Annotated in this window: 725 protein-coding genes, 9 tRNA genes, 10 pseudogenes, 1 CRISPR repeat array and 1 riboswitch (1 of these 746 running past the window's edge); of the genes and pseudogenes, 356 read left to right on the forward strand and 388 right to left on the reverse strand. The window is 67.4% G+C overall.

Features of this window, described 5'->3' with window-relative positions:
* Positions 1-107: 107 nt before the first annotated feature.
* Complete coding sequence (locus tag PW843_04655; GenBank protein MDE1145898.1) at positions 108-1157, forward strand: AraC family transcriptional regulator; 1050 nt, start codon at positions 108-110, stop codon at positions 1155-1157.
* A 152-nt stretch (positions 1158-1309) separates the two neighbouring features.
* Here the strand turns inward: PW843_04655 and PW843_04660 are convergent, their stop codons facing one another.
* The 5 genes from PW843_04660 to PW843_04680 all read right to left on the reverse strand — a co-directional run bounded on the left by PW843_04660 (position 1310) and on the right by PW843_04680 (position 6406).
* Positions 1310-2062: an SDR family oxidoreductase gene (locus tag PW843_04660; GenBank protein MDE1145899.1), complete on the reverse strand. Its 753-nt coding sequence runs from the start codon at positions 2060-2062 to the stop codon at positions 1310-1312.
* Between the two features lie 197 nt (positions 2063-2259).
* Positions 2260-3213, reverse strand: a complete 954-nt coding sequence (locus PW843_04665) for a PDR/VanB family oxidoreductase (GenBank protein MDE1145900.1) — start codon at positions 3211-3213, stop codon at positions 2260-2262.
* 13 nt (positions 3214-3226) lie between these two features.
* A complete protein-coding gene (gene ygiD / locus PW843_04670) occupies positions 3227-4024 on the reverse strand; it encodes a 4,5-DOPA dioxygenase extradiol (protein ID MDE1145901.1) in 798 nt (265 codons plus the stop codon).
* A 28-nt stretch (positions 4025-4052) separates the two neighbouring features.
* Positions 4053-5243 carry an aromatic ring-hydroxylating dioxygenase subunit alpha gene (locus PW843_04675; GenBank protein ID MDE1145902.1) on the reverse strand — a complete coding sequence of 397 codons (1191 nt, stop codon included), beginning with the start codon at positions 5241-5243 and terminating at the stop codon, positions 4053-4055.
* Positions 5244-5329: 86 nt separating this feature from the next.
* Positions 5330-6406 carry an acetamidase/formamidase family protein gene (locus PW843_04680; GenBank protein MDE1145903.1) on the reverse strand — a complete coding sequence of 359 codons (1077 nt, stop codon included), beginning with the start codon at positions 6404-6406 and terminating at the stop codon, positions 5330-5332.
* 243 nt (positions 6407-6649) lie between these two features.
* Here PW843_04680 and PW843_04685 point away from each other — a divergent pair, with 243 nt between their 5' ends.
* From PW843_04685 to PW843_04715, 7 genes are all read left to right on the forward strand, one after another.
* Complete coding sequence (locus PW843_04685) at positions 6650-7942, forward strand: peptidase M20 (protein ID MDE1145904.1); 1293 nt, start codon at positions 6650-6652, stop codon at positions 7940-7942.
* Entirely contained in the window at positions 7942-9321 is a 1380-nt protein-coding gene (locus PW843_04690) for an amidohydrolase family protein (GenBank protein MDE1145905.1), read from the forward strand. Before PW843_04685 ends, PW843_04690 begins: the two co-directional genes overlap by 1 nt.
* A gap of 231 nt (positions 9322-9552) precedes the next feature.
* Positions 9553-10824: an MFS transporter gene (locus PW843_04695; GenBank protein MDE1145906.1), complete on the forward strand. Its 1272-nt coding sequence runs from the start codon at positions 9553-9555 to the stop codon at positions 10822-10824.
* 251 nt (positions 10825-11075) lie between these two features.
* Complete coding sequence (locus PW843_04700; GenBank protein MDE1145907.1) at positions 11076-13385, forward strand: TonB-dependent receptor; 2310 nt, start codon at positions 11076-11078, stop codon at positions 13383-13385.
* Positions 13386-13401: 16 nt separating this feature from the next.
* Positions 13402-14517 carry an LLM class flavin-dependent oxidoreductase gene (locus PW843_04705; protein MDE1145908.1) on the forward strand — a complete coding sequence of 372 codons (1116 nt, stop codon included), beginning with the start codon at positions 13402-13404 and terminating at the stop codon, positions 14515-14517.
* Between the two features lie 5 nt (positions 14518-14522).
* Positions 14523-15353, forward strand: a complete 831-nt coding sequence (locus PW843_04710) for a TauD/TfdA family dioxygenase (GenBank protein ID MDE1145909.1) — start codon at positions 14523-14525, stop codon at positions 15351-15353.
* Complete coding sequence (locus PW843_04715) at positions 15353-16066, forward strand: cysteine hydrolase (protein MDE1145910.1); 714 nt, start codon at positions 15353-15355, stop codon at positions 16064-16066. Before PW843_04710 ends, PW843_04715 begins: the two co-directional genes overlap by 1 nt.
* On the opposite strand, the gene PW843_04720 is transcribed toward PW843_04715, so the two are convergent.
* The 6 genes from PW843_04720 to PW843_04745 all read right to left on the reverse strand — a co-directional run bounded on the left by PW843_04720 (position 16046) and on the right by PW843_04745 (position 20330).
* Positions 16046-16264, reverse strand: coding sequence for a hypothetical protein (locus tag PW843_04720; protein MDE1145911.1), 219 nt, complete (start codon positions 16262-16264; stop codon positions 16046-16048). The two genes, PW843_04715 and PW843_04720, sit on opposite strands and share 21 nt — an antisense overlap.
* Positions 16265-16455: 191 nt before the next feature.
* On the reverse strand, positions 16456-17211 hold the full coding sequence (locus tag PW843_04725; GenBank protein MDE1145912.1) for a hypothetical protein: 756 nt from the start codon (positions 17209-17211) through the stop codon (positions 16456-16458).
* A gap of 16 nt (positions 17212-17227) precedes the next feature.
* Positions 17228-17986, reverse strand: coding sequence for a hypothetical protein (locus PW843_04730; GenBank protein MDE1145913.1), 759 nt, complete (start codon positions 17984-17986; stop codon positions 17228-17230).
* Positions 17979-18317 carry a PadR family transcriptional regulator gene (locus PW843_04735; protein MDE1145914.1) on the reverse strand — a complete coding sequence of 113 codons (339 nt, stop codon included), beginning with the start codon at positions 18315-18317 and terminating at the stop codon, positions 17979-17981. Before PW843_04735 ends, PW843_04730 begins: the two co-directional genes overlap by 8 nt.
* Before the next feature lie 63 nt (positions 18318-18380).
* Positions 18381-19241 carry an oxidoreductase gene (locus PW843_04740; GenBank protein ID MDE1145915.1) on the reverse strand — a complete coding sequence of 287 codons (861 nt, stop codon included), beginning with the start codon at positions 19239-19241 and terminating at the stop codon, positions 18381-18383.
* Positions 19242-19472: 231 nt separating this feature from the next.
* Entirely contained in the window at positions 19473-20330 is an 858-nt protein-coding gene (locus tag PW843_04745; GenBank protein ID MDE1145916.1) for a TauD/TfdA family dioxygenase, read from the reverse strand.
* Between the two features lie 246 nt (positions 20331-20576).
* Between PW843_04745 and wrbA the strand changes: the two genes are divergently transcribed.
* Positions 20577-21179: an NAD(P)H:quinone oxidoreductase gene (wrbA, locus tag PW843_04750; GenBank protein MDE1145917.1), complete on the forward strand. Its 603-nt coding sequence runs from the start codon at positions 20577-20579 to the stop codon at positions 21177-21179.
* Positions 21180-21342: 163 nt separating this feature from the next.
* On the opposite strand, the gene PW843_04755 is transcribed toward wrbA, so the two are convergent.
* Positions 21343-22632 carry an MFS transporter gene (locus PW843_04755; GenBank protein MDE1145918.1) on the reverse strand — a complete coding sequence of 430 codons (1290 nt, stop codon included), beginning with the start codon at positions 22630-22632 and terminating at the stop codon, positions 21343-21345.
* 351 nt (positions 22633-22983) lie between these two features.
* Between PW843_04755 and PW843_04760 the strand changes: the two genes are divergently transcribed.
* The 5 genes from PW843_04760 to PW843_04780 all read left to right on the forward strand — a co-directional run bounded on the left by PW843_04760 (position 22984) and on the right by PW843_04780 (position 32487).
* Positions 22984-24555 (forward strand): aldehyde dehydrogenase (NADP(+)), encoded by a 1572-nt coding sequence (locus PW843_04760; GenBank protein ID MDE1145919.1) that lies wholly within the window; start codon positions 22984-22986, stop codon positions 24553-24555.
* A 68-nt stretch (positions 24556-24623) separates the two neighbouring features.
* On the forward strand, positions 24624-25550 hold the full coding sequence (locus PW843_04765) for a Gfo/Idh/MocA family oxidoreductase (protein MDE1145920.1): 927 nt from the start codon (positions 24624-24626) through the stop codon (positions 25548-25550).
* A gap of 444 nt (positions 25551-25994) precedes the next feature.
* Complete coding sequence (locus PW843_04770) at positions 25995-29267, forward strand: TonB-dependent receptor (protein MDE1145921.1); 3273 nt, start codon at positions 25995-25997, stop codon at positions 29265-29267.
* 176 nt (positions 29268-29443) lie between these two features.
* Positions 29444-30967: a tryptophan 7-halogenase gene (locus tag PW843_04775; protein MDE1145922.1), complete on the forward strand. Its 1524-nt coding sequence runs from the start codon at positions 29444-29446 to the stop codon at positions 30965-30967.
* The gene (locus PW843_04780) at positions 30964-32487 is read left to right on the forward strand and encodes a tryptophan 7-halogenase (GenBank protein ID MDE1145923.1); all 1524 of its coding nucleotides are present in this window, start codon (positions 30964-30966) and stop codon (positions 32485-32487) included. The genes PW843_04775 and PW843_04780 overlap by 4 nt, the downstream gene beginning before the upstream one ends.
* Before the next feature lie 161 nt (positions 32488-32648).
* Here the strand turns inward: PW843_04780 and PW843_04785 are convergent, their stop codons facing one another.
* Positions 32649-34448: a dihydroxy-acid dehydratase family protein gene (locus tag PW843_04785; GenBank protein ID MDE1145924.1), complete on the reverse strand. Its 1800-nt coding sequence runs from the start codon at positions 34446-34448 to the stop codon at positions 32649-32651.
* Positions 34449-34506: 58 nt separating this feature from the next.
* A complete protein-coding gene (locus tag PW843_04790) occupies positions 34507-35220 on the reverse strand; it encodes a FadR/GntR family transcriptional regulator (protein MDE1145925.1) in 714 nt (237 codons plus the stop codon).
* A 494-nt stretch (positions 35221-35714) separates the two neighbouring features.
* On the opposite strand from PW843_04790, the gene PW843_04795 reads away from it, so the two are divergent.
* Together PW843_04795 and PW843_04800 are read left to right on the forward strand one after the other, a co-directional pair.
* Complete coding sequence (locus PW843_04795; protein MDE1145926.1) at positions 35715-38654, forward strand: TonB-dependent receptor; 2940 nt, start codon at positions 35715-35717, stop codon at positions 38652-38654.
* Between the two features lie 240 nt (positions 38655-38894).
* The gene (locus tag PW843_04800) at positions 38895-40310 is read left to right on the forward strand and encodes an amino acid permease (protein MDE1145927.1); all 1416 of its coding nucleotides are present in this window, start codon (positions 38895-38897) and stop codon (positions 40308-40310) included.
* Between the two features lie 67 nt (positions 40311-40377).
* On the opposite strand, the gene PW843_04805 is transcribed toward PW843_04800, so the two are convergent.
* Positions 40378-42138 carry a hypothetical protein gene (locus PW843_04805; protein MDE1145928.1) on the reverse strand — a complete coding sequence of 587 codons (1761 nt, stop codon included), beginning with the start codon at positions 42136-42138 and terminating at the stop codon, positions 40378-40380.
* Positions 42139-42347: 209 nt separating this feature from the next.
* Between PW843_04805 and PW843_04810 the strand changes: the two genes are divergently transcribed.
* The 4 genes from PW843_04810 to PW843_04825 all read left to right on the forward strand — a co-directional run bounded on the left by PW843_04810 (position 42348) and on the right by PW843_04825 (position 46018).
* Complete coding sequence (locus PW843_04810) at positions 42348-43814, forward strand: glycoside hydrolase family 27 protein (protein MDE1145929.1); 1467 nt, start codon at positions 42348-42350, stop codon at positions 43812-43814.
* A 104-nt stretch (positions 43815-43918) separates the two neighbouring features.
* Complete coding sequence (locus PW843_04815; GenBank protein MDE1145930.1) at positions 43919-44560, forward strand: GntR family transcriptional regulator; 642 nt, start codon at positions 43919-43921, stop codon at positions 44558-44560.
* A gap of 17 nt (positions 44561-44577) precedes the next feature.
* On the forward strand, positions 44578-45675 hold the full coding sequence (locus PW843_04820) for a PepSY-associated TM helix domain-containing protein (protein ID MDE1145931.1): 1098 nt from the start codon (positions 44578-44580) through the stop codon (positions 45673-45675).
* Between the two features lie 13 nt (positions 45676-45688).
* A complete protein-coding gene (locus tag PW843_04825; GenBank protein ID MDE1145932.1) occupies positions 45689-46018 on the forward strand; it encodes a YnfA family protein in 330 nt (109 codons plus the stop codon).
* A gap of 6 nt (positions 46019-46024) precedes the next feature.
* Here PW843_04825 and PW843_04830 read toward each other — a convergent pair whose 3' ends face one another.
* Genes PW843_04830 through PW843_04865 form a run of 8 tightly spaced genes read right to left on the reverse strand, consistent with a single transcriptional unit; the run spans position 46025 to position 55846 of the window.
* Complete coding sequence (locus PW843_04830) at positions 46025-46459, reverse strand: SgcJ/EcaC family oxidoreductase (GenBank protein MDE1145933.1); 435 nt, start codon at positions 46457-46459, stop codon at positions 46025-46027.
* A 41-nt stretch (positions 46460-46500) separates the two neighbouring features.
* A complete protein-coding gene (locus tag PW843_04835; GenBank protein ID MDE1145934.1) occupies positions 46501-47289 on the reverse strand; it encodes a hypothetical protein in 789 nt (262 codons plus the stop codon).
* 40 nt (positions 47290-47329) lie between these two features.
* Entirely contained in the window at positions 47330-48307 is a 978-nt protein-coding gene (locus PW843_04840) for a glycosyl transferase family protein (GenBank protein ID MDE1145935.1), read from the reverse strand.
* A 19-nt stretch (positions 48308-48326) separates the two neighbouring features.
* Positions 48327-49118, reverse strand: a complete 792-nt coding sequence (cobA, locus tag PW843_04845; GenBank protein ID MDE1145936.1) for a uroporphyrinogen-III C-methyltransferase — start codon at positions 49116-49118, stop codon at positions 48327-48329.
* Positions 49099-51792: a molybdopterin-dependent oxidoreductase gene (locus PW843_04850; protein ID MDE1145937.1), complete on the reverse strand. Its 2694-nt coding sequence runs from the start codon at positions 51790-51792 to the stop codon at positions 49099-49101. Before PW843_04850 ends, cobA begins: the two co-directional genes overlap by 20 nt.
* Entirely contained in the window at positions 51792-52124 is a 333-nt protein-coding gene (gene nirD, locus PW843_04855; GenBank protein MDE1145938.1) for a nitrite reductase small subunit NirD, read from the reverse strand. The genes PW843_04850 and nirD overlap by 1 nt, the downstream gene beginning before the upstream one ends.
* Positions 52125-52129: 5 nt before the next feature.
* Entirely contained in the window at positions 52130-54604 is a 2475-nt protein-coding gene (gene nirB / locus PW843_04860) for a nitrite reductase large subunit NirB (GenBank protein MDE1145939.1), read from the reverse strand.
* A gap of 30 nt (positions 54605-54634) precedes the next feature.
* Entirely contained in the window at positions 54635-55846 is a 1212-nt protein-coding gene (locus PW843_04865) for a NarK/NasA family nitrate transporter (GenBank protein ID MDE1145940.1), read from the reverse strand.
* 436 nt (positions 55847-56282) lie between these two features.
* On the opposite strand from PW843_04865, the gene PW843_04870 reads away from it, so the two are divergent.
* The 3 genes from PW843_04870 to PW843_04880 all read left to right on the forward strand — a co-directional run bounded on the left by PW843_04870 (position 56283) and on the right by PW843_04880 (position 59103).
* Positions 56283-57983, forward strand: a complete 1701-nt coding sequence (locus tag PW843_04870; GenBank protein MDE1145941.1) for a protein phosphatase 2C domain-containing protein — start codon at positions 56283-56285, stop codon at positions 57981-57983.
* Positions 57984-58151: 168 nt separating this feature from the next.
* Entirely contained in the window at positions 58152-58574 is a 423-nt protein-coding gene (locus PW843_04875) for a DUF1842 domain-containing protein (protein ID MDE1145942.1), read from the forward strand.
* Positions 58575-58644: 70 nt separating this feature from the next.
* Positions 58645-59103, forward strand: coding sequence for a DUF1842 domain-containing protein (locus PW843_04880; GenBank protein ID MDE1145943.1), 459 nt, complete (start codon positions 58645-58647; stop codon positions 59101-59103).
* A gap of 115 nt (positions 59104-59218) precedes the next feature.
* Here PW843_04880 and PW843_04885 read toward each other — a convergent pair whose 3' ends face one another.
* From PW843_04885 to PW843_04925, 9 genes are all read right to left on the reverse strand, one after another.
* Positions 59219-59521 carry a CcdB family protein gene (locus PW843_04885; protein ID MDE1145944.1) on the reverse strand — a complete coding sequence of 101 codons (303 nt, stop codon included), beginning with the start codon at positions 59519-59521 and terminating at the stop codon, positions 59219-59221.
* On the reverse strand, positions 59521-59721 hold the full coding sequence (locus PW843_04890) for a type II toxin-antitoxin system CcdA family antitoxin (GenBank protein ID MDE1145945.1): 201 nt from the start codon (positions 59719-59721) through the stop codon (positions 59521-59523). Before PW843_04890 ends, PW843_04885 begins: the two co-directional genes overlap by 1 nt.
* 169 nt (positions 59722-59890) lie before the next feature.
* Positions 59891-60931, reverse strand: a complete 1041-nt coding sequence (locus PW843_04895; protein ID MDE1145946.1) for an ABC transporter substrate-binding protein — start codon at positions 60929-60931, stop codon at positions 59891-59893.
* Positions 60928-61518 carry an ANTAR domain-containing protein gene (locus PW843_04900; GenBank protein ID MDE1145947.1) on the reverse strand — a complete coding sequence of 197 codons (591 nt, stop codon included), beginning with the start codon at positions 61516-61518 and terminating at the stop codon, positions 60928-60930. Before PW843_04900 ends, PW843_04895 begins: the two co-directional genes overlap by 4 nt.
* 73 nt (positions 61519-61591) lie before the next feature.
* Complete coding sequence (locus tag PW843_04905) at positions 61592-61882, reverse strand: 4a-hydroxytetrahydrobiopterin dehydratase (protein ID MDE1145948.1); 291 nt, start codon at positions 61880-61882, stop codon at positions 61592-61594.
* Between the two features lie 12 nt (positions 61883-61894).
* A complete protein-coding gene (locus PW843_04910; protein MDE1145949.1) occupies positions 61895-62578 on the reverse strand; it encodes an SDR family NAD(P)-dependent oxidoreductase in 684 nt (227 codons plus the stop codon).
* 13 nt (positions 62579-62591) lie between these two features.
* The gene (gene fahA / locus PW843_04915; GenBank protein ID MDE1145950.1) at positions 62592-63905 is read right to left on the reverse strand and encodes a fumarylacetoacetase; all 1314 of its coding nucleotides are present in this window, start codon (positions 63903-63905) and stop codon (positions 62592-62594) included.
* A 12-nt stretch (positions 63906-63917) separates the two neighbouring features.
* A complete protein-coding gene (hmgA, locus tag PW843_04920; GenBank protein ID MDE1145951.1) occupies positions 63918-65237 on the reverse strand; it encodes a homogentisate 1,2-dioxygenase in 1320 nt (439 codons plus the stop codon).
* A 199-nt stretch (positions 65238-65436) separates the two neighbouring features.
* A complete protein-coding gene (locus PW843_04925) occupies positions 65437-65907 on the reverse strand; it encodes an Lrp/AsnC family transcriptional regulator (protein ID MDE1145952.1) in 471 nt (156 codons plus the stop codon).
* A 147-nt stretch (positions 65908-66054) separates the two neighbouring features.
* Between PW843_04925 and PW843_04930 the strand changes: the two genes are divergently transcribed.
* Both PW843_04930 and PW843_04935 read left to right on the forward strand, forming a co-directional pair.
* On the forward strand, positions 66055-67233 hold the full coding sequence (locus tag PW843_04930; protein MDE1145953.1) for an aspartate/tyrosine/aromatic aminotransferase: 1179 nt from the start codon (positions 66055-66057) through the stop codon (positions 67231-67233).
* On the forward strand, positions 67233-67643 hold the full coding sequence (locus PW843_04935; protein ID MDE1145954.1) for a Rieske (2Fe-2S) protein: 411 nt from the start codon (positions 67233-67235) through the stop codon (positions 67641-67643). Before PW843_04930 ends, PW843_04935 begins: the two co-directional genes overlap by 1 nt.
* A gap of 176 nt (positions 67644-67819) precedes the next feature.
* Here PW843_04935 and galE read toward each other — a convergent pair whose 3' ends face one another.
* On the reverse strand, positions 67820-68851 hold the full coding sequence (galE, locus tag PW843_04940; protein ID MDE1145955.1) for a UDP-glucose 4-epimerase GalE: 1032 nt from the start codon (positions 68849-68851) through the stop codon (positions 67820-67822).
* Between the two features lie 27 nt (positions 68852-68878).
* Positions 68879-70192 carry a hypothetical protein gene (locus PW843_04945; GenBank protein ID MDE1145956.1) on the reverse strand — a complete coding sequence of 438 codons (1314 nt, stop codon included), beginning with the start codon at positions 70190-70192 and terminating at the stop codon, positions 68879-68881.
* A 349-nt stretch (positions 70193-70541) separates the two neighbouring features.
* Between PW843_04945 and PW843_04950 the strand changes: the two genes are divergently transcribed.
* The 5 genes from PW843_04950 to PW843_04970 all read left to right on the forward strand — a co-directional run bounded on the left by PW843_04950 (position 70542) and on the right by PW843_04970 (position 76559).
* Positions 70542-71831 carry a glycosyltransferase family 4 protein gene (locus PW843_04950; protein ID MDE1145957.1) on the forward strand — a complete coding sequence of 430 codons (1290 nt, stop codon included), beginning with the start codon at positions 70542-70544 and terminating at the stop codon, positions 71829-71831.
* 130 nt (positions 71832-71961) lie between these two features.
* The gene (gene gmd, locus PW843_04955) at positions 71962-73065 is read left to right on the forward strand and encodes a GDP-mannose 4,6-dehydratase (GenBank protein ID MDE1145958.1); all 1104 of its coding nucleotides are present in this window, start codon (positions 71962-71964) and stop codon (positions 73063-73065) included.
* Positions 73034-74005, forward strand: a complete 972-nt coding sequence (locus PW843_04960) for a GDP-L-fucose synthase (GenBank protein ID MDE1145959.1) — start codon at positions 73034-73036, stop codon at positions 74003-74005. Before gmd ends, PW843_04960 begins: the two co-directional genes overlap by 32 nt.
* A gap of 188 nt (positions 74006-74193) precedes the next feature.
* Complete coding sequence (locus tag PW843_04965; protein MDE1145960.1) at positions 74194-75729, forward strand: lipopolysaccharide biosynthesis protein; 1536 nt, start codon at positions 74194-74196, stop codon at positions 75727-75729.
* Positions 75730-75788: 59 nt separating this feature from the next.
* Entirely contained in the window at positions 75789-76559 is a 771-nt protein-coding gene (locus tag PW843_04970) for an FkbM family methyltransferase (GenBank protein MDE1145961.1), read from the forward strand.
* 172 nt (positions 76560-76731) lie between these two features.
* On the opposite strand, the gene PW843_04975 is transcribed toward PW843_04970, so the two are convergent.
* The 14 genes from PW843_04975 to PW843_05040 form a co-directional block, all read right to left on the reverse strand.
* A complete protein-coding gene (locus PW843_04975; protein ID MDE1145962.1) occupies positions 76732-78141 on the reverse strand; it encodes a hypothetical protein in 1410 nt (469 codons plus the stop codon).
* Positions 78142-78204: 63 nt separating this feature from the next.
* A complete protein-coding gene (locus tag PW843_04980) occupies positions 78205-79620 on the reverse strand; it encodes a hypothetical protein (protein ID MDE1145963.1) in 1416 nt (471 codons plus the stop codon).
* Entirely contained in the window at positions 79617-80816 is a 1200-nt protein-coding gene (locus PW843_04985; protein ID MDE1145964.1) for a glycosyltransferase, read from the reverse strand. Before PW843_04985 ends, PW843_04980 begins: the two co-directional genes overlap by 4 nt.
* Before the next feature lie 188 nt (positions 80817-81004).
* Positions 81005-82471, reverse strand: a complete 1467-nt coding sequence (locus PW843_04990) for an undecaprenyl-phosphate glucose phosphotransferase (protein MDE1145965.1) — start codon at positions 82469-82471, stop codon at positions 81005-81007.
* 230 nt (positions 82472-82701) lie between these two features.
* Positions 82702-83847: a glycosyltransferase gene (locus PW843_04995; protein MDE1145966.1), complete on the reverse strand. Its 1146-nt coding sequence runs from the start codon at positions 83845-83847 to the stop codon at positions 82702-82704.
* Between the two features lie 100 nt (positions 83848-83947).
* Positions 83948-85252: a glycosyltransferase gene (locus PW843_05000; GenBank protein ID MDE1145967.1), complete on the reverse strand. Its 1305-nt coding sequence runs from the start codon at positions 85250-85252 to the stop codon at positions 83948-83950.
* Between the two features lie 10 nt (positions 85253-85262).
* Complete coding sequence (locus tag PW843_05005; protein ID MDE1145968.1) at positions 85263-87554, reverse strand: polysaccharide biosynthesis tyrosine autokinase; 2292 nt, start codon at positions 87552-87554, stop codon at positions 85263-85265.
* Positions 87554-88213: a polysaccharide export protein gene (locus PW843_05010; protein ID MDE1145969.1), complete on the reverse strand. Its 660-nt coding sequence runs from the start codon at positions 88211-88213 to the stop codon at positions 87554-87556. Before PW843_05010 ends, PW843_05005 begins: the two co-directional genes overlap by 1 nt.
* A gap of 195 nt (positions 88214-88408) precedes the next feature.
* A complete protein-coding gene (locus PW843_05015) occupies positions 88409-89647 on the reverse strand; it encodes an outer membrane beta-barrel protein (GenBank protein ID MDE1145970.1) in 1239 nt (412 codons plus the stop codon).
* A 252-nt stretch (positions 89648-89899) separates the two neighbouring features.
* Positions 89900-91363, reverse strand: a complete 1464-nt coding sequence (locus PW843_05020) for a mannose-1-phosphate guanylyltransferase/mannose-6-phosphate isomerase (protein MDE1145971.1) — start codon at positions 91361-91363, stop codon at positions 89900-89902.
* 274 nt (positions 91364-91637) lie between these two features.
* On the reverse strand, positions 91638-93629 hold the full coding sequence (locus PW843_05025; protein MDE1145972.1) for a sulfatase-like hydrolase/transferase: 1992 nt from the start codon (positions 93627-93629) through the stop codon (positions 91638-91640).
* Between the two features lie 142 nt (positions 93630-93771).
* Positions 93772-95286 carry a HAMP domain-containing sensor histidine kinase gene (locus tag PW843_05030; GenBank protein ID MDE1145973.1) on the reverse strand — a complete coding sequence of 505 codons (1515 nt, stop codon included), beginning with the start codon at positions 95284-95286 and terminating at the stop codon, positions 93772-93774.
* Positions 95243-96139: a response regulator transcription factor gene (locus PW843_05035; GenBank protein ID MDE1145974.1), complete on the reverse strand. Its 897-nt coding sequence runs from the start codon at positions 96137-96139 to the stop codon at positions 95243-95245. The genes PW843_05030 and PW843_05035 overlap by 44 nt, the downstream gene beginning before the upstream one ends.
* Entirely contained in the window at positions 96075-96620 is a 546-nt protein-coding gene (locus tag PW843_05040) for a hypothetical protein (protein ID MDE1145975.1), read from the reverse strand. Before PW843_05040 ends, PW843_05035 begins: the two co-directional genes overlap by 65 nt.
* Positions 96621-97362: 742 nt before the next feature.
* Here PW843_05040 and PW843_05045 point away from each other — a divergent pair.
* Positions 97363-98586 (forward strand): glycosyl hydrolase family 28-related protein, encoded by a 1224-nt coding sequence (locus PW843_05045; protein MDE1145976.1) that lies wholly within the window; start codon positions 97363-97365, stop codon positions 98584-98586.
* Positions 98587-98654: 68 nt separating this feature from the next.
* Here the strand turns inward: PW843_05045 and PW843_05050 are convergent.
* From PW843_05050 to PW843_05060, 3 genes and pseudogenes are all read right to left on the reverse strand, one after another.
* A pseudogene (locus PW843_05050) lies at positions 98655-99487 on the reverse strand (alpha/beta hydrolase).
* A gap of 382 nt (positions 99488-99869) precedes the next feature.
* Complete coding sequence (locus PW843_05055; protein ID MDE1145977.1) at positions 99870-100331, reverse strand: DNA starvation/stationary phase protection protein; 462 nt, start codon at positions 100329-100331, stop codon at positions 99870-99872.
* A 254-nt stretch (positions 100332-100585) separates the two neighbouring features.
* Positions 100586-101284 (reverse strand): pirin family protein, encoded by a 699-nt coding sequence (locus PW843_05060; protein ID MDE1145978.1) that lies wholly within the window; start codon positions 101282-101284, stop codon positions 100586-100588.
* 154 nt (positions 101285-101438) lie between these two features.
* On the opposite strand from PW843_05060, the gene PW843_05065 reads away from it, so the two are divergent.
* Complete coding sequence (locus PW843_05065) at positions 101439-102371, forward strand: LysR family transcriptional regulator (GenBank protein ID MDE1145979.1); 933 nt, start codon at positions 101439-101441, stop codon at positions 102369-102371.
* A gap of 75 nt (positions 102372-102446) precedes the next feature.
* On the forward strand, positions 102447-105353 hold the full coding sequence (locus tag PW843_05070) for a winged helix-turn-helix domain-containing protein (protein MDE1145980.1): 2907 nt from the start codon (positions 102447-102449) through the stop codon (positions 105351-105353).
* Between the two features lie 157 nt (positions 105354-105510).
* Here PW843_05070 and PW843_05075 read toward each other — a convergent pair whose 3' ends face one another.
* The 6 genes from PW843_05075 to cyoA (PW843_05100) form a co-directional block, all read right to left on the reverse strand.
* Positions 105511-106071 (reverse strand): response regulator transcription factor, encoded by a 561-nt coding sequence (locus tag PW843_05075; GenBank protein MDE1145981.1) that lies wholly within the window; start codon positions 106069-106071, stop codon positions 105511-105513.
* Positions 106064-107383 carry an ATP-binding protein gene (locus PW843_05080; protein MDE1145982.1) on the reverse strand — a complete coding sequence of 440 codons (1320 nt, stop codon included), beginning with the start codon at positions 107381-107383 and terminating at the stop codon, positions 106064-106066. The genes PW843_05075 and PW843_05080 overlap by 8 nt, the downstream gene beginning before the upstream one ends.
* Before the next feature lie 228 nt (positions 107384-107611).
* Positions 107612-107989 carry a cytochrome o ubiquinol oxidase subunit IV gene (gene cyoD, locus PW843_05085; protein ID MDE1145983.1) on the reverse strand — a complete coding sequence of 126 codons (378 nt, stop codon included), beginning with the start codon at positions 107987-107989 and terminating at the stop codon, positions 107612-107614.
* Positions 107989-108624 carry a cytochrome o ubiquinol oxidase subunit III gene (gene cyoC, locus PW843_05090; protein MDE1145984.1) on the reverse strand — a complete coding sequence of 212 codons (636 nt, stop codon included), beginning with the start codon at positions 108622-108624 and terminating at the stop codon, positions 107989-107991. Before cyoC ends, cyoD (PW843_05085) begins: the two co-directional genes overlap by 1 nt.
* 1 nt (position 108625) lies before the next feature.
* Complete coding sequence (gene cyoB / locus PW843_05095; GenBank protein MDE1145985.1) at positions 108626-110605, reverse strand: cytochrome o ubiquinol oxidase subunit I; 1980 nt, start codon at positions 110603-110605, stop codon at positions 108626-108628.
* Between the two features lie 3 nt (positions 110606-110608).
* Positions 110609-111571, reverse strand: coding sequence for a ubiquinol oxidase subunit II (cyoA, locus tag PW843_05100; protein MDE1145986.1), 963 nt, complete (start codon positions 111569-111571; stop codon positions 110609-110611).
* An 851-nt stretch (positions 111572-112422) separates the two neighbouring features.
* On the opposite strand from cyoA (PW843_05100), the gene PW843_05105 reads away from it, so the two are divergent.
* Genes PW843_05105 through PW843_05115 form a run of 3 tightly spaced genes read left to right on the forward strand, consistent with a single transcriptional unit; the run spans position 112423 to position 117207 of the window.
* Positions 112423-113229, forward strand: coding sequence for an SDR family oxidoreductase (locus PW843_05105; protein MDE1145987.1), 807 nt, complete (start codon positions 112423-112425; stop codon positions 113227-113229).
* Between the two features lie 25 nt (positions 113230-113254).
* Complete coding sequence (locus PW843_05110; GenBank protein MDE1145988.1) at positions 113255-115084, forward strand: acyl-CoA dehydrogenase; 1830 nt, start codon at positions 113255-113257, stop codon at positions 115082-115084.
* A gap of 38 nt (positions 115085-115122) precedes the next feature.
* Positions 115123-117207 (forward strand): 3-hydroxyacyl-CoA dehydrogenase NAD-binding domain-containing protein, encoded by a 2085-nt coding sequence (locus PW843_05115; protein MDE1145989.1) that lies wholly within the window; start codon positions 115123-115125, stop codon positions 117205-117207.
* A gap of 3 nt (positions 117208-117210) precedes the next feature.
* On the opposite strand, the gene PW843_05120 is transcribed toward PW843_05115, so the two are convergent.
* Complete coding sequence (locus tag PW843_05120) at positions 117211-118464, reverse strand: sulfotransferase (protein MDE1145990.1); 1254 nt, start codon at positions 118462-118464, stop codon at positions 117211-117213.
* A gap of 577 nt (positions 118465-119041) precedes the next feature.
* Between PW843_05120 and urtA the strand changes: the two genes are divergently transcribed.
* The 6 genes from urtA (at position 119042) to PW843_05150 (ending at position 124426) form a co-directional block, all read left to right on the forward strand.
* The gene (gene urtA / locus PW843_05125) at positions 119042-120241 is read left to right on the forward strand and encodes an urea ABC transporter substrate-binding protein (GenBank protein MDE1145991.1); all 1200 of its coding nucleotides are present in this window, start codon (positions 119042-119044) and stop codon (positions 120239-120241) included.
* A 141-nt stretch (positions 120242-120382) separates the two neighbouring features.
* Entirely contained in the window at positions 120383-121291 is a 909-nt protein-coding gene (gene urtB, locus PW843_05130; GenBank protein ID MDE1145992.1) for an urea ABC transporter permease subunit UrtB, read from the forward strand.
* A 31-nt stretch (positions 121292-121322) separates the two neighbouring features.
* Positions 121323-122411, forward strand: coding sequence for an urea ABC transporter permease subunit UrtC (gene urtC / locus PW843_05135; protein ID MDE1145993.1), 1089 nt, complete (start codon positions 121323-121325; stop codon positions 122409-122411).
* The gene (gene urtD / locus PW843_05140) at positions 122408-123211 is read left to right on the forward strand and encodes an urea ABC transporter ATP-binding protein UrtD (protein MDE1145994.1); all 804 of its coding nucleotides are present in this window, start codon (positions 122408-122410) and stop codon (positions 123209-123211) included. The genes urtC and urtD overlap by 4 nt, the downstream gene beginning before the upstream one ends.
* Entirely contained in the window at positions 123204-123932 is a 729-nt protein-coding gene (urtE, locus tag PW843_05145) for an urea ABC transporter ATP-binding subunit UrtE (protein MDE1145995.1), read from the forward strand. Before urtD ends, urtE begins: the two co-directional genes overlap by 8 nt.
* Positions 123933-124009: 77 nt before the next feature.
* Positions 124010-124426, forward strand: coding sequence for a D-Ala-D-Ala carboxypeptidase family metallohydrolase (locus PW843_05150; protein ID MDE1145996.1), 417 nt, complete (start codon positions 124010-124012; stop codon positions 124424-124426).
* Here the strand turns inward: PW843_05150 and PW843_05155 are convergent.
* The 4 genes from PW843_05155 to PW843_05170 all read right to left on the reverse strand — a co-directional run bounded on the left by PW843_05155 (position 124423) and on the right by PW843_05170 (position 130628).
* The gene (locus PW843_05155) at positions 124423-124737 is read right to left on the reverse strand and encodes a hypothetical protein (GenBank protein MDE1145997.1); all 315 of its coding nucleotides are present in this window, start codon (positions 124735-124737) and stop codon (positions 124423-124425) included. The genes PW843_05150 and PW843_05155 overlap by 4 nt on opposite strands.
* 120 nt (positions 124738-124857) lie before the next feature.
* Positions 124858-125796, reverse strand: a complete 939-nt coding sequence (locus tag PW843_05160) for a response regulator transcription factor (GenBank protein MDE1145998.1) — start codon at positions 125794-125796, stop codon at positions 124858-124860.
* Positions 125789-129256 (reverse strand): ATP-binding protein, encoded by a 3468-nt coding sequence (locus tag PW843_05165; protein ID MDE1145999.1) that lies wholly within the window; start codon positions 129254-129256, stop codon positions 125789-125791. Before PW843_05165 ends, PW843_05160 begins: the two co-directional genes overlap by 8 nt.
* 211 nt (positions 129257-129467) lie before the next feature.
* Positions 129468-130628, reverse strand: a complete 1161-nt coding sequence (locus PW843_05170; GenBank protein MDE1146000.1) for a porin — start codon at positions 130626-130628, stop codon at positions 129468-129470.
* 351 nt (positions 130629-130979) lie between these two features.
* On the opposite strand from PW843_05170, the gene PW843_05175 reads away from it, so the two are divergent.
* The 3 genes from PW843_05175 (at position 130980) to PW843_05185 (ending at position 132890) form a co-directional block, all read left to right on the forward strand.
* A complete protein-coding gene (locus tag PW843_05175) occupies positions 130980-131186 on the forward strand; it encodes an antitoxin (GenBank protein MDE1146001.1) in 207 nt (68 codons plus the stop codon).
* 9 nt (positions 131187-131195) lie between these two features.
* Positions 131196-131471: a type II toxin-antitoxin system RelE/ParE family toxin gene (locus PW843_05180; protein ID MDE1146002.1), complete on the forward strand. Its 276-nt coding sequence runs from the start codon at positions 131196-131198 to the stop codon at positions 131469-131471.
* A 123-nt stretch (positions 131472-131594) separates the two neighbouring features.
* Positions 131595-132890, forward strand: coding sequence for an MFS transporter (locus PW843_05185; protein ID MDE1146003.1), 1296 nt, complete (start codon positions 131595-131597; stop codon positions 132888-132890).
* A 9-nt stretch (positions 132891-132899) separates the two neighbouring features.
* Here the strand turns inward: PW843_05185 and PW843_05190 are convergent, their stop codons facing one another.
* Positions 132900-133535 (reverse strand): YbhB/YbcL family Raf kinase inhibitor-like protein, encoded by a 636-nt coding sequence (locus tag PW843_05190; protein ID MDE1146004.1) that lies wholly within the window; start codon positions 133533-133535, stop codon positions 132900-132902.
* 342 nt (positions 133536-133877) lie between these two features.
* Here PW843_05190 and PW843_05195 point away from each other — a divergent pair, with 342 nt between their 5' ends.
* Entirely contained in the window at positions 133878-134843 is a 966-nt protein-coding gene (locus tag PW843_05195; protein MDE1146005.1) for a GlxA family transcriptional regulator, read from the forward strand.
* Positions 134844-134848: 5 nt separating this feature from the next.
* Here PW843_05195 and PW843_05200 read toward each other — a convergent pair whose 3' ends face one another.
* Entirely contained in the window at positions 134849-135502 is a 654-nt protein-coding gene (locus PW843_05200) for an AraC family transcriptional regulator (protein MDE1146006.1), read from the reverse strand.
* Between the two features lie 379 nt (positions 135503-135881).
* Here PW843_05200 and PW843_05205 point away from each other — a divergent pair, with 379 nt between their 5' ends.
* Positions 135882-139007, forward strand: a complete 3126-nt coding sequence (locus PW843_05205; GenBank protein ID MDE1146007.1) for a winged helix-turn-helix domain-containing protein — start codon at positions 135882-135884, stop codon at positions 139005-139007.
* Here the strand turns inward: PW843_05205 and PW843_05210 are convergent.
* Positions 138899-139648, reverse strand: a complete 750-nt coding sequence (locus PW843_05210) for an SDR family oxidoreductase (GenBank protein ID MDE1146008.1) — start codon at positions 139646-139648, stop codon at positions 138899-138901. The genes PW843_05205 and PW843_05210 overlap by 109 nt on opposite strands.
* A 273-nt stretch (positions 139649-139921) precedes the next feature.
* Between PW843_05210 and PW843_05215 the strand changes: the two genes are divergently transcribed.
* On the forward strand, positions 139922-140845 hold the full coding sequence (locus PW843_05215) for a Gfo/Idh/MocA family oxidoreductase (GenBank protein ID MDE1146009.1): 924 nt from the start codon (positions 139922-139924) through the stop codon (positions 140843-140845).
* Here the strand turns inward: PW843_05215 and PW843_05220 are convergent.
* From PW843_05220 to PW843_05235, 4 genes are all read right to left on the reverse strand, one after another.
* Positions 140842-142245 (reverse strand): MFS transporter, encoded by a 1404-nt coding sequence (locus tag PW843_05220; protein ID MDE1146010.1) that lies wholly within the window; start codon positions 142243-142245, stop codon positions 140842-140844. The two genes, PW843_05215 and PW843_05220, sit on opposite strands and share 4 nt — an antisense overlap.
* A complete protein-coding gene (locus PW843_05225; protein MDE1146011.1) occupies positions 142245-142871 on the reverse strand; it encodes a glutathione S-transferase family protein in 627 nt (208 codons plus the stop codon). The genes PW843_05220 and PW843_05225 overlap by 1 nt, the downstream gene beginning before the upstream one ends.
* An 11-nt stretch (positions 142872-142882) precedes the next feature.
* Positions 142883-143320: a 6,7-dimethyl-8-ribityllumazine synthase gene (locus tag PW843_05230; GenBank protein MDE1146012.1), complete on the reverse strand. Its 438-nt coding sequence runs from the start codon at positions 143318-143320 to the stop codon at positions 142883-142885.
* A 105-nt stretch (positions 143321-143425) separates the two neighbouring features.
* Positions 143426-143893: a MaoC family dehydratase gene (locus tag PW843_05235; GenBank protein MDE1146013.1), complete on the reverse strand. Its 468-nt coding sequence runs from the start codon at positions 143891-143893 to the stop codon at positions 143426-143428.
* Between the two features lie 109 nt (positions 143894-144002).
* Here PW843_05235 and PW843_05240 point away from each other — a divergent pair, with 109 nt between their 5' ends.
* Genes PW843_05240 through PW843_05250 form a run of 3 tightly spaced genes read left to right on the forward strand, consistent with a single transcriptional unit; the run spans position 144003 to position 147267 of the window.
* The gene (locus PW843_05240) at positions 144003-144548 is read left to right on the forward strand and encodes a helix-turn-helix domain-containing protein (protein ID MDE1146014.1); all 546 of its coding nucleotides are present in this window, start codon (positions 144003-144005) and stop codon (positions 144546-144548) included.
* Positions 144549-144562: 14 nt separating this feature from the next.
* Complete coding sequence (locus PW843_05245) at positions 144563-145672, forward strand: HlyD family secretion protein (GenBank protein ID MDE1146015.1); 1110 nt, start codon at positions 144563-144565, stop codon at positions 145670-145672.
* Complete coding sequence (locus PW843_05250; protein ID MDE1146016.1) at positions 145669-147267, forward strand: DHA2 family efflux MFS transporter permease subunit; 1599 nt, start codon at positions 145669-145671, stop codon at positions 147265-147267. The genes PW843_05245 and PW843_05250 overlap by 4 nt, the downstream gene beginning before the upstream one ends.
* A gap of 5 nt (positions 147268-147272) precedes the next feature.
* On the opposite strand, the gene PW843_05255 is transcribed toward PW843_05250, so the two are convergent.
* The 3 genes from PW843_05255 to PW843_05265 all read right to left on the reverse strand — a co-directional run bounded on the left by PW843_05255 (position 147273) and on the right by PW843_05265 (position 152106).
* Positions 147273-147593: a catalase-related domain-containing protein gene (locus PW843_05255; protein MDE1146017.1), complete on the reverse strand. Its 321-nt coding sequence runs from the start codon at positions 147591-147593 to the stop codon at positions 147273-147275.
* Between the two features lie 152 nt (positions 147594-147745).
* Positions 147746-148894, reverse strand: coding sequence for an efflux RND transporter periplasmic adaptor subunit (locus PW843_05260; GenBank protein ID MDE1146018.1), 1149 nt, complete (start codon positions 148892-148894; stop codon positions 147746-147748).
* Positions 148891-152106, reverse strand: coding sequence for an efflux RND transporter permease subunit (locus PW843_05265; GenBank protein MDE1146019.1), 3216 nt, complete (start codon positions 152104-152106; stop codon positions 148891-148893). Before PW843_05265 ends, PW843_05260 begins: the two co-directional genes overlap by 4 nt.
* Positions 152107-152273: 167 nt before the next feature.
* Between PW843_05265 and PW843_05270 the strand changes: the two genes are divergently transcribed.
* Together PW843_05270 and PW843_05275 are read left to right on the forward strand one after the other, a co-directional pair.
* On the forward strand, positions 152274-152948 hold the full coding sequence (locus tag PW843_05270; protein ID MDE1146020.1) for a heavy metal response regulator transcription factor: 675 nt from the start codon (positions 152274-152276) through the stop codon (positions 152946-152948).
* Positions 152948-154345, forward strand: coding sequence for a heavy metal sensor histidine kinase (locus tag PW843_05275; GenBank protein MDE1146021.1), 1398 nt, complete (start codon positions 152948-152950; stop codon positions 154343-154345). The genes PW843_05270 and PW843_05275 overlap by 1 nt, the downstream gene beginning before the upstream one ends.
* 39 nt (positions 154346-154384) lie before the next feature.
* Here PW843_05275 and PW843_05280 read toward each other — a convergent pair whose 3' ends face one another.
* Complete coding sequence (locus PW843_05280; GenBank protein ID MDE1146022.1) at positions 154385-155683, reverse strand: cytochrome c peroxidase; 1299 nt, start codon at positions 155681-155683, stop codon at positions 154385-154387.
* A gap of 46 nt (positions 155684-155729) precedes the next feature.
* Between PW843_05280 and PW843_05285 the strand changes: the two genes are divergently transcribed.
* Positions 155730-157238, forward strand: coding sequence for an acid phosphatase (locus PW843_05285; protein ID MDE1146023.1), 1509 nt, complete (start codon positions 155730-155732; stop codon positions 157236-157238).
* A 135-nt stretch (positions 157239-157373) separates the two neighbouring features.
* The gene (locus PW843_05290) at positions 157374-157904 is read left to right on the forward strand and encodes a hypothetical protein (protein ID MDE1146024.1); all 531 of its coding nucleotides are present in this window, start codon (positions 157374-157376) and stop codon (positions 157902-157904) included.
* Between the two features lie 154 nt (positions 157905-158058).
* Here PW843_05290 and PW843_05295 read toward each other — a convergent pair whose 3' ends face one another.
* Entirely contained in the window at positions 158059-158736 is a 678-nt protein-coding gene (locus PW843_05295; protein ID MDE1146025.1) for a hypothetical protein, read from the reverse strand.
* A 317-nt stretch (positions 158737-159053) separates the two neighbouring features.
* Between PW843_05295 and PW843_05300 the strand changes: the two genes are divergently transcribed.
* Positions 159054-159785 (forward strand): 4'-phosphopantetheinyl transferase superfamily protein, encoded by a 732-nt coding sequence (locus PW843_05300; GenBank protein MDE1146026.1) that lies wholly within the window; start codon positions 159054-159056, stop codon positions 159783-159785.
* 4 nt (positions 159786-159789) lie between these two features.
* On the opposite strand, the gene PW843_05305 is transcribed toward PW843_05300, so the two are convergent.
* On the reverse strand, positions 159790-161883 hold the full coding sequence (locus PW843_05305; GenBank protein MDE1146027.1) for a TonB-dependent receptor: 2094 nt from the start codon (positions 161881-161883) through the stop codon (positions 159790-159792).
* 133 nt (positions 161884-162016) lie between these two features.
* Positions 162017-162267, reverse strand: a riboswitch (cobalamin riboswitch).
* A 399-nt stretch (positions 162268-162666) separates the two neighbouring features.
* Between PW843_05305 and PW843_05310 the strand changes: the two genes are divergently transcribed.
* From PW843_05310 to PW843_05320, 3 genes are all read left to right on the forward strand, one after another.
* Complete coding sequence (locus tag PW843_05310; GenBank protein ID MDE1146028.1) at positions 162667-164307, forward strand: DEAD/DEAH box helicase; 1641 nt, start codon at positions 162667-162669, stop codon at positions 164305-164307.
* 61 nt (positions 164308-164368) lie between these two features.
* Entirely contained in the window at positions 164369-164608 is a 240-nt protein-coding gene (locus PW843_05315) for a hypothetical protein (GenBank protein MDE1146029.1), read from the forward strand.
* 129 nt (positions 164609-164737) lie between these two features.
* Positions 164738-165169 (forward strand): DUF2177 family protein, encoded by a 432-nt coding sequence (locus PW843_05320; GenBank protein MDE1146030.1) that lies wholly within the window; start codon positions 164738-164740, stop codon positions 165167-165169.
* A 155-nt stretch (positions 165170-165324) separates the two neighbouring features.
* Here the strand turns inward: PW843_05320 and PW843_05325 are convergent, their stop codons facing one another.
* From PW843_05325 to PW843_05340, 4 genes are all read right to left on the reverse strand, one after another.
* Complete coding sequence (locus PW843_05325; protein MDE1146031.1) at positions 165325-165810, reverse strand: hypothetical protein; 486 nt, start codon at positions 165808-165810, stop codon at positions 165325-165327.
* Positions 165811-165895: 85 nt separating this feature from the next.
* Complete coding sequence (locus PW843_05330; protein ID MDE1146032.1) at positions 165896-166702, reverse strand: DUF1295 domain-containing protein; 807 nt, start codon at positions 166700-166702, stop codon at positions 165896-165898.
* Between the two features lie 4 nt (positions 166703-166706).
* Complete coding sequence (locus tag PW843_05335; GenBank protein ID MDE1146033.1) at positions 166707-167354, reverse strand: ChrR family anti-sigma-E factor; 648 nt, start codon at positions 167352-167354, stop codon at positions 166707-166709.
* A 1-nt stretch (position 167355) separates the two neighbouring features.
* Positions 167356-167898: a sigma-70 family RNA polymerase sigma factor gene (locus tag PW843_05340; protein ID MDE1146034.1), complete on the reverse strand. Its 543-nt coding sequence runs from the start codon at positions 167896-167898 to the stop codon at positions 167356-167358.
* 268 nt (positions 167899-168166) lie between these two features.
* Between PW843_05340 and PW843_05345 the strand changes: the two genes are divergently transcribed.
* The 3 genes from PW843_05345 to PW843_05355 all read left to right on the forward strand — a co-directional run bounded on the left by PW843_05345 (position 168167) and on the right by PW843_05355 (position 171121).
* On the forward strand, positions 168167-169030 hold the full coding sequence (locus PW843_05345; protein MDE1146035.1) for a DUF1365 family protein: 864 nt from the start codon (positions 168167-168169) through the stop codon (positions 169028-169030).
* A 15-nt stretch (positions 169031-169045) separates the two neighbouring features.
* Positions 169046-170263 carry a cyclopropane-fatty-acyl-phospholipid synthase gene (locus PW843_05350; GenBank protein ID MDE1146036.1) on the forward strand — a complete coding sequence of 406 codons (1218 nt, stop codon included), beginning with the start codon at positions 169046-169048 and terminating at the stop codon, positions 170261-170263.
* Between the two features lie 87 nt (positions 170264-170350).
* Positions 170351-171121: a sulfite exporter TauE/SafE family protein gene (locus tag PW843_05355; protein ID MDE1146037.1), complete on the forward strand. Its 771-nt coding sequence runs from the start codon at positions 170351-170353 to the stop codon at positions 171119-171121.
* A gap of 1 nt (position 171122) precedes the next feature.
* Here the strand turns inward: PW843_05355 and PW843_05360 are convergent, their stop codons facing one another.
* The 9 genes from PW843_05360 to PW843_05400 form a co-directional block, all read right to left on the reverse strand.
* Positions 171123-171542: an alpha/beta hydrolase gene (locus PW843_05360; protein MDE1146038.1), complete on the reverse strand. Its 420-nt coding sequence runs from the start codon at positions 171540-171542 to the stop codon at positions 171123-171125.
* Between the two features lie 318 nt (positions 171543-171860).
* Positions 171861-173072 (reverse strand): GNAT family N-acetyltransferase, encoded by a 1212-nt coding sequence (locus PW843_05365; protein MDE1146039.1) that lies wholly within the window; start codon positions 173070-173072, stop codon positions 171861-171863.
* A gap of 264 nt (positions 173073-173336) precedes the next feature.
* Positions 173337-173804 carry a RidA family protein gene (locus PW843_05370; protein ID MDE1146040.1) on the reverse strand — a complete coding sequence of 156 codons (468 nt, stop codon included), beginning with the start codon at positions 173802-173804 and terminating at the stop codon, positions 173337-173339.
* Between the two features lie 25 nt (positions 173805-173829).
* Entirely contained in the window at positions 173830-174504 is a 675-nt protein-coding gene (locus PW843_05375) for a phosphatase PAP2 family protein (GenBank protein MDE1146041.1), read from the reverse strand.
* Positions 174501-176312, reverse strand: coding sequence for a glycosyltransferase family 39 protein (locus PW843_05380; GenBank protein MDE1146042.1), 1812 nt, complete (start codon positions 176310-176312; stop codon positions 174501-174503). Before PW843_05380 ends, PW843_05375 begins: the two co-directional genes overlap by 4 nt.
* Positions 176313-176364: 52 nt before the next feature.
* Positions 176365-176700, reverse strand: coding sequence for a lipid-A-disaccharide synthase N-terminal domain-containing protein (locus PW843_05385; protein MDE1146043.1), 336 nt, complete (start codon positions 176698-176700; stop codon positions 176365-176367).
* Positions 176701-176703: 3 nt separating this feature from the next.
* Positions 176704-176928 carry a hypothetical protein gene (locus PW843_05390; GenBank protein ID MDE1146044.1) on the reverse strand — a complete coding sequence of 75 codons (225 nt, stop codon included), beginning with the start codon at positions 176926-176928 and terminating at the stop codon, positions 176704-176706.
* A 793-nt stretch (positions 176929-177721) separates the two neighbouring features.
* Positions 177722-178357 carry a bifunctional nicotinamidase/pyrazinamidase gene (gene pncA, locus PW843_05395; GenBank protein ID MDE1146045.1) on the reverse strand — a complete coding sequence of 212 codons (636 nt, stop codon included), beginning with the start codon at positions 178355-178357 and terminating at the stop codon, positions 177722-177724.
* Between the two features lie 140 nt (positions 178358-178497).
* Positions 178498-181605: an Rne/Rng family ribonuclease gene (locus tag PW843_05400; protein MDE1146046.1), complete on the reverse strand. Its 3108-nt coding sequence runs from the start codon at positions 181603-181605 to the stop codon at positions 178498-178500.
* A gap of 724 nt (positions 181606-182329) precedes the next feature.
* On the opposite strand from PW843_05400, the gene PW843_05405 reads away from it, so the two are divergent.
* Positions 182330-183652: an N-acetylmuramoyl-L-alanine amidase gene (locus tag PW843_05405; protein ID MDE1146047.1), complete on the forward strand. Its 1323-nt coding sequence runs from the start codon at positions 182330-182332 to the stop codon at positions 183650-183652.
* 131 nt (positions 183653-183783) lie between these two features.
* On the forward strand, positions 183784-186234 hold the full coding sequence (locus PW843_05410) for a penicillin-binding protein 1A (GenBank protein MDE1146048.1): 2451 nt from the start codon (positions 183784-183786) through the stop codon (positions 186232-186234).
* A gap of 51 nt (positions 186235-186285) precedes the next feature.
* Here the strand turns inward: PW843_05410 and PW843_05415 are convergent, their stop codons facing one another.
* Entirely contained in the window at positions 186286-187089 is an 804-nt protein-coding gene (locus PW843_05415) for an SDR family oxidoreductase (protein MDE1146049.1), read from the reverse strand.
* Between the two features lie 133 nt (positions 187090-187222).
* Here PW843_05415 and PW843_05420 point away from each other — a divergent pair, with 133 nt between their 5' ends.
* Complete coding sequence (locus PW843_05420; GenBank protein ID MDE1146050.1) at positions 187223-188167, forward strand: GlxA family transcriptional regulator; 945 nt, start codon at positions 187223-187225, stop codon at positions 188165-188167.
* 79 nt (positions 188168-188246) lie between these two features.
* Here the strand turns inward: PW843_05420 and PW843_05425 are convergent, their stop codons facing one another.
* Together PW843_05425 and PW843_05430 are read right to left on the reverse strand one after the other, a co-directional pair.
* Positions 188247-189260, reverse strand: a complete 1014-nt coding sequence (locus PW843_05425; GenBank protein MDE1146051.1) for a hypothetical protein — start codon at positions 189258-189260, stop codon at positions 188247-188249.
* Positions 189261-189283: 23 nt separating this feature from the next.
* Positions 189284-189730, reverse strand: a complete 447-nt coding sequence (locus PW843_05430) for a MarR family transcriptional regulator (GenBank protein ID MDE1146052.1) — start codon at positions 189728-189730, stop codon at positions 189284-189286.
* A gap of 96 nt (positions 189731-189826) precedes the next feature.
* On the opposite strand from PW843_05430, the gene PW843_05435 reads away from it, so the two are divergent.
* Positions 189827-191236, forward strand: coding sequence for an MATE family efflux transporter (locus PW843_05435; GenBank protein ID MDE1146053.1), 1410 nt, complete (start codon positions 189827-189829; stop codon positions 191234-191236).
* Positions 191237-191251: 15 nt separating this feature from the next.
* Here the strand turns inward: PW843_05435 and gmk are convergent, their stop codons facing one another.
* Positions 191252-191935, reverse strand: a complete 684-nt coding sequence (gene gmk / locus PW843_05440) for a guanylate kinase (protein MDE1146054.1) — start codon at positions 191933-191935, stop codon at positions 191252-191254.
* Positions 191932-192801 (reverse strand): YicC family protein, encoded by an 870-nt coding sequence (locus PW843_05445; GenBank protein ID MDE1146055.1) that lies wholly within the window; start codon positions 192799-192801, stop codon positions 191932-191934. Before PW843_05445 ends, gmk begins: the two co-directional genes overlap by 4 nt.
* A 223-nt stretch (positions 192802-193024) precedes the next feature.
* On the opposite strand from PW843_05445, the gene PW843_05450 reads away from it, so the two are divergent.
* Together PW843_05450 and PW843_05455 are read left to right on the forward strand one after the other, a co-directional pair.
* Positions 193025-193786, forward strand: coding sequence for an SDR family NAD(P)-dependent oxidoreductase (locus PW843_05450; GenBank protein ID MDE1146056.1), 762 nt, complete (start codon positions 193025-193027; stop codon positions 193784-193786).
* Positions 193787-193805: 19 nt separating this feature from the next.
* Positions 193806-194519, forward strand: a complete 714-nt coding sequence (locus PW843_05455; protein MDE1146057.1) for a hypothetical protein — start codon at positions 193806-193808, stop codon at positions 194517-194519.
* Positions 194520-194528: 9 nt separating this feature from the next.
* On the opposite strand, the gene PW843_05460 is transcribed toward PW843_05455, so the two are convergent.
* Both PW843_05460 and PW843_05465 read right to left on the reverse strand, forming a co-directional pair.
* The gene (locus PW843_05460; protein MDE1146058.1) at positions 194529-195728 is read right to left on the reverse strand and encodes an aminotransferase class V-fold PLP-dependent enzyme; all 1200 of its coding nucleotides are present in this window, start codon (positions 195726-195728) and stop codon (positions 194529-194531) included.
* A 114-nt stretch (positions 195729-195842) separates the two neighbouring features.
* On the reverse strand, positions 195843-196805 hold the full coding sequence (locus PW843_05465) for a LysR family transcriptional regulator (protein ID MDE1146059.1): 963 nt from the start codon (positions 196803-196805) through the stop codon (positions 195843-195845).
* 230 nt (positions 196806-197035) lie between these two features.
* On the opposite strand from PW843_05465, the gene PW843_05470 reads away from it, so the two are divergent.
* From PW843_05470 to PW843_05490, 5 genes are read left to right on the forward strand one after another with little or no spacing between them, the layout of a single operon-like run.
* Positions 197036-199981 (forward strand): TonB-dependent receptor, encoded by a 2946-nt coding sequence (locus PW843_05470; protein ID MDE1146060.1) that lies wholly within the window; start codon positions 197036-197038, stop codon positions 199979-199981.
* 26 nt (positions 199982-200007) lie between these two features.
* Positions 200008-201093 carry a nucleoside hydrolase gene (locus tag PW843_05475; protein ID MDE1146061.1) on the forward strand — a complete coding sequence of 362 codons (1086 nt, stop codon included), beginning with the start codon at positions 200008-200010 and terminating at the stop codon, positions 201091-201093.
* Entirely contained in the window at positions 201090-202409 is a 1320-nt protein-coding gene (locus PW843_05480) for an NCS2 family permease (protein MDE1146062.1), read from the forward strand. Before PW843_05475 ends, PW843_05480 begins: the two co-directional genes overlap by 4 nt.
* 30 nt (positions 202410-202439) lie before the next feature.
* The gene (locus PW843_05485; protein ID MDE1146063.1) at positions 202440-203564 is read left to right on the forward strand and encodes an adenosine deaminase; all 1125 of its coding nucleotides are present in this window, start codon (positions 202440-202442) and stop codon (positions 203562-203564) included.
* On the forward strand, positions 203561-204877 hold the full coding sequence (locus PW843_05490; protein ID MDE1146064.1) for an MmgE/PrpD family protein: 1317 nt from the start codon (positions 203561-203563) through the stop codon (positions 204875-204877). The genes PW843_05485 and PW843_05490 overlap by 4 nt, the downstream gene beginning before the upstream one ends.
* A gap of 21 nt (positions 204878-204898) precedes the next feature.
* Here the strand turns inward: PW843_05490 and PW843_05495 are convergent, their stop codons facing one another.
* Both PW843_05495 and PW843_05500 read right to left on the reverse strand, forming a co-directional pair.
* Positions 204899-205570 (reverse strand): phospholipid methyltransferase, encoded by a 672-nt coding sequence (locus tag PW843_05495; GenBank protein MDE1146065.1) that lies wholly within the window; start codon positions 205568-205570, stop codon positions 204899-204901.
* A 383-nt stretch (positions 205571-205953) separates the two neighbouring features.
* Positions 205954-207837 (reverse strand): ABC-F family ATP-binding cassette domain-containing protein, encoded by a 1884-nt coding sequence (locus PW843_05500; protein MDE1146066.1) that lies wholly within the window; start codon positions 207835-207837, stop codon positions 205954-205956.
* A gap of 169 nt (positions 207838-208006) precedes the next feature.
* Between PW843_05500 and PW843_05505 the strand changes: the two genes are divergently transcribed.
* The 12 genes from PW843_05505 (at position 208007) to PW843_05560 (ending at position 220234) form a co-directional block, all read left to right on the forward strand.
* Positions 208007-208324: a nucleotidyltransferase domain-containing protein gene (locus PW843_05505; protein ID MDE1146067.1), complete on the forward strand. Its 318-nt coding sequence runs from the start codon at positions 208007-208009 to the stop codon at positions 208322-208324.
* Between the two features lie 78 nt (positions 208325-208402).
* Entirely contained in the window at positions 208403-208768 is a 366-nt protein-coding gene (locus tag PW843_05510; GenBank protein ID MDE1146068.1) for a hypothetical protein, read from the forward strand.
* 266 nt (positions 208769-209034) lie between these two features.
* Positions 209035-209457 (forward strand): nucleoside-diphosphate kinase, encoded by a 423-nt coding sequence (gene ndk / locus PW843_05515; protein MDE1146069.1) that lies wholly within the window; start codon positions 209035-209037, stop codon positions 209455-209457.
* Positions 209458-209860: 403 nt separating this feature from the next.
* Positions 209861-211156 (forward strand): aspartate aminotransferase family protein, encoded by a 1296-nt coding sequence (locus tag PW843_05520; GenBank protein MDE1146070.1) that lies wholly within the window; start codon positions 209861-209863, stop codon positions 211154-211156.
* A gap of 134 nt (positions 211157-211290) precedes the next feature.
* Complete coding sequence (locus PW843_05525; protein MDE1146071.1) at positions 211291-212595, forward strand: NAD(P)-dependent oxidoreductase; 1305 nt, start codon at positions 211291-211293, stop codon at positions 212593-212595.
* Positions 212596-212612: 17 nt separating this feature from the next.
* Positions 212613-213899 (forward strand): NAD-dependent dihydropyrimidine dehydrogenase subunit PreA, encoded by a 1287-nt coding sequence (gene preA / locus PW843_05530; GenBank protein ID MDE1146072.1) that lies wholly within the window; start codon positions 212613-212615, stop codon positions 213897-213899.
* 15 nt (positions 213900-213914) lie between these two features.
* On the forward strand, positions 213915-215171 hold the full coding sequence (locus tag PW843_05535; protein ID MDE1146073.1) for a Zn-dependent hydrolase: 1257 nt from the start codon (positions 213915-213917) through the stop codon (positions 215169-215171).
* Between the two features lie 42 nt (positions 215172-215213).
* Complete coding sequence (locus PW843_05540) at positions 215214-215909, forward strand: TetR/AcrR family transcriptional regulator (protein MDE1146074.1); 696 nt, start codon at positions 215214-215216, stop codon at positions 215907-215909.
* 34 nt (positions 215910-215943) lie between these two features.
* Positions 215944-217404 (forward strand): dihydropyrimidinase, encoded by a 1461-nt coding sequence (hydA, locus tag PW843_05545; GenBank protein ID MDE1146075.1) that lies wholly within the window; start codon positions 215944-215946, stop codon positions 217402-217404.
* Between the two features lie 117 nt (positions 217405-217521).
* Entirely contained in the window at positions 217522-219000 is a 1479-nt protein-coding gene (locus tag PW843_05550) for an NCS1 family nucleobase:cation symporter-1 (GenBank protein ID MDE1146076.1), read from the forward strand.
* A 105-nt stretch (positions 219001-219105) separates the two neighbouring features.
* Positions 219106-219450: a tRNA-binding protein gene (locus tag PW843_05555; GenBank protein MDE1146077.1), complete on the forward strand. Its 345-nt coding sequence runs from the start codon at positions 219106-219108 to the stop codon at positions 219448-219450.
* 106 nt (positions 219451-219556) lie between these two features.
* Complete coding sequence (locus PW843_05560) at positions 219557-220234, forward strand: CatB-related O-acetyltransferase (GenBank protein ID MDE1146078.1); 678 nt, start codon at positions 219557-219559, stop codon at positions 220232-220234.
* A gap of 105 nt (positions 220235-220339) precedes the next feature.
* Here PW843_05560 and PW843_05565 read toward each other — a convergent pair whose 3' ends face one another.
* A complete protein-coding gene (locus tag PW843_05565; protein ID MDE1146079.1) occupies positions 220340-220564 on the reverse strand; it encodes a hypothetical protein in 225 nt (74 codons plus the stop codon).
* Between the two features lie 99 nt (positions 220565-220663).
* The gene (locus PW843_05570; GenBank protein MDE1146080.1) at positions 220664-222184 is read right to left on the reverse strand and encodes an FAD-dependent monooxygenase; all 1521 of its coding nucleotides are present in this window, start codon (positions 222182-222184) and stop codon (positions 220664-220666) included.
* A 92-nt stretch (positions 222185-222276) separates the two neighbouring features.
* Between PW843_05570 and PW843_05575 the strand changes: the two genes are divergently transcribed.
* Positions 222277-222738: a MarR family winged helix-turn-helix transcriptional regulator gene (locus tag PW843_05575; GenBank protein MDE1146081.1), complete on the forward strand. Its 462-nt coding sequence runs from the start codon at positions 222277-222279 to the stop codon at positions 222736-222738.
* Here PW843_05575 and purN read toward each other — a convergent pair.
* A complete protein-coding gene (purN, locus tag PW843_05580) occupies positions 222735-223412 on the reverse strand; it encodes a phosphoribosylglycinamide formyltransferase (protein ID MDE1146082.1) in 678 nt (225 codons plus the stop codon). The two genes, PW843_05575 and purN, sit on opposite strands and share 4 nt — an antisense overlap.
* The gene (gene purM, locus PW843_05585; GenBank protein ID MDE1146083.1) at positions 223400-224467 is read right to left on the reverse strand and encodes a phosphoribosylformylglycinamidine cyclo-ligase; all 1068 of its coding nucleotides are present in this window, start codon (positions 224465-224467) and stop codon (positions 223400-223402) included. Before purM ends, purN begins: the two co-directional genes overlap by 13 nt.
* 141 nt (positions 224468-224608) lie before the next feature.
* Here purM and PW843_05590 point away from each other — a divergent pair, with 141 nt between their 5' ends.
* The 3 genes from PW843_05590 to PW843_05600 all read left to right on the forward strand — a co-directional run bounded on the left by PW843_05590 (position 224609) and on the right by PW843_05600 (position 227843).
* Complete coding sequence (locus PW843_05590; protein MDE1146084.1) at positions 224609-225835, forward strand: DUF2066 domain-containing protein; 1227 nt, start codon at positions 224609-224611, stop codon at positions 225833-225835.
* An 83-nt stretch (positions 225836-225918) separates the two neighbouring features.
* Entirely contained in the window at positions 225919-227079 is a 1161-nt protein-coding gene (locus PW843_05595) for an AI-2E family transporter (protein MDE1146085.1), read from the forward strand.
* A gap of 65 nt (positions 227080-227144) precedes the next feature.
* Entirely contained in the window at positions 227145-227843 is a 699-nt protein-coding gene (locus PW843_05600; protein ID MDE1146086.1) for a DNA replication protein, read from the forward strand.
* 1 nt (position 227844) lies between these two features.
* Here the strand turns inward: PW843_05600 and PW843_05605 are convergent, their stop codons facing one another.
* From PW843_05605 to PW843_05615, 3 genes are read right to left on the reverse strand one after another with little or no spacing between them, the layout of a single operon-like run.
* Positions 227845-228114: a type II toxin-antitoxin system RelE/ParE family toxin gene (locus PW843_05605; protein MDE1146087.1), complete on the reverse strand. Its 270-nt coding sequence runs from the start codon at positions 228112-228114 to the stop codon at positions 227845-227847.
* Positions 228114-228296 carry a CopG family transcriptional regulator gene (locus tag PW843_05610; protein ID MDE1146088.1) on the reverse strand — a complete coding sequence of 61 codons (183 nt, stop codon included), beginning with the start codon at positions 228294-228296 and terminating at the stop codon, positions 228114-228116. The genes PW843_05605 and PW843_05610 overlap by 1 nt, the downstream gene beginning before the upstream one ends.
* A 36-nt stretch (positions 228297-228332) precedes the next feature.
* Entirely contained in the window at positions 228333-230126 is a 1794-nt protein-coding gene (locus PW843_05615; GenBank protein MDE1146089.1) for a CYTH domain-containing protein, read from the reverse strand.
* A 328-nt stretch (positions 230127-230454) separates the two neighbouring features.
* Between PW843_05615 and PW843_05620 the strand changes: the two genes are divergently transcribed.
* From PW843_05620 to PW843_05630, 3 genes are all read left to right on the forward strand, one after another.
* Positions 230455-233619 (forward strand): phosphoenolpyruvate carboxylase, encoded by a 3165-nt coding sequence (locus tag PW843_05620; protein ID MDE1146090.1) that lies wholly within the window; start codon positions 230455-230457, stop codon positions 233617-233619.
* An 82-nt stretch (positions 233620-233701) separates the two neighbouring features.
* Complete coding sequence (locus tag PW843_05625) at positions 233702-233965, forward strand: type II toxin-antitoxin system Phd/YefM family antitoxin (protein ID MDE1146091.1); 264 nt, start codon at positions 233702-233704, stop codon at positions 233963-233965.
* Positions 233962-234231, forward strand: coding sequence for a Txe/YoeB family addiction module toxin (locus PW843_05630; protein MDE1146092.1), 270 nt, complete (start codon positions 233962-233964; stop codon positions 234229-234231). The genes PW843_05625 and PW843_05630 overlap by 4 nt, the downstream gene beginning before the upstream one ends.
* A gap of 16 nt (positions 234232-234247) precedes the next feature.
* Here PW843_05630 and PW843_05635 read toward each other — a convergent pair whose 3' ends face one another.
* The 6 genes from PW843_05635 to PW843_05660 form a co-directional block, all read right to left on the reverse strand.
* A complete protein-coding gene (locus tag PW843_05635; GenBank protein MDE1146093.1) occupies positions 234248-234931 on the reverse strand; it encodes a Fe2+-dependent dioxygenase in 684 nt (227 codons plus the stop codon).
* An 11-nt stretch (positions 234932-234942) separates the two neighbouring features.
* Positions 234943-237537 (reverse strand): TonB-dependent siderophore receptor, encoded by a 2595-nt coding sequence (locus PW843_05640; protein MDE1146094.1) that lies wholly within the window; start codon positions 237535-237537, stop codon positions 234943-234945.
* 220 nt (positions 237538-237757) lie between these two features.
* Positions 237758-238747 carry a FecR domain-containing protein gene (locus PW843_05645; GenBank protein ID MDE1146095.1) on the reverse strand — a complete coding sequence of 330 codons (990 nt, stop codon included), beginning with the start codon at positions 238745-238747 and terminating at the stop codon, positions 237758-237760.
* 141 nt (positions 238748-238888) lie between these two features.
* Complete coding sequence (locus PW843_05650) at positions 238889-239401, reverse strand: sigma-70 family RNA polymerase sigma factor (GenBank protein MDE1146096.1); 513 nt, start codon at positions 239399-239401, stop codon at positions 238889-238891.
* A 227-nt stretch (positions 239402-239628) separates the two neighbouring features.
* Positions 239629-240708, reverse strand: a complete 1080-nt coding sequence (locus PW843_05655; protein MDE1146097.1) for a methyl-accepting chemotaxis protein — start codon at positions 240706-240708, stop codon at positions 239629-239631.
* Positions 240709-241106: 398 nt separating this feature from the next.
* A complete protein-coding gene (locus tag PW843_05660; protein MDE1146098.1) occupies positions 241107-241490 on the reverse strand; it encodes a histidine phosphatase family protein in 384 nt (127 codons plus the stop codon).
* A gap of 330 nt (positions 241491-241820) precedes the next feature.
* Between PW843_05660 and PW843_05665 the strand changes: the two genes are divergently transcribed.
* The 3 genes from PW843_05665 (at position 241821) to PW843_05675 (ending at position 246323) form a co-directional block, all read left to right on the forward strand.
* On the forward strand, positions 241821-244004 hold the full coding sequence (locus PW843_05665) for an RNA degradosome polyphosphate kinase (protein ID MDE1146099.1): 2184 nt from the start codon (positions 241821-241823) through the stop codon (positions 244002-244004).
* A gap of 30 nt (positions 244005-244034) precedes the next feature.
* Positions 244035-245564, forward strand: coding sequence for a Ppx/GppA family phosphatase (locus PW843_05670; protein MDE1146100.1), 1530 nt, complete (start codon positions 244035-244037; stop codon positions 245562-245564).
* Between the two features lie 120 nt (positions 245565-245684).
* Entirely contained in the window at positions 245685-246323 is a 639-nt protein-coding gene (locus PW843_05675; protein MDE1146101.1) for a hypothetical protein, read from the forward strand.
* Positions 246324-246374: 51 nt separating this feature from the next.
* Here the strand turns inward: PW843_05675 and PW843_05680 are convergent, their stop codons facing one another.
* Complete coding sequence (locus PW843_05680) at positions 246375-246821, reverse strand: hypothetical protein (protein ID MDE1146102.1); 447 nt, start codon at positions 246819-246821, stop codon at positions 246375-246377.
* 584 nt (positions 246822-247405) lie between these two features.
* Between PW843_05680 and PW843_05685 the strand changes: the two genes are divergently transcribed.
* A complete protein-coding gene (locus PW843_05685) occupies positions 247406-247900 on the forward strand; it encodes a hypothetical protein (GenBank protein ID MDE1146103.1) in 495 nt (164 codons plus the stop codon).
* Positions 247901-248001: 101 nt separating this feature from the next.
* On the opposite strand, the gene purF is transcribed toward PW843_05685, so the two are convergent.
* The 3 genes from purF to radA form a co-directional block, all read right to left on the reverse strand.
* Complete coding sequence (gene purF / locus PW843_05690; GenBank protein MDE1146104.1) at positions 248002-249456, reverse strand: amidophosphoribosyltransferase; 1455 nt, start codon at positions 249454-249456, stop codon at positions 248002-248004.
* A 66-nt stretch (positions 249457-249522) separates the two neighbouring features.
* Positions 249523-250221, reverse strand: a complete 699-nt coding sequence (locus tag PW843_05695; GenBank protein MDE1146105.1) for a CvpA family protein — start codon at positions 250219-250221, stop codon at positions 249523-249525.
* Between the two features lie 6 nt (positions 250222-250227).
* Positions 250228-251634 (reverse strand): DNA repair protein RadA, encoded by a 1407-nt coding sequence (gene radA, locus PW843_05700; protein MDE1146106.1) that lies wholly within the window; start codon positions 251632-251634, stop codon positions 250228-250230.
* 226 nt (positions 251635-251860) lie between these two features.
* Here radA and PW843_05705 point away from each other — a divergent pair, with 226 nt between their 5' ends.
* Complete coding sequence (locus PW843_05705) at positions 251861-253246, forward strand: amidohydrolase family protein (protein ID MDE1146107.1); 1386 nt, start codon at positions 251861-251863, stop codon at positions 253244-253246.
* 179 nt (positions 253247-253425) lie between these two features.
* Complete coding sequence (locus tag PW843_05710; protein MDE1146108.1) at positions 253426-253881, forward strand: hypothetical protein; 456 nt, start codon at positions 253426-253428, stop codon at positions 253879-253881.
* 15 nt (positions 253882-253896) lie between these two features.
* Here PW843_05710 and PW843_05715 read toward each other — a convergent pair whose 3' ends face one another.
* The 6 genes from PW843_05715 to cysQ form a co-directional block, all read right to left on the reverse strand.
* Complete coding sequence (locus tag PW843_05715; GenBank protein MDE1146109.1) at positions 253897-254676, reverse strand: ATP-binding cassette domain-containing protein; 780 nt, start codon at positions 254674-254676, stop codon at positions 253897-253899.
* Positions 254673-255443, reverse strand: coding sequence for an ABC transporter permease (locus PW843_05720; protein ID MDE1146110.1), 771 nt, complete (start codon positions 255441-255443; stop codon positions 254673-254675). Before PW843_05720 ends, PW843_05715 begins: the two co-directional genes overlap by 4 nt.
* Before the next feature lie 80 nt (positions 255444-255523).
* Complete coding sequence (alr, locus tag PW843_05725; protein ID MDE1146111.1) at positions 255524-256648, reverse strand: alanine racemase; 1125 nt, start codon at positions 256646-256648, stop codon at positions 255524-255526.
* Positions 256649-256658: 10 nt separating this feature from the next.
* Entirely contained in the window at positions 256659-258164 is a 1506-nt protein-coding gene (locus tag PW843_05730; GenBank protein MDE1146112.1) for a replicative DNA helicase, read from the reverse strand.
* A 155-nt stretch (positions 258165-258319) separates the two neighbouring features.
* Complete coding sequence (locus PW843_05735) at positions 258320-259624, reverse strand: cyclopropane-fatty-acyl-phospholipid synthase (protein ID MDE1146113.1); 1305 nt, start codon at positions 259622-259624, stop codon at positions 258320-258322.
* 127 nt (positions 259625-259751) lie between these two features.
* Complete coding sequence (gene cysQ, locus PW843_05740; GenBank protein ID MDE1146114.1) at positions 259752-260552, reverse strand: 3'(2'),5'-bisphosphate nucleotidase CysQ; 801 nt, start codon at positions 260550-260552, stop codon at positions 259752-259754.
* A 245-nt stretch (positions 260553-260797) separates the two neighbouring features.
* Here cysQ and PW843_05745 point away from each other — a divergent pair, with 245 nt between their 5' ends.
* The 5 genes from PW843_05745 to yacG all read left to right on the forward strand — a co-directional run bounded on the left by PW843_05745 (position 260798) and on the right by yacG (position 263954).
* Positions 260798-261352, forward strand: coding sequence for a thermonuclease family protein (locus tag PW843_05745; GenBank protein MDE1146115.1), 555 nt, complete (start codon positions 260798-260800; stop codon positions 261350-261352).
* 211 nt (positions 261353-261563) lie between these two features.
* Positions 261564-261782, forward strand: a complete 219-nt coding sequence (infA, locus tag PW843_05750) for a translation initiation factor IF-1 (GenBank protein ID MDE1146116.1) — start codon at positions 261564-261566, stop codon at positions 261780-261782.
* An 11-nt stretch (positions 261783-261793) separates the two neighbouring features.
* Positions 261794-262432 (forward strand): Maf family protein, encoded by a 639-nt coding sequence (locus tag PW843_05755; GenBank protein MDE1146117.1) that lies wholly within the window; start codon positions 261794-261796, stop codon positions 262430-262432.
* A 9-nt stretch (positions 262433-262441) separates the two neighbouring features.
* Positions 262442-263725, forward strand: coding sequence for a ribonuclease E/G (locus PW843_05760; protein MDE1146118.1), 1284 nt, complete (start codon positions 262442-262444; stop codon positions 263723-263725).
* A gap of 16 nt (positions 263726-263741) precedes the next feature.
* A complete protein-coding gene (gene yacG / locus PW843_05765) occupies positions 263742-263954 on the forward strand; it encodes a DNA gyrase inhibitor YacG (GenBank protein MDE1146119.1) in 213 nt (70 codons plus the stop codon).
* A gap of 200 nt (positions 263955-264154) precedes the next feature.
* Here the strand turns inward: yacG and PW843_05770 are convergent.
* From PW843_05770 to PW843_05805, 8 genes are all read right to left on the reverse strand, one after another.
* Positions 264155-264230 (reverse strand) — tRNA-Phe (locus PW843_05770).
* A 201-nt stretch (positions 264231-264431) separates the two neighbouring features.
* Complete coding sequence (locus PW843_05775) at positions 264432-265415, reverse strand: oxidoreductase (GenBank protein MDE1146120.1); 984 nt, start codon at positions 265413-265415, stop codon at positions 264432-264434.
* A 51-nt stretch (positions 265416-265466) separates the two neighbouring features.
* Positions 265467-266099 carry a TetR/AcrR family transcriptional regulator gene (locus PW843_05780; protein MDE1146121.1) on the reverse strand — a complete coding sequence of 211 codons (633 nt, stop codon included), beginning with the start codon at positions 266097-266099 and terminating at the stop codon, positions 265467-265469.
* A 135-nt stretch (positions 266100-266234) separates the two neighbouring features.
* A complete protein-coding gene (locus PW843_05785; GenBank protein MDE1146122.1) occupies positions 266235-267914 on the reverse strand; it encodes an MCP four helix bundle domain-containing protein in 1680 nt (559 codons plus the stop codon).
* A gap of 114 nt (positions 267915-268028) precedes the next feature.
* Complete coding sequence (locus PW843_05790; protein MDE1146123.1) at positions 268029-268688, reverse strand: PqiC family protein; 660 nt, start codon at positions 268686-268688, stop codon at positions 268029-268031.
* 7 nt (positions 268689-268695) lie between these two features.
* A complete protein-coding gene (locus PW843_05795; protein MDE1146124.1) occupies positions 268696-270333 on the reverse strand; it encodes an MlaD family protein in 1638 nt (545 codons plus the stop codon).
* Positions 270326-271039: a paraquat-inducible protein A gene (locus PW843_05800; GenBank protein ID MDE1146125.1), complete on the reverse strand. Its 714-nt coding sequence runs from the start codon at positions 271037-271039 to the stop codon at positions 270326-270328. Before PW843_05800 ends, PW843_05795 begins: the two co-directional genes overlap by 8 nt.
* The gene (locus PW843_05805) at positions 271036-271665 is read right to left on the reverse strand and encodes a paraquat-inducible protein A (GenBank protein MDE1146126.1); all 630 of its coding nucleotides are present in this window, start codon (positions 271663-271665) and stop codon (positions 271036-271038) included. The genes PW843_05800 and PW843_05805 overlap by 4 nt, the downstream gene beginning before the upstream one ends.
* 344 nt (positions 271666-272009) lie before the next feature.
* Between PW843_05805 and PW843_05810 the strand changes: the two genes are divergently transcribed.
* The 8 genes from PW843_05810 to PW843_05845 all read left to right on the forward strand — a co-directional run bounded on the left by PW843_05810 (position 272010) and on the right by PW843_05845 (position 284785).
* Positions 272010-274808, forward strand: a complete 2799-nt coding sequence (locus tag PW843_05810; protein ID MDE1146127.1) for a pitrilysin family protein — start codon at positions 272010-272012, stop codon at positions 274806-274808.
* Between the two features lie 268 nt (positions 274809-275076).
* Positions 275077-277323 (forward strand): ATP-binding protein, encoded by a 2247-nt coding sequence (locus tag PW843_05815; GenBank protein MDE1146128.1) that lies wholly within the window; start codon positions 275077-275079, stop codon positions 277321-277323.
* 153 nt (positions 277324-277476) lie between these two features.
* Positions 277477-278784: a pentapeptide repeat-containing protein gene (locus tag PW843_05820; protein ID MDE1146129.1), complete on the forward strand. Its 1308-nt coding sequence runs from the start codon at positions 277477-277479 to the stop codon at positions 278782-278784.
* A gap of 165 nt (positions 278785-278949) precedes the next feature.
* A complete protein-coding gene (locus PW843_05825) occupies positions 278950-279189 on the forward strand; it encodes a hypothetical protein (GenBank protein ID MDE1146130.1) in 240 nt (79 codons plus the stop codon).
* Positions 279190-279468: 279 nt separating this feature from the next.
* A complete protein-coding gene (locus tag PW843_05830; GenBank protein ID MDE1146131.1) occupies positions 279469-281847 on the forward strand; it encodes a response regulator in 2379 nt (792 codons plus the stop codon).
* 104 nt (positions 281848-281951) lie between these two features.
* Positions 281952-282434, forward strand: coding sequence for a response regulator (locus PW843_05835; protein MDE1146132.1), 483 nt, complete (start codon positions 281952-281954; stop codon positions 282432-282434).
* A gap of 106 nt (positions 282435-282540) precedes the next feature.
* Positions 282541-282939, forward strand: coding sequence for a hypothetical protein (locus tag PW843_05840; GenBank protein ID MDE1146133.1), 399 nt, complete (start codon positions 282541-282543; stop codon positions 282937-282939).
* A 1-nt stretch (position 282940) separates the two neighbouring features.
* Positions 282941-284785: an EAL domain-containing protein gene (locus PW843_05845; GenBank protein MDE1146134.1), complete on the forward strand. Its 1845-nt coding sequence runs from the start codon at positions 282941-282943 to the stop codon at positions 284783-284785.
* 1 nt (position 284786) lies between these two features.
* Here the strand turns inward: PW843_05845 and PW843_05850 are convergent, their stop codons facing one another.
* Positions 284787-285122: a cupin domain-containing protein gene (locus tag PW843_05850; protein MDE1146135.1), complete on the reverse strand. Its 336-nt coding sequence runs from the start codon at positions 285120-285122 to the stop codon at positions 284787-284789.
* A gap of 224 nt (positions 285123-285346) precedes the next feature.
* Between PW843_05850 and PW843_05855 the strand changes: the two genes are divergently transcribed.
* Positions 285347-286624, forward strand: a complete 1278-nt coding sequence (locus PW843_05855; protein ID MDE1146136.1) for a hypothetical protein — start codon at positions 285347-285349, stop codon at positions 286622-286624.
* Positions 286625-286700: 76 nt separating this feature from the next.
* Here the strand turns inward: PW843_05855 and ald are convergent, their stop codons facing one another.
* Positions 286701-287816: an alanine dehydrogenase gene (gene ald / locus PW843_05860; GenBank protein ID MDE1146137.1), complete on the reverse strand. Its 1116-nt coding sequence runs from the start codon at positions 287814-287816 to the stop codon at positions 286701-286703.
* A 173-nt stretch (positions 287817-287989) separates the two neighbouring features.
* On the opposite strand from ald, the gene PW843_05865 reads away from it, so the two are divergent.
* The 3 genes from PW843_05865 (at position 287990) to PW843_05875 (ending at position 292184) form a co-directional block, all read left to right on the forward strand.
* Positions 287990-288496 (forward strand): Lrp/AsnC family transcriptional regulator, encoded by a 507-nt coding sequence (locus tag PW843_05865; protein ID MDE1146138.1) that lies wholly within the window; start codon positions 287990-287992, stop codon positions 288494-288496.
* 109 nt (positions 288497-288605) lie between these two features.
* Positions 288606-289328, forward strand: a complete 723-nt coding sequence (locus tag PW843_05870) for an SDR family NAD(P)-dependent oxidoreductase (protein MDE1146139.1) — start codon at positions 288606-288608, stop codon at positions 289326-289328.
* Between the two features lie 543 nt (positions 289329-289871).
* Entirely contained in the window at positions 289872-292184 is a 2313-nt protein-coding gene (locus PW843_05875; GenBank protein ID MDE1146140.1) for a hypothetical protein, read from the forward strand.
* 157 nt (positions 292185-292341) lie between these two features.
* On the opposite strand, the gene PW843_05880 is transcribed toward PW843_05875, so the two are convergent.
* A complete protein-coding gene (locus PW843_05880) occupies positions 292342-293193 on the reverse strand; it encodes a dienelactone hydrolase family protein (protein MDE1146141.1) in 852 nt (283 codons plus the stop codon).
* A 225-nt stretch (positions 293194-293418) separates the two neighbouring features.
* Between PW843_05880 and PW843_05885 the strand changes: the two genes are divergently transcribed.
* The 3 genes from PW843_05885 (at position 293419) to PW843_05895 (ending at position 295548) form a co-directional block, all read left to right on the forward strand.
* Complete coding sequence (locus tag PW843_05885; GenBank protein MDE1146142.1) at positions 293419-293838, forward strand: acyl-CoA thioesterase; 420 nt, start codon at positions 293419-293421, stop codon at positions 293836-293838.
* A gap of 87 nt (positions 293839-293925) precedes the next feature.
* Positions 293926-294240, forward strand: a complete 315-nt coding sequence (locus PW843_05890) for a hypothetical protein (GenBank protein MDE1146143.1) — start codon at positions 293926-293928, stop codon at positions 294238-294240.
* 216 nt (positions 294241-294456) lie between these two features.
* Positions 294457-295548: a GGDEF domain-containing protein gene (locus PW843_05895; GenBank protein ID MDE1146144.1), complete on the forward strand. Its 1092-nt coding sequence runs from the start codon at positions 294457-294459 to the stop codon at positions 295546-295548.
* An 11-nt stretch (positions 295549-295559) separates the two neighbouring features.
* Here PW843_05895 and PW843_05900 read toward each other — a convergent pair whose 3' ends face one another.
* The 3 genes from PW843_05900 to PW843_05910 all read right to left on the reverse strand — a co-directional run bounded on the left by PW843_05900 (position 295560) and on the right by PW843_05910 (position 301271).
* Complete coding sequence (locus PW843_05900; protein ID MDE1146145.1) at positions 295560-296222, reverse strand: TetR/AcrR family transcriptional regulator C-terminal ligand-binding domain-containing protein; 663 nt, start codon at positions 296220-296222, stop codon at positions 295560-295562.
* Between the two features lie 270 nt (positions 296223-296492).
* Positions 296493-300866 carry a response regulator gene (locus PW843_05905; GenBank protein MDE1146146.1) on the reverse strand — a complete coding sequence of 1458 codons (4374 nt, stop codon included), beginning with the start codon at positions 300864-300866 and terminating at the stop codon, positions 296493-296495.
* A 252-nt stretch (positions 300867-301118) separates the two neighbouring features.
* Positions 301119-301271, reverse strand: coding sequence for a DUF3309 family protein (locus PW843_05910; GenBank protein MDE1146147.1), 153 nt, complete (start codon positions 301269-301271; stop codon positions 301119-301121).
* Between the two features lie 474 nt (positions 301272-301745).
* Here PW843_05910 and PW843_05915 point away from each other — a divergent pair, with 474 nt between their 5' ends.
* The 6 genes from PW843_05915 to PW843_05940 all read left to right on the forward strand — a co-directional run bounded on the left by PW843_05915 (position 301746) and on the right by PW843_05940 (position 304848).
* Entirely contained in the window at positions 301746-301949 is a 204-nt protein-coding gene (locus tag PW843_05915) for a CsbD family protein (GenBank protein MDE1146148.1), read from the forward strand.
* A 7-nt stretch (positions 301950-301956) separates the two neighbouring features.
* The gene (locus tag PW843_05920) at positions 301957-302928 is read left to right on the forward strand and encodes a lipid-binding SYLF domain-containing protein (GenBank protein ID MDE1146149.1); all 972 of its coding nucleotides are present in this window, start codon (positions 301957-301959) and stop codon (positions 302926-302928) included.
* Between the two features lie 315 nt (positions 302929-303243).
* Positions 303244-303726, forward strand: coding sequence for a PA2169 family four-helix-bundle protein (locus tag PW843_05925; GenBank protein MDE1146150.1), 483 nt, complete (start codon positions 303244-303246; stop codon positions 303724-303726).
* A 140-nt stretch (positions 303727-303866) separates the two neighbouring features.
* Complete coding sequence (locus PW843_05930) at positions 303867-304112, forward strand: hypothetical protein (GenBank protein ID MDE1146151.1); 246 nt, start codon at positions 303867-303869, stop codon at positions 304110-304112.
* A gap of 60 nt (positions 304113-304172) precedes the next feature.
* Entirely contained in the window at positions 304173-304637 is a 465-nt protein-coding gene (locus tag PW843_05935) for a hypothetical protein (protein MDE1146152.1), read from the forward strand.
* Between the two features lie 61 nt (positions 304638-304698).
* Positions 304699-304848, forward strand: a complete 150-nt coding sequence (locus PW843_05940) for an entericidin A/B family lipoprotein (protein ID MDE1146153.1) — start codon at positions 304699-304701, stop codon at positions 304846-304848.
* 84 nt (positions 304849-304932) lie between these two features.
* Here the strand turns inward: PW843_05940 and PW843_05945 are convergent, their stop codons facing one another.
* Positions 304933-306207 carry an Hsp70 family protein gene (locus tag PW843_05945; GenBank protein MDE1146154.1) on the reverse strand — a complete coding sequence of 425 codons (1275 nt, stop codon included), beginning with the start codon at positions 306205-306207 and terminating at the stop codon, positions 304933-304935.
* Positions 306208-306745: 538 nt separating this feature from the next.
* Between PW843_05945 and PW843_05950 the strand changes: the two genes are divergently transcribed.
* The 4 genes from PW843_05950 to PW843_05965 all read left to right on the forward strand — a co-directional run bounded on the left by PW843_05950 (position 306746) and on the right by PW843_05965 (position 312934).
* Positions 306746-309574: a TonB-dependent receptor gene (locus PW843_05950; GenBank protein ID MDE1146155.1), complete on the forward strand. Its 2829-nt coding sequence runs from the start codon at positions 306746-306748 to the stop codon at positions 309572-309574.
* A 79-nt stretch (positions 309575-309653) separates the two neighbouring features.
* A complete protein-coding gene (locus PW843_05955) occupies positions 309654-311198 on the forward strand; it encodes a tryptophan 7-halogenase (protein ID MDE1146156.1) in 1545 nt (514 codons plus the stop codon).
* 15 nt (positions 311199-311213) lie between these two features.
* Entirely contained in the window at positions 311214-311918 is a 705-nt protein-coding gene (locus PW843_05960; GenBank protein ID MDE1146157.1) for a SapC family protein, read from the forward strand.
* Between the two features lie 5 nt (positions 311919-311923).
* Positions 311924-312934, forward strand: coding sequence for a cupin-like domain-containing protein (locus PW843_05965; GenBank protein MDE1146158.1), 1011 nt, complete (start codon positions 311924-311926; stop codon positions 312932-312934).
* On the opposite strand, the gene PW843_05970 is transcribed toward PW843_05965, so the two are convergent.
* On the reverse strand, positions 312911-313930 hold the full coding sequence (locus PW843_05970; protein ID MDE1146159.1) for a LacI family DNA-binding transcriptional regulator: 1020 nt from the start codon (positions 313928-313930) through the stop codon (positions 312911-312913). The two genes, PW843_05965 and PW843_05970, sit on opposite strands and share 24 nt — an antisense overlap.
* A gap of 437 nt (positions 313931-314367) precedes the next feature.
* Here PW843_05970 and PW843_05975 point away from each other — a divergent pair, with 437 nt between their 5' ends.
* The 3 genes from PW843_05975 to PW843_05985 all read left to right on the forward strand — a co-directional run bounded on the left by PW843_05975 (position 314368) and on the right by PW843_05985 (position 319741).
* Positions 314368-316593: a glycoside hydrolase family 3 C-terminal domain-containing protein gene (locus tag PW843_05975; protein ID MDE1146160.1), complete on the forward strand. Its 2226-nt coding sequence runs from the start codon at positions 314368-314370 to the stop codon at positions 316591-316593.
* A 79-nt stretch (positions 316594-316672) separates the two neighbouring features.
* Positions 316673-318283: a carboxylesterase family protein gene (locus tag PW843_05980; protein MDE1146161.1), complete on the forward strand. Its 1611-nt coding sequence runs from the start codon at positions 316673-316675 to the stop codon at positions 318281-318283.
* 165 nt (positions 318284-318448) lie between these two features.
* Complete coding sequence (locus tag PW843_05985) at positions 318449-319741, forward strand: sugar MFS transporter (protein MDE1146162.1); 1293 nt, start codon at positions 318449-318451, stop codon at positions 319739-319741.
* Between the two features lie 149 nt (positions 319742-319890).
* Here the strand turns inward: PW843_05985 and ruvX are convergent, their stop codons facing one another.
* Positions 319891-320439, reverse strand: a complete 549-nt coding sequence (gene ruvX, locus PW843_05990) for a Holliday junction resolvase RuvX (GenBank protein MDE1146163.1) — start codon at positions 320437-320439, stop codon at positions 319891-319893.
* 101 nt (positions 320440-320540) lie between these two features.
* Between ruvX and gatC the strand changes: the two genes are divergently transcribed.
* Entirely contained in the window at positions 320541-320828 is a 288-nt protein-coding gene (gene gatC / locus PW843_05995) for an Asp-tRNA(Asn)/Glu-tRNA(Gln) amidotransferase subunit GatC (GenBank protein MDE1146164.1), read from the forward strand.
* Entirely contained in the window at positions 320828-322312 is a 1485-nt protein-coding gene (gene gatA / locus PW843_06000; GenBank protein MDE1146165.1) for an Asp-tRNA(Asn)/Glu-tRNA(Gln) amidotransferase subunit GatA, read from the forward strand. Before gatC ends, gatA begins: the two co-directional genes overlap by 1 nt.
* 85 nt (positions 322313-322397) lie before the next feature.
* Here the strand turns inward: gatA and PW843_06005 are convergent, their stop codons facing one another.
* The 4 genes from PW843_06005 to PW843_06020 form a co-directional block, all read right to left on the reverse strand.
* A complete protein-coding gene (locus PW843_06005; protein ID MDE1146166.1) occupies positions 322398-323297 on the reverse strand; it encodes a retroviral-like aspartic protease family protein in 900 nt (299 codons plus the stop codon).
* 141 nt (positions 323298-323438) lie between these two features.
* Positions 323439-324224 carry a hypothetical protein gene (locus PW843_06010; protein ID MDE1146167.1) on the reverse strand — a complete coding sequence of 262 codons (786 nt, stop codon included), beginning with the start codon at positions 324222-324224 and terminating at the stop codon, positions 323439-323441.
* 119 nt (positions 324225-324343) lie between these two features.
* On the reverse strand, positions 324344-324529 hold the full coding sequence (locus PW843_06015) for a hypothetical protein (protein MDE1146168.1): 186 nt from the start codon (positions 324527-324529) through the stop codon (positions 324344-324346).
* A gap of 30 nt (positions 324530-324559) precedes the next feature.
* Positions 324560-324811 (reverse strand): hypothetical protein, encoded by a 252-nt coding sequence (locus PW843_06020; protein MDE1146169.1) that lies wholly within the window; start codon positions 324809-324811, stop codon positions 324560-324562.
* A gap of 553 nt (positions 324812-325364) precedes the next feature.
* On the opposite strand from PW843_06020, the gene PW843_06025 reads away from it, so the two are divergent.
* The 5 genes from PW843_06025 (at position 325365) to PW843_06045 (ending at position 334026) form a co-directional block, all read left to right on the forward strand.
* Positions 325365-326603 (forward strand): efflux RND transporter periplasmic adaptor subunit, encoded by a 1239-nt coding sequence (locus PW843_06025; GenBank protein ID MDE1146170.1) that lies wholly within the window; start codon positions 325365-325367, stop codon positions 326601-326603.
* A gap of 11 nt (positions 326604-326614) precedes the next feature.
* Complete coding sequence (locus PW843_06030) at positions 326615-329773, forward strand: CusA/CzcA family heavy metal efflux RND transporter (protein ID MDE1146171.1); 3159 nt, start codon at positions 326615-326617, stop codon at positions 329771-329773.
* Positions 329774-329967: 194 nt separating this feature from the next.
* Complete coding sequence (locus PW843_06035; protein ID MDE1146172.1) at positions 329968-331416, forward strand: efflux transporter outer membrane subunit; 1449 nt, start codon at positions 329968-329970, stop codon at positions 331414-331416.
* Positions 331417-331516: 100 nt separating this feature from the next.
* On the forward strand, positions 331517-332344 hold the full coding sequence (locus PW843_06040) for a transporter (protein MDE1146173.1): 828 nt from the start codon (positions 331517-331519) through the stop codon (positions 332342-332344).
* Between the two features lie 14 nt (positions 332345-332358).
* On the forward strand, positions 332359-334026 hold the full coding sequence (locus tag PW843_06045; GenBank protein ID MDE1146174.1) for a HAMP domain-containing methyl-accepting chemotaxis protein: 1668 nt from the start codon (positions 332359-332361) through the stop codon (positions 334024-334026).
* Between the two features lie 4 nt (positions 334027-334030).
* Here the strand turns inward: PW843_06045 and PW843_06050 are convergent, their stop codons facing one another.
* Entirely contained in the window at positions 334031-336439 is a 2409-nt protein-coding gene (locus PW843_06050; protein MDE1146175.1) for a glycoside hydrolase family 95 protein, read from the reverse strand.
* 356 nt (positions 336440-336795) lie between these two features.
* Between PW843_06050 and PW843_06055 the strand changes: the two genes are divergently transcribed.
* Both PW843_06055 and PW843_06060 read left to right on the forward strand, forming a co-directional pair.
* Positions 336796-339351, forward strand: a complete 2556-nt coding sequence (locus PW843_06055; GenBank protein ID MDE1146176.1) for an exo 1,3/1,4-beta-D-glucan glucohydrolase — start codon at positions 336796-336798, stop codon at positions 339349-339351.
* A 39-nt stretch (positions 339352-339390) separates the two neighbouring features.
* On the forward strand, positions 339391-340161 hold the full coding sequence (locus tag PW843_06060) for an SGNH/GDSL hydrolase family protein (GenBank protein MDE1146177.1): 771 nt from the start codon (positions 339391-339393) through the stop codon (positions 340159-340161).
* 57 nt (positions 340162-340218) lie between these two features.
* Here the strand turns inward: PW843_06060 and PW843_06065 are convergent, their stop codons facing one another.
* From PW843_06065 to PW843_06090, 6 genes are all read right to left on the reverse strand, one after another.
* Positions 340219-341445 carry a DUF418 domain-containing protein gene (locus PW843_06065; GenBank protein MDE1146178.1) on the reverse strand — a complete coding sequence of 409 codons (1227 nt, stop codon included), beginning with the start codon at positions 341443-341445 and terminating at the stop codon, positions 340219-340221.
* 38 nt (positions 341446-341483) lie between these two features.
* Positions 341484-343007 (reverse strand): tryptophan 7-halogenase, encoded by a 1524-nt coding sequence (locus tag PW843_06070; protein MDE1146179.1) that lies wholly within the window; start codon positions 343005-343007, stop codon positions 341484-341486.
* 205 nt (positions 343008-343212) lie between these two features.
* Entirely contained in the window at positions 343213-346137 is a 2925-nt protein-coding gene (locus PW843_06075) for a TonB-dependent receptor (protein MDE1146180.1), read from the reverse strand.
* A gap of 417 nt (positions 346138-346554) precedes the next feature.
* Positions 346555-348186, reverse strand: coding sequence for a tryptophan 7-halogenase (locus tag PW843_06080; protein ID MDE1146181.1), 1632 nt, complete (start codon positions 348184-348186; stop codon positions 346555-346557).
* 120 nt (positions 348187-348306) lie between these two features.
* On the reverse strand, positions 348307-351144 hold the full coding sequence (locus PW843_06085) for a TonB-dependent receptor (protein ID MDE1146182.1): 2838 nt from the start codon (positions 351142-351144) through the stop codon (positions 348307-348309).
* Between the two features lie 835 nt (positions 351145-351979).
* Complete coding sequence (locus tag PW843_06090; protein ID MDE1146183.1) at positions 351980-352513, reverse strand: isochorismatase family protein; 534 nt, start codon at positions 352511-352513, stop codon at positions 351980-351982.
* 333 nt (positions 352514-352846) lie between these two features.
* Here PW843_06090 and PW843_06095 point away from each other — a divergent pair, with 333 nt between their 5' ends.
* From PW843_06095 to PW843_06160, 14 genes are all read left to right on the forward strand, one after another.
* Positions 352847-354496 carry a DUF5597 domain-containing protein gene (locus PW843_06095; GenBank protein ID MDE1146184.1) on the forward strand — a complete coding sequence of 550 codons (1650 nt, stop codon included), beginning with the start codon at positions 352847-352849 and terminating at the stop codon, positions 354494-354496.
* 78 nt (positions 354497-354574) lie between these two features.
* The gene (locus PW843_06100; GenBank protein MDE1146185.1) at positions 354575-357487 is read left to right on the forward strand and encodes a glycoside hydrolase family 31 protein; all 2913 of its coding nucleotides are present in this window, start codon (positions 354575-354577) and stop codon (positions 357485-357487) included.
* Positions 357488-357648: 161 nt separating this feature from the next.
* Positions 357649-358713 carry a LacI family DNA-binding transcriptional regulator gene (locus tag PW843_06105; GenBank protein ID MDE1146186.1) on the forward strand — a complete coding sequence of 355 codons (1065 nt, stop codon included), beginning with the start codon at positions 357649-357651 and terminating at the stop codon, positions 358711-358713.
* An 82-nt stretch (positions 358714-358795) separates the two neighbouring features.
* The gene (locus tag PW843_06110; GenBank protein ID MDE1146187.1) at positions 358796-359758 is read left to right on the forward strand and encodes a metallophosphoesterase; all 963 of its coding nucleotides are present in this window, start codon (positions 358796-358798) and stop codon (positions 359756-359758) included.
* 12 nt (positions 359759-359770) lie between these two features.
* The gene (locus tag PW843_06115; GenBank protein ID MDE1146188.1) at positions 359771-360121 is read left to right on the forward strand and encodes a cupredoxin family copper-binding protein; all 351 of its coding nucleotides are present in this window, start codon (positions 359771-359773) and stop codon (positions 360119-360121) included.
* Between the two features lie 21 nt (positions 360122-360142).
* A complete protein-coding gene (locus PW843_06120) occupies positions 360143-360685 on the forward strand; it encodes a sigma-70 family RNA polymerase sigma factor (GenBank protein MDE1146189.1) in 543 nt (180 codons plus the stop codon).
* A complete protein-coding gene (locus PW843_06125) occupies positions 360682-361443 on the forward strand; it encodes an anti-sigma factor (protein ID MDE1146190.1) in 762 nt (253 codons plus the stop codon). Before PW843_06120 ends, PW843_06125 begins: the two co-directional genes overlap by 4 nt.
* A gap of 151 nt (positions 361444-361594) precedes the next feature.
* Positions 361595-362773 carry a fumarylacetoacetate hydrolase family protein gene (locus tag PW843_06130; GenBank protein ID MDE1146191.1) on the forward strand — a complete coding sequence of 393 codons (1179 nt, stop codon included), beginning with the start codon at positions 361595-361597 and terminating at the stop codon, positions 362771-362773.
* Positions 362774-362830: 57 nt separating this feature from the next.
* The gene (locus PW843_06135; protein MDE1146192.1) at positions 362831-363589 is read left to right on the forward strand and encodes an SDR family NAD(P)-dependent oxidoreductase; all 759 of its coding nucleotides are present in this window, start codon (positions 362831-362833) and stop codon (positions 363587-363589) included.
* Positions 363590-363613: 24 nt separating this feature from the next.
* Complete coding sequence (locus tag PW843_06140) at positions 363614-364483, forward strand: SMP-30/gluconolactonase/LRE family protein (GenBank protein ID MDE1146193.1); 870 nt, start codon at positions 363614-363616, stop codon at positions 364481-364483.
* Entirely contained in the window at positions 364476-366254 is a 1779-nt protein-coding gene (locus PW843_06145) for a dihydroxy-acid dehydratase family protein (protein MDE1146194.1), read from the forward strand. Before PW843_06140 ends, PW843_06145 begins: the two co-directional genes overlap by 8 nt.
* Before the next feature lie 186 nt (positions 366255-366440).
* Positions 366441-367901, forward strand: a complete 1461-nt coding sequence (gene xylE, locus PW843_06150; protein MDE1146195.1) for a D-xylose transporter XylE — start codon at positions 366441-366443, stop codon at positions 367899-367901.
* A complete protein-coding gene (locus PW843_06155) occupies positions 367898-368929 on the forward strand; it encodes a galactose mutarotase (GenBank protein ID MDE1146196.1) in 1032 nt (343 codons plus the stop codon). Before xylE ends, PW843_06155 begins: the two co-directional genes overlap by 4 nt.
* Positions 368930-369168: 239 nt before the next feature.
* Positions 369169-371109 carry a tetratricopeptide repeat protein gene (locus PW843_06160; GenBank protein ID MDE1146197.1) on the forward strand — a complete coding sequence of 647 codons (1941 nt, stop codon included), beginning with the start codon at positions 369169-369171 and terminating at the stop codon, positions 371107-371109.
* On the opposite strand, the gene PW843_06165 is transcribed toward PW843_06160, so the two are convergent.
* Genes PW843_06165 through PW843_06175 form a run of 3 tightly spaced genes read right to left on the reverse strand, consistent with a single transcriptional unit; the run spans position 371106 to position 373745 of the window.
* Positions 371106-372854 carry a tetratricopeptide repeat protein gene (locus PW843_06165; GenBank protein MDE1146198.1) on the reverse strand — a complete coding sequence of 583 codons (1749 nt, stop codon included), beginning with the start codon at positions 372852-372854 and terminating at the stop codon, positions 371106-371108. The genes PW843_06160 and PW843_06165 overlap by 4 nt on opposite strands.
* On the reverse strand, positions 372847-373116 hold the full coding sequence (locus PW843_06170) for a tetratricopeptide repeat protein (GenBank protein MDE1146199.1): 270 nt from the start codon (positions 373114-373116) through the stop codon (positions 372847-372849). Before PW843_06170 ends, PW843_06165 begins: the two co-directional genes overlap by 8 nt.
* The gene (locus tag PW843_06175; protein ID MDE1146200.1) at positions 373113-373745 is read right to left on the reverse strand and encodes a hypothetical protein; all 633 of its coding nucleotides are present in this window, start codon (positions 373743-373745) and stop codon (positions 373113-373115) included. The genes PW843_06170 and PW843_06175 overlap by 4 nt, the downstream gene beginning before the upstream one ends.
* Before the next feature lie 163 nt (positions 373746-373908).
* Between PW843_06175 and torT the strand changes: the two genes are divergently transcribed.
* On the forward strand, positions 373909-375069 hold the full coding sequence (gene torT, locus PW843_06180) for a TMAO reductase system periplasmic protein TorT (protein ID MDE1146201.1): 1161 nt from the start codon (positions 373909-373911) through the stop codon (positions 375067-375069).
* A gap of 83 nt (positions 375070-375152) precedes the next feature.
* Here torT and PW843_06185 read toward each other — a convergent pair whose 3' ends face one another.
* Together PW843_06185 and PW843_06190 are read right to left on the reverse strand one after the other, a co-directional pair.
* A complete protein-coding gene (locus PW843_06185) occupies positions 375153-375629 on the reverse strand; it encodes a MucR family transcriptional regulator (protein ID MDE1146202.1) in 477 nt (158 codons plus the stop codon).
* A gap of 329 nt (positions 375630-375958) precedes the next feature.
* Positions 375959-376834 carry an ATP-binding protein gene (locus PW843_06190; protein ID MDE1146203.1) on the reverse strand — a complete coding sequence of 292 codons (876 nt, stop codon included), beginning with the start codon at positions 376832-376834 and terminating at the stop codon, positions 375959-375961.
* Between the two features lie 235 nt (positions 376835-377069).
* On the opposite strand from PW843_06190, the gene yajC reads away from it, so the two are divergent.
* Positions 377070-377414, forward strand: coding sequence for a preprotein translocase subunit YajC (yajC, locus tag PW843_06195; GenBank protein MDE1146204.1), 345 nt, complete (start codon positions 377070-377072; stop codon positions 377412-377414).
* A 124-nt stretch (positions 377415-377538) separates the two neighbouring features.
* Complete coding sequence (locus PW843_06200) at positions 377539-377910, forward strand: Mth938-like domain-containing protein (protein MDE1146205.1); 372 nt, start codon at positions 377539-377541, stop codon at positions 377908-377910.
* Positions 377911-378009: 99 nt separating this feature from the next.
* Here the strand turns inward: PW843_06200 and PW843_06205 are convergent, their stop codons facing one another.
* Together PW843_06205 and PW843_06210 are read right to left on the reverse strand one after the other, a co-directional pair.
* Positions 378010-378606, reverse strand: coding sequence for a superoxide dismutase (locus tag PW843_06205; protein ID MDE1146206.1), 597 nt, complete (start codon positions 378604-378606; stop codon positions 378010-378012).
* Positions 378607-378849: 243 nt separating this feature from the next.
* The gene (locus PW843_06210) at positions 378850-379845 is read right to left on the reverse strand and encodes a squalene/phytoene synthase family protein (protein ID MDE1146207.1); all 996 of its coding nucleotides are present in this window, start codon (positions 379843-379845) and stop codon (positions 378850-378852) included.
* A gap of 192 nt (positions 379846-380037) precedes the next feature.
* On the opposite strand from PW843_06210, the gene PW843_06215 reads away from it, so the two are divergent.
* Complete coding sequence (locus PW843_06215; protein ID MDE1146208.1) at positions 380038-380901, forward strand: squalene/phytoene synthase family protein; 864 nt, start codon at positions 380038-380040, stop codon at positions 380899-380901.
* On the opposite strand, the gene PW843_06220 is transcribed toward PW843_06215, so the two are convergent.
* Positions 380885-381796: a LysR family transcriptional regulator gene (locus PW843_06220; GenBank protein ID MDE1146209.1), complete on the reverse strand. Its 912-nt coding sequence runs from the start codon at positions 381794-381796 to the stop codon at positions 380885-380887. The genes PW843_06215 and PW843_06220 overlap by 17 nt on opposite strands.
* Positions 381797-381908: 112 nt before the next feature.
* On the opposite strand from PW843_06220, the gene PW843_06225 reads away from it, so the two are divergent.
* Entirely contained in the window at positions 381909-383327 is a 1419-nt protein-coding gene (locus tag PW843_06225; GenBank protein MDE1146210.1) for a coniferyl aldehyde dehydrogenase, read from the forward strand.
* A 13-nt stretch (positions 383328-383340) separates the two neighbouring features.
* Here the strand turns inward: PW843_06225 and trmFO are convergent.
* Positions 383341-384730 (reverse strand): annotated as a pseudogene (gene trmFO, locus PW843_06230) (methylenetetrahydrofolate--tRNA-(uracil(54)-C(5))-methyltransferase (FADH(2)-oxidizing) TrmFO).
* 236 nt (positions 384731-384966) lie between these two features.
* On the opposite strand from trmFO, the gene PW843_06235 reads away from it, so the two are divergent.
* The 12 genes and pseudogenes from PW843_06235 (at position 384967) to PW843_06290 (ending at position 399178) form a co-directional block, all read left to right on the forward strand.
* Positions 384967-385197 (forward strand): Sec-independent protein translocase subunit TatA, encoded by a 231-nt coding sequence (locus PW843_06235; protein ID MDE1146211.1) that lies wholly within the window; start codon positions 384967-384969, stop codon positions 385195-385197.
* A 142-nt stretch (positions 385198-385339) separates the two neighbouring features.
* On the forward strand, positions 385340-385873 hold the full coding sequence (gene tatB / locus PW843_06240) for a Sec-independent protein translocase protein TatB (GenBank protein ID MDE1146212.1): 534 nt from the start codon (positions 385340-385342) through the stop codon (positions 385871-385873).
* 57 nt (positions 385874-385930) lie between these two features.
* On the forward strand, positions 385931-386761 hold the full coding sequence (gene tatC / locus PW843_06245) for a twin-arginine translocase subunit TatC (GenBank protein MDE1146213.1): 831 nt from the start codon (positions 385931-385933) through the stop codon (positions 386759-386761).
* Positions 386762-386846: 85 nt separating this feature from the next.
* A complete protein-coding gene (gene serS / locus PW843_06250; protein ID MDE1146214.1) occupies positions 386847-388118 on the forward strand; it encodes a serine--tRNA ligase in 1272 nt (423 codons plus the stop codon).
* Between the two features lies 1 nt (position 388119).
* A complete protein-coding gene (gene surE, locus PW843_06255; protein MDE1146215.1) occupies positions 388120-388908 on the forward strand; it encodes a 5'/3'-nucleotidase SurE in 789 nt (262 codons plus the stop codon).
* Positions 388905-389537: pseudogene (locus tag PW843_06260) on the forward strand (protein-L-isoaspartate(D-aspartate) O-methyltransferase). Before surE ends, PW843_06260 begins: the two are co-directional and overlap by 4 nt.
* A 131-nt stretch (positions 389538-389668) precedes the next feature.
* Entirely contained in the window at positions 389669-390982 is a 1314-nt protein-coding gene (locus PW843_06265) for a LysM peptidoglycan-binding domain-containing M23 family metallopeptidase (protein MDE1146216.1), read from the forward strand.
* A 211-nt stretch (positions 390983-391193) separates the two neighbouring features.
* Complete coding sequence (gene flgK / locus PW843_06270) at positions 391194-392600, forward strand: flagellar hook-associated protein FlgK (protein MDE1146217.1); 1407 nt, start codon at positions 391194-391196, stop codon at positions 392598-392600.
* On the forward strand, positions 392597-394750 hold the full coding sequence (locus PW843_06275; GenBank protein ID MDE1146218.1) for a hypothetical protein: 2154 nt from the start codon (positions 392597-392599) through the stop codon (positions 394748-394750). The genes flgK and PW843_06275 overlap by 4 nt, the downstream gene beginning before the upstream one ends.
* 11 nt (positions 394751-394761) lie before the next feature.
* Entirely contained in the window at positions 394762-395058 is a 297-nt protein-coding gene (locus PW843_06280; GenBank protein ID MDE1146219.1) for a hypothetical protein, read from the forward strand.
* 458 nt (positions 395059-395516) lie between these two features.
* Positions 395517-398237: a flagellar hook-basal body complex protein gene (locus PW843_06285; GenBank protein MDE1146220.1), complete on the forward strand. Its 2721-nt coding sequence runs from the start codon at positions 395517-395519 to the stop codon at positions 398235-398237.
* Positions 398238-398425: 188 nt separating this feature from the next.
* On the forward strand, positions 398426-399178 hold the full coding sequence (locus PW843_06290; protein MDE1146221.1) for a putative metalloprotease CJM1_0395 family protein: 753 nt from the start codon (positions 398426-398428) through the stop codon (positions 399176-399178).
* A gap of 88 nt (positions 399179-399266) precedes the next feature.
* On the opposite strand, the gene PW843_06295 is transcribed toward PW843_06290, so the two are convergent.
* The 13 genes from PW843_06295 to PW843_06355 form a co-directional block, all read right to left on the reverse strand.
* The gene (locus tag PW843_06295) at positions 399267-399617 is read right to left on the reverse strand and encodes a hypothetical protein (protein MDE1146222.1); all 351 of its coding nucleotides are present in this window, start codon (positions 399615-399617) and stop codon (positions 399267-399269) included.
* Positions 399618-399681: 64 nt separating this feature from the next.
* Positions 399682-399852: a hypothetical protein gene (locus PW843_06300; GenBank protein ID MDE1146223.1), complete on the reverse strand. Its 171-nt coding sequence runs from the start codon at positions 399850-399852 to the stop codon at positions 399682-399684.
* 263 nt (positions 399853-400115) lie between these two features.
* Positions 400116-400457, reverse strand: coding sequence for a hypothetical protein (locus tag PW843_06305; GenBank protein ID MDE1146224.1), 342 nt, complete (start codon positions 400455-400457; stop codon positions 400116-400118).
* Positions 400458-400673: 216 nt separating this feature from the next.
* Positions 400674-401414, reverse strand: coding sequence for a hypothetical protein (locus PW843_06310; GenBank protein MDE1146225.1), 741 nt, complete (start codon positions 401412-401414; stop codon positions 400674-400676).
* A 226-nt stretch (positions 401415-401640) separates the two neighbouring features.
* A complete protein-coding gene (flaF, locus tag PW843_06315; protein MDE1146226.1) occupies positions 401641-402159 on the reverse strand; it encodes a flagellar biosynthesis regulator FlaF in 519 nt (172 codons plus the stop codon).
* A 524-nt stretch (positions 402160-402683) separates the two neighbouring features.
* Positions 402684-403895: an ABC transporter permease gene (locus tag PW843_06320; protein MDE1146227.1), complete on the reverse strand. Its 1212-nt coding sequence runs from the start codon at positions 403893-403895 to the stop codon at positions 402684-402686.
* A gap of 16 nt (positions 403896-403911) precedes the next feature.
* Complete coding sequence (locus PW843_06325) at positions 403912-405075, reverse strand: ABC transporter permease (protein MDE1146228.1); 1164 nt, start codon at positions 405073-405075, stop codon at positions 403912-403914.
* Positions 405072-405767, reverse strand: a complete 696-nt coding sequence (locus PW843_06330; GenBank protein MDE1146229.1) for an ABC transporter ATP-binding protein — start codon at positions 405765-405767, stop codon at positions 405072-405074. Before PW843_06330 ends, PW843_06325 begins: the two co-directional genes overlap by 4 nt.
* A gap of 55 nt (positions 405768-405822) precedes the next feature.
* A complete protein-coding gene (locus PW843_06335) occupies positions 405823-406842 on the reverse strand; it encodes an efflux RND transporter periplasmic adaptor subunit (GenBank protein ID MDE1146230.1) in 1020 nt (339 codons plus the stop codon).
* A gap of 403 nt (positions 406843-407245) precedes the next feature.
* The gene (gene cysN, locus PW843_06340; protein MDE1146231.1) at positions 407246-409180 is read right to left on the reverse strand and encodes a sulfate adenylyltransferase subunit CysN; all 1935 of its coding nucleotides are present in this window, start codon (positions 409178-409180) and stop codon (positions 407246-407248) included.
* On the reverse strand, positions 409180-410097 hold the full coding sequence (cysD, locus tag PW843_06345; protein MDE1146232.1) for a sulfate adenylyltransferase subunit CysD: 918 nt from the start codon (positions 410095-410097) through the stop codon (positions 409180-409182). The genes cysN and cysD overlap by 1 nt, the downstream gene beginning before the upstream one ends.
* Positions 410098-410468: 371 nt before the next feature.
* Positions 410469-414896: a CHASE domain-containing protein gene (locus tag PW843_06350; GenBank protein MDE1146233.1), complete on the reverse strand. Its 4428-nt coding sequence runs from the start codon at positions 414894-414896 to the stop codon at positions 410469-410471.
* Positions 414897-415003: 107 nt separating this feature from the next.
* Positions 415004-416956, reverse strand: a complete 1953-nt coding sequence (locus PW843_06355) for a CocE/NonD family hydrolase (GenBank protein ID MDE1146234.1) — start codon at positions 416954-416956, stop codon at positions 415004-415006.
* A 239-nt stretch (positions 416957-417195) separates the two neighbouring features.
* Between PW843_06355 and PW843_06360 the strand changes: the two genes are divergently transcribed.
* Positions 417196-417606 carry a spore germination protein GerW family protein gene (locus PW843_06360; GenBank protein MDE1146235.1) on the forward strand — a complete coding sequence of 137 codons (411 nt, stop codon included), beginning with the start codon at positions 417196-417198 and terminating at the stop codon, positions 417604-417606.
* Here PW843_06360 and PW843_06365 read toward each other — a convergent pair.
* Complete coding sequence (locus tag PW843_06365; GenBank protein MDE1146236.1) at positions 417603-418319, reverse strand: sulfotransferase domain-containing protein; 717 nt, start codon at positions 418317-418319, stop codon at positions 417603-417605. The two genes, PW843_06360 and PW843_06365, sit on opposite strands and share 4 nt — an antisense overlap.
* Positions 418320-418697: 378 nt before the next feature.
* Here PW843_06365 and PW843_06370 point away from each other — a divergent pair, with 378 nt between their 5' ends.
* Positions 418698-419762 carry an NAD(P)-dependent alcohol dehydrogenase gene (locus tag PW843_06370; protein ID MDE1146237.1) on the forward strand — a complete coding sequence of 355 codons (1065 nt, stop codon included), beginning with the start codon at positions 418698-418700 and terminating at the stop codon, positions 419760-419762.
* 157 nt (positions 419763-419919) lie between these two features.
* On the opposite strand, the gene PW843_06375 is transcribed toward PW843_06370, so the two are convergent.
* The 4 genes from PW843_06375 to PW843_06390 form a co-directional block, all read right to left on the reverse strand.
* The gene (locus PW843_06375) at positions 419920-421197 is read right to left on the reverse strand and encodes a DUF3422 domain-containing protein (GenBank protein MDE1146238.1); all 1278 of its coding nucleotides are present in this window, start codon (positions 421195-421197) and stop codon (positions 419920-419922) included.
* A 129-nt stretch (positions 421198-421326) separates the two neighbouring features.
* A complete protein-coding gene (scpA, locus tag PW843_06380) occupies positions 421327-423477 on the reverse strand; it encodes a methylmalonyl-CoA mutase (GenBank protein ID MDE1146239.1) in 2151 nt (716 codons plus the stop codon).
* Between the two features lie 5 nt (positions 423478-423482).
* On the reverse strand, positions 423483-425495 hold the full coding sequence (locus tag PW843_06385) for an acetyl/propionyl/methylcrotonyl-CoA carboxylase subunit alpha (GenBank protein MDE1146240.1): 2013 nt from the start codon (positions 425493-425495) through the stop codon (positions 423483-423485).
* An 11-nt stretch (positions 425496-425506) separates the two neighbouring features.
* Positions 425507-427042, reverse strand: a complete 1536-nt coding sequence (locus tag PW843_06390) for an acyl-CoA carboxylase subunit beta (protein MDE1146241.1) — start codon at positions 427040-427042, stop codon at positions 425507-425509.
* Positions 427043-427235: 193 nt separating this feature from the next.
* Between PW843_06390 and PW843_06395 the strand changes: the two genes are divergently transcribed.
* Entirely contained in the window at positions 427236-428669 is a 1434-nt protein-coding gene (locus tag PW843_06395; protein ID MDE1146242.1) for a short-chain fatty acyl-CoA regulator family protein, read from the forward strand.
* Positions 428670-428797: 128 nt separating this feature from the next.
* Here the strand turns inward: PW843_06395 and PW843_06400 are convergent, their stop codons facing one another.
* Complete coding sequence (locus tag PW843_06400; protein ID MDE1146243.1) at positions 428798-429511, reverse strand: MgtC/SapB family protein; 714 nt, start codon at positions 429509-429511, stop codon at positions 428798-428800.
* A 178-nt stretch (positions 429512-429689) separates the two neighbouring features.
* On the opposite strand from PW843_06400, the gene msrB reads away from it, so the two are divergent.
* Positions 429690-430088, forward strand: coding sequence for a peptide-methionine (R)-S-oxide reductase MsrB (gene msrB, locus PW843_06405; protein ID MDE1146244.1), 399 nt, complete (start codon positions 429690-429692; stop codon positions 430086-430088).
* Positions 430089-430266: 178 nt separating this feature from the next.
* On the opposite strand, the gene PW843_06410 is transcribed toward msrB, so the two are convergent.
* Positions 430267-430692: a hypothetical protein gene (locus PW843_06410; protein ID MDE1146245.1), complete on the reverse strand. Its 426-nt coding sequence runs from the start codon at positions 430690-430692 to the stop codon at positions 430267-430269.
* A 274-nt stretch (positions 430693-430966) separates the two neighbouring features.
* Between PW843_06410 and PW843_06415 the strand changes: the two genes are divergently transcribed.
* The 9 genes from PW843_06415 to PW843_06455 all read left to right on the forward strand — a co-directional run bounded on the left by PW843_06415 (position 430967) and on the right by PW843_06455 (position 442681).
* A complete protein-coding gene (locus PW843_06415; GenBank protein MDE1146246.1) occupies positions 430967-432928 on the forward strand; it encodes a methyl-accepting chemotaxis protein in 1962 nt (653 codons plus the stop codon).
* Positions 432928-434427 (forward strand): chemotaxis protein CheW, encoded by a 1500-nt coding sequence (locus PW843_06420; GenBank protein ID MDE1146247.1) that lies wholly within the window; start codon positions 432928-432930, stop codon positions 434425-434427. The genes PW843_06415 and PW843_06420 overlap by 1 nt, the downstream gene beginning before the upstream one ends.
* A complete protein-coding gene (cheB, locus tag PW843_06425) occupies positions 434424-435530 on the forward strand; it encodes a chemotaxis-specific protein-glutamate methyltransferase CheB (GenBank protein ID MDE1146248.1) in 1107 nt (368 codons plus the stop codon). The genes PW843_06420 and cheB (PW843_06425) overlap by 4 nt, the downstream gene beginning before the upstream one ends.
* A 44-nt stretch (positions 435531-435574) precedes the next feature.
* Positions 435575-436429, forward strand: a complete 855-nt coding sequence (locus PW843_06430; protein MDE1146249.1) for a protein-glutamate O-methyltransferase CheR — start codon at positions 435575-435577, stop codon at positions 436427-436429.
* Positions 436429-438435, forward strand: a complete 2007-nt coding sequence (locus PW843_06435) for a chemotaxis protein CheA (protein MDE1146250.1) — start codon at positions 436429-436431, stop codon at positions 438433-438435. Before PW843_06430 ends, PW843_06435 begins: the two co-directional genes overlap by 1 nt.
* Complete coding sequence (locus PW843_06440; protein ID MDE1146251.1) at positions 438432-438698, forward strand: hypothetical protein; 267 nt, start codon at positions 438432-438434, stop codon at positions 438696-438698. The genes PW843_06435 and PW843_06440 overlap by 4 nt, the downstream gene beginning before the upstream one ends.
* Before the next feature lie 100 nt (positions 438699-438798).
* On the forward strand, positions 438799-439182 hold the full coding sequence (locus PW843_06445; GenBank protein MDE1146252.1) for a response regulator: 384 nt from the start codon (positions 438799-438801) through the stop codon (positions 439180-439182).
* Entirely contained in the window at positions 439179-439826 is a 648-nt protein-coding gene (locus tag PW843_06450; GenBank protein MDE1146253.1) for a chemotaxis protein CheX, read from the forward strand. Before PW843_06445 ends, PW843_06450 begins: the two co-directional genes overlap by 4 nt.
* A 65-nt stretch (positions 439827-439891) precedes the next feature.
* Complete coding sequence (locus PW843_06455) at positions 439892-442681, forward strand: PAS domain-containing protein (GenBank protein ID MDE1146254.1); 2790 nt, start codon at positions 439892-439894, stop codon at positions 442679-442681.
* 108 nt (positions 442682-442789) lie between these two features.
* Here PW843_06455 and PW843_06460 read toward each other — a convergent pair whose 3' ends face one another.
* Together PW843_06460 and PW843_06465 are read right to left on the reverse strand one after the other, a co-directional pair.
* Entirely contained in the window at positions 442790-443113 is a 324-nt protein-coding gene (locus PW843_06460; GenBank protein MDE1146255.1) for an STAS domain-containing protein, read from the reverse strand.
* A gap of 53 nt (positions 443114-443166) precedes the next feature.
* On the reverse strand, positions 443167-443583 hold the full coding sequence (locus PW843_06465; GenBank protein ID MDE1146256.1) for an ATP-binding protein: 417 nt from the start codon (positions 443581-443583) through the stop codon (positions 443167-443169).
* Between the two features lie 320 nt (positions 443584-443903).
* Between PW843_06465 and PW843_06470 the strand changes: the two genes are divergently transcribed.
* On the forward strand, positions 443904-444707 hold the full coding sequence (locus tag PW843_06470) for a hypothetical protein (protein MDE1146257.1): 804 nt from the start codon (positions 443904-443906) through the stop codon (positions 444705-444707).
* A 159-nt stretch (positions 444708-444866) separates the two neighbouring features.
* Here the strand turns inward: PW843_06470 and PW843_06475 are convergent.
* A pseudogene (locus PW843_06475) lies at positions 444867-445087 on the reverse strand (integrase core domain-containing protein).
* Positions 445088-445295: 208 nt separating this feature from the next.
* On the opposite strand from PW843_06475, the gene PW843_06480 reads away from it, so the two are divergent.
* Positions 445296-446210 carry a cation transporter gene (locus PW843_06480; protein MDE1146258.1) on the forward strand — a complete coding sequence of 305 codons (915 nt, stop codon included), beginning with the start codon at positions 445296-445298 and terminating at the stop codon, positions 446208-446210.
* A 200-nt stretch (positions 446211-446410) separates the two neighbouring features.
* Here PW843_06480 and PW843_06485 read toward each other — a convergent pair whose 3' ends face one another.
* The 3 genes from PW843_06485 to PW843_06495 form a co-directional block, all read right to left on the reverse strand.
* On the reverse strand, positions 446411-447616 hold the full coding sequence (locus PW843_06485; protein MDE1146259.1) for a methyl-accepting chemotaxis protein: 1206 nt from the start codon (positions 447614-447616) through the stop codon (positions 446411-446413).
* Positions 447617-447899: 283 nt separating this feature from the next.
* Complete coding sequence (locus tag PW843_06490; protein ID MDE1146260.1) at positions 447900-449141, reverse strand: SpoIIE family protein phosphatase; 1242 nt, start codon at positions 449139-449141, stop codon at positions 447900-447902.
* 138 nt (positions 449142-449279) lie between these two features.
* Positions 449280-450200 (reverse strand): EamA family transporter, encoded by a 921-nt coding sequence (locus tag PW843_06495; GenBank protein MDE1146261.1) that lies wholly within the window; start codon positions 450198-450200, stop codon positions 449280-449282.
* A 151-nt stretch (positions 450201-450351) separates the two neighbouring features.
* On the opposite strand from PW843_06495, the gene PW843_06500 reads away from it, so the two are divergent.
* From PW843_06500 to PW843_06510, 3 genes are all read left to right on the forward strand, one after another.
* Positions 450352-450864, forward strand: a complete 513-nt coding sequence (locus PW843_06500) for an Lrp/AsnC family transcriptional regulator (protein MDE1146262.1) — start codon at positions 450352-450354, stop codon at positions 450862-450864.
* Positions 450865-450998: 134 nt separating this feature from the next.
* Positions 450999-451355: a cupin domain-containing protein gene (locus tag PW843_06505; GenBank protein MDE1146263.1), complete on the forward strand. Its 357-nt coding sequence runs from the start codon at positions 450999-451001 to the stop codon at positions 451353-451355.
* A gap of 122 nt (positions 451356-451477) precedes the next feature.
* Positions 451478-453100, forward strand: a complete 1623-nt coding sequence (locus PW843_06510; GenBank protein MDE1146264.1) for a family 43 glycosylhydrolase — start codon at positions 451478-451480, stop codon at positions 453098-453100.
* A 165-nt stretch (positions 453101-453265) separates the two neighbouring features.
* Here PW843_06510 and PW843_06515 read toward each other — a convergent pair whose 3' ends face one another.
* The 3 genes from PW843_06515 to PW843_06525 form a co-directional block, all read right to left on the reverse strand.
* Entirely contained in the window at positions 453266-453415 is a 150-nt protein-coding gene (locus PW843_06515) for a hypothetical protein (protein MDE1146265.1), read from the reverse strand.
* The gene (locus PW843_06520) at positions 453405-454757 is read right to left on the reverse strand and encodes a divalent metal cation transporter (GenBank protein MDE1146266.1); all 1353 of its coding nucleotides are present in this window, start codon (positions 454755-454757) and stop codon (positions 453405-453407) included. The genes PW843_06515 and PW843_06520 overlap by 11 nt, the downstream gene beginning before the upstream one ends.
* Before the next feature lie 77 nt (positions 454758-454834).
* Complete coding sequence (locus PW843_06525) at positions 454835-456091, reverse strand: cupin domain-containing protein (GenBank protein ID MDE1146267.1); 1257 nt, start codon at positions 456089-456091, stop codon at positions 454835-454837.
* 212 nt (positions 456092-456303) lie between these two features.
* Here PW843_06525 and PW843_06530 point away from each other — a divergent pair, with 212 nt between their 5' ends.
* The gene (locus PW843_06530) at positions 456304-457203 is read left to right on the forward strand and encodes a LysR family transcriptional regulator (protein MDE1146268.1); all 900 of its coding nucleotides are present in this window, start codon (positions 456304-456306) and stop codon (positions 457201-457203) included.
* On the opposite strand, the gene PW843_06535 is transcribed toward PW843_06530, so the two are convergent.
* From PW843_06535 to PW843_06545, 3 genes are all read right to left on the reverse strand, one after another.
* Positions 457171-457845: an HAD-IA family hydrolase gene (locus PW843_06535; GenBank protein MDE1146269.1), complete on the reverse strand. Its 675-nt coding sequence runs from the start codon at positions 457843-457845 to the stop codon at positions 457171-457173. The two genes, PW843_06530 and PW843_06535, sit on opposite strands and share 33 nt — an antisense overlap.
* A gap of 73 nt (positions 457846-457918) precedes the next feature.
* A complete protein-coding gene (locus tag PW843_06540; GenBank protein MDE1146270.1) occupies positions 457919-458920 on the reverse strand; it encodes a glutathione S-transferase family protein in 1002 nt (333 codons plus the stop codon).
* Positions 458921-459038: 118 nt separating this feature from the next.
* A complete protein-coding gene (locus tag PW843_06545; GenBank protein MDE1146271.1) occupies positions 459039-460694 on the reverse strand; it encodes a diguanylate cyclase in 1656 nt (551 codons plus the stop codon).
* 211 nt (positions 460695-460905) lie between these two features.
* Here PW843_06545 and PW843_06550 point away from each other — a divergent pair, with 211 nt between their 5' ends.
* Positions 460906-462330, forward strand: a complete 1425-nt coding sequence (locus tag PW843_06550; GenBank protein ID MDE1146272.1) for a mannose-1-phosphate guanylyltransferase/mannose-6-phosphate isomerase — start codon at positions 460906-460908, stop codon at positions 462328-462330.
* Here the strand turns inward: PW843_06550 and PW843_06555 are convergent.
* On the reverse strand, positions 462315-463268 hold the full coding sequence (locus PW843_06555; protein ID MDE1146273.1) for a hypothetical protein: 954 nt from the start codon (positions 463266-463268) through the stop codon (positions 462315-462317). The genes PW843_06550 and PW843_06555 overlap by 16 nt on opposite strands.
* A gap of 118 nt (positions 463269-463386) precedes the next feature.
* Here PW843_06555 and PW843_06560 point away from each other — a divergent pair, with 118 nt between their 5' ends.
* Genes PW843_06560 through PW843_06580 form a run of 5 tightly spaced genes read left to right on the forward strand, consistent with a single transcriptional unit; the run spans position 463387 to position 470809 of the window.
* Complete coding sequence (locus PW843_06560; protein ID MDE1146274.1) at positions 463387-465573, forward strand: cellulose biosynthesis cyclic di-GMP-binding regulatory protein BcsB; 2187 nt, start codon at positions 463387-463389, stop codon at positions 465571-465573.
* 43 nt (positions 465574-465616) lie between these two features.
* Positions 465617-467491 carry a glycosyltransferase family 2 protein gene (locus PW843_06565; GenBank protein ID MDE1146275.1) on the forward strand — a complete coding sequence of 625 codons (1875 nt, stop codon included), beginning with the start codon at positions 465617-465619 and terminating at the stop codon, positions 467489-467491.
* Complete coding sequence (locus PW843_06570; protein MDE1146276.1) at positions 467488-469029, forward strand: hypothetical protein; 1542 nt, start codon at positions 467488-467490, stop codon at positions 469027-469029. Before PW843_06565 ends, PW843_06570 begins: the two co-directional genes overlap by 4 nt.
* On the forward strand, positions 469026-469982 hold the full coding sequence (locus PW843_06575) for a response regulator (protein ID MDE1146277.1): 957 nt from the start codon (positions 469026-469028) through the stop codon (positions 469980-469982). Before PW843_06570 ends, PW843_06575 begins: the two co-directional genes overlap by 4 nt.
* Before the next feature lie 11 nt (positions 469983-469993).
* The gene (locus PW843_06580; protein MDE1146278.1) at positions 469994-470809 is read left to right on the forward strand and encodes a transporter; all 816 of its coding nucleotides are present in this window, start codon (positions 469994-469996) and stop codon (positions 470807-470809) included.
* Positions 470810-470855: 46 nt separating this feature from the next.
* Here PW843_06580 and PW843_06585 read toward each other — a convergent pair whose 3' ends face one another.
* Together PW843_06585 and PW843_06590 are read right to left on the reverse strand one after the other, a co-directional pair.
* Positions 470856-472349, reverse strand: coding sequence for a hypothetical protein (locus PW843_06585; protein ID MDE1146279.1), 1494 nt, complete (start codon positions 472347-472349; stop codon positions 470856-470858).
* A gap of 331 nt (positions 472350-472680) precedes the next feature.
* The gene (locus tag PW843_06590) at positions 472681-474645 is read right to left on the reverse strand and encodes an SPFH domain-containing protein (protein ID MDE1146280.1); all 1965 of its coding nucleotides are present in this window, start codon (positions 474643-474645) and stop codon (positions 472681-472683) included.
* Between the two features lie 651 nt (positions 474646-475296).
* On the opposite strand from PW843_06590, the gene PW843_06595 reads away from it, so the two are divergent.
* The 5 genes from PW843_06595 to PW843_06615 all read left to right on the forward strand — a co-directional run bounded on the left by PW843_06595 (position 475297) and on the right by PW843_06615 (position 479962).
* The gene (locus tag PW843_06595; protein MDE1146281.1) at positions 475297-476946 is read left to right on the forward strand and encodes a porin; all 1650 of its coding nucleotides are present in this window, start codon (positions 475297-475299) and stop codon (positions 476944-476946) included.
* 526 nt (positions 476947-477472) lie between these two features.
* Positions 477473-478090: a DUF2589 domain-containing protein gene (locus PW843_06600; GenBank protein MDE1146282.1), complete on the forward strand. Its 618-nt coding sequence runs from the start codon at positions 477473-477475 to the stop codon at positions 478088-478090.
* Positions 478091-478123: 33 nt separating this feature from the next.
* Positions 478124-478804: a DUF2589 domain-containing protein gene (locus PW843_06605; protein MDE1146283.1), complete on the forward strand. Its 681-nt coding sequence runs from the start codon at positions 478124-478126 to the stop codon at positions 478802-478804.
* 2 nt (positions 478805-478806) lie between these two features.
* Positions 478807-479013 carry a hypothetical protein gene (locus tag PW843_06610; GenBank protein ID MDE1146284.1) on the forward strand — a complete coding sequence of 69 codons (207 nt, stop codon included), beginning with the start codon at positions 478807-478809 and terminating at the stop codon, positions 479011-479013.
* 247 nt (positions 479014-479260) lie between these two features.
* A complete protein-coding gene (locus tag PW843_06615; GenBank protein MDE1146285.1) occupies positions 479261-479962 on the forward strand; it encodes a hypothetical protein in 702 nt (233 codons plus the stop codon).
* A 12-nt stretch (positions 479963-479974) separates the two neighbouring features.
* Here PW843_06615 and PW843_06620 read toward each other — a convergent pair whose 3' ends face one another.
* From PW843_06620 to PW843_06660, 9 genes are all read right to left on the reverse strand, one after another.
* Positions 479975-480754: an MBL fold metallo-hydrolase gene (locus tag PW843_06620; protein MDE1146286.1), complete on the reverse strand. Its 780-nt coding sequence runs from the start codon at positions 480752-480754 to the stop codon at positions 479975-479977.
* Positions 480751-481596, reverse strand: a complete 846-nt coding sequence (locus PW843_06625; protein MDE1146287.1) for a TatD family hydrolase — start codon at positions 481594-481596, stop codon at positions 480751-480753. The genes PW843_06620 and PW843_06625 overlap by 4 nt, the downstream gene beginning before the upstream one ends.
* Positions 481596-483152 carry a methionine--tRNA ligase gene (metG, locus tag PW843_06630; protein ID MDE1146288.1) on the reverse strand — a complete coding sequence of 519 codons (1557 nt, stop codon included), beginning with the start codon at positions 483150-483152 and terminating at the stop codon, positions 481596-481598. The genes PW843_06625 and metG overlap by 1 nt, the downstream gene beginning before the upstream one ends.
* 64 nt (positions 483153-483216) lie before the next feature.
* The gene (locus PW843_06635) at positions 483217-484335 is read right to left on the reverse strand and encodes a DNA polymerase III subunit delta' (protein ID MDE1146289.1); all 1119 of its coding nucleotides are present in this window, start codon (positions 484333-484335) and stop codon (positions 483217-483219) included.
* Positions 484335-484973 (reverse strand): dTMP kinase, encoded by a 639-nt coding sequence (gene tmk, locus PW843_06640; protein ID MDE1146290.1) that lies wholly within the window; start codon positions 484971-484973, stop codon positions 484335-484337. The genes PW843_06635 and tmk overlap by 1 nt, the downstream gene beginning before the upstream one ends.
* A 4-nt stretch (positions 484974-484977) precedes the next feature.
* Positions 484978-486165 (reverse strand): D-alanyl-D-alanine carboxypeptidase, encoded by a 1188-nt coding sequence (locus PW843_06645; protein ID MDE1146291.1) that lies wholly within the window; start codon positions 486163-486165, stop codon positions 484978-484980.
* Between the two features lie 204 nt (positions 486166-486369).
* The gene (locus PW843_06650) at positions 486370-487392 is read right to left on the reverse strand and encodes a septal ring lytic transglycosylase RlpA family protein (protein ID MDE1146292.1); all 1023 of its coding nucleotides are present in this window, start codon (positions 487390-487392) and stop codon (positions 486370-486372) included.
* Positions 487393-487489: 97 nt separating this feature from the next.
* Positions 487490-488596 (reverse strand): lytic murein transglycosylase, encoded by a 1107-nt coding sequence (locus tag PW843_06655; GenBank protein MDE1146293.1) that lies wholly within the window; start codon positions 488594-488596, stop codon positions 487490-487492.
* A gap of 55 nt (positions 488597-488651) precedes the next feature.
* On the reverse strand, positions 488652-489458 hold the full coding sequence (locus PW843_06660; GenBank protein MDE1146294.1) for a YdcF family protein: 807 nt from the start codon (positions 489456-489458) through the stop codon (positions 488652-488654).
* A 211-nt stretch (positions 489459-489669) separates the two neighbouring features.
* Here PW843_06660 and PW843_06665 point away from each other — a divergent pair, with 211 nt between their 5' ends.
* Positions 489670-490977: a GGDEF domain-containing phosphodiesterase gene (locus PW843_06665; protein MDE1146295.1), complete on the forward strand. Its 1308-nt coding sequence runs from the start codon at positions 489670-489672 to the stop codon at positions 490975-490977.
* A gap of 12 nt (positions 490978-490989) precedes the next feature.
* On the opposite strand, the gene PW843_06670 is transcribed toward PW843_06665, so the two are convergent.
* From PW843_06670 to PW843_06685, 4 genes are all read right to left on the reverse strand, one after another.
* Positions 490990-491370: a PilZ domain-containing protein gene (locus PW843_06670; GenBank protein ID MDE1146296.1), complete on the reverse strand. Its 381-nt coding sequence runs from the start codon at positions 491368-491370 to the stop codon at positions 490990-490992.
* A 196-nt stretch (positions 491371-491566) separates the two neighbouring features.
* Entirely contained in the window at positions 491567-491875 is a 309-nt protein-coding gene (locus tag PW843_06675) for a hypothetical protein (protein MDE1146297.1), read from the reverse strand.
* A 186-nt stretch (positions 491876-492061) separates the two neighbouring features.
* On the reverse strand, positions 492062-492838 hold the full coding sequence (locus PW843_06680) for a phosphatase PAP2 family protein (protein ID MDE1146298.1): 777 nt from the start codon (positions 492836-492838) through the stop codon (positions 492062-492064).
* Between the two features lie 315 nt (positions 492839-493153).
* Positions 493154-493585: an NUDIX domain-containing protein gene (locus PW843_06685; protein MDE1146299.1), complete on the reverse strand. Its 432-nt coding sequence runs from the start codon at positions 493583-493585 to the stop codon at positions 493154-493156.
* A 108-nt stretch (positions 493586-493693) separates the two neighbouring features.
* Here PW843_06685 and PW843_06690 point away from each other — a divergent pair, with 108 nt between their 5' ends.
* Entirely contained in the window at positions 493694-494386 is a 693-nt protein-coding gene (locus tag PW843_06690) for an SOS response-associated peptidase (protein MDE1146300.1), read from the forward strand.
* 7 nt (positions 494387-494393) lie between these two features.
* Here PW843_06690 and PW843_06695 read toward each other — a convergent pair whose 3' ends face one another.
* From PW843_06695 to gyrA, 6 genes are all read right to left on the reverse strand, one after another.
* On the reverse strand, positions 494394-495173 hold the full coding sequence (locus tag PW843_06695; protein MDE1146301.1) for a transporter: 780 nt from the start codon (positions 495171-495173) through the stop codon (positions 494394-494396).
* Between the two features lie 246 nt (positions 495174-495419).
* Positions 495420-495992, reverse strand: a complete 573-nt coding sequence (locus PW843_06700; protein MDE1146302.1) for a hypothetical protein — start codon at positions 495990-495992, stop codon at positions 495420-495422.
* Positions 495993-496181, reverse strand: a complete 189-nt coding sequence (locus PW843_06705) for a hypothetical protein (GenBank protein MDE1146303.1) — start codon at positions 496179-496181, stop codon at positions 495993-495995.
* Positions 496182-496282: 101 nt separating this feature from the next.
* Positions 496283-496358: transfer RNA gene (locus PW843_06710), tRNA-Lys, on the reverse strand.
* Between the two features lie 178 nt (positions 496359-496536).
* Complete coding sequence (gene coaD / locus PW843_06715; GenBank protein MDE1146304.1) at positions 496537-497094, reverse strand: pantetheine-phosphate adenylyltransferase; 558 nt, start codon at positions 497092-497094, stop codon at positions 496537-496539.
* 107 nt (positions 497095-497201) lie between these two features.
* Positions 497202-500024 carry a DNA gyrase subunit A gene (gyrA, locus tag PW843_06720; protein MDE1146305.1) on the reverse strand — a complete coding sequence of 941 codons (2823 nt, stop codon included), beginning with the start codon at positions 500022-500024 and terminating at the stop codon, positions 497202-497204.
* A 200-nt stretch (positions 500025-500224) separates the two neighbouring features.
* On the opposite strand from gyrA, the gene PW843_06725 reads away from it, so the two are divergent.
* The 5 genes from PW843_06725 to PW843_06745 all read left to right on the forward strand — a co-directional run bounded on the left by PW843_06725 (position 500225) and on the right by PW843_06745 (position 503831).
* A complete protein-coding gene (locus PW843_06725; GenBank protein MDE1146306.1) occupies positions 500225-500656 on the forward strand; it encodes a VOC family protein in 432 nt (143 codons plus the stop codon).
* A gap of 70 nt (positions 500657-500726) precedes the next feature.
* A complete protein-coding gene (locus PW843_06730) occupies positions 500727-501935 on the forward strand; it encodes a hypothetical protein (protein MDE1146307.1) in 1209 nt (402 codons plus the stop codon).
* Positions 501932-502516 (forward strand): HupE/UreJ family protein, encoded by a 585-nt coding sequence (locus tag PW843_06735; protein ID MDE1146308.1) that lies wholly within the window; start codon positions 501932-501934, stop codon positions 502514-502516. The genes PW843_06730 and PW843_06735 overlap by 4 nt, the downstream gene beginning before the upstream one ends.
* Positions 502513-502989: a hypothetical protein gene (locus PW843_06740; GenBank protein MDE1146309.1), complete on the forward strand. Its 477-nt coding sequence runs from the start codon at positions 502513-502515 to the stop codon at positions 502987-502989. The genes PW843_06735 and PW843_06740 overlap by 4 nt, the downstream gene beginning before the upstream one ends.
* An 11-nt stretch (positions 502990-503000) precedes the next feature.
* A complete protein-coding gene (locus tag PW843_06745; GenBank protein ID MDE1146310.1) occupies positions 503001-503831 on the forward strand; it encodes a DUF4198 domain-containing protein in 831 nt (276 codons plus the stop codon).
* A gap of 212 nt (positions 503832-504043) precedes the next feature.
* On the opposite strand, the gene PW843_06750 is transcribed toward PW843_06745, so the two are convergent.
* The 9 genes from PW843_06750 to nadE form a co-directional block, all read right to left on the reverse strand.
* Positions 504044-504193 (reverse strand): hypothetical protein, encoded by a 150-nt coding sequence (locus PW843_06750; GenBank protein MDE1146311.1) that lies wholly within the window; start codon positions 504191-504193, stop codon positions 504044-504046.
* Between the two features lie 94 nt (positions 504194-504287).
* Positions 504288-505118 (reverse strand): AraC family transcriptional regulator, encoded by an 831-nt coding sequence (locus PW843_06755; GenBank protein MDE1146312.1) that lies wholly within the window; start codon positions 505116-505118, stop codon positions 504288-504290.
* Between the two features lie 49 nt (positions 505119-505167).
* Positions 505168-506604: an MATE family efflux transporter gene (locus tag PW843_06760; protein ID MDE1146313.1), complete on the reverse strand. Its 1437-nt coding sequence runs from the start codon at positions 506602-506604 to the stop codon at positions 505168-505170.
* Positions 506605-506830: 226 nt separating this feature from the next.
* Positions 506831-507940 carry a hypothetical protein gene (locus PW843_06765; GenBank protein ID MDE1146314.1) on the reverse strand — a complete coding sequence of 370 codons (1110 nt, stop codon included), beginning with the start codon at positions 507938-507940 and terminating at the stop codon, positions 506831-506833.
* The gene (locus PW843_06770) at positions 507846-510410 is read right to left on the reverse strand and encodes a GLUG motif-containing protein (protein MDE1146315.1); all 2565 of its coding nucleotides are present in this window, start codon (positions 510408-510410) and stop codon (positions 507846-507848) included. The genes PW843_06765 and PW843_06770 overlap by 95 nt, the downstream gene beginning before the upstream one ends.
* Complete coding sequence (locus PW843_06775) at positions 510337-510690, reverse strand: hypothetical protein (GenBank protein ID MDE1146316.1); 354 nt, start codon at positions 510688-510690, stop codon at positions 510337-510339. Before PW843_06775 ends, PW843_06770 begins: the two co-directional genes overlap by 74 nt.
* 142 nt (positions 510691-510832) lie before the next feature.
* Positions 510833-514327, reverse strand: coding sequence for a filamentous hemagglutinin N-terminal domain-containing protein (locus tag PW843_06780; GenBank protein ID MDE1146317.1), 3495 nt, complete (start codon positions 514325-514327; stop codon positions 510833-510835).
* A gap of 32 nt (positions 514328-514359) precedes the next feature.
* Complete coding sequence (locus tag PW843_06785; protein MDE1146318.1) at positions 514360-516051, reverse strand: ShlB/FhaC/HecB family hemolysin secretion/activation protein; 1692 nt, start codon at positions 516049-516051, stop codon at positions 514360-514362.
* A gap of 169 nt (positions 516052-516220) precedes the next feature.
* Positions 516221-517981 carry an NAD(+) synthase gene (nadE, locus tag PW843_06790; protein ID MDE1146319.1) on the reverse strand — a complete coding sequence of 587 codons (1761 nt, stop codon included), beginning with the start codon at positions 517979-517981 and terminating at the stop codon, positions 516221-516223.
* 125 nt (positions 517982-518106) lie between these two features.
* Here nadE and PW843_06795 point away from each other — a divergent pair, with 125 nt between their 5' ends.
* Entirely contained in the window at positions 518107-518592 is a 486-nt protein-coding gene (locus PW843_06795) for an N-acetyltransferase (GenBank protein ID MDE1146320.1), read from the forward strand.
* 1 nt (position 518593) lies between these two features.
* On the opposite strand, the gene PW843_06800 is transcribed toward PW843_06795, so the two are convergent.
* From PW843_06800 to ssb, 3 genes are all read right to left on the reverse strand, one after another.
* Positions 518594-518857 carry a hypothetical protein gene (locus tag PW843_06800; protein MDE1146321.1) on the reverse strand — a complete coding sequence of 88 codons (264 nt, stop codon included), beginning with the start codon at positions 518855-518857 and terminating at the stop codon, positions 518594-518596.
* Positions 518796-520469: an alkaline phosphatase family protein gene (locus PW843_06805; protein ID MDE1146322.1), complete on the reverse strand. Its 1674-nt coding sequence runs from the start codon at positions 520467-520469 to the stop codon at positions 518796-518798. Before PW843_06805 ends, PW843_06800 begins: the two co-directional genes overlap by 62 nt.
* Positions 520470-520620: 151 nt before the next feature.
* Positions 520621-521184 carry a single-stranded DNA-binding protein gene (gene ssb, locus PW843_06810; protein ID MDE1146323.1) on the reverse strand — a complete coding sequence of 188 codons (564 nt, stop codon included), beginning with the start codon at positions 521182-521184 and terminating at the stop codon, positions 520621-520623.
* Positions 521185-521524: 340 nt separating this feature from the next.
* Here ssb and uvrA point away from each other — a divergent pair, with 340 nt between their 5' ends.
* The 3 genes and pseudogenes from uvrA (at position 521525) to PW843_06825 (ending at position 525118) form a co-directional block, all read left to right on the forward strand.
* Complete coding sequence (gene uvrA, locus PW843_06815; GenBank protein MDE1146324.1) at positions 521525-524407, forward strand: excinuclease ABC subunit UvrA; 2883 nt, start codon at positions 521525-521527, stop codon at positions 524405-524407.
* 137 nt (positions 524408-524544) lie between these two features.
* Positions 524545-524991: an alpha/beta hydrolase gene (locus tag PW843_06820; GenBank protein MDE1146325.1), complete on the forward strand. Its 447-nt coding sequence runs from the start codon at positions 524545-524547 to the stop codon at positions 524989-524991.
* Positions 524936-525118 (forward strand): annotated as a pseudogene (locus tag PW843_06825) (alpha/beta fold hydrolase). Before PW843_06820 ends, PW843_06825 begins: the two are co-directional and overlap by 56 nt.
* Before the next feature lie 72 nt (positions 525119-525190).
* Here the strand turns inward: PW843_06825 and PW843_06830 are convergent.
* From PW843_06830 to PW843_06840, 3 genes are all read right to left on the reverse strand, one after another.
* Positions 525191-526177, reverse strand: a complete 987-nt coding sequence (locus PW843_06830; GenBank protein MDE1146326.1) for a tetratricopeptide repeat protein — start codon at positions 526175-526177, stop codon at positions 525191-525193.
* Between the two features lie 157 nt (positions 526178-526334).
* Entirely contained in the window at positions 526335-526976 is a 642-nt protein-coding gene (locus PW843_06835; protein MDE1146327.1) for an NrsF family protein, read from the reverse strand.
* On the reverse strand, positions 526973-527572 hold the full coding sequence (locus tag PW843_06840; protein MDE1146328.1) for a sigma-70 family RNA polymerase sigma factor: 600 nt from the start codon (positions 527570-527572) through the stop codon (positions 526973-526975). Before PW843_06840 ends, PW843_06835 begins: the two co-directional genes overlap by 4 nt.
* Before the next feature lie 137 nt (positions 527573-527709).
* On the opposite strand from PW843_06840, the gene PW843_06845 reads away from it, so the two are divergent.
* On the forward strand, positions 527710-528471 hold the full coding sequence (locus PW843_06845) for an alpha/beta hydrolase (protein MDE1146329.1): 762 nt from the start codon (positions 527710-527712) through the stop codon (positions 528469-528471).
* Between the two features lie 50 nt (positions 528472-528521).
* Here the strand turns inward: PW843_06845 and PW843_06850 are convergent, their stop codons facing one another.
* Together PW843_06850 and PW843_06855 are read right to left on the reverse strand one after the other, a co-directional pair.
* Complete coding sequence (locus PW843_06850; protein ID MDE1146330.1) at positions 528522-529736, reverse strand: LysR family transcriptional regulator; 1215 nt, start codon at positions 529734-529736, stop codon at positions 528522-528524.
* Between the two features lie 133 nt (positions 529737-529869).
* Positions 529870-530049, reverse strand: a complete 180-nt coding sequence (locus PW843_06855; protein ID MDE1146331.1) for a hypothetical protein — start codon at positions 530047-530049, stop codon at positions 529870-529872.
* Between PW843_06855 and PW843_06860 the strand changes: the two genes are divergently transcribed.
* The 3 genes from PW843_06860 to PW843_06870 all read left to right on the forward strand — a co-directional run bounded on the left by PW843_06860 (position 530048) and on the right by PW843_06870 (position 534375).
* On the forward strand, positions 530048-531313 hold the full coding sequence (locus PW843_06860; protein MDE1146332.1) for a gallate dioxygenase: 1266 nt from the start codon (positions 530048-530050) through the stop codon (positions 531311-531313). The genes PW843_06855 and PW843_06860 overlap by 2 nt on opposite strands.
* Before the next feature lie 122 nt (positions 531314-531435).
* Positions 531436-532743: an MFS transporter gene (locus tag PW843_06865; GenBank protein MDE1146333.1), complete on the forward strand. Its 1308-nt coding sequence runs from the start codon at positions 531436-531438 to the stop codon at positions 532741-532743.
* 90 nt (positions 532744-532833) lie between these two features.
* Complete coding sequence (locus PW843_06870) at positions 532834-534375, forward strand: alginate export family protein (GenBank protein ID MDE1146334.1); 1542 nt, start codon at positions 532834-532836, stop codon at positions 534373-534375.
* A 31-nt stretch (positions 534376-534406) separates the two neighbouring features.
* On the opposite strand, the gene PW843_06875 is transcribed toward PW843_06870, so the two are convergent.
* Positions 534407-535546 carry an NAD(P)/FAD-dependent oxidoreductase gene (locus PW843_06875; protein MDE1146335.1) on the reverse strand — a complete coding sequence of 380 codons (1140 nt, stop codon included), beginning with the start codon at positions 535544-535546 and terminating at the stop codon, positions 534407-534409.
* Positions 535547-535648: 102 nt separating this feature from the next.
* Here PW843_06875 and PW843_06880 point away from each other — a divergent pair, with 102 nt between their 5' ends.
* Complete coding sequence (locus tag PW843_06880) at positions 535649-536320, forward strand: TetR family transcriptional regulator (GenBank protein MDE1146336.1); 672 nt, start codon at positions 535649-535651, stop codon at positions 536318-536320.
* 137 nt (positions 536321-536457) lie between these two features.
* Here the strand turns inward: PW843_06880 and PW843_06885 are convergent, their stop codons facing one another.
* The 4 genes from PW843_06885 to PW843_06900 all read right to left on the reverse strand — a co-directional run bounded on the left by PW843_06885 (position 536458) and on the right by PW843_06900 (position 539725).
* Positions 536458-536688 carry a hypothetical protein gene (locus PW843_06885; GenBank protein MDE1146337.1) on the reverse strand — a complete coding sequence of 77 codons (231 nt, stop codon included), beginning with the start codon at positions 536686-536688 and terminating at the stop codon, positions 536458-536460.
* A 72-nt stretch (positions 536689-536760) separates the two neighbouring features.
* Positions 536761-537411, reverse strand: coding sequence for a glycerol-3-phosphate 1-O-acyltransferase PlsY (gene plsY, locus PW843_06890; GenBank protein MDE1146338.1), 651 nt, complete (start codon positions 537409-537411; stop codon positions 536761-536763).
* Between the two features lie 5 nt (positions 537412-537416).
* Positions 537417-538718: a dihydroorotase gene (gene pyrC, locus PW843_06895; GenBank protein ID MDE1146339.1), complete on the reverse strand. Its 1302-nt coding sequence runs from the start codon at positions 538716-538718 to the stop codon at positions 537417-537419.
* A gap of 68 nt (positions 538719-538786) precedes the next feature.
* The gene (locus PW843_06900; protein ID MDE1146340.1) at positions 538787-539725 is read right to left on the reverse strand and encodes an aspartate carbamoyltransferase catalytic subunit; all 939 of its coding nucleotides are present in this window, start codon (positions 539723-539725) and stop codon (positions 538787-538789) included.
* A 488-nt stretch (positions 539726-540213) separates the two neighbouring features.
* Here PW843_06900 and PW843_06905 point away from each other — a divergent pair, with 488 nt between their 5' ends.
* Complete coding sequence (locus tag PW843_06905) at positions 540214-541332, forward strand: hypothetical protein (protein MDE1146341.1); 1119 nt, start codon at positions 540214-540216, stop codon at positions 541330-541332.
* 143 nt (positions 541333-541475) lie between these two features.
* On the opposite strand, the gene gor is transcribed toward PW843_06905, so the two are convergent.
* Both gor and modA read right to left on the reverse strand, forming a co-directional pair.
* On the reverse strand, positions 541476-542840 hold the full coding sequence (gene gor, locus PW843_06910; GenBank protein ID MDE1146342.1) for a glutathione-disulfide reductase: 1365 nt from the start codon (positions 542838-542840) through the stop codon (positions 541476-541478).
* A 62-nt stretch (positions 542841-542902) separates the two neighbouring features.
* Complete coding sequence (modA, locus tag PW843_06915; protein MDE1146343.1) at positions 542903-543724, reverse strand: molybdate ABC transporter substrate-binding protein; 822 nt, start codon at positions 543722-543724, stop codon at positions 542903-542905.
* Between the two features lie 219 nt (positions 543725-543943).
* Between modA and PW843_06920 the strand changes: the two genes are divergently transcribed.
* Together PW843_06920 and PW843_06925 are read left to right on the forward strand one after the other, a co-directional pair.
* Positions 543944-545041 carry a branched-chain amino acid ABC transporter substrate-binding protein gene (locus PW843_06920; protein ID MDE1146344.1) on the forward strand — a complete coding sequence of 366 codons (1098 nt, stop codon included), beginning with the start codon at positions 543944-543946 and terminating at the stop codon, positions 545039-545041.
* Between the two features lie 39 nt (positions 545042-545080).
* Complete coding sequence (locus PW843_06925) at positions 545081-546193, forward strand: branched-chain amino acid ABC transporter substrate-binding protein (GenBank protein ID MDE1146345.1); 1113 nt, start codon at positions 545081-545083, stop codon at positions 546191-546193.
* A 152-nt stretch (positions 546194-546345) separates the two neighbouring features.
* Here PW843_06925 and PW843_06930 read toward each other — a convergent pair whose 3' ends face one another.
* Positions 546346-546873 carry an SCO family protein gene (locus tag PW843_06930; GenBank protein ID MDE1146346.1) on the reverse strand — a complete coding sequence of 176 codons (528 nt, stop codon included), beginning with the start codon at positions 546871-546873 and terminating at the stop codon, positions 546346-546348.
* 284 nt (positions 546874-547157) lie between these two features.
* On the opposite strand from PW843_06930, the gene PW843_06935 reads away from it, so the two are divergent.
* Positions 547158-547613, forward strand: coding sequence for a hypothetical protein (locus tag PW843_06935; GenBank protein MDE1146347.1), 456 nt, complete (start codon positions 547158-547160; stop codon positions 547611-547613).
* Between the two features lie 180 nt (positions 547614-547793).
* Here the strand turns inward: PW843_06935 and scpB are convergent, their stop codons facing one another.
* The 8 genes from scpB to dgt form a co-directional block, all read right to left on the reverse strand.
* The gene (gene scpB / locus PW843_06940; protein MDE1146348.1) at positions 547794-548423 is read right to left on the reverse strand and encodes an SMC-Scp complex subunit ScpB; all 630 of its coding nucleotides are present in this window, start codon (positions 548421-548423) and stop codon (positions 547794-547796) included.
* Between the two features lie 23 nt (positions 548424-548446).
* The gene (locus PW843_06945; GenBank protein MDE1146349.1) at positions 548447-549295 is read right to left on the reverse strand and encodes a ScpA family protein; all 849 of its coding nucleotides are present in this window, start codon (positions 549293-549295) and stop codon (positions 548447-548449) included.
* Positions 549295-549990, reverse strand: a complete 696-nt coding sequence (locus PW843_06950) for a site-2 protease family protein (GenBank protein MDE1146350.1) — start codon at positions 549988-549990, stop codon at positions 549295-549297. Before PW843_06950 ends, PW843_06945 begins: the two co-directional genes overlap by 1 nt.
* 5 nt (positions 549991-549995) lie before the next feature.
* Positions 549996-551045, reverse strand: a complete 1050-nt coding sequence (nagZ, locus tag PW843_06955) for a beta-N-acetylhexosaminidase (protein MDE1146351.1) — start codon at positions 551043-551045, stop codon at positions 549996-549998.
* A gap of 13 nt (positions 551046-551058) precedes the next feature.
* On the reverse strand, positions 551059-552015 hold the full coding sequence (locus PW843_06960; GenBank protein MDE1146352.1) for an SPOR domain-containing protein: 957 nt from the start codon (positions 552013-552015) through the stop codon (positions 551059-551061).
* Between the two features lie 3 nt (positions 552016-552018).
* Positions 552019-553773: an arginine--tRNA ligase gene (argS, locus tag PW843_06965; GenBank protein ID MDE1146353.1), complete on the reverse strand. Its 1755-nt coding sequence runs from the start codon at positions 553771-553773 to the stop codon at positions 552019-552021.
* Positions 553774-553948: 175 nt separating this feature from the next.
* Positions 553949-554470 carry a DUF805 domain-containing protein gene (locus PW843_06970; GenBank protein MDE1146354.1) on the reverse strand — a complete coding sequence of 174 codons (522 nt, stop codon included), beginning with the start codon at positions 554468-554470 and terminating at the stop codon, positions 553949-553951.
* 130 nt (positions 554471-554600) lie between these two features.
* Positions 554601-555938 (reverse strand): dNTP triphosphohydrolase, encoded by a 1338-nt coding sequence (gene dgt, locus PW843_06975; GenBank protein MDE1146355.1) that lies wholly within the window; start codon positions 555936-555938, stop codon positions 554601-554603.
* 177 nt (positions 555939-556115) lie between these two features.
* On the opposite strand from dgt, the gene erpA reads away from it, so the two are divergent.
* Complete coding sequence (gene erpA / locus PW843_06980) at positions 556116-556490, forward strand: iron-sulfur cluster insertion protein ErpA (protein MDE1146356.1); 375 nt, start codon at positions 556116-556118, stop codon at positions 556488-556490.
* Positions 556491-556689: 199 nt separating this feature from the next.
* Complete coding sequence (gene xth, locus PW843_06985; GenBank protein ID MDE1146357.1) at positions 556690-557463, forward strand: exodeoxyribonuclease III; 774 nt, start codon at positions 556690-556692, stop codon at positions 557461-557463.
* Between the two features lie 14 nt (positions 557464-557477).
* Here xth and PW843_06990 read toward each other — a convergent pair whose 3' ends face one another.
* From PW843_06990 to lptF, 9 genes and pseudogenes are all read right to left on the reverse strand, one after another.
* Positions 557478-557735, reverse strand: coding sequence for a toxin-antitoxin system HicB family antitoxin (locus tag PW843_06990; protein ID MDE1146358.1), 258 nt, complete (start codon positions 557733-557735; stop codon positions 557478-557480).
* Complete coding sequence (locus PW843_06995; GenBank protein MDE1146359.1) at positions 557732-558154, reverse strand: putative toxin-antitoxin system toxin component, PIN family; 423 nt, start codon at positions 558152-558154, stop codon at positions 557732-557734. Before PW843_06995 ends, PW843_06990 begins: the two co-directional genes overlap by 4 nt.
* Before the next feature lie 76 nt (positions 558155-558230).
* Positions 558231-559388 carry a sterol desaturase family protein gene (locus PW843_07000; protein ID MDE1146360.1) on the reverse strand — a complete coding sequence of 386 codons (1158 nt, stop codon included), beginning with the start codon at positions 559386-559388 and terminating at the stop codon, positions 558231-558233.
* 118 nt (positions 559389-559506) lie between these two features.
* Entirely contained in the window at positions 559507-559779 is a 273-nt protein-coding gene (locus PW843_07005; protein ID MDE1146361.1) for a hypothetical protein, read from the reverse strand.
* Positions 559780-559975: 196 nt separating this feature from the next.
* Complete coding sequence (gene rsmA / locus PW843_07010; GenBank protein ID MDE1146362.1) at positions 559976-560818, reverse strand: 16S rRNA (adenine(1518)-N(6)/adenine(1519)-N(6))-dimethyltransferase RsmA; 843 nt, start codon at positions 560816-560818, stop codon at positions 559976-559978.
* A gap of 25 nt (positions 560819-560843) precedes the next feature.
* Positions 560844-561876 (reverse strand): annotated as a pseudogene (gene pdxA / locus PW843_07015) (4-hydroxythreonine-4-phosphate dehydrogenase PdxA).
* 32 nt (positions 561877-561908) lie between these two features.
* A complete protein-coding gene (locus tag PW843_07020) occupies positions 561909-563258 on the reverse strand; it encodes a peptidylprolyl isomerase (protein MDE1146363.1) in 1350 nt (449 codons plus the stop codon).
* A gap of 104 nt (positions 563259-563362) precedes the next feature.
* Entirely contained in the window at positions 563363-564472 is a 1110-nt protein-coding gene (lptG, locus tag PW843_07025; protein MDE1146364.1) for an LPS export ABC transporter permease LptG, read from the reverse strand.
* A gap of 4 nt (positions 564473-564476) precedes the next feature.
* A complete protein-coding gene (gene lptF, locus PW843_07030) occupies positions 564477-565625 on the reverse strand; it encodes an LPS export ABC transporter permease LptF (protein MDE1146365.1) in 1149 nt (382 codons plus the stop codon).
* Positions 565626-566019: 394 nt separating this feature from the next.
* On the opposite strand from lptF, the gene PW843_07035 reads away from it, so the two are divergent.
* The 4 genes from PW843_07035 to PW843_07050 all read left to right on the forward strand — a co-directional run bounded on the left by PW843_07035 (position 566020) and on the right by PW843_07050 (position 570693).
* Entirely contained in the window at positions 566020-567513 is a 1494-nt protein-coding gene (locus tag PW843_07035; protein MDE1146366.1) for a leucyl aminopeptidase, read from the forward strand.
* A 79-nt stretch (positions 567514-567592) separates the two neighbouring features.
* Positions 567593-568039 (forward strand): DNA polymerase III subunit chi, encoded by a 447-nt coding sequence (locus PW843_07040; GenBank protein ID MDE1146367.1) that lies wholly within the window; start codon positions 567593-567595, stop codon positions 568037-568039.
* A 125-nt stretch (positions 568040-568164) separates the two neighbouring features.
* The gene (locus tag PW843_07045; GenBank protein MDE1146368.1) at positions 568165-569280 is read left to right on the forward strand and encodes an alpha/beta hydrolase fold domain-containing protein; all 1116 of its coding nucleotides are present in this window, start codon (positions 568165-568167) and stop codon (positions 569278-569280) included.
* 138 nt (positions 569281-569418) lie between these two features.
* The gene (locus PW843_07050) at positions 569419-570693 is read left to right on the forward strand and encodes a hypothetical protein (protein MDE1146369.1); all 1275 of its coding nucleotides are present in this window, start codon (positions 569419-569421) and stop codon (positions 570691-570693) included.
* 7 nt (positions 570694-570700) lie between these two features.
* On the opposite strand, the gene PW843_07055 is transcribed toward PW843_07050, so the two are convergent.
* Positions 570701-571075: a type II toxin-antitoxin system VapC family toxin gene (locus PW843_07055; GenBank protein ID MDE1146370.1), complete on the reverse strand. Its 375-nt coding sequence runs from the start codon at positions 571073-571075 to the stop codon at positions 570701-570703.
* Positions 571072-571308: a type II toxin-antitoxin system prevent-host-death family antitoxin gene (locus PW843_07060; protein MDE1146371.1), complete on the reverse strand. Its 237-nt coding sequence runs from the start codon at positions 571306-571308 to the stop codon at positions 571072-571074. The genes PW843_07055 and PW843_07060 overlap by 4 nt, the downstream gene beginning before the upstream one ends.
* A gap of 143 nt (positions 571309-571451) precedes the next feature.
* Between PW843_07060 and PW843_07065 the strand changes: the two genes are divergently transcribed.
* The 6 genes from PW843_07065 (at position 571452) to PW843_07090 (ending at position 577617) form a co-directional block, all read left to right on the forward strand.
* Entirely contained in the window at positions 571452-572183 is a 732-nt protein-coding gene (locus tag PW843_07065) for a response regulator transcription factor (GenBank protein MDE1146372.1), read from the forward strand.
* On the forward strand, positions 572180-573553 hold the full coding sequence (locus PW843_07070) for an ATP-binding protein (protein MDE1146373.1): 1374 nt from the start codon (positions 572180-572182) through the stop codon (positions 573551-573553). The genes PW843_07065 and PW843_07070 overlap by 4 nt, the downstream gene beginning before the upstream one ends.
* 87 nt (positions 573554-573640) lie before the next feature.
* On the forward strand, positions 573641-574381 hold the full coding sequence (locus tag PW843_07075) for a carbonic anhydrase (GenBank protein MDE1146374.1): 741 nt from the start codon (positions 573641-573643) through the stop codon (positions 574379-574381).
* A 10-nt stretch (positions 574382-574391) separates the two neighbouring features.
* The gene (locus PW843_07080) at positions 574392-575927 is read left to right on the forward strand and encodes a SulP family inorganic anion transporter (GenBank protein MDE1146375.1); all 1536 of its coding nucleotides are present in this window, start codon (positions 574392-574394) and stop codon (positions 575925-575927) included.
* 33 nt (positions 575928-575960) lie between these two features.
* A complete protein-coding gene (locus tag PW843_07085) occupies positions 575961-576314 on the forward strand; it encodes a hypothetical protein (GenBank protein MDE1146376.1) in 354 nt (117 codons plus the stop codon).
* A gap of 250 nt (positions 576315-576564) precedes the next feature.
* Complete coding sequence (locus PW843_07090) at positions 576565-577617, forward strand: HPP family protein (GenBank protein ID MDE1146377.1); 1053 nt, start codon at positions 576565-576567, stop codon at positions 577615-577617.
* Between the two features lies 1 nt (position 577618).
* Here the strand turns inward: PW843_07090 and mltG are convergent, their stop codons facing one another.
* The 6 genes and pseudogenes from mltG to PW843_07120 all read right to left on the reverse strand — a co-directional run bounded on the left by mltG (position 577619) and on the right by PW843_07120 (position 583386).
* Positions 577619-578650: an endolytic transglycosylase MltG gene (gene mltG, locus PW843_07095; GenBank protein MDE1146378.1), complete on the reverse strand. Its 1032-nt coding sequence runs from the start codon at positions 578648-578650 to the stop codon at positions 577619-577621.
* Complete coding sequence (gene fabF / locus PW843_07100) at positions 578647-579918, reverse strand: beta-ketoacyl-ACP synthase II (GenBank protein MDE1146379.1); 1272 nt, start codon at positions 579916-579918, stop codon at positions 578647-578649. Before fabF ends, mltG begins: the two co-directional genes overlap by 4 nt.
* Before the next feature lie 150 nt (positions 579919-580068).
* Complete coding sequence (locus tag PW843_07105; protein ID MDE1146380.1) at positions 580069-580305, reverse strand: acyl carrier protein; 237 nt, start codon at positions 580303-580305, stop codon at positions 580069-580071.
* A gap of 192 nt (positions 580306-580497) precedes the next feature.
* Entirely contained in the window at positions 580498-581235 is a 738-nt protein-coding gene (gene fabG / locus PW843_07110) for a 3-oxoacyl-[acyl-carrier-protein] reductase (GenBank protein ID MDE1146381.1), read from the reverse strand.
* Positions 581236-581260: 25 nt separating this feature from the next.
* Positions 581261-582200 (reverse strand): annotated as a pseudogene (fabD, locus tag PW843_07115) (ACP S-malonyltransferase).
* A gap of 205 nt (positions 582201-582405) precedes the next feature.
* Positions 582406-583386 carry a LysR family transcriptional regulator gene (locus tag PW843_07120; protein MDE1146382.1) on the reverse strand — a complete coding sequence of 327 codons (981 nt, stop codon included), beginning with the start codon at positions 583384-583386 and terminating at the stop codon, positions 582406-582408.
* A 109-nt stretch (positions 583387-583495) separates the two neighbouring features.
* Between PW843_07120 and PW843_07125 the strand changes: the two genes are divergently transcribed.
* Positions 583496-584431, forward strand: a complete 936-nt coding sequence (locus tag PW843_07125) for a DMT family transporter (protein MDE1146383.1) — start codon at positions 583496-583498, stop codon at positions 584429-584431.
* 5 nt (positions 584432-584436) lie between these two features.
* On the opposite strand, the gene PW843_07130 is transcribed toward PW843_07125, so the two are convergent.
* The gene (locus tag PW843_07130; protein ID MDE1146384.1) at positions 584437-586356 is read right to left on the reverse strand and encodes a phospholipase D-like domain-containing protein; all 1920 of its coding nucleotides are present in this window, start codon (positions 586354-586356) and stop codon (positions 584437-584439) included.
* A 248-nt stretch (positions 586357-586604) separates the two neighbouring features.
* Here PW843_07130 and PW843_07135 point away from each other — a divergent pair, with 248 nt between their 5' ends.
* The 5 genes from PW843_07135 (at position 586605) to PW843_07155 (ending at position 590651) form a co-directional block, all read left to right on the forward strand.
* Positions 586605-588695, forward strand: a complete 2091-nt coding sequence (locus PW843_07135) for a tetratricopeptide repeat protein (GenBank protein ID MDE1146385.1) — start codon at positions 586605-586607, stop codon at positions 588693-588695.
* 146 nt (positions 588696-588841) lie between these two features.
* Entirely contained in the window at positions 588842-589300 is a 459-nt protein-coding gene (rpsF, locus tag PW843_07140; protein MDE1146386.1) for a 30S ribosomal protein S6, read from the forward strand.
* Positions 589297-589590, forward strand: coding sequence for a 30S ribosomal protein S18 (gene rpsR / locus PW843_07145; protein MDE1146387.1), 294 nt, complete (start codon positions 589297-589299; stop codon positions 589588-589590). The genes rpsF and rpsR overlap by 4 nt, the downstream gene beginning before the upstream one ends.
* Positions 589591-589602: 12 nt before the next feature.
* Complete coding sequence (rplI, locus tag PW843_07150; protein MDE1146388.1) at positions 589603-590166, forward strand: 50S ribosomal protein L9; 564 nt, start codon at positions 589603-589605, stop codon at positions 590164-590166.
* Positions 590167-590297: 131 nt separating this feature from the next.
* A complete protein-coding gene (locus PW843_07155) occupies positions 590298-590651 on the forward strand; it encodes a hypothetical protein (protein ID MDE1146389.1) in 354 nt (117 codons plus the stop codon).
* Between the two features lie 25 nt (positions 590652-590676).
* On the opposite strand, the gene PW843_07160 is transcribed toward PW843_07155, so the two are convergent.
* Entirely contained in the window at positions 590677-590979 is a 303-nt protein-coding gene (locus PW843_07160; protein ID MDE1146390.1) for a hypothetical protein, read from the reverse strand.
* A gap of 236 nt (positions 590980-591215) precedes the next feature.
* On the opposite strand from PW843_07160, the gene PW843_07165 reads away from it, so the two are divergent.
* Positions 591216-592490: a hypothetical protein gene (locus PW843_07165; GenBank protein MDE1146391.1), complete on the forward strand. Its 1275-nt coding sequence runs from the start codon at positions 591216-591218 to the stop codon at positions 592488-592490.
* On the opposite strand, the gene PW843_07170 is transcribed toward PW843_07165, so the two are convergent.
* Complete coding sequence (locus PW843_07170; GenBank protein ID MDE1146392.1) at positions 592487-594562, reverse strand: methyl-accepting chemotaxis protein; 2076 nt, start codon at positions 594560-594562, stop codon at positions 592487-592489. The genes PW843_07165 and PW843_07170 overlap by 4 nt on opposite strands.
* Positions 594563-594695: 133 nt before the next feature.
* Positions 594696-595160, reverse strand: coding sequence for a MarR family transcriptional regulator (locus PW843_07175; protein ID MDE1146393.1), 465 nt, complete (start codon positions 595158-595160; stop codon positions 594696-594698).
* A gap of 275 nt (positions 595161-595435) precedes the next feature.
* Here PW843_07175 and PW843_07180 point away from each other — a divergent pair, with 275 nt between their 5' ends.
* A complete protein-coding gene (locus PW843_07180) occupies positions 595436-597079 on the forward strand; it encodes a chloride channel protein (protein MDE1146394.1) in 1644 nt (547 codons plus the stop codon).
* A gap of 7 nt (positions 597080-597086) precedes the next feature.
* Here the strand turns inward: PW843_07180 and PW843_07185 are convergent, their stop codons facing one another.
* Entirely contained in the window at positions 597087-597587 is a 501-nt protein-coding gene (locus PW843_07185) for a hypothetical protein (protein MDE1146395.1), read from the reverse strand.
* 483 nt (positions 597588-598070) lie between these two features.
* Between PW843_07185 and PW843_07190 the strand changes: the two genes are divergently transcribed.
* The 4 genes from PW843_07190 (at position 598071) to PW843_07205 (ending at position 603079) form a co-directional block, all read left to right on the forward strand.
* Positions 598071-599111 (forward strand): SRPBCC domain-containing protein, encoded by a 1041-nt coding sequence (locus PW843_07190; GenBank protein ID MDE1146396.1) that lies wholly within the window; start codon positions 598071-598073, stop codon positions 599109-599111.
* Between the two features lie 286 nt (positions 599112-599397).
* Complete coding sequence (locus PW843_07195) at positions 599398-600120, forward strand: FAD binding domain-containing protein (protein ID MDE1146397.1); 723 nt, start codon at positions 599398-599400, stop codon at positions 600118-600120.
* 153 nt (positions 600121-600273) lie between these two features.
* Positions 600274-601437, forward strand: coding sequence for an XdhC family protein (locus tag PW843_07200; GenBank protein ID MDE1146398.1), 1164 nt, complete (start codon positions 600274-600276; stop codon positions 601435-601437).
* A 7-nt stretch (positions 601438-601444) separates the two neighbouring features.
* On the forward strand, positions 601445-603079 hold the full coding sequence (locus tag PW843_07205) for a molybdopterin-binding/glycosyltransferase family 2 protein (GenBank protein MDE1146399.1): 1635 nt from the start codon (positions 601445-601447) through the stop codon (positions 603077-603079).
* A 16-nt stretch (positions 603080-603095) separates the two neighbouring features.
* Here the strand turns inward: PW843_07205 and PW843_07210 are convergent, their stop codons facing one another.
* Positions 603096-604310: a hypothetical protein gene (locus PW843_07210; protein MDE1146400.1), complete on the reverse strand. Its 1215-nt coding sequence runs from the start codon at positions 604308-604310 to the stop codon at positions 603096-603098.
* Positions 604311-604445: 135 nt separating this feature from the next.
* On the opposite strand from PW843_07210, the gene PW843_07215 reads away from it, so the two are divergent.
* A tRNA-Val gene (locus PW843_07215) sits at positions 604446-604520 on the forward strand.
* Between the two features lie 71 nt (positions 604521-604591).
* Positions 604592-604666, forward strand: a tRNA-Val gene (locus PW843_07220).
* Between the two features lie 58 nt (positions 604667-604724).
* Here PW843_07220 and PW843_07225 read toward each other — a convergent pair.
* A complete protein-coding gene (locus tag PW843_07225; protein ID MDE1146401.1) occupies positions 604725-605477 on the reverse strand; it encodes an SDR family oxidoreductase in 753 nt (250 codons plus the stop codon).
* A gap of 284 nt (positions 605478-605761) precedes the next feature.
* Between PW843_07225 and PW843_07230 the strand changes: the two genes are divergently transcribed.
* Entirely contained in the window at positions 605762-606769 is a 1008-nt protein-coding gene (locus PW843_07230) for an ABC transporter substrate-binding protein (protein ID MDE1146402.1), read from the forward strand.
* 219 nt (positions 606770-606988) lie between these two features.
* Here the strand turns inward: PW843_07230 and PW843_07235 are convergent, their stop codons facing one another.
* Positions 606989-609025, reverse strand: a complete 2037-nt coding sequence (locus PW843_07235) for an EAL domain-containing protein (GenBank protein ID MDE1146403.1) — start codon at positions 609023-609025, stop codon at positions 606989-606991.
* Positions 609026-609526: 501 nt separating this feature from the next.
* On the opposite strand from PW843_07235, the gene PW843_07240 reads away from it, so the two are divergent.
* Positions 609527-611551 carry a serine/threonine protein kinase gene (locus PW843_07240; protein MDE1146404.1) on the forward strand — a complete coding sequence of 675 codons (2025 nt, stop codon included), beginning with the start codon at positions 609527-609529 and terminating at the stop codon, positions 611549-611551.
* Between the two features lie 46 nt (positions 611552-611597).
* Here PW843_07240 and PW843_07245 read toward each other — a convergent pair whose 3' ends face one another.
* A complete protein-coding gene (locus PW843_07245; GenBank protein MDE1146405.1) occupies positions 611598-611903 on the reverse strand; it encodes a hypothetical protein in 306 nt (101 codons plus the stop codon).
* A 56-nt stretch (positions 611904-611959) separates the two neighbouring features.
* Here PW843_07245 and PW843_07250 point away from each other — a divergent pair, with 56 nt between their 5' ends.
* Together PW843_07250 and PW843_07255 are read left to right on the forward strand one after the other, a co-directional pair.
* On the forward strand, positions 611960-612118 hold the full coding sequence (locus tag PW843_07250) for a hypothetical protein (protein MDE1146406.1): 159 nt from the start codon (positions 611960-611962) through the stop codon (positions 612116-612118).
* Between the two features lie 224 nt (positions 612119-612342).
* Positions 612343-613134 carry a glutaminyl-peptide cyclotransferase gene (locus PW843_07255; protein ID MDE1146407.1) on the forward strand — a complete coding sequence of 264 codons (792 nt, stop codon included), beginning with the start codon at positions 612343-612345 and terminating at the stop codon, positions 613132-613134.
* Between the two features lie 167 nt (positions 613135-613301).
* On the opposite strand, the gene PW843_07260 is transcribed toward PW843_07255, so the two are convergent.
* Both PW843_07260 and PW843_07265 read right to left on the reverse strand, forming a co-directional pair.
* Positions 613302-613787 carry a MarR family transcriptional regulator gene (locus PW843_07260; protein MDE1146408.1) on the reverse strand — a complete coding sequence of 162 codons (486 nt, stop codon included), beginning with the start codon at positions 613785-613787 and terminating at the stop codon, positions 613302-613304.
* Between the two features lie 93 nt (positions 613788-613880).
* Complete coding sequence (locus PW843_07265) at positions 613881-614930, reverse strand: hypothetical protein (protein ID MDE1146409.1); 1050 nt, start codon at positions 614928-614930, stop codon at positions 613881-613883.
* 541 nt (positions 614931-615471) lie between these two features.
* Here PW843_07265 and PW843_07270 point away from each other — a divergent pair.
* Positions 615472-616767, forward strand: coding sequence for an amino acid permease (locus PW843_07270; GenBank protein ID MDE1146410.1), 1296 nt, complete (start codon positions 615472-615474; stop codon positions 616765-616767).
* 56 nt (positions 616768-616823) lie between these two features.
* On the opposite strand, the gene PW843_07275 is transcribed toward PW843_07270, so the two are convergent.
* A complete protein-coding gene (locus tag PW843_07275; protein MDE1146411.1) occupies positions 616824-617189 on the reverse strand; it encodes a MerR family transcriptional regulator in 366 nt (121 codons plus the stop codon).
* Positions 617190-617265: 76 nt separating this feature from the next.
* Between PW843_07275 and PW843_07280 the strand changes: the two genes are divergently transcribed.
* On the forward strand, positions 617266-618294 hold the full coding sequence (locus PW843_07280; GenBank protein ID MDE1146412.1) for an aldehyde reductase: 1029 nt from the start codon (positions 617266-617268) through the stop codon (positions 618292-618294).
* Between the two features lie 9 nt (positions 618295-618303).
* Here the strand turns inward: PW843_07280 and PW843_07285 are convergent, their stop codons facing one another.
* From PW843_07285 to PW843_07305, 5 genes are all read right to left on the reverse strand, one after another.
* A complete protein-coding gene (locus PW843_07285) occupies positions 618304-619950 on the reverse strand; it encodes an enoyl-CoA hydratase-related protein (protein ID MDE1146413.1) in 1647 nt (548 codons plus the stop codon).
* Positions 619919-620041 (reverse strand): hypothetical protein, encoded by a 123-nt coding sequence (locus tag PW843_07290; protein MDE1146414.1) that lies wholly within the window; start codon positions 620039-620041, stop codon positions 619919-619921. Before PW843_07290 ends, PW843_07285 begins: the two co-directional genes overlap by 32 nt.
* A 270-nt stretch (positions 620042-620311) precedes the next feature.
* Complete coding sequence (locus PW843_07295; GenBank protein MDE1146415.1) at positions 620312-623248, reverse strand: TonB-dependent receptor; 2937 nt, start codon at positions 623246-623248, stop codon at positions 620312-620314.
* A gap of 187 nt (positions 623249-623435) precedes the next feature.
* Positions 623436-624491, reverse strand: coding sequence for a FecR domain-containing protein (locus PW843_07300; GenBank protein MDE1146416.1), 1056 nt, complete (start codon positions 624489-624491; stop codon positions 623436-623438).
* On the reverse strand, positions 624457-625071 hold the full coding sequence (locus PW843_07305; protein ID MDE1146417.1) for an RNA polymerase sigma factor: 615 nt from the start codon (positions 625069-625071) through the stop codon (positions 624457-624459). Before PW843_07305 ends, PW843_07300 begins: the two co-directional genes overlap by 35 nt.
* 147 nt (positions 625072-625218) lie before the next feature.
* On the opposite strand from PW843_07305, the gene PW843_07310 reads away from it, so the two are divergent.
* The 3 genes from PW843_07310 (at position 625219) to PW843_07320 (ending at position 627327) form a co-directional block, all read left to right on the forward strand.
* Positions 625219-626109: a LysR family transcriptional regulator gene (locus PW843_07310; protein MDE1146418.1), complete on the forward strand. Its 891-nt coding sequence runs from the start codon at positions 625219-625221 to the stop codon at positions 626107-626109.
* Positions 626110-626238: 129 nt separating this feature from the next.
* The gene (locus tag PW843_07315; GenBank protein ID MDE1146419.1) at positions 626239-626718 is read left to right on the forward strand and encodes a nuclear transport factor 2 family protein; all 480 of its coding nucleotides are present in this window, start codon (positions 626239-626241) and stop codon (positions 626716-626718) included.
* 18 nt (positions 626719-626736) lie between these two features.
* Complete coding sequence (locus PW843_07320; protein ID MDE1146420.1) at positions 626737-627327, forward strand: VOC family protein; 591 nt, start codon at positions 626737-626739, stop codon at positions 627325-627327.
* A gap of 242 nt (positions 627328-627569) precedes the next feature.
* Here the strand turns inward: PW843_07320 and PW843_07325 are convergent, their stop codons facing one another.
* The 5 genes from PW843_07325 to glmU all read right to left on the reverse strand — a co-directional run bounded on the left by PW843_07325 (position 627570) and on the right by glmU (position 635017).
* Positions 627570-628214 (reverse strand): bifunctional 4-hydroxy-2-oxoglutarate aldolase/2-dehydro-3-deoxy-phosphogluconate aldolase, encoded by a 645-nt coding sequence (locus tag PW843_07325; protein MDE1146421.1) that lies wholly within the window; start codon positions 628212-628214, stop codon positions 627570-627572.
* Positions 628211-630049 (reverse strand): phosphogluconate dehydratase, encoded by a 1839-nt coding sequence (gene edd, locus PW843_07330; protein ID MDE1146422.1) that lies wholly within the window; start codon positions 630047-630049, stop codon positions 628211-628213. Before edd ends, PW843_07325 begins: the two co-directional genes overlap by 4 nt.
* A gap of 104 nt (positions 630050-630153) precedes the next feature.
* A complete protein-coding gene (gene zwf / locus PW843_07335; protein ID MDE1146423.1) occupies positions 630154-631626 on the reverse strand; it encodes a glucose-6-phosphate dehydrogenase in 1473 nt (490 codons plus the stop codon).
* A 204-nt stretch (positions 631627-631830) separates the two neighbouring features.
* Positions 631831-633345, reverse strand: coding sequence for an NAD-dependent succinate-semialdehyde dehydrogenase (locus tag PW843_07340; GenBank protein MDE1146424.1), 1515 nt, complete (start codon positions 633343-633345; stop codon positions 631831-631833).
* Positions 633346-633643: 298 nt separating this feature from the next.
* Positions 633644-635017 carry a bifunctional UDP-N-acetylglucosamine diphosphorylase/glucosamine-1-phosphate N-acetyltransferase GlmU gene (glmU, locus tag PW843_07345; protein MDE1146425.1) on the reverse strand — a complete coding sequence of 458 codons (1374 nt, stop codon included), beginning with the start codon at positions 635015-635017 and terminating at the stop codon, positions 633644-633646.
* A 137-nt stretch (positions 635018-635154) separates the two neighbouring features.
* On the opposite strand from glmU, the gene gph reads away from it, so the two are divergent.
* On the forward strand, positions 635155-635838 hold the full coding sequence (gene gph, locus PW843_07350) for a phosphoglycolate phosphatase (protein ID MDE1146426.1): 684 nt from the start codon (positions 635155-635157) through the stop codon (positions 635836-635838).
* 84 nt (positions 635839-635922) lie between these two features.
* On the forward strand, positions 635923-636978 hold the full coding sequence (locus PW843_07355) for a hypothetical protein (protein ID MDE1146427.1): 1056 nt from the start codon (positions 635923-635925) through the stop codon (positions 636976-636978).
* A 12-nt stretch (positions 636979-636990) separates the two neighbouring features.
* On the opposite strand, the gene PW843_07360 is transcribed toward PW843_07355, so the two are convergent.
* The 6 genes from PW843_07360 to PW843_07385 all read right to left on the reverse strand — a co-directional run bounded on the left by PW843_07360 (position 636991) and on the right by PW843_07385 (position 643717).
* On the reverse strand, positions 636991-637281 hold the full coding sequence (locus PW843_07360; GenBank protein MDE1146428.1) for a BrnA antitoxin family protein: 291 nt from the start codon (positions 637279-637281) through the stop codon (positions 636991-636993).
* Positions 637268-637549: a BrnT family toxin gene (locus tag PW843_07365; GenBank protein MDE1146429.1), complete on the reverse strand. Its 282-nt coding sequence runs from the start codon at positions 637547-637549 to the stop codon at positions 637268-637270. The genes PW843_07360 and PW843_07365 overlap by 14 nt, the downstream gene beginning before the upstream one ends.
* Before the next feature lie 129 nt (positions 637550-637678).
* Complete coding sequence (locus PW843_07370; GenBank protein ID MDE1146430.1) at positions 637679-640333, reverse strand: valine--tRNA ligase; 2655 nt, start codon at positions 640331-640333, stop codon at positions 637679-637681.
* Between the two features lie 104 nt (positions 640334-640437).
* Complete coding sequence (locus tag PW843_07375) at positions 640438-640869, reverse strand: DUF2497 domain-containing protein (GenBank protein MDE1146431.1); 432 nt, start codon at positions 640867-640869, stop codon at positions 640438-640440.
* A gap of 424 nt (positions 640870-641293) precedes the next feature.
* Positions 641294-642751: a TolC family outer membrane protein gene (locus tag PW843_07380; protein ID MDE1146432.1), complete on the reverse strand. Its 1458-nt coding sequence runs from the start codon at positions 642749-642751 to the stop codon at positions 641294-641296.
* A 312-nt stretch (positions 642752-643063) separates the two neighbouring features.
* Positions 643064-643717 carry a protein-L-isoaspartate O-methyltransferase gene (locus PW843_07385; GenBank protein MDE1146433.1) on the reverse strand — a complete coding sequence of 218 codons (654 nt, stop codon included), beginning with the start codon at positions 643715-643717 and terminating at the stop codon, positions 643064-643066.
* Between the two features lie 283 nt (positions 643718-644000).
* On the opposite strand from PW843_07385, the gene PW843_07390 reads away from it, so the two are divergent.
* A tRNA-Cys gene (locus PW843_07390) sits at positions 644001-644074 on the forward strand.
* A 78-nt stretch (positions 644075-644152) separates the two neighbouring features.
* Here the strand turns inward: PW843_07390 and PW843_07395 are convergent.
* Positions 644153-645157, reverse strand: coding sequence for an exonuclease domain-containing protein (locus PW843_07395; protein ID MDE1146434.1), 1005 nt, complete (start codon positions 645155-645157; stop codon positions 644153-644155).
* Positions 645158-645194: 37 nt separating this feature from the next.
* Positions 645195-645827, reverse strand: coding sequence for an NUDIX hydrolase (locus PW843_07400; protein ID MDE1146435.1), 633 nt, complete (start codon positions 645825-645827; stop codon positions 645195-645197).
* A gap of 253 nt (positions 645828-646080) precedes the next feature.
* On the opposite strand from PW843_07400, the gene PW843_07405 reads away from it, so the two are divergent.
* From PW843_07405 to PW843_07415, 3 genes are all read left to right on the forward strand, one after another.
* Positions 646081-646156 (forward strand) — tRNA-Asn (locus PW843_07405).
* A 223-nt stretch (positions 646157-646379) separates the two neighbouring features.
* Positions 646380-647720, forward strand: a complete 1341-nt coding sequence (locus tag PW843_07410) for an alpha/beta hydrolase (GenBank protein MDE1146436.1) — start codon at positions 646380-646382, stop codon at positions 647718-647720.
* The gene (locus PW843_07415; GenBank protein ID MDE1146437.1) at positions 647717-648343 is read left to right on the forward strand and encodes a TetR/AcrR family transcriptional regulator; all 627 of its coding nucleotides are present in this window, start codon (positions 647717-647719) and stop codon (positions 648341-648343) included. Before PW843_07410 ends, PW843_07415 begins: the two co-directional genes overlap by 4 nt.
* Here the strand turns inward: PW843_07415 and PW843_07420 are convergent.
* Together PW843_07420 and PW843_07425 are read right to left on the reverse strand one after the other, a co-directional pair.
* Positions 648322-649500, reverse strand: a complete 1179-nt coding sequence (locus PW843_07420) for a PHB depolymerase family esterase (protein ID MDE1146438.1) — start codon at positions 649498-649500, stop codon at positions 648322-648324. The genes PW843_07415 and PW843_07420 overlap by 22 nt on opposite strands.
* Positions 649501-649551: 51 nt before the next feature.
* Positions 649552-649971: a CopG family transcriptional regulator gene (locus PW843_07425; GenBank protein MDE1146439.1), complete on the reverse strand. Its 420-nt coding sequence runs from the start codon at positions 649969-649971 to the stop codon at positions 649552-649554.
* 706 nt (positions 649972-650677) lie between these two features.
* On the opposite strand from PW843_07425, the gene PW843_07430 reads away from it, so the two are divergent.
* Positions 650678-676156, forward strand: a complete 25479-nt coding sequence (locus PW843_07430) for a hypothetical protein (protein ID MDE1146440.1) — start codon at positions 650678-650680, stop codon at positions 676154-676156.
* 5204 nt (positions 676157-681360) lie between these two features.
* Here the strand turns inward: PW843_07430 and PW843_07435 are convergent.
* Complete coding sequence (locus tag PW843_07435) at positions 681361-681711, reverse strand: hypothetical protein (GenBank protein ID MDE1146441.1); 351 nt, start codon at positions 681709-681711, stop codon at positions 681361-681363.
* Between the two features lie 358 nt (positions 681712-682069).
* The gene (locus tag PW843_07440) at positions 682070-682831 is read right to left on the reverse strand and encodes a TonB family protein (GenBank protein MDE1146442.1); all 762 of its coding nucleotides are present in this window, start codon (positions 682829-682831) and stop codon (positions 682070-682072) included.
* 346 nt (positions 682832-683177) lie between these two features.
* Between PW843_07440 and PW843_07445 the strand changes: the two genes are divergently transcribed.
* The 4 genes from PW843_07445 to PW843_07460 all read left to right on the forward strand — a co-directional run bounded on the left by PW843_07445 (position 683178) and on the right by PW843_07460 (position 688650).
* Complete coding sequence (locus PW843_07445) at positions 683178-683687, forward strand: RNA polymerase sigma factor (GenBank protein MDE1146443.1); 510 nt, start codon at positions 683178-683180, stop codon at positions 683685-683687.
* 106 nt (positions 683688-683793) lie between these two features.
* Complete coding sequence (locus tag PW843_07450) at positions 683794-684771, forward strand: FecR domain-containing protein (GenBank protein MDE1146444.1); 978 nt, start codon at positions 683794-683796, stop codon at positions 684769-684771.
* Positions 684772-684953: 182 nt separating this feature from the next.
* Positions 684954-687440: a TonB-dependent siderophore receptor gene (locus PW843_07455; GenBank protein ID MDE1146445.1), complete on the forward strand. Its 2487-nt coding sequence runs from the start codon at positions 684954-684956 to the stop codon at positions 687438-687440.
* A 22-nt stretch (positions 687441-687462) separates the two neighbouring features.
* Complete coding sequence (locus tag PW843_07460; protein MDE1146446.1) at positions 687463-688650, forward strand: PepSY-associated TM helix domain-containing protein; 1188 nt, start codon at positions 687463-687465, stop codon at positions 688648-688650.
* Between the two features lie 28 nt (positions 688651-688678).
* Here PW843_07460 and PW843_07465 read toward each other — a convergent pair whose 3' ends face one another.
* Entirely contained in the window at positions 688679-688915 is a 237-nt protein-coding gene (locus PW843_07465; protein ID MDE1146447.1) for a hypothetical protein, read from the reverse strand.
* 342 nt (positions 688916-689257) lie between these two features.
* Here PW843_07465 and PW843_07470 point away from each other — a divergent pair, with 342 nt between their 5' ends.
* Both PW843_07470 and PW843_07475 read left to right on the forward strand, forming a co-directional pair.
* A complete protein-coding gene (locus PW843_07470) occupies positions 689258-689893 on the forward strand; it encodes a transposase (protein MDE1146448.1) in 636 nt (211 codons plus the stop codon).
* 271 nt (positions 689894-690164) lie between these two features.
* Positions 690165-692303, forward strand: a complete 2139-nt coding sequence (locus tag PW843_07475; GenBank protein ID MDE1146449.1) for a hypothetical protein — start codon at positions 690165-690167, stop codon at positions 692301-692303.
* On the opposite strand, the pseudogene PW843_07480 reads toward PW843_07475, so the two are convergent.
* The 4 genes and pseudogenes from PW843_07480 to PW843_07495 form a co-directional block, all read right to left on the reverse strand.
* Positions 692292-692800 (reverse strand): annotated as a pseudogene (locus PW843_07480) (transposase). The gene PW843_07475 and the pseudogene PW843_07480 overlap by 12 nt on opposite strands.
* A 63-nt stretch (positions 692801-692863) precedes the next feature.
* Positions 692864-693760, reverse strand: a complete 897-nt coding sequence (locus PW843_07485; protein ID MDE1146450.1) for a LysR family transcriptional regulator — start codon at positions 693758-693760, stop codon at positions 692864-692866.
* A 261-nt stretch (positions 693761-694021) separates the two neighbouring features.
* Positions 694022-694873 (reverse strand): formyltetrahydrofolate deformylase, encoded by an 852-nt coding sequence (gene purU / locus PW843_07490; GenBank protein ID MDE1146451.1) that lies wholly within the window; start codon positions 694871-694873, stop codon positions 694022-694024.
* A gap of 12 nt (positions 694874-694885) precedes the next feature.
* Complete coding sequence (locus PW843_07495; protein ID MDE1146452.1) at positions 694886-695752, reverse strand: methylenetetrahydrofolate reductase; 867 nt, start codon at positions 695750-695752, stop codon at positions 694886-694888.
* 441 nt (positions 695753-696193) lie between these two features.
* On the opposite strand from PW843_07495, the gene PW843_07500 reads away from it, so the two are divergent.
* On the forward strand, positions 696194-697537 hold the full coding sequence (locus tag PW843_07500; GenBank protein ID MDE1146453.1) for a hypothetical protein: 1344 nt from the start codon (positions 696194-696196) through the stop codon (positions 697535-697537).
* A 173-nt stretch (positions 697538-697710) separates the two neighbouring features.
* Positions 697711-698922: a patatin-like phospholipase family protein gene (locus tag PW843_07505; protein MDE1146454.1), complete on the forward strand. Its 1212-nt coding sequence runs from the start codon at positions 697711-697713 to the stop codon at positions 698920-698922.
* A 158-nt stretch (positions 698923-699080) separates the two neighbouring features.
* Here the strand turns inward: PW843_07505 and PW843_07510 are convergent, their stop codons facing one another.
* The 6 genes from PW843_07510 to PW843_07535 form a co-directional block, all read right to left on the reverse strand.
* Positions 699081-701924, reverse strand: coding sequence for a TonB-dependent receptor (locus PW843_07510; protein ID MDE1146455.1), 2844 nt, complete (start codon positions 701922-701924; stop codon positions 699081-699083).
* Positions 701925-702020: 96 nt separating this feature from the next.
* On the reverse strand, positions 702021-703655 hold the full coding sequence (locus PW843_07515; GenBank protein MDE1146456.1) for a DUF5597 domain-containing protein: 1635 nt from the start codon (positions 703653-703655) through the stop codon (positions 702021-702023).
* 417 nt (positions 703656-704072) lie between these two features.
* Positions 704073-705401, reverse strand: coding sequence for an MFS transporter (locus PW843_07520; protein MDE1146457.1), 1329 nt, complete (start codon positions 705399-705401; stop codon positions 704073-704075).
* A 74-nt stretch (positions 705402-705475) separates the two neighbouring features.
* Positions 705476-706681, reverse strand: a complete 1206-nt coding sequence (locus tag PW843_07525; GenBank protein ID MDE1146458.1) for a D-galactonate dehydratase family protein — start codon at positions 706679-706681, stop codon at positions 705476-705478.
* A 424-nt stretch (positions 706682-707105) separates the two neighbouring features.
* On the reverse strand, positions 707106-707441 hold the full coding sequence (locus PW843_07530) for a substrate-binding domain-containing protein (protein MDE1146459.1): 336 nt from the start codon (positions 707439-707441) through the stop codon (positions 707106-707108).
* Positions 707381-708289, reverse strand: coding sequence for a LacI family DNA-binding transcriptional regulator (locus PW843_07535; protein MDE1146460.1), 909 nt, complete (start codon positions 708287-708289; stop codon positions 707381-707383). The genes PW843_07530 and PW843_07535 overlap by 61 nt, the downstream gene beginning before the upstream one ends.
* Before the next feature lie 195 nt (positions 708290-708484).
* On the opposite strand from PW843_07535, the gene PW843_07540 reads away from it, so the two are divergent.
* The 6 genes from PW843_07540 to PW843_07565 all read left to right on the forward strand — a co-directional run bounded on the left by PW843_07540 (position 708485) and on the right by PW843_07565 (position 717184).
* Positions 708485-709204, forward strand: a complete 720-nt coding sequence (locus PW843_07540; GenBank protein MDE1146461.1) for a GntR family transcriptional regulator — start codon at positions 708485-708487, stop codon at positions 709202-709204.
* Between the two features lie 232 nt (positions 709205-709436).
* Positions 709437-711809 (forward strand): glycoside hydrolase family 3 N-terminal domain-containing protein, encoded by a 2373-nt coding sequence (locus PW843_07545; GenBank protein MDE1146462.1) that lies wholly within the window; start codon positions 709437-709439, stop codon positions 711807-711809.
* 5 nt (positions 711810-711814) lie between these two features.
* A complete protein-coding gene (locus PW843_07550) occupies positions 711815-714685 on the forward strand; it encodes a glycosyl hydrolase 115 family protein (GenBank protein MDE1146463.1) in 2871 nt (956 codons plus the stop codon).
* A gap of 20 nt (positions 714686-714705) precedes the next feature.
* Entirely contained in the window at positions 714706-715608 is a 903-nt protein-coding gene (locus PW843_07555; protein MDE1146464.1) for a polysaccharide deacetylase family protein, read from the forward strand.
* A 12-nt stretch (positions 715609-715620) separates the two neighbouring features.
* Complete coding sequence (locus tag PW843_07560) at positions 715621-716850, forward strand: SGNH/GDSL hydrolase family protein (protein ID MDE1146465.1); 1230 nt, start codon at positions 715621-715623, stop codon at positions 716848-716850.
* 46 nt (positions 716851-716896) lie between these two features.
* On the forward strand, positions 716897-717184 hold the full coding sequence (locus PW843_07565) for a DUF1330 domain-containing protein (GenBank protein MDE1146466.1): 288 nt from the start codon (positions 716897-716899) through the stop codon (positions 717182-717184).
* A 24-nt stretch (positions 717185-717208) separates the two neighbouring features.
* On the opposite strand, the gene PW843_07570 is transcribed toward PW843_07565, so the two are convergent.
* From PW843_07570 to PW843_07580, 3 genes are all read right to left on the reverse strand, one after another.
* Positions 717209-717421, reverse strand: coding sequence for a hypothetical protein (locus PW843_07570; protein ID MDE1146467.1), 213 nt, complete (start codon positions 717419-717421; stop codon positions 717209-717211).
* Positions 717422-717430: 9 nt separating this feature from the next.
* Positions 717431-717952 (reverse strand): response regulator transcription factor, encoded by a 522-nt coding sequence (locus PW843_07575; GenBank protein ID MDE1146468.1) that lies wholly within the window; start codon positions 717950-717952, stop codon positions 717431-717433.
* A 111-nt stretch (positions 717953-718063) separates the two neighbouring features.
* The gene (locus tag PW843_07580; GenBank protein MDE1146469.1) at positions 718064-721168 is read right to left on the reverse strand and encodes a two-component regulator propeller domain-containing protein; all 3105 of its coding nucleotides are present in this window, start codon (positions 721166-721168) and stop codon (positions 718064-718066) included.
* 288 nt (positions 721169-721456) lie between these two features.
* Here PW843_07580 and PW843_07585 point away from each other — a divergent pair, with 288 nt between their 5' ends.
* Positions 721457-721945, forward strand: a complete 489-nt coding sequence (locus PW843_07585) for a helix-turn-helix transcriptional regulator (GenBank protein MDE1146470.1) — start codon at positions 721457-721459, stop codon at positions 721943-721945.
* On the opposite strand, the gene PW843_07590 is transcribed toward PW843_07585, so the two are convergent.
* Together PW843_07590 and PW843_07595 are read right to left on the reverse strand one after the other, a co-directional pair.
* The gene (locus PW843_07590) at positions 721919-723118 is read right to left on the reverse strand and encodes a CaiB/BaiF CoA-transferase family protein (protein ID MDE1146471.1); all 1200 of its coding nucleotides are present in this window, start codon (positions 723116-723118) and stop codon (positions 721919-721921) included. The genes PW843_07585 and PW843_07590 overlap by 27 nt on opposite strands.
* A gap of 4 nt (positions 723119-723122) precedes the next feature.
* Positions 723123-724313, reverse strand: coding sequence for an acyl-CoA dehydrogenase (locus tag PW843_07595; protein MDE1146472.1), 1191 nt, complete (start codon positions 724311-724313; stop codon positions 723123-723125).
* A gap of 152 nt (positions 724314-724465) precedes the next feature.
* Here PW843_07595 and PW843_07600 point away from each other — a divergent pair, with 152 nt between their 5' ends.
* The 6 genes from PW843_07600 to PW843_07625 all read left to right on the forward strand — a co-directional run bounded on the left by PW843_07600 (position 724466) and on the right by PW843_07625 (position 733434).
* Positions 724466-725368 carry a LysR family transcriptional regulator gene (locus PW843_07600; protein MDE1146473.1) on the forward strand — a complete coding sequence of 301 codons (903 nt, stop codon included), beginning with the start codon at positions 724466-724468 and terminating at the stop codon, positions 725366-725368.
* 138 nt (positions 725369-725506) lie between these two features.
* Positions 725507-726946, forward strand: a complete 1440-nt coding sequence (locus PW843_07605; GenBank protein ID MDE1146474.1) for a P1 family peptidase — start codon at positions 725507-725509, stop codon at positions 726944-726946.
* 3 nt (positions 726947-726949) lie between these two features.
* Positions 726950-728155 (forward strand): serine hydrolase, encoded by a 1206-nt coding sequence (locus tag PW843_07610; GenBank protein ID MDE1146475.1) that lies wholly within the window; start codon positions 726950-726952, stop codon positions 728153-728155.
* The gene (locus PW843_07615; GenBank protein ID MDE1146476.1) at positions 728156-729499 is read left to right on the forward strand and encodes a peptide MFS transporter; all 1344 of its coding nucleotides are present in this window, start codon (positions 728156-728158) and stop codon (positions 729497-729499) included.
* Positions 729500-729528: 29 nt separating this feature from the next.
* Positions 729529-730917, forward strand: a complete 1389-nt coding sequence (locus PW843_07620; protein MDE1146477.1) for an aminotransferase — start codon at positions 729529-729531, stop codon at positions 730915-730917.
* Between the two features lie 222 nt (positions 730918-731139).
* Positions 731140-733434, forward strand: coding sequence for a TonB-dependent receptor (locus tag PW843_07625; protein MDE1146478.1), 2295 nt, complete (start codon positions 731140-731142; stop codon positions 733432-733434).
* A gap of 244 nt (positions 733435-733678) precedes the next feature.
* On the opposite strand, the gene PW843_07630 is transcribed toward PW843_07625, so the two are convergent.
* The 5 genes from PW843_07630 to gabT form a co-directional block, all read right to left on the reverse strand.
* Positions 733679-735325, reverse strand: coding sequence for an EAL domain-containing protein (locus tag PW843_07630; protein ID MDE1146479.1), 1647 nt, complete (start codon positions 735323-735325; stop codon positions 733679-733681).
* A gap of 164 nt (positions 735326-735489) precedes the next feature.
* Positions 735490-736095, reverse strand: coding sequence for an FMN-binding negative transcriptional regulator (locus tag PW843_07635; protein ID MDE1146480.1), 606 nt, complete (start codon positions 736093-736095; stop codon positions 735490-735492).
* Between the two features lie 14 nt (positions 736096-736109).
* Positions 736110-737594, reverse strand: a complete 1485-nt coding sequence (locus PW843_07640) for an NAD-dependent succinate-semialdehyde dehydrogenase (GenBank protein ID MDE1146481.1) — start codon at positions 737592-737594, stop codon at positions 736110-736112.
* 121 nt (positions 737595-737715) lie between these two features.
* Positions 737716-738681: a LysR substrate-binding domain-containing protein gene (locus PW843_07645; protein ID MDE1146482.1), complete on the reverse strand. Its 966-nt coding sequence runs from the start codon at positions 738679-738681 to the stop codon at positions 737716-737718.
* 175 nt (positions 738682-738856) lie between these two features.
* Positions 738857-740146, reverse strand: coding sequence for a 4-aminobutyrate--2-oxoglutarate transaminase (gabT, locus tag PW843_07650; protein ID MDE1146483.1), 1290 nt, complete (start codon positions 740144-740146; stop codon positions 738857-738859).
* Between the two features lie 376 nt (positions 740147-740522).
* Between gabT and PW843_07655 the strand changes: the two genes are divergently transcribed.
* The 5 genes from PW843_07655 to PW843_07675 all read left to right on the forward strand — a co-directional run bounded on the left by PW843_07655 (position 740523) and on the right by PW843_07675 (position 749110).
* A complete protein-coding gene (locus tag PW843_07655; protein ID MDE1146484.1) occupies positions 740523-744524 on the forward strand; it encodes a CHASE domain-containing protein in 4002 nt (1333 codons plus the stop codon).
* 59 nt (positions 744525-744583) lie between these two features.
* On the forward strand, positions 744584-745552 hold the full coding sequence (locus PW843_07660) for a diguanylate cyclase (protein MDE1146485.1): 969 nt from the start codon (positions 744584-744586) through the stop codon (positions 745550-745552).
* Between the two features lie 117 nt (positions 745553-745669).
* A complete protein-coding gene (selA, locus tag PW843_07665; GenBank protein ID MDE1146486.1) occupies positions 745670-747049 on the forward strand; it encodes an L-seryl-tRNA(Sec) selenium transferase in 1380 nt (459 codons plus the stop codon).
* Positions 747046-749013: a selenocysteine-specific translation elongation factor gene (selB, locus tag PW843_07670; protein MDE1146487.1), complete on the forward strand. Its 1968-nt coding sequence runs from the start codon at positions 747046-747048 to the stop codon at positions 749011-749013. Before selA ends, selB begins: the two co-directional genes overlap by 4 nt.
* A 1-nt stretch (position 749014) precedes the next feature.
* Positions 749015-749110, forward strand: a tRNA-Sec gene (locus PW843_07675).
* Positions 749111-749323: 213 nt separating this feature from the next.
* Here the strand turns inward: PW843_07675 and PW843_07680 are convergent.
* From PW843_07680 to selD, 4 genes are all read right to left on the reverse strand, one after another.
* Positions 749324-750415 carry a hypothetical protein gene (locus tag PW843_07680; protein ID MDE1146488.1) on the reverse strand — a complete coding sequence of 364 codons (1092 nt, stop codon included), beginning with the start codon at positions 750413-750415 and terminating at the stop codon, positions 749324-749326.
* Between the two features lie 72 nt (positions 750416-750487).
* Positions 750488-750739 carry an acyl carrier protein gene (locus PW843_07685; GenBank protein MDE1146489.1) on the reverse strand — a complete coding sequence of 84 codons (252 nt, stop codon included), beginning with the start codon at positions 750737-750739 and terminating at the stop codon, positions 750488-750490.
* A 3-nt stretch (positions 750740-750742) separates the two neighbouring features.
* Positions 750743-752617 (reverse strand): HAD-IIIC family phosphatase, encoded by a 1875-nt coding sequence (locus tag PW843_07690; protein ID MDE1146490.1) that lies wholly within the window; start codon positions 752615-752617, stop codon positions 750743-750745.
* 313 nt (positions 752618-752930) lie between these two features.
* On the reverse strand, positions 752931-753977 hold the full coding sequence (gene selD, locus PW843_07695; GenBank protein ID MDE1146491.1) for a selenide, water dikinase SelD: 1047 nt from the start codon (positions 753975-753977) through the stop codon (positions 752931-752933).
* 273 nt (positions 753978-754250) lie between these two features.
* Here selD and PW843_07700 point away from each other — a divergent pair, with 273 nt between their 5' ends.
* On the forward strand, positions 754251-755297 hold the full coding sequence (locus PW843_07700; GenBank protein MDE1146492.1) for a permease: 1047 nt from the start codon (positions 754251-754253) through the stop codon (positions 755295-755297).
* A 157-nt stretch (positions 755298-755454) separates the two neighbouring features.
* Here PW843_07700 and PW843_07705 read toward each other — a convergent pair whose 3' ends face one another.
* On the reverse strand, positions 755455-756354 hold the full coding sequence (locus PW843_07705) for a CPBP family intramembrane metalloprotease (protein ID MDE1146493.1): 900 nt from the start codon (positions 756352-756354) through the stop codon (positions 755455-755457).
* A gap of 210 nt (positions 756355-756564) precedes the next feature.
* On the opposite strand from PW843_07705, the gene PW843_07710 reads away from it, so the two are divergent.
* Complete coding sequence (locus tag PW843_07710) at positions 756565-757557, forward strand: zinc-dependent alcohol dehydrogenase family protein (GenBank protein MDE1146494.1); 993 nt, start codon at positions 756565-756567, stop codon at positions 757555-757557.
* A 155-nt stretch (positions 757558-757712) separates the two neighbouring features.
* Here PW843_07710 and fdhE read toward each other — a convergent pair whose 3' ends face one another.
* The 4 genes from fdhE to fdnG all read right to left on the reverse strand — a co-directional run bounded on the left by fdhE (position 757713) and on the right by fdnG (position 763417).
* Positions 757713-758639, reverse strand: coding sequence for a formate dehydrogenase accessory protein FdhE (gene fdhE, locus PW843_07715; protein MDE1146495.1), 927 nt, complete (start codon positions 758637-758639; stop codon positions 757713-757715).
* A gap of 76 nt (positions 758640-758715) precedes the next feature.
* Complete coding sequence (locus PW843_07720; protein ID MDE1146496.1) at positions 758716-759390, reverse strand: formate dehydrogenase subunit gamma; 675 nt, start codon at positions 759388-759390, stop codon at positions 758716-758718.
* Positions 759387-760301, reverse strand: a complete 915-nt coding sequence (gene fdxH, locus PW843_07725; GenBank protein ID MDE1146497.1) for a formate dehydrogenase subunit beta — start codon at positions 760299-760301, stop codon at positions 759387-759389. The genes PW843_07720 and fdxH overlap by 4 nt, the downstream gene beginning before the upstream one ends.
* On the reverse strand, positions 760301-763417 hold the full coding sequence (gene fdnG, locus PW843_07730) for a formate dehydrogenase-N subunit alpha (GenBank protein ID MDE1146498.1): 3117 nt from the start codon (positions 763415-763417) through the stop codon (positions 760301-760303). Before fdnG ends, fdxH begins: the two co-directional genes overlap by 1 nt.
* Before the next feature lie 438 nt (positions 763418-763855).
* Here fdnG and PW843_07735 point away from each other — a divergent pair, with 438 nt between their 5' ends.
* Positions 763856-764392 (forward strand): methylated-DNA--[protein]-cysteine S-methyltransferase, encoded by a 537-nt coding sequence (locus PW843_07735; GenBank protein ID MDE1146499.1) that lies wholly within the window; start codon positions 763856-763858, stop codon positions 764390-764392.
* Positions 764393-764397: 5 nt separating this feature from the next.
* Here PW843_07735 and PW843_07740 read toward each other — a convergent pair whose 3' ends face one another.
* The 3 genes from PW843_07740 to PW843_07750 are packed head-to-tail and all read right to left on the reverse strand — an operon-like array spanning position 764398 to position 770197.
* Entirely contained in the window at positions 764398-765825 is a 1428-nt protein-coding gene (locus PW843_07740; GenBank protein MDE1146500.1) for an efflux transporter outer membrane subunit, read from the reverse strand.
* A 13-nt stretch (positions 765826-765838) separates the two neighbouring features.
* Positions 765839-769018, reverse strand: a complete 3180-nt coding sequence (locus PW843_07745) for a multidrug efflux RND transporter permease subunit (protein ID MDE1146501.1) — start codon at positions 769016-769018, stop codon at positions 765839-765841.
* Between the two features lie 12 nt (positions 769019-769030).
* Complete coding sequence (locus PW843_07750; GenBank protein MDE1146502.1) at positions 769031-770197, reverse strand: efflux RND transporter periplasmic adaptor subunit; 1167 nt, start codon at positions 770195-770197, stop codon at positions 769031-769033.
* 261 nt (positions 770198-770458) lie between these two features.
* On the opposite strand from PW843_07750, the gene cyoA (PW843_07755) reads away from it, so the two are divergent.
* Genes cyoA (PW843_07755) through cyoD (PW843_07770) form a run of 4 tightly spaced genes read left to right on the forward strand, consistent with a single transcriptional unit; the run spans position 770459 to position 774369 of the window.
* Entirely contained in the window at positions 770459-771307 is an 849-nt protein-coding gene (gene cyoA / locus PW843_07755) for a ubiquinol oxidase subunit II (GenBank protein ID MDE1146503.1), read from the forward strand.
* 2 nt (positions 771308-771309) lie between these two features.
* A complete protein-coding gene (gene cyoB / locus PW843_07760; GenBank protein MDE1146504.1) occupies positions 771310-773304 on the forward strand; it encodes a cytochrome o ubiquinol oxidase subunit I in 1995 nt (664 codons plus the stop codon).
* The gene (locus tag PW843_07765) at positions 773301-773948 is read left to right on the forward strand and encodes a cytochrome (ubi)quinol oxidase subunit III (GenBank protein MDE1146505.1); all 648 of its coding nucleotides are present in this window, start codon (positions 773301-773303) and stop codon (positions 773946-773948) included. Before cyoB (PW843_07760) ends, PW843_07765 begins: the two co-directional genes overlap by 4 nt.
* 1 nt (position 773949) lies before the next feature.
* Positions 773950-774369 (forward strand): cytochrome o ubiquinol oxidase subunit IV, encoded by a 420-nt coding sequence (cyoD, locus tag PW843_07770; GenBank protein MDE1146506.1) that lies wholly within the window; start codon positions 773950-773952, stop codon positions 774367-774369.
* 12 nt (positions 774370-774381) lie between these two features.
* Here cyoD (PW843_07770) and PW843_07775 read toward each other — a convergent pair whose 3' ends face one another.
* The 5 genes from PW843_07775 to PW843_07795 form a co-directional block, all read right to left on the reverse strand.
* On the reverse strand, positions 774382-774639 hold the full coding sequence (locus PW843_07775; protein MDE1146507.1) for a GlsB/YeaQ/YmgE family stress response membrane protein: 258 nt from the start codon (positions 774637-774639) through the stop codon (positions 774382-774384).
* Positions 774640-774710: 71 nt separating this feature from the next.
* Positions 774711-775127, reverse strand: a complete 417-nt coding sequence (mce, locus tag PW843_07780) for a methylmalonyl-CoA epimerase (GenBank protein ID MDE1146508.1) — start codon at positions 775125-775127, stop codon at positions 774711-774713.
* A gap of 151 nt (positions 775128-775278) precedes the next feature.
* Positions 775279-777502: direct repeats of the CRISPR family, unit length 29 nt; unit sequence CGGTTCAGCCCCGCGCCTGCGGGGAACAC.
* A gap of 327 nt (positions 777503-777829) precedes the next feature.
* Positions 777830-778753, reverse strand: coding sequence for an FAD-binding protein (locus tag PW843_07785; GenBank protein MDE1146509.1), 924 nt, complete (start codon positions 778751-778753; stop codon positions 777830-777832).
* Between the two features lie 2 nt (positions 778754-778755).
* The gene (locus tag PW843_07790; GenBank protein MDE1146510.1) at positions 778756-779505 is read right to left on the reverse strand and encodes an electron transfer flavoprotein subunit beta/FixA family protein; all 750 of its coding nucleotides are present in this window, start codon (positions 779503-779505) and stop codon (positions 778756-778758) included.
* A gap of 17 nt (positions 779506-779522) precedes the next feature.
* Positions 779523-780650, reverse strand: a complete 1128-nt coding sequence (locus PW843_07795) for an acyl-CoA dehydrogenase family protein (protein ID MDE1146511.1) — start codon at positions 780648-780650, stop codon at positions 779523-779525.
* A gap of 136 nt (positions 780651-780786) precedes the next feature.
* On the opposite strand from PW843_07795, the gene PW843_07800 reads away from it, so the two are divergent.
* The 3 genes from PW843_07800 to PW843_07810 are packed head-to-tail and all read left to right on the forward strand — an operon-like array spanning position 780787 to position 782636.
* Positions 780787-781788, forward strand: coding sequence for an AraC family transcriptional regulator (locus PW843_07800; protein MDE1146512.1), 1002 nt, complete (start codon positions 780787-780789; stop codon positions 781786-781788).
* Between the two features lie 52 nt (positions 781789-781840).
* A complete protein-coding gene (locus PW843_07805) occupies positions 781841-782182 on the forward strand; it encodes a metalloregulator ArsR/SmtB family transcription factor (protein ID MDE1146513.1) in 342 nt (113 codons plus the stop codon).
* Positions 782169-782636 (forward strand): SRPBCC family protein, encoded by a 468-nt coding sequence (locus PW843_07810; protein MDE1146514.1) that lies wholly within the window; start codon positions 782169-782171, stop codon positions 782634-782636. The genes PW843_07805 and PW843_07810 overlap by 14 nt, the downstream gene beginning before the upstream one ends.
* Positions 782637-782638: 2 nt before the next feature.
* Here PW843_07810 and PW843_07815 read toward each other — a convergent pair whose 3' ends face one another.
* The 9 genes from PW843_07815 to PW843_07855 form a co-directional block, all read right to left on the reverse strand.
* On the reverse strand, positions 782639-785203 hold the full coding sequence (locus PW843_07815) for an EAL domain-containing protein (protein MDE1146515.1): 2565 nt from the start codon (positions 785201-785203) through the stop codon (positions 782639-782641).
* Between the two features lie 3 nt (positions 785204-785206).
* A complete protein-coding gene (gene cheB / locus PW843_07820; protein ID MDE1146516.1) occupies positions 785207-786268 on the reverse strand; it encodes a chemotaxis-specific protein-glutamate methyltransferase CheB in 1062 nt (353 codons plus the stop codon).
* A gap of 12 nt (positions 786269-786280) precedes the next feature.
* Positions 786281-788560, reverse strand: coding sequence for a response regulator (locus PW843_07825; protein ID MDE1146517.1), 2280 nt, complete (start codon positions 788558-788560; stop codon positions 786281-786283).
* A 10-nt stretch (positions 788561-788570) separates the two neighbouring features.
* Complete coding sequence (locus PW843_07830) at positions 788571-790169, reverse strand: CHASE3 domain-containing protein (protein ID MDE1146518.1); 1599 nt, start codon at positions 790167-790169, stop codon at positions 788571-788573.
* 88 nt (positions 790170-790257) lie between these two features.
* Positions 790258-790902, reverse strand: coding sequence for a chemotaxis protein CheW (locus tag PW843_07835; GenBank protein MDE1146519.1), 645 nt, complete (start codon positions 790900-790902; stop codon positions 790258-790260).
* Between the two features lie 3 nt (positions 790903-790905).
* Entirely contained in the window at positions 790906-792411 is a 1506-nt protein-coding gene (locus PW843_07840) for a tetratricopeptide repeat protein (GenBank protein ID MDE1146520.1), read from the reverse strand.
* Positions 792392-792961 carry a chemotaxis protein CheW gene (locus PW843_07845; protein ID MDE1146521.1) on the reverse strand — a complete coding sequence of 190 codons (570 nt, stop codon included), beginning with the start codon at positions 792959-792961 and terminating at the stop codon, positions 792392-792394. The genes PW843_07840 and PW843_07845 overlap by 20 nt, the downstream gene beginning before the upstream one ends.
* Positions 792954-795017: a response regulator gene (locus tag PW843_07850; GenBank protein ID MDE1146522.1), complete on the reverse strand. Its 2064-nt coding sequence runs from the start codon at positions 795015-795017 to the stop codon at positions 792954-792956. Before PW843_07850 ends, PW843_07845 begins: the two co-directional genes overlap by 8 nt.
* A complete protein-coding gene (locus PW843_07855) occupies positions 795017-796780 on the reverse strand; it encodes a response regulator (protein ID MDE1146523.1) in 1764 nt (587 codons plus the stop codon). The genes PW843_07850 and PW843_07855 overlap by 1 nt, the downstream gene beginning before the upstream one ends.
* Positions 796781-797372: 592 nt before the next feature.
* Here PW843_07855 and PW843_07860 point away from each other — a divergent pair.
* The gene (locus tag PW843_07860; protein ID MDE1146524.1) at positions 797373-799430 is read left to right on the forward strand and encodes a M3 family metallopeptidase; all 2058 of its coding nucleotides are present in this window, start codon (positions 797373-797375) and stop codon (positions 799428-799430) included.
* Positions 799431-799567: 137 nt separating this feature from the next.
* On the opposite strand, the gene PW843_07865 is transcribed toward PW843_07860, so the two are convergent.
* The 6 genes from PW843_07865 to PW843_07890 all read right to left on the reverse strand — a co-directional run bounded on the left by PW843_07865 (position 799568) and on the right by PW843_07890 (position 804317).
* A complete protein-coding gene (locus PW843_07865) occupies positions 799568-800869 on the reverse strand; it encodes a gluconate:H+ symporter (protein MDE1146525.1) in 1302 nt (433 codons plus the stop codon).
* 127 nt (positions 800870-800996) lie between these two features.
* Positions 800997-801968 (reverse strand): L-histidine N(alpha)-methyltransferase, encoded by a 972-nt coding sequence (egtD, locus tag PW843_07870; GenBank protein MDE1146526.1) that lies wholly within the window; start codon positions 801966-801968, stop codon positions 800997-800999.
* Positions 801965-803263, reverse strand: a complete 1299-nt coding sequence (gene egtB / locus PW843_07875) for an ergothioneine biosynthesis protein EgtB (GenBank protein ID MDE1146527.1) — start codon at positions 803261-803263, stop codon at positions 801965-801967. The genes egtD and egtB overlap by 4 nt, the downstream gene beginning before the upstream one ends.
* A 159-nt stretch (positions 803264-803422) precedes the next feature.
* A complete protein-coding gene (locus tag PW843_07880; GenBank protein MDE1146528.1) occupies positions 803423-803680 on the reverse strand; it encodes a hypothetical protein in 258 nt (85 codons plus the stop codon).
* A 105-nt stretch (positions 803681-803785) separates the two neighbouring features.
* Positions 803786-804064: a hypothetical protein gene (locus PW843_07885; GenBank protein ID MDE1146529.1), complete on the reverse strand. Its 279-nt coding sequence runs from the start codon at positions 804062-804064 to the stop codon at positions 803786-803788.
* A gap of 97 nt (positions 804065-804161) precedes the next feature.
* Complete coding sequence (locus PW843_07890; GenBank protein MDE1146530.1) at positions 804162-804317, reverse strand: DUF3309 family protein; 156 nt, start codon at positions 804315-804317, stop codon at positions 804162-804164.
* A 306-nt stretch (positions 804318-804623) separates the two neighbouring features.
* Here PW843_07890 and PW843_07895 point away from each other — a divergent pair, with 306 nt between their 5' ends.
* The 7 genes from PW843_07895 to PW843_07925 all read left to right on the forward strand — a co-directional run bounded on the left by PW843_07895 (position 804624) and on the right by PW843_07925 (position 811011).
* On the forward strand, positions 804624-805070 hold the full coding sequence (locus PW843_07895) for a hypothetical protein (protein MDE1146531.1): 447 nt from the start codon (positions 804624-804626) through the stop codon (positions 805068-805070).
* A 29-nt stretch (positions 805071-805099) separates the two neighbouring features.
* A complete protein-coding gene (locus tag PW843_07900) occupies positions 805100-805294 on the forward strand; it encodes a DUF3008 family protein (GenBank protein MDE1146532.1) in 195 nt (64 codons plus the stop codon).
* A gap of 111 nt (positions 805295-805405) precedes the next feature.
* A complete protein-coding gene (locus PW843_07905; GenBank protein MDE1146533.1) occupies positions 805406-805786 on the forward strand; it encodes a hypothetical protein in 381 nt (126 codons plus the stop codon).
* 66 nt (positions 805787-805852) lie between these two features.
* Positions 805853-807247 (forward strand): TolC family protein, encoded by a 1395-nt coding sequence (locus PW843_07910; GenBank protein MDE1146534.1) that lies wholly within the window; start codon positions 805853-805855, stop codon positions 807245-807247.
* A complete protein-coding gene (locus PW843_07915; protein ID MDE1146535.1) occupies positions 807244-808623 on the forward strand; it encodes a copper oxidase in 1380 nt (459 codons plus the stop codon). Before PW843_07910 ends, PW843_07915 begins: the two co-directional genes overlap by 4 nt.
* A gap of 120 nt (positions 808624-808743) precedes the next feature.
* Complete coding sequence (locus tag PW843_07920) at positions 808744-810177, forward strand: MFS transporter (protein MDE1146536.1); 1434 nt, start codon at positions 808744-808746, stop codon at positions 810175-810177.
* Between the two features lie 255 nt (positions 810178-810432).
* Positions 810433-811011 carry a helix-turn-helix domain containing protein gene (locus PW843_07925; GenBank protein MDE1146537.1) on the forward strand — a complete coding sequence of 193 codons (579 nt, stop codon included), beginning with the start codon at positions 810433-810435 and terminating at the stop codon, positions 811009-811011.
* Here the strand turns inward: PW843_07925 and alkB are convergent, their stop codons facing one another.
* From alkB to PW843_07945, 4 genes are all read right to left on the reverse strand, one after another.
* Positions 811012-811662 (reverse strand): DNA oxidative demethylase AlkB, encoded by a 651-nt coding sequence (alkB, locus tag PW843_07930; protein MDE1146538.1) that lies wholly within the window; start codon positions 811660-811662, stop codon positions 811012-811014.
* Complete coding sequence (locus PW843_07935) at positions 811662-812411, reverse strand: DUF72 domain-containing protein (GenBank protein MDE1146539.1); 750 nt, start codon at positions 812409-812411, stop codon at positions 811662-811664. The genes alkB and PW843_07935 overlap by 1 nt, the downstream gene beginning before the upstream one ends.
* Before the next feature lie 78 nt (positions 812412-812489).
* A complete protein-coding gene (fghA, locus tag PW843_07940) occupies positions 812490-813329 on the reverse strand; it encodes an S-formylglutathione hydrolase (GenBank protein MDE1146540.1) in 840 nt (279 codons plus the stop codon).
* A 169-nt stretch (positions 813330-813498) separates the two neighbouring features.
* Entirely contained in the window at positions 813499-814608 is a 1110-nt protein-coding gene (locus PW843_07945) for an S-(hydroxymethyl)glutathione dehydrogenase/class III alcohol dehydrogenase (protein ID MDE1146541.1), read from the reverse strand.
* Positions 814609-814786: 178 nt separating this feature from the next.
* On the opposite strand from PW843_07945, the gene PW843_07950 reads away from it, so the two are divergent.
* Both PW843_07950 and PW843_07955 read left to right on the forward strand, forming a co-directional pair.
* Positions 814787-815719, forward strand: a complete 933-nt coding sequence (locus PW843_07950) for a LysR substrate-binding domain-containing protein (protein MDE1146542.1) — start codon at positions 814787-814789, stop codon at positions 815717-815719.
* 149 nt (positions 815720-815868) lie between these two features.
* Positions 815869-817221, forward strand: a complete 1353-nt coding sequence (locus PW843_07955; GenBank protein MDE1146543.1) for a hypothetical protein — start codon at positions 815869-815871, stop codon at positions 817219-817221.
* On the opposite strand, the gene PW843_07960 is transcribed toward PW843_07955, so the two are convergent.
* A protein-coding gene (locus PW843_07960) for an IS630 family transposase (protein ID MDE1146544.1) occupies positions 817193-818136 on the reverse strand; the annotation gives its coding sequence in 2 pieces (ribosomal slippage) (positions 817193-817798 and positions 817801-818136; 942 coding nt in all). The genes PW843_07955 and PW843_07960 overlap by 29 nt on opposite strands.
* 5332 nt (positions 818137-823468) lie before the next feature.
* On the opposite strand from PW843_07960, the gene PW843_07965 reads away from it, so the two are divergent.
* Genes PW843_07965 through PW843_07975 form a run of 3 tightly spaced genes read left to right on the forward strand, consistent with a single transcriptional unit; the run spans position 823469 to position 833503 of the window.
* Complete coding sequence (locus PW843_07965) at positions 823469-831217, forward strand: hypothetical protein (GenBank protein ID MDE1146545.1); 7749 nt, start codon at positions 823469-823471, stop codon at positions 831215-831217.
* Positions 831218-831275: 58 nt separating this feature from the next.
* On the forward strand, positions 831276-832571 hold the full coding sequence (locus PW843_07970) for a bifunctional folylpolyglutamate synthase/dihydrofolate synthase (protein MDE1146546.1): 1296 nt from the start codon (positions 831276-831278) through the stop codon (positions 832569-832571).
* Positions 832565-833503 carry a LysR family transcriptional regulator gene (locus PW843_07975; GenBank protein ID MDE1146547.1) on the forward strand — a complete coding sequence of 313 codons (939 nt, stop codon included), beginning with the start codon at positions 832565-832567 and terminating at the stop codon, positions 833501-833503. The genes PW843_07970 and PW843_07975 overlap by 7 nt, the downstream gene beginning before the upstream one ends.
* On the opposite strand, the gene PW843_07980 is transcribed toward PW843_07975, so the two are convergent.
* Positions 833489-834409: a LysR family transcriptional regulator gene (locus tag PW843_07980; protein MDE1146548.1), complete on the reverse strand. Its 921-nt coding sequence runs from the start codon at positions 834407-834409 to the stop codon at positions 833489-833491. The two genes, PW843_07975 and PW843_07980, sit on opposite strands and share 15 nt — an antisense overlap.
* Positions 834410-834507: 98 nt before the next feature.
* On the opposite strand from PW843_07980, the gene PW843_07985 reads away from it, so the two are divergent.
* Together PW843_07985 and PW843_07990 are read left to right on the forward strand one after the other, a co-directional pair.
* Positions 834508-834975: an ester cyclase gene (locus PW843_07985; GenBank protein MDE1146549.1), complete on the forward strand. Its 468-nt coding sequence runs from the start codon at positions 834508-834510 to the stop codon at positions 834973-834975.
* Positions 834972-835895, forward strand: coding sequence for an NADP-dependent oxidoreductase (locus PW843_07990; GenBank protein ID MDE1146550.1), 924 nt, complete (start codon positions 834972-834974; stop codon positions 835893-835895). Before PW843_07985 ends, PW843_07990 begins: the two co-directional genes overlap by 4 nt.
* Positions 835896-836075: 180 nt before the next feature.
* Here PW843_07990 and PW843_07995 read toward each other — a convergent pair whose 3' ends face one another.
* The 6 genes from PW843_07995 to PW843_08020 form a co-directional block, all read right to left on the reverse strand.
* The gene (locus PW843_07995) at positions 836076-837164 is read right to left on the reverse strand and encodes an ATP-binding protein (protein MDE1146551.1); all 1089 of its coding nucleotides are present in this window, start codon (positions 837162-837164) and stop codon (positions 836076-836078) included.
* Positions 837165-837180: 16 nt separating this feature from the next.
* Positions 837181-837873 carry a response regulator gene (locus PW843_08000; GenBank protein MDE1146552.1) on the reverse strand — a complete coding sequence of 231 codons (693 nt, stop codon included), beginning with the start codon at positions 837871-837873 and terminating at the stop codon, positions 837181-837183.
* Between the two features lie 16 nt (positions 837874-837889).
* The gene (locus tag PW843_08005) at positions 837890-839320 is read right to left on the reverse strand and encodes an efflux transporter outer membrane subunit (protein ID MDE1146553.1); all 1431 of its coding nucleotides are present in this window, start codon (positions 839318-839320) and stop codon (positions 837890-837892) included.
* The gene (locus PW843_08010; protein MDE1146554.1) at positions 839320-842469 is read right to left on the reverse strand and encodes an efflux RND transporter permease subunit; all 3150 of its coding nucleotides are present in this window, start codon (positions 842467-842469) and stop codon (positions 839320-839322) included. Before PW843_08010 ends, PW843_08005 begins: the two co-directional genes overlap by 1 nt.
* A gap of 6 nt (positions 842470-842475) precedes the next feature.
* On the reverse strand, positions 842476-843675 hold the full coding sequence (locus PW843_08015; protein MDE1146555.1) for an efflux RND transporter periplasmic adaptor subunit: 1200 nt from the start codon (positions 843673-843675) through the stop codon (positions 842476-842478).
* 195 nt (positions 843676-843870) lie between these two features.
* Positions 843871-845043, reverse strand: coding sequence for an MFS transporter (locus PW843_08020; GenBank protein MDE1146556.1), 1173 nt, complete (start codon positions 845041-845043; stop codon positions 843871-843873).
* Positions 845044-845270: 227 nt separating this feature from the next.
* Between PW843_08020 and PW843_08025 the strand changes: the two genes are divergently transcribed.
* From PW843_08025 to PW843_08035, 3 genes are read left to right on the forward strand one after another with little or no spacing between them, the layout of a single operon-like run.
* Positions 845271-845996 (forward strand): SDR family oxidoreductase, encoded by a 726-nt coding sequence (locus tag PW843_08025; GenBank protein ID MDE1146557.1) that lies wholly within the window; start codon positions 845271-845273, stop codon positions 845994-845996.
* 38 nt (positions 845997-846034) lie between these two features.
* Positions 846035-846826, forward strand: coding sequence for an SDR family NAD(P)-dependent oxidoreductase (locus PW843_08030; protein MDE1146558.1), 792 nt, complete (start codon positions 846035-846037; stop codon positions 846824-846826).
* A 33-nt stretch (positions 846827-846859) separates the two neighbouring features.
* A complete protein-coding gene (locus PW843_08035) occupies positions 846860-847876 on the forward strand; it encodes an alpha/beta fold hydrolase (GenBank protein MDE1146559.1) in 1017 nt (338 codons plus the stop codon).
* Here PW843_08035 and PW843_08040 read toward each other — a convergent pair whose 3' ends face one another.
* Positions 847877-848221 (reverse strand): hypothetical protein, encoded by a 345-nt coding sequence (locus tag PW843_08040; GenBank protein ID MDE1146560.1) that lies wholly within the window; start codon positions 848219-848221, stop codon positions 847877-847879. It abuts the gene before it with no gap.
* 367 nt (positions 848222-848588) lie between these two features.
* Here PW843_08040 and PW843_08045 point away from each other — a divergent pair, with 367 nt between their 5' ends.
* From PW843_08045 to PW843_08065, 5 genes are all read left to right on the forward strand, one after another.
* Positions 848589-849749, forward strand: coding sequence for an MFS transporter (locus PW843_08045; protein MDE1146561.1), 1161 nt, complete (start codon positions 848589-848591; stop codon positions 849747-849749).
* Positions 849750-849903: 154 nt separating this feature from the next.
* The gene (locus PW843_08050) at positions 849904-850902 is read left to right on the forward strand and encodes a cysteine synthase A (GenBank protein MDE1146562.1); all 999 of its coding nucleotides are present in this window, start codon (positions 849904-849906) and stop codon (positions 850900-850902) included.
* A gap of 14 nt (positions 850903-850916) precedes the next feature.
* Positions 850917-851768, forward strand: a complete 852-nt coding sequence (gene sseA, locus PW843_08055) for a 3-mercaptopyruvate sulfurtransferase (GenBank protein ID MDE1146563.1) — start codon at positions 850917-850919, stop codon at positions 851766-851768.
* Positions 851765-852394 carry a GNAT family N-acetyltransferase gene (locus PW843_08060; GenBank protein MDE1146564.1) on the forward strand — a complete coding sequence of 210 codons (630 nt, stop codon included), beginning with the start codon at positions 851765-851767 and terminating at the stop codon, positions 852392-852394. The genes sseA and PW843_08060 overlap by 4 nt, the downstream gene beginning before the upstream one ends.
* On the forward strand, positions 852391-853518 hold the full coding sequence (locus PW843_08065; protein MDE1146565.1) for an FUSC family protein: 1128 nt from the start codon (positions 852391-852393) through the stop codon (positions 853516-853518). The genes PW843_08060 and PW843_08065 overlap by 4 nt, the downstream gene beginning before the upstream one ends.
* Before the next feature lie 24 nt (positions 853519-853542).
* On the opposite strand, the gene PW843_08070 is transcribed toward PW843_08065, so the two are convergent.
* Together PW843_08070 and PW843_08075 are read right to left on the reverse strand one after the other, a co-directional pair.
* Entirely contained in the window at positions 853543-853923 is a 381-nt protein-coding gene (locus tag PW843_08070; GenBank protein MDE1146566.1) for a hypothetical protein, read from the reverse strand.
* Between the two features lie 525 nt (positions 853924-854448).
* A complete protein-coding gene (locus PW843_08075; protein MDE1146567.1) occupies positions 854449-854748 on the reverse strand; it encodes a hypothetical protein in 300 nt (99 codons plus the stop codon).
* Between the two features lie 205 nt (positions 854749-854953).
* On the opposite strand from PW843_08075, the gene PW843_08080 reads away from it, so the two are divergent.
* The 4 genes from PW843_08080 to PW843_08095 all read left to right on the forward strand — a co-directional run bounded on the left by PW843_08080 (position 854954) and on the right by PW843_08095 (position 861193).
* Positions 854954-856156: an amidohydrolase gene (locus PW843_08080; protein ID MDE1146568.1), complete on the forward strand. Its 1203-nt coding sequence runs from the start codon at positions 854954-854956 to the stop codon at positions 856154-856156.
* A 307-nt stretch (positions 856157-856463) separates the two neighbouring features.
* The gene (gene metC / locus PW843_08085; protein ID MDE1146569.1) at positions 856464-857642 is read left to right on the forward strand and encodes a cystathionine beta-lyase; all 1179 of its coding nucleotides are present in this window, start codon (positions 856464-856466) and stop codon (positions 857640-857642) included.
* Positions 857639-858109, forward strand: a complete 471-nt coding sequence (gene hisI / locus PW843_08090) for a phosphoribosyl-AMP cyclohydrolase (GenBank protein ID MDE1146570.1) — start codon at positions 857639-857641, stop codon at positions 858107-858109. Before metC ends, hisI begins: the two co-directional genes overlap by 4 nt.
* A 186-nt stretch (positions 858110-858295) precedes the next feature.
* Positions 858296-861193 (forward strand): response regulator, encoded by a 2898-nt coding sequence (locus tag PW843_08095; protein ID MDE1146571.1) that lies wholly within the window; start codon positions 858296-858298, stop codon positions 861191-861193.
* Between the two features lie 72 nt (positions 861194-861265).
* On the opposite strand, the gene PW843_08100 is transcribed toward PW843_08095, so the two are convergent.
* On the reverse strand, positions 861266-864259 hold the full coding sequence (locus PW843_08100; protein ID MDE1146572.1) for an autotransporter domain-containing protein: 2994 nt from the start codon (positions 864257-864259) through the stop codon (positions 861266-861268).
* 481 nt (positions 864260-864740) lie between these two features.
* Here PW843_08100 and PW843_08105 point away from each other — a divergent pair, with 481 nt between their 5' ends.
* A complete protein-coding gene (locus PW843_08105) occupies positions 864741-865094 on the forward strand; it encodes a hypothetical protein (GenBank protein ID MDE1146573.1) in 354 nt (117 codons plus the stop codon).
* Positions 865095-865209: 115 nt separating this feature from the next.
* Here PW843_08105 and PW843_08110 read toward each other — a convergent pair whose 3' ends face one another.
* The 3 genes from PW843_08110 to PW843_08120 form a co-directional block, all read right to left on the reverse strand.
* Complete coding sequence (locus PW843_08110; GenBank protein MDE1146574.1) at positions 865210-867060, reverse strand: flagellin; 1851 nt, start codon at positions 867058-867060, stop codon at positions 865210-865212.
* A 489-nt stretch (positions 867061-867549) separates the two neighbouring features.
* Positions 867550-868218: an aspartyl/asparaginyl beta-hydroxylase domain-containing protein gene (locus PW843_08115; GenBank protein ID MDE1146575.1), complete on the reverse strand. Its 669-nt coding sequence runs from the start codon at positions 868216-868218 to the stop codon at positions 867550-867552.
* Positions 868219-868369: 151 nt separating this feature from the next.
* Positions 868370-870376, reverse strand: coding sequence for a glycosyl hydrolase family 28-related protein (locus PW843_08120; GenBank protein MDE1146576.1), 2007 nt, complete (start codon positions 870374-870376; stop codon positions 868370-868372).
* 451 nt (positions 870377-870827) lie between these two features.
* Between PW843_08120 and PW843_08125 the strand changes: the two genes are divergently transcribed.
* The 3 genes from PW843_08125 to PW843_08135 all read left to right on the forward strand — a co-directional run bounded on the left by PW843_08125 (position 870828) and on the right by PW843_08135 (position 871471).
* Positions 870828-870904, forward strand: a tRNA-Pro gene (locus tag PW843_08125).
* Positions 870905-871037: 133 nt separating this feature from the next.
* On the forward strand, positions 871038-871343 hold the full coding sequence (locus PW843_08130) for an ETC complex I subunit (GenBank protein MDE1146577.1): 306 nt from the start codon (positions 871038-871040) through the stop codon (positions 871341-871343).
* A 51-nt stretch (positions 871344-871394) separates the two neighbouring features.
* Positions 871395-871471: transfer RNA gene (locus PW843_08135), tRNA-Arg, on the forward strand.
* 5 nt (positions 871472-871476) lie between these two features.
* On the opposite strand, the gene PW843_08140 is transcribed toward PW843_08135, so the two are convergent.
* Positions 871477-872400: a LysR family transcriptional regulator gene (locus PW843_08140; GenBank protein MDE1146578.1), complete on the reverse strand. Its 924-nt coding sequence runs from the start codon at positions 872398-872400 to the stop codon at positions 871477-871479.
* A 202-nt stretch (positions 872401-872602) separates the two neighbouring features.
* On the opposite strand from PW843_08140, the gene PW843_08145 reads away from it, so the two are divergent.
* The 5 genes from PW843_08145 to PW843_08165 all read left to right on the forward strand — a co-directional run bounded on the left by PW843_08145 (position 872603) and on the right by PW843_08165 (position 875525).
* Entirely contained in the window at positions 872603-873025 is a 423-nt protein-coding gene (locus tag PW843_08145; protein ID MDE1146579.1) for a cupin domain-containing protein, read from the forward strand.
* Positions 873026-873028: 3 nt separating this feature from the next.
* Complete coding sequence (locus PW843_08150; GenBank protein MDE1146580.1) at positions 873029-873793, forward strand: SDR family oxidoreductase; 765 nt, start codon at positions 873029-873031, stop codon at positions 873791-873793.
* Positions 873794-873811: 18 nt separating this feature from the next.
* Positions 873812-874618 carry a carboxymuconolactone decarboxylase family protein gene (locus tag PW843_08155; GenBank protein MDE1146581.1) on the forward strand — a complete coding sequence of 269 codons (807 nt, stop codon included), beginning with the start codon at positions 873812-873814 and terminating at the stop codon, positions 874616-874618.
* Positions 874619-874683: 65 nt separating this feature from the next.
* Positions 874684-875079 carry a cupin domain-containing protein gene (locus PW843_08160; GenBank protein MDE1146582.1) on the forward strand — a complete coding sequence of 132 codons (396 nt, stop codon included), beginning with the start codon at positions 874684-874686 and terminating at the stop codon, positions 875077-875079.
* Positions 875080-875165: 86 nt separating this feature from the next.
* Complete coding sequence (locus PW843_08165) at positions 875166-875525, forward strand: putative quinol monooxygenase (protein MDE1146583.1); 360 nt, start codon at positions 875166-875168, stop codon at positions 875523-875525.
* Between the two features lie 98 nt (positions 875526-875623).
* Here PW843_08165 and PW843_08170 read toward each other — a convergent pair whose 3' ends face one another.
* The 4 genes from PW843_08170 to PW843_08185 all read right to left on the reverse strand — a co-directional run bounded on the left by PW843_08170 (position 875624) and on the right by PW843_08185 (position 881638).
* Positions 875624-878029 (reverse strand): TonB-dependent siderophore receptor, encoded by a 2406-nt coding sequence (locus tag PW843_08170; protein MDE1146584.1) that lies wholly within the window; start codon positions 878027-878029, stop codon positions 875624-875626.
* A gap of 109 nt (positions 878030-878138) precedes the next feature.
* Positions 878139-879083 carry a FecR domain-containing protein gene (locus PW843_08175; GenBank protein ID MDE1146585.1) on the reverse strand — a complete coding sequence of 315 codons (945 nt, stop codon included), beginning with the start codon at positions 879081-879083 and terminating at the stop codon, positions 878139-878141.
* Between the two features lie 98 nt (positions 879084-879181).
* Complete coding sequence (locus tag PW843_08180; protein ID MDE1146586.1) at positions 879182-879694, reverse strand: sigma-70 family RNA polymerase sigma factor; 513 nt, start codon at positions 879692-879694, stop codon at positions 879182-879184.
* 225 nt (positions 879695-879919) lie between these two features.
* Positions 879920-881638, reverse strand: coding sequence for a DUF885 family protein (locus tag PW843_08185; protein ID MDE1146587.1), 1719 nt, complete (start codon positions 881636-881638; stop codon positions 879920-879922).
* Between the two features lie 257 nt (positions 881639-881895).
* Between PW843_08185 and PW843_08190 the strand changes: the two genes are divergently transcribed.
* Together PW843_08190 and PW843_08195 are read left to right on the forward strand one after the other, a co-directional pair.
* Positions 881896-882411: a nuclear transport factor 2 family protein gene (locus PW843_08190; protein ID MDE1146588.1), complete on the forward strand. Its 516-nt coding sequence runs from the start codon at positions 881896-881898 to the stop codon at positions 882409-882411.
* 43 nt (positions 882412-882454) lie between these two features.
* Positions 882455-883282 carry a class I SAM-dependent methyltransferase gene (locus tag PW843_08195; protein MDE1146589.1) on the forward strand — a complete coding sequence of 276 codons (828 nt, stop codon included), beginning with the start codon at positions 882455-882457 and terminating at the stop codon, positions 883280-883282.
* Here PW843_08195 and PW843_08200 read toward each other — a convergent pair.
* Entirely contained in the window at positions 883269-884183 is a 915-nt protein-coding gene (locus tag PW843_08200; protein ID MDE1146590.1) for an EamA family transporter, read from the reverse strand. The genes PW843_08195 and PW843_08200 overlap by 14 nt on opposite strands.
* Positions 884184-884353: 170 nt before the next feature.
* On the opposite strand from PW843_08200, the gene PW843_08205 reads away from it, so the two are divergent.
* Positions 884354-884935 carry a flavin reductase family protein gene (locus PW843_08205; GenBank protein MDE1146591.1) on the forward strand — a complete coding sequence of 194 codons (582 nt, stop codon included), beginning with the start codon at positions 884354-884356 and terminating at the stop codon, positions 884933-884935.
* A gap of 160 nt (positions 884936-885095) precedes the next feature.
* On the forward strand, positions 885096-885302 hold the full coding sequence (locus PW843_08210; GenBank protein ID MDE1146592.1) for a hypothetical protein: 207 nt from the start codon (positions 885096-885098) through the stop codon (positions 885300-885302).
* A gap of 12 nt (positions 885303-885314) precedes the next feature.
* On the opposite strand, the gene PW843_08215 is transcribed toward PW843_08210, so the two are convergent.
* Positions 885315-887309: a TonB-dependent receptor gene (locus tag PW843_08215; protein MDE1146593.1), complete on the reverse strand. Its 1995-nt coding sequence runs from the start codon at positions 887307-887309 to the stop codon at positions 885315-885317.
* A gap of 200 nt (positions 887310-887509) precedes the next feature.
* Here PW843_08215 and PW843_08220 point away from each other — a divergent pair, with 200 nt between their 5' ends.
* The 3 genes from PW843_08220 (at position 887510) to PW843_08230 (ending at position 891205) form a co-directional block, all read left to right on the forward strand.
* Entirely contained in the window at positions 887510-888355 is an 846-nt protein-coding gene (locus PW843_08220) for a ferritin-like domain-containing protein (protein ID MDE1146594.1), read from the forward strand.
* Positions 888356-888533: 178 nt separating this feature from the next.
* Positions 888534-890384: a DUF885 domain-containing protein gene (locus tag PW843_08225; protein ID MDE1146595.1), complete on the forward strand. Its 1851-nt coding sequence runs from the start codon at positions 888534-888536 to the stop codon at positions 890382-890384.
* Positions 890385-890629: 245 nt separating this feature from the next.
* A complete protein-coding gene (locus PW843_08230; protein ID MDE1146596.1) occupies positions 890630-891205 on the forward strand; it encodes a GNAT family N-acetyltransferase in 576 nt (191 codons plus the stop codon).
* On the opposite strand, the gene PW843_08235 is transcribed toward PW843_08230, so the two are convergent.
* Together PW843_08235 and PW843_08240 are read right to left on the reverse strand one after the other, a co-directional pair.
* Positions 891176-892090: a pyridoxamine 5'-phosphate oxidase family protein gene (locus PW843_08235; GenBank protein MDE1146597.1), complete on the reverse strand. Its 915-nt coding sequence runs from the start codon at positions 892088-892090 to the stop codon at positions 891176-891178. The two genes, PW843_08230 and PW843_08235, sit on opposite strands and share 30 nt — an antisense overlap.
* Before the next feature lie 11 nt (positions 892091-892101).
* Entirely contained in the window at positions 892102-892740 is a 639-nt protein-coding gene (locus PW843_08240) for a glutathione S-transferase N-terminal domain-containing protein (protein ID MDE1146598.1), read from the reverse strand.
* 116 nt (positions 892741-892856) lie between these two features.
* On the opposite strand from PW843_08240, the gene PW843_08245 reads away from it, so the two are divergent.
* Together PW843_08245 and PW843_08250 are read left to right on the forward strand one after the other, a co-directional pair.
* Positions 892857-893807, forward strand: coding sequence for a LysR family transcriptional regulator (locus PW843_08245; protein MDE1146599.1), 951 nt, complete (start codon positions 892857-892859; stop codon positions 893805-893807).
* A 54-nt stretch (positions 893808-893861) separates the two neighbouring features.
* Positions 893862-894593: an SGNH/GDSL hydrolase family protein gene (locus tag PW843_08250; protein ID MDE1146600.1), complete on the forward strand. Its 732-nt coding sequence runs from the start codon at positions 893862-893864 to the stop codon at positions 894591-894593.
* A gap of 100 nt (positions 894594-894693) precedes the next feature.
* On the opposite strand, the gene prfB is transcribed toward PW843_08250, so the two are convergent.
* The 5 genes and pseudogenes from prfB to PW843_08275 form a co-directional block, all read right to left on the reverse strand.
* Positions 894694-895816 (reverse strand): peptide chain release factor 2 gene (gene prfB / locus PW843_08255; protein MDE1146601.1). Its coding sequence is split into 2 segments (ribosomal slippage): positions 894694-895746 and positions 895748-895816, totalling 1122 coding nucleotides; the frame shifts between segments, so codons are not numbered across the junction.
* Between the two features lie 330 nt (positions 895817-896146).
* Positions 896147-896692, reverse strand: a complete 546-nt coding sequence (locus tag PW843_08260) for a methyl-accepting chemotaxis protein (GenBank protein ID MDE1146602.1) — start codon at positions 896690-896692, stop codon at positions 896147-896149.
* 207 nt (positions 896693-896899) lie between these two features.
* Positions 896900-897637 (reverse strand): annotated as a pseudogene (locus PW843_08265) (PAS domain-containing protein).
* A gap of 309 nt (positions 897638-897946) precedes the next feature.
* On the reverse strand, positions 897947-898597 hold the full coding sequence (locus PW843_08270; protein ID MDE1146603.1) for an outer membrane beta-barrel protein: 651 nt from the start codon (positions 898595-898597) through the stop codon (positions 897947-897949).
* Between the two features lie 113 nt (positions 898598-898710).
* Positions 898711-899205: a hypothetical protein gene (locus PW843_08275; GenBank protein ID MDE1146604.1), complete on the reverse strand. Its 495-nt coding sequence runs from the start codon at positions 899203-899205 to the stop codon at positions 898711-898713.
* Positions 899206-899353: 148 nt separating this feature from the next.
* Between PW843_08275 and PW843_08280 the strand changes: the two genes are divergently transcribed.
* The gene (locus PW843_08280) at positions 899354-899746 is read left to right on the forward strand and encodes a hypothetical protein (protein ID MDE1146605.1); all 393 of its coding nucleotides are present in this window, start codon (positions 899354-899356) and stop codon (positions 899744-899746) included.
* A 12-nt stretch (positions 899747-899758) separates the two neighbouring features.
* Here the strand turns inward: PW843_08280 and PW843_08285 are convergent, their stop codons facing one another.
* Both PW843_08285 and PW843_08290 read right to left on the reverse strand, forming a co-directional pair.
* Positions 899759-900454 carry a YafY family protein gene (locus tag PW843_08285; protein ID MDE1146606.1) on the reverse strand — a complete coding sequence of 232 codons (696 nt, stop codon included), beginning with the start codon at positions 900452-900454 and terminating at the stop codon, positions 899759-899761.
* Between the two features lie 54 nt (positions 900455-900508).
* A complete protein-coding gene (locus PW843_08290; GenBank protein MDE1146607.1) occupies positions 900509-900994 on the reverse strand; it encodes an OsmC family protein in 486 nt (161 codons plus the stop codon).
* Between the two features lie 148 nt (positions 900995-901142).
* Here PW843_08290 and PW843_08295 point away from each other — a divergent pair, with 148 nt between their 5' ends.
* Both PW843_08295 and PW843_08300 read left to right on the forward strand, forming a co-directional pair.
* The gene (locus PW843_08295) at positions 901143-902567 is read left to right on the forward strand and encodes a sigma-54 dependent transcriptional regulator (GenBank protein ID MDE1146608.1); all 1425 of its coding nucleotides are present in this window, start codon (positions 901143-901145) and stop codon (positions 902565-902567) included.
* Positions 902557-903936 carry an ATP-binding protein gene (locus PW843_08300; GenBank protein ID MDE1146609.1) on the forward strand — a complete coding sequence of 460 codons (1380 nt, stop codon included), beginning with the start codon at positions 902557-902559 and terminating at the stop codon, positions 903934-903936. The genes PW843_08295 and PW843_08300 overlap by 11 nt, the downstream gene beginning before the upstream one ends.
* Here the strand turns inward: PW843_08300 and PW843_08305 are convergent.
* Positions 903920-905176, reverse strand: a complete 1257-nt coding sequence (locus PW843_08305; protein MDE1146610.1) for an MFS transporter — start codon at positions 905174-905176, stop codon at positions 903920-903922. The genes PW843_08300 and PW843_08305 overlap by 17 nt on opposite strands.
* 390 nt (positions 905177-905566) lie before the next feature.
* Here PW843_08305 and PW843_08310 point away from each other — a divergent pair, with 390 nt between their 5' ends.
* The 9 genes and pseudogenes from PW843_08310 (at position 905567) to rpmG (ending at position 916385) form a co-directional block, all read left to right on the forward strand.
* The gene (locus PW843_08310) at positions 905567-906016 is read left to right on the forward strand and encodes a GFA family protein (GenBank protein MDE1146611.1); all 450 of its coding nucleotides are present in this window, start codon (positions 905567-905569) and stop codon (positions 906014-906016) included.
* A gap of 480 nt (positions 906017-906496) precedes the next feature.
* Positions 906497-906982, forward strand: coding sequence for a hypothetical protein (locus tag PW843_08315; protein MDE1146612.1), 486 nt, complete (start codon positions 906497-906499; stop codon positions 906980-906982).
* A complete protein-coding gene (gene dprA / locus PW843_08320; protein ID MDE1146613.1) occupies positions 906979-908097 on the forward strand; it encodes a DNA-processing protein DprA in 1119 nt (372 codons plus the stop codon). Before PW843_08315 ends, dprA begins: the two co-directional genes overlap by 4 nt.
* 62 nt (positions 908098-908159) lie before the next feature.
* Positions 908160-910854, forward strand: a pseudogene (topA, locus tag PW843_08325) (type I DNA topoisomerase).
* 29 nt (positions 910855-910883) lie between these two features.
* Positions 910884-913214 (forward strand): ribonuclease R, encoded by a 2331-nt coding sequence (rnr, locus tag PW843_08330; GenBank protein ID MDE1146614.1) that lies wholly within the window; start codon positions 910884-910886, stop codon positions 913212-913214.
* A 5-nt stretch (positions 913215-913219) separates the two neighbouring features.
* A complete protein-coding gene (locus PW843_08335; protein ID MDE1146615.1) occupies positions 913220-913501 on the forward strand; it encodes a VOC family protein in 282 nt (93 codons plus the stop codon).
* 230 nt (positions 913502-913731) lie between these two features.
* Positions 913732-914211, forward strand: coding sequence for a DUF983 domain-containing protein (locus PW843_08340; GenBank protein MDE1146616.1), 480 nt, complete (start codon positions 913732-913734; stop codon positions 914209-914211).
* 62 nt (positions 914212-914273) lie between these two features.
* Positions 914274-915950, forward strand: coding sequence for a S41 family peptidase (locus PW843_08345; protein MDE1146617.1), 1677 nt, complete (start codon positions 914274-914276; stop codon positions 915948-915950).
* Between the two features lie 267 nt (positions 915951-916217).
* Entirely contained in the window at positions 916218-916385 is a 168-nt protein-coding gene (rpmG, locus tag PW843_08350) for a 50S ribosomal protein L33 (protein MDE1146618.1), read from the forward strand.
* A gap of 246 nt (positions 916386-916631) precedes the next feature.
* Here rpmG and PW843_08355 read toward each other — a convergent pair whose 3' ends face one another.
* The 4 genes from PW843_08355 to PW843_08370 form a co-directional block, all read right to left on the reverse strand.
* The gene (locus PW843_08355) at positions 916632-919142 is read right to left on the reverse strand and encodes a glycosyltransferase family 2 protein (GenBank protein MDE1146619.1); all 2511 of its coding nucleotides are present in this window, start codon (positions 919140-919142) and stop codon (positions 916632-916634) included.
* 181 nt (positions 919143-919323) lie between these two features.
* A complete protein-coding gene (locus PW843_08360) occupies positions 919324-920766 on the reverse strand; it encodes a PleD family two-component system response regulator (protein MDE1146620.1) in 1443 nt (480 codons plus the stop codon).
* Positions 920767-920829: 63 nt separating this feature from the next.
* Positions 920830-921213: a response regulator gene (locus PW843_08365; GenBank protein ID MDE1146621.1), complete on the reverse strand. Its 384-nt coding sequence runs from the start codon at positions 921211-921213 to the stop codon at positions 920830-920832.
* Positions 921214-921483: 270 nt separating this feature from the next.
* Positions 921484-922746 carry the 3' portion of an FUSC family protein gene (locus PW843_08370; GenBank protein ID MDE1146622.1) on the reverse strand. The gene runs 744 nt beyond the window's last position, so the window shows 1263 of its 2007 coding nt (coding positions 745-2007); the start codon falls outside the window, past its right edge; the stop codon is at positions 921484-921486.

Consider the following 922746-nt stretch of genomic DNA (forward strand, 5'->3'; position numbering starts at 1 on the left):
AATGATTTTGATTCTTAACGGTATGGTTGTTGCGCTTATCACGGTAGTCATGGGCCGCCGGCTAAGGTGGCCTGTCGCCTGGCAATCTGGGGGGCGCGAGGGTTCCGATGACAGCATGGCACGTGATCACCGATCAGTTCCCTGTCGAGCAACGCCGTGACGTGTGGCGGGGCGCGCTGGAAAAACTGAAGCTTCCGCTGGACCATCTGCCGGAAGATGACGATTTCTTTGCGAAATTATTCTGCCTCAAGTCTCCCTTGGGCATAGAATTCGCCCGCATCACGTCGTCGCCGCAAGAAATCTCCGGGCGATTGATGCAGAAGCTGGACGCGGTCTGGTTGATCGTCCTGATCGAGGGCAGCGCCACCCTGACCCATCCCGGCGGCACGCTGGAGTTGGGGCCCCAGGACATCATTTATGGACAGACCGGCATCCCGGCATCGCTGTCCTTCAGCACCAAGTTTCAGCTACTTTATTGTTTAATTCCAAAGTCGGCCGTCAATCCCCGGTTGATCACGCCGCTGTCCTTCGGCGTTCTGCATTTGCCGGGGCGGTCAGGAATTGGGCATGTGCTTTCGGGAATGCTCAAGGCTTTGGCAGAAACATTCGGCACCCTGACCGAGGGGCCGTTGCGGCCCATCGACATGGCGCTGTCGGAATTCCTGATGACCGCCCTGGCCGACAATCCGGCGGTGCAGACGGCGCGGGGGGCGGCGGGTATCCGCTCCATGGCCTTGCAGCGCATCTGCCAGATCATCGAGACGCGGCTGACCGATCCGGACCTGACCTTGGAGGACGTGGCCAACGAATACGGCGGCTCCGCCCGATACCTGCAGAAGCTGTTCAAGGAGGTCGACCAGACCTTCAGCGGTTATGTCCGCAACCGCCGGCTGGAACGCTGCCGCCACGATCTGATCAACCCCACCTTCGCGCACCTGGGCATTTCCCAGATCTGCTTCCGCTGGGGCTTCAACGAGGCCGCGCACTTCAGCCGCGCCTTCCGCGACCGCTACGGCACCACGCCGCGCGCCTATCGTCAATCGGCCGGCGTGATGGATACCCATCTGGCGGACAACGATGGCGAGGGCGCGGATTTCATGACACCCGCCGGCGCCTTGGCCGCCGACCCGGTCGATGCCTTGCAGTTCGCGGAATAAGGCCAGACCGGCGGCATGAGGTTCAACCTCATGCCGCCGTAGGACGCGACCGCGTCCGCCGGAAGTTTCCGGGGAGCGGAGCGGACTGGAAACTGAGGATCAGCCAAGCCGGCGGATGCCGGCGCCCGGCGTCTGAGGGGATATTCAAATAATCAGAACTGCACGCCGCGCGTCAGCCCGCCGTCGACCAGCAGGTCGGTGCCGGTGGTGAAGCTGGCGGCGCGGCTGGCCAGGAAGACCACGGCGTTCGCCACCTCATCCGGGCGGGCCATGCGGCCCAACGGGTTCTGCGCCAGGCACTGGGCGAAGGTCTCGGGCGTCTCACGCTCGATCTTGCCCCAGACACCGTCGGGGAAATAGACGTTGCCGGGGGATACGGTGTTGACGCGGATGCCGTCCGGCGCGTGGCGCACCGACAGCGTCTTGCCGTAGTGGATCAAGGCCGCCTTCAGCACGCCGTAGGGCTCGGCGAACATGTCGACCTCGCGGCCCGACACGCTGGAGATCAGCACGACCGACGCGGCGTCGGATTGCTTCAGGAAGGGCAAGGCCGCGGTCACCATCGACACGCTGCCCAGCAGGTCGGTTTCAAACGCCCGGCGCCAGGTGGCCAGATCGCCGCCGCCGGCCAATGCGCTGACGTTGGGCACGACGATGTCGATGCCGCCCAGGCGTTGGCCCGCCTGGTCCACCCAGGCCGTCATGGCGTCAGCGTCGGTCACGTCGACCACCGCGCCGAACACCTTGTCACCCAACGCCTGTTCCGCCGCCGCGATGTCGCCGGCGTTGCGGGCGCAGAACGCGACCTGTGCGCCCTCGGCCACGAAGCATTCCATGATGGCCCGGCCAATGCCGCGCGACCCGCCGCTGACGATGACCTTGCTGCCGTTCAATCCAAGATCCATGGGGTGCTCTCCCAGTGAAATGAAGGGGAGTGCACAGCCTTTAGTGCCGTGAATGTCGGCATCAATAAACCAATGGATTTATTGTGGGATGATTGAAGCTATTCCGTGGAAATTCAATCGAATAGGCCGTGCACACATGTCCCGCGACAATAGGTCCATCCGGGTTGTGGCATCAACCTAAAACGACTGGCGGCGATCTACAGGTCCAGCACCAGCATCCCGCCGCGGCTGCGGGAACAGCAGGGGGTGAACAGCCGGTTGGCCGCATGCTCAGCATCGGTCAGAACACAGTCGCGATGTTCCGGCGTGCCGTCCAGCACGCCGGTGATGCAGGCGCCGCACACCCCCTCGGCACAGGAAATGGGCAGTTCCACGTTGGCGGCGGCCAGGGCCTCGGCCGCCGTCTGGTCGGCCGCCACCGGGATGACGGCACCGGTGGAGCGCAGGCGCAGCAGGAAGGGTTGGTTGGCCTCGACTGAGGCGGCCGGGTCGGCGGCGAAGCGCTCCAGGTGGATATGGCCGGCGGGCCAGCCCAGCCCTTCGGCCGTGGCGACGGCGGCGTCCAGCAGTGCTGCGGGGCCGCAGAGATAGAGATGGCGCCCCGGGGCTGGCGGGCCGATCAGGGCGCCCAAGTCGGGCCGCCCGGTCTCCCCCGTCACGTGCAGATGCAGGCGGCCCGATCCCACCGCCCGGGTGGAGGCGTCCAGCAGGGCGGCGCGTGTCCGATCGCGCACCAGGTAATGCAGGGTGGTGGCGCCCCCGCATCCCAGATGGGATGCCATGGACAGCAGCGGCGTGATGCCGATGCCGCCGGCCAGCATGACGTGGTCGGTGCCGCCCTCGGCCACGGTGAACAGGGCGCGGGGCGGGCGGATGCGCACGGTATCGCCGGCATGGATGCTGTCGCACAGGGCCTTGGACCCGCCCCGGCCGTCCGCTTCCCGCTGCACGGCGATGCGGTAGTGCCCCCGGTCGGCCGGTGTGCCGTACAGTGAGTACTGGCGCGTCAGGTCGCCGACCTGGATGTCGATGTGGGCGCCGGGTTGGAAGGCGGGCAGGGGCCGGCCCTCCACGTCGCTGAGCGCGAACAGGAAGATGCCGTCACCATCCTGTTCCTTGGTGGCCACCCGCGCCTCAAACCAATCCTCCATGGCGCCCACCCCGTCAGGCCGCCAGATCGCCAAAGGCGATCGTCAGCATGCTGAGGGAACCGTGCTCCACCCGGTCATTGACCAGGGTGACGGCATCGTCCGGCTGGCGGGTGCCCAGCACGTACAGCAGCGGCAGGTAATGGTCGGGCGAGGGGATGGAGGCGCGGGCGTCGTCGCCCCCCTGCTGGAAATCGATCAGCGGCTGGGGCGTATCGGCCGCCACGCAGCGCTTCACCAGGTCGTTGAAGCGCGCGGCCCAGGGATAGGGCGGCGTGGTCGGGTCCCAGTTCATGCGGCCCAGATTGTGGACCACGTTGCCGGTGCCGACGATCAGCACGCCCTCGTCCCGCAGGGCCGCCAGCCGCCGGCCGACCTCGTAATGGTGGGCGGCGGGCTTGGTGCCGTCCATGCTCAGTTGCACCACCGGGATGTCGGCCTTGGGGAAGGCCTTGACCAGTACCGACCAGGTGCCGTGGTCCAGACCCCAGTTCTGGTCCTGGATCACCGCGGCCGGCGCCACCACCGGTGCCAGCAGCTCCGCTACCCGCTGGGCCAGTTCCGGGCTGCCGGGGGCGGGGTAGCGCACATCGAACAGCGCCTGGGGAAAGGCACCGAAGTCATGGATGGTGCGGGGGGCGGTCATGGCCGTCACCGCCGTGCCCCGGGTGTACCAGTGGGCGGACACCACCAGGATGGCCTTGGGCGCGCCCAGCCGGGTGCCCATCCGGGTCCATTCACGGGTGCAGACATTATCTTCCAGGGCGTTCATGGGGCTGCCATGGCCGAAGAAGATGGTGGGCAGGCGTGTCATCGTGTCTCTGTCCTTTGAACTTGGGGCGTCAGGCTTTGGCGGGCTTGATGCGGTCCCAGGTGCCCTTATAGCGGCGCACCAGCCAGTCGTTGAACTCGCGCTGCGCCTGTTCCTGCCAGGAATAGCGGCCGCGGATGGCGTGGCGGGAGCGCAGGCCGACCTGCACCAGTTCGTCCACGTGCAGATCCTGGGCGATGATGGCGGCGGTGGAATGCTTGTTCATCGCCAGCTTGTCGTCGAACAGCGGGTCGTCCAGGGCGCCCGGCGCCACCAGGTAGCCCTGGTCCATCAGATGCGTCTCCGCCCCGTCGGCGCGCAGGATCAGGTAGATGATCATGTCGCTGGTGATGACCAGCGACAGCGTGGGCGGCACGTTGACGAACAGCATGCGGTTGCGTTCGGTGTCGCCCAGCGCGGGGAACACCGGCAGGATGGCTTTCTGCGTGGGGTTGAAGCTGGCGTCGGCATGCAGCGTCCCGTTGGTGCGATAGTAGCCGGCGGTGTCCCCCGGCAGGTCGTCGGGGAAGGCCGCCAGGCGTGACGGCACGAAGTCGTGCAGCGCGCCGCCGTGCAGGCGGTTGGCGTGATAGCCGTCGTTGTTGTTCTCGAACATCACCTTCCAGTTCCAGGGGAACTTGATGTCCCGGTCCGGTGCCGGGCCGTTCAGCGTTTCCATGGAATAGGGGGCCATCACCGCCTCCAGCGCCGCCAGGCGCGGGGCCAGGGGGGCGGCGTCCATGTCAAAGTTCACGAAGACGAAGCCGTGCCAGATCTCCACCTTGAACTGCGGCAGCTTCACGTCCTTCTTGTCGAACTTGCAGGTCTTCTCCATGGCCGGCGCGCCGATCAACTGTCCGTCCAGGCCGTAGGACCAATGGTGGTAGGGGCACAGGAAGGCGCGGGTGTTGCCCTGGCCCTCCGCCACCAGCATGGCGCGGTGCTGGCACACGCTGGACATGGCACGGACCACGCCGTCGCGGCCACGCGCCACCACGACGGGTTCGTCGATGATGCTGGTGGTGAAATAGTCGCCGGTCTCCTTCACCCAGGATTCCCGGCCCACGCACAGCCATTCGTGATTGAACAGCGCCTCTTTCTCGAACTCATAGAAATCGCGGTCGGTGTAGCACAGCGGCGGCAAGGTCTCCGCCTCGTCCACGCCCAGGGCGGAACTGTCCAGGCCCTGGAAGAATGCGTCATTCAGGAAAGAGTGCTTCATGGTTTGAACCCCCACGCCCATGCCCCTCGGCGTCCCGGGCTCACCCGGGCGCCATCGTCTTGGTTTCTTGTCCGGTGATCCGGCGATCAGTCCTCACGCGGCGGGAAGACGCCGCGGGGGATGCGCACGTGGATGCCCTGCGTGCCGTCCACCACCTGGGTGACGCCGAAATCCGCCGCGACGCTCATCAGCGAATAGGCGTCGTCGCGGCTCAAGCTCTGCTGCTCGGTCAGCAGCTTCAGCATGTCGATCGAGGCGTTGCGCATGGCGACGTTCAGGTCCGGATCGAAGCCGTGGACGATCCAGCAATCCGGCGCCTCCAGCAGGGGCGAGGGGAACTGGAAATCCTTGCGCAGGAACACCTGGAACATGACGTTCAGCGATGCCTCGATGGCCGTGCCGCTCAGCTCCCCGTCCCCTTGCGAGACGTGGGGGTCGCCGATGGAAAACAGGGCGCCGTCCACCTGGACCGGATAGTACATCGTGGCCCCGGCGCCGATGCGCCAGTTGTCGATGTTGCCGCCGTGCAGGCCGGGCGGAATGGTGCTGATGCGGCCCGTCACGTCGGGCGCCACGCCGGCGGTGCCCAGGTGCGGGCGCACCGGCACCCGCACGCCGGCCAGCGCCGGCTGGCGGTCGCATTCCGGGCAGTTGGTGATCTTGCCCGGCACGTCGTACAGGCCGGGGAAGTCGTAGGCGTAGAGCGCGTGGGCCTGCTGGCTCATGGCGTCCAGCTCATAGATGGTCACCCGCTCCTTCCCCATCTCCTTGTACAGATGGCCCCAGTTGGCCGCCAGGTTGGAGCCATAGCGGGTGCGCGGCGTCATCTTCAGGTAGTGGACCTCCAGCATGTCGCCGGGCTTGGCGCCCTCGACGAAGATGGGCCCGGTCATGATGTGGACGCCGGGGTTGCGGTCGGCCTCGGGGATTTCCTTGAAAATCCGGGCGACCGCCTCGTCCATCATCAGGTCGGGTGCGTCGCCGGCGTGGTGGGTGATGGCCTCCGCCTGGATGATGTCCCCGCTCTTGACCGTCAGGACCGGCGCCTGGGTGGCATTGAAATAGCCCCAATGCACGGTGCGCGGCGTGGCCGGCAGCATGTGCAGCGTCGGCCTGATCTTGTGCCGTTCCGCCGCGGCGGCGCGATCCAGTTGAACGGTCATTGTTCCCCCTTGGTTGGAACGTGTCCTCTTAGGCGCCCCTCGTGGCGCCCAGTGGGGAAAGCTTAGGACCAGACCGGTGCGCCGATCTTGCCTGCACGCGCATGGCCGCTTTCGCATTTCCCTTGGCCGGGCGCCGTTGTTCCGTCCGGGCAAGCTTTCATGCGTTAATCGGCAAGAATGGGTGGGAAACCCCCGCCTATGATCCTCATCAGAAACAAGCCGAACAATTGGGGCAGGGCAATCATGACGACACAGGCGCTCAAGGTTTCCGATGCGGAGGCCGCGGCCATCACCCAGGCCATCGACCGGGATGAACTGGTCAAGCTGGTGCTGGACCTGTGCGGCATCCCCTCGCCCATGCGCCAGGAACGCCGGGTGGGGGAGTTCGTCTTCGACTGGATGGCGGGTAACGGTTTCGCCCCGCGCAAGGCCGGCCTGGTGGAACACCGCTTCAACGTCATCGGCAGTTATGGCGGCAAGGGCGACGGCCCCAACCTGCTGTTCACCAGCCACCTGGACACCGAAAGCCCGTTTTATGATGAGACGGACCAGTTCACCTACCGTCCGGAAACGGTGGCCGACCCGCAATGGCTGGGCGCCTGGCTGGAGGGGGAGACGTTCTTCGGCCACGCCGTGGGCAACGACCGGGGGCCTATGGCCTGTTTCCTGATGGCGGCCAAGGCCCTGCGCAAGGCCGGCATCGACCTCAGCGGCCTGATGTACCTGACGGCCTGCCCGGGGGAGATCGGGCCCGAACCGGCGGAGGACAAGGCCGGTGTCGATTATTTGGGCAAGGAACTGGGCGCCTGTTACCTGATGTCCCACGGCGGGGTGGCGCCGGATTACGTGATCTCGGCCGAGGGTACGGACTTCGGCATCAACTGGACGGCCTGCGGCTATGCCGATTTCCGCGTCACGATATACGGCCAGGGTGTGTTCACGCCCCTGCTGACCCATCCGGAGGCGCTGGCCGACCATCCCAGCCCGCTGGTCAAGGTGGCGCCGGCCATCGAGATCATCCAGCGTTGGGCGCGGGAATATGAGGTCAAGCACCGGTATGAGGGACCCGGCGGCACGGCCGTGCCCAAGGTGCAGATCGGCGCCATCCGGGGCGGCACGCCCCAGGCCATGGGTGCCGCCAGCGAGGTGTGCAACCTCTACGTCCAGGTGGCGCTGACCCCGGTGCAGACCATCGCCGCCGTGGACCGCGACCTGAAGCGCGCCTTCCGCGATGCCGGCTTCGGTGATGTGAAGATCCAGCCCTACACCGTGCGCCACGGCTTCACCGCCGACCCCACGGCGGTCAAGCCTCTGCAATCGGCCCTGGGCCATGCGCATGAGCGGGTGAAGGGCGGGCCGCAGCCCATCAGCAATCCCATCTATTCCAGCATGTGGCGCGACCATAACGTCTTCAACATGAACCGCATTCCGTCGGTGACCATGGGGCCGCGCCGCTGGCGGCCCAGCATCGACGATCTGGTGGATTGCACGCGGCTGTACGCCATGGCGGCGCTGGCCCTCTGCGGTCGCGCTTGATGACCGGCGACATCGCCCCCGATCTTCTGGTCCTGGGTGGCGACGTCGTCACCATGGACGCCCGGCGCACGGTGTGGTCCGACGGTGGTGTGGCCATCGCCGACGGCGCCATCATCGCGGTGGACAAGGCGGCAACCTTGCGCGCCCGCTGGCCTACGGCGCCGGTGCTGGATGCGGGCGAAGGCCTGATCACCCCCGGCCTGATCAACGCGCACCAGCATCTGACGGGCGACCCGCTGGTGCGCAGCCTGATCCCGGATTTGCAGAAGTCGGAGGTGTCGATCTTCGACTGGGCGGTGCCCGTCCACGGCGCCCACAGTGCCGATGATGATGAGCTGTCGGCCACGCTCAGCGCCGTGGAATCGCTGAAATACGGCACCACCACTTTGGTTGAGGCCGGCACCGTGGCCCATCCGTTCCGCGTGGCGGCCGGCCTGGCCAAGGCCGGCATCCGGGCAGCGGTCGGCTGCTGGGGCTGGGACATCGCGGACGCGCCCCACGCCGCCCCGGCGGATGAGGTGCTGGCCCGCCAGGCCGCCGTGCTGGACGGCCTGCCTAAAGGCGGATTGGTCGAGGGCTGGGTCACCCTGGTGGGGCATGACCTGGCCAGCGACGCCCTGCTGGCCGGGGCCGCCGATCTGGCGCGGGCGCGCGGCGTGGGTATGACCATGCACATCTCGCCCACCGAGGCGGACGTGACGGCTTATTTGCGCCGGTCAGGCCGGCGGCCCTTGCTGCATCTGGCCGATCTCGGCGTGCTGGGCCCCCACCTGCTGCTGGCCCATGCCGTCTGGCTGGACGATGCGGAGGTGGATGCGTTGCTGGCCAGCGACACGGCCGTCGCCTATTGCCCCTGGGCCTATCTGCGCCTGGCCCAGGGCGTCACGCGCGCCGGCCGCCATGCCGAGATGGTGGAACGCGGTGGCCGCGTGGCGTTGGGCTGCGACGCGCCCAACGCCGCCGACCTGCCCGACATCCACCGGGCGGCCGCGCTGGCGGCGGGCCTGGCGCGCGACATGCGGCTGGATGAACGTTTCGGGGCCGATACGGCCTTCGGCCTGGCCACCGTCGAGGGGGCGCGGGCCATCGGCATGGCCGCCCGCATCGGTTCGCTGGAGGTGGGCAAGCGCGCCGATCTGGTGGTGCATGATCTCAAATCCGCCCCCTGGATGGTGCCGGGCGATCCGGCGCTGCACCTGGTGTGGGGCACCGATGGGCGGTCGGTGCGCGACGTGGTGGTGGACGGCCGCGTCGTGGTGCGCGATGGCCGGTGCCTGATGGTGGATGAGGATGCCCTGCGCACCCAGGCGCGCGCGGCCCGGGGCGACCTGCTGCGGCGGGCCGGCATCACCCCGCGCAGCCGCTGGCCGGTCCGCTGATTGCCCATTCCATGGGCAATTCCAATGGCGCCGTTTTTTTAGGCGATTGAACCATTTAGTGTGCCTATGATCACAGTGGGCGGGCGTTTTCCGCATAAGTTTGTTCGCCTGTTGGTAAGCGCGGCGACCGGTTCGGCTGATAGCGTTTCGTTGATGAATAAATGATGAAGCCGGCCACGGTTCCGCTTGAGAACTGGGCCGGCTTTGGACCCAAAGCCCGGGGGTATCCTGATGCGGCGAGAATGGTTGGTCCTGGCGGCGGTGTCGTTGAGCTTCTTCTTCCTCAACGCCGCGACGTTCGCCTCGCTGGGCGTGGTGCTCTACACCATGGTCGGCGAATTGCACTGGTCCTTCAAGGCGGCCGGTTTCTGCTTCTCCCTGCTGGGCATCGCCTGCGGCCTGTCCAGCGTCTTCCCCACAGCACTGATGAAGCGGTTCGGCCCGCGTGCCACGATGGTGCTGGGCGGGCTGGTGCTGGTGGCGGCCTACGCGCTGGCCTCATTCACCCATGGCCTGATGACCTTCTACGCGGCCATGCTGCTGCTGGGCCTTGGGTATTCGCTGTCCGGCAACGTGCCGGCCATCTACGCCATCGCCTGCTGGTTCCCGCGCCGGGCGCCGCGCATGATGGGCATCTACCTGATGATCGGTGCCTTCGGCGGTGTGGTCGGCCCGCCCATGGCCCGCGCCCTGGTGTCCATCACCAGCGACTGGCGCGCCTATTGGATGGAAATGGCGGGTGTCGCCGTGGCCGTCACCCTGGTCAACCTGCTGTGCATCCGTGACAAGGCCATCGAGACGGATGAAGCGGCGGCGATGGTGGTGGACACAGGCCCCAAGCCAACCCCCGTCGCGGCCACCGGCTGGACCTACCGCACCGCCATCATGACGCCGCAGTTCCTGGCGGTGGCGGGCGCCATGACCATGAACATGGCCTGCGTCACCACCATCAACAGCGTGGCGCTGAACCATCTGGGCATCCTGGGCGTGTCGCCGGACATGGCGGCTTTCGCCCTGGCGGCCATGGCCCTGGTCATGACCGTGGCCAAGGGTGTGGCCGGCCCCTTGTGCGAACATGTCTCCACCCGCCTGCTGCTGGTCATCGGCATGGCCTTGCAGGTGGTGGGCATCGCCCTGTTCGCGCGGGCCGGCACGCCGCTGGGCATCGGCGTCTTCGCCCTGACCTTCGGCGTCGGCTGGGGCATCGCCTACCTGGCGGCCAGCGTCCTCCTGCTGGAATATTTCGGCAAGGACATAGGGTCCCAGGTGCTGGGCATGGTCTGGACCATCACCACGGTGGCGGCCGCCGGCCCGGTGGCGGCGGGTGCCATCGCCGACCAGATGGGCACCTTCGCGCCCATCTTCTATTTCTACGCCGTGTTGATGGTCGGCACCGTCGTGCCGCTGATGATGCTGGGGCGCCCGGTGCCGGCGGCCCGCCCTTTCGCCCGGCCGTCCGCTGAAAACGCGGACGGGGCGGCGGTTACGGTTCAGGCCGGCTAAGGGCTGGCCCAACAATAAAACAGAGTTTCGGTGTCACAGGCGCCATCCGCGGTAACATCTGCGGGTGGCGCTTCGTGTCATATCCGCATCACAATAAAAAATGATGGGTGGCAGGGACTTATGGGGACTTTGGGCAACGGTAAATTCAGGCAACTTCTCGGGCGCCGTACAACAAGAATACTTTCAGTGATGCCCCCATGCTTGGTCCCAAGGCGATGGCTTTCGCCAACTACCAAGAATGGGGGTCGGGCATGTTGAGAGAGTTGAAGCAGCGTTGTTTGCTGGGTGCTGCGGCGGTGGCGATGCTGGCGGGTGGGTCCGCCTACGCCCAGACCACGCAGGCGCCCGCACCGGCCAACCCCAATGACGCGCCGGTCCAGGGGCCGGCCGCCGATGAACTGGAACCCATCATCGTCACCGCCGAGAAGCGGCAGGTCGATCTTCAGCACGCCCCCATCTCGGTCACGGCCGTTTCCGCCGATACGCTGGAAAAGGGCAATGTCACCGGCCCGCTGGGCCTGAACGGCTACGTCCCCGGCCTGCAGATCAACCCCAGCGGCGGGTCGGAGGTCATGGTCTCCATCCGTGGTGTCGGTTCGCAGACGCCGGAGAATTTCTTCACCCAGCCGGGCGTGTCCTTCCACATCGACAACGTCTATATCCCCAACAATATCGCCCTCAACCTGGGCTTCCTGGACGTCGACCATGTCGAGGTGCTGCGCGGGCCGCAGGGCACGGTGTTCGGCCAAAGCTCCACCGGCGGCGCCATCAACGTCATCAGCAAGCAGCCGCAGCTGGGCAAGCTCAGCGGCGACGCCACCGCCACCTTCGGCAACTACAGTTACGCCATGGGCAAGGCCGACCTGAACGTGCCCATCGGCGATACGGCCGCCATCCGCGCCGTGGTGCAGAAGACCAGCCACGACGGCTATGCCACCGCCACCGGCATTCCGGGCGGCTACGACCTGGATGACGCCAACAATGTGAACTACAAGCTGGCCGGCCTGTGGCAGCCGACCGACAATCTGTCCATCACCCTGACGGGCCAGCATTTCGAGGATGACCACCACGGCAGCGCGCTGAAGTCCATCGACGATCCCAACCCCGATCCGCGGGAGGTGACGCAGGACTTCCCGGCCAAGTTCAAGCTGTCCATGGACGTGGACACGCTGAACATCAACTACTCCCTGCCGTTCGGGAACCTGAAGTCCATCAGCAGCTATCAGTACATGGACGCCAAGCAGTCGTTCGATAGCGACCGCAGCACAGAGGCGCTGTTCGGCGGCTACGATACCGTGGCCGCCTGGAACACCAAGAGCCGCGCCATCATGGAGGAGGTGACCCTCAGCTCCAACCCGGGCACCGACCTGGATTGGATTGCCGGTGTCTTCTACATGCACTCCCACAGCAGCCAGTACGTGGTGGAATACAAGGGCACCGACACCAGCGACCCGACGCCGGTGCTGCCCACCAGCACGTCGGCCAGCGCCATCCCGGCCAACCTCAGCTATGAGAACCTGTCGTCGGTGGACCGTGACTCGGTCGCACCTTTCCTTCAGGGGACCTACCATTTGACCGACCGCTGGCGCCTGACCGGCGGCGTCCGCTACAACGTCGATCTCTACAACGGCTGGGGCTCCGACTATTACGGCGCGCCGTCGCCACGCACCACCCAGGTGTACGCGCTCACCGGCAAGGCCGAGACCGACTTCGACCTGACCAGCGACAACATGATCTACGCCAGCTGGTCGCGCGGCTATAAGCCGGGCGGCATCAACACCGGCACCAACAGTGCGGAGGTTGTGTCCAACACCTATTCCAAGGAAACGGTGGACAGCTTCGAGGTTGGGTCCAAGAACCGCTTCCTGAACAACCACCTGAACGTCAACGTCTCCGCCTTCTACTCCAAGTACAACAACATGCAGTACATTGAGGAGGATCCGGTGCCCTACAGCGGTGGCATCGGCAACATCCCGCAGGTGAACATGTGGGGTGCGGAGATCGAGGCCAAGTACCGTCTGCTGGACAACCGGCTGGAACTGGGCGGCAACCTGACCTTGATGGACGGGGAGATCCCCGACAGCTATCTGGCGCTGGACCGGCGCCTGGCCGATGCCGCCGCCGCCAAGGCCGTGGCCGCCGGCGTGACATATCCCTACAGCGCGCAGTGGTTCGCCATCCGCGCGGCCCAGTCCATCAACGTGAAGGGCAACACCCCGCCCGACATGCCGGGTGCCGCCGGCGGCGTCAACGCCAGCTGGCTGCAGACCCTGGGCAACTATGGCAGCCTGACCTCGCGCATCGAACTGCTGTTCCGCAGCGATTATGAGGCGCGGGTGTTCAACGAGAGCGTGGATCACGTACCCTCATACAGCCAGATCAACCTGTTCTTCGAATATTTGCCGGAGTCCGGTCCGTGGCGTGCGACCTTCACGGTCACCAACCTGCTGGACCGCTCGGGCATCGCCGGTCGCTACACCGACCCGTACGGCAGCGGCGTGGTCAGCAACCAGTACATCCCGCCGCGCCAGATGCTGGCCAGCGTCAGCTACTCGTTCTAAGGGGGCCTGATTTCAAATGACGCAACCGAAAACGACCGAGCTGAAGCGCGCGGCCCTGCCCTCCGATACGGGGGGGAAGGATCTGGGCATCTTCCTGCCCATCGCCAACGGCGGCTGGATCCTGTCGTCCTCCGCCCCGCCCATTGATGGTTCCTACGCCTACAACCGCCAGGTGGCGCAACTGGCCGATGGTGCCGGCTATGACTTCATCATGGCGATGGCCAAGTGGCGCGGCTATGGCGGCACCACCGACCATTGGCGCTACGCCATGGAAAGCCAGATGATGATGGCCGGCCTGGCGGAGGTGACGAAGGAGGTCAAGGTGTGGGCCACGGTCCACACCCTGCTGCAGAACCCGGCCGTGACCGCCAAGATGATCATGACCCTGGACCACATCAGCCACGGCCGCGCCGGCCTGAACGTGGTCAACGGCTCGTTCAAGGGCGAGTTCGAGCAGATGGGCGCCTGGCGGGATGAGTTGGACCATGACGAGCGCTACACCTTCGCCGAGGAATGGGTGCACGCCATCAAGCGGCTGTGGACCGAGGACACGGTCGATTACCAGGGCAAGTACGTGAAGCTGACGGATTGCCAGTCCGATCCCAAGCCCTTCTCCCGCCCCTTCCTGGTCTGCGCCGGCTCCTCCAAACGGGGCATGGCCTTCACCATCAATGAGATGGACGCCATCTTCCTCTCGGGCACGACCAAGGAGGAACTCGCCAAGAACAGCGGCATGGCCAAGACCATGGCGAAGGAGGCCGGGCGCACCATCAAGACCTATTCCATGATGACCCTGCTGCCCGCCGACACGGATGCGGAGGCCGAGGCCCTGGCCGCCCAATACGTCGAGGGCTTCGACGAGGGCGCCTGGCGCGGCATGATGAAGGCCTACGGCTTCCTGGATGTGGAGATCGGGCGCCAGAACGACTTCACCACCAAGGCCCGGTCGGGCTTCATGTCCAGCCACCTGGTGGGCTCGCCCAAGACCCTGGCCGACAAGCTGATCGACATGCTGGGCGGCTGCGACCTGGACGGCATGATGCTGATCTTCCCCGACTACATCACCGGCGTGCCGCGCTTCGCCAACGAGGTGCTGCCCGCCATCCGCAAGGCCTTCCCGGGCAAGGTGTGACCGCCATGGACAACGGCATCCGCGCGTATCAGAGCTTCCAGGTGAAACCCAGCGCCGTGGCGCTGGGGGCGGAACTGCTGGGGATCGACCTGTCGCAGCCGCTGACGGAGTTGCAGGTGGCGGAGGTCAAGGACGCCTTCGCCCGTTACCAGGTCATCTTCTTCCGCGACCAGGCCAAGCTGACGCATGAGGCGCACAAGGATTTCGGCCGCCATTTCGGCAAGCTGGCCATCCATTCCGCCGTGGCTGGCATCGACGGCCATCCGGAGATCGTGGCCATCCACGCCGACGCCAATTCCAAGTATGTGGCGGGGGAGAACTGGCACAGCGACCTCAGCTGTGATGCCGAGCCGCCGCTGGGCAGCATCCTCCACATCCACACCCTGCCGCCGGTGGGGGGCGACACCTGCTTTTCCAGCATGTACGCCGCCTATGACGCGCTGTCGGACCGCATGAAGGCCTATCTGGACGGCCTGACGGCGGAGCATGACGCCAACCACGTCTACCACGCGCTGTTCAAGGACTACGACAAGCGCTACCCCTGCAACAGCCACCCGGTGGTGCGCACCCATCCGGTGACGGGGCGCAAAAGCCTGTTCGTGAACTCCTCCTACACCACCCGCATCAACGAGGTGCCGGAGGAGGAGAGCCGGGCCGTGCTGGCCATGCTGTACGACCATGTGAAGAACCCCAACTTCCAGATCCGCTTCCGGTGGGAGCCTCATTCGGTGGCGTTCTGGGATAACCGCGCCGTGCAGCACCTGGCCGTCTGGGATTATTTCCCCAACGTCCGCTCCGGCTTCCGCGTCACCGTTGCCGGGGACAAGCCCTACTGATGCCGACAATCGCGAAAGAGGGGGCGGTCCCCGTCGAACTGACGCTGGACCCGCCGGTGCCGGCGGCGGCGCTGCCACCCATGATCGATCCCAAACGCACCGCCCTGCTGATCATCGACCCGCAGGTGGACTTTATCGCGCCCGAGGGCGCCATCGGCCAGGCCGGGGTGGATCTGGGCGTGGTGGAGCCGACCCTGGCCCGCATCCGCCCGCTGATCGACGCCGCCCGCGCCGCCGGCGTGCCGCCGGTCTTCATCCGTGTCATCACCCGGCCGGAGACGGATGGGACGGCGCTGAAGGCCCTGTATGAACGCCGCGGCTGGCCGGCCGAATCCCTGGCCATCTGCCGCGCCGGCACCCCCGGCGCCGGCTATTACGGCGTGGCGCCCGAACCCGGCGATATGGAGGTGGAGAAGGTCCTGTTCTCCGCCTTCGCCGGCACGGATTTCGAGGCACGGCTGAGGGAACGGGGCATCGATACCCTGGTGGTCTGCGGCTTCACCACCGAATGCTGTGTCGATTGCACCGTGCGCGACGCCTTCCATCGCGACTTCCATGTCTTCGTGGTGGCGGACGCGTGTGCCGCGTATGAGCCGGCGCTGCACCTGGGCGCGCTCTACGCCCTGTCCAAGAACTGCGCCCTGCTGGTGGAGACGGACGCGGTGGTGGGGGCCTTGAGGGCGCCGTCGTCTTCAGCCGCCGCCGTAGGCTGACCGGCATTCCCCGATGTTGGCGCAGTTGATGGACTTGGGGCCCGCGACGGTGCCGCTGTTCAGGTCCTTGGGCCGGCTCAGCACGTCGGCGCGTGAGACCACGGGCGGGTCGGGGGCGTAGATGCCCTTCAGCCGGCCGTATTCCTCATCATGGAAGGCTTTCACTTCCTCCGGCGTCGGCAGGAAGCTGGGCGTCACGATGATTTCGCCGATGATGGGTGCTTGGGCATTGGGCTGCGGCTGGCTGGTGGCCGCAGGCGCCGGCGCGGCGGCGGCCGCCTGGGCCTGGGCCCTTGGTGCTGACAGCGACAGCAGGGCGGCGGCCAGGAGGGGCAGGCGCGCGCGGTGGAGGAAAGCGGTGCATAACGGTCCCCGTGGCTGGCCGGTTCTTAGGTTCCAATCAGGCCGCCCTGGCCCAGGCTGTCGAAGCGTTGCTGGTGCCGGGTCACGGCCTGGCGCCAGATGTGCCAGGCGACATAGGGCGCCAGGGTCAGCAGCAGGTTGATGGCGATGTGGCGCAGGTCCGTGATGGCGGCGGCCACGTTCATGAAGACGGCGCCCACCCGTATCTCCACGATGGCCTGCGGATCGGCCGGCACCACGATGTTCAGTTCAAAGAGGCCGCTCAGCACGCTGATCAGCAGCAATCCCACCACCGGCCAGAAGGCCGGCATGCGCTGGCGGGTGGCGGTGATGGCCAGCAGGCCGCCCACGCCCAGGGGCAGCAGGATTCCGTAGGAATAATTCAGGACCCAGGCCACCTCGCCGAACCAGGCGGGCGGGATGGGGTGCAGGCCGGGACCCGGCCGCAAGGGTTCCAGGATGGACGCCACGATGGCGACGGCCAGGGCGATGCCGCCGACCACCGCCATGATGGGGGCGGCGCCGTAGACGGCCCAGGGCGCCCTGGCGCTCCACGACCGGAAGTGGCCGCGCGCGATCAGGCTTTGGGCCAGATCGTCCGGGTCGCCCAGGCGGGCCAGGGCCCGCGCTTCCGCGATCCGGTCGTCGTGGCCGGCGGCGATTTCCTCCGCCACCAGATCGTCGGCATGATCGTGCAGTTCGGCGACATAGCGCCGGGCGTGGCGGGGCGCTATGCCGGCTTCCAGCAGACGTTCGCGCAAACGGTTGAACAGGTCATGCATCGCGACCCCAGAAGGTTCAGGTTCCGATCAGGTGCACGTCGTCGGGGGGACGGGCGTCCGCCGCGTACCGGGCCACCGCCTTCTGCCAGACATGCCAGGCGAGATAGGGCGCCAGGGTCAGCAGCAGGTTGATGGCCATGTGGCGGATGGAGGTTTCCAGGCTGGGAAAAGGCGGGATCAACCCGAAGGACAGGCCCAGCGCCAGGCTGCCGGCCTGGCCGTTGCCGGGGTCGAAGGACCAGGTGCCGGTGGCCCCCACGATGCCGATGATCAGCAGGGCCACGCTGGGCCACAGCGCCGTCATGCGCTGGCGTGTCGCCATGACGGCGTAGACGGCCCCTAGGGCCAGGGGCAGCAGCAGGCTGGTGCCGTAGCTGACGCCCTCGAAGGCGGTCTCGAACCAGGTGGGCAGCACGGGGTGGATGTCGGGCGCCGGCTGATGCGCCTCGATGATGCCCGCCAGGGCGAACACGCCCAGCACATAGGGGATCAGCAGGCCCAGCACCGCCCCCAGGCCGTAGACCGCCCAGGGGGCCCGTGCCCCCCAGGACCGGAACTCGCGCCGGGCCGCCATGGCGTGGGTCAGGTCGGTCAGGGTGCCCAGGCGGGCCACGGCCCGCGCCTCGGCCTGATCCTGCGACCAGCCCCGCGCCATTTCTGCCGTCGCCAGGTCGGCGGCATGGTCCTGTAACTCGGTGATGTAACGACGGACGTGGCGCGGGGCGACGCCGGCGGCCAGCAGGCGTTCCCGCAAGGGGGCGAGCAATTCATGCATGCTGCGGCCCCGCCAGGATGGACTGGATGGCGTCGGTCAGGCGCGACCAGTTGCCGGACAGGTCGTCCAGGCGTTTGGTGCCGGCGGGGGTCAGGACGTAATAGACCCGGCTGCGCCCGTTCACCGTCTTGCGTGAGGACGACAGGGCGCCGTCGCGCTCCAGCGCATGCAGCACCGGATAGATGACGCCTTCGCCCAGGGCGATGGCCTCATTGGTGCGCTCGCGGATGGCCTGCACCAGTTCGTACCCGTACATCTCCTTCTCCCGCACCAGGCGCAGGATCAGCAGTTCGGGCACGCCGCTCATGAAGTTGGAGTTGTTTTCGGCCATGGTCCGATACCTTGTGACGCGAGGCATGATGCCTTGCGCCACAAGGTATGGCAAGAGGCCAAGTTAGGAGAGGAAGTCGGTATCCACCGACACGGCCCGCCAGGCCTCGATCTCCGCCAGTTGGCGGGCGAATTTGTCGGTGGCGTAGCCCACCGCATCCTCGCCCAGCAGCAGGCGCAGCGGTGGCGTTTCCGCGTCCACCGCCTTCAGAATGGCCAGGGCGGCGCGGGCGGGGTCGCCGCGCTCGTGCCCCGCATGGCCGGCCAGGATGCGTTTGCACTTACCCACCGTGGCATCATAATCGGCGGCCAAGTCGGTCGGAATCGCCGCCGGCTCGCCGCGCTTGCGTGAGCGGCCGGCGAAGTCGGTGCGGAAGCCGCCCGGCTCCACCATCGTCACCTTGATGCCCAGGTGGGCCACTTCCTGGGCCAGGGTCTCGGTGATGCCTTCCAGGGCGAACTTGCTGCCGGAATAAAGGCCCAGGCTGGGCCAGCCCACCAATCCTGAGACGGAGGTGACGTTGACGATGTGGCCCGCGCGACGGCGCCGCATGGCGGGCAGGGCCGCCTGCATGACGCCCAAGGCGCCGAAGACGTTGACCTCGAACTGGGCACGGGCGTCCGCCAGGCTGGTTTCCTCCACGCCGCCCACCAGGCCGTAGCCGGCGTTGTTGACCAGCACGTCGATGCCGTCGCTGGCCGTTTCCACCGCCGCCACGCCGGCCCGCACTGCGGCCTCGTCGGCCACGTCCATCACGAACGCGTGGGCCAGGTCGGGTGCCAGCAGGCGGAAGGCCTCGGCATCGGCGGCGTTGCGCACGCTGCCCCACACCCGCTCGCCCCGCGCCAGCACCGCCACGGCCAGGGCGCGGCCGAAACCGGAACTGACGCCGGTGATCAGCCAGGTACGCTTCTTTTCAGTCATGACACAGTCCCTCGGGAAAAAGGCCGTGGGCAGGTTCGCCGCCCACGGCCAGTCATTCTCTCGGAGAAATGGGGGAATCGGACTAAAACTTGCCAGTGGCATGAGGTTCTGCCTCATGCCGCTGTAGGCCGCGACCGCGGCCGCCGGAGCTTTCCGGGGAGCGGTAGCGGACTGGAAAGCGAGGACGAGGCCAAGCCGGCGGATGCCGGCGCCCGCCGCCTGAGGGGGCAACTAAAAAGGTTTATCGCCCTTCACCCACATGCGGTGCATCAGGCGGGTGTACTTCTTGTCGTCGTACAGGGTGCCGGTGTGCAGGGTGCAGCGGTTGTCCCAGATCAGGATGTCGCCCACCTGCCACTTGTGGGCATGGACGAAGCGGTCCTGGGTCACGAACTCCACCAACTCGTCCAGCAGTTCCAGCCCGTCGGGGTTGGGCATGCCCACCACTTCCTTCACCGTGCCGGTGCTGACCCACAGCGCCTTGCGGCCGTCCGCCGGGTGGGTGCGGACCAGGGGATGGAAGACGTCGGGGTTCTGGGCCTTCAACTCGGGGCTCAGCTTGTCCACCCGTAGGAACTGGCGGCTGGTCATGAAGTATTCGTAGCTGTGGTGCAGTTGCAGCCCGTCCAGCTGTGCCCGCTTTTCTTCCGGCAGGGCGTCATAGGCGGCGCACAGATCGGCCAGCAGGGTGTCGGAGCCCTCGTCCGGCACCTCCACCGCGTACAGCATGGTGCACATCACCGGTTCGGCCTTGTAGGAATAGTCGGTGTGCCAGCCCACGCCGTCGTTGTGGGCGCCGATGGGCTTACCGTCCACCACCTTGTTGGACAGGATGTAGACCTCGGGGTGGCCGGGCAGGGTGAACTTAGTCTGGGTGTGGCCCTCCAGGGGTCCGAAACGGCCCAGGAAGGCCTTCAGGCCGGCGGGGTCCAGATCCTGGCCGCGCAACAGGATGGCGCCAAAGCGGTGGAAGGCGTCCACCACCTGGCCCACTTCGGCGGGACCGGCCGTCTTCAGGTCAACGTCCAGGATTTCCGCGCCGAACCCGGGCTTCAGGGCGCGCGTGCGCAAGGCTTCGAGGGCTTCCACTGACTGTTCTCCTAAGTCTCCTCGGCCGTGCGGACCGTCCGATGGGGGTGTCGGGCACCCACGCACCAGGTCCGTCATCCACAGACTAGGAAAGGCATCAGGGCCCGTCTTGTCCAGATCTGCCCGGTGACTTGTCTGGCGGGGACCCGGCCTTGCCCACCGCCGGGGGCTATGGACAATGCCGCTGCCGACCGTTCGTGATCCGCGGGCGTCGGCCCCAAACCCGGAACCGCCTGGAGACTGACGATGGCCAAGATTCTTGTTCTTTATTATTCCACCTGGGGCCACATCGAAAAGATGGCCTATGCCGTGGCCGAGGGTGCCAAGTCCGTCGCCGGCACCGAGGTGGTGGTGAAGCGGGTGCCCGAACTGATGCCCCGCGACGTGGCCGAGAAGGCCTACGCCAAGCTGGACCAGGAGGCACCGATCGCCACCCCGGACGAATTGGCCGACTATGACGCCATCATTTTCGGCACGCCCACCCGGTTCGGCATGATGGCGGCGCAGATGCGCAACTTCCTGGACCAGACGGGCGCGCTGTGGGCCCAGGGCAAGCTGATCGGCAAGATCGGCAGCGTCTTCGCCTCCACCGCCACCCAGCACGGTGGCCAGGAAAGCACCATCCTGTCCTTCCACACCAGCCTGTTGCACCACGGCATGGTGGTGGTGGGCGTGCCCTATTCCGAACCCCGCCTGGGTGAGCTGGGCGCGGTGCAGGGCGGCACGCCGTACGGTGCCACCACCCTGTCGGCCAGCGACGGCTCGCGCCAGCCGTCCGAGGCCGAACTGGGCATCGCCACCTTCCAGGGCGCCCACGTCGCCAAGCTGACGGCCAAGCTGGCTGGCTGATAGCGGTGTTCGCGAATACCAGCGGCATGAGGTTCAGCCTCATGCCGCTGTAGGACGCGACGGCGTCCGCCGGAGATTTTCGGGAAGCGGTCGCGGACTGAAAATCGAGGACAAGGCAAGGCCCCGGATGGGGCCGCCCGCCGCCTGAGGGAACCGCTAAGACTCAGCCCCGTAAGGGGTGATCATGGGCGGGCAGGAACAGGAAGGCGATGGTGGAGAGCAGCAGCAGGCCCTCGATGATGTGCAGGGCCGGGTCGTAGGAGCGGAAGGCGTCGAAGATGCCGTTCATGGCGAAGGGGATCATCCCCATGCCCACGGCGATGCCGCCGTACAGCACGCCAGCGATGGCACCGAAATGGCGGAAGCCAAAGTAGCGCGACAGCAGGAAGGGCAGGGCGCTGTACTCCGCCCCCAGCCCCAGGCCCATCAGCACGCCCGCCGCCACCAGCCACGGCATGGTGGGCCCGAACTGCAGCAGCAGCAATCCCACCAGCCCCAGGACATAGAAGGGTACCAGCACCAGCGGTCGGGCGAAGCGGTCCAGCAGCGTGCCCATCAGCCATTGCCACACGGCGCAGACCAGGGCGAAGGTGGTCACCACCGTGACCCCCTGGGCCAAGCTGAACCCCCGTTCCATCAGCACCGGCACCACGTTGGTGAACATCGCCGTCATGCAGGCGGCACACAGGCCGATGGCCAGCGCCGTGATCCAGAAGGCCCGCGTGGTCACGGCCTGACGCAAGGTCAGGTCGGTGGCGGATTTACGGGCCATGGCCGTTTCCGTTGCCGGCACGGCGTCACGGAAGCCGCCCGGCGGCGGGTCGCGCAGGAAACGCCACAGGATGGGAAAGCCGATGGCCCCCACCATCAGCGCCATGCCCTGGTAGGTGACGCGCCAGCCGAAATGCGACAGCAGCACGCCGCCGACGATGGGGATGATTGTGGCGCCGACGCCGTTGCCGACACCGCCGGCGAAACCCAGCGCCGCCCCCCGCATGCGGTCGAACCAACCGGACACCGCCTTGCTGTACACCATGGGCGAGGCGAAGGCGGCGGCGATGTCGGCCAGCAGGAACAGGCCGTAGAACGGCAGCACCCGGCCCGGCGCCAGGGAGAACAGGGCCAGCGCCACGGCGAACGACAGGCTGCCGAACAGGATGAGGCGGCGGGGGCCGAAACGGTCGACCAGCGGCCCGGTGACGAAGGCCATCAACGCCGCGAAGATGGCGGCCAGGCCCAGCACGCCCGACACCTGCGCCCGGGGCCAGTTGAATTCGGTGGAGATGGGGACCAGCACCATGCCGAACACGGTGTACAGCACCGGCGTGGCGCTCATGAAATTGCCCATGGTGGCGGCGAACAGCACGCCGCGCTGGGCCGGGCTCATGCCGATGGCCGGGATGGGCGCTTTGGCGTCCGTGAAATCGGGAGATGTCGTGGCGGGAACCGTCATGGCGTTATTCCCTTGTATTTCGCGTGGGGCCGCGGCCGGCCGCGTCAGCGGCGGAAGCCAGGACCCAACTGCCCGTGATGGCGCATTCTTCAATCCGGCCCTGTGCCCGGCGGGATGCGCGTTGCGATGCAGCATAACAAAACCGTCCTGGGGGTCTTGATCGCAGGCGCCCCGCAACTTGCCAGACGCGATCCCAGCGGCATTGCATGTTACCGGTATCAGACCTACATTCCGGAGGTCCCCGCGGCCCCGATGGCAGACCCGCCGGGCGGGCTGTGGATTTGTCGTACTAATTAGGTTAACAAGGGCGGCGACCCGATCTCGGGCCACCCAGAGGGATAGGAACACCAGATGTCTTTGCACGGTAAGCTGCTGATCGGCAGCGCCCGCGTCGCCACCGACGCCACCTTCACCGCCATCAATCCCGCCACCGATGGGGCTCTGGACACCGCCTTCTACCAGGGTGGGGCGGAGCACGTCGCCCAGGCCTGCGCCCTTGCCGCCGCGGCCTTCGACACCTTCCGCGAGACCAGCCTGGAGCTGCGCGCCAGCCTGCTGGAGAAGATCGCCGACAACATCCTGGCCCTGGGCGACGAGCTGCTGGACCGCGCCGGCGCCGAAAGCGGCCTGCCGCGTGGCCGCCTGGAAGGCGAACGTGGCCGCACCATGGGCCAGCTGCGCCTGTTCGCCAGCGTCATCCGCCAGGGCGACTGGCTGGGCGTGCGCATCGACCCGGCCCAGCCGGAGCGCAAGCCGCTGCCGCGCGCCGACCTGCGCCTGCGCCACATCCCTGTCGGCCCGGTGGCCGTGTTCGGTGCCAGCAACTTCCCGCTGGCCTTCTCCGTCGCCGGTGGCGACACCGCCTCGGCCCTGGCCGCCGGTTGCCCCGTCGTGGTGAAGGGCCATCCCGCCCACCCCGGCACCGGTGAACTGGTGGGTGAGGCCATCGCCGCCGCTGTCAAGGAACTGGGCCTGCCCGAGGGCGTGTTCAGCCTGCTGGGCGGCACCACCAATGAGCTGGGCGGCGCCCTGGTGGCCGACCCGCGCATCAAGGCCGTGGGCTTCACCGGTTCGCGTGCCGGCGGCCTGGCCCTGGTCCGTATCGCGCAGAGCCGTGCGGAGCCGATCCCGGTGTATGCGGAGATGAGCAGCATCAACCCCGTCGTGCTGCTGCCCGCCGCCCTGGAGGCCAAGGCCGAGGCGCTGGGCCAGGCCTTCGTCGGTTCGCTGACCATGGGCGCCGGCCAGTTCTGCACCAACCCCGGCCTGATCCTGGCCGTGGACGGCCCGGACCTGGAGCGGTTCACCGCCGCCGCCACCGAAGCCCTGGGCAAGACCACGCCGCTGGTCATGCTGACCCCCGGCATCGCCAAGGCCTACAAGCAGGGCGTCAAGGCCCTGGCCGACAAGGACAGCGTCACCATCCTGGCCCAGGCGGAACAGGGTGCGGGCAACACCTGTGCGGCCGTTCTGTTCAGCGTGTCGGCCGCCGAGTTCCTGGCCGACCCGGCGCTGAACCATGAGGTGTTCGGTTCCTCCTCCGTCATCGTCCGTTGCCCGGATCTGGCGGCGGTGAAGGCGGTGCTGGAAGGCCTGGAAGGCCAGCTGACCGCCACCCTGCACCTGGAAGAGGCCGACCACGACGCGGCCGCCGGCCTGCTGCCCACGCTGGAACGCCGCGTGGGCCGTATCCTGGCCAATGGCTGGCCGACGGGTGTCGAGGTCTGCCACGCCATGGTCCACGGCGGCCCGTTCCCGTCCACCTCCGACGGGCGTACCACCTCGGTCGGCACCCTGGCCATCGACCGCTTCCTGCGGCCGGTCAGCTACCAGGATCTGCCGGACGCGTTGCTGCCGGCGGCGGTGAAGCACGCCAACCCGCTGGGCCTGAACCGCCGGATCGACGGCGTGGTGCAGAAGTAAGGTACTGAAAGGGCGGGCCCATCGTGGCCCGCCCTTTTCATAATAAAACTGGGGAGCCCCGAGAGCGCATGTCATCGATCAAGATCGGCCTGGTGGGCGTGGGCAAGATCGCCCGCGACCAGCACCTGCCCGTCATCGCCGCCAATCCGGATTTCAACCTGGTGGGTGTCGCCAGCCGCAACGCGACGGTTGAAGGCGTGGAAAGCCATGCCAGCCTGGACGCCCTGCTGGATGCCCGACCGGAGATCGAGGCCGTCGCCCTCTGCACCCCGCCGCAGGGACGGCATGCCCTGGCCCGCCACGCGCTGGAACGCGGCCGCCACGTCCTGCTGGAAAAGCCGCCGGGCGCCACCCTGGCGGAGGTGCACGACCTGGTGGCCCTGGCCAAGGACAAGGGCGTCGCCCTGCTGGCCACCTGGCATTCCCGCTACGCCCCGGCGGTGGAACCGGCCCGTGCCTGGCTGGCCGGCCGCACCATCACGTCGGTCGCGGTGTCGTGGAAGGAAGACGTGCGCCATTGGCACCCGGGTCAGGAATGGATCTGGCAGCCCGGCGGCCTGGGCGTGTTCGACCCGGGCATCAACGCGTTGTCCATCATCACCCATATCCTGCCGCGTCCCCTGGTGCTGAAGGCCGCGACCCTGGAATTCCCGGCCAACCGCCAGGCGCCCATCGCCGCCCGGCTGGACATGCGGGACAATGCCGGTGTGCCGGTGACGGCGGAGTTCGACTGGCGCCAGACCGGCCCGCAAAGCTGGGACATCGTGGTGGAAACCACCGATGGCACCCTGGCGCTGAACCGCGGCGGTGCGGCCATGAGCATTGATGGCACGGCCCACCTGGAAGAGCCGGAGGCGGAGTACGCCAACCTCTACGCCCTGTTCAGCGGCCTGGTGCGCGACCGCGCGGTCGACGTGGACCTGGCGCCGCTGAATCTGGTGGCTGACGCCTTCCTGTGTGGCCATCGCGTGCTGGTGGAAGACTTCCACGACTGAAGGACCGCACGGTTCGCATGAAAGCCGGCGGGGGCGACCTCGCCGGCTTTTTTGTTGTCTGGATCAATGGATTGGCGGTGACCGGGCGGCGATTCGCGGTGAGGGGGATAAGCGGCCTCGCCATGGGGGAAGGTCTATCCAGACAAGGTTGGATGACACATCAACCTTCAACTGCATGATTTGTATTATTTTTGCAGTGCGGCGTAATTTTGCATCCAATCTTGTCAGTTGCCGTAGTGTGATCTTTCCTTGACTGCGCTGTCATACACGACCAAAGATGGCAGCCTTGTTAGCCCGCGCCTTGGGGGGTGCGGGAATAAGAAAGCCGGGGAGGCACCTTTTACGACGTCATTGCCGAAGTTGTGATGCGCCTTGGCCGCCAAGCCGGCCGATCGCGCGCTTTTGCGTGCGATTGAATAAATAAATTAAATTGGGAGAGGAAACATGCGTACTGGCACAAAGGCCATCGCACTGCTGTCTGTTTCGGGATTGGCGCTCGCCTGGGCCGGCCTGGCCCACGCGCAATCCGCCGCTTCGACACCTGCGCCGGCCGATCAGGCGGCCGCGCCGCCGGCGGATGCCCCGATTGACGAAATCGTCGTCACGGGTATGCGCAAGGCACTGCAGAACGCCCAGGAAATCAAAAGGAATTCCGAAGAGATCGTGGATTCCATCTCCGCGGTCGATATCGGCGCCCTGCCGGACCGCTCGGTGACCGAGGCGCTGCAGCGTATTCCGGGCATCAGCATCGGACGCACGGATGAGCCCCGCGACATCGACCGCCTGAACGTCGAAGGTTCCGGCGTCCAGATCCGCGGCCTGACCTGGGTGCGTTCCGAAATCAATGGCCGTGACAGCTTCGGCGCCAAGAACGGGCGCGCGCTGGGTTGGGACGATGTGACGCCTGAACTGGCGGCCGGCGTCGACGTTTACAAGAACCCCTCGGCCGATATCGTCGAAGGCGGTCTGGGCGGCACCATCAACCTGCGCACCCGCATGCCGTTCGATGCCGATGGCCAGGTTATCGGCCTGTCCGCCGACGGCACCTGGGGCGATCTGCGCCATAAGGTGACGCCCTCGGCCTCCGGCCTTTATTCCAACCGCTGGGATACCAAGATCGGTGAGATCGGCATCCTGGTGGACGTGGCCCATTCCGAATTGTCCAGCCGCCTGAACGCCGTCGAGGTCGATCCCTACGACGCGCATTCCCTCAACACCCAGTCCTCGTATGACGGCGGCACGACGTTCAATTTCAACGGCTCCAACGCCATCGCCGGCCAGCCGTTGTCGACGGTGATGGTGCCCACCGGCGTGGAATACCGGCTGGAGGATCGTGACCGCACCCGTGACGGCCAGTACGCCGCCCTGCAATGGAAGCCGACCGACGAGCTGGAAATCTACGGCACCTATTTCCGCTCCACGTCCAAACTGGTCAGCACCGACCATTTCGCCCAGACCTCGGCCTGCTGTTCGGCGACCAACAATTCCAGCTTCATGAACCAGCCGGCGGATGGCACCAGCTTCACCTATGACGCCAACGGCAACTTCCTGACCGGCACCATCGTGGATGGCGGTGGTGGCGGCAACGGTGTGGCCAACAGCTTCCTACTGAACCTGGGCACCCGCTACGCCGAGGAAAATGACGAAACGTGGGACGCGTCGGGCGGCGTGAAGTGGAATCACGGCCGCTGGCATGTCAACGCCGACTTCCAACGCATTTTCTCCCGCCGCGATGATTATGACATGACGGTCTACAACACCGTCACGGCCACGGGCGGTGTCGGCTTGGATGTGCGGGGTGACCTGCCGGTCATCACCATGCAGAACCTGACCGCCACGCCCAACGTGTTCAATCTCTATGCGGCCATGGACCACAGCGAGATCGACAAGGCGGATGAGACGGCGGCGAAGCTGGACACCACCTACGATATCGATGGCGATTTCCTGCAGTCGTTGAAGTTCGGTTTCCGGGCGACCGACCGGCACTCCATCCAGCGTGACAGCGGCTATAACTGGCAGTTGATCACGGCGCCGTGGGCCTTCGCCCAGACCGCGACCGTGGGTCAATTCCCCGAGCACCAGGAAATCGTCAACTTCAACAACTTCCTCGGCGGTTCCCTGCCGTCGCTGTGGATGCCCAGCGTGGATCTGGCCAAGAACAAGAACCTGCTGGCCAGCTACATCCAGAAGCTGCTGTACACGCCCAACCTGGGCACCAACCTACCGGCGGTTCCGGCCGGTTATTATGGCGCCACCGCCAACAGCCCATTCCCGGCCGGCAGCCTGGCCAGCTATCTGCCCACCTGGGCGGCGGCGAACGTGGACGCGAACGGAAAGCTGATCAACCCGGCCCAGCCGGTGAACGGCATCACCTTCTGGACACCGTTCAACGGCAACTACGACTACGCGCCGACCTCCACGTCCGGCATGGGCACCAACGACCAGACGGAACGCACCAGGGCCCTCTACGCCACCCTGCGGTTCAGCCACGACAACCTGTTCGGCTGGAACCTGCCCTGGGACGGGAACATCGGCGTCCGCGTCGTACGCACCGAAACCGGCTCCATCGGCCTGGGCCATGTCGCCTCGCTGGTCCAGTCGGGCGATCTGTCGTCCTACTCGGCCGACGCGTTGCAGGCCCTGACCTTCGCCGATGGTTCCAACAACATCGCGTCCTTCAGCAACCAGTACACCGACGTCCTGCCCAGCCTGAACCTGCGGTTCAAGCCGACGGATGACTCGGCGATCCGCTTCGCGGCCTCGACCTCCATCGTGCGGCCGGACTTCTACCAGCTGACCCCGTCCTTCACCATGAGCGGCACTTATCAGACCCGCCTGGCGACGGTGGCGGACAAGGTGATCAACAGCGCCACCAACCTGCCGTACACCCAGGCCGAATTGAACACGGCGGTCACCAACGGCGCGCCGGTTATGTACAACACGGGCGTCTCCTTCTCCTTCAACACCGGCAATCCGAAGCTGAAGCCCATGCGGGCCCAGTCCTTCGACCTGGCTTACGAGTGGTATGTGAAGCCGGGCTCCATGTTCGCCCTGGGGGTCTTCGACAAGGAAATCTACGACTACATCCAGAGCGACCAGACGGTGATGCAGGTGACCAACAACGGTGTCACCGAAACCATCGTCGGCACCGTTCCCCAGAACCATGGCCACGGCCGCATCGTGGGCATCGAAGGCCAGGCCACATACTTCTACGACTTCCTGCCCGGCCCGCTCAGCGGCCTGGGCACGGATTTCAACTTCACCATCCTGCACAGCAGCGGCACGCAGAACACCTCGGGCAGCGTGTTCGACGGCAGCCAGATCGGGGCCAGCAAGCTGACCCTGCCGCTGGAACAGTTGTCGACCTACACCCTGAACGCCGCCCTGCTGTACGCCAAGTATGGCTTCGACGCCCGCCTGGCCTACAATTGGCGCTCGCGCTATCTGATGGCGGCCTCCGCCTCCAACGTCCAGGCGCCGGCCTACATGGAGGATTACGGCCAGTTGGACGCGTCGGTGCTGTACTCCATCACCGACAACGTCAAGGTCGGCATCCAGGCGTCCAACCTGCTGGCCACAAAGAACATCATTTCGATCGACGAGCGTGACAACTGGTACTACGGCACCCAGGGCAACATGAGCAAAAGCCTGATCTACAAGCATAACTACACGGTCGCCGACCGTCGCTTCTCCCTGGTCATGCGCGCCCAGTTCTAAGCATCCAGGGTTTGTGAATAAGTACAGGCGGCGCCGATATCAGCATCGGTGCCGCCTGATTTGCGTTAGAACAAGGAAGATGGCAGGGGTGCGTGCCATGGTGCGCATCCGATCATCTTATAAAAACTGTCGAACCGGCCACACTATCGGCCGGGATTGATATGGGGGGAACATATATGTCCGAATCCGCGTCACCGATTTCACGCCTGGTCATTGTCGGCGGCGGCACCGCCGGCTGGATGGCCGCCGCCTTCCTGTCCACCGTGTTCCGCCAATCCCGGCTGTCGCTGACGGTGGTGGAATCGGCGGAGATCGGCACGGTCGGGGTGGGTGAGGCCACCATTCCCCCCATCCAGTTCTTCAACAAGACCGTCGGCATCGATGAAGCGGAGTTCATGCGGGCGACCGAGGGCACCTTCAAGCTGGGGATCGAGTTCGTGGACTGGGTCCGGCCCGGCCAGCGCTACATGCACCCCTTCGGCCAGCCGGGGCAGCCCCTTCAGGGTTCGTCCTTCCATGCCTGGTGGCTGCGCCTGAAGGCGGCGGGTTATCCGCACCCGTTGTCCGATTTCTGGATGAGCGAGGTGCTGGCCTACAAGAACCGCTTCGACTTCCCCACCACCGATACGCGGTCGCCCAAGTCCAGCCTGTCCTACGCCTATCATTTCGACGCCGGCCTTTATGCCCAGTTCCTGCGGCGCATCGCCGAAGGCAGGGGCGTGCAGCGCATCGAGGGCACCGTCCGCCATGTGGCGCTGGATGGCGCCGACGGCACGGTGCAGCACCTGGATCTGAGTGACGGCCGCCGGGTGGAGGGCGACTTCTTCATCGACTGCACCGGCTTCCGCGGCCTGCTGATCGGCGACGCCCTGGGCCGGGAATATGAGGACTGGTCGCATTATCTGCCGGCCAACCGGGCGGTGGCGGTGCCGTCCGCCCGCGTGTCGGATCCGCTGCCCTACACCCGCGCCACCGCGAGGGCGGCGGGCTGGCAATGGCGCATCAACCTGCGCCACCGTACCGGCAACGGTTATGTCTATGTCGCCGACCACATCAGCGATGATGAGGCGGCGCGGACCCTGCTGGCCAACCTGGAAGGCGAGGCGCTGGCCGACCCGCGCTTCCTGCGCTTCACCACCGGCCGGCGCCGGCAGTCGCGGCACAAGAATGTGCTGGCGGTGGGGCTCAGCTCCGGCTTCCTGGAGCCCTTGGAATCCACCAGCATCCATTTCATCCAGCACGCGCTGATCAAGTTCGCCGCGACCTTCCCCCTGGCCAAGGATGATCCGGTGTCGGCCGGCCTTTACAACCGCATCATGGCGGATGAGCTGGAACAGGTGCGCGACTTCCTGATCTTCCACTACCACGCCAACCAGCGCGTGGGTGAGCCGCTGTGGGACCAGGTGCGCACCATGCCCATCCCCGATAGCCTGGCGGAGAAGATGGATCTGTTTCGTCACCGCGGCTGCGCCATCTTCCCCAACCAGACACTCTTCCAGGAACCGAACTGGCTGGCCGTCCTGCTGGGCCAGGAATTGACGCCCCAGGGGTATGACCCGCTGGTCGACAATGCCCCCCTGGATGAGATCCGTGCCGGTTTCGACGGCATGCGCCGCGCCATCCAGCAGGTGGCGGAATCCTGCCGCCCGCATGAGGCTTTCCTGGGCGGGACGCCGGCCGCGGCGAAGGCGCGGGCATGACGCTACCCGATGGCAACCCACTACGTCGCATCCTCATCGTCGGTGGCGGCACCGCCGGCTGGATGGCGGCCTGCGCCCTGAACCAGGCGGTGCGCGTCGCCGGCACCCAGGTCCATGTCGTGGAATCGGACGCCATCGGCACCGTGGGGGTGGGGGAGGCGACGCTGCCCGGCATCCGCCAGTTCAACCAGGACATCGGCCTGGATGAGGCGGCCTTCCTGAAGGCGACGCAGGGCACCTACAAGCTGGGGATCCAGTTCCCGGATTGGCGCGCCAAGGACACGCGCTTCTTCCACGGCTTCGGTGATTTCATCGTCAACACCGGTCCCTTTTCCACCCTGAACCATTGGCTGGTGGCCCGCGACCTGGCGGGGGAGGCGGCGGTCGGCAGCCTGGACGCCTATCATATGGCGGCGGTGATGGCGGAGGCCGGGCGTTTCACCACGCCGGAGGACGACCCCCGCTCCCCCTACCATTACTTCAGTTACGCCTATCATTTCGACGCCACCCTCTACGCCCGCCTGCTGCGCGCCAAGGCGGAAGGCGAGGGGGTGACGCGGCATGAGGGGCGCATCGTCGGCACCGACCGGGATCCGGAGACGGGGTTCATCCAGGCCGTGCGACTGGACGATGGCCGGGAACTGACGGCCGACCTGTTCATCGACTGCTCCGGCTTCGTCTCGCTGCTGGCCGGCCAGGCGCTGGCGGAACCCTTCGTCGACTACGGCCATTGGCTGCCGGTGGACCGCGCCTGGGCCGTGCCCTGCGCCAGCCATGGGCCCTTGCTGCCCTATACCCGGGCCACGGCGCTGGAGGGCGGCTGGCGCTGGCGCATCCCGTTGCAGCACCGCACCGGCAACGGCTATGTCTTCTCCAGCGCGCATGTGTCGGAGGAGGAGGCGCGTCAGCGTCTGCTGGACGGCCTGGATGGCGAGGTGCTGGCCGAACCTCGGCTGTTGCGATTCCGGACCGGTCGGCGTGCCCGCTGCTGGGTGGGGAATTGCGTGGCCATCGGTCTGGCCTCCGGCTTTGTCGAACCCCTGGAGTCCACGGCCATATCCCTGATCCAGGGTGGCATCACCCGGCTGATCGGCCTGTTGCCGGATCTGTCCTTCAACCCCGCGCTGGCGGTGGAGTACAACCGCGTCCAGGCGCTGGAGTTCGACCGCATCCGCGACTTCATCATCCTGCACTATGCCCTGACCCAGCGCGACGACACGCCCTTCTGGCGGGAACGGCGCGAGATGGCCCTGCCGGATAGCCTGGCCAGCCGTATCGAAACCTTCCGCGAGACGGGCCACGTGGTGCTGCTGAACGAGGAGAGTTTCCTCACGCCCAGCTGGCAGGCCCTGTTCATCGGTCTGGGCCTGATCCCCAGGCGCCGCGATCCGCTGATGGCCGCACAGAAACGGGTGGACGTCGTGGAATCCCTGCGCCTGCGCCGCACCAGCCTGGCCAACGCCGCCGCCCGCCTGCCCACCCAGGCGGAATTCCTGGCCCGGCGACCGGAACGGCCGTAGGACGCGCCCCTCGTCCGCCGGAGATTTCTGGGGAGCGTCAGCGGACTGGAAATCGAGGAAGCCAAGCCGGCGGATGCCGGCGCCCGGCATTTGAGGGGACACCACAAAAAGAAAAGGCGGCGGAGCCTCTCGCTTCCGCCGCCTTGCTCTTGTCCCCGACGTCAGTGGTTATCGCGCGGGATGCCGTAAGTCTGGGCCACGCGCTGGTACTTCACCGCCGGCTCCAGCACCGCGCCCTCGCCCAGCTGGCCGACCATGCTGCGCTGGATTTCCTGCCAGGGCGTCTGGCTGTCCGGGTACTTGTAGCCGCCGGCGGCCGCCAGGGCCCGGCGGCGCTCGGCCAGTTCTTCATCGCTGATCAGGATGTTGGCGGCACCGGTATTCAGGTCGATGCGCACCCGGTCACCCGTCTTCAACAGGGCGATGCCGCCGCCCGCCGCCGCCTCCGGCGACGCGTTCAGGATGGAGGGGGAACCGGAGGTGCCGGACTGCCGGCCGTCGCCGATGCAGGGTAGGGCCGTGATGCCCTTCTTGATCAGGTAGGCGGGCGGACGCATGTTCACGACCTCGGCCGCACCCGGATAACCGATGGGGCCGGCGCCGCGCATGAACAGCAGCGTGTTCTCATCGATGCCCAGGGCGGGGTCGTCGATGCGATGGTGATAATCCTCCGGACCGTCGAACACCACGGCCGGGCCCTCGAAGGCTTCCGGATCGTTGGGGTTGGACAGGTAGCGGTCGCGGAATTCCGGTGAGATGACGCTGGTCTTCATGATGGCGCTGTCGAACAGGTTGCCGCGCAGCACGAGGAAGCCCGCATCCTTCTTCAGCGGGTTGTCGTAGGGGCGGATGACCTCCGGCAGTTCGATGGTGGCCTCGCGGCAGTTCTCACCGATGGTCCGGCCGTTGACGGTCAGCGCCTTCTCATGGATCAGGCCCTGCTTCATCAGTTCGCCCACCACGGCGGGCACGCCGCCGGCATGGTGGAAGTCCTCACCCAGGTACTCACCGGCCGGCTGCAGGTTGACCATCAGCGGCACCTTGTGGCCGTGGGTCTGCCAATCCTGCAGTTCCAGCTCCGCACCCACATGGCGGGCGATGGCGGCCAGGTGGATGGGGGCGTTGGTCGATCCGCCGATGGCGCTGTTCACGACGATGGCGTTCAGGAAGGCCTCGCGCGTCAGGATGTCCGACGGCTTCAGGTCCTCATGCACCATGTCCACGATGCGCTTGCCGGTCGTATAGGCGATCTGCTGGCGTTCGCGATAAGGCGCCGGGATGGCGGCCGAGCCCGGCAGCTGCATGCCCAGCGCCTCGGCCAGGCTGTTCATGGTGGTGGCGGTGCCCATGGTGTTGCAGTAACCGGTGGACGGGGCCGAACTGGCCACCAGCTCGATGAACTTGCGCTGGTCGATCTCACCGGCCGCCAGCATTTGGCGCGCCTTCCACACGATGGTGCCGGAGCCCGTGCGCTCCCCCTTGTGCCAGCCATTCAGCATGGGGCCGACCGACAGGGCGATGGCGGGGATGTTGACGGTGGCGGCGGCCATCAGGCAGGCCGGCGTGGTCTTGTCGCAGCCGATGGTCAGCACGACGCCGTCGATGGGGTAGCCGTGCAGCAGCTCCACCAGGCCCAGATAGGCCAGGTTGCGGTCCAGGCCTGCGGTCGGGCGCTTGCCGGTTTCCTGGATGGGGTGCACCGGGAATTCGATGGCGATGCCGCCGGCCTGGCGGATGCCCTCGCGCAGGCGTTCGGCCAGCACCAGATGGTGGCGGTTGCAGGGGCTGAGGTCCGAGCCCGTCTGGGCGATGCCGATGATGGGCATGTCGGACTGCAGCTCATCCAGCGTCAGGCCGTAGTTCAGGTAGCGTTCCAGGTACAGCGCCGTCATGTCCGGGTTGTCCGGGTTGTCGAACCAGGCGCGGGACCGCAGTTTGGGCTTGTTGGACGGGGCAGTCATTTGGATGGAAGCTTTCTTGATGAGAAGGCGATCATGGGTTTGCAAGGATACCGGCGCCTCAGGGGGCGTCGGGGTCGGGCAGGGCCAGGCGGCCGAACCCTGATTCGATGACGGCGGTCATGGCATGCGCGGCCCGCAGGGCGTCGCCGGCCTCTATGGCGTCGACGATGGCGGCGTGGCTATCCACCACCGCCTGCTGCAAGGTCGCTTCATCCACTGGCGACGATAGTGAGAATGAGGCCAGCAATGCCGCCTCGATGACGCCGGCCAGCGACCGCATCATCGGGTTGCCGGACGCGGCGCTGACCGCGACATGGAATGCCAGGTCGGCCTCGGCGAAGCTGCGGCGGTCGTGCCCGGCCTGCGCCATTCGGGCCAGGGTGGTGCGCAGGAGGGCCAACTGACCGGCCGTGCGCCGGCGGGCGGCCAGGGCGGCGGCCCGCGGTTCCACAGCACTGCGCATTTCATAAAGGTGGCGGCGCATGGCGTCGTCCAGGCCCAGGCTGACACGCCAGGACAAAAGGTCGGCGTCGAAGAAGTTCCAATGCGTGGGGTCCTGCACCTTGGTGCCCACCCGCGTCTTGGAGATGACCAGCCCCTTGGCGGCCAGGGTCTTCATCACCTCGCGCAGGACGGTGCGCGAAATCTGGAAACGGATCAGCAGTTCTGGTTCCGGCGGCAGGTTCATGCCCACGGCCAGGGCCCCGCTCAGGATGTCCATGCCCAGGGTGCGCACGATCTGTTCGTGGTGGGAAAGGGGGCGTTCGGACAAGGCGGACAGACTCATAAGGTAGGGGCCTCGCGGGGGAGACGGTGGACCGGCACCGGGCAGGATGCCGGACGCGGTGCTGGGATGGATAATAAATAATATTATTAAATGAGCACGTCCAGTTCCGTGACGGAGTCGTGACCACGAACGGCGCCACTGTAGCGAAAACCGCACACGGCTGAATCAGCCTTTGGTCATCGCCTGGGCCTGGGATCACCGCGCCTTCGCCTGGGGCCACGATATCAGGCGGGCGTGCATTCCCTGACGATTTTGTCACCGTTCAGCCCCACCCATAGGGATGAGGCTGGCTGCGTGCCGGTCGCCGACCGCAATAAAGCCCCGAAAATAAACAAAAATGTCGGCCAGTGATGCGTCCGCACCACACAGGGCGGATAAATCATACGATATACGATATAAGATATTTGACATAAACGTGTCGTTCGCCGAACGTGGGGATGTCGCGCACTAACGGGGGTGCGCGGGTCTGGGAGATAAGAATGGCAAAGAGAGATCCGAACGCCGCCTCAGGGACGGCGCGGTGGGCTGCGCTTGCGGCGGGTACCGCCATGGTGGCCCTGATGGGGGCTGGTCCGGCACTGGCGCAGTCGGCATCGGACGCTGATGACCTGCAGGAAATCGTCGTCACCGGTTCGCGCATTAAGCAGGCCAGCCAAATGACGGCCAGCCCGCTGACGACGGTGGGCGCGCAGGAACTGGCCTACCAGGGCACGACGAATATCGAGAACGCGCTGAATCGTCTGTCGCAGGTGACTGCCGACGCGAACCAGAACGTTTCAAACGGTTCGGACGGCACGGCGCGCGTCAACTTGCGCAACCTGGGTTCCAACCGTAACCTGATACTGGTCGACGGCCAGCGCATGCTGCCGACGGAAAGCGCCGACCTGAACTTCATCCCGTCCTTCATGGTCGAACGGGTGGACGTGGTCTCGGGCGGCGCCTCGGCGGTCTACGGTTCCGATGCCGTGTCGGGTGTCGTGAACTTCATCATGCGCAAGGATCTGGATGGCGTTCGTGCCGACGTCCAGTACACCATTGCCAACCACGACAACGGCAACACCGGCCTGCGGTCGCTGAGCGATGCCAAGGGTTACTCCACGGCCCCGAACGATGTGTGGGACGGCATCCAGAAGGATATCAACGTCGCCGTCGGCAAGAACTTCGATAACAAGAAGGGCAATGTCACGCTGTACGCCGGCTATCACTACATGATGCCGGTGACGCAGGATAAGCGCGACTATTCCAACTGCGACCTGAACCTGGCCGACGCCAACACCTTCACCTGCGGCGGGTCCAGCAACACCGGCTACGGCGTGTTCGTGCCGCAGGACGCGATCGCCGGCGGCTACGGCAACACGCTGGTCAACAGCAAGGACGGCAGCAAGACCTGGGTCCCCTACACCAGCGCCTACGCCTACAACTACACGCCCAGCAACTACATCCAGCGTACAGACAAGCGTGAGACCGCCGGCCTGCAGGCGCACTACGATTTCGCCAACGAAATCCAGGCCTACGGCAGCTTCATGTACATGAACGACCACAGCTTGTCGCAGGTGGCGCCGTCAGCCCTGTTCCTGGGCACGAACTTCACCATCAACTGCGACAACCCGCTGATGTCGTCCTCGCAGGCGACGGCGCTGTGCGGCACCAATGCCGGCAGCTCCAACGATGCCAACACCCTGATCGGCTACCGCCTGACGGGTGGTGCGCCGCGTATCGACGACCTGCGTCACATCGATTATCGCGTCAACTTCGGTCTGAAGGGCGATATCGGGGATGGCTGGAGCTACGACGCCAGCTTCCTCTATTCCAAGACCGTCTTTAACGAGCACTACCAGAACAACGTCGACAACACGAAGGCGCAGCGCGCGCTTGAGGTGGTCAACGTCAATGGGGTGCCGACCTGCAAGTCCGTCATCGACGGCACCGACCCCAGCTGCGTTCCCATCAACGTCTTCCAGTACAACGGCATCAGCCAGGCCGGGTACAGCTACCTCTATTCCGACAGTCACACCCATGAGGATGACACGGAAAAGGTGGCCAACCTGTCCATCAGCGGCGACCTGGGCCGTTACGGGTTCCAGAGCCCGTGGGCGAAGCACGGCGCGGCCCTCGCCTTCGGTTACGAGCATCGCTCGGAATCCATGGTGTACGAGGCCGATGCCATCGCGCAGCAGAACGGCACCCTGCCGTCGTCCGGCAGCATCAGCGTCAACGAAGGTTATGCCGAGCTTCAGGTTCCGCTGATCCAGGACAAGCCCTTCATCCAGGACCTGCTGTTCAACGCCGGCTACCGTTATTCCAAGTATGACTACCTGGATGGCGGCGTCAGTACCTATAAGGCGGAACTGCAGTACGCCCCGGTCACGGACATCCGCTTCCGCGGCAGCTACAACCGCGCCGTCCGCGCCGCCAGCATTTCCGAGCTGTTCTCGCCGGTGACGCTGGGCAACGTTGCGGCCCAGGATCCCTGCGCCGGCGCCAGCCCCACGGCCACCTTGGCGCAGTGTGAGAAGACCGGTGTCTCCGCCGCCCAGTACGGCCACATCACGGAATGCCCGTCCGACGTCTGCGTGACCCAGGGCGGCGGCAACACGGCCCTGAAGCCGGAAACCGCCGACACCTTCACCGCCGGTTTCGTGCTGACCCCGACCTTCGCGCCGAGCCTGACGGCCACCGTCGACTACTTCAACATCTACGTTGAGAACTACATCTCGGCCTTGGATGCGCAGACGGTGATCAACCAGTGCGTCCAGACCGGCAACCCCTACTACTGCGGCCTGTTCCACCGCGCGTCCGGCTCCGGCATCCTGTTCGGTACCGACGGCTACATCGTGGCGGGCAATGAGAACACCGGCCACCTGCAGACCTCGGGCTTCGACATCTCCATCGACTACAAGCTGGCGATCGAGGACGTGATCGACCGCAACTGGGGTGACCTGGACTTCAGCCTGAACGGCACCGCGCTGTTGAGCCTGGAGACGGAGCCCCTGCCGGGCCTGGGTACCTATGACTGCACGGGCCTGTTCGGTCCGACCTGCGGCCAGCCCAGCCCGCGGTGGCGCCACCAGTTCCGCACCACCTGGACGCCGCCCAACATGGAAGGCACCAGCCTGTCGCTGAACTGGCGCTTCATCGGCCCGACGGCGCTGTCCAGCAACACCAGCAACGCCTTCCTGGCCTCTGACTACACCGGCATCAACGCCCGCATCCCGTCCTACAGCTACTTCGACCTGGCGGCCACCTACAAGATGACCGACTACCTGTCCCTGCGGGCGGGTGTGAATAACATCTTCGACCGTGACCCGCCGGCCATCGCTTCCAGCCTGCTGGGTGCCTTCGGCAACGGCAACACCTACCCCGGCGTCTACGACCCGCTGGGCCGGGTGATCTTCGTCGGTGCCACGGCGGAGTTCTAAGCCCAAGCTTCAAACGAAGAAATCCCCGCCCGGAGCGATCCGGGCGGGGTTTTTTCTTGGAAACCCGTGGCCTTGCGCCACAAAATGTCGTTTAAAAAGGTGAAGGCAGTTAAGATATTGACGGCTGCGCCGATCAATGTCCAAACAGCCATGAAGCCGGAACATCATCCCCACGGGCATGGGGGAAGAACGCTTCGGCGGCGGGGCTACCAAAACACGTTTCATGATGGGGACTGCTTTATGACGTTCTGGACGCGCCGTAAGGCGTTGGACGCTTTCGCGCACGTGGACCAAAGCCGTCAGCTGAAAAAGACGCTCAGCTGGCCGCACCTGGTGGCGCTGGGTATCGGTGGCATCATCGGTACCGGCATCTACACGCTGACCGGCATCGGGGCGGAGCGTGCCGGCCCCGCCGTCATTCTGGCGTTCGCCGCCTGCGGCGTGCTGTGCGCCTTCGCGGCCCTGACCTACGCCGAAATGGCCACCTTGATGCCGGCCGCCGGCAGCGCCTACACCTACACCTATTCGGTGCTGGGCGAGGGGCTGGCCTGGATCGTCGGCTGGTCACTGGTGCTGGAGTACGCGGTGACCTGTAGCGCGGTGGCGGTGGGCTGGTCAGGTTATATGGTCGGCCTGCTGAACAGCATGGGCATACATTTGCCGCCTTCCCTGATCGCGGGGCCGGCGGCCGGCGGCCTGGTCAACCTGCCCGCCGTGGTCATCACCCTGCTGGTGACGGCCCTGTTGTCCAAGGGCGCGAAGGAAAGCGCCACGGTCAACATCGCCCTGGTGGCCATCAAGATCATCGCGCTGGCGGTGTTCGTCGGCCTGACGGTGTTCAGCCTGGTGCCTGAGAACTTCCACCCTTTCATGCCTTACGGCTTCGTCAGCCACATGGATGGTGAAGGCCATGTGCGTGGCGTCATGGCGGCGGCGGCCATCGTCTTCTTCGCCTTCTTCGGTTTCGACGCCGTGTCGACCTCGGCGGAGGAGGTGAAGAACCCCGGCCGCGACCTGACCATCGGCATCTTGGGCTCCATGGTTGTTTCCACCATCATCTACATGGTGGTTGCGGCCTGCGCCGTGGGCGCCTGGCCTTTCGCGGAATTCGCCGCCAGCGGTGAGCCGTTGGCCTTCATCCTGCGCAGCCTGGGGCATCCCGGTGCCGCCTGGGGCATCGGTGCCGCCGCCATCATCGCCCTGCCCAGCGTCATCCTGGTCATGATGTTCGGCCAGACCCGCGTGTTCTTCGTCATGTCGCGCGACGGCCTGCTGCCGCGCTCGCTCAGCGACCTGGGCGCCAGCCGCCAGTCGCCGGTGAAGGTGACCATTCTGGTCGGACTGTTCGTGGCGCTGTTCGGCGGCTTCCTGCCGCTGGCCACCATCGCGGAGCTGTCGAACGCCGGCACGCTGGCGGCCTTCATCTCCGTGTCCGTCTGCGTCATGGTCCTGCGCGTCCGCCAGCCCGACATGCCCCGCCTGTTCCGCTGCCCGGCGGTATGGGTGGTGGCGCCGCTGGCGGTGATCGGCTGCCTCTACTTCCTCTATTCCCTGCCCGGCACCACGCTGCGCAACTTCGCCATCTGGCACGTCATCGGCATGGTGGTCTACCTGGCCTACAGCCGCCGCAACAGCCTGCTGAACAAGGCGGTGTGATCACGGATCCAAGAAAAAGGCCGCCGCCCCAGCCCGGGACGGCGGCCTTTTTTCGCTCGGGTTTTGCTTATCCCCGCCGTGCTTCACCCCAGGCCTTGGCCTGGCGGATGTAGTCGGCCATGGCGGCGCGCTCCTTGGTGAAGGTGTCGTCCACCACGGTGATGGTGGGGATGGCGCGCTGGTGGGGCGGGATCTCGGGCTTGTAATTGCCGAAGCCCGCCTCGTGCACGCCGGTGCTGCCGCGGCCGGGGGCCGGGCGGCTCAAATGCTCATAACTGCGCACGTGGCCGTCGTGGGCCGACGGATACAGCTTGTAGCGCGTCACGTGGCACATCGGGATGAAGGCCATCTGCGCGTCGTACAGCATCTCCCCCACCGGGGGGATGCCGGGGTGGCGGGCGGCCAGGTCCTGCACAAGTTGGCGGGTACCTTCATGCATGTCGGCCTTGGTGTTGTTGAGGGCGGCACCGGCGATGTCCAGGAAATAGCCGTCCACCCCGAACTGCTGGATGGTGGCGGAGATGCGGCCCCCCAGCCAGCGGCGCCAGGACGCCACGCCCAGATTCATGAAGGGCATCCAGCCGTCGCCCGTGCGGTCGTTGTCCCAATCCACCCAGTTCAGGTCGAAGGCGTCGCCATCGATGCGGTCGGTGGTGGCGTCAGCGAACAGCTTGAACTCCTCCCACACCTTGTTGGCGGAGTTGGTGCCGAACATGGGCACGATACGGAAGCCCAGCTTCTGCGCCTGGGTCACCAGGCGCTTGAAGCCCTCCGCCCCGCCCATGCGCGGGTCGGGCTGATACAGCGGATAGTTCCAGTAATACCGCCCGTCCCAGGCCGGCAGGAAGACCATGACCCGCTTCGGGTCGATCTGGCCGGCCGTCCAGCGCAGGGTGTCCAGGGTGCGGGCGTAGTCGTTGAAGATATAGCCGGTCCAGTGCGCGCCGTGGATGGACAGCACCAGGTCCACGTCGTGCATCCATTTGGGCATGTCGGGCCGGGTGGCCAGCGGCGGGATGCCGTAGGTCTTCTCCACGTGGGTGAAGTGGGGGGTGGCCGCCGCCGCGTAGTCCGCCGCCGGGCCCACCCGCCAGGGCGGGGTGGTCAGGCTGTTGGCCTTGGCCCAGCCCTCACCCTCATGGATCAGTTCCACGCGGTAGCCGTCCGGCCCCGGCTGGAAGAAGAAGCGGCAGGTGCGCACCGCACTCTGGCGCGCGGACAGGGCGTACAGCTTGCCATCGGCGGCCTTCAGCACGGCCAGCGGTGTCGCCATGCCCTGGAAGAAGTTGGGATATTCCCAGACCTTCTCATCATCCTTCAGGTCGGTGAAGTCCTGGCCGGAGATGGAGATCTCGCCGCGCGGCAGGCCCCGCACCACGGTGGTGATGGACTTCACCGGATGCTGCGCCTCGGCCTTCGCGGTCCATTCCACCGTGCCGTCGGCCTCGATCGTGAAGTCGGCCACCAGCTTGCCCGGCGCCTTTTCCTGCCCGCCGGCCCAGGTCAGGCCGTCGCAGGCCACCGTCACCCGGTTGCCGTCGCGCACCACCCGCGTCACCGTGGGATCGATGGCGTAGGCGTTCTCGTATGTCTGCACGCGGAATCCCACCAGCAGCGGGCCGATCTGCACCGACGCCTCGGGGAAGTCGAAGCTGAACTGCAGCACGGCGTCCCCCTTGGCCGGGGTGTAGACGCCGCTGCGCGATGTCAGCAGCTGCAGCTCGGGGCTGGTGGCCGGGGCCGCCGCCGCGCCGGCGAGGGGGGCTGCCAAGGCGGCGGTGCCGGCGCTGGCGGCCAGGAAGGTTCGGCGGGAAACGCTGTCAGGCAAGGTGGTCGCTCCTGTTCCGTTGTTTGTTCTTAAAATCCGCGTCGGCGGCGGTATCGTATATTGGATACAATATCGACGCCGGTATGATAAGCTCCATCCGGTGATCATCGTATAATATGACTTAAAAGGGGGCGAGGGGCATGGGAATGAAGACGCTGGCGCGGTGGGCCGCGGCGCTTTTCGTGACATGCGCGGTGGCGGGTCCGGCGATGGCCGCCGATCTCACCGGTGGCGATCTGGCGGGGGACTGGGTGTTCGGGCAGACCAAGGCCTTCCCCATCTTCACCCGCGTGGCCGTGCACCCCGGGCCGGGTGGCGCGCTCACCGGCACCATCACCTCCGATTGGTATGGCGACCTGCCCATGCTGGGCCTGCGGGTGGAGGGCGACCATCTCGTCTTCCACATCGACAATGGCAACCCGCGCCTGACCCAATACGACCTGACCCTGCAACCGGAAGGGCAGGGCCTGCGCCTGACCGGCCGGGTGTGGGATGAGCAGGAGAACCTGGCCGCCCATCGTGCCCAGCCGGGTGAGATGGCGGCCCTGGACTTTCCCACCTACCCTCTGCCGGCGCCGGCCCACGTGCCGAATAACGGCCTGGCCCGCACCCCGCCCATGGGGTGGAGCAGCTGGAACAAGTTCGCCGACGGCATCGACGACAAGACGGTGCGCGAGGTTGCTGACGCCCTGGTGCGCACCGGCCTGCGCGACGCCGGCTACATGTACGTCAACATCGATGACGGCTGGCAGGGGGAACGGGGGGCGGACGGCGTCCTGCATCCCAACGCCAAGTTCCCGGACATGAAGGCCCTGGCCGACTATGTCCACGCGCGCGGGCTGAAGCTGGGCATCTACAGCTCCCCCGGTCCGAAGTCCTGCGCCGGTTACGCCGGCAGTTACGGCCATGTGGAACAGGACGCCAGGACCTGGGCGGACTGGGGCATCGATTACCTGAAGTACGACCTGTGCTCGGGCGAGGCCTTCTACCATACCGCCGAGACGGTGCAGGCGGTCTACCAGCAGATGGGGGCGGCCCTGGCCGCCACCGGTCGTTCCATCCTGTACAGCCTGTGCGAATACGGCCGCTTCGACGTCGGCGCCTGGGGCCGGGACGTGGGCGGCAATTTGTGGCGCACCACCGGCGATATCGAGGACACGTATGCCAGCATGGCCGGCATCGGCTTCGACAAGAACGGCGTGCCCCGCCACACCGGCCCCGGCGGCTGGAACGACCCCGACATGCTGGAGGTCGGCAACGGCGGCATGAATGTGGAGGAATACCGCACCCATATCAGCCTGTGGGCGATGATGGCGGCCCCGTTGCTGCTGGGCAACGACGTGCGGTCCATGACCGCCGAGACGCGGGCCCTGCTGACCAATGCGGCGGTCATCGCCGTGGACCAGGACCCCCTGGGCCGCCAGGGGCTGCCCGTCAAGCGCGCGGACGGGACGGAGGTGTGGACCCGGCCGCTGGCCGACGGCTCCGTCGCCGTGGGCCTGTTCAACCGCACCGACCGGCCGGTGGCGATGACGGCCGACTGGCCGGCCCTGGGCCTGGGCGACCATCCCACCGTGCGCGACCTGTGGGCGGGCAAGGCCGTCGGCCCGACGGCGCCGCAGACGGTACCCGCCTATGGCGTGGTGTTGTTGAGGGCGGCGCGGCCTGGTGTCTGAGGGTGTGTGGAGCGTGACAACAACACCATGGATCATATGTAACGCGACGTGTTTCTGTCGAAAGTGGTAGGGTGCGCTAGCGATCGCTGTTACCGGTTCCCTTGATGAACATCATTGTCCGTAGCCTGCCCGACCAAGCCTATGAAATCGTGCGTGAGCACATCCTGCTCGGCACCATGGCCCCGGGCACGGCGGTGCAGCAGGGGGCCATCGCCAGCCAGCTGGGCATCAGCAAGATCCCCCTGCGTGAGGCCTTGAGCCGGTTGGAGCACGACGGGCTGGTCACTTCCTTCCCCAACCGGGGTTACGTCGTGCGCGACCTGACGGCGGAGGAGGCGACGGAGGTGTTCGCCCTGCGCCAGAAGCTGGAACCGGGCGCCACCGCCGACGGCGCCCGCCGCGCCACCCCGGGTGATCGCGACCTGGTGCGCGGCGAGCTGCTGGCGCTGGAACGGGAGCAGGAGACGGACGGCACCCACCACGTCACCCGCAACCGCGCCTTCCACATGGCCATGATCCGCCCCGCCGGCGGCATCACCGGCCAGTTGATGGAGCGCCTGCACATCCTGTCCGAGCGCTATGTGCGGGTGCATCTGGAACCGCAGGGCCGCACGGGCCGCGCCCGGGGCGAGCACCGCGCCATCTTCGATGCCTGGATGGTGGGCGACGCCGCGGCGGTGGAGGCCCTGGTGGACGACCACATCCGCGGCACGCTGGCGGATTTGCAGCGCGAACTGCTGGCCTGACCGGACGGGCGGATGCCATGGGAACCCGCGCGATCAAGGCCTGGACCCTGGTCCACAAATGGACCAGCCTGGTCTGCACCCTGTTCCTGTTCGTGCTGTGCCTGACCGGCCTGCCCTTGGTCTTCCATGAGGAGATCGACGGTTGGACCAACCCGCACGCCCTGCCGGATGTGCCCCCCGGCACGGGCATGAAAACCCTGGATCAGGCCCTGGCCACGGCATTGGCCAAATATCCCCAGGAAATTCCGCTTTATTTCAGTTTTGACGACGACCGGCCGGTGGTGAACGTCACCACCGGGCCCGATGTCGATGCCGGCCGCGCGCAGATGCACTTCCAGTCCATCGACCTGCGCACGGCCCAGCCGGTGCCCACCCCGCCGGAGGGTGGGGTCATGGCCGTCATCCTGCGCCTGCACGTGGACATGTTCGCCGGATTGCCCGGGGAGCTGTTCCTGGGCTTCATGGGCTTTCTGTTCGTGCTGTCCATCGTGTCCGGCGTGGTGGTCTACGCCCCCTTCATGCGCAAGCTGGCCTTCGGCACCGTGCGCACCGCCCGCAGCGCACGGGTCAAGTGGCTGGATTGGCACAACCTTCTGGGCATCGTCACCCTGATGTGGGCGGCGGTGGTGGGCCTCACCGGTGTCATCAACACCCTGTCCACGCCCCTGGTGGACATCTGGCGGGCGGACCAGCTGGCCGCCCTGATCGCCCCTTACCAGGGCCAGCCGGTGCCGACCGACTATGTGTCGCTGCAGACGGCGGTGGACACCGCCATGACCGCCGCGCCCGGAACCCGGCCGCAGTTCGTGGCCTTCCCCGGCGTGCGCTTCAGCAGCCCGCACCACTATGCCGTCTGGCTGCGCGGCGCCACCCCCGCCACCCGCCAGTTGCTGACCCCCGCCCTGGTGGAGGCGGAGACGGGTCACCTCACCGTCATGGCCCGCATGCCCTGGTACATGCTGGCGCTGCGCCTGTCCCAGCCGCTGCACTTCGGCGACTACGGCGGCCTGCCGCTGAAGGTGTTGTGGGCCCTGCTGGACCTGGCCGCGCTGGTCATCCTGGGCAGCGGGCTTTACCTGTGGCTGGGCAAGCGCCGGGGAACGGCCACAGCTTAAGGGGCGGAAACGCATGGGAACCATCCCCACCTACATCCTGGCGGCGTTCGCGGAGATCGGCGGCTGTTTTGCCTTTTGGGCTTGGGCGCGCCTGGGCCGGTCGCCGCTGTGGCTGCTGCCCGGTATGGTCAGCCTGGTCCTGTTCGCCTGGGTGCTGACCCGCATCGACGCCGACTTCGCCGGCCGCGCCTATGCGGCCTACGGTGGCATCTACATCCTGGCGTCGCTGATCTGGATGTGGTCGGTCGAGGGCACCCGCCCTGATCGCTGGGACGCCATCGGGGCCGCCATCTGCCTCACCGGCGCGATGGTCATCCTGTTCGCGCCGCGCGGCGGGCATTGAGGGAATTCAGGCGCCCGGTTCCCGGCTCAACCGTCCCATCAGGCTCTCCGGCATGATGGGCACGGATGTGTGCTCCTGCGCGATGCGCCAGCCGCCGCCCTGGCGGACCAGCATCCAGCTCAACCGGTTCTGCATGGACCGCAGCTTGGCCCCCTCGGGCGACTTCGCGGTATAGGTCAGGACGGCGCTGAGACCGGCCGTATCGCCATCTCCACCGACAACGCGCACCTCCTCGGCGGCGACCGCCACCCGCTCGTCGCCCAGCGATCCCAGCCAGGCCTCGACTGAGGTGCGCCAAGCCGACCGATCCGGATAGGACCAGACATCCCAGGTGTCGAACACCACCACGTCATCGGCATAAAGCGCCAGCAGGGCGGCCGCGTCCTGGTCCCACACCGCCTGGCGATAGGCGTCCAGCACGGTCTTCACGTCCGGTTCCATATCGCACTTCCCAAGGGTTCACCTGCCATTGCGGGCCCGGTTCAATCCTGTCCGGTCAGGTCGAGATCATGAATGAAGGCCAGGGTGGCGAGGTCACGCGCCATGTGACCCAATGCGGTTGGCAGACTGGCCCCCTGCTGGAATTCGATGAGGGCCTGGCTGAAGGAAGCGGTGAGCTGCGGGTGCCGCATCAGGTATGACCGACCGACCGCTTCCGCCGCTTCCCGGCCCAGGGTTGCCATCGCGTATTCCAGCGGCTTTAGGCTGACCAGTTGGCGGGCGGCGATATCTGCCATGTTGCCGGCCGGATCCCCGAACAGTGCGAAGAACGATAGGGCCAACGTTTCGATGGATGTCACGGCGTCATCAATGACGTCCTGGCGTGTCACCGCATCGGCGAAGTTCCATTCCATCCAACCAGGAGGGGACGTCAAATTTCCAATTTGACCACCGGCAACAATGGTCGGGCCGGAAGGTCTTGGGTCATGATTCCATGGTTTCGGGTGCCGCTTGTCCCACTCCGCAAGCTTTCGCGAGAGTACCATCGCGTGGATCCAGACAGCGGCCCGTTTTCCAGCGACATTGTTGTGGTCGGACTGGAATTGGATCGTGAAGGTGAGATCGTCGTCTGTTCGCTTCAGCGTGGGGCCGCTCTTGAGGAAGACGAACCCCTTTGATGCCAGGCGTTCCCCGATCTGCGCGCATGCGGCCAGGATGACATCCTTGGGTTTTTCGGCGGAATGGTCCGGTTGTGCCCGCGCCTTGGCGGCATCGGCCTTGTGCCGTGCCGTCGCATGGAGGGCTTCAAGGTGAGACTGCGACTTGGCCATATGGGACGACGCTCATGTCGGGGGGATTATGGCGGTGGGATCAGCCGTTGATGGATTTGCGTCCCGCCCAAACCTCCGCCGCCACCCGGTCCGCCGTCGCCGCGTCCTCCGCCAGCCCTAGCGCCAGCACGCCCAGGGTGATGGTGGCGACCACGGTGGCGGTCTCGGCCTCCAGGCCGGGCTCGCCACGCCAGACCTTGAGCAGGCCCTGCGACGTCGCCTTGGTGTCGGTCAGGGCAGGCAGGGGCAGTTCGCGGGCGGCGGCGCCCACCTGGACGTAGGCCGTGGTGGGTTTGGCGGGGTTGCGCTCCACTTCGCCGCCGCCGCCCTTGACCACCACAAGGCGGGGGCGGCCCATGCGCTGGGCCACGTTCAGGTGCAGGTCGATGTAGGGCGGGTGGAAGACGCCGTCCACGGCGGCCGGTGTGTCGAACGGGTCCAGCAGGCGGCAGACGGTGTTGATGGGGCTGCGCAGGCCCAGCAGGTGGCGCAGGTTCAGCAGGCGGTCCAACGCCGGGCTCATGGCCGACAGCGGCAGGTAGGCGAAGCCGGTCTCCGCCAGCAAGCCTTGCGCATCGGTGCGGCTGGTGGCCGGGCGCAGGCCCAGTTCGGCCAGGGCGTCGGGCACGTCGCGGCCCTGGGTGAAGGCGTTGCTGCCGTGCATGATCACCCGGTGCCCCGCTTGCGCCAGCGCCAGGGCCGACAGCAGGAACCAGGGCTCATCCCGGGTGCGGCCGGCGCCATAGGACGGCCAGTCCAGGTCGGCCATGCCTTTGACCGCGCCGTCATCCAGGCCGGCGGCCGCGCGCGCGGCCTCCACCAAGCCTGCGATCTCATCCGGGTCCTCACCGCGATAGCGCAGCAGCATGAGGAAGGCACCCACCTGGTGGGGGTCGGCCTCGCCGTTCAGCACCATGCCCAGGGCCGTCCGCGCCTCCTCCCGTGTCAGGGAGCGGGAACGGCCGGGGCCGCGCCCCAAGGTGCGGACATATTGGGCGAAGATGTGTTCGTCAGGCATGGGCCTCAGGCTCAACTCGTCATGCGGCGCGGGTGCGCAATTCGATCAGCGCCAACTCTACCGCCTCCCGCCGCCGCAACGCCACTACCCGTCCCACCAGTACCAGGGTGGGGCCGGTGACATTCGCCGCCGTCACCACCGCCGCGATGTCGGCCAGGGTGCCGGGCAGGCGGCGTTCGGTCGCCAGCGTGGCGTTCTCCACCGCGATGGCGGGGGTGGCGGGGCTCACTCCGGCGGCCAGCAATTGCCGTGTCACAGCGGCCAGCGTGCGGCTGCCCATATAGATGGCGATGGTGCCGTCGCAGGCGGCCAGGGCGTTCCAGTCGTGGGGGGGCAGGACCTCATCCGCGCCATGCCCGGTGATGAAGTGCAGGCTGCAGCTGTAACCGCGCTGGGTCAGCGGCATGGCCATGCTGGCGGCGGCGGCACAGGCGACGGTGATGCCGGGCACCACCTCCGCCGGGACGCCGGCGGCCTCCAGTGCGGCCAGTTCCTCGCCGGCGCGGCCGAACACCATGGGGTCGCCGCCCTTCAGGCGCACGACGTGCGATCCCGCCTGGGCATGGCTGACGATCAGGCGGTTGATGGCCGCCTGGCTCATCGCGTGCTGGCCGCAACGCTTGCCCACGTCGATGCGCCGGGCATGGGCCGGCGCCAGGTCCAGGATGCGCGGGTCCACCAGCTTGTCGTATAGCACCACGTCGGCGGCCTCTATCCGGCGCAGGGCCTTGAGGGTCAGCAATTCCGGATCGCCGGGGCCGGCACCCACCAGGCTGGCACGGCCGGTGGTGTCACGCGTTGGCATGGACATCGCGCAGGATCTCCTTCAGTTCCGGGATGCAGGATCCGCAGTTGGTGCCGGCCTTGAGACAAGCGCCGATTTCCTCCACCGTCGTCAGGCGTCGGGTGACGATGGCGTCGCGGATGGTGGTCAGGCCGACGGAGAAGCAGGCGCAGACGGTGCGGCCGGTGGCGGCGACGCCGGGCGCGGGGCGGCCGGACAGCAGGCTGGGGCGGGCGGTGTCGGTCACCACCTCGCCCAACAGGGCGGCCACCACCTCGCGCGCCGGCAGGCTGGCCGCCGGGCTGGTGGCCAGGAACAGGCAGGCCTCCAGCCGGCCATCCACCAGGATGGCGACACGCAGGGTGCCGCGCCCGGCATCGGTCAATTGCAGCCACTCCGCCCCGCGCGGCGGGTGCAGCAACCCCTCCACCAGCGGCGTCAGGGCGGCCCCGTCGGGCAGGGGATCGCTGCCCACCAATTCGAAGGCGTGGCCGTTGGACAACGGCACGCGCGCCCAATAGCCCACACCCTGCGGCCGCACGGATTGGCGGTGCAGCAGCAGGCCGCGCCAGGCGATTGGTACGGCGGTCGCCCGCACCGCCGTCAGCTTCAGTTCCGGCTGGCCGGAGACGGGGTCCAGGGCAGCGTTGACCAAGCGCCCGGTGGGGCCGGCGGAGCAGAACTCATCCGTCCAATGCATGGGCAGGAACAGTTCGCCCACCCGCTGGCCGGCATCCAGGGTGGCGCGGACCGTGGTGGCGGCATGGACGCTTTCGATGCGCACCAGGTCGCCGTCGGCCACGCCCAGCCGGGCGGCGTCGGCGGGGGAAAGGGCCACGCGCGGCTCCCCCGTATGGGCCAGCAGGCGGGGCACCCGGCCGGTGCGGGTCATGGTGTGCCACTGGTCGCGGATGCGGCCGGTGTTCAGCAGCAGGGGATAGGCCGGATCGGTACGGGTGGCGGGCTCACGGAAGGGTGTGGGCACGAGGCGGCCCCGGCCGGTGGGCGTGGTGAAACCGCCCTGGCCGAACAGACGCCCGCCCTCATCCCCGGCCCAGCGCACGGGCCAGCGCACCGGCGCCAATGCGTCGTATTGCCCGTCGGTCAGCATGGCCAGGCCGCTGATGTCGAACGGGCGGCTGCCGTTGTTCTCGAACCCCGACAGGGCCGCATGCTCGCGGAACACCGCCGCTGGTGTGGCCCAGGAGAACGCCTGCTTCCAGCCCATGCGCTGACCGACGGCGGCCAGCACGCGCCAGTCGGCCCGCGCTTCGCCCGGGGCGGTGCGGAAGGGGCGCTGACGGCTGATGACCCGTTCGGAATTGGTGACGGTGCCGTCACGCTCCCCCCAGCCGGCGGCCGGCAGCACCACGTCGGCCAGGGCGGTGGTGTCGGTGGGCCAGCAGTCGGAGACGACGACGAAGGGGCAGGTGCGCAACGCCTCGCGCACGCGGTCGGCCCGGGGCAGGCTGTCGGCCGGGTTGGTGGCCATGATCCAGACGGCCTTCACCCGCCCGTCCAGGATGGCGTCGAACAGCTCCACCGCCTTCAGGCCCGGCTTGGTCGCCAGGTTGGGCGCCCCCCAGAAGCGGCGCACGCGGTCGATGGCATCCGGCTGGTCGAAACGCATATGGGCGGCCAGCTGGTTGGCCAGGCCGCCGACCTCGCGCCCGCCCATGGCGTTGGGCTGGCCGGTGATGGAAAACGGGCCGCAGCCGGGCTTGCCGATGCGGCCCGTCGCCAGGTGGCAGTTGATGATGGCATTGACCTTGTCGGTGCCCGCCGATGACTGGTTGACCCCCTGGGAATAGACCGTGACGACGCGCGGCGTGGCGGCGAACCAGTCGTAGAACCGGGCCAGGTCGGCCGGGTCCAGACCGGTGACTTCCGCCGTGTGCTCCGCCCCCTCGCGCGCGGCGGTCAGGGCGGCGTCGAAGCCTTCGGTGTGCGCGGCCAGCCAGGTCTGGTCCAGCCGGTCCTTTTCCGCCAGATGGGCCAGCAGGCCGTTGAACAGGGCGACGTCCGTGCCGGGCCGCACCGCCAGGTGCAAATCGGCATCCTCGCAGGTGGCGGTGCGGCGGGGGTCGATGGCGACGATGCGGATGGGGCGCTTGGCCTTGGCGGCCAGCAGGCGCTGGTGCAGCACCGGGTGGCACCAGGCGGAATTGCTGCCCACCAGCACCACCAGATCCGCCTGTTCCAGATCTTCGTACGTGCCCGGCACCACGTCGGCACCGAAGGCGCGGATGTGACCGGCGACGGAGGAGGCCATGCACAGCCGGGAATTGGTGTCGATGTTGGCGCTGCCGATGAAGCCCTTCATCAGCTTGTTGGCGACGTAATAATCCTCCGTCAGGCATTGGCCGCTGACATAGAAGGCGACGCTGTCGGGGCCATGTTCGGCGATGGTGGCCCGGAAGCGGTTCGCCACCAGATCCAACGCCTGGCCCCAGTCGGCGGGCCGCCCGTCGACCAGGGGGCGGGTCAGGCGCTCCCCATCCTTCAGGGTTTCGGCCAGGGCCGATCCTTTGGAACAGAGGCGCCCGCGGTTGGCCGGGTGCAGCAGGTCGCCGGCCACCGTGCCGTCCGACCGGGCGACCACGCCGCAACCCACGCCGCAATAGGGGCAGGTGGAACGGACGCCGCCCGGCGGTGGCCCTCGATCGGCCGGCGCCCTGTCGTGGACCGCGCCCTCCGGCATCACGCCACCATCTGGATCAGGATGTGGCTGTCCTGCACCCGCACGGGGACGCGGTTGGCACAGCCCTCATCCGGTTCGCGGGCCCGGCCGCTGTCCAAATCGATCACCCAGTTGTGCAGGGGGCAGGTGACGGCATGGCCGTGCACCGTGCCCTGCGACAGCGGCCCGCCCTTGTGCGGGCAACGGTCGTACAGGGCGAAGACGGCGTCGTCCAGGGTGCGGAAGATGGCGATGTCGCCCCGGGGGGTGGCGACCACGCGCGCGCCCTGGCGCGGGATGTCCGCCACCACGCCCACGTCCACCCAGCGGTTTTCGATACCAACGCTGTCCATCATCGTCACTCCACCGTGGCCAGGGTGCGGAAGGGGGCGGCGGCATCGGCGCCCGGCGCCCGCTCGGCCCAGGGGTCGTTCTGGCTGAATGTCTGGGCATGCAGGAACTTGGCGTGCAGGGCTCGGCGTCCCGCCTCATCCTCCACGACACGGGCCTTCACATGGGCCAGGCCCACGCGTTCCAGCCAGGGGGCGGTGCGTTCCAGATAGCGCGCCTCCTCCCGGTACAGCTGAAGGTAGGCGCCGCAGTACTCCAGCACCTCCTCCTCCGTCGTGACCTTGCACAACAGGTCGGTGGCGCGGACATGGATGCCGCCGTTCCCGCCGACATGCAGTTCCCAACCGCTGTCCACCGCCACCACGCCGAAGTCCTTGATGGTCGCCTCCGCACAGTTGCGGGGGCAGCCGGACACGGCCAGCTTCACCTTGTGCGCGTGCCAGGACCCCCAGGTCATGCGCTCCAGCTTCACGCCCATGCCGGTGCTGTCCTGCGTGCCGAAGCGGCACCACTCGGAACCCACACAGGTCTTCACCGTACGCAGCGCCTTGCCGTAGGCGTGGCCGGAGACCATGCCGGCGTCGTTCAGATCCTTCCACACATGGGGCAGTTGCTCGCGCTTCACGCCCAGCAGGTCGATGCGCTGGCCGCCCGTCACTTTCACCGTGGGGATGGCGTACTTGTCCACCACGTCGGCGATGGCGCGCAGCTCATCCGCCGTGGTCAGCCCACCCCACATGCGTGGAATGACGGAATAGGTGCCGTCCTTCTGGATGTTGGCGTGCATGCGCTCATTCACGAAGCGCGATTGCTGGTCGTCCACGTACTCACCCGGCCAGGCCACCAGCAGGTAGAAGTTCAGCGCCGGGCGGCAGACATGGCAGCCGTCGGGCGTGGTCCAGCCCAGGGCGCCCATCACCTCGGGCATGGTGCGCAACGCCTGGCCAGTGATGGCCCGGCGCACCTGGTCATGGCTGTGGCTGGTGCACTTGCACATCGGCTTTTCCCCCGCCGGCTTGGCGGCATAGCCGTCACCCAGCGCCAGGGTCAGCAGCTGTTCCACCTGGGGCGTGCAACTGCCGCAGGAGGCGGACGCCTTGGTCCGTGCCCGCACGCCCTCCGGCGTGGTCAGGCCGTGTTCGGCGATGGCGCCCAGGATCTTGCCCTTGCACACGCCGTTGCAGCCGCAGATTTCCGCCGCATCCGGCAATGCCGCCACGGCGACGGTGGGATCGGCGGTGGGTGCCCCGGCCGCCAGGTTGCCGAAGGCCTGGCCGAAGATCACCGTGTCGCGCAAGCTCCCCAGCGGCTTGCCCTCGCGCAGCAGCTGGAAGTACCAGCCGCCGTCCTGGGCATCGCCGTACAGCACGGCACCCACCAGCGTGTCGTCACGCAGCACCAGGCGCTTGTAGGTGTTGCGCGCGGCGTCGCGGAACACCACCTCCTCCGTCGTCTCGTCACCGATGAAGTCGCCGGCGGAGAACAAATCGATGCCCGTGACCTTCAGGCGGGTGGCCATGGCGGCGGGGACGTAATCGCTGACGGCATCTTCCCGCGCCAGATGATCGGCGCAGACCTTGGCCATGTCCCACAAGGGGGCCACCAGGCCGTAGGTCTTGCCGCGATGTTCCACACACTCGCCCACCGCGAAGATTTCAGGCACGGAGGTGCGCATGTCGTCGCCCACCTCGACACCGCGGTTGATGGCCAGGCCGGCGGCCTTGGCCAAATCCACGTTGGGGCGGATGCCGATGGCCAGCACCACCAGGTCACCAGGGATCTCCCGTCCGTCGGCCAGGCGCACGCCCTGCACCCGGCCATCGCCGAAGATCGCCTCGGTCTGGCCATTGGTGAAGAAGTTCATGCCGCGCTCATCCAGCTCGCGCTGCAACAGCTCGGCCGCCGCCTTGTCCAGCTGGCGTTCCATCAGCGTGCCCATCAGGTGCACGACGGCCACCTGCATGCCCCGGCGCAGCAGGCCGTTGGCCGCCTCCAGCCCCAGCAGGCCGCCACCGATGACGATGGCTCGGCTGTGCTGTTCCGACGCCTGGATCATGGTGTTGACGTCGGCGATGTCGCGGAAGGCGCAGACGCCGGGCAGGTCCAGGCCCGGCACCGGCGGGGCGATGGGGCGCGACCCCGTGGCCAGCAGCAGCTTGTCGTATGCCACCACCCGGCCGGCGGCGGAGGTGACGGTGCGGGCGGCGGTGTCAATGGCCACCACCGCATCGCCGACGATCAGGTCGATGCCGTTTTCATCGTACCAGGACCGGGGATTGATGACGATCTGTTCCAGATCCTTCTCTCCGGCCAGCACGGACGACAGCATGATGCGGTCGTAGTTCACGTGCGGTTCGGCGCCGAACACGGTGATGTCGTACTTCAGCGGGGCGCGCTTCAGCAGTTCGTCGACCGTCCGCATTCCGGCCATGCCGTTGCCGACGACCACCAGTTTCTGGCGCGGGGGCATATGGGTATCCATGGGTCCCATCCTTCTTTCAGGTGATCGGGATCAGACGCGGGCGGTGCTGAGGGACGCGGCCCCCCAGGTGGTGCGCCACCGCCGCTTCACGCCGCTGATGCCGGCCAGCGCCGCCAAGGCCAGCAGGGCGAACACCAGGAAACCCGCCTGGTAACCGCCCGTCAGCTGCTTGGAATAGCCAAGGCTGGAGGCGAGGTAGAAACCGCCGACGCCGCCCATCATGCCGACCAGGCCGGTCATGACGCCGATCTCCCGGCGGAAGCGCTGTGGCACCAGCTGGAAGACCGCACCATTGCCCATGCCCAGCGCCAGCATGGCGACGACGAAGACGACCAGCGCCATCCAGGCCTGGGGCAGGGCGAAGCTGACGACGATCAGGGCCAGCGCCGCGATGGCGTACATGACGGTCAGCGAGCGCACGCCGCCGATACGGTCGGCCACCGCCCCGCCGATTGGGCGCACCAGGGAACCGGCGAAGACGCAGGCCGCCGTGAAGTACCCGGCCACCACCGGGCTCAGGCCATACTGGTCGTTGAAGTAGATGGTGAGGGAGGAGGCAAGGCCGACGAAACCGCCGAAGGTGACGCTGTAGAAGAACATGAACCACCAGGCGTCGCCGATCTTCAGCACCGCCAGATATTCGGCCAGCGACTTGGCTGGCGGGCATTCCGGGCTGTCCTTGGCCAGCACAGTGTAGGCCACCAGCGTGATCGCCAGCGGAATGGCCAGCAGGCCCAGCACGTTGTTCCAGCCATAGGCCACCGCCAGGGCGGGGGCGAACAGGCTGGCGAACACGGTGCCGGAATTGCCGGCCCCCGCCAGGCCCAGGGCCGTGCCCTGGTGTTCCGGCGGATACCAGCGTGAGGCCAGCGGCAGGGCGACCGCGAAGCTGGCACCGGCCACGCCCAGTACCGCACCGGTCAGCAGCGTGCCGTTGAAGCTGTGGATGCCGAACCACCACACCGCGATCAGCCCGGCGATCACCACCAGCTGCGCCAGGATACCGGTCAGCTTGGGCTTCAGGTGATCCACCAGGATGCCGTTGATCACCCGGAAGAAGGCGCCGGCCAGCACCGGCACCGCCACCATCAGGCCCTTCTGCGCCGGCGATAGGCCCAAATCCCTGGCGATCTGCACGCCCAACGGTCCCAGGATGACCCAGGCCATGAAGCTCATGTCGAAGTACAGGAACGCCGCGAACAGGGTGGGCAGGTGTCCGGCCTTCAGGAAACTCTTGTTCATCGGTGCCTCCGGGCAGCAGCGCTGCGGACCTTGGCCGGTGGGGGCTGCCATGCGGGGCGCCGCCTGTCACCGGTCAGGGCGTGGTGGATCGGGGTCGGGCGGACCATCGCTGGCCGCCGATGCGGGTGGGGGTAGGGTCCGCTGCCGGACGCTGACAAGCCGCCGTTGGCCCGCCGATCAATCCCGAGGGGACGCGCGCCATTGCGCATCCGGAGGCGGGCGGGCCCCGCCGTTGGGGCCGACCCGGGCACAGGACCGCCGCCGCGGGCGTCCTGGCCATGGCTTCCCTCTTCGCAACCGCCGTGCCAAGCTCGCAGGCGCGGAAAACCTGGGGTTTCAATATCGCGCCGCATTCGGTAACTGCCTAATTTATGGGCAAGGGAGCGGCGGTGCGCACAAATGATCAAATAATAAGCATATTTGAGGGGCTGGGCTGATGGCGACGCGCCAGATCGAGGTGCGGGTGGGTTGGTGCAGTGAAACCGGCCGCCGCAGCCGGAATGAGGATTACGTGGGCGCCTGCCTTGGTACCGCCGCGCAACGGCAGGGCCAAGGGGTTGTGGCCGCCATCGCCGACGGTGTGTCGGGCGCGCCGGCCGGCCGGGTGGCCGCGGAACTGGCGGTGCGTGGCTTTATCGATTTCTACCTGGGTGAACGCCAGACATTGGGCGTGCGTCGGGCGGCGGCGCACGCGGCGGAGGCCATCAACCGCTGGGTCCATGGCCAGGGCCGCGCCGACCCGGAACGCCAGGGCATGGCCACCACCCTGACCGCCGTGATCCTGCGCGGCCGTGTCGCCCATATCCTGCATGTCGGGGACACCCGCCTGTATCGCCTGCGCGACGGCCGGCTGAGTCAATTGACCGAGGACCACGTTCATCCCGGCCCGGATCAGCGCCACATCCTGCGCCGTGCCGTGGGGCTGGAGGATGCGTTGCGCGCCGACTATGCCGCCGAACCCTTGCGTGAGGGTGACCGCCTGGTCCTGACCACCGACGGGGTGCACGGCGCGCTGTCGGCGCGGGATCTGGTGCGCCTGGCGGCCCGCGAGCCCACGCCCGAGGGGGCCAGCCGGGCACTGGTCGATGCCGCGCTTGCGGCCGGTAGCCAGGACAACGCCACCGCCCTGGTCATCGACGTGATGGCCCTGCCGCCGGCGGATCACGGCGAATTGGCGTCCCTGTCCGCCGACCTGCCCATCTTGGCCCTACCCAGGCCAGGCGATGTCGTGGACGGCTACCGCATCGGCCACCACCTGTCCGACGGCCGCTACAGCGCCGTGTTCCTGACGGCGCCGGCGGCGGGTGAGGCGCCCCTGGTGTTGAAGTTTCCCAAGCCCAGCGTCACGGGCGACGCCAGCCATCGCCTGGCCTTCGTGCGCGAAGGCTGGGTGGCCGCCCGCGTGCGGTCCCCCTGGCTGGGCGAGGCGATGGCGGTGCCGCCCGGCCGGCAGACCCGGCTGTACACACTCATGCCCTACTATCCCGGCCAGACCTTGGCCGGGCGGCTGAAGAACCCGCCCCGGATCGGTGTGGCGGAGGGGGTGGGCCTGGTGGTGAAGTTGGCCAAGGCGGTGGCGGCCCTGCACCGTGCCGGTATCATTCATCGCGACATCAAGCCGGACAACGCCATCATCGATGGCAAGGGCGGCCTGCGCCTGATCGATCTGGGCGTGGTGCGCCTGCCCGGCCTGGAAGAGCCGGCGGCGGAACAGGCCCCCGGCACGCCCAGCTATATGGCGCCGGAACTGCTGGCCGGTGGCATGGGCGACGAACGCGCGGACCTCTATGCCCTGGGCGTCACCGCCTATCACCTGTTCACCAGCGCTTACCCGTATGGCGAGATCGAGCCTTTCCAGCATCCCCGCTTCGGCCAGCCCACGCCCTTGCAGCAGCGCCGCCCCGACCTGCCCACCTGGCTGGACCTGGCGGTGATGAAGGCGGTGAGCGCCGATCCCGTCGACCGGCAGGGCGACGTGCTGGAATTCGCCCTGGAACTTGAGGCCGGTGCCGCCAACCCCGCACCCCGTCCGGCCCGCCGCCGCCCGCTTTACGAGCGGGACCCGCTGCGCTTCTGGAAGGTGACGGCGCTGGTTCTCCTGGTCTTGCTGGTCCTGTCGCTGCTGCGCGGCGGCTGAAGTCGCACCTATCCAGTGGGGGTAACTTATGAGATTTGCAACTTAAACGCATCACCGTAACTCGATTGAAACTTCCGTATGTGCATATCATAGGTTGTGGGCCGCTGGCGCGGGAGGCGCAACAGCGGCCCATCAATTCCGCCAAGCACACTCGGAAGGAAAGCAACCATGAGCACCGCTGAAGCCCCGGCGCTGGCCGGCCTTTTCCCCTTGCATCTTCGTTCCGGTGGCGCCCCCGGCGCCCCGACGGATACCCTGAACCTGACGGTCTACACGCCCAAGGGCGAGGTCACCGGTCATTCGCTGATCGGCCAGGCCACCAACCCACCGTTGCATGTGGCCTCGCACGTCACGGGCACCGTGATCCATGAGGCCGTGATCGGCCCCGGCTCCAAGGTTCGCATCGACCTGAACGGCTGGCCGGAAATCAATTGGCCGCCGCAGGCCGGCATCGGCCCCGTCATTCCGCAGAACTACAAGGCCATCCTGGTGCTGGAGCCCAACTACGCGTCGGGTGTCATCCGCTACGAATATCGCACCGACCTGACCGGTCCGTGGCGCGTGGTGGAGCAGCCGGTTCACGCCGTCTGAGGTCCCGCCCCAGTCCCGAAAATCAGCGCCGCTTTCAGCCAGGCGCGACCTTTCCCGAAGGAATCCCACCATGAGCACCTCTGAACTTTCCGCCCCCGGCCCGGCCGGCCTGTTCCATCTGCTGGTTCATTCCACCGGTCCCCTGGGCGCCCCCCGGAATACGCTGAACCTGACGGTCTATACGCCCAAGGGGGAAGTGACCGGCCATTCCCAGGTGACCCAGGCCGTCAGCCCGCCGGTGCGGGTGGATTCCCACGTCACCGGTACCTGGAATTATGAGATCGTGGGCGGCAAGCTGCCCGGTACCGTCCGCATCGACCTGAACGGCTGGCCGGAGATCCATTGGCCGCCGCGCGCCGGCATCGGCCCGGTCATCCCGCAGAACTACAAGTCGACCCTGCTGCTGCGGGCCGGCTCCACCTCGGGTGTGATCCGCTACGAGTATCGCACCGACCTTGTCGGTGCCTGGCACGTGGTGGCGGAGCAGCCCGTGGAAGTCACCGTGGAGCCGCAAGTCGGCGCCGCCTGACGCGTTCCAAGCCCAGATGGAAAGGCCGCGACATCGCCCGGTCGCGGCCTTTCTTCTATCAAAAGGCTATTATTGGTGAGAAAGGATTCCCCGGGAAAGGGTTTCTCAGCATCGGTTAAGAGCCGGAAATGAGCATATCCAAGGCGTTTATGATGTCGAAGTAATAAGCGCGACTTAGAGAACCTACAATTGGCCCTAATTCTTTCCTAGGAATGGTGGCAATGAATTGGGTCACCATCACATGATCGTCGCCATCAATCACAAAAATGGGATTTAATCGGTCCAGCGCTCTGGGGCTGATTTTCCGGGGCCACAATGGAACCACTGCAGCTGTTGCGAGGCCTTTTAAGAGGTCGGCCTGAACTTCGAGCGCATATCCAGGTTCTCCGGCAACCCGATAAAGGTCCAGCTGGGCCATCAGAATTGCCGGAAGCGCGCATATGGAACACCGTTTTCTTCAACGAAGCTATTCCATTCGCCAATCCCGGCTTGGTTTCGCTCCAGCCAAAGGGCCGCTTTCTTTTCGGAAATCTCTACTGCCAACCCGCGCTCACAGGCCCGTGAGAGGCTAATGCCCAATGTCTTGGCTTCCGCAACCATGTCCTCAGGAAGCGACACGTTTGTGTTCTTGCGGGCTGCTGGAACTTGCCGAGATGACCCACCGTGCATGACCATGCTCCGAAGTTATGCGCATAACCATGCGCGTCCTTTGGAACGTAATATGTGCGCCTTTTTGGGCGCGATCAATGAGGCATGGATTGCCCCGCAGTTCGCCGCTTGGGCGATGTCACTTCGCGCTTTCCTGGTTTGTCGCCCCATCATACAGATCCGGCCGATAGATCCGGGCGGCCAGGGCGGTGGCCTCAGGCCCGCTTATCGGCAGGTCGCGCCAGCGCGCCATCTGGTCCAGGAACCAGTGCGCCTGGTCCAGGGTGGGGCGGGTGGCCTGGGGGGGCGTGAAGACGCAGACGTCGGTATCCTGGCCGGTGCCGGTGCGCGCACCGCCGGGCAGGCTGGCGGCGATCAGGTCGGGCGGCAGGTTCAGGAAGGCGGGCTGCGCCAGGGTGGCGGCGACGTCGGGCGTGTTGGCCGGGTCGGCGCAATGGGCGGCGGCGGCGGTCAGGGCGCGCAGCAGGCCTTGCAGGGCGGCGGGGTTCGCCTCGGCCCAGGCCTCGCGCACGGCGAGGCACTTTTCCGGATGGCCCGGCATGATCTCGGACGACAGCGCCACGGTGCGGCCGACGCCGGCGGACGCGGCCACCGCCCCCCAGGGCGCGCCGGCGCAAAAGCCGTCGATGCGGCCGGACTCAATGGCGGCGGCGGTATCGGCCGGGGGCACGATGGTCCAGTCCACGTCGGCCTGCGGGTCGATGCCGGCCGCACTCAGCCAGGTCTTGAACAACAGGGCATGGGCCGACCAGGCGTGCACCACGGCCAGCGTCACGCGCGGGCGACCGCGCAGCAGGGCGGCCAGGCGGCGGCCGGCCTCCGCTGCCGGGGGCCGTTCGCCGCCCGCCAGGATGGGATCGGCCAGGCGGTTCGACAGCGTCACCGCGTCGCCATGCTGGCTGAGGCCCATGGGGATGATCAACGGGCTTGCCGCCGGCCGCAGGCCCAGCGCCATGGCCAGCACCAGGGGGGGCAGCAGGATGGCCGCGTCCAGCAGGCCATAGGACAGCTTGTCCGCCAGATTGGCCCAGCTGGGTTCCACCGACAGTTCCACGGCCAGCCCTTCGGTCGCGAACAGGCCGGCGGTCTGGGCATGGATGACCGGGGCGCTGTCGGTCAGGCGCAGCAGGCCGATCCGGACGGGATGCGGGATGCTCATGGCCTTTTCCCCTTGTTCTTGTCGGCCGCCACCACGTCCGCGGCCACGGCGGCCAGCTTGCGGCTTTGCTCCATGGCCTGGCGGCGCAGCCAGCGATAGGCCTCGGGCTCGCCGATGCCGCGCTGGCGGATCAGGATGGCCTTGGCCCGGTCGATCAGGTCGCGTTCGCGCAAACTGGTCTCGGCCTTGTGCAGGCTGGATTCCACCTGGCGGTAACGGCGGAACATGGCGACCGCCGCCTGCACCACCGGCTTGATGGCGGGCAGGGAGGCGCCGACGACATTGTAGGAACTGACGCCAGCCTCGATCGCCGCCTCCATGAAGGCGGGGTCGTCATGGTCGACGAACATGACGATGGGACGCGGATCGTGCCGGGCGATGTGGCGGATGTCTTCCAGGCCGTCGCGGTCGGGGCGGGCCATGTCCACGATCACCAGGTCCGGCGCCTCGCGCAGCACGGCATCGGCCAGCAATTCCCCCGCTGCCAGGCGCACGATCACCGTGGCACCGGCCGCCGTCAGGTCGGCCTCCACGATGCGGCCCGGCTCGGCGGCGGTATGAATGGTGTCGGCGATAAGGACTTTCACCGGCGGCCCATCGGGTTGGCTGGTTAGCGGCCTATCAGCTTTAATCGCCAACCAGCCCCTGGTGCAAGGCCGCTTAGGCCAGCAGCCCCTCGATGGCGCGGGCCAAATCCACGTCGCGCTGGGACAGGCCCTGGGCGTCGTGGGTCGTCAGGCGGATTTCCACGCGGTTGTAGACGTTGAACCATTCCGGATGGTGGTCCGCCTTTTCCGCCAGCAGGGCCACGCGGGTCATGAAGCCGAAGGCGGTGACGAAATCCTTGAAGGTGAAGGTCTTGGTGATGGCCTCGCCGTCATCCGCCAGGGCCCAGCCCGTCAGGGTGGGCAGGTCGGCGGCGCGTTGGGCCTCGCTCAGGCGTGCAACCATGGAGGGCTCCTCTCAGTCGGCGGTGGGGGCGGTTACCGGCACCAGGGCGCCGTTGATGGCCCGGGCCTGGTGGCTGGCCAGGAAGACGATGGCGTCGGCCACGGCCGCCGTGGTGGTCCAGCTCTTGGGATCCACGTCGGGCATGTCGGCCCGGTTCTGCGGCGTGTCCATCACCAGGGGCAGCACGGCGTTAACCCGGATGCGGCCGCCCAGTTCCGCCGCCAGGCTTTCCGTCAGGCGGGCGACGGCCGCCTTGGACGCGGCATAGGCGCCCATGCCGGCCCCAGCCTTTTCCGCCGCCGCGGCACCCACGTTCACAATGGCGCCGCCATCGGCCAGGCCGTCGGCGCCGATGGCCGCCCGGCTCATGTTCAAACAGGTGCGGGCGTTGATGGCGAACAGTTTGTCCCACGCGGCCGGATCGCCGTCCGCCACCGTCTGCCAACGAAAGCCGCCGGCCACGTTGACCAGCACGTCGGCCCCACCCAGGCCGGCCTTGGCCTGGGCGAAGGCGGCCAGGGCGGCGGCGGCGTCCGTCAGGTCCACGCCGCCGACGTGCACCAGGCCGTCGGTGGCACCCACCGGTGCCGGGGCATGATCGACAACGGCGACGCCATGGCCCGCCGCCTTGAACGCAGCGGCGACGGCCTTGCCCAGCACGCCGGCGCCGCCGGTGATGATGACCTTCTGGCTCATGTTCCTGTTTTCCTTATGACAGGGCGATGGCGGGCGTGATCACGCCGGCGCAAGGCCCGAAACCGATGGCGGTGTATCCGTCGGCCGAGGCGCGGGCCGCAAGGATCAGTTCGTCGCCGTCCACCAGGAAGGCACGGGTCTCGCCATTCGGCAAGGTGATGGGCGCCTTTCCGCCGCGCGACAGTTCCAGCAGGCTGCCCACGCCGCTGTCGTCGGGGGTGGAGATGGTGCCGGTGCCCAGCAGGTCGCCGGGGTTCAGGTCACAGCCGTTGCTGGTGTGGTGGGCCACCAACTGCGCCACGGTCCAGTACATGTTGGTGGCCGGGCCGGTGCCTAAACGGTGCGGCGCCTCGCCCGCCGCGCGCATTTTGTCGGTGCGGATCAGCACCGACAGGTCCACGGCATAGGCGCCGCGTTCCTGGTCGCCCTCATCCCACAGATAGGGCAGGGGCTTAGGCTCGCCCTGATCCCGTGCCGGCTGCCGGGTGCGGAACGGGGCCAGGGCTTCGGCCGTGACGATCCAGGGTGACACGGTGGTCATGAAGTTCTTGGCCAGGAAGGGGCCCAACGGCTGGTATTCCCAGGCCTGCAGGTCGCGGGCCGACCAGTCGTTCAGCAGGCACAGGCCGGCCACGTGGGCGTCGGCCTGGCCGATGGCGATGGGCGTGCCCAGTTCGTTACCCGGCCCGATCCAGATGCCCAGTTCCAATTCCAGGTCCAGGCGCTGGCTGGGGCCGTAGGTCGGCGCCTCCGCATCCGGGGCCTTGCGCTGGCCGTTGGGGCGGCGCACGTCCGTGCCCGAGACACGGACGGAAGAGGCGCGGCCATGATAGCCGATGGGCACATGCTTGTAGTTGGGCAGCAAGGGATTGTCGGGGCGGAACTGTCGTCCGACGTTCAGGGCGTGGTGGATGCCGGCGTAAAAGTCGGTGTAGTCGCCGATGGATGCCGGCAGGTGAAGGGTGCAGTCAGCCACATTGTAAAGTAGGCCTTCCACCGTGGCCCGGTGCTCCGCGTCATTCGCCAGCAATTCCGACAGCCGGCGGCGCAGGGCGCGGCGCGGGCCGGCGCCCAGGGCCAGCAGCGGGTTCAGCGTCGGGCCGCTGGCGGCGATAGCGGCGTCCAGCGCGTCACCGGTCAGCAGGCCGGACCGGCCGGCCTTGGCCAGGTCCAGGATGCGGTCGCCGATGGCGACACCGCCGCGCGGCACCTCCCCTTTCGTGCTGAACACGCCCAGGGGCAGATTCTGGATGGGGAAGTCGGCATGGCCGTTGGCGCTGGCGACCCAGCTGGTCAGGGCCGGGTTATGGGTCTCATCAATCATCATCAGGTCCATGGGTCAGGGCAACTGGGCCTTGGCGAAACCGGCCCAGCAATCGTCGTAGTCCAGCTGCATCAGTGGGGTTTCAGTGGCGAAGCGGGTGGGGCGGATGACCCAGCGGCTTTCGAACATGAAGGCCATGGTGTTCTCGATCTTGTGCGGCTTCAGGTCGGCGGTCACCGCGCGTTCATAGCTGGTGCGGTCGGGGCCGTGGCCGCTCATGCAATTGTGCAGGGAGGCGCCACCGGGTGCGAAGCCGCCGGCCTTGGCGTCATAGGCGCCATGGATCAGGCCCATGAATTCATTCATGACGTTGCGGTGGAACCACGGCGGCCGGAAGGTATCCTCCGCCACCATCCAGCGCGGCGGGAAGATGACGAAGTCGCAATTGGCGGTGCCGGCGATTTCCGACGGTGCGGTCAGCACGGTGAAGATCGACGGGTCGGGATGGTCGTAGGACACGGTGTTGATGGTATTGAACCGCGCCAGGTCATACTTGTAGGGCGCCAGGTTGCCGTGCCAGGCCACCACGTCCAGGGGGCTGTGGTCCAGGGTCGTGGTCCACAGGCGGCCCTGGTACTTCTGCACCACCTCCGTCGCTTCGTCCAAATCCTCGAACCAGGCGACGGGGGACAGGAAGTCGCGCGGGTTGGCCAGGCCGTTGGCGCCGATGGGCCCCAGGTCTGGCAGCTTGAAGGGCGCGCCGTAGTTCTCGCAGACATAGCCGCGGGCGGTGCCGTCGGTCAGCGTCACGCGGAAACGCACACCACGCGGCACCACGGCGATCTCACCCGGCGCCACATCCAGCAGGCCCATCTCCGTCGCCAGGCGCAAGCGGCCCTGTTGTGGGACGATCAGCAATTCACCGTCGGCGTTGTAGAACACCCGTGACGCCATGGGCTGGTTGGCGGCGTAGAGGTGGATGGCGATGCCGTTGTTGGTGCCGGCATCACCGTTGCCGCCATAGGTCACCAGCCCGTCCACGAAATCCGTGGGCGCGTCGGGCAGGGGCAGCGGGTCCCAGCGCAGGCGATTGGGATTGGGCGGCACCTCATCGAACGGTCCGCTGCGCAGCAGGCCGGCGCGCCCATAGGGCTTGAAGGGCGCGTGGCTGGCGGTGGGACGCAGGCGGTACAGCCAGGACCGGCGGTTTTCCGCGCGCGGTGCGGTGAAGGCGCTGCCCGACAGCTGTTCGGCGAACAGGCCGAAGGGCACCTGCTGCGGCGAATTGCGGCCTACCGGCAGGGCGCCCGCCACCGCCTCGGTCGCGAAGCTGTTGGCGAAGCCGCTCATGGTTTCAAGCGGGGTGTTGTGCCCGGGGATGGGGTGCTGGGTCATGGCTGGCCTTTGCCCAAGTCGTTTCATTTGAAACGATATAGAGGGCGTGCCAGGGTGGATGTCAAACGGTTAAATGCCGCCCTGGCCGCGTCGGCTTCAGGATACGACGCGCGGGCCGCAAAAACCTTTCAAAGGGCGCGCCAAACGGTGCGCCGCTGAAACGATTTCGCGCTTGAATGGCCTTGGGTGGATGAAAACCTCAGATCGGCAGGGCCGTCGTATATTTCACCTGGCTCAGCGCGAAATGGGACGCGGCGGCGGCCACGGCCGGGTGGCTCAGCAGTTCGCGCATCAGGAATCGCTCATAACTCGCCACGTCGGACACGACGACGCGCAGCAGATAGTCCCATTCCCCGGACATGCTGTGGCAGTCCATCACCTCGCCCCGGGTCTGGACGAAGGCCTCGAACTCCTGCCGGTCCTTGGTGGCGTGGGTTTTCATGCGCAGTTGGCACATGACGCTGACGCCCCGTCCCACTTTGGCCGCATTGACCAGGCGCACGGCAGGTCCCAGGATGCCGGCGTTTTCCAGCGCGCGGATGCGCCGCCAGCAGGAAGCGGGGGAGGCGCCGACCTCTTCCGCCAGGGCCGCGTGGCTCAGGCTGGCGTCGCGTTGCAGGGCGCGCAGGATGCGGTGATCGATCTCATCGAATTGATCAAGGTCTTTCATTTTTTGACGCCCTGTGGAATGTGCTTCCCAGAATTGCCCCCACTGCCGTGCCAATGAAAGGACATTGTCACGGTATTCGCATAAAATCATTCACCAGCCTAGCCGGGTGCCGGAACGGCGCCCCTGAACCCCCCGGGAGTTTTCACGATGTCCGCCGCCCTTTTCGATGCGCTGAAGCCGCAGCCCGCCGACGCGCTGCTGTCCCTGATCGCGCTGTATCGCGACGATCCGCGCGCGCAGAAGCTGGACCTGGGCGTGGGCGTCTATCGCGATGAGACCGGCGCCACCCCGGTGCTGCGCGCCGTGAAGGCGGCTGAGGCCCGGCTGCTGGAAACCCAGACCAGCAAGAGCTACCTGGGCCCGGAAGGCGACATCCGCTACACCGAACTGCTGCAGCCCATCGTCTTCGGGCGCGGCCTGTCGTCGGATGAGGTCGCGGCCGTGCAGACCCCCGGCGGCACCGGCGCCCTGCGCCTGGCGGCCGAACTGATCGCCAAGGCGAAGCCGGGCGCCAAGGTCTGGCTGGGTACGCCGACCTGGCCCAATCACGCCCCCATCATGAACAGCGCCGGGCTGACGGTCGCCACCTATCGCTATTACGACCAGGCCACCCAGGTGGTGCTGTTCGATGAGATGATGGCGGCGCTGAACGGCGCGGACGCCGGCGACATCGTGCTGCTGCACGGCTGCTGCCACAACCCCGCCGGCGCCGACCTGGACGCCGCCCAGTGGAAGGCCGTGGCCGAGCTGGTGGCCGCGCGCGGCCTGGTGCCGCTGATCGACCTGGCCTACCAGGGCCTGGGCGATGGGCTGGAGCAGGACGCCGCCGGCGCCCGCCAGGTGCTGGCCGCCGTGCCCGACGCCCTGCTGGCCTATTCCTGTGACAAGAACTTCGGCCTCTACCGTGAGCGTGTGGGCGCCTTGTACGTGAAGGCCGCCACCGCCGCCCGCACGGAACTGATCCGCACCAACATCCTGTCGCTGGCGCGGGCCAACTGGTCCATGCCGCCGGACCATGGCGCTGCCCTGGTGCGTGTCATCCTGGATGATGCCGGCCTGACGGAAAGCTGGCGGACGGAAGTGGATGAGATGCGCACCCGCATCAACCAGGTGCGCCAGGCCCTGGCCACCGGTGACGACCGCCTGGCCTTCCTGGCCCGGCAGCGGGGCATGTTCTCCCTGTTGCCGCTGTCGGCGGAGCAGGTGGGCGTGCTACGCCGCGACCACGCCGTCTACATGGCGGGTTCGGGCCGCATCAACCTGGCCGGCCTGACGGTCGCCACGGTGCCGCAGTTCATCGGCGCCTTGCGGGCGGTCTGGGGCTGATGGGAACGGGCGCCCCGGAGGATGAGGCGAACAGCCGGGGCGGCATCCGCCCCCGGCTGACCAAAACGCCGGCCGGCGTGCGGCTGTGCGCGCTGGACGACCTCGCCGAGCCGGGTGCCCGCAACTTCGTGCTGGAGGTCAAGGGCGACCGTTTCCACGGTTTCGTCGTGCGCCAAGGGAATGCGATCATCGGTTATGTCGATCGCTGTCCCCACGCCGGCGTGCCCTTGGCCTTCAAGCTGGACGATTACCTGGGGCAGGACCTCACCGGCCGTGACGTCATCCGCTGCGGCTGGCACGGCGCCCTGTTCGACATCGCCGACGGTCGCTGCGTCGCCGGCCCATGCCCCGGCCAGGGGCTGATCCCCTGGCCGGTGGCGGTGCGCGACGGCTTTATCGAGACGATCTAATCCGCGCGGCCTTTGATCGTAAACGATCAAAGGCCCCCTCAGACGCCGGGCGCCAGCATCCGCTGGCTTGGCTTCCTCGCCTTTCAGTCCGCCTTCGGCTCCCCAAAAGGCTCCGGCGGACGCGGTCGCGTCCTACCGCGGCACGAGTTCAGATCTCGTGCCGCTGGTATGGAGCCTCAGGCGGTTCGACGCGTGGTTCCGGTGGCGGTCTCCACCTCTTCCGCCGGCACGTAGAGATCCAGCAGGCGACGGCGCCAGGCGTCGGTGATCTGCACCTCCAGGGCGTCGCGGCTGGGGGTCCAGCCCAGGATGCGGCGGGCCAGGGTGGCGTCGCCCACCAGGGCCGGCGGGTCGCCCGGACGGCGGGGGCCCAACTGCCAGGGGATGGGCAGGCCGGTCACCTTTTCCGCCGCCTCCAGCACCTCCCGCACCGAATAGCCGCTGCCGTTGCCCAGGTTCAGGGCCACGGACGGCCCCTCGCGCATCAGATGCTTCAGCGCCAGCACATGGGCGTCGGCCAGGTCGCTGACATGGATGTAGTCGCGGATGCAGGTGCCGTCCGGCGTGGGGTAGTCATCGCCGTTGATGGTCAGCCCGTCCTTGCGGCCCAGGGCGGCGTCCAGGACGTTGGGGATCAGGTGCGGCTCGGGGTCGTGATTCTCCCCTAGATCACCGTCCGGGTCGGCGCCGGCGGCGTTGAAGTACCGCAGGATGGCGGAGCGCAGGCCCCAGGCCGGCCCGCAATCCTCGATGATGCGTTCCATCATCTGCTTGCTGGCGCCATAGGGGTTGATGGGCGCCTGGGGATGATCCTCGGTAATGGGCACCTGTTTGGGCACGCCGTAGACGGCGCAGGTGCTGGAGAACACCAGGTTGGACACGCCGGCCTCGCGCATCGCCTCCAACAGGGTGATCGATCCGGCCACATTGTTGCGGTAGTACAGCAACGGCTCCGCCACCGATTCACCGACATGGGCGTAGGCGGCGAAGTGCATGACGGCGCAGGGTTGGTAATCGCGCAGCACGGCGGTCAGCCGGGCCTGGTCGGCGATGTCGCCCACCTCCAGCGGGCCGAACATCACCGCCTCACGCGGGCCGCGGCTGAGGTTGTCATAGGTCACGGGGCTGAAGCCCGCCTGGGCCAGCGCCTTGCAGGCATGGCTGCCGATGAAACCGGCGCCGCCGGTCACCACCACGGTATCGCTCATCGCCTTGTTCCCTTCAGCGCGTGTTCATCAGGAGGCCGGATGCGGATGCATCCGTTCCTCAAACGGCGGTTTCTCAAGGGGCGGTGCCGCCCGCCGGGCGAAAAAACGGCAGAGCGCCCGTATCTCTTCACCCGCCACGAAGGTCTCTTCCGGCAGGGACAGCAGGCGGCGGCGCTTGGCGTCGTATTCGTCGCGCGTCAGGTTCCGGAAGAAATTGACCATGCTGTCCTCCAGCGGCGGCTGGAAGCCCCAGCCCACATCGTGGCGGCGGACCAGGCGGTCGACCTCGAAGCCCTCCACGCTCAGGCAGGGCACGCCGAAATACCCCGCCTCGTAAAAGCGGTTGGGCAGCAGCCAGCGTGAGTTGTGCTCGGTGTTCTCCAGGTCCAGCGCCCAGGCGAAATCGACGCCGGCGTACATCTCCGCCAGTTCGGTCGGGTGGTCGTAACGGCCGCCGTAGACGATGTTGGGACAGGCCTCCAGCGTCTTGAAGAAGTTCTTCTCGTCCACCGTGGTCAGCACGCCGCGGAACTTGATCTGCAAACGGTCGGGCAGGCGCTGCGCCAGGCGGCGCATCAGGTCCACCGTCTGCTCCCCCCGGATCAGGCCGAAATAGCCGATGACCCAGGGCCGTTCCGGGGTGGCTTCGGACGCCGCTTGCGGCATGGGGGCCGCCGCACTGGCCACCACGCTTGCCGCCTGCGGCCGCTCGGGCAGGCCGGGGCGCGGCATCTTGTTTTCCACCAGCAGCCAGGGTCCGCGGAATTTCTGCAACGGCGCGAAGTAGTGGCGGTGGAACCCGGGGGAGGACAGCACCAGCAGCTTCACCTGGGTCAGGCACAGCTTCTCCACCAGGCGCAGCATGATGGAACGCAGGCCGTGGGCGACGAACATGGGCTGGATGTCCAGCACCTCATACACCAGTTCCGCCCGCCGGCTGATGAACAGCCGCATGACCAGTGCCAGCAGCAATTGGTCGATGTTGCGGGCATACAGCACGGTGGCGTCGGTCAGGCGCCGGCGTTCGCGGAAGATGACCTTCAGCGCGCCCAGCAGCGCTTGCGCGCGATGGATGTACTTGCCGTCCACCGTCCGGCCCAGCAGCACGTGCCGCCAGGGCGGGCGATAGCCGCTGTTGTACCGCTCGCGTTCAAAGCCCAGGACCAATACGGGCAGGCCGTTGTCCAGGAACTCGCGCACGCGCTTGATGGTGCTGACGTCGGTGATGTCCTGAGTCAGGAAAATCAGGCCGTCCCCATCCGGCGTGGCGCCGGGAACCGAGCCGACGCGCTGGCTTATCCAGTCGCCGACGGATGCCCCGGCGGGCGGTTCCGGGTTCATGGTGGAGGTCACAGTGTTATCGATAACTGCTGCGGCGTCGGGAATTCTTGCAGACACGGGGTGTCCCCATCGGCGGCCACTAGGAAGTAATGGATCATGGACCGTGGCAGAATTTCTGTGCTGTGACAAAACAGGGTTGTGACATTCATTAAAGGGCGTATGTCTTTTTTCCCAACCCCCGTTCCTGTGACTGAATTAGGGCAGATAAACCCGGCCCGGTCACAGGTTGGTCACTGGCGCTGTTGACACCAGTCTTGCTTGAATTCCATCACGTTATCCAGCGGGTTGCGACCCGGGCCGTTCCACCCCTCGGGGTATGAGCAGCCTCCCCGCCGGATCAGTCCCCATCGTGACGGGAGAGATCAAGGCCGTGACCGCCCCATCCCCCATGTCCCAGCCCGCCACGGGCGCCTTCGTTCCACCGGGTTTCGGCGCCTTTGCCGGCGACGGGCCCGTCGAACTGCCCGAGATGGAGCCCGCCTTGGGTGAGCGCCGCTTCGACCGTGTGGCCATCACCTCGGTCTTCGGCGATCCGTCCCATCCCCGTACCTGGTCCGGCGCTCCGCGCAATCTGGGTGTGGCCCTGCAGAAACTGGGTGTGACGGTGGAGGGTTTCCATCCGCACCTGTCCACCCCCTGGAAGGTGGGCCTGGCGGCGCGCCATGTCATGGCCGGCTATGGCCGCCTGATGACGGCGGAACAGCTGTATCGTGCCGCCCCCGCCCGCCGTCACCTGGCCCGCCAGCTGGCGGCCGAGGCGGCGAAGCGCGGCACCCGCCACATCATCCACACTGGTGCGCTTGACCTGCCGGTGGTGGAGGCGGAAGCGACGGCCGATCCCATGTTCGACCGGGCGTCCCGCGTTCACCATTACCTCTATTGCGACCACACCTGGGCGCTGGCGGCCGAACATCGCCCCGACATCGCCGGCTACAGCCCCCGGGCCTTGGCGGCGTATGAGGATCTGGAACGCAGCGCCCTGAACAGCGTGGACCACATCTTCACCTTCGGCCGCTTCGTCCGCGATCACATCGTCGATCACTACGGTGTGCCGGCGGCGCGGGTGACGGCGGTGGGCTCCGGCATGGGCGACATCAAGCCCTATATGGGCCCCAAGGATTACGTCCAGCCCAACCTGCTGTTCGTCTGCAAGCACCTGTTCCGCGAGAAGGGCGGCGAACTGGTGATCGAGGCGTTCCAGCAGGCGGTGGGCCGCCGGCCGGACCTGACCCTGACCATCGTCGCCGACGCCTCGGTCCGCGACCGGGTGCCCCAGCATCCCAACATCGATTTCCGGTCCAGCCTGCCCTGGGCCGAGTTGCAGGAGTTGTACCGCCGGGCCAGCCTGCTGGTGCAGCCCATGCTGAACGATCCCTGGGGCCAGGTGTACCTGGAAGGCCTGATCTCACGGACGCCGGTCCTGGGCCTGGCCCGCAACGGCCTGCCGGAAATCACCGGCGACGGCCGCTATGGCTTCCTGGCGCCCCAGGCCGATCCGCTGGTTCTGGCCGATCTCATCATCCAGGCCGTGTCCGATCCCCAGCGCCTGGCCGTCATGGGCGCCCGGGGGCAGAGCCACGTCATGGAAACCTATACCTGGGACCGGGTCGCCCGGGCCGTCCTGTACCCCGACCATTGAGCGTCGGGGCGGCGGCACCGGGTCCCGGCAGGGACGGGCGGAGGGGCGCCCTCAAGACCAAGAACCCCTGAAACAAGCCCCCCCAAGTTTGCTGCGAATGCTTCCCACCTTTTGATGAACGGAGCAATTTATGTCGAATAAAACCGCGTTGATCACGGGTGTCACCGGACAGGACGGGTCGTACCTTGCCTCGTTCCTTCTGGCGCGGGGTTATGTGGTCCACGGCCTCAAGCGCCGTTCGTCGTCCATCAACACCAACCGCCTGGATCACCTGTACCGCGACCGCCATGAAGGCGGTTTTGAGATGAGCCTGCACTACGGCGACATGACGGACAGCCTGGCGCTGACCCGGTTGATCGCCGAGACGCGGCCGACCGAAATCTACAACCTGGCGGCCATGAGCCATGTGGCCGTCAGCTTCGAGATGCCGGAATACACCGCCAACGTCGATGCCACCGGCACCCTGCGCCTGCTGGAAGCCGTGCGGTCGCTGAAGATGCAGGACGATGTCCGCTTCTACCAGGCGTCCACTTCGGAACTCTACGGTGGGATCAGCAGCGAGCCGCTGTCCGAGACCACGCCCTTCCATCCGCGCAGCCCCTACGCGGTGGCCAAGATGTACGGCTACTGGATCACGGTGAACTACCGTGAGGCGTACAACATGCATGCCTCCAACGGCATCCTGTTCAACCATGAATCGCCGGAGCGGGGTGAGACCTTCGTCACCCGCAAGATCTCCCGCGCCGTCGCCTCCATCGAACGCGGCCTGCAGAACTGCCTGTACCTGGGCAACCTGGAGGCCCGCCGCGACTGGGGCCACGCCCGCGACTACGTCGAAGGCATGTGGCTGATGACGCAGCAGGACAAGCCCGACGACTACGTCCTGGCCACCGGCGAGGCGCATTCGGTGCGCGAGTTCGTGGAGCTGGCCTTCCACTGCATCGGCCGTCCGCTGGTGTGGCGGGGCGAAGGCCTCAACGAACGCGGCTATTGCCGCCGCACGGGCAAGGTCCTGGTCGCCGTCGACCCGGCCTACTACCGCCCGTCCGAGGTGGACTTCCTGCTGGGCGATCCGACCAAGGCCAAGACCGTCCTGGGCTGGCAGCACCGGATCGCCTTCGAGGAACTGGTGTTCGAAATGGTGAACGCCGACCGCGCCCTCCTGGATCACACCCCCGTCAAGCAGTGGGAAGGACAGCATGATGCACAAGCCCCCTTACGAGCTGCGCAATAAACGCGTCTGGGTGGCCGGCCACCGCGGCCTGGTCGGCCGCGCCCTGGTTCGCCGGCTGGAGCAGGAGGGGTGCGACATCCTGACGGTGTCGCGCCACCACTGCGACCTGCGGTCGTCCACCCAGGTGGACCGGTGGATGAAGGACTTGCGTCCGGACGCCGTCTTCCTGGCGGCGGCCCACGTCGGCGGCATCCACGCCAACAACAGCCGCCCGGCCGAGTTCATCTACGACAACCTGATGATCGAGGCCAATATCATCGACAGCGCCCACCGCTCGGGCGTGGAGAAGCTGCTGTTCCTGGGGTCGTCCTGCATCTATCCCCGCATGGCGCCCCAGCCGATCCCGGAGAACGCGCTGTTGACCGGGGCGCTGGAACCGACCAACGAGTGGTACGCCATCGCCAAGATCGCGGGCATCAAGCTGTGCCAGGCGTATCGTCGGCAATATGGCTGTGACTTCATTTCGGTGATGCCGACCAACTTGTACGGTCCCGGCGACAACTTCGACCTGATGGCCAGCCACGTGGCGCCGGCCCTGATGGTGAAGGCCCACCAGGCCAAGCTGGACGGCGCCAAGTCCCTGGAAATCTGGGGCAGCGGCACGCCCTTGCGTGAGCTTCTGTTCGTGGACGACGCCGCCGACGGCATGGTCTTCGTCATGAAGCACTATTCGGAGGAGGAACCCCTGAACCTGGGCAGCAGCCAGGAGGTTTCCATCGCCGAATTGGCGGAACGGATCTGCCGCGTGGTGGGTTTCAAGGGCAGCATCCATCACGACCGCAGCAAGCCCGATGGCACGCCGCGCAAGATCATGGACAACAGCCGCCTTGAAGCCCTGGGCTGGCGGGCGCCGACATCGATCGATGACGGCCTGGCCCAGACCTACCGCTGGTATGTGGACAACATCAGCACTGTCCGCGGCGCACCGGTCCATGCCTGAGGCTGGCCTCGCCTGATACCGGTCACATCGCCCATCCGGGGGCCCCAACACCCTGGATGCGGCGAGGGACCGCCGCCAATGCCCGGTTCCCGGTGATTGCCCTCATCGGGACCGGGCATTGGTTTTTCTTCTCCCTGGCAACGGCTGTTCCATCCGGATGCGGGAGGAACAACCGGTGAGAGGTGTTGATGCGTGATCGGAACGTCGATCTGAATACGGCCCACCTTGTCGGTGACATCGGCCGTCGGGCGACCCGCGGGGGCACCGTCATGCTGGGCGCCCAGCTGGTCAAGCTGGTGGCGCAGTTCGGCTCCGTCATCGTCCTGGCGCGTGTGCTGGCACCGGCTGAATTCGGCCTTATCGCCATGGTCGGCGCCCTGACAGCCCTGTTTGAAATCGTAAAGGAACTCGGTCTGTCGGCTGCGACCATGCAGCGGACGGACATCACCCACGAACAGGTCAGCGCCCTGTTCTGGATCAATACGGGGGCCGGATGCCTGATCGCCGGCTGCCTGGCCCTGGGTGCGCCGGTCATCGCCGGCTTCTACGGCCAGCCCGACCTGGTGCCCATCACCCGCTGGCTGGCGCTGGGTTTCGTCATGAGTGGCGCCACGGTCCAGCATTGGGCCCTGCTGCGCCGGCAAATGCGATTTTCCGCCATCGCCGTGGCCGAGACGGGCAGCGAGCTGATCGCCTTCGTCGTGGCGGTGGGCCTGGCCTTCGCCGGCTTCGGCCATTGGGCCCTGGTGGCCCAGCGCCTGGCCGCCCCCTTCCTGGTGATGACCGGTTGCTGGACCCTGTGCCGCTGGCGGCCGTCGCCGCCGCGCCGCACCGCTGGCATTCCCGACCTGCTGGGCTTCGGCCTGTCGGTTTCCGGCTGCGGCATCCTGTCGACCCTGGGCCGCAGCATCGACCAGATCCTGGTGGGCCGCATGTTCGGGGCCGCCACCCTGGGCCTGTATGAACGTGCCGCCCGCCTGGTGCTGGTCCCCATCAACAGCATCAACGCGCCGCTCTATTCCGTGGCCATGCCGGCCTTGAGCCGCCTGGTCGATGAACCCCAGCGCTTCCGCCGTGCCTTCGGCGTGCTGATCGAGCGCGTGTCCATGGTCACCATGCCTGCCTTCGTCGGGGCGGCGGTGGCGTCGGATTGGGTGACCAACCTGCTGTTCGGGCCGAAATGGGACGCCATGTCCCCGCTGGTCGCCTGTTTCGCCATCGTCGCGGCGGTACAGCCGGTGCTGATGACCGCGGGCCTGATCTACCTGCCCCAGGGGCGGCCGCGCGACCTGTTGCGCTCCACCGCCATCGACGTGGGGCTGGGGGTTGCGTCCTTCGTCGCCGGCCTGCCTTTCGGCGCGGTGGGCGTCGCGGCCTCCTACGCGGTGGTGGGGCTTATGGTGCGTCTGCCTGTTTGCTTCCTGCTGGCGTCTGGACAAGGTCCGGTAACGCAGCGTGATCTTTATAAAAGCATCCTGCCGTCGCTCTGGGCCTCGCTGGCGGTCGCCGGCGTCGTTTGGGCACTGCGGCGCTTTGTGATGCCTGCGAGCCTGCTGGATGCGCCGGTCCTGGCGCTGGCGGTGGCCGCGGCGGCCGGCATGGCCACCGCCGGCGTGAGTTTCTTGGCGATGCGGCAGAGCCGGGACGCCGTGCTTGGTGTTTTCCAAGCCTTGTGGTCCCGGCCCCAGCCGACAGCGTCCTTCGCGAAGGAGGTGGCCGAATGATCCCGGGTGCGCTGAGACGCAGTGCGAAGTCTATCGTTCGCACCGTTTGTCCCACGCCGATGATGCTGTGGCTTGAACATAAGTACTTCGAGCATTTCGGCGAATCCGAAATCCGTCTGGTGCGCCATCTGTGCGAACCCGGGCGCGATGCCATCGACGTGGGCGCCAACGAAGGCTGCTATATCCACTTCATGCGGCCCCATGCCCGGCGCGTCTACGCGTTCGAGCCGGTGCCCTGGCTGGCGGCCCGCCTGGCGGCCAAGTTCGGCGACGATGTCGTGGTCTATCCCACGGCCCTGTCGCAGGACTCCGGCATGGCCCGCCTGCACATCCCCATGGTGGCCGGCCAGCCCGACACGGGCCTGTCCACCCTGTCGCCCACCGCCCTGGCGGACAAGCCGGCCCAGCGTGAGCTGAAGGTGACGGCATCGCCCCTGGACGCCGTCTATTCCGGCGATGTCGCCTTCATCAAGATCGACGTTGAGGGGCATGAGGAGGCGGTGCTGGAAGGCAGCCGCCTGACCATCGCCCGCTCCCGCCCCCGTATCCTGGTGGAGATTGAGGAGCGGCATTCCCGCGGGTCCATCGACCGCATCGCCCGCTTCTTCGACGCCATCGATTACCAGGGATACTTCCTGCATCACGGCAAGCTGCGCACGCTGGATCATTTCGATGTCGCAACCATGCAGCGGCGCGAGGACATCGAAGGTTATCGGCCAGGCATGCCGCGCAGCCAGTTCGGCGACTATGTGAACAACTTCCTGTTCCTGCCCCGCCAGGAATCCCCCGGTACGCTGGCCAACATCACGGCGGAACTGGCGCAGGAATAAGCGGCAGCCGTCCTACGGCCCGACAACGACCAAGCCCGGCCCGATCCTGACTGATCGGGCCGGGTTCTTTATTCGGCGCTGCCGGTGGTATCGGGCAGACGCTGGGGGAAACAAAAAGGGCCGGGCCGGACGTCGGTCCGGGCCCGGCCCCACATGGTCGGTAAGTGCCGGATCAGGTCACCAGGGAAGCCGGCACCGTGCCCGGGGCTGGCTCGCCCACGGGTTCCGGCGGTGCGGGCAGTGGCGCCGGTGTGCGCTGCCGCGCCCGGCTGTGCAGCACGCTGGCGGCGCCGATCAGGAACAGCACGGTCCAGGTCTTGGGGCTGACATAGGCGCCGGACGCCTGGCCCAGGACGGCCCAGGACAGCCAGCACATCGCCAGCGCCTTCACGCCTAAGCTGCGCAGCCAGCCGCTCATGGCGATGATCATGATGATGCCGCCGCAGATACCCAGATAGACCCAGTGCAGGAAGAAATAGTTGATCAGCACCTCGTTGGGCTCCGGGATGTTCCACAGGGGTGAGAACGCGCCGGACCGCAGGAACACGTCGGCGATGTTGTCGCTGACCAGCTGCTCGCCCGTCAGGCCCACGCCCAGGATGGGGTGGTGCTTCACCACATCGACCGCCACCAGGAAGGGGCCGATGACGCGGTAGAAGAAGCTTTCGTCGTTGCCGGACGCGATCTCATGCAGGCGGTTGGCGTACACGGTGCTGCCGACGACGGCGAAGGCCACCAGCGCCAGCATGCCGACGGCCCCCAGCTTGATGATGCGGCCGGCGGCGGAGGACTGGGTGTCGTCATCGGGGGGCACCATCTCGTGCAGGCCCAACAGCAGCACCATCAGCAGCAGCGTGGGCCCGGGCATGGCCACCATGGCGGCGGCCATCATGGCGACGTACCCCAGGCGCTTGTGCCGCCAGCCGGTGGTCAGCAGCCAGCAGAAGCTGAACAGGGTGTAGGCGAAGGTGACGGCCGAAGGTTCGGACGTGAACAGCTTGGGCCGCACCCGGCCATACAGCAGTTCGTCGCGGATGTCGGATTCGTAGATGCCCTGATGATAGATCGCCAGGCGCACCGCGTCGCTGATCCGGTTCAGGCCGGCGTAGCTTTCCAGCAGGGTGCCGATGACGATGGTGACGATGAAGACCAGCATCAGGCGGGAAAAGGCGGCGGCCCCCGCCTCGACCACCGTCAGGAACAGGGCGTAGGAGATGACCAGCGAATAGATCATCTGCAGCAGGCCGGTGGTGCGCTTGGACAACAGGTCCAGGCCTGGCGCGTACAGGATGGACGCCAGCAGCAACAGGATCACGCCCAGGAAGGATGCCAGCCCGGCGGGCGAGATGGCATGCCGGCGGCGCCACAGCAGCACCACGCCCGCCATGCCGGAAATGGCGGCGGGGAAGGGGACGGTTGCCGTGATCTGGATGGAAAAGCCCGTGTAGATGCCCAGCAGGAAGACGACCAGCAGTACCCAGTCCGTCCGGGCCATGCCGGTTTGCGGAACGCTGGTCTCCCACGGCCGCTGCGGCGTCCATTCTGCGATTTCGGGGGCCGTCCACTGGGTCGCAAGGGTCATCGCACTGCCTCGGGGCTCTGGGGGCGTTCGGTTTTGTTGTTGTCCGTCGGATGCCCGGCGTTTCTACGGCCGGTGTCGTGGCCGGCCGTTGCCGCCGATGGCGACCAGCGTGCCGGCGGGATAGGGGCGCGGCGCGGGCGGTGGGGCGGGAAGCGGGGCCGCCGTTTTCTTCCGATGCGCCTGGGCGTGCAGGATGCTGCAGGCCGCGATCAGCATCAGCACGGTCCAGGTCTTGGGGCTGACATAGGCGCCGGACGCCTGGCCCAGGATTGCCCAGCCCAGCCAGCACAGCGCCAGGGCGCGGACGCCCAGGCTGCGCAGCCAGCCGGTGATGGCCAGCATCAGCACGATGCCGCCGCAGAGGCCCAGATAGACCCAGTGCAGCCAGAAGTAATTGGTCATCACCTCGTTCGGCTCCGGGATGTTCCACAGAGGGGAGAAGGAGCCGGAGCGCAGGAACACGGTGGCGATGGTGTCGGCGATCATCTGTTCGCCCGTCAGGCCGATGCCCAGGATGGGGTGGTTCTTCACCACCTCCACCGTCACCAGGAAGGGACCGATGACGCGGTAGAAAAAGCTCTCGTCATCGCCGTTGGCGATGTTGTCCAGGCGGGCGGAATAGACGGAACTGGCGATGACGGCGAAGGCGATCAGGGCCAGCGCGGCCACGGTGCCGATCTTGATCAGGCGCACGCTGAGCAGGGTGGGGGCCTCATCGCCGCCTTTCGGCACCATCTCGTGCAGGCCCAGCAGCAACAGCATCAACAACAGGGTGGGGCCGGGCATGGCCACCATGGCGGCGGCCATCATGAACAGATAACCGACGCGCTTGTAACGCCAGGTGCTGGTCAGCAGCCAGCAGAAGCTGAACAGGGTGTAGGAGAAGGTGACGGCCGAGGGTTCGGACGTGAACAGCTTGGGCCGCACCTTGCCGTACAGCAGTTCATCCCGGATATCGGCGTCATAGACGCCGGACGTGTAGATCTTCTGGCGCACGGCGTCGCTGATGGCGCCCAGGCCGGCGTAGGTCTCCAGCACCGTGCCGACGATGATGGTCAGGATGAAGACCAGCATCAGCCGGCAAAAGGCCGCCGGCCCGGCCTCCACCACCGTCAGGAACAGGGCGTACGAGATGACCAGCGAATAGATCATCTGCAGCAGGCCGGTGGTGCGTTTGGACAGCAGGTCCAGGCCCGGGGCGTACAGGATGGACGCCAGCAGCAGCAGGGTCACGCCCAGGAAGGCGGCCAGGCCGCCGGGTGAGATGCGATGCCGCCGGCGCCACAGCAGGACGACGCCGGTGACACCGGAAATGGCGGCGGGGAAGGGGACGTTGGGCGTGATCTGGATGGCGAAGCCGGTATAGATGCCCAGCAGGAACCCGACCAGCAGCACCCAGTCGAAAACCGTCAGCGTCCCCTGGTGGGCGGCGCTTTCCCGTGAGACGGCGTAGCCCGCCCATTCCGTCCAGGTCGTCATGCGGCACTGATGGCCGACAGCAGCTGCGGCCCCCTGCTGGTCCAGTGGAAACTGTCGCGGCAGGCCTTGTAGGCCGCGTCCTGAAGGTTGTTCAGCCGGTCCAGATCGTCGATGGACTGCACCACGCCCATGGCCAGGTCCTCATGCCCCGGATACAGCAGGATGCTTTCCTCCTGCTCCAGCGGCACGCCGGCGACCGAGCCCTTCAGGGCCAGGATGGGCAGGCGGTTGAAGACATAGTCCAGGACCTTCAGCTTGAAGCCGCCGCCGTTGCGTTCCGGCACCAGGGCGATGCGGGCCTCATCCATATGGCGGCGCACGTCGTCCACCGTGCCGGTGAAGCGGGTGGCCAGCACCCGCTTGCGCATGCTGGCCAGGAACGTGGCATCACCGCTGCCCACCACCTCCAGCTCCACGCCGTTGGCGGCGAAGATGGCGTCGGCCACGCTGATGAACTCTTCCAGGTTCATGCGCTTGGCGATCCAGTCGAAGCTGCCGACGATGACGGCGCGGCGCGGCAGGTCGCGGCTGATGGGCTGCTTGTGGCGCTCGACCGCGCGGTAGCCGGGGGTGACGACCGCCATGCTTTTCTCGGGAAAGCGCTCGCGGTACAGGTCGGCATCGTCGGGGGTGATGGCGGTGATCAGGTCGGCCTGGCCGACCAGTGCCCGTTCCAGCCGCGTCACCTTGGCCGAATCAAACCGCATGGCCTGTTGTTTCAACGGGTTGGATTGATTATGCGCCAACTGTGACCGCAGCGATTCCTCGTGGTTGTGGGAAACGTAGACCAGTTTGGGCCGTTGGCGCCGATTGGGGAACTGGCGCACGATATCGGCCAGCGCCCAACCGGACCCGATGCCATCCACCACCACGGTGTCCCAGCGGCCGGTTGCCAACAGGTGGCGCAGCCGGGCATGCATGTCGGGCGTGCCGCAGCGGTGGGCGATGTTGGGCAGGGGGGAACGCAGGCTGCTCCACCGCGACCGGGGCTTGTGCTCGGCCAGGTGCCAGGCGATGGCGCCATCGCCGGCATCCTCACGGTCGCCGTCGCTGCGCTTCCCGTCCGGGCGGCTGAGGCCCAGCACCGCCATGTCGGCGCCCGCTTGCGCCAAACTGCCGATCAGCCCGCCGGAATAGATGAACTGTCCGTTGTGGGGCGGATCGGGGTCGGCCAGCGTGATCCAGAGGCAGCGCATGGGCATCATCCCTTCATGTAATACGGCGGCACGAGGCAATGATTCGTGCCGCTAGAGGCCGGCGACGGCCGGCCCGGAGTGAGCACCGCAGGGCGGAACGAGGAAGCCAAGCTGCCGGATGGCAGCGCCCGGCGATTGAGGGGGCCTTTGGCCGGTTATGGTCAAAGGCCAGTGGTACCAGGTCAAAATCAGTAGGCGTTCTTGGTGAAAATGCTGCTGGTGATGGTGCGGGCGATGATTTTCAGGTCGCCCAGTACCGTCCAGGTCTCGATGTAGCGGAGGTCGTGTTCCACCCGCTTCACGATGTGCTCCACCGTGGAGGTCTCACCGCGCCAGCCGCTGACCTGGGCCAGGCCGGTGATGCCGGGCTTCATGCGGTGGCGGCTGTCGTAGCGTTCCACCGCGTCGCGGTACAGCAGGCCGCCGGCCTTGGCCGACTGGGCGTGCGGGCGGGGGCCGACGATGGACATCTCGCCCCGCAGCACGTTGATGAACTGGGGCAGCTCATCCAGGCTGGTGCGGCGCAGGATGCGGCCCAGGCGGGTGATGCGGGGATCGTTGCGCTGGGCCAGCTTCTCGGCGTTGGCATCGGCCATGTGGTGGTACATGGACCGGAACTTGTACACTTCGATCAACTGGTTATTGTAGCCGTGGCGCTTCTGCTTGAAGAAGACCGGGCCCCTGCTCTCCAGCTTGATGGCGATCGCGACGGCCAGCATGATGGGGGAGATCATGGCCAGAATGATGGCGGCCAGCACGCGGTCCTCCACCGTCTTGGCCACGGCCCGCCAGCCGGTCAACGGGTGGCGCAGCAGGTCCAGCACCGGCGGCTCGTCGCCCGCCCCTTCGGTCCAGCCCGCCCCCTGGCGGTGGATGTCCACCTGGTCCAGGCACAGGCTCACGTCCACCGGCGCCAGGCTCAGCGTGTCCAAGGCGGTGGCCAGGGCGTGGTTTTCGTCCGACAGCGGCATGGCCAGGATGACGCGGTCCACCCGGCCCTCGCGAATTTCCGTCAGCAGGTCGTCCAGGCCGCCGCGGATGGGATACCCCACGCAGAAGCGGGCATGCGGATGGCGGTTGTCGTCATAGACGCCCAGCACGTTGCGCTGGTCGCTGGGGGTGGCGCGGTAGTGGCGCAGAAGGCGCTGGCCTTCCGGCCCGCTGCCGACGATGGCGACGTTCTGGGTCAGGCGGCCGGCGCGCTGCCAGGCGCCCGAGGCCAGGCACACGCCCAGGCGCACGGTGGTCAGGGCGGCCAGGGCCAGCAGGGACCAGATGGCCAGCCAGCTGGTCATGGGCGCATCAAAGGCGCCCAGCAGGTTCAGCACCACCACCAGCCCGCCGGCGGTGGCGGCCCAGGCCAGCGACAGGGGCATCAGGCTGTCGGCCGCCTTGCACAGGTGGTCGAAGCGGTAGGCGCCGGTCAGGCGCAGGGCGTGCATGCCGACGAACAGTCCGACGATCAGGGCCAGGCCGAACAGCGGCCGGGCGACGGTGCCGTCGGCCAGGGCGGCCGCGACCAGGCCGGTCGCGGCGATGGCCACGGCGTCGCCGGCCGCCACCACGCCGGTGACGACGGAGGGCGCCAGGGGGCGGCCGTGGCGGGCGGGACAACGGCTGGGCCGTCGCCGCCGGGGTGTCGGGCAGGGTGACAAGGGGGGTGGAGAGGGCGTCTGACAGGGCTGGGGGCATGGGTTGGGTTCCTGAGATGCGGCTACCGGTGGCGCCCGGCTTTCCCGCGGCAACGCGGGGTGCGGGGGGCCAAGGGGCGGCTGATCAACAGCCAACGGGGTCGCCTAAATCAGGCCATGCCTATGATGAGAAGTCCTGTGACCAAGTTGAGGCTTGGTGGTGCGGCGCAACAAAATCTAAAAGACATACCCCGTCAGGGGGCGCCGATAAGACTCGAGAATATTTCTGACGCGAAGTTATGGGGGCTTTGGTATTGAATATACTTCGCGGCCGACTCCTGATCGAAATAACTCTTCTCTTCGCTTTCCGATATATATTCTATGCCTTTGGAGAGAGTGTCGGCATTGGTCGTATCCAGCGCGAGACCTAACCGATGGGTGCGCGCCAGATAGCCCAGCAGGCCCAAATCCTGGGTCAGGACCGGCTTGCCGGCGCGCGCCGCCCACAGCAGCACGCCGCTGGACCCGACGAAGCGCTGGTAGGGGGCCAGGATGATGTTGGATTCCTTGATCAGGGCGTTGATCTCACCGCTGGCCAGCCGCCTGTCCTCCAGATGAATCCAAAGGCGCGGCTGGTCCTGGGCCAGCCGGTCCAGGCCGGCATGGACCTGGTCGCGCAAGGCCGGATCGACCTTGCCGGCGATCATGACGCCGATCCGGCCGGCGGCCTCGGCCGGCAGCCGGTGCAGGGCGTCCAGCAGGGCCAGGATGCCCTTGCGCTCCGTCAGGAAACCGAACAGCAGCAGGGTCACCCGGCCCGCCGGCAACTGGTCGGCCAGCTTGCGGTCCTCGGGCTGTTCATTGACGAAGGGATGCACGGGGTCGACCACCGTGCGCACCTTTTCGCCGCGCGTGTAGCGCGTCTGGGCGTAGGTGGGGAAATAGGGGTCCAGGGTCAGCACGCGGTGCAGTGACCGGTTGCGCAGCATCAGGGGGTACAGTACCGCCTTGCGCGCGTCGCGCAGCCATTCCCGCCCGGTGGGTTCGTAATTGCCCAGGGCGCGGTAATGGACGGACGGACGGAACAGGATGCCGCACAGCCGGCGGCCGCCGGCGCCCAGCGACAGGGCCAGGGGCAGGGTCAGATGGTCCAGCGACAGGAAGTGCCCGGCCTCCGACTGGGTGCGCTGAAGATAGCGGCGCATGACCCACCAGCGGGCGAAGCCACGCACCGGCAGGACGGGGTGGCGGCACATCGCCTGTTCCGACGGCTCCAGCGGCAGCACGCGCACCCGGTCCTGCCGGCTGGCGGCGCCGTCGGCGGCCAACTCATCGTAAAGCTCGCGCGCCACGACGAAGGAGACGTGGTAGTCGCGCTCGTCGACGGCGGCGAAATGCATCAGGTGCTTCAGCCACTCACACGGATGGCCTTCGGCGTCAGGCTCGAAAATGACGAAGGACCGGGGTGAGGAAGGGGGGCGAGCCCCCGCCGTGGGACGCTTATTTGGCATAGAGGGCATCCAGCCGGCGGGTGAATCCGCCCAGCACATGGGAACGGGAATAATGCTGCTCCACGAAGCGCCGGCCACGGTCGCCCAATTCGCGTCGCAGGGCGGTGTCGCGGACCAGGCGCATCACGGCCTGGGTGAAGGCTTCGGTATCGTGCGGCGGCACGCAGAGGAAGGCGCCGCTGCGCTCCTGGATGTGCCACAGGGGGCTGTGCGGCTTGGCCGTGGCCACGAAGGGCCGGCCCACCGCCATGATGTTGAAAATCTTGGACGGGATGGCGAAGGCGGCGGCGTCGGGCTCCTGCGGCACCAGATGGATGTCGCCTTCCGTCAGGCCGCGGCGCAGTTCATCCGCCGGCAGCAGGCCGGTCACCCGCACCCGGCGCAGGGCACGGGTCGCGATCTCTTCCTCGATGGCGGGGCGCATGCTGCCGCTGCCGCGCAGGATGATCTCCACGTCGTCGGCCTGGCGCTGCAAATCCTCCGCCATCGACAGCACCTGGCCCAGGCCCTGCTTCAGGCCGAAGTTGCCGCTGTACAGCAGGCGGGCGGCCAGGGACAGGCTCTGGCTGTCGTTCGCCGGGGTATGGGGGACGGGGGCTTCGGGATACAGGCGGTCGGTGTCGACCCAGATGGGAAAGACCTCGATATCCTTGGTCACGCCCAGTTCGCGCAACTGGTCGGCCATGTGCTCGGTCAACACCACGATCAGGTCCACGCGGTTCAGCACCGTGCGCTCGCACCAGCGCATGGCCTTCACCAGCCCGCCGCTGGACACCATGTTCAGGCCCTTGGCCATGCCGGACTGGATGTCGTGGATGAAGGCGACGTGGCGGCCGTCGCGCTGGCGGACCAGGCAGCCCAGGGCCACGGTCAGGATGGACGGGCAGAGCGAAATCACCAGGGGCCGGGGCTTCAGCCGGCCCGACGCCCGGGCCCACAGCCCCGCCAGCAGGAAGCTGGCCTCGGCCATGATGCGGGCCTTGGCCGAGCCGCGACGCGGGATCATGGTGCGCACGCGTTCCACGCGCACACCGTTCATGATCTCATGACCGCCCTTGAAGTCCTTGTACTGGGCGAAGACTTCGGTGCCCGGATAATAGGGCATGCCGGTGAACACCGTGGTCTCGCATCCCAGTCGCGTCAGCCATTCCGCCAGATCGGCGCATTGCGGCGCCGAGCCGATCAGTTCCGGCGGATAGGCACGGGTCAAAAGAGCCGCGTGGGTGGAGGGGACGGAGGAAGGAGAGTACCCCATCCCCTCCAGCGGCAAGTCGCGCAAGGCCTCGCGGTCCATGGGGGTATCCTCAACCGAAATGGTCGGCCAGGGGGCGGGCGTAATCGTAGTTCAGCGGGCCGTAGCCGTACTGGCGGTAGCGGCGCGGATCGACACGGGACATGATCACCCCGGTCAGGTCGCACTGCACCTCCACCAACTGGCGCAGGGCCTGCAGCGCCGCGTTGCGCCGCGTGTGGTCCCAGCGCACGGTGAACAGCACCTTGTCCACCATCCGGGACATGGACAGCACTTCCGCCCCCACCAGCACCGGGGCCGTGTCGATCAGCACCAGGTCGTAGTTCTTGGCGAAGGTCTGCAACATGGACCGCATGCGGTCCGAGGTCAGCATGCGGGTGTCCTTGGACGTCCAGTGACCGGCGGTGATCAGTTCCAGCCCCGACAGGGTGTCGTGGTGGATGCAGTCGTCCAGGACGACGCTGTCGTCGGTCAGCAGCGAGGCCAGGCCGTGCTTGTTGGACACGTTGAACAGCTTGTGCTGGGACGGTGAGCGCCAGTCGCAGTCGATGATCAGCACCCGCCGGCCATGGCTGGCCAGCAGCCGGCCCAATGCGGCGATGATCACGCTCTTGCCTTCGCCGGGCGCGGCGGAGGACAGCAGCACCGTACGGGGGCTGTACTCCAGCTCCGACAGTTCCAGCGCCACGTGTATCTTGCGCAGGGTTTCGGCGAAGGGCGACACGGGCTCGCGCAGCACCTGGGCGGTGGGCGACTTGCCCTTCACCTCCGGCACCAGGGCGATGACCGGGATGCCGGTCGCGGATTCGATCTGGCTGCTCTGGCGGAAGGTCTGGTCGGCCTCCTCCATCAGCAGGGCGATCAGCATGCCGGCCACGGCACCCACCAGCGTGCCCAGCAGCAGGATCAGGGCCTTGGGCGGATAGCTGGCGGCGGCCGGCGGCGTGGCCACGGAGATGACGCGGGCGTCCGGCGATTCCAGCTGCTGGCGGCCCATCAGGCGCTTTTCTTCCGTCAGCATGGTTTCCAGCAGGTGGCGGTTGACGGCGGCGTCGCGCTCCATCGCCTCCAGGTGGATGGTGTTCTGGTTGTCGGCGCCCAGCGAGCCCTTGGCCTCGTTGAAGTCGTGCAGCACGGCCTGGTAGCGGGCGTTGGCCGTGCGGGACACGTTCTGCAGGCCGGTGATGATGCCCTGCATCTCCGCCTTGATCTTGCGCTGCGCGTCGGCGATCTGGGCCTTGGCGTCGGTCACCTGCGGATGCTTGTCGCCGTAGGTGGCCGACAGCTGGGCCAGGCGCTGCTCGGCGGCGGCCTGCTGCTGCTTCAGCGATTGGATCAGGGGATTGTTCAGGACTTCCGGCACGCTTTCGCCGTTGAGGCCCTGGCGGGCCAGGTTCTGCGCGTCGGCCAGGTGGGCGTCGGCGTCGGCCTTGGCCGTCTGCGCGGTGATGAGCTGGGTGTTCAGCTCCGTCAGCCGCTGGCCCATGATGCCGGTGCCGTTCTGCTGGTCATACAGACCGTACTGCCGGCGGTAATCCTCGATCGCCTTCTCCGAATCCTCCACCTGGTGGCGCAGGTCGGCGATGCGGCCCTCCATATATTCTTCCACCTTGCTGGACGCGCCGATCTTCACATCGCGCTGTTCGTCCAGGTAGGCGTCGGCCACCGCGTTGGCCAGCAGGGCCGAGGTATCGGGATCGCGGGTGGTGGCCTGGATCCTGAGGACGTCCGTCCGCCCCACGGTGGCGATGTCCAGCTTGGACATCACGATATCGACTGTGCGGTTCTCGATCTGGGCCTGCTGGCGGGCCTGGTTTTCCGGTGCTGCCGGGGCGGTGGCCTTGGGCTTGGACAGCCAGTCGGCCAAGGCGCCGGGCAGCAGGTGCGTCCAGCCGGGCTGCGCCGGTGCGGCCGTCTTGGCGTCCGGGTTGAACTCCGGATCGTCCATCAGGTGCAGCTTGGCGATGACCTTCTTGGTCAGCTCTCGCGACTGGGCGACCAGCCCCTCGCTCTGCACCCGTTCGGCGTTGAGGGTGACCGAGGCCATGGTGGCGCCGATGCCCTCCAGCGCCGGCTGGGGCACCCCCACCAGCACGCGGGATTCCGCCGAATAGCGGGACGGCATGCTGTAGGCCACGACGCCGGCCAGCAAGGCCGCACCGACGGTGCAGGCCAGGACTAGGCGGCGGTGGGCCCAAATCTTGCGGTAGGTGTCCAGCATGTCGCGCGGCTGCTGTTGCGGCGGCGGCATATAGACGGGGCGGGGGGCCGGCGGAGCGGCCATGAGGCGCCGTGGGAGGATGGGACCACCACCAAGGGCGCGGGGCTGTTCGGGCAAAGTCATCAGAAGTAACGCTCCCGGACTGTGATGACGTCGCCGGGTTGAACCGGCGTGGTGGGGTCTGCGTCGACCTGGGTCTTCTTGCCGTCCTTGCCCGTTCGGGTCAGGCGGAAGTCGTCGTCGCGGGCGCGGTAGGTGAAGCCGCCGGCCAGGGCCACGGCATTCAGGACCGACATGCCGGAAACGTAGGCGTAGCTGCCGGGGGTCTTGACCTCACCCAGGATGTAGAAGGGGCGATAGCTCAGGACCTCGACGCTGACGCGGGGGTTCTTCAGGTAGTTGGGCGACAGGCTGGACTCCAGCGTGTGGCCCAGCTGGCCGGCGGTCAGCGACCCGGCATGCACCTGCCCTACCAGGGGGAAGGACAGGATGCCGGTGCCGTCGACGGCGTATTCGCCCGACAGGTCGGCCTGGCCGAATACCGTGATGCGCACCCGGTCGCCCGGGCCCAGCTGGTAATCGTTGGCGGCGACGCCGGGGCTGACCGCCGTGTCGTTGTTGGCGACGACAGCGCCCCCGGGGGCGCCTGCGGTGTTGGGGGCGGGCGGCGCCCCGTTGTTCTGGGCGCCGGCGGGCAGGATGGGAAGGAGGATGGCACCCGCCGCGACCGCCAGGGCGGCCAGTCGGGGCAGGGACTTAACGGGGCGGCGGGAAGGCAGCATTCCGGCACCTTCTGCTTGATCGGAGGCACGCCGGCGGGGTCGCTGCCGGGGGCTCGCTTGGGGGGTCGCGGGTGGCGGCCCGTATTGCACGGGCCCACCCTTTCGGTTTTATCAAAAGTGGGGGGCGGCGGTTGTGATCAAACGGGGGCCGCCCCCTTATGGCCTGTGATCGTGGCAAATCAGGCCAGTATTACCTTACAGATGAAGGGTTAAGCCGACCAATATGTTGTGGTCGGCATAGCCGGTCCCTTCGCGATTAGATGACCGGATTTGGTAGTTGTAGCGCACATTGATCGCCGTCATTTGGCTCATCATGTACTTTGCGCCCAGACCAACGCCATACACGTCATCTGAACGGCCTATATTTTGAAAGTCGTCAGACTCATGGCTTAGCTGCAAGTGAAGTTGCACGTTGCGCAAAAGCTCGTGGTCCGCTGCCAGTGTTTCCTTGCTGGCGAAGTAGCCGGCGGAGCCGACGACGATGGTTTCCTGGATGTCGCGGGTGTATTCGCCCGTGACCGTGGTCAGCGCCGTGGCGTTCCAGGTGATCTTGGCGCCACCGGTGGGGGCGGAGAAGTTGCCCAGGCGCGGATCGTCATAATCCTGCGAGCGGTAGCCGGCGAAGACATCCAGCGCCGTGACGCCAGTCAGGTTGTACTTGGCGCCGACCACCATGGTGTAGCCGTTGGAATTGCGGTCATAGCCGCTCATGTCCGACGCGCTGTCGTAGTTGCGCGTGTTGTAGGCGCCCCTCACGTACAGTTCATACAGATCCTCGATGCGATAGCCGGCGCGGACGCTGACCTCGTTCTCATCGTGGTTCTGGCGTTCCCACAGGATGGTGCGACCGTCGAAGGTGGCGGCGTTCTGGAAGTCGTAGCGGTTGTAGCTGTCGCCCAACTCCACGAACAGATTGCCGAAATCCTTGTGGCCGACCACGTTGGCGGAGGTCTGGTTGTATTCGGTGGGATCGGCCTGGCCGACGATGTTGTTGGGCGAGGTGCGCGGCAGATGCCACAGGCTGTAGTCCGCCCCGCCCGCGATCCAGGCGTCGTGGTAGATCTCCAGCCGCCCGTCGGCGCCCAGATCATAGTTGCTGTAGTTCTCGCGGCTATGGTCGGCGTACCAGTTCAGGTCGCCGCTGGCATGGAAGTTCAGCTGGTGGACGTTCCAGTTCGACTTCAGCTCCAGCTTGGGCTGCAGCACCGTGATCAGGTCGCCGGTGTCCCCACCCTGGGTCGCGTAGATGTTGCTGTCGTAGACCTCATCCAGCGTCAGGCTGGGGTAGAGGATGAAGCCGCCCACGCGGACGCCGACAGGGTCGTAGTCGGGGTGCTGGCGCGTGGCGACGGTGTCGCCGGCCGACGTTTCCGTCTGCGCGTTGGCCGGAATGGCCATACTGCCGGCCACCGTCAGGCCGGTGGCCGCCAGCATCAGCCGCTGTTTCAGACGCCCGGGTTTCGGCGCCGCGTGTAGGGGCGCGTCCGGATAAAGCCGGGCGAGGGGGCGCTCATACGCCACCCCCCCGGTGAAGAAGGGGTGACGGTGACGATTTGCAGGCATCGGATTTGACCTCGGGCTTGACGCGTTTGCCCTTGCGGGTCCGCGTCTTGGTTTAAAAACGGGTTGCCCCCCGTCCCCGCCCGTCTGGATCTCAATGGCGCTCCCTTTCCAGGTGCGCCGCGCTTACGCGCGGCCGTAGCTGTCGGACAGACGCACGATGTCGTCTTCGCCCAGATAGGCGCCCGATTGTACTTCGATGAGATGCAAGGGCAGTTTGCCGGGGTTTTCCAGGCGGTGTTCCGTGCCGATGGGGATGTGAACGCTCTCGTTCTCCCGCACCAGCCGGTCTTCGCCGTCGCGCTGCACCAAGGCGGTGCCCTGCACGACGATCCAGTGTTCCGCGCGGTGGTGGTGCTTCTGCAGGCTGAGGCGCGCACCCGGCTTCACCATGATGCGCTTGACCTGGAAGCGGTAGCCGATGTCCACCGCGCGGTAATAACCCCACGGCCGGTAGACCGTGGTGTGATGGGTCTCTTCCGACCGGTTGCGCCGGCGCAGTTGCTCGACCACCTTGCCCACATGCTTGGCATGGGCGGCATCGGCCACCAGCACGGCGTCGTCGGTGGCGACGATCACCAGATCCTCCACCCCGATGGCGGCGACCAGGCGGCCGTCGGAATGGACGTAGGAATTCTTCACGTCCTGCAGGATGACGTCGCCCTGCTCGACATTGCCGGCCTCGTCCTTGTGGCTGACGCCCCACAGCGATTGCCAGGAACCGACGTCGCACCAGGCCATCTCCACCGGGATGACGGCGGCCTTTTCCGTGTGCTCCATCACCGCGTGGTCGATGGACAGGGATGCGGCGGCGGAGAAGGCGGCCTCATCCAGGCGGAAGAAGCCGTTATCCTCCTTGCCGGCGGCGATGGCCTCGCGCACGGCGGTCAGCATGTCGGGCTGCAGGCGTTCCAGCTCGGCCACGTACTGCTTGGCCGACATCAGGAAGATGCCGCTGTTCCACAGGTAGTTGCCGCTGGCGACATACCGCTCCGCCGTCGCCGTGTCCGGCTTTTCGGCGAAGTGCTCGACCGCCCGCACGCCGTCGGCGGCACCCAGCGGGGCGCCGACGCGGATGTAGCCATAGCCGGTTTCCGGCTTGTCGGGGACGACGCCGAAGGTGACCAAATGGCCGGCCTGCGCCGCCGGCACGCCCTTGGCCACGGCCAGGTAGAAGTCGGGCAGGGCGCCGATCAGGTGGTCGCAAGGCTGGGCCAGCATCAGGGCGTCCGGATCGCGGTCCAGCAGCCACAGGGCCACCGCCGCGATGGCCGGCGCGGTGTTGCGGGCGGCACTCTCCAGAATGATGCTTTGCGGTTCGATGCCGATCCCGTGCAGTTGCTCGTGAATCATGAACCGGTGTTCTTCATTGCAGATCACGATGGGGTCGGCGAAGCCGGCATCCCCCAGGGCGCGTGACGCCGTCTCCTGCAACAGGGTCCGGTCCGAGGTCAGCGCCAGGAACTGCTTGGGATAGATCGCCCGGGACAGGGGCCACAACCGGGTGCCGGCGCCGCCGGACAAGAGCACCGGATGGATTTGCGTGGTCCGCAAGGCCCGGGTGGGCACGCGCTCCGTCACGTCATGCATTTTATGACCGCTCCGCTTCAGGGTTGGTATCCGTTGCAAAGCACGCTAAGGGGCGGGTGTCTGCGGGGCCAGTGACCAAGCCGTGTCAGGAAAGGTGTGGGGGAACAGCGCACAAAGGGACGTATGGCGCATGCGCCTGTACGCTCAGAAAGGGTAGGACGGGCCCTTCCCCTTTCAAGGGCGGGCAAAACGGCGGGGTTGAAATGATAAAAACCCCGGCGGGAGTGCCGCCGGGGTGCGCGTCTTCAGCGAGAATCCTGGGAACGAGGGGCGTTCAGGGAACGGGCGGCAAGTCCCGCGACTCCAGGGTCGCCAGCAGGACGGCCAACTCATCCGCCCGCGCCTGCACCTCAACACGGGTGGTCCAGATAGGCAGTCCGGCGCGCGCCGTGGGGGGCGAGGCCTGCACCTGGACCAGGTTCACCACCTCATTCGGGTCGTGGCGCAGGTCGTACATTTCCCATTCCTGCGGCACATGCTGCCCTGGATCTTCCCCCTCGCGGACGGGGTCGCAATAGCGGGCCAGCTTGTAATGGGCGGTGCGCACGCAGCGGACATGATTGGGCTGGCGCACCGGCCCGGGTGCCAGGCGGGGCACGGGGCCCTTGCCATAGGCGCCATCACGCACGGCCGCCACCGTCGCGTCGAACACGGCGAATTGTTCCAGGGAGTTGGCTTCGTGCGGGTCGCCGATCAGGGGCAGCGGCTCCGTGATCTCATCGTCGGTGATGAACAGCACGCCCTGGCGGGGCTGGCCGTCCGGATCCCGCACGATGTCGGTTTCACCGCGGATCAGCGGGGCCAGGTCGGCGCCCGGCAGCGGCGGCACCGGCCGGCCGGTGGCCTTCAGCCGGGACTCGGCGGTGGCCTGGTCGGCCCGCGCCAGGCCCAGGATGGTGGGCAGCATGTCGATGTGGCTGGTGACCTGGTCCAACTGCCGCAGGCCGCCCGCTACCGGGTGCGACGGCGGGAATTGAACCACCACCGGCACGTGCAGCGCCTCCTGATAGGCGGTGTGCCACTTCTCGATCATCATGCCGTGGGCGGCCGCATACTCGCCATGGTCGGCCAGGAAGACGACGATGGTGTTTTCCGCCAGGCCCGATTCCTCCAGCGTGCGCAGGACCCGGTCGATGTGCGTATCCACCACCGCGTGCAGGTAGGCGTAAAGCTGGATGAAGTCGCGGGCCGAGGCGGCGGGATGGTCCGCCAGCTGGAACGGGATGCAGCTTTTCAGGGTGGCTTCCACGGCGGCGTCCAGGTCATGGCCGGCCGGCAGGGCGCTGCCGATGGCATGGCCGGTCTTGGACGACAGTGCCAGGCCCATCTTGTAGGCGTAATCGAACTGGCAGCTGGGCTTGGCCAGCAAATCCTCATCCAGCGTGGGCGGGTTGCGGGCGCTGTCCTGCGGAAACCCTAGGGGGTTCAGTGGGACTTGCAGGGTGCCGGCGGTGGGCGGTGGCGTGCGGTCGCCCTGCAAGGGCACGGTCAGCGGCCCGAAGACGGACTGGGTGGCGCCGGGGCCGCCGGTGTCCGAGGGCAGGGCCTTGGCGATCACCGCCGGGTAGGTCGCGATGTCATGCGGGTTGGCGAAGGAGGCGACGGCGAACCAGGGCCGTGCCTTGGAAGCATCCGGCGCCGCGCTATCGGGGATGTCCGCGCTTTTGGTGGCGGCGGCACGGTCATAGTCCAGGCCCAGGGCCTTGCGCTTCAGGAAGGTGCAGACGGAATCGGCGAAGCCGATGTCGCGGTAGGTGCCCAGGTTGTTGGCGGATGAACCGTGGGGTTCCGGATACGACTCCTCCCAATCGTCGAAGCCATAGGCCTGCAGGCTATGGTCCGGCGGATTGCTGACGTGCCATTTGCCGAAATAGTGCGTGCTGTAGCCCGATGCGCGCATCCAGCTGCCCAGCGTGGGGATGCCATCCGCCGCCAGCCAGGGGAAGTTGGCGGCGTCGCCATTCTTGAACAGCCCATCGGTCTGGGTGACGCCGGTGCGCGTGCCATATTGGCCGGTGTAGATGGTGGTGCGGCTGGGCGTGCAGGCGCTGGCGGCGATGGTGTGGTTGCGCAGCACCACGGCGTTGCGGCGCAGGCGCAGCAGGCCGGGAAAGAAGGCGGCATAGGGGTTGGTTTCGTCCACCGCGCCCTGGAAGCCCAGGATCTGCTTCAGCGCTTCGTCGAAGCCACCCTCCGGCCCGTAGGAGAAGCGGGGGAAACGGTACTGGTCGGTGGTGATCAGCAGGATGTTGGGGGGCGTGCTCATGGCGGCGGTTTCCTCCTGGCCGTCGCCCATCCCCCGCGCTGTTCACGTTCACGTCGGCAGTCACTGGAAGGGGAAGGGCGGGTGCCGCCATTATAGATGCACGGGCGTGTCGCGCAATGAAATATCCCTTATAAGTTGTAAGTCAGTTGACGGATGGCAAAACGATGTGGACGCGCAGGCCGCCGCCGATGCGGTTGCTGGCGGCGACCGTGCCGCCCAGGGCCTCCACATTGCGTTTCACGATCCACAGGCCCAGGCCGGCGTGGCCGGGGGCCTTTTCCGTGGCATGGCGGCGGGCATGGTCGGGTGGGCGCAGCGAGAAATAGCGGTCGAAGATGTTGTGGATTTTGTCGGCGTCGATGCCGGGACCGCTATCCTCGATATCCAGATTGATGGTCCCGTCCTCTTCCACCAGCCGCACGGTGATGGCGCCGCCGTCGCTGGAAAAGCTGACGGCGTTATCCAGGATGTTTTCCACCACGACGGCCAAGGCGACCTTGCCGGCGCGAACGTGCACGTCGGGCTGCAGATGGCGGCTGAGGCGGATTTGCCGTGCCACCACCACCTCGCGATAGCTTTTCAGGATGTCGGCCACGATCTGGGTCAGGTCCACGCTTTCGCGCGGCGATTCGATCATGTCGGCCATGGTGTTATCCAGGCATTGTGATGCCGAGATCAGGGCCTTCAGCCGGTCCAGCGACAGTTCGATCAGTTCGGCGGCGCGTTTGCCGCGGGGGTGATCCGCCGGCACCAGGCGTTTCAGCGGTTCCAGGCAGGCCTGGATGGTGGCGACGGGCCCCTTGAAGGAATGGGCATTGTCCTCCGCCGTCTGGCGGATGATTCCGGCCACGTGGTGCAGATCGTGCACCAGGCCGTCGAAGTCCTGCGCCACGCTGTCCAGTTCGGGAATGGCGTTGCGGCTGGCGAAGGTGTTACCGGCCACGCGGCCCTGGCGGATTTCGCGGGCGACATGGCGGAAATGGCGGATGTGGCGGCGCACGGACAGGGCCGTGAGCAGGGCCACCACCACCACCGCCAGGTACAGCATCAGCGCCAGGCGCACCTGCGGCGTTTGCCAATAGGGGCGGCCGATGGCCGTGGCCAGCAGTTCCGACGTGACGTGGGAGGAGACGAGGACCCAGCAGCCCCAGCGGCTCTGGATGGGCACGACGGAGGTCAGGATCTCCTCATGGCCCGTGGGTTGGACATAACGGATGTCCACCGGCTTGTCCCAACTGCAGCTTTCCGCCACCTGCGAGACGATGCCGTGGCTTTGAAGACTGTCCAGGGTGGCGCCCAGGTCGGCCATGCCGACCTTGGGTGCCGACGCCAAAAAGTAGAAGCCGCCGTCCTTGCCGGCGGCCCCACCCTTGGGTTGGAACATGAGTTTCAGATTGGTGCCGTCGCCATCGTACTTGGCCAACTCATCATTCAGGGTGGCCGTGGGGGGGCCACCCTCCCGGTCCAGCAGCGGCTTCAGGCCTTGCGCGATCAGCCAGCTGCTGTACCGGAGGTTCTTGGTGACAATGTCCCTTTCCTTGCGGTCCGCCGATTCGAACTGTCCGTACAGGATGAACGGCAGGACCGCGAAGATGGTAAGCAGGAACCCCAGTCTAACCGTGAGTGATCCGGATATCCGCCGTGCGGCCCAGCTCATCCTCCGCACCGGCAGGTGCTGCAGGGTCACGCCATCTGTAGCCGAAGGCCGCGAAATTCTCAATTTCCGCAAAGCCACGATCGACAGCATTGAATTTGCTCCGGATCCGCTTGATCGATGAGCGCACGTTGGTCCGATACCCATCCTCGCCGCTGCCGGCAACGAAACCGCTCCAATGCACGCGGTCATAGATGGCCCGGTAGGTGACGTGCTCGCCCAGATGGGTCACCATGAATTCCACGATACTAAATTCGGTGACGGTAAGCATCACGTCCCGGCCATTCCAAAAGGCTCGGTTGACCTTGGGCTTAAGGGTAAGGCTGCCGCAAACGATCTCATCCCCGACCTGGCCTTTGGTGATGGTGGGCTGGTTCTGGGCGGTGGGCGGCTGCACGATCAGGCGGATGCGGCGGGCCAGGACGGAGATGCCGCGCGTCTTGTCGATGAAATCGACGGCACCGCGGTCCAGGGCTAGGGTTTCATTGGCGGGCATGGACATGCCGGTCAGGAAGATGGCCGGGATGCGGCACCCGCGCCGGCGCAGGTCAGGCAGCAGGTCAATGCCCAGCGTCCGTTCCAGGCACCAGTCGATGATCAGGATGTCGGCGGCGCCGTCATTCAGGCCGCGGCCATCGTCGTCGTCGCTGGACAGGAAGCCGAGCAGCGCCTTGGCGTCGGGGAAACCCGTGACGGCGAAACCCTGGTCTTCCAACTCACCCATCGCCGCCTCGCGGAAGGCGTCGTCGTCGTCGACCAACGCCACGCGGATCGGTGTGGTGGGCAGGATGTCATTTGGCTTGAGCCACGGCCCGGATGTCGGCCAGGCAGTAGCGTTTGCGGTCGCCGGTGTCATTGTCACTTGTCACCTCATAGCTTAGGACGCGGTATGCCTGCGTCTTGATGTCGGGGTACAGTGTCAGATCGACGGTGCAGGCCCCGTGCCGATACAGCCATTCCTTCCCTGGGGCCAAATCCTGCTGGGAAGACGGCGGCCCCATCAGGGCCTGAAGCTGGGATTCGTCCAAACCCACCAATTCCACGTCGGTGGGCACCGTCAGCGCCGCGTTGTTCGTTCCCACCGCCGGGGTTGGCGCGGCGGGGGAGGCGGGCACGCGGCGGGCCGCAGCGACGCGGCCGGTGGTGCCACCGGAATTGGTGGAACTGTCGCTCGCTGGAGGGGGAACCTGGGCCTTAGCCCGGCTGGGTGCCGGACGTGCGACCGCGATCTTCTGCGGCGCGGGCTTGGCCTGCTCCCACGGGGGCAGCCAGGCGGCACATCCCGACAGCAGCATCAGCCCAGCCAGGCCTGCCCGTTGCCAAAATTTTCCGCGCACCACAGATAACCTCCATAAGGGACGACCTCCGTCGGCCCAGTCCCGGGCGGTGCCCGGGGCCGGTCTTGCACATCAATGGGGTGGTCCCTCCCGGGGAGCCTGCCTTCAAAGCCTTTGCGGTTCCCGGTGGGCTGGGGCCGCGGCCATTTTATGGTTAAGAAATCGTCCGGCCCTTATTTTCCACCCGATCATGGCATCACCATGGCGCGTGGCCCGGCCCAACGGTCCTACCCTTTTTAGATGATCAGTTTGGTTCGACTGGTGCTGCAAGTGCGAGATGGGTTGAGCAACTAACAGTTACGTACAATTTTTCATAAACGCGATTCAACGAACAAAACGATGGCGTTTGCAAGAGAGTCAACAATGCCTTGCAATGGCGCGTATCCGCCATTGGGCATTCGGCGAACACAGTTTCGTCACATGGCGCGTGCGACATATGTCGAACGCGAGGGGATATAGGGCGACAACCTGGAATGGAGTGTTCGAATAGCCGCTTGGGGCAAGAATACGGCGATCTATTTGCTGTCCGGGGTATGTCCTATGCCACAACTTTGACAGACGTTTTGCACTTGCACAGTCATTCAGGTAGGCCAATTCTGGTGAGGGGGCGTGGGAAACCACCCCCAAATATCCCCAAAATCATCGGCCTCACGCGCCCGGGCCGGAACTTCCACGGCCTGGGAATATTCAGCCTTAGCAGGGGCAGCGGCGGGGTTCTACTGACCTTTGAGCGAGGTTAATCATGGATCGCCGACATTTGATCGCGGCAGGTGCCGCGTTGCCCTTCGGCTTGTCTGCGGCGGGGGTCGGACGCGCGTCTGCCGCCGTGGCCGGGGGGGACGACCAGGTGGCGCAGGTTGCCGCCACCACCACCGCCAAGGCCACCCCCACCGTCTACGACTATGGTGCCGTGGGTGATGGCGTTACCGACGACAGCGCCGCTTTCGCCAAGGCCCTGGCCGCCGCCGCGACCAACGGCCTGCTGGTCATCGTTCCGGCCGGCACCTATGCCATCAAGAAGACCATCTCCTTCGTGTCCACAGCCGACGTGGGCAAGCCCTGGGGGCTGCTGGCGCAAGGGGCGACCCTGGTGTCATCCATCACCAACGGCACCGACATCATGAGCCTGCAGGCGGTCAACACCGTCCGCTATTTCCGCATCCTGGGCGGGTTCAAAATCCAGGGGACGGGGACGGATGGCAACGGCCTGCGCATCATCGCCTACGGCAGTTCCTATTTCTTTTACAACGTGACGCTGGACGGGGTCTGTATCGAAGGGGCGGGCCTGAATGGCCTGCTGTTCGAGGGCAACGTCTTTGAAAGCGTGCTGATCGGTTGCTTCTTCCAGGACTGCAAGCAGAACGGCGCCGTCTTCGCGCAGTCCCAGGGGGGGGTCTGTTCGGCCATCACCATTCTTGGCTGCTTCTTCGCCCAGAACACCAAATGCGGCATGATGGCCACCAACTTCGACGCCACCTACGGCGGCACGACCGACGTGCGCATCTATGGCGGTTATTGCCGCGACAACGGCAGTTACGGCTTCTACTACAACAACGGCACCTCCAGCGGTGCCGCGATCGAGCAGGTGGGGTTCGAGAACAACTGCCGCGCGTTATCGCCCGGCGACACCACGGGCGCGCATGTCTATGGCCTGGTGCAAATCCGCATGCGCAGTTGCACGGGTTATAACGAGGGCGGCGGGGCCACCTACATGCTGCGTGGATGGTTCAGCACGCTGGCCTCGATGGACAATTGCGACCAGTCGGCCGGCGGTGCCATGGCGACGACGGGCAAGTCGCGGCTGGTGCAGGTGAACGGCAGCGCCGCCGGCCATGTGCTGATGAGCGCGTCGGGCGGTGGGCTGGACGTGGTCAGCGGTACCGGCTGCACCTGGACGGCGGAGAACTGTTCCGGCACGTCGCCGGCCGGCACCCTCAGCCTGAAAACCACCACGACATCAAATTAGCTGGAAATAAGATAACGGGATGCGGAGTCGCCTCCGCATCCCGTTTGACTTTAAGTCGCTCGGGCTTGTCAGCCTTTGATGAAGGCCAGCAGGTCGGCGTTGATGACGTCGGCGTGGGTGGTGGCCATGCCGTGGGGGAAGCCCTTGTAGACCTTCAGCGTGCCGTTCTTGACCAGCTTGGCCGACAGCGGGGCGGAATCCGCGAACGGTACGATCTGGTCGTCATCGCCGTGCATGATCAGGACCGGCACGTCGATCTTCTTCAGATCCTCGGTGAAGTCGGTCTCGGAGAAGGCCTTGATGCAGTCGTAGTGGGCCTTGATGCCGCCGGCCATACCCTGCCGCCACCAATTGTCGATCACGCCCTCGGACACCTTGGCGCCCGGACGGTTGAAGCCGTAGAACGGGCCGGCCGGAATGTCGCGGTAGAACTGGGCCCGGTTGGCCGCCAGATTGGCGCGGAAGCCGTCGAACACCTCAATGGGCAGGCCGCCGGGGTTCTTGTCGGACTTGACCATGATGGGCGGCACGGCACCGATCAGCACGGCCTTGGACACCCGGCCCTTTTCGGCACGGGCGACATAGTGCGCCACCTCGCCGCCGCCGGTGGAATGGCCGATGTGGACGGCACCCTTCAGATCCAGGGCGGCGGCCAGCGCCACCACGTCGGCGGCATAGGTGTCCATCTCATTGCCGGTATCGGTCTGGGTGGACCGGCCGTGGCCGCGCCGGTCATGGGCGATGACGCGATAGCCATGGCCCAGGAAGAACATCATCTGGTTGTCCCAGTCGTCCGCGCTCAGCGGCCAGCCGTGATGGAAGACGATGGGCTGGGCGGACTCTTGGGGCCCCAGTCCTTGTAGAAAATCTCAACGCCGTCCTTGGTGGTGATCGTGCTCATCGTCTGATTTCCTTTGCCGGCCGGGTGGCCATGGTCATGGGGATGGGGTTCAGGGACGGCCAGGGCCGTCGTCGCGCTCAAGGGCAGGGCCGCCAGAGCGGCCAAGGCGCCGGCACCCGCCAACATTGTCCGGCGGGTGGCTTCATGTCCGGATTGGGCTGGCATCATGGTGTCCAGTGTCGGACCGGCCGTCGGCGTTGGATCGTTCTTTGTCATGGTCCCTGGCGTCCCCTATCAGGTCGGTGCGCGGGGGACCGGATCCGGCCCCCCGCGGTTGCCCAGGGTAGGGCGGCGGGGGGCCGGCGGCTTGCAGGCTTGGGCGCGATTTGACTATTCGTGCGCCGAAATCATTCGCTGGGCGAAGTGAAATCCCGCTGATGGATCAGTCTTTGGCGATGGTCTGGTTCAGGAACCAGGCGCGTTCCTCGGCCTCGTCGATCCAGTTTTCCAGCAGGCTGGCGGAGGCGACGTCGCCGGCTTCGTCACAGACCTCATGCGCCTCGCGCAGGATGGCGGCCAGGGTGACGTTGTCCTCATGCAGTTCCTTCAGCATGTCCAGCGCCTTGATGCCGTCCGCGTCGCTGTCCTTGATGCGTTGCAGCTTGGCGATCTGGCCGATGGACTTCAGCGTGGTGCCGCCCACCTTGCGCACGCGCTCGGCGATGGCGTCGGTGGTGGCGAAGATCTGCGCCGACTGCGCGTCCAGCAGCAGATGATATTCCCGGAAATGCGGGCCGGAAATGTGCCAGTGGAAGTTCTTGGTCTTGAGGTAAAGGGCGAACATATCGGCCAGCAGGGGCGTCAACGCGCCGGGGACGCCCTGGAAGTTCGGCTTCGTGCTCATTCTGTCAATTCTCCCGTCTGGTTCATGGTACTGGGGCAGGTATGCCACGCGGATGCACGCGTGGACTGGCTAGCAGCCGGCCTCGGCCCCGTCTTGTAGGGTTGCACTTAAATCGTGACGCCTGTACCCCAAGCGCCTTCAAAGATTTAGGAAGCCGAACGGCCATTCCAAGCCGGCGAAATGGCCTCATTCGAATGGCAATCCCGGGGAATGGGCGCGCCCACGGGAAAAGGCGCGCCCAGAACGACCCCAAATCAGGCGGCATCGACCAGTACGATCTCCGCATCCTCGACGCCGACCAGTTCGACCGTCGACTGTTCGGTGATGGCGGCACCATCGCGGGCCTCGATCCGCACGCCATCGATCTCGACCACACCCTTGGCCGGCACCAGATAGGCGTGGCGGCTGGGGTCCAGGGTGAGGCTGACGCGCTCGCCCGCCTTGACCGTGGCCCCCATGACGCGGGCCTTGGCGCGGATGGGCAGGGCGCCCTCATCCCCGTCGAAGCCGCTGGCCAGGGTCACGAACTTGCCGGAGCGGTCGGCCTTGGGGAAAGGCTTGGCGCCCCAGGACGGCGTGCCGCCCCGCGTTTCCGGCTGGATCCAGATCTGGAAGATGCGGGTGGTCTCATCCTCCAGATTGTATTCGGAGTGGCGGATGCCGGAACCGGCCGACATCACCTGCACGTCGCCGGCCTCGGTCCGGCCTTCGTTGCCCTGGCTGTCCTGGTGGGTGATGGCGCCGTCGCGGACATAGGTGATGATCTCCATGTCGGCATGCGGGTGCGGCGGGAAGCCGGACTTGGGCGCGATCTCGTCATCGTTCCAGACCCGCAGGTTGCCCCAGTGCATGCGGCTGGGGTCATAGTAGCTGGCGAACGAGAAGTGGTGCTTGGCCTTCAGCCAGCCATGGTTGGCACCACCCAGCTTGGCATAGGGACGACGTTCGATCATGACAAAGCTCCTTGGCTCTTCGATTTCCGGGCGGCGCCGTCGGATGGTTCCGTTGGTCGCCGCCGCTGTCATGGCTAAAGATGGCCCTGGACGCGGCTGCGGAAAATAGAAACTATGGAACTTCATCGTTTCCATTTATGTGGTCTTCATTCCCATGTCCCTTCCTGATCTCGAGGCCTGGGCCATCTTCGCCAAGGTGGCGGAAACCGGGTCCTTCGCCGGCGCTGCCCAGGAATTGAACCTGTCCAACGCCACCGTGTCCAAGGCCATGAGCCGGTTGGAGGCGCGGCTGGGTGAGCGGCTGATCCACCGCACCTCCCGCCGCTTCTCGCTGACCGAGACGGGGCGGGTGCTGGCGGTGCGCGCCGCGCAAATCCTGGCGGAGGGGGAGGCGGTGGAGGCGGAGGCCCAGGCCAAGTCCAGCCAGCCCCGGGGGCGGGTGCGGCTGGCCGCGCCGATGTCCTTCGGCGTGCGGCATGTGGCCCCGGCCATGCCGGAATTCCTGGCGGCCTACCCCGACGTGACGGTGGATTTGCAGCTGGATGACCGGCAGGTCGATCTGGTGGCGGGCGGTGTCGATGTGGCCCTGCGCATCGCCGACCTGGCGGATTCCAGCCTGATGACGCGGCGCCTGTGCCCCGTGCGCCGCTGGGTGGTGGGGGCGCCCACCTACTTCCGGCGCCATGGCCGGCCGGCGCGGCCGCGCGACCTGAAGGATCACGCCTGCCTGGTGTACAGCTACCTCGCCACCGGCGACACCTGGCGCTTCACCCACCTGGACGGGACGGAGGAGGCGGTGCGGGTCAAGGGTCCCTTGAGCGCGACCAACGCCGACGCGCTGCAGGACGCGCTGGAGGCCGGGCTGGGCGTGGCCTTGCAGCCCGATTTCCTGGCGTGGGACGCCGTGCAGGCCGGCCGGCTGGAGGTGGCGTTCCTGGATTGGGCGCCGCCCGCCCTGGCCATCAACCTGATCACCCCCGCCGGCGGGCCGCGCGCCGCGCGGGTGGCGGTGCTGCTGGACTTCCTGGCCCATCGTTTTACCGCCGGGTCGGCGCCGTGGACGCGGGAACTGCCCGCCGCCGGCTGAGAGGGTTGCGGCCGGCGGCCCATTGCTGGGATAATTTGCCACCGCTTACCCGCCATCCTCCAACCGTCTGAGCTCATGCCCGACACTGCCTCCGAAGTGGTCTACCGCTTCGGCCCCTTCAGCCTCTATCCGTCCCGCCATCTGCTGACCGCCGGCCGGCCGGTTGCCCTGGGGGGCAGGGCAATGGGGCTGTTGGTGGCGCTGGTCGAGCGCGCGGGGCAGGAGGTGGGGCGGGATGAGCTGATGGCCCTGGCCTGGCCGTCCACCCATGTGGCCGATAACAATTTGCGGGTCCAGATGACCAAGCTGCGCGACGCCCTGAACCGGGGCGACGACAGCCAGGCCTACATCGCCACCAACCCCGGCCGGGGGTATCGCTTCATCGCCCCCGTCCTGCGCGAAATGGTGGGCATCACGGCCGGAACCACCGCGTCGCCCCTGTCGCCTGCGGTTGCGGCATCCCCCGGCCGGACACCCGTCGGCCGGGCAGAGGTCATCGTGGCGCTGGCGGCCAAGCTGGAACGCCATCGGCTGGTCAGCATCGTGGGGCCGGGCGGCATGGGCAAGACCACCGTGGCCCTGGCGGTGGCGGCGTCCGTGGCGGGCCGCTATCCCGACGGCGTCGGGCTCATTGACCTGGCGGCGGTCAGGGACGGGACCTTGGTGCCGGGGCTGGCCGCCGCCCGGCTGGCGCCGCACATCCATGCCGACGACCCTCTGCCGGCCCTGACGGCTTTCCTCAAGACCCGGCGCATGCTGGTGGTGCTGGACAGCTGCGAACCGGTGACGATGGCCGCCGCGGGGCTGGCGGAGGCGCTGCTGGCCGGCGCACCCGGCCTGGACATCCTGGTCACCAGCCGTGAGCCGTTGCGGGCGGAGGGGGAACAGGTGCACCGCCTGGGGCCGCTGGCGGTGCCGGACCGGGCCGATGGGCTGACGGCGGCCCGCGCCCTGGAGCATGCCGCCGTCCGTCTGTTCGTGGACCGGATGGCCGCCAGCCTGGGCGGCTTTGACCTGCGCGATGAGGATGCGTCCCTGGTGGCGGAGATTTGCCGGCGCCTGGACGGCATTCCCCTGGCGTTGGAACTGGCGGCGGGGCCCGTCGAGGTCTATGGCATCGCCGGCGTGGTGGCCCGCCTGGACGATCGTTTCGCCCTGCTGGTCCGGGGACGCCGTACGGCGGCGGACCGTCACCAGACCCTGCGCGCCGCCGTGGACTGGAGCTACAACCTGCTGTCGTCGCCCGAACGGCATGTGCTGGACCGGCTGTCGGTGTTCGACGGCGGCTTCGGCCTCACGGCCCTGCCGGCCGTGGCGGGGATGATGGCGGAGGCCATGGTGGCCGACCTGGTGGCCAAGTCCCTGGTGGTTGCCGACCTGAACCCGGCGGGGGCGCCGGCGGGCGAGGTGCGCTATCGCCTGCTGGACACCATCCGCGCTTATGCCGGCGAGCGGCTGGCGGCGGCCGGCGGCCATGCGGCGGCGGCCCAGGCGCATGCCCGCCATTATCTGGGATTGCTGCAAGGCGCCTTGCCGAACTGGGATGTGCAGCCGGTGCGGGACATGCTGGTCCGCTACGGCCCTGAGGTCGACAACATCCGCCAGGCGCTGGACTGGTGCCTGGCGACCGAGGGGCAGGAGGACGCGTTTCGGGCCCTGACCTTGGCGGCGGCACCCTTGTGGATGCGGCTGTCGTTGTGGAAGGACTGCCGGCAGCGTGCGGGCCAGGCCCTGGCGCTGGCCGTCCCCTTCGCCGATGAACGCCAGCACCTGCACCTGACGGCGCTGCGGGGCATGGCCCTGACCATGACCAATGCCATCGACGACCACACGGTCGCGACCTGGGACGCCGTGCGGACGATGGCGGCGCGCCTGGGCGACCCGGGCAGCGACCTGCAAGCCCTGTTGGGACTATGGGTCATCCATTTCAACCGGGGCCATCTGCGCCATACCCTGGCCCTGGCGCATGATTTCCAGGCCGCCGCCGCCCGCAACCCCGACCGGGTGGCGCCCGCCTTGGCGGAGCGCATGATCGGTGCTTCCCTGCACATCCTGGGCGACCATGAGGGCGGGCGCATCCGTACCGAGCGGGCCCTGGAACTGGCGGAGATGGCGGCCCCGCCGGGGCAGAGCATCCGCTTCCACCTGGATCAGCGCATCCTGGCCCAGAGCACGCTGGCCGGCATTCTTTGGCTTCAGGGCGCCGTCGATCACGGCCAGGACCATCTGCGCCAGAGCTTGCAGGCCGCCGACGTCCTGGGGCATGCCGCCACCACCTGCACTGTGCTGGGCCAGTCGGCCTGTGCCATGGCGCTGCTGACCGGTGACTTGACGGCGGCACAGCGTTATTGCCGCCTGCTGCTGTCCCTGGCGGAGCGGCATGGCTTGCAGCTGTGGCACCAGTGGGGGCTGTGCTTCGACCTGATCCTGAAGGTGAAGATCGCCGGCGCCCACGCGGATACGGACGCCATGCTGCGCCGCCTGGCCGACATCCCCGACCTGTCACATCCCCGCTACATGGCCCTGGTGCGGGAATCCGCCCTGGCCCTGGGGCGGGCTGGCGATCCCACCACCGCCCTGGGCCTGATCGACACGGCGTTCGAACGGTCACGGCGCAATGAGGAAGGCTGGTGCTTGCCGGAACTGATGCGCCTGCGGGGCGAGCTGCTGTTCCAGCGCGGCGACGGGGTGGAGCCCGAGGCGCTTTACCGCCGGGCCTTGGCCCTGGCGGCGGAGCAGGGTGCCCTGTCCTGGCAACTGCGTGCGGTGGTCAGCCTGGCGCGGCTGCAGATCAGGCTGGACCGGGTGGGTGACGCGCCGGCGCTGCTGGCCGACCTATACGCCCGCTTCAGCGAGGGGCGGGACACGTCGGACCTCAAGGCGGCGGAAACCCTGCTGCTGCATTTCAGCGGCGGCCGCGCCTCGGGCCGCGTCCTGGATGGTCCGGCCCGGTCGGCCGAGGGCGGCCTGCTGACGGCGTGATCAGCGGCATTCATGCCGCTGTAGGCTGCGACCGCAGCCGCCGGAGATTGCCGGGGAGCCGGAGGCGGACTGGAAATCGAGGAAGCCCGAGCCAGCGGATGCTGGCGCCCGGCGCCTGAGGGGGCCTTTGGTCGGTTCCGATCAAAGGCCGTGCGTATCAATTCACCCGTTGTTTTGCCAGCTTGCGTGCCAGGGTCCGGCGGTGCATGCCCAGGCGGCGGGCGGCTTCGGAAACGTTGAAGTCGGTATCGGCCAGTGTCTCGTGGATGCGTTCCCACTCCAGCGTCTTGATGGAGGTGGCGCGGTTGCTCAGCCCGATGTTGCTGTCGCCCTCGACCCGGCCGAAGGCGGCCTCGATGTCGTCGGTGTTGGACGGCTTGGCCAGGTAGTGGCAGGCGCCCAGCTTGATGGCCTCGACCGCGGTGGCGATGCTGGCGAAACCGGTCAGCACCACGATCTTCATTTCCGGGTTGTGGGCGTGCAGGATCTTCACGCACTCCAGGCCCGAGGCCCCGGCCAGCTTTAGATCCACCACGGCGAATTCCGGATCGGTCTGCGCCAGGATTTCCGGCAGGGCTTCTGCCCGGTCGCATTGCAGCACGTGATAGTCGCGCCGCTCGAACGACCGCTTCAGCGCCCGCCCGAAGGAGGGGTCGTCCTCCACGATCAGCAGGGTGGGGCCCCCTTCGGGGGATGCGGCGGCGTTTTCGTCAGTCATCCGAATCCTCGATCACCAGCGAACTTGTCGGCAGGCGCAATTCCACGGTGGCGCCACCGGCGGGGTTGTTGACGGCAGTTACCCGCCCACCCAGTTTGCGCGCCACATTAACAACAAGGAAGAGGCCCAGGCCGCGCCCTGGCTTGTTCTTGGTGGACTGGTAAGGCTTGCCGAATCGCGCCAGGATGTCCGGCGCGAAGCCGGGCCCGCGATCCTGCACCGTGACGATCAGCAGGCCGTCATGGCAGGCGACGTCGATGCCGACCCAGCCGGGCGATGCCTCCAGCGCGTTGTCGAACACGTTGAACAGGCTCTGCTTGATGGCGGTGTCGGAGGCGATCACCACGTCGTCGGCGATGTGGTTGGTGTAATCGATGGCGCGCTCCGCATGGGCGGACCGCCAATCCTCCACCACGTCGTCCATGAAGGTGACCAGGGTGGTGCGCTCCGCCCCCTCGGCCCGCGCCTCGCCGGCCGTCAGCAGGACGCGGGAGACGATCTCCTTGCAGCGGGCCAGTGCCGCCTGCATCTCATCCAACTCATCCACCATGTCGGGCGGAAAATCGGCCTTCGCACCCTTGGCGGCCATGCGGCGCCAGTCGCTGAGGATGACCGACAGGGTGGCCAAGGGCGTGCCCAGCTCGTGGGCCGCCCCCGAGGCCAGCAGGCCCATGCGGACGATGTGGTCCTCCTCCACCGATTTCTGGCGCAGGTCGGACAGGCGGGCATCGCGCAGGCGCAGATTGCCGTTGATGCGGGTGACGAAACTAACGGCCAGAACGGCGGCCAGCAGGAAACAGATGAAGGTGCCGGCCAGGTACAGGTCGAACACCCGGGGCCAGGCGCCGCCCGACGATGCCAGCCCCTGGGAGAACAGGGCGATGTCCCGGTGATAGGCGGTCAGGCCGACGAAGCAGGCGCAGGTCACCCCCACCAGGGTCCAGGTCAGGGGGGACCGCAGCAGGACGGCGCCCAGGATGACTTGCAACAGGAACAGCGAGATGAAGGGGTTGCTGGCCCCGCCGCTGAGGTACAGCTGAACCGTCAGTCCCGCCACGTCCAGCAGCAGGCCCAGGAACAGTTCGGTGTTGGTGATGATCGCGCGGCTGCGGGTGCGGTACAGGCTGACCAGGTTCAGCAGCACCAGGAACAGGATGACGGTGCCCATGGGCAGCAGGGGAAGCTCGATATCGAACCAGGCGTGGGCCATGGCGATGGTGACGATCTGGCCGCCCACGGCCAGCCACCGCAGGGTGACCAGCAGCAACAGGTTCTTCTGGTTGGTGGTATCCTGGATCGAAATGTCTTCCATCCTGTCCCTAGCGCCTCCCTGGACGGATGTCTGTGTCAGGCAGGACTAGCGTTCGAACGTAGGCTTATCAACGACTAAGGCGATCACGGGGCCACCCGCGGGACGATCCGCCGCGGATGGCCCCGTGATCGCCCTGGTGGCCGCGTCACGGGTAATCATTAAGGGACGAAACGATCCCAGGGGAAGGGGAGGGGGCTTAAAAGCCCAACCCTTCCCCTGGGGGGACGCTTACTCCATCGGCATCGCGCCGGGCATCATGTTGGCGTTCAGGTGGAGCATGACCCACCAGGAACCCACCACCACGATGGCGACGATCAGCAGCGTGAAGATGAAGGCGGCCATGTTCCAGGACCGGCTGGAGGCCGCGTTCATGTGCAGGAAGTAGACCAGGTGCACGACGATCTGGACGATGCCCAGGCCGAAGCAAACCGGGACGGCGGTCTCGGCCGGCAGGGCGCCGGACATGACCAGGGCGAAGGGAATGGCGGTCAGGATGACCGACAGGATGAAGCCGATGATGTACGACTTCACGCTGCCATGCGCACTGTCGCCATGATGGCCGTGATCATGCCCATGGGCAGCGGTAGCGGAATGCGAAGCGCCCATTATGCGGCCACTCCCGTGAGATAGACGATGGTGAACACACCGATCCACACGATGTCCAGGAAGTGCCAGAACAGGCTCAGGCACGTCAGGCGGACGATGTTGGTGTGGGTCAGGCCGCGGCGCAGCACGTGGGCCATCATGACCACCATCCAGACCATGCCGGACAGGACGTGCAGGCCGTGGGTGCCAACCAGGGTGAAGAAGGACGACAGGAAGGCCGAACGGTCGGGGCCCGCACCTTCGCCGATCAGCTCGGCGAATTCATGCAGTTCCATGAACATGAAGCCCAGGCCCAGCAGCAGCGTCAGGGCCAGCCACACCAGGGTGGCGGACTGCTTCTGCCGCTCGGCCATGATCATGGCCATGCCGTAGGTGAAGCTGGACACCAGCAGGCAGGCGGTTTCGCCGGCCACGTAGGGCAGGCTGAACAGCTCCTTGGCGTCCGGCCCACCGGCCGTCTGTCCGCGCAGCACCGCGAACGCGGCGAACACCGCCGCGAACAGGATGCAGTCGCTCATCAGGTAGATCCAGAAACCAAGCGTGGTCTTGGACCCGTCGTCGTGGTGTTCCTCGTGAACATCCACGTGGGTGAGGAGGGCCGCGTCACCGGCCAGAAGATGGGTATTGCTCGTCATCTCAGACCTGCGACGTCAGTTGCTTGAAGTACTTGCCTTCAGTATCGGCCACCGTCTCGGAGGGGACGTAGTAGTCCCGGTTCTCGTTGAAGGTGTGCGCGATGCCGATGGCGACCGCACCGGCGAAGGCCGCGACGACCAGCCACCAGATGTGCCAGATCAGCGCGAAGCCCAGGACGGCGATGAAGCCGCCGAGGATGGGACCCGTGCCCGTGTTGTGGGGCATGTGGATCCGGCCGTAGGCGGGCAGGGGCTGCAGGCCGGCGCCGCTGTTCTGCTTCTGCTCCCAGAAGGCATCGCGGCCGTGGACGACCGGGGTGGCCGGGAAGTTGTAGAACGCCGGCGGGGAGGACGTGGCCCACTCCAGCGTACGGCCGTTCCACGGATCGCCGGTCAGGTCGCGCAGCGACTTGCGGTTCAGCACGCTGACCAGGATCTGCAGGACGAAGGCGCCGATGCCGCAGGCGATGACCGCCGCACCCAGCGCCGCCACCAGCAGGTAGTTGTGCCAGACGACGTTGTCGACGTGGTTCATGCGACGGGTCATGCCCATCAGGCCCAGGGCGTACAGGGGCATGAAGGCCAGGTAGAAGCCGACCAGCCAGCACCAGAACGACACCTTGCCCAGACCCTCATGCAGCTTGAAGCCGAAGGCCTTGGGGAACCAGTAGGTGAAGCCGGCCAGGTAGCCGAACAGCACGCCGCCGATGATGACGTTGTGGAAGTGGGCGATCAGGAACAGGCTGTTGTGCAGCACGAAGTCGGCCGCGGGCACCGCCATCAGAACGCCGGTCATGCCGCCGATGACGAAGGTGACCATGAAGCCCAGGGTCCACAGCACCGGAACGGTGAACTGCAGGCGGCCCCGGTACATGGTGAACAGCCAGTTGAAGATCTTGGCGCCGGTCGGGATGGAAATGATCATCGTGGTGATGCCGAAGAAGGCGTTCACGTTGGCACCCGCACCCATGGTGAAGAAGTGGTGCAGCCACACGATGAAGGACAGGATGGTGATGCAGACCGTGGCATAGACCATGGAGGTGTAGCCGAACAGCCGCTTGGACGAGAAGGTGGAGATGACTTCGGAGAAGATGCCGAAGGCCGGCAGGACCAGGATGTACACCTCAGGATGGCCCCAGGCCCAGATGAGGTTCACGTACATCATGGCGTTGCCGCCACCGTCGTTGGTGAAGAAGTGCATGCCCAGGTAACGGTCCAGGGACAGCATGGCCAGCGTCGCGGTCAGGATGGGGAAGGCCGCCACGATCAGCATGTTGGAGCACAGGGTGGTCCAGGTGAAGACCGGCAGGCGCATCATGGTCATGCCCGGCGCCCGCATCTTCAGGATGGTCGTGATCATGTTCACGCCCGCCAGAAGGGTGCCGATACCTGAGATCTGCAAGGCCCACAGATAATAGTCCACGCCGACGCCGGGGCTGTACTGCAACTCCGACAGGGGCGGGTAGGCCAGCCAGCCGGTGCGGGCGAACTCACCCACCGCCAGCGAGATGTTGATCAGCAGCGCGCCCGCGGCCGTCAGCCAGAAGCTGAGGTTGTTCAGGTAGGGGAACGCCACGTCGCGCGCGCCGATCTGCAGCGGCACGACGATGTTCATCAGGCCGACCATGAAGGGCATCGCCATGAAGAAGATCATGATGACGCCGTGGGCGGTGAACACCTGGTCGAAGTGCTCTGGCGGCAGCGGGCCGGCGGCGCCGGTCGACGCCATCGCCTGCTGGGTACGCATCATCACGGCGTCGGCGAAGCCGCGCAGCAGCATCACCAGCGCCAGGATGATGTACATGATGCCGATGTTCTTGTGGTCGACCGAGGTCAGCCACTTGGACCACAGGGGGCCCCACAGCTTGAAGAAGGTGAGGGCGGCGAAGGCCGCCACACCACCCAGGACCATCATCGCCACGGCCACCATGATGATGGGCTCGTGGTAGGGAATGGCCTCTAGAGTCAGTTTACCAAACATAAATCACAACCCTCTCGGATTGGCGGGATTGCACAGCTGGACATCGCCGCCAACCGCCTCTTTCGCCATGGCGAGGCTCACGGCGGCGTCCATGCAGGTGGAACCGTCGGAGCACTTGTTCAGGATGTCGTGGTAGAGCGTCGGCTCGACCTCGGCATAGGAGCTGACCGGGTCCTTCTCGCTGGGCTTGGCCAGCTCGCGGTACGTGGCCATGGTCAGTTTCTTGTCACCGGCGCGGACGTTCTCGACCCAATGGGCGAAATCGTCGTCGCTCATGGCGTGCGCCACGAAATGCATGTCGGAGAAGCCGCCGCCGCTGTAGTTGGCGGACAGGCCGTCATAATCACCGACGGCACTGGCCAGCAGGTTCAGCTTCGTTTCCATGCCGGGCATGGTGTAGATCTGGCTGCCCAGGCGCGGGATGAAGAAGGAGTTCATCACCGTTGCGGAGGTCAGCTTGAAGTGGACGGGCGTGTCGGCCGGGAAGGCCAGCTCGTTCACCGAGGCGATCTGCAGGTCGGGGTAGATGAACAGCCACTTCCAGTCCATGGAGACGACCTCGACCTCAATGGTCTTCTTGTCGCTCACCAGTGCCTTGCTGGGCTCCAGCGTGTGGGACGACACCCACGTCACGTAGGCCAGGATCGCAATGATGATGCAGGGGACGCCCCACACGAACAGTTCGATCTTGGTGGAGTGTTCCCAGTCGGGCGTGAAGGTCGCCGCCTTGTTCGAGGCGCGGTAGCGCCAGGCGAAGAACAGCACCATCGCGATGACCGGAACGATGACGATAAGCATCAGGCACGTGGCCAGGATGATGATCGACTTTTCCTCGGCACCGATGGGACCCATGGGGTCCAGCAGCGCCATGTCGCAGCCGCTGAGCAGCGGGGCCAAAGCCGCCAGCGCCGCCAGGGATTTTGTGCGGCCGCGCAGGTGCCGCAAAAGTCTTAGGGTCGGGGTCATTCTGTCCACGCAAAGCCGTGATTGATCGTAAACGTCGTGCTTTCTAATCTTTATGGCCGGCAAGCCGGCGGCGCGTTGGGGTTGTGAGGTTCTGCCCCCAAATGGGGCCAGGGCCTGACCGCCCGCCAAGCGCCCGGGGATGAAACATCCCCGCGCATCGCTTGAGGTTTCGCACTGCACAAGAACTAGACCTCCACCACCCCATTTATCGAGTTCATTATGCAGACGGGATTGGACAATTGGTCCAAGGGCGCTTGGCCGGAACACGTGTACGCGTGCGCGCGAGCGCCGCGCAGACGGCCTAATTCACTGATTTGAAACGTATATTTTTGATGTGCCGAATGAACTGTCCATTTGGCTAATCTGTGACATGCATCACGCGTAGACCTGCCGCGCCCAGGGGGCAAACGCGGCTCTTGGTTAAAGGCTGCCCTTTCGGTCATCCGTGTGTCGAAACCGCCCTCCGATTCGGAATCTGCCAACACCACCAATGGTTTATGGTTAGGGATTCGTTAACGGCCGTCCTGTCGCCCACAGGAGCGTTTCGGCAGTGCGGAATGCCTTTCCGGCCAGCATCCTTTTATAGTGTGCATGGGGTGTTGGACCCACCGTTGGGTGGTCGAGAAATTCTTGGAAGGTCGGCATTCCCGAAAAACCCAGCAGCAGCCCACTGCGGCCGCCCGTGGCCGGCAAGATAGGTAAATAATCCTGTCTTTTCAGCGGGATATTTCTATTTCTCCCGACTGCTGGCGTTGGCATACAGTGCCAGCTGCGGCATTCCGTGCCGCCCATAAGACATCGGGCCCGGCAGCGCATCCGGCATCCCCGATAACGAGGAGGAAAACGCCGTCATGTCAGACACCCCGGCCGGGACCAGGACCAGCGTCCTGCACAACCTGTTCGACCTCAGCGGCCAGGTGGCCCTGATCACCGGTGGCTCACGCGGCTTGGGCCTGCAGATCGCGGAGGCGCTGGGCGAGTTCGGTGCCCATCCCGTGCTGGTGGCCCGCAAGACCGACGAACTGGATGCCGCCGTGGCCCATTTGGCGGCGCAGGGCATCGCCGCCAGTGCCATCCCCGCCGATCTCGGCCGGCAGGATGCCATGGCTCCGCTGGTGGAGCGGGTGATGGCCGCCCATGGCCGCATCGACGTGCTGGTCAACAACGCCGGCACCACCTGGGGGGCGCCGGCCCAGGACCACACGCCCGAGCAGTGGGCCAAGGTGGTGGATCTGAACCTGAACGGCGTTTTCTTCCTGACCCAGGCGGTGGCGCGGGCCGCCATGCTGCCCCTGAAGCGCGGGCGCATCGTCAACGTGGCCTCCGTCGCCGGCCTTCAGGGTCACCATCCCAGCATGATGGGCACGGTGGCGTATGGCACCACCAAGGGCGCCGTCGTCAACCTGACCCGCGTGCTGGCGGCGGAGTGGGGACCGCACGGCATCGCCGTGAACGCCCTGGCGCCCGGCTTTTTCCCATCCAAGATGACGCGCGGCACCCTGGCCCGGCATGAGGAGGCGCTGGTGACCGGCACGCCCCTGGGAAAACTGGGCAACGATAACGATCTGAAGGGGGCGGCCCTGCTGCTGGCGTCGGCCGCCGGCGGCCACATCACCGGCCAAATCCTGGCGGTGGACGGCGGCGCCGGAATCATCTGACCCCCGAACCGGAGAGGACGTTTCCATGAGCACGCCGCCGGTTCGCGCCTGTGACCTGAGTTTCCTGCTGCACGACTGGCTGGACCTGGCCGGCGTGCTGGCCTGGCCCCACTTCGCCGACCATAGTGTGGAGACGGTGGACGCGATGCTGGACGTCGCCGGCCATGTGGCGGCCGACACCTTCCTGCCCCATTACAAGGCGGCGGATCAAAGGGAACCGCAGTTGGTGGACGGCCAGGTGCGTATCCTGCCCGAGTTTCATCAGGCGCTGGCAGCCTTCGCCGAGGTCGGCATGTTCGCCGCCCCCTTCGACGCGGATGTGGGCGGCCTGCAACTGCCGCAGCTGGCCTACAGTGCCGCCATGGCCCAGTTCATGGCCGCCAACGTGGCGGCCGCGGCCTATCCCATGCTGACCGCCGGCAATGCCCGTCTGCTGGTCCACCATGCCAACGAGGCCCTGGTGCGGGCTTGCGCCCTGCCGCAGGTGGAGGGGCGTTTCTTCGGCACCATGTGCCTGTCGGAGCCGCAGGCCGGGTCGTCGCTGGCGGATGTCGCCACCCGGGCGGCACCAGACGGGGCGGATGGGCTGGGCGACCGCTATCGCCTGTTCGGCAACAAGATGTGGATATCGGGCGGCGATCAGGACGCCAGCGCCAACATCATCCATCTGGTGCTGGCCAAGGTGCCGGGACCGGACGGCAAGCTGGTGGCCGGCACCCAGGGCATCTCCCTGTTCGCCGTGCCCAAGGTGCTGGTCGATGGGTCTGATTTCGCAGGCCAGCGCAACGACGTGGTCGTGGCCGGCCTGAACCACAAGATGGGTTATCGCGGCACCGCCAACTGCCTGCTGAACTTCGGGGAGGGGGCCGCCCATCGGCCGGGCGGGCAGGCCGGGGCGGTGGGGTATCGTGTGGGCGGGGTGGGCCAGGGCCTGCCCATCATGTTTCAGATGATGAATGAGGCGCGGGTGTCCGTCGGCCTGGGGGCCGCCATGTTGGGCTATCGCGGCTACCGCCTGGCGGTGGACTATGCCCGCGACCGCCGGCAGGGTCGCCCGCCGGGGGCCCGGGGCGGCGCCCCCGTTCCCATCATCGACCATGCCGACGTGCGCCGCCTGCTGCTGGCGCAGAAGGCCTACGCCGAGGGCGCCCTGGCCCTGGTGCTCTATTGCGCTAGGCTGGTGGATGAGGAACGGCACGGGCCCGAGGCGGACCGTGCCGAAGCCGGCGGCCTGCTGGGCCTGCTGACACCCGTGGCCAAGACCTGGCCGTCGGAATGGGGCTTGGCCGCCAACGACCTGGCCATCCAGGTGCACGGTGGCTACGGCTATACCCGGGATTTCGATGTGGAGCAGTTGTACCGCGACAACCGCCTGAACCCCATCCATGAAGGCACCACCGGCATCCAGGGACTGGACCTGATGGGCCGCAAGACCCTGCGCGACGATGGCGCCTCGCTGGCCACCCTGCGCCACCGGGTGGATGCCACGGTGCATCGGGCGCGGGAACTGCCGGCGCTGGCCGACTTCGCCCACGGCCTGGACGTGGCCTGGGCCCGCATTGGCGCCCTGGTGGACCATCTGAAGGTCGCCGGCAATGATGCCGCCAGCCTGGCGCAGGCCACCCCCTTCCTGTCCGCTTTCGGCCACGCCGTGGTGGCCTGGCTATGGCTGGATCAGGCTGTGGTGGCCGCCGGTCCAGGAGGCGAGGATGTGGATGAGCCCGCCTTCCGCGCCGGCAAGCTGGCCGCATGCCGTTTCTTCTTCGAGAATGAGGTGCCGCGCGTCGATGTCTGGCTGGACATCGTCGGCCGGCGCAGCAACCAGACCCTGACCCTCGACACCGCCTGTTTCTGACCCTTCCCCGCCCGTTTTGAACCAAAGGAGCGTTCCCGATGCCGGTGCAATTCGAGCTGCGGGGTGGCGTCGCCGTCCTGACCCTGGACCGCCCGCCGGTCAACAGCTTCGATCTCGCCTTGCGCCAGGACCTGCGCGCGGCGCTGGCCCGGGCCATGGCCGATCCGGCGGTGCGGGCCGTGGTGTTGACCGGCGGCCCGCGCCATTTCTCCGCCGGCGCGGATATCGAGGAGTTCGCGTCCGCCACCCGGGGCGGCGCCATGGCGGCACCGACCTTGCCCGACGTGATCGCCGATCTGGAGGGGGCGGCCAAGCCCGTGGTGGCCGCCATCGCCGGCACCTGCCTGGGCGGTGGGCTGGAGGTGGCGTTGGGCTGCCACCACCGTGTGGCGGCGGCCAACGCCAGCCTGGGCCTGCCCGAGGTGAAGCTGGGCATCCTGCCCGGTGCCGGCGGCACCCAGCGCTTGCCCCGCGCCATCGGGGTGAAGGCGGCACTGGACATGATCCTGTCGGGCACGCCGGTTTCGGCCGCCAAGGCCGCCCAGCTCAGCTTGGTCACCCTTGCCGCCGGCGACCTGCTGGACGATGCCGTGGCCGTGGCGGCGCAGGCGGCCAAGGACGATGCCCGTCCCCGCCTGTCCATGCGGCATGCGGTCTTGGCGGAGGACACCAGCGCCGACTGGTTCCAGCGTCAGGCGGATGGGCTGAAGCGCCAGCTGCCGGCACCATTGGCCTGCATCGACGCGGTGCGGGCGGCGGTGGAGCGCCCCTTCGGCGAGGGCCTGCTGAAGGAATTCGCCCTGTTCCGCGAGCTGATGGCGACACCGGAGTCCAAGGCCCTGCAATACGCCTTCTTCGCGGAACGACGCGCCGCCCGCATCGAGGGCCTGGGCGCGGACGTGAAGCCGCGCGACATCCGGCGCGTGGCGGTCATCGGCGCCGGCACCATGGGCCACGGCATCGCCACCGTGGCGGCCAATGCCGGGCTGGAGGTCATCCTGCTGGACCGCGACCAGGCGGCGGTGGACAAGGGCCTGGCCGCCATCACCAAGGGTTATGACGCCGCGGTATCCAAGGGCCGCATGGATGGGGCGGAGCGCGACCGCCGCCTGGGCCGCCTGCACACCGCCACCGACCTGGCGGCCACCGCTGCCGTGGATCTGGTGATCGAGGCGGTGTTCGAGAACATGGCCGTGAAGCAGGACATCTTCCGCACCCTGGACGATGTGTGCGAGCCGGACACCATCCTGGCCAGCAACACCTCCACCCTGGATCTGGACGCCATTGCCGCCGTCACCCGCCGGCCGGAAAGCGTGGTGGGACTGCACTTTTTCAGCCCGGCGCCGGTGATGCGCCTGCTGGAGGTGGTGCGGGGCGCCAAGACCGATCCGGCGGTGCTGGCCACCGCCATGGCGCTGTCCCGCCGCCTGGGCAAGGTCGGGGTGGTGGCCGGGGTCTGCAACGGTTTCATCGGCAACCGCATGATCGAGGAGTATCTGCGCCAGGCCTATTTCCTGGTGGATGAGGGCCTGCTGCCCTGGCAGGTGGATGGCGCCCTGGAACGCTGGGGCATGGCCATGGGGCCCTTCGCCATGATGGATCTGGCGGGCAACGACATCGGCCGGGCCATCCGCGCCGGCCGGGCGGCCGCCGGCGACGCCCGGCCCTATTCCGCCTTCGCCGACAGGATCTGCGACCTGGGCCGCTTCGGCCAGAAAACGGGCAAGGGGTTCTACCAGTATGATCCGGCAACCCGGGCGCGGGAGACCGATCCGGAGGTCGACGAACTGGCCCGTGTCCATGCCAAGGGGATCGGCCTGCCGCCGCGCGTCATCGGCGATGACGAGGTGGTGGCCCGCTGCATCCTGGCGCTGGCCAATGAGGGCGCGGCGCTGCTGGGCGAGGGCATCGCCCAGCGCGCGTCCGACATCGATGTCGTCTATCTCAACGGCTATGGCTTCCCGGCGCACCGGGGTGGGCCGATGTTCTACGCCGACAGCCTGGGGCTGGAGACGGCGCTGCGCCTGATGGAAGGTTTCCTGGGCGGCTACCAGGGCCAGTTCTGGACGCCTGCCCGCCTGCTGTGGGAAAAGGCCAGCGGCGGCGGCCGCCTGACGGCATGAGCATCAGCCCAGCATGCGCAGGGTCAGCACGGAGAGGGCGAGGTGCACGGCCCGCCGCGCCATGGGCCAGGATTGGAAGAAGGCGCGCAGCGGCCGGGTGATGCGCCAGGATGTGCTGTTCTCCATGGCGGCCAGCCTGGCCTTCAACCGGCGGGCGTTCACCAGGCCCTGGCGCAACTGTGGCGTGGCGGCTGGTGCGGCACGTACCTCCGGACCGGCCGGGGCCTCGGTCAGCACGTCGTTCAGGATGCGGACCTCATGGACCAGCATCTGCGCCCGGGCGTCGATGGTCGACAGACTCTGGGTCAGGGTGGCGATCTGATGCGCCTGTTCCTCCACCTGATGGTTCAGGATGCCCAGCGCCCTGTCCATGCGGCCCATGTAGGTGAAGGCGGGGCGCAGGCGGTCGAAAGCCTGGGTCAGGCTGGCCAGGGTGGCGATGGCGGCCGGTGCTTCCGGTGAAAGCTCGTCCTGCGCCAAGCGATGCAGCAGGGTGTGGGCAACCGTCACCTCCTGCGGGACCGACCGTTCCAGCCGCAGATCCTCGGCATCGAAGGTGCTGTGGCGCAGTTCTTCCGTCAGAAAGTCGCGGGCGTAGCGTTCAGCCTCTTCCACATTCAGGGGTAGGCCCAGGCCATCGGCCAGGCGCCGCAGTTGCGGCAGCGGGTCGGCCATCAGGGTGTCGTATTCGACGATGACGCGGGCGTGGCCGGCGCTGTGGTGCAGGGCCGCCAGCATGTGGCCCTGCCACAGATAATGGCTCTTCTCCGCCGGGAAGCTGTCGCGCCGGCGCAGCGACGCCGCCACGCTGACGGGGTTGCGCACCGCGATGACATAGGCGGCGTCCAGGCACAGATGCGCGAAGACGGCCTTCCAGAAGGGCAGCAGCCGCGCCATGCGCGGATCCTTCATGGCGAAGACGCGGCCCTCCTTCAGCTTGCGTCGCAACAGAGTGGCCGCTTCCAGCATCAGGTCGGCGGTAGCCTCGCCGGTCAGTTGTTCATCGGGGATGCTGGTGATGGTGTGCCAACTATGGCCGAAGCGGGCCAGCAACTGGTCGTTCAGCGCCACCACCTCCGTATCTTCCCAGTAGCCACGCCGGTTGCCCTCGTTCGGTGGCATCAAGCTGTCGCCCAGATCCACGCCCAAGGTCAAAAGTCCGCGCGTGAGCGCGCTGGTGCCGCAGCGGTGCATGCCTAGCAGGACGACGATGCGGCGGGATTCGGAAGCGGGGATGGGGGGCTGCTGTCCGGTCATGAAAGGGTTCCACAGGTCTCGGGCACCACCGGACGGGCTGAAACTTTCCCGGGTGTGGGCGGGCGACGGGGTGGCAGGTGGTTGAGGTTGCATTTCAGGATGGGAAACATGGACCAGCTCAATCGCCCGTGGGACAGGCTGTATGCGTTCAGAATCCCGGTAATGCTGTTAAGAACACATTCAGGGCCGATCATGATCCCACCCTTTCCGACATATGGTGTTGGTGCCTCCTTTGATCCTACTGACACGGCGATGGAGAGTTTTTCCTGTCTCCGGCATTTGGCATAGTCTGGATTTCCGATCATTGGCCTGGTTGGTCGGGTTGGAAACGGGCCTATATTTATGCAACCAACTCACCGTCACGTGACTGACACGTAAAGGGGATATCGGGCCTTGCGGCCGCCGTTGCCAGCGTGGCGTTTTAACGCGGTCCGGCGGTTGCCGCCTCCACCCTACGTCAAACGCCCCATACCCCGTTGTGGGGCCCGTCCTTAGCCTGAGGCCTGTAAACGCCGCCCCCGCCAAAAGGGCGGTGTCCAGGGAACAAACGGCACAATCAGACGGGAAGGGGATGGTGATGAGGGGGATGTACAAGCCGGCCGGCCTTGCGGCCCTGTTGCTGGCGGCGACCAGCCTGGCGCCGGTGGCGAACGCCGCCGACACCGTGAAGGTGGGCGTGCTGCAATCGCTGACCGGCACCATGGCCATCAGCGAGGTGACGGTGAAGAACGCCGAAATCCTGGCGATTGAGGAGATCAACGCCGCCGGTGGCGTGCTGGGGAAGAAGATCGAGCCGGTGGTGGAGGATGGCGCCTCCGACCCCGCGATCTTCGCGCAGAAGGCCACCAAGCTGGTGCAGGACGGCGGTGTGGTCACCGTGTTCGGCGGGTGGACGTCGGCCAGCCGCAAGGCCATGCTGCCGGTGTTCCAGAAGCTGAAAAGCCTGCTGTGGTACCCGGTCCAGTTCGAGGGCAACGAATGTTCGCCCAACATCCTGTATTCCGGCGCCCAGCCCAACCAGCAGATCCTGCCCGCCCTGCAATGGGCGGTGGAGAAGGGCTACAAAAGCTATTTCCTGATCGGTTCGGACTACGTTTTCCCACGCACCGCCAACCTGATCCTGAAGAAGCATATCGAGAACGATAAGCTGAAGGTGGCGGGTGAGGAATACGTGCCCCTGGGCGGCACCGACTTCAGCGCCGTCATCGCCAAGGTGCAGGCTGCCAAGCCCGACATCATCTTCAGCACGCTCAATGGCGACAGCAACGTCAGCTTCTTCAAGCAGATGGCCGCCGCCGGCCTGCCCTCCGCCAAGCTGCCCGTCATGTCGTTCAGCATTGGTGAGCAGGAGGCCGTGGCCATGGGCCCCAGCCTGGTGGAAGGCAGCTTTGCGGCCTGGAACTATTTCCAGAGCCTGGACACCCCCGCCAACAAGAAGTTCGTGGCAGCCTACCAGGCCAAGTTCGGCGTCGGTGCCGCCGTCACCGACCCCATGGTCCATGGCTATGTCGATGTCTATGCCTGGAAGGCGGCGGTGGAGAAGGCCGGCAGCTTCGACCCCGACAAGGTTCGGGCGGCGGCCGTGTCCTTGGACTATCTGGACACCGCCATGGGCAAGGTGAAGTTCGCCGCCAACCAGAGCCTGGTGCAGACCGGCTATATCGGCCAACTGGACCCGACCGGCCAGTTCAAGATCATCTGGCAGTCCAAGGGCGACATCGCCCCCGACCCCTACGACCCCCTGGTCTTCCCGGGCAAGAAGTGTCCGGCGTCCTGATCCGGAATGCCAACGAGGTGAGGATCTGCCTCACCTCGTTGTAGGACGCGACCGCGTCCGCCGGAGCGAGCACCGCAGGGCGCAGTGAGGATAGCCAAGGCCACGGATGTGGCCGCCCGGCGCTTGAGGGAGCAAGACATCATGAGCGAATGGCCCCTGATAGCAGGGCAGGTCTTCAACGGCTTCAGCGTCGCCTCGCTCTACGTCCTGGCGGCGATGGGCCTGGCGCTCAGCTTCGGCTTGATGCGGGTCATCAACATGGCCCATGGCGAGATGCTGATGCTGGGCGGCTATCTGGCTTACCTGACCTTGCAGGTGGTGCCGGGGCCGCTGGGCATCATCGTCGCCATGCCGGTGGCGTTCCTGGGGGCCGCCGCCGTGGGGGCGGTGCTGGAATCCACCCTGATCCGGCGGCTGTCCACGCGGCCGCTGGACACGCTGCTGGCCACCTGGGGCGTCAGCCTGATCCTGCAGCAGGCGGCGCGGAACATCTTCGGCGCCATCGGTGTGGACGTGCGGGCGCCGGAATGGCTGAACCATGCCTGGACCGTGCCTTCCGGCCTGTTCGAAGGGCTGACCATTCCGGCCACCCGCCTGTTCATCCTGATTGTGGCCTTCGCCGTCATGGGCGCGCTCAGCCTGTTCCTGGCGCGCAGCCGCATCGGCCTGCTGGTGCGGGCGGTGAATCAGGACCGGGGCATGGCGGCGGCCACCGGCATCAATGTGCGGGCGGTGGACCTGTCGGTGTTCTGCCTGGGCACGGGCATCGCCGGCTTGGCCGGTGTGGTGCTGGCCCTGCTGGGCCCCGTCACCCCCAATGTCGGGCAAAGTTATGTGGTGCCGGCCTTCCTGGTGGTGGTGCTGGGCGGCCTGGGCAGCCTGAAGGGCACGGCCATCGCCTCGCTGATCGTGGGGCTGTTCTCCGCCCTTGTCCAAATCCTGGTGGATGTCAGCCTGGCCCAGGTGCTGCTGCTGCTGTTCGTCATCGGGTTCATCCAGTTCCGTCCCCAGGGCGTCGTGGCCGTGCGCAGCCGCGCCCTGGACAACTGAGGGTGCGGTCTTGAAGGGGGATGGGATGGACATGAGTTTACGCAAGACGACGCTCTTGGCCGGCCTGACGATCAGCCGGCAGATGGTCTTGACCTTGGGCGTGATGGTGCTGGCTGCCCTGGCGCCCTGGCTGGTCTCGGCCTATGAGCTGAACCTGCTGGCCCGTTTCCTGGCCATGGGGCTGCTGGCCATGGGCCTGGTGCTGGTGTGGGGGCAGGGCGGTATCCTCAGCCTGGGGCAGGGGGTGTTCTTTGGCCTGGGGGGCTATGCCATCGCCCTGCACATGAAGCTGGCGGCCCTGGGCGATGGCGAATTGCCGGACTTCATGGTGTGGAGCGGCCTGGACGCCCTGCCCTGGTGGTGGGTGCCCTTCCGCAATCCCCTGGTGGCGCTGGCCGGCGTGGTGCTGGTGCCTGGTGTGGTGGCCGCGGCTTTTTCCTGGTCGGTGTTCCGTCGGCGGGTGGGCGGCGTCTATTTCGCGCTGATCACCCAGGCGCTGGCCCTGGCCTTCGCCACCCTGCTGATCAGCCAGCAGCCGTCCACCGGCGGCTTCAACGGCCTGACGGATTTCCAGACTCTGTTCGGCGTCGATCTGGGCGATGCCGCGCACGGCCTCTATTGGCTGACCCTGGCCCTGGTGGCGGGGGTGTTCCTGGCCCTGCGTGCCCTGATGGCGTCCCGCTACGGCATGCTGCTGCGCGCCATCCGGGATGGGGAGAACCGCATCCGCTTCCTGGGCTACGATCCCACGCCATTCAAGGTGGTGGCTTTCACCATCGGTGCCGTGCTGGCGGGCCTGGCCGGCGCCTTGTTCACCCTGCATGCCGGCGTGGTGTCGCCGGCCCTGGTGGGGGTGGTGCCGTCGATCGAGATGGTGATCTGGGTGGCGGTGGGCGGGCGCAACAGCCTGGCTGGCGCTGTCGCCGGCACCCTGCTGATCAACCTGGCCAAGGATGGGGTCAGCAGCGCCTTCCCCGACCTGTGGCTCTATGCCCTGGGCCTGGTGTTCGTGCTGGTGGTCACGCTGCTGCCCGGCGGTTTGGCCGGGCTGGTCACTGATGCGGGCGCCAGTGTCTGGGGCCGCCGCCTGAAATCCATCATCGTTGGGGATACGAAATGACTGTGTCGGCCGCGCCGCGCATCGGCACCGTGGAGCCCGCCAGCAACCTGCTGTTGGCGGTGGATGGGGTGACGGTGGATTTCGACGGGTTCAAGGCCCTGAACGGCTTCAGCCTGACCCTGGACCGGGGAAGCTTGCGGGTGCTGATCGGCCCCAATGGCGCGGGCAAGTCCACCCTGTGCGACACCATCATCGGCCGGGTGCGGGCCACCAGCGGCCGGGTGATCTTCAAGGGCCAGGACATCACCCATCTGCCGGAGCATGAGATCGTGCGCCGCGGCATCTGCCGCAAGTTCCAGACGCCGGGCGTGCTGTCCGGCCTGTCGGTGCTGGACAATTTGATGATCGCCGCCCGGCGCGACCGGCGCTGGTGGCGGTCGTTCCAGTCCGGCGCCGCCGCCGTTGAGAAGGCCACGGTGGCCGACATCCTGGAAACCATCGGCCTGGCCGACCGCGCCGCCGTCCCCGCCGGCCAGTTGGCGCATGGCGAGAAGCAGTGGCTGGAGATCGGCATGGTGGTGGCCACCGGCGCCGACCTGCTGTTGCTGGATGAGCCCACCGCCGGCATGGGGCCGGCCGAAACCAGCCAGACGGCGGCCCTGATCCGCCGCCTGGTGGGACGGCATACCGTGCTGGTCATCGACCACGACATGAGTTTCCTGGAACAGCTGGACGCCCGCGTCACCGTCATGCACCAGGGCCAGTTCCTGAAGGAGGGCAGCGTGGCCGCCATCCGTGCCGACGCCGACGTGGCCGCCGTCTATCTGGGCCGCGCGAAGGAGGACACCCACCATGGCTGACCCCCTGCTGAAACTGGCCGGCGTCGCCACCACGTATGGGCAGAGCCAGGTGCTGTGGGACATCGACCTGGACGTCGCGGCCGGCAGTGCCGTGGCCCTGATCGGCCGCAACGGCGTGGGCAAGACCACGCTGCTGAAGACCATCATCGGCGCCCAGCGCCTGACGGCCGGCCGCATGATGTTCCAGGGCCGCGACGTCAGCGCGCTGGGTCCCCACCAGCGCGCCCGCGCCGGCATCGGCTACGTCCCCCAGGGCCGCCACATTTTCCCCCACCTGACGGTACGCGAGAATCTGGAGACCGGGCTGTCCGCCCTGGCCGGCCGCGCTGGCGGGGCCGGGGCGATCAAGGCCGGCATCCCCAACCACATCTTCGACCTGTTCCCCAAGCTGGCGCAGATCATCAACCGCAAGGGCGGCGTGCTCAGCGGCGGCGAGCAGCAGCAACTGGCCATCGGTCGCGCCCTGGCGGGCCAGCCCAGCCTGCTGCTGCTGGATGAACCGACGGAAGGTATCCAACCGTCGGTCGTCCAGCAGATCGAGGATGCGCTACGCCGCGTCCGCACCGACCTGGGCGTCACCGTCCTGATCGTGGAGCAGTATTTGGACTTCGCCTGGTCCTTCGCCGACAGCTACCGCGTCATGCAACGCGGCCGCGTCATCCGCGCCGGCAGCACGCGGGATGAGACGGCGGCGGAGGTGGCGCACCTGGTGAATATTTGAGGCAAAAAGGTTGCGCCATGGGTTGCCTGTTCTACCTCAGTGATCGTGTGTGATCGCTTGGTTCCAGGGAGACCCCCATGCCCGACGTGCTTTATGGTACGCATCCGGTCAGCGATGCGGCGCTCCGCGATCTATTGCAGAAAATCGCAGATATCTTGAACTGCCAAGTTATCGTGACCAGCGGGGATCGCATGTCGGTTCCTAAAGGTGGGGCTAAAAACAGCCTTCACTTGATGGGCCGCGCTGCCGACATTCATGTGCAGGGCATGAGTGATTCAGAGCTTTTCTTGAAATTGAGGTCGAAGCGCGCGGAAATCTTCGGAGCCTCGTTGGGAACGCCGATGGCATGGCAGATTTTGCTACATGGCAAATATACCAGGACTGAGGCTCCGCACTTGCACATCGGGGACCCTACGGCTCAATCAACGGCTTTCCGGGGTTTTGTTGAAGAGGGGACGGTTCCTGGTCAGGCCTATTTCGTGGTCGAACATTAGCCGTCACCCAGCACCGGACCCCATACCGTTATCGGTTTGCCGGTGCTATTCTTTATCTTCCAACGCGATATATTTTTGCTGGAGAAGTCATTCCATTCGAGGATGGAGGCTTGCCAGTCTTTATCCAGGCGCCAGCATTTCCCTGATGAGATCAGTTTTTGCTGATCAGCGTCCTTCTTGTTCAAGGACACGAAGTCGGCTTTGGTGCGGCAAACCAAGGGAGGGGCGCCAGCGTAGACATCAGCGTAGGCGGCCTTGAGAGACAAAAAAGCTGGGAATAAGGCCAAAATAGCGTATGGCGCGCGGCTCATCGTCCTCTCCGCCCTGAAACCTGGATCCAGGATGGGATCCCATCGTGAAGAGAGCTAGATCCTCTTGGGATCATATCAATGGCGCAATAAGCGTTTGTCTTTCCATCTTTGGGTAGTGGATCACCCCGCCATCACCCGCACCGCCACGGCCGCCGCCGACGCCCGGTTCTCCACGCCCAGTTTCACGAAGATCTGTTCCAGGTGTTTGTTCACCGTGCGGGGGCTGATGCCCAGGATGTCGCTGATGTCGCGATTGGATTTGCCGTGGGCGATCCAGACCAGCACCTCGGCCTCGCGCGCGGTCAGGTTCAGGGCCTGTTGCAGGGCGTGCTCATCACGGCCGGCGCCGGTTTCGCTGATGCGGAACAGGAATTCGTCGGGTTCGGTCTGGCTGAGGTAGGCGACCTCCAGCCGGCGGCTGTCGTCGCCGTTGATGATGATGGGCTGGCCGCCGTCTTGCGCCAGGCGGGCCAGGCGGTCCACCACCTCCGCCGGCAGGGCGCCGGCGTCGTTGGCGGCCAGGGGAAAGAATTCAGCCAGCAGGCGCTGCGCCTGGGGCGTGCACCAGCGCAAAAGCCCCCGGCCGTCGGCGGCCAGCAGATAGCGGCCGGTGGTGTCCAGCGCCACCTGGGCGCCGTGGGCCACGCGGGCGTTGGCCAGGTGCACGCGGATGCGGGCCATCAGCTCGTCCACCACGATGGGCTTGGTGACGTAATCGACGCCGCCGGCCTGCAGGCCCTGCACCACGTGTTCGGTCTCGCTCAGGCCGGTCATGAAGATGACCGGCAGGTGGGCCAGGGCCTTTTCCCGCTTCAGCCGGCGACAGGTCTCAAACCCGTCCAGCCCGGGCATGACCGCGTCCATCAGCACCAGGTCGGGGGTCACCGCGCTGAGCAGGGACAGGGCGCTTTCGCCGTCCGTCGCCACCAGCACGGTCAGGCCCGCCAGGTCCAGTGCGTCGGTCAGGAATCCTAAGGTTTCCGGGGTGTCGTCCACCACCAGCACGGTATCGCGCCGGCCGGGATTGGCGCCCGTGGAGGCCTTCGCCGCGTCAATCATCGGCGTCCCCCAGGACGGGGTTCGTGCGGGCATCGTCATGCTTCTCTCCCGTATCGGGGGGACGGTCGGCGGCAACGCGGGCGCTTTCCAGGATGGCCATGTAACGCTTCATATCGAAGGCGCGCACCAGGGTGCGCAGGTGGGCGGCGAAGGCGGCGGTGGTCGCATCCTCCCCCTCCAACTCGCGCAGCTTGGCCTCGATGCCGCGCACATGGCCGATGCGGCCCAATTGCCACAGGGCGTCCAGGTGGGGCAGGGCGGCGTCGGGCACACTCTCCGGTGCCGCGGGGAGCGATGGTGTGGCCGGCACCTCATACACCCATTCCAGGCCCAGCAGGCCGCCGATGCGGTCCAGCAGGGCGTCCACGTCCACCGGCTTGATGATGAAGGCGTCGTGGTCGGCCGGCACGCCCTCCTCCCCGCCGGCGGCGGCGCGGCCGGGGGTGTAGTCGTGGGCGTTGGCCGACACCATCATGATCTTCAGGCGCGGCAGATCCAACTGGCGCAGGGCTGCCGCCGCCGCCCACCCCGTCATGTGGGGCATGGAGATGTCCAGCAGGGCCAGGTCCGGACGGCATTCCCGGGCCAGGTCCACGCATTCCCGCCCATCGCGGGCGGTGAACAGCAGGAAGTCCAGCGGGCGCAGCAGGTTCTGGATCAGGCCAAGATGGTCGGCATCGTCATCGGCCACCAGCACGCGCTGGCGCGGGCCGGCATAGCCGTGGATGCGGCGGGCCGCCGGTGGGTCATCGGGACCCGACTGCGCCTCAGACAGCAGCAGGCGCACGGTGAAGGTGCTGCCCTGGCCGGGCGTGCTGGCCACCGAGATCTCACCCCCCATGATGCGGGTCAGCAGCCGGGTGATGGTCAGGCCCAGGCCGGTGCCGGGCACGGCGCGGGCGCTGGCGTTATGCCCGCGCTCGAACGGTTCGAAGATGCGTTCCATATCCTCGGGCAGGATGCCGAAGCCGGTGTCCGACACCTCGAACTCCGCCACCTGGCTGCGATAGCGCACGCGCAGGGTGGCGTGGCCGGCGCTGGTGTATTTCAGGGCGTTGGACAGCAGGTTGATCAGGATCTGGCGCAGGCGCTTCTGGTCGGTGTGGACGAAGGCCGGCAGATAAGCCGGGCGCTCGTAATGGAAGCGAATGCCCTTGGCGGCGGCCTGCAGGCGGAACATGTCCACGATCTGGTCCAGGAATTCCACCAGCCGCACCTTGTCCCGGTTCAGACGCAGCAGGCCGCTTTCGATCTTGCTGATGTCCAGCAGGCCGTCCACCAGGTTGGACAGGTGCTCCGCACTGCGGCGGATGACGCGCACGCCATCGGGGTTGCGGATGCTGGTGTCGCGTTCCAGCAACTGGGCATACCCGAAGATGGCGTTCAGCGGCGTGCGGATCTCATGGCTGATGCCGATGATATAGCGGCTTTTGGCCACGTTGGCGGCCTCCGCCACCTCCTTGGCCTTTTGCAGCGCGGCGTCGGTGCGCTCATGCGCCTCGATCTCCTCCATCAGCATGCCGGTCTGGCGGGCGGTCTCCTCTTCCGCCACCCGGCGGCTTTCCAGCGCCAGGACCAGCAGCCAGGCGGCGACGCCCGAGACGATCAGCACGGCGAAGAAAACGATCCACAGCGTGGTTTCCACCACGGCTCGCGCGTCCGGCACCGCGGCACCGTACTGCGTGCCGATGAAGGACAGCACGCCGCCGTTCACCAGGGTGAAGATGGCCATGACACCGATGAAGCGCGCGGTGCGGGTGCGGGCGCCGCCGGCCATGCGGGCGGGCAGCAGGCGTTCCATCACGCGGGCCAACTGGTCGGTGAGGCGGCCTTGCGGCTTGCACAGGTCGTGGCAGCGGGAATCCAGGGTGCAGCACAGCGAACAGATAGGGCCGGCGTAGGCGGGGCAATGGGCCATGTCCTGCCGCTCGAACACGTTCTCGCAGATGACGCAGCGCACCTCGGCGGCGTTGGCGGGCAGGCCGGTATCGCGTCGCGCCAGGTAGAAGCGGCCCCGGGTCGCCTTGGCGATGATGGGCGCGGCCACGAAGGCGGTGGCCAGGCCGATGAAGGGCCCCATGGCCTGGGGCAGGGGGCCCAGCAGCGGCCCGAAGGCACCCAGGGAGGCGAGGGTGGAGGCCACGACCGACAGGCCCATGGCGCCCACGCCCACCGGGTTGATGTCGTACAGATGGGCGCGCTTGAACTCGATGCCCGGCGGGCTGAGGCCCAGGGGCTTGTTGATGACCAGGTCGGCCGTCAGCGCGCCGATCCAGCCGGCGGCGAAATTGGCGTACAGGCCCAGGATGCCGCCGATCACGCGGAAGATGCCCAGCTCCATCAGCAGCAGGGCCAGCACCACGTTGAACACCAGCCACACCACCCGGCCCGGATGGCTGTGCGTCAGGCGCGAGAAGAAGTTGGACCAGGCGATGGATCCGGCATAGGCGTTGGTGACATTGATCTTCAGCTGGCAGGTGACGACGAACAGGCCGGTCACCACCAGCGCCGTGGTGGGGGAGGACAGCATCTCCTGAAAGGCGATGTAGAACACCTCCGTCGGCTGGGTCGCCTGTTCCGAAGACAGGCCATGGCGCAAGGCCACCACCGCCAGGAAGGATCCGGCCAGCAGCTTCAGGCTACCCATGGCGACCCAGCCCGGTCCCGTGGCGATCAGGGCCGACCACCAGGCCCAGCGCCCGGTTTTGCGCAAGGTGGGCAGGAAACGCAGGTAATCCGCCTGCTCCCCGATCTGGGGCAGCAGGGACAGCAGCATGCTGGCCGCCATGCTGAACAGCAGCGGATCGATATGACCGTCGGCATGGCCCAGCGTTCCCGGGAATTGCCGCCAGGCCGCCAGGTCGGCACGGTGGTTCAGTGCCAGGTAGGCCAGTGGTGCCAGTTGCAGCACCAGCCAGATGGGCTGGGTCAGCAACTGCATGCGGCTGATCAGGCGGATGCCGTAGACGGCGATGGGGATGACCACCAGCGAACTGATGATGTGGGCCAGCCACAGCGGGATGCCCAGCGCCATTTGCAGGGCCGCGGACATGATGCTGGCCTCGATGGAGAACAGCAGGAAGGTGAAGCTGGCGTAGATGAGCGAGGTGACGGTGGATCCCAGGTAACCGAAGCCCGCCCCCCGGGTCAGCAGGTCGATGTCCACGCCATAGCGCGCGGCGTAATAGGTGATGGGCAGGCCCACCAGGAACATCAGCAACGCCACGGCCAGGATGGCGGCGGTGGCGTTGGTGTAGCCGTAGGTCAGGGTGGCGCTGCCGCCGATGGCCTCGCACGCCAGGAAGCTGATGGCGCCGAAGGCGGTGTTGGCGACACGGAAGGATGACCAGCGCCGCGCCCGCGTGGCGGTGAAGCGCAGGGCGTAGTCCTCCAGCGTCTGGCTGGCGGCCAGCTGGTTGTATTGGCGCCGTTCCCTGACGATACGCTGCCGCGCGCTCATGCCCCCGCCCCCACTGCCATCGCCCCCATGCCCTGTTTGTCCAAAAGGGACGCCCCGCGACCGACTTTAACGGTCGCGGGGCCGCAAGGAAGCCCCCCGGGCATGCCCTGATGCGGAAATGCCGGGATTGGATGGGCAAGGGTGGCCGTGGCCGCCGGCAGGATAAGGCCGGCGGGCGCGCCGCCCCATGGGGCGTTTGACGTATGGGGTGTCAGAACTGCAACTGCACGCCCAGGACGACGGAATTGCCATCCGGCTTGCCGGTGGTGCTGGTCATGACATAGTCGGCGCTGATGCGGGCGTTGTGGCCGTCGATGATGTAGTTCAGGCCCAGGTCGGTCTGGCTGGTGGAAATGCCGGTCAGGTCGGCGTCGAAATGCTGGTAACGGGCCACCGGCTGGAACTGGCCCCAGCCGATCTTGGCTGGAAGCAAGAAGGCGCCGCCGATTAGGTAGGCGGTACCCTGGGTCAGGCCGCCAACATTCGCGGTGGAGCCGGCGCCGCCGAAACTGGTGGGCACGTCGGCCACGCCGCCGGTATCGTACTGGTAATAGGCGCCCTCCAGGGTCACGACGCCGATGCCCTCCAGCTTTTTCTCGAACAGGCCGTCCACGTTCCAGGCGGCATAGTCGCCATGGCGGCCGATGGTGCCCACGCCATCCGCCTGGTACTGCCCGGCGAAGGCCAGGGTCAGCACATCGACGGCGCCGTAATAGGTGCTGCTGGTGTAGTAGGCGGGGTCGGGTTCGGGATCGAGGAAGTTATAGGCGACGCGGCCGGCGTACAGCAGGTTGTCGGACTGGTTGCTGGCGCCGCTGATGCGGTTATGTCCCTCGAACGCGCCCACGGAATAGACCAGCTTCTTGTCGAACAGCTTGCCCCACACGGTGGCGCCGTCGTCGCGGCCGTCGAACTTGGACGGGTATTGCGAGACCGTGCCGGGATAGTTCCAAGTGTTCAGGAAATAGGGGCCGTCCAGGTTGGCGCGGTCACTGGGCGGCAGCATGCGGCCGGCCCAGACGTTGATGCCGTCTGCCGGCTCGAACTGGGCGTAGCCGTCCAGCACCTTGATGTCACCATCGCCGTCACGCTCGGTGTTGAAGGTGGCCTTGATCGTGGGCGTCAACTGGCCGCTGATGTACAGACGCACGCTGTCCAGGTTGAAGTCGGCGGAGCGCGACTTGCCGTCCGGCGCCCCGTCCTCCGTGCTGGTGAAGCTGGCGCGCAGGCCCAGGCCGATGGTGATGGACTTGTCGCCGTCGGAAATGGTCTCGCCAGCGTGCGCCACGCCCGACAGGGCGGGCAGGGCGATCGCCGTGGTCAGGAGGCCCGTGCGCAGGCGGCGCCGGGCCGCGGTGATGATACCCGTCATGATGTTGCTCCCCCGTCCTTGCTGTCCCGTTGCCGTTATCGGTGCCAGGTCACATGCCCGGCGTCGGCTTCGGAGGGAGGATGGAAGCGGAGGAGCCAAATCCTAATACGTCAAACTGCGTATGTTTTGTTTGCTGGCTGGGTTGTAGAAAAGCATTCATGGATTCAGGATTATGGGCGTGGCAATAGACGATGGTGGCGCGGGCGAATCTGTGGTCATTTCTCTTTGCGCCGGGTGCCGCCGTCTTGCCGCCTCTCCCTGCTGCCAGCCTCATTGGCAGCAGGGCGGTCTTGAAAGCGCTGAATCAAAGACCACCTGCTGTCCGTCGCCAAAGTCTGTTATGGTGGGCTCATGAGCGCTTTATCTCCCATCGTTTCGGAACATGAGTCCGAAGAGGCGGCGGTCCATTATGATCGCTGGTTCCGGGAGAAAGTGCGCGCCAGCCAGGAAGATGACCGCCCCCTTATCCCCCATGATGCTGTCATGGCGGAGATGGACGACATTATTCGGGCTGCGGAGGAACGGGCGCTCAGACGCAATTCCACTTCGTCGAAGTGAGCGTGCCATATGTTGATCATTTCCTGGCGTGATTCAGCCCGGAATGACTTGGCGCGTATTATCCAATTCATCGCTGAGCGAAATCCCCCTGCCGCCCGTCGTATGCGGCACGTGATCGAGGGGGCCGTCCTTCCCACGGCCGAACACCCGTATTTGTTTCGTCCTGGTCGGGTTCCTGGGACGCGCGAGGTCGTGGCCCATCCGAACTACGTCGTGGTCTATCAAGTAACGGAGACCCAAGTGGAGGTACTGGCCGTTTTGCACACGCGCCAGGATTATCCCTGAACAGTGGTGGTGGAGCAGCATCTGGCCGATGCCGCCGGCGTAGAGTGTCCTTGACCGCGAACGGTTCACCCGCCATACCCATGGATCAGATTGATGCGCCTGGGGAATGGGGGCGGAAAGAATATGTCCAAAGCAGCGGTGGGCGGGCCTTCGGCGGCGCGCGTCCTGATGGCCAGCCTGGTGGGTACGGCCGTTGAGTTCTACGACTTCTACATCTATGCCACCGCCGCCTCCCTGGTGTTCGGGCCGCTGTTCTTTTCGGCGGCGTCCCCCTCGGTCCAGTTGCTGGCCGCTTACGCCAGCTTCGGCGTCGCCTTCGTGGCGCGGCCGCTGGGGTCCATCGTCTTCGGCCATTTCGGTGACCGCATCGGGCGCAAGTCCACGCTGGTGGCGTCGCTGCTGCTGATGGGGGGATCGACGGTGGCCATCGGCTTCCTGCCCACCTACGACAGCATCGGCTGGGTGGCGCCCTTGCTGCTGTGCACGCTGCGCTTCGGCCAGGGTTTCGGCCTGGGCGGGGAATGGGGTGGTGCCGTGCTGCTGGCAGTGGAGAACGCGCCCGCCAGCCACCGTGCCCGCTACGGCATGTTCCCGCAGATCGGCGCGCCGGTGGGCTTCATCGCCGCCAACGGCCTGTTCCTGCTGCTGGGTGAATTCCTGACACCGGCGCAGTTCCATGACTGGGGCTGGCGCCTGCCGTTCCTGGGCAGCGCCGTCCTGGTCCTGTTGGGCCTGTGGGTGCGGTTGAAGCTGACGGAGACCGCCGCCTTCGCCAAGGCGCTGGAGGAGGGGCCGCCGCCCACCGTGCCGCTGGCGGAGGTGGTGCGCGGCTTCCCGCGACAGATGCTGGGCGGCACCTTCGCCGCCATCGCCTGCTTCGCCCTGTTCTATCTGGCGACGGCCTTCGCGCTGGGTTACGGCACCACGACGCTGGGCTACAGCCGCACCACCTTCCTGGGCGTGCAGCTGGGGGCCATCCTGTTCCTGGCCGCTGGCATCGTCACGGCGGGTTATTGGTCGGACATGGCCTCGCCTCGCCGGGTGCTGATGGCCGGTTGCGCCCTGACGGTGGTGGTGGGCTTTGCCCTGGCGCCCATGATGGGCAGCGGCTCGCTGGCCCTGGTCGCCCTGTTCCTGTGCCTGGCGCTGTTCGTCATGGGCTTCGTCTACGGTCCCTTGGGCGCCTGGCTGCCTGGCCTGTTCCCGGCGCGGGTGCGTTACACCGGCGCCTCCATGACCTTCAACCTGGGCGGCATCCTGGGCGGCGGCCTGACGCCGGTACTGGCGGCGGACCTGGCCCAGCGGGGCGGCCTGGCCTATGTGGGTTTCTACCTGGCCGTCGCGGCGCTGATCAGCCTGGCCGCCCTGTACCCCTTGCGGGCGCCCGTGCCGGAAGCCGTGACCGCCGGCGCGGATTGACGACGCCCCTCACGTGCCCAGAAGGGCCGGGTTCAGGGAATAACCCGCCACCATGCTGGCCCGCTCCAGCACATGGCCCGTCATGGCCAGCAGCGTGGCGGTGGCGGTGATGGGCCCCATCAGCGGCAACCTTGGGATATCCAGGGCGTGGATGGTGAAGATGTACCGGTGGAAGATGCTGTCGTTCCACGGTGGGTTGGGGCCGTCATACCCGTAATAGTCGCCGTTGCGGGCCCAATCCTCCTGCAGCAGCACGGTGAGGTCGTTCAGGCCATGCCGCAGGCCGGCCTCCGGGGCGGCCGGTCCCGGTTTGCCCCGGTTGACGATTCCGGCGCTATGGCGGCCTTCCTTGATCTCCCGCACGCGAAGCGGAATATCCAGCAGGATCCAGTGGTGGAAGGGCACGCGGGGAAGGTCGGGTGACAGGGTCCGCCCCTCCCGGTTGGCATCCTGCCACAGGCTGGGCGCGTCCGGACTGTGCATGGTCAGCACGAAGGACCGCGTACCGGCGGGCGGATCGCTCCAGGCGATATGGGGATTGCGGTTCGGGCCCGGGCGAACCCGACCGAAAGGCGATGTCACGGCGAAGGCATGGGCGTCGGGAAGGCGGCCGCCGTCACTGAAGCTGTTGCTGCTGATCTGCATAGGGCTCCTTTTTCACACCAACATTGGTGGCGAGAAAAAGAGCAATACTCAAGTGAATTTCAATTTGATGGTCTAAGGGCTAAGGCCCGTTCGGGGTGCACCGGCGTCCAACGCACCCCTTTCGATACGCGGAGTAGCGCGCCGCGTTACGCCATGGAGTGTACACATGCGACAAATTGGCGCATGTTCTGGCACTGTCGGTATCGCGGTGGCCGCTGTTCCAGCATGCCTCAGATCCCGTTGCGGCGGGTGGGAAACGGTCGCCAATAAGCACTTCCCGATGCCATACAGAAGGGGCGGCGCCTGTCGCCGACTGTAACGGCAGCCCGGATCCAGTTCCTCATGCGCAGTATCGCCATCGTCATCTTCCCCGGTGTCCAGGCACTGGACGTGGCGGGCCCTCTGGATGTTTTTGCCGAAGCCAACGGCTTCCTGCCGCCGGAAGACCACTACGGCATCACCGTGCTGGGGACGGAGGCGGGACCCTTCCGCGCCTCCAACGGCATGCGCATGGTGCCGGACCGGGTGATCGATCCGGCCGCCGACCGCTTCGACACGGTGTTGGTCGCCGGCGGGCCGGGCCTGCCGGCGGCGCCGATCGATGCCCGGCTGGTGGATTGGCTGCGGGATGTCACCCCACGTTGCCGGCTTTATGGATCGATTTGCACAGGTGCTTTCGCGCTGGGGGCCGCCGGCCTGCTGGACGGGCGCCGGGTGACCACCCACTGGCAGAACGCGCCGGCATTGGCCGAGCGTTTCCCGCAGGCCCGGGTGGAACTCGACCGCATCCACCTGCGTGACGGGGCGCTTGTCACCTCCGCCGGGGTGACGGCCGGCATCGATCTGTGCCTGGCGCTGGTGGCGCAGGATCATGGGCCGGCGCTGTCGCTGGCCACGGCCAAGCGGCTGGTGGTGGTGGCGCAGCGCCAGGGCGGCCAGTCGCAGTTCAGCCCTTATCTGGCCCTGCCGGCGGATGAGGAATCCCCCGTCGCGCGGGTTCAGGCCCACATCATGCGGGACGTGGCGGCGGACTACACGGTGGAGGCCATGGCGCGCATCGCGGGCATGAGCGCCCGCAACTTCGCCCGCATTTTCGCCCAGACCACCAAGGTCACGCCGGCGGAATTCGTTGAGCGGGCGCGGATCGACAGCGCCCGGAATCTGCTGGAGGGTGGCGGTCTGCCGATGAAGGCCGTGGCGCACCACAGCGGTTTCGGCAGTCCCGACCGCATGCGTGTCGTGTTCGTGAGGCGGCTGGGCATGACGCCGGGCCAGTACCGGTCCAGCTTCCGGTCCGTGCCGGCCTGAACCGTTCACGCCATGGCGGCTGATTCCTCGTGCCTCGGTTCTTCCCGCCACTGCCGGCGCCAGGTGCTGGGGCTGATGCCCACGATGCGGCGGAACAGCTTTGAGAAATGCGCCTGGTCGCACAGGCCGCAGGCCAGCGCGATCTGGCACAGCGGCTCCGCCGTGGTCAGCATCATGTGCTGGGCCTGCTGGATACGCCGCTGCACGACATAGGCATGTGGCGGCACGCCGAAGCTGCTCTTGAACGCGCGGGAGAAGTAACGGGTGCTGAGGCGGGCGACGTCGGCGCAATCGTCCATGCGGATGGTGCCGCCCAGGTTGGCGTCGATGTGGCCGACCACCCGGCGCATCTGCCAGGGGGCCAGGCCGCCCCGCGCCGGGGCGGGTGGGTCCCCGGCGGCGGCGACGCCCCGTGCCGGTGCGGGGGAAATGTCGGTGGCCCGGATAACGCGGGGCCGGACGCTCCGCCCATCACGCAAACCCTCCTGGCGCAGGAAAGCCACAGCCTGGGCGATGCGGGCGCGGGCCGCATCGCGGTCGCGGTCCAGGATGTCGCCGGCATCGTCCAGCAGCTTGACGACGATCGCCGCCACCCAGCTGTTATCCATGGTTGCGGGCGGATTGGTCGCAAACTCCGCCGTCGTGAATGTCCCCGTCATGCCCCAACCCTCCATCCCCCGGTTTCTGCCGCCCCCGATTGTGCAGGGGGTGTGGGGCGCAAGCGAATTAAGTCCTGTAATTTGTTGTAAGCCGGCTGCGAAGGCTGCGAAAATGGTGTGTCATCGGATCGAAATATTGATCGGATGGGGATGGTTTAGGCGAAAACTGCGCATTTTTTTCAAATCTGGTTGCCATGAGGTGATATCGCCTTCCTGGCCGATTGCCGGATTCTGCATCCTGGGTCAGCATCACTTTGCAGCCGTTGGCGACAGCCCGCGGCCATTGCCGATTTGATTCATATCGTTTGGGCCATACCGTTTTGGTGGGCTGTTTTGGCAGGTGTTTTTTGCAGGGGGTGGGAACCGTGGGGGGCGTGGCATGACCGATCAGGAAGGTTCGGGTTCCGAACGGATACTGGCGTTCGGCCCATTCCGCCTCGTCCCGTCCCGCAAGGTCTTGCTGGAGGGCGAGGCCCCCTTGCGCCTGGGCAGCAGGGCGCTGGACATCCTGGTGGTGCTGGCGGATCGCGCGGGCCAGGTGGTGGCCAAGGACGATCTGGTCGCCAACGTCTGGCCGGACACCTTCGTCGATGACGCCAACCTGCGGGTCAATATCGCCGCCCTGCGCAAGGCCCTGGGCGAGGGGCGCGACGGCGCCCGCTACATCACCAACGTGCCCGGCCGGGGCTATTGCTTCGTGGCCCCCGTCGTTCGGGTGGAGGGCATCCGCTTGGACGGGCAGGTGCTCGGCCCGGCGGTCCTGGGCACCGGTGTCGATCTGGTCCCCCACGGCGTTCCAACGCACAACCTTCCGGTCCGCCTGACGCGCATCGTCGGGCGTGCCGCCGTCATCCAGGCACTGGGCGCGCAACTGCCGGCCCGCCGTTTCGTCACCGTGGTGGGGCCGGGCGGCATCGGCAAGACGACGGTGGCGCTGGCGCTGGCGGAGACGTTGGCCCCGGCTTATGAGCATGGCGTGCGTTTCATCGACTTCGCCCCGCTGACCGACGCGGCGCTGGTGTCCAGCGCGCTGGCCGGCGCGCTGGGCGCGTCGGTGGTGTCGGACGACCCCATTCCCGACCTGGCGGCCTTCCTGCAGGACAAGCGCCTGCTGCTGGTCCTGGACAATTGCGAACATGTGGTGGGTACCGCCGCCATTCTGGCGGAAACGGTGCTGCGCACCGCACCCGGCGTCCACATCCTGGCCACCAGCCGGGAACCGCTACGGGCCGAGGGGGAATGGGTGCAGCGCCTGGCCTCGCTGGAAATCCCGCCGGTGACGGCGGCGCTGGATGTGGCCCAGGCCCTGAGCTACTCCGCCGTCCAGCTGTTCGTGGAGCGGGCCACGGCCAGCGTCGATACCTTCAGCTTCGGTGAGGATGAGGTGCCGCTGGTCATCGAGATCTGCCGGGGCCTGGACGGCATTCCGCTGGCCATCGAACTGGCGGCGGCACGGCTTGACCTGTTCGGCTTGCGGGGGCTGGCCTGCCGCCTGAACGACCGGTTCGCGCTGTTGGTGCGGGGGCGGCGCACCGCATTGCCCCGCCATCAGACCCTGCGCGCCATGCTGGACTGGAGTTACGAGTTGCTGCCGGCGACGGAGCGATTGGTGCTGCATCGCCTGTCCGTCTTCGCGGGCGGGTTCACGGTGGACAGTGCGGCGGTCGTGGCCGGTGACACGCAGCTGGGCCCGGGCGACGTCCTGGGGGCGCTGTCGAACCTGGTGGCGAAATCCCTTTTGTCCGCGGATGTTAGCGGTATCCACGTCCACTACAAGCTGCTGGAGATGACCAAGGCCTACGCCTTGGAGAAGCTGGTCGAAAGCGGTGAGCGCGACCGTGTGGTCCGGCGCCATGCCGAATGCCACCGCGACCTGATGGTGCGGGCGGAGGCCGAATGGGATAGCCGTCCCACCGCCGGCTGGCTGGAGGTCCACGGGCCCCAGATCGACAATGTGCGCGTGGCGCTGGCCTGGGCCCTCGGACCCGACGGGGACGCCGACATCGGCATCGCCCTGACGGCGGCGGCCGTGCCGTTGTGGATGCAGCTGTCGCTGATGAACGAATGCCGTGAAGGCGTGCGCCGGGCGCTGGACCAGGTGCGGCCGGGAGTGGTGCCGGAGGGGGACGCGGCCCTGGATCCCGCGGTCTCACGGGACGCGGCGCTGGTCCTGCGTCTGCAGTCGGCCTTGGGCACATCATTGATCTACACCAAGGGGCCGGGGGCGGAGGTTCATCAGGCACTGGCCCGCAGCCTGGCGCTGGCCGAACGGCTGGATGACATCGACTACCAGCTTCGTGCCCACTGGGGCCTGTTCGTCGAGGTCTTCAATGAGGCGCGTTATGCCCAGGCCCTGGCCATCACGGACCGGCTGCGGGCACTGGCCCTGCGCTCGGCCGATCCGGTGGACCTGATGATGGCCGACCGCCTGCGGGGCTTCGCGCTGCACCTGATGGGCGACCACGCCGCCGGGCGGTCGTATATCGAGGACTGCCTGCGCCGTTATGTGCGGCCGGCGCACCGCGGCCATCTGGTCCGGTATCAGTACGACCAGCGCATCGCGGCCTTCGTGCCGCTATCGGTAATCCTCTGGATCCAGGGGTTTCCGGACCAGGCCCACGCCATGGTCGAAACGGCGGTGGCGGAAGGGCAGGCCATCAACCATGCCCTGTCGCTGGGCTATATCCTGGCCACCGCCGCCTGCCAGGTGGCCTGCTTCACGGGGGATTTGGCGACGGCCGATCGTTTCACCGCCCTGTTGCAGGAACAGGCGGTGCAGCATGGCCTGGGGCCGTGGAGCCTGCTGGGGCAGTACTTCAAGCACCGGCTGCAGATCTGGCGGGGGGAAGTCGCCGGTGGCTTGGCCGGCATGCGCACCGCCTTGGCGCAGTTGGACGCCATGGGTTTCGCCCTGCGCGTCGTCGCCTATCACGGCGACCTGGCGGAGGCGCTGGGCCAGGCCGGCCGTTGGCAAGAAGGGCTGGAGGTCATCGACCAGGCCCTGCGCCGGGCCGAGGCCAACGGGGCGCGGTGGTGCGGCAGCGAACTTCTGCGCATCAAGGGCGAACTCTTGTTGCAGGAGGGTGGCGCCGGCTGCCTGCAAGCGGCGGAGGCGTTTTTCTGCCAGGCGCAGGAAATGGCCGCCGGCCAGGGTGCCCTATCCTGGGAATTGCGCGCCGTCATCAGCCTGGCCCGCCTGTGGCAGTTGACCGGACGGGCGACGGATGCCCATGCCCTGCTGTCTGAAACCCTGGGCCGTTTCACCGAGGGGTTCGCGACGGCGGACCTGATGCGCGCGCAGCGGTTGCTGTCGGCGCTGGCGCCGGATGGGGCGGTACCCCTCCAGTTCCATGTGGCCGAGTGCGGGGCCGGGGCGGTTACGGCCGGGGGCAACCCTCAGGCGCCGTACCCCCCGTCGATCGCCAGCACGGCACCGGTGACGAAAGACGCATCGGGGCTCGCCAGGAACAAGATGCCGGCAGCCACCTCTTCCGGCCGGCCATAGCGGCCGAAGGCGTTGGCGGCGGCCTGCACCGGGGCGAAGGGACCGTTGGCGGGGTTCAGGTCGGTATCGATGGATCCGGGCTGCACCACGTTGACGGTGATGCCCCGCCGGGCCAGGTCACGGGCGGCACCCCGGCAATAACCGGCGACGGCGGCCTTGGCGGCGGTGTAGTCGGCCAGGCCGGGGGAGCCCGCACGGTCCACCACGCAGGCGCCCACCGTGATGATACGCCCGTCGTCGGCCAGCACGCGCGACGCCGCCCGGATGGCGGTGACGACGCCGGTGAGGTTCACGGCGTACTGGTGGGTGATCGCCTCCTCATCCAGGTCGGGGTCATCGACCTCGCCGGTGGCGAAGGTGCCGGCATTGTTGACCAGGATGTCCAACCGGCCGAACCGGGCGAAGACCGCGCGCACCAGCTTTTCAACCGCGCCCGGATCGGCCTGGTCGGCCTGGAAGGCGGCGGCCTGGGCACCCCGCGCCTGGATGTCCTGCACCACGGCGGCGGCCTGGGCGTCGGACGCCACGTAGCTGATGGCCACGGCGGCGCCGGCGTGGGCCAGGGCGCGTGCCGTCGCGGCGCCGATGCCGCGTGAGCCGCCGGTGACCAGGGCCACCTTGCCCGCCAATTTCTTCGTCATACTTACCCGTGTCCTGGCCCATGTCTGGCCCGTGTCTTGGCGCCGTGTCCTGGCCCCCGTGCCCGTTCCCGTATCCGGGGCCTGTCATTGGCCGCGACGGGGCGCCGCATCGGGGCCATTTTGTCGCAAGGGTGACGCCGATCCCCCGTCATCGCTTGTATGTTTCGCGCCCATTTTGGCACCGCATGCGATATCGGGATGTGCCGGCCCTGGTTTTCGCCTTCGCACCGGTGGTAAGCAGGGCCCGATTGTTTTGGAACCGGGAGATGTGCCATGCGGGTGGCGATGATCGGGCTGGGGGATATCGCCCGCAAGGCCTACCTGCCCGTCCTTGGGGCCCGTCGCGACATCAGCCTGTGCCTGATGTCGCGGGATTCCGCCAAGGTGTCCACCATCGCCGCCGACTGGCGCATCCCCCATGCTTATGATGACCTGGACGTCCTGCTGGCCGATGGGCTGGATGCCGCCTTCGTCCATGCCGCGACATCGGCGCATGAGGAATTGGTGGGCCGGTTGCTGACGGCCGGCATTCCGACATATGTGGACAAGCCCTTGGCTGACTCAGGCGCCGCGTCGGAACGCCTGGTGGAACTGGCGGAGGCGCGCGGCGTCAGCCTGATGGTGGGGTTCAACCGGCGTTACGCCCCGGCCTACGCCGCGCTGGCCGGGGTCCCGCGCGACCTGGTGCTGATGCAGAAGCACCGCGTGGATCTGGCGGACGACCCGCGCACGGTGGTGTTCGACGATTTCATCCATGTGGTCGACACCCTGCGTTTCCTGCTGCCGGCGCCGGTGCGCGACCTGCGGGTCGATGCCCGTGTGCGCGACGGCCTGCTGCATCATGTGGTGCTGACCCTGTCCGGCGGAACGGGGGCCACCGCCTGCACCGCCATCGGCACCATGAACCGCGTGGCCGGCGTGAATGAAGAGGTGGTGGAGGTATCGGGCATGGGCCATGACGGCCAGGCCGTGCGCCACCGGGTGGTGGACATGGCCGACATCCAGGTGGCCGAGGCGGGGGTACGCACCGGCACCCGCCGGGGCGACTGGACGCCGGTGGCCGATCAGCGCGGCATCCGCCAGGCCGTGGACCATTTCCTGGGCGCGGTCAGCGCCGGCCGCGTGCTGGGCGCCCGCGACGCCCTGGAAACCCACCGCCTGTGTGAAGAGGTGGTGGCCCGGGTCGCCGTCGCTTAAGCCGCCACCTTCACCGTCAGGCGTAGGAAACTGGCGATGCTGGCCGCGCCGGCGGACAGGGCACCCAGCCATAAGGCCAGATAGGCGCCGTGCGTCAGGTCGTGGTTGGCCAGGATGCCGAAACAGGCGGCCGTCAGCGCCGCCCCCGTGGCCTGGCCCACCAGGCGCGCCGTGGCGACGATGCCGCTGGCCCCGCCGCTGCGGTGCAGGGGCGCGCTGCTCATGATGGCCTTCAGGTTGGGGGACTGGAAAAAGCCGAAACCGGCGCCGCAGACGCCCAGGCGCCAGGCGAAGTCCAGGGTGCTGGGCGCCAGGGGCAGCAGCGCCAGCAGCACCATGCCCAGGCTCAGGATCGCCAGGCCCAGTCCGCCCAGGGCGCCGGCCGGATAGCGGTCCGACAGCTTGCCGGCGATGGGCGCCATGATGGCCACGACCACCGACCAGGGCGTGATCAGGAAACCCGTCTCCACCGCCGTCCGGCCCATGACCGACTGGAACAGGAAGGGCAAGGCGACGAAGGCCAGCCCTTGCGTGATGAAGGTGCAGACCGAGGTCACCGCCGACAGGGCGAAGACCGGGTGGCGGAACAGGTCCACCGCCAGCATCGGGGCCGGATGCCCCCGCTGGCGGCGCAGCAGCAGGGCGCCGCAGAGGACGGTTCCGGCGATTTCGGCCGCCAGCTGCGGCCACCCGGCACCGTGCGCCGCCTCGCCCATCGCCAGCACCAGCAGCGAGAACAAGCCGGCCGTCAGGGCGGCCGCCACCCAGTCGAAGCGGTGGCCCGCCGGTGCGATGGCCGGCACGAAGCGGCTGGCCAAGGCCAACGCAGCCAGGCTGAGGGGCACGTTCACCAGGAACAGCCAATGCCAGGTCGCAACCGACAGGATGGCGGACGCTACAGTAGGCCCGGCGGCGAAGGAGACCGCCACCGCCAGGGCGTTGCGGCCGAAGCCACGCCCCATGATGCGGGCGGGATAGACGTGGCGGATCAGGGCGATGCTGACGCTGACCGTGGCCGCCGCCCCCAGCCCCTGCACCACGCGCGCCAGCGCCAGCAGCGGCAGGGTGGGCGCCAGTCCGCAGGCCAGCGATGAGATGGCGAACAGGATCAGGCCGGCTAGGTAGACGCGCTTTTGCCCCAGGATATCGGCCAATGAGGCCAGGGGCAGCACGGTGGCCGCCACCGCCAGCTGATAGGCGTTCACCACCCAGACGGACGCCGACGCCGTGGCGCCCAGGTCGATGGCGATGCTGGGCAGCGCGGTGTTGGCGATGGCGGTGTCCAGTGTCGCCATGGCGACACCGGTCAGGATGGCGGCCATGGCCCACAGCCGGGGCCGGTCGGGCAGGCCGTCGGTGGGGGCCGACGGCGCCGCGGCGGTGGTGATGGCGGCGGTCATCAGGCGGGCGGGGTGAAGGGCTGGACGATGTCCCGGAAGGCGGGCAGGGCCTCGCATCGGTCGGCGTGGCTTGCCAGGGCTGGCCAGCGGACGGTGTCGAACAGGCCGGGGTGCGCCTCACGCGTGAAGCGCAGGGCGCATGCGACCATGATGTCGGCATGGCCGGGCGCGTCGCCGAACCAGAACGGTGCCGCCACCGCCGCCCGGGCGGCATCCAGCGCGTCCAGCACCCCTTCCACCTGCGTCCGGCAACGGTCGGTCCATAAGGCCGAGGTCTGATCGTGCAGGACACGTTCATAGATCAGGGCCACGGCCTTGTCGGCCAGGCCCGATCCCAGGGCGCAGATCTTGAGGTCGCGGCGGCGGCCGGGGCCACCATCGGCGATCAGGGCGCGGGCGACGCCCGCCGTCTCATCCAGATGGTCCAGGATGGCGCCGCTTTCGATCAGCACCTCGCCATCCGGCAGGACCAGGGTGGGGACGCGGCGCAGCGGGTTGTAGGCCGCCAGCCGCTCCGCATCCCCGAAGGTGGACCAAGGGCGATGCTCAAAGGCCAGGCCATAAATGGTCAGCGCGATGCCGACCCGCCGCGTGAAGGGCGAGTCATACTGGCCGATGAGGATCATGGGGACAGGCCTCAGGCGATGTCGTCGTAGGGGGATTCTTCGGCGGCCAGCATCACCTGTACGGCGGCGACGGCGGCGACGGCGTGGCCCACCAGGCGCGGCTGGATCTGGGTGGGGAAGACTTCCGGCCCGATGATGCCGACACCGATGGGCTTCATGAATTCCAGCTGCATGTTGACCAGGGCGTCGCTGACTGACTGGCCCATGACGCGGCCGTGGGCGGTTTCGCCATGCTCGATGATGCCCAGCACCACCACCGCATCCACGTCGCCGCGCAGCAGCAGGCGCTTGGTCGCCAGCGGCTTTTCATAGGAACCCGGCACGCGGACCACGGCGCGCAGTTCCATGCCGCGTTCCTTGATGGCGCCGGCGGCCGCGGCCAGCATCGTCTCGCATTCGTTCTTATGGAAGGAGCCGACGACGATGGCGACTCCGCTTTTCTTGGACACGGATGCAACTCCCGAAATGATTGGCCTGAAATGGCAGGCGACAGTATGGCGGAAAGGCTGGGGGCGGGTCCACGTACGCCAACGCCCGGCCGCCTTGCATCCCCGTTAGTTCTCCACTGGCCGGCGGAACACCACGATCTTGGCGGTGAAGACCTGTAGCACCTCGTCCCGCTGGTTCCGCGTTTCGCTGCGCATGGTGACCATGCCACGGTCGGGGCGGGAGCGTGAGGGCTTCACCTCCAGGATCTCGCAATGGACCTGCAGGGTGTCGCCTGGCCGGGTGGGGGCGGGCCAGCTGATCTCACCCCCCGCACCCACCACGCCGCCGGCGATGGGCAGGCCGTCCACCATCAGCCGCATGGTCAGGGCCGCCGTGTGCCAGCCGCTGGCCGCCAGTCCGCCGAACAGGGTTTGCGCCGCGGCATCCTCATCCAGATGGAAGGGCTGCGGGTCGTAGGCGGCGGCGAACGCCTTTATCTGGTCGGCGTCCAGCGTGTGCGTGCCGGTGACGTGCCGCTGCCCGGGGTGCAGGTCGTCCAGGTACAGCTTCGGCGCGGGCGTGCTTTCGGGCATGGGTGGTTTGCTCCCTTCGCTGGTGGATTGTTACTTGCATAATAAAAGTTACTAGCGCTATATGGCGCCATGTGGCTTTCAATATGATAGTAACATGAGGGTGGCCGTCATGCAGCATAAGCCTATGGACGACACGCAATGCCCCGTGGCCCGCAGCCTGGAACGGGTGGGGGAGTGGTGGAGCATCCTGATTTTGCGGGAAGCCTTCCTGGGTGCCACCCGTTTCGATCAGTTCCAGAAAAGCCTGGGCATCGCGCCCAACATGCTGACCCGCCGCCTGACCACGCTGGTGGAGGTTGGTTTGCTGGAAAGGCGGCAGTACAGCGCCCGCCCGCCGCGCCATGAGTATGTGCTGACCGCCGCCGGCCAGGATTTCCGCCCGGTGCTGTGGGCCATCATGGCCTGGGGCAACCGTCATTTCGCGCCTGAGGGGCCGGCCATCCAGATCGTCGACAGCGCCACGGGCGTGCCGGCCGATCCCGTGCTGACGGACCGGGCCAGCGGCCGTGCCGTCGTCTGGCCGGATTTCCGCGTCGTGGCGGGCCCCGCCGCCACCGCCCGCACCCGCCGCCGCTATCCCGTCTGGCCCGCCACGGCCCCTGAGACCACCGACGAACCCGACACCCCGGCCGCCGCGAACGGCGCCGCAGCTTGAAGGATGCCCCGACCATGACCAGTCAAGCGTATGCGCGCCAGGACGGCGAAATCCTGGGCGGTGCCGTTGCCGCCAAGCCCCGGCGCCTGGGCCGGGCCATCATCGCCCCCGCCGTGATCCTCGCCATCGGCACCGCCGCCGCCGTCTACGGCTATGACTGGTGGACCAGCGGCCGTTTCATCGAAAGCACGGACGACGCCTATGTCGGCGGCGACGTGACGGTGATCGCACCCAAGGTCTCGGGCTTCATCGGCCAGGTGGCGGTGACCGACAACCAGGTAGTCCATGCCGGCGACCTGCTGCTGAAGCTGGACGACCGCGACTACCGCGCCGCCCTGGCCCGCGCCACCGCGGCGGTTGAGGCGCAGGAGGCCACGCTGGCCAATTTGGATGCCCAGCGCCGCTTGCAGGAGGCGGTGATCAATCAGGCCGCCGCCGGTGTGGCCGCCGCCAAGGCGGAGACCGACCGCACCCGGTCGGACCAGGACCGCTATCGCGCCCTGTCGGCCACGGCCGCCGCCTCGGTGCAGGCGTTCGAGCGGGCCGACGCCGCCTACAAGCAGGCGGTGGCCGAGGGGGCCAAGGCCGGCGCCACGCTTCAGGCGGCCCAGCGCCAGATCGACGTCATCGACACCCAGAAGCGCCAGACGCAGGCGGCCTTGGCCGGCGCCATCGCCGACCGCGACACGGCGCAGTTGAACCTCAGCTATACGGAGCTGCGGGCCCCCATCGACGGCACCGTCGGCAACCGCAGCGCCCGGCCCGGCGCCTATGCCACCGTGGGCGCGCAACTGATCGCCATCGTGCCGGCGCAGGGGCTGTGGGTGGACGCCAACTTCAAGGAAAACCAGATCGCGGGCCTGAAGGCCGGCCAGCCGGTGACTGTGGAGGCCGACGTGCTGCCCGGCCGCACCTTCCATGGCCGGGTGGTCAGCATGGCGCCCGCCACCGGCGCGCAGTTCAGCGTGCTGCCGCCGGAGAACGCCACCGGCAACTTCACCAAGATCGTGCAGCGCGTGCCGGTGCGGGTGATGCTGGACGGCGACGGCGCCACCCTGGGCAGCCTGCGTCCGGGCCTGTCGGTGGTCGCCTCCATTGACACCAAGGGCAAGGTGGCGCCATGACCGCCGCCGCCCTATCGGCCGGTGCCGCCCCGACCAAGCCCCGGGAGTTGTCGCCCCGGGGCAAGATATTCGCCTTCGCCGTCATGTGCGTGGGCATGTTCATCGCCCTGCTGGACATCCAGATCGTCTCCGCCTCGCTGCGCGATATCGGCGGCGGGCTGTCGGCCGGCACGGATGAGACGGCCTGGGTCCAGACCAGCTATCTGATCGCGGAGATCATCGTCATCCCGCTGTCCGGCTGGCTGGCGCGGGTCATGTCCACCCGCTGGCTGTTCGCCGTGTCGGCCGCCGGCTTCACCCTGACCAGCCTGATGTGCGGCTGGGCCTGGGACATCCAGAGCATGATCGCCTTCCGGGCGCTTCAGGGTTTCCTGGGCGGGTCCATGATCCCCATGGTCTTCACCTCCGCCTTCGCCTTCTTCGCGGGCCCGCGTGTCGTGGTGGCCGCCGCCACGGTGGGGGCGCTGTCGTCGCTGGCGCCCACCCTGGGGCCGACCATCGGCGGCTGGATCACCGACCATTATTCCTGGCACTGGCTGTTTTTCATCAACCTGGTGCCGGGCCTGTTCGTCACCATCGTCGTGCCCATGCTGGTGCGGATTGATGAACCTGACTGGTCGCTGGTCAAGGGCGCCGATTACGCCGGCATGCTGCTGATGGCGATCTTCCTGGGCTGCCTGGAATACACGCTGGAGGAAGGGCCGCGCTGGGATTGGTTCAGCGACGACACCATCCGCCTGACCGCCTGGATCTCCGGCCTGGCCGGTGTCGCTTTCGTCTGGCGCAGCCTGACCTTCGCGCGGCCGGTGGTGGACCTGACGGCCTTGAAAAGCCGCAACTTTGCCCTGGGCTGCCTGTTCTCCTTCATCACCGGCATCGGCATCTTCGCCACCATCTACCTGACGCCCCTGTTCCTGGGGCGGGTGCGGGGCTTCAGCGCGCTGCAGATCGGGCTCAGCATCTTTTCCACCGGCCTGTTCCAGGTCAGCGCCATCCCCTTCTATACCTTCCTGGCGCGGCGGGTGGATTTGCGCTGGCTGATGATGTTCGGCATGGCCTGCTTCGCTGCCAGCATGTGGAACTTCACCCCCATCACCCACGACTGGGGCTGGCGCGAATTGCTGGTGCCCCAGGCGTTGCGCGGTTTCGCCCAGCAGTTCGCGGTGGCGCCCACCGTGACGCTGACCTTGGGCGGCCTGGCGCCAACCCGGCTGAAGCTGGCGTCCGGCCTGTTCAATCTGATGCGCAACCTGGGTGGGGCCATCGGTATCGCCGTCTGCGGCACCATCCTGAACGACCGCACCAATCAGCATTTCCTGCACCTGGCCGAACGCCTGACGCCCGCCAACGACGCCATGCGTGAGTTGATCCGCAAGGTCGGCGCGTCGGACGTGGCGACCTTGGGCGGCGACGTGCTGCACGGCAATGCCGCGGCGCTGAAACAGCTGTGGAGCCTGGCTTATCGTGAGGCGCAGACCATGGCCTATGCCGATGCCTTCCTGGCCATCTTCGCCTGTTTCGTCTTCGCCACCCTGATGGTGCCGGCCATGAAGAAGGTGGCCCCGCCCAAAGGGCCGTCGGCCGACGCGCACTGAGGGTTTCAGCCGACCTTTTCCGCGATGCCAGGGGCTGGCAGGCCCAAGCGGGCGGCCAGCCCCGCCCCGTAGGCGGGGTCGGTGCGGCCGAAATGGTCCACCTGGCGCTGCTGCATCGCCGGGGGCAGGCCGTGCATGGCGGCGGCGACGTTGTCCATCAGGATGGCCTGCTGCGCCGGGCTCAACAGTTGGAACAGGGCGTTCATGGCGGCCATGGTGCGCGCCTCCTCATTAACGGGCTTTGGCAGGCCGAGGCTTGCCGGGCGGCCCGGCACGGACTCGATACGGCCGCAGGTCAGGCAGAACAGGGCGGGAAAGCGGGCCATTGGTCATGATCTCCCAAGCCGGTTCGCCGAACGCGGAACCGGCACCAGCATGATCGCCGCCGCCCGTCCTGGCTTGTACGGGCTTGCGCGCTTTTGTCCGTCTGTGTGACGGCTGTCACGCCTGTTGGGAAGATCCGCTTACAGTGACAAGGTCAGGGCCGGCTGCTGGCGGCGGGGACGACCCTGACCTCCTGGCCCGGGTACAGGGAATCGCCGGGGTTGGCGATCACGCGCTCATTGCCGACCAGGCCGGTCACGACCTCCACGCTGGTGCCGAAGTCGCGCCCGATGCGCACCGTCTTCAGCACCACCTTGCCGTCGTCGCCGACCACGGCGGCGGTGGGGCCGGCGGGGCGGAACAGCAGGGCGCTGACCGGCAGCTCGATGCCGGGGCCGGATGCCTTGATCGCCAGGTGCACCTGGACGAAGGCGCCGGGCAGCAGGGCGCCGTCGGCATTGTCGACGTCGCCCTCCACCCTCAAGGTGTGGCTCACGGGGTCGATGGCGCCGGCTGTCCGCGCGACGGTGCCGGTGAAGCGGCGATCGGGATAGGCCTGGGTTTGAAGGTAGACGGCGGTGTTGCCGCCAATCGCGGGGGCGTTCTCCTCCGGCACGTCGACGAAGACGCGCAGCTTGTCCGTCTCCGCCAGGTGGAACAGGGCGTTGCCGCCATCGGCGGTGACCAGTGTGCCCACATCGACCGCCCGGGCGGTGACCAGGCCCGCGAAGGGTGCAACGATCTTCTCGAACGATTGCAACTGTCCCAGGCGGTTGGCGTTGGCCTGGGCGGAGGCCAGCATGGCCTGCTTGGCCTTCTGATCGCTGTTTTTCTGGTCGGCCGCCTGTTGCGAGACGGACTCGGAACGGACCAGTTTTTCCCACCGCGCCGCGGTCAGGTCGGCCAGGCCCGCATTGGCCTGCGCCGTGGCGGCGTCCGCCTTGGCCTGGGCCAACTGGGCGTCCACCTCCGGGGCGGCGATGGTGGCCAGCACCGCCCCGGAGGCCACGTGGCTGCCGATGTCGGCGGACCAATGGGCGACATAGCCGCTGACACGGGCATGCAGGTCGGCCTCGGCATAGGGCATCGCCTGTCCCGGCAGGACCAGATCCTGCGTGGCGGGCGCCCGGCCGGGCTGGATGACGTTGACCGCCATCGCGGTCTGCGCCTCGGCTTTGGCCTGGGCCGACGCGTGCAGGCGGGGGATGATCCCCAGCGCCAGCAGGGCGCCCGCCACCAGGGCAGGAACGATGAGAAGAAAGGGGCGGCGGGCGGGGGGCTTGTTCATGGCGGACGGGCTCATGATTGGGGGTTTTCCTGGAAGGGGGGCAGGGCATGGGTAGGGCCAGGGCGGGCGGCGCGGCGGGCCAGCCAGCCGTGCAGGGCGGCGAAGGCGACGGGCACGAAGACCAGGGTGGCGACGGTGGCCGCCGCCAGGCCGCCGATGACGGCGCGTCCCAGCGGGGCGTTCTGCTCACCCCCATCCCCCAGCCCCAGGGCCATGGGCACCATGCCGATCAGCATGGCCAGCGCCGTCATCACCACGGGGCGGAAGCGGCCGACGCCGGCGGTCAGTGCCGCGTCCAGCGGTGCCGCCCCGTCCGCCTGGGCGTGCCGGGCGGCGTTGACCACCAGGATGCTGTTGGCGGTGGCGATGCCGATGCACAGGATGGTGCCGGTCAAGGCCGGGACGCTCAGGGTCGTCTGCGTGCTGAACAGCATCCAGGCGATGCCGGCGAACAGGGCCGGCAGGCCGCTGATGATGACCAGCGGGTCCAGCCACGACTGGAAGGTCACCACCATCAGCAGGTAGACCAGCACCATGGCCAGGACCAGGCCCGACGCCAGGCCGGTGAAGGACTGGCTCATCGCCTGCACCTGGCCGCGCACCACCAGCGTGGACCCCGGGGCAAGGTGGGGCCGGGCGGCGGCGACCAGCTTTTCCACGTCGGCCGCCGTGGCGCCCAGGTCGCGGCCCTGGACCGAGGCGAAGATGTCGATCACCGGCTGGACGTTGTAGTGGGAGACCACGGCCTGCTGCTGTGACCGCGACAGCGACCCCAGCGTGCCTAGGCGGTTGGCCGCCGGCGGCGCGCCCGGCGCCGTGGCCGTGGTGGCGGGCGTGGTGACGGGGATGTTGGCCAGCGCCTGAAGGCTGTCCACATCGTACTGCGGCACCTCGGCCATCAGCGGATAGCTGACGCCGTTGCGCGGGTTCAGCCAGAAATTGGGCGTGGTCTGCGAACTGCCGGACAGCGCGATCAGCAGGTTCTGGGCCACGTCGCGCTGTTGCAGGCCCGATTGCAGCGCTTTGGTCCGGTCCACGGTCACGTCGATGGATGGCAGGTCGTCGGGCTGCTGGATGCGGGCATCGACCAAGCCATGCACACCGCGCAACTGGTCCAGCAGGGTGCGCGCCACCGCGCGGTTGGCATCCAGATCCTTGCCCACGATCTGGATGTCGATGGGGGCGGGCAGGCCGAAGCTCAGGATCTGGCTGGTGATGTCGGCCGGCAGGAAGGCGAAGGTGATGGACGGGAACGCCTGGGTCAGCGCCTGGCGCAACTGCGTGACATAGCCGGCGGTGGGGTGATGATTGGCACCCAGCGTCACCAGGATGTCGGCGTCGGCGCTGCCGATGGGGGCGGCGCTGTTGTAGGTCAGGTTGATGCCGCTGACGGGCAGGCCGATGTTGTCCAGCACGCTGGCCAGTTCGGCCGCCGGAATGGTCTGGCGGATGCGGGTCTCCACCTCATCGGCGATGCGGGCGGTCTCCTCAATCCGGGTGCCGGTGGCGGCCCGCATGTGCAGGCGGATTTCGCCGGAGTCCACCGCCGGGAAAAAGTCGCGCCCGACGAAGGCCAGCAGCACGGTGGACGCCAGGCACAACACCAGGAAGGCGGCGATGGTCCGGCGGGGTGCGGCCAGCGCGCCTTCCAGCAGGTGGCGGTAACGGTCGCGCAGCCGTTCGAACCCGCGCTCGAACCCGGCCTGCATCGCCGACAGACGTCCGGCCAGGCCGGTGGGGGACGTCTTCCCCGTCCGCAGCAGCATCATGGCCAGCGTCGGCACCAGCGTGCGGGACAGGAAGTAGGAGGCGGCCATGGCGAACATCACCGCCTCCGCCATCGGCACGAACAGATAGCGGGCCACACCCGACAACAGGAACATCGGCAGGAAGACGATGCAGATGCACAGGGTGGAAACCAGGGTGGGCATCGCGATCTCACCCGACCCGTCCAGGATGGCGGTGTGCAGCGGCTTGCCCATTTCCAGGTGATGGGTGACGTTCTCGATCGCCACCGTGGCGTCGTCCACCAGGATGCCCACGGCCAGCGCCAGGCCGCCCAGGGTCATGGTGTTGATGGTCTGCCCCAGGGCGCTCAGGGCCACCAGCGAGGCCAGGATGGACAGCGGGATGGACACCGCGATGATCAGCGTCGACCGCCAGCTGCCCAGGAACAGCAGGATCATGGCGCCGGTCAGGCCGGCGGCGATCATGCCTTCGCGCACCACGCCCTGGACGGCGCTCTGCACGAAGACCGACTGGTCCGACACCGTCTGGATGGCCAGGGCCTTGGGCAGGCCGGCCACGATGGTCGGCAGCATCGCCTTGACCTGGTTGATGATGTCCAGGGTCGAGGCGCTGCCGCTTTTCTCCACCTGCAACAGGGCGGACCGCTTGCCGTCATGGCGCACGATGTTGGCCTGGGGGGCGTAGCCGTCGCGGACGTGGCCGACATCGCGCAGATAGACGACGCTGTCGCCGACGGTCTTGATGGGCAGGTCGTTCAGGGAGTCGACCGTGGGCGTGCTGCCGTTCATCTGCACATTGTATTCGCGGGCGCCGATCTTGGCCGTGCCGCCCGGCAGGGTCAGGTTCTGGGCATTCACGGCGTTGACCACGTCCAGCGGCGCCAGGCCCTTGGCCTGTAACGCCTGGGGATTCAGGTCGATCATGATCTGGCGCACCTTGCCGCCATAGGGCAGGGGCACAGACGCGCCCTGGACGGTGGCCAGCTGGGTGCGGATGAAGTTGTTGCCCAGGTCGTACAACTGCTGTTCGGGCAGGCTGTCGCTGGCCAGGGCCAATTGCAGGATGGGCACGGTGGAGGCGTTGTAGGCCATCACCATGGGCGGCAGCGTGCCCGACGGCATGTTGCGCAGGATGGACTGCGCGTTGGACGAAGCCTCGGCTATGGCGCGGTTGATGTCGGCGCCCGGATGGAAGAAGACCTTCACCACCGCGACGCCGTTCAGGGATTGTGACTCGATATGCTCGATATCATCCACGTCCGAGGTCAGGGCGCGTTCGTATCCCGACGTGATGCGGTTGGCCATGTCCTCCGCCGACAGGCCGTTATAGCTCCAGACGATGCTGAGCACCGGGATGTCGATATTGGGGAAGATGTCCGTCGGCATGCGCAGCAGCACCAGCGGCCCGACGATCAACAACAGCAGCGCCAGCACGATGAACGTGTGTGGCCGCTGCAAGGCAAGCCGGACGATCCACATGTAATAACCCCTGGAACACCAAAACGTCGGCCAGTGAAGGCCACGGTGTCACCTTAGGCAGGGCGTCTGTCCCGGCCCTGACGCCCGGATTACGATTCCGTAATCTGTGGACTTGGGCACGGCCCTGCCGTCAAATCGGCGTGTTTCCGTCCACCTTGGGGACAGCCATGCGCCTGCTTGTCGTCGAAGATGAACGCAAGACCGCCGATTATTTGAAGAAGGGTCTGGAGGAGTCCGGCTATGTCGTCGATGTGGCGTCGGACGGGCTGGACGGCCTGCACCTGGCGACGGAGGAGGAGTACGACGTCATCATCCTGGACGTCATGCTGCCGCGCCTGGACGGCTGGACCGTGCTGAAGCGCCTGCGCGACAGCCGGGCCACGCCCGTGCTGTTCCTGACCGCCCGGGACGAGGTGGAGGACAGGGTGCGCGGCCTGGAACTGGGCGCCGACGATTACCTGGTGAAGCCCTTCGCCTTCGTGGAACTGCTGGCGCGCGTGCGCACCCTGGGGCGGCGGGGACCGCCGCGCGAGGGGGCGGAACTGGCGGTGGGCGACTTGCAGATCGATGCCGTTCGCCGCCGGGTTCGGCGGGGCGACACCCGCATCGACCTGACGCCGCGCGAATTCGCCCTGCTGCACCTGCTGGTCCGGCGGCGGGGGGAGGTGTTGAGCCGCACCCAGATCGCCTCCTTCGTCTGGGACATGAACTTCGACAGCGACACCAACGTCGTCGACGTGGCGGTGCGCCGCCTGCGCGCCAAGATCGACGACGATTACGGCGTGAAGCTGATCCACACCGTGCGTGGCGTCGGGTACGTGCTGGACCTGAAGGACGATTGATGCGCCGCCTTTCGCTGACGGCCACCCTGGTTATCGCCTTCGCCGTCCTGATCACCGCCGTGCTGGGCGGTGCGGGCGTGGTGCTGTACGGCGCCCTGGCGCGGCAGACCCAGGCGACGGCGGATGAGGACGTGGTGCTGACCGCCCGGCACCTGCGCCGGCTGATCGTGGAGGTCGGCAGCGTCGGCGGCATCCGGGAACATGAGGGGCGGTTGACGGCCCTGGTGCTGGGCGATGACGCGCGGCTGTTGCAGGTGCGCGACGCCGACGGCGCGTTGCTGATCGACCGTAATCCCGGGCGCACGCCGGTGGCGCCGCTGGTGCCCGTGCCCTCCGCCCACCGCATCACCGATGCCGACGTCAGCGAATGGCCGGATGCGGGGGGTGCGCCGGTGCGCGGGCTGGCGGTGGCGGTGACCTTGCCGGATGGGGCGACGGTCCAGGTGGTGGTCGCCCGCGACATGGCGGACCGGGCCGGCCTGATGGCGTGGTATCGCCGCACCATTATCCTGACCATGGCGGCAAGCCTGGCGGTGGCGCTGGCGCTGGGCTATGGCCTGGTGCGCATCGCGCTGCGGCCACTGCAACACATCGCGCGCACGGTGGCGGAGGTGACGGCCCAGCGCCTGGACCACCGCATCGACCAGGCGGCCCTGCCGGTGGAATTCGACGGATTAGCACGGTCGCTGAACGCCATGCTGCAACGGTTGGAAACCGGGTTCGACCGGATGTCGCAGTTCACCGCCGACTTGGCGCACGATTTGCGCACGCCGGTGTCCAACATGCGGGGGGCGGGGGAGGTGGCGCTGTCCCGGCCCCGCACGGCGGACGAATACCAGGGGCTGATCGTTTCCAACCTTGAGGAATGCGAGCGGCTGTCGCGCATGATCGAAAGCGTGCTGTTCCTGGCACGGGCCGAACACCCCCAGTTCGCCGCCGCGCTGACGGTGTTCAACCTCTCCGACGAATTGGCCCGCATCGCCGATTATTTCGAAGGCATCGCCGATGAGGCCGGGGTGGCGGTGCGGGTAACGGCGTCCGGGACGCTTCGCGCCGACGCCGACCTGTTCCGGCGGGCGGTCAGCAACCTGCTGGCCAATGCGCTACGCTACACCGCGGCGGGCGGCACCGTCACCATCAGCGCCGGGGTGGAGGCGGACGGCACGCGCCGGATCACGGTCGCCAATCCCGGCGCGCCCATCCCGCCCCAGCATCTGGACCGGCTGTTCGACCGTTTCTACCGCGTGGATCCGTCGCGAACCGGTGCCACGGGATCGACCGGCCTGGGCCTGGCTATCGTGCGCACCATCATGGATTTGCACGGCGGCATCGCCACTGTCGCCAGCGATGGCGGGGGAACGCGCTTCGACCTTCGTTTCCCGCCTCACCCGGCGTAAGTGCCGCCGCCACTGTCATCATCCTGAGATGCGCGTGAACTATGGTCCCGCCGTCTTCGTGGCCGACCAGCCGTCCGTCAGGGTTCCCAGAAAGGCGATGATGTCGTGAATCTCGTCCTTGTTCAGCGCCGCCGGGTCGCCCGGCTGTCGGCCGAAGGGCGGTTCCATGTTCACGGCGTCCTGCCGGCCCTGCGGCAAATCGTCGAACTTCATGACGCTGCCGTGGGTGTCGCGGCCGTACCATTTGGCCGGGTCGCTGTCCCGCTCCGCATAGAATTCCATCACCTGTTGCAGGGTGTGGAAGGCGCCGTTGTGCATGAACACGCTCCGCAGGGCGACGTTGCGCAGGGTGGGCGTGCGGAAGCGGCCGCAATAGTCGGTGACGTTGGTGAAGTCGGTGCGCAAGGGCCCGCACAGCCCCATGTCGAAATAGGCGGCGTCGGCGTTGGCCGGTATCGCGCGGTTGCGGGGCACGCCGATGGCGATCATGCCGTAGTCGGTGAAGTGCGGCGGGGTGCCGTCGCGCCCGCGCTGGCTGATGTGGCAGCTGGCGCAGTTGCCCCGCGCCGGATCCTCGAACGCCGCCAGGCCGCGCGCCTCCTCGGCCGTCAGCGTGGCCTTGCCCGCCAGATAGGCGTCGTATTTGCTGGTGTAGGGATGGAAGGTGGCGCCGTCCTGCTGGAAGGCCGCCAGGGCGCGCAGGGCCAGTTCCACCGTCTGCGCCGGCGTGGCGTCCTTGGCGGCTACGGTGGCCCGCAACCGGGCGCCGTAGCCCCCTTGCTCCAGTCGTCTCCCCAAGTCGGCAGGGTCGGTATTGCCCATCTCGAACGGGCTGAACAGCGGCACGCGGGCCTGTTCCCGCTGTCCGTCCACCCGGCCGTCCCAGGTCAGGCCGCCGGTGGGGCCGTTGTCGATGCTCTCATCCCCCTCATCCTCCGGCGTGAAGTAATGCTCGGTGAAGGCCGGGACGTCCTGCAAATACATCAGCGACGGCACCGCCCGCACGCCGGGTGTTTTGCCGTCGGCGCCGCCCAGGCGCACCGCCAAGCCGTCCGGCGGGCCGAAAGCGTGCGCCGGGTCATGGCAGCTGGCGCACGCCAGGGTGCCGGAGGCCGACAGGCTGGGATCGAAGAACAACTGCCGGCCCACCTCTGCCAGGGCGGCGGCCTGGCGGTAGACTTCCGCCCGGCTCAGGGCCTGGGCATGCGCCTGCGGGGTGCCGGTGGCGCACAGCGCCGCAAGGGCGATGAAGGGGATGCGTTTTTTTATGCGCGCGTATAAGACCGAAGAAACCGAAAAGGAAAACATGATGCGGTTGGCGAAGAAATTGATGGGCATGGGCTGGCGCGGGCTTCCAGTGGTGATGACGCTGACCGCCGGCATCATGACAGGCTTTGGTGACCGGGCGATGGCGGCGGAACAGCATGTCGCCGCCGGCAAGGACCTGGACCAGATCCAGACCGTGGTGGTGATTTACGCGGAAAACCGCAGCTTCGACAATCTGTACGGCGACTTCCCCGGCGCCAACGGCCTGGCCAATGCCGCCGCCGCGGCACCACAGCGCGACCGCGACGGATCGCCGCTGAAGGAACTGCCCCCCATCTGGGGCGGCCTGACGGCGCGCGGGGTGATGCCGGAGGTGACGCAAGCGCAGACCGAACATCTGCCCAACCAGCCCTTCGCCGTGGACGACCCCAAGAGCTTCAACCAGCCCATGGGCGTCATCACCCGCGACCTGGTGCATCGCTTCTACCAGAACCAGATGCAGATCGATGGCGGCAAGAATGACCTGTTCGCGGCCTATGGCGATTCCGGCGGCATGGTCATGGCCCATTACGACGGGTCCAAGCAGGCGATGTGGAAGCTGGCGCGGGACTACACCCTGGCCGACAACTTCTTCATGGGTGGCTTCGGCAGTTCCTTCTTCAACCATTTCATCCTGGTCTGCTCCTGCGCGCCGCAGTACCCGCACGCGGACCAGAGCCCGGCCAAGGGCCTGGTCGCGGTGACCAACCCGGACGGCGTCAGCCTGAAGCTGGCCGATAACAGCCCCAAGTCGGCGCTGGAGGGCGTGCCCAAATTCTTCAAGGACGGCACGATCACGCCGGACTTCTACGCCGTGAACACCATGCAGCCGGCCTACCAGCCCAGCGAGAACAAGCCGGCGCCGGGCGGCGATCCGCGGCTCGCGGATCCGGCGAACCCCACGACCCTGCCGCCGCAGACCATGACCAATATCGGCGACCTGCTGAGCCAGAAGAAGGTCAGCTGGGCCTGGTACGGCGGCGCCTGGCAGGCGACGCTGGACGGGCACAACACCTCGCCCGTGCCCAATTTCCAGTTCCACCATCAGCCCTTCAACTTCTTCGCCAATTACGCCCCCGGCACCAAGGCCCGGGCGGAGCATCTGCGCGACGGCGGGCTGGAGGGCCGGGCCTTCATCCGGGACATCGACGCCGGCAAGCTGCCGACCGTCACCTTCTACAAGCCGCAGGGCAACCTGACCCAGCATTCCGGCTATGCCGACGTGGAATCGGGCGACAACCACATCGCCACCCTGGTGCAGCACCTGCAGGCGTCGCCGCAGTGGAAGCATATGCTGGTGGTGGTGACCTATGACGAGAACGGCGGCTATTGGGACCATGTGGCCCCGCCCAAGGGCGACCGCTGGGGCCCCGGCACCCGCATCCCGGCCGTCATCATCTCGCCCTACGCCAAGAAGGGCTATGTCGACCACAGCTTCTACGACACCACGTCCATCCTGCGCTTCATCACCCGCCGCTTTGACCTGCCCAAGCTGGAAGGCATCAAGCAGCGCGACGCCGCCCTGGCCGCCAACGGCAGCCCGGCGCTGGGTGACCTGACGGGGGCGCTGGACTTCGGCGCGAAGTGAGATTTCAAAAGGACAGAAAAACGGGCGCCCAGGTCGGCGCCCGTCACATTTTGACGGGGGGCTCGAGGTCGCCCTTGTCAGATTTGAGTGCGCGCTATACAACTGACGGGTGATGTTAGTTGTTGGCACTAGAGAATGAATGCGGAAAACCCTTCCTCCTCGCTACAATTGAGTAATACTCAGGCTCGATATTGGTTGGAGGTTGTTCAGGTCAGAAGGAATGTATCTTACATCTCTTTGCATTGCAGAAGATCTGAGGCCATCGATAGAAGGTTGGATATATTTGCTGCTGTTTGTGGATCTGGAAGCATAGGTGGCTGGGCGATATGGAGCCAATATCATGTTTTTTGGGCTGTCATTATCGCCCTTTCTCAGGTTTTAACCGCGATTAAGCCGCATCTTCCATATAAAAAGAGAATAAAGTCCCTGTATAAATTGATGTATGATTTGGAAGTGATAGCTCTCAAGGCGGAGGATAGATGGTATGAAATAACAGAGGGGCGAGTTTCTCAGGATTCCATACACAAATACTATATCGATATGAAAAATGATATTAAGGTTTCTGTTAATTCATCATTTGGTGAAAATACTCTTCCCGAAATAAAAGCACTCATTAACAAATCTGATCAAATGGCAACTGAGTATTTTCAATCTAGATGGGGATGATGATGGCGATTGACAAGAAAGTAATCGTGGATCGGCCCGATGTTCGGGGCTCTGTTTTGCCGAGCACCACGTTAAAGATTCCGACTCCCCCTGTGAAACCTCCAGCGGCTCCTAAGAGTGATAAGTCCAGCAGGTAGCGCGTCAAAAGACTCGTTCAGAACGCATACTTCAGCGTGACGCCCACCACGGGGTACCAGCTGTAGTCTTTCACGTCGTCGCGCAATTCCTGGCGTTCATCCTCCAGCTGCTGGTTGAAGCTGGGGGTGGAGGTCACGGGGCCGGTGGCGTCGAGGGAGACGCGGGGTGTGCCGTGGTACATGGCGCCCAGGTCGAAGCCCAGGCGCCAATGGTCGCTGACCGCCCCCTCGTAACCGACGCCGATATAGGGGGAGAAACGGTTGAAGGCGATCTTGCCGTTCAACTGGCCCACCTCGGTCGCGGTGTAGGTGGTGCCGTGGATGGTGTAGGTGCTGTTGGTGGGCGTGCCCTTCAGGTCGACCTCGTTCAGGTTCAGGCGCATGCCGGCGCTGAGGCGCCAGCCATCGCGGAAGGGATGCAGGTCGACCAGCGCGCCGAAGGATTCCAGCGTGGCGTCGCCGTCGTAATGCACGTTGCGCACATCGCGGTTGGCGGAAAATGAGAAACCGTTGCCGTTGATGCGCAGGCCGAACAGGTCATCCAGCCGCGCGCCCGCCTCAAGGCCCAGGCCCAGCGTGCTGATCACCGGGCCCACGCTGTATTCGGGGGTGAATTCATTGGCGGCGATTGCCGGAAGGGCGGCCGAGACGGCGGCCAGAGATATCAGAATGGGCATGAAACGACGGCTGCGCATGGCGTTCTCCCAAAACAGACAATGCAACCTCCGCCTGTGCCGAATAATGCCGGGCCCTGCCCGCCATCATCTGGTGATCAGGCGCTATCCTGTATCGAAGTGGACCAATGGTGACGCAGGTCAACGGGGTAATTCTTCTTCTCAATCTTAGGGTTGCATGCTTCCATTTTGGGATGGCGCCCCAGACATTTGGCTGGGGTGGTCTAGACAACCACGGATTATTGCCGGATTGGGCCTAGTGCCTTGGTCGGCCGACCCGCTTGACAGGCGGCCTTCAAGGCTTTGATCTGACACGCATTCGCTTGAGGACATGTCGAATGCGCGAAGTATCACCCTTGGTCTTGCGGACCCTCTCCCTGGCTGAGGTGGATGCCACCGTTTATGATCGGCTGTGGCGGCTGCTGAATGGGGAGGAGCAGGCCCGGGCCGAGCGGTTCGTATTCGAACGCAACCGCCGGGAGTTCGTGGCGGCGCACGGCCTGACCCGCCTGCTGCTGGGCCGGCTGGCCGGCCGCGACCCGGCCGCCCTGTCGTTCGCGCCCATCACCCCGCAGGGCAAGCCTGGACTGGTCGATGCCCCGCCCGCGCTGGACTTCAACCTGTCGCATACCGATGGCCTGGTGGCCTGTGCCGTCACCCTGGCGCCGGGCGCCCGCGTGGGCCTGGATGTGGAGGATGGCGCCCGCGACGTAGGCGCGGACATTGCCACCCACATGTTTTCGGCCGATGAACTGGCCTGGCTGGATGGGCGGCCTGGCGGCCGCGACGGCCCCGACCTGATGACCTTCTGGACCTTGAAGGAGGCTTACATCAAGGCGCTGGGCATGGGCCTGTCGCTGCCGACCGACAGCTTCAGCATCCTGCCGGCCGCCGCGTCGGGGGACTGGACGCTGGTGCGGCACGACGGGTCGCTGGCGGTGGGGCAGGGGTGCCGCTTCTGGTGCCGCGACCTGCCCAGTGGGCACAAGCTGGCGCTGGCCGTCGTGGCGCCGGAAGACCAGCTCCCCGCCGATCCGGTAATGGGTGAGGGGCTGGCCGACCTGTGGTGAACGGTCAGAACGTCTGGGCGATGGTGAAGCGGAACGAGCGCGGTTCCAGTGGGTGGATGTGCACGTCGGTGACACCATCGGCCGGTTCGCCCTTGAGCCGGTCGGTGTAATAATAATCGGCGGCGTCATCCTTGCTGTCGAACAGGTTGTAGACGCCGACGCCCAAGCGCAGGCCATTGGTAAGCCCGTAATCCAGCGTCAGGTTCCACTCATGATAGCCGGAGGACTGGACGCTGTTGTCCTCGATCAGCGGGTGGGCGCCCAGGTAGCGGAACTCCAGCCCGCCGGACAGGCGGCCTTCCGCCCAGGTGCCGGCCGCCCAGGGCTCGGACCCGCCCCATGAACCCAGATCCTTGAGGTACACGGCCAGCGAGCCGATGAACTTGGGCGCGTCGGGGATGAAGTCGCCGGCCGGGTCGCTGTCGGTATAGCGGGCGTGGCTGAAGGCGACGCTGCCGTAGAACTCCAGCCAGGACCAGGGGGCGTAGGTCGTGTTCAGTTCCAGCCCCCGCCGCCGGCTGGGCCGGCCGGCCTCGGTCTGGCCCACGTCGGCGTCGTAGGTCAGTTCCGAGACGAAATCCATCTGGAAGGCGGTCAGGGTGGCCGTCAGGTTGGGCAGGATGGTGCTGCGGATGCCCACCTCCTCCCCATTGGCCTTGGCGATCAGGGGGGCCGCACCCTGGGTGGCGCCGCGCGCGTCATCACTGTGGAAGCCACGGCCGGCGCTGACGTAGAACTCCGTCCCGTCCCACAGGGTGGCGATGGCGCTGCCCTTGGGCTGGAACAGGCTGGCGGCCACGACGCCGGCATTGGTGCCGTGGACGGTGGCGGTCAGGTAATCCTCGCGCACGCCCACGACGGTGCGCAGCCAGGATGTCCAGCGGCTGGTGTCCTGAAGATAGGCGCCGCCGCCGGCCTCCCGCACATTGTCATTGGTCAGCATGGCCCATGCGATGCGCGCCCTGGTGGCCTGCAGGTCGACATGGACGTCGTCATAGCGGACGTCCATGCCGGTCGTCAGTTCGTGGTCGATGCCCAGGACGGTCAAGGGCAGGGTGTAGGCGACGCCGCTGCCGGTCAGCATGCGGTTTTCGTTCTGGGCGTGCTGGTCACCCATCACCGGGCTGTCGAGGTAATGGGTGAAGTCGTTCCACAGCGTCAGCTGGTTGTTCACCACATAGGCGTTGGCGGTCACCTCGCCGCCGGCCAGCCAGCCCTTCTCCACCGGGGTGGCGAAGGTGCCGGACAGGCCGATGCGCTGGGCGCTACCGCCGTCGGTGGGGTCCAGGGTGCCGTACCGGCCGATCAGGCCTTCCGCGATGGCGCGTTCGGGCTGGTCCGTCGTGGCGTTCCAGGTGGCGCGGTAATACATGGCGGTGACGGTGAAGCCGTCGTCCTTCCCCCCTTGGCTGTAGCGCAATACGGCGTTGCCCTTCTTCAGGTCGTCGGGATGCGTCCAGGGGCCGTCGTAGTGCACCAGCTCACCCCCCGCCATCAGTTGGCCGGCGCCCAGGTCGGTGGTGCCGGCGCTGAAGATCCGCCCATATCCCATGGTGCCCACGGTCAGGGCGGTCTGGGTTGCGACCTCGTTGGCGTAGCCCATCTGGATCGATCCCACGGCGGAGAAATCGCCCTGCGCCGCGAAGTAGGGTCCCTTGGTGTAGCCCAGGCCGCTGGCCAGTTCCGGGATGATGAAATTCATGTCGGTGTAGCCCTGACCGTGGGCATGGGTGCGCATGTTCACCGGCATGCCGTCCACCGACAGGGCCATGTCGGTGCCATGGTCCAGGTTGAAGCCGCGCAGCAGGTACTGGTTGGCCTTGCCCTCGCCGCTGTGGCTGGTGACCACCAGGCCGGGCACGGTCTCCAGGATCTGGCCGACGCGGTAGGCCGGCAGCAGGTCCAGCTCATCCTTCGCCACCACGCCCTGGCTGGAGGTGGTGGCCGTGCCGATCAGGTCGCGCCGGGCGGCGGTGACCACCACTTCATCGCCCGTGGACGCGGCATCGGCGTCGGGCGTGCCGGCATAGGCGGCGGGTGTCAGGGTGATCAGCAGGAAAAGGGATGTGGTTATTCTTTCGGGAACGAAACGACCCATCTTGGTTGGCCTCTTGGCAACGTGACACGTCACCACGGACCAAAGAACGGACATCTCGGCCGACAGCCTGGTTTCCCCAAAGGCCGATGGCGGGTGTCATTCCCCATTGGTGCACCCCGCCCAATGTGCCCGTGCGTGACCACGACGTGACGGCAGGTCTCCTGGCTCACGGGTCACGGCCCTGGGGACACCGCCTTCCCGGAAACCAGCGTGCTGGCCGTCCAGTGGCTTTACCCCGGGCCTTGGAAGGGCGGGGGTGGTGTCGGGCTCACCGTTCACAGTTGCGGGGGCAGCCGCGGCTTTGCGGGGTTTGAGCGCCCCATTACCGCGTTCCCTTTTCATCCCGCCCTTTCGGGTTGGGAAACCGTCGCGCACCCTTCTACGGGGGATTGCGCCACTTGGCAAATGGGGTGTTCGCCCTATTGGGGGAAAGCACGATGGCGCAAGACCTTGTCGATTGCGTGACAACGCCCCTGATCGCGCGGGCATGGCAGCAATACGGGGCCCTTTAAGCGATTTCCCTTGTGCCTGTGACCGCTAGCATCCACTTATGCAGCCTTAAGGAATGGACGATACCGTCCGTTTCCGTGCCGGGCCGCTGGGCCTGGCGGTATCCCTGTGGGTGGCGCGTAGCGGTGGCGGCTTTTTTCTGTCCGTCCCTGTAGCACCCCTGGGCATGCTTCTCCCTTTGGACCACGCCTGCCGGCACGCGCCCGGGCAAGGGCACACCGCGAACCGCGGCCGCAAAAGAGACGGCTGGCGCGACGCCCTAGGATTCCTGTTTTGAGCACTTTCGACACGCTTTCGCTCCGGCCTGAGATTCAGGCCGCTCTGGCCCAATTGGGCCATCACACCGCCACCCCCATCCAGGCCCGTGCCATTCCGCACGCGCTGGAGGGCCGCGACGTCCTGGGCATCGCCCAGACCGGCACCGGCAAGACGGCGGCCTTCACCCTGCCCATCCTGCAGCGCCTGGGGGCCGCGCCGTCGGCCCTGCCGCTGCGCATGCCCCGCGCCCTGATCCTGACCCCGACCCGTGAGTTGGCGGTGCAGATCGGCGAGAGCATCACCAGCTACGGCGTCGGGCTGAAGCTGGCCCACACCGTCATCCTGGGCGGCGTCGGCCAGGGCAGCCAGGTGCGGGCCCTGACCAACGGCGTCGATATCATCGTCGCCACCCCCGGCCGCCTGCTGGACCTGATGACCCAGGGCCATTTGCGCCTGGACAAGGTCGAGGTCCTCGTGCTGGACGAAGCCGACCGCATGCTGGACATGGGCTTCATCCACAGCCTGAAGAAGATCATGGCCAAGCTGCCGGCGGCCCGGCAGACGCTGTTCTTCTCCGCCACCATGCCGGCCGACGTGTCGGAACTGGCCAACAAGATGCTGCGCAACCCCCTGCGGGTGGAGGTGACGCCCGTCTCCACCACCGCCGAGCGGATTGAGCAGAAGGTCATCTTCGTGCCGGCCACGGAAAAGCGCCATGTGCTGGTCGACCTGATCCGCGGCGACACCGGCATGCAGCGCAGCATCGTCTTCACCCGCACCAAGCACGGCGCCAACCGCGTCTCGGCCCAGCTGGAGCAGGCGGGCATCGAGGCAGCGGCCATCCATGGCAACAAGTCACAGAACGCGCGGCAGAAGGCGCTGGACGGTTTCCGCGCCGGCAGCGTGCGGGTGCTGGTCGCGACCGACATCGCGGCGCGCGGCATCGACGTGGACGGCGTCACCCACGTGGTGAACTTCGACCTGCCGAACGAGCCTGAGACCTATGTCCACCGCATCGGCCGCACGGCCCGCGCCGGCGCCTCCGGCGTTGCCGTGTCGCTGTGCGCGGATGGCGAGGAAAAGGGCTTCCTGAAGGACATCGAGAAGCTGATCCGCAAGGCCATCCCGGTGGGTGAGCGTCCGGCCGCCACGCCGCAGGCCGCCGCCGCCCCGGTGTCCCGCCCGCCGTTGGCTGCCGGTGCCCGTCCGTCCCGTGGCGGCAATGGTGGCCAGGCCCAGGGCCGTGGTGGCCGTGGCCAGCCCCGCGCCCAGCAGGCCCGCCCCGCCGGTGACGGCCAGGCGGCGGATGCCCGGCCGCAGGGCCAGCGTCCGGCGCGGACCGAAGGCAACCGCCCGCAAGGGCAGGGTCAGGGCCGTCCCCAGGGGCAGCAGCAGGCGCGTCCGCAGGGGCCGCGTCCCCAGGGTCCCCGCCCGGCTCAGGGGGAGCGTCCCCAGGGCGACCGTCCTCAGGCGCCGCGCCCCCAGGCCCCGCGTCCGCAGGGGCCCCGGCCCGAAGGCCAGCGCAGCGATGCGCCGCGCCCGGTGCGGGATGCCCGCTCCGCGCCGTTCTCGGACTTCGTCGCGGCCCTGAATGCCAACGATGACCAGCAGCCGCAGCAGCGCGAGGGCCGCAACGGCCCGCGCCGTCGCCGCTGAGCCGCCTCGGTCGTTTCCAGTTTTCCAGTTGTGATGGTTCTTAAGGAAAGAGGAGGTCCCCATGGGCCGCAGCAGCAGCAAGCCGAAATCCAAGTCCGTCAACGAATTCGTCCTGTTCGACGTCCTGTATGATGACGGCAGCCGGTCGTCCAACCGCCGGGTGCCCTCGACCGAACTGGGTGGCCTGGATGGCGACGAACCCGCCCGCGCCATCATCGAGGCGCAGGATCGTGAGATCGCCGCCATGTCCGGCAACCCGCGCGGCCGCATCAAGACCCTGACCCGGTCGCCGATCCGCTGACGGCCGGTGCTGATCCGTCCGGATCGATTGCCCGTATTGACGAACGCCCCGTGGTTCCGGCCCCGGGGCGTTTTGTTTTTGACGGGACGCCTGGGGGCGGCCCACCCTGGTCGGGCGGAAGGAGAGCACATGGCATCCCTGACACGGCCCCTGGCCACCAACATCGCGGCCTACGCCACCAGTCTGGTGGTGTTCCTGGGCCTGGATGCGGTGTGGCTGACCCTGACGGCCGACATCTATCGCGGCACCCTGGGCGACATGGTGGCGGGGCAGGCGCGGCTGGTGCCGGCGGTGCTGTTCTATCTGCTGGACGTGGCCGGCATCGTCTTCTTCTGCATCCGGCCCGCCCTGGCGCAGGCATCCGGACGGGTGCGACCGGCGCTGGTGAAGGGCGCGTTGTTCGGTTTCTTCACCTATGCCACCTACGATTTGACCAACTATGCCACCCTGCGCATCTGGACGGCCGGCATCACCGCGCTGGACATGGCCTGGGGCACGGCGCTGACCGCCGTCGCGGCGGGGGCGGGCTATCTGGCCGCGCGCCATATACGCGGCATTTGAACGGGGCCGTTCAAATGCGCCCTCAGGCGCCGGGCGCCAGCATCCGCTGGCTTGGCTGATCCTCGCTTTCCAGTCCGCCTCTGGCTCCCCGGAATGCTCCGGCGGACGCCGTCGCGTCCTACAGCGACACGAATCAAAACTTCGGGCCGCTGGATCTATTTCAGCAGGAAGCTGTAGGGCCGGCCGTTGGATGTGCGGTTGACGATCTGGCCCGGGGTATATTCGAAGGTGTCGTCCAGCAGGACGCGGGTGTAGACGGGCTTGCCCACCATGGCCAGCGGCGCCACGTCCGCCAGTTCGTAATGCAGGTGCACCTTGTTGCCGTCCATGACGGTGACCACGGTGACATCGCCGCCGAAGCAAACCTGGCCGTTGAACTTGGCGCGGACGTAATAGGTGTCGCGTCCGTCCATCAGCACGGATGATTCAATCCGGCGGATTTCCACCGGCGTCAGCGGTACCTCAAGCCGGTACATGGAAATGAGGTCGGTGCCGGTGGGGCGGCTGGTGTGCAGGGTCAGCGCGCAGGCCGCCTGCAACAGCTTCTGATCGGGGCCGGGGCCCGTCTCATCCCCGCCGCCGCAGCCGGCCAGGGCCAGGCCTGCCAGCAGCGCCATGCCCGCACTTTTCAGATACCGCATCCTGTCATCCCCCGCGCCATCGTCCACCCCAGCTATCGAATGGCCGCCGGCGCCGGTCAAGGACCATTGTGCTGGCCTTGGGAAGCTAACCCTTTGGCGGCAGGGGGAAGAAGGCGCTGGTCCGCCGTTGATAGTCGGCGAAGGCCGCCCCCCGGGACCGCGCCATGTGCGCCTCCAGATGCGGGATGCCGGAGACATGGACCAGCAGCCAATACATGATCGCCGGCCCGCCGAACGCCAGCCAGCCCCAGGGCCACACGCCGTCAGGACCCGGCGCCAGGGCGAAGCAGGGATAGGCCAGCCACCCCAGCCATTCGAAGAAATAGTTGGGATGGCGCGACCAGCGCCATAGGCCGGTGTCGCAGACCTTGCCATGGCCGCCCGTGCGGCGGAACCGCGCCAGTTGCGCATCCGCCAGCCCTTCGCCCAGCACGGCGGCCAGCAGGACCAGCGTGCCCAGGACATCCGGGATGCCCAGGCCGGGCGCCGGGTTGCGGGCGGCGAGATAGAGGGGGACCATCAGCAGGGCCGCCGCCACGGCTTGGGCTTGCAGAAACCAGAACATGCGGCGGGGGGCCGCGGCACCCCAGTCCTGGGTCAACTGCGCATAGCGGGGATCATCGCCGGCGCCCCGTGTGCGCAAGGCGATGTGCGTTCCCAGCCGCGCCGACCACAGGAAGATCAGCGTGCCCACCAGCACCTGGCGCGGGCTGGCGGCATCCTGTCCATTCAGCGGGACCAGGGCCACCGCCACCCCGCCCAACCCCATGGCGAAGGACCAGCAGGTGTCCACCCAGCCCGATGCCCGTGTCGCCTGTTGCAGGCCCCAGGCCAGCGCCATGGCGGCGCTCAAGGCCGCCGCGACGATGATGCCCAGCGCCGCGATGCCCATGGCGCTACAACCCGACCAGGGGCTGGACCAGGCGGCCCAGCAGGCCGTGGATGCGCAGGCGGCCGCGCACGGCGATCAGGCAGAGGCAGTCGCCGTCCTGCCGGCCGACGGTGGGTTCATGGTCCACGCCCGCGTCCAGCTCCACCATGTCGCCGGGACCGAAGCGGCCCAGGCTGTCGCTGAAGGCGCCCTGGATGACACAGGTGTATTCCAACCCGCGATGGCCGTGCAGGGGGATGGCCATGCCCGGTTTCACCCGGAACAGCATGACCTTGTAGCCCTGGCGGGGGTCCACCCGCACGGCGCGGCCCCGGATGCCGGGCGCCACCAGGCGCCAGGGGCCCAGGTGCCGATGGCGCAGGGTGGCGGGAAGCGTGGGGTCGGCATCCGGGACGGACGCGGTGCCGGTTTCCCCCGCCAGCTTCTCCAGTGTGCGCTCCAGCGCGTCCGGCGCCATGGCGGCGGGGGGCAGGGTGTCCAGCAGGGCGCCGCCCAGCGCCTCCAGCCCTTGCGCCCGGCGGCGGCATAGGGGGCAGAAGTCCAGGTGCGTGGCCACGACCAGGGCAGGGCCGTCGTCCAGCGTGCCGGCGGCATGGCGCGCCAGCAGGTCGCCGCCGGGATGATGGGTGGGCAATTGATGGATGGGGCTCATGTCAGACATCGTCGATCAGCCCGCGCAGACGGTTCATGGCCAGGCGTAGGCGCGACTTCACGGTGCCGAGCGGAATGCCCAGGCGCTGGGCGATATCGGGATGGGGCGCATCCTCGAAGAAGGACAGGCGCACCACCGCCAACTGGTCTGGCGGCAGGCTGTCCAGGGTGGCGCGCAGACGCCCCGCCAGTTCGGCCGCACCGACGATGGTGTCGGCCTGTTCCGGTTCCGGGGGAAGCAGCGGTTCCTGCGCCACCGCCTTGTCGCCGGCCCGATCGCGGCGCAGGGCATCGACACGCAGGTTGCGGGCGATGGTGAAGATCCAGGTGCTGGCGGCGGCGCGGGCCGGGTCGAAGAAGGCGGCCTTGCGCCAGACGGTCAGCATCGCCTCCTGCGCCAGTTCCTCCGCCACCATCGGCGGCACGCCGCTGCCGGCCAGATAGCTTTTGATGCGGGGGGCGAAATGCCGGAACAGGGCGGCGAAGGCGGCGCGGTCACCCTGGGTGGCGATGGCCAGCAGGTGCCGGGCGTGTATGTCCGTCACCCCCAATCGCGCCGCCGGCCCAGGTTCCGTGCCCTCAACCGTCACTGACGCGGCCCCGACAACCGTTCCGACAAGAGACCATGCACCACCCGGCGCGCCCGGCGTGCGGGCGCCGGCGTGGCGTCTGTCAAAGGGGCGTGGGCGAAGGGTGTCATGCATGCCATCCTATACGAACCACGGCTGGATCGGATCACCCGTCCCGCGTGACTGATCCGATATTCACCTTGGGTCGTATAGGGGTCGAAAGCGTCAACGGGACGGCAGGGCCATGAAAATTCCCCGTGGGGACAGGGCTGGGCGGGACGATACGGCCGACGGCTTGCGCAGCGCCATCTACCGGGGGGCGGTCGTCCACCATCGCACCTGGCCGCGCCGCCACCATCTGCGTTATCGCCTGTGGACGCTGCTGCTGGACCTGGATGAGGTGCCGGCGCTGCATCGGCACCTGCGCTGCTTCTCCCATAACCGTTTCAACCTGCTGTCCTTTCATGATGCCGACCATGGCGACGGATCGGGGCGGCCGCTGGGTGACCAGGTCGCGCGGCTGCTGGCCGATGCCCGGGTCGACTATGACGGCGGCTCCATCCGGTTGTGGTGCATGCCCCGGGTGCTGGGGCACGTGTTCAACCCGCTGAGCGTCTATTTCTGCCACCGCCGCGACGGCATGCTGTGCGCCCTGGTGCATGAGGTGAACAACACCTTCGGTCAGCGCCACAGCTATGTGGTGCCGGTGCCGGACGGCACGCCGCCGGACGCGGTGCTGCGCCAGCACTGCGCCAAGCGGTTCCATGTCTCCCCCTTCCTCGACATGGACATGAGTTACGATTTTCGCGTGGCGCCGCCAGGGGATGGCATGACCGTCGCCATCCAGGCGCGGGCGCCGGACCGGGCGGCGGCGGTGCTGTCCGCCAGCTTCATCGGCCGCCGCCACGCCCTGACGGATACGGAACTGGTGTCCGCCTGGATGGCGCACCCCCTGCTGACGCTGAAGGTCGTGGCCGCCATCCATTGGGAGGCCCTGCGGCTGTTGCTGAAGGGCGTCGGCTTCCGCCGTAGCCCACCGCCGCCGGCCAGGGCCTACACCCTGGGTGACCCGGTGCCGGGCTCCGCTCCCGCCGAAACCCGCCTTTAAGGAATCCGCACCGCCATGCCCCTCGACGCGCCCGCCCTTGAGCCGCAGCCCCGCCCCGCCACCGGTTTGGCCGGCGCCTTGCTGTCGCGTCTGATGGCGGCGCTGGCGGTGGGCCGGGTGACGGTGATCCTGCCGGACGGCCGCACCCTGTCGCACCAGGCGGCGCAACCGGGGCCGGCGGGCACGCTGGTGCTGCACCGCTGGCGGGCGCTGGGCCGCATGGTGACCGGCGGCGACATCGCCTTCGCGGAGGCCTACGCCGATGGCGACTGGTCCAGCCCCGACCTGCCGGCCCTGCTGGAACTGGCGGCCCGCAACATCGCCGCGTTGGACGACGCCATGGCCGGCCTGGCGCCGGCCCGTCTGCTCAACCGCCTGTTCCACTGGCGGCGGCCCAATTCCCGGGGCGGCAGCCGGCGCAACATCATGGCGCACTACGATCTGGGCAACGCCTTCTACGCCCGCTGGCTGGACCGGGGCATGAGTTATTCCTCCGCCCTTTACACCGGTGCCGACCAGACGCTGGAGGCGGCGCAGGAGGCCAAGCTGGACCGTGTCGTAGACCTGCTGGACCTGGCCGGCGCCGACCGGGTGCTGGAGATCGGCTGCGGCTGGGGCGCGTTGGCGGAGCGCATGGCGCGCCAAGGCTGCCACGTCACCGGCCTGACCTTGTCGCCGGCCCAACTGGCGGCGGCGCAGGATCGGCTGATCGACGCCGACCTGGGCGGTCGGGCCGATTTACGATTGCAGGATTATCGCGATATCACAGGCACTTACGACCGCATCGTCTCCATCGAGATGCTGGAGGCGGTGGGCGAGCGTTACTGGCCCGCCTATTTCCGCACCCTGCGCGGGCGCCTGGCCCACGACGGCGTCGCCGTGCTGCAGGTCATCACCATCGACGAGGCGCGCTTCGACCGGTATCGGCGCGAGGTGGACTTCATCCAGCGCCATGTCTTTCCCGGCGGCATGCTGCCGTCGCCCACGCGCCTGGCGCAGGAGGCTGCGGCCGCCGGCCTGCGGGTGCAGTCGGCGATGACCTTCGGCGACAGCTACGCCCGCACCCTGGCGGAATGGCGCCGTCGCTTCCACGACGCCTGGGACGACATCCAGGCCATGGGATTTCCGCCCCGTTTTCGGCAATTATGGGACTATTATCTGGCGTATTGCGAAGCGGGCTTCCGCGCCGGCCTGATCGACGTCGGCCTCTATCGCCTGGTGCCCGCCGTTTAGCTAATTCGGACGGAACTGATCCGGATCAAGTGATGCGGCCGGCACATCGTTTATGGATGGGGCGTGAACGCAGCCGGACATCGCGCCATGCATGACCACCTGACCCTGATGCAATCCTCCCCCCTCAGCCTGCCGGCCTTGATGGCGGCGCTGTTCATGGCCGGGCTGACGGGCGGCTTCGGCCATTGCGTGGGCATGTGCGGCCCCTTCGTGCTGGCCCAGGTCGGCGCGGGCAAGGACGGGGGACCGTCCCTGGTGCGGGCCGGCGGCGCCCTGCTGCTGCCCTATCATCTGGGCCGGCTGACGACCTATTCAGCACTGGGCGCGGTGGCCGGCGGGCTGTCGGGCCTGATGGTGCAGGTGCCGGCCTACCGCTGGCTGCTGGCGGCCTTCCTGGCCATCGCGGCCTTGCTGTTCCTGCGCCAGGGGTTGGCGGGGCTGGGGCGCATGGCGCCGCGCCTGGTGCACTGGCTGCCCAGCGGCCGGTTCAGCCTGGCCACCCGGGGGGCGGCGCGGCTGATGGGGGCGCTGTCCCGGCCCCTGCGCCCCCTGTTCGCCAATCCGCGCGGTCTCAACGGTTATTTCCTGGGCGTGCTGCTGGGCTTCATCCCCTGCGGCATGGTCTACGCCGCCCTGGCGGGGGCGGTGGGCAGCGGCTCGGCCCCGGCGGGCGCCCTGGCGCTGGTGGCCTTCGGACTGGGCACCGTGCCCAGCCTGCTGACGGTGGCCGTGGCCGGCCGGGCGGTGGGGCGGCAGTTCGCGGACCTTGCCGCCTGGGTGACGCCGCCCCTGATGCTGATCAACGCGGCCCTGTTGCTCAGCCTGGCCTTCGGCGTGCTGGACAAGACACCGGTCTAACTCACGCGCTGCACAGCGCGCGGGCGCGGTCGATGGCCGCCAGCACCGCCTTGCGTTGAGTCCAGGGCAGGAAGTGGCCGGCCCCCGCCAGCGTCCGCACCTCCACCGTGGCGCCGGTCAAATGGCGGCGCAGGTAATCGACGTTGCCATAGGGCGATTCCCGGTCGGCGGTGCCGTGCAGGATGACGACGGGGCAGCGCAGCTGGGGCAGGTCGCGGGCAAGCGCGCGCAACTCCGGCGCTATGGTCAGCAGTTCGCGGTTGGCGTTGCGCAAGGGGCGGGGCAACAGGCGGCGCCAGGGCTCCCGGTCCGCCCAGGGCTGCAAGGGGTGCTGGTGTTCCAGGCCCGGATCGAAGGACGTCGCCACCAGCACCAGGGCCGCCACCCGCGCCGGCTGGTCCAGCGCCAGGCGCGCCACCACCGGGGCCGCCCATGGAATGGCCCACCAGGATGGCCGGCGGGTTGGCGGGGTTCAGCGACAGCAGCGGTGCCAGGCGCCCGGCCTGGGCCCTCAACCCCACCAGCGCCTCGGCCGGCGGGCTGTGACCGAAGCCCGGCCGGTCGGGCGACAGCAGCGACAGCCCAGGCGGGCCGTGGCGCAGGAACCAGCGCCAGCCCTTGGCGCTGCCCGGCGTGCCGTGCACCATGATCACCGGCCGTGCCGCCTGTTCCACCGGGTCGGGACCTGCGGCCAGCACGCTGAGGCCGTGGCCTCCCACCGTCAGGCGGCGCACGCCATTCATGCGGGGTCGTTTTCGGTGGAGCGATAGGGGCTCTCGGCCGTCAGCGCTTCGATATCCGCGGCCACGCCCTCGCGTTCCCGGTCCACGAAGTCGGCCACGGCGCGGCGCAGGCCCGGGTCGGCGATGTAATGGGCGCTGTAGGTGGTGACGGGCAGATAGCCGCGCTGCACCTTGTGTTCGCCCTGCGCTCCCGCCTCCACCCGCTTCAGCCCCCGTTGGATGGCGAAGTCGATGGCGCGGTAATAGCACGCCTCGAAATGCAGGAAGGGATAGTCGCCGGCCGACCCCCAGTTGCGGCCATAGAGGGTGTCGCCGCCGAACAGGTTCAGGGCGCCGCCCACCCAGGTGGGGCGGCCCCGGGCGTCGGGCCGCGCCGGGTCGCGCGCCAGGATCAGCAGCACGCTGTCCGCCATCTCCGCCCCCAGCCGATGGAAGAAATCTTCCGTCAGGTAGGCCCATCCCCATTTGCGGTCGCTGGTGGCGTTGTACAGGTGGAAGAAGGCGTCCCAATGTTCCGGCAAGATGTCGGCGCCGGTCAGGGCCAGTATCTCCACCCCGCTATCGGCCACCGCCTGGCGTTCCTTGCGTACCGCCTTGCGCTTGCGGCTGCTGAAGGCGGCCAGGAAATCGTCGAAATCGCGATAGCCCCGGTTTTCCCAATGGTACTGGATGCCGTGGCGGTCCAGCCAGCCGGCCCCGGTCAGGGCGGCGCGGTCGGTCCCGTCGGGGAAGGTGACGTGGGCGGAGGACAGCTTGTTGTCCTGCACGGCGCGGCGCAGGGCCGCGACCAGATGGCGGCGCACGGCATCCGGATCAGGGCAGTTGGGATCGGCCAACAGGCGCGGGCCGGTCACCGGCGTGAAGGGGACGGAAACCTGGAGCTTGGGGTAATACTCCCCGCCCGCCTTTTCATAGGCGTTGGCCCAGCCCTGGTCGAAGACGTATTCGCCATAGGAATGGGATTTCAGGTACATCGGCGCCGCCCCCACCAGGCGGCCCTGGGCGTCGCGGATGGTCAGGTGCTGCGGCAGCCAGCCGGCCTTGCGCCCGACGGAACCGCTGTCCTCGAGTATCCTCAGGAAGGCGTGCCGGGTGAAGGGATGGTCGGTACCGGCCAACCGGTCCCAATCCTCGGCAATCAGCGCATCGATACGCGGCGCCACGCCCACCTTCAGGCCAGCGGCCCAGTCGTTATCACCATCTGCCATCACGCTGCCCATTCCGGTCGGCACCCAGGCTAATAGTCGGGTGCCGGCCGGTGTTTAACAAGGGGTGTGGCCAAAGGGGGCCGCTGTCGCGACCTTATACGCGCGGCCTTTGATCGTGACCGACCAAAGGCCCCCTCAGGCGCCGGGCGCCAGCATCCGCTGGCTTGGCTATCCTCGTTCTGCCCTGCGGTGCTCACTCCGGGGCTGGCGGTCGCCAGCCTCCAGCGACACGAGTCAACGTTTCGTGCCGCTGGTATTAAGCCCTTACACCACTTCCAGAATGGCCTCGACCTCAACGGCCACGCCCAGCGGCAATGCTGCGGCGCTGACGGCGGAGCGGGCGTGGCGGCCGGCGTCGCCGAACACCTGGACGAAGGTTTCGGACGCGCCGTTGATCACCTTGGGCTGGTCGGTGAAGTCGCCGGTGGAATTGACGAAGCCCACCAGCTTGACCACGCGCACCACGCGGTCCAGGTCGCCGCCCAGGGCCGCCTTGGCCTGGGCGATCAGGTTCAGGGCGCACAGGCGGGCCGCTTCCACGCCCTGTTCCACCGTGAAGGTGTCGCCCAGCTTGCCGACGCAGCGCAGCTCACCATTCCAGAACGGCACCTGGCCGGACAGGAACAGGGTGTTGCCGGTCTGCACGGCCGGGACGTAGGCCGCCACCGGGATGGCCGGGGTCGGCAGCTCGATGGCGAGTTCTTTCAGACGGGCGTCGATACGGCCGGCCATGGTTTCCTCCTGGGTTGGGTCAATGTCACTGACGTGATTTCCGGACGGCGACCATAGCGCCATCGGGCGCCGGCAGCCAGCCGCGCCGTGTGAAGCTATCGCGCAAAAGCCCCGTGATCACCACCGCCACGGCCGCCCCCGCCAGCACGTCGGACGGGTAATGCGCCCCCACCCACAGCCGGGTGGTGGCCAGCGCCAGGGCCAGGGCCAGCAGCGGTGCCTTGGCGCGCGGCCACAGCATGCCCACCGACAGGGCCAATGACACCAGCGTGTCGGCATGGCCCGAGGGGAAGGAATAATAACGGAAGCCCATGTGGAAGGGCTGGGGCAGGAAGATGCCCTGGCTCAGGAACAGCACCGGGCGCGGGCGACCCACCACCGCCTTGATGGCATCAACCATCAGGCCGGACAGCGCCACCGCCAGGAAGACGAAAGCCGCCATGGCCAGCCACTGGCCCAGCCGCTGCCGCTGCGTTCCTTCCGCCTGGGCACGGGCGGTCGCCAGGGCGATGACCGCCAGGCCCAGGGGCACCAGGCTGTAAAGGCTGTCGCCGGCCACGGTCAGGCGGTGGCTGAGCGCCTTGACCTCGGCCGGCAGGGTGGCGGCCCACAGGGTGAAGGGCCGATCCAGCCACAGCATGAGGGCGGCCTCCAGCACCAGGAAACCGCCCCAGGCCAGGATCAGGGCCGGCCGCCTCACGGCTGCGGCGTAGCCGCTGGCTGTTCGGCTGCGGGCGGCTGGGCCGTTGGCTCGGCCGCCGGGGCGTTGACCGGTGCGCCGGCGCGGTACAGCGCCAGGTTGGCCCAGTTGCCGCGGGAATAGTTGAAGCCCCGGAAGTGCTTGATCAGTTCCGGCGACAGGCCGCGCGCCGCCAGGGCGGCGGTGAAGGCCGGTTCTTCCTTGTCGCGCACCAGGGCCAGGCCGCAGCTTGGGTCATCGGCCAGGTGGTTGGCCACCATGTCCGGCTCACCCAGCATGGTCTTGGTGCCCACCAGGAACACCATGCTGGGTTCGGTATAGCCGGCGGCGGCCAGCACGGTGGTGGGGCACAGGCGGTTGTCGGCCACCACCTGGGCGATGGCGGGGCTCAGCCACATGGCCTTCAGCGTGGGCATGACCAGGCCCAGGATGGTGACCATGCTGAGGGCCCCGCCGGCGGCGATGCCCAGGGTCAGCCGCTTCAGGCAGCCGATGCGTTCCAGCACCACGAAGGCGATGCCGGTGGCCAGCACCAGGGCGCAGGCGACAGCACCCGCCGGCAGGTTGGTCCCCTCCAGCCGCAGGGGCGCGCCGATGGCAATGACGGCCAGGGCGGCGGTGATGATCAGGTACAGGGCGATCACGCCCCAGCGGCCGACCGCCGCCGCGATTGAGGGACGGCCCCGTTCCTCCGGCGGCAGGTTGCGGTTGGCGGCCTTGCCCTCCGCCGTCTTGGCGTCGATGCGCGACAGCAGGGCCGCCATGCCGAGGAAGGCCAGGGCGGGGAAGGTGGGCAGGACGTAGTGGGGCAGCTTGGTCGCCACCGCCTCGAAGATCAGCCAGGTGGGCACGATCCAGGCCAGGCAGAAACGCACGGCGTCGTCATGGCGGCGGCGCCAGGCCCAGGCGGCGCCTAAGCCCACCAGCAGGCTGCCCGGCCAGAAGCTGAGCCAGAAGGTGATCAGGTAATAACCCGGTGGGCCGGCGTGCTTTTCCTGGCCCGAACCGACCTTGCCCAGGAACTCATGGCCGATGGAGTCCGCGAAGAACTGGCCCTTGGTGGCGATGGTGATGGCGATCAGCCAGGGCAGCACCATGGCCAGCACGATGGCGATGCCGGGCAGGGGGCGCAGGCCCTTCAGCCAGCGCCAGTCACGGTCGGCGAAGCCCAGGGTGATGATGGACCCCAGCACCGGCAGCAGGATGACCGGCCCCTTGACCAGGATGCTGACGCCCATGGCGATCCAGAAGGTCAGCACCAGGCCCCAGGTGGGGGGGATGGGCTTGCGCCGGTCCAGGTAGATGCGGCCCAACGCGCCCATGGCCGCCACCACGGTGGCCAGTAGCACGGCGTCCGTCTTGGCCATGCGCGCCTCGACGCTCAGCAGCACGCTGACGGCCATCAGCAGGGCCGCACCAAAACCGGTGGTGGCGCCGAACAGCAGCTGCCCCGCCCAGGCGGTCAGCAGCACGGCGATGACGGCGCCGACCAGCGAGGGCAGTCGATAGGCCCAGATGGGCGTATCCTCGGCATTATGGTCGCCGGTGATGGCCTGGACGGCGGTCACCGTGGCGCTCTGCAGCCAATAGATGCCCACCGGCTTCTTGTTGCGCGCCTCATCCTGGAAACGGATGGAGACGAAGTCCTTGGTTTCCAGCATCTGCCGCGTCGCCTGGGCGAAGCGGCTTTCGTCGCGGTCGAACGGCGGGATGGTGGTGAAGCCGGGCAGGAAGGCGGCGAGCGCCAGCAGGGCCAGGATCACATAATGCACGGGCCGCAGGACGGCGGGACGATAGGGGTCGTTCATCGGCGGGCGTGTTCCAGCGGCTTCTGAAGAAAGGACGGCGACGGCAACGGCGTCAGGTGGCTTCGGCGGCTTCCGCGCGCTTGTGCTTGTGGATCAGGTGCAGGTTGCGGGCATAGACCACCAGGCCCGGCATCTGGCCGGCGATGATCACCAGGTCGGGCTTCAGCAAACCATACAGCAGCACCAGGCTGCCGCCGGCCAGGCTGAAATACCAGAAGGCGACGGGCACGACGCTGCGGCCCGCGCGCTCGCTGGAAATCCACTGGACGATGAAGCGGGACATGAACATGGCCTGGCCGAACAGGCCGAAGGCCGCGATCCAGCCATTGTTGCCCAGGGCCTGATGCCACCAGTGCAGCAGGAACTGCGCGACGTGATCCCAGACCATGGATCAGACCTCCTGCGCCGTGCCGGGCATGGTGTTCCGGCGCAGCATCCACAGCATGCCCAGCAGGTCGAAGAAGCCGACAGCGGCCCGGCCCAGGTTGGTGTACTTGGACCGGCCGGCGTGGCGGGCGCGGTCGTTGATGGGCACGTTGGCCATCTTCCAGCCGCTGTATGTGGCGACCGTGGGGATGAAGCGGTGGATGGCGTCGAACTGCGGCAGTTCCAGCAATGGCGGCGCGGTGCACCAGCTTGAAGCCGCAGCCGGTGTCGGGGCAGCCGTCGCGCAGCAGGGACCGGCGGATGCCGTTGCCCAGGCGCGAGGTGATTTTCTTGGCCAGGGTGTCGTCGCGCCGGCGGCGGATGCCGCACACCACCTTCACCTCCGGATCGCGTTCCACCGCCGCCAGCATGGGCGCGATGTCGCGGGGGTCGTTCTGCATGTCGCCGTCGACCATCATGATCCAGTCGGTCCTGGCGGCATGGCAGCCGGTGCGGATGGCGCGGCTTTTCCCGGCGCGGCGGCCGTGGCGGATGACCCGCACGAAGGGGTACTTGGCCTTGGCTTGTTGCAGGTCGGCGGGTGTGCCGTCCGTGCTGCCGTCATCGACGAACAGGACCTCATAGTCCCCGGGGTAGGGGGCGACGGCTTGCAGCTCTTCCAGCAGCGGCAGGATGTTTCCCTGCTCGTTCAGGACGGAAATCAGGATGGTGTAGCGCAAACCCATCACCTCGGGGCACGGAAGGGCGAACAAGCCAAACCGGGGCAAACGCCTCGGCAAAGGCGTCCCCGGATCGTTTGGGGCAGAAAGCTACAGTTTGCCGCCAGCGTCAACAAGGGCGGGCGTCATGGTGCGACCTCAGGGGGCAAGGGTGCCCTGCGGTGGGGCGTCTTGAACGGCCGCTGTCCCATGCCGTTCAGGCCCCGACCGGGGCCGCCGAAGATTTACGGGGAGCCGAAGGCGGACTGGAAATCGAGGACAAGGCAAGGGCCCGGATGGGCCCGCCCGCCGTTTGAGGGAACACTAAAATGCCAGAACGTCCGCCAGGCTGATGCCTTTGACACCCGCGGCCGTCCAGTCGCGGCGGGCGGCGGCCAGTGAACCGTGCAGGTCGATGGCGCGGCAGGCCTCTTCCACAATGAACGCCTCGAACCCCAGCCGGGCGGCGTCGGTGGCGGAATAGGCGACGCAATAGTCGGTGGCGAGGCCAGCCAGGAACACGCGCCGCACCCCCCGCTCGCGCAAGGCCCCGGCCAGACCGGTGGCCGTCACCTTGTCGTTCTCAAAAAAAGCGGAATAGCTGTCGATGGCGGGGCGGAAGCCCTTGCGGATCACCAGTTGCGCGCTTTGCAGCGCCGGCGCCAGGCCGGCATGGAACGCGGCGCCGGCCGTTCCCTGAACGCAATGATCCGGCCACAGCACCTGCGGGCCGTAGGGCATCTGTGTCATGTCGAAGGGCAGTTTGCCCGCGTGCGCGCTGGCGAAGGAGGTATGGCCGGCCGGATGCCAGTCCTGCGTCAGGACGACGGTGCCGAATTGGGGCGCCAGCGCGTTGGCGGGCGCCACCACCGCGTCGCCATCGGCCACGGCAAGGGCGCCGCCCGGACAGAAGTCGTTCTGGATGTCGATCAGGATCAGGGCATCGGTATCGGCGGGCATGGCAACCTTTGGGCGCGGCAGGGTATCGTGAACACCATATATGAAAAAGCCCTCCCAGGCCGAGGGGCCGGGAGGGCTGATTCGTTTAGGCTGTGGGCGCTAGGCCGTCAGCCTTGGCGGTTGAACCCACCCTGAAGGCCTTACTTCAGGATGCGGTTCCACCAGCCCTTCTTGGGCTGTTCCACCGACGGGTTCAACTCCACCGAGGGATGCTCGGCCGGTGCCGCGTCCTCGGCGGCCACCTCGACGGCGGCCGGGGCTTCCGCAACGGGGGCCTCGACAGCCGGGGCCGGTTCGGCGGCGGCTTCGGTCACCACCGGCGTTTCCTCGGCGGCGGGGACGGCCTTCTTGCGGCTGCGGGTGGCGCGCTTGGGCTTGGCCGGGGCCTCTTCCGCCGGGACTTCCGCGATGGGCGTCTCGACGGCGGGGGCCTCGACAGCCGGGGCCGGTTCGGCGGCGGCTTCGGTCACCACCGGCGCTTCCTCGGCGGCGGGGGCGGCCTTCTTGCGGCTGCGGGTGGCGCGCTTGGGCTTGGCCGGGGCCTCTTCCGCCGGGACTTCCGTCACGGGGGTGGGGGCTTCGGCGGCGGCTTCGACCACCGGCTCGGCAGCCGGCGCTTCGTGCGCCGGTTCCACCGGGGTCGGTTCCACCGCGGCGTCGGGCGTCACGGCGTCGGCCGCGATGGGCTCGGCCGCTTCACCATCCGCCGCGTCGGCGACATCGCCGTCCTCACCCGTGGTGCCGTCCTCGGCGCCATGGCGGCCACGACGGCGGCCACCGCGCTTGCCACGGCGACGCTTCTTGCGCTCCCCGTTGGCTTCGCCGTCGGCGTCCGTCTCACCGTCCACGCCTTCGGCGCTTTCGCCTTCACCTTCACCGTCGGCATCGGCCTCGACAGGCTCAAGGGCGGCAGCGTCGGCCACGGCCTCGGTCGTCTCGGTTTCCTGCTCCGTCGTCTCGGCGCGGTCCTGACCGCCACGGCGGCGGCGGCGGCGGCGGCGACGCTCCTGGGACGCTGCGTCGGACGCCTGGGCCTCGGTCGTGGTCTCCTCGACCTCATCCTCGACCACGTCTTCCTCAACGGCTACGTCCTGATGTTCCAGGGCGCGGTCGGTCTCGGCGTAGATACGCTCGGCGCTGACGGCGGCGGCGGGCTGGTCATCGGCCGCCGTACGGGCGCGGATGCGCTCCAGACGGTGATCCGGCGGCACCAGACTGTCGTCGGCCGACAGGAAGACGCGGAAACCGTAACGACGCTCAATGGTCGTCAGGGCATCGCGCTTCTGGTTCAGGATGTACAGGGTCACCGCACTGGCGGCCGTCACCGTGATCTCGGTGGAGCGGCGGCGGATGCCTTCGTCCTCGATGGCGCGCAGCACGGCCAGGGCCGCACTTTCCAGCGAACGCACCATACCGGTGCCTTCGCAATGCGGGCAACGCTCGAAGTTGATTTCCTGCAGGCTGGGGCGCAGGCGCTGACGCGACAGTTCCATCAGGCCGAAGGGCGAGATGCGGCCCAGCTGGATGCGTGCCCGGTCGGCCTTCATGGCCTCCTTCAGGCGCTTTTCGACCGCGGCGTTGTTGCGGCCGTCTTCCATGTCGATGAAGTCGATGACGACCAGGCCGGCCAGGTCACGCAGGCGCAACTGGCGGGCCACCTCTTCGGCGGCCTCCAGGTTGGTGCGCACCGCCGTCTCCTCGATGTTCCGCTCCTTGGTGGCGCGGCCGGAGTTGACGTCGATGGCGACCAGCGCTTCCGTCTGGTTGATGACGATGTAGCCGCCGGAGCGCAACTGCACCACCGGGTTGAACATCAGGTCGATCTGGCTGTCCACCTGGAAGCGGTGGAACAGCGGAATGTCGTCCGTGTACTGCTGGATCTTCTTGGCGTGGCTGGGCATCAGCATGCGCATGAAGTCCTTGGCGGTGCGGTAGCCCGCCTCGCCTTCCACATGCACCTCGTCCACGTCGCTGGCGTACAGGTCGCGGATCGACCGCTTGATGAGGTTCGCTTCCTCGTAGATCAGCGCCGGGGCCACCGCCTGCATCGTCTGCTCGCGGATGTTGTCCCAGAGGCGCATCAGGTACTCGAGGTCGCGCTTGATCTCCTGCTTGGACCGTTCCATGCCCGCGGTGCGCAGGATGACGGCCATGCCTTTCGGAATGTCCAGCTCCTCCAGCAACTCCTTCAGGCGCTTGCGATCCTGCGGGTTGGTGATCTTGCGGGAAATGCCACCGCCCCGGGGGGTGTTGGGCATCAGCACGCAGTAGCGGCCGGGCAGGGACAGGTAGGTGGTCAGCGCCGCACCCTTGGTGCCGCGCTCTTCCTTGGTGACCTGGACCAGCAGGATCTGGCGGCGGCGGATGACTTCCTGAATCTTGTAGGATCGCAGCGAACGGGGGCGGCGACGCTCCTCCTCCTCGCCATCGGCGTGGGCGGCCTCGGCGTGGCCGCTTTCCTGCGGGGCGCGGTCGTTGCGGTCGCGGCCACGGCGGCCACGACGGCCCCGATGGCGGCGACGGTCGGCGTTCTGGCGGGCGGTCTCGCCTTCGGCGGTTTCGCCCTCGCCACCTTCCTCGCCTTCACCTTCACCGGCGTCCTCGCCGTAGGCGTCGTCTTCGCCCTCGGTGAACTCGCCCTCGGCGTAGGGGGCTTCGCTGAACTCGGCGGTCTCGCCATCGGCGTCGCCGGCCGACAGTTCCTCGCTGATGTAGGGCTGATCGATGATCAGGGGCTGGGCCGCCGGCACATAGGCGTCGTCGGCATGGCCTTCGGGCACCACCAGATCGGTGGCCACGGTTTCGTGGGCGCCGACCTCATCGGCCACGGCCGCGATCGCCGCCGGGGCGGCCGCGTCGTCATAGGGGGCGGATGAGGCGCCGGCCTCCAGCAGGGGCGGATGCGCCGCCGTCTGCAGGGCCTCTTCCTCTTCGTGCTCCTGCGCTTCGCGTTCGCGCTCCAGCTCTTCCTGCTCGCGGATCAGCGCTTCGCGGTCGGCGACCGGGATGCGGTAATAGTCCGGATGGATTTCGGAGAAGGCGAGGAAGCCGTGGCGGTTGCCGCCGTATTCCACGAAGGCCGCCTGTAGCGACGGCTCCACCCGGATCACCTTGGCAAGATAGATATTGCCCTTCAGCTGCTTCCGGCTGGCGATTTCGAAATCAAGCTCATCAAGCTTGTTACCATTGACCACAACGACCCGGGTCTGCTCCGGATGCGTGGCGTCGACAAGCATACGCTTGGCCATTTTTTATCCTCATGGCACAGGGACGGTGGGGTCCGCGCGACGGACGAACCCACCGGTGTGCCACTGTTTGTCGCCGAAGCATCGGGCCCCAGTCGCCGCCTTGTAGCACCCCGAAACGGCGCTTCCAGGAAGCGGCCAGCGGGGGGGCGGGCGACCGGAACCTGGCGCTGACCCAATGGAAAATGGGGGCCGGCGCCGGCTTCGTGGTTTCACAGGACCGCGCATCCATCAAGGCGTCCCACCCACGGATCGCATCGCAGCGGACTTGGCTGGCTGCGGTACGGGAACCGGGGGCGACGCCCCCACCCCGGGAGAGGGGCGGGACGAGGATGCTGGTTGTCGCGAAATTGAAGATAAACACGGGCGCCCCATACTACAATGAAAGAATCATGACTTTGTCGGTCCTATTTCAACCGGCGGGGGGCGGTGGGGGCCGGCAGGGCGCCCACCCGAGTCGAAATGCGGCGGGTTTCTTAGACGCCGTCTCATGATCCCGCTTGAAGCAATTGATTCAAGAAGGGTATAAGGCGCACTGGTAAGGCCTGTCTCGATTGGTTTCGGGGGATGCGCAGTGTCCGCCTTTGGGCGTCGACCTCACCGGATCTGTAGGCGCCAGGTGTCGCGGGGGGCGATCCTGGCTTGGGTGACGCCTGTCCTGATGTTCGCCCTGCTTACGTTTGTGCCGGCTCGCGCGCGGGACATGGCGTCCGTCCGGGGGACGGAGATGGCGCAGGCCACGCAGGTGCTGCGCCTGCCGTCGTCCAAGCGCACCAGCGTCCTGGCCGTGCGCCTGGGCCTGCAGGGGGAAATGACCCGCTTCGTCCTGGAGATGAGTGAGCGCACGGACTATCGCGTCACCACCGCCATCAACCCCGGCCGGGTGGTGATCGATTTGCCGTCGGTCGCCTGGCAGGCGGCCCTGCCCGGGGCCGGGCGCGGCCTGGTCAAAGACGTGCGCATGACCAGCAGCCTGTCCGGTGCCGCCCAGGTGGTGCTGATGACCGAAGGGCCGGTGCGCGTCGCCAATGCCGATTTCCTGCCCGCGCGCGACGGCCATCCGCCGCGCCTGGTGCTGGACCTGGCCCACGGCGACCTGGGCAGCCTGATGGCCGCACTGGTCCCGACAGCGCCGCCGTCCCCACCGCCGCCACCGGTGGAGGACAGAAGCGTGGCCGTCCTGCCGGAGGCGCCGGGCACCGGCATGCCGCCGGTGGGTGCCGCCATGGTGCCGGCCGCCAGCCGGGCCGGCATGCTGCCGACCCTGCCGCCCGATCCGTCGCCGCCGCCCAAGGCGGCCCCTTCATCCATCATGGTGCCGCCGGCGCCCACGGAAAAACCAACCCTGCGCGACCGCCTGCCGCTGATCGTGCTGGACCCCGGCCACGGCGGTGATGACCCCGGCGCCACCAGCGTCAACGGCGATCATGAGAAGGACATCACCCTGGCCATGGCGCGCGTGGTCGCCCGCGCGCTGGAGGCGACGGGCCGCTACCGCGTGGCGCTGACCCGCGACAGCGACATCTTCATCCCCCTGCGCGATCGGCCCGCCAAGGCCCGCGCCCTGGGGGCCGACCTGTTCATCTCGCTGCACGCCGACATCGTGGTGGGCCGGCCGGTGCGCGGCCTGTCCGTCTACACCCTGTCGGACAAGGCGACGGACCGTGAGGCCGACATGCTGGCCCAGCGCGAGAACCGGTCCGACGCCATCGTCGGCATGGACCTGGCCGGGCAGAACGAACAGGTGGTGGGCATCCTGATCGACCTGGCGCAGCGCGACACCCGCAACCAGTCGCGCCGTCTGGCCAACCTGGTGGTGGACACGGTCGGGCACGACATCACCCTGCTGAACTCGCCTTTGCGGTCGGCCGGTTTCGCCGTGCTGACGGCCCCCGACGTGCCGGCCATTCTGGTGGAGATGGGCTATCTGTCGCATCCGGTGGATGCCCGCCTGCTGGTGACCGACAGCCACCGCCGGCGCTTCGCTACCGACATGGTGCGCGCCATCGACACCTTCTTCGGGCCCCGCCGCAAGCCAACCCGTAAATAAGCCACGATCGCGGCGCCAGTCGTGCGCCTGAGGCATGCGCGCCGCTGCCGGGCGGGGCGCGACAGGCCGGGCGCTTCCTGTTAGGGTGCCGGCCTCTTTCGGCAACATACCCGCGGGTGTTGGTCCTTCCCATGCGCATTATCGTCAAGCTGTTGGTCGTGTTGTTGATTCTGGCGGGGGCGGGTTGCGTCGGCCTGTACCTGGGCTACCGCCATTACGCGGCGGACCTGCCGGACTATCACCAGCTGGTGGACTATCAGCCGCCGACGGCGACGCGGGTGCAGGCGGGCGACGGCCATTTGATCGCGGAGTTCGCGGCGGAGCGGCGGGTGTTCGTGCCCATCAGCCTGATCCCCAAGCGCGTGCGTCAGGCCTTCGTCTCCGCCGAGGACCAGAACTTCTACCAGCATGGCGGCGTCGACTGGCTGGCCATCGCCCGCGCCATGGCCACCAACGTGGAACGGCTGGGCCAGGACCGCCGCCCCATCGGCGCCAGCACCATCACCCAGCAGGTGACGCGCCTGTTCCTGCTGAACAATGAGGTCAGCTACGTCCGCAAGATCAAGGAGGCCATCCTCTCCTACCGGATCGAGGAGGCCCTGTCCAAGGACCGCATCCTTGAGCTGTACCTGAACGAGATTTACTTAGGGAACCGGTCCTTCGGCGTGGCCGCCGCCGCGCTGAACTACTTCAACAAGTCGCTGGATGAGCTGACGGTGGATGAGGCGGCCTTCCTCGCCTCCCTGCCCAAGGCGCCGGACCGCTATTTCCGCGACCGCTTCCATGATGCCGCCATCGCGCGCCGCAACTATGTGCTGGGCCGCATGGCGGAGGACGGCTATATCACCGCCGCCGAGGCCAAGGACGCGCAAACCCGGCAGCTGACCTTCCGCGACCGCCACGCCGGTGAGCAGGTGGACGCCGACTACTTCGTGGAGGAGGTGCGGCGCGAGCTGCTGTCGGTCTACGGCGAGTCCAAGCTGTATGAGGGCGGGCTTTCCATCCGCACCACCCTGGACCCCAAGCTGCAGCAGGCGGCGGTGGAGGCCCTGCGCCACGGGCTTGAGGCCTTTGACCGGCGCAAGGGCTGGCGCGGCGCCGTCGGCCGCCTGGACAGCCTGGCCAACTGGCAGGACCAGCTGGCCAAGGCGGCCGTGCCCGCTGGCGGGGAGCGCTGGCAGCTGGCGGTGGTGCTGAAGGCCGAGGGGGATGAGGCCGCCATCGGCCTGAAAGAGGGCGAGGGCAAGCTGCGGCCGGAGGATGTGAAGTGGGCCCGGCGCCAGGCGCTGACCGCCGGCGATGTCATCATGGTCGAACCCGTCATGGCGGAGCCGGCCAAGGGGGCGGACAAGGACGCGGCGCCGGCGCCCGTGCCCGGTCTCTACACCCTGCGCCAGATTCCTGAGTTGCAGGGGGCGGTGGTCGCCATGGACCCGCGCACTGGCCGCGTCTTGGCCATGAGCGGCGGCTTCAGCGCCCGCATCAGTTCCTTCAACCGCGCCACGCAGGCCAACCGCCAGCCGGGTTCGTCCTTCAAGCCCTTCGTCTATCTGGCGGCGCTGGACCGGGGCTTCACCCCGTCCAGCCTGGTGCTGGACGCGCCCTTCTCGCTGGAGCAGGGGGCGGGACAGGAGAAGTGGCGGCCCAGCAACTACACCGACCAGTTCTATGGCCCGACGCCGCTGCGCGTGGGCATCGAGAAGTCGCGCAACGTCATGACCGTGCGCCTGGCGCAGAACATCGGCATGCCGGCGGTGGTGAACGAGGCCAAGCTGTTCGGCATCAGCGACCATCTGGCGCCGGAACTGTCCATGGCGCTGGGGGCGGGCGAGACCACGGTGCTGAAGCTGACCACCGCCTACGCCATGCTGGACAACGGTGGCAAGCGCATCACCCCCACCTTCGTGGACCGGGTGCAGGACGCGGCCGGCAAGACCATCTACCGGCACGACCAGCGCGCCTGCGACGGCTGCCAGGTGGCGCCGGCCGCGCCGGAGGCCGCCTCCAATGCCGAGGTCGGCGCCGTTCCCGACGTGCCCGACACGCGCGAACAGATCGAGGACCCCCGCACCGTCTACCAGATCGTCAACATCCTGCAGGGGGTGGTGGACCGCGGCACGGCGGCGCGCCTGCGCGTGCTGGGCAAGACGCTGGCCGGCAAGACCGGCACCACCAACGACAGCCAGGACGCCTGGTTCGTGGGCTTCAGCCCCGACCTGGTGTTCGGCGTCTTCACCGGCTACGACCAGCCGCGCTCCCTGGGCGATCATGAGACCGGCGCCTCCGTCGCCGTGCCCATCTTCGAGGAGTTCATGAAGACCGCCCTGGCGGACAAGCCCTCGCTGCCCTTCCGGGTGCCACCGGGCGTGCGCCTGGTGCGGGTCAATCCCGAAACCGGCCGCCTGGCCGAACCGGGCGACCGCAAGGCCATCTGGGAAGCCTTCATCCCGGGCACCGAGCCCAAGGGCAACGAAGGCGTGCTGGACGGCGGCGACGGCGGCAGCGTCTGGGTCCAGGCGGCACCGGGCGCCGCCCAGCAGCAGAACACCCAGATGGGCACCGGCACCGGCACGGTCTACTGACGGCACGGGCCACCCTGGCGACGGGGCGGCCCGTTATGTCAGGTGGGCGCCTTACGCCGCCGGCTTCAGCCGGGCGGCCGCCGTGCTGTGCGACAGGTTGGGCTTCAGGCCCTGCCGCGCCGCCTCATAGGCCCGCCAGTCCGCCACGTCGGGCAGGGCGGGGATGGTGATCAGTTCACCCTGGTCCAGGGCGGCCAATGAGGCGTCCACCATCTCGTCCGCCGGCATCACCCATTCCTGCGGCAGGTTGTCGACCGGCACACCGGCGACATCCCAGAACTCCGTCCGCGTGGCGCCGGGCAGCACGGCCTGCACCCGCAGGCCCTTGCCGGCCAACTCATGGTACAGCGACTGGGTGAAGGCGATGACGAAGGCCTTGGTTCCGCCGTAGGTGCCGTTCAGCAGCTCCGGCGCGATGCCGACGATGGACGCGATGTTGATCACCAGCCCGCCGCCCCGCCGCACCATGCCGGGCACGGCGGCATGGGTCAGGCGGGTCAGCGCTGTCACGTTCAGCTGGATCATGGCGTCCATCGCGTCGACATCGGCCTCCAGCAAGGGGGTGGCGGAACCCACGCCGGCATTGTTGACCAGGGCGGTGATGCCAGCGTCCTCCCGCAAGCGGGCCTCCACGGCGCGCAGGTCGGCGGGTTTGGTCAGGTCGGCGGCCAGCACCTCGACCTTGCGGCCGGTTTCGGCGGCCAGGCGCTGGGCGCGCTCCTGCAGGCGGGCGACGTTGCGCGCCACCAGGATCAGGTCATACCCGCGCCGGGCCAGGCGGTCGGCATAGATGGCGCCGATGCCGGAAGACGCGCCGGTGACGACCGCCGTGCCCTTGGAAGAAGTGATGCTCATGATCCGGTTTCCTTTCGATCCCTGCCGGCGGGGCGCCGGGGGTGATGGGGGAAAGATAGGGGCATCGGCGCTTGACCTGAATGTCATTGACGCCACATTTTAGGACATCAGGTTCTTGGGCGTTGAGGGTGGCATCATGAGACGGGTCGGCATCGTCGTGTTTCCCGACTTTCAGATCCTGGACCTGGTGGTCGTCACCGTGTTCGAGGTCGCCAACGTTGTGGCCGGCCGGCCGCTGTATGACGTGCACCTGGTGTCGCCTTCAGGCGGGCGGGTGGCCAGTTCCGCCGGCGTGGTGGTGGAAACCCAGGCGCCGGGCGATCTGGCTTACGACACCGTGGTGGTGGCGGGGCGGATGGATGTGGCCGAAATGGGGGACGACCTGCTGGACCTTGTCCGCGCCGCCGCTAGGCAATCGCGCCGCACCGCCAGCGTCTGCACCGGTGCCTTCATCCTGGCCCAGGCGGGCCTGCTGGATGATCGGCGGGCCACCACCCACTGGATCCACGCCCGGGCCATGCAACGCGAATTCCCCCGCGTACGCATGGAGGAAGACCGCATCTTCGTCCAGGACGGTCCCATCTGGACTTCCGCCGGCATGACCGCCGCCATCGACCTGTCGCTGGCCTTGGTGGAGGCGGATGTCGGCAGCGACATCTCCCGCGCCGTGGCGCGCAAGATGGTGGTCTATCACCGCCGGCCGGGCGGACAGTCGCAATTCTCCGCCCTGCTGGAACTGGAACCCCGGTCGGACCGCATCCATTCGGCGCTGCGCTATGCGCGTGAGAACCTGAAGGCCGACCTGTCGGTGGAACGCCTGGCGGAGGTGGCGCACCTCAGCCCCCGGCAATTCAGCCGCGCCTTCCAGGCGGAAACCGGCCAGTCACCGGCCAAGGCGGTGGAGAATTTGCGGGTGGAGGCGGCACGGGTACTGATGGAGGAGGGGCGCCACCCCATCGAGATCATCGTGCGCGAGACCGGATTCGGCGACCGGGAACGCATGCGCCGCGCCTTCCTGCGCGCCTACGGCCAACCGCCGCAGGCCGTCCAGCGGGCGATGCGGTCGGCCGCCGCCTAGATAGATCGGGGCTCTCCGTATGGTTGATCGCTCGAATTATGCGGCCAATAAGAAATTAATATGCCGATTTGTTTAGTTGCTAATCGGTAGGGGTGAGGTGAATCGTATTTTCTCGTATCGTCTGGAGTGTTGCCTCAAGTGCTTTGTAATCGTCGCCTATTTGTACGCTGTTCATTAAAGCGCAAGCCTGCTCAATGCATGAAGAGAGCCAATTGTATTCAATAGGAAGCTCTAGATTCAGCACGCGCGACCGGAAGCGTTGTAACTGATTTAGGACTGCATCTTTGCCTTGATCTACTGTTGTGAGCATGGACGCTGACCAGATAGTCTTGAGCGTCGCGCTGAGCGGCCGTGAGATCACCTTGTCGGTGAGGTCATTCGCGTCCGCATAGCTCGAAGCTTCGACATGGTCTTTCATTGCAGTGAAGCGCTTGTGGTCGATATGTTTCCCCACCAATCCGTAATTATTAGTTTGGTATCGGAAGTGAAAATCTTGGCGCCTACCCAGCAATAAACTGGTATCACATCCTTTGCGAACAAAAGTAAATAGATCGCTATCGAGGCGTATAAGTGGAGATACGAGCGCGTCAAAATCAGAGAAATTCACAGATGAAACAATATTTGATAATTCTGTATCAAATATATCGTCATCATCATGAAAATATATGATTGAATCTAGTAATAAATCTGAAGCCATACTGTAATCAGTATAACTAATATGACTGACTCCATTAGCAGATCGATTGTTTACTGACGCAATATCTTTGAGAATGGCGCGGCATGTAAAATAATCTAAAGTGAAAGTATCATTCCATACCTGAATCAAACGAGGAATTTCGGCTGGAAATCCGGGAACGGGCATTGGAGGCAGGTAGTGGGCGGGATCTATCGAAAGGCCGTTCCGCTGTGACCGCGCGAGTTCTGCCCACGCGGGCGACTGCCGCTGTACGAGAAAAACTCTATCGACCATCAAATTCTCCGTGATGTGGGGCGTATTGAGATTCACCGGGAATGAATAACGGCGGCGACAAGATGGGTCATGAAGCGTTCCATCCGCAGCTTGAATCACGCTCTCGCAACGGATGGAAGCCAAATCTCAGTTGGCCCTGGGTTGGGTCAGAAAACCAGCCCGGCCAGGGTGTTGCGCAACGCCGCCGCCTGGGGGGGGCCGTTCGCGGCTTCGAACTCCCGCTGTGCCTCGCGCCAGAGGATGGAGGCCTCGCGCAATGCCGCCCGGCCCTGGTCGGTCAGGGTGATCTCATGGCTGCGCCGGTCCTGGGGCGCGGGGGCGACGCGCAGCAGGCCGTCGCGCTCCAGCGGGCGCAGGTTCTTGCCGGTGGTGGTGCGGTCCAGATCCAGGCGCGCCGCCATCTCGTTCACCGACAGCGTCCCGGCCTCATAGACCAGCGCCAGCAGGCAGAACTGGGTCATGCGCAGGCCGGTGGGCGCCAGCTTGGCGTCATAGGCGTTGGTGATGCGCCGCGCCGCGCGCCGCAGCGCCGCACAGTTGCACGCGGCGACGCCGTCGCCCGGACCCATTTTCCCACCGTGCGTCATGTCCATCTCCTTCTTTTCCGTTTTTAGCAAAGCGATGGCGCTTGCGCCAGGTAAGAGTATATGCTCCTAAATGAGGGCATATGCTCCTATCTGGAAATCGCCATGACCACCGACATCACCGCGGCGCTGCCCGAAGCGGATGAGGCACCGGCCCCGCCGGCCGTGCCACCCGCCCGTCATGCCCTGCTGCATGGCCCCATCGTGCCCACCATGCTGCGCCTGGCCTTGCCCACCGTCGTGGTGCTGGTGATCCAGACCCTGGTCAGCGTGGCGGAGACCTATTACGTCAGCGCGCTGGGCACCGACGCGCTGGTGGGGGCGGCCCTGGTGCTGCCCGTGTCCATGCTGATGACCATGGTAGCGGCCGGCGGCATCGGCGGCGGCGTGGCGGCGGCAGTGTCGCGCGCCATGGGGGCGGGGCGGCAGCGGGATGCGGGCGCCCTGGTGTTCCACGCCCTGGTGCTGGCCGTCGGCTTCGGCTTGGCTTTCACCCTGGGTCTGCGCTTCGGCGGTCCCGTCCTCTACCGCCTGCTGGGGGCGCGGGACGGGGCCCTGGACGCGGCGCTGACCTATTCCAACTGGCTGTTCGCCGGTGCGGTGCCGCTGTGGATCATCAACCTGATGTCGGCGGTGCTGCGCGGCATCGGCAATGTGCGGGTGCCGGCGCTGGTCAGCTTCGTCGGCGCGCTGGTGATGATCCCGCTGTCGCCCTTCCTGATCTTCGGCATTGGCCCCGTTCAAGGGTTCGGCATCGCCGGTGCCGGCATGGCGGTCAGCGGCTATTACACCGTCGCCGCCCTGGCCCTGCTGGCCTACATGCTGCGTGGCCGCGCCGGCCTGGTGCTGCGCCGCGTGGCGCTGGAGGGGCGGCTGTTCCGCGACATCCTGGGCGTGGGCAGCATCTCCGCCCTCAGCGCCATCCAGTTGAACCTCATCACCATCCTGGTCACCGGCGCCGTGGGCCGTTTCGGCACCGATGCCCTGGCCGGGTTCGGCATGGGCTCGCGCCTCGATTACCTGCTGATCCCCATGCTGTTCGGCCTGGGCACGGCGGTGCTGACCCTGGTGGGGACCGCCATGGGGGCGGGCAACCAGGCCCGCGCCCGCCGCGTCGCCTGGATCGGCGCCTTCATGGGCGCCGGCGTGACGGAACTGATTGGCCTGATCGTTGCCCTGTGGCCGTCGGCCTGGGTGGATTTGTTCAGTCATGAGCCGGCGGTGCTGGCCCATGGCGCCCACTACCTGCGCACTGTCGGCCCCGTCTATGGCGCCGTGGGCCTGACCTTCATCCTGGGCTTCGCCTCGCAAGGCGGCGGCCGGCCGCTATGGGCTTTCCTGGCCGGCACCGCGCGCCTGGGCGTGGCGGGCGGCTTGGGCTGGCTGGCGGTGGCGGCCTTGGATGCGGGCATCGGCACGCTGTTCGCCCTGGTGGCGGCCGCCAGCGTCACCTCGGCGGTGTTGTGCGCGGCCGCCACGGTCAGTGGCGCCATCTGGCGGCCGGGGCGGGAGTGAACCGCCCCGACAACCTCACAGCCCCGCCTGCAGGCCCTTCACGAATTCCGACAGGCCCACCTGGCGGCGGCGCACCTGGCGTTCGGCCGTCAGGATGGCGTGGGCCTTGGCGACGGAACTTTCCACGTCGTTGTTGATGATGACGTAGTCGTACTCCGCCCAATGGCTCATCTCATTGGACGCCTTGCTCATGCGCTTGGCGATTTCCGCCTGGCTGTCCTGGGCGCGGCTGGTCAGGCGGCGTTCCAGTTCGCGGGCCGACGGCGGCAGGATGAAGATGCTGACCAGGTCGTCGCGCGCCTTTTCCTTCAGCTGCTGCGTGCCCTGCCAGTCGATGTCGAACAGCACGTCGCGGCCGCCGGCCAGCGCCTGTTCCACCGGCTCACGCGGGGTGCCGTAGTAGTTGTCGAAGACCTTGGCGTATTCCAGCAGCTTGCCCTGATTGATCATCAGGTCGAACTCTGTCCGGTCGGTGAAGTGATAGTCCACGCCCGCGACCTCGCCCGGCCGCTTGGACCGGGTGGTGGCGGAGACCGACATGGTCAGTTCGGTGTCCTGCGCCAGCAGGCGGCGGGCGATGGTGGTCTTGCCGGCACCGGAGGGGGAGGACAGCACCAGCATCAGGCCGCGGCGGCGCATGTACGGGTTCAGCGGGTTCGGACTCTCGATGGTGTCGTTGCTCATGGCGGGCGTGCTCATTCGATATTCTGGACCTGTTCGCGGAACTGCTCGATCGTCGCCTTCAGCGACAGACCGATGCGGGTCAGTTCCACGTCGGCGGATTTGGAACAGAGGGTGTTGGCCTCGCGGTTGAATTCCTGGCACAGGAAGTCCAGCCGCCGGCCCACGGCGGTGCCTTCGGCCAGCAGGTCGCGGGCCTGGGCGATGTGGGCGCGCAGGCGGTCCAGTTCTTCCCGCACGTCGGCCTTGGCGATCAGCAGGGCGGCTTCCTGCGCCAGCCGTTCCTCCGGCAGCGCCGGCAAGGCCTCCAGCAGGGCCTGCACCTGGGTCTTCAGCTTGTCGCGCAGGGCCTCAGGTTGCAGGGTGGCGGTGCCGGCCGCCGCTTCGGTCAGGGTGGTGATCTCATCCAGATGGCCGGTCAGCACGGTGGCCAGGCGGGCGCCCTCGGCCCCCCGGGCGGCGGCCAGGGCCGTGATGGCCTGGGTCACCGTCTTGCCGATGGCGGCCTCAAGCGTGGCGCGGTCTTCCGGCTGTTCCGCTTCCTCGCCCGTGTCGATGACACCGCGCACGGCCAGCAGGGCGTCCAGGCGCGGCGGGGCGGCGCCCGCCCCCTCGATCTCGCGCGCCAGTTCCAGCACCTGGGCCAGGAACTCGCGGTTCAGGCGCAGGGGGGCGGTGGTGGCGCTGCGGTTCACCGTCAGGTTCAGCGTGACGTTACCGCGCCGGATCAGGCGGTTGACTTCCCCGCGCGCCAGGGCCTCGACCGCGTCGAAGCCGGACGGCTGGCGGGTGCGCAGGTCCAGGGCGCGGCCGTTGACGCTTTTCACCTCGACGATCCACGAGGTGGCGTCCAACGCGCCTTCCGCCCGGGCGAAGCCGGTCATGCTGGCGAGGGGGGAAGGTTTGGTCAAAGGGCGGTCCCCGGATTGAGGTTGATGGTGTAGGGGACGCATCGGGCCCCGCGCTGCCGGCTGGACCGGTGGCGAGACATGTTGCATCGTCTGTGCGGGGTTATAGCCCGCGGGGGCGGCGACAAACAAGCAAGCGCCTGTTGTCCCAGCCGTTCGGGGGCCGAAAGTTCATGCGCATCGAAGGGGGAACAAGGTCTTGCACGCGCCCAACAGCATTCTGATCACCGGGGCCTCCAGCGGCATCGGTGAGGCCTTGGCCCTAGCCTATGCGGCGCCGGGGCGGCAGCTGTGGCTGACGGGGCGGGACCGGGACCGGCTGGACGCGGTGGCGGAGGCGGCCCGCGCCAAGGGCGCCCGGGTCACGGCGGCGGCGCTGGACGTCATGGACCGCCAGGCCCTGGCCGACTGGATCCTGGCGGCCGACTCCGGCGTGCCCATCGACCTTGCCATCGCCAATGCCGGCATCTCCGGCGGCACCGGGGCGGCCGGCGAGACGGAGGAGCAGGCCCGCCGCATCCTGGCGGTGAACATCGAAGGGGTGCTGAACACCATCCATCCGCTGATCCCCCGCATGGTGGAACGCAAGCGCGGGCAACTGGCGCTGATGTCCTCGCTGGCGGCCTTTCGCGGCATGCCCGGCGCCCCCGCCTATTGCGCGTCCAAGGCGGCGGTGCGGTCCTATGGCGAGGGCTTGCGCGGCGACCTGCTGGGCAAGGGGGTGGAGGTCACGGTCATCTGCCCCGGCTTCGTGCGCAGCCGCATGACGGCCGTGAACAGCTTCCCCATGCCCTTCCTGATGGATGCCGACCGGGCGGCCCGTATCATCATCCGGGGGCTGGTGGCCAACCGCGCCCGCGTGGCTTTCCCCTGGCCCACCTATGCCGTGTCCTGGCTGCTGGGCGTGCTGCCGCCCGGCTGGACCGATGCCTTGCTGGCGCAGGCGCCCCGAAAGGGCTGATCCGGAAGGAATAAGGCATATGGCCGTCTTTAATGGATTCTGGCACGGGGAGACGATGCCGCCCCATGTGCGGACGTGCATCTCATCCTTCATCGACCATGGGCACGCCTACCATCTTTATTGCTACCGGCAATATGACGCGATCGACGGCGTCCGGTTCGAGGATGCCAACGAGATTTATCCCGAAGATGAGATTTTCTATTACAGGAATGAGGATGGCAGCCGGGGCAGCATCGCCGCCTTCTCCAACCTGTTCCGCTACAAGCTGCTGTCGATGAAGGGCGATTGGTGGGTCGACACCGATGTGTATTGCCTGAGCGATGTGGTGCCGCCGGGGGAGACGTTCTTCGGGTGGGAAGACAAGAACAAGATATGCACCGCCATCCTGAAGTTTCCCGCCGGCCACCCCATCCTGGGCGACCTGCTTGAACAAAGCCTGGCGGCGGGCAGGGACCTGTACTGGGGGCAAACGGGGCCATCCCTGCTGACGAAAATCATTCAGGAACGGTCGGTGACCCATCTTTCCTACCCGCCGCACTATGCCTATCCCGTGGATTGGCGGGACTACCGGCGCCTGGTGCGCCAGGACGACTGCGCCGAGATCGAGACGCGGGTGGCGGGCCTGCCCTTCCTCCACCTCTGGAATGAGATGTTCAGGCGCGACCCGGCCAACGACCTGGACGCGCCCGAAGCGGGCTCCTTCTGGGACAAGCGGCTGAAACGGCGGGAATGACGGCGAGACTTAGGCGCGGAGGGCGGCCACCGCTTTGAGCAAGCGGTCCAGTTCCGCATCGGTGGTGAGATAGCTGACGGAGGCTCGGGCGATTTCCGTCAGGCCTCGTGCCGTCATGTCCAGCGGCGTGTAGGGGATGCCATTGGCGCCGATGGTGATGCCATGGTCCAGCAGCCGTGCCCGCACCGCCGACCCCGTCCAGCCGTCGACGGTGAAGGAAACCAGGCCGCTGCGCGTGTCCGGCGCGCCGATGTCGCGCACGGCGACGCCGGGGATGGCGCTCAGCTGGGTGCGCAGGTCGTCCGCCACGGCCTGGATGCGGCCACGGATGGCCGGAATGCCCACGCTCAGCGCCAGGTCCAGCGCCTGGCCCAGACCCAGCAGCAGGGCCACCGACGCCTCCGCCGGTTCCAGCACACGGGCATCGTCACGCGGCGCCCCACTGCCGGCATGGGATGCCCAGGGGGCCGACTGCACGTCCAGGAAGGCGGGCGCCAGGCGGGCCAGGAAACCGCGTCGGACGTGCAGCAGGGCGGTGCCACGGGGCCCGCGCAAATGCTTGCGCCCGGGCGCCTTCAGCATGTCGCAGCCCAGCGCCGCCACATCGACCGGGATCTGGCCCACCACCTGGGCGGCGTCGATGACATAGGGGATGCTGGCGGCCCGTGCCACGCGGCCCACGGCGGCGGCGTCGTTCACCAGGCCGCCGTTGGCCGCCCCCCAGGTCAGGTTGATCAGCTTCACCCGGTCATCGATCAGGGACCCGAGCGCGTCGGCGTCGACGCGGCCGTCATCCAGGGTCGGGATGACCTCCACCGTGGCGCCGGCCCGGGCGGCCTTGTCGCGCAGGGTGGTCAGGTTGCCGCCCCATTCCTGGCGCCCGACCAGGATGCGGTCGCCCGCCGCCAGCGGCGGCAGGGCGGCGATGGCCAGGCCCCAGGCACTGGACCCACCGGTGGAGAAGGCGATCTCGTCCGCGCCGGCGCCCAACAGCGACGCGGCGGCGGCCCGGGTGCGCTGCACGGCCTCGGCGGCCTGCGCCCCCGCTTCCATGGGGCCGACCCTGGCCTCCAGTTCCAGATGCCCCACGATGGCCCGCGTCACGGCGGCGGGGGGCAACGAGGCGCCGGCATGGTTGAAATAGGCATGGTCGGGGCGGCAGCCCGGTGTGTCGGCGCGCAACAGATCGACTTGAGTATCGGTCAGCATGGTCGGCGGCGATCCCTGGTTGGGTTCGTTTGTCTGATTTGTCGTTGACCCAGCATGCCCGCCCGTCACGCCTCCGGCCAATTGAAAGTGCGTCAACTCAATGATTGATCCGGCTCATGTCTTGAGCGGCGCCTGGCCTTGGGACGCGCCCAGTTTCGCCCGCAGCTTGGCGGTCAGCCGTTCCGCGAACTCGGTGCCGCGCGGATGTTCCTCGCGCAACTGTGGGCGGTGCAGCAGGCGCAGTTGCCGGCGCACGGTGGGACCGTCCAGGCGGATCAGGCGCAGGCGATCCTCCGGGAAACCCCGGGTGTACAGCCAGGGCATGACGCCGATGGCCAGGCCGCTCAGCACCAGCCCGTAGAGGGAGTTGATCTGGTCCACGCGATAGCGCGCCGACGGGGCCAGGTCGTTCTGCTGCAAGGCGGCGGAGGTCAGCTCACCAATGCTGCCGCCGGCGAAATGGACGATCTCCTGTCCGGCCAATGCTCGCCACGGCAGGCGGTCGTGGATGGCCAGCGGGTGGTCGGCGCGGGCCACCAGCAGCATCTCATCCTCGAACAGGGGCACGCCCTCAAGGTCGGGGTCGGGGGTGGCCTGTACCGTCACCACCAGGTCGTAGGTGCCGCCGCGCAGACCCCGGATCAGTTGGTCGGCGCGCCCGTCGTGCAGGTGGGGAACGACCCCCGGCATGTCGCCCGCCAGTTCCACCAGGGACATGGCCACCGCCTCCATCGCCGTGGGGATGGCGCCGATGCGCACCGTGGCGATCTCCCGCCCCGCCACCTCATGCATGTCGCTGAAGGCGTTGGCGGCCGTCGTCAGCAGGCGTCGCGCGTGCGGCAGCAGCGAGATGCCGGCGTCGGTCAGCGTCACCTTGTGGGTCGTGCGGTCGAACAGCCGGATGCCCAGGTGCGCTTCGATCTGGCGGATGCCGGCGCTGATCGCCGGCTGGGACACCGCCATCTCCTCCGCCGTGCGGCAGAAGTTCCCCGTCCGCGCCAATTCCACGAAAAAGCGGAGCTGGCGCAGCGAGATGGGATTCTTCCAGGCGTCAAGGGCGTCGGTGCTGCGGGGCATGGTTTTGCTAATAAGGCAAATTTATAAAAACATAAATGTAAAAACTTTCCCCTCTGAATTCGACCTCGTCATACTGCGTTCACATTCCAGACCGGGCGGGGTGCGGTGGCGGGCAGCCACCAGACGCGGGGTCGGAATGGAACGGCGACGGGCGACAAGCCTCGCGCCACCTCGGGGGAGGAGCCGCCGACCGGGCAAGTGTCGGGCGCAAAAAAAGCATCGGGGGCTCCATGTCAATCAAAGGGAAGGCGCGCAACCGCGCCGGGCGTATCACCGCGACCATCGTCGCCATCACCGCAGGGCCGCTGGCCATCGGATCGGCTGCGGCGCAGACCGCTTCCGGCGACGGGGCGCTGACTGAGATCATCGTCACCGGCTCGCGCATCAAGAGCCCCGACGCCACCAGCGTCAGCCCGGTCAGCACGATCAATGGCCAGGAGCTGCAGCAGCGCGGCGTGACGCGGGTGGAAGACCTGATCAACACCCTGCCGCAGGCCTATGCCGACCAGGGTGCCGGCAACCGCGGCGGCACGGTGGGCGCCAGCGGCACCTCCACCATCAACCTGCGCAACCTGGGCAATCAGCGCACCCTGGTGCTGATCGACGGCCGCCGCCTGATGCAGGGCGATCCGGACCGCACCTCGGCCCAGGCGCCCGACATCAACAACATCCCCGCCGCCCTGGTGGAACGTGTCGATGTGGTCACCGGCGGCGCCTCCGCCGTCTATGGCTCCGACGCCCTGGCGGGCGTGGTGAACTTCATCCTCAAGAAGGATTTCGACGGCGTCCAGGTCGACACCACCAACGGCTTCTACAATCACGCCAACAACAACGCCATCCGCTCCGTCGCGGCGGCCGCCAAGCAGCCTTATGCCAGCGGCGCCAACTTTGACGGCCCGCAGGACGATTTCTCCATCACCGCCGGCAAGAACTTCGCCAGCGGCCGGGGCAACATCACCGGCTTCTTCAGCTACCGCCGCGCCTCGGGCGTGGGCACGTCGGACCGCGACTTCTCGACCTGCGGCCTGTCGGCCAGCGCCAGCGGGTACGGCTGCTCGCTGTCCAGCGCGACATATCCGGCGCAGTTCCAGCCGCTGAACCCCACCACCGGGGCGGCGCGCGGCACCTACACGCTGGATGCCGCCACCGGCAACACGCTGCGGACCTATAAGACGTCCGACGGCTTCAACAACGGCAACACCTACGACCTGCAGTCGCCGGACCAGCGCTACAACGCCGACGTCTTCGCGCATTACGAATACGCCCCGAACCAGCAGGTCTATGGCGAGTTCATGTTCATGCGCGACAAGGCGGACATCCGCCTGTCGCCCACCGCCGTGTTCAGCGTGGCGGAGACGGTGAACTGCGACAACCCCTACCTGTCGGCGCAGGAGGTCAACGTCCTCTGCACCTCCGCCGGGTTGAAGGCCAACCAGAACGCCTCGGTCGTGGTGTCGGAACGTGATGTCCAGGCGGGTTCCCGCCACGACTACACCACCCACACCTCCTACCGTGGCGTGCTGGGCGCCAAGGGCGACATCAGCCCGGATTGGCAGTACGACGTCTATGCCCAGTACGGACGCACCCAGTATGACTCGCGCCTGACCGGCGACATCTCGCTGGCGAACTTCGCCAATTCCCTCCAGGCCGTGACCAATTCCAGCGGCCAGATCGTCTGCAAGAACGCCACCGCCGGCTGCGTGCCGCTGAACATCTTCAGCATCGGCGGCATCACGTCCGACGCACTGAACTACGTGCAGCAGGACTTCTACCGCACCGGCTTCACCGAGGAACTGGTGGCCAGCGGTTCCGTCACCGGCCAGGTGACGGCGATCAGCAGCCCCTTCGCCAAGAACCCGCTGGGGGTGGCGTTCGGCACGGAGTACCGCCGGGAGTCCATCGGCCTGACCCCGGACAGCCACTATTCCTCCAAGGACGTGGCGGGCAATTCGGGTGGTGAGTACCCCATCTCCGGCGCCTTCGATGTGAAGGAACTGTTCGCCGAGATGACGGCGCCGCTGGTGGAGGATCGTCCCTTCTTCCACAGCCTGTCGCTGAACGCCGGCGCCCGGTATTCCGACTACAGCACGGCGGGTGACACCACCGCCTACAAGTTCGGCGGCGAATGGTCGCCGGAGTCCAGCGTCCGCTTCCGCGGCAGCTTCCAGCGGGCGGTGCGGGCACCCAACCTGGTGGAACTGTACGGGGCGCAGCAGATCACCACCGCCAACCTGACCGACCCGTGCGAGGGCACGCACCCCACCGCCAGCCTGGCCTCGTGCATGGCCTCCGGCGTCACCGCCGCCCAGTACGGCAACATCACCCCGGCGGCGGGCCAGAAGTCCGGCGCCATGATCGGCGGCAACCCCGACCTGAAGCCGGAAGAATCCAACACCGTGTCGTTCGGGGCCCAGTTCACCCCGACCTTCCTGCCGGGCGTGACGGTCAGCGCCGATTATTTCGATATCGATGTGAAAAAGCTGATCTCCACCGTCCCGGCGACGATCGAGCTCAGCCAGTGCATCGCCACCGGCACTTTCTGCAACCTGATCTCCCGCAACACCACCACCGGTTCGCTGGTCACCCGCGGCTATGTCGTCACCACCTACATCAACGCCGGCTACCTCGACACCTCGGGCGTCGATTTCTCGCTGTCGGCCAAGTACGACGTGGTGGACCTGATCGGTGTGGAAGGTTGGGGCAAGGTCAGCCTGAACTTCTCCGGCACCTTCACCGACAAGTATGAGATCCAGGTGCTGCCCAACACGCCGGCCTACAGCTGCGACGGCTATTTCGGCGTCACCTGCGGCATGCCCATCCCGAAATGGCGCCACCGCATGGTGGTGGATTGGGGTCTGCCCAACGGCATGGACCTGATGGCCACCTGGCGCTACATCGGCGGTACCCGCAACGACAAGACCAGCAGCGCCACCTACCTGACCGGCACCTACTACGCCTATGACTCGCGCCTGCCCAGCGTCAGCTATCTGGATCTGGGCGTGTCGATGCCGCTGGCCGACGACCTGAGCCTGCGGGTGGGCGTCAACAACGTATTCGACAAGGACCCGCCCCTGACCGCCAGCACCGGTGGACAGGTTTCCAATGGCGCTTTCTACAGCGGCATCTACGATGCCCTGGGGCGCTACGTCTTCACCAACGTGAGCATGCGCTTCTGATGCGGTTGGGTGGGGAGAAAGCACCGATGAACGTCGCCCGTGTCGCCTTGGCCGCCGCACTCGCCTGTTGGCTGGGGGCGGCGGCGCCCGCCACCGCTGCGGAACCGGCTTCGGAAAAGGTCCGCGTCTATTTCGACAACGATTTCCTGGGGCCGGGCCAAAGCAACATCCAGGCGATGATTCCCCTGCTGCGCGACCCCCGGGTCGAGCTGCTGGGGGTGGGCGTGGTCACCGGTGACGCCTGGATGCAGGAGGAAACGCAGCACCTGCTGCGTTTCCTGGAGATCGTCGGGCGGCCGGAGGTTCCGGTCGCCAAGGGGGCGGAGATGCCCCTGATCCGCACCCAAGGTGAGATGCGGGCGTGGGAACAGCGCTATGGTGCGGTTCCCTGGAAGGGCGCCTGGAACCCGGTGCGTCCCGGCCGCACCTACCACCCCGATGATCCAGCACTGGTACCGCCGATGCCGGAGGGAGAGCCGCGCATCACGGCGGTGGCGGAGGATGCGGCCCACCTGCTGATCCGGCTGGTGCGCGCCCATCCGGGGGAAATCACGGTCATCACCGCCGGCCCCCTGACCAACATCGCCCTGGCCGTGCGCCTGGCGCCCGACCTGCCGTCCCTGGCCAAGGAGATCGTGATTGAGGGCGGCGGGCTGGACATGGCGGTGGCCCGCGTCACCGGCAACACCGACTACGCCACCGACTTCAACTTCCTGTTCGATCCGGAGGCGGCGCACATCGTGCTGACCGCGCCCTGGAAGCGCATCACCCTGCTGGGCAACGTCACCGGCAGCGTGAAGGTGACGCCGGAGTTGGTGGCCCAGGTCGCCAGTGCCGGTACGCCCCTGGCCCGCTATTTCCATGACTACGCCAAGGTCGGCCAGCCCCTGTGGGATGAGATGACCACCGCCGTCGCCATCGACCGGTCGCTGGCGACCGAGGAACTGGTGGCGCGCATGGATGTCGACCTGCTGCCGGGGCCGGACTACGGCAACGCCCAGATCTGGAAGGACGAGTTCGCGCCCCACCAGGGAGAGCAGACCGTGCACGTGGTGCAGAAGGTGGACATTCCCCGCTTCCTGGCGACCTTCACGGCGGAGGCCCGCAAATGAAGGCGCTGCTCGACCGCCGTTTTCGCCTGGCGGAGCGCGGCACCAGCGTGGGGCGCGAGGGCGTGGCCGGCCTGACCTCCTTCATGGCGGCGGCCTACCTGATCGTGGTGATCCCGGCCCTGCTGTCCAGCGGCGGCATGGATCGCGGGGCCGCCACCGCCGCCGCCATCGTCATCATGGCGGTGGGCAGCCTGTTCATGGGCCTTTACGGCAACCTGCCTTTCATCGTCGGGCCAGGCCTCGGCGGTTCCGCCATCCTGGGCGTCACCCTGGCGCAGACGGAGCATATCCCCTGGCCGGTGGGGCTGGGCATCGCCCTGCTGTCGGGCGTGCTGTTCCTGGTGCTGACCGTCACGGGTGCCCGCAGCCTGGTGATGCGGCTGGTGCCCCCGCCCATTAAGCTGGGGCTGGGCGCCTCATTGGGCCTGTTCATCGCCCTGCTGGGCTGTCGTGATGCCGGCATGGTGGCGCTGAACACCAGAAGCGTCTCACTGGCCTTGGGCGATTTCAGCCAGCCCGGCCCCATCGTCACCCTGATCGGCCTGGGCGTGGCGGTGGCCTTGCAGGCGCGCAAGGTACCGGGCGCCATGCTGGCCGGCATCGCGGTGGCGACGCTGGCGGGCATCCCGCTGGGCCTGACCGTGCTGCCGTCGTCCCTCTTTTCATTGCCGCATTCGGTCCAGCCCATCTCCTTCCAGGTGGATCTGGCCGGCGCCTTCTCGTTGGCCGCCTTGCCTTATCTGTTCGCCTTTTTCGCGGGGGAGTTCTTTTCCACCCTGGGCACCACGCTGGCCGTGGGCGCCAAGGCCTCGCTGACGGATGAGCACGGCAATCTGCCGGGCATCGAACGGCCCTTCCTGGTGGATTCGGTGATGGCCACCATTGGGCCGCTGATCGGCATCCCATCCGGCACGGCGCTGGTGGAATCCGCCGCCGGGGTGGAGGCGGGCGGGCGCACCGGCCTGACCGCGTCGGCCGCCGCCCTGTGCTTCCTGGCCACCTTGCTGATCACGCCGCTGGTGATGGCCGTACCCCGGCAGGCGACGGCGCCGGCGCTGATCCTGACCGGCCTATCCATGTTCAGCACCATCCGCCACCTGGTGGCGGAGGAGGTGGCCGACCTGCTGCCGACCCTGGTGATGGTGCTGGTCACCCTGGTGGCCAACAATTTCGGCACCGGCATCGCCGCCGGCATCCTGGCCTATGTGCTGGTCCAGCTTCTCGCCGGACGGATACGCCGGGTCCCTGTCGGCCTTCTCATCCTGTCCATACCGCTCGGCTACTACTTCTATGTCGCCGCCACACGGCCGCACTAAGCCGCCGTCGCCGCTGATCACAGGCCTTTGATGATGATTCCCATTGCAGACACGCTTGCGACGGTGCCGCCGTCGCAAACCGGACGGACCGTCACCCGGGCGCAGCGTGCCTTCTTCCGCGCCATGCCCAAGGTGGAATTGCACTGCCACCTGCTGGGGGCGGTGCGGCCGCAGACCTTCGCCGACCTGGCGGCCAAACACGGCGCGCCGGTGACCGGGGCGGAGATCGACGGGTTCTACCGGCGCGGCGCCAAGCCGGTGGGGGTGCTGCACGTGCTGCGCGCCCTGGAAAGCCACCTGCTGCTGGAACCTGACGATTTCCGCCGCATCGCCTATGAATACCTGGCGGACGCGGCGGCGGAGAACGTGCGCCATGCGGAGTTCTTCTGGAACCCCACGGCCACCCTGCGCGACACGGACCTGCGCTACCCCGACATCCAGGTGGCCCTGGTGGCCGGCATTGAGCAGGCGGCCGCCGACCACGGCATCAGCGGCCTGCTGATCCCCTCCATCGACCGGGAGGCCGATCCGAGGGCGGCGGTGGAGATGGTGGAGTTGATGGCCGCCAGCCGCCACCCCCTGGTCCCCGGCATCGGCATCGACTATCGCGAGACCGAACGCCCGCCGGAGATGTTCGCCGACGCCTACGCCCTGGCCCGCCGGCATGGCCTGCGCCTGACCGCGCACGCCGGCGAATTCGGCACGTCCTGGCGCAATGTGGAAACCGTGGTGGAGCGCCTGGGCGTGGACCGGGTGGACCATGGCTACAGCATCGTCGACAACCCCGACCGCCTGCGCGACTACGCGGCGCGCGGCCTGGTGTTCACCGTGGTGCCGACCAATTCCTATTACCTGCGCACCTTGCCGCCGGAGCGCTGGGCGGCCGACCACCCCATCCGCCGCATGGCCGCACTGGGCCTGGCCATCCACCCCAACACCGACGATCCCACCCTGCACCGGGTCAGCCCGGCCGGCGCCTGGGAACTGATGTACAGCCATCTGGGCTTCGACATCGCCGACCTGCGCGCCATGATGTTGGCCGGCATCGACGGCAGTTGGGCGGGTGCCGAACAGCAGGCCGCCTGGCGCGCGGAATGGCCGGCGATCTTCGATACCCTGTCCGCCGGCCTGGGGTGGGAGCCCTCGGCCCTATGAGCGCCACCGCCGACGTCATCCGCCTTAGCCGCGCGGCGGCGGCCAACATCCCGGCGGAAACCGCGGCCATGGTCCGGCGCTGCGTCCTGGACTGGTTTGGTCTCGCCATCGCCGGTGCCGATGAGCCGGTGTGCCGCCTGCTTCGCCCCCTGGCCCTGGCGGAGGGCGCCCGCCCGGTGGCAACCCTGATCGGCACGGGTGAGGGCGTCAGCGCCCGCCAGGCTGCCTTCCTGAACGCCGTGGTCGGCCATGCGCTGGACTACGACGACGTGGCGCTGGTCATGCACGTCCATCCCACCACCGTGATCCTGCCGCCGCTGCTGGCCCTGGCGGAGGAACGGGGCCTGGGCGGCCGGGCGGTGATCGCGGCCTTCGTCGCGGGGTATGAGGCCGCCGGCATGATCGGCCGCTGGCTGGGCGCCGGGCCCTATGACCGGGGTTTCCACATGACCGGCACCCTGGGCGCGCTTGGCGCCGCCGCCGCCTGCGCCCACCTGCTGGGCTTGGATGAGGAGGCGACGGCGCGTGCCTACGGCCTGGCGGCGTCGCAGGCGGCCGGGCTGAAGGCGCAGTTCGGCACCATGGCCAAGCCCGTCCATGCCGGCCGCGCGGCGGAGGCGGGGCTGACCGCCGCCCTATGGGCGGAAGCCGGCGTCACCAGCCGCACCGATATCCTGGAGGCCCGCCAGGGCTACGCCGCCACCCAATCGGCCATCCCCACCGGCCCCATTCTCTGGGACGGCCATGAGGTGGACCGCAATTCCTTCAAGTACCACGCTTCCTGTTTCGGGACCCATGGCGCCATCGAGGCGATCCGGACCTTGCGGGCCGGCGGGGTGGAACCGGGGATGGTCACGCACCTGGATGTGATCGTGGATGCCGGCGCCGACCGGATGTGCAACATCGCCGCTCCCCGCACGGGCACGGAGGCGAAGTTCAGCCTGCGGTTCGTCGCGGCCCTGGCCCTGTCGGGGGCCGACACCGCCATGCCCGGGCTGTACACCGACGCGGCGACGGCCCGGCCGGACCTGGTCGCCCTGCGCGACCGGGTGGCGGTCGGTTTCGGCCCGGCGGATTGGCCGCCCGACCTGACGGAGGTGGCGGTGACCTTGGCCGACGGATCGCGGCGGTCCGCCCGGTGTGACACCAGCCTGATCCAGGCCGACGATGCCCGGCTGCGGGCCAAGTTCCATCACCTGGCGGCCCTGCTATCGGGGGACGGCGCGCGCCATCTCGCCGGGCGTGTCGATCAATTTGAAGCCGAAGACGATATCGGCGCGCTGTGCCGCCTGGCCGTGGCGGTGCGGGGCTGAACCCCCGCACCGGACGGCACGTCAGTCCCGCGTATAACCCCACACCGCCGCCGGCGGGATGTTGGACACTGCCCAGCCCAGGCGCTTGCCGGCCAGTTGCAGGGCCTGGCGGCGCAGGGGGGAGCGCAAGGAATAGGTGAAGGCCAGGAACTGCCTGCCTTCCGGCATGACGGCGTAGGCCTCATCCATGATCAGGCGCTGGGCCTCCATCGGGATCAGGATCATGGGGATGCCGCAGACGATGGTGCCCACCTTGCCCACCCATTGCGGCGGCAGCAGGGTGCGCACGTCCTTCACGTCGCCGCGCAGGACGGTGACGCCGGGGAACTTGGCCGTCATGTAGGCGTGCAGTTCCCGGTCCCGCTCGATCACGAACAGGCGCGACGCCGGGATGCCGGATTCCAGCAGGGCGCGGGTGATGGCGCCGGTGCCGCCGCCGTATTCCACGACGATCTCATCCGCCTCGCGCCGCACGTGGCGGCCCATCAGCCGGCCCAGCGCCGGGCCGGACGGGGTGATGGAGGCGATGGAGACGGGGTTGGCGGCCCAGCGGCGGAAGAACAGCCAGGCAGGATTCTCGTTCGCCGGGCTGTGCGGCCGGGGGCCGTGTCCGCGGGGATGGTTTCCCTTGGCGGTTCCCTTGCCGGCGAAGTCCTTGCCGTTCAGGGTCGTCTCGGCGCGATCAATGGGCATAGGTCAGGCGTTCCCCAGCATCGGCATTCCAGCAATGGCCGGCCCGCGTACGGGCGTGCGGCGCATCAGGTCGGTGACTAAGGGGCATCGGGCCCCCGAAACACTAAGGGTGCGGGCACGGAACATAGGGGCAGAGATGGCATGGGCCGTCCGGATTTGCAATGACGGCTGTGTTACATCCCCGTTTCGCTTAGGCAATTTCGGATTAGTCAGTGCGACGAAGAGTGTCACCCTGGGGTTCATCCGCCCTCAGTCGCCGGGCGCCGACATCCGTCGGCTTTGCTCATCCTCGCTTTCCAGTCCGCTACACTCCCCGGAAAGCTCCGGCGGCCCCGTCGGGGCCTACGGCGGCACGAGACAGGGTCTCGCGCCGTCGGCATTCCTTAATCGGCGGACGTCGCCTGTTCCAAGGCTTCCGACGCGGCCAGCCATTCCTCCTCGACCGTATCCAGCGTCTTCTGCACCTGGCCCATTTCCATCTGCAATTGGGTCACGGCGTCCGCCGGCCCCTGGTACAGGGCGGGATCGGCCAACTTCACGTCCAGCTTGGCCTTCTTGGCGTTCAGTTGCGCCAGGCGCTTTTCCGCATCCTCCACCTTGCGGCGCAGGGGGGCCAACTGCTGGCGCGTCTCGGCGGCGGCGCGGCGGCCGCCCTTGCGGTCGCGGTTGCCGCCACCGCCGGAGTCCCGGCCGCCGCTTTCGGCGCGGCGCTGGTCCATCAGTAGGGCGCGGTATTCATCCAGGTCGCCGTCGTAGGATTTGCAGGTGCCGTTGGCGACCAGCCACAACCGGTCGGCCGTCAGTTCCACCAGGTGGGGATCATGGCTGATCAGGATGACGGCGCCCTGGTAGCCGTTGATGGCCTCCACCAGCGCCTCGCGGCTGTCGATATCCAGATGGTTGGTCGGTTCGTCCAGCAGCAGGATGCTGGGGGCCTCCCGGCTCATCAGCGAGAACAGCAGGCGCGCCTTCTCACCGCCTGACAGGTCCTTGATCTGGGTTTCGGCCTTCAGCTTGGGGAAGCCGAAGCGGCCCAGATGGTTGCGCACCATCTGTTCCGTCGCGTTCTTCATGGCCGCCTGCATCTGCTGGATGGGCGTCCAGGTCATGGTCAGCTCTTCCGCCTGGTGCTGGGCGAAATAGCCGACCTTCAGCTTGGACGACCGCCGCATCTCCCCGCCCATGGCTTCCAGCCGGCCGGCCAGCAGCTTCACCAGCGTGGACTTGCCGTTGCCGTTGGCGCCCAGCAGGGCGATGCGGTCCTCAGGATCGATGCGCAGGTTCAGGTTGCGCAGGATGGGCTTGTCGCCATACCCCACCGTCACCTCGTCCATGTTGATCAGGGGCGGGGGCATGGGCTCGGGCGAGGGGAAGTCGAAGCGGGTGCGCTGGTCCTCCAGCACGGTGATGGCCGGGCCCAGCTTTTCCAGCGCCTTCAGGCGGCTCTGCGCCTGCTTGGCCTTGCTGGCCTTGGCGCGGAAGCGGTCCACGAAGTCCTGCATGTGCTTGCGCTGGGCTTCCTGCTTGACCGACTGGGCCTTCAGGTTCTCCATCTTGGCGGCGCGCACCCGCACGAACTGGTCATACCCACCGGCGTAGGAGGTCAGCTTCTGCTGGTCCAGGTGGATGGTGGTGGTGGGTACCTTGTTCAGCAGCTCACGATCATGGCTGATCAGCAGGATGGTGTGGGGATAGTTCTTGAGGTAGGCCTCAAGCCAGACCGTCGCTTCCAGGTCCAGATGGTTGGTCGGCTCATCCAGCAGCAGCAGGTCGGGCTGGGTGAACAGCACACCCGCCAGGGCTACGCGCATGCGCCAGCCGCCGGAGAAGTCGGAACAGGGCCGCTGTTGCGCCGCCGCGTCGAAGCCCAGGCCGGACAGGATCTGTGCCGCCCGTGCCTCGGCCGTGTGCGCCTCGATATCCGCCAGACGGGTATAGATTTCGGCGATGCGGTCCGGGTCGGTGGCGGTCTCCGCCTCCGCCATCAGGGACGTGCGCTCCGTATCCGCCGCCATCACCGTGTCCAGCAGGCTGGTCGCCCCGGCCGGCACCTCCTGCCGCACCATGCCCATACGCATGGTGCTGGGCCAGGTGATCTCCCCGCCATCGGGGTGCAACTCGCCCGCGATCAGCTTGAACAGGGTCGACTTGCCCGTGCCGTTGCGGCCGACCAGCGCCACCTTGTGCCCCTTGGGAATGGAGACGGTGGCTTGGTCCAGCAGGGTACGGCCGGCGATGCGGTAGGTGAGGTCATTGATGGTCAGCATGGCCGCCCTCATAGCATGAGGCGCGTCGGAAGGCACTGGGATGATACGCCGGGGGCGGTTGCGTATCTGGCAGCGCGATTCCCGCCGGATGACGGCCGGGTATTCGCCGCTCGGTCGTGGTATGGTCGGGGCGATATGATTACGCGATAAGGTGATAAGGTCGTTCGCGATGTTGCCGGCAGAGGATCCCGTCCTGGCCCGTTTCCGCACCGCCATCGATGAGATGTATGGCGACCGGATCGCTCGCGTCGTGCTTTTCGGTTCCCGTGCCCGCGGCGACGCCCGTACCGATTCCGACTATGACGTGGCGGTTTTCCTGAAGTCCCTCCCGGATCGTTGGACGGAACTGGACCGGTTGGCCGCCCTGCGGGTACGGATGATCGATACGACGGGTGCGTTCTTCGACGCCAAGCCCTATCCGGCGGCGGCCTATGAGGAGCGTACGCCGCTGATGCATGAAATCCGCCAGGATGGGATCACCTTATGACGCCGGAAGCTGGGCTGTTCCTGGCGAAGGCGCGTTCGATAGTGATCTGCGCGTGATGCGCGCGTGCGAAACGGAGCCATGACCATGTCGGGGAAACGATCCAGTCTTGAAGACTTGTCCCGGTGCAATAGCACCCAGGTGTGCAGCCGCTGGGTTGATATTGCACGGGAGGTCCAGGCCAAGGGCGGCGTGGCTATTATCCAGGGAGATCGGGTGGAGATGGTGCTGCTGTCGGCGGATGAATATAACCGACTGACCATGAGGGCCGACTTGAGGACCAGGGTCGATGTGACGGCCCAGCGGGCTATTCTGGACCGGCTGACTGCGCAATTCGATGCTGAATTGGCGGCTTTGCAGGAGCCAGGGGCGGCGGATCGGCTCGACGATATGTTGGCCTCCAAAGGCCAAGGCAGTGTGCGGGCGAAAGCGGGCCCGTCGTATTAAGCGCGGGGGAGCTCTTCTCGCCTGGACGTGCGCGACCGTGAAATTTTTGTGCCAGCGGCTGGTGATACGGCCGCCCTGGCGGCCATGCCCGATTGGGCCAAGCCCATTTATCAAGCGGCGCGCACGCTGGCGGGGCCTGCCGGAACGGTTTGACAGCCTTGCGGTTGTGGCGGGACAGCTCTAGCGAAGGGCGTTGCGGGCCTGCGTGCGCCCGTATATAACGCCGCCACTTTAGAGATTCCTTCCAAATCCCAGGAGATCCGGCCATGGCCGTCGAACAGACCTTCTCGATCATTAAGCCCGACGCCACCCGTCGCAACCTGACCGGCAAGATCAACGCCAAGTTCGAGGAAGCCGGCCTGCGCATCGTCGCGCAGAAGCGCGTCCAGCTGTCCAAGCAGCAGGCGGAGAAGTTCTACGAAGTGCACGCCGCCCGTCCGTTCTACGGCGAGCTGGTGGCCTTCATGATCTCCGGCCCGGTCGTGCTGCAGGTCCTGGAAGGTGAGAACGCCGTTCTCGCCAACCGTGAGATCATGGGCGCCACCAACCCGGCGAACGCCGCCGAGGGCACCATCCGCAAGGAATTCGCGGAATCGATCGAAGCCAACTCCGTCCACGGCTCCGACAGCCTGGAGAACGCCAAGATCGAGATCGGCTACTTCTTCTCCGGTTCCGAGATCGTCGGCTGATCGGCGGCTTATCGGTGACGATGTAAAAGCGGCCCGGGGGCGACCTCGGGCCGCTTTTGTTTTGCGCGCGCGCCGGGGCTGGGAACGGCCGGCGGCAGGTGCGGACGGGGGCTTGAGAGGGCTGGAAAGACTGTGGTTTTGCCGCTAAATTGGGCAGGTCGATGGCCTGGCGCCTAATTGCGCATTTTTCTGACCATTTGGTCAAAAAAATCCTGACCAAACGGACAAATCATGTCACTCTCCATCCCATAAGTTTCGGGCCCATGCGTATTGGGGTGCCCGGCGGCAACGCGCCGGGCCTGATGGGAGAGCGGCTTTGGCACAGCGTCATGACGGTTTCGGCGTCATTCCCTCCACGACTTTCGCGCCGGCCGATGGCCGCGGCAGCGGCGTCCCGAACAACATGGATGCCTTCTGGATGCCGTTCACGGCGAACCGCCAGTTCAAGAAGGCGCCGCGCCTGCTGGTGTCCGCCAAGGACATGCACTACACCACCGACGAGGGACGCCAGATCCTGGACGGCACCGCCGGCCTGTGGTGCGTGAACGCCGGCCATTGCCGGCCTGAAATCGTGAAGGCGGTGCAGGCCCAGGTGGCGGAGATGGACTACGCCCCCGCCTTCCAGATGGGACATCCCGGCGCGTTCGAGCTGGCCGCCCAGTTGGCCGCCATGCTGCCCACCGGCATGGACAAGGTATTCTTCACCAACTCCGGCTCCGAATCCGTGGACACGGCGCTGAAGGTGGCGCTGGCCTACCACCGCGCTCGGGGGGAGGGGACGCGCACCCGCTTCATCGGCCGCGAACGTGGTTATCATGGCGTGGGTTTCGGTGGCATCTCCGTCGGCGGCATCCCCACCAACCGCAAGTTCTTCGGCCCCATGCTGGCCGGCGTCGATCATCTGCCGCACACCCATGACAAGGCGCAGCAGGCCTTCACCAAGGGGCAGCCGGAGTGGGGCGCCCATCTGGCCGACGATCTGGAACGCATCGTCGCCTTGCACGACGCCTCCACCATCGCCGCCGTGATCGTGGAGCCGCTGGCGGGTTCGACCGGCGTGCTGGTGCCGCCCAAGGGCTATCTGGAAAAGCTGCGGGCCATCTGCGACCGCCACGGCATCCTGCTGATCTTCGATGAGGTCATCACCGGGTTCGGCCGCCTGGGCGCGCCCTTCGCCACCGACTTCTTCGGCGTGGTGCCGGACATCATCACGGCGGCCAAGGGCCTGACCAACGCCACCGTCCCTATGGGCGCGGTGTTCTTCAAGAACGACATCTACGACGCCTTCATGGGCGGGCCGGAGAACGCGATCGAGCTGTTCCACGGCTACACCTATTCCGGCCATCCGCTGGCCACCGCCGCCGGCCTGGCCACCTTGCAGGTCTACCGTGACGAGGGTCTGCTGACCCGCGGTGCGGAACTGGCGTCGTACTGGGAGGACGCGGTGCACAGCCTGCGCGGCCTGCCGCACGTCATCGACCTGCGCAATCTGGGCCTGATCGCCGGCATCGAGCTGGAACCCATCGCGGGCAAGCCGACGGCGCGGGCGTTCGACGCCTTCCTGCGCGCCTTCGAGAAGGGACTGCTGATCCGCACCACCGGCGACATCATCGCGCTGTCGCCGCCGCTGATCATCGAGAAAAGCCACATTGACCAGATCTTCGGAACCCTGGCCGACGTGCTGCGCGAACTGCCGTGACGACCCACCACCCACGGGCATGGGTGGTGGCAAGATTGCAAAAATAAAATCAACAGCCTAAGTACGCCTACCGCTAGGAACAGGACCGCCGGGGTGCACGACCACCCCGGCGGTGGCAAAGACGGGAGCAGTAGATGAGTGCCGTTCATGGCGCGGTCCTTGGCCTGGACCGGGACCTGGTTGCGCCGTTCACCGCCTTGCAGGCGATGGCCGAGAGCAGCCGTTGCCTTTATTGTTACGAGGCCGCCTGCGTGACGGCCTGTCCCACGTCCATCGACATTCCGGGCTTCATCCGCAAGATCGGCACCGGCAATGTGAAGGGGGCGGCGCGCACCATCCTGGATGCCAACATCATGGGCGGCACCTGCGCCCGCGCCTGCCCGACGGAGGTGCTGTGCGAACAGGCCTGCGTGCGCAACAAGGCGGAGGCCGAGCCGGTGCTGATCGGCCGGCTGCAGCGCTACGCCACCGACGTGCTGTTCAAGGCGGGCGTCCAGCCCTTCGCCCGCCAAGCGCCCACCGGCAAGCGGGTGGGCGTCGTCGGCGCCGGCCCGGCGGGCCTGGCCTGCGCCCATCGCCTGGCCATGCTGGGCCATGAGGTCACGGTGCTGGAGGCCCGCGCCAAGGCCGGCGGCCTGAACGAATACGGCCTGGCCGCCTACAAGATGGTGGACGATTTCGCCCAGCGCGAGATCGACTTCATCCTGTCCGTCGGTGGCATCACGGTGAAGACCGGCGTGGCGCTCGGCCGCGACGTGACCCTGGCGGAACTGCGCCAGGACTATGACGCCGTGTTCCTGGGGGTGGGCCTGGCTGGCACCAACACTCTGGCGGTTGCCGGTGAGGAGTTTGCCGGCGTGGCCGATGCGGTGGATGTGATTGCGGCCCTGCGCCAGAAAGAGGCGCCATCGGTGCCCTTGGCCGGCCGGCGCGTGGTGGTCATCGGTGGCGGTAACACCGCCATCGACGCTGCCATCCAATCGCTGTGCGCCGGGGCGTCCGAGGTCACCCTGGCCTACCGTCGCGGCACGGCCGAGATGGGCGCCACCGGGCATGAGCAGGACCTGGCCCGCACCCAGGGCGTGGTGTTGCGCACCTGGCTGGCCCCGCGCGAAATCCTGGGCGAGGGCGGTGCCGTCACCGGCATCGCCCTGGAGCGCATGGCGCTGACGGCTGGCCGGCTCACCGGCACCGGCGAGACGATGACCATCCCCTGCGACGTGGTGCTGAAGGCCGTGGGCCAGAAGCTGGCGCCCGGCGGCCTGGACGGGCTGACCCTGGTGGGCGGGCGCATCCAGGTGGATGAGAGCCTGGCCACGGGCCTGCCCGGCGTTTATGCCGGCGGCGACTGCATCAAGAGCGGCGAGGATCTGACCGTGCAGTCCGTGGCGGACGGCAAGGCCGCGGCCTTCGCCATCGACGCCTACCTCAAGTCCTGAACGGGGAGGGACGACCCATGGCCGATCTCAGCACCACCATCGCCGGCATCAAATCCCCCAACCCGTTCTGGCTGGCCTCCGCCCCGCCGACGGACAAGGAATACAACGTCGTCCGGGCCTTCAAGGCCGGCTGGGGCGGCGTGGTGTGGAAGACCCTGGGCGAGGATCCGCCCGTGGTCAACGTCTCCAGCCGCTATGGCGCCCTGCTGGATGCCAACCGCACCATGATCGGCTTCAACAATATCGAGCTGATCACCGACCGCCCGCTGGAGGTCAACCTGCGGGAGATCGCTGCCGTGAAGAAGGCGTGGCCCGACCGGGCCGTCGTCGTCTCCCTCATGGCGGTGATGACCGAGGAGGCGTGGGCCGGCCTGGCCCGGCGCATCGCGCCCACCGGTGCCGACGGCATCGAGCTGAACTTCGGCTGTCCCCACGGCATGTGCGAACGCGGCATGGGCTCCGCCATCGGCCAGGTGCCGGAAATGGTGGAGCAGGTGACCCGCTGGGTGAAGAACGCCACCCGCCTGCCGGTGATCGTGAAGCTGACGCCCAACATCACCAACGTGCTGTGGTCGGCGGAGGCCGCCAAGCGCGGTGGGGCTGACGCCGTGTCGCTGATCAACACCATCAATTCCATCGCGTCGGTGGATCTGGACGCCATGGCGCCCACGCCCACCGTGGGCGGCAAGGGCACGCACGGCGGCTATTGCGGCCCGGCGGTGAAGCCCATCGCCCTGAACATGGTGGCGGAGATCGCGCGCAACGCCGACACCCACGGCCTGCCCATCTCCGGCATCGGCGGCATCGGCAATTGGCGGGACGCGGCGGAGTTCATCGCGCTGGGCTGCGGCAGCGTTCAGGTGTGCACCGCCGCCATGGTCTACGGCTTCCGCGTCGTGGAGGACATGATCGACGGCCTCTCCTCCTGGATGGATGAGAAGGGCTACCGCACCGTGGAGGATTTCCGGGGGCGCGCCGTGGGCAACGTCGTCAACTGGAACGACCTGAACATGAACTTCGTCACCAAGGCGAAGATCGACAAGGAACTCTGCATCGATTGCGGCCGCTGCCACATCGCGTGCGAGGACACCTCCCACCAGGCCATCCGCATCTTGGCGGGCGTAGGCAAGCGCCTGTTCGAGGTGGTGGATGAGGAATGCGTGGGCTGCAACCTGTGCGCCCATGTCTGCCCGGTGCCGGACTGCATCACCATGCATGAGCAGGCCAACAACCTGCCCTATATGACCTGGCCGGAACACCCGCAAAACCCCGCCCGTATCCTGCCGCCCAAAGCCGCCGAATAAGCCGGAGCGTTCGACATGAGCACGGAAACGAAGTTCGGAACCAACGTCGCCATCAACGGCAGCCGCCTGTGGGACAGCCTGATGGAAATGGCGCAGATCGGCGCCACGCCCAAGGGCGGCGTCTGCCGCCTGGCCCTGACCGACCTGGACAAGCAAAGCCGCGACCTGTTCGTGAAGTGGTGTGAGGATGCCGGCTGCACCGTCACGGTGGACGCCATCGGCAATATCTTCGCCCGCCGTCCCGGCCGCGACAACGCCCTGCCGCCCATCCTGATGGGCAGCCACCTGGACAGCCAGCCCACCGGCGGCAAGTTCGACGGCGTCTATGGCGTGCTGGCGGGGGTGGAGGTGCTGCGCACCCTGAACGATTTGAACTACCAGACCGAGGCGCCGATCGAGGTGGTGGCCTGGACCAATGAGGAAGGGTCCCGCTTCGCCCCGGCCATGGTGGCGTCGGGCGTGTTCGCCGGCGTGTTCGACCTGGAATACGGCCTGTCGCGCAAGGATCTGGACGGCAAGACCATGGGGGAGGAGTTGGCCCGCATCGGCTACGCCGGCCCCACGCCCATCCGCGGCCGGGATCTCGGCGCCTATTTCGAGGCGCACATCGAACAGGGCCCCATCCTGGAGGCGGAGGACAAGACCATCGGCGTGGTCACCGACTGTCAGGGCCAGCGCTGGTATGAGATCACCTTCACGGGCCAGGAGGCGCACGCCGGCCCCACGCCCATGACCCGCCGGCGTGATGCCCTGGTGGGGGCGGCCCGCATTGTCGAGGCGGTGAACCGCATCGGTCTGGAGCACGCGCCGTACGCCTGCGCCACCGTGGGCCTGATGCAGATCCATCCCAATTCGCGCAACGTCATCCCCGGCCGCGTCTTCTTCACCGTGGACTTCCGCCATCCGGACGACGCCGTGCTGGCGGAAATGGACGGGAAGCTGCGCGCCGCCGTGGCGCGAGTCGCCGAAGAAATCGGCCTCGAAACGGAATTCGAGCAAATCTGGTACTACGCCCCCATCAAGTTCGACGCCGGCTGTGTCGAGGCGGTGCGTGGTGCGGTGGCCGAATTGGGTTATACCAACCGCGATATGGTGTCGGGTGCCGGGCATGACGCCTGCTATCTGGCTGGTGTGACCCCGACATCGATGATCTTCATTCCTTGTGTCGACGGCATCAGCCATAACGAGATTGAGCACGCGCATCCCGACTGGTGTGAGGCCGGGTGCAATGTGCTGCTGCGGGCCGTGGTGGCGAAGGCCGACGCCGCCTGACCCGCGTTCCGATCAACGACGGTACCGGGCTGGAAAATACATATGGCGCAAGGTGCAGGGGGCGTTCCCCGCAAGGTGAAGGCGGCAAGTTCGGCCAAGGTTGAGGCGACGACCCCACCCGAGGGGGGCATCCGGCGGGAGAATTTGCGGCGCATCCTGACGGCGGCGGAGCAGATCTTCGCCGAGCAGGGCTACGGCGGCGCCACCACGGCCGCCATCGCGTTGCGCGCCGGCCTGCCCAAGGCCAACGTGCATTATTATTTCAGCACCAAGCGCGACCTCTACCGTGCCGTGCTGGCCGACATTCTGAAGCAGTGGCTGGATCCGCTGGCCCATGTGACGCCGGACAGCGATCCGGCCCAGGCGCTGGCGGGCTACATTCGCGCCAAGATGCGGGCGACCCGCGACCGGCCGGTGGTCTCCAAGGTCTTCGCCGGCGAGATCATCCATGGTGCGGAGGAGATCTGGGGCTTCCTGACCGCCGACCTGAAAAGCCTGGTGGATGAGAAGGCGGCCGTGCTGGACGGGTGGATCGCGGAGGGCCGCATGGCTCCGGTGGACACCAAGCATTTCTTCTTTTTCATCTGGGCGGTGACGCAGCATTACGCCGACTTCGACGCCCAGGTGCGCGCCGTGCTGGGGCGCAAGAAACTGACCCGCCGCGACTTCGACGCCATCACGATCGAGGTCGTGCGCTTTATCCTGCGGGGGGCGGGGCTCTCTTTACCGAACCCCTGACCGACAGCCGACGCCTTAAGAACGGGAGACGACCATGGGCATCACCAGCGACGCGCGCACCTTCATCCGGGGCGGTACCGTGGTCACCGCCGACCGGACCTTCCGCGCCGACGTCTATGCCGAGGGTGGGGTGATCAAGGCGGTGGGGGAGGGGCTGGAGGTGCCGGCGGGCGCCACATTGGTGGATGCCGGCGGCTGCTACGTCATGCCGGGCGGCATCGACCCGCACACCCACATGCAGTTGCCCTTCATGGGCACGGTGGCCAGCGACGATTTCTATACCGGTACCGCGGCGGGCCTGGCCGGCGGCACCACCATGATCATCGATTTCGTCATCCCCAATCCGAAGCAGAACGTGATGGAGGCCTACCGCACCTGGCGCGGCTGGGCGGAAAAGGCGGCGGCCGACTATTCCTTCCATGTCGCCATCACCTGGTGGGACGAAAGCGTGCGCGCCGACATGGGCACCCTGGTGCGCGACCATGGCGTCAATAGCTTCAAGCACTTCATGGCCTACAAGGGCGCCATCATGTGCGATGACGAGGTGCTGGTGAACAGTTTCACCCGCGCCCTGGAACTGGGCGCCATGCCCACCGTCCATGCCGAGAACGGCGAACTGGTGTTCCAGCTGCAAAAGCAGCTGCTGGCCCAGGGCCTGACCGGCCCCGAGGCCCACCCCCTGTCCCGCCCCACGGCGGTGGAGGGGGAGGCGGCGAACCGCGCCATCCAGATCGCCAAGGTGCTGGGCGTGCCGCTCTACATCGTGCACGTCAGTTGCCGGGAGGCGCTGGAGGCGATTTCGCGCGGCCGGCTGGACGGCCACCGCGTCTATGGCGAGGTGCTGGCCGGCCATCTGCTGGTGGACGACAGCGTCTATCGCCATCCCGATTTCGATGTGGCCGCCGCCCATGTCATGAGCCCGCCCTTCCGGCCCAAGGAACATCAGTCGGCCCTGTGGCACGGCCTGCAGTCCGGCACCCTGCACACCACCGCCACCGACCATTGCTGCTTCTGCGCGCCGCAGAAGGCGGCCGGGCGCAACGACTTCTCCAAAATTCCCAACGGCACCGGCGGGGTGGAGGATCGCATGGCGGTGCTGTGGCACCACGGGGTGAACAGCGGCCGGCTGACCATGAACGAATTCGTGAAGGTCACCTCGACCAACGCCGCCCAAATCTTCAACATCTATCCGCGCAAGGGATCGGTGGCGGTGGGGGCCGACGCCGACCTGGTGGTGTGGGATCCGGCGGCCACCAAGACCATCTCCGCCAAGACCCACCACCAGAACGTGGACTACAACATCTTCGAAGGCATGGCGGTGCGGGGCCTGCCGCGCGTGACCCTGACCGCCGGCCATGTCGCCTGGCAGGACGGCGACTTGCGCGCCGTGCGGGGTGCTGGCCGTTATGTCGACCGCCCGGCCTTCGCGCCCGGGTTCGATGCCGCCGCCAAGCGGCGTGACGCGCTGAAGCCGGTGGGTGTCGATCGCGGCTGATACCGGTATCCGCACCGCGGACGGGCATCCGTGGTGGGGCGAGACAAAACGAAAAAGAAAACGCAGGGTGGAATCCAGCCTAGGGGGCGAAGAAACGAATAAACGGGGATAACGGGCATGGTCACGGCAACGGACGTGAGCGCCGCCGGCATCGATACGGCGTCGGACATCTGGAATGAGGATCTGGCGCCGGTGGATTCCAGCCACCGTACCTGGCGCTGGGTGCATTTCGCCGCCCTGTGGGTGGGCATGGTGATGGGCATCCCGGCCTACATGTTGGCGTCGGGTTTGATCGAACAGGGCATGTCGGCCTACCAGGCGGTGGGGGCCGTGCTGCTGGGCAATCTGATCGTGCTGGTGCCCATGCTGCTGGTCGGCCATTCGGGCGCCAAGTACGGCGTGCCCTTCGCCGTCATCATCCGGGCATCGTTCGGGGTGCAGGGCAACAAGCTGCCGGCGCTGTTGCGCGCGCTGATCGCCTGCGGCTGGTTCGGAATCCAGTGCTGGGTGGGCGGCAACGCCATCTACGCCGTGGGCAACATCCTGACGCGCGGCGCGCTTGAGGGGCCGGTGCTGGGCTGGGTCGGCATCAATGCCGGGCACCTGGCCTGCTTCTTCATTTTCTGGTCGCTGCACCTCTATTTCATCGCCAAGGGTCCGGAATCGGTCCGCTGGGTGGAAACGGTGACGGCGCCGCTGAAGATCCTGATCGTGCTGGGCCTGCTGTGGTGGGCGTACGACAAGGCCGGCGGTTTCGGCAGCCTGCTGTCCGCCCCATCGCAGTTCGTCGCCGGCGCGCCCAAGGAAGGGCGGTTCTGGGTGGTGTTCCTGCCCAGCCTGACGGCCATGGCCGGTTACTGGTCCACCCTGGCCATCAACATCCCGGATTTCACCCGTTTCGCCCGCAGCCAGAAGGACCAGTATGTCGGCCAGGCCATCGGCCTGCCGCTGCCCATGGCGGGGTTGGCCTATATTGGCGTGGCGGTCACCTCGGCCACGGTCATCGTCTACGGCAAGGCCATCTGGGACCCGGTGGACCTGGCCGGCCGGATGGAGGGCATCGCCGTCGCCATTGGTCTCGCCATCATCGTCATCGACACGCTGTGCGTGAACCTGGCGGCCAATGTCGTGGGGCCGGCCTATGACTTCGCCGCCATCTTCCCCCGCCATGTGAATTTCGCCCGGGGCGGCTACATCACCGCCGCCATCGGCGTCATCATGATGCCGTGGAAGCTGATCGAATCCACCCAAGGCTACATCTTCACCTGGCTGCTGGGCTACGGCGCCCTGCTGGGGCCGCTGCTGGGTATCATGCTGGCCGATTACTGGCTGGTGCGCCGGGCGCGGCTGTCGCTGGAAGGGTTGTTCGATATGGACGGGCCCTACGCCTACAAGGGCGGCTGGAACATGGCGGCGCTGGCCGCCCTGGCCCTGTCCGTCCTGCCCAACGTGCCCGGCTTCCTGCACGCGGCCTTCCCCAGCCTGTTCGGCGGCGTGCCAATGGTCTTCCAGGAAATCTATAACTATGCCTGGTTCATCGGCATGTTCATCAGCACGGTGGTCTACACCCTGCTGATGCGCCGCACGGCCGCATGAGGCTGTGACCAACCCAAGGCTTGGCCCAGGAAACGGATGCCTGGGTCAAGCCCACCGCGCATACTGCCCGGCGACGATCAGAACAGCGCAGGGTGGATGATGGCCGTGGACCCGTTGAAGCCGCAGACTGACGTGGCGAATTTCCTGAACCTGGACATCCGCGTGGGACGGGTGGTCGAGGTGCAGCCGTTTCCCAAGGCCCGCAACCCGTCCTACAAGGTGGCGGTGGATCTGGGCGACCTGGGCGTCAAATGGTCCAGCGCCCAGATCACCCACTACGCGCCCGATGACTTGGTGGGCGCCCAGGTGGTGTGCGTCTGCAATTTCCCCGCCCGCAACATCGCCGGCTTCCAGTCCGAAGTCCTGATCCTGGGCGCCCGCAATGCCGAGGGCAACGTCATCGTGCTGACGCCGTGGTCGGCGGTGCCGCCGGGGGAGACGGTTTATTGAAGCCGTTGCGCCCGATCTTATGCTCAAAAGGCGCTGGGTGCCGCGGCGGAAAGATGATAATCGACGCTCTCAAATCGAGGGTGGCCGATAGTAGGCGTTGGAATTTATGGACAATTTACATCCGTCGCAAAAACCGAATCGGTTCTGGGGGAAGTTGACCGTCGAATGTCCCAGCGCGATTTCCGCGGGTGATTTCCGTGGCGAGAACGTCGTTGGTGCTTTCAGCTATTTCAATGAAGGGACGATCGTGTGGAATACGACCGTCGGCCGATTTTGTTCAATCGCGCATCGGGTGGTCATCGGCGCCCCGGAGCATCCGGTCGATTGGCTGAGTTCGCATCTGTTTGTGTTCGGTGACGCGGGCGGCCCCTTTGGCCATGGCGCCCAGCAGTTGAAGGATATCCTGGGCGCCGAGTCCTTTGAAAAGGACAAGCTGCGGACGACCATTGGAAACGACGTTTGGATCGGCCTTGGCGCCTTTATCCGGAAAGGACTGACGATCGGCAACGGCGCGATCGTCGCGGCGAACGCAACGGTCGTCCGGGACGTCGAGCCGTATTCCATCGTTGGCGGAAATCCGGCACGCGTCATCAGGAAGCGATTTGCCGACGATATTTGTGAGCGAATAGAAAAAATAGGCTGGTGGGACTATTTCCTGCACAAGGACAAGCTGAAGGGCATTCGCTATTCCGATCCGTCCGCCGCGCTGGATGTCATTGAGCGCGCGATAGAGGATGCCAGGATTGAGCGGTTGTCCCCCGAGGTATTGGAATTCAAGAAATAGACAGGGGCTGATTTGAACTGGTCACCGTCATCGACCGCGACCAGTTCAATCAGACAGGACGGATGGTCGGCTCCGTCAAGGGGGACCGAGCCCACGGAGGTAGGCCTAGACCTTGCCCAGGATCACGGCGATGGCCAGGATGATGTCGCCGACGATCATCAGGAACATGGAGAAGCCCCAGCCCAGGGCGAAGTGGGCCAGGAACATCAGGAGAAGCAAGACGACGGCGATGATGTTCGCCTTCACGAAGCGGGTGAACTGGTTCCAGCCCTCGGCATGTTCCTTGACGACGGCGTCGCTTACCGCGACGGCACCCTGCGCACCGGCCATGTCTTGCCCTCCCTTTATCGAGATCAAACCCGTTCCCTTTGGTTTATGCACAAACCATGCGGCTGGCAAGGGGTTAGGGTGTCCTGAAAAAGGCGTAGATCACGCCTGGGTTGCGGCCGCCAGCCACTGGCTAAGCCAGTCCCGAATGACCTGCGGCCGGTCAGCCAAGGCGGCGATGTGGCCGTCGGGCCGTACCAGCACCAGGGCGCCGGGGGTAAGATCATAACCACCACGGATGTGCCCGGCCTGGTCGGACAGGTCGAAGCCGTTGGTAGCCTGGCCCTGTGGCGCCACCGACAGCGCCTTGACGGTGGCGGTCAGGCCCGGAGGCACGATATCCGAAACATCGGCGCCGTAGCCCAGCAGGGTGAAATGCGGCCCCTGGAACATTGTGAACAGGCGGGTCTCCGTTCCCGCACCGGCGCGGCAGGGCGCGTCCGGCGCGCGGTCGCCGGCCTGCACGCGGGCCGCACCGGCGGCCGGCGCCAGGGGGCCGCCACGGTAGGTCAGGTCCAACTCCCGGGTCTCGCGCCCCCGGCGCATGCCCTCGGGCTTGCCCATCTGGGCCAGCATGCGGGCGCTGAGGTGCAGCACTTCGGCGGCGATGGGGCGCCGTTCGGCCTCGTAGCTGTCCAGCAGGCTGTCGGGCGCGCCCTTCAGCACGGCGGCCAGTTTCCACCCCAGATTATAGGCGTCCTGCACGCTGGTGTTCAGGCCTTGGCCGCCGGTCGGCGGGTGCACATGGGCGGCGTCGCCGGCGATGAGGATGCGGCCCACGCGGTAACGGTCGGCCAGGCGCAGGTTGGCCCGCATGGTGGACAGCCAGGTGGGCGCCCCCACCACCAGGTCGTCGCGCCCGGTGTGCTGGCGGATCAGCGTGCGGACCAGGTCGGCGGTGGGCGTCACCTCCTCCGCCACCTGGATGATCGCCTGGAACAGGTTGGTGCCGGCCAGCGGGCATAGGGCCAGCTGGGTTTGCGGCGTGTACCATCGGTGCCAGAGGTCGAAGGACAGCCCCGCGATGGGCATGTCGCCGACGATGGCGTGGAAGGGCAGGGTCTCGCCGGGGAAGCCGATGTCCAGCGCATGGCGGACGAAGCTGCGCCCCCCGTCGGTGCCCACCAGGTAACGGGCGCGCACCGTCCGTTCGCCCCCGCCGGTGCGCAGGGTGGCGGTGACGCCCTCGGCGTCCTGGGTGAAGCCCGTTAGTTCGGTGCCGAAAGCCGGGGCGTGGCCATGGCTGGCCAGGTGGCGGCGCAGCACCGCCTCCGTCTGGAACTGCGGCACCATCAGCACGTCGCCATGGGGTTCCGCCGGGTTGGGGATGTGGGGCGCGTGCAGCTCGTTGCGGTTGGTCCGGCCATCCGGGTGATAGGTGACCATGGGCGGATAAGCGCCGCCCACCGCCCGCAGATCGTCCAGCACGCCCAGATCCTCGAACACCTCAAGGCTGCGCGGCTGGATGCCCTTGCCGCGTGACCCGGCAAAGGGTGTCGTGTTCCTTTCGATCAGCATCAGGTCCACGCCCCGGTGGGCCAGGTCCAACGCCAGTGTCAGGCCGGCGGCGCCAGCGCCCACGATCAGGATATCGGTATCAAAGTCGGTCATCATGGTCTCCATATATGTGCGTTATACACATATAGATGTATGTGTGCATAGTGCACATATTCTGAGTCTCGACGGCTGCCCTGATAAATGTGCATAGTGCACATATGAAGAACGAACTGCATGAAGCGCTGATGGACCTGGCCGGCGTGCTGAACCGCCCGCAGCCGGACCAGCATCTATTGAACCTGGCCGGCGTGAACCTGGACCGGGCGCTGTTCCCCCTGCTGGTGCGCATCGGCTTGCGCGGGCCCATCGGTGTGGTGGAACTGGCGGAATTGGCCGGTCGTGATCACTCCACGGTCAGCCGGCAGGTGGCGAAGCTGGAAAGCCTGGGGCTGGTGGACCGCCGGGCCGGCGCCAGCGATGCGCGGGTGCGCGAGGCGGTGGTGACCCCCGCCGGCCAGGCCATGGTCGATACCATCGGCCAGGCGCGCAACCGCCTGTACACGGCGGCCCTGGCGGACTGGACGGAAGAAGAGAAGGTCACCTTGACCCGGTTGCTGCGCCGTCTGGCCGACCGGGCCAAGGCCTGGTCGGAGAATGGGGGCGGGGACCCTGAGGCTTAGACGGCGGGATTTAGCGCGGTGGCTGGGCTACCCAGTGGGCCGCTCAGCACGGCGCGATCACCCGCCACCGTCACCCGGCCCTCCGCGATCAGGCGCACGGCCAGTGGGTAAAGCTGATGTTCCGCCGCCAGCACGCGGGCGGCCAGCACATCGGCATCGTCGCCGGCCAGCACGGGTACGGCGGCCTGGGCCACGATGGGGCCGCTGTCCACCTCGCTGCGGACATAATGCACGGTGCAGCCATGGAAGCGCACACCGGCATCCAGGGCGCGGGCATGCGTGTCGATGCCGGGGAAGGCCGGCAGCAGCGATGGGTGGATGTTGATCAGCCGGTCACGCCAATGGTCCACAAACCAGGGCGACAGCAGGCGCATGAAACCCGCCAGGCACACCAGTTCCACGCCCGCCTCATCCAGTGCGCGGGTCATGGCCTGTTCGAAGGCGGGCTTGTCGGCATAGTCCTTGTGTGGCAGGGCCAGCGCCGGGACGCCGGCGCCGCGCGCCCGTTCCAACCCGGCGGCATCCGCCTTGTTGGACAGAACCAAAGCCACCGCCGCCGGAAAGTCCGGATCGGCGGCGGCGTTCAGCAGGGCCTGCAGGTTGCTGCCCCGGCCGGAAAGCAGGACGCCCAGCTTCAGCCTGCCGGGCGTCCCACCAATGTTCAGGCGTGCCATGCCTTGTCCGTGCCGGTCACCGTGACGCGATGGGCGGCGTCCGCCGCCGCCGGCACGACGGTGCCGATGCGGGTCACCGTCTCACCGCCCTTGGTCAGGACGGCGATGGCCTCATCCGCCTTGTCGGCGGTGACCACCACGACCATGCCGACGCCGCAGTTGAAGGTGCGGGCCAGTTCCAGGTCGGCGATGTTGCCCACGCCGGCCAGCCAGCGGAACACCGGCGGCAGGGTCCAGGCGCCGGCGTCCAGGGTGACGCCCAGGCCGTCGGGCAGCACGCGCGGAATGTTCTCGATCAGGCCGCCGCCGGTGATGTGGGCCATGGCCTTCACCAGGCCGGCGCGCACCGCGGCCAGTGTGCTCTTCACGTAAATCCGGGTGGGGGTCAGCAGCGCTTCGCCCAGGGTCTTGCCCGGGGCGAAGGGGGCCGCGTCCTCGTACGACAGGCCGGAGACGGACACCAGCTTGCGCACCAGCGAATAACCGTTGGAGTGCACGCCGCTGGACGCCAGGCCCAGCACGACGTCGCCAGCGGCGACACCGGCACCGGTCAGCACCTGGGTGCGCTCCACCGCGCCGACAGAGAAGCCGGCCAGGTCATAGTCGCCGTCGGCGTACATGCCCGGCATCTCGGCCGTCTCACCGCCCACCAGGGCGCAACCCGCCTGGCGACAGCCTTCGGCGATGCCGGCGACGATGGCGCGGCCGGCGGCCACGTCCAACTTTCCGGTCGCGAAATAATCCAGGAACAGCAACGGTTCCGCACCCTGGACCACCAGGTCGTTGACGCACATGGCGACCAGGTCGATGCCGACCGTGTCATGGCGCTTGGCGTCGATGGCGACCTTCAGCTTGGTGCCGACGCCATCGGTGGTGGAGACCAGCAGCGGGTCGGTGAAACCGGCGGCGCGCAGGTCGAACAGGGCGCCGAAGCCGCCCAGGCCGGCGTCGGAACCGGTGCGCGCGGTGGACTTGGCCAGGGGCTTGATGGCCTCGACCAGGGCGTTGCCCGCGTCGATATCGACACCGGCGTCCTTGTACGAATAGGTGCTTATGGCGTCCTCGCAGGGCCTGGGCTAAGAAGGGGCGTCCGCTCGGGTGCCGGTGTTAACCGCCGCCTGCGACCGCCCATCAGGACGGGGCCATGACCCGCCCGGGTTTCGGCGCCGAACATAGCAATATCGGAAGGCTTTGCAATGCCGCACCGCTGCATCCCCCTCTTGCGCCGGATCACCGCCAGGCCTGTCCAGGCGGGCGCTTTTTCCCTGATCCTGGCTGCGGGCCTTGCCGCCGGAACCGCGCGGGCCGAGGCGGGGAAAGGCCCGGCGGCGGCCGACACCGCCTTCGTTGAACAGCATGTGGACGTTGACGTCACCGCCGGCAACGCCAACCAGGCGCGCGACCAGGCCATCCAGCAGGCCCAGCGCGAGGCTTTGGCCCGCCTGTTCCGCAAGCTGACGCCGGCCGCCGACGGCCGCCAGCCCCCGTCCGTCAGCCAGGGCGATCTTGAAGGCCTGGTGGCGGGTTTCGAGCTGGAGCAGGAGCGCGCCTCCTCCGTCCGGTATGTCGGCCGCTTCACCGTGCGTTTCCGCCCCGCCGCCGTGCGCCAGCTGTTGCAGCAGAACGGCGTGCGCTATGCCGAGATGGTGGGCAAGCCGGCCCTGGTGCTGCCCCTGGACGCCACCGCGACGGAACCGGCGCTGTGGACCGACAGCCCGTGGCGCCAGGCCTGGGTGCAGATGGGCCCGGTGGACGGCCTGATGCCGGTGTCCCTGCTGGCGCCCGACACCAACGACCAGAACGACCTGCCGGCCAAGGCGGCCCTGGCGCCCGACCCCGCCGTGCTGGCCCGCATCGCCGCCCGCCATGGCGCCGGCCTGTTGCTGGTGGCCCGCCTGGATGGCGATGCCGCCAAGGGGTATCAGCTGAGCCTGACGAGCTATATCCCGGGGGAGGGGGCGTCACCGGTGGAGACCGTGCCCCAAGGGGGCTTCACCACCCGCGTCGTGCCCGCCGATGCGCCCCTGGCGGTCCCGGGTGCCGCCTCCAACCCCCCGCCGGTGCCGCCGGTGCTGGCCCAGGCCGTCGCCACGGCGGTGGACCGGGTGGAGGAGGCGTGGAAGCGCCGCGTGGTGGTGGATGCGCACCAGGAAAGCCAGGTGGCGGTGCGTGTGCCCCTGACCGACCTGTCCACCCTGGTGGAGGTGCGCCGCCGCCTGTCCGGCGTGCCCATGGTCACCCAGGTGAACACCAGCGCCCTGAAGACCACCCAGGCGCTGCTGACCCTGACCGTGCTGGGTGACGTGGCCCATTTGAAGACGGCGCTGGCCCAGCGCGACCTGGTGTTGTCCGACATCGACGCCGGGGCGACGCCGGCCGGGTCCGACGCCCATTACCAGATCGGCCTGGCGCCGGCCGGCTGATCCCGAAAGTGGTCCCGGATTCCAGGGCCTTATCTGCTACAGTTCCCAAACGATGAGATCGCGGGGACCTTTTCGAGGGAACGATGGCTGAGACGTACGCGGGGCGGCAGATACGATTCTGGCTGATCAGCCTGCTGGTGGGGGTGGCGCTGGTCTGGCTGCTGCGGGGCATGCTGCTGCCCTTCGTCGCCGGCATGGCCATCGCCTATCTGCTGGATCCGGTGGCCGACCGGCTGGAGGGGTTCGGCCTGCCGCGCCTGGCGGCCACCTGCGCCGTGCTGCTGTCCTTCACCGTGGTGGTGGCGCTGGCCATCCTGCTGCTGGTGCCGCTGATCCAGCAGCAGGTGTCGCAACTGATCGAAAGCCTGCCGGCCATCATCACCTGGGCGCGGGACGAATCCATGCAGCGCATCCGCACGCTGATGGCGGCCCTGCCGCCGGATGACGTGGAACGGCTGCGCAGCGCCGCCAGCGAATATGTCGGGACCCTGGTGGGCTGGGGCGCGGATTTCCTGAAGAACCTGTTCACCGGCGGTGCCGCCCTGTTCGGCGTGGTGTCGTTGCTGTTCATCACGCCGGTGGTGGCCTTCTACCTGCTGCGCGACTGGGACCGCATGGTGGCGACCCTGGACGGCTGGCTGCCCCGCGAACATGCCGAGGTGGTGCGGGAGCAGTTGCGCGCCGTGGACCATACGCTGGCCGGATTCGTCCGCGGCCAGGCGTCCGTCTGCCTGGCGCTGGGCGCCTTCTACGCCGTCACCATGACGGCGGTGGGCCTGAATTTCGGCCTGGTCATCGGCCTGATCGCCGGCATCCTGTCCTTCATTCCTTATGTCGGCACGGTGGTGGGGTTTGGCGCCAGCGTCGGCGTGGCCCTGTTCCAGTTCCACGACGTTTTCCGCGAAGGCCTGGTGGTTGGCCTCTACGTCCTGGGCCACGTGCTGGAAAGTTATGTGCTGACGCCCAAGCTGGTGGGCGACAAGGTGGGGCTGCACCCGGTGTGGGTGATGTTCGCCCTGCTGGCGGGCGGCAGCCTGTTCGGCTTCACCGGCGTGCTGCTGGCGGTGCCGGTGGCGGCCGTCATCGGCGTGCTGGTGCGCTTCGCGTTGCGTCAGTACCTCGCCAGCAGCTATTACACCGGCATGCCTCCGGAAGAGGTGCTGTGCGAGGATCTGGTCCAGGAGGGATTGATCCCGCCGGGGGCCGGGCCGGGGCGTGAGGCGGAAGCGCCACCCGTTCCCTGACGCGGCCCTTTCCCCTACCATCGCTTTCACGCCTGACGCGCCCGTTGCCGGTAAGACCCTGACCCATGGCCGATTTGAGACAATTGCCCTTAGACCTGGGGCACCGTTCCGCCATGGGGGAGGCCGACTTCCTGGTGGCGCCCGGCAATGCCGACGCGGTCGCCTGGCTGGACGCCTGGCCGGAATGGCCGGCGCCGGCGCTGGTGCTGTACGGCCCGCCCGGCTGCGGCAAAAGCCACCTGGCCCAGGTGTGGCGCGCCCGCTCGCGCGCGCCGCTGTTCGGGCCGGAGGATCTGGTGCCCGCCGACGTGCCCCACCTGCTGGGCCCCACCCGCACCGCCGTGATCGACCGGGCGCACGAGGTCTCAGGTGACGCGGGGCGGGAACGCGCGCTGCTGCACCTCTACAACCTGACGAAGGAGGCGGGCGGCCAACTGCTGCTGCTGGCCCACTACGCCCCCATCAACTGGATCCTGCGCCTGCCCGACCTGCGCTCCCGCCTGGTGGCGGCCCCGGCCGTGGGCATGGCGGCCCCCGACGACGCCCTGCTGATGGCCGTGCTGGTCAAGCTGTTCGATGATCGCCAGGTGCGGGTGGGGGAGGAGGTCATCACTTGGCTGATGACCCACACCGAACGCTCCTTCGACGGCGCGCGGCGCACCGTGGCGCTGCTGGACCGCGCGGCGCTGGCGGCGAAGAAGCCCATCACCGTGGCCTTCTGCCGTCAGGTGCTGGAGCCGAAGGACAGGCCGGCGGAGGGGTGAGTCAGCGTTCCTGCGCGCCGTGCCATACGCGCAGAATGGTCAGCTGTTCATCTTCAATTTTATAAACGATTATATACGGATAGATGACGGTAAGTTCTCGCGTGCCGGGCTTCGACCCAGGGCGGCCGCGCTGGGGAAATGTCGTCAGATTGTCCCCCGCTGCGGCCAAGCGTCGTGTGATGTCGATGGCGGCCATGGGATTGTATTGGGCGATGTAGGCGCGATGGCCTGCCACGTCCCGAAGCGCTGGGATAGACCAGATGACCCGCATCAAGCGTCTTTTGTAGGGACGGGTATCGGCAGATCCTCACCGGCGGCCAGCCGCAGGAGCCATTCACGAACAATCTCGTGATCGACATATTCGCCGCGAGCGACCGCTTCCAGCGCTTCATCGATTGCTCGATGTTTCGCGCCGTTATCATCAATATCGAAGATGGAGGCGGGCTTGCTCATGGTGCTTACGATAACACGGCTTCCATTGAAGCCCAACTACCGTCCCACCATCCAGAACATGCGCCGCCGGGCGTAGCCGCGCCAGGTGGCCGGCAGCTTGGTCAGGGCCAGCGCCTCTTCCTGCGCCAGACGCGACAGCAGTCGGGTGCTGCGTGGCTTGGGGCCGCTACCTTTGGCCAGGGTGGTCACCAGGCGCGTGGCCTGGCGGGCGGACAGCGGCGCCAAGGCGGCGGCGTGCAGGCGGGTGAGGGGGGCCAGGGCGTCGGCGGGCGGGCGCTTCGCCGTCTTGGCCTTGGACGGCGCCGTCCTTGGTTGATAAAGGCCGCGGCAGGCCTCCGCCGCCTCATGCAGGCGCTGTATCCGGCGGCGCAGGCGTTCCAGCGCGTCGGTCGGGGGCGGGGCCTTGGGCGCCGGTGCCATGGGTTTGACGCCCGGCGATTTGATGCCGGCCTGGATTGGATCGGGCAGATCCAGCCGGGCGACGGCCTTGGCGACCTTGTCCTGCAACTCCGCCATCAGGCGCGGCGCGATGGTCTTGAACGGCAGATCCAGGGCCGGGCTGGTCCAGCCGCCGCCTTCGATCCAGGCGGCCAGATCCAGGATGAAGGCGGTGTGGCCGGCGCCGCGCAGGCGCTTGGCGACATCGCGATGGGCCCGGGCGGCGGCGTTGGCCAGGCCCAGATGCTGGCGGCGGCTGAGCCCGGCGGCGCCCTTGCGGTCGGGCAGCAGGGCGATGCGCTCCGCCAGCCGGTCCCAGCCGCGTGCGGCCTCCAGCGCCGCGCGCAGGGGCGCCAGCCGGCGGCGCAGGGCGTCGGCGGCCTGCACGTGCGGGTTTGGGGCTTGTGCTACGGGCGTTGGCTTGTCGGCGGGGGGCAACGTTGTCGCCGGCAGGGTCATGGCCAGCCGCAACAGGCGCAGGGCCGTGTCCAGCCGCCGGCTGGCCGCCGCCATCTGGCGCAGGGCCAGCGGGCCTTCCGGCGTGGCGCCCGCTTCCAGCAGCACGGTGGCGTTGTCCAGCAGGTGGCTCAGCGCCTGGCGTGCCGCGTGGCGGAAGCCTTCCGCCACCGTGGTGACCGGCGTCAGGGTGACGGGCTGGGCGGGTACGGCCGTTGCCGGCTTGCCGGTCAGCAGGCGCAGGCCCGCGTCCGCCTTGCTGCCGGTGGTCAGGCGCAGGGGCACGTGGTGGTGCAGCAGGGCCGCCACCTCGAACAGGGCGGCGACGCGGCCGTCCTTCAGTTCCAGTTCCACCTCGGCCACCGGCCAGACCGTGTCGCCGTCCCCGGTATCGCCCGCCAGGCGCACCTGGCCGCGGTCCAGCGCCAGTTCGATGGTGGTGCGCGTGTCGGGATGCAGCAGCAGGGCGGTGCGCTCGATATCGGTGGTGAAGCGCGGCGCCACCGTCGTCCAGGCCGCCGCCGGCAACAACCCCGCCAGCGTCGGCGGCAACAGGGTGAGGTCGGGGCCGTCGCCCTCCGGCGCCAGTTCCCATTCCCACTCGCGCCGGCCGGCGGCGGCGGCCGTGCCGGCGTCGGACCGCCAGGTCTTCATCGCCTGGATGCGCCGGCCGCCCTGCACCCGCACCCGCAGGGCCATGCCCTGGGCGGCCAGGGCCAGGTCGGGGGTGTCGTGATATGTGGTGACCTGGTGGCGGGTGCGGGCCCCGCCCTCCGATATCTTGGCCAATTGGGGCAGGGCGGCCAGCTTGGCCAGGGCCGCCGGCGTGGCCGCCAGCTTCACCTCCACCTCCCGGACGGCGGCCACCCGCTTGGGCGGGGAACCGGCCGGGGGTGCGGGGCGTTCAGGGTGCGGGCGGGCGATGCCTTTTGTCATGCCTGAATGCATAACCCAAGACGGCGCGTCCGTTAAGATCGTGTTGCGGAATTACATCCCTTTCACGCATTTCGCAAATTTCATTCCGTTTTGTTGCCTTGCAGCGCACAGTTGAGATAGTCTCAAGCCATCGTTGCGTCACAATAAATCGCCACCCCGCCACGCCCTTTGATGCCCTTGCTCTCGGCCGGTTTTTTGCCATTGCGAGGTAGGATAATGACTCAACCTCACCGGGTCATGCCCTTTGCATCCTTAACAAGCGCGTCGGCGTGGGACAGGTGGTCCGGCGCAGCAGGGATGAGCAACCAAAATTGGGCACGAAACCATCATGAAGTCATCGCTGGCACCATCGCGGTCCGCTGAGAAGGCCGCAGAAAAGTCCACCGACTCCGGGCACACCCCGGAAAAGGCCGCGGCGCCGGCGAAGACCCCCAAAACGACAAGCGCCACCGCCACGCCGGGCACGGATGTGAAGGCCGCCGATGCCGCCACGCTGGCGGCCCTGGCCAAGTCCGGCGCCTTGCTGGCCTACCCCATCGCCAAATTCTCCGGCACCGCCGCCATCGACGCGCCGGCCCTGACCGCCGACCTGGTGACGCGGCTGGCGCGGTACACCGAACTGGCAGATGCCGATCCCTTCGCCAACCCCGTCTCCCTGCTGGCGCTGGACGTTTCCCGCCGCCTGCATGCCGGTGAGCTGGACCTGGCGGCGGTGGAACAGGCCATCCAGTTCTTGGGCGCCGAAGGTTTCCTGGCCCGCGCCCGCCGCCTGGGCGCCTATCTGGGGGAGGCTGATCCGGAGGCCAACGCCGCCCGCATCCGTACCCTGATCGAGGGGTTGGCCGTGGGGGCCGACGGCAAGGCGGCGCCGTTCGAGGCCTTCCGCGCCCAGGTCGAGAAAGAGATTTTCGGCATCGTCATCACCGCCCACCCGACCTTCAACCTGACGGGTGAGCTGATGGACGCGCTGGCCCAATTGGCCACCGGGCGGGACCACGCCGGCGTGCCGCTGACCGCCGCCGCCCGCAAGGCCCTGATCACCGGCATGGCCGGGGTGGAACTGCGCCCGGGTGAGCTGTCGCTGGCCGATGAGCATCGCCTGTCGCTGGCGGCCATCACCAACATCCAGGCGGCACTGCGCATCGTCTACGACATCGTGCTGTCGGTGGCGCGGGCCCATTATCCGGACCAGTGGGCGGAACTGACGCCCAAGCTGCTGACCGTGGCCAGCTGGGTGGGCTACGACCTGGACGGGCGGTCGGACATCCGCTGGTCCGACACCCTGCACAAGCGCCTGGTGGTGCAGGTGGGGCAGTTGCGCCACTACCTGGCCGAGGTGCAGGCCATCCGCAAGGCCGCCCCGGCGCAGGAGGATCTGCGCAACACCCTGGACCTGCTGGAATCGCGCCTGGCCCTGGCCATCGCCCAGGTGACGGATGAGATCGCCGCCTTCGGGAGTGAAGCCGCCCAGAAGGATATCGAGCATATCGCCCGGCGCATGCATGAGGGCCTGTCCCTGCGCCTGGTGGAGGCTGCACACGCCATCGAGCAGGTGGAGCGCGCCATCCGGCTGGCGTCCGCTGCCACCAAGGGCGCCAAGGGCGGGGACGACGTCATCCGCCGCCTGGCCATCCTGAAGGCGGAACTGGCCAACTATGGCCTGGGCCAAGCCCACACCCACGTGCGCATCAACGCCACCCAGTTGCACAACGCCGTTCGCAAGACCGTGGGCATGGAAACGGCGCCGGACGACCCGCGCTATCGCCAGTCCTACCTTAACGCGCTGACGGGCTTGCTGGATGAGGTGCGGCCGGCCCGCATCAACTTCGGCAGCATCATGGCGGAGCGCACTTCGGCCAAGCGGCTGTTCATGGTCGTGGCCCAGATGCTGAAGTACGCCGACGCGTCGGTGCCGGTGCGTTTCCTGATCGCGGAATCGGAATCGGCCTTCACCGTGCTGACGGCGCTTTATTACGCCCGGCTGTTCGGCGTGGCCGACAAGGTGGACATCAGCCCCCTGTTCGAGACGGAAAAGGCGCTGGAGGTCGGCAGCCGGGTGATCGAACAACTGCTGGAGAACCCGCATTACCGGGAGTATGTGAAGCGTCGCGGCCGCCTGTGCATCCAGACCGGCTTCTCCGACGCCGGCCGCTATCTGGGCCAGACCCCGGCGTCCGCCAGCATCGAGCGTCTACGCCTGCGCATCGCCCGCCTGTTCACCCGCCACCGCTTGGACGGCGTGCAACTGGTGATCTTCGACACCCACGGCGAATCCATCGGCCGCGGCGCCCATCCGGCGGGTTTCCCAGAGCGGCTGGGGTATGTCGCGACCCCCGCCACCCTGTCCTTCCTGGCCCACCAGAAGATCGCCTTCAAGCAGGAGGTCAGCTTCCAGGGGGGCGACGGCTATCTCTACTTCGTCACCCAGCCGGGCGCCCTGGCGGTGGTCACCCGCATCCTGGAGCACATGCTGGGGGCCAGGCACACCACCCTGGACGATGATCCGTTCTATGGCGACGCCGACTACATCCGCGAATTCTTCACGACGGTGAAGCAGTTCCAGGTGTCGTTGGTGGACGACCCCAACTACGGCGCCTTGCTGTCGGCCCTGGGCACCAACCTGCTGTATCCGTCGGGCAGCCGGGCCATCAAGCGGCAGTATGACGGCACGGCGGATGATATCGACCAGACCCGCGCCTCACAGTTCCGCGCCATCCCGCACAACGCCATCCTGCAGCAGATGGGCCTGCCCGCGAACACCATCAGCGGCGTGGGCGAGGCCATCGACAAGGATCCGGAGCATTTCGCCGAGCTCTACCGTGCCTCGCCGCGCTTCCGCCAACTGCTGGGCATGGTGGAATACGGTGTCGCCATCGCCAGCCCGGATGCGCTGAAGGCCTATATCGACACCCTGGATCCGGCCTTCTGGCTGTTGCGCGCGGCCCACACCGCCGATCCCGCGCGGGTGGAGGAGATGCGGCGCCTGGCGGCCATGCTGGAGGACAACCCCCTGCACAGCCGCCTGATCCGTATCTTCCGCAAGCTCTACCGCGACTTCGACATCCTGGAGGAAGGGCTGGCGCGGGTGGAGCACCAGCCGCTGCCTGGGCAGGTGCCGCCGCCCGATGAGGCGCTGAGCAATGGCTTGCTGGTGCTGCACGCGTTGCGCATCGCCCTGATCCAGGAGGTGTTCCTGCGGGCGACGCACGTTCCGCAATTCTCCAGCCAGCACAACATCACCCACCGCCGGCTGATGAACCGCCTGCTGCAACTGGATGTGCCCTGGGCGCTGGACCTGCTGTCCCGCATCTTCCCCGTGACGGGCGACGCCGCCGGCGACGGCGACTTCGGCGAGACGGCGACCTACGTCAGCGACGACAGCCAGAACTACGGCCAGGAGAACGAGCGCATCTTCAAGCCGCTGGCCAACCTCTACGACCTGGTGCGCCGCGTCGGCAACGGCATCACCCAGCGCATCGGCTTCTTTGGGTAGGGATGAGGGCGTACGCCGTCGGCGTTGACCGCCGGCGGCGTGCCCATCATATAATGATCAGACCACGTTAGCGGAGGGCGGTATGGGACACGTGCCGTTCAAGGATTTCCAGGCGGATCTCGCTGCCAACATCGACCAGGTGCGGGCCGGTGGGGGGCCGCTGGTCGTCGCCATGGATGATCACCGCGACGTCGTCCTGATGCAGGAGGTGGAGTACCGCAGCATCATGGAAACCCTGCATCTGCTGGGCAATCCCGCCAATGCCGCGCGGCTGCATCAGGCCATCGCCGCTGTGGAGGCTGGGGACACGGTCGATTTCGATCAGGCGATCGCCAGCCGGAAATGAACGTCGAGTTCGCGCCGCAAGCCTGGCAGGACTTTGTCCATTGGCAAGAGGCAGATCCCAAGGTTGTTCAGAAGATCATCGAACTGATTGAGCAGGTGCGGCGCACGCCTTTCACCGGCCTGGGCAAGCCCGAGCCTTTGAAAGGGCCGCTGAAAGGGTATTGGTCCCGACGCATCACATCGGAACACAGGCTGGTCTATGGCGTGGTTGGCACCGGGGATGCCCAGAAGGTTCGCGTCCTGCAATGCCGTTGGCACTATGAGTAAGGGTGCCCGACGCGCACTACAGCTCTGCCCAATAGCGAATCAGGTTGTGATAAATATTCGTCAGTTTCCGCACCTCGGGATCGTTGCGCCCAAGGCGTGTGACCAGTTCCTGAAGGGCGTTGTCCATATCGAAGGTCAGGCGCCGCGCCAGCGGGTCCTTGATCATGCTTTGCAGCCAGAAGAATGACGCGACGCGGGCGCCGCGCGTCACCGGCGTGACGCTGTGCAGGCTGGTCGACGGATAAAGCACGGCGTGCCCCGCCGGCAGCTTGACCCGGTGGGACCCGTAGTAATCCTCGACGATCAGCTCACCGCCGTCATACTCGTCCGGTTCCGACAGGAACAGGGTGACCGACAGGTCGGTGCGGATGCGCAGGCCGGTCAGGTGGTCGCCCCGGATGCAATTGTCCACATGCTCCCCGAAGAACTGCCCCGGCCCGTACCGGTTGAACAGGGGCGGGAAGATGTGCAGGGGTACGGCCGCGGAAATGAACAGCAGATTGGAGGTGAGCGCGCGGATCACGCGCTCACCCAGTTTGCGGGCCACCTGCCCATCGGGGGGCAGTTGCTCGTTCTTCTTCACTTCGGCTGATTGCGCACCGGCGGTGGAGCGGCCGTCCTCCCAGCCGCTGGCGTCCATGATGTGGCGGAAGTCCGCCACATCCTGCTTGCTCAGAACATCCGGTATGCAGATCAGCATTTGGGGAACCCTCAGAACTTGATCGACGCGGTCAGGGAGACGCTGCGGCCCGGCGCGATCTCGATGAAGGGCTGGGCGCTTTGGTAGAAGGCGTCATAGTAGGTCTTGTCGAAGATGTTCTGCACATAGAGCTTCATGCTCAGATGTTCATTGATCTTCGTTTCGGCGAAGGCGTCGAAGCGCCAATGGGCCGGCAGGATGGTGGGGTTGGGCGGGTTGGGATAGGCCACGCCGCCGTTGGCCGCCAGCAGCGAGCCGCCCCTGATTTCCGATGTGTAGATGGACTGGCCGCCCAGTTCCAGCCAATCGGTCACCTGGTACTTGCTCAACATGTTGAAGGATTCGTTGGCGATGTTGGCAAGTCCCAGCCCGACGTTGGTGGGAACGATGGAATGGGTGATGTCGGTCTTCATGACCACCAGGCCACCCATGACGCTCCATTTGTCGGTGATGTTGCCCGCCGCCTCGAAGTCCAGCCCCTGGACGCGGTAGGAGGCACCGGCGACGATCTGCCCGCTGGTGTAGCCCGGCAGGTTGGCGGGTGCCGTCTCCCGTGCGTTCGACACGTCGGTCTCGAAGGCCGCGGCGCTGGCCAGCAGGTGGCGGTCGAACAGTTCCCACTTGGTGCCGACCTCATAGGACTGGCTGCGCTGCGGTCCATAGATCTGCGTGGCGTTCTGGGTCGCGGCGAAGCCGCCATAGGAACTGGACGTCGCGTCCAGTTCGTCACCCACGGGATTGGCCGCCGTGGCGTAGGCGAAGTACACGCTGGCGATGTCCATCGGCTTGACGACGATGCCGGCGTTATAGCTGGTGATGCCGGAATCGTCGGTCCGGGAACTGGTGTTGTTGGACGCCTTGATGTTGTAGTCGTCGTACCGGATGCCGCCGTTCACGATGATGAAGTCGTGGTAATTGGCGGTGTCCATCAAGTAACCGGCATTGGTGTCCACATTGTATTTCAATGGGTTGCCGGTCAGCTTGGCCGTTCCTGCGCCATACAGGTAATGGGTGGGGTTGTAGGCGCTGACGATGGGCGCGCCGCTGGAGGTGAAGGCCACGGGGCCGGTGGTCAGTTCGGAGGTGAAGCCGGTGTAGCTGTCGATGCTGATCTTCTCGTTGGAGAATTCGCCGCCGGCGACCAGCGTGTGCTTCAGCGGCCCCGTGTCGAACTTGACCGTCGCCTGCGGCTGGTCGGCCAGGACGTCCGCCGTCTCGTACCGGCTTTGCGCGTTGAGCTGCACGTAGCCGGAGAAATGGGTGGCGTTTGAGGAATAGGGGGCCGTCACGCCGGTGGCGCTGGGGTTCTCAGGAATCGTGCCGATGTAGTCCAGCAGGGAATGGCTGCCCCGGAACTTGTTCTCAAGCGTCAGCCAGTCGTTGACGTCCCATTCCGCGTTCAGGGTGCCCATGTCCTGGGTGGAATTGGTGAAGTCGCGGTTGACGATGCCGTAATAGGTATCGCGGGAAATGCCATCCTCGGTGGCCGGGCGGTGTGTCGCCTGGTCGTACGGCACACCGAAATCGGGCAGGCCCCAGAGGCGGGTGTGCGAATAGTCGGCGTTCACCGTGAAATTGTCGGTGGGCTTCAGCGTCACCGCCCCGGCGACGCCCCAGCGGTTGTCGGTGGTGTAGTCGCGGCCGGCGACGTCGGAATACTGGATCATGCCGTTCAGGCGGACATCCACCATCGGGCTGATCGCCTGATTGACGTCGAAGGTCCCGCGCTTCTCCGCATCGCTGAAGCCGCCCGTACCTTCGGCCTTGTAGAAGTCGGTGTCCTGCGCCGCCTTGGTCACGATGTTGATGGCGCCGCCGGTGGTGCCGCGGCCGGCGAAGGAGGAGGCGGGACCGCGCAATATCTCGACCTGTTCGGTGTTGAAGTTCTCGCGGATGCTGACGCCCGGGTCACGGACGCCATCGACGAAGATGTCGTTGCGGGCATCGAAGCCCCGGATGAAGAAGCGGTCGCCGAACGCGTTGCCGCCTTCGCCGGAGCCCAAGGTGACACCGGCCGTTGAACGCCCGATTTCCCGCAGCGTCGTCGCCTCCTTGTCCTCCAGCACCTCCTTGGTCAGCACGGTCACGGTGCGCGGCGTGTCGAGCACGGGTTCGGTGAACTTGGAAGAGGACAGGCGGTCCACCTTGTAGGGCGCGCTGGGGTCGGCATAGGGGTTGGCATCGGGCGCGCCGCCCTGGCTCTCGATACGGACGGCACCCAGCTGAAGGGCCTTGCCGCTACCCGCCTGCGGTGCTGCCGCCTGAACCGTGAAGGTGCCGGTGCTGCCGACGCCGTAGGTGAGCCCGGTTCCGGCCAGAAGCCGTTGCAGCGCCGTCGCCGGCGCCATGCGGCCCTGCGCCCCCGGCGTCGATATGTTCTTCACCAGGTCGCCATCGGTCGAGACCTGGATGCCGGATTGCTGGCCGAACAGGGCCAGGGCCGTGCTCAGCGACTGTGCCGGGATATTGAAATCCCGTTCAGCGGCCTGTGCCGTGGTCGGCGATGCCTGGGCATGCGCCGAGGATGTGGCCATGATGTCCGCCAGCGCCGTCGTCATCATCAGGCTGGCGCCTAGCCGCCGCGCCCATTTGCCCCCGCTCGTCATCTTCAATCCCTTCGTTGGTGCGTTATCCAGCGGGGCGGCGGACGGGTTGTTTCCCGTCGCACACGTATACGAATGCAACGCATTCGCGGGCCCCTATTGACGCAACGACGGTGAAAGCGGGGTTTCTAACAAAATCTTCAAATATAACGATTTCTTTAATAAAGCATTGGTCGGGGAATTCATGCCGGCGGCCTTTGACCTTGAGCGGTCAAAGGCCCTCTCAGTTGCCGGAGACCAGCAAAAGCCAGGGCGTGATTTGGTGGACGGTCGCGCCATGTGCCTGGGCGACACCGCGCAACGCGTCGATGGGATCGGCCAGGTTATAGACGCCTGTGACCGGCCGGCCCGCCAGGTGCTGGTTCGTCAGCAGGATGGTGCCGCGATAATAGGGGCGGATCTGGTCCACGATCTCCCGCATCGGCTGGTCCTGGGCGATGATCTGGCCCTGGCGCCAGGCGGCCACCTGCGTCGGCGGCGCCGTTTCGCGTTGCGCGCTGCCAGGGGTGATGCGCAGCGATTGGCCCGCCGTGAGCGTTTCGGAAACCTGGCCCGTGGTTGCGGCGTCATCGACGCGGACGCTGCCTTGCCGCACGGCGATCGTGGCGCCGGCGGCGGTGCGGCGAATGTCGAAGGCGGTACCAATGTCGATCGCCTCGACGCCGCCGACCGTGACGCGGAACGGGCGGTCGGGGTTGTGATTGACGGTGAAGAAGGCCTCCCCGGCCAGCAAGTCGACCCGCCGTTCCCCCATGCCATAGGTGACCGAAATGGCGCTTTCCGGTGCCAGGGCGACTGAACTGCCATCCGCTAGGGTGATCGTGCGCGTCTGCCCGGTGCCGGTGATGTAGTCAGCCCGAAGGTGGAGCATCGCCGTCGGGCCGGCCAGGAAGGCAAGGCAGGCGGCGGCGGCCAGGGCGATGCCGGCCTGCCAGGCTTTCGGAGGCGGACGCGGACGTCGGGTCGGCGGTGTCGCGCGCATCGCCGCGACGAAGGGCGCCCACCGGTCGTCATGGGAGGGCGGCACGGTGGAGAGCATGTGGGAGGTGCGCTGGGTTGTGGCCCAAGCGGCCGCGTGGGCCGGCGAGGCCGCCAGCCAGGCCTCGAACCGGCGGCGCAAGGCGGGATTGTCGGGATCGTCCTGCAACCGGATCAGCCAGTCCGTCGCCGCCTGCGACGCGTCGATTGGTGCTGTCCCCGATCCTGCGATCATGCCTTTTCTTCGGTCCGCGGTGGTGTGGGGTCAAGTTGATCGCGGCGCGCCCGCATTTGGCCCCTATTCATTAAACGTATCCGGTTTGCTGTTTTCTAAGCCGGTTTCACGTTCTTGGGGAAGGAAATCGGCGACTCGCCCCTATCGCCGGCCCAGGCGCCGTTTGCAGTGCTGGACGCCGTTGGACACCAGGACATGCGCCATGGGCAGGGAGATGCCGAGGAAGGCCGCGATTTCCTTCAGGGTGCATTCGCCGAAGCGGTGCATTTCCAGGGCGATGCGGGTGCGCTCCGGCAGTTCCGCCATCGCCGCCTTCAGCAGGTCGAATTCGTCCTTGTGCAGGGCGACGGCTTCCGGGGATGGAAAATCGTCGGGGGAGATCTCGGCGGCGGCATCCAGGCTGCCGTCGCCCAGGATTTCGTGTTCACGCCGCATCCGCCGACGGCCGTCGAACGCCAGATTGCGCACGATGCGGTAGAGGTAGCCCAGCGGTTCGTCGAGGAAACTGCCGTGGGATGCCTTGTCGAAACGCAGCCAGGCCTCCTGGACCAAGTCTTCGGCATGGGCGCGGTTGCCCACGATCCCGCTGGCGTAATCGACCAGGGCGCCGCGGTTGTCCATGAACAGGCTGACGGGGTTTCGACGCAAAGCCAGGCTTCCAACGCGAGTGCGACTGCCGCTTATCCTGCGACCTCGCCGAGGGGAACGCGCAGTAAGGCGAACGAATGCCAAAGTGCGAACAATTCTTAATTTTTCTTACTGATATTCGTATTGACGCGCAACCTTTCTGTGCCGCGTCAACTTGACCACACAGGTGGAGGCGAATGAGCCGGCCCGGATGGGCCGACTCATGGCTTACCCTGACCGCGCCGCGGCCCGGCTTAACCCTGGCCGGGCGGGTTGTGCACCAGGACGCCGTACCAGCCCAGCCCGCGATAGGTCTCATACCCCGGCGTGCGGGCGAAGCCGATCAGGCGGCCGTGGCGGTCGATGTAATGGCCCATGGGCTGGTCGCGGTTGGCCAGATGGAAGTTTTCCGTCAGTTCACCCCGGCCATCGCTGGACGCGATGATGCGGCCGGCGGCGTCCAGCAGCAGGCAGCGGGTATTGGCCCGTTCCGAGGTTTCCAGCCGCACGCCGGTGACCACCGCGTGGGCCTGCGGCGCCCAGTCGAAGAAGATGCCCAAGGCACCCAGCACCTCGCCATCCTGCGTGCCGTCCCGGCGCACAGCGGTGGAGTACGTGGCCACCGTCCGGTTCTCAAGCATAGGTTTCTGGCTGACATCCTCCACCGCGAAGTCGCCGCCGTCGCGGGTGCGCAGCGCGTCGATGAACCAGGGCTCGTTGGCGACGTTGGTGCCGATGGCATGGGGGAAGCGATCAGGGCGGCCGGTTGCAATGACGCGGCCGGTGCGGTCGGCCACCCACAGGTCCAGGTAGACGGTATAGCTCTGCAGGATGACGTTCAGCCGTTCGCCCGCATGGCGGTTGGCGTCGGGGGAGGGGGCCTGCAGGCAATTGACCACGGCGCTGTCGGTGGCCCACCAGCGCACATCGCACGACCGCTCATAAAGGTTGCGGTCGATGATATCGATGCTGTTCAGCGCCAGGTCGGCCAGGCGCTGGCCCCGGAAGCGGATCATCAAATCCTCGCCCACCGTGGTCATGCGATCGACCAGTTGCCCGATCTCGTTCCGCAATTCCCCCGCCACGACGCTGACGCGCTGGGAGATGGAATTGACCTCGTTGGCGACGACGGCGAAGCCGCGGCCGGCGTCGCCGGCGCGCCCGGCCTCGATCAGGGCGTTGAAGGCCAGCATCTTGGTGGTGCGGTTGATGTCCTCAATCACGGACACCTTCTGGCTGGCCACGTCCAGGACGTTCTTCGTCAGGTCGATCAGGCTGTTGTCCATTCGGCTCCCCCACCTCTTGTTTGGCTTTTGTGCAGTGCGGCGAGCCACCCTGCATTGTTTCGCTCTCGCAAAAGGTGTGCCGAGTGATCGAACCTTTGTAAGGGGTATTAATAAATTGTTAATTTCCAATGACCTGCCGTTATTGGCCTGCCCCTTATGACAACGCTGACGCTAATCGAAAGGCGTAGCACTGGCGAAATCTCAGGCATCGACGTGCACAGGCAATGTGCAACCTATGGATTGTATAAAATGATGGAATCGGTTTCCTTACCCTGGACTGCCGGAAAGGCTAAAATGCCAGGTATTTCCAGGGTGCAGTGATCGCCATCTACTTTTTTGACGCGGGCTCTCTTTAAAGTTCGCGCCTTTTTGTGGCGAGGGCTGTTTCTTAATTTATACAACTTTAGCGAAAACGATTTTTGCCTGTTTGAGAAGTCTGGTCCCGATCAGGACGCGCCCAGGTCGCGCGGTGTGGTGAACTCCGCCAGATGGCCGGTGCCGGCGGCCAGGTCGACCCACGGTTCACCGGTGAAGTCCAGCCGGACCAGGGCGCCCGTGGGGTATTTGTCCATGACGCGTGCGCGAAGGGCGGTGTCCTCGGGACCGGCCAGATGCAGGGCCAAATCCTCCAGCCCGGGATTGTGGCCGATCAGCAGGACGGTGCCCACGGTGTCGGGCAGGCCGCGCAGGCGGGCCATCAACTGGGGCGCCCCGGCCATATAAAAGGCGCGATCGACGCTCATGGGTGGGGGCTCCCGCCATAGGGGCAGCAGGCCCGCCAGCGTCGCCCGGGTCCGGGCGGCCGTTGAGCACAGGATCAGGTCGGGCATCAACTGTCCCCCGGGCGCTCCACCCTTGCGACGGGCCAAATAGTCCGCCATGGTCGCAAGCGAGCGTTCACCCCGCGCCGACAGCGGGCGCTCATGGTCGGGGACCGTATCGTCGTCCCAGGAGGATTTCATATGACGGAGCAGGAACAGGGTTTTCACGAGACATCCCCCGGGATGGAACGCGGCCCGTCCCCCGCTTCAAGTGCCCCCACCGCGTCGGGTGACGCGGGAAAGGCGGGGGATACGGAACGGATGATCGCCAAACCTGAAACCGTAACGTTGGCGGCGTATGCTGATCGGCCCGACCCTAATGCTGTGAAAGAGGCCACCATGTCCACGGCGCTGGAAGCCCCCGTCCACGATATCGAGACCGCGCCCATCGATATGACCTCGCCGGACCGGTTCATCAACCGCGAACTGTCGTGGCTGGCCTTTAACCGGCGCGTGGTGGAGGAGACGTACAACACCCAGCACCCGCTGCTGGAGCGTCTGCGCTTCCTGTCCATCTCCGCCAACAACCTGGATGAGTTCTATACCGTCCGCGTCGCCGGCCTGAAGGCGCAGGTGGCCGCAGGCGTGGCGACGGCGTCGGACGACAATCTGACCCCGGCGCAGCAGCTGGCCGCCATCAACGCCCGCGCGGCCGACCTGATGCGGGAACAGCAGGCCTGCTGGCTGATGATGCGCGCGGATCTGGCCAAGGCCGGTATCGCCGCCATCGATCCGGAGGAGCTGACCCCGTCGGAGACCGACTGGCTGGAAGCGAAGTTCCTGGACGACATCTTCCCGGTGCTGACGCCCATCGCCGTCGACCCGGCCCATCCGTTCCCCTTCATCGCCAACTCCGGCTACTCCCTGGCCGTCCAACTGTTCGATCCGGAGCGCAACACCCACCTGGATGCCCTGGTGCTGCTGCCGGCGCAGCTGGACCGCTTCGTGCGCCTGCCCGGCAACGATGTGCGCTTCATCCTGCTGGAAGAGCTGGTGTTGCTGTTCATCGACCGGTTGTTCCCGCCCTTCGCCCTGAAGGGCCACGGCTTCTTCCGCGTGCTGCGCGACAGCGACATCGAAATCGAGGAAGAATCCGAAGATCTGGTCCGCACCTTCGAATCCGCGCTGAAGCGCCGCCGCCGGGGCAGCGTCATCCAGTTGTGCGTCAACGCCGGCATGTCGCGTGAACTGCGCGACTTCCTGGCGGGCCAACTGCACGTGCCCACCGACGACGTCTTCGTGCTGGACGGCCTGATCGGCCTGGCGGAAGTCAAACAGCTGATCATCGACGAACGGCCCGACCTGCTGTTCCAGCCCTACAACGCCCGTTTCCCGGAACGCATCCGTGATTTCGGTGGCGATTGCTTCGCCGCCATCCGCCACAAGGACATCATCGTCCACCACCCGTTCGAAAGCTTCGACGTGGTGGTGCAGTTCCTGCGCCAGGCGGCGCTGGACCCGGCGGTCCTGGCCATCAAGCAGACGCTGTACCGCACCTCGAAGAACTCCCCCATCGTCGCGGCCTTGATCGAGGCGGCGGAGGCGGGCAAGAGCGTCACCGCCATGGTGGAACTGAAGGCCCGCTTCGATGAGGAGGCCAACATCCGCTGGGCGCGCGACCTGGAGCGCGCGGGCGTGCAGGTGGTCTACGGCTTCGTCGACCTCAAGACCCACGCCAAGGTGTCGCTGGTGGTGCGGCGGGAGCAGAAGGGCCTGCGGTCCTACGTGCATTTCGGCACGGGCAACTACCACCCCATCACCGCCAAGATTTACACCGACCTCAGCTTCTTCACCTGCGACCCGGCGCTGGTCCACGACGCCGCGCACATGTTCAACTACATGACCGGCTATGCCACGCCCAAGGCGCTGGAGAAGATCGCCATCGCCCCTATCGGCCTGCGCGACCGGCTGGTCAGCCTGATCGATGCGGAGATCGCGCACGCCCATGCCGGCCGCCCGGCCCAGATCTGGGTAAAGCTGAATTCCCTGGTCGATGCCCGCATCATCGACAAGCTGTATGAGGCGTCGCAGCAGGGGGTGAGCATTGACATGATCATCCGCGGCATCTGCTGCCTGCGGCCGGGGGTCAAGGGCCTGTCGGAAAACATCCGGGTGAAAAGCATCGTCGGCCGCTTCCTGGAGCATGGCCGCGTCATCTGTTTTGGCAACGGCGTGGGCCTGCCGCATCCGGGCGCCAAGGTGTTCATCTCCTCCGCCGACTGGATGCCCCGCAACCTGGACCGCCGCATCGAAACGCTGGTGCCGATCGAGACGCCGTCCTGCCACCGCCAGGTGATGGACCAGATCATGGTCGCCAACCTGAAGGATGAGGCGCAAAGCTGGCGACTGAGCCCCGATGGCGAGTATCATCGTGTCGAGGCCCCGCTGGGCGCGTTCAACGCCCACACCTTCTTCATGACCAACCCCAGCCTGTCGGGCCGGGGCAGCAGTGCCGTGACTGATGCCAAGGGGCCGGCAAAGCTGTTACTGAAGGCCGCCAAGGCGGCCAAGCGCGCCGACTGATCCTTTTTAGTCTACCGACACCGGATGCCCATGCCCGTCAAGTTCGACCGACCCGCGCCCGACCGCCACATCGGCCCCGACCGGCTGGCGGTCATCGACATCGGTTCCAACTCCATGCGGGTGGTGGTCTATGATCGCCTGGAACGCTCGCCCATCGCCGTCTTCAATGAGAAGGTGATGTGCGGCCTGGGCCGGTCGGTGGAGAAGACGGGCAAGCTGCATGCCGAGGGCGTGAAGCTGGCCCTGTCCAACCTGGCCCGCTTCGGTCGCTTGATCGAAGGCATGCAGGTGGGCCGGGTGGACATCCTGGCCACCGCCGCCGTGCGCGACGCCAAGGACGGTGCCAAGTTCGTGGCGGATGTCGAGGCGCTGACCGGCTTCCCCGTCACCGTCCTGGCGGGGGAGGAGGAGGCGCGGCTGTCCGCCATGGGCGTGCTGTCGGGCACCCCCGGCGCCGACGGCCTGATGGGTGATTTGGGCGGCGGCAGTCTGGAACTGGTGACCCTGGACCACGGTGTCATTGGCCGTCAGGCCACCCTGCCGTTGGGCCCGCTGCGCCTGATGGAGGCGACGGACGGCAAGCCTGGCGCCGTCGCCAAGCTGATCGACACCCAACTGGCCAAGCTGCCCTGGGCCATGGCCGGCAAGGGCCGGGACTTCCATCCCGTGGGCGGCGGCTGGCGCGCCCTGGCCAAGATGCATATGGAGCAGACGGGCCACCCGCTGCACATCATCCACCACTACGTGGTCGATGCCCGCGCCATGGCCGATTTCGCCGGCCTGGTGGCGCGGCAGAGCAAGGCGTCGCTGGAAAAGATGCCCGGCGTGTCCCGTCGCCGGCTGGACACCTTGCCCCTGGGCGCCCTGGTGATGGAACGCCTGCTGCGCACGGTGCAGCCGTCCAACGTGGTGTTCTCCGCCTACGGCCTGCGTGAGGGCTTCCTGTTCGACCGCCTGTCGGCGGAAGAACGGCGGCGCGACCCGCTGATCGACAGCTGTGCCCAGGTGGCGGAACGGCTGGGCCGCTTCGGTGAGGCCGAGACCTTGACGCAGTGGACGGCGCCCCTGTTCGCCGGTGAGGACGATGCCGCCGGCCGCCTGCGGACGGCCGCCTGCCTGCTGTCCGACCTGGGCTGGTCGGAACATCCCGATTACCGGGCGGAGCATGCCTACCTGCGTGTGCTGCGCATGCCCTTCGCCGGCGCCGACCACGCGGAACGCACCTTCCTGGCGCTGGCCTCCTACGTGCGGTATTCCGGCACGATGGAGGGGCAGCCCCTGGGCCTGACCCGCACCCTGCTGTCGGAGGCGCAGTTGAGCCGCGCCCTGATCGTGGGCCTGGCGCTGCGGCTGGCCCACACCCTGACCGGTGGGGCCGCCACCCTGCTGCAACGCACGGCCCTGCGCCTGACGGCCGACAGCCTGACCCTGCTGCTGCCCCGCGATGCCGCGATGCTGGACGGGGACGCCGTGCAACGGCGCCTGGACAGCCTGGCCAAGGCGTTGGGCCGCAAGGGGGCCGTGGTGGTGCAGTCGGGCCCCGCGCTGGCCGGCGCCTGATCGCACGTGTGAGGTACGTTCCCCGCACTTGGAGGGGAAGGGCGGTGCTTGGGCGTTGGAAACAAGCGCGCCGGTCCCATATAAGTTCGATTCCGTTCCCGCTGCCTGGACGTTCCCGCGATGGCCTTCTTCTCCCGTTTCGCCCCCCTCCTGGGCCTGCTGCTGGCGTTGGCGTCGGCCCCGGCCGCGCGTGCCGATTTCCTGCCGCCCGCCCGCCCGGGGGAGACGGACCCGGTGATCCAGCAGGTGCTGAATTGCTGGAGTTATGGCCACAAGCCCGGCGGCAAGGGCGCCGGCGTCGGGGTGGGCGGCGACAAGCTGGTTTGCGCCCATGGCGATGCCAAGACCAGCATGCTGAAGGATGCCATGGCCCGCATCGACGCCGTGGATGCCCGGACTTTCGTGGTGTGGTCCCGCGGCGGCAGCGATGTGCAGGCGGCGGCCGACCTGACCCAGACCATCATGGACCATGGGATGACCGTCATCATCGACGGCCCGTGCGCCGGCCCCTGCATCTGGTGGCTGGCGGCCGCACCTAAGCGGCTGGTGACGCCGGAGGCGCAGTTCGACTTCAGCGCCGGCCCCGAGGCCCCGCCCGAGGTGGTGGAGCGGGTGCGCCAGGCCACTGGGATCGACCTGAACCAGTTGCGCCAGACCGGTGGGCCCAACAAGCCGCGGGACGAGGCGGCGCTGCGCATACTGGGCCTGGGGGTGACGGCCCTGCCGCCCATCGTCGCGGTCAAGCCGACGCCCACCTGATGTTGCCGGCAGCGGCATGAGGCCAAGCCCCACGCCGCCGGTATTCTCCTTTCAGGTATGCGGGGCGGCCTTGCCGTCCTGGTGCCGCATCTCCTCCTGCATCTCATCCAGGGCATAGCGCAGGGCGCCGCGGCGTTCGCGGTCATCCTGGATGGCGACCAGCCGCTCATAGATGCGGCTGATGATCATCCCCTGGCCGGGTGGCGTTCCGTCGGCCTGGTGCAGGGGCAGCACGCCGTCGATGATCTGACCCAGCAGCGTGGCGTCCACGGTGGCCCGCATGCCGCCCAGGCGCATGTCGCCCTGGCCGGTCAGCAGCCAATCCACCGAGATATCCAGTTCCAGCAGCCGCGCCAGGGTCTCCCCTTTGGGCAGCTTGCCCAAACGCTCATAACCCTGCCATGTGTTCACACCAAGGGCGAAGCGGGCGGACATGCTTTTCTGGGTTTCCCCAAGGTATTCACGGACCCGGCGCAGCCTATCCTTCAGTCCGGTCATGGCAGGCTGTGCATCCCGGTCACGGGATGGGGCCCGGACATTGCACCTAAGGACAGGCGCAAACCGGCAAAGCGAGAAATACGGGTGCACGGTATTTTATGCTTCAATGGCACGAAAAAAAGTGCCATGTTCAATCTCGCGTTCAGTCGGAACACTCCTTGACCACTCCTAACCGTCATGGGGCACGCGGGGGATGCCAGTGTCCGGACGTCGTGGGGATGACGTCCTGGGGCGCTATGTGCACGTTTTATGGAACCGTCGCCGGGGCGGCTAACTGACATCGCTGCGACCATGCGCCCGGTGAGCACGGCGGCGCCGCCGCTTTTGCCCTTGGGATTTCCCGTTGGGCTTGAGGGGCGTACCGACGATGGTCCACGGGCCCCAGGGTTCGCCAAACGCGATGGGGCGGGCCTAAAATCCCCTGCGAGCGGGCACACGAAAAAACAACGCCTGAAGCGGTACGCCCGCTCAGGTAAAAGTTTCATTAAGAACCGATAGAGAATAGGGCTCCGTGGACTGATCGCAACGTCCAACCTGCTTTAGACAGGATGCCGGGGCCCACGCCTATCCCGGCAGGAAGTACGATGCATAGGGCTGATTACCGGCTTTTTCCTGATTCGCGATTGATCTGCATTATCTATAGTGGGGATATAGACGGCAATGAAATAGCGGATCATCTCAGGAAAGTCATTATCAGTACTGAAAACATCCAGTCGTGGAATTTCCTGATCGATCTTCGATCTTTCATTGGAAACATCCACCACTCAGCATTGGAACGTCTCGCCCGCCTGACCAATGAGAAAAGCGGCAAGGGTCCGCTAGAGCGGACCTTGGAAAAGAGGGCTGGTCGGGTGGCAGTCGTCAGCTACAACGCGGGCCAGCAATTCATGGTCAATTTGGCCCGTGTTTACATCCGGGGATATGACCTACGTTATTTTTCGGACATGCGCCAAGGCTACGCTTGGGCGGCCGGCCGGGATGCCTTGCCGGCGGACATGAGGTCTTTGGACTGGCACCTGGGCAAAGGCCTGCCGCGCCGTCCGGCGGACCCGCCCATAAGCCCGGTGACGGACGATTAAGGCGGCTTGCGGCGGGGCCGTGGCGGAGGATGGCGGGAATCGAAACGCCCCCGGGAATGGCTTCCCGGGGGCGTTCGATTTTGCAGGCTATGTGCCGAGGCTCAGGCGCGGCGTTCGGCCAGGAAGGCCACTTCGCCGCCGGGGGCGCCGTCATAGTCGGTCAGGGCGATGGGGTAGTCGCCGGTGAAGCAGGCGTCGCAGTACTGCGGATTGGCCGTATCGCGGCCGGCATGGCCCAGCGCCTTGTACAGGCCGTCGTTGGAGATGAAGGCCAGGCTGTCGGAACCGATGTAGCGGTTCATATCCTCGACCGTCAGCTTGTGCGCCAGCAGCTTTTCCTTCTCCGGCGTGTCGATGCCGTAGAAGCAGGAATGGCGGGTCGGCGGGCTGGAGATGCGCATGTGCACCTCCTTGGCGCCGGCGGCGCGCATCATTTCCACGATCTTCACCGAGGTGGTGCCGCGCACGATGCTGTCATCCACCAGGATGACGCGCTTGCCCTCGATGTAGTGGCGGTTGGCGTTGTGCTTCAACTTCACGCCCAGATGGCGGATCTTGTCCGTCGGCTGGATGAAGGTGCGGCCGACATAGTGGTTGCGGATGATGCCCAGCTCGAACGGGATCTTGCTGCGCTCTGCATAGCCCAGGGCCGCCGGCACGCCGCTGTCCGGCACCGGGATGATCAGGTCGGCATCGACATGGCTTTCGATGGCCAGCTGCTCACCGATGGCCTTGCGCACCTTGTAGACGCTGGAACCCTCGACCAGGCTGTCGGGGCGGGCGAAGTAGATGTACTCGAAGATGCAGAAGCGGCTCTTTTCCGGCTGGAAGGGGCGCAGGCTCTGCACGCCCGAGGACGTCAGCACCACCATCTCACCCGGTTCGATGTCACGCACGAACTCGGCGCCGATGATGTCCAGGGCGCAGGTCTCGGACGCCAGCACGGGCGCGTCGCCCAGCATGCCCAGCACCAGCGGGCGGACGCCGCGCGGGTCGCGCACGCCGATGATCTGGTCCTTGGCCATGGCGACCAGGGAGTAGGCACCCTCCACCTGGCGCAGGGCTTCCACCATGCGGTCGATGACGCTGCCGCCACGGGCGATCGCCATCAGGTGGACGATGACCTCGGTATCGGTGGTGGACTGGAACAGGCAGCCGCGGCGCACCAACTGGCGGCGCAGCGTCATGGCGTTGGTCAGGTTGCCGTTGTGCGCCAGGCCGAAGCCGCCGAATTCAAAGTCGGCGAACAGCGGCTGCACGTTGCGCAGGGCGGTGTCGCCGGTGGTGGCGTAGCGGACGTGGCCGATGGCGGCGTTGCCCTTCAGGGGGCGCATCACCGCTTCGGAATTGAAGTTGTCGCCGACGTTGCCCAACGCGCGGTGCACGGCGAAATGTTCACCGTCGAAAGAGACGATGCCGGCCGATTCCTGGCCGCGGTGTTGCAATGCATGCAGGCCCAGGGCGACCAGGGCTGCCGCGTCCACAGGCCCGAGAATGCCAAAGACGCCGCATTCCTCGCGCAACTTGTCGTCGTCGAAGGGGTTCGTGGTCAGCATGAAGGTCACCGGGCGCCTTTCGCGCGAGGTTGTAACGTTGCGGTCCGTTTTTCGAGGGGCCGGCTGTTACTCCGGCTTCCTCTTGTCCACGGTGTTCTCGATCAGTTGATCGAGGCCCGTGCGTTCGCGGTCGTTATAGCCCTGTTCACCCGGCTTCGCACCCGCGTTCACCGCAGGGGTGATCGCCGGGGTCTGAAGCCTGTCCAAATCCTGTTTGGCGGCCAGGGCACGCTCGGCTTCCTGCCGGGCTGCGTCAATATGTCCTTCACCTTGCTGGCGCAAATCGGCCGGGGCCAACCCGCGCAGCATGTCGGCACCGGCCTCCAGACCCGGCCGGGTGCGCGCGTCGCGCAGCCAGTCGGGTTTGTTGTCCGGCCAGATGTAGCCCATCAGCATGTAGGCCAGGCTGACGAGAACGGCACCCCGCACCACCCCGAAGCCGAAGCCCAGCGACCGGTCGATGGCCGACAGGGCGCTGTCGCTGACGCGGCCGGCCAAGCTGTGGCAGACCATCTGCAACACCAGCAGGGCCACGACGAACAGGGCGATGATGGCGACACCGTCGGCGATCATCTGCCGCTCGATATGGGCGCGCACGAAGGGTTTGACCAGGGGGAAGGCATACAGCGTGACCAGGGCGGCCCCGACCCAGGCGCCGATCGACAGCACCTCGCGCACGAAGCCGCGCGCGAAGGCCAGCAGGGCCGACAGCACGATGATGACGACGACGCCGATGTCCAGGGGGTTCAGACCGTTGATGTCCATGGTGGATCAGCCCCGCCCGCCGCTGGCGGCCTTGGGTTTGCCCGGCTGGGCCTGCGCCGGCTGGAACAGGGGCAGCAGGTCGGACAGGTGCTGCAGCTCGATCCGGCGCAACGTGTCCTCGCCGCCGGCCTTGCGCCGGCTGGGCACCAGGGCGGTGCCGAAGCCCAGCTTCGCCGCCTCCTTCAGCCGCGTCTCACTCTGGCTCACCGCCCGGATCTCCCCCGACAACCCGATCTCCCCGTAAACCACGGCGTCGGACGGCACCGGTTCCCCCGTGAGGGAGGAGACGAGTGCCGCCGCCACCGCCAAATCCGCCGCCGGCTCCGTCACCTTCAGGCCGCCAGCGACGTTCAGATACACGTCGTTGGCCCCGATGGCGAGGCCGCAGCGCGCCTCTAGCACCGCCATCACCATGGCCAGGCGCGCCGTGTCCCATCCCACCACGGCCCGGCGCGGTGTTCCCAGCGGCGACGGGGCCACCAGGGCCTGCACCTCCATCAGCACGGGGCGGGTACCTTCCATGCCGGCGAAGACGGCCGTGCCGGTGGTGTCGCCCCGGCGCTCCGCCAGGAAAATCTCCGACGGGTTGGCGACCTCGCGCAGGCCGTCCTCCCCCATTTCGAACACGCCGATCTCATCGGTGGCGCCGAAGCGGTTCTTCACCGCGCGCAGGATGCGGAACTGGTGCCCGCGCTCGCCTTCGAAATACAGCACCGTGTCCACCATGTGCTCCAGCACGCGGGGGCCGGCGATCTGGCCGTCCTTGGTGACATGGCCCACGATCAGCAGGGTGACGCCCCGACGCTTGGCCACGCGGATCAGTTCGGAGGCGGAGGCGCGCACCTGGGCCACCGTGCCCGGCGCGCTGTCCAGCGTGTCCACGAACATGGTCTGGATACTATCGATCACCGCCACGCGCGGGCCGTCGGTCGTGTCCAGCGAGGCCACGATGTCGCGCACGTTGGTGGCGGCCGCCAGATCCACCGGCGCGTCGGCCAGGCCCAGGCGCAGGGCCCGCATGCGCACCTGGTCCACCGCCTCTTCACCGGAGATGTAGGCGCAGGGGGTGTCCTGGGCCAGGCGGCAGATGACCTGCAGCAGCAGGGTGGATTTGCCGATGCCGGGATCGCCGCCCACCAGCAGGGCCGAGCCATGGACCAGGCCGCCGCCGCACACCCGGTCGAATTCCTGGATGCGGGTCATGCGGCGCGGCGCCTGTTCCGACACGCCGGACAACTGCACGAACTCCAGCCGGCGGCCCTGGACCTTGTTGCCCAGGCCCTTAGGCGCCGCTTCCGGTGCCATCTCCTCGACCAGCGTGTTCCAGGCGCCGCAGCCCTCACAGCGGCCGTTCCACTTGGGGTGGGCGGTGCCGCAGCTCTGGCAGACGTAACGGTTGGTATTGCGGGCCAAGGGGCTATTCCTGAGGGGACAAGGGCAGGATGCCACCATAGCAGTTTCGCCCGCCGAACCGCCACCCCGGCACCGGGATAGTACCCACTAGATTTAGGGGGTAGGGGCGTGCCGGATGCACGACAGGGTGTTGCCGTGACCACCACAGGTGGAACCTCAAATTGACAGCGCCGGAGCGCCCCCGCACAGTCATTGGAACCGATCCCACCAACCGGATGCCACCGCCTTGATCCTGACCGTTCTTTGCCGCTGGGCCGCCCGCCTGTTGTCCTCTGCCGCCATCCTCACGTGCCTGGCCGGCGCTCACGCCGGGGCGGAGGAGGCGAAGGCGCCCCCGGTGGTGATCTACCGTGGCGCCACGCTGATCGACGGCACGGGGGCGGCCCCCCGGTCCGGCATGGCGGTGGTGACCCGGGGGGCGGACATCGTGCTGGTGGCGCCCGTGGGTCAGGTGCCGGCGGATTTGGCCAAGGGGGCGGCCGTGGTGGACACGGGCGGCCTTTACGTCCTGCCGGGCCTGATCGACACCCACGTCCACCTGGCGACCCAGCCCAACCGGCGGGCGGAGGAGGCCTTGCTGCGCCGTGCCGTCTTCAGCGGGGTGACGGTCGAACGCGACATGGCGGGCGATACCCGGGCATTGGCCGACCTGTCGCGCGCCGCCCTGCTGGGCGACATTCCCGCACCCGATATCTATTACGCGGCGCTGATGGCGGGACCCAGCTTCTTCCAGGACCCGCGCACCCAGGCATCGGCCCAAGGGGCGGTGGCGGGGCAGGTGCCGTGGATGCAGGCCATCAGTCCTGAAACCGACCTGAAGGTGGCCGTGGCGTTGGCACGCGGCACCGGGGCCAGCGGCATCAAGATCTACGCCAACCTGCCGGCCGACCTGGTCACCGGCATCATGCGGGAGGCGCACGCCCAGGGCTTCCGCGTCTGGGCCCATGCCATGGTCTTCCCCGCCACCCCGGCGGAGGAGATCGAGGCCGGTGTCGACGTGCTGTCCCACGCCTGCATGCTGGCCTACCAGGCGCTGCCGGTGAAGCCGCAGCAGTATCATCACCGGGCACCGGTCGAATCAGCCCGCATCGGCGACCATGACCCGGTGCTGTCTGGCCTGTTCGATGCCATGAAGCGCCATGGCACTGTGCTGGACGCCACCGTGCGCGTCTATGTGGAGGGCGACAAGGAATGGGCCGGCAAACCCAACCCGCCAGGCTCCTACTGCCCGGGCGAACTGGCCGCGCGCATCACGCGCCAGGCGCATGCGGCCGGCATTGCCATCAGTGCCGGCACGGATGGGGAGACGCCGGCCGCCGATGGTTATCCCGCCCTGCATGAGGAACTGGAGCTGCTGGTGCGCGACGCCGGCTTCACGCCGCTGGCCGCCATCCAGGCCGGGACGCAGATGGGCGCTCGCGCCCTGAACCTGGAATCCCGCATGGGTACGGTGGCGGCGGGCAAGCTGGCCAACCTGGTGTTCGTGGCCAAGGATCCGTCGACGGACGTTGCCAACCTGCGCAGCGTGGTCTTCACCGTAAAACGCGGACAGAGGTACAACCGTGCAGATTTTCGCGCCATTTCCCCGGATGAAGCCGCCGACGTCGATTGACAAGTGAACGGTTCCGCCTCTGATCCGGGGCGATGCCCACAGTATTGATGGGGCATTCCCGCTACTCCGGTACGCGGGCGTGCCGGTTTTTGAAATTGTGACCGGTAAAATCGGCATGCCTATAAAGAAATGGGCATGATATCCCTGCCACCGTCGTCGTTTCCGGTGGCAGAGCGGAAATGTTTAAAATTCAATATAAATTGATTCCTTCGGCAAGAATGGTTTGTGTTCTTGTCGTCGACGACGTGTCCGGCGAAACCATTGCCGATTACGTCGAGGAAGTGCTGGCGTGGAATGCCGATATCGTCACCTGGAACAGCGTGACGGACTTGCGGCTGCATGTCGGCAACATCGGTCCGGATGCCATTCGCCGTATGGGGCACACGCTGGAGCGCGCGCTGTGCGGCCGTCGCGGCGGCCGCGCGGCTGTGGTCAGCCATAATACCGGTCTGCGTTTCTTGCTGAACCTGGCGCGGCTGTTCATCCCCGGCCATGAACTGCGGGCGTTTTCCGACATGGAAACGGCCTATGCCTGGGCCGTGGGCCAGGACGCGGTGTCGGATGATGATCCGGAATACCGTGAACTGCCGTCGCACATGGTGCCGGCAGGATGGGGGCGGCCGGTCGCGGCCTGAACCCCCGCTAACCCATCACCCCAGCTTCACCTGCATCTGGATGGGGCCTTCGGCCCGGCCGTGAATGAACTGGTCGACGTAAGGGTTGCCGCTGGTGTCGATGGTGTCGGTCGGGCCCTGCCAGATCAGCCGGCCCTCGTACAGCATGCCGATGCGGTCGGAGATCTTGCGGGCGCTGGCCATGTCGTGGGTGATGGTCAGCGCGGTGGCGCCCAGGTCGCGCACGCACTTCACGATCAGGTCGTTGATGACGTCGGCCATGATCGGGTCCAGGCCGGTGGTCGGCTCATCGAAGAAGATGATTTCCGGCGTGGTGGCGATGGCGCGGGCCAGGCCCACGCGCTTCTGCATGCCGCCGGACAGTTCGGCCGGCGACAGGTTGGCGACGTCGGGGCCGAGGCCAACGGCGGCCAGCTTCTCGATGGCGATCTCACGGGCCTGCGCCCGCTTCATGCCCTGGCCCTGGATCAGGCCGAAGGCCACGTTCTGCCAGACGGGCAGGCTGTCGAACAATGCTGCCCCCTGGAACAGCATGCCGAACTTGCTCATCACCCGCTCGCGCGCGCGGCCGCCGATGTGGGTGGTCTCCTCGCCGTCCACCTTGATGGTGCCCGCATCGGGGCGCAGCAGGCCCAGGATGGATTTCAGCATCACCGACTTGCCGGTGCCCGAGCCGCCGATGATCACCACCGACTCGCCCTTGGCGACCGTCAGGTCCAGGCCGTCCAGCACCTTCTTGGAACCGAAGGCCTTCTTGACGCCGATGAGTTCGATCTTGGGGGTTTCAGTGCTCATGAGAAGAACAGCCCCGTCAGCAGGTAGTTGATCATCAGGATCATGATGGAGGCGGAGACGACGGCGTGCGTCGTGGCCGCACCCACGCCCTGGGCGCCGCCCTTGGAGTGATAGCCGTTGTAGCAGCCCATCAGCGAGATGATGAAGCCGAAGGCCGCCGCCTTCACCAGGCCCGAGACCACGTCGATGGTCTGCAGGTACTGCACCGTGCTGCTGAGGTAGGAGGACGGGTTGAAGCCCAGGCGGTAGATGCTGACGACATAACCGCCGAAGACGCCGATGATGTCGGCCACCAGCACCAGGCAGGGCAGCATCAGGGTGCCGGCCAGGATGCGCGGCGCCACCAGGTATTTGTAAGGGTTGGTGGACAGGGTGCTCAGCGCGTCCACCTGTTCCGTCACCCGCATGGTGCCGATCTCGGCCGCCATGGCGGCACCCACGCGGCCCGCCACCATCAGGCCCGCCATGACGGGGCCCAACTCACGGGTGATGGACAGGACCACCACCGTGGCGATGGCGCTGGACGCGTTGAAGCGCGCGAAGCCGTTATAGCTTTGCAGCGCCAGCACCATGCCGGTGAACAGCGCCGTCAGGCCGACCACGGGCAGGGAATTGTAGCCGATCTCCCGCATCTGGCGCAGGATCAGGCGGGGATAGTAGGGCGGGCGCACGCAATGCGACAGGCCGCGCGCCGTGAACAGGGCCAACCGCCCGGTGGCGGCCAGGAACACCAAGGTGGCCCGGCCGATCCCGCTCAAGAACCCCATCCGCTCCGCTCCTCAATCATGCCAAACATCCTGGGCCTTGTACGCCCCGGCGCCGCGCATCTGTTTGCGGCGCACCCAAATCATGACCCCTGATACACGCGGTGATACCGGCGGCCAAGCCCTGTTAATATTTCATAGCCTATGGTGCCGGCATCCGCCGCCAGATCATCCAGGGGGCGGCCGGGGCCGATCAGCTCCGCGAACGTCTCGCCCTCCAGGGCGGCCGGCGGCACGCGGCTGACATCCACGGTCAGCAGATCCATGGAAATGCGGCCCACCACCGGGGCGCGCACGCCGGCGATGACGACATGACCGGAACTGCCCAGGGCCCAGGGATAGCCGTCGGCGTAGCCCGCGGCGATGGTGGCCAGGCGGGCCGCATGCGGCGTGTGGTAGGTGGCGCCGTAGCCGACGCTGGCCCCGGCCGCCACGTCGCGCACCTGCAATACCCGGCCCAGCAGGCGCACCACCGGCGCCATGGGGTTGTCGGCTTCCGGCGTCGGGTTGATGCCGTACAGCGCCGCGCCCGGCCGCACCATGTCGTGCAGCAACCGGTCGTCGCGGAAAATACCGGAGGAGGCAGCCAGGCTGACCGGCGCCCGGGGCAGGCGGGCCAAATGGCCGCGCAGCCGCGCATCCTGTTCCAGCGCGAAGCCGTCGCCGGCCACGTCGGCGCTGGCCAGGTGGCTCATCCATCCCTGGATGTCCAAGCCGTCCAGCAGCGATGGCGCGGCGGCCAGGGCATCGACGTCCCGCACCTCCAGGCCCAGGCGGTTCATGCCGGTGTCGATGTGGACCAGGGCGGGCAGGGGCCGCCCCAGCGCGGCTGCATATGACCCCCAGCGGGCGATGTCGCCCGGCGTGTTCAGGACCGGCGTCAGGCCGTGGGCGGCCAGGTCGCGCTCCGTGCCCGGCAGGGCGCCATGCAGCACCAGGATGCGTTGGTCGGGCAGGGCCTGGCGCAAGACCACCGCCTCGTCCAGGTTGGCGACGAAGAAGCTGGTGCAGCCCGCCTGCGCCAGGGCCTGGGCCACCGGCACGGCGCCCAGGCCATAGCCATCGGCCTTGACGGCGGCGGCGCACGCCACGGCATGGCCGGCCCGTTGGGCATGGTCGCGCAGCCGCCGCCAGTTGCCGGCGATGGCGTCCAGGTCGATGGCCAGGACGGCGCCGGCCCCGGCGGGGGCCACGCTTGGCATGCGCATCACCCGGTCCTCAATAGTCGTCGCCACCCGCGCCGGCGAGAGCATGATGGGTGTCGAGGTCGGAGAAGCGGGTGAATTCGCCGTGGAAGTGCAGGCGAACGGTGCCCACGGGGCCGTGACGCTGCTTGGCGATGATGGCCTCCGCCGTGTCGTGCACCTCTTCCAGCCGTTGCTGCCAGCGCTGGTAGCGGTCGTTGAACTTGTCCTCCGCCTCTTCCGGCCGGCGGGCGGGTTCAGCGCGCTCCAGATAGTACTGCTCACGATAGACGAACATGACGACGTCGGCGTCCTGCTCGATGGAGCCCGATTCGCGCAGGTCCGACAGCTGCGGCCGTTTGTCCTCGCGGTTTTCCACCTGACGCGACAGCTGCGACAGGGCGATCACCGGCAGGTCCAGCTCCTTGGCGATGGCCTTCAGGCCCCGGGTGATCTCGGAGATTTCCTGCACGCGGTTGTCGGCCTTGTTGATCCCGCCGCCGCGCAGCAGCTGAAGGTAGTCGACCACGATCATGCCCAGGCCGTGGGTGCGCTTCAGCCGGCGGGCGCGGGTGCGCACGGCGGTGATGGACAATGCCGGCGTGTCGTCCACGAAGAACGGCACCTTGGAGATATAGTTGCTGGCCTCGATGAAGCGGGGGAAGTCGCTGCCGTGGATCTCGCCACGGCGGATCTTGTCGCCGCTGACCTCGGCCTCGTCGGCCAGGATACGGGTGGCCAGCTGCTCGGCCGACATTTCCAGCGAGAAGAAGCCGACGGGGGCGCCTTCCTTGCCGGTGGATTTCATGTGGGCGCGGGCGGCGTTGAAGGCGATGTTGGTGGCCAGCGCCGTCTTACCCATGGAGGGGCGGCCGGCCAGGATGATGAGGTCCGAGGGGTGCAGGCCGCCCAGCTTGCCGTCCAGGTCGCGTAAGCCGGTGGTGACGCCGGTGACGTGGCTGGACCGCTTGTAGGCCGCCTCCGCCATCTCGATCGCCGCCTTCAGCGAGCGCTCGAACGGCACGAAGCCGCCCTGCGCGTCACCGGTGGAGGCCAGGTCGAACAGCTTCTTTTCCGCCTCTTCGATCTGGTCGTTGGCGCCGATGTCCAAATCGTGCTTGTAGGCGGCGTTGACCATGTCTTCGCCCACGTCGATCAACTGCCGGCGCAGGTAACCGTCATGGATGATGCGACCGTAATCCTCGGCATTGGTCACGGTGACGATGCCGGCGGCCAGGCGGGCCAGATAGCCGGTGCCGCCGATTTCCTTCAGGTCGGCGTCCTGCTCGAAATAGGCCTTCAGGGTCAGCGGGTTGGCGATCTGCCCGCGTTCCACCATCTTCATGACGGCGGCGAAGACGCGGCCGTTGGCGGGGTCGAAGAAATGCTCCGGCCGCAGGAATTCCGCGACCTTTTCCAGGGCCTTGTTGTTGACCAGGGCCGCACCCAGCAGCGCCTGCTCCGCCTCCAGGTTATGGGGCGGCGTGCGGTAGGGCAGCCCACCGTTGGGGGTGGCCGGTTCGGTCAACTTGGTATCCATGGGGCTCAGTTTAGCAGCGGGGGCGCGGAGCAATAACGGGTGGGTGGCCGCGCCGCAAGTGCAACATGCGGATGGATTCTATCCACAGGGGGATAATCGTGGGGATAAGGGTGGGTGCCGCCCCGACACCCACGCCCTAAGTTCCTGATTCTTCGTTATTCCGCCACCATGGACGGGGCCTGGACGCGGGGCGCCATGACCTCTTCCGCCTTGTGGATATAATCGCGCGTTTGCGGCACGGCGGTCAGGGAGTTCGACAGCTGGATCTGGAACACCATGTGCCCCTGGTAGCGGAAGGCGCATTCCGACCCCGCCAGGTAGAATTCCCACATGCGCACGAAGCGCTCATCGTATAGCGCCGCCGCCTCGTCCGCCTTGGTCAGGAAGCGATGGCGCCAGGCGCGCAGCGTCTCGGCATAATGCAGGCGCAGGATTTCGATGTCGGTGGTGACGATGCCGGTCTTCTCCACCACCGGCATCACCTCCGACAGGGCCGGGACGTAGCCGCCGGGGAAGATGTACTTGCGGATCCAGGGGTTGGTGGTGCCGGGCCCGTCCAGCCGGCCGATGGAATGGATCAGGGCCACGCCCTCGGGTGTCATCAGGTCACGCACGGTGCTGAAATATTCGGCGTAGTGGGGCAGGCCCACATGCTCGAACATGCCGACGGAGACGATGCGGTCGAAATGGCCGCCGTAGCCCTGGCCCTTCAGGTGGCGATAGTCCACCAGCTCGAACTTGACGCGGTGGCCCAGGCCGGCCTCTTCCGCCCGGGCGCGGGCCACGGCCAGCTGCTCCTGCGACAGGGTGATGCCCATGATCTGGGCGTCGGGCACCTGCCGGGCGATCTCCAGCGCCATGCCGCCCCAGCCGCAGCCGATGTCCAGCACCCGCATGCCGGGTTCCAGCAGCAGCTTGGCGATGATGTGCCGCTTCTTCAGGCTCTGCGCCTCCTCCAGCGTCGTTTCCGGCGTGGGGAAGTAGGCGCAGGAATATTGGCGGTCGCTGTCCAGGAACAGGGAATAGAGTTTGCCGGACAGGTCGTAATGATGGGCGACATTGTCCTTGGCGCGCTGCGCCGGGTTGAACTGCTGGGCGTATCGGGCCAGCGCTTCGATGGGCCCCACGAGCTTGTCGGCCCAGCTGATGTGCTGCCAGCCGCTGTTGCGGGTGACCAGGGCCAGCAGGTCGTAGATGCTGCCCTCCTCCATCACCAGGGTGCCGTCCATATAGGCCTCCCCGGCGTAGAGGCGGGGGGCCAGGGCGATCTGCCAATGCAGGGCCGGGTCGGTCAGGCGGATGGTGATGGGGCCGTAGCTGGCGGGCCCGCCATCGGCGGTGCTGCCTGCCGTCAGGCCGGTTGGATCCGGCCGGCCGAATTCATACCGGCGGCCGTGGGCATCGATAAGTGTCATGTGCCCGGTCTTGATGAGGGACCGGAACAGGTTGGCCAAGAGCATGGGCGAAGGCTCCCTCGTCTAAATCCACCTGCATATCAACAAGATGTAGGTAGTCTGCGAGGGGCCGGCCAGGGGGTCTATTAGCTCTAAGGTTTACTCAAAAGGGCAGGGTGGGAAGAGACCCGGCTCACTTCCCGTGGGCGATGAAGGCGCCGTTGCGGAAACCCGCCTTGCCATAGCGGAAGGGGTCGCCTTCCGGGGTGGTCATGCCACCGCCCGCGGCCAGCAGAACGGCGTGGCCCGCCGCCGTATCCCACTCACAGGTCGGTCCGAAGCGAGGGTACAGGTCGGCCGTCCCCTCGGCGATGCGGCAGAATTTCACCGAGCTGCCGCAGGCCAGCGTGGACGCCACGGAATAGGGCTTTAGATAGTCCGCCAGCGCCGTGTCGTTGGCGTGCGAGCGGGAGGAGACGACGGTGATGCCCTCGCGCGGCTGCGGGCGGCAGGTGATGGAGTCGCGGGGGCCTTGGCCGCGCTGGCGCCAGGCCAGGGGCTTGGGCGCCAGGGTGCCGGCGAACAGTTCCTGGCTGGCGGGGGCGTAGACCACGCCCAGCAGGGGTTGCCCCTGGTCCACCAGGGCGATGTTCACCGTGAACTCGCCATTGCGCTTGATGAATTCCTTGGTGCCGTCCAGCGGGTCGACCAGCCAGAAGGGCTGGCGGGCGGCCACCGCCGGAATCTCACCCCGTTCCGCCGCCTCTTCCGAGACGGCCGGGATGGTCGGCGTCAGGCGGGCCAGGCCGGGCAGGATGATGGCCTCGGCCGCGTGGTCGGCCAGGGTGACGGGGCTGCCGTCGGCCTTGGTCGTGGCGCCGTTGTCACCTTCATAGAAGGGCAAAGTGGCGAAACCCGCCTCCACCGCCAGGGCCGCGATGTCATCCAGCAGGGTGACCAGGTCCAATCGGGCGAGCGTGGGGGAAGGGGTCATGGGAACGTGCCTAACGATAAGAGGTGGAGCGGGGGCAGGGGATAGTCCATCCGGCCCCGGCACGGCAACAGCCGCGACCGGGACGATCCCATGCGTGACGCATGTCTGTGCCAAAAAAGGGGCGATGATGGGCGGCGGCGGGCTTTCCCGCAACCCATCCATCAGGGGGCTGCGCACCTGTCGGTCAGGTAGGCGCGTGGGGGCGAGGCTGCTACACTGGCGGCATGAGATGGCACCCATTCCTCATGGCGATCATCGCCGGCCTGCTGGCCCTGCCGGCGCAGCACACCCTTGCGGCGGCCCCCCCGCCCGTCGGCGGCGGCGGCGATGTCATCGAAGGCCATGCCGAGGCGACGGAGGGCGACACGCTGGTGGTCAATGGCGGCGAGGTGAAGCTCTACGCCATCGACGCGCCCGATCCCGGCCAGACCTGCAAGAATCGCCGCGGCACGGAATACGACTGTTTCGCCCAGGCCACCAAGGAATTGCAGGCCCTGGTGAAGGACCAGATCGTCCATTGCACCACCAAGGAAAGTCCGGCCAAGCAGAAGCGCCTGGCGGTGTGCAAGCTGGATGACGGCCGCGACGTGGCCGCCGTCATGGTGCGGGTCGGCTGGGCCCTGGCCTATGAGGAGTTGTCGGTCGATTATTACCGCCTTCAGATCCGGGCCATGAGTTACCGGACGGGCATGTGGGGCGGCCGGGTGGAACCGCCCTGGCTGTGGCGTGATCGCCAGGTGGCGGATCAGGCCAAGGCGATGGACCAGCCCAAGAAGAAACCGCCGTCGCCCGGCGGCTGATGGCGGCCGGTTGTCTTAGCCCCGATGCCGCGTGCAAGCCCGGGCGTCCATACCCACTTTTAAGGTGTGGGAAGGCCACAGTGCGGGGAAACCGGCCGCTGCAGCCCTGGTTCCGCCTGGAAAACACTTGACCAGGACGATCCGGGCCATCACCTATGTCGCCGAAATTGTCCATCCCGCGAGTCCACCTGTTTTTTCCTGAAAGGAAGTTATGGCCAAGGAGGATCTGATCGAGTTCTCCGGCACGGTCACTGAACTGCTGCCGAACGCGATGTTCCGCGTTAAGCTCGATAACGAACACGAAGTGCTGGCTCACACCTCCGGCAAGATGCGCAAGAACCGCATCCGCGTGCTGGCCGGTGACCGGGTCAACGTCGAAATGACGCCTTACGACCTGACCAAGGGTCGCATCACCTTCCGCTTCAAGTAAGTGGAACGGTGATGGTGAACGTGCAGGCGGCAGGGATCGAGCAGACGCCGCGACAGGTCCCGCCGCTGGTGCTGGCGTCCAGTTCGCCGCGACGCCGGGAACTGCTGGCCCAGATCGGGCTGACGCCGACCGGCATTGATCCAGCCGACATCGACGAAACGCCGCTGGCTGATGAACTGCCGGCCCATCACGCGTTGCGCCTGGCCCGGGCCAAGGCGGAGGTAGTGGCCGCGCGCAGTCCCGGCGCCATCGTGCTGGCCGCCGACACGGTGGTGGGTTGCGGCCGCCGCATCCTGCCCAAGGCCGAAAGTGCGGACGATGTGCGCCATTGCCTGGACCTGCTGTCCGGCCGGCGCCACCGCGTTTTTGGCGGGCTGTGCGTCATCGACGCCAAGGGCAAGGCCCGCACCCGCGTGGTGCAGACCGCCGTGGTCTTCAAGAAACTGAGCCGGGTCGAGATCGACGCCTACATCGCCCTGGGCGAAGGCGTGGGCAAGGCCGGCGGCTATGCCATCCAGGGCCGCGCCGCCCTGTTCGCACGCGGGCTGGTCGGCTCGCACAGCAACGTCGTGGGCCTGTCCCTGTTCGACACCGCCGCCCTGTTGCGGGCGGCGGGGCTGGATCCCCTGGCGGCGCCGGCCGTGGCCTGAGGGCCCGCCATGGCCCGCGAACTCCACATCGACATCACCGCGTCCGTTGCCGGCCCGGCCCTGCGCCGGGCGGCGGTGGTGACGGACGGCGTGCTGACCGACCTTTATATCGACCGGCTGGACCGGCCGGCCTTGGCCGGCGCCGTCATCCGGGGCCGTGTCGCCCGCATCGTTGCCGGCATGAACGCCGCCTTCATCGACATCGGCACGGGCCGTCCCGGGCTGCTGCCGGCCGCCGACGTGCGTGTGCCGCAGAAGGGTAAGGGCGGTGAGGCGAAGGGCCGCCCGGCCGGGCGCATCGAGGGCCCCATCGGTGCCGCGCTGAAGGCCGGCCAGACCGTCCTGGTCCAGGTGAAGGCCGATCCGGTGGGGGCCAAGGGCGCGCTCTTGTCCATGGACATCGCCCTGCCTGGGCGTTTCCTGGTGCACACGCCGCTGGCCGCCGGCATCCATGTGTCCAAGCGCCTGGGCCTGGGGGCCGATGCGGCGGCCGAGCGCGCGCGCCTGACCACCGTGGTGCGCGACGCCGTGCCGTCAGGCAACGGCTGGCCCGGTGGCTGGATCGTGCGGGCGGCGGCATCCGGTGTGCCGGCCGACCGGCTGGCGCTGGAGGCAGAGGCCCTGGCGCTGGACTGGCGCCAGGTGATGAAGGCCGGTGACGGGCCGCCGGCCGTGCTGCTGCCGGCACCCCACGCGGCCGTGCGCGCGCTGCTGGAACAGACCGGGCAGCCGGTGGGCGCCATCCGGGTGGATGACCGCGCCGAACCGGGCCAGGACCTTTATGCCGACCTGCGCCGCTGGGCCGACGACCGCGCGCCCGACCTGTTGCCGCAACTGGCCCGCGCCGCCACCGGCCTGCCCCTGTTCGACGGGGGCGACCTGGATGGCGCCATCGCGCGCCTGACGCGACCGCGCGTGCCGCTGCCGGGCGCCAATGGCGGCAGCCTGGTGATCGAACGGACGGAGGCGCTGACCGTCATCGACGTCAACGGTGGCGAACGCGGTGATCCCCTGGCGGTGAACCTGGCGGCGGTGCCGGAAATCGCGCGGCAATTGCGCCTGCGCAATGTCGGCGGTGTGGTGGTGGTGGACTTGATCACCCTGTCGCGGCCGTCCGACCGCGAACGCCTGATCCTGGCCTTGACCGGGGCGGTGGCGGATGACCCCGGCAATACCCAGGTATATGGCATGTCGCGCCTGGGCCTTGTGGAACTGACCCGCCAGCGGCGTGGCCCCTCGCTGCTGGACCTGGTGACGCCCGACGCGCCATCGGTCGATGACGACACCTTTTGATAGAGACCGCCTCACCATGACCGACCAGCCCATCCCCCTGAAGCCCCGCAAGTCCCGCGCGGCCTGCCCCGTCTGCGGCCGTCCGCCGGTGCCGGAGAAGAAGCCCTTCTGCTCGCAGCGCTGCGCCGACGTGGATCTGGGCCGCTGGCTGAACGAAAGCTATCGCGTGCCCGTGACCGAGGATACGGACGAGGACGGCGAGACGGCATCGGGACCGGAGCGGGACTGAACGAGGGGAGGGCGCGTCAGCGGGCGGCTGGCGCACCGTTTATGCCATCTGAACGGCATGGATGCGCGCGGGTATGAACACTCACAGAACCATGCGCGGACATGACCTGTAAAACCGACTGTAAAACTGCCCCAAGACGTGGGCAATTTTCAGGTCAGTTCTAAGTGAGATAAGTTGTTGATTTTAAAGGGAAATTAAAATGGTGCCCAGGGACGGAATCGAACCGCCGACACGGGGATTTTCAATCCCCTGCTCTACCAACTGAGCTACCTGGGCATCCAGGGGTACAGAGCGGACGCTATGTACCTGATCTCGCGTGGGTTTTTGAAACCCGTCGCCGCAGTTTGGTGTCTGCGGCGCGTCGAGGTGGGTGTATGTAGACAAGTCCGGCGGGCTTGTCCAGCCTCTTCATTCGGCCTTTTTCATATTTTTTGTAGGGCGTTGTTTCTCAAGGGAAAGATCGGCATTTGCCGGTGCTCAGCGGTTGACGTCCACCACCAGCCGGCCGCGTATTTTGCCGTCCAGCAGGTCCGGCGCGATGGCGATGGCCTCCGACAGGGCGATCTCGCGGGTCGCCAGCGCCAGCTTCTCCGGCGCCAGGTCGGTGGCCAGGCGTTGCCAGGCGGCGGTGCGCTGGGGCAGGGGGCAGGTCACGCTGTTGATGCCCACCAGGCTGACGCCGCGCAGGATGAAGGGCGCCACGGTGGCGGGGAAATCCATGCCGGCGGCCAGGCCGCAGGCGGTGACCACGCCGTTGTCGCGGGTGGCGGCGCAGATGTTGGCCAGGATGTGGCTGCCCACCGTGTCGACGGCGCCGGCCCAGCGCGCCTTGGCCAGGGGCTTGCCCGGGGCAGCCAGGGTGTCGCGGTCGATGATCTCGGCGGCCCCCAGCCGGGTCAGGTAGTCATGCTCCGCCGGCCGGCCGGTCACGGCGGCCACACGGTAGCCCAGCGTGGACAGCAGGGCCACGGCGACGCTGCCCACGCCGCCGGCCGCACCGCTGACCACGATGGCACCCTGGTCCGGCGTCACCCCCCATTTCTCCAGCGCCAGCACGCACAGCATGGCGGTGTAGCCCGCCGTGCCGATGGCCATGGCCCGGCGGGTGTCGATGCCGGCGGGCAGGGGCACCAGCCAGTCGCCGGGCACGCGCGCCCGCGTGGCCAGGCCGCCCCAGCGATCCTCCCCCACGCCCCAGCCGTTCAGCACCACCGCCTGGCCGGGCGCGAAGCCGGGGTGGGACGACTGTTCCACCGTGCCGGCGAAGTCCACGCCCGGCACCAGGGGAAAGCGGCGGATGATGGGCCCCCGGCCGGTGATGGCCAGCGCGTCCTTATAGTTCAGGGTGGAATAATCCACCCGCACCAGCACGTCGCCCGGCGGCAGGTCGCCTTCATCCAGCGGCCGCACCGAGGCGCGATAGGCGCCATCCATGTTCTCAACCAGCAATCCTGTGAACATATGTGCCTCCAGTAATTAGACCAATCGTCTAGGAAATGGCAAAAAAAGGGATCAGCACCCCAGCAGCCTGAAGAAGTGCTGGGCGAACCGGTCCAGCGGCTCGACCCGGCGTTCCAGCTTGGCGCGCAGCACCGCGCCTTCCCAACCCGTCCAGAAGAATTCGGCCAGGGCGTCGCAGTCGGCGGTGGGGGGGATCTGGCCGTCATCCCGGGCGGCGCGCAGGCAGGCGGCGGTACGGGCTTGCCAGTCGGCGAAGACGTCCAGCAGCCGCTGGCGATAGGCCTCCGGCAAGGCTGCCATCTCCTGCCCCAGATTGCCGATCAGGCAGCCGCGGCGGAAATCGTGCCGGGCCATGCCGGCCCGGGCGTCGTCGATGAACCGGCAGAAGCGGTCCAGGGGCGGGACCGTCTCCTCCCGGAAATGGCGGTCCAGCTTGGTCGCGAAATAGGCGGCATAGGCATCGATCAGCGCGGCGCCGAACGCCTCCTTGCTGTCGAAGTAATGATAGAAGGACCCCTTGGGCACGGCCGCCGCCGTCAGCACCTCATCCAGGCCGGTGGCGGCGAAGCCCTTCTCGGTTAGGGCGGCCACGCCAGCGCGCACCAGGGCGGCCCGGGTCTGGCTGGTGCCGGCCTGGTCTTTCGGCGGGCGTCCGCGACGGCGGAGGGGAACGGCGACGGTCATGGAATTTAATTAGACTGATCGTCTCTAAAATTCAACATGTCTGTTGGGGGCCGCCGCCGGAGGACGTGCTCCGGAAATTGAAAGGGCCGAGCTCCCCGCAAGGGAACCCGGCCCATTTGGCAGAAGGGGAACGCGTCAGGCAGCGCGCAGCTTGGCGAAGAAATCGGCCACGGCCTCCTGCAGGCGCGCGGATTCCTTGGCCAGGCTTTGCGAGGCGCCCAGCACCTGGGCCGAGGCGGCGGCCGTTTCCTCCGCCCCGTCGGCCACGGCGCCGATGTTGTTGGACACCAGCAGGGTGCCGCGTGAGGCCTCGGTCACGTTGCGGGTGATCTCCTGCGTGGCGGCGCCCTGTTCCTCCACCGCGGCGGCGATGACGGAGGTGCCGGCGCCGATGTCGCGGATGGTGGACTGGATCTGGCGGATGGCGTTGACCGCGTCCATCGTCTCCTGCTGGATGGCGGCCACCTGGACGCCGATGTCCTCTGTGGCCTTGGACGTCTGGTTGGCCAGGGCCTTCACCTCCGTCGCCACCACGGCGAAGCCCTTGCCGGCCTCACCGGCGCGGGCGGCCTCGATGGTGGCGTTCAGGGCCAGCAGGTTGGTCTGGCTGGCGATCTCCCGGATCAGGCCGATCACCGCCTCGATGCGTTGGGCGCCTTCGGCCAGGCCGTTGACGGTGCTGTCGGTGCGGGCAGCCTGCTGCACGGCGTCATCGGCCACGCCGGCGGATTGCAAGGCCTGGCGGCTGATCTCGCCGATGCTGGCCGTCAATTCCTCGGTCGCGGCAGCGACGGTCTGGACGTTGACCGAGGCCTCTTCCGCCCCTTGCGCCACCGCCTGCACCTGGCGGCGGTTGCCATCGACGATGCTGGTCAGGCGGGTGGCGGTCTGGCCCAGTTCCTCCGCCGCATGGGCGACGATATTCACCAGCTCGGACGAGATCCTGTCGAATTCCTCAATGTATTGTTCGCGCAGGCGGACGCGGGATTCGCGCCGCGCATCCTCCTGGCGTGCCTGTTCCGCCAGGTCGTCGGCACGGATCATGCTGTCGCGGAAGACGGCCACGGCCGCGGCCATGTGGCCGATCTCATCCCGCCGGTCGGCGCCGCTGATCACCACCTTCAAGTCGTGGTCGGCCAGGCGGCTCATGGTGTGGGTCATCTGGTTCAGCGGGTTCGACACCAGACGGATCAGGGCGTAGCCGGCCAGGCAACCCAGCAAGGCCCCCAGCAGCGAGGCGCCGATGACCACCGCCTTGGTGGCGGCATAGCTGCTGCGGCTGGCTTCCGCCGCCATGTCGGCACCGCGCACGTTCAGCTCGGCATCCTTCTGCAGCGCCTGGCGCAGCTTGGTGAAGGTTTCCAGCGTGTCCTTGCGGAAGAAGGTGACGGCCTCATCCATCTGGCCGGCGCGCGCCGTGGCCAGCAACTTCTCGTGCAGGGCCAGGTAGGCGGCCCAGTTGGCGCTGATGCTGTCGGCGATCGTGCGCTCCTCACCCGCGCCGATCAGCGGCTGATACTCCTGCCAGAATTTGTCATAGTCGGCCAGGGTGGCGCCGAAGCGCTTCTCCACTTCGTCGCGCATCGCCGGTTCCTTGACCAGCAGGTAGGATCCTTCCAACGAGCGGAAGCGCTCCGCCGCCTGTGTCAGCTTGCCGATCGATCGGGTGGAGGGCAGCCAGTTGTCGCGGATGTCCATCGCGGCGGTGTTCATGCGCGCCGCCTGCAACAGGGCGACCAGACCCAGCAGGACGGTCACGCCCAGCACCGCGCCGAACGCCAGGATGACCTTGTGACGGATGGACAGATTCTTCATGGCCCGGAAGGCTCCCCGCAGGCAGGCGTGGGACTATCCCCACTCCGCCTCAGGGTCTGTCAGTCGCATTAATGAAGCGTAAATAACACCTGTATCCTGAGGGTTAGGGCCGCATCAGGAGCCGTCGGTTGCACAGGGCGCCGGCGTGGTGCCCGGCGGCGCCTGGTCCAGGCGGGCCAGGCTGTCGGCCACGGCGCCGGCCAGCTTGGTGGCGCCGTCCGACAAGGCGGCGGCGGCCGCGTCCGGTGTGGCACCACCCACTGGCAGGCTGAAGCCGGTGCGGCAAGTTGCCGCAGTCCCCTGGGGCAGGCGGCGGACCGTCCAGGTGCCGTCCACCACGGCGGTGCCACCGGGCGTGGCGTCGAACCGTTCCAGCCGCAGGGCCAGGCGGTATTGCGGCGGCCCGTTGGGGGCGGGGGTGACGGGCGCCTGATAGGTATCGACCGCATGCAGCCCCTGCCACAGGGCGTTGGCCAGGGCCAGGCGCATCTCGTCCGCCACCGGGGCGGCCCAGCGGTCGTCGTCGCGCACGTCCAGCCGGCCGCCGGCGTCGGTCAGCACCATCTGTGCCCGGTTCAGGCGTTCCGGCACCGCCACGGGCAGGATTTCCACCAATACCCGGGCGCTGCCGGTGGCGGGCGGGCCGGACGGGGCGGCGGCCAGGGCGTGGTAATGAATGGGGGTGGACCCGCCGCAGCCGGCCAATGCCAGGGTTCCGGCCATGGCGGCGAGGATGAACGGGGTGCGTGGCATCTTGGTCAATGGGGCGATCATGGGGGAATTAGTCCTTTCTGCCGCGCACCAGGGATTCCGGTTCGCGTTCAAGGCTGTCGGTCAGGGCCTTCAGGGATCGGGTGGCGTCCATCACGCCTTTCAGCGCCTGGCGCGCGTCCTGCTGCAGCGGGGCGTCGGGCGCCACGCTGGCCTGGGTGGAGGCCAGGGTCTGCTGCATCTCCTTCAGGCTGTCGCGGATTTCGGGCAGCACGTCGTGGTCGGCGTGCTGCACCAGGTCGTCGATGTGCTTGGTCGCCGTGTCCAGGCTGGCCAGGGCCTTGCGCGCGTTCTCACCGATGGCGTCGAACGGGATCTTGTTCAGCTTGGCCACGATCTGCTGCACCTGGTCGTACAGGGCCTCAAGGTCGCCGGGCACGGTGGGCAGTTCGATGGGGTCGGTGGCGGGGTTGAACTGCACCGGCTGGGGGTTCTTCACGAAGTCCAGCGACACGTACAACTGCCCGGTCAATATGCTGCCGGTCTTCAGCTGGGCGCGCAGGCCGTGCGCCACCAGTTGCGACAGGCGTTCCAGGCGGGCGGCGCGGTCGCTTTCCGGCGGCAGGCTGCGTTCGAACGATTGCAGGCGGTCGGGGAAGATGTTGACCATCACGCGGGAGGTGAAGTCCTGCGTCGCCGGATCGTAGTCGATGCCCAGCGAGGTGACGTTGCCGATCTCCACCCCACGGAAATCCACCGGCGCGCCCACCAACAACCCGCGGATGGATTGGTGGAAGCGCATCACCACGGCCACGTGATACCCCTCCGGCGCCTTCATGGCGTCGATGTGGTTGGCGGCCAGCGCGAATTCGCTGCCGGCGGGAGCCGGGGTCATCGGGGTTTCGGGCGGATCCTCGAAGGCGATACCGCCCATCAGGATGGTGGCCAGCGATTCCGTGTCCACCTTCAGGCCGGACCCATCGATGCGCACGTCCACGCCGCTGGCGTGCCAGAATTTGGAGTCCTTGGTGATGAAGTGGTCGTAGGGCGCCTTGATGAAGATGCGCAGGGTGATGCGCCGGCCGTCCTCATCCAGGGTGTAGCGTTCCACATGGCCGACGGGGATGCGCTTGTAGAAGACGGGCGATCCTGCGGCCAGGGAACCGATGTCATCGGTGTGCAGGACGTAGCGCTGCCCCGGCACGTCGGACGCCACCACCGGCGGATCCTCAAGCCCCGTGAACTCCTTGCGCTGACTGTCGGAATGGCCGGCATCCACCCCGATGTAGGACCCCGACAGCAGGGTGTTCAGGCCGGACACGCCGGTTTCGGCGAAGCGCGGCCGCACCACCCAGAAGCGGCTGTCGTCCACCGCGAAGTCCTTGGCGTCCTTGGTCAGTTCCACCGACACCAGCACGCGGGAATGGTCGTCGGTCAGGCTGACGCCCTTCACCTCGCCGATGTCCACGTCCTTGTACTTGACCTTGGTCTTGTTGGGTTCGATGCCGTCGGCGGTGACGAAGCTGATGGTGATGCTGGGACCGCGCATCCATATCGTCTTCACCACCAGCGAAATGCCGATCACGGCCGCCAGCAGCGGGATCAGCCACACCAGCGAGGGGACCCAGCGGCGGCCATGGTCCACCACGGGCTCCGGCATGGCGCCCTGGTTGGGCGAGGCGTTCTTGTCCGGGGGCGTATCAGCCATGGCGGTTTCCCGTCGGGGTTTGTTTGGTGGCGGGCGGGCCGGCACTGGCCCGGTCCCAGATCATGCGCGGGTCGAAACTGTGGGCGGCCAGCATGGTCAGCACCACGACGGCGCCGAAGGCGGCCGCACCCGGGCCGGCCTGGATGACGGCCAGGCCCTGGAAATGCACCAGTCCCACCATCAGCGCCACCACGAACACGTCCAGCATGGACCAGCGGCCCACCGTCTCCACGATGCGGAACAGATGGGCGCGGGGCCGTGTGCCGGTGGTGGCGCTGCGATGGATGGAAACGGCCAGGAAGCTGAGCGTCACCAGCTTCAGCAGGGGGATGACGATGCTGACGCTGAAGATCAGCACCGCCAGCTCGGGCGAGCCGCTGGTCCAGAAATAGATGATGCCGGACAGGATGGTGTCGTTCTGGGTGCTGAGCAGCGTGGATGTCCGCATCACCGGAAAGGCGTTGGCCGGGATGTACAGGATGGCGGCGGCGATCAGCAGCGCCCAGGTGCGGGACAGGCTGGCCACCTTGCGCGGATGCAGGCGCCCGTCGCAGCGCGGGCAGCGCAGCCGGTCACGCAAGGCCGGGTCATCGCCGGCGGCATCGCGGCACAGCAGATGGCAATGGGGGCAGGCGACCAGGCCGGCCTCCGCTGCGGTGGTGACGGCCGGAACGGCATCGGCCGACAGGGTGTGGGGCGCGGTCATGGCTGGGGGACGGCCGCCGGCCGCTTGATGGCGTTCTCGCCCACGTCCCACAGATTGTGCAGATCCATGGACAGGATGACGGCCAGCAGCACGGTCAGCGTGCCGAAGGCCCACAGGGCGATGCCGGGCAGAACCTGCGCCATGTTCGACAGTTTCACCAGCGACACGACGATGCCCAGCATGAACACCTCGATCATGCCCCACGGGCGCAGCGCCTGCAGGAAACGCAGCAACGGGGAGAAGGCCGCCGCCGGCCGGCCGCGGCGGATCAGCAGCAGCAGGACCAGCAGGGCGCCCAGATCGATCAAGGGGAACAGCAGCGTGGTGACGAAGACCAGGACGGCCACGCTCTCCCGCCCCTCCTGCCATAGCGACAGGACGCTACCGGCCAGGGTAGCGCTGTTCAGGCGGCCCTGGATGCGCAGATCCACGATGGGATAACAGTTGGCGATCATGTAGGTCAGGATCGCCGCCGTCACCAAGGCCAGCTGGTGGTCCAGGTCCAGATAGGAACGGCGATACAGCACGGCCCGGCAGCGCACGCAGCGCGCCTTGGTGCCGGGCGCCAGGGCACGCCGCCGGTGCAGCGCATCGCATTCAGGACAGGCGACCAGTGGTTCGGTCAAGGAAGTGGTGAACCCGTCTTGGTGGAGCGGCCGTCCGCATGGGGCACGGCCGCGTTGTCATCGCCATGGTGGCCCGGCTTGGGGTTCTCAAGAAAGCCCAGCTTCCTGAATAGCACCAAGGTTGGGGGCAAGGCCAACGCTGGAACGGGTGGGGGAGGCCGCATGGCATATTATACGGCCGGTGGGGCCCGTTCCTGGCGGCTGCCGGCTTTCGGGCCTTTCGGGGTGCGTTAAAGATACCCCTGCCCAAGGGGGGCCTTCGTCATGCAGATTGTGCGGCAACGCCGTGGGCGACCCCGTTGGCTGGGGCGGTTCGCGGACAGATGGGAAAAGAGGAAACGATTTTGGCTTCACGCAAGATCCTGCTGGCCACCGTGCTGGCCTCCAGCTGCGCCCTTTCCGCGATCCAGGCGCCGGCGCTGGCCGCTGCACAGCCGGTGAAGTCCGCGCCGGCCGCCGTCTCCGCTCCCGCCGTCAAGGGCTTGCCCGCCGGCGTGCAGCCGGTTGCCAGCGTCGAAGGCATCAGCGAATACCGTCTGGCCAACGGCCTGCGCGTCCTGCTGTTTCCCAGCGATGCCAAGTCCACCATCACGGTCAACGTCGTCTACCGCGTCGGGTCGCGCATGGAAAGTTACGGCGAGACCGGCATGGCCCACCTGCTGGAACATTTGATGTTCAAGGGCACGCCCAACCACCAGGGCATCCCCCAGGAAACGCAGAAGCGCGGTTTCCAGAACAACGCCACCACGGCGGAGGATCGGACCACCTATTACGAGACCTTCGACGCGCGGCAGGATTATCTGGACTGGGCCCTGAATCTCGAAGCCGACCGCATGGTCAACTCCTTCATCGCGCGCAAGGATCTCGACAGCGAGATGACGGTGGTGCGCAATGAGATGGAGATGCGGGAGAACAGCCCCGTCGGCATCCTGATGGAGCGCATGCACTCCACCGCCTATCTCTGGCACCACTACGGCCATTCCACCATCGGCGCGCGCTCGGATGTGGAGAACGTGGACATCGGCCATTTGCAGGCCTTCTATCACCGGTATTACCGCCCGGATAACGCCACGCTGGTGATCGCCGGCAAGTTCGACCCGGCCAGAACTCTGGCCGCCGTGAACGCCAGCTTCGGCAAGGTCAGGAACCCGGCCGCCGCCCTGCCGATGGAATACACGGTGGAACCGGCCCAGGACGGCGAGCGCGCGGTGACCCTGCGCCGCGTGGGCGACACCGCCTATGAGGGCCTGGCCTATCACATCCCGGCGGCCACCCATGCCGACAGCGCCGCCCTGTCGGTCTGGTCCTTCATCCTCAGCAATGCCCCCGCCGGGCGCCTGCACAAGGCGCTGGTGGAACAGAAGCTGGCGACGGGTGTGTCGGCCTCTGCCGAGAAGCGCCTGGATCCCGGTCTGGCCATCACGCTGGCGGAGGTGCCCAAGGGCGGCGACGCGGCCAAGGTCATGGACATCATGACCGACGTGGTGGAGGGCGCCCACGACCACCCCGTCACCGATGAGGAGGTGGAGCGGGCGAAGACCCGCATGATGAAGAACTATGACCAGCTCATGGACAATCCCAACAGCGTGGCGCTGTCCCTGACGGACAGCATCGCCCAGGGCGACTGGCGCCTGCTGTTCGTCAACCGCGACCGCATCGCCGCCGTCACCACCGCCGACGTGCAGCGGGTGGCGGAAACCTATTATCGCCAGGCCAACCGCACGGCGGGCCATTACGTGCCGACCGCCCAGCCCGACCGGGTGGACATTCCGGCCGCCCCCAGTGCGGCCAGCCTGGTGGCGGGCTACAAGGGGCGGGCGGCGGCGGCGGCCGATGTCGTCTTCGACACCTCGCCCGCCAGCGTCGATGCCCATACCCAGCATGTGGTCCTGGCCGATGGCGGCAAGCTGGAACTGCTGACCAAGCCTGCACGCGGGCAGGCGGTGAACCTGCTGGTACGGCTGCGCTTCGGCGACGCCGCCAGCCTGACGGGCAAGGACGCGGCCGGGGAGGCGGTGGCCAACCTGTTGACCAAGGGCACGGCCAAGCACAGCCGCCAGCAAATCTCCGACCTGCTGGACCAGATGAAGGCCAATCTGGGGGTCAGTTCCGGGACCCAGGCTGCGACCGTGGCGGTGCGGACCGACCGCGCCCACCTGGCCGACGTCATCGCCCTGGTGGGCGAGATCCTGCGGGAACCGGCCTTTCCCGGCGATGAGTTCGAACAGTGGCGCGCCGGCACCATCGCCGACCTGGAATCGTCCAAGACCGATCCGCAAGCCCTGGCCAGCAACGCTTTTGATCGGGCCTTCGACACCACGCCGCCCGACTTCCCCGGCCATATCGACACGGTCGACGACTGGATCGCCAAGATCAAGGCCTTGCGCCTGGACGATGTGAAGGCCTTCCATCACGCCTTCTATGGTGCCCAGTCCGCCCAGGTGGCGGTGGTGGGTGATTTCGATCCCGAGGCCGTGATCCGGCAGGTGCAGGAAGCGCTGGGCGGTTTCAAGACGACCCAGGCCTTCACCCGCATTCCCGATACCGCGGCCACCGTGACGGGCCTGGACCAGGTGATCGAGACGCCGGACAAGGCCAACGCCATCATCCTGGCGGGCGAGCCGCTGCCCATCAACGATGAGGATCCGGACTATGCGGCGCTTCTGATCGCCAACCGTATCCTGGGCGGCAGTCCGTTGCATTCCCGCCTGGGCGACCGCATCCGCCAGAAGGAGGGGTTGTCCTACGGCAGTGGCTCCGGCCTGTCGGTCGGTGCCATCGACAAGGCGGGCCACCTGACCCTGCAGGCCATCGCGGCGCCGCAGAACGTGGCCAAGGTCAAGACCGCCTTCGGCGAGGAACTGGCCCGCCTGGTCCATGACGGCGTGACGGAGCAGGAGGTGGCCGAGGCCAAGAGCGGCTTCCTGGACCAGCTGCGCATGCGCCGCACGGATGACGGCGCGTTGGCCGGCCAATTGGCCAGTAACGCCTATCTGGGCCGCACCATGGCCTGGAGCGCCGACATCGAGGCCAAGGTCGCGGCGGTGACGCCGGAACAGGTGGCGGAGGCGGTGCACCGCCATTTCGACACGGCCAAGCTGTCCTACTTCCGTGCCGGTGATTTCGCCAAGGTCACCAACTGAGCGGGCGTTCCACCGTGACAGGTGTTTCGCCGGCGGCCCGTATGAACCCCTGTGCCCCCCTGCATGAACCCAGGTGTAGCCAGGGGGGGCGGGGCGGGATAGCGTGTCCCCCCTTTGGGGTTGGCATACGCCTTTAGGGCTGGGATGCGGAAGGGGGCGGCGGTATTGCGCCGTCCCCTGGGCTTGAGGGGACGGCGACGTGGCGGATGGCGAGAACCTGGGGGACACGGGCGGCCCGGTCGGGGCCCGAGCGGTATCCTCTCCGCCGATGGGGCCGGGCAAACCGGTCCTGGCGGCGTCCTCCAACTCCCTAGGCGTGCGTGCCCGCCTGCTGCTGGCGGCGGTCGCCCTGCTGCTGCCGCCGCTGCTGGGCGGTGCCGTGCTGTTGGGCGGCGCCTATGAGCGCGAGCGGCGGGTGGCGGAGCGTCACCTGGATGAGACCGCCCACATGCTGGCGCTGTCGGTGGAACAGCGGCTGGGCCAGAGCCAGGCCTACCTGAAGGCGCTGGCCGTCTCCCCGGCGCTGGAACGGGGGGACATACCGTCGCTGGAGGCCCAGGCCCGGGCCATCGACCTGCCCAAGGGCTATTGGTTCCGGCTGGCGTCGGCCACCGACGGCCGCGTGTTGATGAACACGTCGTTGCCCTCAGGCACGCCGCTCACCGGCGGACAATTGGGCCCCAACATCAAGGCGGCGCTCGAGGCGGGGCACGGCCGGGTCGGCACCCTGTTCAACGACGCCGTCATCAACCAGCAGGCCATCGCCCTGCATGAGCCGGTGTTCCGCGATGGGGCGGCGGTCTACATCCTGTCGCTGATCATTCCGTCGACGGAGTTCACCCAGTTGCTGACCGACCAGCAACTCCGGGCGGGGTGGATCGGCGCCATCGTTGATCGGTCCGGTGTCGTCATCGCCCGCACCCGTGACCCCGAACGGTATGTCGGGCAGAAGGTGCGCCCGGAATTCCTGGAGGCCTTCGCCCAGTCCACGTCCGGGCGCAGGCCGGGTACGTCGTTTGAAGGCATGCCCACCATGGTGTCCTTCCGCCGCACGCCCAGCCAGGATCTGGTGGTGGCGGTGGCAGCCCCGCGCGATGAATTGGGGCGGGAGGCGTGGCATGGCCTGCTGATGGCGCTGGGCGGCGCCGTCGCCTTGTTCGCCGTGACCATGGCCCTGGCGTCGCGGCTGGCACGGGGCATCACCCATCCGGTGCAGCAGTTGGCCGCCCGGGCGGCGGCGCTGGGCCGGGGGGAGCCGCCGCCGGCCGACAGCCTGGGTTTGACGGAGGCCGATGCCGTGGCCGTGGTGCTGGCCGACGCCGGCCGGCGCCTGGCGCGATCCAACGCCGACATGGAAGAGAAGGTGCGCGCCGCGGTGGCGGAGGCGGAAAGCGCCAATACCGCCCTGTTCCAGGCCCACCGCATGGAGGCGGTGGGGCGCCTGACCGGCGGCATCGCCCACGATTTCAACAATCTGCTGCAGGCGGTTTCCGGCTGCCTGGACATGCTGCTGCGCCGCGCCGCCGATGACCGCAGCCGCGACCTGATCCGTGCCGGCATGCAGGCCATCGACCGGGGCGCCGGCCTGACCCGCCAGTTGATGGCCTTCGCCCGCCGGCAGGCCCTGCGGCCTGAATCGGTGGATCTGGCGGAACTGGTGCGGGGCATGCGGCAATTGCTGATGCACGCGCTGCGCGCCGACATCGGGCTGGAGATGGCCTTGCCGGAGGGGCTGTGGCCGGTCATGGCCGATCCGGCGCAGCTGGAACTGGCCCTGCTGAACGTGGCGGTGAACGCCCGGGACGCCATGCCCCAGGGCGGTGTCCTGCGCTTCGTGGCGGAAAACGTGAAGCTGACCGCCGACCGGAATGAGGAGGCGCTGAGCGGCCATTTCCTGCGCCTGGCCGTGACCGACACCGGCTCCGGCATCGACCCCGCCGTGCTGCCCCATGTGTTCGAGCCGTTCTTCACGACGAAAGAGGTGGGCAAGGGCTCCGGCCTGGGGCTGTCCCAGGTCTACGGCTTCGCCCGGCAGTCCGGCGGCACCGTGCACCTGGACAGCGTGCCCGGCGTGGGCACGACCGTCACACTGTTCCTGCCCCGGGCGACGACGCAGCCGCGCCGGGCCGGTGCCACCGGCGATGTCCGCGCGCGCGACCGGGCGGAGGAAAACCGGACCGTTCTGGTGGTGGAGGATGACGCGACGGTGGCCGCGACCGTGTCGGCCAGCCTGACGGAACGGGGCTTCGCCGTGCTGCAGGCCTCACGCGCCGACCAGGCCTTGGCGCTGCTGCAGGATGGCGACGCCATCGACATCCTGTTTTCCGACATCGTCATGCCCGGTGGCATGAACGGCGTGGAATTGGCCAAGGTGGCGCGTCTGCTGCGGCCGGACCTGGCGGTGCTGCTGACCACCGGTTACGCGGAAAACCTGCCACCGTTGGAGGGCATGCGCCTGTTGCCCAAGCCCTATCGCATGGACCAGCTGCTGGACGTGCTGGACGCCGTCGTCTGAAGCCCGTCGGCCGGTCCGGGCGGGTGATTTCCGTATTTCCAGCCGCCGCCTTCAGCTTCCATTAACCCGCGCCCGGCCATACTCGATGGTGGCGGGCGCGACCCCCGCCGTTTCGCTGATGCCTGTCGTATGTGGTCGCGATCGGATGGTTTTATGGTTGCCGACCCGTTGTCCCAAATCCTGGAAGATCACGCCCGCTGGCTGGCGAGATCGCCTGGGGGGCGGCGTGCCAATTTCGCCATGCAGGCCCTGCGCGGCGCTGATCTGTCCAACCGCGATCTCAGCCAGGCACTGCTGGCGGGGGCGGACCTTACGGGCGCGCGGCTGCGCGGCATCCGGCTGGAAGCGGCCGATCTCTACGGCGCCGATCTTTCCAACGCCGATTTGACCCAGGCCTGCCTGGTGGGTGCCGACCTGCGGGGCGTCACCCTGCGGGGGGCCGTGCTGGATGGCACCGACCTGCGCGGCGCGGACCTGCGGTCCAATGACATGCTGATCGCCGTGCCCCCCTCCGCGCCGGCGGCCTCGGTGCAACCGGCGCCCACGGGCCAGGGCATCGTTTTCAGGCAGGCCCGGCTGGGCCGGGCCATGCTGGTGGGCGCCCGCCTGTCCGGTGTGGTGATGGTGGAATGCGACCTGACAGGGGCCGTGCTGCGGGGGGCCGATCTGCGGGGGGCGGACCTTCGTGGATCAGCGCTTCGCAATGTCGACCTGACGGGCGCCGACCTGCGTGAGGCCGACCTGACGGCCGCCCGCCTGGGTGGCGCCCAGCTGATCGGAACCCGCCTCAATGGCGCCCGGTTCAACGGCGCCGACATGGTGGGTGTCGAACTGGATCACTGTGACTTGACGGGGGCGGCGCTGGAGGACGCGCGGTTCTCGCGGCCGCTCGATTCGCTGGCCTTGGACATGCGCCATCGCATCCATGAGCACGAACGTTGGATCGATAGCGGCGGCAGCCGCGGCAGCCGGGCGGAACTGGATGGGGCCAATCTTGAGGCCGCCGACCTGCGCGGCGTGCGCCTGTCGGGTGCCACCTTGCGCGGCGCCCGCCTGGCTGGCGCCTTGCTGGCCGGGGCGGATCTGACCTTGGCCGACCTGTCGGGCGCCGACCTGACGGAAGCCAGCCTGCGCGGCACCATCCTGCGCGGCGCGTCCATGGGGCATTGCCGCCTTTCCGGCGCCGACTTGGCCGATGCACAGCTGAACCCCGCCGATATCCTGGAAGCCGATGGTCATCCCAGCGGCCGGTCGTGGCCCGCCGACCTGGTGGGCGCCGACCTGACGCGCGCCAGCCTGTGGCGTGCCCACCTGCAATACGCGAACTTCACGGGCGCCACTCTGGCCGGCGCCGACCTGGGGCAGGCGGACACCACAGGTGTGCGTTTCGCCAATGCCCGGATGGACGGCGTGGTGGGTTTCGACCGCCCGGCCACGACCCCGGCGGCACGTGTCGGGTGACCCAGCATTCCCGCGTAAGTCATAGTCGCATTCAGCCATTGGCCAATATACCGGCCAATAATGCCCACCAAACCGCATAGACCGAATTAATGGGCGCTAAATGAGGCATCTTTGATTACGGTCCCATTTACCAAGATATCCATGGGAACCGGGTGGGAGTGCTAGATGAACGATCGACTGAAGCCGGAATTGCGGGAACTGGCGGTCAAGATCGCGACATCCTATGCCCGATCGAACCCCGTTAGTGTCGAGGCACTGCCATCGGTCATCGTGATGGCCTACCAGGGGCTGGAGGCTTGCATCGCGCCCCCGCCGCCCCCGCCGCCGGAACCCCCTAAGCGTGGGCGCCGCGGCAAGGCGGCCAAGACCCCAGCCCGTGGCCGGGGCAAGGCCGCCGCGCGCTGACTTCCCGATGCTCGATTCCGGGCGGGCGGGGACATTCCCGCCTCGAATCGACCGTTGGAAACCGCGCGGCTGGATTGGGCGCCGCCCCTCATGTACCCTGACCGACGCGCGCTTGCGAAGCGGGCGCGCATGACGGTTTCCGTGACGTTCCTTTAGGGACCGCGCGGTTGGTCATGGGGTATTCCAAGGGCGCCGGCGAACCGAATCCATGATGGGCATCTGCCGTTTCCTTCCATCGCAGGCCGTAACCGTCAGCCGCCGTGGAGTCGGGGTGCCGTGATGTCCGATCTCGATTCTATCTTCATGGCTGAGGACGCGCTGGCCGACGCCGCGCCGGACCTGCCGCCCTGGCCCATCCTGGTCGTCGATGACGATGAGGAGGTCCACATCATGACCCGGCTGGTCCTCAGCCGGCTGACCTACAAGGGCCGCCCCCTGGAATTGCTGACCGCCCGGTCGGCGGCGGAGGCGGCGGTCATCCTGACCCACCGCGACGATATCGCCGTCGCCCTGCTGGACATCGTGATGGAAACGGACGACGCCGGCCTGGTGCTGGCGCGCCGCATCCGTGAGGAATTCGACAACCACGACGTCCGCATCGTGCTGCGCACCGGCCAGCCGGGGCAGGCGCCGGTGCGTGACGTCATCGTCAATTACGACATCAACGACTACAAGGCGAAGACGGAACTCACCTCCGAAAAGCTGTTCATCACCATCGTCACGGCGCTGCGGTCCTACGACAACATCCGCACCGCGCGGGAGGCGCAGAGCGCCAGCCGGCTGAAGTCCAGCTTCCTGGCGACCATGAGCCATGAGATCCGCACGCCCATGAACGCCGTGCTGGGCATGCTGGAACTGCTGTCCCACACCGGCCTGGACGATGATCAGAAGGAGATGCTGTTCACCGCCCGCGATGCCGCCGGCACCCTGCTGCGCATCATCGACGACATCCTCGACTTCTCGAAGATCGAGGCCGGGCGCATGGATATCGAGACCCACCCCATGGCCCTGGGGCCGTTGGTGGAGGGGGTGGCCGACATGCTGGCGGCCCAGGCGCGCAAGAAGTCGCTGGACCTGCATGTCCATATCGATCCCGCCGTTCCCGAACTGCTGATGGGCGACCCGCTGCGCCTGCGCCAGGTGCTGTACAACCTGACCGGCAACGCCATCAAGTTCACCGAGATGGGCGGCGTCACCCTGTCGGTACGGTGTGTGCCGGGGCCTGCGGGCACTGTGGCGGCGGGCCATTCCCGGGTGCGCATCGCTGTGCGGGACACAGGAATCGGCATCGCCGAGGATGTGCAGAAGCAGTTGTTCCAGCCTTTCACCCAGGCCGAGAGTTCCACCAGCCGCCGCTTCGGCGGCACCGGCCTGGGGTTATCCATCAGCCGCCGCCTGATCGACCTGATGCATGGCACCATCGGCCTGGACAGCACCCTCGGGCAGGGCGCCACCTTCTGGTTCGAGGTGGAGCTGCCGGTGGCGGCCGAGCAGCCGGTGGCCGCCCCGCAACCGGCGCTGCCGTCATTGGCCGGCCTGACGGTGCTGGTCCTGGCGGAGACCCCGGCCCTGCGCGACACCGTCGCCTGTTATATCCAGGCCGCCGGCGGCCGGGTGGCGGAGGGGGACGCGCCCTGGAACGTGGCCGTCATCATTCCCCGCCCGGGCGATGTCTGGCCCGACCTGCCGGTCGGCCGTCCCGCCGTCCTGGTGGCCGCGGCGGATTCGGTGCGGCCCGCCGGCCTGCCCACCGGCACGGTGCAGATCGGCCGCCCGGTACGGCGCGTGCCTTTGATTCGGGCGGTGGCCACCGCCGCCGGGCAGGAAACCGCGACACGGGCCGCGGCCTCCCCCCTGCGCCAGGGGCGGGGGGAGCCGCCGCCGGTGGATGTCGCCATCGCCCAGGGGCGCCTGGTCCTGGTGGCGGAAGACCAGCCGGTGAACCAGATGGTCATCAGCCGCCAATTGTCCCTGCTGGGCATCGCCGCCGAGATCGTGGAGGACGGGCGCAAGGGGCTGACGGCCTGGCGATCCGGCCGCTTCGGCCTGGTGCTGACCGACTGCAACATGCCCGAGATGGACGGGTTCGAACTGACCGCCGCCATTCGTGAGGCGGAGCGGGGGGCCGGAACCCGCACGCCCATCATCGCGCTGACCGCCAACGCCATGGCCGGCGAATCCCAACGCTGCCTGGCCGCCGGCATGGACGGTTTCCTGGCAAAGCCCCTGGAACTGGACCGGCTGGACCGTTGCCTGGCCCAGTGGCTGCCGCCGTTGCCCGGTCCGGTGGCGGTTGCCGTTCCGGCGGCCGTGGTCACGTCGACGGCCGCCGCGATCCTGACGCCGAGCCGCGCCCTGGAATTGTTCGGCGAGATGGGGGAGGAGGCCCGGGCCTTCTTCCGTGAGTTCCTGGCCGCCGCGGTCCCGTTGGCTGACGGTGTGGCCGCGGCTTTCGCCATCGATGACGTGGTTCTTGCACGACGCGAGGCGCATGCCCTGGCGGGGGTCGCCAAGAGTGCTGGGGCGGATGCGCTGGGGCAGCTGGCCGACCGAGTGGAAGAGGCCTTGTTGCAAGGGAACGTTGCGGCGGCCCGCGTTGCCGCAAAGGCACTACCGTCCATGATGGGGCAGGTGGCGGACGCCATTATCGCTTTATAAGAAGACGATTCCCAAAATATCGCGCTATATTACAAGTGTATTCCGGGCTGCGGGGGCGTGGTGCCGGGATCGCGGGGCTTATTCATCCCACGTTAAAGTTTAAGTTGTCCGAAGATGCCGGCCGGCCCTTGCCAAGGTTCCGGGGGCGTCGGACGGTCGGATGGGCGGAGTCGCAGGCGCAAGGACGGCACATGGGTCTGATTTCCTTCAGTTTCCGTAGCGCCCTGGTCGTTGAGGACCAAAGTTTCATCCGCGGCGTGGTGGTGCGCATGCTGCGGCAATTGGATTTCGGCGTGGTGATCGAGGCGGAGGACGGTGCGTCCGGCCTGAACATCGCGCTGGAACGCAGGCCCGACGTCATCGTCGCCGACATCGACATGGCGCCGGTGGATGGCCTGAAGTTCCTGCAGCACCTGCGCGCCAACGAGCCGCGGGATTATCATATCCCGGTGATTTTTTTGACGAACCGCACGGATAAATCCACAGTTCTGGCGGCGCGTGATTTGGGTGTCGATGCGTTTATCGCCAAGCCCGTGACGCTGACCAGCCTGCGTGAGAAGCTGCAGATCGTCATGGGGCGGCGCTGAGGGGCGGGTGAATTCTGGACGGGATGATGAGGACGCACGGTTGGGAAGCGGCAAACGGGTGGATGCCGGTGGCAAGGCCGGCGGTGATCGCGGCGAAGGATACGCTGTGACCAAATCCGCGACCCTGTCCACGCGGTGGGCGGCCCGTTTCCTGGGGGGCATCCTGCCGCGCCCGCTGTCGGTCCGCTGGGCCCGGCATGTCCGCTGGCGCGAGGCGATGCGCCGGCACCGGATGACCGTGGCCTTCTGGCGGTCCCTGGCCGTGCGCCAGGCGGCACTGGCCTTGTTGTCCGCCGTGGTCATCGGCGCCGTGTTCTCCGTCATCCAGGGCATGGGGGAGGCGGAACGCGAGCGGGCCAAGTTCGCCAATGCCGGCCGCGTCATCATGGACCTGGCGGAAAACACCGCCAGCGCCGCCGTCTGGAACCTGGACCCCGATCTGGCCGCCGGCCTGGTACGCTCGATCCTGGCCATCGACGGCGTGCGGTCGGTGCGTTTTGCTTGAGGTGCCGGACCGGACCCTGGCCGGTGGCAGCAACCCCGCGCCGCCAGCGGGCGAGGATCGTCCGTTCTGGTCCGGCTGGCTGTCCGGCGCGCGCTTCAACCCCATTTTCAGCGACCTGGCCCGGACGCAGCGCCTGTTGTACCGCCCCTCCGGCCCGGCGCGCACGGGCCCCATTATCGGCCGGCTGGAATTGGAGATGGATACCAGCCGGGCGGCGACCGACTATGCCGCCTTCATCCGCGCCACCGTCCTGGGTGGCCTGCTGCGCGATCTGGCACTGGGCGTGGTGCTGGCGCTGCTGCTGCATACTTTCCTGACGCGGCCGTTGCGCGCCGTGGGATTGGCCGTGGCGCGCATGGACCCCGGCCGCGCCGGCGCCGCCCACCTGCCCGACTTCCCCCGCCAGGCCGACAACGAGTTGGGCTACCTGGTCCGTCGCTTCAATGAGGTGTTGCACCTGCTGGACCGCAGCCGGTCGGACATGGAGCAACTGGCCACCCACGACACGCTGACCGGGCTGCCCAACCGCCTGCTGCTGCAACGGCGGCTGGACACGGTGCTGAAACGCCGCGAGCGCCGGGCCTACAACCCGGAGCAGGGGGACCGGCAGGGCCGGGCCGCCGGCCGGGGCGGCATCGCACTGTTCTTCATGGATCTGGACCGCTTCAAGCACATCAACGACAGCCTGGGCCATGACGTGGGCGATCGCCTGTTGCAGGCGGTGGCGGGGCGCCTGAGGGACTGCCTGGGCGCCGACGACATGCTGGGTCGGCTGGGTGGCGACGAATTCCTGGTAGTGACGGAAACCGCGTTCGAGCCGGTGGACGCCGCCGTGCTGGCCGAACGGTTGCTGAAGGCGCTGGAGGCGCCGCTGATGGTGGAGGGTGGGCACCTGCTGCATGCCGGCGTCTCCATCGGCGTGGCGCTGGCCGCCGACGGGGCGGAGAACGCCAGCACCATGTTGCGCCAGGCCGATACCGCGCTGTACGCCGCGAAGTCCGCCGGGCGGGGGCAGTACCGCTTCTTCTCCCGCGAGATGAGCGAGCGGGCGGAAAACCGCCTGAGCACGGAATCCAACCTGCGCCAGGCGCTGGGCACCGGCTCGTTCGAACTGTTCTACCAGCCCAAGGTGCGTGCCGCCGACCGTGCCCTGGTGGGGGCCGAGGCGCTGGTGCGTTGGAAGCACGACGGCAAGCTGGTACAGCCCGGCGCCTTCATGACGGTGGCGGAGGACAGTGGCCTGATCATGGAACTGGGCAGTTGGGTGCTGGAGCAGGCCATCCGCGAGGCCACGCACTGGACCAAGCTGCTGCCCGGCTTCCACATCGCCGTCAATGTCTCCGCCCGCCAGATCATAGCACCCGGTTTTGTGGAGCGGGTGCGCGACTGCCTGTCGCGCAACGGCGTGGCGGGTGATCGTATCGAGATCGAGGTGACGGAAAGCGTCATGGTGGACAGCACCCGCTCGCTGGAGGTGCTGTGGCGCCTGAAGCGGCTGGGGGTGCGCATCGCTGTCGATGATTTCGGCACCGGCTTCTCTTCGCTGTCCTATCTGCGGCAGATGCCCATCGACACCCTGAAGATCGACCGCACCTTCGTGCAGGACCTGCCGCGCGACAGCGCCATCGCGGCCATGATCCTGACCCTGGGTGCCCGCCTGGGTCTGGAGGTGGTGGCCGAGGGCGTGGAGCGGGAGGAACAGCTGATGTGGCTGGTGGCCGAAGGTTGCCCCGTCGTCCAGGGTTTCTTCATCGCCGAGCCCATGCCCGCCCGCCAACTGGAGACCCGCTTCCTCCACCCCGTGCTGATGGCGCAGGAGGAAGAGCGGACGGGGCGCAGCGCGTAGCTTATTCGCCGCCCTTCGGTCCCCAGAACAGCGCCCAGGTGGCGAAGTCGTCGCTGAAATCTTCAAAGCGATGTTCCGTGCCGGCCTCCACAAACAACAGGTCGTGCGGCTGGAAGGGGCGGCGCTCGCCGTTCTTCATGAAAATGCCCGTGCCGCTGATCACCACATAGATTTCATCGCGCGCGTGGGGGCCTTGCGGGTCATGGCCGCGCGGGCTGTACATGCCCACCTTCATGGTGCCGTGCTCCAGCAAATACTGGAACCGCTCCCCCACCGGCACGTCGGGCAGGGTGGCCAGGGCTTGGGCGGCGCTGAGGTGCCAGGGTTGGTCAGACATGGGGGATGGCCTCCAGCTCAAGGCGAGGAAAATCGGCAACCAAGAGAAGCATTAACTATTGTGTAAGATTCGATAAGATCTTGAGAATGGGATTCTATCACTTAATAGTGTATAAATTTATTTTAGAACATCTTATGAGGGTGTTCCATCGGCGATAATTGGGTAGGCACCCATGCCCGGCGCCTGGGACGTGGCGGGCAATAGCTTAAGGGAGGTTCAGGATCATGGCACTTGACCCGTGGCAGACCGTTTTCCAATGCTCGATGCTGTCCAACACCGCTGGCATGAAATACTACACGCAGCCGAAGAGTAATCCGTCGGCGTTACAGGATGCCGAGACGGCGATGCTGGCGGACATTAACGCGGCCATCGCGGCGGGCATCCCCAGCGGCTGGACGGTGGCGTGGGGGCCTGCGGTTTATTGTGTTGGTTCCATCCCGTGGAAAGATAAGGACGGCACGCTGTATTTCACGCCGACCAACGCCGTCGTGATCTTCTCCACCACCGATTCAGCCGGCGCCACGACCTATGTGGTGGCCTTGGCGGCGACCAACGGCCTGTCGGTGGTTGACTGGCTGAAGGAGGATTTCAACGTCGGAACCATGGTGGACTGGGCGACGGCGATGAAGGGATGGGGGGCGAACTACACCGCGACCACAGCCGCCCATATTTCGACGGCGACGAACACCGGCATCACCAATGTGCTGACGCAGCTTCAGTCCGGCGGCCAGAATATCATCCAGTTCCTGAACAGCGTCACCACCACGAACAACACCCTTATCTTCACCGGCCACTCCCTCGCGGGCGCGCTCTCGCCCACGCTGACGGCGGCTTGCTTCGATGCCGTGGCCCCGCTGGTCACCAACAAGAACTTCGCCGTCGGATCCACCATGGTCTATCCGACCGCCGGTGCCACGCCGGGGGATGGCGCCTTCTCCCAACAGTTCGCGGCATTGGGATTGGGCGGCGAGGACGGTTCAGAGTATTGGCAGAAGTGGAACAAGGACCTGTGGAACGTCCTGGACGTTGTTCCTCATGCCTGGCAGACCGTGGTCAAGGTGGGGGAACTCGTCATCCACCAGCCGCAATCGCCTTATGTGCAGGAGATCGAGGCCACCTATACGGCATCGAATGCGTACACCAGCACCGCCGACAAGGTCGCCATCACCGCCTTGATCGGGACAGCGGCATTGAATTCCATCAATGGTTCCATTTCGGGCAAGTCCTGGTACACGGCCCTGCCCAACGCGCCGCTGACCAACGCCTTCTATTACGGTTATCCGGGTGACGGCGGGGTGACCAATGTCGTGACCCAGGCCCAGGCCCAGGCGCTGGGCTACACAGGCACGGGCACCTTGGTGCCCTGGGACATGCAGTTCCTGTATCAGCACGTGCAGGCTTATGGGCAGATGATCCTGGGGAACGCCCCGCCCATCGTCGTCCAGCCCAAGAAACTGAAAACGGCGGAGGAGCCGGCGGCCGCGGACCTGGCGCTGGTCTGAGACGTGCCGTACAGCGAAAAGGCCGCCGGGAATGTCCCGGCGGCCTTTTTTCTGTCGACGTGCTGAACCCGCGGGATCAGGCGATGGCCTTCTCCGCCGGCAGATAGCGGGCGTCGCCCTCTTCCACCAGGGCGGGATGGGTCAGCTTGCCACGGAACACGTTCAGGCCGTTGCGCAGGTGCACGTCGTCGGCCAGCGCCTGGTTCCAACCCTTGTCGGCCAGGGCCAGGACGAAGGGGGCGGTCGCGTTGTTCAGCGCGAAGGTGGACGTGCGGGCCACGGCGCCCGGCATGTTGGCCACGCAATAGTGGATGACGCCGTCGACCACGTAGGTGGGATCGGCGTGCGTGGTGGCGTGCGAGGTCTCAAAGCAGCCGCCCTGGTCGATGGACACGTCCACCAGCACGCTGCCGTGGCGCATCTTGGCCACCATTTCCTTGGTGACGACCTTGGGCGCGTTGGCGCCCGGCACCAGCACGGCGCCGATCACCAGGTCGGCGTCCAGCACGCTCTTCTCGATGGTGTCGAGGTTGGCGTACAGGGTGTTGACGCGGCGGCCGTACTGTTGGTCGATCTGGCGCAGCCGGTCCAGCGACTTGTCCAGCACGGTCACTTCCGCCTCCAGGCCCACGGCCATGCGGGCGGCGTTGATGCCGACCACGCCGCCGCCGATCACCACCACCTTGGCGGCCGGGGTGCCGGGCACGCCGCCCAGCAGGATGCCGTTGCCGCCGTAGCTCTTCTCCAGGCACTTCGCGCCGGCCTGGATGGACATGCGGCCGGCGACCTCGCTCATCGGCGCCAGCAGGGGCAGGCCGCCGCGCACGTCGGTCACGGTCTCATAGGCGATGCAGATGGCGCCGGAGGCCAGCAGCAGCTCGGTCTGTTCCGGATCGGGCGCCAGGTGCAGATAGGTGAACAGCACCTGGCCGGGGCGCAGCATGCGGCACTCATGTGGCTGCGGCTCCTTCACCTTCACGATCATGTCGGCCTTGGCGAAGATTTCTTCCGCTGTGTCGGCCAGGGTGGCGCCGGCCGCCAGGTACTGGTCGTCGGTCAGGCCGATGGCCGCACCGGCGTTCTTCTGCACCACGACGCTGTGGCCGTGGACCACCAGCTGGCGCACGTTGGCCGGGATGAGACCGACGCGGTATTCGTGGTTTTTGATTTCCTTGGGAACGCCGACCAGCATGATTTTTCTCCTGGTGCCTCTGGGTGCCAGAGGGGTTGGGCGCCGCCTGTCCGGTCGCGCAACCGTTGCCTCGATTTCGGGAAAGAGGATACGGCGGATGGCCGGCGCATGTCCTTGCGTTCAAGGGCATGCGGTGCGCACAATGCACAAGGAACCATCGTCTGGAACTTAATATGCGGCAGACTCTGCGAACATCCGTCCTGGATAGGATTGATCGTGCCATCCTGGCCCGTTTGCAGGAACAGGGCCGCACGCCGAATTCGGAGCTGGCGGGCCATGTCAACCTGTCGGAAAGCGCCTGCCTGCGCCGGGTCAAGGCGATGGAGGAGGCAGGCATCATCAGCGGCTACACCGCCATCCTGGACCCGGCCTCCTGCGGCCGGCCGGAAAGCGTGTTCGTGCAGGTGACGCTGGAAAAACAGACGGAGCCCTACCTGCGCGCCTTTGAGGAGGCGCTGGCCACCTGCCCGCAGGTGATGGAGTGTTACCTGATGTCCGGCGACAGCGATTACCTGCTGCGCGTGGTGGTGGCGGGTGCCGCCGATTATGAGGCGCTGCACAACCGCATCCTGACCCGCCTGCCGGGCGTGGCCCGCGTCCATTCCAGCTTCACCCTGCGCACCGTCATGAAACGCACGGCCCTGCCGCTGGCCGATATCGTCACTGTCGGCGGCGATTGACGGGCGTCATGGCGTGGCCTAAACCGCGAACCTAACCGTTGTGAACGGTTGCGGGTCCTGCCCGCAACCCGTGTTCTTTCCAACCATTCTCCGAAGAAAGCATCCACGCATGACCCAGCCTTCCGCCCCCCGCTTTGCCGGCCGCGTGGCCGTGGTCACCGGTGCCTCGCGCGGGCTGGGGGCGGCCGTCGCCAAGGGGCTGGCGGCCGAGGGCGCGCACGTCGTGCTGATCGCCCGCACCGTCGGCGGGCTGGAGGAGGTGGACGACGCCATCCGTGCCGCCGGCGGCACCGCCACGCTGATCCCCCAGGACATGGCGGCGGATCCGGCGCAGCTGGACGTGCTGGGCCCGGCGCTGCTGGACCGCTTTGGCCGGGCGGACATCCTGGTGGCCAATGCCGGCATGCTGGGCGCCATCGGCCCCATGGCGCACGCAAACGTGAAGGAATGGGACAAGGTGCTGGCCCTGACCCTGACGGCCAACATGCGCCTGATCCGCACGCTGGACCCTTTGCTGCGCGGTTCCGACGCAGGCCGCGCCGTCTTCCTCACCGACCGTTATGGTCATGAGCCGGTGGCCTATTGGAACGCCTATGCCGTCGCCAAGGCGGGGTTGGAGATGATGGCCCTGACTTATGCGCGGGAGGTGCTGCAAAGCCCGCTGAAGGTCAACCTGCTGGATCCCGGGCCCATGCCCACCAAGGTCCGCGCCCAGGCGTTCCCTGGCGAAAAGCCCGATACCCAGCCGCCGGTCACCCGCGTCGTGCCCACCATCCTGGACCTGGTGGCGCCGGCCAACGCCCGGCATGGCGAGCGCATCGCCCTTTATTGATGTGATTGATTTGGGTGGGGCGGGAGGGCCGGCGGTTCAAGGCCGGCTCATGCATGGCTGGGCACCCTTACGCTCCGCAGCGTAGTGATAATGGTCACAGCCCGATGGGTTCGGCGGGCCTACCTTTCTCCTTGTGCCGGGGATGGCCCCAACCTGAACCGGCACCGAGACGGTGACCCAGCGTCCCGTTTCTGCTTCCCCGTCCGGCTGGGTTGCTCCCCGCGCCCAACCGGCATCTATAAAGGCCCGCCGCTCCCCCGCAGGCGGGCCTTTTCTTTTTCAACCCCTTGGCAGATGGGCGGTTTGCGCCGCGGAGATCTACCCTCTGCGGAGTGGATGCGGTATATATTTACCCCCGTAAGTTGTTTGGGGGCGATCATGTACGCACAGCAAGCCAAAGCATCGATCCGGTCGGCCACTGCCCCCTGCTGCTGCCAAGGATCCCCGGATGCCGAGAGGCCGGGGGCGCCGACACTGCGGCAAAGGGGCGCGCAACTCAACCAAAGTCCGCGTGTCCAGGCCTTGGAGGCCATGGGGCAGGCCATGCAGCGGCGCCCGGCGGTCATCCAACGCCGTGTGGATGCCGGTCAGGGAGTGCCGGGAATGGCCGTGCGCGTGATCGGCAGCGGGGAAGAGGGTGTCATCTCAGGGGCCTGGATCGCGGGAGAAGCGCAGATCGGCTTCCGCGTCCGCACCCAACCTGATGTGGAAGCGGACCATACCTTCGACGAGTTGGACGCCGTCGTTGCCTCCTCTTCCTCCCAGATCGACCCCAATCAGGTCAGGGGGCAGGGGGAGGGCGTTCAGTTCCTGATGCCTGATATATTGACAAGCCCGCCCGCATGGTCGGACGGCTACTGCATCGGGTTTGATGGGGAACAATGCATCGTCTACATCGACGGCAAAATGATCAGGGATCATTTCAACTCGAGCACCATAAAACTGGATCGTAACCAGGTAAGAACCAGCGCAGAAACGCAAGAAAGACTTGGGAAAAAGAAATCACGATCGGCCAAGCGCGATCCGTCGGCCGTCGGCTTGGCGACAAAGGCCGAAGTTGATGAGGTTGAAGGGGCCAGTAGTGAGATCTCCTCCCTGCTGAGCCGCCATCCCGTGGAGTTCGGGCAGATCATGCGGACCGGCGGCCAAACCGGCATCGACGAATTCCAGAAGGTCGCCCGCAAGAAGCGCTACCGCGTGACGTTTCCCAAGGGCACGCGCGGGCGATCGAAGAACCAGACGGTGGGTAATGCCATCGTGGCGAAGGACACCTATTCCTTGCTGGCGACCCGTTTAGATGATGGCCCGGCAAAAAGGGGCCGCTGGATCGTTCATGGCCGCGAGACCGATAAGAAAACGGGAACTCCCGTTCAGTGGCAGCAACCTGATTCCGGTGACGAGCAGGAGCAAGACTTTAATATCGCGGAATTCCGGCGAAAATACATCTTCCAGCAAGGCGGGCACCTGAACGAGCAGTTGCATCTGCCCGAGGGGGACAAGCGCAAGAAGCTGCATGCGGAGGCGAAGGTGGTGCGCAGTCTGGCATGGCGGCAGGTGCTTGAAGAGACCGCCCGGGAGTTCTCCTTGGGCGGATCGTTGTTGAAGAAACGCGCCCCACCGCAGCGGCGTAAGGTCATCAGCCTGGCCATCAACCGCAGTTCCTGCGGCAGCAAGAAAGATAGCGGCCATAGCGGTGGCTGTGCCGGCGAATTGGCCGTGACGATTGAGGCGTTCTGGGAGGATCTCGGTAAGATACTCGGTTCCGATTACGTGCAGACCTTGCGTAAGGAAGGGGCCATCAAGTTGGAAGTGTCGGTCGGGGGCGAATATGAAAAGCCCGGCAAGATCGAACCCATCCTCCGGGCAGGCGCGACCCTGGGCGTCCATGCCACCTATGATTTTGAAAGCGACGGGGTGGAACAGATCACCAAACGGAAGTTCGCTTATATGCAAACCTTGTTGGCCGCCCGACAATCGGCGGTGGGCGGACAAAAGGCCGGGGATCTGGTGGATGATGGGTCCGACCATGACCATGATGAGGATTTATCGCACCAAGACCACACAAGCCAGTTCCTTGGCGAAACATCGGACAATGAAGGGCTCGTGTCGGATGACGAGCCGGAAATGATGAACCCATTCCGGGAGCAGCCCGTCCGGGACGTCGGGACTGATGTCGGGCAAGCGTCGGTTTACGGGGAACAACATCCGCAAGACAGTGGCCAGATCGCCTGCACCAGCATCGCCGCCTGCGCCCTGCAATCCTTGCTGGGAAATCCGGATATGGAGGTCAATTCCGATACTCTGCTGGGGTTCATGCAGCAGGGCACGGATGTGGATCGGGGGCTACGGAACGCTCTCATCCAGAACGAGATGGAGGGCGAGGGGGATCATACCGAGGCGGTGGCGGACATAGAACAGCGATATTTCGAGCCGGAGGAGGTCATGGGGCGTTTCCCGGGGCTTACCCCGGTGCCGCAGGCCGATGGGGACGAGGCCCTGAACGAATATGCCGGGGCACGGGGGGATTATCAGCGCGTTGCCATACGGCTGACGCAACTGGGATCCGGCCACGGCCTGATGCTGGTCATCGGCGGGGCGACGGTGGCCGTGGCCAACATTGGTACGGCGGGTGCGCCCACCTTCGCCTTGTTCGATTCCCATGGGCGTGCCCTCTATCAGACTTATCACACCCAGGATGGTTTGGTGGGCGCATTGGATGCGCTGTATCCGGCCCTGCCGGGTGCGTCCGTCGCGGAGAACAGTTGGTCGGCGACCCCCTACCGGCTCACCGCTGGGCACCAGCTCCCAAACACAATCGATGCGGGCGCATCCGGTGCGGACATGGAAAATCTTTAGAGCGGAACGCGATCAGGTGGAATCACCTGATCGTGTAAATCCGCTCTATCATGAACAGCTTTAGAGCAAGATGCGATCACGGGTGATCGCATCTTGCTCTAAACGGCCGTTCCATCCGTACCTAAGGGGGGATGGAACGGTCGTTCGGATCAAGGCGTCAGCCCACGCCGTTCTTCTTGAACCATTCCAGCATCTTGCCCCAGGCGGCCTTGGCGTCGGTGGGGTTGTAGCTGGGGCGGTAGTCGGCGTTGAAGCCGTGGCCGGCGTCGGGGAAGACGGTGATCTCGCTCTTGGTCTTGCCGGCCTTGGCCAGGGCGGCACGCATCTGCTCCACGCTGTCCTGGGTGATGCCCTGGTCCAGGCCGCCGTACAGGCCCAGCACCGGGGCGTGCAGGCTGTCCACCAGGTCGATGGGGTTCTTGGGCTGCAACTCGTTGGTGTTGCCCACCAGCCGGCCGTACCAGGCGGCCCCGGCCTTCAGATCCGGGTTGTGGGCGGCGTACAGCCACACGACACGCCCGCCCCAGCAGAAGCCGGTGATGGCCAGGCGCTTGGTGTCGCCCTGGCCGGTGCCGTGGACATAGGCCACGGTGGCGTCCACGTCGGACAGCACCTGGTCATCCGGCACCTTGGACACGATGTCCTTCATCAGGGTGGGGATATCCTGCACCTTGGTGGCGTCGCCCTGGCGGAAATAGAGATCCGGCGCCACGGCGTAATAGCCCTGCTTGGCCAGGCGGCGGCACAGGTCGCGGATGTGTTCGTGCACGCCGAAGATTTCCTGGATGACCAGCACCACGGGATAGGCGGTGCCGGACCCGTCGCGCTTGGGCAGGGCACGGTAGGCGCCCATGGTCCCGTCTTTCACGGGCACGTTGACCATGCCGGCCACGATGCCGTCGTCATCGGTGATGATGGTCTGGGCGCTGACCGGGCGTACCGCCAGGGCGAAACCGGTGGCCAGTGCGCTGGCGGCGAAACCGCGGCGGTTCAGGATGATGTCGTCCATGGGGCGTCGTCCTTTTGTTGTTCTGGCCTGATCCTACCGGTTGCATTCCGTCGCGCCTACCCTCGCGCGGGCGTACCCCATAGGCCGCGTTGCCGCAGGCCCTGGATGGCATAAGCGCCGGAATAACAAAGGGAGATGGCGGCCCGGCGTACCGTCGGGCTTCCCCTGGCGGGCGTTTCACGCTCTCATGGCGCAATTGTTCATTCGCCGACCGGAGCCGCCGCCATGCGTGAGAAGACCGCCAAGATGCCAAACGAGGTGCCCGTCATCCGCACCATCGCCATGCCGGCGGACACCAACCCGGCGGGCGACATCTTCGGCGGCTGGCTGATGTCGCAGATGGACCTGGCGGCGGGTAACGTGGCGGCCCGCACCGCCCGCGGCCGCGCCGCCACCGTGGCGGTGGACGCCATCGCCTTCCTGGGCCCCGTTTTCGTGGGCGATGAGGTCAGCCTGTTCGGGCGGCTGGTGTCGCGCGGCCGCACCTCCATGCGCATCGAGGTGGAGGCCTGGCGCCGCAGCCGCGACGCCGATGACACCAACAAGGTGACGGAGGCCGTGTTCACCTTCGTCGCCATCGATGAGAACCGCCGGTCCCGGCCGCTGCCGCCCCCCCTGCCGCCGGAAGAAGACGACACTATATGAGGGGAGGGGCGCCGAAGCCCATCGACAGGAGGCCGGTTCGCCGCGCATCCTGGCCCCGTCTTGATACCAGGGAAGCGATTCCGATCCATGGCCGATCCCCGTGATGAACTGCTGCGCCAAATCCGGGCCATCCGCCGGCGGATCGACCCCGATGTGCTGGAACGCGCGGCGGCCGCCGCGGCCGAACGCATGCAGGGCCCCCCGCCATCGGCGCCGGAGCCGGCCGACATCCCGGTGGACCGGGAGGCAGTGCGCGATGTGGTGATGAATTTCCTCCAGACCCGCCACGATGGCGGCCGCTTCGCCATGAAGCTGATGGAGGAGATGAAAAAGCCGGACGCGGCCGCCAAGGCCTATGGCGGCGCCACCAGCCGGGTGCCGGGGACTCCGCGCAAGGGCTGAGGGGTAATTTCAGTAAATATCCCGGGAAATAAAAATCCCCACCAAGGGGATAGGCCGGCGGGGGCGATCCTTTTTCCACCTTTCCTTCCCCATTTTAATTCAATTACAAACAGGGCGCGGATCGCCGGCGCGCCGACGCCTGGCCCTAGTCTTGTCCGCGAAGCTTGATTGACGGTGCCGCCTTTGGGCACCCGCCAACGACGTCAGGAATCCCCGGTGGGTCATCACATCTTGCAGGTCGTCCGGCCGGATCGGGCCTACGTCGATTACAAGTTCGACCATCACCGCCTGTTCAGCACCATCATGACCGTGGCCACCGCCCTGACGGTCACCGGTCTGTGGGGCTGGGATTATGTCATCGACCCGGTGGGCGCCCTCCACACCATCAGCCTGCGCGTGATGATGTCGGTCATCATCGTGCTGCACGCCCTGCTGCTGCACTTCCGCGTGCCGCAGCGGCTGACCACGGCTTATGCCTTCATCGGTGCCGTCACCTGCCAGATGCTGTTCATCGAGGCGCTGAACCGCCTGGACCACGGCATGGCGGCGCAGTTCGCCGGTTTCCTGTTCTTCACCTTCCTGCCGTTACTGGTGATGCAGTATGTGCCGTTCCTCACCGGCGCCCTGTTCATGGTGCTGATCATCTCGCTGCCGCCGGTGGCCGGGGTGGCGGGGTTCGCGCATGACTTCGAATATGCCAAATATTCCCTGCTGCTGGGTCCCGTGGGCGCCATGTTCATCTGCGTGCTGTTCGCGTTTGAGCAGATCAACCACGGCAGTTACGACAGCCAGCGGCTGCTGAAGTTGATCGCCACCACGGATTCCCTGACCGGTGCCGGCACGCGCCGCTATGTCACCGATACCGCCACGCGGGAAATGGCGCGGACCCGCCGCTATGGCGGGGCCCTGTCCGCCCTGATGCTGGACATCGACCATTTCAAGCAGGTCAACGACACCTGGGGGCACCAGGCGGGCGACCGGGCCATTTGCGGCGTGGTCGATCTCTGCCGTGCCGCCATGCGCGATGCCGATGTCATCGGCCGCTTCGGCGGTGAGGAGTTCGTGATCCTGCTGCCGGAAACGGAACTGGATGAGGCCGCGGGCGTGGCCGACCGCCTGCGCCGTGCCATCGAGGACACCCCGATTGCCGTGGCGGACGGGGTGAGCGTGCGCATGACCTGCAGCCTGGGTGTCACCACCCTGCTGGCGGGTGACCGGACGGTGGACGCTTTCCTGGGGCGGGCGGACAAGGCGCTGTACCAGGCCAAGAACGCCGGCCGCAACCGCGTGGCCATGCTCGCCGGCTGAAGGCCCCGGCGTCAAGCCGGATACAGCGCGTCGCTGTGGATGCGGGGGCGGGTGGGCGCCGGGGCCGGCCGCACGGGGCCCAGCGCCACCGCCACCAGGCGGCGGGTCCAGCCGGGTTCATCCAGCAACTGGCGGCGCACCAGCAGGCGGCTGTAGATCGAATCGTACAGCACGTCGATCACCATGCCCTCATCCAGGTCCGACGACAGTTCGCCGGCGCGCATGCCCTGGCGCAGGATGTCGCGGATGCGCTCCCGCCGGGGCAGCAGCACCTCGCGGTAATAGGTTTCCAGGACGTCCGGGTTGCTCTGTCCCTCGACGATGATGCCGGCGACGACACGGCCCATGGGGCCCGCCATGTTGCCGGCCATCACCTCCAGCAGGCCTTCCAGGTCGCGCCGGGCGGAGCCGGTGGCGCGGATCGGCGCGGCTTCCTCCACCACGTCCAGCAAGGCCGCGATGGCCAGCGCGCCCTTGGTCGGCCACCAGCGATAGATGGTCGTCTTGGCACAGCCCGACCGTGCGGCCACCGCCTCGATGGTGAAGCCCGCCAGCCCGTCCTGAACCAGCAGGTCGTAGGCGCTGCTGAGGATGGCGTGGCGCGACTTGTCGCAACGCGGACGACCGCGCAGGGAGCGCTGGGGGGCATCGGGGGTGAGGACGGAAGCGGTCATGGGGCTGTCGTCACGGCTCATATGTCTCACGGGAAGGGCTCGGGGGAACAGCCGGCGCCGGGCGGAACTTGGGCGGTGGATGCCACCATGGCCTTGCGTTTAAGCCTTGTGTTTCGTGGGGTTGGTCAACGCCCTGTCCCATTGACCAACAAATCCCATGAGCCCTCATATCCCATCAAATCGCAACAAACAAGACGTCCAGGGGCAATAATCGGATATATTATTCGGGGTGTGGCCGATGGCCCACGCCCTGTCCCGGTCGACCCCGCCCTATTGATGGGCGGCTGGCTCGGTCTTGGCCGGCACGACCTCGCCGATGAAGCGCTGACGGAGCGCCGCCCAGGCCGGCGGCCCCTCGCGGACGATGCGCTCGATGGTGGAGCGCGCGGTGTCGGCGTCCCCATCGACGCAGGCCTGGTGCAGGTCCCGCCCCAGGCGTTGCAGGCGGCGCAGGCCGACATTGCCGGCGGTGGACACCAAATCGTGCGCCTCGCCCTGGATGGTGCCCAGTTCGGTGCGGGCGTCCAGTGATTTCAGGCGGTTGATGCGGGCCATGCCGTTGTCGGCGAAGCCGCGCACCAGGCTCTGGAACGCGGCGGCCGGTACGGCGGAGCCCAGGCCCGCCAGCACGCCGGGGTCGAACGTGGGTTCCTGCTGCCGCTCCGCCGGTTCCGGTGCCGCCTCCGACGCCGCCTGGCCGGTGGCGGCCGCCGGCGGGGGTGGGGCGGCCAGGCCGGCCCAGTGTTCCACCTTGTGCAGGAACTGCTCCTGGTCGAAGGGTTTGGAGACGTAGTCGTTCATGCCGGCCGCCAGGTATTCCTCACGCATGCCCACCATGGCATTGGCCGTCATGGCGATGATGGGCACCTGGGCGCACGGACCCTCCGTCCGGATGGCGCGGGTCGCGGCGACGCCGTCCAACACCGGCATCTGCACGTCCATCAGGATCAGGTCGTAGCCTTTGGCCGTGCAGTGGTCCACCGCCTGCTGGCCGTCCACCGCCTCATCCACCGCATATCCTTCGCGTTCCAGCATGATGCGGGCGATGGCGCGATTGGTCTCGTTGTCATCGACCAGTAGCACGGCATGGCCCTCGCCGGGATGGGCGGCGGCGGCGGGCCGCGCCTTGCGGGCGGTGGCGCCGCGGGCCTTGGCGTGGGTCTTGGTCTCCGCCTGGCCGCGATCCCGCAGCATGCGGGTCAGCAGTTCCTTCAGGGTGGACAGGCGCACGGGCTTGGTCAGCACCCCGTCGAACAGGCCCTTCATCTCCCCCAGGTCGCCGCCGACGGAGGTGACCAGCGCGATCCTCACGGCGGCGTAGGCGGGTTCCTGGCGGATTTGGGCTGCGAAGGCCAGGCCGTCCATCACCGGCATGGCCTGGTCGACGAAGATGACGTCGAACGTCCGGCCGGCCTGCGTCGCCAGTTCCAACTGGCGCAGGGCGGAGTTGCCGCCCGAGGTGGTGACGCAGTCCACGCCCAGGCGGTTCAGATGGCTTTCCATCACCGCCAGGTTCAGCGGCAGATCGTCGATCACCAGGGCGGTACGGCCCTTCAGCACGGTGGCGTCCGCCTGCCGCGCCTTGGCCGCCACCATCTCCAGCGGGATGGCGAAGCTGAAGGCGGCGCCCTGGCCCGGGGTGCTGGTCACCATGATGTCGCCGCCCATCAGCCGCACCAGCTGCTGGGAAATGGCCAGGCCCAGGCCGGTGCCGCCGAACTTTCGGTTGATGGAGGTGTCGGCCTGGCTGAACTTCTCGAACAGGCGGGCCTGCTGCTCCGGCGTCAGGCCGGGACCGGTGTCGCTGACGGTGAATTCCAGCAGGCGGTTCTTCTTCTCCCGCGCCGTCAGCGCCACCGATATGGCCACTCGGCCGGCGGCGGTGAACTTCACCGCGTTGCCCGCCAGGTTCAACAGGATCTGGCGCAGGCGGGTGGGATCGCCCAGGTAGACGCCGGCCGCCTTGGCATCCACCAGGCCCGTCAGGTCCAGCTTCTTCTCCAGCGCACGGGTGGCCAGGATGGCGACGACGCCGTCCACCACGTCGCCCACGTCGAACTCCATCAGTTCCAGCTCGACCTTGCCGGCCTCCAGCTTGGAGATGTCGAGGATGTTGTTGATGATGTTCAGCAGCGCCTCGGCGCTGTCATAGATGGTTTCGGCATAGGTGCGCTGGTCGAAGTCCAGTTCCGTTTCCAGCATGATCTGCGTCATGCCCATGACGCCGTTCATGGGCGTGCGGATCTCGTGGCTCATGTTGGCCAGGAATTCCGACTTGGCCTGGTTGGCGGCCTCCGCCGCGTGGCGCGACCGGTCCAGATCGTCGGCCAGCGCCACCAGTTCCGCCGCCTGCGCCTCCAGCCGGCTGTTGATCTCCGTCATCGTCTCCAGGTGCTGGCGCCGCTCCGTCACATCGCGGGAGGAGGCGACGAAGCGCTGGCCCTCGACCGGGTCGGTCACTAGCCGCGCCACCGTTTCCAGCCAGATGGTGGCGCCGGAGGCGGCGACCACCCGGAACTGATAGGTGAGGGGGGCGCCGTCCGGGGCGGCCAGCAGCCGCCGCTGCGCGTCGACCAGGATGGGAATGTCCGATGGCTCGGTGAACTCGATGGTGCGCCGGCCCAGCACCTGGTCCAGGCGCCAGCCCAGCACGCGCTCCACCGACGGCGACATGTAGAGGCAGCGGCCGTCGATGGCGTGCAGGGCCACGATGTCGGTGGCGTTGTCGGCCAGCAGGCGGAAGCGTTGTTCGCTTTCCGCCAAGGCGGCGGAGCGCAGCTTTTCCTCCGTGATGTCGGTCAGGGTGATGGATAGGCCCCGTTCCCAGGGGACGGCCGTGATGTGCAGCCAGATGCCCTGTTCGGGGTTGGCTTCGGTTCCGCCCTCGGCGGCATCCTCCGGCGTGTACAGATATTCGAACGCGTCCGCGGCGCGTTTCTCCACCACCGCCACATAGCGGTCGAACAGGTCGCGCCCCAGCCGGCCGGGCAATTCCTCCAATAGCCGCCGCCCCACCAGGTGGGCGGCCGGCTGGCCGATCAGGCGCTCCGCCGCGCTGTTGACCAGGGCGAAGCGGAAATCGACCACGGCCCCGCCCCGCTCGCGCACGGCGGCCAGCGCCAGCACACTGTCCAGCGAGCTGTTCATGACACTGTCCAGCAGGGCGCGCTGGGCCTGCAGGTCCACCCGCGTGCCTTCCAGTTCCACCACCTTCGCGGCCAGGGCCTTGGAGGCCTCCACCTCCGCCGTGCGGTCGCGGCCCGAGCCACGGAAGCCCAGGAAGGTACCGCCCTCGTCGAAGCGCGGGTTGCCACTGATGGTGATGTGGCGGGGGCGGCCCTGGCGGTCCATGGCCGTGTAGGTCAGTTCGCGGAAGGGCTGGCGGGCGGTGACGAAGGCCTCATACCGGGCGACGGTGGGGTCGTTCTGGTCGGACGACAGTTCCCGCCGCGTGCGGCCCAGCATGTCCGATGGTTCCAGCCCCATGGTGGTGACACCTTGGGAGACGGCGGAAAAGCGCCCTTCGGCGTCCGTTTCCCAGAACCAGTCGCTGGAGATCTCCGTCAGGTCGCGGAACTGGGCCTCACGCGCCAGCAATTCCCGGTCCTGCCAGTTGATGGCCTCCGCCATGACGTTGAAGGCCCCGGCCAGCCGGCCCAGCTCGGCCGCGCCCTGGGGCACCTCCGCGCGCGCGGTCTTGTCGCCGGCGCCCAGCCGGTCCACAGCCTCCTGCAGGATGGACAGCCAGCGCAGCACCGTGGCGCTGAGCGTCGTCCACGCCAGCGCCATGGTGATCAGGGTGACGGCCACCACCAGCAGCGCCATGCGCCGGAAATCGCTGTTGACTTTGGCCAGCACCGCCTGCTGGTCGAAGGTGATCAGCACGTGCATGCCGGTGGCGGGCAGGGCGGCGGCGGCGATCAGCTGTTGCCGGCCGTCCAGGCCGATGGCGCTGCCGGTCCCTTCGGCCGTGTCCAGGGCGAAACGCACCGACGGCGCGTCGCGCAAATCATGGCCCACCAGGTCGGGATGCGCCGGCAGGCTGGCCAGCAGCGTGCCCTCCCTGTCCACCATCAGGAAGGTGGTGTGTTCCTCCAGGATCACGCGGCTGTTGTTTTCCAGCCAGTCCAGGCTGAGGGCCGCCATCACCACGCGGTCCACGGTGCCGTCGGGTTTCAGGATGGGATAGGCCAGGCCGACCACTGGTTTCTTCGTGGCGCGACCCAGCAGGAAGTTGCTGATGGTCGGCTTGGCCGTACGCACCGCGTCTTGCAGGTAAGTGCGGTCAGCGTAGCTGGGCCATGGACGATTGAGGGAGGAGCAGACCAGCTGGCCATCGGGCGTGGCCACATGCAGATTGGCCAGCCAGGGCTGGGCATCCTTCATGATGGCGGCGTCTTCGTTGCAATCGTCCACCGACAACTGCGCCGAATGCCGGGCGAAGCTGGCCATCAGATCCTGCACCTGTCCCAGCAGTTGCTGCTGGTTGACGGCGGCCAGGCGCGCGAAGGACAGGGCGGTCGTCTGGACGTTGGCGATGGCCTCGTCCCGGCGTTGCTGCATAGCCCACGCCAGCAGGACGATGAAGGGCAAGGCCGACAACAGCAAAAACAGCAGCAGACGGTGCCGCAGGCCGAATTGCATGCACTTCCCCCGCATGGGAACACCACCACGCCGCCCCCGGGGGGCGGCCGAGCCATGGCCTCATCCTAATGGAAGGCGGCTGGCCCCGGCACCATGAAACAACCAAACGATCAGAAAGGCAGGGGAAATTGTGGGTAATCCTGAACGCCGGCCGGGCGATCGGCGCCCTGTGGCCCCCAAAAACATTGACCCCGGCGGGGGTGTGCCGGGGTCAATGAAGCGAAGGGATAGGTTCCTGGTTCAGGCCGGATGTCAAAGCCTGCCGATGATGATCAGGACCAAAACGATGACGATCACCGTGCCCAGGCCGCCCGCCGGGTAATAACCCCAGTTGACGCTGTGCGGCCAGGTCGGCAGGGCGCCGATCAGGAACAGTATTAGGATAATAAGGAGAATGGTTCCGATATTCATGACGACATCTCCTCAGAAAAACGATGATCGAGGGATGATGAAAATTCTTTATGACCAAAACATGTTCTTGACTGTGTGGGGTCATGAAAAACCGCAAAATCCATAAAGAAAAGCAGCCTAGGCCGCCGCTTCCTAAGTGCCTAAGCGCCAGGGTGTATTCCCTGCCGGTGGCCATGGGGCTGAGTAAATTTAACGTCATAGACGATAGGTCATACGCCGGCCATCATGGCGATGACGAAATAAATAATGTTATTTGAAGGCGGCGCTCTATTTCATTCTTTATCGATGATTGCCGCAGTGTCCGCCCGATTGCGCCACATTCCCGCCATAAGGCATTACCAACATTGATTGGTGCTCAGGCGGACGAACTCTTTAAGAGAGGTGCCGCTCGTCTCGGAAGAAAAGCGCGGGTCGCCCGTATCGGGACTGAAAGCAAGCCCATCCTAACCCCAAGCGAGGAATACGACCATGAACAAGAATGAGATCGCCGGTAACGCCAAGATCGCCACCGGTTCCGTGAAGGAAGCCGCCGGCAAGATCGTGGGTGACGACAAGCTGGTGGCCGAAGGCAAGGCCAAGAAGGTCGAAGGTCACGCCCAGAACGCGGCGGGCAAGATTCAGGAGGCCGGCAAGGCCCTGAAGGATACCGCCAAGAAGGCCTTTGATAAGTAACGGCGCGATGATCTGCCGTTGTGCCCGCCGCTGGTCCGGTGACGGTGTGGACGCCGCCACGGTTTCCAACGGAACTGTCCGTAAGACGGCGGGTGCCCTGACCATTCTGGACACGGCCTTCGACCACCGGGGGCGGGGCTCAAAGCCCTTCCCCTCAACCATCCCCGCCGGCTGGACCCTCAGCGGCGACGGCTTGGCCGGCGCCCCCGGCCTGACCAGCAACGGAGTGCTCATGATGCCCGTTTCGATTTCGCCCACGGCCACCAAACCGTCCCTGCAATCCCGCGTCATTCCCGCCGCCCTGTCGGCGATCATGCTGTTCGGCACCATGACGGCGACCGCACCGCACGCCCTGGCCGCCGCCACCGCCCACGGCACCGACCAGAGCAACCTGGTGGAGCGGGCGCGGGTGACCGTCGATGATCTGCGCAAGGACAAGGAATTCGGCAACGCCCGCGAATTGATGAAGCATGCCAAGGGCGTGCTGATCGTGCCGCAGCTGATCAAGGGCGGCTTTTTCGTGGGTGGCGAGGGCGGCGACGCCGTGCTGCTGACCCGCGGGCCCAGCGGCGAGTTCAGCTACCCCGCCTTCTACACCCTGGGTTCGGCCTCCTTCGGCCTGCAGATCGGTGTGGAACAGGCGGAACTGGTCCTGTTCATCATGAGCGACAAGGCCCTGTCCTCTGTCCTGCAGGATGAATTCAAGATCGGCGCCCAGGCGGGCCTGGCCGTGGTGACCCTGGGTTCCACCGCCGAGGCCGCCACCGGCACGTCCATGACCGGCGACATCATCGTCTGGTCCTCGGCCAGCGGCGCCTATGCGGGCCTGACGCTCAACGGCTCGGTCCTGAAGCCGCGCGACAGCTGGAACGAAGCCTATTACGGCAAGCCGGAGCCGGTGTCGGCCATCGTGTCGAAGCGCAGCGCCACCAATTCCGATGCGGACGGTCTGCGCAAGAACCTGGCGACCATCCGCTAAGGCCGACGGGAACGATGGGGAAGGGTGGCCCGGCCGCCTTTCCCCATGCTTCAAGACTGATTGCGCTAACAGGGTAGTCCACAGGATTTATCGCCAATTTTTCGGTCCTGATCGGCGTAGGCGGAAAGTTGTCGAATATTTGATCAGTCCAGTTTGTCATACGGAACATTTCAAGATCAGACCTTTTGACCGATTTTACTGAGAAGGTCATAGCAAATAATTCCTGCGAAATGCCACTTACGCAGACTTTGTTTATTTGGAAGTCGGGACAAATAATAGATCTCGACATGGCAATCATTCCAGGAGGAGCAGACCATGATCCCGCCGACAATTCCACCCACCGCCGTCCCGGCCGCCGCCGAACAGTCCGTGAAGGTGCTGAACGGCCTGATCGAGAAGACCCTGGACAGCGCGCTCGGCTACAAGGATGCCGCCGAGGAGGCGACCAACGACAGCTTCAAGACGCTGTTCTCCACCCGTGCGCGCCAGCGCCGCCAGCTGACCACCGCCCTGCAGGCCGAAGTCATCAGCCTGGGCGGCCAGCCGGAAACCGATGGCACGGTGCTGGGTGCGGCCCGTCGCATGTTCGTCAACCTCAAGAACGCCGTCACCGGCAACGACCAGAGCGTGGTCTCGGCGGTCGAGGCGGGCGAGGACGACATCAAGTCCAGCTTTGAGCAGGCCTTGCAGGGCGACCTGCCCATGCCGGCCCGTGAGGTGGTGGCCACCTGTTATGACAGCATCAAGGCCGACCACGACCAGATGAGCACGCTGAAGCACGCGCTGGAACGTCGTTAAGACGGGTCAGGGCCGCTTCAGGCTGAGGGGTGCGCCGGGGATAAGCCCTTGTGTGGGATTGTCCCCGGCGCCACCATTCCAACAGGAACCGCCGCCGCTTAATCCAAAGACGGCCCCCTTATTTGAGAAGGAGAAGGACGATGAAGAGCGAAACCGTCGATGCCGCCACCACCGCCGCCCGCAAGGTGGGACAGGCCGCGCGTGAAGACGCTGACACGCTGACCACGCATCTGAAGGCCGAAGCCAACGACATCTACAAGGTCCTGGCGGCCAAGGGCGAAGCCGCGGCCAAGGCCGTGGGCACGCAGGTGGAGGCGCAGCCCATCACCAGCCTGCTGCTGGCCTTCTCCGCCGGTTTCATCGCCAGCCGGCTGCTGTCGCGCTGATTGGGGTATGCGTTTGGTTTTGGGGCCTAGCGTACAAGTGATCGCAATGGGGGATTGGTGATGGAAGGCTGGACCAAGCTGGCCGTGATGGCCTTGTCGCAACTGGGGGTCATCCCCTTCGGTCCGGTGCAGCGATCCTCACCAGCCCCTCTGCTGGACGGCCTGCTGGGTGCGGCGGTGGCCTGCGTGCTGGCGCTGCTGGCGGTATTGGCCGCCGTCGGCTGCCTGTGCGCCGGCCTTTGGGCCCATCTGCTGCCGCAGGTGGGGCCCGTCTGGACGCCCGTCCTGGTGGCGGTCGCCCTGTTGGTCCTGTGTCTGGTGCTGCTGCTGGTTGCCCGTTCGCTGATCAAGCGGCGCGAGCCGCCCCCTGCGCCGCCGTCGGCCCTGCCGGCACTGGATCCGGAAGTGCTGCTGGCCGAGGTGCAGACCCTGGTGGCCAAGCACAAGGTGCCGGCCCTGCTGGCCGCCATCATCGCCGGCATGGTTGTGGGAACCACCGGCACGCACACGGGTTCCAAGAAGTAGGACGCCTTCCCACCAACGCATCCGACCCGGCATTGCCGGTCGTGAAGAGGAGGATCACAGAATGTCGACCAAACTTCGCGCGCTTGTGCTGTTGTCCATGCTGGGCATGGGGGCGCTGGTCAGCGCCTGCCACACCACCGAGGGCGCCGGCGAGGATATCTCCGCCAGCGGCCACGCCATTTCCAAGGAAGCGCGCAAGGACACGCCGTAAGGCGCAGCTTGATCGCCGAAACGAAAACGCCCGCCGGTGTCTCGCCGGCGGGCGTTTTCATATGTGGGATTTCGTGCCCGTGCGTCAGCGGTAGCGGCGCACCGCTTCCAGGGTCAGGCCCAGGCCGACGGAGCCGAACTTGTCGCCCTCCACCGGGCGGGCATCGGGCAGTTCCGCCAGGATGGAGCGCCGCACATTGGGCAGCAGGGTGGAACCGCCGGTCAGGAACACGGCGTCGATCTTGTCCTTGGTCAGCCCGGAATCAGTGAGGCAGCGGCGGATCATGCCGGCGATCCCGTCGGTCAGGCCTGCCGTGGCGGTATCGAATCCCGGCACGGTGAAGGGCGCCACCAGCCCACGCTCGATCCAATCCAGCGGCACCTCGACCACCGGGGGTTCACCCGGGAACTCCGCTGCCGTGGCGCTCAGGCGGATCTTGGTGCGCTCCACCGTCATGGCGACGCGGTGGCCCAGATGCTCCTCCACCACGTGGATCAGGCGGCCGATCAGGTCGGGCCGCGCGGTTTCGCGCAACACCTGGCGCAGTTCGGCCAGCACCTTGGGCGCATAGAGGAAGTTGATCTTGGACCAGGTCGACAGGTCGTTGAAATAGCTGTTGGGCGCCAGCAGGCCCTTGCGCTGCATGGGCGACTGATAACCCAGGTGGGGCATGGCGCCATGCAAGGACAGCAGGCGGTCGAAATCGACGCCGCCGATGCGGATGCCGGTGCTGGCCAGGATGTCCTGGCCGCGGTCGGCCTTGTCGCGCCGGTCCGGCCCGATGCGCACGATGGAAAAGTCCGACGTGCCGCCGCCGATGTCGGCGATCAGCGCGATCTGTTCCTCATTCACCTGGCGCTCGTAATCCAGCGCGGCGGCGATGGGTTCGAACTGGAAGGACACGTCGCGGAAGCCGATGGCGTGCGCGATCTCCGTCAGGGCGGTTTCGGCCCGGTGGTCGGCCGCGTCGTCGCCATCGACGAAGTGCACCGGGCGGCCGTGCACCACCTGGTCCAGCGGACGTCCGGCCTTTTCCTCCGCCCGGCGCTTGATCTCCGCCAGCAGGTGTTTCAGCACGTCGCGGAACTTGATGCGGCGCCGGTCCAACTGGGTTTCCATGTCGATCAGGTCGGTGCCCAGCACCGACTTCAGCGACCGCATCAGGCGGCCGTCCGCACCCTCGGCATAAATCTGGATGGCGGCCCGGCCGAACTCTTCCCGCTTGGCGGCGAAGTCGAAGAAGATGGCGCTGGGCAGGGTGGTCTCATCCCCTTCCAGCGGCAGCAGGTGGGCGTGGCCGTCCGTGACGACGCCAAGGGTGCTGTTCGACGTTCCGAAGTCCAGGCCGCAATAGCCCATGATGCGCGCTCCACCGACGGCCGATAAGGACGGGTTTTCGAAAAGGGGGCGCGGTTTTTAGCGGAATTGGGCGAACGGTTCCAGGAAAAAGCTGATGCCTGCGGCAATCGGGCGGGGGTACCGACGGTGGTGGGCGCCAGGGTGGACACCCTTAGGATATTTTCAAACGTGTGACGTTCAATTTTTTGTCGAACATGTCTGCACCCTGTGGTAGCGTTACCATTGCATAGAGTTGGAATGCCATAAAACCGGCATTCCGAGAATTGCTCTAGCAAACGGGAGGGAGAAAAGACGGGCCGGCAAATCATGCCGCTTGCCTGCCGGCCGGGATACACGGGCGGGTTTTTGCATATAAATATGATAACGCTAACAAAGTGCTTATGCGCTGCTGAGTACCTGTGCCTGCACCTCATAAACAAAACAAGCTGGCATCAATACCTTGGGAGGTAACAAAATCGTGAGAACTTATGGGAGGAATCCGGGATTCCGGTCCCTGGCGGCCGATTTCCGCAACACCGTTCTGGCCGGGGTTTCGCTGATGACGATCAGCGTCATCGCGTCGCCCGCCCTGGCGCAGCAGACCGACCCGAACGCGAAGGGCACCGACCCTGACGAGATCAGCGAGATTGTCGTCACCGGCATCATCGGGTCCCTGCAACGTAACATGGATATCAAGCGCGAGGCCGAGGGGCTGGTCGACGCCATCTCGGCGGAGGATATCGGCAAGTTCCCCGATTCCAACGTGGCCGCGTCCATGCAGCGCATCCCCGGCGTGTCCATCAGCCGCGGCACCAGCAGCATGGGCGGCGTGCCCACCTCCACCGGTGACGCGACCGCCATCACGGTGCGTGGCTTCGGTCCCAGCTTCAATGAGACGCTGTTCGACGGCCGCGTCTCCGCCTCGGCCGCCAGTTCGGGGCGCGGGTTCGACTTCAGTTCGGTCAGTTCCGACTTTGTGGGCCAGATCGACGTGCTGAAATCGCCGGACGCCACGTTGTCGGCCGGTGCTATCGGCGCCACGGTGAACATCAAGTTTCCCAAGCCGCTGGATCATTCCGGCCTGAAGATCGCGGGCTCGGTCTCCGGCTCCTACGGTACCGACGCGGATGGGGCGTCGCCCAATGGCGCCCTGCTGGTCAGCGACACCTTCGCCCATGACACCTTCGGCATCCTGGTGGCCGCCGGTTACAATGAGACCCAGACCCTGGGCAATCATGTGAACACGCAAGGCTGGATCGGCACCACCGCCGGCCAGTTCGCCAGCGCGCCGGGCGTCAATCCCAACACGCCGGCCTGGTTCATCCAGGACTACGGCATCTACCAGGAACACAGCGACACCACGCGCAAATCCGCCCGTCTGGCCCTGCAATGGCAGCCGTCCGACAAGCTGGAGGTCACGCTGAACGACGACTTCCAGCGGGAGGACAGCCACCAGAACCAGTACGGCTACAGCATCTGGTTCAACGCCGGCTCGCTGAACGATGTGAAGCTGAACCAGAACGGCTCCGTCACCAGCTTCGTGCAGAACAACACGCCGACCGATTTCCAGGCCCAGTACAATGCTGAGGTGTTGCAGAACAACCTGTACGGCCTCAACGTCAAATGGACGCCGACCGACACCATCAAGGTCACCATTGACGGCGCCCGGTCCGAGGCCTGGCAGAACCCGGGCGGCCAACTGACCAGCCTGGACGCCGACGTGGGTTATGGTTCCTGCGCCAGCGGCACCTGCATCAACACCAACAATGTGGGCATCATCGGCATCGCCCCCGGTTCCCTGCCGTACCCCACCGTCTGGGGACCCGGCGGCAACACGGCGCAATTCACCAACGGGTTCATCGGCTCGCACGTCCTGCCCATGACCTCGACCCAGAACTACAACGTCATCGACCAGGCCAAGGTGGAGGGGGAGTGGCACAGCGGCGACGTTTCCATCCGCTTCGGCACCCAATACATCGACAACAAGGAAGACCTGAGTTCCTACACCAGCTTCGCCAACAACGACTGGCAGGCCTACAGCGGTTATGGCCCGGCGTCGGGGTCGACCAGCGGCGTGGCGCTGCCGCAAAGCTGGTTTTCCAAGACCTTCAGCACCGCCAACTTCATCCCCGGCTTCGCCAACAACGGCAACCTGCCGCCGCAGATCCTGCAGTTCAACCCCTACCAGGTGCTGAACTATCTGCAATCGCTGGGCAATCCGCAGACCAAGACCATCGCCGGCGCCAACACCACCTGCTGCACGCCGGCCTTCGACGGCATCTACCGCATGATCCTGGACCCCGGTTCCAAGCGCGATATCGAGGAAGAGACCGTGGCCCCCTATCTGGCGGCGACGGTGAAGACCAAGATCGCGGACATGCCCCTGCGGATCAATTTGGGCGTCCGTGAGGAGATCACCCATGTGACCTCCGCCGGGTTGGGCCAGACACCCACCGCCTTCACCGTCAGCCCGGGCGACAAGACGGCGTTTACGGTGGCCTACGGCCCGGTCGCCGCCGTCAGCGGCACCAACAACTACCAGTATCTGCTGCCCAACCTGGACCTGACCCTGGGCGTCACCGATGATTTGCAGGTCCGGTTCAACGCCTCACGCACGCTGACCCGGCCGCCGTTGAACGACATGACGCCGGTCTACAGCCTGACGACGCAACGGGTGGGCACGGTGTCGGCCTCGGGCGGCAATCCCAGCCTGCTGCCCTATCTGTCCGACAATCTGGATTTGAGTGCCGAGTATTATTACCAGCGCAACTCATACGTATCGCTGGACGGCTTCGTGAAAAGCGTCAGCAACTTCGTCGTCGGCGGCACGTCGCAGAAGACCTTCGCCGGTGTCACCGACCCCACCACCGGGTCGGACGTGCAGTACAGCTACAGCACCTACGTCAATGGGCCGACGGCGCAAATCTACGGCCTGGAAATGGCGATCCAGCATGTGTTCGATGACAGCGGTTTCGGCTTCCAGGCCAACGCCACCATCGTCGGCACCAACAAGCCCTACAATCCCAACGACCTGTCGGTCAGCGGCTTCGCCGTGACCGGCCTTGCCAACTCCGCCAACTTCGTCGGTTTCTATGACAAGTACGGTTTCCAGGCGCGGGTTTCCGTCAACTGGCGGGATGAGTACCTGGACCATTTCGGCCAGCAGCAGGGCGGTTCGATCTACGGGTCGGAACCCACCTTCGTCGACCCGGCGTGGGAGGTGGACTTCAGCACCAGCTACGACGTCGACGAACATTTCAGCGTTTATTTCGAAGCCTTGAACCTGACCAACGAGACGTACTCAACCCACGGCCGGTACAAGGAACAGTTGCTGGACGCGGTCGCCTATGGGCAGCGTTACACCCTGGGCTTCCACTTCAAACTGTAAGCTCTTCCCTTGACTGGGGGCCGCCGTCCGGCGTCCGGGCGGCGGCCCCGCCTTTTCTTTCGTTCCAGGGGCATGAAGCATGGACCGTTCCATCCAGCACATCGTGATCGTCGGCGGCGGCACGGCCGGCTGGCTGACCGCCAGCATCATCGCCGCCCGGCACAAGGCGCGCATGGCCGCCGGCTTCCGCGTGACCTTGGTGGAATCGCCCAACGTCTCCATCATCGGCGTGGGGGAGGGCACCTGGCCCACCCTGCGCGGCACCCTGGAAAAGATGGGGGTGTCCGAAACCGATTTCTTCCGCCACTGCGACGGGGCCTTCAAGCAGGGCGGCAAGTTCGTGGGCTGGACGACGGGGCAGCCCGGCGACGCCTATTACCACCCGCTGATGCTGCCGCAGGGGTTCGGCCAGTTGAACCTGGCGCCCCATTGGCTGGGCGATCCGCACGGGCAGACCTTTTCCGCCGCCGTCTGCCCGCAGGAGGCGATCTGCGAGGATGGGCTGGCGCCCAAGACCATCACCACGCCGGAATACCGCGGCCAGGCCAACTATGCCTATCACCTGGACGCCGGCAAGTTCGCGGCCTTCCTGCAACGCCACTGCACGGAAAAGCTGGGGGTGCGCCACGTTCTGGCCGACGTGACGTCCGTGACCCAGGATGAGGCGGGCGACATCGAAAGCCTGGTGACCGATCAGGCCGGCACCATCACCGGCGACCTGTTCGTGGACTGCACCGGTTTCACCGCCCTGCTGATCGGCAAGACCCTGGGCGTCGGTTTCCGGGAATGCCGCGACATCCTGTTCTGCGATACCGCCCTGGCGGTGCAGGTCCCGCATGACCGGGACGACGCGCCCATGGCGTCGCAGACCATCGCCACCGCGCAATCGGCGGGCTGGGTGTGGGATATCGCCCTGCCGACCCGCCGGGGCATCGGCTACGTCTATTCCAGCCGCCACATTGACGAGGGGGCCGCGCGGGCCGAACTGGCCCGGTACGCGGGCGGGCGGGTGAAGCCGGAGGACGCCCGCAAGATCGCCATCCGCGCCGGCCATCGCGAAACCTTCTGGAAGAACAACTGCGTTGCAGTCGGGCTGGCGGCGGGTTTCCTGGAACCGCTGGAGGCGTCGGCGATCATGCTGATCGAGCTGTCGGCCAAGATCATCGCGGAACAGATGCCGGCACGGCGCAGCGTGATGGACATCGTGGCCCGGCGCTTCAATGAGGTGACGCACTACCGCTGGGGCCGCATCATCGATTTCCTGAAGCTGCACTACGCCCTGACGCGCCGCACCGATACCCCGTTCTGGACCGACAACACCGATCCGGAAACGGTGCCGGCCCGCCTGCGGGATCTGCTGCATCTATGGCAATACCGCGCGCCCTGGTTCTTCGATGAATTCGACCGCCTGGAAGAGGTGTTCCCGGCGGCCAGTTATCAATACGTGCTGTACGGCATGGGGTTCCGCACCGAGGTCGATCCGCTGGACAACGGTGCGACCGCCGCCCTGGCGGCCCGCCTGCGGGAGGAGAACATGGCCCAGACCCGCAAGCTGCTGTCGCAATTGCCGCGCAACCGCGACCTGATCCGCAAGATCCACGACCACGGCCTGCAAGCCATCTGATCCGGGACAAAGCGAATGCCGAACATCGTCATCGTCAACGACCACGCCCATCGGGCCCTGCTGGTGAAGGCCCGCCCCGATCCGGCGTTCGACGCCAGGCATTTCGTGGCGGTGATCGTGGGTGAGTTTCCGCTGCTGGCGGTGCAGTGCCCCATCCTGCTGTCCAAGGACGCGGACACCGGCGCCTTCCTGTGCGGCGCCGTCCTGGGGTTCGAAGCGGGCGAGAACCTGTTCCTGACGGCCGACGGCTGGCGTGGCCATCGCCCGCTGAGCTTGCAGCGCGGGCCGTTCTATACGGTGGGCGACGATCTGGCGATCGACCTGGACGATGCCCGGGTCGGTCCTGGGGCGGGGGAGGCGCTGTTCTCCCCGCAAGGGGAGGCGACCCCCTATCTGCGCAGCATCGTGGCCTTGATGCAGGATCTGCGCCCGGGCCTGGAACGCACCAAGCGTTTCATCGAGACGTTGCTGGCGCTGAAACTGGTGGAGCCCATCGACGTCAGCCTCAGTTTCGACGATGGCACCCGGCGGGAACTCACCGACCTCTACACCATCGACCGCCAGGTGTTGCAGGATCTGCCCGATGCCGTGGTAGTGGACCTGTTCCGGCGCGGCTACCTGCAACTGATCCACCTGATGATCGCGTCGCTGAGGAACATCCCCCTGATGGCGGAGCGCAAGAACCGGCAGCTTGCGGGGGACGGCCCCGCCTGGGGCTGACGCGCATGGTCGGCACGATCACCGAGATCGACGGGCGGCACATTTCCACGCCCGAGCCGTTCCAGCGGGAGGTGGTGGCGCAATGCCGGCCTGTGGTGCTGCGGGGGCTGGTGGCGCATTGGCCGGTGGTGGAGGCCGCCGCCACGCCTGCGGGTTTCCGTGACCATCTCGGCCGGTTCGGCGGCGGCGGCACCATGGAGGCCTTCGTCGGCCCGCCGGGGATCGCGGGCAAATACTTCTACGGCGCCGACCTGAAAGGATTCAATTTCGAGCGCCGGATCCTGCGCTTCGCCGAGGCGCTGGACCTGATCGTCGAGGGCGTCGGTGACGTGGAAGCGTCAACGCTGTATGTCGGGTCGCTGGCGCTGGATGACCACCTTCCCGGATTCGCGGGCGAGAATCCCATGCCCCTGCTGCCGGCCGGGGTGGGGGGACGCATCTGGGTGGGGCACGCTTCTACTGCCGCTGCGCACTACGACGCGTTTGAGAACCTGGCCTGCGTCATCGCCGGCGCGCGGCGCTTCACCCTGTATCCGCCGGCGGCCGTCGCCGACCTGTATGTCGGCCCCATCGACAACACCCTGTCCGGCCAGCCGGTCAGCCTGGCGGTGCCGGACGATCCGGCCTACCCGCGTTTCCGGGCGGCAAGGGATCAGGCGCTGGTCGCGGAACTGCGGCCCGGCGACGCGCTGTTTTTGCCCAAGCTGTGGTGGCACCAGGTGGAGGCCACGGCGCCCTTCAACGCCATGGTCAATTATTGGTGGGACGCCTTCGCCGCCGGCCCCGACGCGCCCTATACCAGCCTGCTGCTGGCGATGATCACCATGGCGGAGCGGCCCTTGGCCGAACGCCTGGCCTGGCGCGCCTTTTTCGACCACTACGTCTTCCGGCTGGAAGGCCATCCCCTGGCCCATCTGCCGGCCAGCCAGCATGGCGTGCTGGGGCCGTTGAAGCCGACGAATTATGGTCGTATCCGGGCGCGGATCATGCAGCTACTGAGGGGCGGCGGCGGTTGATTCCCGTACCACCAGGCTGTGCCCGAACACCTGCTTCAGGTGGTTGCCCGCCTGGCCGGCCGTGCGGTTGATGATGAAGCGGGCCGCCGCCGCCCCCATCTCCGCCACCGGCTGGCGCACGGTGGTCAGGGGCGGGCACACCACGCCGGCCGCCGGCAGGTCATCGATGCCCGCCACCGACAGGGCGGTGGGAACGGGGATGCCCATCTTGTAGGCGACCGACAGCACGGCCATGGCCATGCTGTCGTTGGCGGCGAAGATGGCGGTGGGGCGCCGTTCCTGTTCCAGCAGGGCGCGGGCGGCGGGCAGCCCCGATTCAAACGTGAACTGCCCCGGTTGCAGCAGCCGGTCCGGGATGGGGCCGCCATCGAACAGGGCGTCGCGATAGCCCGCCAGGCGGCCGGCGGCGGTGGCATGCTGCGGATGGCCCTGGATGAAGGCGATGTCGCGGTGGCCCAGATCCATCAGGTGGCGGGTGACCTCGAACGCGGCCTTATGGTTGTCGATGTCCAGGCCCCATCCCCAGCCTTCATCCAGGGCGGGGGAGACGCGCACGCAGGTGACGTTGCGCTGGGCCAGCATGTCCAGCAGCCTGGCGTCGTCGCACAAGGGCGGCACCAGGATGACGCCATCGACGCTGAGCGTGGACAGCAGCGTGTCGGCCAGGGCGTCGCGGTCGGGCCCCTCGATGAACTCAGTCACCAGGTGATAACCGCCGGCGCGGCAGGCCCGGATGGCGCCCATCTGCAGTTCCGTCATGTACAGCATGGCGTTGTCGGAGATGCCGCCGATGGACACCAGCGCGATCAGGAAACTGCGCGACCCCGACAGGCTGCGCGCCGACTGGCTGGGGGCATAGTTCAGGCTGCGCGCCGCCTCCATCACCCGGGCGCGGGTGGCGGGGCTGGCCTTGGGCTCACCATTGAGGACGCGGGAAACGGTCTTGATGGAGACGTTGGCCACGCGGGCGACATCATAGATCGTGGCTTTGGCCAATACCGTTTCTCTCCCCCTTGGGGCCGGGCCGCATTCGGGCATGGTCCCCATTCGGGCGCGATCATAACACCGGCCCCGATGGGCAACGCCAGCGGAAAGCCCGAAGGGGCGACCGACAGGTGGGCAACGGCCGGCCGGCGCGTGACGCGGCGGTGTTTCGCCGGGATGCTGTCCCCGGTGCCGTTAGGTTACACCAAATCCCTTTGCGCGGGATTGCCGCCGGTGATAACCAAATCGCACCGCCATCGGCCCCTTGGGTTCCCAAGGGGCCTTGTCTTGGGCTTTTGGGGACAGCGCTGTCCCTGATGGCTCCGGACAAGGGATCGGCGTCCAAGAACGATAGGGAGAAACCACCCGTGAAGCCTTGCCGAGACCGCCTTCGGGACGCCGCCCGCCGCCTGAGTTCCCACCCCTCACGACCGACGGAACCGCATCCCATGACCCTACGCACCCGCGCCCTGTTCCTTGGAACCGCCCTGACGCTCAGCCTGGGCGCCCTGACCCCGGCCATCGCCGCGGACGCGCCCAAGCCCTGGATGGACACCAAGCTGTCGCCGGATGAGCGCGCGGCCCTGCTGGAAAAAGAGCTGACGGTCGATGAGCGCATCGGCCTGGTGCACGGTCCGATGGCCATGCCCTTCATGGGCCAGACCAAGCCCGAGGGCGCCATCGGTTCCGCCGGCTATATCCCCGGCGTGCCCCGCCTGGGCATCCCCGCCTTGCAGGAGACCGATGCCAGCCTGGGCATCGCCAATCCCGGCAACGTGCGGCCGGGGGATGTGTCCACCGCCCTGCCGTCCAGCCTGTCGCTGGCCGCCAGCTGGAACCCGGAGGTCGCCTACAAGGGCGGCGCCATGATCGGGCAGGAGGCCCACGCCAAGGGCTTCAACGTCCTGCTGGCCGGCGGCGTCAACCTGGCGCGCGACCCGCGCAATGGCCGCAATTTCGAATATCTGGGGGAGGATCCGCTGCTGTCCGGCACGCTGGGGGGCGAATCCATCCGTGGCATCCAGGACCAGCACGTCGTCTCCACCGTGAAGCACTTCGCCGTGAACGACCAGGAAACCCAGCGCATGACCCTGGACGTCAAGATCGGCGAGGCGGCGGCCCGCGAAAGCGACCTGTTGGCCTTCCAGTTCGCCATCGAGAAGGGCAAGCCCGGCTCCGTCATGTGCGGCTACAACAAGGTCAACGGCGCCTATGACTGTGAGAACGATTTCCTGCTGAACAAGGTGCTGAAGGGCGACTGGGCCTATCCCGGCTGGGTCATGTCCGACTGGGGTGCCGTGCACAGCATGGAGTCGGCCCTTAAGGGCCTGGACCAGGAATCGGGGGAACAGATCGACACCCTGCTGGGCAAGGGCGGCAAGGTCTGGTTCGGGGAGCCGCTGAAGGCCGCTGTGGCCGACAAGACCGTGCCGGCGGAGCGCCTGTCCGACATGACGCGGCGCATCCTGCGCTCCATGTTCGCGGTGGGCCTGTTCGACCATCCGCCGGTGCAGGCGCCCATCGACTTCGCCGCCAACGGGGCGGTGGCCAAGGCTGCCGGCACCGAGGGCATCGTGCTGCTGAAGAACAAGGCCGACCTGCTGCCCCTGCCGCTGAAGGGCAAGACCATCGCCGTCATCGGCGGCATGGCCAATGTCGGCGTGCTGTCGGGCGGCGGCTCATCCCAGGTGATCGCGGAGGGCGGGAACAACGTCCGCATCCCGCTGGGTGGTGACGGCCTGATGGGCAGCTTCCGCACCATGACCTTCCACCCGTCGTCCCCCCTGAAGGCCATCCGCGCCAAGACGGATGCCAAGGCGGTGCGCTTCGTCGACGGCACCTATCCGTCCGAGGCCGCGGCCCTGGCCAAGTCGGCCGATGTCGCCATCGTCTTCGCCACGCAATGGATGTGCGAGGGCGGGGACGCCGCCGACCTGTCGCTGCCTAGCGGCCAGGACGCGCTGATCGCCGCCGTGGCCGCCGCCAACCCCAACACCATCGTGGTGCTGGAGACGGGCGGCCCCGTCCACATGCCGTGGCTGGACAAGGTGGCGGGTGTGGTCGAGGCCTGGTACCCCGGCAGCCGGGGTGGGGAGGCCATCGCCGACGTGCTGTTTGGCGACGCCAACCCGGCGGGCCATCTGCCCATCACCTTCCCGGCGGACGACAAGCAGCTGGTGCATCGTGACATTCCGGGCATCGGCCAGCCGGAATTCACGCCGGCGGAGATCACCTATACCGAGGGGGCGGACATCGGTTACCGCCATTACGCCAAGGTGGGGGCCAAGCCGCTGTTCCCCTTCGGTTTCGGCCTCAGCTACACCCGTTTCGCCTACAGCGACGTGAAGGTCACGGGCGGCGCCACCCTGACGGTGGACTTCGACGTGACCAACACCGGCAAGCGCGCCGGCCAGGACGTGCCCCAGGTCTATCTGACCGACGCCGCCGGCACCAAGACCCAACGCCTGATCGGCTGGTCCAAGGTGACCCTGGCGCCGGGCGGGAAGACCCATGTGACCGTCACCGCCGACCCGCGCCTGCTGGGTAATTTCAATGAGGCGGCGCACGCCTGGAAGGTCGCCGCCGGCGATTACCAGGTGGCGGTGGGCGCTTCGGCCACCGACCTGACGCTGAAGGGGAAGGCGGCGCTGGCCGCATCCACCCGCCAGCCGTAAGCGTTCAATACGGGCGGCCCGGGAATGTCCCCGGGCCGCCAATGGCTTCGGCAGTTGAAAACAAATGGGGAGAGGCGTGTTGGCTCAAGTTGGAAAACGGTCCCGCCGCGGGGTCGCCGGCATCGTGGCGATGATGATGGCCGGCACGATGGCGTTGCCGTCGATGGCGGCCAGTGGCCCGGTGGCGCAGGTGGAGCAGGGGCGGCTGTCCGGCGTGGTGGACGGCCCGGTCACCGCGTTCAAGGGCATCCCCTTCGCGGCCCCGCCGGTGGCGGCCCTGCGCTGGCGCCCGCCGCAGCCGGCGGCGCGTTGGGCGGGCGTGCGCTCCGCCGCCGATTACGGCGCCGACTGCATGCAGAAACCCTTCCCCGGCGACGCGGCACCTTTGGGCGTGCCGCCGGCGGAGGACTGCCTCTACCTGAACGTCTGGACGCCCTCCGGCGCGAAGCGCGGCGCCAAGCTGCCGGTGATGGTGTGGATATACGGCGGCGGCTTCGTCAACGGCGGCAGTTCGCCCTCCGTCTATGACGGCACGCCCTTCGCCCGCGACGGTGTGGTGCTGGTCAGCTTCAACTATCGCCTGGGCCGCTTCGGCTTCTTCGCCCATCCGGCCCTGACGCATGAGGCCGCCGGCGCCCCCACCGGCAACTTCGGCTACCTGGACCAGTTGGCGGCCCTGGCCTGGGTGAAGCGCAACGTCGCGGCTTTCGGCGGCGATGCCGACAACGTCACCGTCTTCGGGGAATCGGCCGGCGGCATGTCGGTGCACATGCTGCTGACCTCTCCCCTGGCCAAGGGGCTGTTCAACCGCGCCATCATCGAATCCGGCGGCGGCCGTAGCCGCTTGCTGCCGTCCATGCCGTTGCACACGGACGGTGGCGCGCCGTCGGCGGAGAAGGCGGGCCTGGCCTATGCCACCCAGCATGGCGTCACCGACACCGGGGCCGCCGGCCTGGAGGCCCTGCGCCGGCTGCCGGCCGAGGCGGTGGTGGACGACATGAACATGATGACCATGACCACGCCCACATATTCCGGGCCCATGATCGACGGCCAGGTGCTGCCGCAGGAACCGCCGGTGGCCTATGCGCAAGGCGGCGGTGCCGACGTGCCGGTGATGGTGGGCGCCAACAGCGCCGACGGCTTCTTCATGGGCGGAACCCTGGACCAGGTTCTGGGCCGCTTCGGCGCCGACCGCGACCTGGCGAAAAAGCTCTATGACCCTGACAACACCAATGACGTGAAACTGGTGGGGCAGCGTGCCGCGGCGGATGCCATGTTCGTCGAACCCGCTCGTTATGTCGCCCGCCTGCTGTCGGCCCACGGCGCGCCGGTCTACCTGTTCCGCTACGGCTATGTCGCGGAGAGCAAACGGACGGAATGGTGGGGCGCCCCGCATGCCACCGAGATTCCCTTCGTCTTCGATACGGTGAAAGCGCGCTACGGCGCCGACCTGACGGCGGCGGATGCGGCGGCGGCCAAGACGGCGCACGCCTATTGGGTGGCCTTCGCCAAGACCGGCAAGGCGGCGCCCGCCGGCCTGCCGGCCTGGCTGCCCTTCAAGGCCGGTGCGGATGAACGCCTGATGGACTTCACCTTCACCGGTCCGGTGTTCCAGGCCGACCCGTTGAAGGATCGCCTTGATCTGGCGGAGAAATTGGCCAGTCAAACGGTGCCGTCGGCATCCCATTGATCATGGTGCGGCGCAATAAATCTTATGATGCGCCGCAATAAAAATAACAAAGCGTCGGAATATCCGTTGATACCGGGCCCGTCGGATGTCAAACCCCTCGGGCCCGGATTCACCATATCGACTGGACGAGCATCGATGTCGACCGCTTCCGCCCATAACAAGTCCATGACTTCGCTTGCCCCGATCGTTGTCATGCTGTTCTTCGCCTGGGGCTTCGCCACCTCCATCGTGGACGCCGTTATTCCCAAGCTGAAGGAACAGTTCTCGCTGAACTACACCGAGGCGATGCTGGTCCAGTTCGCTTTCTTCCTGGCCTATTTCGTGGTGTCGGTCCCGGCGGGCGCCCTGCTGGCGCGCCTGGGTTATCTGCGCGGCATCGTCGCCGGCCTCAGCATCATGACGCTGGGTTGCCTGCTGTTCGTGCCGGCCTCCGGCATGGGCGTGTTCGTGGCCTTCCTGGTGGCGCTGTTTGTCATGGCGGGCGGCATCACCGTGCTGCAGGTGGCGGCCAACCCGCTGATGTCGCTGCTGGGCAGCCCGGAGACGGCGTCCAGCCGCCTGAGCCTGGCCCAGGCCTTCAACTCGCTGGGCACCACCCTGGGGCCCATCCTGGGCTCCGTCTTCATCCTGTCCAAGGCGGACGGCGAGGGCGGCAGCCGGGGCGTGCATGTGCCCTTCCTGATGATCGCCGCCTTGCTGGTGGTCTTGGCCGCGCTGTTCTGGTTCCTGCGGGGCCGTGAGGGTGCGGCCGCTGATCAGCAATCGGGTACCGGCGGCCTCAGCCTGAAGGTGCTGCGCCACAGCCAGTTGGCCCTGGGCGTCGTTTCGATCTTCGTTTATGTCGGTGCCGAGGTGTCCATCGGCAGCGCCATGGTCAACTACCTGATCATGGACCGCACCCGCGACGCCGCCTCCGCCCTGGGCACGTCGGTCGCTGGCCTGTTCCACCTGCACGATGTGCTGAACACGCCGGAGGCCAAGGCCGCCGTGCTGGTCAGCCTGTACTGGGGTGGCGCCATGATCGGCCGCTTCATCGGATCCTACGTCCTGCGCTTCGCCCGGCCCGGCATCGTGCTGATGGCCTGCGCCCTGGCGGCGGCCTTCCTGGCCAGCCTGTCCATGGCCAGCACGGGCGAGGTCGCCATGTTCACCATCCTGGCGGTGGGCCTGTGCAATTCCATCATGTTCCCCACCATCTTCACCCTGGCCATCGACGGCCTGGATGAGGAGACGCCGCAGGGCGCCGGCATGCTGTGCCTGGCCATCTTCGGCGGTGCGGTGGTGCCGATGATCACCGGCAAGGTCGCGGACATGGTGGGCTTGGAACTGGCCTTTATCGTTCCGGTGGTCTGCTATCTGCTGATCGCCGGCTACGGCCTGCTGACCGGCCTGCACCTGCTGTCGGGCAAGCCGATGGCGAAGGGTGGGACCGCCCCGCGCGCGGTCACGATGCACTGATTGTTCAGACAATGACGCCGGCCCCGTTGCCAAGACGGGGCCGGTTTTTTTTGTTCGCCTCAGGCGCCGGCGGGGCATCCGCCCCTTGGCTATCCTCGTTTTCCGGTCCACTTCGTTCCCCGGAAAATTCCGGCGGCCCCAGTCGGGGCCTACTCGCTTCGCTCGCCCTGATCCTCTTCCGCCTCGGCGGCATCCCGCGCCGCCAGCGCCTCGCGCGCGGCCTGGGCCGACAGATAGTCCAGGGCGCCTTGCAGGATGTAGGCGGCGGCCATGCGGTCCACCACCTCGTCCCGGCGTTTGCGGGTCATGTCCCATTCCACCATCATGCGGCTGACGGCCGAGGTGGACAGGCGTTCGTCCCAGAAGGCGATCTCCGCCGGCTGGCCCAGCAGGTCGGGGCGTTCGATCAGGTTCTGGGCGAACTGGCGGGCGGATTGGGCCGATGGCCCCTCGCTGCCGTCCATGTTCATGGGCAGGCCGATGACGAAACCGGCGACACCCCGGCCGCGCAGTTCGCGGGCCATGTCCTGGACGTCGGTCGTGAACTTGCGCCGCATGATGGTGCCGACGGGCGAGGCGACGCTGAGGCCGGGATCGGAGATCGCCATGCCGATGGTCTTTGAGCCCAAATCCAGGCCCATCAGCCGCCCGCCGCGGGGTAGCTGGGCCTTCAGTTCCGTGAGGTTGCGGATCGCCATACCGGGTGTTACCTTCCGCGCCGCCCGGGGACCGGCGGCATTCGACACGCCGCCTGGACATTTCCCCGCGGCTCCTTATTCCGAAGGAGAGACTTAGCACCATGTCCCTCGACAAGGCCACCGTGGCGAAGATCGCGCATCTCGCCCGCATCAAGGTCCCGGACTCCGATCTGGAGCAACTGGCCGGCGAAATCAGCACCATCATGACGTGGGTGGAAATGCTGGGCGAGGTGGATACCCAAGGCATCGAGCCGATGACCAGCGTGGTCGCGGCCAACCTGCGCCGGCGCCCCGACGCGGTGACCGATGGCGGTTACGCGGAAAAGGTGGTCGCCAACGCCACCGACGCCACCGAGAACTTCTTTTCCGTGCCCAAGGTTGTCGAGTGATGACGAAGCTGACCCATCTGACGATGGCCGATGCCCTGACGGGCCTGGCCGCCAAGGACTTCACCGCCACGGAACTGACCCAGGCGCATTTGGACGCCATGGCGGCCACGCGTGAGTTGAACGCCTTCATCGTCGAGACGCCGGACGTGGCGCTGAAGCAGGCGGCCGCCTCCGACGCGCGCTACGCCAAGGGCGAGCAGCAGCCTCTGGACGGACTGCCCCTGGGCATCAAGGATCTGTTCTGCACCGAGGGTGTGCAGACCACGGCCGCCAGCCACATCCTGGACGGCTTCGTGCCGCCCTATGAAAGCACGGTCACCAGCCAGCTGTTCCGCGACGGCGCCGTCATGCTGGGCAAGCTGAACCTGGACGAATTCGCCATGGGGTCGGCCAACATCACCAGCCATTACGGCCCGGTGATCAGCCCGTGGTCGCCCAAGGATGCCGCCGGCAACTTCACGCGCAAGCTGGTGCCCGGCGGTTCGTCCGGCGGTTCGGCCGCTGCCGTGGCCGCGCGCATCGCCATGGGCGCCACCGGCACCGACACCGGCGGCTCCATCCGCCAGCCGGCCAGCTTCGTCGGCATCGTCGGCATCAAGCCGACCTACGGCCGCTGCTCGCGCTGGGGCGTCGTCGCCTTCGCCTCGTCCCTGGACCAGGCGGGCCCCATGACCCGCACGGTGAAGGACGCGGCCATCATGCTGCGCTCCATGGCCGGCTACGACCCCAAGGACAGCACCTCGATCGACGTGCCGGTGCCGGACTACGCCGCGGCGCTGACCGGTGACATCCGCGGCCTGCGCGTGGGCATTCCCAAGGAATACCGCGTCGACGGCATGCCGGCGGAGATCGAGCGCCTGTGGCAGCAGGGCATCGAATGGCTGAAGGCCGCCGGCGCCACGCCGGTGGAGATCAGCCTGCCCCACACCAAGTACGCCCTGCCGGCCTATTACATCGTGGCCCCGGCCGAAGCCTCCTCCAACCTGGCCCGCTACGACGGCGTGCGCTTCGGCCTGCGCGTCGAGGGCAAGGACCTGAAGGAGATGTATGAGAACACCCGCGCCGAAGGTTTCGGGGCCGAGGTGAAGCGCCGCATCATGATCGGCACCTATGTGCTGTCGGCCGGCTATTACGACGCCTATTACCTGAAGGCGCAGAAGGTGCGTGCCCGCATCGCCGAGGACTTCACCAAGGCGTATGAGCAGTGCGACGTCATCCTGACGCCCACCTGCCCGTCGGCCGCCTTCGGCATCGGCGAGAAGATGGACGATCCCATCGCCATGTACCTGAACGACGTCTTCACCGTGCCCGCCAACCTGGCGGGCCTGCCGGGCCTGTCCGTGCCGGCGGGCCTCAGCGGTGACGGCCTGCCCCTGGGCCTCCAGGTCCTGGGCCGTCCGTTCGATGAGGCGACGGTGCTGAAGGTCGGCCACGTCATCGAACAGGCGGCCGGTGCCCAGCCGCTGCCGCCCATCGTCGGATAAGGGCGCGGCGTAAGGCTTGTTCCGATAGCGTAAAGAAAAAGGCGGCGCCCTTCGCGGGGCGCCGCCTTTTTTTCTACCGCCTCGCCTATGGTGCAGACGGGCTTTCGGCCGGCTGAGACGGCCTCGTCACGCCGAAGAACGCCTTGCCGTCACCGATATAGCTGAAGTAGAGGCGATGCTGGCTGTGGGAAATCAGCAGCCGGTGCACCCGCAGAAAGTCGATACCCAGCAACATGTCGAACTGGGGCAGCCGGTAATCATAGCCGGAACCGCGCACGAGCTTCGGATCCCACTTGTGCATGTCGATGAATTCCAGCTTGGCGTGCTTGATGGTCTCGCCGCCGATGGCGAAGCTGTCCAGCGTGCCGACATAGGTGTGCATGGCATGTGCCCCCAGGCCACCGGTTGGCCCGGTCATGTTCACGCCAGTGTCGCCGATATGCAGGCCGGCCCGTTGCGCCCCTTCAAAGCTGAGCGCGGAGGTGGAGGCGCCCGTATCAAGCATCGCCTGGATCAGTAGGCCGTTGACCTTGACGTCCACCACCACCCGTTCGTTCCAGGCGGGGGACCGGTCCAGCGGCACGTCCACCGCATCCTTGTCCCAATAGGCTAGCCAAGTCTCATCGTCGCAATTGACGGCTTTCAGCAGGATTACTTGGCTATGGGCGTAATCCAGTTCGACGTCGAAGTCGCTGAAGAACGGTTCGCCCAGCAGTCCGATGACGTCCTTGCGGCCCAGGTCATGGGCATTGGCCACCATGACGGCGGTATCGTCGCGGCTCCATGAGCCCAGGGTCAGGTGGCGCAGTGTGGTTTGCCCCACCCGGATGCCGTCGCCACCAATACCGGAGAATTCGACGTCGCCCGACATGCCCTGAATGTCCAGGCCCAGGCGTTCGGCCGCCGGCCGGACGATGAAACTGGCGGTGGAACCGGTGTCCATCAGCCAATAGACCGGCTGGCCGTTGACTGTACCGGCCAGCAAAGGCTGGTTTCCGTTCATGACGACAGGCAGGACGGCGACGCGCGCCAACTGGCATTTGGGCTTGGCCGCGTCCCCGGCCCATGCGGAATTCGCCGCCAGGGATAGGAACGCGAGACCCAGGGCCCAGCGGCCCATGGCGCATCACTTGAACGCCGCCAACTTCAGCGTCTCATCCGGGTTGCCCTTGTCGCAACGGCCGGGCTGGTCGCCTTCCGCCGGTGCCAGATGGGCGGCGTCCAGCGCCGTGGCGCCGTCGTCGCCGGCCTTCAACGTGAAGGTGATCTGGGTCAGGAAGGCGGCCTTGCCGGTGCCCAGCACGGCGGACTGGCGCGCGGCCTCCCCGAAATCGGCGGCCAGGGCGTCGCACAGGGCCTTGCGGGTGAAGTTCTTGCCGGTGGCATTGGCCAGCAGGGTGCCGCCGGAACTGGCCGCCAGCTTCTTCACCAGTTCCCCCGCCTGGGCGTAGTACTGGTCGGCGGACAGGCCGCTGCAATAGCCGTGCTTTTGCCACTCATGCAGCGCCAGGCCGGAGGCTATGCCCGGCATCACTTCGGCCAGGGTGCTGGAGACGGCGGGCGCCAGGGGCGGCAGCACCCGGTCCTTCCAGGTGGGGTCGTTGTCCTTGGCGGAGAGGGAGCAGGCGCTGCTCCACTGCGGCCACAGGCCGTGCAGGGTGGGGTGGGTGGCGCCGAAGCTGGTGGCCCGGTCGCCGGCGGCGCATTCGGGGTGCTTGTTGTCCTGTTCGGAGTTCCTGTTGCTTTGCAGGAAGCAGAACTCCGGCTCCCAACTCAGCACGAACAGATAGGTGTGGTGGCCGGCCGGCTGTTTGTCGGCGGGAGTGGCGGCGTCGGCCGCCAGGGCGGGGGCGACGGCCAGCGTCCAGGCCAGGGTGAGCGCGGCGGCGACGCCCAGCAAGCTTTTACCCATTCCGTGTGTCTCCCTTTGTCGGTGCCCTTATTGAGTGTGGGAAGGGCGCCCGCCCGTCAAGTGGAAAACGGGTCCAAAAGGAGAACAAATTGTTGCGGCGTGATCCGCGCCTGGCCGCGCTACGGCGCGCGTCTGAACAATCCGGCCAGGAATTGCAGGATGAACAGGAACACGCCGATGCCGACGATGATGCGCAGCGCCTCGGCCAGCACCGGGGGCAGCAGGGTCACCGCCAAGTCCACCAGCATGATGATCAGCAGCAGGCTGAGGATGGCGTAGAGAAGATTGCGCAAGGAACCGTTCATGGTGCGTCTCGTCAGGCTTGGGGGATGGGGTCAGCGGCGGCGCCGGAGAACGGCGGCCGTCACCTGGCCCAGGAAGGCGATGAGCGCCAGGCCCACCAGCAAGGGGGGCAGGGCACCGACCACCGGGGGCAGCACCTGCATGGCCAGATCCGTCAGCGGGACCAGCAGCAGCAAGACGACGGTCACGGACAGCAGGTTGTGCAGGGAGTTCAACATGGCGGCCTCGGTGCCGGTTCCCGGTAGGGGCGGTGGCTTAACGATGATCCAGTCGAAAGGCGTCAACCCTTCCTGGGAACGAGAGGGGAATTAGGGTCCCCCACAGGCACGTCAACGGACGGCGGGCCAAAGCGCTAGGGACGGCAACGGAGGGCGTAGTCCGCCGCCGCGTGCGGGGGTGGGGGGTCGCGGGGGCAGGGATAGGCGGGGTCGTTATGGACATGACCAAAGGCGGCGATGCCGAGCGGCGGAGCCATGACCCCGCCGTTGGTATTATGGCCCCTGCGTCAAAAGGCGCGGCCAAGGGGCGGAGGGCGGTGGTACCCCGGCGGCGCTGGGGGAAGAAGTATCCGGGGGTACGGAAACCTCAAGGAAAGCGCGGCATGCCATCCGTTTCATTGGGGGCCTGGTAATCAAAGTGAAATCTGGAACGGTTTTGTCGCCGACACCTGTCGCGGTGCGACAATAAAACCGACGACGCCCTGCGCTGAAATGCCCATTGTTCCGCAAAATCAAAGATGCGATCCCGCTGTTCCTTTGAATTGCGTCGGTACGTCCGTCATGGACCGGCTGGCGGGGTTTCTTTTGCCTTTTTCTGCGTAGCATGGAGTGGCCGCGGGTGCGTTCTTTCGGTTTTGAACAGGGTACCGGCCCGCGCCGGTTGGTGTGGGTGGGCGGCGCCCTGATGCTGGCGCTGGGCGTTGGCGCCGTGGCCTTGCGCCCAGGCGTGGCGGCCCCGGCAGCCCCGGTCGAGGCCCTTCCCCCCGGTCAGTTCCAGGTGACGTCGGCGCAGTGGACGGCCCTGGGGGTGCAACCGGTGGCCACCCACCCCTTCCGGACGCACTATGACACCGACGGCAAGATCGCGCTGAACGACGACACCACCACGCCCGTCTATTCCCCCGTTTCCGGCCGGGTGGTCCAGGTGGTGGCGCGGCTGGGCGATACGGTGGCGCGCGACGCCGTGCTGATGACCGTGGACGCCAGCGAGGTGGCGCAAGGTCGCAGCGATTTGGCCGCCGCCGTCGCGGCGCTTCAGGCGGCCCAGGCCCAGGCCGCCCAGGCGCGCACCATCGAACACCGCCAGGAGCAGTTGTTCCACGCCGAAGGCGGTGCCCTGAAGGACTGGCAGCAGGCGCAGATGGATTTGGTGACGGCCGAGACGGCGGAGAGGACGGCGCAAGCCGCCTTGGCCGCCGTGCACGACCGCCTGCGCATCCTCGGCCGTACGGACAAGGAAATCGCGGCCCTGGCCGCCGCCCCCGCAGGCTTCCTGGCCGCCACGCCGGTGCGCAGCCCCATCGCCGGCACGGTGATGCAGCGCCAGGTGGGCCCCGGCCAATACGTCAACGGGGCCGCCAGCAGCGGTGCCGTCGCCTTCACCGTCGCCGATCTTTCCACCGTCTGGCTGATGGCCGGCGTGCGCGAGGCCGACGTCCCCGGCGTCACCCCCGGCCAGCCGGTGGAGGTGCGGGTGCTGGCCTATCCTGACCGGGTGTTCACTGGCCATGTGGACGCCGTGGCGCCCGCCATCGATCCCGCCACCCGGCGCCTGTCGGTGCGGGTGACGGTGGACAATCCCGACCACGCCCTGAGGCCGGAGATGTTCGCGCGCTTCCGCCTGCTGTCCGGCGATGCCCGCCTTTCCCCGGCGGTGCCCGAACGCGCCGTGATCCGTGAGGGCGAGGGTGCGCGCGTCTGGGTGGCCGACGCCGCCCACCATGCCCTGGCGTTGCGCCCCGTCACCCTGGGCCGCGACGATGACGGCCTGGTGGAGGTGGTGGACGGCTTGAAGCCGGGCGAGAGCGTGGTGACCAGCGGGGCGCTGTTCATCGACCGCGCCGCGCAGGGCGACTGAGGCCGCATGCCATGAACAAGGTCGTCGTTTTCGCGCTGCGCCAGCGCATGCTCATGCTGGGCCTGCTGGCCGTCCTGCTGGTGGTGGGCGTCGCTGCCTTCCTGCGCCTGAACATCGAGGCGTATCCCGACCCGGTCCCGCCCATGGTGGAGATCGTCACCCAGAACAGCGGCCAGTCGGCGGAGGAGATGGAACGGTACATCACCGTGCCCATCGAGGTGCAGATGGCCGGCATCCCCCATGTCACCGCCATCCGCTCCGTCAGCCTGTTCGGCCTGTCGGACATCAAGATCCAGTTCACCTACGACTTCACCTATGACGAGGCGGTGCAGCGCGTCACCAACCAGCTGTCGCAGCTGTCCGGCCTGCCCAGCGGCGCGCAGCCCGAAATCTCCCCCGAAAGCCCGATCGGCGAGATCCTGCGCTATCAGGTGGTGGGGCCGCCGGGCTATTCCGTCACTGACCTCAAGACCCTTCAGGACTGGGTGCTGCAACGCCGCTTCAAGGCGGTGCCGGGCGTCATCGACGTGTCGGGCTGGGGCGGCAAGACCAAGGCCTATGAGGTGACGGTCGACCAGCGCAAGCTGACGGCCTATGGGCTGACCATCCCCGGCGTGCTGCAATCGCTGAACAACGCCAACATCAATGTCGGCGGGCAGACGGTGAACATCGGCGACCAGGCCATGGTGGTGCGCGGTGTCGGCCTGATCCATTCCATCGACGATATCCGCAACACCATGCTGTCGTCCGCCAACGGCACAGCCGTCATGGTGGGCGACGTCGCCACCGTCACCGTGGGCAACCAGCCGCGCCTGGGCATCGCCGGCCGCGACGACCAGGACGACATCGTCCAGGGCATCGTGCTGATGCGGCGCGGGTCGGAAAGCAAGCCCACCATCCTGGCCGCCAAGGCGGAGATGGAGAAGATCAACACTTCCGGCATCCTGCCGCCGGGCGTGTACCTGAAGACCATCTACGACCGGTCGGACCTGATCGACCTCACCACCCACACCGTGCTGCACAACATGATCGAGGGCATCATCCTCATCTTCATCGTGCAGTGGGTGTTTCTGGGCGACCTGCGCAGCGCCATCATTGTGGCGGCCACGGTACCCTTCGCCCTGTTCTTCGCCATTCTGATCATGACCATGCGCGGGGAGTCCGCCAACCTGCTGTCGGTCGGCGCCATCGACTTCGGCCTGATCGTGGATGCCACGGTGATCATGGTGGAGAACATCTTCCGCCACCTGGCGCAGCCACCCAAGGAACGCTTCGCCAAATCCTCCATCCTACACAGCGTGCGGCAGGACGTGATCCTGAAGGGGCGCTTCGGCGTCATCGCCAACTCGGCGGTGGAGGTCAACCGGGCCATCTTCTTCTCCGCCGCCATCATCATCGCCGGCTTCGTGCCCTTGTTCACCCTGTCGGGGGTGGAGGGCCACATCTTCGGCCCCATGGCCAAGACCTACGCCTACGCCATCGCCGGCGGCCTGATCGCCACCTTCACCATCTCCCCGGCCTTGAGCGCCATCCTGCTGCCGGAGCAGGTGCGGGAGCACGACACCATCGTCGTGCGCATCCTGCACCGCTTCTATCCGCCCTTGCTGCGCCTGGCGCTGGGCCGCCGGCGCACGGTACTGGCGGTGGCGGGCGCCCTGCTTCTGCTGGCCCTGGTCTGCACCCGTTTCATGGGCATGGAATTCCTGCCGCACCTGGAGGAAGGCAACCTCTGGATCCGCGCCAACCTGCCCCTGTCCATCTCGCTGGAGGCGGGGACGACGGCGGTGGACGGCATCCGCCGCATCATCAAGGACTATCCCGAGGTCGACACCGTTATCTCCCAGCACGGCCGGCCGGACGACGGCACCGACGCCACCGGCTTCTTCAACGCCGAGTTCTTCGTGCCGCTGAAGCCCTTCGACCAATGGCCGTCCGGCTGGGACAAGGAACGCCTGACCCGCGATATCGAGGCCAAGTTGAGCGAGCGCTATCCCGGCATCGAGTTCAACTTCTCCCAATACATCGAAGACAACGTCGAGGAGGCGGCCAGCGGCGTGAAGGGCGAGAACTCGGTCAAGCTGTTCGGCAACGACCTGGAAACCCTGGAAAAGACCGCCAACCGCATCAAACAGGTGATGGAAACAGTCCCCGGCGTCACCGACCTGGGCGTGTTCAAGTCGCTGGGCCAGCCCACGGTCAAGATCACGGTGGACCGGGTGAAGGCCGCGCGCTACGGCCTGGCGCCGGGCGACGTCAACGCCGTGGTGCAGGCGGCCATCGGTGGCCAGGCGGCCGGCAATTTGTATGAGGATGGCAGCGACCGCAACTTCCCCATCGTCGTTCGGCTGGCGCCGGAATATCGCGGCGACCTGGACGCCATCCGCCACATCACCGTCAGCACCTCGGCACTCGGGTCCGCCCCCGCCGCCATTCCCCTGATGGACGTGGCCGACATCCGCATGGTCTCCGGTGCCTCCTTCATCTATCGCGAGGGGCAGGAACGCTACATTCCCATCAAGTTCAGCGTGCGCGGTCGCGACCTGGGCGGTGCCGTGCTGGAGGCGCAGCGCAAGGTGGCCGAACAGGTGGCCCTGCCCGGCGGCTATCGCCTGGAATGGGTGGGGGAGTTCGGCAATTTGCAGGACGCGGTGCGCCGCCTGGCGGTGGCGGTGCCCGTCAGCCTGGCGCTGATCTGCGTGCTGCTGTACCTGAACTTCGCGTCCATGACCGACACCCTGCTGGCGGCCAGCGTCATGCCCATGGCGCTGGTGGGCGGCATCTTCATCCTGGCGGTCACCGGCACGCCCTTTTCCATCTCCGCCGCCATCGGCTTCATCGGCCTGTTCGGCATCTCGGTGATGGAGGGCATCATCGTCATCGCCTATTTCAACCAGCTGGTCCATGCCGGGCTGGAACGGCCCCTGGCCCTGGTGAAGGCGGCGGAAACGCGGCTCAGGCCCGTGATGATGACCTGCATCGCCGCCTGCGTCGGCCTGCTGCCGGCGGCGCTGTCGCACGGCATCGGGTCGCAGGTGCAGCGGCCGCTGGCCCTGGTGGTGGTGGGCGGCATCCTGCTGGCCCCCATCCTGATCCTGGTGGTGCTGCCGGTGCTGATCAGCCTGTTCTCGAACCGTCAGGCCTTGCCCGTCACGGAAGGGGGGGCCGAATGATGCGGGGTACCGTTCGCGTGGCATTTGATCGTGACCGCTCAAATGCCCCCTCAGACGCCGGGCGGCCACATCCGTGGCCTTGGCTTATCCTCGCTGCGCCCTACGGTGCTCGCTCCGGCGGCCCCGGTCGGGGCCTACACCGGCACGAGTCAAAAGCTCGTGCCGCTGGCGTCTTCCTTCTCACCGCCAGCCTGCTGCTGTCGGCCTGCGCCGTCGGGCCGGACTATTCCCAGCCCGCCGCCCCCGCGGCTGACGCGTTGGGCAAGCCGCCGGTCCTGCCGGCGGACCAGGCCTTGGTCGCCGGCATGGACATTCCCGGCCGTTGGTGGACCCTGTTCAAGTCGCCGGCCCTGGATGGCCTGATCCGTGCCGCCATGGCCAACAATCCCGACCTGGCGGCGGCGCAAGCCGCCCTGCGCGTGGCGCGCGAGGATGCGCTGGCCAACGAGGGCAGCTTCCTGCCGTCGATCAGCGGCAGCTTCCAGGCCACCCGGCAAAAGGACCCCACCGGCACGGTGGCCCCCACGGCTGCCAACAACGCGCCGCAGCTGAACCTGTTCACGCCCCAGCTGGCGGTGTCCTACAGCCCCGACCTGTGGGGGCTGAACCGCCGGGGCCAGGAATCGCTGGAGGCGGCGGCGGAGGCCCAGCGCTTCCAGGTGGGGGCGACCTACCAGACCCTGGCCGCCAACGTCGTGGTGGCGGCGGTGACGGAGGCGAGCCTGCGCGGCCAGATCGCCGCCACGCGCGACATCATCGCCTCGGATGCCAAGGTGCTGGACGTGCTGCGCCGCCAACGTGACCTGGGCCAGGTCTCGACCGCCGACGTGGCGGTGGCGGAGGCGACACTGGCCCAGGCGGAACAGGCATTGCCGCCGCTGGAAAAACAGCTGGAACAGCAGCGCCACCAGCTGAACGCCCTGTTGGGCCGCCTGCCGGGCGACGCCACGCCGGAGACGTTCCAGTTGGCCGACCTGACCCTGCCGGCGGAGGTGCCCTACAGCTTGCCGGTGCGGCTGGTGGAACAGCGGCCGGACATCCGCCAGGCGGCGGCCGACCTGCATGCGGCCAGCGCCCAGGTGGGCGTGGCCATCGCCAACCGTTTGCCCAACCTGACGCTCAGCGGCGCCACCGGGTCCAGCTCATCGGCCCTGAACACCCTGTTCTCGCCGGGCAATGGCTTCTGGAACTTCGGCGCCACCCTGACCCAGCCCCTCTTCGATGGCTTCGCCCTGGCGCACCAGGAGAAGGCGGCGCGGGCGGCGCTGGACCAGGCGGCGGCGCAGTACCGCTCCACCGTCGTGCTGGCCTTCCAGAACGTGGCCGATGCCCTGTCGGCGCTGAAGGCTGACGGCGACGCCTTGGCCGCCGCCCAGCGGGCGGATGACGCGGCGTCCCGCGCCCTGACCATCGCGCGCAAACAGCTGGAACTGGGGTCAGTGGCGCCCAGCACCGTGCTGGCGGCGCAGCAGGCGGCATCGCAGGCGCGCCTGTCACTGGTGCAGGCGCAGGCCGCCCGCCTGGCCGATACCGCGGCCCTGTTCCAGGCGTTGGGGGGCGGCTGGTGGAACGTGCCGCCGGCGGACAAGGACGGCCAGCCCGGTTGGGCCGAGGCGCCGCAAGGGGGTCTGATCAGCCGCTGACCATTATTGGTTGAGGGGGTTTCCCGGTTAACGACCTGGAAACCCATTTGGGCCACCATGCTGTCGCAGGGACATTTTGTCACAGGCGGCGGGGCCCATCTTGGCGATCACATCACTTCGGGTTCTGGCGTGGCCCCTGCTGGCGGCCGGCCTTTGCGCGTTCCCGGCGTTCGCGCAGGAAGAGGGGGCTCTGCGGGAATTCTCGCCCGACCGCCCGGACAAGACGGACGGCCCCTACACCCTGGATGTGGGCCATGTCCAGGTCGAGGCCGACCTGATCAGCCACAACCGCGACTTCTACAACGACGACGGCACGCGCAGGCACGAGTCCATCTTCATGGCGCCCAATATCCGGGTGGGCGTTTGGGACGATGCCGAGATCGATCTGATTACCCCCGCCTATACCGTCATGGCCCTGTCGGAGCGGGGCGGCGGCCACACCCGCGTCCATGGCTGGTCGGACATGACCGTGCGGTCCAAGATCAATTTGTGGGGCAATGATGGTGAGGGCACCACCGCCCTGGGCCTGATCCCCTTCCTAAAAATCCCCACGGCCGGCGCCGCCTTCGGCAACGGCGCGTTCGAGGGCGGCATCGGTCTGCCCTTCGCCATCAAGCTGGGCGGGGATTGGAACCTGGGCACCCAGACCACGCTGGCGCTGAACCGCAATGTGGTGGGGGACGGCTACGATCCGGACATCGCCTTTTCCGTCAGCCTCAGCCACCCGCTGGGCCAGGTGCTGGACGGTTATGTCGAGCTTTACGGCGAGCGCCAGACGGGTGCCGATGCGCAAACCGTGGCCTCGCTGGACATGGGCGTGACCTGGCAGCTTACCGCCAACTTCTCCCTGGATGCCGGCGTCAACATCGGCCTCAGCAAGGCGGCCGACGACCTCAATCCCTTCCTGGGCTTCACCGTCCGTTTCTGAGTGGAGGAAACCGAATGAAACTGGCCAAGAAGCTGACCCTGTCATCGGCCATGAACGTGCTGATGATCCTGATCATCGCCGGCGTCTTCACCGTGACGCTGGGCTGGCTGTCGGATGCCAAGAAGGCGCTGATCGACTGCGCCGACGTGGCCGCCAAGTCGGTACGCGCCGTATCCGTCGGCAATGACCTTTACGCCATCGTCGCGGACGCGGAGATCAACCACAATCTGGACGAGACGCGGAAGGATTGGGCCGCCAAGAAGACCGCCATCCAGGCCATGTTCAAGGATCTGCGCGGGGCCGCCGACCTGCCGGAGGAGAAAGCCGCCCTGGATGGGGCGGAGGCCGGCCTGCAGGTCTATGTGGCGGTGTTCGAGCAAGAGATGCTGCCGGCGCTAGAGAAAAGCGACGTGCTGACCCCTGCCATCCGTGATCTGGATGGCAAGGTGGACGCGGCCCGCAACCAGATGACCGAGAACCTGGAAAAGATGGCCGCGTTGAACCTGGTCCAGTCCAAGGAGGCGGAGCAGGCGTTCGATGCCGCCTCATTGAAGGGGCGCGTCACCGGCCAAGCCTTCGCCGCCGTGGCCATGGTTTTGACCCTGGTGGTGTCCTGGCTGATGGCGCGGTCCATCACCGGTCCCGTCAACCTGCTGAGCCTGGTGATGGAGAAGATGGCGGCCGGCATGCGGCGCGTCGACGTTCCGGGTATCCGGCGCGCTGACGAGATCGGCACCATGGCGCGGGCGGTGGAGGTGTTCCGCGAAAGCCTGATCCAGGGCGACGCCCTGGCGGCGGAGCAGGAAAGCCTGAAGGTGGCGGCGGAGGCGGAACGCAAGGCCGGCATGAACCGTGCCGCCGACAGTTTCGAGGCCACGGTGCGCGGCGTGGTGGACAAGGTCGCGGCATCCGCCGCCGACATCCACGGCACCGCGTGCGAGTTGGGCACCGCGGCGGCGGAAAGCCTGCGCCAGACCACCACGGTGTCGGCCGCCGCCGGCCAATCCGCCGGCAATGTGCGCACCGTCGCCACCGCCAGCGAGGAGCTTTCCTCCTCCATTGGCGAAATCAGCCGCCAGGTTGAAAGCTCCGCCAACATCGCCCGCCAGGCGGTGGGCCAAGTGGATGCCACGCGCGGCACGGTGGACGGCCTGGCGGAAGTGGCCAGGCAAATCGGCACCGTGGTGCAACTGATCAGCGACATCGCCGGCCAGACCAACCTGCTGGCCCTGAACGCCACCATCGAGGCCGCCCGGGCGGGTGAGGCGGGCAAGGGTTTCGCCGTTGTGGCGTCCGAGGTGAAGGCCCTGGCCAACCAGACGGCCAAGGCGACGGAAGAAATCTCCGCCCATGTCGGCGCCATCCAGGGCGCCACCGGCCAGGCGGTGACGGCCATCGGCGACATCGGCACCACCATCCGCCGCATCGACGAGATCGCCACCATCATTGCCGCCGCCGTGCAGCAGCAGGGGGCCGCCACCCAGGCCATCGTCAGCAATGTCGGCGAGACGGCACGGGCGACGGAAGAAATCACCCAGAACATCTATGGTGTGAACGAACGCGCCCGCCAGACGGCCACCGCATCAGCCCAGGTGGAGACATCCTCCACCGAACTGACAGCCACCGCCGGCGTCCTGCGCCAGCAGGTCGATGCCTTCCTGGCGCAGTTACGGGTGGCGTAGGGCTTCAGGCCAGGGCCAGCCGTCCGTCCTTCAGCACCAGCCGCTTCTCGGCGCCGGCCGGCAGCCTGGCGTTCACCACCTGATCCCCCAGTCGTACCAGCCAGTGCCCGGCCTCGTGCCCGGCGTTGCGCAGGGTGGCCTGGTCCAGCCGGCCGTCACGCCAGGCCAGATCCAGCCGGCCGCCGCCGCGCACGCGCACGCCGCTGAGGCGGCCGGTGGGCCAGGCGGCGGGCAGGGCCGGCAGCAATTCGATGTCGCCGCCGATGCTTTGCACCAGCATTTCCACCATGCCGGCGGTGCCGCCGAAATTGCCGTCGATCTGGAAGGGCGGGTGGGCGTCGAACAGGTTGGGATAGGTGCGGTCGGGGTTCAGCAGCAGCTTCAGGATGGTGTGGGCGTGCTCACCGTCCTTCAGGCGCGCCCACAGGTTCAGGCGCCAGCCCAGGCCCCAGCCGGTGGCGTTGTCGCCCCGGATCTCCAGCGATTTGCGGGCCGCCGCCGCCAGGCCCGGCGTGCCGCGCACGGTGATCTGGTCGGCGGGGTAGAGGGCGTAGAGGTGGGAGACGTGGCGGTGGTGGATCTCCGGCGCCTGCATGTCCCAATCCTCCAGCCATTCCTGCAACTGGCCGGAGGACCCGATGCGGTCGGGCGGCAGGCGGTCGCGGGCGGCCGTGACCTTGGCCCGGAAGTCGGCGTCGCGGCCCAGGATGTCGGCGGCCTTGAGGGTGCTGGTGAACAGGTCGCGCAGGATCTGCCGATCCATGGCCGGGCCGGCGCACAGCGCGATGCCGCCGGGATGGGCGTTTTCCGGCGACAGCGACGGGTTGGTCACCAGCCAGTCGCTGCCCGGCAGCACCATCAGCGTGTCCAGGAAGAACTGCGACGCCCCCTTCAGGATGGGATAGATGTCGGCCAGGAAGGCCTTGTCCCGGCCATAGTCGTAATGGTCCCACAGGTGCCGGCACAGCCAGGCGCCGCCGGTGGGCCACAGCGCCCATTCCGGCCCGTCGGGCGGGGCGCTGGTGCGCCACAGGTCGGTGTTGTTGTGCGTGACCCAGCCGCCCGCGCCATACATCTCCCGCGCCGTGCGGGCCCCTGTTTCCGACAGGTCCTTCAGCATGCCCACCAGGGGTTCCAGGCATTCACCCAGGTCCACCAGCTCCGCCGGCCAGTAGTTCATCTCGGTGTTGATGTTGATGGTCCACTTGCATTCCCAGGGCGGGTCGATCTGTTCGTTCCAGATGCCCTGCAAATTGGCCGGTTGGGTCCCGGGCCTGGAACTGCCGATCAGCAGGTAACGGCCATAGTTGAAATAAAGGGTGGCCAGCGCGGGCTCATCCTGGGTGGCGTTGGCGCGCACGCGCTCATCCGTCGGCAGGCTTGCTGCGGGCGTGGTGCCCAAATCCAGCGCCACACGGCGGTACAGGCGCCGGTGTTCCGCCACATGGTCGTCGCGTAGGGCGCCATAGGTCTTGGCGGCGGCACGCGCCAGGGTGGCGGCCGTCAGCGCCGCCGGGTCGGCGCTGATGTCGTCGTAACGCTTATAACCGGTGGCGGCGGCGATCAGCACCACGGCCTCATCCGCGTGGCTGATGGTCACGCCGTCGCTGCCGGCCTGCACATGGCCGCCGGTGGCCAGCACCTTCAGGCGCACGGCGAACTTCAGGCGGCCCTCCACGCCCGGCCGGCTGGGGCTGATGCCGGTCAGCAGCAGGCCGTTGTCCCCGTCCGGCACCAGGGTGGCGTTCTGCGGCGTCAACAGCGACAGGTTGGCGCTGACCAGCCCCCGCCGGTTGGTGGACAGGCGGGCGACGATCACCTGGTCGGTGGCACTGGCGAACACCTCGCGCATATGCTCCGACCCCCAGGCCCCGCCGCCGGTGCTGAGGCGGGTGGTGGTGATGGCGGTGTCCAGGTCCAGGCGGCGGTGATAGTCGTGCACCGTGTCCAGGCTCTGGAACAGCAGGACGGCGTCGCCCAGTGGCTGATAGGGCATCTGTTTCAGCGGTGTGGCCATCACCTTGGCCCGGGCCAACGCCTCCGCCTCGGCATAGCGGCCCTGGAAGATCAGGTCGCGCACCTGGGGCAGCGCATCGTGCGCCTCCGCGTTCACGTTGCTGTAGGGGCCGCCGGCGTGGAACGTGTCCTCGTTCAGTTGCAGGCGTTCCATCGACATGCCGCCGAACGCCATGGCGCCCAGCCGGCCGTTGCCCACGGGCAGCGCCTCCACCCACTGGGCCGCCGGTTGGCGGTACCACAGCGTGTGGGTGGGGTCGGGATCAGGCAGGGAGGGCAGGGGAAGGGCCGCCGGAGGATCCGCCGCCAGGACCTTGCCCGCCGTGCCCACGGCCAGGAAGGCCGCGGCACTGGACAGCAGGATGGCGCGGCGGGTGGGCCGGATGGGCGTGGACATGGGGGCGCCTTCCTTGATCAGGTCAAGTCTCGTTGATGGAAGACGGGCGGGCACCGCCTGGGCACACCGGATGCCTCTGCGGCATGCCGTCACGCTTCCTCCGTCCCGGTGGTCGCGGCCGCCGGTTTCAGGGGCGATCCTAATGTGACCGGTATCAGGGGGCAAGCCGCCGTCGCTTGCGGCGAAGGCTTCGATGGCGTAATTATCCTATTAATCAAAACCACAAGAACAACGCCACCATCCTGCCCAGCGCACCACACAGTGATCGAGGCCCGCCCCTTACGGCTTGGCGGCGTCCCCCGTATCCTGTGCCTTGGGCACCGATGCCAGCCGTCAGGGAACATGGGAAAGCGCGCATGCCGCATCATAAGGTTCCTTTGGCCAAGGCCCTTCTGGCATCCCTGGCGTTCGCCCTGTTGATCGCGCCCCCCGCCTTCCCGCAGCAGCCGCCACCCGTTGCCGACAGTCGCGGTGTGGCCCACCCCAGCCTCTGGCCCGCCGCCAAAAGCCGGGGCCTGATCGATGCCCGGACGGAGGCGTTCGTGACCGGCCTGATGGCGAAGATGAGCGTGGAGGACAAGGTCGGCCAGATGATCCAGGCCGACATCGGCACGGTCACGCCGGCCGACCTGCGCGACTATCCCCTGGGCTCCATCCTGGCCGGTGGCGACAGCCCGCCTGCGGGCGGTGAGGATCGCGCCAGGGCCGACAAATGGGTGGAAACGGCCCGCGCCTTCCGTGCCGCCTCGCTGGCGGATCGGGTGGGGCACACGCCCATCCCCATCCTGTTCGGCATCGACGCCGTGCACGGCAACAACAACGTGGTCGGCGCCACGCTGTTTCCCCACAACATCGGGCTGGGGGCCGCCCACGAACCGGCCCTCATCCGCCGCATCGGCGTCGCCACGGCGCAGGAGGTGGCGGTCGCCGGCATCGATTGGGCCTTCGGTCCCACCCTGGCCGTGCCGCGCGACCACCGCTGGGGCCGCAGCTATGAGGGATACTCCGAGGATCCGCAGATCGTGGCCCTGTATGCCGGTGAGATGGTGCAGGGCCTGCAGGGACTGCCCGGTGCCGGCCAGGCGCTGCAACATGGCCACGTCGCGGCCTCGGCCAAGCATTTCCTGGGCGACGGCGGCACCACCCGGGGCATCGACCAGGGCGACACCGATGTGGGTGAGGATGAACTGATCCGCGTCCACGCCGCGGGCTATCCGGCCGCCATCAATGCCGGCGTCATGACGGTCATGGCCAGTTTCTCCAGCTGGCAGGGCGTGAAGATGCACGGCAACAAGAGCCTGCTGACCGACGTGCTGAAGGGGCGCATGGGGTTCGACGGTTTCGTCGTCGGCGATTGGAACGGCCATGGCCAGGTGCCGGGCTGTACGGCGGAGTCCTGTCTCGCCGCCATCCTGGCCGGCATCGACATGATCATGGCGCCCAACGACTGGAAGGCGCTGTTCATCAACACCGTCGCCCAGGTGAAGGCGGGGCAAATCCCCCCGGCGCGCATCGACGACGCCGTGCGCCGCATCCTGCGGGTGAAGGTCAAGCTGGGACTGTTCGAGGCCGACCGACCGTGGGAACTGCGCGACGGCGTGATCGCCGCCCTCGACCATCGCGCCCTGGCGCGCGAGGCGGTGCGCAAGTCCCTGGTGCTGCTGAAGAACAACGGCGCCATCCTGCCGCTGAAGGGCAAGTCGCGCATCCTGGTGGTGGGGGAGGCGGCGGACGACATCGGCCACCAGTCCGGCGGCTGGACCCTGTCCTGGCAGGGCACCGGCAACAAGAACAGCGATTTCCCCAACGGCCAATCCATCTTCGACGGCTTGCGCCAGGTGGCGCAGGAAGAGGGCGGCAGTGCGGAATTCAGCCGCGACGGCAGTTACATCCTCACCCCCGACGTGGCGGTGGTGGTGTTCGGCGAACATCCCTATGCCGAGTTCCAGGGCGACCTGCCCAGCCTGGAATACCAGCCGGGCGACAAGCCGGATCTGGCGTTGCTGAAGAAGCTGAAGGCCGAGGGCATTCCGGTGGTGTCCGTCTTCCTGTCCGGCCGGCCCCTGTGGGTGAACCCGGAGATCAACGCGTCGGACGCCTTCGTCGCCGCCTGGTTCCCGGGCTCGGAGGGCGGCGGCGTGGCCGATGTGCTGGTGGGCGATACGACCGGCCACCCGCGTTATGACTTCACCGGCAAGCTATCCTTCTCCTGGCCCAAATCGGCGGCGCAAACCGGCCTGGTACGCGGCAAGCAGCCCTACGACCCCCTGTTCGCTTATGGCTATGGCCTGCGCTACGCCGATGCCAAGCCGACGGAGGTGGCGACCCTGCCGGAGGTGTCCGGCGTGGACGCGGCTGTCGCCAACATCGACAGCTATTTCGTGCGTGGCCGCAACCCGGCGCCGTGGGGATTCGTCCTGCGCCAGGGTGCCGCCGTGGTGCCGGTCGCCGGGGACGGCGGTGCCGCGTCCGTGGCGGGCGCATTGACCGTACATCCGGTGGACGCCGGCGGCGTGCAGGCGGCCGGCCGCCAGTTCACCTGGCTGGGCAAGGCCGATGCTGCCGTCGCTGTCACCGGCACGACGCTGGATCTGACGCGCCAGGCCAATGGCGCCCTGTCCTTGCAGATCGAGTATCGCGTGGATGAGGCGCCCTCGGCCGCCGTGCTGCTGACGGCCGGCCGGGAGCCTGGTGGCCCGGGTGCCCTGGACGTGACGGCCGTGCTGAAGGCGGCGCCCGTGGGGCAATGGCAGACCCTGAAAGTGAAGCTGTCCTGCTTCAAGCAGGCGGGGGCCGACCTGTCGCAGGTCACGGCACCCTTTGCGCTGGGGACCCGGGGCACGCTGCGCCTGTCCCTGGCCGCCGTGCGTTTGTCCGCCGACCCGGCCGGGTCCATCTGCCCCGGCCCGTGACCCTTTCCATTCCAAGCAAATCCCAGGGAGGATGATCCAATGAACAAACGCAGCAAGCACGCGGTGATGGCCGTGGCCCTGGCCCTCACCGGCCTGATGACCAGCCGCATCGCCCTGGCGGCCGATGAGCAGCCGCCCAGTGCCGAGCAGATCGCCAAGTGGCACCAGGAAGAGGAGGATCGTTTGCACAACGACCCGGCCTATCTGAACCGCTACGCCGCCGATAACGAGAAGCTGTTGGCCACGCCGGGCTCCGTCAAGGTGGTGTTCATGGGCGACAGCATCACCCAGCTGTGGGTGGAAAAGACGCCTGATTTCTTCAAGCCCGGCTGGGTGGGCCGTGGCATCAGCGGCCAGACCACGGCCCAGATGCTGATGCGTTTCCGCCAGGACGTCATCGACCTGCACCCCAAGGTCGTCCACATCATGGCCGGCACCAACGACTTGGCCCAGAATTTGGGGCCGGTCTCGCCGCAGCAGCTGAAGAACAACATCATGAGCATGGTGGAACTGGCGCAGGCCCATCACATCAAGGTGATCCTGGCCGGCATCCCCCCGGCGGTGGACTTCAAATGGCGCCCCGGCCTGGATCCGGCGCCCAAGATTGCCGCCCATAACGCCTGGCTGAAGGACTACGCCGCCAAGGTCGGCGCCCTGTATGTCGACTACAAGGACAGCGTCGGTGACGACAAGGGCGACTTCAAGCCCGGCTTGGCCTCCGACGGCGTGCACCCGACGCCGGCGGGCTATGCCGCCCTGGACCCGCAGGCCGAGAAGGTGGTGGAAAAGGCGCTGGCCGAGGCGAAGTGATCGCCGGCTGGTTTTGAATGACAAAGGCCTCGGGGTAGGTATTCCGGGGCCTTTTTCTTATGCCGCGTCCGCCAGCGCCGGCCGGGGGGCGTGGCGCAAGGGCAGGCCCAGGGTACGGAAGGTGGCGGCGCGCCACAGCCATTCCAGCGGGCCGTAGCGATAGTGGCGCAGCCACCAGTGCGCCAGGGCGCATTGCAGGGCGACGAAGACGATACCGGCGCTGACGCTGTAGAACGGCCCCATGAAACGGTAGAGCCCCAGGCCGAAGCCGTAGAACAGCGGCACGAAGACCAGGGCCTGGCTGACGTAGCACGTCAGGCTCATGCGCCCGAAGGAGGCCAGGGCGCGGATGGGCGCCAGGCCTTGCAGGCGGGGATACAGCAGGACGAAGCCGCTGGCCCAGATGGCCATTTGCGCCAGGCCGCAATAGGCCCCGGCCAGGCCCGCCACCTCGATGTGGGTGGTCATGGGCAGGCCGGCCCCATCCGCCAGGCGCTTCAGGGGATAGAACACGGTGAAGGCCAGGGCGCCGCCGGCCAGGACGCCTTGCAGCAGGCGGCGGTGCTGGTCGGGGCGTTCCAGCACGCGGTTGCGTCCCACTACCACGCCCACCAGGAACAGGCCCATCATCTGAAGATAACGCCCGGTCTCGAGGGTGAAGAAGGTGCGGGCCAGCAGGCCGTCCCACAGGTTGGCCTTCACCACGTCGATAAGGCCGCCATCGGCATAAATGGGGGTCAGGCGCTCATAGACCGACCAATGGAAGGGGAGGGGCGGCGGCGGCAGGCGCCCGCTCAGCAGGCCTTCCACCAGCCACAGGGTGGGCGGCTGGATCAGCAGCACCGCCGCCAGGACCAGCAGCGCCCGGTCGCCCATGCGATGCAGCAGCACCAGGGGGGCGCCCATCACCGCCAGGATGCCCAGGATGTCGCCGCAATAGATCAGGCTGTGCACCCAGCCGATGGCGGCCAGCACGGCCAGGCGCCACAGGAAACGGGCGTTCGGGTTGCCGCCCTTGCGCGACCAGCTGTCCAGGATCAGGGAAAAGCTGATGCCGAACATCAGGGCGAAGATGCCGTAGGCCTTGCCGCCGAACAGGAAAAAGGCGGTGTCGTTGGCGGCGCCGTCAAAGGGCTTCAGCCACGCTGGCGGATCGGTGGGCCCGCGCAGGAAATCGAAATGCTCGATGGTGTGCAGCAGGAACAGGCCCACCAACGCCGTTCCCCGCAGGGCGTCGATCACGGTGATGCGGTTGCCCGCCCCGGATCCGGATGATGTGGCCATGAGGCGTCCCGTTGTTCCTGACCGTCAGCCGGTGGCCGTCATGCTGCCACCGGCCGGTCAGCCCGGCAATGGCGCTCGATGAAGGCGCGGTGGGTGGGCATGGCATCGGCCATACGGCGCACGGCCTCGCGGATGCGGGCCAGGCGGGCCTTGACCTCATCCTCCGGCAGCACGTCGGCGATGGGGTCGTAGGATCGCGGCGTCACCCCCTGGCCCAGGAAGACGGCCAGCCAGCTGGGTTCCACGAACAGCTGGTCGTCGAAGCGGGCGATGCGCCCCCGCTCCCGGAACAGTTCGATCTTGTGGGCCAAGCTGTCGGGGATGGACATGGTGCGGCAGTAGTTCCACAGCGGCGTGTCGTCCCGTTCCACCGCGTGATAGTGCAGGACCAGGAAGTCGCGGATCTGTTCGTATTCCAGGTTGGTCAGGCGGTTGTACTCATCCACCGCCGCCTGCTCATACCCAGCGCGGGGCAGCAGCGACAGCAGGCGGAACAGGCCGCTTTGCACCAGATGGATGCTGGTCGATTCCAGCGGCTCCATGAAGCCGGACGCCAGGCCCAGCGACACGCAGTTCTTGCTCCAGGACTGGCGGCGGCGACCTGCGGTGAAGCGCAGCAGGCGGGGATCGGCCTGGGGCTTGCCGTCCAGGTTGGCCAGCAGGGTGCTGGCCGCCTCATCATCGTTCAGGAAGTTGCTGCTGTAGACATAGCCGTTGCCGATGCGGTGCTGCAGCGGGATGCGCCATTGCCAGCCGGCCTCCCGCGCGGTGGAGCGGGTGTAGGGCGTGATCTCCTCGACCCCTTCGCAGGGTACGGCCAGGGCGCGGTCGCAGGGCAGCCAGCGCGACCATTCCTCGTAGGAGGTCTGCAGGGTCTGGCCGATCAGCAGGGCGCGGAAGCCGGAGCAGTCGATGAACAGGTCGCCGGCCACCCGCGTGCCGTTTTCCAGCAGCAGGTGGTCGATGAAGCCATCCTCGCCCCGCTGTTCCACGCGGATGATCTTGCCCTCCGTCCGCTTCACGCCGTGCCGTTCGGCATGCGCGCGCAGGTACTGGGCATAAAGGCCGGCGTCGAAATGATAGGCGTAGGAGACCAGGGGCGGCCGGGCGTCGGGCGCCGGGATCTGGAATTTGCCCTTATAGGCGGCGACCGTGGCCGGGGAGTAATCCTCGATGGGCGTGGTGTCCCCCATGGCCCGCTGGCGCAGCCAGTAATGATGGAAGGACACGGCCTCGATGCCGTGGCCATGGGGCCCGAAGGGATGGAAATAACTGTGGTCCAGCCGCGTCCAGTTGCGGAATTCGATGCCCAGCTTGAAGGTCGCCTGGGTCTGGCGGATGAAGTCCACCTCGTCGATGCCCAGCATGTGGTTCAGGAACTGGATGGGGGGGATGGTGGCCTCACCCACGCCGACGGTACCGATCTCGGCCGATTCCACCAGCTCGACACTGCCGTAGCGGCCTTTCAGCACGCGGCCCAGGACGGCCGCCGCCATCCAGCCGGCGGTGCCGCCACCCACGATCACGATCTTGCGCGCGCCGTTCGCCGCATCGGTCATCATGCCGTCTCCCCTGATTGGCGGTCTGCGCCGCTTTGATGAGCGCACTGTAGTTGAACAAAAGGCGGCGGAACATGGGCATCCGCCGGTTTCCCGGACGGGCCCCCTGCGCCAGCCGCCATGAAGTTTCGCCAAGAGAAAACCCGAAGGGGCCGCCCATCCGGTGAAGATGGGATGGGCGGCTGGCCCGCGGGGTACTGACCTGACCTTAGAAACTGCCGCGGACGACGAAGGCGTAGCGCCGGTCGGCATCGACCCAGTTGTGGAAGGTCAGGTGTCCGGGATAACCCACCAGGATACGGGTCTGGGAGTCGGTGAGGTTGGCCGCTTCCACGCCCACCTTCAGGTACTTGTTGACGGTGTAGAAGGCGGAGGCGTCCAACTGGCCGTAGTCGTCGGCCCAGGCCGGGATGTTGATGTTGGCCGCCGACGTGGTCAGCAGGTAGCGCTGACGCCAGTTGTAGGCCAGGCGCACCTCCACCGGGCCGTACTGGTAGATGCCGGCCAGGTTGTAGCTCCACTTCGACATGCCTTCCAACGGCATGCTGACGTTGGTCAGGTTGACGTTGCTGACCTGGGTGCTGTCGTAGGGATTGGCTGCGGCGTTGCGCGCGCCCTCACTCTGCACGAAGGTCACGTTGCCCTGGAAGCCCAGGCCGCTCAGCAGGCCGGGCAGGAAGTCGTAGAACTGGGTGTAGTCGAACTCGAAGCCGCGGATGTTGCCCTGGCCGGCGTTATAGGGCTGCGACACCAGGACCGGACGGGTCACGCCGTTGTTGGTGAAGTTCACGTAGGCCGGCGACGTGGTGATGAAGTTGAACACGTCCTTGTTGAACAGGGCGGCGGTGATGCTGCCCGTCGGCGCGAAGTACCATTCGATGGACGTGTCGAACTGGTTGGACTGCATGGGCTTCAGGTTCGGGTTACCGGCGGCGCCCGTGAACTGATAGACGCAGTTGCCGGTGGTGGCCGCACCGGCGGACACGCAGGTCGAGCCATTGAGCGTGCCCAGCGTGCCGCCGATGTTGATCGACGGCTGCAACTGCGAGAAGTCGGGCCGCACGATGGACTGGGCGAAGGCGAAGCGCCACTGCAGTTCGTCCGTGAGCTTCAGGCGCAGGTTAACGCTGGGCAGCACGTCGGTGTAGTTGCGGCCGCCGCTGACGACCGTGCGGGCGCCGTTGAGGTAGGCCAGGTCCTGCGGATCATCCGTCAGGCCGGTCGGCATGACGAAGTTACCGCTGCCCAGGCCCTTGGCGTCGGTGTTGACGATGCGGACGCCGAAGTTGCCGTCCAGCGTCTTGTTGCCGCCGAAGAAGGGCACGTCATGCTCGAACCGCAGCAGGCCATAGCCGGCCGTGGTCTCTTCGGTCTGGGTGTTGATGCCCGCACCACCGCCGTTGAAGCTGGAATAGTCGCCGTTGAACGGCGTCCAACCGCTGCCCAGGCTGTAGGTCGCCAGGTTTTGGACGGCCTGTGCGAAGCCCTGGTAATAGGCCTTGGTCGATGTGGCGTTGGGGATGATGAAGTTGGTGGGGACGCTGACGCCGCCGCGGTAGAAGTCCGACAGGTTCCACACGCTGGTGGTCGCGGCACCCGGCTGGCTGGTGGCGAGCGTCTGGAAGTTGCTGCCCCAGGTCTGGACGACCCCGCCCCAGTTATAATTGGTTTCGCGCGTGATCGACTTGCGTTCCGTGTGACGCACACCCAGGCGGAAGGACTTCAGCCAGTCATTGTCGTCGAAGGTGTACTCGGCGTCGGCACGCTCCGCCCACTCATGCGCCTCGTTGTTGTTATGATAGTCCATCGCCGCGTTGTAATAATAATTCGCGGGATTGGTGATGAACGCGCTGTTCGCCGGAATGTTGATGGTCGGCAGGTTGGCGCCGTTCAGGGTCAGCGTGGCCGCCGGGATGGGGCTGGTCAGCGCCTCGAACATCGTGAAGTCCAGCTGCTTGCTGGTGGCGTCGATGTACTGCACATCGCCGCTGAACGTCCAATTCTTGGTCGGCGTCCACTTCATGTGCAGCGAGTAGTCGGACGTGACCGAATTCTTGATATCGTACCGGCTGTCGATGACGTCGGGGTTGTTGGTCGTGCCGCCCGCCGTATCGGCGATGGTGCCGGAGATGAAGTTGCCGTCGGCATCGTACTTGAAGCTGGTGCCGGCCGCCGGGCCGTTGGCGGTGCCGGAGTCCAGGCCGATGGCGTTCTCCAGCGACTCTTCCGTCGATTCAGAACGGATGTACTGGGCCGTGAACTCCAGATCCTTGTTGGGACGCCACTGCAGCGCGCCGACCACGCCCTTGCGCTCGCGCTGGAATTCCAGGCTGCGATAGCCGAAGCCGGTGGGGACCTGGACGGTCTGGCCGGGCACCAGGTCGGTGCGGGTCTGGAAGGGGTTGACGGACACGGTGTCCGTGCGGCTGGAGAACATGCCGTCGGCAACGTCGAGTAGCACACCCACTTCGCCGATGCCGGTGTCCCAACGGTCGCTGTACAGCGCCGAGCCCGACATCTTCCCCTTTTTGACCAGGTCGCCGTAACTGTAGTCGGCGGAATAAGCAATGATGCGATCTTCGCTGTCGAAGGGCAGGCGGGTGCGCAGGTTGATGGTGCCGCCCAGGCCGCCTTCGATCAGGTCGGCCGAGGGGTTCTTGTACACGTCCACGCCGGCCATCATTTCCGACGGCACGTCGGCAAAGCTCAGCGTGCGGCCGGACTTGGCGGAGAAGCTGTCGCGACCGTTGAATTCACCGCGCACCCAGCTGATGCCGCGGACCTGGACGCCGTCGCCTTCGACCGAGATGCGGTCGGCGTCGCGTGGGTCGGGGGTGCGCTGGATGGTGATGCCGGAGATGCGCTGCAGGGCTTCCGTCACGCTGCGGTCGGGCAGGGCGCCGATGTCGGTCGCCGTGATGGAATCCACGATCTGTTCGGAGTTCTGCTTGATGGCCTGCGAGCTTTGGATGCTTTTGCGCAGGCCGGTGACGACGATCTCTTGCAAGTCCTCGTCGGCAGGGGCGGCGGTGGTTTGTGCATGTGCGAAGGTGGCGGCCGACAAGGCGCCCATCGACAGCACCGAAGCACTGGCCAAAACGAAGTTACGATACGGGTTTTTTGAGCGACTCATCGCGTTTCCCTTCCCTGAATTATATTATTCCGCGCTATGCGCACGGCTGTTTTTGACAAGGGGACACATTGCCGCGTCATCCCTTGGTCATATAAATCCATATGGCAGTTTTTGCGGAGTTGCAACCAAAGAATGTTAGCGCTCACATCAAAAATGCATGCAATCTTTCATCCAATGTTAAGGAATTGGGCGCGGCCAAAAATGCCCAGGCGTTTCAGCAACTAAGGGATGTTGCCGCAACGCGCTGTCGGTCAATGTGCCGGGGGATTGGCAATCGCCTCTGGGGCGATGGCGCGCGCAAGGGCGCCCGTCCGCGGCGGCGGCGGGGGCAGCGCGCTGAATCCGCACAAACACCGACGCCGGCTGCACGCTTGTGCAGCCGGTCGCCTGTCAGCGAAGGATGAAACGGGGGAGAGTTTAGCGCGGCAGGCCGGCGATGCCGCTCGTCAGGGGGCTGCCGGCCAAGGGCGCGCGGGTCGGGCGCAGGCCGTGGCGGTAGATTTGCGCGACCAGGTCGCGATGGCGGGGCAGCAAGGTCAGGGCGCGGTCCGCCTGCTGGCGGATGGCGGCGAATTCCCGCTTGGCCTCGTCCATGAAACGGAAGGCGCCGGCCTTGGCGCGGAGGTCCGTCTTGTATCCCATGCCGTACAGCACGAACTGCCAGCTGGAATCGGTGAAGGTGTCGATGTTGAGGTCGAAGTCCAGCGCGTCGGGCGGGCGGTGGCGCCAGCGGTCCAGCAGGTCGGCCAGGCTGTCGGGCACGGTGGCGGCGTCGGCGTTGTCGCGCCAGAAGGCGCTGTCGGTCCGCTGTGTCAGACAGTAGTGCATCTTCAGGAAATCGATGGCGCGCTCATAGCGCTGCAGCATCACCCGGTTGAACTGGCGCGCCGCCGTTTCCATCTCGCCCGCCCAGGGGAACAAGGTGGTCAGCAGGGCGGCCGCCACCTCGACCTGGACGATGCCGGTGGATTCCAGCGGCTCGAGGAAGCCGCTGGCCAAGCCGATGGCCACGCAGTTGCGCACCCAGGGTTTGGGGCGATAGCCGGCCTCGAACCGGAAGGCGCGGGCGGTCTTGCCTTCTGAAGCCGCGCCCAGGTATCCCCGCAGCACCTCTTCCGCGCGGGCGTCGTCGGTGTGGTCGGAGGAATAGACGTAGCCGGTGCCGCGGCGGTTCTCCAAGCCGATGTCCCAGGTCCAGCCCGCCTCGTGCGCGGTGGCGCGGGTGTAGGAGGGGATGGGCGCGTCCGGCCGGTCGTAGGGCACCTGCATCGCGACAGCGCGATCACAGAACAGCCACTTGCGGCAGGATTCATAGGGCGACTTCAGCGCCTGGCCGATCAGGCGCGCGTGGAAGCCGGTGCAATCGATGTAAAGGTCGGCTGACAGCTCGCCATGTTCCTTGGTGACGATGGCGGCGATGGCACCGCTTTCATCCAGGCGGACATCATCCACCGTGCCCACGACATGCCGCACGCCCAGATCGATGCCGACCATCCGCAGCAGGCGCGCGAACTTCACGGCGTCGAAGTGATAGGCGTAGTTCAGGCGCGCGGCATAATCCTCATCGCCCGACCGCTTGGGCGCCAGGGCGGCGTCGGCCACCCGCTTTTGCAGGATCACCGCCTCATCCAGCGGCACATCCTTGCCGGCGGCCCCCAGAAGCCAATAGGGCAGCAGGTCCAGGTTCTGCGGCGTCATCGCCGTCTGGAAGGGGTGGAAATAATGGTCGCGGCCGGGGCTGCCGGGGGCATGCTGCCAATGGTCGAAGCGGATGCCCTGCTTGAAGGTGGCCTCGGCTTCTCGCAGGAAGACGGACTCGTCGATGCCGATGCGGCTGAGCGTGCGCTGGATATGGGGGAAGGTGCCTTCGCCCACGCCCAGGATGCCGATGTCGGCCGATTCCACCAGGGTGATGCGGGCCCCGCCCGGCTGTGAGATGGCCAGCGTGCGGGCGAGATAGGCGGCCGTCAGCCAGCCGGCCGTGCCGCCGCCGACGATCAGGACGTTCTTGACCGGGGCTTGGTCTGTTGCGGCCTGGGGATGCGCCATGGTGCGAACCTTCCCTTGGGGCAACCCGTGGGTGCCCGATCTAGTCCCATAATGGACGAAACCCCCGGCCCATGACAGGCCGGGGGTTCCATCTACGCTGCTGCTGACCCGTCGCCGGGATCAGTAGTTGAAGCGGATCGTCATGGTGTAGCGACGATCGGCCACGAACCAGCTGCGGCCGTACTGCTGGCTGCCGTAACCCATCAGCGTGTGCGTGACGCTGTTGGTCAGGTTCTGGCCTTCCACGCTGACGCTGATGTTGTCGTTGAAGTTGTACGCCACCGACGCGTCCAGCTGACCGAAGCTGTCGGAGAAGATGGGCAGGTTGTAGACGACGGTGTCGCCGGCGCTGTTTGTGTAGGTGCCGTTGGTGCCGTTGGCCGTCGGGGTCAGCAGGTACTTGCTGCGCCAGGTGTAGGCCAAGCGGGCCGAGATCGGGCCTTTCTCGTACATGCCGGTGATGTTGTAGTTGTAGCGCGACAGCAGGTCCACCGGCAGGCCGGTGATCCGGTTGCCCAGCATGTCGTAGGACAGGTCGCCGGGGCTGCGGCTGTAGATGTAGGTGAAGTTGGTGTCGATGCCCAGGCCGTCGAACGGGTCGGGCAGGAAGGTGAAGAACTTCTGGATGCCGAATTCCGCACCCTTGATGTAGGCGGCCGGGGTGTTGAAGTAGCCGCTGACCGATGCCGTCATCGGGGTGACGCCGCTGGGCAGGTTGAAGGGCTCCGTCACCGACGTCACGCCGTAGGAGATGTAGTCCTTGATCTGCTTGTAGAAGCCGGCCAGGTGAACCTGGCTGCCGTCGGGCATGTACCACTCGATGGAGGCATCGAGGTTGTTGGCCAGCTGCGGCTTCAGGTTCGGGTTGCCCGACGACGCGGTGGCGCCGTTGACATTGCGGTCGGTGTCGGTGGTCAGGCTCAGGCTACCCGCAGCACTCATGGCGCTGAAGCTCGGGTTGCTCATCGTCTGATAGGCGGCGAAGCGCAGGTGCACGTCGTCGTTCGGCATGAACTGGATGTTGAACGACGGCAGGGCCATCATGCTGTTGTGGCCACCGGAGTTGGTGGAATAACCGCCCGGCAGGTCGATCAGCTGGCCCTGGTAGATGACCTGGCCGGTCGGCTGCTGGATGGCGCCGTAGCTGCTGTTCTCGGTGTTCACGAGGCGAACGCCGAAGTTGCCGTTCATCTTCCAGCCGCTGCTGAAGAGGTTGTCTTCACCGAAGCGGGCCATGATGTAGGCGGATTCGGTCCGCGTCTTGGTGTGGGAGACCGTGGCCTCGTTGTAGGTCACCGGCTGGGTGGTGTCGCCGGCCGTGCCGTACAGCTGGTGGATGAGGCTCAGGTTCTCCGGATACCCCTTCACCAGCGACCAGGACGGGATCCAGGCCACGCCCGGCAGGCTGGTGGCGCCGCGGAAGAAGTTGCTGAAGGAATACAGGCTGGCGTTGCCGGCCGCGGCGGCATTGACCAGGGACTGGCTGGTGTCCAGGCCGGTCCAATTATAGCTGGAGACGTTGTCCTTTTCCGTCCGGTCGGCGAAGCGGGCGCCCACCTTGAACGAACGCAGGAAGCCGCTGTCGGAAACGTGGTAGTCGGCATCGCCGGACCAGGCGAACTCACGACCGTAGTGGTTCTCCAGGTGATCCATCGTGGCGCTCCAGTACGTGTTGGCCGGGTTGGCCAAGCTGGAGGCGTTGTTGACGGTGATGACCGGCAGGTCACCGGTCAGGTTGATGCCGTAGCCCGGGACCGTCGTCGTGGAGAACAGGTCGATGCGTTCCTGCTGCGACTGCGACACCGCGTACTGGAAGTCGGAGGTGATGGTCCAGTTCGACGTCGGCGTCCACTTGAAGCCCTGCGACAGGTCGGTGGTGACGTTGTGCTGGACGGTGTAGCCCGGATTGATGGAGGCGGAACCGCCGGTACCCGGACTGGTGGTCGAGGTTAGCGAATTGGACGACAGCAGGCCGCCGTTGCTGCCGAAGACGCTATCGCTGTCGGCAGCCACGTTGACGTTGACGCCGCCCTGGTTGTAGACGCCGGTTTCCTGCGACGTGCTCCAGTAATCCGAGCGGAAGCCCGTCTGGTAGAAGGTCAGGTCGTTGCTGGGCGACCATTGCAGGGCTTCGTAAGCGCCCAGGCGCTTGCGGTCGAAGGTTCCCGAGCGCCAGTCGAAACCACCGGGGACGTAGACGTCCTTGCCCTGGTAGGTCTGGGGAAAGTACGGCTCGACCTGGATGGTGTCGTGGCGGGTGCTGATGTCGGAATAGGCGACGTCGAACATGGCGCCGACTTCGCCGATACCGGTCTGCCAACGGTTGGCGTACAGCAGCGAGCCGCCGGGGCGGGTCTGGTCGATGAAGTCGCCGTAGCTGGCGGAGATGGAGCCGCTGATCGTTTCCTTGTCATAGTCGAACGGCAGCTTGGTGCGCATGTTCACCGAACCGCCGATGCCGCCTTCGATGACGTCGGGCGAGCCGCTCTTGATCACATCGATGCCGGCCAGCAGCTCGGGCGGGACGTCTTCGAACAGCAGGGCGCGACCGCCGTTGGCGCTGAACGCCTCACGGCCGTTCAGGGTGCTGCTGACCTGGCTCAGGCCGCGCACCGTGACGCCGGACCCTTCCACCGAATAGTGGTCGGGGTCGCCGACGGCGGCGAAGTGGGTGATGGACACACCGGGAACGCGCTGCAGCACTTCCGTGACGCTGTTGTCCGGCAGCTTGCCGGCCTCGTCGGCCGAGATCGAGTCAAGGATCATGTCGGCCGCCGCCTTGCGCTTGTTGGCGTCGGACAGGGCGTAACGCTGGCCGGTGACGACGATTTCCTGCAGGTCGTCATCCGCGGCGGCGGTCTGGGCCTGCGCGAAGGCGGCCGTGCTGAACGCGGTCAGGACCAGCGCGGAGGCGCCAGCCAGCACGAAAGAACGATAGGAATCTTGGGGCCTTCTCATGGCGTTTCCCTTCCCTGGATTATCTTTTTCCGCAGGAGTTTCCCCTGCGGCTCTTGGCGGCCCGGGTGCAGCCTTACTGGCACGTCATCCCGTAGTCATATAAATGCATAGGGGAGTTCAAACGGCCGTGCAATGGGAGAATGTTAGCGCTCCCATGAAAAATGTTACCGCTACCGTCTTTTACAGTATGGCGTGATATTTTTGCAAATAAGTTCAGTGAGTTCGCAAAACAATCTGCTCGGACGCGAGCGCGAAAGACATCTGAAAACGCTCCACCAACAGTGGCGGAAGGGTGGCGGCCAAGAGGGCGCATTCCGCTATAATATATATAAATTACAATGGCTTGATCGTGAGAATTTCAATGCCGCCAAAGGGTCGATGCATGCCTTTGGTCCAAGGGGAAGGGTGACAAGTTGTCGCAAGAACAATGTTAGGGTGAAATATGCCTTATTGCAAATAAAGCAGGTTGACCCTATGCCTTTAGTATTGTAGTGCCCATTTTACAATAATCGTGTCATTTCGGTGGCCCTATTAATTCGCCGTTTTGATTGATTGAGCGGCGACTAAATCGAAGCTTGGTTAATGGGCTTTATGACATGGATTTCATGATAGACAAGCGGACGTCACCCCCGGTGCGCGGGGCAAGATTGCCGGTTCGGTTTCACAAACTGATCTCGTTTTAATGCCGCCGGCCACGGCAATGCCTGGCGCGGGCGGTGCTGCCGCGCGGTATGACCGGGACGATGCGAGATCGCATCCCGGCCGCCTTTCGACGGTGGTCGGCCGCTGTCACGTGACAGTTCGCGACTCTGGCAGGCGAAGGGGGAGGGACCGCTTATTTGATCAGGGCGGCGACATCCCGGAAGCGCGGATGCGCCGCGGTGCTCAGCCATTCGAACACCGCCATCTCGGTGGTGATGATCTCCACGCCGTGCCCCGCCATGCGCGCCAGGCCTGAATCCTTGTTCGGTTGCGTGCGGGATCCCACGGCGTCCGCCACGACATGGACCTTGCGGCCCAGGTCGATCAGGCCCAGGGCGGTTTGCAGCACGCAGACATGGGTCTCACATCCGGTCAGCACGACGGCGTGGCCGTCGGGCAACTGGTCCAGGAAGCCCGGTGCGGGCACGGCGCTGAAACTCATCTTCTCCACCACCCGGGCGGGATCGGGCGTCAGATCGGGAAGGGTCGGGCCCAGCCCCTTGGGGTTCTGTTCCGTGAACAGCACCGCAATGTCCAGCAATGCCGCAGCCGACAGCAGGCGGCGGATGTTGGCGATGACGGCTGGGCCACCGTCGATGGCGGGCATCAGGCGTCCCTGCGCATCCACCACCACCAGCGTGCTGTTCGTACGGTCCAGGGTCGGCATCCCTTGATCCCCCTTGGTGCGGGGCTTGGGGGCCCCAACCCGGCTGATATGGGAAGCCGGGGGTGGTGCGCTCAAGGGGCCATGCCCGGCGGTCGCGCGATTTTGGCCCCGATGCCGCCTGGTTCCCCCGAACCACGCGGCACTTCTGCCTAAAGTCAGAGGCGCGCTGTTACCGGTATCAGACATCCCGCGTTGATTTGGTAACGCTAACGCGTATGATCACCTGCACTCCGGCATGATCATACAAATACCGGAAGATGGGTTGGACGGGGGTGCCCCCAAGGGCTGTTTCCCCCATGTATAAGAGAGATACGGGCTTGGGAGGGCCTGCCGATGACAAGCGTTCTGGACACGCGCCTGATGGGGGCGAAGGCCCTGGGCCGCTCCATGCTGATGGCCGCCACCGTGCTGGCGGGCATGGCCCCGGCGGTGGGCGCGCACGCCGCCGACACTACCGAGATGCCGCGCCTCGTGCGCCAAGATGGCCGTTTCGCCCTGATGGTCGATGGCGCGCCCTATCTGGTGCTGGGCGCCCAGGCCAACAACTCCAGCAACTGGCCGGCCATGCTGCCGCAGGTTTGGCCGGCGGTGGAGCAGGTGCAGGCCAACACCCTGTTCATGCCCATCGCCTGGCAGCAGATCGAGGCCAAGGAAGGCCAGTTCGACTTCAGCTTCCTGGACACGCTGCTGACCCAGGCGCGGGAACATGACAAGCACCTGGTGCTGCTGTGGTTCGGCACCTGGAAGAACAACGGCCCCGCCTATGCGCCCGACTGGGTGAAGCTGAACAACGACCGCTTCCCCCGCGTGGTCGATGCCAAGGGCCTGATGCGTAATTCGCTGTCGCCGCTGACACCGGCAACGCTGGAGGCGGACAAGAAGGCGTTCGTCGCCTTCATGCGCCATCTGAAGCAGGCAGATCCGCAGCACACCGTCATCATGGTGCAGGTGGAGAACGAGACCGGCACCTACGGCGCCGTGCGTGACTTCCGGCCCGAGGCGCAGAAGGTGTTCGAGGCCAAGGTGCCGGACGACCTGGTCAAGGCCCTGCACAAGCAGCCGGGCACCTGGAAGGAAGTGTTCGGCAAGGATGCCGACGAGTTTTTCCACGCCTGGCACATCGCCCGCTTCGTCGACCAGGTGGCCGCCGCCGGCAAGGCCGAATACCCCATTCCCATGTACGTGAACGCCGCCCTGCGCGACGCGTTCAAGGACCAGGACCCCTACACCTATTCCAGCGGCGGCCCGACCTGGAACGTGCTGGACGTGTGGAAGGCCGGGGCCCCCAACATCGACATGATCGGCCCGGACATCTACGACCGCGGGTACGAGTTCTATACCAAGACGCTGGAGCAGTATAAGCGGCCGGACAACGCCCTGATGGTGGCGGAGACCGGCAACGACCAGGTCTATGCCCGCTATATCTTCGCCACGCTGGGCCACCAGGGCATCGGCTTCGCCCCGTTCGGCATCGATTACACCCGTTATGTGAATTACCCGCTGGGTGCGGCGAAAATCGATCCGGAATCCCTGGAACCGTTCGCCATGAACTTCCGCCTGCTGGGTTCCATGAACCGCGAGCTGGCGGCCCTCAGCCTGAAGGGCAAGGTGTGGGGGGCGTCGGAACCGACGGCGGAACACAGCAACGTCCTGGACATCGGGCCCTATAAGGCCACCATCAGCTATGGCATGCCGCAATTCGGCGATGCCAAGCCCACGGGCAACGACAAGCTCAACGGCGGCGTGGTGATCGCCGAGCTAGCGCCCAACGAGTACCTGGTGGCCGGCTACCACGCCCGGGTGGAGTTCGCCCAGACCACCAAGACCGGCAAGAACGGTTTCATGCTGGCCAGTGTGGAGGAGGGGCACTACCAGGACGGCAAGTGGGTGTTCGACCGCCTGTGGAATGGCGACCAGACCGACTACGGCTTGAACTTCACCTCCGCCCCGCAGATCCTGAAGGTGCGTTTCGCCACCTACTGACGCCGGTTGACGTGATACGGGCCCGGTTGGCGCCGGGCCCGCCCTCCTTTTCAAATCCTCTCCTCTAGGAGACACGACATGAACGTTCGTTCCTGGGCGATGGCCTCTGCCGCCCTGGTGCCCGCGCTGCTGTTGGCCGCTTGCGGCCATGTAATCGATGACAAGACCCCAGTCGCGCAGGCGCCGGCGGCGAAAAACTTCCAGCAGACCCCCGATGGCGTGGTGGTGGCGGTCACCGGTGCCGCCGTCCACAAGGTCCGTTTGCAGGTCGTCAGCGACCGCATCATCCATGTGACGGCGGTGCCGGTCGACAGCCTGGACCTGCCCGCCAGCCTGATGACCATCGCCAAGCCCGCCGTCGGCGGCTTCCAGGTGGCGGAGCAGGGCGGCCGGGTGGTGCTGACCACGCCCAAGATGCGGGCGGAGGTTGCCGTGGCCACCGGCGCCGTCGCCATGTTCGACGCCAAGGGCCAGCCCTTGCTGGCGGCGGTGGATGGCGGCAGCTTCAAGCCGACCACCCTGATCACCGGCGAGCCGGGTTATTTCCAGGTGCGCCAGCAATTCAATTTGGGCACCGACGAGGGCTTCTACGGCCTGGGCCAGCACCAGAACGCCCAGATGAACTACAACGGCCAGGATGTCGAGCTGGCCCAGCACAACATGGACATCGGCATCCCCTTCGTGGTGTCGACGCGCAATTACGGCGTGCTGTGGGACAACAACGGCATCACCCGCTTCGGCGATGCCCGCGAATACCCGCTGCTGTCCAAGGAGTTGAAGCTGTTTGACGCCGACGGGCATGAGGGCGGGCTGACCGCGCGTTATTATGAGGGCGGCAAGCTGAAGCTGACCCGCAATGAGCCCGACATCAATTACCAGTACATCAAGGACCTGGCCGCCTGGCCGGTCGAGGTCGGCGGCAGCCGCGTCGATGCCAAGGTGCGGGGCACCAAGGACAAGTCCGTGGTGTGGGAGGGCAAGGTCGAGTCCGCGGTGGACGGCGTCCATCGCTTCCAGGTCTATGCCAGCGGCTATTTCAAGGTGACCCTGGACGGCAAGGTGGTCATGGACCGCTGGCGCCAGGACTGGAACCCCTGGTACCACAACTTCGATCTGCCCATGACGGCCGGCAAGGCCCAGACCCTGAAGGTGGAATGGGTGCCGGAGGGCGGCTTCATCGCCCTGCTGCACCAGGATCCGCTGCCCGAGCCTGAGCGGCACGATTTGTCGCTGACCTCCGACGTGGCCAAGGCCATCGATTATTACGTCGTCGCCGGCCGCGACATGGACGACGTCATCGCCGGTTACCGCCAGCTGACGGGCAAGGCGGTGATGATGCCCAGCTGGGCCTACGGCCTGTGGCAAAGCCGCCAGCGCTACAAGACGGCGGACGAGTTGACCGACACCGTGGCGCAGTTCCGCAAGCGCGGCCTGCCGCTGGATAACATCGTGGAGGACTGGTTCTACTGGCGCGAGGACGACTGGGGCAGCCACAAGTTCGACCCCACGCGCTTCCCGGATCCGCAGGGGCTGGTGGACACGCTGCACGGCCAGCACGCCCACTTCATGATCTCGGTGTGGCCCAAGTTCTATCCCACCACCGACAACTACAAGGAACTGGACGCCAAGGGCTTCATCTACCGGCGCAATGTCGAGGTGAAGGAGCATGACTGGGTGGGCAAGGACGGCTATCTCAACGCCTTCTACGACCCGTATTCACCCGAGGCGCGGCAGATCTATTGGCGCCAGATCAATGAGAACCTGAACCGGCTGGGCATCGACGCCTGGTGGCTGGACGCGTCGGAGCCGGACACCCACTCCAACCTCGACATTCCGGAGCGGATGCGGCGCATGGGCCCCACCGCCATGGGCCCGTCGGCGGCGCTGTTCAATTCCTTCCCGCTGATGCACACCACCGCCGTGTACCAGGGCAACCGCGCCGCCAACCCGGACCGGCGCGCCTTCATCCTGACCCGCTCGGGCTTCGCCGGGCAGCAGCGCAACGCGGCGGCCAGCTGGAGCGGCGACGTCGCCTCGCGCTGGACCGATCTGCGCAACCAGATCTCGGCCGGCGTCAACTTCTCGCTCTCCGGCGTGCCCAACTGGACGACGGACATCGGCGGCTTCGCTCTGGAAAAGCGCTATTCCGCCAAGAATCCCAAGGCGTCCGACGTGGCGGAATGGCGGGAACTGAACCTGCGCTGGTTCCAGTTCGGCGCCTTCTCCCCCCTGTTCCGGTCGCATGGCGAGTTCCCGTACCGGGAGATCTACAACCTGGCGCCCAAGGGGTCGGAGGTCTACGACAGCCTGGTCTGGTACGACCAGCTGCGCTACCGCCTGATGCCCTATATCTACACCCTGGCGGCCGACACCTATCACCGCGACGGCACCATCATGCGCGGCCTGGTGATGGATTTTCCCCAGGATCGGCAGGTCTGGGACATCAACGACCAGTACCTGTTCGGCCATGCCTTCCTGGTGGCGCCGGTGACGGACTACCAGGCGCGCAGCCGCGAGGTCTACCTGCCGGCGGGGACGCAATGGTACGACTTCCAGACCGGCAAGCGGTATGAGGGCGGCCAGCGCATCGCCGCCGATGCGCCGCTGAAGCGCTTGCCGCTGTTCGTGCGGGCGGGGTCCATCGTGCCCACCGGCCCGGTGATCCAGTACACTGGCGAAAAGCCGGACGCGCCGCTGACCGTGGTGGTCTACACCGGCGCCAACGGCCAGTTCGACCTGTATGAGGATGAAGGCACCACCTACGGCTATGAGCACGGCGCCTTCAGCCGCATCCCGCTGAGCTACGACCAGGCCACCGGCGCCCTGACCATCGGGGCCCGCACCGGCAGCTTCCCCGGCATGGTGCAGAACCGGGTGGTCAATGTCCGCTTCATCGGGCCCGGTACGAAGGCGCCGGCCGACTTCACCGCCGCACCGGATCAGACGGTGCAGTACACCGGCCAGCCGGTCATTGTCCGGCCCAAGATCTAAGCTTGAGGAACCCCGCCCCGGCTTCGGTCGGGGCGGGGTTTTCTCAATGTTTCCGCATCGAAGCGCCAGCGGGTGATTGCGCAAGTCCCAATGGTACTGCTATCACCGATGCATCCCATCAGTGGATGCGCCAAAAATAATTGGGAGGGGCAGTAAAGCGCATGGAAAAGCGGCGTGGACGGAGTTCTCAAGGGGTCACCATCCGTGAGGTGGCGGCGCGGGCCGGCGTTTCCCCCATGACGGTTTCCCGCGTCATCAATAATGAGAACAACGTCACCCCGGCGACATCGGCCGCCGTGACGGCCGCCATCCAGGCGCTGAAGTACACCCCCAATCCCGCCGCCCGCCGTCTGGCGGGGTCGGAAACCTTCCGCATCGGCCTGCTGTACAGCAACCCCAGCGTCGCGTTCCTCAGTGAGTTCCTGCTGGGCGCGCTGGACGAAAGCAGCAAGACCGGCCACCAGCTGGTGGTGGAGAAGTGCGGCGTGACCCCGGCCACCGAAAAGGCCGCCCTACAGAAGCTGCTGCAAAGCGGGGTGGACGGTGTGGTCCTGCCGCCGCCGCTGTGTGAGGCCAAGGGCATCCTGGCCGAAATCGCCAAGTCCGGCGTCGCCGCCGTGGCCGTGGCCGCCGGCCAGCCGGGCCCCGATGTCGCCACCGTGCGCATCGACAATTACAAGGCGGCCCACCGCATGACGACGCACCTGCTGTCGCTGGGCCACAAGACCATCGGCTTCATCAAGGGCCACCCCAACCAGACGGTCAGCGACCAGCGCCTGCACGGCTTCCTGGACGCGCTGACCGAGGCGGGGCTGGACGCCAAGGCGGCGCCGGTGGAGCAGGGGTACTTCAATTATCGCTCCGGCCTGGCGGCGGCGGACAAGCTGTTGGGCCTGAAGGACCGGCCCACCGCCATCTTCGCCGCCAACGATGACATGGCCGCCGCCGTGCTGGCCACCGCCCACCGCCTGGGCATCAACGTGCCGACCGACCTGTCCATCGCCGGCTTCGACGATACCCTGATCGCCGGCACCATCTGGCCGGCCTTGACCACCGTGCGCCAGCCCATCGCCGCCATGGGACGGGCCGCCGTCACCATGCTGCTGGATGAGATGAAGCGCCGTCGCGCCGGCGGGGCGGGCAGTCCGGCGCAACAGCTGCTGCGCCATACGCTGGTGGAGCGTGAATCCACGGCGGCACCCGGGAGCGTCCTGGCCGACGCGTGACAATTTTTTCGTATTTTTCGGGAATAAGCGGCGGGTATTCCGGTCTTGGCCCCTGGAGCAACTTTTCCAGGATAACGGCGCCATGGCGAACCCCCCCCTATCCGATGCGGAAACAGTGGACCACGGGCGCCGCGGCGCCCTGACGTGCATGGCCTGGGCCGGTACCGGCCTGGTCTGGACCCTGGCCGCCGGCGTGCCCCTGACCACCGGCCTGGTCGGCGGCCCGGCCCAAGCCGCCGCCCCCGCCGGCCTGACCTTCGCCCAGATCAGCGACAGCCATGTCGGTTTCGACAAGCCGGCCAACCCCGATGCGCTGGCGACCCTGCGCGAGGCGGTGGCCGGCATCCGCACCCTGCCGACCCGGCCGGCCTTCATCCTGCACACCGGCGACATCAGCCACCTGTCGCATGACGACCAGTTCGACGCCGCCGACCAGGTGCTGAAGGAACTGGGCCTGCCCATCTTCTTCGTGCCGGGGGAGCATGACGTGCTGGATGACGGCGGCGGGGCGGCCTACCTGGCGCGCTACGGCAAGGGGCCGCAGGGTGCGGCGCGGGGCGCCGGTTGGTACAGCTTTGACCAGGCCGGCATCCATTTCGTGGCCCTGGTCAACGTGGTGAACCTGAAGGCCGGCGGGCTGGGGAACCTGGGGGAGGATCAGCTGGCCTGGCTGGCGGCCGACCTGCAGGGCCGGTCCGACAGCACGCCGGTGGTGGTGTTCGCCCACATCCCCCTATGGACCGTCTATCCGGCGTGGGGATGGGGCACCGATGACGGCGCCCGCGCCCTGTCGCTGCTGCGCCGCTTCGGCAGCGTCACCGTGCTGAACGGCCACATCCACCAGATTTTGCAGAAGGTGGAGGGCAACGTCACTTTCCACACCGCCCGCTCCACCGCCTTTCCCCAGCCGGCACCCGGCAGCGCGCCATCCCCCGGCCCGATGAAGGTGCCGGCCGACAAGCTGCGTACCGTGCTGGGCGTCACCAGCGTGGCCTGGCGCCCCAATGCCGGCCCCCTGGCCGTCATCGACGCCACCCTGGCCTGAAGGAGCGGCCCCATGAAACGCCTGCTGCTCGCACTGAGCCTGCTGATGCCCTGCCAAGCCTGGGCCGCGACCGTGGAAATCCGCATCGACAACTTCACCTTCACCCCGGCGGAGGTGCGGGTGGCGCCCGGCACCACCATCGTGTGGATCAACGCCGACGACATCCCCCACGCCATCGCCGCCAGCGACAAGTCGTTCAAGTCCAAGGTGCTGGACACGGACGACCGTTACACGCTGACCGTGGCGGGGCCGGGGACGATCGCGTACTTTTGTTCCCTGCATCCCCACATGACCGGCCGCATCATCGTGGATGCCAGCCGGGGTGGCGGTGGCCTGAACGGCGAATCCGCCATGGGGCCATGAGGGGCTGGGCGAGGGGGCCGCGTGAGGAACGATGAAACGGCAGGCCGGGCCCGCCGCTTTCAGGACCAGGTGCTGATCCACCTCGACGCCGCCTACGGCCTGGCGCGCTACATGACGCGCGACCCGGTGGCGGCGGAGGACATCGTCCAGGACGCCTTCCTGCGCGCCCACCGCGCCTTCGACGGTTTCCGGGGCGGCGACGCCCGCGTCTGGCTGCTGACCATCGTGCGCAACACCGTGCGCAGCTGGGCCGCCGCCCGCCGTGACGCGCGGGAACAGGCGCTGGACACCCTGCCCGGCGGCGACATCGCCGACGACGCGGCACCGACACCGGAGGAATGGCTGGGTGCCCAGGAGGAGGCCGCCGGCCTGCACGCCCTGATCGAAGCCTTGCCCCCCACCTTCCGCGAGACCCTGGTGCTGCGGGAGATGGAGGACATGTCCTATCGCGACATCGCGGCGGTGACGGGCGCGCCGGTGGGCACCGTCATGTCGCGCCTGGCCCGGGCGCGCGACCTGCTGGCCGCCGGCTGGCGCCGCCGTGGTTCTGGAGATGAGAAATGACGGCCTGTCCCGAAGCCTGTCCCGAACATTGTGTGGAACTGCTGCACGGCCTGCTGGACGGCGAACTGGACGCGGTCCATGCCCGCAATCTGGAGGCCCACGTCGCCGCCTGTCCCGGCTGCGCCGCCCAATTGGACGACCTGCGGGCCCTGCGCGCGGACCTGGCCTCCGCCGATCTGCGCGCCTGCGCGCCGGCGGCCTTGCGTGCCCGTATCCTGGCCGACATCGGCGCGCCCGTGTCGCGGCCGGCGCTCCCCCGCGTTCCGCGCCGATGGGCCGCCGCCGGCCTGGGCGTGGCCATCGCCGCCAGCCTGTTGCTGATGGTGTTGCCGGCGGGCCGGGACGAGGGGCTGGAGCGCCAGCTGATCGCCGGCCATGTACGCTCCCTCCAGGCACAGCACCTGCTGGACGTACCCACGTCCGACCGGCACACGGTCAAGCCCTGGTTCGCCGGCAAGCTGGACTATTCCCCGCCGGTGCCGGACCTGGCGACGGCCGGTTTCCCCCTGCAGGGCGGCCGGCTGGATTACCAGGTGGGCCGGCCGGTGGCCGCACTGGTCTATCGCCATGGCGCCCACGTCATCAATCTATACGTCTGGCCCACCGCCGACCGCCACGCCATGACCTTCACCAGCCGTGACGGCTACAACCTAATGTGTTTGCAGGCGGGTGGCATGGCCTACTGGGCGGTGAGCGACGTGAACGAGGCGGAACTGCGCGCCTTCGCCGTCGCCCTGGCCGCCGAAATCGGGCGTTGAGCCCGCGGAAATCCCCGCTAAACCTTCGGGCTTAGGCCGCCGAAATCCCCCCTGGCATGGTAACGTCGCCTTGACAGAACTTCTGGCACACCTCTAATGTTAGCGTTAACAAGGGCCGCTAGGCGATAACGCACCTTGGGAGGAGTTCCAGATGGGGTACCCGGTCGAAACGCCGGCGCAGTCGACGCGCGACAGCATTTTTCCTGATGACAGTGCCGATGCGCTGTTGGTCGGCCGCATTGATTCGGGCGAGGGCCCGACGCCGGTCCTGATCCGCGACGGTGAGATTTTCGATCTGTCGGGCGTGGCCCCGACCGTGTCCGAGCTGATGAACCGTCTGGCGCCGGGCGAGATCCCCACCGGCAAGTCCATCGGCCGCGTCGCCGACTGGGACCTGAACCCCACCTGGGCCGGCGGCACCAAAGGGGCGAAGCTGCTGACCCCCATCGACCTGCAATGCATCAAGGCCGCCGGCGTGACCTTCGCCGTGTCGGCGCTGGAGCGCGTGATCGAGGAGCGCGCGCGCGGTGATTCCGGCAAGGCGCTGGAAATCCGCCAGGCGCTGTCGTCCCGCGTCGGCACCGACCTGCGCCTGGTGAAGCCCGGTTCCGACCAGGCCGCCCGCCTGAAGGAGGCGCTGATCGCCGACGGCCTGTGGTCGCAGTACCTTGAGGTCGCCATCGGTCCCGACGCCGAAGTGTTCACCAAGGGCCCGACCCTGTCCTCCATGGGCTGGGGTGTGGAGATCGGCGTGCGCGCCGACAGCCACTGGAACAACCCGGAGCCCGAGGTGGTGATCCTGTGCGACGGCCAGGGCCGCGCGCGCGGCGCCACGTTGGGCAACGACGTCAACCTGCGCGACTTCGAAGGCCGCAGCGCCCTGCTGCTGTCCAAGGCCAAGGACAACAACGCGTCCTGTTCCATCGGCCCCTTCGTCCGCCTGTTCGACGACAAGTTCACCATCGATGATGTGCGCCAGGCCGTGGTCCGCCTGAAGGTGGTGGGTGAGGACGGCTTCATCCTGGCCGGCCAGAGCACGATGTCGGAGATCAGCCGCGACCCGCTGGACCTGGCGGCGCAGACGCTGAACAAGAACCACCAGTACCCCGACGGCTTCGCCCTGTTCCTGGGCACGCTGTTCGCGCCGGTCGAGGATCGCGACGCGCCGGGCCGTGGCTTCACCCACAAGACCGGCGACATCGTCAGCGTTTCCAGCCCGCGCCTGGGCACGCTGGTCAACAAGGTGGTGCCCTGCGACGTGGCGGCCCCCTGGACCTTCGGCCTGACCGACCTGATGCGTAACCTGGCCCGTCGCGGCCTGTTGAACTGACCGGGCGGCGCCCCGCGGTGCCTCCCTTTAACCCCTTATTTTTGGGCCTGAAATCATATGACGCACGCCATTTATCCTAGCCTGCGGGGCAAGCGGGTTGTCGTCACCGGCGGCGGCTCCGGCATCGGCGCCGCCATCACCGAGGCGTTCGTCCGCCAGGGGGCCCAGGTGTTCTTCCTGGACATCGCGGAAAAGGATTCCCGCGCCCTGGAAGAGAAGCTGTCCGGCGCCGACCTGGCGCCGAAATTCCACCAGTGCGACCTGACCAACCTGGCCCAGCTGAAGGCCACGCTGGAAGAGGTGCAGAAGACCGGCCCGGTCGATGTGCTGGTGAACAACGCCGCCAACGACGACCGCCACGCCCTGGAAGACATCACCCCGGAATACTGGGACAACCGCATCGCGGTGAACCTGCGGCACATGTTCTTCGCCACGCAGGCGGTGATGGGCGGGATGAAGGCGCAGAAGAGCGGCGCCATCATCAACTTCGGTTCCATCTCCTGGCACGTGGCCCTGCCGGAACTGCTGATGTACCAGACGGCCAAGGCTGGCATCGAAGGCATGACCCGCTCGCTGGCGCGCGATCTGGGTGAGTTCAACATCCGCGTCACCTGCGTCGTCCCCGGCGGCGTGCGCACGGAACGCCAGATGAAGCTGTGGCACAACCCGGATGAGGAAGCCCGCATCCTGGGCGCCCAGTGCATCAAGGAACGGGTGGATCCGCCGCACGTGGCCGCCATGGTGCTGTTCCTGGCGTCGGACGACGGCCGGATGTGCACCAGCCACGAATACTTCGTCGACGCCGGCTGGCGCTAAGCCGTTACGGGAGCGGGGATGGGCATGAGCGTCGAACCGAACTGCGTCTGGGCCCTGGGGGCGGAGTTGGGGGAGGGGCCGGTGTGGTCCCCCCGCGACAACGCCCTGTGGTTCGTGGACATCAAGAAGCGCCTGATCCACCGCTACCGCCCGGGTGAGGCCTCCAACCGCAGTTATGGCGCGCCCGACCAGCCGGGCTTCGCCCTGCCGCACGTCGGTGGTGACCTGGTGGTCGGTTTGCCGGGCAAGCTCACCCGTTTCGATAGCGAAACAGGTGTGTTCGAGCCGTTGGTGGCGGTGGAATGGGACCGGCCGGGCAACCGCCTGAACGACGGCTTCGTCGACGCCCTCGGCCGGCTGTGGTTCGGTTCCATGCACGACGCGGAAGAGGCGCCAACCGGCGCGCTCTACAGCTGGACCGGCGCGCTGCGTCAGCATGTCGACGGCATCGTCATCACCAACGGCCCCTGCACCAGCCCGGATGGCCGCACCTTCTATCACACCGATACGCTGGCCAAGACCATCAGCGCCTACGACCTGTCGCCCCAGGGCGTGCTGTCGCATGGCCGCGTGCTGATCACCATCGAGGACGGGGCGGGCTGGCCCGATGGCACGGTGGTGGATGCCGAGGGCTGCCTGTGGGTGGGCCTGTTCGGTGGCTGGGCCGCCCGGCGCTATTCGCCGGCGGGTGAGTTGCTGCAGGTCGTGCGTTTTCCCTGCGCCAACATCACCAAGCTTGCCTTCGGTGGCGATGAGGGCTTGGATCTCTACGCCACCACCGCCGCCAAGGGCTTGAGCGCCGAAGACCGCGCCGCCCAGCCGCTCGCCGGCGGCCTGTTCCACTTCAAGGCTACCGTGCCGGGCCAGGCCCCGGCGGAGATCGCGTATGGTTGACCGTTCCAACATCAGGTTCCGCTCCCGCGACTGGTTTGACGCGCCGGACCGGATCGACATGACCGCGCTGTATCTTGAGCGCTTCATGAACTACGGCATCACGCCGCAGGAACTGCGCTCCGGCAAGCCCATCATCGGCATCGCCCAGACCGGCAGCGACATCTCCCCCTGCAACCGCATCCACCTGGAACTGGCCAAGCGCGTGCGCGACGGCATCCGGGATGCGGGCGGCATTCCCATGGAATTTCCGGTCCACCCGATCTTCGAGAATTGCCGCCGTCCCACGGCCGCCATGGACCGCAACCTGGCCTATATGGGCCTGGTGGAAATCCTCTACGGCTATCCCATCGACGCCGTGGTGCTGACCACCGGTTGCGACAAGACCACGCCGGCCGGCATCATGGCCGCCAGCACCGTGGACATCCCGGCCATCGTCCTGTCGGGTGGCCCCATGCTGGACGGCTGGCACGACGGCGACCTGGTGGGATCCGGCACGGTCATCTGGCGGTCGCGCCGCAAGCTGGCCGCCGGCCAGATCGATGAGGAAGAGTTCCTGGAGGCCGCGGCCTCATCAGCGCCCTCCGCCGGCCATTGCAACACCATGGGCACGGCCAGCACCATGAACGCCGTGGCCGAAGGCCTGGGCCTGTCGCTCACCGGCTGTTCCGCCATTCCAGCCCCCTATCGCGAGCGTGGGCAGATGGCGTACGTCACCGGCCTGCGCATCGTGGACATGGCCTACGAGGATCTGCGCCCGTCGAAGATCCTGACGCGCGACAGCTTCCTCAACGTCATCAAGCTGGTGGGCGCCTTGGGCGGGTCCAGCAACGCCCAGCCGCATATCAACGCCATGGCCCGCCACGCCGGCGTGGAACTGTCGGCCGACGACTGGCGCGTGCACGGCTACGACATCCCCCTGCTGGTCAACATGCAGCCGGCTGGTAAATATCTGGGCGAACGCTTCCACCGTGCCGGCGGCGTGCCGGCCGTGATGTGGGAACTGTTGCAGGCCGGCAAGCTGGCGGGCGACGCCGCCTCCGTCACCGGCCATACCCTGGCGGAAAACCTGGTGGGCCGCGAAAGCCCGGACCGGGAGATGATCACCCCCTATGACGCGCCGCTGAAGGAACGCGCGGGCTTCCTGGTGCTGAAGGGCAATCTGTTCGACTTCGCCATCATGAAGACCAGCGTGATCTCGGAAGAGTTCCGCCAGCGGTACCTGAGCGAGCCGGGCAATGAGGGCGTGTACCAGGGCCGGGCCATCGTGTTCGACGGGCCGGACGATTATCACGAGCGCATCAACGACCCGTCGCTGAACATCGACGAACGCTGCATCCTGGTGGTGCGCGGCGCCGGCCCCATGGGTTTCCCCGGCTCGGCCGAGGTGGTGAACATGCAGCCGCCCGACGCCCTGCTGAAGGCCGGCATCACCAGCCTGCCCACCATCGGCGACGGCCGCCAGTCCGGCACGTCGGACAGCCCGTCCATCCTGAACGCCTCGCCCGAGAGCGCGGTTGGCGGTGGTCTGGCCTGGATCCGCACCGGCGACACCATCCGCATCGACCTGAACAAGGGCGAATGCGACATGCTGGTGGACGCGGCGGAGATTGAGCGGCGCCGGGCCGACGGTATCCCCGCCACCCCGCCGACCCGCACGCCCTGGCAGGAGATGTACCGCCAGACCGTGGGCCAGCTGGAAACCGGCGGCTGCATGGAACCGGCGTTGAAGTACCGGGGTGTCGTGGCCCATCCGCCGCGTCACAACCACTGAGTGCCAGACCGGCGGCCGTTTGGTCGCACGGGGATATAATCGGATGTGCGCCAGGGCGTCTTTTGGTTAAAAGGACGCCCTGGTAATTAAGTTATGTCGTGCGATTCACGGCCCAGGCGTTCCGCCTGAACCGATCGCACTCCAGAAAATCGGCGGGTCTGTTGCGGCCCGTTTGGGAGGAAACCAATGGGCAGTAAACAAGGCGCCCTGTCGCTGACGACAGGCCTGACCCTGATCGCCACCTTGGGCGGTCTGTTGTTCGGGTACGACACCGCCGTCATTTCCGGCGCGATGGATAGCATCGACGTCAATTTCATCAAGCCGTTGAACCTGGCGGAAACGGCGCACGACAGCCTGATGGGCCTGACCATCTCCAGCGCGCTGGCCGGTTGCGTGGTCGGCGGCCTGGTGGCCGGCAAGCTGGCCGACCGCTTCGGCCGCAAGCCGACGCTGATCATCGCCGCCCTGCTGTTCCTCATCTGCTCGCTGGGCTCGGCCGTGCCGGAGTTCGGCCTGGGCGCCATCGGCCAGATGGGCTCCGACGCGCTGACGCCCTTCAACATCTACCGCATCATCGGCGGTGTCGGCGTGGGCATCGCCTCGCTGGTTTCCCCCCTCTACATCGCCGAGATCGCGCCCGCCGAATCCCGCGGGCGCCTGATCTCCTTCAACCAGATCGCCATCGTCGGCGGCATCGTCGGGGTCTACTTCGTGAACTGGGCCATCGCCGGCCTGGGCGATGAGACCTGGCTGCACAGCATGGGCTGGCGTTTCATGTTCGCGTCGGAAGGCATCCCGTCGCTGCTGTTCGCCGTGCTGCTGCTGCTGGCCCCCGACACCCCGCGCTACCTGGTCATGAAGCGTCGTGACAATGAGGCCCTGGCCGTGCTGAAGCGCCTGGGCGGCGCCACCGATCCCAAGACCACCCTGGTCGAGATCGAGGAAAGCCTGGTGGTGACCAATGAGCGCCTGTTCGCCTTCGGCGGCCTGGTGGTGTTCGTCGGCATCCTGCTGTCGGTGTTCCAGCAGTTCGTGGGCATCAACGCCGTGCTCTACTACGCGCCGCAGATGTTCAAGAACATGGGCATGAGCAACGACAGCGCCCTGTGGCAGACGGTCATCGTCGGCATCGCCAACGTCGGCTTCACCCTGGTCGCCACCTTCACGGTCGACCGGCTGGGCCGCAAGCCGCTGCTGATCGCCGGCGGTCTGGTCATGGGCGTGTCCATGCTGGTGCTGGGCACGCTGTTCGCTACCAACCAGTTGGGCCTGGGGGCGCTGCTGGCCATGCTGGCCTACGTCGCCGGCTTCGCCTTCTCCTGGGGCCCGGTGGTCTGGGTGCTGCTGGCAGAGATGTTCCCCAACGCCATCAAGGGCAAGGCCCTGGGCATCGCCGTCGCCGCCCAGTGGATCGCCAACCTGGTGGTGTCCTGGTCGTTCAAGGTGATGGACGGCAACTCCGCCCTGAACGCCGCCTTCAACCACGGCTTCGCCTACTGGGTCTACGGCGCGTTCAGCTTCCTGTCCGCCCTGTTCGTCTGGCGCCTGGTGCCGGAGACCAAGGGCCGCACCCTGGAGGCCATCCAGGAACTGTGGACCCACAAGCCGCTGGATTCCGGTGTGCAGGTGGAGACGGTTCGGTCATGATCGACGGCTTCGGGACGACACGGGACGGCACACCGGTCCGGGCGGTGACGCTCGGGTCGCCGGACGGCCTTCAGGCGCAGGTGCTGACCTTCGGCGGCATCCTGCGCCAGTTGACGGTGCCGGGTCCCAAGGGGCGCCGCCCCTTGGTCTTGGGTCTGCCCGACATCGCGGCGTACGAGCGGGACGGGGCCTACCTCGCCTGCCTAGTGGGGCGCTATGGCAACCGTATCGCCGGCGCCCGCTACACCCTGGACGGTCGCACCGTCCAGTTGGTGGCGAATGAGGGGGCCAACCAGTTGCACGGCGGTCCCGGTGGTTTCGGCCGCAAGGTCTGGCGTCTGCAGGACTACCAGGCGGGCCCCGAGTCCCGCCTGGTGCTGGGCCTGACGTCGCCGGATGGGGAGAACGGCTTCCCCGGCACGCTGGAGGCGACGGCGGAGATCACCGTCGCCGGCCAGGACCTGACGTTGCGCTTCACCGCCATCGCCGACGCCGACACGCCGGTCAGCCTGACCTGGCATCCCTACTTCAACCTGTCGGGCGACCCGCAGGTGGCGGCCGACCGCCAGATGCTGCGCCTGCGCAGCCATCGCTTCCTGCCGGTGGGCCCCGGCATGATCCCCACCGGTGTGCTGGAGGAGGTGGCGGGCACGGCGTTCGACTTCCGCCGGCCGCATTCGGTGACGCCGCGCCATACCCATCCGCAGATCGCCCAGGCCGGCGGTTACGACCATTGCTTCGTGCTGGACCAGGGCCGGGACGGCGTATGGGGCGATGAGGCCGCCGACTGGGCGGCGACGCTGTCATCCCCTGATAGCGGCGTCGCGCTGCGCCTCCACACCGATCTGCCGGCGGTGCAGTTCTATGGCGGGCAGGGGTTGCCGGGCGCCCATCCGGACCTGGGAACCGGCGTCTGCCTGGAACCCCAGGCCTTCCCCGACGCGCCCAACCAGCCCTCATTCCCCAACGCCATCCTGCGGGCGGGACAGCGCTACAGCCACCACATGCGCTTCCACATCACTTGGTGAACCGATACGCGCGACATTTGAACGTGGCCGTTCAAATGTCGTCCCTCAAGCGCCGGGCGGGCGCATCCGCGCCCTTGGCTTCCTCAGTTCAAGGGCGGCGTCACGCCCTAAAACTTCCGGCGGACGCCGTCGCGTCCTACAGCGGCACGAGTCAAAGTCTCGTGCCGCTGGTTCCCAGGTGCCGTCCTGGGTGATATCCCTGTCAGGATTGCGACCGTCACTGTCCTGCATGGGATTTCATGGCCAAGTCCCCCCGTTTCCGTCCGCCCCCCGGCCCAGCCGGCCGTACGCCGCCATCACAGCCCGCCTGGGTGCGGGACTTCCAGGCGGCGGTCGCGGCCCATAATGCCGGCCGGCTGGATGAGGCGGAGGGGCTGTATCGCGCCGTCCTGGCCCGCCAGCCCACCCATGCCGACAGCCTGTCCTTCCTGGGCGTGCTGCTGCAACAGCGCGGCGGTGACCTTGAAGAGGCGGCACGCCTGACCGGTGACGCCCTGGCCCAGGATCGGCGCAACCCGGCCTATCTGATCCACCACGCCAACGCCTTGCAGGCGGCCGGTCGCCTGGATGAGGCCAAGGCGGCCTATGATCGGGCCCTGGTCATCAATCCCCGCTCCGCCGATGCCCTGACCAATTTGGGCTGCATCCTGCGGACGCAAGGAAGCCCGGCGGAGGCGGAGCCCTATCACCGGCGCGCCCTGGCCGCCGATCCCAACCATGCCATCGCCCACCAGAACCTGAGTGCGGCCCTGTCCGACCTGGGCCGGAAGGGGGAGGCGGTGGAGAGCATCGTCGCCGCCATCCGCCTGAACCCCGGCCTGGCGACGGCGCACCAGGGCCTGGCCGCCCTGATGATCGACCTGCAGCGCTGGGGCGACGCGGTGACGGCGCTGACCCATGCGCTGCGCCTGGCGCCCAACGACGCCACGATGCTGTCGGCCATGGGCACGGCCGTGCTGGGCCAGGGCCAGGTCCAGGAGGCGCTGGAATGGCAGCGCCGGGCCGCCGCCGCAGCACCGGACAATGCGGATTACCAGTTCAACCTGGGCAACAGCCTGGTGGCGGCGGGCGATCCACGCGCCGCCGTGGAGGCGTTCCGCGCGGCGATGCGCCTGCGCCCCACCCATTTCGCCGCCGCCACCAACCTGTCGCACGCCCTGGCCCAGTTCGCCGGACCGGAGGAGCGCGAGGCCCTGCTGACCGAGGCGTCGGACGGGGGCAAGCTGGCCGCGGCGCGTTTCAGCCGCGGCGTGCTGCGCCTGGAACAGGGCAATCTGCTGCAAGGTTGGCCCGACTATGACGCCCGCTTCATGGGTGACCTGGCGCGCCATGGCCGGCGGCTGGACATACCCCTGTGGCAGGGGACGGACATTCCCAACCGCACCGTGCTGATCTGGCGCGAACAGGGCATCGGGGATGAGATCATGTTCGCCACGGCCCTGGCCCACCTGGCCCGCCGCCATGCCCGCATGCGTTTCATTTTCGAATGCACCGATCGCCTGGCCGGCCTGTTCACCCGCGCCTTCGCCGACCGGCCTAACCTTGAGGTCCAGGTGGAAACGGGGGGCGACGCAGGCGCTGACATGCACCGCTCGCTGGGCGGCGTGTCCAGCCTGCTGCGCAACCGGCTGGCGGGTTTCGTCCATACGGTCCTGCCGCTGAAGCCCCGGGAGGATCTGATGGGCGCCTGGCGCGCGCGGCTGGACGGTCTGCCGCCGGGTCTGCGCGTCGGCCTGTGCTGGCGCAGCCGGCTGCTCACCCGGGATCGCTTGGGCTCCTATCTGCTGCTGGAGGATCTGGCGCCCCTGTTCGGGCTGGCCGGCGTGCAATGGGTGGGCTTGCAGGCGGGGCTGGCGCCGGAGGAGCGGGCGGTGCTGGACCAGCGCGGTTGGCACCTGCACCAATGGGATGATCTGGACCTGGTGAACGATCTGGAGGGCGTGGCCGCCCTGTCCGCCACCCTCGACCTGGTGGTCAGCGTGCCCACGGCGGTGGGTGAAATGGCGGCGGCCGTGGGCACCCCCACCTGGCGCCTGGCGGCCGGCCGCGACTGGACGGCGCTGGGCACGCCCGTCCGCCCCTGGTATCCGGCGCAACGGCTGGTGACGCCGCCACCGGGGCAGGGTTTCGCGCAGTTACCCCAGCATGTGGCCACGCTATTGCGCAGCCTGGTGGCCTAAACCCCCAAACGCGCCAGGTTGGCCGCCGGCTTGTCGTAGCCGGGTTCCAGGCGCAGGGCGGTGCGCCAAGCGTCGGCCGCCGCGTCCCGTTGGCCCAGGGCCAGCAGGACCGCGCCCAGGCTGTTCCAGGCCTGGGCGAAACCGAAATCCTCCGTCACCGCCTGGCGCAACAGTGGTTCCGCGTCCGCCGGACGGCCGGCCTGGTGCAGCAGCAGGCCCAGCAAGTGCAGGGCGTCGCCCCGTTCGGTTCCCGCCTGTGGCCCTTCCGCCAGCAGACGGCGATAGGCGGCCTCGGCCTCATTGGCCCGGCCGGCCTGGTGCAGGGCCAGGGCGTCGGCCAGGCTGGGCAAGGCGGGATGATTGGGCGGTGTTGCCAGCGCCGCCAATTCCTTGACCAGCCGGGTGATGATGTCTATTGCCGACTCGCCCGGTGCCGGGGCGGCGACACGCATGGCCGGGTACCAGGGCCGGACGCGCGTGCCCAGGGCGCTCCAGTCGTCCTTGGGGTTGGACAGGCGCCAGGTGGGGGTGCCCAGGGCGGCGGCCATCTCGCCCACCGAGGTCGCGGCCGTGACCACCAGGTCCAGGGCGGCGATCAGGGCCGCGACACCGTCCAGGTCATCCCGCAGGTCCAGGTCCGGCCAGTCGGCCAGGACCATGCCCACGCCCTGGGCCGATGCCATTTCCGTCGCCACGGCGGCCCGGTTGTATTGCAGGTTGACCAGGTGCACGCCCGGCAGCCGTGCCAGGGGCAACCAGCTGGCCAGCGTGGTGTAACCGCCGGCGCGGTCGGCGGTGATCAGGCCGCTGGTCCAGCACAACCCGACCTTCAGGCCCGGCCCCAGGGCCGCCAGCCGGTCGGACCAGAACGCGACCTTTGCGGGATCGGCCTTTAGGAAGGGGCGCGCACCGCCGAACCGGTTGAGGCTGGGCCGGCAGAACCGCGCCAGGCTGCCGGTGGGCAGTTGGGCGGTGGCATCGGCGGTGCGCGGGTCGGTGCCGTCATTGTCCTTTGGGCGTCCCACGACCGTGACCGCCGGGAAGGAGCGGGCGAACAGCGGCACCAGCCGGGCATCGCATTCCAGCATCACGCGCGTGCCGGCGGCGCGGACGCTGTCGCTGAGGCCGGCGGCCAGGTCCGGCACCTGGCTGGCGAACAGGATTTCATCGCCCAGCCCCTGTTCGCCCCACAGCAGCAGGGTGCGGCCCAGCAGGCTGTCGCCCTGCCAGACGGGCAGGGGGAAGCTGCGCCGGACGGAGGGGAAGGAACTGGCCCGCCAGCGCGCCTCGTGCAGGTCCCAGGCCTCGGCGCTGGGGCCGCGCAGCAGCAGCAGGCGCGCCAGGTTGAAACGCGCGTCGGTGGCCAATTGCGCCTTGGCATCGGTCTGGGCCAGCACCTGGCGCAAGGCCGCCTCGGCACCGTCGATATCGCCCAGGTGCCGGAGGCAGAGGGCCATGTCCATGCGGGCGCCGCCATGGGCGGGATCCAGGGCCAGGGCGCGGTCCAGTGCCGCGCGCGCCGCGTGCCATTGCGCCTGGCCCACCCGCATGTTGCCGAGGTTGCTCCAGGGCCCGACATAGGTCGGGTCCAGCGTGGCCGCCCGATGCCAATGGGCGGCGGCCTCATCGAATTGGCCCTTGTGGCGGGCGACCAGGCCCAGGCCGTTTTCCGCATCCGCCGCCAGGGTTGCATCCAGGCCGGGCTGGGCCGCCAGATGGGCGTAGGCGACGCCCGCCTCATCCATGCGCTCCCGGCGGCGCAGCAGGTCCGCCAGCGTGGCCCAGGCGGGGCCATGACCCGGCAGCAGGCCGGCGGCCTTCTCCGGCCGCCGCCAGGGCCGCGTCCAGCCGCCCCAGGCCGTCGCTGACCAGGGCCAGGGCAAGCCAGCCGGCAGCGTCGCCGGGTGCCAGTGCCAGGGCGTCCCCATAGGCGGCGGCCGCCTCCTCCAGCCGGTTCTGCCGGGCCAGGCTGTCGGCGCGCGCGCGCTGGGCGGCGGCCGTGCTCATGCCGCCGCGTCCCGCTGCTGCTGCAGGGCGCGCAGGGCCGCCAGGAAGCGCTCCGCCGCCAGGTCGGCCGGCCACGGCTCCCACGGGGTGCCGGCGAAGCCGGCCTGCAAGGGATCGTCGTCCAGCGGCTGGTAGGGGATCTTCAGGGTATGGCGGATCTCGTCGTGCGACCAGCCGACCACGTGCAGGGCCTCGCTGGCGGCGGCCACGCGGTCGGCGCGCTTGTGGTTGCGTTTGGTGGTCTGGTTCCAGGCGGGGATCTGGTAGCGCAGAGTGATGGCCCCCTCCAGCCGCGCGGCCAGCGCCTTGTACTCCGGCCCCAGGAAGGGCTTGAGGGGGGAAATGGCATCGAAGCCCAGCAGGCCCTCGTCCGCGTCGTGCAGCAGTTCGCGCAATTCCGCCGCCGGGCTCAGCGGCTTGGCCGCCTGCGCCCGCGCCAGGGCCAGCACGGTCAGGGAATGCTGGGCCACCGACAGGGGCAGGGGCCAGCGCGAATGGCCGCCCCAGCGATAGGTGCGCGCCAGGCCCATGGCCAGGTCCTCGTCATCCCAATCCAGCGGTGTGGGCGCCAGCAGGTTCAAACGCCGCCGTGAGGGCAGTCTGACCCAGGCCCGTGCCTCCACCGTCATGCCATCCTCCCGCCGGCCCGGCCGCCGATGGCGGGCACTCCCGCAACAGATAGCGCGGCGGCGGCCCCGGGCGCTAGGGGCGTGGGCATGGCGCCGCCGCATAAGTCTTTCAACCCGGCACCAAGGGTGTCAGCATGCCGCTGGGGTTAAGCCGGGGGGCGTAATGAGATGGTTGAAGGGACGCGGCGGACGGGCGCCCGCGCTGCTTGCGGCGGCGGCGGTTTGCGCGGCTCTGGCCGGTCCCGCCCGGGGCGGGGTTCCGCCGGGAACCGCCACCGATTCCACGCCGGAGGCCGCTGAGGCCTGGCCCGTGGCGGCGGTGGGCAGCGACGGCCACCAGGCGCCTTACACCCCCTTGGCGCATGCCGCCCGGCCCTGGCGCCTCTGCGCCCTGCTGCCGGGCACGCAGGACAAGTTCTGGTGGGGCGTGTCCTGGGGCCTGGCGCATGAGGCGGAGCGCCTGGGCGTCACCATCGGCATCTACCAGGCGGGCGGCTACGACAGGCTGGACGTCCAGAAGGCGCAGTTGCAGGCCTGCCGCGGCCTGAAGGCCGACGCCTACATCCTGTCCGCCATCAGCACCGACGGCCTGGACGGCGACATCGCGGCCATCGCCGATCATCATCAGCCGCTGGTGGACCTGATCAACGGCGTCGGCTCCCCCTACGTCAGCGCCCATATCCTGAGCAATTTTCACGAGAATGGTCGTTTCGGTGCCGAATATATCCTGGATCACCGCGCCGCTTGGGAGCGGGCGTCCGGCCATCCCCTGAAGGTCGGCTGGCTGCCGGGGCCCGACGGCGTGGAATGGGCCAATGCCATGGAGATTTCGGCATTGGCCATCCTGCGCCGCGCGGGCGTGGCGGTCGTGCACGGCGGCTACGGACCCACGGCGCTGACGGCGCAGATGGATCTGGTGCGCGCGCTGTTCGAGCGGGAACCGGATTTGGACGTGGTGTTCGGCAACGCCGTGGCCATCCAGGCGGCGGCCAACTTCCTGCGGTCCCGCCACAACACCACGACCCGGCTGGTCGCGACGTACAGCACCGGCACCGTCATCGACCTGATCCGCGATGGTGCCGTGGACCTGGCCGCATCCGACAGCCCCATCCTGCAGGCGCGGGTGGCCGTCGACCTGGCGGTGCGGGCGCTGGAGGGCAAGCCGCATGGGGTGTGGAACGTCATGGCGGTGGACCGGCTGGACCGCGACCACCTGGCCGGCTACGACCTGTCCCGGGTGGCGGTGCCGGATGGCGACCGTTTCCAGCTGCGGCCGCTGCCACCACCGGGACAGTCCCTCGCGTCCCCCCGCCTCGGCTCCTAGACCCCAAAAGAAAACGGGCGACCCCATTACAAGGTCGCCCGTTTTTCTTCAGTCCTTTTCCGCCACGGTGATGGCGGCGGGACTTATTCGGCGGCGGCACTGCCCCGACGGCGCTTGCCGGCCGGCTTGTCTTCCGTCCGCGAACGCTGACCCAGGCCGATGGCCTTGGCCAGGCCCGAGCGCTGCTCGGCATAGTTGGGGGCGACCATGGGATAATCGGTCGGCAGGCCCCACTTCACCCGGTATTCCTCCGGCGACAGGCCGTAAGCCGTCCGCAGGTGGCGCTTCAGCATCTTCAGCTTGCGGCCATCTTCCAGGCAGACGATGTAGTCGGGCGTGACCGACTTGCGGATGGGCACCGCCGGGGTCAGGGGCTCCGCCGGGGTTGTGGCTACCTCTTCCGGGGTAACCAGACGCCGCAGGGTATCGTGCACCTGCTTAATCAGATCCGGCAAGGCGGTGGGGGCCAGGCTGTTTCCAGCAACATAGCTCGTGACGATCTTTCCAGTCAGGGCGATGATCTGCAGGTCGTCATTGGAATCGGTGATCGGTTGTGTCATGTCCGGCCCTGGCGTTGTTTGTCACTTGTTGCAGGTTTTGTTGAACAGACTATAGCCGAAATTATCTTGTTTGTATTGAAAAGAAGTGGACTCCCCCCTGGAATTATCAAAAACCAGGAAAACTTGGGGTTTAGAGTATTGGGAAAGCCTTCCAAGATCGCCAACATGGCGAAAACCGCTGAGGAAAGCATGAGAATCGGAAGAGGTAGACCGTTACATGGCAGGGGTGGGAAGTCGCCTTTGGATGGCGTCTCCCCCCTCCGTCCACGGCCCCGGTTCCGCGCCGTCACTTGGCCCCATAGAGATAGGGACAAGGTGTGGACCGCCTGTCAGGCGCCGGCGGTATCCTGCCCCGCGATGTCCTGAATGAACTGCCAGGCCACGCGGCCGGAACGGTTGCCGCGCGTGACCGCCCATTCCACCGCCCGGGCGTGCAGTTCCTCCGTGGGCACCTTCAGGCCCAGTGCCGCAGCATAACCGTCGACCATGGCGAAATAGGTGTCCTGGTCGCAATTGTGGAACCCCAGCCACAGGCCGAAGCGGTCGGACAGGCTGACCTTCTCCTCCACCGCCTCGGACGGGTTGATGGCCGTGGAGCGTTCATTGTCGATCATGTCGCGCGGCATCAGGTGGCGGCGGTTGGAGGTGGCGTAGAACACCACGTTGGCCGGCCGGCCCTCGACCCCGCCCTCCAGCACGGCCTTGAGCGACTTGTAATGCGCGTCGTCGTTGCTGAAGGACAGGTCGTCGCAGAACAGGACGTAGCGGCGGCCGCTGTCGCGCACGGCGGCCAGCAGGCGGGGAAGGGAGGGGATGTCCTCGCGGTGGATTTCCACCAGCGCCAGGGGGCCGTGGCCGGGCGGCGTGCCCGCCGCCTCGTTCACGGCGGCATGCACGGATTTCACCAGCGAGCTTTTGCCCATGCCCCGGGCCCCCCACAACAGGGCGTTGTTGGCGGGCAGGCCCTCGACGAAGCGGCGGGTGTTCTCCAGCAGCGTGTCGCGCTGGCGCATCACGCCCTGCAGCAGCTTGATGTCCACCCGCGACACCTCGGGCACCGGCGACAGGCGATCACCCTCCGCATGCCAGACGAAGGCGTCGGCGGCATGGAAATCGATGGGGGCGGGCGGCGGCGGCGCCAGGCGGTCCAGCGCGTCGGCGATGCGGGCCAGCAGCGGCAGCAGGGCGGCGGAATCGGTGGTCACGGGCGTCTGTTTCCTTACCTTGAGCGTTCTTTCAAGCGCGCGGCACCGGTCGGGCGGCGGCCTGCCTGTTCAACCGGCGAACGGTACGGCGGCGCTCGGGCCCCGGCAACCCGCGCCGGCCGGGGGGCTGAGATTGGGTTGAAACATAGCCGGCGGTCGGTATAGTCCGCGCCAGGCGCGGGCATGCCCGCATCGCGCCCCCGATTTTACGATCCGTTACTGGAGCAACCGTCCCATGTTCGTGTCCACCGCTCAGGCCCAGACCACTGGCGGCGCCGGCGCCCCCGATGTCAGCCAGCTGATGCAGTTCCTGCCCTTCGTCCTGGTCTTCGTGGTCATGTACTTCTTCCTGATGCGTCCGCAGCAGAAGAAGATGAAGGAACACAAGAATATGCTGGAGGCCCTGCGCCGCGGCGACAAGGTCGTCACCGGCGGCGGCATCTTGGGCACCGTGGTCAAGGTGTCGGATGACGAGGTCACCATCGACACCGGCGAGGGCGGGAAGCTGCGCGTCGTGCGCAGCACCATCACCAGCGTCGTCGCCAAGACCGAGCCTGTGAAGGCCGACGAATCCAAGTGAGATCATCGCGAGCGGCGGGAACCTGGGTTTGAAACCGCCGCCATCGGACGCCAGTTAAAAGGCCTGCCCGCCTCCCCACCGGAACGGGCGGGCCTTTTTCTTTGTTGGGAGGGCAGGTCAGCCCATGGATATCACCCCCCTGATCCCCGCCGACCGCCAGGTCATCGACGCCTACGGCCCCGGTCGTTTCCGCGTCAGCAACACGGTGTATGAGACGCCGATCATCGTCTTTCCCGACCGCACGCTGGTCTGGGCGGTGGAAAACTTCGCCGACCTGGAGCCGGAGGATTTCGCCGCCCTGACGGCGGAGCAGCCGGAGATCGTGCTGTTGGGCTGCGGCCCCACCATGCAGCTGTTCCCCTCTAGCCTGCGCCGGGCGCTGAAGGAACAGGGGCTGGGCGGCATCGACCCGATGGATACGGGCGCGGCCTGCCGCACCTATAATGTCCTGATGGCCGAAGGCCGGCGCGTGGCGGCCGCCCTGCTGCCGGCTTGAGCTGACCCCTCTGTGGCGCTTTCCGGCAATAAAAACCCCGGCCTCCGCGAAGAGGCCGGGGTTTTCATTTGGGTGCCGCGAGCGGAACCTGGAAGCCTATCAGCCCAGGTTCTTGGCCGCGAATTCCCAGTTGGCCAACGTGTCGACGAAGGTCTTCAGGAAGTCGGGGCGACGGTTGCGGTAATCGATGTAGTAGGCGTGTTCCCACACGTCGGCGGTGATCAGCGGCTTCAGGCCGTGGGCCAGCGGCGTGTCGGCGTTGGCCGTCTTCGTGATCTTCAGCTTGCCGTCCTTGGGGTCTTCCACCAGCCAGGCCCAGCCGCTGCCGAACTGGCCGATGCCGGCGTCCACGAAGGCCTTCTTGAAGGCCTCGACGCTGCCGAAGTCGGCGACGATGCGCGTCTCCAGCGCGGCCGGGATGGCCACCGGGGTCGGCGTCAGGCTGTTCCAGAAGAAGGTGTGGTTCCAATGCTGGCCGGCATTGTTGAAGATCGCCTGGGACTCGGGCTTGCCATGGGTCGCCTTGACGATGTCTTCCAGGCTCTGGCCTTCGAACGCGGTGCCGGCGACCAGCTCGTTCAGCTTGGTCACGTAGGCGTTGTGATGCTTACCGTGGTGGAAGTCCAGGGTCTCGGACGACATGTGCGGCTGCAGCGCGTCCTTGGCGTAGGGCAGGGGGGCAAGTTCGAAAGCCATGGTTTTCCTCGTCTTCTACGGGGTTGTTCGGGTGTGGTCTCACGCGGCCGTCATGCGGGGGCCGATGATCCACCGGGACCGTTATTCTTCAACCAGACCATGCCCTGGTTCGTGCACCGGGGCATGTGGGCGATGTCACATCCGGGCGCCCGCCCGCGCCCAGGTAACCTGACCCAGGGCAAGGGGTTAACACGAACATTCCCATCCCGGAAAGCGAATAGAACCGGTTTGGGGGCGGAAAGATTAACCCTGCGGCGGCGGGCCCTGTTCCTGCCCCTCGGGCGATTCCACGCCCGGAACGGCGCCGGCACCGGCCTCCGCATCCGGATCGACGGGCGGGCCGGAGGGGGGAACCGGGGCCATGCCGGCCATGCTGCGGGCCAGGGCCAGGCGGGCGCGCACCATCACCCAGCCACGGGCCAGTGGCCCCAGGCTGATGCCCTGCGCCAGCGGATCGCGGCGGCGCAGGCGGCCGGCCATCAGCCGGGCGGCATGCAGCAGCACCGCCGTTTCCAGGCGCAGGCCCGGGTCGTGCAACGCGCCGGGCAAGGCCCGGGCGTGGTCCAACTGGCGGTCGATGCGGTCCAGCATGCGGTCCAGCACCATGCGCACCGCTGGCGTGGCGTGGTGTTCCACCAGGTGTTCGGGGCTGGCGCCGACGGCGTCGAACCAATCCAGCGGAAAATAGCAGCGGCCCAGGCGCACCCAGTCGTCGCGGCATTCCTGCACCACGCGCAGCAGGCGGATGGCGGTGCACAACGCGTCGGTGGCGGCCAGCGCCTCACCACTTTCGCCGTAAAGTTCCAGGATGTGATGGCCCACGGGGTTGGCGGCCAGGCGGCAGGCGTTCAGCACGTCGGCCCAGGTGCGGGGACGGTACCCCTCCGCATCGCGGCGGAAGGCCTGGAGAAGCTGGCGGGCGTGCAGGCTGGTGCCGCCGGTCACCGCCAGGCTGGCCTTCAGTTCCAGCGCCGGGGCCAGCCAGGACGGTACGCCGCCGCCGCTGACCAGCGCGCGTTCCAGGGCGTCCAGCTGCGCCACCTTGGCCTCGGGCTCCAGGTTGGCGTCGCCGGTGATATCATGCGCCAGCTTCAGGAAGGAGGCGAACGCCGCCGCATGGCGCCGCATCACCTTGGGCACGCGCCGCAGGGCGGAGGCGTAGCCACCCTGCACGGGCGCGCGCCGCGGGGCGGCGGGCATGCGCCCGATCCGGGCGGTCTTGATACGGAAGTCGGCCATGGGTGGTCTTCTATCCGGCGGCATGAGGTGCCACAGAGTGCCAGAGCTTGGCCCCGGGAAGAAGGGGTCCCGTCACATCCACGCCCGGCAATTCGGTGCATGGTGCCCATGCCGGAACCATGACGCGCTGGTCAGCGAAGCGTTTCCCGGTCCATAAAGGCGGCCCGCTCAGCCTATTTTCCCCGTGAAGCCATGGCCCCTTCCTCATCGTCCCAGCCCGCCCTGTCCTATTGCCTGGAGACGGTGCGGCGCCAGGATCCGGACCGTTTCCTGACCCTGCTGTTCGCGCCCGCCGACCGGCGCGAGGATCTGGCCGCCCTCTACGCCTTCAACCATGAGGTGGCGAAGACGCGCGAGGTGGTGACGGAACCCATGCTGGGCCAGATTCGCCTGCAATGGTGGCGAGACAGCATCGCCGGCGTTTACGAGGGGGAGGCGCGGCGCCATGAAGTGGTGCAGCCGCTGGCCCAGGCGGTACAGCGCCATGGCCTGGACCGCGCCCTGTTCGACCGGCTGATCGACGGGCGGGAGGCCGACATGGATGACGCCGCACCGGCCGACCTGGGGTGCCTGGTGAGTTATGCCGAGGTCACCTCCGCCCCGCTGGTCCGCCTGGCGCTGGACGCCTTGGGCGTGGAGCGCACAGGCGCCGTCGATGCCGTGGCCGGCCATGTCGGCCGGGGCTGGGCGCTGACCGGCATCCTGCGGGCGGTACCCTTCCTGGCGCGCGCCCATCGTTCCCGCCTGCCGACCGACCTGATGGAAAAAAGCGGCGCCAGCGAGGCCGAACTGTTCGAGCTGAAACCTCAGCCGGGCCTGGCCGACGTGGCCCGCGCCGTGGCGGACGCCGCCCGCGCCGAATTGGCCGCCGCCCGCGCCCTGCGCGGCCAGGTGCCGCGCGCCGCCATCCCGGCGCTGTTGCCGGCGCGCCTGGCCACCGTCTGGCTGGGACGGCTGGCCAAGGCCGGATACGACCCGCTGGATCCCGTCCTGCTGCGGCCGGATGGGCTGCGCGCCGCCCGCCTGGCCTGGGCGGCCGTCAGCGGGCGGTGGTAGGGCCATCGCTTCGTTCACCCAGCCGCCATACCAGGGTCTGGCGCGCGTGGGCGATGCGGGGATGCCGCAGGGCGCTGGGCGCCCAGACCAGGAAATAATCGTTGCGCGGCGTCTTCACGGGCGCGGGGATCTGGGCCAGTTCACCGCGCGCGATGTGGGACGCGCACAGATATTCCGGCAGGACCGACCAGCCGAATCCCAGGCACAGCAGGCTGCGCAGCGCCCGCAGGTCCTGGCCGATCAGCGCCGGCCGGATGGCGCGGGTGGCCAGGTCGTTTTCCGCCAGCCAATCATCCACCAGGGGGCGTTCCAGGTTGTAGGCCAGCATGGGTTCGGCCGCCAGGGCGGGGGCCAGATCCGGCGCGGCCAGCAGCCGGGCGGCCACCACGGGGGCTGCCACGGCCAGCAGGCGCTCACTGCGGATGCGTTCACTGCGCAGGCGCCGGTCGGTGATGGTATAGGCGCTGATGCCCAGGTCGGAATGGCCGTCGATCAAATGTTGCTGCACCTGGTCGCGGTCGCCGCTTTGCAGGCGCACGCGCATGCCGGCCTGCAACAAGGCCAGCAGGTGGGGGGCCGCCACCTCCGCCAGGAAATCGTCGTGCCCGACGATGCGGATGGCGCCGGCGATCTCGGCAGAACGGGCACGGGCCGCCGCCAGGGCCGCTTCCGCCCCATCCAGCTTGTCACCGATGTCGGCGGCCAGTTCATCCGCCACCGCGGTGGGGGCCACGCCCCTGACCCCGCGCTCGAACAATTGGTGGCCGATGGCGTCCTCCAGCCCGGCGATGTGCTGTGACACGGCCGGCTGGGTCAGGTCCAGGACACGCGCGGCGGCGCTGATCGAGCGCTGGCGATAGACCTCGATGAAGGTGCGCAGGCGGGACAAAGACATAAACAGAACCATAACATTTTTTATGGATGACCGCCAATCGCCTTGTGGGCGCGCCGCCCGGGGGCGGGTGTATCACCATCCGGACCAGACAGAAGCCGTTCAAGGAGCGATCATGACTTCCCAGAATCCCGCTGAGGCGTTGAAGGCCATTGTTGATGCGATGAAGCGCGCCCACGTGGCCGCCGGTCCTGCCGACGCCGCCCTGCGCCGGGATCGGCTGGAGCGCGCGGCCCGCCTCATCCTCGACAACAACGCCGACATTGTGCGCGCCCTGGACGCCGACTTCGGTCACCGCAGCATCTACCAGTCGATGGCGGTCGATGTGGCGACCACCGTGAAATCGCTGCGCCACGCCGTCCAGCATGTGGAAACCTGGATGGCGCCGGAGCCGGTGGCGGAGGCGGGCCCGGGCATGCGCGCCTGGATCCAGCAGCAGCCGCTGGGCGTGGTGGGCATCATCAGTCCCTGGAACTTTCCCATCAACCTGGCCTTCGGTCCCCTGGCCGGCGTTTTCGCGGCCGGCAACACCGCCCTGGTCAAGCCGTCGGAATTGACCCCGCGCACCTCCGAATTGCTGGCGGAACTGATCGCCCGCTATTTCGACCCGATGGAACTGGGCGTGGTGCTGGGCAGCGCTGAGGTCGGCGCGGCCTTCAGCGGCCTGCCTTTCGACCATCTGGTCTTCACCGGCAGCACCAATGTCGGCCGTCACGTGATGCGTGCCGCCGCCGAGAACCTGGTGCCGGTGACGCTGGAGTTGGGCGGCAAGTCGCCGGTGGTGGTGGATTCCGGCGCCGACGTTAAGGTCGCGGCGGAACGCACGCTGACCATCAAGACCTTCAACGCCGGCCAGATCTGCCTGTCGCCCGACTATGTCATGCTGCCGGCGTCCGAGGTCGATGGCTTCGTCGCGGCGGCGCGCGCGTTCATCGCGCAGACCTTCCCCACCCTCCAGTCCAATCCGGACTACACCGCCATCCTCAGCCCGCGTCATTACGATCGCCTGGTGGGGCTGCTGGCGGATGCCCAGGCCAAGGGCGCGCAGGTGATCAGCCTGGCCCCGGCGGGGGAACCCGCGCATGATCCGGTCACCCGCAAGATCGCGCCCACCCTGGTGCTGGACGTGACCGATGAGATGGGGGTGATGCAGGAAGAGATTTTCGGCCCCATCCTGCCGGTGAAGACCTGGACGGACGCGGCCGAACCCGTGGCCTACATCAACAGCCACCCGCGCCCGCTGGCCGCCTACTATTTCGGCCCCGACGCGGCGCGGCAACAGGCCTTCGCCGCGCACACCACCTCGGGCGCCCTGGTCATCAATGACGTGATGACCCACGTGTCCATCGAAAGCCTGCCGTTCGGTGGTGTCGGCGCGTCCGGCATCGGCGCTTATCACGGCGTGCACGGTTTCCGCCGCTTCACCCATGCCAAGCCGGTGGTGGTGCAGAGTGCCGCCGGCGAATCCGGCCTGCGCCTGCGCGCGCCTTATGAGGAAAAGCTGGTCGCGCTGAAGGCGGCGCTGGGTTTCTGACCGGTGCTGTGGATCAGGCTGGCACCACGGTCCGGCCTGATCCACCCAGCCAGGCCGCCAGATCGGCCAGGGCACGGCGGGTGTAGGCCAGCTTGCGTTCCTTGCCACGCAGGTCGCGGCCGCGGACGTCCCGTTCCGTGGGCGGCGGGAACAGGCCGAAGTTCACGTTCATGGGCTGGAAGGTTTCCGCCTCCGCCCCGCCGGTGATGTGGCCCAGCAGGGCGCCCAGCGCGGTGGTGGCCGGTGGCGGGGCCAGGGTTTCGCCCCGGCGCTCGGCGGCGGCGAAACGGCCGGCCAGCATGCCGATCGAGGCGCTTTCCACATAGCCCTCGCATCCCGTGATCTGGCCGGCGAAGCGCAGGCGGGGCTGGACCTTCAGCTTCAGGGTCGGGTCCAGCAGGCGCGGGCTGTTCAGGAAGGTGTTGCGGTGCAGGCCGCCCAGCCGCGCGAACTCCGCGTTCTCCAGGCCGGGGATCATGCGGAACACCTGGGCCTGTTCGCCGTACTTCAGCTTGGTCTGGAAACCCACCAGATTATAGAGCGTGCCCAGCGCGTTATCCTGGCGCAGCTGCACCACGGCGTAGGGTCGGCGCTCGTCATGCGGGTTGGTCAGGCCTACCGGCTTCATGGGGCCGTAGCGCAGGGTATCCACGCCGCGTTCGGCCATGACCTCGATGGGCAGGCAGCCTTCGAAATAGGGCGTGTCCTTTTCCCATTCCTTGAAGTCGGTCTTGGCCCCGCCGATCAGCGCCTGGATGAAGGCCAGGTACTGCTCCTTATCCATGGCGCAGTTGATATAGTCCTTGCCGTCGCCGCCGGGGCCCACCTTGTCGTAGCGCGACTGGAACCAGGCCTTCGACAGGTCGATGCTGTCGAAATGGACGATGGGGGCGATGGCGTCGAAGAAGGACAGCTGTGCCTCTCCCGTCAGTTCCAGCACCGCCTCGGCCAAGGCGGGCGAGGTCAGGGGGCCGGTGGCGACGATGACGCTGTCCCAGTCCGCCGGCGGCAGGCCCGCCACCTCATCCCGCACCACGGTCACCAGCGGGTGCGCGGTCAGCCTGGCCGTCACGGCCTGCGCGAAGCCGTCGCGGTCCACCGCCAGCGTCGCCGCCGGCCGGCACCTTGTGTTCATCGGCACAGGCCAGGATGAGGGAGCCGCAGCGCCGCATCTCCTCATGCAGCAGACCCACGGCGTTATATTCATGGTCGTCGGAGCGGAAGGAGTTGGAGCAGACCAGTTCGGCGAAATGCTCCGTCTGGTGCGCCTCGGTGGCGCGCACCGGGCGCATCTCATGCAGCACCACCGGCACGCCCGCCTGCACCAGCTGCCACGCGGCCTCACTGCCGGCCATGCCGCCGCCGATGACGTGGACCGGCTGCTGGATCGGGGTATCGCTCATGGCTGGGACCTTGCCTTCAATAAAACGGAAAACACCTCAAGCGCGCCAGAGACCCCAGCCAACGCGTTCCGTCAAGTCCCGGGGCTCGGGTGCCCCCTGCGCCCTTACATCCGGTGGCGTCAGTTCCCATGTGTAGGGCGCGAGGCATTGCGGCGGGCAGTGCGGGCATGCCATAGTGCCGCGCTTTCACGGCACCGCCGTTGGTTTTACACCTTTTTCAGGATACGGGACCCGCCATGGGCTCTTTCAGCATCTGGCATTGGCTGATCGTTCTTTTCATCGCTCTGCTGCTGTTCGGCAACCGTCTGCCCCGCATGATGGGCGACTTCGGCAAGGGCATTAAGAACTTCAAGGCCGGCCTCAACGAACAGGGTGAAGAGGGGGCGGCGCCCGCCCCCCGCACCATCGATGGCCACACCGATGCCTCGACGACCACCGCGCCGAAGGACACCGTCTCCAAGGGCTGATCGCCCTTCGGCAGGCATGTTTTGGCAGCAGCGGGTCCATCGCGCCGGGATGGGGCGGCAGGGATGGGGTGTCCATCGTGTCCGCCGCTTTCCAGGGGCAGGGGCCCTTATGTGATCGTCGGGAAGTAAGGCACGGCCGCCCATGTTCGATATCGCGTGGTCCGAATTCGCCCTTATCGGGGTGGTGGCGCTGATCGTCATCGGGCCCAAGGATCTGCCCGTCGCGCTCTATACCGCCGGCAAGTGGATGCGCAAGGCGCGCCTGCTGGCCCGCGATTTCCAGTCCCACCTGGATGAGATGGTGCGCGAGGCCGAATTGGATGACCTGCGCAAGCAGGCGCAGAAGGTGGCGCAGTTCGACCTGACGGCGGAGGTGACCAAGATGGTCGACCCCACCGACAGCGTGCGCCAGGCCCTGGAAATCAACCCGACGACATCGCCGACGCCCACCGAGGTGAAGCCGCCGGAGGTGGCGCCTGCGGCGGAACCTGCCGTCGTTGCGGAGACGCCCGCCGAAACCCCGGCCGAGTTGCCGGCCATCGGCTCCCCCGCCATGCCCCTGATCCTGCCGGAATCGACGCCCGAAGCGGCGGCGGAGGCGGTGCCGGTGTCGCCGGCCCACGCCCCCATTGGCGAATCCGCCGGCGCCGAAGCGCCCGCCACGACCAAATCCTGATAAGGCCGAGCCGCCCCGATGTCACAGCCCGGCGAAAATGAAGTCGACGCGTCGCGCATGCCGCTGCTCGACCATCTGATCGAACTGCGCAACCGCCTGATCGTTTCCGTAAGCGCCCTGCTGGTCGCCTTCCTGATCTGCTACCAGTTCGCCGCACGCATCTACGGCTGGTTGCTGGTGCCCATGGTGACCGCCCTGGGCGACCGCGCGGCCGAGCGCAAGCTGATCTTCACCGCCCCGACGGAGGCGTTCTTCACCCTGGTGAAGGTCTCGTTGTGGGCGGCGGCGCTGATCTCATTCCCCATCATCGCCCTGCAGATCTGGCGGTTCGTGGCGCCTGGCCTCTACAAGCATGAGCGCAAGGCCTTCCTGCCCTTCCTGATCGCCACACCGGTGCTGTTCCTGCTGGGCACCTGCATGGTCTATTTCTTCGTCATGCCCACGGCGCTGAAGTTCTTCCTGAGCTTCGAGCAGACGGGCGGCGCCGGCATGATGCCCATCGTGGCCGAGACGCGGGTGGAACAGTACCTGTCCTTCGCCATGTCGCTGATCTTCGCCTTCGGCATCGCCTTCCAGCTGCCGGTGCTGCTGAGCCTGCTGGTGCGGGTCGGCATCCTGACGGCTGACCAGCTGGCATCCAAGCGGCGCTACGCCATCGTGTTGATCTTCGTACTGGCCGCCGTGCTGACGCCGCCGGATCCCATCAGCCAGACCACCCTGGCCGTGCCCATGATCATCCTTTACGAGGTGTCGGTGATCGCCGCCCGCCGGATCGAGCGCACCCGCGCCCGGGAACAGGCGCGTGAGGCCGCCGCCGCCGATGCGGAGGATGCAGCGGAGAGTGCCAAGGCCGCCGCCGGGGGTGATGGCGGGGTGACGCCGGCCTGACCTCCGGGGCGGGGCTGGACCAGGGCAGGGCTTCCCGCTTATAAGTCGGGGGTACCTTCACACCGACTGTCCCAAGAAGCCTGCCATGCATGATCTCCGCGTCCTCCGCGACAATCCCGAAGCCTTTGACGGCGGCCTGGCCCGCCGCGGGTTGCCGCCCCAGTCCGCCATCGTGCTGGACCTGGACGCCCGCCGCCGCGCCGCACAGACGGCGCTGCAGGACATGCAGGCCCGCCGGAACGAGGCCTCCAAGCAGATCGGCCTCTACAAGCGCGAGGGCAAGGACGCCCAGCCGCTGATGGATGAGGTCAACAGCCTGAAGGAGCGCATGGCGGAGGCCGAGGCCACCGAAAAGGCGCTGTCGGAAGAGCTGGACGGCCTGCTGGCCACCATCCCCAACCTGCCGGCCGCCGATGTGCCGCAGGGCAAGGACGAACATGACAATGTGGAACGCCACCGCGTCGGCACGCTGCCGGTGATCGCCGCACCCAAGGAGCATTTCGACCTGGGTGAGGCCCTGGGCCTGATGGACTTCGCCGGTGCCGCCAAGCTGTCGGGCGCCCGCTTCACCGTGCTGAAGGGCCCGCTGGCGCGGCTGGAGCGCGCCCTGGGCGACTTCATGCTGGACATCCACACCCGCGAGTTCGGTTATACCGAGGTGTCGCCGCCGTTGATGGTGCGGGACGAGGCCGCCTTCGGCACCGGCCAGTTGCCCAAGTTCGCGGACGATCTGTTCCGCCTGAACACCGGCCATTGGCTGATCCCCACGGCCGAGGTGCCGCTGACCAACCTGGTGGCCGACAGCATCCTGGATGCGGAGGAACTGCCCCTGCGCATGACGGCGCGCACGCCCTGCTTCCGGGCCGAAGCCGGTGCCGCCGGCCGCGACACCCGCGGCATGATCCGCCAGCACCAGTTCTACAAGGTGGAGATGGTCAGCATCACCACCCCCGACCAGTCGGCCGCCGAACATGAGCGCATGACCGAAGCCGCCGAGACGGTGCTGAAGCGCCTGGGCCTGCCGTTCCGCACCGTCACCCTGTGCACCGGCGACATGGGTTTCTCCGCCATCAAGACCTATGACATCGAGGTCTGGCTGCCGGGGCAGGACACCTATCGCGAGATCAGCAGCTGTTCCAACTGCGGCGACTTCCAGGGGCGCCGCATGAAGGCCCGCTGGCGCGCCAAGGGCGACAAGAACACCCAGTTCGTCCACACCCTGAACGGGTCGGGTGTGGCGGTGGGCCGCGCCCTGCTGGCGGTGATGGAGAATTACCAGGAGGCCGACGGCTCCATCCGCGTGCCGGACGCCCTGGTGCCCTACATGAACGGGCTGGAGCGCATCGTTCGTGGCTGAGATGATGTCGGCGCCGGCGGGGGATCGCCCCTTGCGCATCCTGATCAGCAACGATGACGGCATCCACGCCCCCGGGCTGGCGGCGCTGGAGCGTATCGCGCGCCAGCTGACCGACGACGTCTGGGTGGTGGCGCCGGAGGCGGAGCAGTCGGCGGCCAGCCATTCGCTGACCATCCATCGGCCCTTGCGCCTGAAGAAGGTGTCCGACCGGCGTTATACCGTGGACGGCACGCCAACCGACTGCGTGCTACTGGCCGTCAATCACCTGATGGCGGACCAGCGGCCGGACGTGGTGCTGTCCGGGGTGAACCATGGCCAGAATTTGGGCGAGGACGTGACCTATTCCGGCACCATCGCCGCCGCGATGGAGGCGACACTGCTGGGCATCCGCGCCTTCGCCTTCAGCTTGCGCCTGCGCGACGGCCGGGATCCGGACTGGGCGACGGCGGAGCGCTGGGGCCCGGACGTGATCCGCAAAGGCATGGCCCTGGCGGATTGGCCGCGCCACGTCCTGCTGAACGTGAACTTCCCGGCGGTGGAGCCGGATGAGGTCGCCGGCATCCATGTGGTGCGCCACGCCAACCGCAAGGCCGGCGACGATTTGTTCGAACGCATGGATCCGCGGGGACGGCCGTATGTCTGGATCGGCGCCGCGCGGGGCCTGAAGGACATTCCGGCGGACACGGATGTCCATGTGGTGGAGGCGCTGGGGGGCATTTCCATCACGCCCATCCATCTGGACCTGACCCACTATCAGACCTTGGCGCGCTTGCAGGAGGTATTCGGGTGAGCAGTGCGGCGCGCAAAATCCGTCTGTTGATGCTGTTGCGCCGCAATGGCGTGAGCAGCACGGACGTTTTGCGCGCCATGGAACTGGTTCCCCGGGAACTGTTCGTGCCGCCCACCTTCCATGACCAGGCGTATGAGGACACGGCCCTGCCCATCGGCCATGGCCAGACCATCAGCCAGCCCATGGTGGTGGGGCTGATGACCCAGGCCTTGCAGCTGTCCGACCGGCTGAAGGTGCTGGAGATCGGCACCGGATCCGGCTATCAGGCCGCCGTCCTGGCGAAGATCGCCCGCCGTGTCTACACGATCGAACGCCACCGCCCGCTGTTGGCGGAGGCGGAAGGGCGGTTCCAGGCCCTGCGCCTGCACAACATCACCGCCCGCCATGCCGATGGCATGCGCGGCTGGCCGCAGGCGGCCCCGTTCGAGCGCATCCTGGTGACGGCCGGCGGCGGGATGGACCCGCCACCCGACCTGATGGACCAGCTTGCGGTCGGGGGCGTCATGGTCATACCTTTGGGCGCCGACCGCCGCAGCCTGCACGTGGTGCGGCTGCGCAAGACCGAGACGGGGGTGGACCGCGAGCAGCTGTGGCCGGTACGGTTCGTGCCGCTGTTGCCCGAAGTGCCGGCGGAGCCCGGCATGCCGATGAGGATGGGGGAGGGGGATACCCCGCCGCCCGTCCTGATCCCCCCCGATGTTCCCCCTTCCGACCCTATCCATCAGCGGATGTGATGCCTTTCCTCAAGCGACAAGACGCGATGGCCACGACCCTTACGCCCATTTTCGCCGCCGGTCCCGTGGGGCGGGCCCCCTCATCCTTGCGCCGCATCCTGGCGCAGGGGACGCTGGCCGGTGTCATGGCGCTGGGCCTTGCCGCCTGCGGCAGCCGGCCGGAACCGGCACCGGTGATCTCGCCCCCGCCGGCCCCCAGCAACGTCATCTTCGTGTCGCGGGGGGAGACGATCTATGACGTCGCCAAGCGCTACAACGTGCCGCTGCGCGACCTGATAGAGGAAAACCATCTGGAGCCGCCCTACACGGTGGCCCCGGGTCAGCGGCTGTTCGTGCCCACGCCGCGTAGCTATGTGGTCAAGCCGGGCGACACGCTGTACGGCATCGCCCGTACCTTCAATGTCGACAGCAGTGAGCTGGCGCGGCTGAACGCCATGGGCCCGCCCTATCTGCTGCGCGTGGGCCAGACGCTGAACCTGCCGCGTCCCGCCGGCGCCCCTCCGGGCCCCATGACGGCGCCGCAGCCGGGGTACGCGCCCAATACCACCGTGGCCGGCGGTCCCCCGCCGGTGACCGCGGCGCCGGCGTCCCGTGGCCCCGTCACCGCCGCCCCCGTGCCGCCGGTGACGGGCGCCCCGCGCCGGGCGGTGGAAAGCCAGCAGCTGGCCACAGCGCCGGCCACCGCCGCGCCGCCCGCGTCCGCCCCGAACGTGGGCAGCAACGGGGCCGCCATCCCGCCGGGCGCCACGGCCGCCCCGTCCGCGCGCTGGGCGCCGGTGACGCCGGGTTCTTCCTCCGAGCCGACGTCCGACGGTGCGCCGGCACCTCAGCCCGCCAGCCCGCCGCCCAGCCGGTCGCCGGCGGTGGTGGCCGCGGCGCCGATCACGCCCGCCCCCAGCGCTCCGCCGCCGCCGGCGGCCGTGCCGGACGCGCCGGCGCCCACCAGGGGGGCGCGTTTCCTGTGGCCGGTGACGGGCCAGGTCATCTCCGCCCACGGCGCCAAGCCGGGCGGGCAGTACAACGACGGCATCAACATCGCGGCACCGGCCGGCACGCCGGTGGTGGCGGCCGATGGCGGCGTGGTGAAGTACGCCGGCAACCAGCTGCGCGGCTTCGGCAACCTGGTCCTGATCCAGCATGCCGACGGCATGGTCACGGCCTATGCCCAGCTGGACCAGATCCAGGTGGAGGCCAACGCCAAGGTGGCGCGCGGCCAGCGCATCGGCACCGTGGGGGCGACCGGCAACGTCACCAGCCCGCAGCTGCACTTCGAGGTGCGCCAGGGCAGCAAGGTGCTTGATCCCATGGATGTTTTGGATGGTGGCAAGGCTGGGCGCTGACCCGGTCATCCCTGCCTAGCCAATAGGGTAATGTTTGCAAAAGGGCGGCAGAAATTGCCGCCCTACTTTTTTGTACCGTTTGCAAATTTACGAATGATTCCAGTGCCATATTCCAAAGGACCAATTGGCCCGGGGTTTGCGACTAGGGGAAACGGATCGGCCATGGTGGTCGGTCCCCTGCGCGGAAGCCCCCGCCCCGAGGCCAGGTCCCATGAGCTTGTTCAGCGCGCTGAGTTCGGCCGCCAACAGCCTGAATGTCATTCAGGCCGGCATCCAGGTCATCTCAGACAACATGAACAACGCCAACAGCCCGACGGCGACGAAACATTCGGTTTCGCAGACGACGGACCCGTTGAGTGGCGTCAGCATCGCGCAGTACTCGCGCTCGGTGGACGTCGCCCTACAGGCGCAGCTTCAGGGCACCACCTCCGAAAACGGCATGCAGCAGGTGCTGTCGCAATATATGAGCCAGGTCTCGGACCTGATGGGCAGCACCTCGTCCAGTGCGGCCGGCGACAGCGCCACCCCTAAGCTGACCCAGGCGTTCCAGGACTTCACCTCGTCCTTGCAGGACCTGTCGGCTTCCCCGGAAAGTGCGGTGGCGCAAAGCCAGGTGGTGCAGAAGGCCCAGGCCCTGGTCCAGACCATCCACGACCTGTCGGCCGGCGTCCAGCAGATGGAAGTCCAGGCCAAGTCGGACATCACCCAGACGGTGAAGCAGGTCAACAGCGACCTGACCCAGATCGATCAGCTGAACGCCACCATCGCGTCGCTGAAGGCTAAGAACCAGCCCACGGCGCAGTTCGAGGACCAGCGCGACGCCACCCTGGCCGACCTGTCGTCCTTGATCAGCGTGCGCACCACGGTGCGCGACAACGGTTCCATCGCCGTGTTCACCCCCACCGGCGCCACGCTGGTGGACGGGACGGCGACGCAGCTGAGTTACGACGGCAAGGTGATCTCGGGCGCCGGCGGCGCCGACATCACCAGCGCCATCACCAGCGGCAAGCTGGGCGGCCTGCTGGACCTGGTGGCGGACAGCTCGCCCGCCGCCGCCAGTTCCGACCCGTCGACCGAAGTGTTCCGCAAGCTGCAATCGCAGCTGGACGCCATCGCCGGCTCCCTGACGGGCACGACCAAGACGGGTGAGCCGACCAGCATCACCGACGCCTACAACAACGCCACCCCGGTGAAGGATGGCGAGCTGGCCGGCGGCCTGTTCACCGGTAGCGACGCCGGCACGCTGACCCTGAACAAGAGCCTGGTGAACGGCACCAAGACCATCAAGGCGTCGGCCATCAACGGCATGGTCTCCGCCATGACCGCCACCGGCCGCACGCTGACCGCCGACGGGCTGACGCTGAACGATGTCAGCTACGGCGGCATGGCCGACGGCGTCGCCACCAACTGGTCCGTCATCCAGTCCAACATCAACACCCAGGCGACCACCACCTCATCCTTCATGACCACGCTGCAGACCCGCTACTCCGGGTCCACCGGCGTCAACATGGATGAGGAGGTGGCGAACCTGCAGGTCCTACAGCGCAACTACTCGGCCACCGCCCGCGTGATTTCCGTCATCGGGCAGATGTTCGACACGCTGGAGCAAGCGATATGACGATTTCCCGCGTCAGCAGTTATTCGAGCTATCTGTCCAGCCTGAACGGCATGAACGGCACGACGTCGTCGCTGGCGGAACTGCAGCAGCAGTTCACCTCGGGCATCAAGTCGCAGAGCCTGGCCGACTACGGCGTCGATTCCGACCGGCTGCTGAACCTGAAGGCCGACTACGCCCGGCGCACCGGTTATTCCAACGCCATCACCTCGTCCACCACGCTGGCGAACGCGACGGAGACGGCGCTGTCGTCGATGGAAACCATCGTCAGCAACCTGATGAGTTCGGCCAACATCCCGGCCGGCGCCGGCACGCCCACCGTGTCCGCGGTGACATCCTCCAACAACGGCAACCTGGGCATGGTGGTGGATACCGACAATTCGGTGTTCACCACGCCCGGCACCTACACCGTCAGCGCCGTGCCGTCCAAGACCGGCAAGTCCGGCAGCTACGACGTCACCGTGGCCGACGGCCTGGGCGGGGTTTCCACCAAGACCCTGAACCTCAGCACCGTTCCACCCGACGACGGCCAGCAGACCTTCCAGATGAGCGGCGGCCCCGGTGACGGCGCCACCGTCGCCCTGAACATCAGCACGCTGAAGGGCACGGGCAGCGCCAGCTTCACCGTCGCCTATCCCGACCTGTCGGCGCCCAAGGCGCTGCTGCAAGGGGCGCTGACCCAGCTGTCGGCCCTGCTGAACACCAAGGCGGGCGACCGCTACATCTTCTCCGGCGACCGCTACAGCACCGCGCCGGCCGGCGACCTGTCGGCCACCAAGCAGGTCAGCAAGGTGACCCTGAAGGGCACCCTGGGTGTGGCCAACGACACCTACGAGATGTATGTGGGCGACAAGCGCTACACCTACGTCACGACGGGCAATGAAACCAGCATGTCCGACATCATGAACGGGCTGGCATCGCAGATCAACGGGCCCAACCAGACGCTGATCGCCCAGGGCAAGCCGGCCGACCCGCCGATCATCGCCTCGGTTACCGGCAACGTCCTGACGCTGACCGGCATCAACGCCGGCTACAACTTCAACGTTTCGTCCCAGGTCTACACCCAGCCGTCCTACAACAATTCCGTCGCCGGTGCCGCCACGCCGGCCGACCCCGGCTACAGCACCTATCCCAGCCACACCGCCGACGACGGCGCCTACGCGCAGTACACCTCGCAGCTGGCGGTCACCGCCGACCCCACCGCCGTGCCGCCGGTGACCGGGCAGCCGCAGATCGACCAGGTGAACCTCAACGGCACCAGCGTCGATGTGGGCGACGTCTTCACCGTCACCATGGGCAACCGCAACACCGTCACGGTGACCAGCGACGACGCCAACCCGGCCAACAACGTGCAGTACGACACGGTGGATGGCCCGACCACCTACAGCTACGTCATGAACGCCGCCGATGTCGCCGCCGCCAAGGCCGACCCCAACGGCCCCATGAACTACGTGACGCAGAAGCTGGCCGGTCTGGTCAACGCCGACCCCGCGGCATCGGCCGCCGCCACCGTCACCGCCAACCCGCCGGGCCAGGCCACGCTGACGCTGACCGGCAACGGTTCGCAGCGTTTCGCCACCACGGCGGTGGTGCAGAACAACAGCAACCAGAACACCATGACCTCGGTCACGCTGGCGCCGTTCCAGGACCCCACGTCCTTCAGCACCACGGTGACCAGCCCGCCCTACCTGGCCGTCTATGACAGCCAGTACACCAGCGGGGCGCAGAGCACCTCGGCCTATGCCACCAGCACGGTGAACGTGGACGACAACCTCAGCGCCACCTACGGCGTCAGTTCAAACGACCCGGCCATCCAGACCCTGGTCATCGGCATCAAGCAGATGCTGTCCGCCGTCAACAATCCCGGCAGCTACACCGCGATGATGAGCACGGCGCGTTCCACCATCGCCTCGGCGCAGGACCAGTTGCGCCAGCTGGATGCCAGCACGGTGAACGCGCAGAGCATCCTGGCGACGGCGGCCACCAATCACACCAGCGCCATGACGGATACCGAAACCCAGATTGGCAACATCCAGAACGTCGACCCCACGACGGTCGCGGCCCAGTTGCAGGCTCTGATGAACCAGCAGAGCGGGGCCTACACCGTCGCCGGCAAGCTTGCTTCCCTGTCCCTCGTCAACTTCCTGAGCTAAGGAGATCACCCATGAACGCCTTCACCACCACCGAAGATTTCGTCGCCGCCGGCCTGTCCGCCAACGCCGGCCTGTCGGGCGGCATGAACGACGAGGCCCAGCGGGCCCGCCTGTTCGACCAGTTCAACGCCTATTGGGTCAACGCCGCCAGCGAAGGCGTCCCCTACGACACCATCGGCACCATGTCGGTGATGGCCTCCATCTACGGCATCCTGGCCAAGTACGGCAAGACCACCACCGCCGAATACCTGGAAATCATGGCCGAGAGCGTGCGCTCCGGCGAATTCTCGGTGCAGCCCAACGTCTGATACCCGGTCTCCCGCGCGTTAGGGCCTTGATCGGGCCCGCAGGAACCGACCAGGAAGGGCCGGATCAATCTCCCGACAAGGGCAGGTTGATCCGGCCTTCCTTGTTTCTGGGGCCCCGATTTCAAAGGACGACTTGGGAGGCCGACCGGGCAGAAACAGCCGGGCGGCCAGGGCCGGTAGGAAAAAACGCCCCATCCCGGCAGGTCTTGCCAGGCGGCATTTCCGGCCCTGCGGCAACGGCATCGACGTGGACGGTGGGCGCGAAAAATCATGCGGCGGGGGAATGGGCTTAAGGTCCGGCAACGCCGAATGAATCCAAGCACTTATGTAAGTGTATGTCTGGATTTTTCATATTCTTCAGGAAAGCTCGGGGCCGCGGGCAAAATCTTCGCAAACTGGCATCCATCTTGCTTTCCAGAACACGCAGATACGCAACCGCTCTTCTGGGAGCCAGCACCATGAGCATTTTCGGCTCGATGTCCGTCGGTATTTCCGGTTTGCAGGCGCAGTCCACCGCGCTCAGCAACGTTTCCGACAACATCGCCAACGCCCAGACGACGGGCTTCAAGCGCATCGACACATCGTTCGAATCCCTGGTCATCCAGGCCAACGCCAACAATTACCAGGCGGGCGGTGTGCAGGCGCGTCCCGACTATGTGAACAGCGTGTCGGGCACCATCTCGACCTCGGACACCGCGACCAACATCGCCATCCGCGGCAACGGCTTCTTCAGCGTCAGCAAGCTGACCACCGTCAATGGCGACACCACCGCCTCGACGGAGCGGTACTATACCCGCGACGGCAGCTTCGCGCTGAATTCCAACCGCATCCTGGTGAACAATTCCGGCTTCGCGCTGAACGGTTTCGCGTATGACTCGACGACGGGTCTGTACGCGACTTCCAGCACCCCGGTGCAGGTGACATCGGACATCGATAGCCCGGTGCCCACCAAGGAAATCGACCTGAAGGCCAACCTGCCGACCGATCCCAGCGGGGCCATCACGCCCACGCAGATCCAGGTCTATGACAGCGCCGGCACGGCCCATAACGTGAACCTGACCTGGCGCCAGGGCACGACCGACGGCACCTGGCAGTTGGGCGTCACCGCCGACGGCAGCCAGGGGTCCCAGCCCATCCAGTCGCTGCTCAGCACCGGCTTCCCCGCCGCGGTCAATGAATCCAGTTTGCTGGTCGGCAAGAACGACCGCGCCCAGGTCACCGATGTGACCTTCGCCACCGCCGCGACCTCGCCCCTGGTGGGCTTCAACATCGGCGACACCTATTCGGTGGTGGTGAACGGCACCACCTACAGCCAGAGCATCACCAGCGCCAACGCCGCGCAGTTCAGCTCGATGAAGGATGTCGCCCAGGCGATCGCCGACCAGGTCAACGGCGCCGACACCTCGGCCGGCGTGCTGGCGACCGTGACCACGACCGGCGCCCTGCGGCTGACGGCCAAGACGGCCGGCACGGCGTTCACGCTGGACCAGAGCGTCTCCGCCGGCGCCATCACCACCCATTCGGTGACCACGAACACCACGACGACCGGGTCGGCAACGGCGTCGGCCCAGCAGGCCTCCACCTTCGTCGGCACCACCATCAACATCGACGACGTCTATAAGATGACGGTGGCCGGCACCACGGTGTCGGTGACGGTGACGCCGCAGAACATCGGTTCACTGCAGAACATCTCCGGCGTGGCGCAGACCTTGGCGGCGCAGATCAACGCCAACGCCGGGCTGAACGCCAACTACGTCGCCTCCACCTCCAACGGCACGGTCACCGTGACCGCGCGGGCCTTGAACACGACCTTCACCATGGGCGCGTCGGTGAAGGACTCCGCCGGCCTGACCAACACGGCCACCCAATCGACCTACACCGGCAACGTCACCGGGTCGAAGGAGGTTGAGAAGATCAGTATCACCGGGCAACCGGGTGACGTTGGCACGACCTACAGCATGACCATCCAGTCGCCGTCGGCGAAGACGGTGGATCCGGTCCAGACGCTGAATGCGGGCGCGCCGACCACCTATACCTACGACTTCGCGTCGAAGTACCCGACGACGACGCCGGAGGTGGGGCAGCTGTACACGGTGACCCTGGGCACCTCGACCTACAATCTGCAGATGACCAATTCCAACATCGCGAACTATCCGGACGTGGCGTCGGTGGTGACCGACCTGGCGACCAAGATCGCGGCCGACACCAACTCGCCCTTCTCGGTGACTTCGGGCACCGGCGGTGTGCTGACCCTGCAGACGCGCCAGAACGATGCCACCCTGGCCACCACCCAGGTGCTGCCCACCAGCTTCTCCCAGGCCATCAGCTACACGACTGACGGTACCGAGACCAGCCTGAGCGACATCACCGGCAAGCTGGCCGCCAAGATCAACGCCGTCTCGGGCATCCCGGTGCAGGCGACGGCGTCGGGCGGCACCATCACCCTGACGGGCAACACCGACAGCTCCGCCTTCTATACCAGCATCCCGCAGGGGACCAGCACCGACACCCCTGGCGTGGTGGTGGGCAAGACGCCCGGCCACATCAACCTGACCTTCGGCGGCACGCTGTCCGATGGCACCACCGCTGCCGCCGGCACGCTGAGCCACATGGACACCGGCTCCGTCGGTACCGGCAACGCCACGGTCAGTGCCGACCAGAGCACGGACGCCACCGCGCAGGTCGGCTTCGATTTCGACTTCGGCTACGGCGCGCAGCACATCGTGCTGAACCTGGGCAACTTCGGTGAATCCTCAGGTTTGACGCAGTTCGACGGCACCAGCATCAACGTCACCTCCAAGGTGCAGGACGGCAGCCCGGCCGGCACCTTCCAAGACGTGCAGATCAACGCCGACGGTACCGTGCTGGCCAACTACGACAACGGCCGCCAGCGCACCATCGCCAAGGTTCCGATCGTGCTGTTCAACAACCCGGACGCGCTGGGCCGTTCCACCGGCAACGTGTTCACCGAAACGGTGGACAGCGGCAAGGCCCGCTTCAACGACACCGGCGTCAACGGTGCCGGCGACATCGCCTCCAGCAGCCTGGAAGGGTCCAACGTCGACATCGCGGATGAATTCACCCAGTTGATCGTGGCGCAGCGGTCCTACACCGCCAACACCAAGGTCATCACCACCGCCGACGACCTGCTTCAGGACACCATCAACCTGAAGCGCTAACGGTTTGGGATCGGTAAAGGCCCCCGGGTGCTGCTCATTGTCGCGGCCCCGGGGGTTTTCTTTTGTCTCAAGGGCTTGGGATGGGACTGTCCGTTTGCGTGGGCGTGCGGCACCGGGCTTTCCCTTGCGTCGGGCCCGGCTTGGTGCTGGAATATTTGCATTATTAATAATAATGCGATCTTGCTGGCATGTCCGCCACCGGTGGCATTTCCTCCGCGTCGTCCTTTTGGACGCGCAGCCTGGGCAGTTCCGCCGCGTCTGCAGCGGGGCAGGGGAAGGCCGCGTCCGGCAGTCAGGCCGCCGCCTCGTCCAACACGGCGACCCAAAGCGGGAACAGCAACGCCCCGGCCGGCAGCGGGACTGCGGCCGACGGGAGCAAGCTGACGGACGCGCAACGCCAGCAGGTCGATAAGCTGAAGTCCGTGGACCGTTCGGTCCGTGCGCATGAGGCGGCGCACAAGGCCGCCGGCGGCCCCTATGCCGGGTCGGCGACCTACACTTTTTCCACCGGTCCTGATGGACAGCACTACGCCACGGCGGGTGAGGTGTCGATCGACACCAGTGTGGTGCAGGGTGACCCACGCGCGACGATCAGCAAGCTGGAAACCGTCCGCCGTGCCGCCCTGGCGCCGGCGGATCCGTCAGGCCAGGACCGCGCCGTGGCGGCCCAAGCCGCCGCCGGCATCGCCGCCGCCCAGGCGCAAGAGGCCAAGCAGACGAATGCCAAGGATGATGGGGCCACGGACGGGAAGGGGGGCGGTGGGAATGCGGCCGACGCGTCCCCATCTCAAGGCTCCTCGGCGGGGGATGGCACAATTGGTGCCGGGGGCATCACCAATCGGCAGGGTGCGGCAGCCTATCGCAAGACCCAGGGGGCCGCGGACGCCAGCATCGTGCAGGCAGCACAAGCGGCGGCGCAACCGCTGGCCCTGGTCATTTGACGGCACCGGCCGGCGACAACACCTTCGCGGGGACAGCCGGGGCGACAACAGCCGCCGCCGGCTTTTCCCAGGTGCTTGACCTCCGCGGTCACTGGGCGGCGGCGTAACGCAAGGCGCAGATCTTGGTCGCCATGTCGGCCATCTTGGCGCCGCCCTGCTCCTTGGCCAGGGCGCCGGCCTCATCGCACTTGTGCTGGTCGATCAGGGCATCCACCCGCTGGGCCACGTTGGTCAGACGCGACTTGGTGGCATCGGTAATGCCCGTGGGCTCCGGGGCGCGTATGCCGATGCTGTTGGGAAAATTGAGCGGCGTATAGGTGGTGACGGGCGAAAAAGTGCTGTTCGGAACGGGAAGGCCGGTTGAACCGCCCTCGGCCGCGAGCGCGTTGCCCGAGAGGAAGAGCAGGGCGGCGACGGCAACACCGGTAAGCATCTTCATAAAGTATCTCCCATGGTGGGTTCGCGAGTGGTCGGCAGTCGCCCGAACACCCGCTGGGCGTTGGTCACTTTTGGTCGGAATAACGTAAGGCACAGATCTTGGTCGCCATGTCGGCCATGACGGCGCCGCCCTGGTCCCTGGCCAGGGTGCTGGCCTCATCGCACTTGCGCTGGTCGATCAAGGCATCCACCCGCTGGGCGACGTTGGTGAGACGCGATTTGGTGGCATCGGTCATGCCGTTGGGCCGCACGTATAAGAAACCTGGCGACGGCGAATTGCTTGGGGCCGGGAACATTTGAGCGCCGGCGCCACCAGAGCCCCAATAGGCGCCGCTGGCGAAGGCATGGCCTGCCGTCAGGGCTAGTGTGGTTGTGAAAACAACCATACGGATACCTGCTTTCACCGCTAACCTCCCTACTTTTCGCGATCCATCAGAAATTTGTCCGGATGAAATCCCCTGCTGGCTCTAAGCGCCGGCCAAGGGGGCGGCGACCCGGCTTACTCCGCCTTGGCGTAGCGCAAGGCGCAAATCCTGGCCGCAATGTCGGCCATTTTAGCGTTGCCGTCCCTTAGGGCCACCGCGCTGGCCTCATCACACTTATGTTGATCAATCAGGCCATCGACCTCGCGGCCGACCGTCAACAGATGACCTTTTTCCATCGGTGTGAGGGGCGCGCCGAATGCGGTCTCGCGGGGGGAGTAGCCGCCGTTGAGGCCGGGGTTGGCGGGATACGAAGGTGTTCCAACCGCGGGTTGGCTCGCCCCGGCCGGCGCCGCCATTGCGGGAGCCGCCAAGCTGGTCAGCATGAAGGACGCCAGAAGCCCAATCACCAATTTCATGCCCGATCTCCCTTTGAAATGACCGCCATGGCCACGTCTCGCCAGAGATAGTCAGCCGCACACAACCAGTAAGATGTGTCGATCATCACACTTATGCAGGCGTCCGCCAAGCCTTGAAGCGGCAATGGTGTCGCAGTTCCAGGCCGGCGGGCGGACAACAAAAAACCGGCCGCGAATACGGCCGGTTTCAGCAAGACGCCCCAACAAGACCAATGGTCAGCTGAACAGATTGATCATGTTGCCTAGCAGCTTCTGCGTACCGGTCTGGCCCGGCGTATAGCTCGCCATCGCGGTGAGGGAGTCCGACAGGGCGGTGGAGATGGCGGCGGCGCTGGCCGAGATGCTGGCCGTGGTGGAGGCCGCCGTGACGGTGGTGGTGTAATCCTTGGAATAGTCGCCGGCGGCGACCTGCACGCCGTAGTTCACCTTGTCGGTCAGCTTGGTGCCGGTGGCGCGGGATACCTTCAGCACATAGGTGCCGGCGTCCAGCGACTTGGTCCCGTCGATCATGTCGTTGTAGGCGGTGTTCAACGCCCCGGTGGTGGAATCGCTGTCGGCGATGACGGTACCGGTCTTGGTCATGACCTGCAGGCGCGCGGAGGTCGGATCCAGGTTGCCCAGGTTGATGATGGACGAACGTGAGAGCTTGAAGCTCATGTAATCGGCCTGGTCGCCGGCGGCCAGCGATCCGAAGGCATTCACGCGGGTCTGGCCCTTGGTCACCGTGCCGATGTCGGTGGCGGCAGGAACGGTGTTGTATTGGGACTTGGCGACCGACTTCGTGTAGTCCGTCGCCGTGCCGATGGCGCTGGACGACTGCGCCGAACCCTTGGCGTCCAGCGCGTCGTTCTGCGCCTTCAGCTTGGCCTGGATCGACGCCAGCTGCGCAAAGACGGCGGCATTGCTCGCGGCCGTGGTCGTGTTCTGAAGTAGCGAGGTCGCGGTGGAGCTGGTCACGGAGGGATATCCCTAATTCGCTGTCGATCCGGAACTTTCGTGATCCGATACGCGCTTGATCCGATGTTCGAAGGCCTGGAACCGAAACCGTGAGGCGGGGGTGGAACGGACCCATCACCCAATAGTTTGCAACAGTGTGAACGATAGAACGATAAAATGCAAGATAATCAGTGGGCGTTGCGGAAGGGGTTGAATTTTTCGCGCCCGCTTTTCCGCCGCGGCCCGTCTAAATCGATATGTTGAACTTTCCTACCCCACCGGCGGCCATTCCGGGCCGCGGCGCGACAGGCGCGGACGCCATGGCTGGCGCGCGCGCCGGCATCGCGGCGACGGGCTGTGGGGCGGTGCCCGGACGCGGGGCCTGGGCCCCGGCGGCGGGCGCGGTTTCGGCGGGGCGCTGGGACAGGCCGGCGGCGACGTTGCGGTTGATGTCGATCAGCTGGTCCAGCTTAGTCACGTCCAAGTCCCCTAGCCGCTCGAACGTTTGCCGGTCGACGATCAGCGAGAGCCGCAGGATGTTCTCCCGCAGGTCGCGGGGCAGGGGGCAATCGTCCTCCGCCATGGACGTCTGGAAGATGGTCCAGAGCCGCTGGTTCAGCGACAGCGCCTGGCGCAAGGGCTCCGGATCGCTGGGATTCTGGGCCGCCGCCATCAGCCGGCGTGCGGCTTCCGTCAGTCCCCAGGCTTCGATGTCGCGCGGACTGTCCGATGCGGGGCGGTGGGTGTATCCGGCCGAAGGCTTCATCAGAGCACGTGATCCCTGGCTAATTCGTTTCCAGTCGGACGGAAGTCCCGCATTTCCCGCCACGGGCGCCGCACCGTCGAAGGTACGGCTGACCGGGGGGACGCACGGGCGTCCTGCCGCTTTCCACAACCAAACCGGTGGGGGTCATCCGACACCCGCCCGGACCTGAAATCCCGAAGCCGTCCGCGTGGATGGCTTCCCAGCACCCCGTCCTACCCCCTCCTGCGTACCTCCGAATGGGCGCGGCAAGGGGGATGTATGCCTAGGGTGCGGAACTGCAAGTATCCCATACTCACCTTGGGTCAGCAAGGACACGCTGCCGGCTGGAAGCCGCCATCCGATCGGTCCGTTGCCACAGGACCGGTGGGGGAGACCCCGAACCTTCGCAATTGTGTTTAGGGCATAAAGGTAAAGATACCCTGAAGGCACCCTTCTCCACGGCCGGCCGCGGGGTTTCAGGCGGCGGGCAAGCGGGGTAGCGCTTTGGTGGGACAAGGCCGGCCCACAGGCCGGCACGCGGCTTGTCAGGGCGTGCCGTAGGCTTCCACGATGGGGACGCGGGCCGCGCGCCAGGCGGGGAAGAAGCCGCCGATGAAACCCACGATCAAGGCCAGGACGATGCCTTGCGCCGCCACGGCCGGCGTCAGGTGGAAGGTGAAGACCACCTGGGAGAAGCCGGACAGGGTGGAGGCGGTGAAGCCGTCGAACACCGCCCAGGTGACGATGGCCCCCAGCAAGCCGCCGACCAGCGACAGCGCCAGGCTTTCCAGTAGGGTGCCGACGAAGGATGAAAGGCCGCTGAACCCGATGCAGCGCAGGGTGGCGATCTCCTGCGCCCGCGCCGCGACCGAGCTGTACATGGTGTTGAGCGCGCCGGCCAGGGCGCCCAGGGCCATGGCGATGGCCAGGGGCCAGCCCAGCTTCTGGATCAGGTCGCTGGTGCGGCTGGCCTGCTGGGCGTAGTAGGCGGCCTCCGTGCTGACATCCAGCTTCAGCTGTGGGTCGTTGGCGACGTAATCCTTCAGGGCGGCCAGGGCATCCGGCCCGGTCAGGCGGGCGCGGATGGACTGGAAGACGTTCTGGCGGTGGAACAGGTCCTGCACCACCGGCGTGTCCCCCCACATCTCGGACTCAAAGACGCTGCCGTCCAACTCAAACACGCCCACCACCACCCAGCTGCTGTTGCCCAGATGGACGGTGTTGCCCAGGTTCATGCCCACGAAGTCGCGCTCCAGGGCACGGCCCACCATCAGTTCGTTGGTGCCGGGGGCGAACGCGCGCCCTTCCACGATCTTCAGGCCGGGGCGCGATGCGATGCCGGCGGGGCCCAGGCCGCGCAGGCTGACGTTGCCCTTGGCCGCCTTCTTCAGGTTACCGTCCGCCGGCACGGCCGATTTCTTGATGGCGTCAACGATGACGTACAGCTCGGGCGAGACCACGGCCTTGCCGTCGGGCCCGCGCGCCACGCCCGGCGCCTCCTCGATCAGGCGGGCCTGGTCGCGGGAAACGCCGCTGTTCAGTTCGGCCTCGGCGCCGGCGCGCAGCAGCATGGCAACGTCGCTGGCGCCGCTGCCCCGCATGGTGCGCTGGAACCCGGCGGCCATGGCCAGGAAGGACAGCAGCACCGTCACCACCAGGGCCACCGCCACCACGGTGGAGAGGGAGGACCAGAAACGCTGGGGGATGCTTTTCAGGCAGATGGTGGTCACCGCCACGATCTCGTTCAGCAAACGCATGACCGGTTCTTCCCCTTCAGAGGCGGCCCAGGGCCGTGACGATGTTGAGGCGCAGGGCCGTCAGCGCCGGCACGAAGCCGGTGGCCAGACCCAGCAGCAGCATGAAACCCACGCCCAGGCCGGCCACCGGCGCCGTCAGCATCATGGGGGGGAATGAGCCCTCCACCGCCTTGCTGAGCCCGCGCAGCAGCACGGACGCCACCAGCAGGGCCGGCAGGCCGCCCAGCAGCGCCAGCAGGACGGATTCCCCCAGCACCTGCCGCCAGATGCGCCACGACGGGAAGCCCAGGGTCTTCAGGACGGCGATCTCCTTGGTGCGTTCGCGCACCGCCATCACCATGGTGTTGCCCACGATCATCAGGATGGTGGCGAAGGCCGCCCCCACCACCAGGGTGATGATCAGGGCGATGTTGCCCAGCTGGGCCAGGAAGGCCTTGCCGAACGCCTTTTCCGTGCCGGTGTTGGTCTCGGAGGGGGAGTTGGCGAACAGGGCGTCGATGGTGTCCGACACCTTTTCGTTCAGGGTGGCGCTGTCCGTCTGCAGGATCATCCAGCCCACGGTGTCCTTGCCCCAGCTTCGGCTTTCATTGAGGTTTTCGTAGGGGAGCAGGACGACGGCGGGGTTCGAACTCGCCTTGACCGGGTGGATGATGCCGGCCACCGTCAGTTCCCAGGTGTGGGTGTTGTCGCTTTTGTTGGTGAGGATGTTGGAGTTGAGGGGAATGCGGTCGCCCACCTTCCAGCCGTACTTGTTGGCGATGGTTTCGCCCACCAGCATGCTGTTGCGGTCGTGCAGGAAGGTGTCGCGGGCGGCCGCGTCCACCGCCATGGTGTCGCGATACATGTCCAGGTAGCTTTCCGGATCGACGGCGAAGGTGCCGATCTGGTTGCGCGGATCCTGGTAATAGCCGCCGAACCAGCTGGCGTGGGTCACCTGCTTCACCCCCTTCACCGCCGCCACCTTGGCGACATAGGCGAAGGGCAGGGGCTGGATGAAGGTGATCTTGTTGGTCACCACCAGCCGGTTGTCGGCGGCGGCGTCCAGGCCGGCGTTGAAGGCGTAGTTGACGCTGGCCAGCACGCCGTAGATGAGGAAGGCCACGAAGATGGCCAGCATCATCAGGAAGGTGCGCAGCTTGCGCCGGAACAGGTTGCGCCACAGCAGGTAGAGGTCGCTCATGCCACCAGTTCCCGTTCGGTGAAGCGGCCCTTGTCCAGGTGCAGGGTGCGCCGGGCATATTTCGCCGCCTCCGGATCGTGGGTGACCATGACGATGGTCTTGCCCATTTCCCGGTTCAGCAGTTGCAGCATGGCCAGGATCTCGTCCGCCGTGCTGCGGTCCAGGTCGCCGGTGGGCTCGTCGCACAGCAGCAGCTTGGGGTCGGAGATCAGGGCGCGGGCGATGGCCACGCGCTGCTGCTGGCCGCCCGACATCTCGCGTGGGTAATGGCTGGCGCGCTCGGCCAGGCCCACCAGGCTCAAGGCCGCCTCCACCCGCCGCTTGCGCTCCGCCCGTCCGAAGGAGGTCAGCAGCAGGGGCAGTTCCACGTTGCGCGCCGCCGACAGGGTGGGCATCAGGTTATAGAACTGGAAGATGAACCCCACATTGTGGGCCCGCCAGCGCGCCAGCTGCCCCTCGTTCAGGGCGTCCACGCGGCTGCCGTCGAAGGTGATGGCACCTTCCGTCGGCTGGTCGATGCCGCCCAGCAGGTTCAGCAGCGTGGTCTTGCCCGACCCGCTGGGCCCCATCACCGCCACGAAGTCGCCGACCGGGATGGTCAGGCCCAGATGGTCGAAGATGGTGATGGTGTCCTTGCCCTTGATGAAGCGTTTGGAGACGTCCTGAAGCTGGATCAGAGTCTGGCCGCTCATGGCCTGTGGCTCCCATGGCTGTGGCAAGGAAATGGATGGGGGCGTCTTTCGGTGCTCAGGTGCCCTTGCGGTCTTCCTGGAAGGTCACCTTGGCCGCCATGTTGGGCAGGATGCGGGGATCCTTGGTGCGGATGATCACGCGCACCTTGATGGTCGCCTTTTCCCGGCTGGCAGTGGGGATGATGGCCAGCACCTCCGCCGGCACCTTCCAGTCCGGATAGGCGTCCAGCACGGCGGTGACCGGCTGCCCGGGGTGGACGCGGGCGATGTTGGCCTCGTTCACCTCTACCTCGAATTCCAGGCTGTCCATGTCCACCAGGGTGCAGACGCCGGTGCGGGTGAAGCCGCCGGCGGACAAGGGGGAGATGATCTCCCCCGGCTGGGCGTTCTTTTCCGTCACCACGCCGGTGAAGGGGGCCCGCACCTGGTGGCGGTCCAGCATCTCCGCGTCATAGGCCACGGTCACCCGGGCGGCGTTGACGTCGGCCTTGGCCTTGATCAGTTGCGCCCGCAGGCCGGCGGCCCGGGCGTCGGCCTTGATCAGGTCGGCCTCGCTGGAATAATGGTTGCCGGTCAGGGTGCGGGTGCGCTCCAGCGTCTTTTCCGCGTCCACCAGGTCGGCCTGGGTGACGTTCACCGCCGCCTCCGCCGAGGCCTGGCGGGCGCGTTCCCGATCCAGGTCGTTGCGGGCCAGCACGTCGTCCAGCCGGGCCAGCACCTGGCCCTTCTGCACCAGCATGCCCTCCTGGACCAATACCTCCTGCACCCGGCCGGTGATGTCGGCGGAAACGGTGGCGACCCGCCGGGCCACCACATAGCCGGAGCCGGTCAGGCCGCCACCGCGCACGACGGGATCCGGCGGTGCCGCTGGGCCGGACTGCGGCGGGGCCGCGGACACGGGGGCGGACGCTGCGGTTTGCCCGCCATCGGCAGGTGGTTTACGAAGGTCCAGCACGCCGCTGAACCAGGCGATGGCGCCCGCGATGGCCACCACCAGCACCCCACCACCCAAGCCCAGGATCAGCGGGCGCGCGCCGCCCTTTGCCGGCGCCGGTTGCGCCCGGTTGATGGTCATGGATCGCAAAAGTTCGACTTTGTCCTGATGCACCCTTGCCCCCCGACTGGTGTCACCTGACCGCCCGATATCGCTACCATCATAGCGTGCGCGGCGTGCTTTAACCACAAATGGTTGACCGATCGGACAACCGCAGGGTAGGTCCGCTTGAGCTCGGGCGGCGTGGGGCCAATTTGGGGAAAGGTTTCGGGGCACAAAAGCGAAGGGCCGGCGGATCGCTCCGGCCGGCCCTTCGTTCATGGGATATACCAGCGGCATAAGGCTGAGCCTTATGCCGCTGTAGGACGCGACCGCGTCCGCCGCAGGTTTCCGGGGAGCGTTAGCGGACTGGAAACCGAGGAAGCCCAAGCCCGCGGATGCGGGCGCCCGGCGCCTGAGGGCAAATGCTGCTGAAAAACCTCAATCAGATGGCGGCGCCGTCCACCAGGTCGGCATCCTCGTCAAAGCGCGACAGCAGCGTGAAGATGTGGTTGGCCGCCTGTTCGGCGGTCATGGCCTGGGTGTCGATGCGCACGTCGGGCGATTCCGGCGGCTCATAGGCGCTGTCGATGCCGGTGAAGTTGGGCAGCTTGCCGCTGCGCGCCTTGGCGTACAGGCCCTTCACGTCGCGTTCCTCGGCCACCGCCAGGGGGGTGTCGACGAACACCTCCAGGAACTCGCCCGGGCCCAGCAGCTCGCGCGCCAGCCGCCGTTCCGCCCGGTAGGGGGAGATGAAAGAGACCAGGACGATCAATCCTGATTCCACCATCAGCTTGGACACCTCCGCCACGCGGCGAATGTTCTCCACCCGGTCGGCGTCGGTGAAGCCCAGGTCGCGGTTCAGGCCGTGGCGGACGTTGTCGCCGTCCAGCAGCATGGTGTGGCGGCCGTGGGCGTGCAGCTTCTTTTCCACCAGGTTGGCGATGGTGGACTTGCCCGCACCCGACAGGCCGGTGAACCACAGCACGCGGGGCCGCTGGCCCTTCATCTGCGAGCGGGCGCGCTTGTCCACGTCCAGCACTTGCCATGGCACGGTGCGCACGATGGCGGAGCGGATGAGGCCGGCGGCCACCGTCTCATTGGTCAGCCGGTCGATCAGGATGAAACCGCCGGTATCGCGGTTGTTGCGGTAGACATCGAAGGCCACCGCCTGGTCCAGGCTGAGGGTGACCAGCCCGACCTCGTTCAGGGCCAGGGTCTTGGCCGCCAGCTGTTCCAGGGTGTTGACGTTGATCTTGTGCTTCAGCGTCGCCACCGTGGCCGGCACCGACTTGGCGCCCAGCTTCAGGATGTAGGGACGGCCCGGCAGTAGCGGCGCTTCCGACATCCAGACCAGCGTGGCCTCCATCTGGTCGGCCGCCTCGACCGCCTCATCCAGGGACGACAGGACGTCGCCGCGGCTGATGTCGATCTCATCCGCCAGGGTCAGGGTGACCGACTGGCCGGCGACCGCCACCTCCAGGTCGCCGTCCTGGGTGACGATGCGCGCCACCCGGCTTTCCTGGCCGGAGGGCAATACGCGGATCAGGTCGCCCGGGCGCACGGTGCCGGCGGCGATGGTGCCGGCGTAGCCGCGGAAGTCCAGGTTGGGGCGGTTGACCCACTGCACCGGCAGGCGGAAGGGGTGGTTGGCGCGGCTGTCCGACACCTCCACCGTTTCCAGGTGGCCGATCAGGGTCGGCCCCTGATACCAGGGCATGGCGTCGGTCAGGGTGGTGACGTTGTCGCCCTTCAGGGCCGACAGGGGAATGGCCTGGATGTCCGTCAGGTCCAGCTGCCGGGCGAAGGCGCGGTATTCCGCTTCCACCCGCGCGAACACCGCCGGGTCATAGCCCATCAGGTCCATCTTGTTGACGGCCAGGACGATCTTGCGGATGCCCAGCAGGGACACCAGGAAGCTGTGGCGCCGCGTCTGCGGCAGCACGCCCTTGCGCGCGTCGATCAGGATGATGGCCAGGTCGGCGGTGGAGGCGCCGGTGACCATGTTGCGCGTGTACTGTTCATGGCCGGGGGTGTCGGCCACGATGAACTTGCGCCGGTCGGTGCTGAAGAAACGATAGGCGACATCGATGGTGATGCCCTGTTCACGCTCCGCCGACAGGCCGTCGACCAGCAGGGCGAAATCCAGGTCGCCACCTTGCGTGCCGACCTTGCGGCTGTCGGCCTCCAGCGCCGCCAGCTGGTCCTCGAACAGCATCTTGCTGTCGTACAGCATGCGGCCTATCAGGGTGCTCTTGCCGTCGTCGACGCTGCCGCAGGTGATGAAGCGCAACAGGCTCTTGGATTGCTGGGCTTCCAGGTAGCGCTCGATCTCGCTCACGCCAGCCTCCCCAGAGGCGGACAGGGTATCCGGGGCCATCAGAAGTACCCTTCCTGCTTCTTCTGCTCCATGGAGGCGCCGCCGTCGCGGTCGATGACGCGGCCCTGGCGTTCCGATGTGCGGGCCAGCAGCATCTCGCGGATGATGGCCGGCAGGCTGTCGGCGTCGCTGTCGAAGGCGCCGGTCAGGGGGTAGCAGCCCAGGGTGCGGAAGCGCACGCGGCGCTGCTGCGGCACCTCGCCCGGCTTCAGGGGCATGCGGTCGTCATCCACCATGATCAGGGCGCCGTCACGCTCCACCACCGGGCGTTCGGCGGCAAAGTACAGCGGCACGATGGGGATGTTTTCCAGGTAGATGTATTCCCAGATGTCCAGCTCGGTCCAATTGGACAGGGGGAAGACGCGGATGCTTTCGCCCTTGTTCTTGCGGGCGTTGTACAGCTGCCAAAGTTCGGGGCGCTGGTTCTTGGGGTCCCAGCGGTGCTGGTCGGTGCGGAAGCTGAAGATGCGCTCCTTGGCGCGGCTCTTCTCCTCGTCACGGCGCGCGCCACCGAAGGCCGCGTCAAAGCCGTAGCGGTCCAGCGCTTGCTTCAGCGCCTCCGTCTTCATCACCTGGGTGTGGATGGCGGAGCCGTGGGTGAAGGGGCCGATGCCGCGGGCCAGGCCTTCGGGGTTGGTGTGGACCAGCAGGTCCAGGCCCAGATCCGCCACGCGCTGGTCGCGGAAGGCGATCATCTCGCGGAACTTCCAGGTGGTGTCCACGTGCAGCAGGGGGAAGGGCGGTTTGGCCGGGTAAAAGGCCTTCATCGCCAGGTGCAGCATCACCGCGCTGTCCTTGCCGATGGAATACATCATCACCGGGTTCTGCGTTTCCGCCACCACTTCCCGCAGGATGTGGATGCTTTCCGCCTCCAACCGCTGCAGGTGCGTCAATCGCGAGGGGGCGATCGTGCCCACAGTCAGGGCGGCCGGAAGGGGGGAAGGGGTCTTGATGATGCTGTCCAACACTGCCGCGTCTTTCACGTCTATCGCTCTTCCGTCACGCAAACGCACTCAAAGGCCAAGCCGTTCCCGAATATGTCCCCGGGGGTGGGAACATAGGTCCCAGATTAGTACGCCCGCCGTTGCACGCCAAACGCTTACCCGCGCTGTCGCGGTTTTCCATAAAACCCTGTCAAGCGACGTATAACGGAAACTTTCACAGCGGGCTTTGCGTTTATGGAATTGCTGCGGCCGCGAAAATTACCTAAGGGTGCGACCCGTTAATAACTTCCAATTTATGTATAATTTCTTAACATCTTTGGCGTTATGGGAAACAAACAATTATATCAATGATCTAGATCCAGGAAACGGGCGCCCAGGGCGTTCCAGGATTGGGGCCCGATGACAGCCACCAGTTTTCCCGCCGTCAGCGCCTGGTCGATGTCGCCGGCGTCGCAGGCGGCCTGAAGATGCCGCGCCGCGTTTTCCAGGCGCCGTAATCCACAGTTCCCGGATGTGGAAAGCAGGTCGTGGGCCTCCCACCGCAGGGCGTCCAGGTCCAGGTCGGGGCCGGCGGCGGTCAATGCCGCCACCCGCGCCACCCGACTCCCGCCATTCTCCACGAAATTCTGAATCAGGCCCTGGAAGGCCGGCCCCCCGGCCACCGCCTCCAGCTTCGCCAGCACCCCGGTATCCAGCAGGGGCGGGTCGTCCGCTTCCGGTTCCGGCATGGCCCCGTCTTCCGCATCCGCGGGGGGAAGGGCGCCTTGGGAAACGGCGGTCGACCAGTGCGCCACCGCCTCCAGCATCTGGGATTGGCGGAAGGGCTTGTAGACGCAGTCATCCATGCCCACCGCCGCGTATTCATCGCTCATCCCCACCATGGCGTTGGCGGTCATGGCCAGGATGGGGGTGCGGGGCCGGCCGGCGGACACCTCCGCCTCGCGGATGCGGCGGGTGGCCTCCACCCCGTCCATCACCGGCATCTGCACGTCCATCAGCACGATGTCGAAATGGTCACGCTCGCAGGCCGTGACCGCCTGCATGCCGTCCTCCGCCAAGGCCACGGTATAACCGGCCTTGCGCAGCATCAGGGCGGCGACCGCCTGGTTGGTGGGGTTGTCCTCCACCAGCAGGACGCGGCGACCGCCGCCGTCGGCCGGTGCGGCGGGAAGGTCGGGGGCGCAGGGCGGCACCAGGCAGCCGAAGGCCCGCGCCACCGCCTCGTTCAGCGGCAGGCGGCGCACCGGCTTGGGCAGCACGGCGTCATAGCGGACCTCGGTGCCGTCATGGTCGCCCTCGACGGAACTGACCAGGATGATGCGCACGTCGGCGAAGCGGGGATCGGCACGCACCCGTGCCGCCAACTCCGGCCCGTTGAGCCCCGGCATGCGGTGGTCCACCAGCAGCACGTCGAAGGGATCGGCGCTGCCGACAGCCTCTTCCAGGCGGGCCTGCGCCGCCTCGCCGTCCGCCGCCTCTTCCACCCGCAGGCCCAGGTCGAAGGACAGGTTGTGGGTCAGGATCAGCCGGTTCATCGCCAAATCGTCCACCACCAGGGCATGGCGGCCGCGCACGCTTTCCAGCGATATCCGCGGGGCCGTGGCCGCCTCCGCCGGCGGCAGCGGCACCTCGAACCAGAAGGTGGAGCCCTGGCCGGGCGTGCTGTCCACGCCGATGTCGCCGCCCATCAGATCCACCAGTTCGCGACAAATAGCCAGGCCCAGGCCGGTGCCGCCGAAGCGCCGGGTGACCGAGGCGTCCGCCTGGGAGAACTTCAGGAACAGGCGCTGCACCTGATCGTCGGCCAGGCCGATGCCGGTGTCCTGCACGGTGAAACGCAGGCGCCGGGCATTGGGCGTGGCGGCGGGCAGGCAGGTGACCACGACGCTGACCCAGCCCTGCTCGGTGAACTTCACGGCGTTGCCGGCCAGGTTCAGCAGGATCTGGCGCAGGCGGGTGGGGTCGCCGTACCAATGCCGCCGCGCCTCCTCCACCACCAGGACGCCCATCTCTATGCCCTTGTCGCGGGCGCGGGGCGCCAGGATGGCGGCCACCCCTTCCATCAGGTCGCCCAAATCGAAGGACAGGCTTTCCAGCTCCACCTTGCCGGCCTCGAGCTTGGAGATGTCGAGGATGTCGTTGATCACGCCCAGCAGGGCGTCGGCGCTGTCGCGGATCGTCTCGGCATAGGCCCGCTGCTCCACCGTCAGGCCGGGCGTGTCCAGCAGCAGCTGGACCATGCCCACCACCCCGTTCATGGGCGTGCGCACCTCATGGCTCATATTGGCCAGGAAGTCGTTCTTGGCGCGGTTGGCCTCTTCCGCCCGGCGTTTCTCCGCCGCCAGGGCGCGGGCGCTTTCGCGGGCGACGGTGACGTCCCAATTCACGCCCACGATCTTCCACGGCCGGCCGGCGGCATCGCGTTCCAGCAGGCCGTTGACCTTGATGTGGCGGATGCTGCCGTCGGGGCGGTGGATGCGGAATTCGGTGTCCAGCGCGCTTTCGCCCCGGATCACCGCCTGGATTTCCGCCCGCATGCGGCCCAGATCATCCGGATGGCAGCGCGACTGCCAGAGGCTGAAAACCTGCTGGCGGGGCGTGGCCGGATCCACGCCATAGATCTGGAACATATAGGCGTCCCACACCAGGGTGTTGGTCGCCAGGTCGTGTTCCCAGACGCCGATGCCGCCGGATTGGGTGGCCAGCGCCAGGCGGTCGCCGGTGGCCATCAGCTTTTCGTTGATGGCGCTCAGCTCCTGGGTCATGCCTTCGGCGATGGCCGTGGCCCGGGCGCGCACCAGGTGCAGGTTGGCGGTCAGGGCCGCCAGCATCAGGGCGATGAAGGCCAGGCTGGCCGCCGCCTCCGCCGCCCCCGCCTGGCCGGCGGAGGCGAAGGCCGGCGCGCGCGTCCAGGCCAGCGTCAGGGTGCGCCCACCTTCCTCCACCCGGCTGACCTGCTCAAACCCGGCGGCGTCCGCCGACAGCACCTGGGTGGGCAACACCGGCGTCGGGGCGGACGGCGTCAGCCCCAGGCGGGCGGCCAACCGATCCTCTTCGGCATTGGGGGTGAGGGTACGGTACAGCAGCGCGTCGGGGCGGATCTCCGCGCCGTCAAACACGGCCACGTCCACCTCATCCACCATGCCGCGCAGGGCCTCGCGGAAGAACACCTCCGATATGAAGGGGGCGTAGATCCAGCACAGCAGCGCCTGGCGCCGCTGAATGGGGCTGTCCAACGGCCGGCCGGGCGCATAGACGGGGATGAAATAAAGGAAACCGAACCGCCGCTGGGCGTCCTGCACCAGGGTGATCCGTTTGGTCAGCGTGGGCTCGCCCGTGTCGCGGGCGCGGGCGGCCGCCTGGCGCCGGCCGGCCTCCGTCGCCACATTCAGGCCCAGGGCGGCGGCGTTGGTCGCCACCGGCTCGACATAGGTGATGATGTCGTACTCGGGCGCGTCGACCACCCGGTCGGTGTCGGTGCCCGGCGGCGGGGCCGCGGACTTCAGGGCGAAATCCGGCACCCCCTCCGCCCGCGCTTTCTGGATGAAACGGTCGAGGTCCGCTTCGGCCACCGGATAGACCACGCCGATACCGTTCACGCCGGGATAGCGGCCATCGATATTGATGGTCTGCGCGAAGGCGCGCCACTGCTCCCGCCCCACGGGCAGGCCGGTGGCATAAAGGGCGGCACCCGCCTGCAGGGCGTTGGTGTAGGCCAGCATCCGTTCGTGGATGCGGCCCATGGCGCTGTCGACCAGCTTGGCCACGTGCGCCTCGTCCCGCGACCGGGCGATGTCGGCGCGGTCCAGGAACACGCCGGCGGCAATGGCGCAGCCCACCAGGAAAACGATGGAGCCCAGGCGCATGGACTGGGCCGGAATATCGGAAAAGACGATGGCGGCCAGCGCGAAGGTGGCCAGCATGGCCTGCACGTTCAGCAGGCCCTGGTTCAGCCCGGCATCGATGAAGGGCCCGGTGCCGGACGTGGTGCCGATGACGAAGACCACGGCCGCCACCAAGACCACCAGGTTGGCCCCCAGGGCGCCGTAGCGATGGGCGGCCAGCAGGATGGCGGGGTACAGCAGGAAGATGCCCAGGACGGCGCCGGATCCCAGGGCCTGCTGGGCCTGGGGCACGAAGGACAGGCCCAGGGCCAGGGCTGTCAGGGCCAGCACCGGCAGCAGGCTGCCCGGCAGCGTGGCCCACAGGCGCGCGGGGGCGTAGTCGCGGGCATCGGCGTCGCGCAGGGAAATGGCGACGGCGTTGATGATCAGGATGCCCAGCGCGTCGCCGGTCCACCAGGTCAGCCAGACGCCGCTGAGGTTCACGTCCCAGGAAAGATTGCCGGCCACCAGCAGGCTGGTGACCCCGATGGTGGCGCTGGCGACCGGGGCGATGATGGCGGCGACGCCGTGGGCGGCGGCCCTTGAGACCTGCAGACGCTCCCGGTCGACACTGTCGATGCGGGCGAACAGCAGGGCGCCGATGACGGCTTCGGCCGTGTTGCCCACGGCGATGAAGGCCGCCGTCAACGGCCCCACGTCGGGCGTCAGCGCGTTGGCGGCGAAGGCGCCCAGCAGGACGAAGGGCCAGGACGGGATGCCGAACACCAGCAGGCCCGCCACCGCCAGGCCCGACGCCGGCCACACCGGGCTGGCGCTGTCATTGACGCTGGCCAGGACCAGGCCCAGCCGGGCGGTGCCCAGGTAAAGCAAGGCCAGCAGGATGATCCTGACGCACGTCTTCAGGGCATGCCCTGCCGGTTGACCCATCACGCCGCCCGTTCCTCCGCCGGGCGCGTGTCGAACGCGCCGCCCGTTAGCGAAGTCTAACGGGACGGCGCGTCCGAATGAAAGCGGCACGATGAAGCGACCGGAAATTACTCCACCGGCACCACGGGCAGGTCGATGAAGCTGGCCTGCGCACCCTGGTGGTAGATGCGCTGCGTCGCCTTGGCGTAGTCGCCGGGCTTGGCGAAGAAGATATTGTCCACGAAAGTCTGCGGGTTGCGGTCATAGAGCGGGAACCAGCTGGACTGGATCTGCACCATGACGCGATGGCCCGGCAGGAAGACGTGGTTGGCGTTGGGCAGTTCGAAGCGATAGCGCTGGACCTTGTTCGCCGGGATGGCGGTCGGGTGTTCCAGGCTGTCGCGGTAGCGGCCGCGGAAGATGTCCATGCCGATGCCCAGCTGATAGCCGCCCATCTCCGGCTGCGACGGCACCTCGTCCGGGTAGACGTCGATCAGCTTGACCACCCAGTCGCTGTCGGTGCCCGAGGTGCTGGCGTACAGGTTCACCACCGGCGCGCCGCTGATCTTCATGGGCTGGGTCAGCACCTCGCTGGTGTAGACCAGCACATCGGTGCGGTCGGCCACGGCGCGCTGGTCGGTCACCAGCCAGCGCTTCCAGGCATCACCGTCGCGGAAGCGCACGGGGCGGGGGGTGAAGGGCACGGGCTTGGCCGGGTCGGAGACATACTCGTCATAGGCCGGGCCGCCCTTGGCGGGTGCGGTGAAGCCCAGGCCCTGGCCGGCCTCAAGGTACAGCGGCTTGGGCGTGCTGGCGCAACCGGTGGCGCAGGATGTGGGCCAGCGGTTCAGATGCCGCCAGACGTTGGTGCCGCTTTCATAGACCAGCACCGGCGGGGTGTCGGCCTTGGGCGCGCCGTCCTTCAGATGTTCGTTCAGGAAAGGCAGCATGGTGTTCTGGCGGAAGTCCAGGGCGGTGTCGCCCGCGAACTTCAGCGGCCCCAGGGTGCTGCCGTCGTAATTGACGCCGCTGTGCCGCCACGGGCCCAGCACCAGGTAGTTCAGGTTGTTGTTGGTGTCCTTGGGCTCGATCGCCTCATAGGTGTGGACCGCGCCATACATGTCCTCCTGGTCCCACAGGCTGGCGACGATCATGGTCGGCACGGTGGGCGTGCGGGCGGCCAGGATCACGTCCAGCGCCTGGTTCTGCCAGTAGGCGTCATAGGCCGGGTGTTCGCTGAGCTTGTGCCAGTAGGGCAGCTGGTCCAGGTGGTACTTGTGGGCGAAGTCGCCGGCGGATCCCGCCTCCAGGAAGGTCTGGTAGTCGTCATAGGCGCCGCGCGGGATGGCCTCGCCGGAGCCCTTCACCGTGGTCTGGCCCTGGAAATAGTCGAAATTGGTCTGGCGGAAGGCGCCGTTGTGGAACCAGTCGTCGCCCTTCCAGCCATCGACCATCGGGCTCATGGGCACGGCGGCCTTCAGGGCCGGGTGCGGGTTGGCCAGCGCCATCAGCACCGTGAACCCTTCGTAGGAGGATCCCACCATGCCGACCTTGCCGTTGCTTTCCGGCAGGTTCTTCACCAGCCAGTCGATGGTGTCGTAGGCGTCGGTGGCGTGGTCCACGTCGGTGTTGTTCAGCGGCCCGCGCAACGGCCGGGTCATGACGTAGTCGCCTTCGGAGCCGTACTTGCCCCGGATGTCCTGGAAGACGCGGATGTAGCCTTCCTCGACAAAGCTTTCATCGCCCTGCGCCAGCGTCGCCACCATGTGCGGGCTGACGGAGCGCTTGGCCCGGTTGGTGGCATTGTAGGGGGTGCGGGTCAGCATGATGGGGGCGCCCTTGGCACCCTTCGGGATGACGATGACGGTGTGCAGCTTCACGCCGTCCCGCATGGGGATCATGACGTCGCGCTTGACGTAATCCGCCCCCTCGATGGTCGAGTCCACGCTGGCCGGGATGTCCGGCGCCATATAGGGCGTCATCGGCGCCGGTGCCGTCTGCGCCAGCGCCGTGGTCGCCATCAGCAGGCCGGCACCCAGGGCGCACCCCGCGCGGCGCAGGCCCCGGGCCCGCTTCGTCATGCCCAATCCCATCCAAAAATCCCCTTTGCCTGTTCCATCAAATTGCCCGTTCCAGGGGCCCGATGGTCGCGGGCGCCTGGAACGTAGTTGGGCTGAACGATAACGGGGAGGACGCGTGCGTCAAACGACCTTCGGTAACGGAAGTGTTACAACGCCGGTCGCGTTGAATCCTTAAGTAGAGTTATTCCGCACCGATGCGCGTCATGATATTGTTGCGCCGCAACACGGGAGGCGAAACCATGACGTTCCTCAACCCCTTCACCGTCGACCCCACCAAGGCCTACACCCAGGACCTGATGGAGGAATTCCGCAAGGCGTTCGACCAGGGCACCCTGGGCGATCCCATCACCATCGACGGCACCACCATCATGACCGTCAACCTGGTCACCTTCGGCGTCGGCACCTATGGCGGCACCGCCTGGGGGGAGGGGGTGGGCGGCGGCGGGGGCGGCGGCAGCATCCCTTGCGCCATCATCGTGGTGCGCGAGGGCAAGGTGGAGATCCACAAGATGCCGGATGAACTCACCAAGTCCGCCGCTGAGAAGGTGACGCAGATGGTGACCCAGATGCGCGGCCCCCACGGCAAGACCGAAACCGTGGTCAGCACCGACCAGGCCGAGGTCAAGCAGTCTGAAACGGTGGTCAGCTAGCCGCCCGCCGCCTCTTCCGCCGGTACGGGATAATAGGCGGCCAGGAAGGCCCAGAAGGCGTTCTCCAGCAGGGTTTGCGATTGCTCCGGCAGGGTCCGGTACTTGCCGATGGCGCCATCGCCGATGTGTGACTTGTGCCAGTGGGTGACCGGGTCGAACAGGTCGGGCTTGGCCTGGGTGCCGGCGTTCTCCACGAAGCGGCCGCTTTCCTCCAGTTCCGCCAGGGTCTTGCGGATGGTCCGGGTCAGCAGTTGCTCATGGATGCGGGCCAGCACCGCCGGCGGGGCGTCGACGCCGATCAGGTCCGCGATGCGGGCGACGGAGGCCGGGTCGTTGTGGAAGTCCTCCTCATACCGCAGCACCATCGTGCGCCGGCCGCGCACGATGCAGGGCTGGATGCGGCGCACGCTGCGCAGGACATAGGCGAAGGCGTCGTTGAAGGGCTGGCCGAAGCGCTGCATCAATGAGGCGACACAGTCGCGCGGGTCGCGGATGGTGATGACGATGGGGATGTCCTCGTGCGCCAGGCGCAGCTGGGTCATGCTGTCCGGGTGGTGGGTTTTCAGCACCAGGGGGCGCTCCGCCTTCTGCCCGATGCCGACGTAATGATCCAGATTGTTGCGGTAGTCGGATTTGAAGCCATCGTCGCCATGGACATGGGCCAGCAGCGCGCGCACGACGTTGAAGGACCAGGTCGAGGCGCTACCCGGCATGCCGACGCAAACAATGACAGAATTGTTGTTAATGGCTTTTAGGTCGCCATCTTTCTGCAACATCGTAAATCACCCAATCCGCCGATAACTTTTCTTTATTTTTAAAGCTCTATTTTATACAGGCGATAATGGACATTTGGTCGCACCCCCTTCATGAGAAGGCGTGTGCCCCTAGGCAATTCGGCCAAGGGCGGACTTTTTCATGGATTTGTGCGCCCCCGGCCATTGTATCGGGCGACGCGGCGCCCTAATTTCCGCCCTGCATGGCGTCCGTTGCGGGGCCAGGCCTGTCGCGCGTCGGGGCGTGGGCGGCCATGGGCTTCCGGGGGATCGGGCGGGCATGCCCAATCAAGATCAAGCCATCAGAGAGGGGCTGACGTGATCAAGACCTTGGGATATGCGGCCCAGAAGGCCAAGGCGCCGTTGGCGCCGTTTTCGTTCGAGCGCCGGGACCCCCGTGCGCACGACGTCGTCATCGACATCAAGTACAGCGGCATCTGCCATTCCGACGTCCATCAGGCGCGCGATGAGTGGGGCGGCAGCGTGTTCCCCATGGTGCCGGGGCACGAGATCGCCGGTGTCGTCACCGAGGTGGGCTCCGGCGTCACCAAGTACAAGGTGGGCGACAAGGTCGGCGTGGGCTGTTTCATCGACAGCTGCCGCGAGTGCGAGTACTGCAAACAGGGGTTGGAGCAGTTCTGCGTCAAGGGCATGACCCCGACCTACAATGGGTACGAGCGGGACGGCAAGACGCTGAGCCAGGGCGGTTATTCCACCGCCATCGTGGTGGATGAGAACTACGTCCTGCGCATTCCGGAAAACCTGCCCCTGGACGCTGCCGCCCCGCTGCTGTGCGCCGGCATCACCCTCTACTCGCCCCTGGCCCACTGGAAGGCCGGACCGGGCAAGAAGGTGGCCATCGTCGGCCTGGGCGGCCTGGGTCACATGGGCGTCAAGATCGCCCACGCCATGGGTGCCGAGGTCACGGTGCTGAGCCAGTCGCTGCGCAAGCAGGACGACGGCAAGCGCCTGGGCGCCGACCATTTCTACGCGACCTCCGACAAGGAGACGTTCAAGAAGCTGGCCGGCACCTTCGACCTGATCGTCAACACCGTGTCGGCGCCCATCGACTGGAACGCCTATTTGGGCCTGTTGAAGGTCGATGGCGCCCTGGTGGTGGTGGGCGTTCCGGAAGAGCAGGTGCCGGTCGGCGCCTTCTCCCTGATCATGGGCCGCCGCAGCCTGGCGGGCTCGCTGATCGGTGGCATCCCGGAAACGCAGGAGATGTTGGACTTCTGCGGCAAGCACAACATCACCAGCGACATCGAAACCATCGCCATCAGCCAGGTGAACGAGGCCTATGAGCGCGTCGTCGCCAGCGACGTGCGTTATCGCTTCGTGATCGACATCGCCACGCTGAAGACGGCGGAAGCTGGATTCTAATTTAAGTAATAAGTACCAGCGGCATGAGGCCAAGCCTCATGCCGCTGTAGGCCCCGACCGGGGCCGCCGGACCTTTTCGGGGAGCGTCAGCGGACTAAAAAGGGAGGACAAGCCAAGGGCCCGGATGGGCCCGCCCGGCGTCTGAGGGGGCCGCACATCAGTGCGGCACGTGCCGCCGCAGCCAGCGGGCGGCGAGGGCGACCACGCCGGCGCAGACCGGCACGGCGATGGCCACCATGTGGGCGGTGCTGGGCCAGCCCTCCACCTCCGGCAGGCCGTGCATCACCTTTTCCACCAGCGACACCAGGTAGTAGGTGATGCCCACGATGGACAGGGCCTCCACCGCCTCCTGGATGCGGACATGCATGCGCGAATTGCGGTCCAGCGACGACAGCAGGCTGGCGCTTTGTGTGGACAGGCCCACGTCCACGCGGGTGCGCAGGATGGCGCTGGCGCGCTCCACGCCGGCCGCCACTTCGCCCTGAAGCCGGGCCGCCGCCTCCACCGTGCGGATGCCGGGGCGCAGGCGGCGTTCCAGGAACAGGCCGATGCGCTGCAGGCCGGCGATGCGCTCCTCCCGCAACTCCTCCAGCCGTTCGGCGACGATCTCGCCATAGGCCAGGCTGGCGCCGAAACGCCAGCGGTTGCGGGTGACCAGGTGGTTCAGGTCGGCCGCCAGGTCGGTCAGGGTGTCCAGTGCCGCCCGGTCCTCCACCGCGTCGCGGCTGTCGCGGATGCGGCCGACGATGACCTCCAGCCGCGCCTCAAGGGCGGTCAGGTCGGCCATGGTCTCGCGCGCTTGGGGGAAAGCCAGGAAGGCGGCGGCGCGATAGGTTTCGATCTCCAGCAGGCGCTGCACCAGCCGGCCCAGCCGGTCGGGCGTCAGGCTGCGGTTCTGCACCAGCGCCCGGCTGTAGCCGTGCTCATCGATCTGGAAGTCCAGGGCGGCCCAGGCCTCGCCCCCGTTCACGATGGCGGCCGCGCAACTGCCGGCGGGAAAGCGCGCGGTCAGCGCCGCCGGATCCGGCGGGCCGTCCGCCTGCTCCAGGCGCAGGGCCACGGCGGCCAGGCGACCGGTGCCCAGCGGGCCGAAGACGCCGTCCAGCAGGGTTTCCACCGCCAGGCGGGTTTCATCCCCGTCATGGCCGGCGATGGCCACGGTGGTGCTGATGAATTCGGTGTGGTGTTCCCATTTCACCTGCGCCGGGCGGCCGGCGATGGCCGTGACCACCACGCCATAACGCGCCGCGGTGTCGCCGGCGGGCAGGGCGTCCAGCAAGGTCAGCAGACGGGTGGCGCATTCCGTCCCTTCCGCCGGGGTGGCCAGGAAGGTGACATGAAAGATCTCCACCGGCGCCTTCAAGGGCAACGCCATGCGGGAGTGCAACTCCTGCATCAACACGCCGCGCAACGGGTGATCCGCCGCCGTACCCATCGTCCCCATCCTTAGAATCCGCAAACCGAAAGAGACGGCGATGTTATCACACCGCCCCGTGCGGGCCAGCGGCCGAACCGTTGCCTCGGCGGGCGGTTCGCGGGGGAAAGGATGGGATGCCGACCCCGGTCAGGCGGCAGCCACGCGCTTCTTGTTCAAAATCTCCAGGATTTCCGCGGCGGCGACGGGAATGTTGGTGCCGGGGCCGTAGATGGCAGCCGCGCCCGCCTGGTACAAAATGTCATAGTCCTGCGGGGGGATGACGCCGCCGCACACCACCAGGATGTCGCCGGCCCCCTGGGCCTTCAGGCTGTCGATCAATGCCGGAACCAGGGTCTTGTGCCCGGCCGCCTGCGACGACACGCCGATGACGTGCACGTCGTTCTCGACCGCCTGGCGGGCCGCTTCCTCCGGCGTCTGGAACAGCGGGCCGACGTCGACGTCGAAGCCGATGTCGGCGAAGGCGGTGGCGATGACCTTGGCGCCGCGGTCATGGCCGTCCTGGCCCATCTTCACCACCAGCATGCGCGGCCGGCGGCCCTCGGCCTCGGCGAAGGCGGCCACGTCCTGGCGGATACGGGCAAAACCCTCATCGCCATCATAGGCCGAGCCATAGACGCCGCTGACGGACCGGATGACGGCGCGGTGGCGGGTGAACACCTTTTCCAGCGCGTCCGAAATCTCCCCCACCGTGGCGCGGGCGCGGGTGGCCTTGACCGCCAGATCCAGCAGGTTGCCGGTGCCATCGCGCGCACCCTGGGTCAGGGCCTCCAGGGCCGCTGTCACGGCGGCGGTGTCGCGGCTGGCGCGGATCTGCTTCAGGCGGGCGATCTGGGCCTCGCGCACCGCGGTGTTGTCGATGTCCAGCACCTCCACCCGCTCAGGATTCTGCGGCCGGTACTTGTTGACGCCGACCACGACCTCTTCACCCCGGTCGATGCGGGCCTGGCGGCGGGCGGCGGCCTCCTCGATCATCAGCTTGGGCAGGCCGCCTTCCACGGCCTTGGTCATGCCGCCCATGCCCTCGACCTGGTCGATCAGCGCCTCGGCCTCGGCCACCAGGCTGGCGGTCAGGCTTTCCACGTAATAGCTGCCGCCCAGCGGGTCGACCACGTGGGGCACGCCGGTTTCCTCGGCGATGATCAGCTGGGTGTTGCGGGCGATGCGGGCGGAGAAGGGGGTGGGCAGGCCCAGGGCCTCGTCAAAGCTGTTGGTGTGCAGCGACTGGGTGCCGCCCAGCACGGCGGCCATGGCCTCGATGGTGGTGCGCACCACGTTGTTGTAGGGGTCCTGCTCCGTCAGGCTGACGCCGGAGGTCTGGCAGTGAGTGCGCAACGCCAGGGAACGCGCATCCTGCGGGTCGAAATGCTTCTTCATCAGTTTGGCCCACAGCAGGCGCGCCGCGCGCAGCTTGGCCACTTCCATGAAGAAGTTCATGCCGATGGCGAAGAAGAAGGACAGGCGCGGCGCGAACTGGTCGACCTTCAGCCCTTTGGACGTCGCCGCCCGCACGTATTCCAGCCCATCGGCCAGGGTGAAGGCCAGTTCCTGCACCGCCGTGGCGCCGGCCTCCTGCATGTGGTAGCCGCTGATGGAGATGGAGTTGTACTTGGGCATGTTCAGGGCCGTGTACTCGATGATGTCGGCCACGATGCGCATGCTGGGGTCGGGCGGGTAGATATAGGTGTTGCGGACCATGAACTCCTTCAGGATGTCGTTCTGGATGGTCCCGGACAGCTTGTCCTGGCTGACGCCTTGCTCCTCCGCCGCCACGATGTAGCCGGCCAGCACCGGCAGCACGGCGCCGTTCATGGTCATGGACACACTCATCTTGTCCAACGGGATGCCGTCGAACAGGGTCTTCATGTCCTCCACGCTGTCGATGGCGACGCCGGCCTTGCCCACGTCGCCCACCACGCGCGGGTGGTCGCTGTCATAGCCGCGATGGGTCGCCAGGTCGAAGGCGACCGACAGGCCCATCTGGCCCGCCGCCAGGTTGGCCTTGTAGAAGCGGTTGCTTTCCTCCGCCGTGGAGAAGCCGGCGTACTGGCGGATGGTCCAGGGCCGGTGGCTGTACATGGTGGCGCGGGGGCCACGGGTATAGGGTGCGAAACCCGGAAGGGTCTGGACCTCCAGCCCTTCCAGGTCCGCCGCGGTGTAGAGCGGCTTCACCTGGATGCCTTCGGGCGTGGTGCGCACCAGGCCCTCGGCATCGGCACCGAATTCCTTGGCGGCCAGGCGCTGCCAATCGGCCAGGGTCTTTTCGGGGAAGTCGCTCATGATGCTCACTCGAACTCGATGATGATCTGGTCGACGGCGAGGGAGGAGCCCTTGTCCGCGGCGATCTTCTTTACCTTGCCGTCGGCTTCGGCGCGCAGGATGTTTTCCATCTTCATCGCCTCCACCACCGCCAGTTCCTGGCCGGCCTTGACCTCGTCACCCACGGCCACCGCCACGGTGACCAGCAGGCCGGGCATGGGCGACAGCAGGAACTTGGACATGTCCGGCTTGGCCTTGACCGGCATCAGGGCCGCGAACTCCGCCGCCCGCGCCGTCAGCACCTGGACATCCAGTTCCGCCCCGGCGTGGAACAGGCGATAGCCGATGCCTGTGCCGTCCACCTGCACCGCCAGCGCCTGGCCGTCCACGGTGCCGGTCCACAAGGTCTGGCCCGTTTCCCAGTCGGCGCTGCGCACCGCCAGGGTCTGGCCATCCAGGATGACATCGTGGCCATCGTCGGCGGCGTCAACCTCCAGGGCGTGGTTGTCGCGGCCCACCCGCACCACCCAGTCGCAGGGCACCACGCGATGATGCCCCGCCATCTGGCCGGAGATGGTGGCGTCACGCTCCACCCGGCGGCGATGGATGCTGGCCGCCACGGCCAGCAGGCGGGTCAAGGTCTCCGGCGGCAGCTCAAGGCCGTGGAAGCCGTCGGGGAATTCCTCGGCGATGAAGTTGGTGGTCAGGCGCCCCTCGCCAAAGCGGCGGGATTCCACCAAGGCGGCCAGGAAGCTGATGTTGTGGCCCACGCCGCGGATCTGGAAGCGGTCCAGCGCGTCGCCCATGGCGGAGATGGCGGTGGTCCGGTCGGGGCCATAGGTGATCAGCTTGGCGATCATGGGATCGTAGAACATGCTGATCTCGCCGCCCTCGTGGATCCCTGTGTCCACGCGCACCACGCCGGCCTCATGCCCACCGGCACCCGCACCCTCGGCGGGCGGGCGATAGCGGGTGACGCGGCCGATGGAGGGCAGGAAGTTGCGCGTCGGCTCCTCGGCATACACCCGCGCCTCAAGCGCCCAGCCGGTCAGCTTCACCTCATCCTGGGTCAGGGGCAGCTTCTCGCCCGCCGCCACCCGGATCATCAGTTCCACCAGATCCAGGCCGGTGATCATCTCCGTCACCGGATGTTCCACCTGCAGGCGGGTGTTCATCTCCAGGAAGTAGAAGTTGCGGTCCTTGTCGACGATGAACTCCACCGTGCCGGCACTGCGGTACTGCACCGCCTGCGCCAGGGCCACGGCCTGCTCACCCATGGCCTTGCGCGTCGCCGCGTCCAGGAAGGGGCTGGGGGCCTCCTCGATCACCTTCTGGTGACGGCGCTGGATGCTGCACTCACGCTCGCCCAGGTAGACGCAGTTGCCATGGGCGTCGGCCATCACCTGGATTTCGATGTGGCGCGGCTCGGTCACGTACTTCTCGATGAAGACGCGATCATCGGCGAAGCTGGACCGCGCCTCATTGCTGGCGCTGCGGAAGCCTTCGCGGGTCTGGGTGTCGTCCCAGGCCACGCGCATGCCCTTGCCGCCGCCGCCGGCCGACGCCTTGATCATCACCGGATAGCCGATGTCGTGGGCGATGCGCACCGCCTCCTCATCGTCCTTGATGACGCCCAGGTAGCCGGGAACGGTGGAGACGCCGGCGGCCTTGGCCAGCTTCTTGGACTCGATCTTGTCGCCCATGGCGCCGATGGCGTGGACGTCGGGACCGATGAAGGTGATGCCGTTGGCCTTCAGGGCCTCGCAGAACGCGGCCTTTTCCGACAGGAAGCCGTAGCCCGGGTGCACCGCCTGGGCGCCGGTCTTCAGGCACGCCTCGATGATGCGGTCGGCCACCAGGTAGCTCTGGGCCGACGGGGCGGGGCCGATGGCCACGGCCTCGTCCGCCATCTGCACATGCAGAGCGCCGGCATCGGCGTCGGAATAAACCGCCACCGTCTTGATGCCCATGCGGCGCGCCGTCTTGATGACCCGGCAGGCGATCTCGCCCCGGTTGGCGATCAGTATTTTGGTGAACATCGGGGCAGGCCTCAAAGCGGCAGGTTGTCGTGCTTCTTCCAAGGGTTCTCCAGCTTCTTGTTCTTCAGCATGGAGAACGCCTTGATCAGGCGGCGGCGGGTGTTGTGCGGCATGATGATGTCGTCGATATAGCCGCGCGACGCCGCCACGAAGGGGTTGGCGAACTTCTGCCGGTATTCCTCCGTCCGCGCGTCGATCTTGGCGGCGTCGCCGATGTCGGCGCGGAAGATGATCTCCACGGCACCCTTCGGGCCCATCACCGCGATCTCGGCCGACGGCCAGGCGTAATTGACGTCGCCGCGCAGGTGCTTGGACGCCATCACGTCATAGGCGCCGCCGTAGGCCTTGCGGGTGATCAGCGTGACCTTGGGCACGGTGGCCTCGGCATAGGCGAACAGCAGCTTGGCGCCGTGCTTGATGATGCCGTTGAACTCCTGCGAGGTGCCGGGCAGGAAACCCGGCACGTCCACCAAGGTGCAGATGGGGATGTTGAAGGCATCGCAATAACGCACGAAGCGCGCCGCCTTGACGGAGCTGTCGATATCCAGGCAGCCGGCCAGGACCAGCGGCTGGTTGGCGACGAACCCCACGGTGGACCCGTTCAGCCGGCCGAAACCGATGATGATGTTTTTGGCGTAGTCGGGCTGAAGCTCGAAGAAGTCGCCCTCATCCACGACCTTCAGGATCAGTTCCTTCATGTCGTAGGGCTTGTTGGGGTTGGCCGGCACCAGGGTGGACAGCGACGGCTCCGGCCGGTCCACCGGGTCGGCGGTGACGCGGGTGGGCACCGCCTCCCGGTTCGACAGCGGCAGGAAGTCGAAGAAGCGGCGGGCCTGCAGCAGCGCCTCGACATCGTTGTTGAAGGCCAGATCCGCCACGCCGGACTTGGCGGTGTGGGTGACCGCACCCCCCAGCTCCTCCGCCGTCACCACCTCATGCGTCACCGTCTTGACCACGTCGGGGCCAGTGACGAACATGTAGCTGCTGTCCTTCACCATGAAGATGAAGTCGGTCATGGCCGGGCTGTAGACCGCACCGCCGGCGCAGGGGCCCATGATCAGCGACAGCTGCGGCACCACGCCGGAGGCCAGGACGTTGCGCTGGAACACCTCGGCATAGCCGCCCAGGCTGGCCACACCTTCCTGGATGCGCGCACCACCACTGTCGTTCAGGCCGATGACGGGGGCGCCCACCTTCAACGCTTGATCCATGACCTTGCAGATCTTCTCCGCATGCGCTTCCGACAGCGATCCGCCGAACACGGTGAAGTCCTGGCTGAAGACGAAGACCAGGCGGCCGTTGATGGTGCCGTGGCCGGTGACCACACCGTCGCCCGGCACCTTCTGCTCCGCCATGCCGAAATCGGCGCAGCGGTGCTCCACGAACATGTCCCATTCCTCGAAGGAACCGGAATCCAGCAGCAGTTCCAGGCGTTCGCGCGCCGTCAGCTTGCCCTTGGCATGCTGGGCGGCCACGCGCTTCTCGCCGCCGCCCGCCCGGGCGCCCTGGCGTTTGGCTTCAAGGGTTTCGATCACCGTGAGCGTCAACGCCCGTCTCCTGCCCGGTTATGGAAGTGCCTGGTGGCTTTGATTGGGAACGGGGCGGGTGCGGCCCACCCCGATTGACAGATGCGATGTTTGCAAACAGTGTGACCCCAGTTCAAGCCGATGCCACGCGAAATCGTGCGACGCCGGCCACCTTGTTTTGTGAAGTTTGTGAAAACGCGGGGTTCGGGCGGCCATGGCGGGCAAGATTTTCGCGGGCGAACGGGTGCGGCAACTGCGCCAGCAGCGGGGCATGGCCCTGTCCGCCCTGTCCCAGGCCAGCAACCTGTCCATGAGTTATCTAAGCCAGATCGAGAATAATCAACGCCCGCTCAGCGCCCCGGCCCTGGCCGCCATCTCCGCCGTGTTCGGGGTGGAACAGCACCATTTCGCCGACGACCGCGACCTGCGACTGGGCAGTGAGTTGCGCGAGGTGCTGGGCGATCCGCTGTTCGCCGACGACGGCTCGGGCCTCAGCGCCATCACCGACGCCGTGCGCGCCGCCCCCGCCATCGCCGGCCAGTTCATCAAGCTGTACCGCGCCTACCAGCACGTGATGGAGGAGGGGGCGCGCCACCGCCTGGACCAGGATGTGGAGGCCGGCGGTACGGCGCCGTTCCCCTATGACGACGTGCGCGACTTCGTGCAGAGCAAGCGCAACCACTTCCCGGCACTGGACGTGGCGGCCGAGTCCCTGTTCGAGGGCCAGGGTTTCGCCTCCACCCGCCTGCTGGAGGATTTGATCGACTACTTGCGCGACCGGTTTGGTGTGGTCTGCACCGTGTCGCCGGGTTTGGGCGGGGAGGGGGTGCTGTGGCGCTATGACCCCGCCTTGCGTCAACTGCACCTGTCGGAAAGCGCGCCGCGCGAAAGCCGCATCTTCTTCCTGGCGCAACAGATCGGCCGCCTGCAATTCGCCCCCCTGATCGAGGAGGAGGTGCGCCGCGCCCCGCTGGGCAGTGCGGAGGCGCGGGCCCTCGCCTATACCGGCCTGGCCAACTACTTCGCCGGCGCCCTGATCCTGCCCTACGGCCGCTTCCTGGCGCAGGCGCGGGCCGTGCGCCATGATATCGAGCGCTTGCAGCACCATTTCGGCACCAGTTTCGAACAGGTGTGCCACCGGCTCAGCACCATGCAGCGGCCGGGCAACGCCGGCATCCCCTTCTATTTCCTGAAGGTCGACCGGGCCGGCAACATCTTCAAGCGCAGCAGCGCCACCCGTTTCCAGTTCGCGCGCTTCGGCGGCGCCTGCCCCCTGTGGAACGTGCACGAGGCCTTCGCCCAGCCGGGCCGCATCCTGGTGCAGGTGGCGCGCACGCCCGACGGCATCACCTACCTGTGCATCGCCCGCACCGTCACCATGACCGGCGGCGGCCACCTGTCGCGCCCGCGCGAGGCGGCGCTGGGCCTGGGGTGCGAGATCGGGCACGCCGGCGACCTGGTCTATGCCGCCGGCCTGGATTTGCAGAACCAGGAAACGGCGGTGCCCATCGGCTCCAGCTGCAAGGTCTGCGACCGCGACGACTGCCGCCACCGCGCCTTCCCCTCCATCGGGCGCGGCCTGGCCATCGCCGGCCATGAGCGCCACGTGGTGCCGTTCAGCATGATGCCGGCTGGCAGAACGGTATGAGCCAGCGGCTCATACCGTAGGCCGCGACTGCGGCCGCCGGAAGTTTTCGGGGAGCGTTAGCGGACTGAGAACTGAGGATAGCCCAAGCCAGCGGATGCTGGCGCCCGGCGCCTGAAGGGCTGAAAAACTTAACCTTCCGGCTCCGCCTGTTCCACTTCCCAGCTGACGGCGTAGACGTAGGGCTCCAGGCTGAGGCGGCCCACCATCTGCTCCAGCGCCGCGTCGTTGCGGGAGGGGGAGACGGCCTTGGCGCTAACATCCACCTTGGTGGTGTCCGGGATATCCTGGCTGTCGATGCGGTGCAGACCCAGGCCGCCTTGGCTGAGGGCGTGCATGAGCAGGGAGCGGATGTGCGCCTCCTCCGCCCCCTTGCAGGTGACGGAGACCAGGTAGTGCGTCTCCACGTCCACGGCGACCAGGATGCGGCGGTTCATGCGGCGCACCAGGGGCCGCAGGATCAGGTTGGTCACCACCACGAAGCCGGCCGCCGCCAGGGCGGGCATCCAATAGCCGCCGCCGGCGAAGGTGCCGACCATGGCGGAACACCACAGGGTGGCGGCGGTGTTCAGGCCGTGGACGTTCACGCCCTCACGCAGGATCACGCCGGCGCCCAGGAAGCCGATGCCGGACACCACCTGGGCCGCCACGCGGGTGGGATCGCCCTGGCCGACCATGGCGGAAAAGATGACGAAGCCGGCTGAACCCAGCGCCACCAGGGCGTTGGTGCGCAGGCCGGCCATCTTCTGATGCAATTGCCGTTCGAAACCGATGGACGATCCCAGGGCCAGCGCCATGGCCAGGCGCAAGGTGACCTCCAACTGGTCATGAACATCGCCGACCATGATCCCCATTTTTTCTTCGCATCCGGCTGTTTTTATGAAAACCCACCGTTTATGGCGGCGGCCGAACTATAAGACAAGCGGACCCGTGGTCGCGTGGCCATGACGTTCGCGTGACATGGTAAAGGGACCGCCGACCGCCCATATCAGGGCGCGTCGCCATAGGACGAGGAGCGTTGAGATGGACAGCGAGTTCGAGGTTGTGCGCACCGACGAGGAATGGCGCCGGATGCTGACGCCGGAGCAATACGCCGTCATGCGCGGCCACGGCACGGAACGGCCGGGCAGCTGTGCCCTGAACCATGAGAAGCGGCCGGGCACCTTCTGCTGTGCGGGCTGCGGCCAGCCCCTGTTCCAGGCCACCCGCAAGTTCGAAAGCGGCACCGGCTGGCCCAGCTTCAACGACCCGGTGGAGGGCAGCGTCGCCACCACGGTGGACCGCAGCCACGGCATGGTGCGGACGGAGGTGCACTGCGCCCGCTGCGGCAGCCATCTGGGCCACGTCTTCCCCGACGGCCCGCCGCCGACCCACCAGCGGTACTGCATCAACGGTGTGGCGATGAATTTCGACCCGGATTGACCCTGACGCCAGCGGCACGAGAGTTATCTCGTGCCGCTGTAGGACGCGACCGCGTCCGCCGGAGCTTTCCGGGAAACGCAGTGGACTGGAAAGCGAGGACAAGCCCAGCCAGCGGATGCTGGCGCCCGGCGCTTGAGGGGGGGCAAAGCGGCCTTTGACCAGTCAAAGGCCGCTGAAATTACCTTCGGCCCAGCTTCGCGGCGGCGGGGCCGGCGGCGTTGACCACCTGGTCGGCGCAGGTGTCGAGGGTGTTTTCCTGGCAGGTGACGCGGGTGAAGCCCAGCGTCTGCGACCCCACGGTGGTGAAGCGCACCGGGAAGACCAGCTTGTAATGGATGCCGCTGCGCACCGCCTCGGTCGGGCTTTGCACCACGACCATCAGGGAATTGGCGCGGGCGCCGCTGCTGATCTGGAAGGCGTCGTTTTCCCTGAAGGCGCTGGTCACCGCCTCCGCCAGTTTCAGGGTGACCCCATCATCGCCGTTACGCCACACCTCGACCTGCGTCTGGGCGCCGGGACGGGCGGCCAGGCCCGGCGTGGCCATTCCCATGGCGGCCAGGCCGGAGGCCACCGCCAAAATCCTGGCACGCATCATTCCGGACATGGGGCAGGCCTCCATCGCGATCCCTTGCGGATTTGTCTCATATGGATCGCGGTGCGGTGAAGGCAATTATCCATTGCAATTCTACCGACTAACCGGCGCCGGGCATCCTGGATAGGCCGTCCGCCCGGACAGCCTATGGCCTTACGTCGATTGCCGGAGTAAGGGCCGGACTTGTAAAAGAAATTTAGAAGCGCGCGCGGCCGCCGCTTATGGGGAATAATGGCGTCGGGGCGCCGTTGGCGACAATGGCCGCCGGTCGATTTGGGGGAACATCATGGTTTTGGTCAAAACCTCGCGGCTCGCTGGAGCCAAGAGCCGGGCGCGCACCCGGATAGCGGGTGAGCCCTTGGAGCAGGCGGCCGCCACGCCGGTGCCCTCCGCCCCTGTGGCGGCGAAACCGGCGCGTCCCCGCCGTGTGGCGTCCGGCACGGCGCGACAGACGGCGGCGGAGCGCATGGGTGCGGCCACCGAGGAATTGGCCGGCGGTGTGGCGGAGGCGTCCGCCGCGGCGGAAGAACTGCGCCGGGCGCTGGAGCAGATCGCCAGCGCTGCGGAAGAGGCTGCCAGCGCCAGCCACGAATCCCTGGCGGCGGTGATCGGCATGGCCGGATCCTTCACCCAGTCGCGGGAACGGGCGGACCAGTCGCGCATCCACACGCTGGCCCTTCAGACGCAGTTGACGGAGGCGGCCACGCTGATCGAGGCGTCGGTGGCGGCGGTGACCGCCAGCGCCGAGCGCCAATTGCTGTCGGTCGAGAACATCAACACCCTGGAACAGCACGCCGCCGCGATTGGGGAGATCACGCGCACGGTTGCCGACATCTCCGACCAGACCGGCCTGCTGGCGCTGAACGCCGCCATCGAGGCGGCGCGGGCCGGCGACCACGGGCGCGGTTTCGCCGTGGTCGCCGATGAGGTGCGGGCCCTGGCCGAAACGACGGAAAAGCGGTCCCGCGACGTGCAGGCGCTGGCCGACGGCATCGCCGATGAGGTTCGCGCCATAGCCGCCCGCGTGCGGGCCGCCGCCGCCGATGCCGTGGCGGAGGCGGACGAGGGCCGGACCGTCTCCGCCACGCTGGACGGCGCGCGCGCCGACCTGGCCGGCCTGGTCGAGGGGGCGCAGGCCATCCTGCTGGCCACCGTGGAGGCGGATGCCGCCGCGCGGGAGGCGCAGAAGGGGGCCGAGAACATCTCCAGCGCCGCGGAGGAACAGTCGGCCGCCGCAGCGGAAGCCCAACGATCCGTGGCACAGCAAAGCCAGTCGCTGGAGCAATGCCGCCAGGCGGCGGAATCCTTGGCCAGCCTGGCCGAAGGCCTGCAATCGGAAGGACGCCGCGCCAGCCTGGCGGAGGAGGTGGGCGCATCGGCGGAGGAACTGTCGGCGGCGGTGCAGCAGTTGTCGGGGGCCGCCGGCGAAATCCTGATCGCCATCAACCAGATCAGCCGGGGTGCGCAGGTCCAGGCGGCGGCCACCCAGCAGTCCGGCACCGCCATGGCGCAGATCCAGCGCGCGGCGGCGGCGACCGGTGCCGCCGCCGCCCAGGCGCAGGGGCGGGTTCGGGCGGCCCAGACGCGCCTGGCCGACAGCCGGGTGGCGGTCACCAAGCTGACCAATGGCGTCGGCCGGGCGGTGAGCGAAACACGCGGCGCCATCGACCTGATCGGCAAGCTGGAAGAGACCGGCGCCCGGATGGAGAAGATCGTGGACAACATCGCCATCATCGCGGTGCAGACCACCATGCTGGCCGTCAGCGGTTCGGTGGAGGCGGCGCGGGCGGGCGATCAGGGACAGGGCTTCGCGGTGGTTTCCACCGACATCCGCAGCCTGGCCCGCGACTCCTCCGACAACGCCGACCGCGCCAAGGATTTGATCCGCCTGCTGCAGACCAGGGTCAACCTGGTGCGCCGGGATCTGGAACAGATCGCCACCGTCGCCGAGGGCGAGGTTCAGAAAAACAAGGACATCAATTCCCGTCTGGGCGCGGTTGAGACCGGGGCGCAGGAACTGCTGGCCGGCAGTGCGGAAATCACCGCCGGTGCCGAAGGGATCGCCGCCACCGTCCTTGAGGTGTTGAGTGGCGTGCAGCAAATCGCCCAGGCCGCCGAGCTGGCCGGATCCGCCGCCGTGCAGTCCGCCACTGCCGCCCGCCAGCAGTCGCGGGGGGCGGAAGATCTGGCCGCCGCGATCGAGGAGATCGCCTCCCTGGCCGATGAAATGCAGAAAGCCGGGGGCTGATGGTGGCGCATGCGCCCGGCGCGGACCGGCGACAAGTCCTGACGTTTCGGGTCGGCACCACCCGCCTGGCCGCCGCCGCCGGCGATGTGGCGGAGGTGTTCCGCCGCCTGAAGGTCACCCGCGTGCCGCACGCGCCGGCCGGGCTGATGGGCGTGGCCAACGTGCGCGGCGCCGTCGTGCCCGTCGTGTCGCTGGCGCGGCTGCTGGGCGATGAGCCGGCGCCGGCCACCGCCACGTCGCGCCTGCTGCTGCTGAACGCCGGTGAGCCGGTAGCGCTTGCCGTGGATGAGGTGGGCGCCCTGTCCCGGCTGGACCAGGAGGCCGTGCCGTCGGCGGGCACGCTGTACCTGCAGGGCGAGGACGCCGTGCGCCTGGTCGATCTGGCCGGCCTGCTGCAAAAGGATTTCGCGGGCGTGTCCCGCCGTGGGACCGGCAGCTATCGGGCGGCGGCACCGGAGGCCGCCCGCAAGGCGGCGGATGAGCGCGCCTTCCTGGCGTTCGACATCGCGGGCCAGGCCTACGCCCTGCCCCTGGTCGAGGTGGGGGAGGTGATCGCCCCGCCGCCCAAGCTGGCGACATTGCCCCGGACCGACGCCGCCATGCTGGGCGTGGTGGCGCTGCGCGGCGGCCTGCTGCCCATCGTGTTGCTGCGGGTGCTGCTGGGCTTCAAGGCCGAGGCCGGCGCCGGCGCCCGCATCATCGTCGCCCACATCGGCGACGCGCGGATCGGGCTGCTGGTCGACCGCCTGAACTCCATCCTGCGGGTTCCGGCCGATAGCGTCGGCCCGGTTCCGGCGGTGCTGAACCGGGGGCGGGGCGAGGCGCACATCCAATCCATGTGCCGCCTGCCGGACGGGCGGGGCCTGGTTTCCATCCTGTCGGGGGCGCGGCTGTTCCGCGACGACACCGTGGCCCACATCCTGGCCGATGGCCAGGCCGCGAACGATGCCAGCAAGGGGGCCACCATGGGCGAACGGGACCGGTCGGCGGCACAGGAACGCGTGGTGGTGTTCCGGCTGGGCGATGAGGAATACGGCCTGCCCCTGGCGGCGGTGGAGGAGGTGGTGCGCCTGCCGGACACGCTGACCCGCGTGCCCAAGGCCCCGGCCTTCATCGAAGGCGTCATGAATCTGCGCGGCCAGGTGCTGCCGGTGATCGACCAGCGCGGGCGCTTCGGTGTCGAGGGTGCCGCCCTGGCCGGCCGGCGCCGGGTGATCGTCACCCACATCAACGGCAAGCTGGCGGGCTTCGCCGTCGACGCGGTGTCGGAAATCCTGAACCTGCCGCCCGACCGGGTGGAGCAGACGCCGGATCTGGCGGCGGCGGAGGGGGAGGGCGTGTTCAGCCGCATCGCCAACCTGGAAACCGCCGACGGCGCCGGCCGCATCATCCTGCTGATCGAACCGCAGGCCCTGCTGGACCGGGCCGAACGCGACCTGCTGGCAGCACTGGACGCGGGCGGCGCCTTGCAGGCGGCCGCCGGCAAGGACGCGTCGTGATCCGCCTTCTCATCGTTGACGACAGCGCGCTGATCCGCCGCCTGTTGGGCGATTTGTTCGCCGCCGCGGATGATTTCGAGGTGGCGTTCGCCCGCAACGGCGTGGAGGCGCTGGAACGCGTGCGCGATTTCCAGCCCGATGTGGTGACGCTGGACGTCCACATGCCGGAGATGGACGGCCTGACCTGCCTGGACCAGATCATGCTGGAACGGCCCTGCCCGGTGGTCATGGTATCCTCCCTCACCGAGGCGGGGGCCGACGTGACGCTGGAGGCCCTGGACCTGGGGGCCGTGGATTTCATCCAGAAGCCGGAGGGCGCCATCTCCCTCAAGATGGACGAACTGGGCCCGGAACTGGTGGACAAGGTGCGGGTCGCCGCCGGGGCCCGCCTGCGCCGCTCGCGCCGCCTGGTGGAAAGGCTGCGCCGCCGCAATGGCACGGCGGTGGCGAAGCCCCGGCCGGTGCGCCAGCCCAAGGTGGCGCCGGCCCCTACGCATGATGAGCCCGACGCCCCACCCAGCGCCTTGCCGGGTCTGGTCCTGATCGGCTGTTCCACCGGTGGGCCGCCGGCGCTGGACGCGGTGCTGGAGGAATTGCCCGGCGATTTCCCCTGGCCCGTGCTGGTGGCCCAGCACATGCCGTCCAGCTTCACCGGGCCCCTGGCCCGCCGGCTGGACCGGCTGTGCGCCCTGAACGTGGTGGAGGTCACGCGGCCCACCCTGATCGTTCCCGGCCGCGTCTATATCGGCAAGGGCGATGCCGACCTGGTGGTGGGCATGCGGCCCGCCGGACTGATGGCTGTGCCCATGCCGACCAAGGCTGAATACCGCTGGCATCCCAGCGTGGACCGTATGGTGGACAGCGCGCTGGCCTATCTCGATCCCCGCCAGTTGGTGGGCGTGCTGATGACCGGCATGGGGTATGACGGCGCCGAGGCCATGACCCGCCTGCGCCAGCGCGGCGGCCGCACGGTGGCGGAGGCGGAGGAGACGGCCGTGGTCTGGGGCATGCCGGGCGAACTGGTCCGCGCCGGCGGCGCTGAATTCGTGGTGCCGGTGGACGGGATCGCCGCCCGGATGATCAAGCTGGTGGGGGGGCAATGAGCCGGCGACGCCCGCCACCAATCGCGCGGGAAGGGGAGGCGCCGATGCTGAGCGCCGCCGACCTGGCGCGCTTTTGCGAGTTCCTGTATCTGCGCACGGGCATGCAGTTTGGCGAGAGCAAACGCTATTACATCGACCGGCGGGTGGCGGGCCGCATGGCGACCTCCGGCTACGACAGCTTCGCCCTGTATTTCAATCACCTGATGGCCGACCCGGGTGAAGCGGAAAGCCTGATCAACAGCTTCACCATCAATGAGACCTATTTCTACCGCGAAGAACACCAGCTGCGGTGCCTAAGTCGCGACCTGCTGCCGGAAATCGTGTCCAGCCGGGCGCCGGGCGACAAGGTGCGCCTGTGGTCGCTGCCGTGCTCCACGGGGGAGGAGCCCTATTCCATCGCCCTGTGGCTGCTGGAAAACTGGCGCATGGTGGATGCCTATAATGTGGAGATCGTCGGTTCCGACATCGACACGCAGGCGCTGGCCGCCGCCCGTGCCGGGCGCTATGGCGCCAAGGCGCTGGCGCGGCTGTCGCCGGCCGTGGTGCACGATTATTTCGAACCGGCCGGCGAGGGCGCCCCGGAGGGCGAGTATCACATCATCCAGGATTTGCGGGAATCGGTGACCTTCACCAACGCCAACCTGGTGGACACCAACAGCCTGGCCCTGCACGGCGCGTTCGACGTCATCTTCTGCCGCAACCTGCTGATCTATTTCGATGAGGAATCACGCCGACTGGCGGTGCGCAACCTGTTCGACCGCCTGGCGCCCGGTGGTTTCCTGTGCCTGGGCCATTCGGAATCGCTGACCCGGATCAGCGACCGCTTCGCCGTGCGGCGGTTCGACGACGCCGTGGTCTACCAGCGACCCCGAATGGTTCGATCGGGAGGGATACCCTGATGGATGAGCTGCTGGAGCAGTTCCTGATCGAGGGGCCCGAACAGGTGCAGGCGGCCGGCGAGGCCCTGCTGGCCCTGGAACAGCACCCCGGCGACACGGCCCTGGTGGATGAGGCCTTCCGGGCCATCCACACGCTGAAAGGATCCGTCGGCCTGTTCGACCTGGCGCCCATGGGTCGGGTGCTGCACGCGGCGGAGGATCTGCTGGGTGCGGTGCGCGCCGGCGACCGGGCGCTGGACCGCGCGGCGGTGGACGCCCTGGTGGCGGCGACGGGACAGACGGAGCGCTGGCTGGCGTCCCTGGCCGCCACCGAGGGGGACCTGCCGGCCGACGCGGCGGCGGTCGCCGCGGCGCTGACGGCACGCCTGCGCGCCAGCCTGGATGGCGCCACCGTGGCCGCCGCGGTCGAGCCGGCTCAGGACACCGCCTGGATCGCCGCCCTGTACCAGGCCCAGGGGCTGGACCCGGCCCGGCACCCCACCGTCACGGCGCTGCGGTACCTGCCCGACGCCGGCTGCTATTTCCGGGGGGATGACCCGGTGGCGCTGGCCCGATCGGTGCCGGATCTGCTGGCCCTGCGCATCGCGCGTCGGGAAGGGGCACCGCCGCCGGGTCCGGATTACGATCCCTACGCCTGCGACCTGGTGGTGGAACTGCTGTCGGCGGCGGCGCCGGAGGCGGTGAAGGAGCCCTTCCGCTTCATGGCCGACCAGGTACGGATCGAAAGCTGGACGCCGCCGCCCGCCCAAGCGGGGCCTGTACCGGCCGTGCCGGAGGCGGCCGCGCGGGTGCTGCGGGTGGATGCCGGCCGCATCGACACGCTGGCGGACATCGTCGATGAACTGGTGGTAGCCAAGAACGCGCTGTCGGACCTGGCGCTGGAAATGGGCGCCGGCCTGGGCGGGGAGGGGGCGGCCCAGGCCCTGGCCGACCGGCAGGGGGCCATCGACCGCCTGGTCGGGCGCCTGCACCGCACCGTGATGGGCCTGCGCCTGGTGCCTGTGCTGCCGCTGCTGCGCCGTTTCCCCCGCGTGGTGCGGGAAACGGCGTCGGCCCTGGGCAAGGAGGTCGACCTGGCGGTCGAAGGCAGCGAGGTGGAGGTCGACAAGACCATCGTCGAGGCGCTGTTCGAACCGCTGACCCACCTGCTGCGCAACGCGGTCGACCATGGGGTGGAGGGGGCGGCGGCGCGCCAGGCCGCGGCCAAGCCGGCCCGCGCCCGCATCGTCCTGTCCGTCGCCCGCGACGCCGACCAGGTGGTGATCACCGTGGCGGATGACGGGCGGGGCATGGATCCGGCCGTCATCCGGCGGACGGCCGCCGAACGGGGCGTTCTTTCCGCCGCCGCCCTGGCGGCCCTGTCGGACGCCGACGCGCTGGACCTGGTGTTCCGGCCTGGATTTTCCACCGCGCGCAGCGTCACCGACCTGTCGGGCCGGGGCGTGGGCATGGACGCGGTGCGCACCGCCGTGGCGCGGTTGGGCGGCCGCGTGGCGATCACCAGCACCCCCGGCACCGGTACCGCCATCCGTCTTATCCTGCCCCTGACCCTGGTATTGACTAAAGTCATGGTGGTGTCCGCCGGGGGCGAGCGATATGGCATTCCCATGGACGGTATCGTCGAGACGACGCGGATCGCGCCGGACCGCCTGGTGGCGGTGCGTGCCGGTCGGGCGTTCGTGCTGCGCGACGCGGCCGTGCCGTTGCTGGAGCTGGGGGAATTGCTGAACACGCGGCACACCATGGGTGATGATCAGGAAACGCCCGTTGCCGGTGGTGGCAACGGCTTGCGGCGGGCCGTGATCGTCCGCGCGTCGGGCGATCTCGTGGCCGTGGGCGTGGACGCCTTCGTCGACCGGCGGGACGTGGTCCTGCGCCCCATGAGCGGCCTGCTTTCCGCCATGCCGGGGATCCTGGGCACCACGGTGATGGGCGACGGCCAGGTCATGATGGTGCTGGACGTGCCGGGCCTGATCGCCGGCCTGGCGGCCGAGGGGGCGCCATGACGGTCCAGGTCGAGGGCGGGGTAATCCGTTTGACCGGCGCATGCATGGCCGAAGATGCGGAGACGCTGGTATCCGCGTTGCAGCTGTCGCCGGATTCTCAAGTTGATCTCGGCACTTGCACTCACCTGCATGGTGCACTGGTGCAAGTGCTGCTCGCTTTTCGGGCTTATGTACGGGATAGGGCTGAAGATATATTTCTCAAGGACTGGATTCTACCGCTTCTCACGGCGGACGGCGCGGACTCCGGCAGACAAGTTTATTAGGACTAGGCTATATAGATGGGATCGCTGCCGGGTTGTGATGCGCACAACGACTTGCCGGGGGGCAATAGGCAGATTGGACGACTTGGGCAGGATGGGTGAAATGGGTACTACGGTCTTGATCGTTGATGACAGCAAGCTGGCGCGTATCGTGGTGGCGAAGGCCATCGCGGCGGCGCAGCCGGGCTGGACCAAGGTGGAGGCCGGCAACGCCGACGAGGCGCTGGCCGTCCTGGCGCAGGGGCAGGTCGATGTGGCCGTCCTGGATTTCAACATGCCGGGCCTGAACGGCCTGGAACTGGCGGAGCAGATGCGACAGCGCTTCCCCGACATGCCCATCGCGCTGGCCACCGCCAATGTGCAGGATGAGGTGATCGCGCGCGCCAGGACGGTGAACGCCACCTTCGTCAGCAAACCCATCACCGAGGACGGCCTGCGCGGGTTCCTGTCCGGCGCGGCCCTGAAGCTGCGCGCGGTGCAGGGATGAGCCACACCGCCATCGTTCTCGACCCGCTTGAGAACGACGCCCTGACGGAACTGGTGAACATCGGCGTCAGCCGTGCTGCCGTCAGCCTGCGCAAGATGGTGGGCGACCAGGTGATCCTGTCCGTGCCCTCGGTTGAGGTGCTGGACCGCCGGGTGGCCGCGGCCCTGATCCGGGAACGGGAAAGCGACCAGTTGGTCGCCGTGCGCCAGGATTTCAGCGGCGCGTTCAGCGGGCGCGCCCTGCTGATCTTCCCGGAATCCAACAGCCTGGAACTGGTCCGCGCCGTCACCCATGGCGAGATGTCCAACACGGAGATGGTGGAGTTCGAGGATGAGGCGCTGGCCGAAACCGGCAACGTCGTCCTCAACGGCTGTCTCGCCACCATGGCCAATCTGCTGCAGCGGCCGCTGACCATGTCGCTGCCGCAGGTGATGCGCGGCGACGGCACCCTGCTGTTCGAGTTGACGGAACAGGCGGGCGACGACGGCATCGTCCTGTTCCTGTACATCAATTTCGCCATCAGCGGCCGCGATATCCGGGGGTATATCGCCATGCTGATGGATTTGCCGTCGGTGCACTCATTGAAGGATCTGGTGGGGGAATTCATCGCGCGCATCGTCGGGACGGACACCCATGCCGGGTGACGCCCCGCGTCGCGTCGTTTTCTGAGGAGGGGCCGGTCATGACAGGCCGTGCGGAGGCTGTGGCCATGGACGCATGCGACGACGCAGGTAACGGCCTTCCATCGGACGTGCGGGCGCTGTGCGGCCCGCTGCTGGATTGCCTGATCCAATCGGGCTTGCCCCTGACCATCACCGACCATCGCCGCCCGGGGGAGCCCCTGGTGTTCGCCAACCCGGCGTTCGAGCGGCTGACCGGCCACACGCTGGCCGACCTGGCCGGCCAGCCGTTCGGCTTCCACGCCGCCCCGGACGCCGATCCCGCCATCCTGGCCGGGATTGAGGACGCGCTGGCGGCCGACCGTCCCTTGACCGCCGACCTGCGCATCCTGCGCCGCGACGGCCCCACCTTCTGGAACCGGGTGCGCCTGACGCCGATGACGGACGCGCAAGGCGCCACCCCCTTCTACGTCTGGACCCACGCCGACCTGACCCTGGAACTGGCGCGGGCGGAGGTGGAGGCGGAACTGGCCGCCAGCCGCCGGGCCCTCAGCAACGCCAAGGAACGCGCCCGCCTGGCCCAGGCCGTGGGCGGCACCGCCGGCGCCTGGGAATGGGACGCGGCCGGCGGCCGCCTCTATGCCGATGCCCGCTTTTCCGAGCTGTACGGCCTGGATCCCATCGAGGCCGGCAACGGCCTGCCGACCGAGGCCTTCTTCAACGCCATCCATGCCGACGACCGCATGCGCATGCGCATCGCCGTCGCCGGCGTGATGCACGGTGCGGACGTGTTCGCCAAGGACTACCGCGTCATCACCCGCGACGGCACCGTGCGCTGGGTGTCGGCGCGCGGTGGCGCCGACCGCGCGGCCGACAACAGCTTGCGCCGTTTCAAGGGCGTGCTGGCCGACATCACCGACCAGAAGCGGGTCGAGGAACAGCTGCGCGTGGCCCAGACGGCGGGCGGCGTCGGCACCTTCGAATACATCAATGGTTTCGGCACCGTGTCGGTGTCGGAGCAGTTCTGCCGCCTGCTGGGCCTGCATCCCGCCAGCGCCCTGCCGGTGCGCACCGTCAACACCGTCGTGCATCCCGAGGACGCGCCCCTGCTGGCGCATCCGGAGGCGGCGGACGGCGTGGCGGAACCCTACCGGGAATTCCGCATCGTCCGGCCGGACACGGGCGAGGTGCGCTGGCTGGCCCAGCGGGGGGAGCACCGCCGCGACGGCAAGCACGGCACCGGCGGCCGCTTCATCGGTGTCATCTATGACATCACCGCGTCCAAGGATGCGGAGGAACGGCTGCGGCAGTTCGCGGAAACGCTGGAACTGCGGGTGGAGGAGCGGACGCGGGAACGCGACCGCGTCTGGAACAACTCCCGCGACCTGCTGGTGATCGTGGGCGCCCACGGACTGTTCCGCGCCGCCAGCCCATCCTGGACTGCCATCCTGGGCTATCAGCCGGAGGAGGTGGTGGGCCGGCCCATCGCCGATTTCCTGCATCCCGAGGATGCCGGGCCCACCACCGAGGCGGTGCTGGGCGCCCTGCAGGACGCCGACCTGACCAATTTCGAAAGCCGTCACCTGCACAAGGACGGCAGCCTGCGCTGGATTTCCTGGAACACGGCGCAGGAGGACGACCTGGTCTACGCCTACGGCCGCGACGTCACCGAAGACAAGGATCGCGTCGAAGCACTGCGCCAGACGGAAGAGCAGTTGCGCCAGGCGCAGAAGATGGAGGCGGTGGGCCAGTTGACCGGCGGCCTGGCGCATGACTTCAACAACATGCTGATGGGCGTCATCGGTGGCCTGGACATCGTGCGCCGCCGCATCACCCAGGGGCGGTTGAACGATTTGGACCGGTTCATGGACGCGTCCATGGCCTCAGCCCAGCGCGCGGCGGCCCTAACCCACCGGCTGCTGGCCTTCTCCCGCCGGCAGACGCTGGATCCCAAGCCCATCGACGTCAACGACCTGGTGCGGTCGATGGAGGACTTGCTGCGCCGCACCTTGGGTGAGCAGATCGAGTTCAGGGTCAACATGGCGGCGGATCTGGCGGCGGCCCGCAGCGACGTCAACCAGCTGGAAAGCGCCATCCTGAACCTGGCGATCAACGCCCGCGACGCCATGCCCGACGGCGGCATCCTGACCATCGAGACCGGGCGGCAGACATTGGACCGCGCCTATGCCGCCCGGCACAACGGCCTGGCCGCCGGCGACTACATCATGATCCGGGTCAGCGACACCGGCATGGGCATGCCGCCCGACGTGGTGGCCAAGGCCTTCGACCCCTTCTTCACCACCAAGCCCATCGGGCAGGGCACCGGCCTGGGCCTGTCCATGATCTACGGCTTCGTCCAGCAGACCGGCGGTCATGTCCGCATCGACAGCGAGATGTGGCGCGGCACCGCCATCACCCTGTACCTGCCCTGCGACGGCGGGGAGGACGAACAGGCCCGCGACCTTGTCCTGCGCGGCGACGCGCCGGAAGGGGCGGGGGAGATCGTGCTGGTGGTGGAGGACGACGAGTCCGTGCGCCTGCTGGTCCTGGATGTGTTGCAGGAACTGGGCTACACCGCCCTGCACGCGGCCGAGGGCCGGGCGGCCCTGTCGGTCATCGAATCCTCCAGCCAGATCGACCTGCTGATCACCGACGTGGGCCTGCCAGGGCTGAACGGCCGGCAACTGGCGGAAATCGCGCGTCGCCGCCGGCCGGACCTGCCGGTGCTGTTCGTCACCGGCTACGCCGCCAACGCCGCCGTGCGCGGCGACTTCCTGGACGACGGCATGGACATGGTGATGAAGCCCTTCGCCATGGACGAACTGGCCGCCAAGATCCGGGGCATCCTGGAAGGGCGGGCGAAACGGGCGGTTAGCTGATCTTACGCCCTCAGGCGCCGGGCGCCGGCATCCGCCGGCTGGGCTCGGTCGCGGCCTAAGCGGCACGCGGGCGGTGCCGCATGCCGCTGGTAGGTGGGTGGAAGGTGCTTAACCGATGGCGGCCAGGGCCGCGTCGCGGTCGGCGTGGGCGGCCACGATGTGGGTGAAGCCGCTGATGTCGTAGACCTCCTGCACCGCCGGCTGCAAGCCGCTGAGGACGAAGGACGTGCCCGCCGCCTTGGCGGCCTTGGCCGCCTTCAGCAGGACGCGCAGACCCGCGCTGCTGACGAAACGGATGCCGGCCATGTCCAGCACCACCGGGGCCTGGCCCAGCAGCGCCAGCAACTGGCCCTCCACGTTGGGCGCCGTCTCCGTATCAAGACGGCCCTCGATGACGGCCAGCTTCACCGACCCGACGTCACTCACCTGCATAACTTCCTCACTCCGAAAAACGCTGTCCAAAATTGCGGCTGGGGTTGCCGGGCTCAGCCCGCCAGGTCCAGCACGATGTCGATACGGTTGTGCGGTTCCACCCGGCGGTAATGGATCTCGCGCGCCAGGCTGCGGATCAGGTGGATGCCCAAGCCGCCGTCCTGCCGGGTGTCCAGCGGCGATTCCGTGTCTGGCACATCCAGCGACAGCAGGTCGAAGGGGGGGCCGTCATCCTCCACCCGGATGCGCAGTTCCGTCTCGGTCAGCGCCACCCGCAGGTCGGTGAACGTGGCCGGCGGATAGCCCGCGCGGCCGTGGGTCGCCACGTTGGTGGCCAGTTCCTCGCACACCAGGGCCAGGCGATGGGAAACCCGCGGCGACAGCTCGGCGGCTTCGGCGAAAGCCTCCAGCCGGTCCAGCACGCCGGGAATGGCGGCGGAATCGGCAGCGACGCGCAGCTCAAACTCCATCCCAACCCCCGTCGTCTCGGCCCCAATCCATTAACCGACTAGCTAACACGAAACAGGAAGCCGGCGAAATTTAAACAACCGTGACGGTTTCCTGCGCCGGATGCGATGGATACCGGCGGCGCGAGGCTCTGCCTCGTGCCGCTGTAGGCCCCGACTGGGGCCGCCGGAGATTTCCGGGGAGCGAAGCGGACTGGTAAGCGAGGAAGCCTAAGCCACCCAATAGGCACGAAGGCTACCCTCGCAAGTTTTGATCATTGTAAATTCCCGTAATGGTAGTATATTGACAACCTGATGCAATTCATTAACGACAGGAAGTCAAGATGCGCCGCCCCGTCGTCGTCACTTTGTTGGCCCTCTTTCTGCCTGTCACCGCCGCCATGGCCCAGACGGCCCAGATCATCACCAAAGATTTCTGTGACGACCAGTCCGGCGCCTTCGACATCGTCTGGGCAACTGGCCAGAAGGACACAGCGCCAGTGTCCGTCTTCCTCCTGAAAGATAAATTGCAGCCGTTCGTGCCGGTGGAAAAGGGCAAATCTCTCAATGACTTCTCGACTTTCATGGTCAATTCACACGGAGATTGCGGCCAGGTCGGTCCCCTGACGGCCGCAGAGTTCGCAGAGAAGTTTAAGAAGGAGAAGAAGGACGCCCCTGGGAAGGTAAACTTCTACTCTTGCAACGCCGCCAAGGCGCCGCCCATTGGCAAGAGCGTGGTCGCGGCCCTTGCGGCGGAATATCCAGGTCCGCCGAGGGCCGATACCGATATCAAGGTCCTGTCGGGTGCCAAAGAGGCGGCGGCGCTGAGGCCGCCCACTGACGGCAAACCGGTGAGCAAGATCTCGGAGGCCGTCTACTATAGCGGTGTTTCTTCCACTGGAGATAAAATCGTAGAGGGTCTTAAGAAGGACTGGAATAAAGAAAAATATCCTGGATCCCTTATGACATATAAAGACTACTGTGTCCATCACGTGATCCCGAGCATTAGTAACGATTCCACGTTCGACAAGTTTGTAAAACAGATTAATAGTACATTTGGCGATAGATATATCGAGCTTATAAATACAAATTCAGGTGGCGCTGCGTTGACGGTGTGTGGAGCTCAGTCAAATACGGCTTGCCCCTAGGCGTTTAGAGCGAGATGCGATCACGCGTGATCGCATCTCGCTCTTTAAGCTGTTCATGATAGAGCGGAACGCGATCAGGTGATGCCACCTGATCGCGTTCCGCTCCAATCCAGGATTTTGATGAATTGGATCGAGCCTGAATCACTCGTGCTCTTTTGTTCATGTTTTGCAGATGAACTGTAGGGCGTCAGGCCCTTTAGGGCCTTGAGCCGCCGGCGATAATTATAGGCGTCGATGAAGACGCAGAGATGAGCTTCGAGCCGCTGATGGCTGTCGTAGTGATAGCGTTTGGCAGTGGCTTCCTCGTTAGTCCGGTTCATCCGCTCGACCTGATCGTTGGTCCAGGGACGCTTCACCCTTGTCAGGCGGTGGTCGATGGCTTGGCAGGCTTGTCCCCTTCCACCTCCGGCAGCCTGCTGATGTCGTGTCGCTGAAGACACCGTGGCCGCCCGGCGATTGAGGGGCGGTATTTGAGCGGCCACGATCAAATACCGCGTGTATGACACCCATAACGGCATGGTGTTTGCCGGGCGGACGCTGCACAGTCGCGGCCGTCATACGGATGCACAAACCTGGACTGGACTGTTGATGGCGACGACGGCGTCCCAACCCTTGGATCCCGCGGCCCGTGCGCGGGAACGCAGCATGGCGCTGGCCGGCCTGAGCGACCTGGTCATGATCGGCGTGGCGCTGACCGCCGCCCTCTGGGGCAATTCGCTGATGATGGCGGCGGAGACCCTGCGCGGCACCCTGCTGTGGGCGCTGGAGATGGTGCTGCTGGTCCTGATGCGCCGCATCCACCGCGGCCAGACCCATCAGTTCGATTACGGCGCCGGCAAGCTGGAGCAGTTCGCCAACCTGGTGATCGGCCTGGTCATGGGGGTGGGCGGCCTATGGGTCGGGATATCGGCCGCCTATCGCTGGTGGAACCCGCCGGAGCATTCCACCCTGGGCATGGGGTTCGCGGTCTTCGCCGGTGCCGCCAACGTGGTGCAGAACGGCCTGGCGCTGGTGTCGCTGTGGCGGGCCGGCCGCGACGGCACCTCCCTGATCCTGATCGGCCAGGTGCGCACCCGCCTTGCCAAGCTGGTGTCGTCGTTTATCGTGCTGGGCGCCTTGTGCGTCGGCCTGGTGGCCGGCGACACCCTCTGGGGCGAGGCGGCGGAGGTGCTGGGCGCCGGCTTCGTCTCGGTGGTCATGCTGCAACTGACCTTCGCCCTGTGGCGGGAGGCGCTGCCCGCCCTGCTGGACCATACGTTGGATGAGGCGCGCCAGGCCTCCATCAACCGGGTGCTGGCCCGCCATTTCGAGGGGTATGAGGAACTGCTGACGGTGCGGTCCCGCCTGTCGGGCAACACCGCGCTGATCGAGGTGGTGCTGGGCTTCCAACCCGCCCGCCAGATGGGGGAGGTGCAGGCGGTGGTCGATGCCATCTGTGACGACGTCAGCCACCTGATCCCCGGCGCGCTGGTTTCCGTCATTCCGGTTGCCAGCCGGGCATGAGCGGCCATCGGAAAGCGGAATAATATCAGCGGCACGAGATTTGGCTCGTGCCGCTGTAGGCCCCGACTGGGGCCGCCGGACCTTTTCGGGGAGCCGAAGGCGGACTGAAAAGGGAGGATAAGGCAAGGCCACGGATGTGGCCGCCCGCCGTTTGAGGGGCGGTATTTGATCATCACGATCAAATACCGCGCGTATAAGGACTACCGGCCCCGGATGTCCGCGACGAACTCATGCACCAGGCGTTGCAGGGATGCCGCCTGGCCGGACAGGCTGTTGACCGAATTGACCATGGTATGCGCGCCTTCGCCGGTCTCCCCGGCGGCAGTGCTGACCTGGGCAACGTTGACGGTCACCTGCTGCGAGCCATCGGCCGCGTTCTGGACGTTGCGCGCGATTTCCCGGGTGGCGGAGCCCTGCTGGTTGACGGACGCGGCGATGGCGGTCGCGATCTCCCCCACCTGGCCCAGGGTGCGGCCGATCTCCTCGATGGCGACCACGGCCTGGCGGGCGGCCTGCTGAATCTGGGTGACCTGTTCGGCAATGTCGTCCGTGGCCTTGGCCGTCTGGCCGGCCAGGGATTTCACCTCGCCCGCCACGACGGCGAAACCCTTGCCGGCGTCACCCGCCCGTGCGGCCTCGATGGTGGCGTTCAGCGCCAGCAGGTTGGTCTGTCCGGCGATGGAGTTGATCAGGCCCACCACTTCGCCGATGCGGTTGGCGGCGTCCGTCAGGGTACGCACCGTGGCCTCGGTGCCCTGGGCCTGCTGGATGGCGTCGGCCGCCACCTGTGCGGACTCGTCCACGCGGCGCGTGATTTCGGCGACCGAGGCTGCCAGTTCTTCCGACGCGGCCGCCACGGCCTGCACGTTGGTCGAGGTCTCTTCCGACGCGGCGGCGGCGGCCGAGGCCTGCCGGCTGGTGTCGTCGGCGGTGGCCGCCATGGATTCCGCCGTCTCGCGCGTGCGCGCCGCCTCATCCGCCAGGCTGTGGATCTGCTGGCCCACCTTGGCCTCGAAGGTGGCGGTCACGGCGTCCATGGCCTGGCGCTTCTCCGCCTCGGCTTTTTCCGTCAGCGCTTCGAAGTAGTAATGCACCACCACCGCCACGTCGGAGAAGATGGAGCGCATGAGGCTGTTGACCAGTTCCGGCCGCCGGCTGTCCAGGAACTTGCCGCTGTTCAGCATGGCGTTGATCAGGCCGGCGGAATAGGCGGCGTAGCCGCCCGCCAGGTAAGTGTACACGTCCGTCATCTGGCTGACGCCCTTGATGATGCCGGCCTGGACGTTGAAATACTCCGGCGTGAAATCACCATGGGAAATCTGCGCGAACTTCTTGGACTCGCGGTCCAGGACTTCGCGTGGCAAGGCGCGCAACGTCGGATCGACGCCACGGTAGGCCTCCAGCAAGGTGGCTTCCAGATTTTTGGCGATGCGTTGGAAAACGACATCACCAATCTCGCGCTGCCGTGTGCCCCAAGGAGTGATTTTTTCTTCGACGCGCGCCATATCTGACCGTCCAGGTTGCATTTTCTAGGTTGCCGACCCGTCTTTACTAGGGTCATCACCGGTCAGATGGCGCAAGGGCAGGACTGGTCAAGGAAGAACGTCTGTACCACTTTAATGGTAGCCCGTTTGGCTGATATGCACGCCGATTAGCGGCACGCCTACCCCCGGTGGAACGGCTGTACCGTCAGCGGAACCTTAGGGCCAGGGCGGTGATGTCGTCCGCCTGCGGGGCGCCGTCGGCGAAATCGACCACGGCGTTGAACACCCCCGTCACCATGGCGCGCGGCGTGGTGTTGGCCGCCAGCGTTTCCGTCAGCCGGGCCCGGCCGAAGAAGGCACCGGCCGCGTTCTCCGCCTCGGTGATGCCGTCGGAAAACAGCAGGACGCTGTCGCCCGGCGTCAGGGTGAAGGGATGGCTGCGGTAGGCCATGTCCTCCAAGGCGCCCAGCGGCGGCTGCGGGGCGGGGGGCAGCAGGGGGCGCACATCGCCGTCGGCGGTGCGCAGCATGGGCATCTCATGCGCGGCGATGGCCAATTGGCCCTGGCCGGTGACCATGTCGATCACGCCCACGGCGGCCGTGACGAAGGTGGCCTCGTGGTTCTCACGCACCAGATCGTCGTTGGCGCGGGCCAGCACCGTGGCGGGATCGACACTTACGCCTGGCTGCTCCGCCAGATGGCGGGCGGAGGCGCGGAACAGGCCCAGCGTGCGCGCCATGGTCAGCGCCGCCGGCGCACCCTTGCCCGACACGTCGGCCACGGCGAACAGCAGGGTGGTGCCATCCAGGCGGATGGCGTCGTAGAAGTCGCCGCCCACCTGGCGGGCCGGCACCATGGCGGCGTGCAGGTCGACGCGATGCCCCGCCAGATGGGCGAAGGCGCTGGGCACCAGGGCCAGTTGCGCCAGCCGGGCGCTTTCCAGTTCCGCCTCCAGCCCCTTCAGGCGCTGGGCCGCCAGGTCACGCAGCCGCTTCTTCTCCAGCACCGCCGACAGGCGGGCACGCAGCAGCGGCAGGTCGAAGGACTTGGGCAGGTAATCCTCCGCCCCCAACTCGATGCAGCGGACGATGGCCGACATCTCGGTATGGGCGGAAATGACGATGACCGGCGGGTCGCGCCGGCGCTGGGCCCGCAGGCGTTCCAGCACGCCGAAACCATCCAGCGCCGGCATCTCGATATCCAGCAGCACGATGTCGAAGCGCGCCGTCTCGATGTTCGCCAGGGCCTGGATGCCGTCGGTGGCGGTGGTGATGTTGCTGTAGCCCAGTTCGCCCAGGCGCCGCGACAGCAGCAGCCGGTTGAAGGAACTGTCGTCCACCACCAGGATGGCGATGTTGGACTTGTCGTCACCGGACGCGGGGGATGTGACCGCAGCCGGAAGGTCGGCCGCGCCAGCCGATGGCAAGGACGTCAGGGTATCGCTCATGGCGCGCGGCAACTCCACCGGTCTGTTGGGGACGGCGGTGGCCTGCCCGTCAGTGCTGTCTCACTGTATATAGCCAGCCGCGCGGTGGGCAAAGGCCGTTCCTGCCATCGGCCGCGGTAATTCCGTCGCCGGAACCATTCAGTCGGGCAGCAGGGCCGGCGATGACCGCCGTGCGGTCAGGGCAGCACCAACCGAGGCGACGATGACGGTGGCCACGGCCAGCCAGTGCAGCGGCGACAGTGTCTCCCCCAGCAGGACCATGGCGATCAGGGCGCCCACCGCCGGCTCGGCGCTGGTCAGGGTGCCGAAGGTCTGGGCCGGCAGGCGGCGCAGGGCGTACATTTCCAGGGTGTAGGGCAGGGCGCTGGACAGGGCCCCCACCATCACCGCCGGCAGCAGGACGGCCGGCTGCAGCAGCGTGGCGGCACCGGTGTCGGCCACCCCCACGGGCAGGACGATGGCGGCGGCGATCAGGGTGCCCACCGCCGTCGCCTGGGTGCCATGGTCGCCGCCGGCCCGCTTGCCCGCCACGATGTACAGCGCCCAGAAGACACCGGCGCCCAGGGCATAGGCGATGCCGCGCGGGTCCAGGGGTGGTTCAGCCGCAGACGGCGCCAGCGGCAACAGCAGGGCCAAACCCACCACCGCCAGCCCGATCCACAGGAAGTCCGCGCGGCGGCGCGACGACAGCAGGGCCAGGCCCAGGGGGCCGGTGAACTCCACCGCGATGGCGATGCCCACCGGGATGGTCTGCAAGGCCATGTAGAACAGTGTGTTCATGCCGGCCATGGCCCCGCCATAGACCAGCAGCGGCCGCCAGCTGCGGCGTGACAGCCGGATGCGCCAAGGCCGCAGCAGCACGAACAGCATCAGGGCCGCCGTCGTCAGGCGCAGCGCCGTGGTGCCGTGCGCGCCCGTCACCGGGAACAGCGTCTTGGCGATGGAGGCACCGGTGGTCACCGACACCATGGCGGCGAACAGGGCCGCCATCGGCAGCAGGGCCGACAGGGACGCGGACGCGGCGGCGCCGGGCGGGGAGAGGGCGGTATCGTGCGGCATGGAAGGGATCGTCTTGGGCGGTCAAGGCCGCCACTCAAGGAAAAGCCGGTGGCGGCACGGCGCGACATTTTAGCGATGAACTTTGTTTATTCGTGTCAAAGATGGTCATTTATCGATAAAATTTATCACTGCCTTGCCATGTGAAGACCAAATGGTATCGCCGCCCACCGATCTGGACGCCATCGACCGCAAGCTGCTGGAACAGTTGCAGGCGGACGCGCGCCTGCCCATTCCGACCCTGGCGGAACGGGTGGGCCTGTCGGGCCCGGCCTGCTATCGCCGCATCCGCCGCCTGCGCGAGACCGGCGCCATCGAGCGCGAGGTCGCCATCGTCCGGCCGCGCACCCTGGGCTGGCCCCTGACCATGGTGGTGCTGGTGACCCTGGAGCGTGACAGCGGCCGGGGACGCAGCGGCACCAACGACGGCAGCGTCATCGACCAGTTCATGCGCAAGCTGGCCACCGTGCCCGAGGTGGTGGAGGCCTGGTACGTCACCGGCGACCATGACTTCGCCCTGCGCATCGTCGCCCGCGACATGGAAGGCTACGACGCGCTGACGCGCCGCATCCTGCTGAACGACGAAAACGTCCGCACCTTCAAAACCCTGGTCGTCATGCGCCACGCCAAGCCGTTGAGCCCGGTGCCGGTGCTTGATGGATTATGATTTTATTTCCATAACGTATATTATCGGTTTAACGCATGCCGGCGGGTGTAGGCGCAAAGTTAAACTGTCAGCCCTGAGCAAAGCAGAAGTGCCAGGCGCGGACTGCGCGCGGCTGGAAAGGAAATGGAAACGCTGTGACCGATACAACCGCCTCGCCCCTCGGCAACCTGCTGGATGCGCTGCCGCCGCCCGCCGAGGATGAACGGTTCACCGACATCCTCCGCCGTCCCGGATGCCGCATCGAACAGATCGTCTCCCATGGCCAGACGACGCCGGTGGATCGCCCCTACCGTCAGCCGCACGATGAATGGGTGCTGGTCCTGGCCGGGGCCGCGCGGGTGGCGGTGGAGGGCGTGGAGACGGCGCTGTCGCCCGGCGATCATCTGTTCATCCCAGCGGGGGCCAGCCATTGGGTCACCTTCACCGATCCGGACACGGCCACCGTCTGGCTGGCCGTCCATATCGGCGAGGTCGAAGCGGCGGCGCCGTGAATAGCGATGCGGCCCCCTTTCCTTGCATCAATGTTACCGCTATCAATGTGCCTTGGACTTGCCAACCGCCAACGCGCGCGCGGGCCATTGCCTGAATAATGGAACAGAGGAAACCCCAGCGCATGAGCACCCCCACCCGCCGCAGCGTGTTCAAGGCGACGTTGACCGGGGCCGCCGCCCTGCCCCTCTCCCTGGCGCCGGGCGCCATCGGGCGGGCGGCGACAGGACCGGGGGCCGCACCGCGCTGGGGCCGGGGCATCGAGGGGCAGCGCCGGGCCGACCTGGGCGACGGCACCTATCTCAACCCCATCATCGCCGGCGACCATCCCGACCCCACCATCCTGAAGGACGGGTCGGACTATTACATGACCTTCTCGTCCTTCTTCGCCTATCCCGGCATCGTCATCTGGCATTCCACCGACCTGGTGAACTGGCAGCCGGTGGGGCCGGCGCTGACCAAGCAATTGGGCACCATCTGGGCGGTGGATCTGTGCAAGCACGGCGACCGCTATTTCATCTATATCCCCGCCAACCCGGGCGACAAGGGCTGGTCCATCTACGCCATCTGGGCCGACGACATCCGGGGCCCGTGGAGCGAGCCGGTGGACCTGAAGATCTCCGGCTGCATCGATCCCGGCCATGTGGTGGGGGAGGATGGCAAGCGCTATCTGTTCGTGAACGGCGTGCGCTACGTCCGCCTGACCGACGACGGCCTGGCCACCGATGGCCAGGTCCAGCCGGCCTACAGCCCCTGGCGCTACCCCGAGGACTGGGTGGTGGAGAATTTCGCGCCCGAGGGGCCGAAGCTGCTGCACCATGGGGAGTGGTTCTACCTGATCACCGCCGTGGGCGGCACCGCCGGCCCGCCCACCGGCCACATGGTGATCGCCGCCCGTTCCCGCTCCATCCACGGGCCGTGGGAGCATTGCCCCCATAACCCGCTGGTGCGCACCCTGAGTGCCGATGAGCCCTGGTGGTCGCGCGGCCACGCCTCGCTGGTCGAGGGGCCGGCCGGTGACTGGTGGATGGTTTATCACGGCTATGAGAACGGCTTCCGCACCCTGGGCCGCCAGACCCTGCTGGAACCGATGGAATGGACGGCCGACGGCTGGTTCCGCGCCAAGGGCGGCGACCTGTCGAAGCCCTTGCCTAAGCCGAAAGGGGGAAAACCCTCCCCCGCCGGCTTCGCCCTGTCGGACGATTTCAGCCAGGATCGCTTCGGCATCCAGTGGGGCTTCCACGACCCCGCCCCCGGTGAGATGGGCCGCGTGACACGGGCGAATGGCCGGCTGACCCTGGCGGGGCGCGATCGCACGCCGGCCGACAGCACGCCCCTGGTCTTCCCCGTGGGCGACCGCGCCTATGAGGTGGAGGTGACCATCACCCTGAGCGGCCAGGCCGAGGGCGGCCTGCTGCTGTTCTACAACCCCAAGGCCTTCATCGGCATCGGCTTCACCCCCGACATCATCAAGACCTTCGAATACGCCGATGAGCTGATCTGGGCCCGCCAGCCCAAGGCGACCACCGCCGTGCGGGTGCGCCTGACCAACGACCAGAACGTCGTCACCTGGCACTATTCCCACGATGGCGGCAAAACCTGGACCTTGCTGGGCACCCGCATGGAGGTGTCGGGCATCCACCACAATGTCTTCGGCGGCTTCATCAGCCTGAAGGTGGGTGTCTACAGCGCCGGCGACGGCGCCATCAGCCTGAGCGACCTGACGTATCGCGCGCTGGGGGGCTAATTTCGTGACCGTTGATCATGGCTGATCAACGGTCCCCTCAGGCGGCGGGCGCCGGCATCCGCCGGCTTGCCTCATCCTCAGTTTTCAGTCCGCTACGCTCCCCAAAAACTTCCGGCGGCCCCGGTCAGGGCCTACAGCGGCATGAAAATCTCATGCCGCTGTGCTTCAGCCCAGCCCCTTGATGAAGGCCCAGACCGCCATCACGGTCATCAGGCCCAGCAGCACGCGCAGGGCGATCAGGGCCAGGCGCAGGCCGCGCCCCAGCGGCATGGGTGGCAGGGCCGGCGGTTTGGGCCGGACGGCGTCAAAGGACATGAAGGCCCACCGTGTCCAGGAAGGCCACGACAGCATAGGCGCCGCCGGCCAGGGTCACCGCCACGGTGATGGCGATGCCCGCCATGTTGGTCAGGCGGCCGTTGACATGCGCGCCCATCACCACCGGGTCGTTGGCCAGGATCAACAGGAACACCAGGGCCGCCGGCATCAGGATGGTGGCCAGCAGGTTGGCGTTCATGACGATGTCCATCAAGGGCGCGCCGGGGATCAGCACCACCAGGCCGGCCACCAGGGCGGTGCCCACGTTCACCGCATGGAACAGGGGTGCCCGGCGTGGACCGGCGTCGAAGCTGCACACCGCACCCGCCACCATCTCCCCCACCGCGTAGGCGCCGCTGGCGGAGATGGTCAGCATGGCGACGGCCCCGGCCTCGATCAGGCCCAGGGCGAACAGGGCCGCCCCCGTCCGACCGATCAGCGGCGACAAGGCCTGCGCGAAGCCGCCGCCCTGAAGATAGGCCGCCATATCGATATGCTGGGTGAACAGCGGGGTGGCGGCCACCAGGGCACCGCCGCCGGCGATGGCGGCCAGCACGGCCCCCATGGCGGTGTTCAGGCGGCCGGTGCGGATGGCGGCCTCACCGGACGTCCCTGGGCCCGACAGGCCCTTATCCACCGTGGCGCTCTGCTGGAAGAACAGCATCCAGGGCGTCACCGTGGCACCGATGGTGGAGGCCACCATCATCAGGAAATCCCCGGCCCCCGCCCCCTTGGGCGCGTCCCAAGATGTGAGCGCGTGGGTGATGGCGCCGGGATCGGGCCGCGCCAGCAGCGCCACGGCGACGAAGGCCAGGTTGAACAGGGCCAGGCCCGCCGCCACCCGTTCCCAGCGCGCGTAACGCCCGGTGGCGGCACCGCCGGCCACCAGCAGCACGGCGAAGACCACGGCCACCCAGGCCGGTATCCCGAAGAACCCCATGCCCAGGCGGATGGCGATCACCTCCGTCACCAGGGTCACCAGGTTGGTCAGGATCAGATCGACGGCGGAGATCCAGCCCCAGCCCCGCCCGAAACGCTGGAACATCAGTTCGCCGTAACCCCGGCCGGAGGCGACACCCAGGCGCATCGCCATTTCCTGCACACAGTAGGCGGCGGCGAACGTCACCAGGATGAAGGGCAGGAAAAAACCCAGGCCGTAGCTGGCGCCGCTGGTGGCGTAGGACAGCATGCTGGGCCCGTCATTCTCCCCCAGCATGGCCAGCACGCCGGGGCCCAGCAGCAGGGGCCCCAAGGCCGCCAGGCGCCGGCGTTTGACGGGGACCGGCGGCGACCAGCGCAATAGGGGGAAATCGGCGGCAAGGGCGGCGGGCGGCGGCGACATCGGCGTCCCTGGATCATTATTCGTTGGTTGGAAAGAAAAGGGCCGGCCAGGGAGTTGGAATGGCCGGCCCCCCTCAACTAGGCCGGCAATACGTCGAACCGGGCCTTGTTGAACTGCCGGATCAGCTTGGGATCCATGTTGGTGTGCTGGGCCACCAGTTCCGGCGGGGTGCAGGCCAGCCACTGGGCCAACGACACCTCCTGGAAGCGGTCTGCCTTGAAGATTTCCAGGAACACCAGATCCTCGGTGCCGGTGTTCTGGACGTAATGGCCCAGGCTTTTCTTCACATAGCCCAGGTCACCGGGGCGGAAGTCGGCCGTCTGGGCGCGGGGGCCGGTGTTGAACACCGTCATGCGGCCCTGGCCCTTGATGTAGTACTGCCACTCATCCGCGTTGGGGTGCCAGTGCAGTTCCCGCAATCCGCCGGGCTTGATGGTGACCAGGGCGGCGGCGATGGTCTTGCTGACCGGGAAGTTGCGGGTGTCCACCACCTTGACGGAGCCGCCCTTGGTGACCCGGGTTGGCTTCATCAGGCCCATGGAGAAGGTGAACTCATACTCCGGCTCCCCATCCGGGGAGCGGACGGCCTTCTGCACCTCTTCCAGGGGCGGAATGGGGTCCTTGGCCTGGTAGATCCAGGTGTCGTCGACGGGCAAGTTCTTGAAGGCGCTTTCCGGCAGGCCGAAGTTGGCGGCCAGCACCTCGGGCGGGGTGTGGGCCATCCATTCGTTCAGCAGCAGGGTGTTGAATTCCGACGCGCGGCCGTTGTCGAACACCAGGACGAATTCGGCACCGCTGGTGCCCAGGCCCTGCAGGGAATGCGGCAGGCCCGGCGGGAAGTACCACAGGTCGCCCTCCTTCACGTCGCGGACCGCCGGGCGGCCGTCGGCGTCGATCACGGTGACGCGGCACTTGCCGTCGGTCATCACCGCCCATTCGGCCTGCTGGTGCCAGTGCAGCTCACGCACGCCCCCCGGCCCGAGGCGCATGTTCACGCCGGACACGGCCTCGGATATGGCGAAGTCGGCTTGCGTCACCTCACGTGCCCAGCCACCATCCTGGATGCGCTTGTGGGCGTTGTTGAAGGACGACCAGAACAGGTCCATGCCGGACACGTCGGTGGCGGGCGGGTCCTGGAAGGACGGGAACTGGCTGGCCAGCGCCGGGTTCTGCGGCCCCGGTTCCTGGCCCGCGATGGGGTTGGTGACGTTGACGCGGCCCTGGCCGGGGCGGTCGGGGTTGCCGAAGGTGGCGGCGTTGGCGCCCCCCGCGGCGGCGGCCGCCGCGGCCACGGCGCCGGCGGCGATGATGTTGCGCCTGGAATAGTCGGTCATGGGCTTTTTCCTCGATCAGGACGTGCGACCCCGCTCCCCGGATGTTGCGTCCGGGGTGATGGGTGATGACTTCGGGGACGCCGGTGATCATTTGTGGCGAATTGTCGCCTGGGGCCTGCCGACTGCCTCGGCAACTTGACCCTGGCCCGACCACTATGCGTAAGACTGCACACGATGAGCAGAAATAACAGTCATTAGCCTGCGGAATGGCCATGTTCGAACTGAACTTGCTGCGCACCTTCCTGGCCGTCGCCGATGCCCGCCACTTCACGGCGGCGGGCACCGCCCTGGGCATCAGCCAGTCGGCCGTCAGCCAGCATATCCGCCGCCTGGAACTGGCCTGCGGCCGCCAGTTGTTTGAGCGTGACACCCACACCGTGACCCTGACGGCCGATGGCGCGGTGCTGGCGGAACTGGCGCGCGGCATCGTCGGCATGAGCCAGCAGGCGGTGGATTATTTCGCCGACAGCGCGCCGCGCGGGCGGGTGCGGCTGGGTGTCTCAGACGACCTGACCCTGACGCGCCTGGCCCGCCTGCTGCGCGAGGTCAGCCGGGGCAACCCGCTGCTGAGCGTGGAACTGACCGTGGGCCTGACCAGCGTGCTGTACCAGAAGCTGGATTCCGGCCGCCTGGACCTGGTGTTCGCCAAGCGCCAGCCGGGCGACGACCGCGGCGAACTGATCCACCGGGAACGCCTGGTCTGGCTGGCGCATGAGGAATTCGACCTGGGTCCCGACGAGCCCGTTCCCCTGGTGCTCTACCCCAATGCCAGCATCACCAGCACCCTGGCGATGGAGGCCTTGAACGGCGCCAAGCGGCCCTGGTTCGTCGCCTGTTCCAGCGAGACGCTGGCGGGCCTGCGCGCCGGCGCCCAGGCGGGGCTGGGCGTCATGGCGCAATCGCCCCTGCTGCTGACCGAGGCCGGATCCGGCCTGGCGGAGGCGTGCCGCGTGGCGAACCTGCCGCAACTGGGCGAGGTGGAGTTCGTGGTGCTGGGCCGCTCCAAGCGCCTGGTGGGCGCGCCCGCCGCCCTGGCCGAACTGATCCAGGAAAAGGGACCGGCGCTATGGGGTCGTCGCTCAGCGGAGCCCCTGGAGCCCCTGGAGCCGTAGGGCGCCATCCGCATCCACCGTAACGGCCAAGCGGCCGTAATCGGCCACCGTGGGGTGGGTGGTTTCCAGCGGGTGGTGATGGGTGGCGCTGACTACCACCACACCGCCGCCGGCGGCCTCCCCCGCCGCGATGCCGGCGGGCGCGTCTTCCCAGACCAGGCAGTCCTGAGGGCGGAAACCCAGGGCGGCGGCGGCACGCTCATACCCTTCCGGCGCCGGCTTGCCCCGGGTCACATCCTCAGCGGTGATGAACACCTCCGGGATGGGCAGACCGGCGGCCGTCAGCCGCACCACCGCCAGTTCGCGGGGGGCGGAGGTCACCACCGCCCAGCGGTTGGCCGGCAGGGTGGCGATGAAGGCGGCGGCACCGGGCAGCGCCACGGTGCCGTCGACGTCGTCGATTTCATTCTGGGTCAATGCTGCGGCCTCGGCCTCCACATCCACGTCCGGTCCCACCCAGCGCCGGATGGTGTCAACCGCGCGCACGCCGTGCATGGTCGCAAGCACGGCGTCCACATTCAGGCCGTGCCGCCTGGCCCAGCGCGTCCACACCCGGTTGGCCGAGGCGATGCTGTTCAGCAGGGTCCCGTCCATGTCGAACAGGAAGGCGGCGTAAGCGCGGTCAGCGTAGGCGTTGGGCATCAGGCGGATCCGGCAGGTTGAGGCGGGAGCCCATCCTGCGGTGCCCGCAACGGCGCTGTCGATGCCCTTTACCTCATATCGGCAATGGGTTGGCGGATGACAGGTTTTCCCGCCCATGGGGGCGGCCAAGGTCCAGCGCGGGCCCCACGGGCACGATGCCCGTCGGGTTGATGGTGCGGTGGCTTTCGTAATAGTGGCCCTTGATGTGCTGGAAATTCACCGTCCTGGCCACGCCCGGCAACTGGTACAGGTCGCGCAGGTAACCCGACAGGTTGGGGTAGTCGTCGATGCGCCGGATGTTGCACTTGAAGTGGCCGACATAGACGGCGTCGAAACGCACCAGGGTGGTGAACAGGCGGATGTCCGCCTCCGTCACATGGTCGCCGGTCAGGAAGCGCTGGGCGGACAGGCGCTCGTCCAGCCAGTCCAAGGTGCCGAACAGCGGGGCGATCGCCTCTTCATACGCGTCCTGGCTGGTGGCGAAGCCGGCCTTGTAGACGCCGTTGTTCACCGTGTCGTAGATGCGGGTGTTCAGGGTGTCGATCTCCGCCCGCAACACCTCCGGATAATAGTCGCCCGGCGTGGCGCCCACGCCATCGAAGGCGCCGTTCAGCATGCGGATGATCTCGGCGGACTCATTGCTCACGATGGTGCGGCGCTGCTTGTCCCACAGCACCGGCACGGTGACCCGGCCGGTATAGCGGGGGTCGGCGGCGCGATAGACCTCATACAGCCGCCGAGCGCCGTTGACGGTGTCGTGCACCACGCCCGCGCCGTCATCGAAGGTCCAGCCATGTTCCAGCATGCGCCAGTGGACGACGGACACGCCGATCATGGGCTCCAGCCCCTTCAGCGCCCGCATGATCAGGGTACGGTGGGCCCAGGGACAGGCCAGGCTGACGTACAGGTGATAGCGGCCGGGTTCGGCCTGGAAGCCGCCCTCCCCGCTCGGGCCGGCGCTACCGTCGGCCGTTACCCAGTTGCGGAAGGCGCTGTCCTTGCGCACGAAGCGGCCACCGGTCGACTTGGTGTCGTACCAGGTGTCACGCCATTCGCCGTCGACCAGCAGTCCCATGTCCCTCTCCAACGATCCAGCCGAGCAAAGGGCGCCGGCTGCTGGAGTACAGATAATCCCCGGCGGGGTTTCCGGACAGGCCGATAATCCTGCATGCACCGTTCAGGAATTGGGACGATCAGGGCGGTGCTACTTCCACCCGATTGCGGCCCTGGCGCTTGGCGACGTACAGCACCTCATCCGCCGCCACGTTCAGGGCCTGGGCATTCATGTCGGGTTTCAGTTCCGCCACGCCGACGCTGAACGTCACCTGGAACGTCTTCTCCCCCTGGCCGTAGCGGATGCCGGCGAACTGCTGGCGCAGGGTGTTCAGGCGTTCGGCCGCCGACTGCGCGTTGGTGCCGGGCAGGATGACGGCGAATTCCTCACCCCCATACCGGCCGATGATGTCGCTGCGGCGCAGGCGCTGCATCAGCAGGCGGGCCAGGCCCTTGATCACCCGGTCGCCCATGGCGTGGCCGTGGGTGTCGTTGACCGACTTGAAATGGTCGATGTCGATCATGGCCATGGTCAGCGGCGCGCCGGTGCGGCGGCTGCGCGCCACCTCCGCCGCCAGGCTGTCCTTGATCATGCCGTGGTTGAAGGCGCCGGTCAGGCTGTCGCGCACCATCAGGCCGCGCAGCAGGCGGGATCGGCTGGCGCGCGCCCGCACCGTCTCCACCAGCTCATTCACGTCCACCGGCTTGGTCAGCAGGGCGTCGACACCGTTGCGCACGGCCGATCGCGCCGTCTCCTCCGTATCGTCGGCCGTCAGGAAGACGATGGGCAGGGTCAGCAGATCCTCATGCTGGCGCAGCACGGCGGCCAGTTCAAAGCCGCTGCAATCGGGCATGACCAAATCGCTGACGATGATGTCCGGGTCGTGGGCCTGGATGGCGGCCACCGCCTCCAGCGGGCTGGTGACCAGCTTGGCGTCGAAGCCGCCCATCTGCAGGATGGCCTCGTAATGGGCGCCGGCCGCCGCGTCGTCGTCGACGATCAGCACGGTCATAGGCTGGGGCCGCTGCCGGCTGGTCAGCACGTCCAGGCGGTCGACCAGCAGGCCGATATCGGCGGGCTTCACCAGATAGGCGTCACTGCCGCCACGCACGGCGGCCAGCCGCGCCTCGAAATCATCGCGGGCCGACAGGAACACGGTGGGGATGGGTTTGACGTCCGACCGTTCCGCGTCCATGACGCGCAGCCGGCTCATCACCGCCGGCCCGCCCAGCAGCGACGACGGCGTCATGACGTCGACGATGGCGGCGTCCGGCCGCCGTTCCTGGATGGCGCGGTAGAACGCATCGACATCGCCAAAGGCGACGGCGCGATAGCCATAGGCCGACAACAGCGCCGCCAGTTCCGCCGCCTGGTCGGGATCATCCTCCAGGTGATAAACCAGGTACTGGCGTTCATCGCCGCCACCGTCGGCCCGGGGCAGCGACGGCGCGTCGTTCATAACCGCGCCCGTCGCGGCGCGGCGCAGATCATCGATGATGGAGGGCAGCAGGGCCGCCAGGTCGGCGCTGGCCGTCTGGCTGCGGGTCAGGATTTCGATGCGCCGCGACACCTCGGTCACAGCCGGCAGGCCGAAGGTGGCGCCGGAACCGACCAGGGAATGGGCCAGCCGCGACAACTGCTCGCGCGCCGCGGCGTCGGTTGCCACCTGGCGGGCGGCGGTTGCGATCTCATCGATACGGGTCGGCAGCTGGCTCAGGAACCCATTCTTTATTTCCTGCAAGCGTTGCTGGATCGTGGCTTGAACAGTGGCAGAACCGCCTATGTTATTGGTCATTCCCAACTCCCGTTTCCGCGGCTCAATAATCAAGGTCGTTCAAGCCGTTGGAAAATATGACCTTCAGAATAGATCACATTTGTGGACCATTTTGACTAGAACGCGGAACGCATGCAACTGTGTGCGACAGCCCCCGGGATTAATGGAAGAATAGAGTCCACACCGGAAAGTTGTCGTGCCAATCAGGATGAACAGTTCGGTGGGGGCTGTCATGGACAAAGCACAGATACTACCTCTGATCCTATCCGGTGGGTCGGGCACGCGCCTGTGGCCACTGTCGCGGGAGTTGTACCCGAAGCAATTCTTGCCGCTGACGGGTGAAACCTCGCTGCTGCAACAGACGATGCAACGCTGTCATGGCGCGGGCCTGGGGCCCGCCATGATCATCTCCAGCCATGAGCACCGGTTCGTGGTGGCGGAACAGGCACGCAACCTGGACCTGTCGCTGGAGGCGCTGTATCTGGAGCCGATCGCCCGCAACACGGCCCCGGCCATCGCCGCCGCCGCCGTTGTCGCCACGGCCAAGCAGCCGGACCGCCTGATGCTGGTGTTGCCGGCAGACCATTCCATCGTGGATGAGGCCGCCTGGCGCGCCGCCTTGGACAAGGCCATTCCGGCCGCCGTCGCCGGCGCCTTCGTCACCTTCGGCATCGAGGCGACGCGGGCGGAGACTGGCTACGGCTACATCCGCAAGGGCGACGACCTGGCCGGCAGCGACGGCGTGTTCCAGGTGGCGGAGTTCGTGGAGAAGCCGAACAAGGACACGGCGGAAGGCTACGTCGCCGGCGGCCGGCACCTGTGGAACAGCGGCATGTTCCTGTTCCGCGCCGACCGCCTGCTGGAGGAACTGGGCCAGTTCGAGCCGGCGCTGGTGACCGCCGTGCGTGAGGCCGTGGACCGCCGCAGCGGCGACCTGGATTTCCAGCGCCTGGATGCCGACGCCTTCGCCAAGGCGCCCTCGGTCTCCATCGACGACGCCCTGTTCGCCCGCACCAGCCACGCGGCCGTCGTGCCGTGCGCCATCGGGTGGAGCGACGTCGGATCGTGGAAGTCGCTGCTGGAGGTCCTGCCGGTGGATGAGCAGGGCAATTTCCAGCGCGGTGACGTGGTGCTGCAGGACACCACCGGCAGCTACGTGCGCACCGACGGCATCCTGACCACCGTTCTGGGCATGGACAACGTCATCGTCGTGACGACGCCGGACGCCGTGCTGGTGGCCAACAAGGACCGCATGGAAGGCCTGAAGGGCATTGTCGCCACCCTGAAGAAGGCGAACCGGCGCGAGGCCGTGGCCCGGCCGCGCGTCTATCGCCCCTGGGGGTATTACCAGACCCTGCACGAGGGGGAGCGTTTCCAGGTCAAGCGCCTGACGGTGAAGCCGGGGCACAAGCTGTCGCTGCAGAAGCACTTCCACCGGTCGGAGCATTGGGTGGTGGTGAACGGCACCGCGACCGTCACCCGCGACAATGAAACCATCATCGTGCGCGAGAACGAATCCATCCACCTGCCGCTGGGCTGTACCCACCGGCTGGAGAATGTGGGCAAGATCCCGCTGAACCTGATCGAGGTGCAGTCGGGCGCCTACCTGGGCGAGGATGACATCGTGCGCCTGGAAGACAGTTACGGCCGCATCTGACCACCCGAGCGGTTGGATACAACGCCATGCTGAAACCACAGGAAGGCGACGCCTTCGGCGGTCTTGTTCTGGATGGTGAAGTCCGTGTCCCGGGCGCCGCCGGCGTCCGGGTCGCTGATCCAGCGCCACAGCAGCACGTTGCCGATGCCCACACGTCCCAGGGACTGGGCCCACAGCGCCAGGACCCGCGCCTGCAGCACGGGGTCGGGCGTGGCCGCGCGTTCCTCCGCACTTTCCCAGGGACGGGCCTGGGCGCCCTCGGCGGAGCGCAGGCCCAGTTCGGCCACCAGGCCGGGCTTGCCCGTGGCCTTGAAGGCGGCGGCCAGGGCCTGCGCCTCCGCATCGATGGGCTTGGCCAGGTCCGCCGCGGCGGCCGACGGCCCCAGGGGCGGATAGACGCTGACGCCCGCCATGTCCAGCCTGCCCCAGAACGGCACCTTGGCCATTTCCTCCCGCCCGTGGGCGACATAGGTCAGGGGGCCATGGTAGCGGGCACGGATGTCGGTGATCACCACCTGCCATTCGGGGCGCTGGCTGGTGCCCTCCAGCTCCGTCCCGATGGCCAGCATCTCCACCTTTTCCTCATCCGCCAGGGTCGCCAGCGTGGTCAGCAGCGCGCGGTAGCGGCCGAACCAGGCCGTCCAGTCGGCGTCGTTGCCCATGCGCACCTGGCCGGCCCAATGCTCCGGTATCCAGATGTGGGGCTTCAGCAGCACCTTCAGCCCGGCGGCGTGGGCCTGGCGGATGCCGGCGCGCAGGCGGTCCAGCGGGACGGCGCTGCCCATCACCAGGTCGGGGCTGGCCGGAGTCGGCTGCCACAGGAAGGGGATCAGCGCCACGGTGTCGGCGCCCAGGGCCCGCACATGGGCGAAAGAGGCGGCCGCCCCTACGCTTCCGTACAGGGCCTTGCCGTCCTCAACAAAGTTAACGCCTTGCAAACCATTGGCCGCATAGCTTGTTCCCGAGGCGGCTTGCAAAAGCATGGCGAACACAACCATTCGTAAAATGCGTCCCACCCGTCCCATTCAACCACCCGCCTTCAACCGGAAACGTCCCATGCAGATGATACCCCATGTCCGCTCCGCGGTGATGCTCGGCGCCATGCTGCTGGCGCAAACGGCCCTGACGCCGGCCTGGGCGCAAGCCCCCGCCGCGCAGAGCGCCCCCGCCACCGGCAATGTGCTGTCCGACCTGCGTGGCGACGCCACGGGTTGGCAGGTGCGCCGCACCATCACCCTGGCCGACCTGGGCTTCCCCCAGGGTATCAGCTTTGAAGGGCTGTCGGGGGCGCGGGAGATCTTCTTCCCCGTGCCGGAATGGGTGACCATCACCGACGCCAAGATCGACGCGCAGGTGGACTACGCCGTGTCCGGCGACATCCATGCCGACGCGCGCCTCAGCGTCGACGGCCGGCCGCGCTGGAACGCGCGGCTGAGCGACACGGCGGTGAAAAGCGCCAGCCTGCCCGTGACCCGCGCCGACGTCCGCGACGGTTATGTGCGCCTGAAGCTGGATTACGCCGGCGTCGTCACCGACAACCGCTGCATGGACCAGCGCCAGCTGGGCGGCAGCTTCACGCTGCAGCCGGAGACCCGGCTGTCCTACACCATCGATCCCCGTGGCATCGACAGCGTGCGCGCCGCCTGGGCCGCCCTGCCGGCCACGGTGCGCATCTCCGTCAGCGCCGGTCCCCTGACCCCGGCGCAGTATGAGGCCGCATTGGTCCTGGCCGTGGGCCTGACCCGCGCCGGCCACACGGTGGAAGTGGCCCGCCTGCCCGGCACGGGTGCTGAGTTGGCCGCCGGTTCCCTGGCGCAGCGCGTCGCCACCGCCGCCCATCAGGACGGCACCCTGGGTGCGGCCCTGGTCGCCGGCAACCTGGCGCGCGACGACCGTGCACCGGCCACCCCCGCCCGCGTCGGCGACATCGTCATCGCCCCGGCCGATGAGATCGCCAAGCTGAAGGCCGCCGCCGGGGAAACCCTGGCCGCCCTGGACAAGTCCGGCAAGCTGGCCCCCGGCTTCCTGGCGCTGGCGGGTGAGGCCGGCGGCGCGCAGCTGCTGAACGCCGGCGATCACAAGACCCTGGCCCTGACCGGCGCCGACGCCGCCACCACCGCCCGCCTGCTGGTGGCCGACTGGCGCGCCCTGGCCGGCGGCCCGTCCATCGCCGCGGCCGCCGCCAGCCACGATTTGCCCCCCGTCCCGACCGGTGAGGCCATCGGTTTCGACCGCCTGGGCCTGGGCGACGGCCTGCGTGAGGTGGTCGACCAGGGCGAATGGGATGTGCGTTTCGATTACGACACCGTGCCCGCCGGCCGCCGGCCGAACGCCCTGGTGCTGGACCTGGCGCCCGGCCAGCCCATGCTGGACAAGCCACAGCTGGTCCACATCTTCGTCAACAACCTGCTGCTGCGCAGCCAGCGGCTGGAGAATGACGGCAAGCTGCAACAGCTGACCGTGCCCCTGCCCACCGGCCTGGTGGGGCGCAACAACAGCGTCCGCGTCCTGCTTCAGCGCAGCAATGAGGGCGGCGACTGCCACGCCCTGCCCCTGCCCGGCCCGGCCCAGTTGCTGCCCACCAGCCGCGTCCGGCTGGAGGCGGCGGAAGCCAAAGCCCATGACTTCTATGAGCTGATGCCGCTGTACGCCAATGGCGCCGCCGTGGTGGCCGGCAAGTCCGACATGGACCATCCGGAGGCCAGCCTGCCGCTGGCGGTCCAGCTGGTGTCCGACCTGGTGCCCAGCGTCGATCACCTGACCCTGGCCGTGGCGGACAAGCCCTATGCCCCCGACCGGCCGTTCGTGGCCCTGCCCGGCGCCACGGTGGACGGCATCAGCCTGCCCGTCCGCCTGGACAAGGGCCGGGTGCAGGTGCAGGACCGCAAGGGCAACACCCTGTTGGACGTCACCGGCCTGCCGGCCATGACCATCACCCAGCTGGCCCAGGCCAAGGGCCAGTCGGGCGTGGCGGTGGCGGAGTTGGCGGGCGGCGCGCCGCTGACCCGCAAGCTGGTGCTGGACCACGGCAACGTGGCCTTCACCGACAACACCGGCCATCTGGTCAGCCTGAACACCGACCGCGACACGGCCGTCGCCATCGTCTACCCCGACGCCGGCGGCTGGCGCGACTATGCGGAGCGTTTCCGCCTGGTGCTGATCGGCGGCGCCTGGATCGCCCTCACCCTGGTTGCCGTCGGCGCCTTCCGCCGCTGGCTGCGGAACCGCAACCCCGAAGCGTGATCGCCCGAAGCGTGACCGGCCGTAAACCAGGGGAGCACCCGCGGTGCTGAGCCATACCCAACCCATCGGCGAACTGTTGATCGCCAAGGGCCTGCTGACCGTCGAGCAGCTGGAAAAGGCGTTGACCATCCAGAAGTCATGGCATGTCCGCTTCGGCGACATCCTGCTGGCCCTGGGTTATGTGAAGCCGCGTGACCTGTACCGCACGCTGGCCGAACGCTTCACCCTGCCCTTCGTCGACCTGATGACCGACCACCCCGAGGATGGGCTGGCGGTCGTCGAGGATGCGGCCACCTATGCCGACCTGCTGCTGCTGCCCTGGAAGCGGGAGGGCGGCACCATGGTGGTGGCGACCGCCGATCCCGGCCCGCGCACGCTGCAGTTCGCGCGCCAGCGCTATGGTACCAACGTGCGCATGGTGGTGACGTCGAAGTTCGACATCCTGTGGACCCTGCAACGCATCTTCGAGAAGGAATACAGCCACAGCGCTGTGTACGCCCTGGCGGAGATCGATCCCGAGAACTCCGCCAAGACGGTCATCACCCCGCAGCAGGGCGTGTTCTTCTACCTGATGTTCTCCGTCCTGCTGCTGGGCCTGGCGTTCGCGCCCATCTACACCCTGATCGCCCTGAACCTGGTCATGGGGCTGTTCTACCTGGGCAACTTCTTCCTGAAGCTGACCCTGGTGTGGTTCGGCAGCGACACGACCTTCGTGGAACGCAAGGTCACGGATGCCGAGGTGCGGGCCCTGAAGGATGAGGATCTGCCGATCTTCACCGTGCTGGTGCCCATGTACAAGGAGCCGGAGGTGCTGCCCATCCTGGCGGCCGCCCTGCGGCGCCTGGACTATCCCCTGGCCAAGCTGGACATCAAGCTGGTGCTGGAGGCGGGCGACCACGACACCATCAACGCCGCCAAGGGCCTGGGCCTGGAGGGCGTGTTCGAGATCATCCGCGTGCCGGCGTCCAAGCCGCAGACCAAGCCCAAGGCCTGCAACTACGCCCTCAACTTCTCCCGCGGCGACTTCCTGGTGATCTTCGACGCCGAGGACCAGCCGGAACCCGACCAGCTGAAGAAGGTCATCGTCGCCTTTGAGAAGTCCGGCCCGAAGACCGCCTGCATCCAGTGCCGCCTGAACTACTTCAACGCCAGTGAGAACTGGCTGACGCGCATGTTCACGCTGGACTACTCGCTGTGGTTCGACTTCATGCTGCCGGGGCTGGAACGCCTGCGCATTCCCATCCCGCTGGGCGGCACCTCCAACCACTTCCGCATGGACGTGCTGCGGTCCTTGCGCGCGTGGGATCCGTTCAACGTGACGGAGGACGCGGATCTGGGCGTGCGCCTGACGCAGAAGGGCTATCGGGTGGGCGTGGTGAACTCCACCACGTTCGAGGAGGCCAACTGCAGCATCCCCAACTGGATCCGGCAGCGGTCGCGCTGGATCAAGGGCTACATGCAGACCTACCTGGTCCACATGCGCCACCCCCTGCGCCTGTACAAGTCCATCGGCCATGCCGGCTTCTGGGGCTTCCAGTTCTTCATCGGCGGCACCATGCTGTCCGGCATCCTGAATCCCATCTTCTGGGGTTTCTACGCGCTGTGGCTGCTGATCGGCGGCGATTGGCTGGATCCGGTGTTCCCGCCCATCCTGCTGTACCTCAGCCTCATCAACCTGCTGCTGGGCAACGGCCTGTTCATCTACCTCAGCATCCTGGCGCCGGTTAAGCGCGGCTGGATGACCCTGGTGCCCTGGGGCCTGACCATCGTGGGATATTGGGCGCTGATGTCGGTCGCGGCCTACAAGGGCCTGTGGCAACTGATCCGCAACCCGTTCTATTGGGAAAAGACCCAGCACGGCCTGTCCAAGGTGGCGCAGCAGGAGGTGGCCAAGGCATTGGCCAGCGTGGGTAAATGAGCGACCGGACCTCCCCCGCCCCACTGACCGCCGGCCTGTTTCCCGCCATGGTCTTCATCGCCGCCCTGGCGCTGGCCGGCGGTATCGCCGACATGGCGCTGTCCGGCGGCTTCCTGGGACAGGCCACCATCAACGGCTGGCGCCATGCCATCCTGGCCGCCGGCGACGGGCCGTACTTCCGTTTTCACTTCTCGACCGCCTATCCCCTGCTGCCGTTCTACATGAACATGGTGGCGGCGTGGGTTCCGGGCCTGGGCGGCCTGCCCATCCCGCTGGCGGTGAACACGCTGGTGCTGGCGGCCCTGGCCGTGTCGCTGGTGCGCGGTTTCATCCAGGCTGGCTATGGCCCGGCAACGGCGCTGATCGCCGGCCTGCTGCTGGCCCTGCACCCCTACGCCCTGGCGGAGGCTGGCCTGGGCAGCGGCATCCCCATGGCCCTGCTGGCCATGACCTGGTTCACCCGGGCCGTCATCCGCCTGCGGGTGGAGGGGGGCGTGGACGCCATGGCGGTGGCCGGCGGCTGCCTGGTGCTGATGTTCCTGGCCGATCCGGCGGGTGCCTTCGTGCTGGTCGGCATGCTGCCCTTCCTGGCGGGTTTGCTGCCGCCGGCGTTGATCATCAGTTCCGCCGTGGGCGGTTTCCTGGTGGTGCTGTTCCCGGTGGGCATCACCCTGCTGGCCCTGCTGTACATGAACTGGCTGTTCCATGGCGACGCGCTGGCCTTCCTGAAGGGCACGCCGGATGCCGCCGCCAGCGGTACGCCCTGGCTGATGGGGGCCGGTGGCAACTTTGGTGAAGTGTTCCTGGTCGGCGCCGTGGCGGCGGTCGTGACAGCACCCCTGATCATCGCCGGGGTGATGGCGCTGCGCCGCACCGGCCTGCTGCGCACCGCCGTGCTGCTGCCGGTGGTCGGCGTGTTCGCGGCCCTGATCCTGGCGTCACTGACCGCCAAGGCGCCCTATCCCGGCACCATCCTGGCCTTCCTGGTGCCGGTGGCGGCCGTGATCGCCGCCATCACCGGCGCCCGCCGGCTGTCGGCCCTGACCTTGCTGCTGCTGGCGCTGGCCGGCTGGGCGGGAGGTGGCGTGGTCATGGCCCTCTATCCCACGCCGGGCACGCTGGCCTGGCGCGCGGCCCTGGCCCATCCGGTGGGCGTCCCCGTGGCCGGAACGGTGGAGCAAGCGGTTGGCCTGTTCCTGCGGGATCTGGACGACGTGGCGCTGGATCCGGCCACAGCCGCGGCGGTGGTGGATGCGCGCGGCCGGGCCGACGGCCTGGTCCTGCCCACCTCCGACCGGCTGAAGACCTCCCTGCTGCTGCGCCGGTTGGACATGGCCTACGTCGTGGTGCCCGATCCGGAAAGCGGCCTGGCCGGACGGCAGGATCTGTTCAACCAGGCCTTCCCCACCCTGTACGATCATGGCCGCGACGGTTACCGCCTGGCCTTCGAGCGCGCCGGTTGGCGCGTTTACCAACGTGTATCATCCGTGCCGGCGCCCCCCGCGCCCGGCCCGGAGAATAGGGAGCACGCGCCATGATCCTCATCGTCGACGATTTGCCCGAGATGAGGATGCACCTGCGCATCATCCTGGAGGAAACCGGCTACGGCCCGGTGGCGGAGGCCGCCAGCACGCAGGAGGCCTACCGCTACCTGAAGCTGGATGAGCCTGACGCCGACCCGCCGCCGGTGTCGGTGGTGCTGATGGACATCCAGCTGGGCGACGGCGACGGCGTCGACGCCACCTGCCGCATCAAGGCCGATCCCCGCTACGCCACCCTGGCCGTCATCATGGTGACCGCCATGGAGGAAGAGGAATACCTGAACCAGGCCTTCATCGCCGGCGCCATTGATTACGTCATGAAACCGGCCCAGCCGGTGTCGCTGGTGACCCGCGTGCGCGCCGCCCTGCAACTGAAGCTGGAGGCGGAACGCCGGACCCGGCGGGAGGAGGAGCTGGTGACCGCCAACGCCGCCCTGCAGCGCACCCTGGCATCCATGGGCCCCGGCATCGACCATGCCACCGGCCTGCCCGACGCCCGTGCGCTGGAGGTGCTGCTGACCCGCCGGCAGGAAATGCGCCGCCGCCCCGCCCTGGTGCTGGTGGCCACCGACGCCTACGCCAGTTATGTCGGCGTGCTGGGGGCGGAGGCCGGCGCCACCCTGACGGCGCAGCTTTCCCAGGTGGTGGGGGCCGTGTCCGGCAAGGTCGGTTACCAGATGACGGTGGCCGACATCGCCACCCTGGCGGTGATCGTGGAACCGTCGGAGGAGGCGCTGTCGCTGGCCGGCCGCATCCAGGCCGCCATCGCCGTCGCCAACCTGATGCACCCCATGTCGTCCATCGCCAACCGCGTCACCGCCAGCATCGCCGTGGTGGGACCGGAAGCCCTGGCCAACGGCGGCTTGGCACGGGCCCTGAGCGCGGTTGAAGACGCCAAGCGCGACGGCGGCAACCGCATCGTCCCCATCGGCCTGACGCCCAAGACATGAAGATCCCCGCCATGAACCCTCGGAAGACCTGCGCCTTCGCCCTGGCCGCCTCCGCCCTGGTCCTGCTGTCCAGCGGCAGCGCCTGGGCCGGCGCCTGGCCCACCACGGCCGGCACGGTGGACACCATCACCAGCATTTCCGACATGACCTCCTCCTCCCCCGCGGCGGGCCAGGTCATCCAGGGTTCCAACAGTTTCGAGAAGTTCGAGGTCAGCCCCCTGATCTCCTACGGCCTGACCGACAGCACCACCGTGCAGGTGCAGCCGCGCTGGCAGCAGCTGACCGCCCGCGACGTCAACGGCAACACCACCCGCACCTCGGGCTTTTCGGACCTGGAGGTCGCGGGCCGCTTCCGCCTGTGGTCGGACGACCAGACCGGTTCCGTCTTTTCCGTCCAGCCGCTGGTCAGCCTGCCCACGGGCTACGATCCCGACCGCCAGCCGGCGCTGGGATCCGGCCACCCGGATTATGAGATGCGGGCGCTGTACGGCACCAACCTGAACATCCTGGGCCTGCCCGCCTTCTTCGATGGCGAGCTGGCCTACCGTGCCCGCACCGGCCCGCCGGCGGACGAGGCCAAGCTGGACCTGACCCTGGGCGTGCGTCCCGACGACAAGTGGATGCTGCTGGCCCAGTCCTTCACCACCCTGACGGTGGGCAATGCCGGCCAGGGCTACCAGCCCTACAAGATCTCCAAGCTGGAATTCTCCGTCGTCCGCAGCCTGACGGACCACATCTCCCTGCAATTCGGCTACGAGTTCTCGCCCTACTACGAAAACTTAGGGTCGGAGAACACCTGGCTGGGCGGGGTGTGGGTCAGTTTCTGACCTGGAAAGGGCTGTGGTGCCAACCACAGCCCCGCTCCCAAGTTTTTCAGTCCCCGGCCAGCAGGGCCAGCGCCCGGGCCGTTATTTGGGAGACCGGTTGCAGGCCGACCGCTTCCAGGAAGCCGACGCCGCCGGCGCGGGTTCCCGTGATGTCCATGTAGTCGGCCGGCGTTTCTGAGGAAATCTGGCCGGTGGGCTCATTGAAGGTGCCGTCGTAGTGCCAGGGCAAGGCCAGGCCGGACAGCGGACTTCCCAGCTTGAGCAGATCATCCACCTGGTTGCCGATCCCGCTATAGGACCGGCCGACGGGGATGGGGGCGGTAAGGCCGCTGGTGGATCCGACGGGGATCGGAAACTCCGCGACGGCGTTGGTCTGGATATTCCCGTTCACCCAGTACGCCGCCCAGGCGTTGTTCTGTGGGGTGAGGAAATAACCGTAGGAGAAGTCGAGGTTCGACGTCACCTCGCCCATGATGAAGGCCGCGCCCGTCAGCGCGCTGTTGTCCTTGAAATTGAAATACTGCCACAGCCAGCCGTTGGTGGGCTTTGGGTCGTCGATGAAGGGGATGCTGGTGTCACCGGCCGGATTGTGGATGCTGGTCATCATCAGCTGGTGGTCCGTCCAGCCCACGCCCGACAGCACCGTGTATTCCATACCCCCGACGCAGACCGAGCCGGTCACGTCCAGCTGCGGCCAGCTGTAGTACATGCCTGGGGTCGGCAGCGAGGTCATGCCGGTGCCGCCGGTGCCGGCGCCCAGCAGGGTGGAGGCCTGTGGCACGCCTTGCAGGAAAAAGCCCTGATCATCGGCCACGAAATCACGCGTGCTCAGCGTGAGGGCGACGGTGATGTTGTCGCCATCCGCCACGGACACGCTCAACGGCATCACGATGTCGTTACCGGTCGCCGCACCGTTGCCGGTCAGCTGGTCAGGGCCGACGCCAAGGAAAAACGGCTGGCCCGGCGTGCTGAAGCTGGCCGTCCCGCCGGCGGCGGGCCATTGGTAATTGGGCGTGCGCCGGACGATGCGCGTGGGTTCGCCCGGCATGTCGAGGGTGACGGTGGCGACGTTGGAGAAGACGGAAGCCTGCTCATCCGTCCACCCGGCGCTCTCCTGCGCCGACAGGCCGCACGCCCGGAATTTCAGCATGGACAGCAGGAAGGCCAGGCGCCCCTTCTTGCCGTTGGCGTCCTGGACGTCCAGGTGGGCGCCGACCCAATACCATTCATCGCCCATCTGGCCGTGCATGTGATGGTCCTGGGGGAAGGCGATATCGGCATACACCGCGTGCGGCAGCTGGATGGTGGAGCCCGCCGGCAGCGGCACCGCCATATCGATGCTGGACGCCCGGCCCAGCAGCGAGCGGATCACCGCCATGGTGGACGCCGGATCCTTGCGGAAACTCAAGGACGCCGCCGCTTCCGTGAGCTGGCCGAAATAAGGAATGGCCAGCGTGTTCCCGGTGTTGGGATCGATGGTCGCCTGGATCTGATTGAGATAGGAGATGATCACCTGTGAAAGCTGCGCCGGCCCCGACATTTTCCCCTCTATGGCATGATGGACAACCTATAAGGGCATTTTATATAAAATTTTTCCTAATTTCTAAATTGCATAATTGCGCCACACAGGAAAAAATTGCCGGGCGGCATGGTTGCACATGCAATGAGAGTGTTTCGCCGCGGGCGAAAGTGCGCTGTTGTATCCCAAACACCCCCGGCCGCTCTGATAACCGGGGCGTCTTCAGCGGGCATCCGGTCGGAAAGCGGCCCTGGATGATCGGTGGGCGCGTCCTACATTGAACGAAATGCCGGTCCTCTCAAGGCCATGCCGGCGGCCAAGGCTCATGTCCTGGCCGCCGGCAATCCTTAGATCACGACAAGGCTTCCGGGGTCTTGCCCCGTTTCACCAGCTGGTCCAGGCCGCCCTGGGCCATCAGCAGGCTGACCAGCGCGTCCACCAGGGTGCCGTGGCCGGCCTCATTGCCGCCCATGGTGACGGTCGGCACCAGCGGCACCTTGGCCTGGGTGATGGCGGTGGCCAGCATGCCCGCCACTTCCTTCGACAGGGCGGCCTCCGATCCGCCGAAGGCGTCGACCTGGGCCTTGGCGGCCTGGGCGTTGGCCTCGCCGATGGCGGCGACGCGGTCGGCCTCGGCCCGGCCTTCGGTGCGGGTGCGCATGGCGGTGGCCTCGGCCGTCACCTTGGTCGCCTCCGCCTCCTGGGTCTTGCGGGCCAGTTCGGCGCGACCGTGGTTCTGCGCCACCTCGATGGAGACGGCCGACTTGGTCAGGTCACCCTGGGCAGCCGCCCGCGCCTCCGCCGCGCGCAGCTCCAGTTCCTTGGCGGCGGCCAGTTGCTGGCTTTCATAGGTCTCCACCTTTTCCCGGGCGACCTGCCGGGCGCGCAGCTGTTCAAAGATGGTGTCGATGTGGGTGTCGCCCTTGGCGGCGCGCGGCGTGCCGATCATCACCTCCTTCACGTTCAGGCGGTACTTGGCGAAGCGCGCGCTCATGGCGGCCAGGGCCTCGCGCTGCACCTCCGCCCGCTGGTTCACCAGTTCGATCAGGGTGCGGCTTTGGGCGGCGTCCTTGAACCAGGCGCTGACCATGGGGTCCAGGGTCTGTTCCACCAGCTTCTTGATGTCGGCGAACTGTTGCACCACCCAGGGGGCGTCGTCGTAACCGATGTGCACCACGATGGACAGGGGCAGCACCGGTTCGAACGCGTCCTTGGTGATCAGCTTGATCTCCGCCAAATTGTCGTCGAAGCCGTGGGCCTCGCTGCGCCCCTCGATCCAGCGCAGGACGAAGTTGGTGGTGGGCACCGTGCTGACCTTCACGGCATAGGGGTTGATGGCGTACTTGCCGGGGTGCAGGGGCGTTTGCCACACGCCGCGCTGGCCCTGGGCCACCAGTTCGCCATGCTTGTGGTCGCTGCCCGACACGTCAGCCCCGCGCGGACCGGTAAAGCTGACCACCACGCCGACATTGCCGATTTCCACGTGGGTCTTGGGCCGCACCTCGATGGTCGCGAACAGGCGGTTGACGTAGTAGGTGCCCTCCACCAGCACCTGTTCCTGCCGGCCGCGACGGCCGCCGGCGGCCAGGAAGGTTTCCGGATCCTGGAAGCTGTTGTGGAAGGTGGTGCCGTCGGCGGCATGCGTGCCCACCGTGGGGGCGATGATCTCGCCATGGTCCAGGGCCGGGCCGTCATGGACGGTGACCACGCCCACGGAGTCCTCATGGTCGCGGATGATCAGGGGGCGGAAGCCGTCGCGTTCCTGGATCAGGTCGCGCATCACCGCCACCGCGCGCTGGTCGCTGCTGTCGCCGATGGCGATCATGTGGGTGGCGGATTCGGTGAAGACGATGAACTGCGCGGTGTTGATGGCGTAGACGCCCTCACGCAGGATGCGGCGCTGGGGGCCGCGCTGGCCGCCCTGCTGCATGAAGGTGCGGGCGTTCTCCACCCCCACCCCGACCGGCCAGCGGGCCAGGGTCTGGGCGTTGGGCAGGGCCTGGCCGCCCCGGGCGAACAGATAGGCCAGGCTGCCCTGGGGCACCGTCACCAGATTGGCGCGGTGCACGCGGTATTGCAGCGGCATGAAGAAATGAAAGCCGCCGCGCAGGGTTTCCGGCCGGAAACCGGCCTCACCGGCCAGCGCCAGGAAACCTTCCTGCAAGGGGCGGCCGGCGGCCCACAGCTTTTCCACGATGCCCACGGCGTCGTTGCGGATGTAGACGATGGTGCCGGTGGCAAAGGCGAGGATGAGAATACCCAGGGCGCCACCGACGACATAGGCGGTGGGCAGCACCCAAGACGGGAACTCCAGCATGAAAGCCTCGTTCGGCGGACCAGGACGATAGGCGCCCGGGCCGGGTCCGCGGGCGGATTCCGGGCGCAGAACCGCGAGGACCGCCACCCCAAGCAAACGGGCGTCCGGCATCGCGGAATGGGGCTGGGATGGAATTGGGGAAAGCGTCAGGTGGCCGCCGGTGTCAGGAGCGGCGCTGGCTCATGTCGATCTCGATGAGGCCTCAGACACGGACGAACGATCCGGCGGCGATGCGCCATTGGGTCGTCAGGGGGAACAGGGAACCCAAGCAACGCAGACGCTGCATCAGGGGGTATCCGAACCGTTGTCGATGAAACGGATATTACCATGACGGCCGTGTGACACAACGCACAGGCGCAATGCCGGCGCCTTCAGCCAGCAGCGCGCGCCGCGCATACCGGTTGGCGTGGACAAGATGTCCGAACGGAGTCCACCCGCATCCGCCTCGATTGCCCTTGACCCATATCCAGAACAGAGTATTTCCATATCCAGGACACGATATTCTTTCACTTATACAGGAAAAAATCAGAATTCATGATCGATCCATCATGAAATAATATCGACGTCATGCAATAAAGCTTTAAATATAGCGTCTAAAATTGGACCCACGCCCGAATGGGTGAAATCGAATATCGATGAAGGGTCCTTAAAATGTTGAAGCAAACGCGGACGTCCTCGCATGGGCGAACCGGCGTCTTCCTGTTGACCGCCACCTGCGCCCTGCTGGCCGGCCTGCCGGCCCACGCTGAGTCCAACAGCCAGGAAGTGCAGACCCTGCGCGCGCAGCTTGAGGCGCAGATGAAGGTCAGCCAGGCCATCCAGGCCCGCCTGGATGCGCTGGAGGCGCGTGAGACGGCAGCGCAGACGCAGGTCGACGCCACCCGGGTCCAGTCGGAACAGACGGCCGTCCAGGCGGCGACGCAGGCCAAGACCATCGCCAAGCTAGAGGCCAGCAGCAACGACAACGGCAGCTTCACCATGGTGGGTGGCCGTCCGACCTTCACCGCCTTCGGCGGCAAGGGCACGCTGCAGATCGGCCTTCAGGCGCAGTTCGACGCGGCCTCGTATTTCGAGGACAACGCCAGCGTCAAGCGCTCCGGCATCGACCTGGGCGACGGCGTGAACGCGCGGCGCATCCGCATCCCCTTCGTCTTCCGCTACGGCGACGTGACGGCCACGGTCACCCCGGACTTCGGCGGGTCGCCGGACGGCCGCCAGAACAGCCAGTACCTGTATGAGGCCAACCTGGCCTATACGCCGTTCAAGAACTTCACGGCGGCCCTGGGTTACCTGCAGCCCAACATCAGCCTTCAGGATGCGCCCAGTTCCAACGACTTCATGTTCATGGAACGTCCGGCCATCATGGACGTGGAACGTAACATCGCCGCCGGCGACGCCCGCGCCGCCGTGGGCGCCCGTTACTTCCAGGACCGCTTCTTCGTGTCGGCCTTCCTGACCGGCCAGTCCTATGGCGGCCAGTCCACCACCACCGCGACCTCCTCCACCGGCACCACCGGTTCGGTCACCACCTCCATCTCCACGACGCAGCCGTCCAACGGCCAGCAGACCGGCGGTGTGATCCGTGTGGCGGGCCGCCCCGTCTATGGCGAGGATTACGACGTCCACCTGGGCTTCAGCGGATCCCGGGTGTTCAGCATGAACCAGAATGACAGCAACCGCCTGGCGCAGAACATCGCCCTGTCGGTGCAGCCGGAACTGCGCATCGACGCGAACAAGCTGATCAATACCGGTTCCATCCCCGCCACCGGCGTCACCACCTGGAACCCGGAACTGGGCTTCCGCTACAAGAACTTCCTGGTGCAGGGCGAGTATGTCGGCATCGACATCGACCGCCAGCACCAAGCCAGCGCCGGCCTCAGCGGTTCCAGCCTGACGCCCAACCTCAGCTTCTCCGGCGCCTACATCGACGCGTCCTGGGTCATCACGGGTGAGACCCGCGGCTACCAGGCGGCGCGTGGCGGCTTCGGCGGCATCAAGCCGGCCCATCCCTTCAACCTGGAAACGGGTGACTGGGGCGCCTTCGAACTGGTGGGCCGGGTCAGCGAGATCGACCTGAACAGCCACGTCCAGCGCTTTACCGCCGCCGCCGTCACCGGCGGTGTCGAAGGCGGCATCCAGGACGTGGTGGGCCTGGGCCTGAACTGGTACCCGAACGAGCACCTGAAGTTCATGGCCGACTACCAGATCGTGAACGTGGACAAGCTCAGCGGCAGCACGCTGCAGAACCAGACCGGCCTGCGCTACCAGGCCGTGGGCTTCCGCGCCCAGGTCGCGTACTAACCTGTCCGGAGGGCTTGGCCCTGGATTTGTGATCCGTCCATCTCCAGGGCCAAGCCACCAGCCGGCGGGAAACGGTGGCGCCGGTTTCCCCAGCCTTACTCATTTGTATCGATGGCGGCATGACATGGGCCAGGACCACCCTGGCGACCGGCCTGCGCCCACGCATTGCATTTAAAATTGTTTTGATGATAGAAAGACTCGCTTAACGCGAATCGGCCAATTTATAAAATACAAATGCTATTGTTAAATGGCTCTCACTCGGCATATTCCAATATCATAGGTTGTGATTCACCGGCCATTCCCGGATAAATCAAGGCGGAAGAAGAATATTCCGTGGCAAGAACGGCCGGCGCGGAGGGGGTGCCCTCGGCTAAGGCCGGTACAACTCGCCCGTGACAGGTAACTTTCCCCCTCTCCCCATCCAATCCGATCTGTTCCCTGCCGACCCGGCCCGCGACAAGGTTGTCGCGCCCCGCGAACATGACGCATGGGACATTCCCGACACCCTGACCATGTGTTGGCGCCGATGATTGAGTTTTCCGATCTGGTTTCGGCCCTTCACGTCAGCGTCCAGCAGGCGGGGGAGGCCCTCAGCCGCGCGAATTTGCGAACGTTCGAACAGTACTTTGTCGACAGGAAGAAGCCCGACGACGCCCAAGCCATTCTTCAGGGCGCCCTTGCCGAGGCCACGACCTTGTCGGAAACAGGGGCGCCGGCGGACGCCCTTCGCCGCCTGGCGTCGTCCTTGGCGGCCGCGTCCACCGCCTTGGAGGAAAGCAGCGAGGCGCTGCGTCCCAAAGTTGTGGCCATCGACTATCCGATGGTCACCAAGGATGGTCCCACCGTTCATACGGTGCATGTGCCGCTTATCGCCCTGGCGCCATTCGCCGGCGTCCAGCTTTCCAAGCTGACATTCAAAACCGACCTGGATGTGCAAACGAGCGATGAAGGCAAGTTGCAGGTCGCCTTCGTCTCCTCCGCTCCGGCGGAACGGTCTGCCACCGAGGGTGCCGATCGGGATGTGGCGACGCGCACGTCCAACACATCCATCGAGATCGTCATTGAAAGTGTGCCCACCCCCGATGGCCTACGGAAGGTCATTGAGGGCTATGAACGGGCGCTGCGCGCCCAAATTCCGGGATGAGTGCCCATCAACCAACAACCAAGGTGAGAGATCATGACGACCGAGCCCCCTCTGATATCGATGGCCGAGCAGTTCACGGGTTTGCCGATGCAGGCGCTGATCGGCGGCCCCCTCAACGCGGCCGCCGAGGCCAACAGCATGATGGCGGTCACCCAGACCCGCTTCCTGTTGGATACCGCCTTCGCGCGGGAGACGACCAGCGGGGTCGACACCTATAAACCGATCATGATCAAGATGACCCTCACCCGGGGCGTGCTGGTGCCGGTGAACCCTGATCAGCCTCCTCCGCTGGACGTGATCATCAAAGAGGTGACAACCACCTTTGACCTGCCTTTGCTGACCATCCTGCCACTGAATTCACTGGCGGTGGATGACGTCACCATCAACTTCGACATGGAAGTGAAGTCGAGCTATTCCGACGTCACCAGCCAGAAGACGGAGGAGAAGGTCGCCACCGCCGGCAGTTTCAGCGCCAAGGTGGGATACGGCATCTTTTCCGCGGAAATTTCGGGCAGCGCCAGCTATGACCGCACCTCGTCAAGCGGGCGCGACACGCACTACGAAAAAAGCAATTCGGCACGATATGGGGTCAGCGTCCATGCGGGACAACTGCCGCTGCCCGAGGGCGTGAAGACCATCATCACGGCGTTCACCAACGCCATTTCGCCCATCACCATGCCCGTGCTGCCCCCAACACCGGCTGGCGTCAGCTGATCATGAGCCATCATTTCCCCTGCCCTCTTTGCCAGAGCCGCATCGCCATCGATTTACATCTCCTGGCGAGCGGGGCCAGCCTGGTTTGCCCCAACAGCGCGTGCGGCGCGATGGTGGGCGTGGCCGGCGAAAGTCAGAACACGGTTTCCAGCACCATCCTGAAATACCGGCAGCTGGAAGCGCTGAAGTCCGTTCCCAAAGCACGTTGAGGAAGCGGTTCCTGCTTTGAACCGGCGGGACATCCGGGCCGGCCACCTGGCGCAAGCCGGCGTGGACCGGGCCGGATGTCCTGTTCCTCGCCCGTAAATCGCGGAGAACGACATGGTTGGTTCAGGCAGCGAAGAGGGCGGCGGTCGCGCGGCACGGCGCGGGCAGCCCCCCCGATACGGCGCCGTGATAGATCAAAATAAGGCCCCGATAGGATACGCGGGCCCCGAGGTGCCGTCGGAGTTGGTGGTGGCGAACGATGCGGTGTCGCTGATCACGCGGGGTACGGTCAACAATGCCTTCAGTGGGGTCGTGAATATCACAACCGGCGTCATCACGACCTATCCCCTCGCGGACGAGGCTTATCCCGGCGGCGACAGGACCTTCGATGCCGGCGGCGATGGATACAAGACGTCGCGCTTTCCCCGTGGCCTGCGATATGACGATGAGCGCGGCTATCCAACGGTGGAGGACACCCCCGCCCGGCCGCTGGCACCGGGGGAGCGGCGGGCGCGGACCCTGTCGGAGCCGTCACCCCCGCGGCAGGTGACGCCCATCCGGCATACTGACCCGCAGTGGCAGGGCCAGGTGTCCCATGACCAGCTGGCGCGCAGGACAGGCGGCATCCCCAAACGCGAGTTTGAGGGGCGGCGTTTGAAACGGGGCGAGGATGAGCACCCCCGTTTCGTCGGGTTCACCGTATGGAAGGAGCCGCGGAACCTTCGACTGGTCTGCACCTCCCGGTCCCTGAACGACGAAAAGTTCGGCCTGGGCGGCGGCCGGATGTCCATTCCCTGGGCCGACCGCATCCGTGACGCCTTCGCCGCGATCGATTGGCCGATACCACGGGCCGCCGATGACGACAGCCTGCCGGAACTCAGGCCCAACCAGGGGAACACCACCCCAGGGGCCGCAGCGGACCCGCCGCCGGCAGAAGATGGAAACGCCTGACAGGGGCGCCTGTCACGCCATCTCCAGCACCAACCCGTCATAGGCGGGCTCCACGCCCGGAGGCAGCGTCGCCATCAGGCTGCGGTAGTCCATGGTGTGGTTCATGTGGGTCAGATAGGCGCGGCGGGGTTTCAGCCGTTCGATCCAGCTGAGCGCCAGGTCCAGATGCGCATGTACGGGATGCGGCTCTATCCGGGTCGCGTCCACGATCCAGGTGTCCACGCCCTCCAGGATGCTCCAGGCCTTGTCGTCCAGGTGCACCACGTCGGTGGAATAGGCGAAGTTACCGATGCGGAAGCCCAGGCTGGGGAAACGCCCGTGTTCCTGGTGGAAGGGAATGAACTCGATATCCCCGATGCTGAAGGGCCCGGTGATCAAGTTCGGCACCAGGCAGGGCCGCGGAAACCAGTCGGGCCGGTCCTGCGGCTTGAAGCAATAGTCGAACCGCTCCAGCAACTGATCCAGGTTGATCGGATCGGCGTAGATGGGCAGCGGCTTGTTGGTCATCCAGTTGACCTGCCGCAGGTCATCGATGCCGTGGGCATGGTCGGCATGGGCGTGGGTGTAGACCACGGCGTCCATGCGGCCGACCTGGGCATCGATCAACTGCTCGCGCATCTCCGGCCCGGTGTCGATCAGCACCGTGGTGCTTTCGGTTTCCAGCAGGATGGCGGCGCGGCGGCGACGGTTGCGCGGCTCTGCCGGGTCGCAATCCCCCCAGATGTTGCCGACCATGGGCACGCCGCCGGATCCGCCGCAGCCCAGGATGCGTACCCGCAAGGCGCCGCTCACGCCGGGAACCCCGCGACGAAGGTGCCGCATTCGGCCGGCGGGATGCGGTTGAACAGTTTCAGCATGGTGTCGCTGGTGGCCCGCGCCAGGTCGGCCGGGTCCATGCCCTTCACCTCCGCCAGCAGGCGGGCGGTGTGGGCCACGAACGAGGGTTCATTGGTCTTGCCGCGCATGGGCACCGGCGCCAGGAAGGGCGCGTCGGTTTCCACCAGCATGCGCTCCAGCGGCACCTCCCGGGCGAATTCGCGCAGTTCGTCCGACTTCTTGAAGGTGACGATGCCGCTGAAGGAGATGTGCAGGCCGATCTCCAGCGCCTGCCGCCCCAGTTCGGGGCTGGAACTGAAGCAGTGCAGCAGGCCGCGCAGCTTGCCCTCCGACCCGCCCTCCTCCCGCAGGATACGGATCATGTCCTCATCGGCGTCGCGGGTGTGGATGATGACGGGCAGGCCGGTTTCCCGCGCCACGGCCAGGTGGGCGCGAAAGCTGGCCTCCTGCACCTCTTGCGGGCTCTTGTTGTAATAATAGTCCAGGCCGGTCTCACCCAGCCCCACCACCTTGGGGTACGCCGCCAGTTCGCGCAGCTTCTCCACCGTGCACAGTTCCTGCTCCTCCAGCGCCTGGTGGGGGTGGACGCCCACCGTGCACCAGACGTCGGGATAGGCCTGCGCCACCGCGTGCACCTGCTCAAAACGGCTGAGGTGGGTGCAGATGGTCAGCATGGCGCCCACGCCGGCGGCGCGCGCCCGTTCCACCACCGCGTCCCGCTGTTCCGCGAAATCCGGGAAATCCAGATGGCAGTGGCTGTCGATCAGGAAGGGCTTGTGGATGAGACCATCGGGCATCAGGCGGTCGCCTCCACATCCTCGACATGGCGGGGGAACACGCCCTGGGGGGCGGGCAGCGACGTGCCGGGCACCAGCGCCTTATCCAGGCTGCCGAAATCGCGGGCGTCTTCCGGCACGGCCAACAGGTCCAGCACCTTGGCCATGGCGTTGGGCATGAAGGGCTGGGTCACGATGGCGATGTGGCGCACCGTCTCGGCCAGCACGTACAGCACCGTGGCCATGCGCGCCGGATCGGTCTTCTTCAGCGCCCAGGGGGCCTGTTCGTCGATGTAGCGGTTGGCGTCGCCCACCACCACCCACAGGGCGTCCAGGGCACGGTGGAAGGCCTGCACGTCCAGTTCGGTGCGCAAGGTCGCCACCAGGCCGCGCGCGGCGGTCAGCAGGGTGTTGTCAGCCTCCGTGAACTCACCCGGCGTCGGCACCACCGCCCCGCAGTTCTTCTGGATGATGGACAGGAACCGCTGCGCCAGGTTGCCGTAGCCGTTGGCCAGTTCGCTGTTGATGCGGGTGACCATGGCGCGGCGGGAGAAGTCGCCGTCGTTGCCGAACGGGATCTCGCGCATCAGGAAATAGCGGGTCTGGTCCAGGCCGTACTTTTCCAGCAGCTCAGCCGGCGCCACCACGTTGCCCAGCGACTTGGACATCTTCTCGCCTTCCACGGTCCACCAGCCGTGGGCGAAGACGCGGCGCGGCGGCTGCAAACCGGCGGCCATCAGGAAGGCCGGCCAGTAGACGGTGTGGAAACGCAGGATGTCCTTGCCCACCATGTGCATGGCGCCCGGCCAGTACGTGGCGTAGGGCGTGCCCTCCCCCGTCTGCGGATAGCCCACGGCGGTGATGTAGTTGGCCAGGGCGTCCAGCCAGACGTACATGATGTGCTTGTCGTCGCCCGGGACCGGGATGCCCCAGTCGAAGGTGGTGCGGCTGACCGACAGGTCCTTCAGGCCGCCCTTGACGAAGCTCAGCACCTCGTTGCGCTTGCCGGCCGGCAGGATGAAGTCCGGGTTGGCCTCATACAGGGCCAGCAGGCGGTCGCCCCAGGCGCTCAGCCGGAAGAAGTAGCTGGACTCCTCCACCCACTCGCACTCCGCACCCGTGGGGCCGAACTTGCGGCCCTGCTCATCGGTGCGCAGCTCGTCCTCGCCGTAATAGGCCTCATCGCGGACGGAATACCAGCCGGCGTAGGAACCCAGGTAAATCTCGCCGTTGTCCACCAGCTTCTGCCACAGGGCCTGCACCGCCTTCACATGGCGGGGCTCGGTCGTGCGGATGAAATCGTCGTTGGAGATGTTCAGCAGCCCGGCCAGGTCGCGGAAGTTCTGCGACACCTTGTCGGTGAAGGCCTGCGGGTCGATGCCGGCGGCCTTGGCCGACTTCTCCACCTTCTGGCCGTGCTCATCCGTGCCGGTCAGGAACTTGACGTCGTAGCCGTCCAGACGCTTGAAGCGGGCCATCACGTCGCAGGCGATCGTCGTGTAGGCGTGGCCGATGTGCGGCACGTCGTTCACGTAATAGATCGGCGTGGTGATGTAGAAGGGCGGACGCCCGGACATGGCAACTCTCCGGTTAACGGCTGTCGGTTTATTATTTAGGGCGCGTTTGGAACTTTTCAGCGGCTCAGGACGCCGCCGCCTCGATCGTGCGCAGCGCGCTCAACATCACCTGCTTGCGATCGAGATTGGCGCCTTCCGCCTTGGCGAACAGGCGGTTGACGTTGTCCCATACCTCCATCCACCGATCAAGCGCACGATCCCGGCGCGCGGCGAAGGACAGGCGTTCCATCAGGGCGGCCTCGCCCTCCACGATCTCGGGTGCGGCCACGCCGCGTGCCAGGGCGCGGTTGAAGCGGGCCAGCCACCACAGCAGCAGGTCGGTCGTGGTCTCCCACACCGTGTCCTGGCCGGCGCGGCCCACCTGGTCGGCCAGGGCATGGGCGGCGGCCAGGTCCAGGCGGGGCAGCGTGTCCATCACGCCCAGCACCACGCGGTAGAGATCCAGCCCGCCGGCGGCCGCCAGGTCCAGGCCCCGGCCGATGCTGCCGTCCGACAGGGTGGTCAGGGCGGCGGCGTCGCCCATCTCCAGATCCGGCATCATGCGGTTGACCAGGCTGCGCACCGTGGTAGTGGCCAGGGGCTCCAGCATCAGGGTGCGGGTGCGCGAGCGGATGGTGGGCAGCAAGGCGCCCGGATTGTCCGCCACCAGCAGGATCAGCGCCCGGGGCGGCGGCTCCTCCAGGATCTTCAGGATGGCGTTCTGGCCGCTGGTGTTCATCTGGTCGGCGCCGTCCACCACGACGATGCGCCAGCCGCCCTCCGCCGCCGTCAGGCGCATGAAGGGGGCGATGCGCCGCACCTCATCCACCGGCAGGTCGCGCTTGAAGCGCTTGCGCTTCTCATCCCAGGTGCGCTGGATGGTCAGCAGGTCGCCGTGGCCGCCGGACGCCATGCGCCGGGCGATGGGATTCTCGGGCGAGACGTACAGGCTGGTGGGCGGCGGCGGGGCGCCGAACAGGCCGTCGTCCTGCGTCTCCGCCCCGCCGGACAGCAGGAAGCGGGCGAAACGATAGGCCAGGGTGGCCTTGCCGATGCCGGGCGGCCCGCCGATCAGCCAGGCATGGTGCAGGCGCCCGCCGGTGGCGGCCTTCAGCAGGGTCTGCTCCGCCGCCGCATGGCCCATCAGGTCGTGCGTGGCGAGGGGCGCGGGCACGCTTTCGCGGTCGAAGGCGGGGGCGGCCATCAAGCGCCCCCCGCCAGCAGGCGCGTCGCCACGGTTTCCAGCAATCGTGCCTGGACCGTCCCGATATCGCCGGTGGCGTCGATCACGGCGCAGCGCGCGGGATCGTTGGCGGCGATATCCAGGAAACCCTGGCGCAGGCGCTCGTGGAACGCGACCCCCATGCGCTCATACCGGTCTTCCGCCCCCGGCCGGCTGCCGGCACGGGCCAGGCCGGCCTCGACCGGCAGGTCCAGCACCAGGGTCAGGTCGGGCATCAGGCCACCGGTGGACAGGCGGTGCAGGTCGGCCAGGATCTGGCGGTCCACGCCCATGGCATAGCCCTGATAGGCCACGGTGCTGTCGACATAACGGTCGCACAGCACCCAGGCGCCCCGGGCCAGGGCCGGACGCACCAGCGCCTCGACATTCTCGTGCCGGGCGGCGTTGTGCAGCAGCGCCTCCGTCAGGCGCTGCCAGGGGGTGTCGCCCGCCACCAGCAGGCCACGGATGGCGGCCGCGCCGTCGGAACCGCCGCCGGGCTCGCGCGTCGTCACCACCTCCAGCCCCCGGCCCGCCAGGGCGTGGGCCAGCAGGCGGATCTGGGTGGACTTGCCCGCCCCCTCCCCGCCTTCCAGGGTGATGAAACGCCCGGCGGCCATGGGCTCAGCTGCCGAACAGCATGCGGTGCAGGCCGGCGCCCATGCGGCCGAACAGGCCCTTGCGCGGCACGTCGGCGGCGGCCTCCAGCGGGATTTCCACCGTCTGCAGGTCGGGCGCGGTGATGCGCAGGGTGGCGACGACGGCACCCTTGGCCACGGGGGCGGCCAGCGGCAGGTTACTTTCCACCGCCACCTTCATGCCCCGGCGCTGTTCGTTCGTCAGGGTGATCTTCAGTTCCTTGGCGATGGTGACCGGCACGCTGTCAGCGGTACCCAGCGACACCGGCAGGGTGTCCACCGTTTCGCCCGCCTTGAACAGGGCGTAGTCGTCGAACTCATGGAAGCCCCATTCCAGCACGCGGGCGGGCTCATCGGCACGGCTCTGCATGCTGGTCAGGCCGTTCATCACCAGCACCAGGCGGCGGTCGCCGCGCTTGGCGGAGGCGATCAGGCCATAGCCGCCGGCCTCGGTATGGCCGGTCTTCAGGCCGTCCACGCCCATGTTGCGGTACAGCAGCGGGTTGCGGTTGCCCTGCTTGATCTTGTTGTAGGTGAACTCCAGCTCCGAGAAATAGTGATAGTACTCGGGGAAGTCGTGGATGGTGTGGATGGCCAGGACGGCCAGGTCATGCGCCGACGAATAGTGGTTGGCGTCGGGCAGGCCGGCGGCGTTGGTGAAGTTGCTGTCGTTCATGCCCATGTCGTGGGCGCGCTTGGTCATGTTGCGGCAGAAGGCTTCCTCCGTGCCGCCCAGGCCCTCGGCCAGGACGATGGTGGCATCGTTGCCGGACTGCACCAGCACGCCGCGGATCAGATCCTCCACCTTCACGTTGGCGCCCAGCGGCAGGTACATGGTGGAGCCTTCGGTCTTGGCGCCGCCCAGGTCCCAGGCGCGCCGGCTGACCGGCAGGGTGTCCTCCAGCGACAGCTTGCCGTTCTTCAGCCGGTCGAAGACCATGTACATGGTCATGACCTTGCTCATCGACGACGTCGGCATGTGCTGGTCGGCGTTCTTGGCGAACAGGACGGTACCGGTGTCGGCATCCATCAGGATGGCCTGGCGGGCTTCGGTATCGATGGTGGCGGCGTGCGCCGCCGACCCCAGCAGACCACCCAGCAGCCCTATCAGCATGCCCATCACCGGGGCGGCTTTCCTGACGGCGCCGCGCGTCGCCAAAACCTTCAGTTCCATACTGTCCTCTATCCCGACTGCGTGTCCGATAGCTTCAAAAATGAAGTACGTGTCGTTGGGGGCACTGAATGCCCCACCTGTTTCTCCGGGGCACTGAATGCCCCATGGGCGGCCATCATGCCAGTTGCCAGACGGCCTATGGCCAAAATGTCCCATCGCCGGCCAGGGCTCAACCGCCATGGCCGGTGATGAGGCATGAACGGCTCACTCGACGATGACGCGGGCGCCGTTGTTGCCGTCGGCCACCACCTGGGCCAGCACCTGGTCGGCCTGTTCCGGGGTGTCCAGCGGGCCGACGCGGACGCGGAAGAACTGCGTCCCGTTCACCATGGTCGGCGCCAGGAAGGACTTGCCGATGCCGGCCAGGCGGGCGCGCAGCTTGTTGGCGTTGTCGTACAGGGTGAAGGACCCGGCCTGGACGTAGATGCGCTTCACGCCCGGGCCCACCGCCACCTGCTCCACCACCGGGGCCGGCAGGAAGCGGCCGTCCGGTTCCGTCGTGCCGGGGATGGTGGTGGGGGCGGCGATGGCGGGCGCCGGCGTCGCGGGCTTGGCCGGGGCCAGGGCCTGGCCCTGCACCGTCACGCTGGGACGCGGGGCCGCCTTGGGCACGGGGCTGCCGTCGGCCATGGTGGTGGGCACCGGCGCGGCGGCGGCCGGCTCGTTCAAGGCCACCTGGGCGCCGCCGGACTGCATGGCGGCGGCGGCGATGGCGCGGCTTTCGTCCGCCAGGATCTGCACCCGCACCTTGGCCGTGCCCGCCTGTTCCATGCCCAGCAACTGGGCGGAGCGGCGCGACAGGTCGATGATGCGGCCGGCGGCGAAGGGGCCGCGGTCGTTGATGCGCACGACGATGGACCGGCCGTTGTCCAGGTTGGTCACCCGCACCAGGCTGGGCATGGGCAGCGTCTGGTGCGCCGCCGTCAGCTCATTCTGGTCGAAGGTCTCGCCATTGGCGGTGCGTTCCTGGTGGAAACCCGGGCCGTACCAGCTGGCGATACCGGTCTGGTCATAGTCGTAGTCGGCGCGCGGATAATACCAGATGCCGCCGATCTGGTAGGGCTGGCCCACCTTGTAGGTCGGCTGGCCCGCCACGGCGGCCGGCGCCGGCGTCTTGATGGAGACGGCGGGCGGCGGCGCCTCCTGCTTATGGGCGCAGCCGGCCATCAGCAGCGCGCCCAGCGACAGGCCGGCCCACGCCCCGGTCTTCACGAGGCGATACGTCACTTTACGGGATGCGGTGGGCATCGCCGACCGCGTCACCAGATTTGCCCGGCTCATCACTTGCACACCGCTATGGATTGTGGCTGCACCCTACAACATCTCATTGCGCGGCGCCAAGTTGATCAGCCAGCAAACCCACCGTGGTCGCGAAATAAGTCGACCGGTTCCAGTTCATGATGGCGCGGTAATTGTCATAGACCAGGAAGGCACGGCCGTCCGGCCCATCGGGAATGACCAGCGAAGCCGACAGCGCGCGGGCCGGCAGCGCCTTGCCATCCAGCGTGCGCACGCCGGCCTTGCCCCATTCCGCCAGCGTCCGCTTCTTGTCCAGGCCGGCCGCGGCGGCCGTGTCCAAGCCCTTCGCGGGCAGCGTCACCTCCCGCCCCCAGGTGGTGTTGGCGTCCCAACCCACGGTGGATAGATAGTTGGCGGCGGACGCCAGCACGTCCGGCGTCTTGGTCCAGATGTCGCGCCGGCCGCAGCCGTCGAAATCCTGCGCGTACTTGAAAAAGGCGCTGGGCATGAACTGCACCTGGCCCATGGCGCCGGCCCACGATCCCTTCATGGTGGCGGGGTCGACCTTGTCCTCCTCCACGATGCGCAGGGCCTGGATCAGTTCCTTGCGGAAATAGGCCGGGCGGCGGCCGTCATGCGCCAGGGTGGCCAGGGCGTCGATGATGCGGAAACCGCCGGTGATCTTGCCGTAGTTGGTCTCCAGCCCCCACAGCGCCACAATGTACTGCGGCTGCACGTGGTAGCGGGCGCTGACCTGGGCCAGCAGCGCCGCGTTCTGGCGCATCAGTTCCCGCCCTTTCTGAATGCGGTCGTTGCTGACCACGCGGGATGCGTATGTGGCGAAGGTGACGGTGCCCTCCGGCTGCTTGCGGTCCAGGTCGATGACGCGGGGCAGTTCCTGGACGTTGGCCAGCGCCAGGTCCAGCGTGGCCTTGGAGATGCCCTGGGCCAGGGCGTCCTGGCGCACGCCGTCCAGCCAGCGGGCGAAGTCGGCCTGCTGTTCCGGGGTGATGACGGTCGGTGCCGGCGCCGGTGCGGCGGACGGTGCCGCAGGTGCGGCCGGGACGGCGGGCTGCGGCGCGCTGGGCGCTGCCTGCGGGCCGCCGGCGCATCCTGTCAGCAACAAGACCGACAACAGGCCGGCGCCGGCGCTACGGGACAGGGTGGGACGGGCGGCGAACGGGCGGGTCACGAGGCGGCAATCCTTGGGAATGACGGCGAAGGGCGGGGCGGGAGTTAACGGGCGATCACGGCGAATTGGTGGCGGGGCCGGGGAACAGGCTGTCGGTCCGGCCCAGCACGCGGTAGGCCACCAGGCCGATATACTCGTGCACCGACTGGGACAACAGGTCCAGGCCGCGCAGCAAATCGAAATCCGGCCGGTACAGCAAGACCTTGGGCGCCCGTATATCGACGGGATAGGGCACCACCGGCCAGCCGACGCGGCGGAAGATGCCCATGGAGCGGGGCATATGGAAGGCGGAGGTTACCAGCAGCCAGGTCTGGCCCGGTTGCGGGTGGACCAGGTCGCGGCTGAACAGGGCGTTTTCCCAGGTGTTGCGCGATTGCCCCTCGAACACCACGCGGTTCAGGTCCATGCCCATTTCCTCCAGGGCGGCGCGGGCCACCGGCGCCTCTTTCTCCTCCGGGTCCATCACCTGGCCGGACCCGCCGGAAAAGACGATCTGGGCGTCGGGATAGCGCCGCGCCAGGTCCGGCACCACCATCAGGCGTTCGGCGGCGGCGTTGACCTCGGGCATGCCGGTTTCGGCGGCGGCCAACTGGTCGACCGATCCGCCCAGGATGATGATGCCGTCCACGTGCGCCGGCAGCGCCGCCGGGGCGGGGAATCGGGTTTCCAGCGTCCGCATGCTCCACGCCCCCACCGGCAGCAGGGCCACGGCCAGCAGCCCCAAGGCCGCGGCGCGGGCACAGCGCAGGGAACGGCGGCCCCGGTAGGCGCCGGCCAGGAACAGGCCCGCCAGCAATAGCAGCAACAATAGATTGCCCGGTGCCGTCAGCGCCCAGAAGATTTTCGATACGAGGAAACTCAAGGTATTTCCCTCCTATAATTATTTTCCGGGCACTTAAACTAGGGTCGTGTCCGCCGCCATCCATGGCCCCTGATACGCGCCATGGGGTGATAGCGTCAGATTTTGTAGGATTTGTCGAATATTGCGTGACGGCAGCAGTTTCCCCATGCGGCTGCGACAGGAAATGGTCTAAGGTCGTTTTCAACCCAGAACAGCCGGCCTTGCCCTGATCGTGACCGAAGCCTGCCTAACCGTCGTCGCCAGTTCCGACGCGGCACCCAATGGTGCCGGTTTCATGCAGGACATACCCGCGTTCGCCCGCCGCATAGACGAGCATCTGGCCGCGCACAACGGCCCCTGCGGCGTTCTGGTCATCGAAATCTCCCGCATGACGGAGCTTTACAAGCTTCTCGGCCAATCGGCGCTGGACGCGTCCATGGCCGTCATGGCCGAACGGGTGCTGAGCCTGTGCGGCAAGGCCGACGCCGTGTGCCGAATCGCCCGGGCCCAGTTCGCCGTCTTCCTGCCCAACCTCAGCCACGCCAGCAAGGCGCTGTTCACCGCCTCGGCCGTGGCCGCGCGCGTGGCCGAACCGGTGCTGGTGGAAGGGCGCCTGCTGTACATGGTGGCCAAGATCGGCGTGGCCGTATCGCCCGACGACGGCACCGGCGGCCATGCCCTGATGCGCAACGCCGCCATCGCCCAGGGGGAGGTGGCCAAGTCCGGCTCCGTCAACTACCTGCATTATACCGAGCAGATGCGGGAACGGCTGCGCCACCAGTTGATCACCGAGACGGAGTTGCGCCAGGCCATCCTGGATGAGGCCTTCGTCCTGTATTACCAGCCCAAGGTGTCCATCACCGACGGCACCCCCATCGGGGGGGAGGCGCTGATCCGTTGGCACCACCCCACCCGGGGCCTGGTCTATCCCATGGACTTCATCCCCATCGCCGAGGAAACCGGCCTGATGGTGCCCATCGGGGAATGGGCCTTGCGCGCCGCCTGCCGGCAGATCAAGTCCTGGATCGACGCCGGCCGCCAGCCGCTGCAGATCGCCGTCAACGTCTCGGAACGCCAGTTCCGCTGGGGCCACCTGCCGGCGCTGATCGACGTCCTGCTGCGGGAGACGGGCATCCCGCCCCACCTGCTACAGCTGGAAATCACCGAATCGGTGCTGCCGGAGGATCTGGAGGGCGCCCTGCGCCAGATGGCCTGGATCGCCGATTGCGGCGTGGCCCTGGCGCTGGATGATTTCGGCACCGGCTATTCCTCGCTGTCCTACCTGCGCGAACTGCCGCTGGACTGCCTGAAGGTGGACCGCAAGTTCGTGCAGGACATGGAACAGGACACCAGCACCCGCCATATCGTCCAGGCCATCGTCGCCATGGCCAAGGCCATGGGGCTGAAGGTGGTGGCCGAAGGCGTGGAGACCGAGATCGAACGCGGACTGCTGCGCGGCATGGGGGTGGAGGAAGGCCAGGGCTACCTGTTCGCCCGGCCCCTGCCCGTCAAGGAGTTCGAGGTGTTTTGCGGTATTTGAGGCGCGATGGCCTTAAGCGTCCGGCCGCGCTTCCGGCCCATGGCCACCCCGCGCGCTGTCAGCGCCGGTGGCGCGCACCCAGCCGGCAACAATCGCGCCTACGCCGTCCTTCTGAAATTCGATGCCGACCCCACGCTCGGTCCGGCGAACGATGCGCACCGCGGCGGCCACGGGCACGCCCGGCAGGCGCAGGGTTCCCGTCGTGCCCACCGGCGCGTCGGGGCCCGGTGACAGGAAGGCGCCGCTGGCCGACACATCGGCGATGCGGCAGGTGACCACGGCGTCGCCACAGCTCAACTGCACCTCGCTGTCCACCGCCAGGCGGTCATACGTCCGGCGGTTGCTGAGTCTGACCAGGCTGGACATGATGCGCTTGAAACCGGTCCAAGCCATGAATTGCCCCCTCCCCATCGGGACGCCCGTCCAGGCCCGACGGGGCGTGGAGGCATCGGCATCCCGCGAATTCCACTGTGCCGTCAATCCCGGCTGGATGCAAACGCCCGCCGCCAAGGCCCCTCAAGCGAGGGGATATGCCGGGCGCGACACCTTGAGGTTCCGGCCCGGAACCGTTCCGATACCGGAATGGTCTTTATGAGTCATGGAGACGATTGGGTCGCGGCCGTCCATCCGGGGGATTGGCACGGGTATCGGCCAAGTCCCGGATATACGATTCCAATTCCTGGCGTTCAACCGGCGTGGCATTGGCGTAAGCCTTGGTGCCGCGGATGCCCGACAGCATCTCGGCCGCCTTGGAGAGCGTCCGGTCGGCGATTCCGGCCCGGTCCGCCGCCCATTGCTCCGTCTTGTGCGCACGGCCGGGCGGACTGGCGTTGTCATCGCCACCCGGATGGGCTCCCGCCGCGGTGCTGTTTCCGCGATCCTCTGGAGGATGGGACATGGTCCAGCGTCTCCCCTGTCGCTGCGAAACAATGTCTACAACCTAGACAATCATAAGCTCAGCGAAATGATGCTGAATACCTGGCTTGGGGGATAGCCCGAAAGAGGCATACCACCCAACGACCACCACGACCCGGGGAGAGGCCGCAAGCACGGCGGGAAGATGCACCAGGTCTGGTACAGGGCCTCAGTTGTGCTGAACCGGATTGTCCACCGGCCCCACGACCTTCAAGGGCGGGGCGGTATCACCCGGTTCATCGACATGGGCCTGCAGCACCTTGTGCACCGATTGGCCGATCATGCGGATCTCATCGAATTGGGTGACCAACTCGAAACAAAACAGGAAAGCCAGGGTATAACAGGGGGCGGGGAAACGCATCATGACCCGCAGGATAGGGCTGGCGTACAGCGTCCGGACACGGTCACGGGTCATGACATAGGTGATCAGGACCCCGATCAGGGCGCCGCCCAGTACATCCGTGGGGTAGTGCAGCCCGAGATAGACCCGCACCAGGCAGACGAAGACCGCCGTATAGATCATGGCCAGCACGCCGACCCAGGGCCAGATCAGCAAGATGCCGGTGGAGACCGACATCCACAGCATGGCGTGGTCGCTGGGGAAGGAACTCCACGTCCGCAGGATGGTCTCGGTCGTGCCGGTCAGGGGGAAGTGATAGGGCAGCGAGGCGTCGTACATCGGCCGCTCGCGAAAGGGCAGGAAGTGGGCCAGGCCGCGCCCGACCATCAAGGCCACCATGCCGCTGGCGAAAGTGGCCACCACCATCTCCTTCTCCCATACCCCGCGCTTGCCGCCACGGAACCACACCCACCACAGGACGGCCACGGGGAACAGGCCCTTGAACATGGCGAAGTCGGCGATGGTATGGATGGCGTGGTTCACCACCTCGGATGTGAAGGCGTGCGTTGTCAGGAACGCCTGGATGGTGGCATCGAACCAGTTCATGACCCTGTCTCCTTCCGGCCGGCCCATCGCGCGGGCAAACCGTCCCCATTCCCGGCCGCCATATGATCGGCCGGGTCGTGGCACCACCCCTGCTTGCCCCAAGGAAGGGTCGGCTGGCGCCCGGAAGAACGGACGGCGTCGGTCGCCAGGGGCGACGGACCGTCACGGCAACGACTTCCGATTGCCAATAAAATGTAACAAAAAGTTTATAATCGCCGGACGGCTTCACCAAAGCCGATATTCGGGCATAGCCCCCTTGGCCTGATCGCGACAGAAATGTTGCGATCACCCTATCCCGAAAGCCGCAGACGAACCCTACAAGGGGGTATAGGTGCTTCCGTTGGCCAGGGCCTGGAGCGCCAGTTCCACCGGCCGGAACAGGGGCTGTGGCAACGCGTCGGGCGCGTACCAGCCCCAGTCGGCGATCTTGTGCGGCTCCAGCACCTGCGGCTCGCCCGGTTCCACCTCCTCCGCCAGGAACTGGATGTCCACGTAGTGCCGGTCATAGGCCAGGATGTTGTGCAGGCAGAGGAAACGCAGGCGCCGCACCACCAGGCCGCACTCCTCCCGCACCTCGCGGATGGCGCATTCCTCGAAGGTCTCGCCGTATTCCAGGTGGCCGCCGCACCAGGAATAGCTGCCGTCGCCATGGCTGTTGCGCCGGCGGCCCAACAGGATCCGCCCTTCCCGCTGGATCAGGACACCAATGCCGACTTTGGGCGCTTGCTGGGCTACGGGTTGGGTCATGGCGCGTTCCTGCCTACCAGGTATGGAATTGACGGGACGCCAGCAGTATCATGACCGTACGATGCCCGCCAACGGGGCACGCCCGTCCTCCTGGGAGAATTGCCTGTCATGTGCGGTCGCTATGCCGCTGTCACCCCGCCCCAGGCGATGGAAGCGCTGTTCCAGACCCTGGGCGCCATGCCCAACTTCCCCGGCAGCTTCAACATCGCGCCGACGCAAAGCGCCCCCGTGGTGCGCTGGAACGCGCAGACGGGGGAGCGGCGACTGGACATGCTGCGCTGGGGCCTGGTGCCGTCCTGGGCCCCGGATCTGTCGGGCGGGGCCAAGATGATCAACGCCCGGTCGGAAAGCGTGATGGAGAAACCGACCTTCCGCCAGGCCCTCGCCCGCCGCCGCTGCCTGGTGCCGGTAACGGCCTTCTACGAATGGCGGGTGGAGAACGGGACCAAGCAGGCCTATGCCATAGCCCCCATCGATACCGACACGGCGGCCCTGGCCGGCCTGTGGGAAGGCTGGCGGGATGCGGCCAGCGGCGAATGGGTGCGCACCTACACCGTCCTGACCACGGCCGCCAACGACACCATCGGCCACATCCACCACCGCATGCCCGTCATCCTGGCGCCGGAGCACTGGCCGGCCTGGCTGGGCGAGACGGCGGCCGACGCCCCCGCCCTGCTGGACCTACTGCGCCCCTATCCGGCCAACCGCACCCGCTTCTGGCAGGTGGGGCCGCGTGTCGGCAATGTCCGCAACGACGATGCCGACCTGCTGGCGCCGATGGCGGCGGGCACGCTGTTTTAACCAAACCTCAAAACCGCAGGCAGCCCTGGATCCAGAAGTTCTCCGCCTGGGCGCGGTTCTCGGCCATGAACTCATGCTGCCAGGTGAAGGTCGCCTGCACCGGCCCGATGTTATGGCTGACGGCCGGGCCGGCGGCGAAGGCGGTGCCCCTGTGGCCGTCGGCCGCGACCCTATGGCCGGCGACGGTGTCATCCTCGTACTGCAGGTAGTAATAGCCGGAAACACCCAGCCGCCATGGCCCGATGTTGCGACCGGCGGCGTAGTCGATCGTCAGGTCCGCGCCGGAATGATAGTCGGTGGCGTCGTTGGTGGTGGTGAAGCTGAAGCGTGGCGATACCTGCGCCTGCCATCCCTCGCGGTCGATGTAGGATAGGCCCAGGGTCGGCTGGAAGGCCCAGGTGTTGCGGCCGATGTTGGCCGGCGACTTCGCATTGTATTGGCCAAGCGGCAGGGAAACATCGACACCGGCGGTCAGCGTCACATTGGGGGCCAGGTTCCAGGCCAATATCACGGGTGTGATGGCGGGATCGCCCAGGCCGAATTTGCGGCTTTTCCAGCCGTTGACCGCGACGTTGAGGTCGATGACCGGCAAGACCACGTGGGCAGCCACCTGGGCCCCCAGCACGGTCATCGGCAGGATGTACAAGCCATGGAAAGCCAGCGACGTCGCGTTGGCGCTGAAATCCAGCGGCCGGCGGTCGCCGTTCCCATCGTTCAGCCTGTCACTTGAATAGTGGTTGGGTTCAAACGAAAGGTAGGTCCCCGGCGGCGGCAGGGTACCGGCCATGAAAATCATGGCACCCGGCGGATAACTGTTCCCGTCACGCTCGGACGCAAGAGAATCTTTAAAAGATGTAAACACGAGCACGCAGAAAATGGCCAAGGCCGCTGACCAGTTCTTCACCGAACATCTCCACCACTACTGAAATTCACCGATCAGATGGCGTTCATTTCAACGTGGGAGAGATCTCCTAAAGGATGGGGGCGCCAAGTCGCGACGACCGGTCCTGAGAATGCCGGTTATCGTGCTGATTTAGGCCAGGTGACTTTCCGGAACCCGAAATACGCCCTTGACCACGGCCGGGTTCCGGACCGCGATCTGGATGTGCGTTTTTTCCAGGAAGCCGGCGCCGGGATACGTGGGAGATCCTTCTGTGAATATTCCCTTCACGGTATCGAAGGGCAAAGAAGGCACCATCCTGGCAACCAGGCTGTGGGCATGTTCGATGATGGCGCAGTCCAAGCGACGCTGTAGTGTGCTGTTGGTGGGAAGTGCTTTCCCAATGGCATCCAGGTCGGACTTCAAGGCTTGGTAGGCGGCTTGCAGCATCCGGGTGTCCATCGCACTGATTAGGTCAAAGCAATGGCCCATTTCGATGACCGCCCCAACCACCGCTGCGTCTTCCTCCGACTTTTTCCGTTTGAGGGATTCCTGAGCGAAGCTTAACCCACGAACCGGATTGGCTTCCCAGAAATAAATTCCGTGGCCCAGCCAGTCATAGTCATTTTCGGATTTCTTGAAAGGCTCACCGGCAAGCAAGCGGTCGGCAACAGATTTTGTGCAACCGTGATATCCCAGCACAAAACCATAGGCCAGCCGGTGCAATTAAAGCTCGCGGTAAGGCTTGGTCAACTTGCCCTTGCCGGTCACGATGCCGGACTTCTGCAATGCCTTCAGGGCACTGGCGCTGTCGGAAGATGCACTGCGTGCGACCTTCAGGAAGGCGTCCAGGAAAGCTTGGTCCCCAAATACTGGAGAAGCTTTCGCCAAGGGGGCTTTGGGCTGTTTGCTCATAAAAGCAAGAGTGCGTTCCTGGCCGCAAAGAGTCAACGGCAAGCCTGTTCAACATCAATTGAAACAGACGATCAAGAAATCGCGCTAAACTATTGAAAAATTGGTGATCCCGGTGGGATTCGAACCCACGACCCCATGATTAAAAGTCACGTGCTCTACCGGCTGAGCTACGGGATCGACCGCGGGGAAAAGGCACCGTGAAAGGTGTTTTCCGCGAACGAAGACAAGGACCTCGGCGGTCCCCGTCCCGGTGTGGCGCGCACCATAATCAGGGGTATGGGCGCGGTCAATGGAAAGCGGCGGGGGCCCGCCATTTAACGATGCATGGGGGCCCCGCAAACGGCTGTCGTGGTCTTTATTCCCCGGCGCCGCCGGTGGCGGGGTCGACGCCCTGGCCGATGCCCTGGCGGGCATCCTGGGCGAACCGTTCCGCCAGGCGGTGGGCCACGCGCGGGCTGACGAAGTGGGCGATGTCACCGCCCAGCCGCCCGATCTCCTTCACGAAGCGGGAGGAGATGAACTGGTGCCGGTCGGACGCCATCAGGAAGACGGTTTCCACCTGCGGGTTCAGGCGCGCGTTCATGCCCGCCATCTGGAATTCATATTCGAAGTCCGAGACGGCGCGCAGGCCGCGGATGATCACCTGGGCCTGGCAGCCCACGGCGAAGTTCATCAGCAGCGTCTCGAACGGCCGGACCTCCACCGACGCGCCCTTGGCGGTCAGGGCGGCCAGTTCCTCACGCACCAATTCCACCCGCTCGGGCGTGCTGAACAGCGGCCCTTTGCCGGCGTTGCTGGCCACCCCGATGATCAAATGATCCACCAGCTTGGTCGCCCGCTGGATGATATCGAAATGCCCATTGGTGATGGGGTCGAAGGTGCCGGGATAAACCCCGATGCGTGGTCCCGTCATCTTCCGCCCCGCTGATCCAATCCGCCCATCGTTCAGCTCCGTTTGCCGGCTTTAACTGAGCCTCCGGGGGTTCAAATCACCGGAGTGATTTGAACCCCCGAAAAAACTCACTCGCCGGTTCCCTCGTCCGGGCCTGCGGCCCCGGTTTCACCCACACCCGTTTCACCCACGGCGGCGTCAACCGCCGCGATGTCGCCGGCCCCGGTTTCCTCGGCATCCTCGGTACCGTCATCGGCCAGGCGCGCCACGGACACCACGCCCTCATCCGCCGCCAGGCGGAACAGGGTGACACCCTTGCTCTTGCGGGCGGTGATGCGCACGTCGTGCACCGGCATGCGGATGACCTGGCCGCCATTGCTGACCATCATCACCTGGTCGGTCTCGGCGATGGGGAACACGGCGGCGATGGCCTTGTTGCGGTCGCCCATGTCCATGTTCCAGATGCCCTGGCCGCCACGGCCGGTCAGCCGGTATTCATAGGCCGAGGTGCGCTTGCCGAAGCCCTGGACCGAAACGGTCAGCAGGAATTCCTCACGCGCCTTCATCTCGGCATAGAGTTCGGGCGACAGTTGCCCGACGTCACCGGTGGCCTCGCCATCCACGTCCGCCGCGACATCGTCCACTTCCTCGCCCTGCTGGCGACGCTCGGCACCGGCTTGCTTCAGGTAAGCGGCGCGTTCCTCCGGGCTGTAATCGGTGTGGTGCAGGATGGACAGGCCGATGACCTCATCGCCCTCGGCCAGGCGGATGCCGCGCACACCGGTGGACGTGCGGCCGGCGAAGACGCGAACGTCGTCCACCGAGAAGCGGATGCAACGGCCCAGGCGGGTCGCCATCAGCACGTCGTCGGCCTCGCTGCAGGTGCGGGCCGCGATCAGCAGTTCGCCCTCTTCCTCCAGCTTCATGGCGATCAGGCCATTGGCGCGGATGTTGGTGAAGTCCGAAAGCTTGTTGCGGCGGGCGTTGCCGTGGCTGGTGACGAACAGCACGTTCAGGTCGCCCCAGCTGGCTTCGTCCTCGGGCATGGGCATCACGGTGGTGATGACCTCCCCCTCCTCCAGCGGCAGCAGGTTGACCAGGGCCTTGCCACGCGTCTGCGGCTGGCCCAGCGGCAGGCGCCAGACCTTCAGCTTGTAGACCAGGCCCCGGCTGGTGAACAACAGCATGGGCGTGTGGGTGTTGGCCACGAACAGGTCGCTGACCGCATCCTCCACCTTCAGCTGCATGCCGCTGCGGCCCTTGCCGCCGCGCGCCTGCGCCCGATAGGTGGAAACGGGCACGCGCTTGATGTAACCGGTCTGGGTGACGATGACGACCATGTCCTCGCGCTGGATCAGGTCCTCGATGTCGGCTTCGAACTCCAGATCCTCGATCTTGGTGCGGCGGGGGGTGTCGAAGCGCGCCCGCACCTCCACCAGCTCGTTGCGCAGGATGGTCAGCAGCAGCGAGCGCGACGACAGCACTTCCAGGAAATGGCTGATCTGGTCGACCACCACCTTCAGGTCGGCGCCGATCTTGTCACGCTCCAGCCCGGTCAGGCGGTGCAGGCGCAGTTCCAGGATGGCCTTGGCCTGGGCCTCGGACAGGCGGTAGGTGCCGGCCGCCGACAGGCCACGGCCGGGCTCGTCGATCAGTTCGATCAGCGGCGCCACGTCGCTGGCCGGCCACTCGCGCAGCATCATCTCCTCACGCGCCGTCGCCGGGTCGGGCGCGCGGCGGATCAGGGCGATCATCTCGTCCAGGTTGGCCACGGCCACGCCCAGGCCCACCAAGCTGTGGGCGCGTTCGCGGGCCTTGCCCAACTCATATTCGGTACGGCGGGTGATGACCTGCTCACGGAACTTCACGAAGGCCGCGATGATGTCCTTCAGGTTCATCAGTTCCGGCCGGCCGCCGTTCAGCGCCAGGGTGTTGACGCCGAAGGAGGTCTGCAGGGCGGTGTGGCGGAACAGCTGGTTCATCACCACGTCGGCCACGGCGTCGCGCTTCAGTTCCACCACCACGCGCACGCCGTCGCGGTCGGACTCGTCACGGACGTCGGAAATGCCCTCGACCAACTTTTCGCGCACCACCTCGGCGATGCGTTCGATCAGCTTGGCCTTGTTCACCTGATATGGCATCTCGGTGAAGACGATGGCCCAGCGGTCCTTGCGGATCTCCTCGATCTCGCTCTTGGCGCGCATCACGACGGAGCCGCGGCCCGTCTCGAACGCCGAGCGGATGCCGGCGCGGCCCAGGATCAGGGCGCCGGTGGGGAAGTCCGGACCGGGCACGATCTCCATCAGTTCGGGGATGGTGATGTCCGGGTTGTCGACATAGGCGCAGCAGGCGTCGACCACCTCACCCAGATTATGGGGCGGGATGTTGGTGGCCATGCCCACGGCGATGCCGCTGGCACCGTTGACCAGCAGGTTGGGGAAGCGCGCCGGCAGGACCGTCGGCTCATCCTTGGATTCGTCGTAGTTCTTCTGCCAGTCGACCGTGTCCTTGTCGATGTCGTCCAGCATGGCCTCGGCCGACTTGGCCAGGCGTGCCTCGGTGTAACGCATGGCCGCGGCGGGGTCGCCGTCCATGGAACCGAAGTTGCCCTGGCCGTCGATCAACGGCAGGCGCATGGAGAAATCCTGCGCCATGCGGACCATGGCTTCATAAATCGAGCTGTCGCCATGGGGGTGATAGTTACCCATGACATCGCCCACCGCCTTGGCCGACTTGCGGTAGGGCTTGGTGCTTTCGTAGCCGCTTTCCTTCATCGCGTAGAGGATACGGCGATGCACCGGCTTCAGGCCGTCGCGCACGTCGGGAAGCGCGCGGCTGACGATCACGCTCATGGCGTAATCGAGGTAGCTGCTGCGCATCTCCTCTTCGATGGCGATGGGGGTGATGTCGCTGGCGGGGGGGGCCGCGGGGGGCGTCGGAGTCGTGGCCAAACCAAAATCCAAAAGTCAGGAAAACCAAGCCTTCGACTGGGCTGTACACCCTGTCGGCGGCGGCGGGGACCGGCCGCTTTTCTAGCACCATTCGCGCATGCGAACAATGAAACCGGCATCAAGGCCCCTGGGCCATGGGCCTCGACTCGATGGGGGCGCGAATGCAGAGTGCGGCACCCCACTCCAGCGGCCGATTCCCCATGACGACACCCCCGCCTTTCCGCATCCGCGGCTATGACCATGTGGCCTTTCCCGTGACCGACATGGGCCGGGCCCTGGCCTTCTATCGCGACGCCCTGGGCTGCCCGGTCACGGCGGAATATCCGGAGGACGCGCTGATCCGCCTGGCCGTGGGCGCGTCGGACCTGTTCCTGGTGGATGTGACGCGGGCCCAGGGCGCCTGGGCCAGACCGCCGGCCGGGCCGGGGCGCAACCTGGATCATGTCAGCGTCGCGCTGGGCGCTTGTGACGAGGTTGCCGTGCGGGCGCACCTGGCGGCCCACGGCCTGGCCATCATCGAGGAGCGCGTGGGCGACAACCGCCACGGCGCCACCCTGTCGCTGTATGTCCGCGATCCGGACGGCAACCAGGTGGAACTGCTGCTGCCCCTGCCGGCAACGCACGATCCCTAAAGATTTCGACAGCGCCGCCCGGCCTTTTCCAGCTTGTCTTGCCATCTGAAAAGACAGCCGGAAGGCCATCATGCGCACCTCAATCATCCGGGGCATCGCCCCGCTTCTGCTGGCGGCCGGCCTGGCGTGCGGCACGCCGGCAACGGCGTCCGACCATCTGGACAGCCCCACCGTCATCGCCGATCCCCGTGCCGACATCGGCGATCTCTATGCCTGGATGGATGCCGACGCACGACGGCTGAACCTGGCCATGACCATTGTCGGCCACAGCCTTTCCGACCGGCTGGACTATGTGTTCCACATCGACAGCGCGCGGCACTTCGGCCACCCCGGCGCCACCATCACCTTGAGCTGCCGTTTCCCGGGGCCGCAGGACGCGGACTGCCGCCTGGGTGAAATCGACCATGCGCAGGGGGACCCAGCCACCAGCGAAGGCGTGTGGGGCGCGCGGCACCGCTTCCGCGTCTATGCCGGCCTGCGCGACGATCCCTTTTTCAACAATGTGCGCGGCACCCGCCAAGCCTATCAGGCGGCGGAAGCAGCATTGGCCCGGGGCGCGGCCACGGACCGGGCGGGATGCCCGGCTTTCGACGCCGCCACGGCGGGGGAGATTCTGGACCGCTGGCGACACACCGACGGCGGCCCGCCCCAGAATTTCCTGGCCGGCTGGACACCCATGGCCATCGTGGCCTCAATCGACGTGGGCGCGGTGGACAGGGGCGGCCCGCTGCTGGCCGTCTGGGCGGCGACGGTGGGCCCCAAGGGGCGGCAGATCGACCGGGCCGCCCGTCCCCTGACCGGTAACGCCCTGCTGGGCCAGTTGCAGCCGGCCGAAGTCGGCGACCGCTTGAAGGAGGCGTACAATGCCGCCACGCCGGCCGACGGCGGCCGTTTCGTGGGCGAGATCGAAAAGGGCCTGGCCTTCTACGACAGCTTCGACGGCCATTGCGGCAACCAGTGGCTGGCGGACGACACCGCACCCCCCACCCGGCGGTACCACCGGCTGGCGACGGTCCTGGCCGACGATCGGCTGTGGGTCAACAGCGCCAGCGGCGTCTGCACCCAGCTGTTCGCGGTGGAACTGGTGGCACTGGCGGATGAACGGGCGTTGCGCGGTGATTGCGGCGGCCGCGCGCCGACCTACGACGCGGTGAACATCTATCGCTCTTTCCTGGTGGACGGCACGGCCGGCAGCGTGACGGACGGCCTGACACGGGATGAGCATCCGCCGTCCGACACCCTCTTCCCCTTCCTGGTGGCGCCGGGAACGGGGCCATGAGGCGGCCGTTTATCCTGGCCATCACCCTGGGCATCAGCGGTCCGGCGATGGCCCATACCGGCACGGGCCTGCCCGGCGGCTTCTTGCCGGGCTTCCTGCATCCGTTCGGCGGCCTGGACCATCTGCTGGCCATGGTGGCGGTGGGGTTGTGGGGCGCCTTCCTGGGCCCGCCGCTGCTGCAGGCCCTGCCGGTGCTGTTCCCGGTGATGATGGTGGTGGGGGCGGTCGCCGGCATGGTGGGCCTGCCCCTGCCGCCGGTGGAACTGGGCATCGCCTGTTCCGTCCTGGTGCTGGGCGGCTGCATCGCCGGTGCGGTCAAGGCGCCGGCCTGGCTGGCGCTGTCGCTGGTGGCCGTGTTCGCCCTGTTCCACGGGTATGCCCATGGACGGGAATTGCCCTCCGCCGCCGATCCCGCCGGCTACAGCGTGGGGTTCGTCCTGGCCACCGGCCTGCTGCATCTGGCCGGCGTGGGCATCGGCTGCCTGAACGGCCGGCCCGGTGGCCCGCGGATCACGCGGGGGCTGGGTGGGTCCGTCGCCCTGACCGGCCTGGGTTTCCTCATCCGCGCGGTGTCGCCGTGAGGGGGGCGCTGCCGCCCCTGGCCCTGCTGTATGCGGCGCTGGCCTTGGCCGTGGCCTCGGCCCCCCGGCGCCGTTGGGCGATCTGCGGGGCGCTGGTGGCCGCGGCCGCCCTGGGCACCACCCTGGCGCCGCCGCCCTGGCAGGATGGCGTTTTCGTCGGCTGCTGGATCAGCGTGGCCGTCACCGGTGCCGCCGGCCTGCTGCCCCGCACGGACGGCGGGCTGGCATACGGCCTGTCGCTCAACGCCGGCCTATGGTCCGGGGCGCTGGCGGCCTTGGCGGGAACCCGCCTCGACCTGCTGGCGGCGTCCCCCTGCCTGGCCCTGCTGATCCCGGCCGCCTGGGCGGCACGCCATGTCCGCTTCCCGCTGGTGCGGGTGGCGTCCAGTTGGCTGGTGGCGGTGGCCATTCTGGCGGTGGCCTTGAGCGCGCTGCCGGTCACGCCGGGCTACCTGCCCGACCATCTGGAATGAGGAAAGACGGCATGCTGCGAAAGATCCTGCCCGTGCTGGTCCTGCTGGTGGCCACACCCGCCGCCGCGCATGATTTCTGGGTGCAGCCGCAAACCTGCTGGCCGGCACCGGACACGGTGACGCCCTTGACCTTGCAGGTGGGGCACGGCCCCTACCGCCAACGCTCCCCCCTGCCCCTGCACCGCATCATCCGTTTCCAGGCGGTGGCGCCAGACGGGACGGTATCGGACCTGCGGGCCGACCTGCGGCCGGGCGGCGCGGACCAGGACGGGACCGTCCGCCTGAAATCGCCCGGCACGCACATGCTGGTGCTGGAAACGGATGACAGCGCGCAAAGCCATCTGCCCGCGCTGCGCTTCAATGACTACCTGGTGGCGGAGGGACTGACGCCGGCCCTGGACCTGCGCCAACGCGGCCGGCGCATGGATGCGGACGGGTCTGAAAACTACAGCCGGCGGGCCAAGGCGCTGGCGCAGGTCGGGCCCGTGCTTGAGGCCCGGAACGGGGAAACCGACCCGGTGACCCGGCCCCTGGGCCTGACGCTGGAGATCGTGCCGGAGCGCAATCCCTATGCCGAGCCCCGCGCCGCCGACTTGCCGGTGCGCGTCTATTATCGCGGCCAACCGCTGGCGGGCGCCCTGGTCAAGCTGACCGACCTGGCCCACGATTCGGAACCGGCGGAAAGCCACCGCACCGACGCCGACGGCCGCGCCCGCTTTCAGGCACCAAGCGCCGGCGACTGGCTGCTGAACGTCATCTGGACGCGACCGCAACCGGCCGATGCCGAGACGGACTTCGACACCGTCTTCTCCAGCCTGATGTTCGGTTTTCCCAAACAGTGATGCCTGGCGCGAAAGGCGGGCGGAGCCATCGCCCCGCCCGCCGAATTCATACGCGTGGCCTTTGATCGTGGCCGATCAAAGCCCCCCTCAAGCGCCGGGCGCCAGCATCCGCTGGCTTGGGCTTCCTCAGTTTTCAGTCCACTTCGTTCCCCGAAAACTTCCGGCGGCCGCAGTCGCGACCTACAGCGGCACGTGTCGAAGTGCCGCCGCCATCAGTCGCCGGCCGCGGCGGCGGCCTGCGCCTCGCCCAGCTTGTCGGCGCATTCCTGGCAGCAGGCTTCCACCGTGCGACCGCCGATGGTCACGCTGATAGCGTTCTCATCCAGCGGATAGTCGCAGGCGGCACAGGTTTTCTCGCTCATGATGGTTCTCCTCCGTCACACCAAACCGGTCATCCGGCGGGACCAAGCAGACCATCGACGCGGCCTTCGCCGCTGTCGGAATATTTAGCGACTTTTAGCGCGCCCGCACCGTGCGCTGGAATTCCGCCGGCGTGCGGCCATAGGCCTGGCGGAAGGCGGCGCTGAAATGGCTGTGGCTGGAAAAGCCCAGATCGAGGCTGAGCGCGGTGATGTCGTCGTAGTCGGGCAGCAGGTCCAGCGCCCGTGCCAGCCGCAGGCGCAACTGGTAACGGTAAAGCGGCACCCCTTCCACCTGCTGGAACACCTGCGTCAGGTAGACGGGGGACACCCCGACCTCCGCCCCGATTTCCGCCAGGGTCCAGCGCCGCGTCAGGTCGCCGGACAGCACCACCTTGGCCCGGTCCACCATCTTCTGCCGGCCGGCGCTGGACCGGGGGGCGTGGGCCGTCCGCTCCCCCAGGGCGCGGCGGATCAGCGTCAGGGTCAGCGCCTCCCCCTCCAACGTCTCGGCGGTTCCCTGGGCCAGGCTGTGGCGCAACAGGGCGGCCAGGGCCTGGGCGCGCGGGTCGATGCGCAGGCGGTGGGGACGAAAGGCCAGGTCGCCGCCGGGGCGCAGATGCTCCACCGGGGCCAGTTCATGCAACAGGGCCTCGTCGACCATCACCGACAGGCAGGCGTCGCCCCCCGTGACCGGATGGCTGACGCGATAGCCGTCGTCGCGGTTGAAGAACAGCACCTGATTGGCCTCCGCCACGGCATCGTCCGGACCGACGTGGCGGACATAAAGCCCGCGGTAGGGGAAGACCAGGTGGGTGGCGCCGGCGCATTCCTCGGCACTCTTGTGGCGGCAGGTGCCGGCGCAATGCACGTCGCTGATGCGCATGGTGTCCGTGCGCAGCAAGCCGCTGACCGTCAGTTCCGACATCGCCACGCCCTCCCCTCACGGTTGAGCATAGCAGATTCGGTGCCGCCGGTCAGCGCCGCGACAGCAGATGGAAACGGACCATCAGCACCGACACCGCCACGATGCTGGCCACCAGGATGCCCTGGAACAGGCCCAGGACGCCGTGCCCCAGATGGAAGGCGGCATAGGCCGCCACGGGGATCATGACGCCGAAATAGCTGAAGAAATGCAGGGCGGTGGGGATCCAGCTGTCCCCCTGGCCGCGCAACGCGCTGGCCATCACCGTCTGCCCGCCGTCGGCCACCAGGATCCAGGCCATGAAGGCGATCAGCGGCGCCAGGTCGCGGATCAGCGCCGGGTCGGCGGCGTAGATGCGGGCGATGGTCGCCGGGATGGCGGCGAACAGCAGGCCGACGCAGGTCAGCACGCAGGCCGTGATGGCCAGGCCCGTCCAGCCGGCCAAGGTGGCCTCGCGCCGGTTGCCGGCGCCATGCGCCTGCCCCACCTGCACCGCCGTGGCCGAGGCCAGGCCCAGGGCCGCCATGAAGGGCAAGGCCATCAGGTTCAGCCCCACGGCGTAGGCGCCCAGGCCCAGGGCACCCAGCCAGCCGGCGAAGATGCCCATGGTGCCGAAGGCGCTGGCCTCCGCCCCCTGGCTGAGGCCGGCGGCGTAACCCAGGTGGCGATGCCCCCGCCCCCGCCGCCATTCCAGGAAGGACCCGCGCACGCCGTAGCGCTCATGATCGCGCATGGTCCAGACATAGGCGCACAGGCCCAGGGCCGTCAGCCAGCGGATGCTGGTGGTGGCGATGGACGATCCCACGGCGCCCAGTGCCGGCAGGCCGAAATGGCCGAACACCAGGACGTAGTCCAGGGTCAGGTTCAGGACGTTGGCGACCAGCATGGACACCATGGCCGGGAACGGCCGCTTGATCCCCTCCAGGAAAAAGGCGGTGGTGATCTGCAGCACCGCGGCCGGCATGCCCAGGCCCAGGATGGCGATGACCGCCGCCGCCCCGTGGGCGATGTGCGGGTCCTGCCCCGTCACGCGGAAGAACGGCTCGCCGAACAGGCAGGCGACGGCCACGATCAGGCCGATCATCAGGGCATAGGGCACGGATCTGCGCCAGACGGCGCCCGCCTCCCGCTCACGCCCGCCGCCCACCGCCTGGGCCACCAGGATGATAGTGCCCATCATCAGGCCGACCACGGTGGCGAAAGCCGTGCCCACCGGCGTGTTGCCCAGCCCGAAATAGGCCAGTTCCTCGGCACTGTAGCGCCCGACCATGGCGGTGTCGGCCGTCTGCATCAGCAGCTGGCCCATGCGGGTCAGCATCAGGGGGGCGGCCAGCACCACCAGGTCGCCGGCATGGACCAGGACACGCGCCAGCAGGGCCGCCGGCGGCGCATCAGGCGGCAGGCCGGGCCCCGGCGTCTCTTCCAGGGGCGGCAGCGGCGTCACCGTGGCCGACAGTTCCGGCGGCACAGGGGTTTCGAACTGGGCCATGACAGGCGCTCTGGCGGCTTTATCGTTGCCCGATGGAACGTCGGGAGGCTGGTCCCCCTGCCTAACGCAGTGACGACAAACCTGCAATCGACAAGGGGCGCACGGCTAATGGGCGTCTATTCCCTCCCCGCAACCGTCATGACAGCGACCAGCCATCCCCGAAGCCGAGAGTGGGCGATCAACGGGGAACAGTATTGACCTGTCCCAAACTGATCGCCCACGCCGCTCACCTCAGCGTCGGCATCTGGCCGGCGGAGATGGTCCACACGTTGGTGAAGTCAAACCCCACGTAACTGGCCTGGAGGAGACTGTCACTATAGGAAAGGACGGAACTGTTCTTGACTGACGCCGTGCTGCCGTTTGCGCCTATGAACGGAATATTACCGCCATCAGTGGCGTAGCTCGAATCCACGGTTCCGAACGAGTTATAACCAACAAGCGTTCCTATATTAGAGATAGATCCGGAAATTATAAAGGCGTAATCCGAATAACTTGTCTCAATAGACGCCGGAACTCCATTGGGATTCTGGCCGTTTTCTCCAACAAGCCCGCCGACATTGGTCATATTCGCTCCAGATATCGGATATGCTGCATAGCTATTACTGATGTTTCCACCGTTATAGCCCACCAAACCACCAATATCAGCTGCCCCAGATGTCGTGCTTATAAAAACGCTCGCGGAATCTTTTGATACCGTTCCATAGTTAATACCAACCAGGCCGCCGATAAATTGACTTTGTCCCGTGGTAATGGACCCAGACACGGCGGAATTGGTGATGGTCCCATAATTCACGGCGGCTAAGAGACCGGCGTCGTAAGAGCCGTCCACCAGCGTTACTGAACCATCGGCGATAATCAGGTTATTGACCGAGCCCCCCACGACGCTGATCAAGCCCAGGAAGGGACCGCCACTGGCGATTCTCAAACCCGTGATCGTGTTGCCGCCACCCTCCAGGCTACCCGTGAACGTAATAGGGGACAGGCCATTGACATACCCGATGGGAACGAAACCGGTGGCCAAGTTCCACATGCTGGACGGGTTGCTCATCTCAGCCGTCAGGTCGATCGGCCGCGCCAGGGTGTAGTCCCGGGTTGGATCCATGGTCATCAGCTGAAGCTGATGCGAATTGGCGATGTTGGTGGTGTATTCAACGCGCAGGAACGGCCGGGTATAGCCGTCGATGGAATACCAGGTGTTGGTGAAATCGAAACCCGTGTAGCCCGCCTGGCTGAAGCTGTCGTCATAGGACAGGACGGAAACGTTGGTGGTGGTGCCGGAATTCGAGCCGATGGCGGGAAGCGTGGTGGTACCGGTGGAAACGCCGCCAACTGCCATATACAGAACTGATCGTTCCGGTATTTAAGCCAGCGACGGCACCGATATTGTACGCGCCGGTACCGGCAGTTACTGACCCCGTTCCATAAGACGTACTGATCTGGCCGGTATTCGCCCCGACCAATCCACCAAGATTGAAAGCGGAACTGCCGGCCTGGACGTTCCCGGTGGTGTAGCTGGTGGTAATCGTACCAGCATTGCTACCAACCAGGGCGCCGATGGCGGAAGCGCCATCGCCCACGGTCACGTCACCGATGGAGTAACTACTTGAAATAATCCCGCTTAGATTGCGCCCAACAAGCCCGCCAACCACGAAACCGCCACTTGCGACATCAACTGATCCCATCGCATACACGTAGTTCAGCGTCCCCAGGTTCCAACCGACCGCACCGCCGATAACTTGGTGGCTTCCGGCACTGATATTCCCACGTGAAAAGCTGTCGCTGATGTCGCCGGCGTTCACGCCAACCAGACCGCCCACGAAATTCCCCGAACCGGTTCCCGTGACGTTGCCGGTCGAGTAGCTGGTGATCATGGATGCGGCGTTGTAGCCCACCAACCCACCAATTGTACGGGAACCCGCCCCCGCCGTGACGGAACCATCGGAATGGCTGACCGTGATGGAACCGCCGGAGGCATACCCGACCAAGCCGCCTACGGCGGTCGTATTGTTTGAAGCGACGACCGCGCCTTCCGCATGGCTGTTCGATACCGTGGCCGTACTGTAGCCGACCAATCCGCCGATGTAGGAACTGCCGTCCGCCGCGGTCACGTTGCCGGTCGCATAGGAATTATCGACCGTGCCGCTGCTGTACCCGGCAAGCCCGCCGATATCGGTACCGCCGGCGCTGACGCTATCATTGGCGAAGGATGTGCTGACCAGGCCGGTGTTGTAGCCGACGAGGCCGCCTATGTTGGTGACGGTACTGCCGGTGACGGAACCGAAGGCGCCGGTGTTGTAGATCGTGCCGTTGTTCTGGCCGGCGATGACACCGGCGTTCTGATAACCGGACGACAGCGTCACCGCGCTGTTGATGAACTCCACGTTCTGGACGGTACCGCCCACGTCGATGTCAGCGAATAGGCCGAGGTTGCTGGCGCTGGCCGTGTTGACCGTCAGGCCGGTGATGGTATGGCCCAGCCCTTCGAACACGCCGGAGAAGGCGGTCGGCGAGGAGTTGTCCGTACCGGTGACATAGCCGATGGGCGTGAACGAGCCCGTGCCGGTCAGGTCGATGTCGCCCGCCAGGGCGTAGTGGCCATCGGCGGCGACGCCATCCGCCTGTAGGGCCTCAAGCTGGGCCGCCGTGTGGATCAGGGTGTAGGCATTGCCGTTGACTGTCAGGGCGGCACTGCTGCCCGATAGCGTCACCGGGCTGCCCAAGGCCACGGTCAGCAGCCCGCCGCTGCCGCCATCGTTGGTGACGACGGTGAAGCCGGCGCTGGCCCCGCTGGCGGTGATGGGGGCGTTGACGGTGACGCCGTGATAGGCGTCCAGGGTCAGGGTGGTGTTCGCCGACCAGCTGATGCCGGAGTTCACCACGATGTCGCCGGAACCCGACGTGGCAGTGCCGAAACCACTGGTGCCGGTGGCCGTGGTCTGCAGGGTGACGTTGGCGCCGGACAGCGCCGTGCTGATGCTGGAGGCGGCGGAGGCATCCACCGTCAGGTCGTAGGGGTCCAGCAGCCAGTCGCCGGCCTTGCCGCCATTGGCGCCGGCCGCCGTGACCGTGGCACCGGCCAGGGTCAGCGTGGCGCCCGAGGTCTCGATCTTGCCGCCGTCGCCCGACACCGTGGCCGAGGCGTTCAGCACCGTGGCCGCGTCCAGGCTGGTGCTGCTGTTGCTGGCGCTGCCCACCTGGATCTTGCCGCCACCGGTGGCACCCGAGGCGTCGATGGTGGCCCCCGCCAGGGTAATGGGGCCGCTGGCGTCCAGCACCACCGTGCCGCCGGTCGAGGTCAGCGAGGCCGCCTCGATCACGCCCGTGTCGTTGATCACGCCGCCAGCCAAGGCACCGGCCGCCTTGGCGGTCAGCAGCACCGTGCCGCCGGGCGTGACGATGGCGCCGCCATTGTCCACCTGCGCCTGCACCGCCGCCGGGGTGACGGCCACGCCCAGCAGGCCGCGACCGCTGAAGTCCAGGGTCACTTGGCTGCCCGCCGCCAGGGCCACCGTGCCCAGCTTCGCCGTGATGACGCCGTTGTTGGCCACGTGCCCACCCAGCAGGGCCACGGCACCGCCATCGGCGGCGGTCAGCGCGCCCTCATTCTCCACCGTGCCGCCGGAGCCCTGGAACACCAGGCGGCCGGCCAGGAAATCACTGTCCTTGATGTCGAGGGTGGAGGCGATCAGGCCGCCCACGTCCACCGTGGATCCTGCACCAAAAACGATGCCATTAGGATTGACCAGCACGACATTGCCGTTGGCCTTCAGCGATCCCAGGATCTGCGACGGGTCCGAGCCCGTCACCCGGTTCAGCGCCAGCGACGAAGTCAGTCGGCTGCACGAAGGTGACCGAGGCCTGCGACCCGATGTCGAAGCCGGTCCAGTTCAGGATGGCCTTGTCGGTGGACTGGTTGACCGTCAGGGCCGAGCCGCTCTGGCTGATCGCCGCCTGGCCCGCCACCACCGTGCCGCCGGTGGGCAGGGCGTTGGATGCCGGCGTGCCGGCCGAGGCCAGGCCGGGTGCCAGGATGGTTCCGGCCAGCAGCAGTCCCCGCAAGGACAGCCGACCGGTACGTGCGAACACTTTACTCCGCATCATCATCTACCCCATCTCAATAATTAAATGGATTTACTTGGAAATAAAGAGCCAACGCCTGAACATCGCCACGCTGCAAGGAAGCGGAGCTGCCGCCCCGCCTCCCCACAGGAATGACGTTCAGATAGCGTCAGTCGCCGTCGATGATGGACACGCTCGATGCATTATTCGTGAGCGTGCCGAAGTTGGCGCCGGCGATGCCGTCGACATTCTCCGCGCCAGAGGGCGCCGTGATGGTGCCGGAGGTCGTGGAGTTTGAGATCGTGCCGTAGTTCACACCGGCGATGGCACCGACGTTGCTGGAGGAAGCGCCCGCCGTGATCGAGACGTTGGAAAGCGTCAGATCCTCAACCGTGCCCGCGCCACCAACCTCGCTGAACAGGCCGATGTTGGAGCCGGTGGAGATGATCTTCAGGCCGGTGATGGTGTTGCCGCCGCCTTCGAAAGTGCCGGTGAAGGCGGTGGGCGAAGCGTTGCCATCCGCAGTGTTGTAGCCGATGGAGACGAAGCCCGTGGACAGCTTCCACATGCTGGACGGGTTGCTCATCTCATCGGTCAGGTCGATGGGCCGCGCCAGGGTATAGTCCCGGGTCGGGTCCATAGTCATCAACTGAAGCTGATGGGAGTTAGCGATATTGGTGGTGTATTCGACCCGCAGGAACGGCCGGGTGTAGCCGTCGATGGAGTACCAGGTGTTGGTGAAGTCGAAGCCCGTGTAGCTCGCCTGGTTGAAGCTGTCATTATAGGACAGGACGGAGACGTTGGTCGCCGTGCCGTAGCTCTGGTAGATGGCGCCATAGAATGGAGCACCGCCATCGATAGAGGCGCTGCCGGCACCGTATACATTCGCGATTACCCCTCCACCCGACATGTTCCGCCCAGCGACGACACCGACAATGCCGTAACCGGCTACGCTTCCTGTTTCGTAGGATGCGCTGAGTTGGCCCCAGTTGTAGCCGACGAGCCCGCCGACGTATTCGCTATTATCGGCCACCACATTACCGGTGGTATAGCTGGTCGTGATCGTGGTGCCGTTGAAACCAACCAAGCCGCCAACTTCCGAGCCCGTGCCGCCCACGGTTACGTTACCCAAAGAATAGCTGCTGGTGATGCTGGCGGCAGACGTTTGCAGTGCGTTGATAGACCCGACCAGTCCCCCCACGGCGGTAGCGTCCCCCGTGACGGTAACCGACCCCATGGCATAGACGTATGTCAGTGCCCCCTTATTCACAATAGCACCGACCGCCCCACCGACGTAGTTCGCGTTGTCAGCGATAACGTCCCCTCGGGCAAAACTATCGCTGATGGTGGCATTGCTTGAGCCGGCCAGTCCGCCCACGTAATTGGTCTGACCAGTCGTCGTGACGTCACCCGTGGAATAGCTGGTCGTTATGGCCCCAGAATCCCCACCGACCAACCCGCCAATACGGCTGGAACCGTCGCCTGTCGTAACGGCACCGTCAGCATGACTAACGGTAATGGCGCCGGTGGTGGCGGTGTATCCAACCAGACCGCCCACGTAAGCGGCGTTAGTCGAAGCGCTCACCGCCCCTTCCGCATGGCTGTTCGAGATCGTCCCCGAACTATAGCCGACCAATCCGCCGATGTAGGAACTGCCGTCCGCCGCGGTCACGTTGCCGGTCGCGTAGGAATTATCGACCGTGCCGCTGCTGTACCCGGCAAGCCCGCCGATATTGGTGCCACCGGCGCTGACGCTGTCATTGGCGAAGGACGTGCTGACCAGGCCGGTATTGTAGCCGACCAAGCCGCCGATGTTGGTGGCGGTACTGCCGGTGACGGAGCCGAAGGCGCCGGTGTTGTAGATCGTCCCGTTGTTCTGGCCGGCGATGACACCGGCGTTCGTATAACCGGACGACAGCGTCACCGCGCTGTTGATGAATTCCACATTCTGAACGGTGCCGGCCGTGCCGATGTCGGAGATCAGGCCGAGATTGCTGGCGCTGGCCGTGTTAACCGTCAGGCCGGTGATGGTATGGCCCAAGCCTTCGAACACGCCAGTGAACACGGTCGGTGAAGCATTGTTGGACGTGGAGACATAGCCGATGGGCGTGAACGATCCCGTGCCAGTCAGGTCGATGTCGCCCGCCAGGGCGTAATGGCCCGACGCCGTGGCACCGCTTCCCTCCAGGGCCTCAAGCTGAGCTACCGTGTGGATCAGCGTATAGGCGGCACCATTGACCGTCAGGGCCGCACTGCTTCCCGACAGGGTGACCGGGCTGCCGAAGGCCACGGTCAGCAGGCCACCGCTGCCACCGTCATTCGTTTTCACCACCAAACCGGCGCTGGCACCGCTGGCGGTGATGGGCGCGTTGACGGTGACGCCGTGATAGGCGTCCAGGGTCAGGGTGGTGTTAGCCGACCAGCTGATGGCTGAATTGACGACGATGTCGCCGGAACCGGACGTGGCGGTGCCGAAACCGCTGGTGCCGGTGGCCGTGGTCTGCAGGGTGACGTTGGCGCCGGACAGCGCCGTGCTGATGCTGGACGCCGCCGACGCATCCACCGTCAAATCATAAGGGTCCAGCAGCCAGTCGCCGGCCTTGCCGCCATTGGCGCCGGCCGCCGTGACCTTGGCACCGGCCAGGGTCAGGGTGGCGCCCGAGGTCTCGATCTTGCCGCCGTCGCCCGATACCGTGGCGGAGGCGTTCAGCACCGTGGCCGCGTCCAGGCTGGTGCTGCTGTTGCTGGCGCTGCCCACCTGGATCTTGCCGCCACCGGTGGCACCTGAGGCGTCGATGGTGGCCCCCGCCAGGGTGATGGGGCCGCTGGCGTCCAGCACCACCGTGCCGCCGGTCGAGGTCAGCGAGGCCGCCTCGATCACGCCGCTGTCGTTGATGACGCCGCCGGCCAAGGTGCTCGCCGCCTTGGCGGTCAGCAGCACCGTGCCGCCGGGCGTGACGATGGCGCCGCCATTGTCCACCTGCGCCTGCACCGCCGCCGGGGTGACGGCCACGCCCAGCAGGCCGCGACCGCTGAAGTCCAGGGTCACCTGGCTGCCTGCCGCCAGGGCCACCGTGCCCAGCTTCGCGGTGATGACGCCGTTGTTGACCACATGGCCACCCAGCAGGGCCACGGCACCGCCATCGGCGGCGGTCAGCGCGCCCTCATTCTCCACCGTGCCGCCGGAACCCTGGAACACCAGGCGGCCGGCCAGGAAATCACTGTCCTTGATGTCGAGGGTGGAGGCGATCAGGCCGCCCACGTCCACCGTGGATCCTGCACCAAAAACGATGCCGTTAGGATTGACCAGCACGACATTGCCGTTGGCCTTCAGCGATCCCAGGATCTGCGACGGATCGGAGCCCGTCACCCGGTTCAGCGCCAGCGACGACGCCGTCGGCTGCACGAAGGTCACCGAGGCCTGCGACCCGATGTCGAAGCCCGTCCAGTTCAGGATGGCCTTGTCGGTGGACTGATTGACCGTCAGGGCCGAGCCGCTCTGGCTGATCGCCGCCTGACCGGACACCACCGTGCCGCCGGTGGGCAGGGCGTTGGACGCCGGCGTGCCGGCCGAGGCCAGGCCGGGCGCCAGGATGGTTCCGGCTAGCAGCAGTCCCCGCAAGGACAGCTGGCGAGCGTGCGCGTATTTCTTACTCAACATCATGATGTGTCCCCATAGAAATATTATGGATCTACTTAAAAACTGAAGGTTGCCCGCACCCAGGCACGGGTGCGGCGGTGCAGGCCGTCGCTGTCCAGCCGTTCTCCGCTGGCATCCGGCAGACGGCCGGGATTGTCGCCCACGACGTGGGCCACGGTGGCGTCCAGCGACAGCTCATCCAGCGGCGTCCAGGTGATGGTGGCGCCGAACCCCTCCAGCCCATAGCTGTTGGGCTCCCCGCCGCCCTGGTTCCAGCCGGCCCAGGTGGTGGTGAACTGCCGGATCCAGCCGCCGTCCCAGAAGGCGGCCAGGCGCAGGCTGTCAACCGGCCGCCATTGCAGTTCCAGCGTGCCGACCGCCCCCTCGGACCCCTGGCCTTCGTTGACGGCATAGGCGCGGACGGCATCCGGGCCGCCCAGGGCGAACCGCTCCGAACTGTCCAGGTTGCCGCTGGCCCATTGGCCGGACAGGCGCAGCACCGCCGCCCAGCCGTCGCCCAGGGGATGCTGGTGGCTGAAGTTGGCCGTCAGCTTGGCGTAGCCGCCGCCGGTGCGGACGGTCGCCTTGTCGGTGCTGTCATTGTCCGGCACGCCACCCAGGTCCAGGTTGCCGCCGGAGACGGCGATATCGACCTGGTCGACGCCGCCCCAGCCATCCTTCACCACGCCGCCGGCCCCCAGGGTGGCGACGTCGATCACGCTGATGCTGGACACCACCCCGGCGACGCGGTTGACCAGGCGCTTGTGGTCATAGGTCAATCGCCCGTCGATGGCGGCGTCCTGCGACCGCAGCAGCGGCAGGGTCGCGGTGGCGCCGCCGGTGGCACCCCAGCCATCGGGCGTGGAACTGTTGAAGTCGCTGCTGACCCGATAGTTGAAACCAGCGCCGTTCAGGCCCAGGCGCAGGCCGGAATAACCGACGGGCATCGTGGCGGCCAGCCGCCCGTAATTGGTGCCCAGGCTGCGCATGCCGGTCAGCGTGGTCTGGTCGCCGATGCCGGCAAGGTCGTTGGCCGACAGGATGGCGATGCCGCGCCAGCCACCGCTGGCCCGCTGGGCCTCATTGTCCACCAGGGCCAGGCCGCTGACCAGCGGGCCGTCCTTGAGCTTCAGGCGGATGTCGGTCTGTTCCGCCGCCTCCCCCGCCTCCACCGTCGCCGTGGCGGCCAGGCCGGGCAGGGCGTTCAGCGTGGCGATGCCCTGTTCCAACGCGTCGGTGCGCAGCGGGTCGCCCGCCGCCTGGCGGTCCAGCAGATAGGCCGACGCCGTTTCGGGATCGAGGCGACTTTCGCTGGAGGGATCGACCACCACGCGGCCCAAATGGCTTTCCAGCACGGTGATGGCGACGTTGCCGTCCTTGATCTCCTGCTTGGGCAGGTAGGCCCGCGCCAGATAGCCGTGGGCGCGGTAGTAGGCGCTGATCGCGGCGGCGGCATTCTGCAGGTCGCCCAGCGTCAGGTCGCGGTCGAGATAAGGCTTGAGAACACCCTGGAGCGCAGCCTCCGGGAACACCGTGGCGGCGATGTGGAAGGCGGTGACCCGCACCGTCTGTCCTTCGGCCTTGAGGGACGGGCCCTCCGGTTCCGGCAGCAGGGGCTGGGTGGGCTCCGGCCGGGGGGCCAGCTTCGGCGTCGTCCGTTCGGTATCACGCAGGATGCTGCCGGCATCCGGCGTCTGCTGCGCCAGCGCCTGCCCGCCACTAAGTGAGGCGGCCGCACAAACGAGCACAAACGGCGTGTACCTCAATTTTTTTGACAAATATGCAGACATGTACGTCACCAGAAGGCACAGATTTATTAATATCTGTAACTTCTAGCAGACGCTGGTGACGGCATGCCACCACAATTAGTACAGTTGTATGTTAATACTATTTTGCTGCGTCACGGATGCAGGCGGATCAACCGGTGAATCGCGCCGTCAAGGGGAAGCGCCGGTCCTTGGTGGTGGGCGACTTGCGGTGGACCTTGGGGCCTGGCGGCGACTGGAAACGCTTGAACTCCGCCCGGCGGACGCGGCGACGGATGTCCTGCACGAATTCCAGCGGCTCGCCTAGCTTTTCGGCGATTTCCGCATCGGTCTGGCGTTCCTTGGCGTCCTCCATCTCCCACAGCACGGCGTCCAGCCGGGGATAGGGGGGCAGGCTGTCGGTGTCGCGCTGGTCATGCTTCAGTTCGGCACTGGGCGGCACATCGATGACGGCGCGTAGCGCGTCCTGGGCGGTCCGGTCGTAGGGCTCCAGCGGCCGGCCGAACGCCGCTTCCCAGATTTGGGCAAACTGCGAATCGGGCTCCCGCGCCTGGGCCAGGCGCATCTCCAGCATGGGGAAGACGTCGATGGCCTTGTACAGGTCCTTCAGCGGGTTGAAGGCGCCGCGCATGTCGCCGTAGAGCGTGCCGTATCCCATCAGGATCTCGCTCTTGTTGCTGGTGCCCAGGATGGCGCGGCGGCCATGGTCGTTGGAAATGGCGGACAGGGTGTTGCCGCGGATTTGCGCCTGCAGGTTTTCATCCGCCAGGCTGCCCATGTCGCGGCCGAAGGCGTTGCGAAACTTCTCCCGGCCCGCCTCATACTCCACCGTGATGGGCAGGCTGATGGCGCTGAAACCGGCGCCCACGCCGGCGGCCAGGCCGAAGGCGCGGCTGTTGGACCCGTCGCTGGTGTAGGGCGACGGCATCAGGACGGCGTTCACCTTGTCGGCCCCGAACACATCGCTGGCCAGCATGGCGACCAGGGTGGAATCGGCACCGCCCGATAGGCCCAGCACCACGTCCTGGAAACCGTTCTTCAGGATGTAGTCGCGCAGGCCCAGTCCCACCACCAGGTAACGTTCCTGGGCGTCGGTCAGGTGCACGGGCGGCTTGGCGACGGCCAAGCGGAAGCCCTGCCCCCCATCCACCAGGGTTGCGACCTCCCCCCCTTCGCGCCCGATCGCCATCTCATGGATGGCGCCGGCCGGGTCCATCACGGCGGAACAGCCCTCCCACACCAGTTCGTCATTGCCGCCCACCTGGTTGACGTAGACCAGCGGCACACCCGTCTCATCCACGCGCTGGGCGAACAGGCGGCGGCGGAAGTTGCCCTTGGCGATGGCATAGGGGCTGGCGTTCAGCGAGACGATGGCCTCCGCCCCGAGGGCCCGCAACGTGCGGGTGACATCGTCGAACCAGATGTCCTCGCAGATACAGAAGCCCAGGGTGACGGGCCCGCCGGCGGCATCGAAGCGCAGCACGCCCAGGTCGGCGTCCGCCCCCGTCTGCTCCCCCCGCGCCTCGAACCAGCGCACATCGTCGAAGACGTCATAGTTGGGCAGGTGGGTCTTGAACTGGCTCAGCACCTCCCGCCCCCGGTCGAACACGACCAGGCCATTGCCCATCTTGCGCCCCTGGACCTTGCCGCGCAGGGGCGTGCCAACGACGATGGCGGTCCCGGCCTCCTCCGACAATTGGCGGTACCGCTCCGTCCATTCGACGATGGATTGCTGGTAGTCGGCCTCCAGCAGGTAATCGCCGGCGGCATAGTTGGCGACGGCGCATTCCGGCAGGACATGCAGGTCGGCTTCTGCCGTACCCAGGATGCTGGCCTTGGTCCGCTCGAAATTCCCGCGGAAATCGCCCGTGGTGTAGTTCATCTGGTGCAGGGCGATCTTAAGCGTGCGCATGGTCCGTCTCGCTGTGCCGGGCGCCGGTTGATGCAAGATCACCGCCGCCATTAACCTCCTGGGAAGCGCACACCCTATCATCCACGGGCCGGTCGACGGCAATCCCCCGAAAGCGAAGGTGTTCCATGCCCGATATCCGGCCCGCCCGCCCTGAGGATGCCGATGCCATCTGGGCCATCCTGGAACCGGTGATCCGTGCCGGCGAGACCTATGCCCTGCCCCGCGACATGGACCGCGCGGCAGCACTGGCCTATTGGACCGGGCCGAATCGCCAGACTTTCGTTGCCGAGGACCAGGGTCAAGTGCTGGGCACCTACGTCCTGCGGGCCAACCAGGCGGGCGGCGGGGCGCACGTGGCCAACTGCGGCTACATGACGGCGGCGGATGTCCAGGGGCGCGGCGTGGCGCGGGCCATGTGCGCCCATTCACTGGACACAGCAACGGCCGCCGGCTTCCGCGCCATGCAGTTCAACTTCGTGATTTCCACCAACGAACGCGCCGTACGCCTGTGGCAGGCCATGGGCTTCGCCATCGTCGGCCGCCTGCCCGGCGCCTTCGCCCACCCGGCGCTGGGCGAGGTGGATGCGCTGGTGATGTACCGGCGACTGTGAGCTATCGCGTGCGCAGGAAGGGGAGCAGCGGCGCCAGCCAAACCTTCGCGTCGTCCAGTGTGACCAGGTGGGCCAGGGCCTCCGCCCTTTCCTCCGCCGTGTGCAGCCGCCCGCCGATGCTCGCGGCGGCCGCCAGCAGCACTTCGCGTTGCACATCGTTCAGCGGCGTGGGGCCGGGCGGCGGCGTTTCCGCCGCCGCCGCGTCATCGTCCAGGGGGGCGGCGGGCCAGGGAACCGGCGATTGGCCGGAAACCAGCGGCGCCAACGTTGGGGCCACGGCGATGCGCGGGCTGGGCAGTTGCGCCTTGAACGCCGCCTGCAGGCCCAGCCAGTCCCGCACGGTGGCTCAGGACGGAGGTATGGTCGTAAGGCACGCCCGTGGCGCTGCGGAACACGATGCCGCGCGGCGTGTAGGACGACATGACGACGGCCGGCACCCGGACGCCGAAACGGTTGTACGTGAACGCCGACCCGTCCGTCGCCACGGGATCCGGCCACGCGCCGGCGGCACCGCCCGGCGGCTCCACATGATCGTAGGTGCCGCCATGCTCATCGAACAGCAGCAGGAACAGGGTGTCGTCGCGGCGCGGGCTTTCCGCGATCATGGTGTAGATCCGGCCCAGGAATTGGTCCGCCGGCAGGACGTTGAAGGGGGGATGGAAGCTGCGGTCGTATTCCAGGGGGCCGAAGCTGGGTTCCAGCAGAGTGAAGGTTGGCAGCGTCCCGTCCGACAGGGACTTGGCGAAATCGTCGATGGAGCCGAAGTTCTTTTCGTTGCCGCCATACTTGGAAAAGAAGATGGCCTTGGTCAGCGACGGCAGGATGCTGTCATTGTAGACTGCCCAGCTGATGCCCTGGCTTTCCAGCACGTCGAACAGGGTGGGAATGTCCCAGGGAACGCGGGTGTTGTTGACGTTCCCGGCGGAGGACCCGGCCAGCATGAAGGCGCGATTGGGAAAGGTCTGGCTGGGGACGGAGGCGTGCCAGGCGTCCGACAGGGCGAAGCCGCGCGCCAGGGCGGAAATGACCTTCAGCTGATCGGGCGCGTAGGACTGCATGATCTGCGCCGCATTGGCCAGCGGATGCTTCGCTTCCCCGACCTGCACGAGGTAGTCGTTGAGGAAGCCGCCCATGTTGCCGCTGATCTGGCCACCGACATGGTAGAATTGTTCCCCGGGATCGGGGGTCGGCACGCAGTAGGCATTGATCGGGCCGTCATCCGTCGGCCATGCCGTGGTGCCGGCCGACGCGTAGACGGGGTTGCCGCCGTTGATGTCCGGATTGCTGTTGGAATAGGTGTCAGGCGACAGGCCCTGATAGGGTTGCGGCGTATTGGACGGGGAATACCCCGCCGGCGGATCGTCCGGGCCGTAAAGCCAGCCCAGCAGATTGTCCAGCGACCGGTTCTCCATCATCAGCACGACCATGTGCTTGATCTGGGGCAGTGTCGTCCGCGCCACGGCGAACGACACGTTGTCGGAGGACAGCGGCCCGACGGCCAGTACGGCGCCGGTCACGGCGTAGGCGGCACCATCGGTGCCGGTGAACGGAACGGCGATGTTGGCCCGATCCGACCAGCCCGACGCCACCCCACCGGCCGTCACCTGGATCTGCATGGTGCTGGACAACAGGGTGCCGGTCAGCAACACCTGCGCCGTCACCGGCACGCCCGCGATCTCGAACGCCGAGGTGAAGGTCCAGCTCTTGTGATCGGTGATGCCGTCGCCACGGCTCATCCAAAGGATGGCCGCGCCGTCAAGCGCGGGCACGGCCGTGGCCTCCACCCCCCAATCCTTGGCATCCAGGAAGGGGTTCACCGTCGTCGCCACGGGAAACGTGGCGGACAGGTTGTTCACCAGCGATACCCACGTCGTCATGGTCGCCCCGAACGTGAATTGTGTTCGCGCAACATTACACGACTTATGCGCGCACCATCAATATCATCTTCGACCGACAGGCGCGCAAACGAAAAGCGCGCCGACCCGGATGGGGCGACGCGCTTCCCGAAAAGATGAAAGTGGCCCCGGCTTAGAACGGGATCTCATCGTCCAGATCGTCGGCCGGCTTGCCGCCACCGCCGCCGAAGCCGCCGCGCGAACCGCCGCCGGAGGAGGACGAACCGCCCCCGCCGTAGCCGCCACCGCTGCCGCCGCCCGAGGAACCGCCGCCGTAGCTGGAGCCGCCACCGGCCCCGCCATAGTCGCCGCCCGACTCGTAACCGCCGCCGCCACCGCCGCCTTCGCGGCCGTCCAGCATGGTCAGTTCACCGCGGTAGGGGCGCAGCACGATTTCGGTCGTGTACTTTTCCTGGCCGGACTGGTCGGTCCACTTGCGGGTTTCCAGCTGGCCTTCCAGATAGACCTTGGAGCCCTTCTTCAGGAAACGCTCGGCCACGCCGATCAGCGCCTCGTTGAAGATGACGACCTGGTGCCACTGGGTGCGTTCCTGCCGCTCCCCGCTGTTGCGGTCCTTCCAGGTTTCAGAGGTGGCGATGCGCAGGTTGCACACCTTGCCGCCGTTCTGCATGGACCTGATCTCCGGCTCCTTGCCGAGATTGCCGATGATGATGACCTTGTTGACGCTTCCAGCCATGTCCGACCCGTCCTGAATCCGGTATGGGGTCGGGCGCCTCGCGCGCGACCCCGCAGTTGATGGGGGAGCCTACACCGCCACGCCGGATATTTGCCACAGCGATGGTGGTCCCAGGCCCCGGCATACCCAAAATATCGATCCGGACCTACCCCCAGGGGGAGGCTTCAAGGCGGGGGCGACGCACCCCTGCCCCAATGCGGAAGCGCATGCATCCTGCTGTCGCCTTTTGACACAAGGCCCCCCATATTAAGGCGCTGTCCCGGCTGGCGGGGGACAGGCGGCACCTGCCCGCTCAATCCCCTTGCCGGCCCCTGCCCAGATCGGCTATTCAGAACATACCATGAACAAACATATCAGCGTCCGCGGCGCGCGGGAACATAATCTGAAGAACGTCGACGTGGATTTGCCGCGCGACCAGCTGGTGGTGATCACCGGCCTGTCGGGCTCCGGCAAGTCATCGCTGGCCTTCGACACCATCTACGCCGAGGGGCAGCGGCGCTATGTGGAAAGCCTATCGGCCTACGCCCGCCAGTTCCTGGAACTGATGCAGAAGCCGGACATGGACAGCATCGAAGGGCTGTCCCCCGCCATCTCCATCGAACAGAAGACGACCAGCCGCAATCCCCGCTCCACCGTCGGCACGGTGACGGAGATTTACGACTATATGCGCCTGCTGTACGCGCGGGTCGGCATCCCCTATTCCCCCGCCACCGGCCTGCCCATCGAAAGCCAGACGGTCAGCCAGATGGTGGACCGCATCATGGCCATGCCGGAAGGCACGCGCCTCTACCTGCTGGCCCCTGTCGTGCGCGGCCGCAAGGGCGAATACAAGAAAGAGCTTCAGGAACTGCGCAAGCGCGGCTTCCAGCGCGTGAAGATCAACGGCGAGATGATGGAGATCGACGAGGCGCCGGCGCTGGACAAAAAGCTGAAGCACGACATCGAGGTGGTGGTCGACCGCTTGGTCGTGAATGAAAGCTTGGGCAACCGCCTGGCCGACTCGCTGGAAACGGCGCTGGAGCTGGCCGACGGCCTGGTGTTCGCGGAAAACGCCGACACCGCCGAACGCACCGTGTTCTCCGCCAAGTTCGCCTGTCCGGTCAGCGGCTTCACCATCGAGGAGATCGAGCCGCGGCTGTTCTCCTTCAACAACCCGTTCGGCGCCTGCCCGGCCTGCGACGGCCTGGGCCAGAAGCTGTACTTCGACCCCGAACTGGTGGTGCCGGATGCGCGCCTGACCTTGAAGCAGGGCGCCATCGCCCCCTGGGCCGGGTCCACCTCGCAATACTACGCCCAGACGCTGGAAAGCCTGGCCCGCCATCACGGCGCCGACATGAACACGCCGTGGAGCGACCTGCCGGAAGCGTTGCGCAACATGATCCTGTTCGGGTCCGGCGGCAAGCCGGTGACCCTGCGCTATGACGACGGCCTGCGGGCGTATGAGACCAACAAGGCGTTCGAGGGCGTGGTCCGCAACCTGGAGCGCCGCTGGAAGGAGACGGAAAGCAACTTCATGCGGGAGGAGCTTTCCAAGTACCAGTCGGCGCAAGCGTGCGAGGCCTGCAACGGCGCCCGCCTGAAGCCGGAAGCCCTGGCCGTGAAGATCAACGGCCGGAACGTGGCCGAGATCAGCCGCATGTCCATCCAGGAGGCGGGCGCCTGGTTCACCGCCCTGGACGACCACCTGACGCCCAAGCAGCGTGAGATCGCCAACCGCATCCTGAAGGAAATCAACGAGCGGCTGGGCTTCCTCAACAATGTCGGCCTGGAATATCTGGCGATGGACCGCGGCTCCGGCACCCTGTCGGGTGGCGAGAGCCAGCGCATCCGCCTGGCGTCCCAGATCGGTTCCGGCCTGACCGGCGTGCTGTACGTGCTGGATGAGCCGTCCATCGGCCTGCACCAGCGCGACAACGACCGCCTGCTGGCGACGCTGAAGCGCCTGCGCGACCTGGGCAACACCGTGCTGGTGGTGGAGCATGACGAGGACGCCATCCGCACCGCCGATTACCTGGTCGACATGGGGCCGGGGGCCGGCATCCATGGCGGCACGGTGGTGGCGGCCGGCACGCCGGCGGAGGTCATGGCCAACCCGGCCAGCGTCACCGGCGACTACCTGACGGGCCGTCGCCGCATCCCCCTGCCCGACCGGCGCCGCGCCGGCCACAAGGGGCAGTTCCTGGAGGTGGTGGGCGCCCGCTCCAACAATTTGCAGAACGTCCATGCCCGTATTCCCATGGGCACCTTCACCTGCGTCACTGGCGTGTCGGGTGGCGGCAAGTCCACCCTGGTGGTGGAGACGCTGTACAAGGCGCTGGCCAAGCGCCTGAACGGCGCGCGCGAGCATCCGGGCGCGCATGACGACATCCTGGGCCTGCACCACCTGGACAAGATCGTCGACATCGACCAGTCGCCCATCGGCCGCACCCCGCGCTCCAACCCCGCGACATACACCGGCGCCTTCACCCCCATCCGCGACTGGTTCGCCGGCTTGCCGGAGGCCAAGGCTCGCGGCTACGGCGCCGGCCGCTTCAGCTTCAACGTCAAGGGCGGCCGGTGCGAGGCCTGCCAGGGCGACGGCGTCATCAAGATCGAGATGCACTTCCTGCCTGACGTCTACGTCACCTGCGACGTCTGCCACGGCAAGCGCTACAACCGCGAAACGCTGGAGGTCCTGTACAAGGACAAGAGCATCGCGGAGGTGCTGGACATGACGGTGGAGGAGGCCGCCAGCTTCTTCCAGGCCGTGCCCGCCATCCGCGACCGCATGGAAACCCTGAACGAGGTCGGGCTGGGCTACATCCATGTCGGCCAACCGGCAACGACACTTTCGGGTGGCGAGGCGCAGCGCGTCAAGCTGGCCAAGGAACTGTCGCGCCGGGCCACCGGCCGCACCCTCTACATCCTGGACGAACCCACCACCGGCCTGCACTTCGAAGATGTGCGCAAGCTGCTGGAGGTGCTGCACGCCCTGGTGGACCAGGGCAACACCGTGCTGGTGATCGAACATAACCTGGAGGTCATCAAGACCGCCGACTGGATCATCGACATGGGGCCGGAGGGCGGCGCCGGCGGCGGCCGCATCGTGGCCGAAGGCACGCCGGAACAGGTGGCCGACGCGCCCGAAAGCCACACCGGCCGCTACCTGAAGCCCTATTTGTCGGAGGCGGCACCGGCGGTGGAAGTGGTGGCGCCGAAGAAACGCAAGGCCAAGGGGGCATGATACCGGGGATGACGCCCATCGTTCTCATCCCCGGCCTGCTGTGCACCGCCGAGATCTTCGCGCCGCAGATCGCGGCGCTGTGGCCCCATGGCCCGGTCATGGTGGCCAACACCCTGGCCGGCGAGACGATGGCGGAAATGGCGGCCGCTATCCTGGCGGCGGCCCCGCCCCGTTTCGCCCTGGCCGGCATCTCCATGGGCGGCTACGTCGCCTTCGAGATCATGCGCCAGGCGCCGGAGCGGGTGGAAAAGCTGGCGCTGATCAGCACCCAGGCCCAGCCCGACACGCCGGAGCAGTCGGACCAGCGCCGCGGCCTGCTGGCCCTGGCCCGATCCAGCGATTTCGGCGGCCTGCTGCGCCAGGTGACGCCCAACATGCTGCATCCCGCCCGCCGCGGCGACGCGGCGCTGGAGGCGGTGATGCTGCGCATAGGCCTGGCGGTGGGCGTGGACGGCCTCGCCCGGCAGACGGCGGCCATCATCGCCCGCCCGGACTCCCGCCCCGGCCTGGCCGCCATCGCCGTGCCCACCCTTGGTGCTGGTGGGCGACAGCGACCCGCTGATCCCGCCGGCCCGTTCCCATGAGATGGCGGCGGCCATCCCCGGCGCACGGCTGGTAGTGATACCCGACTGCGGCCATGCCTCGACGCTGGAACAGCCGGCGGCGGTCAACCGGGCGCTGGTGGAATGGATCAGGGATATCAAGTTTTAGTTGATCAAAAATCGCTCAGCAGAACCGGAAGTGAATAAAGAGGATTCCCATTGGCACTTCACATCTCAGTAATTAGATCTTTAGAAGTTTATGGGCAATCCAGTCAGCCGGCTTCACAATTAAAATGAACGCCACCTTTTGCCTAATGTGCTTTTTTGCAATGAAATTGGCAAGCTTTGGGCCATAGCAATAATATAAATCTATAAACAATCTCCCCCATTTGCGCGACAAAAGCCACTCATCTCGGAAAAGTCGCATAAATATGACCGTAGGATCATTAGCGTCCCCCATCGTAGCAGTGATAACGAAGCAAGCATCAGCCACATTTTTTTCAATCACAGGGGGCTCATATTCCGGATCGATTTTCCTTAAGCTCCCCACAGAAACTTCCATTATTGAACGTAGCTTCTCTTCATATTGCGGAGTAAGAGTCCATGATTTTGCGTAATTGTTATTAAATTTATCTCTATATTTGACGCCTTCAATATTGTCTTTGCATAGATAAACTATATTCTCATGGGTCGTTTTGCTTAAGGGCATAATTGAGCTTAACTGTGACAGGCAATCCACTAGATTGGCAACTTGCTGTACGTATGCAGGCCAGGAATTATTAAGGGAAACGTACTCAAGCATATGTTTACGCGCCATTCCATATATGGCAACTATTATACGGTTTGCCTCGTCGATCGCCTCGAGAACAACACTCTCTTTTCTTTCATCATTAGCGTTAGATATGGCATGATTAAATGCAATTAACATTTCCGGCAATCTAATATTTGCGATTGTCGATTGCCAGCCTGCAGCCTTTCCTTTTCCAAACCAAGCCTCTGCATTGGTTGGATCAGATTCAAGAACTCTGTTAAAATAATCAAGCGCCTCAACCATGTTTCCAGCCGCAATAGCGGTACGAGCCAACCCCAATAATGTTGATATTGTTGCGCCAGGAGCGGCTGATTCCTTAATAAGAAATTTACAATAAGGGCACTCAAGTGAACTAATATCATTAGGGATCGGTATGAGTTTTTGACAGGACGGGCAGATTATTTCCTTAAATCTCATATTATTTATCCAATATGATTGAATTTTTAGTTTTTAGGCGCCGACCATATGACTAGTGGCGCTGGCGTAGGCGCGATCTCATAAACCGTTGCAACATACCTCCTAGAGTTGACTATTTCCACAAAATGATGCCCACACGTGGTCATGCGAGCATAACCTACCACCGCAGCGCCACCCGCCCCGCCAGCGCCCCCACCGCCGCCACGATGGCGATGGCGGCGCCGTACCACAGCAGGACGAAGCTGCCGGCGTCGTTCTCGCACGCCAGGGCGTAGGCCATGGCGCCCAGGGCGCCGGCCAGGGCGCCGGCCAGGGCCGCAGTACGGACAGGGCGGGTTGGCGCGCCCTGGCGCAGCAGCAGGATCAGCGCCGCCAGGGCCGGCAGGGACGCTGCGATGATGATGCCCATGCAGATCGGGGCGGAGTAGCGATGCAGGCCCAGCCAGGACAGGCCGGACCGGTCGGTCGCGGCGCGGAAGGCCAGGATGGCCAGGCCCGGCAGCAGCAGGGCCACGGGCGCCCCGCCCCGCCCCGGCGCCACCGCGCGCGACACCAGCCAGGCGCCGGCCAGTGCCAGCACGCCGGTGCCCGCCAGCTTGAACAGGAAGGGCGCTTGCGTCGCGGCCACGGCGATGTCCGGCCGCACGTTTTCCAGAACCAGCACCACGGCGATGGCGCAGGCCAGGGCCAGCAGGACCACCAGGGCCAGCACCCGGGGAAAGACCTCCATGCGCAGACCGGCGCGCCCACCCGCCTGGGCGGACATCTGCTGGATCAGGGTTTCCGTCGGCTGTGTCATGACCGGTCCTTTCCGGGTCGCTTGTCCTTCGCCTCAACGCCCTCCGCCGCGTTCCACAGGAACTTCAGCGCGCGGTGGAACAGCACGCGGACGGAGCCTTCCGTCAGGTCCAGGCGCTGGGCCGCGTCCTGGGGCGACAGGCCGTCCACGGCCAGCGCCCGCACCACGCCCTGCTGGCTGGCCGGCAATTGGCCGATGTGGCGGTTCAGGTCCAGGCCGGCGCGGTCGGCATCCTCCGCCGGGGCGGCCAGCACCTCCGCCAAATCATCGATGGTGAAATCGGCCGTGGCCCGCACCTCGCGCCGCAGCTTGCGCGCGGCATCCAGGAACTTGTAGCGGGCGATGCCGTGCAGCCAGGGCATCAGCGGCCGCTGCGGGTCCCAGGTGTGGCGCTTGGTGTGTAGGCCGATCAGGATTTCCTGCACGATGTCTTCCGTTTCCGCCGTGCCGAGGCCGAAGCGCCCCAGCCGTTTGCTGACGATGCGACGGAGAAGGGTGGTCACCTCCGCCAGGAAGCGCTGATAGGCCACGGCGTCGCCGCGCCGTTCCGCGCGCATCGCCGCCGCCCATCGTTCCTCCACCGCCTCCATATCCATCCTTCGCCGGCGAGCGGCCATTTGTTACAGGGGGTGTCGAAAAAAATTCGCCGGCGGCTGTTACGAAAGCCGCCGGGGCATCGAAGACAGGAATGAAGCAACCGTTTCGCCCTGTCCCCCGATCAAGGAAATCGCAGATGTCCCGCATGCTGTCCATCATCGCCGCCGTCACCCTGTCTGTCAGCGCCGCCGCCCTGCCGGCGGTGGCCGCCACGCCGGCGCCCGCCAACAACGTCGTGCTGGTGCACGGCGCCTGGGCCGACGGGTCCAGCTGGAATGAGGTGATCAAGATCCTCCAGGCCAAGGGCCTGCACGTCACCGCCGTGCAGAACCCCCTGACCTCGCTGGCGGATTCCGACGCCGCCACCCGCGCCGTGCTGGCGCAGCAGGACGGCCCCACCGTGCTGGTGGCCCATTCCTGGGGCGGCACGGTGATCAGCGATGTCGGCACCGACCCCAAGGTCACGTCCCTGGTCTACGTCGCCGCCCGCGCGCCGGACGCGGATGAGGATTTCGTCGCCCTGTCGGCCAAGTTCCCCACCATGCCGGTGCGGGGCGAGGTGCAGAACCATGACGGCATGACCGTCATTTCCGAGAAGGGTTTCCTGGACTATTTCGCCAACGGCGTGGCCCCCGCCCAGGCCAAGGCGCTGTACGCGGAACAGGAACCCACCGCCGCCAGCATCTTCGCCGGTCGCACCACCGCCGCCGCCTGGCATGAGAAGCCGGTGTTCTACGCCGTGTCCAAGCAGGACCTGACCATCGCCCCCGACCTGGAACGCTTCCTGGCCAAGCGCATGAACGCCACCACCATCGAGGTCGACGGTGGCCACCTGACCCTGGTGTCGCACGCGCAGGAAATCGCCGGCCTGATCCTGAAGGCCGCCGGCCGCAGCTGAGTTGCCGTGGGCGCGGCCGGCCTTCGCATCACAAGGCCGGCCGCGCGCCCTCAGGACACCGACGACCGCACCGCGGCCTTCTGCTTCAGGCAGGCGATCAACGCCGCCTGCGCCGTGGTCGGCAGCCAGTCGGTGCGCGTGGTCACCCCGATCAGGCGGCGGGACCCCGGCACCGGCCCACCCACCGGGGCCAGCAGGCCGGTGGCGCGCTCAATCCGGAACTGATCCTTGGACATCAGGGCCAGCCAGTCGCCATCGATGATCAGCCCGCGCGCCAGCAGGATGGAACTGCTTTCGATCTGCACCGCCGGCTTGGCGCTATCGGCGAAGATGGCGTCCCAGCGCTGGCGCATGGGCGACCCCGTCGCCCCCACGATCCAGGGATATGTGGCCAGTGCCGCCGCCGTCGCGTCGGCGGATCCGGCCAAAGGATGGCCGGACCGGGCCACGATGAACAGATCCTCCGCGAACAGCGGTTCCTGCACGATGGCGCTGGTGGGTGCTGGGTGCCGCAGCGCGCCGACGATGAAGTCGATCTCGGCCCCGATCAAGGCGGCCAGCAGTTCCTCATACGGCCCTTCGATGATGGTGATGTCGGTCTGGGGATGGTCGCGCATGAACAGCGCCAGCGTGTCCGGCAGCAGGGCGGAGCGCGACAGCGGCAAGGCGCCGATGCGGATGCGGGCGGCCCCCACCCGCGCCGCCGTCGCCAGCTCATCCAAGCCGGCCTGAAGTTCCGATGCCATCAGGCGGATGGCGACGACCAGCCGCTCCCCCTGGGGCGTCGGCCGCATGGCCCGGCCTGCGCGTTCCAGCAGGGGCATGCCCAGCGTCGCCTCCAATTCCTTCACCGCCCGGTGGACGGAGGGCTGGGCCAGGCCCAGGGTGCGCGCGGCCAGGACATAGCCGCCCGTCCCCTCGACCGCGACCAGGGCCTGCAGATGGCCCATGGAGGTCACGCGTTCGAAAAACTGGATGGGCGGCAGCCGCATGGACCGGCGCAGGCGGCGGCCAGCGTCCCGCAGCCGCTCGATGGCGCGGGCGACGCGGGGCAGGAAAAGCGCCCCCGCCGCGGTCAGCGTGGTGCCGCTGGCCTGCCGTTCGAACAGGTGCACGCCCAGGCTTTTCTCCAGCTTCGCCAACGCCTGGGTCAGTGCGGGCTGGGATAAATTCACCGCGTCCGACGCCGCCTTCAGGCTGCCGTGCTGAGAGATGGCCAGCGTTGCGTCCAGGTGGCGCAAATTGAAGTCGAAAGGGCCGTGCATGGGATCAGGGGCATAGGGGGAATGGGAGGGTGGACCCGGTGGTTGTCAAATCACGCATCAGCGGCTTTGGCCCTGTCTGTGGGCCGAAGCGGGCCGCCGCCCGATACGACGTTGGCTTAACTATAGCACCAACTTATACCATGAACATGATTCGATCTGGCGTGGCGGCGGCGACCGGCGCAGCATTTCCCAAAATTTGGGAGGTCGCTTTTTCATGAGTGCGATGGCCGTTATCCGCATCCCGCGCGCCGGGGACAGCGTCATGTCCCATCCGATCCCGCCGGCCACGCCATTCAACGGCGGTAATATCCATGGCTAAGATCATCGGCGGCATCGCCACATCCCACACCCCCACCATCGGTTTCGCCCTGGACGCGCGCAAGCAGGAGGATCCGGCCTGGAAACCGATCTTCGAAGGCTACCGCCCCATCCAGCGCTGGCTGGCGGAGAAGCGGCCGGACGTGCTGCTGATGATCTACAACGATCACATCACGTCCTTCTTCTTCGACCAGTATTCCGCCTTCGCCCTGGGCGTGGACGACCGTTATCCGGTCGCGGATGAGGGCGGCGGGGTGCGCGGGGTGCCCCCCATCGGCGGCCACGCGGCCCTGTCGCGGCACATCGTCCAGTCGCTGTTCACCGATGAATTCGACATGGCGACCTTCCGGGGCAAACCCCTGGACCACGGCGTCTTCTCCCCCTTGTCCGTGCTGATGACGCCGGAGGACGGCCAGTGGCCGCTCAAGATCGTGCCGCTGCAGGTTGGCGTGCTGCAATTCCCCATCCCCACAGCCAAGCGCTGCTGGAAACTGGGCCAGGCCCTGCGCGTCGCCATCGAGAGTTATCCGGAGGATATCAAGGTGGCGCTGGTCGCCACCGGCGGCCTGTCGCACCAGGTGCATGGCGAGCGCTGCGGCTTCAACAACACCGAATGGGATGAGCAGTTCCTGGACCTGCTGGAAAAGGATCCCGTCGCCCTGACCACCCTGACCCATGCCGACTATGCCCGCCTGGGCGGCATGGAAGGGTCGGAGGTCATCATGTGGCTGGTGATGCGCGGGGCCTTGTCCGCCAACGTCCGCCGCGTCCACCGCAGCTATTACCTGCCCTCCATGACCGCCATCGCCACGGCGATCTATGAGAATGAGGCGGCCCCCTTGCCCGACGCCGCGCTGGACGCGCATCGCGAACGCATGGGCGAACAGCTGCGCGGGGCGGAGGGGCTGGAAGGCACCTACCCCTACACGCTGGAGCGCAGCGCCAAGGGCTTCCGCATCAACAGCTTCCTGCACCAGTTGATCGATCCGGCTTTCCGGGCGCGCTTCAAGGCGGAGCCGGAGGCCCTGTTCGCCGAACACGGCCTGTCGGAGGAGGAACGCGACCTGATCCGCCGCCTGGACTGGCGCGGGCTGATCCACTACGGCGCCATCTTCTTCCTGCTGGAAAAGCTGGGTGCCGTGGTCGGCGTGTCCAACCTGCACATCTACGCCGCCATGCGCGGCCAATCGCTGGAAGATTTCCAGAAGACCCGGAACCAGCAGGTCACCTACTCGGTGGCCGCCCAGCCGGGCAGCTGATCATGCGCTGATTAGCAGCCAGACCGGATACGGCCGGCCACGGACCCCAAGAAGACGGGGCCGGCCTCATAAATACAATAAAACGCGGGGCCGGCACACCTGTGCCGGCATAGGGGAGGACTATGGAAGATCCACGCGTCTTGATCGCCCGCGAGCCCATGCATTACCGGCAGGTGCTCGCCATCGCTATCGCCACCGCGCTGAACGCGCTGGATGGCTTCGACGTCCTGTCGATCAGTTTCGCCGCCCCCGGCATCGCCAAGGATTGGGGCATCACCCGGGCGGCTTTGGGCCTGGTGCTGTCCATGGAACTGTTCGGCATGGGCGTGGGCGCCCTGCTGCTGGGCACCCTGGCCGACCGCATCGGGCGGCGGCCCACCATCCTGGGCTGCCTGGGCATCATGTCGCTGGGCATGTTCCTGGCCTCCACCGCCACCGACGTGCCCATCCTGTCGGCCTACCGGCTGTTCACCGGCCTTGGCATCGGCGGCATGCTGGCCGCCACCAACGCCATCGTGGCCGAATGTTCCAACGCCAAGCGCCGCAACCTGGCGGTCGCCATCATGACCGGCGGCTACCCCATGGGCGCCATCCTGGGCGGGTCGGCTGCATCCTGGCTGCTGGCCGTCACCGGGCGCTGGCAGTCGGTGTTCGAATTCGGCGCCATCTGCACCCTGTGCTTCATTCCGCTGGTGCTGTGGCTGGTGCCGGAGACCATCGCCTTCCTGCTGCACAAGCGTCCGGCCAACGCCCTGGCCCGGATCAACCACACCATGGTGCGCCAGGGCCGTGAGCCGCTGGCCGCCCTGCCGCCGCTGGACGTGGTGAAGAAGGGCTTCAGCGTGGCGCAATTGCTGGCGCCCGCCATGGTCGGCGTCACCCTGCTGCTCACCCTGTCCTACTTCGGGCACATGATGACCTTCTACTTCCTGGTGAAGTGGATCCCGAAGATCGTGGTGGACATGGGCTTCGCCCCCGCCCTGGCCGGCGGCGTGCTGGTCTGGGCCAATGTCGGCGGCGCCACCGGCGCGTTCACCCTCAGCCTGCTGACCCAGCGCTTCGGCGTGCGCACCCTGGTGGTCGGCTCCATGCTGTGCGGTGCGGTCGCCGTCGCGGTGTTCGGCCAGGGCTTCACCACCCTGGGCGGCATCTCCGCCATCGCCTGCGTCGGGGGCTTCTTCACCAACGGCGCCACCGCCGGCCTTTACGCCGTCATCGCCCAATCCTTCCCCGCCAGCTTGCGCGCCGGGGGCACCGGGTTCGTGATCGGCCTGGGCCGGGCGGGTGCGGCCCTGGGCCCCATCGTCGCCGGCCTGCTGTTCACCGCCGGCTGGGGCCTGCCCATCGTCGCCGCCACATTGGCCTGCGGCACCGCCATCGGCGGCTTGTGCCTGGCCACGGCGCGCTACCGCGAAAGCAGCGTCGCCTGAGCTGAACCAGCGGCGGGGTTGGGGCCGCCGCATCAACTGACAAGAAACAGCCGCCGCCGTACATGGCGGCGGTGCGGGGAGAATCATGCTATGTTGAAGACACATCCGCGTATTGCCAATCGCCGTCACACCACCTTGCTGAAGGCTTGCGTCTGCCTGCCCGCCTTGATGTGGGCGACGCTGGCCGGGGCGCAGAGCGTGGCGCCCGACACGCCGCAACAAAGCACCGCCGGCGGTCCCCTGGCCGGCCAGAGCCCGCCGGGCGTGCGCCCGCCCAAATCGCAGAAAAAGCCGGCTGAGGCCCTGCCCGGCGGCCAGGCGGGCCCCGCCAACACACCCCAATCCATCCGCTGGACGGAGGACTGGTCCAAGCCGCCGGCCGACGACGCCTCCTTCCTGGACCAGATGCGCCACATCGCGCTGGGCACCAACCCCGACTTCTACCTGTCGCTGGGTGGGGAGGAGCGCATCTACTACACCAACTGGCACCATTCGACCCTGGGCCTGAGGGCCAACGACGACAACGCCCCAACCCAGTCGCGGCTGCGCCTGATCGCCGACCTGCACCTGGGTCCCTATGTGCGCACCTACCTGGAGTTGGGCGACAACCGGGAGTTCGAGTGGACGACCAAGACCCCACCCAACCGCGACCAGATGGACATCTACCAGGCCTTCGTGGACCTGACCGCCCCGCTGGGTGACGACGGCAAGATCACCGTCCGCCCCGGCCGGTTCGAAATGCCGCTGGGCAACGGCAAGCTGATGGGCGTGCGCGAGGGCCTGAACATGCGCTTCACCTACCAGGGTGTGCGCGCCACCTACATCCTGCCGGGCGAGGTGTCGGTGGACACCTTCGCGGTGCGGCCCATCAACATCCATGAAAGCAGCTTCGACGACGGGCCCAACAGCGGCACGACCTACAAGGGCATCTACGTCAGCGCGCCCAACCGCCTGTTCGGCTTCGGCACCGACGGCTATGTCTATGAGGTCGACCGCGCCGCCGGCACCCTGCGTGAAGGGGCCGGCCACGACAACCGTACCAACTACGGCGCCCGGCTGTGGCGGCGGGCCGACGGGTGGGATTTCGACCTGGAAGGCGATTACCAGGGCGGCACCTTCGCCAACAAGGCGATCGACGCCTATGCCGTGCTGTTCGAAGGCGGCTATACCTTCGCCGACACCATCCTGGCGCCCCGCCTGGGGGCCAAGGCCAACCTGTTCAGCGGCGACGGCGACCTGAAGGACGGCACCGCCGGCACCTTCGTCGCGGCATCGCCCCGCCTGCCCCTGATCAGCGAGGCCGCGTTCTTCAACCTGTCCGACCTGATGGATTTCTATCCCTCGCTGACGGTGAAGCCGCGTGAGGACGTCACCATCATGATCGGGCCCGACTTCCTGTGGCGCCAGAGCATGGCCGACGGCGTCTACATCGGATCCTCCGGCGCCTCCATCGCGCCCTATTCCTCCGGCCGCTTCATCGGCACCGACCTGAACCTGGAAGCCTCCTGGCAGGCGACCAAGAACATCCAGTTCCGCATCTTCGAGACCTACTTCACCGCCGACAGCGAATTCGCGGCGCATGGCGGCAAGTCCGGCAACTATTTCGGCGTCTTCACCGATCTGCGTTTCTAGTAAACACCAAAGGCCGGGCGGATGGGCGGCGCTAGCCGCCCGTCCCCATGCCGGCATCGGCGAAGATTTCCAGAATCCCTGCGGGCGCCCGTTCATTCAGCATCAGGTCCAGGATCTGGTGCGCACCCACGGCGGCCGCCTCGCTGCGCGGAAACAACGCCGCCTCATAAAGGGCCAGTGCCGTTTCGACATCGCCCGGATGGGCGGCGATGGCCTTTCCCAGTTCGGCCCCGTCCAGCATCGCCAGGTTGGCGCCCTCACCGGCCGGCGGCGCCAGATGGGCCGCGTCCCCCAGCAGCGTCACCCCCAACGTGCGGTCCCAGCGGTGCCCGGTCGGCAGCGTGTGGATCATGCGCAAGGTCGGGCCTGCATCGCTGTCGGTGATCAGGGCGGTCAGCGCCGGGGCCCAGCCGTCGAACTCGGCCGCGACCTTGGCTTTCACGGCAACCGCGTCCCCGAAATCCAGGTTGGCGATCCAGTCGGCCGGTCGCTTCAGCGCGATGTAGGCGTGAAGAACGCCGCCCGCCTCACGATGCGTGAAGATCGCCTGCCCCGGCGCCGGCACCATCAGGCCGCCACCACCGACCGCCGCGGCCGTGGCGGGGTGCCGCCGGTCGGCATCGTGCAGATAGGTTTCAATGAACGCGGTGCCGACATAGGCGGGCTGGGCGTCGGACAACAGCGGGCGGACCTTGGACCAGGCGCCGTCCGCCCCCACCAGCAGATCGGTTGTCACCACCGATCCGTCGGTGAAGGTCAGCGCATGCCGGCCGTCGTCCAGGGCGGCCACGCCGGCCAGCTTCCTGCCCCAGCGGATCGTCCCGTCGGGCAGGGCGTCGATGAGGATGCGGCGCAAGTCGCCCCGCAGCACCTCGGGCCGGCCGCCGGTGCCGTCGTCGGGCTGGTCCAGCAGCACCCGCCCCTGCCGATCGAGGACGCGCGTCGCCTCACCACCCCGATGGATGATGGCGCGGAAGGCCTCGGTCAGGCCGGCGGCTTCCAGCGCCCACTGTCCCGTGCGCTGGTGGATGTCGAGTTGCCCGCCCTGCCCCCGGGCATCGGCCGAGGGCTCCACCTCATAAACCGTGACGGAAATGCCGTGGCGGTGGAGAACGTTGGCGAGGATGAGACCGCCGGGGCCTCCCCCGACAATCGTGACCGGTGTCGTCATCGCTTTCCTTGTCCCTAGGATCAGGGGCCGCATCGCCCATATGGAACGCCGTTCCATGGATATTTATTGGAACGTTGTTCCATGACTGTCAAGATGGCATTCATGACAACCAAGACCCCACGGGCGGCGCGGCGCGGCGACGCGCTCTCAAAAGAACGTATCGTCGAGGCCGCGATCCATATCCTGGACACGGGCGGTGAAGACGCGCTGACCTTCCGCGCGCTGGCGGCCCGCCTGGCGACCGGAAGCGGGGCGATCTACTGGCATGTCGCCGACAAGGACGATCTGCTGGCGGCAACCACCAACCACGTCATCGACCGGGTCATGGCCGGCGTGGTCGACGATGCGGCACCGCGCCAGGCCATCCGCGCCATTGCGCTTGGACTGTTCGACGCCATCGACGCGCACCCGTGGGTGGGCACCCAGCTACACCGGGCGCCGTGGCAGTCGGCCATGCTGCAGATTTTCGAAAGCATCGGCGGACGCCTCCCGGCACTGGGCGTGCCGGCGTCGGCGCAGTTCAACTGCGCCTCCGCCCTGCTGAACTATATCCTGGGCGTGGGCGCGCAAAACGCCGCGAACGCCCGCCTTGTCCCCCCCGGGACGGATCGGTCGGCCTTCCTGGCGGCCGTCACCGACCGTTGGATGCAACTCGCCCCCGGGGAATATCCGTTCGTGCGCCAGGTGGCGACGCAACTGCGCGATCATGACGACCGCGCGCAGTTCCTGGCCGGCGTCGACCTGATCCTGGCCGGCCTGGAAACCCTGCGGTAGGCCGCCCCTCAGTCGCCGGGCGCGACCATCCGGTCGCTTGGGCTTCCTCAGTTTCCGGTCCACTTCGTTCCCCAGAAACTTCCGGCGGACGCGGTCGCGTCCTACAGCGGCAGATTCATAGTCTCGTGCCGCTGGCATTACCGGCTGTGATGGCCCGGTGAGTCAGGGCGCTTCTTCTCCGCCCCATGGTGGCCGTCTTTCTTCTCCCCGGCCTCTTCCTTGGCCTTGGGCGCCTCATGGGGAATGGGCGGGAAGATGTCCGGCGTGGGGGACCGCGCCTCCTCGATGGCCTCCACCACCTCTTCCAGGATGATGTTGCCCAGGATGCTGCCTTCATCCTTGTGGGTCTTGGTGGGCTTGGTGCTCATCGTCGTTCCTCCTCAGGGGCCTGTCCCTCAAATAAGGATGGCCCCTTCAAGGTTCAAACGCACTGAGGCAAATCATTCACCCGCTTCAGTCTTCTTCTTCCCCTGCCCGATCCGGGGCTCCGTTCCCGCCAGCAGGCGGCGGATGTTGGCGTGGTGGCGAATCCACACCAGGATGGCGATGGCCAGCGCCAGGGCGCCCTCGCTGGGGCCGGCGCCGAAGCCGGCCGCCGCCGGGCAGATCGCCGGCAGCACCCACGCCACCGCCGGCGCCAGCGCCAGGGCGATCAGGGCGGACAGGGAGGAGATGCGGAACAGGAAGGCCATGGCCAGCCAGGTCAGGCAGGCGACGATGCCCACCGGCCAGCTGGTGGCCAGCAGCACGCCCAGCGCCGTCGCCACCCCCTTGCCGCCCTTGAAGCCCAGCCACACCGGGAAGGTGTGGCCCAGCATGGCGCCGCCGCCGGCCACCAGCGGCGCCAGATCGGACGGCACGAACGCCATGGCCAGCAGGGCCGCGATGGCGCCCTTGCCGCTGTCCAGGACCAGGGTGGCGGCGGCCAGCGGCTTGTTGCCGGTGCGCAGCACATTGGTGGCGCCGATGTTGCCGGAGCCGATCTTGCGGATGTCGCCATGGCCGCCCAGATAGGCCAGCACCAGGCCGAAGGGGATGGAGCCCAGCAGATAGCCGCCGGCCAGGACAAGACCCAGGGTGGTGCCGTCCATGGGGGTCAGGCCGCCAGCTTGAAGACGGTGCGGCCGTCCACCAGGGTGTGCAGCACGCGGCCCTGCACCGGGTGCTTGTCGAAGCAGCTGTTCTTGGACTTGCTGTGCAGCGCCTCCGCCTCCACCTTCCACGGCCGTTCGGCGTCGAAGATCACCAGGTCGGCGGCGGCACCGGTGCGCAGGCGGCCCAGATTCAGGCCCAGCACGGCGGCCGGCTTGGCCGTCACCGCGGCCAGGGCGTCCAGCAGGCTCATATGCCCCTTGTTCACCAGGTCCAGGGTCAGCGGCAGCAGGGTTTCCAGGCCGACGGAGCCGAAGGCCGCCTGGGCGAAGGGCACGCGCTTGGCGTCCTGGTTCAGCGGCAGGTGGTCGCTGGTGATGCAATCGATGGTGCCGTCGGCCAGGCCTTCCACGATGGCGGCGCGGTCGTCGTCGCTGCGCAGCGGCGGGAACAGCTTGAAGAAGGTGCGGTAGTCGCCGACGTCCCGCTCCGTCAGGGTGAAGTACGGCGGGGCGGTGTCGCAGGTGACCTTCAGGCCCTTACGCTTGGCGGCGCGGATGACCGCCACGGACTCGGCGGTGGAGATGTTGGCGGCGTGATAGCGGCCGCCCGTCGCCTCCACCAGGCGCAGGTCGCGCTCCAGCATGATCACTTCCGACAGCGCCGGGATGCCGGACAGGCCTAGGCGGGTGGCGATCTCGCCGGCGTTCATGACGCCGTTGCCGGACAGGCGCGGTTCCTCCGGGTGCTGCATGATGGGGCGGCCCCAGATGCTGGCGTAGGACAGCGCCCGCTGCATCACCAGGGCGTCGGCCACCGCCTTGCCGCCGTCGGTGAAGCCCACGGCGCCGGCTTCCGCCAGCAGGCCCATCTCGGTCAGTTCCCGGCCAGCCAGGTCGCGGGTGATGCCGGCATAGGCGAACACCTTGACCAGCCGCACCTCGCGCGCCCGCCGCGCGATGAACTCCAGCCCCGCCACGTCGTCGATGACGGGGTCGGTGTCGGGCAGGCAGGCCAGGGCGGTGACGCCGCCGGCGGCGGCGGCCTGGCTGGCGGTCTTCAGCGTCTCATTATCCTCATGCCCCGGCTCACCCACCTGGGCGCGCAGATCCACCAGGCCAGGGGCGACGCAGGCGCCCTGCGCATCGATGACCTCGATCCCCTCCGGCACGCCGTCGCGGAACAGGCCGGGACCGTGGTCGGCGATCTTGGTCCCGTCGATCAGCAGGGAACCGCGCTGATCCAGGCGGCTGTCCGGGTCCAGCAGGCGGGCGTTCAGGATGGCGGTGCGGGTATGGGCGGGCATGGGGGGCGCTCTCAGCAAGCGGATCGTCGGGAAGGCGGAACCGAAACGGCCAGGGGGGCAGACAAACGTCAGGCCGGGTCGTTGCGGCCGTGCTGGGTCAGCAGGTCCAGGCAGGCCATGCGCACGGCCACGCCGAATTCCACCTGTTGCAGGATGACGCTGCGGTGGATGTCGTCGGCCACCAGGCTGTCGATCTCCACGCCGCGGTTCATGGGGCCGGGGTGCATGATCAGGGCGTCGGGCTTGGCCGCCGCCAGCTTCTCGTAATCCAGGCCGAAGAAGCGGTTGTATTCGCGCACGGACGGCACGAACTGGCCCTGCATGCGCTCCATCTGCAAACGCAGCATCATGACGATGTCGGCGTCCTTCAGGCCGGTGGCCATGTCGTGGTGCACCTCCACGCTCAACTCGCCGATGGCGCGGGGCAGCAGGGTGGGCGGCGCCACCACGCGCACGCGGGCACCCATGATGTTCAGCAGCATGATGTTGGAACGGGCGACGCGGCTGTGCAGGATGTCGCCGCAGATGGTGACCGTCAGGCCGTCCAGCCGGCCCTTGTTGCGGCGGATGGTCAGGGCGTCCAGCAGGGCCTGGGTCGGGTGCTCATGCGCGCCGTCGCCGCCGGAGATGACGGCGCAATTGACCTTGTCGGCCAGCAGCTTCACCGCGCCCGATTCCGGATGGCGCACCACCAGGACGTCCAGGTGCATGGCGTTCAGGGTGGTGGCGGTGTCCAGCAGGGTCTCGCCCTTCTTCACGCTGGAGCCGTCGACCGACATGTTGATGGCGTCGCCGCCCAGGCGCTTGGCCGCCAGCTCGAAGCTGGTGCGCGTGCGGGTGCTGTTCTCGAAGAACAGGTTCACCACCGTCTTGCCGCGCAGGATGTCGGTCTTCTTGTTGGGGCTGCGGTTCTGGTCGACATAGGTGTCGGCGAGATCAAGGATGGTGTTGATCTGGGCCGGGCTGAGGCCCTCGATGCCGAGCAGGTGCCGGTGCGGAAAGCGCATGGGATCCCCATGGGAGTCGGAACGGATATCTGAAGCGACGGTTCCGCCCCAATACCCGAGTGCTCTCGTGACGGGGGCGCCGCCGTATCGGGGCCGGACTATGGCCCCGCCGCCGCCGGCAAGCAAGATCGGCATGACTGTCGGCCGGGCAATGCTGCCCCCGCCGCCGATGCCGCCCACCAAGGTCGATGCAGCGCAAGCATGGCACCTGCATTTGGCTCAGGACCACTGGGGCAGCGCAGGGGTATTTGCTTATGGAAAACGATAAAATGTGACAAATTATTACGATGAATTTGCTGATATTTCTCAGTAATCGTCACATTGTCCCGACACCAAAGACATAATGACCTAGCGGCATGGTTTAGTACTTTACTGATACTGGATACGACTTATGCTCGGCTGGTGGGTTCGGCCGTGGGCAGACGGCGCCCGCGGCTTGGCGCCAACGACTCAAGCGGCGTGGCGGCCGAACAGGATGAGGGGTCCCCATGCCACCCACCCACCCGAATACCGGCGCCCCGACGCACCGTCCTCCCCTGGAACCGCCGCGCGCCGATGGCGTGTCGCTGAAGCGCGGCGTGGACGATGCCGACGCCTGGTCGGATGAGACCGACGCCCTGCACCTGCTGCCGCTCAACGTCCTGCCGCTGGCCACCAGCGGGCTGAAGCGGGCGCGGCTGGTGAAGACGGCGCGCCTGGAAACGATGGTGGAGCTGTTCCGCGACGCCCGCGCCGGCGCCGGCCTGATCCAGATCGAAGGGCTGGGCCGGGAATTCGCGGCCGACAAGGCGCAGTTGGACCAGGACATCGCCCTGCTGCTGCGCCTGGGCCGCGCCGGCTCGTTCGACGTCTATTCCCTGCGCATCGAGCTGCGCGCCCTGGGCATTCCGGTGGATGAGCACCAGCACCTGGTGCTGTCGCCGGAAAAGCAGGAGGAACTGACCTTTTACATGCAGGGCTTCACCCGCCCGCTGCTGCGCCGCGTCTATGGCGAGCAAGCTGGCAAGGTGGAGAACATGGGCGACCTGACCGCCCTGCTGTCCAACCCGGATCGGGCGGAGACGCTGGCCAATCTGCGCCACATCGCCGGGCGCCTGGGCCTGCAACTGGCGGCCATCCCGGAATTCCTGGCGCAGTACGGCGACATCTTCCTGTCGGTCGCCTATTTCCGCAGCTGCCGCGACGGGGCCGACCTGTTGATGACGGAGGTGCGGCGCTGGCTGCTGGACCTCAAGCGGTCCTCCCTCATCCAAGCCGACAATGCCGCCCAGCGCCTGATCACCATGGTGGGCGCCAGCCTGGACACCATCATGACCCAGCTGGACGGCTGCTTCCGCAGCTTCGACCGCATGACCAACCAGCTGTGGGACGACATGACGGCCGAGGGTTTCCAGGCCATGCGGCGGGAGATCGAGGCCCACCACACCGGCGTCGGCACCCTGTGCTGCGGCCTGGCGGTGAAGCTGGGCGGCTGGAAACGCGCCTTCCCCAACGCCGCCAAGGGCGCGCCGGGGCAAAAGCTGGACTGGCTGCGGCAGGAGATGGTGCCGGGCCTGGCCGAGCTGGTGGAGGTGGGGATCGGCGCCAACAAGCCCTCCCGGGCTTAATGCCCCCTCAAACGCCGGACGTCGCCGTCCGGCGACTTGGCTGATCCTCGGTTTCCAGTCCGCTCACGTTCCCCGGAAACCTCCGGCGACCCCAGTCGGGGCCTACGGAGGCATGGTATGAATTCCATGCCTCCGCCCACGCATCATTCCGGATCGGGTACTTTGGTGCGCAGGGTCACGAACTCTTCCGCCGCCGTCGGGTGCAGGCCGATGGTGCTGTCGAAGATGGCCTTGGTGGCGCCGGCGTTCATGGCCACGGCCACACCCTGGATCATCTCCGGCGTGTCGTCGCCCACCAGGTGGCAGCCCACCACCCGGTCGCTGGCCCGGTCCACCACCAGCTTCATCAGCATGCGCTGGTCACGGCCCGACAGGGTGTGCTTCATCGGCTTGAAGTTGGTGCGGTAGATGTCCACCGCCGGGTAGGCGGCGCGGGCCTGTGCCTCCGTCATGCCGCAGGTGGCGACGGGGGGGATGGAGAACACCGCCGTCGGAATGTTGTGGTAGTTCACGCCGCGCGGGCGGTTGCCGAACAGGGTGTCGGCCAGGGCGTGGCCCTCGGCGGTGGCGACGGGGGTCAGGTTCACCCGGTCGGTGACGTCGCCCAGGGCGTAGATGTTGGGCACGGTGGTGCGGTACTGCTCGTCCACCTTGATGGCGCCGCGCTCGTTCAGTTCGATGCCCACGCGCTCCAGCCCCAGGCCCTGCACGTGCGGGCGGCGGCCGGTGGCGTACAGCACGGCGTCCAGTTCCAGCACGCTGCCGTCCGACAAGGTGGCGCGCAGGCAGTCGCCGGTCTTGTCCAGCCGCTCGATGGTGCAGTTCAGGCGCAGATCAACGCCGGTCTTGGCGACCTCGGCACTCAGGAAGTCGCGCACGTCCTCATCGAAGCCGCGCAGCAGCTTGTCGCCGCGATACAGTTGGGTGACCTTGGAGCCCAGGCCGTTGAAGATGCCGGCGAACTCCGTGGCGATGTAGCCGCCGCCGACGATGGCGACGCGCTTCGGCCGCTCCGCCAGGTGAAAGACCTCGTTGGAGGTGATGGCGTAGTCGCGCACGCCCGGCTGGTCGGGCAGTTCCGGCCAGCCGCCGGTGGCGATCAGGATGCGCTCCGCCGTCACCCGCTGGCCGCCCACGTCCACCGTGTGCTCGTCCACGATAGTGGCACGGCCTTCCAATATAGTGGCGCCGGAATTCTCCAACAAACGGCGATAAATGCCGTTCAAACGCGTGATCTCCACGTCCTTGTTGGCGATCAGGCGCTGCCATTCATGGTCCTTGGCGGCCACGTCCCAGCCATAGCCGGCGGCGTCCTGAAAGCCGGCGGCGTACTGGGCGGCGTAGACCAGGAACTTCTTGGGCACGCAGCCGACGTTGACGCAGGTACCGCCCAGGTACCGTTCCTCCGCCACCGCCACCCGGGCGCCGTGGCCCGCCGCGATTCGGCTGGCCCGCACGCCGCCGGAACCGGCACCGATGGTGAAGAGATCGTAGTCATAGGCGGCCATGGCCGGGGTTCCTGTTGGTTGGGCGTGGAAATGGTGCGACAGGCTTGCCAAATGTCGGGATGTTACCCCTTTGGCGCAAGGGCGGTCTGGAAGCCATAATCCGCCAGCATGGCTTGCGCCGCCGGGCTCAGCAGGAACTGGGCCAGGCGGTCCGCCGCCGCCTGCCGCCCGGCGTTGTGGGAGGTGGTCATGACCGCCATGCCGTAATCGGCCCGGATGGCCAGCTTGCCCGGGATTTCAACCTTGGTGACGCTGGTGTCGGGCGTCGTGCTGCCGGAGCTGCAATAGCCGATCATGGTGTCCACGCCGTACTGGGCCAGCTTTTCCGCCGCCGTGGCGTCGGCCTTGGGCTTCGGCCCGGCACCCCCGGCCACCTGCCGCGCCTTGGCCCTCAGGACGGCGGTGGCGCCGGGCTGGACGGCGTCCGCCTTGTCGAAGAATGCATAGGCGTAGTCGCCGCCGGGATCGGCCTTGGGCGTGGAGGTGCCGATGCGCACCTTGGGGTCCAGCAGGCGAACCAGCAGGTTGTCGGCGGTCAGGCCCACCGCCGGCAGGGCCGCGACGCATAGGTTGTTGCGCGCGAACACCACCGTGGGCTCCGCCTTGCCTTCACTGGCCAGGGTCTGGGGATGGCCCATGTTGGCGGAGATGAAGACGTCGACCTTCTCGCCATTCTCGATGCGGGCCAGCATCACGCCGGCGGGGCCGGTCTCAAGGTCCACCTCCTGCCCCGTCTCCGCCTGGTAGCGTTTCAGCATGGCCTTCAACACACCGCCGGCGCTGCCCGCCGAATACACCGTCAGCGAGGGCTGAAGGTCGTTCGCCAGGGCGGGCGTCGCGGTCAGAAGGGCCAAGGCCGCCAGCATCGTTTTCTTCAGGGTCATCTCATTCCGCCCTCAAACCATCGTCCGCGCCGTTATAGCCCCTTGGGTCCCATGGGGCGACGCCCGATCAAGTCGCACCCGGACAATATTCGGCGGCAACGAATTTGGATGAGGAAACCGGCCGCTATGCTACCGTCGGCTGCCGCCGGCACGGGGATGCCGGCCGACACTGAAAAATAGCAATGGGGACAGGGGAATGACGGACACGGTCCGGCGGTGATGAAGGGGGCCCTGGCGGCCCTGGCGCTGACGACGGCCACCATGGCCACCGGTGCGGCCTGGGCCGATATCAAGGTGGGCCTGGCCGGCCCCCTGACGGGGCCCAACGCCGTGGTGGGCGAGCAGATGCGCCGGGGCACCGAACAGGCCATCGCCGACATCAACGCCAAGGGTGGCGTGCTGGGTGAGAAGCTGGTGCTGTCCAAGGGCGACGACGCCAGCAACCCCAGCCAGGGCGTGGCCGTCGCCAACAAGCTGGTGACCGAGGGCGTGGTGGCGGTGTTCGGCCACTACAACTCCGCCGTCTCCATCGCCGCCGCCAAGGTCTATGCCGAGGAAGGCGTCATCCAGATCTCCCCCAACTCCACCAACCCGCGCCTGACGGAGATGGGCTACACGACGACATTCCGCACCTGCGGCCGCGACGACCAGCAGGGCCAGGTGGCGGCGGCCTACATCGCGCGTGTCTTCCCCAACGCCCGCATCGCCATCGTCCAGGACCAGACCACCTACGGCAAGGGCCTGGCCGACGCCACCCGCGACGCCCTGAACAAGCTGGGCAAGAAGGAAATACTGTATGAGGCGGTGACCGTGGGCGACCGCGACATGTCCGCCATCATCACCCGCATGAAGGACGCGCAGATCGACCTGGTGTTCTTCGGCGGCGTGCATACCGAGGGCGGGCTGCTGGTGCGCCAGATGGCGGACAAGGGCCTGAAGGCCCAGTTCGTCGGCGGCGACGGCATCATCTCCAACGAGTTCTGGGGCATCACCGGACCCAGCGGCAACGGCGTGCTGAACACCTTCGGCCCCGACTACCGCCTGCGCCCGCAGGCCGCCGACGTGGTGAAGAAGTTCCGCGACGGCGGGTACGAGCCCGAGGCCTACACGCTTTATTCCTACGCCGCCGTCCAGGCCTGGGCCCAGGCCGCGACCGAGGCCAAGACCACGTCGCCCGACAAGGTGGCGGCCGTCCTGCACAAATCCACCTTCCAGACTGTGATCGGCCCCCTGGCCTTCGATGCAAAAGGAGATCGCACCACTGCCGATTACACAGTTTACCAGTGGCGCGACGGGTCTTATACCGAGGTCAAATAGTGTGAATTAGACACACGTCGTTTCAGGAACCACAGTTCGATGCGCGTATCATCCCTCGCCCGTGCCGCCCTTCTCACCTTGCCCTTGCTGTCGATCAGCCTGCCAGCACTGGCGGACATCAAGATCGGCGTGGGGGTGCCCTTGAGCGGGCGGCTGGCGGCGGTGGGCACGCAGCTGCGCCGGGGTGCGGACCAGGCCGTCCACGACATCAACGCCAAGGGCGGCGTCCTGGGGCAGAAGCTGGTGGTGGACGCGGTGGATGATGGCGGTGAACCCACCCAGGCCGTCGCCGCCGCCAACCGCCTGGTGACGGACAAGGTCGCCATGGTCATGGGCCACATGACCACCGGCACCACCATGCCGGCAGCCCAGGTCTATGCCGATGAAGGCATGATCGTCATCACCCCCAGTTCCACCAGCCCGGAACTGACCGCCCAGGGCTGGGACACGCTGTTCCGCACCTGCGGCCGCGACGACCAGCAGGGCCTGGTGATCGGCACGTACCTGGCCAACCACTACAAGACCGGCAAGATCGCCGTGGTTGATGACCAGACCACCTATGGCAAGGGCCTGGCCGACGCCGTGCGCGCCACCCTGAAGGCGCGCGGCGTGCCGGTGGCGCTGAACGGCGTACTGACGGCGGGTGAGAAGGACTTCAGCAGCATGGTCACCCGCCTGAAGTCGGCGGACGTGGACGCCGTGTTCTACGGCGGCCTGTACCCGGAGGCGGGATTGCTGGTGCGCCAGTCACGCACCGCCGGGCTGAAGGCCGCCTTCCTGGCCGGCGACACGCTGGCGAGCGATGAGTTCTGGACCACCGCCGGCACCATGGGCGAAGGCGTCATGATGGCCTACAACGCCGACGTCCGGCAGAGCCCCGCCGCCAAGGAGGCGCTGGAAGGCTTCCGCAAGAACGGCGGCGAGCCCAATATCTTCTCCCTCTACGCCTATGCCGCCGTGCAGGTCTGGGCGGAGGCCGCCGCCAAGGCCGGCAGCACCGATCCCAGGAAGGTGGCGGCCGTCCTGCACAGCGGCCAGGAATTCCCCACCGCCGTCGGCACCGTCTCCTACGACGCCAAGGGCGACCGCAAGCAGAACGACTACGTCATCTACAGCTGGCACGACGGCGCCTACGCGCCGCTGGCGAAGTAGTAGGGAAACACCCCCGAAGAAAGGCCGCTACCGGCTGGTGGCGGCCTTTTTTAGAGCAAGATGCGATCAGGCATGATCGCATCTTGCTCGTAAGCTGTTCATGATAGAGCGGATTTACACGATCAGGTGATTCCATCTGATCGCGTTCCGCTCTAATTGGCCGCCACCGGCAAGCCCAACGCATGCCGCACCTTGCCTTCCGCGATAGCGGGCGGGTCGAAGGGGTTGATGGCGCTGCGCAAATGGCCGTCGGGGTCCATCAGGAAGATGGCGGCGTTGTGCTCCATGGCGTAGTCGGTGGCCGTGCTGGCGGCCGGCAGGGGCGCGCCGTCGGCCGTGACCTTGCGGTATTCCACCTTGTAGCTGGCGGTCGCGCGGGCGATCTGCGCCGGCGTGCCGGTCAGTGCCGCGATGCGCGGGTTGAAGTTGGCGATGTAGTCCTTCAGCACCGCCACCGTGTCGCGCGCCGGATCCACGCTGATGAACAGGCCCTGCACCCGCCCTGCGTCGGGGCCCAGGTCATCCAGCACGGCGCTCATCGACGCCAGGCCGGTGGGGCAGACGTCGGGGCAGTTGGTATAGCCGAACAGCACCATCAGGGTCTTGCCGGCGTAGGTGCGGTCGGTGACTGGCTTGCCGTCCTGGTCCACCAGGTCGAAGGGGCCGCCGATGTCAGCCACGGTGGGCAACCCGGCCCTGGGAGTGGTCCCTGGTCGGCCGGCAATGCCCCAGACGCCGACCGCCACAGCTGCCAGCACCAAGACGGGGCCCGCCCAACGAAAGGCGGAGCGGCGGGCGGATGGGCGGGGCATGGCGGATCCCAAGGCAACCGGCAGAAGCGGCCATTTGGAACCCCGGCGCACATCGGGTCAAGGCGCCATGCGCCCCCAGGGCCTTGCCCAGCCGGCGGCCACGCGCTAACTACAGCGGAAATCAGGCCGCCCGACATTCAAGGATCACACGCATGAAAGACCACCTTCCCCCCTCCGACCTGTTGCGCGAACTGGCCGAGGAGGATGAGGAGATGGAGGCGGCCGATCCCCGCTTGGCGGATGTCATCGCCCTGTGCGCCGACCGCGATGAAGCCAACCGGGACTGGGCCGTCTACCTGCTGGCGCAATCGGATGCCGACACCCCGGCGGTACGCGCCGCCCTGCTGGCCGCCACCAAGGACGAGGATGGCTCGGTCCGGGCCGAGGCCCTGGTCGGCCTGGCGCAGCGGGCACCGGATGAGGCCCGCCCGCTGGTCATCCGGGAACTGAACGGCGACGACGCCTACGCGCCCCTGTTCGAGGCGGCGGCGCTGTGTGGCCATCCCGACCTGGTAAAGCCGCTGAAGACCTGGGCGAAGACCGGCGACAAGGAACTGGACGCCCTGGTGAAAGAGGCGCTGACCGCCTGCATCGCCAACGACGCCTGATGTTTTATATGCGCGGCATTTGAGCGTGACCGCTCAAATGCCGGCCCTCAATCGCCCGGGTGCCAGCATCCGCTGACTTGGCTGATCCTCGCGTTTCAGTCCGCTGACGCTCCCCAAAACGCTCCGGCGGCTGCAGTCGCAGCCTACAGCGGCACGAATCAAAATTTCGTGCCGCCGATGTTACTCATCGACGCTGTCCTCCACCGCGCGCGGCAGGGCGGCATCGTCGCCGCGCGAGAACAGGGTGGTGACGGCGGGGCGGGCGTCCAGCAATCCTGCGGCGCGCAGGTCATCCACGCCCGGCAGGTCGCGCAACGATTCCAAACCGAAATGATCCAGGAAAGCCGGGGTGGTCAGCCAGGTCAGCGGCCGGCCCGGCGTCTCCCGCCGGCGGCCCGGCTTGATCCAGCCGGCTTCCATCAGGATGTCCAGCGTGCCCTTGCTGGTGGCGACACCACGGATGCTTTCGATCTCCGCCCGGGTCACCGGCTGGTGATAGGCGATGATGGACAGCGTCTCCACCGCCGCGCGCGACAGACGGGACGACACCTCCGTCTCCCGCTGCAACAGGGGCGCCAGGTCGGCCGCGGTGCGGAAGGCCCAGCGGCCGGAGGCCGCCACCAGGTGCACGCCGCGCGGGCTGTAGTGCGCCTGCAATTCCGCCAGCAGGCCTCGCACGTCGGCCCCGGTCCCCAGGCGGGCCTGCAATGCCGCCTCCTCCACCGGCTCGGCCGAGGCGAACAGCACGGCCTCCACCAGGCGCAGCTGTTCGGCGTGGCGGTCGAAGCCCTCCAGTTCCGGCTGCAGCATTTCCGGGGACAGGGTCTCGGTACTCATGGCGTGTCTTCCGGGGGCTTGGCCAGCGAGGGAGTGGGCGGCGTTTCGGTGCGGCGGACGTAGAGGGGGCCGAAGGCGCTGTCCTGCCGCACCTCCAGCTGGCCGGCCTTGGCCAGTTCCAGGGTGGCGACGAAGGTCGCGGCCAGGGCGGAACGCGCCTTCAGCTTGTCCTCGCGACTGCTGCCACCACGCCAGTCGGGGGGCAGGAAGCGGTCCAGCCGCGTCCAGTCCGGCAGGCGGCCCAGCATGGCCTCCACCCGGCGGATGGCGTCCTCGATGGTGAACAAATCCACCGGCGGGAGGTGCAACGGCCCCGTCTTCTGCTGCCGGCGCTTGATGTCGCCATAGGCGCGCAGCAGGTCGTACAGCGTGACCTCCGCCACCCGGCGTTCGAACACCGGAATGTCCTCCGGCGCGCCACGCGGGAAGACGTCGCGGCCCAGGCGTGGCCGGGACATCAGGCGGGCGGCAGCGTTCTGCATGGCCTCCAGCCGTTGCAGCTGGAAGGCCAGGGCCTGGGCCAATTCCTCACCGCTGGGCTCCTCCGTCTCCGGCGTCGGCAGCAGCAGGCGCGACTTCAGGTAAGCCAGCCACGCGGCGGTCACCAGGTAATCGGCCGCCACCTCCAACCGCAGGCGGCGCGCCTCATTGATGAATTTCAGGTACTGCTCGGCCAGGGCCAGGATGGAGATGCGGGTCAGGTCGACCTTCTGGTCGCGCGCCAGGGTCAGCAGCAGGTCGATGGGGCCCTCGAACTCCCCCAGATCGACCAGCAGGGCGGGCTCGTCCTCGCCAACCTCGGCGGCCTCCCACTCCCCCTCCGCTGCCGCTTGGCCCTCGGCCATCAGTTCAATCCCGTCAGCCTGGTGATGATGTCATAGAGGAAGGCCACCGGTACGCCCACCACCCAGCGCAGGGGGTTGAGAGCGCTCAATCCCATATGGTCGAAAAGGTAAGGCAACAGGAAGAAGAATGTCAGCATGATCATGATGCCCTTGTCCTCCAGCGCCGCGAAGCGCTGGCCCAGACGCGGGGGCAGCAGGCCGGTCACCACCCGCCCGCCGTCCAGCGGCGGGATGGGCAGCAGGTTGAACACGGCCAGGAACAGGTTGATCTGGATGCCGGTCATCAGGTTCCGGCCCACCCATTCCCGCCCGTCCTGCGGCACGTATTCCACGGTGTAGAGCAGCAGGGCGCACAGGATGGCCAGCAGGATATTGATGCCGGGGCCGGCCAGGGCCACCAGGATCATGTCGCGCCGGGGCCGGTTCAGGTTGCGGAAGTCCACCGGCACGGGCTTGGCCCAGCCGAACATGGCGCCCGTGGTCAGGAACATCATCGACGGCAGGATGATGGTGCCGAACGGGTCGATGTGCTTGGCCGGGTTGAAGGTGACACGGCCCTGGTAATAGGCGGTCTTATCGCCCAGCTTCATGGCCATCCAGCCGTGCGCCGCCTCATGCAGGGTGATGGCGATCACCATGGGCAGCGCCATGACGGACAGGTTGACGACCAGTTCCTGAAAAGTCGCGGTATCCAAAGGGGTCAATCCCAGTTGCCGACAAGGTCGATAAGGCGGGCGCGCCAGGCGGCGACGGTGGCCGCGTCCGGTAAGGTCGTCGCGGCGGGGCGGCGGTTCAAGGCCCGCGCCCAGCGTGCCTGGCTTTCCGGCGTCAGGTGGGGCACCACGGCCGCGACCGCCGCCATCTCCGCCACCGTGCCGTTGCAGTGCAGGGCGACATCGCAGCCGGCGGCCAGCGTGGCGGCGGCGCGTTCCGGCACAGTGCCGGACAGCGCCTCCATCTCCAGATCATCGCTGATCAGCAGGCCGTCGAAGCCGATGCGGCCACGGATGATCTCCGCGATCACCACAGGCGACACGCTGGACGGGCGGTCGGCGTCCACGGCGGTGTAGAGCACGTGGGCCACCATGGCCAGCGGCAGGCCGGCAAGCTCCTGGAAGGGCGGGAAATCCACCGCCGCCAGGGTATCCAGGTCAGCCGTGACGCGCGGCAGTTCCTTATGGCTGTCGGCGCCCGCGCGGCCATGGCCGGGGATGTGCTTGACCACCGGCAGCACGCCGCCAGCAAGCAAGCCTTCCGCCTGCGCCCCCGCCAACCGGGCGACGCGGGATGGGTCCAGCGCGAAGGCGCGGTCACCGATGACGTCGTGGGCGCCCGACTGCGGCACGTCGGCCACCGGGGCGCAATCCACATCAATGCCCAGGGGCGCCAGCATCGCGGCCAGCAGGCGGCCGTGCAGCCAGGCCGCCTCCGCCGCCAATTCATCGTCCGCCACGGCACCCACGCGGCCCGCCGGCGGCAATGACGGCCAGTGCGGCGGGCGCAGGCGCGCCACCCGCCCGCCTTCCTGGTCGATCAGGATGGGGGCGTCGGGGCGGCCGACGCTGTCGCGCAGGGCGGCGGTCAGGGTCGCCACCTGTTCCGGCGTCTGGCAATTGCGCCGGAACAGGATGAAGCCCAGCGGACCGGCCTTGGCGAACAGGGCACGCTCAGCATCCGTCAGCACCGGCCCGGTGCAGCCGAAGATGACAGCGGCCGGTGGGGTCGCGACCGGCGTTTGGAGAATGGTCATGGGGCCGCCGCCGTCAATGCACGGGGATGCAGCCGTCCTTGGCCGCCTTCACCGCCTCGCAGATGCGCTTGGCCTGGGCCTCGTCCACGGGCCCCGCCTGCACGCGGTAATAGATGCCCTTAGCGCCCAGGTCGGCCTTCACCAACCGCAGGGACAGGCCACCCAAGGCCGCCGCGTGCTTGCGCTGGATGCGCTGCAATTCCTCCTGCGCCTGCGCCTCGGACGGGATGGAGGCGAACTGCAGCTTCACCGAACCGGTGCCGGCCGCCACCGGGGGCGGCGGCAAGGGCTTTTCGACCGGTGCGGCGACCGCGGGCTTTTCCACCGGCTTGGGCGCCGCGGCCACGGGCGCCGGCACGGGTTTGGGCTGCTGCGGCACCAGCTGGGTGGGCGCGCCGGCCGGTGGCTGCGCGGTGGTCGCCGGCGGCGGGGTCGGCGACGACGGTGCGGGCGGCGCCTGAACCGGGGCCGCCTTGCCAACGGTGGGCGGCAGCACGGTGGGGGCAGCCTGTGTCGATACAGGTGCCGGCGCCGTAGCCGCCGGCTGCTGCGGCTCCGGGGTCACCGGCTGGCTGACCGGCGGCGGCGAGGCCTTGGGCCGTTCCATCGGCACCTCCGGCGGCGGCAGCAGGCGTTCCACGCCCGGGTCCGTCTTGCCGTCGCCCCGCAGGCGGTCATAGATCAGGCGATCCTGGTTGGGCACTTCCATCCCGCCCGGCTGGTCCGGCTTCACCTTCGTCGGGCCCGGGTCGGCATGGATGACGGGGGCCACAGCCTCCGTCCCCGCCCGCTGGCCCTGGGTGTAGACGAAGTAGATCAGCCCGCCGAACGACCCCACGGCGGCCACGACCACGGCCAGGCTCAGCAGCCCGCGCCGGCGGGGTGCCGGCGGGCGCCGCCGGCCCTGCCAGTCGTAACCGGGATCGTAGTCGTAGTCGGGATCGCCGTGATGGTCGTGCATGTCACTCATGGATCAGCGCAACTCCTCGGCCGGGACCACGCCCATGATGGCGAGGCCGGACGCGATGACCAGGGACACCGCCGTCACCAGGGCCAGGCGGGCCCGGGTGACGGCCTCGTCACCCTCGATGATGAAGCGCAGGGTGGCATCGTCCTTGCCCTGGTTCCAGAAGCCGTGGAAGGCGGCGGCCAGTTCCTGCAGATAATAGGCGATGCGGTGCGGCTCATGCGCCTCGGCCGCCGACTCAACCGTGCGCGGCCAGTTCAGCATCAGGCGGATGAGATCGACCTCGGCCGTGGACGACAGGCCATCGAAGGACACGGCCGACAGGGTCGCCGGCTTCAGGTCCCAATCGGCGTGCAGGCTGGCGGCCTGGCGCAGGACGGAGCGGCAGCGGGCGTGGGCGTACTGCACGTAGAAGACGGGGTTGTCCTTGGACTGTTCCGTCACCTTGGCGTAGTCGAATTCCAGCGTCTGGTCGTTGCGGCGGGTCAGCATGATGAAGCGGACCACGTCGCGGCCGACCGCGTCCATGACGTCGCGCAGGGTGACGAAGGTACCCGCCCGCTTGGACATCTTCACCGGCTCGCCATTCTGCAGCAGGTGGACCAGCTGGCACAGCTTCACGTCCAGCTCGGCCTTACCGTCGGAAATGGCCTTGGTTGCCGCCGCCATGCGTTTCACATAACCGCCGTGATCGGCACCCCACACGTCGATCAGCACCGGGCAGCCGCGCCGGTACTTGTCGTAGTGATAGGCGATGTCGTTGGCGAAATAGGTCCAGGACCCGTCGGACTTCTTCAGCGGGCGGTCGACGTCATCGCCGAACTGCGTCGCCTTGAACAGGGTCTGGGGCCGCGGCTCCCAATCATCCGGCTTCTTGCCCTTGGGCGGCTCCAGCACGCCGACATAGATCAGGCCGGCATCCTCCAGGGCCTTGAAGGCATGGTCGACGGCGCCGTTGTCCACCAGCGCGCGCTCGGAACTGAACAGGTCGTGGTGGATGTTCAGGGAGGCCAGATCCTCCTTGATGCCCGTCATCATCTGGTCGATGGCGAAGGCGCGCACCGGGGCCAGCCATTCGGCCTCATCCAGATCACGCCACTTGGCGCCGTCGCGGGCGGCCAGGGCCTGGCCCACGTCCTTCAAATATTCGCCCGGGTACATGCCGGCCGGGATCTCGATGCCCGCCTCACCCAAGGCCTCGCGGTAACGCAGGTGGGTGGAGCGCGCCAGCACGTCGACCTGGGCGCCGGCATCGTTGATGTAATATTCGCGCGTGACGCTGTAGCCCGCCTTTTCCAGCAGGGCGGACAGGGCGTCACCCACCACGGCGCCGCGCGCATGGGCGGCGTGCAGCGGCCCAGTGGGGTTGGCGGAGACGTACTCCACGTTGACGTGGACGCCCTGGCCGCGCGTGCTGGCGCCGAAGGCCACGCCGGCCGTCAGGATGTCGGTCATGCGGGCGCGCCAGAAGGCCGGCGCCAGGCGCAGGTTGACAAAGCCGGGGCCGGCGACACTGACCTCGATCACATCCGGCAGGGCCCGCAGGTGCGGGACCAGCGCGTCGGCGATGGCGCGCGGCGGCTTGCCCGCCGGCTTGGCCAGCACCATGGCGGCATTGGTGGAGATATCGCCATGCGACGCCTCGCGCGGCGGCTCCACCGTCACGCGGGAGAGGTCCAGCCCGGCGGGAATGCCCCCCTCGGCCGCCAGGGCCGCCAGGGCGCCGCGAACCAGGGCTTCGAAATCCTTGTAGACGTTCATGGTGATCAAACCGGCAAAATCCAAAAGAACAGCGTTCGCCGGATCATGGTGACCGGCGGCGGGGCACCATACAAGGTTCCAACCGCTTAGGTCACGGACGGAGTTTGAGGGGTGCGTCCACCAAACCCCGCCCCCCATTTCATGTCAATCCGCAACCGATCGCCCCTGGGGCCTTTCACGCGAGAGGATCGGCCCCAAATCGATTGTCGCCCACCGTGCCCCGCAGGAACCAAAGCTCCACAAGCAGCCAAATCCCCCCGATAAAGGGAATCAGCGCCACCAGAAGGAACCAGGCGCTATGGTCACGGTCGTGACAGCGTTTCACCTGCACGGCGAATCCCGGCCAGAAGGTGAGCAGGCTGAAAACCGTCATCGCCAATACGGCGCCCGGACTGGCATGCGGATCAGCGCCCTGGGCAATCGCGCCGAAGTCTATGCTTGAGAAAAACCAGCCGGCGACGAAGACATAGAGGATGAATAGCGGGACCTGATATTTCAGCCAGAACTCTCGACGGGAAACCCGCCCGTTCAGGGACAATAAGAACCAAGGCCACGTGAACGGCGCCCGCTGCAACGCCAAGAGATAAATATCCCGCGCCCTATCCTCATCGGCGACAAAATCCACTTCAGCGCCGGTCCCGGGCGGCTTCTCACTTCGCCAAGCATCACGGGGTGAAGTCGTATCGCCGCCCGTCATGCCCTGTTATCGCGCCGGTAAATGTCCTGTCGTCATATCCAATGATCTTGCCCCGCATCCAATCCTCTTATGTGCCAATGTTCCAGGAATATCCCTCCTAGGTAGCACAAACGGGACACGAAGCCACGCCCTACCCCGCGATCAGCTGCGCCTGACGAATGGCGAAGCGGTCGGTCATGCCGGCGACGTAGTCCAGCAGGCCCTGCACCCAGCCGGCACGGTCGTAGGGCAGCTGCCGCGACTCCGGCACCGTCTCCAGCAGCGAGGCCCAGCGGCGGGGCAGCTTGGTATGCGGGCCCAGCGCCTCACGATCCAGCAGTGCCTCGCCGTAAGCGTCCAGCAGGGTGGTGATGGTGCGGGCGGCGATGATGTCGGTCTCGCAGCGCTGATGGCCACGGTAGATGCGCTCGTGGCTCACCTGCTCGATTTTGCGCAGGGCGGGCGCCCGGGCCGACAGGGTCAGCAGCGGCTTGCAGAACTCCCCGGCCATCAGGTCGGGCAGGCGCTCCAGGAAGATTTCGGCCGCGTCGCGCACCAGCCGGTCGATGGCCTGGGCACGCAGGAAGATCAGCTTGCGGTCCTCATCCTCCAGGGTCTTGTAGTCGGCGGCCCAATCCTTGGATGTGTCATCGCGGAAGAAGGCCAGCAGCAGATCCTCCGCATGCTCGAAACTCAGCATGCGCATCTTGGCCGCGTCCTCGATGTCCACGACGTGGTAGCAGGCGTCGTCCGCCGCTTCCACCAGGTAGGCCAGCGGGTGGCGGCACCAGGCACCCGGGCCCTTCTCCACCAGGCCGGCCTCGGCCGCCACCTCGGCGAACACGTCCTGTTCGCTGGCGAAGAAGCCGTACTTGCGCTTGTGCGGGCGCTTGAGGTCGCCACCCGGCACCTCCACCCCCCAGGGGTACTTGGCACCGGCGGCCAGGGTGGCGGCCGTCAGTTGCAGGCCGCCCACGCCGCGCCAGCCCTGCAATCGGGTCAGCACGCGGAACCCCTGGGCGTTCGCTTCGAACTTGCACAGTTCGGCCTGCTGCACCTCATCCAGGCCGTCGCGGATGCGCTGGCCGATGGCGCTGGTGGCGAACCAGTCGGAGATGATGTCCTCGCCCGTATGGGCGAAGCAGGGCGTGCCGACATCGTGCGCCAGCGAGGCCGCGGCCACCACGTTGCCGATGTCGCCCGGCGTGGCGTTGATCTCATACCCGGCGCTGGCCAGGATGGCCGGCCCCACCCACATGCCCAGCGAGCGGCCGACCCGTGCCGCCTCCATGGAATGGGTCAGGCGGGACCGGACGTAATCCGACCCGGCGATGCCGTGCACCTGCTGCTTATCCGCCAGCCGGCGGAAGCTGGTGGTGAAGGTGATGCGGTCGATGTCGATCTCATAGGCGCTGCGGTGCGGCAACTCCGGGTCGGCCGTGGTCTTGGCCAGGCGTTTGCGCGACAACAGGCGGTTCCAGTTCATCATCACCGCATACCTCATGCCATGCCCGTGCGGGCACCAAACGGTTCATGGTCCTTTGACGGAACCATTGGGAGCGCCTACATAATATGGGCGTTACAGAGGAACGTGGCCCCTGTCCAGTCGCCTTTTCAAGCGTACGGGGCAGCGGGGCCGCCATCCCGCAACCGGAAAGACCTGTCGATGACCGACATCGCCGTGACCGAACTCGCCCCCGTCGGAGCCCCGCCCCGGGCCATGAGCCTCAGCGCCAGCGCCGCCAAGCGTGTGCGCAAGCTGGCGGAGATGGAGGGCGGGCCCCAATACATGATGCGCCTATCGGTGTCGGGCGGCGGCTGCTCCGGTTTCCAGTACGGCTTCAGCTTCGATGCCGCCACCACGGATGAGGACCACGTGTTCGAGCGCGATGGCGCCCGGCTGGTGGTGGACGACACCTCGCTGGACCTGCTGGCCGGCGCCGAGGTCGATTTCGTCGAGGAACTGGCCGGGTCGTACTTCAAGGTCAACAACCCCAATGCCGGTTCCTCCTGCGGCTGCGGGCAGAGTTTTTCCCTTTAAGTTTTCCCTCAGACGCCGGGCGCCCGCATCCGCGGGCTAGGCTTCCTCAGTTTCCAGTCCGCTACGCTCCCCGGAAACTTCCGCCGGACGCAGTCGCGTCCTACAGCGGCATCGGTATGCCGCTGATTACGGAGACTTCTCGCCTTGGCCCGGGCGAGGCTCTAAGGTGCGGACAAATCCGCCTTAAGAGAGCTTCCCCATGCGCATCGCCACCTGGAACGTGAACTCGGTCAAAGCCCGCCTGGCCAACGTGACCGGGTGGCTGGACAGCGCCAAGCCGGACGTCGTGCTGTTCCAGGAGATCAAGTGCGAGACGGCGGCCTTCCCGCTGCAGGCCTTCCAGGATATGGGCTATCACTGCGCCGTGGTGGGGCAGAAGGCCTATAACGGCGTCGCCCTGCTGTCGCGTGAGGAACCCCGGGACGTCATCACCCGCCTGCCCGGCGAGGATGAGGACGAACAGTCCCGCTATGTCGAGGCGACCGTGGCCGGCGTGCGCATCGCCAGCCTGTACCTGCCCAACGGCAACCCGGTGGGCACGGAGAAATATCCCTATAAGCTGCGCTGGATGGACCGGCTGAAGGCCCATGCCGCCGACCTGCTGGCGCAGCAGGTGCCGTTCGTGCTGGGCGGCGACTACAACGTCATCCCCGAGGCGCGCGATGTCTACGACCCCGCCGCCTGGATGACCGACGCCCTGTTCCGCCCCGAGACCCGCGCCAAGTTCCGCGAGATCACCCATTTGGGCCTGACGGAGGCCTTCCGCGCCGTCCACCCCGATGCCGAGCGCGCCTACAGCTTCTGGGACTATCAGGCCGGCGCCTGGCCCCGCGACATGGGCCTGCGCATCGACCACTTCCTGCTGTCCCCGCAAGCGGCCGACCGCCTGGCCGGTTGCAGCATCGACAAGGGGCCGCGCGGCCAGGAAAAGGCGTCGGACCACACGCCGGTGATCCTGGAACTGGCGGACTGACGGGCGCCGCCCCGTCAATCCTGAGGGCGTTCGTCCCCTGCCCCAGGCGCCTGCCCACCGTCGCGGGTCAGCAGCCGCCGGAACGCGTCGCCATCCCCTTTGCCACGCCGCTCATCAAAAAACGCCGCAGTCCGTAAGGCCGCCAACTTTTCCGCGACGGCGGTCGCGACGAACTGATTGAGGCTCGTGCCGTCTTCAGCGGCGAGACGTTCCGCCTCGGCCTTGATGGAAACGGGCAGCCGCAACGGATAGGTCGATGTCTTGGTGCTCATGATCGCATCCTTGTCAGCAGTTCCCCGGGAAGCAACACGGGAATACCGAAACGGTCCATACCTGGAAGGAAATGGCGCCGATTGAACGTCACCAAAGCATCGGCGCGCCCATTGACCGCAGCCTCCAATACCAGTTCATCCCCTGGATCCCGCAATTGCGGGCGCCATAAGAACCAAGTCTCAACCGGCTCCGCCAGATCAACGAGACGATTGAAGAAGACGCTGAGGTCCTCTTCCGTCAATCCGGCGGCCAATCGGTGTTCCGGTCGCCGGCACACCGCCTCATACTCAATGAACAAGGGAACGGTGACCAGAACGCCAAGACGCCCCTGGTCCACCGCCAACATCAGCGCGGCGGAACCCCCGAGAGGGCTTCTCAATGAAGCGACCACCACGTCGGTATCGAGCACCACTCTCATCATCAAACAAATATAACATCACCTGCGATGTCATCATAGCCAATCCATTATCCCCAAACTTATTGCTGCGACGCCCCTACCCCTCCCGCTTGCCCGTCAGCAGTTCCACGGGACCGCTGAGCGGGTACAGCAGTTGGCGGAAGAAACCACCGGGGATGGGCTTCACCGTGCCGTAGTGCTGGGGCCAGCGGTCCTTGGGCTGGTGATAGGTGCGGAACACCAGGTCCCACAGGGGCGTGTGGGCGCAGTAGTTGCGGTCCAGCGCCTCTTCATCAGAGGCATGGTGCCAATGGTGGAACTGCGGCGTCACGATGACGTAGCGCAGCCAGCCCAGATCCATGGCGATGTTGGAATGGATCAGCACGCCCTGCACCGACACGAAGATGATGTAGGCGAATACCGTGTCCTGCGGGAAACCCAGCAGGAAGATCGGCAGCAGGATCAGCGAGCGGGTGAACAGCACCTCCAGCACATGCAGGCGCGAGCCGGACAGCCAGTCCATGTGCTGGGGCGAATGGTGGACGGCGTGCAGGCGCCACAGCCACGGCACCTCATGATAGGCGCGATGGCTGGCGTATTCGACGGCATCGGCCGCCAGGATGACCAGCAGGAAACGCACCACACCCGGCAGCGCCTCCACCTGGGCCTGCAGCCAGCCGTTGATGGCCCAGCCGAAGACATCGTGGGCGAAGTGGTTGGAGATCAGCAGGAAGGCGCCGATCAGCAGGTGGTTGACGGCGAAATAGCCCAAATCCAGCTGCCAGCCGTCGCGCAGGACGGGCTGGTCCGGCGCCACGCGGGGCAGGATGCGTTCCAGCAGGATGAAGGTGCAGCCGGTGAAGAACAGGTCCAGGACGAACCAGTCCAGCCCCACCCAGGTGCGCGCCTGGTCGAAATCCTCATACGGCACATAGGGCCCGCCCAGCAGCATGGCCAGCAGCACGCCGCACAGGCCCAGGGCGCCCTGCCGGCGGCGGCGGTCCAGCACCACGGCCGCCAGGCCGAACGTGGCGCCCACCCCCATGGCCAGGGCCAGGACAAGGCGCAGCAAGTCCATGTTGTAGTGGGGACGCAGGTCCGGCGTGGTCAGCCAGGCCGGATAACGCAGGCACAGCACGGACGCGATGCTGAGCAGGCCAATGGCCAGGGAAATGGTGCCGGACGACCGGCCTTGCAACAGCCGGGCCCAGGCCGAAGGCCTTGTCGCCGTCTCCGGCATTTCGCTCAGGGTCATGCCCCCTCCGTCACGGCCGAACATCCGTGACGCAAATCAATCAGGATTCTTGGGAGAAATGCAATGATTTGGGCGGGGAACGACGCCCGGGTGAGCGGCCTCAGTGAAAGGGCGTCGTTCAGAAGCTGTGGATGCGGGCGACCGCCAGGCTGTCACTGGCCACCATCTCACGGCCAGCCAGGCAGGCGTTCAGATGGTCAGCGCGCAAGGTGCCCTGATCGCTACCGGGATAAAGGTCGAAAGCCGACTGGCTGCAGCTGGAAAAGGCCGGGTTCTCATCGGCGACCTGGACATAGTCATGGTCCGGCACGCCCGTGCACGCGGCGATGGGCAGCAACACGCCCATGGTGGGCAGGAAGCGTTTCACCCAGTGATTGATCTTATGGCTCATGATCTTGGCCCCCGATATTCAGCGTCGTCCCGTAGCGGAAGGTAACGAAACGCGGGGGTTGTACGGAGTGACGGTCGTCATAAAGCCGGATTTCGCCGGGCATGCGTGCCAACCGCGCCACGCATGAGCCGATTGTGATCAAGGACACTGCGGCGGCCGGGGCAACCGCCGGTGGCACCCCTTAAGGTGGCGCCGGTCACGCGTCCTTTTGCGCCCGCCAGGCGTGGGTCAGGCGGACGAAGCCCGCCACATCCACCTCTTCCGCCCGCCAGGTGGGATCGATGCCCGCCGCCGCCAGCAGCGGTTCCGGCTGCGGCACCAGGCCCTTCAGACCGGCGCGCAGCATCTTGCGGCGCTGGTTGAAGGATGCGGCCACCACCCGTTCCATATCGGCGAAGGCGGGCGCATCGGCGGGCATGACGCGCGGGGTGATGTGCACCACCGACGACACCACCTTGGGCGGGGGTGAGAACGCCTGCGGCGGGATATCGAACACCAGCTTGGCATCGGCCACCCACTGGCTCATCACCGCCAGGCGGCCGTAATCCTTGGTGCGCGGCTTGGCGACGATGCGTTCCACCACCTCTTTCTGGAACATCAGCGTCAGGCTGCGGAACTCCTGGATCTGCTTCAGCCAGCCGATCAGCATGGGCGTGCCCACGTTGTAGGGCAGGTTGGCGACAATGGCGCGCGGCGCCGGGGCCAGCGTGGTCATGTCCACGGCCAGGGCGTCGGCCTCCACGATGGACAGCCGCCCGGCGGCGGCCTCGACCACATCGGCCAGGGCGGCGACGAAACGGCTGTCGCGCTCCACCGCCACCACCGCCTTGGCATCGCTTTCCACCAGCGCGCGGGTCAGGCCGCCCGGGCCGGGGCCGACCTCGACCACCGTCACCCCGCTGAGGTCACCCGCAACGGCGGCGACGCGCGCCGTCAGGTTCAGGTCCAGCAGGAAGTGCTGGCCCAGCGCCTTGCGGGCACCCAGGTCGAAACGGGCGATGACGTCGCGCAACGGCGGCAGATGGGAAAGATCGGTCATGGGGAATCGCTAAAGGAGAACAGGGTCAGGCAGAGGCGGCACGTTGCCGAGCCAAGCGCTCGGCCGAGAGGATGGCCGCCACCAGGCTGGACGGGCTGGCCTTGCCCGTGCCGGCCAGCGACAGGGCGGTGCCGTGGTCGGGCGAGGTCCGGATGAAGGGCAGGCCCAGCGTGATGTTGACGCCGGTGTCGAAATCCAGGGTCTTCAGCGGAATCAGGCCCTGGTCATGGTATTGGCAGATAACGGCGTCGTAGGTCGCCCGGGCGCCGGCATGGAACAGGGTATCGGCCGGCAACGGACCCGACACCGCCATGCCCTCCTCCCGCAGCGTCGCCACGGCGGGGGCGATGATCTCGATCTCCTCCAGCCCCATGGCGCCGCCCTCGCCCGCGTGCGGGTTCAGGGCGGCCACGGCCAGCCGGGGCTGGGCGATGCCGAAGTCGCGGCGCAAGGCCTGGTAGGTCACCCGCGCGGTGTGCAGCAGGGCCTCACGCGTCAGCTTCGCCGCCACGTCCTTCAGCGCCACATGGATGGTGACCAGCGCCACCCGCAGCCCCCCGCCCTCCAGCAGCATGATGGGCTCATCCGTCAGCCCCGCCAGATGGGCCAGATATTCGGTGTGGCCGCGGATGGCGGAAGCCGGCGGCGTAGAGGCTGCTTTTCTGGATGGGGTTGGTGACGACCGCCGCCGCTTGCCCCCCCCGCACCAGGGCCACGGCCCGGTCGATGCTGGCGATGACGGCGGCACCATTGGCCGGATCCGGCCGGCCGGCCACCACCGGGGCGGCCAGATCCTGGCGCAGCACCGGCAAGGCGTGATCGAACACCCCGGCGGCCTCCGCCGGCTCCGCTATTTCAACCACGGGAACGGACAGGCCTATGGCGGCGGCCAGCGCGGCCAACCGCTCGGGACTATCGATCAGGAAGAAAGGGGCCAGCCCCCGCTCATGCCGCAGGCGCCAGGCCATCAACGCGATCTCCCCGCCGATTCCCGCCGGTTCCCCCATGGTCAGGGCCAAGGGAGGGAGCGGGCACTGGGGCGACGACGGGGCGGTCATGGCGCAAACAGGGGGCTGGCCGCCCCCTGTCCTCAACTGCGGATGTCGATGGTGGCGGACCGACGCAGGTCGCGCAGCTGACGGCGCTGCAGCATGTCCATGCGTTCGCCACCGATCATGTTGGCGATCTGGTCGCGGCCGGGCGCGCTGCCCTCCGGAACCTTGCGGTCACAGACCATCAGCAGCATCAGGCCGGCCTGGGTTTCCAGCGGATCGGTGGCCTGGCCAACACCCAGGCGGCCGATCAGCTTGGCCACGTCGCCGGGGATGTCGCCCAGGCGGGTCATGCCCTGCGCACGCGTGGCGGCACCCGGCAGGTTGGCCTTGGCGGCGGCGGCCAGCGCCTCACAGCTATGGGCGCTGTCGCCGATCTTCTTGATTTGCTGGCCAAGGGCCTGGGGGTCGCTGCCGGGGGGAACGGGGACCACCACCTGCCCCACCGCCACCTGGATGTCATTGGGATCGCCGGCCGTCACCACGCGTTCATCGCGCACCAGGAAGATGTAGTAGCCACCGGCGCCACGCAGCGCCACCGACACCTGGCCCGTGGGCAGGCGCTGCAACGCATGATCCAGCGCCGGCTCCAACTGGCCTTGCTGCACCCAGCCCATGTCGCCGCCAGCGGCGGCCGTGGCGCTCTGCGAGAACTGCTGGGCCACGGCGGCGAAGTTGGCGCCATGGGTGATTTCGCCCACCAGCTTGTCAGCCAGCTGGTGTGACTCCTGGTCCGCCTTGGGGTTGTCGACGGCGATGAAGATTTCCGTCAGCAGGTATTCCGGCTTGCCCGCATTGGCGATGATGCGCTGGGTGCGGCTGTCGATCTCCTCATCGCTCACCTGGATGGTGGGGCGGATGCGGCGCTGCACCACCTTGCTCCACGCGATGGAGGCGCGCATCTGCTCCTTCAGGGAGGAAACGGGAACGCCGCTGCGCTCCAGCGTGGCGGCGAACTCTTCCGGCGTGGACGCCTTGTTCTGCTTGGCCAGGCGGCCGAACTCGCGGTCCACTTCCTCATCCGTCACGACTAGGTTGTTCTTCTGCGCTTCCTGCAGTTCCAGCTTCTCATCAATCAGCAGGCGCAGCACCTGGGGCTTCAGCTTCTGGCTGACGTCGGGCGTGTCCGGCAGGCCGGTGTTGATGATGGCCAGGCGCATGCGGCCGCTGAGGTCGGTCTGGGAGATGGCCTCGTCATTCACGACGGCCACGATCCGCTCCTCCGGCTCGGCCACCGACGACACCCGGGGCCCCGGCAGCGTGGCGCCGCCGCCGGCGGCCACCGTCCGGGGGCCGGCCAACTGCGCCCACGCGGGCGCCGCCAGGCAGGTGGTCAAGGTCAGGCCAAAAGCAAACGCGGCAGCGGAACGGCGGGAGAACTGGATCATCTGACCTTACCGAGAAAGCGAGGAACGAACGTTATAGTGCCAAGGGAATGCGAAGGCAAACGGGGCGCCGGGCCGGGATGGCAAATCCGGATCGGGCCGGCCGCTCAGCCGTCCTCCAGATGCAGCAGGGCCGCGGCCCCCAGCATGAGACAGATGCCGGCCGGTGCCCAGGCCGCCAGGAACACGGGCAAAACACCGCTACGCCCTAGCGCCAGGATGATGTTCTGGCTGACGAACAGCACCAGCGCGGTCACCAGGCCGGTGCCCAGCATCTGCAAGGTGCCGCCCCGCCGCGCATGGCGCAGCGAGAAGGTTCCGGCCAGGAAGACCATGGCGCAGAAGAACGCCGGCACCGCCAGCAACGACTCGTAGTACATGCGGTGGCGCACGGACGACAGGCCCGTCTGCTCCAGCGTCTGGATGAAGCCCGGCAGTTCCCAGAACGACAGGGTGTCCGGCTGGGCGAAACTTTCCTGGATGCGCGCCTCGGTCAGGTCGGTGGGCAGCGCCGTCACGTCCACATGCTGGGTCGGCCGGCCCGGGCGGTTCAGCCAGGCGTTGCGCAGCACCCATTGGCCCTTCTGCAACTCGGCCGTCTCGGAATCCAGCCGGCCGATGGGGACATGGTCGTTGTCGGCGCCGAACAGCAGGATGGTGACCGTGCGCAGGTTCACGGGCTTGCCCGGTCCCACCGATTCCGCATGGATCAGGTAGTTGCCGTTCTCCCCCTCCTGCACCTGGCGCAGCCACACGCCGGACCGCGCCACGTCCAGCGAACTCTGCTGGCCGCGCAAGTAACGGCTTTCCAGCTGCTCATACCGGGTCAGCATGGTGGCGAAGACGGGGCTGAGCAGGGTGATGTTGAGGACCCCGGCCAGCAGCGCCGTCAGCAGCACCGGCGTCATGAACTGCCAGACGGAGATGCCGGCGGCGCGCACCACCACCAGCTCGGCGCTGCGGGTCATGCGGAAGAAGGTGTACATGGCGCCGAACAGCACGCCGAAGGGGAAGATCTGCTGCCCGATCTCCGGCAGCTTCAGCACGGCCATGCCCAGCACGATCTGGAAGGTGGCGTCGGTCTTGGCCGCGGCACGGCGCAACAGCTCCACCGTGTCCAGCAGCCAGACGAGCGCCAGCATGCCGCCCAGGATGACGATGAACCAGAAGACGAACTGGCGGGTGATGTAGACGGAAAGCGTCGGGGAAATGCGCATGGGATCAGGCCGTCTTTCCACCCAGCGTCCCGGAGGGCGGGGACGCCGCCCGCTTGGGCCCGCTCCGCCTCAGCCGCCGCCAGTTCTGCAGATACCAATAGCCGCCGAACACCGGCACGATACCCACCAGGTAGAGCACCACGTTGAACGCCTGGGTCTTCACCGCCAGGTTGGAAATGCCCAGCATCATGGCCTGCAGCAGCATGCCGAAAATCACGGCCAGGGCGATGCGGCGCGCCTGCCCCCGGCGGGAGAATTCACCCGACATCAGGGCGGTCAGCCCCAGCATGGCGAAGGCCGGGGCCAGCAACGGCGTCGCGAAACGCTGGTGCAGTTCCTGGTTCAGGCGGGGGCGCAGCATCGTGTCCATCGGGATCCCGGTGTCGAACAGCAGGTCGCTCAGCGGCCGCTCACGCGGGTCCGGCCAGCGCGGCGGCTCCCCGGCGTTCAGCACCTTCAGGTCCACGGTATAGCGCTGGAATTCCAGGTTGGAGGCATGGCCCGTGTCGCGGTCGTATTCCTGGCGCACGCCGTCATAGACGATGACGCGGGGCCCGGCCTCCGCCGTCACCAGGATGCCGTGGTCCGCGATGATCATGATGGGGTGCTGCGGCTTGCTGGCGTCATAGATGATCAGGCCGCTCAACATCCCCTCGGCACCACGCTGGCGGACGTAGACGGTCTTGCCCTCGCCCACGTCGTTGAACATGCCTTCACGCAGCAGCACGGAAGAATAGTCGGTGCGAATTTCCTCGCGCAGGCGCACGAACTCGCGTTGCGCCGCGGGCGCCAGGAACAGGTTCAGCAGCAGGCACAGCACCAGCACCACGGCCGACATCTGCAAGGCCGGGCGGGCCAGGGTCAGCGGCCCCATGCCGGCCGCGCGCATCACCACCAGTTCGCTGTCCAGCGTCAGGCGGTTATAGGTGAACAGCGTGGCGATCAGCACGCCCCAGGGCATGACCAGCGCCAGGAAGGTGGGCAGGGTGGAGAACGCCAGGCGCAGGAACATGGTGATCGGGGCGCCGCCCTCGACCACAAGCTGGATCAGGCGCAGGGATTGCGTCATCCAGATGGTCGAAGACAACCCGGCGGTGACGAAGACCATCGCCACGACGAGGTTGCGCGACAAATACCGACCGATCAGGTTCATCGTACTCCACAACGCATAAAAACGGGCCCGCCCGGCGGCACCCCGCCGGTGGTTCCCTCACCACACCTCAAACGCCAAGACCGTTCCCATATGGGGGCCCGCCGGCCCGGCCAGTATAGGCCCCCGCATTTTGGCGAAACCGGGGCATACGAGGACCGACGCGCGCCTTGACAGAGGATGGCACGGTGTTCTTATCGACTCCTGTTGCCAGAAACAACCGCCGGGGCGCCGCAGGGCCGGATTTCGCCCCTGGATTTCAGGCGGCCCTGGACTTTGAGTAACGGCGTACAACATTGAGAAATCCTGTATAGCTGGGTAAACGCCATAAGGCGCAGTCATTCGCGGCGGGGACGATCCTCCGGCCCGTCGCCAGGGACCACCAAGAGAGGCCAAGATGAAGATCGCTTACGCCCAATCCGCCCTGCCCGCCGCCGGCACGCTGGCCATCACGGTGACGCAGGGGCGCGGGCTGGGCCACCTGGGCACCGAACTGGACCAGAAGGCCGGCGGCGCGCTGGTGCGCGCCATGGAGGCCGGGCGCTATACCGGCAAGGCGGATGAGACGCTGACCCTGCTGGCCCCGGTCGGCACCGACTACACCCGCATTCTGCTGGTCGGCATCGGCACGCCGGAGAAGGCGACGGACCTGACCGCCCAGTCGCTGGGCGGCACCGTGGCCGTCAGCCTGGCCAAGGCCGGCGACTCCGACGTCACCCTGGTGCTGGACGGCCATGACGGCGTGGCCCTGCCGGCCGCGACCTTCGCCGCCAACGTCGGCTTCGGCGCCCGCCTGCGCAGCTACCGCTTCGACAAGTACCGGACCAAGGAGCCCAAGGACCAGAAGCCGACGCTGAAGAAGCTGACGCTGGCGACGGCGGAGCATGCCGGCGCCAAGAAGGCCTATGGCAAGCTGGAGAAGATCGCCGACGGCGTGTTCCTGACCCGCGACGTGGTGTCGGAACCGCCGAACGTCATCTACCCGGAAACCTTGGCGGAGCGCTGCCAGGCCCTGGCCGACCTGGGTGTCGAGATCGAGGTGCTGGACGAGAAGAAGATGGCCAAGCTGGGCATGGGCGCCCTGCTGGGCGTGGGCCAGGGCTCGTCCCGTCCGCCCCGGCTGGTGATCATGCGCTGGAACGGCGGCGGTAAGGCCGACGCCCCCGTGGCCTTCGTCGGCAAGGGTGTCACCTTCGACACCGGCGGCATCTCCATCAAGCCGGCTGGCGGCATGGAAGACATGAAGTGGGACATGGCGGGCTCCGGCGCCGTCATCGGCCTGATGGCCGCCTTGGCCGGCCGCAAGGCCAAGGCCAACGTGGTCGGCGTGGTGGCCCTGGTTGAGAACATGCCCGACGGCAACGCCCAGCGCCCGGGCGACGTCGTCACCAGCATGTCCGGCCAGACGATCGAGGTGCTGAACACCGACGCCGAAGGCCGCCTGATCCTGGCCGACGCGCTGTGGTACACCCAGGCCACCTTCAAGCCCAAGTTCATGGTGGACCTGGCGACCCTGACCGGCGCCATCATCGTGTCGCTGGGCAATGAGCATGCCGGCCTGTTCTCCAACAACGACGAACTGTCGCAGCGCCTGACCGACGCCGGCCTGAAGACGGGTGAGACCCTGTGGCGCATGCCGCTGGGCGCCGCCTACGACAAGGACATCGACTGCGACGTCGCCGACATGAAGAACATCGGCAGCCCCGGCAAGGCCGGCAGCATCATCGGTGCGGTGTTCCTGCAGCGCTTCGTCAACGACGTGCCGTGGGCCCACCTGGACATCGCCGGCACTGCCTGGACCAAGAAGGACGGCGCCACCGTGCCCAAGGGTGCGTCAGGCTACGGCGTGCGCCTGCTGGACCGGCTGGTGGCGGATTATTACGAAGGCTGACAACGCCCCATGTTGTCAGGGTAAGATCGGGGGCGGTCCGGCAGCGGGCCGCCCCTTTTCATTCGCGGCCGGGACAATGATGACCGAGGTCAACTTCTACCACCTGCAACGGCGCAGCCTGGAACAGACCCTGCCCGACCTGCTGGAGCGGTCTTTGGCACGCGGCTGGCGGGCCGTCGTGCTGTCCACGGCGGAGGAGCGGACGGAGCAGTTGGCCCAGCACCTGTGGACCTGGCGGCCGGACAGCTTCCTGCCGCACGGCACGGCCAAGGACGGGCACGCCGCCGACCAGCCGGTCTGGCTGACGACGACGGATGAGCGGCCCAATGAGGCCCAGGTGCTGTTCCTGACCGACGGCGCCACCAGCGCGCGCATGGCCGAATACACCCGCGTCTGCGACATCTTCGACGGCGCCGATCCCGACGCCGTCACCGCCGCCCGCCTGCGCTGGAAGGCCGCCAAGGATTTGGGCCTGGACCTCACCTATTGGCAGCAGACGGAGAAGGGCTGGGAAAAGAAAGCCTGAAAGCCTTTTCTTTTCAGCACTGACAGCCTTTCGACCACCTGGCGGCCACGCCTGGACGCCGGCCTGTCGGCAGAACAGACTTATGGTTGAGCCTGCCCCATCGGCATCTTTCCGGACGGGGACCCATGATGGCTTTGCTTACATCGATCGCGCGCCTGCTGTTGCCCCTGTCCCTCTCCGTCCCGCTGGCCGCCATGGCGGCGGAGCCGGCGGCCAGCACGCCCAAGCCCGAGGCCATCACGGTCGATGCCGACGGCACCATCCATGTCGACGGCCTGGCCGTGCCACTGTCGGATTTCCTGAGCCCCGAAGCCAAGGCGGTACAGGCGGCACGCCTGGTGCGCCCGCCCGTACCGGTGCTGCGCGAAGATGGCGTCCCGGCCGCCCGCGCCGGCACCGACACCTTCCAGAAAGCCGTCACGGCCAAATGGCTGGCCGTCTATCCCGCGCGCATCGAAACGGTGACGATGAATGGCGTGCGCACCGACGTGGTGACGCCGGCCAGCGGCGTGGCGCCCGAGAACCAGCACCGGGTGCTGATCAACCTGCATGGCGGCGGCTTCTTCGCCGGTGCCGTTTCCGGCGGCCTGGCGGAATCGGTGCCGGTGGCTGGCCGCGGCCGCATCAAGGTGGTGACCGTCGATTACCGCCTGGCGCCGGAGAACCGCTTCCCCGCCGCGTCGGAGGATGTGGAGCAGGTCTACCGCGCCCTGCTGAAGCAGTACAAACCGGCGGAGATCGGCATCTACGGCTGTTCGGCCGGCGGCACGCTGGTGGCGCAGTCGGTGGCGTGGCTGCAAAGCCGCAAGCTACCCATGCCGGGCGCCGTCGGCATCTTCTGTTCCGGTGCCATGCCGGGCTTCTGGTACGGCGGCGATTCCTTCGCCACCACCCAGATGATGAACGCCCGCCTCCAGGCGACCGACGACGACATGAAAAACGGCGCCGGCAGCCTGTACCTGGCCGGCCGCGACCAGAACGACCCGCTGATCAGCCCGGCCCTGTTCCCCGAGGTGCTGGCCAAGTTCCCGCCCACCCTGCTGGTCACCAGCACCCGCGACAGCGCCATGAGCAACGCGCTGATCACCAACACCCGCCTGCTGGCGGCCGGCGTGGAAACCCAGCTGTTCGTGCAGGAAGGCCTGGGCCATGGCGAGTTCACCTACGTCGTCGGCAGCGATGAGGCCAAACAGGCCTACGACGTCATCTGGCGATTCTTTAACAAGCACCTGGCGCGATAAGGCGGAACGCGCAACCAGCCGGAAACCCACCAATACGCCGTTGTTGCCGGCCGGTTATTTTTGGTAACGGCCGGCGGAGCGGCCATTGCCTTGGCACCGGCTTTCCCTACCATCGTCCGAACAGACGGGGGATGGGCGATGGGACTGACGCGGCGCGTAGCGGGTTTGGTTTGCGGGCTGGCCATCGTTCTCAGCCCGGTGGCGCACGCCGCCTTACCCGCCATCACGGTGGCGACCGACGCCGACAACCACGCGCGGTTCGTCACGGCGGATGGTCGCCCTTTCATCCCGCAGGGCGTCAACTGGGTGGTGGTCTCACCGGGCACACCCGCCACCCAGCAGAACATCAGCTTCAACCCGGACTATTACCCGGCCCATCGCACGGCCATCCATCAAAGCCTTCGGGCAATCGCCCGCGACGGGTTCAATTTCGTCCGTATCCGGCTGGACGCCGTCGGCATCGCGGGCCCCGCCGGAACGTTCGGCCTGAACCCCACCTACATGGCCAATGTCATCGACTTCATCCGTGCCGCCGCGGCCGAGGGCCTGTATGTGGAGCCGACCGGGCAATGGCTGCCCGCCAATTACTACATGCTGGTACCCCGCGACGGCTTCCCGGAACCGGACCGACAGAACACCGCCGGCATCAATGAGATGCTGTTGAGCCGGGGGGAAAGCCACGCCTACGGCCGTTATATCGCCGACGTGCTGGCGGCCATCAAGGCGGCCGACCCGCACCTGCTGTCCGCCGTCTTCTGCGTCGATCTGTGGAACGAACTGGGCTTTGAGTCCAAGGACCTGCCCTTCTCCCGCGAGACCGGCCGCTATACGGCGGAGGATGGCAGCGTCATCGACCTGTCCGACGCCACCAGCCGCCAACGCCTGGCGGACGCGGCCACCACGCGGTGGATCGACGGCGTAATCGCGGAGGCCAAGCAGGCGGCACCCGGCATGCTGTTCACCGCCAGTGTCTTCAGCCCCCTGGACGTCTTCCGCCCCGGCTATGTCGGCGTGTTCCAGCACGACGCGAAATGGGGCGACCCGCGCCAGCCCCTGCGGCTGTCGGCCATCCAGGACTCAAAGGCCGACTTCCTGGAAATCCACCTCTATCCCCACACGGCGGGGGCCACCCTGGACGACCAACTGGCCTCGCTGGAATATTCCCCCACCCGCGACAGCAAACCGGTGCTGCTAGCGGAAACCGGCGCGTTCAAGGGCGAGATCAAAGACATCGGCCAGGTCGATGCCACCCTGCGGGGCGTGCTGCGCCAGTCCTGCGCCCTGCATTTCGCCGGCTGGGCCTATTGGACCTGGGACACGGACGGGCAGACGGATCTGTGGAACCTGAAGGAAAACGGCGGCTACCTGGAAAAGCGGCTGTCGCCGAAGTTTTTCGACTGGTGCAAGGCGTGACAGGGCATCAAGGATCGCCGGCAATGGCCCCATAACTTAGGATTTTTCCGTCGCGGGTCAGCAGCGCCAGATTATCGACGCGCGACTGCGCGATCAGCATTCGGTCAAACGGGTCGCGATGAATGGCGGGCAAGGCCAGCACTGCTTGGCAGTGGGCTGGCGTAACCAGCAACAGGTCTATGCCGTGAGGAAGCGTGAACAGACGGGCATCGTCGTCAATGCGCCCCAGCCCCATCAGCAAAGCGATTTCCCATAGGCTAACCGCGCTTACATAGCGGATGACCGCCTGATCGATATGCGCGCGCTCATCCTGTGTTAGGCGCGCCGAATCCGTTCGCAGCCATAGGTAAATGTGGGTATCGAGCAAGACGGCCTTGCTCATAAATCGTCATGTCCCGGCATGAAGTCGGCGATCATGTCTTCCGGTAGCGCCAAATCCTCATCAATGCGCAAGCCCGCCAAGTCGTCATAGGTGACCGGTTGACTGGCCAAGCCTGTCAATCGCGCCACCGGCCGGCCGTTGCGGGTCACGATGATTTCTTCACCCGCCTCCGTCCGGGCCACCAGGGACGCGAACTCCGCCTTGGCCTGTGCGATCGATACGGCCGTACCCATGGCGTCCATCCTAAAATGACCATCCATGGTCATCATCTGCCCATCCTCCTTAGTCGTCAACCAGCGCCCTTCCCCTGTGCATATGCAGCATGGACGGGCGCCCGCCCCCTGGAACCGGCGGCGCGCATCCTTATCTAAGGCCGATGAACAGCCTATCCATCGCGCGCATCCTGGTGGTCGAGGACGACCCGGCCATGCGCACCCTGATCGTGCGCGTGTTGCGGGAGAACGGGTTCGAGCCGTTGGGCGTGCGCGATGGGCGGGAGATGGCCCAGGCCCTAGGCCAGGGAGCCTTCGACCTGGTCCTGCTGGACGTCATGCTGCCGGGCCAGAGCGGCCTGGACATCTGCCGCGACCTGCGGCGCGACAGCCACGTCCCCATCATCATGGTCAGCGCCCATGGCGAGGAGATCGATTTGGTCCTGGGGCTGGAGATGGGGGCCGACGATTATGTGCCCAAGCCCTTCAGCGCCAAGGAACTGCTGGCCCGCATCCGCGCCCTGCTGCGCCGCGCGGCGCACCCCCGCAACGGCGATGCCGGCGGCACCATCGGCACCACCCCGCAGGACGCGATGGAATTCGCCGGCTGGCGCCTGGATCGCCGCCGCCGTGAACTGACCGACCCCGAAGGTGTCGCGGTCGAGCTGTCGGGGGCGGAGCATGACCTGCTGGTCAGCTTCCTGGAGAACCGCCAGCGGGTCATCGGCCGCGACCGCTTGCTGGAACTGTCCCGCGTGCGCCTGGGCGACGTGTCGGACCGTAGCGTCGATGTGCTGGTCAGCCGTTTGCGCCGCAAGCTGAACGATGACAACCGGCTGATCCGCACGATACGCGGCGTGGGCTATATCTTCACCGCCGACGTGACGGTGTTATGAGGCGCCTGCGCCATTGGCTGGGCCGCTTGTGGCCGCGCAGCCTGATCGGCCGGCTGGCCGTGGTGCTGTTCGGCGCCGTGCTGCTGGCCGTCATCGGCAACGCCGTCGTTCTGGGCCAGGCGGAACAGACCTACGGCGATGAGAGCCAGGCCTGGCACATCGCCGAACAGGTGGAAACGGCCGGCCACGTGCTGGTGGCCATCGATCCCGCCCGCCGCGCCACCGTGGCGAGTTCGCTGTCCACCGGTTATCTCGCCTTCACCTGGAACACCGTCCCCAATGCCCGCGTGGTCCAGGGCGACACCCCGGACGGACGGCGCCTGCGGCGGGAGATGATCACCCACCAACCGGCGCTGGCCGACCTGGACCTGCGCCTGCGCGCGACCAGCCAGCCGCCGGTGAAGGCCTTCGATGGCGACCTGCGGCTGGTGGACGGCAGCATCCTGTCCTTCCACCTCACCAACCTGCAATCGCCGGTGCCGGTGATCTATGCCCAGCTGGGGTCCATCGCCCTGCTGTCCATCGGCGTGCTGCTGATGGCCCTGCTGCTGGTCCAGACCCTGGCGGCACCATTGAAAACGCTGGTGAAGGCGGCGGACGCCATCGGCAACGGCCCGCCCGTGCTGATCCCGCCGCGCGGACCACAGGAAATCCGCCACGTGGCCCAGGCCTTCAACGCCATGCAGCAGCGCATCGACCGCCTGATCAGCAGCCGGACGCAGGCGCTGGCCGCCGTATCGCACGATCTGCGCACCCCCATCGGCCGCCTGCGCCTGCGCGCCGGTTTCCTGCCGAACGCGGAGGAACGCACCGCCTTCGACGCCGACCTCAATGAGATGGAGGCCATGGTCAAGGACCTGCTGGACTATCTGGGCGGTGACGAAGACCCGGAGAAGCCGCGGCGCAGCGACCTGCCGGCCCTGCTGAACACCCTGGTGGACAACGCCACCGACGCCGGCCACGTCGCCAGCTACGACGGGCCCGAGCGGCTGGCCCTGACCTTCCGGCCGCTGGGCATGCGCCGCGCCCTGTCCAACATCATCAACAACGCCCTGGCCTATGGCGGCACCGCCCGGGTGGAGGTGCGCGACACCGGCGTCTCCGCCCTCATCTCCATCAGCGACGACGGGCCCGGCATCCCCGACGGCGCGTTCGAGATGGTGTTCGAGCCCTTCCACCGCATGGAGGAATCCCGCAACCGCGCCACCGGCGGCACCGGCCTGGGCCTGACCATCGCCCGCCAGGCGGTGCGGCGCGACGGCGGCACCATCGCCCTGCGCAACCGGCCGGAGGGCGGGCTGACGGTGACCATTACGATACCGAAACAGGATGCGGCCCCGCAAAAAAGCGCCAGACACACTTTGTCATAAACGAAACGCATCCGGGAAAAACTGGGGCCTTACGTTTCTTGGTGACCCCGAGAGGGGACCATCAACGAACGCGAGGGTCTTCCCATCATGGACAGCATCATCGACGGCGTTTCGCACTTCCGATCCGTTGTCTTCCCGGAGCAGCGGTCCCTCTACAAGAAGCTGGCCCACCACGGACAGCGGCCCAAGGCCCTGGTGATCTCCTGCGCCGACAGCCGTGTCGTGCCCGAGATCATCACCCAGAGCGCGCCGGGCGAGATGTTCGTCTGCCGCAACGCCGGCAACATCGTGCCGCCCTTCAGCCAGGCCAACGGCGGCGTCTCTTCCGCCATCGAGTACGCGGTGGTGGGCCTGGGCGTGATGGACATCGTGGTCTGCGGCCATTCCGACTGCGGCGCCATGAAGGCCCTGCTGCACCCCGCACCGCTGAAGGACATGCCCAACGTCGCCGCCTGGTTGCGCCACGCCGAATCCGCCCACCGCGTCCTGCATGAGGCCTACGACCATGCGGCACTGACGGACCAGGAGGCGACACGCCTGCTGTCCATGGAGAACGTGGTGGCGCAGTTGAACCACCTGCGCAGCCACCCCTCCGTCGCCGCCCGGCTGGCCGCCGGCCAACTGAACCTGCACGGCTGGTTCTTCGACCTGGAAAACGGCCACATCCTGGCGCTGGACGGCGACACCGGCAAGTTCCAGCCGGTGGGCGACAGCAACCAGACCCTGCAGGTGGCCGTGCGCGGCCTGCGCCGAGCGGTGACCGACACGCCCTGCTGCAAGCATCACCCCGCCGCGAAACCGGCGCTGGAACCGGCGGCGGCCGAGTGAGGACGGGACGATGACGCGGCGGCTCTTGCCCGCCACGCTGGGGCGTGACCTTCCCGCCTCCATCGTGGTTTTCCTGGTGGCGATGCCCCTGTGCATGGGCATCGCCATCGCCTCCGGCGCCCCGCCTGAAAAGGGGCTGATCACCGGCATCATCGGCGGCCTGGTCGTGGGCCTGCTGGCGGGATCGCCCTTGCAGGTCAGCGGTCCCGCCGCGGGTCTGGCGGTGATCGTCTTCGAACTGATCCGCGACGCCGGCATCGGTGCCCTGGGCCCCGTGCTGATCCTGGCCGGCCTGATCCAGGTGGCGGCTGGCTTGCTGAAACTGGGGCAGTGGTTCCGCGCCATCTCCCCCGCCGTGGTGCACGGCATGCTGGCCGGCATCGGCGTGCTGATCGTGGCGGGGCAGTTGCACGTCATGCTGGACGCCAAGCCCCAGGCGGGCGGCCTGGCCAACATCGTGGCCGCCCCCGCCGCCTATTTCGGCCTGTTCCCGTTCAGCGGGGATGCCGCCGAGGCGGCGCTGGGCATCGGCCTGCTGACCATCGCCACCATGCTGGTGTGGGAATGGGCGCGTCCCCAGCGCCTGCGGCTGGTGCCGGGCGCCCTGGTGGGCGTGGCCGTGGCCACCCTGGCGGCCACCATGCTGCACCTGCCGGTCACCCGCGTGGCCGTGCCGGAAAGCCTGTGGGCCACCATCCAGGCGCCCAGCCTGAATGAGGCCCTGTCGGTGATGGCGCAGCCCCAGCTGCTGGTCATGGCGCTGGCCATCGCCTTCATCGCCAGTGCCGAAACCCTGCTGTCGGCGGCGGCGGTGGACCGCATGCATGACGGCGTGCGCACCAACTACAACCGGGAACTGACGGCCCAGGGCGTGGGCAACCTGCTGTGCGGCCTGGCCGGCGCCCTGCCCATGACCGGTGTCATCGTGCGCAGTTCCGCCAATGTCCAGGCCGGCGCCACCACCCGCCTGTCCACCATCCTGCACGGCGTGTGGATCCTGGGCGCCGTCGCCCTGCTGCCCTGGCTGCTGCGTGCCATCCCCATGTCGGCGCTGGCCGGCGTGCTGGTGGTCACGGGATATCGCCTGGTCAGCGTCGCCCATGCCCGCCACCTGTTCGAACGCTACGGCGCCCTGCCGGCCGCCATCTGGGCCGTCACCCTGGTCACCGTCGTCGCGACCGATCTCTTGACCGGCGTGCTGGTGGGCCTGGGCCTCAGCCTGCTGGAACTGCTGCCCTGGGCGCGCCGCCTGCGCCTGCTGGTGGTGACCCGCGAGAAGGCGCCCGGCGAATGGGAGGTGGTGCTGGCGGGTTCCGCCAGCCTGGTGCAACTGCCCCGCCTGGCCCAGGCGCTGGAGGGCGTGCCGCCCGCCGCCCGCGTCACCCTGCGCCTGCGCTCCCTCTGGTTCGTGGACCACACCTGCGCCGAACTGATCAGTGGCTGGATGGACCGCCGCCGCAGCCAGGGGGAGCACGTGACCATCGACGACGGCGCGGTCGAGCGCCATCAGGCCCTGGCCGCCAAACTACAGGTCAGCCACGGCTGAACCGCCCATCCCTTTCATCACAAGGAGAGAGAAATGCGATCCATCGTTCGGAAAACCCTGGCCGTCACCACCCTGGCGGCGGTCCTTGCCATCCCCGGCCTGGCCCTGGCCGCCGGCACCAACACCATCCCGGCCGTCACGGTGACGGCGGCGCAGACCGACGCCGCCCGCCGCGTCTGCCGCGACACCCTGGGCCTGGCCCCCGCCAACACCGAATTTGCGGCATGCGTCGACAGCCTGAAGAACCAGGCCACCGCCGCCCAGCAACCGGTGCCCGAGGCCCGCGCCTGCGCCGAGATGGGCCATACCCCCGACGGCACCGACCATCGCCACTGCGTCGCCCGCCTGACCGCCGCCGTCAGCCACGCGCAGACGACGGTGAACTGAGCCCCGTCCGTCATCCTGTTTGCCAATCGGGCGGCGGCTTGACTGCCCGGGTGGTCTCCCATCCATCCGGTCCCCAAACCCACCGTCCGCCCGTGCCCATTCCCCGTCCCCCGGGGAATGGGCTTTTTTCGTACCCGCGGCAGTCCCATGGTTGGGGTTCCACCCCATCGCCCGGCGTGATACATCGTGGCACGATAAGATTGATTCAATTTACATCTTATCCAACACTAAACCCACCTGTGCCGCCCCCATGCATCCCTATCTTCGCTCCTTCCGTCCCACCCAGCCAGCCCTGCCCATGGCCGCCCGCCTGCGCATCTTCGCCGGCGCCCTGCTGGGTATCCTGCTGACCACGCTGGTCAGCCGCTGGTGGCTGGGCACCGCGTCCGGCCTGCCCTATCTGGTGGCGCCCATCGGCGCGTCCAGCGTGCTGGTGTTCGCGGCCCCGGCCACGCCGCTGGCCCAGCCCTGGGCGGTGTTCGGCGGCAATGTGGTCTCAGGTCTGGCCGGCGTGCTATGCGCCCGGCTGATCCCCGATCCCATGCTGGCCGGCGCTTGCGCCGTCGCCCTGGCCGTCCTGGCGATGTCGTGCCTGCGCTGCCTGCATCCGCCGGGCGGGGCGGTGGCCCTGACGGCCGTGCTGGGCGGGCCGGCCATCCAGGCGGCGGGCTTCGGCTTCGTGGCGGCACCGGTGGCGGTGAACACCGCCCTGCTGGTGATCATGGGCCTGGCCTTCAACAACCTGACCCGCCATCGCTATCCCCACGTGGCACCGGCACAGCCGCAAGCCGCCGCCAAGGGCCCCGGCTATACGGCGGAGGATTTGGACCTGGTGCTGGCCCAGTACGGCGAACAGTTGGACGTGGCGCGCGACGATCTGGACGCCGTCTTCCGCCAGGTGGAGGCCCGCGCCTACCAGCGCCGCCATGGCGACATCCGCTGCGGCGCCATCCAGGCCAAGGTGCCGGTGGCGGTGGGACCGGAGGACACGGTAGCCACCGTGCGCGGCCTGCTGGCCGACTATCACCTGCGCAGCGTGCCGGTGACGGATGAAACGGGGCGCCTGCTGGGCGTGGTGCCGGCACAGGCCGCGACAGTCCCCGGCCGCCAGGGCGTACGCCGCCTGATCCAGCCCGCCGTCACCGCCCTGGCCGCCACACCGGTGGTGAACATCCTGCCGGCCATGACCAGCGGGGCGTTCGAGGCCATGGTGGTGGACAAGGATGGCCGCCTGACCGGCCTGATCACCAGCGCCGATCTGCTGGCGGCGCTTTATGGCAATGAGCCGGTCCTGGCCGGCTAGCTCAGCGCTGCGCTTTTTCCCGCAGGTCACGCCATTTATCAACGTTGCGGTTATGCTCCGCCAGCGTGGACGCGAAGGCGTGGCCGCCGCTGCCGTCGGCGACGAAATAGAGGTCGTCGCTGTTCAACGGATTGGCGGCGGCACGCAGGGCGGCACGGCCCGGGTTGGCGATGGGGCCGGGCGGCAGGCCGGTCACGGCATAGGTGTTGTAGGGCGACTCCACCGCCAGATCGGCATGCGTCAGGGTACGGTCCAGCGGGCCCGTGCCCTTGGCCAGGATGTAGATGACCGTAGGGTCGGATTGCAGGCGCATGCCCAGCCGCAGGCGGTTGTAGAAGACGGCGGCGATGTGCGGCCGCTCGGCCGGCACGCCCGTCTCCTTCTCCACCAGGGAGGCCAGGGTCACCATCTCCTCCGGCGACTTCAGCGCCACGCCGGCGGCACGGGCGGCCCAGGCCTCATCCACCGCCTTGCGCATGGCGGCCTGCATCCGCTCCACCATCTGCGCCCGGGGATAGTTCAGGCCGAAGAAATAGGTCTCGGGCAGCAGGCTGCCCTCCGCCGGCTTCTCGGTGACGGGGCCGAACAAGGCGGGCTCCGCCTCGATCAGGGCCACCACCTGGGCGGCGGTCAGCCCCTCCGGAATGGTCAGGCGATGCACCACGGTCTTGCCGCTGCGCAGGAGGGCGATGGTGTCCCGCAGCGATATGCGGGCGGGAAAGGCGTATTCCCCCGGCTTCAGCGCCTGGGTGCTGCCGCTCAGGCGGGCGGCCGCCACCAGGTCCATGTCGCCGCGCACCACGCCGGCATCGGCCAGGGTGCGGGCCATGGCCTGCAGGCCGCCGCGGGAGCCGACGATGACGGTGCTATCCTGCGCCAGGGGGCCGGGATCGACGTAGCGGTGATAGCCCATCCAGGCCAGCGCCGCGGACACCAGAATCACCAAGGCCGCCGCCTGGAACAGACGGCGGCCCCAGGAACTGCCCCCTTTGCGGGGACCGGCCGGTGCCGGTCCCTGAGCCTTGGCGGTCACGAGCCGGTGTATTCCTTGAAGACCAGCGAGGCGTTGGTGCCGCCGAACCCGAAGGAGTTCGACAGGGCCGCACGCACCCGGCGCTTCTTGGAGACCTTCGCCACCAGGTCAACGCCAGCGCATTCGTCGGACGGGTTGTCCAGGTTCAGCGTGGGCGGCACGGCCTGGTCGCGGATGGCCAGGATGGAGAAGATGGCCTCGATGGCGCCCGCCGCCCCCAGCAAATGGCCGGTGGCCGACTTGGTGGAGGACATGGAGGCGGTGTTCAGGGCCTCACCGAACAGGCGCTTCACGGCACCCAGTTCGATCAGGTCGCCCAGCGGGGTGGAAGTGCCGTGGGCGTTGACATAGTCGATGTCGGCCGGGGTCATGCCAGCGCGCTTCAGCGCCATGGCCATGGAGCGATAACCACCGTTGCCATCATCCGCCGGGGCGGTGATGTGGTGGGCGTCGCCCGACAGGCCGTAGCCCACGACCTCGGCATAAATCTTGGCGCCGCGGGCCTTCGCGTGCTCCAGCTCTTCCAGGACGACGACGCCGGCGCCCTCGCCCATGACAAAGCCGTCGCGGTCCTTGTCATAGGGGCGCGAGGCCTTGTCCGGCGTCTCGTTGAAGCCGGTGGACAGCGCGCGGGCGGCGGCGAAGCCGGCCACGCCCAGGCGGTTGATCGCGGCTTCGGCACCACCGGCGACCATCACGTCGGCGTCTTCCCACATGATCAGCCGGGCGGCGTCGCCGATGGCGTGCGCGCCAGTGGAGCAGGCGGTGACGGCCGAATGGTTCGGGCCCTTGAAGCCGTGGTTGATCGAGACATGGCCCGACACCAGGTTGATCAGGGCGGAGGGGATGAAGAACGGGGAGACGCGGCGCGGCCCCTTTTCCTTCAGCAGAATGGACGTCTCATAGATCGCGGACAGGCCACCGATGCCGGAGCCGATCATGACGCCGGTGCGTTCACGCTCTTCCTCGGTCTGGGGCTCCCAGCCGCTGTCCTTCACCGCCTGGGCCGCCGCGGCGATGCCGTAGAGGATGAAGTCGTCCATCTTCTTCTGGTCTTTGGGCGGCACGAATTCATCGGCATTGAAGGTGCCGTTGGTGCCGTCGCCCCGCGGAACCATGCCGCCGATCTTGGCGGGCAGGTCCGACACGTCGAAGGTGTCGATGGCGCGAATGCCCGACTGGCCGTCGAGCAGGTGTTTCCACGTGTGCTCAACGCCCGTGCCGAGAGGGGTGACCATCCCGAGTCCGGTGATGACGACGCGACGCATGGGTAGACCTGTACCTAGTTCCAGAAAAAGATAGTCCAGCAAAGACCGTCCCGGGTCGCCCATTCCCCGCCGTTTGCGGCGGCTGGGTCTCGGGTGGCGCTTCCAGCCCTATGGCGGTGCGCCACCCGATTTCCCGGGAAAGAAGGGGGATTAGCCCTGCTTGCTGGAAATGAAGTCGATGGCGTCCTTCACGGTCAGGATCTTCTCCGCCGCGTCGTCCGGGATCTCGATCCCGAACTCTTCCTCGAAGGCCATGACGAGTTCGACGGTGTCGAGGCTGTCGGCACCCAGATCATCGATGAAGCTGGCGGTGTCCGTGACCTTGCCCTCTTCCACACCCAGGTGCTCGACGACGATCTTCTTCACCCGTTCGGCGATGTCGCTCATTTCCTATACCTTCCCGAATTTCACAGTTGGGGTTGCTTGACAAACTTGGTTGATTGGCGTGGCACGTCCGGCACGGACGAAACTGAGCGCCCATCCTTTGGAAAAGTGCCGTCAGATACCACAGGTGGGCGCGTCTTGCCTAGCACCCGCCGTACTTGGGACCGACCTGGTCAAAGGCCAAGCCCCAAGGCCTCAAATCATGGCCATGCCGCCGTTGACGTGCAGCGTCTGGCCGGTGACGTAGCCGGCCTCGGTCGAGGCCAGGTAGAGCACGGCGGACGCGATCTCGTCCGGCGTGCCCAGGCGACCGGCCGGCACGCCGGCGGTCAGCTTTTCCTTCTGCGCGTCGGGCAGCACGTCGGTCATCGCGGTGGCGATGAAACCGGGCGCCACGCAGTTGGCGGTGATGTTGCGCGAGGCGACCTCGGCCGCCAGGGCCTTGGTCATGCCGATCATGCCGGCCTTGCTGGCGGCATAGTTGACTTGGCCCGGGTTGCCGGTGACGCCGACGATGGAGGTGATGCCGATGATGCGGCCCCAGCGGCGCTTCATCATGCCCTTCACCACGGCGCGGGACAGGCGGAAGGACGCGGTCAGGTTCACGTCGATGACCGACGCCCAGTCCTCATCCTTCATGCGCAGGATCAGGCCGTCGCGGGTCAGGCCGGCATTGTTCACCAGGATGTCCACCTGGCCCAGCTTGGTCTCCGCGTCCTTGGCCAGGGCCTCCACGGCCGCCGGATCGGACAGGTTGGCGGGCACGACGACGGCGCGGTCGCCCAACTCGGCCGCCAGGGCCTCCAGCGCCTCGACCTTGGTGCCCGACAGGGCGACGGTGGCGCCGGCCTGGTGCAGCGTGCGGGCGATGGCGGCACCGATGCCGCCGGAGGCGCCGGTGACGAGGGCGGTCTTGCCGGTCAAATCGAACATGGGATGTCCCCTATCGTCCTAAAGTTCAGGCCTTGAGGAAAGCTTCGATGTCGGCGGGCAGGCCCAGCGACACGGCGGTCATTTCCTTGTCGATACGCTTGGCCATGCCGGCCAGCACCTTGCCGGCGCCCAGTTCCACCAACTGTTCCACGCCCTGTTCCTTCATGAACAGCACGCTTTCGCGCCAACGCACGGAACCGGTGACCTGTTACCACCAGCAGGCGGCGGATTTCGGCGGGGTCGGTGACGGTGCTGGCGATGACGTTGGCGACCAGCGGCACGCGCGGCGCCTTGATCGCGGTATCGGCAAGCGCGTCGGCCATGGCATCGGCCGCCGGCTGCATCAGCGGGCAATGGAAGGGGGCGGACACCGGCAGCAGCACGGCGCGCTTGAAACCCCGCTCCGCCGCGATGGCGATGGCGCGTTCCACGGCGGCCTTGTGGCCGCTGATCACCACCTGGCCCGGCGCGTTGTCGTTGGCGGCGGTGCAGACCTCACCCTGGGCGGCGTCCTGCGCGATGCTGCGCGCGGCGTCGAAATCGGCGCCGATGATGGCGGCCATGGCGCCGACACCCACCGGCACGGCGCGCTGCATGCTCTGCCCCCGCAGCTTCAGCAGGCGGGCGGTATCGGCCAGGGTCAGGGCCCCGGCGGCGCACAGCGCGGAATATTCACCCAGGGAATGGCCGGCGACGAACTTGGCGGCCTTGGCCAGGTCCAGCCCGCCGTCCTTCTCCAGCACGCGGGCGACGGCCACGGACACGGCCATCAGGGCCGGCTGCGCGTTCTCCGTCAGGGTCAGCTCATCCAGCGGGCCCTCGAACACCAGGGCGGACAGCTTCTGCTTCAGCGCCTCATCCACCTCGCCGAAGACATCGCGGGCGGTGGTGAAGGCGTCGGCCAAGTCACGGCCCATACCCACGGCCTGGCTGCCCTGGCCGGGAAAGACGAAAGCGCGCGTCATTTGCAAATACCCTGGGAAACTAAAGTCCGGTTCGGTGCGCCTTCGCCAAGCACGGCCCATGACGATGAGCCCCGCCATGGCCGGAAGCCGGCACCGCAAGTCGCGCCATGCATACCGTCTGCAATCAATCTGTCAATCGTCATCACAAGGGGGGATGGGAAGTTGACGTGGGCTGCGCCTGGGTTTTCGGCCCCACGCTACCCCGTCAGGCCGCCGTCCAGGGGATGAAAGGCCGCCCACGCCCCTCCGGCGCCTCCTCCGCCAGGAAGGCGGCAAGCACGTCCGCATCCACCCCGGCCTCCACCGCGATGCGGCGCGCCAGGGTGGCCGACGCCGTCCGCAGGCGCCCCGGCGGCCGGTCCAGCCAATACCCCGTGGGGTTCAGCACCGTGCGCGGGTCGACCGGCACCACCCGGCCGCCGCGCAACTTGCCCTGCACCAGCGGCGGCCGCGCCAGGGCGATGCCCAGCCCGCAGGCGCAGGCGTCCAGCACCAGGTTGTAATCCTCGAACCGCCGATCCTGCGGCCGGGGGCGATAGTCCAACCCATGGGCACCGAACCACGCCCGCCAGCCGGTGGCGTCGGAGTCGTGGATCAAGGGAAAGGCCAGCAACCGCTCCGGATCCCCCGCCCCGATCCCATCCGCTAGGCCGGGGGCGGCGATGGGGTAGCACCATTCCTCGAACAACTTCAGCGACACCCGGCCCGGCATGGCGCCCCAGCCGCAGCGGATGGCCAGGTCCATGCCCTCATCCGCCAGATCCAGGGCGCGATGATCCACCGACAGCAAGATTCGGAGTGCGCCCCCCGGATCGGAGTCCTTACCCTCCAGCACGGTCAGGCGGGGCATCAGCCACAGCCCGCAGATGGACGGCAGGGATGTCAGGCGCACCACCGCCCCGCCCCGCGGCTCCGTCCAGCGGTTGGAGGTGCCGGCGATCAGGGCGAAGGCCTCGCTGGTGCGCTGGAACAGGCGCTGGCCGTCGGGCGTCATGGCGACACCGCGCGCCTGGCGGTGGAACAGGCGCAGGCCCAGCCACTGTTCCAGCTTGGCGATCTGCCTGCTGACGGCGCCATGGGTGACGTTCAGGCCCTCCGCCGCCGCGGAGAAGCTGCCGGTGCGGGCCGCCGCCTCGAAGGCGCGCAGCGCGTCCAGCGGCGGCAAGGGGGCTGAGCTGTGATCCATGCTCACAGTTGGCTGCCGATTTGTTCGATTGTCAATCATCAGTCAACCGGGCCTAGTGGGGGCCGGCGGTTGTTCCCGTCAACAGTTCCGGCTCGAAAGGTTTCCGCCCATGTCCCCCACGCCCGTCGCCGCCACCTGTGAATCCCCGGCCGCCGTGCCGGCCTCCGGCACCCCGCGCCTGGACGGCGCGACGCTCGCCACGGTGGTCATCACCATCATCATCTGGGCGTCGGCCTTTCCCGCCATCCGTGCCGGCCTGACCGCCTTCGGGCCGCTGGAACTGGGGGCGGCGCGCTTCGGCATCGCGGCGGTGCCGGCGGCCCTGTACCTGGCCATCACCCGCCCGGCCCTGCCCCGCGTGGCGGAGCTTTGGCGCTTCGCCACCGGCGGCCTGCTGTTCGTGGCCCTCTATACCGGCCTGCTGAACATGGGGGAGAAGACGGTGTCGTCGGGGGCCGCCGCCTTCATCATCAACATCAACCCCATCATCACCGCCGTGCTGGCCTCATCCCTGTTGGGGGAGCGATTCGGCCGCTGGGGCTGGATCGGCACCGCCGTGTCGTTCAGCGGCATCGGCCTGATCGCCCTGAATGAGGCGGTGGGCACCGGCCACGGCCTGCAACTGGGCTGGGGCGCCCTGCTGGTGCTGGGGGCGGCCCTCTGCAACTCCGTCACCACCGTGGTGCAAAAGCCCCTGTTCGCCCGCCACAAGGCCCTGACCGTGTCGGCCACCAACATGGTGGTGGGGGCGCTGGCCCTGTCGCCCTGGCTGCCCGGCGCCTATGCCCAGGCGCAAAGCGCCGCCGCGCCGGGCCTGGTGGTGGCCTTATACCTGGGCGTGATGCCCAGCCTGGTCGCCTACGCCACCTGGTCCATCGTGCTGTCGCGCCTGCCCGCCGCCCGCGCCAGCAACTTCCTCTACTGCGCCCCGCCGCTGGCTACGCTGATGGGCTTCCTCTGGCTGGGCGAGGTGCCGACGGTGATGGGTGTGGTCGGCGGCCTGATGGCGCTGGGCGGCGTGATCCTGGTGAACCTGAAACGGTGACGCCGTCAGCTGAGGAAGTACGCCAGTTCCTTGCCCCTGGTCCCCGCCAGATAGGCGTCCTGCCAGGTGTCCTTGGTGGACAGGAAACCGCCCTGGGGTGTCACCGGTGCGGCCTGGCCCTTGAGCAGGGCGTCGCGCAGCCGTTCTTCCAGGATGGCCCGCTGGCGGTAATGCTCATACACGTCCAGGACGTGGACGGCGTAGGCCTGGGCAAGGGCCTGGTTGCCCTGGATGACCAGCAGGTTGTCGTCGTTGGCGTATGACGCCTTGTAGCCCAGGTTGTGGCTGCCGGTAACGACCACGCAGTCTTCGTCGAAGGGATCGATCACCACGATCTTGTCATGGATGATGGCGGCCCCGGCGGTCAGCAGTTCCGGTTGCAGGTCGCCCGTGGGCGTATCGATGGCGGCGGCGCGCACCACCAGCACCTGCGGCGCGTCGGCCGGTGCATAGACGGACGGCCTGGGGATCTTGGCCTGGCCGTCGCCGCCTTCGTCCTTGTCATCCGCATCCCCCTCAATGGGCAGGGCCAGGGGGCTGCTGACAGCACCCATGACCATCAGGTCGGGACGCTGCCTGCCCAAATCCACCGCCGCCTCGATGATACTCTGTTTGCCTTCCAGCGAGGGGTAGAAGGTCAGGAACAGGATGGCGTGCCGCGCCCGATCCATCAGGGTGAAGACGTCGGCCAGGTCCGGCGGGGTGGCGGACGTCTTGGTGGTGGCCATCGTCGTGGGGGCGCACCAGATGCGCGGGTTGGCGCCGGCGGCCGGAAAGGCGTGGCCGCCCGCCTGGCGCAGGGGCTTTTGCTGGACGTTGTGGTTGGGGGCACCGGTGTCCACCTGCGTCGGGAAGCTGCCTGTGTCCGCCTTCAGCCGGTTCCAGTAATCCAGATAGATTTGTGCCAGGTCCGCCCGGGTGGTGGTGATGGTGTTGTTGGACTGGGTGCACAGGCCCGTGGGCGTCCAGTTGGTACTGCCCGACAGCAGGGCCAGCGGCCGGCCTTCCGCGTCGGTGTGCACCAGGAACTTGTTATGACCGATATGGGCGCTGTTGTTGAACAGCCGGTCCACGACTTCCGCCGCCGTGCCGTGCAGGGCCGTGCGCGCGGCGGCGTTGGTGCGGTCCCAGGCGGGGTTGGTCTTGGTCCCCTCCCCCGCCGTGGACAGGATCAGGTGCAGGCGTTTGCCCAGGCCCGTCAGCCCGGCCACCAGTTCAGCGTCCGACAGTTCATAGAGGGCGGCGTGGACGGTGTCGTCGGGCCCCACCCGTTGCAGGAAATCCGTCAGGGTGGGCAGCACATCGCCGGTCAGGAAAGTGCGGATGGGGTTTCCCGGCTGCTTCACCTGGTCCAGCACATAACCCTTGCTGGGCGCCTGGCCCGCCGGGGTGTGCAGCTGTTGGCGCAAGTTCTGCGTCGACAGGATGCCATTGGTGAAGACGGCGGAGAAATCACCGTACTCCCAAGTCACGGTGATGGCGTCGGTGGTCAGCGCCGGGCCGCAGACGAACAGGGGCAGGGGCGTGCCCGTATAGGCGCCGGGCTGGGCACTGCTGAAGGTTCCCGTCTGCGCCACCCAATCCGCCGCCGACGGCCGGCCGGGGGCAGCATAGCCCACCGGAACGATCTCGTAGTGGCAGGTGAAGGGCTGCCGGACATCCAGGCTGTCCCGGCTGCGCCGCAAGGTCAGGTCGCGCCAGGAAAACTTCTGCACCGGCCAGACGCTGGTGTCCTGCTGGCGCCAATCAGGATTGGACTGACCCTGGAAGGCCACCCAGGTGGGCAACAGCCGCCGCTCGCCATCCTGATGCACGCGCACGATCATGAAACCCAGCAGGCCGTCGATGCGGGCATCCGGACGCCACGCCAGATAGGCCACTTCATTGTTGCACCAGGCGCGCGCGGACACAGGGGACGGGCACATCGGGCACCTCCATCGCGGGGCGGATGCGCCATGGTGCACCGCCCACATGACGGTTTCTATCAACGCGTGTGTTTCTGTCGACGTACCCCGCCAGGGTAGATGGGGAGTGCCGATCTCGCCGACAACAATTCCTGGCAATCCTGCCGGCTTTCCTGATCGACGGCCATGGCATGCGCGGGCTAGTCTGCCCTCCCGCGCGGATGTGTCTTTATAGGCGCGGATGTGTCTTTCAGGAAAGTCCCGGCCCCATGAACCGCAACCAGCGCCGCCTGGACAAGAAGCAGGGCGGCCCGCCGCCCGGCGCCCAGGCGCAGGCGCTGTTCGGCCAGGCGTCCCAGCACCACCAGGCCGGCCGGCTGGCGGAGGCGGAGGCCGGCTACCGCCAGGTGCTGGCCCTGGCCCCCCGGCATGCGGATGCGCTGTACCTGCTGGGTGTGATCCACCATCAGACCGGCCGCCCGGGGGAAGCTGCGGATCTGCTGGGCCAGGCCATCGCCGCCAAAGGCGACGCCGCCCATTTCCATGCCGCCCTGGGCACGGTGCTGTCGACCCTGGGCCGCACGGGCGACGCCGTGACCGCCCTCACCCGCGCCCTGGACCTGAAGCCCGATCAGGCGGAGGCGCACAACAATCTGGGCAACGCGCTGAAGGATCTGGGCCGGCTGGACGAGGCGGCGGCCCATTACCAGCGGGCCGTGGCGCAAAAGCCCGATTACGCCAACGCCCACAACGGCCTGGGCAGCGTCCGCCAGGCCCAGGGCATGTTGGAGGATGCGGCCGGCCACTACGCCCGCGCCCTGGACCTGAACCCGCGCCTGGTGCTGGCCCTGGTCAATCTGGGCAAGGTGCTGGTGGAACTGGGGTCCCTGGACGTGGCGGAGGCCCGCCTGCGCCAGGCGCTGGCGCTGGATGCCACCAATGGCGACGCACTGGCCAATCTGGGGGCCGTGCTGCAGGCCCTGGGACGGGCGGCCGACGCCACGGCCTGCCTGCGCCGGGCCGTGACCGTGGCGCCGGAAAACGCCGATGCGCACATGAACCTGGGCATCCTGCTGGCCACCGACCTGATGGCGCCCGAGCCTGTGCTGAAGGAGGCGCGATCGCACCTGGAGCGGGCGCGGGTGCTGCGCCCCGGCCACGCCGTCACCCTCAACAACCTGGGCAGCGTGGCCCAGCGCTTAGGCCACCTGACGGAGGCGGAGGAATTGTACCGCCAGGCCGCCGGCCTGGCGCCGGACGATGGGGAGGTGCTGAACAACCTGGCCACCACCGTGCAACTGCTGGGCCGGCAGGATGAGGCCGCCGCCCTGTATGAAAGGGTGGTGGCGCTGTCGCCCGCCCACGCCGACGCGCGCTTCAACCTGGCGCTGACCCAGTTGGCGGCAGGCGACCTGGCGGCAGGCTGGGATGGCTACGGCGCGCGCTGGCAGGGCCGGCAGCTGGCCCCGCACTGGCGCCCCTTTCCCGTGCCGCAATGGCAGGGGGAACCTCTCGCGGCCAAGCGCCTGCTGGTCTGGGCGGAACAGGGCCTGGGTGATGAGATCCTGTTCGCCAGCCTGCTGCCCGACTTGCGGGCCCGCGTGGCGGCGGAGGGCGGGCAGATGGTGGTGGAATGCGCCCCCCGCCTGGTGGGCCTGATCGGCCGCGCGTTGCCGGGCGTGGTGGTGCGGGCGCCGACATCCCCGCCCGGCGCCCCGACGCTGACCGACATGGACCTGCATGTGCCCATGGGCAGCCTGCCGGGCCTGTTGCGCCCCGGCTTGGCCGGCTGGACCGGCTCCCCCTTCCTGGCGCCACGCGACGACCTGGCCGGCCTGTGGCGGGGCCGGCTGGCCGCCCTGCCGCCGGGCCTGCGTGTCGGCATCAGCTGGCGCAGCGGCCTGATGCGCGGCGACCGGTCGGGCGCTTACACCGCCCTGGCGGACTGGGCGCCGCTGCTGACCTTGCCCGGCATCGTGCCGGTCACGCTGCAATACAGTGCGACGGAAGACGAGATCCGGCCGGTGGAGCAGGCGTTGGACCTGACGCTGCACCGCTGGCCCGACCTGGATCTGCGCGCGGATATCGAGGGCGTGGCCGCCCTGATGTCCAGCCTGGACCTGGTGGTCACCGCACCCACGGCGGTAGGGGAACTGGCGGGCGCCCTGGGCGTGCCTTGCTGGCGGGTGGGCACGGCGCACGACTGGACCATGCTGGGCACGCCCGTGCGGCCCTGGTTCGCCGGCATGGCGGTGATAGGGCGTGGCCGCGGGCCCGCCCTGGACGTGGCCGAGGCGGCGGAAAGGCTGGCCGGCCTTGGGCGAATCAGGGCTTGCCGCCCGCCGCCCCTTCCTGTATAAACCCGCGCTTCAACCGCTCCTTGCCGGTGCCTAAGCCATGGCGCCGGCTAGGTCCGTGCGGCTGATCCATCCCGCGATGCCGGAATGATCCGGCACCCTGGGGCGGCTACAGCGGCGGACCACGTAACAGCCATGGGGAGTATCAAATGGCTTTGTATGAGACCGTGCTGATCGCACGGCAGGACATCACGTCCGCCCAGGTGGAAGGCCTGACCGAAACCTTCACCGGTATCCTCAAGGAGAACGGTGGCCAGGTTGCCAAGGTCGAGCAGTGGGGTCTGAAGACCCTCACCTACAAGATCAAGAAGAACCGCAAGGGTCACTACGTCTACTTCGCCCACGATTCCGCCCCGGCCGCCGTTGCCGAGATGGAGCGTAACATGGGCCTGAACGAAGACGTCCTGCGCTTCATGACCACCCGGATCGAAAAGATCGAGGAAGGTCAGACCGCGATGCTGTCCAACAAGGGCGATCGTGGTGAGCGCGGCGAACGCGGTGATCGTGGCGACCGCGGTCCGCGTCGCTTCGAAGACCGTGGTGATCGTGGCGATCGCGGCCCCCGCCCGCCGCGTCGCACCGAAGCTTCTGAAGGAGACCGGGCATGAGCTTCACCCAGGGTAATGCTGGCCCGGGCGCTGGTGCGCCGCGCGCCGCTGGTGGCGGCGGTGGTGGCCGTCGTCCGTTCTTCCGCCGTCGCAAGACCTGCCCGTTCTCCGGTCCGAACGCTCCGGCGATCGACTACAAGGACGTGAAGCTGCTGTCGCGCTTCATTTCCGAGCGGGGCAAGATTGTGCCCAGCCGCATCACCGCGGTTTCGGCCAAGAAGCAGCGTGAGCTGGCCCGCGCCATTAAGCGCGCCCGCTTCCTCGCCCTGCTGCCTTACATTGTGAAGTAAGGAGTAGGAACGATGGAAGTCATTCTGCTGCAGCGCGTCGAGAAGCTCGGCCGCATGGGCGAAGTGGTGTCGGTGAAGCCGGGTTTCGCCCGTAATTACCTGCTGCCCCAGAAGAAGGCCCTGCGCGCCTCCAAGGACAATCTGGCTTTCTTCGAAAGCCAGAAGGTGAAGCTGGAAGCCCAGAACGCCGAGCGCAAGGTTGAAGCCGAAGCACTGGCCAAGAAGATCGCCGACCTGTCGGTGATCATCATCCGCCAGTCCGGCGAAACCGGCATCCTGTACGGCTCGGTCAGCGCCCGTGACGTCGCCGAAGTGGTCACCGCCACCGGCACCGTCATCGAGCGTGGCCAGGTCGCCATCGACACCCCGATCAAGACCCTGGGCCTGTTCAAGGTCCGCCTGGTCCTGCACCCGGAAGTGTCCGTGGCCATCACCGTGAACGTCGCCCGCACCACCGAAGAAGCCGGCCTGCAGGCCGCGCGCGGTGGCATGGTCGCCGGTCGTCGTGATGACGAGGACGAAGAGGAAGAGGTGGTGGAAGCCGCCGATGAGGCCACGGAAGAGACCGAGGCCTGATCCTTCTTCGGATCGGTTGAGTATCGAGACGGCGCGGTCCTTCGGGGCCGCGCCGTTTTGCTTTGTTGCCCAACACCCCTTCCCCGGCTAGCGTCAGCGCCGATACGGTGGACGATGGGGAAACGACGATCATGGCGAATGACAGGGGCGGCATCCGCCAGGCCGCCAAATGGGTGGCGATCATCGGCCTGGGCGGCAACCACGTCCTGGCCTATCAGCAGGCGGTGGACCGCATCCGCGCCCCGTCGCGCGCCATCGCCGACATGGCGGGCGCCATCGGCCAGGTCTTCGGCCGATCACCGGGGGAATTCAAAGCAGGCGACCTCAGCTTCAGCGAAAAGGTCGACCTGTTCGTGAATCCCTACACCTCCATCCGCGACATGGCGCATTGGGAAGGGTTGAACCACCTGCTGTTCTGGCCAGGATTGGCGGCACTGGCCCTGTTCCTGGCGCTGACGTTTGGTGGATCACGACGCGTCATCTAACCGCCTGCCCCCTTTAGCCCCGCGCTTACGAAGAAGTTTCCAAAGAGTAAGCGAAAAGAATATCACCGCCAGACGTGGCGTAGGCGATGGTATATCCGGCATAAACTGGAACCTTAACAGCCGTCCCAAGCGAAATCTTCTCAACAACTATATTGCCGTGGTTTATCTGTAGCGTGCTACCGTTGCCACCACTCTCGAAATTTATGCTGAGCGTTCCCGCCGCGCCTATAATTATATTGCCGGAGGAGGCCGCTCCCCCATTGATCGCCACCCCCCATAACGGAGCGGAAGAGGCATCTTCTGATTTTCCAACGCTCTCCGTGACCATATTTCCAGTCTCCTCGATTCAGGGGAATATTACGGCGAGAATTTAATAGTCACATGCGCCTTACTAATTGTAAATCATCTAACCATGATGGATGAGGGGCGCTTCCCGGCAGGGCAGTTGATCTTGAGGATGCTACTCTTGATCACGGGCCCTGAAATGACGAGCCATGCCATGGACTTCCAATCACCCTGCAGGTTCGGCAAGCAATGAAGGCCCGCGGCGCGTTTTTGGCGTCCTTGGCCGCCATACTCGTCTTTCTGCTCTTCTTTCAGGCTTCGGCGGGAAGCCCGCCGCGCGCTGACATCACCCTTAGCCTCCAAGGCGCCAGCCTGCGCGCCGACTATCGCCTGGACCAGCCGGTCACCAGCCTGCACCTGGGCCAGGGGCCTGTCGCCTGGCAGAACCCGGTGTGGCGGGTGGCGACGCCGGGCATGGTGCTGCAGAACCAGGAGGTCCGGGCGGCGGACGGCCGGGCGTTCAAGGAATTCACCCTGGTGGTGAATGAGGACCGCCGGGTGGTGGACCGCACCTACCCGGTGCTGATCCGCCTGGGCGATGGCGGTTTCCTGGTCTACGGCCCCTTCCTGCGGGCCACATCCGGCACCGCAACCCTGCTGGCGAAAGGATCCGTCCCCACCTTGCCGGACGGTGACAGCGCCCTGCGCGGCTACGTCTTCGTGGGCGCCCCCAATTACATCGCACCGGTGGACGCCCGCCGGCCGGACCTGGGCCGGCTGGTGGCGCGGCCCGACCTGCCGCCGCAATGGAAAGCGGAGGTGGCGCCGGGCCTGGCGGAGGCGCTGGCCTATTACCGCCAACGCCTGCCCCTGCGCGATGGCGTCACACCCATCGTCGTCTACAAGGACCGGCCCGACCCGGTGCTGCGCGGCAATGTCACCGGCGGCGGCATGCTGCTGTTGCAGGTGGGGGGCGTCTGGCGGGTGCCCCGGCTGGAGATTCGACCGGAACGCAACCGCCTGCTGGCGCACGAGGTGTTCCACCTGTTCCTGCGCCGGCACGACAACGCCGATTTCCCCGACTGGATGAACGAGGGTGCGGCCGATTACGCCGCCGGCCTGGTCATCCGCCACGGCGCACCACCCAGCCTGGGGGAGGTGCAGTTGCAACTGGACCTGTGCGTCACCAGCTTGGCCGACCGGCCACTGGACAGCCCGACCACCGTGGCCCGCAACCGCATGCCCTATGCCTGCGGCTTCGTCGCCCACTGGATCGTCGACACCGCCCTGCGCCAAGGCCCCGGCCGTGCGGGCGGCAACGACACCCGCCTGTTCGCCCTGTGGGCCGACATGGCGGCGCGCGACGGTGCCACCGCCGGGGACGCCCTGCGCCAGGCCGTGGCCCCCTCACCCGCCGCCGCCAGGGCGCTGGCCCTGCTGCTGACGGGCAGCGGCGGGGACCGCTGGCCGCAATGGGCCGCCGCCATCACGCAGATGGGCGTGGCGGCCCGGTACGTGGGGGGACAGGACCCCCGGGTGGTGGTGGCACCCTAAGCCGCGCGGATGCCGTTCAGGAACTGGTCCACCGCCTCGCGCAGGCGATTGGCATCGCCGGTCAGGCCGTGCGCCGCCGCGTGCATGTCGGACACCGCCCGGCCCGTCTCACCCACCGCGGCCGAAACCTCAGCCACGTTGAGAGACACGTCGCGGGTGGCGTCCGCCGCCTGGCGGACGTTGCGGCTGATCTCCCCGGTGGCGGCGGCCTGTTCCTCCACCGCGGCGGCGATGGCGGTCGACACCTCGCTCATGTCGCGGATGGAATGGCCGATGGTGCCGATGGCGCCCACCGCCTGGTCGGTCGCCTTCTGGATGGCGGTGATCTGCGCGCCGATCTCCTCCGTCGCCTTGGCGGTCTGGCCGGCCAGTTGCTTCACCTCGTGCGCCACGACGGCGAAGCCCTTGCCGGCCTCACCGGCCCGCGCCGCCTCGATGGTGGCGTTCAGCGCCAGCAGGTTGGTCTGGCTGGCGATGTCGGTGATCATCTTGACCACGTCGCCGATGCGGCGCGCGGCCTCCGCCAGGCTGGCCACGGTCTCGTTGGTCTGTGCCGCCTCACCCACCGCCCGGGCGGCCATGGCGCTGGAATGGGCAACCTGCTGCCCGATTTCACGGACGGAGCTTTCCATCTCTTCCGTCGCGGCCGACACCGTCTGCACGTTGCCGGAGGTCTGTTCCGCCGCCGAGGCCGCGGCCACCACCTGACTGGAGGTGGCATCCGCCATGCCGCCCAGGGCGCCGGCGATCTGCGTCAGGTGGCCGGAGGACGCGTTGACGGACTGCAACACCTCCTGCACCTGGCGGTCGAATTCACCCACCAGGGCATCGACGGCACGGGCGCGGCGTTCGCGCCCCTCATGCTCCTGCCGCTGCGCCTCTTCCAGGCGCTGTCGCTCCAACGCGTTGTCGCGGAAGATGGCCAGCGCGCCAGCCAAGTCGCCGATCTCATCCCGGTTGTCGGCATAGGGGATGTCGGCGGCCAGGTCGCCCTTGGCCACACGCAGCATCACGCCGGTCATGGCGGTCATGGGGCCGGTGACGCGGCGGGTCACCATGACCATGCCGGCGGCCCCCAGCAACAGGCAGATGACCACCAGGGCGCCATCCACCGCCAACCGCACGGCGGCGGCCGTGCCCTGCGCCTGCGCCAGGCTGTCCGCCGCGTCCAGCGCTGCGGTGGAGACGGCGGCCAGCACCTCGAACGAGGCATTGGAACGGGCCATCCACTGGTCCAGGCTCACGGGCGACGGCGTGCCGGCCAGCACCGCCTTCTCGATGGTCTCGTGCAGGCCCAGCACTTCCTTGAAATACGCGGCATCGCCGGCGGCGATGGCCTGGCGCACGCTGTCGGGAATGTCCTCGCGCAGGCTCAGCGCCTTGGTCAGGCGCCAGCCGGCCTCCAATTGGCCGCGATAGCCGGCGGACTGGATCTGCATGGCCGGGGTGTAGGGCTGGCCCTGCAAGGCGAACATCAGCAGGTTGCGCTCCAGGCCCGCCGTGTCGCGGGTGACGTAAGCCGCGTCCTTCAGCGCGATCAGGCTGGCGAAGGCCGGGCTTTCATGGCTGATGCGGGCGCCCACGCTGGTGCCCGCCTGTTCCAGCTTGCCCACCAGGGCGTCGGTCGCCGCCGACCAGTTCTTGAACAGGTCGGCCGGGCGCTGGTCCTGCGGCTGGGCCACGGCGGCATCGGCAACGGCGCGCACCTCATCCAGGGCCTTGCGCGCGGCCTTCAGCGCCGGTGCGCTGACACCATCACCGCAATCCAGCACGGTGCACTCGGCGATCACCTCATCCATGGCAGCGTTGGATTTGGCGCGCAGCGCCATCACGTCGGCCATGGCGGCGGGGGAGGCCAGGGTCTTTTCAGGAATCAGGCGCTTCACGGCGCCGCGCTCCAGCCGGGTGCTTTGCAGGGCGCGAAAGACGTCGCCCACCGCGTCGCCCATGCGCGCGGCGCGCGCGGCCCGGCGATAGTCGGTGTAGGCGCTTTCCGTGGCGATGCCCAGCACCACCACCAGCACAGCCAGCAGGATGCCCAGCACCGCGTTCAGCAGGACGGCGATACGCACGGACTTGAAAAACCCTGAACCCTTGAATTGCCCAGACACCCCGGTACCCCCTGGCCCGCTGGTCCCGACGACGGCCGGAACATCAATGCAGGTCTGCCACCTAAGCTTGGGCGAACGAGGTACCCCGGACCACCTATACGGAAGGATCGGATTGGCTCGGGGGCTGCACCGAAAGCTGATCGAACAGGGGCCGGATCAATGGCGTGAGGCGGCGGATTTCCTGACGATGGGCCAGCGACAGGGCGGCCAGCACCGCCTCCGCCGCCGGGGTCAGGCTCAGCACCACCTGGCGCCTGTCCCCCGGCCCCGGCCGGCGCACGACCAGCCCATGGCTTTCCAGCCGATCCACCAGCCCCACCGCACTATGGGGCCGGACGCACAGCCGCTCCGCCAGTTCCCCCACCGTGACATGGTCACGACCGGGGAAACCCTTGATGGCCAGCAGGGCCTGGTGCTGCTGCGCCGTCAGGCCCGCCCCCGCCGCCGCATCCTCGCTGAATGACAGGAAGCGCCGCAACAGATGGCGGAATTCCGCCAACAGCACGTAGTCGGCCTTGTCCAAGGCGGGGGTGTCGGCGGGGTTTTGGGGGTGCGTCATGAGGCGGAGTCCGGGCGGCCTTGAAAAATCGACGCCTTTATAAATATCGCAGTACGATATATTAAGGGCGCGAACCGGCGGGAACGCCGGCCCTTCCCTTATAAGCGGTAACGATGATGGCAAGCGATGCGCCGATGACGTCCTCCCGCCCACCTCGGGACATGCCCTGGGTGATTTCAGCGCCGACCGGCGCCTGCCGATGCTGATGGCCATGGCCGTGCTGGTGGGGGCTGCCGGGGCCGGGGCCGCCTGGGTGCTGCTGCGCCTGATCGACCTTGCCACCAACCCTGGCCTATTTCGGCCGGATCAGCGTGGCCCCGGCCCGGCCGGTGGACAGCCCGCTGGGCTGGTGGATGGTCCTGGTCCCGGTCGCGGGCTGCCTGATCATCGGGCTGATGGCGCGCTACGGTTCCGAAAAGATCCGGGGCCACGGCATTCCGGAGGCGATGGAGGCCATCCTGGTGGGCCGCAGCCGCATCCAACCCAAGGTGGCGCTGCTGAAACCGCTGTCGTCCGCCATTTCCATCGGGTCGGGCGGTCCCTTCGGCGCCGAGGGCCCCATCATCATGACCGGCGGGGCCATCGGATCGCTGTTCGCGCAGTTGTTCCACCTGACGGATGCGGAGCGCAAGACCCTGCTGGTGGCGGGTGCGGCCGCAGGCATGAGGGCCACCTTCGGCACACCGGTGGCCGCCATGCTGCTGGCCGTCGAACTGCTGCTGTTCGAATGGAAGCCGCGCAGCTTCATCCCCGTGGCCGTGGCGGCCGCCGTGGCCGCCGCCTGCCGCCCGGCCCTGCTGGGGGCCGGCCCCCTGTTCCCCCTGGCCGACAGCGCGCCCCTGCCGGCCCTGGGCCTGCTGCTGTGCGCCGTGCTGGGTGTGCTGGCCGGCCTGGGATCGGGCGTGCTGACCCGCCTGGTCTATGGGTTCGAGGATTTGTTCGCCCGCCTGCCCCTGCACTGGATGTGGTGGCCCATGATCGGCGGCCTGGCGGTCGGCATCGGCGGCCTGGTCGATCCCCGCGCCCTGGGCGTGGGTTATGAGAACATCGCCGCCTTGCTGCATGCCGGCATGGGCATGGACGACGCCCTGCGCCTGGTGGTGGTCAAGGCGCTGATCTGGGCCATCGCCCTGGGGTCCGGCACCTCCGGCGGGGTGCTGGCGCCCTTGCTGATGATGGGGGGCGCCCTGGGCGCCGTGTTCGGCCTGACCGTCCCTTACGGCACGCCCGGCGACTGGGCCCTGGTGGGCATGGCGGCGATGATGGGCGGCACCATGCGGGCGCCGCTGACCGCCATGATCTTCGCACTGGAACTGTCGCACGACATGGGCGCCCTGCTACCGCTGGCCATCGCCTGCACCCTGTCGCATGGCACCACGGTGCTGCTGCTGAAACGCTCCATCCTGACGGAGAAGGTGGCCCGGCGCGGCCATCACATCGTGCGTGAATACGGGGTCGATCCCTTCGACACCCTGCGTGTCGCCCAGATCATGGTGCGGCGGGTGGACACGCTGGCCAACGGCATGACCTTGGCCGACGCCGCCGCCTTTTTCCTGGACGGCGCCGACCGCCACAAAAGCTATCCCGTCGTGGACCAGGACGGCCGGGTATTGGGTATGGCATCCCGCGCAGACGCCCTGGTCTGGACACGGCAGGCGAATGACGGCCACACCCTGGCCGATCATTGCGCCGACAGCCCGCTGGCCGCCGCCTATGAAGATGAACTGGTCGGCGCCGTGGCCGACCGCATGGCCGACAGCGGCCACGGCCGCCTGCCGGTGCTGGACCGCGATACCGGCGCACTGGTCGGCCTGGTGGCCCGGCGGGACCTGCTGGCCGCCCGCGCACATGGCCAACGCCAGGAACGGGGTCGCGAAGCACTGCTGCGCCCCGGGCGGCGGATCAAACAGGGGGCGTGAGGAAAACTCAGACGGTGAGTTCCACGTGGTGGATCTCGGCGTTCTGCGCCAGCAGCGCCTGTAGGTAGGTTGAGATCTTGCGGGCGCCATCGCTGTTCACCGCCAGGCACTGGCGCAGGGCGTCGGCCAGACGGGCATTCTCCAGCCGCTCGGCATCGCTAAGGCCGGCGTGCTGGGGTGCAAGGTGGTCCACGATGTGGGCCAGTTCCATGCCGGGCTGGGGTTCCGCCATCGGGGCGCCGTCACGCACCAGGCCGCGTAAATTCTGCTGCAGCCGTTCCAGATGGTCGGGCGCCAGGGAGCCGGTGGGGTCGACCTCATCCACGATGTCGTCGAATACCGACCGGCCGTGGCGTTGCCCTTCCTGGGGCTGGCCGTCCCGCTGGCGCCGCCGGTCCTGCTGCCGCGCCTCACGTTCCTTCACCGCGCTCACCCGGTTGACGTTCAGCTGCGCCGCCGGCGGATGGGCGGGGCTGATATCGGGAATGGGGACGGGCGTGACAATCATGATCTCACCACCGTAGCGCGAATCGGAAATGCCGGCAAGATGGCACGGCGATTTCCTCAATAGACACCATGGACTGGGGCAAAATTTTGGCATGCCTGGGCGGCCATCCCCCGCATCCATCACAATCATTGAAAGATCACCAGGCCAAGCGGCACCGTTCTCCATCTGCCGCCAGCCGAAAATGGAAAAACGGATTCATGGCGAAATTTATAGATGACGACACCGGCAATAACGATTTCACCCAACCACTGCCAATTCCTGTGCCCTTATCCAGTGCCTTCTTTACAGGTCGTAATAATGATGGTCCGGGTAAAGGGGCTGCCAGGCCACCGGCCTTATGGTCTAGATCGCCCGACAACGCTTTCCTGTCAGCCGCACGGCCCTTTTCCAGCAGGAGGCTGTCATAGGCCGGACGGGGGCTTGCCCCGGCCGGGCGCGCCCGCTACGGTCGCGGGCCAGGGCCAATAAAAAGGACCGGTCATCGTGGACATCAACGGCGAATATTTGATCGCGTCACCCCGTGACCGGGTGTGGGCCGCGTTGCATGACGTCCGGCTCCTGGGCCTCAGCCTTCCCGGCGCCGAACAGGTGGAGCAGGCCAGCGACGGCAATTTCAGCCTGATCACGACATCGGCGCACGGGCCGCTGGCCGGCCGCTTCCACACCGCCGTCACCGTGTCGGAGCCGGTGCCGGCCGAGGCCGCAACACTCACCCTCGACATCCGCCAGGGGGCGGACGCCGTGGCACAGGGTACCGTCCGCGTTGCGCTGCACGACGCCGCCAACGGGCACACGCTGCTGACCTATGCCGCCGATCTGATCGTCAGCGGCGCGCTGTTGCACGTGGGGGCCCGGCCCCTGCACACCGCCGCCGCCACGCTGGCCGGCACCTTCATCAACAACCTCGCGGCCACCCTGGCGTCCGCCCATCCGGTCTTCGCCGAACCCGCCGTGGACGCCGCCGCCATCGCCGAAGTCGTGCCTGAGGAAACCATGCCTGAACCCACCGTCCCGCCGGAGGAAACCGCAACCGCCGACGCAACGCCCATCGCGGAGGCCAAGCCCAAGCGCACCCACAAACCCAAGGCGGTGCCGCTGTCGGCGCCGGCACCGGAGGAGCCACCGCCCCAGGCGGAGGAAATCCCCCTGGTGGAACTGGCCCCCCTGAGCGAGGCGCTGGCCCCAACCCTGATGCTGGCCGCCCAGGAAGAGGCGGCGCTGAAGGCAGAAACCGCCCAGGAGGCGGCGCAGGCCGAAACCCTGGAGATCGACGCCCCGATGTCAGAGGCGGAGGCCCACGCGGCGGCGGAGGCCCACGCCCGTGCGGTGGAACACCAGGTGCGACCGACGGAGGCCGAGGCCCTGGGCTCCGCCGGCATCTCCCTGCCGCCGGAACCGGCCGCCCCCAACGGCGTGTCCCCACCGGCCCTGACGCCGCCGCAGCCCCATCCCGGCCTGCGCCCCATGATCTGGATCCCCATCCTGGTCCTGATCCTGCTGCTGCTGATCGTCCTGATCCGCTGAGAGGGCCCCCAGGAAACATCGGTGACTTCGACGCGCGGGGCTCCGGTCCCGCGCGCCATTGGCATTACACCCCGCCGTCCTATTGATAACGAACGCCACCCCCCTTAGCCTTAGGCGAGAGCGGGGGATATATACCACCCTGGGTGTGGCGGGCCGTCGCAGCGGCCGATGGCGCCGCACGGTATGACACCCCGGCGCGAGTAAGCTGAAGAGGCCAGACCAGAACGACAGCACGAAGACGACCAGGACCAGCGACCATAACGGCCCGGCTGAAGGAGGAACGCCCATGCATCCCGTGGACTTTCACCACCCGACCCGACCCACCCCGGCATCCAGGCCCCCCGACCAGGGCGTCCCCGCCCTGACCGGCATCGCCGCCACCGCCGACGGCCTGATGGTCGGCGCCTTCGCCACCCACACCACCATCGCCGCCAGTCCGCTGGTCGCCCGCATCCTGCCGGCCCTGGGCCGCCTGGCTGGCGGCGTGGGCGACCGCCGCAACCGCGATCACGACACCATCGGCGCACGGCTGGGCAATATCCGGCCCGGCGGCGCAATGGATGAAGAGGGCGATGGCGACTATCCCGCGGCCCTGCTGGCCCTGGACGCCACCCTCCATGCCGCCGCCCCGGCCGGCCGGCGGCGGCTGGCGGCGCAGGAGTTCCTGTCCGGGAACGCGGTGGCGCCCGATACCCTGCTGGCCGTGCATTTCCCCCGCCCGCGTCGGGCCGCCTACGCCCGTTTCCGTACCCCCCAGGATCACCAGGCCATCGTCGGCGTGTTCGTCGCCGATACGCAGACGGGCGCCCGGGTGGTGGTCAGCGGCGGCGCCCCGGGCATCTTTCGCTGGACGGCGGCGGAGGACGCGCTGGATCAGGACTTCAGCCCCGACGCCCTGGCCGGCCTGGCCCTGGACACGGGCGCGTTCAGCAGCGACGGGCACGTCATCGCCGCCTACCGCGCCCTGGTGGCGGCCGCCACGGCGCGCCGGGCGGTGGCGGCCTGCTGAAGCACCGGGCGGCATCGTCGCGGATATGGCATAATCCCAGTTGCGCCCGGTGGGGTTCATCGGCCAAACCTGGGATGCCCCCCTGGCGGATTGGCGGGCCGGACCCCATCTGGCTGGTGGCCCGTCCGGGCATATTTGACGCTTCGGGACCCCATGGCCGCAGACACCCTTCCCCCGCAATCCGTTTCACCCGCCCCGGTGCCCGATGCACCGGTGGACGACCTGTCCATCCTGCGCACGGTGGACGGCTGGCTGTCCCAAGGCCAGGTGGCGGCCATCGCCACGGTGATCGCCACCTGGGGCTCCTCCCCCCGTCCGGTGGGCAGCAAGCTGGCGGTGGATGCCCAGGGAAACATGATCGGGTCCGTCTCCGGCGGTTGCGTCGAGGGGGCGGTAGTGGAAGAGGCCCTGCGCGCGCTGGCGGATGGGGAACCCCGGCTGCTGACCTTCGGCGTGCCGGACGAACGCGCGTGGGAAGTGGGCCTGGCCTGTGGCGGCACCGTGCGCATCTATGTCGCCCCCATCGGACCCGGCCACGGCATCAGCCGCCGCCGCCTGCTGTCGGCGCTGGTCGCCGCGGCCGACGCCAAGCGCCCGGCGGCCCTGGTCACCGACCTGGCCACCGGCCAGCAAACCCTGCTGGAGCCCCGTGCGGAAGGGGACCGGCAATTGGGGGAGGTGGCGTTGCCCGTCTCCGTCCGCGACGCGGTGCTGGATGCCATCGCCGACGACCATTCCGCCCTCATCACCTGCGATGGGGACGCCGATGGCGAATGGTTCGCGCAGGTGTGGAACCCGCCCCTGCGCCTGGTCATCATCGGCGCCGTGCACATCGCCCAGGCGCTGACCCCCATGGCCCGGCTGGCGGGGTATGAGGTCACGGTGGTCGACCCGCGCGCCGCCTTCGCCAGTGCCGCGCGCTTTCCCACCACCACGGGTGTCAGCTTGGTCGGCGACTGGCCGGACGACGCCGTCGCCGCCCTGGCGCCCGATCGGCGCACGGCCGTGATCACGCTGACCCATGACGCCAAGCTGGATGAGCCCGCACTGCGCGCCGCCCTGGAAAGCGATGCCTTCTTCATCGGCGCCCTGGGCAGCCGCAAGACCCACCACCGCCGCCTGGAACGGCTGGCGGATTTCGGGCCCACCGCCCTGGAACGCATCCACGGGCCCGTCGGTCTGGACATCGGCGCGCTGACCCCGGCGGAGATCGCCGTTTCCATCCTGGCGCAAGTGACCCTGGCGCTGCGCGGCGCCAAGGCCGGCCGTTCGGTGCCATCCGGCGCGGTCCGCAAGGCCGTCTGTTTCGGAGCGTGATGCCACCATGCGTTTCGGCCCCCTCACCCTCGCCGATGCCGAAGGGGCCGTGCTGGCCCACAGTGTGAAGGCTGGCGATACGCGCCTGCCCAAGGGCCGCGCGCTGACGGCCGATGATCTGGCCCAGTTGGCCGCCGCCGGGGTAGCGGAGGTGGTGGTCGCCCGCCCCGATGCGGATGAGGTAGGCGAGGATGGCGCCGCGACCCGCGTGGCCCGCGTCCTGGCCGGGCCGGGCCTGAACCTGACGGCGGCGGTGACGGGCCGCGTGAACCTGACGGCCGCCGCCCCCGGCCTGCTGCTGGCCGACGCCGATGCCATCAACCGCCTGAACCGGGTGGACGAGGCCGTGACCGTGGCGACCGTGCCGGCGTACGCGCCGCTGGCGGCCGGCGCCCTGGCCGCCACCATCAAGCTCATTCCCTTCGCCATTCCCGAAAGCCTGCTGGACCGGGTGGAGCGCATCGCCGGCGAGACGGGGCCCGCCCTGCGCCTGGTACCCTGGACCGGCGTGCGTGCCGGCCTGGTGCAAACCCGGCTGCCCGGCCTGAAGGTCTCGGTCCTGGACAAGACGGCGGCCGTCACCGCCAGCCGCCTGGCCGCCGTGGGCGGCACGCTGGTGGCGGAACGGCGCACCGCCCACGATGCCGCCGCCGTCGCCGCCGCCCTGGCGGAACTGGACGGGCTGGACCTGCTGCTGGTGATCGGGGCCTCGGCCATCACCGACCGGCGCGATGTCCTGCCCAGCGGCATCGAGCGGGCCGGCGGGCATGTGCTGCATTTCGGCATGCCGGTGGATCCCGGCAACCTGATGCTGCTGGCGCGGTTGGAAACCACCCCGGTGCTGGGCCTGCCCGGCTGCGCCCGGTCCAGCCATCTCAACGGCTTCGACTGGATATTGCAGCGTCTGGCGGCCGGGCTGGACGTCACGGCCGCCGACATCATGGGCATGGGCGTGGGCGGCCTGCTGGTGGACATCCCCGACCGTCCCATGCCCCGGGCACCCAAGGCGCCGCCCCAGGCCAAGCCGGCCGCACCGAACGTGGCGACCCTGGTGCTGGCCGCCGGGTCGGCCCGGCGCATGGGGGCCAACAAGCTGCTGGCGGAATACGGCGGCCAGCCCCTGGTGCGCCATGCCGTAGCCGCCGCCGTGGCCGCCAACCCCAGCCGGGTCACCGTGGTGCTGGGCCATCAGGGCGACCTGGTGCGGGCAGCGTTGGCCGGATTGGAAGTGGATTTCGTCGAGGCCCCCGACCACGCCCAGGGGCTCAGCGCCTCACTGAAGGCCGGGCTGGCCACCGTGGCGCCGGGGGATGCCGGCGTGCTGGTCTGCCTGGGCGACATGCCGCGCGTGGACGCGGACGTGCACCGCCGCCTGCTGGGCCGCTTCACGCTGTCAACCGCAAGCGGCAACGGCGCCATCGTCGTACCGGTGGCCGAGGGGCGGCGCGGCAACCCCGTGCTGTGGCCCCGCGACCTGCTGCCGGCCATGAACGCCATCACCGGCGACCAGGGCGCCCGCGCCCTGCTGGCGATCCATGCCCCCCGGGTGGTTGAGGTGCCGGCCGACGGCGGCGTGCACCTGGACGTGGACACGCCCGACGCGCTGGCCGCCCTGCGGCGGGAACTGGAGCCTGTCTCTTAAGAAGGCGCCAGTCCCATCAGTCCAGCCGCCAGCCTTTATAGAAGGCTTGGCGGAAGGGATCGGCATGGGTCATGGCGCGGGCCAGCACGTCCAAGCGCCCCACCCGCTGTTCCATCCGTGCCAGGCCCGGCGCCCCGAACAGCCGCAGCCACTCCGCCGCGCGATGGGCGTCGGATTCGTTGCAGGACAGGGCGTGCAGGATGGCGGCGTCGGCCTCCATCGGCTCATCGCGCGGCATGCGGTGGATCAAGGCGGCGCAAAGCAGCCTCAGCCGCTCGTATTCCTCCGCCGTCAGCATGCCGTTGCCCGACAATTGCGACACCTGGCCACCCAGGAAGGCATCCGCCGCCAGGATGCGCTCCGGCCAGGGCGCCTGCAGCAGGCGCTCTTGCGCGGTGGCGTCCAGCGGAGCCAGCAATTCATCCAGGCGCTTGTCCACCGCCAGCGGCGTTTCGGCGTAGTGGGAAAAGTCCAGCTTGGCCACAAGATCGGCCGGCAAAACCTCCGCCGCGTACCGGCGCCAGTTCTCCGCCTTCTGGGCGTGGACCATGGGCTGGTCGGTCAGCTTGTCGAAGGACAGGTCCTCCTGCCCTTCGCGCAGCAGGGTGATGCGCAGCGGCAGGGCCTTGACCGGCACCATGGCCACACCATCCAGGTATTGCCGCAGGATGATCTCGGGCTGGAAGACGTTGTAGCGATAGGTCTCCATCCCCCGGGGCAGCCAGTTGGCGAAGGCGGCGTACAGGCGCATGAAGGCCGGCCGGCCGAAGGCGAACTGGTCGTTGTACCCCTGCTCCGGGTGCCAGCTGTCGGGCGTGACGATGGCCCGTTCCTGAAACCAGGCATCGAGCATATGGTCGTCGAAGCGGCTGTCGTAGCGCACGCGCAGGATGGCATCGAACGGTGCTGCCTTGCCGTCGGGCCCCTTGTGCGCCAGCGCCAGGCCCAGGCTGAGACCGACGGCATGGAACATGTCGAAGATGGAAAAGGGCGGGCGGTAGTGCCAACGCTCCGCCATGCGCCGCTTCTCATCGGCGAAGGCCGGTCGCGCCGTCACCAGGTGCGCCGCCGGGCGATAGGCCGCCACCAGGGCCGCCACCTCATCCTCCGGCACCTCATCCCACAGATGCAGGAAGGTGGTGACCTCATGCCCATCGACGAAGCGGCGCAAGCTGTCGATGCAATGGCGCCAGGTCCGCGGCTGACCGCTCAGGCACAAGGCGACGCGCATTCCGATCCCTTCCAGACAACATCCAAAGCCGGCCGTCCGGCCCGCCAACGCCCCCAGAATGGATTTATCGTTCCGCCCGAACAAGCATATTGACACCCGCCCCGCCGCCCTCTACAAACCGCCCCCACGACGAATGGGCGCGTAGCTCAGCGGGAGAGCATCGCCTTCACACGGCGGGGGTCGTAGGTTCAATCCCTACCGCGCCCACCATTCGTTGAAAGTAACATGATCAAGCACTTAGATCATGTTACGGCCATTTGATGGCCGCCCTTGAAGCAGATGGGCGCGTAGCTCAGCGGGAGAGCATCGCCTTCACACGGCGGGGGTCGTAGGTTCAATCCCTACCGCGCCCACCATCTGCTTCCTCAATCTTTCCTTCCAAATTTGCCATATCAGAACTCGTGGCGTTGCCGCTCACGCCAGCCCTACGTCGCGTGCCAGGTTCAGGAAACGCAGGCCGCAATCGACGGCGATGTCCTGGTCGGTGATGGTGTCGTGGTTCAGCAGGAAGACGACGGCGTCGGCCACCTGCTGCGGGTCGGGCGTCTGGTCCAGGGGGTTGCGGCGGCTCAGGCGCCGGAATTCCGCCTCATCCTGGCCGGGGGCCGGCAGGACGTAGCCCGGTGAGACGCTGTTGACCCGCACGCGCGGCGCCAGGGCGCGCGCCAGCACGCGAGAGGCACCGGCCAGCGCGTATTTCGACAGCGTGTAGGACAGGTGGTCCGGGTTGGGGTTGGCCAGCTTGAAATCCAGGATGTTGACCACCGCCCCCCGCTGGTCCGCGCCCAGCCCCTGATATAGGGCGCGGGTCAGGACGACAGGCGCCAAAACGTTCACCGTCTGGTGTGCCAGGAAACCGTCCGCCGTCAGGCTGGCAGCGTCATCCCATTCGAACAAGGAGGCGGAGTTGACCAGGCCCGCCAGCGGGGCGCCGGCGGCTTCGGCGGCACGCGCCACCAGGGTTTCCACCTGCGCCGGATCGCCCAGATCGGCCTGGACCACCGCCGCCCGCGCGCCTAAGGCCCGCACCTCCTCCGCCGTGGTGGCGGCGACATCGGCCGAGGCATGGCAATGCAACACCACGTCCCAACCACTGCCGGCGGCCGTCAGCGCGATCAGGCGGCCCAGGCGCTTGGCCCCGCCGCTTACCAGCAGCCAGCGGCTCATGCCCGCCCCCGTGAGGGGACGGAGACGTTCGGGCGGGCGAAGGATGGCACGACAGCAGGCATGGGATTCCGAAGACGGGGTGGAGGCCATCAGAGTCTTACAGGCCGCCTTTCCCCCACGGCAAGCGGCTAAATCCCGGAGCCCCCCAGCCGGCTGTCTGGCGGGCGCGGCAATCGCCCCCATGGCCACCGCTTCCCTCCCCCCGGCGTCGCCGCTATGCTGCCGCCCTTGGCCGCCCTTCCCGGCGCCTGGACACAACCGTTTCAGAAGAATGGGGAATTCCGATGTCCGTCCGTTCCGCTCGCCATCATGGCCGCCGCACCCTGTTGAAGGCGGGCATCGCCTTGCTGGCCGTGGCCACCGCCTGGACCGGGGCCGCGCGCGCCGCGCAAGCGGCGGAAAAGCTGGTGTTCATGCTGGACTGGCAGGCGGAGGCAGAGCACGGCGGCTATTACCAGGCGGTGGCCGAGGGCCTGTACCAGAAGGCCGGGCTGGACGTGACCCTGGTGCCCGGCGGCCCGGGGATGAGCGCGCAGCAATTGCTGGCCGCCGGCAAGATCGACGGCACCATCGGGTCCAACGCCTTTTACGTGCTGAACCTGGTGGAGGCCGGCGCCAAGGTGAAGGCCGTGGCCGCCATGTTCCAGAAGGACCCCACCATCCTGATGGCCCATGCCCAGAACACCAGCAGCCTGGCCGACCTGAAGGGCCGGCCCGTGTTCCTGGGCGACCCCAGCATCAACACCCTGTGGCGCTGGCTGAAAAGCAAATACCCCTACAGCGATGACCAGATCCGCCGCTACACCGGCAACATCGCCCCCTTCCTCACCACCCCCACCGCCGCCGTTCAGGGCTATGTGACCAGCGAGCCCGCCGCCGCCAAGAAGGCCGGCGCCAACGTGAAGATCTTCCTGCTGGCCGACCAGGGTTATGACGGCTACAGCGGGCTGGTGATGTTCAACCAGGCCTATCTCGGCCAGCACACCGCCGCCGTCCGCGCCTTCGTCGACGCCACGGCCGAGGGCTGGCGCCACTACCTGCACGGCGACGCGGCCGCCGCCGACGCCCTGATCCACAAGGCCAACCCGGACATGGACCTGGAGACCCTGGCCTATGCCCGCAAGGCGCTGCTGGACAACGGCATCGTGGAGGGCACACCCGCCATCCCCGACGCCATCGGCCACATGACCGCCGCCCGCTGGGACAGCTTCACCGCCGACATGAAACGCCTGGGCATCTACAAGGCCGGAACCGAATGGAAGGCCGGCGTGGAGATCCCGGGCGTGCCCTGAGTTTTTCTGTTCCTCAGGCGCCGGCAGGGCCGTCCGGCCCTTTGGCTATCCTCGTTTTGCAGTCCGCCTTCGGCTCCCCGCAAAACTCCGGCGGACGCGGTCGCGTCCTATGGTTTTTCTGTTCCTCAGGCGCCGGCAGGGCCGTCCGGCCCTTTGGCTATCCTCGTTTTGCAGTCCGCCTTCGGCTTCCCGCAAAACTCCGGCGGACGCGGTCGCGTCCTATGGTTTTTCTGTCCCAGGCGCCGGCAATAAGGCCATCAGGTTGGCTTCCGGCATGGGTTTGCCCAGCAGGTAGCCCTGGATGATGTCGCAGCCGAGTTCGCGCAGGCAATCCAGCTGGGGTTCGGTCTCGATGCCTTCCGCGATGGTTTCCAGGCCCAGATGGTGGGCCATGGCGATGACGGCGGCCACGATCTGGCGGCTGGCCTCGTCATGCGGCAGGCCATCGACGAAGGATTTGTCGATCTTCACATAGGTGGCCGCGAACTTGCGCAGGTAGGCCAGCGAGGAATAGCCGGTGCCGAAATCGTCGATGGCAAAGCGGAAACCGTTGGCGCGCAGTTCATGCACCGCCTGCAAATTGCCTTCCGCGTCGCCCATCAGGGCGCTTTCGGTGATCTCCAGGGCGATATCGGCCGAGGTGCAGCCCTCCTCCTCCAGAATGCGCAGCAGGCGGTCGCCGCAACCGCCATCGCGCAACTGCACGGCCGACAGGTTGACCGCCATCTTGAAGCCGGTCACGCCCCGGGCGCGGATGGCGCGCACGGTGCGGCAGGCGGTGCGGAACACCCAGTCGCCCAGCGGCACGATCAGGCCCGTCTCCTCCGCCACCGGGATGAAGCGGGCGGGCGACACCGGCGCCAGATCCTCCGGATGGCGCCAGCGCACCAACGCCTCCGCCCCCATCAGGGTACCGCCCAGGCCGCTGGGATCGGGCCGGTACTGCGGCTGGTAGACCAGGCTGAAGCCGTCGGTGTCGGCGCCCTGGCCGCTTCCAGTCCCCGTCCCTTCCAGCGAGACGCGCAGGCCTTCCTCGATCCAGGTGCGGTCACGCACGCGGTCGCCGATCTCCGGCGTGAAGAAATGATAGCGGTCGCGGCCCGCACTCTTGGCGGCATACAGCGCCACGTCGGCATGGCGCAGCAAGGTCTCCCACGTGTCGCCGTCGCCGGGCGCCACCGCCACGCCGATGGAACAGGCCAGCCGCACCTCCCCCCCGCCGGGCCCGTCCAGCAACAGCGGCTGCTGGAAGGCCGCGACCAGGCGGGCGGCCACCTGGCTGACGGTGGTGATGGCGCCGTCGCGGTCCATCATGTCGCTGCTGCCGGCCGCGGCCCCGCCGGTCAGGATGACCGCGAATTCATCCCCGCCCAGCCGAGCCACGGTATCGCCCGGCCGCACCGTGCGGCGGATGCGTTCGCCCGCCGCGATCAGGGCGGCATCGCCGGCGGGATGGCCCCGCGTGTCGTTCAGCAGCTTGAAATGATCCAGGTCGATCAGCAGCAGGGCCATGGGCGCGCCCTCGCGCCGGCTGGCCGCCAGCGCCAGGCGCACGCGGCCGATCAGCAGGGTGCGGTTGGCCAGGCCGGTCAGCGGATCGTGGAAAGCCAGGTGGCGGCTGCGTTCCGCCGCCTCCTTCTTCTCCGTCAGGTCGCTGAAGACGGCGATGTGGTGGGTGATGTTGCCGGCATCATCGCGCAGCAGGGTGATGCGCAGCCATTCCGGATAGATCGTGCCGTCCTTGCGGCGGTTCCAGATTTCCCCGGCCCAGGTGCCCTCGTCCCGCAAGGACCGCCACATGACGCGGTAATATTCGGGGCCCTGGCGGCCGGAATTCAGCATGCGCGGGTCGTGGCCCAGCACGTCGGCCGGGCTGTAACCGGAAATGTCGGTGAAGGCGCGGTTGACCAGGACGATGCGGTTGGCGGCGTCGGTGACGATGATGCCATCGACGCTGTGCTCTATCACCCGACCGGCCACGCGCAGGTCGCGGTTGGCCAGCGCCAGTTCGGCCGCCTGCGCCTCCGCCTGATGGCGCGCCTGTTCCAGTTCATGCGTGCGCTGGCGCACCAGGCCGCGCATCACCTCATGCCGGCGGATGCGGCCATGGACAAAGGCCGCCAGGGTCAGGCCCGACACCACGCCCACCGCCACCAGCCCAGCCTCCAGCGCGCCGCCCATGCCGGTCTCGCGCCCCAGGTCGGCGGCGAACAGCCCCGTGAACGACAGCACGGCCAGGCTGGTCCCGGTCGCCAAGGGGGACCACCGCCGCCCCCTCGCCACCGGGGCCGCGAGCTCCGGAGACGGTGCCGGGTCGGAAGGATCATCGCCGGAAAGCAACATGGCGTTGGTTCCTGAAGGAAGAAGGGACACCAGCAGGCTGGGGGGATGAAGGCGATTCTGCAAGCGGTGGGCCTGAAGGCAACGGGATCATTGGTCTGGAGAACGATGCGCTGGCCAGACCGTACGGGACAGACATGATGCGTCAAGCCCGGTGATGAGGATTTGATCCAACGCAATCCGGCGACGATGCCGCCCAAGCGCTGAGAAAAGCTTAAGAAAACTGAAGCTTAGGTATTGCAAACCTTGGTTTGGCGTGAATGGGAATTCTGCAACTTTCCCTGAAACGTCATTGATGTCATTGCCTATTCCGGCTGGCTGTCTTGTTACCGCAACCCGCCGTCGGGCATGATAGCAGGAGAGCATCAAGGCGCGCCGGGCGGCCACGCCCGGACAGAATGACCCAAACGGGGTACCATGGCGGCAGAACAAGATTCCCTGGGTTCCGACCTGGGACCGATCGACCTGGGCGGCCGGGCCGAGATCCAGCCGGGGGCCCCCCTGCCCGCCTTCGACACGCCGGGCGGCCGCGCCTATCTGTGCCACCGCGCCCGGGAAAAGAAGACGGAACTGTTCGCCATCGTCTGCGACCGGTCGGTGCCGCCCCGCATCGACGCGATGAGCAGCTTTCGCGCCATCGACAACAACAACCTGCTGCACCTCATGGATTGGGGCGTGGTGGACTGGTCGCCGGAGAATCGGCGCCGCTTCGTCTGCGTGTTCGAACGGCCGTCCGGCCGCCGCATCATGGAACGCCTGGACGATGTGATCGAGGGTGTGGCCGACGACGCCCTGCTGCGGGTGGTGATGCCGCAGCTGGCCACCGTGCTGCGCGACATCGCCCAGCGCAGCCTCATCTGCGGCGCGCTGAACCCCACCAACCTGTTCATCCGGGAATCGGCCGCCGCCGCCGTGGTGCTGGGCGACTGCGTCAGCCTGCCGCCGGGGTACGCCCAGCCGCTGATGTTCGAGCCGCTGGAACGCGCGCTGGCCGACCGCAACGGCCGGGGCAACGGCACCATCGCCGACGATCTGTTCGCGCTGGGCGTCACCCTGCTGACCCTGTACCTGGGCCGCGCCCCGGCGCGCGGCATGGATGAGCAGAGCCTGCTGCAGGCCCGCATGGACCGGGGCACCTACGCCACGCTGACGGCCGGCGTGCGCGTGCCGCAGTCGCTGGTGGAACCGCTGCGCGGGCTGATCACCGACGACCCCCGCCAGCGCTGGACCCTGAACGACCTGGACATGTGGATGCAGGGCCGGCGGCTCAGCCCCAAGCAGGCGCAGTTGCCCAAGCGGGCGCCCCGCCCGCTGGAATTCCAGGGCAAGGAGATCTGGCACGTCCGCGGGGCGGCCTGGGCCTTTTCCAAGGCGCCCATCGCCGCCGCCCAGATCATCGAGCGCGGCGACCTGGACCGCTGGCTGCGCCGGTCGCTGAACGATGAGGCGAGGGCCGACAGCGTGACCAACGCCATCCGCAGCGCCACTTCCGGCGGCCGCGCCTCCAACATGGAGGAACGGCTGGTGGCGCGGGTGTGCACCGCCCTCGATCCCACGGCGCCCCTGCGCTACAAGGGCCGCGCCATCATGCCCGACGGCTTTGGCAGCGCGCTGGCGGAAGGCATCGCCAATGGCGAGGGCGGACAGGCCGTGGCGGAGATGATCACCGGCCAGCTGCCGGCCTTCTGGATCAGCGTCCAGGCCGAATACCGGCCGGAACAAGTATTGCTGATCCACCAGTTCGATGCCGTCCGGGCGGTGCTGGAGAATACCAGCCCCGGATTCGGCATCGAACGCGCGCTTTATTCCCTGAACCAGATGGCGCCCTGCTACAGCCCGACGGTGGCGGACTGGTACGCCCTGACCCTGGGCGACCTGATGGCGGCACTGGACGCCGCGGAGACCGGCGGCACCACCGGCCGCGACCCCATGGACCGGCACGTGGCCGCCTTTATCGCCACCCGCAACCCCAAGCTGAACGAGCGCCTGCTGGCCACCCTGGCGGCGGAGTCGGCCCGGCGGCCGGTGGGCGTGCTGGCCATCCTGGCCGACACCCAGCGCCGCGCCGGGCCGCCCAAGGTGCCAGGCCTGGCAACGTGGATGACCGGCATCCTGGAGCCATCCTTCAAGCGGTTCCGCAATCTGCGCAAACGCGAAGAGGTGCGGCAGGCCGCCCAGAAGGCCGCGCGGGAGGGTGTGCTGGACGCCCTGCTCAGCATCGTGGACGATCCCAAGGCCCTGACCCAGGACCATCACGGCTTCATCGACGCCATGCGCAAGCATGAGGGGCTGACCGCCCGCATCGGCAAGATCGAGGATACGCTGGGCGATCGTAGCGAGATCGCGGCCTCAAAAGGCAAGCGCGTGGCCGCCATGGTGGCCAGCGGCATCTCCCTGGCCGGGTTGGCCGTGATCGTCACCTTGATGGCGGGGCTGAAGTGAGCCAGGGTGGTATCATGAATCGCGCCGCCCCTTCCCACCGACGGAGTTACGGCAGCCTGCTGGCCGTGGCCGTGCTGCTGCTGCCGCTGGGGGCCCTGGTCATGCCCACCACCGTGCTGGGCGTCGTCGGCATGATCCCAACCCTGGTCGCCCTGATCGTGGACCGCGATCCGGACAAGCCGGCGGCCGTGACGGTGGGCGCGCTCAACATCTGTGGCGTCATGCCCTTCTGCATCCAGCTGTGGCAGCACGGGCATACCATGGAGTACGCCTCCGGCCTGCTGGTGCAGCCGGTGACCTGGCTGGTGATGTATTCCGCCGCCGGTGTGGGCTGGCTGCTGTACTTCGGCATCCCGCCGCTGGTCGCCGGCTGGTCCGTCGCCCGCGACCAGGCCCGCCATACGCGAGTTGGAGGACCAGCGCCAGAAACTGGTGGAGGAATGGGGGGTGGAGGTCAGCGGCAAGGGCCTGAAGCCCGAACCCGTCCTGGACGCCGACGGCCTGCCGACGGAAGCGCCGGACCCGCTGGCCGAAGCCGTCGATCCCGACACACCGCCGGCCGCGTGAGCCAACTCCGTATAATGCGCGTGGCATTTGATCGTAACCTCTCAAATGCCCCCTCAAACGCCGGGCGCCAGCATCCGCTGGCTTGGGCTTCCTCAGTTTTCAGTCCGCTACGCTCCCCGAAAACTTCCGGCGGCCGCGGTCGCGGCCTACAGCGGCACGAGTCAAAATTTCGTGCCGCTGGTATAAACATCCGCAATCCCGCCTTTTGAGACTGGCCTGCCCTCATGACCCCATCCCGCCTCCGCGCCCTTGCCGCCCTTGTCCTACTGGTCCTGGCGACCACCCTGCCCGTGCGGGGTTGGGCGCAACAGCCGCCGCAGAAATACGGGTTCGAGGTCGTGCATATTTATGCCCACGACCGCCAGGCCTTCACGGAGGGCCTCTTCTACCTGAACGGCTTTTTGTATGAGAGCACGGGGCTGGAGGGCCGGTCGGACATCCGCAAGGTGGCGCTGGAGACCGGCCAGGTGGTGCAGACCCAGACCCTGGCGCCGCAGTATTTCGGCGAGGGCATCGTCAACTGGAAGGACCGGCTGGTCCAGCTGACCTACCGCACCCAGGTGGGGTTCGTGTACGGCCTCGGGGATTTCAAGCAGCACGCCACCTTCCAGTATCCTGGCGAAGGCTGGTCCCTGACCCAGGACGGCCACCGCCTGATCATGAGCGACGGCACGCCGCAACTGCGCTTCCTGGATCCGGAGACGCTGAAGGAAACCGGCCGCCTGACCGTCACCGACAATGGCTATCCCATCCGCAACCTGAATGAGCTGGAGTTTGTGAAGGGCGAGATCCTGGCCAACATCTGGCAGACCAGCCTGATCGCCCGCATCGATCCCGCCACCGGCAATGTCACCGGCTGGATCGACCTGGCGGGCCTGGTCAAGATGTCGGGCGCCGGGCCCGATGCCGACAACGTGCTGAACGGCATCGCCTACGACGCCAAGGGCGACCGCCTGTTCGTCACCGGCAAGCGCTGGCCCAAGCTGTTCGAGATCAAGCTGGTGCCGCTGAAGTAATAATGCGCGCGGCGTTTGTTCAAACGCCGCCCCTCAGGCGCCGGGCGCCAGCATCCGCTGGCTTGGGCTTCCTCGCTTTCCAGTCCACTCCGTTCCCCGGAAAGCTCCGGCGGACGCGGTCGCGTCCTACAGCGGCACGAATCAGAATTTCGTGCCGCTGGCGTCCATCAGCCTTCGCCCAGGCTGGCCGACAGCTGGTGGACCCGGTCGCGCAGGTCGGCCAGGTCGGCCAGGGGCATGGACAGGCGGCACAGCATGGCGCCGGGGATGGCCAGGGCCTTTTCCCGCAATTCCCACGCCGCCGGCGTCAAATCCACCAGCACCCGGCGTTCGTCCGCCGTGTCGCGGCGGCGCGCCACCAGGCCGGCCCCCTCCATCCGTTTCAGCAGGGGTGTGAGGGTGCCGGAATCCAGGTCCAGCCGGCCGCCCAGTTCACCCACGGTGACGGGCGCCCCCTCCCACAACACCATCAGCACCAGGTATTGGGAATATGTGAGGCCCAGCGCGTCCAGCATGGGGCGGTAAGCGCGGGTGATGCGGTTGGTCGCCTGGTAAAGGGCGAAGCACAGCTGCCGGTCCAGCTCCAGCGGGTTGATGCCCTCCACACCCTCTTGGGCGACACCGTCTTCGGGCTGGGGTGCGGAACCGGTCATGCCGCCTTCACCGTCAAATGCGAAATCCTTCATGCCGGAATAGGGGCAGACCTTGGGCGCCAAGGCAATCCGCCATTTCAGGGGCCGGGGCCGTCAGACCTGCAGCACCTCGACCTTGACGCCCTGGACGCCGGTCACGCCCTCCACCCCATTCTTCAGCTTGGTCAGGAAGGTGAAGTTGATGCCGTCGCGGCCGGCCAGCAGGGTGGTGAGCTTGTGCCGGGGCATGTCCACCCGCTTGGCCAACTCCTCCATCAGGCCCTTGCCGCGCAGGGACTTCACCGCGTCCGCCGACATTTCCGGGTCGATGTAGAGTTTGCCCTCGCGGCGCACCAGGTACAGCGTGCCCGACGCCGACGCGCCGGCTTGGCCCGGTCCGGGCAACGCGGCAGCGCGGTTGCCCGCCACCGCGACCGCCCCTTTGGCACCGGGAACGTCGGGGGGCGGCCCCCAGAGATAGGCCTGCACCACCTGTTCCTGCCGGCCATTGGTGAAATCCGGCAGGCTGGGGGCCGACTGCACGACCTGCTGCGCCAACACGCGCGACCGGACGATGGCGCCGGTCACCCGGCCGTACCCCGCCACGGTGGCGAGATAGGCGGCCTCGGCCGCGTCCCGCTGCAACAGGGGGGCGGTGCCATCGCCGGCGGGCGCCGCCTCAGCCTGGGCGGCGACCTGCAACGCCGCGTCGCGCAAGCGTTCCAGTTCACCGACGGCCTGCCCAACGTCCTGCGCCGTCAAATCCAGGTGGGCCACCCACTTTTCCATGACATAGCCCACGCCCAGGCCCATGGGCTCATCATGACCGACCAGGGCCTGCAGCACGGGCTCGACCGAGCGGATGTGCAGTTCCGTCACCGTCTGGCGCAGCTGGGCCAGGCGGATCAGGGTGGCCGGCCGCTTGGCCTCGTCCAACCCTTCGCCCTTGGCCGCCAGGATGGTGATGAAGGACAGGGTGTCCCCCGCCTCCACCCCCAGCTTGCGGAAGGCGTTCAGGTCCCGGGTGCGCGCCACCCTCTGGCAAGTGCGCTGCAGGGCCGCCACCGACTGTTCCAGCTGCCGGATGTCGGCCATGATGCGCGTGTACAGCCGCCCCTTGTCGGGCTGCTTCTTCCACGATTGGGTCGCATCGGCGCGCGGCACGGGCTTAAGCTCCTGGTGATGAGGCCGCCCATGGTAGCAGGCGGCGGCGACGCGCCCCACCGTCATTTGCGGCGGGCCCCGGGGGCCCCGCCCGGCAGCGGGGAAGCGCTGTGCGGGAAAGCCGCACCGACAGCACAAAATCACTCCCGCGTCGCGGCGCACGCCGAACGATAGACCGGATCTGGTGCCCGAATTGCATAAAATTGTCAGAAACGACACCCCGGGTGAAAATCTTTGCCCATCAATTTTTTTGGCCGCCGTTTAAGGTGACAGCGCCCCTGGCAGCAGGTACATCCACAGGCAAGCAATACGCGGGGCATCACATCACACCGGAGGCACCAAGGGACGAAACCGTCCCCGCCGATGGTATGGACGACGACGGGAGAGGTGGTTTTGAGCCTTTGGACCAAGAAGACCATTGAAGAGGCCAGCGCCGACGGTGACGGCGACGAGGGCCGCCCCACGCTGGCACGCAGTCTGAACGCCTGGAACCTGACCGCCCTGGGCGTCGGCGCCATCCATCGGCGCCGGCATCTTCGTCCTGACGGGCTCAGCCGCGGCCCAGTACGCCGGCCCCGGCATCGTCCTGTCCTTCGTGCTGGCGGCGACCGCCTGCCTGTTCGCCGGCCTGTGCTACGCCGAATTCGCCGCCATGGTACCGGTGGCGGGCAGCGCCTACACCTATGCCTATGTCACCGTCGGGCAATTCCTGGCCTGGATCATCGGCTGGGACCTGGCGCTGGAATATCTGTTCGCCTCGGGCACGGTGGCCGTCGGCTGGTCGGGCTATTTCGTTGATCTGCTGAAACAGTTCGGCATTGTCATCCCGGCGGCCCTCACCTCCGCCCCGCTGACGGTCAAGGACGGCTTCCACTTCCAGACCACGGGCGCCATCCTGAACCTGCCGGCCGTGGTGCTTGTGGGTGTCATCTCCGCCCTGCTGTACATGGGCATCCGCAACTCCGCCCGCGTCAACGGCGCCATCGTGCTGCTGAAGCTGCTGGTGGTGTTCCTGGTGATCGGTTTCGGCCTGATGTACGTCGTGCCGGCCCACTGGTCGCCCCTGATCCCGCCCGAGGTGGTGGACGCCAAGGGCTCCCACTACGGGTGGAGCGGCGTGCTGCGCGGCGCCGGCGTCATCTTCTTCGCCTATATCGGCTTCGACGCCGTCTCCACCACGGCGCAGGAAGCGGTCCGGCCCCAGCGCGACATGCCCATCGGCATCCTGGGCTCGCTGGTGTTCTGCACCATCCTGTACATCCTGATGTCGCTGGTCCTGACCGGACTGGTGCCCTACACCGAACTGAACGTGCCCCACCCCGTCGTGGTCGCCATCGAGAATGTGCGGCAGCTGCACTGGCTGGCCCTGCCGGTAGACATCGGCGCGGTCGCCGGCCTGACCACCGTCATGCTGGTGATGATGTTGGGCCAGTCGCGCGTGCTGTATGCCATGTCGCGCGACAAGCTGCTGCCCGACGTGCTGAGCAAGGTGCACCCCAAGTTCCGCACCCCCCACGTGGCGACGGTGGTGACGGGCGTGCTGGCGGCCTTGCTGGCCGGCCTGTTCCCCATCGACATCCTGGGTGAGCTGGTGTCCATCGGCACCCTGCTGGCCTTCGCCATCGTCTGCGCCTGCGTGCTGGTGCTGCGCATCACCCGGCCGGAACTGGAGCGCCCGTTCAAGACGCCGGTCTTCTGGCTGGTCTGCCCGTTGGGCGTCCTGGTCTGCGGCTATCTGATGTACGGCCTGCCGGGCGACACCTGGCTGCGGCTGATCATCTGGATGATCTTCGGCTTCGGCGTCTATTTCGGCTACAGCCGCCGCCGCGCGGCCTGAAGCCAGGTATCCCCGTGATGGAAAGGGGCCGGGCGGCGCTGTCGCTCGGCCCTTTTTCATTCCTGAAAGGAATACATCTCTTCCATCCGCTGGATCAGGCCGGCGACGCGCTGGCGACGGCGCATCACCTCCTGAAGATGCTGATCCATGGTTTCCAGCTTGTGCCGCAGCGCGTCGTAAAGCTCCCGCTTCTTCGCCCGGTTGCTCCTGTCCGGCTGGGACAGGTAGGCGGCGATCTCGGTGAGTGAGAAACCCAGCCCCTGCGCCTCATCGATCAGGCGCAGGGTGCCCACCGTACTTTCCGGATAGTCGCGGTAGCCGTTGCCGGTCCGCGCGGCCGGCGGAATCAGGCCATGCTTCTCATAAAAGCGGATGCGGGACGCGCTCAACCCGGACTGCGTGGCCACGTCACCGATCCGCATTGGAAAACCCCTTGACCTTAAACCTGGGTTTAAGGTGTAGCGACTTGCCCTCGGGTTGAAAAGTCGGAGGGTTTGAATGTCACGCGTTCTGGTTACCGGTGGGACGGGCTTCGTCGGCGCCCACTGCCTGATCCAACTGCTTGAGGCGGGGCATGCGGTGCGGACCACCGTCCGCAATCTTGCCCGCGAGGGCGACGTGCGGGCCATGCTTGCCCAAGGCGGCGCCGGCGACGTGGGGGACCGGCTGGCCCTGTATGCCGCCGACCTGACCCAGGACGCCGGCTGGTCCCAAGCGATGGAGGGTTGCGACTTCGTGCTGCATGTCGCCTCCCCCTTCCCGGATCGGGCGCCTAAGGATGAGAACGAGTTGATCATCCCCGCCCGGGACGGCGCCCTGCGTGTCCTGCGGGCGGCCCGCGACGCCGGCGTCAAGCGCGTGGTGCTGACCTCGTCCTTCGCCGCCATCGGTTATGGGCATGAAAGCCGGACGGCGGCATTCACGGAAGACGACTGGACGAACCTGGGCAGTCCCCGTGTCCAGCCTTATCAGAAATCCAAGACCATCGCCGAACGCGCCGCCTGGGATTTCATCGCGCGGGAGGGTGGCGGGCTGGAACTTGCCGTGGTCAATCCCGTCGGCATCTTCGGGCCCGTGCTGGGTCCGGACTATTCGACCTCGATCCTGGTGGTGAAGCGGCTGTTGGATGGCTCGATACCGGGCTGCCTCGATCTGTGGTTTGAGGCGGTCGATGTCCGCGACGTCGCCGCCCTGCACCTGAAAGCGATGACGGAACCCGCCGCGGCCGGGAACCGCTACCTCGCCACCGCCGGCCTGACGGTCAGCATGCGCGACGTCGCCGGCATCCTCCGGGACAATCTCGGTGCGGCGGCAGCCAAGGTGCCGACACGCGTGCTGCCAAGCCCGCTGCTGCGCGTGCTCAGCCTGTTCGACGCCCAGGTCCGGGCGGTGATGCCGGAACTGGGCAAGCGAAAAAGCGCGTCTTATGAGAAGGCCCATCGCGACCTGGGCTGGCAGCCGAGAAGCACACGGGACGCCATCCTTGGCACCGCGCGCAGCCTGTTGGATCTCAAGCTGGTGGGTTGAGATTTTCTTTCAGGCGCTTCGCCGCCAGGCGTAGCTGCCCAGCGGGCCGCCGGTGGCAGCCGGCCAGCCGAAACCCAGCACCGCCGCCAGGTCGGCGGTGGCGCCGTCCTTCAGCAAGCCCTCCGCCAGGGCCTGCACCACGGCCGTGCGCACGGCGGCCAGCAGGCGGGCGCCGGCATCGGCCGGTGCCGCTTCGCCCCCGGGGCGCTTCAGCGCCGCCAGCACGGCGGCGGCCGCCTCATCCCCCATCAAATCCAGCACGGCGGCATAACCCAGGCGGCGGGCCAGGGCGCAGGGCCCTTCCGCCAGGCCGGCGGCAAGGGCGGCGGCGTCCAGGTCGGCGGGGGCGATGTCATCACCCAACTCCAGGGCCGCGCGCAAATAGGCGGCGTTCAGCCGGGCGGTATAGCGGCCGTCGCCATCCTCGATCGGGAACGGCGTACGGCCCAGGCGCCGTGCCGCATCCACCGCAATGGACAAGGCGGGGGCCGATGTCGCGGGGCCGGCCACCACCTCCGCCACCCCGCCATCGGCCGGCAGGTACAGGCCCACCAGCCGGTCGGGCCAGGCGAGGCCACGCGCCACCGACGCCACCGACAGGCGCGGGCCCGTCAGGGCGATCAGGGCATCGTCGCCCAGCGCCTTTTCGGCCTGCGCCAGCAGGGCGCGCTTGGCCATCAGGTCTTCGCGCGTGGCATCGAACAGGATCTCGATCTTGTGGCCGCCCAGATTTTCCGGCGCCAAGCCGGCCAGCCCCTCGGCATCGGCCACGGCGTGCACGTCCAGCCCGGCGCGGCGGGCGGCCAGGGCCACGGCGTCCGCCGCCGGCCCGCGCCCCAGCACCGCCACCCTTGACAGTTCCGCCACCGGCATCGCTGGGCGCCACGCGGCCTTGTCGGCCTCCGCCTTGGCCAGCACCAGGGTGCGCACCAGGGCCGACACCTCACCCCGGCGCAGCAGGCCGGCGGCCAGGGCCCGTTCCAGCGCCAGACCCTCATCCAGCGACAGGCTGAGGCCCTGCACGATGGCGGCATCGATGGCAGCGGCGGTGGAGGCCACGGCCATAGGCTTGCGCGGACTGAAGACGACGAAGGGTGGCTCCACCGTCCGGCCCAGTTGACCCCGCACCCAGTTGAGAGCGGCGGAGCGGACGTGGCTGGCCGGCACCACCTGGTCAACCAGCTTGGTGGTCAAAGCCACGGCCGAGGTCACGCTATGGCCACCCGTCAGCAAATCGTTGGCGGCGATCCAACCCACCAGGCGCGGCAGGCGCTGGGTCCCGCCGGCCATGGGCATCAGGCCCAGGCGCTGGTCGGGAAAGCCCAGGCGCAAGCCCGGATGGTCGCTGGCGACGCGATGGCCGCAGGCCAGCGCCAATTCCAGACCCGGCCCCAGGGCGGAGCCGTTGAGTGCCGCGGCGATGGGTTTGGCCGCCCCCTCCAGCCGGCGCAGAACCGCGCCATAGGGCGCGATGGCGGCCAGCAGAGCCTCATCCGTCATCACCGGCGCGGCATCGGCCAGAGCCAGCAGGCCGTTGGGCTCCCGCCCCAGCAGGAAGTGGCCCTTGGCGGAGGTGATGACCAGGCCACGCACGTCGTCGCGGGTTTCCAGCGCCTCCGCCAGCTCATCCAACGCCGCGATCAGGGCGTCGTCCACGCAGGTTGGCGCGGCCGGCGGCCTCCAGCGTGGCGACGGCGATGCCGTCGTCATCCAGGGTCAGGTGCAGGGGAAATTGGGGATCAAGCATACCCGCACTGTGCCGGTACGGACCGGGGCCGCGCAAGCCGAAGCCACGCGACAAAAAAGAATAGGGCGCCGACGGTAAGGAACCATCGGCGCCCATTTTACTTATGCTCACCGCATTTGATCGTAGCTGCTCAAATGCCCCTCATGTGCCGGGCGCTGACATCCGTCAGCTTGGCTAATCCTCGATTTCCAGTCCGCTATCGCTCCCCAGAAATCTCCGGCGGCCGCAGTCGCGGCCTACGGCGGCATGAAGCTTTGCCTCATGCCGCCGCTAAAACTCACACGTCAGGCCCCACAGGATGGTGCGGCCGCTGGAGGTGTTCACCAGGATGCGGCGGGCCGTCAGGTCGGTGAACTGCACAATGTGCTGGTCGGTCAGGTTCAGGCCCTCCACCGTCGCCTTCAGATGCCGGTTGATGTTGTAGTGGGCGGAGACGTCGATGTTGTTGGTGGGCTCGAACCCCTCGCCCACATTGCCGTTGCTGCCGATGCTGCTGAGGTATTGGCCGCGATAGGCTTCCGAGACGCGCACGCCCCAGCTGTCGGTCTCATAATACAGGGTGGCGTTGGCGGAGAAGCGCGACAGGTTGGTCAGGGGCAGGTTCACCGACTTTCCGCCGATGAGGGCCGCCGAACTGCCGTCGGCGAAGGTGCCGTTGGCGACCATGCCCAGATGGTTGAAGGGTTCCGGCAGGAAGTCGAAGTCGCGCTGGGCGGCCACCTCCACCCCCTTGATGCTGGCGCCGCTGACATTCACCGGCTGGGTGACGTTGTAGAGGATGGTCCCCGTCTGTCCCGGCAACAGGAAGGAGGTGGGGTAGCCCGTCTCCGAATACGGTTCCTGCACCGTGGTGGAACTGATGAAGGAGTTCAGCTTCTTGTAAAAGGCGCCGACGGACAGGAAACCCACCTTGCCGTCGTAATATTCCAGCGAGCCTTCCACCGCGTCGGCGGTGAAGGGCTTAAGGTTGGGATTGCCGATGGTCAGGCTGCCGCCGAAGGGGGCGGTGGTGATGGTGCCGGCGGCGGCCAGGTCCGACAGGGCCGGGCGGCTGATGTTACGGTCGGCGCTGACGCGGGCCACCAGGTCGGGTTCCAGGAACACGGCGACGTTGGCCGCCGGCAGCACGCCGCTGTAGGTGTGCTGCACCGACACCGGCGTCAGACCGCTGCCGGAATTGACCGAGCCGGCGGAGGTCAGGTCGGTGCTGTAATACCGCACGCCGGCGTTGGCCATCACCCGGTGGTCCCAGACATTGGTGTCCAGGTCATACTGCACGAAGCCGGCCATCGTCTCTTCGGTCACGTGATAGTCGGACCCCGGCGACAGATAGGCGGTGGACATGATGTTCCGCGTCTGGCCGATCAGGTTATAGACGCCGTTCACGTCGCCGACGATGTAGGGCACGTTGGTGTCATAGGGCACCAGGTACTTCAGGTTGGCCGGCAGCACCTTGTCGTCCGGCACGTTGTAGAAGACCTTGTTGTTGTACTGCGCGCCCTGGTCCTTGAAATTCTTGTATTCAAAGCCCGCCTTGATGCTTGAGGCGTCATTCAGGGCGTATTCGCCGTCGAACTTGCCGTTGGTGTAGGAGTTCACGATCTTGTTGGCCTGGGTGTCCAGGCGCATCAGCTTCCACAACGACGGGTCGGCAGTGTTGAAGTCATAGGTGCTGGTCGGCATGGTGGTGCGGTCGTCGAAGGCGATGCCCTGGTTCTTGGATTCCAGGAATACCTTGTCGAAGTACGGCAGCTCATAGTCCGAGCGCGAATACCCCACCATGCCGCTGAGCTTCAGCCGGTCCGTCACCTGGTCGGAACCGTGCAGCACCGCCTGGTAGAATTCCGTGCTGTCGCTTTCGGTGTTGTACTCATCGCGCATGTCCACGCCGGTGTAATGCGCCGCCACCAGCGAATTGCCCTGGATGACGGCGGATTGCAGCACCTGCGTGCCCGAGATGTTGCCGGTCAGGGCATTGGTGCCGCCGGCGGCGATGGAATAGTCCTGGCGGTCGTTGGTCAGGCGGCTGTACAGCGCGTCGAACCCCAGCTTCAGGCCGTTGTCGGGTTCGTACTGCAGGGCCATCGTGCTGCCCAGGCGGGTGCGGTGGTCGTACCAGGTGGAATAGCTGTCGGCCTGGGGCGCGAAGATGGTGCCGGATTCCAGCTTGGCGGCATCGGCGGCGCTGACACCCGGGCCGATGTTGGCGGCGTTGACTTTGATGGCGCCCCAGCCCCAGTTGCGGTAGCCGTACTCATTGCTGTCGTTGATGCTGTAGGCGACGGACACCAGGGCGCCGAAGTCGCCCCAGCGGTCGGACAGCAGGCCGACGATGCGCGGCGTCACGCTGTCGGTGTTGCTGTTGTTCTGCCCCTTGGCCGACAGCACCGCCTTGAAGCCCGGATAGTCGAAGGGCTTGGCGGTGCTGAGTTGCACGGTGCCGCCGATGCCGCCCTCATCCTGTTCGGCGGCGTAGGATTTCTGCACCGTCACCCGGTCGAACAGTTCCGAGGCGAACAGGCTGTAGTCGAAGCTGCGGGTGCGGCTGACGCCGCCGCGGTTGTCCATGCCCGACGCCGTGTTGCCCAGCACCTCCATCCCGTTCAACTGGGTGCGGGTGAAATCGGGCCCCAGGCCGCGCAGGGTGATCTGCCGGCCCTCGCCGGAATCGCGGTTGATGGTGACGCCGGCGATACGCTGCAAGGATTCCGCCAGGTTAAGGTCGGGAAATGCGGCGATATCTTCCGCCACGATCACGTCCTCGGCGATCACCGCCTCGCGTTTGATGGCCTGGGCCTGCGCCAGGCTTTCGTGGAAGCCGCTGACCACCACCTCCTCCACCGGCGGCGGCGGTTCGTCGCCGCCGGGCAGGCGGTCGGCGCGGGGGCCGGCCTTCTTTTCCGCCAGTTGCAGCACCACCACCGTGCCGTCGTCGGACGACACCACCAGGGGCGTGCCCTGCAACAGGGTAGCCAGCGCCTTATGGCGGTCGATCTCGCCATGAATGGCCTGGGTGGTGATGCCCGCCAGTTGCCCCGCCGGTGCCACGATCTGGATGCCCGCCTGCTTGGCGAACATGGGAATGGCGCTGACCGCCGGCTGGGCCGGCAGGTCGAAGCTGCGCGTCTGCGCCATCGCCGGCCCACCCAAGGCGATGATGATGGACGCGGCGCCGCACAGCAGCGCCGGACGCAAGGATTTGAACATCTGCACTGAATCCCCCAAAAATATCAGTGTGCGGTTTCTGGAAGCGTCAGGGTCCCCGTCGACCCTTCACACTCACTAGATTATTTCCGCCGCTGAACCACGCCATCCGTAATGAAACTTTTATATTTCCAGTTTTGTTTATTTATTTTCCATTTCACGGCAAACATTATACCCGAAGGGCGTATTTCTACTTATAAAGGGCGATCCCATCGCCCTCCGCCTTGGACTTGATGCGCAGGCCTTGGGCGACGGCATGGGCGAACCCGGCCGGATCGGTGGCGGCGAATAGGCCGGAGATGCGTTCGCGCGCCACCGCCCCCTTGGGGATGATCTTCTGGCGGGAATAGCGGGCGAACTCGGCGGCGGCCTCCGCCAGGGTCACGCCTTCGAAGGACAGCAGGCCCTCCCGCCACATCAGAATGCGGCCCAGCACGGCGGACGGCACATCACGGATGGAGACCTGTATCTCCTCCCCGCCTGAGCCGGCATGGCCGACACGCACCTCCGCCTCCTGGTCGGCGCTGACATAGGTGCCGTTCACAGCCGTGGCGACCAGCTGCGACCAGACCTGGCGTACGGTGCCCCACGGGCCCGCGGCCGGTTCCGGCTGCGGCAGTTCCACCGCCACCCTGCCGGAGGCCACCTGCACCCGCATGCCGCCGTCCTCCCCCGCCAGACGCACGGCATAGGCGGTGCCGACCGCCCGCGCCTGGGCCTTGGGCCCCATGACGACAAAGGGCCGGTCGGGGTTCTTGGCCACCTCGAAAAAGGCTTCGCCGCGCAGCAGGCGCACCAGGCGGCGATCTTCGCGATAGTCCACCTCCAGCGCGCTGTCGGTGTTCAGGGTGATGCGCGATCCGTCGGCCAGGGGTATCTGCCGCACCTCGCCCAGGGCGGAGACATACCGCTGTGCCGGCTGGACGGTGCGCGGGCGCAGGACGACGGCGGCCCCCAGGGCGGAGGCAGCCACCGCACCGCCCAGGAAGGCGCGCCGGTGCAGCCCCACCCAGCCGGACGCCGACGGTGGCGGCGATTGCCTGAGGATACGCATCGCGCGTGTCATGCGCGGGCTGACGAAGACGGCGCGGGCGCGGGCCAGCGCGCCGACGCAGCGGATGTCGCCGTCCAGCCAGGCGGACAGTTCCGCCTCCTCCGCCGGGGTCAGGTCGCCGGCGTCCAGGCGGGCGACCCAGCGGGCCGCCGCCTCATCAATGGACTTTGCGTTTTGCCGCTGCGTGATCACGCTCTACCGACCTTGTCTTCTTTTTCCGATCCGCAACGCCGTCGTCGCCGGCCTCTGTCCGGCCCAACTGGGCCAGCAACAGCTTGATGCCCCGCGCCACCTGTTTCTGGACGGTGTGCTGCGACAGGTTCAGGCGCCGGGCGATCTCCTGCTGCGACAGTCCCTCCACCCGGCGCATGATGAAGGCGGCGCGGGTCTTGCGCGGCAGGGCGTCGATGGCGCGCTGCACGTGCGCCAGTTCGAACCGCGCCAGCACCGTGTCCTCCGGCGACGGCTGGTCCACCGCCGCCTCCAGCATGCCGATGTCGGCCACGGCGGTGATGGGGACCACGCGGGAATGGCGCAACTGCTGCAGGATGACGGAATAGGCGACCTGGAACGTGTAGGTCTTGGGATCGAGGATGCCGTCGATCGACGCCTTGGTGGCCAGGATGGCGTAGGTTTCCTGCACCACGTCGTCGACGTCGCAGTGCAGGCCCGCCTTGCGCTTCAGCCAGGCGCGCAGCGCCGGCTCATGCGGCACGACGTGCAGCGCCAGCCAATGCGCCCGCTCGATCGTAATCTGCTTGGTGGATGTCAACGTCGCCCCGCATCTAAGCACTGGTCCCTAGATGCGCGGACTGTGTGACAAACGCCATTTGTCACGAAAATTTAGGAATTGGCGGCCGGCGAGATTGGCGCATAATTCAGCCATATTGTTTCTTATAGAGAACGATGGGTGGGTGCCATGGATTTGAACGCCATCGCGATGTTCGTCGCCGTCATCAAGGCGCAGAGCTTTTCCAAGGCGGCGACGGACCTGGGCGTGACCAAGTCCACCATCTCAAAGAAGATCAGCGAGTTGGAGGCCTACCTCGGCACCACCCTGATCCGGCGCACGACACGCAGCCTGCAACTGACCCAGATGGGGGCGGAGTTCTACGAGCAATGCACCGCATCACTCGCCGGCCTGCGTGACGCTGCGGAAAGCGCCCAGGCAGCGGGGACGGAACCGCGGGGGCATCTGCGCGTGACCTGCCCGGCGGACTTCGTGCCCGCCATCATGGGTCCGGTCTTCGCCGGCTTCATGCGGGAATACCCGAAGATCACGCTTGAGGTTGTCCTGACGGACAAGCCGCTGGACCTCGTCATGGACAACATCGACGTGGCGATCCGGATTGGAAACCTGAGCGATTCCGCGCTGATGTCCCGCCGCATCGGGCGTGAGGTCTTCCAGTTGCTGGCCAGCCCCACCTATTTCGACCGCGCCCCGGCATTGCGCGAACCGGGCGACCTGCGGGATCACGAATGCCTGATCTTCGCGCCCAAGCCCGAACTGCGGGTCTGGCATCTGCAGGACGGCGAGCGCCGGCTGCGGATAGAACCGGGCGTCAAGTTCATCTCCAACAACATCTCGATGATCAAGACGCTGGCCGTGCTGGGCGCCGGCATCACGCTGCTGCCCGTCTCAAGCTGCCAGGAGGAGATCGCCACCGGGAAGCTGGTCGTCCTCCTCCCCGAACTGTCCATGGGCGCCACGCCCATCCACCTCGTCTACCAGAAGCAGCCCTTCAGATCGCCCAAGATCCAGACCTTCGTCTCTTACGTCGAAACACACGTCCGGAGCCAATTCCCGTAAGCATTGATAGTTTCCAATAGGAAACAATGTTTTCATTATTGCGTTTATTATCAAACAATCCTCGCCGGGGTACGGTTTGCCCAGATCGAAACGGGCACCGGCCCGTTGCCCCCGCGAAGGATCAAGGCGATGAAAACCCCCTCGAAATTCGGCTTGCTGATGCTGGCCCTGTTCTCCACGGCCGCTGCCGCCACCCATAGCGCCCATGCCGCCCGAGCCCAGACACAAGTGCTGGACACCGCGCCGGCGACGAATGAGCAGATCGCCTCCGCCCAGACGCTGATCGACAAGCACTTCGCGCTGTGGAACAGCAACGACGTGTCCAAGTACCGGCAGGCCTACGATGAGATTTACGCCAAGAATTTCCTGATGGCGGACTATAGCGGCCTGGCCCGGAACTACGACGACGTGGTGGCACTGATCCAGAAGGTCCAGTCGGCCCATCCCGGTTTCCATTTCACGCCCAAGCCCGTCGCCATCAACCACGGCCTGGGCCGCGTCACCTGGGGCTACGGCCCCGCTGACAACCCCACCCTCATCACCGGCGAAGACATCTTCACCATCGAAGGCGGCAAGATATCCAGCCTTCGCGTCTTCCTGAACAAGTAAGCCCGCCCGAGAGAGATCATGAAAATCGTCAACACCCTGCTGGTGGCCGGCCTGCTGGCTTTCGGCACCCAGGCCCATGCGCAGGACGTGAAGGTCGCCGGCATCGACCATGTCGGTATCACCGTGCCCGACCTGCGGCAGGCCGAGGAATTCTTCTCATCCACCTTCGGCTGCGTGCCCGTCACCCACATCGGCCCCTTCCCCGTGGGTACTTCCCTGTCGCCGGATCGCCGGCAGGCCGTGGCGCCCCGCGCGACCAGCCTGTCGCTGGCCATGCTCCGTTGCGGCACCGGGTCCAACATCGAACTGTTCGCGTATAAGGACTCGACCGGCTCGACCGTCATCCCCAATAACGAGGATCTGGGGCAGTCGCACATCGCCTTCTATACCGACGACGTGAAGGCCGGTGTCGCGGCGCTGAAGGCCAAGGGCCTGCTCATCATCGGCGAGCCCATCACCATGCCCAGTGGCGACACGGCGGGCGAGACCTGGGTGCATTTCCTGTCGCCCTGGGGGGCGGAGATGGAACTGGTCGGCTATCCCAACGGCAAGGGGTATGAGAAGACCGCCAAGCTGAAGCTCTGGAACGCCAAGCACCCCGCCGATTGACCTCCTGGTACGTGCGGCATTTGAACGCGACCGTTCAAATGCCCCCTCACGCGCCGGGCGGCAGACATCCGTCTGCCTTGGCTTATCCTCGATTTCCAGTCCGCTTGCGGCTCCCCGGAAATCTCCGGCGGACGCCGTCGCGTCCTACAGCGGCACGATCCAAAATCTCGTGCCGCTAGAATGAGACAAAAAAAGCCCCGACCGGTGTTCAGACCGATCGGGGCTTTTGTTTTGGAAAATGCTTACTTGCCCAGCGACGAAGCCTCACGCGCCAGCTTGGTGATACCGGCCCAATCCTTGGCCGCCACCAGATCCGCCGGGGTCAGCCAGGATCCGCCGACGCAGGCCACGTTGGGCTGGGCCAGGTAGTCGGGTGCGGTCTTCACGGTGATGCCGCCGGTGGGGCAGAAGGTGACGTTGGCCAGGGGCGAGGCCAGCGACTTGATCAGTTTCAGGCCGCCCACGGCCTCGGCCGGGAACAGCTTCACATGCCGCAGGCCCCGGGCCTGAAGGGCCATCACCTCCGACGGGGTGGCGGTGCCGGGCAGGAAGGGCACGCCCTTGGCCAGCACCTCATCCAGCAGGGCGGGATAGCAGCCGGGGCTGACGATGAACTTGGCACCGGCGTCGCGCACGCGGCCCACCTGGTCCGGCGTCACCACCGTGCCCGCACCGACCACGGCGTCGGGCAATGCGGCGGCCACCTTCTCCATCGCGGCCAGGGCGGCCTCGGTCCGCAAGGTGATTTCCAGTACCCGCACGCCGCCTTCCAGCAACGCTTCCGCCAACGGCAGGGCGTCTTCCACCTTGTCGATGATCAGGACGGGGACGACGGGGCCCAGGGCCAGGATTTCACCGACGTTCAGGGGCTTGGTCTGCGAACTCATGCGAAATCCTCTCCGAAACTGTGGGCGCCTTCCTCGGCGCCGGTCACATGCGCCCGCATGCCCCCGAACAGGCTGCGACCGGTCCCCCAGGTGTTGCCGGTCAGGTCGGGGGTGACGGGTTCGCGGGCGGCGAACTCATCGGCATCGACCAGGATGTCCAGCGTCCCGGCCTCACCATCCAGGCGGACGATGTCGCCGGTGCGCACCCGCGCCAATGAGCCGCCCTTCAGCGCCTCCGGCGTCAGGTGGATGGCGGCCGGCACTTTGCCCGAGGCGCCGGACATGCGGCCGTCGGTGACCAGCGCCACCTTGAAGCCCTTGTCCTGCAACACGCCCAGCTGCGGCGTCAGCTTGTGCAATTCCGGCATGCCGTTGGCGGCGGGGCCCTGGAAGCGCAGCACGGCGATGAAGTCGCGCTCCAGCTCACCGCGCTTGAAGGCGGCCAGCACATCGTCCTGGTCGTCGAACACGATGGCCGGCGCCTCGACGATGCGATGCTGCGGCTTCACGGCCGAGACCTTGATGATGGCGCGGCCGGCATTGCCGGTCAGCAGGCGGATGCCGCCCGACGGGTCGAACGGATCGCTGGCCGGGCGCAGGATGCTGGTATCGGCGCTGGCGGGCGTGCCGGGACGCCAGGTGGCTTTGCCGTCCTTCAGCCAGGCCTCGTGGCGATAGGCGTCCAGGCCCTGGCCCAGTTCGCCATCGGCCACGGTGGTGACGTCGCCGTGCAGCAGGCCGGCGTCCAGCAGGGTGCTGATCAGGAACTGCAAGCCGCCGGCGGCGTGGAAATGGTTCACGTCGGCAACGCCGTTGGGATAGACGCGGGCCAGCAAGGGCACCGCCCCCGACAGGTCGCTGAAATCCTGCCAATCAATGCGAATGCCGGCGGCGCGCGCCATGGCGACCAGGTGCAGGGTGTGGTTGGTCGACCCGCCGGTGGCCAGCAAGCCCACGATGGCGTTGACGATGCTGCGCTCATCCACCAGGCGGCCGATGGGCGTGTAGTTGCCGGCCTGATCCGTCAGCTGGGCCACGCGGTGGGTGGCGGCCACGGTCAGGGCGTCGCGCAACTCGGTGTTGGGATTGATGAAGGAAGATCCGGGCAGGTGCAGGCCCATGATCTCCATCAGCATCTGGTTGGAATTGGCCGTGCCGTAGAAGGTGCAGGTGCCCGGCGAATGGTAGGATTTGGACTCCGCCTCCAGCAAATCGTCGCGGGTGGCCTTGCCCTCCGCGTACAACTGGCGTACCCGGGCCTTTTCCGGGTTGGACAGGCCGGACGGCATGGGGCCGGCGGGCACGAAGATGGCCGGCAGGTAGCCGAAGGTCAGCGCGCCGATCAGCAGGCCCGGGACGATCTTGTCGCACACGCCCAGGTACAGGGCGGCGTCGAACATGTCGTGCGACAGGGCGATGGCGGTGGATTGGGCGATGACATCGCGGGAGAACAGCGACAGTTCCATGCCGTCGCGGCCCTGGGTGACACCGTCGCACATGGCGGGCACGCCGCCGGCGAACTGGGCCACCACGCCCGCCTCATGCGCCGCCTGACGGATGAGGGCGGGGAAACGCTCGAACGGCTGATGGGCCGACAGCATGTCGTTATAGGCGGACACGATGGCGATGTTGGATTTGCGGCCAGCCGACAGGGCCGCCTTGTCGTCCAGGGCGCAGCCGGCGAAACCGTGGGCCAGGTTGCCACAGCCCAGCGCGCCACGGCGCGGGTTCTGGCCCTTCTGGGCGTCCAGGCGCTTCAGGTAAAGGGCGCGGCTCTGGGCGCTGCGCTCAACGATACGGTCGGTGACCCGCCGCAAGGCGTCGTGTAAGGCCATGGGGATCCTCCCTGGCAAGGCGTGAAGCAGGCGTCACGCGGACTGGGGCGATGCGGCACCCCAGTCCCCGCGGCAGTAAAATCAACTCAAGGCCCCAGGCCGGTTTACAGCTCGGGGTCGTGCCAGCGGCGACCGTCGCGGTCCAGCAGCAGGGCGGCACTGATCGGGCCCCAGCCGCCGGCGGCGTAAGGGTCCGGGCGCAGGTCGGCCTGTTCCCAGCCCGCCAGGATGGTGTCGATCCACGACCAGGCGGCGTCCACCTCGTCACGGCGCATGAACAGCGACGGGTTGCCGCGCACCACATCCATCAGCAGCCGCTCGTACGCCTCCGGATAGCGGTCCTTGAAGGTCTCGGCATAGGACAGGTTCAGCGGCACCGACCGCAGGCGCAGGCCGCCGGGGCCCGGCACCTTGGTCATGATGTTCATCTGCACGCCTTCATCGGGTTGCAGGCGGATGACCAGGCGGTTGGCCATCAGGTCGCCGGAACCCTTGGGGAAGACGCTGTGGGGCACGTCCTTGAACTGCACCACGATTTCCGAATAACGCACCGGCAGGCGCTTGCCGGTGCGCAGGTAGAACGGCACGCCGCTCCACCGCCAGTTCTCGATCTCGGCCTTGATGGCGACCAGGGTCTCGGTGTTGGACGAGCGGGTCAGCTCATCCTGGTAACCCGGCACCGGCTGGCCGTTGATGGAGCCGGCGCGGTACTGGCCGCGCACGGTCTTGGTCTTCACATCACCGGCGGTGATGGGGCGCAGCGCCCGCAGCACCTTGATCTTCTCATTGCGGATCTGGTCGCCCGACAGGTGGGCCGGCGGCTCCATCGCCACCAGGCACAGCAACTGCAGGAAATGGTTCTGCACCATGTCGCGCAGCGCGCCGGCCTTGTCGTAATACTCGGCCCGGCCTTCCACGCCCACGCTCTCGGCCACGGTGATCTGCACGTGGTCGATCCAGCTGCTGTTCCACAGCGGCTCAAAGAAGGCGTTGCCGAAGCGCAGGACCATCAGGTTCTGCACCGACTCCTTACCCAGGTAATGATCGATGCGGTAGATGCGGTCTTCCGGGAAGACGGCGCCCACTTCCTCGTTCACGGCGTTGGCCGACTTGCCGTCGGTGCCGATGGGCTTTTCCAGCACCACGCGGCAATTCTCGCTGACCAGGCCGGCCTTCTTCAGGTTGCGGCAGATGGCGCCGAACAGGCTGGGGGCGGTCGCCAGATAGCAGACGCGCGCCTTGTCCTCATGACCGTTCAGGAGTTCCTGCAGCGGCTGCCAGCCGGCGTCCTTGGTGCCGTCCAGCGCCACATAGTCCAGGCGGGCGGAGAACCGCTCCCACACCTTGGAGTCCAGGTCGGCCTCGGGCACATGGCGCTGCAGCGCCGCCCAGACCGTGCCGCGGAAATCCTCCACCGTCTGGTCGGTGCGGCTGACGGCGATGATGCGGCTCTCGTCCGTCATCTGCCGATCGCGCTCCCGGTAGTAAAGGCCGGGAAGCAGCTTGCGCATGGCGAGATCGCCCGTGCCGCCGAAAACGATGAAGTCGAAGGGATTGACTTGAAGCACTTCAGCCATGATGGCGCCTTGGCTTTTGGTTTCCCAGGGATGGCTGGAGCGCCATCCACCCGTTATCAATTATGCGGTTATTTCACTACCACAAATCCCCGGAAGCGCCACCGGAAAATCACCCCCGATGTAACGGCAAGGGCGACTTTCCGGTAATTCCGTAACATGACAGCCCTGCGATGCAAGGCCGCCCGGGGATGCCCGCCCTTGGGGTCAGGCCTTCAGGCCGCCCATCAGCAGGTACTTCACCTCCAGGTAATCCTCGATCCCGTACTTGGAACCTTCGCGGCCCTGGCCGCTCTGCTTCACGCCGCCGAAGGGCGCCACCTCGGTGGACAGAATGCCCTCATTGATGGCGACCATGCCGTATTCCAGCGCCTCCGCCACCCGCCAGACGCGGCCGATGTCGCGGCTGTAGAAATAGGCAGCCAGGCCGAATTCAGTGTCGTTGGCCATGTGGATGGCCTCCGCCTCATCCTTGAAGCGGAACAGCGGGGCCACGGGGCCGAACGTCTCCTCCCGCGCCACCACCATCTCCGGCGTCACGTCCAGCAGGATGGTGGGCTCGAAGAAGTTGCCGCCCAGGGCGTGGCGATGGCCGCCCATGGCGACGCGGGCCCCCTTCTCCACCGCGTCGGCCACATGGCGTTCCGCCTTCTCCACCCCAGCGCCGTTGATCAGCGGGCCGGTGGTGATGTCCTTCTCCGCCCCGTTGCCGACGCGCAGGCGACCTACCGCCTCCGCCAGGCGGGCGGCGAAGGCCTCATACACACCGTCCTGCACCAGCAGGCGGTTGGCGCAGACGCAGGTCTGGCCGGCATTGCGGTATTTGGAGGCCATGGCCCCCTCCACCGCCGCGTCCAGGTCGGCGTCGTCGAACACGATGAAGGGGGCGTTGCCGCCCAGTTCCAGCGACAGCTTCTTCAGCGTGTCGGCGCTCTGCTTCATCAGCAGCTTGCCCACGGGCGTGGAGCCGGTGAAGGACAGCTTGCGCACGATTGCGTTGGACGTCAGCTCACCGCCAATGGGCTTGGGATGACCGGTGACGACGTTCAGCACACCGGCCGGCACGCCGGCCCGTTCCGCCAGCACGGCCAGCGCCAGGGCACTGTAGGGCGTGACCTCCGACGGGCGCACCACGATGGGGCAGCCGGCGGCCAGGGCGGGGCCCACCTTGCGGGTGATCATGGCGATGGGGAAGTTCCAGGGCGTGATGGCGGCCACCACGCCGATGGGCTCCTTCGTCACCACGATGCGCTTGTCGTTGGCGAAGCTGGGGATGGTATCGCCATAGACGCGCCGGCCTTCCTCCGCGAACCAATCGATGAAGCTGGCGCCGTAGGCAACCTCGCCCTTCGCCTCGGCCAGGGGCTTGCCCTGCTCCGCCGTCATGATGCGACCCAGATCGTCCTGGGCAGCCATGATCAGGTCGTACCAGCGGCGCAGGACCACGGCGCGATCCTTGGCGGTGCGGGCGCGCCAGGCACCCCAGGCGGCGTTGGCGGAATCGATGGCGCGCGCGGTTTCAGCGGCACCCATAGCCGGAATGGTGCCCAGGATCTCCCCCGTCGCCGGGTTGTCCACATCGATGGTCCCGCCGTCATCGGCATCGACCCAGGCGCCGCCGACATAGGCCTGGTCGCGCAGCAGATCATGGTCCGCCAGGCCCAGCTTGGTGGCGATGGCCGACAGCGAGGCGCGGGCGGAACGGGGGGCAGACGTATCCATGGGATGGGAACTCCGGTTTCAGGGAGGGCAGAACGTTTCTGGGGTTGTTAACCTTCTTACTAGATAGGTCGCCGGCCACACGGTTGAAAGCGGCCGGGGCGCCTCTGCCCATCCAACGAACAGGCGGGACAGTGTCTGGTTCCGTTAAAACGTGCCCTCAATCGCCGGGCGCCGGCATCCGCCGGCTTGGCTTCCTCGCCTTCCAGTCCACTCCGTTCCCCGGAAGGCTCCGGCGGCTGCGGTCGCAGCCTACACCGGCACGAGACCAATCTCGTGCCGGTGACGTTATCCTTCGCCCTCAGCCCTTCTTCTGGGCGGCCTTGCGCGCCTTTTGCTTGGCAGCGAAGGCCGCGGCCCAGCCTTCCTTCACCGCCTGGCGGCCACGCCCCAGGGCCAGGGCGTCGGCCGGCACGGGGTCGGTGATGGTGCTGCCGGCGGCCACGAACGCGCCGTCGCCAATGGCTACCGGCGCCACCAGGGTGGCATTGCTGCCGACGAAGACGTTGCGGCCCACCTGGGTGCGGTACTTGAAGGTGCCGTCATAGTTGCAGGTGATGGCGCCGGCGCCGATGTTGGTGCCCTCGCCCACATCCGTGTCCCCGACATAGGCCAGGTGGTTGGCCTTGGCCCCGATGCCGAGGGTTGAGGCCTTGATCTCCACAAAGTTGCCGACATGGGCGCCGGCGCCGATGTCGGACCCGGGACGCAGGCGGGCATACGGGCCGATGATGGCCTCACGCCGCACCGTCACCCCCTCCAGATGGCAGAAGGGCCGGATGGTGACGCCATCCTCCACCACCACGCCAGGGGCGAAGACCACGTTCTGGCCCACCGTGACGTCGCGGCCCAGCACCGTGTCGGATGAGAACCACACCGTGTCCGGATCGGCCAGGGTAGCGCCGTTGGCCATGGCCCGGTCGCGCAGGCGACCCTGCATGATCTTTTCCAGCTTGGCCAACTCGGCGCGGGAATTGACGCCCTCGACGTCGTCAGCGTCACCCACCGCCACGGCGCAGGCGTGCCCTTGGGCGCGGGCCACGGCCACGGCGTCGGTCAGGTAATATTCACCCTTGGCGTTGGCGTTGCCGATGGCGTCCAGGATGCCCCATAGCCGCCGGCCGTCGAAGGCCATCAGGCCGGCGTTGCACAGGCCGATGGCCCGCTCATCCGCCGTCGCGTCCAGATATTCCACGATCTTGACCAGGCTGCCGTCCGCATCCTGCACCAGGCGGCCGTAGGCGGCGGGGTCGGCCGGGCGCATACCCAGCACCGCCACGGCGGGGTTGCCGGCGCCGCGCCGGGCATCCAGCAGCAGCGACAGCGTCTCCGGCCGCACCAGCGGCGTGTCGCCGAACAGCACCAGCACGTCGCCGTCGAAATCACCCAGCGCCGCGCGCGCCGCCTTCACCGCGTCGCCCGTGCCCAGCTGGTTGGCCTGCAACACGCTGGCGTGTGGGGCTGCCGCCTTGGCCACCGCCTCCTGACCCGGGCCCACCACCACGATGACACGGTCGGGCGACAGCGCCGCCGCCGCGCGCAGCACGTGGGCCAGCATGGGCTCGTTGGCGATTGCGTGCAGCACCTTGGGCAGGTCGGATTTCATCCGCGTGCCCTTGCCGGCCGCCAGGACGATACAGGCCAGGGCATTTGATTTCGGGGTCGAAACGGTCATCGGCTGTGCCTTCGGGTGCTGTCGTTCCATAGGATGAGGCAGGCGCCGACCGGGTCGGACGCCATTGCCATCCGGGCCCCCTTACTGCCACAACGGTGGGTACCAGCGAAACCGCCTTTGCCGGGATGACCGACACCATGACGATTCCGCCCGCCACCTTCACGCCTGACGCCGTGCTGTTCGACTTCGACGGCACCCTGATCGACAGCGCGCCGGACATCCTGACGGGCGTCAACCGCCTGCTGGAAAACGAAGGCCTGCCGCCCCTGAGCCTGGCGCAGGTGCACCAGTTCATCGGCGACGGCGCCCCCATGCTGGTGACCCGCGCCTTCGCCGCCGCCGGCCGGCCCCTGGCGCCCGATGCCCTACCCGCCATGACCGACCGCTATATGGCGATTTATGAGGCGCTGCCGGCCGACCCGTCCTGTGTTTTCCCGGGCGTGGCGGAAACGCTGGCGACCCTGAGTGCCCAGGTACCGCTGGGCCTGGTGACCAACAAGCCGGAACGGGCGACCCACGCCGTCCTGCAGGCACTGGACCTCGCGCGGCATTTCGCCGCCGTGGTCGGGGGCGACACCCTGGCCACGCGCAAGCCCCATCCGGGACCGCTGCTGCATGCCATGACGCAGTTGGGCGCTGATCCGGCCCGCACGGTCATGGTGGGCGACGGCGCCAACGACGTGACGGCGGGGCGCGCCGCCGGCGCCCGCGTGGTCTGCGTCACCTTCGGGTATCCGCGCATGCCGGTGACGGAACTGGGCGCCGACCGCCTGATCGACCGGTTCGCCGATCTGCCGGCGGCACTGGCGGCCCTGGACTGAGAGGCCGCTGCCCCATATGGTGCCGGCATGGCGCGGGCGGGGGGCCCGGCGGCCGGTGCGTGGGGACCTGGGACAACGATGACGATGAGTGACGGGAAGACGGATACCGGGGCCGGCCCATTGACCGGCCGGCGGATGGAAACCCTGTTGCCCTGGGGGGCCGCCCTACTGCTGTGCCTGGCGCAATGGCGGCACATGCTGTTCTACTTTTCCGGCACCGGCGTCGCGCGTTGGGTGGATGCGGCCAACGGCGTGCTGATCGGCCTGCCACATTGGCGGGTGTACCAATCCCGCCTGCTGGGCCCGGCACTGGTCAAACTGGTCAGCTTCACCGGCCTCAGCTTCTTCAATGCCTATTTCCTGGTGACCATCGTCCTGCTCACCTGCTGTAGCGTCCTCGCGTTCGAGACCGGGCGCAAGCTGGGCGGCACGCGCACCGGCGGTTGGGCGGCGATGTTGACCCTGCACGCCCTGTTTCTGCTGACCCAGGCGCCGCCGTGGCTGTACATCTGGGACTTCCTGATCCTGCTGACCGGTTTCGCCCTGCTGCGCCTGATGATCGCCGGCGCGCCGTGGTGGGCCTACCTGATCCTGATGGCCATCGCCTTCCTGAACCATGAAAGCGGCTTTTTCATCGGCGTGTGGATGGGCGTGCAGGGCCTGGCCGACAATCTGGCCAACCACAGGCTGGACTGGCGCCGCTGGCGCTGGGGCCTGATGGCCGCCGGCGGCCTGGGCGGCATCGCCGGGTTGGAGATCACCGAGGTCATCCGCAGCGCCCTACTAGTGCGCGAGATCGGGCCGGAGATATTCCAGGACACCAGCAACACCGGCGCGCAAATCCATCTGAAGCTGTTCCAGAACCTGTCCCTGCTGGGCCAGTGGTTCACGTCCTTCGATTATTCCTTCCAGGTGCTGGTGCCGCTGATGCTGCTGGCCTGCGCCGGCATCGCCGTGGCCCTGGTCGTGCGCCACGGCTATCGCGCCGCCGGCCTGGCGGCCTATGTGCTGGTGCAGGTGGTGGCCCTGGTCATCGCCGCCGAACTGCGCGAAACCCGCGTGCTGCTGCAGCTGGTACCGTTCCTCTGCCTGGGCGGTCGCATGCTGACCCAGCACATTTGGCCCAAGGAAGCAGCTTGATCGAGCCGGCGCTTATCGCCCGCTGCGATCAGGCCCACCATGGGCCTGGATATACTCACGCAGCGCGGCGTTGATGCGGGTTTGGTACCCGTCCCCTTGCCGCCGGAACCAATCCACCACATCAGCGTCCAACCGCAGCGACAACGCCGTCTTGACGGGGCGATAGAACATCCCCCGCTTGGCGCCGGACCAATCGGTGACTTCTGGAGCGTCACTGGTGTCTATCGGGCTGTCATCAGCCGACAGCGCCTCAAGCTCGGCCCTGAGATGCGGCTCCAGCGGCTGAGGGTTACCCTTCTTCATAGGCTTTCCTTTCAGCGGGTGTGGCACGGCGGGCGGAGATGATGCGGCCCGTTCCGCCATCACTGGCAGCGTCGGTGTGAACGACAAACAAGACGCCCGGCAAATCCGCGTAAGGGCGACCAATGGTCCACCATCGCTCTTCATCCGGGTGGGAATCGGGAAGCGTTATCGCCCAAGGATCGCCAAAGACCCTTTCCGCCAGTTCAAAGCTGATCTTGTGTTTCACAAGATTAGCCTGGGCCTTTTCCAGATCCCACGTCCAGGTCAATAACAGGCCCTCCGTAGATACATAATTGTATATACGAAAACAGGCGCGTCAAGCCGATACCAGGACACAGACACGGGTGTGGTGGCGGACAGCATTGATCAAGGCGATCAACGCTGTCCGCCACGCACCTCACCCCAGGCGGGCCAGCGCTTCGGCCAGCTTGGCGCGGGTGCCCTCGGCCTCGGCGCGACGCTCGCGCTGTTCCTCGATCACTTCGGGCGGGGCCTTGTCGACGAAGTTGGGGTTGCCCAGCTTGCCGTCGACCTTGGCGATCTCCCCCACCAGCTTCTGGATTTCCTTGGCCAGGCGGGCTTTTTCCTTGTCCAGGTCGATGAAGTCGGCCAGCGGCAGGACCAGCGTCGCGTCGTCCACCACCGCCTGCACGGCACCGCTCGCCGGCGCCTCGGCCGTGGTTGTGATGTCCGACAGGCGGGCCAGCTTCAGGATCAGGTCGCGGTGGGTGGTCAGGCGTGCGGCCGTCACATCGCCCGCGTCCTTGACCAGCAAGGGCAGCTGCGCCGACGGTGGCACGTTCATTTCCGAGCGGATGGTGCGGATGGTGGAGATGAAACGCACCACCCAGTCCATCTCGGCCTGAGCACCGGCGTCCTTATAGGCGGCCGGGTACTGTGGCCAGACGGCGGTGATGAGGCCGTCGCCGGCATCGGCCTGGCGGTCGCCCAGCTGCTCCCACAGCTCTTCCGTCAGGAAGGGCATGATGGGGTGCAGCAGGTGCAGGATCTGGTCCAGCACCCAGGCGGTGACGGCGCGGGTCTCGGCCTTCGCCGCCTCATCCTCGCCCTGCAGGATGGGCTTGGTGAATTCCAGGTACCAGTCGCAGAAGCTGCCCCAGGCGAAGTGGTAGAGGCCGTTGGCGGCATCGTTGAAACGATAGCCCTCCAGCGCCTCCGTCACCTGGGTGGCGCAGTCGGCGACGGCGCCCACGATCCAGCGGTTGACCGTCTGGGTCAGGTTGGTGGGTGCGAAGCCCGCCACCGGCGCCACCTGGTTCATCTGGGCGTAGCGCGCCGCGTTCCATAGCTTGGTCGCGAAGTTGCGATAGCCCTCGACCCGCGAGGTCGCCAGCTTGATGTCGCGCCCCTGGGCCGCCATGGCCGTCAGGGTGAAGCGCAGGGCGTCGCAGCCGTACTGGTCGATCAGGTCCAGCGGGTCGATGACGTTGCCCTTGGACTTCGACATCTTCTGCCCCTTCTCATCCCGCACCAGGGCGTGGATGTAGATGGTGCGGAAGGGCACGTCGCCCATGAAGTGGATGCCCATCATCATCATGCGGGCGACCCAGAAGAAGATGATGTCGAAGCCGGTGACCAGCACGTCGCCGGGGTAATAACGCGCCACCTCCGGCGTCTGTTCCGGCCACCCCAGGGTAGAGAACGGCCACAGGGCGGAGGAGAACCACGTGTCCAGCACGTCCGGGTCGCGGTTCAGCAGGGTCGGCGCGCCGTAGTGGGCATCGGCCTCGGCCTGGGCTTCGGCCTCCATCTCCGCGACGAAGAACTTGCCGTCAGGCCCGAACCAGGCGGGGATCTGGTGGCCCCACCACAGCTGGCGGCTGATGCACCACGGCTGGATGTTGCGCATCCATTCGTAATAGGTGTTTTCCCACTGCTTGGGCACGAACTGGGTCCGGCCCTGCTCCACCGCTTCCAGCGCCGGCTTCGCCAGGGTGACGGCGTCGCAATACCACTGGTCGGTCAGCCACGGCTCGATCACCACGCCGCTGCGGTCACCGTGCGGCTGCATCAGGGTGTGCGGGTCGATCTTCTCCAGCAGGCCCAGGGCCTCAATCTCCTCCACCACCTTCTTGCGGGCGACGAAGCGGTCCATCCCCTGGTATTCCGGCGGCACGTGCTCGTTCAGCTTCGCGTCGCGGTCGAACAGGTTGATCATGGGCAGGTTGTGGCGCTTGCCCACTTCGAAATCGTTGAAGTCGTGGGCAGGCGTGATCTTCACGGCACCGGTGCCGGTCTCGGGATCGGCATATTCATCGGCGACGATGGGGATGCGGCGGCCGGTGATGGGCAGGATGACGTTGCGGCCCACCAGGTCCTTATAACGCTCATCCTCCGGATGCACGGCCACGCCGGTGTCGCCCAGCATGGTTTCCGGTCGGGTGGTCGCCACGGTGATGAACGTGTCCGCCAGCCCCTCGACTGGATAGCGGAAGTACCACAGGCTGCCCTTCACCTCCTTCTGCTCGACCTCCAGATCGGAGATGGCGGTGTGCAGCTTGGGGTCCCAGTTGACCAGGCGCTTGTCACGGTAGATCAGACCCTGGCGGAACAACTCCACGAACACCTTGCGGACGGCGGCGTTCAGCCCCTCATCCATGGTGAAGCGTTCACGCGACCAGTCGGGGGAGGCGCCCAGGCGGCGCAGCTGGCGGGTGATGGTGCCGCCGGATTCCGCCTTCCATTCCCAGACCTTCTGCAGGAAGGCCTCGCGGCCCAGATCGTGGCGCGTCTTGCCTTCCTTGGCCAGGTTGCGCTCCACCACCATCTGCGTCGCGATGCCGGCATGGTCGGTGCCGGGCTGCCACAGCGCGTCGCGACCGGTCATCCGCTTGTAGCGGATCAGGATGTCCTGCAGCGTGAAGGTCAGCGCGTGGCCCATGTGCAGGCTGCCCGTCACGTTGGGCGGCGGCATCATGATGGTGTAGGGCTGGGCGTTGCTGTCCACATGGGCGGCGAAAGCGCCCGAGCGCTCCCACCGCTCATAGCGGCTGCTTTCGACATCGGCGGGGGAGAAGGTCTTGTCCAGCATGGCGGGCACCTGAATCACGGGCTCAAAAGCGGAAAAAGGAAAAGGGCGGCGCGGGGTCCGGCGCCGCCCTTGATCAAAGCCAAGGTTTATCGAAGCGGCGCGCCTCAGTCGAGTCCGCGCCGTACCACCTTTTCGATCTCGCGCTTGACCAGGCGCTCGACCAGCGACGGCAGGTTCTCATCCAGCCATTCCCGCAGGATGGGCCGGACCAGGACGTGCACGATCTCCTCCAGCGTGGTGTCGGACCGGCCGATCGGCCCCTCCCCCGTCAGGCTGGGGCCGCCGCGGCGGAAGCTGGACAATCCGGCGAAGGCGCGGCTGGCCGCGTCCTCGGTGAACTGCGACATCAGCCGGCCGTCATCGTCATCCATGGGCGGCGGACGGCGCGGCGGCGGGGGCGGCGGATCATAGGCGAAGGGATCCGGGAACGGCTCGGGTTCCGGCAACGGCTCATCCGGCACCACCTCGGTCAGTTCCAGCACGTCGTCTTCCGGCGGGGGCGGCGGCGGCGGGGGAGGAGGTGGGGGCGGCGGCATGGGCACCGCCTCGAAGAAATCATCCTCGGGGGGCGGCGGTGGCGGAGGCGGGGGTGGCGGAGGGGGCGGAGGCGGGGGCGGCGCTTCCGGCTCGGCCGCCGGCGCATCGGTGTCTTCGGAAATGATTCGCCGGATGGAGGCGAGGATTTCCTCCATCGAAGGTTCTTGTTGTGACTTGTCAGCCATTGTTGCCTAACCTGCCCCTATAACGGCGTGGACCTCTACGGCCTGAACTTATACCGGCGTGACCGGCAGCCTAGGGCAAGAACAGTAAAAATGCCATTGGGTTAATTACTGTGCCGGAGGCGCCCATTCCGCCAACGCACTTCCCCTGCCCTGCCGGCCACGTCCATTACAAAAACGCAACGGGCGGCACCTTCCGGGGAAGGTACCGCCCGCGTGCCGTAAAGTCGAAAGCGACCGCTCAGTTGCGGGCGCTTATGGGCTTGTTCTCGTCAACCCCGGGGCCCCACAGCTTGTCCTTCACTTCCTCATAGTGCGCCTTCACGTCGTAAAGGGGCACGTTCAGGCCCAGCTTCACGGCGGTCAGGTCGCCGATGGAGGACAGCACCTGGTATGACGCCACCTGCTCGTCATGCTGGGCACGCACCAGTTCCACCTTGGTGTTCACCAGTTCCTGTTCGGCGTTCAGCACGTCCAGGATGGTGCGTGAGCCCACCGCCTGTTCCTGCCGCACGCCTTCCAGCGCGATTTCGTTGGCGGAGACGGCGCTCTTGTACGCCTCGATGGCGGCGCGGGCGGTGATCAGGGCCTGCCAGGCCTTGATGGCGGTTTCACGGGCGGAACGGGCCGCTTCCATCATCTGGGTGCGGCGCTGCTGTTCCGTCTGCTTGGCGCCACGCACCTTGGCCGACGTGCCGCCGCCCTCATACAGCGGGATGGAGATGTTGGCCGAGATGACGGCCGTGTCGTACTGGGTGTTGGGCGTGGACTGGTCCCAGTTGCGGTAGTACTGGGCCGAGGCCGACAGCTGCGGCAGCATCTGGCCGAAGGCAGCGTCGATCGCGTCCCGGGACGCTTCGTGGTTGAAACGCGCGGACACGACCACCGGCGCCGACACCTCGGCGGCGGCCACGGTCTCATCCTCATTGACCGGCAGGTTCGCCAAGCGCGCCGGCTGCGTCAGTGAGCCGGGCATCTCGCCCATCAGCCGGGCATAGGTGGCGCGGCTAGAGGCCAGCGAACCCTGGGCGGAAATACGGTCGGCGGTGGCGCCGGCCAGACGCGACTCGGACTGGCTGACGTCGGTGCGGGTCAGCTCACCCACACGGAAGCGGTCACGCGACGCCTCCAGCTGGCGGGTCAGCACCTGCTCATTATTGATGTTGAGATCCAGCACCGCCTGGTCGCGCACCACGTCCAGATAGGCGGTGGCGGCGTTCAGCAGGATGGTCTGTTCATTATCCAGCAGGGTGGCGCGGCCGGCCTCCACCAGGTTTTCGGCCTGGCTGATGTTGGCCTGGATGGTGCCGCCGGCGTAGATGGCCTGGTTCACGGTCACGCCGGACTGGGCGGGGTTCATGTGCTCAATGAAGCGGCCTTCGGACAGGCGCTCCTTGCCCACGTTGCCCGAGGCCGTCACGGTCGGCAGCATCGAGGCACGGGCCTGGGGCACGCCTTCATCAACGGCGCGCTGCCCGGCACGGCCGGCCTCCAGCGTGGGGTTGTTCAGATAGGCCTGGCTCAACGCGTCCTGCAGCGACTGGCCCTGGGCGGTGCCGCCCATGCCGGCAAGCCCCACGGCCAGCGCCGTCAACGGCAGCGTCGCCACCAGGCGGCGCGCCCGCTTCACCCATTTTCCGGTTCCCATGCCTTCAGCCCCCATGCCGTCAGACCCACCCGCAGCGGTGTTCTCATGCATCGCCATTTTCCCCAAAACACCTTAAGCAAATATATACAGCATCGACTGCGACGCACGGCCAGCTGGAAAAGCCCGCGCCCTATTCCCCATCGGCGCCAACACCGATGTCCTTCTATTAACACGCCCGGCGACCGCGCATAGGTCCACTTATGGGCAGTGCCGCTGTCTTTCCGATACCAGGCTATACCGATACCATAAACCATTCCCAAGAGCCGCCAGGGCACCGGGATTACAGCCGGCGCCGAATGGCGGAACGGGAACGGACTCCATCCCGGGGGTGGCGTTATGCGCCAGCCCCCGGGACGGCCTTCATCAGAACACGAATTCCGGACGGCGCTCAAAGCCCGGCAGCGGCTGCACCGCCGCGTCGAACAGCGTGCGGTGGGACACCACGCCGCCGAACTTGCGGTAATAGCGGGCCTCGCCGATGCCGCGGTCGTTGATGACCACGGCGGCCAGGCGGCCACCTTCGGCCAACTGGTCCAGCAACGCCGCCGGGACCTCGGTCACCGAACCGTCCAGCAGGATGGCGCCGTAGGGCGCCTTGGCGGCGTGGCCGGCGGCCAGATCGCCCTCGACCACGGTGACGCCGGCAACGCCGGACAGGGCCTTGCGCGCGGCCTCCACCAGGGCGGCGTCACTTTCCAGCGCCACGACGGAACCGGCCAGCTCGGCCATCAACGCGGCGGAGTAACCGGTGGCGACACCGACGGCCAGCACCTTGTCGGCCCGGGTCAGGGCCAGTTCCTGCACCAGGCGGGCCAGCACCATCGGCTCCATCAGGTAGCGGCCCGGGGCCACGGCCACATCCTCATCGACATAGGCGATACCGGCCAGCGCCTCCGGCACGAAGCGCTCACGCGGAATGGCCAGGAAGGCCTCCACCACGAACGGGTCGGTCACCTTGTTGGGACGAATCTGGCCCTCGATCATGTTGATGCGGGCGGCGGTGTAGTCGGCGGCCATGGGATATACCGGTCTTATGGGAAGGATCGGGCGGGAGCGCGCATGGGGACGATCGCCCCGCACACGCTTGAAAAACCAGGATCGGTATATATCCCGCCCGCCGCCCGAAGACAATTGGCGCATGCGCCGCGCCGGATCGCGCGCCTCCTCCGGGGCATGGCGTTAACAGAAACGTAAAACGGGACCACCGGCACGCTTGACCGCCCCGAACGGCAACGCTATAGAGGCGCCCTGCCCCGATCAACGGCGCCCCAGCGGCTCAGGCGATCGGTTCACTGTGGATGGCGCGGTGGCAGAATGGTGATGCAACGGACTGCAAATCCGTGAATCCGGGTTCGATTCCCGGCCGTGCCTCCAGTGACTTAGCAGAGTTATCCACAGAAGACACGCCAGTCGGGTAATCACCCGGTAGTCACGGGATTGCGCCGTCAGTCCTCAGGTGAACCGGGCTGCCGCCTTGGGTTTGCCGTCCTGCGCCGGCAGCCCCAGGCGCGCCATGAACTCGCGCTCATCGATAATCTCCGGACGACCGAGTCTCGCCGCTTTGCTGCGCGCGAGGTTCAACTTGGTCGCCCCCGGATCATGGCCGACAACCAGGATGTCCGTGTCGTTCCTGACGCCCGGTTGCCAGCGGCCGCCGGCCTCTTCCACCAGACGCCCCGCCGTCTCACGGGGAAGCGTGGAAAGGGTGCCCGTGAACACCACCCCCTTGCCCCGGAACAGCCCCGCATCGGCCGCCCGGACCAGCGGTGCCAGCCGCTTGTCCAGCGCCGGCACACCCGACGCCGGGCGGGGCGCCCGGAAGGAACAGGGATCATAAGAATGGGGCGTCAGTTTTCCCGCCGACGCACCGAGGCCCCGCAGAAGCTCATCCACCGTCGGGTGACCACGGAGGTCCATGGCCCGCATCGCGATGTGGGCACAGGCCTGCGCGTCGCTCAGCGCATCGTGATGCCTAAGATCAATCCCCAGATACCCAGCCACGGTCGGCAGGCGGTGATTGGTGAGATCCGGCCAGATCGCCTCGGAAATCTTTACCGTGCAGGCCACGCCGGCATTCGGCGGCATAAGCCCGTAGCCGGCCAAGGTCGCCTTGAGAACACTGATATCGAAGCTGGCGTTGTGCGCCATGACCAGGCGCCCATCGACATGACTTCGGATCATCTCCCAAATCTGCGGAAACTCGGGCGCATGCCGGACGTCCTCCGCCGTGATGCCGTGGATCATGGAATTGCGGGCGTCGAACCGCATTTCCCGGGGCCGGATGAGCCAGTGCCCGCTGTGGACAATCCGCCGGCCCGACACCCACACGACCCCGATCGCGCAGGCGCTGTCCCGTTTCGCGTTCGCCGTCTCAAAGTCGATCGCCACGAAGTCGGCACACGCGAGCGCCTCGGCCAAAGCCATGTCGTCGTTCAGGCTTGTAGGGTTTTCACCCATGCGTCCCATCCCCCAGGCTTGCATGTTTTGCCCCCGCTTAAGCCACGAACCCGGCGGCCACCAGGGGCGCCAGGTCGGGCGGCAACGTGCCTTCCAGGTGCATCAGACGTACGCGCAGCAGGGCCGCCACCGTCATCGCGTCCTGGATTTCACCCGACAGCGCCATGGCCAGCGCGTCCTTCAGCGGCAGGCGACGGATGACCAGCTGTTCGGTGTCGTCCGGCGCCACGGGCACGGGCGACAGGCCCCAGGCCAGGTACAGGTGGGCGTGCTCGTTGGTCATGCTGTTGGACATGTCCAGCCGCTGGATCTCCAGCCACTGTTCGGCGCGCAAGCCCGCCTCTTCCCGCAATTCATCCTGCGCGCCCGCCAGCGGCCCCACCGCCTTGGGGCCGGCCAGGGGAATGCCGCCCTCCACCATCTCCCAGCTGTAATGGCCGATGGCGAAGCGCCACTGTCCCACCAGCCAGGTGTCGCCGTTCTCCGCCACCGGCAGGACGCCCACGGCCACGGTGCTGAGTTCCACCGTGCCATAGAGGCCGGGGCCGCCATCGGGGCGCAGCACGTCGTGGTGCCAGACGCGCATCCACGGCGTCTCATACTTCAGTTCCCGGCTCAGCACGGTCCAGGGGTTCACGAGGGCGGACGGGGGCGGGGCTTCACGGGACATGCTTGGAACTTCCTGGCGACCGACGGCGTTACGCCAGGGATAAGGCAAAAGCGCCGATGACGGATACCCCCCATCCACCATATCTGGCAGCACCCGCGGAAAACCCCCTAGATCAAGGCGTTATGTGGAACCGTCATTTTTTTTCCATTTCGCCAAACAAAGGGGTTCCAATCCCAAAAACGCTTTGCTATATCACCGCCCACCGCAGCGCCGCTGACTGATCGGTCAAACGAAAACGAAGCAGGCGCGCTGATCCCAGGTAGCTCAGCCGGTAGAGCAGGTGGCTGTTAACCACCGGGTCGGGGGTTCGAGTCCCTCCCTGGGAGCCAATAGAGCCCCCCGGAACCGCAAGGTTCCGGGGGGTTTTCTTTTGCCCCACTCAGATATTCCTTCGATCAAGTCCGAACGTCCTGGCCGGGCCGGCAGCCGGGTGCTGCGGTAGGTCAAGCGTTTGCGACGCCGCCCTTCGCCTTGACGGGCGCCACGCTCCAGCGGATATTTAATGAACGGTAGCGTTCATTAAATATGCCGGCGGGGCGGCAGGAGGGGGCCATGAAGCTCGACTTCAGCAAAAAGGCCATGGACATCGGCACCGCCGAATTCAATTTCATGCGGACGCTCATGGTCGCGGGCACCGGGGGTGCCGAGGTCAACGAGTGCTTTCTGGCCCTTGGCCGCATCAAGGCCAATGATCCGGAAAGCTGGGTGCGCGAATGGGCACTCCTCGCGGATCGCCGCCGACAGGCGGCGGAAGCGGCGATCCGCTCGGGGCAAGCGGTCACCGGCCGCCAGGCCTATCTTCGGGCAAGCAACTACTATCGCTGCGCCCTATTTTCGTTGCCCCATACCGACAAGCGCCTCACGGATTATCTGACGCTCAGCCGCCACTGCTTCCACCAGGCCGCAGCGCTTTTCCCCCGGCCCATCGAAACCCTGTCCATCCCGTTCGGCGATGCCCGCCTGCCGGCATACTTCATCCCCGCCGAGGGCGATCAAGCGGCACCGCATCCCACCTTGCTGGTCCTCAACGGCGGCGATTCCACCGGTGAGGAGATGACCCATTGGCTGGGGTTCGCCGCGGCGGCGCGGGGCTGGAATTGCCTGGTGCTGGAGGGGCCGGGCCAGTGGAGCGCGCTTCAGTTGAACCCGGGGCTGTATCTGCGGCCCGATTACGAGGTCCCGGTGAAGGCCGCCATCGACTACCTCACCGGCCGAGACGGCGTCGACCGTAAGCGGATCGCCCTATTCGGTCCCTCGCTTGGTTCCTTGCTGGCGGCGCGCGCCGTGGCCTTCGAGGGGCGGATACGGGCGTGTGTCTGTCAGGGCCTGGTCGTCGATGTTTACGAGGCCTGGCATGCCGTCTGGCCGCGCGTGCTGCAAAAGGCGCCCGTCGGGATATTCGACGCGGTTTTTTCCGGACTGGAGAAACTGAGCCCGCAGCTTCACGGCATGGCCAATCATTTCCGCTGGATGCTGGGGGTCACAAAACCCCATGCCATCATCGATGCATGGAGGCCCTATCATGTCGGCGAACTGGCGCCACGCATCGCTTGCCCCATGCTGGTCCTCTATGGCGAGGCGGAGGCGGCACAGAGCGATGAGACGGTGGCCCTGAGCGCGCTGCGGTTCATCGCCGGGCTTCCCGGCCCGGTTTCACTGCAACTCTTCGGCTTCGATGAGGGCTGGGCGGCGACCCATTGCCAGGTCGGCGCGCTTGCCGCCATGCAGGCCCTGGTCTTCGGCTGGCTCGACACGGCGGTAAACCACCCGGATGAACTGCCTGCACATGATATCGGCGACAATGTCGCCACCGTGTTCGCCCACCATATCCAAGGCGGCGACGCGCGAAAGGAAGCGGAGGGGATTCTGACGGGCATGGCGATCCGCCGATGAGCAACGAACCTTCGAAACCGCCCCGGGGGCGGCCGCGCAGTGCTTCGGTCGACAAGGCGCTGGTCGAGGCGGCCCGGGATGAGTTCGTCACGAAAGGCTTTCACGCGATGAGCATGGAATCCATCGCCAACCGCGCGGATGTCAGCAAAGTCTCCCTCTATCGGCGATGGCCGTCGAAACTCGAGGCCGCCGCCGATGCCCTGCGGCTGTTGAGTGAAAGCGGCGTTCCCGAAGACCATGGCAGCCTGGAAGCCGATATCCGCGCCCTGTTCGCCGCCACCATCCATTCAGAGGGGGCAAGGGCCAGGGCGAGGTTCCTGATGCGCACGATGGGGGAGATCAGCGACCACCCCGACCTGCTCGCCATCTACCGGACGCAGTTGCTGGCCCCGCGCATCGAGCAGATCCGAACCGTGATCGGGCGCGCCCGGGCCCGCAAAGAGGTGTCCGACATTCCGACGGACGTGGCCGCCATGGTCGTCGCCGGCCCGTTGTTCCTCCATTCGCTGTTCCTGCTGGCGGATCCGGATCGCGCCTGGCCGGGCGATCTGGTGGAAACGTTGACGCGCACGGTGCTTCTGGGAATCGGCGCCCCGCCCCCTCACCCCGCCCCGGCGCGCTGATGTTCCAGGAAAAAGCGCACCATCTCACGCGTCGCGTCGGGCCCCGACGGATCGGTGTAGGAGCCCGACGGGCTGCCCCCGGCCCAGGCGTGGCCGGCGCCGTGGAGGGTCCAGTGCTCACACACCGCCCGGCCGGCTGCATCGACGTGGACGGTGCGGGTGTAGGCCGGCCCGCCGGGCGCCTGTCCGCGCCGCGTGCTTGACCGCAGTCCGGGGGCGGATGCCACGGCCTGGGCGGCGATCGCGTCGCCATTGCCGGGGTGGACGGTGGCGTCCTGGTCGCCGTGGAAGATGATGGTCGGGACCCCGCCCCCGCCCTGCCCCGCCGCCCCCTTGCGCATGGCGGCGAAGGCGGAGGGCACGTCGCGCGCCGCCCCCAGGGGCAGGCCGGAATGCGCGCCCACCGCGGCATAGAGGTCGGGATAGGCGGCGCCCATGATGACGGCGGCGGCACCGCCCGCCGACAGGCCGGCGACATAGATTCGGGCCGGGTCCACCGAATGTTCTTCCATGACGCGGCGGGTGATGCCGGCGATCAGCGCCGGTTCGCCCCCGTCACGGCGCTGGTCCTGCGGATTGAACCAGTTCCAGCATTTGTTGGGGTTGGCGGAATTGGGCTGTTCCGGATAGGCGACGAGGAAGCCGTGCTCCTCCGCCGCCTGGTTCATCCGGGTCCCGGCGGCAAAGTCGTCGGGCGACTGGGTGCAGCCGTGCAGCATGACGATCAGGGGCAGCGGCCGGCCGCTGCTGCGACGGGCGGGCACGTAAAGCTTATAGGCCCGCGTCCCCGCCGCCCCGCTGTAGGACGCGGTGGTGAAGGACGCCCCCTCCGGCACCGGCGGCGGGGCCGGCCGGAACGCGCCATCGGCCAGGCCGCCCGGCACGGCACGGGCCGCCAGACGGCGCAAGGTCTCGCCCAGACCGGTACGGCCCGCCGGGAACGGGGACACGAACGGGGATGCGTGCGGGGGTGCTGGCGGAGATTCGGGGTCCACGACGGTGAAGGTGCCGTCGATGACGGTGGGGTCGGCGGCCGGCGTTGGTGCCGCCTTGCCGCCGTGCAGCATCTGCTGGATGAGGGCCGTCGCCTCGGCCAGCTTGCCGGCACCGGTGAGACGGGCCGCCTGGGCCATGCCTTCAAGAGGTTTGAATTTCATGTCGGCGCTTTCCCTGGTTCCGGAAAAAGAGGTTGGTGAGGCGGGACCGGCCTATCGGATCCGGTCGGCGAGGGCCGCCTTGACGGCGGCGCTGGCGTGCAGGCCACCCAGCACGGTCAGCGCGGCGATGGCGGCGCGGGCCAGTTCGGGCGTGACGTCCAGGCCGATGCTGGCCAGCCCCAGCACGCGGATATCCAGCCTCTCGCCCGCGTCCAGCGCCGCCTCCAGGTCCCGGCGGCTGATGTAGCGCAGGCCGAGATCGACACTCTTGCGTGTCACCGCCTGCCGCACCGCGTCGCCGTGACGTTCGATCTGGTTGCGGATGGCGGTGCGGATGAAGTCGGTGCGGTTGGAGTAAAACCCTTCCTGGACCAGCAGGTCGATATGGCCAAGGTCCACGAAGCCCAGATTGATGGTGATCTTCTCGCTGTCGGGCATCTTGGGGCCCAGGGCACGCACGTTATCCGCCATCTCATCACCATCTACATACCATCCATGTGGATGGTGATATGGGGCGTGCCAGCAGTCTTTCAAGGCGGCAATGACCTGCCAACCCATCATCCGCCGGTGGAGTCCCCCGGGAAAAGGGCTGCGGCCGATAGCACGGCCCGGTCCATTTTCCGGTTCGCCGGCCCCGCCCCGGCGGCCGCGCATGCCAACCCCGGAAAATAAGATTGTCCGCCTGGCGGTGGCCGTGCCGCGGTGCGGCATCGCCCAGCAAAACCGCCTTGCGGTTGCAGGTCTTTTTCCGGCCCGGCGGCGATGAAATCCGCAACAGGTCGCTTCCATTGCGTTTTACCTAAATAAACCCACGGCCAATCTTATAAGTATATCTCTGAAAAATTGGCCATAGATTGCTACACACTATCTTTATCTGTGTGCATTACATAAAGAAGACTTCGCAAAATACGGCACACCATAGAGCGAAATTCAGGTTAACGAGTTAATTATATAAGTGAGAAGTGCTCAAAATGACTATGAGTGTTAAGGCCAAAGCTATACCAGACGACTATGAGTCTATTATGTTGATGCAAACGACCAATGATAATGTTACCCGAATGGTTAGGTGCGTCCGGGCAAGGGTTCGGCGCGTGTCGAGGCGTGTGGGCAGCCGTCAGGGATGGCTGGACACCCGGTCCAGGTTGCAGGACCGGGTTCAGGATGGGGGATCGGGGTCATGGGGAAGATGCTGCTGGACGCGCGTTCGGGCCTGTTGAAGGGCGACCTGAAGAAGCGGAACCGCACCCTGCTGCGCGCCGGCGCCTCCGCCTTGGCCATGGCCACCGCCCTGGCCGCCCCCAAGGCGCAAGCGAACGACGCCTACTTCTCGGGCCAGACGACCGGCGGCTTCCGGATGTCCGGCAGCGACAACATCACCATCACCAACACCGGCACCATCATCGTTCCCAGCGGCCAGACCGGCGTGCAGTTCCTGACCGGCAGCCACACCAACCTGCTCAACGCCGGCACCATCAGCGGCGGCCAGCGCGGCGCCTATGTCGGCGGCAGCACGTCGCAGAGCACCCTGGCCACCCTGGGCACGCTGCTGAACACCGGCACCATCGAGGGCAGCTACGCAGCACTGGAGGTGGCGGCCGGCAGCACCCTGATCACACTGGTCAACAGCGGCCTGATCAGTGGCAACGTCTATCTGGGTGGTGACACCGCCGTCACCATCTACGGCGGCACCGGCGGCGCCACCGGCACCTTCATCGGCGTGGACGGCACCACCCAGGGCGTGATGACCAGCGGCGCCGACATCACGCTGGCCAGCGGCAACCTGCTGCTGAACGACGCCGTGAACGTGGGCGGCAACACCCTGGTGAACAGCGGTGCCGCCGTGACGCTGAGCACCATCGTCAGCGTCACCGGCAATTACAGCCAGACGGCGGGGGAACTGAATATCGATGCCCGCACCGGCGGCCTGGTGGTGTCGGGGTCGGCCAGCATCACCGGCGGCGACGTGGTCGCCACCCTGTCCACCCTGGGCAATTACATCGCGGGCAGCGTCTATGCCACCCTGGTGGCCGCCGGCGCGGCGTCCAGCTACAGCATCACCACTTATGCGAACCTGGGCGGCGTGGCCGGCACGGTGTCGGGCAACAACCTGCTGCTGGTCGCCACCAGCGACTATATCGGCGGCAGCCTGGGCAGCCTGACCAACAGCGGCACGCTGGCCAACCGGCTGTCGGTCGCCACCACCGGCACCCTGGGCACCTTCGTCAACGACGCCACCGGCACCCTGTCCAGCGGCATCGGCAACAACGGCACCATCGGCACGCTGGTCAACGCCGGCACCATTTCCGCCAACTATGGCCTGGATGATTACGGCAGCATCGGCACGCTGGTGAACCAGGCCGGCGGCACCCTGGCCGGCAGGATCGCCGTCTACATCCGCAGCGACGGCAGCGGCGGCACCATCAGCCAGATCATCAACGACGGCACCATCGTCAGCACCAGCACGGCCACCGCCTGCGCCATCTGCAACTACGGCCAGCTGGGCGGCCTGGTGAACAGCGGCGTCATCATCGGCAGCATCACCGGCGCCGGCTATCAGAACATCCTGACCATCAGTGGTGGCGCCAACGGCACGGTGGGCACGTTCACCGGCCTGAACGGCCAGATCGGCGGCATCAGCAACATCAGTGACATCACGTTCGCGTCCGGCAACCTGCTGCTGAACGACAACATCTATGCCGCCAGCCACACCGTCTACAACACCGGCGCCAACATCACGCTGGGCGGCACCCTTACCGCCATCAGCGCCATTTCCCAGACCGCCGGCACCCTGGTCATCACCAGCGGCACCGAACTGGTGGCCTACGACCGCGTCAGCCTGACCGGCGGCACGGTGCTGACCGGCAGCTTCAGCACGCTCGCCAATTACCTGGCGGGCAGCATCTACCGCACCCTGGTCGCCAGCAGTTCCGCGTCCAGCTATGACGGCCTGGTGGTCACCGGCATGGGCGTCCAGGGCCTGGTGGGCACCAGCAGCGGCAACAATTTGGTGGTGGCGGCCACCGGCTATTACATCGGCGGCACCCTGGGTGCCGTCACCAACAGCGGCACGGTCGCGGGCAATACCGGCCTGACCATCACCGGCACCGGCAGCCTGGGCACCTTCACCAACGCCAGCACCGGCGCCGTGGCCCCCACGGCGGGTGCCGCGGTCCTCATTAACGGCACCCTGGGCACCCTGGCCAATGCCGGCCTGATCAGCGGCGACAGCGTCGCCCTCTCCATCAACCACGGCAGCGTCGGCCTGATCAGCAACACCGGCACCCTGCAGATAACCGACATCGGCGCGGTATTCAGCGTCCTCAACAGCACCATCGGCACGGTGGCCAATGACGGTCTGGTGGCCGTCGACGGCTATTTCGGCGCCGCCATGACGTTCAACCACACCACCATCACCGCCATCACCAACAGCGGCACCATGATGGGCTTCGGCGGGGCGACCGCCACCGGCATCCTGAACCAGTACGGGTCGATCGGCACCCTGGCCAACAGCGGCACCATCGCCAGCGGATATGGCTACGGCATCGAGAACAAGAACTCCGCCACCATCGCCACGGTGGTGAACAGCGGCACCCTGACCGGCAGCGGCCTGGCCGGCGGCAGCGTCTATGGCGCCGCCCTGCTCAACAACGACAGCGCGACCATCGGCACCCTGGTCAACAGCGGCACGATCCGCGGCGCCAACGCCATCCTGTCCTTCGGCAACGCCACCATCGGCACCCTGGTCAACACCGGGGTGGTCGCCGGCGGCGTGGTGAACGGCGACAGCGACGGCGCCTATGGCAACATCTACTTCACCGCCGACAGCAGTGCTGCCGACCTGACCATCGTGGGCGGCAGCGGCGGCACGGTGGGCACGTTCACCGGCGTGGACCTGGTGTCCAAGGGGCTGATCACTAACCAGTTGAGCGACGTCTATTTCCTGTCCGGCGCCCTGGTCCTGAACGACGACATCGACGCCGGCGGCAGCCACACCGTGGTCAACACCGCCGCCACCCTGGCGCTGAACACCCTGATCAGCGTCACCGGCAACTACAGCCAGTCCTCATCCGGCACGCTGGTGCTGGCCGCCGGGGCCCAACTGTCGGTCAGCGGGGCCGCCAGCCTGGCCGGCCAGGTGACCGCCACGGCGGAGGGCATCACCACCGCCAACTACGTGGTGGGCGACGGATCCGGCATTACCCTGGTGCAGGCCGACGGCGGCCTGGCCGACACCGCCACGCTGACCATCACCAACAGCATCGCCCTGGGCGGCCGCCTGGCGCTCAGCGGCACCGGCACCACCACGTCCAGCCAACTGCTGGCCCTGCCCGCCAGCGACTATATCGGCGGCAGCTTTGGGACCATCACCAACGGCGACGGCACCCTGCTGTCGGCCGCCACCGCGCTCTACATCGCCGGCACCCTGGGCGCCCTGGCCAACAGCGGCACCATCGCGGGCAACGTCATCAACGACGGCGCGCGGGGCCTGACCATCCTGGGCGGCGGTGGTGCCACCATCGGCACCCTGACGGGCCAAAGCGGCCAGGGCACCATCACCAGCACGCTGGCCAACGTGGTGCTGACCGGCGGCAACCTGTTGCTGAACGACGCCGTGATCGTGGGCACCGGCACGCTGGTGAACAGCGGTGCGGCCGTCACCCTGTCCACCGTGGTCAACGTCACCGGCAATTACAGCCAGTCGGCCGGCGAACTGGCCCTGGGCGGCAGCGGCGAACTGGTGATCAGCGGCAGCGCCACGGTCACCGGCGGCACCGTCTCCGCCTTCATGGGCAACCTGTCGGCGCAGGGCAATTACGTGGCGGGTGACACCGTGACCACGCTGATCGCCGCCGGCAGCGGCAACTACAGCGGCATCACCGCCAACCTGGCCAGCGGCCTCACCAGCCTGGGCGTGGGACAGGGGACGGACGGGTCCAACCTGCTGGCCGTCGCCACCAACGACTATATCGGCGGCACGCTGGGCAGCGTGACCAACACCGGCAGCATCACCGGCCTGTACGTGGCCGCGACAGGCAGCCTGGGCAGCTTCCGGAATGAGACCACCGGCACCATCAGCGAGGTGGGCGGCGTCACCCTGCTGGGCACCGTCGGCACCCTGGACAACGCCGGCCGGATCCTCATCACCGGCAGCAGCGGCTTCTACGCCAGCGGCACCATCGGCACGCTGAACAACAGCGGCACCATCCACAACAGCGGCACCTACGGTGTCGGCATCGTGGCCCGCGGGACCATCGGCCAACTGGTGAACCAGGCCGGCGGCAGCATCAACGGCTACTATGGCATCATAGTGGTCGGCCCCACGTCCAACAACGGCACCGCCGCCACCATCAGCACGCTCAGCAACAGCGGATTCCTCGGCGGTAGTGGTTTGGGGGTTGAGACCGATGGCACCATCGGCCTGCTGGAGAACCAGGCCGGGGGCACCATCGCGAGCAGCGGCACCGCCATCCACGTTTATGGCGGCATCACCACGCTGACCAACAGCGGCCTGATCCAAAGCAACTATCACGCCATCGATATCGGCGCCGCCCTATACATCAGCGGCACCGTCGGCCTTCTGGAAAACCTGGCCGGCGGCACCATCGTCGGGTCCCAGGTTGGCGTTGCCAACACCATCGTCCTCAACACCCTGGTCAACAGCGGCCTTATCACCGGCACCGTCCAGGGCATCCTCAACCTGGGTACCATCGGCACCCTGGAAAACTTGGCCGGCGGCACCATCACCGTGTCGGGCGGCAACTCCTCGATGGCCATCCGCAACGACGGCGGCATCGGCACCCTGACCAACGCCGGCCTGATCGCCGGCAATTATGGCCTGGACGTGGGCGCCGGCGGCACCCTGGACACCTTCAGCAACACCGGCATCGTCAGCGGCACCCACGCCGTCATCAACGCTGGCAGCATCGGCGTGCTGGAGAATCTGGCCGGCGGCAGCATCGGCGCCCTGGGCAGCGTGACGGGCCATTACAGCTCCGCCGCCATCTACAACAGCGGCACCATCGGCACCCTGGCCAACAGCGGCACCCTCAGCGGCCTCTACCTCATCGCCGCCATCGGCACCACCGGTGCGCTGGCCGCCATCGGCAGCATCGCCAACAGCGGCACCATGGTGGTGGGCGCCACCTACCAGACGGGCACCGCCATCCGCCTGAGCTACGCCACCATCGGGCAGATCAGCAACAGCGGCACCCTGGTCGCGGCCACCAACAGCTACAACAGCTACGTCGTCTATGCCGTCAACAGCACGATCGGCAGCATCGCCAACAGCGGCCTGGTGTCGATCCAGAACGGCGTCTTCGCCCTGAACTACAACGGCACCATCGGCACCGTCAGCAACAGCGGCGTGTTCAACGGCGGCGGCGGCGGCATCCTGGCCAACGACGGCTATGGTGGGGGCCATGGCACCGTCGGATTGTTCGACAACAGCGGCACCATCACCACCGCCTACACCGCCATCAAGAACTGGGGCGGCGGCGTCCTGGGCACGCTGGTCAACAGCGGCACCATCATCGGCCGCACCGCCTTCTACAATTCCGGCACCTTCGGCACCCTGGTGAACAGCGGCCTGATGCAGGGCAGCATCGTCAACCAGAACGGCACGGACCTGACCATCCGGGGCGGGGACAACGGCACGCTGGGCACCTTCACCGGCACCAACCTGACCGACATGGGCACCATCCTGAACACCACCGGCAACCTGGTGTTCGCGGGCGGCGCCCTGATGCTGAACGACAATCTGGTGGTCACCGGCCACGCGGTGCTGAACAACGGCGCCACCCTGGCGCTGAACACCATCGTCACCGTCAGCGGCGACTATACCCAGACCGGTGGGGCCCTGAATTTGGGTGGCGGCACGGTGGTCACCGGCGGCCTGGTGGTCAGCGGGGTGGGCAGCCTGTCGGGCGTGGGGGTGACCGCCACCCTGTCCACCCTGGGCAACTACCTGGCGGGGTCCGTCTACGGCACCCTGGTGTCGGCGGCCGGCGGGCTGAACATCGACACGACATCGTACACCCTGGCGGGGGCCGGCCTGATCAGCACCACGCTGACGGGCACCGACCTGCTGGCCGTCGCCACCGGCGACTATATCGGCGGCACGCTGGACACGGTGACCAACAGCGGATCGATCAGCCAGGTCTATGTGGGTGCGGCGGGCAGCCTGGGCACCCTGGTGAACGCCACCGGCGCCGTCATCGCCAACGGCCTGATCCTCAACGGCACCCTGGGCGCACTGAGCAACAGCGGCCTCATCAATGGCGACATCACCAATTCCGCCGCCAACGTCCTGACCATCCTGGGCGGCACCGTCGCCACCGGCACCCTGACGGGCGGCACCCTGGCCAGCACGCTGGCCAACGTCGTGCTGTCCGGCGGCAGCCTGTTGCTGAACGACGTGGTGAACGTCGGCGCCGGCACGCTGGTCAACAACGGCGTCAACCTGTCGCTCAACACCATCATCAGCGTCACCGGCAACTATGCCCAGACGGGTGGCGGGCTGAATGTGGCCCACGGGGCTGAACTGGTGGTCAGCGGCGACGCCAGCATCAGCGGCGCCAGCATCGCCAGCTCCATCGCCCTGACCTACACCGCCAACTACCTGGCCGGCACGGTGCTGGGCACCCTGGTGACGGCGGGATCCGGCAGCAGCTACACCGGCCTGACCCTGGCCAACAACGGCGGCCTGGCCGGTGTGTCCACCGCCGCCGTGGGCGTGGACGGCAACCTGGTGGCGGAGGTCACCAGCTATTACATCGGCGCCAGCTACGGCAGCCTGACCAACAGCGGCACGCTTTCCGGCGCCTATGGCCTGTACGTCGCCTACGCCGGCAGCCTGGGCAGCTTCGCCAACACCGGCACCATCGCCGCCACCACGGGCCCCAGCGTCAGCATCGTCGGTGCGGTGGGCACGCTGGACAACAGCGGCCTGATCAGCAGTGCCAACGTCGCCGTGTCCATCAACAACTACGGCCAGACCGTGGGCCTGTTGCTGAACAGCGGCACGATCACGGGCGGCGGCTATGCCGGTGTGTACCTGGCGGCCGGCACCATCGGCACGGTGCTGAACACCACCGACGGCACCATGGCCGGCGGCTACGGTGGCCTGTGGATGTCAGGGGGCAGCATCGGCCTGCTGGACAACGCCGGCCTGATCACCGGCACGCTGCTGGCCATCAACACCGGCGGCAGCATCGGCACCCTGGTGAACGAGGCCGGGGGCAGCATCTTCAGCGCCCAGAAGAACGGCATCCAGAACGGCAGCAACGTCTATATCGGCACCCTGTCCAACGCCGGCGTGCTCGGCGGCGCCTACCAGGGCATCCAGAACTACGGCATCATCGGCATACTGGAGAACCAGTCCACCGGCACCCTGACCGTCACGGGCCAGAACGGCTACAACGGCCTGGCTGCGGCCATCTACAACGTCTTCGGCACCATCGGCACCCTGGCCAACGCCGGTCTGATCGCCGCGTCCATCAACAACTATGGCGGCAATGACGGCATTCAGAACCTGGGCGGCACCATCACCGTCCTGGACAACAGCGGCACCATCAGCGGCAACGCCGGCATCTTCAACTACAACTACGCCGGCTATGCCGCTACCATCGGCACGCTGCTCAACAGCGGCACCGTCAGCGGCCGCACGACCGCCATTACCAACTACGGCACCATCGGCGCCCTGGTGAACAGCGGCCTGGTGGCGGGCAATTTTCTCAACAACCAGGCCGACGGCAGCGACCTGACCATCCTGGGCGGCACCGGCGGCACGGTGGGCACCTTCACCGGCTACACCGCCGGCAACCAGGGCACCATCACCAGCACGCTGGGCAACCTGGTGTTCGCCGGCGGCGACCTGGTGCTGAACGACCGCGTCAACGCCAGCGGCCGCACGGTGCTCAACACCGGCGCCGACATCACCCTGGCCAGCCTCATCTCCATCACCGGCGACTACACCCAGTCGGCCGGCACCCTGGTGCTGGGCGCCGGCGCGCAGCTGTCCGTCACCGGTGGCGCCACCCTGGCCGGCGGCATCCAGGCGACGGTGGGTGGCATCGCCACCGCCAACTACGTGGTGGGCGACGGATCCGCCATCACCCTGGTGCAGGCCGACGGCGGCCTGAGCGACACCGCCGACCTGACGCTGGCCAACACCCTGGGGCTGGACGGCCACCTGTTGCTGGGCGACAGCACCCTGACCGCCAGCCAGTTGCTGATCCTGCCGGCCAGCGACTATATCGGCGCCGGCTACGACACCATCACCGTCGGCAGCGGCACCCTGCTGTCCGCCCCCACCGCGCTGTACATCGCAGGATCCGGCAGCCTGGGCGTGCTGGCCAACAGCGGCACCATCGCGGGCGACATCGTCAACCTGTCCGCCAACGCCCTCAGCATCCTGGGCGGCAGCGGCGGCACGGTCGGCACCCTGACGGGGCAGACCCTGGCCAGCCAGGGCACCATCACCAGCACACTGGCCAACGTGGTGCTGTCGGGCAACCTGCTGCTGAACGACGCTGTCAATGTCGGCACGGGCACGCTGGTCGGCAGTGGGGCCGCCCTGACGCTGACCACCTTGGTCGGCGTCACCGGCACCTACGCGCAGACGGGCGGCAGCCTGGCCCTGGGCGCCAGCGGCGAACTGGCGGTCAGCGGGGCGGCCAGCATCGCCAGCGCCAATGTCAGCGTGGCGGCCCTGTCCACCACCGGCAACTACATCGCCGGCACCATCTACCGCACCCTGGTGTCGGGCGGCACGGGGTCCAGCTACACCAACGTGGCGGTGGGCGGCATCAACATCGCCAACATGATCAGCACCGTGACCAACAACGGCCTGGTGCTGGCCGCCATCGGCGACTACATCGGCGGCACCCTGGGCAGCCTGGCCAACACCGGCACGCTGACCGCCAACACCAACCTGATCGTCACCGGCAGCCTGGGCACGTTCAGCAACAGCGGCGTGATCGCCGGCGACTATCGCCCGGTCAACATCACCGGCACCGTCGACGTACTGGAGAACCTGGCCGGCGGCACCATCACCTCCACCCTTGCCGGCAATGCCGCCAACAACACCGCCGCCATCTTCGTGGGCCAGGGCGGCAACGTCGGCACCATCACCAACGCCGGCCTGATCCGTGTGGCCAACGACTTCTTCATCGACGCCATCTATGTCGCCGGCGGTTCCATCGGCCTGATCGACAACAGCGGCAGCATCGCCGGCGGCCGGGGCATCTATGCCTACAGCAACGGCAGCGGCGTCCAGGGCACCATCGGCACCATCAGCAACAGCGGCACCATCACCGGCGGTGTCGCCGGCGCCAGCGTCTACATCGCCAGCGCGCACGTCACGCTGATCAACAACACCGGCACCGGCGTCATGAACAATGCCGACGGCGGCAACGTGATCGGGGCGGTCGATGCCGGCATCGACACCATCGTCAACGCCGGCCTGATGACGCTGAGCCAGACGGGTACAGCCATCTATGGCGCCCGGTCGACCATCGGCACCCTGGTCAACAGTGGGACCATCAGCGCCCTGGGCTTCGCCATCATCGCTTACGGCACCGGCGGCACCCTGGGCACTCTGGTCAACAGCGGCACCATCAGCGCCAACCGCGCCATCTACGTCTATGGCGGCGCCTCGCTGGGCACCATCGTCAACAGCGGCATCATCGCTGGCAGCATCACCAACGGCGACACCAGCGCCGGTGACCTGGTCATCCTGGGCGGCACCCTTGGTGCGGTGGGCACCTTCACCGGCACCGACCTGACGACCAAGGGCCTGATCACCAACCGCGTGAGCGAGCTGACCTTCCTGTCCGGCGATCTGTTGCTGAACGACGACATCGACGCCACCGGCCACACCGTCAGCAACAGCGCCACCGCCCTGACCCTGGCCAACAGCATCCAGGTCGCCGGCGCCTATATCCAGTCGTCGGCAGGCACCCTGGTGGTCGGCAGCGGCGCGCAGCTGTCCATCACCGGTGCCGCCACCGTCGCGGGCCAGGTGCTGGCCACCATCGCGGGCAACGCCGCCGCCAACTACATCGTCGGCGACGCGGTGGGCACCGTGGTGCAGGCCGACGGCGGCCTGACCTACGGCGGCACCCTGACCACCGGTGCGGCCCTGGACGGCGTGCTGCAGCTGACCACCGGCACCACCGGCAGCCAGCTGCTGGCGCTGGCCACCACCGACTATGTCGGCGCCGGCTACGGCACCATCACCGTCGGCGGCCTGCTGACCGGCCCCACCGCCCTCTACATCGCCAGCACCGGCAGCCTGGGCGCGTTGGCCAATACCGGCACCATCGCCGGCAACATCGTCAACCTCAGCGCCAACGACCTCAGCATTTCCGGCGGCACGGGTAGCACCTTCGGGACCCTGACGGGCCAGAGCCTGACCAACCAGGGCACCATCGCCAACACCCTGTCCAACCTGGTGCTGGCCGGCAATCTGGCGCTGAACGACAGCGTCAGCCTGGGCGGCCACACCCTGGTCGCCGATGGCGTGTCCCTGCGCCTGGCCAGCATCGTCAATGTCAGCGGCAACTATGCCCAGGCGGGCGGCGCCCTGGTCCTGGACAGCGGGGCCGAACTGGTGGTCAGCGGGGCCGCCAGCATCAGCAACGCCAGCATCGCCGCGACATACACCCTGTCGGCCACCGCCAACTACCTGGTGGGTGCGGCGGTGGGCACCATCGTCGCCGGCAACGCGGATTCCAGCTACACCGACCTGACCGTCACCAACAGCGCCGCCCTGACCGGTGTCGGCTTCGGCGGTGTCAATGCGGGCGGCAACCTGGTGCTGGAGGCCACCAATGACTACATCGGCGGCAGTTACGGCAGCCTGGCCAACACCGGCACCCTGTCGGGCACCCTGGGCCTGTATGTGGGTACCACCGGCACGCTGGGCACGTTCAGCAACGCCGGCCTCAGCACCCAGGTCGTCAACGCCGGATCCATCGGCCTGCTGGAAAACCAGACGCTGGCCACCATCGACGGCGGCACCGGTGCGGCCATCCTCACCAAGGGCACCATCGGCCAGATCGCCAACAGCGGCCTGCTGACCGGCCGCTACGGCATCAGTGCGCGGAGCGGCGGCAGCGGCGGCGCCGTCATCGACACCATCACCAACAGCGGCGTGATCACCGCCAATACCGGCATCCGCCTGAACTACGCCCGCAGCAGCGTGGTAGCCAACAGCGGCACCATCACCGGCGTGGGCGGCAGCAGTTATCCGGTGGTCGCCTCGTACAGCACCATCGGCACCCTGTCCAACAGCGGGCTGATCACCGTGGCCAGCCGCGGTATCGGCATCCTTAACGACTACAGCACCATCGGCACCCTGCTGAACACCGGCGTCATCTCCAACGCCAGCGGTGCCGCCATCCAGAACAACCAGTACCTCGCCAGCTTGGGGCTACTGGTGAACACCGGCACCATCACCTCGGCCGCCAACGCGGTGCTGAACGTCTTTGGCGCCAGCATCGGCACACTGATCAACAGCGGCACCATCAGCGGCGCCAACGCCTATAATGCCAACAACGGCGCCGTGCTGGGCACGCTGGTCAACAGCGGCGTCATGGCTGGCAACATCCTGAACGGCGGCCAGAACGACAGCAGCGCCGGCGACCTGACCATCCAGGGCGGCACCGGGGGCACGGTCGGCACCTTCACCGGCACCGACCTGACGGCCAAGGGCACCATCGACAACCATTTGAGTAACCTGGTGTTCGCCAGCGGCGGCCTGTTGCTGAACGACGACATCCAGGCCGCCGGCCAGACCGTCAGCAACCTGGGCGCCGCCCTGACCCTGGGCACCCTGATCAACCTCACCGGCAGCTATGACCAGTCCGCCGGCACCTTGGTGCTGGGCCCCGTCGCCCAGCTGTCCGTCACCGGTGCGGCCCGCATCAGCGGCCAGGTGCAGGCCAGCGTGACGGCCAACGCCGCCGCCAACTACGTCGTGGGCGACGCCGTTGGCACGCTGGTCACCGCCGGCGGCGGCCTGACCTACGACGGCACCCTGATCAGCGGCAGCGCCCTGGACGGCCACTTGGCATTGACCGACGGCACCACAAGCAGCCAGTTGCTGGCCCTGGCCAGCACCGACTATGTCGGCGCCGCCCTGGACAGCATCGCCAACACCGGCCTGCTGACCGGCCCCACCGCCCTGTACATCGCCAGCACGGGCAACCTGGGCAGCCTGGTCAACACCGGCATCGTCGCTGGCGACATCGTCAACCTGTCCGCCCATGACCTCAGCATCACCGGCGGCACCCTGACCGGCCAGTCCCTGACCAACCAGGGCACCATCACCAACACCCTGTCCGACCTGGTGCTGAGCGGCAACCTGCTGCTGAACGACACCGTGAACCTGGGCGGCGGCACACTGGTCGCCGACGGCGCCACCCTGTCCCTCACCACCATCGTCAATGTCGGCGGCCATTACGCCCAGGCGGGTGGCGCCCTGAACCTCGACAGTGCCGCGGAACTGGTGGTCAGCGGGTCGGCCAGCGTCAGCAACGTCACCATCACCACCAACTACGCCCTGTCGTCCACCGCCAACTATGTGGTCGGCACGGTGCTGGGCACCGCCGTCGCCGGCGGCGCCAATTCCAGCTACACCGATCTGGTCGTCTACAATCTGGGCGGCATCTCAGGCCTGGCCGTCACCGGCACGGTCTCGGGTGGCGACCTGCTGGTCGCCGCCGCCGGCAACTATATCGGCGGCACCTACGGCAGCCTGGCTAACACCGGCGCCCTATCCGGCACCACCGGCCTGTATGTCGCCAGCACCGGCACCCTGGGCACCTTCACCAACAGCGGCACCATCGGCTTCCCCTACGGCGCGGGCGTCGTGGACGTGGGCGGCACCATCGGGACGATAGCCAACAGCGGCACCATCAGCGGCGGGCGCGCCGTCTACCTGGGCAGCGGCGCGCAGGTCACGCTGCTGAACAACCAGGGCGGCGGCACCCTGACGGGCGCCTGGACCGCCGTCTACGTGGACCACAGCACCATCGGTCAGCTTGCCAACAGCGGCCTGATCGCGGTGACCGGGTCCGCCCAGGCCCTGCGCAACTACGGCGGTTCCATCGGCAGCGTCAGCAACAGCGGCACCATCCAGGTCACCGGCGCGTCCGCCAGCGCCTTCGCCTATGCCGTCGCCAACACGGACTCCGGCACCATCGGCACGCTCAACAACAGCGGCCTGATCACCTCCACCGCCATCGCCCTCTACAACGCGTCCAGCGCCACCATCGGCACCCTGGTCAACAGCGGCACCATTAGCGGCGTCAACGCCATCTACAACGGCAGCGGCAGCAGCATCGGCACGCTGATCAACAGCGGCATCATCGCCGGCACCCTCTACAATGGCGGGTTGGGCGACCTCAGCATCGCGGGCGGCGCCAACGGCACCATCGGCACCCTGACCGGCCAGAACCTGACGGCCCGGGGCGTGATCGACAACCAGGCGAGCGACCTGGTGTTCACCGGCGGCAGCTTGCTGCTGAACGACAATGTCCTGGCCACCGGCCACACGGTGTGGAACACCGGCGCCAACCTCAGCCTGTCCAACACCATCACCGTCACCGGGGCCTACGCCCAGTCGGCGGGGACCCTGGTGCTGGGCTCGGTCGCCCGGCTGTCCGTCACCGGTGCCGCCAGCATCGGCGGCCAGGTGCAGGCCAGCATTGCCGGCACCGCCACCGCCAACTACCTGGTGGGCGCCACGGTCGGCACGCTGGTGCAGGCCAATGGCGGCCTGACCCTGGACGGCACCTTCGTCAGCGACGGCGCCCTGGGCGGCCATCTGCAGGTCAGCGGCGTCACCACCAGCAGCCAGCTGCTGGCGCTGGCCACCACCGATTATGTCGGCACCATCCTGAACAGCATCGCCAACACCGGCCTGCTGTCCGGCGCCACCGCGCTGTATGTCGCCAGCACCGGCCGCCTGGGCACGCTGGCCAACACCGGCACCATCGCGGGCAACATCGTCAACGCCGGCGTCAACCTCCTCAATATCGCCGGCGGCACCGGCACCACCATCGGCACCCTGACCGGCCTGTCGCTGACCAACCAGGGCACCATCACCAGCACCAACGCCGACGTGGCGCTGAGCGGCAACCTGTTGCTGAACGACACGGTCAGCATCGGCAGCCATACCCTGGACGCCAGCGGCGCCAACCTGACCCTGGCCACCATCGTCAGCGTCGTCGGCAACTATGGCCAGATAGGCGGCACCCTGGCCCTGGCCAGCGACGCGGAATTGGTGGTCAGCGGGGCCGCCACCCTCAACGGCGCCACCATCGCGACCCCCTATACCCTGTCGTCCACCGCCAACTACGTGGCCGGCACGGCGCTGGGCACCGCGGTGGCCGGTGGGGCGGGGTCCAGCTACGCGGGCCTGACCGTCACCGCCCAGAACGCGGTCACGGGCCTGGCCCTGGCCGGCATCACCCTTGGTGACAGCCTGGTGGTGGCCGCGACCGGCGACTATATCGGCGGCACTTACGGCAGCTTGGCCAACACCGGCAGCCTGACCGGCGCCTACGGCCTGTACGTGGCCAGCACCGGCACCCTGGCCGCCTTCAGCAACAGCGGCAGCATCAGCGGCACCTTCCGCCCGGTCATCAACGCGGGCTCCATCGGCACGCTGGTCAACCTGGCCGGCGGCACCATCACCGTCACGTCCGACCCCAGCGGCCACAACTACACCGCCGCCATCTACAACACCGGCCGCATCGACACCCTGACCAACGACGGCGTGATCGCCATCGGTGTTGGCAGCAACGGTTACACCAGCGTCGCCGCCATCGAGAACTACGGCGGGTCCATCGGCCGCATCGACAACAACAGCGACGGCACCATCACCGGCCGCGTGGGCATCGACAGCAACGGCGGCACCATCGGCACGGTCAGCAACGCCGGCCTGATCAGCGCCATCAGCGCCATCCGCCTCTATTCCGCCCACAGCGCTCTGGTGACCAACAGCGGCACGCTGTCAGGCGACGCGTTCGGCAGCTACCTCCTCAACGCCTACAACAGCACCATCGACACCATCGCCAACAGCGGCCAGATCACGCTGAACGCCCTGGGTGCCGCGGTCGTCGTCAACGCCGCCACTGTCGGCGCTTTCCTCAACAGCGGCACCATCAGCGTCACCGACAGCGCCTTCGGCTCCGGCACCGGCATATATGTCGGCACCGGCGGCACCATCGGCACCCTGGTCAACAGCGGCACCATCGTCGGCCCCAGCGCCCTGATCCTGAACAGCGGCGGCATCGGCACCCTGGTCAACAGCGGTGTTGTCGCCGGCAACGTCGTCAACGGCCAATACGGCTCCCCGTCCAGCGACCTGACCATCGTGGGCGGCAGCGGCGGGACGGTCGGCACCTTCACCGGCACCGACCTGACCAGTAAAGGCACGATCACCAACACCCTGAGCAGCCTGGTGTTCGCCGGCGGCGCCTTGGCCCTGAACGACGACATCAAGGCCACCGGCCAGACCGTCAGCAACCTGGGTGCCGCCCTCACCCTGGGCACCCTGATCAACCTCACCGGCGCCTACAGCCAGTCCTCGGCCGGCACCCTGGTGCTGGGCCCGGTCGCCCAGCTGGCCGTCACCGGTGCCGCCAGCATCGGCGGCCAGGTGCAGGCCAGCGTGGCCGGCAACGCCGCCGCCAATTACCTGGTGGGCGATGCCGTGGGCACGCTGGTCAGCGCCACCGGCGGCCTGACCTACGACGCCACCTTCACCGGTGGGGCCGCCCTGGACGGCCATCTGCAGATCATCGACGGCACCACCAGCAGCCAGTTGCTGGCCCTGGCCACCACCGATTATGTCGGCGCCAGCCTGGACAGCATCGCCAACACCGGCCTGCTTACCGGCGCCACCGCCCTCTACATCGCGGCAACCGGCAGCCTGGGCAGCCTGGTGAACACCGGCACCATCGCCGGCAACATCGTCAACCTGTCCGCCGTTGACCTCAGCATCACCGGCGGCACCCTGACCGGCCAGTCGCTGAGCAACCAGGGCACCATCACCAACACCCTGTCCAACCTGGTGCTGAGCGGCAACCTGCTGCTGAACGACACCGTCAGCCTGGGCAGCCACACCCTGGTCAACGCCGGCGCCCTGGCCCTGGCCACCGTCGTCACCGCTACCGGCAACTATGCCCAGGCGGGCGGTACCTTGGCCTTGGCCAGCGGGGCGGAACTGGTGGTCAGCGGGGCCGCCAGCATCAGCAGCGGCACGGTCGCCGTCGCCGCCCTGTCGCAGACGGGCAACTACCTGGCCGGCACCACCTACGCCACCCTGGTGGCCGGCGGCGCGGGGTCCAGCTATGTCGATGTGCTGGTGACCGGCAGCGGCATCGCCGGCATGGGCAGCGTGGTGGCCAACAACGGCCTGCTGCTGGCCGCCACCGGCAACTACATCGGTGGCAGCTACGGTAGCCTGGCCAACACCGGCACCCTGTCCGGCACCCTGGGCCTGTATGTCGCCACCATTGGCACGCTGGGCACCTTCAGCAACGCCGGCGCCAGCACCCAGGTCATCAATGCCGGTTCCATCGGCCTGCTGGAAAACCGGACGCTGGCCACCATCGACGGCGGCACGGGTGCGGCCATCTTCAGCAGCGGCAGCATCGGCCAGATCGCCAACAGCGGTCTGCTGACCGGCCGCTACGGCATCAGTGCGCGGAGCGGCGGCAGCGGCGGCGCCGTCATCGACACCATCACCAACAGCGGCGTGATCACCGCCAACACCGGCATCCGCCTGAACTACGCCCACGGCAGCGTGGTAGCCAACAGCGGCACCATCACCGGCGTGGGCGGCAGCAGCTATCCGGTGGTCGCCTCGTACAGCACCATCGGCACCCTGTCCAACAGCGGGCTGATCACCGTGGCCAGCCGCGGTATCGGCATCCTTAACGACTACAGCACCATCGGCACCCTGCTGAACACCGGCGTCATCTCCAACGCCAGCGGGGCCGCCATCCAGAACAACCAGTATCTCGCCAGCGTCGGCCTGCTGGTGAACACCGGCACCATCGCCTCAGCCGCCAACGCGGTGCTGAACGTCTTTGGCGCCAGCATCGGCACACTGATCAACAGCGGCACCATCAGCGGCGCCAACGCCTATAATGCCAACAACGGCGCCGTGCTGGGCACGCTGGTCAACAGCGGCGTCATGGCTGGCAACATCCTGAACGGCGGCCAGAACGACAGCAGCGCCGGCGACCTGACCATCCAGGGCGGCACCGGGGGCACGGTCGGCACCTTCACCGGCACCACCCTGGCCAACAAGGGCTATATCTCCAACACGCTGAGCAACCTGGTGTTCGCCAGCGGCAACCTGCTGCTGAACGACGACATCGACGCCAGCGGCCACACGGTGTCGAATACCGGCGCCACCCTCTTGCTGAACACCATCATCAACGTCACCGGCGATTACAGCCAGTCCGCCGCAGGATCCCTGGCGCTGGGCAGCGGCGCCCAGCTGTCCGTCACGGGGGCCGCCACCCTGGCCGGCACCGTCACCGCCACGGTCGCGGGCAACGCCACCGCCAACTACGTGGTGGGTGACGGCTCCAGCATCGTGCTGGTCCAGGCCGACGGCGGCCTGACCGACAGTGCCAGCCTGACCATCGCCAACACCACGGCGCTGGACGGCCACTTGGCCCTGGGCGACGGCGCCACCGTCGGCAACCAGCTGGTGGTCCTGGCCGCCAGCGACTACATCGGCGGCAGCTACGGCACCCTGTCCATCGGCGGCCTGCTGTCGGCCGCCACCGCCCTGTACATCGCGGCAACCGGCACCCTGGGCGCCCTGTCCAACAGCGGCACCATCGCCGGCAACCTCATCAACGCCAGCGCCCGGGACCTGTCCATCACCGGCACGGGTGGCACCCTGACCGGCGGCACCATCACCGGCACCCTGGCCAACGTCGTGCTGGGCGGCAGCCTGGCCCTGGCCGACGCGGTGAACGTCGGCGACCACACCCTGGTCAACAACGGCGGCGCCCTCACCCTCACCACCCTGGTCAGTGTCACCGGTGATTACAGCCAGTCCGCCGGCGCGCTGGACCTGCGCGGCACCAGCGCGCTGCTGGTCAGCGGCACCGCCAGCGTCAGTGGCAGCGTGGTGGTCGGCACCCTGTCCGCCATCGGCAACTATCTGGCCGGAACCATCGTCGCCACCCTGGTGGGTGGCGGCACCGGGTCCGACTACAGCGACGCCACCGTGGTGGGCGCCGATATCAACGGCGTGGCCGGCATCGTGTCGGGCGACAGCCTGCTGCTGGCCGCCACCGGCAACTACATCGGCGGCACCTGGGCCAGCCTGACCAACACGGGCACGCTCAGCAGCACCAACGCCCTGTATGTCGGCACCACCGGCACGCTGGGCACCTTCGTCAACGCCGGCCTGATCAGCGGCAACCAGCCCATCACCAATGCGGGCATCATCGGCCTGCTGGAAAACCAGACGCTGGCCACCATCGACGGCGGCACCGGTGCGGCCATCCTCACCAAGGGCACCATCGGCCAGATCGCCAACAGCGGCCTGCTGACCGGCCGCTACGGCATCAGCGCGCGGAGCGGCGGCATCGGCGGCGCCGTCATCGACACCATCACCAACAGCGGCGTGATCACCGCCAACACCGGCATCCGCCTGAACTACGCCCGCAGCAGCGTGGTAGCCAACAGCGGCACCATCACCGGTGTGGGCGGCAGCAGCTATCCGGTGGTCGCCTCGTACAGCACCATCGGCACCCTGTCCAACAGCGGGCTGATCACCGTGGCCAGCCGCGGTATCGGCATCCTTAACGACTACAGCACCATCGGCACCCTGCTGAACACCGGCGTCATCTCCAACGCCAGCGGGGCCGCCATCCAGAACAACCAGTATCTCGCCAGCGTCGGCCTGCTGGTGAACACCGGCACCATCGCCTCAGCCGCCAACGCGGTGCTGAACGTCTTTGGCGCCAGCATCGGCACACTGATCAACAGCGGCACCATCAGCGGCGCCAACGCCTATAATGCCAACAACGGCGCCGTGCTGGGCACGCTGGTCAACAGCGGCGTCATGGCTGGCAACATCCTGAACGGCGGCCAGAACGACAGCAGCGCCGGCGACCTGACCATCCAGGGCGGCACCGGGGGCACGGTCGGCACCTTCACCGGCACCACCCTGGCCAACAAGGGCTATATCTCCAACACGCTGAGCAACCTGGTGTTCGCCAGCGGCAACCTGCTGCTGAACGACGACATCGACGCTACCGGCCACACGGTGTCGAATACCGGCGCCACTGTCGCGCTGAACACCATCATCAACGTCGCCGGCGATTACAGCCAATCCGCCGCAGGATCCCTGGTGTTGGGCGGTGGCGCCCAGCTGTCCGTCACGGGGGCCGCCACCCTGGCCGGCACCGTCAAGGCCACGGTGGCGGGCAACGCCGCCGCCAACTACGTGGTGGGTGACGGCTCCGGCATCGTGCTGGTCCAGGCCGACGGCGGCCTGACCGACAGCGCCGGCCTGACCATCACCAACACCACGGCGCTGGACGGCCATTTGGCCCTGGGCGACGGCACCACCGTCGGCAACCAACTGGTGGTCCTGGCCGCCAGCGACTACATCGGCGGCAGCTACGGCACCCTGTCCATCGGCGGCCTGCTGTCGGCCGCCACCGCCCTGTACATCGCGGCAACCGGCACCCTGGGCGCCCTGTCCAACAGCGGCACCATCGCCGGCAACCTCATCAACGCCAGCGCCCGGGATCTGTCCATCACCGGCACGGGCGGCACCCTGACCGCCGGCACCATCACCAGCACCCTCGCCAACGTCGTGCTGGGGGGTGGTGACCTGCTGCTGAACGACGCGGTCAATGTCAGCGGCCATACCCTGGTCAACAGCGGCGCCACCGTGACGCTGGTCAGCAACCTCACGATCACCGGTGACTACAGCCAGAGCGGCGGCGTGCTGGCGGTGACGGCCGGCACCTCGTCCCTGCGCGTCACCGGCGACGCCAGCCTGGCGGGCGGCACGGTGGCCATGGCGGCCCTGGACGCCAACGGCATCTACCTGGCCGGTGCCGCCTTCGGCACCCTGGTCCATGCCGACGGCACCCTGACCGGCGGCGCCACCGTCCTGGCGTCCGGCCTGGATGGGCTGAACGTCTACAGCACCATCACCGGCAATGACCTGCTGGCGATGGCGACCAACGACTATGTCGGCGGCACGTTGGCCCTGCTGGACAATACCATCGCGGTGTCCAGCCGCACGGCCGTCTACATCGCCACCATCGGCGGCATCGGCAGCCTGGCCAACAGCGGCACCCTGACCGGCCAGTATGCCGGCCTGTACAATACCGGCAGCATCGGCCAGTTCACCAACGCGGCCGGGGGCACCATCACCCAGGCCGGCGGCACGTTCAGCGCCATCGGCGCCTCCGTCGGCGTGCGCAACGACGGCCTGATCGGCACCCTGTCCAACAGCGGCCTCATCAGCGCCGCCAACACCGGCCTCTACAACGTCGGCAGCATCAGCAGCCTGGCCAACAGCGGCACCGTCAGCGGCAGCGATTTCGGCCTCCGCAACACCAGCACCCAGGGCGTGGGTGGCACCATCAGCACCGTCCTGAACAACGGCCTGATCAGCGGCAACACAGCCATCGACATCGCCGACCTGGGGCTGATCGGCACCTTGGCCAATGCCGGGCTGATCAGCGGCACCGCCGCCGCCCTGTCCATCGCCGGCAACGGCACCCTGGGCCTGCTGGCCAACAGCGGCACCATCGCCGGCGACGTCCTGAACCTGTCGTCCCGCGACCTGACCATCCAGGGCGGTGCCGGCACCCTGACTGGCACCTTCACGGGCCATGATGCCGGCACCCAGGGCCTGATCACCAACACCGCCAGCGACCTGGTGCTCGCCGGCGGCAACGTCCTGCTGAACGACGCCATCGATGCCGGCAGCCACACGGTGCTGAACGCCGGCGCCACCCTGACCCTGGCCGACACCGTCAGCATCACCGGCAACTACACCCAAAGCGCCGGCACCCTGGCGATGGGCACCGCCACCAGCCTGGTGGTCAGCGGGGCCGCCAGCATCACTGGCGACATCGTGGTCACCGGCCTGTCGGCCGCCGCCAACTACCTGCAAAGCACCCTGGGCACATTGGTGATCGGCGGCGCCGCCTCCGACTACAGCGGCGCCACCCTTTCCAGTGGCATCCAGGGCCTGGCGATCGGCAACGCGGTCAGCAACGGCACGCTGCGCGCCGTGGCCCTGAACGACTATGTCGGCGGCACCCTGGCCAGCCTGGTCAACACCGGCACCCTGACCGGCAACAGCGCCATCTACGTGGCGGCAGCCGGCAGCATCGGCAGCCTGTCCAATACCGGCATCGTCACCGGCACGGGCTATGTGCTGACCAACCTGGGCACCATCGGCACGCTGACCAACGACGGCACCATCGGCATGATCCTGGTGGATGCCGCGGCCCGCATCGGCACCTTCAGCAACAGCCGCCTGATCACCGGCGGCCAGACCTATCTGTTGCTCAACAACGGCACCATCGGCGCCTTCAGCAACAGCGGCACAATCAGCGGCGCCAGCACAGCGGTTGAGATCGCCGGCACCGGCAGCGTCGGCAACCTGTCCAACACCGGCACCATCACCGGCCGCGTCGCCCTGTCGGTGGACGGCACCGTCGGCACGCTGGACAACGCCGGCACCCTCAGCGGCAGCGCCCTGGGCCTGGCCGCCAACGGCGGCATCGGCCGCCTGTCCAACACCGGCTGGATCAGCGCGCTGTCCAGCAACGGCGCCATCGGCATCCTGGACAATGCCGGTTCCATCGGCGAAGTCGATGTGGGGGGTGGCCTGGTCACCCTGCTGCTGAACAGCGGGTCTATCGGCAGCATTGGCGGCGGCAACGGCAGCGGCCTCTACCTTGCACAGAACGGCTCCATCGCCACCCTGTCCATCACCGCCGGCGGCGTGGTGACCAGCAGCAACCAGGCCATCCAGATCGAGCCGACCATCGGCACCCTGATCAACAACGGCCTGATTGGGGGCGGTGGTGCCGGCATCAACGTCCGCTGGAACACCAGCGCCATCGAGCAACTGGTCAACAGCGGCACCATCGCCGGCACGGGCAGCTTTGGCACCGCCATCGGCAACCAGGGCCGCATCGGCACCCTGGTGAACAGCGGCGTCATCACCGGCACGTCCAACGGCATCAGCGGCGGTTCCATCAGCCTGCTGTCCATCACCAGCGCCGGCCTGGTCCACGGCGGCACCGTCGGCATCCTGGCCGGCACCGTCGACACACTGCTGAACGCCGGCGCCATCACCGGCGGCGCCACCGCGCTGAACATCGCCGGCACCCTGGGCACCCTGGTGAACAGCGGCAGCATTGGCGGCAGCATCGGCATCAACAACCAGGGCGCCTTCACCCTGATCGACAACCGCGGCACCATCCGCGGCGGCACCTTCGCCCTGCTCAGCGCCGGCACCACCGGGACCATCGCCAACAGCGGCGCCATCCAGGCCTCCGGCACGGCCATCAACGTGGCCCGCCTGGACACCCTGACCAACAGCGGCGTGATCAGCGGCACCATCGCCGTCGCCGGCAGCGTCGGCACCATCGACAATGCCGGGCTGATCCAGGCCACCAGCATCCTGGCCCTGTCCGGCACCCTGGCGGCCTTCGGCAACAGCGGCACCATCGCCGGCGATGTCGCCTATAGCCTGGGCGACCTTTCCATCACCGGCGGCAGCGGCACGGCGGTGGGCACCTTCACCGGCTACAGTGCCGGAACCCAGGGCACCCTGGCCGCCAGCGCCGGCAACCTGGTCTTCGCCGGTGGCGCCCTGCTGATCGACGACCGGCTGGCCGCCAACATTGTGGTCAACAGCGGTGCCAACCTGACCTTCACCGACGGCGCCGGCATCACCGGCGACTATACCCAGGCGAGCGGTGGCCTGAGCATCACCAGCCTGGCGATCAGCGGTGCCGCCAGCATCACCGGCGGCAGCGTCACCGCCTTGCTCAGCACCACGGGCAACTACCTGGCCGGCACCCTGGGCACCCTGGTGGCGGCGGGGGCGGCATCCGACTACAGCGGCGCCACCCTGGTCTCCAACGTCACCGGCCTGGCCATCGCCGGCGCCACCGCCGGCAACGACCTGCTGCTGACCGCCGGCAACGACTATGTCGGCGGCAGCATCGCCACCCTGACCAACAGCGGCCTGGTCAGCGCCGCCACCGCCCTCTACATCGCCGCATCCGGCACCCTGGGCACCCTGGTCAACACCGGCACCATCGCCGGCGATGTCCTGAACCTGACGGCCAATGCGCTGAACATCGCCGGCGGCAGCGGCGGCACGGCCGGCACCCTGACCGGCGGCACCATCGTCAACACCCTGTCGAACGTCACCTTCCTGGCGGGCGACCTGGTCCTGGCGGACGCCGTCAACGTCGCCAGCCACACGGTGGTGAACAGCGGTGCCAACCTGACCATCGGCGGCACCGTGGTGGTCAGCGGCAACTACAGCCAGACGGGCGGCAGCCTGCTGCTGTCGCTGGGCAGCAGCGAGCTGTCGGTCACCGGCATCGCGGCCTTGATGGGCGGCGTCGCCACCATCACCGGCGCCAGCGGCCTGGCCAACTACACCGTCGGCTCCGCCCTGGCCACGCTGGTCAGCGGTGCGAACGGGTCCAGCTACACCGGCCTGTCCATCGTCACCGAACTGACCGGGTTCGCGGTCGGCGGCACGGTGGTCGGCAACGCCCTGGTGGCCCTGGCCGACAGCGACTACATCGGCGGCACGCTGGCCACACTCAGCAACAGCGGCAGCATCAGCGCCGCCCTGCCCCTGTACGTCGCGGCATCGGGCAGCCTGGGCGGCTTCACCAACACCGGCACCCTGCTGGGCGGCGTCAACGGCGCCTACAACGCCGGCACCATCGGCACGCTGTACAATGCCGGCCTGATCGGCGGCGGCACGGCGGGTATCGCCAACGTCGGCGTCCTGGCCCTGCTGCGCAACGACGGCCTGGTTCAGGGCGGCGTCGCCAACCTGGGCACGCTGGGCCAATTGGCCAACAGCGGCACCATCAGCGGCACCACCGCCCTCAACAACGCCGGCGGCACCACCGCCACCATCGCCAACACCGGCCTGATCCAAGGCGGCACCATCGGCCTGTCCAACGCCGCCACCATCGGCGTGCTGGACAACAGCGGCACCCTGGCGGGCGTCACCGCCCTGCGCAATGAGGCCACGGGCAGCTTCGGCGGCATCGTCAACACCGGCCTGATCCAGGGCAACATCGTCAACCTGGCGGCCACGGACCTGACCATCAATGGCGGTGGCGGCACCCTGACGGGCACGCTGGCCGGCGGCACCATCGTCGGCACCCTGGCCAACGTGGCCTTCGGCAGTGGCAACCTGGTGCTGGCCGACGCGGTCAACGTCACCGGCCATACCCTGGTCAACAGCGGATCCTCCCTGGTCCTGTCGGGCACCGTCAATGTCACCGGCAACTTCAGCCAGACGGGCGGCGTGCTGGCCCTGGGCGCCGGCGCCAGCCTGGTGGTCAGCGGTGGCGCCAACCTGACCGGCGGCACGCTGCTGGCGGCCTATGACGCGGCCACCAACTACTTCGGCGGCTCCGTCACCACGCTGGTGACGGCGGCGGGCGGGCTGAACCTGTCGGCGACGGTGGCGAACACCGTCACCGGCCTGGCCATGGCCACCCTCATCACCGCCACCGGCCTGGCAGCCAGCATCGCCAATGACTACATCGGCGGTACCCTGGGCAGCCTGACCAACACCGGCACCCTGGGCGGCGCCACCGCCTTCTACCTGGCGGCATCGGGCAGCGTGGGCAGCCTGGCCAACACCGGCACCCTGCGGGGCGGCAACCTTTGGCTTGAACGTCGCCGGCGGCATCGCTGGCACGGTGGACAATGGTGCCCTCATCGCCGGCCACACCGCCGGCGTGGTGGTCAGCACCGGCGGCCAGGTCGGCACGCTCAGCAACAGCGGTGTCATCACTGCCGCCAGCGGCGATGCCGTGGTGGTGCGGGGCGGTCTGGGTTCGCTGGCCAACACCGGCACGCTGGCCGGCACCGATGCCGCCGTCCTGGTCGCCGGCGGCGGCACGCTGGGCAGCCTGGGCAACGCCGGAATCCTGGCCGGCGCGCGCCTGATCAGCATCGCCGGCCTGGCCGGACAGGTCAGCAACAGCGGCACGTTGACGGGTGGCACGGCCTCGGCCATCGCCATCAGCGGCAGCCTGGGCACAGTGGCCAACAGCGGCCTGCTGACGGCGACCAACGGCGCGCTGTATATCGCCAGCACCGGCACCCTGGGCCTGCTGGCCAACGACGGCACCATCGTCGGCGACATCACCAACGCCGGCGCCCAGGATCTGACCATCACCGGCGGCGGCACGGTGGCCGGCACCTTCAGCGGCGGCACCATCACCAGCACCGCCAGCAACGTGGTACTGGCCCAGGGCCTCATCGCCCTGCAGGACGCCATCAGCGTCAGCGGCCACACCCTGGTCAACAGCGGCGCCACCGTGCTGCTGGCCAGCAACCTGACCGTCACCGGCGCCTATAGCCAGACGACCGGCCTGCTGGCGGTGGGCACCAGCCAGCTGGTGGTCAGCGGCGCGGCCAGCCTGACCGGCGGCACCGTCAGCGCCAGCGTCGCGACCCCCGGCAACGTCAACCTGATGGTGGGCGACGTGGTGGGCACCCTGGTGGTCGGCGGCAGCGGGTCCAGCTATACCGGGGTGGCGACACGGTTGAACGTCACCGGCCTGAACGCCAACGCCAGCACCGTCACCATCGGCGGCGATACCGACCTGGTGGCCACGGTCAGCAACAACTACATCGGCGCGCAGACCGCCACCCTGGCCAACACCGGCACCATCACCGCCATCACCGCCGTCTACGTCAGCAGCAGCGGCAGCATCGGCAGCGTCAGCAACAGCGGCAATCTTGCCGGCACCGTGGCGGGTGTCGCCAACAACGGCACCGTCGGCACGCTGGCCAACAGCGGCACGATCCAGGGCAGCATCACCGGCATCTTCAACGGCGGCAGCGTCGGCACGCTGACCAACGACGGCCGTGTGGCCGGCCAGATGGCGCTGTACAACACCGGCACCATCGAGGTGTTGATCAACAATGGCGGCCTGATCGATGCCGGCGCCCCCACCGCCGCCGGCCTGTACAACACCGGCAGCATAGCCACGGTGCTGAACACCGGCACCATCCTGGGGGCCACCTACGGCGTCTACAACGCCGGCACCATCGGCAGCCTGGCCAACAGCGGCCTGATCACCGCCCCCACCGCCATCTACATCGACACCGCGGCGCGCCTGGGCGTGCTGGCCAATACCGGCACCATCACCGGCAACATCCTGAACCTGTCGGCCACCGACCTGACGGTCACGGGCGGCAGCGGCACCGTGACGGGCACCCTGACCGGCTATGCCGCCGGCAGCCAGGGCACCATCACCAACACCCTCAGCAACGTGGTGCTGGCCTCGGGCAACCTGGCCCTGAACGACGCGGTCAACGTCGGCAGCCACACCCTGGTCAACACCGGCGCGTCGGTGCTGCTGCAAAGCATGGTCAGCATCACCGGCAACTACAGCCAGTCCAGCGGCACGCTGGCGGTGACCCCCGGCAGCGCCAGCCTGTACGTCAGCGGCAGCGCCAGCCTGACCGGCGGCACCGTGCAGGCCCTTTACAGCGCCACCGGCAATTACCTGGCCGAAACCGACACGCTGGTGGCCGGCGTCGCCGGCAGCGACTACACCGGCGTGGCCGTCCAGGGCATGCTGACCGGCCTGGACGTGTCGCTGGGCGTGTCCGGCAACGACCTGCTGGCCATGGTGCATAACGATTATATCGGCGGCGCCCTGGCCGCCCTGTCCAACACCGGCACGCTGGCCGCCGCCACCGCGATCTACATCGCGGCCAGCGGCAGCCTGGGCACCCTGGCCAACAGCGGCACCATCAGCGGCAACATCGTCAACCTGTCGTCCAACGCCCTCAGCATCACCGGCGGCGGCGGTTCGGTGGTGGGCAGCCTGACCGGCGGCGCCATCACCAGCACGGGCGCCAACGTCGTGCTGGCCAGCGGCAACGTGGCCCTGAATGACGCGGTGAATGTGGGTACCGGCACGCTGGTCAACAGCGGCGCATCCGTCCTGCTGACCAGCATCGTCAGCGTCATCGGCAACTATGCCCAGACCGGCGGCACCCTGACGGCCGGCATCGGCAGCGGCGTCACCGGCGAACTGGTGGTCAGCGGCGACGCCAGCCTGACCGGCGGTACGGTGGCGATCACCGCGCTGGCGGGCGCCAACCTGCTGGCGGGCGACAGCTACACCATCGTCGCGGCCGGCGGCAGCCTGGCGGCGACAGGCCTCACCGCTTCGGCCAGCGGCTTCACCGCCACCTTGGGGACGGCGGCGGATGGCGCCACCACCGACCTGGTCCTGACCCTGGTCAGCGACTACATCAGCGGCACCCTGGGCACGCTGACCAACAGCGGCACGCTGAACGCCGTCACGGCGGTGAACATCACCAGCAGCGGCAGCGTCGGCACCCTGGCCAACACCGGCACCATCATCGGCAACGTGCTGAACAGCAGCGCCAACGATCTGGTGGTGACGGGCGGTGCCAACGGCACGGTGGGTGTGTTCACCGGCGGCAACATCACCAACGCGCAAGCCAACCTCACCTTCGCCTCGGGCGCCATCAGCCTGGGCGACGCCATCGACGTGGGCGGCCATACCGTCAGCAACACCGGCGCCACCCTGGTCCTGGCCAGCGACATCAGCGTCACCGGCAGCTACAGCCAGACCGCCGGCACGCTGGGCGCCAACGGCCATCTGCTGAGTGTCAGCGGCACCGCCAGCATCACCGGCGGCACCGTCTCCGCCGGTCTCAGCGGCACCGGCAACTACTTCGTGGGCGACAGCGCGACCCTGGTCAGCGGTGGGGCCGGTTCCAGCTACACCGGCGCTATAGTCACCTCGGGCCTCACCGGCCTGGATGCCACCGGATCGACCAGCGGCACCAGCCTGCTGGCCGTGGCCGGCAACGACTACATCGGCGGGACGCTCAACACCCTGTCCGTCACCGGCACCCTGGCCAACACCGCCGGCGGCGCCACGGCGCTGTACATCGCCTCGACCGGCACGCTGGGCACGTTGGCCAACAGCGGCACCATCGTCGGCAACGTGGTGAACGTCAGCGCCAATGATTTGGTGGTCACCGGCGGCGTCTTCACCGGCGGCACGATTACCAACACCAGCGCCAACCTGACCTTCGCGTCCGGCGACCTCAACCTGGGTGACGCCGTCAACGTCGGCAGCCACACGGTCACCAACGCCGGGGCCACCCTCGCCCTGGCCGGCGACATCAGCGTCACCGGCAACTACAGCCAGAACGCCGGCACCCTGGCCGCCAACGGCCATGTGCTGAGCGTCAGCGGTGCCGCCAGCATCACCGGCGGCGTGGTCAACGCCAGCCTGTCCGCCACCGCCAACTACCTGGCGGGCGACAGCACCACCCTGGTCCAGGGTGGTGCTGGGTCCAGCTACGGCGGGGCCACCATCAGCGGCGGCGTCACCGGCCTGGCGGAGACGGGCAGCGTTTCCGGCAACACCCTGCTGGCCGTCGCCACCAACGACTATGTCGGCGGCAGCCTGACCAGCCTGTCCATCACCGGCACCCTGTCCTCCCCCACCGCGCTGTACATCGCGGCCACGGGTGCGCTGGGGACCCTGGCCAACAGCGGCACCCTGGCCGGCAACATCACCAACCTGTCGGCCAACGACCTGGCGATCAGCGGCGGCACGGACGCGGCCCCCGGCACCCTGACGGGCTACGGCAACGGCCTGGGCACCATCACCAGCCAACTGGCCAACCTGCGCTTCATCTCCGGCACGCTGCTGCTGAACGACACCATCAACGTCGGCAGCCACAGCGTCATCAACAGCGGCGCCACCCTGCTGGTGAACAGCGCCATCAACATCACCGGCAGCTACAGCCAGACCGGCGGCGGCCTGGTGATCGGGGTCAGCAGCACCAGCAGCTACGGCAGCCTGGTGATCAGCGGGTCGGCCAGCCTGACGGGTGGTTCCATCACCCTGAAGGCCGCCAGCGGCACGTCCCTGTCCGCCGGCAGCTACACCATCGTCTCGGCCGGCAGCAACCTGACGGCCAGCAACCTGACACTGACCGCCGCCGGCTACACGGTGACCAGTTCCACCATCACCGCCAACGGCACCACCGACCTGGTCCTGACGCTGAACACCGACAGCACCGGCACCACCGGCGGCGGCACGGGCGGGAACGGCGGCGGCAACGGGGGTGGCAACGGGGGTGGAGGCACGATCACGCCCAGCACCAACTACGCTGCCGTCGGCCGGGCCGCCGGTGGGGCGGCGGTGGGCACGGGCATCGCTCTGGACCAGATCGCCGCCAGCACCAGCACGACCGCCCAGGCCTTCCAGGACAAGGTGCTGCCCCGCCTGGCCAAGCTGTCCGCCGCGGGCCAGCAGACGGCCATCAGCCAGCTGTCGCCCAGCCAGCTGACACCGCAACTGACGGCCCTGTCGATCACGCCCTCCACCAACGCCATCAGCCAGCACCAGCAGACGGTGGCCGGACTGATGGATGGCACCAAGGGCACGGGCGCCTCGGCCGGCGACGGCACGCTGGGCGGGGTCATCTGGGGTGAAATCCTGGGCGCCGGGAGCTTACGCGGCACCACCCAGGACGCGGCGGGCTATCGTGCCACCACCGCCGGCCTGGTGGTGGGCGCCGACTGGTTCGCCGATCCGCAGCTGATGGCCGGCGTGGCCTTCAGTTGGCTGAACGGATCGGCCACCGGCCAGGGCCCGGCGGCGGGCAGCCAGACCCGCGCGGCCAGCTATCAGCTGACGGCCTACAGCGTCTGGCGGCCGGACTTCGCCGACCATCGCCTGTCGGTCGAGGGCCAGGCCAGCTTCGGCTACAACCATTATGACCAGCGCCGCTGGATCGACTTCCTGGGCACCCGCGCCAACGCCAACTATGGCGGCGAACAGTATATGGGCAAGATCACGGTGGGGTATGACCTGCCACTGACCGGCACCCTGACCCTGACGCCGCAGGCCAGCCTGCGGGCGGTCCGCCTGACCAACCACGCCTATGGCGAACACGACGGCGGCGTGGCCGATCTGGCGGTCGGCGCGCTGAAGGTCGACAGCGTGACCCAGGAACTGGGCGCCAAGATCGCCGGGCAGTTCGACACCGGCCTGGGGCGCCTGCTGCCCGACATGCGGGTCGCCTGGGTGCACGACTATCTGAACGGCCCCATCGCCACCACCGGCGAACTGGCGGGCGTCAGCTTTGTCAGCACCACCGGTCGCCCGGACGCCAATGGCCTGGCCATCGGCCTGGGCGCCACCCTGGACAAGGGCGACGGCATCACGCTGCGCCTGGAATACTCCGGCGAACTGCGCCGCGAGTACCAGAGCCACGCCGGTATCCTGCGGGCCACGTTCGACTTCTGATATACGGGGCATTTGATCCTGGCAGATCAAATGCCCGCCCTCAGGCGCCGGGCGCTGGCATCCGGCGGCTTGGCTGATCCTCGCTTTCCAGTCCGCTGGCGCTCCCCGGAAAGCTCCGGCGGCCGCAGTCGCGGCCTATAACGACACGGTCCTGTCGCCAGTGGAGCCCGGACAGCAAAAACCCCCGCGGCGGCGGCCACGGGGGTTTTTAATTCACGGAAAGAAACGCTTGGAAGCGAAGCGCTTACGAAACCGGACGCACCAGTTCCATCTTGTCACCCACGCGGCGCAGGTGCAGTTCCAGGGCCGGCTGGCCCACGCCCCGCGGCACGGACACCAGGGTTTCCTGGTCCGGCATCAGCGTGGAGACGAAACGGACGGTGCTGGCCGGATCCTGGGTACCAGCGGTCACCACCACCTGATAACCGGCGGCGGTGGGGTGGTAGTACAGGTTGACGTCGACGGCGTCGAAGGTGGTCTTCAGGGCGGTGTCGGCGGTCAGGTTTTCGGCGCGGGCGGCGCCGGCGAAGCCCAGGGCGCCAGCGACAGCACTGGCGAGCAGAAGGGCGCGGGGGGTGACGATGGCGTTGGACATGATGGCTACCTCAAGGAAGGGGCCCCCAAGGGAATGGCCCCGGGGGCTAGGGCTTATGCTGCAACTGCGAACGACTATATGGCAGCCGCGAAGACATGAGCAAGATGCACGCATCGCGCGTCGGCCATGCGACATCCATCCGCCAAACATTCCACCCCCTTTTTATTGGGGCATCCTTATGCCTGCCACTCGACCTCACCAGAATTCCCATTGATAAATAACGACATTTTAGGATGGTACCGGTACCTCACTTGCCGGGCCCGGTCTTCTTTTCAGAAATTCTGAATGATGTCTTCATTCGATTTGAACAACCGACCTGACAAACACCCTTGAATGCCGCGTCGCGATAAAGCCGACCTCACTTCAGGAAGAACTGGACAGGCGCCACGATCTCGATCGGGTCGCCCGGCACCTCCGGCGGCGGCGGCGGCAAGGGCTGCGCCCGGGTGACCAGGGCCACGGCCTCCTGGTCCAGCGCCTCACGCCGGCTGCCGCGCTCCAGTTTCACCCACAGCACCCGGCCCTGGCGATCCATGGCGAAACGCACGTAGGCGATGCCCTGCTGGCGACGGGTCTGCGCCGCTACCGGGTATTGCTTGAACCGTTCCAGCTGCGCCCGCAGCGCGCCCTGCCAGGTGGGGGCCGCGTCACCCGAGGGTGCGGGCGGCGGGGCGGCGGGCGATGACGACGCGGCTTGGGGGGCGGCAATGTCCTGCGCGATGGCGGCCATGGCCGGGGCCAGCGGCACCTCCGCCGGGGTCGGCGATGGGGCCGCCGGCGGCGGGGCGGCAGGCTTGGGCGCCGGCCGGGGCTTGGGTGCCTCGGCCCTCTTCACCGGCGTCGGCTTGGGCAGGTCCACCGGCTTGCGTTCCAGGGGCTTGGGCGGTTCAGGCCGCGCCGCCGGGGGCTTTTCCGGTGGCGCCGGCGGCAGTTCAATCATCAGGGCTACCGGCGGCGGCGGTGGGGATGGCGCTTGCGCCGTCGTCACCTGCCACAACACCGCCAGCGCCAGGGCGCCCCCATGCAGGGCGGCCATCACCAGGGCGGACGTGCCCCACAGGCGGCCGCCACCGCCGTTCCGTCCGACCGGCCGCAGACGGTTTGGGCGCGCCGAACTCATGACCAGCCCTCCAGCCCGCCCCCGTCCCTCCGCCACGGGATCAGCATGCGAGCGATGCCGCAATGTCGTTGAGCATCAAGGGCTTGTTCATGACGACCACCTCAACCGGCAAACGTCCCGTCCCATCCAAACCCTGTCACTCAAGGTCCGGGCCCGGACGCAGCCTCATTCATAACAGGAAAGTTAATATTAGTTCTCATTATCATATAAGCGTACGCGGGGGCCACCGGACCGGCGCAGGGCAGGCATGCTGTCCGCCCCTGGCCTGCCCGCTTGCGTCACAGGGGGGCGGGCCGGTTAACAATTGAGAACCAATCGCACATCAACCGGCTGGACCGCGACCATCGTGACGGGCAAGGACCTAAAAGGGCTGTTCCTGGACCATCGACGGGAGTTGCACAGCTACATCAACAAGCGGGTGCGCAACGCCGACACGGCCGCCGATCTAACGCAGGAAACCTTCCTGCGCTTCGCGGAGCAGCGGCAAGGCAGGCCGGATGCGGCCATCACGCATGAGCGCTCCTACCTCTACCGCACCGCCCACAACCTGGCGGTGGACCACATCCGCCAGCAGCAGCGTGAGCAGACCGCCCCGGTGGCGGAGGAGGATCTGGCCGCCATCCCGGATGAGACGCCGGGCCAGGACCGGGTGTCGGCCGGCATCCATGATCTGGACCGGGTCCGGGCCGCCCTGCTGGACCTGCCGGAGCGCACGCGCCAGGTTTTCGCGCTGACCCGCATCGAGGGGCTGACCTATCGCGAGGTGGCGCAACGCCTTGAAATCTCCGACAGTTCGGTCCAGAAACACCTGGCCAGGGCCATCAAGCAGGTGATGCAGCGCCTGCGATCCGATTGAGATTTCCGGCCCCCTTACCGAACCGGCACCCTTTCCCCGTCCTATTATCGACAGGGCGGGACAATTGATGATTGCAGCGGGGCCCGCAGCCCCTGGGAACAAAGACTTGAGCAAGCCGGACAAACGCCAGGACGAGATCGACACGGCCGCAGCCGACTGGGCGGCGCGCCTGGCCGGCGGCCCGCTGTCGCTGGCGGAACGGCGGGCGCTGGACGGCTGGCGCGACCGCGACCCGGCGCACGGGGCCGCCCTGGATGAGGCGCAGGCCGCCTGGGCCCTGATGGGCCAGTTGCGCGCCGCCCCCGGGGTGCTCGCCCGCGACATCGTGCCGGCCTGGCCCACGCCCAAGGCGCGGCGCCCGCTCTGGCGCCAGATGGCCGCCGCGGCCGCCTGCCTGCTGCTGCTGGTGGGCGGCGCCCGGCTGTGGCTGGGCGACCCGCTGCTGCTGCTGACCGCCGATGCGCGCACCAATCCCGGACAGCAGCGCAGCCTCACCCTGGCCGACGGCAGCGTGGTGGAATTGGGCCCGGCCAGCGCCATCGCCACCCGCTACAGCGACGGGGAACGGCGGGTGGCCCTGCTGGCCGGCGTCGCCTATTTCACCGTCGCGCCCATGGCGGGGGCGGAGCACCGGCCCTTCGTGGTGGAGGCCGCCGGCGGCACCGCCCGGGCGCTGGGCACCCAGTTCATGGTGGACCGGCTGGCCGACGCGGTGGACGTCACGGTGACGGAACATACCGTCGCCGTGACGGAGCCCGCGGGCGACCAACGGGTGCTGTCCCCCGGCCAGGCGGTGCGCTATTCCGCCATGGGGCTGGAGCCGGTGCGGGAGGCCAGCGTGGAACTGGCCACCGCCTGGCGCCAGGGCCGCCTGGTGTTCGACCACCAGCCGCTGGGTGAGGTGGTGGCGACACTCAACCGCTATCGCCACGGCCGCATCGTGGTGGCCGGGGCCGAGCTGGCGGCCCGCACCGTCAGCGGCGTGTTCGACACCACCGACCCGGACGCGACGCTCGCCACCGTGGCGCGCGAACTGCACGCCCGCACCGCCGCCCTGCCCCCCCTGGTGACGGTGCTTTACTGAGATTTCTGGCGTCTTCGCGGCGGTAATTTCCGGGGGGTTTCGGCAATTTTCCGCGCATTTCCGGCGACCTAAAAAAATCGCTGAAAAAGCGTTACCGACTCCCCCCGCCTTTTCCGTCCCAGCTAGAGAGCGAATGCAACGTATTCGCATTTCTATCGGCAAGGCGTGAAAGGATGGACGTGATGAGGGGCATGGAACAGGGTCGGCGGTATCGCCTGAAGGCGACGGTCAGCGGCCTGGCGCTGCTGGCCACCGCGATGCTGGCCGCTGGCACGGCCGGGGCGCAACAGACCACCCAGCAGGCGGCCCCCGCCCCAGCGGCGGCCGGCCAGCAGACCTTCACCATCCCGGCCCAGGACCTGAACGCCGCACTGCTGACCTTCACCAGCCGCGCCGGCCTGCAGGTGTTCTACGACGTCAGCCTGGTGAAGGGCCTCCGCAGCACGGCGCTGAACGGCTCCTACACCCCGGCGCAGGGCCTGGCCCAGCTGCTGGCCGGCACCGGCCTGGCCTATCGCTTCACCGGCCCCACCACCGTGTCGCTGGAGCCGGCCCCGCAAGGTGCCGCCGCCCCCGGCGTGCTGCACCTGGGTGCCGTGCGGGTGGAGGGCCAGGGCGACGACACGGCGGCGCAGAGCGCCTATGGCCCCGGCGTCGGCTACGTCGCCACGCGCAGTGCGGCCGGTACCAAGACCGACACGCCCCTGATCGAGACGCCGCAGGCCATCTCCGTCGTCACCCGCCAGCAGATGGACGACCAGAACGTCCAGAGCGTGGCGCAGGCCCTGCGCTACACCTCCGGCATGGTGCCGGAGCAGCGCGGCAACAACACCGACAGCCTGGAATACCTCTACGCCCGGGGATTCCAGATCGAGGAGTACCTGAACGGCCTGCGCCTGCCGGGCGTGGCCGTCGCCGGCTACAACATCACCAGCTTCGACGCCTATACCCTGGACCGGGTGGAAGTGCTGCACGGGCCGGCTTCCGTGCTCTACGGCCAGTCGTCGCCCGGCGGCCTGCTGAACCTGGGCACCAAGCTGCCGACGGCCGACCCGCTGCATGAGATCATGCTGCAGACCGGCAGCTACGGCCGCGCCCAGGGGGCGGTGGATCTGAGCGGCAAGCTGAACGACAGCGGCACCCTGCTGGGCCGCCTGGCGGCCGACGCCTTCACCACCGGTACCCAGACCCAGCATGTGGATGAGCAGCGCATCGCCATCGCCCCGTCGCTGACCTGGAAGCCGGACGCCGACACCACCCTGACCATCCTGGGCAATTACCAGCGCGACCCCAAGGCCGGCCTCTACAACTCCGTCCCCGCCGCCGGCACGGTGCTGCCCGGCGTCCACATCCCGCGCGACTTCGACGGTGGGGAGCCGGGCTTCGACGGCTTCTCCAAGACGGAGATGTCGCTGGGCTATTCCCTGTCGCACACCTTCGACAACACCTGGTCGGTGCAACAGAACTTCCGCTACCTCACCAACGAACAGACGGTGCGGTACGTGGGCGTGGACGGGGTGGCCGCCGGCACCAACGGCACCATGCTGGCGCGCGAGGCCTATTACAACCACGGCACGGTGGAGAACGCGACGCTGGACAACCACGCCCAGGCCAAGTTCGCCACCGGCCCCCTCACCCACACCGCCACCTTCGGCGTGGACTGGCAACAGACGGAATTCGACCACGTCTTCTTCGGCGGCTCGGCCCCCAAACTCAGCATCACCGATCCGCAATACGGCCAGGCCATCCCGCCGCTGACCGCCGTCTACGCCACCTCCACCCACATGAACCTGACCCAGACGGGCCTGTACGGCCAGGACCAGGTGCGGTTCGACAAGTGGGCCTTCCTGATCGGCGTGCGGGAGGATTTCACCGACGCCACCACCCTGGCCCTGAAGACCAATACCACCACCAAGACCGACGCCGACGCCTTCACCTGGCGCACCGGCCTAGTCTATCTGTTCGACAGCGGATTCGCCCCTTACGTCAGCTATTCCACCTCGTTCCAGCCCAGCACCGGCACCACCTATGCCGGGTCGGCCTTCAAGCCGACGACGGGGCAGCAGTATGAGGTGGGCGTGAAATACCAGCGGCCGGGTTCCAACAGCTTCGTCATCCTGGCGGCTTTCAACCTGACCCAGCAGAACGTGGCGACCACCGACCCGCTGCACACGTCCTTCCAGGTGCAGACGGGGGAGATCCGGTCGCGCGGTGTCGAGCTTGAGGCCCACGCCAGCCTGACGGAGGAGCTTCAGGCCATCGCGACATACACCTACACCGACCTGGACGTGACCAAGAGCAACACCACCAACCTGAACAAGGTGCCGGCGGGCATCCCGGAGAACATGGCGTCCGGTTGGCTAGCGTTCGACATGCCCTGGCTGTGGTCGCAGGGCATGCAGCTCAGCGGCGGCGTGCGTTATATCGGGGAGACGTGGGGCGACACCACCAACACCTTCCAGGTGCCGTCCGTCACCCTGGTGGATCTGGGCGTGCGTTATGATCTGGGCCAGGCCTTCCCCCAGATGGCGGCCTTGCAGGGCCTCTCCCTCTCCGCCACCGCCAGCAACCTGTTCGACCGCACCTACGTCTCGGGCTGCATCGCCAGCAGCTTCTGCACCTACGGCGCCGGCCGGCTGGTGCTGGGCAACGTCAAATACCGGTGGTGAGGCCCAAATGGTGAGAGCCTGAATGTCCCCGCGTTCCAGCCTGTCGTCGACGGCGGTGCGGCGCTGGTCGGCGGTCCACACCTGGACCAGCCTGGCCTGCACCCTGTTCCTGCTGCTGATCTGCGTGACCGGCCTGCCCCTGGTGTTCTGGTTCGAGATCGCCGACTGGCTGACGCCGCACACCTATGCCCGGCTGCCGGCGGACACCCCGCCGGCCAGCCTGGACCGCATCACCGACCTGGCCCGGGCACGTTACCCGGGCCAGGTCGTCATGTCCGTCTTCACCGATGATGACGAACCCCAGGTCTATGTCTGGATGGCGCCCGGCTGGGACCAGGTGAACACCAACCCGAGGGTCGCCCACCTGCTGCGCTTCGACGCCCGCACGGCGGAGGTGGTGGAGGACCAGAAGCCCTTGGCCACCAAGGAGCAGACCTTCCTGGGCCTGATGCTCAGCCTGCATCGTGATCTCTTCATGGGGTTGAAGGGCGAACTGTTCATGGGCGCCATGGCCCTGCTGTTCCTGGCCGCCATCATCTCCGGCATCGTGCTCTACGGCCCCTACACCCGCAAACTGGACTTCGGCACGGTGCGCGCGGGACGCTCAACCCGCGTCCGCTGGCTGGACCTGCACAACCTGCTGGGCGTCACCACCCTGGCCTGGGCCCTGGTGGTGGGCGCCACCGGCGTGATCAACGAACTGACCACGCCGATGTTCGCCACCTGGCAGCGAACCGACGTGCGCGCCATGGTGGTGGCCTCCCGCACGCCATCCGGCGCCGGCCAGGCGACATCGGCCCTGACCCCAACCACGGGCCTCAGCTCCATCGACGCCGCCTACGCCACCGCCGCCCGCACCCTGCCCGACATGCGGGTGATGAGCGCCATCTACCCCGGCTCCAGCCAGGGCACGCCCGACCACTATCTGGTATGGACCAAGGGCGCGACGCCCCTGACCGCCCGGCTGTTCAGCCCGATGCTGATCGACGCCCGCACCGGCGAACTGACGACCGTGCTGTCCATGCCCTGGTACCTGCGGGCCCTGGAAATCTCCCGCCCCCTGCATTTCGGCGACTACGGCGGCCTGCCGCTGAAGGCCCTGTGGGCCCTCTTGGACCTGGTGACCATCGCCGTGCTGGGCAGCGGGCTTTACCTGTGGCTGGCCCGCCGCCGGGGCACGCCCGCGACGGCGGCCGCCTCACCCCGCTGATCCAGTCCCCTTGAGCCGACACAACCGCTCAGGTCCGCCCCACGGCGGCGGCGCGACGGGCGCGCAACAGGCTGGCCACGATCACCACCAGCGGTGCCGCCAGGGTGACCCAGGACAACACCCACCACACCCCGTGTTCCCCCAGCAGCGCCGACAGCAAACCGAACACCGTCAACACCCCCAGCGCCACCGGCCAGGCCCAAACCTGCCGGAACGTGCCACCGTTATGGTGACGATGCCGCCTGCGATGATGCCGTCCGCTCATACCCATATCCCCTTCAGAACCGCCCCCGGAAAACCGGCCTGATCATAAGACGATTTTGCGAGGCATTTTCAATAAGGGCTTTTTGGGGGGGGGAAATTAGCCGCTCATCCAAATGAGTGCTCCTGCCCCCATTTTCCGAGTTTCCGGCAAATTTCATCTGTCGACACCCCTGCGGCTGTCGGTGGGGCGGATTTACATTTGTCACAACTACCAGGATGCATATGATGCCGCAAGAGCACCTGACAGCAGCACTCGCTGACGTGAGAGACCGTTTGGAAAAGGTTGCGGGTAGGTGTGCCATGATTCAAGCTTGGCATGTGGAGCTAGGCGAGCCGTGGGCGAATGGCCCAAATGGAAAATAAGACGAAGCGGTATGCGTCGAACCTGAATGATAAGGAATGGTTGCTGATAGAACCGCTGCTGCCCCAGCCGAAGTCGAAAGGCTGTTCGCGCCAGATCGAATTGCGTGAATTATTGAATGCGCTGAGATATTTGGCGCGGTCGGATCATGGTTGCCGGATGCTGCCGGTTCATTTCCTCCCTTGGCAGACGGTTTATTGGTGGTTCCAGCAGTTTGGGCGTCGATTGTTATTCCAAATCACCCACGACATTGCGGTTATGATGGACCGGGAGCGTGCGGGTCGGGAAGGCAGTCCGAGTGCCGGGATGTTGGACAGTCAGTCGGTGAAGGCACCTTCAGCCAAGGAACGTGGCTTTGATGGCGGCAAGAAGGTGACTGGCCGCAAGCGCCACATCGCGGTTGATACCGAAGGGCGCCTGCTGATGGTCAACCTGACCCCGGCCGACATCTCCGATTCCGTTGGCGCCCAACAGATCCTGGATGGCCTGCGCAAGCGTTGGCTCTGGATGACGCGATGGCGGCGCCTCGTCCGCGATTACGAGAGCCGCATCGATGTGTCCAAGAGCATGATACAATTCGCCGTGGCCAGCCTGCTACTTAGGCGGGTTTTCCACTGAACCGAGTTTCCAAACGGACTCTAAGCATATTCATAACTTGATAAGAAAGTAAGCCAGCTTGAGCAGAGATTTCTCCTCCCTCAATGGGGCCGATTTTGAAGACCTTGTGCGCGATCTGCTAGGTGAAGAGCTTGGCATTCGGTTCGAGGCGTTTTGTGCGGGGCCAGATAGCGGGATCGATGGGCGACATGCTCCCGCTGACGCCAATGCGCCAACTATTCTTCAGGCCAAACATATGCAGGGCTCGACTTTCTCTGCGCTGAAAACTGTAATGCGAAAGGAGCGCCCTTCTATCGATAAACTTTCGCCCTCGCGCTACTTGCTGGCAACTTCACGCCCCCTAACACCTCTAAATAAAAGTTCCCTGGCAAATGAAATTGGCCCCTCTCTTATTTCGGAGAGTGATATATACAGCCCAGATGATTTAAAGGCTTTGCTTCGCAAACATGTGCACATCGAGAAGGCTCACATCAAGCTTTGGTTATCTAGTGCAGCCATTCTAGATCAGATCGTTCGATCTGCGTCACACACCTACGCCGCCATTACAAAAGAAGAAATCGAGACAAATGTTAAAGTTTACGTCCAAAACCCTAGCTTTTCTGAAGCGTCAAGAAGGCTGGAACAGCATCATCTTCTAATTATTTCTGGTCCGCCCGGCGTGGGAAAAACAACGCTCAGCGAAATGATCGCCTATTCTTATCTTGGTCAGGGGTGGGACCTTATACCAATTCGCAGCCTCGAAGATGGTTTTGCAGCTATTCATGACAGCAAGAGACAAGTATTTCTCTTTGATGATTTTCTTGGAAAGATTGCCCTTGATAAGCATGCGCTCGCCGCAAAAGACTCCGAACTTACACGCTTCATGAACCGTGTGCGTAGATCGCCCAACGCCCGTTTCATTCTAACAACACGAGCCTATATTCTTGAAGATGCTCGGCAACAGTCTGAGAATCTAGCCGACAAGCGGCTTGAATTTGCAAAATATATTCTCGACGTTGGAGTCTATGGGCGGCGAATTCGAGCTCGCATTCTCTATAACCATCTTGTTGTTTCAAATGTCTCCTCGCAACATCTGGAAGAACTAATTCTTAGTGGAATAATTCCGAAAATTATAGATCATAAAAATTACAATCCGCGCATCATTGAATGGATGACAGACACAATTCATATTCAATATGTCCGGCCAAAAGATTACGCTAACGCCTTTCTGCGCATGCTAAACAACCCATCTGAACTATGGAATCATGCTTTTAGAGCGCACATAGATGAAAAATGTCGCCATCTTCTTTATGCCATGTTCTTTTGCTCAGAATATGGAGTAGACCGCGATATTCTGCGACAAGCCTATGATAGGCTGCATGTTGTACTTTGTGACCGGTACCGTATTTCATGCGGCCCAAAAGACTTTGAAGAATCTATAAAAACGCTAGAAGGTAGTTTCATCAACATCAGAGACAGAACAATCAGCTATATTAATCCATCGGTACGTGATTATTTGGAAGAGTATTTGGAGGAGGAATACGACCTATTGGAAGAGTTTGCACGCGCCGCACTAAAAGCCAATTACGCGCAGTCCATCTGGAGTTTTGCCAGAAAAGATAGAGATTCGACACAGGATCTGGGGGAATTTGCGCTCATATTCCTGCCATTAGCCGAAAAATTCCCAACAATTAGCATGTGGAGTAAAAACCCAAATCAACCTAACTCTATAATTATAACAGATATGGGGATCGTTGATCGTCTTAATCTCCTTTTAGATTGGTGGTTATCTAGCGGTGAAATTCGGTTCGCAGATCTCGCGGTCGAATTAACGGCAGCAGCTCCAGGTGGATTTGACGCCTGGCGCGATAGTGTACAAATGATCGAACTTATGCGTGAATTGTCTGACCCCGACTCCTTCAAAGAATTTCCATTTGTCGAAGCGATGATGCAACACTTGGAGGCCGGTCTCATCGACATACTACGCAGCTACGTGGGAACGGACGATCTTCAGAAAATCTCCGACGCGATTGAAAAGAATCAAAAATACATTCCCTCGAACGTCATAGAAATCATGAATAAAGCTATATTATTCGAATTCGATGAAATAGAGGAACATGTCTCAGATATGTATTCTGAATCAATGCTGAAAGATCATATGGAATATTTGTCTGTTCTGGGCCCTCGAGCAGCGATTCCCAGGTATAAAATTGAGTGGGCAGAAAGAGCTGTTCAGCAAAGGATCATAGATATCGAGGGGGAGACGTTTGCGCCCAATGTCAATGCGATTGAGAACAAAGAGTATGATGAATTATTCGACGACGTCGCGATTCAGAATCTCTTTGCTCCACTTTTGTCGCTGAATCGTCACGTTTCCGGCGCGCAAGAGTCCGTTTGGAAACTCGGTTCGGTGGCAAACCCGCCTAAGTAGCAGGCTAGCCATGGCGAATTGTATCATGCCCTTGGACACATCGATGCGGCTCTCGTAATCGCGGACGAGGCGCCGCCATCGCGTCACCCAGGGCCAACGCTTGCACAGGCCATCCAGGATCTGTTGGGCGCCAACGGAATCGGAGATGTCGGCCGGGGTCAGGTTGACCATCAGCAGGCGCCCTTCGGTATCAACCGCGATGTGGTGCTTACGGCCGGTCACCTTCTTGCCGCCGTCAAAGCCGCGTTCCTTGGCTGAAGGCCCTTCACCGGCTTAATGTCCAGCCCCCCGGCACTCGGACTGCCTTCCCAACCCGCGCGTTCCCGGTCCATCATAACCGCAATGTCGTGGGTGGTTTGGAATAATAATCGACGCCCAAACTGCCGGAACCACCAATAAACTGTCTGCCAAAAGGGGAAATGAACCGGCAACATCCGCCAACCACAGCCCGTCTGCGCCAAATACCTCAACGCGTTCAACACTTCATGCGGGTCGAGAGGCTGGCGCGCCCTCGAATGGACTAGCGACTCTCTCTGGGCTAGCTTCCCCAATAGTAGCGCTTATGTCAGCGGGTGCTTCCTGAACCACTCACCCAGAAACGTCAGCAGCGCCCGCACCTTCCTGGGCAGGTTGCTGCCGGGGGCGTAGGCGGCGAACAGGGGGCGGTCTTCCAGGCGGAAGTCGGTCATCACTTCCTGGATCTGGCCTTCCTCCAGGAACTGGGCGGCGACGCGGCGGGGGACGATGGCGACGCCCAGATCGTTGACGGCGCCCACGCACAGCACGGCGTAGCTGTTGCTGGAAAAGCGGGGGCTGACCTTGACGGGGACCAGTTCGTTGTCGGCCATGAAGCGCCAGATGGGTTCCGACGTCTGCATCAGGCACTGGTGGTCCTTCAGGTCGCGCGGGTGGCGGGGGATGCCGGCCCCCTTGAGGTAGGCGGGCGAGGCCACGGTGACGTAGCTGATGTCCGCGATCTTCTTCACCTTCACGATGGAATCGCGGATGGTCTTGGTCTGGAACGCGATGTCGAAGCCGCGTTCCAGGAAGTCGTGCGTCTTGGTGGACACGCCCCCCAAGGTCAGTTGCACGTTCACCTTGGGATAACGCTTGGCGAAGTGCAGCAGGGCGGTGCTGACCTCCAGGTAGCCCACCCATTTGGGTGCGATGATGGCGATGTTGCCCTGGACGTCGACGTTGAGGTTCTTCACCCCCTCCTCCCCGCTGCGCACCTCATGCAGCACGCGCTGGCAGGTCTCATAATATTGCTGGCCGGCCTCCGTCGTCGTCACGGCGCGGGTGGTGCGGTTCAGCAGGCGCACGCCCAGGCGCCCCTCCAGATCCGCGATGTGGCGGGAGACCAGGGCGCGGGATATGCCGATGTCGCTGCTGGCGGCCGTGAAGCTGCCGTATTGGACGACCTTGACGAAGCTTGCCATCGTGAGCAATCGGTCCATGCGCCCTCCCATCCTGTTTTATTTTTAAATTCTTCAAACGCCGGCAGGCCCATCCGGGCCCTTGGCTTATCCTCGCGTTTCAGTCCGCTTCGCTTCCCGAAACGCTCCGGCGCCCGCGGTCGCGGGCTACGGCCCGGTGTTCCGGGCCGCCTTCCTCCCTGCCGGCCATCCTAAGCTGAGACGGGCCGCCCGCGATACCCGCCGGCGGCCCCTCATCATACGGTCGGCGCACTATTTATCGCCGCGTGCCCAGCCCTGACCTCAATCGCCGAACACCACCGTCTTGCGGCCGTTCAGCAGCACGCGCTGTTCCAGGTGCAGGCGCACGGCGCGGGACAGCACGCGCTGTTCGATGTTGCGGCCCTTGCGCACCAGGTCCTCGGCGGAATCGGCGTGGGTCACGGCCTCCGCCTCCTGGTGGATGATGGGCCCCTCATCCAGGTCGGCGGTGACGTAGTGCGCCGTGGCGCCGATCATCTTCACGCCGCGCGCGTGCGCCTGGTGATAGGGCTTGGCCCCCTTGAAGCTGGGCAGGAAGCTGTGGTGGATGTTGATGCAGCGGCCGGACAGGGATGCCGCCAGATCGTCCGACAGGATCTGCATGTAGCGCGCCAGCACCACCAGGTCCGCCCCGCTGTCGGCCACCACCGCCTTGATCAGCACCTCCTGCGCCGGCTTGTCGTCCCGGGTCACGGGCAGATGGTGGAAGGGGATGCCGGCGAAGTCCGACACCTTCAGCGCCTCCGCCGGGTGGTTGGAGACGATGCCGGCCACCACCATGTTCAGCTCCCCAATGCGGGCGCGGTACAGCAGGTCGGCCAGGCAATGGTCGAACTTGGACACCAGCAGCAGCACGCGTTGCGGCTCATCCCGCGGGCGCATGCGCCAAATCATGCCCTGGGCGCCGGCCATATCGGCGATGGCGGCGTGCAATGCTGCCGGGGGACGCGCCGTCTCAAACACCACCCGCATGAAGAACAGGCCGGTCTCCCGGTCATTGAACTGGTGGGCGTCGATGATGTTGCCGCCGTTGTGGAAGATGGCGCCGCTCACAATGGAGACCAGGCCGGGGCGGTCGGTGCAGGAAATCGTGAGGGTGTAGGCGGTGGTCATGTCCGTGATCCTTCAGCAAGCGCGCTTGAGGCCGGCCTTGGCGGCGTAGGCCTCGATCCAGGCGGCGGTACGCTCCACCCCGCCGAAGGGGTAGAAATGCGCGTGCACCACCCCGTGCGCCGGGGTGAGCCTGGCGGACAGCGTGTCCATCAGCCGGTCCGGCCCCGCCTTGTTCAGCAGTTGGGTGAGGGAGATGCCGTACTTGGCCAGCACCTTGGCCGAGGCGCCGACACCGCACAGCGCCGCGAAACGCAGCAGGGTCTTCACGCTGGCGGGGCCGGGAACGCCCAGGCGCACCGGCGCCGTCACCCCGCCCCCACGCAAATCCTCCAGCCAGGTCACCACCGGGTCGGCGTCGAAGGCGAACTGGGTGGCGATCTCCGCCGCCTGGCCCTGGGCGGCCAGCACCGCCAGCTTGTCGGCCATGGCCCGGGCCAGCGCGGGTGCGGCGATCTTGGGATGCCCCTCCGGGTAGCCGGAGATGCCGACGGTGCGGATACCGTGGCCGGCCAGCAGGTCGCCACGGATGACCGACAGGGCGTCGGGGTAAGGGCCTTCGGCCACATCACAATCCCCGGCGATGACCAGCACGCGGTCCACCTGGGCGGCATCCCGCACGGCCGCCAGGAAGGCACGCAACTCATCGGCCGAGCGCACCCGGCGGGCGGCGATGTGCGGCATGGGATCATAACCCAGGCGCCGCAGGGCCACGGCCGCCGCCACCCGGCTTTCCGCCGGCTGGTCGTGCAGATAGGGGATGGAGATCACCGTGCCCCTTGGAATGGCACCGCCGGCGGCCACCAGCGCCGGGATGTCCTTCACCGTCGCCTCCAGCGAATAGCTGCACAGCAGGCCGGCCTCTATCGGTGCGTCCGTCACTAAAACCCTCCCCAGTCGTTATCGCCGGCCATCGGGCAAGGCGTGGCCCTGCCCGGGGGTGCGGGCTCGTGCCCGCATTCGCCCCCGAAGTTCCCGTGGCCTGGTCGTTGTCGAGAGATCGTCCGCGATGGGAACGGCCCCCTTGGGATCCCCGATTGTTTACGGATCCGGTGGGCCGCCTTCGCCTCTCCGCCCTCACTGTTGCGCGGGACGGGGCGATGCATAAGCACCCAAACACGCAACAATGTGGTGCGGACCCGGCAATGATCCCGGCACCGATCCCGCCGCAAGGGCGCGGACGCGCGGGGCCGGCTTTGTCACCGATCCTGCAACACAGCTGTCGTCACCGTTCCGGCTACCGGGCGGGATGGGCCGAGGGTATTGGTTAAGGGCCATAAACAAAACCAGCTCGGCCAAGCCAGCTTTAGGGAGAGCTATTCCATGTCTGCACCCGGTACCGCCCCCACACTCCAGGACGCCATCGACAAGGCGGGCTCCCCCATCAGGCTGTTGTGGAAGCCGAACGCCCCGGCCTGGACCGTGCCGGTGATCGAGCCCGAATACGCGGGCTGGCGCCAGGAACAGGCGGCGTGGCGTGAGGGTGTGGCCATTTCCGACCTGTCGCACCACATGTCCGACCTGTTCATCGAGGGGCCGGACGCCACCCGGCTGCTGTCTTATGTCAGCGCCAATGATTTCGAGAATTTCGTCGTCGGCCAGGCCAAGCAGTTCGTGCCGGTGACGGCCGAGGGCAACATCGTCACCGACGGCGTGCTGATGCGCGACGCGGAACAGAAATACACCCTCAGCGGCGTGCCAGCGTCCCAGACCTGGGTGGCCTATCACGCCAAGGCCGGCCGCTTCGACGTCGCCATCACGTCGGACCCCGACAGCCGTTTGCGCAAAAGCGGCAACCCCGTGCTGTTCCGCTACCAGGTCCAGGGCCCCCGCGCGCTGGAGGTGGTGGAGCGGGCGTTCGGCGGGCCGTTGCCTAAGACCAAGTTCTTCCACTCCACGCCCGTCACCCTGGCCGGCCACAGCTTCCGCGCCTTCCGCCACGGCATGGCGGGGCAGCCGGGTTATGAGTTCATCGGCACCTGGGACGGGGCGGTCGCGGTGAAGGCGGCCCTGCTGCGCGCGGGTGAGCCGTCGGGCATGCTGCATGTCGGCGGCAAGGCCTATTACACCAACGGCATCGAAAGCGGCTGGATCCCCACGCCCACGCCCGGCATCTACACCGCACCTGACCTGGTGGACTACCGCCGCAGCCTCAGCCTGTTCTCCTTCGAGGGGCAGAAGCCGCTGCACGGCAGCTTCTTCTCCGAGCATATCGAGGATTATTACTGCACGCCGTTCGAGCTGGGCTACGGCAAGTCGGTGGCCTTCAACCACGACTTCATCGGACGCGAGGCCCTGGAAAAGGCCAAGGAGGATACCCGCCGGGCCAAGGTCACCCTGGTGGTGGACAAGGCCGACGTGCGCCGCGTCTTCGGCGAGGACCCCGGCTATATCCTGGATTATTGCCGCTATCGGGTGGAGGCGGGCGGAAACCTGGCCGGCCTGACCTTCTACAACGGCTTCATCAACCCGCTGGACACCGTCGCCTGCCTGGCGCTGGTGGACAAGCAATACGCCCAGCCGGGGACGGAGGTGACGTTGCTGTGGGGTGAGCATCCGGGCAGCGGCACGGCACCGGATGCCGATCTGGGCCTGCCCCGCCTGAAGGCCATCGTCCAGCCGGCCCCCTACAACGACCACGCCCGCACCCAGTACCGCCGGGACTGACGGGCCCGGGGGATGGACAGTCGTGCGGCGAAGCAGCACAGGTCGTGCCGCACCGCACACTGTCCGCCCGCCCAGGCCTTGAAGCCCCAGCCGGCCGGCCCATTTCCTGTTAGCGTCGCGCGCCGAACCGATGGGCGGGCGACGCTAAACATCGGCTGGATGGAGGGAGGGACATGCCCCTGGATCGGCGTGACGCGCCCGGTACTGACACCAACGCCACCTCCGCGAAGGCCAAGCGTGAGGCCCCGCCCTATGATGAGATCGCCCTGGTGCTTCAGGGCGGCGGGGCGCTGGGGTCCTACCAGGCCGGCGTCTATGAGGGGCTGGCCGAGGCGGGGCTGGAGCCCACCTGGATCGCCGGCATCTCCATCGGCGCGCTCAACACCGCCATCCTGGCCGGCAACCCGCCCAAGGACCGGGTGGCCGCCTTGCACGCCTTCTGGGACACCATCACCAAGCCCGAGGACTTCGTGGGCGGCGGGGGAGCCTGGGCCCTGAGCGCCCTGGGCCTGGACGCGGCGGCGCGGGGGTGGACCAGCGGCTGGTCGGCCTTCCGCGCGGTGATGGAGGGGCAGCAGGGCTTCTTCACCCCCCGTCCCCGCACCCCGTTGAGCGAGCTGGACCACAAGACCCCGGACGAGGTCAGCCACTACCGCACCGAACCGCTGATCGAAACCCTGCGCCGCTATGCCGATTTCGACCGCATCAACAACGGCGACATGCGGGTGTCGGTGGGCGCGGTCAACGTGCGCAGCGGCAACTTCGCCTATTTCGACAACCGCCAGATGCGCCTGGGGCCGGAGCATTTCGCCGCGTCCGGCGCCCTGCCCCCGGGCTTCCCGGCGGTGGAGATCGACGGGGAGTATTACTGGGACGGCGGCATCGTCTCCAACACCCCGCTGGTGGAACTGCTGGGCAAGGAGCCGGACAAGGATCTGCTGATCTTCCAGGTCGATCTGTGGAGTTCCAAGGGCCGCCTGCCCGCCAACTTCGCCGATGTGGAGGAGCGGATAAAGGACATCCAGTATTCCAGCCGCACCCGCATGGTGACCGACATGGTCGCCCATCGCAGGCGGCAGTCCAAGATCGTGAAGGATTTCCTGGACACCCTGCCGGAGGAGATCCGGCGGAACAACCCGGCCTATGACCAGGCCGCCGCCATCGCCGCCACGGCCAAGGTCAACCTGTTCCACCTGATCTACCAGAACAAGTTCTTCGAGAAGGGCTACAAGGACATCGAGTTCAGCGCCGCCACCATGCTGGAGCATTGGGGCAGCGGCCTGCGCGACATCCGCCGCTCCCTGGCCCAGCCCGGCTGGCTGGACCCGCCCAATCACGATCTGGGCTTCGTCACCCACGACATCCACCGCCTGCGGGAGGATTAAGGCGCAGACAGCGGATACCGCGGAGACCACGTTTATGCCAGCGGCATGAGGCAACTCATGCCGCTGTAGGCCCCGACCGGGGCCGCCGGAGCGAGCACCGAAGGGCGGAGCGAGGATAGCCAAGCTGACGGATGTCAGCGCCCGGCGATTGAGGGAACTTAGAAATTGGCCCGCACGCCGAAGATCACCTGCATGCCCGGATAGTAAACGCTGTAGGGCGCGTTTTCCTGGCCGAAGACGGTGCGGATGGGCTCGTTGGTGACGTTCAGCGCGTCGACCGTGACGCGGAACATGTCGTTGGCGAAGGGCAGCTGGTAGCCCAGCGACAGGTCCAGCTGGCCGCGCGCGTCGCTGATGAGGGCGGAGTTGAGGTTGTTCTGCGGGGCGTTGGCGGCGACGGAGCTGTCGGTCCAGACATAGTTCACGCTGACCGAGACGCCGTGGCCTTCGTAATAGCCCTGCAAATTGTAGCTCCACGGTGCCACGCCGGTGGCGAACATGCCGCTGGCGGAGCTTTGCTCGATATGCGTGGCGTTGGCGGAGAAGCCCAGGCCGTCGAACACGAAGTCCAGCGGCTGCACCCAGGTCATCTCCACACCCTGCAACAGCAGCTTGCTGAGGTTGACCGGCTGGGTCAGCGTGACGGTGGCGACATCCGGGCCGCCACGCAGCATCAGGGCCTGTTGCTGGCTGACCGCCAGGTCGCTGAAGGCGATGCCCAGCGCGGTGAAGGGCACAGTGCTCTGCGTCGTCACGGTGAAGCCATCGATGTCCTTGCGGAACAGGTCGACGCCGACATACCCCAGGCCGCCCGTGTACCACTCCCCACCGATGTCGATGTTGTTGGAGGTGTAGGGCTTCAGGTTGGGGTTGCCCGCACTGGCGACCTGGGCGGAGATGTCGGAGAAGGTGGTGCCGGGCAGCAGCTGGCTGGCGTCGGCGCGGGTCATGCTGCGGGAGGCGGAGGCGCGCAGCTTGATGTCGTCGGCGACGCTGTAAACCAGGTTCATGGACGGCAGCACGTCGCTGTAGCCGGTGTCGAAGCTCTGCTCGATATAGCCGCTGGCCACCTGCACCGGGCTGGTCACCAGCTGGTCGGTGTGGAAATAGCGCAGGCCGACGTTGAAGGCCACGTCGTGGCCCAGCAGCGTGTCCTTGGCGTTGCCCTCGACGTAGCCGCCGAAGGTCTTCTCGCGGATATTGCCGACCGAACCGCCGGTGACGGCGCTGCGGGTCTCAGGGGCGGTGTCGCGGTAATAGTCATAGTTGGTCGCCTTTTCCAGGGCGGCCAGGTTGGTCATGATGTACTTGGTGTAGCCGACATTGCCGCTGGCCAGGTGGCCGAAGTCGCTAATGTTCAAGGCACTAAGGTACTGCCCCACTTGCGAGTTGGGCACCAGGCCGGTGGTGCCGTCGCAGGTGGCGCCGCACACCGCCGTCTGGAAGGCGACGCTGTTGTCATAGGCGCGGATGATGCGGCTGGCCATGTCGTAGGCGCCGCCCACCTTCACGTTGACGTCGTCGCTGCCGTAGCGGGTGTCGATGTGGGCGCCGCGGGTGGTGGTCTCGCGGTACACGTTCTGCACGTTGACGCGGTACCACTGCCAGCCCAGGTCCGGGTCGCTCAGGTCGCGGTTGGTGGTGATGATGGGCTGGCCGCTGTTGCCGCCGCTTTGGTAGAACACGGTCAGGCCGGATTGCTGCGGCGTCTGGAAGTCGAACTGCGGCTGTTCGCGGAAGAAGGTGCTGTGGCCGTAGTTGACCTGGGCATCGACCTGGAAATCCTTGGACGGCTTCCACGTCAGGGTGGGGTTGATGTTGTAGAACTCGGTATGCTGCTTGAAGATGTCGTTTTCCAGGAAGAAGCTGGAATTGGCGAAGGTGCCTTGCGTCACGATGTTGTTGCTGTCCACCGTCAGGTCGATGGGGACCATGCCGCCGGTGGAGGTGGGCGAGGTGCCGGGGCCGGAATTGCGCACGTACCAGTTCATGTTCAGGCGCTGGTAGTCGCGGTCGGACTGGGCCCACAGGCCGTCCACGGCGAAGTGCCATTCATCGCTGGGCCGGTATTCGAACGACACCACGCTGGACACCCGCGACCGGTCGCCGAAGGTATAGCTGTTGCGGGCCAGGCGCGGGATCTGCGCGCTGCCCAGCTGCGCCAGGCTGAGGCCGGAGGTGGCGGCCAGGTCCACCGGCGTGCCGGGCGTCAGGCCGTAACCAGTGTTGTTGGGCACCGTGCTGGCATAGACGAAGCCGTTGCCCGCCCCCTTGTCGGCGGCGACGCCCAGATTGCCGTCGGTCCAGCCGATGGTCTCGAACCCGTCGATGCGGGTGGTGGTCTTCACGCCGGACACGCCGACCAGCACACCGAAGTCACCCCAGGTGTGGCTGGCGACCAGGGCGCCGCGCGGGCTGACGTCGCCGTTGGAATTGGTGTATTCGCCCTGGCCGATCAGGGTGATGTGCGTGCCTTCCTTGTCGAAGGGGCGGGCGCTGTGCAGGTTCACCGTGCCGGCGATGCCGCCCTCCAGCTGATCGGCCGTGGGGCTTTTGGACACGTCCAGGCGGGTGAACAGTTCTGACGGGAACAGGTCCAGATCGACCTCGCGGTTGGCGTTGCCGCCGTTGGTGCCGCCGTCCGACGCCACCGCGATCTGGGTGTTGTTCAGCAGCACCTTGGAGAAGCTGGGGCCCAGGCCGCGGATGGAGACCTGCACGCCCTCGCCGTCGATGTCGCGGTTCAGGTTGACGCCGGGGATGCGGTTCAGGGTTTCGGCCAGGTTGGTGGCCGGCAGCTTGCCGATGTCCTCGGCGAAGATGCTGTCGCCGAAGCCCACGGCGTCGCGCTTGGCCTGGGTCGCGTCCAGCAGGCTGCGGCGGATGCCGGTCACCACGATCTCATCCATGGCGGTGGGATCGGTCGCAGCGGCCGGATCGGCCGTCACCTGCGCGCGCGCCGCCGGCACGCCCGCCAGCGCGCCCACCAGCGCGGTCGTCATGAGCAGAGTCTTGCAGTGTCTTGAACGGACCATTTCTCTTCCCTCCCTGGCCTCTCGTTTGATGGAGGCCGCGTGTTTGTCGATGTCGAACTGGGGTCAGCGGTAGCGGTAGAACGTGACGCGCTGGATCTGGAATTTCTCCGAGCCCAGGCGGATGTGCCGGCCCTGGTGGGTCTGGTCGCCGTTGAGCACGCGGCCCCCCACCCATTGGCCCTGGGCGTTGAAGTCGCCCTCCTCCGCCCGGTCGATGCCGGCCAAGGCAGGCCCCTCGCCGGCACCGGCAAAGGTGACGACCAGGCCGCGCCCGGCGATCAAATATTCCTCCGGCCCGGTCTGGATGATCATGCCGCCGTGGGCGGAGACATCCTGGTCGGCCTTGGGCAGCCACGGGTCGATGAAGGCCACGGTGAAGCGGTAGTCGCCGATGGTGCGGCTGACCGGCGCCTCCAGCACCGTGCCGTCCTCCAGCACGCGGGGCTTGAAGCCGGCCATGCGGTCCAGCCCCTGGGCCTTCAGGATGGCGGGGGTCAGCTGGCGCAACACGCCGTAGGCCTCCGTCAGCGCCGCCTGGTACTTGCCGTCCGCATTCTCGATGGAGAAGGGGGAGTAGCCGAAGGCGTCCAGGTTGCCGATGGCGTAGAAGCCGTTGGCCGGCACCTCCGCCGCCGTGGTGACGTTGTTGGCTTCCGGGATGAACAGCGGGTTGTCGGCTCGGCGGTAGCGGCCGGCCAGGTCGCTGAAGTTGGGGAAATAGATGTCGGGGCTGATCAGATCCAGGCTGGGCGCCCCCGCCTTCCACACGTCGATCAGGTGGGGTAGCGGCCCGCCCGCCGGATACTCGCCCGGCGCCTTGCCCGTGCGGTTCAGCGCCACGTTGGCGTACATGGGCAGCGGATAGGCCGCCTTGCCGGCACGGGTGACGGCTTCGGTGTACTGGGCATAGAACCAGGCGGTGAACACCTCTTGGCCCCCGTCGGCGTCGCCGAACACCTGCGCCCAGGTGCCGTTCGTGCGGGCGCCGTGCGCCTGCCACAGGGCCTTCAGTTCCGGCTGCGCGCCGTCACCGGCCAAGCAGCGCAGCAGGGCGTCGGGCACCGGCCGGCCCCAGGCGGCGGTGGCGTCATCGCCCCAGTCGCGCGCCGTGGGCAGCATACCGATCTCATTCTCCACCTGCACCATCAGCACGGTGCCGCGCCCGTCCACCGCCTTCAGGTGGGCCAGCAAGGCGGCGTAGGCCTTGGCATCGGCGTCCCGGACGTTGGGGGAGAAGGCCGACAGGATCTCCACGCTGGTGCCGTTGGCCGCCCTGGCACGGGGAAAGCGCGCCTGGTCGCGCTTCACCCAGCCGGGCACGTAGGTGGACATGCTGTTCTTCCAGGTGCCGAACCACAGCAGCACCAGATGCATGTCCTGGGCGCGGGCGTCGGCCAGCAAACCATCGATGGAGGAGAAATCGAACACCCCCTCCTTCGGCTCGATCAGTTCCCAGGACACCGGCGACAGCACCGTGTTCAGGTTCATGGCCTTCAGCTTGGGCCAGTACTTGGCCATGTAGGCACGGCTGGATGGGCTGGAGTTGCCCAGCTCACCGCCCAGGACCAGCAGGGGGCGGCCGTCCACCACCAGGCGCGCCGCCGTGCCCTGGTGTTCCAGGGTGGGCATGGCGGCATGCGCCGGCGTTGCCGCCACCAGCGACAGGGCGATCACCGCCCCCCACGCCCGAGTGCCCATACCAGCGGCACGAGAGCCTGACTCGTGCCGCTGTAGGACGCGACCGCGTCCGCCGGAAGTTTCCGGGGAGCGGAGCGGACTGGAAACTGAGGACGAGCCAAGCCGACGGATGTCGGCGCCCGGCGACTGAGGGGCGGCGTTTGAGCAGCCACGATCAAACGCCGCGCGTATTAGCGTATGCGTGTTCAGGCACCCCATGTCCCGTTTCTCCCTAGGTCGGCACGTTAACCGTGTTCTCGAAATGGTAGCGTTACCATTTCCGATTGATGGCGAGATTGTCAATATATAATTGCAATCTATCATCAAATAGATCTTGAGTTTTATTTTTAAAATCACGCGCAATACGTCACGATCGGCAGTCGCATTGCCGACACTGATCAGGTCAGTACTTTAATCGCCACGCGTTTGACCGTCTTATCAGCCGCTTCCTTCTTCCAGGACTGCCGGCTTCAGCCGCGGGCTCAGCACCTGCAAGGCCAGCAGCGCCAGGGGATAGGCCAGGGCCGCCACCAGGAAGACGGGGCCGTAGCTGCCGGTGGTTTGCAGGATCCAGCCGGTGAACTTCGCCATCAGCATCCCGCCCACCGCCCCCGCCGCCCCACCGATGCCCACCAGGGTGGCGACGGCACTTCTGGGGAACAGGTCGGACGGCAGGGTCATGAGGTTGGCGGAGAAACCCTGGTGCCCGGCGGTCGCCAGCCCGATGACGGCCACCGCCAGCGGCAGGCTGCCCACCCAGGGCGCCGACAGCACCGGCATGACGCACAGGGCACCGGCCAGCATCGCCGCCTTGCGGGCGACATTCGCCCCCCGCCCCCGCCGCATCAGGCGGGAGGACAGCCAGCCGCCGGCCACACTGCCCACGTCCGACATCAGGTAGATGACGATCAGCGGCGGCCCGAAACCCTGGAGGTCCAGCCCGAAGCGACGGCCCAGGAAATCCGGCAGCCAGAACAGGAAGACCCACCAGATGGGATCGGTCAGGAACTTGGCCAGCACATAGGCCCAGGTCTGGCGCCAGCCCAGGATGCGGACCCAGCCGGGCCGGCGTGCGTCCGCGCCGCGCGCCGAGATGGGGTCCGGCGTGTCGGAGCGGATATGGGCCAGTTCGGCGGCCGTCAGGCGGCGGCTTTCCTCCGGCCGGCGATAGAACACCAGCCAGGCGGCCAGCCAGGCGAAACTGGCCAGGCCCGTCAGCAGGAAGGCCGCGCGCCAGCTGAACATCGTGACGATCAGCGGCACCACCAGCGGCGTCACCACCGCCCCGACATTGGCGCCGGCGTTGAAGATGCCGATGGCCAGCGCGCGTTCGCGCTGGGGGAACCATTCGGTCACGCTTTTCAGGCCGGCGGGGAAATTGCCGGCCTCCCCTGCGCCCAGGGCCACGCGCGCCAGGATGAACTGCGTCAGGCCGGTCGCCAGGCCGTGGGCCATGTGGGCCAGGTTCCACACCAGGAAAGTCAGGGCATACCCCCAGCGGGCGCCCACCCGGTCGATGACGCGGCCGAACACCAGGTAGGCGCCGGCGTAGGCCGCCTGGAAACAGAAGACGACATGGGCGTAATCGACATCCGACCAGGCGAATTCCCGGGACAGCAGGGGCTTCAGCAGCCCCAGCATCTGGCGGTCGACATAATTGATGACGGTGGCGGCGAACAGCAGGGCGACGACGATCCACCGCCGCCGGCCGATGCCGGCCGGCGATGACACCGCTGAAACGGCCGTCGTTTCCGACTGCCACGCCATGAACGCCTCCCTCGTCCTATGTTTCCACCGGCGGGGTTTTCCCCGCGCGGTGTTTTTTTTGTTACTTCAGTGCTTTACCAGTTCCATAAGGTCCCGTCGGTCAGGCGCGCCACCGGCAGATAGGCCGGCTGGTAGGGATACTTGGCGGCCTCGACCTCATCGATATCGACGCCATGGCCGGGCGCCTCGCCCGGGTGCATGTAGCCGTCCGTGAAGGTGTAGGCGTGGGGGAAGACGCTGTCGGTCACGGCCTCGTGCACCATGCGTTCCTGCACGCCGAAGTTCGGAACCCACAGGTCGAAGTGCAGGGCCGCCCCCATGCACACCGGCGACAGGTCGGTGGCGCCATGGCTGCCGGTGCGCACCTGGTACAGGGCCGCCAGGTCGGCGATGCGGCGCAGGTGGGTGATGCCGCCGGCATGCACCACGGTGGTGCGGACGTAGTCGATCAGCTGGTTCTGGATCAGGTCTTTGCAGTCCCAGATGCTGTTGAACACCTCCCCCACCGCCAGGGGCGTGGTGGTGTGCTGGCGGATCAGGCGGAACGCCTCCTGGTTTTCAGCCGGCGTGGGATCTTCCATCCAGAACAGGCGGTAGGGCTCCAGGCTCTTGCCCAGCCGCGCCGCCTCGATGGGGGTCAGGCGGTGGTGCACGTCGTGCAACAGGTGCACGTCCCAGCCGAAGCGGTCGCGGGCGGCGGCGAACAGGGTGGGCGCGAAATCCAGATAGGCCTCCGTCGACCACACGGTCTCCGCCGGCAGGCCCTTGGTGGCGGGTTCGTAATTGATGCCCTTGGCGACACCGTAGGTGCCCTGCTGCCCGGGCACGCCCGCCTGGACGCGGATGGCGCGGTAGCCCTGGTCCAAATAATGGGCCACCTGGTCCAGTGCCTCCGGCACGTCGCGGCCGTTGGCGTGGCCATAGACCATGACACCCTCGCGGCTCTTGCCGCCCAGCAGCTGGTACAGCGGCATGCCGGCCAGCTTGGCCTTGATGTCCCACAGGGCGGTGTCCACGGCGGCGATGGCCGACATGGTCACCGGGCCGCGGCGCCAGTAGGCGCCCTTGTACAGATACTGCCAAATATCCTCGATCTGGCGGGGGTCGCGGCCGATCAGGCAGGGGATGACATGGTCGGTGAGGTAGGAGGCGACGGCCAGTTCGCGCCCGTTCAGGGTGGCGTCACCGATGCCGTACACACCCTCGTCGGTGCGGATCTTCAGCGTGACGAAATTCCGCGCCGGGCACGTGACGATGACGTAGGCGTCCGTGATCTTCATGGGCTTTCCAACTCCGCGCAGGATGGCGGGCCGCGCCGATGCAGCAGGCCCCGTTTCATTTGGTCCGCGTTTGCGATCAGTCCCCGGCCGGGGCGCCGGCGAATGGGCGGCGGGCCGTCGGTGACACTGCGATTTCCTCCCACGGGCGGCACCGCCGCCCTGTTCTGCCATTCATGTATGCTACCATACCAGTTGAGGTCAAGAGGGTGTTTGCGGGGCCGTCGCACATTCATGCAATTTGGCCTTCGGGCTCATGTCAGCGGCACAAAATTCTGATTCGTGCCGCTGTAGGCCGCGACTGCGGCTGCCGGGGCTTTACGGGGAGCGTAGCGGACTGGAAAGCGAGGAAGCCCAAGCCGACGGATATCGGCGCCCGGCGCATGAGGGACGGCATTTGAACGATCACGTTCAAATGCCGTGCGCATCAGGCGCTATCGCGGGAAATCAGGGAAAAGCTGACATCCACCGTGCGGTGGCCGGGCTTGGCGGTGCCGCAGCCGTCCAGCCGGGCCAGCAGCAGGCGGGCCGCCCGCCGGCCGATGCCGCGCGCGTCCACATGCACGGTACTGAGGCGGGGATGGGTATGGGCGGCGAAATCGGCATCGCCGAAACCGAACACCGCCAGATCGTCGGGCACGCGCAAGGACCGGCTGGCGGCCTCCGCCAACACGCCCTGGGCCAGGGCGTCGCTGCTGCACATCACCACGTCGGTGGTGGACGGGGCCTGATCCAGCAGGTCGGCCAGGGTCTCCCGGCCCAGGGCATGGGGATTGCCGCGGCCGGCACCACGCGGTGCGGCAAATGCCCCGGCACCATGGCGGACAGCGAGGCGAACCCGGCCCTGGCCCCCTCCAGCCAAGCTTGGGGGCCGCGTTCCTTTTCCACGATCAGGAACGGCCGGCGATAGCCCCGGCCGGCCAGCAGCCGCGCCACGGCGTGGCCGGCGGCGAAATGGGAAAACCCCACGGCCATGTCGATGGGGTCGTCGGCCAGGTCGCCGGTTTCCACCACGACCACCCCCGCCTTGGCCAGGCGGCGGCGCAAATGCGGGTCGCCGCGCAGGCCCGCAAGGACCAATGCGGCGGGGTGATGGGCGAAGGCGGCCTCCGCCGCGCGCCGCAGACTGGCCTCATCGGCGCAGGCATGGGCCAGCAGGGCGGTGACGTTGTGCTGGGCCAGTTCCTCCACCAGGCCGGCCACCGTTTCATCGGCCGGCCCCTGGCGCGTCAGCACCGCGACCAGGCCGGCGCGGCGGGCGCTGTGCGGCACCACCGGCGCCGATGGGGCTGCTGCCGCCTCCAGCGCCGCCAAGCCGCGCGGCGGCAGGCCCGAGGCTGATAGCGTCGGGGCCGCCTGCTGCCCCTGTGTCTCCCGCGTGCGGCGGTTGGCCAGGCCCACGGCCATGGCGTTGGGCACGAACCGGGTGGCGACGATGGCGTTGCGCACCCGCGCCGTGGTGTCGTTGGCCACCTTGTCCGGGTCGTTCAGCACCCGCGACACCGTGGCCGGCGACACGCCCGCCAGCCGCGCCACGTCCTGCAAGGTGGCACGCCCCGCGACGGCATCCTTCGATATGTCCGGTTCCGATAAGATGGACTTCGTCGTCATTCCGGCCCCTCCCGTTTTTACGACCGCCTCATCTGCGGCTTGTTTGTCATCTAGTATGGTAGTATGTATGAAGGGGTGAGGCAATGATGTTCGTGTGCGGGCATTTGCGCTATGGAATGCGCCATGCGGATGCCGCACGCTGGATCGGGGTGGGAACGCCAGTCCCGAACAGCGGACGACCGAGGGGTACAGTCGGTGATCGTGGAAAATGACCGTGTCGTCCTGAACCGGATTCAGCCCGACAGCGCCGAACCCGTGGCCCGCCAGGTCTTCCGGGAACTGCGCCGCGCCATCGTCGCCATGCGCTTCCGCCCCGGCCAGGCCATTTCCGAACAGGACATCGCCGACCAGTTGGGCGTCAGCCGCCAGCCGGTGCGCGAGGCCTTCATCAAGTTGAGCGAGGCCGGGCTGCTGTCCATCCGGCCGCAGCGCGGGTCTTTCATCGTCAAGATTTCGGTGCGCCAAGTGTTCGACGCCCGCTTCGTGCGCGAGGCGGTGGAACTGGCCGTCGTCCGCCGCGCGGTGGCGGAAATGAAGAACCGCGACGTGGATTTGCTGCGCGACAGCCTGCGCGCCCAGAAGATGGCCGCCGACGACCGCGACCTGACCCGCTTCCTGGAACTGGACGAACGCTTCCACCGCGACCTGGCCCTGCATGTCGGCTGTGAATACGCCTGGCGGGTGGTGGAGGAAAGCAAGGCGCAGATGGACCGCGTGCGTTACCTCAGCATGCCGGACGCCACCCCCATGCCCCTGCTGATCAGCCAGCACCGTGCCATCGTCGACGCCATCGCCGACCGTGACGCCGACAAGGCGGAAGGCGCCATGCGCCAGCATCTGCAGGAAATCCTGACCTCGCTGCCCCAGCTGGCGGCGCGGTATCCCGATCTGTTCACCGACGACCTACAGCGCTAAAGTTCAAGGTACCGCCCGCCCTGGGCGGACATCCATGTCATCCAAGCAAAGAATAGTCAGGGAGTAGCCCCGGCGGGACCGGTTCCGGCCCCGCCCCAAGGCACGAAGTCGAATGGTATCGCTAACACCAATGCACCGGCGCCGCCCGGGCGTGGCCGGTGGCACTTTGCCCACCGCGACCCGCCCCATAAGGCCGGCGCCGCGACCAAGAATAAGGGGAAAGGGAAACGCCATGCTCAAGACCAACCTTCTCAACCGCCGCCTGCGCGGCGCCATCCTGGCCGGTGCCGCCCTGGTGGCGTTGACGGCCGGCGGGGCCGGCGCCGACACGGCCCCGATCTACAAGGACGCCAAGGCCCCGGTGGCGGCGCGGGTGGACGACCTGCTGGGGCGCATGACCCTGGATGAGAAGGTGGCCCAGCTGATCGCCGTCTGGGACCGCAAGGCGCAGATCTTCACCCCCGCCATGGATTTCGACCCGGCCAAGGCCAGCGCCCTCTACCCCAACGGCCTGGGCGAATTCACCCGCCCGAATGACGAGAAGGGCTCCGGCTCCCCCCGGGCGCAGCATTGGCGGGACGCGCGGGGCACCGTGGCCATGGTCAACGCCGTGCAGCACTGGGCGGTGGAGAAGACCCGCCTGGGCATCCCCGTGCTGTTCCATGAGGAAGGGTTGCACGGCTATCCCTCCATCGGCGGCACCAGCTTCCCGCAGGCCATCGCCCAGGCCAGTTCCTGGGACCCCGACCTGGTGCGCGAGGTCGACGGCGTGGTGGCCCGTGAGATCCGGGTGCGGGGCGCCAGCCTGGTGCTGTCCCCGGTGGTGGACGTGGCCCGCGACCCGCGCTGGGGCCGCATCGAGGAAACCTTCGGCGAGGATCCCTACCTGGCGGGTGAGCTGGGGGTGGCCGCCGTGCGCGGCCTTCAGGGCGACACCCTGCCCCTGGCCGACGGCAAGGTCTTCGCCACGCTGAAGCACCTGACCGGCCACGGCCAGCCGGAAAGCGGCACCAATGTCGGCCCGGCATCGGTGGGCGAACGCACCCTACGCGAGATGTTCTTCCCGCCGTTCGAACAGGTGGTCCAGCGCACCAACATCCACGCCGTCATGGCCTCCTACAATGAGATCGACGGCGTGCCCAGCCATGTGAACACCTGGCTGTTGCAGGATATCTTGCGTGGCGAGTGGGGCTACAAGGGCGCGGTCATCAGCGATTATTCCGCCATCGACCAGCTGGTCAGCATCCACCACGTCGTGCCGGACCTGCCCGCCGCCGCCATCCGCGCCATCCAGGCCGGCGTGGACGCCGACCTGCCGGACGGCGATTCCTACCGCAGCCTGGGCGATTCCGTGCGCACCGGCAAACTGGACGTGGCGGTGGTGGACCGCGCCGTGCGCCGCATCCTGGAACTGAAGTTCCAGGCCGGGTTGTTTGAGCACCCCTACGCCGACGCCGCCCAGGCCGACGCCCTGACCGGCAATGGCGAGGCCCGCGCCCTGGCCCTAAAGGCGGCGCAAAAGGCCGTCGTCCTGCTGAAGAACGACGGCACCCTGCCGCTGAGCGTGGACAAGCTGAAGACCCTGGCCGTCATCGGCCCCAACGCCGCCGTGGCCCGGCTGGGCGGCTATTCCGGCATGCCGAAACAGACCGTCAGCGTGCTGGACGGCATCAAGGCCAAGGTCGGCTCCAAGGTGAAGGTGACCTATGCCGAGGGCGTGCGCCTGACCAAGGACGACGACTGGTACGGCGACAAGGTGGAACTGGCCGATGCGGCGGAAAACGCCAAGCTGATCCACCAGGCGGTGGACGTGGCCAAGGGGGCGGACCAGATCGTCCTGGTCATCGGCGACAACGAACAGACCAGCCGCGAGGGCTGGGCCCCCAACCATCTGGGCGACCGCGACAGCCTGGATCTGGTGGGCCAGCAGAACGACCTGGCCGGGGCCCTGTTCGCCCTGGGCAAGCCCGTCACCGTCGTGCTGCTGAACGGCCGGCCGCTGTCGGTGGTGGATGTGGCCGCCCACGCCAACGCCCTGGTGGAGGGCTGGTATTTGGGGCAGGAGGGTGGCACGGCCATGGCCGACGTGCTGTTCGGCGACGTGAACCCGGGCGGCAAGCTGCCGGTGACCTTCGCCCGGTCGGTCGGGCAACTGCCCATGTTCTACAACAAGAAGCCCAGCGCCCGGCGCGGCTATCTGTTCGACACCACCGACCCGCTGTTCCCCTTCGGCTACGGCCTCAGCTACACCACCTTCGACGTCGGGGCCCCACGCCTGTCCACCGCCACCATTCCCAAGGACGGCAGCGTCGCCGTGTCGGTGGACGTGAAGAACACCGGCAGCCGCGCCGGTGACGAGGTGGTGCAGCTGTACCTGCACCAGCAGGTGGCCAGCGTCACCCGGCCGGTGAAGGAACTGAAGGGCTTCCAGCGCGTCACCCTGGCGCCGGGTGAGAGCCGCACCGTCAGCTTCACCGTGGACGCACACGCCCTGTCGATGTGGAACCAGCAGATGAAGCGGGTGGTGGAGCCCGGCGCCTTCGACATCATGGTCGGCGATAATTCGGTGGACCTGAAGACCGCCGTGCTGACGGTCAAGGACTGACGGCCATGAGGCGCCTGCTGTCCACCGCCGCCCTGACGGCTGCCCTGTTGTCCGCCGTACCGGCCTGGGCCCTGGGCCAGGACCGCTATGTGGAGACCACCGCCGGCCCCGGCCGCTTCGCCATCGTGGCGGACGGCCGGGCCGCCCGCATCCACGTGGATGGGGATGACTATGCCGGCGTGCGGCGGGCGGCAGGCGACCTGGCGGCCGACATCGGCCGGGTCAGCGGCGTGCCGTCCGCCCTAGCCGACACCGGCACCATCCTGGTGGGCACGGTGGGACACAGCCCGACCATCGACCGGCTGGCGGCGGAGGGGAAGATCGACGTCACCCCCATCCAAGGCAAGTGGGAGGCGTTCCGCATCCAGGTGGTGGCCAACCCCCTGCCCGGGGTCGCCAGCGCCCTGGTGATCGCCGGCAGCGACAAGCGCGGCACCATCTACGGCCTGTACGATGTGTCGGAACAGATCGGCGTGTCGCCCTGGTCCTGGTGGGCGGACGTGCCCGTGCGCCACCACGACGCCCTGTACGTGACGCCGGGCGTCCATGGCGAGGATCCGTCGCCCGTCAAATACCGGGGCATCTTCCTGAATGACGAAGCGCCGGCGCTCAGCGGCTGGGCCAAGGAGAAGTTCGGCGGCCTGAACCACCAGTTCTATGAGCACGTCTTCGAACTGATCCTGCGGCTGAAGGGCAATTACCTATGGCCCGCCATGTGGAACAACGCCTTCAACGAGGATGACCCGCTGAACCCCAAGCTGGCCGACGAATACGGCGTGGTCATGGGCAATTCCCATCACGAGCCCATGCTGCGCGCCCAGCAGGAATGGAAACGCCACGGCACCGGCCCCTGGAACTATGCCGAGAACGGCGACGTGCTGCGGCGGTTCTGGGCCGAGGGCGTGCGCCGCAACCGGGACTATGAAAGCGTCGTCACCATCGGCATGCGCGGCGACGGCGACATGCCCATGACCGGTGAGGGCCGCGACGCCAACGTGGCCCTGCTGGAAAAGATCGTGGCCGACCAGCGGGCCATCCTGGCCAAGGAGGTCAACCCCGACGTCACCAAAATCCCCCAGATCTGGGCGCTCTACAAGGAAGTGCAGGATTATTATGAAAAGGGCATGCGCGTGCCCGACGACGTGACCCTGCTGTGGTGCGACGACAATTGGGGCAACGTCCGCCGCCTACCCACCGAAGAGGAACGCAAGCGGCCCGGCGGGGCCGGCATGTATTACCACTTCGACTATGTCGGCGATCCCCGGAACTACAAGTGGATCAACACCAACCCGCTGGCCAAGGTGTGGGAGCAGATGCATCTCACCCTGGAATATGGGGCCGACCGGGTATGGATCGTGAACGTGGGCGATTTGAAGCCCATGGAACTGCCCATCGAGTTCTTCCTGGACTACGCCCGCGATCCCCAGCGCTGGCCCAAGGAGAAACTGCCGGAGTTCACCCGGGCATGGGCGGAACGGGAATTCGGGCCCGATCATGCGGCCGCGATCGCGGATTTGGTCACGCGCTACGGCATGCTGATCGGCCGCCGCAAGCCGGAGCTATTGGACGCCGACACCTTCAGCCTGACCGATTACCGCGAGGCCGAACGGGTGGTGGCCGACTATCGCGATCTGGTGGCGAAGGCGGAGGCCATCAGCCAGGCCCTGCCAGCGGATGCGCGCGACGCCTTTTTCCAGCTGGTGCTGCACCCGGCCAGGGCCGCCGCCCAGGTGACGGAGATGTACGTGGCGGTGGGCCACAACCGGCTGTACGCGGCGCAGGGCCGGGCATCGGCCAACACCCAGGCGGCCGAGGCGCGCCGCCTGTTCCAGGCCGACGCCGACCTGACAAAGGCGTACCACGCGCTGAACGGCGGCAAGTGGGACCACATGATGGACCAGACCCACATCGGCTACACCTACTGGCAGCAGCCGCCGGCCAACGTGATGCCGGAGGTGACGGACCTCACCCTGCCCCAGCCCGCCAATCTGGGGGTGGCGGTGGAGGGCAAGACCCAGGCCTGGCCAGCGGCAGACGGCGCGCCCCTGAAGGACGCCGCCGTCCTGCCCGACCTGGACCTGACCAACCAGCCCAGCCGTTACATCGACGTCTTCAACCGGGGCCAAACGCCCTTCGCCTATACCGCCAAGGCCAGCGCCCCCTGGATCAAGCTCAGCGCCACGAAAGGTACTGTCACGGATGAGACCCGCCTGTGGGTGTCGATCGACTGGGCCAAGGCGCCGGCCGGCACCAGCGGGGGCGGCGTCACCATCACCGGTGCCGGCGGCAGCGTCACCGTGCACCTGCGCGCGCTGAATACGCCCGTACCCAAGGACGGCGGCCCCGCCTTCATCGCCGCCGACGGCTATGTCGCCATCGAGGCGGCGCACTACACGGCCAAGGCGGACGCGGGCGGCGTGGCGTGGGAGACCATTCCCGACTACGGCCGCACCCTGTCGAGCGTCAGCCCCTTCCCCGTCACCGCCCCCAGCGTGGAACCCGGCCGGGGTGCGCGCCTGGACTATCGCGTCTATCTGCCGCAACCGGGGCCCGTGACCCTTCAGGCCATCGCCGGCCCCACCCTGAACTTCGTGCCCGGACGCGGCTTGCGTTATGCCGTCGCCATTGATGACGAGGCACCGCAAGTGGTTGACCTGCTGGAAAAAAACGGCGTCGCCGACTGGTACAAGTCGGTGGAGGATTCGGTTCGCGTGGGCGTCAGCCATCATGCCGTGGCCACGGCCGGTTTCCATACGGTGAAAGTCTGGATGGTGGATCCCGCGTTCGTGCTGCAAAAGCTGGTGCTGGACCTGGGGGGCCTGCGCCCCAGCTATCTGGGTCCACCGGAAAGCGCACGCATCGGAATGGGGAAATGACAAGCATGAAGTGTTGGTTGATGGCCTTGGCAATGGCCTGCCTGCCTGTGTCCGGTATCGCGGCGGAGGCACCCGTCACCATGGCCGTGACCGTGGACGATCTGCCGGTGCACGGCCCCCTGCCGCCGGGCGTCACCCGGTCGGACGTGGCGCGCCAGGTGACGGCCGATTTCAAGGCCGCCGGCCTGCCGCCGGTCTACGGCTTCATCAACGGCAAGGGCCTGGATGATGAGGGCGCGGACGCGGCGCAAGCGCTGGCGATCTGGCGGGGTGCCGGCAACCCGCTGGGCAACCACACCTTCGCCCATGACGATCCCAACAAGCAGCCGCTGGCAGCGTTCGAGGCGGCGGTGGCCGCCAATGAGCCCATCCTCAAGAAATACATGGGCGATGCCGACTGGCACTGGCTGCGCTTCCCCTTCCTCAATTCCGGCGCCACGCCGGAACGCCGCGCCCAGGCCGGCGCCTACCTGGCCGCCCACGGTTACCACGTGGCGGAAGTGACCCTGGGGACGGAGGATTACAACTACAACGCCCCTTACGTCCGTTGCCTGGCCAAGGGCGACAAGGACGCGGTGGCCACGCTGCGCCAGACCTATCTGCAGCGCCTGGCGCAGGCGTTCGAGCGGTCGCGCCTTCAGTCCCAGGCCGTGTTCGGCCGGCAGGTCCCCCAGGTGCTGCTGCTGCATATCGGCGTGATCGAGACCCAGGTGCTGCCCGACACCCTGGCCTATCTGAAGGCCCAGGGCGTCACCTTCGCCCCCCTGGCCCAGGTGGAGGCTGATCCCGCCTACGCCTACCCGCCGGACTCGCCCGAGACCGGCAACAGCAACCTGCTGGACCGGGCGGTCACCGCCCACCATGTCACCTCCCCCCCGCCGCTGCCGGACATCGCCGCCTGGCTGGACGGCCTCTGCCGCTGACAGGATATGCTCATGCGTCGCCTGACCTCCCTGTGCCTTGCCCTGATGCTGGCCCTGCCCGCCATCGCCCACGCGCAGGAGCCACATTGGGTGGGCAGTTGGATGGCCGCCCCCATCCCGGGCGACGCCGGCAGCACCCCGCCGGCCCTCGGCTTCAGCGATGCCACCCTGCGCCAGGTGCTGCGCCTCACCTTGGGCGGCCGGGCCTTGCGGGTGCGCCTGTCCAACGCCTTCGGCACCGCACCGCTGACCATCCCGGCGGCGCACGTCGCCCTGGCCGCCAAGGGTGCGGCCATCCAGGCCGGCAGCGACCGCGCCCTGACCTTCGGCGGCCAGGCCGGGGTGACCATCCCGGCGGGTGGGGCCGTCTGGTCCGACCCGGTGGACATGGCCGTGCCCGCCTTCACCGACCTGGCGCTCAGCCTGCGCCTGAGGGATGTACCGGGCACGGCCACCACCCATCCGGGTTCGCGCGCCACCTCCTACCTTCAGGCGGGCGACGCCCTGGCCGCCGACATGCCCGGCGCGGCCAAGGTGGCGCACTGGTACATCGCCACCGGCGTGGACGTGGCGACGGCACCGGACGCCGCGGCCCTGGTGGTGCTGGGCGACAGCATCACTGACGGCCGCGATTCCACCACCGACGGCAACGGCCGCTGGCCCGACGCCCTGGCCCGCAATCTGGCGCGGCGCATGTCCCCCGCCCCCTCGGCGGAGGATGCCACCAGCATCAGCGTGCTGAACGCGGGCATCGGCGGCAACCGCCTGCTGCTGGACGGCATCGGCCCCAACGCCCTGTCGCGGGTGGACCGCGACGTGCTGGACCAGAGCGGCGTGCGCTGGCTGGTGGTGCTGGAGGGCGTCAACGACCTGGCCTCCGCCGTGCGCGCCGCTGACCGTAAGGAGGTGCCGGCGACGGTGGAGACCCTGGCCGCCGCCTACCGCCGCATCGTCGACCAGGCCCACGCGGCCGGCCTGAAGGTCTACGGCGCCACCATCCTGCCCTGCGCCGGGTCGGACTGGTGCCTGCCCGCCATGGAGCCGATGCGCCAGCGCCTGAACGCCTGGATCCGCGCCTCCCGCACCTTCGACGCCGTCATCGACCTGGATCGCACCCTGGACGACCCCGCCCGCCCCGGCCATTTGCTGCCCGAGGCCGACGGCGGCGACCATCTGCACCCCGGCGACACGGGTTACCGCCTGATGGCCGAAGGCGTGGACCTTTCCCTGTTCGCGCGCTGAAGCCGGGCTATAGTGCCCGCCTTAACCAACCAAAGGGCCCAGCCTCATGACCGCCTACGTCGTTTTCATCAAGGAACGCATCAAGGACCAGGCCGAACTGGACCTCTACGCCAGCAAGGTCCCCGCCGCCCGCGCCGGCCACGCCATGACCCCGCTGGCCCGCTACGGCACGCTGGAGGTCCTGGAAGGCCCCGCCATGGAAGGCGCCCTGATCGCCTCCTTCCCCACCATGGAAGAAGCCAAGGCCTGGTACCACAGCCCCGCGTATCAAGAGGCTGCCCAACACCGCTTCGCGGGTGCGGATTACCGGGTGTTCATTGTGGAGGGGGTGTGAGAGCCCCCTCTACATCGCCCAGCGTCAACGCTTCCCAGACGTAAAGCAATCAACGATGCGGGCGCGACGCTCTTCGGCGCTCAACCGATCACGGTCGAAACCATCCAGCATCGCCCGCATCTCCGCCGTCAGAACGATGCCCTCCACCGCGCTGATGCGGGCGAAACCAGTTCGCCCCAGGACAAAATCGTCCCGGCTGGTCATAGGGTCGCGGTTGGGGCGCTTCGATCGACGCATGGATGCCCGCTACAGCTCAATCACCCCCCGCCGCGCCGCGACCGTCACCGCGTGGGTGCGGTCGTTGACGTCCAGTTTGGCGAAGATGCTTTTCAGGTGGGCCTTCACCGTGTCCTCGCTGATGCGCAGGCGGAAGGCGATCTGCTTGTTGGCGTTGCCCTGGGCCACCAGGGTCAGCACCTCGACCTCGCGTTCGGTCAGGGGGTCCATGGCGGCGTGCAGGGCGATGCCGCTGGCCACTTCCGGCGCCAGGTGGCGGCGGCCCTGGGCCACGTCGCGGATGACGGTCAGCAACTCATGCCGCAGGCTGCTTTTCAGCAGGTAGCCGGACGCCCCGGCCTTCAGGGCGCGGAGCGCCTGGGCGTCGCCGGCGTAGGTGGTCAGCACGACGATGCGGGCGGTGGGCGACAGGGCGCGGATGGCGGCGATGGCCTCCACCCCGCCCAGGCCGGGCATCTGCAGATCCATCAGGGTCACGTCGGGTTTCAGGCGGCGGAAGGCCTCCACCGCCGCCTCGCCGTCGCCGGCCATGCCGGCCCACCGCCATGTCCGGCTCACCCTCGATGACGGCGGCGACGCCGTCGCGCAGCATGGGATGATCGTCGGCGATCAGGACGCGTATGACGGAAGGGGTCTCCGGCATCATGGCTCCGCAAACAAACGGGAAAGGCCGCGCAGCCAGGCCGGCCGGCGCGGCCCGGCATAGGCCAGGCTGGCGGGAACGCCGATGCGCACGATGGTGCCGGCGGCACTCCCTGGCCCAGGGCCCGATGCCGGGGCGCTGCTTATATCCAGGCGGCCGCCGATGCGCGCCGCCCGTTCGCGCATCCCCGCCAGTCCGAAATGTCCGTCACGGCCGTGGGCCAGCAGGCCGGCATCGATGCCGCGCCCGTCATCGCGGAACACCAGTTCCAGGCGGCGCGCGCCATAATGGATGGTGATGTCCACGGTGGCGGCGTCGGCGTGGTGGGCGATGTTGGCCAGTGCCTCCCGCGCGATGCGTTCCACCTCTTCCTCCACGATGCGGTCCAGGGGACGCGGCACGCCGTCCACCCGCAGGCCGACCAGCGGCGGCGCCTGTGGGAACAGGTGCTCCACCAGGCCGGCCAGCACGGCCTCCAGCGGTTCGGGCGCCGCATGCCGGCGCAGGCTCAGCACCCGGTCGCGCCCCTCCACCAGCACCTCGTCCGCCTGGTCCAGCGCCTTCAGCATCAGGGCGCGTTCCGCCTGGTCGGGGGCCAAACGGTTGGCGATGGCTTGGAAGCGCAGGATCAGGCCCTGCACACCCTGAAGCAGGGTGTCGTGCAGTTCGCGGGCGATGCGTTCCCGCTCCGCCACCTGGGCATCGATGCGACCCCGGATGCGGGCGGCAACCTGGCGCAGGCGCAGCCGGTACAGCCCCCACAGGGCCAGCAGCCCCAGCACGACGCAGGCGGCGATGAAGGGCCGCGTCTGCCAGAACAGGGGCAGGATGGTGAAGCTGGCCACGGCCCCGCTTTCGTTCCACACCCCGTCATTGTTGGCGGCGATGACGCGGAAGCGGTAATCGCCGGGGCCCAGGTTGGTGTAGAAGGCCTCGCGCCGGTCGCCGGCCTCCACCCAGCGGGTGTCCACCCCCTCCAGCCGATAGCGAAAGCGCACCCGTTCCGGCACCGACAGGCTGGTGGCGGTGAAGTCCACCTGCACGCCGGTGGTGCCCTTGGGCAGGGTGGCGGCCTCATGCGGGTTGTAGCGCCGCCCGTCGGCCGCCAGCCGGGTGATGACCACCGGCGGCGGCAGGGCGTTATAGGTCAGGTGGTGCGGGTCGATCACCATGATGCCGGCGCCGGTCATGAACCACAGCCGTCCGTCACCGCCCCGCACCAAGCTGTTCTGCGGATAGGTGCCCACCAGGGGCGCCAGGCCGTCCAGGGCGTCGAGCATGAAGGGATGCAGCGGCGTGCCGGGGTGGTCGAAGGCGGCGTCCAGGTCGGCCGTCGCCACCCGGGCGATCTGGGAATTGCCTTGCAGCCAGGTCTCGCCATCCGGGGTCTGGACAATGCCCGTCAGCGACCGCAGCCAGGGATAGCCGGCCAGGTATTGGGTGCTGTCCCCCCGCAAGCGCACCAGGCCGCCGGTGGTGGCGACCAGGACATCGGTGGCGCCCCGGTACAGCAGGTAGATCTGCCCGCCCAGCGCGTCGGACTGTTTCCACAGCACCGTGTCGCCGGACGGGTCGATCCGGCGCAAATCGTGATAGGTGGAGACCACGATGCGGCCCTGGTGGTCGGCGACCATGTTCACCGCGTCCAGGCCGCTGACGTAATCGCCCAGCCGCGTCCACTGCCCGTCCTGATAGCGCAGCAGCCCCTTGCGGATGGTGGAGAACCACAGGGCGCCCTGCCCGTCGGTGACGCAGTCGAAGTAGTTGTAGGGGCCGGGGTCCACCGGGGCCGGCGCGAACCGCCCGTCGGCATAGCGGAAGACGCCGGCATGCGTGCCCAGCCAGATGGAATGGTCCGCCGCCTCGCACATCGCCTGGGGGTTGGCGACGTCGTGCAGAATGGCCTCGGGCGTCCCGCCCGGCGCGATGCGATAGACCGTATCGGCATCGCCGGCGTAAACCGTGCCGTCGCCGGCGGCGGCCAGCAGATAGCCCATGGTGGATTCGCGGCCGATGTGGAAATCGGGGATGACGTCGGCCGGCCGGAACCGGTCCAGCCCCGCCGAGGTCCCCACCCAGATGTTGCCCTCACGATCCTGGAACAGCGACAGGGCGACGTTGGATGTCAGGCCCTGGGCCAGGGCGTACCGCTCGATATCCCCTTCCGGGACGGGCTGGAGATCGGTGGCCGCCGCCGCCACGGATCGGCGGATGCGGAACAGCCCTTTCCCGATCGACACCCCCCACAGGTCGCCGTCCTTGTCCGCCAGCAGGCCATAGCCATACTCGTGCGTCTTCGGCAGGGGCTCCGCCGGCGGCCAGGGCCGCGGCAGGCGGGGATAGTCGGGCAAGCGGACCATGCCGCGGTCACTGAACAGCCAGACGCGACCGTCGCCGTCCTCCACCAACTCGCCATTGCCCGGAACAGGCTGCGGCATGGCCTGCCACTCGGCCTGCCCTTGAGGTCCGTCCCCCTGACTGGGCGTTTCCCGATCCTGCGTTTTTCGGCTTGGCGCGTCGGCGGGCAGGAAGAACACCCCACCCTCCGCCACCAGCCATATGGTCCCGTCGCGGGCCGCCAGCGGCGCGCCCCGGAATTGGTTGGGGCCGTGGGGGGGCGGGCCCGTCCGGGTCCAGGTGCCGGCATGGTAATGCAGGACCATTGCGCCGGGGCTGCCGGTTGAAAACCAGACGCCGCCATCCGCGTCCCCCGCGATACCCCCGACCGAGCCATCGCGGATGCCCAGGCCGGAATCCGTCACATGGCCGTCGCGCAGCATGGCGATGCGGCCCGTCCGCCCACCGATCCACAGGGTGCCGTCCCGGGCGCCATACAGGGCGGTGACAAATTGATCCTGGGTGGAGCCGTCGCCGCCGATGTCGATCTTCTCAAACCGCACGCCGTCGAAGCGGTACAGCCCGGTGGACGCCCCCAGCCAGAGGAAGCCGTCGGTGGTCTGGGCGATGGCGTTGACGTTCTGCGGCGCGCCGTCCTCGAACGTCCAGGCATGGTGCTTGTACTGCTGCAGGTCGCGCACCGGCCCCTCGGCCCGCGCCCCCGTCACATACAGGAACGCCAGCGCGATCATGATCGCGCGTGCCAATCCCCCCACCATCCATGGCCCCCAGCAGGCAGTCCGTCATCCGCCCCATCCCGGCGACCGCCGCCCCGGATGGGTAGCTTCCATCATACAACCCTATCTGGCTGATAGCGCTTTCTTTTTCCGCACCAGCCCTTCCCACGACGATGTATGGCCCCTGACGATGCGCCCCCATAGGGGTGAAATCGATATCACCCGTTTGGGTGATATGCGCGCCCCCCGCCAGGGATGGGCCGCGACCCCGACTCCGTGGAATCATTCCAAACCGCGTAACTGCCGAGGAATGACACCATGCTGCACATCGTGGCCGCGCCCGAAGATGACGCCCCGCCGCCGCCGGCTCATTCCGAAGGGATGGAACAGCAGGTTGAACGGGTGTGCCAGGGCGGCCTGGCCACCTGGCAATTACGGCTGTCGCAGCGGCGCATGGCGGAGAGCCTGGACGCCCCCATCCCGCTGAAGGACGTGGCGGAGGCCTGCCAGCTGTCGGTCTCGCAACTGGTGCGGGCCTTCCGGACCAGCGTGGGGCTGACGCCGCACCAATGGCTGATCAATCATCGCCTGGACCGGGCCAAGGTCCTGCTGGACGGCGGCCATCCGCTGGTGGACATCGCCGCCGCCTGCGGCTTTTCCGACCAGAGCCATTTCACCCGCACCTTCACCCGGCGATTGGGCATCGCCCCCGGCGCCTGGCGCCGATCCACCCGCAAGCCGGCGCGCAGCCTGCCGGCTCTGGTCGCACCCTGGGCGATGTCAAGCGATTACGCCGTCAGCGCGTAGGGCATCCAGCCGGCCGTCATCCAGGCCCAGCATCTCGGCCAGCACGGCGGCGGTGTCGGCGCCCAGATGGGGCGGCGCCGTGCCGGTGCCGATGGGCGTGCCCGACAGCTTGACGGGGCAGGCCACGCCGGGCACGCGGCCCAGCACGGAATCGGCAAGGTCCAGGGCCAGGCCCCGGTGGCGCACTTGCGGATCGGCGAAGGCCTGGCCCAGGGTGTTGATGGGGCCGGCCGGCACCTCCGCCGCCTCAAGCCTCTCCAGCCAATGGGCACTGCCGGCCGTGCGCAGCCGGTCGGTCAGCAGCGCCGTCAGATCGACACGGTTGGCCACCCGGGCGCTGTTGGTGGCGAAACGCGCATCGTCAGCCAGGGCCGGCACACCCAGCACGGCGCACAGGCGCTGGAACTGCCGGTCGTTGCCCACCGCCAGGTTGATATGCCCATCGGCGGTGGGGAAGGTGTCGTAGGGCACGATGCTGGGATGGGCATTGCCCAGGCGCGCCGGGTCCCGGCCGCTGGCCAGGTGATTCAGCGCCTGGTTGGCCATGGCGGCCACCATGCAGTCCAGCAGGGCCACGTCGATGTGCTGCCCCTGCCCCGTCTTCTCCCGGTGGTGCAAGGCCGCCAGGATGGCGTTGCCGGCGTAGAGGCCGGTGATGATGTCGGCCAGGGCCACGCCCGCCTTCTGCGGGCCGCCATCGGGGGCGCCGGTCACACTCATCAAGCCCGACATGCCCTGGATCAGGAAGTCATAGCCCAGGCGCTGGGCATAGGGGCCGTCCTGGCCGAAGCCGGTGACTGAGCAATAGACCAGGTGCGGGTTGACCGCCTTCAGGCTGTCGTAGTCCAGCCCGTACTTGGCCAGGCCACCCACCTTGTAGTTCTCCACCACCACGTCGGAGCGCGCGGCCAGGTCGCGCAACAGCGCCTGGCCAGCGGGGGTGGTGAAATCCACGCAAATGGATCGTTTATTGCGGTTGGCCGCCAGGAAATAGGCGGCCGGGCCGTCATCGCCCACGAAGGGCGGCCCCCAGCGGCGGGTGTCGTCGCCCTCACCCGGGCGCTCCACCTTGATGATCTCCGCCCCGAAGTCGCCCAGCATCTGAGTGGCCCAGGGCCCCGCCAGGATGCGGCTGAGGTCCAGGACGCGGATGCCCGACAAAGCCCCGCCCACCATGTCAGAACGCCGCCAGGCCGGTGATGGCACGGCCCAGGATCAGGGCGTGCACGTCGTGCGTGCCCTCATAGGTGTTCACGGTTTCCAGGTTGATCATGTGGCGCATCACCGGGAATTCGCCGGAGATGCCGTTGCCGCCGTGCATGTCGCGGGCCGCGCGCGCGATATCCAGCGCCTTGCCACAATTGTTGCGCTTGATGAGGGAGATCATCTCCGGCGCCACGCCGCCCTCATCGAACAGGCGGCCCACCCGCAGCGCGGCCTGCAAACCCAGGGTGATTTCCGTCTGCATGTCGGCCAGCTTCTTCTGGATCAGCTGGGTCGCCGCCAGGGGACGGCCGAACTGCTTGCGGTCCAGGGTGTATTGCCGGGCGGCGTGGAAGCAGGCCTCCGCCGCGCCCATGGCGCCCCAGGCAATGCCGTAGCGCGCCCGGTTCAGGCAGCCGAACGGCCCCTTCAGCCCCGCCACGTTGGGCAGCAAGGTGCCTTCCGGCACCACCACGCCGTCCATCACGATCTCCCCGGTGACGGAGGCGCACAGGCTCAGCTTGTTGGCGATCTTGGGCGCCGACAGCCCGGCCATGCCCTTTTCCAGGACGAAGCCGCGGATGGCGCCATCGTGGGCGTCGGACTTCGCCCAGACGACGAAGACGTCGGCCAGCGGCGCGTTGGTGATCCACATCTTGGACCCAGTCAGGCGGTAACCGTCGGCCACCTTCTCCGCCCGGGTGCGCATGCCGCCGGGGTCTGAGCCCGCGTCCGGTTCCGTCAGGCCGAAACAGCCGACCCATTCGCCGGACGCCAGGCGCGGCAGGTAGCGCTGGCGCTGTTCCTCGCTGCCATAGGCGTAGATGGGGTGCATGACCAGGGAGGACTGGACGCTCATCATCGAGCGATAGCCACTGTCCACCCGCTCCACCTCCCGCGCCACCAGGCCGTAGGAGACGTAGTTGCTGCCCGCCCCGCCATATTCCTCCGGCAGGGTCATGCCCAGCAGGCCCAGGGCGCCCATCTCGTGGAAGATGGCGCGGTCGGTGTGCTCGGTCGCGAAGGCCTCGACCACGCGGGGGGCCAGCTTGTCCTGGGCATAGCCGCGCGCGGTGTCGCGGGCCAGCCGCTCCTCCTCCGCCAACTGCGCTTCCAGCAGGAAGGCGTCGTCCCACTGGAACTTGCCCGTTTCACCCTTGGCCATGGCCCATTCCTCCACACATCGATTTCCACCAGCGTTATCCCGCCAGCACCCGTCCGGCAAGCCAGGATGGGTCACAACATCATGCGGATTCCTCATGAAGTGCGCGCCGCCGCCCTTGCCGGTGCCCGGCGCCCATGATAGGGCCTGATCCCATGTTCGCCCGCCGCCTCATCCCCAGCACCGCCGCCCTGACCGCCTTCGAGGCGGCGGCGCGCCGGGGCAGCTTCACCCTGGCGGCGGATGAGCTGAACCTGACCCAGGGGGCCGTCAGCCGCCAGGTGGCGCAGCTGGAGGCGCAACTGGGCGTGGCCCTGTTCCACCGCGTGCGCCAGCGCGTGACCTTGACGCCGGCCGGCCAGTTCTATGCCGAGCAGGTGCGCGACATCCTGGCCCGTCTGGGCCATGCGGGCGCGCAGGCCATCGCCTATGACGGCGGTGGCGGATCGCTGGACCTGGCCATCCTGCCCACCTTTGGCGCCCGCTGGCTGATCCCGCGCATGGCCGACTTCTTCGCCCGCCACCGCGACATCAGCATCAACTTTTCCACCCGCGTGCGCCCCTTCGACCCCCGGGCGGAAGGACTGGACGCCGCGATCATGAGCGCCCTGCCCGCCGCCCCCGACCTGGTGTGCCAGCGCTTCATGGGGGAGGAGCTGGCGCCGGTGGCCGCCCCCGCCCTGGTGGCCAGCCTGGATCTGGCGGCACCGGCCGACCTGCTGCGCGCACCCTTGCTGTTGCAGGAAACCCGCATGGACGGGTGGGACCTATGGTTCGGCGCGCAGGGCCTGACGCGCCCGGCGGGACAGCCGTCGCTGGTGTTCGAGCAATTCCTGCTGGTCATCCGGGCCGCCGTGGCCGGCCTGGGCTGCGCCCTGGTGCCCCGCTTCCTGGTGCGGGAGGAGATCGCGTCCGGCGAACTGGTGGTGCTGCCGGGGCAACGGTCGCCGGCGGAGACGGGCTATTACTTGGTCTATCCGGCCAGCCGCCGCACTTATCGCCCCCTGGCCGTGTTCCGCGATTGGCTGGTGGCGCAGGGTAAAAACGCCGAGACCTGACCCAGCACAACCGCAGGCTTGGTGCGCGGCGGGCACCAGGGGCGACGCCATTGACATCTTCCGTCCAGCATGACGCCGCGCGCACTATCCCAGTATGACCAAGCCCGCGAAGGGCGACACAGAAACGGGATCAGGGCAATGGCGGTTCGGCAGGACAAGCGTCACATCATGGGCACGGTCAAGGGGCGGCGCGGCCGCCTGCTGAGGGCGGTCGCCGCCACGGGCTTGATGATGGCACCCCTGCTCGGGCATGCCCAGACCGCCGACAAGCCCGCCCCCGCCGCCACCAACCAGGACGCGCTGACGCCCGTGCTGAACAGCGGTGACACGCTGCTGCGCTTCGACTGGCCCATGGTGCGCATCGGCACCGGTGAATATGACGAGGGGCCGACCGGCGTCACCGTGTTCAGCTTCGGCCGCAAGGTACTGGGGGCGGTGGACGTGCGCGGCGGCGGCCCCGGCACGGTCAACACCGATTACCTGCGGCTGGGCTACAGCACGCCGGACCTGGACAGCGTCGTTTTCGCCGGCGGGTCCTGGTACGGGCTGGAGGCCACCACCGCCGTCGCCACCGCCATGATGGATGAGGGGCGCCGGGGCGGCGCCTGGGACAACATCGCCCTGTCGGTGGGCGCCATCATCTATGATCTGGGCGACCGCCGCCTGAACGAGGTTTATCCCGACAAGCGCCTGGCGCAGGCGGCCTATCACGCCGTGCGGCCCGGCACCTTCCCCCTGGGCGCCCACGGCGCCGGCCGCATGGCCCGCACCGGCGGCCTGTTCGGCTGCAACGCCCCGTCCGGCCAGGGCGGCGCCTTCCGCCAGATCGGTGACGTCAAGATCGCCGTCTTCACGGTGGTGAACGCCCTGGGCGTGGTGACCGACCGCGACGGCCGCATCGCCGCCTGTTACCTGGACAAGGCCTGGCCCAAGGGCGTGAAGGTGGACGATCTGATGCGCGGCCTGCCCGACAGCCGCAAGCCCGGCTGGGCCGGTCCCGCCGGCACGGCCGACACCCGCCACAACACCACCGTCAGCCTGGTGATCACCAACCAGAAGATGGAACCGGCGGAATTGCAGCGCCTGGCCGTGCAGGTCCACACCTCCATGGCGCGGGGGCTGCAGCCCTTCTCCACCATCTTCGACGGCGACGTGCTGTACGCCGTCTCCACCGGCGAACTGGAAGCCGACAAGGGCTTGCCGTCCTTCGACCTGGCAACGGCGGCGGGTGAGGTGATGTGGGACGCCATCCTGGCCTCCGTCCCCACTCAGCCCACCGCCCCCAAGGCCCTGGGCAAAGAGGTGCTGAAGCCCGACGCCCTGGCGGCGCTGGCCGGCGACTATGTCTTCTCCCCCCATGTCACGGTGCATGTGACGGCGGAGGGCGGCAAGCTGTACGCCCAGGCGACGGGGGAGCGCCCGGCCTATGCCATCACCAAGGACAAGGTGCAGGAGGTGCTGCCCGTGTCGGACACCGACTTCACCTTGCCCGGCCGCTATCCCCTGACCCTGCGGTTCGCCGCCCCCGGCACCCTGCTGATCAACCCCGGCCCCTATCAGCAGACGGGCCGGCGCTGAGCCATGGATCACTTCCCCACCCCCTTCGACACGCTGCCGCCCGCCGTGGCCGGCATCGACGGCACGGCACCGCCGACGGCCGACCTGGTGCGCGGCGCCTATTCCGGCACGCTGCTGCCCGACCAGCTGGTGTCGGCCCTGCGCCATGGCGACCGGCTGTTCGCCACCCGATTGGTGCGCAAGGGTCACCAGGTGCGGCCCTTGGCCGTCCGGCCCCGGTCGCTAGCGGATCTGCGCTTCACCAGCGGCGGGCGCCCGGTCGACATCTACGACTACATCTCCCGCAACCGGGTCGCCGGCCTGCTGGTGCTGCACGATGGGCAGGTGGCGCTGGAGACCTATCAGCTGGGCAACGATGCCGGCACCCGCTGGCTGTCCATGTCCATGGCCAAGTCCATCAGCACCACGCTGGTGGGGGCCGCCATCCAGGACGGGCTGATCACCAGCGTGGACGACAACGTCGCCCGCTATGTCACGGAATTGCGCGGCAGCGCCTATGACGGCGTGCCCATCCGCGAGGTGCTGCGCATGACCTCCGGCATTGGCTGGGATGAGGCTTACGGCGACCTCGCCTCCGACCGCCGCCGCATGCTGGAGGCGCAGATCGCGCAGCAGCCGGGCGTCACCCTGGACCATCTGGCAGCCTGCCCCGGCATCGCCCCGCCGGGCCATCTGTTCAATTACAGCACCGGGGAGACGCACGTGGTCGGCGCCCTGGTGCGGGCCGCCACCGGTCGCTTCCTGGCCGATTACCTGGCGGAAAAAATCTGGTTCCCCTGCGGCATGGAGCAGGAGGCCCGCTGGTGGCTGGAGGCGCCCGAGGGGCTGGAGGTGGCGGGCAGCGGCCTGCACGCCTGCCTGCGCGACTTCGCCCGCTTCGGCCAGTTCATGCTGGAGGACGGCGTGGTCAACGGCCGCCGCGTCCTGCCGGAAGGTTGGGTGCGCGATGCCACGGCGCCCGGCGCCATGGCCGACGGTAGCCGCCTGGATTACGGCTACATGTGGTGGCCGCAGCCGGGGACGGATGGCGGTTTCGATAACGGCGCCTATCGCGCCGGCGGCATCTTCGGCCAGTATGTCTATGTCAACCCAGCCCGCCGCGTGGTCATCGCCGTCAACAGCGCCCGGTCCAAGCCCAAGGGGGCGGAGGCCATACCCGACATCGATTTCTTCAACGCCGTGTCGGCCGCCTTCGCGGTGGAGGCCTGAATGACCGGGACCACCTTCCTGGGCCATCCGCGCGGCCTCGCCTACATCATCTTCACCGAAGCGTGGGAGCGGTTCTCCTTCTACGGCATGCAGGCACTGCTGGTGCTGTATATGACCGGCCACCTGCTGAAGGGCGGCACCATCGACGGTGTGGTCGGGCTGGACGGCTTCCGCCAGGTGATGGAGGGGGTGGTCGGCCCCCTGCCCACCGCCGCCCTGGCCACGCAGATCTTCGGCCTCTACGGCGGCCTGACCTACCTGACGCCCATCTTCGGTGGCCTGGTGGGCGACCGCTGGCTGGGCCGGGGCCGGTCCGTGATCCTGGGAGCCGCGCTGATGGCGGCCGGGCACTTCGTCATGGTGGCGGAATCCGCCTTCCTGCTGGCCTTGCTGCTGCTGATCCTGGGCTGCGGCCTGCTGAAGGGCAATCTGGCGGCCCAGGTCGGCACGCTGTACGACCGCGACGACCACCGGCGCGACGCCGCCTTTTCCCTTTACTACATGGCCATCAACCTGGGCGCCTGCATCGCCCCGCTGGTCTGCGGCACCTTGGGCGAGATCTACGGCTGGCACTACGGTTTCACCGCCGCCGGCATCGGCATGGTGGTGGGCCTGGTGATTTATCTGGCCGGCCGCCGCCACCTGCCGCCCGACGCCCCGGCGGCGGAACCGGCGGCGGGCGCCCAGCGCCTGGGCCGGCGCGACCTGCCGGTGATGGCGGCCCTGCTGCTGATCCTGGTCACCGTCACCCTGTTCTGGACGGTGCAGACCCAGGTGTGGACCACCTACGTCCTGTGGATCCAGGACCGGGTGGACCGCACGGTGATGGGCGGGCTGGAGATGCCCATCACCTGGTTCCAGTCGGTCGACACCTTCGCCGTGCTGGCCCTGGCCCCCGTCAGCCTGGTGGTCTGGCGCTGGCTGGACCGGCGGGGGCGGGAGCCGGGGGACCTGGCGAAACTGGCCATCGGTTACGCCCTGTTCGGCTGCGCCTGCCTGTGGCTGGTGCTGGCGGAACTGAGCAGCCACGCGAGTAGCAGCGGGCACGTCGCCATCGTCTGGCCGCTGCTGTTCCACTTCATCTGCGCCTCGGGCTACCTGCATGTGGCGCCCATCGCGCTCGCCCTGTTCACCAGGGCCGGCCCGCCATCCGTCAACGCCATGATGGTGGGCGTCTATTACCTGTCCATCTTCGCCGGATCGCTGCTCAGCGGCTGGCTGGGCCGCTTCTACGACCCGGACGCCCCCGCCTGGTTCTGGCTGCTGCACGCCGCCATCGTCGGAGCCGGCGCCCTGCCCCTGCTGCTGTTCAAGCGAACACTGGGCCGCATCCTTTTCCCCTGACATCGCCTTTTCGCCTAAGGACCGACATCATGCATCCCCGCAATCACGACATCGCGGCCTTGCGCCGCCTTGATGTCGCGCACCATCTGCCCGCCCAGCAGGACTATCGCCTGATCCGCGACCTGGGCGGCAACCGCATCATTGTCAGCGCCGAGGGCAGCACCATCCAGGACGGTGACGGCCAGCGCATCCTGGATGCCATGGCCGGCCTGTGGTGCGTCCAGGTGGGCTATGGGCGGGAGGAACTGGCCCGCGCCGCCTATGACCAGATGCGCACGCTGGCCTACTACAACACCTTCTTCAAGACCGCCCCCGTGCCCACCGTGGAACTGGCGGCCCGCGTCGCCGGCCTGCTGGGCGGGGAGTTGCAGCACATCTTCTTCAACAACTCCGGCTCTGAGGCGATCGACACCGTCATCCGCCTGGTGCGCCACTACTGGCAGGTGCGCGGCCAGCCGGAACGCACGGTGATGATCGCGCGGGAGAACGCCTACCACGGCTCCACCATCGCCGGGGTCAGCCTGGGCGGCATGGGACCGATGCGGGCCCAGGGCGGGCCGCTGCTGGGCGACATCAGCCATGTGATGCAGCCGTACGCCTTCAATGAGGGCTTCGGTGAGGATGCCGACGCGTTCGCCGCCCGCGCGGCGGATGCCCTGGAGCGCCGCATCCTGGAACTGGGGCCGGAGCGGGTGGCCGCCTTCATCGGTGAGCCGGTGCAGGGCGCCGGCGGCGTCATCATCCCGCCGCCCGGTTACTGGAAGCGGGTGGAGGCCATCTGCCGCAAGTACGGCATCCTGCTGGTGTGTGACGAGGTCATCTGCGGCTTCGGCCGGCTGGGCAGCTGGTTCGGCTTCCAGCACTACGGCATCACGCCCGACATCGTGTCCATGGCCAAGGGCCTGTCGTCTGGCTACATCCCCATTTCCGCCGTGGGCGTGTCCAGCGCCATCGTGGAAACCCTGCGCGACGCTGGCGGCTTTTTCCTGCACGGCTACACCTATTCCGGCCACCCGGCCGCCGCCGCCGTGGCGCTGCGCAACATCGACATCATTGAGGATGAGGATCTGGTGGGCCGCACCCGCGACGACACCGGCCCCCACCTGGCGCGGGCGCTGGCCACCTTGGCCGACCACCCGCTGGTGGGCGAGGTGCGGTCGCTGGGCTTGTTGGGGGCGGTGGAGATCGTGGCGGAGGCCGGCACCAACCGCCGCTTCACCGGCAAGGAGGGCAAGGCCGGCCCCATCGTGCGCGACATCTGCATCGAGATGGGCGTGATGGTGCGCGCCGTGCGCGACACGCTGGTGATGAGCCCGCCGCTGGTCATCACCCTTGCGGAGATCGACCACATCATCGACACCATCCGCCGGGCGCTGGACCAGGCCACACGCAAGCTGCGGGCGCTGGAGGCGGCCTGAGCGGGGCCCTTGCACGCACCCTGGTGCGTGAAAGTCACCATACGCCGCGTCCTTGGCATCTGTTCGGGGCATGGGCGCGCGCCATCATAGTCCTCGACACCGGATCGCGAAGAAGAGCCGTCAAACGGCCGCCGCATCGGTGCAATCAACAAACAATCAGATTGGACAGGGGGTCCTATGCGTTCGTGTTTCATTTCCGGCCGCAAGCGGTTCATACGCCTTATGGCGGCGACGTCACTTGCCTGCCCGTTGCTGGCGCCCACCCTGGCACTTGCGGCCGCCGCCGACAACTCCAGCGACGGGCTGGAGGAAATCGTCGTCACCGCCACCCGGCGTGAGGAAAAGCTGTCGCAGGTCCCGGCCTCCGTCGCGGCCTTCACGCAGGAGAAGATGGACGTGCAGGGCGTGCGCGACATCGACGACATCGCCCGCCTGACGCCCGGCCTGAACTTCACCCGCCAGAACTATTTCACCGGCAGCAACACCAACATCTCCATCCGCGGCATCCAGTCGGACGTGGGGGCCGCCACCACCGGCATCTATGTCGACGACGTGCCCATCCAGGTGCGGGCGCTGGGCTTCAGCTCGGCCAACACCTACCCCAAGATCTTCGACCTGCAACGGGTGGAGGTGCTGCGCGGGCCCCAGGGCACGCTGTTCGGCGCCGGTGCCGAGGGCGGTGCCGTCCGCTTCATCACCCCACAGCCCGACCTGGAGAAGTACAGCGGCTATGCCCGCAGCGAGGTGGCGTTCACCGACGGCGGCGATCCCAGCTATGAGATGGGGGCCGCGGTGGGTGGCCCCATCGTGCAGGACAAGCTCGCTTTCCGCGCCAGCGCCTGGTACCGCCGCGACGGCGGCTGGGTCGACCGTGACGACCCCGCCACCGGCGCCACGCAGCAGGCCAACGCCAACTACCAGACCAGCAAGGCCGGCAAGCTGGCCTTGACCTGGGCGCCGACGGAAAACATCCGCGTCACCCCGTCGCTGTATTACCAGGACGTCTACACCAACGACACGTCGGGCTATTGGGAACAGCTGTCCAACCCAGGCGACGGCCAGTACCGCACCGGCTACACCCTGCAACAGCCGGCGCACGACCGCTATTACCTGCCCTCGCTGACCGTGAACGCGGATTTCGACGGCTTCTCCCTGACGGCGGTCACGGCCTATTTTGATCGCAACGAACATGAGACGCGCGACTACACCAACTTCGACGCGGAACTGATCGGCACGCCTTACGTCACCCTGCCGGGGCAGCACGCGCCCGGCTATTTCCAGGACAAGCAGGATAACTTCAGCCAGGAAGTGCGCCTGCAATCCACCGGCAGCGGGCCATTCACCTGGGTGGCCGGCGCCTATTACGGTCATGAGCACCAGGTCTCCACCCAGCTCAACCAAGACCACTACATGAACACGCTGATCGAGAACGCCACCGGCGGGCTCTACGACGTGGCCAGCTGGTACGGCGTGCCCTACCTGGCGGGCGATTACCTCTACGACAGCCGCACCGAAAGCACGACGGAGCAGATCGCCGGCTTCGGCCAGGTCGACTACGCCATCACCGACGCGCTGAAGGCCACGGTGGGCGTGCGCGTCGCCCACATCCGCCTGACCCACAGCCAGGAGGCGGCGGGCCCCTTCGCCGGCGGCACCATCGACGAAAGCGGCGCCTCCACCGAAACACCGGTGACGCCCAAGTTCGGCCTGACCTACCAGGTCGATCCCGACAGCATGGTCTACGCCACCGCGTCCAAGGGCTTCCGCCCCGGCGGCGCGCAGACGGCGGTGCCCGCCAGCTTCTGCGGCGCCGACCTGACCAGCCTGGGCCTGACCAAGTCGCCCACCACCTACGACAGCGACACCACCTGGTCCTATGAGCTGGGCACCAAGAACAGCCTGCTGGGCGGCCGGGTGCAGACGGAGCTGAGCGGCTATTGGATCAACTGGAGCAACGTCCAGCGCTCCATCTACCTGTCCAAGTGCGGGTCCAGCTACATCACCAACGCCGGTTCCATCACCTCCAAGGGCATGGACTTGTCGGTGCAGGGCAAGGTCACCCACAACCTGACCCTGGGCGTGGTGCTGGGCTATAACGACGCCACCTTCGACCAGACGGTGCTGGGCGGGTCGGGTGCGGTCCTGGCGGACAAGGGCGAGGCCGCCTACACCGGGCCGAAGTTCACCATGACCATCTCCGGCCAGTACGACTTCACCCTGTCCGACCGTTACGATGGCTACGCCCGCATCGACTATTCCTACGCGGGCCCGTCGCCGCAGCAGGACACACAGATTTATTCCTACGACCCCATGCTGACGGTGGCGCCGGACATCAGCACCATCAACATCCGCACCGGTGTGAAGGTGGACGGCACCGATGTCTCCTTCTTCGTCAACAACCTGACGAACACCCACCCGTCGCTGGGCGCCTTCCACCAGTTCTACGGATCGCCCCTGCTGACCAACTCCACCCTGCGGCCCCGCACCATGGGCCTGACGGCGACCTACCGTTACTGATCGAATCCACTCGAGCTACCAGCGGCACGAGACTTTGACTCGTGCCGCTGTAGGCTGCGACTGCAGCCGCCGCAGGTTTCCGGGGAACGGAGTGGACTGGAAACCGAGGATTAGCCAAGCCAGCGGATGCTGGCGCCCGGCGCTTGAGGGGGGCTTTGACCGTGCCCGGTCAAAGGCCACGCATATAACAGAGGGCCTGGCCCCCTGAACCCATCACCCGGTGGGTCCAGGGGGTCTTTTCTCATCACTTCCCGAAATCCTGCACGGTCGGCGTCCAGCGCGAGGGGCGGTTCAGGGCGGAAAGGTCCACGTCCCGCCGCTTCGGCTTGGACAGTTCCTTGGCGAAGAACCAGCCCTGGCCATAGGTGCAACCCAGGCCGCGCAGGCGCAGCAGCTGCTCGGCCGTTTCCACATGTTCGGCGATGGTGGGGACGTTCAGGCTGCGGCACAGCGCCAGCATGCCGATGACGATCGCCTCTTCCCGCCGGTCGCCGCACATGCGGCTGATGTAGGAGCCGTCGAGCTTCACATAATCGAAATCCAGGGCGCGGATATAGGTGAAGGACGCCATGCCGGCCCCGAAATCATCCAGGCAGACGCCGTGGCCGCGACGGCGCAAATCGTTCAGCACGTTGCGGGCCCGGGGCAGATCCTCCAGCCGGCCGGACTCCGTGATCTCGAACAGCAGGCGGCCGGACAGCCTGGGCCGGGCGGCCAATTGCGCCGTCAGCGCCTGGATGAACAGGTCGGAGGCGATGGAGACCGCCGACAGGTTCACGGCCAATGAAATGTCGGAGGCCGCACTCTCCAGTTCCTTCATGGCCATGCCGCAGACGGCCATGTCGATGTCGTTGATGATGCCGACCTCTTCCGCGAAGCTGATGGTCGGCCCCGGCCTTTCCCCATTGAAGCGGCACAGCACCTCCAGGTGGTGCATGCGGCCGCTGGCCAGGGCGACGATAGGCTCATAGGCCAGGCTGATGCGGTTGCCGGTGAGGTCGCTGCGCAGTTGGGAAAGCCGGCCCATGGCGTCCCGGGCATAGGCCGCGACAATGGAGGATGAGGACAGGCTGTCCACCGCCTTGATCCCATCCTCGGCGAAGCGGCGCAACGCGTACAGCATCAGGCGCGCCCGGTCGGCGCGGCTGAGATCCGGGCCGCAAGAACCCAGGGTGCGGGCATCGACGTCGATGGCCCGGTCCAGGCCCAGATCCTGGGCCAGTTGGACGATGTCCCGAATGATCAGGTCGCCCAGATCGACCGGCGTCATCACGCCGAAGCGGCTGTCGGACAGCCGGCCAGCGACCGCCTCGGGCCCGCTGTGCTGGCGGAGGACAGCGCCGATCTCCGCCATCAGTTGGCGGTCCTCCTCCTGCGTCAGGTTGGCGCGAACCTCGTGCAGATTGTTCATCTGCAACAGGGTGATGGCGGGGCCGGCGCCGGCAGCCGTTCCCGGTTCCAGGCCGGCCATCGCCGCCTGGACGAAGGAATTGGACGCCAGCAGATGGGTGTCCGGATCCGTCGCCCCCACCGCCGGCGACGGGCCGTTCCCCGCCCATTGGCTGACCGTCACGTTCACCAGCGGCGAGTCCTGCAGACGATAGGCCGACAGGGTGCACGGCACCGCGACACCATCGGGGCGCAGCAGGCGGATCATGCGGGGGGCGGCCCTGCCGTTACCGCCCAGGGTGTTGAAGATGCGCCGCAGCAGCGCCTGGTCCGCCGGCGTCACGAAATCATGGAACGAGCGGCCGATCAGGTCGGAATCGGGAACGCCGATCAGCGCCTGGGACGCACCGGCCGCGAACGCCAGGGTGCCGTCCCGGTCCACCTCCAGCAACAGGTCGGCATTGGCGAAAGCGAATCCAAGGTAACGCTTCGTGCGCTTCATCCCACCCGTTCCCCGTAAGCCCGCCCGGATCGCGCCAGCGCCTTGAAACCGGTAGGCCTTTACGTCCGGACGGATAACACGCCATTGCGCTAAATCACTCGCCGATCCCTTCTATACGAATGGTTAGCGGACCCGGGAAGCTTTCTTCCCGGGTCCATCCATTTTCACGCCTGGGCCATCAGCTCCGCCAAATCGGCGGCCGTGCCCGCACCTGAGCGCAGCAATTCCAACATCACGTTCAGGCGATCGCCCGCCGGGTGCTTCTGGCTGAGCTTGGTGGCGCCCTCGATGCCGTCCACGGTCAGGCGGAAGGACCGGATCATGGGCAGCAGGAAGGCCACGCGGCCGGCCGGCGCTTGCTCCAGGTCCCAGGCGCCGGGGCGGTCGCCCTCCATCGCGCGGGCGGTGTGGCGCAGGATGGCAAGCTGGCCGGCATCGTCGTCGATGGGGGTGATGCGGCCGCGCACATGGGCCGCGACATAGTTCCAGGTCGGCACCTCCGGCTTTTCCCGGTACCAGGCCGACGAGATGTAGGCGTGCGGCCCCATGAACACGGCCAGGGCCGGCATGCCCGCCACCAGGCTGGTCACCTGGGGATTGTTGCGCGCCATGTGGCCGACCAGGGTGCCGCTGTCCCCCTCGTGCTCGAAATAAAGCGGGGTGGACGTGGCCTGGAGGTCGGCGCCGGTACCGGTGACCAGCAGGGCGAAGGGATACTGGCGGACCAGGCCGGCCGGGTCCGCCGCGCGATAGGCTTCGGGGATGTACATGGACGGAATGGCCCTCAGCCCGCGGCCGGCACGTCGATGCAGACGGCCTTGATGTCCAGGTAATCGTCCAGGCCGTGGAAACCGCCCTCGCGCCCCAGGCCGGATTCCTTCATGCCGCCGAAGGGCGAGGCCTCGCTGGTCAGCAGCACGGTGTTGACGCCCACCATGCCGTAGTCCAGCGCGTCGGCCAGGCGGTGCGCCCGCGCCAGGTCACGCGTGTAGAAATAGGCGGCCAGGCCGGCGCGGCCGTCGTTGGCCAGGGCCACCGCCTCCGCCTCGGTGGTGAAGCGGCGCAGCGCCGCCAGGGGGCCGAACGTCTCCTCCCGGTTCAGGGCGGCGTCGGCCGGTACCTCCACCAGCACGGTCGGCTCATAAAAGCGGCCGTCCGCGTCGGGCGTGGCGCCACCGGTCAGGACGCGGGCGCCCAGGCGTACGGCGTCGTCCACATGGCGGGCCACCTTCTGGATGGCGCCGGCGTTGATCAGGGGGCCCATCTCCGTCCCCTCCCGGGCGCCGTCGCCCAGCTTCAGGGCCCCGGCCCGCGCCGCCAGGCGCTGGGCGAAGGCGTCGTAGACGGCGTCCTGCACCAGGAAGCGGTTGGTGGAGATGCAGGTCTGGCCGGCATTGCGGAACTTGCTGAACAAGGCGCCCTCGACCGCCGCATCCAAATCGGCGTCGTCGAACACGATGAAGGGCGCGTTGCCGCCCAGTTCCAGCGACACGCGCTTGACCGTTTCCATGCAGCGGGCGGCCAGCATCTTGCCCACGGCGGTGGAGCCGGTGAAGCTGAGCTTGGCCACGCGCGGGTCTTCCACCAGCACGTCGCCGATGGGGCCGGCCTGGCCGGTGACGATGCTGAACACACCCGGCGGCACGCCCGCCTCCTCCGCCAGCACGGCCAGGGCCAGGGCGGAATGGGGCGTCAGGTCCGACGGCTTCAGCACCAGGGTGCAGCCCACGGCCAGGGCCGGCGCCACCTTGCGCGCGATCATGGACGAGGGGAAGTTCCACGGCGTGATGGCCGCCACCACGCCCACCGGCGTGCGGGTCACCAGCATGCGCTTGTCCGCCCGGTGGGCCGGCAGGATGTCGCCGTAAACCCGCCGCGCCTCTTCCGCGTACCATTCCAGGAAACCGGCGGTGGAGCGCACCTCGCCCAAGGCCTCGGCCAGGGGCTTGCCCTGCTCCGCCGTCAGGATCAGCGCCAGATCGTCCTCATGCCGGCGCACCGCCTCGCCCCAGCGGCGCAGGATGGCCCCCCGGTCCTTGGCGGCCAGCGCCCGCCAGGCCGGCAGGGCGGCCACGGCGGCGTCCACCGCCTGGACCGCCTCGGCCGCAGCCAGGTCGGGCACGGTACCTAGCACGGCGCCGGTGGCGGGGTTGGTGACGGTCAGCGTGCGCGGGGCATCGACCCAGCGGCCGGCGACATAGGCCTGCCGCCGGAACAGGTCGGCGCGGCGCAGGGGCAAGGGGGCGGTGGGGGGGGCGATGTCAGGCATTGATGCGGCTTCCCGGATAGGTTCATCCGGTATCACCTTCGCAAAGCCACCCGCCGGCCGGGGAGATGCCAACCACGCCGGGGACGGTGCCGTCCGGTCACCAGCCCTTTGGGAGTAGGGGCTAAACCCCTTTCCCCGCCGCCATGGCCTTGGGCAGTTCCTTCGCCACCTCCGCCAGCAGCCACTGGCGGTAGCGGGCGATGGGCGGCGCCTTCCAACGGTCGGCACGGGCGATGAACAGATAGGTGCCCAGCGGCATGTGCTCGAACCCCGGCAGGCCCACGCCCACCTCCACCAGCCGGCCGGCGGCGATGTCGGCGGCGGCGATCAGGTGGTTGCCCAGGGCGATGCCCCGGCCCCGGCGGGCGGCGTCCAGGGTCAGGTGGGCGTGCCACAGGCGCGGGCCGGTCAGGTCGCCGGCCTCCATCACGCCGTGCGACGACAGCCAGGTGCCCCAGACGTCGAAACTTTCCTCATGCAGCAGCTGGTGGCGCAAAAGGTCGGTCTGGCGGGCGATGGGCGGGGCCGAGGCCAGATAGGCCGGACTGGCCAGGGGTATGGTAGGCGGCTGTGCGATTTCCACCGACTGCACCCCCGGCGGCAGGATCAGGGGCGGGCCGTAGCTGGGGGACAGGCGGATGTCCACGTCCGCCTCATGCTTGGCGAAGTCGGGACAGACGTCGGTGGGGCGCAGTTCGATTTCCAGGCCGGGGTTCGCCGCCTCGAACTGGCCCAGCCGTTCCATCAGCCAATGGAAGGCGAAGCCCGGCATGCACCAGGTCAGCAGGCGGCTGTTGTCGCTGGTCTTCATCAGGTCCAGCGTGGCGCCGGCGATGTCGTCCATCGCCTTGGCGATGCGCTTGTGATAGCGGCTGCCCTCCTCCGTCATCACCGCACCGGCGCGCGTGCGTTCGATCAGCGCGGTGCCGGTCCAGGCCTCCAGCGTGCGCAGATGGCGGCTGATGACGGCGTGGTCCAGGCTCAGCACCTCCGCCGCCTTGCGCACGCCGCCCAGGCGCGCCACAGCGTCAAAGGCGCGCAACGCCGCGAACGGCGGCAGGGCCTTGCGGTTGGGAAGGCCGGTCATCAGGGGCTCAAGCGGCGGCTTCCCGTCGGGCATATGTCGTCAAACCGATGTTGCTGGAATGTGAACGTTCTCTAACACTGCCACGACTATCAGCCACCGAACAATCGGCAGCCCTGAGGAAAAGGGAACCCGCCCCCGGAAAACCAGCGCCGATCCCCGGGGGCGGGGCGGACCGTCAGCGCCGCAGCGCCTGGGCCAACAGGGTCAGGCCTTCTTCCAGCACCGCATCCGGCACCGTCAGGGGCACCAGGATGCGGATGACGTTGCCGTGGGTGCCGCAGGACAGCAGGATCAGGCTCAGGTCCGCCGCCCGGGCGGTGACCCGCCGCGTGGCGTCGGCATCCGGCACCAGGCCATCGCCATCCTTGAAAATCTCGAACGCCACCATGGCGCCGGGTCCGCGGATGGCGCCCAGCGGCAGGGTGTCGCCACCGGCCGCCAGGTCCGCCAGGCGGGCCTTGATGCGATTGCCGATAAGGTCGGCGCGGGCGCACAGCCCCTCCTCCTCGATCACGTCCAGCACGGCCAGGGCGGCGGCGCAGGCGATGGGGTGGCCGCCATAGGTGCTGCCCAGGCCGCCCGGCTCCACCTGGTCCAGGATGTCGGCCCGGCCGATGACGCCGGCGATGGGAAAACCGCCGCCCAGCGACTTGGCCACCGTCAGCAGATCGGGCGCCACGCCCGAATGCTCGATCCCGAACAGGCGGCCTGTACGGGCGAAGCCGGTCTGCACCTCATCGGCGATCAGCAGGATGCCGTGGGTGTCGCACACCCGGCGCAGACCGCGCAGCAGGTCCGCCGGGGCGGGGTTGAACCCGCCCTCGCCCTGCACCGGCTCGATGATGATGGCGGCGACGCGCTCGGCCTCGATATCCACGCGGAACAGGGTCTCCAACGCCCGCAGGCTGTCGGCCACGGTGACGGCCGGGTGATCGCCGCGCGCATCGGCCGGGAACGGCAGATGGTAGATGTCGGCCGGCAGGGGCCCCAGCCCCTTCTTGTAGGGCAGGACCTTGCCGGTCAGGGCGCAGGTCATCAGGGTGCGGCCGTGGAAGGCGCCGCTGAAGGCGATGACACCGCTGCGGCCGGTGGCGATGCGCGCGATCTTCACCGCGTTCTCCACCGCCTCCGCCCCGGTGTTGAACAGCACCGTCTTGGGCCGCCCGGCGATGGGCGCCAGGGCGTTCAGCCGCTCCGCCAACGCCACATAGGGCTCATAGGCCATGACCTGGAAGGCGCTGTGGGTCAGGCGGTCCATCTGCGCCTGTGCCGCCGCCATCACCTTGGGATGCCGGTGGCCGGTGTTCAGCACGGCGATGCCGCCGGCGAAATCGACATAGCGCCGGCCTTCCACGTCCCAGATCTCCGCGTTCTCCGCCCGGGCGGCATAGAACGGCGTGGCGTGGGCGACGCCCCGGGGAACGGCCGCCAGGCGGCGCGCGAGAAGATCGGCATTGGTCGGCATGGGGACAGGCTTTCCGGCAGGGTCGGGAATCAGGTGCCCGATCCTCCCCATCCCGCCCGTCCAGGCCTAGGGGCCAAGGGGGCCGGCTCTGGTGCGCCCGGGTCACCACCCCATGCCTGGACCATCCGGTCAGGGTACCGGCACATCCGCACAAAACAGATGCCCGGTAACCATTTATTTGGGACTGTCTGCTAAGGTGGGGGCACCATCCAGGGGGATACGGACAACCATGCACAGCGCCTTACGGCAAGAGGCCCCCGAGGCCGAGCGGCGCACGCATGGCGTCCTTCTCCCCGCATGGCGGAACGTGTGGCGACGGCTGGCCCGTCCGCCACGACATCCAGACAAAAAGCCTGAGGAATCCGGCGGTGTCGGGTTGGCCCCGCTGGCCATCCTGGCGGTGGCCATCGCCTTGGGGCTGAGCGCATCTCTGCTGGCCGCCGACCGCAATCGCACCGTCGTGCAGTCCAGCCTGGCCGACCGCACGGGGGAGATGACCAAGGTCCTGCGCGAACGCCTAACCATCTTCCAGTACGGCCTGCGCGGCGCGCGCGGCGCCATCGTGGTGGCCGGCGTCGACAAGGTGACCCTGGCCGATTTCCGCCGCTACATCGGCACCCGCTCGCTGGACCAGGAGTTCCGCGGCGCCCTGGGTTTCGGCTTCATCCGCCGCGTGGCCGAGGCCGATCTGCCGGCCTTCCTCGACACCATGCAGCGCGACGGGCGCCCCTCCTTCGCCCTTAAGCAGTTCGCCCCGCACGCCGGCGAACGCTTCGTGACCCAGTTCCTGGAACCGGAGGAGCGGAACCGCCCGGCCCTGGGCGCCGATGTCGCGTCACACGACCCGCGACGGGCGACGGCCATCATGGCCATGCGGTCGGGTGAGGTGCAACTGACGCCCCCCCTCACCCTGCTGCAGGCCACCGGCCTGGGCACCCAGGGATTCCTGCTGCTGCTTCCCGTCTATCGCCCGGGCGTCGACATCGCCACGCCGGAGCAGCGCACCCAGGCCGCCATCGGCTGGACCTTCGTGCCGCTGGTCGTCGGCGATGTGCTGGAAAAGTCCGACCTGATCCAGGACGACCTGCACTTCACCATCCGCGACGTGACCGACACGCCGGACACGGAACCCTTCTTCCGCAGCCACCCCGGCGATGGGGCATCGGTGCCGGGTGACGCCCAGAACTGGGCGCGGGATGAGCGCGTCTTCCTGTTCGGCCGTTGGTGGGCCATCCATTTCCAGGCCTATCCCGCCTTCGCCCGGCCGCTGAACCTGACGCCGCCTTGGATTCCGGGCGTGGCTGTCACCGTCGGCGGCGCCTTGCTGTCCCTGCTGTTGCAGCTGCACCTTCAGAACCTGGTGCGGCAACGCCGCGCGGGTGAGGAAAAGGCGCGCCAGACGGCCCTGCTGGAGATCCAGGTGACCGCCCGCACCGCCGAACTGCGCGAGCGTGAGGAACGCTTCAAGTCCCTGACGGAACTGTCCAGCGACTGGTACTGGGAGGCCGACCGCGACGGGCGCTTCACCGATGTGTCCGCCGGCGTGGCCCGCATCGGCCTGGACCATGCCGCCATGGTCGGCCGGACGCGGCGCGACCTTGCGGCCGACACCAAAGACCCCCGCCTGGATGAGTATGAGGCCCTGGTCAAGGCCGGCATGCCCTTCCGCGACTTCGGGTATGACCTGATCGGCAATGACGGCGACATGCGCCACATCGTGGTCAGCGGCGCCCCTGTACTGGACCGCCGCGGCATCTGCATCGGTTTTCGCGGGTCGGGCCGCGACGTGACGGAACAGCGCCGGGCCGAACAGGCGCTGATGGCCAGCCAGCGTTTCATCCGCGCCATCGCCGACAACATCCCCGGCATGGTGGGATATTGGGACACCAACCTGCGCTGCCGCTTCGCCAACAAGCACTACGTGGAATGGTTCGGCAAGCGGCCGGAGGAGATCATCGGCGGCACCATGCGCAGCCTGCTGGGGGAGCGGCTGTTCGCTGAAACCAAGACCTACCTCAAGATGGCGCTGGCTGGCCGGCCGCAGCATTTCGAACGCATGCAAACCAAGGCCGATGGCAGCGAGGGCTATATCTGGGCCCACTTCATCCCGGACATCGACATGGACGGCAACGTCCAGGGCCTGTTCGTCCTGGTCACCGACGTCACCGACATGAAGCGGGCGGAACAGGAACTGCGCGCCACCACCTCACGCCTGATCCTGGCCAGCAAAGCCAGTGGTATCGGCGTCTGGGTCTATGATGCCGCCACCGGCCATATCGACTGGGACGAGCAGATGCTGCAGCTTTATGAGCTGCCGAACGGCACCGCCGATTACATGGAGCACTGGGCCGCCCGCTGCCTGCCGGAGGACCGCATCCGGGTCAACGCGGAATTCGCCGAGGTCGTGGCTGGCAACGGCGACCTGGACGCCGAATTTCGCATCTTCGCCCTGGACGGCAGCATCCGCCACATCAAGGGCGCCTCCATCACCGACTACGGCCCCGACGGCCGCCCGGTGCGCATCATCGGCGTCAACTGGGACATCACCGACATCCGGGTGCGCGAGGCGGCACTGGTGGCGGCACAGACGGCGGCGGAAGGCGTCAGCCGGGCCAAGACCGACTTCCTGGCCAATATGAGCCATGAGATCCGCACGCCCCTGAACGCCATCCTGGGCTTGGCCCACTTGATCGAGCGCACCGAGCTGTCACCGGACCAGCGGGGGTTCGCCGCCAAGATCTCCGCCGCCGGGCGCGGCCTGCTGGCCCTGGTCAACGACGTGCTGGACTTCTCCAAGGTGGAGGCGGGCAAGCTGGATCTGGAGCCGGCGATCTTCGACCTGCCCCGGTTGATCGACGGCGTCTCCTCCATCGTCGCCGTGACCGCCGCGGAAAAGAAGCTGCCGCTCTATATGGCGATCGATCCCGGCACGCCGACGGCGCTGGTCGGTGACCAGTTGCGCCTGCAGCAGGTGCTGATCAATCTGGTGGGCAACGCCATCAAGTTCACCGAAAGCGGCAACGTGGCCCTGGCCGTGCGCCGGGACGGCGGGGATGACAAGCGCCCCGTGCTGCGCTTCACCGTGGCCGACACCGGCATCGGCATCGCGCCGGAAACCGTACCCACCCTGTTCGACGCCTTCACCCAGGCCGACACCTCCACCACCCGGCGCTTCGGCGGCTCCGGCCTCGGCCTGGCCATCAGCAAGCGCCTGGTCCGCCTGATGGGGGGGGACATCGGTGTGGACAGCGTGCCCGGCCAGGGCAGCACCTTCTGGTTCACGGTGCCGCTGGACCTGGCCGACACCACCGGCCAGCCGGCCTATGCCGCCCCCCAGCCCGCCGCGCCGGCCAGCGGGCAGCGGCTGGCCGGCCTGATGCTGCTGATGGTGGAGGACAACACCATCAACCAGGAGGTGGGCCGCCTGATCCTGGAAAGCGAAGGCGCACACATCGCCATCGCCGGCAACGGACGCGAGGCGCTGGACCGCCTGACGCGCGAACCCCGCACCTTCGACCTGGTGCTGATGGACATGCAGATGCCCATCATGGACGGGTATGAGGCGACGCGCCGCCTGCGCCAGGAATTGGGCCTGACGACCCTGCCCATCATCGCGCTGACCGCCGGGGTGTTGAGCGGGGAGCGGGAGCGCGCCTATGAGGCCGGCATCACCGACTTCCTGACCAAGCCCTTCGACCTGGAACAGATGGTGCAGACCATCCGCCAACGCCTGGCCCTGCCGGAGTTGGACGCGGTGCCCGCTCAGGCCACGGCCGCGGCGCCCGGCTTCGCAACCATCCAGGGGCCCCTGCCCGGCATCGACCTGCGCCAGGCGGCCATGCGCCTGAACGGTGACGGCGTCATGTTCACCGACCTGCTGCGGCGCTTCGCCCGCGAGTTCGGGGACAACGCCCCGAGGATCCACGACGCCATCCGCGAAGGCCGGGTGGACGAGGCCGCCGCCCGCCTGCACACCCTGCGCGGGGCCGCCGGCCACATGGCGGCGAACGCGGCGGCCGACAGCGCCCGCATCATCGAAACCGCCCTGCGGGGCGGGGAGGCCATCGACCTGGACGCCCGTATCCTCGACCTAGACGGGGCCCTGAAAGTCCTGGTCGATACGGCCGCCGGCCTGGCGCCGGCGTCGGCCGAAGAGGCGGTGCCGGAAGCGGCCGGCGACCTGGACCGGGCCGATCTGGAGGCCCTGGTTCAGGGGCTGGACGCCGGGCGCATGGACGCCCTGGATCTGTACGACCGGCTGCGCCCCGCCCTAGCCGGCGCATTGGGCGCCGACGTGCTGGCGCTGTTGCAGCGCGACCTGGACGACCTTGCCTTCGACGCCGCCGCCGACCGGCTGCGGCCCCTTATCAATCCTTGAGGAAACCGGCGCCCGAGCCGCCGCCGTTTCCCCCGCCTTGCCGACCACGGGAGCTTACCTTGGCCACACCCAGCACCGCCCCCTTCCGCATCCTGGTGGTGGACGATGACGTCGCCAGCGTCCGCGTCCTGTCATCGATCCTGAACGAAATGGGCGAGGTGTTCTTCGCCACCAATGGTCCGGCCGCCCTGAAGCGCGTGCACGGCGAACGGCCGGACCTGGTGCTGCTGGACGCGGAGATGCCGGGCATGGACGGTTTCGCCGTCTGCGCCACCCTGAAGTCCGACCCGCAGTTCCAGGACCTGCCCATCCTGTTCGTCACCGCCCATTCGGATATCGAGTTCGAAACCCGGGCCCTGGAGCTGGGGGCGGTGGACTTCATCTCCAAACCCTTCAGCCCGGCCATCGTCAAGGCGCGGGTCAAGACCCACCTGACCCTGAAGCAACGCACCGACGCCCTGAACCGCCTGGTGTCGCAGGACAGCCTGACTGGCATCGCCAACCGCCGCGCCTTCGATAAGGCCCTGGACGCGGAGATGCGCCGGGCCCACCGCGCCGGCGGCATGCTGTCGCTGCTGATGATCGATGTCGATTTCTTCAAGCGCTACAACGACCATTACGGTCATCCGGCGGGCGACGACTGCCTGCGCCGGGTGGCGTCCGCCTTGGCCGGGGTCGTCAAGCGGCCGGGCGAACTGGTGGCCCGCTTCGGCGGGGAGGAGTTCGCCGTCGTGCTACCGGCCTGCACCGCCAGCGGCGCCATCCTGCTGGCGGAAAAGCTGCGCGCCGCCGTGGCCGACATGGAAATCCCCCATGCCCAGTCCGACGTCTGCAGCACCGTGACCATCAGCCTGGGCATCGCCAACCACACCTTCGGACCGGATGAGGACGCCACCGTGCCCACCTTGGTGCAGGATCTGCAAACCGCCCTGCTGCTGGCCGCCGACCACGGCCTGTACCAGGCCAAGCGCACGGGGCGCAACCGGGCCGTGCTGGCGGAAATGACCGAGGGTGGCGCCACGGCGTGAGCGCCGTTACAGCCAGCCTTATCAAGCGCTTGGTCTGATGGAAACGGCGGCTTGACGGGCCGGTCAATGCCGTCACAAATGCATGTTCGTTTCCATGCCGAAAGGTCCCCGGCGCCCATGCACCCGCGCGATTTGCCGTCCATCACCGCCGTCCTGGGCAGCCCCGCCGCCGCCGCCCTGCTGGAACGCCATGGCCGCGCCGCCGCCACCGATGCCGCGCGCGCCGTGCTGGCCGACCTGCGCGCCGCCCTGCTGGCCAGTCAGGTGCCCAGCGGCGGCACCGACGCGGATGCCGTCGCCGCCCTGGCGCTGACCCGGGTGGAGGCGGCCGACAGGTCCAAGCTGCGGCCGCTGTTCAACCTGACCGGCACCGTGCTGCACACCAACCTGGGCCGGGCCTTGCTGGCGCAAGAGGCCATCGCGGCGGCGGCCGCCGCCATGGCCGATCCGGTGGCCCTGGAATTCGACCTGGAGGACGGCGGCCGGGGGGAGCGTGACGACCATGTCCGCGCCCTGCTGTGCGAACTGACGGGGGCGGAGGACGCCACCCTGGTCAACAACAACGCCGCCGCCGTGCTGCTGACCCTGAACACCCTGGCGCGCGGCCGCGACGCCATCGTCTCACGCGGGGAACTGATCGAGATCGGCGGCGCCTTCCGCATGCCCGACATCATGGCCCAGGCCGGCGCCCGCCTGGTGGAGGTTGGCACCACCAACCGCACCCACGCCAAGGATTACAAGGCGGCACTGGGGCCGGACACCGGCGTGGTGCTGAAGGTCCACACCTCCAACTACCTGATCCAGGGCTTCACCAAGGAAGTTACGGCCCCGGAACTATCGGCCCTGGCCAAGGCCGCCGGCGTGCCGCTGCTGAACGATCTGGGGTCCGGCACCCTGGTCGACCTGTCGCGCTATGGCCTGAAGCGGGAACCGACGGTGCGCGAGGCGGTGGCGGAGGGGGCGGACCTGGTGACCTTCTCCGGCGACAAGCTGCTGGGCGGGCCGCAGGCGGGCTTCATCGTCGGCCGCCGCGACCTGGTTACCGCCGTCAACCGCAACCCGATGAAGCGGGCCCTGCGCGTGGACAAGATCCGCCTGGCCGCCATCGAAGCGACGCTGAAGCTGTACCGCGATCCCGACCGCCTGGCCCAGCGCCTGCCCACCCTGTTCCTGCTGGCCCGACCGCAAGCCGAGATCGCCGAGCAGGCCCGCCGCCTGGCCCCGGCCCTGGCGGCGGCGCTGGGCGACGGTTACGCGGTGGAGGTGTGCGCCTGCGACAGCCAGATCGGCTCCGGCGCGTTGCCGCTGGACACGCTGCCCAGTGCCGGTCTGGCCATCACGGCCGGCGGCCATGCCCTGAACGCCCTGGCGGCCGCCTTCCGCGCCCTGCCCCGCCCCGTCATCGGCCACATCACGGAGGGGCGCCTGGTGCTGGACCTGCGCTGCCTGCGCGATGAGGACGCCTTCGTCGCCAACCTGGCCGGGCTGTCCGTATGATCATCGGCACCGCCGGCCATATCGACCACGGCAAGACCGCCCTGGTCCGCGCCCTGACCGGCGTGGACGGCGACCGCCTGAAGGAAGAGAAGGCGCGCGGCATCACCATCGACCTAGGGTTCGCCTACCTGCCCACCGAGGGCGGGCCGACCCTGGGTTTCGTCGACGTGCCGGGGCATGAGCGTTTCGTCCACACCATGGTGGCCGGCGCCGGCGGCATCGACTACGCCCTGCTGGTGGTGGCGGCCGACGACGGCCTGATGCCGCAGACCCGGGAACATCTGGCCATCATCGACCTGCTGGGCATCCGCCGGGGCATCATCGCCCTGACCAAGGCCGACATCGCCCCGCCCGGCCGTATCGAGGCGCTGACCGCCGAGATCGCCGCCACCCTGGCCGATAGCAGCCTGGCGGGTGCTGAAATCCTGCCCGTCTCCGCCTTGACCGGCCAGGGTGTGGACACCCTGCGCCGGCGCCTGGAGGATGCGGCCAAGGACATGGCCCAGGGGCAAGACCGCGGCGGGGATGGCGCCTTCCGCCTGGCCATCGACCGCGCCTTCACCCTGACGGGCGTGGGCGTGGTGGTCACCGGCACCGTACTGTCCGGCGTGGTGCGGGTGGGCGACACGGTGACCGTCAGCCCGTCCGGCCTGACCGCCCGCGTCCGCTCCCTCCACGCCCAGAACCAGGTGGCGCAGGAGGGCCGCGCCGGTGACCGCTGCGCCCTGAACCTGGCGGGACCGGACATCACCAAGGACGCCCTGCACCGGGGCGACATGGTGCTGGCCCCCGGCCTGCACGCCCCCACCGACCGCATCGAGGCCACGCTACGCCTGCTGCCCCGCGAGACCAAGGGGGAGGGCGCGCCCAAGCCGCTGGGCCAGTGGTTCCCCGTGCGCCTGCACCACGCGGCGGCGGAGGTCGGTGGCCGCATCGTCCTGCTGGGCGACGACGCCCTGGCCCCGGGGGCGGCGGCGCCGGTGCAACTGGTGCTGGACCGGCCGATCGCGGCGGCGGCCGGCGACCGCTACATCATCCGCGACGTATCAGCCCAGCACACGCTGGGTGGCGGCCGTTTCATCGACCTGCGCCCACCCGCCCGGCGCCGGCGCACGCCGGAACGCGCGGCACAGCGGGCGGCCCTGGCCATCCCTGACGCGAAAGTGGCGCTGACCGCCCTGCTGGCCGCCCCGCCCTTCCTGGTGGACCTCTCAGCCTTCGTCCGCGACCGCGCCCTGCCGCCCGGCACGGCCGACGCCCTGGCCGCCGAACTGGGCCTGGTGGTGCTGGAACAAACCGCCCTGTCGGCCGACAGCTGGGCCGCCTTCCTGGCGCAACTGGCGGAGAAACTGGCGGCCTATCACGCTGAGAACCCGGACCTTCAGGGCCTGGGGCGGGAGAAACTGCGCCTGGCACTACAGCCCCGCCTGCCGGCCGCCGTCTTCATGCCGGCGCTGCAACGGGCGGTGGCCCAGGGGCTGGTGGCGCTGGACGGGTCCTTCGTCCGCCTGGCCGGCCACACCGTGCGCCTGGCCCCGGTGGATGAGGAATCGTGGGAAGAACTGGCCCCCCTGCTGGGCGGCGAGGTCCGCTTCCGCCCGCCGCGCGTGCGCGACATCGCCGAGGCCACCGGCCGAACGGAGGCGGAAGCGCGCCGCCTGCTGAAGCTGGCCGGCCGCATGGGCTGGGCGGATGAGGTGGCGCACGACCATTTCTTCCTGCGCGACACCGTGCGCGAGATGCTGGCCCTGGCGGTGGACGTGGCGGCCAACGCCCCCGACGGCACCTTCGTCGTCGCCCCCTTCCGCGACCGCATGGACAACGGCCGCAAGGTCGCCATTCAGATCCTGGATTTCTTCGACCGCCACGGCATCACGCTGCGCCGGGGTGACCTGCGCCGCATCAACCCGCACCGTCTGGACTTGTTCGGCCCGCCTGTGCTTTTGTCTGGCGAGCGGCCGTAACGGAAGGGAATCGCCCCTGGTGGGGCGTCCGGACTTCAAATCCGGGTGAGGCAGCGAGACTGTCTCGGGTGGGTTCGACTCCCATTCCCTTCCGCCACTTCCCCGGGGAACGACGGTGCAGCCGGGGTGATGGGCCCCTTATACGCGCGGCATTTGAACGTGACCGCTCAAATGCCGCCCCTCAAGCGCCGGGCGCGCCCATCCGGTCGCTTGGCTTCCTCAGTTTCCGGTCCACTTTGTTCCCCAGAAACTTCCGGCGGACGCGGTCGCGTCCTACAGCGGCACGAGTCAGCGTCTCGTGCCGCTGGTATTAGTCCGGATACTCAAGCATCCACGTGTTGACGCATACCTTTTCCCAAGCGTCCGCATCAATTGTCGACATATTGGCCAAGGGGGAGAATTTCCCTATCCGACCATGAAGCAGGCCGGATTCATACCTTAACACGCTTCCGCTCGGGTTATTTTCATCCGCCAAGCCAACCCATAGCAACTTTGCCGGCCCAATGGACTTCAATAATGAATTGAGTTCCTCCACTTGGGCCAAATCGACGCCCTCCTGATGGAAGACGAATATCTTTTCCCCATCCTGGATGTCCTCCCGAAGCTTCCTAACGAGAAAGGCCAGACGTCGTCCCTGTTGAGCGAGAACCTTCTCCGGCGTGGATTCTTGAGCGGTTATAAACGTATGAAAATTAAATTCATAATCAAGATGATCAATCAAATACTCATTACTGTCAGACAGGTGCGTGCTTAATTTTGAAGGATCGCCCACCCCATCAAAATCTGCCCTTATCATTCTAAGCAATTGATCGAGATTTATTCCGGCGAGCCGAAGAAGCCCAAGTGGATCTATCCCACAACGACGCTGAAATAGACCAAACTCACAATTATACCCCAGGCTTTCAAATCTTCCCGCTATCTGCGCACGGCCATCTGCGGCAGTAGATATCGCTTTCCCTTGAGAAACATTAGTCGATTTTTCTACTGACTCAAAAATCATCTCAAACAAACTAAGACTAATAGGGCGCCAATCGCCGCTATCGGTAATCTCCATGGGCACCACGAAGTCAGGGTGATATAGTGTAAGTTCGTCCTTGCCATCCGCCCCCAATACTCCGTCGGGAATTTCAAATATAACTCTGCCCCCCTCTGCAATGCTTTCGAATTCCACTTGCCCAAACTTAATATCATTAATCAACACCTGAAGTCGCTGAACCGGCCTGATGCGGTGCAGGAACGGGGCAGCGTATATGATGATATTCAGTGGGCCGCGAAGATCGGGTAATTTAAGCCTTGAATGAGAACCGGTCATCCAAGTGAACCCATCTTCAGGCCAAGACCAACCATCGACAGTATGGTCGCCGGAGTTGCCTTCGCGGCCAAATTTGATGGAAAAAGCCATGCCGAAACCCTCATTCATAACTTAGCGCGTTATGAGATTTTGAAAATTTTGCCCGCGACCGAATTGTCCGGACTAGACCTTGGCGGTCCCTTTCTCACGGATGACCCGGACCAGATCACCCACATTCCGCAGGCTATCAAGATCACGGGTGTGGAACTTGAAGCCGAACTCCGCCTCAGCAGCGATGATGATTTCAATCTGCTTAAAGGAATCCCAACCAGCGACGTCCTTCGCCGACAGGTCAGGCATCAGGACGAGATCATCCCGCATGAACACCTCTTCGAATATGGGCGCCAGGGCGGCGTAAATTGCGTCATCTTGCATCTTCTACTCCGAAACCATGGTTATCGCCGTCGGCCTCGGTGCGAAGCCTTCGATGTCCAACTCGCCGCGGCACCCTTGTTCATCGGCGTGAACGACGGTGAAGCCTAAATTCCGATAATGCTCCCGCACCATGCCGTTCTTGTCGGTGGCAATATATTGCCCCACCAGGCGGCGGGCCCCCAGGGCGCGGGCGCGTTCGGCGACCAGGTTCAGGGTGGTGACCTCCACCTGTCGTCCCAGCACCCGGCAACTCATCAGCCAAGTGTCGATGACGAAATCGTTCCCCTCAAGGCGCCCGATGATGATGCCGATGATGCCGTTGTCGCCGAACCGGTCGGTGAGGCGAAGCTGCAACCCGACGGCAGCGCCATCTTCCATGACGCCCTGCACCTGGGCGTCGGTGTAGCGGCGGGTGGTCAGGTTGAACTGGTTCGTCTTGTTGATCAGCTGCACGATGCGCTGCAGGCCGATCCGGTCGAAATCGCGGCTGACCAGACGCATTTCCAGGCCGGCCAGATATGAGGCCATGTCCGTGGCCTGGGTGCGGAATGAATCGCGCAGCTGGTTGCCCGCATACTGGGTGGTGCGGGCCAGATCATCCTCGGTCACCGCCAGCCCTTCGAAATATCCGGCGGCGGCCAGGATCTTAGGAAAAAAGGTGGGGTCGTCCGATACTTCGGGCACCGCCACCATGGGCAGTTCCTGGCGCACGAGGTTGCGTTCGAACGGGTTGTCGTCAACGAACACGATGCTGTCGATGCCGATGTTCAGTTCCTTGGCGATGTGCCGCAAATTGGTGGCCTTGTCCGTCCAATTCGCGACGAAGCAGGCGATGTCCGGCAAATGCAGGATCATGTCGGGATGCCGCTCGAACGGCTCACGCGCGTTCTTGTCATCGTTCTTGGAACACACGGCCAGAATGACACCCCGGCGCGAAAGATCGCGGGCATAGGCCTGGAAGGCGACGTAGGCCTCACCCAAGGCGCTGCCCTGGCCCAGGGTGATGCCCTCAAGCCCGTCATCGCCGATGACGCCGCCCCAAAGGGTGTTGTCCAAGTCCAAGGCCAGGCACTTGAACGACCGCCCCTGCTTGGCCGCCATCAGGCGCGCGACCAGATCCCCGTATAGGGGGGCCGCGGTCAACGCCACCTCCTGCTTCGAACGGTGCCAAAGGCCCTCGCCGTGCCAGGCGCCCAGTCCGTGTTCGGCGGCCTGGGCATCCACGGCCAGGATGTCCACACCCTCCTCATCCGCGATGGCGCGCAAGCGGTCATTGAGGTACGTGACGCCCCAGGCGCGTGAGCCGGGCAGCCGGTGCTCGTTATTGCCCAACAGGGCGGGAAACACCGGCAGGCAGGCCTGCTGGATCACCAGGCCCCCGAACGCCCGTCGCGCCAGCCGCCAGCAATGCCGCACCTCTTCCAAGGTGGCATCCAATGTCCCCCGCGCCTCCGCCGCCGTCTGGCCGATGCGCAGGCTGCTGGTCAGCGTCACCGCGTCCAGGGCGAACAGCACGACCGTCGGGCGGAAGGCGTACAGGGCGGAGCCCTCGTCCTCCAACTCCTGGCGATACTGGCCATAGTCGTTCTCGTAGACCGAAACATGAAGGCCGCGGCGCAAACCGCCGATCCGGATGCCGGGCTTCAGGTGCGTCAATGTGGCACTGCCAAGGATGGCGAGCCTGACGGGTTTGCCGGTGATCCCGTCTGGAACGGTTTCCCCCCAACGACGGACCACCATCTCATCCAACGCGTTGGTTTGGGAAAAGCCCAGGCGGGCATTGGCCAGGGTGACGGCCTGGACCCAGGCCGCGTCGGGCGTCTTGGCAAAGTCCTTAAGCGCCGACCGCCAGCCATCAACCTCGGGGAGCCACGACAAGTCAGTCATCATGCCCCCTCACCATGTTCCGCAGAATGCAAAATCCCCATTCGAATTCAATGACATCGCTGAAGCCGGGCGACGCCCGCCAACATGTTGAAACCATATCCACTTCCATCAGAACCGTTTGTGAAATTACGGATAGGTTCCTGGCGATGGCACGGGCCGGTGCGGATCAAGCTGGCGACGTGGCTGAAGCGGCCTCCGTTCGGTGAAATATGGACAGACCTCCCCCTATAACGACCTGGGGGGCCTTACGGCCCCCCAGAAAATGTCAGGCGGCCGCGACCGCAGCCTATTGAAAGGGCAGGTGTCAAAGAACCCGCAGCACCGGCTCCCCTTCCGTCACCCGGCCGATGATGGTGGCGCGGGGATAACCCGCCGCCACGATCCGCCGGCAAATTTCCTCCGCCCGTTCCGGCGCCACCGCCACCAGCAGGCCGCCGGAGGTTTGCGGGTCGGTCACCAGGGCGCGCTGCCAGTCGGGGAAGCTTTCGGGCAAGCGGATCTCATCACCATAGCTGGCCCAGTTGCGGTGGGAGGCACCGGTGATGAAGCCGCCCTGGGCCAGGGCGTGGGCCTGGGACAGGAAAGGCAGGCGGTTCCATTCCACCTCGAGCGTCAGCTTGGCGCCGCGCGCCATTTCCAGGCCGTGGCCGCCCAGGCCGAAACCGGTGACATCGGTGATGGCGTGCACGTCCGGATCCTGCGCCAGGGTGGCGCCCACGGCGTTCAGCAGGGTGGTGCTGGCCACCATCTCCGTATAACCGGCGGCGTCCAGCTTCTGCTTCTTGAAGGCGGAGGAATAGACGCCCACGCCCAGGCCCTTGGTCAGGATCAGGACGTCGCCGGCCCTGGCGGTGGCGTTGCGGCGGATGGCGGCCGGCGGGGCGATGCCGATGACGGCCAGGCCGTAGATCGGCTCCACACTGTCGATGGAATGGCCGCCGGCCACGGGGATGCCGGCCTCGGCACAGACCGCGGCGCCACCGGCCAGGATCTCCCGCACCACATCGGTCGACAGCTTGCCCAGCGGCATCCCCAGGATGGCCAGCGCGAAGATGGGCCGGCCGCCCATGGCGTAGACGTCGGACAGGGCGTTGGTGGCGGCGATGCGGCCGAAGTCGCGCGGGTCGTCCACCACCGGCATGAAGAAGTCGGTGGTGGCGATGATGCAGTGGCGGTCATCCAGCTGCCACACTGCGGCATCGTCACCCGTCTCCGTCCCCACCAGCAGGTTGGCATAGGGTGCCGCCTGCGGCTGGCCCGCCAGCAGCTGTTGCAGCACGGCCGGCGCCAGCTTGCAGCCACAGCCGCCGCCATGTGCCAGGTCGGTCAATCGCAGGGGGGTGTCGGACATCTTCATCGCCTTCCATAATCAGGGCTGTTGCGCGAAGTGGGCGACCGCCATGCGTCGCGTGCGTCAACATTGCCAACAATGGATAGCGCCGTTAAGACTGTAATCGTTCCACCGATGATGCCCGTCACCCATGCGTTCCACACCTGTTGCGCAACGGGGAAGGCAGGAGGCGTCTCGGTTCCGGAACCGTGGCCCGGTCGGGTCCAACCCCACGCGGGACGGCAGGGCCGTTTCGCGCGGGTTCGATCACGCCCACGGAATGCGATCCTTCGAATGACCACGCAGAAGACCCACAAGCTTAACCCGATGACCGGCGCGCTGATCGTCGCCCTCATCGCCATCGCCGGCCTTTTCTATGTGAAATGGTCGCCCTATTACGCCCGCGCCTTCGTGGCAGCCAGCAACCACGCCATCGGCAAGTCCATCCTGATGGGCAATGACGCCGCCGCCCCCGTCCCATCCTGGGACGCGGCGGTGGGCTACGCGCTGGCCTACGGCAAGGCCATCTGGCAGGCCATGGTGCTGGGCCTGCTGCTGGGCTCCGCCATCCAGGCCTTGCTGCCGGTCAACTGGGTGGCGCGCGCCCTGGGCCGCACCGGCTTCGGCAGCGTGCTGGCCGGCGGCCTGCTGTCCCTGCCCGGCATGATGTGCACCTGCTGTGCCGCCCCCGTGGTGGTGGGCCTGCGCCGGCAGCAGGCGTCCCCCGGGGCCGCCATGGCCTTCTGGCTGGGCAACACCGTGCTGAACCCGGCGACGCTGATCTTCATCGGCTTCGTCCTGGGCTGGCAGTGGACGGGCCTGCGTCTGGCGCTGGGCCTGGTGATGGTCCTGGGCCTGGGCGCGCTGGTCAACCGCTTCAGCCCCATCGCCGACCAGGGTGCCGCATTGCTGGCGCTTCAGGCGGAGGCGGAAGCCGAGAACCCCTTCGCCCGCTGGCTGCGCATCCTGGGCCGCATGGCCCTGCGCCTGATCCCGGAATATGTGGTGATCGTCCTGGCGCTGGGGGCCGCCCGCGCCTGGCTGTTCCCCGCCATCGGGCCGGACATCGGCAACAGCTTCATCTGGATCGCCGCCTTCGCCATCGCCGGCACCCTGTTCGTCATCCCCACGGCGGGTGAGGTTCCCATCATCCAGGCCATGCTGTCGCTGGGCATGGGGGTCGGCCCCGCCGGCGCCCTGCTGATGACCCTGCCACCCGTCAGCCTGCCGTCCGTCGCCATGCTGGCCCGGTCCTTCCCGCCCAAGGCCATGGTCATCACCGTCAGCGCCGTGGTGGTGCTGGGCATCGTCAGCGGCTACCTGGCCGTGGCGCTGTTCTGAGTTTACCAGCGGCACGAGGGTGCACCCTCGTGCCGCTGTAGGCCCCGACGGGGCCGCCGGAGCCTTTCGGGGAACGTTAGTGGACTGAAAGGCGAGGAAGCCCCAAGCCAGCGGATGCTGGCGCCCGGCGTTTGAGGGGGCCTTTGATCGGTCAAGATCAAAGGCCGCGCGGTACCCGCACTTTGGCCACGCCGCGCGGCGTGGTCACCGTCAGCGCCGCGAAAGCGCACAGCACGGCGATGAAGGCGAAGACGCTGCCTTCCGGGCCGACGGCGCCGCCGGTGATCCAATCGGACCCGGCGGGGGTGAAATCCAGCAAGTGCCCCCGATCCAGATAGCCGCTGCCGGCCGCCCCGAACAGCGGCGCGCTGGCCCAGTTCCAGCCGGTGTGATAGCCGGTGGACCACCAGAACGATCCCGTGCGGTAGACGGCATAGGCCAGCAGCGCGCCTTGCAGGAATAGCCGCACCAGCCAGATCGTGGTGGCGCCGGGATTGCCCAGGTGCAGGACGGAAAACATCAGGCCGGACACCAGCACGGCGCCGCGCCAGCCGACGAAACGTTCGGCGATCAACACCACGGCCACGCGGCCGAACAGTTCCTCGCCCATGGCGCCGATGAAATCGAACACGAACCAGCCGGTGCCGTTCAGCACGGCGGCCCCCGCCGATTGCCGCCCCACCGCCACCGTGGCGCTACCGGTCGCGAGGATGGCCAGGATGGCGGCGATCATCACGGCAAGGCCGGTGACGATGCCGATTCCGGCGAACCGCAGGGCCTTGGGCGCCAGCAGCGGCGGCCCGTCCAGGCGATAGCCCAGGATGGCGCACACCCCGGCGACGACCGCCATGTCCAGGATCAGCCGCACGATCATCCGCACCGCATAGGGCGGCAGGCCCATGGCGCCATCGGTGATGGTGTGCAGGTCGAACGCCACCGCCAGGGGGTGGTAGAGCGCATGTTCAACCGTATCGAACAAGAAATAGGCCGCGACTAGGAACACCAGCCCCAGCCATCGCCGCAAGGGCCCCCATTCGACGGCGACGGATGATGCCATGGCGGAGCCTGCCTTTGATCGTGAGAGTGCGTACCGGCTGTCAGTAGCCGGCACCGGCGCCGAACGCCAGTGCCGCATGATGGGAGGCGCACTGGGGCCACGGCCATCCCGGAACGGTTGGTCCGGAGTGTCCCGCATTTCACGCCATTTATCTTCAGCAAGGCGCATCCCCATCTTCAGTCACACCAATCAATCTGGAGTGACGGCCAAATGGCACGCGTCGTTCGTTTTTGCGAGTATGGGGGACCGGAGGTCCTGCGCATCGAGGATGTGGACGTTCCCGCCCCCAAGCCGGGACAGGTGCAGATCCAGGTCAAGGCGCTGGGCCTGAACCGGGCGGAATCCATGCTGCGCACCGGCCACTATGTCGAGGCGCCGAAATCCTGGCCCTGCGGCCTGGGGTATGAGGCGGCGGGCGTGGTGGCGGCCCTGGGCGCGGATGTCTCGGGCTTCACCGTCGGCGACGCCGTCAGCGTGGTGCCGGCGGACTCCCAGATCGGCTGGCCGGCTTATGGCGAACTGGCCAATTTCGAACAGCACCTGGTGGTGAAGCATCCACCGACGCTCAGTTGGGAAGAGGCGGCCGCCACCTGGATGCAGTACGTCACGGCCTACGGTGCGCTGATCGACCTGGCCGGGCTGGGCAAGGGCGATTTCGTCGCCATCACCGCCGCCAGCAGCAGCGTCGGCCTGGCCGCCATCCAGATCGCCCGCATGGTGGGCGCCACCCCCATCGCCGTCACCCGCACCCATGCCAAGTGCCCGGCCCTGCTGGACGCCGGTGCCGCCCACGTCGTGGCCAGCGCGGAGGAGGATCTGGAGGCACGGCTGAAACAGATCGCGGGCCCCACCGGCGTGCGCGTGGTGTTCGACCCCATTGGCGGCCCGGCCTTCGTGCCCCTGACCGCCGCCATGTCCCGGGGCGGCATCCTGATCGAATACGGCGCGCTGAGCCCGGAGGCGACACCCTTCCCCCTGTTCAACGTGCTGGGCAAAAGCCTGACGCTGCGGGGCTATCTCTACAATGAGGTCACCAGCGATCCGGAACGGCTGAATGCCGCCAAGGCCTTCATCGTGGACGGCCTGGCATCAGGCGCGTTGAAACCCATCATCGCCCGCACCTTCGCCTTCGACGACATCGCCGAGGCCCACCGCTACCTGGAATCGAACCAGCAGTTCGGCAAGCTGGTCGTGAGGGTGTAGGCTGCGACCGCAGCCGCCGGAAGTTTTCGGGGAGCGTAGCGGACTGAAAACTGAGGATAAGCCAAGCCAGCGGATGCTGGCGCCCGGCGTTTGAGGGGGCATGATCAAATAAAAACGGCCCCGGTTGCGCCAACCGGGGCCGCTCTTCTTTTCCGCTACGCCAACAGCAACGGGTTGGGTGCGTGGCGCAGCCAGCCGACTTCGGCCACCATCAGGTCCAGGCCCAGGCTGGCCAGATCGTCGGCGTAGGGGTCCAGGTTGGTGTCCTTGCCCACATACAGCATCTTCGCATAGGTGTGGCAGTCGTCGCAGGTTTCCACCTGTACCGCCCCATTCTCACCCTCCACGCTTTTCAGCGACAGGTGGCCCGACTGGCCGCAGGTGATGCACACCGCCCGCACATGGTTCCAGGCGGTGGAGCAGAGGGAGCAGAACAGGTACCGCACCCCCGGCGTCTTGCCCGAGGCGGTGATGACACCCGACACCGCCGTGGAACCGCAGCAGGGGCACAAATTGCGCTCCGGCAGCAGGGGCACGTCGGCCGCGTCCAGGCCGGCGGCCAGCTTGGTGAAATAGACCTGCAAGGCGGCGGCGATGAACACGGCGCGGCCGGCATCGTCGGGGTTGACCTCACCGTGCAGGAAGTCGTCCGCCAGCCGTTCCAGCGTCTCCTCATCCACGTCGTTCAGGCTGTCGATGACGGCGGCCACCAGTTCCGGCATGTCGGGCAGCCGGTCGAAATAACGCAGGATCAGGGTCAGCGCCTCACGCCAGGCCCCATCGCGGTCGTGGCCGTCGGCGGCCAGCGGCGGCATGCCGGCCCCCGTGGCCTTGGCCATGTCGTCGGCGTCCGGCTCGGGCACGTCGATCATGTCGGCGGCCTCATGCTGGGCCTGCGACAGCTCGCTCAGGAAACCCAGCCACTCGCCCATGGGGTGGTCGATGGACAGCACGCCCAGCCGGCCGGAGGTTCGGGCGAAACGGGTGGCCGGATCGGGCAGGATCACGGGATCGGGCGTGCTGACACCACCCTGCGGGTTCCCTATCCACGGCGCCTTCGGCGCCACTTCACCCTGTCTCATGGGTCCAACTCCTGAAAAGCAATCGGGGCGCGGCCTTCCCAGGCCACGCCCCGTGATAGATAGGCGCTGATGCCGTTCAGTGCTCGCGGAATTTCGCGGTGGAGGTCGGCGTCGGGCCGGGGGAGCCGCTGGCGGCCAGGCTGCGGAACCACTTGCGATGGTGCCGGAAGGCCCAGCCGGGCGTGACCCAGCCGTGCAGCATGGCCCGCATGGAGCCCTTCACCCACAGCGCGGCATAAACGTGCACAATCCAGATCAGGATGGCGCCGATGGCCCCCAGGCTGTGGATCAGCACGGCGACGCGCTGCGTCTCGATGGAGGTGGAATGGCCGAAGTACACTTCCCAGATCAGGATGCCGGTGACGAACAGCACCGGGATGATCAGGGCCATGCCCCAGAACACCACCTTCTGCCCGGCGTTGAAGCGGGCAACCTCGGGCACGCCCTCTTCCCGGTTATCCAGGATCTGGTCCAGCTTCTTGGCCCATTCCAGATCCTCGCGCTTCCACAAATTGTCCCGCCAGAACTGGATGAACAAACCTAAGAAGCTGACGATCAGGCACACGCCCAGCCAGGGATGGACCGCCCGCATCCACTGCCCGCTGCCGAACAGGTTCGACAGCGCGAAGAAGATGGGGTGGAACATGGCCAGGCCCGACAGGGTCAGCAGCACGAAGCACAGGCCGGTGATCCAGTGGTTGATCCGGGTCACCGTCGAGTTGCGGACGATGGTTCCCTTCGGGTAGCTCATGGCTTGTCCTTCCCCTTATTGGAAAGCACGTGCTGGGCCTCCGCCTCGTCCTCTTCCGTGGTCTCGTTGGGACCGGAGACGACGGAATGGACGAAGGCGCCGATGGCGGCGAAGGCCAGGCCCGCCAGGGCCACCGGCTTCAGGAAGCCCTTCCAGGCGCCGACCAGGGCGCTGATGTGGGGCTTGTCCGGAAGGCCGGAATAGAGCGACGGCTTGTCCGCGTGGTGCAGCACGTACATGACGTGCGTGCCGCCCACCTCATGCGGGTCGTACAGGCCCGCGTTCTGGAAGCCGCGTTCCTTCAGCTCGGCGATGCGTTCGCCCGCCCAGTCCTTCATGTCGTCCTTGGAGCCGAACATGATGGCGCCGGTCGGGCAGGTCTTCACGCAGGCCGGTTCCAGGCCCACGCCCACGCGGTCGGAACACAAGGTGCACTTGTAGGACTTGTGGTCCTCGGCACTGATGCGCGGGATGTTGAAGGGACAGCCCTTCACGCAATAACCGCAACCGATGCAGTTCTCGCTGATGAAGTCGACGATGCCGTTGGCGTACTGGACGATGGCGCCGGGGGCCGGGCACGCCTTCAGGCAGCCCGGATCCTCGCAATGCATGCAGCCATCCTTGCGGATCAGCCACTCCAGGTCCCCCTGCTCGTTCTCATACTCGGCGAACCGCATCAGGGTCCAGGTGCCGGGGTTGAGATCGTGCGGGTTCTCGTACGCGCCGTGGAACTCCTCCATCTCCGGTCGCAGGTTGTTCCATTCCATGCAGGCGGACTGGCAGGCCTTGCAACCGATGCAGCGGCTGACGTCGATCAGCTTGGCCACTTCCAGTTCATGGTTGCGGACCTTGGGCGGCGTCAGGTTGGTGGCCGACCGGCGGATGTAGTCTTGGGATTGCAGGTCGGCCATCACGCGGTCCCCACCTTCTTGTTACGCGGCCCCTGGGCCACGTCGATCGCCGGCGGCGGGCTGGTCTTCTCGATGTTCAGCAAGAAGGCCTTGAACTCCGGCGTGTTGGTGTTGGCGTCACCGACGAAGGGCGTCAGCGTGTTGGCGCCGTAGCCCTTGCGCGCGACACCGGTGAAGCCCCAGTGGATGGGACAGCCGATGACGTGCGTCGCCTTGCCGTCCACCATCAGCGGCTTGATGCGCTTGGTCACGAAGGCCTTGCAGATCACCTGGCCGCGCTTGGACGACACCTTGACCCAACCGCCCTGCTCGATGCCCTTCTCCTTGGCCAGGACCTCGCCGATCTCAACGAATTCCTCCGGCTGGAGGATGGCGTTGATCAGCGAGTGCTTGGTCCAATAGTGGAAGTGCTCCGTCAGGCGGTAGGTGGTGCCGACGTAGGGGAAGTCCTGCGAGTTGCCCATCTGCTTCCGGTCGGAAGCGAAGACGCGGGCGGCCGGGTTGGACTTCACCTTGGGGTGCAGCACGTTTTCCGACGGGCTCTCGAACGGCTCGTAATGCTCGGGGAACGGACCTTCCACCATCATGCCACGGGCGAACAGGCGACCCTGCCCTTCCGCGTTCATGATGAACGGGCCGACGCTGTCCGACGGCTTCACCGTCGGGCCATAGTCGGGCACGTCCAGCCCCACCCACTTGGACCCGTTCCAGTGGATGATGGGCTTTTCCGGATTCCACGGCTTGCCGTCCAGGTCCGCGCTGGCGCGGTTGTACAGGATGCGGCGGTTGGCCGGCCAGGCCCAGGCCCAGTTGGGGGCGATGCCCGCCTCACGGGGGTCCGACGCGTCGCGCCGGGCCATCTGGTTGCCCTTTTCCGTCCAGCAGCCGGCGAAAATCCAGCAGCCCGACATGGTGGTGCCGTCGTCGCGCAGCTGGGCGAAACCGTCCAGCAGCTGCCCGGCCTTCATCACCACAGCCCCGGTGTCGTCCTTGATATCGACCAGGGCCCGCCCGTTCATCTCCTTCGCCAGTTCCTCCGGGGAGGGTTCGCCCGGATCGGTGTAGGACCAGCTCAAGTTCAGGATGGGGTCGGGGAAGGCGCCGCCGTCCTTGGCGTACATCGCCTTCATGCGGTTGTAGATGCCGGCCATGATCCACAGGTCGGGCTTGGCCTCGCCCGGCGCGTCGGCGGCCTTCCAGTGCCACTGCAGCCAGCGCGCGGAGTTGACGAGCGAGCCGTCCTCTTCCGCGAAGCAGGTGGTGGGAAGCTGGAACACCTCCGTCTGGATTTCATCCGGGTTGGCCGGGTTCTGCGGACCGTAGTCCTGCCAGAAGTTGGCCGTCTCGGTATCCAGCGGATCCATGACGACCAGGTACTTCAGCTTCGACAGACCCCGGCGGATCTTGCCCCGGTCGGGGAAGGCCTGCATGGGGTTGAAGCCCTGGCAGATGTAACCGTTCATCTGCCCGTTGTTCATCATCTCGAACGCGCGCAGCACGTCGTAGCCGTCCACGTCCAGCTTGGGCAGCCAGTCGTAGGCCCAGTTGTTCTCGGCCTTGGCGGCGTCGCCGTACAGGGCCTTCTGGAAGCTGACGAAGAACTTGCGGTAGTTCTGCCAGTAGCTGGTCTGTCCAGGCCGCAAGGGCTTGAACAGCTTGGTTTCCATGTACTTGTCCAGGGTGACTTCGCTGTCCTTCGGGATGTTCATGTATCCCGGCAACAGGTTGGACATCAGGCCGACGTCCGTCAGCCCCTGGATGTTGGAATGGCCGCGCAACGCGTTCATGCCGCCGCCGGCGATGCCGATGTTACCCAGCAGCAGCTGGATCATCGCCATGGCGCGGATGTTCTGCGCGCCCACCGAGTGCTGCGTCCAGCCCAGCGCGAACAGGCTGGTCAGGGCCTTGTGCGGGCTGGAGGTGGCGGCGATGATCTTGCAGATCTCCAGGTACTTGTCCTGGGGCGTACCGCAGATGCGGGACACCACCTCGGGCGTGTACCGATCAACATGCTTTTTCAGCAGGTTGATGACGCAGCGCGGGTGCTGCCAGGTGTCGTCCGACTTGGCGAACCCTTGCTCGTCCAGCTCGTAATCCCAGCTGGCCTTGTCGTAGGTGCGCTTTTCCTCGTCATAGCCGGTGAACAGGCCATCCTCGAACCCGAAGCCTTCCTTCACGATCAGGCCGGCATTGGTATAGGCCTTGGTGTAGGCGTGCTGGATCGCATCGTTCTCCAGCAGATAGCGCATGACGCCACTGAGGAAAGCGATGTCGGTGCCCGGCCGGATGGGGGCGTAGACGTCGGCGACGGACGCCGTGCGGGTGAAGCGGGGATCGACAACGACCAGCTTGGCCTTGTTCTCGATCTTGGCCTCGATCACCCATTTGAAACCGCAAGGATGCGCCTCGGCAGCATTGCCGCCCATGACAAGCACGACATCAGCGTTCTTGATGTCCTGCCAGGTGTTGGTCATCGCACCGCGACCGAATGATGGGGCCAAACTGGCCACCGTCGGTCCGTGTCAGACACGCGCCTGGTTGTCGAACGCAAGCATGCCCAGCGAACGGGCGACCTTCCAAGTGGCGAAGGCCGTCTCGCTGGAGGAAGCGGAGGCAGCCAGCATGCCGGTGGACAGCCACCGGTTGACGGTGGTGCCCGACGCGTTCTTCTCGATGAAGTTGGCGTCGCGATCCTGCTTCATCAGCGTGGCGATGCGGTCCAGGGCGAAGTCCCAGGACACTTCCTTCCACTCATGCCCGCCGGCGGCGCGGTACTTCGGCATGGACAGGCGGCCCGGGGCGCGCACGATATCCAGCAAGCCGGCACCCTTCGGGCACAGCGTGCCGCGGTTCACGGGATGGTCCGGATCACCCTCGATATGGATGACCGAGGACTTCACGTTCTTCGCGCGGTCGCCCTGGCTGTAGATCAGAATGCCGCAGGCCACCGAGCAATAGGTGCAGGTGTTGCGGGTTTCGGTGGCGGCGGTCAGCCTGAACGGCCGGACGGAGGCCGCCAGCGCGGAGCCCGCCAGGCCGAAGCCCAACGCACCCAAGCTGGAAGCCGCAAGTCCCGCGCCGGTCAGCTTCATAAAGCCGCGACGACTGAGATCCATGTCTCATACGCTCCCGTGAAAATCGGTTCCGCCCGTTACGCCGCCATCGTCATTGCGGGACGAATAGCGACGCTCAAGCGGATCACACATCATAGAACCTGGTGCGTTAAGGTCAAGTTATCGGCGGCGAATTTGTCAGCGACGGAATGATACCAATTTGACTAAACGCGTAAAATTTCGTTGCCGGAAAGACAAAGCAAATTATCCAACTTATGGTGTTCTATATTGGTTAACGGCTTCGCACTTTACGAGAGCGTTATATTTAAGAAAGCATAACGCCTATTTTTCCGCATCCGGTGCCTGACCTGACGCGGGACGGGCGGAATAGGGTGGCGGAAGTGAGGTGGCGTCCCCATTTTCCAGGTTCCCGGCCACGCCCGGCCAGGTACACTGGACGGCCCGGCCATCCGGTCGCCCCGCCAACAGATGGCACCCGAAATGTCCCATGTCTTCAAATGGATCGCCTCTCCCGTGGGCCAGCTTCAGCTGGTGGCGGAAGCCGACGCCCTGGCCGCCATCCTGTGGCAGGACGACCGGCCGGGCCGGGTGCGGCTGGACCTGCCGACGCAAGCGCCGGACCATCCGGTGTTGCGGGAAACGGAACGGCAATTGGCGGAATATTTCGACGGCCAGCGCCGGGTATTCGACGTTCCCCTGGCCTTCCGCGGCACGGATTTCCAGAAGGCGGTTTGGGCGGCGCTGTTAACCATTCCCTATGGCGACGTGCGCAGCTATGGCGACATCGCAAGGCAGATCGGCAATCCCGCCGCCGTCCGCGCGGTGGGTGCAGCCAATGGCCGCAACCCCATTTCCATCATCGCCCCCTGCCATCGCGTCATCGGCACCTCCGGCGCCCTGACCGGCTTCGCCGGCGGGCTGGAGACCAAGCGCCACCTGCTGGCCCTGGAAGGCCACGCGCCCAGCTGGCAGGAGTCCAACCGGCAGGGCGATTTGTGGGATACGGCGGCCGAATAACCCGTTCAGGGATTGGCCGCCACTTCCGGCGCCACGGCCCAGCCGCCGCCCAGCGCGCGGTAGGCCGCCACCATGTCCTGGGCCACCTGGATACGGCTTTGGGCCTGCTGGTCCTCCGCCTCCAGCTGGGTGCGCTGGGCGTCCAGAACGGTGAGGAAATTGTCGGCGCCGTAGCGGTAGCGGGTGCCGGCCAGGGTGGCCGCCCGGGTGCTGGCGATGGCGGCGGTGTCCAGGGACGCACTGCGCGCCCGTTCGCGGGTGTAGCGGATCAGGGCGGTCTCCGCCTCCTGCCAGGCGGTCAGCACCGCCTTCTGGAAGTTGGCCGACGCCTGCTCCGCATCCGCGTTGGCGCCCCGGATGCGGGCGTACACGGCGGCATCGAAGATCGGCAGGCTGAGGCTGGGCCCGATGCCGTAGGTGAAGGCGCCGCGCGACCCCAGATCGCCGGGCTGCAAGGCCTCCACCCCCACCGAGCCCATCAGCGAGATGTGGGGGTATAGGTCGGCCTTGGCGACGCCGATGCGGGCGGTCGCCGCCGCCAGCGCCCGTTCCGCCGCCGCCACATCGGCGCGGCGGCCCAGCAGGGTGGCCGGCGTGCCCACGGCCAGCACCTCCGGCGGGGTGGGCAAGGCCCCTTCCGCGTCCAGCAGGTCGCGCAGCGCGCCGGGGTCGCGGCCCGTCAGCACGGCCAGGATATGCTCATCCGCCGCAACCGTCGCCTGCAGGGGCGGGATGGAGGCCAGCGTGGTTTCCAGCTGCGCCTGGGCGCGGGCAATGTCCAGGTCGGTGCCCCGGCCGGCATCGCTGAGGGTCTGGGTCAGGGCGAAGGTGCCGCGCTGGTTTTCCGCGTTACGTAGCGCCACCGACAGGCGCAGTTGCGCGCCGCGCAGGTCGATATAGGTGCTGGCCACGTCGGCGGTGATGACGGTCAGCACCTGGTGGCGCAGGGCCTCCGCCCGCGCGGTGTCGGCCTGTGCCGCCTCAACCGCCCGGCGCACCTGGCCGAACAGATCAATCTCCCACGCCAGGTTCAGGCCGGTGGAGGTGAGGTTGCTGTCCGGCAATTGCTGATCAGGCAGGCCCTGCTGCACGGCGGAACTGGCACGCGTCCGGCTGTAGGCGGCGCTGCCGTCCAGCGAGGGGATCTGGCGGGCGCCCACCACGGCCAGTTGGGCCCGTGACGCCCGGACCGAGGCGTCCGCCGCCTTCAGGTCCAAATTGGCGGCGACGGCGTCGGCCACCAGCCGGTCCAGCACCGGGTCGCCCAGCAGGCGCCACCAATCCTGCACCGGCTCCTCCGTCTTGAGGGCGGCGTCGGCGCGGATGAAACCAGCCCCGGCGGCGGGCGGATCGGCCGGCTTCTGGTAATCCGGCCCGACGGTGACGCAGGCGGACAGGGTGAACAGCAGGATCAGGGCGGGTGCGGCGCGCATGGACTCAACCCCCTCAAACCGTGTGCGGGCCGGGTGCCGGCAACGGCGCCGGTTTGGGATTGCCGGTGAAACGGATGGCCAGCCAGCGGCAGACGACATAGAACACCGGCGTGAACAGCAGGCCGAAGAAGGTGACGCCCAGCATGCCGAAGAAGACGGCGGTGCCCAGGGCCTGGCGCATCTCCGATCCCGCCCCTTGCGCCGTCACCAGCGGCACCACGCCCAGGATGAAGGCGAAGGAGGTCATGAGGATGGGACGCAGGCGCGTCTGGGCCGCCTGCACGGCGGCGGTGTAGCGATCCTTACCCTCCTCCTCCGCCTGCTTGGCGAATTCCACGATCAGGATGGCGTTCTTGGCCGCCAGTCCGACCAGCACCACCAGGCCGATCTGGGTCAGGATGTTGTTGTCCATGCCGCGGAACAGCACGCCGCTGAGCGCCGTCAGCAGACACATGGGCACGATCAGGATGACCGACAGCGGCAGCATCCAGCTTTCATACAGGGCGGACAGCAGCAGGTAGACGAACACCACGGCCAGGCCGAAGGCGATGGGGGCGGTGTTGCCGGCGATGATCTGCTGATAGGTCAGCTCCGTCCATTCGATGGCGAAACCGTCGGGCAGGTGCTCCTTGGCCAAGGCCTCGATGGCGGCGATGGCCTGGCCGCTGGAGGTGCCGGGTGCCGGGGAGCCCTGAAGCTCCGCCGCCGGGTACAGGTTGTAGCGCGGCACGCGGTAGGGCCCGGTGATGTCGCGGAAAGTGGCGACGGAGCCCAGGGGCACCAGGCCGCCGTTGTCGGACCGCGTCCGCAGATAGGCGATGTCGCGCACATCCATGCGGCTGACACCGTCGGCCTGCGCCGTCACGCGGTAGGTGCGGCCCAGCAGGTTGAAGTCGTTGACAAAGGCCGACCCCAGATAAACGTTCAGGGTGTCGAAAATGCGTGAGGGCGGCACGCCCAGCATGTCGGCCTTCACCCGGTCGATGTCGGCGTACACCTGGGGCGTGCGGGTGTTGTACAGGCTGAAGACGCTGCTCAGACCCGGTGTCTGGTTGGCGACGCCCATCATCTCCTGCGTCGCCGCCGCCAGGGCCTGAAGGCCACGCGACCGCCGATCCTCGATATACAGCTTGAACCCGCCCGACGAGCCGATGCCCGGCACCGTCGGCGGCGGGATCAGCAGGATCAGCGCGCCGTCGATCTGTTGCAGCGTCTTTTGCAGGTCGCCGAAGATGCCCCGGGTGGTCAGCCCCTGCTTGGCGCGCTCCGCGAAGGGGGCGGTGCGGACGAAGACGGCGCCGGCGTTGGGGGCGTTGGTGAAGGTGGCGCCGTCGAACCCGGCGAAACCCACCGTGTGGGTCACCCCCGGCCGCGCCGCCAGCAGATCCTGGACATGGCGCAGGATGGCATCGGTGCGGGAGATGGAGGAGCCGGGCGGCAACTGGATGACGGTGATGAAATAGCCCTGGTCCTGGTCCGGAATGAAACCGGTGGGGGTGCGGGCGATGACGCCGCCGCCCAGCACGATCAGCCCGGCATAGACCAGCAGCACCACCGTGGCCAGCCGCACCAGATGGCCGGTCAGGCGGCCGTAGCGGTCCGACAGCCAGTCGAAACCCCGGTTGAAGCCGGCGAAGAAGCGGGCCACGGGGTGAAAGCCGCGCCGGGGCCCCTCATGCACATGCTCATGCGGCTTCAGCAGCAGGGCCGCCAGCGCCGGGCTGAGCGTCTGGGACACCAGCATGGAGATGATGGTGGCGGCGGCGATGGTGATGCCGAACTGGCGGTAGAATTCCCCCGAAATGCCGGTGAGGAAGGTGGTGGGCAGGAAGACGGCGGTCAGCACCACGGCGATGGCGATCAGGGCGCCGCCCACCTCGTCCATGGTCTTGTGCGCCGCCTCGCGCGGCGTCAGGCCCTGGCCCAGGTTGCGCTCCACATTCTCCACCACCACGATGGCGTCATCGACGACGATGCCGATGGCCAGCACCAGGCCGAACAGCGACAAATTGTTGAGGGAGAAACCCGCCGCCGCCATGATGGCGAAGGTGCCGATGAGCGAGATGGGGATGGCCACGATGGGGATGAGGGCCGCCCGCCACGATTGCAGGAAGACGATGACGACGATGACCACCAGCACCACCGCCTCGAAGATGGTGTGGTAGACCTCGTTGACCGATTCCGCGATGTATTCGGTGGGGTTGTAGACCACCTTGTAGGCCATGCCCTTCGGCATGTCGTGGCTCATGGTTTCCATGGACGACAGCACGTTGGCCGCCGTCTTCAGGGCGTTGGACCCCGGCCGCTGATAGATCAGGATGGCCGCCGCCCGCTTGCCGTCGACGTAGGAATAGGTGTTGTAGTCCAGGGCGCCCAGTTCCACCCAGCCCACGTCCCGCACCCGGGTGACGCGGCCCTGGGCGTCGGACTTGATGACAATGTCGGCGAACTGGCTGGGGTCGGTCAACCGGCCCAGGGTCTGCACCTGCACCTCGAAGGCGCCGGGCGTGGGGATGGGCGGGTGGTTCAGCTGGCCCGACGCCACCTGAACGTTGTTGCCCTGCAAGGCCGTCACCACCTCCGCCGTGGTCAGGCCACGGGTCTGGACCTTTTCCGGATCCAGCCAGATGCGCATGGAATAGTCGCCGGCGCCGCGGATGCGGGCGTCGCCCACGCCGTCGATGCGGGCCAGGGGATCGCGCACCTGCAAGGTAGCGTAGTTGGAGATGTAAAGCTGGTCCAGGCTGTCATCCGGTGAATACAGGTGGATGACCATCATCAGGTTGGGGGAGTTCTTGCGCGTGGTCACCCCCAGGCGGTTGACCTCATCCGGCAAATGCGGCTGGGCCACCGACACGCGGTTCTGCACCAGCACCTGGGCCTTGTCGATGTCGGTGCCCAGCTTGAAGGTGATGGTCAGGGACAGGCCGCCGTCGCCGGTGTTCTGCGACACCATGTACAGCATGTCGTCGACGCCGTTGATCTCCTGCTCCAACGGCGCCGCGACGGTGTTGGCCACCGTTTCGGCCGAGGCGCCGGGATATGTCGCCGTCACCACCACGGTGGGGGGTGCGACCTCCGGATACTGCGCCACCGGCAGGGCGAAATAGGCCAGCGCCCCCACCAGCGTGATCAGGACGGAGATGACGGCCGCGAAGATGGGCCGGTCGATGAAGAAGTGCGAGAACCTCATGGCCGGTGCCCCTTACTGGTCGGCGGCGGGGGCGAAGGTCCCCGGCTGGGGCGTCACCTTGGCGCCGGGCCGGGCCCGCATCAGGCCGCTGATGATGATGCGGTCGGTCGGCGCCAATCCTGACTTCACCACGCGCAGGCCGTAGGCCAGGTTGCCCAGTTCCACCGGCTTAGGATTCACCGTGCCATCCTCGGCCACCGTCATGACGACCTTGTGCGACTGGTCCGACGCGATGGCCTCATCCGGGATCAGCAGGGCGTCGTATTCACCGGAGCCCAGCAGGCGCATGCGGCCGAAGGTGCCGGGCACCAGGAAGGCGCCGGGGTTGGGGATGACGGCGCGCCCGCGCACCGTGCCGGAATTGGGATCCAGCCGGTTGTCGACGAAGTCCATCTCGCCCTTGCGGGTCCAGGTGGTCTCATCCATCAGCCGGACATAGACGGGGTTGGGCGTGTCGCGCGACGACCCGCGCTTGCCCTCCAGCGCCAGGCGGTTATAGCGCAGGAAGTCCGCCTCGCTGCCGTCGAACAGGAAGTAGATGGGGTCCTGGGTGACGATGGTGGCCAGCAGGGTGCTTTGCGCCGTGCCGCCGCTGACCAGATTGCCGATGTCGATGCGGCGGTCGCCGATGCGCCCGCTGATGGGTGACCGGATCTGGGTAAATTCCAGGTCCAGGCCGGCGGAGCGCGCGGCGGCGGTGGCCGATGCCACGGCGGCCGCACTTTCCTGCTCGGCTTGTGCCCGGGTGTCGTATTCCTCCTGGCTGATGGCGCGGGCGGCCAGCAACTGCGCCGCGCGCTTCAGTTCGGACACGGCCAGGGCCTGGCGGGTCTTTTCCCGCTGCACGTCGGCATTGGCCTTGTCCAGCGTGGCCTGGAAGGGGCGCGGGTCGATGACGAACAGCAGGTCGCCCTTCTGCACCAACTGGCCGTCGCGGAACTTGATCTGGTCCAGATAGCCCGACACGCGGGCGCGCAGTTCCACCGACTGCACCGCCTCGAACCGGCCGGTGAATTCATCCCAATCGGTGATCTTATGCGGCAGGGGCTGCGCCACCGTCACCGGCGGCGGGCCGGCGGCGGCCTGGGGGGGCTTACGGTCGCCGCAGCCGGCCAGCGCCACGGCAATCACAAGTGGCAACATGCGCGCGGCGCGCGGCATATCGGTGACAGATGGCATCCTTGATTCCCCCCAAGGCCCCTGGGCAGCGTTGGGAAATGCCCCTGGCCGCCAGGCCGCCGGATCACGACCCTGGGTGGAAGATTATTCGGTCGGTGAAGTAAGCGCTTGGCCAGGAATGTCCTGATTTGCCCAATCACGCCGTGTTCGGCGCCAACGGCCATGAAGTTTTTTCGCCGCCACCCGGGAACCTGCCGCCGCGCCCGGCACTTGGATCAGCGCCACCCCATCCATAGTTCCCCACCCAGAGGAGAGTGCGCCATGGCCCGACCCGCCACAGCCGCCGCCATCCTGTGCCTGGGTCCGGGCCTGGCGCTTACGGGTTGTTCGGGCGGGGTGATGGATCCGCAGGGGCCGGTGGCGTCGGCCGAACTGACCATCCTGATCAATTCCCTGGGCATCATGCTGGCCATCGTCGTGCCCACCATCCTGGCGACCTTGGGGGTGGCGTGGTGGTTTCGCGCCGGCAACGCCCGCGCCCGGTACCGGCCCGACTGGGAATATTCCGGCCGCATCGAAATGGTGGTCTGGGCCATCCCGGCCATGACCGTGCTGCTGCTGGGCGGCATCGGCTGGGTGGGGTCGCACGATCTGGAACCGTCCAAGCCCCTGCCCTCCACCGAAAAGCCGGTGACGGTGGAGGTGGTGTCGCTGGACTGGAAATGGCTGTTCATCTACCCGGAACAGGGCATCGCCACCGTCAACCGGCTGGTGGTGCCGGCCGGCACGCCGGTGGATTTCCACCTGACGTCCGACGGCGTCATGAACAGCTTTTTCGTGCCCCAACTGGGCAGCCAGATCTACACCATGGCCGGCATGGTCACCCGCCTGAACCTGCTGGCGGACCAGCCCGGCCGCTATGCCGGCCTGTCGGCCCAGTTCAGCGGCGCGGGCTTCCCCGACATGATCTTCACCCTGGACGCCGTGCCCAAGGCCGACTTCGACGCCTGGGTGGAAAAGGCGCGCGCGGAAGGCACGCCGCTGGACGCCGGCCGATACGCCGCCCTGGCCCAGCCCAGCCGGGCGGTGCCGCCCGCGGTCTACCGCAGTGTGGCGCCGGGGCTGTTCAACACCATCGTTCATCCAACCGGTGCGCCCAATAAGGAGTGAGCATGTTCGGCAAACTGAGCTGGAGCGCCATTCCCATCCATGAGCCCATCGACATGGCGGCGTCGGGCCTGATGATCCTGGCCATCCTCGCCGTGCTGGGCTGGGTCACCGCCAAGGGCCACTGGCCCTATCTGTGGCGGGAATGGCTGACGTCGGTGGATCACAAGCGCATCGGCGTCATGTACTGCGTCCTCGCGCTGGTCATGCTGCTGCGCGGTTTCGCCGACGCCATGATGATGCGGGCGCAGCAGGCGATGGCGGTGGCCGGCGACCCCGGTTATCTGCCGCCGGAACATTACAACCAGATCTTCTCCGCCCACGGCACCATCATGATCTTCTTCATGGCCATGCCCTTCGTGGTGGGCCTGATGAACTTCGCGGTTCCGTTGCAACTGGGCATCCGCGACGTGGCCTTCCCCACCCTGAATTCGGTCAGCCTGTGGCTGACGGCGTCGGGCGTGCTGCTGACCAACATCTCGCTGGTCATAGGGGAGTTCGCACGCACCGGCTGGCTGGCCTATCCGCCGCTCAGCGAGATGCAGTACAGCCCGGGCGTCGGCGTAGACTACTATCTGTGGGCCTTGCAGATATCGGGCGTCGGCACCCTGCTGTCGGGCATCAACCTGGTGACCACCATCCTGAAGATGCGGGCGCCGGGGATGGGTTACATGCGCATGCCGGTGTTCTGCTGGACGGCGCTGGCGTCCAACCTGCTGATCGTGGCGGCCTTCCCCATCCTGACCGCCACCTTCGCCATGCTGCTGCTGGACCGCTACCTGGGCTTCCACTTCTTCACGGTGGACGCCCAGGGCAACCCGATGATGTACATCAACCTCATCTGGGCCTGGGGGCATCCGGAGGTCTACATCCTGATCCTGCCGGCCTTCGGCATCTTTTCCGAGGTCATCTCCACCTTCTCCGGCAAGCCGCTGTTCGGCTACCGCTCTATGGTGGCGGCCACCATGGCCATCTGCATCCTGTCCTTCATCGTCTGGCTGCACCACTTCTTCACCATGGGGGCGGGCGCCAACGTCAACGGCTTCTTCGGCGTCATGACCATGATCATCGCCGTGCCGACGGGGGTGAAGGTCTACAACTGGCTGTTCACGATGTATGGCGGCCGGGTGCGCTTCACATCGCCCATCCTGTGGTCTCTCGGCTTCATGGTCACCTTCGTCATCGGCGGCATGACCGGCGTGCTGCTGGCGGTGCCGCCGGCCGATTTCGTGCTGCACAACAGCCTGTTCCTGATCGCCCATTTCCACAACGTGGTAATCGGCGGCGTCGTGTTCGGCGTGCTGGCCGGCTACACCTACTGGTTCCCCAAGGCCTTCGGCTTCACCCTGCATGAGGGCCTGGGCAAGCTGTCGTTCTGGTGCTGGTTCATCGGCTTCTACCTGGCGTTCATGCCCCTGTACGTGCTGGGCCTGCTGGGCATGACCCGCCGCCTGCAGCATTACGACAACCCCGCTTGGCAGCCCTGGCTGGTGGTGGCCGCCGCCGGTGCCGTGCTGATCCTGGTGGGCATCGTGGCCCTGGTGGCCCAGCTGGTCGTGTCCATCCAGACGCGCGACCGCCGCCGCGACCTGACGGGCGACCCCTGGCACGGCCGCACCCTGGAATGGTCCACGCCCTCGCCCCCGCCGGCCTGGAACTTCGCCGTGCTGCCCCGGGTGGAGGGGGAGGACGCCTATTGGCACATGAAGCGCCGGGCGCGGGCGGAGCGCATCGCCCTGGCCGAGGCCATGGTCTACGAGGACATCCACATGCCGGTGAACAGCGCCACCGGCTTCGTCACCGCCTTCTTCGCCGTCGTCACCGGCTTCGCCCTCATCTGGTACATCTGGTGGCTGGTTGTCCTGGGCCTGGCAGGCGCCCTGGTCACCACCCTGGTCTTCGCCTGGCGCGATGAGAGCGAGTTCGCGATCACGGCCCACGATCTGGCCGCCATCGACCGCGCCCACCACCAGGCCTATTGGGCGGAGACCACGCCATGACCGCCACCACGCTCCACGAAACCGCTCACGCCTCGGCGCACGGCGCCCACGGCGTGCCCCCGATCAGCAGCGCCGACGGCCCGGCGCCCAAGCGCATCATCATCGCCTACGGCTTCTGGCTGTTCCTGCTGAGCGACATCATCATGTTCTCGGCCATCTTCGCCACGTACGCCGTGCTGGCGCGGGCGACGGCGAGCGGACCCACGGGCGCCCAGCTGTTCGACCCCATGAACGTGGCGGTGGAGACGGCCCTGCTGCTGCTGTCCAGCTTCAGCTGCGGGATGATGGCGCTGGCCATGGACGCCCGGCACCGCACCTACTTCTACGCGGGTGCGGCCATCACCTTCCTGCTGGGCGGGGCCTTCCTGGTGCTGGAACTGCGGGAGTTCGCCGGCATGATCATGGCGGGCGCCACGCCGCAGCGTAGCGCCTTCCTCTCCGCCTTTTTCACCCTGGTGGGCTGTCACGGCGCGCACGTGGCCATCGGCCTGCTGTGGCTGGTCGTCATGGTGGCCCAGGTGGCCGACAAGGGCTGGCGCGACACCGTCCTGCACCGGCTGATGTGCTTCAGCCTGTTCTGGCACGCCCTGGACATCATCTGGGTGGCCCTGTTCACGATCGTCTATCTGATGGGAGGGCGCTGACATGTCCGACACCCCGCACCCTGGGCCACACCACGGCCACGGCGCGCCCGGCGGCGACACCGCCCCCGGCGACAGCCGGGAAGAGCTGATGTCCAGCCTGCGGACCTATGTCATCGGCCTGGCGCTGGCCATCATCCTGACCGCCACCTCGTTCTGGGCGGCCAGCACCCATGTGCTGTGGGCACCCGGCGTGCCCATCGGCCTGGCCGTGCTGGCGGTGGCGCAGATGGGCGTGCACCTGGTGTTCTTCCTGCACATCACCACCGGGCCCGACAACACCAACAACGTGCTGGCCCTGGCCTTCGGCGTGCTGATCGTCTTCCTGGTGGTGGCCGGATCGCTGTGGATCATGGCCAACCTGGATTCCAACATGATGGGCACCATGCCCGCCGAGATGACGGACCTCCACCACCAGCACTGAGTCCGGCGGCCTTTATGCCACGCGCCGGCGCCCCAGCATGCGGAACAGCAGCAGCACCACGATGGCGCCGACCACGGCCACCACCATGCTGTAAAGGTTGAAGCCGGTGATGCCCACACCCCCCAGCTCATTGAAAATGAAACCGCCGACAAAGGCGCCGACGATGCCCAGCAGGATGTCCAGCACCACGCCGGAGCCGCTGCGGTTGACGATCTTGCTGGCGATATAACCCGAGATCAGGCCCAGAATGATCCAGCCGAGTATGGTCATGAGGTATCTCCCATTCTTTCCGGCAAGAATGGGCCCGAAAACCCCGGGCCCGCAAGGTGCCAACTGACCCTTCAGTGCGTCCCGGCCGGGGTTTCCATCAGTTCCACGAGCACGCCGCCCATGCTCTTGGGATGGACGAAGATCACCGGCGTGCCATGGGCGCCGATGCGCGGCTGGCCCAGCACGGTGGCGCCCTTGGCCGCCATGTCGGCGGCGGCGGCGTGGATGTCCGGCACCTCGAAACACACATGGTGCTGGCCGCCCTGGGGGAACTTCTTCAGGAAGCCATGGATGGGCGAGGCCTCGCCCAAGGGCTCGATCAGTTCGATCTGGCTGTTGGGCGTGTCGATGAAACAGACGCGCACGCCCTGCGCCGGCAGGTCGAACGCCTCCCGCACCACGGTGGCGCCCAGCAGGTCGCGATAGACCGCCACGGCCTGCTCGATGGACGGGGTGGCGATGCCGACGTGGTTCAGGCGGCCGATCATGGTGATGCTCCCTAAAAGACAGGCTTTCCGCCCAAGGGCGGGCGCGACGGCGGGATCGTGGGAAAGGACCGGGAACCGGTCAATATGAATGATCGCTTTTCGGCCATCATGCCATCGCCCGATGCACCCCGGTCGCCGCACGGCCGGCGGTCGGGTTAGCCCCGCGCATGCGGGGAACACCCCTTGCGGCGCATCTCCCAAACCTGGGCGTGCGGTTCAGCCCCGCGCCTGCAGGAAACACCCGGAGACGACTTCGCCCCACTCACGCATCGCCGGTTCAGCCCCCGCCTGCGGAGAATACGAGTGGTCGGCGCGCTGGGCGTTGTAGGCCAGCGGTTCAGCCCCGCGCCTGCGGGGAACACCATCGCGGCGACGCCCAGGCGCCCAACGCCCGCGGTTCAGCCCCGCGCCTGCGGGGAACACTGGTCCGTGCCGAAGGCGTTGGACAAAACAGCCGGTTCAGCCCCGCGCCTGCGGGGAACACTTTGATCTGAATATTGCCGCTGTCGAACGACCCGGTTCAGCCCCGCGCCTGCGGGGAACACAGGCGTCACGAATGTCGGGGACCTGATGGTGACGGTTCAGCCCCGCGCCTGCGGGGAACACGGGGTGTGCCCTATCAAGGCCCTTCCACCCAGCGGTTCAGCCCCGCGCCTGCGGGGAACACCCGTTGTCCACCGTGCTGCCGGAGGGCGCGTTCGGTTCAGCCCCGCGCCTGCGGGGAACACATTTTCGTGCGTGACGGCAAGGTCATCATGGGCGGTTCAGCCCCGCGCCTGCGGGGAACACAACTGGGAACAGGGCATGGCATGGGGCAAGTGCGGTTCAGCCCCGCGCCTGCGGGGAACACATTTTCGTGCGTGACGGCAAGGTCATCATGGGCGGTTCAGCCCCGCGCCTGCGGGGAACACGGGTGCCAGGTCATAGACCCGGTGCAGCATCTCGGTTCAGCCCCGCGCCTGCGGGGAACACAACTGGGAACAGGGCATGGCATGGGGCAAGTGCGGTTCAGCCCCGCGCCTGCGGGGAACACAACGGCAGCAGCGTGCGGGCGAACAGGTCCGGCGGTTCAGCCCCGCGCCTGCGGGGAACACCCAGCGGCTGACGGAGGCCGCTTTCCTTGATGCGGTTCAGCCCCGCGCCTGCGGGGAACACGTGTGGCCATCCGGCCGGTGACCGCTGAGCCACGGTTCAGCCCCGCGCCTGCGGGGAACACGCGAAACGTTACGGCCAGCACTGTGCCGCAACCGGTTCAGCCCCGCGCCTGCGGGGAACACCTGATATGGCGCGCCGTGCCGCATACGCGATCCGGTTCAGCCCCGCGCCTGCGGGGAACACGCGCGTGATGGTGTTCACCAGGACACCACGTTCGGTTCAGCCCCGCGCCTGCGGGGAACACTCTCGCTCCTTCGGCGCGATATGACGACAGCGCGGTTCAGCCCCGCGCCTGCGGGGAACACTCCCAGTTCCGGTCGGCGTATTTCGCGGCGCCCGGTTCAGCCCCGCGCCTGCGGGGAACACGAACCAACGCTCGGTTGGCATTGGCTCTCCTGCGGTTCAGCCCCGCGCCTGCGGGGAACACTTTTCTGGCGATCCGCACCAGTATCTGGAACACGGTTCAGCCCCGCGCCTGCGGGGAACACGCCGTCAGGGCCCTCGCCCTGCTCCTGCGGGACGGTTCAGCCCCGCGCCTGCGGGGAACACACCCAGGGCCGGACCAAAACGCGTCCAGCACCCGGTTCAGCCCCGCGCCTGCGGGGAACACGCCAGGCGTACTCGTCATGATCGCCTGATAAGCGGTTCAGCCCCGCGCCTGCGGGGAACACGTCTTGCGGAGTACGAGCGGCTCTACGGAACGCGGTTCAGCCCCGCGCCTGCGGGGAACACCGTACCTGCCAGGCCGTAAAATCCTCCATTTCCGGTTCAGCCCCGCGCCTGCGGGGAACACTTCGCCGGGATCCAGATACTGGATGGCGCCGGCGGTTCAGCCCCGCGCCTGCGGGGAACACAGAACATTGCGACGCGCCCTCTGGGTGCTTTCAGGTTCAGCCCCGCGCCTGCGGGGAACACTGCAGGGCGTCTGCCAGATCCCATCCCTGTTCCGGTTCAGCCCCGCGCCTGCGGGGAACACGGCTGAACGAAACGCCTGGTACGGCTGAGTTTCGGTTCAGCCCCGCGCCTGCGGGGAACACAGCATGGCGGCGTAGACGTTACAGGCGATGCCCGGTTCAGCCCCGCGCCTGCGGGGAACACACCACATCGAAGCGGTAGGTCGCCGGATCGGACGGTTCAGCCCCGCGCCTGCGGGGAACACGTGGCGCCCCAATTTGATTTTCCGGAATAAACCGGTTCAGCCCCGCGCCTGCGGGGAACACTCCAACTGGAGGCCGTTGATTTAGCTTACGATTCACGATGTCCAAGAATCCACCAACTTTTTTGGGCCTGGCGGCGGCGCCAAAACGGCGGGGAATCCGGGGCCCCTTCACCGGCAATGAGAGGGCGTCGTCCCGTCCACCCATGCGGCCACCGTAAGACAACGGCATCATCGTCCGGGTGGCGTCCACCTTCAACGGCGATCATTCGTTGGCCATGGCCGTGCACGCGGTGCCGGCCCCGCCCCTGTGGGCGGCGGGGTATGCCGCGCCATAAAAAAAATGGCCGGCCCCCGTGAAGGGACCGGCCAGTTCCACGGTGTTATGGCTTCAGACCTCGCCGGTCAGTTCCGGCACGGCCTTGAACAGGTCGGCGACCAGGCCGTAGTCGGCGATCTGGAAGATCGGCGCCTCTTCGTCCTTGTTGATGGCGACGATGACCTTGCTGTCCTTCATGCCGGCCAGGTGCTGGATGGCGCCCGAGATGCCAACCGCGATGTACAGTTCCGGCGCCACGATCTTGCCGGTCTGACCGACCTGGTAGTCGTTGGGCACGAAGCCAGCATCCACCGCCGCGCGGCTTGCGCCCACCGCCGCACCCAGCTTGTCGGCCAGGGCCTCCAGCAGGGGGAAGTTGTCGCCCGACTGCATGCCGCGACCGCCGGAGACAATCACCCGCGCGCTGGTCAGCTCCGGCCGCTCCGACTTCGACACTTCCTGGCTGACGAACTTGGACAGGCCGGCGTCGCCCGTGCCGCTGGCGGCCTCGACCGCCGCACTGCCGCCCGTGGCCGCCACCGGCTCGAACGCCGTGCCGCGCACGGTGGCCACCTTCACGGGGTCGATGGACTGCACCGTGGCGATGGCGTTGCCGGCATAGATCGGGCGGTTGAAGGTGTCGGGACCCTCCACCCCGATGATGTCGCTGATCTGCGCCACGTCCAGCAGGGCCGCCACGCGCGGCGCCACGTTCTTGCCGAAGGTGGTGGAGGGCGCCAGCACGTGGCCGTAGCCACCGGCCTGGGTCAGGCTGACCACCAGCGGGGCCACGTTCTCCGCCAGGCCGTGGGCGTATTCCGCCCCATCGGCCACCAGCACCTTGGCAACACCGGCCACCTGGGCCGTGGCAGCACCGTCCTTGCCCAGCACCAGCACATGCACGTCGCCGCCGATCTTGGCCGCCGCCCCCAGGGTGGTCAGCGTCGGGGCCTTCACACCGTCCGTCGACGGCTCCGCGATAACAAGAATGGTCATGGTCAGATCACCCGCGCTTCGGTCTTCAGCTTGGCCACCAGTTCCGCAACGGAACCCACCTTCACCCCACCGGCGCGCTTGGGCGGCTCAACCACCTTCAGCGTCTTCAGGCGCGGGCTGAGGTCCACACCCAAGGATCCGGCATCCACCACCTCAAGCGGCTTCTTCTTCGCCTTCATGATGTTGGGCAGGGAGGCGTAGCGCGGCTCATTCAGGCGCAGGTCGGTGGTCACCACCGCCGGCAGCTTCAGCTCAACCGTCTCCAGGCCGCCGTCGATCTCGCGGGTCACGGCCACGGTGCCTTCAGCCGGCACCACCTTGCTGGCGAAGGTGCCCTGGGCCCAGCCCAGCAATGCGGCCAGCATCTGGCCGGTCTGGTTGGCGTCGTCGTCGATCGCCTGCTTGCCCAGGATCACCAGGCCGGGCTGTTCCTTCTCGGCCAGCGCCTTCAGCGCCTTGGCCACGCCCAGCGGCTGCGTCTCCGCATCGGTCTGCACCAGGATGGCGCGATCCGCACCCATGGCCAACGCCGTGCGCAGCGTTTCCTGCGCCTGTGTCGGGCCCACGCTCACCACCACGATCTCGGTGGCCTTGCCCGCCTCTTTCAGGCGGACCGCCTCCTCAACCGCGATCTCGTCGAACGGGTTCATCGACATCTTGACGTTGGCCGTCTCAACACCCGTGCCGTCCGACTTCACACGGACCTTCACGTTGTAGTCAACGACCCGCTTGACCGCGACCAGGACCTTCATGGCGACAGGCACCCTTCTCAAAGGTTGCGGGAAATCACCAGCTTCTGGATATCGCTGGTGCCCTCGTAAATCTGGCAGACGCGGACATCGCGATAGATGCGCTCCACCGGGAAATCATTGACGTAGCCATAGCCGCCCAGGGTCTGGATGGCGTCGGAACAGACACGCTCCGCCATTTCCGAGGCGAACAGCTTGGCCATCGACGCCTCCGTCAAACAGGGCTGGCCGGCGTCGCGCAAGGCGGCGGCGTGCAGCACCAGCTGGCGCGCCGCCTCGATCCGGGTCGCCATGTCGGCCAGGCGGAAGGCCACGGCCTGGTGCGCGATGATGGCCACCCCCATGCTGGTGCGTTCGCGGGCATAGTCCCGTGCCGCCTCGAACGCCGCCTGGGCCATGCCCACCGCCTGGGCCGCGATGCCGACGCGCCCGCCTTCCAGGTTGGCCAGTGCGATGCGATAGCCCTGGCCCGCTTCGCCCAGCATCGCATCCGCCGGCACCCGCACATCCTCCAGCACGATGTGCGCGGTGTCGGAGCAGCGCTGGCCCAGCTTGTGCTCCAGCCGGGCCACGGTGTAGCCGGGGGTGTCGGTCGGCACCAGGAAGGCGGAGATGCCCTTCTTGCCGGCGGCAGGATCGGTGACGGCGAACACCAGGGCCACACCGGCGTTTTGGCCGTTGGTGATGAACTGCTTGGCGCCGTTGATGACATAGTGGTCGCCGTCGCGCACCGCCCGGGTCTTCAACGCCGAGGCATCGGACCCTGCCTGCGGTTCCGTCAGGCAGAAGGCGCCCAGTGCCTGGCCGGAGGCCAGGGCGCGCAGCCAGCGTTCCTTCTGCGCATCCGTCCCGAACTTCAGGATGGGGACGCAGCCGACGGAATTGTGCACGCTCATGATGGTGGAGATGGCGCCGTCACCGGCCGCGATCTCTTCAACCGCCAGCACGTAGGAAATGATGTCGGTGCCGGCGCCGCCCCAATCCTCCGGCACCAGCATGCCCAGCAGGCCGAGATCGCCCATCTCACGCAACTCGGCGGCCGGAAAGGCGCTGGTGCGGTCGCGCTCCGCCGCGCCGGGCGCCAGGCGCTCACGCGCAAACGCACGCGCCATGTCGCGCACCATGGCCTGTTCTTCGGTGATCAGCACGGGGCGGTTTCCTCCCTAAACCCGGGCCATGAAGCCCTCTGCGGGCTTCCAATTGGCGGCAACCTTAGACATGATCGATCCAATCGTGAATGATCAAGATTGTTAAATTTTATGATCGTTTTTGTCAATTTCGCACATGGATAAGGCCAGCGTCGCGCCATACTTCGTGGCGGCGGCCTTGGCCTGCGCCACCGAGCGAGGGCTGGATGCCGCCCCCCTGATCCGCAAGGCCGGGCTGGGCGCCCCGGGTGCCCGCGTGCCGGTGGCGGCCTATGGCGCCCTGCTGCGCCTGCTGGCCCAAGTGCTGGATGACGAGTTCTTCGGCCAGGACGCGCGCCGCATGAAGATCGGCACCTTCTCCATCATCTGCCTGCTGGCCCTGGGCGGGCGCGATCTGGGCCGCGCGCTGGAGCTGGCGGTCCGCGCCTACAATACCGTGTTCGACGGCCTGCGCGTCACCATCATCCGCCAAGGCCGGCAAGCCGGGTTGGAAATCCGCCCCACCGTGCCCGGCCGTCCGCCGTCCATGTTCGGGCAGGAGACGTTGCTGACCTATCTGCACGGCCTGGCCTGCTGGCTGGTGCGGCGGCGCATCCCCATCACCGCCGCCGATTTCGCCTATGCCGCCCCGCCGCATGCCGAGGAATACCGGGTGGTCTACAGCTCATCCCTGCGCTTCGGCCGGGACGCCACCCGCCTGTGGTTCGACGACGCCTTGCTGGCCCTGCCGGTGGCCCAGGATTCCCGCACGGCGGTGGCCTTCCTGACCAAGGCGCCGGAGAACTTCCTGGTGCGCTACCGCAACCCCGACAGCTACGCCCGGCGCGTGCGCCAGTTGCTGGACCGCACGCCGCCCGTCGAGTGGCCGGATTTCGAGACGGTGGCCCAGACCCTGCGCTGTTCCCCCGCCACCCTGCGCCGCGGCCTGGCGCAGGAGGGCCAGCCCTTCCAGGGCCTCAAGGACGATCTGCGCCGTGCCCTGGCCGTGACGGCGCTGGCCGGCGGCACGGAACCCATCGCCGACCTGGCGGCGCGCTTAGGGTTTGCTGAGCCCAGCGCCTTCCACCGCGCCTTCCGCAAATGGACAGGCCTGGCACCCGGCGCCTTCCGGACCATGCGGAGCGTCGAAGATACTTAGCGAATTGGATTAGTGTCTTGACGGCGGGGCGGAATTCGCATTACTTAGCCATATGGCTAACCTAGATCAAATCTTCCATTCGCTCTCGGACGGCACGCGCCGCGCCGTGATCGCGCAACTCGCCAGTGGCCCCGCCAGCATCGGTGACCTCGCGCGGCACCATCCCATGGCCCTGCCCAGCTTCATGAAGCACATCCGGGTGCTGGAAGAGAGCGACCTGGTCATCTCGCGGAAAACCGGCCGTGTCCGGATGTGCGAACTGCGCCCTGACGCGCTGGTGGCCGCGCAAGGCTGGCTGGAACAGGAACGGCGCCGGTGGGGGACCCGCCTGGATCAACTCGACACCTTCATTGAAGCCCTGGCCACAAAGGAACAGACCGATGGAAAAGAATGACGACCTCGACCTTCTGCTGGAGCGTATCGTGAAGGCCACGCCGGCCCAGCTGTGGCGCGCCTGGACAGAGCCGGAATTGCTGAAGCAATGGTTCGCGCCCAAGCCCAACGGCGTGGCCAAGGCGACCATCGACCTGAAACCCGGCGGCGTGTTCAACGTCGTCATGCAGTCACCGGAAGGGATCGCCTTCCCCGAAATGCCGGGCTGCATCCTGGTCGTCGAACCGCAGCGCCGCCTGGTCTGGACCGACGGCCTCGGGCCCCTGTTCAGGCCAAACGCGGACGCCTTCATGACGGCGGAAATCACCATGGAAGCGGTGGAGGGCGGAACGCGCTACCGGGCGCTCATACGGCATAAAAACCCGGAAGACCGGAAGAAGCACGAGGACATGGGCTTCTTCCAGGGTTGGGGCATCTGCCTGACGCAACTGGACGCGTTCGCCTCGGAACTCTGAGACTATTTCAGCGCCGGTCCCGGCGGCGGGGCGGCCAGCAGGACGGCCACCGCCGCGGCCGGCAGGGGGCGGCTGTAGAGATAGCCCTGGATCTCGTCACAGCAAAGGGTGTGCAGCAACTTGGCCTGCTCCGGCGTTTCCACGCCTTCCGCCACCACCGTCAGGCCCAGGCTGTGGGCCAGCGAGATGATGGTGGAGACGATGGTGGTGTCCTCCGCGCTGTCCTTGATGCTGGCCACGAAAGCCTTGTCGATCTTCAGGGCGGTCAGCGGCAGGCGGGCGATGTAGGCCAGCGAGGAATAACCCGTGCCGAAATCGTCGATGAAGACGTGCAGGCCCATGTCGCGCAGGGCGGCCACCTTGGGGATGTAGGTGCGGATGTCGCGCATCAGCACGCTTTCCGTGATCTCCACATCCAGGCAGGCACGCGCCGCCTCATCCCGCGCCAGGCGGGCCGTCATGGCATCGACGAAATCATCGCGGCTGAGCTGGATGGAGGAAACGTTGACGGCGATGCGGGGCGGGTTCAGGCCCTGGTCCCGCCAGGCCCGGAAATCCACCACCGCCTGGTCCATCACCCAGGCGCCGACCTCATGGATCAGGCCCAATTCTTCCAGCAGGGGGATGAATTCCCCCGGGCCGACCAGGCCGCCACCCGGCTCGTTCCAGCGGATCAGCGCCTCCAGCCCGGTGATGCGGCCGTCACGCAGGTCGATCTTGGGCTGGTAGTGCAGGACGAACTGGTCATGGTCCAGGGCGGTGCGCAACTGCGTCTCCCGCCGCAGTTCCTGGGTCATGTGCTTGTTCATGCCGGCGGCGTAGAACAACAGGCGCTCCCGCGTGTCCTTGGCCTTCTTCAGCGCCATCTCGGCATGGGCGTACAGGGTCTCGCCGTCCTGGGCGTCGTCGGGGAACAGGGCCGCCCCCACGCGGGCCGACAGGCGCAGTTGTTCGCCGCCCGCCTCGAACAGCGGGTCGAACACCGGCAGGATGCGCTCCCGCACCTGATGCAGCACGTCGGCGGCACTTTTCATGTCGGGCAGCATCAGGGCGAAACAGTCCGCCCCCATGCGGCCCAGGGCGTCGGTGTTGGCCGCCACCGCCGCCAGCCGGCCGGCGACCAGGCGCAGGACCTCGTCCCCGATGTCCAGGCCCAAACTGTCGTTGATGCCGCGGAAGCGTTCCAGATCCACCAGCACGACGGCCATGCGCCGTTCCTGGTGCGCCGCGTTCAGGTGCTGCGACAGGCGGTCGGTGAACAGGCGCCGGTTGGCCAAGCCCGTCAGCCCGTCATAAAAGGCCAGGTAATCCAGCCGCCGGGCGTTGTGCAGATGGTCCAGCGCGAAGGAGATGTTGCCCGCCATCTCACGCAGCAGCGCCACCTCCTGGGCATCGAACCGGTCCTTTTCCGCGGCGGACAGCACCATGACGCCGACGGCGACCCCGCCGGTCAGCAAGGGCAGCACCAGGGTGGTCAGCCCATCGATGCCGTCGCAGGCCGCCACCGGCACCAGATCCTGCAGCACGGCGGAGATCGCCTGCGCCAGGGTGTCGCCCCGGGTGGCCGCGTCGCCAGCCGTGTCCAGGCTGACGGCCACCGGCAGCAGGGCGCCCAAATCCACGCCGTTGGCCACCGCCGGCACGATGCGGCCGCTGTCCAGCAGGCCGATCCAGGCCTCGCCGAACTGGCCTTGGCCGGTGGCGATGCGGCAAGCGTCGTCAAACAGCTGGGTCTGGTCGCGCACCCGCACGATCAGGGCGTTGACGCCGCTCAGCACCGCGTGGATGCGGGTCAGGCGGGCGATACGCTCCTCCATCCGCATGCGGTCGGTGATGTCGCGGGCGATGCCCACCAGGCCGTTGTTCTCCCCGTGCTCACCGATCACGGGCGCCAGGGTGGCGGCCATCCAGCGGTCGCCATGCCGTTCCACCGCGTCCACCACCGCCCGCCCGGTGCGCATGATCATGCGCTCGCGCGCCTCGATCGGCCGGGCGCGCTCAGGCTCGATGAAATCGCGCACCCTCTGGCCCAAGGCGGCGGCCGGGTCGCGCAGGCCCAGCTGGCGCCCGGCGGCACGGTTGACGCGCAGGAAGCGGTGCTGCTTGTCCTTGAAGAAAATCGCCTCGGGCACGCTGTCCATCAGATGGCGCAGCAGCCGCTGTTCCTCCAGCAGGGCGCGGTGCAGGTCGAAATGCTGCACCGCCTTGTGCACCACCTGGCGCAGTTCCTGGGGGTTCCAGGGTTTGGTGACATAACCGAAGATCTGGCCCTTGTTGACGGCGGCCACCACCGCCTCCAGATCGGAATATCCCGTGAACAGGATGCGGGGCGCATCCGTCATGCGGCTGGCGATGCCGAGAAACTCATGCCCGTTCAGGCCGGGCATGCGCTGGTCGGAGATGATGGCCGAAATGTCGGCCTCTTCCTCCACCAGTTTCAGCGCCGCCTCGGGCGAGGTTTGCAGCAGGACGCGATACTCATCATCGAACAGGTCTTCCATGGCCGCCAGAACCTGGGGCTCATCATCAACCACGAGGATGGTTTTCGCGTCCGTGCGGTGCGGCATCGCCTATTTTTCCTCCGCCTTTCGCCCCAGGGTGACCAGACGGGTCGCGATCTCCTCGGGTTTCAGCACCGAGGTGGCGCCACCCAGCGCGATGGCCGCACCCGGCATGCCGTGGACGATGCTGCTTTCCTTGTTCTGGGCGAAGGTCATGGCCCCGGCGTCGCGCATCTCACGCAGTTCCAGGGCACCGTCCACCCCCATGCCGGACAGCAGCACGCCCACGGCGCGGGCGCCGTGCACGCGGTTGACCGACCGGAAGAAATAGGAGACGGCGGGCCGCGCGCTGTTCTCCGGCGGGCCGGCGTCCAGCTTGATGGTGCCGTCGTTCGCCAGACCCATGTGGGCGTTGTCGGGTGCCAGGTAGAAATGGCCGGGCAGCGGCACCTCACCGGCCTTGGCCACGTGCACCGGCAAGGCGGAGCCGCTGGCCAGCCAGTCGGCGAAGCCGCTGACGAAACCGGGGGAGATGTGCTGCACCGCCATCAGCGGGATGGGGAAACCCGCCGGCAGTCCCGCCAGGATGGCCTGCAGGGCGACGGGACCGCCCGTGCTGGCGCCGATGGCGATGACCGCGGGGCGCGTGCCGGACGGCATCGCCACCTCCGGCATGGGGCGGAGGACCGCCTCGGGCCGGGGCAGCTTGGCCGGGTTGACCCAGCGGCGCACCACCTTGACCTCGGCCATCAGGCGCACGGTCTGCGCCAGCTCCGCCGCCTCGATCGCCTGGCGAGGATGGCCCACGCCCACCGGACGGTGCACGAAGGCCACGGCACCGGCGTCCAGCGCGCGGAAGGTGGCGGCCACGTGGTCGCTCATCGTGCTGCTGACCACCACGATGGGGCATGGCGTCTCTTCCATGATGCGGCGGGTGGCGGCCAGGCCCCCCAGGCGCGGCATATGGATGTCCATCGTCACCACGTCGGGACGATGCCGGGCCACGGCCTCCACCGCCTGCAAACCGTCGACAGCGATCGCCACCACCTCGATGTCGGGTTCAGCCGACAGGATGGCGACCAGGTATTCACGCAACGTGGGGGAGTCTTCAGCGACGACAACCCGGATCATAAACAGTGTCCCTTAAACCAGATGACCGACGATTTGCAGCAAGTTGCCCTGGTCGAAACTGTCCTTGACCAGGTAGGCGTTGGCGCCCGCATCAATGCCCCGTTCCTTATCCTCACGCGATCCCAGCGACGTGATCAGCACCACCGGCAGGTCGGCCAGCTTCGGGTTGCCCCGCACCCGGCCCGTCAACTCGAACCCGCCCATGCGCGGCATCTCCACATCCGACACCAGCAAGTCAAAGGTGGCGTCGCTGGTCAGCGCCGTCCAGGCGTCCATTCCGTCCACCGCCGTCCGCACCTGGTAACCCGCCGCCTCAAGCAGGTTTTTGAACAGCGTGCGGGCGGTGATGCTGTCCTCCGCTATCAATATGGATTTCTTGCGCGACACGGCCACCATTGTTCGCGCGCTATTGGGCGCATGGGCCGCACCGGCCAGCAAATCCGGCACGTTCAGGATCAACGCCACCTCGCCCGTCGCCAGCACGCTGGCGCCGGTGACGTAGGGTGCGCGGGCCAGCTGGGGCCCCAGGCTTTTCATCAGCACCTCCTGCTCGTCGCGCACACGGTCGACGATGAAGGCGATGGCCTGGCCGCCGCGGCTGAGCACCGCCACGGTGTGGTGGGTGGGCGGCGTCTGGCTGGACCGGCCGGGCGGCAGGCCCAGCACGTCGGCCAGGCGCACCAGGCCCAGGGTGCGGCCGTCCAGCCGCACCGTCTCGCGGTTCTCCACCGTGGCGATGGCACCGACCGGCACCCGCGCCACCCGTTCCACCCCGCCCGTGGGCAGGATGAAGCAGGCGCGCTCCACCTCCACCAGCACGCCGCGGAAGCTGGCCAGCGTCACCGGCAGGCGGATGCGGAAGACGGTGCCCAGGCCGACGGTGGATTCCACCGCCATCTGCCCGCCCAGCCGCTCCACCTTTTCCTGCACGATGGGCAGGCCCAGGCCGCGCCCCGACACGTCGGTCAGCAGCGAACTGGTGGACAGGCCAGAACGGAAGGCCAAAGCCCGGGCGGCGTCATCGTCCAGCGCGGCGGCGTCCGCCGCCGACATCAGCCCCTGTTCGGTCGCGGCGGTGCGCAGGCCGGCCACGTCGAAACCGGCGCCGTCGTCGGAAATGGCGATCTCCGCCCGGCCGGCCTCCGTCTGCGCCACGGTGATGGCCAGGGTGCCGCGCGCCGGCTTGCCCTGGGCCTCGCGGGCGCCCGGCATCTCGATGCCGTGGGCGATGGCGTTGCGCACCAGGTGCAGCAGCGCGTCCTTCATCTCTTCCTGGATGCGACGGTCGATTTCCAGGTCGCCGCCCCGGATGATCAGATCCACGTCCTTGCCCTCGGCCCGGGCCAGGTCGCGCACCAGCGGCGCCATGGGATCCAGCAGCGCCGACACCGGCACCATCAGCACCTGCTTGGCCTCATCCAGCAGACCGTCCAGCATCTTGCCCAGGATGCGCAGATCCTGGCGGCCGGAATTGGCCAGCTGCGTCAGGCGGCCGGACAGCCAGCGCAGGGTGTCGCCCTGCTGCTTCAGCACGCGGCCGGCCGGCGTGTCGTCCAACCCTTCCAGCCGGCGCCGTCCCCGCTCGTGCGAGCGGACGCGTTCCGCCATTTCCGAGGCCAGGCCCGACAGGTCGGACACCTGGCGCCCGGCGGCCAGGCGCGCGGACACCAGTTCCTCCGCATGGCGCAGCAGCGCGTCCACCTTGGACGTGGCGATGCGCAGGGTCGGACGGCTGCCCAGGCGGGGCGTGCCCTCGGCCGGCACCTCCTCCGCCTTCTCCGTCCCCTTCTCGGCCGGGGCGGGCTCCGGCGCCGGTTCCTTGGTCGGGGCCTTGGTCTTGGGCGTGGTGGCGGTCGGCGCCGGCGGGGCGGCCACCACGGCCAGTGTCGGCTCGATCCCCACGGCATAGGCGTCCAACGCCGCCACCAGGCGGTCCTGCGCCGGGCCGGCGGCGGCACTGCCGGCCAGCAGGCCGCGCACCTGGTTGTACCCCTGGTGCAGCAGGTCCAGGCCGGCCGGGCTCAGCGCCAGCTTGCCGCCCTTCAGCGCCGCGAAGACGCTTTCCATGGCATGGCACACGTCCACGACGGCGCCCAGATTGACCGCGCGTGCCGCCCCTTTCAGGGTGTGCACCACACGGAAGATGGTTTCCACCAGCTCCTGCACGCGGTCAGGCGGCGGCGCCTGATCCAGGGCTAGCAGTCCGGCGGCGATGGCGGAGAGGTGTTCCTCCGCCTCCACCTCGAACATCGCCAGCAACCGCTTCAGCAGCTGATCGTCCGACTGGCTCATGCCACCGTCCTCAGGCCTGGTACTGGCCGGTGATGACCTTTAGCTTGTGCCCCAGTTCGTTCAGGTTCTGGGCGGCGGTTTCCGCCTGCTTGGTGGCGTTCATGTTCTGCATGCTGGCCTGCTTGATGTTCTCCATGGCCAGCGCCACCTGGTCGATGCCCACCTGCTGCTGCTGGTTGGAGGCGGCGATCTGGGTGGCGGCCTGCGTCGCTACGGCGATGCTCTGCGCCAGGCGGTCGATGGCCTCGCCGGCGGCGACCGATTGCTTCACGCCGGCATCCACCGCCTTGCTGCCCTGCTCAGCGGCCAGCACGGCCGTGGCCGTGGCCTTCTGGATGTCGCCCAGGATGGAGCGCACCTGGGTGGTGGCCTGCTTGGACTGTTCAGCCAGGCTGCGCACCTCCTGCGCCACCACGACGAAACCCTTGCCCTGTTCGCCGGCGCGTGCCGCCTCGATGGCGGCGTTGACGGCCAGCAGGTTGGACTGTTCGGCCAGGTCGTTGACCGTGGCCACGATCTCACCGATCGCCTGGCTCTGCTCGCTCAGCTGCATCACCGCCTCGGCGATGGCGCCGATCTGCTCGCGCACCTTGCCGATGCCCTCGATGGACTGTTCCACCGCCTGCTTGCCGTTCTGGGAGATCTGCGCGGTGCTCTGCGCCGTCTGCGAGACGTAGAGGGCCTTCTCGCTGGACACCTGCGAGGTCTTCTTCACCTCTTCCATCGTGGCGCTGGTCTGGGCCAGGGCGGTGGCCGTCTCGGCGGCGCTGGCCGCCACCTGGGCAGTGATGGTGACGATCTGGCTGCTAGCCGTGCCCAGCACGTTGGTGCCCTCGCGCAGGTCGCGCACCAGGGTGCGCAGGTTGCCCGTCATGGCGTGGAAGGTGCGGGTCAGGATGCCCACTTCGTCCGCGCGGTCCGTCGCATCGCCGGTGGCGACCACCGTCAGGTCGCCGGCGCCGATGCGTTCGGCGGTGGTGGTGATGGTGCGCAGCGGTGTCGCGATGTTGCGGGCCAGGAACACGCCGGAGATCATGACGAAGGCCGCGGCGACGACCGCCCCGCCGGCGATGACCCACACGGTGTTCTCGGCACTGGCCGCCGCCGCCGTCTCACGCACGCGCAGCAATTCCGCCTCACCCGCCTGCATGGTGGCGACGATGCGGCGGATGTCATCCATCGACTGCTTGCCCCGGTCGGTCAGCACGACGGTACGGGCCTGTTCAAAGCCCTGGGTGCGGCGCAGGTCTATGGTTTCCTTCAGTTCCGCCGCCTTTTCCTTCACCGGCGTGCGCAGCCGTTCCAGGTTCTGCTGCTGCACCGGGTTGTCCAGGGTCAGGGTCGCCACCGTCTGCATGGCCTTTTCCATGGTGTCCAGGCCCTGGCGATAGGGTTCCAGATAGCGGTCCTCACCGGTGATGAGATAGCCGCGCTGGCCCGTTTCCATGTCCTGGGCGGACGACAGCAGGGACAGCAGGCGGGCCTGCACCTCATAGGAATGGGAGCGCAGCGTGGTGGTTTCGGTCAGCTGGCGGATGTTGCCGTAAGAGGTGGCGGCCACCACCAGGAGAATGAACAGGACGCTGCACAGGCAGATCCAGATTTTCATTCCGACAGAATACTTCATGACCGGCGCTCCCGAGGGGCTGTGCGTGGACGGTGGAATTTGACAGGGCGGGTGGAAGGACGCGTCGGCCCTAGCGGGCCGCCGTCCCCCCTTCAATGACAAGGTCCGGATCGGCCAGCAGGCGCCGGGCGTCCAGAAGGGCGAGATGGGGCGGCACGATGCCGGTGAGGTAATGGCGCTGGCGCCCGGTGATGACGCTGGGTGGCGCCTGCACCGCGGCGCGCGACACCTGGGTGACGCCGATGATGCTGGTGACCAGCAGGCCGACGGCGCCATCGACATGGCCCTGCGCCTGGCCCTGGCCCAGCACGATCACGCGCCGGAGGTCGCCGGGCGTCACGTTGGGCAGATCCAGCAGGCGTCCCAGATCGATCAGGGGCAACACCTGGCCGCGCACGGTGGTTAGCCCGGCGATGAAGGACGGCGTCTTGGGCACGATGGTCAGGCCGGCCAGGGGCAGCACCTCGCCCACCGAGGCCGTCTCAAAGCCGTACCGTTCCTCACCCACCGTGAATTCCATGACCTCCAGCCCATCGGTCAGCAGGGCATCGGCCGGCGGCTTGGCCAGTTCCACGCTGCGGCGGTGCAGGATGCGGCGGGTGGTTTCCTCATCTGGCACCCAGCCCCGGTCCAGGCTGGCCTGCCAGCCGGCAAGGCGGCGGTGGATGCTTTCCCAATCGACAGCCTGTTGGTCGGGCATGGCTTGGTCTGACATGGCTTAGGCCTCTCCCCCCAGAACCTGGCCCAGGGCGGCATGGGCATGCGCCGCCACGTCCAGCAGACGCCCCACCGTCATACCCTCCACATCGGGCAGGATTTCCTCGGGCGGGCGCCCTTGCAGCAGGCCCATGACGTTGCGGTAATGCTTGCGGGCATCGCGGTCGCGCCCTTCGCTGTGCGCCAGGTTGGCCATGGCCAGGTGGGTGGCGATGGATTGCGGCGCCAGGAACAGGGCGCGTTGCAGGGACGCGGCCGCTGCGGCGTTGTTGCCCCGTTCCTGCTGGATCATGGCCAGCAGGTGGTGGGCCTCGGCACTCAGCCGGTTATGGTCCAGTGAGCCCTGGCACCAGTGCGCTGCCTCCGCCAGGTAACCCTGGTTGGCGTAGCTGCGCGCCAGCAGCAGCATGGCGGGCTCATCCCCCGGGGCGCCGGCCAGCCGGGCCTCCAGCGCTTCCACCGCCTCGGCATAGCGGCCCTGGTCGTACAGGGCGCGGCAGCGCTCCAGCGCCGGCGTTTCCCGGGGCTTGACCTGGGCGGGCGGTTGAGGCGCGGACGGCATCGGCGCCAAGGGATGAAGCACTGGCCTGGGCTCGATCGTGGTCGGCGGCACGAAGGCCGGCGACGCCGGCAGCGTCAGCGGGAAGGGCGGCGGCTGGGGTGCCAGCTTGCGATAGACGGTGGCGCCCTCGAACGGCACGAAGGTCAGCGGCGCGAACATGGGCGGCGCGCCGTCCACCGAACTGGGCAGCAGCCAGCCACCGTCGATCAGCGACCGCGCCAGGCGGCGCACCACCTTGTTCGCCTGCTCCGCGTTGAAATACATCAGCACGTTGCGGCAGAGGATGATGTCCATGGCGTTGGTGTTGCTTTCCAACGCCGGATAGGGGTCGTCCACCAGGTTGTGATAGGCGAAGGTCACCATGCGGGCGATGTGCGGGCTGATGCGAAACCGCCCGCCCGGCAGCGCCGTGAAATAACGCGCCCGCATGGCGGGATCGACGCCCCGGAACGACCATTCGCCGTAGACGCCCTCGGCCGCGCGGCGCAGGAAACGGGGGTTCACGTCGGTGGCCAACACCGTGATGGTCCAGTCGGCGCGGTCGGGCAGCAGGCTGTCCAGCAGCATGGCCAGGCTGTATGCCTCTTCGCCTGTACAGCAGGCCGCACTCCACAGCCGCAGGGACTTGACCTCATTGCGGCGAGCGTTGATCAGGTCCGGCAGGATGCGCTGGCCCAGCGCCTCGAAACTCTTGGGCTCGCGGAAGAAATAGGTCTCGCCCACCGTCAGGTGGCCGGCCAAGGCCTCCAGCTGCAAACGGTCGGGGCCGGTGGTCAGCCAGTGCTGCACGGCGGCCCGGGTGCTGGAATAGCCCTGCTCCACCGCCGCGCGCTCCAGCCCGCGTTCCATGTCGGTCCAGCGGTCTTCCGGGAAATAAAGGCCGATGCGGTCGCTCAACCGCTCCGACATGGCTGCCAGCAGGATGTCAGGCAAGGTGCGTTCCATGCACCCCTCCGTCCGCGCCCCCGGTGTCGGCGGCGCTGGTGTGGCCGGGCCTCGCGCGGGCCTGTTCCGCCAGCGCCGCGGCCAATTGGTCCTCTTCCTCCATCGTCAGGAAACGATCCAAATCATGGATCAGCAGCAGGCCGTCCTCCAACCGCACCACGCCGGCGATGGCGTCATCCACCCCGGGCACGACACCGTTCGCCGCCACCCAATCGACCGGCGCCCCGGCCACGGTGCCCACCACCGTGTCGACCAGCAACACCACGGTGCGGTAGGGGCCGCGCGCCACGATCATGTGGTCGGTCACCGCCGGCGGCCGCGACGCGATGCCGAAGCGGCGGCGGATATCCATCACCGGCACCACCTGGCCCTGCAGGTTGATGACACCCAGCACCAGGCCCGGCGCGCCCGGCAGGGCCGTCACGGCGACGGCGCGCACCGCGCGCTCCACCATCGCCAGCGGCAGGCCGAAGGCGCGGCCGTCCAGGTCGAAGCGCAACAGGAAGGAGGTCGCCGCCTGGCCGGTGGTGGCGAAACCGCGTTCAGGCATTGGCCGTCCCCTTTTCGGGCCCGACCAAGCCGACGGTGGCCGCCGCGTGCAACAGCTTTTCCAGATCCACCGGCTTGCTGAGGAAGACATCCAGGCCCACGGCACGGCAGCGCTCCCGCTCCTCCGCCGTCACGCCGGCGGTCAGCACCACCAGCGGCGGCAGGGGCCGGTCCGGCGTCCGGGCCAGGGCACGGATTTGCACCGTGGCCTCCAGCCCGCCCATGATGGGCATGTGCATGTCCATGAACACCAGGTCGTAGGTGCCCCGGTCCACCGCCTGCACGGCGGCCGCGCCATTGTCCACGATCTCCACCTCATGGCCGACACCGCGCAGGATGGTCGAAACCAGGATCTGGGTGGAGCGGTCATCCTCCACCAGCAGGATGCGGCGGCCCTTGGGCTTCTCATCCTTGCCGGTGGCGGCGGCGGCGGGCGGCGCCGGCGGCTGGGCCACGGCCTCCGGCGCCGGTGCCGCCAGCGGCACCTCGAACCAGAAGCGGCTGCCCTCGCCAGCCACGCTGTCCACGCCGATCTGGCCGTCCATGCGCTCCACCAGGCGGCGGCAGATGGCCAGGCCCAGGCCGGTGCCGCCGAAGCGGCGGGCCGTGGTCTCGTCCACCTGGGCGAATTCCTCGAACAGGTGGGACAGCCGTTCCGGCGGAATGCCGATGCCCGTGTCCTTGACCGACACGCGCAGCCGCGCCGGCCCGCCGTCAGGCAGCACCTCCACCGTCACGGCGATGCTGCCGGCGGCGGTGAACTTCACGGCGTTGGTCAGCAGGTTCAGCACCACCTGGCGCAGGCGGGTCGGGTCACCCATGATCCGGGGCGGCAGGGCGCTGGCCACGGCGGAGGTCAGGGCCAGGCCCTTGCCCACGGCCGACGGCCGCACCAGGGCCACGCAATCGTCGATGACCGCGCGGAAATCCAGCGCCAGGGTTTCCAGCGACAGGCGTCCGGCCTCGATCTTCGACAAGTCCAGGATATCGTCCAGCAGGCCCAGCAGGGTACGGCCCGCCTCCGCCTGCAAAGTCAGCAGGCGGTGCCATTCCCCGGGGCTGACCCCGCCGCGCAGCAGCAGTTCGGAAAAACCGATGACGCCGGTCAGCGGCGTGCGCAGTTCATGCGCCACGGTGGCGAGGTAACGGGACTTGGCCTCATTGGCCATGTCGGCCGCCTTGCGCGCCGCCATCAGGTCGCGGGCCGTGGCCGCCAGGTCCTCCGTCCGCTCCTCCACCCGGCGCTCCAGCGTGGCGTGCGCCTCGCTCAGCGCCTGTTCCGCCTCCTTGGCGGCGGTGATGTCGCGGGCGATGGTGACCAAGCCGCCGACATTGCCATCCTCCCCCTTGAAGGCCGAGCGCATGACGGAATACCAGCGCGGCCCTTCCGACAGGGTGCCGTCGCTGGCGGGCTCCGACTCATGGCGCTGGTCGGTCAGGGTGATGCCGGCGTCCAGCGCCAAGGTATCCGCCGCCTGACGCGCGTCGGCCGCCTGGGCCTGCAATTCCTCATCCGTGCGCCCGATCAGGTCCGCCGGGTCGGCCACGCCGATGGCCTGGGCATGGGCCCAATTGCTGCGCAGATAGCGCAGGTTCTGGTCCTTGAAGGAAATGGCGTCGGGCACGCTGTCCATCAGGTGCGACAGCAGCCGCCGCTCCTCCGCCAGGGCGCGGCGGACGGCGCAATGCTCCGCCGCCTCGCGGATCAGGCGGCGCAGCTTGTCCGGCGTCCACGGCTTGGGCAGGTAGCCGTAGATCTGGCCGGCGTTGATGGCAGCACCCAAGGCGTCGATGTCGGTGTAGCCGGTGATCAGCACCCGCGTCGCGTCCGACAGCTCACGCGCCCAGCGCAGGAACTCATGCCCCGCCAGCTCCGGCATGCGCTGGTCGGAGATGATGACCAGGGGGGCGACGTCGCCCTCCAGCATGGCGCGGGCCTTGAGGGGCGAGGTGCTGGTGAGGACGTTGAATTCATCCTCCAGCGCATCGGCCACGGCCATCAGCACTTCCGGTTCGTCATCCACCACCATGACGGTGGGCAGTTCCCGGTCGCTCATCAGGCGCTCCTCGGCAACGACTGATCGACATGCCGGGTGGGCGTGGCGGCGCCGGCGGCACCGGCCGCCGTCCCGTCCAAGGGTATCTCGATCACCACCTCTGTACCCCGCCCCTCTTCACTGTTGAATTCCAACCGCCCCCGGTGACGCTGGATGATGCTATAGGAAATCGAAAGGCCAAGGCCAGTCCCGGAACCGACCGGCTTGGTGGTGAAGAAGGGTTCGCAGATGCGGTCGCGAATGGCCGCCGGGATGCCGTGGCCGGTATCGCGCACGACCAGGCGGAACATGGCGCCGTTCCGCCCCGTTTCCAGGGTGATCGTGCCCTCGCCCGCGATGGCATCGATGGCGTTGCCGACGACGTTGATCAGCACCTGGTTCAGCGGCCCCGGCTGGCAGGTGATGCGCTTGGGGCCCTCATACCGCCGTTCCACCGTGATTCGGCTGGACAGCTTGTGGTGCAGCAGGGTCAGCACCGACTCCAGGCTATCCTCGATATCCACCTCCTTCACCTCCGCCTCGTCGAGGCGGGAGAAGGTGCGCAGCTTCACCACCAGGTTTTCCACCCGGTCGATGCCGCCACGGATGGCGTCCAGGCGCTGGCGCAGCTTTTCCAGGTCGCGGGCGCCCCTTTCCGACAGATGCCCCTCGATCTCCGGCGTCAGGTTCTCCACGCAGCGCGACACGGTGCCCAGATGGTTGCCGACGAAGGCCAGCGGGTTGTTCAGTTCATGCGCGATGCCGGCGACCAGCGCGCCCAATGAGGCCATCTTGGCCGCCTGCACCAGTTGCGACTGGGTGTCCTGCAACTCGCCGTAGGCCGCCGCCAGCTCGGCATGGGACCGTTCCAGCGCCTCCGCCATGGCGGCGCGTTCCTGGGCGACGCGGCGTTCGTCGCGCGTGCGTTCCAGTTCCACCTCCTTGTCGCGGAACTCGCTGGTGATGCGCAGGTTTTCCTCGTGCAGGAACTTGCGGCGCAGCAAGGCGCGGATGCGGGCCTTCAGGATTTCGCTCTCGCTGCCCTTGCCCACGAAGTCGTCGGCGCCGGCCTCCAGCCCGCGCATCATGTCTTCCTTGCTGTCGCGGGACGTCAGGATGATGATCTGGAAAAGGCGGTCATGCTGGCGGCGGATGACGTCCAGCTTCTGGCACAGCTCCGTCCCGCTCATCACCGGCATCACCAGGTCGACCACAACGCAGTCGAACTTCTCCTCCGTGATGAGATCCAGCACCTCCTGCCCGCTGGAGACGGCCACCACCTCGTGCCCGTCCTCCTGCAACTGGGCGGTGATGAAGAACAGATAGGTCGGGCTGTCGTCCACCACCAGCAGGCGGCTTTGCCGGAAGGGCGTGGGGCTCATCTTCCCCACCGCCGGCGCCTGGGCCTGGCGCAGCAGTGCCGCCACCCGGCTCAGCAGGATGTCGGTGTCGGCGGACTTGGGCACATAGGCGTCGGCGCCGCTGTCATAGCCCTGGCGTTCCCGGTCGGCCGCGTGGCTGTCGGTCAGCATCAGCACGGGCAGGCCGCGCGTGCGCATGTCCATGCGGACCCGGCGCACGAATTCGTCGCCGTTCATGCGCGGCAGGTGGAAGTCCACCATCACCAGGTCCGGCAGGTCGCCGCCCAACTGGTCCAATGCGCTTTCCGCGTCACCACAGACGGTGACGCCCCAGCCCTGCCGCTCCAGCCGCATCTGCAATTGCAGGGCCTGGGTGGGGGAATCCTCGATCACCAGGATGTGGTGCGTGGCCCCGTCAGTCATCCGCCGGCCCACCCCTGCATGTGGCCCCGGCATTGCGATCCAATTCCATCACGTCGCCCCTGGGCCCCAAGCGTTCCAACCGCCAACCGTACGGTCGCGCGGCAAAGTGCCGATTTCGCGGCCGGATTTCTACTGTTCCCTGAAACTCGCCCGAAACCCGAGGGGAACCGTGCCCCTCGCGGGCGGGGCTGTCGACAGGCGCGTCATAGGTACCCCCTGCGAAGGAAAAAACCACCGGCGCCGGCGGGCCTTCCCGGCGGACCTTCACGGGCGACAGCCATCATCTGCCAAACTAACGCCATGAAATTACTGTTATCTTTTTGCCGGCGCATAATAAACGCTAACCCACGGTTCCCCGCGTGTCCATTCGCATATATCCCCGCCAGGGTGCAAAAACCCCATTCATGGCAGTCACTTAGCGGTCAGTCCTACCTCTTTTTGTCCACTTGACCTGCCCGCGGCCGATGCACGCCCTATGCCGAATACGCTTTTGGCGAAACGGTCCCCCGCGCAATTGCGCCGTCCCCACCCCATATGGGACGGTGGACGCCCATCAGGCCGTCCCCCAACCTCCAAGGACTCCGCAAGCCCCATGACCACCGCCGTTTCCCCGCAGATCAGCGACGCCCCCGTGCTGGACAACCCTCTGCTGGACATGGGCCCCCTGCCCGCCTTCGACGCGGTGAAGCCCGAGCATGTGGCCCCGGCGCTGGAGGCCGCCATCGCGCGCCATGACGCCGTCGTCCAGGCCGTCGTCCACGGCACAGACCGCGGCTTCGCCGCCGTCTGCCTGGCGATGGAAGAGGCGGAGGCCGACCTGTCGGACCTGTGGCAGACCGTCAGCCACCTACACAGCGTGGCCGACACCAAGGACCTGCGCGCCGCCCACGCCACGGCGCAGGAACGGCTGATCACCTATTCATCGGCCGTGGCGCAGAACGCGGAACTCTACGCCGCCTACGCCGCCGTGGATCTGGGCGCGCTGGGCCCGACGGAGCGGCGCCTGGTGGAATTGAGCCTGCGCAACTTCAAGCTAGGCGGCGTGGCCCTGCCCCAGGAACAGCGCGAGCGCTTCGCCGCCGTGCAGGTGGAACTGGGCCGGTTGCAGACCGCCTACGGCAGCGCCGTGCTGGACGCGACCGAGGCCTGGATCGAACACATCACCGATGAGGCGACGTTGGCCGGGGTGCCGGCGGCCGACAAGGCCATGCTGGCCAGCCTGGCGGCGGCCCGCGGGCTGGAGGGCTGGGTCGTCACCCTGCACCACCCTTCCGTCCGCGCCATCCTAACCTACGCCGACAACCGCGACCTGCGGTATCGCGTCTACCGCGCCTTCGGCACCCGCGCGTCTGAGCAGGGCGTGAACCCCGAGACCTTGGACAACAGCGACCGCATGGGCGCGATCATGGCCCTGCGGCGTGAGGCGGCGGCCCTGCTGGACTTCGCCAACCCGGTGGACCTGTCGCTGGCCACCAAGATGGCCCGCAGCGGGACGGAGGTGGTGGACTTCCTGCGCGACCTGGCCCAACGCGCCCGCCCGCCGGCGGAGGCCGACCGCGCGCAGTTGCAGGCCTTCGCCAAGGAGACGCTGGGCCTGGACGCGCTGGAGCCGTGGGACAGTGGTTATGTCGCGGAAAAACTGCGCCAGGCCCTGCACAACATCGACGACCAGAAGGTGAAGGCCTACTTCCCCCTGCCCCGGGTGATGGATGGCCTGCTGGCCCTGCTGCACGATGTGTTCGGCATCACCCTGACCCTGGATGAGAGCGCCCGCGTCTGGCACCCGGACGTGCGGTATTACACCCTGTCGCGCGACGGCGTGCCCTTCGCCGGCCTGTTCATGGACCTGTACGCCCGCACCGGCAAGAAGGGCGGCGCCTGGATGGCCGTGTGCCGCACCCGCCTGCGCCGCGACGGCGCGACACAGCTGCCGGTCGCCTACCTCAACTGCAACTTCGCCCCGCCCGCTGCCGGCAAGCCCAGCCAGCTCAGCCACGGCGACGTGCTGACCCTGCTGCATGAGATGGGACATTGCCTGCACCATGTGCTGAGCGAGGTCGACTACCCCTCCATCAGCGGTGTCACGGGGTTCGAGTGGGATGCGGTGGAACTGCCCAGCCAGTTGCTGGAGAATTTCGCCTGGAACCGGGACATCCTGCGCTCCATGTCCGGCCATGTGGACACGGGCGAGCCGCTGCCGGACGCGCTGTTCGACGCCATGCTGGGCGCCCAGCGTTTCCAGGCGGCCTTGGCCCTGCTGCGGCAGGTGGAGTTCGCCCTGTTCGACCTGCAGATGCACCTGGACGCGGGCATCAACGACGCCGCCACCATCCAGGCCCTGCTGGACCGGGTGCGCGGTGAGGTGGCGGTGATGATCCCACCCGCCTGGCACCGCTTCGCCCACGCCTTCACCCACATCTTCGCCGGCGGCTACGCGGCGGGGTACTACAGCTATCTGTGGGCGGAGCGCCTGTCGCTGGACGGCTTCAGCAAGTTCCTGGAGGACGATATGGCCCGGGCGGGCGAAGCCTTCCGCGCCCAGGTCCTGGCCGTGGGATCGTCCCGCCCGGCGCTGGACAGCTACATCGCCTTCCGTGGGCGCGAGCCGGAGAACGACGCCCTGCTGAAGCGATACGGCCTGGCGGCTTAGTTTTCGTTCGCCCTCAGGCGGCGGGCGGCCCCATCCGGGGCCTTGCCTGTCCTCGCTTTCCAGTCCGCCTCCAGCTCCCCGGAAAGCTCAGGCGCCCGCAGTCGCGGGCTACCAGGCCTGCGGCCTGGCTTTCCTCATCAGAAAACGTGGCTGGCCAGCAGCACCAGGGCCAGGCCGGCCACGGAGATGATGGTTTCCAGCACCGACCAGGTCTTCAGCGTGCCGATGGTGGACGTGCCCAGATAGTTCTTCACCAGCCAGAAGCCCGGGTCGTTGACGTGGGAGAAGAAGACCGACCCGGCCCCCACCGCCAGCACCAGGTACTCCGGCGCCACCCCGGCGGCAGGGGCCACGCCGGCCAGGGCGCCGGAGGCGGTGATGGTGGCCACGGTGGCGGAGCCGGTGGCCAGCCGGATCATCACGGCGATGCCCCAGGCCAACAGGATGGGGGAAACCGCCCCGGCCTCCGCGAAGCGGGCCAGGGTATCGGCCAGCCCCGCCTCCACCAGCACCTCCTTGAAGGCGCCGCCGGCGGCGATGCTGAGCAGGATGGCGCCGGCCGGCGCCATGGCCTCATGCCACAGGCCGGTCCAATCCACGCCCGGCCGCCGGAAGAAGACCGCCAGTGCTGCCAGATTGGCCACCAGCAGGGCCGGCACCGGCGCCCCCAGCAGGGCCAGGACCGGCCCGCCGCCGCCCCGCAGGTCGGCCAGCGCCTTGGCGGCGATCAGCACGACGGGCAGCAGGACGATGCCCAGGGCCGGCCAGGGCGACGGCAGCGGGCCTGACGGCGGCGCGGGATCGTCAACCTCCTCCACATCCACATGCTGGGCGATGAAGCGGGCGAACAGGGGCCCGGCCAGCACCGCGACGGGCAGGCCGATCACCACGCCCAGCAGCAGGGTGTGCCCCACGGCGGCCCCCATCTGCTCCACCGCGATCATGGGGCCCGGGTGGGGCGGCACCAGGGCGTGCAAGGTCGACAATCCGGCCAGCGCCGGCAGCATCAAAGCCAGACGTCCGCGCCGCTCCATCGCCGGCAATGCTGCGATGATGGGCAGCAGCAGGACGACGCCAGTCTCGAAGAACAGCGGCAGGCCCAGGACCAGGGCGGCCAGCAGGCAGCCCCAGGGGCGCCAACGCGGCCCCACCGCACCCACCGTGGCGGCGGCCAGCGACGCGGCCGCACCCGACACCTTCAGCATGACGCCCAGCGTCAGGCCTAAGGCCACCACCAGGCCGGCGCCGCCCATGATGTCGCCGAAGCCCTTCTGCACCGCGCCCAGGGTGTGGGCCGCGTCCATCCCCCGGGCGGTGGCCAACACCAGCGCCGCGCACAACAGGGCCAGGAAGGGGTGCAGGCGCAACCGGACGATCAGCACGACGGCCAGGGCGATGCTGCCCCCGGCGGCCAGGACCAGCCATAAATCCGCGCTCAAGGCCGAATCCCCGCGCGGTCAGAAGCCACGCGCACGCACGTCGTCATCCAGGAAAACCTTCAGGCCGTTTCATTCCCGATCCAAAGGTTCCCTGTCCGAAAAGGCTTTGTCCAGCCACCAACGCCGATCACAACGGCGCCAGCAGCCAATGCAGGCTGAACAGATTGTCCGGGTCGATCCACACCTGGGTGGGCTCGAACCCGGCCGCGCGGGCCATGTTCTGGAAGGTGGCGGGTGCCAGCTTGTAGGAATCCTCGATGTGGATGTGCTCGCCCGCGCGGAAGTCGAAGAAGCGGCCGGCCACGGCGGCACGCTGGTCGCGCCGGCTGACCAGGAAGATCTCGATCTTGGACTGGTGGTGGTTGAAACGGGCGTGGTGGCGGAAGCCGGACAAATCGAAGGTGCCGGCCAGTTCGCGGTTGATGCGCGCCAGGATGTTCAGGGAAAAGGCGGCGGTGACGCCCTGGCTGTCGTTGTAGGCGGCCTCCACCACGTCGATGTCCTTGGGGATGTCCACGCCCACCAGCATGGCGCCGCCCGGCAGCATGTTGGCGCAGCGCGCCAGGAAGGCGGTGGCCGCCACCGGCGTCAGGTTGCCGATGGTGGAGCCGGGGAAGAAGCCGATGCGCCGCCGGCCCTCGCCCGGCAGGGCCAGGGTCTGCTGGGTATAGTCGCCGCAGACGGCCGTGATCTCCACCGCCGGCATGTCGATGGCCAGGGCCGCCGCCTCGCGGATCAGCTGGTCGCGGGAGATGTCGATGGAGACATAGGCGGTCGGATTGTCCAGCGCCGACAGCAGCAGGCGGCTTTTGCGACCGTCGCCGGTGCCGAACTCCACCACCTGCGCCCCAGGGCCCGCCAGCGCCGCGATCTCCGGCCCGAAGCGTTCCAGCATGCCCAGTTCGGTGCGGGTAGGATAATATTCCGGCAGGTCGCATATGCGTTCGAACAGTTCCGCACCGCAGGAATCATACAAATATTTGCAGGGGATGCGCCGTATGGGCTGGGCCAGGCCGGCCAGCACATCCTCCCGGAAACTGGAAGTCGCCGGCTCATAGTCCAGGAAACTCACCCGTTCCGTCGTTTCCATCACCGTCATGGCGTCCTCGCGAGTCGAATGCCTGAGAATTGCCAGCGCGCGGCCGGCGGGAAGAAATTGCGGTAGGTCTTGCGGACATGGCCCGCCGGGGTGGCGCGCGATCCGCCGCGCAGCACCATCTGGCCGCTCATGAACTTGCCGTTGTATTCGCCGATGGCCCCCTCCGGCGGACGGTATCCCGGGTAGCCGAGATAGGCGCTGGCCGTCCATTCCCAGACGTCGCCATAGAAACCCCCGACCTTGCGGGGATGGAAACTGCGATCGGCGCCGCCCGGTTCCGCCCCCGGTGCCAGGTCCGGCTCTCCCGCCGCGATTTCCCATTCCTGTTCCGTCGGCAGGCGGGCGCCCGGCCAGCGGTCCTCCGCCCAGCGGGCATAGGCGTCGGCCTCATACTGGCTGACGTGGCAGACGGGATCGTGGGGATCGACGGCGCGCACGCCGTGCAGGGTCTTCACCTGCCAGGCGCCTTCCTCCCCCTGGTCCCAGTACAGCGGCGCCCGCCAGCCGTTGGCCCGCACCGCGGCCCAGCCGTCGGACAGCCACAGCTCGGGCCGGCGATAGCCGCCGTCCTCCATGAACGCCAGGTAGTCGCCATTGGTGACCACCCGTTCCGCGATCTCGAACCCGTCCAGCCAGACCTTGTGGCGCGGGCCCTCGTTGTCGAAGGTGAAGCCCGGCCCCGCATCCACCCCAACGGCGTACAGTCCCGCCGGCACGGCGCGCCACGTAAGGTCGATGGGCGCCGAGGGTCCGGAGGGCGGGGGGAAGACGGCGGACGGGAACGGGTGCAGCAGCAGCGCGTGCTTGATATCGGTGATGATCAGTTCCTGGTGCTGCTGCTCATGCTGCAGGCCCAGTTCCAGCAAGGCGGATGTCGCGGCGTCCGGCGGGGTCCGCGCCAGCCAGTCCGCCATCGCGCCATCGACATGCGCGCGATAGTCCAGAACCTGCGCCACCGTGGGCCGGGACAGCAGCCCGCGCGCGGCGCGCGGCCAGCGCTCCCCCACGCCCTCGTAATAGGAGTTGAACAGGTAGCGGAAATGGGGATCGAAGGACTGATAGCCCGGCGCCAAAGGCGCCAGCAGGAAGGTCTCGAAGAACCAGGTGGTGTGCGCCAGATGCCACTTGGTGGGGCTGGCGTCCGGCATGGACTGCAGCGTCTGGTCCTCCGCCCCCAAGCCTGCGATCCGGGCCAGCGTTTCGGCGCGGACAGCGTGATACTGCCCGGCGGCATCGACCAGCCGTGGATGGGGAACGGTGGGTGAAGCCAAGGGGGTCGCGACGGAAACCGGCAAGGGAGATCACCCGTCCAATAGGCCAAGGACATATCCGGCCCGGACCCACGCGGGTGAGCGCGGATTCGGGCCGGATACCAAAGAGATGCGTCACCGAAGCATCAGGTCAACACCCCGTATTGTCGGAATCGGACCTTATGTGATGTGCCGTGCATCACCTTAGCGGCTGCACAGGCGCGCCAGAATGAAGCCGGCGGCACCGGCGACCGCGATGGCGGTCAGGGGCCGGGCGGCCACCCGGGTGCTGACCTCCTGGACGGCCAGGTCGCCCTTGGCCCTGGCCACGCCCGCGGCGGCGTACGCCCCTTCGCGCACGGCGTCATAGGCGTTGCGGCCGGCGGCGCGTGCCGCAGACAGGGAATCCGCCGCGATATCCGAGGCCTTGCCGGTGACGTCGTCGATGCTGATGCTAGCCATGGTCTGGATCTCCTTCGATCTCCAAGAGTTAGGGGATGGTCTAAAACCGCCGGGAACGACGGTTTGTTCCACCGCCCGTGAGAATTCCGTGTCGAATTGGTGGGATTAGCCGACCTTGGCCGGCCCGGCGGCCCGCCGCAGCCCTTCCAGCGCCGACAGGGCGTCGCAGACCGCCTTCATCTGTTCGGCCGTCTGGCCCGGCAGGGCGCCGGTCATGCTTTCCTCCGACGCCACCATCAGCAACTGAAGGTCGTGTTCCCAGTGCTGCAGCAGCTGGATCTTCTGATCCCGCGTGAACTGGTCGGAAACGACGATGTCGTGGGGGCGTGCGAAATGGCTGGAAACGTCGCCCAGCAGGCGACCGATGTCGTGACTGGCCATCATATCCTCCGTCAACCGGTCCCTCGCCCGCCACGCCGGTTGAAGGGGCGCGGCGGGCAGGGATCATTGAGGATCATCCAGGCATGATCGGACGGCCGCGTCAGGCCCTGCCCGTCAATACCAGGATGAGAACGACGATCAGCACCAGGCCCAGCAGGCCGCTGGGACCGTACCCCCAGCCGCCGCTGTAGGGCCAGCTGGGCAGGGCGCCGACCAGAAGCAAAATCAACACAACCAATAAAATGGTACCGAGCATTTGAGCCTCCCTTGAGGTTGGGCATTGAGGATTGACTGTCCGATCCCCAACCGGAGGGCGCCGGAATTGTTCCGTGGTAGCCCGTTCCCCTGCCCTAGGACTTTGGGCCGACTTCCCATGCCGCCCCTCGGACGGAAGACGGTCGGCCCAAAAGACGGGAACAAAGGCGATCAGGGGCGGATTTATTCGGCAACTCACGCCATCAAGGCGCCCCAATCAGCCCCCCCTCCAGCCCGCCCCATGCCCATGGGACCCGCCCCGGGAAAGGGCGGACACGGTGTCAGGCGCCAACTGAGGGAGATCGTCATGCAGGTGGTACTCTGCATCGGCCTGGGCATCGTCATCGGCCTGGTTTGCGGCCGTATCGTCAATGGCCGTCCCGGCCTGTTCACGGTGGAGGCGCTGCTGGGCGCCATCGGCGCCGTCATGGGCGCCTTCCTCTTCGGGGGTCTGGGCATACCGGCCAGCGCCCCCGTCCTGTTCCACACCCTGCTGTTCGCCGCCTTCGGCGCGGTGGCCGCCATGACCACCCTGTACGCCATCCTGATCGGCGTCTATTGGGTCAGCACCTTGCTGCACGACTACGACCGCGCCATGCCGGACGACCTGATCGAGCCGCCCAAGCCGCTGATCATCGGCCAGTGTAGGGCCCCGCTTCCCCCCGCCCCGGCCGCCACCGTGACCACGCCCCTGGGCGGTGCCATGGGCGCCCCTGTCGCGGCCCGCCAGATGGAAACCACCATCGGCATCTGATCCACGGCCTTCGATCAAGGAGAATTCCCATGCCCGCCAAGTCGCAAGCCCAGCAAAAGGCCGCCGGCGCCGCCCTGGCCGCCAAGCGCGGCGATATCAAGAAAAGCGCGTTGAAAGGCGCGTCCAAATCCATGGAGAAATCCATGACCGAGAAGGAACTGCACGACATGGCCGCGACCAAGCGCAAGGGCAAGCCCGGGCACGTCGGCGCCAGCCACCACTGATCCCAGTTCCCATTGATCATCATCAATTCGATGCGCAGGGCCGGGCATAGTCCCGGCCCTGCGCGTGTCTGCCTCTTGCCCTGGGCCCGCGCGGCGGTATAGTTCGCCCCCATGAGCCTGCGCCCGCTGATCCACCTATTGGCCTTCCTGGGCCTCGCGATCCTGATCGCGGGCGTGGCCAAGCCTGCGCGGGCGCATGAATGCGGCATGGCCGCCGCCCAGCCTGCGGCCCATCACGCCATGACGCGGGCGGCCCTCCACGCGGTCGGCGCCGACGCCGGCCAGACGTGCCACCACACCGCCGATTGCTGCTGTGCCAACGGCATGGCCGGATGCGCCGGTATGGCCGCCGGCGCCCTGGTGCCGGCACAGATGGTGACGGGCCCCGCCCCCCTGGCGGGCGTGGCGGACTTGGCGGCGGGGCACACCACCGGCATGGGGCTGTCCCTGGCGCCGGCCCTGGGGCCGCCCAGAACCGGGCGCCCCGTCTGACGCCGCACGCATATCCCGCGTGACGGCGCCCCAAGCCGCTGCCCCTTCCCCTTTCGAGTTTACCCGATGCTGGTACGAACCCTCGCGCGTGTCGCCCTGCTGGCGGCCGTGGCGGGCTGCGCCTCCGTTCCGCCGGAGGCCGGCTTCCCCGATGTTCAGCGGCAGGTGGCCGACCGCCTGCCCCCACCCCTGGCCCAACGGGTGGCCTGGAAGCGCGGCGATGCCGACGACCAGGCCGCTGCCCAGGCGGTCAAGGATCTGCTGTCCCATCCGCTGACGGCGGATGGTGCCGTGCAGGTGGCGTTGCTGAACAATTCCGGCCTTCAGGCCACCTATGAGGATCTGGGCGTGGCCCAGGCCGACCTGGTACAGGCCGGCCTGCTGCGCAACCCGCTGCTGTCGCTGGCGACGGAGTTCCCCACCCGCGGCGACGGGCCGCCCAAGCTGGAATTCAGCGTCGTCGCCAACTTCCTGGACCTGCTGTGGATCCCGGCCCGCCGGCGCGTGGCGGCGGAGCGGTTCGAACAGGTGAAGCTGGCGACCTCCGCCCAGATCATCGACCTGGCGGCCGACACCCGCGCCGCCTACATCCGCCACCGCGCGGCCCTGGAAAACGCCCGCGCCCAAGCCCAGGCGACCATGGCGGAGCAGGCGGCCTATGACCTGATGGGCCGGCTGGCCCAGGCCGGCAACGTCAGCGAGCGGCGCCTGGCGACGGAGCAGGCCGCACTGGAGGAGGCCCGCGTGGACCAGGCGGAGGCCGAGGGCGAAACCGTCGCCACGCGCGAAACCCTGGCCCGGCTGATGGGCCTGTCGGGTGATGAGGGCGCCTGGTCGGTGGACGGCACCCTGCCCGACCTGCCACCCCATGAGCCGGATCGGGCGATGGTGGAAACTGCCGTGGTCACCGGCAACTTGTCCCTGGCGGCGTCCCGGCGTGCGGTGGCGGCCAAGGCGGAGTCCCTGGGCCTGGCCGGCGCCGACAGCCTGTGGTCGGAATCCGCCCTGGGTGTGGGCGGGGAGCGGGAGACCGACCGGTCCCTGGTGCTGGGCCCGGCCTTCCAACTGCCCCTGCCGCTGTTCGACCAGGGCCAGCCGGCGGCGGCCAAGGCGGTGGCGGAGTATCGGCAGGAGGCGCGCCGCGTGATGCAGACTGCCGTCGATCTGCGGTCCCAGGCGCGCGAGGCTTATGACCGCCTGGCCCGCGCCCGCGACCTGGCGACCCGCTACCATGACACCGTCATCCCCTTGCAGGAGCGGTTGGTGCGCCTGGGCATGGCCGAATACAACTTCATGCTGACCAGCCCGTTCGAGGTGATGGCCGCCCGCCAGGCGCGCATCACCGCCTATCGCCGCTACATCGCCGCCGTCCGCGACTATTGGCTGGCCGACGGCGACCTGATCCGCCTGGCCGGCGGCCGGCAAATCCCCACCACGACCCAACCGGGAGGCCCGTCATGAGCATTTGGGCACGCCGCCAGATCCTGAAGTCCGCCGCCCTGCTGGGCGGGGCCGGCGCCCTGCTGCGCGGCACCAAGGCGTCGGCGCAGGACCACAGCCATATGGACATGGGGTCCATGACCATGGCGCCCAAGCCGGCGCCCGCAAAACCGGCGCCCATGGCCACGCGCATGAAGGCCGCGGCACCGGTGACCCCGCCGCGGCCACCCCGCCTGGTGCCCGGCACCGACCGGCCGGCCACCATCACCCTGAATAGTGGCACCCTGAACGGCGGCACCCTGCCCTTCGTGATGAAGGACGGCGTCAAGGAATTTCACCTGACGGCGCATGAGTTCGAACAGGAATTCGCGCCCGGCTTCAAGGTCAAGGTCTGGGGCTACAACGGCAGCACCCCCGGCCCCACCATCGAGGCGGTGGAGGGCGACCGGGTGCGCATCCTGGTGACCAACCGGCTGCCGGAGGCCACCAGCATCCATTGGCACGGCATCCTGCTGCCGTCCGGCATGGACGGCGTCGCTGGCCTGTCGGCCCCGCCCATCCCGCCGGGGGAGACCTGGGCCTACGAGTTCACGCTGCGCCAGCACGGCACCCAGATGTACCACCCCCATTATGACGAGATGGTGCAGATGGCGGTGGGCATGATGGGCATGTTCGTCATCCATCCCAAGGATGCCGCCATCGGCCCGGTGGACCGCGACTACACCATGATGCTGCACGCCTGGGCCATCCACCCCGGCACCTCGCGCCCCGACCCGGCGGTGATGCTGGAGCACGACACCTGGACCATCAACGGCCGGGTCTTCCCGGCGGTGGAGCACCTGGTGGTGAAGACGGGGGAGCGGGTGCGCCTGCGCATCGGCAACGTGTCGATGCACGAACACCCCATGCACATCCACGGCCACCACATGTGGGTGACCGGGACCGACGGCGGCATGATCCCCGAAGGGGCACGCTGGCCGGAGACCACCATCCAGGTGCCGGTGGGCACCACCCGCACGGTGGAGTTCGTGGCCGACAACCCCGGCGACTGGGCCTTCCACTGCCACAAGGGCCACCACGCCATGAACACCATGGGCCACGATATCCCCAACTTCCTGGGCGTGGACCAGCGGGACGTGGCGCGGGACATGGCCAAGCAGCTGCCGGGCTACATGCCCATGGGTGAGGGCGGCATGGGCGACATGGGGGCCATGGCCGGCATGATGCCGGGCCCGGCGAACACGCCCCCGATGATGACCGGCACCGGCCCCTACGGCGCCCTGGACATGGGCGGCATGGTGACGGTGATCAAGGTGCGCGACGAAGTGGCCGCCGACTACCGCGACCCCGGCTGGTACAAGGCACCCAAGGGCACCATGGCGTGGAAGGTGGGGTGAAACCACCTGCCGATAGCGCACAGGCGAACGGATAGTTGATCCGGTACCTTTGCGTGGGACGGGAACGGTGCGCCGGCGGCATAGTCGGCCGTCGCACCGCTTCCCCACCGCCTGTGCCCCATGCCCGACACCGCAACCGCCGCCCCGCCGCAGCCCAAGCTCCACAGCCGCGCCATCACCTTCCTGGTGGCAGGCGCGTTCTTCATGGAGATGCTGGACGGCACCGTCATCGCCACGGCGCTGCCGCAGATGGGCCGGTCCTTCGGCGTGGCGCCGGTGGACATGAATTTGGGCATGACGGCCTATCTGCTGGCGCTGGCCGTGTTCATCCCCATCAGCGGCTGGGTGGCCGACCGCTTCGGCCCGCGCACGGTGTTCGGCGGCGCCATCACCCTGTTCACCCTGTCGTCCTTGCTGTGCGGTCTCAGCCCCGGCCTGTGGAGTTTCACCGCCGCCCGCGTGCTGCAGGGCATCGGCGGCGCCGCCATGGTGCCGGTGGGCCGGCTGATCATCCTGCGCATCACGGACAAGAAGGATTTGATGCGGGCCATCGGCACCACCGTCTGGCCCGGCCTGGTGGCCCCCGTCCTGGGGCCGCCGCTGGGCGGCTTCATCGTCACCTATGCCAGCTGGCCGTGGATCTTCTACCTGAACCTGCCGCTGGGCCTGGCGGCGCTGGCCCTGACCATCGCCTGGATCCCCAATGAGCGGCCGGCGGAAAGCCGCCCGCTGGACGCCCTGGGCTTCCTACTGTCGGCCGGCGCCCTGGTCGCCCTGGTCTTCGGCCTGGACAGCCTGGGCCAGGGGGCGCAGGCCCCGGGGCAGACCTTGGCCGGCCTGGGCCTGGGCGTGGTGCTGAGCGCCCTGACCATCCGCCATTGCCGCCGCCACCCGTCGCCGCTGTTCAAGCTGGACGCCCTGCGCCTGCCGACCTACGCCGTGTCGATCTGGAGCGGGTCGGTCCAGCGCATCGCCATCGGCACCGTGCCCTTCCTGACGCCGTTATTGTTCCAGACAGTGCTGGGCCTGGACGCCTTCGTCGCCGGCCAGCTGGTGCTGTGCATCTTCGCCGGCAACCTGACGATGAAGCTGATGACCAACCAGGTGCTGCGCCGCTTCGGCTTCCGCCGGGTGCTGGTCCTGAACGGCGCGCTGGTCGGCATCTCCCTGGCGGCCTGCGGCCTGTTCACGCCGGAGACGCCCCGATGGATCATCGGCCTGGTGCTGTTCACCGGCGGCATGTTCCGCTCCATGCAGTTCACCGCCATGGGCACCATCCAGTTCGCCGACGTGCCCAAGCCGGAGGTGTCGGCCGCCAACACCCTGGCCGCCATGCTGGCGCAACTGACCTCGGGCCTGGGCGTGGTGGCGGGGGCGCTGGCCCTGAACCTGGGCGCCTTCCTGCGCGGCCACCCGCAAGGGGCGCCGGATCTGACCGACTACCGCAACGCCTTCCTGGCCATGGGGGCGGCGGTGGTGCTGAGCCTGGTGGATGCCTGGAAGCTGGCGCCCGACGCCGGCCATAGCGTCAGCGGCCACCAGGGGGCTAAATAACACCCCCCCGCACCCAGCTGAGACCAAGTATCGCACCACCCGAATGCGTCCCATTCTCACCAAAAGGCCACTATCTCCCGCCCCAGCCGGTGACTAAACCGTGGTACGGTGAATATCAGCCCCAAAAAATGGTTAATACATCTGCGCACGTGCGCTAGGCTGAGACAGCCACCAAGTACTGGTGCCTGATAGCGGCGGAATGCGGAACTAGCGGCACCTATGGCAGAAAAAACAATGAAGCCCGGCCAAGATCTGATGCAGCGGATCCAACGGGCGTTTCTGGACTACGGCTACAGCGACCTGACGATGGTGGAGTTGGCGGAGGCCTGCGGCTTCACCCGGCGCGCGCTGTACCATTATTTCAGCAACAAGGAAGCGGCCTTCCAGGCCACCATCCGGCATGAGAACGCACAGCTGATCGAAACCGGCATGGCGGCCGGGGACAAGGTGCGCCAGGCCGGGGGCAGCGCACTGGACATCATGACCGCCATCATGGACGCCCGTTACGGCTATACCCGCCGCGTCCTGAACCAGTCGCCCCACATCATCGACCTGAACGCGGAGGCCTTCAAACGCGGCCGTGCCCAGATGATCGAGGCGGCAGTCAATTTCCAGGCCCGGTTGGCGGCCCTGCTGCTGGAGTTGCAGGCGGAAGGCCGCCTGGCACTGACGGGGGAGTTCACGGTGGCCCAGGTGGCCCAGGCCCTGGCCGACGGCGCCCGCGCCGTGAACCAGAGCCTGCCGCCCTTCCCCTCGGAACAGCTGACCGCCCGCTACCGCGCCATGTGCCAGGTCATCCTGTACGGCTGCGCCAAGCGGCCGGCGACGGACTGATCAGAACGCCCGGCGGAACGTCAGGTTGATGCGCCGCCGGCCCAGCAGGGGATGCTCCCCCTCCTTCAAGGGCAGGATGCCGTGGTGGAACAGGCGGGACGGCCCGCCCCAGACCACCACGTCGCCATGGTCCAGGGGCACGCGGCGCACCGGGTCGGCGCGCTTGGGGCCGCCGAACTGGAACGTCGCCGGCAGGCCCAGCGACACCGAGACGATGGGATGGCCCTGGTAGCGCTCGTCCTTGTCCTGGTGCAGGGTCAGGCGGCTGCCGGGTTCATAGCGGTTGATCAGGCAGGCATCGGGTTCGAAGCCGGGATAACCCGCCTCATCCGCGGCCCCGGCCGCCAGGTCGCGGAACAGGGGCGGCAGCACCGGCCAGGGCCGGCCACTCAGGGGATCGCGGCCGTCGTAACGATAGCCGGCACGGTCCGTCACCCAGCCGGCGGCCCCGCAGTTGGTCATGGCCACCGACATCTCGAACCCGCCCGGCGTCACCATGTGGCGGAAGGGCGCCGCCCCCGCCACCATCGCGACCGCCGCCAGCAGGTCCGGCGCCAGGTCCAGCACCCAGCCGCGCAGGATGACGGCACCGGGGCCGATCTCCTGCCGCGCCGGCGGGGGCGCCTCCAGCCCGGCCAGCAGGTCGCGCATCATCCCAGCCGCTCGATCAGCGCCATGGCGGCGGCGGGGTTGCGCACCTTGTGGCCGCTGATGACGTAGAGGTAGACATCGCGGCCGCCCGCCGCCCAGGCCTTGGCCTTGTCGGCCCAGGCGTCCAGGGCCGCGTCGCTGTAGCCCTTCCCGTGCCCCTCCGTCGTGCCCATGATGCGGGCGTAGACGAAGGGGGCGGTGTCGGCCTCGATCTCCGGATAGTCGCTGTCGCCGGCCCGGATGACGGCGACGCCGCGCGCCCTCGCCAGATCGGCGAACTCGGGGGCGCGGAAGGTGTCGTGCCGCACCTCCACCGCGTGGCGGATGGCGCGGCCCTCCACCGTCGGGGGCAGCAGTTCCAGGAAGGCGCCGAAATCCCCGGCATCGAACTTCTTGGTCGGCATGAACTGCCAGTTGATGGGGCCCAGCTTGTCCTTCAATTCCAGCAGGCCGCCGGTCAGGAACTTCTCCACCGACTCCTTCGCCTCCGCCAGGACGCGGCGGTTGGTGGTGAAGCGCGGGCCCTTGAGCGCGAAGACGAAATCGTCCGGCGTCTCGTCATGCCATTTGGCGAAGCTCTCGGGCTTCTGCGAACCGTAATAGGTGCCGTTGACCTCAATGGAGGTCAGCTTGGCGCTGGCGTATTCCAGTTCGCGCTTCTGGGTCAGGCCGTCGGGGTAGAAGGTCCCCCGCCACGGCTCATACGTCCAGCCGCCGATGCCGACGCGGATGCGCCCCTGCTTGCCCATGTGATCCTCCCGCTTCCGGCCCCGGCACAAGGGAGGCCACCGCCATAGGTGGGGCCGCCCGCCGGGGCCGTCAACGGCTCACTTCAGGCGCTCAGCGTGCCATTCCAGATGGTCGCGCATGAAGGTGGAGATGAAGTTGTAGGAATGATCGTAGCCCTCCTGCAAACGCAGGGTCAGGGGGATGCCGGCGTCGGCGCAGGCCTGGCGCAGCAGTTCCGGCCGCAGCTGGTTTTCCAGGAAGCCGTCGGCCGTGCCCTGGTCGACCAGCAGGTCGGGCACGCGCGCACCGTCCTGGATCAGGGCCACGGCGTCATGCCGGCGCCACGCCGCCTGGTCATCGCCCAGGTAGGCGGGCAAGGCCTTGTGGCCCCAGGGCACCTGGGTCGGCGCCACGATGGGGGCGAAGGCCGACACGGCCTTGAAGCGGCCGGGGTGGCGCAGCGCCACGGTCAGGGCGCCATGCCCGCCCATGGAGTGGCCGGTGATGCCCTGGGCGCCCAGATCGATGGGGAAGTTGGCCGCCACGACGTCCGGCAGTTCCTTGGTCACGTAGGACCACATGCGGAAATGCGGCGTCCAGGGCGCCTGCGTGGCATCGACGTAGAAACCCGCCCCCTGACCGATGTCCCAGGCCGGATCGTCGGCCACACCCTCGCCCCGCGGGCTGGTGTCGGGGCAGACGATGATGAGGCCCAGGTCGGCCGCGGCCTCGCGGAATTCGCCCTTGTCGGTCACGTTGGCATGGGTGCAGGTCAGGCCCGACAGGTACCACACCACCGGCAGCTTGCCCCCGTCCGCCGCCTGGGGCGGCACGAAGACGCTGAACACCATGGGCGTGCCGGTCGAGGTCGAGGCATGGCGGTAGACGCCCTGGGTGCCACCATGGCTGCGGCTGGTCGAGACGGTCTCAAGGGTCATGGGACAACTCTCCGGCAATAGGCGCTGATATTCTTGAAGCTCGCACCAGAGGAAACGGGCAGACAGCCCGCTTCCTCTGGACGTCGGCGACCGCCGACGCGGGCCGGTCAGGCCCGTAAGCCAAGCCGCCGGACGGCGGCGCCCGGCGTTTGAGGGAACCTAAAGATAATCAGAACACCACAACCGAACGGATGGACTCGCCGGCGTGCATCAGGTCGAAGCCCTTGTTGATGTCGTCCAGGTTCAGCACGTGGGTGATCATCGGGTCGATCTGGATCTTGCCGTTCATGTACCAGTCCACGATCTTCGGCACCTCGGTGCGGCCCTTGACGCCGCCGAAGGCGGAACCCTTCCACACCCGGCCCGTCACCAGCTGGAACGGACGGGTGGAGATTTCCTTGCCGGCCTCCGCCACGCCGATGACGACGGAGACGCCCCAGCCGCGATGGCAGGCCTCCAGCGCCTGGCGCATCACCACCGTGTTGCCGGTGCAGTCGAAGGTGTAGTCGGCACCACCGTCGGTCAGGGCCACCAGGTGCTGGACGATGTCGCCCTCCACCTTCTTCGGGTTGACGAAATGGGTCATGCCGAAGCGGCGGCCCCATTCCTCCTTGCTGTCGTTGATGTCGACGCCGACGATCTTGTCGGCGCCCACCATCCGGGCCGCCTGGATGACGTTCAGGCCGATGCCGCCCAGGCCGAAGATGACGACATTGGAACCGGGCTCCACCTTCGCCGTCTTCACCACGGCACCCACGCCGGTGGTGACACCGCAGCCGATGTAGCACGACGTCTTGAACGGCGCGTCGTCACGAATCTTGGCCACCGCGATTTCCGGCAGCACCGTGAAGTTGGAGAAGGTGGAGCAGCCCATGTAATGGAAAATGGGCTGGCCCTTGTAGCTGAAGCGGCTGGTGCCGTCGGGCATCAGACCCTTGCCCTGCGTGGCACGGATGGCGGTGCACAGGTTGGTCTTGCCCGACAGGCAGGATTTGCACTGGCGGCATTCCGGCGTGTACAGGGGAATCACATGGTCGCCCGGCTTCACGCTGGTGACGCCCGGCCCCACCTCACGCACGATGCCCGCCCCCTCATGCCCCAGGATGGAGGGGAACAGGCCCTCGCTGTCCAGGCCATCCAGGGTGTAGGCGTCGGTGTGGCAGATGCCCGTCGCCATGATCTCCACCAAAACCTCGCCCGTCTTCGGGCCTTCGAGGTCGACTTCCACGATCTCCAGGGGCTTCTTGGCCTCGAAGGCGACGGCAGCGCGGGTCTTCATGGGTGCGTGTCCTATCTCATGCAGAATGAATGCCGGGTCGGCCGGCCTTGATACCGCCACCTTATGTCAGGCGGGGCGGCTTCGTCCGCGCGACTATAGTATCGTTTTTTCTGGCAAGGGCGGGGTGCCTCGGCAAATGATTGTTGTTGGACGGCAACAATCCGAGGGTGCCTTTGCGATGGCGCGATGGGACGGTATCGACGAATTCATCGCCGTGGGGGAGACGGAAAGCTTCTCCCGCGCGGCCAAGCGCCTGGGCATCTCCACCTCCCACGTCAGCCGGGAGGTGGCGCGGCTGGAGGACCGGTTGCAGGTCCGCCTGCTTTACCGCACCACCCGCCATGTCAGCCTGACCGACGCCGGCACCACCTTCCTGGAACGGTGCCGCCGCCTGGTGGATGAGCGCGAGGACATGTACGCCGCCGTCAGCGAGCAGGACGGCGCGCCCAAGGGGCATCTGCGCCTGACCTGCTCCATCGCTTATGGCGAGCGCTACATCGTCCCCCTGGTCAACCGCTTCGCGGCCGACCACCCGCAACTGGCCGTGACCATAGACCTCAGCAACCGGGTGGTGGATCTGGTGGGCGAAGGCTTTGATCTCGCCATCCGCACCGGCAGCCTGCACGACAGCCGCCTGATCGCCACCCGGCTGGCGTCGCGCACCCGTTACCTGTGCGCCGCACCCGATTATGTGGAGCGGCACGGCCGGCCGCAGACGCTGGACGACCTGGCCCGCCACCGTTGCCTGGTGGGGACCACCGACGTCTGGCACTTCCAGGCCGACAGCCAATTGGTCGAGTTCCGGCCGCAGGGGAACTGGCACTGCAACAGCGGATTCGCCGTGGTCGATGCGGCCCTGCAGGGTCTGGGCATCTGCCAGTTGCCGGACTTCTACGTCATCGGCCACCTGGCGGCGGGCCGCCTGGTCACCCTGCTGGATGGGTGGCGCCCGCCGGATGAGGGCGTCTGGGCCGTCTATCCCCACCGCCGCCACCTGTCACCGAAGGTTGCACTACTGATCGAGTATTTGCGCGACAGTCTGGAACAAGAATCGTCGGACATTCCGTCGATTGCACGCAAAAGGCATATATCCAGGGTAGGTGCGTCCTGATCCGATACGCAGTTGGCAGTACGATTGATCACTACCTCAACAGTTGATCTATTCTGCATACCCCCGTAAGAACTTCCATAAATGGAAAATGAGGTGCGGTTGCTCGCGCCTGACGGATCCTGGAAGGGGCGGGGGTAACGATGGCGACCATGGGCGGACATTCGCGGCAGAAGCTGCTGGCCGGCAGTTCCCTGGTGGTGATGGGGGTGATCCTGGGCATGGCGGCGGTTGAGCCCGCCCAGGCCTTGACCATCGCCGGCACGCAGATCGGCACCGGCACGGTCAACAGCAGCACCACCCCCTACGTCGTCACCGGCGTGGTCCAGGGTTCCACCAACGGTGTCTTCGTGGCATCGGGCAGCAACCTGGTCCTGACCAACAGCGGCCTGATCACCGGCGGGGATGGTGTCTACGACACCGGCACCAACACCACCATCACCAATACCGGCACGATCACCAGCACCATCCAGGACACCCACGGCAACTACGGCGGCGTCATCTCCGCCGGCATCATGGCCCAGCTCAACAACAACAGTGGTGGTGTCATAAAGGGGATGACGGGTGTGTTCGTCGCCTCTTCCTCGACGATCCACACCTTGAGCAACAGCGGCGTGATCAGCGGCTCCCGGGCCGGCATCAACAACACCGGCCGCATCGACACGCTGATCAACACCGGCACCATCGCCGACGTATTTGGCACCACCATCATCTCAGGCAGCATTGTCACCATTTCCAGCCGCCCCATGGCCATCCATGACACCGGTGGCATTGGGACCCTGAGCAACAGCGGCCTCATCACCTCCGTCTTCACCGGCATGTATCTGGAGGGCGGCTCCATCGGCACGCTGGTCAACAGCGGCAGCATCAACGGCGCCTATTTCGGCGTCGTGGTTTACGACGTCATCAACAGCCTGAGCAACACCGGGACCGGCAGCATCGGCGCCGGGCAGACCGCCTTCGCCATCGCCAATGGCGGCACCATCAACACGCTGTCCAACAGCGGCACCATCCGCGCCGGGTCACGGGCCATATGGCTGACCGGGAGCACGGCAGGCGCCGCGGGAACCATCGGCACGCTGGACAATGCCGGCCTGCTCATGGGCGGCGGCGCCGCCATCCTCGTCGATACCTTGTCCAGCCTGGGCGTGATCAACAACAGCGGCACCATCGTCGGCAACATCACCCTCAACGGCGGCGACAGCGTGGTCATCAACGGTGGGACCGGCGCCACCGTGGGCACGCTGACCGGCTACAGCACCATCAGCACCGTTCTGAACATCGGCGCCCTAAGCGCCAACAGCAACCTTACCCTGGCGTCCGGCAACCTGCTGCTGAACGACAACGTCACCGCCCCCACCCTGGTCAACACTGCCAACCTCAGCCTGGTGAACACCCTCACCGTCACCGGCTCCTATCGGCAGACCACCGGTGCGCTGACACTGGGTTCAAGCGGCAACTTAGAGCATTATGATTTTAGGTTGGTCCATACCCGCAACTTTTGAAGTAGTTTGAGCATTCCGCTGGCGTAACAGTATCCATGGTCTTTACGATGCTCTTGCAGAGGGCCTCGATAGATCGTGGCTGGGCCTCACGCAAAGAATGCTTGAGCTTGGAGAAGAACTTCTCGATGGGGTTCATGTCCGGGGAGTATTTTGGTAAGAAGATTAACTTAGCGCCGGCGTCGCGGATGGCCTTGCGAACGGGCTTGGCCTTGTGGGAGGGAAGGTTGTCCATGATGACGACATCGCCCTTGCTCAAGGTCGGAGCGAGAACCTCCTCGACATAGACCTGGAAGCGCTGGCCGTTGACGGGCTTGTTCAAGAGCCAAGGAGCCTCGATGCGGTCATGGCGCAGGGCGGCCAGGAAGGTCATGGTGTTCCAATGGCCAAAGGGCGCCTTGCCGACAAGGCGCTCACTGCGCGGCCCCCATCCTCGGAGTGGCGCCATGTTGGTTTTGGTCCAGGTTTCGTCGATGAACACCAGGCGGGACGGATCGACCGACGCCCGGTGCTTCACCCATTGCGCTCGTCGGTGGGCAACGTCGGGGCGGTCCTGCTCGCTGGCGACCAGCGTCTTTTTTTATAAGTCAGCCCCTGGCCACGGACGAACTCCCAGACCGAACGGTAGTCGACCTTCAGGCCGCGTTCCCCCAGTTCCGCGATCAGGACGGCCAGGGTGAAGGGCCGCTCCTGGCAGCGCGCAACAAGCCAGGTGTGATGGTCACCGGATATCTTCTTGGGCTTGTGACCGCCCATCTGACCAGGGGCGACGTCACCCGTCTCGTTCAGGCGCTTCATCCACCTGATCGCCGCGCTGTCGCTCACACCGAACCGAGCCGCCGCCTGACGCCGCGACAGGCCCCCCTGAACTGCGGCCACTACCCGTTCACGAAGATCCATTGAATACGGACGACCCATCGCCACTGCCTCCATCTCAAGACAGACGCAGTGAATCAGAGGCCCAAATAAATGGGAATCCCCCTTACCGATTCAGCCTTATTTCAAAATGCTCTAGTGGTCACGGGGGCCGCCACCCTGACCGGCGGCACCGTCACGGTCGGTTCCAGCAGCACCGGCGTCTATGTCGCCGGCACATCGCGCACCCTGGTGGCCGGGGGGTCGGGGTCCAGCTACAGCGGCCTGGCGCTGACCACCAACACCCTCACCGGCTTCTCGAACAGCACCAGCGTGTCGGGCAACAACCTGCTGCTGGTGGCGCGCAATGATTATGTCGGCACCACCTACGCCTCCATCGGCAACACGGGCAGCATCGGCGGCGTGCAAACGGCGGTCTACATCGCCGGCACCGGCAGCCTGGGCACCCTGGTCAACAGCGGCACCCTGGCAGGTTCCTCCTCCGGCTTCGGCGTCTTCGTCGCCACCGGCGGCACCATCGTCACCCTGACCAACCAGGCGGGCGGGACGATCAGCGGGCGCAGCGGCGTCGGCGTGACCACAAGCGGCCGTATCGGCACCATCACCAACAGCGGCCTGATCACCGGCACGGGGTACGGCATCGACAGTGGCGGTACCATCGCCACTGTCATCAACGCCGCCAGCGGCACCATCAGCGGCGTGACCGCCGGCATCGCCACCACCCGCATCGACGTCCTGATCAACAGCGGCAGGATCGCCGCCAGCAACACCTATGGTGTGGAGATCGCCAGCACCGGCGTGGGGTCGCTGTCCAACAGCGGCACCATCACCGCCAGCCGCTACGGCATCTCGATCCTGGGCGCCGGCACCCTGGGCACCCTGAACAACAGCGGCCTGATCACCGCCACCGGCAACAGCGGCACCGTCGCCGGCCTTAGCAACGCCGGCACCGTCGGCACGCTGATCAACACCACCACCGGCACCATCATCGGCGGCGGCAGCAGCGTCGGCATGGGCATCCGCAACTCGGCCGGCGGCACCATCGCCACCCTGTCCAACAGCGGCCTGATCGCCGGCACCACCCGCGGCGTCATCAATTCCGGTAACATCGGCGCCTTCAGCAACAGCGGCACCATCGCCGGTTACGTCGCCGTCGCCGATGCCGCCGGCACCATCGCCACCCTGGCCAACCTGACGGGCGGCACCCTGAACGGCGCCACCGGCGTCAGCGTCGCCAGCGGCGCGGCCATCGGCACCGTCAGCAACGCCGGCCTGATTGTCGGCGGGCTGGCATCGGCCATCGTCAACGCGGGCAGCATCGGCCTCTTGTCCAATCTGGCCGGCGGCACCCTGCTGGGCACGGCCTGGGACATCAACAACAGCGGCACCATCGCCACGCTGGTCAACGCCGGGCTGCTCAATGGCAACGCCCTGACCAACAGCGGCACCATCGGCACGCTGGTCAACAGCGGCACCATCGCCGGCACCATCCTCAACGCCAGCGCCAACGTGCTGACCATCGCCGGCGGCAGCGGCGCCACCGTGGGCACCCTGACCGGCACATCCGGCCAGGGCATCCTGACCAGCACGCTGGCCAACGTGGTGCTGTCCACCGGCAACCTGCTGCTGAACGACCGGGTGAACGTCGGCAGCGGCACTCTTTCCAACATCGGCGCGTCCGTCCTGCTGGCCAGCATCGTCAGCGTCACCGGCAATTACGGCCAGTCGGCCGGCGGCCTGACCCTGGCCCAGGGCGCCCAGCTGGTGGTCAGCGGCACCGCCAGCATCGGCGGCGGCACGGTCAACGCCAGCCTGGCGTCGGTCGCCAACTACCTGACCAGCGACCGCTTCACCCTGGTCCAGGGTACCACGGGGTCCAGCTATACCGGCGCCACCGTGGTGACCGGCCTGGCCGGCGCCGGCGTGACGGGCAGCACCGCCACGATCGGCAGCAATGTCGATCTGTTGCTGGCCTTCACCAGCGATTATGTCGGCACCGTGCTGTCCAGCATCGCCAACAGCGGCAGCCTGGGGGCCACCTACGGCGTTTATGTCGCCGGATCCGGCGCCCTGGGCACCCTGTCCAACTCCGGCACCCTGACCGGCAGCGTCGATGCCCTTTACATCGCCGCCGGTGGCACCCTGTCCACCCTGGCCAACACCGGCACGGTGGCCGGCAATATCGCCAACCTGTCGGCCAACGCCCTGACCATCACCGGCGGTGCCGCCGGCACGGTGGGCACCCTGACCGGCCAATCGGGCCAGGGCACCGTCACCAGCACCGGCGCCGACGTCGTGCTGGCCAGCGGCAACCTGCTGGTGAACGACACCATCAACCTGGGTGCCCACACCCTGGTCAACGGCGGCGCCAATGTGGTGATCAACACCGTTGTCAGTGTCACCGGCAACTTAAGCCAATCGGTGGGCACGCTGTCGGTCAACGCGTCCAGCGGCGAACTGGTGGTCAGTGGCGCGGCCGTCGTCACGGGCGGCACCGTCGCGCTCGCCAGCGTCTCCGCCACCACCAATGTCCTGGCGGGTGCGACGGGCGGCAGCCCGGTCATCGCCGGCGGAACCGGGTCCGGCTATACCGGCTATGTCCTGGCCAGCGGCGTGACGGGCCTGGAACTGACGGGCACCGCCATCGGCAACGCCCTCTATACCCTTGGCCTCAACGATTATGTTGGGGGCAGTGTCGGCACGATCACCAACACCGGCACCGTCAGCGCCAACAACGCCGTCTACGTGGCGGCGACCGGCACGCTGGGCACACTGTTCAACAGCGGCACGCTGCTGGGCGCCAACGCCGCGCTGGATAATTTGGGTTCCATCACCTCCATCCTGAACGGGACGCTGGGCACGGTGGGCGCCGCCCTGATGGCGGGCGGCGTGGGCGTCGCCAACGCCAGCTATATCGGCACGCTGACCAACTACGCCACCATCCTGGGCACGACCGGGGCGGCGCTCGACAACCAGGGCACGATCTACGGCCTGGGCAATGCAGGATCGCTGGTGGGCGTGACGGCGGGCCTGTCCAACGCCGGCTCCATGACCATCGCCCAGAACGCGGGCCTGGTCTCCGGTTCCATCGGTGTCAACAACACCGGCACGATCAGTGCGCTGGGCAACATCGGCTTCGGCACGCTGCTGGGCAGCATCGTCGGGTCGGCGACGGGCATCCGCAACAGCGGCAGCGGCGTGATCGGCACGCTGGCGAACGCGGGCCTGATCAGCGGCGTCACGGCCATCTACAACGCGGCCACGGCCACGCTGGGCACCATCGCCAACAGCGGCACCATTGCCGGCAACATCACCAACCTGTCGTCGGCCGACCTGGTGCTGGCCGGCAGCGGCGGCACACTGACCGGTGGCACCATCAGCAACACCTCTTCCAACGTGGTGTTCGCGGGTGGCAGCCAGCTCCTGGCGGACCAGCTCAATGTCGGCAGCCACACGGTGGTCAACAGCGGCGCCAGCCTGGGGCTGGGCGGCACCGTGACGGTGACGGGCAGCTACAGCCAGGTCTCGGGCACGCTGTCGGTCACCCCCGGCACCAGCCAGCTGGTGGTGACGGGGGCGGCCAGCATCACTGGCGGCACGGTGCTGGCCAGCCTGTCGGCCACGGCCAACTACCTGGTGGGCAGCGCCTACACCCTGGTGCAGGGCGGGGCGGGGTCCAGCTACACCGGCGCCACGGCGACGGTCTCGGGCGTGGCGGGCTTGAGTGCCGCGGCCAGCATCAGCGGCAACACCTTCCTGCTGTCGGTCAGCAACGACTATGTCGGCGGCAGCATCGGCACGCTGTCCAACACCGGCACCCTGAGTGCTGCCACGGCGGTCTACATCGCCAGCACCGGCAACCTGGGAACGCTGGTGAACACCGGCCTGATCCAGGGCAACATCGTCAACTTCAGCGCCACCGGCTTGACCATCGCGGGCGGCACGGGCGCCACGGTGGGCACGCTGACGGGCCCGTCGGGCCAGGGCACCATCACCAGCACGCTCGCCAACGTGGTGCTGGCGTCCGGCAACCTGGTGCTGAACGACGCCATCAATGTCGGCACCGGCACCCTGGTCAACGGCGGCGCCAACGTCCTGCTGACCAGCATCGTCTCGGTCACCGGCGGCTACAGCCAGTCGGCCGGCACCTTGGGCCTTGGCGCCAGCCAGCTGGTGGTCAGCGGTGCCGCCAGCATCACCGGCGGCACGGTGACGGCCAGCCTGTCCAGCACCGCCAACTACCTGGCGGGTGTGGCCAGTTCCACCACCCTGGTGGCGGGCGGCGCCGGCTCCAGCTACAGCGGTGCTGCGGTCGCGGTCGGCAACGTGGCCGGCCTGGCGGTGGGCGGCACCACCAGCGGCACCAACCTGGTGGTCCTGGGCCTGAACGACTATGTCGGCGGCAGCTTGGCCAGCATCGCCAACACCGGCAGCATCAGCGCCGACTACGCGGTCTATGTGGCGGCCACGGGCACGCTGGGCACGCTGTTCAACAGCGGCACGCTGCTGGGCGCCAGTGCCGCGCTGAGCAATCTGGGCAGCATCACCAGCATCCTGAACGGCACCTTGGGCACGGCGGTGAGCCCCGGCCTGATGGCGGGTGCGGTGGGCATCGCCAATGCCGGCTACCTCGGCACGCTGACCAACTACGCCACCATCCTGGGCACGACCGGGGCGGCGGTCGACAACCAGGGCACGCTCTTCGGCCTGGGCAACGCCGGCACCATGACGGGCGTGACGGCGGGCCTGAACAATGCCGGCAGCATGACTATCGTCCAGAACGCGGGCCTGGTCTCCGGTTCCATCGGTGTCAACAACACCGGCACGATCAGTGCGCTGGGCAACATCGGCTTCGGCACGCTGCTGGGCAGCATCGTCGGGTCCGCCATCGGCATCAACAACAGCGGCAGCGGCGTGATCGGCACGCTGGCGAACGCGGGCCTGATCAGCGGCGTCACGGCCATCTACAACGCGGCCACGGCCACGCTGGGCACCATCGCCAACAGCGGCACCATCGCCGGCAACATCACCAACCTGTCGTCGGCCGACCTGGTGCTGGCCGGCAGCGGCGGCACACTGACCGGTGGCACCATCAGCAACACCTCTTCCAACGTGGTGTTCGCGGGCGGCAGCCAGACGTTGGCCGACGCCATCAATGTCGGCAGCCACACGGTGGTCAACAGCGGCGCCAGCCTGGCCCTCGCCAGCACGGTCAGCATCACCGGCAACTACAGCCAGGCCAGCGGCAGCCTTATCACGGGGGCCTACACCCTGGTCGTCAGTGGTGCCGCCAGCATCACGGGCGGCACCGTCAGCACGGCGGTGGTGGGTTCTTTGGGCAACTATCTGGCCGGGACCAGCGCCGGCACCACTGGTGCAGGGCGGGACGGGTTCCAGCTACACCGGGGTCAGCATCACCTCCGGCGTCGCCGGCCTGACACTGGTGTCGCAGACCGCCACCATCGGGTCCAACGTCGACCTGCTGCTGGCATCGTCCAACGACTATGTCGGCGGCACCCTGTCCAACCTGGACAACAGCGGCACCATTGGCGGCGTGCTGACGGCGGTCTATGTCGCCACCAGCGGCAGCATCGGCACCCTGACCAACAGCGGCCTGCTGAGCGGCGACCAATACGGCATAGACAACCACGGCAGCATCGGCCTGGTCAGCAACAGCGGCGTCGCCACCGGCACCGTCGGCCTGTACAACCAGGGTGTCATCGGCACGGTGCTGAACACCGGCAGCCTGCTGGACGCCCCCTCGGTCGACGCCGCCGGCCTGAACAACGCCAGCATCATCGGCCTGGTCGATAACCAGGGCACCATCAGCGGCGTGTCCTACGGCATCTACAACAGCGGCAGCATCGGCGGCATCGCCAACAGCGGCCTGATCAGCGGTGCCGTCGCCCTGTACACCAGCGGCAGCCTGGGCACCGTGGCCAACACCGGCACCATCCAGGGCAACGTGGTGAACACCAGCGCCAACGCCCTGGTCTTCACCGGCGGCAGTAGTGCCACCATCGGCACCCTGACCGGCCAGTCCGGCCTTGGCACCATCACCAGCACGTTGGCCAACGTGGTGCTGGCGTCCGGCAACCTGCTGCTGAACGACACGGTCAATGTCGGTGCCGGCACCCTGGTCAACAGCGGCGCCAGCGTCCTGCTGAGCAGCATCGTCTCGGTCAGCGGCAACTACAGCCAGTCGGCGGGGACCTTGGGCCTTGGCACCAGCCAGCTGGTGGTCAGCGGTGCGGCCAGCATCAGCGGCGGCACGGTGGTGGCCAGCCTGTCCAGCACCGCCAACTACCTGGCGGGGGTCACCAGTTCCATCACCCTGGTGGCAGGCGGTACCGGCTCCGACTACAGCGGTGCCACCGTGTCGGTGGGCAATGTGGCCGGCCTGGCGGTGAGCGGCACCACCAGCGGCACCAGCCTGGTGGTGGTCGGCGTCAACGACTACATCGGCGCCACCTACGGCTCGATCACCAACACCGGCACCATCAGTGCTGATTACGCGGTCTATGTGGCGGCCACGGGCAACCTGGGCTCTCTGACCAACAGCGGCACGCTGCTGGGTGCGACGGCGGCGCTGAGCAACCTGGGTTCCCTCACCTCCATCCTGAACGGGACGCTGGGCACGGCGGTGAGCCCCGGCCTGATGGCGGGTGCGGTGGGCATCGCCAACGCCGGCTACCTCGGCACGCTGACCAACTACGCCACCATCCTGGGCACGACCGGGGCGGCGGTCGACAACCAGGGCACGCTCTACGGCCTGGGCAACGCCGGCACCATGACGGGCGTGACGGCGGGCCTGTCCAACGCCGGCAGCATGACCATCGTCCAGAACGCGGGCCTGATCTCCGGTTCCATCGGTGTCAACAACACCGGTTTCATCGCCCAGTTGGGCAACATCGGCTTCGGCACGCTGCTGGGCAGCATCGTCGGGTCGGCGACGGGCATCAGCAACAGCGGCAGCGGCGTGATCGGCACGCTGGCGAACGCGGGCCTGATCAGCGGCGTCACGGCCATCTACAACGCGGCCACGGCCACACTGGGCACGATCAACAACAGCGGCGTCATCAACGGCAACATCGTCAACCTGTCCACAGGCGACCTGGTGCTGACCGGCAGCGGCGGCACGCTGTCGGGTGGTACCATCAGCAACACCACCAGTAACATGGTGTTCGCCGGCGGCAGCCAGACGCTGGCCGACGCGATCAATGTCGGCAGCCATACGGTGGTGAACGACGGCGCCAGTCTGGCCCTCGCCAGCACGCTCAGCATCACCGGCAGCTACAGCCAGGCCAGCGGCACGCTGGTCCTGGGCACCTACGCGGCGGTGGTCAGCGGCGTGGCCGCCATCACCGGCGGCACCATCAACGCCTCGGTTGCCAGCACGGGCAACTATGTGGTGGGGGGCGCCACGGGTGTCATCCTGGTGCAAGGCGGGGCGGGGTCCAGCTATACCGGCGTCAGCCTGACTTCCGGTGTCACCGGCCTGACCGTGGCCGCGGACACCCAGACGGTGGGGGCCAATGTCGACCTGGTGGTGGCCGCGTCCAACGACTACATCGGCGGCACGCTGGGCACCCTGAACAACGCGGGCACCATCAGCGGCGTTCTGACGGCGGCCTATGTCGCCACCGGCGGCAGCCTGGGCACCTTGTCCAACAGCGGCCTGCTGGACGGCGTCCGCAGCGGCATCAACAACCTGGGCACCATCGGCCTGGTGGCCAACAGCGGCACCATCAGCGGCACCACCGCCCTCTACAACAGCGGCAGCATCGGCCGCATCGCCAACAGCGGCGTCATCGCCGGCAACATCGTCAACAATTCGGCCAACGCTCTGACCATCGCCGGTGGCAGCGGTACCACCGTGGGCACCCTGACCGGCCAGTCGGGCCGGGGCACCATTACCAGCACCATCGCCAACGTGGTGCTGGATGGTGGCAACCTGGCACTGAACGACGACGTCAATGTCGGCCTCAACACGCTGGTCAACAACGGCGCCAACGTCCTGTTGAACACCGTCGTCAGCGTGACGGGCGCCTATGTCCAGTCCACCGGCACGTTGTCGCTGGCCTATGGCAGCGGCCAGCTGGTGGCCGGCGGTGCCGCCCTGCTGACCGGCGGCACCATCGCGCTGACCGGCACGCCCGGCACCATCAACCTGCTGGCGGGCCAGGGCAGCGGCACCCCGGTGGTGATCGGCGGTACCGGCACGACCTTCACCGGCCTGGGCTACACCACGGATGTCACGGGGCTGGAGGTCACCGGCTCCATCGGCGTCAGCGCCCTGTACGTGGTGGCGGCCAACGACTATGTCGGCGGCACGCTCGCCACCCTGGCCAACAACGGCACCCTCAGCGCCCACAACGCGCTCTACGTGGCCGTCACGGGCAGCGTGGGCACCGTCACCAACATTGGCGCCCTGATCGGGACCGGGGCCGGCATCGACAACCTGGGCACCCTGGCCGCCATCGTCAACGACGGGCTGATCAGCGGCGCCACCGCCATTTACAACGCGGCCTCGGCCACGCTGGGCACGGTCAGCAACAGCGGCACCATCGCCGGCGACATCGTCAACCTGTCATCGGGCGACCTCGTCCTGACCGGTGCGGGCGGCACGCTGACCGGCGGGACGATCAGCAACACGGCCAGCAACGTGGTGTTCGCTGGCGGCAGCCAAGCATTGGCCGATGCCTTCAATGTCGGCACCCACACGGTGGTGAACGACGGCGCCAGCCTGTCCCTGCTGAACGTCGTCAGCATCACCGGCAACTACACCCAAGCCAACGGCACGCTGGTGGTGGGCGACTACACCCTGGTGGTCAGCGGCGTCGCTAGCATCAGCGGCGGCACCGTGGCCACGGCGGTCGTGGGCAGCCTGGGCAATTACCTGGCGGGCGCCAACAACGGCACCCTGGTGGTGGGCAGCCTGGGCTCCAGCTACGACGGTGTCAGCGTCACCTCCACCGTCGCGGGCCTGACGCTGACCTCCACCGTGGTCTCCGGCGCATCCACCGTCGATCTGCTGCTGACCAGCACCAACGATTACGTCGGCGGCAGCCTGACCAACCTGGACAACACAGGCTCCATCAGCGGGGTCCAGACGGCGGTCCATGTCGCCGCCACCGGCACCATCGGCACCCTGAGCAACAGCGGCCTGCTGGCGGGCGATCAATACGGCATCGCCAATCACGGCACCGTGGGCGTGGTCAGCAACAGCGGCCTGATCACCGGCGTCACCGCGCTGTACAATGACGGCGTCCTGGGCACGGTGGCCAACAGCGGCACCATCGCCGGCAACGTGCTCAACCTGTCGGCCGCCCCCCTGGTCTTCACCGGCGGCAGCGGCACCACCATCGGTACCCTGACCGGCGGCACCATCACCAGCACTCTCGCCAACGTCGTGCTGGCCACCGGCAACCTGTTGCTGAACGACCTGGTCGATGTCGGCAGCGGCACCCTGGCCAATGGCGGGGCCGCCGTGACCCTGGCCAACGACCTGACGGTCACTGGCAATTACAGCCAGACGGCCGGGACCGTGGCCGTGGCCGGCCATGTGCTGACCGTCAGCAATGCGGCCAGCATCAACGGCGGCGTGGTCGATGCCGGCCTGACCGGCACGGCCAATTACCTGGTGGGCGACAGCGCCACCCTGGTGCAGGGCGGCACGGGCTCCAGCTACACCGGCGCCACCGTCACCAGCGGTGTCACCGGCCTGTCCGCCGCGGGCACCACCAGCGGCACCAGCCTGCTGGCCGTGGCCGCCAACGACTATGTCGGCGGCACGCTTTCCAGCCTGGCCGTCACCGGCACGCTCACCAACACCGCCGGCGGCGCCACGGCGCTGTACGTCGGCAGCACGGGTAGCCTGGGCAATCTCTCCAACAGCGGCACGGTCGTCGGCAACGTGGTGAACGCCAGTGTCAACGCCCTGACCATCACCGGCGGGTCGGCCGGCAGCGTCGGCGCCTTCACCGGCGGCACCATCGTCAGCACCGGTGCCGACGTTGTGCTGTCCGGCGGCAGCATCGCCACCAGCGACGCCATCAACGTGGGCACTCACACGGTGGCCAACACCGGCGCCACCCTGACGCTGACCAGCACGGTCAGCATCACCGGCAACTATAGCCAGACGGACGGCACCCTGGGCCTGGGCACATCATCCCTGGTGGTCAGCGGCACCGCCAGCATCAGCGGCGGCGCCGTCACCACCGACAAACTGTCCGGCACCGACAACTACCTGGCGGGCGACGCCGCCGGCGTCCTGGTTCAGGGCAGCCTGGGCTCCAGCTACGGCGTCACCGTCAGCAGCGGCATCAGCGGCCTGGCCGTCGCCACCACCATCGTCACCATCGGGTCCACCGTCGACCTGGTGCTGGCGGGGGCCAACGACTATGTCGGCGGCACCGTCGGCACCCTCAACAACACGGGAACGATCAGCGGCGTGGACACCGCCGCCCATATCGCCGCGACCGGCAGCGTTGCCACCCTGACCAACAGCGGCACGCTGTCGGGCACGCTGTTCGGCATCAACAACCTCGGCACCATCGACGTGCTGGTCAACAGCGGCACCGCCACCGGCACGATCGGCCTCTACAACCAGGGCACCATCGGCACGCTGCTGAACACCGGCGCCCTGACGGATGCCCCAGCCCCCCAAGCCGCCGGCCTGAACAACACCGGGTCCATCGCCGTCCTGGTGAACCAGGGCGCCATCACCGGCGCCAGCTACGGCGTGCACAACAGCGGCGCCATCGGCACGCTGTCGAACAGCGGCAGCATCGCTGGCGCCACCGCGCTCTACAACAGCGGCATCCTGGGCACCATCGCCAACAGCGGCGTCATCATCGGCAATGTGGTCAACGACAGCGCCAACGATCTGGTGGTGACGGGCGGCACCGGCGGCGTGGTCGGCACCTTCACCGGCGGCACCATCCGCAACACGCTGGCTAACCTGACCTTCGCCTCGGGCGACCTCAGCCTGGGCGACGCCATCAACGTCGGCAGCCACACCGTGACCAACGCCGGGGCCAACCTGGCCTTGAGCAACGATGTGGCGGTAACGGGCAACTACAGCCAGACCGCCGGCACCCTGGGCGCCAACGGCCATGTGCTGTCGGTCAGCGCCGCCGCCAGCATCACCGGCGGCGTGGTCAACGCCGGCCTGTCCGGCACCGCCAACTATCTGGCGGGCGACAGCGTCACCCTGGTCCAGGGCGGGGCGGGCTCCAGCTATGCCGGCGCCACCGTCATCGGCGGCGTCACCGGCCTGGCGGAGGTGGGCAGCATCAGCGGCGACACCCTGCTGGCCGTGGCCACCAACGATTACATCGGCGGCACCCTGGCCAGCCTGGGCGTCAGCGGCACCCTGTCCTCGGCCACCGCGCTGTACATCGCCAGCACCGGCAGCCTGGGGGCGCTGTCGGTCACCGGCACCATCGCCGGCACCATCGCCAACTATTCCGCCAACGACCTGTCGATCAGCGGCGGCACCGACGCGGCACCGGGCACCCTGACGGGGGCCAACGGCGGCATCGGCCAGATCACCAACACCCTGGCCAATCTGCGTTTCGTGTCCGGCACGCTGCTGCTGAACGACGCCATCAACGTCGGCACGCACAGCGTGGTGAACAGCGGGGCCACCCTGCTGGTCAACAGCGCCATCAACATCACCGGCAGCTACAGCCAGACGGCCGGCGGCCTGGTGATCGGCGTGGCGTCGACCAACAGCTACGGCAGCCTGGTAATCAGCGGGTCAGCCAGCCTGACCGGCGGCGGCATCACCCTGACGGGCAACCTGGCGGCCGGCAGCTACACCATCGTCTCGGCCGGTTCCGGCCTGACGACCAGCGGCCTGACCCTGACCGCCAGCGGCTACACGGTGACCAGCAGCACGATCACCAGTGGCGCCACCACCGACCTGGTGCTGACCCTGAACACGGCCAGCACCCCCACCCACCCCGACTACGCCGCCATCGGTGCCGCCGCCGGCGGGCCGGCGGCCGGCATCGGCATCGCCCTGAACAAGATCGCCGACGCCACCACCCCGGCGGCGGTGGCCTTCCAGACCGCCGTGCTGTCGCGCCTGAGCCCCCTGACGGGCCGGACCATGGACATGGCGATCGCCCAGTTGGCCCCAGCCCAGCTGATCGCCCAGCTGTCGACCGCCATCTCCGCCCCGGTGACCACCGCCGTGGGCGAACACCAGGAGGCCGTGGCCGGCCTGATGGACGGGCCGGGCGGCGACCGGGGCATGGCGGCAGGGTCCAGCGGGCAGAAAAGCGCCATCTGGGGTGAAATCCTGGGCGGCGGCGCCCTGCGCGCCAACAGCCCGGAGGCCACCGGCTTCCGCGCCAGCAGCGCCGGCCTGGTGGTGGGTGCCGACTGGTTCATCGACCCGCAGCTGATGGCGGGCGCGGCGTTCAGCTGGCTGGACAGTTCCGCCACGGGCCAAGGCATGACCGCCGGCAGCCTGACGCGGGTGAAGACCTATCAGCTGACCGCCTACAGCGTCTGGCGGCCGGACTTCGCCGACCATCGCCTGTCGGTCGAGGGCCAGGTCAGCCTGGGCTACAACGATTACAACCAGCGCCGCTGGATCGACTTCCTGGGTGCGCGCGCCAACGCCGATTACGGTGGGGAACAGTACCTGGGCAAGATCACGGTGGGGTATGACCTGCCGGTCACCTCACGCCTGACCCTGACCCCGCAATGGAGCCTGCGGGCCGTGCGCCTGACCAACGACGACTATAGCGAACATGACGCCGGTGTCGCCGACCTGGCCGTCAATGCCCAGGTGATCAACGGCCTGACGCAGGAACTGGGCGCCCGGATCACCACCAGCCTGGACACCCCCCTAGGCCGCCTGTCGCCCGACCTGCGCCTGGTGTGGGAGCATGAGTACCTGAACGGCCCGGTCGCCGTCACCGGGGTGATGGCCGGCGTGGGTTTCGCCGCTGCGTCAGGCCAGGCGGCGGCGGACGGCCTGGGCATCAATCTGGGCGCCACGTTGGAACAGGGCGACCACGTCACCCTGCGGCTGGAATATTCCGGCGACCTGCGCCGCGATTACCAGAGCCACGCCGGCATCCTGCGCGCCAGTTGGGGCTTCTGACCGGTGGGCGGCTGCGTTATGACATCCCATCGCAGCCGCCACGGATCCGTTCCACGCCATGCACCTGCCCCACCACCCCGACGCCTCCGCGCCCGTCATCGTGGAGATCGATCCGGAACAGACCCTGGTCCGCATGGGGCGGCTGCTGGAGCGGCTGGGCCGGCCGCAGGACCGCCTGCCCCCCGTGGTGCACGTCGCCGGCACCAACGGCAAGGGCAGCACCATCGCCTTCCTGCGCGCCATGCTGGAGGCGGCGGGGCACAAGGTCCACGTCTACACCAGCCCCCACCTGGTGCGCTTCAATGAGCGCATCCGGCTGACGGGCCGCCTGATCGGCGACCAGGAACTGCTGGCGTTGATGGAACGCTGCCAGGCCATCAACGGCGACGATCCCCTGGGTGGGTTTGAGCTGACCACCGCCGCGGCATTGACCGCCTTCGCCGAACAGCCGGCCGATGTGGTGCTGCTGGAAACCGGCCTGGGCGGCCGGACGGACGCCACCAACGTGGTGGACCGCCCCGCCGTCACCGCCATCACCCGCATCTCCTTCGACCATATGCAGCATCTGGGCGGCACGCTGGCTCAGATCGCGGCGGAGAAGGCCGGCATCTTCAAGCCCGGCTGCCCGGTCGTGCTGGGCCCCCAGGCGGACGCCGCCGTCCTGGCCGTGCTGCGCGACCGCGCAGCGGCCGTGGGCGCCCCCCTGGCGCCGGACTGGCAGATCAGCCGCCGGGCGGGCGGCTTCCGTTTCGACAGCGCGGCGCGCGGCGTGGACCTGCCGCCGCCGGTCCTGCCCGGCCTGCACCAACTGGCCAACGCCGGCACCGCCATCGCCTGCCTGGCCCACCTGCCCCTGGCGGCGCCGGATGAGGCGGTGGCGCGCGGCCTGCTGACGGCCGACTGGCCCGCCCGGCTGCAGCACCTGACCCAGGGCCGCCTGCCCCGCTACCTGCCGCCCACCTGGCAGCTGTGGCTGGACGGCGGGCATAACGACAGCGCCGGCCAGGTGCTGGCGGCCCAGGCCGCCGCCTGGCGCCAGGCGGACGGCAAGCCGCTGGACCTGGTGGTGGGCATGGTGGCGGACAAGCGGCCAGTGGATTTCCTGCGCCCCCTGGCCCCCTTCGTCCGCCGCCTGATGGCCGTGACCATCCCGGGCACGGACGAACGCACCCTGGACGCCAATGCCATCGCCGCCGCCGCCACGGCCGCCGGCGTGGCGCAGGTGGAGGTGGCGGGCGGCATCGCTGACGCCCTGGCCCGCCTGGGCGCCCAGACCTTCCCGCCCGCCCGCGCCCTGATCTGCGGATCGCTATACCTGGCGGGGGCGGCCCTGTCGGAAAACGGCGCATGCTGATCGAGAACCTGACCGACATCACCATCTTCATCCGCGTGGTCGCCACCGGCAGCCTGTCGGCCGCGGCACGGGAGCTGGACCTGTCGCTGGCGGTGGTGTCCAAGCGCCTGGCACGGCTGGAGGAACGGCTGGGCGTGCGCCTGGCCAACCGCACCACCCGCCGCTTCAGCCTGACGGACGAAGGGGCGGAGTTCCATGAGCGCTGCGTGCGCATCGTGGCGGATCTGGAGGAGGCGCAGGACCATGTCGCCAGCCGGCGGCGCACCGCCACCGGCCTGCTGCGCGTCACCGCCACCGCCGCCTTCGCCCGCCGCCACATCGCGCCGCGCCTGCACCGTTTCCACACCCAGTATCCGGACGTGCGGGTGCACGTGCAGGTCAGCGATACGGTGGTGGATCTGGTGGAGGCCGGCATCGACATCGCCATCCGCCAGGCGGCCCTGCCCGACAGCAGCCTGATGGTGCGCTGGCTGGCGCCCAACCACCGCGTGCCCTGCGCCACGCCTGACTACCTGGCCCAAAATGGGGAGCCGGCGACGCCGCCGGATCTGCTGCGCCACCGCTGCATCGTGCTGGGCGACCCGCCGATGAGCACCTGGCGCTTTCACTGCCGCGAGGCCGACAACGACCCGGTGGCGGTGGAAATCCAGCCGGTGATCCTGACCAACGATGGCGAGGTCGGGCACATGGCGGCCCTGGCCGGGGCCGGCATCGTGCTGAAGTCCATCTGGGACGTGGCCGACGACCTGGCGGCCGGGCGCCTGCGGGCCGTGCTGTCCAAATACTTCTCACCCGCGCCGGCCATCCAGGCGGTCTATCCCGCCGGCCGCCACACCGCCGCCAAGCTGCGCGCCTTCCTGGATTTCCTGGCGGCGGAACTGAAGGCCGACCCCAGCTGGCCCCTGGCCCAGCCGCCCTTACCCCGGGGTTGATATCTCCGCCCCCAGGGCAGCGATGCGGTCGCGCAGCCAGCGCTGGGCGGGATGGGCGTCGTTGCGCCGGTGCCAGGACAGGGCGAAGGGCACCGCCGGCAGGTCCAGCGGCGGCGGCAGGATCGTGAGGTCCGCCGCATGGCCCGACGCCCGCACCACCCCGCCCATCAACGTCGCCACCATGTCCGACCGCGCCACCAGCAGCGGGGCCGCGTACATGTGCGGCAGGGTCAGGGCCAGCCGGCGGCGCAAGCCGCGCTTGGCCAGGGCCGCGTCCACCACGCCGAAGCGGTCGCCCTCGGGCGAGACCAGCAGGTGCGACAAGCCCAGGAAGGCGTCCAGGTCCCAGGGCGCCGATACCGCCGGATGATCCCGGCGCAACACGCAGACGAAACGTTCCTGGAACAGCGGCCGGCCGAGGATGCGGCCCGCGGGCGTCGGCGGCACGCCGATGGTCATGTCGGCCGCCCCGCCGTCCAGCAGGCCGATGGCCTCATCCCGGGCGTTGAAGGTGCGGATGCGCACGCTGATGCCGGGCGCCTGGTCCCGCAGCAGGGCCACCAGGCGGGGCAGCAGGACAAAGGCCGCATGGTCCGACAGGCCCAGGGTGAAGGCCACGGTGGAGGTGCCGGCGTCGAAATCCTGGGTGTAGTCCAAGGTGCGCTGGATGGCAGCCAGCGCGTGGCCCAGCGGCTCCGCCAAATCCAGGGCGCGCGGGGTGGGTTGCAGGCCGTGCGGGGACCGCACGAACAAATCATCCTTCAGCAGGGCGCGCAGGCGGGCCAACGCGGCGCTCATCGCCGGCTGCGTCCGGCCGATGCGGATGCCGGCGCGGGTCACGCTGCGTTCCGCCATCAGGGCGTCAAACGCCACCAGCAGGTTCAGGTCGATGCCATGTAAATCCATGTGGTGGATAATCATGGATATCCCATATTGATTTCAAGCATGGCCTGAGGCTGGCTACGCTTCGCCCTGACATCAACATCAGTGCGGAGACATCCCCCATGCGGGACCATGATCAACCCCCGGAAATCCTGGGCATCCCGGCGGCGGACGCGGCCGCCGTGACGGCGCTGTACCGCGCCTTCAACACGGGCGACACCGTCCTGCTGGACAAGGTCCTGGCCCCGGACTGGCAGGACATCCCCCTGGCGCCGCACCAGCAACCGGGCCGCGACGGGCTGAAGCCCCTGATCAATGAGTTCCGCGCCGCCTTCCCCGACATGCGCATCCAGGTGCTGGAGATCATCGGCGTGCCCGGCCGGGCCGCCATCCGCGCCGTCATCACCGGCACCCACACGGGCGCCTGGTTCGGCGTGGCCCCCACGGGAAAGCCGTTCCGCATCCCCATCCACGAATTCCACCACCTTCAGAACGGCACGGTCACCCACACCTGGCATCTGGAGGATTGGTTCGGCTGGCTGTTCCAGGTGGGTGCCTGGCCGGCCGTCAAACAGGAGATCACCCCATGAAGGCCTTTCAGCTTCCCGGCTATAACCTCGCCCCGGCCTGGGCCGACATCCCGGAGCCGGTGGCCGGCCCGGGTGAGGTGCTGGTGCGCATCAAGGCCGCCGCCCTGAACCCGCTGGACCTGAAGCTCCAGACCGGCGCCATGCAGGCCTATTTCCCCCTGGCCTTCCCCTACACCCAGGCGTCGGACTTCAGCGGCACGGTGGAACAGGTGGGTGCCGGCGTCGGCCAATGGCGGGTGGGCGACCAGGTGGTCGGCCGTACCCCGCCGCCCCAGGGCGGCGCGCTGGCCAGCCTCATCGCCGTGTCGGCCGACCTGCTGGCGCCGGCGCCCAAGTCGTTACCGTTGGTTGAGGCCGCCGGCATCCCCACCGCCGCCGCCACCGCCTGGCAGGCACTGTTCGAGGTGGCGGACCTGAAGCCGGGGCAGACCGTGCTGGTGCATGCCAGCGCCGGCGGCGTGGGCAGCTTCGCCGTGCAGTTCGCCCGGGCCCGGGGCGCCCGCGTCATCGCCACCGCCTCGGGCACCGGCCTGGACATGGTGCGCGCCCTGGGCGCCGACCAGGTGATCGATCACCGGTCGGAGGATTTCGCCGCCCGCGTGACCGACGTCGACGTGGTGCTGGACACCATCGGCGGTGAGACGCAACAGCGGTCCTTCGCCGTGCTGCGCCAGAGCGGCATCCTGGTGGCGGCGGCGTCACCGCCCAATGAAGCCCTGGCCAAGGCCCACAACGTCCGGGCCGCCTTCGTCTTCCTGACCCTGGACGGCGCCCGCCTGGCCCCGCTGGTCGCCATGGTGGATGACCAGCCGCTGACGGTGCTGATTGACCGGGTCGTGCCGTCGGCCGACGTGGAGCAGGCCTTCCAGCACCTGGCCAGCGGCCGGGCCAAGGGCAAGATCATCGTTACGATATCGTAATATTATAGACACGCCAGCGGCATGAGGCTTCGGCTCATGCGGTGTAGGCCGCGACTGCGGCCGCCGGAGCTTTCCGGGGAGCGATAGCGGATCGGAAAGCGAGGACAAGGCAAGGGCCCGGATGGGCCCGCCCGCCGATTGAGGGGGCGGTTGATCGGTCACGATCAACCGCCACAAGTATCAGGCTCGCGGCAGGATGATCTCAAAGGCAACGCCGGTGGGTTTCACCGGCTCGGTCTTGACGTCGCCGCCGTGGGCGCGGGCGATGGCCTGGACCACGGCCAGGCCCAGGCCGGTGCCGCCGCTGATGCGGGCGCGGGATTCGTCCGCCCGCCAGAAGGGGTCGAAGACGTAGGGTTCCATGCCCGGCGGCAGGCCCGGCCCCTGGTCGGCCACACGCAACAGCACATGGTCGCCCACGGCCCGCGTCTCCACCCGCACACGGCCGGGGGAGGCATAGCGGCGGGCGTTTTCCAGCAGGGCCAGCAGGGCCTGGCGCACGCGGGCGCCATCGGCCACCACCAGGACGGGGGCCAACGCCGTATCGATGGCCAGGCCGGCGGCGGCGCAGGTGGGCCCCACCATGGCCACCACGGCCGCGGCCTCCACCGCCACGTCCACCTGTTCGCGCCGCAGATCCAGCCGGCCGCTTTGCGCCAGGGTCAACAGCTTCAGGTCATCGACGATGCGGGTCAGCAAATCCACCTGCCCCACCAGGCCCCGGAAGGCCGCCATGTCGGGCTGGAAGACGCCGTCGGCATAACCCTGCAAACGCCCGCGCAGGATGGTCAGCGGCGTGCGCAGTTCATGGGCGATGGCCACATTCCAGGTGCGCATCTCAATGGCCGCGCGCTCCAGCTGGGCCGCCATGGCGTTGAAGTCCTGGACCAGCTGCTTGGTTTCCTGGAAGGAATTGCCGTCCACCCGCGCCCGGGCCGTCAGGTCGCCACCGGCGATGCGCTGGGCCGCCCCCGCCACCGCGTCCAGCGGCGTGATCAGCCGGCGGGCGAAATTCACGGCCGCCCGGGCCGCCATGGCGACACCGACCATGCCCAGCGCCGCCGTGACCGTCCAATCCAGCACATGCTGCCAGATTTCCGGCGGATGGTGGGTCAGTTCGGGCCACAGCCGGAACATCACGGTGAAGAAGATGGTCAGGCCCGTGGTCATGAAGACCAGGGCCAGGCCGGTCACCGCCGCCATGGAATGCACCAGCTGACGGTTCAGGCCCGTCGCCCGCGTCCAGCCCACCATGTCCCTCAATGCCATGCGACGTCCCTTAAGATCAAACCCCCGGGCCCAGGCGATAGCCCACGCCCCGGACCCCTTCCATGAACCCGCCGACCCCGGCGGCCTGCAATTTACGCCGGATGTTGCTGGCGTGGCTGTCGATGGTGCGTTCCAGCGTGTCGCTTTCCGGCAGGCAGGCGTCGATCAGTTCCGCCCGCGTGAAGGCGCGCGTGGGCGCCCGCATCATGTGGGCCAGCATGCGGAATTCCGTCAGCGTCAGGTCCAGGCGCTGCCGCCCCGCATCATTCGCCACCACCGCCATGTGGGCGGTGAGGTCCAGTTCCAGCGGGCCCAGGCGCAGCAGGGTCTGGCCCTCGGTCGATCGCGTGCGGCGCAGCACCGCCTTTACCCGCGCCACCACCTCCAGCGGGTTGAAGGGCTTGACGATATAGTCGTCGGCGCCGATGCGCAGGGCCTGCAGCTTGTCCAGATCCTCGCTCAGCGCCGTGACCATGATGACGGGGGTGTCGCCGCGCCGGCGCAGTTCGGCCAGCACCTCATACCCGTCCACCTTGGGCATCTTCACGTCCAGGATGACCAGGTCGGGCGGCAGGGCACGGTGCAGGTCCAGCGCCACCTGGCCGTTGATGGCCGTGACGGTGCGCAGCCCCTCCCGCTCCAGATAGCCTTGCAGGATGCTGGCGATCTCCGGCTCGTCCTCCGCGATCAGCACCAATGCGTCCGTCATGACCGTTCCCTCGCCCCTACTTTATACCACCGCCCAGCACCTGATAGAGCGTGACGAGATTGCTGGCGTCCGTCAGTTGGACCGACACCAGGGTCTGCTGGGCGGAATACAAGGTCCGCTGGCTGTCCAGCGCGTTCAGGAAGGTGTTGCTGCCCTGCTTGTACAGGGCCAGCGCCAGGTCGTAGCTGGTCTGCGCGCTTTTCACCGTGGCCTGCTGGGCGTCCAGCTGTTCGGCGATGGTGCCGCGGCGAGCCAGGGCGTTGGCCACCTCTTCAAACGCCGTCTGGATGGCCTTCTCATAGCTGGCCACGGCCGACTGCTGTTGCGCCTTGGCATAGTCCAAATTGCCCTGGTTGGCGCCGGCATCGAAGATGGGCACGCTGGCCGACGGCGTGAAGCTGAACGCCTGGGAATGGGCGTCGAACAGGTTGCCGAAGGCCGAACTGGCGTAGCCCGCCGCCGCCGTCAGGCTGACGGTGGGGAAGAAGGCGGCGCGGGCGGCACCGATGCTGGCGTTGGCCGATTTCAGCGTATGTTCGGCCGACAGCACGTCCGGCCGGTTCAGCAGCACGTCGGAACTGATGCCGGCCGGCAGGGCCGCCAGGGTGAAGGTGTGCCCCTCGATCCCGTCCGGCAGATGCGCCGGGTCCACCGGGCCGCCGGTCAGGATCTCCAGCGCGTTCAGGTCCTGCGCCACCAGGGTGGTGTAGTTGGCCACATCCGCGCGGGCGGTCTGGAAGGTGGTCTCCGCCTCCGCCACCGTCAGGCGCGTGTCCACGCCGATGGACAGGCGCTTGCGCGTCAGGTCCAGCGTCTTTTGCGCGCTGTCCATCGTCGCTTGCGCGATGCGCAGCAGGCTTTTGTCGGACGCGTAGGTGATGTAGGCGGTCGCGACCTCGGAGATCAGGGTGATGCGGGTGGCCCGCGCCGTCTCCTCCTGCGCCAGATAGGTTTCCAGTTCCGCCCGGGTCAGGCTGGCGACGCGGCCGAACAGGTCGAGTTCGAACGCGCTGATGCCGATGTTGGCGGCCAGGGTTTTGCTTTCCACCCGGCTGGCGGCGGCACCCGTGCGGGTGTAGCCGCCCTCGCCATTGGCGGACAGGGTCGGCAATTGCGCCGCCTGCTGCACATGGTAGGTCGCCTTGGCGGCCAGCACGTTCTGGATGGCGACGCGCAGGTCACGGTTGTTGTCCAGCGACTGGCCGACCACGGCCCGCAAGCCGTCATCGACGAAGAAGTCCTGCCACCCCGTCTCCGCCACCGGCTTGGCGGCATCGGCCGCAGGCTTGGCATAGGCCGCCCCTTGCGGGAAGGTGGCCGGCACGGGTGCGGCCGGCCGCTGGTAATCGGGATCGAAGGAAATGCAGCCGGACAGCAGGCCCAGGGCCGCCGCACCGGCGGCCAGGCGCAGGGCCAGGCGGGCGCGTTTCATATCAGGCCGCGACATCACGCGCCCTCCACAGGGGATTCGGGTTGGGGGGCGTTGCCGTGCTTGGCCGCGAGATCGCCGCCGAACAGCTTGCGCACCAGGACGTAGAACAGCGGCACCAGGAAGATGGCCAGGACGGTGGCCGAGATGACGCCGCCGACGACGCCGGTGCCGATGTCGTTCTGGCTGCCGGCGCCGGCACCGGTGGCGACGGCCAGCGGAACGACGCCCGCCACGAAGGCCAGCGAGGTCATCAGGATGGGGCGCAGGCGCAGCTTGGCCGCCTCGATCGCCGCCTCCACCGTGGGCATGCCCCGCTTTTCGGCGGCCTCGGCGAATTCCACGATCAGGATGGCGTTCTTGGCGGACAGGCCGATGGTGGTCAGCAAACCCACCTGGAAATAGATGTCGTTGGACAGCCCGCGCAGGGTGGCGGCCGCGACCGCCCCCAGCACGCCCAGCGGAATGACCAGCATGACCGACACCGGGATGGACCAGCTTTCATACAGGGCGGCCAGGCAAAGGAAGACCACCAGGATGGAGATGCCGTACAGCATGGGCGCCTGCCCGCTGGACAGCCGTTCCTGATAGGACAGGCCGGTCCATTCGAAGCTGTTGCCGGCCGGCAGCTGGCCCACCAGCTTTTCCATGGTGTTCATGGCGTCGCCGGAACTGGTGTCGCCGGCGGCGCCGCCCTGGATTTCCACGGCGGCCAGGCCGTTGTAGCGCTGCAACTGGGGCGAGCCCATTTCCCAGCGCGACTGGGCGAAGGCGGTGAACGGCGCCATCGTGCCGCTGGTACCCCGCACGTACCAGGCCGACAGGTCCTCCGGCGCGGAACGGTAGGGCATGTCGCCCTGCAAGTAGACGCGCTTCACGCGGCCACGGTCGATGAAGTCGTTGACGTAGGTGCTGCCCCAGGCGTCGGTCAGCGTGGCGGTGACGTCGCTGACCGACAGGCCCAGCGCCTGGGCCTTGGCCTGGTCGATGTCGATCTTCAGCTGGGGGGTGTCGTCCAGGCCGTTGGGGCGGACGGCTTGCAGGGTCGGGTCCTTGGCGGCCAGGCCCAGCAACTGGTTACGGGCGGCCATCAGGCCAGCGTGGCCCTGGGTGCCGTTATCCTGCAACCACATGTCGAAGCCGTTGGACTGGCCCAGCCCCTGGATGGACGGGGGGATCAGCGCGAAGACCTGGGCGTCGCGGACGGCCGACAGGTTTTTCATGGCGCGGGCGGCGATGGCCTGGGCCCGCTTTTCCACGCCGGGCCGATCACTCCAATCCTTCAGCGCCAGGAAGGCCATGCCCGCGTTCTGGCCGGAGCCGGCGAAGCTGAAGCCCGCCACCGTGAACACGGCCTTCACCGTGTCCTTCTCCTCCTCCATGAAATACTTCTCAAGGGTGCGGGCCACCTGGTCGGTGCGGGCGTAGGTCGCCCCCACCGGCAGGGTGTACTGCACCATGACCGATCCCTGGTCCTCATCGGGCAGGAAGCTGGTGGGCAGGCGCACGAATAGCAGCGCCATGGCGCCGACGATGACGGCATAGGCCAGCATGAAGATCACCGGTCGGCCGATCAGGCCCACCAGGCGGCGGGCATAGCTTTCCTGCCCACGGTCGAAGTTGCGGTTGAACCAGCCGGCCAGGCCCTTGGTATGCTCATGCCCGTTGGCCTTCAGCAGGCTGGCGCACAGGGCCGGCGACAGGGTCAGCGCCACCACCACCGACAGGGCCATGGCCGAGACGATGGTGATGGAGAACTGGCGGTAGATGACGCCCACCGACCCGCCGAAGAAGGCCATGGGCAGGAACACCGCCGACAGCACCATGGCGATGCCCACCAGGGCGCCGGTGATCTCCCCCATCGATTTGGCGGTGGCGTCGCGGGCCGACAGCTTTTCCTCGCGCATGATGCGCTCGACGTTTTCCACCACGACGATGGCGTCGTCCACCAGCAGGCCGATGGCCAGCACCATGGCGAACAGGGTCAGGGTGTTGATGGAATATCCCGCCGCCGCCAGCACGCCGAAGGTACCCAGCAGCACCACCGGGACGGCGATGGCGGGGATCAGCACGGCGCGCCAGCTTTGCAGGAAGACGAACATCACGATGACCACCAGGATGATGGCCTCGATCAGCGTCTTGATGACCTCATGGATGGACAGCTTCACGAAGTCGGTGCTGTCGCGCGGATAGGCGATCTTGTAGCCGGTGGGGAAGCTCTTGGACATGGCCTGCACCTTGGCCTTCACCAGGGCCGCCGCCTTCATGGCGTTGGCGCCCGAAGCCAGCTGCAAGGCGATGCCCGAGGCCGGATGCCCGTTCAGGCGGGTGCTGACGCTGTAATCCTCGTCCCCCAGCTCCACCCGCGCCACGTCGCTGACCCGCACGGTGGACCCGTCGGTCAGCGTCTTGACGACGATGTTGCGGAACTGGTCGGGCGTCTGCAGCCGCGACATGGCGGTGACGGTGGCGTTCAGCTGCTGTGTGGCGGCGGAGGGCCGCGCGCCGATCTCACCCGCCGTGACCTGAGTGTTCTGTTCCTCGATCGCGGTGGCAACGTCGGACGGCATCAGGGCGTAGCTGTGCAGCTTGTGCGGATCCAGCCAGATGCGCATGGCGTATTCGGCGCCGAACACCCGGGTGGTGCCGATGCCGTTGATGCGGCTCAACGGGTCCTGAAGGTTGCTGACCAGCCAGTCCGACACGTCGGCGCTGCTGCTCTTGTCCGTCTCGTCATAGATGGCGACGACCATCAGGAAGTCGGTCTGCGCCTTGGCGACGGTGACGCCCTGCTGCTGCACCTCGGTCGGCAGGCGGCTGTTGGCCTGCGAGACCTTGTTCTGCACCTGCACCTGGGCCGTGTCGGGGTCGGTGCCCTGCTCGAACGTGACGCTGATGCTGGCGCTGCCGCTGGAACTGCTGGAGGAGTTGAAATACAGCAGGTGATCCAGGCCGGTCAGCTGTTGTTCCAGCACCTGGACGACGCTGCTTTCAACCGCTTCGGCCGAGGCGCCGGGGTATGTGGCGCTGATGGAAACGGACGGCGGCGCGATGTCGGGATATTGCGACACGGGCAGCGTGTTGATCGCCAGGATGCCGGCCAGCATGATGACGATGGCGATGACCCACGCGAAGATGGGCCGGTCGATGAAATAGCGTGCGAACATGGGCCGTTACTTCCCGCCGTTGTTGGTGGCGGGGGCGGCCGGTGCCGCGGCCGTGGCATCCACCGGCGTCACGGTCTGGCCGGCCTTCACCTTCTGCAGGCCATCCACGATCAGGCGGTCGCCGTCGTTCAGGCCCTTGGTGACCAGCCACTTGTCACCGACGGTGCGGTCCACCGTCAGGTCGCGCTGTTCCACCTTGTTCTGCGCGTCCAGCACCAGGGCGATGGGCTCACTCTTGGCGTTGCGGGACACGCCCTGCTGCGGCGCCAGGATGGCGGTGGGCAGCACGCCCTCCTCCACCGTGGTGCGCACGTACATGCCGGGCAGCAGCATTTCCTGCGGGTTGGGGAACTGGGCGCGCAGGGTGACCGCACCGCTGTCCTCATCCACCGACACCTCGGCGAACTTCAGCGTGCCGGGCGTGGCGTAGTCGGACCCGTCCTCCAGCGTCAGGCCGACCTGGGCGCTGGCGGCGTTCAGGCCGCCGGCCTGGCGCTGGCGCTTCAGCTTGGTGGCCTCGACGCTGGCCTGGGTGATGTCGACGTAGATGGGGTCCAGCTGGGTGATGGTGGCCAGTGTGGTGGTCTGGTCGGCCGTGACCAGCGCGCCCTCGGTGATGGAGGACCGGCCGATGCGGCCGGAAATGGGGGCGGTGATCCGGGTGTAATCCAGGTTCACCTTGGCGGCCTTCAGGGCGCCCTTGTCGGTGATGATGGTGGCCAGGCCCTGCTGGTAGGCGGCCTTGGCATCATCGTAATCCTGGCGGCTGACGCCCTCGATCTTCACCAGTTCGGCGTAGCGGTCGGCCTTGGCCTTCAGGGTGATCAGGTCGGCCTCGGCATTGGCCAGCGTGCCCTGCGCCTGCTCGTACGCCGCCTCATAGGGGGCGGGGTCGATCTGGTACAGCACCTGGCCCGCCTTCACCATGCTGCCTTCCTCGAACAGGCGCTGCTTGATGATGCCGGTCACCTGGGGCAGCACGGCCGAGACGCGATAGGCGGTGGTGCGGCCGGCCAGTTCGGTGCGCAGCGGCACGGCCTGCGCGTGCAGGGTGACGATGCCCACCTTCTGCGGCGGCGGTGGCGCCTGCTCCTGCTTCTTCTCGCAGGCGGCCAGGGCCAGCAGACCCAGCACGGCGGCGCTGGAACGGGACAGGGCCCGGCGGGGCGGCAGGGTCAGCGGCAGGGTGGTCAATCGCTTCAACATCTCGGTCGTCATCCTGACGGTTTCCGGGCCCCGCTTCCCCCTGCGCCCCCAATGGGCGCGCAGGGAAAAATAGAGAGGGAGCCGATGATTCCGAGATGGGTTACCGGAGATTTGTTGAGAAAGTGTGGAGAAGCGATCCACGGCGCGTGATTACCCCGTCCGGGGGAACAGGGTTGCCATGCAGGTCGGGAGGGGTTAGCAGGCCGCCGCCACCTTCAGGCCGGCCGCCCGCCGGTCCTGCATCCAGCCGGCCACGGCCAGCAACAGGCCGCCAAGGGCCACGGCCGCACCGGCCAGGGCCACCACCTCATACCCCAGGCCGCCATCGATCACCATGCCGCCCAGGAAGGCGCCGCCGGCGTTGCCCAGGTTGAAGGCGGCGATGTTGAGGGAGGCCGCCAGGCTGGGCGCGTCGCCCGCCTTTTCCAGCACCCGCATCTGCAGCGGCGGCACGGTGGCGAAGGCGGCGATGCCCCAGACGAACAGGGTGGCGACGGCCGCGATGGGGTTGTGCATGGTGACGGCGAAGCCGGCCATGATCAGGCCCAGCGCCGCCAGGACGCCGACCAGCGTTGGCATCAGGGCCCGGTCGGCCAGGCGGCCGCCCAGGATGTTGCCCAGGGTCAGACCCAGGCCGAACACCAGCAGGGCGGAGGTGACGGCGGTGGGCGACAGGCCGGCGGCATGTTCCAGGATGGGGGTGATGTAGGTAAAGACGGCGAAGACGCCGCCGAAGCCCAGCACGGTGGTGCCCAGCGCCACCAGCACCGCCGGCCGCTTCAGCACCGCGATCTCATCCCCCAGGCTGCCCTGTTCCGTCGTCGCCACCGGCGGCACCAAGGCGGCAACGGCGGCGGCGGCCACCAGGCCCAGGCCGGCCACGGCCCAGAAGGTGGCCCGCCAGCCGAAATGCTGGCCGATCAGGGTGCCCAGCGGCACGCCCAGGATGTTGGCCAGGGTCAGGCCGGTGAACATCAGCGCGATGGCGCTGGCCCGCCGTTCCGCCGGCACCAGACTGGCCGCCACCACCGATCCGATGCCGAAGAACGACCCGTGGGTGAAGGAGGCGACGATACGCGCCACCATCAGCACGGTATAGTTGCCGGCCACCGCCGCCAGGCCGTTGCCCAGGATGAACAGGCCCATCAGGGCGATCAGCAAGGTCTTGCGCGGCACGCGGCCGGTGGTGGCGGTCAGCAGGGGGGCCCCCACCACCACGCCCAGGGCGTAGCCGGTGATCAGCATGCCCGCCATGGGGATGGACACGCCCAGGTCCAGGGCGACGTCGGGCAGCAGGCCCATGATGACGAATTCGGTGGTGCCGATGGCAAAGGCTGCGGCCGCCAAAGCGAACAGGGGAAGTGGCATGATGACTACTCCGGGCGATGCCTTCCGCCTGGGCCCGATATAGGGGCTGGCGGGATTGGTTCATGCCACCAATCTTGTTGTTTCCGCACGCGCGAAAAAGCGGCCTGTCGCAGACACACTCTTCACGATTTGGAAAGAGTACCTTGGCATCAGCAGCCATTCTTCGCGACCCCGCCGAATGCTAAACCGAAGCCCATGATCGCGCTTGGTAAAAAGGACGCCCGGAAATGTTCGACCTGACTGACAAGCATGTGCTGGTGATCGGCGGCACCTCGGGCATCGGCCTGGCCACCGCCCAGGCGGCCGCCACGCTGGGCGCCCGGGTCACGGTGGCCTCGCGCAACGCCGACCGTGTCGTGGCGGTGGCGGCGGACATTGGCCGGGGTACGGAAGGCCGGCCGCTGGACATCCTGGACGACGGCGCCGTCGCCGCCTTCTTCCAGGCGGGCCGCACCTATGACCATATCGTGGTGTCCGCCGCCCGCACCAGCCGGGGCCCGGTGGCGGAGATGCCGCTGGCCGACGCCTACGCCTCATTGAACTCAAAGTTCTGGGGCGCGTATCGCGTGGCCCGCGCCGCCGCAATGGCCGACGCCATCAACCCCGGCGGGTCGCTGACCCTGGTCTCGGGCTATCTCGCCATCCGGCCCAAGAAGGGGGCGGCGCTGCAGGCGGCCATCAACGCCGCACTGGAGGCGCTGGCCAAGGGCCTGGCGCTGGAACTGGCGCCGGTGCGGGTCAACGCCGTCTCCCCCGGCTTCGTCGACACGCCCCTGTGGGGCGACGCCCCGGCGGAGGAGAAGGCCGCCCGCCTGGCGGCCGTGGCCAAGGGCCTGCCCGCCGGTCTGGCCGGCCAGGGCGACCACATCGCGACGCAGATCATCGCCGGCATGGTGAACCCCTACCTCAGCGGCAGCGTCACCTATGTCGACGGCGGCGGCGCCCTGGTCTGAGCCCGCCATCAATTCCCATAAATCAGGAGAAAACCATCATGAAAATCGACGTCAGCGGCCAGACGGCCATCGTCACCGGCTCCACCGCCGGCATCGGCTTCGGCATCGCGCTGGGCCTGGCCCAAGCGGGGGCCGCCGTGGTGCTGAACGGCCGCAGCCAGGCCACCGTCACGGCGGCGGTGGCCAAGCTCAGCGACCTGGTGCCGGGCGCCGACATCCGCGGCGTCCCCGCCGACCTCAGCACGGCGGAAGGCTGCGCCACCCTGGTGGCGGTGGTGCCCGACGCAGACATCCTGGTCAACAACACCGGCATCTTCGAGCCCAAGGGCTTCTTCGACATCCCGGATGAGGACTGGACCCGCTTCTTCGATGTCAACGTCATGTCCGGCGTGCGCCTGTCCCGCGCCTACCTCAAGGGCATGCTGGAGCGCAACCGCGGCCGCATCATCTTCATCGCCTCGGAATCCGGCCTGAACATCCCGGTGGAGATGATCCACTACGGCTTCAGCAAGACGGCCCAGCTGGCGGTGTCGCGCGGCCTGGCCAAGCTGACCCAAGGGACCAACGTCACGGTCAACGCCGTCCTGCCCGGCCCCACCCTGTCGGACGGGGTGGAGACGATGCTGAAGGACGCCATCACCGAGGGCAAGACGGCCGAGGAAGCGGGGGCGGAGTTCGTGAAGGCCCACCGCCCGACCTCGCTGATCCAGCGCCTGGCCCGGGTGGAGGAGGTGGCGAACATGGTGGTCTACGCCTGTTCCCCCCTGGCATCCGCCACCAATGGTGCCGCCCTGCGCGTCGACGGCGGCGTGGTGGACTTCATCGCCTGACCTGTCGACGTTGAGAGAAGGGCCATCCCGACCATGCGCTTGATGACCACCGCCGCCCTGTTGTCCACCCTGGTGCTGACACCCCTGGCGACGAAAGCCGCCACCGTCCCGCCGGCGGCGGTGGAACCCATCGGCATCGCGCTGGAGGGATGGCCCTATCCCTTCCCGGTCGGCTATTACGAGTTCACGGTGGAGGGCCAGGTCCTGCGCCAGGCCTATATGGACGTGGCCCCCACCGGGAAACCCAACGGCCGCGTGGCCCTGCTGCTGCATGGCCGCAATTTCCCGGCCAGCTATTGGGAAAAAACCATCCGCGCCTTCGCCGCCGACGGCTATCGCGTCATCGCCACCGACCAGATCGGCTTCGGCAAGTCGTCCAAGCCCGACCTGCCCTACAGTTTCGATTTCTTCGCCGCCAACACCGCCGCCCTGCTGGACAGCCTGGGCGTCAAACAGATTGACTTGGTGGGCCATTCCATCGGCGGCATGCTGGCCGCCCGCTTCACCCGCACGTATCCGGAGCGGGTGCGCCGCCTGGTGCTGGAAGCACCCATCGGGCTGGAGGATTACCGCATGACGGTGCCGCCGGTGACCGACGCCTTCCTCTATGATCGCGAGTACGGCCTGACGGCCGACGCCTACCGCGACTTCCTGAAGAACAGCTATTCCATCTCCGTGCCCGTGGCGGAGATCGAGCCCTTCGTGACCATCCGCGAACGGCAAAAGGCCAGCGGCGAATATCCGCGCTGGGTGAAGTCCTTCATCAAGTCCTACCAGATGATCCACGACCAGCCGGTGGTGCACGAATACCCACTGATCAAAACACCCACCCTGTTCATCATGGGATCGGCCGACCACAACGCGCCCGGCAAACCCTACACCACCAAGGAACTGGGTGCCGGCATGGGCCGCAACGCCGATAACGCCAAGGCCATCGCCGCATCCATGCCGGACGCGCAGGTGGTGGTGTTCGACGGCGTCGGCCATTTGCCGCATTTCGAGCGGCCGGACGATTTCAACCAGGCGGCGCTGGGTTTCTTCGACCGCTGATCACAGATCGTCGTAGATATTGCCCTCGCCCTTTTGCGGGGCCGGCGCCTGCCGGGCCTTTTCCGCCTGCTGGCGCGCCTCCGCCCGCACGGCGGCCAGCGGCCGGTCATCGACCAGCGCGTCATCGACATCCGGGCCCGGATCGCTTTCAGGCTTCACGCCGGCGTTGCGCAGCCATTCCCCGCACCAGTCGGTGGACATGGTGGTGGGGAAGACGCCGGCCGGCGCGCGGTCCGTCACCACCGGCGGATAGCGCCGGCACTGCCCCTTGGGGCCCCGTTCGCGCACGCCGCCGCCCAGCCAATGGCGGCAGGTATAGCAAATATCGGAACGGCGGACGGCCATGGGTTCAGGCTTTCGGGCTGCGGGACCGCCCACTTTATATCATGGCCCGACGGGCGGGGCGCAAATGCCATCTGCCCTTTGCCGGACGCGACCCGATTTCAGCATGCGCCGCAATCGCTTGCGAATAAAACGCAACAATATTGTTCTGGAAAACTTCGCCAAACAAATGAGACAGTGTCCCTGGCATTATCAAACAGAATTGGGAATGGAAAATACGATCTATGGCTGCATGGCTTCGCGAAGAATGCAGCCAAACGTATCCGCTTGATTTTCAATTCACCCGATTTTTCCGACCCATTATCCGGCAGATGACGACAATACAATGAAAGCCACATCCGCAAGCGCCAATCCACGCAAGCCGGGAATTGTGCATTTGGCCCTGGCCATGGGCGGCTTCGCCATCGGCACGACCGAATTCGCGACCATGAGCCTGCTGCCGTTCATGGCGCGGGATCTGCACGTCAGCGAACCCGTGGCCAGCAACGTCATCAGCGCCTATGCCCTAGGGGTGGTGGTCGGGGCCCCGGTTTTCGCCGTCCTGTTCGCACGCATGGCGCGACGGTCCCTGCTGGTTCTTCTGATGCTGTTGTTCGGCGCCGCCAATCTGCTGTCGGCGTTCGCCTCGAATTACGAAACCATGATGCTTTTCCGTTTTCTGAGCGGCCTGCCCCATGGCGCCTATTTCGGAATCGCGGCGCTGGTCGCCTCGTCGGTGGTGCCGCCCAACAAGCGGACCGCCGCCGTCGGGCGCGTGATGCTGGGCCTGACGGTGGCCACGGTGGTAGGCGTGCCGCTGGCCAATGTGCTGGGGCAACTTGCCGGATGGCGCTGGGGTTTCGGCATCGTGGCGCTTCTGGCCTGGACGACCGTCCTGCTGGTCTTCCGCTTCGCGCCCTATGAGGACGCGCGGGCGGACGCCAGTTCCCGGCGGGAGCTTGGCGCCCTCAAGCAGCCCCAGGTCTGGCTCACCCTGGCGACCGGCGCCATCGGATTTGGCGGCGTCTTCGCCGTGTACACCTATCTCGCCTCCACCATCATCGAGGTCACCCATCAGTCCGCCGCCGCCATTCCCGCCGTTCTGATGATTTTCGGCATCGGGATGACGTGCGGGAATCTGGTGATGCCCCGGTTCGCGGATCGGGCCCTCAAGACGACGGTGACCGCCATGATCCTGATGATGGGCGCGATGCTGGCGCTGTACGCCCCCGCCGCGAAGAACATCGTCACGCTTTCGCTGGACATGTTCGGCCTGGGCTTCAGCGTATCCCTCGCCACCATGCTGCAAACCAGGCTGATGGATGTCGCCGGCGACGCCCAGGCGTTGGCCGCCGCCTTGAACCATTCGGCGTTCAACACGGCGAACGCCCTGGGGCCGTGGCTGGGCGGCATGGCCATCACCGCGGGATTCGGCTGGACTTCGACGGGCTGGGTTGGTGTCGCGCTGGCCGTGGGCGGCCTGGTGATCTGGGGGGCGTCCTGCCTGCACGCGTCACCGGGACGGCGACTGGCGGAAGATGCCCGCCCCTGACAACCGTTCCGGTCAGCCGCCGAACCGTCTTTCAGCCCGTCCATGCGCCCCCCGCGCTTGAAGGGGGCCTCAAGGCTCACTAGTCTTCAGTCCTCCCTTCGGGGCCGGTCGGGCGGGCTGGACCCGACCCTTGGCAAGATGGAAGACGACCTTGGTGGACATACGCGACGGTTTCATTGGAACGATCGGCAACACGCCCCTGATCCGGCTGGAAGCCGCCTCCAAGGCCACGGGCTGTGAGATTCTGGCCAAGGCGGAGTTCCTGAACCCCGGCGGGTCGGTCAAGGACCGCGCCGCCCTGGCCATCGTGCGCGACGCGGTGGAGCGGGGCGTGCTGAAGCCCGGCGGCACCATTGTCGAGGGCACGGCCGGCAACACCGGCATCGGCCTGGCGCTGGTGGGCAATGCCTGGGGCTTCAAGACCGTCATCGTCATGCCCGAGACGCAGAGCCAGGAAAAAAAGGACATGCTGCGCCTGATCGGCGCCGATTTGCGCCTGGTCTCCGCCGTGCCCTACAAGGACCCGGGCAACTACGTCCATGTCAGCCGCCGCATCGCGGAGGAACTGGCGGCGACGGAGCCGAACGGCGCCGTCTGGGCCAACCAGTTCGACAATCTGGCCAACCGTGAGGGCCACCGCGCCACCACCGGCGTGGAGATCTGGGAACAGACGGGCGGCAAGGTCGACGCCTTCACCTGTGCGGTGGGCACCGGCGGCACGCTGGCCGGCATCGCCCTGGCCCTGAAGGACCGCAACCCCAACGTCCGCATCGTCATGGCCGACCCGCTGGGCAGCGCGCTGTACAGCTGGAAGAAGACGGGGGAACTGGTCTCGACCGGTACCTCCATCACCGAGGGTATCGGCCAGGGCCGCGTCACCGCCAACCTGGTGGACGCCCCCATCGACGACGCCGTGCAGATCCCGGATGAAGAGGCGCTGCCCATCATCTTCGACCTGGTGAAAACCCAGGGCCTGGTGGTCGGCGGGTCCAGCGGCATCAACGTCGCCGCCGCCATCCGCGTGGCGCGCGACTTGGGGCCCGGCCACACCATCGTGACCGTACTCTGCGACTTCGGCACCCGCTATCAGTCCAAGCTGTTCAATCCGGAGTTCCTGAAGGAACGGAACCTGCCCAGCCCGGATTGGATGTGAGGAAGGATCAGATCATGACCGAGAGCGCGCTGGTCAGCACCGAATGGCTGGCCGATCACCTGGCCGACACCGACATTCGCGTGGTGGATGCCAGTTATCACATGCCCAACGTCGCCCGCGACGCGAAGGCGGAGTTCGCGGACCGGCACATCCCCGGCGCCGTCTTCTTCGAGATCGACGCCATCGCCGACAAGACCATCCCCCTGCCCCACATGCTGCCCACGGCGGAGGCGTTCGCCAAAGCCACGGCGGATCTGGGCATCGGCCGCGACAGCACGGTCGTCGTCTACGACGTCTATGACCTGTTCAGCGCCGCCCGGGTGTGGTGGACCTTCCGCACCTTCGGCCACGACAAGGTGTTCGTCCTGGATGGCGGTTTCCCCAAGTGGCTGGCCGAGGGTCGCCCGGTGGAATCCGGCCCCGCCCAGCCCAAGCCGGCGGGGGAGCCCATCGCCGCCCGCCTGAACCCGGCGCTGGTGCGCAGCGCCGACGCCGTGCGCGAGAACATCGACCGCAAGGTGGAGCAGGTGGTGGATGCCCGCAGCCAGGGCCGGTTCGAGGCGACGGCGCCCGAACCCCGCGCCGGCCTGCGCGGCGGCCACATCCCGGGCAGCCGCAACGTGCCCTTCACCGACCTGATCGCGGACGGCCGCCTGAGGCCCACGGACGAACTGGCCGCCCGCTTCCAGGATGCCGGCGTGGACGTGAACCGCCCGCTGGTCACCAGCTGCGGCAGCGGCCTGACCGCCGCCATCCTGGCCCTGGCGCTGCATGAGATCGGCCAGCCCGACGTGGCGGTCTATGACGGGTCGTGGACCGAGTGGGGCGGCCGGACCGACCTGCCCGTCGCCACCGGCCCGGCATGACCATGGCCCTTGAGCGCTGGGTCCTGCCCGACGACCTGCCGGCGGGCAAGCTGCCGGTCACCGTCACCTATCTTGAGATGCCGGAGCCGCCGGCCGGGCCGGAACGACCCCGGCCGGCCGGGGTCGACGGCCCGGTACACGCCCGCAACTGCCCGCCGGCCTACTACCGTTTCCTGTACGACACGGTGGGCGATCCCTGGCTGTGGGAATACCGCCGCCGCATGGCGCCGGAACGGCTGGCCGAAATCCTGGCCGATCCGGCGGTGGAGGTGCACGTCGTTTCCATCGAGGGCGTGCCCGCCGGCTATATCGAGCTGGACGCGGAAAAGCTGGCCCAGGACGGAACCATGGACGTGGCCTATTTCGGCCTGATGCCCTGGGCCATCGGCCACGGCATCGGCCCCTGGCTGCTGGACTGGGGCATCCGCCGCGCCTGGGCCCGGCCCGGCGCGCGACGCCTGACGGTGAACACCTGCACCTTCGACCACCCGTCGGCCCTGGGGCTGTACCGGAAGATGGGGTTCCGCCCGCTGCGGACGGAGGACAAGCTGGTGGACGACCCACGGCTGACCGGCCTGCTGCCCCTGACGGCGGCGGCGCATATTCCGCTCGCCCGCACACCATGACGCTGCCGGCCTTCCTGCGCGCGTCGGAATTGCGCCTGGCCTTCCGGGTCACGGTGGCGGGCACGGCGGCGCTGGCCACGGCCCGCGTCTTCCACCTGCCCCAGGGGTATTGGGCGGTGATCACCGCCATCATGGTGATGCAGGCCAGCATCGGCGGGTCGATGAAGGCCGCCATGGACCGTTTCGCCGGCACCCTGTCGGGGGCGGCCTGGGGGGCGGTGGTCGCCACCTTCGGCCGGCATGACAACACCGCCGACATCTGCCTGACCCTGGCCGCGGCCATCGCCCCGCTGGCCTGGGTGGCGGCGCGCAACCCCATGTACAAGCTGGCACCGGTCACGGCCATCATCGTGGTGCTGACCTCCGCTGGCAGCACCGAAAACTCGTTCATGCTGGCGCTGGACCGGGTGCTGGAAATCATCATCGGCAACGTCATCGGCCTGGCCGTGGCCCTGTTCGTGCTGCCGTCGCGCGCCCATGGCGTGGTGCTGACCGCCGCCGCCAAGGTGGTGGATTTGAGCGCCGACATGCTGGACACCCTGCTGGACCCCGACCTGACGGATGAAGGGCGCCAGGGCGTGCCCAAGCGCCACGCGCAGTTGTGGGGCGCCCTGCGCCCGCTGGAAACGGCGGCGGAAGAGGCCCAGCGGGAGCGCCGCACCTGGCTGGGCGACCAGTATGATCCGGCCCCCCTGGTGCGCACGCTGACCCGCCTGCGCCACGATCTGGTGATGGTCAGCCGCGCCACCGCCAACCGGGGGGCGGAGGGGACCGCCGGCAAACGCCTGGACCCGACACAAGCCGAGGTGCGGGTGCTAGGCGTGGAATTCCTGAAAGGCGTGGCGGCATCCCTGCGCAGCAAGACCGCCCCGCCGGATATCGAGCCGGTACGGGCGGCGACACGCGCCTATCTGGACATGGTCCAGACCCTACGGTCGGAAGGCGTGCTGCGCGAACTGCCGCGCGGCGTGACCGGGCAGATCTTCACCCTGTCCTTCGCGCTGGAGCAGATGGCCCAGGATCTGGGCGACCTGCATGCCCGGGTGGACGAGGTCAAGCCCGCCACCCGGCGGGAGGACAAGAAAGAAGAGGTCCTCCCCACGGAACCGAAGGCCAGCGCATAAGCACGACCTTCGGCGCCAAGGGCCTTACCGGGCGGTATCGGCGACCTGCTCGTCCGGCACGCCGGAGAAATCGCGAGCCACGACCTTCAGGTCATGGATGGTGCGCTGATAGCTGCTGTCGATGGCGGCGCGGCCATCAGGCGTCCAGCCGATGGGGCTGCGGGCGCTGAGGCCGTTCAGGCAGGCCAGGCGGGCTTCGGCGGCCTTGCCATAGGCACGCACCTGGCTGGCTGCGGCCTCGACCTCGGCCTTGGAGGCCGTGGTGGACAGATGGTTCACCGGAGCGGCGGGCGCCTTGCCGCAGGCGCGGTCAACCCCCAGGGACTGGGCCATGGCGGGCGTCGCGGCGGCGGCGATCAAGCCACCGAGAACCAGGGCGGCGAAGGTGCGGGAGGCAGAGGCCATGATCATACTCCGATAACAAAAGGTTGGCCTTGGGACCGCGCCCTCCCCCCACGATTGGTTTGATGCGAAATGCTGATTTCGCAAACGCACAGCATTCATTGTGCGCTGCAAAAACTCTAGGAATGCCCAATTGGGATGTCAACCAAAGCAACCCGGATGTTATCGATAACATCAGCAGTGAACATAATGGCAAGTCTTTGTGCCTAAAAGAGATTTACGACACAGTTCGGTTAATATGCGATAATGCGCAGCCCACCATGCGCGTATCGCAGGGCAAAGAAAAAGGGTGGCCGGGACACCGCCCGGCCACCCTTCATTCTTTCGCAGACGCACAAAAGTTGCACTGACTGATCTTATACGCGCGGTATTTGAACGTGACCGTTCAAATACCGTCCCTCAAGTGCCGGGCGCGACCCTCCGGCCGCTTGGCTTCCTCAGTTTCCAGTCCACTGCGTTCCCCGGAAACTTCCGGCGGACGCTGTCGCGTCCTACAGCGACACGAGTCAGATTCTCGTGCCGCTGACCTTACTCGCCGGACGGCGCCGGGGTCGGGCCGGTGCGGCTGGTGTCGGAAGCCGCCGCCTCGTCCTTGCCCTTCAGGCAAGCTGCGCGGGCCTTGGCCTTGGTCGCGTAAGTTGCCATCGCGGCCTGGAAGGCGTCGCCATCAATGCTGGCGACCGGATGGGACAGATAACCCAGCGGCAGCTTGGGCGCCGGGCCGCAAGCATCAGCGGCAAACCCAACGGCGGACCAGGACAGGCCCGCGGCCAGGGCGGCGCCGGCCAGGGTGAGCTTGCGGAGGGCTGTCTGGGGCATGACGGTCATCGGTCGTCTCCTCATCGGTTGTTATCCACAACTGAAAGCGGCACACCGCCCACGGAGCCGGTGGCGCAAAAGTTGCCGGACGGTTACCTTAGCCGCCAGGGAAAATGCCGTGCTGTGACAAGGCGATGGCTATATCGGAAGGGGCAAGGACATGCGGCTTATGGGGAAGACTCTGGTTTCTGTGATCGCACTGGGCACGGGCCTGATGCTGGGAGCACCCGCGCAGGCCGGCGACCGGGAACAGGCGCAGGCCACGGTGGACACCCGCGCCGCGGCGGAACAGCCCAAGATCATCGCCTGGCGCCGCGACATCCATGAGCATCCCGAACTGGGCAACCAGGAGACGCGCACCGCCGCCCTGATCGCCAAGCACTTGAAGAGCCTGGGGCTGGAGGTACGCACCGGCGTGGCCAAGACCGGCATCGTCGCCGTGCTGAAGGGCGGCAAGCCCGGCCCGGTCGTGGCATTGCGCGCCGACATGGACGCCCTGCCCGTCACCGAACAGGTGGACCTGCCCTTCGCCTCCAAGGTGAAGACCCAGTACAACGGGCAGGAGGTGGGCGTGATGCACGCCTGCGGCCACGACACCCACGTCGCCATGCTGATGGGCGTGGCCGAGGTGCTGGCCGGCATGAAGGACCAGCTGCCCGGCACCGTGAAGTTCATCTTCCAGCCGGCCGAGGAAGGCCTGCCCAAGGGGGAGGTCGGCGGTGCCGAACAGATGCTGAAGGAAGGCGCCTTCGCCGACCCCAAGCCGGACGCCGTGTTCGGCGTGCACGTCATCTCCACCCTGCACACCGGTGACGTGGGGTATCGCCCCGGCCCCTTCATGGCCTCGGCCGATGAGTTCGTCGTCACCGTGCACGGCAAGCAGAGCCACGGCGCCCTGCCCTGGACCGGCGTCGACCCCATCGTCACCGCCTCGCAGATCGTGCTGGGTTTGCAGACCATCGAAAGCCGGCAGATGGAGGTGATCAAGGAGCCGAGCATCCTGAGCGTGGGCAGCATCCACGGCGGCAACCGCAACAACATCATCCCGGACACCGTCACCCTGAACGGCACCATCCGCACCTTTGATGAGGGCATGCGTGCCGATATCGACAAGCGCCTGCGCCGCACCGTGGCCGGCATCGCCGAATCCGCCGGCGCCACCGCCGACGTGGACATCATCAAGGGTTATCCCGTCACCTACAACAACCCGGACCTGACGGCCAAGATCTGTGCCCACCCTGCAACGCGTGGCCGGCGCGGAGCATGTGAAGCTGATCGACAAGGTGACCCCGTCGGAGGATTTCTCCTTCTTCGAGCAGGCCGTCCCCGGCGTCTATCTGTTCGTCGGCATCACCCCGCCGGAAACCGACCTGTCCAAGGCCGCCAGCAACCATTCGCCCAAGTTCTATGTGGATGAGGCGGGCCTGAGCGTGGGCGCCCGCACCCTGGCCCACCTGGCGGTGGATTATTTGTACGGGATGTAGCACGGGGGCCGGAGGCCCCGTGCGCCAGGCCGCGACCGTGGCCGCCGGAGGTTTCCGGGGAGCGGACGCGGACTGGAAACCGAGGACAAGCCCAGCCCGCGGATGCGGGCGCCCGGCGCTTGAGGGCGCTTCATAACCACGCATCGGTGGCATGACGGCATACGGCAGCGCCCCCGCTTCCGTCATGCCGGCCATGGTGCGAAGATGGTCGCCATTTTGACATATCTGATCGCGCCATCCATGTCCGACGACACGAAAAACCCCGCCACCCTGCTGGTCCATGCCGGACGCAACCCGCTGGACAATTACGGCGTGGTCAACGTGCCGCCGTATCGGGCGTCCACCATCCTGTTTTCCTGCCTGGATGAACTGGAGGGTTATGATCCGGAGCATCGGGCGCCGCGCTACGGCCGGCGGTCCACGCCCAGCAGCCTGGCGTTCGAGGACGCGGTGGCGGCATTGGAGGGCGGCGACCGCGCCGTGGTTGCCAGTTCCGGCCTGGCCGCCGTCACCACGGCGCTGATGGCCTATGCCGAGGCCGGCGGGCACCTGCTGGTGGCCGACACGGTCTATGGCCCCTCGCGCGACTTCTGCGACAAGGTGCTGACCCGCCTGGGCGTGACGGTGGAATATGTCGACGCCATGATCGGCGCCGACATCGCCCACAAGCTGCGGCCCGAAACCAAGGCCATCCTGCTGGAATCCCCCGGTTCCCTGACCTTCGAGGTGCAGGACATCCCGGCCATCGCTCGTGCCGCCCATGACAAGGGTATCGCCGTGCTGGTGGACAGCACCTGGTCGGCCGGCATTTGCAGCAAGCCGCTGGAACTGGGCGCCGACGTCGTCATCCACGCCGCCACCAAGTACTTCGTGGGCCACGCCGACGCCACCGTGGGGGTCATCGTCGGCACGCGCGAGGCCTGGCAGCGCATCAAGAACACCGCCCTGCAACTGGGCCAGAACGTGGGGGGCGACGATCTGTACCTGGCGATGCGGGGCCTGCGCACCCTGGCCGCCCGCATGGCCCGCCACCAGGAAACCGCCCTGGCCATCGCCCATTGGCTGAAGGGACGGGATGAGGTTCAGCGCGTGCTGCACCCAGCCTTCGCCGACTGCCCCGGCCATGACATCTGGAAGCGCGATTTCACCGGATCCAGCGGCCTGTTCACCGTGGAACTGAAGAAGCAGCCGCGTGCCGCCGTCGCCGCCTTGGTGGACGGGATGGAACAGTTCGGCATGGGCTTCAGCTGGGGGGGCTTCGAATCCCTGATCCTGCCCACCGACCCGCGCAAGATCCGCACCGCCACCCCCTGGTCCGGCACCGGCACCCTGATCCGCCTGCATGCCGGGCTGGAGGATGCCGACGATCTGATCCGCGACCTGGAAAAGGGCCTGAACCGCATGAAGGCCGCGCAATGACCACCCTTGAGACGAACGACGTGACTTACCCCCTGCCCGCCGAGGCGGTCGATGCCACGCTGGCCGCCGTGACCTTCGACGCCAACGGCCTGGTGCCCGCCATCGCCCAGCAGTTCGATACGGGCGAGGTGTTGATGATGGCGTGGATGAACCACGCCTCCATCGCCGAGACGCTGGCCACCGGCCGGGTCTGTTATTGGTCGCGCTCACGCCAATCCTTCTGGCGCAAGGGCGACACCTCGGGCCAGGTGCAGCACCTGAAGGAACTGCGGGTGGACTGCGATGGCGACACCCTGCTGCTGCTGGTGGACCAGACGGGTGTGGCCTGCCACACCGGGCGCCGGTCCTGTTTCTACCGCGCAGCAAACGCGGACGGGCTGGCGACCATCGCCGACGTGGTGACCGATCCGCTGGCGCTTTACCCTGAACAAGCCCACGGTCACGGCCATTCCCACGAAAAAACTTAAAAAGCCAACGATCCGGGACGCTGTGTCCGATTGACGGCGCCCGCGCCGTCGCCGACCATCGCCGCTTGTGCGGCTTGAACCGGTTTTTGGGCGGAACCGGCGACGCCTGCGGGGGATGACGGCATGACGGGCGTAAATCGGGGCGTGGGGAGGGAGCCGGGGCGGGTTGCCGGTCGCGTGCATGGCATGGCGCAGCCCACCACGCTGTTCATGGTACCGACCACGGCCCGGCAACGGTCGGCGGGCCTGGCGGTGGGCCTGGCCCTGTTCGTGCTGTTCCTCATTGGTGAACTATACGCCCGTGTGCCGGCCGGCGACATTCCCGGCATCCTGCCGGCCTATGCCACCATCATCCTGATTTGCGACCTGCTGACCGCCTTCCTGATCGGCAGCCAGTTTAGCCTGGACGGCCAACGGGCCCTGCTGTGCCTGGTGGGGGGCTACGTCTTCTCCGGCGCGATGGCGGTGGCGCAGGTGGCCTTGCTGCCTGGCGCCTTCACCGAGCGGGACGCCAACGGCGCCCTGTCCCAGGCCGCCCTCTGGGTCTACATGGCCTGGCACCTGGGCGTGCCGCTTTGCCTGCTGGCCTTCACCACCCTGCATAAATCCCCCAATCCCATTCCCGCCGGCCGGCGCCAGATCTGGCTGCTGGTGGCCGCCTGCGGTGGGTTGGCCGCCGCCATCGGCATCGTGCCGGCCATCCTGTCGGCCGTGGGTCCCGTCCTGCCCAAGGGCATCATCGACAACAGCTATAACCTGGATCTGCCGGTCCGCCTGGTCTACGGGCTGGTCATCGTCGCCAACCTGGCCGCCCCCCTGGTCCTGACCGCCCGCACCCGTATCCGGACGGTGGGCGATTTGGGCCTGGTGATCTCCGCCGTGGCGCTGTGCCTGGACACGCTGCTGAACGCCATGGCGCAGAACCGCTTCACCATCGGCTGGTACCTGGGCCGGGCGGACGGCGCCTTCGCCAGCGCGATCGTGCTGATCCTGCTGCTGGCGGAAATGGTCAGCCTGCATCGTCGCGTCCACGTCCAGAACAGCCAGTTGGCCAGCCAGCGCAAACGCCTGCTGGCCTTGACCGGCGACCTGGACCGGGCGCGCCGCACGGCGGAGGATGCGCAACGGGTCGCCGAACGGGCCAACGCCGCCAAGTCGGACTTCCTGGCCAACATGAGCCATGAGATCCGCACCCCGATGAACGGCGTCACCGGCATGGCGCAAATCCTGCTGGACACCCCCCTGACCACGCAGCAGCGGGGATACGCGGAAATCATCCGCGACAACGCCGACGCCCTGCTGGCGGTCATCAACGACATCCTGGACGTCTCCAAGCTGGAGGCCGGCAAGGTCACGTTGGAGCGCGTCCAGTTCAGCCTGGACGAACTGGTGGATGGTGTCCTGGCCATCCTGGGACCCAAGGCGCGCGACAAGGGGCTGGAGATCGGCGCCCTGGTCCATGAGAACGCCAGCGGCGTCTGGTGGGGCGATCCCACCCGGCTGCGCCAGGTGCTTCTGAACCTGGTGGGCAACGCCATCAAGTTCACAGGCCGTGGGTCGGTGGCGGTGGACGTGCACCTGCTGGGCGACGGCCCGGCGGGACCGGAACAGACCCGTCGCCTACGCATCAGCGTCCAGGACACCGGCATCGGCATCGATCCGGCGCAGGTGGGCCAACTGTTCCAGATGTTCGAACAGGCCGACACCTCCATCACCCGCCGGTTCGGCGGCACTGGCCTGGGCCTGGCCATCAGCCGCCAGCTGGTGGAACTGATGGGCGGCGGCATCCAGGTGGACAGCCGCCCGGGCGAGGGCGCCACCTTCTGGTTCGACGTGCCGCTGGAACGGGCGCCGGCGCCCAGCCGGGTCACGGCCGCCCCGGCCAACCGCCTGCGCGACCACCGCGCCCTGGTGGTGGACGACACCCCCGTCAACCGCCTGATCCTGGTCCATCATCTGATGACCTGCGGCATGGTGGTGGATGAGGCGGCCGGCGGCCCCCAAGCCCGCGCCCTGCTGCTGCAGGGCATGGCCGGCACCGCCGCCCTGCCCGACGTCATCCTGATCGACCACCACATGCCCGAATTGGACGGCCCCGGCCTGGCCGCCTGGATCCGCGGCCAGCCGGCACTGGCCGGCGTCCGCCTGCTGCTGGCCAGTTCGCTGGAGGCCGGGGTGCATGACGGCCTGTTCGACGCCGTAGTGCCCAAGCCCATCCGCCGCCCCCAGTTGCTGGACGCCCTGAACCAGGCCTGCGGCCTGGCCGATACGCCGCGGGCGGCACCGCCACCCGATGTCCCGGCGGTGCCCCGTGCCGGGGCCGCCAACCGCATTTTGGTGGTGGAGGACAACCCAACCAACCAGACGGTGGCCACGATCCTGCTGGAAAAGGCGGGTTATCAGGTGCAGGTGGCCGAGGATGGCGCCCAGGCGCTGCGCGCCTGCGTGCAGGGGCGGTTCGACCTGATCCTGATGGACGTGCAGATGCCAGTGATGGATGGCATCGAGGCCACCCGCCGCATCCGGGCGCTGGATGGCCGGGACCCGCCCATGCCCATCATCGCCATGACGGCCAACGCCATGAGCGGCATGCGTGAGGATTACCTGGCGGCCGGCATGGACGACTACATCTCAAAACCGTTCAAGGCCGACCATTTGCTGGAGGTCGTGTCCCGCTGGCTGGCGGCGCGGACCCCGCGGGAAGCCCCGCCGCCGGACGCGGCCACCCTGCTGCTGGAACCCACGGTGCTGGCCCGGCTGGAACGGACGGTGCCGCCGGGCGACTTCCACGCCCTGGTGGAGGGCATCGTCAGCCGCGGCCGCGACCGCCTGAACGCCGTCCTGGACCTGGCCGACGGCGACGCGCCGGCGGCCTTGCGCGATGCCGCCCGCGACCTGGCCGCCATGGCCGACAGTTGCGGCCTGATCAGCCTGGCGCACCAGGCCCGCCGCCTGGGCGACGACATCGATGCCGGCGGCGGCACGGTGGATGCGCTGGCCGCCTTGGCCGAGGTGGGACCGCGATCCTGGGACGCCCTGCGCGGACGTTTCCTGGACGCCCCCGCCACCCAGGCCCGGGCCTGACCCGCGCTCCCCAAAGAAAAAGGCGGCCCTGGATGGGGCCGCCTTTTCACATGACCGGACCGGTAATCCGGATCAGAAGCGGAACTTGCTGACGAAACGGGCGTCGTAGCCGATGAAGCCATGGCGGTCTTCGCCGCCCAGTTCCAGACCGATGTCGGAATAACGGTTGCCGCCCGAAATGGTCAGGCGGGCGATGGGGCCGCCGCCAACCATGCTGTCCGGCACCAGGGTGAAGCTGGACCCGCCGGCGAAGTTGGCGACCGTGTCGCCGGGACCGTCACCGAACACCTGCTTCCAACCAACGGTCAGCGCCGGCTTCCACTGGAAGTCGCCACCGAACTGGGTGCCGAAGGTCAGGCTGGCTTCGGCGTTGCCCTGCTGGCCCGTCCGCGAGTTGATGTTCAGGTCCAGGGCGTCGCCGCCGCCGCTTTCCTGATGGGCGCCGTCATACAGCAGGAAGTAGTCCAGCGACGCGTTCGGCCGCACGAACATGAAGCCCAGCGATTGCTCATAACCCAGGCCGACATGGGCATCACCCATGTAGCCGGACCAATGGGCGCTGGCCTGGCGCTCGAAAGCGACATCGTCGCTGTCCGTGCCATCGAAGGCGCGCGTGCTGCTGAAGCGGATGTAGCCGGCGTTCACGCTGGCGTTGGCCAGCAGCCCGCCCAGGCGATCACGCCAATAGGCGCCGCCGGTGAAGACTTCACCCTTCACCTGGTTGCTGCTGGAGGAATCGGGGTCGTTGACGGCGGTGATCATGTACGAGGTGGCCAGACCGACGATGCCGACGTTCTGGACCGACTTCTCATAACCGCCCATCAGGGCGACGCCGTTGCCGTTGTAGCCGGGGCCCTGATTCCGGTTCTGCGACACGGCGAAGCCCAGTTCCTGCACCCAGGCGCCCCGCTGTTCGTCCCGCATGGCGACGCTGGGATCGCCCTCGGTCCGCGACAGGGCCATCATGCCGCGGTTCAGCAGCTGGAAGGGACCGCCGTTGTAGTCCGGCAGCATCTTCTCATACAGGCTGCCGAAGCTGTTCTGGGTCGTCGCGTTGAAGAACGCGTCGGAGATTTCCGTGTCCTTGTCGAAGGCGCCGTAGATGGCGTTGAACGCGCTGGCGCCCACGGTGATGCCGGCCTCGGCCGCCGTGCGCCGCGCCACGTTGATCGACACGGTGCCGGCCGTGGTATCGGTGGCGATGTTGGCCTTGTACCAGTAGGACACATCGCCCAGCAGCGACTGGTCCACCGCGCCGACGTTCAGGCTGCTGGCCTTGATGACGGTGAAGGTGGTGGTGTCGGTCACCTTGCTCTTGAAGATCAGGCCGATCTTGGCGCCGCTGTCGATGGTGGCCGTACCGGCCACGTTGAACACGGTGTTGGTGCCGTTGGCCGGGTCGGCGGTGAAGTCGATCTCACCCGTCGACCCCACGGTCAGCGACTTCATGCTGATGGCGCTGGCGCTGGTGTCGCGCAGCTTGCCGCTGATGGTGGCGGTCAGCGTGCCCTCGCTGGTCAACGCGCCATAGTACGTGGCACCGCTGTCGATGGTCAGGGTGTTATCGCCGCTGCCGTAGGCCAGGGCGCCGGTGACGGTGCCGGCGGTCAGGTTCACCGTGGCGTCGCCCGAGCCCAGCAGGATGTCACCGGTGATGGTGCCACTGTTGTTGATCGTCACGCCGGTGGTGTTGGCGCGCAGGTCCAGGGCGATGGCCTCGCCCGTGACCGCGGTGTTGTCGTCGCCCAGGCTGACCTTGGCCAGGATGGTGCCGCTGTTGTTGACCAGGCTCAACGTGCCGGAGGCATCGTAGACGGCCACGGCGTTGCCGGTCACGGCCGAGACGCTGCCGCCGTAGCCGCCGACATACGCCGCGACGCTGCCGACCACGTTCAGGCTGTTGACCGTGGCGCCGGCGGCGATGGAGATGGCGGTGGCCTGCGAGTTCTGGCTGATCACCGTGCTGCTGAGACCGCCGGAGACCGCGATGTCGGTCACGGTGGCACCGGAGCCGATCAGGATGCCGGTGGAGGCCGCCTGGTAGGACAGCGTCGTGATGCTGCCCGACAGGCTGAGGCCGCCGTCCACCAACACGTCCCCGCCCAGACCACCGATCTGGACGCCGGTGGTGCTGAAGCCGTTGTAGACACCGCTGGAGACGATGGCGCCCGCCAGCAGCAGGCCGCGGGTGTCACCCGGGTAGGCACCCATTTCCAGCGTGCCGCTGGTGCCGCCGATGACGATGGAGGGGGCCGAGCCGTACGAGCTGACGACGGCCGTCGATTCGATGTACAGGCCGCCGGTGACGGTCTGGGAAATGCTGATGGCAGCACCGCCCTGCAGTTCGTCATTGGCCGTCAGGGCCTCAAAACCGGCGGTGGTGGTGGGACGGGTGGTGGACAGGTAGCCGGTGGAGGTGATGCTGCCCGTGACGTCCACCGCACCTTGGGTCACGCCATCCAGCGCCACGCCCACCGAGCCGGTGCCCAGCATGCTGATGGAACCGGAAATGGTCATGGTGCCGGCGGTGACGGCCGTGGTGTGGACACCGTAGGAATTGTTGCCGGTGACCGAAACCGTGCCGCTGACCGTCGTGCTGCCGTCCACTTCCGTCGCCAGCAGGATGCCGGCGCTGTCGTTGCCGCGGACGGTCAGGGTGCCGGAAACGCTGATGTCGCCGGTGAACGCGCCGGTGCCCGACGCCCAGATGCCGTAGCGGTTTTCCGCCGTGGTCAGCGGGATGGTGGAACTGACGTCGGTGTCGGTCAGGGTCAGGGTGCCGCTGACGCCGATGGTACCGCTGTTGCCGCCCTCAAGCAGGATGCCCGTGGTGTTGCTGTTGCCGGTAATGGAAACGGTGCCGGACACGGAAAGCGCATTGTTGCTGTCCACCGTGACGGCGGTGCCGCTGCCGGGGCTCAGCGTGCCGGAGATGATGAGGTCACCGGTGTTAGAGGTCAAAACCCCCGTCGAGGAGGACCCGGACATCGTCGTGTCCGCATGAAGGTCGGTCAGGGCGGCGAAGCACAGGGGCGCAGCGGCCACCGGCGCGAGGAAGCGCTTCATTTGCTAGAAAATCCTGCCTGTTCAGACGAGTGGGGGGCGGTTGGCCGGTCGGGATATTGGTTGGGGCGTGGGATGGGCGGCAGCGTGCCGGGTTAATCGGGTTGCGGTCCTGTGTTGGGCAGGCCCGGGATTACGGCCCTTACGGACCGTATTACACGGGCCTGTCGTCGAAACCCGGCGGCCTGTTTTCGTAAAAATTCGCGTATCCGCAATTTTTTTCCACCCTGCCGGCAGAGGGCCGGTACCTCGAAGCCATGGCGCCCGCACGTTAGCGATTGCCGCGGCTGATACGCTGGACAAATCGTCGCGGATAGGGGCGAACCGCAAAATTGTCCGGATGGGCGACATCTGGGCAACGCCTATCCATAATCACCAGAAACCGGTATCGCCCGCCGGCATTTGCAACTGGCGGGGGTTCCGCGCCCTAACGTAAGGTTCATCACCCCATCTGCCGGGGCCGGCCGCTGGAGAACGGGACCGCATGAAGGAACTTCGCTGCATCGTCTTCACCGACCGTGAAGTGGCCACCGCCGTCGCCGAGCGGCGGCGCAAGATCAATGAGGCCATGCCCGACGGCACGATCACCGGCGTGGAATACACGGTGGACCGGGGTGTATCCGCCCGCCTGACCCTGGACCATCAGGGGGCCGGCGGCGATCTTTCCATTCCGGAGCAGGAATTGCAGGCGGCGCTGGTTGCCTATTGCATGGCACGTGGCGTTCCCCTGCCGGTCGTCGCCGACAAGGCGCTGTACGTCATCAAAGACCGCGCCACCCTGATGATCACCATGAATTTCCGCAAGCCCGCGCGCCTGGTGGCCCTGGGCATGGAATAGCCCGCAGGAATGCGGAACAGAAATGAAAACGCCCGGGTGGAGGGGGATCCACCCGGGCGTTTCATCATAGCCAGGCCGCCCGGATGGGGCGTCATGCCCCATCCGGAACCGACGGTTAGAACAGCTTCAGGATGGCCTGCTGGCTCTGGTTGGCCAGCGACAGGGTGGTGACGCCCAGCGACTGGCGGGTCTGCAGGGTCAGCAACTCGGCACCGGCCTTGTTCTGGTCGACCTGCACCAGGCTGTCGGCGCCGTCGGTCAGCACGTTGTTGAAGGCGTCGGTGAAATCCGACCGGGTCTGGATGACGTTCAGGTTGGTGCTGAGCGTCTGGCCTGCCGACCGCAACTGGGTGGTGGCGTACGTCAGCTGCGCCACCGCCGCGTCGATGTCCGAGCGGTCCAGGAAATCGTTCTGGGCATAATCCAGACGCAGTCCCTGGCCGTTGGTGGTGACGTTGGCCGACTGCACCGTCAGCGTGTTGGTATTGGTCTCGTTGAACTGCACCAGCAGGTCGTTCTGGGTGTTGGCCGGCGTCTGCTGCGTCGTCGTCATGTTGGCGAAGCCGCTGGCCGAAGCCGCCTGCATGATGTCGGACGAATTGACGTTGATGCGGACCGTGCCCGTGGTGAACGACATGGCGTTCTCACCATCCGCCAGCTTGGCGGCACCGCGGTCGTTGGCGGCGGAACGGGTGATGGACACGCCATTCAGCGAGGTCGCGGTGACGGCGATGTCCACGTCCTTTTCCACGGTGGAGACACCGTTGCCGGCCGTGCCCAGGCCTTCCAGCGTGGTGCGGTCAACCGTGAAGGATACGACCGAGCCGGAAGAGAACGAGACGGAAATGTCCTTGGTCAGCGCGTTGGTGGCGGAACTGCCCAGCGTGAAGCTGTTGGAGGTGCCGTAAGAGCCGCTGGCCGTGATGGTGAAGCTGGTGCTGCTGGCGGCGTAGGTGATGGTGAAGCCGGAGATCTGCAGCCCGGCGCTGACCTTGCCGCTGAGGGCCGCGGCGACGGCCTGCTGGCGGGCGACCGGCGAGGGGTTGCTGACGTCGCCGGCGGAAGCGGTGTAGCTGAAGGCGCGGCCGTTGACAGTGACGTTGAAGGTGTCGCCCTGGTCGATGTTGCCGGTGATGTTCACCGCCGAGACCTGCGGCGTGCCGGACACGCCGGCGGTCTGCAGGTTGTTGGTCGCCGCCTGGGTGTTGTCGAAGAAGGTGACGGAGCGGGACTCGTCGCCTTCGGTGATGACCACCGTGCGGGTCTGGCCCACGGCACCGCGCACCTCGACCGACACGTCGGAGAAGTTGCCGGAAGTGGTGCTGAGCGTGCCGGAAATCTTCAGGCCGAACAGGCCGCGTGCGTCCTCGGCCGTGGCGATGTCGCCGGCATTGCCGGAGATGTCGCCGGTACCGGACACCCGGATGGAATAGGTGTCGGAGGTGGTGACGTTGGTGACGCGGCTGTTGGACAGGCCGGTGATGGAGTTGACCGTGGCGCGGGAAACCGAGGTGGCGTCATAGGACTCGCCATTGCCGGCCAGCAGGTTCTTGCCGCCGTAGCCGCTGTCGCCCGCCAGCTTGTCGATCTGGTCCTTGATGGCATTGAACTGGGTGGCCAGCGACTGGCGGGTGGCGATGGCCGCCGGGTCATTGCCCAGGTTGGAATAAGCCGACGTCGTCAGGCCCTTGGCCTGGTCGATCAGCGACTGGATGGAGGTGATGCCTTCGTTGCCGGCCTTGATGGTGCTGATGGCCTGGCCCATCGCGTCCTTCAGCGTGGACAGATCGCTGGCCCGCTGGTTCAGACCCTGCGCGGCGAAGAAGGCCGTGGGGCCGTCCAACGCGCTGTTGATCTTGTTACCGGTGGACAGCTGCGCCTGGATCTTGTCGATCGAGCTGTTGGTGTTCTGCAACAACAGCAGGTTGGAACGCATTGCCGAAGAAAGCGCGATTTCGCTAGACATCATTCATCTCCTTTTGAGCTGCCGAGGGGCGGCCGTTTGGGCCGGTCTGATCCTTCTGGCGCGAGCAAGCTGGTGGGTGCCGTACACACCGAAAACGCCACCCGCCCGTAACGAGGAGGGCCTGGGTCCCCGTCTCCAGGCGGCGGCCGCTCACCAGCCTGTGGCTTGGGGCGGACCGTCCGGTTCTGCCGGGGGCGTTTGCTGGTATGGACGCCATCAACCTCCTCTGATGGACGGGTTAAGTTCGCCGTCACATCCGCAGAAAGCGTGCCAACCGGCCTGCAGATGATTATGTCTTTGTAAGTAAACGCATTTCTTGGGAGGGCCCCATTAAGTTCGCGAAAATGCAATGGACGTAATTTTCCGCCCGCCCGGTCAAATTTGCCGAGTTGCAAATGTTCAGGAGGACGGGATTTCCCAGTCAGTGCCAGGATTTGGGCCGCTCTAAGCGGGCCGCCGGGCGTCGCGGCGCTCCGCTTTGAAGGGCGTTCAGGCGCCCAGGGCGGCGTAGCCCGATGCCACCGGCTGCCGGGCGCGCCACCGCTGCATCAGGTTGCGGCACTCCTCCGCCAGCGCGAGGCGCTGGGGAAGATCGGCGACAAGCGCCGGCGGAAAGCGCCGGACCAATGCCGCCGTCGGCGCCGCGTCAACGGCCAGGACCACGCGCTGGGCCGCACCCGGATTTTCCACCTGGTGCGGCATGGAGAAGTCACCGGCCCAGAACCGGCCCGGCGGATAGGCTGCGGCCTCATGCCCGACCCAGGTCACGGCGTCGGCCGGCACGACCAAGGGCAGCAGCAGGCGGCACAAGGGCAAATGCAGGGCCTGGTTGTCGAAATGCCACGGCAGAGTGCCGCCGGGCGCCTGGCGCAACAGGGCGACCTGCTGCACCTCCCCGCCCCACCCGTCCAGCAGGCGGGCGACGGACGGCATGAGCGCCAGGGCCGGCGTCGCCGCTGACGGCCGGCCATCGATGCGTTCCAGCAAGGTTATGGCCGACCAACTGCCGTCATGTTCGTAATGGGCGCGCCCTTCGACGCCGAGGCTCCGGTCCAGCATGGCGAACTCGGCCAACAGCGGGGCGGGATCGACCGCCCCATCCATGGGCCCGTGCAACATCAGGCCGCAGCCCGCCGTCCGTTCCTGCCATGAATGCACCGCCACCCCCAAAAAGCCGCAACCCGTGATGGAATTATCCCTGGGCAGTGGCATATGCACTGACACTGGTCAAGTCCATGCGGCTGTCATCACTTCATTAAGAATCAGAGCCGCCCCCTTGAGGGCGGCTCTGACAGCCAAGGTGCGACGCTTACTGGATGACACGCACGTTATAAGCCACCGCGACGGGAGCCGCAGCCAGGCCCGACAGGTTGCACACCTTGACGGTCACCGTGCCGGAAGCGGACACGTAACCCCCGACCGAGAAACCATTACCGGGGTCGGACCCGGCCGGCGTCGCGATGACGGCCATGGCGGTCGTCGCCCCGCTCACCGACACTGTCCCCGTGGCACAGGTGGCATTGGCCAAGGAAGTTCCGCCGATGCTGCCGGTGGTCGCGGTCAGAACCGGGTACAGGGCCCTGCCGTTGGATTGCAGATTACCCGTGACGTTGAAGGTCGCCGTCGTCCCATCAAACGACAGGGACATCGGGAAGTTGGTCGTCGCCTCATTGGACGGGGCGAAACCCCACCAATAAGAGCCGGCAGTGGTGGTCGTGTCCGCACCCAGGTGTAGGAAGCGCGTCTGGGTCCCGTTCTCCTCCATCACCCCCATATTCGGGGCATAGGGACCGAAGAATTGGCCGGTCACCCCGAACGCCTGGGGGAATTTTGTGAAATTCGTCGTCGTGGCATGCAGCGTCGTCAGGTTCGCCGTCGTCGCCGTCAGGGCCGTGGCGCTGACGGATGCGACAGTATAGGGATGCTGATGGAACGAAATTACGGTCCCGCCCTGTTCATAATCGATGACGTCATTCGCATTCACGGCGCCGCCGAAGGTGACGGCACCGCCCGAGCTGGAATACCCATGGCCTTGCACGACATTCAGGCCGCTGGAGGCGAAGAAATTGAAGGGGGTATAGACATTGTACCCAAGGAATTCGTTGCCATAGATCTGGTTGTTCAACACGTTCGCGGTCGTGGTTCCCAGGCATATGGCGTAGGAGTTGTTGCCGGCGGTGGAAACATTGTGGGTGAAGCGGCTGTTTGCGACGATGTTGTCCGACCCGGATATGTCGAACATGCAGGTGCCTTCCGTGGTGGCGAAACTGGCATAGATGCTCAGCTGCGACACATTGTTGCCGCTGGTCAACTTGACCTGCCTGCGCCCGCCTTCCAGGTCGGACATCGACATCTTGACGCCGCCGTTTAGGCACGCCTGATAGGCTACGCGGTTGGTGGCGGTGGCGGCATGCCAGCCATGGATGTGCATCGCGTTGGAAGACGTGTCGAACTGGAAACCACAGTACGTGTTGTCGGCGAGTTGGCTGGCATCAACGGCATAGAGATCGGTATAAAAGCCGTCACTGGGTCCTTGGAACCAGTAGCCCCTGGCACCGGCCGTCAGAACCCAATTGTTGTCATAGGTGCTCTCGTACCCAACAGACAGGGCCTGCGCACGCGCGACGCTGCCGCCGGTTCGGATGCCGTTGCCGTAGACGTTGCGAACAACGTTCCATTCGACCTTCTCATGGGCACCGTATAGCGAAATGCCGTTCTGGAAATCAGGGTTGGCACCCGCAGTCTGGTTGGTGCTGTTACCGTCGATGGTGCAACCGTGGATGTAGACGTTGTGGGCGCCATCCGACGACGTGCCGCCAATGAGCGTCTGGAAATTCTGGGATTCGATGACCGCCGTATTCGCCCCAGCCTTCAGCATGATGACCGGGTCGCCGACGCACATCAGCTCGGTGCCAGTCACCGGCACGATCGGGGAGTCGACCATGACCGCCTTGCCGGTGTTGTAGATCACCACCGCCGCACCGCCCTTCGCCGCCGCCGCGGCGATGGCGCTGTTGATGGCGGCGGCATCGTCGGTCACGCCGTCCTGTTTCGCACCATAATCCTGGACATTCAACGTATCAGCGAAACGGCTGGACATCGTACGGGCGGTATTGGCGCCACTGGCAACCGCAGACGCCGCGGATATGACCCCTGTGTAGCCGTTGGCGTCAATGGTGGCCTGGCCAACCCCGCCGATCTGCGCCGTCAGCGCGTCGGCCGTCGGACCGGTCACCCAGCCGGTCTGCGCCCTTCCCGCCTGCGGGATGCAGAAAACCGCCGCCACCAGCGTGGCAGCGCGTAAGTATTTTCGCATTATCATCTCTCCTTGGAGCTTGGGGCGCCAAAGTCCGAAGAGATGGCGTCCCAAGATCTAAACCGGCAAATAACGGTGAAGGGGTACTAATCGGAACAATCGACTTGGTCTTCAATCAGTGGCCCGCACCACTGGGACGACATATATGAGGGGCGGCGAATACGCCGCCCGGGCGTCCGGCAGGAGCAGGTTGTCCACGGCCTGGCGTGGAAACGCGGCGAACGGATGACACGATCGACGCGCTCCCCGGGATAACCCAGGCATCGCGCCGTCGCGGATCTTCCCGCTATCCCTCATAAAAGGGAATGGGATAAGAACATAATAGGAACATCATTGGCAAGAATTTTGATGGTGCCTTGTCAAGCGCATCCAATCGTTCCCCATTCGGGCCCATCTTTCGTGATTGACCGCGCCTCGGAAAACCGCGTAAACCCTAGCCTCACGATGGGTTCGGGGCGTAGCGCAGTCTGGTAGCGCGACGGTTTTGGGAACCGTAGGCCCCCGGTTCGAATCCGGGCGCCCCGACCATCGTTCCCGGTTTGGCGCCCCCTGCGGGCGACGGCCGGGCCCATCAACCGCCTGCCGGCCCGACCGCACGGGCGTGGCGGGCATCGCCCGTTTCGGCGGGTCGATGTATCGATAGACCGGGGACGTTCCAGAGATGCAGGTTCGTATCTATCAGCCGGCCAAGACGGCCATGCAGTCCGGCCGCGCCAAGACCCAATCGTGGATTCTGGAATATGAACTGTCCACCGCCCGCCGGCCGGAGCCGCTGATGGGTTGGACCAGTTCAGGCGATACCCTGAACCAGGTGAAGCTGACCTTCGACACCGTCGAGGAGGCCGTGGCCTACGCCCAGCGCAAGGGCTGGGACTATGAGGTCATCACCCACAACGACCGCATCGTCCGGCCGAAGAACTACGCCGACAATTTCCGCGCCGACCGTCCCCGCGTCGGCCGCTTCTGATCCCCTACCCGACCCCACGTGCCGACCCGACCCGGGCTGGCACGTCGGCGTGGCCCCGTAGCTCAGTTGGATAGAGCAACCGCCTTCTAAGCGGTAGGTCGCTGGTTCGAATCCAGCCGGGGTCGCCAGCTTTTCAAGCCTGGCTCTGGTCCTCACCACTATCGCTCCAACCTTGGCGTAGCGCTTCGACCATCAGGGCGAAGGCTGGCGACGCTTGCCGGCGGTGGGGGTAATAGAGGTGATAGCCTGCCCAAGGCGGGCACCATTCCTCAAGCACGCGACCAAGACGCCCATCGGCGAGATAGGGCTGCGCCAGGTCCTCGGGCACATAGGCCAGGCCGAAGCCGTCGAGGGCCGCGTCGAGAACCTGGAAGACGCCGTTGAAGACGAGCTGGCCTTCCACGCGCACCTTCAGTTCACGGCCATCCTTCTCGAATTCCCAGGCATACAGCCCGCCATAGGTCGGGAAGCGCAGGTTGATGCAATTGTGGCCGACCAGGTCCTGCGGCGTCTCAGGCACCGGCCGCCCCGCGAAGTACGATGGCGCCGCCACCACCGCGAAACGTACGTCGGGGCCGATCCGCACCGCGATCATGTCCTTGGCGACCTGTTCCCCCCAGCGCACGCCGGCGTCGTAGCGCTCGGCCGCGATGTCGGTCAGCCCATAATCAATCGCGATCTCGACCTTGATGTCGGGATAGTTCGCCAGGAACTTCCTCAGCTTCGGCCAGAGGGCGGACTGGATGGCATGGTCGCCGGCCGTGATGCGGATCGTGCCGGCCGGCTTTTCGCGCAGCCCGCCCAGGGCCTCCAGTTCCGCCTCGATCTCCTCGATCCGCGGGGCGGCGGTCCCCACCAGGCGCTCCCCCGCCTCCGTCAGCGAGACACTGCGCGTGGTCCGGGTGAGAAGGCGGACACCAAGCCGGGCCTCAAGCTGGCGGATGGTCTGGCTCAACGCCGATTGCGAAATGCCGAGCTTGGCCGCCGCCTTGGTGAAGCTGCGTTCCTGCCCCACGCTTATGAGCGCCCGGAGATCGTCCAGATTGCCCTGTCGCATTTATTATCCTGGCTTATAGGTTCATGCCGATTATAGCGGATAGTTGAGTCAGCGTCCCGCGCCTAAATCTTATCCTGCAACGTGACGAGGGGACTTTGGGGGCGGGCGAGCCCGTCCCCGCCACTGTTCCGGACCGTCGTTGCCGCCCCGTCCACCGCATTGGTGGGCCGGCGCGTCCAACCGACCGCCAAGGAACGAGACCATGGGAATCGTACGCGCCGGATCGCAGCCGTCCGCCAAAGGACCTGCCGACTATTTCACGGGCACCGTCCGCATCGATCCGCTGAACAGCCCGCCGGCGCCCGCCCGGGCCCTGACCGCCTACGTCACGTTCGAGCCCGGCGCCCGCACGGCCTGGCACACCCATCCCCTGGGGCAAACCCTGATCATCACGGCCGGCTGCGGCTGGACCCAATGCGAGGACGGCCCGATCGAGGAGATCCGCGCCGGTGACGTCGTCTGGTGCCCGCCGGGGCACAAGCACTGGCACGGTGCCACATCGACCACAGCGATGACCCACCTTGCCGTCACCGAAGCCCTGGACGGCAAGGCGGTCGATTGGATGGAGAAGGTCACCGATGAGCAATACCTCGCCGGTTTGACCAATACGATGACAGGAGCATAACCCATGAACATCTCATTCGCAGGCAAGGTCGCGCTGGTCACCGGCGCCGCATCGGGCCTGGGTCTTGCGACAGCGACGCTGTTCGCGGAATCAGGCGCCGCCGTGGCACTTGCCGACTGGAACGAAGCCGCCGTCCAGTCGGCGGCCGCCGACCTGGCGGCCCAGGGGCACCGGGTCATCGCCATCGCCTGCGACGTCGCCGACGACACCCAGGTCGAGGCCATGGTCACGCGGACGGTCGCGGCCTTCGGCCGCCTGGACGTCGCCTACAACAATGCCGGCGTCCAGAACGTCCTGGCGGAGACGGCCGATACGACGCCAGAGGATTACGACCGCGTCATGGGCATCAACCTGCGCGGGGTGTGGAGCAGCATGAAGTTCGAGCTGCGGCAGATGCGCCGGCAGGGCGGCGGCGCCATCGTCAATTGCTCCTCCCTCGGGGGGCTGGTCGGGGGGGCCGAGCGCGGCATCTATCACGCGGCCAAGCACGGGGTCATCGGCTTCACCAAGAGTGCCGCCCTGGAATATGCGGCCCGGGGTATCCGCGTGAACGCCGTTTGCCCCGGACTGATCTGGACACCAATGGCCGACCAGATGGTCGCCGCCGGCCAGGGTGAAGCCCTCAAGGGCATGGAAAAGATGATCCCCATGGCGCGGGTCGGCCGGCCCGAGGAAATCGCGAACACCGTCGTCTGGCTGTGCAGCGACGCCGCCAGCTATGTGACCGGCCAGTCCATCTCGGTGGATGGCGGCTTCATCATGCGCTGACACGGGCGGTGCACGGCCATGAAATTGAACAGGATCGCGGTCGCGACGGCACTGGCGCTGGTCTTCACCACGCCGGTTCCGGTGATCGCCGCGCAGGCAAAGGAAGATCACCCCATGACAACCGTATCCGCCCCCAGCTGGGACGACATCCGCGCCGTTTCCCCGGCATTGGAGAAGTACACCAAGGGCATGCTGCTGGATGAGTTGTGGCACCGCCCGGGCCTGTCGCCGCGCGACCGCAGCATCGTCACCCTGGCGGTCCTGATCACGCGCGGCCAGACGGTGGAATTGCCCTATCACGTCAACCTGGCGCTGGATAACGGCGTCAAGCCGGCCGAGATTTCAGAGATCGTCACCCACCTGGCGTTCTATTCCGGCTGGGCCAATGCGACTGGGGCCATCGCGCCGATCAAGCAGGTCTTCGACCGCCGCGGCATCGGCGCCGACCAGTTGCCGCCCGCCTCGCCCCCACTGCTGCCCCTGGACCAGGCGGCAGAAGACAAGCGCGCGGCGATGGTGGAACAGAACGCGGGCCCGGTGTCGCCCGGCCTGGTCCATTTCACCGGTGAGGCGCTGTTCCGCGACCTGTGGCTGCGCCCCGGTTTGGCGCCCCGCGACCGCAGCCTGGTGACCATCAGTTCCCTGATCGCGTCCGCCCAAGTGGCGCAGATCACCTTCCACCTGAACAAGGCCATGGACAACGGCCTGACCAAGGCGGAAGCGCAGGAGGTGCTGACCCAACTGGCGTTCTACGCCGGCTGGCCCAACGTGTTCTCCGCCGTGCCGGTGGTGAAGGCGGTGTTCGAGGCGCGGGGCCAGCAATGAAAATGGTCGCCAGCGCGGCCTTGGCGCTCAGCCTGCTGTTCGCGGCGCCGGCATTCGCCGACAGCATCCAGATCACACCCAACGGAGCCCATCCTTCCCTGAAGGGCTCACCCCAGACCTTCACCGGGTCCGTGGTGGTGGACAGCCTGTTCAGCACGGCCGATCCGTCGCACGTCAGCGGCGGGCACGTGACCTTCGCCCCCGGCGCCCGGTCCGCCTGGCATACCCATCCGGCCGGCCAGATCCTTATCGTCACGGCCGGGACCGGCTGGATCCAGGAATGGGGCGGCGAGAAGCGGGAGATCAAACCGGGGGACGTCATCTGGATCCCGCCGGGGGTGAAGCATTGGCACGGCGCCACCGCCACCAACGGCATGAGTCATATCGCCATCCAGGACACGGTGGACGGCCGCAATGTCGATTGGCTGGAACAGGTCAGCGACGCGCAGTACGGCGGATGACGGGGCGGTGCCGTGGCCCCGGCTGACGCGAACCACCCACCAGCCCCCCCGGGAGACCCGTTATGAAAGGTTGGAGACTTGTCATCATGGCCGCATCTCTGCTCACCCCGCTTGCCCAGCAACCGGCACTGGCGGCCGAAGGCCCCGTGGTCCGCATCGCGGAACTGGAAATCGATCCGGCGCAACTGGATGCCTACAAGGTCGCCGTGAAGGAAGGGATAGAGACGGCCGTTCGGGTGGAGCCGGGCGTGCTCGCGATCTATTCCGTGGCGGTGGAGGGCCATCCCACCAGCCTGCGCTTCTTAGAAATCTACGCCAGTGAAGCAGCGTATGAGGCGCACATCCAGTCGGCCCATTTCCAGAAATACTTCCAGGCGACGAAAAACATGATCACCGCCCGGACACTGATCCGGACCGATCCGGTCATCCTGGAAGCCAAGCATTAGAGCGGAACGCGATCAGGTGGAATCACCTGATCGTGTAAATCCGCTCTATCATGAACAGCTTACGAGCAAGATGCGATCATGCCTGATCGCATCTTGCTCTAATACGTCATGCGCACCGAGAACAGCATGTTGCGCGGATCGCCGTAGTAGTTGTTGGACCCCGACCAGGTGACGGTCTGGTAATAGCGGCGGTCGGTGATGTTGTTGACCGTCAGCGACGCCTGCCAATGGTCGTCCAGCTTGTAGCCCACCTGGCCGGAGAAGACGGCGTAGCCGCCGGCCCGCACGCCGTCCGACCCCGTCAGGGAGGATGAGGCCAGGACGCCGCCCCCCACGTTGAACCGGTCCAAGGGGCCGCCGGTGAAGCGGTAGCTGCTCCACAGCTTGAAGTTATGGTGCGGCGTCACGGCGGCGTTGTAGGCCTGGCCCTGCTGGGTTGCATCCTTGGCGTACTGGGCGTCCAGATAGGTGTAGCCGGCCGTCAGGTCCCAGCCGGGCAGCGGGCTGCCGCTGACCTCGACCTCCGCCCCCTTGGTCTCCACCTCACCCGTCGCGATGTAGAAAAAGCTGCCGACGGGGTAGTTGTAGGCGCGGTGGTTGTCCTGCAGGTCGAACAGCGCGCCGGAGATGTTCAGCTTGCCATCCATCAGGGCGGCCTTGGCCCCAACCTCATACTGCTCGCCACTGCGCGGTGGCAGGGACCCGCCGCTTGCGGTGGTGGAGGTCTGGGGCACGAACACGTCGGCATAACTGGCGTACAGCGACACCTCCGGCGTCAGGTCGTAGATCAGGCCGGCATAGGGGGTGGCCTTGTGGTCGGTGGCGCCGGGCGACTCCGTCATTGCCACGGCCGAGCCATAGTCGCCATTGCCCGAACTGGCGCGGTAATGGGTCAGGCGGCCGCCCAGCACGGCGGTCAGCGGGTCCAGCAGGCTAAGCCGCACCTGGCCATAGACGCCATACTGTTCCGTGGCGGTGCGGTAATCGCCGGTCGGCACGTCGTGCGGGTCGGCGAACAGCGGCCCGAAGATGTCCACGCCGGAGAAGGAACTGCCGCCGTACTGGTCCTTGCTCTCGGTCTTGTCGTAGTTGGCACCGATCAGCAGCTGGTGGGTGCGGCCCAGCAGGTGGAAGGACCCGGTGGCGTTCACGTCGGCCGCCAGCCAGCTGTAATTCGTGCGGTCGATGGAGGTGCCGTAGTCGGCGGTGTTGGTGGCGGGATCGACACCGCTCTGCGTCGCGGCATAACGCACGACGCTGTTGGTGTCGCGATAGCGCAGGCTGCCCTGCACCTGCCAATCGCTGTCGAATTTGTGCGTGAGCTCGCCGAAGAATTCCTGGGTCGTCTGGTTGCCGCGCGTCCAGTCCGGATCGGCGTTGAACGACCGGGAAACGTCCAGCAATTGCCCGTCGGTGTAGCTGGGCAGGCCCTGGGAAATGCCCTGGCGGTTGTTCTGCTGCAATGTGGCGGACACGGACAGCAAGGTATCCGGCGTCAGGTCGGCATCGACGATGCCATAGGCCGTGCCGGCGCGGGCGTGCGAGCCCTGGTAAAAGAAGTCCTGGTCCTGGCCGGCAACGACGGCGCGGCCCCGGATGGTGCCGGACGCGTTCAAGGGGCCGGTGATGTCGGCGTCGCCATGGAAGTCGTTCCAGGAACCGGCGGCGAACCCGCCGGAAACCTGAAAGGTGTCCAGCGGGTGCTTGCGGGCGAAGTTGACCACGCCGCCCGGCTCACCCGAACCCTGCAACAGGCCGGCCGAACCCTTCAGCACCTCGATCCGGTCATAGATCGCCAGGTCGAACTGCGGGTTGCCGGTGTCCAGCGAGGCGGTCGACGGCACGCCGTCATACTCCGACGACAGGGCATAGCCCCGGGCATAGTATTGGGAGCCCAGATAGGGATTGCCGTTGGTGGCCACCGTGATGCCGGGCACGTAGCGCATGGCATCCTCAATGGTGAACAGGTTCTGGTCATCCAGCTGCTGCCGGGTCACCACCGACACCGACTGCGGGATCTCCCGCAAGGTCAGCGGCATCTTGCCGGCCACGGTGGCGGCATGCGCCGCGTAGTCGTGCGTGCCTTCCGAGCGGGCGGCGTCATTGCCGCCCGTGGTGGCGTCGGCGCTGCCTTCCACCTTCAAGGTGCCCAGCTGCAACGCGGTGTCGCCCGCCTTGGGCGCCGGCACGATCAGTACGGTGTTGGTCCCGGCCGGGCTATAGGTGAAACCGCTGCCGGCCAGCAGCCGGGCCAGGGCGTCCAGCGGGGCATAGCCGCCCGCGACCCCCGCCGTCCGCGCCGTGCGGATCAACGCCCCGTCCACCGTCACCTGCAAACCCGACTGCGCCCCGAAGATCACCAGGGCCGGCGCCAGATCCTGCGCCGGGATGTCGAAACGGCGCTCCGCAGTGGTCTGCGCCAGGGCCATCGGCGCCACTGCCGGCACGCCCGCCGCCATCACCAGCCAGACCGCCGTCATCATGGCCCGCCGGCCCAACCCCATGCCCCTCATCATCCTATCCCCAATCATCGTTCATCGACCTGGACGCGACTGTGTCTCAATCGCGGTTGGTCATTGACGAAACAGGGTCGGCGGATTTTCAAAAAAAGTTTCAGGCGGGGGAAATCACCAGCAGCCAGGGGGTGATGCGCCGCACCTCCGCCCCATGGGGCCGGACCAGGGCACGCACGGCGCCCTCTGGATCGGTCAGGTCGAAACTGCCGGTCACGCTCTGCCCGGCCAGGCGCTCGTCCGACAGCAGGATGAGGCCGCTGTAATAGGGCCGCAGGGCCGCCACCACCTCGGCCAGGGGACGGTCGATCACCGCCAGCGTACCACGGGTCCAGCCGCCCACCGTTTCGGGCGGGCGGCGCCCGTCGGCGACCGTGGCGCCGTCCATCGCCAGCCAGTCGCCGGCATGCAGCTCGCGCGCATCGGGGGCACCGTCGTACCGGACGCTGACGGCCCCCTCCCGCACCGCCACGGCACCACCCTGCCCCTGGCGCACCACGTCGAAGGCCGTGCCAATGTCGGACGTGGTCATGCCGCCGGCCACCACCTGGAACGGGCGGGCCGGATCGTGGGCCACGGCGAAATACCCCTCACCCGCCAACAGGGTGACACGGCGGCCGGTGGGCGAGAAGTCGATACGGATGGCGCTTTGCGGTGCCAGGGTGACGGTGCTGCCGTCGGCCAGGGCGATCACGCGACGCTCCCCCACCCCCGTCCGCTGATCGGCTGCCAGGTAGCGGACCAGCGTCGGCGCCAGCAGCGCCAGGACCAGGCAAGCGGCCACGGCGGCCCCCGCCGGCAAGGCCCAGCGCGACCGCTGCCGGACCGGTGGGAAGGGGGCGACCTGGCCGGTTCCGTGCCGGCCGATCAGTCCCGACACCCGGTTGGCGTGGTGCCAGGCGGCCTCATTCTCCGGCGCCTCGGTCCGCCATTGATCGCACCGCGCGCGCAGGGTCGCGTCGGTCGGCGCCTCCGCCAGGCGGATCAGCCAGTCGACCGCCTGGTCCAGCGCGCGGTCGTCGGTGTCGGGCGGCGCTGCCGTCATCGGGGTCCCTCTTGCGGCACGGGTGCGGCCCCGGCCTGGTCGGTCGCTACAGAGACGAAGACACCCGTCCCGATTTTCAGGGGAATCGACATCGCCCGTCAGGTTCCGCGCGGAACGCGACGGGCGCAATGCTTCAGGCCGTCCGCCACCAGGCCATGCGCCAGCCCCACGGAGATGCCCAGCGCCGCCGCCACCTCCTTCAGGGTGCGCCCCTCCGCCCGGTGCAGGATCAGGGCGCGGCGGGTGCGTTCCGGCAACTCATCCAAGGCGGACAACAGCTGCCGCAGTTCGCCGCTGGCCTGGACGGCGTTCTCCGGCGAAGGCGCGTCGCTGGGCACCCTCTCGGCGATGGAAGCCAGGTCGTCGTCGCCCCAGGCGCGCTCCAGCCGCGCCCGGCGGCGACCGTCGATCGCCAGGTTGCGCACGATGCGGTAGAGGTAGTTCAGCGGCCGGTCCAACGCCCGCGCCGGTTCCGCCTGGTGCAACCGCAGCCAGGCGTCCTGCACCACGTCCTCGGCCGAGGCCTGGTTGCCGGTGATGCCGCAGGCATAGGCCACCAGGGCGGCGCGGTGCGCCTCATACAGATCCTGGGCCTTGCGGTCGCGTGCCACCCCGTCGCCCCCTTACCCCAGCATATTGCGAATCATTCACAAACGCGCTTGTACCCGCCGTCGGCAATCGGGGCAAGGGCCGCCTTGCCGGCCCATATCAGCGGCATGCCCATGCCGCTGTAGGACGCTCCCCTCGTCCGCCGGAGCTTTCCGGGTAGCGTAGCGGACTGGAAAGCGAGGACAAGGCCAAGCGGCCGGATGGCCACGCCCGCCGCTTGAGGGAAATCAACGAGACTGGCCAGCGATCCACCGGTCCATCTGGTCGTGCAGGATGGCCATGGGCATGGGGCCGTCGTCCAGCAGGGCGTCGTGGAAGGCGCGGATGTCGAAGCGGGCCCCCAGCGCCTGTTCCGCCCGGTGGCGTTCATCCAGGAAGCGCAGTTCGCCCACCTTGTAGGCCAGCGCCTGGGCCGGCCAGGCGATGTAGCGCTGAGTCTCGCCCACAACCACCCGTTCCGGCAGGGCGGTGTTCTCCCGCAGGCAGCGTTCCGCCTGGTCGGCACTCCAGCCCTTCCAGTGGATGCCCACGTCCATCATCAGGCGACAGGCCCGCCACATGTCGAAGGACAGGCGACCGAAACGTTCATAGGCCGTGCGGTAGACGCCCATGTCCTCGCCCAACTGCTCGGCATAGAGCGCCCAGCCCTCGATGAAGGCCGTCGGTTCGTCCCGGCGGCGGAAGGCCGGCAGGTCGGTGTTCTCCTGGCTGAGCGCGATCTGCAGATGATGGCCGGGCACACCCTCATGCAGGATCCAGGACGGCAGGCCGAACAGCGGGTCGCCATAGGATTTGGAGCCGACCACCACCCGGCCGGGCACGCCCTTGGCCGGGTCGCCCAGATCATAGCCGCTGGACGACCCCTCCTGTTCCGGCGGCTTCTGGCGGATGGTCCAGGTCAAGCGCGGCAGCCGGCCGAACCACAGCGGCAGCAGGCCGTCGATGCGCTTGCCGATCTCACTGGCCTTCTCGACATAGGTTTCCAGGTCGGGGGCGTAAAACTGCTTGTCGGTGCGCAGCTTCACCAGGAAATCCGCCATGGTGCCGGTGTAGCCGGTGGCCCGCATGGCCGCCTGCATCTCACCCTTGATGCGCGCCACCTCGCGCTCACCCAGGGCGTAGACGGCGTCGGGCGTCAGGTCGGTGGTGGTGGAGCGGCGCACGGCGTAGGCGTAATAGTCGCGGCCGCCGGGCAGGCTGGCAGCGCCCAAGGCGGCGCGGGCGTGGGGCAGGTACTCCGTCTCGAAGAAGACCACCATCTGGCGCTGCGCCGGCTTCACCGCCTGTTCCACCGCCGCCAGCGCATCGGCGCGCAAGGCGGCCTGGCGGTCGGTCGGGATGGTGGCGGGCAGGACCTTCAGCGGCGATAGCAACGGGCTGGCATCCGCCGGCTGGTCGGCCGCCACCTTCAGGATGCCAAGTGCCGAGGCCGCGGTGGGCCGGGGCTGGACGAAACCGGTGGCGATGCCCCGGCGCATGTTGTCCGTCTGCTGCGCATAATAGGCCGGCAGGGCGCGCAGCCGCGCGATCCAGGCCTGGGCGTCGGCCTCGGTCCGGATGACGGTGGTGGCGGCGGCATAGTTGGCGGTGTTGAAGAAGCCGTCGCCATTGTCGAAGGGAATGCGGTCCTCGTCAAACCGGGCGCCTTCCACCAGGATGCCCAGGCGCCAGCCCAGCAGGCGGCGGGTCAGCGCCTCCTCACCATCCGGTGCGGAGGCCGGCAGATGGTCCAGCCGGTCCTTCAGGGCGGCGTAGGCATGGGCGCGACGATCGGCGGCGGCCTTGCCCACGTCCGGCCAGCCGGGGCCGTTGTCCGCACTCGTCTCCCGGTCCACAGTGTCGTAGTCGGCGATAAGCTGATCGACGGCGGAGGGCGCCTGGGCCCGCGCTGGTGGGACGCCCAGGGCAAGCCCCAGAACGCAGAACGCGACCGCCGCACGGATCATGTGAGCCCCCTGTTGTGTCAGCCTTATCTCCGAAGCCTGATGCTTTGGATATTGTATGTCAAATATCTTATCCAATTATCGGCGGCGCATTGCCCCGGGCCGGAGGGCGGCGCCCAACCGTATAAGAGGGGTACCAGGCAGCCACAGCCCTTCCACGCCGCCACCCCAGAGTCGCCACATTGGCGGCGCATCAGGGGCCATCGGGAAGCATGCCCCCCCTGGGGCGGCGTCCGATGGTTTCAGTCGAAGAGGAAAGAATGCGTCGTCTGATCGTGTGTGGCCTGGTCATCCCCTGTTGCCTGCTGGCGGGTGCCGGCATGGCGGCCTCGTCCACCAGCAAACAGCCCCCCGCCAACCAGGAGGCCGGCGCCACCAGCACGCGCATTCCCGACGCCCGAGCGGAGGGGGAGGCCAACCGCCAGACGGTGCTGGATTTCTATGACGCCTTCTTCAACAAGCACGACCTGTCGGCCGCCGACCGCTACGTCGCCCAGGATTTCAAGGCGCACGATCCAGGCATGGCCGACGGCCGCCACGCCTTGCAGGACACCTACGCCGAAATTTTCCAACGGTCCCCCCAGGCCAAGGTGGAGGTGGTGCGCAGCGTGGCCCAGGGCGACCTGGTGATGCTGCACGTCCATAGCATTCCCACGCCCGGCGACCGGGGCGACGCGGTGGTGGACATCTTCCGTGTCGCCGACGGCAAGATCGTGGAACATTGGCGGGTCAGCCAGCCCGTGCCGGCCACCGCCAACGGCGACGACGTGTTCTAACTCCCGTACACTTCCTCACGTCAGCAGGAGGAAGCGCCGCGCCATGGATGAGACACCGCCCAAGCTGCCGCCGGGCCTGAGCGGCGTGCCGGAAACCATGCTGTGGACGCTGCACAACCGCGCGGCGGAGGCGATGCGGCCCAACGCCAGCTTCCACGACCCCGAGGCCGTCCGCATCTATCAGGCGCTGGCCTATGATTATGAGCGGCACTTCGGCCGGGCCGACGGGTCGCACGCCATGCGCGCCGCCGCCATCGACGCCCTGCTGCGCCGCTGGCTGGAAAGCCATCCCGACGGCACGGTGGTCTCATTGGGCGAAGGGCTGGAAACCCAGGTGCGGCGGGTGGACAACGGCCGCCTGACCTGGCTGACGGTGGATTTGCCGGAAGGCATCGCCCTACGCGACCACTTCCTGCCGCCCACGGAACGGACCCGCCACATCGCCGCCGACGCCCGCGACCCCGCCTGGATGGACCAGGTGGACCCGTCCCGGGGCGTGCACATCGTGGCCCAGGGCCTGTTCATGTACCTGAAGGAGGACGACGTGCGCCAACTGGTGACCACGCTGGCCCAGCGTTTCCCCGGGGCGGAACTGGTGTTCGACACCATCCCCGCCTGGCTGTCGCGCCTGACCCTGCGCGGCCTGAACCGCACGGCGCACTACCAACTGCCGCCCATGCCTTGGGGCATCGACGGGGATGACGTGGTCCGCACGCTGGGCGCCTGGTCACCCCATCTGGCGATGATCGAGACGTTGGAATACCGCATGCCCCGGGGCCTGCCCCGCCTGATGGATACGCTGTTCCGCCTGACCCCGCCCCTGCGGCACAAGCTGCCGGGGCTGACGCGGGTGGTGTTCAGTCGGCCGTGACAGGCACGGGTGCCGGCGCACGCCGCAAACGCTTCGGCCCCAGCACCAGCAGGTTGCCGGCCACCGCCAGGCCCAGCCCGGCGAAGGCCGCCGGCGACCAGTGATAGCCCTCGAAGAGGGTGGAGATGATCAGCGCCAGGATGGGGATCATGACGGCGACGTAGCCGGCGCGGTCGGCCCCGATGCGGCCGATCAGCGAGAAATAGGAGAGGAAGGCGACCACCGACCCGAACAAGGCCAGGTAGCTGAGCGAGGCCACGTAGGTGAGGGTGGCCGGAAAGGTGAAGGTCGCACCGCGCACCAGCGCCACCCCCACCATGAGGGCCGAGCCGAACGCCATGCTCCATGCCGTCACCGGCAGCAGGGGCAGGCCCCGCCGGGCGCCACGCTGCACCGTGATGCTGCCCACCGACGCGCTGAAATTGCTGAGCATGACCAGCGCCAGGCCCACGGCCGCCGCCCCGGTCAAGCCCCCCACCCGCAGTTCGGGCAGGAACAGCAGCACCACGCCGGTCATGCCCACCAACCCGCCCAGCAGCACCAGCGGCCGGATGGGCTGGCGCAGGAAGAGGCGGGCGTTCAGCACGTTCATCAGGCTGAGCGCCGACCCCGCCACCGCCACCAGGCCGGAAGGCAGGCGTTCCGTCGCCATGTAGACCAGCAGGTAATTGATCGAGAAATTGAAGGTGCCGACCATCGCCACCTGCCCCCAGGCGTGCCGGGGCGGGATCAGCCGCTGGCGCCGCAGCACCAGCCAGCCCATCAGCAGTACTGCCGCCAGGCCGAAGCGGTAGGCCACCGACAGCGCCGGATCCACGGTTCCCAACTGGAACTCGATCACATACCAGGTCGATCCCCAGATGAGGATGGTGGCGAGGTAAAGGGCCAGGACCTGGGACATGGGAAGGGCAATCCGTCAGCGGCGCGCGCGACAACCTGTCGGCGCGGGCGGCAACGTTAGAGCGACCGTTGCGACCGGCCAATCCGTTTCTTGTGCCCATGACATTTTTCACCTCCGCCTCGCCCCACATGGGGTAAACCGGTCGCATCATCAGCTTGGGGATCAGCAGCATGGACGGCACGTTTCTTCCGGTCCCGTTGGAAAAGGCCTATCGGCTGGTCACCCACGGCCCCACCGTGCTGGTGTCGGCCAGCCACGACGGCACCGACGACGTGATGGCGGCGGCCTGGGCCTGCGCCCTGGACTTCGCCCCGCCCAAGGTGACGGTGGTGCTGGACAAGGCCACGCGCACGCGGGAACTGATCGAGGCCAGCGGCCACTTCGCCCTGCAAATCCCCACCGTGGCGCAGGTGGATCTGGTGCAGGGCGTGGGCAACGAAAGCCTGCGCGACGCGCCGGACAAGCTGGCCCGCCATGGGGTGGAATTGTTCCGCCTGGACGGCCACGTCCCGCCCTTCGTCACCGGCTGCTCCGGCTGGCTGGCCTGCCGCGTGGTACCGGAACCGCACAACCAGCAGGCCTACGACCTGTTCATCGGCGAGGTGGTCGGCGCCTGGTCGGACACCCGCGCCTTCCGCGATGGCCACTGGCAGTTTGAGACGGCCGATCCGAAGTGGCGCAGCCTGCACCACGTGGCCGGCGGCCATTTCTACGCCATCGGCGAGGCGGTGGAGGCCCACGCCGAGCCCTAACCGAAAGGATCTGAACTTTTTCTGTGATCACCCCGCCCTGTTAGCAACCTGTTCATTTTCGGGGGTGTAAAAATAGCGTCATGAGCTTCCACGAGATTACATCCCGCCACAATCCTTCCACAATAAAGGATCAGGTTTCGGGGTGTCAGGAGTAGGGATCATGACCGCCGTGTTCAATAAAGACCGCCTGGTGACTTTGACCCTCTGGGTGGTGCTGCTGAGCATCGCCTGGTCCCTGCCCGTCCTCAGCTACGTCCGTTCCGAGCACGAACGCGCCCTGGTGAAGTCCGGCCACTACTACAAACCCGCCTTCCCGGCGGAGTTCTACGTGAACCAGCAAGCCGCCAATACCACCACCCCGCGCTAAGCCCCGGCACGACTACCATTTGACGCGCACCCCGCCGGACATGATCCGCCCGGGGGCCACGGCCACCAAGCCATCGATGCGCCGCCCTGATTCCACCGTCCGGTCGAACAGGTTTTCCGCCGTCGCGAAGACATCCAGATAATCCCGCGCATGCCATGTGCCCGACAGGTCGACCGTGACCTTGGGCGCCAGCGACCGCGTGTTCAATCCATCCTCATACTGCTGGCCGCTGGCCTTGGCCCGCGCCGCGGCGGTGAAGGCCTGCGACGGGGTCCAGGTCAATTCGGCGCTGCCCTGGTGCAGGGGGCTTTGCGCCAGCCGCTTGCCCACCAGCGCCGAATAGCCGTCGGCGCCCAGCACGGTGGACCGGCTCCACAGATAACCCAGGCCCAGATCCAGCGTCGGGTCCAAGGTCCAGGTGGCGCGCATCTCCATCCCCTCCGCCCGCACGCGGTCCAGGTTGCGGCGCTGGGCGAAGGTGCCGCCCGCCGGCACCACGACGTTGAAGCCCGGCACCGTGCCCGGCCGGTCGGTGACCAGCACGTTATCCACCGCGTCGGTCACGCCGTCGTGATAGGCGGTCAGGCTGACGACCGGACCGGCGGCGGGCTGCCAGGTGATGCCGGCCTCCGCCCCGACCAGGCGCTCAGGCTTCAGCTGGGCGTTGGCCTCGATGATGTCGTTGCCGACGCGATAGGGGCGGTACAGTTCATTGATGGTGGGCAGGCGGAAGCCGGTATAGGCGGCGGCGCGCACCGTCCAGGCGGGATCGACCTTCCAGTCCGCCCCCAGCCGCGCGGTCGGCAATGCCCCGCCGCGATCATCGTAATGGTCATCGCGGGTCAGCAAACCGGTCTTCAGCGACCGTTCCACCCGGTGGCCGTCGGTCAGGGACCAGCCGTCCAGCCGCACGCCGCCGTGCAAGTCCACGGCCGGCAGCAGCGGCCAGGTCTGTTCCGCGTACACGCCCCCCACCAACTGGTCGCCGCCGGCATCGCGGTCGCCCTGGAAGATTCCGGCCACCGGCTGGAACCGTTCATGCGTGGCCCCGCCGGCCCAGCGCAGATCGGCGCCCAATTCCGTGCGCCGGCCGTCGCCTTCGTCCACCGTGGTGGCCAGCGAGCCGCCGGCGGACGTGGCCGGCACCCGGTACTGATCCAGCGCCGGCGTCTCCGCGGTGCGGGTGGCGTTGACGGAGGAGAAGCGGTTCTTGAAGACGTAGCGGCGCAGGTACAGCGTGCCGTGCCAGGGCAGGTCCAGCGGCCCATCGGCGTCGGTGAACCGCAGGCTGCCCTCCAGCGCGTCGGTGCCGTTCTCCTGCACGGGCGTGCCGTTGCCGCGATGCTCATGAAAGGCGGAAACGGTGCCGGCCAGTGCCAGGGGCCCCGCCTCGCCCTTGGCCTTCACATCCACCCAGGCGTCGTCCCAGCCGGCCTGGGTGTCGATGGGCCCGCGCTGGTCGGCGCGCACCAGGTAGCTGCCGTCGCTGCGGCTGGCGTGCGCCATGATGGCGACGTTACCGGCCACCGCACCGGCCGTCCCCTCGGCCAGGCCGTTGCTGCCGGCCCGTACCTCCGCCCCGTCCATCGGCTTGGTGGTGATGCGGATGACGCCGTCCAGCGCCTGGTTGCCCCAGGGGCCCGCCCCGCTGCCCTCGGTGATGGCGACCGAGGCGACGGATGCGGTGGGCAGGCGGCTCCAGTATACCCAGCCGCCGAAGGGATCATTGACCGGGATGTCGTCCACCAGCACCAGGGTACGGCCGGCACCATTGGGTCCCAGCGCGCGCAAGGATATGCCCTGCGAGGTGGGGTGGGCGCTGGTGCTGCCCGTACGGCGGAACAGGGAAAAGCCGGGCACGCTGCGCAAGGCCTCGTCCAGCCGGCGCTCCGGTGCCGCATCCAGCCAGGGGGTGTCCAGCTGTATCGTGCCGTAGATGCGTTCCGTGGCGGCGTCGGGCGGCACGCGGCCGGTGACGATAACGGTCGGCACATCATTGGCGGACACGTCCTCCGCCCACGCCGGATCGCAAACCAGCCCGGCCACAGCCGCGCCCAAAAGCGCCCGCCCGCCCCTCATGATTTCCCCGCCCCGCTTGTGTTCTTGGCCAGATGGCGTCAAAAAACCGCATGGCACCCTACCACGCCCCCAACCTTCCCTCCGCCGATACTTTAGAACAATTCCAAAGTAATTCGGTCCCCCAACCGTTGCCGGACAGCCTGGCCGCGGCGGCCTGTCATGTGCTGACCACGGCGGATCCCATGGCGAAGGTGCGGTTGAGCCGGGGGTACGCCGCCGCCTGGCGGGCGGGCCTGTTGCCCGACACTCCGGGCCCTGTCCCACCAGACCGCCCGGCCCGGCCGGCGCGACCGGAGCTGAAGCTGCCGCGCGACATGCCCAAGCGGCGCAAGGCCGGCAGCGTGGCGGGCCGCATCGCCCTGCTGCACGCCATCGCGCACATCGAACTGAACGCCATCGACCTGGCCTGGGACATCGTCGCCCGCTTCACCACCCTGCCCGACGGCACGGCCCTGCCCCGTGCCTTCAAGGACGACTGGGTGCGGGTGGCGGATGAGGAGGCCAAGCACCACGCCCTGCTGGCCGACCGCCTGGCCAGCCTGGATGCGGCCTACGGCGACCTGCCGGCCCACGACGGGCTGTGGCAGGCCAGCGAGATGACCGCCCATGACCTGGCCGCCCGCCTGGCCCTGGTGCCCATGGTGCTGGAGGCGCGCGGCCTGGACGTGACCCCGGCCATGATCGCCAATCTGAAGAAGGTCGGGGATGACGACAGCGTCGCCGTGCTGCAGATCATCCATGATGAGGAGATCGGCCACGTCGCCGCCGGCCGCCGCTGGTTCGGCGTGGTGGCCGAGACACTGGGCGTGGAACCGGCGGAGCATTGGCGGGCCCTGGTGCGCCAATACTTCAAGGGCGACATCAAGCGCCCCTTCAACGACGCCTCACGCATCCGCGCCGACTTCCCGCCCGATTGGTACGAACCGCTGGCGCCGGTGGAAACCATCCTGGCGGGCACCGGCTTCACCGACTGAGGCATGGAGCAACCGTTACCGATCAGTAACAAACTGCCCTTGGGCGCCACCCATTGCCCTTGCTACCATCCGCGCCAAGCCGCGCCCCGCGGTTCCCCCCTCCCGCCGTCCGCCTCCGGGCGGCCCCATCACGGTCCCGATCCATCCCATGACTTCTGAAGCCAAAGCCGGAACTTCCATGACCCGCCGTACCCTGCTGCGCCGCGGCCTGATGGCCGGTACCGCCCTGGTGGCGCTGGAGGCCTTGCCGGGCCTGCTGGCGCCTGTCCCCGCCGTCGCGGCGGAGCCGTCGGAAACCGAGAAGGCCCTGAACGCCTTCTTCGAGGATTGCTGGAACGAGGATCTGGCCCGCGACCCGCAGCAGCGCACCGTCCTGGGCCTGCCGGGCCCGCACGACAAGTGGACCATTCCGGATGAGGCCCACCAGCTGGAAAGCCTGCACCTGGCCGAACAGCGCAAGAAGACCCTTGATGGTTTCAAGACGGCCGAGTTGTCGGCCAGCGGGCAGATCAGCGCCATCCTGTTCCGCAATGAGTTGCAGCAGACCCTGGACCAGTATCCCTGGCGCAACCACACCTATGTGATCAGCCAGCTGACGGGCCCGCACACGGACATCGCCAGCTTCCTGATCACCTACCACAACATGACCAGCCCGCAGGACGCGGACGATTATGTGACCCGCCTGCAGGGCATCGCCCCCCTGATGGATGTCTACATCGCCCGCATCACCAAGCAGGCCGACATGGGCGTCCTGCCCCCGGCCTTCGCGTTCAAGTCCATCCTGGAGGCGGCGCGCAACGTCATCACCGGCAAGCCCTTCGCCGCGACCGATGTGGTCACCGCCGCGGAAAGCAGCCCCCTGCTGGCCGACTTCACGGAAAAGGTCAACGGCCTGAAGCTGCCGGAGGCCGACCAGGCCCGCCTGCGCGCCGCCGCCGAAAAGGCCCTGACGGAACAGGTGCAACCCGCCTTCCAGAAGCTGATCGCCAAGGTCGGCGCGCTGGAGGCCAAGGCTACCGCCAGCAACGGCGTCTGGGCCTTGCCGGACGGCGAGAAATTCTACCGCTCGCAAGTGCTGCTGATGACCACCCTGCCCCTGGACCCGGCCGCCGTGCACGCCCAGGGCCTGAAGGAAGTGGCGGCCTTGCAGGATGAGATGCGGGCCATCATGGCCAAGGTCGGCTTCAAGGGCGAGTTGCGCGCCTTCTTCGACTATATGCGCACCGACAAGCGCTTCTACGATCCGGCCACGCCGGAAGGCCGCGCCACCCTGCTGAAGCGCGCCACCGACATCATCGACCATATGCGCACGGATTTGGACCGGTTCTTCCTGACCAAGCCCAAGGCCCCCATCGTGGTCAAGGCGGTGGAAGCCTTCCGCGAAAAGGCCACGGCCAGCGCCTTCTATGAGCCGGCATCCCCCGACGGGTCGCGGCCCGGCGTGTTCTACGCCAACCTCTACGACATGTCGGTCAACCCCATCCCCATGCTGGAAAGCCTCTGCTATCACGAGGGCATCCCCGGCCATCACATGCAGATCGCCATCGCGCAGGAGATGGCGGGCCTGCCCACCTTCCGCCGCTTCATCTGGAACAGCGCCTATGGCGAAGGCTGGGCCCTGTATGCCGAGCGTTTCCCCAAGGAATACGGCTATTACCAGGACCCGTACTCCGACGCCGGCCGCATCGCGTCGGAACTGTTCCGCGCCGCCCGCCTGGTGCTGGACACCGGCATCCACCTGAAGCGGTGGACGCGCGAACAGGCCATCACCTACATGAACGCCAACACTGCCAACCCCGAGCACGACAACATCACGGAGATCGAGCGTTACTTCGTGTGGCCGGGCCAGGCGCTGGCCTACAAGATCGGCATGAACAAGATCCTGGAACTGCGCGAGGCCGCCAAGGCCAAGCTGGGCCCCAAGTTCGACATCCGTGCCTTCCACGACACCGTCCTGACCTCGGGTTCCGTCAACCTGCCCGTGCTGGAAACCCTGGTGCAGGATTGGGTGAAGCGCACGGCCGCCTGACCCGCCGCACTGTTCATCCCCTCAACCGGGTTGCCCCCAACGCATAGTCGCAGTGCGGTGAATCCCTCACAAAGAGGTGGTAACCCGCGACAGGGGTGGGCAGGGTGCCGCGTATAAGGAAGAAGGGGCGGCGACAACCTTTGGTCGCGCCTTTTCGAACGAGAGCTTTGGCAGTTTCAGCGGCATAGGAAGGGCGGCCCCACGACCGGGTGCCGCCCTTCCGCCTTTATGGCATGCTCCGCGCCATGATCGGCATTCCCACCCTACGCACCCCACGCCTGTTGTTGCGTCCCTGGACCGCGACGGATCGCGACGCCTTTTGCGCCATGGCCCGGGACCCGGCGGTGATGGAATTCCTGCTGCCCCTGGACCGCGCCGGCAGCGATGCCCTGGCCGACCGCATCGACATTCATTTCGACCGTTACGGCTTCGGCTATTGGGCGGTGGAGGTGCCGGAGGTGGCGCCCTTCATCGGTTATGTCGGGCTGGGTGTGATCGGGCCGGACCTGCCTTTCGCCCCGGCGGTGGAAATCGCCTGGCGGCTGGACAGCCGCCATTGGGGTCAAGGCTACGCGACGGAGGGGGCCACAGCCGCGCTGGACGCCGCCTTCGGCATCCACAACCTAGATGAGGTCGTCGCCCTGACAGTGCCGGCCAACCGCCGCTCCCGCGCCGTCATGGAACGGCTGGGCATGACCCGCGACGCGGCGGAGGATTTCGACCACCCCCGCCTACCCGAGGGCCACGCGCTGCGCCGGCACGTGCTGTACCGCAAACGGCCGCCTCCGCCCTTAAGCAGCCCAAGGCCCCGTCTTCAGTGAAAAGGGCGAGAAATCACGGAAGGTCCAGCGCAGGGGGATGACCGCCGGCGCCCGCCAGCCACCGGTGACCGTCAGGCGCCAGAGGCGTTCGGCCCCCCGGAACCGGGCGACCTCATCCCCATCCCACACGATCTCCACCGTGCCGCGCAGTTGCAGAAGATCACCGGTGTCGAAGTCCGGGAACAGCATGGCGGCGCGGGGATCCAACAGCAGGTTGCCCAGGGTGTTGAAATATTGGTTGCCGTGGAAATCGGGCACCGTCAGCACATCGCCGTCCACGCGGATGAAGCCCGGCCGGCCGCCACGATGGCTGATGTCCGCCCCGCCCGCGGCGGTCCCCGCCCCACTGGACGTCGCCACGAAGAAGGTGTCGGCAGCCAGCACGGCCAGCCGGGCGCCGCGGTCCAGCCCGCGCAGTTCCTGCCACGCCGCCTCGCTCACCGGCGCTGCTTCGACCAGTCGCCCCTGGATATACTGTGGGCAGTTGCCGAAGCTTTGCCGCACCGACACGCTCAGGCCAGCCGCATCGCGGCCGGCGATGGTGCCATTGGCCCGGTTGCGCCGGCGGGTGGCCAGGTCGATGCCCAACAGCCCGACGGGCGCACCCGGCATCAGGAACGGGTCCGCCGGGTCACCCGGCACCGGCAGGGTCGCAAGGTGCAGGGTGTGCGGATCGGGGCTGGTGATGAAGCCGGGCGATCCCGTCAGCAGGGTGGCGATGGGGGCACCCGACGCGTCCACCGTCGCCGCCGGCAGGAAGGGAAGCATGCCGAAGAAGTCGCGGTGCTGGTCCGGCATGACGTCCCGGATGGCGGCCCCGCCCATCCTCACACCGACCCGGGCCTGTGCCGCCCGCTCACCCTTGTGGAAAACATCCGTGTCCAAGGCTTCCTCCCTTATGCTGAAGGTGGAATGGGCGAAGACGGCATGCCCTTGAAACCGGGCAGCACCTCCACTCGGCGTAGCCAGGCGTTCAAATGGTCGTAACCCTCCAGCGAAATGCCGCCTTCGGGCGCGTGCGCAACGTAAGAGTAACAGGCCAGATCGGCGATGGTGGGATGGGTAGCAACAGCCCCCGCCTCGTCCGCCAGATAATGGCGGTCGGCCAGATGAACGTCCATGAAGGGCAGCAGGCGGGCCGCGATGGTGCGCGCCAGCGGCAGGTGCCCCGGCAGACCCCACTGCACCACCATGCGGGCCGAGCCGGGCCCGTGCCGCACGTCATCCGCCGCGACGGACAGCCAGCGCTGCACCCGGGCCGCCGCCACGGCCTCCGCCGGCGCCCAGGTCCCGGCGCGATCATAACACCTCGCCAGGTAGACCAGGATGGCGATGCTGTCGGGCACCGCCAAATCCCCGTCCACCAGCACTGGGATTTGCCCCAGCGGGTTCAGCGCCAGGAACTCCACCGACCCACGCACGTCCGCATCCGCCGTCACGACCGCATGGGGCAGGTCCAGCATGCGCAACAGCAGTTCCACGCGGTGCGTGTGGCCGGATAGCGGCGTGCCGTAAAGGGTGATGGCGGTGGTCATGGCGGCTCCGGCGCAGGCACTCTCAAGTGAGTGGCCCCTAATTTAAGTCTTGCACTGAATGTGCGACAGGCGGCACGAATGAAACTCACCCTTTCATCCAATGAAATGATGATGCCATGGACCGTCTGGACGAACTGGCCTTGTTCCTGGCCATCCTGGAAACCGGCAGCCTGGCCGCCGCCGGGCGACGGCAGGGTTGCTCGGCCCCCGCCGTCACCCGGGCGCTGGCAGCGTTGGAGGCGCGGGTGGGCGCCCGGCTGGTGGAGCGCACCACCCGCAGGCTGTCACCGACGGAAGCCGGCCGCGGCCTGGCCGACACCGCCCGCCGCGTGCTGGGCGACTATGACGAGGCGATGCGGGAGGGGAACGAGGCGGGCCCGCGCGGCCTGCTGCGCGTCACCGCACCCCTGGTGTTCGGCCGCCGCCATGTGACGCCGCTGGTCACCAGCTTCCTGGCGGCCTATCCCGCCGTGCGGGTGGACCTGCTGCTGTCGGACCGGCAACTGGACCTGATCGAGGACGGGCTGGACGTGGCGCTGCGCATCGGCCGCCTGCCCGACAGCGGACTGGTGGTGCTGCGGGTGGGCCAGGTGCGGCAGGTGGCGGTCGCGGCCCCCGCCTATTTGGCCCGCCGCGGCATGCCGGTGCGGCCGGACGACCTGGCGGATCACGATGTCATCGCTTCCGCCCCCGCCACCGCCGCCTATTGGGCGGCCGGCCCGCGAACGGAACCGGTGACGTGGCGCTTTCAGACGGCAGGGCGGGAGCACGCCATCCCCCTGCACCCCCGCCTGGCGGTGAACGAGGTGGAAGCCAAGCTGGAGGCGGTGCGCGCCGGCCACGGCATCGGCCAGGCCCTGTCCTACCAGGTGGTGGACGACCTGGCGGCGGGCCGCCTGGTGCGCCTGCTGCCGGACCATGAGCGTCCGCCCCTGCCGGTGCATCTGGTCGTGCCCAGCGCCCGGCATCTGGCGGCCAAGGCCCGCGCCTTCCTGGATCATGCCGCCCCGCGCCTGCGCGCCCTGGACGTGCTGCGGGAACCGGACGGCGGCGCCGCGGGCGCCTGATATGTGCAAAAATATCGCGCCTACCCGCGGCAATCGGGCCGTTTGATCGGCACCATGCATATTTTCCGGCAAGACAAACTCACCCACATGATGGTGCTGGCCGACAGCCACGGGCACAGCTTCCGTCGCGCCGTCGACCTTGGGCTGTTCCCCTCACGGTCCGTGTCGGTTTGCGCCAACCACGACACGACGGCGGCGGGTCTGCGCAACCCCAACTCCTTCTCCAGGGGCCTCTACCAGTTCCGCACCGTGATCAAGTTCATGGAGCGCAGCGATATCCTGGCGATCCAGGTGGGCGAGGTGGATTGCGGCCACCTGATATGGCGGCGCGTCGAGAAGGGCTGGACCTTGGACGAGGCGCTGGCCGCCTCGCTGGCCGGGTATCAGGGCTTCCTGGATGAGCTTCACGGCATGGGCTTCCACAAGATCATCCTGACCGGCGCCATCCTGCCCCTGCTGAGCGATGACCAGATCGCCGATGGCGACGAGGCCCGCCGCACCGTCCTGGTCAGCCAGCGCGACCGCACCGACCTGACCCTGCGGTACAACGCGGCCCTGCGCGACATCGCGCACGAACGCGGCCTGCGCTACGTGGACATCACCGACGACCTGACCGATCCCGCCACCGGCATGGCCGACCCGGCCTACCGGCACCCCCATCCAGGCGACCATCACCTGGAACTGGAGCGGGGCGCCTATTGCTGGGCCATGGCCTTGGCAGCGGCGCTGGTGGATTACGACCTGCAAGCGCGGCCTGCGCCAACCTTGCTCCACCAGCCGGGGTGACCGGCCCCAAGGGAGCGGCCCAAAAGAAACGGGGCCGGGGGATCACCCCGGCCCCATCGGAACCCTGCTGCCAGAACCATGTTGAAGGACAGGCGCAGGCTTACGACTCCGCCTCGTCCGCCTGGCCCTTGATGCGGTGGGCCAGGGCGGCCTGCAGGAACTCGTCGATGTCGCCATCCAGAACGGCGCCGCTCTGGCTGGTCTCAACGCCGGTGCGCAGGTCCTTCACCATCTGGTAGGGCTGCAGGACGTAGGAACGGATCTGGTGGCCCCAGCCGATCTCCGTCTTTTGCGCTTCCAGGTGGGCGGCCGCCTCTTCGCGCTTGCGCAGTTCCATCTCATAGATGCGGGCGCGCAGCATGTCCCAGGCCTTGGCCCGGTTCTTGTGCTGGCTGCGTTCCTGCTGGCAGGCGACCACGATGCCGGTGGGCATATGGGTCAGGCGCACCGCCGAGTCGGTCTTGTTGATGTGCTGGCCACCGGCGCCGGACGCGCGGTAGGTGTCGACGCGCACGTCCTTCTCGTTGATCTCCACCACGATCCTGTCGTCGATGACGGGCGTGACGGAAACGCTGGAGAAGCTGGTGTGGCGGCGTGCCTGGCTGTCGAACGGGCTGATGCGCACCAGGCGGTGCACACCGGATTCCGTCTTCAGCCAGCCATAGGCGTTGTGGCCCTTGATCTGAATGGTGGAGGACTTGATGCCCGCCTCCTCACCGTTGGTCTCGTCCAGCAGTTCGACCTTGAACTTGTGCTGTTCGGCCCAGCGGCTGTACATGCGCAGCAGCATCAGCGCCCAGTCCTGGGCCTCCGTGCCGCCGGCGCCGGCGTTCACTTCCAGATAGCAGTCGTTGGCGTCGGCCTCGCCCGAGAGCAGGCTTTCCAGTTCCAGCGCCGCCGCGCGCTTCTGCAGGGCGATCAGGCTCCGCTCCGCGTCGGTGACGGTTTCCTGGTCGTCCTCGGCCTCGCCCATGGCGATCAGCTCGATGCCGTCGTTCAGGTCGCGCTCCAGGGCGCGATAGCCCTCGATGGCGGTCTCAAGCTGGGTCTTTTCCCGCATGATCTTCTGGGCGCGGTCGGAATCGTCCCACAGCTTGGGATCTTCCGACAGGGCGCTCAGTTCGTCGTAGCGGCGGAGGGCATTTTCCCAGTCAAAGATGCCTCCTCAGCAGCGTCAAGGACTGTCGCACAGCCTCGACGACCGCCTCGATCTCGGCCCGCATCGCGGTCCTCCTCGTCTTTGGTCATGAATTGATCTTGTAACGGACCGCTTAGATACCCGCTCCCCCACCCGATTTGAACCCTGGATTTCGGGGGAGCCGCGTTGCGCAAGCCGTTTCGCCCCTTCTTGCCGGACCAACGGCTTGGGGGCCACGCCTCAAGTCGGTGTAGGCCCCGACCGGGGCCGCCGGAGCGAGCACCGAAGGGCGGAGCGAGGATAAGCCAAGGGGCGGATGCCCCGCCGGCGTCTGAGGCAAACGCATAAGCAAACTAAAAAAAGGGCGCCCCGACTGGGACGCCCTTCAAGGTTCCGGGTCTTAACGAGGTGGGGGTCAGCCGACCATGGCCAGCGAAGCCTCGTTGATCCGGCGGGTCAAACTGGTGGCGCCGTGGGTGGCGTCGGCGATCTTGGTCAGGCTTTCACTGATGCTGGACACGCCGTCGGCGGCCGTCTGCATGTTGCGGGAGATGTCGTGGGTCACGGCGTTCTGTTCCTCGATCGCAGAGGCCATGCCGCTGGATATGGCGTTGATGCGGGTGATGATGCCGCCGATGCCCTGGATGGCGCGGGCCGATTCCGACGTGGCCAGTTGCACCGTGCCGATCTGTTCGGCAATTTCGCCGGTGGCCTTGGCCGTCTGGTTGGCCAGCGCCTTCACTTCCGATGCCACGACCGCGAAGCCCTTGCCGGCCTCACCAGCCCGCGCCGCCTCGATGGTGGCGTTCAAGGCCAGCAGGTTGGTCTGGTTGGCGATGTCGCTGATCAGCTTCACCACCTCACCGATGCGCTGGGCGGCGTTCAGCAGGCCGGTGACCGAGCTGTTGGTCAGTTCGGCCTGGTGCACCGCGTCCTCGGAAATCTTGGCGGCCTCGGCCATCTGGCGGCTGATCTCCTCGATCGAGGCCACCAGCTCGGTGGCGCCGCCGGCGATGGCCTGCACATTGGATGAGGCGATCATGGCGGCGTTGCTGGCATGGGCCACCTGGTCGTTGGCGGTGCCCATGGCCTCGGTCAGGCCGCACAGGTCGCTGGAGATTTCCTTCTGGGTGGTGACGCGGCGATCACGGGCCACGACATAGGAGGTCACGTCGGTGGCGATCTTCACCACCTTGCAGGGCTTGCCGCTGATGTCGAAGATGGGGTTGTAGGTCGCCTGGATCCACACCGGACGGCCACCCTTGCCCAGGCGCTTGTATTCGGCGGTCTGGAATTCGCCGCGGCCCAGAGCCGCCCAGAAGCGCTTGTATTCCTCGCTGCCCTTGTAGATCCCGTCCACGAACATGCTGTGGTGGTGACCCTGAACCTCGGCCAGGGTGTAACCCATGGCGTTCAGGAAATTGGCGTTGGCGGTGATGATGGTACCGTCCAGCTTGAACTCGATCACGGCCTGGCTCTTGTGGATGGCGTCCAGCTGGCCCATCACGTCCAGCGAGCGCAGCTTGCGCGCCGTGACGTCGGTCGCCAGCTTCACCACCTTGATGGGCTTGCCACCGGCGCCGATGACGGGGTTGTAGCTGGCCTGCAGCCAGACTTCCCGGCCGTCCTTGGCCACGCGCTTGTACTCGGCGGTCTGGAATTCACCGCGGCCCAGGCTTTCCCAGAAATTGCGGTACTCGTCGCTGGACTTGTAGGCGTCGTCCACGAACATGCTGTGATGGCGGCCCTGAACCTCGGCCAGGGTGTAGCCCATGGTCTTCTGGAAGTTTTCGTTGGCGGTAATGATGGTCCCGTCCAACTTGAATTCGATAATCGCCTGCGAACGATTGACCGCGTCAAAAGTCGCCTTCAAGTCAGCACCGCCGTGCGAAAAAAGACCGTTCATCATGATCGACCCCGCTCTTCTGATTATTGCGCTACAGCCGGACCCGAACCGGCTTGGATGCCCAATAATCAGCCGCGTATCCTTAAGTTTCCCTTAAGCGAAGTCTTAATTGGTGAACTGGTTAATGCTTTGGATTCAGTGAGATAGCGACCGTTCACATGCCGTTCATTACTAACCTGAAGGATTACCTCGGCTATTTGCGAATACTGCCGCAGTGCAGCAAAATTTCCCTAAAATGCATTGGGTCGCCCCACCCTTCGGTGACGCGACCCAATCAATCAACAACCTATAGATAGATCGGCGCTTCGCTTAGAAGCGATAACCCACACCGACACCGACCAGCCAAGGATTGATGTCAACATTCGCCTTGATGGGCGCGGTCAGGCCGGCCTTCACGGTGGCCGTGGTGCTGAGCATGATCTTCTTCATGTCCAGGTTCAGCGACCAATGCTCGTCCAGCTTGTAGTCCACACCGGCCTGCAGGGCATAACCGAAGGCGTTGTCGTACTTCAGGCCCAGGGCGTCGCCTTTATCGACGTTGTAGAACAGCGTGTAGTTCACGCCGGCGCCGATATAGGGGCTCCACTTCGCGTGCGGCATGAAGTGGTACTGCAAGGTCAGCGTCGGCGGCAGCAGCCAGACGTTGCCCAGGTCCAACGAACCCAGCGGCGTGCCCGAGGCCTTCACGTTGTGCGGCGTGGTGCCGGCGATCACCTCGGCAGCGATGCTGTCGGTGAAGAAGTAGCTGGCATCCAATTCCGGGATCACGGCCGTGCTGAGGTCGGTGTGGCCCGGAATCTTGGCGCCGTCCAGCGACAGCGAGCTACCCACGTCAGGTGCCACCATCAGGATGCGGCCACGGATAAGAATATCGCCCGCATCGGAGGCGCGCGCCGGGGCGGCACCGTAAATCCCAGCCAGGAGTGCTGCGGCGGCCACCGTGACGGACAGGAACTTCATGACTTACCCCTCCATGATAATGTGGCCGGCGAATGTTTTACCGCCTTGTCGCCACACTTATTTTCAATGAAGGGATGTTTATTACGAACCGGCGGCGCCTTCCCTGACCTGGGTCAATCCGCGCCCTCCAAGGATGCAACCCGGCCCGGTGCTGAGACCATGGCTGCAACCGGCGGGGCCATCAGTGCCGCGATGGCGTCCAGCGTGCCGCCATCCAGGCGCAGCAATCCCACCGGCAGGCTCAGGCCCCAGCCCATGGCGGCCAGCGCCCCGTCCATCACCGCCGCCAGCGACACGGGCAACACCGGCACGTAGGCGACGGGCAGGCAGCTCCAGACGCGTTCCAGTTCATCGGTATCCACCAGGATGCCGCCCGGCAGCGCGTAACCCAGGGCCACGAAGCGCCCGTCCCCTTCCTCCGGCGTGAAACAGAGGACGCGGTCACCGGGGACCACCCGACGCAGGGCGCCATCGGCCCGCGCCGGCAGGCGCAGCGCACCCAGCGCCATTCCCCGACGCACCGCGCCGGCCGAGGCCACCCAAGCCCAGCCCGGCACCCCCGGGGCGGAATAAGTGAAGCCGGCCCGATGGGCGGTATGCCTGGTCATGGCGGGGCTCCATCGATGGGAATGCATCGTGAACATACCCGCCACCCCTGACAGTTCCTGTCAGCAGCGCGCCGCCCCCTCGCCAACCAACGGCCCTGTCTGTAGGGTCGCGGCCCAATGATCGGTTTCCTTCTTGAGGCCCCTTCCCATGATGTCCAGGTTCCTGCCGGCGGCGGTCCTCGCCGCCTGGTGCGCGTCGGCAGCGGCGCACGACTGCCTGCCCTACCAGCCAGCCGAAGTGACGCTGACCGGCGATGTCACCCAGGTCCACGGCATCAAGGCCGGGACCAAGGGCACCAGGGAAGACTATTATGTGCTGACCCTGCCGGAGATGGCCTGCCTGACCGGCGGCACGGAAGAGTTGGACGAGGACATCGAATCCATCGACGCCTTCCAGTTGAAGCCACCGCCGGGCGCGACCCTGCCGAAGGGCCTGGTCGGCCGGCGGGTGGCGGTGACAGGCCTGCTGGCTCACCGCATCGTAGATGAGACGCATACCGACGTGATGCTGAACTACACGGCCGCCAAGTTGGCGCCGTAGAATTTCGCGCCCTCAGCCCCGGTTTTCCATCTTGTCCATGTCGATGCGCCAGTCAGCCAACAGGGCATGGCGGCGGCGAGGATAACGCTCGGCCGACACCGCGACCGTCGCGATGCGGTCGGTGCGGAAATGGCGGAAGTCGGACCGCACCTCGCACCAGGCGACCACCATGCGGATGCGTTCCATGAACACCAGGGCGATGGGCCAGATGGTGCGGTCGCTGGCCCGGCCCTGGCCGTCGGTATAGGCGATGCGCAGCTTGCGCTCCGCCCGGATGGCCCGGCGGATTTCCGTCAGGTCGCGCGGTTCGATCACCTCGGGCTGCAGCGACACCGGCACCAGGCCGCTATCCTCCGCCAAGGCCCGCAGGTCCGGCGGCAGCACGGCGGTGATCTTGGCGGTGGCGTTCTGGGCGGCCAGGCCCAGGGGCCCGTCCCCCCGCTGCGCCACCCAGCGCAGGCCCAGCACCAGGGCCTCGATCTCATCATCCCCGAACATCAGGGGCGGCAGCAGGAAGCCGGGACGCAGGACATAGCCCAGGCCCGCCTCCCCCTCCACCGGCACGCCCTGGGCCGCCAGCGTCGCCACGTCGCGATAGACGGTTCGCAGTGATACGCCCAATTCCTCCGCCAGGGCGGCCGCCGTCACCGGCCGGCGATGCCGGCGCAGGGCTTGGATGAGGTCGAGCAGGCGGGCGGATCGGGACAAGGGTGGGCCTATCCAAGGAATTAAGGCCGCCCAAGATAACGCGGCCGCCCCCCGTCAGGCCACCACCACCGTCCCCTGCGTCACCACGGGGAAGTTCACCGAGTTGGCGATGAAGCAGAAATGGTGCGCCTTGTCGTGCAGCGCCTGGGCCAGCGCCACGTCGGCACCCGCGCGCCCGTTGGCATCCAGCGTCACGGTGGGGCGCAGGGTCACCTGGGTGAAACGGCCGTTGCCGTCCGCCGTCTCCGCCATCGTGCCCTCCGCCGCGTCCTGGTAGGCGGTGACGACCAAGCCGGCCTCCGCCGCCAGGTGCAGATACCACAGCTTGTGGCAGGCGGAGAGGGAGGCCACCAGCGTCTCCTCCGGATTGTAGCGCGTGGCATCGCCCAGGAAGGCGGGGTCGGCGGAGCCGGGGATGACGGGCTTGCCGGCCGCCTGGATGTCATGATCGCGGCCATAGGCGCGGTAGTTCGCCGTGCCCTGGCCCCGATTGCCGGTCCAGGTGACGGTGACGCGATAGGTATGCTGCTTGCCGGCCATGGTTCACTCCCTCCGGGTGGTCGTTGTTGGCGCCATTGGAATGGAGCCAATAGCACCACGCCAGGGGGCGCCACCGCAAAACGGGCATGCATAAGCACCGGGGGAAGTGTACGATTTCGGACAGTAGATTGAGGGGCTGGGTAAAGACATGACGCAGAAGAGTGGCCGCATCCTGATGGTCGATGACGACCAGGACATCCTGATCGCCGCCCGCCTGCTGCTGAAACGCGAAGGCATCCTGGTCCACACCGAAAGCCAGCCGGACCGCATCCCCCTGCTGTTGAAGGAGGAGGGGTTCGACGCCGTCCTGCTGGACATGAACTTCGCCATCGGCGCCAACACGGGCCGCGAAGGGTTCCAGTGGCTGCGCCGGGTGCTGGAGATCGACCCCACCCTGTCCGTCATCCTGATGACCGCCTATGGCGACGTCGGCACGGCGGTGGAGGCGATGAAGCAGGGCGCCTGCGACTTCGTGCTGAAGCCCTGGTCCAACGAGCGCCTGGTCGCCACGCTGATGAGCGCCATGACCCTGACCGCCTCGCGGCGGGAGGCGGCACAGCTGGGCGCGCGCAACAAGGAACTGACGGCAGCCCTGGACCAGCCGGGACAGGCGCTGATCGGCGCCAGCCCGGCCATGACCCGGGTGCTGACCCTGGTGGACCGCGCCGCCCCCACCGACGCCAACGTCCTGATCCTGGGGGAGAACGGCACCGGCAAGGAGGTCATCGCGCGCGAGATCCACCGCCGGTCCCGCCGCGCGTCCCAAGTGTTCGTGGCCGTGGATCTGGGCGCCATTTCCGAGAATTTGTTCGAGAGCGAGTTGTTCGGCCACAAGAAGGGCGCCTTCACCGACGCCAAGGAGGATCGGGTGGGCCGCCTGGTGGCGGCCAACGGCGGCACCCTGTTCCTGGATGAGATCGGCAACCTGCCCCTGTACCAGCAGAGCAAGCTGCTGTCGGTGCTGGAACAACGGGTGGTCATCCCGGTGGGCGGCAACCGGCCCGTCCCCATCGACGTGCGCCTGATTTCCGCCACCAACATGCCGGTGGAACAACTGGAAAGCCCGGAGACCTTCCGCCAGGATCTGCTGTACCGCATCAACACGGTGGAACTGCGCCTGCCGCCCTTGCGCGACCGGCCGGAGGACATACCGGCCCTGGTGGCGCACTTCATGGCCATCTACGCCCGCAAGTACGCCATCCCGCCCCGCCGCCTGTCCGACGACGCGCTGGCGCGGCTGAAGACCTATCACTGGCCGGGCAACGTCCGCGCCCTGCGCCACGCGGTGGAGCGCGCCATGATTCTGGGCGCCGGCGACGTGCTGGAGGCGGAGGATTTCTCCCTGCCCGCCGCCGCCGGCCGCGGCCCCGGCGGGGCGCGGAGCACGGCGGCGGCGGCGCAGGCGACCGGCGATGACGGCCTGACCCTGGGTACGCTGGACCTGGAAACGGTGGAAGCCCAGGTGATCCGCCGGGCACTGGACAAGCACCAGGGCAACATCAGCCACGCGGCGGCGGAGCTGGGCATCACCCGCACCTCGCTCTACCGCCGGATGGAGAAGCATGGCCTTTAAGCCATCGTTCAGCACGGCGCTGACTATCCGGGTGACCCTGCTGTGCCTCAGTTGCCTGGCGTTGGGCGGCCTGCTGGGCACCACCGGCTACCAGGCGACCGAAACGTTGATCGGCCTGGCCATCGCGGTGCAGATCGGCGGCGTTGTACGGGTGGTGAACACCACCAACCGGGAACTGGCGCGCTTCCTGAACGCGCTGAACCATTCCGATTTCACCCAGAGCTTCAGCTACCGCAACATGGGGCCGTCCTTCCAGGAACTGGGCCGCGCCTTCGCCGGCGTGTTCGACAGGTTCCGCGCCGCCCGCGCCGACACCGAACGCCAGGCCGATTATCTGAAGGTGCTGATCGAACATGTGCCCGTCGCCCTGGCGGAGGTGCATCCCGACGGGCGCGTCAACCTGCTGAACAATGTCGCCCGCCGGCTGATCGGCCACGATGACCTGAACCGCCGCCTGATGGATGGCGGCACACTCGACTCGGCCCTCCGTGTGATGCAGCCGGGCCAGAACGCCCTGCTGAAGGTGGCGGGCGGTATCACGCCCCTGCAACTGACGGTGCGGGCCACGCAACTGACCCTGGCCGACGGGCCGCGCCTGCTGCTGTCGCTGCAGAACATCGGCGGGGAGCTGGAGGCAACGGAGGTCAAGGCCTGGTCGGACCTGGTGCGGGTGCTGACGCATGAGATGATGAATTCGCTGACGCCGGTGTCCTCGCTGGCCGGCACGGCGCAATCACTGCTGGCCGACTTGCGCGCGCAGCTGGAGGCGGTCTCCGGCCTGCCGCCGGCCGTGCTGCTGGACGCGGCCGACGCGGCGGAGGCGATGGACACCGTCACCCGCCGCGCCGGCGGCCTGCTGCGCTTCGTGGAACGCTACCGCCGCTACACCCAGATGCCGCGCCCACGGGTGGAAAAGCTGAAGGTGAAGGAACTGTTCGCCCGGGTGGAGGGCCTGATGGGGCCGGCGCTGGCGGAGCACGGCGTGGCGCTGGAGGTGGTGATCCTGCCACCATCGCTGGAGATCAGCGCCGACCCCGACCTGCTGGACCAGCTGTTGATCAACCTGGTGAAAAACGCGGTCGAGGCGCTGGACGAGGCCAAGGTCGCCGGCACCCAGGCGCGGCCCCCCGCCGTCACCCTGGCCAGCCACCTGGACGTGACCGGGCATTTGAACATCCTGGTGCGCGACAACGGCCCCGGCATCCCGGCGGACGTGGCCGACAAGATCTTCGTCCCCTTCTACACCACCAAGCGTGAGGGCAGCGGCATCGGCCTGCCGCTGGCCCGGCAAGTCATGCTGGCCCACGGCGGCACCATCGCAGCATCCCCGGTGGAGGGCGGCGGCACCGCCTTCACGCTTCGGTTCTGACCGCCTCGAGCTTGTTGCGGGTGGCCAGGAAACGCAGGCCCACCGCCGCCGCCAGCACGCCGCTGACCGCCCCCAGGCCCAGGGCCCAGCGGGGTCCCAGGGTATCGGCCACCCAGCCGACGATGGGGGCGCCGATGGGCGTGCCGCCCATGGCGATGGCCAGCAGGATGGCCACCACCCGCCCCCGCATGGGCCCGTCGGTCGACAGTTGCACCAGGCTGTTGGAAGAGGTCATGAAGGTCTGCGCCGCCGCCCCGATGGCCACCAGCACGATGCCGAACAGCCAGTAGTTGGGCATAAAGGCGGCCAGGGCGCACCCCACCCCGAAAACGCCCCCCGCCCACAGCAGCAGCGACAGGGTGGGCCGGGCCCGCCGCGCCGCCCACAGGGCGGAGGCGACCGAGCCCGTGGCCATGACGGTGCTGAGCACCCCGTACTCGCCGGCGCCGGCATGAAAGGCGCTGACCGACATGGTGGAGATGAAGATGGGGAAGTTCAGGCCGAAGGTGCCGATCAGGAACAGCATCAGCAGGATGGCCTTCAGGTCCGGCCGCAGCCAGACATAGCGGAAACCTTCCACCAGGCTGCCCCGCCCGCGCGCCGCCCGCGTGGTGGGCCGCAACTCATCCACCCGCAGCAGGGCGAGTGAACCCAGCACCGCCACGTAGGAGACGGCGTTGATCAGGAACACCCAGCCCGAGCCCACGGCCGAGATCAGCAGGCCCGCCAGCGCCGGGCCGATCATGCGCGCGGCGTTGAAGGCGGTGGAGTTGAGGGCCACGGCGTTGGCCAGATGCCCCTCGTCCACCAACTCCGACACGAAGGTCTGGCGGGCCGGCGCGTCGAAGGCGACGACGCAGCCCATCACGCCGGCAAAGACATAGACGTGCCACAGCTGCACCAGGTGCAGCACGGTCAGCAGGCCCAGGCCCAGGGCCAGCAGCCCCATGGCCGCCTGGGTGCAGAACAGCAGCTTGCGCCGGTCGAAATAGTCGGCCGCGAATCCGGTGACGGGCAGCAGCAGGGCCATGGGCCCGAACTGCAGGGCCATGACGATGCCCACCGCCGCCGCCGCGTTGACGTGGGCCAGTTCTGTCAGCACCAGCCAGTCCTGCGCCGTGCCCTGCATCCAGGTGCCGATGTTGGATACCAGCGCGCCGATGGCCCAGAGCCGGTAGTTGCGGATACGTAATGACCGGAACATGCCGGTGGACGGCACCGGTGGCGGGGCCGCAGGCATGGGCTCGGGCGCCGAATTGGGGGCGGGGTCGGGGACCAGATCAGGCGGCGTACTGGGTTCGACGGTCACAGGCGGTCCTTGGGAACGCAGGCGGGGAAGCGCGGGGCAACGGAATTTGCAAATGGTGCCGGTTCAGCCCGGCCGCCGGAAGGCGCGATGCCCGCAATCCTGGTGCGCAATTGCGGTCGCGGGCCTCACCATTTCATGGTGCCCTGGACCGGGAGCGCCGCAGACACCATCCCTGAATTTGCCCGCCTGGCGGTTGTTCCCGCCGTCGCGTGAGATTTCCTCACATGATGCGCGAGTCCTTGATGGATTGTCCGGTTCGAATTCCCGGGATACCTCTGGCCCACCCGCCACGACAAGGGGCGGGGGTGATTTTGAGAGGACATGATCGACATGGTGGGCGACAGGGCGAACGAGACCACCGTTCGGACCGGCCGGTGCCATTGCGGCGCGGTGCGTTTCGACGTGGCGCTCAGCGATGGCCTCCGTTCGATCCGCCGCTGCACCTGTTCCTACTGCCGCATGCGGGGTGCCGTCGTCGCCATGGCGGCGATGGGCGGGATCAGGATCACCCAGGGTGAGGCGGCGCTGACATGCTATCGCTTCCATACCGGGGCGGCGCGGCATTTCTTCTGTTCCCGCTGCGGGATTTACACCCACCATCAACGGCGATCCGACCAAAACCTGTACGCGGTGAACGTGGCCTGCCTGGACGGGGTGAGCCCGTTCGACTTCCCCGAGGTGCCCGTCATGGACGGCGTCAATCACACGAACGACACGGGCAGGCCGACGCGGCAGGCGGGCACGCTCCGCTTCATTCCCACGGACGAATAGACCTGTCGGCTTCCCAACACCCTGCCCGCGACTTTGCGATGGTCATTCCCCCGTTAGGTGCACCATTGTAGATTCGCCGGATCAAACGGGGGTGGGGCATGGTGCGCAGGGTGTTGCTGGTGCTGACGTTGCTGATGGTCTTGGGCGGGGGCCTGCATATGGTGGCCGGACCCGCTGACGCCCAGGTGAGCGCCCAGGTGGAATCGAATGGGGCGGCACCCACGGCGCCGACGATGGCCGTCACCGTCATGTCCAGTCGTCCGCAGCCGGACCTCGCCACCGCCTGGCGCGCCATTCCCCCGGCGCAGCGGCCCCTGGCGGTGGGCAGTTGCCTATTGCTGGTGGCGGTGTCGTCCGTGCTGCTGTGGCTGGCCACGTCCACCGACATGTTGCGCGACGGCGCCCCGCAAAGCTTCGCCGGCCTCAGCAAACCCAACGGCAAGCCGTTGCGCCCGGCCCTTCAGCCTGGCGCAGACACAGATGGCCTGGTGGTTCGTCATCGTGCTGGCGGCATACCTCTATCTGTTCTTGGTGACGGGAGAGTTGGACACCCTGACCGGCCAGGCCCTGTGCCTGATGGGCCTGGGCAGCGGCACCGCCATCGGCGCCGTCATGGTGGAGCAGACCAAGACCAATCCCATCCTGACCGCCTACCAGGCGACCCTGGTACAAACGGCTGACCCCACGACGCCGGCCGATGCCCAGCCCGCCCTGGCCCTCACCCGGGGCGCCCTGGCGTTGAAGTTGGCATCCCGGAATTTCCTGCACGATATCCTCACGGACGCCAATGGCATCAGCCTGCACCGCTTCCAGTCGGTGGTTTGGACATTCGTCCTGGGCGTGCTGTTCCTGGTGGAGGTGGTGGTGCACCGCTGCATGCCGGATTTCGACCCCTATACCCTGGGCGTGCTGGGCATCAGCGCCGGCACCTACCTGGGCTTCAAGATACCGGAGCAGCCGAATTGAGGCTGGATCGGACCCTTTCCCCTGCCGAGCGGCTGGACTGGCTGCGCCTGTCGCGGTCGGAATCGGTGGGGCCCATCACCTTCCGCCGGCTGCTGGAGCGCTATGGCGACGCCGCCACGGCGCTGGAGGCCCTGCCCGACCTGGCCCGGCGCGGCGGGCGCGACCGGCCGCTGAACGTGGCCCCGCGCGCGGCGGCCGAACGGGAACTGGCGGCGCTGGACCGCATGGGCGCCCGCCTGCTGGCCAGTTGCGAGCCCGACTACCCGCCCCAGCTGGCGGCGGTGGAGGATGCGCCGCCGGTGATCACCGTGCTGGGCAACCCGTCCATCCTCAGCCGTCCGGCGGTGGCGGTGGTGGGGGCCCGCAACGCCTCGCTGACCGGCCGCAAGATCGCCGGCGGCATCGCCCGCGACCTGGCCGACGCCGGACTGGTGGTGGTATCCGGCCTGGCGCGCGGCATCGATACCGCCGCCCACGAAGCCTCCCTCCATAAAGGCACGGTGGCGGCCCTGGCCGGCGGGGTGGACGTGGTCTACCCGCCGGAAAACGCGGAGCTGCACCGCCGCATCGCCGATTTGGGTGCCCTGGTCGCCGAATCGCCGCCGGGGACGGAACCGCAGGCCCGCCACTTCCCCCGCCGCAACCGCCTGATTTCGGGGCTGTCGCGCGGCGTGCTGGTGGTGGAGGCGGCGCTGAAGTCCGGGTCGCTGATCACCGCCCGCCTGGCGCTGGAACAGGGCCGGGATCTGTTCGCCGTGCCCGGATCGCCCCTGGATCCGCGTGCCCAGGGCTGCAACCGCCTGCTGAAGGACGGGGCCGTGCTGGTGGAGAACGCGGACGACATCCTGGCCTATCTGGGCCCGCAGGGGCTGTCCACCTTGGCGGCACCCCCAATGGGTGGGGGACCGGTGCCACCGCCGCCGGATCCGGGGGAAATGGCGGTGGCGGCGGCCAGACCCCGCGTCACCCTGTGCTTAAGCCCCACCCCTGTACGCATTGACGAAATTGTCCGGGACTGCCAATTGTCTGCGGCGGTGGTGTTGACCGTCCTGCTGGAACTGGAACTGGCGGGGCGTTTGCATCGCCATCCCGGGGGCCGCGTCAGCCTGGCGTGACACCAGTGGCCAGCCCCGGGACAGGATAGCATCGCCACCTTTCCGGAATTGCGGGGTCCCCTTTGTCGGGCAGCAACGTCGTCATCGTCGAATCGCCGGCTAAGGCGAAGACCATCAACAAGTACCTGGGCGACGATTACACCGTTCTCGCCAGCTACGGCCATGTCCGCGACCTGCCGGCGCGCGACGGCTCGGTGAAGCCGGAAGAGGACTTCAGTATGGAGTGGGAGCTGGGCGACCGCTCCAAACGCCATATCGACGACATCACCAAGGCCGCCAAGGGCGCCACCCGCATCTACCTGGCAACCGACCCTGATAGAGAGGGGGAGGCCATCGCCTGGCACGTCAAGCAGTTGCTGGACGAAAAGCGCATCAGCGCCAAGGTGGACGTGAAGCGCGTCACCTTTAACGAGATCACCAAGACCGCCGTCCTGGACGCCATCGCCCATCCGCGTGAAGTGCACCAGGAACTGGTGGACGCCTATCTGGCGCGCCGCGCGCTGGACTATCTGGTGGGCTTCACCCTGTCGCCGGTGCTGTGGCGCAAGCTGCCGGGGTCGCGTTCCGCCGGCCGCGTCCAGTCCGTCGCCCTGCGCCTGATCTGTGAGCGCGAGTCGGAGATCGAGGCCTTCCGCCCGCAGGAATACTGGTCGGTCGAAGGCGAATTCCGCACCCCCGCCGGTGCCCCCTTCACCGCCCGCCTGGTGGGCCTGAACGGGCAGAAGCTGGACAAGTTCACCCTGGGCAACAAGGGTGCCGCCGACGCCGCACTGGCGACCATCGCGCCGCTGTCGTTCAGTGTGCGCAGCGTGGAACGGCGCCAGGTGCGCCGCAACCCGTTCCCGCCCTTCACCACCAGCACCCTGCAGCAGGAGGCCAGCCGCAAGCTGGGCTTCGGCACCACCAAGACCATGCGCATCGCCCAGAAGCTGTATGAGGGCGTGGACATCGGTGGTGAGACGGTGGGCCTGATCACCTATATGCGTACCGACGGCGTGCAGCTGTCGAATGAGGCCATCGACGGCGCCCGCCGCCTGATCAGCTCGGCCTACGGCAACCAGTACGTGCCCAACGCCCCGCGCGTCTACAAGTCCAGCGCCAAGAACGCGCAGGAAGCGCACGAGGCCATCCGCCCGACCGACATGTTCCGCCGCCCGGACCAGATGGGCCGGTTCCTGGACAAGGACGAACAGCGGCTGTACGAGCTGGTGTGGAAGCGCACCATCGCCAGCCAGATGGCCAGCGCGGAACTGGATCAGGTGTCGGCCGACATCACCTCGCCCAAGGGGGAGGCGCAGTTCCGCGCCACCGGCTCCATCCTCACCTTCGACGGTTTCCTGAAGGTCTATCAGGAGGACCGCGACGACGCCGGCGACGATGAGGACAAGGACAGCCGCCTGCCGGCCATGAAGGACGGCGACGCCCTGGACAAGGGCGAGGTCAAGGCCGACCAGCATTTCACCCAGCCGCCGCCCCGCTATACCGAGGCCAGCCTGGTGAAAAAGATGGAAGAGCTGGGCATCGGCCGGCCATCCACCTATGCCAGTATCCTGCAGGTGCTGCAGGACCGGAACTATGTCCGCCTGGAAAAGCGCCGGTTCGAACCGGAGGATCGCGGCCGCCTGGTCACGACCTTCCTGGAAAACTTCTTCAACCGGTATGTCGAATACAGCTTCACCGCCGACCTGGAATCCAAGCTGGACGACATCTCCGGCGGCCGCATCGACTGGAAGACGGTGCTGCGGGAATTCTGGCGCGACTTCTCCGGCGCCGTGGACGGCACCAAGGACCTGACCATCACCCAGGTGCTGGATGCCCTGGATGAGGCGCTGGGGCCCCATTTCTTCCCCACGCCGGCCGAAGGCGGGCGCGACCCGCGCGTCTGCCCGGTGTGCGGCGACGGCCGGCTGTCGCTGAAGCTGGGCAAGAACGGCGCCTTCATCGGCTGTTCCAACTACCCCAACTGCAAGTACACCCGACCGCTGAGCGTCGAGGGCGGGGAAGAGGGCAACGCCGACCGCGAACTGGGCACCGATCCGGACACGGGCTACCCCGTCGCCATGAAACGCGGCCCCTACGGCGTCTATGTCCAGACGGGCGCGCCGGACGAGCCCAAGCCCAAGCGCGTGTCCCTGCCACGGGCCATGAACCCGACGGACGTGGATCTGGATATCGCCCTGCGCCTGCTGGCCCTGCCCCGCCTGATCGGGAAACACCCGGAATCGGGTGAGGACATCACCGCCGGCATCGGCCGCTTCGGTCCCTACCTGAAGCATGGCGACGCGTACAAGAACCTGACCGGCGACGACGACGTGCTGACCATCGGCCTGAACCGCGCCGTGGTGCTGCTGGCCGGCGTGCCGGCGCGCAAGCGCGGTGGCGGGGCGTGAGCTGGGCAACCATCCCAAGGATGGCAAGCCCATCACCCTGGGCAGCGGCCGCTTCGGCCCCTATGTGAAGCATCTGAAGGTGTTCGCCAGCATTCCCAAGGCCGTCAACGCCGACACCATCACCCTGGAACAGGCGGTGGACCTGCTGGCGGCCAAGGCGGCCAAGGACGGCACCAAGAAGCCGGCGGCGACCGCCGCCGACGGCGAGGACAAGCCGAAGAAGGCCGCCGCCAAGAAGGCCCCGGCCAAAGCGGCCGCGACCAAGACGGCGGCTGAGAAAAAGCCGGCGGCGAAGAAGACCACCACGGCCGCCAAGAAGCCGGCGGCGCCTAAGGCAACGAAGAGCAAGGCGGCGGCGGGCGACTGAGCCCGCCGACCCCGTTTCAAGGAAGCAGTATGCCGAAGCGTCCGGAGGGCCCCCGGCGGGCACCATCGCCCAAGCCGGTGCCGGCCCGCCGTGCGGCCGACGCCCCCTTCCCCTCGCGTGAAGAGGTCCTGGACTATATCCAGTCCAGCCCGGTGCCGGTCGGCAAGCGGGAGATCGCGCGCGCCTTCAACATCACCGGCGACGGCCGCATCGTCCTGAAGGAGATGCTGAAGGACCTGGAGTCCGAAGGCACCATCGAGAAGGGCGAAGGGCGCCGCGTGGCCGCACCCGCCGCCCTGCCCGAGGTGGCGGTGCTGATCGTCAGCGAGATCACGCCGGATGGCGAGGTGCTGGCCCGCCCCACCACCTGGGCGCATGAGACCCCGCCGCCCCGCATCTACATGGTGGCGGAAAAGCGCGGCCATGCCGCACTGGCCCTGGGCGACCGCGTGCTGGCCCGCCTGGCGCGCCAGCCGCAGGCCGATGGCGAGGACATCTACGAAGGCCGCACCATGCGCAAGCTGGACGGCGGCACGGCCACGCGCATCGTCGGCATCTATGAACGCGCCCGCGACGGCGGCCGGCTGAAGCCGGTGGACCGTCGCGCCAAGGCGGAATTCGCCGTGGCCGACGCCAATGCCGAAGGCGCGCAGCCGGGCGATCTGGTGGTGGCCGAACTGCTGCCGTCCTCGCGCCTGGGCCTGAAGCAGGTGCGGGTGGTGGAACGGCTGGGCAGTATCGAGGAACCACGCGCCGTCAGCCTGATCGCCATCGCCCAGCACGCCATCCCCACCCAGTTCGCCCGGGCCGCCATCGAAGAGGCGGAGGCGGCACCTGAGCCGACGGTGGAGGGGCGCACCGACCTGCGCGACATCCCCCTGGTCACCATCGATGGCGAGGACGCGCGCGACTTCGACGACGCCGTGTTCGCGGAGCCCGACACCGATCCCAACAACCCCGGCGGCTGGCACCTGCTGGTCGCCATCGCCGATGTCAGCTTCTACGTCCGGCCGGGCATGGCGCTGGACCGCAACGCCTTCGACCGGGGCAACAGCGTCTATTTCCCCGACCGCGTCGTGCCCATGCTGCCCGAGGCGCTGTCGAACGAGCTGTGTTCGCTGAAGCCGGCGGTCAACCGCGCCTGCCTGGCGGTCCATATGTGGATCGACGGCCAGGGCCGGCTGAAGCGCCATCGCTTCGTGCGCGGCCTCATGCGCTCCGCCGCGCGCCTGACCTACACCCAGGTGCAGAAGGCCCGCGATGGCGAGGCGGACGAGACGACCGGCCCGCTGATGGAACGGGTGATCAACCCGCTGTACGGCGCCTTCGCCGTGCTGCAAAAGGCCCGCGACGCCCGCGGCACCCTGGAACTGGACCTGCCGGAACGGCTGGTGAAGCTGGATGATGCAGGATCCATCCAGAGCATCGGCGTGCGTCCCCGCCTGGACAGCCACCGCCTGATCGAGGAATTCATGATCGCCGCCAACGTGGCGGCGGCCGAAGCGCTGGAGGCGAAGCACGCCCCCTGCCTCTACCGCGTCCACGCCGAACCCGCGCGCGACAAGCTGGAGGCGCTGCGGCAGTTCCTGGGCTCCCTGGGTTACACCCTGGCCAAGGGCCAGGTGCTGAAGCCCATCCTGTTCACCCGCATCCTGGCCAAGGCGGCGAACACGCCCGAGGCGGACCTGGTGAACACCGTCATCCTGCGCAGCCAGAGCCAGGCGCTGTACCAGCCGGAGAACATCGGCCATTTCGGCCTGGCGCTACCGCGCTACGCCCATTTCACCTCCCCCATCCGGCGTTACGCCGACCTGGTGGTCCACCGTAGCCTGGTGAAGGCCTATGGCCTGGGGCCCGGCGGGCTGGATGAGGAGGAAGCGGGCCGCCTAGTGCAGGTGGGGGAGCATATCTCCACCACCGAGCGCCGGGCCGCCACGGCGGAGCGCGACGCGCTGGACCGCTATGTCGCCGCATACCTGTCGGACAAGGTGGGCGGCATCTTCACCGGCCGGGTCGGCGGCGTCACCCGCTTCGGCCTGTTCGTCACCCTGCATGAGACGGGGGCCGACGGGCTGGTCCCCATCTCCACCCTGCCGGACGATTTCTACGACCATGACGAGGCCAACCATCAATTGGTGGGCCGTCGCTGGGGCCGCACCTACCGCCTGGGCACGGTGGTGAAGGTGCGCCTGGTTGAAGCGGATCGTATCTCAGGTAGCATGGTGTTCGCCCTGCTGGGCGAGGACACCGACGACGCGCCCTGGCTGGCCGGCGGCCAGTCGACCGAAAAGGGCGGCCGCGCCCGCCTGACCAGAAAGACGGCTGACCGCCAGAAAGCCCGCGCCAAACCCAAAGGATGACCGCCATGGAGAGCCCCCGTCAGTTCATCAGCGGCCTGAGCCTGGTCGTGCGCGACTATGACGAGGCCAAGGCCTGGTACCGAGACGTGCTGGGCTTCACCGTGGTGGAGGACACCGATCTGGGCGATGGCAAGCGCTGGGTGGTGGTGGCGCCGCCGGGGTCGGGCGAGACCCGCCTGGTCCTGGCCCGCGCCGCGACGCCGGAGCAGGAGGCCGCCATCGGCAAGCAGGCGGGCGGCCGCGTCTTCCTGTTCCTGGCAAACCGACGATTTCTGGCGCGACTATGACGAACTGACCAAGCGGGGCGTGGAATTCCGCGAGACGCCGCGGGTGGAGTTCTATGGCTCCGTCGCCGTCTTCAAGGATCTGTACGGCAACCTGTGGGATCTGGTGCAGCCCAGCGTATGGGTTCACCTGGATCACAATTCGGCCGAAGCACAACAAGTGTAGATAGCAGGGCTGAGAACCGGCAAACGCGTCTGGACCATGGCTCGGGCCGCACCCATCATCTATGTCCATGACGACCGACCCCGTTTCCCCCGATGATCCCGTCCGGGCAGCACCGGGCCCCCGTGTCGCCGACGGCACGGAGGATGTCATGACCGATACGCCCATCATTGAGACAAGCCAGGAAGTCGTCGCCCCGCCCAAGGGCATGGTGGGCACCGCCATGATGCGCGGCATACGCCGCTGCTGTCCCAACTGCGGCGCGCCGGGCCTGTTTGTCGGCTATACCAAGGTGGCACCGGTCTGCACCAATTGCGGCCTGGAAACGGGCAAGTTCCGCGCCGATGATGCGCCCCCCTACTTTACCATCTTCGTCGTCGGCCATATCGTGGTCGGATCGGCGCTTGCCGTGGAACAGAACTTCCACCCCAGCCTGTGGGTGCACGCGGCCCTGTGGGGACCGCTGACCCTGGCCCTGTCGCTGGCCCTGTTGCCCCTGTTCAAGGGTGCGGTCATCGGCGTGCAGTGGGCCATGGGCATCCGCGGTTAGGATGGCCGTTACGAACCCCGGGGCGGACGGCCCTCGGGGGATAACAACACCAGGGAGACGCCGTGGCGCCAGCCAGCCGCCGGTCAGTCTTTGTCCGTGCCGCCGCCGACGTGGCCACAGCCTGTGCGCAAGCCCGGGGCGTGTTGGTGCTGGGCGCCCTGACCTTGGCCCTGGGACTGGGCGCCTGCGCCGGATCCGGCAGCCCCCCCAGCGGCGCGACGCTCAGCGAGCAATTCTACCGCAGCGCCTATGGCCGCATTGATGAGTTGTACCTGGACCCGGTGGATTTGCGCCGGCTGGTGGTCGATGGCCTGGTCCACACGGGCGAGCGGGTGCCGGGCATCGTGGTGACCGCCCTCGCCGCCAATGCACGGACGGTAACCATCACCCTGGGCGGCCCCGGCAGCGTGCTGGGCACGAAAACGCAAGCACGCACCTTTCCCCTTCCCGACGGCGCCGACGCCAACGCCTGGGCCCACCTGGCGGCCGGCGTGACGGAATGGGTGGTGGCGAAGTCACCCGACCTGGCGGCCAAGGGCGGCGACCAAGCGCGCGAGGCGGTGTACCGGACCATGATGGAAGGGGCGGCGGCCGACCTGGACCCGTACAGCCGCTATACCGCCCCGGGTGCGGCGCGCGATGAACGGGCGCGCCGCGACGGCTATGACGGCATCGGCGTCACGCTGGAGGAAACACCCACCGGTTTCCGCATCATCGCTGTCGCCCCGGGCAGCCCGGCGGCGACGGCCGGCCTGCTGGTGGGGGACCTGATCATCGCCGTGGGCGGCATTCCCGTGGCCCCCAGGGCCGGACTTCTGCCGGCGGGGGGCGATCCCGATATCCTGCCCCCCATGGACATCAAGACCGTGATGGCGCGGTTGAGCGGCCCGCCCGGCACCGGCGTGCCCGTGCGCCTGTCCCGAGGGGACGCCGTGCTGACCATCACCGTCGGGCGCCAGCGCATCATCCTGCCCACCGTGATGGCGGAACGGGCGGGGGCGGCCGGCGTGCTGCATGTCAGCCGTTTCAACGCCGGCACGGCCGACGCGGTCAAGGCCGCCGTCCGCCGCTTCCGGGATGCGGGCGCGGCCGAGGGCGGCCCCCCCACCGGCTGGGTGCTGGACCTGCGGGGCAACACCGGTGGCCTGCTGGACCAAGCGGTGGCGGTCGCCGACCTGTTCATCACCAGCGGCCCCATCCTGACCACCATCGGCCGCCACCCCGACAGCCGCCAGCATTATGAGGCCACGCCGGGCGATATCCTGGACGGCGCGCCGCTGGTGGTGCTGGCCGACGGGCAGACGGCCTCGGCCGCGGAGGTGGTGCTGGGCGCCCTGATCGACAGCGGCCGCGCCCTGGACGTGGGCACCACCAGCTTCGGCAAGGGTGTGGTGCAGACGGTCACCCGCCTGCCCAATGGCGGTGAGCTGTTCATCACCTGGTCGCGCATCGTCAACCCCGCCGGCCATTCCTTCGATCATCAGGGCCTGGCGCCGGCCCTGTGCACCAGCGGCCGGACGGACGCCGCCGCCATCCTGGCCAGCCTGCGCACGTCCAGCCGTCCCGTGGTGATGACCCATGGCGATGCCTGCCCGGCGGAGCACAACCGCCCCGCCCCCGTCGACCTGACGGTGGCGGAAAACCTGCTGGCCAATCCGGCGCTGCTGCGCCGCGCGCAACTGGCGGGGCAGCCGCTGCTGGCCGACCAGCCCGCGCCCAATCCGGTGGCGGCCCAATAGGCCGCCGCCCGATTCTGCCTTTGTCGGCCGGCGGGCTGAGGCGCGAATCCGGGTCTGCACGGGCTGGACGGGCCACCCAAGGCCCGTCATGCGCCCTATGCGTGCGTGGGAAAGGCCGGTTTGCCGCTTTGCCCTTGACTCCCAAGGCCCGGTGACTAAAGTGCCGCGACGCCGTGCCCTGGTGGGCTGCGGTACGGAATTGTTTTTACCGCCCCCGACCCGCCGTGCCGGCGACAGACGGGGTTGTCGTAGGTGGGATTAAAGGTCATGGCCAAGCAGAACACCGTGCTGATCCGTCTGATCAGCTCCGCTGAAACCGGCTTCTTCTACGTGAAAAAGAAGAATCCGCGTAAGACGACCGAGAAGCTGGAATTCCGGAAGTACGATCCGGTTGCGCGCAAGCACGTGCTCTTCAAGGAAGCCAAGATCAAGTAATTCCCGCGCGCCCGTATCGGGCGCGCATCTTTCCGTCAGCGGTCCGTGAGCCATGGGCGCCGGGCAAGGTGATGGAAAGCTCAAGAATGAAGATCCGGCAAAGGCCGCCCCCTCGGGCGGCCTTTCGCTATTGGTGTGTCATCTCCCCACTTCACCGGCGTTCAGCCGGCCCCGGGGCGATGTGAAGGCTTGGAAGGAATCGGGAAGGGCTGCCGGCCCCGAAGGCACCTGGCAGCCCCCCCTGCATCAAGGTAACCGGCGGACCCGGGAAATCGCGGCCATCCGGGGCACGCTGGAATAGAGGTCGAAGTTGGGGTTGAAGTAGGGATCGTCATCGATCAACCCCGGCCAGCGCGCCATCATGTAGGCGATCTCCGCCTTGAAGCGGGCGATCTTGTCCGGGTCGGTGTCGTTGCCGCGGGAAACCGATTCCAGGTGGTAGAGTTCCGCCATGGGCGTCCAGATGACGCGGGAATCGCTTTCCCGCACCCGCAGGCAATAATCGACATCGTTGAAAGCGATGGTCAGGTCGCGCTCATTCAGGCCGCCCAAGGCCAGGTACAGCGACCGCCGGGTCACCAGGCAAGCCCCCGTCACGGCCGACAGATCCTGGGCCACGGCGGCCCGCCCGAAATAGCCGGCACTGCCGCGCGGCAGCAGCCGGTGGATATGCCCGGCCACGCCCCCCATGCCGATGGTCACACCGGCATGCTGGATGGTGTCATCGGCGAAATAGAGCATCGCCCCCACCGCCCCCACATCCGGCTGCACGGCGTGCGCCATCATGCGCTGCAGCCAATCCGGAGTGATGACCAGCGTGTCGTTGTTGAGAAGGCAAAGGTAGTCGCCCGTCGCCATCTCCGCCGCGCGGTTGTTCAGGCGGGAATAGTTGAACGGTCCATCGTCGCGCAGGACGCGAATGGTTCCCCGCGCCTGCAGCCGCGCCAGATAACTCAGCGTTTCCGGCTCCACACTGCCGTTGTCGACCACGATGATTTCGACATCCGGATAGGTGGATTCGTTCTGCAGGCTGTCGATACAGCCCCGCAGCAGATCCAGCCTGTCGCGGGTCGGGATGATGATCGAAACCCGGGGGAAAGTCTCGGGCGCGTAATCCACCTGATAATAGTTGCCGGGCCCGGGCGAGACGGTGGCGGCGATGCCCCGGCGGGCCAGATGCTCCTCCACCGCCCGCTTGCCCGCCCGCCAGGCGTAGGGCTTTTCGTCCCCCGCCGTGGCGGTGGAGCCCGGCAGGATGCGCCAGTGATACAGGACACGCGGAATGTGGCGGATGCGGTCAGGGGCGCTGACCTCCGCCACCCGCAGGATCAGGTCATGGTCCTGCGACCCTTCAAAGCCCACGCGGAAGCCGCCCAATTCCTCAACCAGCCCCCGCCGGAAAACCCCCAGATGCGAGAAGGCGTTTTGCGCCAGCATGAGGGTGGGGCTCCAGTCCGACTTGAAATACGGGTCGCTGCGCATGCCATCGACGTCGATCTTGTCCTCATCGCTGTACAGCGCATCGATGTCCGGGTGTGCGGCCACCTCGGCCGCCACCCAGAACAGGGCGTGGCGGGGCAACTCATCATCATTGTCCAGCAGCGCCACGTAATCGCCGGTCGCCAGCCCCAGGGCGGAGTTGCAGGCGGCGGAGATGTGGCCGTTCTTTTCCCGGAACACGATCTTGATGCGGGCGTCCAGCTGGGCGTAGCGGCGCAGCACGACCGCCACCTGGGGGTCGGTCGAGGCATCATCGGCGATGCACAGTTCCCAATCGCCATAGCTTTGCGCACGGACGGACTCGATCGCCCGTTCCAGCCAGATCAGCGGCGGGTTGTAGACCGGCATGATGACGGAGATCAGGGGCCGGACGGGCATGGTGTCGACCGCCGCTTCGATATCGACGACCTCTTCCTCGGTCAGCACCTCGTTGGCGGTGATCCAGGCTTCATATTCCGGATCCTGGCTGAAACGGCTGGTGATGACCTTGGGCCGCAGGCTGGGGTGGGGAATGCGCCCCTCCGCCCGGCCCCGGAGCACATAATGTTCCAGCGGGTTGAGCCCCGATACGGCCACGTCCGGATTCTGCTCCACATAAAAGGCGGTGGAGAAGGTCGGGCTGGGATCGCGATTGGCAGCGGCACCCCCGGTCAGATAATCCAGGACGGGATCTATCTTGCGCACCATCACGTCGCGATAGCGCAGCATGTACCAGGAAGTGTCGAACACTCCTTCGGCCAGCAGCAGCTTCCGCAAAGCCACCAACTGCTTGTGCCGGGCACGCCGGACGGCCAATTGCCCCGTCAGCGCCCACCAGACCCAGCGGAGCTTGCGGCGCGCTTGCGCGATGGGCCCGGGGAAGCGGGCCATCACCGTCCGCAGTGGCGCCGTCACCCGCCATGAGGTGCTGGACCGCATGCCCCGCAACTGCGCGCGCAGATCCTCCACCGTCGCCTGCAGGTCCTGCGCCTGGCGCTGGGATTGCGCCTCCAACTGCGCCAGACGGGCCCGGGCGTGCCTTTCCGCCTCGTATAAGCTGGCGGACGACTGGGCCATGTCCAGCAAGGCGGCTGTCAGGGCCGCCACCGCCTGCGCGGGCTCCGTATTGCTGGCCAGGATTGTATCGACGCGCCGACGCATGCGCGCCTGTACCGCCGCCTCATGTTTCGAGAGCCGCGAAGCCGCCTGCTCCGTTTCCTGCGGCAGCGGCATCTTCTTGCCGGCCCCCGCCTCGCCCCCAACGTCTTCCAATGCCACGGATATGCCGCCCGGTCGTTTACTGTGCCAATCCGGCGCGGTGCGACGGGCCTTCGGCAGCGGACCTGATGTCACGCGCCTCCAGGCAGCCGATCACCCGCTCGGGAGAGCCACTGTATGCCATCTCCGATGGCCGAATACATTCAAAATGCTGGGTTTAGTTCCCGGGGGCCGGGCCGCCCTATCCGGGCAGCGTCAGGTCCGACAGGTCGGGGCGCAGGGCGGGCGTGCCCTCCAGCCCGCCATCGGTCACCACCCGGTTGCGGCCGGCCCGCTTGGCCTCGTACAGCGCCATGTCGGCACGGCGCAACAGGCCGTCGCCCGTTTCCGTGCGGCTGTCGGGCGCCCCGGTCGCCACCGCCACGCCCACCGAAATGGTCACCGTGATCTCACCCACGTCGGCGGTCACGGGGAAGGGTGTTTCCGCGATGCGGCGGCGCAGGCGTTCGGCCACCAGCACACCCGCCGCCAGGTCGGTGTCGGGCATGACGACGACGAATTCCTCACCCCCCAGCCGGGCGACCAGGTCGAAGTTGCGCAGGTTGCGGCTGGCGCGCAGCGCCACCTCCTTTAGCACCTCATCGCCGACGCCGTGGCCGTAGGTGTCGTTGACCACCTTGAAATGGTCGATGTCGAACAGCAGGGCCGCCACCGGCTTGTGGTTGTCGCCGCCGCGGTCCAGCAGGCGCGGCAGGTGGGCGCTCAGGTAGCGGCGGTTGAACAGGCCGGTCAGGCTGTCGGTCAGGGCCAGCGACAGGCTTTGTTCGTAATTGGCGCGCAGCCGGTCCTGATACCGCTTGCGCCGGATCTGGGTGCGGGCGCGGGCCATCAGCTCATTCCGGTCGATCGGCTTGATCAGATAGTCGTTGGCGCCCAGTTCCAGGCCCTTGGCGACACGGTCGATGTCCGTCTCGTCCGCCACCAGCAAGACCGGCACCTGCCGGGTCTTTTCCTGTGAGCGCAACTGGGAACACAGGCGCAAGCCATCCTCGCGCATCAGGGTCAGGCTGATGACGATGAAGTCGAAATCGCCGGCCAGCGCCTGTTCCAGACCGCCGGCGCAGGTGTCGGCGGACACCACATGGCCGCGGTCGCGCACCAGGGTCTCGGTTATCTTGTCCAGATCGATGGAGCTGTCCTCCACCACCAGGACGTTGGCGCCCTCCGCCGACTGGTTGTGCATGCTGTCGGTGGAGACCAGCATGCCCAACTGGCCGGACGTGCTTTCCCGCAGGCGCCATTCGTCCATCATCATCTTCAGGCGCACCAGCGAGCGCACCCGGGCGAACAGCGCCACGTCGTTGACAGGCTTGGTCAGGAAATCGTCGGCGCCGGCCTCCAGCCCCCGCACGCGGTCGGCGATATCCGACAGGGCGGTCACCATGACCACGGGGATGTGCATGATGGCGGGGTCGGAACGGATGCGCTCACACACCTCGAACCCGTCCATGCCGGGCATCATCACGTCCAGCAGCACGATGTCGGGCGCCTGCGCCTTGATCTTCTCCAGCGCTTCGGGGCCGCTGCTGGCAGTGATGACGTCGAAGTACTCGCGCGTCAGCTTTGCCGCAAGCAGCTTGACGTTGGGTAAAACATCATCAACGACCAGAACGCGAGCCGACATGTCACCACTTATTCCAGCCGCGCCACAACCGCACGGCAGTTATCCAAGCTATTACTGCGCACACTATCCCAGAAAGCGCCTGACTGTCCGGATGAAAGTGGCGACGGAGATGGGTTTGGCGATGTAGTCGTCACACCCGCATTCCCGGATACGCTCCTCATCCCCCTTCATGGCGAAGGCCGTGACGGCGATGACCGGGATGTCCCCAACCTCCTGATCCTCCTTCAACCAGCGTGTCACGTCCAGACCGGAAAGTTCCGGAAGCTGTATGTCCATAAGGATAAGGTCCGGACGGTGCCGACGCGCCAGTTCAAGAGCCGTGCCGCCGTCGCTGGTCTGGACGGTGCGATAGCCGTGAGCCTGCAACAAATCGTTGAAGAGCTTCATGTTAAGCTCATTGTCCTCAACGATGAGGACACATTTGGCAGGGGCGGAAACTTTGGCCATGAAGCAGTCCGTGGCGATGTGGCGCGACACTAAAGGACAAGTTGGGCGAGCACAACCGGCATACGCCGCACTCCCGGGTTATGCCGTGCCTGAGACATCCGTACTGCCCATATTGTTCCAGGGCCCCTTTCCAATCCCGTGGATTACCCCCATGGCCGCCACGGCTACCCCAACAGGTAATCCAGCGTGGCCGCTATACCAGGGGAGAATCGACGGAAAACATCACTTCTCACCATTTTTGGATTTGTGAAGGATGGCCGCCGGGTTGGGTCAGGCAGCGGCCGCCGCCTCGGCGATCTGCTGGCACCAGGCGGCCAGGGCCAGCAGGGCGTGCCGCCGGGTTCCGGTGTCGGCCTGCCCCTGGGCGGCCAGCCGGCGAACCGAGCGCCGCATGAACGTGGACAGACGGGCGGGATCGTCGGCCAGGCGGCCCACGGCATGCACGATCAGCTCACCCTGGCGGCGATGGTCCGGCGGCAGGCCGGACAGCAGGCGGCGCATGCCGACCAGCGCCCGGGCCGTGTCCATCCGCCCCCGGGCCAAGGCCAGGACGCGGGCGCCGTCACGGCCGTCGCCCAGCCAGGCGGCCAGCCGGGCCAGGCGATGGTGGTGGCGGTATTCCCAGGCGGCGATGGCCGGCGGAGGTTCCCCGGCGCGGCCCCCCGCCAGGTCACGCACGCTGCGGGCGAAGGCGGCCAACAGCCGGCGCACCTCACCCGCGCGATCGACCGGCAGGATCAGGCGGTAGGTCAGCACGATCCAGACTGTGGCCATGACCACCGCGCCGGCGGCGTTGAGGTAACCTTCCAGGTCGTAGACCATGGGGTTGCCTGGCGCCACCAGGGTAATGAACAGCAGGGGCAGAAAGGTGCCGAACTCCGCCCGGCCCGGCCGGTGGCTGATCAGGGTGGACGACAGGATGACCGGCACCAGCACACAGGCGAGGCCGCCGAATTCCGACAGCGAGGGCAGGATCAGGAAGGTGCAGACACCGCCCAATACCGCCGCCCAGATCGCGGCACGGAAGGTCTGGATGCTGACTTCGCTGGGATTGGTGCGGCTGGCCAGCAGGGCGCCGATGACGCTGGTCCAGCTGACCATGGTGGGGCCGGCCGGCCATTGGGTGGCGACCCAGAAACCACCGGCCAGCAAGACGGAAATGACGGCGCGCAAACCGGCGATCAGGGCGCTGCCGGCCGGGCCGTCGGCCGCCTCCGGCACGGCGAAGACGGTGGATGACTCGCCCGACGCCTGAAGCAGCAGGTCCAGGACCTCGCCCAGGCGGTGGGCGGCGGCCAGGGCCGGCACGTCGCCACGCCGGTCAGCCAGGCGCACGGCGGCCCGCAGGCGGCGGCGGGCATCGGCGGCCGCCAGGCGGAAGGCCGGCCCACCGCCCTCGGCCAGACGGTCCAGGCAAGCGGCCAGGGGGGCTGCCGCCAACGGCAAGGTCACCAGCGCGCGGCGCGCGGCGTCCACCCGGCTCAGCAGGCCGAACAGGGCGGCAGCGCTGACGCGGGCGGCATCGGCCTCCGA

This window comes from Azospirillaceae bacterium (assembly GCA_028283825.1).
Lineage (GTDB): Bacteria > Pseudomonadota > Alphaproteobacteria > Azospirillales > Azospirillaceae > Nitrospirillum.

Excerpts from the sequence above, each read along its gene's own strand:
- PW843_04925 (MDE1145952.1), bottom strand. The coding sequence starts at position 65,907 with ATGAAAGACCTTGATCAATTCGATGAGATCGATCACCGCATCCTGCGC.
- PW843_05900 (MDE1146145.1), bottom strand. The coding sequence starts at position 296,222 with ATGACCGCTTCCGTCCTCACCCCCGATGCCCCCCAGCGCTCCCTGCGC.
- PW843_08170 (MDE1146584.1), bottom strand. The coding sequence starts at position 878,029 with ATGGGGTTGGGCCGGCGGGCCATGATGACGGCGGTCTGGCTGGTGATG.
- PW843_06960 (MDE1146352.1), bottom strand. The coding sequence starts at position 552,015 with ATGAGTGACATGCACGACCATCACGGCGATCCCGACTACGACTACGAT.
- PW843_07740 (MDE1146500.1), bottom strand. The coding sequence starts at position 765,825 with ATGCGCGCCGCACCCGCCCTGATCCTGCTGTTCACCCTGTCCGCCTGC.
- scpB (MDE1146348.1), bottom strand. The coding sequence starts at position 548,423 with ATGCTGCAGCCGGAACTGGAGGGCTTCGACCGCCACGCCGAACAGCTG.
- PW843_07375 (MDE1146431.1), bottom strand. The coding sequence starts at position 640,869 with ATGCCGCCGCCCCCACCTCCTCCCCCGCCGCCGCCGCCCCCGCCGGAA.
- PW843_05685 (MDE1146103.1), top strand. The coding sequence starts at position 247,406 with ATGCATAGGGCTGATTACCGGCTTTTTCCTGATTCGCGATTGATCTGC.
- PW843_05540 (MDE1146074.1), top strand. The coding sequence starts at position 215,214 with ATGGCGCAAGGTGCAGGGGGCGTTCCCCGCAAGGTGAAGGCGGCAAGT.
- PW843_06420 (MDE1146247.1), top strand. The coding sequence starts at position 432,928 with ATGGTGGCGCATGCGCCCGGCGCGGACCGGCGACAAGTCCTGACGTTT.
- cyoA (MDE1145986.1), bottom strand. The coding sequence starts at position 111,571 with ATGACCCCGACCCTAAGACTTTTGCGGCACCTGCGCGGCCGCACAAAA.
- PW843_08040 (MDE1146560.1), bottom strand. The coding sequence starts at position 848,221 with ATGGCCGTCCGCCGTTCCGATATTTGCTATACCTGCCGCCATTGGCTG.
- PW843_05255 (MDE1146017.1), bottom strand. The coding sequence starts at position 147,593 with ATGGCCCGCTTTCCCGCCCTGTTCTGCCTGACCTGCGGCCGTATCGAG.
- PW843_06115 (MDE1146188.1), top strand. The coding sequence starts at position 359,771 with ATGAAACGCCTGCTGCTCGCACTGAGCCTGCTGATGCCCTGCCAAGCC.
- PW843_08315 (MDE1146612.1), top strand. The coding sequence starts at position 906,497 with ATGGCCTGGTGGTTCGTCATCGTGCTGGCGGCATACCTCTATCTGTTC.
- PW843_06175 (MDE1146200.1), bottom strand. The coding sequence starts at position 373,745 with ATGACGGTGGAGGCACGGGCCTGGGTCAGACTGCCCTCACGGCGGCGT.
- PW843_05155 (MDE1145997.1), bottom strand. The coding sequence starts at position 124,737 with ATGAGCCGCGCGCCATACGCTATTTTGGCCTTATTCCCAGCTTTTTTG.
- PW843_05355 (MDE1146037.1), top strand. The coding sequence starts at position 170,351 with ATGCATGACCACCTGACCCTGATGCAATCCTCCCCCCTCAGCCTGCCG.
- PW843_08335 (MDE1146615.1), top strand. The coding sequence starts at position 913,220 with ATGGAGAGCCCCCGTCAGTTCATCAGCGGCCTGAGCCTGGTCGTGCGC.
- PW843_08105 (MDE1146573.1), top strand. The coding sequence starts at position 864,741 with ATGAAGGAACTTCGCTGCATCGTCTTCACCGACCGTGAAGTGGCCACC.
- PW843_05790 (MDE1146123.1), bottom strand. The coding sequence starts at position 268,688 with ATGATCGCCCCATTGACCAAGATGCCACGCACCCCGTTCATCCTCGCC.
- PW843_04810 (MDE1145929.1), top strand. The coding sequence starts at position 42,348 with ATGGCCGCCGATCTCACCGGTGGCGATCTGGCGGGGGACTGGGTGTTC.
- urtC (MDE1145993.1), top strand. The coding sequence starts at position 121,323 with ATGAGTTTACGCAAGACGACGCTCTTGGCCGGCCTGACGATCAGCCGG.
- PW843_07915 (MDE1146535.1), top strand. The coding sequence starts at position 807,244 with ATGAGCATTTGGGCACGCCGCCAGATCCTGAAGTCCGCCGCCCTGCTG.
- PW843_06385 (MDE1146240.1), bottom strand. The coding sequence starts at position 425,495 with ATGTTCACCAAAATACTGATCGCCAACCGGGGCGAGATCGCCTGCCGG.
- PW843_06355 (MDE1146234.1), bottom strand. The coding sequence starts at position 416,956 with ATGACGAAGCGGGCCCGGGGCCTGCGCCGCGCGGGGTGCGCCCTGGGT.
- PW843_06065 (MDE1146178.1), bottom strand. The coding sequence starts at position 341,445 with ATGGCCACATCATCCGGATCCGGGGCGGGCAACCGCATCACCGTGATC.
- PW843_06695 (MDE1146301.1), bottom strand. The coding sequence starts at position 495,173 with ATGGCCGGTACCCTGCCGCCGCCGGGGACCTACCTTTCGTTTGAACCC.
- PW843_05615 (MDE1146089.1), bottom strand. The coding sequence starts at position 230,126 with ATGACAAAAGGCATCGCCCGCCCGCACCCTGAACGCCCCGCACCCCCG.
- PW843_07070 (MDE1146373.1), top strand. The coding sequence starts at position 572,180 with ATGAGGCGCCTGCGCCATTGGCTGGGCCGCTTGTGGCCGCGCAGCCTG.
- PW843_07105 (MDE1146380.1), bottom strand. The coding sequence starts at position 580,305 with ATGAGCGACATCGCCGAACGGGTGAAGAAGATCGTCGTCGAGCACCTG.
- fabG (MDE1146381.1), bottom strand. The coding sequence starts at position 581,235 with ATGTTCGATTTGACCGGCAAGACCGCCCTCGTCACCGGCGCCTCCGGC.
- PW843_08270 (MDE1146603.1), bottom strand. The coding sequence starts at position 898,597 with ATGAAGTTCCTGTCCGTCACGGTGGCCGCCGCAGCACTCCTGGCTGGG.
- PW843_04760 (MDE1145919.1), top strand. The coding sequence starts at position 22,984 with ATGTCTTTGCACGGTAAGCTGCTGATCGGCAGCGCCCGCGTCGCCACC.
- PW843_05570 (MDE1146080.1), bottom strand. The coding sequence starts at position 222,184 with ATGGAGACCATGATGACCGACTTTGATACCGATATCCTGATCGTGGGC.
- PW843_06535 (MDE1146269.1), bottom strand. The coding sequence starts at position 457,845 with ATGCCCAACGCCTACGCTGACCGCGCTTACGCCGCCTTCCTGTTCGAC.
- PW843_07425 (MDE1146439.1), bottom strand. The coding sequence starts at position 649,971 with ATGGCGGATAACGTGCGTGCCCTGGGCCCCAAGATGCCCGACAGCGAG.
- PW843_05735 (MDE1146113.1), bottom strand. The coding sequence starts at position 259,624 with ATGCTCTTGGCCAACCTGTTCCGGTCCCTCATCAAGACCGGGCACATG.
- PW843_05985 (MDE1146162.1), top strand. The coding sequence starts at position 318,449 with ATGACTTCGCTTGCCCCGATCGTTGTCATGCTGTTCTTCGCCTGGGGC.
- PW843_06450 (MDE1146253.1), top strand. The coding sequence starts at position 439,179 with ATGAGCCACACCGCCATCGTTCTCGACCCGCTTGAGAACGACGCCCTG.
- PW843_05010 (MDE1145969.1), bottom strand. The coding sequence starts at position 88,213 with ATGCTGCCTTCCCGCCGCCCCGTTAAGTCCCTGCCCCGACTGGCCGCC.
- PW843_07520 (MDE1146457.1), bottom strand. The coding sequence starts at position 705,401 with ATGGCGTGGCAGTCGGAAACGACGGCCGTTTCAGCGGTGTCATCGCCG.
- PW843_07605 (MDE1146474.1), top strand. The coding sequence starts at position 725,507 with ATGGCGGTTCGGCAGGACAAGCGTCACATCATGGGCACGGTCAAGGGG.
- PW843_08075 (MDE1146567.1), bottom strand. The coding sequence starts at position 854,748 with ATGACCGTCATGCCCCAGACAGCCCTCCGCAAGCTCACCCTGGCCGGC.
- PW843_06510 (MDE1146264.1), top strand. The coding sequence starts at position 451,478 with ATGAGCACCCCCACCCGCCGCAGCGTGTTCAAGGCGACGTTGACCGGG.
- PW843_08035 (MDE1146559.1), top strand. The coding sequence starts at position 846,860 with ATGCGCTTGATGACCACCGCCGCCCTGTTGTCCACCCTGGTGCTGACA.
- rnr (MDE1146614.1), top strand. The coding sequence starts at position 910,884 with ATGCCGAAGCGTCCGGAGGGCCCCCGGCGGGCACCATCGCCCAAGCCG.
- PW843_06125 (MDE1146190.1), top strand. The coding sequence starts at position 360,682 with ATGACGGCCTGTCCCGAAGCCTGTCCCGAACATTGTGTGGAACTGCTG.
- PW843_08275 (MDE1146604.1), bottom strand. The coding sequence starts at position 899,205 with ATGACCAGGCATACCGCCCATCGGGCCGGCTTCACTTATTCCGCCCCG.
- PW843_04830 (MDE1145933.1), bottom strand. The coding sequence starts at position 46,459 with ATGGAACCGGACGTGAAGACCGTGCTGGACGCCTATCGCCAGGCGGTG.
- PW843_04910 (MDE1145949.1), bottom strand. The coding sequence starts at position 62,578 with ATGAGCCAGAAGGTCATCATCACCGGCGGCGCCGGCGTGCTGGGCAAG.
- PW843_05730 (MDE1146112.1), bottom strand. The coding sequence starts at position 258,164 with ATGGATACCAAGTTGACCGAACCGGCCACCCCCAACGGTGGGCTGCCC.
- PW843_05180 (MDE1146002.1), top strand. The coding sequence starts at position 131,196 with ATGTTGATCATTTCCTGGCGTGATTCAGCCCGGAATGACTTGGCGCGT.
- PW843_06925 (MDE1146345.1), top strand. The coding sequence starts at position 545,081 with ATGCGCGTATCATCCCTCGCCCGTGCCGCCCTTCTCACCTTGCCCTTG.
- mce (MDE1146508.1), bottom strand. The coding sequence starts at position 775,127 with ATGATCGGCCGCCTGAACCACGTCGGCATCGCCACCCCGTCCATCGAG.
- PW843_08005 (MDE1146553.1), bottom strand. The coding sequence starts at position 839,320 with ATGTCGCGGCCTGATATGAAACGCGCCCGCCTGGCCCTGCGCCTGGCC.
- PW843_06365 (MDE1146236.1), bottom strand. The coding sequence starts at position 418,319 with ATGCCGGGTAGCGCCTCGACCTGGTCCTTCAACGTCGTGCGCGCGCTG.
- PW843_06265 (MDE1146216.1), top strand. The coding sequence starts at position 389,669 with ATGGCCACGACCCTTACGCCCATTTTCGCCGCCGGTCCCGTGGGGCGG.
- PW843_08080 (MDE1146568.1), top strand. The coding sequence starts at position 854,954 with ATGCTGGGAGCACCCGCGCAGGCCGGCGACCGGGAACAGGCGCAGGCC.
- rpsF (MDE1146386.1), top strand. The coding sequence starts at position 588,842 with ATGGCTTTGTATGAGACCGTGCTGATCGCACGGCAGGACATCACGTCC.
- PW843_04680 (MDE1145903.1), bottom strand. The coding sequence starts at position 6,406 with ATGACCGTTCAACTGGATCGCGCCGCCGCGGCGGAACGGCACAAGATC.
- PW843_07385 (MDE1146433.1), bottom strand. The coding sequence starts at position 643,717 with ATGGCCGCCGACTACACCGCCGCCCGCATCAACATGATCGAGGGCCAG.
- PW843_05265 (MDE1146019.1), bottom strand. The coding sequence starts at position 152,106 with ATGTGGATCGTCCGGCTTGCCTTGCAGCGGCCACACACGTTCATCGTG.
- PW843_07475 (MDE1146449.1), top strand. The coding sequence starts at position 690,165 with ATGCGAAAGGAGCGCCCTTCTATCGATAAACTTTCGCCCTCGCGCTAC.
- PW843_04740 (MDE1145915.1), bottom strand. The coding sequence starts at position 19,241 with ATGACTGAAAAGAAGCGTACCTGGCTGATCACCGGCGTCAGTTCCGGT.
- PW843_06110 (MDE1146187.1), top strand. The coding sequence starts at position 358,796 with ATGGCGAACCCCCCCCTATCCGATGCGGAAACAGTGGACCACGGGCGC.
- PW843_07535 (MDE1146460.1), bottom strand. The coding sequence starts at position 708,289 with ATGACGACGAAGTCCATCTTATCGGAACCGGACATATCGAAGGATGCC.
- PW843_05275 (MDE1146021.1), top strand. The coding sequence starts at position 152,948 with ATGCGCCGCCTTTCGCTGACGGCCACCCTGGTTATCGCCTTCGCCGTC.
- PW843_06780 (MDE1146317.1), bottom strand. The coding sequence starts at position 514,327 with ATGATGTTGAGTAAGAAATACGCGCACGCTCGCCAGCTGTCCTTGCGG.
- PW843_05870 (MDE1146139.1), top strand. The coding sequence starts at position 288,606 with ATGACCCAGCCTTCCGCCCCCCGCTTTGCCGGCCGCGTGGCCGTGGTC.
- PW843_06835 (MDE1146327.1), bottom strand. The coding sequence starts at position 526,976 with ATGACACAGCCGACGGAAACCCTGATCCAGCAGATGTCCGCCCAGGCG.
- glmU (MDE1146425.1), bottom strand. The coding sequence starts at position 635,017 with ATGACCGTTTCGACCCCGAAATCAAATGCCCTGGCCTGTATCGTCCTG.
- erpA (MDE1146356.1), top strand. The coding sequence starts at position 556,116 with ATGACCGACATCGCCGTGACCGAACTCGCCCCCGTCGGAGCCCCGCCC.
- nagZ (MDE1146351.1), bottom strand. The coding sequence starts at position 551,045 with ATGACCATTCTCCAAACGCCGGTCGCGACCCCACCGGCCGCTGTCATC.
- PW843_07980 (MDE1146548.1), bottom strand. The coding sequence starts at position 834,409 with ATGGATTTACATGGCATCGACCTGAACCTGCTGGTGGCGTTTGACGCC.
- cysQ (MDE1146114.1), bottom strand. The coding sequence starts at position 260,552 with ATGACCCCTTCCCCCACGCTCGCCCGATTGGACCTGGTCACCCTGCTG.
- PW843_05455 (MDE1146057.1), top strand. The coding sequence starts at position 193,806 with ATGGCCGTCTTTAATGGATTCTGGCACGGGGAGACGATGCCGCCCCAT.
- PW843_04705 (MDE1145908.1), top strand. The coding sequence starts at position 13,402 with ATGACGCAACCGAAAACGACCGAGCTGAAGCGCGCGGCCCTGCCCTCC.
- PW843_07420 (MDE1146438.1), bottom strand. The coding sequence starts at position 649,500 with ATGAAATTCAAACCTCTTGAAGGCATGGCCCAGGCGGCCCGTCTCACC.
- PW843_07945 (MDE1146541.1), bottom strand. The coding sequence starts at position 814,608 with ATGAAGACCCGCGCTGCCGTCGCCTTCGAGGCCAAGAAGCCCCTGGAG.
- PW843_05465 (MDE1146059.1), bottom strand. The coding sequence starts at position 196,805 with ATGCCCCGCAGCACCGACGCCCTTGACGCCTGGAAGAATCCCATCTCG.
- PW843_06575 (MDE1146277.1), top strand. The coding sequence starts at position 469,026 with ATGATCCTCATCGTCGACGATTTGCCCGAGATGAGGATGCACCTGCGC.
- PW843_05680 (MDE1146102.1), bottom strand. The coding sequence starts at position 246,821 with ATGACCGGACTGAAGGATAGGCTGCGCCGGGTCCGTGAATACCTTGGG.
- PW843_07720 (MDE1146496.1), bottom strand. The coding sequence starts at position 759,390 with ATGAGCTACCCGAAGGGAACCATCGTCCGCAACTCGACGGTGACCCGG.
- PW843_07680 (MDE1146488.1), bottom strand. The coding sequence starts at position 750,415 with ATGGCTTTTTCCATCAAATTTGGCCGCGAAGGCAACTCCGGCGACCAT.
- PW843_07995 (MDE1146551.1), bottom strand. The coding sequence starts at position 837,164 with ATGGCATTGAGGGACATGGTGGGCTGGACGCGGGCGACGGGCCTGAAC.
- PW843_08095 (MDE1146571.1), top strand. The coding sequence starts at position 858,296 with ATGGCGCAGCCCACCACGCTGTTCATGGTACCGACCACGGCCCGGCAA.
- argS (MDE1146353.1), bottom strand. The coding sequence starts at position 553,773 with ATGAACGTCTACAAGGATTTCGAAGCCCTGGTTCGCGGCGCCCTGGCG.
- PW843_04825 (MDE1145932.1), top strand. The coding sequence starts at position 45,689 with ATGGGAACCATCCCCACCTACATCCTGGCGGCGTTCGCGGAGATCGGC.
- PW843_07325 (MDE1146421.1), bottom strand. The coding sequence starts at position 628,214 with ATGAGTTCGCAGACCAAGCCCCTGAACGTCGGTGAAATCCTGGCCCTG.
- PW843_07340 (MDE1146424.1), bottom strand. The coding sequence starts at position 633,345 with ATGGATACGTCTGCCCCCCGTTCCGCCCGCGCCTCGCTGTCGGCCATC.
- PW843_07065 (MDE1146372.1), top strand. The coding sequence starts at position 571,452 with ATGAACAGCCTATCCATCGCGCGCATCCTGGTGGTCGAGGACGACCCG.
- PW843_06140 (MDE1146193.1), top strand. The coding sequence starts at position 363,614 with ATGAGCGTCGAACCGAACTGCGTCTGGGCCCTGGGGGCGGAGTTGGGG.
- PW843_05325 (MDE1146031.1), bottom strand. The coding sequence starts at position 165,810 with ATGCGGTATCTGAAAAGTGCGGGCATGGCGCTGCTGGCAGGCCTGGCC.
- PW843_08340 (MDE1146616.1), top strand. The coding sequence starts at position 913,732 with ATGACGACCGACCCCGTTTCCCCCGATGATCCCGTCCGGGCAGCACCG.
- PW843_04880 (MDE1145943.1), top strand. The coding sequence starts at position 58,645 with ATGAGCACCTCTGAACTTTCCGCCCCCGGCCCGGCCGGCCTGTTCCAT.
- PW843_07685 (MDE1146489.1), bottom strand. The coding sequence starts at position 750,739 with ATGCAAGATGACGCAATTTACGCCGCCCTGGCGCCCATATTCGAAGAG.
- coaD (MDE1146304.1), bottom strand. The coding sequence starts at position 497,094 with ATGACGGGACCACGCATCGGGGTTTATCCCGGCACCTTCGACCCCATC.
- PW843_06215 (MDE1146208.1), top strand. The coding sequence starts at position 380,038 with ATGGCCCCTTCCTCATCGTCCCAGCCCGCCCTGTCCTATTGCCTGGAG.
- PW843_04885 (MDE1145944.1), bottom strand. The coding sequence starts at position 59,521 with ATGGCCCAGCTGGACCTTTATCGGGTTGCCGGAGAACCTGGATATGCG.
- PW843_05550 (MDE1146076.1), top strand. The coding sequence starts at position 217,522 with ATGGTCACGGCAACGGACGTGAGCGCCGCCGGCATCGATACGGCGTCG.
- PW843_08280 (MDE1146605.1), top strand. The coding sequence starts at position 899,354 with ATGATGTCCAGGTTCCTGCCGGCGGCGGTCCTCGCCGCCTGGTGCGCG.
- PW843_06690 (MDE1146300.1), top strand. The coding sequence starts at position 493,694 with ATGTGCGGTCGCTATGCCGCTGTCACCCCGCCCCAGGCGATGGAAGCG.
- PW843_06410 (MDE1146245.1), bottom strand. The coding sequence starts at position 430,692 with ATGTCCGGAATGATGCGTGCCAGGATTTTGGCGGTGGCCTCCGGCCTG.
- infA (MDE1146116.1), top strand. The coding sequence starts at position 261,564 with ATGGCCAAGGAGGATCTGATCGAGTTCTCCGGCACGGTCACTGAACTG.
- PW843_05720 (MDE1146110.1), bottom strand. The coding sequence starts at position 255,443 with ATGGGGTTCTTGAGCGGGATCGGCCGGGCCACCTTGGTGTTCCTGGCC.
- cyoD (MDE1145983.1), bottom strand. The coding sequence starts at position 107,989 with ATGGGCGCTTCGCATTCCGCTACCGCTGCCCATGGGCATGATCACGGC.
- PW843_05975 (MDE1146160.1), top strand. The coding sequence starts at position 314,368 with ATGACCCTACGCACCCGCGCCCTGTTCCTTGGAACCGCCCTGACGCTC.
- PW843_05560 (MDE1146078.1), top strand. The coding sequence starts at position 219,557 with ATGGACAATTTACATCCGTCGCAAAAACCGAATCGGTTCTGGGGGAAG.
- PW843_07775 (MDE1146507.1), bottom strand. The coding sequence starts at position 774,639 with ATGACCATACTCGGCTGGATCATTCTGGGCCTGATCTCGGGTTATATC.
- PW843_05260 (MDE1146018.1), bottom strand. The coding sequence starts at position 148,894 with ATGAGCCCGTCCGCCATGAACAAGCCCCCCGCCCGCCGCCCCTTTCTT.
- PW843_05610 (MDE1146088.1), bottom strand. The coding sequence starts at position 228,296 with ATGAGCAAGCCCGCCTCCATCTTCGATATTGATGATAACGGCGCGAAA.
- ruvX (MDE1146163.1), bottom strand. The coding sequence starts at position 320,439 with ATGGCGATCCGCAACCTCACGGAACTGAAGGCCCAGCTACCCCGCGGC.
- PW843_07085 (MDE1146376.1), top strand. The coding sequence starts at position 575,961 with ATGCGATCCATCGTTCGGAAAACCCTGGCCGTCACCACCCTGGCGGCG.
- PW843_05195 (MDE1146005.1), top strand. The coding sequence starts at position 133,878 with ATGCGCAGTATCGCCATCGTCATCTTCCCCGGTGTCCAGGCACTGGAC.
- PW843_08295 (MDE1146608.1), top strand. The coding sequence starts at position 901,143 with ATGACGCAGAAGAGTGGCCGCATCCTGATGGTCGATGACGACCAGGAC.
- PW843_04660 (MDE1145899.1), bottom strand. The coding sequence starts at position 2,062 with ATGGATCTTGGATTGAACGGCAGCAAGGTCATCGTCAGCGGCGGGTCG.
- ygiD (MDE1145901.1), bottom strand. The coding sequence starts at position 4,024 with ATGACACGCCTGCCCACCATCTTCTTCGGCCATGGCAGCCCCATGAAC.
- PW843_05590 (MDE1146084.1), top strand. The coding sequence starts at position 224,609 with ATGCCGCACCGCTGCATCCCCCTCTTGCGCCGGATCACCGCCAGGCCT.
- PW843_04730 (MDE1145913.1), bottom strand. The coding sequence starts at position 17,986 with ATGCATGAATTGCTCGCCCCCTTGCGGGAACGCCTGCTGGCCGCCGGC.
- xylE (MDE1146195.1), top strand. The coding sequence starts at position 366,441 with ATGGGCAGTAAACAAGGCGCCCTGTCGCTGACGACAGGCCTGACCCTG.
- PW843_06905 (MDE1146341.1), top strand. The coding sequence starts at position 540,214 with ATGCCACCCACCCACCCGAATACCGGCGCCCCGACGCACCGTCCTCCC.
- PW843_05565 (MDE1146079.1), bottom strand. The coding sequence starts at position 220,564 with ATGGCCGGTGCGCAGGGTGCCGTCGCGGTAAGCGACGCCGTCGTCAAG.
- PW843_05245 (MDE1146015.1), top strand. The coding sequence starts at position 144,563 with ATGACCAGTCAAGCGTATGCGCGCCAGGACGGCGAAATCCTGGGCGGT.
- PW843_05525 (MDE1146071.1), top strand. The coding sequence starts at position 211,291 with ATGAGTGCCGTTCATGGCGCGGTCCTTGGCCTGGACCGGGACCTGGTT.
- PW843_07955 (MDE1146543.1), top strand. The coding sequence starts at position 815,869 with ATGGGCGGACATTCGCGGCAGAAGCTGCTGGCCGGCAGTTCCCTGGTG.
- PW843_05915 (MDE1146148.1), top strand. The coding sequence starts at position 301,746 with ATGAACAAGAATGAGATCGCCGGTAACGCCAAGATCGCCACCGGTTCC.
- lptF (MDE1146365.1), bottom strand. The coding sequence starts at position 565,625 with ATGAACCTGATCGGTCGGTATTTGTCGCGCAACCTCGTCGTGGCGATG.
- PW843_08065 (MDE1146565.1), top strand. The coding sequence starts at position 852,391 with ATGACGCTGCCGGCCTTCCTGCGCGCGTCGGAATTGCGCCTGGCCTTC.
- PW843_05335 (MDE1146033.1), bottom strand. The coding sequence starts at position 167,354 with ATGAGCCCCATCCATCAATTGCCCACCCATCATCCCGGCGGCGACCTG.
- PW843_05380 (MDE1146042.1), bottom strand. The coding sequence starts at position 176,312 with ATGAACGACCCCTATCGTCCCGCCGTCCTGCGGCCCGTGCATTATGTG.
- cyoA (MDE1146503.1), top strand. The coding sequence starts at position 770,459 with ATGGCCCGACCCGCCACAGCCGCCGCCATCCTGTGCCTGGGTCCGGGC.
- PW843_07035 (MDE1146366.1), top strand. The coding sequence starts at position 566,020 with ATGAAGATCGCTTACGCCCAATCCGCCCTGCCCGCCGCCGGCACGCTG.
- PW843_04800 (MDE1145927.1), top strand. The coding sequence starts at position 38,895 with ATGACGTTCTGGACGCGCCGTAAGGCGTTGGACGCTTTCGCGCACGTG.
- PW843_07805 (MDE1146513.1), top strand. The coding sequence starts at position 781,841 with ATGGCTAACCTAGATCAAATCTTCCATTCGCTCTCGGACGGCACGCGC.
- uvrA (MDE1146324.1), top strand. The coding sequence starts at position 521,525 with ATGAACAAACATATCAGCGTCCGCGGCGCGCGGGAACATAATCTGAAG.
- PW843_07240 (MDE1146404.1), top strand. The coding sequence starts at position 609,527 with ATGGCGGCAGAACAAGATTCCCTGGGTTCCGACCTGGGACCGATCGAC.
- PW843_06765 (MDE1146314.1), bottom strand. The coding sequence starts at position 507,940 with ATGGCAGTTGGCGGCGTTTCCACCGGTACCACCACGCTTCCCGCCATC.
- PW843_07080 (MDE1146375.1), top strand. The coding sequence starts at position 574,392 with ATGACGCGGCGGCTCTTGCCCGCCACGCTGGGGCGTGACCTTCCCGCC.
- PW843_05780 (MDE1146121.1), bottom strand. The coding sequence starts at position 266,099 with ATGACCGTCGCCGTTCCCCTCCGCCGTCGCGGACGCCCGCCGAAAGAC.
- surE (MDE1146215.1), top strand. The coding sequence starts at position 388,120 with ATGATGTCGGCGCCGGCGGGGGATCGCCCCTTGCGCATCCTGATCAGC.
- PW843_07370 (MDE1146430.1), bottom strand. The coding sequence starts at position 640,333 with ATGCTGGACAAGACCTTCTCCCCCGCCGATGTCGAAAGCAGCCGCTAT.
- PW843_05930 (MDE1146151.1), top strand. The coding sequence starts at position 303,867 with ATGAAGAGCGAAACCGTCGATGCCGCCACCACCGCCGCCCGCAAGGTG.
- PW843_05760 (MDE1146118.1), top strand. The coding sequence starts at position 262,442 with ATGGCCCGCGAACTCCACATCGACATCACCGCGTCCGTTGCCGGCCCG.
- PW843_05665 (MDE1146099.1), top strand. The coding sequence starts at position 241,821 with ATGTCCACGGCGCTGGAAGCCCCCGTCCACGATATCGAGACCGCGCCC.
- PW843_05330 (MDE1146032.1), bottom strand. The coding sequence starts at position 166,702 with ATGGGCATCGCGGCGCTGGGCATCATCGTCGCGGCGGCCTTGAGCGCC.
- PW843_06680 (MDE1146298.1), bottom strand. The coding sequence starts at position 492,838 with ATGAACTGGTTCGATGCCACCATCCAGGCGTTCCTGACAACGCACGCC.
- PW843_08185 (MDE1146587.1), bottom strand. The coding sequence starts at position 881,638 with ATGATCCGTGCGGCGGTCGCGTTCTGCGTTCTGGGGCTTGCCCTGGGC.
- PW843_05660 (MDE1146098.1), bottom strand. The coding sequence starts at position 241,490 with ATGCCCGACCTGATCCTGTGCTCAACGGCCGCCCGGACCCGGGCGACG.
- PW843_08360 (MDE1146620.1), bottom strand. The coding sequence starts at position 920,766 with ATGTCGGCTCGCGTTCTGGTCGTTGATGATGTTTTACCCAACGTCAAG.
- PW843_07175 (MDE1146393.1), bottom strand. The coding sequence starts at position 595,160 with ATGACGCACCCCCAAAACCCCGCCGACACCCCCGCCTTGGACAAGGCC.
- PW843_07905 (MDE1146533.1), top strand. The coding sequence starts at position 805,406 with ATGAGCCTGCGCCCGCTGATCCACCTATTGGCCTTCCTGGGCCTCGCG.
- PW843_06225 (MDE1146210.1), top strand. The coding sequence starts at position 381,909 with ATGACTTCCCAGAATCCCGCTGAGGCGTTGAAGGCCATTGTTGATGCG.
- rpsR (MDE1146387.1), top strand. The coding sequence starts at position 589,297 with ATGAGCTTCACCCAGGGTAATGCTGGCCCGGGCGCTGGTGCGCCGCGC.
- PW843_05300 (MDE1146026.1), top strand. The coding sequence starts at position 159,054 with ATGCGCGAAGTATCACCCTTGGTCTTGCGGACCCTCTCCCTGGCTGAG.
- PW843_06085 (MDE1146182.1), bottom strand. The coding sequence starts at position 351,144 with ATGAGAAGGCCCCAAGATTCCTATCGTTCTTTCGTGCTGGCTGGCGCC.
- PW843_05250 (MDE1146016.1), top strand. The coding sequence starts at position 145,669 with ATGACCGCCGCCGCCCTATCGGCCGGTGCCGCCCCGACCAAGCCCCGG.
- PW843_05505 (MDE1146067.1), top strand. The coding sequence starts at position 208,007 with ATGTTGCCGGCAGAGGATCCCGTCCTGGCCCGTTTCCGCACCGCCATC.
- ssb (MDE1146323.1), bottom strand. The coding sequence starts at position 521,184 with ATGGCTGGAAGCGTCAACAAGGTCATCATCATCGGCAATCTCGGCAAG.
- PW843_07860 (MDE1146524.1), top strand. The coding sequence starts at position 797,373 with ATGACCACCGCCGTTTCCCCGCAGATCAGCGACGCCCCCGTGCTGGAC.
- PW843_05350 (MDE1146036.1), top strand. The coding sequence starts at position 169,046 with ATGCCCCTCGACGCGCCCGCCCTTGAGCCGCAGCCCCGCCCCGCCACC.
- PW843_07090 (MDE1146377.1), top strand. The coding sequence starts at position 576,565 with ATGCATCCCTATCTTCGCTCCTTCCGTCCCACCCAGCCAGCCCTGCCC.
- PW843_04850 (MDE1145937.1), bottom strand. The coding sequence starts at position 51,792 with ATGCCGGAGGGCGCGGTCCACGACAGGGCGCCGGCCGATCGAGGGCCA.
- PW843_07765 (MDE1146505.1), top strand. The coding sequence starts at position 773,301 with ATGACCGCCACCACGCTCCACGAAACCGCTCACGCCTCGGCGCACGGC.
- PW843_07455 (MDE1146445.1), top strand. The coding sequence starts at position 684,954 with ATGAGGGGCATGGAACAGGGTCGGCGGTATCGCCTGAAGGCGACGGTC.
- cyoB (MDE1145985.1), bottom strand. The coding sequence starts at position 110,605 with ATGTTTGGTAAACTGACTCTAGAGGCCATTCCCTACCACGAGCCCATC.
- PW843_07790 (MDE1146510.1), bottom strand. The coding sequence starts at position 779,505 with ATGAAGGTCCTGGTCGCGGTCAAGCGGGTCGTTGACTACAACGTGAAG.
- PW843_05160 (MDE1145998.1), bottom strand. The coding sequence starts at position 125,796 with ATGATTGACGCGGCGAAGGCCTCCACGGGCGCCAATCCCGGCCGGCGC.
- PW843_06045 (MDE1146174.1), top strand. The coding sequence starts at position 332,359 with ATGAAACTGGCCAAGAAGCTGACCCTGTCATCGGCCATGAACGTGCTG.
- PW843_06735 (MDE1146308.1), top strand. The coding sequence starts at position 501,932 with ATGAGGCGGCCGTTTATCCTGGCCATCACCCTGGGCATCAGCGGTCCG.
- PW843_06670 (MDE1146296.1), bottom strand. The coding sequence starts at position 491,370 with ATGGCTTGGACCGGTTTCAAGCGCATCATGTCCAGCCTGGTCAGACTC.
- PW843_05920 (MDE1146149.1), top strand. The coding sequence starts at position 301,957 with ATGATCTGCCGTTGTGCCCGCCGCTGGTCCGGTGACGGTGTGGACGCC.
- PW843_06870 (MDE1146334.1), top strand. The coding sequence starts at position 532,834 with ATGTTGAAGACACATCCGCGTATTGCCAATCGCCGTCACACCACCTTG.
- PW843_07295 (MDE1146415.1), bottom strand. The coding sequence starts at position 623,248 with ATGTTCAAATCCTTGCGTCCGGCGCTGCTGTGCGGCGCCGCGTCCATC.
- PW843_05190 (MDE1146004.1), bottom strand. The coding sequence starts at position 133,535 with ATGCAGATCAGCAGCAACAGCTTCAGTGACGGCGGCCGCCTTCCCGAC.
- PW843_05225 (MDE1146011.1), bottom strand. The coding sequence starts at position 142,871 with ATGATCCTCATCGGCCAGTATGACTCGCCCTTCACGCGGCGGGTCGGC.
- PW843_08190 (MDE1146588.1), top strand. The coding sequence starts at position 881,896 with ATGCGTCGTCTGATCGTGTGTGGCCTGGTCATCCCCTGTTGCCTGCTG.
- PW843_05880 (MDE1146141.1), bottom strand. The coding sequence starts at position 293,193 with ATGGACGACATCATCCTGAACCGCCGCGGTTTCGCCGCCAGCGCACTG.
- PW843_05495 (MDE1146065.1), bottom strand. The coding sequence starts at position 205,570 with ATGCCCATTGATCGCGCCGAGACGACCCTGAACGGCAAGGACTTCGCC.
- PW843_06100 (MDE1146185.1), top strand. The coding sequence starts at position 354,575 with ATGAACGTTCGTTCCTGGGCGATGGCCTCTGCCGCCCTGGTGCCCGCG.
- PW843_04980 (MDE1145963.1), bottom strand. The coding sequence starts at position 79,620 with ATGACGACCTGGACGGAATGGGCGGGCTACGCCGTCTCACGGGAAAGC.
- sseA (MDE1146563.1), top strand. The coding sequence starts at position 850,917 with ATGACCGAGAGCGCGCTGGTCAGCACCGAATGGCTGGCCGATCACCTG.
- PW843_06560 (MDE1146274.1), top strand. The coding sequence starts at position 463,387 with ATGCAGATGATACCCCATGTCCGCTCCGCGGTGATGCTCGGCGCCATG.
- PW843_06360 (MDE1146235.1), top strand. The coding sequence starts at position 417,196 with ATGACGTTCCTCAACCCCTTCACCGTCGACCCCACCAAGGCCTACACC.
- PW843_07545 (MDE1146462.1), top strand. The coding sequence starts at position 709,437 with ATGCTCAAGACCAACCTTCTCAACCGCCGCCTGCGCGGCGCCATCCTG.
- PW843_04965 (MDE1145960.1), top strand. The coding sequence starts at position 74,194 with ATGCGTGATCGGAACGTCGATCTGAATACGGCCCACCTTGTCGGTGAC.
- PW843_07410 (MDE1146436.1), top strand. The coding sequence starts at position 646,380 with ATGAAGCTCGACTTCAGCAAAAAGGCCATGGACATCGGCACCGCCGAA.
- PW843_06830 (MDE1146326.1), bottom strand. The coding sequence starts at position 526,177 with ATGAGATTTAAGGAAATAATCTGCCCGTCCTGTCAAAAACTCATACCG.
- cobA (MDE1145936.1), bottom strand. The coding sequence starts at position 49,118 with ATGTCCATGCCAACGCGTGACACCACCGGCCGTGCCAGCCTGGTGGGT.
- PW843_07910 (MDE1146534.1), top strand. The coding sequence starts at position 805,853 with ATGCTGGTACGAACCCTCGCGCGTGTCGCCCTGCTGGCGGCCGTGGCG.
- tatC (MDE1146213.1), top strand. The coding sequence starts at position 385,931 with ATGCCGCTGCTCGACCATCTGATCGAACTGCGCAACCGCCTGATCGTT.
- PW843_08175 (MDE1146585.1), bottom strand. The coding sequence starts at position 879,083 with ATGACGGCAGCGCCGCCCGACACCGACGACCGCGCGCTGGACCAGGCG.
- PW843_04975 (MDE1145962.1), bottom strand. The coding sequence starts at position 78,141 with ATGACCCTTGCGACCCAGTGGACGGCCCCCGAAATCGCAGAATGGACG.
- PW843_06325 (MDE1146228.1), bottom strand. The coding sequence starts at position 405,075 with ATGAGCGACCTCTACCTGCTGTGGCGCAACCTGTTCCGGCGCAAGCTG.
- PW843_05290 (MDE1146024.1), top strand. The coding sequence starts at position 157,374 with ATGAATGCGGAAAACCCTTCCTCCTCGCTACAATTGAGTAATACTCAG.
- PW843_06070 (MDE1146179.1), bottom strand. The coding sequence starts at position 343,007 with ATGATGACCGATGCGGCGAACGGCGCGCGCAAGATCGTGATCGTGGGT.
- PW843_06290 (MDE1146221.1), top strand. The coding sequence starts at position 398,426 with ATGTCCGCCACCGGTGGCATTTCCTCCGCGTCGTCCTTTTGGACGCGC.
- PW843_07440 (MDE1146442.1), bottom strand. The coding sequence starts at position 682,831 with ATGAGTTCGGCGCGCCCAAACCGTCTGCGGCCGGTCGGACGGAACGGC.
- cheB (MDE1146516.1), bottom strand. The coding sequence starts at position 786,268 with ATGATCCGGGTTGTCGTCGCTGAAGACTCCCCCACGTTGCGTGAATAC.
- PW843_07225 (MDE1146401.1), bottom strand. The coding sequence starts at position 605,477 with ATGAGCCGCTGGCTGCTGGTAAGCGGCGGGGCCAAGCGCCTGGGCCGC.
- PW843_05280 (MDE1146022.1), bottom strand. The coding sequence starts at position 155,683 with ATGCCCATCAATTTCTTCGCCAACCGCATCATGTTTTCCTTTTCGGTT.
- yacG (MDE1146119.1), top strand. The coding sequence starts at position 263,742 with ATGACCGACCAGCCCATCCCCCTGAAGCCCCGCAAGTCCCGCGCGGCC.
- PW843_07850 (MDE1146522.1), bottom strand. The coding sequence starts at position 795,017 with ATGAGCGACCGGGAACTGCCCACCGTCATGGTGGTGGATGACGAACCG.
- PW843_05855 (MDE1146136.1), top strand. The coding sequence starts at position 285,347 with ATGGCACTTGACCCGTGGCAGACCGTTTTCCAATGCTCGATGCTGTCC.
- PW843_06520 (MDE1146266.1), bottom strand. The coding sequence starts at position 454,757 with ATGTCGCCGCCGCCCGCCGCCCTTGCCGCCGATTTCCCCCTATTGCGC.
- egtD (MDE1146526.1), bottom strand. The coding sequence starts at position 801,968 with ATGACGGTGATGGAAACGACGGAACGGGTGAGTTTCCTGGACTATGAG.
- PW843_05630 (MDE1146092.1), top strand. The coding sequence starts at position 233,962 with ATGAACGTCGAGTTCGCGCCGCAAGCCTGGCAGGACTTTGTCCATTGG.
- PW843_07885 (MDE1146529.1), bottom strand. The coding sequence starts at position 804,064 with ATGATGGCCAGTCACGACATCGGTCGCCTGCTGGGCGACGTTTCCAGC.
- PW843_05075 (MDE1145981.1), bottom strand. The coding sequence starts at position 106,071 with ATGACTGACGAAAACGCCGCCGCATCCCCCGAAGGGGGCCCCACCCTG.
- PW843_07750 (MDE1146502.1), bottom strand. The coding sequence starts at position 770,197 with ATGCCATCTGTCACCGATATGCCGCGCGCCGCGCGCATGTTGCCACTT.
- PW843_05060 (MDE1145978.1), bottom strand. The coding sequence starts at position 101,284 with ATGATCGAACGTCGTCCCTATGCCAAGCTGGGTGGTGCCAACCATGGC.
- PW843_05000 (MDE1145967.1), bottom strand. The coding sequence starts at position 85,252 with ATGGACCGCGAGGCCTTGCGCGACTTGCCGCTGGAGGGGATGGGGTAC.
- PW843_06515 (MDE1146265.1), bottom strand. The coding sequence starts at position 453,415 with ATGTCCTTTGACGCCGTCCGGCCCAAACCGCCGGCCCTGCCACCCATG.
- PW843_04710 (MDE1145909.1), top strand. The coding sequence starts at position 14,523 with ATGGACAACGGCATCCGCGCGTATCAGAGCTTCCAGGTGAAACCCAGC.
- PW843_08015 (MDE1146555.1), bottom strand. The coding sequence starts at position 843,675 with ATGTTGAAGCGATTGACCACCCTGCCGCTGACCCTGCCGCCCCGCCGG.
- PW843_07255 (MDE1146407.1), top strand. The coding sequence starts at position 612,343 with ATGACCCCATCCCGCCTCCGCGCCCTTGCCGCCCTTGTCCTACTGGTC.
- ndk (MDE1146069.1), top strand. The coding sequence starts at position 209,035 with ATGGCCGTCGAACAGACCTTCTCGATCATTAAGCCCGACGCCACCCGT.
- PW843_07565 (MDE1146466.1), top strand. The coding sequence starts at position 716,897 with ATGACCGCCTACGTCGTTTTCATCAAGGAACGCATCAAGGACCAGGCC.
- PW843_08210 (MDE1146592.1), top strand. The coding sequence starts at position 885,096 with ATGACCGCCGTGTTCAATAAAGACCGCCTGGTGACTTTGACCCTCTGG.
- PW843_05710 (MDE1146108.1), top strand. The coding sequence starts at position 253,426 with ATGTTTAAAATTCAATATAAATTGATTCCTTCGGCAAGAATGGTTTGT.
- PW843_06745 (MDE1146310.1), top strand. The coding sequence starts at position 503,001 with ATGCTGCGAAAGATCCTGCCCGTGCTGGTCCTGCTGGTGGCCACACCC.
- PW843_07355 (MDE1146427.1), top strand. The coding sequence starts at position 635,923 with ATGAGTGACGGGAAGACGGATACCGGGGCCGGCCCATTGACCGGCCGG.
- PW843_05470 (MDE1146060.1), top strand. The coding sequence starts at position 197,036 with ATGTCAATCAAAGGGAAGGCGCGCAACCGCGCCGGGCGTATCACCGCG.
- PW843_06470 (MDE1146257.1), top strand. The coding sequence starts at position 443,904 with ATGCGCCGCCCCGTCGTCGTCACTTTGTTGGCCCTCTTTCTGCCTGTC.
- PW843_04770 (MDE1145921.1), top strand. The coding sequence starts at position 25,995 with ATGCGTACTGGCACAAAGGCCATCGCACTGCTGTCTGTTTCGGGATTG.
- PW843_05490 (MDE1146064.1), top strand. The coding sequence starts at position 203,561 with ATGAGCGCCACCGCCGACGTCATCCGCCTTAGCCGCGCGGCGGCGGCC.
- PW843_05795 (MDE1146124.1), bottom strand. The coding sequence starts at position 270,333 with ATGGCTGATACGCCCCCGGACAAGAACGCCTCGCCCAACCAGGGCGCC.
- PW843_05480 (MDE1146062.1), top strand. The coding sequence starts at position 201,090 with ATGAAGGCGCTGCTCGACCGCCGTTTTCGCCTGGCGGAGCGCGGCACC.
- PW843_05825 (MDE1146130.1), top strand. The coding sequence starts at position 278,950 with ATGAACGATCGACTGAAGCCGGAATTGCGGGAACTGGCGGTCAAGATC.
- PW843_05945 (MDE1146154.1), bottom strand. The coding sequence starts at position 306,207 with ATGGGCTATTGCGGCCTGGACTTCGGAACGTCGAACAGCACCCTTGGC.
- PW843_06880 (MDE1146336.1), top strand. The coding sequence starts at position 535,649 with ATGACAACCAAGACCCCACGGGCGGCGCGGCGCGGCGACGCGCTCTCA.
- rsmA (MDE1146362.1), bottom strand. The coding sequence starts at position 560,818 with ATGACCGATCTTTCCCATCTGCCGCCGTTGCGCGACGTCATCGCCCGT.
- plsY (MDE1146338.1), bottom strand. The coding sequence starts at position 537,411 with ATGGACGGCACCACCCTGGGTCTTGTCCTGGCCGGCGGCTATCTGCTG.
- PW843_06525 (MDE1146267.1), bottom strand. The coding sequence starts at position 456,091 with ATGACCGACTATTCCAGGCGCAACATCATCGCCGCCGGCGCCGTGGCC.
- PW843_06095 (MDE1146184.1), top strand. The coding sequence starts at position 352,847 with ATGACAAGCGTTCTGGACACGCGCCTGATGGGGGCGAAGGCCCTGGGC.
- PW843_07990 (MDE1146550.1), top strand. The coding sequence starts at position 834,972 with ATGAAGGCCTTTCAGCTTCCCGGCTATAACCTCGCCCCGGCCTGGGCC.
- PW843_05520 (MDE1146070.1), top strand. The coding sequence starts at position 209,861 with ATGGATGCCTTCTGGATGCCGTTCACGGCGAACCGCCAGTTCAAGAAG.
- PW843_04665 (MDE1145900.1), bottom strand. The coding sequence starts at position 3,213 with ATGGAGGATTGGTTTGAGGCGCGGGTGGCCACCAAGGAACAGGATGGT.
- PW843_08205 (MDE1146591.1), top strand. The coding sequence starts at position 884,354 with ATGGACGGCACGTTTCTTCCGGTCCCGTTGGAAAAGGCCTATCGGCTG.
- PW843_05120 (MDE1145990.1), bottom strand. The coding sequence starts at position 118,464 with ATGACCGGACAGCAGCCCCCCATCCCCGCTTCCGAATCCCGCCGCATC.
- wrbA (MDE1145917.1), top strand. The coding sequence starts at position 20,577 with ATGGCCAAGATTCTTGTTCTTTATTATTCCACCTGGGGCCACATCGAA.
- urtA (MDE1145991.1), top strand. The coding sequence starts at position 119,042 with ATGAGGGGGATGTACAAGCCGGCCGGCCTTGCGGCCCTGTTGCTGGCG.
- fghA (MDE1146540.1), bottom strand. The coding sequence starts at position 813,329 with ATGACCCTTGAGACCGTCTCGACCAGCCGCAGCCATGGTGGCACCCAG.
- preA (MDE1146072.1), top strand. The coding sequence starts at position 212,613 with ATGGCCGATCTCAGCACCACCATCGCCGGCATCAAATCCCCCAACCCG.
- nirB (MDE1145939.1), bottom strand. The coding sequence starts at position 54,604 with ATGGATACCCATATGCCCCCGCGCCAGAAACTGGTGGTCGTCGGCAAC.
- PW843_05965 (MDE1146158.1), top strand. The coding sequence starts at position 311,924 with ATGGTCGGCACGATCACCGAGATCGACGGGCGGCACATTTCCACGCCC.
- PW843_06395 (MDE1146242.1), top strand. The coding sequence starts at position 427,236 with ATGGCGGGCAAGATTTTCGCGGGCGAACGGGTGCGGCAACTGCGCCAG.
- PW843_05110 (MDE1145988.1), top strand. The coding sequence starts at position 113,255 with ATGAGCACGCCGCCGGTTCGCGCCTGTGACCTGAGTTTCCTGCTGCAC.
- PW843_07435 (MDE1146441.1), bottom strand. The coding sequence starts at position 681,711 with ATGTCCAACGCCATCGTCACCCCCCGCGCCCTTCTGCTCGCCAGTGCT.
- PW843_04935 (MDE1145954.1), top strand. The coding sequence starts at position 67,233 with ATGGGAACGGGCGCCCCGGAGGATGAGGCGAACAGCCGGGGCGGCATC.
- PW843_07120 (MDE1146382.1), bottom strand. The coding sequence starts at position 583,386 with ATGGATCACAGCTCAGCCCCCTTGCCGCCGCTGGACGCGCTGCGCGCC.
- PW843_04840 (MDE1145935.1), bottom strand. The coding sequence starts at position 48,307 with ATGCCTGACGAACACATCTTCGCCCAATATGTCCGCACCTTGGGGCGC.
- PW843_07195 (MDE1146397.1), top strand. The coding sequence starts at position 599,398 with ATGCATCCCGTGGACTTTCACCACCCGACCCGACCCACCCCGGCATCC.
- PW843_05385 (MDE1146043.1), bottom strand. The coding sequence starts at position 176,700 with ATGGTCTGGGATCACGTCGCGCAGTTCCTGCTGCACTGGTGGCATCAG.
- PW843_06805 (MDE1146322.1), bottom strand. The coding sequence starts at position 520,469 with ATGACGACGTGGGTATCGCTGGTGAACAACCTGTCCGCCACGTTTCCC.
- PW843_05285 (MDE1146023.1), top strand. The coding sequence starts at position 155,730 with ATGACAGGCTTTGGTGACCGGGCGATGGCGGCGGAACAGCATGTCGCC.
- tmk (MDE1146290.1), bottom strand. The coding sequence starts at position 484,973 with ATGGCCGCCGGGCGTTTCATCACCCTGGAAGGCGGGGAGGGGGCGGGC.
- cyoB (MDE1146504.1), top strand. The coding sequence starts at position 771,310 with ATGTTCGGCAAACTGAGCTGGAGCGCCATTCCCATCCATGAGCCCATC.
- gabT (MDE1146483.1), bottom strand. The coding sequence starts at position 740,146 with ATGCCGACCAATGCCGATCTTCTCGCGCGCCGCCTGGCGGCCGTTCCC.
- nadE (MDE1146319.1), bottom strand. The coding sequence starts at position 517,981 with ATGCGCACGCTTAAGATCGCCCTGCACCAGATGAACTACACCACGGGC.
- PW843_07380 (MDE1146432.1), bottom strand. The coding sequence starts at position 642,751 with ATGCATGAGAACACCGCTGCGGGTGGGTCTGACGGCATGGGGGCTGAA.
- PW843_06015 (MDE1146168.1), bottom strand. The coding sequence starts at position 324,529 with ATGAACGGTTCCTTGCGCAATCTTCTCTACGCCATCCTCAGCCTGCTG.
- PW843_06445 (MDE1146252.1), top strand. The coding sequence starts at position 438,799 with ATGGGTACTACGGTCTTGATCGTTGATGACAGCAAGCTGGCGCGTATC.
- PW843_06635 (MDE1146289.1), bottom strand. The coding sequence starts at position 484,335 with ATGGCCGCCCCCGCCTTCGACCGCGAAAGCGTGCCCGCGCCCCTCGCC.
- PW843_07210 (MDE1146400.1), bottom strand. The coding sequence starts at position 604,310 with ATGCGCGTCGCCTTGTGCCTGAGCGGTCAGCCGCGGACCTGGCGCCAT.
- PW843_07415 (MDE1146437.1), top strand. The coding sequence starts at position 647,717 with ATGAGCAACGAACCTTCGAAACCGCCCCGGGGGCGGCCGCGCAGTGCT.
- PW843_07630 (MDE1146479.1), bottom strand. The coding sequence starts at position 735,325 with ATGAAGCGCACGAAGCGTTACCTTGGATTCGCTTTCGCCAATGCCGAC.
- PW843_05320 (MDE1146030.1), top strand. The coding sequence starts at position 164,738 with ATGGCATCCCTGACACGGCCCCTGGCCACCAACATCGCGGCCTACGCC.
- PW843_06300 (MDE1146223.1), bottom strand. The coding sequence starts at position 399,852 with ATGACCGATGCCACCAAATCGCGTCTCACCAACGTCGCCCAGCGGGTG.
- PW843_07640 (MDE1146481.1), bottom strand. The coding sequence starts at position 737,594 with ATGCCTGACATCGCCCCCCCCACCGCCCCCTTGCCCCTGCGCCGCGCC.
- PW843_05105 (MDE1145987.1), top strand. The coding sequence starts at position 112,423 with ATGTCAGACACCCCGGCCGGGACCAGGACCAGCGTCCTGCACAACCTG.
- PW843_05485 (MDE1146063.1), top strand. The coding sequence starts at position 202,440 with ATGATGATTCCCATTGCAGACACGCTTGCGACGGTGCCGCCGTCGCAA.
- PW843_04930 (MDE1145953.1), top strand. The coding sequence starts at position 66,055 with ATGTCCGCCGCCCTTTTCGATGCGCTGAAGCCGCAGCCCGCCGACGCG.
- PW843_05865 (MDE1146138.1), top strand. The coding sequence starts at position 287,990 with ATGCGGCAGACTCTGCGAACATCCGTCCTGGATAGGATTGATCGTGCC.
- PW843_08300 (MDE1146609.1), top strand. The coding sequence starts at position 902,557 with ATGGCCTTTAAGCCATCGTTCAGCACGGCGCTGACTATCCGGGTGACC.
- PW843_04815 (MDE1145930.1), top strand. The coding sequence starts at position 43,919 with ATGAACATCATTGTCCGTAGCCTGCCCGACCAAGCCTATGAAATCGTG.
- PW843_06220 (MDE1146209.1), bottom strand. The coding sequence starts at position 381,796 with ATGTCTTTGTCCCGCCTGCGCACCTTCATCGAGGTCTATCGCCAGCGC.
- PW843_06750 (MDE1146311.1), bottom strand. The coding sequence starts at position 504,193 with ATGAGCGAGAAAACCTGTGCCGCCTGCGACTATCCGCTGGATGAGAAC.
- PW843_05235 (MDE1146013.1), bottom strand. The coding sequence starts at position 143,893 with ATGCCCGAAAGCACGCCCGCGCCGAAGCTGTACCTGGACGACCTGCAC.
- PW843_08240 (MDE1146598.1), bottom strand. The coding sequence starts at position 892,740 with ATGACCACCGCCATCACCCTTTACGGCACGCCGCTATCCGGCCACACG.
- PW843_06540 (MDE1146270.1), bottom strand. The coding sequence starts at position 458,920 with ATGGGACTGCTGGTCGACGGCGAATGGCGTGACACCTGGTACGACACC.
- PW843_05070 (MDE1145980.1), top strand. The coding sequence starts at position 102,447 with ATGCCCGACACTGCCTCCGAAGTGGTCTACCGCTTCGGCCCCTTCAGC.
- PW843_07840 (MDE1146520.1), bottom strand. The coding sequence starts at position 792,411 with ATGGAACGCACCTTGCCTGACATCCTGCTGGCAGCCATGTCGGAGCGG.
- PW843_05200 (MDE1146006.1), bottom strand. The coding sequence starts at position 135,502 with ATGACGGGGACATTCACGACGGCGGAGTTTGCGACCAATCCGCCCGCA.
- PW843_06945 (MDE1146349.1), bottom strand. The coding sequence starts at position 549,295 with ATGGCCGAGGGCCAAGCGGCAGCGGAGGGGGAGTGGGAGGCCGCCGAG.
- PW843_08100 (MDE1146572.1), bottom strand. The coding sequence starts at position 864,259 with ATGAAGCGCTTCCTCGCGCCGGTGGCCGCTGCGCCCCTGTGCTTCGCC.
- PW843_06995 (MDE1146359.1), bottom strand. The coding sequence starts at position 558,154 with ATGAGAGTGGTGCTCGATACCGACGTGGTGGTCGCTTCATTGAGAAGC.
- rplI (MDE1146388.1), top strand. The coding sequence starts at position 589,603 with ATGGAAGTCATTCTGCTGCAGCGCGTCGAGAAGCTCGGCCGCATGGGC.
- PW843_04690 (MDE1145905.1), top strand. The coding sequence starts at position 7,942 with ATGACCGGCGACATCGCCCCCGATCTTCTGGTCCTGGGTGGCGACGTC.
- PW843_06480 (MDE1146258.1), top strand. The coding sequence starts at position 445,296 with ATGGCGACGACGGCGTCCCAACCCTTGGATCCCGCGGCCCGTGCGCGG.
- PW843_04835 (MDE1145934.1), bottom strand. The coding sequence starts at position 47,289 with ATGGCCAAGTCGCAGTCTCACCTTGAAGCCCTCCATGCGACGGCACGG.
- PW843_06885 (MDE1146337.1), bottom strand. The coding sequence starts at position 536,688 with ATGAGCACCAAGCCCACCAAGACCCACAAGGATGAAGGCAGCATCCTG.
- PW843_06935 (MDE1146347.1), top strand. The coding sequence starts at position 547,158 with ATGAAAGACCACCTTCCCCCCTCCGACCTGTTGCGCGAACTGGCCGAG.
- modA (MDE1146343.1), bottom strand. The coding sequence starts at position 543,724 with ATGACCCTGAAGAAAACGATGCTGGCGGCCTTGGCCCTTCTGACCGCG.
- hmgA (MDE1145951.1), bottom strand. The coding sequence starts at position 65,237 with ATGACCCAGCACCCCATCCCCGGGCACAACACCCCGCTTGAAACCATG.
- PW843_06530 (MDE1146268.1), top strand. The coding sequence starts at position 456,304 with ATGTTCGAACTGAACTTGCTGCGCACCTTCCTGGCCGTCGCCGATGCC.
- PW843_06455 (MDE1146254.1), top strand. The coding sequence starts at position 439,892 with ATGGACGCATGCGACGACGCAGGTAACGGCCTTCCATCGGACGTGCGG.
- PW843_08140 (MDE1146578.1), bottom strand. The coding sequence starts at position 872,400 with ATGCGACAGGGCAATCTGGACGATCTCCGGGCGCTCATAAGCGTGGGG.
- PW843_04735 (MDE1145914.1), bottom strand. The coding sequence starts at position 18,317 with ATGGCCGAAAACAACTCCAACTTCATGAGCGGCGTGCCCGAACTGCTG.
- PW843_07525 (MDE1146458.1), bottom strand. The coding sequence starts at position 706,681 with ATGAAGATCACGGACGCCTACGTCATCGTCACGTGCCCGGCGCGGAAT.
- PW843_05815 (MDE1146128.1), top strand. The coding sequence starts at position 275,077 with ATGGGGCCGGGCAAACCGGTCCTGGCGGCGTCCTCCAACTCCCTAGGC.
- PW843_06105 (MDE1146186.1), top strand. The coding sequence starts at position 357,649 with ATGGAAAAGCGGCGTGGACGGAGTTCTCAAGGGGTCACCATCCGTGAG.
- PW843_06350 (MDE1146233.1), bottom strand. The coding sequence starts at position 414,896 with ATGGGTCAACCGGCAGGGCATGCCCTGAAGACGTGCGTCAGGATCATC.
- zwf (MDE1146423.1), bottom strand. The coding sequence starts at position 631,626 with ATGGCTGAAGTGCTTCAAGTCAATCCCTTCGACTTCATCGTTTTCGGC.
- PW843_05640 (MDE1146094.1), bottom strand. The coding sequence starts at position 237,537 with ATGACGAGCGGGGGCAAATGGGCGCGGCGGCTAGGCGCCAGCCTGATG.
- PW843_08230 (MDE1146596.1), top strand. The coding sequence starts at position 890,630 with ATGATCGGCATTCCCACCCTACGCACCCCACGCCTGTTGTTGCGTCCC.
- PW843_05575 (MDE1146081.1), top strand. The coding sequence starts at position 222,277 with ATGAAGAACGAACTGCATGAAGCGCTGATGGACCTGGCCGGCGTGCTG.
- PW843_06050 (MDE1146175.1), bottom strand. The coding sequence starts at position 336,439 with ATGTCCACGCCCATCCGGCCCACCCGCCGCGCCATCCTGCTGTCCAGT.
- PW843_07845 (MDE1146521.1), bottom strand. The coding sequence starts at position 792,961 with ATGCCTGAACGCGGTTTCGCCACCACCGGCCAGGCGGCGACCTCCTTC.
- msrB (MDE1146244.1), top strand. The coding sequence starts at position 429,690 with ATGGACAGCGAGTTCGAGGTTGTGCGCACCGACGAGGAATGGCGCCGG.
- PW843_05830 (MDE1146131.1), top strand. The coding sequence starts at position 279,469 with ATGTCCGATCTCGATTCTATCTTCATGGCTGAGGACGCGCTGGCCGAC.
- PW843_07230 (MDE1146402.1), top strand. The coding sequence starts at position 605,762 with ATGTCCGTCCGTTCCGCTCGCCATCATGGCCGCCGCACCCTGTTGAAG.
- PW843_06275 (MDE1146218.1), top strand. The coding sequence starts at position 392,597 with ATGACGATTTCCCGCGTCAGCAGTTATTCGAGCTATCTGTCCAGCCTG.
- gmd (MDE1145958.1), top strand. The coding sequence starts at position 71,962 with ATGTCGAATAAAACCGCGTTGATCACGGGTGTCACCGGACAGGACGGG.
- PW843_06840 (MDE1146328.1), bottom strand. The coding sequence starts at position 527,572 with ATGGATATGGAGGCGGTGGAGGAACGATGGGCGGCGGCGATGCGCGCG.
- PW843_05435 (MDE1146053.1), top strand. The coding sequence starts at position 189,827 with ATGACCACCGACATCACCGCGGCGCTGCCCGAAGCGGATGAGGCACCG.
- serS (MDE1146214.1), top strand. The coding sequence starts at position 386,847 with ATGCATGATCTCCGCGTCCTCCGCGACAATCCCGAAGCCTTTGACGGC.
- PW843_07785 (MDE1146509.1), bottom strand. The coding sequence starts at position 778,753 with ATGACCATTCTTGTTATCGCGGAGCCGTCGACGGACGGTGTGAAGGCC.
- PW843_06185 (MDE1146202.1), bottom strand. The coding sequence starts at position 375,629 with ATGACACAACCGATCACCGATTCCAATGACGACCTGCAGATCATCGCC.
- PW843_06430 (MDE1146249.1), top strand. The coding sequence starts at position 435,575 with ATGCTGAGCGCCGCCGACCTGGCGCGCTTTTGCGAGTTCCTGTATCTG.
- PW843_07950 (MDE1146542.1), top strand. The coding sequence starts at position 814,787 with ATGGCGCGATGGGACGGTATCGACGAATTCATCGCCGTGGGGGAGACG.
- PW843_04870 (MDE1145941.1), top strand. The coding sequence starts at position 56,283 with ATGGCGACGCGCCAGATCGAGGTGCGGGTGGGTTGGTGCAGTGAAACC.
- PW843_06375 (MDE1146238.1), bottom strand. The coding sequence starts at position 421,197 with ATGGGTACGGCGGCGGATCACCCGTTGCGCGGCGTGTTGATGCAGGAG.
- PW843_07895 (MDE1146531.1), top strand. The coding sequence starts at position 804,624 with ATGCAGGTGGTACTCTGCATCGGCCTGGGCATCGTCATCGGCCTGGTT.
- PW843_08030 (MDE1146558.1), top strand. The coding sequence starts at position 846,035 with ATGAAAATCGACGTCAGCGGCCAGACGGCCATCGTCACCGGCTCCACC.
- PW843_08025 (MDE1146557.1), top strand. The coding sequence starts at position 845,271 with ATGTTCGACCTGACTGACAAGCATGTGCTGGTGATCGGCGGCACCTCG.
- PW843_06645 (MDE1146291.1), bottom strand. The coding sequence starts at position 486,165 with ATGGAACTGAAGGTTTTGGCGACGCGCGGCGCCGTCAGGAAAGCCGCC.
- PW843_05960 (MDE1146157.1), top strand. The coding sequence starts at position 311,214 with ATGCCGAACATCGTCATCGTCAACGACCACGCCCATCGGGCCCTGCTG.
- PW843_06845 (MDE1146329.1), top strand. The coding sequence starts at position 527,710 with ATGTCCCGCATGCTGTCCATCATCGCCGCCGTCACCCTGTCTGTCAGC.
- PW843_05045 (MDE1145976.1), top strand. The coding sequence starts at position 97,363 with ATGGATCGCCGACATTTGATCGCGGCAGGTGCCGCGTTGCCCTTCGGC.
- PW843_06170 (MDE1146199.1), bottom strand. The coding sequence starts at position 373,116 with ATGAGCACGGCCGCCGCCCAGCGCGCGCGCGCCGACAGCCTGGCCCGG.
- PW843_07075 (MDE1146374.1), top strand. The coding sequence starts at position 573,641 with ATGGACAGCATCATCGACGGCGTTTCGCACTTCCGATCCGTTGTCTTC.
- PW843_07130 (MDE1146384.1), bottom strand. The coding sequence starts at position 586,356 with ATGTGCCCGTCCCCTGTGTCCGCGCGCGCCTGGTGCAACAATGAAGTG.
- PW843_07005 (MDE1146361.1), bottom strand. The coding sequence starts at position 559,779 with ATGAGCCATAAGATCAATCACTGGGTGAAACGCTTCCTGCCCACCATG.
- PW843_07855 (MDE1146523.1), bottom strand. The coding sequence starts at position 796,780 with ATGACTGACGGGGCCACGCACCACATCCTGGTGATCGAGGATTCCCCC.
- PW843_05885 (MDE1146142.1), top strand. The coding sequence starts at position 293,419 with ATGCGTGAGAAGACCGCCAAGATGCCAAACGAGGTGCCCGTCATCCGC.
- PW843_05445 (MDE1146055.1), bottom strand. The coding sequence starts at position 192,801 with ATGACCGGCTTCGCCCGGGCGGAAGGCGCGTTGGACGCCACCTCGTGG.
- PW843_05295 (MDE1146025.1), bottom strand. The coding sequence starts at position 158,736 with ATGCGCAGCCGTCGTTTCATGCCCATTCTGATATCTCTGGCCGCCGTC.
- PW843_08155 (MDE1146581.1), top strand. The coding sequence starts at position 873,812 with ATGAAATTGAACAGGATCGCGGTCGCGACGGCACTGGCGCTGGTCTTC.
- PW843_07600 (MDE1146473.1), top strand. The coding sequence starts at position 724,466 with ATGTTCGCCCGCCGCCTCATCCCCAGCACCGCCGCCCTGACCGCCTTC.
- PW843_06570 (MDE1146276.1), top strand. The coding sequence starts at position 467,488 with ATGAGCGACCGGACCTCCCCCGCCCCACTGACCGCCGGCCTGTTTCCC.
- PW843_07515 (MDE1146456.1), bottom strand. The coding sequence starts at position 703,655 with ATGGGCACTCGGGCGTGGGGGGCGGTGATCGCCCTGTCGCTGGTGGCG.
- PW843_06685 (MDE1146299.1), bottom strand. The coding sequence starts at position 493,585 with ATGACCCAACCCGTAGCCCAGCAAGCGCCCAAAGTCGGCATTGGTGTC.
- PW843_05635 (MDE1146093.1), bottom strand. The coding sequence starts at position 234,931 with ATGCTGATCTGCATACCGGATGTTCTGAGCAAGCAGGATGTGGCGGAC.
- fdhE (MDE1146495.1), bottom strand. The coding sequence starts at position 758,639 with ATGAGACAGGGTGAAGTGGCGCCGAAGGCGCCGTGGATAGGGAACCCG.
- dgt (MDE1146355.1), bottom strand. The coding sequence starts at position 555,938 with ATGATGAACTGGAACCGCCTGTTGTCGCGCAAACGCCTGGCCAAGACC.
- PW843_08195 (MDE1146589.1), top strand. The coding sequence starts at position 882,455 with ATGGATGAGACACCGCCCAAGCTGCCGCCGGGCCTGAGCGGCGTGCCG.
- PW843_07460 (MDE1146446.1), top strand. The coding sequence starts at position 687,463 with ATGTCCCCGCGTTCCAGCCTGTCGTCGACGGCGGTGCGGCGCTGGTCG.
- PW843_08310 (MDE1146611.1), top strand. The coding sequence starts at position 905,567 with ATGATCGACATGGTGGGCGACAGGGCGAACGAGACCACCGTTCGGACC.
- urtB (MDE1145992.1), top strand. The coding sequence starts at position 120,383 with ATGAGCGAATGGCCCCTGATAGCAGGGCAGGTCTTCAACGGCTTCAGC.
- PW843_05115 (MDE1145989.1), top strand. The coding sequence starts at position 115,123 with ATGCCGGTGCAATTCGAGCTGCGGGGTGGCGTCGCCGTCCTGACCCTG.
- PW843_06145 (MDE1146194.1), top strand. The coding sequence starts at position 364,476 with ATGGTTGACCGTTCCAACATCAGGTTCCGCTCCCGCGACTGGTTTGAC.
- gor (MDE1146342.1), bottom strand. The coding sequence starts at position 542,840 with ATGGCCGCCTATGACTACGATCTCTTCACCATCGGTGCCGGTTCCGGC.
- PW843_07000 (MDE1146360.1), bottom strand. The coding sequence starts at position 559,388 with ATGACCCTGAGCGAAATGCCGGAGACGGCGACAAGGCCTTCGGCCTGG.
- PW843_05065 (MDE1145979.1), top strand. The coding sequence starts at position 101,439 with ATGTCCCTTCCTGATCTCGAGGCCTGGGCCATCTTCGCCAAGGTGGCG.
- hisI (MDE1146570.1), top strand. The coding sequence starts at position 857,639 with ATGACCACCCTTGAGACGAACGACGTGACTTACCCCCTGCCCGCCGAG.
- PW843_06860 (MDE1146332.1), top strand. The coding sequence starts at position 530,048 with ATGGCTAAGATCATCGGCGGCATCGCCACATCCCACACCCCCACCATC.
- PW843_04960 (MDE1145959.1), top strand. The coding sequence starts at position 73,034 with ATGCACAAGCCCCCTTACGAGCTGCGCAATAAACGCGTCTGGGTGGCC.
- PW843_05055 (MDE1145977.1), bottom strand. The coding sequence starts at position 100,331 with ATGAGCACGAAGCCGAACTTCCAGGGCGTCCCCGGCGCGTTGACGCCC.
- PW843_04970 (MDE1145961.1), top strand. The coding sequence starts at position 75,789 with ATGATGCTGTGGCTTGAACATAAGTACTTCGAGCATTTCGGCGAATCC.
- PW843_07500 (MDE1146453.1), top strand. The coding sequence starts at position 696,194 with ATGTCTGCACCCGGTACCGCCCCCACACTCCAGGACGCCATCGACAAG.
- PW843_07800 (MDE1146512.1), top strand. The coding sequence starts at position 780,787 with ATGGATAAGGCCAGCGTCGCGCCATACTTCGTGGCGGCGGCCTTGGCC.
- PW843_07200 (MDE1146398.1), top strand. The coding sequence starts at position 600,274 with ATGGCCGCAGACACCCTTCCCCCGCAATCCGTTTCACCCGCCCCGGTG.
- PW843_07430 (MDE1146440.1), top strand. The coding sequence starts at position 650,678 with ATGGGGAAGATGCTGCTGGACGCGCGTTCGGGCCTGTTGAAGGGCGAC.
- PW843_05940 (MDE1146153.1), top strand. The coding sequence starts at position 304,699 with ATGTCGACCAAACTTCGCGCGCTTGTGCTGTTGTCCATGCTGGGCATG.
- PW843_06210 (MDE1146207.1), bottom strand. The coding sequence starts at position 379,845 with ATGGCCGACTTCCGTATCAAGACCGCCCGGATCGGGCGCATGCCCGCC.
- PW843_05430 (MDE1146052.1), bottom strand. The coding sequence starts at position 189,730 with ATGGACATGACGCACGGTGGGAAAATGGGTCCGGGCGACGGCGTCGCC.
- PW843_05365 (MDE1146039.1), bottom strand. The coding sequence starts at position 173,072 with ATGGCAGATGGTGATAACGACTGGGCCGCTGGCCTGAAGGTGGGCGTG.
- PW843_05240 (MDE1146014.1), top strand. The coding sequence starts at position 144,003 with ATGCAGCATAAGCCTATGGACGACACGCAATGCCCCGTGGCCCGCAGC.
- PW843_07360 (MDE1146428.1), bottom strand. The coding sequence starts at position 637,281 with ATGAAGAAGGGTAACCCTCAGCCGCTGGAGCCGCATCTCAGGGCCGAG.
- PW843_05670 (MDE1146100.1), top strand. The coding sequence starts at position 244,035 with ATGCCCGTCAAGTTCGACCGACCCGCGCCCGACCGCCACATCGGCCCC.
- PW843_06605 (MDE1146283.1), top strand. The coding sequence starts at position 478,124 with ATGACGACCGAGCCCCCTCTGATATCGATGGCCGAGCAGTTCACGGGT.
- PW843_06970 (MDE1146354.1), bottom strand. The coding sequence starts at position 554,470 with ATGACGGGCGGCGATACGACTTCACCCCGTGATGCTTGGCGAAGTGAG.
- selB (MDE1146487.1), top strand. The coding sequence starts at position 747,046 with ATGATCATCGGCACCGCCGGCCATATCGACCACGGCAAGACCGCCCTG.
- PW843_04675 (MDE1145902.1), bottom strand. The coding sequence starts at position 5,243 with ATGAAGCACTCTTTCCTGAATGACGCATTCTTCCAGGGCCTGGACAGT.
- PW843_07055 (MDE1146370.1), bottom strand. The coding sequence starts at position 571,075 with ATGAGCAAGGCCGTCTTGCTCGATACCCACATTTACCTATGGCTGCGA.
- PW843_07315 (MDE1146419.1), top strand. The coding sequence starts at position 626,239 with ATGAAAACCCCCTCGAAATTCGGCTTGCTGATGCTGGCCCTGTTCTCC.
- PW843_04865 (MDE1145940.1), bottom strand. The coding sequence starts at position 55,846 with ATGAACAAGAGTTTCCTGAAGGCCGGACACCTGCCCACCCTGTTCGCG.
- pyrC (MDE1146339.1), bottom strand. The coding sequence starts at position 538,718 with ATGCCCGCCCATACCCGCACCGCCATCCTGAACGCCCGCCTGCTGGAC.
- PW843_06090 (MDE1146183.1), bottom strand. The coding sequence starts at position 352,513 with ATGCCGACCCTGGACCGTACGAACAGCACGCTGGTGGTGGTGGATGCG.
- PW843_05270 (MDE1146020.1), top strand. The coding sequence starts at position 152,274 with ATGCGCCTGCTTGTCGTCGAAGATGAACGCAAGACCGCCGATTATTTG.
- PW843_05170 (MDE1146000.1), bottom strand. The coding sequence starts at position 130,628 with ATGACGGGTATCATCACCGCGGCCCGGCGCCGCCTGCGCACGGGCCTC.
- PW843_05165 (MDE1145999.1), bottom strand. The coding sequence starts at position 129,256 with ATGAGCGCGCGGCAGCGTATCGTCAGGGAACGGCGCCAATACAACCAG.
- PW843_05745 (MDE1146115.1), top strand. The coding sequence starts at position 260,798 with ATGGCGATCATCGCCGGCCTGCTGGCCCTGCCGGCGCAGCACACCCTT.
- PW843_08010 (MDE1146554.1), bottom strand. The coding sequence starts at position 842,469 with ATGTTCGCACGCTATTTCATCGACCGGCCCATCTTCGCGTGGGTCATC.
- PW843_05370 (MDE1146040.1), bottom strand. The coding sequence starts at position 173,804 with ATGGCCGGCCGTATCGACGCCCGTCTGAAAGAACTCGCCATCGAGCTG.
- PW843_05510 (MDE1146068.1), top strand. The coding sequence starts at position 208,403 with ATGACCATGTCGGGGAAACGATCCAGTCTTGAAGACTTGTCCCGGTGC.
- PW843_05305 (MDE1146027.1), bottom strand. The coding sequence starts at position 161,883 with ATGGGTCGTTTCGTTCCCGAAAGAATAACCACATCCCTTTTCCTGCTG.
- PW843_05015 (MDE1145970.1), bottom strand. The coding sequence starts at position 89,647 with ATGCTGGCGGCCACCGGCCTGACGGTGGCCGGCAGTATGGCCATTCCG.
- PW843_07825 (MDE1146517.1), bottom strand. The coding sequence starts at position 788,560 with ATGAGCCAGTCGGACGATCAGCTGCTGAAGCGGTTGCTGGCGATGTTC.
- PW843_08245 (MDE1146599.1), top strand. The coding sequence starts at position 892,857 with ATGGACCGTCTGGACGAACTGGCCTTGTTCCTGGCCATCCTGGAAACC.
- PW843_07615 (MDE1146476.1), top strand. The coding sequence starts at position 728,156 with ATGACCGGGACCACCTTCCTGGGCCATCCGCGCGGCCTCGCCTACATC.
- PW843_04725 (MDE1145912.1), bottom strand. The coding sequence starts at position 17,211 with ATGCATGACCTGTTCAACCGTTTGCGCGAACGTCTGCTGGAAGCCGGC.
- gph (MDE1146426.1), top strand. The coding sequence starts at position 635,155 with ATGACGATTCCGCCCGCCACCTTCACGCCTGACGCCGTGCTGTTCGAC.
- PW843_07205 (MDE1146399.1), top strand. The coding sequence starts at position 601,445 with ATGCGTTTCGGCCCCCTCACCCTCGCCGATGCCGAAGGGGCCGTGCTG.
- metC (MDE1146569.1), top strand. The coding sequence starts at position 856,464 with ATGTCCGACGACACGAAAAACCCCGCCACCCTGCTGGTCCATGCCGGA.
- PW843_06495 (MDE1146261.1), bottom strand. The coding sequence starts at position 450,200 with ATGCCGCACGATACCGCCCTCTCCCCGCCCGGCGCCGCCGCGTCCGCG.
- PW843_08250 (MDE1146600.1), top strand. The coding sequence starts at position 893,862 with ATGCATATTTTCCGGCAAGACAAACTCACCCACATGATGGTGCTGGCC.
- PW843_05775 (MDE1146120.1), bottom strand. The coding sequence starts at position 265,415 with ATGTTCACAGGATTGCTGGTTGAGAACATGGATGGCGCCTATCGCGCC.
- selD (MDE1146491.1), bottom strand. The coding sequence starts at position 753,977 with ATGTCCGACACCCCCCTGCGATTGACCGACCTGGCACATGGCGGCGGC.
- flgK (MDE1146217.1), top strand. The coding sequence starts at position 391,194 with ATGAGCTTGTTCAGCGCGCTGAGTTCGGCCGCCAACAGCCTGAATGTC.
- PW843_06030 (MDE1146171.1), top strand. The coding sequence starts at position 326,615 with ATGAACAAGGTCGTCGTTTTCGCGCTGCGCCAGCGCATGCTCATGCTG.
- lptG (MDE1146364.1), bottom strand. The coding sequence starts at position 564,472 with ATGCGCATTTCCCCGACGCTTTCCGTCTACATCACCCGCCAGTTCGTC.
- PW843_07645 (MDE1146482.1), bottom strand. The coding sequence starts at position 738,681 with ATGACCGGCCTTCCCAACCGCAAGGCCCTGCCGCCGTTCGCGGCGTTG.
- PW843_08020 (MDE1146556.1), bottom strand. The coding sequence starts at position 845,043 with ATGCCACTTCCCCTGTTCGCTTTGGCGGCCGCAGCCTTTGCCATCGGC.
- gmk (MDE1146054.1), bottom strand. The coding sequence starts at position 191,935 with ATGAGCACGCCCGCCATGAGCAACGACACCATCGAGAGTCCGAACCCG.
- PW843_06135 (MDE1146192.1), top strand. The coding sequence starts at position 362,831 with ATGACGCACGCCATTTATCCTAGCCTGCGGGGCAAGCGGGTTGTCGTC.
- PW843_07620 (MDE1146477.1), top strand. The coding sequence starts at position 729,529 with ATGCATCCCCGCAATCACGACATCGCGGCCTTGCGCCGCCTTGATGTC.
- PW843_06610 (MDE1146284.1), top strand. The coding sequence starts at position 478,807 with ATGAGCCATCATTTCCCCTGCCCTCTTTGCCAGAGCCGCATCGCCATC.
- hydA (MDE1146075.1), top strand. The coding sequence starts at position 215,944 with ATGGGCATCACCAGCGACGCGCGCACCTTCATCCGGGGCGGTACCGTG.
- PW843_07810 (MDE1146514.1), top strand. The coding sequence starts at position 782,169 with ATGGAAAAGAATGACGACCTCGACCTTCTGCTGGAGCGTATCGTGAAG.
- PW843_06080 (MDE1146181.1), bottom strand. The coding sequence starts at position 348,186 with ATGGCGCATCCCCAGGCCGCAACAGACCAAGCCCCGGTCAAGAACGTC.
- selA (MDE1146486.1), top strand. The coding sequence starts at position 745,670 with ATGCACCCGCGCGATTTGCCGTCCATCACCGCCGTCCTGGGCAGCCCC.
- PW843_07560 (MDE1146465.1), top strand. The coding sequence starts at position 715,621 with ATGCGTCGCCTGACCTCCCTGTGCCTTGCCCTGATGCTGGCCCTGCCC.
- PW843_07745 (MDE1146501.1), bottom strand. The coding sequence starts at position 769,018 with ATGAGGTTCTCGCACTTCTTCATCGACCGGCCCATCTTCGCGGCCGTC.
- PW843_05205 (MDE1146007.1), top strand. The coding sequence starts at position 135,882 with ATGACCGATCAGGAAGGTTCGGGTTCCGAACGGATACTGGCGTTCGGC.
- PW843_05890 (MDE1146143.1), top strand. The coding sequence starts at position 293,926 with ATGGCCGATCCCCGTGATGAACTGCTGCGCCAAATCCGGGCCATCCGC.
- nirD (MDE1145938.1), bottom strand. The coding sequence starts at position 52,124 with ATGGACAGCGTTGGTATCGAAAACCGCTGGGTGGACGTGGGCGTGGTG.
- PW843_08110 (MDE1146574.1), bottom strand. The coding sequence starts at position 867,060 with ATGTCTAGCGAAATCGCGCTTTCTTCGGCAATGCGTTCCAACCTGCTG.
- PW843_06725 (MDE1146306.1), top strand. The coding sequence starts at position 500,225 with ATGACGACACCCCCGCCTTTCCGCATCCGCGGCTATGACCATGTGGCC.
- PW843_06320 (MDE1146227.1), bottom strand. The coding sequence starts at position 403,895 with ATGCGTTTGCTGAACGAGATCGTGGCGGTGACCACCATCTGCCTGAAA.
- PW843_08225 (MDE1146595.1), top strand. The coding sequence starts at position 888,534 with ATGACCCGCCGTACCCTGCTGCGCCGCGGCCTGATGGCCGGTACCGCC.
- urtD (MDE1145994.1), top strand. The coding sequence starts at position 122,408 with ATGACTGTGTCGGCCGCGCCGCGCATCGGCACCGTGGAGCCCGCCAGC.
- PW843_06205 (MDE1146206.1), bottom strand. The coding sequence starts at position 378,606 with ATGGCTTTCGAACTTGCCCCCCTGCCCTACGCCAAGGACGCGCTGCAG.
- PW843_08150 (MDE1146580.1), top strand. The coding sequence starts at position 873,029 with ATGAACATCTCATTCGCAGGCAAGGTCGCGCTGGTCACCGGCGCCGCA.
- PW843_06305 (MDE1146224.1), bottom strand. The coding sequence starts at position 400,457 with ATGAAATTGGTGATTGGGCTTCTGGCGTCCTTCATGCTGACCAGCTTG.
- rpmG (MDE1146618.1), top strand. The coding sequence starts at position 916,218 with ATGGCCAAGCAGAACACCGTGCTGATCCGTCTGATCAGCTCCGCTGAA.
- PW843_06075 (MDE1146180.1), bottom strand. The coding sequence starts at position 346,137 with ATGAGTCGCTCAAAAAACCCGTATCGTAACTTCGTTTTGGCCAGTGCT.
- PW843_05175 (MDE1146001.1), top strand. The coding sequence starts at position 130,980 with ATGAGCGCTTTATCTCCCATCGTTTCGGAACATGAGTCCGAAGAGGCG.
- PW843_06855 (MDE1146331.1), bottom strand. The coding sequence starts at position 530,049 with ATGGATATTACCGCCGTTGAATGGCGTGGCCGGCGGGATCGGATGGGA.
- PW843_05025 (MDE1145972.1), bottom strand. The coding sequence starts at position 93,629 with ATGAGCACGCCCCCCAACATCCTGCTGATCACCACCGACCAGTACCGT.
- PW843_07465 (MDE1146447.1), bottom strand. The coding sequence starts at position 688,915 with ATGAGCGGACGGCATCATCGCAGGCGGCATCGTCACCATAACGGTGGC.
- PW843_04780 (MDE1145923.1), top strand. The coding sequence starts at position 30,964 with ATGACGCTACCCGATGGCAACCCACTACGTCGCATCCTCATCGTCGGT.
- PW843_07890 (MDE1146530.1), bottom strand. The coding sequence starts at position 804,317 with ATGCTCGGTACCATTTTATTGGTTGTGTTGATTTTGCTTCTGGTCGGC.
- PW843_07510 (MDE1146455.1), bottom strand. The coding sequence starts at position 701,924 with ATGACGACCGCGCTGGTGGGCGCGCTGGCGGGCGTGCCGGCGGCGCGC.
- PW843_05675 (MDE1146101.1), top strand. The coding sequence starts at position 245,685 with ATGGCCTTCTTCTCCCGTTTCGCCCCCCTCCTGGGCCTGCTGCTGGCG.
- PW843_06705 (MDE1146303.1), bottom strand. The coding sequence starts at position 496,181 with ATGAGCAAACAGCCCAAAGCCCCCTTGGCGAAAGCTTCTCCAGTATTT.
- PW843_06200 (MDE1146205.1), top strand. The coding sequence starts at position 377,539 with ATGGATATCACCCCCCTGATCCCCGCCGACCGCCAGGTCATCGACGCC.
- PW843_06580 (MDE1146278.1), top strand. The coding sequence starts at position 469,994 with ATGAACCCTCGGAAGACCTGCGCCTTCGCCCTGGCCGCCTCCGCCCTG.
- PW843_06875 (MDE1146335.1), bottom strand. The coding sequence starts at position 535,546 with ATGACGACACCGGTCACGATTGTCGGGGGAGGCCCCGGCGGTCTCATC.
- flaF (MDE1146226.1), bottom strand. The coding sequence starts at position 402,159 with ATGAAGCCTTCGGCCGGATACACCCACCGCCCCGCATCGGACAGTCCG.
- PW843_06545 (MDE1146271.1), bottom strand. The coding sequence starts at position 460,694 with ATGACCAATAACATAGGCGGTTCTGCCACTGTTCAAGCCACGATCCAG.
- PW843_06900 (MDE1146340.1), bottom strand. The coding sequence starts at position 539,725 with ATGCGCTTTCCGCACCGGCACCTGCTCGGCATCGAGGGCCTCAGCCCG.
- PW843_05035 (MDE1145974.1), bottom strand. The coding sequence starts at position 96,139 with ATGACACCGGCGACCGCAAACGCTACTGCCTGGCCGACATCCGGGCCG.
- PW843_08365 (MDE1146621.1), bottom strand. The coding sequence starts at position 921,213 with ATGGCCAAAGTTTCCGCCCCTGCCAAATGTGTCCTCATCGTTGAGGAC.
- alr (MDE1146111.1), bottom strand. The coding sequence starts at position 256,648 with ATGCGCATGCCAAGCGTGGCCCCCGCCGGGGCCGGCGCCGTCCTGGCC.
- PW843_08145 (MDE1146579.1), top strand. The coding sequence starts at position 872,603 with ATGGGAATCGTACGCGCCGGATCGCAGCCGTCCGCCAAAGGACCTGCC.
- PW843_08070 (MDE1146566.1), bottom strand. The coding sequence starts at position 853,923 with ATGGCCTCTGCCTCCCGCACCTTCGCCGCCCTGGTTCTCGGTGGCTTG.
- PW843_04755 (MDE1145918.1), bottom strand. The coding sequence starts at position 22,632 with ATGACGGTTCCCGCCACGACATCTCCCGATTTCACGGACGCCAAAGCG.
- PW843_08000 (MDE1146552.1), bottom strand. The coding sequence starts at position 837,873 with ATGACGGACGCATTGGTGCTGATCGCGGAGGACGAGCCGGAGATCGCC.
- PW843_06625 (MDE1146287.1), bottom strand. The coding sequence starts at position 481,596 with ATGCCCGATGGTCTCATCCACAAGCCCTTCCTGATCGACAGCCACTGC.
- PW843_04785 (MDE1145924.1), bottom strand. The coding sequence starts at position 34,448 with ATGACTGCCCCGTCCAACAAGCCCAAACTGCGGTCCCGCGCCTGGTTC.
- PW843_07975 (MDE1146547.1), top strand. The coding sequence starts at position 832,565 with ATGCTGATCGAGAACCTGACCGACATCACCATCTTCATCCGCGTGGTC.
- PW843_05950 (MDE1146155.1), top strand. The coding sequence starts at position 306,746 with ATGACGATCAGCGTCATCGCGTCGCCCGCCCTGGCGCAGCAGACCGAC.
- PW843_06460 (MDE1146255.1), bottom strand. The coding sequence starts at position 443,113 with ATGCAGGTGAGTGACGTCGGGTCGGTGAAGCTGGCCGTCATCGAGGGC.
- PW843_06550 (MDE1146272.1), top strand. The coding sequence starts at position 460,906 with ATGGACAAAGCACAGATACTACCTCTGATCCTATCCGGTGGGTCGGGC.
- PW843_06400 (MDE1146243.1), bottom strand. The coding sequence starts at position 429,511 with ATGGTCGGCGATGTTCATGACCAGTTGGAGGTCACCTTGCGCCTGGCC.
- PW843_05345 (MDE1146035.1), top strand. The coding sequence starts at position 168,167 with ATGAAAATTCCCCGTGGGGACAGGGCTGGGCGGGACGATACGGCCGAC.
- PW843_07040 (MDE1146367.1), top strand. The coding sequence starts at position 567,593 with ATGACCGAGGTCAACTTCTACCACCTGCAACGGCGCAGCCTGGAACAG.
- PW843_06435 (MDE1146250.1), top strand. The coding sequence starts at position 436,429 with ATGGATGAGCTGCTGGAGCAGTTCCTGATCGAGGGGCCCGAACAGGTG.
- PW843_07705 (MDE1146493.1), bottom strand. The coding sequence starts at position 756,354 with ATGGCATCATCCGTCGCCGTCGAATGGGGGCCCTTGCGGCGATGGCTG.
- PW843_06755 (MDE1146312.1), bottom strand. The coding sequence starts at position 505,118 with ATGTCGGAACTGACGGTCAGCGGCTTGCTGCGCACGGACACCATGCGC.
- PW843_07925 (MDE1146537.1), top strand. The coding sequence starts at position 810,433 with ATGCAGCGGATCCAACGGGCGTTTCTGGACTACGGCTACAGCGACCTG.
- PW843_07735 (MDE1146499.1), top strand. The coding sequence starts at position 763,856 with ATGTCCCATGTCTTCAAATGGATCGCCTCTCCCGTGGGCCAGCTTCAG.
- PW843_05460 (MDE1146058.1), bottom strand. The coding sequence starts at position 195,728 with ATGCTGACCGATACTCAAGTCGATCTGTTGCGCGCCGACACACCGGGC.
- PW843_06130 (MDE1146191.1), top strand. The coding sequence starts at position 361,595 with ATGGGGTACCCGGTCGAAACGCCGGCGCAGTCGACGCGCGACAGCATT.
- PW843_08290 (MDE1146607.1), bottom strand. The coding sequence starts at position 900,994 with ATGGCCGGCAAGCAGCATACCTATCGCGTCACCGTCACCTGGACCGGC.
- PW843_07710 (MDE1146494.1), top strand. The coding sequence starts at position 756,565 with ATGGCACGCGTCGTTCGTTTTTGCGAGTATGGGGGACCGGAGGTCCTG.
- PW843_07400 (MDE1146435.1), bottom strand. The coding sequence starts at position 645,827 with ATGTCCCGTGAAGCCCCGCCCCCGTCCGCCCTCGTGAACCCCTGGACC.
- fahA (MDE1145950.1), bottom strand. The coding sequence starts at position 63,905 with ATGATGATTGATGAGACCCATAACCCGGCCCTGACCAGCTGGGTCGCC.
- PW843_05210 (MDE1146008.1), bottom strand. The coding sequence starts at position 139,648 with ATGACGAAGAAATTGGCGGGCAAGGTGGCCCTGGTCACCGGCGGCTCA.
- cyoD (MDE1146506.1), top strand. The coding sequence starts at position 773,950 with ATGTCCGACACCCCGCACCCTGGGCCACACCACGGCCACGGCGCGCCC.
- PW843_05850 (MDE1146135.1), bottom strand. The coding sequence starts at position 285,122 with ATGTCTGACCAACCCTGGCACCTCAGCGCCGCCCAAGCCCTGGCCACC.
- PW843_07830 (MDE1146518.1), bottom strand. The coding sequence starts at position 790,169 with ATGAAAATCTGGATCTGCCTGTGCAGCGTCCTGTTCATTCTCCTGGTG.
- PW843_07970 (MDE1146546.1), top strand. The coding sequence starts at position 831,276 with ATGCACCTGCCCCACCACCCCGACGCCTCCGCGCCCGTCATCGTGGAG.
- PW843_06730 (MDE1146307.1), top strand. The coding sequence starts at position 500,727 with ATGCGCACCTCAATCATCCGGGGCATCGCCCCGCTTCTGCTGGCGGCC.
- PW843_07900 (MDE1146532.1), top strand. The coding sequence starts at position 805,100 with ATGCCCGCCAAGTCGCAAGCCCAGCAAAAGGCCGCCGGCGCCGCCCTG.
- PW843_05080 (MDE1145982.1), bottom strand. The coding sequence starts at position 107,383 with ATGGAAGACATTTCGATCCAGGATACCACCAACCAGAAGAACCTGTTG.
- PW843_05935 (MDE1146152.1), top strand. The coding sequence starts at position 304,173 with ATGGAAGGCTGGACCAAGCTGGCCGTGATGGCCTTGTCGCAACTGGGG.
- PW843_04765 (MDE1145920.1), top strand. The coding sequence starts at position 24,624 with ATGTCATCGATCAAGATCGGCCTGGTGGGCGTGGGCAAGATCGCCCGC.
- PW843_04700 (MDE1145907.1), top strand. The coding sequence starts at position 11,076 with ATGTTGAGAGAGTTGAAGCAGCGTTGTTTGCTGGGTGCTGCGGCGGTG.
- PW843_06160 (MDE1146197.1), top strand. The coding sequence starts at position 369,169 with ATGGCCAAGTCCCCCCGTTTCCGTCCGCCCCCCGGCCCAGCCGGCCGT.
- PW843_04905 (MDE1145948.1), bottom strand. The coding sequence starts at position 61,882 with ATGGTTGCACGCCTGAGCGAGGCCCAACGCGCCGCCGACCTGCCCACC.
- PW843_05150 (MDE1145996.1), top strand. The coding sequence starts at position 124,010 with ATGCCCGACGTGCTTTATGGTACGCATCCGGTCAGCGATGCGGCGCTC.
- PW843_05695 (MDE1146105.1), bottom strand. The coding sequence starts at position 250,221 with ATGGACATCAACGGTCTGAACCCCCTGGACATCGGCGTCGTCGTCATC.
- purU (MDE1146451.1), bottom strand. The coding sequence starts at position 694,873 with ATGACCACCGCCTACACCCTCACGATTTCCTGCACCGACCGCCCCGGC.
- PW843_07485 (MDE1146450.1), bottom strand. The coding sequence starts at position 693,760 with ATGGACCGATTGCTCACGATGGCAAGCTTCGTCAAGGTCGTCCAATAC.
- PW843_06165 (MDE1146198.1), bottom strand. The coding sequence starts at position 372,854 with ATGGATGAGGCGGGCGTCGCCTACGCCCATCTGGCGGCCCAGCCCGGC.
- PW843_08165 (MDE1146583.1), top strand. The coding sequence starts at position 875,166 with ATGGCCGCATCTCTGCTCACCCCGCTTGCCCAGCAACCGGCACTGGCG.
- PW843_05625 (MDE1146091.1), top strand. The coding sequence starts at position 233,702 with ATGGGACACGTGCCGTTCAAGGATTTCCAGGCGGATCTCGCTGCCAAC.
- PW843_07135 (MDE1146385.1), top strand. The coding sequence starts at position 586,605 with ATGAACCGCAACCAGCGCCGCCTGGACAAGAAGCAGGGCGGCCCGCCG.
- PW843_07595 (MDE1146472.1), bottom strand. The coding sequence starts at position 724,313 with ATGGCCAAGGGTGAAACGGGCAAGTTCCAGTGGGACGACGCCTTCCTG.
- PW843_06465 (MDE1146256.1), bottom strand. The coding sequence starts at position 443,583 with ATGGAGTTTGAGCTGCGCGTCGCTGCCGATTCCGCCGCCATTCCCGGC.
- PW843_06155 (MDE1146196.1), top strand. The coding sequence starts at position 367,898 with ATGATCGACGGCTTCGGGACGACACGGGACGGCACACCGGTCCGGGCG.
- fabF (MDE1146379.1), bottom strand. The coding sequence starts at position 579,918 with ATGCGTCGCGTCGTCATCACCGGACTCGGGATGGTCACCCCTCTCGGC.
- PW843_07700 (MDE1146492.1), top strand. The coding sequence starts at position 754,251 with ATGACCACGCAGAAGACCCACAAGCTTAACCCGATGACCGGCGCGCTG.
- gatC (MDE1146164.1), top strand. The coding sequence starts at position 320,541 with ATGTCCCTCGACAAGGCCACCGTGGCGAAGATCGCGCATCTCGCCCGC.
- PW843_04945 (MDE1145956.1), bottom strand. The coding sequence starts at position 70,192 with ATGAACCCGGAACCGCCCGCCGGGGCATCCGTCGGCGACTGGATAAGC.
- PW843_06865 (MDE1146333.1), top strand. The coding sequence starts at position 531,436 with ATGGAAGATCCACGCGTCTTGATCGCCCGCGAGCCCATGCATTACCGG.
- PW843_05605 (MDE1146087.1), bottom strand. The coding sequence starts at position 228,114 with ATGCGGGTCATCTGGTCTATCCCAGCGCTTCGGGACGTGGCAGGCCAT.
- galE (MDE1145955.1), bottom strand. The coding sequence starts at position 68,851 with ATGAGCGATACCGTGGTGGTGACCGGCGGCGCCGGTTTCATCGGCAGC.
- PW843_04985 (MDE1145964.1), bottom strand. The coding sequence starts at position 80,816 with ATGCGCTGCCTCTGGATCACGCTGGCCGACCCCGATCCGCCCCACAAC.
- PW843_07260 (MDE1146408.1), bottom strand. The coding sequence starts at position 613,787 with ATGACCGGTTCCGCACCCCAGCCCGAAGACGGTGTCGCCCAAGAGGGT.
- PW843_04895 (MDE1145946.1), bottom strand. The coding sequence starts at position 60,931 with ATGAGCATCCCGCATCCCGTCCGGATCGGCCTGCTGCGCCTGACCGAC.
- PW843_07125 (MDE1146383.1), top strand. The coding sequence starts at position 583,496 with ATGTCCCCCACGCCCGTCGCCGCCACCTGTGAATCCCCGGCCGCCGTG.
- PW843_07245 (MDE1146405.1), bottom strand. The coding sequence starts at position 611,903 with ATGCCGAAGTACAGCAGCCAGCCCACACCGGCGGCGGAATACATCACC.
- PW843_07555 (MDE1146464.1), top strand. The coding sequence starts at position 714,706 with ATGGCCTTGGCAATGGCCTGCCTGCCTGTGTCCGGTATCGCGGCGGAG.
- edd (MDE1146422.1), bottom strand. The coding sequence starts at position 630,049 with ATGGCCTTACACGACGCCTTGCGGCGGGTCACCGACCGTATCGTTGAG.
- PW843_07050 (MDE1146369.1), top strand. The coding sequence starts at position 569,419 with ATGGGACTGACGCGGCGCGTAGCGGGTTTGGTTTGCGGGCTGGCCATC.
- ald (MDE1146137.1), bottom strand. The coding sequence starts at position 287,816 with ATGCTGGTCGGCGTTCCCAAGGAAATCAAAAACCACGAATACCGCGTC.
- PW843_07185 (MDE1146395.1), bottom strand. The coding sequence starts at position 597,587 with ATGATTGTCACGCCCGTCCCCATTCCCGATATCAGCCCCGCCCATCCG.
- PW843_07020 (MDE1146363.1), bottom strand. The coding sequence starts at position 563,258 with ATGATCCAGTTCTCCCGCCGTTCCGCTGCCGCGTTTGCTTTTGGCCTG.
- metG (MDE1146288.1), bottom strand. The coding sequence starts at position 483,152 with ATGTCCGGGCGTCCGCCCTTCTACATCACCACGCCGATCTATTACGTG.
- PW843_05315 (MDE1146029.1), top strand. The coding sequence starts at position 164,369 with ATGGGCCGCAGCAGCAGCAAGCCGAAATCCAAGTCCGTCAACGAATTC.
- PW843_05415 (MDE1146049.1), bottom strand. The coding sequence starts at position 187,089 with ATGAGCATCACTTCTTCCAAGGGCACGGCGGTCGTCACCGGCGCGTCT.
- PW843_07155 (MDE1146389.1), top strand. The coding sequence starts at position 590,298 with ATGGCGAATGACAGGGGCGGCATCCGCCAGGCCGCCAAATGGGTGGCG.
- PW843_06335 (MDE1146230.1), bottom strand. The coding sequence starts at position 406,842 with ATGACCATCAACCGGGCGCAACCGGCGCCGGCAAAGGGCGGCGCGCGC.
- alkB (MDE1146538.1), bottom strand. The coding sequence starts at position 811,662 with ATGCGCGACCTGCTGGCCGGGCTGGAGGCGCCCCCGCCGGCGCGGCAG.
- PW843_07060 (MDE1146371.1), bottom strand. The coding sequence starts at position 571,308 with ATGGGTACGGCCGTATCGATCGCACAGGCCAAGGCGGAGTTCGCGTCC.
- yajC (MDE1146204.1), top strand. The coding sequence starts at position 377,070 with ATGTTCGTGTCCACCGCTCAGGCCCAGACCACTGGCGGCGCCGGCGCC.
- PW843_06760 (MDE1146313.1), bottom strand. The coding sequence starts at position 506,604 with ATGGCCCAGTTCGAAACCCCTGTGCCGCCGGAACTGTCGGCCACGGTG.
- tatB (MDE1146212.1), top strand. The coding sequence starts at position 385,340 with ATGTTCGATATCGCGTGGTCCGAATTCGCCCTTATCGGGGTGGTGGCG.
- PW843_04775 (MDE1145922.1), top strand. The coding sequence starts at position 29,444 with ATGTCCGAATCCGCGTCACCGATTTCACGCCTGGTCATTGTCGGCGGC.
- PW843_06820 (MDE1146325.1), top strand. The coding sequence starts at position 524,545 with ATGGCGGCCGCTATCCTGGCGGCGGCCCCGCCCCGTTTCGCCCTGGCC.
- PW843_05755 (MDE1146117.1), top strand. The coding sequence starts at position 261,794 with ATGGTGAACGTGCAGGCGGCAGGGATCGAGCAGACGCCGCGACAGGTC.
- PW843_07835 (MDE1146519.1), bottom strand. The coding sequence starts at position 790,902 with ATGTCAGACCAAGCCATGCCCGACCAACAGGCTGTCGATTGGGAAAGC.
- PW843_07395 (MDE1146434.1), bottom strand. The coding sequence starts at position 645,157 with ATGGGTGAAAACCCTACAAGCCTGAACGACGACATGGCTTTGGCCGAG.
- PW843_07505 (MDE1146454.1), top strand. The coding sequence starts at position 697,711 with ATGCCCCTGGATCGGCGTGACGCGCCCGGTACTGACACCAACGCCACC.
- PW843_05410 (MDE1146048.1), top strand. The coding sequence starts at position 183,784 with ATGCGCATTATCGTCAAGCTGTTGGTCGTGTTGTTGATTCTGGCGGGG.
- PW843_05785 (MDE1146122.1), bottom strand. The coding sequence starts at position 267,914 with ATGAAGAATCTGTCCATCCGTCACAAGGTCATCCTGGCGTTCGGCGCG.
- PW843_05475 (MDE1146061.1), top strand. The coding sequence starts at position 200,008 with ATGAACGTCGCCCGTGTCGCCTTGGCCGCCGCACTCGCCTGTTGGCTG.
- PW843_04685 (MDE1145904.1), top strand. The coding sequence starts at position 6,650 with ATGACGACACAGGCGCTCAAGGTTTCCGATGCGGAGGCCGCGGCCATC.
- PW843_06055 (MDE1146176.1), top strand. The coding sequence starts at position 336,796 with ATGCCGCATCATAAGGTTCCTTTGGCCAAGGCCCTTCTGGCATCCCTG.
- PW843_07550 (MDE1146463.1), top strand. The coding sequence starts at position 711,815 with ATGAGGCGCCTGCTGTCCACCGCCGCCCTGACGGCTGCCCTGTTGTCC.
- PW843_05030 (MDE1145973.1), bottom strand. The coding sequence starts at position 95,286 with ATGAGCTGGGCCGCACGGCGGATATCCGGATCACTCACGGTTAGACTG.
- PW843_05005 (MDE1145968.1), bottom strand. The coding sequence starts at position 87,554 with ATGACTTTGCCCGAACAGCCCCGCGCCCTTGGTGGTGGTCCCATCCTC.
- PW843_07160 (MDE1146390.1), bottom strand. The coding sequence starts at position 590,979 with ATGGTCACGGAGAGCGTTGGAAAATCAGAAGATGCCTCTTCCGCTCCG.
- PW843_07585 (MDE1146470.1), top strand. The coding sequence starts at position 721,457 with ATGCTGCACATCGTGGCCGCGCCCGAAGATGACGCCCCGCCGCCGCCG.
- PW843_05535 (MDE1146073.1), top strand. The coding sequence starts at position 213,915 with ATGAGCACGGAAACGAAGTTCGGAACCAACGTCGCCATCAACGGCAGC.
- cyoC (MDE1145984.1), bottom strand. The coding sequence starts at position 108,624 with ATGACGAGCAATACCCATCTTCTGGCCGGTGACGCGGCCCTCCTCACC.
- PW843_05875 (MDE1146140.1), top strand. The coding sequence starts at position 289,872 with ATGCAGCGGCGCCCGGCGGTCATCCAACGCCGTGTGGATGCCGGTCAG.
- PW843_05800 (MDE1146125.1), bottom strand. The coding sequence starts at position 271,039 with ATGACCGCGCCCCACACCCTGTCGGCCGATGCCGTTCCGGCCGTCACC.
- PW843_05600 (MDE1146086.1), top strand. The coding sequence starts at position 227,145 with ATGGCCGATTTGAGACAATTGCCCTTAGACCTGGGGCACCGTTCCGCC.
- PW843_07570 (MDE1146467.1), bottom strand. The coding sequence starts at position 717,421 with ATGCGTCGATCGAAGCGCCCCAACCGCGACCCTATGACCAGCCGGGAC.
- PW843_05820 (MDE1146129.1), top strand. The coding sequence starts at position 277,477 with ATGGTTGCCGACCCGTTGTCCCAAATCCTGGAAGATCACGCCCGCTGG.
- PW843_07625 (MDE1146478.1), top strand. The coding sequence starts at position 731,140 with ATGGCGGCGACGTCACTTGCCTGCCCGTTGCTGGCGCCCACCCTGGCA.
- PW843_06490 (MDE1146260.1), bottom strand. The coding sequence starts at position 449,141 with ATGAGCGATACCCTGACGTCCTTGCCATCGGCTGGCGCGGCCGACCTT.
- PW843_06295 (MDE1146222.1), bottom strand. The coding sequence starts at position 399,617 with ATGAAGATGCTTACCGGTGTTGCCGTCGCCGCCCTGCTCTTCCTCTCG.
- PW843_04820 (MDE1145931.1), top strand. The coding sequence starts at position 44,578 with ATGGGAACCCGCGCGATCAAGGCCTGGACCCTGGTCCACAAATGGACC.
- torT (MDE1146201.1), top strand. The coding sequence starts at position 373,909 with ATGAGATGGTTGAAGGGACGCGGCGGACGGGCGCCCGCGCTGCTTGCG.
- PW843_04795 (MDE1145926.1), top strand. The coding sequence starts at position 35,715 with ATGGCAAAGAGAGATCCGAACGCCGCCTCAGGGACGGCGCGGTGGGCT.
- PW843_05400 (MDE1146046.1), bottom strand. The coding sequence starts at position 181,605 with ATGGCCAAGCGTATGCTTGTCGACGCCACGCATCCGGAGCAGACCCGG.
- PW843_08200 (MDE1146590.1), bottom strand. The coding sequence starts at position 884,183 with ATGTCCCAGGTCCTGGCCCTTTACCTCGCCACCATCCTCATCTGGGGA.
- PW843_06500 (MDE1146262.1), top strand. The coding sequence starts at position 450,352 with ATGGTATCGCCGCCCACCGATCTGGACGCCATCGACCGCAAGCTGCTG.
- PW843_07935 (MDE1146539.1), bottom strand. The coding sequence starts at position 812,411 with ATGGGCAAGCAGGGGCGCATCCGCGTCGGCATCGGCGGCTGGACGTAT.
- PW843_05905 (MDE1146146.1), bottom strand. The coding sequence starts at position 300,866 with ATGCAATTCGGCCTGCGGCACCGTCTGCTGCTGTTTTTGCTGTTGTCG.
- PW843_07280 (MDE1146412.1), top strand. The coding sequence starts at position 617,266 with ATGTCACGCGTTCTGGTTACCGGTGGGACGGGCTTCGTCGGCGCCCAC.
- PW843_07310 (MDE1146418.1), top strand. The coding sequence starts at position 625,219 with ATGGATTTGAACGCCATCGCGATGTTCGTCGCCGTCATCAAGGCGCAG.
- PW843_05620 (MDE1146090.1), top strand. The coding sequence starts at position 230,455 with ATGAAGTCATCGCTGGCACCATCGCGGTCCGCTGAGAAGGCCGCAGAA.
- PW843_06285 (MDE1146220.1), top strand. The coding sequence starts at position 395,517 with ATGAGCATTTTCGGCTCGATGTCCGTCGGTATTTCCGGTTTGCAGGCG.
- PW843_06415 (MDE1146246.1), top strand. The coding sequence starts at position 430,967 with ATGGTTTTGGTCAAAACCTCGCGGCTCGCTGGAGCCAAGAGCCGGGCG.
- PW843_06920 (MDE1146344.1), top strand. The coding sequence starts at position 543,944 with ATGAAGGGGGCCCTGGCGGCCCTGGCGCTGACGACGGCCACCATGGCC.
- PW843_07635 (MDE1146480.1), bottom strand. The coding sequence starts at position 736,095 with ATGTACATCCCCGAAGCCTATCGCGCGGCGGACCCGGCCGGCCTGGTC.
- PW843_06585 (MDE1146279.1), bottom strand. The coding sequence starts at position 472,349 with ATGTCGGGGCCGGCGCAGCTTTCACAGGTGATCATCTCCTATCTCAAT.
- PW843_08130 (MDE1146577.1), top strand. The coding sequence starts at position 871,038 with ATGCAGGTTCGTATCTATCAGCCGGCCAAGACGGCCATGCAGTCCGGC.
- PW843_07470 (MDE1146448.1), top strand. The coding sequence starts at position 689,258 with ATGGCCCAAATGGAAAATAAGACGAAGCGGTATGCGTCGAACCTGAAT.
- gatA (MDE1146165.1), top strand. The coding sequence starts at position 320,828 with ATGACGAAGCTGACCCATCTGACGATGGCCGATGCCCTGACGGGCCTG.
- PW843_07920 (MDE1146536.1), top strand. The coding sequence starts at position 808,744 with ATGCCCGACACCGCAACCGCCGCCCCGCCGCAGCCCAAGCTCCACAGC.
- PW843_06010 (MDE1146167.1), bottom strand. The coding sequence starts at position 324,224 with ATGGGTAAAAGCTTGCTGGGCGTCGCCGCCGCGCTCACCCTGGCCTGG.
- PW843_07275 (MDE1146411.1), bottom strand. The coding sequence starts at position 617,189 with ATGCGGATCGGTGACGTGGCCACGCAGTCCGGGTTGAGCGCGTCCCGC.
- PW843_04655 (MDE1145898.1), top strand. The coding sequence starts at position 108 with ATGACAGCATGGCACGTGATCACCGATCAGTTCCCTGTCGAGCAACGC.
- PW843_07815 (MDE1146515.1), bottom strand. The coding sequence starts at position 785,203 with ATGCCGCACCGCACGGACGCGAAAACCATCCTCGTGGTTGATGATGAG.
- PW843_05185 (MDE1146003.1), top strand. The coding sequence starts at position 131,595 with ATGTCCAAAGCAGCGGTGGGCGGGCCTTCGGCGGCGCGCGTCCTGATG.
- PW843_06060 (MDE1146177.1), top strand. The coding sequence starts at position 339,391 with ATGAACAAACGCAGCAAGCACGCGGTGATGGCCGTGGCCCTGGCCCTC.
- PW843_06280 (MDE1146219.1), top strand. The coding sequence starts at position 394,762 with ATGAACGCCTTCACCACCACCGAAGATTTCGTCGCCGCCGGCCTGTCC.
- PW843_06235 (MDE1146211.1), top strand. The coding sequence starts at position 384,967 with ATGGGCTCTTTCAGCATCTGGCATTGGCTGATCGTTCTTTTCATCGCT.
- PW843_05595 (MDE1146085.1), top strand. The coding sequence starts at position 225,919 with ATGGCTGAGACGTACGCGGGGCGGCAGATACGATTCTGGCTGATCAGC.
- PW843_08260 (MDE1146602.1), bottom strand. The coding sequence starts at position 896,692 with ATGGCCGAGGCCGCCAAGATTTCCGAGGACGCGGTGCACCAGGCCGAA.
- pncA (MDE1146045.1), bottom strand. The coding sequence starts at position 178,357 with ATGCCCGCCGATACCGATGCCCTGATCCTGATCGACATCCAGAACGAC.
- PW843_07575 (MDE1146468.1), bottom strand. The coding sequence starts at position 717,952 with ATGGCCGGCGACGGCGAGGCGGCGGTGGAGGCCTTCCGCCGCCTGAAA.
- PW843_06440 (MDE1146251.1), top strand. The coding sequence starts at position 438,432 with ATGACGGTCCAGGTCGAGGGCGGGGTAATCCGTTTGACCGGCGCATGC.
- purN (MDE1146082.1), bottom strand. The coding sequence starts at position 223,412 with ATGGCACGCCTGAACATTGGTGGGACGCCCGGCAGGCTGAAGCTGGGC.
- PW843_05925 (MDE1146150.1), top strand. The coding sequence starts at position 303,244 with ATGATCCCGCCGACAATTCCACCCACCGCCGTCCCGGCCGCCGCCGAA.
- PW843_06590 (MDE1146280.1), bottom strand. The coding sequence starts at position 474,645 with ATGCTGGAGTTCCCGTCTTGGGTGCTGCCCACCGCCTATGTCGTCGGT.
- PW843_05020 (MDE1145971.1), bottom strand. The coding sequence starts at position 91,363 with ATGCATGACGTGACGGAGCGCGTGCCCACCCGGGCCTTGCGGACCACG.
- PW843_06850 (MDE1146330.1), bottom strand. The coding sequence starts at position 529,736 with ATGCACGGCCCTTTCGACTTCAATTTGCGCCACCTGGACGCAACGCTG.
- PW843_06595 (MDE1146281.1), top strand. The coding sequence starts at position 475,297 with ATGTTGAAGCAAACGCGGACGTCCTCGCATGGGCGAACCGGCGTCTTC.
- PW843_05220 (MDE1146010.1), bottom strand. The coding sequence starts at position 142,245 with ATGACCGCCGCCATCACCACCGCCGCGGCGCCGTCGGCCCCCACCGAC.
- PW843_06600 (MDE1146282.1), top strand. The coding sequence starts at position 477,473 with ATGATTGAGTTTTCCGATCTGGTTTCGGCCCTTCACGTCAGCGTCCAG.
- purF (MDE1146104.1), bottom strand. The coding sequence starts at position 249,456 with ATGCTGACCACGAACCCCTTCGACGACGACAAGTTGCGCGAGGAATGC.
- cysN (MDE1146231.1), bottom strand. The coding sequence starts at position 409,180 with ATGGCCCCGGATACCCTGTCCGCCTCTGGGGAGGCTGGCGTGAGCGAG.
- PW843_07045 (MDE1146368.1), top strand. The coding sequence starts at position 568,165 with ATGATGGCTTTGCTTACATCGATCGCGCGCCTGCTGTTGCCCCTGTCC.
- PW843_08305 (MDE1146610.1), bottom strand. The coding sequence starts at position 905,176 with ATGCCTGCGGCCCCGCCACCGGTGCCGTCCACCGGCATGTTCCGGTCA.
- PW843_08120 (MDE1146576.1), bottom strand. The coding sequence starts at position 870,376 with ATGCGAAAATACTTACGCGCTGCCACGCTGGTGGCGGCGGTTTTCTGC.
- PW843_07290 (MDE1146414.1), bottom strand. The coding sequence starts at position 620,041 with ATGCTTGATCCCCAATTTCCCCTGCACCTGACCCTGGATGACGACGGC.
- xth (MDE1146357.1), top strand. The coding sequence starts at position 556,690 with ATGCGCATCGCCACCTGGAACGTGAACTCGGTCAAAGCCCGCCTGGCC.
- fdxH (MDE1146497.1), bottom strand. The coding sequence starts at position 760,301 with ATGGCCGACCTGCAATCCCAAGACTACATCCGCCGGTCGGCCACCAAC.
- urtE (MDE1145995.1), top strand. The coding sequence starts at position 123,204 with ATGGCTGACCCCCTGCTGAAACTGGCCGGCGTCGCCACCACGTATGGG.
- PW843_07320 (MDE1146420.1), top strand. The coding sequence starts at position 626,737 with ATGAAAATCGTCAACACCCTGCTGGTGGCCGGCCTGCTGGCTTTCGGC.
- PW843_05405 (MDE1146047.1), top strand. The coding sequence starts at position 182,330 with ATGGCGCAGGCCACGCAGGTGCTGCGCCTGCCGTCGTCCAAGCGCACC.
- PW843_05645 (MDE1146095.1), bottom strand. The coding sequence starts at position 238,747 with ATGATCGCAGGATCGGGGACAGCACCAATCGACGCGTCGCAGGCGGCG.
- PW843_05215 (MDE1146009.1), top strand. The coding sequence starts at position 139,922 with ATGCGGGTGGCGATGATCGGGCTGGGGGATATCGCCCGCAAGGCCTAC.
- PW843_05500 (MDE1146066.1), bottom strand. The coding sequence starts at position 207,837 with ATGCTGACCATCAATGACCTCACCTACCGCATCGCCGGCCGTACCCTG.
- scpA (MDE1146239.1), bottom strand. The coding sequence starts at position 423,477 with ATGAGCGACTTCCCCGAAAAGACCCTGGCCGATTGGCAGCGCCTGGCC.
- PW843_06330 (MDE1146229.1), bottom strand. The coding sequence starts at position 405,767 with ATGAGCGGCCAGACTCTGATCCAGCTTCAGGACGTCTCCAAACGCTTC.
- PW843_05715 (MDE1146109.1), bottom strand. The coding sequence starts at position 254,676 with ATGAGCACTGAAACCCCCAAGATCGAACTCATCGGCGTCAAGAAGGCC.
- PW843_04995 (MDE1145966.1), bottom strand. The coding sequence starts at position 83,847 with ATGCATTTCGCCGCCGTCGACGAGCGCGACTACCACGTCTCCTTCGTC.
- PW843_04715 (MDE1145910.1), top strand. The coding sequence starts at position 15,353 with ATGCCGACAATCGCGAAAGAGGGGGCGGTCCCCGTCGAACTGACGCTG.
- PW843_07610 (MDE1146475.1), top strand. The coding sequence starts at position 726,950 with ATGGATCACTTCCCCACCCCCTTCGACACGCTGCCGCCCGCCGTGGCC.
- PW843_07985 (MDE1146549.1), top strand. The coding sequence starts at position 834,508 with ATGCGGGACCATGATCAACCCCCGGAAATCCTGGGCATCCCGGCGGCG.
- PW843_05955 (MDE1146156.1), top strand. The coding sequence starts at position 309,654 with ATGGACCGTTCCATCCAGCACATCGTGATCGTCGGCGGCGGCACGGCC.
- PW843_07880 (MDE1146528.1), bottom strand. The coding sequence starts at position 803,680 with ATGGCTAGCATCAGCATCGACGACGTCACCGGCAAGGCCTCGGATATC.
- PW843_04695 (MDE1145906.1), top strand. The coding sequence starts at position 9,553 with ATGCGGCGAGAATGGTTGGTCCTGGCGGCGGTGTCGTTGAGCTTCTTC.
- PW843_08060 (MDE1146564.1), top strand. The coding sequence starts at position 851,765 with ATGACCATGGCCCTTGAGCGCTGGGTCCTGCCCGACGACCTGCCGGCG.
- PW843_06795 (MDE1146320.1), top strand. The coding sequence starts at position 518,107 with ATGCCCGATATCCGGCCCGCCCGCCCTGAGGATGCCGATGCCATCTGG.
- PW843_04875 (MDE1145942.1), top strand. The coding sequence starts at position 58,152 with ATGAGCACCGCTGAAGCCCCGGCGCTGGCCGGCCTTTTCCCCTTGCAT.
- PW843_06675 (MDE1146297.1), bottom strand. The coding sequence starts at position 491,875 with ATGTCCCATCCTCCAGAGGATCGCGGAAACAGCACCGCGGCGGGAGCC.
- PW843_06990 (MDE1146358.1), bottom strand. The coding sequence starts at position 557,735 with ATGAGCACCAAGACATCGACCTATCCGTTGCGGCTGCCCGTTTCCATC.